793 protein-coding genes, 6 tRNA genes, 3 rRNA genes, 1 other RNA gene, 5 pseudogenes and 1 riboswitch (1 of these 809 only partly in view) are annotated in these 909,647 nt (G+C 65.1%); of the genes and pseudogenes, 437 read left to right on the plus strand and 371 right to left on the minus strand.

All coding sequences use genetic code 11. The features are described 5' to 3' along the window. Together A5892_RS03065 and A5892_RS03070 are read right to left on the minus strand one after the other, a co-directional pair. Positions 1–192, minus strand: the 5' end (the start) of a protein-coding gene (locus tag A5892_RS03065; RefSeq protein ID WP_064121553.1) for a MerR family transcriptional regulator. Its footprint begins 258 nt before the window's first position; the window shows 192 of its 450 coding nt (coding positions 1–192); it begins with the start codon at positions 190–192; its stop codon lies off the left edge, out of view. Between the two features lie 177 nt (positions 193–369). Continuing rightward, a complete protein-coding gene (locus A5892_RS03070) occupies positions 370–744 on the minus strand; it encodes a hypothetical protein (RefSeq protein WP_064121554.1) in 375 nt (124 codons plus the stop codon). 146 nt (positions 745–890) lie between these two features. Here A5892_RS03070 and A5892_RS03075 point away from each other — a divergent pair, with 146 nt between their 5' ends. Beyond that, positions 891–2,543 (plus strand): VRR-NUC domain-containing protein, encoded by a 1,653-nt coding sequence (locus A5892_RS03075; protein WP_064121555.1) that lies wholly within the window; start codon positions 891–893, stop codon positions 2,541–2,543. Beyond that, entirely contained in the window at positions 2,540–4,840 is a 2,301-nt protein-coding gene (locus tag A5892_RS03080) for an ATP-dependent DNA helicase (RefSeq protein WP_064121556.1), read from the plus strand. The genes A5892_RS03075 and A5892_RS03080 overlap by 4 nt, the downstream gene beginning before the upstream one ends. 87 nt (positions 4,841–4,927) lie before the next feature. Here the strand turns inward: A5892_RS03080 and A5892_RS03085 are convergent, their stop codons facing one another. Next, entirely contained in the window at positions 4,928–5,131 is a 204-nt protein-coding gene (locus A5892_RS03085) for a cold-shock protein (RefSeq protein ID WP_027350192.1), read from the minus strand. 283 nt (positions 5,132–5,414) lie between these two features. Here A5892_RS03085 and A5892_RS03090 point away from each other — a divergent pair, with 283 nt between their 5' ends. The 3 genes from A5892_RS03090 to A5892_RS03100 all read left to right on the plus strand — a co-directional run bounded on the left by A5892_RS03090 (position 5,415) and on the right by A5892_RS03100 (position 9,432). Next, a complete protein-coding gene (locus A5892_RS03090; protein ID WP_064121557.1) occupies positions 5,415–5,924 on the plus strand; it encodes a sigma-70 family RNA polymerase sigma factor in 510 nt (169 codons plus the stop codon). A 15-nt stretch (positions 5,925–5,939) separates the two neighbouring features. Then, positions 5,940–6,917 (plus strand): FecR family protein, encoded by a 978-nt coding sequence (locus tag A5892_RS03095; RefSeq protein ID WP_190295648.1) that lies wholly within the window; start codon positions 5,940–5,942, stop codon positions 6,915–6,917. 112 nt (positions 6,918–7,029) lie between these two features. Then, positions 7,030–9,432: a TonB-dependent siderophore receptor gene (locus A5892_RS03100; RefSeq protein WP_064121559.1), complete on the plus strand. Its 2,403-nt coding sequence runs from the start codon at positions 7,030–7,032 to the stop codon at positions 9,430–9,432. Positions 9,433–9,455: 23 nt separating this feature from the next. On the opposite strand, the gene A5892_RS03105 is transcribed toward A5892_RS03100, so the two are convergent. Continuing rightward, positions 9,456–11,501 (minus strand): AsmA family protein, encoded by a 2,046-nt coding sequence (locus A5892_RS03105; protein WP_064121560.1) that lies wholly within the window; start codon positions 11,499–11,501, stop codon positions 9,456–9,458. Between the two features lie 208 nt (positions 11,502–11,709). Here A5892_RS03105 and A5892_RS03110 point away from each other — a divergent pair, with 208 nt between their 5' ends. From A5892_RS03110 to A5892_RS03120, 3 genes are read left to right on the plus strand one after another with little or no spacing between them, the layout of a single operon-like run. Beyond that, on the plus strand, positions 11,710–13,290 hold the full coding sequence (locus tag A5892_RS03110; protein WP_064124266.1) for an aldehyde dehydrogenase (NADP(+)): 1,581 nt from the start codon (positions 11,710–11,712) through the stop codon (positions 13,288–13,290). Positions 13,291–13,316: 26 nt separating this feature from the next. Further along, positions 13,317–14,255, plus strand: a complete 939-nt coding sequence (locus tag A5892_RS03115; protein WP_064121561.1) for a 5-dehydro-4-deoxyglucarate dehydratase — start codon at positions 13,317–13,319, stop codon at positions 14,253–14,255. Beyond that, positions 14,252–15,583: an enolase C-terminal domain-like protein gene (locus tag A5892_RS03120; RefSeq protein ID WP_064121562.1), complete on the plus strand. Its 1,332-nt coding sequence runs from the start codon at positions 14,252–14,254 to the stop codon at positions 15,581–15,583. The genes A5892_RS03115 and A5892_RS03120 overlap by 4 nt, the downstream gene beginning before the upstream one ends. 29 nt (positions 15,584–15,612) lie before the next feature. Here A5892_RS03120 and A5892_RS03125 read toward each other — a convergent pair whose 3' ends face one another. The 9 genes from A5892_RS03125 to A5892_RS03165 all read right to left on the minus strand — a co-directional run bounded on the left by A5892_RS03125 (position 15,613) and on the right by A5892_RS03165 (position 25,391). Continuing rightward, complete coding sequence (locus tag A5892_RS03125) at positions 15,613–16,347, minus strand: FadR/GntR family transcriptional regulator (RefSeq protein WP_064121563.1); 735 nt, start codon at positions 16,345–16,347, stop codon at positions 15,613–15,615. 122 nt (positions 16,348–16,469) lie between these two features. Continuing rightward, the gene (locus A5892_RS03130) at positions 16,470–17,981 is read right to left on the minus strand and encodes a tripartite tricarboxylate transporter permease (RefSeq protein ID WP_027350183.1); all 1,512 of its coding nucleotides are present in this window, start codon (positions 17,979–17,981) and stop codon (positions 16,470–16,472) included. Next, positions 17,981–18,427, minus strand: coding sequence for a tripartite tricarboxylate transporter TctB family protein (locus A5892_RS03135; RefSeq protein WP_082890234.1), 447 nt, complete (start codon positions 18,425–18,427; stop codon positions 17,981–17,983). The genes A5892_RS03130 and A5892_RS03135 overlap by 1 nt, the downstream gene beginning before the upstream one ends. 118 nt (positions 18,428–18,545) lie before the next feature. Then, positions 18,546–19,538 (minus strand): Bug family tripartite tricarboxylate transporter substrate binding protein, encoded by a 993-nt coding sequence (locus A5892_RS03140; RefSeq protein WP_150123466.1) that lies wholly within the window; start codon positions 19,536–19,538, stop codon positions 18,546–18,548. A gap of 439 nt (positions 19,539–19,977) precedes the next feature. Next, positions 19,978–20,991: an Ldh family oxidoreductase gene (locus tag A5892_RS03145; RefSeq protein WP_064121565.1), complete on the minus strand. Its 1,014-nt coding sequence runs from the start codon at positions 20,989–20,991 to the stop codon at positions 19,978–19,980. Next, positions 20,988–22,481, minus strand: coding sequence for a tripartite tricarboxylate transporter permease (locus tag A5892_RS03150; RefSeq protein WP_064121566.1), 1,494 nt, complete (start codon positions 22,479–22,481; stop codon positions 20,988–20,990). The genes A5892_RS03145 and A5892_RS03150 overlap by 4 nt, the downstream gene beginning before the upstream one ends. 15 nt (positions 22,482–22,496) lie before the next feature. Then, entirely contained in the window at positions 22,497–22,997 is a 501-nt protein-coding gene (locus tag A5892_RS03155; protein ID WP_064121567.1) for a tripartite tricarboxylate transporter TctB family protein, read from the minus strand. 19 nt (positions 22,998–23,016) lie between these two features. Further along, positions 23,017–23,961 (minus strand): tripartite tricarboxylate transporter substrate binding protein, encoded by a 945-nt coding sequence (locus A5892_RS03160; protein WP_064121568.1) that lies wholly within the window; start codon positions 23,959–23,961, stop codon positions 23,017–23,019. Between the two features lie 92 nt (positions 23,962–24,053). Beyond that, positions 24,054–25,391 (minus strand): enolase C-terminal domain-like protein, encoded by a 1,338-nt coding sequence (locus A5892_RS03165; RefSeq protein WP_064121569.1) that lies wholly within the window; start codon positions 25,389–25,391, stop codon positions 24,054–24,056. Positions 25,392–25,635: 244 nt separating this feature from the next. Between A5892_RS03165 and A5892_RS03170 the strand changes: the two genes are divergently transcribed. After that, positions 25,636–26,388: an electron transfer flavoprotein subunit beta/FixA family protein gene (locus A5892_RS03170; protein WP_064121570.1), complete on the plus strand. Its 753-nt coding sequence runs from the start codon at positions 25,636–25,638 to the stop codon at positions 26,386–26,388. Next, entirely contained in the window at positions 26,385–27,311 is a 927-nt protein-coding gene (locus A5892_RS03175) for an electron transfer flavoprotein subunit alpha/FixB family protein (protein WP_064121571.1), read from the plus strand. Before A5892_RS03170 ends, A5892_RS03175 begins: the two co-directional genes overlap by 4 nt. Positions 27,312–27,325: 14 nt before the next feature. Here A5892_RS03175 and A5892_RS03180 read toward each other — a convergent pair whose 3' ends face one another. Then, positions 27,326–27,652 carry a hypothetical protein gene (locus A5892_RS03180; RefSeq protein ID WP_064121572.1) on the minus strand — a complete coding sequence of 109 codons (327 nt, stop codon included), beginning with the start codon at positions 27,650–27,652 and terminating at the stop codon, positions 27,326–27,328. A 260-nt stretch (positions 27,653–27,912) separates the two neighbouring features. Here A5892_RS03180 and A5892_RS03185 point away from each other — a divergent pair, with 260 nt between their 5' ends. Then, positions 27,913–28,263, plus strand: a complete 351-nt coding sequence (locus A5892_RS03185; protein ID WP_064121573.1) for a hypothetical protein — start codon at positions 27,913–27,915, stop codon at positions 28,261–28,263. Between the two features lie 79 nt (positions 28,264–28,342). Beyond that, positions 28,343–28,618: a hypothetical protein gene (locus A5892_RS03190; RefSeq protein ID WP_064121574.1), complete on the plus strand. Its 276-nt coding sequence runs from the start codon at positions 28,343–28,345 to the stop codon at positions 28,616–28,618. Positions 28,619–28,642: 24 nt separating this feature from the next. On the opposite strand, the gene A5892_RS03195 is transcribed toward A5892_RS03190, so the two are convergent. Continuing rightward, positions 28,643–30,295, minus strand: a complete 1,653-nt coding sequence (locus tag A5892_RS03195; protein ID WP_064121575.1) for an electron transfer flavoprotein-ubiquinone oxidoreductase — start codon at positions 30,293–30,295, stop codon at positions 28,643–28,645. Positions 30,296–30,784: 489 nt separating this feature from the next. Between A5892_RS03195 and A5892_RS03200 the strand changes: the two genes are divergently transcribed. Then, positions 30,785–31,339 carry a glycine zipper 2TM domain-containing protein gene (locus A5892_RS03200; protein WP_064121576.1) on the plus strand — a complete coding sequence of 185 codons (555 nt, stop codon included), beginning with the start codon at positions 30,785–30,787 and terminating at the stop codon, positions 31,337–31,339. Positions 31,340–31,473: 134 nt separating this feature from the next. Here A5892_RS03200 and A5892_RS03205 read toward each other — a convergent pair whose 3' ends face one another. The 4 genes from A5892_RS03205 to A5892_RS03220 form a co-directional block, all read right to left on the minus strand. Then, complete coding sequence (locus A5892_RS03205) at positions 31,474–32,373, minus strand: amino acid ABC transporter ATP-binding protein (RefSeq protein ID WP_082890235.1); 900 nt, start codon at positions 32,371–32,373, stop codon at positions 31,474–31,476. Between the two features lie 16 nt (positions 32,374–32,389). Beyond that, positions 32,390–33,049 (minus strand): amino acid ABC transporter permease, encoded by a 660-nt coding sequence (locus A5892_RS03210; protein WP_064121577.1) that lies wholly within the window; start codon positions 33,047–33,049, stop codon positions 32,390–32,392. Further along, positions 33,046–33,717, minus strand: a complete 672-nt coding sequence (locus A5892_RS03215; RefSeq protein ID WP_064121578.1) for an amino acid ABC transporter permease — start codon at positions 33,715–33,717, stop codon at positions 33,046–33,048. Before A5892_RS03215 ends, A5892_RS03210 begins: the two co-directional genes overlap by 4 nt. 67 nt (positions 33,718–33,784) lie before the next feature. Further along, positions 33,785–34,615 carry a transporter substrate-binding domain-containing protein gene (locus tag A5892_RS03220; protein ID WP_223302779.1) on the minus strand — a complete coding sequence of 277 codons (831 nt, stop codon included), beginning with the start codon at positions 34,613–34,615 and terminating at the stop codon, positions 33,785–33,787. A 623-nt stretch (positions 34,616–35,238) separates the two neighbouring features. On the opposite strand from A5892_RS03220, the gene A5892_RS03225 reads away from it, so the two are divergent. The 5 genes from A5892_RS03225 to A5892_RS03245 all read left to right on the plus strand — a co-directional run bounded on the left by A5892_RS03225 (position 35,239) and on the right by A5892_RS03245 (position 40,967). Next, positions 35,239–36,390 (plus strand): ABC transporter ATP-binding protein, encoded by a 1,152-nt coding sequence (locus tag A5892_RS03225; protein ID WP_064121579.1) that lies wholly within the window; start codon positions 35,239–35,241, stop codon positions 36,388–36,390. Between the two features lie 12 nt (positions 36,391–36,402). Next, positions 36,403–37,476, plus strand: a complete 1,074-nt coding sequence (locus A5892_RS03230; protein ID WP_082890236.1) for an ABC transporter substrate-binding protein — start codon at positions 36,403–36,405, stop codon at positions 37,474–37,476. A gap of 74 nt (positions 37,477–37,550) precedes the next feature. Continuing rightward, on the plus strand, positions 37,551–38,795 hold the full coding sequence (locus A5892_RS03235; protein WP_064121580.1) for an ABC transporter permease: 1,245 nt from the start codon (positions 37,551–37,553) through the stop codon (positions 38,793–38,795). Positions 38,796–38,806: 11 nt separating this feature from the next. Continuing rightward, positions 38,807–39,640, plus strand: a complete 834-nt coding sequence (locus A5892_RS03240; RefSeq protein WP_064121581.1) for an ABC transporter permease — start codon at positions 38,807–38,809, stop codon at positions 39,638–39,640. A 382-nt stretch (positions 39,641–40,022) separates the two neighbouring features. Further along, entirely contained in the window at positions 40,023–40,967 is a 945-nt protein-coding gene (locus tag A5892_RS03245) for a LysR family transcriptional regulator (protein ID WP_064121582.1), read from the plus strand. Between the two features lie 19 nt (positions 40,968–40,986). Here A5892_RS03245 and A5892_RS03250 read toward each other — a convergent pair whose 3' ends face one another. The 6 genes from A5892_RS03250 to glyQ all read right to left on the minus strand — a co-directional run bounded on the left by A5892_RS03250 (position 40,987) and on the right by glyQ (position 48,242). Further along, positions 40,987–42,306, minus strand: a complete 1,320-nt coding sequence (locus tag A5892_RS03250) for a flavin-containing monooxygenase (RefSeq protein ID WP_064121583.1) — start codon at positions 42,304–42,306, stop codon at positions 40,987–40,989. A 266-nt stretch (positions 42,307–42,572) separates the two neighbouring features. Next, positions 42,573–43,793 (minus strand): winged helix-turn-helix domain-containing protein, encoded by a 1,221-nt coding sequence (locus A5892_RS03255; RefSeq protein ID WP_064121584.1) that lies wholly within the window; start codon positions 43,791–43,793, stop codon positions 42,573–42,575. A 4-nt stretch (positions 43,794–43,797) separates the two neighbouring features. After that, complete coding sequence (gene gmhB, locus A5892_RS03260; RefSeq protein WP_064121585.1) at positions 43,798–44,367, minus strand: D-glycero-beta-D-manno-heptose 1,7-bisphosphate 7-phosphatase; 570 nt, start codon at positions 44,365–44,367, stop codon at positions 43,798–43,800. 94 nt (positions 44,368–44,461) lie between these two features. Next, complete coding sequence (gene crcB / locus A5892_RS03265) at positions 44,462–44,845, minus strand: fluoride efflux transporter CrcB (RefSeq protein ID WP_064121586.1); 384 nt, start codon at positions 44,843–44,845, stop codon at positions 44,462–44,464. A 96-nt stretch (positions 44,846–44,941) separates the two neighbouring features. Next, positions 44,942–45,038: riboswitch (Fluoride riboswitch) on the minus strand. Between the two features lie 130 nt (positions 45,039–45,168). Further along, entirely contained in the window at positions 45,169–47,247 is a 2,079-nt protein-coding gene (glyS, locus tag A5892_RS03270) for a glycine--tRNA ligase subunit beta (protein WP_064121587.1), read from the minus strand. A 2-nt stretch (positions 47,248–47,249) separates the two neighbouring features. Then, a complete protein-coding gene (gene glyQ / locus A5892_RS03275) occupies positions 47,250–48,242 on the minus strand; it encodes a glycine--tRNA ligase subunit alpha (RefSeq protein WP_081803495.1) in 993 nt (330 codons plus the stop codon). A gap of 158 nt (positions 48,243–48,400) precedes the next feature. Here glyQ and rfaD point away from each other — a divergent pair, with 158 nt between their 5' ends. The 4 genes from rfaD (at position 48,401) to A5892_RS03295 (ending at position 51,920) form a co-directional block, all read left to right on the plus strand. Then, entirely contained in the window at positions 48,401–49,360 is a 960-nt protein-coding gene (rfaD, locus tag A5892_RS03280; RefSeq protein WP_064121588.1) for an ADP-glyceromanno-heptose 6-epimerase, read from the plus strand. Continuing rightward, a complete protein-coding gene (gene waaF, locus A5892_RS03285; protein WP_082890237.1) occupies positions 49,324–50,403 on the plus strand; it encodes a lipopolysaccharide heptosyltransferase II in 1,080 nt (359 codons plus the stop codon). Before rfaD ends, waaF begins: the two co-directional genes overlap by 37 nt. Next, positions 50,400–51,158 (plus strand): glycosyltransferase family 2 protein, encoded by a 759-nt coding sequence (locus tag A5892_RS03290; protein WP_223302780.1) that lies wholly within the window; start codon positions 50,400–50,402, stop codon positions 51,156–51,158. Before waaF ends, A5892_RS03290 begins: the two co-directional genes overlap by 4 nt. 63 nt (positions 51,159–51,221) lie before the next feature. Next, entirely contained in the window at positions 51,222–51,920 is a 699-nt protein-coding gene (locus A5892_RS03295) for a hypothetical protein (RefSeq protein ID WP_064121589.1), read from the plus strand. Positions 51,921–51,952: 32 nt separating this feature from the next. Here the strand turns inward: A5892_RS03295 and A5892_RS03300 are convergent, their stop codons facing one another. After that, positions 51,953–52,273: a hypothetical protein gene (locus A5892_RS03300; RefSeq protein WP_064121590.1), complete on the minus strand. Its 321-nt coding sequence runs from the start codon at positions 52,271–52,273 to the stop codon at positions 51,953–51,955. 151 nt (positions 52,274–52,424) lie between these two features. Between A5892_RS03300 and A5892_RS03305 the strand changes: the two genes are divergently transcribed. Both A5892_RS03305 and A5892_RS03310 read left to right on the plus strand, forming a co-directional pair. Continuing rightward, complete coding sequence (locus A5892_RS03305; RefSeq protein ID WP_064121591.1) at positions 52,425–53,126, plus strand: glutathione S-transferase family protein; 702 nt, start codon at positions 52,425–52,427, stop codon at positions 53,124–53,126. An 80-nt stretch (positions 53,127–53,206) separates the two neighbouring features. Next, complete coding sequence (locus A5892_RS03310; RefSeq protein WP_064121592.1) at positions 53,207–54,298, plus strand: NAD(P)H-dependent flavin oxidoreductase; 1,092 nt, start codon at positions 53,207–53,209, stop codon at positions 54,296–54,298. Positions 54,299–54,320: 22 nt separating this feature from the next. Here the strand turns inward: A5892_RS03310 and A5892_RS03315 are convergent, their stop codons facing one another. Then, a complete protein-coding gene (locus A5892_RS03315) occupies positions 54,321–55,367 on the minus strand; it encodes a glycosyltransferase family 9 protein (protein ID WP_064121593.1) in 1,047 nt (348 codons plus the stop codon). A gap of 61 nt (positions 55,368–55,428) precedes the next feature. On the opposite strand from A5892_RS03315, the gene A5892_RS03320 reads away from it, so the two are divergent. After that, the gene (locus A5892_RS03320; protein WP_064121594.1) at positions 55,429–56,547 is read left to right on the plus strand and encodes a glycosyltransferase; all 1,119 of its coding nucleotides are present in this window, start codon (positions 55,429–55,431) and stop codon (positions 56,545–56,547) included. Here A5892_RS03320 and A5892_RS03325 read toward each other — a convergent pair. Continuing rightward, positions 56,529–57,278 carry a 3-deoxy-D-manno-octulosonic acid kinase gene (locus A5892_RS03325; RefSeq protein ID WP_064121595.1) on the minus strand — a complete coding sequence of 250 codons (750 nt, stop codon included), beginning with the start codon at positions 57,276–57,278 and terminating at the stop codon, positions 56,529–56,531. The two genes, A5892_RS03320 and A5892_RS03325, sit on opposite strands and share 19 nt — an antisense overlap. A gap of 128 nt (positions 57,279–57,406) precedes the next feature. Between A5892_RS03325 and A5892_RS03330 the strand changes: the two genes are divergently transcribed. From A5892_RS03330 to A5892_RS03345, 4 genes are all read left to right on the plus strand, one after another. Further along, positions 57,407–58,531 carry a glycosyltransferase family 9 protein gene (locus A5892_RS03330; RefSeq protein WP_064124272.1) on the plus strand — a complete coding sequence of 375 codons (1,125 nt, stop codon included), beginning with the start codon at positions 57,407–57,409 and terminating at the stop codon, positions 58,529–58,531. Further along, the gene (gene hldE, locus A5892_RS03335) at positions 58,521–59,954 is read left to right on the plus strand and encodes a bifunctional D-glycero-beta-D-manno-heptose-7-phosphate kinase/D-glycero-beta-D-manno-heptose 1-phosphate adenylyltransferase HldE (RefSeq protein WP_064121596.1); all 1,434 of its coding nucleotides are present in this window, start codon (positions 58,521–58,523) and stop codon (positions 59,952–59,954) included. Before A5892_RS03330 ends, hldE begins: the two co-directional genes overlap by 11 nt. A 4-nt stretch (positions 59,955–59,958) precedes the next feature. Beyond that, complete coding sequence (gene waaA / locus A5892_RS03340) at positions 59,959–61,239, plus strand: lipid IV(A) 3-deoxy-D-manno-octulosonic acid transferase (protein WP_082890238.1); 1,281 nt, start codon at positions 59,959–59,961, stop codon at positions 61,237–61,239. Positions 61,240–61,328: 89 nt separating this feature from the next. Next, positions 61,329–64,253, plus strand: a complete 2,925-nt coding sequence (locus A5892_RS03345) for a DEAD/DEAH box helicase (RefSeq protein WP_082890239.1) — start codon at positions 61,329–61,331, stop codon at positions 64,251–64,253. Between the two features lie 319 nt (positions 64,254–64,572). On the opposite strand, the gene A5892_RS03350 is transcribed toward A5892_RS03345, so the two are convergent. The 4 genes from A5892_RS03350 to rpiA form a co-directional block, all read right to left on the minus strand. Then, positions 64,573–65,739 carry an MFS transporter gene (locus A5892_RS03350; protein WP_064121597.1) on the minus strand — a complete coding sequence of 389 codons (1,167 nt, stop codon included), beginning with the start codon at positions 65,737–65,739 and terminating at the stop codon, positions 64,573–64,575. Then, a complete protein-coding gene (locus A5892_RS03355) occupies positions 65,736–66,752 on the minus strand; it encodes a GlxA family transcriptional regulator (protein WP_064121598.1) in 1,017 nt (338 codons plus the stop codon). The genes A5892_RS03350 and A5892_RS03355 overlap by 4 nt, the downstream gene beginning before the upstream one ends. 111 nt (positions 66,753–66,863) lie before the next feature. Then, the gene (locus A5892_RS03360) at positions 66,864–67,070 is read right to left on the minus strand and encodes a hypothetical protein (protein WP_064121599.1); all 207 of its coding nucleotides are present in this window, start codon (positions 67,068–67,070) and stop codon (positions 66,864–66,866) included. 33 nt (positions 67,071–67,103) lie between these two features. Further along, on the minus strand, positions 67,104–67,805 hold the full coding sequence (gene rpiA, locus A5892_RS03365) for a ribose-5-phosphate isomerase RpiA (RefSeq protein ID WP_064121600.1): 702 nt from the start codon (positions 67,803–67,805) through the stop codon (positions 67,104–67,106). A gap of 328 nt (positions 67,806–68,133) precedes the next feature. Between rpiA and ilvA the strand changes: the two genes are divergently transcribed. After that, positions 68,134–69,675 carry a threonine ammonia-lyase, biosynthetic gene (gene ilvA, locus A5892_RS03370; protein ID WP_082890240.1) on the plus strand — a complete coding sequence of 514 codons (1,542 nt, stop codon included), beginning with the start codon at positions 68,134–68,136 and terminating at the stop codon, positions 69,673–69,675. A gap of 468 nt (positions 69,676–70,143) precedes the next feature. Here the strand turns inward: ilvA and A5892_RS20120 are convergent, their stop codons facing one another. Beyond that, the gene (locus A5892_RS20120; RefSeq protein ID WP_150123467.1) at positions 70,144–70,725 is read right to left on the minus strand and encodes a hypothetical protein; all 582 of its coding nucleotides are present in this window, start codon (positions 70,723–70,725) and stop codon (positions 70,144–70,146) included. 218 nt (positions 70,726–70,943) lie between these two features. Further along, positions 70,944–71,480, minus strand: coding sequence for a hypothetical protein (locus tag A5892_RS03380; protein WP_064121602.1), 537 nt, complete (start codon positions 71,478–71,480; stop codon positions 70,944–70,946). 457 nt (positions 71,481–71,937) lie between these two features. On the opposite strand from A5892_RS03380, the gene A5892_RS03385 reads away from it, so the two are divergent. After that, positions 71,938–73,911: a hypothetical protein gene (locus A5892_RS03385; protein WP_150123468.1), complete on the plus strand. Its 1,974-nt coding sequence runs from the start codon at positions 71,938–71,940 to the stop codon at positions 73,909–73,911. Between the two features lie 415 nt (positions 73,912–74,326). Then, positions 74,327–74,449: a hypothetical protein gene (locus A5892_RS20885; protein WP_263281396.1), complete on the plus strand. Its 123-nt coding sequence runs from the start codon at positions 74,327–74,329 to the stop codon at positions 74,447–74,449. Positions 74,450–74,511: 62 nt separating this feature from the next. Here the strand turns inward: A5892_RS20885 and pyrC are convergent, their stop codons facing one another. The 4 genes from pyrC to A5892_RS03405 all read right to left on the minus strand — a co-directional run bounded on the left by pyrC (position 74,512) and on the right by A5892_RS03405 (position 77,327). Beyond that, positions 74,512–75,567 (minus strand): dihydroorotase, encoded by a 1,056-nt coding sequence (gene pyrC, locus A5892_RS03390; protein ID WP_064121604.1) that lies wholly within the window; start codon positions 75,565–75,567, stop codon positions 74,512–74,514. A gap of 448 nt (positions 75,568–76,015) precedes the next feature. Beyond that, the gene (locus A5892_RS03395) at positions 76,016–76,792 is read right to left on the minus strand and encodes a 5-formyltetrahydrofolate cyclo-ligase (RefSeq protein ID WP_082890241.1); all 777 of its coding nucleotides are present in this window, start codon (positions 76,790–76,792) and stop codon (positions 76,016–76,018) included. Positions 76,793–76,797: 5 nt separating this feature from the next. Next, positions 76,798–76,980: non-coding RNA, 6S RNA (gene ssrS, locus A5892_RS03400), on the minus strand. A 41-nt stretch (positions 76,981–77,021) separates the two neighbouring features. Further along, on the minus strand, positions 77,022–77,327 hold the full coding sequence (locus A5892_RS03405) for a cell division protein ZapA (protein WP_064121605.1): 306 nt from the start codon (positions 77,325–77,327) through the stop codon (positions 77,022–77,024). Positions 77,328–77,657: 330 nt separating this feature from the next. Between A5892_RS03405 and A5892_RS03410 the strand changes: the two genes are divergently transcribed. From A5892_RS03410 to A5892_RS03420, 3 genes are read left to right on the plus strand one after another with little or no spacing between them, the layout of a single operon-like run. Next, entirely contained in the window at positions 77,658–78,272 is a 615-nt protein-coding gene (locus A5892_RS03410; RefSeq protein ID WP_064121606.1) for a UPF0149 family protein, read from the plus strand. A 26-nt stretch (positions 78,273–78,298) separates the two neighbouring features. Next, the gene (ubiH, locus tag A5892_RS03415; RefSeq protein WP_064121607.1) at positions 78,299–79,510 is read left to right on the plus strand and encodes a 2-octaprenyl-6-methoxyphenyl hydroxylase; all 1,212 of its coding nucleotides are present in this window, start codon (positions 78,299–78,301) and stop codon (positions 79,508–79,510) included. Positions 79,511–79,552: 42 nt separating this feature from the next. After that, entirely contained in the window at positions 79,553–80,806 is a 1,254-nt protein-coding gene (locus tag A5892_RS03420) for a UbiH/UbiF/VisC/COQ6 family ubiquinone biosynthesis hydroxylase (RefSeq protein ID WP_064121608.1), read from the plus strand. Between the two features lie 102 nt (positions 80,807–80,908). Here A5892_RS03420 and A5892_RS03425 read toward each other — a convergent pair whose 3' ends face one another. Together A5892_RS03425 and A5892_RS03430 are read right to left on the minus strand one after the other, a co-directional pair. Further along, a complete protein-coding gene (locus A5892_RS03425; RefSeq protein WP_082890242.1) occupies positions 80,909–82,288 on the minus strand; it encodes a S41 family peptidase in 1,380 nt (459 codons plus the stop codon). A gap of 76 nt (positions 82,289–82,364) precedes the next feature. Next, positions 82,365–83,939 (minus strand): murein hydrolase activator EnvC family protein, encoded by a 1,575-nt coding sequence (locus A5892_RS03430; protein ID WP_190295649.1) that lies wholly within the window; start codon positions 83,937–83,939, stop codon positions 82,365–82,367. Positions 83,940–84,325: 386 nt separating this feature from the next. Between A5892_RS03430 and A5892_RS03435 the strand changes: the two genes are divergently transcribed. The 3 genes from A5892_RS03435 (at position 84,326) to A5892_RS03445 (ending at position 86,016) form a co-directional block, all read left to right on the plus strand. After that, positions 84,326–84,748, plus strand: a complete 423-nt coding sequence (locus A5892_RS03435) for a rhodanese-like domain-containing protein (RefSeq protein WP_027350140.1) — start codon at positions 84,326–84,328, stop codon at positions 84,746–84,748. A gap of 80 nt (positions 84,749–84,828) precedes the next feature. Beyond that, complete coding sequence (gene secB, locus A5892_RS03440) at positions 84,829–85,287, plus strand: protein-export chaperone SecB (protein WP_064121610.1); 459 nt, start codon at positions 84,829–84,831, stop codon at positions 85,285–85,287. 6 nt (positions 85,288–85,293) lie between these two features. Continuing rightward, positions 85,294–86,016: a 16S rRNA (uracil(1498)-N(3))-methyltransferase gene (locus tag A5892_RS03445; protein ID WP_064121611.1), complete on the plus strand. Its 723-nt coding sequence runs from the start codon at positions 85,294–85,296 to the stop codon at positions 86,014–86,016. 560 nt (positions 86,017–86,576) lie between these two features. Here the strand turns inward: A5892_RS03445 and A5892_RS03450 are convergent. From A5892_RS03450 to A5892_RS03500, 12 genes and pseudogenes are all read right to left on the minus strand, one after another. Beyond that, positions 86,577–88,340: an ABC transporter permease subunit gene (locus A5892_RS03450; protein WP_190295650.1), complete on the minus strand. Its 1,764-nt coding sequence runs from the start codon at positions 88,338–88,340 to the stop codon at positions 86,577–86,579. 60 nt (positions 88,341–88,400) lie between these two features. Next, positions 88,401–89,225, minus strand: coding sequence for an LLM class flavin-dependent oxidoreductase (locus tag A5892_RS20890; RefSeq protein ID WP_263281439.1), 825 nt, complete (start codon positions 89,223–89,225; stop codon positions 88,401–88,403). Continuing rightward, positions 89,111–89,737: pseudogene (locus A5892_RS20895) on the minus strand (LLM class flavin-dependent oxidoreductase); the annotation flags it as partial. The pseudogene A5892_RS20895 and the gene A5892_RS20890, both read right to left, overlap by 115 nt. Before the next feature lie 63 nt (positions 89,738–89,800). Beyond that, positions 89,801–90,874 carry an ABC transporter substrate-binding protein gene (locus A5892_RS03460; RefSeq protein WP_064121612.1) on the minus strand — a complete coding sequence of 358 codons (1,074 nt, stop codon included), beginning with the start codon at positions 90,872–90,874 and terminating at the stop codon, positions 89,801–89,803. Between the two features lie 95 nt (positions 90,875–90,969). Continuing rightward, positions 90,970–92,088, minus strand: coding sequence for an ABC transporter ATP-binding protein (locus A5892_RS03465; RefSeq protein ID WP_082890244.1), 1,119 nt, complete (start codon positions 92,086–92,088; stop codon positions 90,970–90,972). A 78-nt stretch (positions 92,089–92,166) separates the two neighbouring features. Then, complete coding sequence (locus A5892_RS03470; protein ID WP_064121613.1) at positions 92,167–92,871, minus strand: class II aldolase/adducin family protein; 705 nt, start codon at positions 92,869–92,871, stop codon at positions 92,167–92,169. Positions 92,872–93,060: 189 nt separating this feature from the next. After that, positions 93,061–93,993, minus strand: coding sequence for a LysR family transcriptional regulator (locus A5892_RS03475; protein WP_064121614.1), 933 nt, complete (start codon positions 93,991–93,993; stop codon positions 93,061–93,063). Between the two features lie 54 nt (positions 93,994–94,047). Then, positions 94,048–95,196, minus strand: coding sequence for an acetylornithine deacetylase (gene argE / locus A5892_RS03480; protein WP_064121615.1), 1,149 nt, complete (start codon positions 95,194–95,196; stop codon positions 94,048–94,050). A gap of 34 nt (positions 95,197–95,230) precedes the next feature. Beyond that, positions 95,231–95,902, minus strand: coding sequence for a DUF1028 domain-containing protein (locus A5892_RS03485; RefSeq protein WP_064121616.1), 672 nt, complete (start codon positions 95,900–95,902; stop codon positions 95,231–95,233). After that, positions 95,899–96,336, minus strand: coding sequence for a RidA family protein (locus A5892_RS03490; protein ID WP_064121617.1), 438 nt, complete (start codon positions 96,334–96,336; stop codon positions 95,899–95,901). Before A5892_RS03490 ends, A5892_RS03485 begins: the two co-directional genes overlap by 4 nt. Before the next feature lie 249 nt (positions 96,337–96,585). Further along, complete coding sequence (locus tag A5892_RS03495; RefSeq protein ID WP_064121618.1) at positions 96,586–98,037, minus strand: 4-hydroxyphenylacetate 3-hydroxylase family protein; 1,452 nt, start codon at positions 98,035–98,037, stop codon at positions 96,586–96,588. Positions 98,038–98,117: 80 nt separating this feature from the next. Beyond that, entirely contained in the window at positions 98,118–98,648 is a 531-nt protein-coding gene (locus A5892_RS03500) for a flavin reductase family protein (RefSeq protein ID WP_064121619.1), read from the minus strand. Positions 98,649–98,817: 169 nt separating this feature from the next. Here A5892_RS03500 and A5892_RS03505 point away from each other — a divergent pair, with 169 nt between their 5' ends. Beyond that, positions 98,818–100,899 (plus strand): prolyl oligopeptidase family serine peptidase, encoded by a 2,082-nt coding sequence (locus A5892_RS03505; RefSeq protein ID WP_082890245.1) that lies wholly within the window; start codon positions 98,818–98,820, stop codon positions 100,897–100,899. A 102-nt stretch (positions 100,900–101,001) separates the two neighbouring features. Next, positions 101,002–102,732 carry a ubiquinone-dependent pyruvate dehydrogenase gene (gene poxB / locus A5892_RS03510; RefSeq protein ID WP_064121620.1) on the plus strand — a complete coding sequence of 577 codons (1,731 nt, stop codon included), beginning with the start codon at positions 101,002–101,004 and terminating at the stop codon, positions 102,730–102,732. Positions 102,733–102,741: 9 nt separating this feature from the next. Here the strand turns inward: poxB and A5892_RS03515 are convergent, their stop codons facing one another. Further along, positions 102,742–104,916, minus strand: a complete 2,175-nt coding sequence (locus A5892_RS03515; RefSeq protein ID WP_150123469.1) for a mechanosensitive ion channel domain-containing protein — start codon at positions 104,914–104,916, stop codon at positions 102,742–102,744. A gap of 210 nt (positions 104,917–105,126) precedes the next feature. On the opposite strand from A5892_RS03515, the gene gshB reads away from it, so the two are divergent. The 6 genes from gshB to A5892_RS03545 all read left to right on the plus strand — a co-directional run bounded on the left by gshB (position 105,127) and on the right by A5892_RS03545 (position 111,979). Beyond that, positions 105,127–106,080, plus strand: coding sequence for a glutathione synthase (gene gshB / locus A5892_RS03520; RefSeq protein WP_064121622.1), 954 nt, complete (start codon positions 105,127–105,129; stop codon positions 106,078–106,080). Beyond that, a complete protein-coding gene (locus A5892_RS03525; protein WP_064121623.1) occupies positions 106,055–107,065 on the plus strand; it encodes an energy transducer TonB in 1,011 nt (336 codons plus the stop codon). Before gshB ends, A5892_RS03525 begins: the two co-directional genes overlap by 26 nt. Before the next feature lie 15 nt (positions 107,066–107,080). Continuing rightward, positions 107,081–107,638: a YqgE/AlgH family protein gene (locus A5892_RS03530; protein WP_064121624.1), complete on the plus strand. Its 558-nt coding sequence runs from the start codon at positions 107,081–107,083 to the stop codon at positions 107,636–107,638. 79 nt (positions 107,639–107,717) lie between these two features. Next, complete coding sequence (ruvX, locus tag A5892_RS03535; protein WP_064124281.1) at positions 107,718–108,131, plus strand: Holliday junction resolvase RuvX; 414 nt, start codon at positions 107,718–107,720, stop codon at positions 108,129–108,131. A gap of 175 nt (positions 108,132–108,306) precedes the next feature. Beyond that, a complete protein-coding gene (locus A5892_RS03540) occupies positions 108,307–110,448 on the plus strand; it encodes a PhoX family protein (protein WP_064121625.1) in 2,142 nt (713 codons plus the stop codon). Between the two features lie 385 nt (positions 110,449–110,833). Then, on the plus strand, positions 110,834–111,979 hold the full coding sequence (locus A5892_RS03545) for a porin (protein ID WP_064121626.1): 1,146 nt from the start codon (positions 110,834–110,836) through the stop codon (positions 111,977–111,979). An 85-nt stretch (positions 111,980–112,064) separates the two neighbouring features. Here the strand turns inward: A5892_RS03545 and A5892_RS03550 are convergent, their stop codons facing one another. From A5892_RS03550 to A5892_RS03560, 3 genes are all read right to left on the minus strand, one after another. Next, complete coding sequence (locus A5892_RS03550) at positions 112,065–113,537, minus strand: sodium:solute symporter family protein (RefSeq protein WP_064121627.1); 1,473 nt, start codon at positions 113,535–113,537, stop codon at positions 112,065–112,067. Positions 113,538–113,609: 72 nt separating this feature from the next. Beyond that, positions 113,610–115,073: an N-acyl-D-amino-acid deacylase family protein gene (locus A5892_RS03555; RefSeq protein WP_064121628.1), complete on the minus strand. Its 1,464-nt coding sequence runs from the start codon at positions 115,071–115,073 to the stop codon at positions 113,610–113,612. 845 nt (positions 115,074–115,918) lie between these two features. Beyond that, positions 115,919–116,794 carry an NAD(P)-dependent oxidoreductase gene (locus tag A5892_RS03560; protein WP_064121629.1) on the minus strand — a complete coding sequence of 292 codons (876 nt, stop codon included), beginning with the start codon at positions 116,792–116,794 and terminating at the stop codon, positions 115,919–115,921. Between the two features lie 372 nt (positions 116,795–117,166). Here A5892_RS03560 and A5892_RS20125 point away from each other — a divergent pair, with 372 nt between their 5' ends. Both A5892_RS20125 and A5892_RS03565 read left to right on the plus strand, forming a co-directional pair. Beyond that, on the plus strand, positions 117,167–117,298 hold the full coding sequence (locus A5892_RS20125) for an MFS transporter (protein ID WP_150123470.1): 132 nt from the start codon (positions 117,167–117,169) through the stop codon (positions 117,296–117,298). Between the two features lie 89 nt (positions 117,299–117,387). Beyond that, the gene (locus tag A5892_RS03565) at positions 117,388–118,665 is read left to right on the plus strand and encodes a TIGR03862 family flavoprotein (protein WP_064121630.1); all 1,278 of its coding nucleotides are present in this window, start codon (positions 117,388–117,390) and stop codon (positions 118,663–118,665) included. Between the two features lie 69 nt (positions 118,666–118,734). Here A5892_RS03565 and A5892_RS03570 read toward each other — a convergent pair whose 3' ends face one another. The 11 genes from A5892_RS03570 to A5892_RS03620 all read right to left on the minus strand — a co-directional run bounded on the left by A5892_RS03570 (position 118,735) and on the right by A5892_RS03620 (position 131,486). Then, a complete protein-coding gene (locus tag A5892_RS03570; RefSeq protein WP_064121631.1) occupies positions 118,735–119,319 on the minus strand; it encodes a 2-hydroxychromene-2-carboxylate isomerase in 585 nt (194 codons plus the stop codon). Between the two features lie 169 nt (positions 119,320–119,488). Then, a complete protein-coding gene (serA, locus tag A5892_RS03575; RefSeq protein WP_064121632.1) occupies positions 119,489–120,736 on the minus strand; it encodes a phosphoglycerate dehydrogenase in 1,248 nt (415 codons plus the stop codon). Between the two features lie 148 nt (positions 120,737–120,884). Continuing rightward, the gene (locus tag A5892_RS20650) at positions 120,885–122,078 is read right to left on the minus strand and encodes a CMD domain-containing protein (RefSeq protein ID WP_082890248.1); all 1,194 of its coding nucleotides are present in this window, start codon (positions 122,076–122,078) and stop codon (positions 120,885–120,887) included. Next, positions 122,075–123,418, minus strand: coding sequence for an acyl-CoA thioester hydrolase/BAAT C-terminal domain-containing protein (locus tag A5892_RS20655; protein ID WP_064121633.1), 1,344 nt, complete (start codon positions 123,416–123,418; stop codon positions 122,075–122,077). Before A5892_RS20655 ends, A5892_RS20650 begins: the two co-directional genes overlap by 4 nt. 2 nt (positions 123,419–123,420) lie before the next feature. Then, positions 123,421–125,022, minus strand: a complete 1,602-nt coding sequence (locus A5892_RS03590; RefSeq protein WP_064121634.1) for an ABC transporter substrate-binding protein — start codon at positions 125,020–125,022, stop codon at positions 123,421–123,423. A 28-nt stretch (positions 125,023–125,050) separates the two neighbouring features. Beyond that, the gene (locus A5892_RS03595) at positions 125,051–126,085 is read right to left on the minus strand and encodes an ABC transporter ATP-binding protein (protein WP_064121635.1); all 1,035 of its coding nucleotides are present in this window, start codon (positions 126,083–126,085) and stop codon (positions 125,051–125,053) included. Further along, entirely contained in the window at positions 126,082–127,098 is a 1,017-nt protein-coding gene (locus A5892_RS03600) for an ABC transporter ATP-binding protein (RefSeq protein WP_064121636.1), read from the minus strand. Before A5892_RS03600 ends, A5892_RS03595 begins: the two co-directional genes overlap by 4 nt. Positions 127,099–127,101: 3 nt before the next feature. Continuing rightward, positions 127,102–128,013 (minus strand): ABC transporter permease, encoded by a 912-nt coding sequence (locus tag A5892_RS03605; protein WP_064121637.1) that lies wholly within the window; start codon positions 128,011–128,013, stop codon positions 127,102–127,104. Next, positions 128,010–128,984 carry an ABC transporter permease gene (locus tag A5892_RS03610; protein ID WP_064121638.1) on the minus strand — a complete coding sequence of 325 codons (975 nt, stop codon included), beginning with the start codon at positions 128,982–128,984 and terminating at the stop codon, positions 128,010–128,012. The genes A5892_RS03605 and A5892_RS03610 overlap by 4 nt, the downstream gene beginning before the upstream one ends. Next, the gene (locus A5892_RS03615) at positions 128,981–129,961 is read right to left on the minus strand and encodes a LysR family transcriptional regulator (RefSeq protein ID WP_064121639.1); all 981 of its coding nucleotides are present in this window, start codon (positions 129,959–129,961) and stop codon (positions 128,981–128,983) included. Before A5892_RS03615 ends, A5892_RS03610 begins: the two co-directional genes overlap by 4 nt. Before the next feature lie 52 nt (positions 129,962–130,013). Next, positions 130,014–131,486, minus strand: coding sequence for an NAD(P)-binding domain-containing protein (locus tag A5892_RS03620; protein ID WP_064121640.1), 1,473 nt, complete (start codon positions 131,484–131,486; stop codon positions 130,014–130,016). Between the two features lie 462 nt (positions 131,487–131,948). On the opposite strand from A5892_RS03620, the gene A5892_RS03625 reads away from it, so the two are divergent. The 7 genes from A5892_RS03625 to A5892_RS03655 all read left to right on the plus strand — a co-directional run bounded on the left by A5892_RS03625 (position 131,949) and on the right by A5892_RS03655 (position 139,010). Next, a complete protein-coding gene (locus tag A5892_RS03625) occupies positions 131,949–132,221 on the plus strand; it encodes an exodeoxyribonuclease VII small subunit (protein ID WP_064121641.1) in 273 nt (90 codons plus the stop codon). Further along, complete coding sequence (ispA, locus tag A5892_RS03630; protein ID WP_064121642.1) at positions 132,218–133,090, plus strand: (2E,6E)-farnesyl diphosphate synthase; 873 nt, start codon at positions 132,218–132,220, stop codon at positions 133,088–133,090. The genes A5892_RS03625 and ispA overlap by 4 nt, the downstream gene beginning before the upstream one ends. Before the next feature lie 43 nt (positions 133,091–133,133). Continuing rightward, a complete protein-coding gene (locus A5892_RS03635) occupies positions 133,134–134,933 on the plus strand; it encodes a 1-deoxy-D-xylulose-5-phosphate synthase (RefSeq protein WP_150123471.1) in 1,800 nt (599 codons plus the stop codon). A 122-nt stretch (positions 134,934–135,055) separates the two neighbouring features. Continuing rightward, positions 135,056–135,745, plus strand: coding sequence for a DedA family protein (locus A5892_RS03640; RefSeq protein WP_064121644.1), 690 nt, complete (start codon positions 135,056–135,058; stop codon positions 135,743–135,745). Between the two features lie 10 nt (positions 135,746–135,755). Then, complete coding sequence (locus tag A5892_RS03645) at positions 135,756–136,406, plus strand: metallophosphoesterase (protein ID WP_064121645.1); 651 nt, start codon at positions 135,756–135,758, stop codon at positions 136,404–136,406. Between the two features lie 508 nt (positions 136,407–136,914). Beyond that, positions 136,915–137,715, plus strand: coding sequence for a gamma-glutamyl-gamma-aminobutyrate hydrolase (gene puuD / locus A5892_RS03650; protein ID WP_064121646.1), 801 nt, complete (start codon positions 136,915–136,917; stop codon positions 137,713–137,715). Beyond that, on the plus strand, positions 137,712–139,010 hold the full coding sequence (locus A5892_RS03655; protein WP_064121647.1) for an NAD(P)/FAD-dependent oxidoreductase: 1,299 nt from the start codon (positions 137,712–137,714) through the stop codon (positions 139,008–139,010). The genes puuD and A5892_RS03655 overlap by 4 nt, the downstream gene beginning before the upstream one ends. A gap of 51 nt (positions 139,011–139,061) precedes the next feature. On the opposite strand, the gene puuR is transcribed toward A5892_RS03655, so the two are convergent. Next, a complete protein-coding gene (puuR, locus tag A5892_RS03660) occupies positions 139,062–139,625 on the minus strand; it encodes an HTH-type transcriptional regulator PuuR (RefSeq protein WP_027350095.1) in 564 nt (187 codons plus the stop codon). Positions 139,626–139,817: 192 nt separating this feature from the next. Here puuR and A5892_RS03665 point away from each other — a divergent pair, with 192 nt between their 5' ends. Then, positions 139,818–140,966, plus strand: a complete 1,149-nt coding sequence (locus A5892_RS03665) for a calcium:proton antiporter (RefSeq protein ID WP_064121648.1) — start codon at positions 139,818–139,820, stop codon at positions 140,964–140,966. Between the two features lie 16 nt (positions 140,967–140,982). Here A5892_RS03665 and A5892_RS03670 read toward each other — a convergent pair whose 3' ends face one another. Further along, on the minus strand, positions 140,983–141,663 hold the full coding sequence (locus A5892_RS03670) for a glutathione S-transferase family protein (RefSeq protein ID WP_064121649.1): 681 nt from the start codon (positions 141,661–141,663) through the stop codon (positions 140,983–140,985). A gap of 131 nt (positions 141,664–141,794) precedes the next feature. Between A5892_RS03670 and A5892_RS03675 the strand changes: the two genes are divergently transcribed. Beyond that, positions 141,795–142,034 carry a hypothetical protein gene (locus A5892_RS03675; protein ID WP_064121650.1) on the plus strand — a complete coding sequence of 80 codons (240 nt, stop codon included), beginning with the start codon at positions 141,795–141,797 and terminating at the stop codon, positions 142,032–142,034. Between the two features lie 196 nt (positions 142,035–142,230). Beyond that, positions 142,231–143,685, plus strand: coding sequence for a glyceraldehyde-3-phosphate dehydrogenase (locus tag A5892_RS03680; RefSeq protein ID WP_064121651.1), 1,455 nt, complete (start codon positions 142,231–142,233; stop codon positions 143,683–143,685). A 50-nt stretch (positions 143,686–143,735) separates the two neighbouring features. On the opposite strand, the gene trhA is transcribed toward A5892_RS03680, so the two are convergent. After that, the gene (gene trhA, locus A5892_RS03685) at positions 143,736–144,416 is read right to left on the minus strand and encodes a PAQR family membrane homeostasis protein TrhA (RefSeq protein WP_064121652.1); all 681 of its coding nucleotides are present in this window, start codon (positions 144,414–144,416) and stop codon (positions 143,736–143,738) included. 47 nt (positions 144,417–144,463) lie between these two features. Beyond that, positions 144,464–145,144 (minus strand): GTP cyclohydrolase II, encoded by a 681-nt coding sequence (gene ribA / locus A5892_RS03690; protein WP_082890249.1) that lies wholly within the window; start codon positions 145,142–145,144, stop codon positions 144,464–144,466. A gap of 301 nt (positions 145,145–145,445) precedes the next feature. Here ribA and hemE point away from each other — a divergent pair, with 301 nt between their 5' ends. Both hemE and A5892_RS03700 read left to right on the plus strand, forming a co-directional pair. Further along, positions 145,446–146,507 (plus strand): uroporphyrinogen decarboxylase, encoded by a 1,062-nt coding sequence (gene hemE / locus A5892_RS03695; protein ID WP_064121653.1) that lies wholly within the window; start codon positions 145,446–145,448, stop codon positions 146,505–146,507. Between the two features lie 7 nt (positions 146,508–146,514). Next, complete coding sequence (locus A5892_RS03700) at positions 146,515–146,949, plus strand: thiol-disulfide oxidoreductase DCC family protein (protein WP_064121654.1); 435 nt, start codon at positions 146,515–146,517, stop codon at positions 146,947–146,949. Positions 146,950–146,991: 42 nt separating this feature from the next. Here A5892_RS03700 and A5892_RS03705 read toward each other — a convergent pair whose 3' ends face one another. Next, positions 146,992–148,047 carry an isopenicillin N synthase family dioxygenase gene (locus A5892_RS03705; RefSeq protein ID WP_082890251.1) on the minus strand — a complete coding sequence of 352 codons (1,056 nt, stop codon included), beginning with the start codon at positions 148,045–148,047 and terminating at the stop codon, positions 146,992–146,994. Positions 148,048–148,871: 824 nt separating this feature from the next. On the opposite strand from A5892_RS03705, the gene A5892_RS03710 reads away from it, so the two are divergent. From A5892_RS03710 to A5892_RS03760, 11 genes are all read left to right on the plus strand, one after another. Then, positions 148,872–149,900: an amino acid ABC transporter substrate-binding protein gene (locus A5892_RS03710; RefSeq protein WP_064121656.1), complete on the plus strand. Its 1,029-nt coding sequence runs from the start codon at positions 148,872–148,874 to the stop codon at positions 149,898–149,900. 220 nt (positions 149,901–150,120) lie between these two features. Then, the gene (locus tag A5892_RS03715; RefSeq protein ID WP_064121657.1) at positions 150,121–151,311 is read left to right on the plus strand and encodes an amino acid ABC transporter permease; all 1,191 of its coding nucleotides are present in this window, start codon (positions 150,121–150,123) and stop codon (positions 151,309–151,311) included. Positions 151,312–151,314: 3 nt separating this feature from the next. After that, positions 151,315–152,451 (plus strand): amino acid ABC transporter permease, encoded by a 1,137-nt coding sequence (locus tag A5892_RS03720; RefSeq protein WP_082890252.1) that lies wholly within the window; start codon positions 151,315–151,317, stop codon positions 152,449–152,451. Positions 152,452–152,476: 25 nt separating this feature from the next. Further along, positions 152,477–153,241, plus strand: a complete 765-nt coding sequence (locus A5892_RS03725) for an amino acid ABC transporter ATP-binding protein (RefSeq protein WP_027350085.1) — start codon at positions 152,477–152,479, stop codon at positions 153,239–153,241. Positions 153,242–153,292: 51 nt separating this feature from the next. Continuing rightward, entirely contained in the window at positions 153,293–153,688 is a 396-nt protein-coding gene (locus A5892_RS03730) for a Rid family detoxifying hydrolase (protein ID WP_043447199.1), read from the plus strand. Between the two features lie 117 nt (positions 153,689–153,805). Further along, complete coding sequence (locus A5892_RS03735) at positions 153,806–155,620, plus strand: methyl-accepting chemotaxis protein (RefSeq protein ID WP_064121658.1); 1,815 nt, start codon at positions 153,806–153,808, stop codon at positions 155,618–155,620. Between the two features lie 162 nt (positions 155,621–155,782). Further along, positions 155,783–156,757, plus strand: coding sequence for an ABC transporter substrate-binding protein (locus A5892_RS03740; RefSeq protein ID WP_064121659.1), 975 nt, complete (start codon positions 155,783–155,785; stop codon positions 156,755–156,757). Between the two features lie 17 nt (positions 156,758–156,774). Further along, the gene (locus A5892_RS03745) at positions 156,775–157,761 is read left to right on the plus strand and encodes a FecCD family ABC transporter permease (RefSeq protein WP_223302781.1); all 987 of its coding nucleotides are present in this window, start codon (positions 156,775–156,777) and stop codon (positions 157,759–157,761) included. A 43-nt stretch (positions 157,762–157,804) separates the two neighbouring features. Continuing rightward, positions 157,805–158,926: a FecCD family ABC transporter permease gene (locus tag A5892_RS03750; protein ID WP_223302782.1), complete on the plus strand. Its 1,122-nt coding sequence runs from the start codon at positions 157,805–157,807 to the stop codon at positions 158,924–158,926. 33 nt (positions 158,927–158,959) lie between these two features. Continuing rightward, on the plus strand, positions 158,960–159,778 hold the full coding sequence (locus tag A5892_RS03755; RefSeq protein WP_064121661.1) for an ABC transporter ATP-binding protein: 819 nt from the start codon (positions 158,960–158,962) through the stop codon (positions 159,776–159,778). Positions 159,779–159,842: 64 nt separating this feature from the next. Next, on the plus strand, positions 159,843–160,619 hold the full coding sequence (locus tag A5892_RS03760) for a ferredoxin--NADP reductase (protein WP_064121662.1): 777 nt from the start codon (positions 159,843–159,845) through the stop codon (positions 160,617–160,619). A gap of 53 nt (positions 160,620–160,672) precedes the next feature. On the opposite strand, the gene A5892_RS03765 is transcribed toward A5892_RS03760, so the two are convergent. The 4 genes from A5892_RS03765 to A5892_RS03780 form a co-directional block, all read right to left on the minus strand. Beyond that, positions 160,673–161,287 (minus strand): trimeric intracellular cation channel family protein, encoded by a 615-nt coding sequence (locus tag A5892_RS03765; RefSeq protein WP_064121663.1) that lies wholly within the window; start codon positions 161,285–161,287, stop codon positions 160,673–160,675. A gap of 194 nt (positions 161,288–161,481) precedes the next feature. Continuing rightward, positions 161,482–161,820, minus strand: a complete 339-nt coding sequence (locus A5892_RS03770) for a P-II family nitrogen regulator (RefSeq protein ID WP_027350079.1) — start codon at positions 161,818–161,820, stop codon at positions 161,482–161,484. Between the two features lie 238 nt (positions 161,821–162,058). Further along, entirely contained in the window at positions 162,059–163,330 is a 1,272-nt protein-coding gene (locus tag A5892_RS03775; protein ID WP_064121664.1) for an ammonium transporter, read from the minus strand. A 109-nt stretch (positions 163,331–163,439) separates the two neighbouring features. Then, a complete protein-coding gene (locus A5892_RS03780; RefSeq protein WP_027350077.1) occupies positions 163,440–163,778 on the minus strand; it encodes a P-II family nitrogen regulator in 339 nt (112 codons plus the stop codon). Between the two features lie 366 nt (positions 163,779–164,144). On the opposite strand from A5892_RS03780, the gene A5892_RS03785 reads away from it, so the two are divergent. The 12 genes from A5892_RS03785 to A5892_RS20415 all read left to right on the plus strand — a co-directional run bounded on the left by A5892_RS03785 (position 164,145) and on the right by A5892_RS20415 (position 183,441). Then, complete coding sequence (locus tag A5892_RS03785; protein ID WP_064121665.1) at positions 164,145–164,528, plus strand: accessory factor UbiK family protein; 384 nt, start codon at positions 164,145–164,147, stop codon at positions 164,526–164,528. A gap of 389 nt (positions 164,529–164,917) precedes the next feature. Continuing rightward, positions 164,918–166,441 (plus strand): YifB family Mg chelatase-like AAA ATPase, encoded by a 1,524-nt coding sequence (locus tag A5892_RS03790; protein WP_064121666.1) that lies wholly within the window; start codon positions 164,918–164,920, stop codon positions 166,439–166,441. Between the two features lie 238 nt (positions 166,442–166,679). Continuing rightward, positions 166,680–168,335: a ShlB/FhaC/HecB family hemolysin secretion/activation protein gene (locus A5892_RS03795; RefSeq protein WP_190295651.1), complete on the plus strand. Its 1,656-nt coding sequence runs from the start codon at positions 166,680–166,682 to the stop codon at positions 168,333–168,335. Positions 168,336–168,382: 47 nt separating this feature from the next. Then, positions 168,383–175,939 carry a two-partner secretion domain-containing protein gene (locus tag A5892_RS03800; protein WP_064121668.1) on the plus strand — a complete coding sequence of 2,519 codons (7,557 nt, stop codon included), beginning with the start codon at positions 168,383–168,385 and terminating at the stop codon, positions 175,937–175,939. Then, complete coding sequence (locus A5892_RS20130) at positions 175,932–176,597, plus strand: hypothetical protein (protein ID WP_150123473.1); 666 nt, start codon at positions 175,932–175,934, stop codon at positions 176,595–176,597. Before A5892_RS03800 ends, A5892_RS20130 begins: the two co-directional genes overlap by 8 nt. Positions 176,598–176,622: 25 nt before the next feature. Then, positions 176,623–177,498 (plus strand): DUF637 domain-containing protein, encoded by an 876-nt coding sequence (locus A5892_RS03805; protein WP_064121669.1) that lies wholly within the window; start codon positions 176,623–176,625, stop codon positions 177,496–177,498. A gap of 978 nt (positions 177,499–178,476) precedes the next feature. Beyond that, a complete protein-coding gene (locus A5892_RS03810; protein ID WP_064121670.1) occupies positions 178,477–179,259 on the plus strand; it encodes a hypothetical protein in 783 nt (260 codons plus the stop codon). Beyond that, positions 179,252–179,923 carry a hypothetical protein gene (locus A5892_RS20135; protein WP_150123475.1) on the plus strand — a complete coding sequence of 224 codons (672 nt, stop codon included), beginning with the start codon at positions 179,252–179,254 and terminating at the stop codon, positions 179,921–179,923. Before A5892_RS03810 ends, A5892_RS20135 begins: the two co-directional genes overlap by 8 nt. Positions 179,924–180,100: 177 nt before the next feature. Then, complete coding sequence (locus A5892_RS03815) at positions 180,101–181,033, plus strand: DUF637 domain-containing protein (RefSeq protein ID WP_064121671.1); 933 nt, start codon at positions 180,101–180,103, stop codon at positions 181,031–181,033. 1,091 nt (positions 181,034–182,124) lie between these two features. Next, complete coding sequence (locus A5892_RS03820; protein ID WP_064121672.1) at positions 182,125–182,526, plus strand: MbcA/ParS/Xre antitoxin family protein; 402 nt, start codon at positions 182,125–182,127, stop codon at positions 182,524–182,526. Then, a complete protein-coding gene (locus A5892_RS03825) occupies positions 182,523–183,203 on the plus strand; it encodes an RES family NAD+ phosphorylase (protein ID WP_064121673.1) in 681 nt (226 codons plus the stop codon). Before A5892_RS03820 ends, A5892_RS03825 begins: the two co-directional genes overlap by 4 nt. Before the next feature lie 73 nt (positions 183,204–183,276). Next, positions 183,277–183,441 (plus strand): hypothetical protein, encoded by a 165-nt coding sequence (locus A5892_RS20415; protein WP_190295652.1) that lies wholly within the window; start codon positions 183,277–183,279, stop codon positions 183,439–183,441. Between the two features lie 103 nt (positions 183,442–183,544). On the opposite strand, the gene A5892_RS03830 is transcribed toward A5892_RS20415, so the two are convergent. The 6 genes from A5892_RS03830 to A5892_RS03855 form a co-directional block, all read right to left on the minus strand. Continuing rightward, positions 183,545–183,880: an EthD domain-containing protein gene (locus A5892_RS03830; protein ID WP_064121674.1), complete on the minus strand. Its 336-nt coding sequence runs from the start codon at positions 183,878–183,880 to the stop codon at positions 183,545–183,547. 160 nt (positions 183,881–184,040) lie between these two features. After that, the gene (locus A5892_RS03835) at positions 184,041–186,221 is read right to left on the minus strand and encodes a TonB-dependent siderophore receptor (protein WP_082890255.1); all 2,181 of its coding nucleotides are present in this window, start codon (positions 186,219–186,221) and stop codon (positions 184,041–184,043) included. Positions 186,222–186,543: 322 nt separating this feature from the next. Beyond that, the gene (gene mtnC / locus A5892_RS03840) at positions 186,544–187,248 is read right to left on the minus strand and encodes an acireductone synthase (protein ID WP_064121675.1); all 705 of its coding nucleotides are present in this window, start codon (positions 187,246–187,248) and stop codon (positions 186,544–186,546) included. After that, the gene (locus tag A5892_RS03845) at positions 187,245–187,796 is read right to left on the minus strand and encodes a 1,2-dihydroxy-3-keto-5-methylthiopentene dioxygenase (RefSeq protein ID WP_064121676.1); all 552 of its coding nucleotides are present in this window, start codon (positions 187,794–187,796) and stop codon (positions 187,245–187,247) included. The genes mtnC and A5892_RS03845 overlap by 4 nt, the downstream gene beginning before the upstream one ends. 96 nt (positions 187,797–187,892) lie before the next feature. Continuing rightward, positions 187,893–188,525 carry a methylthioribulose 1-phosphate dehydratase gene (locus tag A5892_RS03850; protein ID WP_064121677.1) on the minus strand — a complete coding sequence of 211 codons (633 nt, stop codon included), beginning with the start codon at positions 188,523–188,525 and terminating at the stop codon, positions 187,893–187,895. A 100-nt stretch (positions 188,526–188,625) separates the two neighbouring features. Next, positions 188,626–189,828, minus strand: coding sequence for a benzoate/H(+) symporter BenE family transporter (locus A5892_RS03855; RefSeq protein ID WP_064121678.1), 1,203 nt, complete (start codon positions 189,826–189,828; stop codon positions 188,626–188,628). Between the two features lie 140 nt (positions 189,829–189,968). On the opposite strand from A5892_RS03855, the gene A5892_RS03860 reads away from it, so the two are divergent. Further along, positions 189,969–190,514: a helix-turn-helix domain-containing protein gene (locus tag A5892_RS03860; RefSeq protein ID WP_064121679.1), complete on the plus strand. Its 546-nt coding sequence runs from the start codon at positions 189,969–189,971 to the stop codon at positions 190,512–190,514. Positions 190,515–190,524: 10 nt separating this feature from the next. Here A5892_RS03860 and A5892_RS03865 read toward each other — a convergent pair whose 3' ends face one another. The 3 genes from A5892_RS03865 to A5892_RS03875 all read right to left on the minus strand — a co-directional run bounded on the left by A5892_RS03865 (position 190,525) and on the right by A5892_RS03875 (position 192,644). Beyond that, entirely contained in the window at positions 190,525–191,622 is a 1,098-nt protein-coding gene (locus A5892_RS03865) for a pyridoxal phosphate-dependent aminotransferase (protein WP_064121680.1), read from the minus strand. A gap of 106 nt (positions 191,623–191,728) precedes the next feature. After that, the gene (locus tag A5892_RS03870; RefSeq protein ID WP_064121681.1) at positions 191,729–192,259 is read right to left on the minus strand and encodes a hypothetical protein; all 531 of its coding nucleotides are present in this window, start codon (positions 192,257–192,259) and stop codon (positions 191,729–191,731) included. A gap of 1 nt (position 192,260) precedes the next feature. After that, entirely contained in the window at positions 192,261–192,644 is a 384-nt protein-coding gene (locus A5892_RS03875; RefSeq protein WP_064124286.1) for a DUF423 domain-containing protein, read from the minus strand. A 111-nt stretch (positions 192,645–192,755) separates the two neighbouring features. On the opposite strand from A5892_RS03875, the gene thiS reads away from it, so the two are divergent. The 4 genes from thiS to A5892_RS03895 all read left to right on the plus strand — a co-directional run bounded on the left by thiS (position 192,756) and on the right by A5892_RS03895 (position 195,257). Beyond that, the gene (thiS, locus tag A5892_RS03880; RefSeq protein WP_064121682.1) at positions 192,756–192,953 is read left to right on the plus strand and encodes a sulfur carrier protein ThiS; all 198 of its coding nucleotides are present in this window, start codon (positions 192,756–192,758) and stop codon (positions 192,951–192,953) included. A 71-nt stretch (positions 192,954–193,024) separates the two neighbouring features. Further along, the gene (locus A5892_RS03885) at positions 193,025–193,855 is read left to right on the plus strand and encodes a thiazole synthase (RefSeq protein ID WP_064121683.1); all 831 of its coding nucleotides are present in this window, start codon (positions 193,025–193,027) and stop codon (positions 193,853–193,855) included. Between the two features lie 57 nt (positions 193,856–193,912). Beyond that, a complete protein-coding gene (gene trmB, locus A5892_RS03890; RefSeq protein ID WP_064121684.1) occupies positions 193,913–194,638 on the plus strand; it encodes a tRNA (guanosine(46)-N7)-methyltransferase TrmB in 726 nt (241 codons plus the stop codon). A gap of 97 nt (positions 194,639–194,735) precedes the next feature. Continuing rightward, positions 194,736–195,257 (plus strand): hypothetical protein, encoded by a 522-nt coding sequence (locus tag A5892_RS03895; protein WP_064121685.1) that lies wholly within the window; start codon positions 194,736–194,738, stop codon positions 195,255–195,257. A 419-nt stretch (positions 195,258–195,676) separates the two neighbouring features. On the opposite strand, the gene A5892_RS03900 is transcribed toward A5892_RS03895, so the two are convergent. After that, positions 195,677–196,411 (minus strand): FKBP-type peptidyl-prolyl cis-trans isomerase, encoded by a 735-nt coding sequence (locus A5892_RS03900; RefSeq protein WP_064121686.1) that lies wholly within the window; start codon positions 196,409–196,411, stop codon positions 195,677–195,679. Between the two features lie 89 nt (positions 196,412–196,500). Next, a complete protein-coding gene (locus A5892_RS03905) occupies positions 196,501–196,980 on the minus strand; it encodes a TIGR02444 family protein (protein WP_082890257.1) in 480 nt (159 codons plus the stop codon). 136 nt (positions 196,981–197,116) lie between these two features. Here A5892_RS03905 and A5892_RS03910 point away from each other — a divergent pair, with 136 nt between their 5' ends. From A5892_RS03910 to A5892_RS03955, 10 genes are all read left to right on the plus strand, one after another. Then, the gene (locus A5892_RS03910; protein WP_064121687.1) at positions 197,117–199,018 is read left to right on the plus strand and encodes an ABC-F family ATP-binding cassette domain-containing protein; all 1,902 of its coding nucleotides are present in this window, start codon (positions 197,117–197,119) and stop codon (positions 199,016–199,018) included. Positions 199,019–199,286: 268 nt separating this feature from the next. Then, positions 199,287–200,891, plus strand: a complete 1,605-nt coding sequence (locus A5892_RS03915) for a methyl-accepting chemotaxis protein (protein WP_064121688.1) — start codon at positions 199,287–199,289, stop codon at positions 200,889–200,891. Between the two features lie 10 nt (positions 200,892–200,901). Next, complete coding sequence (locus tag A5892_RS03920; protein ID WP_064121689.1) at positions 200,902–201,369, plus strand: chemotaxis protein CheW; 468 nt, start codon at positions 200,902–200,904, stop codon at positions 201,367–201,369. Beyond that, positions 201,366–202,598 (plus strand): CheR family methyltransferase, encoded by a 1,233-nt coding sequence (locus tag A5892_RS03925; RefSeq protein ID WP_064121690.1) that lies wholly within the window; start codon positions 201,366–201,368, stop codon positions 202,596–202,598. The genes A5892_RS03920 and A5892_RS03925 overlap by 4 nt, the downstream gene beginning before the upstream one ends. Before the next feature lie 2 nt (positions 202,599–202,600). Continuing rightward, entirely contained in the window at positions 202,601–203,116 is a 516-nt protein-coding gene (locus tag A5892_RS03930) for a chemotaxis protein CheW (RefSeq protein ID WP_064121691.1), read from the plus strand. Then, positions 203,113–205,308, plus strand: coding sequence for a hybrid sensor histidine kinase/response regulator (locus tag A5892_RS03935; protein WP_064121692.1), 2,196 nt, complete (start codon positions 203,113–203,115; stop codon positions 205,306–205,308). Before A5892_RS03930 ends, A5892_RS03935 begins: the two co-directional genes overlap by 4 nt. Before the next feature lies 1 nt (position 205,309). After that, positions 205,310–206,356: a chemotaxis protein CheB gene (locus A5892_RS03940; RefSeq protein ID WP_064121693.1), complete on the plus strand. Its 1,047-nt coding sequence runs from the start codon at positions 205,310–205,312 to the stop codon at positions 206,354–206,356. Then, complete coding sequence (locus A5892_RS03945; protein ID WP_064121694.1) at positions 206,343–206,951, plus strand: response regulator transcription factor; 609 nt, start codon at positions 206,343–206,345, stop codon at positions 206,949–206,951. Before A5892_RS03940 ends, A5892_RS03945 begins: the two co-directional genes overlap by 14 nt. A 38-nt stretch (positions 206,952–206,989) precedes the next feature. After that, the gene (locus tag A5892_RS03950) at positions 206,990–207,739 is read left to right on the plus strand and encodes an Hpt domain-containing protein (RefSeq protein WP_064121695.1); all 750 of its coding nucleotides are present in this window, start codon (positions 206,990–206,992) and stop codon (positions 207,737–207,739) included. After that, positions 207,736–208,605, plus strand: coding sequence for a response regulator (locus A5892_RS03955; protein WP_064121696.1), 870 nt, complete (start codon positions 207,736–207,738; stop codon positions 208,603–208,605). The genes A5892_RS03950 and A5892_RS03955 overlap by 4 nt, the downstream gene beginning before the upstream one ends. A 1,936-nt stretch (positions 208,606–210,541) precedes the next feature. Here A5892_RS03955 and dtd read toward each other — a convergent pair. The 3 genes from dtd to thiD form a co-directional block, all read right to left on the minus strand. Next, positions 210,542–210,979 (minus strand): D-aminoacyl-tRNA deacylase, encoded by a 438-nt coding sequence (gene dtd, locus A5892_RS03965; protein ID WP_064121698.1) that lies wholly within the window; start codon positions 210,977–210,979, stop codon positions 210,542–210,544. Positions 210,980–210,988: 9 nt separating this feature from the next. Continuing rightward, the gene (locus tag A5892_RS03970; RefSeq protein WP_064121699.1) at positions 210,989–211,846 is read right to left on the minus strand and encodes a universal stress protein; all 858 of its coding nucleotides are present in this window, start codon (positions 211,844–211,846) and stop codon (positions 210,989–210,991) included. Between the two features lie 103 nt (positions 211,847–211,949). After that, positions 211,950–212,750 carry a bifunctional hydroxymethylpyrimidine kinase/phosphomethylpyrimidine kinase gene (gene thiD / locus A5892_RS03975; protein WP_064121700.1) on the minus strand — a complete coding sequence of 267 codons (801 nt, stop codon included), beginning with the start codon at positions 212,748–212,750 and terminating at the stop codon, positions 211,950–211,952. Between the two features lie 589 nt (positions 212,751–213,339). On the opposite strand from thiD, the gene ndhC reads away from it, so the two are divergent. The 18 genes from ndhC to A5892_RS04065 all read left to right on the plus strand — a co-directional run bounded on the left by ndhC (position 213,340) and on the right by A5892_RS04065 (position 234,977). After that, positions 213,340–213,735, plus strand: a complete 396-nt coding sequence (gene ndhC, locus A5892_RS03980; RefSeq protein WP_064121701.1) for an NADH-quinone oxidoreductase subunit A — start codon at positions 213,340–213,342, stop codon at positions 213,733–213,735. Between the two features lie 135 nt (positions 213,736–213,870). Then, positions 213,871–214,548, plus strand: coding sequence for a NuoB/complex I 20 kDa subunit family protein (locus A5892_RS03985; RefSeq protein ID WP_027351394.1), 678 nt, complete (start codon positions 213,871–213,873; stop codon positions 214,546–214,548). Between the two features lie 22 nt (positions 214,549–214,570). After that, positions 214,571–216,367: an NADH-quinone oxidoreductase subunit C/D gene (nuoC, locus tag A5892_RS03990; protein WP_082890263.1), complete on the plus strand. Its 1,797-nt coding sequence runs from the start codon at positions 214,571–214,573 to the stop codon at positions 216,365–216,367. Positions 216,368–216,383: 16 nt separating this feature from the next. Next, complete coding sequence (gene nuoE / locus A5892_RS03995) at positions 216,384–216,905, plus strand: NADH-quinone oxidoreductase subunit NuoE (protein ID WP_064121702.1); 522 nt, start codon at positions 216,384–216,386, stop codon at positions 216,903–216,905. Then, positions 216,902–218,275, plus strand: coding sequence for an NADH-quinone oxidoreductase subunit NuoF (gene nuoF / locus A5892_RS04000; protein ID WP_064121703.1), 1,374 nt, complete (start codon positions 216,902–216,904; stop codon positions 218,273–218,275). Before nuoE ends, nuoF begins: the two co-directional genes overlap by 4 nt. A gap of 109 nt (positions 218,276–218,384) precedes the next feature. Next, positions 218,385–221,135 (plus strand): NADH-quinone oxidoreductase subunit NuoG, encoded by a 2,751-nt coding sequence (gene nuoG, locus A5892_RS04005; protein WP_064121704.1) that lies wholly within the window; start codon positions 218,385–218,387, stop codon positions 221,133–221,135. Then, on the plus strand, positions 221,132–222,118 hold the full coding sequence (nuoH, locus tag A5892_RS04010) for an NADH-quinone oxidoreductase subunit NuoH (protein ID WP_064121705.1): 987 nt from the start codon (positions 221,132–221,134) through the stop codon (positions 222,116–222,118). Before nuoG ends, nuoH begins: the two co-directional genes overlap by 4 nt. A gap of 10 nt (positions 222,119–222,128) precedes the next feature. Further along, positions 222,129–222,668: an NADH-quinone oxidoreductase subunit NuoI gene (gene nuoI, locus A5892_RS04015; RefSeq protein ID WP_064121706.1), complete on the plus strand. Its 540-nt coding sequence runs from the start codon at positions 222,129–222,131 to the stop codon at positions 222,666–222,668. Between the two features lie 29 nt (positions 222,669–222,697). Next, positions 222,698–223,222: an NADH-quinone oxidoreductase subunit J gene (gene nuoJ, locus A5892_RS04020; protein WP_064121707.1), complete on the plus strand. Its 525-nt coding sequence runs from the start codon at positions 222,698–222,700 to the stop codon at positions 223,220–223,222. A 58-nt stretch (positions 223,223–223,280) separates the two neighbouring features. Further along, complete coding sequence (gene nuoK / locus A5892_RS04025) at positions 223,281–223,601, plus strand: NADH-quinone oxidoreductase subunit NuoK (protein WP_064121708.1); 321 nt, start codon at positions 223,281–223,283, stop codon at positions 223,599–223,601. Beyond that, positions 223,598–225,454, plus strand: a complete 1,857-nt coding sequence (nuoL, locus tag A5892_RS04030) for an NADH-quinone oxidoreductase subunit L (RefSeq protein WP_064121709.1) — start codon at positions 223,598–223,600, stop codon at positions 225,452–225,454. The genes nuoK and nuoL overlap by 4 nt, the downstream gene beginning before the upstream one ends. Before the next feature lie 178 nt (positions 225,455–225,632). Continuing rightward, positions 225,633–227,147, plus strand: a complete 1,515-nt coding sequence (nuoM, locus tag A5892_RS04035; protein ID WP_064121710.1) for an NADH-quinone oxidoreductase subunit M — start codon at positions 225,633–225,635, stop codon at positions 227,145–227,147. A gap of 11 nt (positions 227,148–227,158) precedes the next feature. After that, a complete protein-coding gene (gene nuoN, locus A5892_RS04040) occupies positions 227,159–228,697 on the plus strand; it encodes an NADH-quinone oxidoreductase subunit NuoN (protein WP_064121711.1) in 1,539 nt (512 codons plus the stop codon). A gap of 294 nt (positions 228,698–228,991) precedes the next feature. Then, the gene (locus A5892_RS04045; RefSeq protein ID WP_064121712.1) at positions 228,992–229,897 is read left to right on the plus strand and encodes a homocysteine S-methyltransferase family protein; all 906 of its coding nucleotides are present in this window, start codon (positions 228,992–228,994) and stop codon (positions 229,895–229,897) included. Between the two features lie 13 nt (positions 229,898–229,910). Next, positions 229,911–231,461 carry an ABC transporter substrate-binding protein gene (locus A5892_RS04050; protein WP_064121713.1) on the plus strand — a complete coding sequence of 517 codons (1,551 nt, stop codon included), beginning with the start codon at positions 229,911–229,913 and terminating at the stop codon, positions 231,459–231,461. A 4-nt stretch (positions 231,462–231,465) separates the two neighbouring features. Beyond that, positions 231,466–232,449 carry an ABC transporter permease gene (locus A5892_RS04055; RefSeq protein WP_064121714.1) on the plus strand — a complete coding sequence of 328 codons (984 nt, stop codon included), beginning with the start codon at positions 231,466–231,468 and terminating at the stop codon, positions 232,447–232,449. Next, positions 232,439–233,347, plus strand: coding sequence for an ABC transporter permease (locus tag A5892_RS04060; RefSeq protein ID WP_064121715.1), 909 nt, complete (start codon positions 232,439–232,441; stop codon positions 233,345–233,347). Before A5892_RS04055 ends, A5892_RS04060 begins: the two co-directional genes overlap by 11 nt. Further along, the gene (locus A5892_RS04065; RefSeq protein WP_064121716.1) at positions 233,340–234,977 is read left to right on the plus strand and encodes an ABC transporter ATP-binding protein; all 1,638 of its coding nucleotides are present in this window, start codon (positions 233,340–233,342) and stop codon (positions 234,975–234,977) included. Before A5892_RS04060 ends, A5892_RS04065 begins: the two co-directional genes overlap by 8 nt. Positions 234,978–235,081: 104 nt before the next feature. On the opposite strand, the gene A5892_RS04070 is transcribed toward A5892_RS04065, so the two are convergent. Genes A5892_RS04070 through A5892_RS04080 form a run of 3 tightly spaced genes read right to left on the minus strand, consistent with a single transcriptional unit; the run spans position 235,082 to position 238,086 of the window. Further along, positions 235,082–236,557: a PhnE/PtxC family ABC transporter permease gene (locus A5892_RS04070; RefSeq protein WP_064121717.1), complete on the minus strand. Its 1,476-nt coding sequence runs from the start codon at positions 236,555–236,557 to the stop codon at positions 235,082–235,084. A 12-nt stretch (positions 236,558–236,569) separates the two neighbouring features. Then, positions 236,570–237,223 (minus strand): ATP-binding cassette domain-containing protein, encoded by a 654-nt coding sequence (locus tag A5892_RS04075; protein WP_064121718.1) that lies wholly within the window; start codon positions 237,221–237,223, stop codon positions 236,570–236,572. Next, complete coding sequence (locus A5892_RS04080; RefSeq protein ID WP_064124289.1) at positions 237,220–238,086, minus strand: putative selenate ABC transporter substrate-binding protein; 867 nt, start codon at positions 238,084–238,086, stop codon at positions 237,220–237,222. The genes A5892_RS04075 and A5892_RS04080 overlap by 4 nt, the downstream gene beginning before the upstream one ends. Before the next feature lie 256 nt (positions 238,087–238,342). On the opposite strand from A5892_RS04080, the gene A5892_RS04085 reads away from it, so the two are divergent. Further along, on the plus strand, positions 238,343–238,951 hold the full coding sequence (locus A5892_RS04085) for a histidine phosphatase family protein (RefSeq protein ID WP_082890265.1): 609 nt from the start codon (positions 238,343–238,345) through the stop codon (positions 238,949–238,951). A 230-nt stretch (positions 238,952–239,181) separates the two neighbouring features. After that, complete coding sequence (locus tag A5892_RS04090) at positions 239,182–240,465, plus strand: hypothetical protein (RefSeq protein WP_064121719.1); 1,284 nt, start codon at positions 239,182–239,184, stop codon at positions 240,463–240,465. Positions 240,466–240,484: 19 nt separating this feature from the next. On the opposite strand, the gene A5892_RS04095 is transcribed toward A5892_RS04090, so the two are convergent. Both A5892_RS04095 and A5892_RS04100 read right to left on the minus strand, forming a co-directional pair. Beyond that, positions 240,485–241,270 (minus strand): endonuclease/exonuclease/phosphatase family protein, encoded by a 786-nt coding sequence (locus A5892_RS04095; RefSeq protein ID WP_064124291.1) that lies wholly within the window; start codon positions 241,268–241,270, stop codon positions 240,485–240,487. Between the two features lie 143 nt (positions 241,271–241,413). Next, complete coding sequence (locus A5892_RS04100) at positions 241,414–242,049, minus strand: thiol:disulfide interchange protein DsbA/DsbL (protein ID WP_064121720.1); 636 nt, start codon at positions 242,047–242,049, stop codon at positions 241,414–241,416. 321 nt (positions 242,050–242,370) lie between these two features. Here A5892_RS04100 and yihA point away from each other — a divergent pair, with 321 nt between their 5' ends. The 11 genes from yihA (at position 242,371) to A5892_RS04155 (ending at position 253,714) form a co-directional block, all read left to right on the plus strand. Next, the gene (gene yihA, locus A5892_RS04105; protein WP_064121721.1) at positions 242,371–243,000 is read left to right on the plus strand and encodes a ribosome biogenesis GTP-binding protein YihA/YsxC; all 630 of its coding nucleotides are present in this window, start codon (positions 242,371–242,373) and stop codon (positions 242,998–243,000) included. 479 nt (positions 243,001–243,479) lie between these two features. Further along, a complete protein-coding gene (locus A5892_RS04110) occupies positions 243,480–244,259 on the plus strand; it encodes a transketolase (protein WP_223302783.1) in 780 nt (259 codons plus the stop codon). Then, positions 244,256–245,203: a transketolase family protein gene (locus A5892_RS04115; RefSeq protein WP_064121723.1), complete on the plus strand. Its 948-nt coding sequence runs from the start codon at positions 244,256–244,258 to the stop codon at positions 245,201–245,203. Before A5892_RS04110 ends, A5892_RS04115 begins: the two co-directional genes overlap by 4 nt. Continuing rightward, a complete protein-coding gene (locus A5892_RS04120; protein WP_064121724.1) occupies positions 245,200–246,726 on the plus strand; it encodes an FGGY family carbohydrate kinase in 1,527 nt (508 codons plus the stop codon). Before A5892_RS04115 ends, A5892_RS04120 begins: the two co-directional genes overlap by 4 nt. Beyond that, positions 246,726–247,682 (plus strand): sugar-binding transcriptional regulator, encoded by a 957-nt coding sequence (locus A5892_RS04125; protein ID WP_064121725.1) that lies wholly within the window; start codon positions 246,726–246,728, stop codon positions 247,680–247,682. Before A5892_RS04120 ends, A5892_RS04125 begins: the two co-directional genes overlap by 1 nt. A gap of 52 nt (positions 247,683–247,734) precedes the next feature. Continuing rightward, positions 247,735–248,526 carry an SDR family NAD(P)-dependent oxidoreductase gene (locus tag A5892_RS04130; protein ID WP_064121726.1) on the plus strand — a complete coding sequence of 264 codons (792 nt, stop codon included), beginning with the start codon at positions 247,735–247,737 and terminating at the stop codon, positions 248,524–248,526. 44 nt (positions 248,527–248,570) lie between these two features. Further along, entirely contained in the window at positions 248,571–249,368 is a 798-nt protein-coding gene (locus A5892_RS04135) for a GolD/DthD family dehydrogenase (RefSeq protein ID WP_064121727.1), read from the plus strand. A gap of 52 nt (positions 249,369–249,420) precedes the next feature. Next, positions 249,421–250,380: a substrate-binding domain-containing protein gene (locus A5892_RS04140; protein WP_082890266.1), complete on the plus strand. Its 960-nt coding sequence runs from the start codon at positions 249,421–249,423 to the stop codon at positions 250,378–250,380. A 40-nt stretch (positions 250,381–250,420) separates the two neighbouring features. Continuing rightward, positions 250,421–251,074, plus strand: coding sequence for a DUF2291 family protein (locus A5892_RS04145; RefSeq protein ID WP_064121728.1), 654 nt, complete (start codon positions 250,421–250,423; stop codon positions 251,072–251,074). Continuing rightward, positions 251,071–252,582 (plus strand): sugar ABC transporter ATP-binding protein, encoded by a 1,512-nt coding sequence (locus A5892_RS04150; RefSeq protein WP_064121729.1) that lies wholly within the window; start codon positions 251,071–251,073, stop codon positions 252,580–252,582. Before A5892_RS04145 ends, A5892_RS04150 begins: the two co-directional genes overlap by 4 nt. 13 nt (positions 252,583–252,595) lie before the next feature. Continuing rightward, positions 252,596–253,714 carry an ABC transporter permease gene (locus tag A5892_RS04155; RefSeq protein WP_082890268.1) on the plus strand — a complete coding sequence of 373 codons (1,119 nt, stop codon included), beginning with the start codon at positions 252,596–252,598 and terminating at the stop codon, positions 253,712–253,714. A gap of 37 nt (positions 253,715–253,751) precedes the next feature. On the opposite strand, the gene A5892_RS04160 is transcribed toward A5892_RS04155, so the two are convergent. Next, positions 253,752–254,453: an HAD family hydrolase gene (locus A5892_RS04160; protein ID WP_064121730.1), complete on the minus strand. Its 702-nt coding sequence runs from the start codon at positions 254,451–254,453 to the stop codon at positions 253,752–253,754. A gap of 221 nt (positions 254,454–254,674) precedes the next feature. Here A5892_RS04160 and A5892_RS04165 point away from each other — a divergent pair, with 221 nt between their 5' ends. Continuing rightward, complete coding sequence (locus A5892_RS04165; protein WP_064121731.1) at positions 254,675–255,772, plus strand: glycerol dehydrogenase; 1,098 nt, start codon at positions 254,675–254,677, stop codon at positions 255,770–255,772. A 54-nt stretch (positions 255,773–255,826) separates the two neighbouring features. On the opposite strand, the gene mdtD is transcribed toward A5892_RS04165, so the two are convergent. From mdtD to argH, 7 genes are read right to left on the minus strand one after another with little or no spacing between them, the layout of a single operon-like run. Next, on the minus strand, positions 255,827–257,239 hold the full coding sequence (gene mdtD, locus A5892_RS04170) for a multidrug transporter subunit MdtD (RefSeq protein WP_064121732.1): 1,413 nt from the start codon (positions 257,237–257,239) through the stop codon (positions 255,827–255,829). 22 nt (positions 257,240–257,261) lie between these two features. Then, positions 257,262–258,194, minus strand: coding sequence for a tyrosine recombinase XerC (locus tag A5892_RS04175; RefSeq protein ID WP_064121733.1), 933 nt, complete (start codon positions 258,192–258,194; stop codon positions 257,262–257,264). 13 nt (positions 258,195–258,207) lie between these two features. Continuing rightward, on the minus strand, positions 258,208–258,903 hold the full coding sequence (locus tag A5892_RS04180) for a DUF484 family protein (protein WP_064121734.1): 696 nt from the start codon (positions 258,901–258,903) through the stop codon (positions 258,208–258,210). Further along, positions 258,900–259,745, minus strand: a complete 846-nt coding sequence (gene dapF / locus A5892_RS04185) for a diaminopimelate epimerase (RefSeq protein WP_064121735.1) — start codon at positions 259,743–259,745, stop codon at positions 258,900–258,902. The genes A5892_RS04180 and dapF overlap by 4 nt, the downstream gene beginning before the upstream one ends. Positions 259,746–259,772: 27 nt before the next feature. Further along, on the minus strand, positions 259,773–261,044 hold the full coding sequence (lysA, locus tag A5892_RS04190) for a diaminopimelate decarboxylase (protein ID WP_064121736.1): 1,272 nt from the start codon (positions 261,042–261,044) through the stop codon (positions 259,773–259,775). Continuing rightward, complete coding sequence (gene lptM, locus A5892_RS20985) at positions 261,041–261,559, minus strand: LPS translocon maturation chaperone LptM (protein ID WP_064121737.1); 519 nt, start codon at positions 261,557–261,559, stop codon at positions 261,041–261,043. Before lptM ends, lysA begins: the two co-directional genes overlap by 4 nt. Then, entirely contained in the window at positions 261,556–262,959 is a 1,404-nt protein-coding gene (gene argH / locus A5892_RS04200; RefSeq protein WP_064121738.1) for an argininosuccinate lyase, read from the minus strand. Before argH ends, lptM begins: the two co-directional genes overlap by 4 nt. 244 nt (positions 262,960–263,203) lie before the next feature. Here argH and A5892_RS04205 point away from each other — a divergent pair, with 244 nt between their 5' ends. Then, positions 263,204–264,940, plus strand: a complete 1,737-nt coding sequence (locus A5892_RS04205; protein ID WP_064121739.1) for a M14 family zinc carboxypeptidase — start codon at positions 263,204–263,206, stop codon at positions 264,938–264,940. 594 nt (positions 264,941–265,534) lie between these two features. Here A5892_RS04205 and A5892_RS04210 read toward each other — a convergent pair. The 11 genes from A5892_RS04210 to A5892_RS04260 all read right to left on the minus strand — a co-directional run bounded on the left by A5892_RS04210 (position 265,535) and on the right by A5892_RS04260 (position 275,560). Continuing rightward, the gene (locus A5892_RS04210) at positions 265,535–266,569 is read right to left on the minus strand and encodes a trans-3-hydroxy-L-proline dehydratase (RefSeq protein WP_064121740.1); all 1,035 of its coding nucleotides are present in this window, start codon (positions 266,567–266,569) and stop codon (positions 265,535–265,537) included. A 38-nt stretch (positions 266,570–266,607) separates the two neighbouring features. Next, complete coding sequence (locus A5892_RS04215) at positions 266,608–267,330, minus strand: amino acid ABC transporter ATP-binding protein (protein ID WP_064121741.1); 723 nt, start codon at positions 267,328–267,330, stop codon at positions 266,608–266,610. Continuing rightward, positions 267,323–267,973 (minus strand): amino acid ABC transporter permease, encoded by a 651-nt coding sequence (locus A5892_RS04220; RefSeq protein WP_064121742.1) that lies wholly within the window; start codon positions 267,971–267,973, stop codon positions 267,323–267,325. The genes A5892_RS04215 and A5892_RS04220 overlap by 8 nt, the downstream gene beginning before the upstream one ends. 12 nt (positions 267,974–267,985) lie before the next feature. After that, positions 267,986–268,651, minus strand: a complete 666-nt coding sequence (locus tag A5892_RS04225) for an amino acid ABC transporter permease (RefSeq protein WP_064121743.1) — start codon at positions 268,649–268,651, stop codon at positions 267,986–267,988. A gap of 141 nt (positions 268,652–268,792) precedes the next feature. After that, on the minus strand, positions 268,793–269,611 hold the full coding sequence (locus tag A5892_RS04230; protein ID WP_223302784.1) for an ABC transporter substrate-binding protein: 819 nt from the start codon (positions 269,609–269,611) through the stop codon (positions 268,793–268,795). A gap of 322 nt (positions 269,612–269,933) precedes the next feature. Further along, positions 269,934–270,857, minus strand: a complete 924-nt coding sequence (locus A5892_RS04235; protein WP_064121744.1) for a dihydrodipicolinate synthase family protein — start codon at positions 270,855–270,857, stop codon at positions 269,934–269,936. 175 nt (positions 270,858–271,032) lie between these two features. Continuing rightward, entirely contained in the window at positions 271,033–271,887 is an 855-nt protein-coding gene (locus tag A5892_RS04240; RefSeq protein ID WP_082890269.1) for an AraC family transcriptional regulator, read from the minus strand. A gap of 127 nt (positions 271,888–272,014) precedes the next feature. Beyond that, the gene (locus tag A5892_RS04245) at positions 272,015–273,286 is read right to left on the minus strand and encodes an NAD(P)/FAD-dependent oxidoreductase (RefSeq protein WP_064121745.1); all 1,272 of its coding nucleotides are present in this window, start codon (positions 273,284–273,286) and stop codon (positions 272,015–272,017) included. After that, positions 273,283–273,519 carry a (2Fe-2S)-binding protein gene (locus A5892_RS04250; protein ID WP_150123476.1) on the minus strand — a complete coding sequence of 79 codons (237 nt, stop codon included), beginning with the start codon at positions 273,517–273,519 and terminating at the stop codon, positions 273,283–273,285. Before A5892_RS04250 ends, A5892_RS04245 begins: the two co-directional genes overlap by 4 nt. Next, on the minus strand, positions 273,516–274,631 hold the full coding sequence (locus A5892_RS04255) for an NAD(P)/FAD-dependent oxidoreductase (RefSeq protein WP_223302785.1): 1,116 nt from the start codon (positions 274,629–274,631) through the stop codon (positions 273,516–273,518). Before A5892_RS04255 ends, A5892_RS04250 begins: the two co-directional genes overlap by 4 nt. Further along, positions 274,628–275,560, minus strand: a complete 933-nt coding sequence (locus A5892_RS04260) for a 4-hydroxyproline epimerase (protein ID WP_064121747.1) — start codon at positions 275,558–275,560, stop codon at positions 274,628–274,630. Before A5892_RS04260 ends, A5892_RS04255 begins: the two co-directional genes overlap by 4 nt. 284 nt (positions 275,561–275,844) lie before the next feature. Between A5892_RS04260 and A5892_RS04265 the strand changes: the two genes are divergently transcribed. The 7 genes from A5892_RS04265 (at position 275,845) to A5892_RS04295 (ending at position 283,739) form a co-directional block, all read left to right on the plus strand. Beyond that, on the plus strand, positions 275,845–277,272 hold the full coding sequence (locus tag A5892_RS04265) for an ATP-binding protein (RefSeq protein ID WP_082890270.1): 1,428 nt from the start codon (positions 275,845–275,847) through the stop codon (positions 277,270–277,272). A gap of 91 nt (positions 277,273–277,363) precedes the next feature. Further along, the gene (locus tag A5892_RS04270; RefSeq protein ID WP_150123477.1) at positions 277,364–278,188 is read left to right on the plus strand and encodes a MipA/OmpV family protein; all 825 of its coding nucleotides are present in this window, start codon (positions 277,364–277,366) and stop codon (positions 278,186–278,188) included. A 79-nt stretch (positions 278,189–278,267) separates the two neighbouring features. After that, positions 278,268–278,957: a response regulator transcription factor gene (locus A5892_RS04275; protein ID WP_064121748.1), complete on the plus strand. Its 690-nt coding sequence runs from the start codon at positions 278,268–278,270 to the stop codon at positions 278,955–278,957. 284 nt (positions 278,958–279,241) lie between these two features. Next, positions 279,242–280,195, plus strand: a complete 954-nt coding sequence (gene hemC, locus A5892_RS04280) for a hydroxymethylbilane synthase (RefSeq protein ID WP_064121749.1) — start codon at positions 279,242–279,244, stop codon at positions 280,193–280,195. Next, positions 280,192–280,938: a uroporphyrinogen-III synthase gene (locus A5892_RS04285; protein WP_064121750.1), complete on the plus strand. Its 747-nt coding sequence runs from the start codon at positions 280,192–280,194 to the stop codon at positions 280,936–280,938. Before hemC ends, A5892_RS04285 begins: the two co-directional genes overlap by 4 nt. A gap of 140 nt (positions 280,939–281,078) precedes the next feature. Next, on the plus strand, positions 281,079–282,473 hold the full coding sequence (locus A5892_RS04290) for a uroporphyrinogen-III C-methyltransferase (RefSeq protein WP_082890271.1): 1,395 nt from the start codon (positions 281,079–281,081) through the stop codon (positions 282,471–282,473). Between the two features lie 3 nt (positions 282,474–282,476). After that, a complete protein-coding gene (locus A5892_RS04295) occupies positions 282,477–283,739 on the plus strand; it encodes a heme biosynthesis HemY N-terminal domain-containing protein (RefSeq protein ID WP_064121751.1) in 1,263 nt (420 codons plus the stop codon). 77 nt (positions 283,740–283,816) lie between these two features. Here the strand turns inward: A5892_RS04295 and A5892_RS04300 are convergent, their stop codons facing one another. Further along, the gene (locus tag A5892_RS04300; protein ID WP_064121752.1) at positions 283,817–284,329 is read right to left on the minus strand and encodes a hypothetical protein; all 513 of its coding nucleotides are present in this window, start codon (positions 284,327–284,329) and stop codon (positions 283,817–283,819) included. Positions 284,330–284,548: 219 nt separating this feature from the next. Between A5892_RS04300 and A5892_RS04305 the strand changes: the two genes are divergently transcribed. Further along, the gene (locus A5892_RS04305) at positions 284,549–284,830 is read left to right on the plus strand and encodes a peptidylprolyl isomerase (RefSeq protein WP_027351337.1); all 282 of its coding nucleotides are present in this window, start codon (positions 284,549–284,551) and stop codon (positions 284,828–284,830) included. A 107-nt stretch (positions 284,831–284,937) separates the two neighbouring features. Here the strand turns inward: A5892_RS04305 and A5892_RS04310 are convergent, their stop codons facing one another. From A5892_RS04310 to A5892_RS04345, 8 genes are all read right to left on the minus strand, one after another. Next, positions 284,938–285,525 carry a DUF4202 domain-containing protein gene (locus A5892_RS04310; RefSeq protein ID WP_064121753.1) on the minus strand — a complete coding sequence of 196 codons (588 nt, stop codon included), beginning with the start codon at positions 285,523–285,525 and terminating at the stop codon, positions 284,938–284,940. Positions 285,526–285,706: 181 nt separating this feature from the next. Then, entirely contained in the window at positions 285,707–286,978 is a 1,272-nt protein-coding gene (locus tag A5892_RS04315) for an ABC transporter substrate-binding protein (protein WP_064121754.1), read from the minus strand. Between the two features lie 23 nt (positions 286,979–287,001). Further along, positions 287,002–287,838 carry a carbohydrate ABC transporter permease gene (locus tag A5892_RS04320; protein WP_064121755.1) on the minus strand — a complete coding sequence of 279 codons (837 nt, stop codon included), beginning with the start codon at positions 287,836–287,838 and terminating at the stop codon, positions 287,002–287,004. After that, entirely contained in the window at positions 287,835–288,776 is a 942-nt protein-coding gene (locus A5892_RS04325; RefSeq protein WP_064121756.1) for a carbohydrate ABC transporter permease, read from the minus strand. Before A5892_RS04325 ends, A5892_RS04320 begins: the two co-directional genes overlap by 4 nt. Next, positions 288,769–289,950, minus strand: a complete 1,182-nt coding sequence (locus A5892_RS04330; RefSeq protein ID WP_064121757.1) for an ABC transporter ATP-binding protein — start codon at positions 289,948–289,950, stop codon at positions 288,769–288,771. Before A5892_RS04330 ends, A5892_RS04325 begins: the two co-directional genes overlap by 8 nt. After that, positions 289,947–290,783, minus strand: a complete 837-nt coding sequence (locus tag A5892_RS04335) for a metallophosphoesterase family protein (protein WP_064121758.1) — start codon at positions 290,781–290,783, stop codon at positions 289,947–289,949. Before A5892_RS04335 ends, A5892_RS04330 begins: the two co-directional genes overlap by 4 nt. Positions 290,784–290,920: 137 nt before the next feature. Then, a complete protein-coding gene (locus A5892_RS04340) occupies positions 290,921–292,327 on the minus strand; it encodes an MATE family efflux transporter (protein ID WP_223302786.1) in 1,407 nt (468 codons plus the stop codon). A gap of 32 nt (positions 292,328–292,359) precedes the next feature. After that, the gene (locus tag A5892_RS04345; protein ID WP_064121759.1) at positions 292,360–293,949 is read right to left on the minus strand and encodes an ABC-F family ATPase; all 1,590 of its coding nucleotides are present in this window, start codon (positions 293,947–293,949) and stop codon (positions 292,360–292,362) included. Between the two features lie 381 nt (positions 293,950–294,330). Here A5892_RS04345 and A5892_RS04350 point away from each other — a divergent pair, with 381 nt between their 5' ends. The 5 genes from A5892_RS04350 (at position 294,331) to A5892_RS04370 (ending at position 301,052) form a co-directional block, all read left to right on the plus strand. Beyond that, the gene (locus tag A5892_RS04350; protein WP_064121760.1) at positions 294,331–296,445 is read left to right on the plus strand and encodes a hydantoinase/oxoprolinase family protein; all 2,115 of its coding nucleotides are present in this window, start codon (positions 294,331–294,333) and stop codon (positions 296,443–296,445) included. Further along, positions 296,442–298,040, plus strand: a complete 1,599-nt coding sequence (locus A5892_RS04355; RefSeq protein WP_223302787.1) for a hydantoinase B/oxoprolinase family protein — start codon at positions 296,442–296,444, stop codon at positions 298,038–298,040. Before A5892_RS04350 ends, A5892_RS04355 begins: the two co-directional genes overlap by 4 nt. 125 nt (positions 298,041–298,165) lie before the next feature. Next, complete coding sequence (locus A5892_RS04360; RefSeq protein WP_064121761.1) at positions 298,166–299,182, plus strand: TRAP transporter substrate-binding protein; 1,017 nt, start codon at positions 298,166–298,168, stop codon at positions 299,180–299,182. A 2-nt stretch (positions 299,183–299,184) separates the two neighbouring features. Next, on the plus strand, positions 299,185–299,718 hold the full coding sequence (locus A5892_RS04365; protein WP_064121762.1) for a TRAP transporter small permease: 534 nt from the start codon (positions 299,185–299,187) through the stop codon (positions 299,716–299,718). Between the two features lie 32 nt (positions 299,719–299,750). After that, a complete protein-coding gene (locus tag A5892_RS04370) occupies positions 299,751–301,052 on the plus strand; it encodes a TRAP transporter large permease (RefSeq protein WP_064121763.1) in 1,302 nt (433 codons plus the stop codon). Here the strand turns inward: A5892_RS04370 and A5892_RS04375 are convergent. Then, complete coding sequence (locus A5892_RS04375; protein WP_064121764.1) at positions 301,032–301,988, minus strand: LysR substrate-binding domain-containing protein; 957 nt, start codon at positions 301,986–301,988, stop codon at positions 301,032–301,034. The genes A5892_RS04370 and A5892_RS04375 overlap by 21 nt on opposite strands. Positions 301,989–302,151: 163 nt before the next feature. Here A5892_RS04375 and A5892_RS04380 point away from each other — a divergent pair, with 163 nt between their 5' ends. Then, the gene (locus tag A5892_RS04380) at positions 302,152–303,354 is read left to right on the plus strand and encodes a pyridoxal phosphate-dependent aminotransferase (RefSeq protein WP_064121765.1); all 1,203 of its coding nucleotides are present in this window, start codon (positions 302,152–302,154) and stop codon (positions 303,352–303,354) included. Between the two features lie 67 nt (positions 303,355–303,421). Here A5892_RS04380 and A5892_RS04385 read toward each other — a convergent pair whose 3' ends face one another. Then, complete coding sequence (locus A5892_RS04385) at positions 303,422–303,841, minus strand: GFA family protein (protein WP_064121766.1); 420 nt, start codon at positions 303,839–303,841, stop codon at positions 303,422–303,424. 231 nt (positions 303,842–304,072) lie between these two features. Between A5892_RS04385 and A5892_RS04390 the strand changes: the two genes are divergently transcribed. Both A5892_RS04390 and A5892_RS04395 read left to right on the plus strand, forming a co-directional pair. Beyond that, positions 304,073–305,296: an efflux RND transporter periplasmic adaptor subunit gene (locus tag A5892_RS04390; protein ID WP_064121767.1), complete on the plus strand. Its 1,224-nt coding sequence runs from the start codon at positions 304,073–304,075 to the stop codon at positions 305,294–305,296. A gap of 3 nt (positions 305,297–305,299) precedes the next feature. Further along, positions 305,300–308,425: a multidrug efflux RND transporter permease subunit gene (locus A5892_RS04395; RefSeq protein ID WP_064121768.1), complete on the plus strand. Its 3,126-nt coding sequence runs from the start codon at positions 305,300–305,302 to the stop codon at positions 308,423–308,425. Here the strand turns inward: A5892_RS04395 and A5892_RS04400 are convergent. After that, positions 308,411–309,265, minus strand: coding sequence for a Rossmann-like and DUF2520 domain-containing protein (locus A5892_RS04400; RefSeq protein ID WP_064121769.1), 855 nt, complete (start codon positions 309,263–309,265; stop codon positions 308,411–308,413). The genes A5892_RS04395 and A5892_RS04400 overlap by 15 nt on opposite strands. 135 nt (positions 309,266–309,400) lie before the next feature. Here A5892_RS04400 and A5892_RS04405 point away from each other — a divergent pair, with 135 nt between their 5' ends. Then, positions 309,401–310,018, plus strand: coding sequence for a DUF2780 domain-containing protein (locus tag A5892_RS04405; protein ID WP_064121770.1), 618 nt, complete (start codon positions 309,401–309,403; stop codon positions 310,016–310,018). An 11-nt stretch (positions 310,019–310,029) separates the two neighbouring features. On the opposite strand, the gene A5892_RS04410 is transcribed toward A5892_RS04405, so the two are convergent. Beyond that, the gene (locus A5892_RS04410) at positions 310,030–311,127 is read right to left on the minus strand and encodes a tartrate dehydrogenase (RefSeq protein ID WP_223302788.1); all 1,098 of its coding nucleotides are present in this window, start codon (positions 311,125–311,127) and stop codon (positions 310,030–310,032) included. Then, a complete protein-coding gene (locus tag A5892_RS04415) occupies positions 311,124–312,017 on the minus strand; it encodes an alpha/beta fold hydrolase (protein ID WP_064121771.1) in 894 nt (297 codons plus the stop codon). Before A5892_RS04415 ends, A5892_RS04410 begins: the two co-directional genes overlap by 4 nt. A 102-nt stretch (positions 312,018–312,119) precedes the next feature. Here A5892_RS04415 and A5892_RS04420 point away from each other — a divergent pair, with 102 nt between their 5' ends. The 4 genes from A5892_RS04420 to A5892_RS04435 all read left to right on the plus strand — a co-directional run bounded on the left by A5892_RS04420 (position 312,120) and on the right by A5892_RS04435 (position 316,639). Further along, on the plus strand, positions 312,120–313,025 hold the full coding sequence (locus A5892_RS04420; RefSeq protein ID WP_150123478.1) for a LysR substrate-binding domain-containing protein: 906 nt from the start codon (positions 312,120–312,122) through the stop codon (positions 313,023–313,025). An 83-nt stretch (positions 313,026–313,108) separates the two neighbouring features. Further along, entirely contained in the window at positions 313,109–314,026 is a 918-nt protein-coding gene (locus A5892_RS04425; RefSeq protein WP_064121772.1) for an alpha/beta fold hydrolase, read from the plus strand. A 134-nt stretch (positions 314,027–314,160) separates the two neighbouring features. Next, positions 314,161–315,351, plus strand: coding sequence for an MFS transporter (locus A5892_RS04430; protein WP_064121773.1), 1,191 nt, complete (start codon positions 314,161–314,163; stop codon positions 315,349–315,351). Between the two features lie 142 nt (positions 315,352–315,493). Next, a complete protein-coding gene (locus A5892_RS04435; RefSeq protein ID WP_064121774.1) occupies positions 315,494–316,639 on the plus strand; it encodes a PQQ-dependent sugar dehydrogenase in 1,146 nt (381 codons plus the stop codon). Between the two features lie 60 nt (positions 316,640–316,699). Here A5892_RS04435 and A5892_RS04440 read toward each other — a convergent pair whose 3' ends face one another. Then, the gene (locus tag A5892_RS04440; protein ID WP_064121775.1) at positions 316,700–318,148 is read right to left on the minus strand and encodes a sensor histidine kinase; all 1,449 of its coding nucleotides are present in this window, start codon (positions 318,146–318,148) and stop codon (positions 316,700–316,702) included. Further along, positions 318,145–318,831, minus strand: a complete 687-nt coding sequence (locus A5892_RS04445) for a response regulator (RefSeq protein ID WP_064121776.1) — start codon at positions 318,829–318,831, stop codon at positions 318,145–318,147. Before A5892_RS04445 ends, A5892_RS04440 begins: the two co-directional genes overlap by 4 nt. 199 nt (positions 318,832–319,030) lie before the next feature. Between A5892_RS04445 and A5892_RS04450 the strand changes: the two genes are divergently transcribed. From A5892_RS04450 to A5892_RS04460, 3 genes are all read left to right on the plus strand, one after another. Further along, positions 319,031–320,038 carry a Bug family tripartite tricarboxylate transporter substrate binding protein gene (locus tag A5892_RS04450; protein ID WP_064121777.1) on the plus strand — a complete coding sequence of 336 codons (1,008 nt, stop codon included), beginning with the start codon at positions 319,031–319,033 and terminating at the stop codon, positions 320,036–320,038. Between the two features lie 69 nt (positions 320,039–320,107). After that, entirely contained in the window at positions 320,108–320,566 is a 459-nt protein-coding gene (locus A5892_RS04455; RefSeq protein WP_064121778.1) for a tripartite tricarboxylate transporter TctB family protein, read from the plus strand. 4 nt (positions 320,567–320,570) lie between these two features. Then, positions 320,571–322,079, plus strand: a complete 1,509-nt coding sequence (locus A5892_RS04460; RefSeq protein ID WP_064121779.1) for a tripartite tricarboxylate transporter permease — start codon at positions 320,571–320,573, stop codon at positions 322,077–322,079. 83 nt (positions 322,080–322,162) lie between these two features. Here A5892_RS04460 and bglX read toward each other — a convergent pair whose 3' ends face one another. Further along, entirely contained in the window at positions 322,163–324,400 is a 2,238-nt protein-coding gene (bglX, locus tag A5892_RS04465; protein ID WP_064124303.1) for a beta-glucosidase BglX, read from the minus strand. Positions 324,401–324,609: 209 nt separating this feature from the next. On the opposite strand from bglX, the gene A5892_RS04470 reads away from it, so the two are divergent. Then, the gene (locus A5892_RS04470; RefSeq protein WP_064121780.1) at positions 324,610–324,813 is read left to right on the plus strand and encodes a hypothetical protein; all 204 of its coding nucleotides are present in this window, start codon (positions 324,610–324,612) and stop codon (positions 324,811–324,813) included. Between the two features lie 6 nt (positions 324,814–324,819). On the opposite strand, the gene A5892_RS04475 is transcribed toward A5892_RS04470, so the two are convergent. After that, positions 324,820–325,734: a LysR substrate-binding domain-containing protein gene (locus A5892_RS04475; RefSeq protein WP_064121781.1), complete on the minus strand. Its 915-nt coding sequence runs from the start codon at positions 325,732–325,734 to the stop codon at positions 324,820–324,822. A gap of 125 nt (positions 325,735–325,859) precedes the next feature. On the opposite strand from A5892_RS04475, the gene A5892_RS04480 reads away from it, so the two are divergent. From A5892_RS04480 to A5892_RS19735, 6 genes are all read left to right on the plus strand, one after another. Next, positions 325,860–325,935 (plus strand) — tRNA-Thr (locus A5892_RS04480). A 174-nt stretch (positions 325,936–326,109) separates the two neighbouring features. Next, entirely contained in the window at positions 326,110–327,345 is a 1,236-nt protein-coding gene (locus A5892_RS04485) for a tyrosine-type recombinase/integrase (protein WP_064121782.1), read from the plus strand. 383 nt (positions 327,346–327,728) lie between these two features. After that, entirely contained in the window at positions 327,729–328,046 is a 318-nt protein-coding gene (locus A5892_RS20140; RefSeq protein ID WP_150123479.1) for a hypothetical protein, read from the plus strand. Next, positions 328,030–328,845, plus strand: coding sequence for a hypothetical protein (locus A5892_RS20145; protein ID WP_150123480.1), 816 nt, complete (start codon positions 328,030–328,032; stop codon positions 328,843–328,845). Before A5892_RS20140 ends, A5892_RS20145 begins: the two co-directional genes overlap by 17 nt. Before the next feature lie 179 nt (positions 328,846–329,024). Then, the gene (locus tag A5892_RS04490) at positions 329,025–329,294 is read left to right on the plus strand and encodes a hypothetical protein (RefSeq protein WP_064121783.1); all 270 of its coding nucleotides are present in this window, start codon (positions 329,025–329,027) and stop codon (positions 329,292–329,294) included. Continuing rightward, positions 329,291–329,953, plus strand: a complete 663-nt coding sequence (locus tag A5892_RS19735) for a KilA-N domain-containing protein (RefSeq protein ID WP_082890274.1) — start codon at positions 329,291–329,293, stop codon at positions 329,951–329,953. Before A5892_RS04490 ends, A5892_RS19735 begins: the two co-directional genes overlap by 4 nt. A 70-nt stretch (positions 329,954–330,023) precedes the next feature. Here the strand turns inward: A5892_RS19735 and A5892_RS20420 are convergent, their stop codons facing one another. After that, complete coding sequence (locus A5892_RS20420; RefSeq protein ID WP_190295654.1) at positions 330,024–330,446, minus strand: hypothetical protein; 423 nt, start codon at positions 330,444–330,446, stop codon at positions 330,024–330,026. Between A5892_RS20420 and A5892_RS20425 the strand changes: the two genes are divergently transcribed. From A5892_RS20425 to A5892_RS20155, 4 genes are all read left to right on the plus strand, one after another. Further along, positions 330,435–330,848 (plus strand): toprim domain-containing protein, encoded by a 414-nt coding sequence (locus tag A5892_RS20425; protein WP_064121786.1) that lies wholly within the window; start codon positions 330,435–330,437, stop codon positions 330,846–330,848. The two genes, A5892_RS20420 and A5892_RS20425, sit on opposite strands and share 12 nt — an antisense overlap. Beyond that, a complete protein-coding gene (locus A5892_RS04510) occupies positions 330,845–332,614 on the plus strand; it encodes a DUF927 domain-containing protein (protein WP_082890276.1) in 1,770 nt (589 codons plus the stop codon). The genes A5892_RS20425 and A5892_RS04510 overlap by 4 nt, the downstream gene beginning before the upstream one ends. A gap of 595 nt (positions 332,615–333,209) precedes the next feature. Further along, positions 333,210–333,386, plus strand: a complete 177-nt coding sequence (locus tag A5892_RS20150) for a ribbon-helix-helix domain-containing protein (protein WP_150123481.1) — start codon at positions 333,210–333,212, stop codon at positions 333,384–333,386. A 482-nt stretch (positions 333,387–333,868) separates the two neighbouring features. Continuing rightward, positions 333,869–334,183, plus strand: coding sequence for a hypothetical protein (locus A5892_RS20155; RefSeq protein ID WP_150123482.1), 315 nt, complete (start codon positions 333,869–333,871; stop codon positions 334,181–334,183). A gap of 407 nt (positions 334,184–334,590) precedes the next feature. Here A5892_RS20155 and A5892_RS20160 read toward each other — a convergent pair whose 3' ends face one another. Next, on the minus strand, positions 334,591–335,211 hold the full coding sequence (locus A5892_RS20160; protein ID WP_150123483.1) for a hypothetical protein: 621 nt from the start codon (positions 335,209–335,211) through the stop codon (positions 334,591–334,593). A gap of 126 nt (positions 335,212–335,337) precedes the next feature. Continuing rightward, positions 335,338–335,751, minus strand: coding sequence for a hypothetical protein (locus A5892_RS20165; protein WP_150123484.1), 414 nt, complete (start codon positions 335,749–335,751; stop codon positions 335,338–335,340). A 214-nt stretch (positions 335,752–335,965) separates the two neighbouring features. Between A5892_RS20165 and A5892_RS04520 the strand changes: the two genes are divergently transcribed. Next, a complete protein-coding gene (locus A5892_RS04520) occupies positions 335,966–336,220 on the plus strand; it encodes a helix-turn-helix domain-containing protein (RefSeq protein ID WP_064121788.1) in 255 nt (84 codons plus the stop codon). 72 nt (positions 336,221–336,292) lie between these two features. Here the strand turns inward: A5892_RS04520 and A5892_RS20170 are convergent. Then, positions 336,293–336,431: pseudogene (locus tag A5892_RS20170) on the minus strand (IS3 family transposase); the annotation flags it as partial. A 192-nt stretch (positions 336,432–336,623) separates the two neighbouring features. On the opposite strand from A5892_RS20170, the gene A5892_RS04525 reads away from it, so the two are divergent. After that, on the plus strand, positions 336,624–336,830 hold the full coding sequence (locus tag A5892_RS04525) for a hypothetical protein (protein ID WP_064121789.1): 207 nt from the start codon (positions 336,624–336,626) through the stop codon (positions 336,828–336,830). A 17-nt stretch (positions 336,831–336,847) separates the two neighbouring features. Then, entirely contained in the window at positions 336,848–337,306 is a 459-nt protein-coding gene (locus tag A5892_RS04530) for a DDE-type integrase/transposase/recombinase (RefSeq protein WP_064121790.1), read from the plus strand. Positions 337,307–338,294: 988 nt separating this feature from the next. On the opposite strand, the gene A5892_RS04535 is transcribed toward A5892_RS04530, so the two are convergent. Continuing rightward, positions 338,295–339,473, minus strand: coding sequence for an ATP-binding protein (locus A5892_RS04535; RefSeq protein WP_064121791.1), 1,179 nt, complete (start codon positions 339,471–339,473; stop codon positions 338,295–338,297). A gap of 399 nt (positions 339,474–339,872) precedes the next feature. Here A5892_RS04535 and A5892_RS04540 point away from each other — a divergent pair, with 399 nt between their 5' ends. The 4 genes from A5892_RS04540 to A5892_RS04555 are packed head-to-tail and all read left to right on the plus strand — an operon-like array spanning position 339,873 to position 343,315. Then, positions 339,873–340,109, plus strand: coding sequence for a heavy-metal-associated domain-containing protein (locus tag A5892_RS04540; RefSeq protein ID WP_027351300.1), 237 nt, complete (start codon positions 339,873–339,875; stop codon positions 340,107–340,109). Beyond that, positions 340,106–342,232 carry a heavy metal translocating P-type ATPase gene (locus A5892_RS04545; RefSeq protein ID WP_223302789.1) on the plus strand — a complete coding sequence of 709 codons (2,127 nt, stop codon included), beginning with the start codon at positions 340,106–340,108 and terminating at the stop codon, positions 342,230–342,232. Before A5892_RS04540 ends, A5892_RS04545 begins: the two co-directional genes overlap by 4 nt. Continuing rightward, positions 342,225–342,668: a disulfide bond formation protein B gene (locus A5892_RS04550; RefSeq protein WP_064121792.1), complete on the plus strand. Its 444-nt coding sequence runs from the start codon at positions 342,225–342,227 to the stop codon at positions 342,666–342,668. Before A5892_RS04545 ends, A5892_RS04550 begins: the two co-directional genes overlap by 8 nt. After that, a complete protein-coding gene (locus tag A5892_RS04555; protein ID WP_064121793.1) occupies positions 342,665–343,315 on the plus strand; it encodes a DsbA family protein in 651 nt (216 codons plus the stop codon). The genes A5892_RS04550 and A5892_RS04555 overlap by 4 nt, the downstream gene beginning before the upstream one ends. A gap of 110 nt (positions 343,316–343,425) precedes the next feature. Here the strand turns inward: A5892_RS04555 and A5892_RS04560 are convergent, their stop codons facing one another. Continuing rightward, positions 343,426–344,292 carry a pirin family protein gene (locus tag A5892_RS04560; protein WP_064121794.1) on the minus strand — a complete coding sequence of 289 codons (867 nt, stop codon included), beginning with the start codon at positions 344,290–344,292 and terminating at the stop codon, positions 343,426–343,428. Positions 344,293–344,412: 120 nt separating this feature from the next. On the opposite strand from A5892_RS04560, the gene A5892_RS04565 reads away from it, so the two are divergent. Then, positions 344,413–345,318 (plus strand): LysR family transcriptional regulator, encoded by a 906-nt coding sequence (locus tag A5892_RS04565; RefSeq protein ID WP_064121795.1) that lies wholly within the window; start codon positions 344,413–344,415, stop codon positions 345,316–345,318. 65 nt (positions 345,319–345,383) lie between these two features. Here A5892_RS04565 and A5892_RS04570 read toward each other — a convergent pair whose 3' ends face one another. Both A5892_RS04570 and A5892_RS04575 read right to left on the minus strand, forming a co-directional pair. Then, positions 345,384–345,563 (minus strand): hypothetical protein, encoded by a 180-nt coding sequence (locus A5892_RS04570; protein ID WP_064121796.1) that lies wholly within the window; start codon positions 345,561–345,563, stop codon positions 345,384–345,386. A 440-nt stretch (positions 345,564–346,003) separates the two neighbouring features. Then, complete coding sequence (locus tag A5892_RS04575; RefSeq protein WP_082890277.1) at positions 346,004–346,858, minus strand: formate/nitrite transporter family protein; 855 nt, start codon at positions 346,856–346,858, stop codon at positions 346,004–346,006. Positions 346,859–347,496: 638 nt separating this feature from the next. Between A5892_RS04575 and A5892_RS04580 the strand changes: the two genes are divergently transcribed. Together A5892_RS04580 and A5892_RS04585 are read left to right on the plus strand one after the other, a co-directional pair. Continuing rightward, on the plus strand, positions 347,497–347,823 hold the full coding sequence (locus tag A5892_RS04580; RefSeq protein WP_064121797.1) for a hypothetical protein: 327 nt from the start codon (positions 347,497–347,499) through the stop codon (positions 347,821–347,823). A gap of 98 nt (positions 347,824–347,921) precedes the next feature. Next, entirely contained in the window at positions 347,922–348,287 is a 366-nt protein-coding gene (locus A5892_RS04585) for a hypothetical protein (RefSeq protein WP_150123485.1), read from the plus strand. An 89-nt stretch (positions 348,288–348,376) separates the two neighbouring features. On the opposite strand, the gene A5892_RS04590 is transcribed toward A5892_RS04585, so the two are convergent. After that, positions 348,377–356,965 carry a GH36-type glycosyl hydrolase domain-containing protein gene (locus A5892_RS04590; RefSeq protein ID WP_064121799.1) on the minus strand — a complete coding sequence of 2,863 codons (8,589 nt, stop codon included), beginning with the start codon at positions 356,963–356,965 and terminating at the stop codon, positions 348,377–348,379. A gap of 70 nt (positions 356,966–357,035) precedes the next feature. Here A5892_RS04590 and A5892_RS04595 point away from each other — a divergent pair, with 70 nt between their 5' ends. After that, complete coding sequence (locus A5892_RS04595) at positions 357,036–357,737, plus strand: hypothetical protein (RefSeq protein ID WP_150123486.1); 702 nt, start codon at positions 357,036–357,038, stop codon at positions 357,735–357,737. 465 nt (positions 357,738–358,202) lie between these two features. On the opposite strand, the gene A5892_RS04600 is transcribed toward A5892_RS04595, so the two are convergent. Both A5892_RS04600 and A5892_RS20430 read right to left on the minus strand, forming a co-directional pair. Then, positions 358,203–358,403 (minus strand): hypothetical protein, encoded by a 201-nt coding sequence (locus tag A5892_RS04600; RefSeq protein ID WP_027351289.1) that lies wholly within the window; start codon positions 358,401–358,403, stop codon positions 358,203–358,205. Positions 358,404–358,771: 368 nt separating this feature from the next. Continuing rightward, on the minus strand, positions 358,772–358,936 hold the full coding sequence (locus A5892_RS20430; RefSeq protein ID WP_155834396.1) for a hypothetical protein: 165 nt from the start codon (positions 358,934–358,936) through the stop codon (positions 358,772–358,774). A 240-nt stretch (positions 358,937–359,176) separates the two neighbouring features. On the opposite strand from A5892_RS20430, the gene A5892_RS04605 reads away from it, so the two are divergent. Together A5892_RS04605 and A5892_RS04610 are read left to right on the plus strand one after the other, a co-directional pair. Next, on the plus strand, positions 359,177–359,416 hold the full coding sequence (locus tag A5892_RS04605; protein ID WP_064121801.1) for a hypothetical protein: 240 nt from the start codon (positions 359,177–359,179) through the stop codon (positions 359,414–359,416). A 101-nt stretch (positions 359,417–359,517) separates the two neighbouring features. Then, the gene (locus A5892_RS04610) at positions 359,518–359,724 is read left to right on the plus strand and encodes a hypothetical protein (protein ID WP_150123487.1); all 207 of its coding nucleotides are present in this window, start codon (positions 359,518–359,520) and stop codon (positions 359,722–359,724) included. Between the two features lie 58 nt (positions 359,725–359,782). Here A5892_RS04610 and A5892_RS20435 read toward each other — a convergent pair whose 3' ends face one another. Beyond that, on the minus strand, positions 359,783–359,932 hold the full coding sequence (locus tag A5892_RS20435) for a hypothetical protein (RefSeq protein ID WP_190295655.1): 150 nt from the start codon (positions 359,930–359,932) through the stop codon (positions 359,783–359,785). 537 nt (positions 359,933–360,469) lie between these two features. On the opposite strand from A5892_RS20435, the gene A5892_RS04615 reads away from it, so the two are divergent. From A5892_RS04615 to A5892_RS04630, 4 genes are read left to right on the plus strand one after another with little or no spacing between them, the layout of a single operon-like run. Next, entirely contained in the window at positions 360,470–360,937 is a 468-nt protein-coding gene (locus A5892_RS04615; protein ID WP_064121803.1) for a hypothetical protein, read from the plus strand. A gap of 24 nt (positions 360,938–360,961) precedes the next feature. Continuing rightward, on the plus strand, positions 360,962–361,330 hold the full coding sequence (locus A5892_RS04620; protein WP_027351285.1) for a hypothetical protein: 369 nt from the start codon (positions 360,962–360,964) through the stop codon (positions 361,328–361,330). 29 nt (positions 361,331–361,359) lie between these two features. After that, the gene (locus A5892_RS04625) at positions 361,360–361,722 is read left to right on the plus strand and encodes a RidA family protein (protein WP_064121804.1); all 363 of its coding nucleotides are present in this window, start codon (positions 361,360–361,362) and stop codon (positions 361,720–361,722) included. Between the two features lie 32 nt (positions 361,723–361,754). After that, positions 361,755–362,414 (plus strand): bifunctional 4-hydroxy-2-oxoglutarate aldolase/2-dehydro-3-deoxy-phosphogluconate aldolase, encoded by a 660-nt coding sequence (locus A5892_RS04630; protein ID WP_064121805.1) that lies wholly within the window; start codon positions 361,755–361,757, stop codon positions 362,412–362,414. Between the two features lie 71 nt (positions 362,415–362,485). Here A5892_RS04630 and edd read toward each other — a convergent pair whose 3' ends face one another. The 3 genes from edd to proP all read right to left on the minus strand — a co-directional run bounded on the left by edd (position 362,486) and on the right by proP (position 367,695). Beyond that, complete coding sequence (gene edd, locus A5892_RS04635; protein WP_064121806.1) at positions 362,486–364,357, minus strand: phosphogluconate dehydratase; 1,872 nt, start codon at positions 364,355–364,357, stop codon at positions 362,486–362,488. A 207-nt stretch (positions 364,358–364,564) separates the two neighbouring features. Beyond that, positions 364,565–365,923 carry a 2-oxoadipate dioxygenase/decarboxylase HglS gene (hglS, locus tag A5892_RS04640; RefSeq protein WP_064121807.1) on the minus strand — a complete coding sequence of 453 codons (1,359 nt, stop codon included), beginning with the start codon at positions 365,921–365,923 and terminating at the stop codon, positions 364,565–364,567. A 200-nt stretch (positions 365,924–366,123) separates the two neighbouring features. After that, positions 366,124–367,695 (minus strand): glycine betaine/L-proline transporter ProP, encoded by a 1,572-nt coding sequence (proP, locus tag A5892_RS04645; protein WP_082890278.1) that lies wholly within the window; start codon positions 367,693–367,695, stop codon positions 366,124–366,126. Between the two features lie 411 nt (positions 367,696–368,106). On the opposite strand from proP, the gene A5892_RS04650 reads away from it, so the two are divergent. Then, a complete protein-coding gene (locus tag A5892_RS04650) occupies positions 368,107–369,126 on the plus strand; it encodes a histone deacetylase family protein (protein ID WP_064121808.1) in 1,020 nt (339 codons plus the stop codon). A 196-nt stretch (positions 369,127–369,322) separates the two neighbouring features. Here A5892_RS04650 and A5892_RS04655 read toward each other — a convergent pair whose 3' ends face one another. Further along, positions 369,323–369,976 (minus strand): hydrolase, encoded by a 654-nt coding sequence (locus A5892_RS04655; RefSeq protein ID WP_064121809.1) that lies wholly within the window; start codon positions 369,974–369,976, stop codon positions 369,323–369,325. A 156-nt stretch (positions 369,977–370,132) separates the two neighbouring features. Between A5892_RS04655 and A5892_RS04660 the strand changes: the two genes are divergently transcribed. Then, positions 370,133–371,029: a LysR family transcriptional regulator gene (locus A5892_RS04660; protein ID WP_064121810.1), complete on the plus strand. Its 897-nt coding sequence runs from the start codon at positions 370,133–370,135 to the stop codon at positions 371,027–371,029. Between the two features lie 157 nt (positions 371,030–371,186). Here A5892_RS04660 and A5892_RS04665 read toward each other — a convergent pair whose 3' ends face one another. Beyond that, the gene (locus A5892_RS04665; RefSeq protein ID WP_064121811.1) at positions 371,187–372,278 is read right to left on the minus strand and encodes a 5-(carboxyamino)imidazole ribonucleotide synthase; all 1,092 of its coding nucleotides are present in this window, start codon (positions 372,276–372,278) and stop codon (positions 371,187–371,189) included. 4 nt (positions 372,279–372,282) lie between these two features. Beyond that, complete coding sequence (gene purE, locus A5892_RS04670) at positions 372,283–372,786, minus strand: 5-(carboxyamino)imidazole ribonucleotide mutase (RefSeq protein ID WP_064121812.1); 504 nt, start codon at positions 372,784–372,786, stop codon at positions 372,283–372,285. Between the two features lie 174 nt (positions 372,787–372,960). Between purE and A5892_RS04675 the strand changes: the two genes are divergently transcribed. Further along, positions 372,961–373,446, plus strand: a complete 486-nt coding sequence (locus A5892_RS04675) for a GNAT family N-acetyltransferase (protein ID WP_064124306.1) — start codon at positions 372,961–372,963, stop codon at positions 373,444–373,446. 89 nt (positions 373,447–373,535) lie between these two features. Next, positions 373,536–374,300, plus strand: coding sequence for a MipA/OmpV family protein (locus A5892_RS04680; protein ID WP_064121813.1), 765 nt, complete (start codon positions 373,536–373,538; stop codon positions 374,298–374,300). 67 nt (positions 374,301–374,367) lie between these two features. Here A5892_RS04680 and A5892_RS04685 read toward each other — a convergent pair whose 3' ends face one another. From A5892_RS04685 to A5892_RS04710, 6 genes are all read right to left on the minus strand, one after another. Then, positions 374,368–375,609, minus strand: coding sequence for a c-type cytochrome (locus A5892_RS04685; protein ID WP_064121814.1), 1,242 nt, complete (start codon positions 375,607–375,609; stop codon positions 374,368–374,370). Continuing rightward, complete coding sequence (locus A5892_RS04690; RefSeq protein WP_064121815.1) at positions 375,606–377,372, minus strand: GMC family oxidoreductase; 1,767 nt, start codon at positions 377,370–377,372, stop codon at positions 375,606–375,608. The genes A5892_RS04685 and A5892_RS04690 overlap by 4 nt, the downstream gene beginning before the upstream one ends. 5 nt (positions 377,373–377,377) lie before the next feature. Next, entirely contained in the window at positions 377,378–378,136 is a 759-nt protein-coding gene (locus A5892_RS04695) for a gluconate 2-dehydrogenase subunit 3 family protein (protein ID WP_064121816.1), read from the minus strand. A 293-nt stretch (positions 378,137–378,429) separates the two neighbouring features. Then, positions 378,430–379,020 carry a YceI family protein gene (locus A5892_RS04700; protein ID WP_064121817.1) on the minus strand — a complete coding sequence of 197 codons (591 nt, stop codon included), beginning with the start codon at positions 379,018–379,020 and terminating at the stop codon, positions 378,430–378,432. A gap of 80 nt (positions 379,021–379,100) precedes the next feature. Beyond that, positions 379,101–379,640 (minus strand): cytochrome b, encoded by a 540-nt coding sequence (locus tag A5892_RS04705; RefSeq protein ID WP_064121818.1) that lies wholly within the window; start codon positions 379,638–379,640, stop codon positions 379,101–379,103. Between the two features lie 137 nt (positions 379,641–379,777). Then, a complete protein-coding gene (locus A5892_RS04710; protein WP_064121819.1) occupies positions 379,778–380,209 on the minus strand; it encodes a phosphate-starvation-inducible PsiE family protein in 432 nt (143 codons plus the stop codon). Between the two features lie 143 nt (positions 380,210–380,352). On the opposite strand from A5892_RS04710, the gene A5892_RS04715 reads away from it, so the two are divergent. Then, positions 380,353–381,018, plus strand: coding sequence for a fumarylacetoacetate hydrolase family protein (locus tag A5892_RS04715; protein ID WP_064121820.1), 666 nt, complete (start codon positions 380,353–380,355; stop codon positions 381,016–381,018). Positions 381,019–381,065: 47 nt separating this feature from the next. Then, positions 381,066–381,614 carry a glutathione peroxidase gene (locus A5892_RS04720; protein WP_064121821.1) on the plus strand — a complete coding sequence of 183 codons (549 nt, stop codon included), beginning with the start codon at positions 381,066–381,068 and terminating at the stop codon, positions 381,612–381,614. Positions 381,615–381,704: 90 nt separating this feature from the next. Here A5892_RS04720 and A5892_RS04725 read toward each other — a convergent pair whose 3' ends face one another. Both A5892_RS04725 and A5892_RS04730 read right to left on the minus strand, forming a co-directional pair. Beyond that, positions 381,705–383,030, minus strand: coding sequence for an ammonium transporter (locus A5892_RS04725; protein ID WP_064121822.1), 1,326 nt, complete (start codon positions 383,028–383,030; stop codon positions 381,705–381,707). 463 nt (positions 383,031–383,493) lie between these two features. Beyond that, complete coding sequence (locus A5892_RS04730; RefSeq protein ID WP_064121823.1) at positions 383,494–383,928, minus strand: VOC family protein; 435 nt, start codon at positions 383,926–383,928, stop codon at positions 383,494–383,496. A 234-nt stretch (positions 383,929–384,162) separates the two neighbouring features. Here A5892_RS04730 and A5892_RS04735 point away from each other — a divergent pair, with 234 nt between their 5' ends. Further along, positions 384,163–384,537 carry a septal ring lytic transglycosylase RlpA family protein gene (locus A5892_RS04735; RefSeq protein ID WP_082890590.1) on the plus strand — a complete coding sequence of 125 codons (375 nt, stop codon included), beginning with the start codon at positions 384,163–384,165 and terminating at the stop codon, positions 384,535–384,537. Between the two features lie 124 nt (positions 384,538–384,661). Continuing rightward, positions 384,662–385,072 (plus strand): septal ring lytic transglycosylase RlpA family protein, encoded by a 411-nt coding sequence (locus A5892_RS04740; RefSeq protein WP_223302790.1) that lies wholly within the window; start codon positions 384,662–384,664, stop codon positions 385,070–385,072. Positions 385,073–385,176: 104 nt separating this feature from the next. On the opposite strand, the gene speA is transcribed toward A5892_RS04740, so the two are convergent. From speA to A5892_RS04755, 3 genes are all read right to left on the minus strand, one after another. Further along, entirely contained in the window at positions 385,177–387,093 is a 1,917-nt protein-coding gene (gene speA / locus A5892_RS04745) for a biosynthetic arginine decarboxylase (RefSeq protein WP_064121825.1), read from the minus strand. Positions 387,094–387,145: 52 nt separating this feature from the next. Next, on the minus strand, positions 387,146–388,096 hold the full coding sequence (locus tag A5892_RS04750) for a homoserine kinase (protein WP_064121826.1): 951 nt from the start codon (positions 388,094–388,096) through the stop codon (positions 387,146–387,148). A 135-nt stretch (positions 388,097–388,231) separates the two neighbouring features. Next, entirely contained in the window at positions 388,232–388,558 is a 327-nt protein-coding gene (locus tag A5892_RS04755) for a DUF2782 domain-containing protein (protein ID WP_190295656.1), read from the minus strand. Positions 388,559–388,742: 184 nt separating this feature from the next. Between A5892_RS04755 and polA the strand changes: the two genes are divergently transcribed. Further along, a complete protein-coding gene (gene polA / locus A5892_RS04760) occupies positions 388,743–391,517 on the plus strand; it encodes a DNA polymerase I (RefSeq protein ID WP_064124309.1) in 2,775 nt (924 codons plus the stop codon). Positions 391,518–391,555: 38 nt separating this feature from the next. Beyond that, positions 391,556–392,488, plus strand: coding sequence for an alpha/beta hydrolase (locus A5892_RS04765; protein ID WP_064121827.1), 933 nt, complete (start codon positions 391,556–391,558; stop codon positions 392,486–392,488). Positions 392,489–392,503: 15 nt separating this feature from the next. On the opposite strand, the gene siaD is transcribed toward A5892_RS04765, so the two are convergent. The 4 genes from siaD to A5892_RS04785 form a co-directional block, all read right to left on the minus strand. Then, positions 392,504–393,304, minus strand: a complete 801-nt coding sequence (gene siaD, locus A5892_RS04770; RefSeq protein WP_064121828.1) for a biofilm regulation diguanylate cyclase SiaD — start codon at positions 393,302–393,304, stop codon at positions 392,504–392,506. Positions 393,305–393,312: 8 nt separating this feature from the next. Continuing rightward, complete coding sequence (gene siaC / locus A5892_RS04775) at positions 393,313–393,699, minus strand: biofilm regulation phosphoprotein SiaC (RefSeq protein WP_064121829.1); 387 nt, start codon at positions 393,697–393,699, stop codon at positions 393,313–393,315. Between the two features lie 14 nt (positions 393,700–393,713). Then, positions 393,714–394,256, minus strand: coding sequence for a biofilm regulation protein kinase SiaB (gene siaB, locus A5892_RS04780; RefSeq protein WP_064121830.1), 543 nt, complete (start codon positions 394,254–394,256; stop codon positions 393,714–393,716). A gap of 196 nt (positions 394,257–394,452) precedes the next feature. Continuing rightward, positions 394,453–396,447: a SpoIIE family protein phosphatase gene (locus A5892_RS04785; protein WP_064121831.1), complete on the minus strand. Its 1,995-nt coding sequence runs from the start codon at positions 396,445–396,447 to the stop codon at positions 394,453–394,455. 150 nt (positions 396,448–396,597) lie between these two features. Between A5892_RS04785 and A5892_RS04790 the strand changes: the two genes are divergently transcribed. Then, positions 396,598–397,413 carry an HpcH/HpaI aldolase/citrate lyase family protein gene (locus A5892_RS04790; protein WP_064121832.1) on the plus strand — a complete coding sequence of 272 codons (816 nt, stop codon included), beginning with the start codon at positions 396,598–396,600 and terminating at the stop codon, positions 397,411–397,413. Between the two features lie 19 nt (positions 397,414–397,432). Here the strand turns inward: A5892_RS04790 and A5892_RS04795 are convergent, their stop codons facing one another. The 3 genes from A5892_RS04795 to gabT form a co-directional block, all read right to left on the minus strand. Further along, positions 397,433–397,942 (minus strand): Lrp/AsnC family transcriptional regulator, encoded by a 510-nt coding sequence (locus A5892_RS04795; protein ID WP_027349828.1) that lies wholly within the window; start codon positions 397,940–397,942, stop codon positions 397,433–397,435. 200 nt (positions 397,943–398,142) lie between these two features. Then, the gene (locus A5892_RS04800; RefSeq protein WP_064121833.1) at positions 398,143–398,787 is read right to left on the minus strand and encodes a hypothetical protein; all 645 of its coding nucleotides are present in this window, start codon (positions 398,785–398,787) and stop codon (positions 398,143–398,145) included. 86 nt (positions 398,788–398,873) lie between these two features. Continuing rightward, positions 398,874–400,160, minus strand: coding sequence for a 4-aminobutyrate--2-oxoglutarate transaminase (gene gabT, locus A5892_RS04805; protein ID WP_064121834.1), 1,287 nt, complete (start codon positions 400,158–400,160; stop codon positions 398,874–398,876). A 273-nt stretch (positions 400,161–400,433) separates the two neighbouring features. Here gabT and A5892_RS04810 point away from each other — a divergent pair, with 273 nt between their 5' ends. After that, positions 400,434–401,375, plus strand: a complete 942-nt coding sequence (locus A5892_RS04810) for a 2-hydroxyacid dehydrogenase (RefSeq protein ID WP_223302791.1) — start codon at positions 400,434–400,436, stop codon at positions 401,373–401,375. A 21-nt stretch (positions 401,376–401,396) separates the two neighbouring features. On the opposite strand, the gene A5892_RS04815 is transcribed toward A5892_RS04810, so the two are convergent. Both A5892_RS04815 and A5892_RS04820 read right to left on the minus strand, forming a co-directional pair. Beyond that, entirely contained in the window at positions 401,397–404,147 is a 2,751-nt protein-coding gene (locus tag A5892_RS04815; RefSeq protein ID WP_064121835.1) for an HAD-IC family P-type ATPase, read from the minus strand. Positions 404,148–404,419: 272 nt separating this feature from the next. Beyond that, on the minus strand, positions 404,420–405,529 hold the full coding sequence (locus A5892_RS04820; protein ID WP_263281404.1) for a DUF1624 domain-containing protein: 1,110 nt from the start codon (positions 405,527–405,529) through the stop codon (positions 404,420–404,422). Between A5892_RS04820 and A5892_RS20665 the strand changes: the two genes are divergently transcribed. Continuing rightward, positions 405,528–405,776 (plus strand): hypothetical protein, encoded by a 249-nt coding sequence (locus tag A5892_RS20665; RefSeq protein ID WP_223302901.1) that lies wholly within the window; start codon positions 405,528–405,530, stop codon positions 405,774–405,776. The two genes, A5892_RS04820 and A5892_RS20665, sit on opposite strands and share 2 nt — an antisense overlap. 48 nt (positions 405,777–405,824) lie before the next feature. On the opposite strand, the gene A5892_RS04825 is transcribed toward A5892_RS20665, so the two are convergent. The 9 genes from A5892_RS04825 to A5892_RS04865 all read right to left on the minus strand — a co-directional run bounded on the left by A5892_RS04825 (position 405,825) and on the right by A5892_RS04865 (position 417,755). Continuing rightward, positions 405,825–407,297: an NAD-dependent succinate-semialdehyde dehydrogenase gene (locus A5892_RS04825; RefSeq protein WP_064121837.1), complete on the minus strand. Its 1,473-nt coding sequence runs from the start codon at positions 407,295–407,297 to the stop codon at positions 405,825–405,827. A gap of 107 nt (positions 407,298–407,404) precedes the next feature. Beyond that, entirely contained in the window at positions 407,405–409,057 is a 1,653-nt protein-coding gene (locus A5892_RS04830; RefSeq protein WP_064121838.1) for an ABC transporter ATP-binding protein, read from the minus strand. Between the two features lie 3 nt (positions 409,058–409,060). Further along, the gene (locus tag A5892_RS04835) at positions 409,061–409,939 is read right to left on the minus strand and encodes an ABC transporter permease (protein ID WP_064121839.1); all 879 of its coding nucleotides are present in this window, start codon (positions 409,937–409,939) and stop codon (positions 409,061–409,063) included. Further along, a complete protein-coding gene (locus A5892_RS04840) occupies positions 409,939–410,892 on the minus strand; it encodes an ABC transporter permease (protein WP_064121840.1) in 954 nt (317 codons plus the stop codon). Before A5892_RS04840 ends, A5892_RS04835 begins: the two co-directional genes overlap by 1 nt. Before the next feature lie 81 nt (positions 410,893–410,973). Beyond that, positions 410,974–412,611 (minus strand): ABC transporter substrate-binding protein, encoded by a 1,638-nt coding sequence (locus A5892_RS04845; RefSeq protein ID WP_064121841.1) that lies wholly within the window; start codon positions 412,609–412,611, stop codon positions 410,974–410,976. A 69-nt stretch (positions 412,612–412,680) separates the two neighbouring features. After that, the gene (locus A5892_RS04850) at positions 412,681–413,955 is read right to left on the minus strand and encodes an NAD(P)/FAD-dependent oxidoreductase (protein WP_064121842.1); all 1,275 of its coding nucleotides are present in this window, start codon (positions 413,953–413,955) and stop codon (positions 412,681–412,683) included. A 23-nt stretch (positions 413,956–413,978) separates the two neighbouring features. Beyond that, positions 413,979–414,653 carry a haloacid dehalogenase type II gene (locus A5892_RS04855; RefSeq protein ID WP_064121843.1) on the minus strand — a complete coding sequence of 225 codons (675 nt, stop codon included), beginning with the start codon at positions 414,651–414,653 and terminating at the stop codon, positions 413,979–413,981. Between the two features lie 221 nt (positions 414,654–414,874). Continuing rightward, entirely contained in the window at positions 414,875–416,203 is a 1,329-nt protein-coding gene (locus A5892_RS04860; RefSeq protein ID WP_064121844.1) for an NAD(P)/FAD-dependent oxidoreductase, read from the minus strand. Positions 416,204–416,276: 73 nt separating this feature from the next. Continuing rightward, a complete protein-coding gene (locus tag A5892_RS04865) occupies positions 416,277–417,755 on the minus strand; it encodes an aldehyde dehydrogenase family protein (RefSeq protein ID WP_064121845.1) in 1,479 nt (492 codons plus the stop codon). A 222-nt stretch (positions 417,756–417,977) separates the two neighbouring features. Between A5892_RS04865 and A5892_RS04870 the strand changes: the two genes are divergently transcribed. The 4 genes from A5892_RS04870 (at position 417,978) to A5892_RS04885 (ending at position 421,764) form a co-directional block, all read left to right on the plus strand. Next, positions 417,978–418,835, plus strand: coding sequence for a GNAT family N-acetyltransferase (locus tag A5892_RS04870; protein ID WP_064121846.1), 858 nt, complete (start codon positions 417,978–417,980; stop codon positions 418,833–418,835). A 110-nt stretch (positions 418,836–418,945) separates the two neighbouring features. Further along, the gene (locus A5892_RS04875) at positions 418,946–419,530 is read left to right on the plus strand and encodes an ATP-dependent Clp protease proteolytic subunit (protein ID WP_064121847.1); all 585 of its coding nucleotides are present in this window, start codon (positions 418,946–418,948) and stop codon (positions 419,528–419,530) included. 185 nt (positions 419,531–419,715) lie between these two features. Then, positions 419,716–420,420 (plus strand): HAD-IA family hydrolase, encoded by a 705-nt coding sequence (locus A5892_RS04880; RefSeq protein WP_064121848.1) that lies wholly within the window; start codon positions 419,716–419,718, stop codon positions 420,418–420,420. Positions 420,421–420,471: 51 nt separating this feature from the next. Beyond that, positions 420,472–421,764, plus strand: coding sequence for an NAD(P)/FAD-dependent oxidoreductase (locus A5892_RS04885; RefSeq protein WP_064121849.1), 1,293 nt, complete (start codon positions 420,472–420,474; stop codon positions 421,762–421,764). Between the two features lie 20 nt (positions 421,765–421,784). Here the strand turns inward: A5892_RS04885 and A5892_RS04890 are convergent, their stop codons facing one another. The 3 genes from A5892_RS04890 to A5892_RS04900 form a co-directional block, all read right to left on the minus strand. Then, the gene (locus tag A5892_RS04890) at positions 421,785–422,564 is read right to left on the minus strand and encodes an SDR family NAD(P)-dependent oxidoreductase (RefSeq protein WP_064121850.1); all 780 of its coding nucleotides are present in this window, start codon (positions 422,562–422,564) and stop codon (positions 421,785–421,787) included. A 54-nt stretch (positions 422,565–422,618) separates the two neighbouring features. Beyond that, positions 422,619–423,650 carry an L-idonate 5-dehydrogenase gene (locus A5892_RS04895; RefSeq protein ID WP_064121851.1) on the minus strand — a complete coding sequence of 344 codons (1,032 nt, stop codon included), beginning with the start codon at positions 423,648–423,650 and terminating at the stop codon, positions 422,619–422,621. Between the two features lie 137 nt (positions 423,651–423,787). Then, positions 423,788–425,206: an MFS transporter gene (locus A5892_RS04900; protein WP_064121852.1), complete on the minus strand. Its 1,419-nt coding sequence runs from the start codon at positions 425,204–425,206 to the stop codon at positions 423,788–423,790. A 286-nt stretch (positions 425,207–425,492) separates the two neighbouring features. Here A5892_RS04900 and A5892_RS04910 point away from each other — a divergent pair, with 286 nt between their 5' ends. The 8 genes from A5892_RS04910 to A5892_RS04945 all read left to right on the plus strand — a co-directional run bounded on the left by A5892_RS04910 (position 425,493) and on the right by A5892_RS04945 (position 435,248). Beyond that, positions 425,493–426,641 carry an HlyD family secretion protein gene (locus A5892_RS04910; RefSeq protein ID WP_064121854.1) on the plus strand — a complete coding sequence of 383 codons (1,149 nt, stop codon included), beginning with the start codon at positions 425,493–425,495 and terminating at the stop codon, positions 426,639–426,641. Positions 426,642–426,644: 3 nt separating this feature from the next. After that, positions 426,645–428,186, plus strand: a complete 1,542-nt coding sequence (locus tag A5892_RS04915; protein WP_064121855.1) for a DHA2 family efflux MFS transporter permease subunit — start codon at positions 426,645–426,647, stop codon at positions 428,184–428,186. Positions 428,187–428,281: 95 nt separating this feature from the next. Continuing rightward, a complete protein-coding gene (locus tag A5892_RS04920; protein ID WP_064121856.1) occupies positions 428,282–429,196 on the plus strand; it encodes a class I fructose-bisphosphate aldolase in 915 nt (304 codons plus the stop codon). A gap of 290 nt (positions 429,197–429,486) precedes the next feature. Continuing rightward, complete coding sequence (locus A5892_RS04925; protein WP_223302793.1) at positions 429,487–430,092, plus strand: (2Fe-2S)-binding protein; 606 nt, start codon at positions 429,487–429,489, stop codon at positions 430,090–430,092. A gap of 10 nt (positions 430,093–430,102) precedes the next feature. Then, positions 430,103–431,158, plus strand: coding sequence for an FAD binding domain-containing protein (locus tag A5892_RS04930; protein ID WP_064121857.1), 1,056 nt, complete (start codon positions 430,103–430,105; stop codon positions 431,156–431,158). After that, complete coding sequence (locus A5892_RS04935) at positions 431,155–433,344, plus strand: xanthine dehydrogenase family protein molybdopterin-binding subunit (protein ID WP_064121858.1); 2,190 nt, start codon at positions 431,155–431,157, stop codon at positions 433,342–433,344. The genes A5892_RS04930 and A5892_RS04935 overlap by 4 nt, the downstream gene beginning before the upstream one ends. A 149-nt stretch (positions 433,345–433,493) precedes the next feature. Next, positions 433,494–434,390, plus strand: coding sequence for a DMT family transporter (locus tag A5892_RS04940; RefSeq protein ID WP_064121859.1), 897 nt, complete (start codon positions 433,494–433,496; stop codon positions 434,388–434,390). Between the two features lie 54 nt (positions 434,391–434,444). Next, positions 434,445–435,248, plus strand: a complete 804-nt coding sequence (locus A5892_RS04945; protein WP_064121860.1) for an SDR family NAD(P)-dependent oxidoreductase — start codon at positions 434,445–434,447, stop codon at positions 435,246–435,248. A gap of 14 nt (positions 435,249–435,262) precedes the next feature. Here A5892_RS04945 and A5892_RS04950 read toward each other — a convergent pair whose 3' ends face one another. The 5 genes and pseudogenes from A5892_RS04950 to glcD all read right to left on the minus strand — a co-directional run bounded on the left by A5892_RS04950 (position 435,263) and on the right by glcD (position 441,697). Then, a complete protein-coding gene (locus tag A5892_RS04950) occupies positions 435,263–437,425 on the minus strand; it encodes a malate synthase G (protein WP_064121861.1) in 2,163 nt (720 codons plus the stop codon). Positions 437,426–437,456: 31 nt separating this feature from the next. After that, positions 437,457–437,864, minus strand: coding sequence for a heme-binding protein (locus tag A5892_RS04955; RefSeq protein ID WP_064121862.1), 408 nt, complete (start codon positions 437,862–437,864; stop codon positions 437,457–437,459). Then, the gene (glcF, locus tag A5892_RS04960; protein WP_064121863.1) at positions 437,854–439,137 is read right to left on the minus strand and encodes a glycolate oxidase subunit GlcF; all 1,284 of its coding nucleotides are present in this window, start codon (positions 439,135–439,137) and stop codon (positions 437,854–437,856) included. The genes A5892_RS04955 and glcF overlap by 11 nt, the downstream gene beginning before the upstream one ends. A 3-nt stretch (positions 439,138–439,140) precedes the next feature. Next, a complete protein-coding gene (gene glcE / locus A5892_RS04965) occupies positions 439,141–440,202 on the minus strand; it encodes a glycolate oxidase subunit GlcE (protein WP_064121864.1) in 1,062 nt (353 codons plus the stop codon). A 2-nt stretch (positions 440,203–440,204) separates the two neighbouring features. Beyond that, a pseudogene (gene glcD / locus A5892_RS04970) lies at positions 440,205–441,697 on the minus strand (glycolate oxidase subunit GlcD). A 241-nt stretch (positions 441,698–441,938) separates the two neighbouring features. On the opposite strand from glcD, the gene A5892_RS04975 reads away from it, so the two are divergent. Continuing rightward, positions 441,939–442,730: an FCD domain-containing protein gene (locus A5892_RS04975; protein WP_064121865.1), complete on the plus strand. Its 792-nt coding sequence runs from the start codon at positions 441,939–441,941 to the stop codon at positions 442,728–442,730. A gap of 30 nt (positions 442,731–442,760) precedes the next feature. Beyond that, positions 442,761–443,048: a hypothetical protein gene (locus A5892_RS04980; RefSeq protein WP_064121866.1), complete on the plus strand. Its 288-nt coding sequence runs from the start codon at positions 442,761–442,763 to the stop codon at positions 443,046–443,048. A 43-nt stretch (positions 443,049–443,091) separates the two neighbouring features. On the opposite strand, the gene A5892_RS04985 is transcribed toward A5892_RS04980, so the two are convergent. Then, the gene (locus tag A5892_RS04985) at positions 443,092–443,436 is read right to left on the minus strand and encodes a hypothetical protein (protein WP_064121867.1); all 345 of its coding nucleotides are present in this window, start codon (positions 443,434–443,436) and stop codon (positions 443,092–443,094) included. A gap of 98 nt (positions 443,437–443,534) precedes the next feature. On the opposite strand from A5892_RS04985, the gene A5892_RS04990 reads away from it, so the two are divergent. Both A5892_RS04990 and A5892_RS04995 read left to right on the plus strand, forming a co-directional pair. Next, positions 443,535–443,822: a hypothetical protein gene (locus A5892_RS04990; protein ID WP_064121868.1), complete on the plus strand. Its 288-nt coding sequence runs from the start codon at positions 443,535–443,537 to the stop codon at positions 443,820–443,822. A 104-nt stretch (positions 443,823–443,926) separates the two neighbouring features. After that, positions 443,927–445,180 carry a M20 family metallo-hydrolase gene (locus A5892_RS04995; RefSeq protein WP_064121869.1) on the plus strand — a complete coding sequence of 418 codons (1,254 nt, stop codon included), beginning with the start codon at positions 443,927–443,929 and terminating at the stop codon, positions 445,178–445,180. 90 nt (positions 445,181–445,270) lie between these two features. On the opposite strand, the gene A5892_RS05000 is transcribed toward A5892_RS04995, so the two are convergent. From A5892_RS05000 to A5892_RS20440, 4 genes are read right to left on the minus strand one after another with little or no spacing between them, the layout of a single operon-like run. Beyond that, on the minus strand, positions 445,271–446,221 hold the full coding sequence (locus tag A5892_RS05000; protein WP_064121870.1) for a metal ABC transporter solute-binding protein, Zn/Mn family: 951 nt from the start codon (positions 446,219–446,221) through the stop codon (positions 445,271–445,273). Next, a complete protein-coding gene (locus A5892_RS05005; protein WP_064121871.1) occupies positions 446,218–447,144 on the minus strand; it encodes a metal ABC transporter permease in 927 nt (308 codons plus the stop codon). Before A5892_RS05005 ends, A5892_RS05000 begins: the two co-directional genes overlap by 4 nt. Further along, complete coding sequence (locus tag A5892_RS05010; RefSeq protein WP_064121872.1) at positions 447,141–447,875, minus strand: metal ABC transporter ATP-binding protein; 735 nt, start codon at positions 447,873–447,875, stop codon at positions 447,141–447,143. The genes A5892_RS05005 and A5892_RS05010 overlap by 4 nt, the downstream gene beginning before the upstream one ends. Then, positions 447,872–448,012 (minus strand): hypothetical protein, encoded by a 141-nt coding sequence (locus tag A5892_RS20440; protein WP_169739035.1) that lies wholly within the window; start codon positions 448,010–448,012, stop codon positions 447,872–447,874. The genes A5892_RS05010 and A5892_RS20440 overlap by 4 nt, the downstream gene beginning before the upstream one ends. Positions 448,013–448,231: 219 nt before the next feature. On the opposite strand from A5892_RS20440, the gene A5892_RS05015 reads away from it, so the two are divergent. The 7 genes from A5892_RS05015 to ppnP all read left to right on the plus strand — a co-directional run bounded on the left by A5892_RS05015 (position 448,232) and on the right by ppnP (position 455,701). Continuing rightward, the gene (locus tag A5892_RS05015; RefSeq protein ID WP_064121873.1) at positions 448,232–450,295 is read left to right on the plus strand and encodes a tRNA(Met) cytidine acetyltransferase TmcA; all 2,064 of its coding nucleotides are present in this window, start codon (positions 448,232–448,234) and stop codon (positions 450,293–450,295) included. Between the two features lie 59 nt (positions 450,296–450,354). Next, a complete protein-coding gene (gene pepD / locus A5892_RS05020) occupies positions 450,355–451,845 on the plus strand; it encodes a beta-Ala-His dipeptidase (RefSeq protein WP_064121874.1) in 1,491 nt (496 codons plus the stop codon). Further along, the gene (locus A5892_RS05025; RefSeq protein ID WP_064121875.1) at positions 451,842–453,077 is read left to right on the plus strand and encodes a hypothetical protein; all 1,236 of its coding nucleotides are present in this window, start codon (positions 451,842–451,844) and stop codon (positions 453,075–453,077) included. Before pepD ends, A5892_RS05025 begins: the two co-directional genes overlap by 4 nt. Before the next feature lie 149 nt (positions 453,078–453,226). Then, positions 453,227–453,862, plus strand: coding sequence for a precorrin-8X methylmutase (locus tag A5892_RS05030; protein ID WP_064121876.1), 636 nt, complete (start codon positions 453,227–453,229; stop codon positions 453,860–453,862). 29 nt (positions 453,863–453,891) lie between these two features. Beyond that, a complete protein-coding gene (locus tag A5892_RS05035) occupies positions 453,892–454,629 on the plus strand; it encodes a precorrin-2 C(20)-methyltransferase (RefSeq protein WP_441294766.1) in 738 nt (245 codons plus the stop codon). Next, a complete protein-coding gene (locus A5892_RS05040; RefSeq protein ID WP_064121878.1) occupies positions 454,626–455,378 on the plus strand; it encodes a precorrin-3B C(17)-methyltransferase in 753 nt (250 codons plus the stop codon). Before A5892_RS05035 ends, A5892_RS05040 begins: the two co-directional genes overlap by 4 nt. A gap of 41 nt (positions 455,379–455,419) precedes the next feature. Beyond that, on the plus strand, positions 455,420–455,701 hold the full coding sequence (ppnP, locus tag A5892_RS05045) for a pyrimidine/purine nucleoside phosphorylase (protein WP_064121879.1): 282 nt from the start codon (positions 455,420–455,422) through the stop codon (positions 455,699–455,701). Between the two features lie 3 nt (positions 455,702–455,704). Here ppnP and A5892_RS05050 read toward each other — a convergent pair whose 3' ends face one another. After that, complete coding sequence (locus A5892_RS05050; RefSeq protein ID WP_064121880.1) at positions 455,705–456,475, minus strand: cobalt-precorrin-6A reductase; 771 nt, start codon at positions 456,473–456,475, stop codon at positions 455,705–455,707. Positions 456,476–456,513: 38 nt separating this feature from the next. Here A5892_RS05050 and A5892_RS05055 point away from each other — a divergent pair, with 38 nt between their 5' ends. The 8 genes from A5892_RS05055 to A5892_RS05090 all read left to right on the plus strand — a co-directional run bounded on the left by A5892_RS05055 (position 456,514) and on the right by A5892_RS05090 (position 465,186). Next, positions 456,514–457,794 carry a bifunctional cobalt-precorrin-7 (C(5))-methyltransferase/cobalt-precorrin-6B (C(15))-methyltransferase gene (locus A5892_RS05055; RefSeq protein ID WP_064121881.1) on the plus strand — a complete coding sequence of 427 codons (1,281 nt, stop codon included), beginning with the start codon at positions 456,514–456,516 and terminating at the stop codon, positions 457,792–457,794. Then, the gene (cobM, locus tag A5892_RS05060) at positions 457,791–458,540 is read left to right on the plus strand and encodes a precorrin-4 C(11)-methyltransferase (protein ID WP_064121882.1); all 750 of its coding nucleotides are present in this window, start codon (positions 457,791–457,793) and stop codon (positions 458,538–458,540) included. Before A5892_RS05055 ends, cobM begins: the two co-directional genes overlap by 4 nt. A gap of 479 nt (positions 458,541–459,019) precedes the next feature. Continuing rightward, positions 459,020–460,559 (plus strand): 16S ribosomal RNA (locus A5892_RS05065). 317 nt (positions 460,560–460,876) lie between these two features. Next, a tRNA-Ile gene (locus tag A5892_RS05070) sits at positions 460,877–460,953 on the plus strand. A 37-nt stretch (positions 460,954–460,990) separates the two neighbouring features. Further along, a tRNA-Ala gene (locus A5892_RS05075) sits at positions 460,991–461,066 on the plus strand. A gap of 294 nt (positions 461,067–461,360) precedes the next feature. After that, positions 461,361–464,257 (plus strand): 23S ribosomal RNA (locus tag A5892_RS05080). A 123-nt stretch (positions 464,258–464,380) separates the two neighbouring features. Next, positions 464,381–464,496, plus strand: a 5S ribosomal RNA gene (gene rrf / locus A5892_RS05085). The 16S, 23S and 5S rRNA genes sit together here with 2 tRNA genes alongside, the layout of an rRNA operon. Before the next feature lie 414 nt (positions 464,497–464,910). Continuing rightward, complete coding sequence (locus tag A5892_RS05090; protein ID WP_064121883.1) at positions 464,911–465,186, plus strand: hypothetical protein; 276 nt, start codon at positions 464,911–464,913, stop codon at positions 465,184–465,186. Between the two features lie 211 nt (positions 465,187–465,397). Here the strand turns inward: A5892_RS05090 and A5892_RS05095 are convergent, their stop codons facing one another. The 3 genes from A5892_RS05095 to A5892_RS05105 all read right to left on the minus strand — a co-directional run bounded on the left by A5892_RS05095 (position 465,398) and on the right by A5892_RS05105 (position 468,205). Beyond that, positions 465,398–466,216 carry a Tim44 domain-containing protein gene (locus A5892_RS05095; protein WP_064121884.1) on the minus strand — a complete coding sequence of 273 codons (819 nt, stop codon included), beginning with the start codon at positions 466,214–466,216 and terminating at the stop codon, positions 465,398–465,400. 67 nt (positions 466,217–466,283) lie between these two features. After that, positions 466,284–467,069 carry a peroxide stress protein YaaA gene (gene yaaA / locus A5892_RS05100; RefSeq protein WP_064121885.1) on the minus strand — a complete coding sequence of 262 codons (786 nt, stop codon included), beginning with the start codon at positions 467,067–467,069 and terminating at the stop codon, positions 466,284–466,286. Between the two features lie 98 nt (positions 467,070–467,167). Continuing rightward, positions 467,168–468,205 carry an NADP(H)-dependent aldo-keto reductase gene (locus A5892_RS05105; RefSeq protein WP_064121886.1) on the minus strand — a complete coding sequence of 346 codons (1,038 nt, stop codon included), beginning with the start codon at positions 468,203–468,205 and terminating at the stop codon, positions 467,168–467,170. Positions 468,206–468,744: 539 nt separating this feature from the next. Between A5892_RS05105 and A5892_RS05110 the strand changes: the two genes are divergently transcribed. After that, positions 468,745–469,239 carry a hypothetical protein gene (locus tag A5892_RS05110; RefSeq protein WP_064124312.1) on the plus strand — a complete coding sequence of 165 codons (495 nt, stop codon included), beginning with the start codon at positions 468,745–468,747 and terminating at the stop codon, positions 469,237–469,239. A gap of 43 nt (positions 469,240–469,282) precedes the next feature. Here A5892_RS05110 and A5892_RS05115 read toward each other — a convergent pair whose 3' ends face one another. The 4 genes from A5892_RS05115 to A5892_RS05130 form a co-directional block, all read right to left on the minus strand. After that, positions 469,283–469,828: a TIGR00730 family Rossman fold protein gene (locus tag A5892_RS05115; protein ID WP_064121887.1), complete on the minus strand. Its 546-nt coding sequence runs from the start codon at positions 469,826–469,828 to the stop codon at positions 469,283–469,285. Positions 469,829–470,155: 327 nt separating this feature from the next. Further along, entirely contained in the window at positions 470,156–470,680 is a 525-nt protein-coding gene (locus A5892_RS05120) for a DUF501 domain-containing protein (protein ID WP_064121888.1), read from the minus strand. 92 nt (positions 470,681–470,772) lie between these two features. Continuing rightward, positions 470,773–471,249, minus strand: a complete 477-nt coding sequence (ybaK, locus tag A5892_RS05125) for a Cys-tRNA(Pro) deacylase (protein ID WP_064121889.1) — start codon at positions 471,247–471,249, stop codon at positions 470,773–470,775. Positions 471,250–471,338: 89 nt separating this feature from the next. Then, positions 471,339–471,761: a hypothetical protein gene (locus A5892_RS05130; protein ID WP_064121890.1), complete on the minus strand. Its 423-nt coding sequence runs from the start codon at positions 471,759–471,761 to the stop codon at positions 471,339–471,341. Positions 471,762–471,801: 40 nt separating this feature from the next. On the opposite strand from A5892_RS05130, the gene A5892_RS05135 reads away from it, so the two are divergent. Next, positions 471,802–472,965: a MalY/PatB family protein gene (locus A5892_RS05135; RefSeq protein WP_064121891.1), complete on the plus strand. Its 1,164-nt coding sequence runs from the start codon at positions 471,802–471,804 to the stop codon at positions 472,963–472,965. 61 nt (positions 472,966–473,026) lie between these two features. Here A5892_RS05135 and A5892_RS05140 read toward each other — a convergent pair whose 3' ends face one another. Together A5892_RS05140 and acnA are read right to left on the minus strand one after the other, a co-directional pair. Further along, a complete protein-coding gene (locus A5892_RS05140) occupies positions 473,027–473,965 on the minus strand; it encodes a thioredoxin family protein (protein WP_064121892.1) in 939 nt (312 codons plus the stop codon). Positions 473,966–474,188: 223 nt separating this feature from the next. After that, positions 474,189–476,936 carry an aconitate hydratase AcnA gene (gene acnA, locus A5892_RS05145; RefSeq protein ID WP_064121893.1) on the minus strand — a complete coding sequence of 916 codons (2,748 nt, stop codon included), beginning with the start codon at positions 476,934–476,936 and terminating at the stop codon, positions 474,189–474,191. Between the two features lie 254 nt (positions 476,937–477,190). Here acnA and A5892_RS05150 point away from each other — a divergent pair, with 254 nt between their 5' ends. Both A5892_RS05150 and trxB read left to right on the plus strand, forming a co-directional pair. Further along, the gene (locus A5892_RS05150; protein ID WP_027349484.1) at positions 477,191–477,394 is read left to right on the plus strand and encodes a CPXCG motif-containing cysteine-rich protein; all 204 of its coding nucleotides are present in this window, start codon (positions 477,191–477,193) and stop codon (positions 477,392–477,394) included. Positions 477,395–477,545: 151 nt separating this feature from the next. After that, positions 477,546–478,516: pseudogene (gene trxB / locus A5892_RS05155) on the plus strand (thioredoxin-disulfide reductase). A gap of 105 nt (positions 478,517–478,621) precedes the next feature. Here the strand turns inward: trxB and A5892_RS05160 are convergent. Continuing rightward, positions 478,622–478,849: a SlyX family protein gene (locus A5892_RS05160; RefSeq protein WP_082890591.1), complete on the minus strand. Its 228-nt coding sequence runs from the start codon at positions 478,847–478,849 to the stop codon at positions 478,622–478,624. 167 nt (positions 478,850–479,016) lie between these two features. On the opposite strand from A5892_RS05160, the gene A5892_RS20945 reads away from it, so the two are divergent. Further along, positions 479,017–479,484, plus strand: a complete 468-nt coding sequence (locus tag A5892_RS20945; RefSeq protein WP_027349481.1) for a cold-shock protein — start codon at positions 479,017–479,019, stop codon at positions 479,482–479,484. A gap of 126 nt (positions 479,485–479,610) precedes the next feature. On the opposite strand, the gene A5892_RS05170 is transcribed toward A5892_RS20945, so the two are convergent. From A5892_RS05170 to map, 6 genes are all read right to left on the minus strand, one after another. After that, positions 479,611–480,003 (minus strand): hypothetical protein, encoded by a 393-nt coding sequence (locus tag A5892_RS05170; RefSeq protein ID WP_317627712.1) that lies wholly within the window; start codon positions 480,001–480,003, stop codon positions 479,611–479,613. After that, positions 480,000–481,208: a succinyl-diaminopimelate desuccinylase gene (gene dapE / locus A5892_RS05175; RefSeq protein WP_064121895.1), complete on the minus strand. Its 1,209-nt coding sequence runs from the start codon at positions 481,206–481,208 to the stop codon at positions 480,000–480,002. The genes A5892_RS05170 and dapE overlap by 4 nt, the downstream gene beginning before the upstream one ends. A gap of 60 nt (positions 481,209–481,268) precedes the next feature. Then, positions 481,269–482,294 carry a 2,3,4,5-tetrahydropyridine-2,6-dicarboxylate N-succinyltransferase gene (gene dapD, locus A5892_RS05180; protein WP_027349478.1) on the minus strand — a complete coding sequence of 342 codons (1,026 nt, stop codon included), beginning with the start codon at positions 482,292–482,294 and terminating at the stop codon, positions 481,269–481,271. 45 nt (positions 482,295–482,339) lie between these two features. Then, positions 482,340–482,702, minus strand: coding sequence for an ArsC/Spx/MgsR family protein (locus tag A5892_RS05185; protein WP_027349477.1), 363 nt, complete (start codon positions 482,700–482,702; stop codon positions 482,340–482,342). A gap of 87 nt (positions 482,703–482,789) precedes the next feature. Then, on the minus strand, positions 482,790–485,501 hold the full coding sequence (locus A5892_RS05190; RefSeq protein WP_064121896.1) for a [protein-PII] uridylyltransferase: 2,712 nt from the start codon (positions 485,499–485,501) through the stop codon (positions 482,790–482,792). A gap of 27 nt (positions 485,502–485,528) precedes the next feature. Next, entirely contained in the window at positions 485,529–486,326 is a 798-nt protein-coding gene (gene map, locus A5892_RS05195) for a type I methionyl aminopeptidase (RefSeq protein ID WP_064121897.1), read from the minus strand. A 418-nt stretch (positions 486,327–486,744) separates the two neighbouring features. On the opposite strand from map, the gene rpsB reads away from it, so the two are divergent. The 25 genes from rpsB (at position 486,745) to A5892_RS05320 (ending at position 516,368) form a co-directional block, all read left to right on the plus strand. Beyond that, complete coding sequence (gene rpsB / locus A5892_RS05200; protein WP_064121898.1) at positions 486,745–487,476, plus strand: 30S ribosomal protein S2; 732 nt, start codon at positions 486,745–486,747, stop codon at positions 487,474–487,476. A gap of 215 nt (positions 487,477–487,691) precedes the next feature. After that, entirely contained in the window at positions 487,692–488,561 is an 870-nt protein-coding gene (tsf, locus tag A5892_RS05205; protein ID WP_064121899.1) for a translation elongation factor Ts, read from the plus strand. 172 nt (positions 488,562–488,733) lie between these two features. Then, complete coding sequence (pyrH, locus tag A5892_RS05210; protein WP_027349472.1) at positions 488,734–489,471, plus strand: UMP kinase; 738 nt, start codon at positions 488,734–488,736, stop codon at positions 489,469–489,471. An 83-nt stretch (positions 489,472–489,554) separates the two neighbouring features. Further along, positions 489,555–490,112, plus strand: a complete 558-nt coding sequence (gene frr, locus A5892_RS05215; protein WP_027349471.1) for a ribosome recycling factor — start codon at positions 489,555–489,557, stop codon at positions 490,110–490,112. Between the two features lie 21 nt (positions 490,113–490,133). After that, positions 490,134–490,892: a polyprenyl diphosphate synthase gene (gene uppS / locus A5892_RS05220; protein ID WP_082890592.1), complete on the plus strand. Its 759-nt coding sequence runs from the start codon at positions 490,134–490,136 to the stop codon at positions 490,890–490,892. Beyond that, positions 490,885–491,685: a CDP-archaeol synthase gene (locus A5892_RS05225; RefSeq protein ID WP_064121901.1), complete on the plus strand. Its 801-nt coding sequence runs from the start codon at positions 490,885–490,887 to the stop codon at positions 491,683–491,685. Before uppS ends, A5892_RS05225 begins: the two co-directional genes overlap by 8 nt. A 34-nt stretch (positions 491,686–491,719) precedes the next feature. Continuing rightward, positions 491,720–493,063, plus strand: coding sequence for an RIP metalloprotease RseP (gene rseP / locus A5892_RS05230; RefSeq protein ID WP_064121902.1), 1,344 nt, complete (start codon positions 491,720–491,722; stop codon positions 493,061–493,063). A gap of 217 nt (positions 493,064–493,280) precedes the next feature. Further along, positions 493,281–495,614 carry an outer membrane protein assembly factor BamA gene (gene bamA / locus A5892_RS05235; protein WP_150123489.1) on the plus strand — a complete coding sequence of 778 codons (2,334 nt, stop codon included), beginning with the start codon at positions 493,281–493,283 and terminating at the stop codon, positions 495,612–495,614. A gap of 84 nt (positions 495,615–495,698) precedes the next feature. After that, positions 495,699–496,205: an OmpH family outer membrane protein gene (locus tag A5892_RS05240; protein ID WP_064121903.1), complete on the plus strand. Its 507-nt coding sequence runs from the start codon at positions 495,699–495,701 to the stop codon at positions 496,203–496,205. A 78-nt stretch (positions 496,206–496,283) separates the two neighbouring features. After that, the gene (gene lpxD / locus A5892_RS05245) at positions 496,284–497,312 is read left to right on the plus strand and encodes a UDP-3-O-(3-hydroxymyristoyl)glucosamine N-acyltransferase (RefSeq protein WP_064124314.1); all 1,029 of its coding nucleotides are present in this window, start codon (positions 496,284–496,286) and stop codon (positions 497,310–497,312) included. Between the two features lie 368 nt (positions 497,313–497,680). Continuing rightward, complete coding sequence (fabZ, locus tag A5892_RS05250; RefSeq protein ID WP_064121904.1) at positions 497,681–498,124, plus strand: 3-hydroxyacyl-ACP dehydratase FabZ; 444 nt, start codon at positions 497,681–497,683, stop codon at positions 498,122–498,124. Beyond that, positions 498,121–498,888, plus strand: a complete 768-nt coding sequence (gene lpxA / locus A5892_RS05255; protein WP_064121905.1) for an acyl-ACP--UDP-N-acetylglucosamine O-acyltransferase — start codon at positions 498,121–498,123, stop codon at positions 498,886–498,888. Before fabZ ends, lpxA begins: the two co-directional genes overlap by 4 nt. A gap of 66 nt (positions 498,889–498,954) precedes the next feature. Then, entirely contained in the window at positions 498,955–500,139 is a 1,185-nt protein-coding gene (gene lpxB, locus A5892_RS05260) for a lipid-A-disaccharide synthase (protein WP_064121906.1), read from the plus strand. 26 nt (positions 500,140–500,165) lie between these two features. Beyond that, positions 500,166–500,777, plus strand: coding sequence for a ribonuclease HII (rnhB, locus tag A5892_RS05265; RefSeq protein WP_064124315.1), 612 nt, complete (start codon positions 500,166–500,168; stop codon positions 500,775–500,777). A gap of 108 nt (positions 500,778–500,885) precedes the next feature. After that, the gene (gene dnaE, locus A5892_RS05270) at positions 500,886–504,389 is read left to right on the plus strand and encodes a DNA polymerase III subunit alpha (protein WP_064121907.1); all 3,504 of its coding nucleotides are present in this window, start codon (positions 500,886–500,888) and stop codon (positions 504,387–504,389) included. Between the two features lie 355 nt (positions 504,390–504,744). Then, entirely contained in the window at positions 504,745–505,698 is a 954-nt protein-coding gene (accA, locus tag A5892_RS05275; RefSeq protein WP_064121908.1) for an acetyl-CoA carboxylase carboxyl transferase subunit alpha, read from the plus strand. Positions 505,699–505,705: 7 nt separating this feature from the next. Next, positions 505,706–506,998 (plus strand): tRNA lysidine(34) synthetase TilS, encoded by a 1,293-nt coding sequence (gene tilS, locus A5892_RS05280; protein WP_064121909.1) that lies wholly within the window; start codon positions 505,706–505,708, stop codon positions 506,996–506,998. A 596-nt stretch (positions 506,999–507,594) separates the two neighbouring features. Next, the gene (gene rho, locus A5892_RS05285; RefSeq protein WP_027349458.1) at positions 507,595–508,854 is read left to right on the plus strand and encodes a transcription termination factor Rho; all 1,260 of its coding nucleotides are present in this window, start codon (positions 507,595–507,597) and stop codon (positions 508,852–508,854) included. Positions 508,855–508,958: 104 nt separating this feature from the next. Further along, entirely contained in the window at positions 508,959–510,431 is a 1,473-nt protein-coding gene (ubiD, locus tag A5892_RS05290) for a 4-hydroxy-3-polyprenylbenzoate decarboxylase (RefSeq protein WP_064121910.1), read from the plus strand. Positions 510,432–510,483: 52 nt separating this feature from the next. After that, complete coding sequence (locus tag A5892_RS05295) at positions 510,484–511,248, plus strand: FAD-binding oxidoreductase (RefSeq protein ID WP_064121911.1); 765 nt, start codon at positions 510,484–510,486, stop codon at positions 511,246–511,248. Continuing rightward, positions 511,248–511,961 (plus strand): dihydromonapterin reductase, encoded by a 714-nt coding sequence (folM, locus tag A5892_RS05300; RefSeq protein ID WP_064121912.1) that lies wholly within the window; start codon positions 511,248–511,250, stop codon positions 511,959–511,961. The genes A5892_RS05295 and folM overlap by 1 nt, the downstream gene beginning before the upstream one ends. 86 nt (positions 511,962–512,047) lie before the next feature. After that, positions 512,048–512,251 (plus strand): hypothetical protein, encoded by a 204-nt coding sequence (locus A5892_RS05305; protein WP_064121913.1) that lies wholly within the window; start codon positions 512,048–512,050, stop codon positions 512,249–512,251. Positions 512,252–512,775: 524 nt separating this feature from the next. Then, positions 512,776–513,867 carry a 3-deoxy-7-phosphoheptulonate synthase gene (locus A5892_RS05310; protein ID WP_064121914.1) on the plus strand — a complete coding sequence of 364 codons (1,092 nt, stop codon included), beginning with the start codon at positions 512,776–512,778 and terminating at the stop codon, positions 513,865–513,867. Positions 513,868–513,984: 117 nt separating this feature from the next. After that, on the plus strand, positions 513,985–515,655 hold the full coding sequence (locus A5892_RS05315; protein ID WP_064121915.1) for a BCCT family transporter: 1,671 nt from the start codon (positions 513,985–513,987) through the stop codon (positions 515,653–515,655). A gap of 14 nt (positions 515,656–515,669) precedes the next feature. Beyond that, positions 515,670–516,368, plus strand: coding sequence for an extensin-like domain-containing protein (locus A5892_RS05320; RefSeq protein ID WP_064121916.1), 699 nt, complete (start codon positions 515,670–515,672; stop codon positions 516,366–516,368). Between the two features lie 149 nt (positions 516,369–516,517). Here A5892_RS05320 and dps read toward each other — a convergent pair whose 3' ends face one another. Together dps and putA are read right to left on the minus strand one after the other, a co-directional pair. Next, on the minus strand, positions 516,518–517,045 hold the full coding sequence (gene dps / locus A5892_RS05325; protein WP_064121917.1) for a DNA starvation/stationary phase protection protein Dps: 528 nt from the start codon (positions 517,043–517,045) through the stop codon (positions 516,518–516,520). Between the two features lie 310 nt (positions 517,046–517,355). Further along, positions 517,356–521,294 (minus strand): trifunctional transcriptional regulator/proline dehydrogenase/L-glutamate gamma-semialdehyde dehydrogenase, encoded by a 3,939-nt coding sequence (putA, locus tag A5892_RS05330; protein ID WP_064121918.1) that lies wholly within the window; start codon positions 521,292–521,294, stop codon positions 517,356–517,358. A 273-nt stretch (positions 521,295–521,567) separates the two neighbouring features. Between putA and A5892_RS05335 the strand changes: the two genes are divergently transcribed. Next, the gene (locus A5892_RS05335) at positions 521,568–522,188 is read left to right on the plus strand and encodes a flavin reductase family protein (protein ID WP_064121919.1); all 621 of its coding nucleotides are present in this window, start codon (positions 521,568–521,570) and stop codon (positions 522,186–522,188) included. 30 nt (positions 522,189–522,218) lie between these two features. Then, a complete protein-coding gene (locus A5892_RS05340; RefSeq protein ID WP_064121920.1) occupies positions 522,219–522,617 on the plus strand; it encodes an MAPEG family protein in 399 nt (132 codons plus the stop codon). Positions 522,618–522,628: 11 nt separating this feature from the next. Here the strand turns inward: A5892_RS05340 and A5892_RS05345 are convergent, their stop codons facing one another. Beyond that, positions 522,629–522,919, minus strand: a complete 291-nt coding sequence (locus A5892_RS05345) for a hypothetical protein (RefSeq protein WP_064121921.1) — start codon at positions 522,917–522,919, stop codon at positions 522,629–522,631. Between the two features lie 773 nt (positions 522,920–523,692). Here A5892_RS05345 and A5892_RS05350 point away from each other — a divergent pair. Continuing rightward, positions 523,693–524,394: a winged helix-turn-helix domain-containing protein gene (locus tag A5892_RS05350; protein ID WP_223302794.1), complete on the plus strand. Its 702-nt coding sequence runs from the start codon at positions 523,693–523,695 to the stop codon at positions 524,392–524,394. Continuing rightward, positions 524,394–526,091, plus strand: a complete 1,698-nt coding sequence (locus tag A5892_RS05355) for an ATP-binding protein (protein WP_064121922.1) — start codon at positions 524,394–524,396, stop codon at positions 526,089–526,091. The genes A5892_RS05350 and A5892_RS05355 overlap by 1 nt, the downstream gene beginning before the upstream one ends. On the opposite strand, the gene A5892_RS05360 is transcribed toward A5892_RS05355, so the two are convergent. The 3 genes from A5892_RS05360 to A5892_RS05370 form a co-directional block, all read right to left on the minus strand. Continuing rightward, positions 526,073–527,008, minus strand: coding sequence for a LysR family transcriptional regulator (locus tag A5892_RS05360; protein WP_064121923.1), 936 nt, complete (start codon positions 527,006–527,008; stop codon positions 526,073–526,075). The genes A5892_RS05355 and A5892_RS05360 overlap by 19 nt on opposite strands. Before the next feature lie 51 nt (positions 527,009–527,059). Beyond that, positions 527,060–528,148, minus strand: a complete 1,089-nt coding sequence (locus A5892_RS05365; RefSeq protein WP_064121924.1) for a metal-dependent hydrolase — start codon at positions 528,146–528,148, stop codon at positions 527,060–527,062. Positions 528,149–528,283: 135 nt separating this feature from the next. Continuing rightward, on the minus strand, positions 528,284–528,823 hold the full coding sequence (locus A5892_RS05370) for a DNA-3-methyladenine glycosylase I (protein WP_064121925.1): 540 nt from the start codon (positions 528,821–528,823) through the stop codon (positions 528,284–528,286). A gap of 226 nt (positions 528,824–529,049) precedes the next feature. Between A5892_RS05370 and A5892_RS05375 the strand changes: the two genes are divergently transcribed. Beyond that, positions 529,050–529,490 carry a VOC family protein gene (locus tag A5892_RS05375; protein WP_064121926.1) on the plus strand — a complete coding sequence of 147 codons (441 nt, stop codon included), beginning with the start codon at positions 529,050–529,052 and terminating at the stop codon, positions 529,488–529,490. A 48-nt stretch (positions 529,491–529,538) separates the two neighbouring features. Next, positions 529,539–530,783: an FAD-dependent monooxygenase gene (locus A5892_RS05380; protein ID WP_064121927.1), complete on the plus strand. Its 1,245-nt coding sequence runs from the start codon at positions 529,539–529,541 to the stop codon at positions 530,781–530,783. A 70-nt stretch (positions 530,784–530,853) separates the two neighbouring features. Here the strand turns inward: A5892_RS05380 and tatC are convergent, their stop codons facing one another. The 19 genes from tatC to A5892_RS05475 all read right to left on the minus strand — a co-directional run bounded on the left by tatC (position 530,854) and on the right by A5892_RS05475 (position 552,902). Beyond that, the gene (tatC, locus tag A5892_RS05385) at positions 530,854–531,651 is read right to left on the minus strand and encodes a twin-arginine translocase subunit TatC (RefSeq protein ID WP_223302795.1); all 798 of its coding nucleotides are present in this window, start codon (positions 531,649–531,651) and stop codon (positions 530,854–530,856) included. A gap of 1 nt (position 531,652) precedes the next feature. Then, positions 531,653–532,165 carry a Sec-independent protein translocase protein TatB gene (tatB, locus tag A5892_RS05390; protein ID WP_064121929.1) on the minus strand — a complete coding sequence of 171 codons (513 nt, stop codon included), beginning with the start codon at positions 532,163–532,165 and terminating at the stop codon, positions 531,653–531,655. Between the two features lie 6 nt (positions 532,166–532,171). Beyond that, complete coding sequence (gene tatA / locus A5892_RS05395; RefSeq protein WP_064121930.1) at positions 532,172–532,429, minus strand: Sec-independent protein translocase subunit TatA; 258 nt, start codon at positions 532,427–532,429, stop codon at positions 532,172–532,174. Positions 532,430–532,520: 91 nt separating this feature from the next. Continuing rightward, positions 532,521–532,877 carry a phosphoribosyl-ATP diphosphatase gene (locus A5892_RS05400; RefSeq protein ID WP_064124316.1) on the minus strand — a complete coding sequence of 119 codons (357 nt, stop codon included), beginning with the start codon at positions 532,875–532,877 and terminating at the stop codon, positions 532,521–532,523. A gap of 153 nt (positions 532,878–533,030) precedes the next feature. After that, complete coding sequence (gene ubiB, locus A5892_RS05405; RefSeq protein WP_064124317.1) at positions 533,031–534,656, minus strand: ubiquinone biosynthesis regulatory protein kinase UbiB; 1,626 nt, start codon at positions 534,654–534,656, stop codon at positions 533,031–533,033. Beyond that, on the minus strand, positions 534,653–535,303 hold the full coding sequence (locus A5892_RS05410; RefSeq protein ID WP_064121931.1) for a ubiquinone biosynthesis accessory factor UbiJ: 651 nt from the start codon (positions 535,301–535,303) through the stop codon (positions 534,653–534,655). The genes ubiB and A5892_RS05410 overlap by 4 nt, the downstream gene beginning before the upstream one ends. A gap of 52 nt (positions 535,304–535,355) precedes the next feature. Further along, positions 535,356–536,102, minus strand: a complete 747-nt coding sequence (gene ubiE / locus A5892_RS05415; RefSeq protein ID WP_027349431.1) for a bifunctional demethylmenaquinone methyltransferase/2-methoxy-6-polyprenyl-1,4-benzoquinol methylase UbiE — start codon at positions 536,100–536,102, stop codon at positions 535,356–535,358. Between the two features lie 193 nt (positions 536,103–536,295). Continuing rightward, positions 536,296–538,002 (minus strand): AMP-binding protein, encoded by a 1,707-nt coding sequence (locus A5892_RS05420; protein WP_064121932.1) that lies wholly within the window; start codon positions 538,000–538,002, stop codon positions 536,296–536,298. Positions 538,003–538,021: 19 nt separating this feature from the next. Next, the gene (locus tag A5892_RS05425; protein ID WP_064121933.1) at positions 538,022–539,986 is read right to left on the minus strand and encodes a 3-hydroxyacyl-CoA dehydrogenase NAD-binding domain-containing protein; all 1,965 of its coding nucleotides are present in this window, start codon (positions 539,984–539,986) and stop codon (positions 538,022–538,024) included. After that, positions 539,983–541,287, minus strand: coding sequence for an acetyl-CoA C-acetyltransferase (locus tag A5892_RS05430; RefSeq protein ID WP_064121934.1), 1,305 nt, complete (start codon positions 541,285–541,287; stop codon positions 539,983–539,985). The genes A5892_RS05425 and A5892_RS05430 overlap by 4 nt, the downstream gene beginning before the upstream one ends. Before the next feature lie 18 nt (positions 541,288–541,305). Beyond that, positions 541,306–543,684: an acyl-CoA dehydrogenase gene (locus tag A5892_RS05435; RefSeq protein WP_064121935.1), complete on the minus strand. Its 2,379-nt coding sequence runs from the start codon at positions 543,682–543,684 to the stop codon at positions 541,306–541,308. Between the two features lie 11 nt (positions 543,685–543,695). Then, on the minus strand, positions 543,696–544,364 hold the full coding sequence (locus tag A5892_RS05440) for a TetR/AcrR family transcriptional regulator (protein ID WP_064121936.1): 669 nt from the start codon (positions 544,362–544,364) through the stop codon (positions 543,696–543,698). Between the two features lie 105 nt (positions 544,365–544,469). Further along, complete coding sequence (locus A5892_RS05445; RefSeq protein WP_064121937.1) at positions 544,470–544,961, minus strand: gamma-butyrobetaine hydroxylase-like domain-containing protein; 492 nt, start codon at positions 544,959–544,961, stop codon at positions 544,470–544,472. Between the two features lie 154 nt (positions 544,962–545,115). Continuing rightward, positions 545,116–546,438 (minus strand): ATP-dependent protease ATPase subunit HslU, encoded by a 1,323-nt coding sequence (gene hslU / locus A5892_RS05450; protein ID WP_064121938.1) that lies wholly within the window; start codon positions 546,436–546,438, stop codon positions 545,116–545,118. Between the two features lie 4 nt (positions 546,439–546,442). Beyond that, positions 546,443–546,964 (minus strand): ATP-dependent protease subunit HslV, encoded by a 522-nt coding sequence (hslV, locus tag A5892_RS05455; protein WP_027349425.1) that lies wholly within the window; start codon positions 546,962–546,964, stop codon positions 546,443–546,445. Between the two features lie 181 nt (positions 546,965–547,145). Continuing rightward, positions 547,146–547,925: a fructosamine kinase family protein gene (locus A5892_RS05460; RefSeq protein ID WP_223302796.1), complete on the minus strand. Its 780-nt coding sequence runs from the start codon at positions 547,923–547,925 to the stop codon at positions 547,146–547,148. A gap of 93 nt (positions 547,926–548,018) precedes the next feature. Next, entirely contained in the window at positions 548,019–548,798 is a 780-nt protein-coding gene (locus A5892_RS05465) for an SPOR domain-containing protein (protein ID WP_064121939.1), read from the minus strand. Further along, on the minus strand, positions 548,798–550,483 hold the full coding sequence (gene argS, locus A5892_RS05470; RefSeq protein ID WP_064121940.1) for an arginine--tRNA ligase: 1,686 nt from the start codon (positions 550,481–550,483) through the stop codon (positions 548,798–548,800). Before argS ends, A5892_RS05465 begins: the two co-directional genes overlap by 1 nt. Before the next feature lie 211 nt (positions 550,484–550,694). Then, on the minus strand, positions 550,695–552,902 hold the full coding sequence (locus A5892_RS05475) for a primosomal protein N' (RefSeq protein ID WP_223302797.1): 2,208 nt from the start codon (positions 552,900–552,902) through the stop codon (positions 550,695–550,697). A gap of 269 nt (positions 552,903–553,171) precedes the next feature. On the opposite strand from A5892_RS05475, the gene rpmE reads away from it, so the two are divergent. The 3 genes from rpmE (at position 553,172) to A5892_RS05490 (ending at position 555,993) form a co-directional block, all read left to right on the plus strand. Further along, entirely contained in the window at positions 553,172–553,387 is a 216-nt protein-coding gene (gene rpmE, locus A5892_RS05480; RefSeq protein ID WP_064121942.1) for a 50S ribosomal protein L31, read from the plus strand. Between the two features lie 155 nt (positions 553,388–553,542). Continuing rightward, positions 553,543–554,244, plus strand: coding sequence for an alpha/beta hydrolase (locus tag A5892_RS05485; protein ID WP_064121943.1), 702 nt, complete (start codon positions 553,543–553,545; stop codon positions 554,242–554,244). A 420-nt stretch (positions 554,245–554,664) separates the two neighbouring features. Beyond that, a complete protein-coding gene (locus A5892_RS05490; protein ID WP_064121411.1) occupies positions 554,665–555,993 on the plus strand; it encodes an IS110 family transposase in 1,329 nt (442 codons plus the stop codon). 971 nt (positions 555,994–556,964) lie between these two features. Here A5892_RS05490 and A5892_RS05495 read toward each other — a convergent pair. Both A5892_RS05495 and A5892_RS05500 read right to left on the minus strand, forming a co-directional pair. Beyond that, positions 556,965–557,816 (minus strand): DUF481 domain-containing protein, encoded by an 852-nt coding sequence (locus A5892_RS05495; protein WP_190295657.1) that lies wholly within the window; start codon positions 557,814–557,816, stop codon positions 556,965–556,967. Further along, on the minus strand, positions 557,800–560,337 hold the full coding sequence (locus A5892_RS05500; RefSeq protein WP_064121944.1) for a penicillin-binding protein 1A: 2,538 nt from the start codon (positions 560,335–560,337) through the stop codon (positions 557,800–557,802). Before A5892_RS05500 ends, A5892_RS05495 begins: the two co-directional genes overlap by 17 nt. A 219-nt stretch (positions 560,338–560,556) precedes the next feature. Here A5892_RS05500 and pilM point away from each other — a divergent pair, with 219 nt between their 5' ends. From pilM to A5892_RS05550, 10 genes are all read left to right on the plus strand, one after another. Further along, positions 560,557–561,435 (plus strand): pilus assembly protein PilM, encoded by an 879-nt coding sequence (gene pilM, locus A5892_RS20175; RefSeq protein WP_190295658.1) that lies wholly within the window; start codon positions 560,557–560,559, stop codon positions 561,433–561,435. Further along, positions 561,432–562,016, plus strand: a complete 585-nt coding sequence (locus tag A5892_RS05510) for a hypothetical protein (protein WP_150123491.1) — start codon at positions 561,432–561,434, stop codon at positions 562,014–562,016. Before pilM ends, A5892_RS05510 begins: the two co-directional genes overlap by 4 nt. Next, positions 562,013–562,615: a hypothetical protein gene (locus A5892_RS05515; RefSeq protein ID WP_064121947.1), complete on the plus strand. Its 603-nt coding sequence runs from the start codon at positions 562,013–562,015 to the stop codon at positions 562,613–562,615. Before A5892_RS05510 ends, A5892_RS05515 begins: the two co-directional genes overlap by 4 nt. An 8-nt stretch (positions 562,616–562,623) precedes the next feature. After that, positions 562,624–563,088 (plus strand): pilus assembly protein PilP, encoded by a 465-nt coding sequence (locus A5892_RS05520; protein ID WP_064121948.1) that lies wholly within the window; start codon positions 562,624–562,626, stop codon positions 563,086–563,088. Next, the gene (pilQ, locus tag A5892_RS05525; RefSeq protein WP_064121949.1) at positions 563,085–564,776 is read left to right on the plus strand and encodes a type IV pilus secretin PilQ; all 1,692 of its coding nucleotides are present in this window, start codon (positions 563,085–563,087) and stop codon (positions 564,774–564,776) included. The genes A5892_RS05520 and pilQ overlap by 4 nt, the downstream gene beginning before the upstream one ends. Then, positions 564,776–565,318, plus strand: a complete 543-nt coding sequence (aroK, locus tag A5892_RS05530; RefSeq protein ID WP_064121950.1) for a shikimate kinase AroK — start codon at positions 564,776–564,778, stop codon at positions 565,316–565,318. The genes pilQ and aroK overlap by 1 nt, the downstream gene beginning before the upstream one ends. A gap of 90 nt (positions 565,319–565,408) precedes the next feature. After that, entirely contained in the window at positions 565,409–566,524 is a 1,116-nt protein-coding gene (gene aroB, locus A5892_RS05535) for a 3-dehydroquinate synthase (protein WP_064121951.1), read from the plus strand. A 335-nt stretch (positions 566,525–566,859) separates the two neighbouring features. Continuing rightward, the gene (locus A5892_RS05540) at positions 566,860–568,257 is read left to right on the plus strand and encodes a CitMHS family transporter (protein ID WP_064121952.1); all 1,398 of its coding nucleotides are present in this window, start codon (positions 566,860–566,862) and stop codon (positions 568,255–568,257) included. 554 nt (positions 568,258–568,811) lie between these two features. Continuing rightward, positions 568,812–573,266, plus strand: coding sequence for a glutamate synthase large subunit (gene gltB / locus A5892_RS05545; RefSeq protein WP_064121953.1), 4,455 nt, complete (start codon positions 568,812–568,814; stop codon positions 573,264–573,266). 65 nt (positions 573,267–573,331) lie between these two features. Further along, a complete protein-coding gene (locus tag A5892_RS05550) occupies positions 573,332–574,771 on the plus strand; it encodes an FAD-dependent oxidoreductase (RefSeq protein ID WP_064121954.1) in 1,440 nt (479 codons plus the stop codon). A gap of 133 nt (positions 574,772–574,904) precedes the next feature. On the opposite strand, the gene A5892_RS05555 is transcribed toward A5892_RS05550, so the two are convergent. Then, complete coding sequence (locus A5892_RS05555; protein WP_064121955.1) at positions 574,905–576,170, minus strand: dicarboxylate/amino acid:cation symporter; 1,266 nt, start codon at positions 576,168–576,170, stop codon at positions 574,905–574,907. Between the two features lie 150 nt (positions 576,171–576,320). Further along, complete coding sequence (locus A5892_RS05560) at positions 576,321–576,773, minus strand: PACE efflux transporter (RefSeq protein WP_064121956.1); 453 nt, start codon at positions 576,771–576,773, stop codon at positions 576,321–576,323. Between the two features lie 96 nt (positions 576,774–576,869). Here A5892_RS05560 and A5892_RS05565 point away from each other — a divergent pair, with 96 nt between their 5' ends. Further along, on the plus strand, positions 576,870–577,769 hold the full coding sequence (locus A5892_RS05565) for a LysR family transcriptional regulator (RefSeq protein WP_064121957.1): 900 nt from the start codon (positions 576,870–576,872) through the stop codon (positions 577,767–577,769). Here the strand turns inward: A5892_RS05565 and A5892_RS05570 are convergent. After that, positions 577,766–578,974 (minus strand): NAD(P)/FAD-dependent oxidoreductase, encoded by a 1,209-nt coding sequence (locus A5892_RS05570; protein WP_064121958.1) that lies wholly within the window; start codon positions 578,972–578,974, stop codon positions 577,766–577,768. The genes A5892_RS05565 and A5892_RS05570 overlap by 4 nt on opposite strands. 168 nt (positions 578,975–579,142) lie before the next feature. Between A5892_RS05570 and A5892_RS05575 the strand changes: the two genes are divergently transcribed. From A5892_RS05575 to ggt (A5892_RS05600), 6 genes are all read left to right on the plus strand, one after another. Continuing rightward, positions 579,143–580,435 (plus strand): solute carrier family 23 protein, encoded by a 1,293-nt coding sequence (locus tag A5892_RS05575; RefSeq protein WP_064121959.1) that lies wholly within the window; start codon positions 579,143–579,145, stop codon positions 580,433–580,435. 150 nt (positions 580,436–580,585) lie between these two features. Further along, positions 580,586–581,305, plus strand: a complete 720-nt coding sequence (locus A5892_RS05580; protein WP_064121960.1) for a gamma-glutamylcyclotransferase — start codon at positions 580,586–580,588, stop codon at positions 581,303–581,305. A 456-nt stretch (positions 581,306–581,761) separates the two neighbouring features. Continuing rightward, positions 581,762–582,625, plus strand: coding sequence for an isocitrate lyase/PEP mutase family protein (locus A5892_RS05585; protein ID WP_064121961.1), 864 nt, complete (start codon positions 581,762–581,764; stop codon positions 582,623–582,625). Next, positions 582,625–583,155 carry a GNAT family N-acetyltransferase gene (locus A5892_RS05590; protein WP_064121962.1) on the plus strand — a complete coding sequence of 177 codons (531 nt, stop codon included), beginning with the start codon at positions 582,625–582,627 and terminating at the stop codon, positions 583,153–583,155. The genes A5892_RS05585 and A5892_RS05590 overlap by 1 nt, the downstream gene beginning before the upstream one ends. Before the next feature lie 144 nt (positions 583,156–583,299). Continuing rightward, positions 583,300–584,529: an acyl-CoA dehydrogenase family protein gene (locus A5892_RS05595; protein ID WP_082890282.1), complete on the plus strand. Its 1,230-nt coding sequence runs from the start codon at positions 583,300–583,302 to the stop codon at positions 584,527–584,529. A 113-nt stretch (positions 584,530–584,642) separates the two neighbouring features. Beyond that, entirely contained in the window at positions 584,643–586,364 is a 1,722-nt protein-coding gene (gene ggt, locus A5892_RS05600) for a gamma-glutamyltransferase (protein WP_150123494.1), read from the plus strand. Positions 586,365–586,743: 379 nt separating this feature from the next. On the opposite strand, the gene A5892_RS05605 is transcribed toward ggt (A5892_RS05600), so the two are convergent. From A5892_RS05605 to ahpC, 3 genes are all read right to left on the minus strand, one after another. Beyond that, positions 586,744–587,676 carry a 2-hydroxyacid dehydrogenase gene (locus A5892_RS05605; RefSeq protein WP_064121963.1) on the minus strand — a complete coding sequence of 311 codons (933 nt, stop codon included), beginning with the start codon at positions 587,674–587,676 and terminating at the stop codon, positions 586,744–586,746. A gap of 192 nt (positions 587,677–587,868) precedes the next feature. Beyond that, on the minus strand, positions 587,869–589,434 hold the full coding sequence (ahpF, locus tag A5892_RS05610; RefSeq protein ID WP_064121964.1) for an alkyl hydroperoxide reductase subunit F: 1,566 nt from the start codon (positions 589,432–589,434) through the stop codon (positions 587,869–587,871). A gap of 93 nt (positions 589,435–589,527) precedes the next feature. Beyond that, the gene (ahpC, locus tag A5892_RS05615) at positions 589,528–590,091 is read right to left on the minus strand and encodes an alkyl hydroperoxide reductase subunit C (RefSeq protein WP_064121965.1); all 564 of its coding nucleotides are present in this window, start codon (positions 590,089–590,091) and stop codon (positions 589,528–589,530) included. A gap of 297 nt (positions 590,092–590,388) precedes the next feature. Between ahpC and A5892_RS05620 the strand changes: the two genes are divergently transcribed. Then, on the plus strand, positions 590,389–591,063 hold the full coding sequence (locus tag A5892_RS05620) for a gamma-glutamylcyclotransferase (protein ID WP_082890283.1): 675 nt from the start codon (positions 590,389–590,391) through the stop codon (positions 591,061–591,063). Positions 591,064–591,157: 94 nt separating this feature from the next. Here A5892_RS05620 and A5892_RS05625 read toward each other — a convergent pair whose 3' ends face one another. The 3 genes from A5892_RS05625 to A5892_RS05635 form a co-directional block, all read right to left on the minus strand. After that, a complete protein-coding gene (locus tag A5892_RS05625) occupies positions 591,158–592,498 on the minus strand; it encodes an OmpP1/FadL family transporter (protein ID WP_064121966.1) in 1,341 nt (446 codons plus the stop codon). Between the two features lie 350 nt (positions 592,499–592,848). Further along, a complete protein-coding gene (locus A5892_RS05630; RefSeq protein WP_064121967.1) occupies positions 592,849–593,166 on the minus strand; it encodes a hypothetical protein in 318 nt (105 codons plus the stop codon). An 88-nt stretch (positions 593,167–593,254) separates the two neighbouring features. Beyond that, on the minus strand, positions 593,255–594,277 hold the full coding sequence (locus A5892_RS05635; RefSeq protein ID WP_064121968.1) for a branched-chain amino acid aminotransferase: 1,023 nt from the start codon (positions 594,275–594,277) through the stop codon (positions 593,255–593,257). A 338-nt stretch (positions 594,278–594,615) separates the two neighbouring features. Between A5892_RS05635 and A5892_RS05640 the strand changes: the two genes are divergently transcribed. From A5892_RS05640 to A5892_RS05660, 5 genes are all read left to right on the plus strand, one after another. After that, positions 594,616–596,025: an amino acid permease gene (locus A5892_RS05640; protein WP_064121969.1), complete on the plus strand. Its 1,410-nt coding sequence runs from the start codon at positions 594,616–594,618 to the stop codon at positions 596,023–596,025. A 218-nt stretch (positions 596,026–596,243) separates the two neighbouring features. Beyond that, complete coding sequence (locus A5892_RS05645; protein WP_064121970.1) at positions 596,244–597,755, plus strand: NAD-dependent succinate-semialdehyde dehydrogenase; 1,512 nt, start codon at positions 596,244–596,246, stop codon at positions 597,753–597,755. Then, on the plus strand, positions 597,755–599,161 hold the full coding sequence (locus A5892_RS05650) for an aminotransferase (RefSeq protein WP_064121971.1): 1,407 nt from the start codon (positions 597,755–597,757) through the stop codon (positions 599,159–599,161). Before A5892_RS05645 ends, A5892_RS05650 begins: the two co-directional genes overlap by 1 nt. Before the next feature lie 105 nt (positions 599,162–599,266). Continuing rightward, entirely contained in the window at positions 599,267–599,737 is a 471-nt protein-coding gene (locus tag A5892_RS05655) for a universal stress protein (protein WP_064121972.1), read from the plus strand. Between the two features lie 356 nt (positions 599,738–600,093). Then, complete coding sequence (locus A5892_RS05660) at positions 600,094–600,705, plus strand: NAD(P)-dependent oxidoreductase (protein ID WP_064121973.1); 612 nt, start codon at positions 600,094–600,096, stop codon at positions 600,703–600,705. On the opposite strand, the gene A5892_RS05665 is transcribed toward A5892_RS05660, so the two are convergent. Beyond that, positions 600,702–601,544 (minus strand): DUF481 domain-containing protein, encoded by an 843-nt coding sequence (locus tag A5892_RS05665; protein WP_190295659.1) that lies wholly within the window; start codon positions 601,542–601,544, stop codon positions 600,702–600,704. The genes A5892_RS05660 and A5892_RS05665 overlap by 4 nt on opposite strands. A gap of 221 nt (positions 601,545–601,765) precedes the next feature. Here A5892_RS05665 and A5892_RS05670 point away from each other — a divergent pair, with 221 nt between their 5' ends. Then, on the plus strand, positions 601,766–603,448 hold the full coding sequence (locus A5892_RS05670; protein ID WP_064121974.1) for an MFS transporter: 1,683 nt from the start codon (positions 601,766–601,768) through the stop codon (positions 603,446–603,448). 115 nt (positions 603,449–603,563) lie between these two features. Here A5892_RS05670 and A5892_RS05675 read toward each other — a convergent pair whose 3' ends face one another. The 4 genes from A5892_RS05675 to A5892_RS05690 all read right to left on the minus strand — a co-directional run bounded on the left by A5892_RS05675 (position 603,564) and on the right by A5892_RS05690 (position 606,523). After that, on the minus strand, positions 603,564–604,220 hold the full coding sequence (locus A5892_RS05675; protein ID WP_064121975.1) for a DUF2076 domain-containing protein: 657 nt from the start codon (positions 604,218–604,220) through the stop codon (positions 603,564–603,566). Between the two features lie 162 nt (positions 604,221–604,382). Further along, entirely contained in the window at positions 604,383–605,069 is a 687-nt protein-coding gene (locus A5892_RS05680) for an HAD family hydrolase (protein ID WP_064121976.1), read from the minus strand. A 104-nt stretch (positions 605,070–605,173) separates the two neighbouring features. Then, the gene (locus A5892_RS05685; RefSeq protein WP_064121977.1) at positions 605,174–605,632 is read right to left on the minus strand and encodes a hypothetical protein; all 459 of its coding nucleotides are present in this window, start codon (positions 605,630–605,632) and stop codon (positions 605,174–605,176) included. Between the two features lie 144 nt (positions 605,633–605,776). Continuing rightward, entirely contained in the window at positions 605,777–606,523 is a 747-nt protein-coding gene (locus A5892_RS05690; RefSeq protein WP_064121978.1) for an FCD domain-containing protein, read from the minus strand. A gap of 230 nt (positions 606,524–606,753) precedes the next feature. Between A5892_RS05690 and manD the strand changes: the two genes are divergently transcribed. From manD to A5892_RS05730, 8 genes and pseudogenes are all read left to right on the plus strand, one after another. Beyond that, the gene (gene manD / locus A5892_RS05695; RefSeq protein WP_064121979.1) at positions 606,754–607,965 is read left to right on the plus strand and encodes a D-mannonate dehydratase ManD; all 1,212 of its coding nucleotides are present in this window, start codon (positions 606,754–606,756) and stop codon (positions 607,963–607,965) included. 41 nt (positions 607,966–608,006) lie between these two features. After that, positions 608,007–609,017 (plus strand): TRAP transporter substrate-binding protein, encoded by a 1,011-nt coding sequence (locus A5892_RS05700; RefSeq protein WP_082890284.1) that lies wholly within the window; start codon positions 608,007–608,009, stop codon positions 609,015–609,017. A 42-nt stretch (positions 609,018–609,059) separates the two neighbouring features. Further along, positions 609,060–609,635 carry a TRAP transporter small permease gene (locus A5892_RS05705; protein ID WP_064121980.1) on the plus strand — a complete coding sequence of 192 codons (576 nt, stop codon included), beginning with the start codon at positions 609,060–609,062 and terminating at the stop codon, positions 609,633–609,635. Further along, a complete protein-coding gene (locus A5892_RS05710; protein WP_064121981.1) occupies positions 609,632–610,912 on the plus strand; it encodes a TRAP transporter large permease in 1,281 nt (426 codons plus the stop codon). The genes A5892_RS05705 and A5892_RS05710 overlap by 4 nt, the downstream gene beginning before the upstream one ends. A gap of 3 nt (positions 610,913–610,915) precedes the next feature. After that, positions 610,916–612,016, plus strand: coding sequence for an Ldh family oxidoreductase (locus tag A5892_RS05715; RefSeq protein ID WP_064121982.1), 1,101 nt, complete (start codon positions 610,916–610,918; stop codon positions 612,014–612,016). Further along, a complete protein-coding gene (locus tag A5892_RS05720) occupies positions 612,013–613,470 on the plus strand; it encodes a mannitol dehydrogenase family protein (RefSeq protein ID WP_064121983.1) in 1,458 nt (485 codons plus the stop codon). Before A5892_RS05715 ends, A5892_RS05720 begins: the two co-directional genes overlap by 4 nt. Then, positions 613,470–614,645 carry a mannonate dehydratase gene (gene uxuA / locus A5892_RS05725; RefSeq protein ID WP_064121984.1) on the plus strand — a complete coding sequence of 392 codons (1,176 nt, stop codon included), beginning with the start codon at positions 613,470–613,472 and terminating at the stop codon, positions 614,643–614,645. Before A5892_RS05720 ends, uxuA begins: the two co-directional genes overlap by 1 nt. A 299-nt stretch (positions 614,646–614,944) precedes the next feature. Beyond that, positions 614,945–616,078 (plus strand): annotated as a pseudogene (locus A5892_RS05730) (SulP family inorganic anion transporter); the annotation flags it as partial. Positions 616,079–616,150: 72 nt separating this feature from the next. Here A5892_RS05730 and ppsR read toward each other — a convergent pair. Next, complete coding sequence (ppsR, locus tag A5892_RS05735; protein ID WP_064121986.1) at positions 616,151–616,984, minus strand: posphoenolpyruvate synthetase regulatory kinase/phosphorylase PpsR; 834 nt, start codon at positions 616,982–616,984, stop codon at positions 616,151–616,153. Positions 616,985–617,267: 283 nt separating this feature from the next. Between ppsR and ppsA the strand changes: the two genes are divergently transcribed. After that, on the plus strand, positions 617,268–619,649 hold the full coding sequence (gene ppsA / locus A5892_RS05740) for a phosphoenolpyruvate synthase (RefSeq protein WP_064121987.1): 2,382 nt from the start codon (positions 617,268–617,270) through the stop codon (positions 619,647–619,649). A 39-nt stretch (positions 619,650–619,688) separates the two neighbouring features. On the opposite strand, the gene A5892_RS05745 is transcribed toward ppsA, so the two are convergent. Further along, entirely contained in the window at positions 619,689–620,552 is an 864-nt protein-coding gene (locus A5892_RS05745) for a MurR/RpiR family transcriptional regulator (RefSeq protein ID WP_082890285.1), read from the minus strand. A 765-nt stretch (positions 620,553–621,317) separates the two neighbouring features. Between A5892_RS05745 and A5892_RS05750 the strand changes: the two genes are divergently transcribed. After that, entirely contained in the window at positions 621,318–622,157 is an 840-nt protein-coding gene (locus tag A5892_RS05750; RefSeq protein WP_064121989.1) for an FkbM family methyltransferase, read from the plus strand. A gap of 19 nt (positions 622,158–622,176) precedes the next feature. On the opposite strand, the gene A5892_RS05755 is transcribed toward A5892_RS05750, so the two are convergent. From A5892_RS05755 to A5892_RS05775, 5 genes are all read right to left on the minus strand, one after another. Beyond that, positions 622,177–623,397: an MFS transporter gene (locus tag A5892_RS05755; protein ID WP_082890286.1), complete on the minus strand. Its 1,221-nt coding sequence runs from the start codon at positions 623,395–623,397 to the stop codon at positions 622,177–622,179. A 118-nt stretch (positions 623,398–623,515) separates the two neighbouring features. Next, positions 623,516–624,997, minus strand: a complete 1,482-nt coding sequence (locus A5892_RS05760) for a bifunctional 2-methylcitrate dehydratase/aconitate hydratase (RefSeq protein ID WP_064121991.1) — start codon at positions 624,995–624,997, stop codon at positions 623,516–623,518. A gap of 30 nt (positions 624,998–625,027) precedes the next feature. Beyond that, positions 625,028–626,155, minus strand: coding sequence for a bifunctional 2-methylcitrate synthase/citrate synthase (gene prpC / locus A5892_RS05765; RefSeq protein ID WP_064121992.1), 1,128 nt, complete (start codon positions 626,153–626,155; stop codon positions 625,028–625,030). Then, on the minus strand, positions 626,152–627,051 hold the full coding sequence (gene prpB / locus A5892_RS05770; RefSeq protein ID WP_064121993.1) for a methylisocitrate lyase: 900 nt from the start codon (positions 627,049–627,051) through the stop codon (positions 626,152–626,154). Before prpB ends, prpC begins: the two co-directional genes overlap by 4 nt. Beyond that, the gene (locus tag A5892_RS05775) at positions 627,048–627,761 is read right to left on the minus strand and encodes a GntR family transcriptional regulator (RefSeq protein ID WP_064121994.1); all 714 of its coding nucleotides are present in this window, start codon (positions 627,759–627,761) and stop codon (positions 627,048–627,050) included. Before A5892_RS05775 ends, prpB begins: the two co-directional genes overlap by 4 nt. A 269-nt stretch (positions 627,762–628,030) precedes the next feature. Between A5892_RS05775 and A5892_RS05780 the strand changes: the two genes are divergently transcribed. From A5892_RS05780 to A5892_RS05800, 6 genes are all read left to right on the plus strand, one after another. Beyond that, the gene (locus A5892_RS05780; RefSeq protein ID WP_223302798.1) at positions 628,031–628,966 is read left to right on the plus strand and encodes an efflux RND transporter periplasmic adaptor subunit; all 936 of its coding nucleotides are present in this window, start codon (positions 628,031–628,033) and stop codon (positions 628,964–628,966) included. After that, entirely contained in the window at positions 628,963–629,214 is a 252-nt protein-coding gene (locus A5892_RS20675; protein WP_223302799.1) for a hypothetical protein, read from the plus strand. Before A5892_RS05780 ends, A5892_RS20675 begins: the two co-directional genes overlap by 4 nt. Then, positions 629,211–632,369 carry a multidrug efflux RND transporter permease subunit gene (locus A5892_RS05785; RefSeq protein WP_064121995.1) on the plus strand — a complete coding sequence of 1,053 codons (3,159 nt, stop codon included), beginning with the start codon at positions 629,211–629,213 and terminating at the stop codon, positions 632,367–632,369. Before A5892_RS20675 ends, A5892_RS05785 begins: the two co-directional genes overlap by 4 nt. Then, positions 632,366–635,491 carry an efflux RND transporter permease subunit gene (locus A5892_RS05790; protein ID WP_064121996.1) on the plus strand — a complete coding sequence of 1,042 codons (3,126 nt, stop codon included), beginning with the start codon at positions 632,366–632,368 and terminating at the stop codon, positions 635,489–635,491. The genes A5892_RS05785 and A5892_RS05790 overlap by 4 nt, the downstream gene beginning before the upstream one ends. Before the next feature lie 8 nt (positions 635,492–635,499). Further along, positions 635,500–636,957: an efflux transporter outer membrane subunit gene (locus A5892_RS05795; protein ID WP_223302800.1), complete on the plus strand. Its 1,458-nt coding sequence runs from the start codon at positions 635,500–635,502 to the stop codon at positions 636,955–636,957. A 358-nt stretch (positions 636,958–637,315) separates the two neighbouring features. Next, positions 637,316–638,701 carry an MFS transporter gene (locus tag A5892_RS05800; RefSeq protein ID WP_082890287.1) on the plus strand — a complete coding sequence of 462 codons (1,386 nt, stop codon included), beginning with the start codon at positions 637,316–637,318 and terminating at the stop codon, positions 638,699–638,701. A 123-nt stretch (positions 638,702–638,824) separates the two neighbouring features. Here the strand turns inward: A5892_RS05800 and A5892_RS05805 are convergent, their stop codons facing one another. The 23 genes from A5892_RS05805 to hexR form a co-directional block, all read right to left on the minus strand. Continuing rightward, the gene (locus A5892_RS05805; RefSeq protein WP_064121997.1) at positions 638,825–641,416 is read right to left on the minus strand and encodes a TRAP transporter permease; all 2,592 of its coding nucleotides are present in this window, start codon (positions 641,414–641,416) and stop codon (positions 638,825–638,827) included. Between the two features lie 123 nt (positions 641,417–641,539). Then, complete coding sequence (locus A5892_RS05810; RefSeq protein ID WP_082890593.1) at positions 641,540–642,529, minus strand: TAXI family TRAP transporter solute-binding subunit; 990 nt, start codon at positions 642,527–642,529, stop codon at positions 641,540–641,542. Between the two features lie 244 nt (positions 642,530–642,773). Further along, positions 642,774–643,838, minus strand: a complete 1,065-nt coding sequence (locus A5892_RS05815) for a lipoprotein N-acyltransferase Lnb domain-containing protein (protein ID WP_064121998.1) — start codon at positions 643,836–643,838, stop codon at positions 642,774–642,776. A gap of 25 nt (positions 643,839–643,863) precedes the next feature. Then, on the minus strand, positions 643,864–645,096 hold the full coding sequence (locus A5892_RS05820; protein ID WP_064121999.1) for a beta-ketoacyl-ACP synthase: 1,233 nt from the start codon (positions 645,094–645,096) through the stop codon (positions 643,864–643,866). Between the two features lies 1 nt (position 645,097). Beyond that, positions 645,098–645,850, minus strand: a complete 753-nt coding sequence (gene fabG, locus A5892_RS05825; RefSeq protein ID WP_064122000.1) for a 3-oxoacyl-ACP reductase FabG — start codon at positions 645,848–645,850, stop codon at positions 645,098–645,100. Beyond that, positions 645,837–646,307 (minus strand): ApeP family dehydratase, encoded by a 471-nt coding sequence (locus tag A5892_RS05830; protein ID WP_064122001.1) that lies wholly within the window; start codon positions 646,305–646,307, stop codon positions 645,837–645,839. Before A5892_RS05830 ends, fabG begins: the two co-directional genes overlap by 14 nt. Then, a complete protein-coding gene (locus A5892_RS05835) occupies positions 646,297–647,478 on the minus strand; it encodes a beta-ketoacyl-[acyl-carrier-protein] synthase family protein (RefSeq protein WP_064122002.1) in 1,182 nt (393 codons plus the stop codon). The genes A5892_RS05830 and A5892_RS05835 overlap by 11 nt, the downstream gene beginning before the upstream one ends. 45 nt (positions 647,479–647,523) lie before the next feature. Then, positions 647,524–648,762, minus strand: coding sequence for an NAD(P)/FAD-dependent oxidoreductase (locus tag A5892_RS05840; RefSeq protein WP_064122003.1), 1,239 nt, complete (start codon positions 648,760–648,762; stop codon positions 647,524–647,526). Between the two features lie 71 nt (positions 648,763–648,833). Then, positions 648,834–649,289, minus strand: a complete 456-nt coding sequence (locus tag A5892_RS05845; RefSeq protein ID WP_064122004.1) for an acyl-CoA thioesterase — start codon at positions 649,287–649,289, stop codon at positions 648,834–648,836. After that, a complete protein-coding gene (locus A5892_RS05850) occupies positions 649,286–650,230 on the minus strand; it encodes an LpxL/LpxP family acyltransferase (protein WP_064122005.1) in 945 nt (314 codons plus the stop codon). The genes A5892_RS05845 and A5892_RS05850 overlap by 4 nt, the downstream gene beginning before the upstream one ends. Then, on the minus strand, positions 650,227–650,973 hold the full coding sequence (locus tag A5892_RS05855; RefSeq protein WP_064122006.1) for a glycosyltransferase family 2 protein: 747 nt from the start codon (positions 650,971–650,973) through the stop codon (positions 650,227–650,229). The genes A5892_RS05850 and A5892_RS05855 overlap by 4 nt, the downstream gene beginning before the upstream one ends. Continuing rightward, positions 650,966–652,651, minus strand: coding sequence for an AMP-binding protein (locus tag A5892_RS05860; protein WP_082890288.1), 1,686 nt, complete (start codon positions 652,649–652,651; stop codon positions 650,966–650,968). The genes A5892_RS05855 and A5892_RS05860 overlap by 8 nt, the downstream gene beginning before the upstream one ends. Then, positions 652,636–653,184: a hypothetical protein gene (locus tag A5892_RS05865; RefSeq protein WP_223302801.1), complete on the minus strand. Its 549-nt coding sequence runs from the start codon at positions 653,182–653,184 to the stop codon at positions 652,636–652,638. The genes A5892_RS05860 and A5892_RS05865 overlap by 16 nt, the downstream gene beginning before the upstream one ends. Further along, positions 653,184–653,447, minus strand: a complete 264-nt coding sequence (locus tag A5892_RS05870; RefSeq protein ID WP_064122007.1) for an acyl carrier protein — start codon at positions 653,445–653,447, stop codon at positions 653,184–653,186. The genes A5892_RS05865 and A5892_RS05870 overlap by 1 nt, the downstream gene beginning before the upstream one ends. Further along, a complete protein-coding gene (locus A5892_RS05875) occupies positions 653,437–653,706 on the minus strand; it encodes a phosphopantetheine-binding protein (RefSeq protein ID WP_064122008.1) in 270 nt (89 codons plus the stop codon). The genes A5892_RS05870 and A5892_RS05875 overlap by 11 nt, the downstream gene beginning before the upstream one ends. Beyond that, on the minus strand, positions 653,690–654,460 hold the full coding sequence (locus tag A5892_RS05880; protein ID WP_223302802.1) for a lysophospholipid acyltransferase family protein: 771 nt from the start codon (positions 654,458–654,460) through the stop codon (positions 653,690–653,692). The genes A5892_RS05875 and A5892_RS05880 overlap by 17 nt, the downstream gene beginning before the upstream one ends. An 8-nt stretch (positions 654,461–654,468) precedes the next feature. Then, positions 654,469–655,176, minus strand: a complete 708-nt coding sequence (locus tag A5892_RS05885) for a beta-ketoacyl synthase chain length factor (RefSeq protein WP_064122010.1) — start codon at positions 655,174–655,176, stop codon at positions 654,469–654,471. Next, a complete protein-coding gene (locus tag A5892_RS05890) occupies positions 655,160–655,774 on the minus strand; it encodes a DUF3261 domain-containing protein (protein ID WP_082890290.1) in 615 nt (204 codons plus the stop codon). Before A5892_RS05890 ends, A5892_RS05885 begins: the two co-directional genes overlap by 17 nt. Before the next feature lie 10 nt (positions 655,775–655,784). Then, a complete protein-coding gene (locus tag A5892_RS05895; protein WP_064122012.1) occupies positions 655,785–658,097 on the minus strand; it encodes an MMPL family transporter in 2,313 nt (770 codons plus the stop codon). Beyond that, on the minus strand, positions 658,094–658,642 hold the full coding sequence (locus A5892_RS05900) for an outer membrane lipoprotein carrier protein LolA (protein WP_064122013.1): 549 nt from the start codon (positions 658,640–658,642) through the stop codon (positions 658,094–658,096). The genes A5892_RS05895 and A5892_RS05900 overlap by 4 nt, the downstream gene beginning before the upstream one ends. Positions 658,643–658,703: 61 nt before the next feature. After that, positions 658,704–659,441 carry a glycosyltransferase family 2 protein gene (locus tag A5892_RS05905; RefSeq protein ID WP_064122014.1) on the minus strand — a complete coding sequence of 246 codons (738 nt, stop codon included), beginning with the start codon at positions 659,439–659,441 and terminating at the stop codon, positions 658,704–658,706. A gap of 138 nt (positions 659,442–659,579) precedes the next feature. Then, positions 659,580–661,019 carry a sugar porter family MFS transporter gene (locus A5892_RS05910; RefSeq protein WP_317627713.1) on the minus strand — a complete coding sequence of 480 codons (1,440 nt, stop codon included), beginning with the start codon at positions 661,017–661,019 and terminating at the stop codon, positions 659,580–659,582. A gap of 214 nt (positions 661,020–661,233) precedes the next feature. Next, positions 661,234–662,094 carry a transcriptional regulator HexR gene (gene hexR, locus A5892_RS05915; RefSeq protein ID WP_064124330.1) on the minus strand — a complete coding sequence of 287 codons (861 nt, stop codon included), beginning with the start codon at positions 662,092–662,094 and terminating at the stop codon, positions 661,234–661,236. 254 nt (positions 662,095–662,348) lie between these two features. Here hexR and zwf point away from each other — a divergent pair, with 254 nt between their 5' ends. Next, positions 662,349–663,824 carry a glucose-6-phosphate dehydrogenase gene (zwf, locus tag A5892_RS05920; RefSeq protein WP_064122015.1) on the plus strand — a complete coding sequence of 492 codons (1,476 nt, stop codon included), beginning with the start codon at positions 662,349–662,351 and terminating at the stop codon, positions 663,822–663,824. A 1-nt stretch (position 663,825) separates the two neighbouring features. Beyond that, positions 663,826–664,500, plus strand: coding sequence for a 6-phosphogluconolactonase (gene pgl, locus A5892_RS05925; protein WP_064122016.1), 675 nt, complete (start codon positions 663,826–663,828; stop codon positions 664,498–664,500). 410 nt (positions 664,501–664,910) lie between these two features. Here pgl and A5892_RS05930 read toward each other — a convergent pair whose 3' ends face one another. From A5892_RS05930 to glk, 3 genes are all read right to left on the minus strand, one after another. Further along, positions 664,911–665,807 carry an aldo/keto reductase gene (locus A5892_RS05930; RefSeq protein ID WP_223302803.1) on the minus strand — a complete coding sequence of 299 codons (897 nt, stop codon included), beginning with the start codon at positions 665,805–665,807 and terminating at the stop codon, positions 664,911–664,913. Between the two features lie 62 nt (positions 665,808–665,869). Next, entirely contained in the window at positions 665,870–666,760 is an 891-nt protein-coding gene (locus tag A5892_RS05935; RefSeq protein ID WP_064122017.1) for a D-hexose-6-phosphate mutarotase, read from the minus strand. Next, a complete protein-coding gene (gene glk, locus A5892_RS05940) occupies positions 666,760–667,719 on the minus strand; it encodes a glucokinase (protein WP_064122018.1) in 960 nt (319 codons plus the stop codon). The genes A5892_RS05935 and glk overlap by 1 nt, the downstream gene beginning before the upstream one ends. A 422-nt stretch (positions 667,720–668,141) precedes the next feature. On the opposite strand from glk, the gene gap reads away from it, so the two are divergent. The 7 genes from gap to A5892_RS05975 all read left to right on the plus strand — a co-directional run bounded on the left by gap (position 668,142) and on the right by A5892_RS05975 (position 677,312). After that, a complete protein-coding gene (gene gap / locus A5892_RS05945; protein WP_064122019.1) occupies positions 668,142–669,143 on the plus strand; it encodes a type I glyceraldehyde-3-phosphate dehydrogenase in 1,002 nt (333 codons plus the stop codon). A gap of 326 nt (positions 669,144–669,469) precedes the next feature. Continuing rightward, entirely contained in the window at positions 669,470–670,411 is a 942-nt protein-coding gene (locus A5892_RS05950; RefSeq protein WP_064122020.1) for a carbohydrate kinase family protein, read from the plus strand. Positions 670,412–670,513: 102 nt separating this feature from the next. Beyond that, complete coding sequence (copM, locus tag A5892_RS05955) at positions 670,514–670,963, plus strand: CopM family metallochaperone (protein ID WP_064122021.1); 450 nt, start codon at positions 670,514–670,516, stop codon at positions 670,961–670,963. Positions 670,964–671,148: 185 nt separating this feature from the next. Beyond that, a complete protein-coding gene (locus tag A5892_RS05960; RefSeq protein WP_064122022.1) occupies positions 671,149–672,366 on the plus strand; it encodes an acetate/propionate family kinase in 1,218 nt (405 codons plus the stop codon). Between the two features lie 75 nt (positions 672,367–672,441). Then, the gene (locus A5892_RS05965; RefSeq protein WP_064122023.1) at positions 672,442–674,823 is read left to right on the plus strand and encodes a phosphoketolase family protein; all 2,382 of its coding nucleotides are present in this window, start codon (positions 672,442–672,444) and stop codon (positions 674,821–674,823) included. A 221-nt stretch (positions 674,824–675,044) separates the two neighbouring features. Beyond that, on the plus strand, positions 675,045–676,475 hold the full coding sequence (gene eat, locus A5892_RS05970) for an ethanolamine permease (protein WP_064124332.1): 1,431 nt from the start codon (positions 675,045–675,047) through the stop codon (positions 676,473–676,475). Positions 676,476–676,568: 93 nt separating this feature from the next. Further along, on the plus strand, positions 676,569–677,312 hold the full coding sequence (locus A5892_RS05975) for a glutamine amidotransferase-related protein (protein WP_064122024.1): 744 nt from the start codon (positions 676,569–676,571) through the stop codon (positions 677,310–677,312). A gap of 93 nt (positions 677,313–677,405) precedes the next feature. Here A5892_RS05975 and A5892_RS05980 read toward each other — a convergent pair whose 3' ends face one another. The 6 genes from A5892_RS05980 to A5892_RS06005 all read right to left on the minus strand — a co-directional run bounded on the left by A5892_RS05980 (position 677,406) and on the right by A5892_RS06005 (position 683,241). Continuing rightward, positions 677,406–678,536, minus strand: a complete 1,131-nt coding sequence (locus A5892_RS05980; RefSeq protein WP_064122025.1) for a succinylglutamate desuccinylase/aspartoacylase family protein — start codon at positions 678,534–678,536, stop codon at positions 677,406–677,408. An 83-nt stretch (positions 678,537–678,619) separates the two neighbouring features. Continuing rightward, positions 678,620–679,399 (minus strand): transporter substrate-binding domain-containing protein, encoded by a 780-nt coding sequence (locus A5892_RS05985; protein ID WP_064122026.1) that lies wholly within the window; start codon positions 679,397–679,399, stop codon positions 678,620–678,622. Between the two features lie 341 nt (positions 679,400–679,740). Then, a complete protein-coding gene (locus A5892_RS05990) occupies positions 679,741–680,469 on the minus strand; it encodes an ABC transporter permease (RefSeq protein ID WP_064122027.1) in 729 nt (242 codons plus the stop codon). Beyond that, on the minus strand, positions 680,469–681,194 hold the full coding sequence (locus A5892_RS05995) for an ABC transporter permease (protein ID WP_064122028.1): 726 nt from the start codon (positions 681,192–681,194) through the stop codon (positions 680,469–680,471). Before A5892_RS05995 ends, A5892_RS05990 begins: the two co-directional genes overlap by 1 nt. A 24-nt stretch (positions 681,195–681,218) precedes the next feature. Then, positions 681,219–681,989 (minus strand): ABC transporter ATP-binding protein, encoded by a 771-nt coding sequence (locus A5892_RS06000; protein WP_064122029.1) that lies wholly within the window; start codon positions 681,987–681,989, stop codon positions 681,219–681,221. A 250-nt stretch (positions 681,990–682,239) separates the two neighbouring features. Continuing rightward, entirely contained in the window at positions 682,240–683,241 is a 1,002-nt protein-coding gene (locus A5892_RS06005) for a succinylglutamate desuccinylase (RefSeq protein ID WP_064122030.1), read from the minus strand. A gap of 139 nt (positions 683,242–683,380) precedes the next feature. On the opposite strand from A5892_RS06005, the gene A5892_RS06010 reads away from it, so the two are divergent. Then, a complete protein-coding gene (locus tag A5892_RS06010; RefSeq protein ID WP_064122031.1) occupies positions 683,381–683,905 on the plus strand; it encodes a methylated-DNA--[protein]-cysteine S-methyltransferase in 525 nt (174 codons plus the stop codon). A 2-nt stretch (positions 683,906–683,907) separates the two neighbouring features. Here A5892_RS06010 and A5892_RS06015 read toward each other — a convergent pair whose 3' ends face one another. Together A5892_RS06015 and A5892_RS06020 are read right to left on the minus strand one after the other, a co-directional pair. Beyond that, positions 683,908–684,222, minus strand: coding sequence for a DMT family transporter (locus tag A5892_RS06015; RefSeq protein WP_064122032.1), 315 nt, complete (start codon positions 684,220–684,222; stop codon positions 683,908–683,910). 25 nt (positions 684,223–684,247) lie between these two features. Beyond that, positions 684,248–684,562, minus strand: coding sequence for a DMT family transporter (locus A5892_RS06020; RefSeq protein ID WP_027348821.1), 315 nt, complete (start codon positions 684,560–684,562; stop codon positions 684,248–684,250). Between the two features lie 148 nt (positions 684,563–684,710). Here A5892_RS06020 and A5892_RS06025 point away from each other — a divergent pair, with 148 nt between their 5' ends. Then, positions 684,711–685,292 carry a TetR/AcrR family transcriptional regulator gene (locus A5892_RS06025; RefSeq protein ID WP_064122033.1) on the plus strand — a complete coding sequence of 194 codons (582 nt, stop codon included), beginning with the start codon at positions 684,711–684,713 and terminating at the stop codon, positions 685,290–685,292. A gap of 3 nt (positions 685,293–685,295) precedes the next feature. Here A5892_RS06025 and A5892_RS20445 read toward each other — a convergent pair whose 3' ends face one another. Beyond that, entirely contained in the window at positions 685,296–685,664 is a 369-nt protein-coding gene (locus A5892_RS20445; protein ID WP_064122034.1) for a hypothetical protein, read from the minus strand. Positions 685,665–685,947: 283 nt separating this feature from the next. Here A5892_RS20445 and A5892_RS06035 point away from each other — a divergent pair, with 283 nt between their 5' ends. From A5892_RS06035 to A5892_RS06045, 3 genes are all read left to right on the plus strand, one after another. Further along, positions 685,948–686,445, plus strand: a complete 498-nt coding sequence (locus tag A5892_RS06035; protein WP_064124333.1) for a GNAT family N-acetyltransferase — start codon at positions 685,948–685,950, stop codon at positions 686,443–686,445. A 30-nt stretch (positions 686,446–686,475) separates the two neighbouring features. Next, entirely contained in the window at positions 686,476–687,873 is a 1,398-nt protein-coding gene (locus A5892_RS06040; RefSeq protein ID WP_064122035.1) for an L-cystine transporter, read from the plus strand. A 111-nt stretch (positions 687,874–687,984) separates the two neighbouring features. After that, a complete protein-coding gene (locus A5892_RS06045) occupies positions 687,985–688,305 on the plus strand; it encodes a LysE family translocator (protein WP_064122036.1) in 321 nt (106 codons plus the stop codon). Here A5892_RS06045 and A5892_RS06050 read toward each other — a convergent pair. The 3 genes from A5892_RS06050 to A5892_RS06060 are packed head-to-tail and all read right to left on the minus strand — an operon-like array spanning position 688,302 to position 691,020. Further along, positions 688,302–688,502, minus strand: a complete 201-nt coding sequence (locus A5892_RS06050; RefSeq protein ID WP_150123497.1) for a hypothetical protein — start codon at positions 688,500–688,502, stop codon at positions 688,302–688,304. The genes A5892_RS06045 and A5892_RS06050 overlap by 4 nt on opposite strands. Positions 688,503–688,507: 5 nt before the next feature. After that, complete coding sequence (locus A5892_RS06055; RefSeq protein ID WP_064122038.1) at positions 688,508–689,683, minus strand: M20 aminoacylase family protein; 1,176 nt, start codon at positions 689,681–689,683, stop codon at positions 688,508–688,510. Positions 689,684–689,712: 29 nt separating this feature from the next. Beyond that, positions 689,713–691,020 (minus strand): MFS transporter, encoded by a 1,308-nt coding sequence (locus A5892_RS06060; RefSeq protein WP_064122039.1) that lies wholly within the window; start codon positions 691,018–691,020, stop codon positions 689,713–689,715. Between the two features lie 217 nt (positions 691,021–691,237). On the opposite strand from A5892_RS06060, the gene A5892_RS06065 reads away from it, so the two are divergent. Continuing rightward, positions 691,238–691,753: an acyl-CoA thioesterase gene (locus A5892_RS06065; RefSeq protein WP_064122040.1), complete on the plus strand. Its 516-nt coding sequence runs from the start codon at positions 691,238–691,240 to the stop codon at positions 691,751–691,753. On the opposite strand, the gene A5892_RS06070 is transcribed toward A5892_RS06065, so the two are convergent. From A5892_RS06070 to A5892_RS06080, 3 genes are all read right to left on the minus strand, one after another. Next, positions 691,695–692,570 (minus strand): zinc-dependent peptidase, encoded by an 876-nt coding sequence (locus A5892_RS06070; protein ID WP_317627717.1) that lies wholly within the window; start codon positions 692,568–692,570, stop codon positions 691,695–691,697. The two genes, A5892_RS06065 and A5892_RS06070, sit on opposite strands and share 59 nt — an antisense overlap. Before the next feature lie 140 nt (positions 692,571–692,710). Further along, on the minus strand, positions 692,711–692,911 hold the full coding sequence (locus tag A5892_RS06075; RefSeq protein WP_064122042.1) for a hypothetical protein: 201 nt from the start codon (positions 692,909–692,911) through the stop codon (positions 692,711–692,713). A 196-nt stretch (positions 692,912–693,107) separates the two neighbouring features. After that, positions 693,108–694,661 carry a bifunctional GNAT family N-acetyltransferase/carbon-nitrogen hydrolase family protein gene (locus A5892_RS06080; RefSeq protein WP_064122043.1) on the minus strand — a complete coding sequence of 518 codons (1,554 nt, stop codon included), beginning with the start codon at positions 694,659–694,661 and terminating at the stop codon, positions 693,108–693,110. Between the two features lie 177 nt (positions 694,662–694,838). Here A5892_RS06080 and A5892_RS06085 point away from each other — a divergent pair, with 177 nt between their 5' ends. Next, positions 694,839–695,597 carry a glutathione S-transferase N-terminal domain-containing protein gene (locus tag A5892_RS06085; protein WP_082890293.1) on the plus strand — a complete coding sequence of 253 codons (759 nt, stop codon included), beginning with the start codon at positions 694,839–694,841 and terminating at the stop codon, positions 695,595–695,597. Positions 695,598–695,622: 25 nt separating this feature from the next. Here the strand turns inward: A5892_RS06085 and A5892_RS06090 are convergent, their stop codons facing one another. From A5892_RS06090 to A5892_RS06100, 3 genes are all read right to left on the minus strand, one after another. Then, positions 695,623–696,642: an alpha/beta hydrolase gene (locus tag A5892_RS06090; protein ID WP_064122045.1), complete on the minus strand. Its 1,020-nt coding sequence runs from the start codon at positions 696,640–696,642 to the stop codon at positions 695,623–695,625. An 86-nt stretch (positions 696,643–696,728) separates the two neighbouring features. Further along, positions 696,729–698,216, minus strand: a complete 1,488-nt coding sequence (locus A5892_RS06095) for a class I SAM-dependent methyltransferase (RefSeq protein WP_064122046.1) — start codon at positions 698,214–698,216, stop codon at positions 696,729–696,731. Positions 698,217–698,305: 89 nt separating this feature from the next. Next, positions 698,306–700,549: a FepA family TonB-dependent siderophore receptor gene (locus A5892_RS06100; protein ID WP_082890295.1), complete on the minus strand. Its 2,244-nt coding sequence runs from the start codon at positions 700,547–700,549 to the stop codon at positions 698,306–698,308. Positions 700,550–700,858: 309 nt separating this feature from the next. On the opposite strand from A5892_RS06100, the gene A5892_RS06105 reads away from it, so the two are divergent. The 3 genes from A5892_RS06105 (at position 700,859) to A5892_RS06115 (ending at position 705,474) form a co-directional block, all read left to right on the plus strand. After that, complete coding sequence (locus A5892_RS06105; protein ID WP_064122047.1) at positions 700,859–701,980, plus strand: YncE family protein; 1,122 nt, start codon at positions 700,859–700,861, stop codon at positions 701,978–701,980. A gap of 297 nt (positions 701,981–702,277) precedes the next feature. After that, positions 702,278–704,497 (plus strand): TonB-dependent receptor domain-containing protein, encoded by a 2,220-nt coding sequence (locus A5892_RS06110; RefSeq protein WP_064122048.1) that lies wholly within the window; start codon positions 702,278–702,280, stop codon positions 704,495–704,497. 149 nt (positions 704,498–704,646) lie between these two features. Beyond that, a complete protein-coding gene (locus A5892_RS06115; RefSeq protein ID WP_064122049.1) occupies positions 704,647–705,474 on the plus strand; it encodes an aldo/keto reductase in 828 nt (275 codons plus the stop codon). Between the two features lie 63 nt (positions 705,475–705,537). On the opposite strand, the gene A5892_RS06120 is transcribed toward A5892_RS06115, so the two are convergent. After that, a complete protein-coding gene (locus tag A5892_RS06120) occupies positions 705,538–705,993 on the minus strand; it encodes a GNAT family acetyltransferase (protein ID WP_064122050.1) in 456 nt (151 codons plus the stop codon). Between the two features lie 97 nt (positions 705,994–706,090). Here A5892_RS06120 and A5892_RS06125 point away from each other — a divergent pair, with 97 nt between their 5' ends. The 7 genes from A5892_RS06125 (at position 706,091) to A5892_RS06155 (ending at position 712,636) form a co-directional block, all read left to right on the plus strand. After that, positions 706,091–706,462 (plus strand): winged helix-turn-helix domain-containing protein, encoded by a 372-nt coding sequence (locus A5892_RS06125; RefSeq protein ID WP_064122051.1) that lies wholly within the window; start codon positions 706,091–706,093, stop codon positions 706,460–706,462. Positions 706,463–707,028: 566 nt separating this feature from the next. Beyond that, positions 707,029–707,817 carry a molybdate ABC transporter substrate-binding protein gene (gene modA, locus A5892_RS06130; RefSeq protein WP_064122052.1) on the plus strand — a complete coding sequence of 263 codons (789 nt, stop codon included), beginning with the start codon at positions 707,029–707,031 and terminating at the stop codon, positions 707,815–707,817. 10 nt (positions 707,818–707,827) lie between these two features. Next, on the plus strand, positions 707,828–708,523 hold the full coding sequence (gene modB / locus A5892_RS06135; protein WP_064122053.1) for a molybdate ABC transporter permease subunit: 696 nt from the start codon (positions 707,828–707,830) through the stop codon (positions 708,521–708,523). Further along, entirely contained in the window at positions 708,520–709,605 is a 1,086-nt protein-coding gene (gene modC, locus A5892_RS06140; protein ID WP_064122054.1) for a molybdenum ABC transporter ATP-binding protein, read from the plus strand. The genes modB and modC overlap by 4 nt, the downstream gene beginning before the upstream one ends. Before the next feature lie 141 nt (positions 709,606–709,746). After that, on the plus strand, positions 709,747–710,646 hold the full coding sequence (speB, locus tag A5892_RS06145) for an agmatinase (RefSeq protein WP_064122055.1): 900 nt from the start codon (positions 709,747–709,749) through the stop codon (positions 710,644–710,646). Between the two features lie 143 nt (positions 710,647–710,789). Continuing rightward, positions 710,790–711,713, plus strand: coding sequence for a bestrophin family protein (locus A5892_RS06150; protein ID WP_064122056.1), 924 nt, complete (start codon positions 710,790–710,792; stop codon positions 711,711–711,713). Positions 711,714–711,754: 41 nt separating this feature from the next. Next, positions 711,755–712,636, plus strand: a complete 882-nt coding sequence (locus tag A5892_RS06155; protein ID WP_150123498.1) for a TraB/GumN family protein — start codon at positions 711,755–711,757, stop codon at positions 712,634–712,636. 242 nt (positions 712,637–712,878) lie between these two features. Here A5892_RS06155 and dbpA read toward each other — a convergent pair whose 3' ends face one another. Further along, positions 712,879–714,270: an ATP-dependent RNA helicase DbpA gene (dbpA, locus tag A5892_RS06160; RefSeq protein ID WP_064122058.1), complete on the minus strand. Its 1,392-nt coding sequence runs from the start codon at positions 714,268–714,270 to the stop codon at positions 712,879–712,881. A gap of 142 nt (positions 714,271–714,412) precedes the next feature. Here dbpA and ltaE point away from each other — a divergent pair, with 142 nt between their 5' ends. The 3 genes from ltaE to A5892_RS06175 are packed head-to-tail and all read left to right on the plus strand — an operon-like array spanning position 714,413 to position 717,138. Continuing rightward, positions 714,413–715,417, plus strand: coding sequence for a low-specificity L-threonine aldolase (gene ltaE / locus A5892_RS06165; RefSeq protein WP_064122059.1), 1,005 nt, complete (start codon positions 714,413–714,415; stop codon positions 715,415–715,417). A 36-nt stretch (positions 715,418–715,453) separates the two neighbouring features. Beyond that, positions 715,454–716,638, plus strand: a complete 1,185-nt coding sequence (locus A5892_RS06170) for an alpha-hydroxy acid oxidase (RefSeq protein WP_064122060.1) — start codon at positions 715,454–715,456, stop codon at positions 716,636–716,638. Further along, complete coding sequence (locus A5892_RS06175; protein WP_150123499.1) at positions 716,635–717,138, plus strand: GNAT family N-acetyltransferase; 504 nt, start codon at positions 716,635–716,637, stop codon at positions 717,136–717,138. The genes A5892_RS06170 and A5892_RS06175 overlap by 4 nt, the downstream gene beginning before the upstream one ends. A gap of 77 nt (positions 717,139–717,215) precedes the next feature. On the opposite strand, the gene A5892_RS06180 is transcribed toward A5892_RS06175, so the two are convergent. Both A5892_RS06180 and ggt (A5892_RS06185) read right to left on the minus strand, forming a co-directional pair. Next, a complete protein-coding gene (locus A5892_RS06180; protein ID WP_223302804.1) occupies positions 717,216–719,150 on the minus strand; it encodes an alkaline phosphatase D family protein in 1,935 nt (644 codons plus the stop codon). A gap of 312 nt (positions 719,151–719,462) precedes the next feature. After that, entirely contained in the window at positions 719,463–721,217 is a 1,755-nt protein-coding gene (gene ggt / locus A5892_RS06185) for a gamma-glutamyltransferase (protein ID WP_223302805.1), read from the minus strand. Between the two features lie 229 nt (positions 721,218–721,446). Between ggt (A5892_RS06185) and A5892_RS06190 the strand changes: the two genes are divergently transcribed. Beyond that, positions 721,447–722,103: a histidine phosphatase family protein gene (locus A5892_RS06190; protein WP_082890296.1), complete on the plus strand. Its 657-nt coding sequence runs from the start codon at positions 721,447–721,449 to the stop codon at positions 722,101–722,103. 12 nt (positions 722,104–722,115) lie between these two features. Here the strand turns inward: A5892_RS06190 and cra are convergent, their stop codons facing one another. Continuing rightward, positions 722,116–723,126: a catabolite repressor/activator gene (gene cra, locus A5892_RS06195; RefSeq protein ID WP_064124338.1), complete on the minus strand. Its 1,011-nt coding sequence runs from the start codon at positions 723,124–723,126 to the stop codon at positions 722,116–722,118. A 222-nt stretch (positions 723,127–723,348) separates the two neighbouring features. Here cra and ptsP point away from each other — a divergent pair, with 222 nt between their 5' ends. From ptsP to A5892_RS06210, 3 genes are read left to right on the plus strand one after another with little or no spacing between them, the layout of a single operon-like run. Continuing rightward, positions 723,349–726,219, plus strand: a complete 2,871-nt coding sequence (gene ptsP, locus A5892_RS06200) for a phosphoenolpyruvate--protein phosphotransferase (RefSeq protein WP_064122062.1) — start codon at positions 723,349–723,351, stop codon at positions 726,217–726,219. Continuing rightward, positions 726,219–727,232, plus strand: a complete 1,014-nt coding sequence (locus A5892_RS06205) for a 1-phosphofructokinase family hexose kinase (protein ID WP_064122063.1) — start codon at positions 726,219–726,221, stop codon at positions 727,230–727,232. Before ptsP ends, A5892_RS06205 begins: the two co-directional genes overlap by 1 nt. Positions 727,233–727,237: 5 nt before the next feature. Then, positions 727,238–729,037 (plus strand): PTS fructose-like transporter subunit IIB, encoded by a 1,800-nt coding sequence (locus A5892_RS06210; protein ID WP_150123500.1) that lies wholly within the window; start codon positions 727,238–727,240, stop codon positions 729,035–729,037. A 72-nt stretch (positions 729,038–729,109) separates the two neighbouring features. Here the strand turns inward: A5892_RS06210 and A5892_RS06215 are convergent, their stop codons facing one another. Next, positions 729,110–731,179, minus strand: coding sequence for a choline transporter (locus A5892_RS06215; protein WP_064122065.1), 2,070 nt, complete (start codon positions 731,177–731,179; stop codon positions 729,110–729,112). Between the two features lie 379 nt (positions 731,180–731,558). Here A5892_RS06215 and A5892_RS06220 point away from each other — a divergent pair, with 379 nt between their 5' ends. Continuing rightward, entirely contained in the window at positions 731,559–732,221 is a 663-nt protein-coding gene (locus tag A5892_RS06220; protein WP_064122066.1) for a hypothetical protein, read from the plus strand. Positions 732,222–732,300: 79 nt separating this feature from the next. Here A5892_RS06220 and A5892_RS06225 read toward each other — a convergent pair whose 3' ends face one another. The 6 genes from A5892_RS06225 to A5892_RS06250 all read right to left on the minus strand — a co-directional run bounded on the left by A5892_RS06225 (position 732,301) and on the right by A5892_RS06250 (position 737,886). Beyond that, a complete protein-coding gene (locus A5892_RS06225; protein WP_064122067.1) occupies positions 732,301–733,044 on the minus strand; it encodes a hypothetical protein in 744 nt (247 codons plus the stop codon). 143 nt (positions 733,045–733,187) lie between these two features. After that, the gene (locus tag A5892_RS06230) at positions 733,188–733,889 is read right to left on the minus strand and encodes a response regulator (protein WP_064122068.1); all 702 of its coding nucleotides are present in this window, start codon (positions 733,887–733,889) and stop codon (positions 733,188–733,190) included. Positions 733,890–733,946: 57 nt separating this feature from the next. Next, positions 733,947–735,347 (minus strand): ATP-binding protein, encoded by a 1,401-nt coding sequence (locus A5892_RS06235; RefSeq protein WP_223302806.1) that lies wholly within the window; start codon positions 735,345–735,347, stop codon positions 733,947–733,949. A gap of 104 nt (positions 735,348–735,451) precedes the next feature. Then, positions 735,452–736,366: a lysine exporter LysO family protein gene (locus A5892_RS06240; RefSeq protein ID WP_064122070.1), complete on the minus strand. Its 915-nt coding sequence runs from the start codon at positions 736,364–736,366 to the stop codon at positions 735,452–735,454. 41 nt (positions 736,367–736,407) lie between these two features. Continuing rightward, on the minus strand, positions 736,408–737,118 hold the full coding sequence (locus A5892_RS06245; RefSeq protein WP_064122071.1) for a FadR/GntR family transcriptional regulator: 711 nt from the start codon (positions 737,116–737,118) through the stop codon (positions 736,408–736,410). Positions 737,119–737,184: 66 nt separating this feature from the next. Further along, entirely contained in the window at positions 737,185–737,886 is a 702-nt protein-coding gene (locus A5892_RS06250) for a hypothetical protein (protein WP_064122072.1), read from the minus strand. Positions 737,887–738,063: 177 nt separating this feature from the next. Between A5892_RS06250 and A5892_RS06255 the strand changes: the two genes are divergently transcribed. Next, the gene (locus tag A5892_RS06255; RefSeq protein WP_064122073.1) at positions 738,064–739,275 is read left to right on the plus strand and encodes an aminotransferase-like domain-containing protein; all 1,212 of its coding nucleotides are present in this window, start codon (positions 738,064–738,066) and stop codon (positions 739,273–739,275) included. 119 nt (positions 739,276–739,394) lie between these two features. Here A5892_RS06255 and A5892_RS06260 read toward each other — a convergent pair whose 3' ends face one another. Further along, on the minus strand, positions 739,395–740,339 hold the full coding sequence (locus A5892_RS06260) for a 2-hydroxyacid dehydrogenase (protein WP_064122074.1): 945 nt from the start codon (positions 740,337–740,339) through the stop codon (positions 739,395–739,397). A gap of 278 nt (positions 740,340–740,617) precedes the next feature. Here A5892_RS06260 and A5892_RS06265 point away from each other — a divergent pair, with 278 nt between their 5' ends. The 6 genes from A5892_RS06265 (at position 740,618) to A5892_RS06290 (ending at position 746,495) form a co-directional block, all read left to right on the plus strand. Beyond that, positions 740,618–741,880, plus strand: coding sequence for a Zn-dependent hydrolase (locus A5892_RS06265; protein WP_064122075.1), 1,263 nt, complete (start codon positions 740,618–740,620; stop codon positions 741,878–741,880). Between the two features lie 83 nt (positions 741,881–741,963). Beyond that, a complete protein-coding gene (locus A5892_RS06270) occupies positions 741,964–742,959 on the plus strand; it encodes a TRAP transporter substrate-binding protein (protein WP_064122076.1) in 996 nt (331 codons plus the stop codon). Continuing rightward, positions 742,956–743,531: a TRAP transporter small permease subunit gene (locus A5892_RS06275; protein WP_064122077.1), complete on the plus strand. Its 576-nt coding sequence runs from the start codon at positions 742,956–742,958 to the stop codon at positions 743,529–743,531. Before A5892_RS06270 ends, A5892_RS06275 begins: the two co-directional genes overlap by 4 nt. Further along, a complete protein-coding gene (locus A5892_RS06280; protein ID WP_064122078.1) occupies positions 743,528–744,826 on the plus strand; it encodes a TRAP transporter large permease in 1,299 nt (432 codons plus the stop codon). The genes A5892_RS06275 and A5892_RS06280 overlap by 4 nt, the downstream gene beginning before the upstream one ends. Then, positions 744,802–745,548, plus strand: a complete 747-nt coding sequence (pxpB, locus tag A5892_RS06285) for a 5-oxoprolinase subunit PxpB (RefSeq protein WP_223302807.1) — start codon at positions 744,802–744,804, stop codon at positions 745,546–745,548. The genes A5892_RS06280 and pxpB overlap by 25 nt, the downstream gene beginning before the upstream one ends. Next, on the plus strand, positions 745,545–746,495 hold the full coding sequence (locus A5892_RS06290) for a biotin-dependent carboxyltransferase family protein (RefSeq protein WP_064124340.1): 951 nt from the start codon (positions 745,545–745,547) through the stop codon (positions 746,493–746,495). The genes pxpB and A5892_RS06290 overlap by 4 nt, the downstream gene beginning before the upstream one ends. Before the next feature lie 47 nt (positions 746,496–746,542). Here the strand turns inward: A5892_RS06290 and A5892_RS06295 are convergent, their stop codons facing one another. Beyond that, a complete protein-coding gene (locus A5892_RS06295; protein WP_064122079.1) occupies positions 746,543–747,325 on the minus strand; it encodes a LamB/YcsF family protein in 783 nt (260 codons plus the stop codon). A 153-nt stretch (positions 747,326–747,478) separates the two neighbouring features. Here A5892_RS06295 and A5892_RS06300 point away from each other — a divergent pair, with 153 nt between their 5' ends. Further along, the gene (locus A5892_RS06300) at positions 747,479–748,150 is read left to right on the plus strand and encodes a GntR family transcriptional regulator (protein ID WP_064122080.1); all 672 of its coding nucleotides are present in this window, start codon (positions 747,479–747,481) and stop codon (positions 748,148–748,150) included. A gap of 16 nt (positions 748,151–748,166) precedes the next feature. Here the strand turns inward: A5892_RS06300 and A5892_RS06305 are convergent, their stop codons facing one another. The 11 genes from A5892_RS06305 to A5892_RS06355 form a co-directional block, all read right to left on the minus strand. Continuing rightward, the gene (locus tag A5892_RS06305) at positions 748,167–749,618 is read right to left on the minus strand and encodes an N-acyl-D-amino-acid deacylase family protein (RefSeq protein ID WP_064122081.1); all 1,452 of its coding nucleotides are present in this window, start codon (positions 749,616–749,618) and stop codon (positions 748,167–748,169) included. Beyond that, positions 749,611–751,206: an ABC transporter substrate-binding protein gene (locus tag A5892_RS06310; protein WP_064122082.1), complete on the minus strand. Its 1,596-nt coding sequence runs from the start codon at positions 751,204–751,206 to the stop codon at positions 749,611–749,613. The genes A5892_RS06305 and A5892_RS06310 overlap by 8 nt, the downstream gene beginning before the upstream one ends. 73 nt (positions 751,207–751,279) lie before the next feature. Then, the gene (locus tag A5892_RS06315) at positions 751,280–752,221 is read right to left on the minus strand and encodes an N-carbamoyl-D-amino-acid hydrolase (protein WP_064122083.1); all 942 of its coding nucleotides are present in this window, start codon (positions 752,219–752,221) and stop codon (positions 751,280–751,282) included. A gap of 26 nt (positions 752,222–752,247) precedes the next feature. After that, the gene (locus tag A5892_RS06320) at positions 752,248–752,925 is read right to left on the minus strand and encodes an amino acid ABC transporter permease (protein WP_064122084.1); all 678 of its coding nucleotides are present in this window, start codon (positions 752,923–752,925) and stop codon (positions 752,248–752,250) included. 3 nt (positions 752,926–752,928) lie between these two features. Continuing rightward, a complete protein-coding gene (locus A5892_RS06325) occupies positions 752,929–753,609 on the minus strand; it encodes an amino acid ABC transporter permease (RefSeq protein WP_082890298.1) in 681 nt (226 codons plus the stop codon). A 4-nt stretch (positions 753,610–753,613) separates the two neighbouring features. Beyond that, entirely contained in the window at positions 753,614–754,468 is an 855-nt protein-coding gene (locus tag A5892_RS06330) for a transporter substrate-binding domain-containing protein (RefSeq protein WP_064122085.1), read from the minus strand. A gap of 67 nt (positions 754,469–754,535) precedes the next feature. Beyond that, positions 754,536–755,324: an amino acid ABC transporter ATP-binding protein gene (locus tag A5892_RS06335; protein ID WP_064122086.1), complete on the minus strand. Its 789-nt coding sequence runs from the start codon at positions 755,322–755,324 to the stop codon at positions 754,536–754,538. Continuing rightward, entirely contained in the window at positions 755,321–756,787 is a 1,467-nt protein-coding gene (gene hydA / locus A5892_RS06340) for a dihydropyrimidinase (protein WP_064122087.1), read from the minus strand. Before hydA ends, A5892_RS06335 begins: the two co-directional genes overlap by 4 nt. Before the next feature lie 169 nt (positions 756,788–756,956). Continuing rightward, positions 756,957–758,549, minus strand: a complete 1,593-nt coding sequence (locus tag A5892_RS06345; protein ID WP_190295661.1) for an ABC transporter substrate-binding protein — start codon at positions 758,547–758,549, stop codon at positions 756,957–756,959. Between the two features lie 64 nt (positions 758,550–758,613). Beyond that, on the minus strand, positions 758,614–760,056 hold the full coding sequence (locus tag A5892_RS06350; RefSeq protein ID WP_064122088.1) for an amidohydrolase family protein: 1,443 nt from the start codon (positions 760,054–760,056) through the stop codon (positions 758,614–758,616). Between the two features lie 318 nt (positions 760,057–760,374). Beyond that, positions 760,375–761,322: a LysR family transcriptional regulator gene (locus A5892_RS06355; RefSeq protein WP_064122089.1), complete on the minus strand. Its 948-nt coding sequence runs from the start codon at positions 761,320–761,322 to the stop codon at positions 760,375–760,377. 160 nt (positions 761,323–761,482) lie between these two features. Between A5892_RS06355 and A5892_RS06360 the strand changes: the two genes are divergently transcribed. Beyond that, complete coding sequence (locus tag A5892_RS06360; RefSeq protein ID WP_064122090.1) at positions 761,483–762,136, plus strand: aspartate/glutamate racemase family protein; 654 nt, start codon at positions 761,483–761,485, stop codon at positions 762,134–762,136. An 88-nt stretch (positions 762,137–762,224) separates the two neighbouring features. On the opposite strand, the gene A5892_RS06365 is transcribed toward A5892_RS06360, so the two are convergent. The 11 genes from A5892_RS06365 to A5892_RS06415 all read right to left on the minus strand — a co-directional run bounded on the left by A5892_RS06365 (position 762,225) and on the right by A5892_RS06415 (position 775,215). Further along, positions 762,225–763,157 (minus strand): LysR substrate-binding domain-containing protein, encoded by a 933-nt coding sequence (locus A5892_RS06365; RefSeq protein WP_064122091.1) that lies wholly within the window; start codon positions 763,155–763,157, stop codon positions 762,225–762,227. 220 nt (positions 763,158–763,377) lie between these two features. Then, on the minus strand, positions 763,378–764,664 hold the full coding sequence (gene codA, locus A5892_RS06370) for a cytosine deaminase (RefSeq protein ID WP_064122092.1): 1,287 nt from the start codon (positions 764,662–764,664) through the stop codon (positions 763,378–763,380). Positions 764,665–764,695: 31 nt separating this feature from the next. Further along, a complete protein-coding gene (gene codB, locus A5892_RS06375; RefSeq protein ID WP_064122093.1) occupies positions 764,696–765,949 on the minus strand; it encodes a cytosine permease in 1,254 nt (417 codons plus the stop codon). 64 nt (positions 765,950–766,013) lie between these two features. Beyond that, complete coding sequence (locus tag A5892_RS06380; protein WP_064122094.1) at positions 766,014–767,414, minus strand: amidase; 1,401 nt, start codon at positions 767,412–767,414, stop codon at positions 766,014–766,016. A 25-nt stretch (positions 767,415–767,439) separates the two neighbouring features. Next, the gene (locus A5892_RS06385) at positions 767,440–768,141 is read right to left on the minus strand and encodes a cyclase family protein (protein WP_064122095.1); all 702 of its coding nucleotides are present in this window, start codon (positions 768,139–768,141) and stop codon (positions 767,440–767,442) included. Positions 768,142–768,190: 49 nt separating this feature from the next. Next, complete coding sequence (locus tag A5892_RS06390) at positions 768,191–768,934, minus strand: ABC transporter ATP-binding protein (RefSeq protein WP_064122096.1); 744 nt, start codon at positions 768,932–768,934, stop codon at positions 768,191–768,193. After that, positions 768,931–770,730 carry a branched-chain amino acid ABC transporter ATP-binding protein/permease gene (locus tag A5892_RS06395; protein WP_064122097.1) on the minus strand — a complete coding sequence of 600 codons (1,800 nt, stop codon included), beginning with the start codon at positions 770,728–770,730 and terminating at the stop codon, positions 768,931–768,933. The genes A5892_RS06390 and A5892_RS06395 overlap by 4 nt, the downstream gene beginning before the upstream one ends. Next, entirely contained in the window at positions 770,727–771,602 is an 876-nt protein-coding gene (locus tag A5892_RS06400; protein WP_064122098.1) for a branched-chain amino acid ABC transporter permease, read from the minus strand. Before A5892_RS06400 ends, A5892_RS06395 begins: the two co-directional genes overlap by 4 nt. Before the next feature lie 66 nt (positions 771,603–771,668). Then, positions 771,669–772,883, minus strand: coding sequence for an ABC transporter substrate-binding protein (locus tag A5892_RS06405; protein ID WP_082890299.1), 1,215 nt, complete (start codon positions 772,881–772,883; stop codon positions 771,669–771,671). A gap of 235 nt (positions 772,884–773,118) precedes the next feature. Continuing rightward, on the minus strand, positions 773,119–774,048 hold the full coding sequence (locus tag A5892_RS06410; protein WP_263281411.1) for a LysR family transcriptional regulator: 930 nt from the start codon (positions 774,046–774,048) through the stop codon (positions 773,119–773,121). Positions 774,049–774,294: 246 nt separating this feature from the next. Then, a complete protein-coding gene (locus tag A5892_RS06415) occupies positions 774,295–775,215 on the minus strand; it encodes a 2-hydroxyacid dehydrogenase (protein ID WP_064122100.1) in 921 nt (306 codons plus the stop codon). Positions 775,216–775,413: 198 nt separating this feature from the next. Between A5892_RS06415 and doeA the strand changes: the two genes are divergently transcribed. The 3 genes from doeA to A5892_RS06430 are packed head-to-tail and all read left to right on the plus strand — an operon-like array spanning position 775,414 to position 778,130. Beyond that, the gene (doeA, locus tag A5892_RS06420; RefSeq protein WP_064122101.1) at positions 775,414–776,607 is read left to right on the plus strand and encodes an ectoine hydrolase DoeA; all 1,194 of its coding nucleotides are present in this window, start codon (positions 775,414–775,416) and stop codon (positions 776,605–776,607) included. A 38-nt stretch (positions 776,608–776,645) separates the two neighbouring features. Further along, positions 776,646–777,656, plus strand: a complete 1,011-nt coding sequence (gene doeB / locus A5892_RS06425) for a N(2)-acetyl-L-2,4-diaminobutanoate deacetylase DoeB (protein WP_082890300.1) — start codon at positions 776,646–776,648, stop codon at positions 777,654–777,656. After that, complete coding sequence (locus tag A5892_RS06430) at positions 777,657–778,130, plus strand: Lrp/AsnC family transcriptional regulator (RefSeq protein WP_064122102.1); 474 nt, start codon at positions 777,657–777,659, stop codon at positions 778,128–778,130. A gap of 206 nt (positions 778,131–778,336) precedes the next feature. Here A5892_RS06430 and A5892_RS06435 read toward each other — a convergent pair whose 3' ends face one another. After that, complete coding sequence (locus tag A5892_RS06435) at positions 778,337–778,984, minus strand: DeoR/GlpR family DNA-binding transcription regulator (protein WP_082890301.1); 648 nt, start codon at positions 778,982–778,984, stop codon at positions 778,337–778,339. 324 nt (positions 778,985–779,308) lie between these two features. Here A5892_RS06435 and A5892_RS06440 point away from each other — a divergent pair, with 324 nt between their 5' ends. From A5892_RS06440 to eno, 3 genes are all read left to right on the plus strand, one after another. Further along, positions 779,309–780,964: a CTP synthase gene (locus A5892_RS06440; RefSeq protein ID WP_064122103.1), complete on the plus strand. Its 1,656-nt coding sequence runs from the start codon at positions 779,309–779,311 to the stop codon at positions 780,962–780,964. Positions 780,965–780,966: 2 nt separating this feature from the next. Further along, positions 780,967–781,824 (plus strand): 3-deoxy-8-phosphooctulonate synthase, encoded by an 858-nt coding sequence (gene kdsA / locus A5892_RS06445; protein ID WP_064122104.1) that lies wholly within the window; start codon positions 780,967–780,969, stop codon positions 781,822–781,824. A 113-nt stretch (positions 781,825–781,937) separates the two neighbouring features. After that, positions 781,938–783,230 carry a phosphopyruvate hydratase gene (gene eno / locus A5892_RS06450; protein WP_064122105.1) on the plus strand — a complete coding sequence of 431 codons (1,293 nt, stop codon included), beginning with the start codon at positions 781,938–781,940 and terminating at the stop codon, positions 783,228–783,230. Positions 783,231–783,869: 639 nt separating this feature from the next. On the opposite strand, the gene A5892_RS06455 is transcribed toward eno, so the two are convergent. After that, entirely contained in the window at positions 783,870–784,841 is a 972-nt protein-coding gene (locus A5892_RS06455; RefSeq protein WP_064122106.1) for a LysR family transcriptional regulator, read from the minus strand. A gap of 112 nt (positions 784,842–784,953) precedes the next feature. Here A5892_RS06455 and A5892_RS06460 point away from each other — a divergent pair, with 112 nt between their 5' ends. The 5 genes from A5892_RS06460 (at position 784,954) to A5892_RS06480 (ending at position 789,471) form a co-directional block, all read left to right on the plus strand. Continuing rightward, the gene (locus A5892_RS06460) at positions 784,954–785,784 is read left to right on the plus strand and encodes an SDR family oxidoreductase (RefSeq protein WP_064122107.1); all 831 of its coding nucleotides are present in this window, start codon (positions 784,954–784,956) and stop codon (positions 785,782–785,784) included. After that, entirely contained in the window at positions 785,781–786,749 is a 969-nt protein-coding gene (locus tag A5892_RS06465) for an alpha/beta hydrolase (RefSeq protein WP_064122108.1), read from the plus strand. Before A5892_RS06460 ends, A5892_RS06465 begins: the two co-directional genes overlap by 4 nt. Beyond that, complete coding sequence (locus tag A5892_RS06470; protein WP_064122109.1) at positions 786,746–787,708, plus strand: SDR family NAD(P)-dependent oxidoreductase; 963 nt, start codon at positions 786,746–786,748, stop codon at positions 787,706–787,708. The genes A5892_RS06465 and A5892_RS06470 overlap by 4 nt, the downstream gene beginning before the upstream one ends. A 177-nt stretch (positions 787,709–787,885) precedes the next feature. Further along, positions 787,886–788,695: an SDR family oxidoreductase gene (locus A5892_RS06475; RefSeq protein ID WP_064122110.1), complete on the plus strand. Its 810-nt coding sequence runs from the start codon at positions 787,886–787,888 to the stop codon at positions 788,693–788,695. 41 nt (positions 788,696–788,736) lie between these two features. Then, a complete protein-coding gene (locus A5892_RS06480) occupies positions 788,737–789,471 on the plus strand; it encodes an SDR family NAD(P)-dependent oxidoreductase (protein WP_190295662.1) in 735 nt (244 codons plus the stop codon). A gap of 43 nt (positions 789,472–789,514) precedes the next feature. Here A5892_RS06480 and A5892_RS06485 read toward each other — a convergent pair whose 3' ends face one another. After that, on the minus strand, positions 789,515–790,156 hold the full coding sequence (locus A5892_RS06485; protein WP_064122112.1) for a TetR/AcrR family transcriptional regulator: 642 nt from the start codon (positions 790,154–790,156) through the stop codon (positions 789,515–789,517). Positions 790,157–790,371: 215 nt separating this feature from the next. On the opposite strand from A5892_RS06485, the gene A5892_RS06490 reads away from it, so the two are divergent. Continuing rightward, positions 790,372–791,583, plus strand: a complete 1,212-nt coding sequence (locus A5892_RS06490; protein ID WP_064122113.1) for an MFS transporter — start codon at positions 790,372–790,374, stop codon at positions 791,581–791,583. Positions 791,584–791,654: 71 nt separating this feature from the next. After that, on the plus strand, positions 791,655–792,605 hold the full coding sequence (locus A5892_RS06495) for an alpha/beta fold hydrolase (RefSeq protein WP_082890302.1): 951 nt from the start codon (positions 791,655–791,657) through the stop codon (positions 792,603–792,605). Positions 792,606–792,613: 8 nt separating this feature from the next. Here A5892_RS06495 and A5892_RS06500 read toward each other — a convergent pair whose 3' ends face one another. Beyond that, a complete protein-coding gene (locus A5892_RS06500; protein ID WP_064122114.1) occupies positions 792,614–793,246 on the minus strand; it encodes a TetR family transcriptional regulator in 633 nt (210 codons plus the stop codon). Between the two features lie 454 nt (positions 793,247–793,700). Between A5892_RS06500 and A5892_RS06505 the strand changes: the two genes are divergently transcribed. Genes A5892_RS06505 through A5892_RS06515 form a run of 3 tightly spaced genes read left to right on the plus strand, consistent with a single transcriptional unit; the run spans position 793,701 to position 796,571 of the window. Beyond that, positions 793,701–794,360 (plus strand): O-methyltransferase, encoded by a 660-nt coding sequence (locus A5892_RS06505; RefSeq protein ID WP_190295663.1) that lies wholly within the window; start codon positions 793,701–793,703, stop codon positions 794,358–794,360. Between the two features lie 52 nt (positions 794,361–794,412). Then, complete coding sequence (locus A5892_RS06510; protein ID WP_223302808.1) at positions 794,413–795,390, plus strand: SDR family oxidoreductase; 978 nt, start codon at positions 794,413–794,415, stop codon at positions 795,388–795,390. Further along, positions 795,387–796,571 (plus strand): DUF3500 domain-containing protein, encoded by a 1,185-nt coding sequence (locus A5892_RS06515; RefSeq protein WP_082890303.1) that lies wholly within the window; start codon positions 795,387–795,389, stop codon positions 796,569–796,571. The genes A5892_RS06510 and A5892_RS06515 overlap by 4 nt, the downstream gene beginning before the upstream one ends. Positions 796,572–796,695: 124 nt before the next feature. On the opposite strand, the gene A5892_RS06520 is transcribed toward A5892_RS06515, so the two are convergent. Together A5892_RS06520 and A5892_RS06525 are read right to left on the minus strand one after the other, a co-directional pair. Beyond that, on the minus strand, positions 796,696–797,400 hold the full coding sequence (locus tag A5892_RS06520; protein ID WP_064122116.1) for a response regulator transcription factor: 705 nt from the start codon (positions 797,398–797,400) through the stop codon (positions 796,696–796,698). Positions 797,401–797,445: 45 nt separating this feature from the next. Beyond that, on the minus strand, positions 797,446–798,693 hold the full coding sequence (locus tag A5892_RS06525) for a sensor histidine kinase (RefSeq protein WP_064122117.1): 1,248 nt from the start codon (positions 798,691–798,693) through the stop codon (positions 797,446–797,448). A 329-nt stretch (positions 798,694–799,022) separates the two neighbouring features. Here A5892_RS06525 and A5892_RS06530 point away from each other — a divergent pair, with 329 nt between their 5' ends. The 4 genes from A5892_RS06530 (at position 799,023) to A5892_RS06545 (ending at position 803,163) form a co-directional block, all read left to right on the plus strand. Continuing rightward, complete coding sequence (locus A5892_RS06530) at positions 799,023–799,946, plus strand: SdiA-regulated domain-containing protein (protein WP_064122118.1); 924 nt, start codon at positions 799,023–799,025, stop codon at positions 799,944–799,946. A gap of 257 nt (positions 799,947–800,203) precedes the next feature. Beyond that, positions 800,204–800,614, plus strand: a complete 411-nt coding sequence (locus tag A5892_RS06535; protein WP_082890305.1) for a GtrA family protein — start codon at positions 800,204–800,206, stop codon at positions 800,612–800,614. A gap of 88 nt (positions 800,615–800,702) precedes the next feature. Further along, on the plus strand, positions 800,703–801,719 hold the full coding sequence (locus A5892_RS06540) for a glycosyltransferase family 2 protein (protein WP_064122119.1): 1,017 nt from the start codon (positions 800,703–800,705) through the stop codon (positions 801,717–801,719). Next, positions 801,706–803,163, plus strand: coding sequence for an ArnT family glycosyltransferase (locus tag A5892_RS06545; protein WP_064122120.1), 1,458 nt, complete (start codon positions 801,706–801,708; stop codon positions 803,161–803,163). The genes A5892_RS06540 and A5892_RS06545 overlap by 14 nt, the downstream gene beginning before the upstream one ends. A gap of 45 nt (positions 803,164–803,208) precedes the next feature. Here the strand turns inward: A5892_RS06545 and A5892_RS06550 are convergent, their stop codons facing one another. Continuing rightward, complete coding sequence (locus A5892_RS06550; protein WP_064122121.1) at positions 803,209–804,117, minus strand: AraC family transcriptional regulator; 909 nt, start codon at positions 804,115–804,117, stop codon at positions 803,209–803,211. Between the two features lie 208 nt (positions 804,118–804,325). Here A5892_RS06550 and A5892_RS06555 point away from each other — a divergent pair, with 208 nt between their 5' ends. Beyond that, positions 804,326–805,180, plus strand: a complete 855-nt coding sequence (locus A5892_RS06555; RefSeq protein WP_064122122.1) for an oxidoreductase — start codon at positions 804,326–804,328, stop codon at positions 805,178–805,180. A 193-nt stretch (positions 805,181–805,373) separates the two neighbouring features. On the opposite strand, the gene fdxA is transcribed toward A5892_RS06555, so the two are convergent. From fdxA to A5892_RS06575, 4 genes are all read right to left on the minus strand, one after another. Beyond that, positions 805,374–805,697, minus strand: a complete 324-nt coding sequence (fdxA, locus tag A5892_RS06560; protein WP_027348731.1) for a ferredoxin FdxA — start codon at positions 805,695–805,697, stop codon at positions 805,374–805,376. 182 nt (positions 805,698–805,879) lie between these two features. Then, entirely contained in the window at positions 805,880–808,438 is a 2,559-nt protein-coding gene (mutS, locus tag A5892_RS06565) for a DNA mismatch repair protein MutS (RefSeq protein WP_064124349.1), read from the minus strand. Between the two features lie 667 nt (positions 808,439–809,105). Beyond that, positions 809,106–810,434, minus strand: coding sequence for an IS110 family transposase (locus tag A5892_RS06570; RefSeq protein WP_064122123.1), 1,329 nt, complete (start codon positions 810,432–810,434; stop codon positions 809,106–809,108). 581 nt (positions 810,435–811,015) lie between these two features. After that, entirely contained in the window at positions 811,016–812,344 is a 1,329-nt protein-coding gene (locus A5892_RS06575) for an IS110 family transposase (protein ID WP_064121411.1), read from the minus strand. 609 nt (positions 812,345–812,953) lie between these two features. On the opposite strand from A5892_RS06575, the gene A5892_RS06580 reads away from it, so the two are divergent. The 21 genes from A5892_RS06580 to A5892_RS06675 all read left to right on the plus strand — a co-directional run bounded on the left by A5892_RS06580 (position 812,954) and on the right by A5892_RS06675 (position 834,500). Further along, positions 812,954–815,344 (plus strand): DNA polymerase II, encoded by a 2,391-nt coding sequence (locus A5892_RS06580; RefSeq protein WP_223302809.1) that lies wholly within the window; start codon positions 812,954–812,956, stop codon positions 815,342–815,344. 81 nt (positions 815,345–815,425) lie between these two features. Next, positions 815,426–815,833, plus strand: coding sequence for a hypothetical protein (locus tag A5892_RS06585; RefSeq protein ID WP_064122124.1), 408 nt, complete (start codon positions 815,426–815,428; stop codon positions 815,831–815,833). A gap of 108 nt (positions 815,834–815,941) precedes the next feature. Beyond that, the gene (locus tag A5892_RS06590; RefSeq protein ID WP_064122125.1) at positions 815,942–816,835 is read left to right on the plus strand and encodes an ion transporter; all 894 of its coding nucleotides are present in this window, start codon (positions 815,942–815,944) and stop codon (positions 816,833–816,835) included. A 75-nt stretch (positions 816,836–816,910) separates the two neighbouring features. After that, the gene (locus tag A5892_RS06595; RefSeq protein ID WP_064122126.1) at positions 816,911–817,960 is read left to right on the plus strand and encodes a M4 family metallopeptidase; all 1,050 of its coding nucleotides are present in this window, start codon (positions 816,911–816,913) and stop codon (positions 817,958–817,960) included. A gap of 50 nt (positions 817,961–818,010) precedes the next feature. Then, entirely contained in the window at positions 818,011–818,331 is a 321-nt protein-coding gene (locus tag A5892_RS06600; RefSeq protein ID WP_064122127.1) for a protealysin inhibitor emfourin, read from the plus strand. A 154-nt stretch (positions 818,332–818,485) separates the two neighbouring features. Then, positions 818,486–818,626: a hypothetical protein gene (locus A5892_RS20450; RefSeq protein ID WP_190295664.1), complete on the plus strand. Its 141-nt coding sequence runs from the start codon at positions 818,486–818,488 to the stop codon at positions 818,624–818,626. A gap of 134 nt (positions 818,627–818,760) precedes the next feature. Then, positions 818,761–819,267 (plus strand): CinA family protein, encoded by a 507-nt coding sequence (locus tag A5892_RS06605; RefSeq protein ID WP_064122128.1) that lies wholly within the window; start codon positions 818,761–818,763, stop codon positions 819,265–819,267. A gap of 138 nt (positions 819,268–819,405) precedes the next feature. Further along, positions 819,406–820,473, plus strand: coding sequence for a recombinase RecA (gene recA, locus A5892_RS06610; RefSeq protein ID WP_064122129.1), 1,068 nt, complete (start codon positions 819,406–819,408; stop codon positions 820,471–820,473). Between the two features lie 128 nt (positions 820,474–820,601). Then, positions 820,602–821,069 (plus strand): regulatory protein RecX, encoded by a 468-nt coding sequence (locus A5892_RS06615; RefSeq protein WP_064122130.1) that lies wholly within the window; start codon positions 820,602–820,604, stop codon positions 821,067–821,069. A gap of 228 nt (positions 821,070–821,297) precedes the next feature. Further along, positions 821,298–823,904 carry an alanine--tRNA ligase gene (gene alaS, locus A5892_RS06620; RefSeq protein ID WP_064122131.1) on the plus strand — a complete coding sequence of 869 codons (2,607 nt, stop codon included), beginning with the start codon at positions 821,298–821,300 and terminating at the stop codon, positions 823,902–823,904. 175 nt (positions 823,905–824,079) lie between these two features. Beyond that, positions 824,080–825,330 (plus strand): aspartate kinase, encoded by a 1,251-nt coding sequence (locus A5892_RS06625; RefSeq protein ID WP_064122132.1) that lies wholly within the window; start codon positions 824,080–824,082, stop codon positions 825,328–825,330. Positions 825,331–825,528: 198 nt separating this feature from the next. Next, positions 825,529–825,720: a carbon storage regulator CsrA gene (gene csrA / locus A5892_RS06630; protein WP_064122133.1), complete on the plus strand. Its 192-nt coding sequence runs from the start codon at positions 825,529–825,531 to the stop codon at positions 825,718–825,720. A 220-nt stretch (positions 825,721–825,940) separates the two neighbouring features. Then, a tRNA-Ser gene (locus A5892_RS06635) sits at positions 825,941–826,033 on the plus strand. Positions 826,034–826,098: 65 nt separating this feature from the next. Next, a tRNA-Arg gene (locus A5892_RS06640) sits at positions 826,099–826,175 on the plus strand. A 424-nt stretch (positions 826,176–826,599) separates the two neighbouring features. Beyond that, positions 826,600–827,973 carry a M24 family metallopeptidase gene (locus A5892_RS06645; protein WP_223302810.1) on the plus strand — a complete coding sequence of 458 codons (1,374 nt, stop codon included), beginning with the start codon at positions 826,600–826,602 and terminating at the stop codon, positions 827,971–827,973. A 58-nt stretch (positions 827,974–828,031) separates the two neighbouring features. Then, complete coding sequence (locus A5892_RS06650; RefSeq protein WP_064122135.1) at positions 828,032–829,267, plus strand: metal-dependent hydrolase family protein; 1,236 nt, start codon at positions 828,032–828,034, stop codon at positions 829,265–829,267. Positions 829,268–829,301: 34 nt separating this feature from the next. After that, positions 829,302–830,549 carry a metal-dependent hydrolase family protein gene (locus tag A5892_RS06655; protein ID WP_064122136.1) on the plus strand — a complete coding sequence of 416 codons (1,248 nt, stop codon included), beginning with the start codon at positions 829,302–829,304 and terminating at the stop codon, positions 830,547–830,549. Beyond that, entirely contained in the window at positions 830,546–831,400 is an 855-nt protein-coding gene (locus A5892_RS06660; protein ID WP_064122137.1) for an ABC transporter permease, read from the plus strand. The genes A5892_RS06655 and A5892_RS06660 overlap by 4 nt, the downstream gene beginning before the upstream one ends. After that, positions 831,401–832,477, plus strand: coding sequence for an ABC transporter ATP-binding protein (locus A5892_RS06665; RefSeq protein ID WP_064122138.1), 1,077 nt, complete (start codon positions 831,401–831,403; stop codon positions 832,475–832,477). 31 nt (positions 832,478–832,508) lie between these two features. Continuing rightward, complete coding sequence (locus A5892_RS06670) at positions 832,509–833,552, plus strand: ABC transporter substrate-binding protein (protein WP_190295665.1); 1,044 nt, start codon at positions 832,509–832,511, stop codon at positions 833,550–833,552. 81 nt (positions 833,553–833,633) lie between these two features. Then, on the plus strand, positions 833,634–834,500 hold the full coding sequence (locus tag A5892_RS06675; protein WP_064122139.1) for an ABC transporter permease: 867 nt from the start codon (positions 833,634–833,636) through the stop codon (positions 834,498–834,500). Position 834,501: 1 nt separating this feature from the next. Here the strand turns inward: A5892_RS06675 and A5892_RS06680 are convergent, their stop codons facing one another. Both A5892_RS06680 and A5892_RS06685 read right to left on the minus strand, forming a co-directional pair. Next, positions 834,502–835,518 (minus strand): CobW family GTP-binding protein, encoded by a 1,017-nt coding sequence (locus A5892_RS06680; RefSeq protein WP_064122140.1) that lies wholly within the window; start codon positions 835,516–835,518, stop codon positions 834,502–834,504. Positions 835,519–835,615: 97 nt separating this feature from the next. Beyond that, complete coding sequence (locus tag A5892_RS06685; RefSeq protein WP_064122141.1) at positions 835,616–836,920, minus strand: aspartate aminotransferase family protein; 1,305 nt, start codon at positions 836,918–836,920, stop codon at positions 835,616–835,618. A 105-nt stretch (positions 836,921–837,025) separates the two neighbouring features. On the opposite strand from A5892_RS06685, the gene A5892_RS06690 reads away from it, so the two are divergent. Beyond that, the gene (locus A5892_RS06690; RefSeq protein ID WP_064122142.1) at positions 837,026–837,883 is read left to right on the plus strand and encodes a LysR family transcriptional regulator; all 858 of its coding nucleotides are present in this window, start codon (positions 837,026–837,028) and stop codon (positions 837,881–837,883) included. Positions 837,884–837,956: 73 nt separating this feature from the next. Here the strand turns inward: A5892_RS06690 and A5892_RS06695 are convergent, their stop codons facing one another. The 6 genes from A5892_RS06695 to pxpA all read right to left on the minus strand — a co-directional run bounded on the left by A5892_RS06695 (position 837,957) and on the right by pxpA (position 843,613). Further along, positions 837,957–839,258, minus strand: coding sequence for a purine-cytosine permease family protein (locus A5892_RS06695; RefSeq protein WP_064122143.1), 1,302 nt, complete (start codon positions 839,256–839,258; stop codon positions 837,957–837,959). A 70-nt stretch (positions 839,259–839,328) separates the two neighbouring features. Continuing rightward, on the minus strand, positions 839,329–840,306 hold the full coding sequence (locus A5892_RS06700) for a biotin-dependent carboxyltransferase family protein (protein WP_064122144.1): 978 nt from the start codon (positions 840,304–840,306) through the stop codon (positions 839,329–839,331). Then, positions 840,303–841,175 carry a 5-oxoprolinase subunit B family protein gene (locus A5892_RS06705; RefSeq protein ID WP_064122145.1) on the minus strand — a complete coding sequence of 291 codons (873 nt, stop codon included), beginning with the start codon at positions 841,173–841,175 and terminating at the stop codon, positions 840,303–840,305. Before A5892_RS06705 ends, A5892_RS06700 begins: the two co-directional genes overlap by 4 nt. Continuing rightward, entirely contained in the window at positions 841,172–842,539 is a 1,368-nt protein-coding gene (locus tag A5892_RS06710; RefSeq protein WP_064122146.1) for an acetyl-CoA carboxylase biotin carboxylase subunit, read from the minus strand. The genes A5892_RS06705 and A5892_RS06710 overlap by 4 nt, the downstream gene beginning before the upstream one ends. After that, positions 842,539–842,787 (minus strand): acetyl-CoA carboxylase, encoded by a 249-nt coding sequence (locus A5892_RS06715; protein ID WP_064122147.1) that lies wholly within the window; start codon positions 842,785–842,787, stop codon positions 842,539–842,541. The genes A5892_RS06710 and A5892_RS06715 overlap by 1 nt, the downstream gene beginning before the upstream one ends. A gap of 67 nt (positions 842,788–842,854) precedes the next feature. After that, positions 842,855–843,613 carry a 5-oxoprolinase subunit PxpA gene (gene pxpA / locus A5892_RS06720; RefSeq protein WP_064122148.1) on the minus strand — a complete coding sequence of 253 codons (759 nt, stop codon included), beginning with the start codon at positions 843,611–843,613 and terminating at the stop codon, positions 842,855–842,857. Between the two features lie 105 nt (positions 843,614–843,718). Here pxpA and A5892_RS06725 point away from each other — a divergent pair, with 105 nt between their 5' ends. The 5 genes from A5892_RS06725 (at position 843,719) to odhB (ending at position 852,454) form a co-directional block, all read left to right on the plus strand. Then, positions 843,719–844,642 (plus strand): LysR family transcriptional regulator, encoded by a 924-nt coding sequence (locus tag A5892_RS06725; RefSeq protein WP_064122149.1) that lies wholly within the window; start codon positions 843,719–843,721, stop codon positions 844,640–844,642. Positions 844,643–844,870: 228 nt separating this feature from the next. Beyond that, positions 844,871–845,746: a glutathione-dependent disulfide-bond oxidoreductase gene (gene yghU, locus A5892_RS06730; protein ID WP_064122150.1), complete on the plus strand. Its 876-nt coding sequence runs from the start codon at positions 844,871–844,873 to the stop codon at positions 845,744–845,746. A gap of 935 nt (positions 845,747–846,681) precedes the next feature. Continuing rightward, complete coding sequence (locus tag A5892_RS06735; protein ID WP_064122151.1) at positions 846,682–848,169, plus strand: DASS family sodium-coupled anion symporter; 1,488 nt, start codon at positions 846,682–846,684, stop codon at positions 848,167–848,169. A 130-nt stretch (positions 848,170–848,299) separates the two neighbouring features. Beyond that, on the plus strand, positions 848,300–851,128 hold the full coding sequence (locus tag A5892_RS06740; RefSeq protein ID WP_064122152.1) for a 2-oxoglutarate dehydrogenase E1 component: 2,829 nt from the start codon (positions 848,300–848,302) through the stop codon (positions 851,126–851,128). A 108-nt stretch (positions 851,129–851,236) separates the two neighbouring features. Beyond that, complete coding sequence (gene odhB / locus A5892_RS06745; RefSeq protein ID WP_223302811.1) at positions 851,237–852,454, plus strand: 2-oxoglutarate dehydrogenase complex dihydrolipoyllysine-residue succinyltransferase; 1,218 nt, start codon at positions 851,237–851,239, stop codon at positions 852,452–852,454. A 103-nt stretch (positions 852,455–852,557) separates the two neighbouring features. On the opposite strand, the gene A5892_RS06750 is transcribed toward odhB, so the two are convergent. After that, on the minus strand, positions 852,558–853,307 hold the full coding sequence (locus A5892_RS06750; RefSeq protein ID WP_064122153.1) for a Crp/Fnr family transcriptional regulator: 750 nt from the start codon (positions 853,305–853,307) through the stop codon (positions 852,558–852,560). A gap of 142 nt (positions 853,308–853,449) precedes the next feature. Here A5892_RS06750 and A5892_RS20185 point away from each other — a divergent pair, with 142 nt between their 5' ends. From A5892_RS20185 to A5892_RS06760, 4 genes are all read left to right on the plus strand, one after another. Next, positions 853,450–853,647, plus strand: a complete 198-nt coding sequence (locus tag A5892_RS20185; protein ID WP_150123502.1) for a hypothetical protein — start codon at positions 853,450–853,452, stop codon at positions 853,645–853,647. 212 nt (positions 853,648–853,859) lie between these two features. Beyond that, positions 853,860–854,105 carry a hypothetical protein gene (locus tag A5892_RS20190; protein WP_150123503.1) on the plus strand — a complete coding sequence of 82 codons (246 nt, stop codon included), beginning with the start codon at positions 853,860–853,862 and terminating at the stop codon, positions 854,103–854,105. A gap of 99 nt (positions 854,106–854,204) precedes the next feature. Continuing rightward, positions 854,205–855,260, plus strand: coding sequence for a 2,3-butanediol dehydrogenase (locus A5892_RS06755; RefSeq protein WP_064122154.1), 1,056 nt, complete (start codon positions 854,205–854,207; stop codon positions 855,258–855,260). 294 nt (positions 855,261–855,554) lie between these two features. Next, positions 855,555–855,631, plus strand: a tRNA-Arg gene (locus A5892_RS06760). Positions 855,632–855,790: 159 nt separating this feature from the next. Here A5892_RS06760 and A5892_RS06765 read toward each other — a convergent pair. From A5892_RS06765 to A5892_RS06775, 3 genes are read right to left on the minus strand one after another with little or no spacing between them, the layout of a single operon-like run. Then, entirely contained in the window at positions 855,791–856,378 is a 588-nt protein-coding gene (locus A5892_RS06765) for a TetR/AcrR family transcriptional regulator (RefSeq protein ID WP_064122155.1), read from the minus strand. Between the two features lie 56 nt (positions 856,379–856,434). Then, entirely contained in the window at positions 856,435–857,187 is a 753-nt protein-coding gene (locus A5892_RS06770; RefSeq protein ID WP_064122156.1) for an aldo/keto reductase, read from the minus strand. A gap of 31 nt (positions 857,188–857,218) precedes the next feature. Continuing rightward, positions 857,219–857,677 carry an Lrp/AsnC family transcriptional regulator gene (locus A5892_RS06775; protein WP_064122157.1) on the minus strand — a complete coding sequence of 153 codons (459 nt, stop codon included), beginning with the start codon at positions 857,675–857,677 and terminating at the stop codon, positions 857,219–857,221. Positions 857,678–857,815: 138 nt separating this feature from the next. On the opposite strand from A5892_RS06775, the gene A5892_RS06780 reads away from it, so the two are divergent. Next, on the plus strand, positions 857,816–859,504 hold the full coding sequence (locus A5892_RS06780) for a thiamine pyrophosphate-binding protein (RefSeq protein WP_064124352.1): 1,689 nt from the start codon (positions 857,816–857,818) through the stop codon (positions 859,502–859,504). A gap of 25 nt (positions 859,505–859,529) precedes the next feature. Here the strand turns inward: A5892_RS06780 and A5892_RS06785 are convergent, their stop codons facing one another. After that, complete coding sequence (locus tag A5892_RS06785; RefSeq protein WP_064122158.1) at positions 859,530–860,498, minus strand: tRNA dihydrouridine synthase; 969 nt, start codon at positions 860,496–860,498, stop codon at positions 859,530–859,532. A 183-nt stretch (positions 860,499–860,681) separates the two neighbouring features. Here A5892_RS06785 and A5892_RS06790 point away from each other — a divergent pair, with 183 nt between their 5' ends. Then, positions 860,682–861,659 carry a DnaJ C-terminal domain-containing protein gene (locus A5892_RS06790; protein WP_064122159.1) on the plus strand — a complete coding sequence of 326 codons (978 nt, stop codon included), beginning with the start codon at positions 860,682–860,684 and terminating at the stop codon, positions 861,657–861,659. A gap of 5 nt (positions 861,660–861,664) precedes the next feature. Then, entirely contained in the window at positions 861,665–861,970 is a 306-nt protein-coding gene (locus A5892_RS06795) for a chaperone modulator CbpM (protein WP_064122160.1), read from the plus strand. An 89-nt stretch (positions 861,971–862,059) separates the two neighbouring features. On the opposite strand, the gene A5892_RS06800 is transcribed toward A5892_RS06795, so the two are convergent. Further along, positions 862,060–862,689: an IMPACT family protein gene (locus tag A5892_RS06800; protein ID WP_064122161.1), complete on the minus strand. Its 630-nt coding sequence runs from the start codon at positions 862,687–862,689 to the stop codon at positions 862,060–862,062. Beyond that, entirely contained in the window at positions 862,689–863,165 is a 477-nt protein-coding gene (locus A5892_RS06805) for a LexA family protein (protein ID WP_064122162.1), read from the minus strand. The genes A5892_RS06800 and A5892_RS06805 overlap by 1 nt, the downstream gene beginning before the upstream one ends. A gap of 325 nt (positions 863,166–863,490) precedes the next feature. Here A5892_RS06805 and ccmA point away from each other — a divergent pair, with 325 nt between their 5' ends. From ccmA to A5892_RS06880, 16 genes are all read left to right on the plus strand, one after another. After that, positions 863,491–864,147, plus strand: coding sequence for a cytochrome c biogenesis heme-transporting ATPase CcmA (gene ccmA, locus A5892_RS06810; RefSeq protein WP_064122163.1), 657 nt, complete (start codon positions 863,491–863,493; stop codon positions 864,145–864,147). Beyond that, positions 864,131–864,835, plus strand: a complete 705-nt coding sequence (gene ccmB, locus A5892_RS06815; RefSeq protein ID WP_223302812.1) for a heme exporter protein CcmB — start codon at positions 864,131–864,133, stop codon at positions 864,833–864,835. The genes ccmA and ccmB overlap by 17 nt, the downstream gene beginning before the upstream one ends. Positions 864,836–864,928: 93 nt before the next feature. Then, complete coding sequence (gene ccmC / locus A5892_RS06820; protein ID WP_064122165.1) at positions 864,929–865,684, plus strand: heme ABC transporter permease CcmC; 756 nt, start codon at positions 864,929–864,931, stop codon at positions 865,682–865,684. Further along, the gene (gene ccmD / locus A5892_RS06825) at positions 865,681–865,923 is read left to right on the plus strand and encodes a heme exporter protein CcmD (protein WP_064122166.1); all 243 of its coding nucleotides are present in this window, start codon (positions 865,681–865,683) and stop codon (positions 865,921–865,923) included. Before ccmC ends, ccmD begins: the two co-directional genes overlap by 4 nt. Beyond that, on the plus strand, positions 865,920–866,447 hold the full coding sequence (gene ccmE / locus A5892_RS06830) for a cytochrome c maturation protein CcmE (protein WP_064122167.1): 528 nt from the start codon (positions 865,920–865,922) through the stop codon (positions 866,445–866,447). Before ccmD ends, ccmE begins: the two co-directional genes overlap by 4 nt. A 49-nt stretch (positions 866,448–866,496) precedes the next feature. Next, complete coding sequence (locus tag A5892_RS06835; protein ID WP_082890310.1) at positions 866,497–868,488, plus strand: heme lyase CcmF/NrfE family subunit; 1,992 nt, start codon at positions 866,497–866,499, stop codon at positions 868,486–868,488. Further along, complete coding sequence (locus A5892_RS06840; RefSeq protein WP_064122168.1) at positions 868,485–869,015, plus strand: DsbE family thiol:disulfide interchange protein; 531 nt, start codon at positions 868,485–868,487, stop codon at positions 869,013–869,015. The genes A5892_RS06835 and A5892_RS06840 overlap by 4 nt, the downstream gene beginning before the upstream one ends. Next, positions 869,012–869,542, plus strand: a complete 531-nt coding sequence (locus tag A5892_RS06845) for a cytochrome c-type biogenesis protein (protein ID WP_064122169.1) — start codon at positions 869,012–869,014, stop codon at positions 869,540–869,542. The genes A5892_RS06840 and A5892_RS06845 overlap by 4 nt, the downstream gene beginning before the upstream one ends. Then, complete coding sequence (gene ccmI, locus A5892_RS06850) at positions 869,539–870,444, plus strand: c-type cytochrome biogenesis protein CcmI (protein WP_064122170.1); 906 nt, start codon at positions 869,539–869,541, stop codon at positions 870,442–870,444. Before A5892_RS06845 ends, ccmI begins: the two co-directional genes overlap by 4 nt. Positions 870,445–870,511: 67 nt before the next feature. Further along, positions 870,512–874,012 carry a chromosome segregation protein SMC gene (gene smc, locus A5892_RS06855; RefSeq protein WP_064122171.1) on the plus strand — a complete coding sequence of 1,167 codons (3,501 nt, stop codon included), beginning with the start codon at positions 870,512–870,514 and terminating at the stop codon, positions 874,010–874,012. Next, positions 874,009–874,452, plus strand: a complete 444-nt coding sequence (locus A5892_RS20195; protein WP_150123504.1) for a hypothetical protein — start codon at positions 874,009–874,011, stop codon at positions 874,450–874,452. The genes smc and A5892_RS20195 overlap by 4 nt, the downstream gene beginning before the upstream one ends. Positions 874,453–874,597: 145 nt before the next feature. Beyond that, positions 874,598–876,376: a cell division protein ZipA C-terminal FtsZ-binding domain-containing protein gene (locus tag A5892_RS20680; protein ID WP_064122172.1), complete on the plus strand. Its 1,779-nt coding sequence runs from the start codon at positions 874,598–874,600 to the stop codon at positions 876,374–876,376. A 162-nt stretch (positions 876,377–876,538) separates the two neighbouring features. Next, positions 876,539–878,593, plus strand: a complete 2,055-nt coding sequence (gene ligA / locus A5892_RS06865; protein WP_064122173.1) for an NAD-dependent DNA ligase LigA — start codon at positions 876,539–876,541, stop codon at positions 878,591–878,593. Then, positions 878,590–878,874 (plus strand): YheU family protein, encoded by a 285-nt coding sequence (locus A5892_RS06870; protein ID WP_064122174.1) that lies wholly within the window; start codon positions 878,590–878,592, stop codon positions 878,872–878,874. Before ligA ends, A5892_RS06870 begins: the two co-directional genes overlap by 4 nt. Beyond that, positions 878,858–880,558 (plus strand): ATP-binding protein, encoded by a 1,701-nt coding sequence (locus A5892_RS06875; protein ID WP_082890311.1) that lies wholly within the window; start codon positions 878,858–878,860, stop codon positions 880,556–880,558. Before A5892_RS06870 ends, A5892_RS06875 begins: the two co-directional genes overlap by 17 nt. 33 nt (positions 880,559–880,591) lie before the next feature. Continuing rightward, positions 880,592–881,323, plus strand: coding sequence for a response regulator (locus A5892_RS06880; RefSeq protein ID WP_064122175.1), 732 nt, complete (start codon positions 880,592–880,594; stop codon positions 881,321–881,323). Positions 881,324–881,591: 268 nt separating this feature from the next. Here the strand turns inward: A5892_RS06880 and A5892_RS19750 are convergent. From A5892_RS19750 to A5892_RS06905, 4 genes are all read right to left on the minus strand, one after another. Next, a protein-coding gene (locus tag A5892_RS19750; RefSeq protein ID WP_411431756.1) for an IS1182 family transposase occupies positions 881,592–883,057 on the minus strand; the annotation gives its coding sequence in 2 pieces (ribosomal slippage) (positions 881,592–882,485 and positions 882,488–883,057; 1,464 coding nt in all). A gap of 180 nt (positions 883,058–883,237) precedes the next feature. Further along, positions 883,238–885,250: a bifunctional tRNA (5-methylaminomethyl-2-thiouridine)(34)-methyltransferase MnmD/FAD-dependent 5-carboxymethylaminomethyl-2-thiouridine(34) oxidoreductase MnmC gene (gene mnmC / locus A5892_RS06895; protein WP_064122178.1), complete on the minus strand. Its 2,013-nt coding sequence runs from the start codon at positions 885,248–885,250 to the stop codon at positions 883,238–883,240. A 336-nt stretch (positions 885,251–885,586) separates the two neighbouring features. Continuing rightward, positions 885,587–885,886 (minus strand): YciI family protein, encoded by a 300-nt coding sequence (locus A5892_RS06900; protein ID WP_064122179.1) that lies wholly within the window; start codon positions 885,884–885,886, stop codon positions 885,587–885,589. Next, complete coding sequence (locus A5892_RS06905; protein WP_064122180.1) at positions 885,886–886,464, minus strand: septation protein A; 579 nt, start codon at positions 886,462–886,464, stop codon at positions 885,886–885,888. Before A5892_RS06905 ends, A5892_RS06900 begins: the two co-directional genes overlap by 1 nt. A 254-nt stretch (positions 886,465–886,718) precedes the next feature. On the opposite strand from A5892_RS06905, the gene A5892_RS06910 reads away from it, so the two are divergent. Together A5892_RS06910 and A5892_RS06915 are read left to right on the plus strand one after the other, a co-directional pair. Then, positions 886,719–887,684 (plus strand): PHP domain-containing protein, encoded by a 966-nt coding sequence (locus tag A5892_RS06910; RefSeq protein ID WP_064122181.1) that lies wholly within the window; start codon positions 886,719–886,721, stop codon positions 887,682–887,684. Beyond that, entirely contained in the window at positions 887,681–888,301 is a 621-nt protein-coding gene (locus A5892_RS06915; protein ID WP_064122182.1) for an L-threonylcarbamoyladenylate synthase, read from the plus strand. Before A5892_RS06910 ends, A5892_RS06915 begins: the two co-directional genes overlap by 4 nt. Positions 888,302–888,313: 12 nt before the next feature. On the opposite strand, the gene A5892_RS06920 is transcribed toward A5892_RS06915, so the two are convergent. Then, a complete protein-coding gene (locus A5892_RS06920; protein WP_064122183.1) occupies positions 888,314–889,219 on the minus strand; it encodes a CYTH domain-containing protein in 906 nt (301 codons plus the stop codon). An 86-nt stretch (positions 889,220–889,305) separates the two neighbouring features. Between A5892_RS06920 and A5892_RS06925 the strand changes: the two genes are divergently transcribed. The 5 genes from A5892_RS06925 to A5892_RS06945 all read left to right on the plus strand — a co-directional run bounded on the left by A5892_RS06925 (position 889,306) and on the right by A5892_RS06945 (position 894,909). Then, the gene (locus A5892_RS06925) at positions 889,306–889,986 is read left to right on the plus strand and encodes a TIGR00153 family protein (protein ID WP_064122184.1); all 681 of its coding nucleotides are present in this window, start codon (positions 889,306–889,308) and stop codon (positions 889,984–889,986) included. Positions 889,987–890,072: 86 nt separating this feature from the next. Beyond that, positions 890,073–891,335 carry an inorganic phosphate transporter gene (locus A5892_RS06930; protein WP_064122185.1) on the plus strand — a complete coding sequence of 421 codons (1,263 nt, stop codon included), beginning with the start codon at positions 890,073–890,075 and terminating at the stop codon, positions 891,333–891,335. A 91-nt stretch (positions 891,336–891,426) separates the two neighbouring features. Further along, positions 891,427–892,740: an amino-acid N-acetyltransferase gene (gene argA, locus A5892_RS06935; protein ID WP_064124355.1), complete on the plus strand. Its 1,314-nt coding sequence runs from the start codon at positions 891,427–891,429 to the stop codon at positions 892,738–892,740. 28 nt (positions 892,741–892,768) lie between these two features. Continuing rightward, positions 892,769–894,304, plus strand: coding sequence for a HAMP domain-containing sensor histidine kinase (locus A5892_RS06940; RefSeq protein ID WP_064122186.1), 1,536 nt, complete (start codon positions 892,769–892,771; stop codon positions 894,302–894,304). An 8-nt stretch (positions 894,305–894,312) separates the two neighbouring features. After that, the gene (locus A5892_RS06945) at positions 894,313–894,909 is read left to right on the plus strand and encodes a hypothetical protein (RefSeq protein WP_064122187.1); all 597 of its coding nucleotides are present in this window, start codon (positions 894,313–894,315) and stop codon (positions 894,907–894,909) included. A 77-nt stretch (positions 894,910–894,986) separates the two neighbouring features. Here A5892_RS06945 and xseA read toward each other — a convergent pair whose 3' ends face one another. Then, complete coding sequence (xseA, locus tag A5892_RS06950; RefSeq protein WP_082890312.1) at positions 894,987–896,369, minus strand: exodeoxyribonuclease VII large subunit; 1,383 nt, start codon at positions 896,367–896,369, stop codon at positions 894,987–894,989. 390 nt (positions 896,370–896,759) lie between these two features. Between xseA and guaB the strand changes: the two genes are divergently transcribed. The 5 genes from guaB (at position 896,760) to A5892_RS06970 (ending at position 902,405) form a co-directional block, all read left to right on the plus strand. Then, a complete protein-coding gene (guaB, locus tag A5892_RS06955; protein WP_064122188.1) occupies positions 896,760–898,226 on the plus strand; it encodes an IMP dehydrogenase in 1,467 nt (488 codons plus the stop codon). 93 nt (positions 898,227–898,319) lie between these two features. Next, the gene (gene guaA / locus A5892_RS06960; protein ID WP_064122189.1) at positions 898,320–899,894 is read left to right on the plus strand and encodes a glutamine-hydrolyzing GMP synthase; all 1,575 of its coding nucleotides are present in this window, start codon (positions 898,320–898,322) and stop codon (positions 899,892–899,894) included. Positions 899,895–900,193: 299 nt separating this feature from the next. Further along, entirely contained in the window at positions 900,194–901,450 is a 1,257-nt protein-coding gene (locus A5892_RS06965; protein ID WP_064122190.1) for a tyrosine-type recombinase/integrase, read from the plus strand. A gap of 157 nt (positions 901,451–901,607) precedes the next feature. Next, positions 901,608–901,877, plus strand: a complete 270-nt coding sequence (locus A5892_RS19755) for a hypothetical protein (RefSeq protein WP_082890313.1) — start codon at positions 901,608–901,610, stop codon at positions 901,875–901,877. Between the two features lie 3 nt (positions 901,878–901,880). Next, positions 901,881–902,405: a helix-turn-helix transcriptional regulator gene (locus A5892_RS06970; RefSeq protein WP_064122191.1), complete on the plus strand. Its 525-nt coding sequence runs from the start codon at positions 901,881–901,883 to the stop codon at positions 902,403–902,405. Between the two features lie 108 nt (positions 902,406–902,513). Here A5892_RS06970 and A5892_RS20990 read toward each other — a convergent pair whose 3' ends face one another. Next, positions 902,514–902,756 (minus strand): helix-turn-helix transcriptional regulator, encoded by a 243-nt coding sequence (locus A5892_RS20990; protein WP_411431760.1) that lies wholly within the window; start codon positions 902,754–902,756, stop codon positions 902,514–902,516. 237 nt (positions 902,757–902,993) lie between these two features. On the opposite strand from A5892_RS20990, the gene A5892_RS06975 reads away from it, so the two are divergent. Then, on the plus strand, positions 902,994–903,638 hold the full coding sequence (locus tag A5892_RS06975) for a hypothetical protein (protein ID WP_064122192.1): 645 nt from the start codon (positions 902,994–902,996) through the stop codon (positions 903,636–903,638). A gap of 468 nt (positions 903,639–904,106) precedes the next feature. Here A5892_RS06975 and A5892_RS06980 read toward each other — a convergent pair whose 3' ends face one another. Beyond that, positions 904,107–904,910, minus strand: coding sequence for a DUF5677 domain-containing protein (locus tag A5892_RS06980; RefSeq protein WP_064122193.1), 804 nt, complete (start codon positions 904,908–904,910; stop codon positions 904,107–904,109). 270 nt (positions 904,911–905,180) lie between these two features. On the opposite strand from A5892_RS06980, the gene A5892_RS19765 reads away from it, so the two are divergent. The 4 genes from A5892_RS19765 (at position 905,181) to A5892_RS19770 (ending at position 909,564) form a co-directional block, all read left to right on the plus strand. Beyond that, positions 905,181–905,483, plus strand: a complete 303-nt coding sequence (locus A5892_RS19765) for a helix-turn-helix domain-containing protein (RefSeq protein WP_441294767.1) — start codon at positions 905,181–905,183, stop codon at positions 905,481–905,483. A 98-nt stretch (positions 905,484–905,581) separates the two neighbouring features. After that, positions 905,582–907,732 carry an ATP-binding protein gene (locus A5892_RS06985; protein WP_064122194.1) on the plus strand — a complete coding sequence of 717 codons (2,151 nt, stop codon included), beginning with the start codon at positions 905,582–905,584 and terminating at the stop codon, positions 907,730–907,732. Further along, positions 907,729–909,117 (plus strand): hypothetical protein, encoded by a 1,389-nt coding sequence (locus A5892_RS06990; protein WP_150123505.1) that lies wholly within the window; start codon positions 907,729–907,731, stop codon positions 909,115–909,117. The genes A5892_RS06985 and A5892_RS06990 overlap by 4 nt, the downstream gene beginning before the upstream one ends. A 12-nt stretch (positions 909,118–909,129) precedes the next feature. Next, positions 909,130–909,564 carry a very short patch repair endonuclease gene (locus A5892_RS19770; protein WP_082890314.1) on the plus strand — a complete coding sequence of 145 codons (435 nt, stop codon included), beginning with the start codon at positions 909,130–909,132 and terminating at the stop codon, positions 909,562–909,564. The last annotated feature ends 83 nt before the right edge of the window (positions 909,565–909,647 follow it).

Consider the following 909,647-nt stretch of genomic DNA (forward strand, 5'->3'; position numbering starts at 1 on the left):
CTCGTTGAGCGAAAAACCGAGCCGTTTGGCACGCAGCACCAGAATCAGCGCGCTGCGGTCGCGCTCGTGGTAGATCCGCTCCTGGCCGCGGCGCTCGGGTTCGAGCAGCCCTTGCTCCTCGTAGAAGCGAATCGTGCGTGTGGTGATGGCCAGTTCGCTGGCGAGCGCGGAGATGCTGTAGGTGGCTGACATGCGAGCGGACCTTGGGGAGATGGGGTCGAACGAAAGGGCGCTGTGGCTTCCGCGCGCCTGGCGGATAGCGGGCATTCTAAGCATGGTGACGTTGACGTAAAGTGCCCGTGCGTGATTGCCGCATCCGGCCTCGTTCGTCGCGATCGTTTCGATCCCTTGCTGCGGTGAGGAAGCCGGTTAGTTCCGCGGGTTCCGCTCGCACCAGACGCTCTGCGCCTGCTGGATGTCGTCGACCGGTTCGCCATCGGCGTCGAGCAGCAGCAGGTGGCGGGGGTCGCTCGAGGGGCAGATCGCAAGCGACGGCATGCGCTTCGGCTCGCGCAGGGTGGCGACGCGCAGGTAGCGCTGTTGGAAGGTGGGGTCGTTGCTCGGGCGCTCCTGGCCGCTGACCACCAGGCCGATCAGCAGAGCGACGACCAGCATGGCGGCACCGACGCCGAGGGTGGCGTAGAGCGAGCGCTTGGTGCCCAAGGCCATCAGGTTGAACAGCCAGAACACCAGACCGAGCACCAGCAGGGCCAGGGCAAGGGCGAGCAGCACGGTCCGGATCATCAAGCCTCCTCGGTGGAACGGATCTGGACGGATCAGATTGCCTTCATCTTAGCAGCCTCGCCCGGTCGAGCGTTCGCGCAAGGTTTGGCGAAGCTGAGGATAGGCTGATATCTTGTGCGGATATACAGTTCCCAATGGGATCGGCAATGAGCCATCCGCTCGAAGACCCGCTTTACTACCTCGACAATTTTCACACCCTGCTCGATTGGGTCGCTGGTCGCTACGGCGACCTGCTCGACGATGACGAGCGCGGATTCATCGTGCGTTTCTCCCGCTTGCCGGTCGCGGCACGCGCGCTGCTGGCGCGAATGGTGATGCGCAAGGGTGAACTGTTCCGGGTCTCGAAGCTGGTCTATCCCGAGATCGAAGCGGTCGGCGGCCGGGAAAGCGCACTGCAGGCGCTGGCCGATGCCGGCCTGGTCGATCCGGAGCCTGCGCTCTCGCTCGAGGCGCTGTTCTCGCTGCTGCGGCGTGCCGAGCTCGAAACCTTCCTCGGTGTGCCGCCGGTGGCGACCCGCAAGGCCGACTGGTGCGCGTCGCTTTCGACCAGGCAGCCCGAGCCACGTCCGCTGGCGCAGTGGGCGCCGGGCCTCGCCGATCGGGTGGTCGAGCTGCGTGATCCGGCCCGCTACGACCGGCTGCGGCTGATGTTCTTCGGCAACCTGCGCCAGGACTTCTCCGAGTTCGTGCTTGCCGACCTCGGCATCTACCGCTTCGAGCGCATCCAGCTCGATCCCGTATCACGTGGCTTCCACCATCGTGGAGAGGTGGAAGACTACCTGCGCCTGCATCGGCTGCGAGATCGCCTCGAGCGGGAGGGTATCGGGGCGATGGAAGGGGAGGAGGGGCGCTGGGCGGTGGAGGGAGCGCTCGACAATCCATGGATCGAGCAGCGCCGCCAGCGACTGCTGCTCGCCTACGCCAAGGAGCTCGAGCGTCACGGTCATAGTGAGCGCTCGCTCTCGATCTATGCCCTATGCCAGGCCCAGGGGGCCAGGGTAAGAAGGGTCCGGCTGCTCGAGCGGTTGGGGCGCACGGAGGCGGCGTTGTCGTTGGCCCGGCAGGCGCAGGACGCGCCGGAGAGCGCTGAGGAGCGCCAGCAGCTGTCGCGGATCGCGCCCAGGCTGCATCGTCGTCTCGGGCTGCCTCGCCCTACAGTGGCCAAGAGCGCACCGGTGGAGAGCTTCGAGCTGCGCCTGCCGCGCAGCCTGAGCGTCGAGGCCGCGGTGCGCGATCATCTGACCCGGCCGGAGGCGCCGGTCCATTACGTCGAGAATGGCCTGCTCAACTCGCTGTTCGGGCTGCTCTGCTGGGAGGCGATCTTCGCCCCGATCAGCGGCGCCTTCTTCCATCCCTTCCACACGGGGCCGGCCGACCTGATGCGTGAGGGATTCGTCGAGCGTCGCCGCGCGCTGTTCGATGCCTGTCTGGCCGAGCTCGACGATGACCGCTACCTGGGGACGATCCGGCGACGCTTCGTTGACAAGCAGGGTATCCAGTCGCCGTTCGTCCATTGGGGAGTGCTCGACCAGACACTGCTCGAACGCGCGCTGGCCTGCCTGCCGGCGGCGCACCTGAAACAGTGGTGCCTGTGGCTATTGAGTGATCTCAAGCGCAACCGTGCAGGCTTCCCCGACCTGATCCAGTTCTGGCCTGAACAGCGCCGCTACCGGATGGTCGAGGTCAAGGGGCCGGGCGACCGGCTGCAGGACAACCAGCGCCGGATGATCGCCCACTGCCTCGAGTACGACATCCCGGTGTCGGTGTGCTGGGTGGCTTGGGCAGAAGAGCCGCGATGAGCTATACCGTCGCGGTGCGGGCGCTTTGCGAGTTCGTCGCCAAGCGTGGCGATCTCGATTTGCGCTTCACGCCTTCGCCGAGCGCGCTCGAAGGGATCGAGGGGCATGCCAAGGTGGCCGCGCGGCGCGGCGAGGGCTATCAGCGCGAGCTGAGCCTCGAGGGCGAGTACCGCGAGCTCAAAGTACGCGGACGCGCCGATGGTTTCGATGCGACGGTGCCGAGGCTCGAGGAGATCAAGACCCATCGCGGCGAGCTGGAGCGCCAGCCCGACAATCATCGCCAGCTGCACTGGGCCCAGGCCAAGATCTACGGCTGGCTCGCCTGCCAGCGTTTCGCGCTAAAGGAGATCGAGCTGGCGCTGGTCTACTTCGACATCGACCGGGAGCGCGAGACGGTGATTCGCGCGCGGCACGATCGAAAAGCGCTGGAGCGGTTCTTCACCGAGACCTGCGAGGCGTTTCTCTCTTGGGCGCAGCAAGAAGCGCAGCACGCCCTCCAGCGTGAGCGAGCGCTCGCTTCGATGAAGTTCCCAATGGCCGACTTCCGACCCGGGCAGCGCGCGCTGGCAGAGACGGTGTACAAGGCGGCGCGCCTTGAACGGCCGCTGCTGCTCCAGGCGCCGACCGGTATCGGCAAGACCTTGGGCACTTTGTTTCCGCTGCTCAAGGCGCTGCCCGCCGGCAAGCTCGACAAGGTGTTCTTTCTCACCGCCAAGACGCCCGGGCGGCAGCTCGCGCTGGATGCGCTGGCGCGGCTTGACCCCGGCCTCGACACACCGCTGCGCGCGCTCGAACTGATCGCGCGGGAGAAGAGCTGCGAGCATCCGGACAAGGCCTGCCATGGGGAAAGCTGCCCGCTGGCCGCGGGCTTCTACGACCGTCTTCCCGCCGCACGCGCGAAGGCGCTGGAGCAGGTAGCTCGCGAGCGCTCACTGCTGGATGCCGAGACGCTGCGCCGGCTGGCCCTGGCCGAGGGCATCTGCCCCTACTATCTCGGCCAGGAGATGGCGCGTTGGAGCGACGTGGTGGTCGGTGACTACAACCACTACTTCGGCCTGGGCGGTATGCTGCACGCATTGGCCCAGGAGCAGCGCTGGCGGGTCGGGGTACTGGTCGACGAGGCGCACAACCTGGTCGAGCGCGGGCGGCTGATGTTCAGTGCCGAGCTCGATGAGCGCTCGGTACGCGAGCTTGCCCGCAGTGCCCCCAAGGGGCTGCGTAGGGGCTTCGAGCGGTTGGCGCGTGCGTTTCGCACCCAGCGCCAGGCGCTCGCCCCATCGGCGGGCGAGGCGCCGCTCGAAGGAGTGCTCGAGGAGGTCCCATCGACACTGGTCGGGGAGCTTACCGGGCTCACGGCAAGACTTGGTGAGCACCTGGCCACCCAGCTCGACGAGCCGGTCGACCCCGAACTCATGCGCTTTTATCTGCAAGCACTCGGCTTCGCCCGTGTGCTCGAGCTGTTCGACGCCAGACACTTCCAGTGCGAGTTCGAGCGGCTGCCCGGCAAGCCGCGGGAGACGCTTCTGCTGAGGTTGCGCAACCTGGTGCCAGGGCCCTGGCTTGCGCCGCGCTTCGAGGCAGCTCGCGCTTGCGTGCTGTTCTCCGCCACGCTCGCGCCAACCGATTACTTCATCGACCTGCTCGGGCTGCCAGCGCAGACCGCTTGGTTCGATGTCGCCTCGCCGTTCGCAGCCGCCCAGTTGAGAGTACGGGCGGTCTCGCGGATCTCCACCCGCTATCGCGATCGCGAGGCGTCGATCGAGCCGATCGTCGAGCTGATCGAGGCCGGCTACGCTGCGTGCCCCGGCAACTACCTCGCCTTCTTCAGCAGTTTCGATTACCTCGAACGTGTCGCTGAGCGGCTCGCCCAGAAGGCGCCCGGGCTCGTGCAGTGGCGGCAGTCGCGGCGGATGGGAGAGGAGCAGCGTCGCGCCTTTCTGGAGCGCTTCGCGCCCGGAGGGCAGGGTATCGGTTTCGCGGTACTCGGCGGCGCGTTCGGCGAGGGGGTCGATCTACCAGGCGACCGGTTGGTCGGCGCTTTCATCGCCACCCTGGGCCTGCCTCAGTTCAATGCCGTCAACCAGGCGCTGCGCCAGCGGCTGGGCGCGCTTTTTGGCGAGTCGCGGGGGTATCGCTATGCTTATCTCTATCCTGGCCTGACCAAGGTGATTCAGGCAGCGGGGCGGGTGATTAGGGATGAGGACGATCGCGGCGCGCTATGGCTGATCGATGATCGTTTCGATACCGCGGAGGTGCGCGGGATGCTGCCGCCATGGTGGGAGATCGAGCGGGCGTAGGATGGGCGGAAGCTGGAAACGAAAGACGCGAAAACGACGAAGCCCGCTTTCGCGGGCTTCGTCGACAGACGCTAGAGCTCTAGGAGCTCAGGCAGCCTGGATGTTGGACGCCTGGAGGCCTTTACGGCCCTGGGTGACCTCGAAGGAAACCTTCTGGCCGTCCTGCAGGGACTTGAAGCCCTCTGCCTTGATTTCTGAGAAGTGTGCGAAAAGGTCATCGCCACCGTCGTCCGGGCAGATGAAGCCGAAACCTTTGGTGTCGTTGAACCACTTAACTGTGCCAGTTGCCATTGCTAATTCCTCGATGACGCGAGAGCGTCAATAACTTCGTGTTGCCGGGTGTTACCCGAATGAAGAAGGTAAACAAGGGATATCCACCCGAACATCGAGGAATCTCGACGGCCTTGTGACGAATACGACTTGCCAACCCACGCAGGCATCCTGCGCCTATTGTCGATGCAACGTCAAGTACGATCTTGGTCTAGAGCGGCAATAATCCTTCTTCGGGCGTGGTTGCCGCTGATCGGGCGGAGAAATATGATAATCACTTTCATCTAAGGCGATTGCCCAACCCATGCCGACCACCGAGGAGCCCGTTCATCACGAGCTTCAGTGCCTCTACCGTGAGCACCGCGAATGGCTGGTCGGCTGGCTGCGAACCCGGCTGCGCTGCCATCACCAGGCCGCGGACATCGCGCAGGACACCTTCCTGAGGCTGCTGGGACGCGGGCAGCCAATGGCCATCGAACGGCCCCGAGCCTATCTCAGCACCATCGCCAATGGCTTGGTGGTCGGGCTCTGGCGGCGCGAACAGATCGAGCGAGCCTATCTCGAAGCACTGGCGGCGCGTGCCGATGCCTGCACGCCCTCCGAGGAGGAGCGCGCACTGGTGTTCGAGGCGCTCGAGCGGGTCGCGCGGCTGCTCGACGGGTTGCCGCTGCGGGTGCGCGAGGCTTTTCTGCTCTCCCGTCTCGATGGGCTCGGCTATGCCCAGATCGCTGAACGCCAGGGCGTAAGCGTCAATGCGGTACAGAAATCGATGCTGCGTGCCTACCGCCATTGCTACCAGCTGCTCTATGGCTGATCCGCGATGTCTGCGATGAATACCGTCGATGAAAGAGAGGAGGTCGCGCTCGAGCAGGCGCTTGGCTGGATGGTCAGGCTTTCATCCGGTAGCGCCGATGCGCTGGCATTCGAGGATTGCCTGCGTTGGCGGCGGAGCGACCCTCTGCATGAGCGGATCTGGCAGCGGCTGGCTGCGATCGACCGTGAGCTCGGCAATGACCGGTTGGATGCAGGCGCGGCGAACGCCGCCCTCATTGGCATGGAGCGGGCGAGAAAGCGTCGCATGCTGCTCAAAGGCGGCGCGGCGCTGGCCTTGCTCGGGGTGGTCGGAAACGGTGGGTCACCCTCTCCCTGGCCGCGTCTGTGGGCCGACCAGCGGACAGGGCGCGTCCCGCGCGCCCTGTCCCTCCCCGACGGCAGCCGCTTGATGCTTGGGCCGCGCAGCGCGATCGACCTGCGCTTCGATGACCGCCGCCGCCAGGTACGGCTGCTCGACGGTGCGGTGATGGTCGAGACCGCGGTCGATCCCCGCGGTCGTCCATTCGAAGTGATCAGCCAGGACGGCGATTTGCGTCCGCTCGGGACCCGTTTCTGGGTCACGCGCTGGGGCGATGATTCGAAGACTCGGCTCGATGTCGAGGAGGGTGCGGTGGAAGTTAGCGCTCGCTTCGGAGGTGAGCGGCGGGTGATAGAGGCTGGGCAGGGGGCGCGATTCGATGCCTTCGGTGCGCTGTCGCTGGAGGCGCTCGACCCCCAGGCGATCGCCTGGACGGCGGGGCGGATCGAAGCACAGGACCGCCGGCTGGATGAGTTTCTCCGCGAGCTTGCCCGCTATCATCCCGGCCATCTCGGCTGCGATGCCGATGTCGCCGAGTTCAGGCTGACCGGAAGCTTCCCGGTCTCGGACCCTGAGCGGGTACTCGAGGCCATCGCCCGCGCGTTGCCGGTGAAGGTAGAGCGGCTGACCCGCTATTGGACCCGGCTGGTTGCCGATCCATCCAACGCAGGCTGAAAGAATTCTCCCGCGGCGGGGCAGATTTTCGCATCTCAAGCGGCCTAGTCGATGAACGCCCGCCCGACGCACCTTCTTTGGGGTGCCTCATCGACGAGAGGTCTCGCTTGAAATGGCTGTATATCCTTTTGGTTGCTCTGTCGCCTTTGCCGGGCGTCCGTTGCTGGCCCTTGGGCTTGCGAGCGCGCTGTGCCTGGCATCGCCCGTCCATGCCGAGAGCGTGACGATTCCCCCCGGCGCGCTCGATGCCAGCCTGATCCGATTCGGCAGTGTCACTGGGGTGATGGTGGTCGCCGACGCACGGCTCACCAGCGCAAAGCGAAGCGCGGGCGCAAGCGTCGGGGAAGACCCTGGTGAAACGCTGGCGCGACTGCTGGAAGGCACCGGGCTTGTCGCCGAAGGCGACCCCAAGCGCGGCTATCGGCTGGTGGAGGCGGCGCAGGCGCAGGGTGAGCGCTTCGATACCCTTACCGTCACCGGGCAGAGCTCCGACGAGTGGGAGCGTGTCAGCGGCTATACCTCCAATGCCAGTCGCGCAGCGACCAAGACCCCTACCGCCCTGGTCGAGACGCCGCAGTCGATTTCGGTGATCGGCCGTGCGCAGCTCGATGCCCAAGGCTCGAACAGCATCTCCCAGGCGCTGCGCTATACCCCTGGGGTGTTCAGCGAGCAGATCGGTGCTACCGACCGTTACGACTACGCGGTGATGCGTGGGTTCAGCGATGGCAGCATCGACAACGTCTTCCTCGACGGGCTGAAATCGATGGGCGACGCCGGCGGCTACAATTCGATCCAGATCGATCCTTTCTTCCTCGAGCGTATCGACGTGATCAAGGGGCCCTCCTCTGTGCTCTACGGCAACAGCTCGCCCGGCGGACTGGTCGCCTTGACCAGCAAGAAGCCGCTGCTCGAGCCCTATCGTCACGTCGAGTTCCGCTTCGGGACGCAGGGACGCAAGGGCACCGCGTTCGATTTCAGCGCTCCGCTCGATCGTGCCGGCACCCTGGCCTATCGGCTGGTGGGGCTTGCCGAGCAGACCGATACCCAGTTCGACGCGGTCGACCCACACAAGCGTTTTACCCTCGCGCCGTCGCTCTCCTGGACGCCGGACGAGAACACTTTTCTCAACCTCCAGGCCTACCTGCAGCATGAGCCGGGCAACAGTTACCACAGCGGTGTACCTGCCGATGGTGCGGTGAATGCCCATAACGGCAAGCGGATCTCGCGCCACTTCTTCGACGGCGATCCCGAGTCCGACCGCTTCGAGCGCGACCAGACCATGCTCGCCTATCAGTTCGGCCATCGTTTCAACGATATCTGGTCGGTGCGGCAGAACTTCCGCTACCTGCACAGCAAGGTCGATCTGCGCCAGGTCTACGGCTATGGCTGGGTGAACGGCGACTCCGACCTGCTCAACCGCTACTACAGCGGTGGCCAGGAGTCGCTCGATGCCTATGCGATCGACAACATCGTCCAGGCCGACTTCTCCACCGGGCCTCTCGAGCACACCCTGTTGATGGGGCTCGATTATCAATGGCGGCGCAACGATGTCGGCTGGCAGGGCGGTACGGCGAGCCCGATCGACCCGTTTGCGCCCGACTACTCGCAGCCCGCCGATGTGGAGATCACCTCGAACACCCGTTACCGGCGCGACCTGCGGCAGACCGGGATCTACCTACAGGACCAGATCGAACTCGGCGGCTGGCGCTTTTCGCTCGGTGGACGCCAGGACTGGGTGGAGACCGAGGTCGCCGATCGGGACGCCGGCACCGCCGTGTCGGACGAACCGAGCCACTTCAGCGGTCGCGCCGGGGTGCTCTATGCCTTCGACAATGGGCTTTCACCCTACCTGAGCTACTCCGAATCGTTCAGTCCGAGCAGCGCCTACGACGCCGACGGCCAATTGCTCGAGCCGACCGAGGGGCGGCAGTGGGAGACCGGGCTCAAGTACCAGCGTCCGGGCAGCGACGATCTCTATAGCATTGCGCTGTTCCACATCGAGCAGGAGAACGTTGCCGCCAAGCGGCCGGAGGAGAGCTTCTACCGCGCGGTGGGCGAGATCCGCTCCCAGGGGGTCGAACTCGAGGCCAATACGGCGCTGAGCGAGCGCTGGCGGCTGCTCGCCTCCTACGCCTTCACCGACGTCGAGTACCGCCGTACGCTCGATGGCACCGAGGGCAATACTCCCTACCAGGCGCCGCGCCACCAGGCCTCGATCTGGAGCGACTATCGCTTCGACCAGGGCAGCCTCGCCGGTCTCCAGCTGGGTGCAGGGGTTCGCTACATCGGCGGGATCTGGGCCGACGCCGAGAATACCCTGGAGCTTGCCAGCTACACCCTGGTCGACGCCTCGGTCGGCTACGACTTCCAGCGCCTGGGCGCGCCAGGGCTGAATCTGCGGCTCAACCTCAACAACCTGTTCGATCGCGACTACGTCTCTTCCTGCTATAGCCTCGACTACTGCTACTTCGGCGCCGAGCGCAGCGTGGTGGCAACCCTCGGCTATACCTTCTGAACTTCCCAAGCGCTCCAGGGGTGTCACTGCCCCTGGGCACGGATGCTCTCGATCACCGGGGCGCACTGGTCTTCCTCGCCGGCGCTCGGTGAGATCAGTGCGCCTAGCGCCGCTACCGGTGCCGCCACGGTGCCGAGCACCACGGCCGCCGCGCCGCGAAGGATCAGCGGCGTGACGGCGACTCCGGGAGAGGGATTGGCGAAGGTGCCGTGGACGTAGAGCGGCGAGCGCAGGGTGAAGATTCTGAAACCCTTGCTCTCGGGGTGAATGTCGAGGTTCAGCCCTTCGGTGGCGAAATTGACCTGGCCGGTGACGTTGATCACCGCGTTGTCGGTATCGAACACCAGCACCCTCGGCTCGGCCACGCCCTGGGTGATGCCGATGTTGGCGGCGGCGCAGTTGATGTGCTCCTGCTCGTCGCCGAACAGCTGGCCGACTACCCAGTTGCCGACGTTGAGACCGGCGAGCTCCATCAGGTTGCGGCTGATCTGGCCATCGCTGAGCAGCATGCTGAGCTCGCCGTTGCTGGTCGCGAGCAGTGAAGCGACCGAGTTGCCGCTGCCGCTCAAGGTCGCATCGCCGTCGAGCCGGCCAAGGCTGTCCTGCAGGGCGCCCGCGTTGGGCATCAACTGCTGCAGCTGCATACCGCGTGCGTGGGCATCGATCCGCCCGCGCATCGGCTCGCGCTGGCCCTCGAGCCTAAGCGTAGTATTGAGCTGGCCACCGGCGACACTGAAGCGCAGCGGGTCCATCAGCAGCTCGCCGCCCTCCAGGCGCAAGTGGGTCGAGAGATCGGTCAATGGCAGGTTCTCGCCGTGCTCGATCCGGCTGGCGGAGAAGCGCACGTCCGCATCCATGGTCGCCCAGGCGGCGGTATCGAAGTTCTCCACCGGCAGTACCTTGCCCTCCGGTTGGCGCGTGGTTCCGCCCCGGGCCTCTTTGTCCTGGTTGGAGTCCGCGCCGATCAGCGGTGCCAGGTCGGCGAAGCGCAGTTGGTTCGAAGTCAGCTCGCCGACCAGTTTGGGGCGGGGTGTCGAGAGGGTATAGGTGACGCTGCCGTGGATGTCGCTATCGCCGATCTGGCCGTTGAAGTCGCGATACTCGAACACCGCGCCGTCCGGTTGGTTGAAGCGTACGTAGAGATGCCCGTCGGTAGCGTAGGGGGGCGTATTGGGCAGCACCAGACCGGTCAAGGTATCGAGATTGCCCAGGCTCTGGCCCTCGAAGCGCAGGTCTAGATCGAGCCCGCCGAAGGTCATCGGCTGGAACAAGATGCCGTTGAGCTGCACTCGCGTGGTGCCTGAACGCACGTCGGCCTGGAGTGGGAAGGGCCGATCGGGATCGTCCATCGACAGCATCCCGCCGATCCTGCCCTCGCCTTCGAGCGGCTCGCCTTTGTAGCGGCCTTCGGCCTTCCAGCCAAAGATGAAAGCCCCCGGCTGCGCCTGGGGCGCTTCTTCCCCTTCGCCGTTCGCCCGGGCGCCGGCGATCTCTTCATAGGGCACGGGTTGGCCGAGGGGGTCGATTGCGATGTTGAAGTCGGAATCGAGAATCGCATCACGAAAGCGCGCGGTACCCTGGTCGAACGCCACTTCGTCGAGGCGAAAGCTCCAGCCGCTGCCCTCGCCCTGCTGCTCGCCGAGATCGAACACCCAGTTCGCCGCGCCGTCGGCATGGCGCACCAGATCCGCGCTCGGCCGGGTGAGCGCTACCTTCGGCACGCGGATCTCACGGTGCAGCAGCGAGAGCGGCGCGAGGCTCGCCTCGACTCGCTCGAGGCTTGCCATCTCGCCGTCGAAGCCCTCGGGATTGCCGAGGTGGACGTCCTCGGCGTGGATGTAGGGCATCGGTACCCAGGCGCGCCAGCCGCCCGCCTCCCGGTCCTGGCCCCAATCGACACCGAGATCGCCGCGAATCTCGAACGGGCGCTGGATCGTTTCGCTGACCCGCGCGTTGATCGTCGGCTTGAGCCGGTTCCAGTCGAAGGTTGCGATCAGGATCAGCACGATGGCGATCAGCGCCAGTACGACGGCTACGATCCAAAGCGATATCTTGCGGCCACGGGACATGGTTGACCTTCTGACGGTAATCCAAGGTGAATATCAACTTAGCCCACCCCGGCGCACGTTGCCCGCGAGGTTCGCTTGTTTCACGTGAAACCAAGGGCGAGGCCTGGCCGCGCTGTCAGCCTAAAGTCGATAGGCGTGGTCGATTCTAGTTTGTATGATGTCTTATAACTGAGTTCCGTCCCGCCACTTCTTGTAGGAGCACCGAATGATCGACATCACCGGCCACCAGCTGATCGCCGGCACCGCCCATCCGGGGCCGGGTACGCCGATCGATGCCATCGACCCGGCCAGCGGCGAGCCCCTCGCGCCTGCCTTTCCCGGCGCCTCGCTCGAACAGCTCGAGCTGGCCTGCCAGTACGCCGCTGCGGCGTTCGACAGCTATCGCGAGACCTCGCTCGAGACGCGTGCGGCCTTCCTCGAGCGGATCGCCAGCGAGATCGAGGCGCTGGGTGATGAGTTGATAGTCCGAGCGATGCGCGAGACCGGCCTTCCTCGGGCGCGGCTCAGCGGCGAGCGGGCGCGCACCTGCGGGCAGCTGCGGCTGTTCGCTCGGGTGGTCCGCGACGGTGAGTGGCTCGATGTGCGGCTCGACCGCGCCCAGCCCGAGCGCCAGCCGCTGCCCAAACTCGACCATCGGCTGCGCAAGATCGGCCTCGGCCCGGTCGCGGTGTTCGGCGCCAGCAACTTCCCGCTCGCATTCTCGGTCGCCGGCGGCGATACCGCTTCCGCCTTGGCCGCTGGGTGTCCAGTGGTGGTCAAGGCCCATGGCGCCCATCCAGGTACCTCGGAGCTTGTCGGGCGTGCGATCCAGCGTGCTGTCTCGGCTACCGGCCTGCCTGCGGGCGTGTTCGCGCTGCTGCATGGCTCGGGCCGCGAGATCGGCACCGCTCTGGTCGCGGATGCTCGAATCAAGGCCGCTGGGTTCACCGGCTCACGCTCCGGCGGCACCGCGCTATGGCGGGTGGCCCAGGGGCGCGCTGAGCCGATTCCCTTCTACGCCGAGATGAGCAGCGTCAACCCGGTGTTCATGCTTCCCGCTGCGCTGGAGGCGCGCGATGAGGAGCTCGCCCAGGGCTTCGCCGCCTCGCTCACCGGCAGCGCTGGCCAGCTCTGTACCAACCCAGGTTTGGTGATCGCCCTCGCCGGCCCTGCGCTCGAGCGCTTTAAGTCCGCCGTCGCCCTCGCGCTCGCCGAGATGGACGCCTCGGTGATGCTGTCGCCGGGAATCCATCGGGCCTACGTCGAGGGGCGCGACACCCTGGGCCGCCAGCACGGCGTGCGCGAGGTCGCCAGCAGCCGTGTAGGGAGCGGGCCGAACCGCTGCCAGGCCGGGCTGTTCGCGGTCGATGCCGCCACCTTCCTCGCCTCGCCCGCGCTGCATGAAGAGGTGTTCGGTGCCACTTCGCTAGTGATCGAGTGCGATGACCAGGCTCAGATGAGCCAGATCGCGCATGCCCTGGAGGGCCAGCTCACCGCCACGCTGATCCTCGACGACGCCGACCTGGACGCCGCGCGGGAGCTGCTGCCGGTGCTCGAGCGCAAGGCCGGGAGAATTCTCGCCAACGGCTTTCCCACCGGTGTCGAGGTGTGCGATGCGATGGTCCATGGCGGGCCCTATCCCGCCACTTCGGACAGTCGTACCACTTCGGTAGGGACGCTCGCGATCGAGCGCTTCCTGCGCCCGGTCTGCTACCAGAACCTGCCCGCTGCGCTGCTGCCGCAGGCGCTCGCCGACGGCAATCCGCTTGGCCTCGTCCGGCTGGTCGACGGCAAGCGCGAATCGCACTAACCCTTCATCCCTTGGAGTCATCTCTCATGCATTTCGATCATGCCCAGCTTCGCGCCGCCCTCGACGATGGCCTGCTCTCCTTTCCGGTGACCGATTTCGATGCCAATGGTGATCTCGATCAGGCCGGCTATGAGGCCCGGCTCGAGTGGCTGGGGTCCTATCCTGTCTCGGCGCTGTTCGTCGCTGGCGGTACGGGGGAGTTCTTTTCACTGACCAATACCGAGCTCGGCCGAGTGGTCGAAAGCGCGAGCAGGATCTGCGGCGGCAAGCTGCCGATCCTTGCGAGCGCGGGCCGCAGCCAGCGCGATGCCATCGAGCATGCGCGTATCGCCGAGCAGGGCGGCGCCGATGGCCTGCTGCTGATGCCGCCTTATCTCACCGAGTGCCCGCGCGAGGGGCTGGTCGAGTACGTAGCCGCGGTCTGCGACAGCACTCGGCTCGGCGTGGTGCTCTACAACCGCGCCAATGGCCAGCTCGATGCCAAAAGCGTGAGCGCCCTCGCCGAGCGTTGCCCCAACCTGATCGCATTGAAAGACGGCGTCGGCAACATCCAGGCGCTCAACACCATCATCAAGACGGTAGGCGACCGGCTGGTCTACATCGGCGGGGTGCCGACCGCGGAGATCTTCGCCGAGGCCTATCTGGCGATAGGAGTGAATACTTACTCTTCGGCGGTCTACAACTTCGTGCCCGAGGCCGCGCTCGCGTTCTATCGCGCCCTGCGCGCCGGAGAGGACGCGCGCGTGGGCCGGATGGTCCGCGATTTCTTCGTCCCCTTCGTCGAGCTGCGCGACAGCTGTCCTGGCTATGCGGTGAGCCTGATCAAAGCCGGTGCCGAGCAGGTTGGGCACGGCGCCGGGCACGTACGCGCTCCGCTGATCATGCCGAACCAGTCCCAGCGCCAAACGCTCGCCGGGCTGATCGAGACCTTCAACGCCCTGGCCAAGGAAGGAGCGACACCATGAGCTCGCCGATCGCACGCATGAGGGTAGTGCCGGTGGCCGGGCACGATAGCCTGCTGCTCAACCTGAGCGGTGCGCATGCGCCGCTGTTCACCCGCAACCTGGTGATCCTCGAGGACGCCGATGGCCGCAAGGGCGCCGGCGAGGTACCCGGCGGACAAGGCATCCTCGACGTACTCCAAGCCTGCATCCCGTTGGTGGAAGGTCGCCATGCGCACGAGTACAAGCGCATCCTGCGCGAGATCAAGTCACGCTTCGCCGAGCGCGACAGCGGTGAGCGCGGCCTGCAGACCTTCGACCTGCGCGTGCTGGTCCATGTCGTCACCGCGGTGGAGTCGGCGCTGCTCGATCTCCACGGCCAGGCCATCGGTCTGCCGGTCGCCGAGCTGCTCGGCCAGGAGGGCCAGCAGCGCGATAGCGTCGAGGCGCTCGGCTATCTCTTCCTGATTGGCGACAGCCAGCGCACCGGGCTGCCATATCGTCGCGCGCAGCGGGAGCAGTGCACATCGGACTGGGACTATTTGCGCGATCGCGAGGCGCTGGACCCCGACGCCGTCGCTGCGCTTGCGGTGGCCGCCCACCAGAAATATGGTTTCAAGGATTTCAAGCTCAAGGGGGGCGTGCTCGATGGCGAGCTCGAGGCCGAGTGCATCCGGGCGATCCACCGTGCCTTCCCGCAGGCACGCGTGACCCTCGACCCCAACGGCGCCTGGTCGCTGGATGAGGCGCTACGCTACCTGGCCCCGCTCAAAGGCACCCTCTCCTATGCCGAGGACCCCTGCGGGGCGGAGGGTGGCTACTCCGGCAGGGAAACGATGGCGGAGTTCCGCCGGCGCAGCGGTATTCCCACCGCGACCAACATGATCGCCACCGATTTTCGCCAGCTGCATCACGCGATCGGCCAGCGCGCCGTCGACATCCCGCTCGCCGACTGCCACTTCTGGACCATGCAGGGTGCCGTGGCGGTGGGCGAGATGTGCGATCGCCTCGGCATGACCTGGGGGTCGCACTCGAACAATCACTTCGATGTTTCGCTCGCGATGATGACCCACGTCGCCGCCGCCTGTCCGGGCGAGATCACCGCAATCGACACCCATTGGATCTGGCAGGACGGCGAGCGTCTCACCGTCGACCCGCTGCGGATCGAAGATGGCCGCATCGCTGTGCCGAAGCGGCCAGGGCTTGGGATCGAGCTCGATGAGCAGCAGATCGAGCTGGCGCATCAGCGCTACCTGGCATTGGGTAAGGCCGGACGCGACGACGCGGCGACGATGCAATACTTCATCGAGGGCTGGCGCTTCGATCCCAAGCGCCCCTGCCTGGTGCGTTGAAGCGAGGGCTCGCTGAGCGCCGGAGAGCGTCAGGCGTTCTCCGGCTCGACCCGCGAGCGGTAGAGCTCGAAGCTGCGCCTGAGGTGCTCGCGCATCGCGGCGCGGGCGCCTTCGGCATCGGCGGCCTCGATGCGCGCGAAGATCTGGCGGTGCTCCCCGAGCACCTGCTCGAGGTAGCGCTTGATCCGCGCCTGGATCACCAGTTCGCTGACGTGGGAGCGTGGCACCAGCGCTTCGCCGAGAGAGTCGTAGAAAGCGACGAAGACCGGATTGCGAGCGGCGGCGCCGATAAGGCGGTGGAACTCGAAGTCTTCACGCCGGGCGAGATTGTCATCGAGTGGCGAGGCGAACTTCTCCAGGCTCTCGGCGAGCGCGGCGAGGTCGGCATCGGTTCGACGCTGGGCGGCCAGGCCCGCGGCCTCGATCTCGATCGGCAGGCGAAACTCGAGCAACTGGAGAATCTCGTCGGCGGTACTGGGAGACAGCCCGCGTGACAGGAAGGCCCCGCCGGCATGCCGGCGGCGGATGAATGCCCCTACTCCCCGGCGCGACTCGACCACGCCGAGCGACTTGAGGTGGGAAACCGCTTCGCGGATCACGGTGCGGCTGACGTCGAACATCCTCCCGAGCTCGCTCTCGGTGGGTAGCTTGTCGCCGACGTCGAACTCCTCGCTCTGGATCATCTCCTCGATCGCATCGGCGACATGGGACGAAAGGCTGCCCCTGCGTCGCCCGGCGATCTCATCGCGCCGTGAAACTGCCATATCGGATCTCCTCGAATTCGGCTGTCATGATATGGCATTGCCGCAGTGCAGCACACCGTTGCCGGGCATGCGCAGGCGCTGATGTCACCGCCATGCAGTCGCCGCCGGTCGCGAAGGGCCGCTCAACGCGAGGACTCGATTCGTTTTCGGATTCGCCGCTCCTTGCTGGAAGAGTGGATCGACCATATGAGCAGGAAAAGGCAGAGCGCGAGGAAGGTAGCGCTGACGGGCCTTTCGAGAAAGACCATCATATCGCCCCGGCTGATCAGCAGGGTGCGGCGAAAGTTCTCTTCTATCATCGGGCCCAGGATGTAGCCGAGCAGCAGCGGCGCGGGTTCGAATCCGAGCACCAGCAGCAGGCATCCGACGAGGCCGAAAAATGCGACCAGCACGATGTCCAGGTGCGAGTAGTTGATGCTGTAAACGCCGATGGCGATGAACAGGATGATCGAGGGATAGAGCAGCGGATAGGGAATCTTGAGCAGCCTGACCCAGACACCGACCAGTGGAATGTTGAGGATCAGCAGCAGCACGTTGCCGATCAAAAAGCTCACCACCAATCCCCAGAAAAGCCCCGGGTTGTCGGTGATCACGTTGGGGCCTGGCGCTATGCCGTGAATGAGTAGCGCCCCCAGCATCAGTGCCATGACCGCGTCGCCCGGAATGCCCAACGTCAGGGTGGGAATGAAGGCGGACTGGGCGGCGGCATTGTTGGCGCTCTCTGGCGCGGTGATGCCCTCGATGGCGCCCTTGCCGAATTTCTTCGGGTCGCGGGAGACCCTTTTTTCGATCGCATAGGCGAGGAACGAGGCGATCGACGTGCCGGTGCCTGGAAGGATACCGATACCGGTGCCTATGCCCGTGCCACGCAGCATTGGCATGATGCTCTGCTTGAGATCCTGCGCGGTGGGGATCAGCGATCTCAGGGTGATCTTGTGATCGTTCTGGGCTCCCTTGATCTTGCCGACGTTGGCGATCACTTCGGCGATACCGAATATGCCCATGGCGATGGCGACGATGTTGATGCCGTCGTAGAGGAAGGAGAAGCCGAAGGTATATCGCTGCACGCCGGTGTTCACGTCGGTGCCGACCATGCCGAGAATCAGCCCGATGATCACCGCGGCGGCGCCTTTGGCGGGGCTTCCCTGCACCAGGATGGCCGCGGCCACCAGGCCCAGCAGCATCATCGAGAAGTAGTCGGCCGAGTTGAACGAGACCGCGAAAGCAGCCAGGGGCGGAGCGAAGGCGGCCAGCACGAACACGGTGATGAAGCTGCCGACGAACGAGGCGAGCGTCGTCATCAGCAGGGCGACGCCGCCGCGGCCGTTCTGGGCCATCGGATAGCCATCCAGGCACACCACCGCCGAGGCCGGTGTCCCGGGCAGGTTGAGGAGTATCGAGGCGGTCGATCCACCGTACTGCGCGCCGTAGTAGATCCCGGCCAGCATCACCAGCGCGGTCGTCGGCGGGACGTAGAAGGTCAGCGGCAGCAGCATCGAAATCGCCGCCAGGTGCCCAACGCCCGGAATCACGCCGATGAACATGCCGATGGTTACGCCGAGCGCGCAATAGAGCAGGTTGTCCAACGTGAACGCGACACTGAATCCCAGCAAGATATTGTCGAAAAGTTCCATCAGAAACTCCAGGGATGCAGCCGGATGGGCATGTTGAGTCCGACGATGAAAATCAGATAGGACAGCAGGCAGAGCGACAGCGAGAGGGCCAGGGTTCTAAATATTCTGTAGGGCGACTCACTCAGCGCGCTGATATGAATGAGCAGGAAAGTGGCGGGTAGCATTCCAATTCGGTTCATGGTGAAGGCGAAGGTGAGAATGCCCAGGGTGACGAAAACCAGCGCTCTTACGTTGATGCGTGGGACTCTCTCCATCGAGTTGATCGCGCCGAGAATGGTCAGTATCCCGCAGATCGCCAGGGCGATTCCGAGGATTCGAGGGAGATATCCCGGTCCCATATTGTTCAAGTTGCCATAGGAGTAGTCCTGTCCATGCCACACTACGAACGCGGCGATGACGAGACAGGCGATACCAGCAATAAAATCTCTCTTGAGCAATGATTTCATCGTCGGCGGTCTGCGTGAGCATGAGGGGAGCGCCTATGCATGCTCAGCGTTTCAGGCATGCATAGGCATCGGGGTAAGTGGAGATGAGAGAAGGTAAGTCGAGATAGGCGAGCCAGGGTCAGCGCTCAGCCAGCTGGCTCTCCTCGATGAAGCTCGCCAGCTCGCTTTTTTGTGCCTTCATCCACTCGCTCACCTCTTCTCGCGAGCTCGAAGGCGTTGCGATGCCGCCCTGTTCGGCGATTCTGCCGCGTATCTCTTCTTCGTCGAGGATCTCGACCAGCGCACGATGCAGCCTGTCGATGATCTCAGGCGGGCTGCCGGCGGTGATCAGGATTGCCTGGTAGGTTCCATCCATTTCCCCCGGCAGGCCGAGCTCGCGGAAAGTGGGCGTGTCCGGAAGCTCGGGCAGCCTTTCTTCCCCGGTCACGGCGAGAGGCGTCATCTGGCCACTCAAGGCGAACGGCAGCGAAGCCGTGGTGCCGTTGAGCAGCATGTCGGTTTCCCCTGAAACCACGGCCCTGGTGGCGTCGGATCCTCCGCGATAGGCGATGATGTTCCAATCCAGGTCCAGGCCGTGGCTCAGCCGTTCCGAGGTGATGTGGTTGTTGGCGCCTACGCCGGAAGTCGCGACCGACAGGCCGCCCGGATTCTCGCGAGAGTAATCGACCAGCTCATCGAAGCTCGAGAACGTATGCCGCCGGGCGACGCCTAGTACGTAGGGGGAGTAGGAGACCATCGTGACCGGTTCGAGATCGGTTTCGATGTCATAGGAAATCCCACTCAACACGCTGGGAGCCGCTAGCAGCGCGGTCAGGTCGGAAAGCAGCAGCGTGTGTCCGTTGGGAGCCGCCTTGGCGACGAAATCGGCACCTATGTTGCCGCCAGCCCCGGCTTTGTTCTCGACGATGACGGGCTGGCCGATTTCATCCGAGAGCCTGGGGGCGATATGCCTGGCGAGAATGTCCGAAGTGCCACCGGGCGCGAAGGGGACGACGATGCGCACCGGCCCTCTGAATTCCTGCGCTTGCGCTGGCAGTGGGAGAAGAGACAGTGTCAATGTGGCCGCTGTGATCATCGTCGCGGTCAGCAGCGCAGCCGGCTTGGTTCTCATTGCTGTTCCTCTTCATCGGATGAATGCTCGTGTCACCGAAATTCCAGCGCTATCCCTTGGCGTTGACCCTTCGATCGAGAGTGATATCTGGCGGGTGAATGGCTTCTTCGAACCAGTAAGTGTGTTGTCATATGTATGACAAAAATATCATCGCGATATCCGCTCTCACATAGGACGAAGGTCAAGATAAGACGAAATACTCGACCCGATCCGAAGTCCAATGGCGCTTGGCCCATTCGTGGTAAGGAGCGAGGGCGCCTCGACATCCGTTCGTGGTGAGCGCCCGAGGAACGAGGGCTGTCGAACCACGGCCTTACCGCCGCCGCACGATCCCTCGACAGGCGCCCCCCGTTGCCGAGCCGGTGCTCGATCTTGGCGCGTGGGCGCCGCTCGGGACGAAGGGGTTTGTTGGCCCGTTCGTGGCGGGCTGAAACCCATGCTAAGTACCAGCGGCGAGCCGCTTTACCTCTCGCCATAGCGACTCATCCACCGCTACATGGGTAGATCCCGCATCCCGGCGCGAGCCGGCTCCGGGGGGGCGGGGCGGGCGTTGGGGGTCGAGTGCGGCGCTGGCGTCGATATGGGCGGCGATGCCGTCGGCGATCGCTTCGCAGGCGTCACGCCCGCCGAGATGGGTCGGGTCGAACAGCATGAATACCTGACAACATCCGCTGCCGCTGCCGCGTTTGATCGAATCGATCCGGTGGCTGGGTCGGCCCTGGGCGAGCATTGCGCCAAGCGCATCGAGCAGGATCGCGAGGCCCGAACCTTTCCAGTGGCCGGCGGGCAGCAGGCGCCGGGTGGCGAGGATCGCTTCCGGATCGCGACTTGGCCGCCCCGTTGCATCGAAGCCACCATCGACCGAAAGCTGCTCTCCCGCGGCGGCGGCGCGATTGAGGGCGCCATAGGAGAATTGCGACTGCGCCATATCGAGCACCAGTGACGGCCCGTTCGAGCGTGGCACGCCCATCACTAGCGGGTTGTTGCCGATGCATGGATCCTTGGCGCCCCAGGCGGGCATCACCGATTCGGTGTTGGTCCACATGATCGCAGCGAAGCCCTGCTCCACCGCGTGCCAGGCATAGCTGCCGCCGCGCATCCAGTGGCTGGTATCGCGCAGCGCCACGATGCCGAGGCCATTTGTGGCGGCGAGCGCCATCGCGCGCTCGGTCGCGAACAGGGCGTTGGGTACACCGAGGCCGAAGCCGGCGTCGTAGACTTCCAGGGTCGATAGCGCCTGTACCAGGCTCGGTTTCGCCCTGGGATCGACCCAGCCGCGCTGGATGAACTCGATCAATCGCGGAATTCGCCCTATGCCATGGGAGGCGACGCCGTCGCGGGTGCTTTCGCTATGCACGCGAGCGCAGATCGAGGCCTCGGGCGCCGGGACACCGGCGTGCAGCAAGGCGCGCTCGAGGGTGGCTCGCAGCTGCTCGAGCGCGATCTCGATCATGCCCTGCTCCTCAGGTTCTGCCACAGGGTGAGCGCGAGCAGCAGTATCGCCAGGCACAGGAAGGTGGCGCTGATCGGGCGAGTCAGGAACGGGGTCCAGTCCCCTTCGAAGATCAGCAGGCCGCGGCGCAGGTTGGCTTCGGCGATCGGACCGAGGATCAGGCCGAGCACCAGCGGTGCGGTGCCGAAGCCGTAGCGGTTGAGAAAGTAGCCGAGCACGCCGAAGCCGAGCATCAGCCAGATGTCGAAGATATCGCCGGCGACGCCATACACCCCGATGAAGCAGAAGGTGGTGACGGTGGCGAGCAGCAGCTTGCGTGGTACCGCGAGAATGCGCACGAAGTAGCGGATGCCCAGCCACATCACCAGCAGCATGAATATGTTCGCGACCAAGTAGGCGAGGAATATCCCATAGATGGTGCCGCTCGGATCGGCGAACAGCGCGGGTCCCGGGGTGATGCCCTGGATCAGAAGCCCACCCAGCAGCACCGCGGTGGCCGCTTCGCCCGGAACGCCCAGCGCCAGGGTCGGAATCAGCGAGCCGCCGATCATTGCGTTGTTCGAGCTCTCGGTGGCGACCACGCCTTCAGGATTGCCGGTGCCGAAGCGCTCTGGGGTCTTCGACCAGCGCTTGGCCTGATCGTAGGAGATCAGGCTGGCGATGCTGGCCCCCGCGCCTGGCACCGGTCCGATCACCGACCCGACCCCGACCCCGGAGAGCAGCGCACGCCAGTGGCTGAAGGTATCGCGCCAGCGTGGACGAGCGGTGCGGATCTGCAGCGCATCGATCGGCGCATCGTGGCGGCTGCCTACGTTGGCATAGTCGATCGCATCCTTGATCAGCTGCGATACCGCGAACAGCCCGATCAGCGCGGGCAGCAGGCTGATGCCGGTGAGCAGCGACAGCTCGCCGAAGGTGAAGCGGGCGACGCCGGTGATCGGGTCCATCCCCACGGTGGCGGCGAACAGCCCGAGCAGTCCCGCGATCAGCCCCTTGATCATCGACTGGCTGGCGACCGAGGCGATGATCACCAGGCCGAAAACGCTCAGTGCGAAGTATTCGGCCGGGCCGAAGCGCAGCGCGAACTCGGCGATCGGTGGCGCCAGCATGCTGAGCAGTATTGCGCTGACGATGCCGCCGACGAACGAGGCGACGATGGCGATGCCGAGCGCCCGCCCCGCCTCTCCGTTGCGCGCCATCGGGAAGCCGTCGAGCGAGGTCGCCACCGAGGCGGGAGAGCCCGGGATGTTGAGCAGTATCGAGGGGATCGCGCCACCGGCGCCGGCGCCGCAGAGCACGCCGAGCAGCATGCCGACGCCCATCACCGCCGGCATGCCGAAGGTGAGCGGCAGCAGCAGTGCCACCGCCATCGCCGAGGTCAGTCCTGGCAGCGCACCGATCACCACGCCGAGCAGCGTACCGGCGGCGATCGCCAGCAATACGCCCCAGTCGCTGATCATGCTCAGCCCATTGAGGTAGTTCTCGATCATCTTAAGGCTCCGGTATCAGCGTAGCGTCGGCAGCGGGACTTCGAAGCCCCAGGTGAAGGCGCAATAGACCGCGACCGGTACCCCGATCGCGATGATCGCCAGCGTCACCAGGCTGCGGGTGGAGAAAATCGCCTCGTCGTCGTTGCGCGCGCGGCTGGCGAATCCCAGCATCACCACGCAGGCGACGATGAAACCCATGGTGCTGAGCAGGTAGCCAAGGGTTTCGAACGCCGCCGCGTAGGCCGCCATCAGCGCCATCAGCGCAACGCCTGCGGTCGCGCTCCGGCGTCCCGCGACCTTGGTGGCCGCGCGGCGATAGCGCCAGGCGCGCAGCTCGCGTACCAGGCACAGCGCCGCGAGTGCGCCGACCAGCACCGCCACCGCCTGGGGCAGCGCCGCGGGAGGCAGGGTTTCCGGTGCATTGCCGCTGGGTAGCCCGGAAGCGGCGAAAAAGGCCGCCAGCGCGCCGAGCAGCAGCAGCGCATTGAATGCGATCGAGCCGGTCGATCCGTTCATCGTCGATCTCCAAAGGCGGTCATTGAGTGAGCTGCTCGGCCTGCTGGTTCATTCGCTCGGCAAGGGCGAGCACGAACTCGTCCAGCTCCTCGCCATAAAGCGGCGAGAGGTCGGTGCCGAGATGGCCGATGGTGGTATGGAAGCCGGCGTCTTCGGTCGCGCGCTGCAGCGCCTCCACCAGTCGGGCACGGTGGCTGTCTTCGAGCCCCTTGGGGGCGGCGAGGCCACGGAACACCGAGGTCTGGTAGTCGATCCCCTGCTCGATGAAGGTCGGCACCTCGGGCAGGCTCGTACTGCGCTCGGGGTAGCTCGTCGCCAAAGCCCGCACCCGTTGGGAGGAGAGCGCCGAGCGCAGCTCCGCACCGCCGAGCACCACCGCGTCGATGTGACCGCCCATGACGGCTGAGACGGTCTCGGTACCGCCGTCGAAGGGGATCAGGATCGGATCGATGCCCAGCGCGTCGCCGATCGCGCCGGCGGTGAGGTAGGCGGACGAGCCGACCCCCGAGACGCCGATCTTGATCCGCTTGCCGCCTTGGGCGTCCTCGATCATCGCGGCGAGATCGGGGTAGGGGGAGTCCCGGCTGACGGCGAGCAGATAGGGCTCCTCGAGGATCTTGGCGACGAAGTCGAAATCACCAGGGACGAAGTCGACGTTGCCCATCGCCACCTGGGTCAGCAGGCCGTCGCTGACCACCGCCAGGGTGTAGCCATCGGCGGGCAGCCGGGCGACATGGGTCAGTCCTACCGCGCCGCCGCCGCCGGCGAGGTTGCGTACCACCAGGTGGGTGCCCAGTTCGCGCTCCAGGGCCGGCTGCAAGGCGCGGATGAACACGTCGTTGCCGCCGCCGGCGGAGAACGGAACGATGATGTCCAGGTTACGGTCGGGATAGGCGAAGGCCGGCGAGGCGCAGCCCAGCAAGGCGAGCAGCAGCAGCCTTCGAAGGCGGGCAACATCGATCATCTTGCTTTCCTCATTGAACGCTCAGGCCGGCCTTTGCGCCCGGTGGGCGGGAGGGAGCGGCTCGTCGAACGGGTGGTTGGAGTAGAAGTGGTTCAGCGCACCAGTGCGGGACGCTTGGGGTCGAAGCGCCAGTCGGGGATCAGGTACTGCATCGCCATGGCGTCGTTGCGTGCCGCGGAAGGCAGGCGCCGGTAGAGCGCATGGGCACGTTCCACCTCGTCCATGTCGAGCTCGATCCCGAGACCCGGAGTGTCGTCGACCTTGATCCTGCCTCGTTCGATACGATGCGGTTCGTGGCTGAGTCGCTGGCCGTCCTGCCAGATCCAGTGGGTATCGAGAGCGGTTGGGGTACCCAGCGCCGCGGCACCGACCTGGGCGAACATCGCCAGCGACACATCGAAATGGTTGTTGGAGTGCGAACCCCAGGTCATTCCCCACTCATGGCACAGCTGGGAGACCCGCACAGCCCCGGAGAGGGTCCAGAAGTGCGGGTCGGCGAGCGGGATGTCGACCGCGCGCAGCATCATCGTGTGGGTCATCTCGCGCCAGTTGGTGGCGACCATGTTGGTCGCCACCGGCAGCCCGGTGGCGCGCTTGAACTCGGCGAGGATCTCGCGCCCGGAGTAGCCCTGCTCGGCGCCGCAGGGGTCCTCGGCATAGGCGAGCACGCCGTGCAGGTCGCGGCACAGGGCGATCGCCTCGGCCAGCGACCAGGCGCCGTTGGGGTCGAGGGTGATTCGTGCATCGGGAAAGCGTGCGGCCAGCGCGCGAGCGGCTTCTATCTCGCGCGCGCCCTCCAGCACTCCACCTTTGAGTTTGAAGTCCTGGAAGCCATAGCGGGCCTGGGCGGCCTCGGCCTGGGCGACGATCGAATCCGGATCGAGCGCGGGAGCATCGCGCAGGGAGAACCAGTCGTCGCGTTCACCGCCGCCCGGCGCGTGGCGATAGTCGAGGTCGGTGCGCTCTTTGTCGCCGACGAAGAACAGATAGCCGAGCACCTCGACCTCACTGCGCTGGCGGCCCTCGCCGAGCAGTTCGCAGACCGGCACCTCGAGATGCTTGCCCAGCAGGTCGAGCAGCGCCGCCTCTAGTGCGGCCACCGCGTTGACCTTGAGCTCGAAGGTCCAGGCGCCGTTGCCGAAAGCCTCGAAATCCTCCTCCCGCCCGCGGCGATGGAGCTGCGCCACCAGTCCATGCAGTCGCGAGATCGGCTGTTCGAGCAGTGCCTGGCGAGCGCTCTCCAGCTGGCGCTGGATGACCTCTCCTCCCGGTGCTTCGCCAACGCCGATGTTGCCCGCGTCGTCGCGCAGCACCAGCAGGTTGCGGGTGAAGTAGGGAGCGTGGGCACCGCCGACGTTGAGCAGCATGCTGTCCTGGCCGGCGACGGGGATTACCTCGACCGAGGTGATGAGTGGGACGCGGGTGGGCATGATCGGTAGCCTTTGGTGTTGTCATACATAGTACAAAAGACTACCCGGCCCTCTCCGATCGCCATAGTAGCGAAAAGTCGAGCCTTCCCATCGTCGTGCGCCGGGTGCGCAGGTTTCACGTGAAACCTTGCGCTGTTCCAGGGGGCTTCGACCTCGATCGTCCGGCTCGCGTAGAATGTCCGCCCACGCGCCTGGGTTCGTGGCGCACGATTTCATCGATTGGGTTCCAAGGGGGCATGCGCGCATGAAGATAGTCGTGCCGATCAAGCGGGTGATCGATCACAACGTCCGGGTGAGGCCGACGGCCGATGGCACCGGCGTCGATTCGGCCAGCGTCAAGATGGCGATCAATCCGTTCTGCGAGATCGCGCTCGAGGAGGCGGTGCGGCTCAAGGAGCGGGGGCTCGCGAGTGAAGTGCTGGTGGTGACGATCGGCACCGCCGCGGCCCAGGAGCAGCTGCGCGGGGCGCTGGCGGTGGGTGCCGACCGGGCGCTGCTGATCGAGACCGAGCGCGCGCTGGAGCCGCTGGCGGTGGCGCGCACGCTTGCGCGGATCGTCGAAGAAGAGCGCCCGGGACTGGCGCTGCTCGGCAAGCAGGCGATCGATTCCGATGACAACCAGGTCGGCCAGATGCTCGCCGCGCTGCTCGGCTGGCCGCAGGCCACCTTCGCATCCGCACTCGAGCTCGAGGGCGCAAAGGCGCGGGTCACCCGTGAGGTCGACGGTGGCATGGTCACTCTGGAGCTTGCGCTGCCCGCGGTGGTCACCGCGGATCTCAGGCTCAACGAGCCGCGCTACGCTCGGCTGCCGGACATCATGAAGGCGAAGAAGAAGCCGATCGAGCGGCGCGCGCTCGAGGAGATGGCGCTCGACCTGCCGGCGCAGACCGAGGTGCTCGCGGTCGAGACACCGACGCCTCGCCAGAGGGGGGTGATCCTCGATTCGGTCGACGCCCTGATCGACAAACTGCGCAACGTGGAGAAGGTGATCCCATGAGCAGCCTGATTCTGATCGAACACCACGACGGGCGCGTCAGCCCCGCCTGCGCGCGCGTGGTCGCCGCGGCGCGCAAGATCGGTGCGCCGATCGAGGCGCTGGTGGCGGGGTACCGGGTCGACGAGGTTGCCGCCCAGGCCGCGCGGCTCGACGGCGTGTCGCGGGTGCTGGTCGCCGACGATGCGCGCTATGCGGATCAGCTCGCCGAGCCCCTCGCCACGCTGCTCGCCGCACATGCCAAGCGGTATGGGTACCTGCTCGCCGCCGCCTCGACCTTTGGCAAGGACGTGCTGCCGCGCGCTGCCGCGCTCGCCGGAGTGGGGCAGATATCCGAAGTCATCGAGGTGGTGGATCCTGCTACCTTCAAGCGGCCGATCCACGCCGGTGCGCTGGTCGCCACGGTGAGAAGCGACGCGCCGCTCAAGGTGCTCAGCATTCGCGCCACCGCTTTCGAATCGGTCGGTGAGCAAGCACCGGCGCCGATCGAGACCGTGGAAGCGCAGGGTGAGGCACTCGGCGCGCGTTTCGTCGAGTCCCATCGCGAGGCCAGCGAGCGCCCGGAGCTCACCGCGGCGCGCGTGGTCGTCAGCGGCGGCCGTGGGCTCGGCAGCAAGCAGAATTTCTCCCTGCTCGAGGGGGTGGCGGGTAAGCTGGACGCCGCGATCGGGGCTTCACGCGCCGCGGTCGACGCAGGCTATGTGCCCAACGAGCTGCAGGTCGGACAGACCGGAAAGATCGTCGCGCCCGATCTCTACATCGCGGTGGGTATCTCCGGTGCGATGCAGCATCTCGCCGGCATGCAGGGGGCGAAGGTGATCGTCGCGATCAACCGGGACGAAGAAGCGCCGATCTTCCAGGTAGCCGACTATGGGCTGGTCGGCGACCTGTTCGAGCTGCTGCCCGAGCTCGAGCGCAAGCTTTAGCCCGGGGCTCGGCGTCAGCGCGGGCGCATGGCGCGGCCGTCGCTGCACGGGCGCAGGAACAGCGCCTCTTCGGCGCGGGTCGCCGCGAGCCGCAGGAGGTTGGCGAAGTCATCGTCGCTGCGTGGTTGGCAGACCAGCAGTTCGACTCGACCGCTCAGCGCGGCGAGTTCGACGCTCGAACTGATGAACTTGATCTCTACGGCGGTGGTGGTGAGGCGCTTGCCGCGCCGCCACATGTCGAGGCGTTTCAGTAGCTGGGGCTGGTCGATGCCGTAGAGCAGCGCACGATGAGGTCGGACGGAGAGCTCGGCGAGCTGTGCCGAGGATAGCGCTTGATTCATGTTGAATGATGTTCCTGGGCCGATGAGAGCCGCTGGCCCGGAGGCGCGAGGCGTCGCCGGCAAGCTGCTTTAGCGGAATTTCTTCGACTGCCCGAAGGTGTCGCGCGCCCCGCAAGTTGCTGATTAAATCGGCGCGCCACTATGCTAAGTCGACCTCGCGCGGTTGTCACCTACATCGATGAGGTGGGTGCTATCCTGCCTTGCATCGCGCGGCCGCCGGCGGTGGCGGTGGCGGACGATATCCATGGGATGGACACGGTATGCTCGATCGTTTCGCTGATCTTTATGAATGGATGAAGTCGCACGGCTATGTGGACGCCCTGTTCGCTTGGGTGGCCAGGCTCGTGCTGGTCGGGGCCCTGTTCAGCGCCGGGACCCGCTATGTGAACACCCCGTCAGGCTGGCTGGTGATCGCAGTGGCGCTCACGCTGTTCGTGCTGCTGTTCATGCAGTCGATCGACGGGATCGCCTACTTGATCAAGAAGTGGAAATTGTTCTCGGCCACCCCGGCGCGGCTCAAGCAGTACCTGGCCGGCGCGCTGGGACTTGCGATCTCCGCGGGCGTGGCGCTGGTCGCGGGTCGACTGGTGCTGCGCCTCGCCACTGGCTGAAGGTGATCCGGCTCGGATCGCCGAGGCTGTCTCGATCGTATATCCTATGGCCCCCTTGAATTGCCTCGAGGCTCGCTGCATGGGCGCCGTTCGTCTTCGTTATGCCTGGACCGCAGTCGCGGTGCTGGTGGTTGCACTTCCGCCGCTGCTCGCGATGAGCACTCTCGATGGCTATCCACTGCTGTTCGCGTGCGCGTTGCTCCACGCCGTCGGGCTCGGCATCGCGGCCGAGGGCCCGACCAAGCGGCCGCTGCTGCTGGGTACGCTGGTCACCGTGCTCAATCTGGTGGCGCTGGTATGGGTTGGCGATGTGAGCTTCATCCACGCCCTGGCCGAGCGCAGCGCCCCGGCGTGAGTCCCGGGCGCTTCAGCGAGCGCCTCACATGCCGCGGTAGTTGGGGCCGTTGCCGCCTTCCGGCGGCACCCAGGTGATGTTCTGCGCCGGGTCCTTGATGTCGCAGGTCTTGCAGTGGATGCAGTTCTGGAAATTGATCCGCAACCGCGTCTGCCCCTGCTCTTCCACTACCTCGTAGACCGCCGCCGGGCAGTAGCGGGTCGCGGGCTCGGCGTAGCGCGGCAGATTGTCCCTGATCGGCACCTCGGCATCGGCGAGATGCAAATGGCAGGGCTGGTCCTCTTCATGGTGGACGTCGGTGAGATATACCGACGAGAGCCGATCGAAGGAGAGCCGGTTGTCCGACTTGGGATAGTCGATGCGCGGCGCCTCGCTCGCCTTGCGCAGGCTGGCATGGTCCGGGCGCAGGTCGCTGAGCTTCGGCAGGCGCTTGCCCAGCCACTGGTCGATCAGGTTCCAGGCGCCGCCGAGCAGCGGGCCCAGGCGGTGCAGTGCGGCACCGAACCCTCGGCTCGCCGCATGCTCGCGCCCGGCCCAGCTGTCCGCCCAGGCGGTGTCGAACTCCGCCAGTCCACGGCCAAGCTCGAGCGCTTCGTCGCTGGCGGCGAGCAAGGTGTCGGCGGCGACCATGCCCGACTTCATCGCCATGTGCAGGCCCTTGATCCGCGAGACATCGAGAGTGCCCGCGTCGCAGCCGAGCAGCGCCCCGCCGGGGAAGGCCAGCCTGGGTAGCGCTTCCGGCCCGCCCTTGGTCAGCGCCCGCGCGGCGTAGCCGAGGCGCTCGCCGCCCTCGAGCTGGGCGCGGATCAGCGGATGGTGCTTGAGCCGCTGGAACTCCTCGAATGGTGACAGCCAAGGGTTGGTGTAGTCGAGATCGACGATCAGCCCGACCGCTACCCGTCGCGCATCGAGGTGATAGAGAAACCAGCCGCCGTGGCTCCCGCGACCCAGCGGCCAGCCGGCACCGTGCTGCACGCGCCCGGGGCGGTGCTGGGCCTGGGTGATTTCCCAGATCTCCTTGAGCCCGATCGCATAGTGTTGGGTGGCGCGTCCCTGCGCCAGCGCGAAACGCTCGATCAGCCGCTTGCCGAGATGGCCGCGGGAGCCTTCGGCGAACAGGGTATGTCGGGCCCGCAGCTCCATGCCCGGCGCATAGCCGGGCTTTTCGCTGCCGTCCGCGGCGATCCCCAGCGCACCGGTGACTACTCCGCGTACCTGCTCTTGTTCGATGATCAATGACTGGGCGGCGAAGCCCGGGAACAGATCGACGCCGAGTTCTTCGGCGCGCTCGGCGAGCCAACGGCACAGCTCGGAGGCCGAGATCAGGCGATGAGAAGGCTCGTGGCCAAGATTGTGCAGGCTCCTCGGCACCAAGGCGTCAGGCAGGCGCCTGGAGCGTTCGGCATCACTCAGCCAGTAAAGGCCATCCTCGGCGACCTCAGGCCCGGTAGGGGCGCCTTCGCTGGCCCAGTCAGGGAAGAGCTCGTCGAGCGCTCTAGGGTCGAATACCGCGCCAGAGACGATGTGAGCGCCCACTTCGGAGCCCTTCTCGAGCACACAGACGCTCAGTTCGCGGCCCGCCGCCCGAGCGCCCTGCATCAGGCGGCACGCCGCCGCCAGTCCGCTTGGGCCCGCGCCGACGATCACCACGTCGAATTCCATTACTTCTACATCCATTCCCGTCTCCAGCTCGCTCGAAACGCAGCGACACATCGCCCTGTTTGCGCGTTGCCAGGACGGCGTGCGTGAGCTTGCCAAAGGGCTCCGCCGCCGTCGGCGCGGTCGCGGCGCCTGGTTTCCTCACCAAGGCGGGCATGGTAGCACCCGTTGCGCTGTACGCGATCGGGCAGCTTTCGGTAAAGAATCGTTGGCTCATGGTGAGCGATCTTGGCGGATAGCGGCGTAAGCGCTGTTCTCAGACAGATACATACACTATGGAATGTAACTGGGAAAACGTCATTTTTGCCGGAAATGGCCGCATTTTTTGTGAGCTTTGGCTCATTTGGCGAATTTAACCCTCCGATACAATGATTACCAAATGCCCGTGGTGGCGCCCCTGGGCACCGCATAGGATTCGCTTCCAGCAGCGCATGATTCGTCCCGTCGGCGTGCGCGTCGTTAGCCCCGACGAGAAGGGTAGGGACGTTCCATTCAGGGAGTTGAGCGATGAACAAATCGATTGCGATCGGTGCCACGATCGGTGTCCTCGGCATTGTCGGCGGCGTCGCGGTGGCCTCCTATGTCGGCGGTAGCAATGAACCGGCCTACGCGGAAGTGCTCAGCGTCACCCCGGTGACCCGCACCGTCGAGACCCCGCGGCAGGTCTGCGAGCAGGTCAGCGTCAACCACTACAAGCCACCGGCTGACAGCAACAACATCATCGGCACCGCCGCGGGCGCGGTGATCGGTGGTCTGGTCGGCAACCAGTTCGGCGGTGGCTCCGGCAGGAAGATCCTGACCGCTGCGGGCGCGGTGGGTGGCGGCTATGCCGGTAACCAGATCCAAGGCAACATGAATCGCGGCAGCACCTATACCACCACCGAGAACCGCTGCCACACGGTCACCGAGAGCCATGAGGAGCAGGTCGGTTTCGACGTGGTCTACAGCTATGACGGTCAGAATCGCACCGTGCGTACCGAGCAGGACCCGGGCAAGCGCCTGCCGGTCTACAACGGCCAGGTGGTACTGCCTGGGCAGAACGGGGGTATTCCCCAGGGCTGAGGCTCACGACCCAGGGACGAACGGACAAGGACGAGCGCTCACGGATGAGCGTGTAAAAGGATGACGGGGCGGCCATGTGGCCGCCCCGCTTTGTTTTGGAGCGCAGAGCCTGCGGTGCGTCGGCTCGATCGAGCTCAGAATATGCCTTTGGTCGGGGCGGCGGCCCCGTCGCCTGCGCTGATGCTCGATGGCATCGCCTCGGGGGCCTCGGTGTTGGCGTCGAGCAGCAGGGCGTTGCGTTCCAGGTAGTCCTGGAGGAACTGGCGCACGCGCGGCGGCGCCTCTTCGCCGAATACCTGGGTCGGCGCCCCCCGGGCGATGATGCGTCCGTGATCGAGGAACACCAGGGTGTCCGCCATCCGCGCGGCGAAGCCCATCTCATGAGTGACCACGACCATGGTCATGCCTTCGCTTGCGAGTCTTTTCATCACCGCCAGTACTTCGCCGACCAGCTCGGGATCGAGCGCGGAGGTGGGCTCGTCGAACAGCATGATCTTGGGTTCCATCGCCAGGGCGCGGGCTATCGCCACCCGCTGCTGCTGTCCGCCGGAGAGCCGCGCAGGGTGGGCGTCGGCCTTGTCGAGCAGGCCGACGCGCTCGAGCGCCTGGCGACCCTGGCGCTCGGCATCCAGGCGCGAAAGCCCCTTCACCCGTTTGAGCGCTTCGGTGACGTTGCCCAGGGCGGTCATGTGCGGCCATAGATTGAACTGCTGGAACACCATGCCGAGATTGCTCCTGCTCTGGCGCAGGCGGCGGTTCGAGGCCCGCCTGCGGCGGCCCTGGTCGTCGATCTCCCAGCCGATCAGCGCGCCCTCGATGTAGATTTCGCCTTGGTCGTACTCCTCGAGAAAGGCCATGCAGCGCAGCAGGGTGCTCTTGCCCGAGCCCGAGGGGCCGATCAGGCAGACCACCTCGGAGTGGGCGATCTCCAGATCGATTCCTTCGAGCACCTGGTGATCGCCGAAGCGCTTGCCGACCTGGTCGAGCCGAATCGCGGGAAAGCGGGCCTGTGGGGTGGTCGGGGATTGGCTCATCGGATTCGCTCCCGGGTCAATTGAGGTAGGCGCCGACGCGCCGCTCCAGCCAGTTGCCCACGCGTGCGGTGAGCTCGACCAGCAGCAGGTAGGCGAGGCAGAGCGCGACCAGGGTCTCGGCGAAGGAGAAGGTGCGCGTACCGATCCCGCCGAGCACCGCGGTCAACTCAGGCACGGTGATGATCGAGAGGATCGCGGTCTCCTTGCACAGCACGGTGAGCAGATTGGTGAGCGCCGGCAGAATGATCACCAGTATCTGCGGCAGTTCGATGCGTAGGAGCAGCTGCCAGCGGTCGAGCCCCAGGCACTCGGCTGCCTCGAGCTGCCCGCGAGGCACTGCATTGAAGCCGCTGCGGAAGATCTCGGCGAAGTAGACGCTGGAATAGAAACCGATACAGACGATACCGGCGAAGATCGCGTTCAGGTCGATCCCGATGCTCGGCCCGCCGTAGTAGAGGATGAAGCAGATCACCAGGAACGGCGTGCCGCGTATCAGCTCGCTCAATGCCAGCAGCGGCAGGCGCGCCCATCGGCCCAGCGAGCGGATCAGCAGGGCGAGGGCGAGTCCGACGATCAACCCGAGCGCGCTGCCGAGCAGCCAGGTCTTGACGGTGACCAGGAAGGCGTCGCCGATCTCGCCTGCATGCGTGGTGAGGATAGAAGGATCGAAATTCATTCGGTGGCCCTGTGCTGCGACCGAGCCAGGTGGCGCTCGAGCAACCTGCCGCTGAACGTCAGCGGCAGGTTGATCAGGCAGTAAGCCAGCGCCAGCACCAGGTAGTGCTGGAAGAACAGGTAGTCCGATGCGGCAAGGTTCTGCGCCACCCGGCTGAGATCGGCCAGGCCGACCACCGAGATCAGTGCCGAGGCCTTGATCAGCAGCACCAGTTCATTGACCAGCGACGGCAGCGTCAGGCGCACCGCCTGTGGCAGCTCGATGCGGATCAGCGTCGTCGTCGCGCCGATGCCGAGCAGCCGGGCGGCTTCGATCTGTCCCGGAGCAATGGCGAGGAAGCCGCCGCGCAGGATCTCGGCGATATAGGCGCCGGAGCACAGCGACAGCGCCAGCACGGCGGCAGTCATCGGCGACAGGTTGGGCAGCCCGGTGGTCGGTAGCAGGTAGTAGATCACCAGCAGCTGGACCAGCAGCGGCACGCCGCGAAAGACGAAGATGTAGCCCGCCCCGAGCGCGCGGGCGAGCGGTCGCGAGGAGAGGCGCAGGGCGGTGACGGGAATCGCGATCAGGAAACCGAACAGGTTGCCCGCGAGCGACGCCTTGAGCGTCACCAGCAGCGCCTGCCCGAGCAGCGGCAGGCTATGGACGAAGGATGTCCAGTCGAACATGGCGATGAAGTCTCCCGTTGCGGTTTTTCCACACCGCGCAAACCAGGCACGGCGGGGCCTCGCGGCCTCACAGCTCGGGGACGAAGTCGCCGGTCGGTACATCCATCGGTGCGCCGAACCACTTGGTCTGCAGCGCGGCGAGCGAGCCGTCCTCGTGCATCTGGCCAAGCGTTTCGTTGATCGCCTCGACCAGTGAGGCGGATTCAGCGTCGTTGCGCGCCATGTAGGCGAAGTAGGCAGGCTTGCCGAAGGTCGGCTCGACCACCGCGAACATCGGCCGCTGGGTGGCGGTGTAGGCGATGTTGGGCAGCGAATTGGCGACCGCATCGACGCGACGCGCGGCCAGATCGGCCATCGACTGGGTGAAGTCGACGTATTCGGTGATCGTCGCAGGCTCGGGCAGGGTCTCGTTGAAGGCGCGGAACTCGTCGGCCTGGGCCGAGCCGCGCTGCAACCCGACGCGCTTGCCGGCGACATCCTCGGGTTTCTCGATGCTGCCGTCGTTCTCCCGCTTGATCAGCCCGACCGTGGCATCGGCGATCGGCAGGGTGAAGGCATAGCGGCTCTGGCGCTCACGGGTGACCATCGCAGGCCCCGCGACGAAGTCGTAGTTGCCCGCCTCGAGGCCCGGCAGCACGCTCGCCCAGGGCAGGTCGATCCAGCTGACTTCGAAGCCCAGGCGTTTGCCGACTTCATCCATCAGCTCGAGATTGAGCCCGGCGTACTGTCCGTCGACCAGGTAGGCGAAGGGGGCGAAGTGGAACTCGGTGGCGATCTTGAGCTCTCCGCTCGCCTTGGCATCGCTGAGCACATCGGCGTGGGCCGCTTGGGAACCAATGGCGAAGACCAAAGCGGCGGCGAGGATCTTGAGCATCGAGCTCGGTTTGTAGTTGTTCATGTCGGCTCCGGGAAGAAATGATGCGCATGGCTCTCTCGGCCTGGCGCGGCGAGATGACGAAAAAAGTTTTTCAGCCTGTGACGCAGCGAACCTGGGGCGTTACGCGCCCGGCATCGAGTCGCCAAGGCGGGGTGGGGCGATGGATGCGATCGAGCATCGGGGGACTCCATTGTTATCGTTATTCATTTTTCGACCGTGGCTCCACGCTAGAGAGTCGAACGGCATCTTTAAAATATTTTTAGATGGGCTTCGAGATCAATTTTTTTGATCCTGCGACGCTCCTGCCCAGCCGGCGCGACGACTCATTTACTATCGCATCGTCCCCTGCCTCAAGGGTGTTCGATCTTCGCAAGCACAGCTTTTTCTTGCCTCCTGAACATATTTTTACTGGTTTTCCCGCCTCGATGGCTTTGCCAATATGAGCCTGGACGGTTCAGTCGCGCTGGATCGCCCGAGGATCTGTACAAGAGCGCCGAGTCAGGTGCCGAAGGATCACCGCGACGTTTGCATAAGGCCCCGGTGGGCCTTCATCCGTTGCACCGCCCACCTTTAGCTGTTTGGTGATGTTTCTCCCGCTATCCGATGCGGCGGGTTCGTATGCGCTGAGCAATGCGGAGTCCCGGATGACACGCTTCCAGACCCGATTACACACGACACAACAAGATTCCTTCATCCGCTTCAGCGACGTCAGCAAGAGCTACGACGGCAAGAGCTACGTCGTCCATGGTTTGGACCTTTCGATCCAGGAGGGAGAGTTCCTCTCGTTGCTTGGTCCCTCCGGCTCGGGCAAGACCACCACCTTGATGATGCTGGCTGGGTTCGAAACCCCCAGCAGGGGATCGATTACGCTGGGCGGCAAGCGTCTGGATCATCAGCCGCCTCACAAGCGCGATATCGGCATGGTGTTTCAGCACTATGCGCTGTTTCCGCATATGAGCGTGGCCGAGAACATTGGCTTCCCGCTGTCGGTGCGGGGCATGGGGCGCGCCGAGCAGCGAGAAAAGATCCGCAAGGCGCTGGAGATGGTCGAACTGGCGCATATTGCCGATCGCCGCCCGTCGCAGCTTTCAGGCGGGCAGCAACAGCGTGTCGCGCTGGCACGTGCGCTGGTGTTCGAACCGCGCTTGGTATTGATGGATGAACCGCTCGGCGCGCTCGACAAGCGCCTGCGGGAAACCTTGCAGGCAGAGATCAAGCACTTGCACCGCCAATTGGGGGTGACGCTGGTCTACGTCACCCACGATCAGGGCGAGGCGTTGACGATGTCCGATCGGGTCGCGGTGTTCTACGACGGGCGCATCCAGCAGGTTGCGCCGCCCGCGGTGCTTTACGAGCATCCGAGCAATGCCTTCGTCGCCAATTTCATCGGCGAAAACAACGGATTGGCAGGGGTGGTCGGTGATATCCAGGGAGATCGCGCCACCTTGCAGCTATCCTGCGGCGCCCGGCTGCTTGGGCGCTACCGTGACGATCTGGCCGTCGGCAGCCGGGCCACATTGGTGTTGCGCCCGGAGCGGGTGCGGCTTGGCGATGCGGTCAAAGTCGATGACAACCGGCTGCAGGGGCAGGTGGCCGACATCGTCTACCACGGCGACCATCTCCGTGTGCAGATCGATCTGGGCCAAAGCGGCCTGATGGTCGCCAAGCTGGCCAATACCCAGGAGTATCCGCTGCCCCCCTTGGGAGGGCGAATCACCGTCGGCTGGAGCGAAGACGACTGCAACATCCTTCCTCCACCTCCCAGAAGCTCAATCGACCAACAAGACCAACAATAAGGAGTGCCCGATATGCGACTCGCTTTGCTGCAACGACGTATGTGCGCCTTCACCCTGGTGCTGGCCGCTCCCTTGATCGCCCCTTTGGCTGCCCCAGCGACCGCCCAGGCCGCCGAGCTGTCCGTGGTCACTTTCGGCGGTGCCTTCGAAGCCGCCGTCAAACAGGCCTATTTCGACCCCTTCACCCAGGAAACTGGCACGAATTTCCGGCTGGAAGCCTACGACGGTGGCTTGGCGAGGCTGGCCGCCATGGTCCAGGCCGGCAATCCCACATGGGATCTGGTCGACATGGAGAGCAACGATGCCTTGGCTGCCTGCGAGGAGGGGCTGCTGCAGCCGCTCGACACCGCCGAGATGGGAGATCTCAGCGACTTCATTCCGGGCGCGGTCGGTGACTGTGCCATCGCCACCATGGTGTGGTCGACCATCTTCGCCTATGACCAAAGCCTGCTGACCGAAGGTCCGACCACCCTGGCCGACTTCTTCGATATAGAGCAATTTCCCGGTAAGCGCGGTATGCGCAGGAACCCGAAGGTCGCCATGGAGTGGGCATTGATCGCCGATGGCGTGCCACCGCGGGAGGTCTACTCGCTACTCGCCACCGAGGAGGGAATGAACCGCGCCTTCGCTAAGCTCGATACCATCAAGTCGGAAATCATCTGGTGGGAGGCTGGCGCCCAGCCGCCCCAATTGCTGGCCGACGGTGCCGTGGTCATGACCCAGGCCTACAACGGGCGCATCCTCGATGCAGCGAAGCAGGAAGGCAAGCCGTTCGAAATCGTCTGGGATGCTCAGGTGTATGACTACGAGTGGTGGGGCATCCCGATGGGGGCCCGCAACGCCGAAACCGCGGAGCGTTTCATCGCCTACGCCTCCCAGCCGGAGGTGCTGGCCCGGCTGCCGCGCTACATCGCCTATGCCCCGCCGCGCGAGAAGGCCATCGAGCTGGTCGATCCGGAGCTGCTCGCCGATTTGCCGACCGCGCCGGAAAACTTCACCAACGCGCTGCAGCTCGATAGCAACTTCTGGATCGATCATTTCGACACCATCAATACCCGCTTTCAGGTTTGGCTGGCCCAGCAATGAAGCAAGAACCGGCACCGCCCTGGGGCGCTGCCGGTCGTCATTCATCACGCCATCATTGACTGACGGACCACGCGATGACAGAACCCGCCGTAAACCGGCCGGCGCTGATCGAGCCTTCGCTCAGGCAGGCCCATCAGCGAGCTCGCCGGCATGAGTCTGGCCGTGCGCTGCTGCTGGTCATACCGCTGCTGGCATTTTTGCTGCTCACCTTCATCGTGCCGACCGGCGGGCTGCTCGCCCGCAGTTTGATAAACGACGAGCTCCCCGGCGCGATGCCGCAGCTGAGCACAGTATTGCAGCGCTGGGATGGCCAAGGGATGCCGCCGGCCGAAGGCTATCCGGCACTGGCGAGTGAACTTCGCTCGGCGGCCGATGCCAACGAACTAGGCAGCGTCGCACGGCGTTTGAATTTTTATCGCGCCGAGATGCGTAGCCTGATTTTCAAAACCGCGCGTAATCTGCCTGAGCAGGCCGATGACTGGCGCCAGACCTTGATCGGTATCGACCCGCGCTGGGACGAGGTAGAGATCTGGCAACTGCTCAAGCGAGCCGCCCACTCGCCGACACCGGACTACCTGCTGACCGCCTTGGATGCGCGCATCGCGCCGCAGGGTGGGCTCGAAACGCTGCCTGCCGAGCAGTCGATCTATGTGCCGGCGCTGGCGCGGACGATCTGGATCAGCGCGCTGGTCAGCGTGATTTGTCTGGTGCTCGGCTACCCGGTGGCATGGCTCCTGGCCAACCTGCCCGAGCGCCAGAGCAATCGGCTGATGCTGCTGGTCATCGTGCCGTTTTGGACATCGCTTCTGGTTCGCACCACTGCCTGGTACGTACTGCTGCAGCCCAACGGTGTGATCAACACGCTGCTGACCAGCCTCGGGCTGGTCAGCCAGCCGCTGTCACTGGTCTTCAACCGCGTCGGTGTGCTGATCGGCATGACCCATATCATGTTGCCGTTCATGATTCTCGCGATCTACTCGGTGATGAAGGGCATTTCGCCGGTCTACCTGCGCGCGGCTCGTTCACTGGGCGCGCATCCCGCCATCGCCTTCTTGCGCGTGTACCTGCCGCAGAGCCTGCCTGGCGTGGGGGCCGGCAGCTTCCTGGTCTTCGTGCTATCGCTGGGCTACTACATCACCCCGGCGCTACTGGGCGGCGCCGGCGATGAGATGATCAGCCAATTGATCGCGATGCAGACCAATCAGCAGCTCAACTGGGGGCTGGCTGGCGCGCTGTCGCTTTATCTGGTGCTGTTCACCACGTTTTTCTATTTCGTCTTCAACCGGCTGGTCGGTATCGACCGCCTGCGCTTCGGCTAAGGAGACCTTCGATGGCCGAGACGCCGGTCAATCTCACCCGCAGTGAACGCTTGGCACGCTACTGGGTTGGGTGGCATAGCGCCGTTGTGCTGTGTTTCCTGATCGCTCCCATCCTGGTGGTGTTGCCGCTGTCATTCAATGCAGGCTCCTACTTCTCCTATCCCATGGCCGGGTTCTCCTGGCAGTGGTACGAAACCGCCCTGACCAGTCCCGTCTGGCAGCGCGCCTTTCTCAATAGCCTGGGTATTGGTCTAGCCTCCACGCTCATCGCCACCGGGCTCGGCACCCTCGCCGCTTTGGGCCTCAGTCGTGCGGCCTTCCCTCTGCGCGGACTGATCATGCCGCTGCTGATTTCGCCGATGATCATTCCCATCGTGGTGGTCGCCGCGGGGTTCTACTATGTCTTTGCGCCCATCGGGCTGGTCAACTCACACCTCGGGGTGATCCTCGCCCATACCGCGCTTGGTACGCCATTCGTGGTGATTACCGTGACCGCGGCGCTTTTGTCGTTCGACCAAAACCTGCTGCGTGCCGCCGCCAGCCTGGGCGGCAATCCCTGGACGTGCTTTCGGCGTATCACCCTGCCGCTGATCAGTCCGGCGGTGGTAACCGGTGCGGTGTTCGCCTTCGCTACATCGTTCGATGAAGTGATCGTGGTGCTGTTCATCGGCGGGCAAGAGCAGATCACCGTACCGCGGCAGATGTGGAATGGCCTGCGCGACCAGATCAATCCAGCGATCCTCGCAGTGGCTACTCTGCTGGTGCTATTCGCGGTGGCGCTGTTCGCCAGCCTCAACTGGCTGCGCATGCGCAGCCGCAAGGCGTTCGGCCAGTCATCCCAGTGAATGAGCCGATACTTCATGCAGCGAGAGGTCTTGTTCTTGAGTCGACGGAATAGGGATTTCTCGACGGATGGCACCGTGGTACTGCGTCGGTGTCGGGCAGACCGTCACTATCTGGCTGCCTCTCGATCCGCTCGCCCACGCAAGTTGACTGAAGGGGAATACGACCATACGTCGACCGCGGTGGGGAGGCCTCTGCGCCCTAGCCGGAGTTGACCCGCTCCTTGCATCATGGGTAGCCGCTGCCGGAAACTCTGTTTCCATCCTATGCCCAACCGGTCGCCGGGTCGCCGGCGCCATGCCAGCGGCGGCGCTGTCCTCCCAGCCCGAAAGCACAGCGCGGCCTAGGCAAGCCCAGTCCAAATCGCGCCGTGAGAGGTATTTCGTGGCTTCCTATACCCTGCGCCAGTTGAAGTACTTCGTCACCACCGTGGAGTGCGGCAGCGTCGCCGAGGCGTCGCGCAAGCTCTACATCGCGCAGCCCTCGATCTCTACCGCGATCAAGAACCTCGAAGAAAGTTTCGGGGTGCAGCTGTTCATCCGCCACCACGCCCAGGGGGTATCGCTGACGCCGGCGGGCGGACGCTTCTATCGCAAGGCGCAGCAGCTGCTGCGCGTGGCCCATGAGTTCGAGCAGAACGCCCTGGCCGACAACGACGTGGTCGCAGGCCAAATTGACATCGGCTGTTTCGAGACCGTCGCTCCCTTGATCCTGCCGCGCCTGATCGCGGACTTCGGCCAGCGCTATCCGGGGGTCGAGATCCGTCTGCGCGACGGTGAGCAGCACGAACTGGTGCAGGGCCTGACTGCGGGCAGCTTCGACCTGGCGTTGCTCTACCGCCACGATCTCGACACCACCATCGAGACCGAGGCACTGATGGAGCCCCAGCGCCCCTACGTACTGCTGCCCGCGGGCCACCGTTTCGCCCTGCGGCAGAGTGTCTCGCTGCACGATCTGGCGCCGGAGCCGATGATCCTGCTCGACGTGCTGCCAAGCCGTAACTACTTCGTCAGCCTCTTCAACGAACTGGGCCTGAGCCCGCGGATCGTGTTCAGTTCGCCGTCGATCGAGATGGTGCGCGGCATGGTCGGCCAGGGCTTCGGCTTCGCCATTCTGGTCACCCGCCCACACTGTGACTGCAGCTACGACGGCTGCCGGCTGGTCACGGTCGAGATCGTCGAGCCGGTGACCGGCTCCGGCCTGGTGGCCGCCTGGCTCAAGCGCGCCCAGTTGACCAGGCCGGCGCGCCTGTTCATCGACTTCTGCAAGGAGCAGCTGGCCGACCCCTGTTACTCATCCCCGGCACGCCGCAGCGGGACGCCTGGGTAGGAGCGAGGACCTCGGCGGCTCAGCCGTCCGCCCGGCGCTGCCCGGCATCGCGATAGGCAAGGTAGCGGCGCTGGATGGTGATGTGCTCGGCGATCGTTTTGGCATCGTGCCAGACGCCCCAGATAAAGCTCGACCCCCGGTGCGACAGCCACGGCAGGCCGAGGAAGTAGACCCCCGGCTCGCTCGACACGCCGCGCTGATGCCGCGGCTTGCCCTGGGCATCGACGGCGTCGACCTGCAGCCAGTCGAAATCGACCGCGTAGCCGGTGGCCCAGATGATCGTGCTCACCCCGGCCTCGGCGAGATCGAGTTCGCGCAGGGGCTGGCTCACGCACACGGGCTCCGGGTAGGCGGCACGGGCCTCGGGCTCCGCTGGCAGGTCGAGGCCGTTGCGCTCGATGTAGGCGTCGGCTGCGTCGAGCAGCGCCAGATAGTTCTCATCGCCGCGGGCCAGATTGTCGGCAAGATCCGGCTGGAAGCTGACCACGCCCTGATCGAAGGCTCGGGTCACCCCCACCAGGGTGATGCCCTGATGGGCCAGCGCGCGAAAATCGATGGTGTAGCCGCCGCGGGCGCCGCTGACCGCGATGGTGACATGCTCCTTGCCGGGTTTGGCGACCTGCGCATCCCACTCGCCGAGCACCCCCAGCCACCAGACGAAGTCGCGGTTGCGATAGCTGCGCGGCGGACGCTCATGCGGCCCGACCGACAGATAGACCCGACGGCCGGCGCGCTGCAGCTCGTCGGCGATCTGGGTGCCCGAGGAGCCTGCGCCCACCACCAGCACGGCGCCCTCGGGCAGCTGCTCTGGATTGCGGTAGTCGGCGGAGTGCAGCTGGGTGAGGCGCTCATCCTGCGGTGCGATCGAGGGAATCACCGGGCGCTGGAAGGGGCCGGTGGCGGCGACCACCCGCTGGGCCTGGATTACGCCGATGGAGGTTTCGACGGTGAAACCCGGTCGTCGAGCGTTGCGGGTGACCTTCGTCACCTCTACGCCGGTACGGATAGGGGCGTTGAATCTGGCCGCGTAGGCTTCGAAGTAGGCCGCGATCCGATCTTTCGAGGCGAAGGCATCTGGCTCGAGACCCTCGAATTCCAGGCCCGGAAAGCGATCGTGCCAGGCCGGGCCGTTGGCCACCAGCGAATCCCAGCGCCCGCTGCGCCAGGCTTCGGCGACGCGCCTGCGCTCGAGCACCAGGTGAGGCACGTCGAGGCGGCTCAGGTGCTCGCTCATCGCAACACCTGCCTGGCCGGCCCCCACCACCAGCGTATCCGTTTCGATCGTCTCGGGGCCTGTGTCGGAATCCGTCGGCAGCTTGGATTTGTCGGTCTCGGTCATGACGTGCCTTCTGATGTTGGTCGTAGGTCGCGAGGCCGCTGTGCCACCGGCGACCACTGCGCCCATTCTGTGCAGCGCGTGCGATGGGCGAAATTAGGATTTTTGTCGTTGCTGGTGAGGAAAAAGCTGTTCGGACCGGATGTGGGGCCCCCACGCTCCCCGGAGGAGCAAGCGCCGTGGCCTATGCACGGCGCTTATCCTGCGATCTCCACGCGCTCGGCTCGCGCGGGATGTTTCATGTGAAACGGTGGGTCAGCCGCGCCGGTTCAGCGCCGATGCTGCAGCAGCGGTACCAGGCGGCTTGCCAGCGGGCGTGGGCAGGAGAGCTTCAGTCGCGGCAGTTCGAGCCAGTCGGCGAGGCGCTCGAGCTCGAGCGCCAGCGCTTCGAGCTCGTACTCGTCGATGGCAAGGTCGGGCTCCTGGTGGACGGCGAGCAGTTCGAGGATGCCTTCGCGCCGCCGGGTGCGCAGGTCGAGCCGAGCGACCATGCGCTCACCAAAGAGGAAGGGCAGTACGTAGTAGCCATAGCGGCGCTTGCCCTCGGGCACATAGATTTCGAGCCGGTAATGGAAGCCGAACAGCCGTTCGGTGCGCGCTCGATCCCAGATCAGCGGATCGAACGGGGCGAGCAGTGCACTGGTCTCGATCCGTCGGGGAATCACCGGGTCGCCGACCAGATAGCCGGGGCCGCGCCAGCCCTCGACCTCGACCGGGCGCAGCCGGCCCTCTTCGACCAGCGCTTGCAGCGCCTCCTGGGTCGCCTTGGGCGAGAGCCGGTAGTAGTCGCGAAGATCGCGCTGGGTGGCGACGCCGAGCGCCCTGGCCGAGCGCTCGACCAGCTCGCGCTGGGCTGCGGCGGCGTCCGGTTCCGGGCGAGCCAGTACCGCTTCAGGCAGTACACGCTCGGGCAGGTCGTAGAGCCGTTCGAAACCGCGCCGGCCGGAGACGGTCACCAAGCCTGCGGCGAACAGCCACTCCAGCGCCTGTTTCTCATCGCTCCAGTCCCACCAGGGGCCGGCCGGGCCCTGGCGGGTATTGAGCGCGGACGCCGGGCGCGCGCCGTGGCGCTCGATCTCGCCCAGCACCCGCTCGATGACGTCGCGGTGCTCGGCGCCGAAGCGCGCGAGCCCCTTGTAGATGCCCACCCCCGCACGAGCCTCCAGCATCCGCCAGCGCATCGCCGGGTAGAGCTCGAGCGGCAGCAGTGAGGCTTCATGCCCCCAGTACTCGAACAGCTGGCGGTGGCGCCCGGCGCTCCACGCCGCCTCGTCGAGCAGCTGGCGCGGGTAGTCGCCGAGCCGCGAGAACAGCGGCAGGTAATGGGCGCGCACCACGGCATTGACCGAATCGATCTGTAGCACCTGGATGCGTTCGAGCATCCGGCGCAGGTGTCCGCGGTCGCAGCGTTGCGGTCGCGGCGTGGCGAACCCCTGGGCGCTGAGCGCAAGGCGCCGCGCTTGGCTCGCCGACAGCCGCTCGCGCGCCATCGGCTCAGTGCTCCGCCAGCAGCCGATCGGCGAAGTCGGCCAGCGAGGCGAAGCGCGCGACCCGCTCGGGGTGCTCGAGTGCACCGAGCTTGCCCAAGGTCTCCTCGCCGTTGCCGGTCAGCACCAGCGCCACCCGGGTGCCCGCCGCCTCGCCGGCCTGCAGGTCGCGCAGCGAGTCGCCGACCATCCAGGCGGTGGTGAGGTCGGTGAGGCCGAGCGCGTCTCGAATCGACAGCAGCATCCCCGGCAGCGGTTTGCGGCAGGCGCAGCCATCGTCGGGCCCGTGGGGGCAGACCTCGATCCGCGCCAGCTCGCCACCGGCTTCAGCAACCAGCGCAGTGAGGTGGGCGTGCATCCGTTCGAGCGCATCAGGCGTGATCAGGCCGCGGGCTATGCCTGATTGGTTGGTCGCCACCGCGACGCGATAGCCCGCGCGGTACAGCTTCGCGATCGCCTCGATCGCGCCGGGCAGCGGTATCCACTCATCGAGGTTCTTGACGAAGGATTTGGAGTCGCGATTGATCACGCCGTCGCGATCGAGGATCACCAACTTATCAATCGTTTTGTCGAACATCGGGCCTTCCCTGGGCAGAGGACCCCCAGTTTAGGCACCCCGGCGGACTAAACCAACCGCCCGGGCGAATCGGCATTCATGGCGCAGCCCTGGGTCAGCGCGGCGCCAGCCAGTCGACCAGGGTGAAGCCGAGCAGCGTCATCGCAAGCGATCCCAGCAGGTGTGTGCTGATGATCGCCAGTGCCCAGCCCGGATGGCCGCTGGTGAGCATCGTTACTACCTCGGCGGAGAAGGTCGAGAAGGTGGTCAGCCCCCCGCAAAAGCCGGTCACGATCAGCGCGCGCCATACCGGGTCGATGCCCGGCAGACGCAGGAGGATCGCCAGCGCCAGACCGACGACCAGGCCGCCGACCAGATTGACCGTCAGCGTGCCCAGCGGCAGGGCGGGAAACAGGCCGTTCAAGCGCAGGCCGAGCCACCAGCGCAAAACGCTGCCGGTGGCGCCACCGAGGGCTACGGCGATGAGGGAAGCAAGCATATGGACTCTCCGACCACGAATGTCGAGGCGCTCGCGGCAGCGAAGAGAGCACGGTGGCGCGGCCCACGCAGCGCTCCTCGAGAGCTGGCTCGAGCGCAGTGCGTAGGCATCATCGGCCCGGTGAGGGCGGTTCGCTTCGTGATTCGCTGGGTGAATGGCCGAAGGCTGGAGGCATGCCATCTCCAGTTCCCAGGATAGTGTCTGGCGATTGGGGTCGCAATGTGCGCGGTGGCGCGGTGCAAAAGAGTGGCCGCTGATGTGACGAGGCCCGTTCGGCTTGCGCCGAACGGGCCTCTTTTCGCCACTGGCCTGCTAGTCAGCGCTTACTGCGGCAGCAGCGAGATATCGGCGACTTCGAGGAACAGTGCTTGCAGGCTCGCGAGCAGGGCGAGGCGATTGCCGCGGATGCGCGGGTTTTCAGCCATCACCATCACCTGTTCGAAGAACGCATCCACCGGGCCTTGCAGCGAGGCGAGCGCGTCGAGCGCCGGCTGGTAGGCGCCATGGGCGAGCAGCGGCGCGGTTTCTTCGCGCAGGCGCTGTACGGCCGCGGCGAGATCGCGCTCCGCATCGCTTTCGAACAGCCCGGGGTCGACCGCGGCCGGCAGCGGCTCTTCGTACTTCGCCAGGATGTTGGCGACTCGCTTGTTGGCGGCGGCCAGCGCCTTGGACTCGGCCCTGTCGCCGAACGCCTGGACGGCTCGCAGCCGGCGGGCGAAGTCGAGCGGGCGGGTGACCGGGCGGGCGCGTACCGCGTTGTAGACGTCGGTGTCGATCCCTTCGTCCTGGGCCCAGGCGCGCAGCCGCTCGAGCATGTAGTCGAGTACGTCGAGGGCGAGGCCTTGGCGGTCGTCGTCGCTGAGTTCGACATGCTGTTCGACCGCGAGGTGGAGCAGCGCCTTGAGGTCGAGGTCGAACTCGCCCTTGATCAGGATGTTGAGCACCCCGATCGCCGCGCGGCGCAGGGCGAACGGGTCCTTGGCGCCGGTCGGGCGTTGGCCGATGCCGAATATCCCGGTGAGGGTGTCGAGGCGGTCCGCCAGCGCCAGGGCGACGCCGGTCTTGGTCGAGGGAATCTCGTCCGCGGCGTTGCGTGGCAGGTACTGCTGCTGGATGGCCAGTGCCACCTCTTCCGGTTCGCCGGCATCGCGGGCGTAGTAGGTGCCCATGATGCCCTGCAGCTCGGGGAATTCGAGCACCATCTCGGTGACTAGGTCGCATTTGCAGAGCTGGGCTGCGCGAATCGCCGCCTGGCGGTCGCCCTCGATCAGCTCGCTGATCGCGCCGGCGAGCGCCTCGAGCCGGCGCGACTTGTCGGCCAGCGAGCCGAGCCGGCGCTGGAACACCACCGACTCGAGCATCGGCCGGCGCGCGTCGAGGGGCTTGGTGCGATCGGTCTGGTAGAAGAAGGCGGCGTCCGACAGGCGCGGGCGGATCACCCGCTCGTTGCCCTCGATCACCTGGCGCGGATCGCTGCTCTCGAGGTTGGCGATGGTGATGAACGAGGGCAGCAGCCGGCCTTCGGCGTCGAGCAGGTGGAAGTACTTCTGGTTCGCCTTCATCGACGAGATCAGGCACTCCTGCGGTACCTCGAGGAAGCGGCTATCGAAGCTACCGGTCAGCGCCACCGGCCACTCGACCAGCCCCGCGACCTCGGTGAGCAGGGCCTCGTCGATCACCGCGGTGGCCCCGATCCTGGCCGCTTCGGCCTCGACCTGGGCGCGGATGGCCTCGCGCCGACGCTCTGGATCGGCGATCACGTAGCCGGGGGATTCGAGCTTGGCGAGGTAGTCGTCGGCGTGGTCGAGCTCGATCGGCGCGGGGCAGTGGACGCGGTGGCCGAGGGTAGTGCGGCCGGAAGCCAGACCGAGGACCGCGCCTTCCACCAGCTGGCCGCCATAGAGCATCGTCAGCCAGTGCACCGGGCGGGAGAACTCGATCCTGGATGCACCCCAGCGCATGTTCTTCGGCACCGGCAGCTGTGCCACCGCGCGCTCGACGATGCCCGGCAGCAGCGCCACCGTGGCTTCGCCCGGCTGGACCTGGCGATAGCCGATGCGCGGGCCTTTGTCGGTATCGATGGTGGCGAGCTCGGCGACGTCGATGCCCAGCGAGGCGGCGAAGCCGAGCGCGGCCTTGGTCGGCTCGCCGTCCTTGAAGGCGGCGGCCAGCGCAGGACCGAGGCGTTCGGTCTCGCGATCGGGCTGGCGCGCGGCCAGCCGTTCGACGCTCACCGCGAGCCGGCGCGGAGTGGCGTAGGCGTGCACTTCGCCGAAGTTCAGGCCGGCGCCGCCGAGGCTTTCACGGATGCTCGCGGCGAAGGATTCAGCCAGCGCGGGCAGGCTTTTCGGGGGCAGCTCTTCGCAACCCAGTTCGACCAGGAAAGTGGAGTCCGATGACATGCTCAAGCCTTCTGTTCTTGCGCGGATGCGGTGGAGGCGGCGGCCTCGAGTTCGGCCCGGTGGGCGGCTAGCAGCGGCTCGCGGATATCCGGATCTGCAAGCGGGAAACCGGCCTCCAGGCGGGAGGCGTAGTACGCGTGGGCGACGTCGCGGGCCATGGTGCGCACGCGCAGGATGTAGCGCTGGCGCTCGGTGACCGAGACCGCATGGCGGGCGTCGAGCAGGTTGAAGGTGTGCGAGGCCTTGAGCACCTGCTCATAGGCGGGCAGCGGCAGCTTGGCTTCGAGCAGCCGGGAGCAGGCCTTTTCACACTGCTCGAAGGCGGCGAACAGCACCTCTACGTCAGCGTATTCGAAGTTGTAGGCCGACTGCTCGCGCTCGTTTTGCAGGTAGACGTCGCCATAGCTGACCTCGATGCCCTCCGGCGAGCGTGCCCAGACCAGGTCGTAGACGCTGTCGACGTCCTGCAGGTACATCGCCAGGCGCTCGAGCCCGTAGGTCAGCTCACCGGTGACCGGAAAGCACTCTATCCCACCGGCCTGCTGGAAATAGGTGAACTGGGTCACCTCCATGCCGTTGAGCCACACCTCCCAGCCAAGGCCCCAGGCGCCGAGGGTCGGAGACTCCCAGTTATCCTCGACGAAGCGGATGTCGTGGATCTCGGGGTCGAGGCCGAGATAGCGCAGTGAGCCGAGGTAGAGGTCCTGAAGATCCGGCGGCGAAGGCTTCATCACCACCTGGAACTGGTAGTAGTGCTGCAGCCGGTTGGGGTTTTCGCCATAGCGGCCGTCGGTCGGGCGCCGCGACGGCTGGACGTAGGCGGCGTTCCAGCGTTCCGGACCGATCGAGCGCAGGAAGGTGGCCGGATGGAAGGTGCCCGCGCCGACCTCCATGTCGAGCGGCTGCATGATCACGCAGCCGCGCTCGGCCCAGTACTGCTGGAGGGCGAGGATCAGGCCCTGAAAGGTTGTCACGTCTGGCGTCGACTGTGTCATTGGCTCCGTCCGGCTGGGATGGCGGCCCATCCCGGCCGAGCGGCGGGTGAGCCTAGAATTCATGAATTAAAAGACCCGCAAGTATACAATCGACCTCTATTTGGTTATAGGGCTGCGCCGCCCATCGGGGCGTGGCCGCGACACCAGCGGAGAGAAACATGATCGTAGTGACCGGCGGAGCCGGCTTCATCGGCTCCAATATCGTCAAGGGCCTGAACGATCGCGGCCGCGATGACATCATCGTGGTCGACGACCTGACCGACGGCACCAAATTCGTCAACCTGGTCGACTGTCGGATCAGTGATTATCTCGACGTCGACGAATTCCGCGCGATGCTCAGAGAGGGGCGGCTGCCCGCGATCGATGCGGTGTTCCACCAGGGCGCCTGCTCGGCCACCACCGAGTGGAACGGCAAGTACATGCTGGACAACAACTTCACCTATTCGAAGGAGCTGTTCCACTACTGCCAGGATCATCGGGTGGCGTTCCTCTATGCCTCCTCGGCGGCGACCTACGGCGCCAGCCCGGTGTTCCGCGAGGTGCCCGAGTTCGAGCGCCCGCTCAACGTCTACGGCTACTCCAAGTTGTTGTTCGACCAGTACGTGCGCGCGCGCGAGCATGCGCTCACCGCCCAGGTCGTCGGGTTTCGCTACTTCAACGTCTATGGCCCGCGCGAGCAGCACAAGGGCAGCATGGCGAGCGTCGCTTTCCATCATCACCAGCAGGTCCGCGATGGACAGGATCCGAAGCTGTTCGGCGCGTGGGACGGCTTCGAGGCCGGGATGCAGAGCCGGGACTTCATCTACGTCGGCGACGTGGTGGCGGCCAACCTGTGGTTCCTCGACCATCCGGAGAAGTCCGGGGTGTTCAATCTCGGCACCGGTCGCGCCGAGCCGTTCAAGGCCATCGCCGAGACGGTGATCGACTACTACGGCAAGGGCGACATCGAGTACATCGACTTCCCTGAGCAGCTCAAGGGACGCTACCAGAGCTACACCTGCGCCGACATCGCACGGCTGCGTGAGGCCGGCTTCGATCATTCGTTCAAGACCGTTGCCGAGGGCGTGCGCGCCTATCTGGAATGGCTCAACGCGGACCGGGTGGCTGCCTCGAAGTGAGCGCTCACGCGCCTGAGACTGCTCTGGGCGAGAGGATCCTGATCGTCGGCCCTTCCTGGGTGGGCGACATGGTAATGGCCCAAAGCCTGCTGATCACGCTCAAGCGCCAGGATCCGGGATGCGTGATCGATGTGCTCGGCCCCAGCTGGTCGGCGCCGATCATCAATCGGATGCCCGAGGCGCGGCGCGCGCTGACCCTGTCGGTCGGCCACGGTGAGACCGGGCTCAAGGCGCGATGGCGGCTTGGGCGGCGGATCAAGGGCGAGTACGATCGCGCGATCGTGCTGCCGCGCTCGCTCAAATCCGCGCTGGTGCCGTTCTTCGCTGGCGTGCCGCGCAGGATCGGTTTCACCGGCGAGCAGCGCTATGGGCTGCTCAATCGCCGCCGCCGGCTCGACAAGCAGGTGCTCGACCAGACCGTGAAGCGCTTCGTCTCGCTCGGCCTGCCGGTGCCCGAGGCCAATCCGCCGGCGGAGATTCCACGTCCCAGGCTGCGTATCGACTTCGCCAACCAGGCGGCGCTGCTCGAGCGCTTCGGTCTGCTCGGCAAGCCTTTGGTCGGCATGATGCCGGGCGCTGAATATGGCCCGGCCAAGCAGTGGCCGCTGGCTTACTTCCGCACCCTCGCCGAGCGGCTGGTCGCGCGTGGCATCGGGGTCGTCGTGCTCGGTGGCCCCAAGGACCATCCGGCGGGAGAGGAGATCGCCTCAGGACTAGATGACGTACACAACCTGTGCGGCGCGACCCGCCTGGAAGACGCCGTCGACCTGCTTGCTGCCTGTGCCCAGGTGGTCAGCAACGACTCCGGGTTGATGCACGTTGCGGCCGCAGTGGGTACTCACATTCAGGCGATCTACGGCTCTTCCTCCCCGCACTACACCCCGCCGCTCACCGATCATGCCGAGGTCCATTGGCTGGCGCTGGACTGTTCACCGTGCTTCCAGCGCGTCTGCCCGCTCGGTCACACCAACTGTCTCAAGCAGATCTCCCCGGCGCGTATCGAGGCGGCGATCGAGGCACACTCCGAGGAGCGTCGCGCGTGAGTCTCTCCGCCGTGCTGATGGTTAAGAACGAGGCGCAGAACCTTGCCGCCTGCCTCGACACGCTGGGCTTCGCCGATGAGATCGTCGTGGTCGATGGCGGCAGCGAGGATGCGACCCGCGAAATCGCCGCGCGCTATACCGACAAGGTCTTCGTCGAGGCGCAGTGGCGCGGTTTCGGCGTGCAGCGCCAGCGCGCCGAGGCCTACGCCAGCGGTGACTGGATCTTGATGATCGACGCCGACGAGCGGGTCACTCCTCAGCTTGCGCAGAGCATTCGCGAGGCGATCGCCGGTCCGCCCGCGATCCTTTCGATGCCGCGGCTCTCCTGGTGCTTCGGTGCCTTCATTCGCCACAGCGGCTGGTATCCGGACCCGGTGGCGCGGCTCTACCCACGCGACGGCGCGGGCTACAATGACGCCCTGGTGCACGAGAAGCTCAAGAACCGAAGCGGGCTGCCCGAGCGCTCCCTCGAGGGTGACCTGCTGCACTACACTTACCGCGACCTGCGTCACTATCTTGAGAAATCCGCCCACTACGCCGAGGCGTGGTCCGAGGCGCGCGCGGCGCGCGGCAAGCGCGGCAGCCTGGCTGCGGGGATCGGCCACGGGATCGGCTGTTTTCTGCGCATGTACCTGCTGCGGGCGGGATTTCTCGATGGCCGGGCCGGTCTGCTGCTAGCGCTGCTGTCGGCGCATTCGACCTTCGCCAAGTATGCCGATCTCTGGGTCCGTACCCATACGGGGTCGCCCGACTGAGTTCGGCTTCGTTCCATCATCGATCGCGAGCGATCTCGTGAGTGTCCTTTGAGAGGTTGCGACATGCCGTATCGCCCCTGCGCGTTCGCGCTGCTGGTGCTGGTAGCACTGGTGGGCTGCGACCAGGTACCGGATGAGCGTTCCGAGCAGGCCCAGGAGGATGTCGCGATGATCGATGAGCGCGCGGTGTGGCGCGATAGCGGCGTCTTCGAGCTCTGTCGCAGCGAGGACGAGGCGCTGTCGCTGGATGGTTGCATGGTCGATGTGCTGCACCGCGCCAAGGCGCCGGATGAGGTGATCGAGGCGGTCGAGACGCTCTCCGCCGAAGGCGACGCCGGTTTCGTTTCGGGCTTTCGCCGCGAAGGCTTGATCGGCGTCGCACAAGTCACCTATCCGTTTCGGGCCAACACCAATCAAGGCACCCTGCTGGTCGCGAGCGACGGCACCACCATCGACGTCGATCGGGCGATCCTCTCCGAGGAGGACCAGCACCGGGCCGACTACTCCGCTTTTCTCGCCGCCCACCCGGGAGTGATGCCCTTTCCGCCGGCGAGCCTCACGCGCAGCGAGCGGCTCAACGGTGGCGGCGAGCAGCTTCGCTTCGATACCGCCTTGCGCGGCTGCCACGCCTGCGAGATCGACGGCTGGCTCTCGGTGGCCTACGACTTCGATGCCGCCGGGCGCTTCCTCGGTCACCAGCTGGTCGAGGTCAAGTGGTCGGAGAGCGCGGTCGCGACACCTTCGGTCGATGTCTCACGCTGAGTCTTTCGCTGCGGTCGATGCCAGGCGAGCGTTCAGCGCTGGATTGTCACCAGCTCCGACGATATCAGTTCACCCTTGTCGAAGCGGCAGACCACCTCGCCGCGCACGTGCGGACGACCTGGCGCCGATACATCGAGGGTGAGGCTGGTGAGGCGCTGGCGAGCGTCGCTGGTGGCGCGGATGCGCTCGGAGACGTCGAGCTCGAGGTTGCGCACCACCGGCGGCGGATGCGACAGGCAGGTGTCGAGGGCGTCGCTCAACTCGTCGCTCAGCGCCGGGGACACGGGCTCGGCCGCGTTGCTGGCGGTCACCAGCGCACAGCAGGCCGCGCCGAACCATCGGCGTGGATCCATTTCGCGTCTCCTCGGCGCGATCGCGCCGATTGGGTAGGGCGGGTGGGGAAGGGGGCTGGGGTATGATCCACTCTAACACTATCCACCAATAGCAGGCCGATGCGCATGCTGCGAGCCAGTGGCACGCATCGACCGCTTCAGGAGCCATCCGATGGGATATCTGCTGCACATCGCCAACAAGAACTACTCCTCCTGGTCGCTGCGTCCTTGGGCGTTGATGCGCGAGCTCGGTATTCCCTTCGACGAGATGCTGACGCCGTTCACCGATGCCGAGGACAATCATGCCCGGTTCGCTGCGTTCTCCCCCAACGCCAAGGTGCCCTGCCTGGTCGATGGCGAGACGACGGTGTGGGAGTCGCTGTCGATCATTGAATACCTCGCCGAGCGTCATCCCGGCGTCTGGCCCGACTCGCCACAGGCTCGCGCCTGGGCGCGTTCGGCGGCGGCGGAGATGCATGCCGGCTTCACCGCGCTGCGCAGCCGCTGCCCGATGAACTGCGCGCTGGTACTGCGCCTCGCCGCGATCGATGCGCCGCTCGCTGCCGATCTCGCGCGCATCGACGCGCTCTGGCGCGACGGGCTCAAGCGCTTCTCAGGCCCTTTCCTCGCTGGTTCGCGTTTCACTGCGGTGGACGCCTTCTTCGCTCCGGTGGCGCTGCGCTGGGCTGGTTTCGGGCTGCCGCTTTCGGCGCAGAGCGCAGCCTATGCCGAGCGGCTGCTGGCATCCGCTGCACTGCGGGAATGGCGCGCCGCCGCGCTCGATGAGCCGGCCGAGGCGGGTCACGAGGCGCAGGCGCTGGCCGGGGCCGAGCTGGTCGAGGACCTGCGCGCGCCAGCGCATCGCGTGCGCTGAACGTGCCAAGGTCTTAGCGCTGCTGTTCGGCAGGCATGCTTGAATGGGACATATCCCCAACTGGATCAAGGAGCCTGCCGATGATTCCCTCCACCGCGCTCACCCGCACCCTCGGCCTGAGTCTGCCGATCATCCAAGCGCCGATGGCCGGTGGTGCCACTACGCCCGCGTTGGTCGCCGCGGTCTCCAATGCGGGTGGTCTCGGCTCGCTGGCGGCGGCGATGCTCTCGCCCGAGCAGATCGTCGATACGGTCGCCGAGATTCGTGAGCTCACCGACCGCCCCTTCGCGATCAACCTCTTCGTCCTCGACACCCCTCGACCCGATCCGGCCGAGGTCGAGACGGCCTGGGCGAGACTCGCGCCGCTGCACGCTGAGCTCGGCATCGAGCCGTCGCTTCCCACCCGCTGGTGCCAGCCGTTCGACGAGCAGCTCCATGCGCTGCTCGAGTGTCGCCCGGCGGTAGCCAGCTTCACCTTCGGCATCCTCGACCCGCTGACCGTCGAACGGCTGCACGCGGCCGAGAGCCTGGTGATCGGCACCGCGACCCGGGTCGAGGAGGCGATCGCCTGGGAGCGTGCCGGCGCCTACGCGGTATGCGCCCAGGGCGCCCAGGCGGGCGGCCACCGTGGCACCTTCATCGGCCCTATTGACGAGGCGCTGCACGATACCGGCGCACTGGTCGAAGCCTGCGTCGAGGCGATCGACCTGCCGGTGATCGCCGCCGGCGGAGTGATGGACGGTACTGAAATCGCCGCGCTGCTCGCTCGAGGCGCCCAGGCCGCCCAGCTCGGCACCGCCTTCCTCGCCTGCGACGAGAGCGGCATCCCCGCGGCCTACAAGGAGGCGCTCGAGGCGGCGAGCGGAGAGACGCGACTGACCCGAAGCTTTTCTGGGCGCGCCGCGCGGGGCCTGCCCAATCATGCGATGAGGCTGCTCGGTGAGTTCGAGCGCGAAGCGCCCGATTACCCGCTGCAGAACGCCTTGACCGCCGCGATGCGCGCCGAGGGCGCGCGGCGCAACGATGCCGAGTACCTGTCGCTTTGGGCCGGTCAAGGCGTGGCGCGGCTGCGGCGGATGGGGGCTATGGAGCTGCTCGCGCGGTTGGCCGCCGAGCTCGACGCGGCAGCGGTCATCGAGGCGCTCGACGAGACCCCCAGGGCCGAACGCTAGGTGCGCCTGCGGTGGGTACGTTTCACGTGAAACGCAGCCGCTCGATCAGCGCCGCGATAGGCGCTGCGGCGGCATCGAGATCGATCCGGCCCATGTCGGTGGCGGCGGCCGGGTCGCTGCCGGGGGGCGGGCTGAAGGCGAGTCGTTTCGATGCGTCGTTGCAGGTCTGCCAGCGCAGCGAAGTGGCGGAGCGTTTGGCCGGATAGAAACCGACGGTGCCAAGATCGAGACAGCCCGCGATGTGCAGCGGCCCGGTCGAACCGGCGATCATGCCATCGCCGGCCGCGAGCGAGCAGGCGAACCCAGCGATCCCTTCGCGCCTGGGCATCAGCCTGGCATCGAGGCCGGCGGCGGCGAGCTCAGCGCGTATCCGCTCGGCGTTGGCTTCTTCGTTCGGGCCGAAGGTGATCAGCCAGCCGACTGGACGATCCAGCCGGGCATGGACCTTGGTGAGCAGCTCGACGTAGCGCTCGGCGGTGAGGTTGACCGCCGAGCCGCCGCTGCCCGGGTGGAGAAACCACCAGGGGCGGTCGGGGTCGAGCCCGCACTCGGCCGCGATCCTTTGTCGCTCCACCTGGCGCTGTTCGGGGCTGCGTGGCCAGTGGGGCGGCGCGGCCTCGGGCGCTCGCTGGCCCAATCGATCGAGCAGCCGCTCGGCGAGTTCGACGTTGTAGCGATACTCGGGTTTCTCCGAGCGCGATCTGCGCTGGCGAATGCGTGCGTTGTAGAATAGCTGCGCCCATTTGGTCGCTGGCGCCATGCGCAGTGCGATCCCGGCGCGAAAGCCCAGCCAGCCGATCCTTGGGGTGGAGAAAAGCGTCAGCAGGGCGTCGAAGCGCCCCGCGCGCAGCCGTGTCAGCAACTCGCGGTCGCCTTTGGGACCGGGATCGACGATCACCTCGTCTATCCATGGGCAGACCCGCGCCAGAGGCGCTGTGTAGTCGGGCACCAGCACCGCGATGTGATTCGCCTGCGATCCCTCGCGCAGTGCCCTCAGCGCCGGCCAGGCGAGCATGAAGTCGCCGAGCTTGTCGTTGCGTACGACGAGGATACGGGGCTTGGCGGTCATGGCCTCTTCTCTCCTAACGGGGGCTGGTCGCGGATCACCATAGTCGATACAGGAAGCGCGTATGACCCATAAAGTGCTCCAGCTCTGCCTCTCGACCGGCTGGGGCGGGCTCGAGATGTACCCATCGAGGATCATCGCGGAGCTCAAGTCGCAAGGGTGGCAAGTGTATGGCGCGGCGATCGCCGGTTCCAGCGTCGAGCGGAGCATGCGCGCCGCGGGTGTCGAGGTGTTCAGCTGTGCCAGCCGAGGGCGTGCGCTGCTGGGTGTCGTCGCGCTCTCGCGCTTCATCCGCCGGCGCGGTATCTCGGTGGTCCACTGCCACAAATCCAGCGACCTGCGCATCTGCGCACTGCTCAAGACCCTCGATCCCTCGCTGAGAGTGGTGTTCACCGAGCACATGGGGGTGAGCAAGCCGAAGCGCGACCTCTATCATCGCTGGGCCTACGGCCGGGTCGACCAGGTGCTGGCGATCAGCGACGCGACGCTTGCGCGCAACCGGCGTGCGCTGCCGGTGCCGAGCGAACGGCTGGCGCGGCTCTATCAGGGCCTCGACCTGGCTCGCCATCCCGCTGAACTGGCGGCCGGGGCGCGCTGCGCCCTGCGCGCCTCGCTCGGTATCGATGAACAGCGCGTCGCGGTCGGTCTGCCGGGGCGGCTCACCGATGGCAAGGGGCACTTGGTGTGGCTCGATGCGCTGGCGGGACTGCCCGCCGAGAGTCGCATCGAGGGGCTGATCATCGGCGGGCGGGAAGCTCGGGAGGGCAGCGACGTACGCTTCGTCGCCGAGCTCGACCGCCGTATCGAGGCGCTGGGGCTGGGCGGGCGGGTACGCTTCAGCGGCTTTCGCGCCGACCTGCCGCAGGTGCTCGCCGCACTCGACATCGTCTGCGTGCCCTCGCGCAACGAGGCCTTCGGGCTCACCGTGATCGAGGCGATGGCGGCTGGACGGGCGGTGATCTGCGCCGATGCGGGGGCCTTGCCCGAGATCGTCACCGCGAACACCGGCCTTTTGGTCGGCGCTGAGGATGTCGAGGGCTGGCGTGAGGCGATGCTCGCGCTCGAGCGCGACCCCGCTCGCCGGGCAGCGCTGGGTGCCGCCGGAAGGCTGCGGGTCGAGCAGTCGTTCGAGCTCGGGCGCCACGTCGAAGCGCTGATCGGCTACTACACCGGGGCCGCGTAGCCGTCGCGGATCGCGGTGATCAGCTCGTGCTCGCGGCCGGGGGCGAACTTGGCCAGCGAGCGTTCGAGCCGCGCCAGGTTGGTTTCGCGCCAGCGCCCGGGTGGACGCAGCCGGCAGCGGTCGAGATCGATCAGCCAGGGGCGGCCCTCGGGGTCGATCAGCAGGTTGCGCGCATTGAGATCGACATGGTCGAGACCTCGCGCGTGGGCCTGGCGGATCAGCGCGCCGACCGCCTCCAGGGTCGAGCGATCGATCCCCTCGAGCCGCGCGGCGAGCGCCTGGGCGCCGGGAATCCTCACACTGAGCAGCGCCGCCTCGTAGCCCAAGCCGAATCGCCACACGCAGGCGCCGACCGGCGCCGGTACCGACAGCCCCTCGGCGTGGAGTCGCGCGGTGAGGCGCAGCTCCAAAAATGCCCGCGAGCGCTCGGCACCGCGCCACAGGTAGCGCTTCTCGCTTACCCGCGCCACTGCGCCACCGCGCCGATAGGGGCGCAGTACCCACTGCTCGTCGGTTGTGGCGGCGAGCTTCCCCGGTTCGACGAACAGGCTTTCGCCGCGCCCCGGGGCGCGCGCCACCACCGCCTTGCGCTGCTCCCAGAAGCGCGGTTCGAACAGCGCCGGATCGACCCCCTCGCTTGGTGTGTCGCGCGGTATCCCGGCGACGCCGCAAAGACGATCGGCATCATATAGAATGTGCGCATTCGCGCGTCGTGAGCGGATGATTGGCATGGATGAGCGGCTTGCTAGGTTCCGTGCAAGTGAAAAGAACGGCGCGCGGCCCCATTGGACCGGGGCGCGTCGTCGATGGCGGCGGCGGGTGCCGGTCAGAGCATCGCCAACCAGACATGGTCATTCGCATGAAACAACCCTTGCCAGCACGCCCTGGCCACATCTGCGTGCTGCGGCTCTCGGCCCTGGGTGACGTCTGCAACCTGGTACCCACCGTGCGCGCGCTGGCGCGCCGCTGGCCGGAAGCCAGGATCACCTGGATCGTCGGCAAGGCCGAATACAGTCTACTCAGCGGGCTCGACGGGGTCGAGCTGGTGGTCTACGACAAAGCCACCGGATTCAAGGGGATGCGTGCACTGTGGCAAAGCCTCGGTGACACTCGCTTCGACTTGCTGCTGCACATGCAGCAGTCGCTGCGCGCAAGCATCCTCTCGCTCGGGCTCAAGACCCGCGTGCGAATCGGCTATGACAGCGAGCGCTCCAAGGATTGGCAGACCTGGTTCACCAACCGCCGGATCGCGCCGCATCCGCACGCCCACGTGCTCGAGTCGTTCATGGATTTCGCGGTCGCCCTCGGGCTCGATGCCGAGCAGGAGCTCTCCCGGCTGCGCTGGGACCTGGCGATTCCCGCTGCCGCCGAGGCCGAAGCCGAGGGGCTGCTCGCCGGGCGCCGGGCGCTGGTGATCAGCCCCTGCGCCAACCCGAGGCTGCGCAACTTCCGCAACTGGTCGGCAGAGGGCTACGCCGCGGTGATCGAACACGCCTGGCGTCGCCACGGCCTGACCTGTTTCCTCACCGGTGGCACCAGCACCGCCGAGCGCGAGATGGTCGCCCGGATCCAGACGCTCTGCGCCCACCTCGGCGAGGGTGCGCCGGTCGACCTGCTCGGACGCACCTCGCTGAAGGGGCTGCTGGCGCTGATCGCGCGTGCGCGGGTACTGATCGCGCCGGACTCGGGGCCGGTACACATGGCCAATGCCCTCGGCACGCCGGTGGTCGGGCTCTATGCCACCACCAACCCCGAACGCGCCGCGCCCTACCTGTGGCGCGACTACGTGGTCAATCGCTACCCTGACGCGGTGCGCACCTTCATGCACAAGTCCCCCGACCAGATCAGCTGGGGCGCGCGGGTGCGCCATCCCGACGCGATGGCGCTGATCACCAGCGAAGAGGTCTGCGCCCAGCTCGACCGGCTGATCTTCGATACCGCCGCCACTTCCTCCCGCTCTTCGGAGAACCCTCGTGAAGCTTGACCTGAACGCTTTCGATGCCGCCCGCCTGCTGGTCGTCGGCGATGTGATGCTCGACCGCTACTGGCATGGCCCGACCTCGCGGATTTCTCCTGAAGCGCCGGTGCCGGTGGTGCGGGTCGACGAGGTCGAGGACCGTCCCGGCGGAGCCGCCAACGTGGCGCTCAACATCGCCTCGCTGGGCGCGCAGAGCCGCTTGGCCGGGGTCGTCGGGGTCGATGACAACGCCACGCTGCTCGAACGCGCCTTGGTAGCCGCCGGGGTCGAGCCGCTGTTCCACGCTAGTCGCTCGGTGCCGACGATCACCAAGCTGCGGGTGATGAGCCGCAGCCAGCAGCTGATCCGGCTCGACTTCGAAAGCCCGCTCGCCTCGGTCGATACTTCGCCGCTGGAGGAGCAGGTCGCGCGCGCGCTTCCGGAGTGCGACCTGATGATTCTCTCCGACTACGGCAAGGGCACGCTCTCCAAGGTCGAGACGCTGATCCGGCTCGGCCGTGCCCAAGGCAAGCGCGTGCTGGTCGATCCCAAGGGCACCGATTTCTCCCGCTATCGCGGCGCCAGCGTGCTCACTCCCAACCTCAGCGAATTCGAGGCGGTGATGGGGCGCAGTGAGAACGACGCCGAGCTTTTCGCCAAGGGCGAGCGGCTGCGCGTGGAGCTCGAGCTCGAGGCGCTGCTGGTGACCCTCTCCGAGCGCGGCATGGTGCTGATCCGCGAGGGCGTGCCGCCCTTGCACCTGCCGACCCATGCCCGCGAGGTGTACGACGTCACCGGCGCGGGCGACACCGTGATCGGGATTCTCGGGCTGGCGCTCGCCGCCGGGCAGAGCCTCGACGATGCGCTGTGGCTGGCCAACTTCTCCGCCGGACTGGTGGTGGCCAAGCCCGGCACCGCGACGCTGACCATGGCCGAGCTCTATGGCGCGCTGCACGAGTACGGGCTGAGCGCGGAAGAGAGCGGCGAGGGGGGCGAGATGGCGCTGATCCGGATGGTGCGGGCGGCCCAGGAGCGCGGCGAGCGGGTGGTGATGACCAACGGCTGCTTCGACATCCTCCACTCCGGCCACGTCGGCTATCTCGAGCAGGCCCGCCGCCTTGGCGATCGGCTGATCGTGGCGGTCAACGATGACGCATCGGTGGCCCGGCTCAAGGGGCCGAGCCGGCCGGTCAACCCGCTCGACCGGCGGATGCGGGTACTCGGCGCCTTGGCCGCGGTCGATTGGGTGGTCCCGTTCAGCGAGGACACGCCGCAGCGGCTGATCGAGGCGGTGCTGCCGGACGTACTGGTCAAGGGGGGCGATTACAGCGTCGAGCAGATCGCCGGGCACGAGGCGGTGCTCGCCAACGGCGGTGAGGTCAAGGTGCTCGGCTTCGAGCGTGGCGTATCGACCAGCGCGCTGATCGACGCGATTCGCGGCCAGGAGTGAGCGGGTGGGAAGACGACTCTACAGCGGCCTGTTCTACGCGCTCTCGCCGCTGGTATGGAAGCGAGTCTGGCGCGAGCAGCTGCCCGGGCGCTCGCGCGCCGAGCGGCTTGGCCGGATTCCCGACCATCGCGGCCAGCGAGTGCTGTGGGTGCATGCCGCCTCGGTCGGCGAGGTGGTCACGGCGGCGCCCGTGATCCGCGCGCTGATCGATGACAATCCGGAGCACCGGGTGGTCGTCACCACCATGACCGCCACTGGCGCTGAGCGCGTAGCCGCGCTGTTTGGCAGCGAAGTGAGTCATTACTTCATTGCCCTGGACTTTCCCGCTGCCACACGACGGATGGTGCGTCTGCTCGACCCGGAGCTGCTGGTGATCGTCGAGACCGAGCTGTGGCCGAACCTGATCCACGCCGCCGCCGACCACCATGTGCCGATCGCGCTGATCAATGCGCGGATCACCGAGCGTGGGTTCAAGCGCTACCAGCGCTTCAAGCGGCTGGTCGGTGACATGCTGATCAGGATCAACTGGGCGGCGGTGAAGAGCGGCGAGGACGGCAAGCGTTTTCGCGCCCTCGGCCTGCCGGTGAAGCGGATCACCGTGGCGGGCGCGCTCAAGTTCGACCTCGAAGTAGACGATGCGACGCGGGCCTTGGGCGAGGTAATGCGTGAGCGGATCGGCCCGCGTCCGGTGTGGATCGCCGCTTCGACCCACGACGGCGAGGAGCGCGCCGCGCTCGAGGCCCATGCGCGGCTGCGCAGCCGCTACCCCGAGGCGCTACTGATCCTGGTGCCTCGCCATCCGCAGCGCTTCGACGCCGTCGCCGGGCTCTGCATCGACCAGTTGGGCGCGCAGGCGGTGGCGCGGCGCAGCCATGACGATGCGATCCTGGCGGCGACCCAGGTCTACCTCGGCGACACCATGGGCGAGCTGATGGGCCTCTACGCCTGCGCCGAGGTCGCTTTCGTCGGCGGTACCCTGGTACCGATCGGCGGGCACAATCTGCTCGAGCCGGCGGCGCTCGGCGTTGCCGTATTGAGCGGCCCGCAGCTCGCCAACCTGAGCGAGATCGCCGATGCGCTCGCCCGCGCGAATGCGCGGATCGAGATCGACGACGCCGCGAGTCTCGGCGATACGCTGGTCGAACTGTTCGATGATCCCGCGCAGCGGCGCCGTCTTGGCGCCGCCGCACGCGGCGTGGTCGAGGCCAACCGCGGGGCCAAGAAGCTGATTCGCGACCATCTGCTGGCGATGATTCCCCTCGAACCGCGCGAGCGACGACGCTGAATCTGACCTTGAGCTGAGCCAATGGCTTGTGCAGCAAGGATGAGACGCCATAGCATGGAAAGCTTCGTTCGCATTCCAGGTGTTCCTCCATGGCGTCGAGCTATCTTCGCGACGAACTCCGCGCGTCGCAGTGGCAGCGCGAATACGTGCTCGCTCCCTATGCTCGTGACGACTTCGCCCTGATCGAAGCCTACCGGGTTCGCAGGCGTCGTGACGGCAGCCTCGACGGCGTCGAGTGGGTAGGGATCGCCGACATCGGCGATGAATCCGACTCCCTCGATCGTCGGCTGGCCGAACTGGCGGCTCGCCAGGGCGACGGCGAACGCCTGCGCCTGGATGACGACGGCGGCCGGGAAGCGCTCGAGGCGCTGCTCGCAAGCCGACGCTTCTATCTCCACAACGTCGATGGCCTCGCGCTGCACATGGGTGATGCCCGAGCGGTGCGCTTCGACTGGCGTGCGCTGGCCGGGCGCGCGCCGCGCTACCGGCTGGTCTGGCTCGCCCTCGATCCCGCGCAGGGCTTCGAGCGGCTGCTGACGCTTGCGCCGCCGCACTATCTGGATCTCAGCCATGGCCTGGTGGGGCCGCTCGACACCGGATTGCCGGTCGAGCTGGCGGTTCGCGCCGCCGCCCAGGCGCCGCTCGACGTCGATGCCGCCGAGCGGCTGCGCGCGGAGCTCGTCCAGTGGTCTCCGGCGCCGCCGCCGCCGCTGACCGCCGCCCTGGCGGATGCCTTCGCGCCAGTGCCTCGCCTGACCCTCGGCAGCCTCCGCGAGCGCGTGTTCCAACCGCGCAGCGGACGCATGACTTTGCGTCAGCGCCACCGCGCTGCGCTGGCCTTCGACTACGGTGGCACCCTGGCGTTTGGTGAGACCCCGAAGGCGTTGGTGGTCGAGCGCGACCAGCGGCGCTGGCAGGTGACCCGGCGCTTCGAGACCGAGCGCGCGGCGCAGCGCGAGCTCGCCGCCTGGGGGCTCAAGCGTGCCGCCCGGCGTAGCGATGCGCTGAGTTCCGCAAGCGGCGATGCGTTCGAGATGAACGGCGAGCGCGGCTGGCTCAAGTTCGTCCGCGAGGCGCTGCCCAAGCTCCGTGACAGCGGTTGGGAGGTGGTGATCCAGCCCGACTTCGCCTTCGATCTGACCCCGATAGACGCTTGGTTTTTCGATTTCGACCCAGAGGCTGCCCATTTCGAGGTGGTGTTCGGCGTCCGCGCGGGCGGTTACCGTATCGATCTGCGCGCGGCGCTGGCACGAGCGATCCTGCGTGCACCGCAGCGTTTCTCACCGCAGACCCTCGCCGCCGGTGGCGAGGAAGCGGCGCTGGTGCTTGAGCTGCCAGCGGAGACCGATCGCCCGTCGCTGCGCTTGGCGCTGCCCCATGCACGGCTCGAAGCGCTGTTGAGCGCCTTCGAGGAGCTGCGTTTCGACCCCGCCGCCTTTGCCGAGGGCGAACCGCTGCGCTGGTCGCGGCTGGAGCTCGCGCGACTCGCGCCCTTCGCCTCCGATGCCTACGAATGGCCGGCCAAGGTATCGCTCGATGCCCTGGGCTCGCTGGACGCAGTGCCGCTCGACCAGCCGCCGCAAGGGCTCCAGGCGACGCTGCGAGGCTATCAGCGCGAGGGATTGGCCTGGCTGCGCGGGCTCGATCGCATCCACGCCGGAGGCCTGCTGGCCGACGACATGGGGCTCGGCAAGACGCTCCAGGTGATCGCCTTCCTGCTCGGCGAATTCGAGACCGAACGTCTCGACCGCCCGGCGCTGGTGATCGCGCCGACCAGCCTGCTGGCCAACTGGGAGGACGAGCTGGCTCGTTTCGCCCCGAGCCTCGCAGTGCTGACCCTGCACGGAGGCGGGCGCCGGGCGCTGCACCAGGAGATCGACCGCCATCAGGTGGTGCTCACCTCCTATCCGCTGCTCGCCCGTGACGTCGAGCTGCTCGAACAGCGCTCCTGGCGGGTGCTGGTGTGCGACGAGGCGCAGATGTTGAAAAATCCCTCCAGCCGCACCGCGCTCGCGGCCCGGCGGCTGAAGGCCGACCTGCGGCTGTGCCTGAGCGGGACCCCGGTGGAGAACCACCTTGGTGAGCTATGGTCGCAGTTCGAACTATTGATGCCCGGCTGGCTCGACGATGCCAGCGGATTCACCCGCCGCTATCGGCAGCCGATCGAGAGCCGTGGTGATCGTGCCCGACTCGAACTGCTGCTCGCGCGGCTGCGCCCTTACCTGCTGCGTCGGACCAAGGAAGAGGTCGCCGCCGACTTGCCCGGCAAGAGCGAAATCGTGGTTCGCGTCGAGCTCGAAGGGCGCCAGCGCGAGCGCTACGAGGAGGTTCGCCGCAGCATGCTGGCGCGGGTCGAAGAGGCGGTCGCCGCACGCGGGCTGAGCGGCAGCCGGATGGTAGTGCTCGAAGCGCTGCTGCGGCTGCGCCAAGTGAGCTGCGATGCCCGGCTGCTCGAACCGCTGGCGGAGCGAGGGCTGCGTCCGGTCACGGTCGGCGGCGACTCGGCCAAGCTGGTGACCCTGCTCGAGATGCTGGCACCGATGCTCGAAGCCGGGCGCCGGGTGCTGCTGTTCTCCCAGTTCACCTCGGTGCTCGCACTGATCCAGCGTGAACTCGAGCGGCGCGGCTGGCGCTACCTGCTGCTGACCGGCGAATCGCGCGACCGCCGCGAGCCAGTGCGCGCCTTCCAGGCCGGCGAGGCGCCGCTGTTCTTGATCAGCCTCAAGGCCGGCGGCGCCGGGCTCAACCTGACCGCCGCGGATACCGTGATCCACTTCGACCCATGGTGGAACCCAGCGGTGGAGAACCAAGCGATCGACCGCGCCCACCGCATCGGCCAGGACAAACCGGTATTCGTCTACCGGCTGATCGCACGCGGCACCGTCGAAGAGCGCATCCAATCGATCCAGCGGCGCAAGGCAGCGCTCAGCGACACGCTGCTCGAAGGTGAACGCGGCCTCGATTGGTCGTTCGACCACACCACCCTGCACGAACTGTTCGCCCCGCTCGATTGAGGCTGCGCCCTCCTCGGCGCCCCGCCCAGGTCCCTCGACAGGCGTCCCCCGCTGTCCCGCTTGGCCGAAGGCTCAGCGAGCGGGACGCCGCTCGGGACGAACGGGAGGGGGAGTGGCGCCAAGACTCGATACCCCCCCCACCCCGTTCGCACCACAGCCGTTCATGGTGGGCCAGCATCCGTTCGTGGTGAGCCGGCGAGGGCGCCATATCCGCTCGTGGTGAGCCGGCGAGGAACGAGCCGAGTCGAACCACGGCCCACCTCCCAAGGCCAGGCCCTCATATCCTTTCGTAGCGAGCCAGTGAGGCTCCTTCGACTCGCTACGCTCGCTCAGTCCGGGGGGAGGAGCGGTTGAAGATGGCCAATCGCGAAAGCAGGGCAACGCTCAGCCCCAGCATCAGCCAATTGATCCCGCTCCAGCCGATCGTGCCGATGCCGACACCGGCCGCTGCGCTGCCGACGAGGGCGGCGAGGGCGTTGGCCAGTTCCATTGCGCCCTGGGCGCGGCCGCGCTCCTCTACGGCGTGACTCTGGGCGAGCAGCGCGGTGCCGCTGACCAGCAGCAGGTTCCAGCCCAGGCCGAGTGCCAGCGAGCTGAGCAGGAAGGCGGTGAATCCTTCTCCGCTGAGTGCGATCGTCGCGCTCGCTGCCAGCACCAGGGCGCCGGCCAGTGCCATGTACCTGGCACTGAATCGATCGACCAACGGGCCTGCGAAGAACGCCGGCAAGAACATCCCGATCACATGCCACTGGATCACTGTCGCGGATGAACCGAAAGGATGGTGGACCGCGTGCATCGCCAGCGGGGTCGCGTTCATGACCAGGATCATCAGCCCTTGACCGGTCGCGGTGACCAGCAGCGCCAGGCGAACGTCGGGTCGCGCCAGCAGCGCGCGCAGCGGCGTTTGCGCCCCTGGCGTCGCGGGCGGCGGGGCCGGGGCGTGCAAGCCCGAGAGTATGACCAGCGCCAGTACGGCGAGCAGCCCGATCAATAAGTAGGCGCCGAGGTAAGGGACGCTCAGCGCATCGCGGCCGTGCACCACAAGGCTCGGGGCGATCAGCGCGGCGCACAGGCCGCCGCCAAGGACCAGGGCGATCGCGCGGCCGCGCTTGGCCGGGTCGACCACCTCCAGCGCGCAGTGGCGATAGAACATCGCTGAGGCCTGATAGACGCCAAGGGCCAGGGTTCCGGCGCAGAACAGCCAGAACTGGCGTTCCAGCAGTGCCCAGGCGCAGATCATCGCGCCAATGAGCCCCGCCAGCGCCCCGAGGCGCAGGCCGAAGCCGCGCCCGCGACGCTGCATCAGGTTGGAGAGCGGATGGGTGGCGAGCAGCCCGCCGAGCACCTGGAGCGCCAGCGGCAGAGTGGCGAGACGTTGCCAGGGAGAGAGTTCCAGTCCCACCAGTCCGGTCAGGGTGATCCCGGCGATCGATGCGCTCCAGAACAGCGCCTGGAGGCAGAAGAGTCTTAGCAGTACCGGGTTCATCTGTTCTCTCCTGCGGTGAAACGGGCTCGATAGGCGCTCGGCGAGACCGCTAGATGCTTGTGGAACAACCGCCGCAGGTTCTCGGCGTGCTTGATCCCTGTCAGCCGCGCGACGGTGTCGATGCCGACCTGGCCGTCGTCGAGCAGGCTGCGCGCGGTATCGACCCTTAGCCGTTCGACATAGCGCCCCGGTGGCATGCCGAGCTCACCGACGAACATCCTCGAGAGGCTGCGCGGCGTGGTACAGGCGCGCTCGGCCAAGCGCTCCAGACATAGATCCTGGTCGAGATGCATGGCGATCCACTCGAGCAGCGCGCCGAGCTTTTCGCTGCGCGCGTCAGGCACCAGCAGTGCGCTGAACTGCGCCTGCCCGCCGGGACGGCGGACGAACATCACCAGTCGGCGTGCCACCGCGAGCGCGAGGCTGCGGCCGAGATCGGCTTCGATCAGCGCCAGGGCGAGATCGATTCCGGCAGTGACGCCCGCGGAGGTGAACAGGTGCGGGTCTCCGTCGCGAGCCGAGGCATCGAAGGTGTGCAGCCGGTCTCCGTCGACCGAGACCAGCGGATGGCCGCTGGCCAGGCGCGAGGCGTCGGCCCAGTGGGTGGTGGCGAGACGGCCGTCGAGCAGGCCGGTGGCGGCGAGCAGCAGCGCCCCCGAGCACACCGAGCCGAGCCGGCGTACCAGCGGCTCGGCCCGGCGCAGCCAGTCGATCAGTGCGGTATCGCCGAGCAGCGCTTCGACCCCTTCCCCGCCGGGCACCAGCAGGGTGTCGAGCGAGGCCGGCGAGCAGTCGGTGTAGGGCCGATCCGCGACCAGGCGGATACCGGCGGAGCTTTCGATCGCGCCCGCCTCGGTGCCGAGCAAGCGGATGGCATAGGCCGGCTCGGCCGCGCGCCGGGCAAGTTCCACGTTGGCCGAGGCGAACGCCTGCAGCGGGCCGCAGACGTCGAGGCTCATCACTCCAGGGTAGAGCAGGCTGGCGACGGTGCGGATGGGCGGCGGACTGGTCATCGTGGCATCTCGATGGGGAAGATGCCTCGAGTGTGCGGCCGTGGCGCGGCGTCCACAATGACACCGACCCCACGGATTCGGACGATTCGGCCAGGGCGTGCGGATTGGCCTCTAGGGGCGCTTGGCGCGCCGGGCGAGAATCAAGGCAACGACCAGCACGATGAGGATGCTCGCTATCGCCATGATCAGGATCACCGTCGGGCCGGCGGCGCGCCAGAAGGCGATCGCTTCCGGGTTCGCCTCACGTGCGGCGAGCGCTTGAGGTGAGCAGGTGAGCCAGGCCAGTGCCAGCAGTGGCAAGGAGGCGAGACGTGACATGAGGACTCCAGTAGTAGAGCGGCGCGGTGAGGGTCAGCGCCGACGCTCGAGGCGCTCGACGCCATTGGTGCGGCCGAGCAGCAGCAGGTCCGCGCCGCGATGAGCGAAAATGCCGTTACAGACCACCCCGACGATGCCGTTGATCCTGCTCTCCATCGCCTTGGGCTGCGGGATCGGGAAATCGTAGAGATCGAGGATCTGGTTGCCGTTATCGGTCACCACGCCCTCACGGTAGATCGGCGAGGCACCCAGTGCCACCAGCTCGCGGGCGACGTACGAGCGCGCCATCGGGATCACCTCGATCGGCAGCGGATACTGGCCGAGCTGGGGCACCCACTTGCTTTCATCGGCGATGCAGATGAAGTGGTCGGCGCAGGCGGCGACGATCTTCTCGCGAGTCAGCGCCGCGCCGCCGCCCTTGATCATCGCAAGCTCATGGTCGATCTCGTCAGCGCCGTCGACATAGAACGGGATGCGCCCGACGCTGTTGAGCTCGAGCACCTCGATGCCGTGGTCGCGCAGCTGCTTGGCGCTGACTTCCGAGCTAGCCACTGCACCGAGGAAACGATCGCGCAGCGGCGCAAGGGCGTCGATGAACAGGCTCGCGGTGGAGCCTGTGCCGATGCCGATGACTGTGTCGCGTTCGAGGTGCGGGGCGATTTCGTCGAGGGCGGCCTGGGCGACGGCACGCTTGAGTTCATCCTGGCGGGTAGCGCCGGAGGGGGATGCAGGCATGGCTTGACTCCGCGGTCGCCGCCTTGCGGCGACGTCGAGTAGGGTAGCGAACCCGGAGATTATAGGCTGCCCGCCCGGGGGAAGCGAAACCGTGGCGCCCTTATCGACTCGGTAACCACGCACCCGATGGGGCGAGCGTTGCTGCCTCGCTTGGTACTGGACGCGTCGACGCGCGCCTGATACCAATGGCGGACTGAGCCGCTTCGTTTCGCCCGCAGGGCGAGGTTTCCATTTCGCCGCGGCACCCCTGTCACCCACCGAACCATGCCTTCGCCGTCGCCAAGGTCTTTTCAAGCCAAGCGACGCGTCCGCTGTCTGGACCTGGAACATGCCTGACACCTCGATGCTCGAGTCGTACGTCAAGAAGATCCTCACCGCGAGGGTCTACGAGGCGGCGATCGAAACTCCGCTCTCTCCCGCCCCCTTCCTCTCCGAACGACTGGGCAACCGCGTGCTGATCAAGCGCGAGGATCTGCAGCCGGTGTTCTCGTTCAAGATTCGTGGCGCCTACAACCGCATGACCTTTCTCAGCGAGGAGCAGCGCGCCAAGGGCGTGATTACCGCCTCGGCCGGCAACCACGCCCAGGGCGTGGCGATGGCGGCGCGCCAAATGGGGGTCAAGGCGGTGATCGTGATGCCGAGGATCACGCCGGAGATCAAGGTTGCCGCAGTGCGTGCGCGGGGCGCGGAGGTGGTGCTCGAGGGGGATGCATTCAACGCTGCGCTCGATCACGCGCTCAAGCTCCAGCGCGAGTTCGGCTACACCTACCTGGCACCGTTCGACGACCCCGACGTGATCGCGGGCCAGGGAACCGTGGCGATGGAGCTCCTGCGCCAGCACCAGGGGCCGATCGATGCGGTGTTCGTACCGGTTGGCGGCGGCGGGCTTATCGCCGGAATGGCCGCCTACATCAAGTACCTGCGTCCCGAGATCAAGGTGATCGGGGTCGAGCCGGAGGACGCCGCCTGCCTCAAGGCCGCGATGGACGCAGGGGAGCCGGTGACCCTGGCAAGCGTCGGGCTGTTCGCCGAAGGGGTGGCGGTGGCGCGGATCGGCGAAGCGCCGTTCGCACTGCTCAAGGATCTGGTCGACGAGGTGATCACGGTGACCACCGACGAGGTCTGCGCGGCGGTCAAGGACATCTTCGAAGACACTCGCGGGCTCGCCGAAGCCTCCGGCGCTGTGTCGCTGGCGGGCCTGAAGAAGTACGCCAAGCGCCCCGGCGTCTCGGGGCGCACGCTGGTGTGCGTCAACTCTGGTGCCAACACCAACTTCGACCGGCTCCAGCACATCGCCGAGCGCGCCCAGCTCGGCGAGCAGCGCGAAGCGATCATCGCGGTGACCATCCCCGAGCGCCCGGGCAGCTTCAAGCAGTTCTGCCAGAGCATCGGCGCGCGGATGGTGACCGAGTTCAACTATCGCTACGCCGATGCTCAGGCGGCGCGGATCTTCGTCGGCATCCAGGTCGTCCCCGGCGGCGAGGACCGGCGTCGCGCCATCGCCCGGCTCGAGGAGGCGGGCTACCCGGTCGAGGATCTTTCCGACAACGAACTGGCCAAGCTGCACATCCGCCATCTCGGCGGCGGCAGGCCACCGGTCGGCGACCGCCAAGGGGTGGAGGAGGCGCTCTATCGATTCGAGTTTCCCGAACGTCCCGGCGCGCTGATGAACTTCCTCAGCCACCTGCCGGAGAGCTGGAACATCTCACTGTTCCACTACCGCAACCACGGCGCCGCCTATGGCCGGGTGCTGGTCGGCATGCAGGTACCCACCGCCGAGCTCGAAGGGCTCGAGAGCCACCTCGACGAAATCGGCTATCGCTACTGGAAAGAGAGCGACAACCCCGCCTACAGGCTGTTTCTGGCTTGAAATGGAGTGTGCAGCGAGGAGAGTTTGTTTCGGCGCTAATGATTGGGCCATTGGCTGCGGCGAATGGCCCGACGCGCTGAGCCGCAGTCATCCGCATCGAGGTGACGCGCTGGCGGGAAAGCCGTTCAGCGATGGCGGCGCGGCTACTTTGCGTTCAATCCCGTTCTTGAGCCGCTGCGCGGCATCGGGATTGTCATCCGCGATGTATTCAATGATACCCAGTGAGTCTTCACGAAAGGCGGCAATGGTTCCCTTTCGTGGATCAAGCTGAGCGCTAGTTCAATGCAGTCCGCAACCGCTGCTCTATCTGCGTCTGCCGCAGCAGCGCTGCCGGTTGTTGGCGCAGGCCCCACGGTACTGGATCCAGGTGCCGGCGCTGTTCTTCTGGATATGGGTTTTCTGGACGAGGCTATAGGGGGGCTGCCAATGGCACGGTTGGTCGGGGAGCGCATGGAAAGCATGAGCCTCTCAACGTTTTTTCCGGGATTGGAGGAAAAGCCTTGTTTTGATCACTAGAGTCACGATCAGGATCATATCCAGCAGGATGAAGAAAATCATTGCGCTTAGGGCCAATGCTTTCTGATCATCCTGGGTGAAAAAATGCCATGCGAGGAAATAGGTAATCATGAACAGAAATGGAAGTGAGAAAAGCAGGAGCCATAAAGGCGCCTCCCTGCCGACCCGCTCGGCTCGTTGTGGCAATCGTTGCCGAGGATAGGGGGAAAGAGGCAGATTTTTGACCAATCGGCGGTGGATGAAGTAGAAAATCATGACGATCAGGCCTCCCAGGAAAAGTCCGAAGAAATAATGTCCGGTACTAAATGCAGGAAAGATGACAAAAAATTGGATACCAAAGGCAGAGGAATAGAGCGCCAGCAGCTTGCTCTTTATCTTTTCGGTGACGATATAGCCACGATCTCTAAACTTACCATGATAGATAATGGTGCCATCTTCTTTGGTTTCAAAAAAAATTCCCGAGTCCTCTCGAGCGCATTGGTCTATTCCTCCTGTTCGAGACGCGTATGGTGTGGAAAAATACGAACCACTCAATGTTTTGTCTGGATCTTATGAAAAGTCTTATTTTGATCTCCGAGGTCATATTCATAGAGAGCGCAGTCATACTGGGGAGGCCCTTTGTTTTTTATCGCCTTGGACAAAAAGCCAGGTGTAGTAATGAGAGAAGATGAGGAATAAGAATGCGAGAAACCAATAGTGTGTACGGGCGTTTTCCTCTCTTAGCCAAGTGATTTTCAGTGCAATACTATGTATTATTTTATCTGCCGACGTTTCTTTATGTAGTCGAAAAGATGCTTTATCCTGACGGCCAAGCATAAGAGCGCCCATGCATTGAGTATGAGTAGGAAGATCATGCTTGCAAACGCCAAAAGCTCGTGATCATCCTGGGTAAAGAAATGGTTTGCAACAAAATATAAGAGTAGAAGTAAGATGGGGATGCTTAAAAATCCCCAGATAGGCATGTTTCTTGCGACTTGATCGACCCTCTGAGGGAAGCGCTGGCGCGGATAAGGAGATATCGGGAGGTCCTTCACCAGTTTTCCATGGGCGTAGTAAAAGATCGCTACAACTACTGCCGCGATGAATAATCCCAGCAGCCTGTTTCCGTAGGAAAAAATAGGAAAGATGACGAAGAGCTGGGTAGTGAATACGAAAGTGTAGAGTGCCTTCAGTTTACGCTCTATCTCCTCGGTAATGATATAGCCAGGGCCACGGAACTGGCCATGGTATATGATGACGCCATCTTCCTTGCGTTCGAAAAACGCATATCCATACCCGTCCAAACGCATTGTCCTAATCCTCTAGCTTGCTTCTCTTATCCGTTCCCTTTTTCGTCGCTTGGCCGTTGCTAGTCGCTTCGCTGACTGCTTCGTGCCTCGATCCGCTCATCCTTCCTCTACCAGATTTTCACCGTTAAACAATGTCTTGGTAGCCGAAATTCGCCCTCGACCGGGGTGAAAAAGAAAATCCGTCTCCGGCCTCGCCGCAAGGAATGCGGTAGAGGCTAAGCGCACGGATCAATGTGAAGGCCGGGGCTGCTAGCAGTATAGCCGGGGGAGAAAAGCCTTTTCTTAGACAAATCTTAATGATATTCACTTACATTTGAGTCAGTGTCGTATTAACCCTATGCCAGTTAGCTTTTTCGTGCTGACTTATTATAAATCTCCCGGCGCCACCTATTTTTGTGGTTGACCCAAGTCGTTTAGATCGTGCCTTGCTTAAAAAGAAAATCATTCGAGGTGAACGATGACGATGCAAACAGCTTCTGCGATGACCGTCTGGGGATATTATTCTCCTCCAACGCAACCGAATTATGCTGGCGGCGGGTTCACAATGGCTGGCGTACATTTCAGTAGTGGCAGTGGGCCCACGGTGCCTACTTACTATATTTATAATTTGATCGGTCAAAACAATGACTATTACTATGAAAACTATGAGGATGAGTCCAGGCATTATGTTGATCCTGAAAGCAAGAAAGGAACAGGTGATGCTTTGTTCAATCATTTGATCCCTGAGGTAAGCAAGCTGCCAAAGTATATGGGTGAGCTGTTCAGCTCCGTTCTTACGGAGGGGCAGTTTTCCGCACTGAAGGGGGTTGCGCTAAAGAACAACGTCATTACACAGGGCATGTTGAGCTGGGGCAGCGTGAACTCGGAGATCAATAGCGGTACACCACCGGCTGTAGCCATTGGTACTGAGGCGGCCATGCTGGCATCGAATGCTGCGATTGGCCTGGTTTACGCGGGTGTGGTTTATGGATTAAGCCTCACCGGAGGTCCTGCAGTCATAGGCGGTATCGCCATTGGGTTTGCAGCTTCTTTAGGATTAGAAGCGCTAGGCTTGAGAGGTGCCGCTAGTAATTTGATCGGCTCCGCGCTTGGCAATCTGGGTATGCTGGGACAGGAGACGGGACAGAGTGCGAACTCCAATGTCATGTTCCTTCAATCATCTCTAGCGAGTGCATCGAGTGATTTAGAGCCAGCTGATGAGTTGGTTGTTTCCGGTTACCAATTTTACCGGGCATTGAAAGAAATCTTGGATCATCCCGAAAAATACCCGAGTGCTGAAGAGCATATAGGAGACATCGTCTCTGCTATCGGAACACACTTCCTGGCCGAGGAGGTGGATCAAACCGAGCAGAGTGAAAATGCGGTAAATGACCGGCCGCTGCCGGAGACGATTCTGTTCAGTGCGCTGGAAACCCTGGAGGGGCTCAAATCCTTCGTGGCCGAAGGGGATGGTTCCTTCCTTTTTATCGGCGACGAGGATGCGAACGAGATGATCGGCGGTGACGGGTTCAACTGGTTCATGCCGCTCAGCGATCCGTCTCTCGACAACAAAGTCATCGGTGGAAAGGAGGGATACAACGTCCTCGATTTTTCTTTGAATCAACAGGGCATCGATATCTTCATCAGCGGCAATGATAGGATCGATGAGTGGATCGACCAACGTGCCGCCGATGCAGGGGTCGATAAGTTGACCAACTTTTTGTTTCGTGACAATGCACTAACGGCTCTTCGTGGTAAATATGTCTTTGAGGAGCTGGATGCACCTTCGCTGTCTTTCATGTCGGCAGAAAAATATAAGAATATCGACTACATCATAGGCAGTGCTTTTGACGATATCATCATTGGTGATCTGCTGGGCGGCATGACGATCAGCGGAGGTTCGGGAAACGACACCATCGTAGTGCATGGGGGCGGAAACCGTATCGTCTTCAGGGATGAAGATTTCACTACGCCTGGCTCGGGCGAGGGCATTACCACAAAATACATCCATGGCCTGACCACTGAAGACGAAGCTTATTATTTCAATGGCAGAAATTACATTCCCGAATCGATGGGAACAGGCGGGACGGGAGGGTTCCGGATCGATCCCGACGTGTTGGATTTCTCCAACCTGGATGGCGACCTCAACCAAGAAGGACATCAGCAGATCGTTTTCATTGGCGTCGACGTTTTTTCCGGCACGCCGGGAGAATTGAGGTACGTGACTGAAACCGTGGGAGAGCGATTCGAGATTCCTATCATCGTGGATAATGGCTGGCAGTCATCGACGGTACGCCTCGAGGGTGACCGCACGGGGGATGGCGAGGCCGATTTCTTCATCGAATACACCGCCTACAACAACCCTTCGATTGGCAGTCCCTATCCCGCGGACCAGAACCGGGAGCCGGGTTTCATCAACTGGGAGATCGGCGAAGGCAACCTATTCTTCTAATCGTTCAGTATCGGAGAGCGGCAGCTTGACCAAGCGGCTGGTTGCCGCTCCCCTTGGTAAAGAGAGCGACAACCCCGCCTACAGGCTGTTTCTGGCTTGAGTCGCTGCGGGGCGTTTCACGTGAAACGCCCCGCTGGCGGTGTGCGGTTCATGTGCGTGATCGTGGGCGCTGCCTGCCGAGGCGGTGTCCTATGCGGGCAAAGGCGTCAAATGGGGGCGTTTTACCCCGCTACTCCTGGGATTGACATCGCCCCGTGGACAGTATCCTCACTTCTTCAGACCATGATCGCGCCATCGCTCGGAAGGTGAGTCTTCCCGCCGGACCCTCCTTTTCGGGGCTGTCTCCAGCCCATTGAGCCGCTTCGGCGCTTTTCTCGACTAGAAGGCGGGCGAAGACAGCCAGTGGGGCTTAGCCATGACGACCTTTTTCATTTTCCTGATCGTGTCCGCGGGGATCCTGGCGATCTCGAGCATCGTGGCGTTGATGTGCGGACAGTGCCTGAAAGGCATGAAGAGCGGTGAGGGTGACGACATCTGAACCGCCTGCGTTAGCGCGCGCGGGGCTCGAGGCCTCGCGCGCACAAGGTTCAAGGCCGACGCTCAGCCGTTTTCTACGCCCCAGCGCGTGCTCTCGCCGCCGAGGAAGGGAAACAGTTCGATCTCACCGTGGCCGACCCGCTCGGGATAGCGCGTCTCGCGCCTGACCAGGGTAATCTCGCCCTGGTTGATCGGTAGGCCGTAGAAGCGTGGGCCATTGAGCGAGCAGAACGCCTCGAAATGCTCGAGCGCGTTCTCTTCTTCGAATACCTCTGCATAGACGCCGAGTGCGGCGGATGCGTTGAACACCCCCGCGCAGCCGCAGGCGCTCTCTTTGGCGTGGCGCGGGTGCGGGGCCGAATCGGTGCCGAGGAAGACCCGCCCGAAGCCGCTCGCCACCAGCTGGCGCAGGGCCTGCTGGTGAACGTTGCGCTTCAGGATCGGCAGGCAGTAGAGGTGCGGCCGGATGCCGCCGACCAGCATGTCGTTGCGGTTGTGGCGCAAATGCTGGGGAGTGATCGTCGCGCCGAGGTAGTCATTGCCCTCACGCAGGTAGTCCGCGGCATCCTTGGTGGTGATGTGCTCCATCACGATCTTCAGTTCGGGAAAATCGCGGCGCACGCCATCGAGCACCCGCTCGATGAACACCGCCTCGCGATCGAAGATGTCGACCGTGGGATCGGTGACTTCGCCATGCACCAGCATCGGCATGCCGATGCGCTGCATGGTCTCGAGTAGCGGGAGGATCTTGCTCACGTCGCTGACGCCGTGGCTCGAGTTGGTGGTGGCATGGGCGGGATAGAGCTTGGCGGCGGTGAACACGCCCTCGCGGTGCCCGCGCTCGAGCTCGGCGGGGTCGAGGCCATCGGTGAGGTAGCAGGTGAGCAGCGGGGTGAAGTCATCGCCTGGTGGGATCGCCGCCTCGATGCGCTTTTTGTAGGCGATGGCCGCCTCGATGCTGGTGACCGGTGGGACCAGATTGGGCATCACGATGGCGCGCGCGAAGTGGGCGCTGGTACTGGGTACCACCGTCTCGAGCATCGCTTCGTCACGAAAGTGAAGATGCCAATCGTCGGGGCGGCGCAGGGTCAAGCGAGAGGGTTCGGCGGAGGCTGTCATGGCGGTCGCAAGGCTCGGACGTGTTGGGATGGAAGGCGCTAGCGACACCGGACATGGCGGCTGCCGCGCCCGGTATCGGATGGCACAGCATAACGTATCGCCCGTGCAGCGTCAGAAGGTGCACGGAAGGCGTGCGATAGGTACTTTTCCCGTTGCCACACGTCCCGCATGGTCATAATATTCTTGCGTCGCGGAAGCCGACCGATGCCAGACGCTTTAGCAGTTCGAAGGCGGGGGGCGCAGGACGAGCGTCCACTGCCGCGGCGTTATGGAGCGGTCAGGTGTTTCGAATTCGCGGAGCAGAGATGAGACGACGCAAGCCCGATTTAGTGTTGACCCTGGTCCTGGTATTCGGCATCGGCATGGTAGCGACGAGCTACGCGCAGACGCTGATCAACTCCTGACCAGCAGCGAGCGACACCAGATCGACCTCGAACGGGCCGGTGGCTTAGCCACCGGCCCGTTTGGCGTTTCGGTCGTCATTTCTAGCCGTTTCTGGCTTCATTCGATGGCTTGGCACTACCCTTCCCGCATCGCTCACTACCGCATCGAGCGGCACGTCCCAGGGCGCCACCGGCAGTCGCTCGACCTGCTGAAGAGCGTGGGCGAGGCCATAGAGTCTTGGACGCCGACCCACACCACGGCGCACGAAGCCGAGGCTGCGATCATAGAATCCCCCTCCCATGCCGAGCCGCTCGCCCCGAGCGTCGAACCCGACCAGCGGCAGCAGCACCGCGCCCAGTGCCCAGGCGGGCAGCCTCCTGGCGGGATGGGCGGAGGCGCGGGTCTGGGGTTCGGCAATGCCGAATCGATTGGGCGCCAGGCGGGTACGTCGGGTGAGTCGCACGAACCACAGCCGGTTCTCGACCAACGGGCGCAGCACTGGCAGGTAGATACGTACGCCGCGCCGGGCAAGCAGCGCAATCAACGGGGTAGGGTCGATCTCCCCGTCGCTTGGCAGGTAGAGCGCGAGATGACGAACATGACGAAGCCGGGGCTCGGCGAGCAGCCGGCGGGCCAGCCTGCGCGCGGCGATGCGCTGGGCCTGGGCGCCGAGGCTGCGGCGGCGAGCGCGCAGGCGGCGCCTGAGCTGGCGGCGGTCGGCGTCGAACGGCAGCGGCGCGGGTACCGGGGCGCGGTCCGCGACGAGTGGTAAAGGGGGAGGGGTAAAGAGAAAAGAGGCGGTGAATGGGTGCCGGGCACGCCGGGAGTGGCGCGAAAGCATGTAGAGAGTTCTCCAGAGTGCCGCTGTTGTTCTGGCCCTGAACCTACTGGTTCAGGTGGGTGGCTGCAGGAAGGGCTTTAGGCGTTCCGACGCACGGACATGCACACGGCCCCTCACTAGCATAATGCCCCCAGGTACTACACATAGGCTCGAGGGACTTCGACAACTGGCGAACACCCCAGAGAACGCGCCCAGTGTAACAGATGCTAGGCGCGGCGACAGTGCAGGCTCAGCGCTCGGCAAGGCGGACTTTGGCCAAGGCGGTATCGATCCGCCGGCCGAGCCGGGACGCCTGCTCCTCGAGCTCGCCGCGGGCCTCGAGCGCCTGCAGCAATTCATGGGCGATGTTCAATGCGGTCATCAGCGCGACTTTTTCATCGCTCATGCCGCCTGCGCGCTGCTTGACCCCGGCCAAGGCTTTGTCGAGATAGCGCGCCGCGCGCTGCAGCCCCTCGGCCTCGCCCTTGGCGCAGCGAAAGGTGTAGGACTGGCCGAGCAGGGTGATCTCGACGGTGCTGCGGGGGGAGTCGCTCATACTCTGCTCCTGGGGACCTCATTCGCTATGCGGCGTCGCTCGGATGGGCGCCACCGAATCGCTCGCTGTGCTCGGGACGGACCATGGTGCGCATCGATGATCCCAGCGATGCACCCGTCAATGGCGGCGGTGGCGCCATGAGGAGACGCCGTGCCGCTCGGCGGGTACCATGCACATCGGGCGCCGTGGCCTGTCTTCTTGGCGCCCACTATAACAGTCTGCCGATAAACGTCACGAGCCGGGCCATGCGGTATCGCGGCGTTGTCCGGCATTGGATTCTCGACGCCGCCGGGTTCTCGGGCGGCGTCCCATGCAAGCCACGAGGACGCGATGAGCGACGACCTGCGTGCGGGCGATACCGCGATCGATTTCGCGACGATCGCCGATCTGTTCTTGAGCTACGGCTCGCTGGCCTCTCCGGCCTTCCTCGACGGGCGGATGAGCGCCAGGCTGGCGCTCGGGGAGAACGACGGCGTCGAGGCCAGCGAGCGCTGGCTGGCCGAGGTCTGCGAAGTGCTCGGGGTCGAGTCGCCGCGCGACCGCGACGACGCCGGGCTGCTGCTCGGCTGGCGCGTTCGTGCCAGGGCACGGCTGGCGGACGAAGAGATGAGCTTCGAGCCGCTGCTCCCCGATGAGCTCTTCACCCTCACCGAGCGTGCCGAGGGGCTCAAGGCGTGGTGCCAGGGGTTCAGCGAGGCGCTCGATGATCATGGCATCGACGAGCGCTGGTCGGCACCGCTGCGCGAGGCGCTCGACGACCTGCGCGGCATCGGCGAGCTCGATCTCGACGAGGGCGTGAAGGATGATGGCGAGAGCGAGGCCGACCTGCTGGCGCTGGCCGAGCATGCCCGGGTCGCGGCAATCCTGCTCTATCTCGAGTGCCACCCAGGCAACCCACGGGTCGAGGGTGTCGACGACGACGGTGTGCCGCCGCGGCTGCACTGAACCAATCTGCAAGGAGCGAAGACGCGATGCAGCGAGTCGATGTCGCGATCATCGGTGGTGGCCTGGTCGGGGCGAGCCTCGCCTGCGCGCTGGCGGGGCTTACCGAGCGTCACGGGATGCGTGTCGCGGTGATCGAGGCGACACCGCTTTCGGCCGAGGGGGCGCGCTACCAGCCAAGCTTCGATGAGCGATCGAGCGCGCTCTCCTATGGCTCGCGGCTGCACTTCGAGCGCCTCGGGCTCTGGCACGATGCCGCCTCGATGCCCGGGCTCGCCCGGGAGGCGGCGGCGATCGAGCGGATCCATATCGCCGAGCGCGGACGTTTCGGTGCGGTGCGTCTCGACCACGCCGAGATGAAGGTCGAGGCGCTCGGCTATGTGGTGCCCAATGCTTGGATGGGCGAGGTGCTGATGCGTCGCCTGGAGCGGCTTTCGATCGATTGGCGCTGCCCCGCGCAGGTGGTGATGGTCGAGGCGTGTCCCGGCGGGCATCGGCTGACCCTCGACGACGGCGCGGTGCTGGAAGCGGGGCTCACCGTACTGGCCGATGGCGGCAGATCGCCGCTGAAGGCGCGTCTCGGCATCGCAAGCCAAGTGCACGACTATGGCCAGCACGCGCTGATCGGCAATCTCGAACTCGGCCGCGACCACATGGGCGTGGCCTTCGAACGCTTCGATCCGCGCGGACCGATGGCGCTGCTGCCGCTGCGCGGTCGGCGCATGGCGCTGGTGTGGACGCTCGCTCCACAGGCGCTCGAACGGGTGCTCGAACTCGACGACCGGGCTTTTCTCGCCGAGGTGCAGGCGTTCTTCGGCGATCGTCTCGGCCGCTTCCAGCGTGTCGGTGCGCGCCGCCATTATCCGCTGCGGTTGGTCCAGGCCTGCGAGCAGGTACGGCCGCACCTGGCGGTGCTCGGCAACGCCGCCCATTCGCTGCATCCGGTGGCGGGCCAGGGGTTCAACCTTGCCTTGCGCGGGGTGCTCGACCTGCGCGATGCGCTTGAGGTGGCGCTGGAGGCCGGCCGGACGGTTGGCGAGACGGCGACGATGATGGATTTCGAATCGCGCCGGCGGCGCGACAGGGATGTGATGGTCCAAGCCAGCCATCGGCTGGTGGAGCTGTTCGGCATCGGCAATCCGATGCTTTCCCATCTGCGCGCAGCCGGGCTAATCGGGCTCAACCTTGCTTCGCCGCTGCGCCGTGCGCTGACCCGGCGAGCGATGGGATTGGAGCGCTGAGCCCGAGTTCAGCACGATCACTGCAACGACCAGGAGGGTAGGATGAGTCGATACGATGTGGCGATCGCCGGTGGCGGCATGATCGGCGCCACGCTTGCCGCGCTGCTCGACGATGCGGGCCTGCGGGTGGCGCTGATCGATGCGGGCACGCTCGAGTCGCGCTGGGCGCCGGCGCGGATCGACGCCCGGGTCAGTGCGATCACCAGCGCGTCGAAGGCGCTGTTCGCCTCCCTTGGGCTTTGGTCATCGATCGAAGCGCGGCGGGTCAGCCCTTACGTTGCGATGGAAGTGTGGGATCAGGAGGGCAGCGGCGAGATCCGCTTCGACGCCAGCGACGTCGGTGCCGCGACCTTGGGCCACATCGTCGAGAACGGCGCGATCCTCGACAGCCTCCTCGCCCATTTGCGCGAGCGTGGCCGGGTCACCCTGCTGAGCGAGCGCAGAGTGGTCGAGCTCAGCCCGCCGAGAACCAGCGCTCTCGGTGTAAGTGAGCGCACGCTTACGATGGATGATGGAGAAACCCTTGATGCCAGCTTGGTGATTGGCGCCGACGGTAGCCATTCGCCGCTGCGCGCGCTGGTCAGGATCGCCTCGTCCGAGCGGCCCACCGGCCAACGCGCGATCGTCGCCAGCGTCCGTCATCTCGAGCCGCACCGGCGCACCGCGCGGCAGTGCTTCCTGCCCAGCGGCCCGCTCGCCTTTCTGCCGCTCGCCTTCGGCGCGGACGATCAGCACTGGTCATCGATCGTCTGGTCCGCCGACGAAGCGCGGGCCCAGGAGCTGCTCGCCCTCGACGACGAGTCGTTCGCCGTGGCGCTGGGCGGTGCCTTCCAGCAGCGTTTGGGCGCGATCGAATCGATCACCCAGCGTCTCGACTTCCCGCTCGTCCAGCGCCACGCCGAGCGCTACGTGGCGCCGAGCTTCGCTCTGGTCGGCGACGCCGCCCACAGCCTCCACCCGCTCGCCGGCCAGGGCGCCAACCTTGGGCTGATGGATGTCGCGGTGCTGGCCGAAGAGCTGGCTCGCGCGGCCCGGCGGGGCGCACCGCTGGGCGATACGCGCGTGCTGGCGCGCTATGCGCGCCGGCGGCGGCTCGACAATGCCACCATGCTGCGGTTGATGGACGCCTTCCGCGTCGGCTTCGGTAGCCGTCAGCCGCTGATTCGCCTGGTCCGCAACCTGGGGCTGACCAGGGTCGATCGCTGCCGGCCGCTGAAACGCCTGCTGATTCGCCAGGCGCTGGGCGAGCGCTTCGACCTGCCGAGCCGCATCGATCGTCACCTCAACATCGCCTGAGCGCTGCCGGCGATTGCCCTTCTTTGCTCGTCAGCGCGCCGGCACTTCGCATTGCGGCAAATGGCCCCCGGCGATGGTATCCCCGGGGGCCGACCGGCCCGGCTATTCGTCGTTCGCGGCGGCGGGCGCGGAGGCCTCGCGGGCCTGACGCCCTCGCTCTACCACTTTCAGCGCCTTGAGCAGATTGGTCGCCTCGTGCAGCTGGTAATCGGTGGCGGCGGGGTCGTCCTGCGCGCCTTCCTGGTCGCCCTCGGGCGCCGCTTGTTCAGGGCGGGGTGCCGCATTCTCCAAGTGGCGCTCGAGATCCGCCTCGCGCAGCAGCTGCTGGGCCGCTTCGCTGGTGATTCGTGCGGGTGCGACCTCGACATCGGGAACGATGCCCTCGGCCTGGATCGAGCGGCCGTCCGGCGTGTAGTAGAGCGCGGTGGTGAGCTTCAGCGCGCCGCCGTTGTCGAGCGGTAGCACGGTCTGCACCGAACCCTTGCCGAAGCTGTCGGTGCCCATGATCACCGCGCGGTGATGGTCCTGCAGGGCGCCGGCGACGATCTCCGCCGCCGAGGCGGTGCCGCTGTTGATCAGTACTACGATCGGCAGCTCCGGCGCCATCGGGTCGCCGTTGGCCTCGAAGCGTGACTCGCTGCCCTCGATCCGGCCCTCGGTGTAGACCACCAGGCCCGAGGGGATGAACACGCTGCCGACGTCGACCGCGGCATTGAGCACCCCACCTGGATTGTTGCGCAGATCGAGCACCAGCCCCTCGACCGGGCGTTCATCATTGAGGCTCTGGATCGCCTTGCGCAGGTCCTCGCCGGTGCGGACCTGGAACTGGCTGATCCGCACGTAACCGATATCGCCGGCGAGGCGCCGCGAGGTCACGCTATTGGCGCGAATGCTGGCGCGCTCCAGTTCGACGGTGAACGGCTCGCTTTCGCCCTCGCGGCCGATCTGCAAGGTGATCGGGCTGCCGATCTCGCCGCGCATCTTGCCAACCGCCTCTTCGAGGCTCATGCCGTCGGTGGAGGTCCCGTCGATCGACAGGATCAGGTCGTGGGGCCTAAGCCCTGCCCGGGCGGCGGGAGTATCGTCGATCGGTGAGATCACCGCGGGCCGACCCTGTTCGAGGCCGACCTCGATGCCGATACCGCCGAATTCTCCCTCGGTGGCTTCGCGCAGGTCGCTGAGCTGGTCGGCGTCGAGGTAGCTCGAATGCGGGTCGAGCTCGGCGAGCATGCCGCGGATCGCCCCGTGCAGCAGCGTCTGGTCATCGACCTCGTCGACATAGCCGCGCTTGATCCGCTCGAACGCCTCGGCGAAGGCGCGGATGTCCGCAAGCGGCATTTCACCTCTTACCGGCGCCTCTTCGGGCTGTTCGGCCGCAGGGGCTTGCGGCGTCGGGGTCGGCTGCTGTGCCTGGGCGCCGGTGAACATCAGCGCCAGCGCGGTGCCTGCGAGAGAGCGCTTGAGCAAGGTGGAAGCGGGCATGAAATCTCCTTGGCATACCTTGGCAATAGGGCCGTTCACGGCCCGAAGGCGCGCGTTGGATCAGTGACGATTCGATCTAGCGGGAGGCGGAGAGCCAGCCGGTCGGATTGACCGGCTTGCCGCCGCGTCGCACTTCGAAGTAAAGCGCTGGGCTCGAGCGTCCGCCGGTGTCGCCGACGGTACCGAGTACGGTGCCGCGCTCGACCCGGTCGCCGACTTCGACCGAGTTGCGCTGGTTGTGCGCGTAAACGGTGAGGGTACCGCCATGATCGACGATCACCAGGTACCCGAAGCCGTTGAGCCAATCGGCGAACACCACCTGGCCTGCACGGATGGCGTGAATCGGCGTGCCCTCAGCGGCCTGGATCACCACACCGTTGCGGCTCAGCCCCTCGCCCTCACCGTAGTTCGAAACCAGCCGGCCTTCGATCGGCCAGCGCCCACTCCAGGCGCTCCCGGCACGCTGGCGTGGCTCGCTCTGCGCACTTGGCGCGGGCGGCGGTGGAGGTGGCGCGCTCTGCGCTGGTTCCCGGCTCGCCAGCGTGCCGGGAGCCTCGGCGTTCATCTCTTCCTCGGTCAGCTGCGAGCCGCTCGGTGGCGAGGCAGGCTGTTGGTACCGCGGTGCCGGTCGATCCTGAGGCTGCTGAGGCTGAGGCTGAGGCTGAGGCTGAGGCTGCGACTGCTGCTGCGTGCGCCGGGCAAGTTCCTCGGTGGCGCGGGCGCGTTCATCGCGCTGCTGCGCGATCCGTGCCTGCTCGGCCTGGCGTTCGCGTTCGGCCGCCTGACGCGCCAGTTCAGCCTGGCGGGCCTGTTCGGCCTGGCGCGCGCGCTCAGCGGCCGCCCGCTCAGCGGCGGCGCGGGCCGCGGCCACTTCGCGCTCGATCCGCGCCAGGGTCTCCTCGGCGTCACGGCGCTGCTCGCCGAGATCGGTGAGCCTCGCCTGGTCGTTGGCATAGCTGGCATCGAGCCGGGCGAGGGCGCTTTCACGCTCGCTCTGCTGGCCGGCGAGGCGCTGTTCCCGGCTGCGTTGCTCCTCGATCAAGCGCTCCAGGGTTTGGTGCTGGCGGCTCGCCTCCGCTCGGTTGGCGTTGATCTCCCGATCGAGCCGGGCCAGGGTCTCGAGGCGTTCTCGCCGGGCGCCTTCGATGGCGTTGAGGTAGCGCTGGTAGCGCTCCAGCTGGGTCGGGTCGCGCTGTTCGAGCAGCAGCTTGAGCTCTGGCTGGGCGCCAAGGCGATAGAGTGCATTGAGCTGGGCCGCGAGTGCGGCCTTCTGCGCTGCGCTTTCTTCGCGCAGCTCGCCGAGGCGCTGGTCGAGCTGGGCCAGGGTGTCGCTTGCGCTCTGGCGCTGCTCGCCGAGCGTGGCGAGCTGGGCATGGGTTTGCGCGAGCGCCTGCTCGGCCTGGCGTAGCGCGCTGCGAGCCTCATCGCGCTGGCTTTCGGTGCTGCGCAGGCGTGCCTGCATCGAGGCGATGTCGGCGTTGATCTCACGCAGCCGCTGTGGCGAGACATCGACATCGGCGGCCTGCAGTGGCGTAGCCAGAGTGGCCAGCAGCGAAAGCGTTGCAAGCGATGCCAGCTTCACTGGCGTGCTGCCTGGGCCTTGCCTGGGGAGCCGCGAATTCGGGATACCGCTGCCTTCAACAATCGTCATAGGGTCCGCCGTCGGACATGGGCAATACTCCGTGGCGCGGCCCGGAAAACGGGGCGCCGGAGGCGGCGTGCGCCGGGGAATCATACCGTAGCGGGCCAGACGGCGTCAGCCGAACGCGTCACGCCTGGCCTGCGATGCGGGTGCCAGCTGGCCCGGGGCTTGGGAGCCCTGGCCGGCAACGCAGTCGGTGGCTAAACGATACCCCGCCCTAGTGTATACTGGCCCGCGCTTCGGGCACGTTTCCTCCGTGCCGTCGCGCTTTCGCTTTGGAAGTGCGTTGGGTGGAGGGAGGCGTGCTCCGTCATTCGCCCGCGCGATGGCGACCCGGACAGCTGGCAGGGTCGCCTTCCCGAACGCACCGAGACGTTTGAGAGTCCGCCATCCCCATGATCGAACAGCTTTTCGAATTCGCCTCGCGCCACCCCTTGCTGGTCGGCGGTTTCCTCGCCGTCCTGCTGGTATGGATCCTTTACGAAGTCCGCCGCAGCAGTGCCAATGTGGTGAGCTCCAGTGAAGCGACCCGCCTGATCAATCGCGAAGACGCCATTGTCATCGACCTGCGCGAGCCGAAGGAGTTCAAGGCTGGGCATATTTCCGGGGCTCGCAACATTCCCGATGCCCGGCTGGAGTCTCGGCTCAGTGAGCTCGACAAGTTCAAGGACAAACCGGTGATCCTGGTCTGCAAGACCGGCCAGAGCTCCGCCGCCGCCGCGGCCAAGCTGGATAAAGCGGGTTTCACCCGCGTGACCCGGCTGCGCGGCGGAATCAGCCAATGGCAGGCCGACGACCTGCCGACCGTGACCAAGTGATGCGCAGCCGCAGCCCTGGCGGCTGCGCTCGCAGGCCCCTGACCTCTTTACATAGCCATCATCGACCCCGGGAGTCTTCCATGACCCAGCAGAACGCCCAGAGCAACGACGTGCAGTTCGCGCTGCAGCGCATCTACATCAAGGACATTTCGTTCGAAGCGCCGAATTCACCGAGCCTTTTCCAGCAGCCGTTCAAGCCGAAGGTCAAGCTCGACGTGGACAACGGCTTCACCAAGGTCGCCGACAACGTCTACGAGGTGGTGGTGCACGTCACCGCGCAGGTGTTCAACGGCGAAGAGCAAGCCACCGCCTTCCTCGCTGAAGTGCAGCAGGCTGGCCTCTTCACCATCTCGGGCCTTCCCGAGACGCAGCTCGACCACACCCTCAACGCCTTCTGCCCGAACATCTTGTTCCCCTATGCCCGCGAGTGCATCGACAACCTGGTCAACCGTGGCAGCTTCCCGACCCTGATGCTGGCACCGGTCAACTTCGATGCCCTCTACGCGCAGAAGCAACAGAAGCAGAAAGCCGACGCCTGATCCTCGATGCGCATCCACCTCGATCTCGATCTGACCGAACGCCTCGGCGAGCGCTTGTCGCTACCCGAGGCGCAGGCTCGCCACGTTGGACTGGTGATGCGCGCACGCGTAGGGCAGCGGCTCAGCCTCTTCGATGGACGTGGGCACGAGGTCGAAGCGCAAATCGAGCGCGCTGATCGTAAAGCGGTCGAGGTCAGCGTGCTCGATTTGCGCCAGGCACGCCCTGAGTCGCCGCTGGCGGTGCATCTCGGGCAGGTAGTGTCGAAGGGCGAGCGGATGGAGTTCGCGATCCAGAAGTCGGTCGAGCTCGGCGTCGCCGCTATCACGCCGCTTTACAGCGAGCACGGCGACGTCCGGCTCAAGGGCGAGCGCGAGGCGAAGAAGCTCGCCCACTGGCAGGCGGTCGCGGTCAGCGCCTGCGAGCAGTGCGGGCGCGCCTGGGTTCCCGAGGTCCATCCGCCGCGCGCGCTCGGCGATTGGCTCGCCGAGCGCCGCGAGGAGCTGCGCTTGATCCTCCATCCTGGCGAGACGTCGCGCGCGTTGAGTGGCCCCGCACCGAGCGACGCCGCGCTGCTGATCGGTCCCGAGGGTGGTTTCAGCATCACCGAGGTCGACACCGCGCGCAGCCACGGCTTCGACGCCCTCGCGCTCGGCCCGCGAATCCTGCGCACCGAGACCGCCCCCATCGTCGCCCTGACCCTGCTCCAGCACCTCTACGGCGATCTCTGAGTCTCGCTGGCGGGAATGCGAAACCCTGTCATGGTTTTCCAGCCAGCGGCTTTGGTGCCGAGGGCGGTCCCTTGCCTCCATCGTGCATGTCCCTCGATTCCTCGACTGGCGCCCCTGATTGCCGAGCGGGTGCTCTGCCTTGGCGCGTATCGGCGCCGCTCGGGACGAACGGATAGAAAGTGGGCGCAAAGGCCCAGCATCCCCCACATCCGCTCGTGGTGAGCCGGCGAGGGACGAGCCGTGTCGAACCACGGCCTCACCGCCGCCGCATGATCCCTCGACTGGCGCCCCTGATTGCCGAGCGGGTGCTTTGCCTTGGCGCGTAGGGCGCCGCTCGGGACGAACGGGCTTATGGGCCGTTCGTGTCCTTCGGCTCGCTTCGCTCGCTCAGGATGCTCGGATAGCCGGCGAGGGACGAGCCGTGTCGAACCACGGCCTCACCGCCGCCGCACGATCCCTCGACCGGCGCCCCTGATTGCCGAGCGGGTGCTCTATCTTGGCGCGTAGGGCGCCGCTCGGGACGAACGGGGGAGGGAGGTATGGCGCTCCCGTTTCGAGCCCTACCGCTGGGCGGGGCGAGCCCGCTCGAGCACGAAGAACAGCGTGGTGACGATCAGCAGTACCACCACCGAGGCTGCGGCCAGGACCGGGCTGACCTGCAGCAGGACGTCGTCCCACATCTGCTTGGGCAGGGTGGTCTTCATTCCGCCGCCGATGAACATCGCTACGGTGAGCTCTTCGAACGACTGCAGGAAGGCGGTCACCAGGCCCGCGAGCAGTCCTCCCTTGACCAGCGGCAGCGTCACGCGCAGCAAGGTGCGCCACGGGTTCGCGCCCAGCGTGGCGGCTGCCTGTTCCAAGCGCCAGTCATGCCCTTTGAAGGTGGCGAGGAGGATGACGAAGGTGATTGGCAGGGCTATCACGGTATGGCCGATGACGATGCCGAGGTCGGTGGCGACCAGCGAGAACTTGGCGAACAGATAGAACAGCGCGATGGCGATGACGATCGGCGGCACGATCATCGGCGCCATGAACAGCAAAAACACCAGCCCGGACAAGCGGTTCTGGGTTCGCGCCAGGCCAAGCGCTGCGAGCGTTGCGATCAGCACGGTGAGCAGCGCGGTCGAGAGCCCGATGGCGAAGGAGCGCAGGGTCGCGGAGACCCATAGTGGTGAGTGCAGGTACTCGCTGAACCAGCGCGTGCTGTATTGCTGCGGGGGGAACGATAGGAACGTCGAATCGGTGAACGCCATCGGTACCAACGCGACGATCGGCAGCAGCAGCAGGGCGATGAGTAGCCAAGCGTAGGTGGGCAGCAGCCAATGGAGGCGCCCCTGGCCGAAGAGTCGGGCAGCGAAAAGCTCGAGCATCGCGCAGGCATCGCCGGCACGTCCGGCCAGATAGTGGCCGAGGCGCCGTAGCGGTCCGTGGGACATCGAGGCTCCCCCCTGGGATATCGCCGAGAGCCCGAACACGCGGTCGTAGACGAAGCAGGTCGCCAGCGCGGTGATGACCAGCATCACTGCGATCGCGCTGCCGAGCTGCCAGTTCTGCAGCTGGTTGATCTGCATGATGATCAATTGTCCCAGCATCGTCTCCCTCGCTCCCCCGAGCAGCATGGGGGTGATGAAGAAGCCGAGCGAGGCGATGAATACCAGCACTCCGGCGGCGGCGACACCGGGCATCGATAGGGGGAAGTAGATCCGCCAGAACGCCTGCGCGTGATTCGCCCCCAGCGTGCCTGCCGCATTGCCCAGGTTGGCGTCGATCCGGTTCATCACCGGCAGCATGATCACCACCGCCAGCGGCAGCATGGTGTGGACCATCGCGAACACCACGGTGGCGTGGTTGAACAGCAGGCTGTCCGCGCCCTCCACTCCCAGCGCGGCCAGCAGCGCCGAGACGCTGCCGTTGCGCCCGAGCAGGACGAGCCAGGCGAAGTTCTTGACCAAGGCGCTGGTCCAGAATGGCAGCAGCACGAACAGCATGGTCAGCCGCTGGTGGCGCTGCGATTGGCGCGCCAGCCAATAGGCCAGCGGATAGCCGAACAGCAGGCAGCCCGCGGTGGTCTGCAGGGCGATCAGGAAGGTGTTGAACAGTACCCGGGTGTAGACACCGCCATTGAGTATGCGGATGAACGCATCGAGGGTGAAGGCGCCGGTGGCGCGGTCTTCGAAACTCAGCGAGAGAAGCTGGAAAGAAGGTATGAGCAGGAACGCGATCAAAAACAGTGCGCCCGGCAGGGTCAGCCAGAGCGCGCTGGGACGAAAGCGGCCGCGTTTGCGTGCCGCACGCGTGCTTGAATCGACGGCTATGTCCGCCATGGTGTCATCCTCCTCCCAAGCGCGAGCGGCCCGCCGCCGGCGGGCCGTCAGCGAGTCCTGTCAGCCCGCGACGTAGCGATTCTCGGGCCGTTTCAGACCGAGATTCTCGCGCAGCGTGCTGCCTTCGTATTCGGTGCGCATCAGCCCTCGTTGCTGGAGAATCGGCACCACCTGGTCGATGAAGTCGCGCATGCCGCCGGGCATGGTGTGGAAGATCATCATGAAGCCGTCCGCCGCGCCGGCGTCGAGCCATGCCTGCATATGATCAGCCACTTGGACGGGGGTGCCGCGGAAGGTGACGTTGCCGCGCTCGTAGCGCATGCACATCTCCCTCAGGGTCAGCTTCTCCTCACGGATCATGCGCACGATGTGGTCGAAGTAGGCGCGATGATGGTTGGAAGTCTTCGGAATGCGATGCTCGGGGATCGGCTCATCGAGCGGCAGGTCGGACAGGTCGGTCTCAAGATCGGTGGCCAGCCGCATCCGGCCGACGTCCGGATGGATCATGCCCTGCAGGGTCTGGTATTTGTCCTCCGCCTCCGCCTCGGTGTCGCCGATGACCACGGAGAGGCCGGTGAGAATTTTCATCTCCCCAGGGCTTCGCCCGTACTTGCCCATCCGTCCTTTGAGATCGTCGTAGAAGCGCTTGCCGGCCTCCACGGTCGGGTCGGAGGCGAACACCACCTCGGCCGTGCGTGCGGCGAACTCCTTGCCGGTCTCCGACGCTCCCGCCTGGATGATGACCGGCTTGCCTTGAGGGGGCGGGCGATGTTCAGCGCGCCGTGCAGTGTGAAGTAGACGCCGTCGTGATCGAGAGGATGCTGCTTCTCGGGCAGGAAGTTGAGGCCCTGCTCGCGATCGTTGACGAAGGCGTCGTCCTCCCAGCTGTCCCACAGCGCCTCTACCACCTCGACGAACTCCTTGGCCTTGTCGTAGCGCTGATCGTGCGGCGGAAGCTTGTCGAGACCGAAGTTGCGCGCGGCATAGTCGTTGGCGCTGGTGACCACGTTCCAGGCGGCGCGCCCGTGGGAGATATGGTCGAGAGAGGCGAATTGACGAGCCAGGTTGTAGGGCTCGAAGAAACTGGTCGACGCGGTCGCGCCCAGGCCGATGTGCTTGGTCGCTCCAGCGAGCGCCGCGAGCAGGGTGATCGGCTCGAGTACGTTCATGAACATCGGGAAGCGGCTCCACGCATAGAGGTTCTCCGTGCGCGCCGCCGGCGTATCGGCGATGAAGAAGATGTCGAAGCGGCCGCGCTCGGCGAGCTGCGCCAGGCGACGGAAGTGCTCGATATCGGTCGAGGCGTCGTCCTGGGTATCGGTTTGCAGCCATGAAGCGGGGTGGGCGCCGGTGCCCTGGACCAGGGCTGCCAGCGCCATGTGTTTCTGGACGGTCATGCTCGTCTCCCTAGCAGTGAATCGAACCGGTGTGTGGCGTTTTCACGCCGCATGGCGCGGGCCTCAGCCCAGCAGCAGCCACTCCTGGAATCGCTCGGCCATGGCGTCGTAGTTCTCCCCCCACCAGGCGGAGTCGAGCTCGCCCAGGCGTTGGAAGTTCTCCTTCGCCGTAGGCATTACCGCCGCGTGTTCCGGCGAGATATGCTCGAACGCCCTGGTATTGCTCGGCCCATTCTTGGACAGCGAGGCGTAGATGGCCTGCTGCTCGGGGCGCATGCAAAAGCGCACGAACTCTCGGGCAAGATCGGCGCGCGGCGTGCCCGCGGGTATCGACCAGCCATCCACCGAGTAGAGGCCGTCCCAGACGATCTTCACCGGTGCGCCGGAGGCGATCGCAGTCGATGCGCGGCTGGTCCAGGTGTCGGACAGGTCGACCTCGCCGTTCTGCAGGGTCTGGGTATTTTGCGCACCGCTCCCCCACCAGACGGCGACATCCGGGCGAATCTCGTCGAGCTTGGCGAAGGCCCGGTCGACATCGAGCGGGTAGAGCGCTTTGGGTGAGACCCCATCGGCGATCAAAGCCATCTCGAGTACCCCCCAGGGACTCTTGTACAGCCCGCGGCGACCCGGGAACGCTGCACTGTCCCAGTAGTCGCGCCAGCCGGTCGGCGGGTGCTCGCTCATGGTGTCGGTTCGATAGGCCATGACGATGCCGAACACTGAGAAGCCCATCCAGTCGTCGGTCAGCATGCCCGGCAGCAGGTCGGCGGCTTCTTCCGCGGGAACGTTCAGCGGCTCGAGGTAGTTGTCGGGGGTGGTCAGGCGAACCACGTGATCCTGGGTGACCATGGCGACGTCCCAGATGTAGCTCTTGGCGTCGACCAAGAGCTTGAACTGGGTCACCGGATCCGGGTCGTGGGCGACGCCGACCACCTGGATGCCGGTCTCCTGCTCGAATGGGAGATAGAAAGCCTGTTTGATCGCATCGCCCACCGCTCCTCCGACGTCCGAGACCGTGATGCGCTCGGCGCCGAAGGCGCGATTGCCGGTCCAGACCATCGGCATGGCAAGGCCCGCCGCGGCGGCGCTGGCGCCCTTGAGTACCGAACGCCGACTTATCCCCTTGATCGCAGACATGGTTGTTCTCTCCAGGTACGGGTGGTGGTTCAACGTGGTGCTTGGCCAAGCCGTGCTGGCACGCCCTGGTCCTGTGCGAAGACGAACCGGTCGCATCAGTCGGCGAGGAAGTGGCTGTCGTCCGGTCGCCAGGCGAGCGAGGCGGGCTCGCCTACCCGCAGGGGCCTGTTGCCGGCGGCCTGCCTCGCCGTCAGCGTCATGCCGCTGGTGGTCTTCAGCAGCACCCGGGTATCGGCGCCGGTGTACACGGTCTCGACCACCTGGGCCTGCGCCAGCCCCTGGCCATGCGGGAGCAACTGCATGTGCTCCGGGCGGATCATCAACGCGCCGGTGCTGCCTGCCCGCGCGCTGGCCTGGGCCGGCATGGTGAAGGTGCCTTCCGAGGTCCGCAGTCGATGGCCCTCCACGATCTCGCCTTTCAGCAGGTTCGACAGTCCGATGAACTCGGCCACTCGGCTGCAGCTGGGGGTCTCGTAGATCGCTTGTGGCGTGCCGATCTGTACGATCCGCGCCTCGCTCATCAGGGCGATGCGGTCGGACAGCGCGAGTGCCTCTTCCTGGTCGTGGGTGACGAAGACGATGGTCGCGCCGCTCTCTCGATGAAGCCGCTTGATCTCGATCTGCATCGACTCGCGCAGCTTGCGATCCAGCGCCGAGAGCGGCTCGTCCATCAGGATCAGCGATGGGCGGTAGACGAAGCATCGGGCCAGCGCCACTCGCTGCTGCTGGCCGCCGGAGAGCTCGTGGGGAAAGCGTTTCTCCAGCGCGTCTAGGCCGACCATCTCGAGGGCGTCGCGCATGCGCTTTTGCAGCTGGGCGGCCGGCAGCTTGCGCATCTGTAGCGGGAAAGCGACGTTCTCCGCCACGCTCAGATGAGGGAAAAGGGCGTAGTTCTGGAACACCACGCCGATGTCGCGGCGATGGGGCGGCGTGTGGGTGATATCCGTGCCGTCGATCAAAAGGCGTCCCGTGCTCGGTGCCACCAAGCCGCTGATCACCTGCAGCAGGGTGGTCTTGCCCGAGCCGGAAGCGCCCAGCAGGGTCAGCAGCTCGCCGTTGCGTACCTCCAGGTCGAGCTCGTCCAAGGCGGTGAAGTCGCCATAGCGCTTGGATAACCTTTCGGCGCGCAGTTTGCTCGACTGCCCTGCGTCGCCGGTGGCGCGAGAGGGAAAAGCCTGACTGTCACGCACGCAGGCGCTGCCGTGATCGTTCATGGAGAAATGGGACCTCGATGCACTAGGAGTTGCGCTGTCCGTTATCGTTGTCTTTGTCGTACGGTGCCGCGGATCGGATCAGCCGGAGACCACTAGCTTCATTTCCTCGAAATGCGCGATCGAGAAGTCGCGGATGCCTTCCCAGTCCCTGGCGGTGGCTTCGGCCACTTCGTCGTCGAGCACCTTGAGCGGTGCGCCGAGGGCGCGGGCGTTGACCAGGATCTGGCAGGCGCGCTCCAGCGTGTAGATGTCATCGAAGGCCTCGCCGACGGTGTCGGCGACGATCAGCACCCCGTGATTGCCCATCAGCAGGCGGGTCTTGTCTCCGAGCAGGCGGGCGATGCGCTCGCCTTCCGCCTCGCTGTCGGCCATGCCGCCGTACATCTTGTCCACCGCGATGCGGTCGAAGTAGCGCGCGGTGTTCTGGTCGATCGGCGGCACCGCGGGTTCAGCCAGGCAGGCGACCGCGGTGGTATGGATCGGGTGCAGGTGCATGATCACCCGCGCATGGGGGTGCAGGCGGTGCAGCTGGCTGTGCAGCGCCCAAGCGGTGGGGTCGAGCTGGGCGCGGCTCTCGGGGTCGTCGATATCGATGGCGAGCAGGTCATTGGCGCCGATGCGCGAGAAGTGGCGCCACTTGGGGTTGATCAAAAAGCGCGTACCCGCTTCGTTCAGCGAGGCGCTGAAGTGATTGGCCACTGCCTCGTGCATGCCGAGGTGGGCGATGATGCGAAACGAGGCCGCGAGATCATCGCGCAGCTGGGCTTCATTGAACTGGATCATCCGGACGCTCTTCGTTTTTTGGCATTATCGTTTGCGATGAAGGCTCTGCCCCACATGGCAGGAGCTCGCCGTGAAGCTGATTTCAGCCTATACGGTGCAGCGGCACGCGCCAATCGCGCGGCGGGGTGATCGAGATATTTTGTCTTGAACCAGTAAGGCGGATTTACTGATCCAACCCCGGCGGCGTGGTCAATCCAGCCCCGATATGCCGTTCGCCATTCCACTGCGCTCGGCACGTTCGAGCGCGAAGCGGCGCATCGCCTCGGCGGCGGGGGCGAGACGAATGCCGTCGAGCGTGGCGATGCCTATGCGCAGCGGGCGGGCCGCCTCCACCAGCGGCACCGCGCGCAGCCGCCGGCCATCGAAGGCGACGTCGCTGCCGAGCGGCACGTTGAACAGTGAGAAGCCGAAGCCGTGGGCGACCAGGCCGCGCGCCATGCCGAGCGAGGTGGCGCGATGGGCGACCCTGGGCGTGCAGCCTTCCGCGGCGAAGAGACCAAGGAAGTAGTCACGGCTCAGCGGCCAATCGAGCAGTACCATATCGTGCCCGGCGAGCTCCGCAAGCGATACCTGCTCGCGACAGGCCAAAGGATGGTCGAGCCCGACCACCGCATAGGGATGATGGAGGTAGAGGGGAGTGAAGCGCAGATCATCCGGCACTGCCAGGTCATAGGCGAAGGCGAGCTCGTAGGTGCCGCGGTGCAGGCCATCGATGATTTCGACCTGATGGCCCTCGTCGCACTGGGGCGAGACCCTGGGGTAGCGTTCGAGAAAATCACGCATCAACCCCGGCACGATCACCGGGGCGAACGTCGGGAAGGCCGCCATTCGCAGCGGGCCGGCGATCTCTTCCCCGAGTGACACCGCGAACTGCAGCACGCCGTCGGCATCCTGCAGCAGGGCGCGTGCGCGGGCGAGCAGCTGGCTGCCTGCGGCGGTGAGCGAAAGCCCTTGGGCATGATGGCGGACGAACAGCGCCACCCCCGCGATCGATTCGATATGGGCGATCGCCGCCGAGATCGACGGCTGGGAAACGTGCAGCCGCTCAGCGGCGCGGGTGACACTCTTGAGCTCGCCTGCGACGACGAAGTAGCGCAGCTGCTTGAGCGTGGCGTGGGCCATGGCGAGTCCGCGGTGAAGGGGCAGGGGCCACGCGCTGGGCGCGGCACAAAACGATCAGCTCGCGAGGTGTCGAGCGAGGCGTTCGAACATTGCGTCGCAGGCCTCGAGCTGTTGGATCTCGATGAACTCGTCGGGTTTGTGGCCCTGGTCCATGCAGCCGGGGCCGCAGACCACCGTCGGCACGCCGGCCTGGTCGAACAGCCCGCCCTCGGTGCCGTAGGGCACGGTGCCGAAGTCGGATCGTCCGGTGAGGGTCTGGATCAGCCGCGCCACCGGGCTGTCGGCGTCGGTGCCGAGGCCGGGATAGGCCTGCAGCGGTTCGAACTCGATGCTGGTCCGTTCGGCCACCGCGCGCATTGCAGGCACCAGCTCGTCGTCGGCATAGCGTTTCAGCTCCTCCTCGACCTCGCGCGGATCGAAGCCCGGCAGCGCACGCACCTCCCAGTCGAAGCGGCACTCGGCGGGAACGATGTTGAGCGCGTTGCCGCCTTCGATCACACCGGTCTGCACGGTGGAGAAGGGCGGGTCGAAGCGCTCGTCGCGACGCTCTGGCGCGGCGAGTCGCGTCTGGATCTCACCGAGGCGCTGGATCAGCTTGGCCGCGTACTCGATCGCATTCACTCCTCGCGGCGCATAGGCCGAGTGGCAGGCGGCGCCGTGGACGCGGCAGCGCACCCCGAGCTTGCCCTTGTGGCCGAGCACCGGGCGCAGCTCGGTGGGTTCGCCGATGATGCAGGCGATCGGTTTGACCGGGCGACGCTCCAGCGCCTCGATCAAGCTGCGCACGCCGAGACAGCCGACCTCTTCGTCATAGGAGAAGGCGAGGTGGATCGGCCGGCTCAGCGGCGCCTCGAGGAACTTCGGCACCGCTGCCAGCACGCAGGCGAGATAGCCCTTCATATCGCAGGCGCCGCGCCCGTAGAGACGCCCGTCGCGCTCGCTCATCTCGAACGGCTCGACGCTCCAGTCCTGCCCGTCGACCGGCACCACGTCGGTGTGGCCGGAGAGCACCACGCCAGCCACGTGCTCAGGACCGATGGTCGCCCAAAGGTTGGCCTTGCGGCCGTCGTCGCTCTCGATCAGTTCGGCTTCGATTCCGAACTCGGCGAGATAGCCGCGAACGAACTCGATCAATGCGAGGTTGGAGTCGCGGCTGACGGTGGGAAAACTGATCAAACGTTCGAGCAGGGCGCGGCTTTGCATGGAAGCTCCGTTGTGGTTATTCGCTGTGAGCCGCTCAGTCATCTCCCGGTACGCCGTAGCTCGGCGCGGCATCGGGAGCGTTGGCGCGGGTCAGGTAATCTTCCACCTCCAACGCATAGCGCGTCCAGAGCTCGCGCACGCCCGCGATCGGCGCATCGCCCCAGTCGACCCTTAGGTCGACCACAGGCCATGCATAGCCGGGCCGGGCGACCTTGATTCCCGCCGAGTGCACGGGCCCCGCCTCGCCGCCGTGGGCGAGCCCCGCTTCGAGCGCCACCACCAGCCGCTCGGCGAGCGCACCGGTCGAGCGTTCGAAGGCGTTGACCATCGCTTGGGGCACTCCCGCATCGGCGAGCAGGTTGCCGGCGGCCAGGCAGTCCTGGCCGATGCTGCGACCGACCACCCCGAGCGCGCGCTCGCCATCGAATGCGGCGCTGCGTCCGTGCGCGTCGATCACCGACAGCTGTCGCCACTGTGGATAGGGCTCGTCCTGCAGCAGGCGCTCTATCGCCCGCTGGGGGTCGAGGCCCTCGGCCAGCAGCGCAAGTGCCTGGATCCCGAGCGCCGGCTGGGTGACGTTCTGGGTCAGCACCGCCCCGTCCGGTGAGACGAAGGCGCAGCGGCTGGTCACGCAGATGCTCGACGACACCACCGCGCAGCCGAGCTCCCCGGTTTGCGCGCAGCGCGCGGCGATCGAAAAGGTCATGGCGCCGTCCCCTCGCCCTCACGTGGAATCACCGCGATCACGTCGATCTCCATCAGCCACTCGGGCTGGGCGAGGCCTGCGATGACCAGCCCGGTCGAGATCGGGAACACCCCCTTGAGCCACTTGCCGACCTCCTGGTAGACCGGCTCGCGAAAGCGCGGGTCGGTGATGTAGGTGGTGGTCTTGACGATATGGGAGAGATCGCTTCCCGCCTCTTCGAGCAGCTGCTTGACGTTCTTCATCGCTTGTTCGGCCTGGGCGCGAGGGTCGCCGAGGCCGACCAGGCGGCCCTCGAAGTCGGTGCCGACCTGGCCGCGCACGTAGACGGTATCGCCCGCGCGCACCGCCTGGCAGAGGTCGTTGTCCAGCGTCTGGTTGGGATAGGTCTCGCGGGTATTGAACATCCGGATCCGAGTATGGGTCGGCTGGGGCATGTGTCTTGTCCACCATGGATGATTGGTCATCTGGAAGATGACGGAGCGTCAATGAGCTGACGCGCTTCCTGCTGCGTCGAGAAAGCGCGTGCCGTTCGAACTTACCCGCTTGGGGAGGGGGAATAAATTCACTTTACCCGGGCTTTTCCATCAATAAATTAAAACCAGTCCCGATGGCCACTGCTTTTACTTTTCGACCGCCCACGTCCGTCCTCGGGCGAATCTTTCCCGGGATGGGCTCAAGCGCCCTCACTGCCCCTTCACCCGTGCCGAGAGCCCGGCCGCGCGCCGGACGAAGTCCAGGGGGCCGGCGAAGTCGAAGTTGCGATAGACCGCCTGGAGGTGGGCGAAGGGCGGGGATTGGGCGAACAGCTGGAAGGTCAGCCGGTGGCCGGCGTAGTCGGAATTGAGCAGGTCACGCGCGTAGGCGAGGAGCCTGCGCCGGTCATCGGCGACCCAGTGCTCGTTGACCGAGTAGAACTTGTCGAGCCACGGCGCGGTGGCCGGATTGGCGAAATCCGCAGCGTTAGGGGTGACGCAGATCTGTCCACCGCACAGCTCGCGGGTAATGTGGATCATCTCGTGGAGCTGCGAGCAGGCGAGTACCCGGCCGGTGTAGAGCAGGCTCTGGTTGGGCATCAACAGCCCCCCGGGGCTTGGCTCGGCCAGCGCGATCGAGGCGCTGAGGTGGGCGTTGACCCCTTCGCGGTAGCAGGCCAGCCGCGCGAGCTTCTCCTGCACCGCCTGCTGGCCGTCGAGACCAGTCTGGCGCACGTTGTGCAGGGCGGTGCCGATCATCGCATCGGCGAGCTTGAGGTTGCGCTGGACGAAGGCGAAGGCGCTGTAGCGGTGCAGGGTCGCGCGGATGAACTGGGCCGCACGGGTATGGCGGTAGAACAGCACGTTCTCCCACGGGATCAGGACGTCGTCGAAGATCACCAGCGCATCGACCTCGTCGAAGCGGTTCGACAGCGGGTAGTCGTCGATCGAGCCGCGTCCGGCGAAGCCCGTGCGGCAGATCATCTTGAGGTTGGGGCTGCCGAGGTCGCAGACGAAGCCGACCGCATAGTCGGAGTACTCGGCCTCTCCCCAGTTGGCGATGGTCGGCTTGGTGAAGGCCTGGTTGGCGTAGGCGGCGGCGGTCTCGTACTTGGCGCCGCGAACGACGATCCCGGCGTCGGTCTCCTTGACCACCCTCAGCAGCATGTCGGGGTCCTGGTCCTGGGGGCGCTTGGAGCGGTCGCCCTTGGGATCCGTGTTGGCCGAGACATGGAACGGATCGAGCTCGATCGCACGTTGGATGTGACGGCGGATGTTGCTCGAAAAGCGTGGATCGACCTCGTTGAGCACATCCTGGCCGTCGTAGAGCGACCACATCTCGCCGATGGTCTCGTCGCCGACCCGGGTGACGATACCGCCCACGTCGTCGAGCACCGCGTCGGTGGCGCGGCGCTTGTCGTGCCAGTCGTCCTGGCTATGGGGCAGCTTGAGCGCGATCGCATGGCGTTCGCCACCCTCGTCCTGGTAGGTCATCGTCTCCTGGGTGGCGGGGTCGTGGGCCATGTCGTAGATCCGCGCGCGAATATCGACCAGCGGCTTGAGCATCGGGTGGCGGGTGACGTCTTCGACTCGCTTGCCATCAATGTAGACCTCGCGGCCGTCGCGGATCGATTCACGGTACTGCTCACCGGTCCTGATCATGTTGGTCTCCGAATATGGGCGGCGCTTGCGCCATTCGACCGAGGGCGAACGGCTGGAGTGGCCAGGGGAAAGTGGCGGGTTCAGGCCTCGACGACGTCACCGGCGATGTGGAAGCGCCCGTCGTGGTAGTAGAGCGCGGCGCCGCCCGAGGTGGTCAATGCCTCGACTTCGCCGATGAAGATCGTATGGGTGCCATGCTCGACGGTGCGCGCCAGCCGGCAGTCGAAGCACGAGGCGGCGCGCTCGAGCACCGGCGCGCCGCTGGCGAGGGTGTGCCAGACACCCGTGGCGAAGCGCTGCTCCAATGGCAGCGACGCGAAGCCGCGGGCGAGGCTTGCCTGGTGAGCGGCGAGAACATTGACGCAGAAGTGGCGGTTGGCATGGATCGCACGTGCGGTGCGGCTCTCGCTGAGCAGGCAGACCAGCAGCGACGGCGGGGCCTTCGACAGCGAACTCATCGCGCTGACGGTGGCGCCGAAACGACCTGCTTCACCGTCGGTGGTGACCAGGCTCACCCCGGTGCCGGCGAAGCGCATCGCATGGACGAACGCATCGCCGCTGGGTGGTGCGGCGGCATGCGACGGACGAGGCTTTGAGTTGGTGTTGTACATGGTGGCCTCCTCGGTGGAGCGTTCACCTTAGCGCCGTCGCTTGGATCGCTAAAATATGCTTATCGAAGGGGCAAGATAGAAAAAGCCGATCCAGGGCCGGCCTGGCCGAGGGGAACCTTTGGCTCCGTGATAGGGTGTAGGCATGCCCCACACCACGATGGAAGCCGCTATGAATGCACCCACCTCAGATCAGGACCACGATCCCTGGCGCTGGCTGGAGGAGGTCGACTCCCCGGATGCCCTGGCTTGGGTCGAGGCACGCAACCGCGAGACCTTCGCGCTGCTCGGCGAGGACGCCGGGTTCGAGCGGCTCGCCCGGCGGCTGCTCGAGATCGAACAGCGCGACTCGCGGATTCCCTACGTCGTCGCCCGCGATCAGTGGTTCTACAACTTCTGGCAGGATAGCGAGCACCCGCGCGGGGTCTGGCGCCGCACGCAGTGGCCGAGCTACTTGAGCGATACGCCCGACTGGGAGGTGCTGATCGATGTCGATGCGCTCAACCGGCAGGAGGGCGAGCAGTGGGTCTGGCACGGTGCGCGCTGCCTGCCGCCCGAGCGTGACGGTGAGCCGTGGCGGCGCGCCTTGGTGGCGCTGTCGCGCGGTGGCGCCGACGCCGATGTGACCCGCGAGTTCGACCTCGTCGACAAGCGCTGGGTCGAGGACGGCTTCAATCGCGATGAGTCCAAGGGCGGACTCGCATGGATCGACTTCGATCGGGTCTATGCCTACACCGACTTCGGCCCTGGCTCGCTGACCGCCTCGAACTATCCGCGCCAGGTGCGGCTCTGGCAGCGCGGCACCGCGCTCGCCAGCGCCCCGGTGGTGTTCGAGGCCGAGCATGGCGATGTGATGGCGGTGGCCTGGCGCGACCTGACGCGCGGCTTCGAGCGCGACTTCGTGCTCCAGGTCACCTCGTTTCATAGCCAACGGCTGATCGAGCGGCTGCCGGATGGTGGCGAGCTGGTGCTCGAACTGCCGGAGGACGCCCACGCTTCGGTGCATCGCGAGTGGCTCCTGGTGCAGCCGCGCGAGGCCTGGACGGTGGATGGCGTCACCCACCCCGGCGGCGCTCTGCTGGCGATCGATTATCTCGCCTTCAAGCAGGGCGCGCGGGCGTTCGTGCGGCTGTTCACTCCCTCCCCAGGGGTGGCGCTGGAGGGGTTTTCCTGGACCCGTCACCACCTGGTGCTCGAACTGCTCGAGCACGTTCGCCAGCGGCTGGTGGTGCTGACCCCCGGACAAGGTGATGACTGGTCGCCTCGAGCGCTCGCCGGTGCTCCCCAGGGGGTGCTCGGGTTCGGCCCGCTCGATGATGAGAAGAGCGACGAGTACCTGCTCAGCGTGACCGATTTCCTCTTGCCGCCGACCCTTGCGCGCGGGCGCATCGACGACCCGGAGATCGAGGTGGTCAAGCGCAGCGTCGCAGAGTTCGACGCCGCCGGGATGCGCGTCGAGCAGCGTTTCGCGGTGAGCCTCGACGGTACCCGGGTGCCTTACTTCCTGGTCCTGCCGCGTGATGTTTCACGTGAAACCAAGCCGCTGCCGACGCTGCTCTACGGCTATGGGGGCTTCGAGATTTCTTTGACCCCGCACTACCTGGCCGCGGCGGGAGTGGCCTGGCTCTCGCGCGGCGGGGCGATGGTGTTCGCGAATATCCGCGGCGGCGGCGAATACGGCCCCGACTGGCACCGTGCGGCGCTCAAGCAGCACCGGCACAAGGCGTTCGAGGACTTCGCCGCGGTCGCCCGTGCGCTGGTCGAGGAGGGCGTCACGGTGCCTTCGAGACTCGGCATCCAGGGCGGCTCCAACGGCGGGCTGCTGGTCGGCAACATGCTGACTCACTATCCGGAGCTGTTCGACTGCGCGGTTTGCGAGGTGCCGCTGCTCGACATGCAGCGCTACCACCGCCTGCTCGCCGGCGCCTCGTGGATCGCCGAGTACGGTGATCCCGACAGCGGCGACTGGGACGATTTTCTCCATCGCTTCTCGCCCTATCACAATCTGCATCAGGGCACCGACTATCCGGCGGTGCTGTTCACCACCTCGACCCGCGACGACCGCGTTCACCCGGGCCATGCGCGCAAGATGGCGGCGAAGATGGCGGCGATGGGCTGCGAGGTCCACTACTACGAGAACATCGAGGGTGGCCATGGCGGTGCCGCCGATGCACCTCAGCGCGCGCGGCTCAAAGCGCTGGCGTGGCGCTTCCTCGAGCGCCGGCTGATGGGCGACGATCGCGCTCGCGACTGAGGTTTCAGCGCTCGTCGTCCGTGCAGAGGGTCTACGCTGAGAGGATCGCCCAGCCGTCGCTGGTTTCGACGGCGGGTCTTTCAGCATGGACGAGGAGGCTGCATGGCTACGAGGAACGTCGCCGACATTCTGGTCGAGACGCTTGAGCAAGCGGGGGTCCGGCACATCTGGGGGCTGCCGGGAGACTCGCTCAACGGACTCACCGAGAGCCTGCGCCACAGCAAGCAGATCGATTGGCTCGGCGTGCGCCATGAAGAGGTGGCGGCGCTCGCCGCGGGTGCCGAGGCGGACATCAGCGGCGGGCTCGGCGTCTGCGCCGGCTCCTGCGGGCCGGGCAACCTGCATTTGATCAACGGGCTGTTCGAGGCCCAGCGCGCCAAGGTGCCGCTGCTCGCGATCGCCGCCCAGATTCCCTCCAGCGAACTCGGCCTCGGCTACTTCCAGGAGACCCACCCTGAGTCGCTGTTCAAGGAGTGCAGCGACTATTGCCACCTGATCTCCAAGCCCGAGCAACTGCCACGGGTGCTCGAGACCGCGATGCGCAGTGCGATCCTCAACCGCTCGGTCTCGGTGGTGGTGATCCCGGGCGACGTGGCGCTCTCGCCCGCGACGGTCAAGCATGCGAGCTGGAGCACGCCGATCGCGCCGCTGGTGGTTCCCCACGGTGATCATCTCGACCGGCTGGCCGAATATCTCGGCCAGCAGAAGCGGATCGCGATGCTCTGCGGCTACGGCTGCATGGGCGCCCATGACGAGGTGGTAGCACTCGCGGACAAGCTCAAGGCGCCGGTGGTCCACGCGCTGCGGGGCAAGAACGCGGTCGAGTACGACAATCCGTTCGATGTCGGCATGACCGGGCTGATCGGCTTCGCCTCCGGCTACAAGGCGCTCAAGGAGTGCGACTGCCTGCTGGTGCTCGGCACCAATTTCCCCTATCGCGATTTCTACCCCGACCACGGCAACGTGATCCAGGTCGATATCCGCCCTCACCACCTCGGACGCCGCACGCCGCTCAAGATGGGACTGGTCGGCGACGTTCGCGCCACCCTGCTTTCGTTGCTGCCACGGCTCGAGACACGCGACGATCGCCGTTTCCTCGACGCCGCGCTGGCCCACTACCGCAAATCCCGCGACGGGCTCGACGCCCTGGCGACGCCGGCCCGCGATGGCCAGCCGCTGCATCCGCAGTACGTCACCGCCAGGATCGATGCCCTCGCCACGGATGACGCGGCGTTCTCCTGCGACGTCGGCTCGCCGACGGTGTGGGCGGCACGCTACCTGAAGATGAACGGCAAACGGCATCTGACCGGCTCGTTCAACCATGGCTCGATGGCCACTGCGATGCCCCAGGCGATGGGCATGCAGGCCGCCTTTCCCGATCGCCAGGTGATCTCGCTTTCCGGCGACGGGGGCCTGAGCATGCTGATGGGGGATGTGATCTCGCTCAAGGAGCGAGGGCTCCCGGTCAAGGTGGTGGTGTTCAACAATTCGCTGCTCGGCTTCGTCGCCATGGAGATGAAGGCGGCCGGCTACATCGACGACACCACGCGCTTCGGCGCTACCGACTACGCGGCGATGGCCGAGGCGCTGGGTATCCGCGGCATCCGGGTCGATGCTTCGAGCCAGCTCGATGGCGCGCTGGCGGAGGCGTTCGCCCATCCCGGGCCGGTGATCATCGACGTGCTCACCGCGCCCCAGGAGCTATCGCTGCCGCCGAAGATCCAGGCCGCCCAGGCCAAGGGTTTCAGCCTCTACATGCTGCGCGCGGTGATGAGCGGGCGCGGCGATGAGCTGATCGATCTCGCCCGCGACAACATACCGTTGCTGCGCTGACCAGCGCGTTCAGCGTCCACCCACGTAGCCGCGGGCGAAGGAGACGGCCTCGGCATTCTCGACCAGTCGGGCGAGGTGCAGATAGAAGGCGCGGCGCACGTTGGCCGCGCCCCCGGTGGTCGCGCGGAAGCGCCCGGCGACGTTGTAACCCTCGGCGTTGACCCTTTCCAATCCCCAGTTCTCGTAGTGGCCCAGCAGCGCACCGCGCAGCGTCGGGTCCTGCTGGGTCTGGTCGGCAGCCTGGCGGACCAGTTCGAGCGCGTGGTCGATATCGCTGTCGAGGGTGAAGCGCAGGTCCACCGGGGCGAAGGCGAACTGGCGCGAGGTGTTCTTCACCGCCTTGACCTGACTGAACGGGATCGAGAACAGCGCCCCGTTGCCGTCGCGCAGCTTGAGCGTGCGGATGGTCATGCCCTCGACCGTGCCGGCGCGGCCGTCGATCTCGACCCAGTCGCCGATCGCCATGGTGTCTTCGAGGATATTGAAGATCCCGGTGATCACATCCTGGACCAGGGTCTGGGAGCCGAAGCCGATCGCCAGGCCCACCACCCCGGCACCGGCGAGCAGCGGTGCGATGTTGATGCCGACGTTGCCGAGCACGGTGATCACCGCGATCACGCAGAGCACGATCTTCGCCGCATTGCGCAGCAGCGGCAGGATGGTGCGAACCCTTAGGCTTGGCTGGGCGTGGCGTCGCCCGGAAGGAGGAGCCAGTGCGCTGGCGATCGCCGCGTCGATCACGATCCAGGCGGCCAGTGTCACCAGCAGCACCGTGGCGATGCCGAACACCGCGCCGCCGAACATCTGCCCGGCGTCGGTATCGCGAATCAGCCCATAGATCGAGCCGCCCCATATCTGGGTCATCAGCTCTGCCGCCACTGCCAGCAGCGCTATCTGCAGCGCATTGGCGGCGAGCCTGCGCATCCTCGTGCCCATCCGCTCGCGCGGGGCGAGGTCGGGCGGCGCGACCAGTTGGTGGAGCAGCGCCATGACCAGCAGCGTGCCGATCAGCAGCAGCGTGCTGGCGATCATCCGGTTCATCGCCTGGTGGTTGTCGACGCTGCCGATCAGCAGCTGATAGAGCGAGACCAGGCACATCAGCAGCACCGGCAGGAACCAGATCGCCGAGAAGAGCCTCAGGCTCTCTCGTACGCTGGGCGGCAGCCGCTGGCGATGGGCCAGGCCGCGATGGTGGATGAGCTGGCCGATCGGGCGGCGGAACATCACGGCGAACACCGCCAGGATAATCGTTGCGATCGCGCCGCACAGCGTCGCCAGCAGGTAGGCGAGCGAGTAACCGAGCAGCGCCGTGAGTGGCGAGTTGAGCAGCGCCTCGGCGAACGAGCCGAAGGCGGCAAGGGCGGCGAGAGGAATGAAGGCGCGGCGGCGCAGTATCTCCACCGCGCGCTTGCGATGGCTGCCACGGGCGAGGATCGCAAGCGACATCCATAGGGTGGCGAACACCGTGCCGGTGTTCACCGCATAGGCGATCCCGAGCGCCAGCATTCGTCCCGGCGAATCGGCGCCGAAGCCGGAAGTCGCGGCGAGGGTGAGCAAGAAGGCGGTGATCGCCGGCAGCGGTACCCGCAGCCAGTGCTCGACGATATCCCGTGCGCGGCGATGGGTGGAGAACCAAGCCCAGCGTGAGAGGCGCGCTGCGATCCACGCGCCCAACCAACAGGCCGCGAGCATCGAAATCGCCCAGAAGATAATCGTGTAGGAGAAGCGAGTACTTACTTGCAGAGGGCTCTGGCCGACCCTGTGGCCGAGCTCGGAGAGCTGCTGGGAGGCGCGACCCAGGTGATATTGCCAGTCGCTGACCACTTCGTTGCCTTCGCCGAGATTCTGCTGCAACGAATCCAGTGTCGAGGTCAGCGCGCCGAGCACGCCGCCCTGGACCACGCCGTCCTGGGGCGTCTCGGCATCGCCGGCGGCGCTCTCCTGGGCCTCGCCCGAGGCCGGCGTCGCCTCGTCGGGCGCGGCCTGGGCGCGCTCTAGCGCCTCGACCAGGGTGGCGCGCTGCTGGTCATCGCGCAGCACCTCGAGCAGTTGGGTGAGCGGTGCCGCCTCGGCGGATGTCCCGCTCTGCTGGGCGCTGGCCGGGGCGGCGGCGGTGAGTGCCAGGGCGAGGCACAGCCATGACCAACCAAGAAGCAAACTACGGGGCGAGACGGACAAGCGCATCGATGGACCTCGGCATCAGTCGGCGACGGGAGCGTGGTCCAGCATAGGACAGGCGCGGGCGTTTTTGTTTCTCTATCCTGCGCCGACTGGTCGGGGCTGGGTGAATCCCCCATACTTGCGCCATTCATCGTCGTGCCGGCATGGCACCGGTTGTGAGCGCTCGCTTACCCTGTGAGGCTCATCGCTACAGGAATATTTCGAGAGGTTGGCATGAAACGTACGCTCAAGGTCGGCGTGGTGATGGATCCCATCACCGAGATCAGCTACAAAAAGGATACTTCGCTGGCGATGCTGTGGGCGGCGAGCGCGCGCGGCTGGGAGCTCCACTACATGGAGCAGCCGGATCTCTACCTCGACGGTGGGCGGGCCTATGGGCTGATGCGTCCGCTCGAGGTTCATCGCGACCCCTCGCACTGGTTCGACCTCGGCGCGCGCGAGGCGCGGCCGCTCGCCGATCTCGATGTGATCCTGATGCGCAAGGATCCGCCGGTCGATCACGAATTCCTCAATGCCACCCATCTGCTCGGCTTTGCTGAACGCGAGGGGGTGCTGGTGGTCAATCCCACCCGCGCGCTGCGCGAGTGCAACGAGAAACTCTATGCCCAGCGCTTTCCCGAGTGCCTGCCGCCGAGCGTGGTCTCCTGCGACGACAAGGTGCTGCGAGCCTTCCAGGCCGAGCATGGCGATGTGATCCTCAAGCCCCTCGATGGCATGGGCGGCAGCGGGATCTTCCACATCGGCCCGGACGGGCGGAATCTCGGTTCGGTGATCGAGCAGCTGACCCTGCGCGGCAGTCGACAGATCATGGCCCAGCGCTACATCCCGGAAATTCGTGACGGAGACACTCGTATCCTGCTGATCGATGGCGAGCCGGTGCCGTTCGGACTGGCGCGAATTCCCAGCGCCGGCGAGGTGCGCGGCAACCTGGCCGCAGGCGGACGCGGGGTGGCCCGCGAGCTGACCGATCGTGACTACTGGCTGGTCGATCAGGTCAAGGCGTCGATCGTGGAGCAGGGGCTGATCTTCGTCGGCCTCGACGTGATCGGCGACTACATCACTGAAATCAACGTCACCAGCCCCACCTGCGTGCGCGAAATCGATGACCAGAAGGGCACCGACATCGCCGGGCTATTGATGGATGCAATCGATCAGCGCTTCTCCTGAACCCACCCTGGTCAGCCTGGTGCCCTCGCCCCCCGAGGCCGAGGACGTACCGCTGTGCTCCGGTCTTCGCGTCGATATCGACGAGCCCGAGGTTGCGGTCGAGCTCGACCACCGAGACGACGAAGGCGGCTCGGCTGGTGCGTCCTCGTCCGGTTCGCGCCGAGGGCTTTTCGGGCTGCTGGCGGTGGTGGTCGGCTTGCACCTGTTGGGCCTTTGGCTGCTCGACCGGCCCGATCAGCAAGAGCCGGTCGAGACCGAGGGGGGCCCGGTCTATCGTGTCTCGCTGACCCAAATGCCGGCGGCGCCTTCGGTCGATATCGGTGGCGTCGAACGTCTCGTGCAGGAGCAGGCGGCCGCGGCGGCCCGGGCGCAGGCCGAAGCCGCTGCCCGGGCAGAGGCGCAGGCGCAGGCAGAGGCGCAAGCCCGGGCAGAGGCGCAAGCCCGGGCAGAGGCGCAAGCGCAGGCCCGAGCCCAGGCCCGCGCGGAGGCCGAGGCGCGAGCGCGCCGCGAAGCACCCCAGCAGACTCAAGGCGCCGAGCGCTCGGACGCTACGGCATCGTCGCCGCCGCCGAGCGCGCGCGAGCTGATCCGGCAGGCGACCCAGCAGGGCTACGCCAGCGGATGGAATGCCACCGCCGATCGCTTCGCCAGGGGGGCGTCGAGCAGTGCCGAGCGCTCCGCCGAGGCGCGCTACATCGCCGATTGGACCAGGGCGACGCAGCGCTACATCGATAGCGTCGGCCGTATACCGCCCGGGCTCGACGGCCGGTTGGTGATCAGCGTCACCGTCGGGCGGGATGGCGGGCTGCGCGACCTGCGGGTGGTACAATCCTCAGGGAAACCCGAGCTCGATCGGATCGCGCTCGACATCGTGCGGGCGTCGGGGTCCTTCCGACCCTTCGACCGCGAGCTGGGTAATCGCAATGAACTCAGCTTCACTCGTAGCTGGCTGATTGGCCAAGGTTCACTTTTTGGCGTCCGATGACGCCCTGGAAGCTTCATGCACGGCTTGCGCAACCACTTTCTCCTGGCGATGCCTCAGCTCCTCGATGAGAATTTCGCCGGTACGCTCACCTATGTCTGCGATGACGATGCCAAGGGCGTGCTCGGGGTGATCGTCAATCGCCCGCTCAAGCTGAGCCTGGGCGGACTGCTCGAGCAGCTCGACCTGGAGGTCGAGACCCTGCGCGATGCCGAGCGGCCGGTGATGTTCGGCGGTCCGGTGCATACCGACCGCGGCTTCATCCTCCATCAAGGTTCGGCCAGCGATTGGGATTCGAGCCTGCAGGTCAGCGAAGAGATCGCGCTGACCACCTCGATGGACATGCTCCGTGCTATCGCCGCCGGCCGTGGACCGGAGCGTTTCATGGTGCTGCTCGGCTGCGCCGGCTGGCAGGTCGGCCAGCTCACCGACGAGCTCAAGGCCAACGCCTGGCTCACCGTCGAGGCGCAGGATTCGGTGCTTTTCGAAACCCCGATCGAGTCTCGCCGCGAGGCCGCCGCTGGACTGCTTGGGGTCGATCTACGCTTGCTCAGCGTGGCCGCCGGCCATGGCTGAGGACCCAGCGCTGCTCGACCCGCGGATCGCGCTGCTGCGCGCCGAGAAGCCCAGCCGTGCCCCTGGCGAGCGGCTGGTGATGGCGTTCGACTTCGGCACTCGGCGGATCGGCGTCGCGGTCGGCCAGGAGCTGCTCGGCTCGACCAGCGCGCTGGCACCGCTGAGCGCGCGTGACGGTGTGCCCGACTGGCGCCTGGTCACCGACCTGGTCGATGAGTGGCGCCCGGACCTGTTCGTGGTCGGTTTGCCGCTCAACATGGATGGCAGCGAGTCCGAGATGAGCCGGCGCGCGCGCAAGTTCGGCAACCGGCTGTATGGGCGCTACGCGCGTCCGGTCGAGTTCACCGATGAGCGCGGCACCACCCGGGCGGCCAAGACCCTCGCCCGCGAGCGTGGCCGTCGCAGCGCCAGCTATCGCGACGACGGTGTCGACGGGGTCGCCGCCGAGTTGATCCTCTCCAGCTTCTTCACTACCTCCCCGCCGCACGGTTAGCCCTGCGCAGTTTTCTCCTCGCGCCGGTTCGACGCAGGCGCCGGGTTTTGTCACCTGCCTGTAAAAAGCCACGTGGATGATGGGTGCCGCACTCGGGAATGAGGCCCGAGGCGCTGGCAACGTGCGCGGTTGAGTCGCGCGCGGATAATCGACAATCAACTTGCAGGAGCCGACCGTGAGCAAGGAAGTCGAAGACCATCGTATCCACAACCGCAGTGGCAACCTGCCTTTCGCCGCGATCGTCGAACGCCGTCTGTCACGCCGCTCGGTGATGTGCGGTGGCCTGGGGCTCGCTGCCGCGACCATGCTGGGTGGCTTTGGCTGGCCGGGAGCGAGCCGTGCCGCGGACGGCGCCGCGCGAGCACCGCTCAGCCTCGGTTTCGCTTCGCTGGCGCCGCGCATGACCGACGCGGTGGTCGTGCCGGAGGGCTATGTCGCGCAGGTCCTGATCCCTTGGGGCACGCCGCTGGTATCGGGGATGGCGCAATGGCATCCCGACCTCGACCCGACGCCTGACTTCCAGGCGGCGAGCACCGGCATGCACCACGACGGCATGTACCACTTCGCCCTCGATGGCGCGGATAGCTCCGACGACTTCCTGCTGGTGCTCAACCATGAATATCTCGACCAGTCCGCGCTTTGGGCGGCGCGCGGTGGGCCGACCAACGCGAAGCAGGGCGCACGGCCGCTGGATGAGGCGCGTACCGAGATCAACGCCCACGGCGTCTGCGTGGTAAGGGTACGCCGGGATGAGCAGGGCCATTGGGCGCCAGTGCTCGATGATCCTCGCAACCGCCGCATCACCACCGCGACGCCGATGCTGCTCGCCGGGCCGCTGCGCGGCTCCCGACATGCAGTGACCGCTTACTCACCGCAAGGCACCCAGACCCGCGGCACCAACAATAACTGTGCCTGTGGCTACACCCCCTGGGGTACCTACCTGACCTGCGAGGAGAACTGGTCGGAGATCTTCGTCAACCGTGCGGAGCAGGATCCCGACCAGCTGCGGCTCGGGCTCGCCGAGTCCCGCTCGATCTATGGGTGGGAGACGGTCGAGGGCGGCGTCGATGGCGAGTTCGAGCGCTTCGACAATACCCCGCGCGGTGATGATCCTCGCGGAGACTACCGCAATGAAGCGCGCACCTATGGCTATGTGGTCGAGATCGACCCCTATGACCCCGAGCGGCCGATCTACAAGCGCACCGCGCTTGGGCGCTTTCGCCACGAGGGCTGCTGGCCGGGCAAGCTGGTCGCGGGGCAGCCGGTGGTGTTCTACACCGGCCACGACGCGCGCAACGAGTACATCTACAAGTTCGTCTCCCGCGCGCCCTGGGACCCGAGCGATGCCAACCGTCCCGGCGAGCGTTACGATCGCCAGGCGATCGGGGCCAAGTACATGGACCACGGCACCCTCTACGTCGCCCGCTTCGATGAGGACGGCAGCGGCGAATGGCTGCCGCTGGCGGAGGATACCCCGGTGCCGGAACAGGGGCGCACGCTTGGCGAGATCTACGGCGATCTGGCCGGGATCATCGTCAACACCTGCGATGCGGCCGACCTGCTGGGCGCCACACCGATGGACCGCCCCGAGTGGGGCACGGTCGATCCGTCGAGCGGTGAGGTCTACATGTCGCTGACCAACAACTCGAAGCGTACCGAGGCCGATAGCGCCGCACGCTTCACCCAGGAGGGCGAATCGATCGGCACGCCTGGCGTGGGCTACGCCACTGCACCGGTCAACGCCGCCAATCCACGTCCGGACAATGACTATGGCCAGGTGATCCGCTGGGTCGAGCGCGACGGTGAGCACGAGCGCTTCGACTGGGAAATCTTCGTCTTCGGCGCGGCGCCGGGTGAAGCGGCGGACAATCGCTCCGGACTCGACGACGCCAACGCCTTCGCCAGTCCCGACGGGCTATGGTACGACCAGCGTGGAGAGGGCGAGGGCATCCTTTGGATCCAGACCGACAATGGCATCGACAAGGGGCGCGACAACGCGGTGGCGGAGATGGTCAACGACCAAGTGCTGGCAGTGGTGCCCGGGGCGCTGTCGCGCCGCGAGGGTGCGGCCTCGGTGGTCGACCCCTCCAACCAGGCCGAGCTCAAGCGCTTCGCCATCGTGCCCAACCAGGCCGAGGTGACCGGGATATTCGCCACGCCCGATCGCACCGCGCTGTTCATCAACGTCCAGCACCCTGGCAATTGGCCCGCCTACGATAGCGCCGACGCGACCCTCGCGCCGAGCGCCCAGGTTCGCCCGCGCTCCTCGACCGTGGTGATTCAACGCCGCGATGGTGGACGTATCGGCGAAGCCTGAGGCGCAATCGCAGACGCGGCTGGCCGTTATTGGATCCGCCGCGTCTCCCTGCGCTTCATTCGAGCGAATGCGTTTTAATTCAATCAAAGCATGATAATGAGCCGGCGAAGATAGGGGCTCATTATCATGCTTATTTTATTTTAATGGATATGCCGTGGGTGATGAGCATATTGCCGAACACCATCCCTCTATCGATCGTCATTGATTCGATTGTCACTGATTCTACACACTCCTGATAATCGTTGGTCATATGGCGCGTGCAGACTCCTTCACTGAGCGGATGCGGATGTCGGTCTGCGTTTCTCGATCGAATGCTCGAGGCAGGGCTTGGGCATGGGAACCTACTAATCAAGCACAAAGTGCTGTTCTACAAGGAAAAGATGTAATGAGGATCATCGTCAAGGTGTTGGCGGGATTGTCGACTTTGACATTGTTTCATGCCGGATCCGCGAATGCAGAAGTCATCCTGCTCGACCGCGATAATGGCTCCCCGATATTCAATGATTTGAAAATCCAGATAGGCGGAAGTATCCGTGCGGGATATCGAAACGTCATGGGGGGCAATGACGATGGATCCTACCGTCACCGCGGATTCGACGATGGTTCGCGTTTTCGATTTACCGCTGAATATTTCTTGAATGATGATCTCAACCTGATTGCTTATTATGAACCGGGTGTGGATATCTTCAGGGCGCTCGACTGGGACGACCACTATGACCCGGACAGGAACCACACCACCCGGCGCTATCTCTACGGTGGCATCGTCAGCCAGCAGTACGGCACCTTGACCTACGGCAAGCAGAACAGCGTGTTCTACAGCGCAGTGGGCGAGAAGACCGACCTGATCCTCAACGCGATGAATGGCCAGGGGCCGGGTAATGGCGTCGACGGCAACTACGATGGCTCCTACCGTGGGCGCGACCTGGTCAAGTACGTCAATGAGTTCGGCCCTGTCACCCTTCATCTGGGCTGGACGCTGCCCACCGATGATTACTACCTGGGCGGCAGTGGCGATGACCTGCTTCGCTACACGCGCAAGGGCGGCGGCGCGATTGGCGCTGAATACCAGCTCAACGACGACTTGGTGCTGAGTGCGGCCTATAGCTATACCGAGGCCAGGGTTCGCCAAGGCAGCCAGGACTCGACCGATTACGACCAGCAGATGCTCGGTGGCGCGGTGAGCTGGCGGCCCGGCAACTGGACCCTGGCCGCGCTCGCCGGCCACTACAGGGACTTCCTGCCGTTGGAGCGTCGCACACCGGTGCCGAGTGACTACTTCGAAGGCGATGCCTACGGCTGGGAATACTTCCTCGGTTACACCTTTCCGCTGCAAACCGGGATACTCAAGAGCACCCAGCCCTACGTCGCAGGCAACGCCATGCGTTGGGATGAGTACCAGACCAACTATCACTTCGTTGGCCTCAGTACCAAGATGGCCTATGGCTTTCGCGTCGACCTGGAGCGTACCTTAGCCAACACGTCCGACGGTCAGCCGGACGAGAATTGGGTAAGGCTGCGGTACGACTTCTAGTCGCCCATGGTGGTGGATGCTGCCCGATCAGGCCGCGCAGTCCAAAGTCGCGCTCGGCCGTCTGGCCGAGCGCGACCGGCTTCGCTCAGGCATGTTCGCTGTCCGCCACGCCATCGCCTTGCTCGCGGGCTTGGTTGATCCGCGCCATCGCTTGTTCATGGCTCACCTGCGAGCGAGGCGTGGCCAGCGAGACCACGACGCCGCTGAGCACCGCCATGCCGACCGCCGGCAGGATCGGGTTACCCCACAGCGCGTTCCACTCGGCATTGGCGATCACCGCAAGCGAGGTCGCCGAGCCCGCGACCAGGGTCGCCAGCGCCCCCTGCCAGTTGTAGCGCGGCCAGAAGCGGCCGAGCACACCGCAGACGAACATCCCGCCCATCACCGTGGCGATCATCCGTGTGATGTAGGTGATCACATCGTCCGAGCTCAGCGCGAAGGCGAGCGCGACGGCGATGGTCGTCACCAACGCGATGCGCGAGTAGCGTACCAGCTTGGCCTCCTCTGGCGAGCGCCCGGCCACCATGGTGAACAGATCGCGCAGCAGCGTCGCCACACCCGCCATGGCGTCCGAGGTGGCGCTCGACATCGCGGCGGAGAGCCCCGCGATCAGTACCAGCATGCCGAGCCACAGCGGCAGTACCTGGGTGGTCAGGTAAGGGAAGGCGAAGCCCGGGTTGTCGAGATCCGGCGCCATGATCCGAGCGGCCATGCCGATGATCGCTGGGATGATCGAGAACGCCAGATAGAGCAGGCCGCTGACCAGAAACGAGCTGCGCACGCTCGACTCCGAGGCGGCGGAGTAGATTCGCTGTCGATAGGAGGGCGTGGCGAGCACCCCGACGCCGACCACTGCGGCCAGCGAGATCGCGGGGATGATGCCGATGCTCTGGACCCCGAGGAAGCTGAGCGCGGCTTCGTCCATGCCTTCGCCGAGCCGCGACCAGCCGCCGATTTCGATCAGCGAGAACACCGCCATGGCGATGAAGCCGACGAAGAGGACGATCGCCTGCACGGTATCGGTCCATACCATGGCCATGTAGCCGCCGATGATGCAGAACAGGCAGAAACCGATCGCAACGATGATCTTGGCGGCGGTGAGGTCGATCCCCGTCACCCAGGAGAGATACATGCCGCCGCCGAGGATATGCGCGCCCAGCCAGCCGATGCTCGCCAGATAGATCAGCACGGCCACGAGGTTGCGCACCAGGCGGTGTCCGCCAACGTAGTAGCTGAGCTCCTCGGCCATCGACATGAAGCGCAGACGTCGCACTGGCGCGAACATCCACGCCAGCAGCAGTATCCCGATCGCGCCGCCGAGGCCGTAGAGGGTACCGGCCCAGCCGTTGACGTAGCCGAATCCCACCGCGCCCATGCTCGAGCCGGTGCCGACCATGGTCGCGATGGTGGTGCCGATGGTCAGCAGCAGCGGGACCTTGCGCCCGCCGAGCAGGAAGTCGTCTCCGCTGCCGCGATGGGCGCGCGATCCCCACCAGCCGAGCCAGATCATTGCCGCCAGATAGATGAAAAAGCAGATCAAAAACGCTTGGCTGTTCATCGAGTGACCTCGTTTTATCGTTGTTGGAAATACGTACCGGGCGCCTTGCCAGTGGACACCCGGCGGGTCTGGTCAAAAATGGGCTACCTCAGCGGGAGCGCTCGCGAGCGTGCGTTTGAGCAGCCGGCCGGCGCGGGAGTCTACCCGGCCCTGGTGATAGGCGATTTGTCCGTTGACGATCACCCAGTCGATGCCGCGGGCGGCGGCCACTGGATGGGCGAAGTCGGCGATGTCTTCGAGCATGTCGAGATCGAACAACACCAGGTCGGCGAAAGCGCCGGTCTCGACTCGACCCCGGCCTTCGAGACCGAACCGGGTTGCCGGAAGCGAGGTCATCTTGCGGATCGCCTCGGGCAGCTCGAAGAGCTTCCTGTCTCGACAATAGTGAGCGATCACTCTTGGGAAAGTGCCCCACAGGCGTGGATGTGGATGGGGATCGTTGGGCAGACCATCGGAGCCGACCATGGTCAACGGATGGGCGAGGATAAGGTTCATGTCCGCCTCGCTCATGTTGTGATAGACCGCTCCCGCCGGCATCAGCCGATGCGCTGCCTCGAGCAGCGTAAGCCCCCATTGCGAGGCGATCGCCTCGAGCGTTCGCTGGGCCATCTCCGGATGGGGCGCCGACCAGGTGATGAAGATCTCGACATCAGCGGTGACCTGGCCCGGGTCCAGCGTCGATGAGCTGGCGCTGTAGGGATAGCAGTCGCAATTGCATGGATGCTCGGCGGCGAACCCCTCGAGCCGGGCGATGGCCCCCGGGGCGTTGCCCCAGTTACCGGCACCGGCGCACTTCAGATGCGAGATAACCAGCGGCACGTCCGCGCGACGGGCGGTATCGAAGGCCTCGTGCATCGCCTCGGGAAGACCTTCGAACTCGTTGCGCAGGTGAGTGGCATAGATACCGCCGGCCGCGCCCACCGCCGCCGCCAGCGCATCGATCTCTTCGGCTGGCGCGTGGCGGGCATTGATGTAGGCGAGCCCGGTGCTCAGCCCTATTGCGCCCTGCGCCAAGGCGTCGCTGAGCAGTTCGCGCATGCGCGCGATCTCCTCGGCGCTGGCGGGGCGATCGAAGCGATCCATCAGGTTGGCGCGTAGCGCAGTGTGGCCGATCAGCGCGGCGACATTGATGCTCGGTGACGCCGCCTCCAGCGCCTGCGCATAAGCTTTGAAGCTCGGGTAGCGGAAGTCTTCGCGGCTGCCGAGCAGGTTCATCGGATCGGGAGGATCCCCCGGCAGGCTCACTGGCGAGGCGCTGATTCCGCAGTTGCCGACGATCACCGTGGTCACGCCCTGGGAGAGCTTCGGCAGCATGTCGGGCTGACGTATCACGTTGGTGTCGTCATGGGTGTGGACGTCGATGAAGCCTGGGGCGAGATAGCGCCCTTCGGCATCGATCTGGCGAACCGCGCAGCCATCGGGCAGATCGCCGATCGCGGCGATTTTGTCGCCCGAGATAGCGACATCGGCAAGGTAGGCCGGCCCGCCCAGGCCATCGACGATACGGGCGCGGCGAATCAGTAGGTCGAAAGTCATCGTTGTGCTCCGTGCGGGCTATTCGCGAACCAGAATGCTTTGTTAGATATTTTCTAACCCAAAAATAACAAGCGTGAAAGTTATTTTCAGAAGTCGTCGGTGCAGATGAGCCTTAGGTTCGAAACCCGATGGCTCCTGCGCCTGCTTGTCATCCATGTCGCCCCTGCGCGAAGGCTCTTTCCTTCGCGCCTTCGCGCAGATGGCTTTTTCGCTGGTAGTTTCTTTGCAATTTCGCGCTGGAAAGGTAATGGATCGTTTTTTGAGCTATTACGTAAATATTTTTTCGGCTTTTATGAAAAGATAATCTGTTGAAATTTTTCTTTCGTTATGATCCTTATGGATAAATATCTAGCGAAGGATTTTCCTTCGTCGGTGTCGTCGCAGCACCGCCAGCCGGCCTGCTGGGTCGGTCTCGGAGGATATTGAGAGTACGGCGCTGATCATCGATATTTTTGCGCTATCGTGCGGCGATCTTTCGCCAAGCTTCACGCTGTCGTTTGGGCTGTAACGCTTTTGATCGGCTGAGGATTCGTGTGTTTTCGATACTTGGGGTGGTTGTTTTTTGTACAGCGTGGCGCTTGCCTGCCGCTTGAGTCTCATGCTTTTTTGCTTTTATCGATGGTTATTTTTTGATCATTGACATTATTATTATGTTCAATTACGTAATATCATCTTTTCGATTCCATGTCCTATCTCCAGTGCCGGCTTGGCCCCGCCCGGCGCGTGGAAGCAAGTGGTAGTACGACGGTGGTTCAGGTCGTGCAGCTGGCGAAAAAAAGCCGCCGGTCGATCGACCGGCGGCTTTTTATTCGCGTAAAGGCGGAAAAGCTTCTCCAGATGAAGGGTTATCTCTTGCTCAGGTACTCAGCGACCGCGCTGATATCCTGCTCGCCTAGCCCTGCCGCTGCCGCCTCCTGCCAGATATCGGCGATCTTCGCCAAGCCCGGCAGCCGCGCAGCGTCGCCGCTTTCGAGTGCCAGGCGCGCGTCCTTGAGCCCCCAGTCGAGCGCCATCTCCGTGGAGAAGTCCGAGGCGGCGATCTTGTCCAGCTTGGGCTTCATATAGGGGGCCGCCAGCGGGCCGCCGTCGAGCACCGACCACAGCGTATCGGTGGAGAAGCCGAGCTGCTCGGCGAGCAGCGCAGTCTCGGCGGTGCCCTGCATCACATTGACCAGCCAAGCGTTGACCACCAGCTTCATCCGGCTGCCAGCGCCGACCGGGCCGAGCCAGCGGGTGCCCTTGGAGATCGCCTCGAACACCGGCTCGATCGCGTGGGCACGCTGGCGGTCGCCGCCGGCGAGGATCAGTACCTGGGCCCGTTCGGCGGGGCCTTTGCTGCCCGAGACCGGTGCGTCGACCAGCTCGAGGTCTGGCCGTTCGGCCTCGAAGCGCGCGGCGAGCCGTTTGGTCGCCTCCAGGCCGATGGTGCCCATCTGCGCGACCACCGCGCCGTCAGGGAGCTCGGCGACGGCGCCCTGGTCGCCGAACATGATCTGCTCCGTGGCATCGGCCGTCGCCACCATGCTCAGCAGCACCGAGACCTCGCGAGCGGCTTCGGCTGGGCTGTCAGCCCGGTGAGCTCCTGCCGCTACCAGCGCTTCGTCCTTGCCGGGGGAACGATTCCATACCCACACCTCGAATCCCGCCTTGATCAAGTTAGCGGCGAAGGCGTGGCCCATCGTACCGAGCCCCAGTACCGCCACCTTGGTGTCATGCTTCATGCATTGCTCCCTGTTGTGTTGTAAGTGAGCGCTCACATTTAGAGCTGCCGTAAGTCGATGGGTCGGGTCGGAAACGCATGCCCATGGATGAGCATCACGACTTCGACCAAAGTCGTGGTTTCAGTTAAGTGAAGTTGGCTGCGCGAGGCAAGCCTTCGTCCGTTCGGGCCGTCCAGACCCTGGCGTCGCCGGTGCGAGGTGGAGGGCGGCAGCGGGAGTGAATCAGCCCGGGAGCTCGTGACCAGCGCGCGATCCTGGTCGGTGCGGTGATCGGCGCTGGCTGGTCGGCCAGCGCCGAGTGAGAGAGGCGCGTGAAGCGCTGGGGATGGCCCGCAGACCTCGTGGCTGATCGTTGCCAGCCTGTTCGCCTTCATGGTGTTCTACGCCGGCCTCAACGTCCTCGGCTTTCTGTTCATCTTCTTCCTGGTGCCGGAAACCAAGGGCAAGAGCCACGAAGAGATCGAGAACGAGCTCAAGGAGGGCACCTTCCGTCCGACGCGCTGAGGCGCTTGGTGCGGGTGCCCGGGGGAAGGCGAAAAGCGCCGGTCGAGGGGTTAGAATGCCCCTCCACCGGATATCTTCGCGAGTTCCCCATGTCGTCGATTGCGCCTTCCTCCCATCGTTGCGTCCGCGCCGCCGTGATCGGCGGCGGCCCCGCCGGGCTGATGGCAGCCGAGGCGCTGGCCGAGGCTGGGAGGGAGGTGGCGCTGTTCGAATCGATGCCGACGGTTGGGCGCAAGCTGCTGATGGCCGGCGTCGGCGGGCTCAACATCACCCACTCGGAGGCCAAGCCGTGCTTCGTTTCACGCTACGGTGAGCGGGCCGCGGAGGTCGGGCGCTGGCTCGAGGCTTTCGATGCCGAGCGGCTGCGCGGCTGGCTCGCCGAGCTCGGTATCGCGACCTTCGTTGGCAGTTCTGGAAGGGTCTTTCCCGCCGAGATGAAAGCCGCGCCGATGCTGAGAAGCTGGCTGAGACGGCTACGCAGCACCGGAGTGAGCATTCACTTGAGACATCGCTGGCAGGGCTTCGGCGAGCACCGGAGGCTGCTTTTCGATACCCCGGAGGGAAGGCTCGAGGTCGAGGCCGAAGTGGTGGTGCTGGCGCTCGGTGGTGGCAGCTGGGCGCGGCTCGGTTCGGACGCCGCCTGGTGGCCGTGGCTCGAGCGGGCCGGAGTGCCGCTCGCGCCGCTGGCACCGGCGAACGGCGGCTTCGAGGTCGAAGGTTGGTCGCCTTATCTGCGCAGTCGCTTCGCCGGGGCGCCGCTCAAGACCGTGACGCTGCGTATGAAAACGCCGAGTGGGGATGGGCCGGCTCGCCGCGGTGAGCTGATCATCACCGAGTACGGGGTGGAGGGCGGATTGATCTATGCCTGCTCCGCGGCGCTGCGCGAGCGGCTCTACGCCGAGGGCCGGGTGAGCGTGCTGCTCGATCTCGCCCCGGATCGCGACGAGGCCACGCTGGCTCAGGCCCTGGCGCGCCCGCGCGGGCGCAAGTCGCTCGCCTCGACGCTACGCTCCCGCGCGGGCATCGATGGCGTCAAGCGCGCGCTGCTCAACGAGCTGGCGCCGCGCGAAGCGCTCGCGGACCCAGCGCAGCTGGCGCGGGCGATCAAGGGGTTGGCGCTGGAGCTCAAAGCCACCCGGCCGATCGACGAGGCGATCAGCACCGCGGGCGGCGTTCGCTTCGACGCACTCGACGACGGCGGCATGCTCAAGGCGCTGCCGGGCGTGTTCTGCGCAGGGGAGATGCTCGACTGGGAAGCGCCGACCGGTGGCTACCTGTTGACCGCCTGCTTGGCCTGCGGCCTGCACGTCGGTCGCGCCGCGGCCCAGTGGCACTCGGCTGCGCGCTCGACCGTGGTGAAGTCGTAGTTGGTCAGCGCTCGCTTACTCTCCATGCCCCCATCCTCGGCATGCTAGCAGGCCTGGCCTCGCCGGATGCTAGCGCTCCAGCGCTTCGCGGACGAAGCTCAAGCGATCCTGGCCGAAGAACAGCTCGCCATCGACGATGAAGCTCGGCAGGCCGAAGACTCCTTGCTCGAGGGCCTGGCGGGTACGCTGGGCGAGCAGTGCGTCGATGTCGCTGCTGGTCGCGCGCTCGATCAGCCTGTCGCCATCGAGCCCGGCGCGATCGCACAGCGTACGCAGCACGCCGAGCGACTCCACCCCTTCTCCATGCGCCCACAGGGTTCTGAACACGCTGGCGATGAAGGTCTCCTGGCCGGCGTGGCCGTCGCTCGCGAGCGCTATGCGCAGCGCGACGTCGGCACGCGGTGCTCCCCCCTCGGGGAGGGTCAGCGGCACCCCGTAGCGCTCGGCGAAGCGCTCGAGGTCGCGGCGCATGTAGCGACGCTTGAGCTCATGCGGGGGCGCGGCATTCTCGATGCCGGCCATTAGCTGGCGTAGGGAGAGCGGGCGCCAGGCGATCTCTTCGTCGTACTCCTCGGTGAGCCCTTCGAGCTGGGTCCAGGCGAGGTAGCTATAGGGACTGACGAAATCGAAGAAGAATTCGATACGCTTGGCCATGGCGGGTGCTCCTCAGCGGTCCGCACCGGCGGTGGGTCGGCCGGCTAGCGTTCACCTTACTCCCTGCTATGGATGCTTTCGAGGAGGTTTTGGTTACCTGGTTTTGCCCCGGATGCCAACGGGCCGCCCGAGGGCGGCCCGTTGATGACGGCTGGCGGCGATGCCTCGCTCAGTCGTAGTCGACGTCCGAGTAGAGCACCCGCACGCGCAGGGTATGCGACACCTGGCGCAGCGCCTCGAGCGCCTGTTGGCCGTAGGCCTTGTCGACGTCGATCACCACATAGCCGACCTCGGCGTTGGTCTGCAGGTACTGGCCCGAGATGTTGATGCCGTGCTCGCCCAGCACCCGGTTGATCTCCGACATCACCCCGGGCACGTTGTCGTGGATGTGCAGCAGGCGATGCTTGTTGGGGTGCGATGGCAGCGCCACCTCGGGGAAGTTGACCGAGGTCACGGTGGTGCCGTTGTCGGAGTAGGTGATCAGCTTCTCGGAGACCTCGATGCCGATGTTCTCCTGCGCCTCCATGGTCGAGCCGCCGACATGGGGAGTGAGGATCACGTTGTCGAGCTCGCGCAGCGGCGACTCGAACTCCTCATCGTTGCTCTTCGGCTCGACCGGGAAGACATCGATCGCCGCGCCGCGCAGGTGGCCTGAAGCGAGCGCTTCGGCGAGCGCCTCGATCACCACCACCTTGCCACGCGAGGCATTGATCAGCACCGAGTCCTGCTTCATCAGCGCAAGCTGCTCCTTGCCGATCATCCAAGTGGTCGAGGGCAGTTCGGGCACGTGCAGGGTGACGATGTCGGCGCGTGAGAGCAGCTCCTCGAGCGAGCCGACCTGGCGCGCATTGCCCATGTCCAGCTTGGTCACCACGTCGTAGTAGATCACCTGGAGGCCGAGCCCTTCAGCGAGTACCGAGAGCTGGGCGCCGATGCTGCCATAGCCGACGATGCCGAGGATCTTGCCGCGTACCTCGTTGGAGCGCACCGCCGACTTGTCCCAGCCGCCGCGATGGGCGCCGGCGTTCTTCTCCGGGATACGGCGCATCAGCATGATCATCTCGCCGATCACCAGCTCGGCCACCGAGCGGGTGTTGGAGTAGGGCGCGTTGAACACCGGGATCCCGCGGTGGAGCGCCGCGGTGAGGTCGACCTGGTTGGTGCCGATGCAGAAGCAGCCGACCGCGTTGAGCTTCTCGGCCGCCGCGAACACCCGCTCGGTAAGCTGGGTGCGCGAACGGATGCCGATGAAGTGGACGTCCCTGATCTTCTCGATCAACGCTTCTTCGTTCAGCGAAGTCTTCAGGTGCTCGATGTTGCTGTAGCCGGCCGCGAGCAGGTTGTCCACGGCGGACTGGTGGATGCCCTCGAGCAGCAGGATCTTGATCTTGCTCTTGTCCAGGGACGTCTTGGCCATCTTTGCATCAACCTCGTGGGTGGCTGGCGCCGGTCGAAGTCGCGGCTCGGCGCGGGGAAGAATGAAGGGGGCAAGATATTACCATGGACCATCGCGGTGCTCGCGTGGAAAGCGTTCACGCCCAAGTTGAAGGGCGCTCATTACGCCGCTAGGTTCTGGGCGGGCGGCGAACGATGAGCTGGTCGACGTCACTGCTAGCCTGAACGTTGAGAGCTGCCGGTTCCCCGAGCGTCAGCATCAGTCGGTTGGCCCAGGCGAATATCGCTGTGGCCTGGATCAGATCGAGGAGCGCGTCGAAGCTCACCCCCTGCTTGATGAGGGGGGCGAACTGCTCGGCACCGAATTGGTCGGGACGGCGAGTCAGCGCCAGGGCGAAGTGGATGATGGCACGCTCGCGTTCGCTGGTGCCGGCGTGTTCCGGGTCTTCGAACAGCTGCTCGATGACATCGCGGCGCTTGGCGCGTTGCTCGAAACGCTGGGCGTGCACCGAGGCGCAGTAGACGCAGCCGTTGTCGCGCGACACGGCGGCGGCGGCGAGTTCGCGCTCTGCCCGGGCGGCGCCGCCCGAGCCATACATGATCGCGTTGTAGGTCAGCGAACGCTGGCGCAGGATCTCGGGCTGCAGAGCCAGCAGCAGGTAGTAGTCGGAGCTGCGCGCCTGAGGGTGGCTTTCATCGAGGATCGCAAGCTGCGTCTCGTTCGCCGCCGAGGGCTCGAGGGGTTCGAGCCAGGCGCGCCAGCCCAGTGTGGCGAAGGTGAACGCCGAGGCCGCCGGTCGCGCTGCTGGATGGCGTGCTGGCAGTTTCGCCTTCCGCTCGAAATCTGGCTTGTCAGCACTGTGTCGCAATGCGTCGAGGCCGGCCACCATCCGGGCCTGGTAGGCGACGAAGGCGATCAGCTGGGCGATCGCCACCACCGCGGCGGTGGACAGGCCTGCCGCGATCAGCGCAGAGAGGTGTTCGCGCCGCGCAGCACCAGGGTCGACGCTCAGCCGATGACTGAAATCGAGCAGCGCGCGAAGGCGCGGCTCCTCCACCCGGTCGCGCTGGTCCTGTGCCACCGCCTCGAGCAACCAGGTCTCGATCCGCCCCTCGAGACGCGTGCGATAGGCAGCGGCGAGCACGTTGGACGGTGCTAGCGCAGCAGCGTGGAGCGCGACCAGCAGGCGTTCGTCGAGCGGTGTGTCATCGAGCTCCGGAACGAACAATGCCTCGAAGGCGGCCTGGGTGTGGATCATGACTTTGGGACGCTGGCGCCTTAGTCGCGCGATCTCGCTCTCCTCGGACAAGGCAGCGAGACGTCCGATTTCGTCCGTTGGTGCAGTAGGTGTCGGTTGGCTCATGGATTCTCCCCATGGATGGAAAAAGGGCGGACTTCAGAACAGGACGCTGCCACCGCGCGGGCGAGGAAAGAGAGCACGCGCGGCCAGGACTCCTGGTTGGCGCGGGCGTTGTCGCGCATGCTTCCGCCACCGCTGCTGAGGATGCCCGAGACGGGGTGGGGGCGGACGATCGCCGTGGTTGGCAAGTGTGGGAAGACGATCGCGTGACCGGCGTCTCGATAGCAGTGATGTTCGACTGGATAAGGATGATCATGCGCGGCGAGGCGCATTTCGATCATTCGTGCGAACTGCGCCGAGGGCCAGGAACCATCGTCGCTGGCCGAGAGCAACAGTATCGGTGCGCGGATCCGCTCGACGGGCATGCGTGCCCGATCGCAAGCATCCTGGTCTTCCAGTGCGGTAAGCAGCGCATAGGCATGGCGCTTCGGCTCCGGGCCGTCATCGTAGGGTGCCCAGCTGGCGCGAGGGTTGTCCTGCCATAGATCCGGCAGCCGCTTGCCGTCGAGCAGCCAGCAAGGCCCCTCGCGGCCCGCCGCTGGGTCGGCGGCGCTCTGTGCGGGGTGGACGAAAGCGCTGGGTACGTAGCCGACCACCGCCGAGACCCGCTCGGGAAAAAGCGAGGCGAGCAGCAGCACCAGTTCGCCGCCGCGTGACTGGCCGCTCAAGGCGACGAAGCCATTGAGCGGCGAGACTTCCTCCCTTAGCCAGTCGAGTGCGTCGACGAAATACTCGAGCGGGGTATTGGAGATGTAGTCAGGTCGCCCTGGTGCCTTGAAGTAGCCGAGCGCGAGGGCGGCGTAGCCGTGGGAGGCATAGAGCGCGCCGCGCGCCTCGCTGATGCCGCCGCCCGAGCCGTTGAGCACCATCACCGCGGGGAAGGGCCCCTCTCCTGCGGGGAGAAACAGTGTGCCGGACACGCCCGCTTGGCGAATTTCGCGCCGCTGTACGCCTTCACCCAGATAGCGCTGGATGAAGCGACCGCTCGCGCGCTCCTCGCCACCGCCGCTCATGGCGCACAGCTCTATCTCCACTGGTTCCACCGGTGTTGGCGGTGGCTGGATATCGCCTGTTTCGGGTGTCATGGCGTGGACCATGCCCATTGGCGAGACGCCGTGGTAGTCGTTCGACACTCCCGCCGCCTCGAGCGGGGCGTGGATGGTCAGGTCGATCTGGCCCTGGTGATCGGCCTGGAAGCTCGCGCGGCTGGTCCATACCGCGCCATCTGGCTGGCGCGAAGAGGCGGTGAGCCGGATTCGCTCGCCAGGCGCGAGGCCGACGATCTGGATGCGGCGCTCGACATCGATCAGTGCATCGCGCGGGGTGACCTCGATACTGGCCACGGCTACCGTTCCTCTACCCGAGTGACCATCTGAGCCGCGGTACGGTCGCTGTTCATCGGCTTGACCTCGAGCCCGTTGCGCGCCGCCCAGACGTTCTGGTAGTGGAACAGAGGGATCACGCCGACATCGTTGGTCACCGTTACCGCTGAGCGACGCAGGATCGCCTCGCGCTCGCCCTCGTCGAACGCCGAGGTCGCCTCGGCCAGGTCCCGATCGACCTCGGCGTTGCTGTAGTGGCCCCAGTTGGAGGCGCCGCGTCCGGCCTCGGAGTCGACCGTGGTGAGGATATTGACCAGCGCATAGGCTGCCTCGCCGGTGCCATTGCCCCAGGCGATCATGCTCAGCGCATACTCGTTCTTGTTCGCGGTCCCTGAATACACTGCCCAAGGCACCACGTCGACCTGGGTGCGCACGCCGATCCTGGTCCAGAATTGCGCGACCGCCTGGGCGGTTTCAGGCGCCAGCGGGTAACGGTCGTTCGGGGCGTGGATGGTCAGGCGGAAACCTTCGGGAAAACCGGCTTCGGCCAGTAGCTGCTTGGCCCGTTCGGGATCGAAAGGAATCTCCGGGATATCCGGGTTGTAACCGAAGGTGTCTTTCGGCATCCACTGATTGGCGACGCTGGCCGCTCCTTGCATGATCCGCTCGGTGATCGCTTCGCGGTTGATCGCCAGCGACAGCGCCTCGCGTATACGCTGGTCACGCAACGGGTTGTCGGCCAGCGGTTTGCCGGCGTTGTCGGTGATGTACCGGTTCGGCCCTTCGCGGAAACTCGGCTGCAGCAGCAGCACGCGCAGACCATCGTAGGCGAAGACATTGACGTCGTTGGACCCGTTTAGCCGCTCCAGATCGGAGACCGAAACCTTGTCGATCACATCGACGTCGCCGGACAGCAGCGCCGCGGTGCGTGCCGGAGCGTTGGGGATGTAGCGGTAGTCGACCTTGGCCCAGGTCGGTGCTTCGGCGTCATTGTCCCTATAGTTCGGGTTGGCCGCGAGTTCGATCCGCTCACCCGGTGTGTAGGAGACGAAACGGTAGGGGCCGGTGCCGATCGTCGCCTTGCCCGAATTGAAGTCGGCGGCACTGGCACCCTCGGTGGCGTGCCGTGAGACCACATAGACCGAGGTGAGGTCGAGCGGCAGGTTGGGATTGGGCGTATTGGTCTTGATCACCAGAGTGTGCGGATCGGGCGCGGTGACCGAGTCGATGGTGCGCAGGAAGCCCGCGAAGCTTGCCACGCTTCCCGGCATGGTGCGCGCGCGCTGGTAGGAATGGATCACGTCGTCGGCGGTGAACGGCGTGCCATCGTGCCACTGCACGTCATTGCGCAGAGTGAATTCCCAGGTATTCGGATCGATGTTGCGAAAGTTCTCCGCCAGCGCTGGTTTTGCCCGGTTGTCCCAGTTCTTCGAGGTCAAGGTATCGAAGATCTGAATCGCCACCGAGTTGTTGCCGGCATGGTTGTTGAGCTCTGGGTCGACCGCTGATACGGGATCGGCGAAGGCGATGCGCAGGGTGCCCTGGGGAGTCGTATCTTGGGCAGCGGCATGGATCGCGGTGGCCAGCGCGGATGAGACGATGAGCGTCGACAGCAGTTTCTTCATGGGTCCGTTTTCCTCGGTTGGATAGGTCTCAAGCCGTGTCATTGAGGTGGCAGGCACTCAGGTGCCCGGATGCGATGGGCTTGAGTGCTGGCGCCTCGCGCTGGCAGCGTTCGTGGGCATAGGGACAGCGAGGGTGGAAATGGCAGCCGCTGGGAGGGTCCAGCGGGCTTGGGATTTCCCCGCGAATCGCACTGAAACGCTTCTTGCCGGTGCTGATCCTCGGCATCTCGGCGAGTAGCGCTTGGCTATAGGGGTGATTCGGGCGACTGAACAGCTCCTCGACATCTGCCTGTTCCACCACCCGGCCCAGGTACATCACCACCACGCGGTCGCTCAAGTGCTCGACCACCCCAAGGTCGTGGCTGATGAACAGATAGGTCAGCCCGAGCGTTTCGCGCAGTTGCATGAACAGGTTGATGATCTGGGCCTGGATCGAGACGTCCAGCGCGGCTACCGCCTCATCGCAAACCAGCGTCCGCGGCTGCACCGCCAGCGCCCTGGCGATGCCGATGCGGGCGCGCTGGCCGCCGCTGAACTGGTGCGGATAGCGAAAGCGATAAGCGGGATCGAGCCCGGCCCGGTCGAGCTGGTCGCTGACGTAGTCGTCCAGTTCAGCATGCGAGCAGAGCCCATGTACCTTGGCCGCTTCGCCGACGATCTCGTTGACCCTTGCCCGCGGATTGAGGCTCGCGTAGGGGTTCTGGAAGATCATCTGGGTATCGAGTCGCGCGCGTCGGCGCTGTTTGTCCGTCAGCGCCGAAAAAGCCTGGCCTCGATAGCGCAGATCACCAGAGGTAGGGGGGATGATACTGGCGAGCATCCTGCCCAGGGTCGACTTGCCGCACCCGGATTCACCGACCAGGCCGACTACCTCACCGCTTCTCAACTCGATATCCACGCCGTCCACGGCATGCACCACTGGGAATGGTTTGGCCAGTCCAGCGCGCTGGACCAGACGCTCGACCAGGTCGGGCTTGCGCGCGAAGCGCTTGACCGCTTTGTCGAGCGAGAGCAGCGGTGCTTCCTGGGCGTTCCTCGTCGCGACCGAGGGATTGGTGCTCATCGCAGGGCCTGCGCGTCGAGTTGGCTGTCGAGTGGGTGGACGCAGCGCGCCAAATGGTGAAGTGCGGTACTCGATGGCGTCAGTGCGGGTATCCGGCGGCATGTCTGGTTGGCTCGATGGCAGCGGGCCATGAACGAGCAGCCCTGCGGTAGTTCGAACATGTTCGGGGTCATTCCTGGAATCTGCGCCAGCGGTACACCGCGCGGATTGTTGCTCGGCAGGCTCTTGATCAGTCCGTCGGTATAGGGATGACGGGGTGCGCCGATGACATCGCCGACAGGACCCTGTTCGACGATGCGCCCGGCGTACATTACTGCTAGCTCGTCAGCGAGTCCCGACACCACCGAGAGATCGTGGGTGATCCAGATCACTGCGGTACCGAACTCGGCGGCCAAGCGCTGAACTTCGGCAAGAATCTGTGACTGGATGGTGACATCCAGTGCCGTGGTCGGCTCATCGGCGATCAGGACGTCGGGGCGGTGGAGCAGTGCGATGGCGATCGCCACCCGCTGGCGCATGCCGCCGGAGAGCTGATGGGGGTAGTTCGAAAGCCGGCGCAGCGGATCGGCGATGCCGGTCATTTCCAGCGCCTCGAGCGCCCGCGACCGGGCTTTGCGGTGGCTGACCCGGGCATGGGCGCGCACCGCCTCGATCATCTGGAAGTCGATTCTGAGCACCGGATTGAGCGTCATCATCGGGTCCTGGAAGATCATCGCCAGGCGTCTGCCGCGTAGGCTACGCAGCTCGCGCTCGGGCAGCCCGACCAGATCGTACCCGTCGAGCAGCACCTCCCCCGAAACGATCCGGCCAGGGCGGTCGATCAGCCCCATGATCGAGTAGCCAGTCACCGATTTGCCCGAGCCGGATTCGCCCACTAGCCCCAGCACCCGGCCACGTTCGAGACGCAGGGAAAGCGACTCGACTGCCGGCAGCTCGCCATCGTTGGTGGTGAAGCGGGTCGTCAGGTCGCGCACTTCGAGTACCGGCGCAGCGGATGTTCGTTCGTCGAGCACGGATCATCTCCTCAGCCGGGGATTGAACAGGTCGCGCAGCCGGTCGCCGATCAGATTGATCGTGATCACGGTGACCAGCAGCGCCACGCCGGGGAAGAAGCTGATCCAGTACTCACCAGAGAGCATGTACTGGAAGCCGTTGGAGATCAGCAGGCCCAACGACGGTTCGGTAATCGGTACGCCGAGGCCAAGGAAAGACAGCGTCGCTTCCAGTGAGATCGCTCGGGCGACCTGCAGGGTCGCGACCACGATCAGCGGCGGCAGGCAGTTGGGCAGCAGGTGACGTACCACCACTCGCCAGCTTGGCAGCATCAGGCACTGCGCTGCCTCGATGTATTCCTTGCCACGTTCGGTGAGCGCTTGGCCGCGAACCGTGCGCGCGTAGTAGGCCCATTCGATCACCACCAGGACCAGCAGCACGTTGAGGATTCCCTTGCCGAGGAAAGCGAGGATCATCAGCGCGACCAGGATCGAAGGGAACGACAGCATCAAGTCGACGCTGCGCATGATCAGCGCATCGACACGACCGCCGAAGTAGGCCGCGGCGAGCCCCATCGCGGTACCGAAGATGAACGCGCAGAGCGCCGAGCCGATACCGACGACCAGGCTGATACGCAGGCCGTAGAGAATGCCGGAAAGCAGGTCGCGCCCTTGGGCGTCGGTACCGAGCCAGTAGATCAGCCCTGTACTCATTGCCTCCGAGCCCGGTGGCAGCCGGGCATCCATCACGTCCAGTTGCATCAGATCGTAAGGGTTCTGCGGTGCGATCCAGGGGGCGAACAGCGCGCCCGCCACCAAGCAAAATGCGGCCAGGGCGGCGAATATGGCGATCTTCGAGGCGAAGAACTCGCGCGCGAAACGTAGCCCCAGCGAGGGTCTGAGCGTTGGCTGGGGCCCGGGCTTGCTCCGGCTCATGCGCCGGCCTCCAGGCGAACGCGTGGGTCGAGCAAGCGATAGAGGATGTCGACGCAGAGATTGATCATGACGAAGAGGCAAACGACGATCATCAGGTAGGCGACGATCACCGGCCGGTCGAGGGCATTGATGCTGTCGATGATCAGTTTGCCGGCACCGGGCCAGGCGAAGATCGACTCGGTGACCACGGCGAAGGCGATGGTCGAACCGAACTCGAGGCCGATCACCGTGACCAGCGGAATGAGGGTGTTCTTCAACACATGGATGCCGATGATCCGTTTGGGGGCAATGCCATTGGCGCGGGCGAAGCGGATGTAGTCCTGCGGCAGCACCTCGCGAACTCCGGCACGGGTCAGGCGCAGGACCAGCGCGACCTTGAACAGAGCCAGGTTGAGCGCTGGCAGCAGCAGGTGGCGCCAACCATCGAGGGTCAAAAACGACCAGCCGTAACCCATGATCGACACCGTCTCGCCGCGTCCGGTGCTTGGCAGCCAGCCGAGTGAGACGCTGAAGATCATGATCAGCAGCAGGCCGACCCAGAAGGTCGGCAGGCTGAAGCCGATGATGCTGCCCCCCATGATCATCCGGGCGAACCAGCGATCGGGGTAGAGCCCGGCGAGCAGGCCGAGAGGGATACCGATGAGGATCGCCAGCCCGGTCGCAGCGAAGGCCAGCTCGAAGGTGGCCGGCAGGCGCTGGAGAATCAGCGGCAGCGCCGGCATGTTGTAGACGTAGCTCTGCCCCAGATCGCCCTGCAGGGCATTGGCGAGAAAGACGCAGTATTGAATCCACAGCGGCTGGTCGAGGCCGAGGCTCGCGATCATCCGTGCCCGCTCCGCCTGGGTAGCGTCCTCGGCGACCAGGATATCGATCGGATTGCCGATCACATGGAGGCCGAAGAATACGATCAGCGTCATCAGCAGCAGGATCGTTGCGGCTTGCAGCAGCCTGCGGATCAGCCAGACGGTCATGGCGTCTCATTCTCCACGTCGGCGGTGACCTCGGCATGCAGGGTTTGCAGCAGCGGCTTGTAGGCGCTGGCGGGATGGCGTTTGAAGCCATGCAGGCGAGCGTGGGCGACCCGCTCGATCTCGTCGATCAGCGCCTCGGCGACGGAACTCAACGGTTTGGAGGAAGGGCTGAAAACGCCGAAATAGAACGGTATTTCAGCGTCGAGCGGGCGTATGACCACCCCTTCGAGCGGGACACCGAACGCGGTGGCCGGCTCGAGCACCGCGATGCCTAGGCCCTCGCGTGCCGCCATCATCGCGTTGAGCGAGCTTGAGTTCTCGAACAGCGCGGCCGGCGCTAAGTCCGCGCTGCGGAAGGCTTGGTCGAGGCGGTGGCGCAGCCGGTTGCCGTTGAGCAGAGTGAGCAGACGCTTGCCGCTGAGTGCGGCCAGCGGCAGTACCGGATGGTGAGCGAGTGGATCGTCATGACGCAATACGGCGACGCAGGGCGCCTCGCCGATCCAGTGCAGGTCGAGGCCGCGATGTTCCAGCGGCAGGCTAGAGACGCCGAGGTCGACATTGCCGGAGAGCAGTGCGCCGACGATCTGCTCGGCGCTGGTCGTGCGCAGCTGCATGTGCTCTGGCAGCAGCGCTTGGTCGAGCTGGCCCAGTGCCGCTGGCAGTAGCCCGGCACCGATCGCGGGCGTTGCCACCAAGGCGATCGGTTGTAGCCGGCGCTCGCCGATCGCGCGTGCGCGGCGCTCGATCTGACGCAGGCCGCCCAGGAAAGGTTCGACCTCGATGTAGAGTTCGCAGGCCCGTTGGGTCGGTCGCACTCGCGGTCCGGCTCGCTCGAACAGCGCGTAGCCGAGTTCCGCTTCGAGCTCCTGGATCACCCGGGTGACTACCGGCTGGGAACGCCCGAGTAGTTGTCCCGCGGCGGTAATGCTGCCGGTGGACATCACCGCGGCGAACGCTTCCAGTTGACGGATTTCCATCGTGCTCAATCCCTGCTCAAGGCTCGATCGAGGAAATAGACCACCGTCTTGGTCATCGCACGGGTTCCTCTCCCAAGGTGATCTTATCGGCGTCGCGCCACTCGCTGCCGTCGAGTTCGGGTTTGGCGTAGGCCAGCAGTGCCTGCCAGTGCTGATCGATGTCCTCGCGGTAGAGATCCGCCGCGATCGATTGGGCCAGCCAGGCCGCTCCGACGCTGATCGCAGGGATGTCACCGCTGACTTTGCCGAGCGAGAGGGTGGCGCCGTAGTTGAAAGCGTGCAGGTTGGCGAGCGCTGGAGCGCTGCCAGGGGTACGCTCGGTGAACTGGAAACCATCGCCGAGCCAGGGAAAGGCGCCGAGTTCTACGCTCTCGAGCTCCGCCGGAGGCGTGAAGCGATCGCGCCAGCGCGCGATCATCGGCGTCAAGGCCGCCAGCTCTGGTCGCGCTTCGAGTTCGATGCTGAATCCGGTGGCGATGATCAGGAAATCGGCTTCGAAGTTGCGTTCGCCGCGGGTGGCGATCAGCAGACCGTGTTCGAGCTCGGTGATCGACCCGATCGCACAGTCGAAGTGGAAGAAGGCGTTGTCGTGACGGCTGACCCGTAGGGTCGAGCCGTGCGGGGCCGGGGTCTGAGTAGCCAGCGAATAGTGCATGATCCGCCAGCGCCAAAGAGGCGAAAGCGTTGGGAAAGCGCAGGTGAAACCGGGATTGCCGATGCCCATCAGTTTATTGATCGTCGGCATCTCGCGGCGGCGAGCGAGCAGGCGTACCTCGGCGGCGCCGTGTTCGAGTGCCTCGGCGGCATTGTCCATCGCCGACGCGCCCATGCCGATGACGGCCACCCTGCGCCCGGCCAGAGCGGCGAAATCGATCGCCTCTGATGAGTGCGCCCAGCGCGATTTATCGAGTCCTTTGACGAAATCGGGCAGGTAGGGAGCGCCCAGGCCTTCCCGACCAGTGGCGAGCACGACCTTGCGTGCGAGCAGGCACTCGGAAGTGGAGCCTTCGACATGCAGGCGCAGTAGCTCTCCCTCGGGCTCGATCAGAGTGACCCGCTCACAGTGCTCGACCTCGATGCCCAGTACATCGCGATACCAGAGCAGATATTCCTGCCACTGCGGCCTTGGGATCTTGTCCAGGGCCTCCCAAGCGAGATCACCGAACTGGGCGCGGTACCAAGCCTGGAAGGTCAGGCTTGGTATTCCCGCCGCTGGCCCGAGCAGCGTCTTCGGCGAGCGCAGTGTCTCCATGCGGGCATAGTCGAGCCAAGGCCCGGTACGTCCAGGCGCGGCACGGTCGATGATCCGAATATCGCTTATGCCTTGGCGCGCGAGCGAGAAGGCAGCGGCGAGCCCGCACATGCCCGCACCGATGATCACCACGGCGGTGATCCGCTCCCCGTTCGCCATGTGCCGTTCCGGCACCCAGGCGGCGGGAGGATGGTTGAGCAGCGACAGCTCGCGGGCGACCTGGGCTTCCAGCTGCGCGAGACTGCTGGGCGCACGGTAGTCGGATGCAGGCATGAATGGAGGCTCGTGATTGAAATTGTTGATTCTGATTTCACATTCTTTAGCAAACAGCATGCGAGAAATAAATAATACATCGCTATAACGTCATTCATTTGCCATGAGCGCCTGCCGGTGCATCGGGTTTTTTCGAACTTGGTGCCTCCCGGAGAGGCGTGCTTCGACGAGCCTTCGCATCGATGGCTCGACTGCCTCCGTGGCTTGGGCGCTCGCCACCAAAGACAACGCATGGATAGCAGCACATTGTTCGACCAGCGGAGCGATCCACTCGATACCAACCTGGACGGGGCGAGACCCCATTGGGAGGAGGTTCTGCCAATGGGCGACCGTATCGAGTCGATGCAAGGCGTTCGTGGGTGGTGCGCCGATGAGTCCACCGCATCCCTTGTGCCATAATGTCGATTCGTTTCGCGGCCGCTCTCCAGCGGTCCTTGACCAGCCTTTGATGCGATGGGGAACATGGCCGAACAGCATGATGAACCGCGCGGTGCGGATGGCGCCGTGCCGGACGAGGAAGATTTCGCCGCGACCCTTTCGCGCCTGGAGGCGTTGGTCGAGCGGCTCGAGGCCGGGGATCTGAGTCTCGAGGCCTCGCTCACCGCTTTCGAGCAAGGGGTCAGGCTGACCCGCGACGCGCGTAAGCGCCTGGAGTCCGCGGAGCTCAAGGTCAAGACCTTGCTCGAGCGCGACGATGGCGGGGTCGATGAGCGTCCGTTCGAGGAGGGCGCATGAGCGCGCGTGAGCTGGTGCGGCACGCGGCAAGGGTGGAGGCGGCGCTCGAGGCGCTGCTCGCCGGCAGCGCCGGCCCGGATGCGCGGCTCGAGGAGGCGATGCGCTATGCGGTGCTCGGTGGCGGCAAGCGGCTGCGCCCGACGCTGGTCTATGCCACAGGCGAAGCGCTGGGCATCGCCCCCGAGCGCCTGGACGCAGTGGCGGCGGCGGTCGAGCTGATCCACGCCTATTCTCTGGTCCATGACGATCTGCCGGCGATGGACGACGACGATCTGCGCCGCGGCCGGCCCACGGTCCATCGCGCCTTCGATGAGGCGACCGCGATCCTCGCCGGCGATGCGCTGCAGACTTTGGCCTTCGAGGCGCTGGCGCAAAGCGGTGAACCGCGCGCGGCTCGCCTGATCGGTGCGCTGGCGCGGGCCTCGGGACGCGCGGGGATGGCCGGTGGCCAAGCGCTGGATCTTGGCGCGGTCGGTCGTCTTATCGATCTCGATGCACTGATCGAGATTCACCGCCACAAGACCGGTGCACTGATCACCGCCTCGGTCGAACTGCCCGCGCTCCTGGTGCTCGACGATACTGATCGAACGCTCACCGCGCTGCGCCGCTTCGGCGCTGCGATCGGACTCGCCTTCCAGATCCAAGACGACGTGCTCGATGTCACTGGCGATACCGAGGTGATCGGCAAGACCCAGGGGGCCGATGCCGAGCGTGGCAAGCCTACCTATCCCGTGCTGCTCGGCCTCGACACCGCGGCGGCCAGGGCCCAGGGGCTGATAGTCGATGCCTGCGACGCGCTCGCCCCGCTTGGCGAGCGTGCGGCGCCCCTGAGCGCGCTGGCCCGCTACATGGTCGACCGCGATCATTGAACGTTCCCTCGCCGGCGGGATTCGCCCGGCGCAAAGGTGCCTGATGCGAAGTTTCGAGCGATTTCCCGCCTGGATGCCTGCGACTGCGCTGCTCGACCGCGCCGGGACGCCTGCACGCCTGCGCGGGCTTGCGCCGAGCGAACTTGTGGCGCTCGCGGACGAGCTGCGCGAGCTGCTTTTGTATCTCGTCGGCAGGGGCGGCGGCCATCTGGGCGCAGGCCTAGGTGTGGTCGAACTGACCATCGCGCTGCACTACGTTTTCGACACCCCGACCGACCGTCTGGTGTGGGACGTTGGTCATCAGGCCTATCCGCACAAACTGCTTACCGGCCGGCGCGACACGCTCGCCAGCATTCGTCGCTTCGGCGGCGTGGCACCGTTCCCGAGCCGTGACGAGTCGCCGTTCGATGCTTTCGGCGTCGGTCACGCGGGCACCGCCGTCTCCGCTGCGCTCGGCATGAGCCTGGCGGCGCGGGCCACAGGGAGCGGCCAGCGGGTCTGTGCGGTGGTCGGCGATGGCGCCTTGACCACCGGGATGACCTTCGAGGCGCTCGCCCATGCGGGTGATCTCGGCGCGGACGTGCTGGTGGTGCTCAACGACAACGGCATGTCGATCTCGCCCAACGTCGGCGCCCTGGCCAAGCGGCTGCCGAGCGCGCCGGATGCCCCGGTCGACGGCGTCGCCGGGCTGTTCGAGACCCTCGGCTTCGACTACACGGGGCCGCTCGACGGACACGACCTCGGCGCGCTGGTCGCTGAGCTTGCCCGGTTGCGTGGGCTGCCCGGGCCGCGCTTGCTCCACGTGGTCACCGAGAAGGGCGCGGGCTACCTGCCCGCCGCCAGCGACCCGCTACGGCTCCATGCCCATTCGCCCTCGCGTTCGAGCGCCGGTGCACCACGTTACGATGCGCTGTTCGGCGACTGGGCCTGCGCCGCGGCGAGCCGCGAGCCGCGCATGGTCGCGATCACCCCTGCGATGCGCGAAGGCTCCGGGCTCGCCGGCTTCGCCGCCGCATGGCCCGAGCGCTTCTTCGACGTCGCGATCGCCGAGCAGCACGCTGTCACCCTGGCCGCGGGGATGGCCTGCGAAGGACTCAAGCCGGTGGTCGCGATCTACTCGACCTTCCTCCAGCGCGGCTTCGATCAGCTGATCCACGACGTCGCGCTGCAGAACCTGGACGTCACCTTCGCCGTCGACCGCGCAGGCCTGGTCGGTGAGGATGGTCCTACTCACCATGGCGCCACCGATCTCAGCTGGCTGCGCTGCGTGCCCAACCTGATGGTGATGGCGCCCGCCGATGGCGCCGAGTGCCGGCGCATGCTCGACTTCGCCCTCGACCACCCAGGGCCCGTCGCGGTGCGCTACCCGCGTGGCGAGGCCGTGCCCGGCGACGATGACGCCGCGCCGCTCGAGCTCGGCCGCGGGCGCTGGCTACGGCGTGGTGGTGAGGTCGCACTGCTGTGCTTTGGTGCGCCGCTGGCCGAGGCCCGCGAGGCCGCGGAGCGGCTCGACGCCAGCCTGATCGACATGCGCTTCGTCAAACCGCTCGACCGGCAGGCGCTGTTGGAGGCCGCGGCCGGCCACCGGCTGCTGGTGTCGATCGAGGAGAACAGCGTACTCGGCGGCGCGGGCAGCGCGGTGGCGGAGCAGCTCTGCGAGCTCGAAAAGTCGCCGCCGCTGCTGCGGCTCGGGCTGCCCGATCGCTTCGTCGCCCACGGCGATCGCCGCAAGCTGCTCGAAATCTGCGGGCTGGACGCCGCCGGGATCGAGGCCGCAGTGCGCGCCCGGGTCACATGGCGGGATGTCGAGGAGACGTCGCTGCGTTCCGAGGGCGACGAATGACTCGCACCCGTGTAGCGTCCAAGGTAAAAGAGCGAAGACGCATCCCTGCCCGCGTCGGTATCCTTCCCGGTCGTGCGTGCGACACGCCGCCTCCGATCAACTCTTGAGTGGTGGACATCCCAGTGGAATATGTACAGTTTCTCATCGACTTCATCCTGAACATCGACGTCCACTTGGCCGAGTTGGTCGTAGAGTATGGCCGCTGGATCTACGCGATCCTGTTCGTGATCATCTTCTGCGAGACCGGCCTGGTGGTGACGCCGTTTCTGCCGGGTGACTCGCTTTTGTTCGTCGCCGGCGCCCTGGCGGCGATTCCGGCAAGCGATATCAACGTCCACTTGATGGTGCTATTGATGCTGGTTGCGGCGATCCTCGGCGACGCGGTCAACTACACCATCGGCAGGCTGTTCGGCGAGAAGCTCTTCTCCAACCCGAACTCCAAGATATTCCGGCGTAGCTACCTGGAGAAAACCCACCAGTTCTACGATCGTCACGGCGGTAAGACCATCATCATCGCGCGCTTCGTGCCGATCGTGCGTACCTTCGCGCCCTTCGTCGCCGGCATGGGCCACATGCCCTATCGCCGCTTCGCTGCCTACAACGTCATCGGTGCGCTGGCTTGGGTGCTGTCGTTCACCTACGCGGGCTATCTGTTCGGCGATCTGCCGATCGTTCAGGAAAACCTCAAGATTTTGATCGTTGCGATCATCGTGGTCTCGATTCTTCCCGGTATCATTGAGTTCCTGAGGCATCGTCGCAAAGCGTCGAAGATCAGCGCCGGCGAGGCGCAGAAGACCTCCAACGATCGGTGAGGAAAAGTAGATGTTCGAGCGGTTCGATCGCAATGACCAAGGTGTCGACTACGTGGTCGGCGATCTGCATGGGCACTTCGATCTGCTGATGGCGGCGCTCGACGGCGTCGGTTTCGATCGCACACGCGATCGCCTGTTCTGCGTCGGCGATCTGATCGACCGCGGCCCGAGATCGTTCGACTGTCTCAAGCTGGTGCTGGAGCCGTGGTTCCACTCGGTGCGTGGCAATCATGAGGAGATGGCGTTCGACGCCATTTTCAAACAGCAGTGGCGGATGTGGTTGCCCAATGGCGGTACTTGGGCGGGAGAGGTCAATCCGCGCGAGCTCAAGGAGCTGCTCGAGCAGGCGCTGCCGCGGCTGCCGCTGGCAATGGAGGTGGCGGTCGGTGATCAGCGCGTCGGCATCGTCCACGCCCAGCCGCCCAGCGACTGGCGGCTGCTCGAGCGCAATACCGACAAGTACCGCGAAGCGCTTCTATGGTCGCGCACGCGGATCTCACGCGAAGACCGCACCCCGGTCGAAGGAATCGACGCAGTGGTGGTGGGCCATACCCCGGTGGAGCGCCCCCGTCTGCTCGGCAACGTCCACTACATCGATACCGGCGCCTACAAGAGCGGCGTGCTGACCCTGGCACCGCTCGCCAGCCTCCCCGGGGTCTGAGCGTTTGCGTTTTTCGAAGACGGTTGATTCTGCTCGGACCTTCATGCCCTCCGGCGATATCGCCGGGTCGGTGAAGGCCTGGCTCGCCACGATCGTGCGTGGGCTGACGCCATTACGGCCACTGGCCCCGCGCAGACGTTCTCGATTCATCTCTGAAAGTCATTGAATACGCAGAGCGCTTCTTCTCGGAGGGCGCATTCCGTGCGGTTGCCTCGCCTGCCATCGATCATCATCCATTTGCCACGCCCAGGCGTGCCTTCCCGGGGCGAAGCCCTTCTTGGCTCCGAGCTTGGTGAAGAAAGTGGCAGCAAGGGAGGGGAGACATGGTGGTGGAACATATATCTTACATCTCCGCCGGTGTTTCCCCGCTCTCGATCGCAGTGAAACGCTAGCGAGAGATGCGCCGAGAACCATTCGTGGTTGTCGGGAAGTCTTGCCTGGTAGCGATAGGTTGTGCTTCCATCAAGGCTTCTATGGCGCAGCCAAGACAAGAACACGGGTGGTGTAAATGGAAGAAATATCATCCGCGCCAATTATCGGTGTAGTCGCTGATCGGGGCCTCCATGGTGGTCAACCGAGCCAGACGGTGATGGAAAAGTATCTCGAGGCGGTGAGCCTCGCCGGCGGTGTGCCGTTGATCCTGCCCCAGGGGCTTGCCGATTCGCCCGCAGCGCTTGCGTCGGCGATGGCCGTGCTCGATGGGATCCTGCTGCCGGGCAGCGCCAGCAATATCGAACCGTACCACTATGCCAGCGGTGAGGCGGACCAGGACACGCAGCCGGAGGCGCATGCCGACCCCGGGCGTGACCGGCTCGCCTTCGCCTTGATCGACCTTGCCCTGGCATCGGCAATGCCGCTGTTCGGCATCTGCCGTGGGATGCAGGAACTGGTGGTGCGTACCGGCGGTGCGCTGCACCGGCGCCTGTTCGAACTGAGCGGCTTCCAGGAGCATCGAGAAGACGAGGGCAAGGCGCTCGAGGTGCGCTACGCGCCCGCCCACGATGTCGAGCTCATCCCGGGGGGATTGTGCTCTGAGCTGTTCCCCGAGACGCGACGCTTCTGGGTCAATTCACTGCATGGTCAGGGCGTCGCGCGGCTCGGCGAAGGCGTGCGCATCGAGTGCCGTGCCTGCGATGGGCTGGTCGAGGCGATCTCGGTGGCGAGCCATCCTTTCGCGCTCGGGGTGCAATGGCATCCCGAGTGGAACAGCCGCGACTACGAGCTTTCACGCCGGTTGTTCGACACTTTCATCCAGCACGCGCGCGCCTATCGCGACGCGTACCTCGAGCGACGGAGCACTCCTCGATGAACGCACTCTCCCAACCCGCCAACGGCCACGTTGCCAGCTACTACGCCGCCAGTGCCAACGCCCATGCGCCCTACACCGCGCTGGAGGAGTCGATCAGCTGCGATGTCTGCGTGGTCGGCGGCGGCTACACCGGGCTTTCGAGCGCGCTGTTCCTCGCCGAAGCGGGGTTCGATGTGGTGGTGCTCGAAGCCCAGCGGATCGGTTTCGGCGCCAGTGGGCGCAACGGCGGCCAGCTGGTCAACTCCTACAGCCGCGACATCGATGTGATCGAGCGGCAGTACGGCGTCGACGCGGCGCGGATGCTCGGTTCGATGATGTTCGAGGGCGGTGGGATCATTCGCGAGCGCATCCAGCGCTACGCCATCGATTGCGACCTGCGCGAGGGCGGTATCTTCGCCGCGCTCAACCAGCGCCAGCTCAAGGGGCTCGAGGAGCAAAAGGCGCTGTGGAATCGCTACGGTAACGACCGGCTCGAGCTGCTCGACCGCGAGCGGGTCGCCGCGGAGGTGGGGAGCCGGCGCTACATCGGTGGGCTGCTCGATATGAGTGGCGGTCACGTCCATCCGCTCAACCTCGCCCTCGGCGAGGCCGAGGCGATCCGAGGGCTTGGTGGGCGGTTGTATGAAGGCACCCCGGCGCTGTCGATCGAGCATACCGACCCCGCGCGGATCAAAACGCCCAAGGGCGAAGTGGTGGCACGCTTCGTACTGGTCGCCGGCAACGCCTATCTCAATGACGTCGAACCCCGGCTCAAGGCTCGCAGCATGCCCTGCGGCACCCAGGTCGTCGCCACCGAGCCGCTCTCGGTGGAGCAGCGCGAGGGGCTGTTGCCCAACGGCTACTGCGTCGAGGACTGCAACTACCTGCTCGACTACTTCCGGCTGACCCGCGATCACCGGCTGCTCTACGGCGGCGGGGTGGTCTATGGCGCGCGTGATCCCGACGATATCGAGGCGCTGATCCGGCCGAAGCTGGCCAAGACCTTTCCCCAGCTCAAGGGGGTGAAGATCGATTATCGCTGGACCGGCAACTTCCTGCTCACCCTCTCCCGGCTGCCGCAGTTCGGCCGGCTCGCCCCCAACCTCTACTACATGCAGGGCTACAGCGGTCACGGGGTGACCACCAGCCACCTGGCCGGACGGCTGTTCGCCGAAGCGGTGCGTGGCCAGGCCGAGCGCTTCGATGCCTTCGCCAGCCTCCCTCACCTGCCGATGCCCGGTGGGCGGCGCTTCAGCGTGCCGCTCTCGGCGATGGGCGCGGCCTACTACTCGCTGCGCGACCGGTTGGGCATCTGAGCGATAAGCGCTTGCGATGTCATCATCGGGGACGACGTGCCGCTGGTTCGATCAGAGCGTGAGCGGGGTATGCGCGCTGATCAGCCGGCAGGTGCGCTCGCCCGGATTGCTGAACCGGTGCGGTACGCTGGTGTCGATCACGTAGCTCTGGCCGGGCTCGAGGCGATAGGTGACGCCGCCGGTGACGATCTCGAGCACGCCTTCGAGCACTGTGCCGATCTCCTCGCCGGGGTGGGTGAGCTGCTCCCCGGTGGAGCTGCCCGGTTCGTAGCTTTCGATCAGCATGCCGAGGTTGCCTTCGCCATCGGGGCGATGGATCAGCTCGAGCGATACGCCCTGGCTGCCCAGCTGGAGGCGCTCCTCGGGTTCGATCACTACCTTCGGGCGGGCGCGGGCGCGCTCTTCCTCGGCGAAGAAGTCGGCCAGCGATAATCCATAGACGGCGAGCAGCTTATGCAGCGTGCTGACCGAGGGGGAAACCTTGTTCTGTTCGACGGTGCTCACCGCACTGTGGGTCAGCCCCGCCAGTTCGGCGACCTTTCGCTGCGACAGGCCATGGCGCTGGCGAATCTCCGCCAGCCGGGTGCCGATCGCAAGCCACGCTGCGCCACTCATCCGCTCGACGTTCCTCGGAGTTGGGGTGAATTGGAGCTGCATGATGCGCGTAAATGCCCCGAGCGTCCATGGTCTGGAAGCGACACGCTGAGGGGAAGAACTTCGAGCAAAATAGGCTAAGCTTCGCTACAGCAAAAGGAGCGGAGAGTCCGATGCTTCGCGCTCGTAACGCTGTTCTGCGGAGAGAAAGAAATGCTCGCAAGACTCAAGGATGAGTGGCTACTGGCGCTCGCGCTGCTGATCGCACTGCTCGCCTACGGCTTCGAGTCGATGCTGCTGGATGCTGGCAGGGTGATCGCGCTCACCACGACCGTGGTGCTGATCGTGGCCATCGTCGCCACTGCGATACGCGTCGCCCACCATGCCGAGGTGCTCGCCGAGAAGGTCGGCGATCCCTATGGCACCATGATCCTGACCCTCTCCGCGGTGCTGGTCGAGGTGATCATCCTGGTCATCGTGATGAGCCACGAGCACTCGCCGACGCTCGCTCGAGACACCATCTACGCGGCAGTGATGATCGATACCAACGGGATCGTCGGCCTGGCTGCCTTGATCGGCGGACTCAAGCATGGCGAGCAGCCCTACAACGACGACTCGAGCAAGGTCTACGTGGTGATGATCATCACCGCAGTGGGGATCTCGATGCTGCTGCCCGAGTTCCTGCCCGAAGCGCGCTGGCCGCTTTACTCCGGGTTCACCATCTGCGCTATGGCGCTGCTCTACAGCCTGTTCCTGCGGATGCAGACCGGGCCGCACAGCTACTTCTTCAGCTATAGCTACCCCGAGAAGCGCCGCCGGCAGGTCAGCGTCGGCGGGGGCGCCGCCGCCTTGGGTGGCGCTGGCGCCGAGACGGCCAGCGCGTCTTCCGATGGGCAGGAGCAGGCGCAGAGCGCGCCCTGGTCGATTGGTGTGCTGGTCGCGGGCGTTGCCTTGACCGGGGCGCTCGCCGAGGTGATGTCGCAAAGCCTGGGCGCCGCGTCCGCGGGGCTCGTGCTGCCGCCGATGCTGGTCGCCATCGTGGTCGCGATGATCTCGGCAAGCCCTGAGATCCTCACCGCGCTTCGCGCCGCGCTCGCCAACCGGATGCAGTCGGTGATCAACATCGCGCTGGGGGCTTCGCTCTCCACCGTGATCCTCACCATCCCGGTGATCGAGGCGATATCGCTCTACCAGGGCGAGCGTATCGTGATGGCGCTGACCCCGGTGCAGACGGTGATGATGGCGCTGACCCTGATCGTCGCCGCGATCAACCTCAACGACGGCGAGACCAACGCGATCGAGGGCATGACCCACTTCGTGCTGTTCGCCACCTTCGTGATGCTCTCGCTGATCGGACTGTGAGCGGGGCTCTTAGCCTTCAGCCCACTGCCTTGCCGCCTTTTTCCATTGCCCGCTGGTAGGCGGGGCGGGCACGGATGCGCTCGAGGAAGGCGTTCAGCGCCGTGCGCTCCTCGCCGAGCCCGCCGCGGGAGGCGGCGATTTCGAGCGGAAAGCCCATCTGGATGTCGGCGGCGCTGAAGTCGTCACCGGCGAACCAGGCGAAGCGTTCGAGTTCGCCTTCGAGATAGTCGAGATGAAGCGCCAGCTGGGGATGGGTGAAGGCGCTGTCGGCGCCTTCGCGCAGCTTGCGGGCGATCGGCCGAATCATCGCGGGCGAGCCCTGCTCGACTCGGGCGAACACCAGCTTGAGCAGCAGCAGCGGCATCAGCGACCCTTCGGCGTAGTGCAGCCAGTACGCATAGCGCCGCCGCGCCTCGCTGCCTGCGGCGGGACGAAGTTCGCTGTCGGGGGCGTGGCGGTCGAGCAAATGCTCGATGATCAGCGCCGACTCGATGACCACCCGACGCCGGCCCCGGTCATCCTCGTCGATCAGCAGCGGCGCCTTGCCGAGGGGGTGAAGCTCGCGCAGTGCGGCAGGCGCGAGCATGGTGCCGGGGTCGCGCTGGTGGCGTACCAGGCGATAGTCGAGACCGAGCTCCTCGAGCAGCCAGAGGATGCGCAGCGACCGGGAGTTGTCGAGATGGTGCAGGGTCAGCATGGCGGCGCTCCTCCACGAGGTGAATTGAGTTTGAGTGTCGGTGAGCGCCTGGGGCGCGTCAAACCGGCCCGCCTCGACTCCTGATATGTAGCGACCGCAATAGGGTGCCTGGGCCTGCGCAGCGGCGCGAGATGCTCGGCCTGATCGAAATACTGATGGAAGATTACGAACTCAGCGTGCTGCTGGTCAGTCGCCAGCCCGATGAAATCGCGCCGCTATGCCGGCGGATCGCGTTCATTGCCGAGGGAGGAGTCGCCTGGCACGGGGCTTCGAGCGCGTTGGGCGAAGAAGCCGCTTCCATGGAGGTGCGGCGTTACCTGGGTGGAGCTTCGCGCGACGGAGTCGATCACGTGGTTATTTTACTAATATAAGTTTTTGATTTTATTGGGTTTTTGGGACAAAAACGGGTTGCGGGCCAGCACGCTATTCCAAGATAATCGAAAGTCTGAGACGAACTCGATCCGAGTGCACGCCTCAGCCCGCGCTTCCATGCCTGGTGGGCCGAGGGACGCTGTGTGTGGTTTCGAGTCGCATTCCCCGCCCGTACGTCCCGAGAGGTCAGCCCAGGTGAGTGAGATCCAGTCCGATACCCATTTCCAACGATGGCAGGAAAGCGAAGCGCTGGCGGAGGAGATGATCCCGCTGTTGGGCCGGCTCTATCGCCACTACAACGTCATTCCTTCGCTGTTCGGCCGCTCGCTGATCAACCGCTCGGTGATCCGCATCCTCAAGAACCATCGCTACGTGCTCAAGGCCGAAGGCACTGAGCTATCGGTGAGCGACACCATGCCGCTGGTGCGCGCGCTGGTCGAGCTCGAGCTGGCACCGGCGCACATCGATCTCGGCCGCCTCGCGGTGGCGTTCAAGCGCTCCGGACGCAGCGACGTCGACGCTTTCCTGCGCGAGCAGCTGGCTGAAATCGTCGGTGGTCATCGGCCGGGCGGTCACGGCGGCGAGCCGCAGGACGTGGTGCTCTATGGTTTCGGGCGGATCGGTCGCATCCTCGCGCGGATCCTGATCGAGAAGGCGGGAGGGGGCAATCTGCTGCGCCTTCGCGCGATCGTGGTTCGCGGTGCCCAGGACGACCTCGAGAAGCGCGCGAGCCTGCTGCGCCGCGACTCGGTGCATGGCCCCTTCTCCGGCTCGATCGTCGTCGATCATGAACGCAGCGCGATCATCGCCAACGGTCACTACATCCAGGTGATCCATGCAGATTCACCGCGCGAGATCGACTACACCGCCTACGGTATCGACCAGGCCATCGTGGTCGATAATACCGGCAAGTGGCGCGACGAGGCGGGGCTCTCCCAGCATCTCGAGGCCAAGGGGGTGGCACGGGTGCTGCTCACCGCGCCGGGCAAGGGCAGCCTCAAGAACATCGTCTGCGGGGTCAACGACGCGACCATCGAGGAGGGTGACCGGATTCTCTCCGCCGCTTCCTGCACCACCAACGCGATCGTGCCGGTGCTCAAGGCGATGAACGACGAGTTCGGCATCATCCACGGTCACGTCGAGACCGTGCACTCCTACACCAACGACCAGAACCTGATCGACAACTACCACAAGGGTGACCGCCGCGGACGCAGCGCGCCGCTCAACATGGTGATCACCGAGACCGGGGCGGCCAAGGCGGCGGCCAAGGCGCTGCCGGTACTGGCCGGCAAGCTCACCGGCAACGCGATCAGGGTGCCTACTCCCAACGTGTCGCTGGCGATCCTCAATCTCCAGCTCGAACGTCCCACCGATAGCCAATCGCTCAACGCTTACCTGCGCCGAATGGCGCTCTATTCGTCGATGCACAAGCAGATCGACTACGTCGACTCCTCGGAGGTGGTCTCCTCGGACTTCGTCGGCAACCGCCATGCAGGGGTGGTCGATGCGCGGGCGACGATCGCCGAGGATAGAAGCGCGGTGCTCTACGTCTGGTACGACAACGAGTTCGGCTACAGCTGCCAGGTGGTGAGGATCCTGCAGAAGATGTCGCGGGTGCACTTCCTCTACCTGCCGCGCGCCGAAGCCTGAGCCTGGCCGTCGTCGCGCCCGAGCGGGCGCGACGGACGAGCAGAGGTGGCTCAGGGATAGGCGTAGGGCAGCACCGCGAAGTAGATGGCGAAGAAGTGGCAGACGCTGCCGCCGATCACGAACAGATGCCAGATCGCGTGGTTGAAGGGAATCCTGTCGAGCGCGTAGAAGACCACCCCGGCGGTGTAGGTGAGGCCGCCGGCGAGCAGCAGCCAGCGACCGGTGGCGGAGAGCTTGGCCGCCATCTCAGCGGGGAACAGGCACATCAGCCATCCCATCAGCAGGTAGACCAGTACCCGTAGCAGATGGAAGCGCTCCGGCCAGACCAACTTGGCGAAGATACCGACCGCGGCCAGCGACCAGACGATGGCGAACATCGTCCAGCCGGTCGCACCGCGCATGTTGACCAGCAGGAAAGGCGTGTAGGTACCGGCGATGAGCAGGAAGATCGCGCAGTGGTCGAGCTGCCGGAGAATGTAGCGGGCGCGAGGACGGCGGGTCGCGTGGTAGAGCGTCGAGACCAGGTAGAGCAGCGTCAGGCTGGTGCCGTAGATGCTCACGCCAACGATTTTCCAAGGGTCGAGGGCAAGGCTCGCGAGGACGATCAGTATCACCATGCCGGCGACGCTCAGCGCGGCGCCGATGCCGTGGCTTGCACTGTTCAACCACTCCTCGAGCCGCGCCTGCCCGCGCAGTAACCCTCTTTCGAGCTGTTCGATCGGTTCGCGCATCGTCGTGATCCTCGCAGCAGCAAGTATTGGCACGACGCAAAGGTCGGTCAGCGCTCCGGGGTGCTGTTTTCGTCGAGGCGTAGCGTCGCGGAGGTCAAGTCGTGCTGATCTTCTACGCTATCGATACGACTGAAGTCGCGCAAGGCCATCATGTGGCCGAGCTTGCTCGCCTTGGTCGCCAGATAGTGCTCGTTGTAGTCGTTGAGCCCGGTGGTCAGAGGCTGGCGTTCGGTGATGATCACGCCTGCATTGGTCAGCGCAGCGACCTTGCGCGGATTGTTGGTCATCAGCCGAAGCGAATGGATGCCGAGGTGTTCGAGCATCGGCATGCAGAGATCATAGCGGCGCAGGTCCGGGGCGAAGCCGAGATGCTGGTTGGCCTCGACGGTGTCGAGGCCTTGATCCTGCAGGTGATAGGCGCGGATCTTGTTGATCAGGCCGATGCCGCGGCCCTCCTGGCGCAGGTAGAGCAGCACGCCGCGGCCCTCCTCGGCGATCCGTTTGAGCGCCTCCTGCAGCTGGTAGCCACAGTCGCAGCGCATCGAGAACAGGGCATCGCCGGTCAGGCACTCGGAGTGCACCCGGCCGAGTACCGGTTCGCCGTCGGCGACGTCGCCGAGGGTCAGGGCGATGTGCTCCTTGCCGGTCTCCTCATCTTCGAACCCGTGCATGGTGAAGTTGGCGAACGACGTGGGGAGCAAGCAGTTGGAAATATACCGCAGTGTCACGGGAGCCTCGCAGGTGCCAGCGATGTCATCGGGTATCGCCGGGCACGTAAAAGGAAATGGCCGCTACTTTAGCATCGTCCGGCATCAGCGTCTTATACAGCCGGGCTATAACCATGATCGAGCCATCGAATCAGTCGGCAGCGCAAGCGCGCGCGGCGCAGGTTCGAATACCCCCGGCATCGATGCCCGGTCTTGCATGCCTTGAGTCTCACATACATGGCGCGGCTCGATTCGCTACAATTCTCCCGCTATCTCGAAAGGCGATGTCCATCGCTCGAGCCACCCAGAGAAGAGACTCGCAATGGCTTTGAAAAACGACCGTTTCCTTCGTGCCCTGGCGCGCCAGCCGGTGGATCGCACCCCGGTGTGGATGATGCGACAAGCCGGACGCTATCTGCCCGAGTACCGGCGTACGCGCGAGGAGGCGGGCGACTTCATGGCGCTGTGCAAGGACCCTGCGCGGGCCTGCGAGGTGACCCTGCAGCCGCTCGCGCGCTATCCGCTCGACGCTGCGATATTGTTCTCCGACATCCTCACCGTGCCTGATGCCATGGGGCTGGGGCTGCACTTCGTCGCCGGCGAAGGGCCGCGTTTCCACCACCCGGTACGTGACCGCGCGGCGATTGCCGCGCTGTCCAAGCCGCATATCGAGCGGGATCTCGACTATGTGATCGAGGCGGTGCGAGTGATCCGCCGCGAGCTCAATGATCGACTGCCATTGATCGGCTTCTCCGGCAGCCCCTGGACGCTTGCGACCTACATGGTCGAGGGCGGGCCGAGCAAGGAGTTTCGCTATATCAAGGGCATGCTGTATGGCGATCCGCATGCGCTGCATGCGCTGCTTTCGCTGCTGGCCACGGCGGTCACCGACTATCTCAATGCCCAGATCCTCGCCGGTGCGCAGGCGGTACAGATCTTCGACACCTGGGGAGGCGTGCTCAGCACGCCGGCCTACCAGGCCTTCTCGCTCGATTACATGCGCCGTATCGTCGATGGCCTGATTCGCGAGCACCAGGGGCGCAAAGTACCGGTGATCCTGTTCACCAAGCACGGTGGGCAATGGCTCGAGCGGATCGGGGAGAGCGGCTGCGACGCGGTTGGGCTCGACTGGACCACTGAGCTTGGCGATGCGCGCGCCCGGGTCGGCGACCGTCTCGCGCTGCAGGGCAACCTCGACCCGGGCGTGCTGTTCGGCGCGCCTTCGATGATCCGCGCCGAAGTCGCGCGTACGCTTGCAAGCTTCGGCCACGGCCCGGGGCACGTCTTCAACCTGGGCCACGGCATCTCGCAGTTCACTCCTCCGGAGAATGTCGATGTGTTCCTTTCAGCGCTCCACGAGCTCAGCCCTGCCTATCACGCCTGAGCGGCTAGTGGCCTACGACGGCGGCTGTCCGTTCTGCCGCCGTTCGATTGCGACCCTGCTGCACTGGCAGGCTCGTGACGCGACCGGGCTGTTCGTGCTCGACTCTCCTCTGGCGCGGCGGCTGGGCGCGCATTTCGGCGAGGATCCCGCCTCTTTTGACAGCTCCTGGCTGATCGAAGCCGGGCAGCTGCATCGCGACAGCGATGCGGGATGGCGCCTGGCGCGTCACTTCCGCTGGCCATGGCGCGCGCTGGTGGCGCTGCGCTGGGTGCCACCGCCGCTTCGCGATGGCACCTATCGCTTGATCGCGCGTAATCGTCACCGCTTCCAGCCCGGGCTCGCCGATGCCGATCGCGCAGCGATCGACGCCCGGCGTGTCGAGTCTCTGCGCGTCGCCGACTGCATCGCGCTTGGCCTGCCTGAGTCGCTGGCCGAGCGGTGAGCGCGCGACCGGTGCTGGCCGGCCGCGCGGTGGTGGAGCAGCTCAGCCAGCGCCGTCGGCCAGTGCGGCGAAGTTGGCGTTGACCCGGCCCTGCAGATAGTCCTGCGCGGTCATCGGCGGATACTTGCCCGCGGGACCTTCGATCACCGCGTCGCGGTTGGCCTGACAGAAGAAGGCGAGGCTGTAGCGCTCATCGACCGGGCCGCCGGTGGCGGGGCTCTTGACCCGATGGAAGTTGGACTTGAGCCGGTCGTCGCTCCAGCGCATCAGCATGTCGCCGATGTTGCAGGTGATCACGCCCTCCCTGGGCTCTACGTTGGTCCACACCGGTTCATCGAGATCACGCCCGGGGCACACTTGCAGTCCGCCCTGGCCCTCGCGCTGGAACAAAAGCGTCAGGCAGTCGAAGTCGGTATGGGCACCGGCGCGCCAGACGCTCGCGTTCTTCGCCTGTTCGGCATCGAGGGCGAAGTAATGAAGCAAGCGCAGCGTGCTCTGGTAGCTCGGCCGTGCGGGATCATGGGCCTCGGTGAAGAACTCCCGCGGAAAACCCAGCCGGTCGGCGAAGCAGGAGAGTACCCGCATGCCTACCTGCCAGCTCTTGCGCTCGAAGTCGAGCATCACCGCACGGAAGCCGGCGAGCTCTTCCTCGCTCGGCCACAGCCCCTCCATGTGCGGGCGGGTGATCTGATAGGACTCCTTCTGGTCCGGCGTGCGCGTCGAGGGCCGCACCTGCGCCTTGCTCTCCCAGCCGACATTCAACGCGCGCTGCAATGGATACCGCGCCTTCACCGCTTCGGGCAGGGAGAAGAATGCCTCCATCGCCGAGAAAGCGGCGCGGATCTCTTCAAGAGCAATGCCATGGCCGTCGAGTTGGAAGAAGCCGACTTCGGTGGCGGCATTCCACAGCTCGTCGGCGATCTCTTCCCGCCGCGCGTCGAAATCGCTCAGGTCTATCAGCGGGATCGCAGTGGCGTCGCTCTCCACGCCCCGTGCGCCCATGCGGGCCTCCTTGTCGAGCTCGACCAGGCGTGAGGCAGCGGGGGTGGAATTCGCGGACGCGGCAGGGGTAGTGCGAGGGTAGTGTTCGGTCATCATGGGGTCTCCGCTCGAAGGCTTTCGCGCTCGCCCTCGCCATGGCGATCCCGCAGGCCACCGTTCGCCCCCGCGGCGTGCGAACGCAGACACACCGTGGAAAGAGGGAGGACGGGGAAGGAATGCGCATGGCGGTGGTCGTCTCCAAAAAGCCTGACAGGCGTGTTTGGAGAGCAATGTCCCGGGCGGGAGCCCTGACCGCTTCTACTCTCTTGATTGGGGATGGCGATCGACGTCGCCATGGTGGCGCCCGTTGGGGGCCACGCATGGAAAGAAAGCAGGAAGCGTGCCAAAGGTTTTTCGATTCATGCGTTCATCAACGAGTGTTTCTATACGTATGAATCCAAAACGATTTTCTCACTATGGCGATACCCTGGCGATGCGTCGCCGGCATGGAGATGGGCGCATTGCACCAAATTGGAACATTAAATGCGCATTAAGCACGTTTTGTGCGCGCCCCCGGCACCGTGCTGGGGCATCGGTGTCATTCGCCCGTAATCTTTTAGCAACTGGCTGAAACGAAAGGTTAAATGAAAGATGTCATAGAGGAGGGAAGGGGTTTCGAGGGCGACGAACGGGTCGCAGCCTGCACCATAGCTGCGCTGCCAAGGTCGCCTTGAGAGGAATGCTGAGGCATCGGATAGTGTCCAGGCCCCGGTTGGGGCGACTTCGTAGGCGGCGACGCGCAAAGTTGGAACGTTCTTTGCAGTACACAGATTGTTACTGTGGCAAATGCGACCACCGTCCTTGGGGAACGGACGGTACGTGGCTAGCGCGGCGCACGCCTCGTGATAACGACAAATGCTAACGATTGGAGACGTTACCCTATGCGTATCAAACACCTGTTGCCCCTCGCCGGTGTCGGTCTCGGTGCCGCGCTGGTCAGCTTCGGCGCCCAGGCCGCGACCCTCGACGACACCAAGAATCGGGGCTCCGTGCGCTGCGGCGTGAGCGATGGCCTGGCAGGCTTCTCCGCGCCCAACGCCCAGGGTCAATGGGAGGGGATCGACGTCGAGCTGTGCCGTGGGATTGCCGCCGCGATCTTCGGCGACCCGGAAAGCGTGGTCTATTCCGCGCTGACCGCCAGCGAGCGCTTCACCGCACTGCAGTCCGGAGAAGTCGACCTGCTTTCGCGTAACACCACCTGGACCTCCTCGCGCGACAACTCGCTGGGACTCACCTTCCCGGGCGGGGTCAACTTCTACGACGGCCAGGGCTTCATGGTGAAGTCGGAGCTGGGCGTCGAGCATGCCACCGAGCTGGACGGCGCCACCATCTGCGTCGCTTCGGGCACTACCACCGAGCTCAACCTCGCCGACTACTTCGACAGCCAGGGCATGCAGTACCAGGCGATCGGTTTCGATGAGTCGAGCCAGACCGCCGCCGGCTTCGACAGCGGCCGCTGCGACGTCCTTACCTCCGACTCCTCCCAGCTCGCGGCGCTGCGCCTGCAGCTCAACGATCCGGACAGCGCTGTGATCCTCCCCGAGCGGATCTCCAAAGAGCCGCTGGGCCCGATGGTTCGCCGCGGCGATGAGGACTGGGGCAAGGTGGTGAGCTGGACGTTCTACGCCATGCTCAACGCCGAGGAGCTGGGCGTGACCAGCGAGAACGTCGACGAGATGCGCGACAACCCGCCGAACCCCGACGTCGCCCGCCTGCTCGGCCAGGACGGCAACTTCGGCGAGCAGCTCGGACTCTCCAACGACTGGGCCTACAACATCATCAAGACGGTCGGTAACTATGCCGAGGTCTACGATCGCACCGTAGGCGCCGACTCACCGTTGGATATTCCGCGTGGCGTCAATGCGCTGTGGAATGCCGGCGGCATCCAGTACGCACCGCCAGTACGCTGATCCCCCGATGGGCGCCGCGCCAGGCGCCCTCGGGTTTCTGCCGCTTCCCTCGGGACAAGGCGTCGGCCGGCGCCGTATCGAGGGCAGCGGTTCATCGAAGCTTTACGTTATTCCGGCCCAGGCCTTGCCGGGCACCCTTCGCCCCGACGCAGAACCTACGTTCACCTAGCGTCTGGCAGAGGGCGTGCTGACAGGCTCCAGCGGAGAGATATCCGAGACCATGCTGCGACCTTCCACTTCCATCCCCAAGCGCGCGCGCGGCCCGCTCTGGCGTGATCCGCAGGTGCGCTCGCTGGTGATCCAGACGGTGCTGCTGATCGCGCTGGTAGGGATCATCATGCTGATGATCCACAACACCATGGCCAACTTGCAGGCCAGGGGAATCAATACCGGCTTCGCCTTCCTCGACTACCGTGCCGGCTTCTCGATCGCCCAGACGCTCAACGACTACTCGAGCAACTCAAGCTACGGGGACGCTTTCCTCGCCGGTCTTTACAACACGCTGCTGGTGTCGATCCTGGGGATCATCGCCTCCACGGTGGTCGGGTTGGTCGTCGGTATCGCCCGCCTTTCCCCCAACTGGCTGCTCGCCCGGGTAGCGACCGTCTACATCGAGATATTCCGCAACATCCCGCTACTGCTCCAGATCCTGTTCTGGTACTTCGCCGCTCTCGGCGCGCTGCCGCAGCTGCGCCAGAGCCTCTCGCTGTTCGACCTGTTCTTCCTCAACCAGCGCGGCATGATCATCCCCGCACCGATACCCGGCGAAGGCTTCTCGGCCACCGTCTACGGGCTGTTGGCGGCGGTGGTGCTGGCATGGGGCCTGGCGAGGATGAACAAGAAGCGCCAGGCCGAGACCGGCCAGCGGCTGCCGATTGGTTGGATCAACCTCGGTGTGATCGTGGTGATTCCGCTGGTGATCTTCCTGATCAGCGGCAGTCCCTTGTCCTGGTCGGTGCCCGAGCTCGTCGGCTTCAACTACCGCGGCGGCCTGCACATGATCCCCGAGCTGATCGGCTTGTGGGTCGCGCTGACCATCTACACCGCATCGTTCATCGCCGAGATCGTCCGCTCCGGCATCCAGTCGGTATCGCATGGACAGACCGAGGCGGCCAGCTCGCTCGGCCTGCCCAAGGGCATCACCATGCGCAAGGTGATCATGCCGCAGGCGATGCGGTTGATGATCCCGCAGCTGTCGAGCCAGTACCTGAGCCTGACCAAGAACTCGTCGCTTGCGATCGCGATCGGCTATCCGGATCTGTTCGCGGTGTTCGGCAACACCACGATGAACCAGACCGGGCAGGCGGTGGAGATCATGGCGATCACCATGGGTGTCTACCTGGCGCTCAGCCTGATCACCTCGCTGCTGATGAACCTGTTCAACTCCCGTATGGCCCTCAAGGAGCGCTGATCGATGAGCGAGCAAAACGCAAGCGCTGCGCCCCTTCCCGCGTCCGCTGACAACCAAGGCTATATCGCTGCTAGGCAGCCGCCGGAGAAAGTGGGTGGCTTGCTGGTCTGGCTGCGCAAGAACCTCTTCTCCGGCCCGATCAACAGCCTGATCTCGCTGGTGCTGCTCTACCTGATCGTGCGTATCGTCACGCCGATGGTGCAGTGGGGCCTGATCGACGCTACCTGGGTCGGCTCCTCACGCCAGGACTGCACCGGCGACGGCGCGTGCTGGGTGTTCGTCACCACCCGCCTCGGCCAGATCATCTATGGCTTCTATCCGTCACCGGAGCGGTGGCGGGTCGATGTGACGCTGGCGATGTTCACCGTGCTGCTGGTCTGGCTGGTGATACCGAGGCTGCCCTACAAGAAAATCGCCGGCCTGCTGACCCTGTTCGCCTTCCCGGTGGTCGCCTACTTCCTGCTGCTCGGCGGCTCGTTCGGGCTGCCATACGTGCCGACTCGCCAGTGGGGGGGCCTGATGCTGACGCTGGTGATCGCGACCGTCGGCATCGTCTGCTCGATCCCGCTGGGGATCCTGCTCGCCCTTGGCCGGCGCTCGTCGATGCCGTTCGTCAAGGCGGTCTGCGTGGTCTTCATCGAGTTCTGGCGCGGGGTTCCGTTGATCACCGTGCTGTTCATGGCATCGGTGATGTTTCCGCTGTTCGTGCCCGCCCAGCTCGAGGTGGATCGCCTGGTACGCGCGCTGATCGGGATCTCCTTCTTCTGGAGCGCCTACATGGCCGAAGTGGTGCGCAGCGGTCTGCAGGCCATCCCCAAGGGCCAGGACGAAGCCGCGGCGGCGCTTGGTCTCGGCTACTGGCAGCGGACCGGCCTCGTGGTGCTGCCCCAGGCGCTGAAGCTGGTCATCTCCGGCATCGTCAGCACCTGCATCTCGCTGTTCAAGGACACGACGCTGGTACTGATCATCGGTCTCTTCGACCTGCTCGGTGTGATTCGCGCAGGCCTCACCGATACCGCGTGGCTCGGTTACGCCACCGAGGGCTACGTCTTCGCCGCGATCCTCTTCTGGGCCTTCTGCTTCAGCATGTCGCGCTACAGCCAGTATCTCGAGCGACGCCTGCATACCGGCCACCGCTGATTAGACTTATTCGAGGGATTCATCCATGACCAGCAACACCGCCAGCGCAGCCGAGCAGCCGATGATCGAAATCACCCGGCTCAACAAGTGGTACGGGGATTTCCACGTTCTGCGCGACATCGACCTGACCGTGGCCAAAGGCGAAAGGATCGTGATCTGCGGCCCTTCGGGGTCGGGCAAGTCGACCATGATCCGCTGTATCAACCACCTCGAGGAGCACCAGCAGGGCGAGATCGTCGTCGGCGGCATTCCGATGACCCGTGACGTCAAGCGTATCGAGCAGATTCGCCGCCGGGTGGGAATGGTGTTCCAGCACTTCAACCTGTTCCCCCACCTGACGGTGCTGGAGAACTGCTGCCTCGCGCAGGTATGGGTGCAGAAGAAGCCGCGCCGGGAAGCCGAGAAGATCGCCATGGAGTACCTCGAACGGGTGCGCATCGCCAACCAGGCGCAGAAGTACCCGGGGCAGCTCTCCGGTGGTCAGCAGCAGCGCGTGGCGATCGCCCGCTCGCTGTGCATGCATCCGGAGATCATGCTGTTCGACGAGCCGACCTCGGCGCTCGACCCCGAGATGATCAAGGAGGTGCTCGACGTCATGGTCCAGTTGGCCAGCGAAGGCATGACCATGCTGTGCGTGACCCACGAGATGGGCTTCGCCAAGACCGTCGCCGACCGGGTGATCTTCATGGACCAGGGGCAGATCATCGAGCAGAACCCGCCGACCGAGTTCTTCGGCAACCCGCGCTCGGCGCGTACGCGCGAGTTCCTGAGCCAGATCCTCGGGCACTGAGGCCACAAGTTTGGTGAATGAGTCCGGACAACGAGGCAAGGGAGCGTCGTCATGTCGATAGAGAAGTTCATGGTGGGCACGGCGCCTCAGCCGATCGCGCCGTTCTCCCATGCGTGCCGGGTCGGTGAGCTGCTGTTCGTCACCGGGCAGATGCCCACCGTGCCGGAGACCAACGAAATGCTGCTCGGCACCTTCGCCGAGCAGACCCATCGGGTGATGCAGAACCTCGCCCTGGTGCTCGACGCCGCCGGCAGCGCGTTCGAGCACGTGATCCAGGCGCGGGTGTTCATCACCAACATGGGCCATTTCGACGAGGTCAACGCCGTCTACGCCAGCTATTTCGAGACGCCGCTGCCGACACGTACCTGCATCGGCGTCACCGGGCTCGCCGGCGGCGCCGATGTCGAGGTCGACCTGATCGCTTGGATTCCCCCCACCACCGACTGAGCCGATGCGCAGCGCCCGGGCCTCCACGGCACCGGGCGCTGCGCTCAGCGAGCATCAAGTTTCCGCCCGGTATGCCGATAGCGATACGTTTTTCCGACAACGTATCGAGGACCCCGCATGAGACTCTCGCTTCGGCTGCGTATCCTGATTTGCGCGCTGCTCATCCTGCTTTCGACGCTGACCATCTCCAGTGCCTTCACCTATGTCCAGCTCAACCGCGAGAGCCGCAGCGACATAGAGCGCAACCTCGAAACGCTGTCCCGAGCCTATGCCCTGGCGTTCTCGGAGTGGATCGAGCATCGTTCGAACACCATCGGAGCCATCGATGCGGTCAGCCTGGAAGAGAACCTCCACGGCGTCCTCTCCCGCTTGCAGGCGATCGGCGGATTCTCCGCCACCTACCTTGGGCGCGCCAACGGCCAGATGGAAACGTCCGTGGCGCTCGATCTTCCGCCGGACTATGACCCGCGCCCGCGCCCCTGGTACCAGCAGGCGCTCGACAGCGACGTCACGGTAGTCACGCCGCCCTACCAGGATGCCAGCACCGACCAGTTGATCCTCACCTTCGCCCGCGCGGCGCGGGATGGCGGCACGCTGCTCGGCGTGGTCGGCGGCGATATCGCGTTGGATACGATCGTCGCCGAGGTGGGCTCGATCCACCCTACCGAACACAGTTTCGCGCTGCTGGTCGATGGCCAGGGGCGGATCATCGCCGGGCGCGATTCGTCGCTTGCGCTGACACCCTTCGCCGAGCTGGCGCCCGGCTTCGACCCTTCCAGCCGCCAGGGAGAGGCTCTGATCGAGGGCCGGCAGCGGCTGCTGCATGCCGAATCGGTACCGGGTACCGACTGGCGGCTCTACCTAGTGCTGGATCTGAACGACGCCGCCAGCGGAGCGCGCAGCGTGCTCACCGGCATGCTCGTGGTGGCTGTGCTCGCCGCGTCGCTCGGTGGGCTTTTGCTCTGGGCGGTGCTCAAGCCGATCTTCCGGCGCTTGGACGAAGTGCGCAGCGAACTCGAGGAGCTCGCCTCCGGCGACAGCGACCTGACCCGCAGGCTGCCCGCTGGCGGGCATGACGAGGTAGCGCGAATCGCACGTGCATTCAACGCCTTCATCGACCGTATCCATGGCTTGATGATCGAGGTCCGGGGCAGCAGCTCCCGCGTCGCTGGAGCGGCGGTGGAGATGTCGAGCGCTGGCGAGGAGCTGTCGCGTCGCAGCGAACAGTCGGCAGCCAGCCTCGAGCAATCCGCAGCGGCAATGGAGCAGCTCTCCTCGACGCTCGAGCAGTCGGCGGATTCCGCCGTGCGCGCACGCAGGCTCGCCGACGGCGCTGGGGAAGCCGCGAAACGCGGCACCGAGGAGGTCGCCCGCGTGGTCGAGACGATGGACGACATCGGCCGGGCGGCGGCACAGATTTCCGGCATCGTCGAAGTGATCGACGGTATCGCCTTCCAGACCAACCTGCTGGCGCTCAATGCCTCGGTGGAGGCGGCGAGAGCGGGTGAGCAGGGCCGTGGGTTCTCGGTGGTCGCCGAGGAAGTCCGGCGGCTCGCCGCACGCAGCCTCGAGGCGGCCAAGGATATCCGCGCCTTGATCACCACCTCGGGCGAGCGTGCCGCGAGTGGCGCGGAGCGGGTCACCCACGCGCGCGAGGCGATCGATGCCATCGTCGCCCAGGTCGTGGAGGTCAACGGCGTGGTCCGCGAGATCAGCATTGCACTGCGAGAACAGAGCAACGGCGTCCATGAGGTCAATCAGGCGGTCACCCAGCTCGATGGTGCGACGCAGGAAAACGCACGCCAGGTCGAGTCATCGAGCCACGCGGCGGCGCAGCTGCGCGACGAGGCGACCCGGCTGGCCGAACTGGTCGGTGGTTTCCGGCTCGATGCCGGCGGCGCGGGAGTGAGGGCGGTGCTTGGCTCGAGTTGAGCGCAGGTAGGTGAGTCCTCTGCTCCAATTGACATTTTATCTCATTTGCGCTTAAGTGCTGGGCTCATCGTCAGTCACTTTTCCTCCTCCGCCTCGCCACGCCCGTGCCGCCATTCGGCGCCGGCGTCGGCGGGGCGAGTCAGTCAGTGCAAAGGAGCTTCCATGCTCGCTCGTCCCCTCGGGCGCTTCGCCGCGGCCATCCTCGTCCCGATCACGCTGCTCTTCACCGGGCAGGTGCTGGCCGCCGATGGGCAATTGCGTACGCTCGACACCGCCCACGGCGAGATACAGGTGCCGGCCCACCCGCAGCGGGTGGTGACGCTCTATGAAGCGGCGCTCGATGCCACGCTCGCGGTCGGGGTCGAGCCGCTTGGCGCGGTGGCCACCCGAGGTGGCACCGATGTGGCCGACTACATCGCCGACCGTGCCCAAGGGGTGGCGATCGTCGGCGGCCCGCGGGAGATCAATCTCGAAGAGGTGCTGCGCCAGCGACCGGACCTGATCCTCGCCAGCCCCTTCCTCGCCGAGGCCGACTATCAGCGGCTCAGTCGCATCGCGCCGACCGTCGTGCCCAAGCACGACGCCGAGCGCCCCTTCGGCGACGACTACTGGCGCAAGGAGAGCGAGCTGTTCGCTGACGCGCTCGGCCGACACGACCAGATCGAGGCGGTGTTCGAGCAGCTCGACCAGCGCATCGAACGGCTGCGCCAGCAACTCAGCCCTGAGGGGGATGTGAGGGTGACGCTGATGCGCTGGAACCCGCAGGGGCCGATCGTGATGTCGGACAAGGTCTTCGCCGGCGACGTGCTTCGGCGCTTGGGCTTCGTCGCGCCGGAGATCGCCCAGACGCTGAGCTCCCGACCACACACCGACATGCTCAGTCTCGAGAACCTCGGCCGCGCAGACGGCGACTGGCTGCTGCTCGCGACCCTCAACGCCGAGGGGCGTGACGCCTTGGCCGCGGCGCAGCGCCAGCCCGCGTTCCAACGGCTCGAGGCGGTCAGGAACGGCCACGTGCTGACGGTCGATGGCCAGCTGTGGACCAGCGCCGCCGGGCCGCTCGCCGCTGAGCGGATTCTCGACCAGATCGAAGAGAAAATGCTCGGTGAACCAGCGGCCGATATCGCGGCGCAATGAGTTCCGCGACAGGCAGCGTGAGATTCACGCGAGGTCTGGGGTTTTCTCTGCTGGCGCTGGGGGTTGCCCTGTGCGCCAGTCTTGCGCTGGGCGCGGGTGACGTCACCCCGCTGCAGGTGTTGCGTTGGGTGCTCGGTGACGACGATGGCAACGCTGGCTTCGTCGTTACCGAGCTTCGCCTGCCGCGCAGCTGTGTCGGTATCGTCGTCGGTGCCGCGCTCGGCGTGGCTGGCAACCTGCTGCAGACAGTCACCCGCAATCCGCTCGCCGAGCCGGACCTGCTCGGGGTCAGCGCCGCATCGACCACCGCGGTGGTCATCGCCATCCTGCTCGGCGCCAGTGTGACCACCCTGCAGGTATGGGTCGCGGTGCTCGGCGCGATGTGCGGCTGTGCGCTGGTGCTCGCCGCCGCCCGGCTGCGCGGGGTGGGTGATGACCCGATCCGGCTGATACTCGCCGGCGCCGCGCTCAAGGGCGTGCTCACCGCGCTGGTTTCATTGGTGCTGCTGCTCGATCAGCGCAGCGCCGATGAGATTCGTTTCTGGACCATCGGTGCGCTGGCGGGGCGCGGTTACCAGGAGCTGCTGGGGGTCGCTGCGCCGCTGCTGCTCGGTGTTCTCCTGGTTGCCTTCCTGAGCCGTCCGCTCGCCGCGCTGGCACTCGGCGAGCGCGTCGCCAGCGGGCTCGGCCACCGTCCGCGACTGACGCGCTGGCTGACGCTGCTGGCGGTGGCGCTGCTCAGCGGCGTGGCCGTGGCTTTGGCCGGGCCGATCGCCTTCTTCGGCCTGGTGGTGCCCGTGCTGGCGCGGGCGCTGGTGGGGCCGGACATTCGCCGCACGCTACCGCTTTGCGTGCTGCTTGGCCCCGCGGTGCTGCTGGCCGCTGACGTGGTGGCCCGGCTGCTGGTCCGCCCTTCGGAGCTGCCGCTCGGCGTGGTGACCGCAGTGATCGGCGCCCCTGTACTGGTCGCCGTGGTTCGCGCCCATCGGCTGCCGAGACTGTGAGCATTTCAGGCTGGGGGCGGTCTGCGTCCCCGAGGAGAGAGGCATGATGCAGCGGCTCGGCGCGCGTGCCGGGGCGAATCGGCGCCAAGGGCCTGGGCCCGGCCGTGGCGGGACGTCGCGGTCTGATCTCTCGCCTCGCGACGCTTGGCTGCTGCGCTGGCGTGGCCATAGCCTGCTGCTGCCGCGCCGCTCGCTGCTGGGCCTTGCCTGGCTGCTGCTCGGCCTGGTGGTGGTGTTCATCGCTTCTCTCTCGATCGGCTCGATGCCACTCGCCCCACAGCGGGTGATCGCGGCGCTGTTCGGCAGTGGCGATCCGCTCGATATCTATCTGGTTCGCGAGCTGCGCCTCGGCCGGCTGGGCGCGGCGTTGGCGAGCGGCGCCGGTTTCGCGCTTTCCGGCTGCCTGTTGCAGACCCTGACTCGCAATCGCTTGGCGATGCCCGATATCATTGGGATCAACAACGGCGCGACCGCCTTCGCGGTGGCGTCGATCGTCGCTCTGCCGATGAGCTTCGCACCGCCGATGCTGGCGCTGGTGGGGGCGGTCACCGCGACTGCCCTGACCTTCGCCCTGGCCGGTGGGGTGGGCGTGCGCGGCTATCGCTTCATCATCGTCGGGGTCGGTATCGGCGCGGTGTTCGGTGCGCTCACCAACCTGATGCTCGCCCGGACCAGTATCGATGCGGCCAACGCCGCCTTTCCCTGGACCGTTGGCAGCCTCAATGGCAGCGGCGCGGGGGCCCAGATCATGCTGTGGATCGGGCTCGCCGTCTGCCTGCCGCTGGCGATGGCCAGTACGCGCGGGCTTTCGAGCCTGCGCTTCGCTGAGCCGGTGGCGCTTGGCTGGGGAGTCCGGGTAGCCCGACTGCGCCTTTTCGCTTTGGCCCTGGCGGTGATTTGCGCAGCGCTCGCGGTAGCGGTGGCGGGCCCCGTGGGCATGATCGCCTTGATCGGACCGGAGCTCGCCCGCCGGCTCTCCAGCCATCGATCGGTCCCGGTGCTCAATGCAGCGCTCGCCGGGGCGATGCTGATGGCGCTGGCCGATCTGCTCGGGCGCACCCTGCTCGCGCCGGTCGAAGTGCCGGTCGGCATCGTCACCGCGCTCGTCGGCGGTCCCTATTTGATCTGGATCCTGCTGCGCGGTGACTCGCCGCGCGCGCTATGAGCGATGCGGCGTGCAATCGATGGAAGCTGGAAGATGAGTGAGTTCGAACATGACCGCGCCGAGCGCGCGACCCTCGAGGCGAGTGGCATCGCGATGGACTACGGTCATCGACGGGTCATCGAGCGGCTCGACCTGCGCCTGCCGGAAGGTAAGGTGACCGCGATCGTCGGTCCCAACGGCTGCGGCAAGTCCACCCTGCTCGCAGGGCTCGCTCGGCTTCACGCGCCCAGCGCCGGGGTCGTGTTGCTCGACGGTGAGCCGATCTACTCGCTGGCGCCGCGCGACGTCGCCCGCCGGCTCGCGCTGCTGCCCCAGGAGGCCAATGCCCCGGATGGGCTCACCGTGCTCGAATTGGTCCAGTTCGGCCGCCAACCCCATCAGGGCTGGTTGCGCCAGTGGTCCGAAGAGGACCAGCGCGTGCTCGACGCAGCGATCCGCGCAGCCGACCTGGTCGAGCTGGCCGACCGGCCGCTGGAGTCGATGTCGGGAGGGCAGCGCCAGCGTGCCTGGCTCGCCATGGCGATTGCGCAGACCACGCCGCTCTTGCTGCTGGACGAGCCGACTTCGGCGCTCGATCTTGGTCACCAGATCGAGGTCTTCGAGCTGATCCGCTCGCTCTCCGAGGAGAGCGGCAAGACCGTGGTGATGGTGGTTCACGACTTGGTCAGCGCCTGTCGCTATGCCGATCACCTGGTGGCGATGCTGGACGGGCGTATCGTCGCCGAGGGTGAGCCCCGCGAGGTGGTCACCCCTGAGCTCGTGCGCGAGCTCTACGGCATCGATTGCCGGTTGGTGATCGACCCGCTGTCGAACAGCCCTATTTTGACCGAGATTCGCCGCTGCCGGAGCTGACCGCAGCGGTAGGCGATTCGTTTTGCAACCTGCGTCGTGCGATGACGCGAGAGAGGCAGCTTAAGTGAGCAAGTTTTCCACCGAACGCGTGCTCAGCGTCCACCACTGGAACGACACGCTGTTCAGTTTCACCTGCACCCGCGAGCGCGGGCTGCGGTTCAAGAACGGTCAGTTCGTGATGATCGGACTCGAGGTCGATGGCCGCCCGCTGGTGAGAGCCTATTCGATCGCAAGCCCCAACTACCTGGATCATCTCGAGTTCTTCTCGATCAAGGTGCCGGATGGCCCGCTAACCTCCCGGCTCCAGCATCTTGAAGTCGGTGACGAACTGCTGGTTAGCCGCAAGCCTACCGGCACCCTGGTGCTCGACGACCTGCGCGAGGGGCGCCATCTCTACCTGCTTGCCACCGGCACCGGGCTTGCACCGTTCATGAGCCTGATCCAGGACCCTGAGGTGCTCGAGCGCTTCGACAAGGTCATTCTGGTGCACGGCGTGCGCTGGGTCAGCGAACTCGCTTACCACGACTTCATCACCCGGGAGCTGCCCGAGCACGAGTACTTGGGCGAGGAGATCCGCGACAAGCTGATCTACTACCCGACCGTGACCCGCGAGGACTTCCATACCCGTGGCCGGCTCACCGAGCACATCCGCAGCGGCAAGCTCGCCGCGGACATCGGCCTCGCGCCGCTCGATCCCGCGCTCGACCGGGCGATGATCTGCGGCAGCCCGGCGATGCTCGACGAGACCTCCCAAGTGCTCGACGAACTCGGCTTCAGGATATCTCCGCGCATGGGCGAGCCGGGCGACTATGTGATCGAGCGCGCCTTCGTCGAGAAGTAGCACTCGCCTTGGGCGGTCGCGCTATCGCCCGGCGCTGGAACGCCAGGCGTGGCTCAGCGCTCGTCACGGGGCGCTTCGAGCGTGGGCAGATGCCAGTTGAAGCGTACCGTGAGCATCCTCAGCGTCAGGCCCACCACCAGCGCCAGCAGGGTGGCGAGGGTCGCTGGCAGGTCGAGCGCGAGGCAGGCCAGATACAGCGCCGAGACGATCACGGAAATGCTGGCGTAGAGTTCGCGGCGCAGCAGCAGCGGCACTTCGTTGCACAGTACATCGCGCAGTACCCCGCCGGCGCAGCCGGTGATCAGGCCGAAGATCGCCGCTGTCCAGCCCGAGTGGCCGAGATCCAGGGCGATGCGGTTACCGATCAAGGTGAAGACGACCAGTCCCATCGCATCGAGCAGCAGGAAGGTGGTCCGCAGCCGTTGCAGGCGTGAGGCGACCAGCGCGGCGACCAGGGCGGAGCCCGCGGTGACCAGCAGCAGCCAGGGGCGAGCGACCCAGGTCAACGGATACTGGCCGAGCAGCACGTCGCGCAGGGTGCCTCCGCCGAGGCCCGCGATCGAGCCGATGACCGCGACGCCGAACAGGTCGATGCGGCTGCGTCTGGAGGCGAGCGCGGCACTCATCGCCTCGGCGCTGATCGCGATCAGGTAAAGCGCGAATAACATTCCAGGCTTCCTTCCAAATGGCTCGGGACGAGCGATTCACCCCTCATGCTCGCATCCCGCATTCTCGGCGATCCTTCCACGCCGATACCCTGCTCGGCCATCTTATCGCACAGACGTGACGAGGCCCGGTCGATGACCGGGCCTCGTCGTTGCAATGCGCTTGGTTGAGGGCCGTCCAGCGCCGATGAAGTCGGTTAGACCGCGTCCTTGCCGGTCTCTCCGGTACGGATGCGGATGACTTGCTCGAGCGGCGAGACGAAGATCTTGCCGTCGCCGATCTTGCCGGTGTTGGCCACCGAGGTGATCGCCTCGATCACTTGGTCGACCATCGGGTCGTCCACGGCTGCCTCGAGCTTCACCTTGGGCAGGAAATCGACCACGTATTCGGCGCCGCGGTAGAGCTCGGTGTGGCCCTTCTGACGGCCGAAGCCCTTGACCTCGGTCACGGTGATCCCCTGGATACCGATTTCCGACAGTGCCTCGCGCACATCGTCGAGCTTGAAGGGTTTGATGATCGCTGATACCAGTTTCATCGTCAGTGTTCCTCGGCTGTCCTTGTGATTACGTCGGTCGCTGCGCCATCGAGTGGGCTGTGCCGGCGAGCGTTGCGCTCCAGGGCGGGTGTCGGTTCGACGTTCGCCATGGCGCCTATTGTCTTGTCGTGCCCTCAAGCATATAGGTCCGACGATTCTTCACCAAGCGCCCTGGGCTCGAGCCTGATAAATCGAGCGGGCATCCTGTCGGATGCCCGCTAGAGGGCGCGGTCGCGCCTTACTTCGAGCTTTGGACGAATTCCGGATAGGCTTCCATCCCGCACTCGGTGATGTCCACGCCGGCGAACTCTTCCTCTTCGGTGACCCGTACACCCATGATCGCTTTGATCGCCAGCCAGACGACCAGACTGGCGAGGAAGACCCAGAGGAAGATCGATACACCGCCGATCAGCTGGGCACCGAAGCTTGCGTCAGCATTGGTGAACGGAACCACCATCACGCCCCAGAAGCCGGCAACGCCGTGGACCGAGATCGCACCGACCGGATCGTCGATCTTGAGCTTGTCCAGCGTGATGATGGAGAACACCACGATGATGCCGCCGATCGCACCGATCACCGTGGCGGTGAAGGCCGCGGGGGAGAGCGGGTCGGCAGTGATCGAGACCAGGCCACCCAGCGCGCCGTTCAGCGCCATGGTCAGGTCCGCCTTGCGGAACAGGATCCGGGAGAGCACCAGTGCGGCGATGACGCCACCGGCCGCGGCGGTATTGGTGTTGACCAGTACCTGGGCCATGTTGTTGGCGGATGCGACGTCCGAGAGCTTGAGTTCGGAGCCGCCGTTGAAGCCGAACCAACCCATCCACAGGATGATCGCACCGAGCGTGGCGAGCGGCAGGTTGGCACCGGGAATCGCGTTGATCGCGCCGTTCTTGCCGTACTTGCCTTTACGCGCGCCGAGCACCAGTACACCTGCCAGGGCGGCGCTGGCACCAGCCATATGGACGATGCCGGAGCCGGCGTAGTCGGAGTAGCCGACCGCGTCGAGCCAGCCGCCACCCCAGGTCCAGTAGCCGGAGGTCGGGTAGATGATGCCGGTCATGAACACTGCGAAGATCACGAACGACCACAGCTTCATGCGCTCGGCGACCGCGCCGGAGATGATCGACATCGCGGTGGCGACGAACACCACCTGGAAGAAGAAGTCCGCGCGGGCCGAGTAGTAGGGTGCATCCTCGCCACCGGCGAGTACGTCGCTCAGGTCGTTCTCCGCACCGATCAGCCAGCCGAAGCTCGGGAAGATCCCGCCCTCTGCGCTGGAGTACATCAGGTGGTAGCTGAACAGCAGATACATCACGCAGGAGACCGCGAACAGGATGATGTTCTTGGTCAGGATCTCAGTGGTGTTCTTCGCTCGAACCAGACCGGCCTCGAGCATCGCGAAGCCCCCGGCCATCCACATCACCAGCACACCGCAGATCAGGAAGTAGAAAGTATCGATGGCGTAGGCGATCTCCGTCACCTGATTCGCCAAATCCGCTGCTTCATTCATTTTTGGTTCCCTTTGGTCGTCTTTTAATCAGGTCGATCTTATTTTTGTGGTGGTGAGTGTGCGGCCGCCGACGGCGGGCCGAGTGCTACGGGTGCCAGGGCTCGCGGGCTCAAATCGCGTCTGCGCCGCGTTCCCCGGTGCGAATCCTGATCACATCCTCGAGCTCGGTGACGAACAGCTTGCCGTCGCCGATCTTATGACTGTTCGCCGCATCGCGAATCGCATCTAGAACCGCTGCCGCTTGGGCATCGTCGACCGCGACTTCGACTTTCACCTTGGGTAGGAAGTCGACCACGTATTCAGCCCCGCGATAGAGCTCGGTGTGGCCCTTCTGGCGGCCGAAGCCCTTGACCTCGGTCACGGTGATGCCTTGCACGCCATTGTCCGCGAGTGCTTCGCGCACGTCATCGAGTTTGAATGGCTTGATGATGGCTGTGATCAATTTCATTCGGTGCGTACTCCTCGCTGGACGCTCCAGGTAACTGAATGAGGCGGGGCAGACATCATGCCATATGTTGATATATGCCTTTTTTATCATGGTGTTACGATTTTTCTACGGGCGTCGGATTGGTTGGGGATTGGCCGGATACGTCGTCAGTGAACCGTTTTGGGTCAATCTATTGATCGCCCTGGGGCATGTGCACCAGTTTGGTTCTTTGGTCGATTCGCGGCCGCGCTTTCCGTGGGTGGGGTGATTGGTGGGGCATAGGATCGCGCGTTCGACGCCGCTGTCGCGTATCCTTGGATGCAAGCCTGCTCGCGCCGACCGAGCCGAGTCGCCGGCCGGCCCTCTATTCGCAACGGAGAAGATGTCATGACTCGTAACGATGTATTCAGCCGTCTGGCTCAGCAGATCGGGGAGCGGCTTTCAAGCGTCTCCCAGGCGCCGGAAGAGATCCAGCGCAGCGTGCAGGGTGCGATGAAGGGGGCCTTCGATCGCCTGGACCTGGTCTCGCGCGAAGACTTCGACATCATGATGGATGTGCTGACCCGCACCCGCACCCGGGTCGAAGCGCTCGAGAAGCAGCTCGCCGCACTCGAGGCGCGGCTGGGTGAAGATGTCCCCAGCACCGTGGCCGAGGTCGAGCAGCGGGCGGCTGCAACCGCGGCCGGGGCGAAGGAGCTGCCCACCGAGCCCAAGACCAAGCGAGGCAAGCCCGGCGACGCGGGCGACTATAGCCCTGAACGCGACGCCTGAGCCGCATCCTCCATCCATCGCTGCGCGCTCGATGATTGGGCGCAGGGTGGCTTTCAGTCGGCCCACTCATCCGCTTTGAATGCCGCCGAGCCCCCCGCGCGCGCTTTGCGCGGCGAGGGGCCGGTCGTGCATGCGAGCATCGCTAGGGCCTCCCTGCGCTGAGCGCATAGGTAGCAGTGCTTGTCCGTCGTCTCTCCGGGGTGGAACCGATGTCGCTTTGCTGCGCCATGGTGGTGCAGTGTTTTCCGCCTCACCTCCAAGGCGCTGCCGTCGAATCCCCGGCATCGTCCCATCGCTACCCGCTGCATCGCCTGGCGGGTCAAAAGTCGCCTGCGCCGGCCGATCTAACCGGAACCGAGTCGTCGTACTCCTCGTTTCCTGGAGGTTCCATGTCGCTGGCGGTCGTCCGCAGTCGGGCGCTGCTCGGCCTGCACGCTCCCTTGGTGCAGGTCGAGGTCCATATTTCCAATGGGTTGCCGGGGCTTGCGATCGTCGGCCTGCCCGAGACGGCGGTGAAGGAGAGCCGTGAGCGGGTGCGCAGCGCGTTGCTCAATGCCGGTGCCGAGTACCCGACCCGGCGAATCACACTCAACCTGGCCCCCGCCGATCTGCCCAAGGAGGGTGGTCGCTTCGACCTGCCGATCGCGCTGGCTATCCTGGTCGCTTCCAATCAGCTGCCGCCCGAGAGCGTCGAGCGGCTCGAGTGCCTGGGCGAGCTCGCCCTCGATGGCCGCCTGCGCGGCGTCGGCGCGGTGCTGCCCGCGGCATTGGCCGCTCATCGCGCCGGTGCGATTTTGCTGGTGGCCAGCGAGGACGCCGAGGAAGCCGCGCTGGTCGAAGGCCTCGAAGTGATCGCCGCCGATCATCTTCTCGAGGTCGTCGCCCACCTGCATGGCCGCGAGCGTTTGCTGCCAAGACCCGCGACGACGCCGGCGCTCGATCTCGCCGAGATGCCCGATCTTTGCGACGTTCGTGGCCAGCACCAGGCGCGCAGGGCGCTGGAGATCGCCGCCGCGGGCGGTCACAACCTGCTCTTCGCCGGCCCCCCCGGCACCGGCAAGAGCATGCTCGCCGCACGCCTGCCGGGGCTCTTGCCACCGCTCGACCAGCAGCGCCGTCTGGAGGTCGCGATGATTCGCTCGCGCTGCGGCCTGGCACCGCTCGGTGAGTGGGGGCGACGGCCATTTCGATCCCCGCACCATGGGGCAAGCCCGGGGGCGTTGATCGGTGGTGGTTCGCAACCGATGCCGGGCGAGATCACCCTGGCCCACCATGGCGTGCTGTTTCTCGATGAATTGCCCGAGTTCGAGCGCCGTGCGCTCGAAGGGCTGCGCGAGCCGATCGAGTGCGGCACGGTGTCGATTGCCCGTGTCGCGCGGCAGGCGATCTTCCCAGCCGAGTTTCAGCTGGTCGCGGCGATGAACCCCTGCCCCTGCGGACACCTGGGTGATCCGCGTCGCGCCTGCCGCTGCAGCGCCGCGCAGATCCAGCGCTATCAGGCGCGGCTGTCCGGACCACTGCTCGATCGTATCGACCTGCAGGTGGAGATGACCGCGCTCGCCGCCGACGAGCTCGCTCGCCAGCGCCCTGGCGAGGCTTCGGCCTCGGTGAGGGAGCGGGTGGTCGCCGCACGTCGATGCCAGGCTAGCCGGGGCGCACTCAACGCCCGGTTGGGCAGTCGTGAACTGGAGGCAGCCTGCGCGCTCAGCGATGCCGAGCGCGCTTGGCTCGCCCACGCCCTCGAACGCCTCGGCCACTCGACCCGCACCTACCACCGGGTGCTGCGCGTCGCCTTGACCATCGCCGATCTCCAGGCGTCTGCCCGGTTGACCCGCGAGCACCTGATGGAGGCGCTCGGCTATCGCCAGCTCGACCGGCTGCTGCGCGGCGATGGTGCCAAGGCCCAGCGATGAAGCGCTTGGTCGCTTTCTTTGCTTGGCATTGAGCGCCGGCGGCGCGCCCGAAAGTGCATCGGCAAAGACTCAAGTTCATCCATGTACGTGCCGATGGTAGCGCCAAGGAGAGCGTTAGCATCGCCGGAAGATTGGGTCGAGGCGGCTTCGCTGTAGGGAATGCTGGGCAGGATGGGCGGTGCGTATGGGCTTATCGGTAGCTGTCTCGCCGCGAGTGCGGGGCAAATGGGGCGGGGTCTTGCTTTTGCTGCTTGGAACACCGCTTTGCTGGGCGCAGTCGAGCACGCCCAGCGACCTGGAGCTGCAGCGCGAGGGCCAGCGGCGATTGATCGAGGATCAACGGCAGCGGCTCGATGGGCTGCAGCGCTTGCGGCCCGCCCCGACCCTGCGGGAGCAGCCCTCGATGGCGGTTGGTTCAGGCTGCGTCACGGTACAGCGGCTGGTGGTGGAGGGCGGCGAGCGGCTGCCCGCCGAGCGCCTGGAGGCACTGCGCCGCGAGCATCTCGGCAAGTGCCTCGACGCTGCGGCGCTCAATGCGCTGCTGGCGAGCATCACCAACGACTACCTGGATCGAGGCTTCATCACCACGCGAGCCTACCTGCCGGTGCAGGAGACCGATGAGGCGCTGGTGGTGAGGGTCGTCGAAGGGCGGCTCGAAGGCATCGATCGCCCCGCGACCCTGCCGGCCTCTTCGGTCGCGATGGCCAGCCCGCTCGAGGTGGGCGAGGTGCTGAATCTTCGCGACATCGAGCAAACCTTGGACCAACTCAACCGGCTGGCTTCCCGCCGAGTGACCGCGGCCCTTCGCCCTGGCGATCGGGTCGGCGGTAGCCGTGTGGTCCTGGAAGACGACCCCGGGCGCCCCTGGCGAATCCATCTCTCTCGCCACAATGGCGGTCAGCCTTCGGTCGGACGCCAGCAGTGGGGGCTCGGGCTGTGGCTCGACGAGCCGCTCGGCCTCGCCGACCAGTTCGACCTCCAGCTGATCCGCAGCCAGGCGCGAGGGGCCGAACGCAATACCGACAGCAACCAAGTCGGCTACTCCCTGCCCTATGGCTACTGGAACTTTGCCTACCGCTATATCGACAGCGCCTACGCCACCCGTGGCGAGGCCAACGGTTTCATCTTCGACCTCGATGGCAAGAGCGAGCGTCATCTGCTGCGTGCCGAGCGTCTGATCGCTCGCGACCAGACCAGCAAGACCTCGTTGTCGACCCAACTTTCGCGAACGGCGACGCGCAACTACATCGACGGCACGCGCATCGGCGTCAGCAGCCGGGTGCTCAGCGAGTGGCGGCTGGGGCTCAACCATGGGCGCAGGCTGGCCGGTGGATTGTTCAACGGCGATGTCGCCTGGTCCCACGGCACCGGGCTGTTCGGCGCCGACGATGACCATGGCCGTCCCGATGGCGCGCCGAAAGCCCGCTACGACAAGGCGAACTTGACCTTGAGCTACTTGCGCCCGTTCAGCGTCGTCGGTTTGCCGCTGCGCTACTTCGGCCTGCTGCATGCCCAGTGGAGCCCCGATGTTCTCTACAGTCCGGCCAGGTTGAGCCTCGGTGGCCAGGATTCGGTGCGCGGCTTCAGCGAGCAGTCGCTACCCGGCGATACCGGTGGGTACTGGCGCAACCAGGTGACTTGGTCGCACCCGCTGAACCCGGTGCCAAGGGTCTTCGATCTCTTCGAGGTGACTTTGGCCTACGACCTCGGGGTGATCCGTCACGGCCGTTACAACGATGAACTCCACGGCAGGATGAGCGGCGCGGCGCTCGAGTTCGGCCTGCGCGGCGAGCAGCTCTCGGCGCTGCTCGGTGTCTCCCGGTCGATCGAGCGCCCAAGCGCGCTGCCCCAGCGTGAAACCCCGATCTACTTCGAGCTCGGCCTGACGCTATGAAATGCCCTCCCTCCCTTCGGCGCGAACCGCTACAGAGAACGAGAGCCATGCGCGACCCTGCTTCTCCCTTGGCCCGGCTGCTCGCCGTGGTACTGGTCAACGCCTTGGTCTGGCAGCCCGTCGCGGCGCTTGCCGAGGGCATCGTCGTAGCGCCGGGCGGTGGCCAGAATACCCGCATCGACCAGGCCGCCAATGGCGTCCCGGTGATCGATATCGCTACGCCGAACGAGCGGGGGCTCTCGCACAACCGCTACCAATCCTTCGATGTCGGCCGTGAAGGCGCGATTCTCAATAACGTCACCGACAAGTGGCAGACGACCGAGCAGGCGGGGCTGATCGTCGGCAACCCCAATCTGCAGGGCTCGGCAGCGCGGCTGATCGTCAACGAGGTCACCGGCGGCGGTGGCTCTCGGCTCGCCGGCTACACCGAGGTCGCGGGGCAGGCCGCAGCGGTGGTGATCGCCAACCCTTCCGGGATCGTCTGTGACGGCTGCGGTTTCATCAATACGCCCCAGGTGACCCTGTCGACCGGTCGACCGTTGATCGACCAAGGCGAGCTGAGCGGTTTCTCCGTCGAGGCCGGAAAGGTCGAAATCGAAGGGCTCGGGCTCGATGCTAGCCGGGTCGATCGCTTCGCGATCGTCACTCGTGCCGCTGAATTCAATGCCGCCTTGCATGCCAAGCGCCTGGAGGTGGTCACCGGGCGCAATCAGGTCGATGCAGACACGCTCGAGGCGACACCGCTCGAGGGCGCGCAGGAGGTGACACCGGAGTTCGCCATCGACGCCTCTGCGCTGGGTGGCATGTACGCCGACAGCATTCGCTTGGTCGGTACCGAGGCCGGGGTCGGCGTGCGCCTGGCCGGCGACATGGCGGCCAGCGGGGGTGAGCTGCGCATCGATGCGGCCGGCGGCCTGACGCTGGCCAACGCCTCGAGCCGGGGGAGCCTCATCGCCGATGCGGTAAGTATCGCGGTCGACGGTACCCTGGACGGCGCGGCCGACCTGCGCCTGTCGGCCGAGCGGCAGATAAGCAACCAAGGCACGCTGCGCGCGGGCGGTGGCATCGAGCTCACCGCCGGTGAGCGGATCACCCAGCATGGCAGCATGCTCGCCTCGCAGATCGATGCGCGCGCCGGCGATGAACTCGTCAACCAAGGGCAGGTTAGCGGCGACCAGGTATCCCTCGGTGCCGAGACGCTGGTCAACCAGGGTACGCTGGCGGCGAGCGGTGCGCTGAACATCGAGGCACGCCGTCTCGACAATGCAGGCGGGACCCTTCAGTTCGCCCAAGGGCAGCACGTGGAGCTGGCGCTCGAGCGGCTCGACAACCGCGATGGCCTCCTGCTGGCCGACGGTGGCGCCCTGGCGCTCGACGCCAGGGCGCTGGACAACCAGCGCGGGGTGATCGCGGCCGATACGCTCAAGATCGATGCAGGTGCGTTGGACAACCGCGAAGGGTTGATTCAAGCCTCGCGGGGCGAGGCCGCTATCGCGGTAACCCAGCTCGACAATCGGACCGGACGGATCGAAGCCCAGCAGGCGCTTCGACTCGTCGCTAAGGAGACTGTCGCCAACCAAGGCGGCCGGCTGCAGGCCGGTGAACGGCTCGAACTCAACGCTGGTGACCTGGACAACCGCGACGGGGTAGTGCTCGCCGAGCGCTCGAGCCTGGCGCTGGGCCGGCTCTCCGGCAATCGCGATGGCGTGATCGAGGCCTCCTCTGGCCCGCTCGAGCTGGCAGTGCGGGCAGAGGCCGACAACGCAGGCGGCTCGCTGATCGCGCGCCAGGGCGAACTGACGCTCTCCGCGGCGACCCTCGACAACCGCCAGGCCACCATCGCAGGCGATCAGCTGCACCTGGTCAGTGGCGAACTCGACAATAGTGCCGGCCTCTTGCTCGCTCAGCGAGGGGGGCTGGAGATCTCCAGCGGGGCGCTCGACAACTCCGGCGGCACGCTGATCGGTGACGATGTCGAGCTCAGCGCGAGCCGACTGGATAACCACGATGGCGGCCTGATCGCCGCCCGCGTCGGCAACGCGCGGCTGGAGGTGGAACGATCGATCGATAACTCGGGCGGCCAGCTGCAGGCGGCCGCCCGGATCGATCTCACCGCCGGGCAGCTGGTCAACCGGGATGCGGTGGTGGTCGCCGATGACGTTGCCCTCGACGCCCGCACCCTCGACAACGCAGGCGGGCTGATCAGTGCCGAGCGCGGTGATCTCGATGCCACGGTGGGCGTGCTGGACAACCGCGGCGGTCTGCTGCTCGGCAAGCGGCTCGAGCTCGACACTGCCAGCCTCGACAACCGCGGTGGCGCAATGCTGGCCGAGGCCGCCGGGGCGCTGATCCGCGTCCAAGACAGTCTCGACAATCGCGGTGGCATCATCGACGTACGCCACGGCGACTTGATGCTCGATGCCGGGCGGATCGACAACCGCGGCGGCGCACTCGCCGCGCTGGGGCTCACGCTGCAGGCGGTACTGCTCGACAACGGTGTCGAGGACGATGGCGAGGACGTTGACGAGGGTGGCCGGCTGCTGGCTGGCGCAGGGGGTATGCGAGTGCTCGCCGCCGAGGGGCGGCTCGACAACCGCGGTGGCCTGCTGCTGGTCGACGGCGGGGCGCTCGAGCTCAGCGCCGCCGAACTGGATAACCGCGCCGGGGTAATCCAGTCCGAGCAGGGCAGCTTCGAGCTTGGAGAATTCGACAACCGCGAAGGCGAACTCGCCGCGCTCAGCGGGCCGTTGGCGCTGGAGACCTCCTCCCTCGACAACCAGGGTGGCAGGATACTCGCCCAGAGAGCGCTGGCACTGGATGCCGAGCGGCTGGACAACCGCTTCGGCCAGCTGGCGGGAAATACGCTACTGCTGAGCGCGGCGGGCATCGACAATCGCGACGGCGGCTTGATCGAAGCCGTCGATAGCCTGGTTCTCGATAGCGACACGCTGGACAACCGAGGGGGCGAGCTGCGCGCGCTCGGCACCGACGGAGACAGCCGGCTGCGGGTGGAGGGCACGCTCGACAACCGCGATGGCAAGCTCTCCTTCGCCAACCAGAACCTGACGCTTGCGGCGCAGCACTGGCGCAACCAGGGGGGCCTTCTGCGCCACACCGGCTTGGGCCAGGCCGAGATCGAGGTGGGCGAATTCCAAGGCGCCGGTGGCACGCTCGAAAGCACCGGCGAGTTGATACTGAGTGCGCAGCACGTCGACGGGCTCGGCAGTCTGGCCAGCAACCGCGCGCTGAGCCTGACCTCGCTCGGTGCGCTAGGGCTCGGCATCGGCGATCGGCTGGCCTCCGCCGGTACGCTCGAGGTCGAGGCCATGGACCTCGATAACCAAGGCGAAATGGCCAGCAACCAGGCCATTACCCTGCGGCTGCAGGGTGAGCTGGTCAATGCCGGAACGATCTCGGCGGGCAGTGGGCTCGAGCTCTCCGCCACCTCGCTCGACCAGCGTGGCCACCTGCTCAGCGGCGGTGATGCCCGCTACCGGCTGACCCAGACGCTCGACAACCGTGGTCGGCTGACCGCCACCGGCGCGCTCGAGATCGAGGCCGCACGGCTGGATAACCAAGGCACCCTCGGTGCCGGCGGTACGCTGCGGGTGAGCGCGGGCGAGATCATCAACCAGCCGGACGCGCTGATCTTCTCCGCCGGCGACATGCAGCTGCGCGCGGCCAGCCTGAGCAACCGCTACGCCGATCTGTTCAGCCTCGGCCGCTTCGACTTCGCCGCCGATGACCAGGGTGGCCGGGCGCGGCTGTTCGAGAATCGCTCGGGCAGCATCGAGGCCCAGGGCGATCTGCGTCTCGCCGCGGATGAGGTGATCAACACGCGCGATCATTTCTCGATCTTAAGCCACAGCGAAGGCAGCTGGATCGATTACACCGCGACCCAGGTCGATCAGTACCGGGTGGAAAGCGACCTCTGTGGAGAGCGAGGTGGCTGTGGCCCCAGGCAGATATATGAAAGAACCTTCTACTACTACCAGCCGATCGTCCACGACACGCTGCGCTACGAAGTAGTCGTCGATTCGCCGCTGGCACGGCTGGTTGGCGGCGGCGAGGTCACGATCGACGCCGATCGGTTCAGCAACACCCTTGGCCTGGTCGCCGCCGGGAGCGACCTGAGCATCCACGCCCGCGAGATCGACAACGGCGGACCCACTGCCTTCCTCGAGCAGCGCCGACGCGAATACCAGCACAACCAGAGCTACTCGAACTCAAGCGACATCAGATACGTCCAGCGCGCCTCCGACCAGCGCGACGCAGGGATCGAGGCCTGGAATGCGCGCAGCGGCCTCGACGAACAGGGCGAGCCGCTGCCACTGCCGGCAATCATCGCCGGCTGGACCTACAGCCTGGTCAGCGACGTCATCTCGCGCCAGGAGATCCCCGGCACCGTCGCCTCGACGATCCAGGCCGGTGAGCGGGTAACGCTGGTCGCTGGCGAACGGCTGGTCAACGGCCAGGTCGACGAGCAGGTCCAGGCGCAGCTCGAGGGCCGGCTTGGCGATACGTCGGTCGCGGGGCCGGTCGCGCGATTGAGCTATACCCTCGCGCCCCAGGCGGCGAGCGCAAGCCGGCGCGAAGCAGGTGATCTGAGTGGCGCCAGCCGCGAGGCCGGCGAGATCGATGAAACCACGCGGACCGAGCTTGGGCTGCCGAGCGGTGAGCGACAGGCGCTGGACACACCTATCGTCATCGAGCCGGCGGCCAGCTACGCCGATGTGCCATTCGAGCGCATCGCACCCGTCGAGCAGCCGGATTTCCGCCTGCCCCAGGGTGAGTACGGCCTGTTCGTTCAGAGCCCCTCGCCGCAGAGCCGCTACCTGGTCGAGTCGAATCCGGCCTTCACCGGCCTCGAGAACGTCCTTGGCTCCGACTACCTGCTCGACAAGCTCGGCTACAGCGATGACGGTGCCTACCGGCTGCTGGGCGATGGTCGCTACGAAAGCCGGCTGGTCGGCAGTGCGGTACAGGCCGCTACCGGCTCTCGCTTCGTCGACGACCGCCTGGGCAGTGAAGCCGACCAGCTGCGCTACCTGTTCGACAACGCCATCGCCTCGAGCGAGCCGCTCGGACTCTCCGTCGGCGTCAGCCTGAGCCCGGCCCAGACCGCCGCGCTGACCCACGACATCGTCTGGCCCGAGTGGCAGGAGGTCGAGGGGCAGTGGGTACTCGTCCCGGTGCTCTACCTCGCCCAGTTGGACTCGCGCAAGGTGCGCGGCGGCGCATTGGTGCAAGGGCGCGACATCGAGCTGATCAGCGGCAGCGAGCTGATCAACGTCGGCACGCTCACGGCCGCGCGGGATACCACGCTCTCGGCCGGCGGCTCGATCCTCCAAGGGGGCCTGGTCGAGGCCGGCGAGCGGGTCTCGATGGTGGCTAACGACAGCATCCGCAACGCCATCGGCGGCGAGATATCCGCGGCTCAGGTCGACCTGCGCGCGCTTGAGGGCGATATCGTCAACGACCGGCTGGCGATCGTCGCTGGCAGCCGCGACCACGCCTTCACCGCGCTCGACGGCGGCGGCCGGATCGTCGCCGGCGAACGCCTCGACCTGCGCGCCGGGGGAGACCTGGTCAACCGCGGCGAGATCGCCTCGGCAGGCGATGCAGCGCTCGCCGCCGGGCGTGACCTGCGCCTCGAGGCGGTCACCGACGCGCGGCTCGACGTCAATCGCCAGCCCAACCTCACCGAGCGCCGCGAAAGCGTCGAAGTGCTCGGCAGCCGTCTCGACATCCAAGGCGACGCTCGCCTGAGCGCCGGGCAGGACCTGGTGATCGATGCATCCCGCGTCGATATTCACGGCGACCTGCTGGCCGAGGCCGGGCGCGACCTGCGCCTCGACGCTCAGGAGAACTTCGTCGCGAGCGAAAGAGAGCGGCGCAGCAGTCGCCGCTACTCCCATCAGCTCGACGAGCAGGTGCGCCAGCAGGGGAGCGAACTGGTGGTCGGCGGGGACGCCGCAGTGATCGCCGGGCGTGATCTCGGCCTCACCGCGAGCCGGGTCGAGACCAGCGGCAACGCCTACTTCTACGCCGGGGGAGAGCTGACCCTGGATGCGGCCGCCGATCTCGACCATCAGCTCGACGAGCGGCGCAGCAAGGGCAGCTTCGGGCGCAAGCGCTCCGAGAGCACCGAACGGCTCACCCTCACCGCGCAAGGCAGCCAGATCGAAAGCGGCGGCGACCTGGTACTGGCAAGCGAAGGCGACCAGCGCTACCAGGGCGCGAGACTTGCGTCCCAAGGCGAGCTGAGCCTGATCAGCGGCGGCGAGATAGCGTTCGAGGCCGCCCGCGATATCGAGCAGCAGAGCCGGCACAAAAGCAGCAGCAGCTTCGCCTGGCAGTCTGCCAAGGGCCGGGGCACGACCGACGAGACCCTGCGCCAGAGCCAACTGATCCACCAAGGCGAACTCGCGATCCGCGCGGCCGAAGGAATCTCGATCGAGATTGCCCAAATCGACCAGCGCACGGTGAGCCAGACCCTCGACGCGATGGTCGCCGCCGACCCGCAGCTCGGCTGGCTGAAGGAGATGGAACAGCGCGGCGACATCGACTGGCGGCAGGTCAAGGAGATCCACGACAGCTTCCAGTACAGCCAGTCGGGCGTTAGTCCAGTAGTGGGCATGGCGGTCGCGATCGTCACTGCAGCGTTCACCGCCGGCGCGGCAGGAAGTATGATCGGCGCCATGGCAGGGACGAGTACCGCAGCCGGTGCGAGTACAGCTGCTTCGATCTGGGCCGCCCAGACCGCGACCGCCGCCGCTGGTTGGGCCAACGCCGCGGTAGCGGGGGCCATCGGCGGTGCAGTGGGAAGCGCCGCCGGTGCCGTCAGCCAAGGACAGGAGTGGAATCAGGCTGCGCTCAATGGCGCGATTACCGGCGGGCTGGGTAACTACCTTGCCGGCGGGACATTCCACAACAATCCCATCAACAGCGCGAAAGTGATTGGCACCAGCGTGGCGAATGGCGCCTGGGACGTGGTGGGCAATCGCATCGCGCTGCTTGGTGCTCAGCAGGTCATGGGCAAAGTGCAGAGTGAATTCGCCGAGAGCATCGGCTTGAGTGGCGAGCAGCTCAACTGGGCGCTGATGAGTGGCTCGATCATCGGAGCGCAGTTACCCGGCGTGGGAACGCGGTTTAGTGCGACGGATGGTGGCTATAGTCATAACAATTTTATAGGTGAGCGTGGAGTACTGAATCGCGATATCCAAGGGTTGCCCTTCGATGCGATCGATATTGCCTTGGGTTACCAAGGGCTGCCCGATTCCACTGTGCAGGCACACTTGGCCTCGCAAGGGTTCGGCGGCTATACCATGGGCCATAGCCTGGGGGTTTTGAGCGCCAACTATATGGCCACCAATGGTTTGCTCAAAGGAGCCCATCTCTTCTCCCTGCCCTTCGGCAATATCGCCTCGAGCAATACTACCCTGACCATCGGCGCTGGCGACTTGGTCAACGGCGGCGTCTTGGGTAAAGCGCTCAATCCGAATGCCTACATCGTTCCATTACTGCCTTGGGAGCATAATTTTGATCAATTTTATAAACCCTATATCGATCTGTACCCTGAAAGGTATAAGTTTGGTGACTAGTCTCCTGGTGGCGGGACTTCTGGGGGGGTGCGTCTCTTATGAACGCTATATATCGGCAGGCACCGAGGATAATTTTGCTGCGGACGATAATATCTTCCGTGTGGACCCAAATGATTATCCTGTCTTTGCGGTAAATCGGGATATGGAGGCGCCCTTGGCTAATGTGATTCCTCCGCTTGGTAATGGGGTAGAAATGATGCCATTGAAAAAAGCCTACCGCTGGGAAGTGATGCATGTGGTGAAAGGGCGCTACCTGATCGGCTCCCGAGACTACGATGTAGTCAGATGTATGATAGAGTCTAATGCAGCTCCGAAGAGAATCCGAAGTAAGGATTGCGATCCCTTCAATCCAAAGGCCAAAGGAGGGAGGTATTTTGTACGTATCTATCTCAACCCCAATGGCCACGCCTATGGATGGGAGTTTCTCAAGAATCAAATACGCTGGTTTGGGGGAGAAAAAGTGACTGGATTTCGCCTCGATAATACAGGCGACTGGTCGGGACAGCCCTGGTTCGAGTGTATCGAGCGCTGTGAAAAACTGGCCAATATGACGAATTATTTCGATGACACGGGAACGGGACTAAAGGCGAAATATCCTGTTTTATATAAACGTTTCATAGAGTTTGTGGAGAAAAATCCCGCAAAACCGCGAGAGTAGTCGTCGCAGGAAGTGGCGGCATGGATTGGTTGAACTGGCGAGCGAAGGCGACCAGCGCTACCAGGGGGCGAGGCTTACGTCCCAAGGCGAGCTGAGCCTGATCAGCGGCGGCGAGATAGCGTTCGAGGCCGCCCACGATCTCGAACAGCAGAGCCGGCACAAGAGCAGCAGCTTCGCCTGGCAGTCTGCCAAGGGCCGGGGCATGACCGACGAGACCCTGCGCCAGAGCCAGCTGATCCACCAGGGCGAACTCGCGATCCGCGCGGCCGAAGGAATCTCGATCGAGATTGCCCAAATCGACCAGAGCACGGTGAGCCAGACCCTCGACGCGATGGTCGCCGCCGACCCACAGCTCGGCTGGCTGAAGGAGATGGAACAGCGCGGCGACATCGACTGGCGGCAGGTCAAGGAGATCCACGACAGCTTCCAGTACAGCCAGTCGGGACTCTCAGGCCCCGCTGCGCTTGCGGTCGCGATCGTGACGGCGTATTACACGGCGGGGGCGGTGAGCGGGCTGGTGGCGAATGGCGCTTCCACGGCAGCTGGTACCGGGACCGCGCTCGCGGGAGCCGGTTGGGCCAACGTGGCGGCGACCGCGGCCTTGACGGGGGCCGCCAGCAACGCCGCTGTCAGCGCCATCAATAACCGAGGCGACCTGGGTGCGGTGTTCGATGACGTGACTTCCAGCAACGCGTTGAAGGGCTATGCAAGCGCCGCAGTAATTGCCGGCTTAGGGGCATATACGGACATGTGGGGCCGTACAACGACAGAAAGCGGCAACACGCTACTGACCAATCTGCCTGAACGTGCAAAAGCCTATGCACTGAATACGGCCGTCAGAGGTTTGCTGACTGGCGCCAACGGTTCCGAGGATTGGGTGACCGTGGCCGGTATTGGCTGACGGGAGAGGCGTATCGATATTGGGTCGGTCGAGAGCCAGACCTGCGGCCCGGCGTAGACAGGCCAGAGGGGGCAGAATTTCTTCCCACTCCAGAAGATGGCTTCTTTCGCGTGCCCACAGTTAGTCTTGAGGAGGTTGTACGAGAAGGGAAAAACATTGGCCTCAACGACGTATGCCTATCATCGTTTTCTATTTGCCATGGAACACCGATCAGCAACGCTTTGAATGCCGTGCCAGGATTCAACTCTTTCGCTACGCTCCACGACACCTGGATGAATTGGCTAGAGGAGAATAAAAGAGCAAATGTGGCGACAAATATTGGATCCATGCCCCCTGCACTAATATTGAATTATGGCAGCCTTGCCGACCAATACTATTGGCTCAAACCAACGATCGATCAATCCAGGGAGAATGATAGATGAAGGTCACAAGGGGCATATTGATTTCATTGGTGTCGGTATGTTTTTTATTGAGTGGGTGCCATAGTATGTGGGTGGACGGCAAAGACCGTTTAGTTGGTACAAAATTTGAATTGTTGAAAAACAGGAACGATAATGGCATGTTATATACCCGCCTTTCAGAGAGGGAAAATCATTTATATAGAGAAGAACCAGAGCCGCCCAATACTCGCTATTTCATAAAATGGAATTCACACTGCCGGTATTCGCTGCTGGTCGATCCGAACGATACGATCCTTTCTTGGCGCTTCGAGGAGACGAAAGATCCTAGTCGGGCTTGTGTCATTAATTAAGCAAGAGAGTAAACAGGGAAGGCCCAAGGAGGGGCATATTTATTATGTTCTTGGTGAAAGGTCCGATGGTGCGCCACGCATGATATTCAGGCCGAAGGAAGGTGTCGACTACTTCAATAGGCAATGAGCATGTCTAATAATAAGCAGCTTCGATCTGGGCCGCCCAGACCGCGACCGCCGCCGCTGGTTGGGCCAACGCCGCGGTAGCGGGGGCCATCGGCGGTGCAGTGGGAAGCGCAGCCGGTGCCGTCAGCCAAGGACAGGCGTGGAATCAGGCTGCGCTCGATGGCGCGATTACCGGCGGGCTGGGTAACTACCTTGCCGGCGGGACATTCCACAATAATCCCATCAACAGCGCGAAAGTGGTTGGCACCAGCGTGGCGAATGGCGCCTGGGACGTGGTGGGCAATCGCATCGCGCTGCTTGGTGCTCAGCAGGTCATGGGCAAAGTGCAGCGTGAATTCGCCGAGAGCATCGGCTTGAGTGGCGAGCAGCTCAACTGGGCGCTGATGAGTGGCTCGATCATCGGAGCGCAGTTACCCGGCGTGGGAACGCGGTTTAGTGCGACGGATGATGGCTATCAGCTCACTAACCGTATCGGAGACCGTGGGGTATTGAACCGCAGTCTTCAAGGGCTGCCCTTCGATGCGATCGATATCGCCTTGGGTTACCAAGGGTTGCCCGACTCCACCGTACAGGCACACTTGGCATCGCAAGGATTCGGTGGTCTCACCACGGGCCATAGCCTGGGGGTTCTGAGTGCCAACTATATGACCACCAATGGTTTGCTCAAAGGAGCCCATCTCTTCTCCCTGCCCTTCGGCAATATCGCCTCGAGCAATACTACCCTGACCATCGGCGCTGGCGACCTGGTCAACGGCGGCGTCTTGGGTAAAGCGCTCAATCCAAATGCCTACATCGTTCCATTAATGCCTTGGGAGCACAATTTTGATAAATTCTATAAACCCTATATCGATCTGCACCCTGAAAGGTATAATTTTGGTGACTAGTCTTCTGGTGGCGAGCTTGCTGGGCGGCTGCGCCTCTTATGAGAACTATATATCGGCGGGGACCGAGGATAACTTCGTTGCCGATGACAATATCTTCCGCGTGGATCCGGAAGATTACCCGGTCTTCGCGGTCAAGCAGGATAGGGCGGCGCCACTGGCTAATGTGATCCCTCCAATCAGTGATGGATGGGAAATGCCGCCGTTTAAAAAAGAATATCGATGGGAAGTGACCCATGTGGTGAAAGGGCGTTATTTGATAGGTTCAAACGGCTATGATTATGTTGATTGCATGCAGTACGCAGTTACGCCCTCAAAAAATATTTCCATTAGGGATTGTGATTTTTCTTCTCCGAAAGCAAGGGGACGCAGTTATTTTTCTCGTATTTACATCAATCCCAATGGTCAAGCTTACGGATGGGAGTTTCTTAAAAATCAACGACGCTGGTTCTTTCGAGAAAAACTGACTGGATTCAAGCTCGATAATACGGGCGACTGGTCGGGGCAGCCATGGTTCGAGTGTGTAGAACGCTGTGAAAAACTGGCTAATATGACGAATTATTTTGACGACGCTGGAACGGGGTTTAAAGCGAGATATCCTATCATATATAAACGTTATATAGACCTCATTCCCGAACAGCCCTGGATCCAAGGGTCGAAAATGTAACTTCGCCGCATTCCGAACATGGGGTACTGAGTCGCCGACATCGACTGGCGGCAGGTCAAGGAGATCCACGACAGCTTCCAGTACAGCCAGTCGGGACTCTCAGGCCCCGCTGCGCTTGCAGTCGCGATCGCCGTCTCCGCCTTCGTCGGCCCTACCGCCGTCGGTGCACTGGGCAGCGTGGGCGGTGCTGCGGCCACCTCGCTGGCGAGCCAGGGCGCGGTCAATCTGATCAACCAGCAAGGCGATCTCGGCGGTGCGTTGAAAGACACCCTCTCTCGCCAGGGGCTCGAAGGCGCCGCCCTTGCCTCCGCCTCAGCCGGCGTGGCCCAGGGCATGGATCGCATCTGGGGCGGCCGCACCGACGTCATCACCCAGGGCGTACAAGGCGTCGATCTCGCAAGCCTTGAAGGCATTGGCCGCTTCGCCGGCAGTATCGGCAGCCGCGCAGCGATCGATGCAAGCCTGCAGACCGCACTCCAGGGTGGCTCGCTCGGAGATCGCCTCGGCGACGCTCTGCACGGCACCGTGGGCAGCGTAGTGGCAGCGGCGATGTTCAACGCAGTGGGGGACTACGCCGAGGCGCAGGGCTATGCCGAAGGCAGCGTAGAGAAGGTGGCACTGCACGCACTGGCTGGAGGACTGGCCTCCGTCGCCAGCGGTGGCGACTTCGAAAGTGGCGCGATCGCCGCCGGCGCCAACGAGGCGCTGGTGGGGCACCTGGCCGAATGGTTAGAACAAGACCCGATGCTGTTGACTGGTGCCGCGCAGATCACCGGCCTGGTCGCCGCTGGACTGGCCGGGGGCGACGCCCAGCAGGGTGCTTGGGTGGCGGGTCAGGCGGATATGTACAACCGCCAGCTGCATCCCGAGGAGCGGCGTCTCATCAAGGAGGAAGCAGCCAGGCTCCAGGAAGCACACGGCTCGGCAGGGCCGCTCGACTGGGAGACGATGCTGACCCTGGCGGCTGGCAATCGGCTCGATGCCGATAACGCCGACACCTTTGCCCGGCTCGAGGCCCAAGTGGCGAGCGACCCGAATAACCCGCTGGCGCAGCAGTTCCAGCAGGCGATGACGGTGGCCAATGCTACGATCGAAGTGCTCGCCGGGTAGAACGTCTCGCTGCAATGGCAGGATGGGACAGCGATCCAGGCCTATGGTGACCCGGTGCTGGCATTCCAGGCCAGCGAACGCCAGCGTCAGGACTCTGGACTGTTCAACGCCCCCGGCTTCATGGGACCATACACCTAGTCTGGCGCGACTATTGGAGCGGCTACGGGTCCGATCGGTGCTGGCGTAGGCTTTATCGCGGACGATGTGGCGGGCGCGTTTGCCTGCGCCTATATTTGTGACTCTTTCAGCACTCGTCCAGTAATTCAAATAGCTCTAATACTTCCAATAGCCAGTCAGGGACCTGACGATGATAAATATACCGATGCCAGCCTTGCTTTTACCAGCGATAATGATGACGGGTTTTTTGCTTTCGCTTAGCTTCCCCAGCACTAGTGGGCTAACTTCCCCTAAGTTTCTTATGCTCTACTCATCTTGTTTGATGACACTGCTGGTAGCATGCTGGCTCTCCTTCAAGAGTCTGATCCCTCTCTCACTTTGGTTAGTCGCTATGATGCTGGTAATTGCTGCCGTCGGATTACCTTTCATTAAATTTTACTTTAATCAATAAGACAGGGTATTAGCAAGATATGATCGCCATTTTCACATATAGTTTGATCCGTGAATGGTCGATTGCAAGAGTTGAGTGCAACACAGCTATTAAATTGAATCGGTAGCATCATGGCGAATGGCCATGGCGTCTTACATTACCTCCCCCTTTACCTCGATCGGGCATTTGAAGTCGAAGCGCTTGCGCGGAGGCATGTTCAGCCGCAAGGCGATGGCGTCCAGTGTCTCCTAGCTCCGGTCGTGGTCGTGCTCTTGCGCACCGCTAGCGGCATACGCCGCGAAAGCGTCGAGGTACTTGAACCATCTCGACATCCGAGGCGACGCTCGCTCGAGCTGCCGGTCAGGACCTGGTGATCGATGCCTCCCGCGTCGACATCCGGGAAGGGCCACGGTGGTTTGGGAAGGGCGTTAGGTCGCGTACTCGAGCCTCATAGGCTTAGTGATCCGCTGGTCGCTCATGTGGGTGGTGATTTGATATATTCCGCCATATGACCCATCATGATCCTCATAAAGGAGGATCAGCCATGTCCCTACAACACCAGACACCCCATGAGCGCCAGGATATGGCGGCTGCGGCCATGCGTACCTACCCCAACATCTCCAAGGCATGGGGCCTCAAGGAGCATGAAGCCGCCACGCTCTTGGGCGTGCCGGATTCCACCTATCGCCGCTGGAAACAGCAGCCGGATCGTGCACAGCTGGACGTGAACCACCTGGAGCGGATGTCATTGATCCTGGGCATCTACAAGGCACTCCATATCCTGTTACCCAACGCTCAGGCGGCGGACAGCTGGTTGAAACGGGCCAATCAGAATCCGCTGTTCGCGGGGCACACTCCTATCGAGCGGATGCTCAACGGGCAAGTATCCGACCTATATGTGGTACGCCGGCATCTGGATGCGGCCCGCGGTGGGGGCGTTGCATGAGTTTTCCCGTGTCTTGTCTCGCCTGGCATCCCTGCTATCGGATCATCCCCTCGCGCTTTCCACCCATCGATCTCTTCGAGGGGGTCAACGGCTCTCCCGATGACTGGGCGCTGCTCAACGAACTGGAGGGCGCGACCTCATCCCGCCTGCGGGAGGAAGCTGGTGCCATTCACCTGATCCGTGATGAAGATCGGCGTTACGGCCCGGGCTGGACGCCGGTGATGGCCGCTTTCTGCCACTTCCCGACGACCGGTTCACGTTTCACCGACGGCACGTTCGGTGCCTATTACTGCGCCTTGTCGGAAGTTACAGCCATCGCCGAGACCCGTTACCACGCCGAGCGCTTCATGCGGGAGTCTCACGAGCCCCCGATGATGCTGCAGCAGCGGGTTTATTTGTCGGACCTCGACGGCTTGTTCGTCGACTTGAGAAACAGCACCGCTGCAGGCGCCCTACTGGCCCCGGATGATTGGTCGGCAAGCCAAGCGTTCGGTCGGAAGACGTGGGACAGCCAGGCCGATGGCATCGTCTATCCTAGCGTGCGCGATCCCGCCGGCGAATGTGCGGCGGTACTTCGTCCTCCCGTTCTGAGCGCCACTTGGCAGGGCCGGCATCTGGGCTATGAATGGGATGGCAAGCGCATCAGTCATGTCTTCGAATTGAATCTGTTGAGTTGATGCGAGTAATGGCGCAGGGCCAAAATCAGGGAAGTGCAACGATGGGAGCGGGGCGCTGGCGCAGAATCTGTCGTTGCCAATGCGCACGGCCTACGACGCCAAGCTGACCGGGGTCTATGCGCTGTTCATACCGACGCTGCTCTTGAATGGCCTGCCGGTCGGCGCGATGCTGGTGGGGCCTTGGTATGGCGAATCCTGCGTTTACACCTTGGCAGCCGCGCTTGAAAGGGCGAGTTGAAAGCTGGATGCGAGTGTTCGACACGCTGGCTGAGTGAATCGCCCAGGGTGTCTTAGGCACGCCCGGGCCTTCTACTTCGTAGCCGCCGCTTTCAGTCTCCTGTTCATTCAACGACGACGATTTCTTCCACGATGACCCTTCCGACCGAAGAAAGATCGATGAAGTTGATATGGTCGGGATCAACTTTCGTTAGAAAATTTTCGCAGGAATAAAGCGTGTTCAAGTCTTGCAGATTGTCGAACCATGCCTCGACGACTGCATCATATGTGGGCTCTGGAAAATCCGGTGCGGAAACGGCGTAATTGACCACGAATCGACGGATTTTCTTTGCTTCGGGAATAGCGAAAAGCAGAGGCGCGTGAACGTCGCGGCGGTAGTCCTTGAATTCCTGAAAGCCCATTCCCTGTCGGCGCTTGAAACCTAAAATGATCTTGATCATGGAGAACTCCTTGCCGGGCGAGCGATGTGCGTCAATGCGGATGAGGTGTGGTAATAGCAGCTCTTGGTGGGGCGAACTATGCTGAATCGTCCACGTTTTTTTTTGCGAAAGCCCAACGACGACGCCCGGCCGAAGCCGGGCGTCGTCGTTCCTGCGGGGTTTACCAGCGATACGCGACGCTGCCGATCACGCTGCGTGATTCACCGTAGTAGCACCAGTAGTTGCAGGCGCTGATGTAGTCTTCGTCGGTGAGGTTGTTGACGTTGAGCTGGAGGCGCCAGTTCTCGTCGACGTCGTAGCTGGCCATGGCGTCGACGAGCGTATAGGAGGGCACTTTGGGCGTGTCGTAGCGCGGGTCGTCGGTGCTGGTGCCGACGTAGCGTACGCCTGCGCCGAGCGAGAGGCCGGTGAGCGGGCCCTGGTTGAAGTCGTAGTCCAGCCAGGCGGAGGCGATGTGCCGTGGAATGATCCCTGCGCGCTGGGTGCCCTGTCCGCCGGTCTCGTCGGTGGTCGCGTCGGTATAGGTGTAGCTGGCGGTGAGCGTCAGTCCTTCGGTGAGCTGTGCCTGGCCTTCGAGCTCGAGGCCGGTGGACTGCACTTCGCCGGCCTGGGTCTGGACGAAGGTGTCGGGGTTGGTGACTAGCGAGTTTCGTTGGGTCAGATCGAACACCGCCGCCGAGAGGTAGCCGTCGAATCCAGGCGGTGTGTACTTGAGACCCGCTTCCCACTGCTCGCCTTCGAGCGGGCGATAGAGCCCGCCGGTGGCGGGGTCGTAGGTGGTCAGCACCTCGAACGATTCGGCGTAGCTCACATAGGGCGCCAGGCCGTTGTCGGCCAGATACATGACCCCGCCGGACCAAGAGGTGTTGTTGTCGGTGCGCTCGAGGGTTTCGCCGCTGGTGCGGTTGGCGTTCTCGGTCTTGACCCGGTCATAGCGCACGCTGCCGAGGAAGATCCACTTGTCGTCGATCTTCAGCCGGTGCTGGGCATAGGCACCGCCCTGGGTCTTGTCGATCTCGCGGTAGTCGATCTCGTTCGGATCGATCGGCTGGTAGCGGCCGTAGACCGGCGAGAACATGTCCAGCGGCTCGCCGAAACTGCCGGCGGCCGAGTTGAAGGAGTCGAATTCGTTGCCGCTGTACTCGTGGCGCTGCACGTCTAGGCCGAGCAGCAGGGTGTTGTCGAAGCGGCCGCTGCGCCAGTGGCCGACGAAGCGGTTGTCGAGCGCGTAGCTGTCGGTAGTGCCGTCGCGGTAGGTCAGGCCGCGCACTACGTTGCGATCATTGGTCGGATCGATGTAGTTGGCGTAGGTGGAGCGCAGGTCGAGATCCAGGCGGCTCCAGCGCAGGTTCTGGGTGTATGACCAAGTGTCGTTGAAGCGATGCTCGAGCTGGTAGCCCAGCGAAGTCTGGGTGTGCCGGTTGCGGTCATAGCCCGGCTCGCCGAGGTTGGTGCGCCGGTCGACCTTGCCATAGGGGGTATCGACGAGGGTGCCATACGGCATGAAGAAGCCGTTGGTCGGCACCGCATCGTCGTGCTTGATGCTGCCGAGCAGCGTCAGGGTGGTGTCCTCGGAGACGTCGATCTCGAGACTGGGCGCGAAGTAGTAGCGTTCGCTGTCGGTGCCGTTCAGCTCGCCATCGCGCTCCTTGTAAAGCCCGACCAGCCGGTAGCGCACGTCGCCGGCGCGGGTCAGCGGGCCTGAGCTGTCGATGCCGATCTGGCGATGGTCGCGGTTGCCCGCCTGCAGCTCGAAAAGCCCTTGGCGCTCGGCGGTGGGCCGCTTGCTGATCGCGTTGACCACCCCGCCAGGGTAGCCCTCGCCGTAGAGCATCGAGGCCGGTCCCTTGAGCACCTCCACGCGCTCGAGCCCGAACGGCTCCAGCGTCCAGGCGTAGTAGCCGTCCCTGTAGAGCCGGGTGTCGTCGAGATAGGTCGAGGCCTCGAAGCCGCGGACGAACAGCCAGTCGGCATCGTTGTCGTTGCCGTAGGGCGCTGAAAGCACGCCCGAGCGGTAGCGCAACGACTCGTCCAGCGACTGCACGTTGCGGGTGTCGAGCTCCTGGCGGTCGACGACCGAGGCCGATCGCGGTGTCTCGACCAGCGGCGCATTGATTCTCAGCGCGGTGCTGACCACTACCACCGGGTCCAGACGCTCTTGTGTCGTATCGCTGCCGCCCGCGGCGGTGGATGCTGGCGTATCGCCGCTGGGTTGCTGTGCCCAAAGGGCGGGAGCGCTGGTCGAAAGCGTGCCGAAGACCGTGGCCGCGAATACGTATCGAAGCTGTGTCGAGGGCTTGCACTGCAAGCGCCCGATCCGGGGGGATGGTACGAAATTCATCAGTGGTTCCCTGCCTCAGGTGCTATCCGTTGTTAGTCGTTGTCCGGCGGGGTGAGGCTGCTCCGATAGGCGAGCGTTCGCATCACTACGGCTACGTTAATGACAACGATTAGCGTAAGCAATTAGCCATCTCGGTTAAGCGCCGGCTATTCGCACGCCGGCGTCGCGGCTGGCGGGAGGCGCTGAGGTCCAGGGGAGGGGAGAAACGAGGAGCGATCGGGCGAGACGGAGCTGATGCTTGCCTTCGGGCAGAGGGTCTACGTGCATGGTGTTCACGAGCCGTAGCCGCCCCCATTCACGGGCTTGCCGGGCGCGGGGCGGCTCAGTCGAAGCTGATCTGGTCGAAGCGCTCGACGCATGGGTGATCGCCCACGCGCATGCCCGGCTCGCGCACTAGTTGAACGGTGCGCAAGCCGGCTTCGCGTGCGGCATCGAGCTCTTCGACTACGTCGGAGAGAAACAGGATCTCGCCGCCGGGCGCGCCGATATCACGCTGGATCGCCCGATAGCTTTCGGCCTCGCGCTTGGGGCCGGTGGTGGTATCGAAGTAGCCCGAGAACAAACCGGTCAGATCGCCCGCCTCGCTGTGGCCGAACAGCAGCTTCTGGGCGTGGATCGAGCCGGAGGAGTAGACGTACAGCCCGATTCCCCGCCCATGCCAGGTGCGCAGGCGCTCGGCCGCATCCATATAGACGTGGCCCTTGAAGTCGCCTTCGAGATAGCCGCGTTCCCAGATCATCCCCTGCAGCGCCTTGAGCGGGGTCGACTTGCGGTCTTGGTCGATCCAGCCGCCGAGCAGCTCGCCAAGCCGTGCCACCGAGGCTTCGGGCTCGCCTGCCTCCAGCCGGGCGAGTTCGAGCTGCTCGGCCACCGCCGGCTGGGCGGCGTTGAGCTCGAGCCATGCGGCGAGGTGGCGCCGGGCATAGGGGAACAGCACCTGATGGACGAAGTGGATCGAGCCGGTGGTGCCTTCGATATCGGTGACGATCGCACGCGGCTCGAGCGCCAGGGGCTGGTCCGGACTCATGCGCTGAGCTGCTCGAAACGGGGGAAGCCGGCGGCGATGTCGTCGCCGGTCATCTTCGCCACCCAGCCATCTTTCTCGATGAACAGCCTGATGCAGGTGAAGTCCGGGCTCGGGCCCATGTCGAACCAGTGGGCCACGCCGGTCGGCACCGACATCAGGTCGCCCTGGCTGCAGCCCACCGCGTAGACCCGGTTGTCGAGGTGCAGGTAGAAGATCCCTTCGCCGCGGACGAAGAAGCGCACTTCGTCTTCGCTGTGGCGGTGCTCGTCGAGGAACTTCTCTCGCAGCGCGTCCTTGTCGGGATGCTGCGGGGTCATGTGGATGATATCGGCGACCACGAAGCCGCCCTCTTGCTTGAGACGCGATACCTCTTGTTCGTAAGCGCCGAGGATCTCTGTCGCCTCCGCATCGGCGGGCAGTGCCTTGAGCGGCCAGCGCTCGAAGCGCACGCCGTGCGCTTCGAGCTCCTCGGCGATACGTTTGCCGTCCTCGGTGGAGAGCAGCGGCTGCTCGGCATTCTTCTCGTGATAGACGTGTAGAAAGCTCATGTCAGGCTCCTGGGTGAAGAGGTGTCGGCACAGCGACGTCGGTCAAGATGCATTCGCAGAGTCATTCGCAACGTCGTCCGCAAAGACCGCGGCGACTCAGCGGAACGACCAGCGCTTACGCTCGAGCTCGCAGTCGAAGAGAAAATCCAGCGCCTCGACCTGGCGCAGGCAGCTGGCCATGTCGGTGGCCCAGACATAGACCCCATGGCCGCGGATCAAGTAGGCGGGCGTGCCGGCGTAAGGCTCCCGCCCCAGTCGCGCTCGCGCCTGGTCGACCAGGAGGGGAATTTGCTGGGTATTGGCGAATACCGGGATCCGCACACGCGCCTCATGGGTCTCGACACCCTCGAGCGCCTTGAGCAGCTCGTAGCCTTCCAGCACCACCTCGTCATCCTCGATCGCAAGCGAGAGCAATGTCGCCGCGCGGGAGTGGGTATGCAGGATCGCACCGGCATTCGCGTGGTCGCGATAGAGCTGGCCGTGCAGCAGCGCCTCGGCCGAAGGCTTGAGCCGGCTGCCCACCGCGACGGCGTCGAAGTCCGTGACCATCAGGTCGGCGGGGGTGAGAAAGCCCTTGTGGCGACCCGAGACGGTCACCGCCATGTGGCGCTCGTCCAGGCGAATCGAAAAGTTGCCGCCGGTAGCGGGCACCTTGCCCGCCGCATGCAGGATCCGACCCGCCTCGACCAGCGCCTGCTGGGCCTGGGCAAGGTGTTCGAGATCGATCATCGATGACTCCGAAACGATGGCCCGGGAGAGGGAGGGGCCGCAATCCGGCAAGCGTACCCAAGGCATGCGGGCGACGCCAGCGCAGGGGCCGATCGAATCGTTATGAGGTTATCCCACGGCGACGGCGTGCCAGCGCCAGCCACAGCGCGCCGATCACCAGCCCCCAGAAGGCGCTGCCGATCCCGAACAGCTCGAGGCTCGAGGCGGTGACCAGGAACACCACCAGCGCCGCCTCGCGGTGCGCCGGCGCGCCGAGAGCATCGGCGAGGCTGGAGCCGAGGGTGCCGAGCAGGGCGATGCCGGCGATCGCCATCACCAGCGCCTGAGGGAAGGCTGCGAAGAGGCCGACGATCATCGCGCCGCAGAGCCCGGCGAGCAGGTAGACCAGGCCTGCGCAGACCGCGGCCATGTAGCGCCGGCGAGGGTCTTCGTGGGCCTCGGGGCCGGCGCAGATCGCCGCGGTGATCGCCGCCAGATTGAGCGCGAAGACGCCGAACGGAGCGAGCAGCAGCGTCATCGCTCCGCTGGCCGAGATCAATGGCGAAACCGGGGTGGTATAGCCGTGCTGGCGCAGTACCGCGGTGCCTGGCAGGTTCTGCGAGACCATGGTGACCACGAACAGCGGCACGCCGATGCCGAGCAGGGCGGCGAATTCGAAGCGTGGCCAGACCGGAGAAGGCCAAGCGAACGACGCCTGCATATGCTCGAAGTGCAAAGAGCCCTCGAGGCTTGCGACCGCGATGCCGATGACCAGCGCGGCGAGCACCGCATAGCGCGGCGCCATCCGCTTGGCCAGCAGATAGGCGAGCAGCATCGCCGTCACCAGCGTCGGCGCCAGCGAGAGCGAGGTGAAGAGCTCGAGACCGAAGCGTACCAGTACGCCCGCGAGCATCGCCGCAGCCAGCGCGCGCGGAATCCGCTCGACCACCCGAGCGAACAGCCCGGTGACGCCGCAGATAAGGATCAGTAGCGCCGAGAACAAAAACGCCCCGGTGGCCGCCGCAAGGGTGGAGCCCGCGGGTAGGGTCGCGATCAGCGCGGCTCCCGGCGTCGACCAGGCGAACAGCAGCGGTGCGCGGTAGCGCAGCGAGAGCGCAAGGCACAGCGCGCCGGTGCCGAGGCCGAGGGCGATCAGCCATGACTGCGCCTGGGCGGGTGTCGCCCCCAGTGCGGCGGCGGCCTGGAGGATGATCGCCGCCGAACTGGTATAGCCGACCAGCACGGCGACCAGGCCTGCGATCATGGCGCTGAGCGAAAGATCCGCCAAGCGCGGGCGCGCGGCGGTGGAATCGGCGGTGGACATCGTAAACTCCGGAAGCAGTTCGTGCGTTATCACGCACGCCGGGGCTATCCTAGTGGCGTGCGTGATAACGCACAACAGTTTCGTGCGCTATGACGCACAAAATGGTCGAATGCCCTGCGGCCAGACGAGGAGCAGCGCGAATGCAGGAGATGAACCGAGTGATTGGTGCCGTACTGCGGCGGCTGCGCCGGGAGCGGGGCTGGAGCCTCGACACCTGTGCGGCCAGCACCGGGGTCAGCAAGGCGATGCTCGGGCAGATCGAGCGCGGTGAGTCGAGCCCGACGGTGGCGACCCTATGGCGGATCGCCAGCGGCATGGAGGTGCCTTTCTCGACGTTCTGGGACGAGGGCAGTCTGGTCGAAAGGCGAGATCGGGTGGTCGATGATGAAACGCTGATGAACGCCACGCTGCTCGAGCCCTACGACGCGGCTACCGGCATCGAACTGCTGCTGGTCGAGCTGGCCCCGGGGTGCGAGCGTGTCTCCCAGCCCCATCGGCGAGGCGTGAGCGAGTACGTCGCGGTGGTCGAGGGGCGTCTCGAAATCCTGGTCGAAGAGCATTGGCATGCGCTGGAGGTGGGGCAGTCGCTACGCTTTTGCGCCGACCGACCGCACGGCTATCGCAATCTCAGCGATCGCCGTGCGAGCTTTCACAACATCATCCACCATCCGCGCGCGGAGGGCTGAGGCTTCCGCTTCAGCCTCTGGATACCGCCTCGAGCAGCGGCGCCAGCCGGCCCGGGACCAACGCATCCTCGACCGTCGAGATCCGCAGTACGTGTCCGAGGGCGGGGTGTGGCGGGCGGTGAACCACCACGTCGCGTTCGAGCAATGCGCGCTGCACCGCCTCGGCGCTTTGGGCATCGGCGAGGCGCACGGCGATGAAGTTGGTCGCGCTCGGCAGTACGTCCAGTCCGGCCTCGCGCAGCATCGCGGTGAGCCGCTCCCGACGCTCGGTGACCGCTTCGATGTGCTCGCGGACCTCGTCGTCGTGGTCGAGCACCAGCTCCGCGGCGGCCAGCGACAGCGAGGCGACGGCGTAGTGGATGCGTGCTTTGAGCATCGCCTCGACCAGCGCCGGCTCGGCGATGGCGAAGCCGATCCGGAGTCCGGCGAGGCCATGGGCCTTGGAGAAGGTGCGCAGCCGGATCACGCCCTCGAGCGGTGCGCTGCCGGCGGCATCGGCACGAAAGTCGTGATAGGCCTCGTCGAGCAGCAGGCTGCAGTCGCCGGGCAGCTGGTCCCGCAGGCGCTCGATCTCGGCGTCATCGAACAAGTGGCCGCTCGGGTTGTCCGGATTGGCCAGGTAAACCAGGCGCGCATGGCGCTGGTGCGCGGCTTCGATCAGCGCATCGAGGTCAGGCGCGAGCACGCCCTTGGCCTCTCGGTAGGACGGCTCGATCAGTCGGCAACCGGTGCTCTGGGCGAAATAGCTGAAGGTCGGGTAGGTACCCGCGGCGGCGACCGCGACGCTGCCGGGTTCGCAGAGGGTTCGCAGGGCCAGGGCGATCAGGCTGTCGGCGCCGGCATCGACCAGCAGCGCTTCGATCGGAACCTCGAGGCGCGCGGACAGCCGCCGGCGCAGCTCGAATGCCTGGGCATCGCCATAGCGCCGGGCGAGCCTCGCCACTTCTGCGCCCATGGCCTTGGTCAGCGCGACATGGGGCATGTCGAGCCCCTCGTTGGAGCCGAGCTGGTGGGGCAGCTTGCGGCCGAGACGCCGCTCCAGCGCGGCTAGCCCGGGAAACGGGTTGCTCGGACCTTCTCGGTCGAGGTGTGCGGCGATCGCACGCATGGGGCCTGGACCTCCTGGTGGAAAGGATGGGGCGCCCAGGATGGGGCGCCAAGGGCTCCCCATGCTACCCCCAACGTCCTGCGCTGGATACGTCGAGCTGAGCGACTCAGCGCTGCTCGTCCAGCGTGCCGAGCGCTAGGCTGTCGAAGGCACCGTCGGTCTCGAAGGTGATCGCCGGCCGACCCGCACGGTGCAGTTTCAATTCGAGGTGATAGGGGTAGAGTTCGCGATCGGAGAGCCCGAGCGTGGGCCCGGTGGAGAAGCTGCTGTCGAGGATCCACAGCTGAGGCGCCAGCGGCTGCTGCTCCTGGGGCGCCCAGCCGATGACCTGCGGAGCGTCCGGCAGTGCGAGCAGCCCGCGCGACAGCGCGCTGCTCAGTCGCGCGGCATCGACCCGCGCCGCCTCGGGCAGCTGGGCGTCGGGCGCGATGCTCGGCCTGGCGACGAGGATCAACTGGTTCACCGTCTGGTCATCCCATTGGGTTGCCTCGATCAGCCGTTCGGCGACATCCGCCCCCATCCGCTGCACTGCGTCGCGCTGGCGGCTCTGTTCGTCGAATCCCCGGCTGGCGCAGCCGACCAGCGCCATCGCCAGCAGCGCGCAGAGGCAGGCGCCATAGGTTCCGGTGGCTCGCATCTCAGCGTCGCTCCTCGCGCAGCCAGGCATATGCGAGCGCCAGCCAGCCGACGATCAGCAGGGTGCCGCCGACCGGGGTGATCATGCCCAGCGCGCGGATGCCGCTCAGCGCGAGCAAATAGAGCGAGCCCGAGAACAGCACCACGCCGGCGCACCAGCACCACAGCACCAGGCGCGGTGCGCGCGCACCGCGCCAGCCGGCGAGCAGCGCCATCAGCGCCACGGTATGCCACATTTGATAGGTCACGCCGGTTTGGTAGGCGGCGAGCAGCGGCGCCGGCAGCCGGGCGCTCAGTGCGTGGGCGCCGAATGCGCCGAGGATGACTGCCAGCGCTCCGCTCAGCGCGCAGGCGATCCACAGGGGGCGGCGGAAATCTGCAGTCACGATTACCTCGCGGGTCGGGAGGGAGAAGATCGAATCACGTGTCGCGAGGCGGTATGATAGCGCCATTCCCAGTCCGGGGCCGATGGTCCCAAGCGTCGCAGGAAATACGCCATGCAGCTCTATCTGAACGGCGAGCCTCGCACGGTCGAGGCCACCACCGTGGCCGAACTGGTCGCCGCGCTGAACTTGGGCGGCCGGCGCATCGCCGTCGAGCGCAACGAACGCATCGTGCCGCGCTCGAAGCACGCTGACACCGTGCTCGAGGAACACGACCGCATCGAGATCGTACACGCCATCGGCGGGGGCTGAGCCCCCGCGTCCCGTCATGCCCGGCCTGATGCGAAACGCTCAGGGCCGCGGCGTTTCTCGAGGAGAAGGACATGAGCATCGACGACCGCCAACCTGCCGCGCAGCGGCAGGGTGTGGAAGATCTGCCGCTGACCATCGCCGGCCGGGCTTACCGCTCGCGGCTGCTGGTCGGCACCGGAAAGTATCGCGACTTCGACGAGACCGCGCGAGCGATCGCCGCAAGCGAAGCGGAGATCGTCACCTTCGCGGTGCGGCGCGCCAACATCGGCCAGGATCCCGACGCGCCCAACCTGCTCGACGTGATCAGCCCCGAGCGCTACACCCTGCTGCCCAATACCGCCGGCTGCTACAACGCCCGCGACGCGGTGCGCACCTGCCAGCTGGCGCGCGAACTGCTCGATGGGCACTCGCTGGTCAAGCTCGAGGTGCTCGGCGACGAGCGTACCCTCTATCCCAATGTGGTCGAGACCTTGAAGGCCGCGCGCGAGCTGATCGACGACGGTTTCGACGTGATGGTCTACACCAGCGACGACCCGATCGTCGCCGCCGAGCTCGAATCGATGGGCGCCTGCGCGGTGATGCCGCTCGGCTCGCTGATCGGCTCCGGCCATGGGCTGCTCAATCCTTACAATCTGTCGCTGATCGTCGAGGCCGCCCGGGTCCCGGTGCTGGTCGACGCCGGGATCGGCACGCCGTCGGATGCGGCGCTGGCGATGGAGCTGGGCTGCCAGGGCGTGCTGATGAACTCGGCGATCGCCCATGCGCGCCATCCGGTGATGATGGCCAATGCGATGCGCAAGGCGGTCGAGGCCGGGCGCGAGGCTTTCCTCGCTGGGCGGATGCCGCGCAAGACCTACGCCGCGGAACCCTCCTCGCCCGCCGAGGGGCGCATTCAGGGCTGAGCCCACGATGCCGAACCTGTGCTACCAAGAGTGACCCTTTCGAGACTTTCCGACCCCATGAGCAGCGAAACCGAATATCCAACCCCCGTTTCCGAGGCCCTCCCGCGGCGGGGCATCAAGAGCTACGTGCTGCGCGCTGGGAGAATGACCATCGCGCAGACCCGAGGCCTCGAGGAGGTCTATCCACGCCTGGGTCTCACCCTCGCCCAAGGGTGTCTCGATCTCGACCAGGTATTCGGCCGCCACGCGCCGCGGGTGGTCGAGATCGGCTTCGGCATGGGCGCCTCGCTGCTCGAACAGGCCCGCCGCCAGCCGGAAGTCGACTTCATCGGTATCGAGGTCCATCCACCCGGGGTGGGCAAGCTGCTCGATGAGCTCGATAAGGCAGGGATCGAAAACGTCCGAGTGTTTCGCGAAGACGCACTGAAGGTGCTCGACGAGTCGCTGCCCGCGGCGTCGATCGACCTGCTCCAGCTGTTCTTCCCCGACCCGTGGCCGAAGAAGAAGCATCACAAGCGGCGGATCGTCCAGCCCGAGTTCGTCGCTCGGGTGAAGCGCGTGCTCAAACCGGGCGGGCGCTTCCACATGGCCACCGACTGGGAGGCCTACGCCGAGCACATGGCGCAAGTGATGCGCGATGCGCCCGGCTTCGAGAACACCTCGGTCGATGGCCCCTACGTGCCGCGCCCCGAGAGCCGTCCGCTGACCAAGTTCGAAGCGCGCGGCGAGCGCCTGGGGCACGGGGTCTGGGATTTGATCCATCGGCGCAAGGCAGACGCCTGAACGATGCGGCTAGCGGTAGTCGATGGCCGCAGCCGCCGTGCCCTTTCCATCCATAATATCGCCCGTCGCCCCATTGGGCCGGGAGCGCGGTGAATGCATGCCCGACGCCAAGACTCGTCATGAAGAAAACTATCGCCCGCCGCTGCTCAACGGGTTGATCATCGTCACCCTGGTGACCATCGTGGTCGCCCTCGGCTACCTGGGCAATTACTACCTGGGTGGCCCCGGTGCGCGGCAAACCACCTGGTACCCGCTGTCGCTCAACTGCTCACCGTTCGAGCGCCACTGCGAGGCCCGGGTGGGGTTGAACGACTGGATCGGGATGCGTGTGGTCGGCTGGCGCGAGGGGGAGATCGAGCTGCTGGTCGACAGCCGAGGGATCGACGCCGAGCGTTTCGACCTGATGCTCGAGAGTCGCAGCCACGGCACGCGGGTCGAGGGCGCTGCGGTGGAGCGTATCGATCAACAGCGCTTTCGCCTCTCCTTTCCGTCGCAGATGTGCCTCCACGACCGCGTGCGCTTGCGCATCGAGCTGGTGGTGACGACGCCGCAGCGAAGAGTCGGCAGCTGGAATGATTTCGACACGCCCTGTCCTGTTCCAGCAAGCGCAATGCACTGACTGCGTGGAGCGGGTATCGGGTGGTGATCGCCGTCGATCGAGGGCGGAAAGTTCATGGGCGTGAATGGATGTCCACAATTGACATCCCCGTGTCATATCTGCTTGTTGATAACTTAGCTGTCTAATTATGTCTTCCGGTGATTGCCGCAAAAATCTTGTATTTTATTTTTAAATCAATAAGTTATTCGATCTTCGAATGGCTTTTGCGAAGGTCGAATAGAGAAGTGCTTGCTTTCTCCGATGAGTCATGGAAGGGCCGGGAAAGGCTTGAAGCACAGACTGTCCACCAAGTTATCCACAGGCTGGCTCGCTGGGGGAGCGGTCGTTGGTGCTCGTGGGAAGGCGCGACGGCGAGGAAGAAAAACACCGCGGGACCCGGTGACCAGGCACCGCCCGCGGTGATTCGAAGATACTGACGTTTACGGCGTGTCAGGGTTGACCTTGAGCAGTTGGACCCTGAAGGAAAGCGTCTCGTTGGGTCCGATAGGACCGACGCCCGCGGGGCCATAGGCCAGGTTGGCCGGTACGTAGACCATCCACTCGTCGCCTTCATGCATCAGCTGCAGCGCTTCCTGCCAGCCCTGGATCACTTCGTTGACCTTGAAGGTCACAGGCTCTCCGCGCTCGAAGGAGCTGTCGAACACGGTGCCGTCGAGCAGCGTACCTTCGTAGTTGACCTGCACGGTGTCCTCGGCGTTGGGCTGCGGGCCATCACCTGATTCGATCACCTTGTACTGGAGGCCTGAAGCGGTGGTCTGCACCCCCTCTTGCTCGGCGTTATCGGCAAGGAAGGCTTCGCCGGCCCGCTGATTCTCCTCAGCGGCCTGCTGCTGTTGCTGCTGCTGCTGGGTGACCTGCTGCTGCTGGAACTGGGTCAGTGCCGCCTCGGCATCCTGTTCGGAAAGCTTCGGATCACGCCCGGCGTAGACATCGTCGATCGCTTGCTTGAAGGCATCGAGTTCGAGGTTGGGCACGGTTTCCTGCAGGTTGTGCGCCATGGTCATGCCGATGCTGTATCCAAGCTTCTGGGCATCGCTGTCGAGCGCGACGTCGTCCTGCTGCTGGCTCTGCTGGGCGGCTTGGTCCGATGAATCGGAGCAGCCCGCGAGGGCGAGAAGGGCGCCGAAGGTCGCAGCGCTCACCAGTTTGTTCATGAAGACTCCTTGGGTGACTGCCAGGGCGATGGTTCGCTCTGGATGACGGATTCTTGCGAGGGCCAGCAATGTAACAGAAGGTGGTCGCCTCATTCGAGGGGCACAAGCGCACCAGCGCGTCGCGTCCGCGCCACTAGGACCGCATGGGAGGAGGAAAGATTCCCATGCCAGCGCTCGAAGTCGGTGTCGCAGGCCGGCTGGTCGCGCTGCGCGAGTTCGGCAAGCCGCCGCAGCGTTTCGTGCTCGGCTTCGAGCTCTGCGCGCTTGATCGTCTCGCGCAGCGCGGCAAGGCGGGGCAGCGTCGCGCACACTGGCTTCAACTCGCGGCGCAGCCGGCGCAGTGCCCAGGTATAGTGGCGCTGCCAGGCGCGTACCTGTTCGAGCTCTTCCAGCATGCCAGGCGCACGTCCGCTGCGTTCGAGCCAGCACAGCCAGAGCAGCTCGCAGACGTCGAGCCCCGCTTCGTCCTGCAGGCGCAGGCACGCCTCGTCGACGCCTGGCTGAGCGTACAGCGCGCCAGCGAAACGCCACAGCGAACGGGCCCGTTCGCTCTCCTGGTGCCCGCTCACTTAAGACTCGCTCGCGCGGACTCAAAACATCCGCTGTGCGGGTGTAGAATTCTCAACCCCATTTTTCCGCTCCGCTTGAATTCGCGTGCGCCGCGATGATCCAGGTGGCTGATAACGAGATGCCAAGAGGGCAGAAATGATCGCATTCCGCCAGCTCGAGCTGCAACGCGGCGGTGAGCCGCTGATCGAGCACGCCGACCTGATCCTGCACGATGGCCAGAAGGTGGGCATCGTCGGTGCCAACGGCGCTGGCAAATCCAGCCTGTTCAAGCTGATCCTCGGCGAACTCAGCGCCGATCGCGGTGAGGTCGAGCTGACCAGCGGCAGCCGGATCGCCCACATGGCGCAGGAGATCGACGCGCTCGATCGCTCGCTGGTCGATTACGTGCTCGACGGCGACGCGGCGCTGCGCGAGGTCGAACGCCTGCTCGAGGCCGCCCGCGCGAGCGGTGACGACCTGCGCCAGGCCGAGCTGCTCGGCCAGTTCGAAGTGCACGACGGCTACAGCGCCCGCGCCCGTGCAGAGCAGCTGCTGGTCGGGCTCGGCTTCTCCCAGCAAGTGCTCGGCCATTCGCTCAGCGCCTTCTCCGGTGGCTGGAGGATGCGCGCCAATCTCGCACGCACCTTGTTCACCCCCTCCGACCTGCTGCTGCTCGACGAGCCGACCAACCACTTGGATCTCGACGCGCTGCTGTGGCTCGAGCAGTGGCTCATCCGCTATCCCGGTACCCTACTGCTGATCTCTCACGACCGGGACTTCCTCGACGCGGTATGCGACCGGATCATCCACTTCGACGAGCGCCGGCTCGAGCTCTATCGCGGCAACTATTCCGCCTTCGAGCGATTGCGTGCCGAGCGCCTCGCCAGCCGCGAAGCCGAACGTGCCCAGCAGCAGGCGCGACGCGCCGAGCTCGAGGACTTCGTGCGCCGCTTCCGTGCCAAGGCATCCAAGGCGCGCCAGGCCCAGAGCCGGTTGAAGATGCTCGAACGGATGGAGGAGATTGCGCCGCTGCGGGCGGCGTCGCCATTCAGCTTTCGTCTGCTCGGCAGCGACAAGGTCTCGTTTCCGCTGCTCGCGCTCGACCGGGCCAGGGTCGGCTACTCGGACCAAGGCCTGCTCGAGAACGTGCGGCTGACGCTCGCCCCTGGCGACCGGATTGGTCTGCTCGGTCCCAACGGCGCGGGCAAATCGACGCTGATCAAAGCGCTGACCGGCCAGCTCGCCCTGCTGGACGGCGAGCGGGTCGAGGGTGAGCATCTCGCGCTCGGCTACTTCGCTCAGCACCAGGTCGATGCGCTCGACATGAGCTCGACCCCGCACCAGCACGTGTTGCGCCTGTCGCCCTCGGCCTCCGACCAGGAGATCCGGGATTTCCTTGGCGGTTTCGACTTCCGCGGCGATGCCGCCTTCGGCCGCGTCGGTGAGTTCTCCGGCGGCGAGAAAGCGCGCTTGGCGCTGGCGCTGATCGCTTGGCGGCGGCCTAACCTGCTGCTGCTCGACGAGCCGACCAACCACCTCGATCTCGAGATGCGCGCGGCACTCACCGAAGCGCTGGCCGGGTTCGAGGGTGCGGTAGTGATCGTCTCTCACGACCGCCACCTGCTGCGCGCTAGTGTCGATCAGTTCTGGTGCGTTGCCGATGGCCGGGTCGCGCCCTTCGACGGCGATCTCGACGACTACCATGCCTGGCTGCGCCAGCGGCTCGGCGAGGGCAGTGCGAAGACGCCGCGCGATGAAGACGAAGCCGCACCGCGCGTCGATAAACGCGAACTGCGTCGTGCCGCCGCCGATCGTCGCGAGCGCCTCAAGCCGCTGACCCGCGCGCGCGACACCGCCGAGCGGCGGATGACCGAGCTGCAAAACGAGATCGACGCGCTCGAGGCCCGGCTCGGCGATGAAACCCTCTATCTACCCGAGCGCAAGCAGGAGCTGGTGGAGCTGACCCGCAAGCGCGGCGAGCTGGCGGTCGCGCTCGAAGCCGCGGAGCAGGGCTGGCTCGAGGCCGAGGAAGCCCTCGAGCGCGCCAGCGAGGAGTGATGCCAGCGGTGGAACGAGGGTTTGGGGAAAGAAAATAGGAATTTTCTGAATTTTTTTTTGCCAAGCGACCTGCCAACATCCACGCCTGTTTCTTTATGTTCGTCCCTGAAACGATCGTTTTCGTCCGCGTCGCCGAGTGTTAACGCGTCGCGTTCGCCGGCGAACGTTGCTGCGACGAAAACACGGCTGCGGAAAAGGGCCGTTCGCGGGCCATGTTCCAGCGCCCGGCGGACGGCTCGCGCAACATGCCTTCACCATGGATCGAGTCATGAAACATTGGTCGCTACGTCGGATCATCGTCGTCAACGCGCTGCTGGTTTTCATCACCCTGGTGGTGATGAGCGCGCTCAGCTATCGCAGCCTGATACTGATCGAGGGTGCCGAACGGCAGCAGTACGACAGCGCCTCCTTCAGTGCCAATGCGCTGAACTCGATCTGGAGCGACGAACTGTTCGTGCTGATCGACGGACTCAATTCAGGCAGCCCGCGCGCGGAGATCGAGCAGCGCGCCAGGGAGGCGCGCGGCCGGCTCCTCATCGGCTTCGAGCGGCTGCGCGAACTCTCGGTGCCCCAGGCCCAGGGCCTGCTCGACCAGTTCAACGCCAATCTGCGTGACTTCGACCAGCTCGCTCAGGCGATGCTGGTCGGCCGCTCCCGGCTGGCGGCCGGAGAGAACGGGGCCGATAGCATCTCTCCGCGGCTGCTGAGCAACTGGCAGCACGGACGCGAGATGATCAACCAGATCGTCACGCTCAACCAGCAGGGTTCCAACCAGTCGAGCAACATCGCGCTCGACCACATCCAGCTGGCCAAGGCCAAGACGTTGATCACCCTGGTGCTCGCTTCATTGATCTCGCTGTGCTTCGGGGTGGTGCTGTACCGCCGGATCATGAGTCCGATCAACCGGCTCAGCGAGGGGCTCAACCAGGTCGCCGGTGGCGATCTCAGCCAGCGCATCGCGCTCAAAAGCCATGACGAGTTCCGCCGGGTGGAGGAGGTCACCAACTATCTGCTCAACGAGCTCGATACCCTGATCAAGAACGCCCAGCGCTCCTCCATCCAGGTGACCACCTCGGTCACCGAGATCGCCGCCACCGCGCGCCAGCAGCAGTCCTCCGCCTCCGAGACCGCGGCCACTACCGCCGAGATCGGCTCCGCTTCGCGCGGGATCGCCGAGACCGCCCGCGGGCTGGTCGCCACCATGGCCGAGGTCTCGGCCGCGGCGGAAACCACCTCCTCCCTCGCCGGCAAGGGGCGCGAAGACCTGGTCCACATGGAGGACACCGTCACCGCGGTGATGAGCGCCTCGGAGATGATCAGCGGCAAGCTGACGATCCTTGGCGAGAAGGCCGATAACATCAATCATGTGGTCACCACCATCATCAAGGTCGCGGACCAGACCAACCTGCTCTCGCTCAATGCGGCGATCGAGGCGGAGAAGGCCGGCGAGTACGGGCGGGGTTTCTCGGTGGTCGCGAGCGAAGTGCGCCGGCTGGCCGACCAGACCGCCGCCTCGACCTACGACATCGAACAGATGGTCAAGGAGATCCAGGCGGCGATCTCTGCGAGCGTGATGGGGATGGACCAGTTCACCGATCGGGTCGCCGATGGCATCGCCAACGTCCATCGCCTCGGCGAGCGGCTCTCCGACATTATCGAGCATGTCCAGGCGCTGCTGCCCAAGGTGCGCGACGTGGATGAGGCGATACGCACCCAGTCCGCGGCCACCTCGCAGATCCAGAATTCGCTCGACCAGCTCGGCGAGACCGCCCGTCAGACCGTCGAGTCGCTGCGCCAGACCAGCGCGGCGATCGATGAACTCAATTTGGTCGCGCAGGGGCTGCGCGATGGAGTCACCAGTTTCCGCTCCTGAGGTGGGCGCAATGAGTGATGCCGGATCCGAGCAGCTGTTTCTCAGTTTCAGTCTCGACCGCGAGCGGTGCCTGCTGGAGGCCTGCGCGGTGGTCGAGGTGCTCGCTCAGGATACGCCGCTCGACCGTCTGCCCGGTGCGCCGCGGTGGCTGCTCGGCACGTTCAGCCACCGCGGCCGCCTGGTGCCGGTGGTCGATGTCGCGAGCCACCTGCTGGGGCGTGAAACCCTGAAGCGTCGCGATACCCGGCTGGTGGTGGTCGAACCGATGGATGTAGCGGTCGGGCTGATGCTCGAGGGCGTCAGCGGCTTGATCCGGCTCGATACCTCGTGCTGTCACGAGCTTGCGTCGGTGGCGATCACAGGCGCCCTTTCCGGGCGGGTGATCGACGCCGAGCCCGGGCTCTTGCGCTGGCTCGAGCCGCATCACCTGCTGCCCGCCGCGATAGCCGCCGGTATCGGGGAGGGCGCGACCCGATGAGTGAGGTGGATGCGAGATTCGATGCCTTCTTTCGCCACCGCATCGGCATGGACATCGGCTCTGTCGGGCCCAAGGTGGTGGCGATGGCGATCGAGCGGCGCCAGCGCTGGCAGCGGTTGCCGTCGATCGATGCCTACTGGGCCCTGCTCGAGCAAGATGATGCAGAGTGCCAGGCGCTGATCGAATCGGTGGTGGTCTCCGAGTCCTGGTTCTACCGCTACGCGGAGAGCTTCGCGGCGCTGCGCCGCGTTGCGCTCGAGCGCCGTGGGGGTGCGCCTCTGCGCCTTTTGAGCCTGCCCTGCGCAAGCGGGGAAGAGCCCTACTCGATCGTGATGACCCTGTTCGACGCAGGGCTCGGGCCCGCCGAGTTCTCGGTCGATGCCGTCGATGTCAGCGACCGGGCGCTGAGCAGGGCGAGAGAGGCCCGCTATGGCCCGCATGCCTTCCGCGACAGCGCGGTGAAGGCCCACCAGCATCATTTCCTCTTCACCGAGGAGGGCGCCCAGGTCACCGAGCGAGTGCGCCGGCAAGTGCGCCTGTTCCAGGGCAACCTGCTCGAACCCGCCCAGTCGCAGGTACTCGGCGTCTACGATGTGGTGTTCTGCCGCAATCTGCTGATCTATCTCGACGCCCAGGCGCGCAACCGCGCGCTGGCGATGCTCTCTGAGCTGAGCGCCCCCGGCGGGCTGGTGTTCGTGGCTCCCTCGGAAGCTTGCCTGCTGCTGCGCAGCGGCTTTCGAGCCGCGCCGCTGCCCCAATCCTCGGCGTTTTTCGCAAGCTCCACGCAGCCCGCCGGGCCGCCTCCCTCCTCGCCGGGCGTCCGGCGTGAAAGACCGCAGTCCAAGGTGCGCCGGGCGAGCGAGCGTCGCGCCAGCGCGCCGCTGACCAAGCGTTGCTTGCAGCCCAAGGCGCCCAGCCTCGAGCATGAGCTGGCCAGGGTGGAGCGCCTGGCCAATGCGCGCTGCTTCGACGAGGCGCTGACGCTGTGCCGCCAGTTGCAGACCAGGCTCGGGCCCGATGCATCGATTTACTATTGGCAAGGGCTGATCCACGACGCGCGCGGCGACGCATCCCGAGCGGTGGACGACTACCGCAAGGCGCTCTACCTGTGCCCGGATCACGTAGAGGCGCTGATGCAGCTCGCGGCGCTGAGCGAGGCTCGAGGCGATGATGCCCAGGCGTCGCGGCTGCGTTACCGGTTGCAGCTGAAATCCTCAACGCAGGGATAGTCATGCCTTTCCAGCGCTATGCCACTTCCTCATCCATGGTCAGCGCCCCGGCGTCGACCGGTGCCGGCCAGGGCGGATGGCTGCTGTTCGACGTCGAAGGTGCTTGGTTCGCCTTGGACATCGGCTGTCTGCTCGAGATCGCGGCGAGTGTGCGGATACACACATTGCCGGGCCGGCGCCCCCCTTGCCTGCTCGGGGTAGGCAACCTGCGCGGCAAGCTGGTGCCCTGTTTCTCATTGGCGCTCTTCTTCAACGTCCATCCTGGCCGCTCGGCGTCATCCGAGGGCGGCTCGCGCCAGCGGGCGCTGATCGTCGCGGCCGACGGCGGGCCGCTGGTGATGGTGGTCGACGAAGTGGCGGGGATCTTCGATCTCACCGAGGGGGTCGACGGTATGCTCGGCGCGGTCGGCGGCGGTATGACCCGCTACGTGCGCAGTGTCCGGCGCTGGCGCGATCTCGACGTCTTTTTGCTCGACCACCAGCGCCTGCTGGCCGAGCTGCTGGAGCGGCTGCGATGAATGGAGAGCAGTCGCACGACGAGACGCTGATGGAGTTGTTCCAACTCGAGGCGCAGGTGCAGCTGCAGGCGATCAGCGACGGGCTGATCGCCTATGAGCACCGAGCCGATGACAGCCAGCTCGCCGAGTGCATGCGCTGCGCCCATGCATTGAAAGGGGCCGCGCGCATCGTCGGGTACACGCCCTGCGTCGAGCTCGCGCATGCGATCGAGGAGGTGCTGGTCGCCGCGCAAGGGCAGGCGGTACCGCTCGGTGCCGGGCGTATCGACCTGCTGCTCAGGGCGTTGGACCTGATGAAGCGCCTCGCCGTGCCGGGCGCGGAGGTCGATGGCAAGGAACTCGCGCGGGTGTGCGCCCAGCTCGGCAACGACGCCCTGGCGGAGCGCGTGTCGGCTGCTCCGGCCGCCGAGCCCGCTCCGCTGGCCGAGGCGGCGCCCGCCTCGGCTGAGAGCATCGCCGAGCTGGAGCGCTACATCCGTATCGCCGTCGATCGTCTCGACGATATGCAGGAGCAGGCCAGTCAGGCGCTGGTCGAGACCCAGCGCCTGGCGTCATTGGTCCAACGGGCGCGGCGAGTCGAGCTTCGCCGCGATCAGCTGGTGCCGCAGGTCGAGGCGCTCGGCGAGCGTCTTGGCCGCAACGATCGCAAGGCGTTGATGCGTTTGTTCGAGCAGCTGATGTCCCAGAACCAGCAGCGCGAAGCGATGCTTGGCGAGCTCGACGAGCTGGTGTGGGGCACGCAGCAGCAGGTGCACTCGCTCTATGAAGCCACCCTGGTGGCGCGGATGCGCCCGGTGGCGGACCTGACCCGGCCGATGGCGAGGATGGTGCGTGATCTGGCGCGCCAGCTCGGCAAACGGGTCGAACTGCGGGTGGAGGGTGAGAGCACCCTGGTCGATCGCAACGTGCTGGAGCGGCTCGAAGCGCCGATGGTGCAGCTGTTGCGTAATGCGCTCGACCACGGCATCGAGGCGCCGTCACGGCGGCTCGAATGCGGCAAGCCGGAGGTCGGCAGGCTGCAGGTCAGGGTCAGGCACCACGCCGGCCAGCTGCTGGTCGAGGTCGAGGACGATGGCGCCGGTCTCGACCTCGAGCGGCTGCGCGAGCGGGTCGAGGCACTTGGGCTGGCCGACGGCGGTGCCCTCGCCGGGTTCGATGAGGCAGCGCTGATCGAGTACCTGTTCACGCCAGGATTCAGCCTGCGCGATGCGGTCAGTGACGTGTCCGGACGCGGTGTCGGGCTCGATGTGGTGCGCCAGGGGGTGGAGCGCATTCGCGGCAGGCTGGAACTGCGCCAGCGCTGCGGCCAGGGCTGCCGGTTCATCCTTCGTCTGCCGCTCAGCCTGTCGCTGACCAAGAGCCTTTTGCTGGAGATCCTCGGCGAGAGCTACGCCTTGCCGTTGATGCAGATCGACTGCGTCAGGACGCTGGATCTGCGGGCGATGATCCTGCTCGAAGGCCGGGCGCATTTCTGGCTCGACGACGAGCTGGTTCCGCTGGCCTCGATCCATCGCGTGCTACAGCTCCGGGAGCCTGCGCTGAGCGAGGAGTGCATCGTGATCGTGATGCGCAACGGCAAGGGCGTATTCGGCGTGCTGGTCGAGCGCATCCTGGGTGAGCGTACCCTGGTCGCGATGCCGCTCGATCCACGGCTTGGCAAGGTGCACTGCGTGGTCGCAGGCGCTCAGCGTGACGATGGCGGCCTGGTGCTGATCCTCGATGCCGATGAAATGCAGGCCGAGCTGGTGCGCCAGCTCGCCCAGTCGGACGGTGCCAGCGCGTTCGCGCCGGATGTCGAGGCCGGCGACGAGCGGCATGCGAGCAAGCGGGTGCTGGTGGTCGATGATTCGCTGACCGTGCGCGAGCTGCTGCGCAAACTGCTGATCAGCCGGGGGTATGGCGTGTCGGTGGCCGAGGATGGGCTGGTCGGCTGGCAAGTGTTGGAAAAGGGCCGCTTCGACCTGCTGATCACCGATCTCGATATGCCGAGGATGGATGGCATCGAGCTGATGGGGCGGGTGCGTGCCTGCGAGCGTCTGGCGAGCCTGCCAATCATGGTGGTCTCGTACAAGAACGAGGAGGCCGACCGGCTGCGCGGGCTCGAGGCGGGAGCGGACTACTATCTGGCCAAGCCCGCGTTCCATGACGATACGCTGCTCGAGGCGGTGGCCATGCTGTTGGGAGGGCGGTGACGTGCATATCGGTCTGGTCAGTGGCTGTGACGACTTTCGCTCCTTCATCGATCAGGCGCTCGCACCGGCGGAGCAGGTGGTGATCGATTGGCGAGAGCGTCGTGTCTCCTGTGCCCTCGTTCGTTGCCAGCGCCAGCCTCCTGAACTGCTGGTCGCCGAGGTGCGTGGACTCAGCGAAAGCGAGCTCGACCAGCTGATCGAGCGCAGCGGCTGCCGGGTCGTGGCGGTCAGCTTCGGCGTCTTCGCCGAGGCGAAGCTGTGCAAGGCGATCGCTAAGGGCGCGGTGAGCGCGCTGCATGTACCGGTGCAGCCGGACATGCGTCGGTGCGCCGGAGACCTGCTGCGTCGCCTTCGCCACATCCACGCCTGCCACAAGCCAAGCCACGTTTCCCGCAGGCCAAGCGAAGCGGCTGCAGCGCCGCCGCTGGTGCTGCTCGGCGGCTCCGCCGGCGGGCCGGTGGCGATGGCGCGACTGCTGGCGGAGCTGCCGGCGGATTTTCCCGCCGCGGTGGTACTGGCGCTGCACTACCAGGCCTCGCAATCGCGGCATTTGGCCCAGTGGCTGGCCAAGGAATCGGCGATGCCGCTGCGGCTCGCCTGCGAGGGCGAGTCACTGCGCCCCGGCGTGGTCCTGCTCGCCGAATCGCACCGGCACCTGTCGGTGGACGAGGAGCTGCGGCTGCGCTATCGCACGGTCGCCGAACAGGATCTGTACCGGCCATCGATAGATGTTTTGTTCCAAAGCGTCGCGCGGCACTGGCGAGGCAATGCCGCCGGCGTGTTGCTGACCGGGATGGGCTACGATGGCGCCCGCGGCATGCTGGCGCTGCGCCAGCGTGGCTTCACGACCATTGCCCAGGATCAGGTCACCAGCGTGGTCTATGGCATGCCCAAGGCGGCGGTCGAGCTGGATGCGGCGGTCGAGGTTCGCCCGCTCGGCTCCATCGCCGCGCGGCTGCGCGAGCTGGTGGCTCTGAAACATCGAAGCAACGATGACGGGAGCGCTGCAGGCCCGGGTGGAGGAGGGGGAACGCATGAACTCAACTAAACGGACAGCGATGGTGGTCGATGATCACCCTGTGGTGCTGCTGGCGATGCGTGGCGTGCTGCAGGACATCGGCTTCGACCGGGTGATCGAGGCCCATGATGGCCGCCAGGCGCTGCAGCTCTGCCAGGAGAACAGGATCTCCTTCGTCATCCTCGACCTCGACATGGAGCAGTTCAGCGGGCTGGAGTTCCTCCGCCGGCTCGAACGCTCGCGCATCGAGGAGCTGAAAGTGCTGGTGATTTCATGCCTCGAGGAGAATATCTACGCTCCTTGGGTGGAGCAGCTCGGCGCGCGTGGATTCCTCAGCAAGAACAGCACGCTGGATGTGATCCGGGAGGCCGTGCTGGAGATCGTCTCCGGCGTCCAGGTCTTTCCCAAGCTCGACCAGGGCGGTATTGGGCTCGAGAACCTGTCGCAGCTCTCCGCCCGTGAGCAGGTGGTGCTGTCGATGCTGCGCAAGGGGATGCGTAACAAGGAGATCGCCGGGCAGCTGTTTCTCAGTGAGAAGACCGTGAGCACCTACAAGATGAACATCTTCCAGAAGCTTGGCGTCTCCAGCGTGATGGAAATCGAGGACATGATTCGCCGGGGTTGAGCTGCGCTCGCGCGGTGTTTAGATATCAAGGAGTTCGCATGCATGTACCCACTGCGAAAGCGCGAGGCCGCATCTGCGTGCTCGAACCTCGCTCGCTCCCTCGCCGGCTGTTGGCAGAGCTGCTGTCGGGTTGGGGCTACGAGGTGGATGAGCGTGAAGGGATTACCCGGCTTGCCCGTGAATCCTCGCTGTCCTGGCAGGCGCTGATCGTCGGTGCCGCCTTCGATCAGCGCGAGGTCGCGATGCTCGCCTGGATACTGCGCGGCCGCGAGCGTCATCGAAGCGAGCGGTGCATGCTGATCGCCTTGTTCGAACCCGGCCGGCACGCCGATGGACCCATCGGCCACGGGATCGATCACTGGCTACCGGAGCCTGTGCCCGCCGGGCAGCTGCGCGCGCTGCTCGCCGGAGGACGTGCGCAGGCGCCGAGCCGATCGCAGGGATCGATCGACGCCGCTGCCTTGGCGCGTTTCGGGCTGAGCAACGCCGCGCGGCGCGCTGAACTTTTTTCATCGCTTCGCGACAACCTCCGACGCGATCTCGCAAGCCTCGAGACGGCGTTGGCGCATGGTGATTCGCTGCTTGCGCGCCGGGCCTTGCATCGGCTGCGTGGCGGTGGTCCCCAGTTCCTCGGCCTGGGAGCGCTGATCGAGCGCTGCGGCGAGCTCGAGGGCGCCTTGTCGGCGGGCGATGACGCCCGATCGCTGCGTGGCTTGCAGCGGCTCGCCGAGGAGGTCGAGTCGGTATGCTCGTTGCTCGATGGCCTGGATGCGGAGCACGGCCATTGAGCGAGCGGGATGGCGATGAGTGCCCTTACCGCGTGCTGCTGGTCGACGACCAGCCGATCGTCGGCGAGGCGCTCGGACACTGGCTGGATGAAGACGGCGGCTTCGAGCTGCGCCACTGCCTTGACGGCGGGCAGGCTCTCGAGGCAGCGCGGGCCTGGGCGCCCGACGTGATTTTGCAGGATCTCCAGCTGCCGGGTATCGATGGCATCGAGCTGGTGGCCGCCTACGCAAGCGACGAGCGCTTGGTGCACACACCGATCGTGATGCTATCGGCCGAAGACGGCGCCGCTGTCCGGCGGGCAGCCTTCAGGGCCGGTGCCGATGACTACCTGATCAAGTTGCCCGATCCCTTCGAGCTGGTCTCCAGGCTGCGCTATCACGCCAAGGCGCAGCGAACCCGCTTGCAGCGGGATGCATTGCTCGCGGAGATATCACCGCCCCGGGTCTTCGAAGCGAGCGGAGCACTGGCGCGGATCAAGGCCGATCCGCACTGGCGAGAGCGGCCGATCGGGCTGCTGGCGGTGAGGTTGGAAGCGCGGGCGGATGCGCGATGGCAGCCCCTCCGGCCGCTGTCCCGCAGGATCTTCCGGCTGCTGGCCGAGAACACCGCAGCGAGCTGCCACGATCTGGTGATCGGCCCAGGCAGGATGAGCATGTTCGTACTGGTGCCCGGCGCAACGCCTGGCATCCTGGCGCTGCTCATCGAGCGCTGCAAGCGCGACCTCCTTCTCTGCGCAGTGCTGGCGCGGCTTGGCATACGACTTGAGATCGCCTCGAGCAGCCGGCGTCGTTCGACGGATGCCTGCATCGATGAGATGGTTCGAGACATTCACGACGGATCGTTAGCAGCTTTCACCGTCCCATGACCCGGCCATCCCGAGCGGCGGCGATGAGGCCGTGGTTCGACACGGGCCTCCATGATGTCTCGCAAGATTGGCCCAAGTCGGCGGAGGCCCGGCTCACCACGAACGGACGGATACACCGTTCGTCCCGAGCGGCGCCATACGCGCCAAGCGTGAGCACCGGCTCGGCAATGGAGGGCGCCAGTCGAGGGATCGAGCGGCGGCGATGAGGCCGTGGTTCGACACGGGCCTCCATGATGTCTTGCAAGATTGTCCAAGTCGGCGAAGGCCCGGCTCACCACGAACGGACGGATACCCCCGTTCGTCCCGAGCGGCGCCCATATGCGCCAAGGTCGAGCGCCCGCTCGGCAATGAGGGGCGCCAGTCGAGGGATCGGGCGGAGGCGATGAGGCCGTGGTTCGACACGGGCCTCCATGATGTCTTGCAAGATTGTCCAAGTCGGCGAAGGCCCGGCTCACCACGAACGGACGGATACCCCCGTTCGTCCCGAGCGGCGCCCATATGCGCCAAGGTCGAGCGCCCGCTCGGCAATGAGGGGCGCCAGTCGAGGGATCGAGCGGCGGCGATGAGGCCGTGGTTCGACACGGGCCTCCATGATGTCTTGCAAGATTGTCCAAGTCGGTGAAGGCCCGGCTCACCACGAACGGACGGATACCCCCGTTCGTCCCGAGCGGCGCCCATATGCGCCAAGGTCGAGCGCCCGCTCGGCAATGAGGGGCGCCAGTCGAGGGATCGAGCGGCGGCGATGAGGCTGTGGTTCGACACGGGCCTCCATGATGTCTTGCAAGATTGGCCCGAGTCGGCGAAGGCCCGGCTCACCACGAACGGACGGATACCCCCGTTCGTCCCGAGCGGCGCCCATATGCGCCAAGCTCGAGCACCCGCTCGGGGTGAGGGCGCCAGTCGAGGGATCGAGCGGCGGCGGTGAGGCCGTGGTTCGACACGGGCCTCCATGATGTCTCGCAAGATTGGCCCGAGTCGGCGAAGGCCCGGCTCACCACGAACGGTTTGCGCCGACTCCCAACCCGTTCGTCCCGAGCACCACGAACGGTTTGCGCCAACTCCCAACCCGTTCGTCCCGAGCGGCGCGATACGCGCCAAGGTCGAGCGCCCGCTCGGCAACGGGGGCGCCAGTCGAGGGATCGGGCGGAGGCGATGAGGCCGTGGTTCGACACGGGCCTCCATGATGTCTTGCAAGATTGTCCAAGTCAGCGAAGGCCCGGCTCACCACGAACGGCCGGGATGTAGGGCCTTCGCGCCAACTCCCACCCCGTTCGTCCCGAGGGCACCCATACGCGCCAAGCTCGAGCGCCCGCTCGGCAACGGGGGCGCCAGTCGAGGGATCGGGCGGAGGCGATGAGGCCGTGGTTCGACACGGGCCTCCATGATGTCTCGCAAGATTGTCCAAGTCAGCGAGGCCCGGCTCACCACGAACGGACGGATACCCCCGTTCGTCCCGAGCGGCGCCCATATGCGCCAAGGTCGAGCGCCCGCTCGGCAATGAGGGGCGCCAGTCGAGGGATCGGGCGGAGGCGATGAGGCCGTGGTTCGACACGGGCCTCCATGATGTCTTGCAAGATTGTCCAAGTCGGCGAAGGCCCGGCTCACCACGAACGGACGGATACCCCCGTTCGTCCCGAGCGGCGCCCATATGCGCCAAGATCGAGCACCGGCTCGGCAATGAGGGGCGCCAGTCGAGGGATCGAGCGGCGGCGATGAGGCTGTGGTTCGACACGGGCCTCCATGATGTCTTGCAAGATGGCTCCAGTCGGCGAAGGCCCGGCTCACCACGAACGGAGATGGGGATGCTGGGCCTTTGCGCCAACGCCCAACCCGTTCGTCCCGAGCGGCGGCGATGAGGCTGTGGTTCGACTGCCCTCGTTCCTCGGGCGCTCACCACGAGCGGGGGTGGGATCGGGCGGCGGCGGTGAGGCAGCCTTCAGCTTTCGAGCATGAAGGTGACCGGGCCATCGTTGACCAGCGCTACCTGCATGTCGGCGCCGAAGCGTCCGGTTGCGACCTGGGGCAGCGCGGTTCTCGCTGCTTCCACCAGCTGGCCGAAGATGCGTTCGCCATGCTCGGGGCTGGCGCCGCGGGAGAAGCCTGGGCGTAGCCCTTTGGCGGTGTCGGCGACCAGGGTGAACTGCGAGACCAGCAGCAGCCCGCCACCGCTGACGGCGAGGCCTAGGTTCATCTTGCCTCCGGCGTCGGAGAAGATCCGGTAGTTGAGTAGCTTGTGCAGCATCTTCTCGATCTGCTTGGTGGCGTCTTCGCGCTCGACGCCGATCAGTGCCAGCAGGCCCGGGCCGATTTCTCCGACGACTTCACCCTCCACGCTGACGGCTGCGCGGGTCACGCGCTGGATCAGGGCCTTCATCGTTGCTCCTTACCAGGTACGGCAGATCATCAAATCGCAGCGGGCATCCTTGATCAGCCGCTCGAGCAGGCTGTGGGCATGGCGCTGGCCGACGTTGAGCCGGGTGTGGTTGCCCATCGCCAGCAGGTCGGGCGGTTGCTCTTCGATGCGCTTGAGCAGTACTTCGGCGGGGTCGCCGCGCTCCACTACCAGTTCGACGTCGAGATCGAAGCCGAGCTCGCCGAGCAGGCGCCGCGACTCCTCTTCGAGCAGGCGGTGCAGCCGGGTGCGCTCCTGGTCGCGCCAGCGTTGGTAGCTCGGGGTCTGCGCCAGTTCGTGGGTCACCGGGGCGTCCCAGGCGTGCAGCAGGGTCAGCCGGGCGCTGGGGAAGTAGGGCAGGATCTGCTTCAGGGTGTGGCGCGAGGCGAGCGAGAAGTCGACCGGGACCAGCAGGTCCTGCCACGGACGCCGGGCGCTGTGGCTGACCGAGATCACCGGGCAGGGCAGGCTTCGCATCAGTCGTGCCAGCGGGCTCGATTCGATGGTGTCGAAAGGCGCGCAGCGCCGGTGGGTGCCGAGCAGGGCGAGCGAGACGTCATGGTCGAAGGCGAGCCGGGCGATCTCGGTGTGCGGGTCGCCGGGAAGCAGCATGATCCGGGTCGCTGGACGGGGCGTCTTGAATACCGAGCAGGCCTGGGCGAGCTGGGTCTCGATCAGCGCCTCGACGGCGGCCTTCATCGATACCACCGCCGCTTCGGGCAGGTGCGGGTCATAGACGTGGGCAATCAGCAGTTCGCCGCAGCCGAGTTCGGCCGCGGCGATCGCGCGGGCGAAGGCGTCCTGGCACTCCGCGGAGAGATCGGTGGCCAGCAGGATCGTCATCGGCATGGAAGCGCTCCTTGGCGGGTCGAGGGGGCGCCGCCGCCCGTCGCCCGAGATGGGATGGAGGGACGGCTCGTCTGCGCAGCATAGCCCATCGCTTGCTTCGGACTCACCACCAACGATGGAAGTGGTGCACCGGGCCGCGTCCGTGACCGACCTCCAGGCGCCCGGCATCTCGCAGTGCGGCGCTCATGTAGCGCTTGGCCTCGCGCGCGGCGATGGAGACCGAATCGCGCTGGGGCAGCAGCGCGGCGAGCGCCGAGGCCAGCGTGCAGCCGGTGCCGTGGAGGTTTTGGGTATCGATGCGGTCAGCCTCGAGGCGCTCGGTGCCCTCGGCGCTGAGCAGCAGGTCCGGGCTGTACGGGCCGATGAGGTGACCGCCCTTGAGCAGCACCGCCCCCGGACCGAGCGCGCCGAGCCGTGGCAGCATCGCCTCCATCTCTTCGATGCTGGTCGGCGGTGTGGTGCCGAGCAGCGCCGCCGCTTCCGGCAGGTTGGGGGTGATCACATCGGCGATCGGCACCAGTACGTCGCGTACCGCTTCGAGCCCCGCGCTATCGACCAGGCGGTCGCCGCTCTTCGCCACCATCACTGGGTCGAGCACCACGAAGCGCGGCGCGTAGCGCTCGATCGCCCGGCGCACCGCTCGGGCGGTGGGTAGATCCTGGATCATCCCGATCTTCACCGCGTCGATGGAAATGTCATCGAACACCGCCTCGAGCTGGGCTTCGATCAGCTCGATCGGCATCGCCAGGATCTGGCGTACTCCGCAGGTGTTCTGCGCCAGCACCGCGGTGACCACGCTGGTGGCGTAGGCGCCCAGCGCCGAGAAGGTCTTGACGTCGGCCATCTGGCCGGCGCCGCCGCTGGGGTCGGTGCCGGCGATGGTAAGTAGGTGAGGGGGACGCATGGCAGCTCCGTAACGAGAAACATAAACGATTGTAATCAACTGGGAGGGCTGCGCCGATCGACTTCGATCAGGCTTTTGCATTGGTCAACCCGGCGCAGTAGGCGTATAAATCATGCGGTCATTAATGCTGGTGCAAGGTCTTCAACTGGTGAGCGCCGGGTGGCGGGGCGAAGCGGCTGACCCAGTCTCGCGCCTTTCGGGTTTCGACCAAGGTAGGGGCTTCGCCTGGTGGGCAGATCGCCGCCGAGCGTCGACACTAGAAGTCTCGAATCGTCGAAGGCCTTTGCCGAGGTAGGAAAATTAGGAAAATTTAGTGCGGCGAGGAGCGGTTGGGGTAGAATCCTCGCTGCGACAATTGGCCGCAGTCACTAGGGTTGGCTCCCTGGTTCGCTACCTCCGCACGGGGTTTTGCGATGGCGTTTCCCCCGTCTTCCTGCGCTCGCAATGCTGGAAATCGCGGGGCTTCGGTGCGAGTCGCGCACCCGCCAAGACTGCGGTGCACGGTGGAAACCGGCAGTGCCCGATTCGAGAGGCCGAGGATAACGGCCCAGTACCATGACTAGTACCTTGACTTGATGAGTGGATCACGATGATAGCGCAATACTGGGCGGTCACTATTTTCGTACTCGCAACCCTCGCGCTGCTGGTCTTCATGATCGGCGCAGCAAGCGTCCTCGGTGGACGCGCCTGGGGGCACGAGAAGAACACCCCGTTCGAATCCGGGATCCTCGGTGCCGGTTCCGCCCATATACGTTTCTCGGCGAAGTTCTATCTCGTCGCCATGCTGTTCGTCATCTTCGACATCGAAGCCCTCTACCTCTTCGCCTGGGCCGTCTCGGTCCGCGAGGTCGGCTGGGAAGGGCTGATCGGCGCCGCCGTGTTCATCTTCATTCTTCTCGCTGGCTTGGTCTATGACGCGCGCATGGGTGCGCTCGACTGGGCGCCCAAGCATCGTCGGGCCAGCGAACGCCACGAATCCTTCTGAATCCTTGATCGGCCGCGGGCGCTTCCCGCGGACGATCCGCTCCGGCATGGCGCCGGAGCCCAAGCCTTCAAGTGGCGCTCCCGGCCTGACGGCGGGAGTGGCCAAAGAGATTTTTGAAACTTCGAGGCGATCTCCATGCAATACAAGCTGACCCGCATCGACCCGAACACTCCCCACGACCAGCGCTATCCGGTCGGCAAGCAGGGCGTGGTCGAAGACCCCATGGAGCAGCAAGCGCATCGCAACATCTTCATGGGCAAGCTCGAGGACGTGCTCAATTCGACCGTCAACTGGGGGCGGAAGAATTCGCTCTGGCCCTACAATTTCGGGCTCTCCTGTTGCTATGTCGAAATGACCACCGCGTTCACCGCTCCCCACGACGTCGCGCGCTTCGGCGCCGAGGTCATGCGTGCCTCGCCGCGCCAGGCCGACTTCATGGTCATCGCCGGCACCTGCTTCATCAAGATGGCACCGGTGATCCAGCAGCTCTATGACCAGATGCTCGAGCCCAAGTGGGTGATCTCGATGGGCTCCTGCGCCAACTCCGGCGGCATGTACGACATCTATTCGGTGGTCCAGGGCGTCGACAAGTTCCTTCCCGTCGACGTCTACATTCCTGGCTGTCCGCCGCGTCCCGAGGCCTTCCTGCAAGGGCTGCAGTTGCTCCAGGAGTCGATCAAGGAAGAGCGTCGGCCGCTCTCCTGGGTAGTCGGCGACCAGGGCGTCTACCGTGCCGAGATGCCGTCGCAGAAGGAAAAGCTGCGCGACGAGCGGATCAAGGTGACCCAACTGCGTACGCCCGACGAAGTCTAAGCCACCGGAAGGCCGATCCAAGATGAGCGAGAGTCACGTTTTCTCCACCAGCCGCGGGCCAGCGTTGCCCGAAGGACTGGATAGCGCGCCGGTGGTCCAGGCGCTGATGCAACGCTTCGGCGCCGACCGTTTTCACTTCCAGAACACCCTCACCGGGATGCCGGTACTGTGGATCGCCCGCGAGGACCTGCTGGAAGTGATGCGCTTCCTGCGCCAGGGCGAGCACGCCTTCGAGATGCTGTTCGATCTCCACGCCGTGGACGAGCGCCTGCGCGGCAATCGCCAGGGCCTGCCCGAGGCCGATTTCACCGTTTTTTACTTCCTCACCGACCTCTCCCGCGGGCGCGATTTGATGCTCAAGGTGGCGCTTGCCGAGAGCGATCTGCGGCTGCCCTCCCTGACCCCGGTGTGGCCGAGCGCCAACTGGTACGAGCGCGAAGTGTTCGACATGTTCGGCATCGAGTTCCAGGGCCATCCGCGGCTGGTGCGGATCCTGATGCCGCCGACCTGGAAGGGACACCCGCTGCGCAAGGACTATCCGGCGCGGGCCACCGAGTTCGATCCCTACAGCATGACCATGGAAGGCCAGGACAAGGAGCAGGAGGCGCTGCGCTTCGTTCCCGAAGAGTGGGGAATGAAGCGCGGCACCGACGACCAGGACTACATGTTCCTCAACTTCGGCCCCAACCACCCCGCGGCCCACGGCGCGTTTCGCATCGTGCTGCAGCTCGATGGCGAGGAGCTGATCGACTGCGTGCCGGACATCGGCTACCACCACCGCGGCGCCGAGAAGATGGCCGAGCGCCAGTCCTGGCACAGCTACATCCCCTACACCGACCGGATCGACTATACCGGCGGGGTGATGAACAACCTGCCCTACGTGCTGGCGGTGGAGAAACTCGCCGGCATCCAAGTGCCGGACCGCGCCGCGACCATCCGGGTGATGATGGCGGAGATGTTCCGGATCAATTCGCACCTTTTGTTCCTCGGTACCTACTACCAGGACGTGGGCGCGATGTCGCCGGTGTTCTTCACCTTCACCGACCGCCAGAAAGCCTATGAAGTGATCGAGGCGATCACCGGCTTTCGCATGCACCCGGCCTGGTATCGGATCGGCGGCGTCGCCCATGACCTGCCCAAAGGCTGGGACCGGCTGGTGAAGAACTTCCTCGACTGGATGCCGAAGCGGCTCAACGAGTACCAGCGGGTGATGCAGGACAACGCGGTGTTCCGCGACCGCACCCGCGACATCGCCGCCTACGACACCAAAGAGGCGCTCGAGTGGGGTGTCACTGGGCCCAACCTGCGTGCCACCGGGTTCGATTTCGATGCGCGCAAGCAGCGCCCGTACTCAGGCTATGAGAATTTCGACTTCGAAGTGCCGCTCGGCACCCACGGCGACATCTTCGACCGCGGGCTGATGCGCATCGAGGAGATGCGCCAGAGCCTGCGGATCATCGAACAGTGCCTGAAGCACATGCCGGCCGGCGATTTCAAGGCGGACCATCCGCTGACCACGCCGCCGCCGCGCGAAAAGATGAAAGAGCACATCGAGACGCTGATCACCCACTTCCTGCAGGTCTCGTGGGGCCCGGTGCTGAAGCCCAACGAGTCGTTCCAGATGATCGAGGCGACCAAGGGGCTGAACAGCTACTACCTGACCTCCGATGGCAGCACGGTGAGCTATCGCACCCGCATCCGCACGCCCAGCTACCCGCACTTGCAGCACATCCCGGTGCTGATGCGCGGCGGGTTCGTTCCCGATTTGATCGCCCACATCGCGAGTATCGACTTCGTGATGGCCGACGTGGACCGCTAAGCCTATGGACACTCGCATGGACAACAGCCGACACCTGTATGCCGATCTGATCTCGAGCGACCGCCCGGCCTTCGCGCTGAGCGATGAGGAACGCGAGGAGATCATCGAGGAGAAGGGCCACTACGAGAACCCGCGCGCGGCCTCGATCGAGGCGCTGAAGATCGTCCAGCATCATCGCGGCTGGGTGCCCGACGGCGCGATCCCGGCGATCGCCGAGCTGCTCGGTATCCCGGGCAGCGACGTCGAGGGGGTGGCGACCTTCTACAGCCAGATCTTCCGCCAGCCGGTCGGGCGTCACGTGATCAGGCTGTGCGACAGCATGACCTGCTACATCAACGGCTATGAAGCGATCCGCGAACGGATCAAGAGCGAGCTCGGCATCGTGCCCGGGCAGACCACCATGGATGAGCGTTTCACCCTGATTCCGGTGTGCTGCCTCGGCAATTGCGACAAGGGGCCGACGATGATGGTCGATGACGACACCCATAGCCACCTCGATGCCGAGACGCTGATGAGCGTGCTGGAGGCCTACAAATGAGTGCAACCACCCCCGTCAATCGCCGCCTGACCTCGTTCGGTACCGCCAATCTGATCGAGCGCGCTCCCGAGACCCACCCGCTGACCTGGCGGCTCAACGCCGACGCTTCGCCGATCTGGCTCGAGGAGTACCGGGCCAAGCAAGGCTATCTCGGCGCCAAGCGTGCGCTGACCGAGCTGACCCCCGAGGAGGTCGCCGCCGAGGTCAAGGAGGCGGGGCTCAAGGGGCGCGGCGGCGCCGGCTTCCCCGCAGGCGTCAAGTGGGGGCTGACCGCCAAGGGCGAGGGCGTTCCGCGTGGCTACCTGCTGTGCAATGCCGACGAGATGGAGCCCAACACCTACAAGGACCGCCTGCTGATGGAGCAGCAGCCGCACCTGCTGCTCGAAGGGATGATCGTCGCCGCCTACGCCAACCACTCCTATCGGGGCTACGTGTTCCTGCGCGGTGAGTACGTCGATGCGGCAAAGAGCCTGCGCCGCGCGGTGGCGGAAGCCCGCGAGGCGGGGCTGCTCGGGCGCGACATCTTCGGCAGCGGCTTCGACTTCGACATCTACGTCCATACCGGTGCCGGGCGCTATATCTGCGGCGAAGAGACCGCTTTGATCAACTCGCTCGAGGGGCGGCGCGCCAATCCCCGCGCCAAGCCCCCCTTCCCGGGCCAGTCCGGGGCCTGGGGCAAACCGACGGTGGTCAACAACGTCGAGACGCTCTGCGGGGTCTCCTCGATCATCCTCAACGGGGTCGAGTGGTACCACGGCCTCTGCCTGCCCGGTTCCGAGGACCACGGCACCAAGATGATGGGCTTCTCCGGCAAGGTGAAGAATCCGGGTCTTTGGGAGCTGCCGCTCGGTATCACCGCCCGCGAGGTGCTCGAGGAGTACGCCGGTGGGATGCGCGACGGCTGTACGCTCAAGGCCTGGCAGCCGGGCGGCGCCGGCACCGGCTTCCTGCTGCCCGAGCATCTCGATGCGCAGATGTACTCCGGCGGCATCGGCAAGGTCGGCACCCGCATGGGCACTGCGCTTTCGATGGCGGTCGACGACAGCGTCAGCATGGTGTCGCTGCTGCGCAACATGGAAGAGTTCTTCGCTCGCGAGTCGTGCGGGTGGTGCACGCCCTGCCGCGATGGCCTGCCCTGGACGGTGAAGATCCTGCGTGCGCTGGAGGCGGGCGAGGGCGAGCCGGGCGACGTCGAGCTGCTGCTCGAGCTGACCCGCAAGCTGGGTCCTGGCAAGACCTACTGCGCCCACGCACCGGGGGCGATCGAGCCGTTGGGCAGCGCGATCAAGTATTTCCGCGAGGAGTTCGAGGCCGGCATTCGCACGCCGAGCACGGCGAACGCTCCTCAGGAGCCCGTCGGCTCGGTGTGAGCAACGACGTGTGAACGGGCGGGGGCCTTGTCGACGTTCCGACGAAGGCTGACTCCAGAATCACAAAGGTTCGGGCGCGACCCGGACCCAGACCGGAAAGACTAGCCATATGGCCACTATCCACATCGACGGCAAGGACTACGAAGTCGACGGCTCGGACAACCTGCTCCAGGCCTGTCTGTCGCTCGGGCTCGACGTGCCCTACTTCTGCTGGCATCCGGCGCTCGGCAGCGTCGGCGCCTGCCGCCAGTGCGCGGTCAAGCAGTACCGGGACAAGGACGATACTCGCGGCATGCTGGTGATGTCGTGCATGACCGGGATCAAGGACGACAGCTACATCTCGATCGACGACGCGGAAGCGGTGGAGTTTCGCGAGAGCGTGATCGAGTGGCTGATGTCCAACCACCCCCACGACTGTCCAGTGTGCGAAGAGGGCGGCCACTGCCACCTCCAGGACATGACCGTGATGACCGGGCATGACCGCCGTCGCTACCGCTTCACCAAGCGTACCCACGAGAACCAGTACCTCGGTCCGTTCATCGCCCACGAGATGAACCGCTGCATCTCGTGCTATCGCTGCGTGCGCTTCTACAAGGACTACGCCGGCGGCACCGACCTCGGGGTATTCGGCGCCCACGACAACGTCTACTTCGGTCGTACCACCGATGGCGTGCTCGAGAGCGAGTTCTCCGGCAACCTCACCGAGGTCTGCCCGACCGGGGTGTTCACCGACCAGACCCACTCCGACCGCTATACCCGCAAATGGGACCTGCAGTTCGCCCCGAGCATCTGCCACGGCTGCTCCAGCGGCTGCAACATCAGCCCCGGCGAGCGCTATGGCGAGGTGCGGCGGATCGAGAACCGCTACAACGGCGCGGTCAACCACTACTTCCTCTGCGACCGCGGCCGCTTCGGCTACGGCTACGTCAACAATGCCGATCGCCCGAGACTCGCGCTGCTGCGCGATGCCGATGCCGAGGACGTCGACATCACGCTGTCGGTCGACGCCGCGCTCGATCGCGCCGCCGAACGGCTCAAGCGCGCCCGCCGGGTGATCGGCATCGGCTCGCCACGGGCGAGCCTCGAGAGCAACTACGCGCTGCGCGAACTGGTGGGCGTCGATAACTTCTCCACCGGGATCGAGGCCGGCGAGCTCGAACGCCTCGCGCTGATGCAGCGCATCCTCCGCGAGGGGGCGCTGCCGATTCCGACGCTGCGCGACATCGAGAGCCATGATGCGGTGGTGGTGCTGGGCGAGGACCTGACCCAGACCGCCGCCCGGGTCGCACTCTCGGTACGCCAGGCCGCCCAGGGGGGCGCCGTCTCCCTCGCCGCCGAACAGCGCATCCCCGAGTGGCACATCAACGCGGTCAATACCCTGGCCCAGGGGCGCAAGAACCCGGTCTATCTGGCGACGGTCGCCGAGACCAAGCTCGACGACATCGCCCGCGAGACCTTCCACGGCACCCCGGAGGAAATCGCCCGCTTCGGCTTCGCGCTCGCCCATGCGCTCGACGACTCAGCGCCGATGGTCGGCGATCTCGACGATGCGACCCTCGAGCTGGTGGGTGAGATCGCCAGTACCCTCAAGAGCGCCAAGCGGCCGCTGATCATCGCCGGTGAATCGCTGCGCTCGATCGCGGTGCTGCGCGCCGCCGCCAACCTCGCCCGCGCCTTCAACCAGGCGGGCCTCCAGGGCTCGTTGAGCCTGATCAGCGCGGAAGCGAACAGCACCGGGCTTGCGATGCTGGGGGGTGAATCCCTCGACTGGGCGCTGAAGACCCTTACCCGCCATGACGCCGACGCGGTGATCGTGCTGGAGAACGACCTCTACCGCCGGCTGCCGGCCAAGCGCGTAGACGAGGCGCTGGATGCCTGCGAGACGCTGCTGGTGATCGACCATCAGCCGACGCCGACCTGCCGGCGCGCCGATATCGTGCTGCCGGCGGCGACCTTCGCCGAGGGCGACGGTACCCTGGTCAGCTCCGAGGGCCGCGCCCAGCGCTTCTTCCAGGTCTACGACCCTTCCTACTATCGTCCCGACGACCAGACCCACGAGGCCTGGCGCTGGCTGCATGCGCTGCACACCACCATCGAGTCGCGTCCGATCGACTGGACCCAGCTCGACGAGGTCACCCGCGCCTGCGCCGAGAGCGTGCCGGTACTGGCCGGTATTACCGCCGCCGCACCGAGCGCATCGTTTCGGATCAAGGGGCAGAAGATCGCCCGCTCGCCGCACCGTTCGAGCGGACGCACCGCGATGCGCGCCAACATCAGCGTCAGCGAGCCGCGCCAGCCGCAGGATATCGATTCGGCGCTCGCCTTCTCGATGGAGGGCTACAGTGGCACCGCGTTCGCGCGCCAGCAGGTGCCGTTCGCCTGGGCGCCGGGTTGGAACTCGCCGCAGGCGTGGAACAAGTTCCAGGACGAGGTCGGTGGCAGCCTGCGCGCGGGCGATCCCGGCGTGCGCCTGATCGACCAGCCCGGCAGCCGCGACGAAGGCCGCCCGCTCGCCTACTTCAGCGAAGTGCCGAGCGCCTTCCAGCTCTATCACGACCGCTGGCAGGTGGTGCCGCTCTATCACCTGTTCGGCAGCGAGGAGACCAGCGCCAAGGCCAAGCCAGTGCAGGAGCGCATGCCCGAACCCTACCTGGCGCTCGGGATCACCGATGCCGAGGCGCTGGGCCTGAATCTGGACGCCAAGGTCAGGGTCAACATCGGCAAGCACGAACTGCTGCTGCCGCTCAAGATCTCGAGCCGGCTGCGGCGCGGCACCGTCGGCATCCCGCGCGGACTGCCCGATGTGCCGGTGGAGATCTTCGGTGAGTGGGCACGCCTCGAGCAGGAGGTGCGCGCATGAGTTGGCTCACCGGTGACGTGGTCGACATCGTCGTCGCGGTCATCCAGGCGATCGTGATCATGCTGGTCGCGGTGGTGGTCGGTGCGTTCATGAGCTTCGTCGAGCGGCGCATGCTCGGGCTCTGGCAGGACCGTTACGGTCCGAACCGGGTCGGTCCGTTCGGCCTGTTCCAGCTCGGCGCCGACATGTTGAAGATGTTCTTCAAGGAGGACTGGATCCCGCCGTTCGCCGACAAGCGCCTGTTCGTGCTGGCGCCGATGGTGTCGATGGGGACGATCATCCTCGCCTTCATGGTGATCCCGATCACCCCGACCTGGGGCGTGGCGGATCTGAACATCGGTCTTTTGTTCTTCATGGCGATGGCCGGGCTCAACGTCTATGCGGTGCTGTTCGCCGGCTACGCCAGCGCCAACAAGTACGCGCTGATCGGTGCGATGCGAGCCTCGGCCCAGACCATCTCGTATGAGGTGTTCCTCGGTCTGTCGCTGATGGGCGTGGTCGCGGTGACCGGCTCGTTCAGCCTGCGCGATATCGTCGAAGCGCAGGCCGGGCTCTGGTTCATCGTTCCGCAGTTCTTCGGCTTCGTCACTTTCCTGATCGCCGGCATCGCGGTCACCCACCGCCACCCGTTCGACCAGCCCGAAGCCGAGCAGGAGCTCGCCGACGGCTTCCATATCGAATACTCCGGGATGAAGTGGGGGATGTTCTTCGTCGGCGAGTACATCGGTATCACCCTCGTCTCGTCGCTGCTGGTGGTGCTGTTCTTCGGTGGCTGGCATGGGCCCTGGCTGCCCCCGTTCGTCTGGTTCGCACTGAAGACGCTGTTCTTCATGATGCTGTTCATCCTGCTGCGGGCCGCGCTGCCGCGACCGCGCTACGACCGGGTGATGAGCTTCGGCTGGAAGATCTGCCTGCCGCTGACATTGATCAACCTGCTGGTCACGGGCGTCGTGATCCTGCTCAACGCGCCGACGGGACAATGAGGGAAACGTCATGATCATCAAGCTATTGCATGGCACCTGGACCCAGCTGCGCACGGTGTGGATGGTATTCACCCACGCCTTCAGGAAGCGCGAGACGCTGCAGTACCCCGAAGAGAAGGTCTACCTGCCGCCGCGCTATCGTGGACGTATCGTGTTGACTCGCGATCCCGACGGCGAGGAGCGCTGCGTGGCCTGCAACCTCTGCGCGGTGGCCTGCCCGGTCGGCTGCATCTCGCTGCAAAAGGGGGAGAAGGAGGATGGGCGCTGGTATCCCGAGTTCTTCCGGATCAACTTCTCGCGCTGCATCTTCTGCGGGCTCTGCGAGGAGGCCTGTCCGACCTCGGCGATCCAGCTTACCCCGGACTTCGAGCTCGGCGAGTTCAAGCGCCAGGACCTGGTGTTCGAGAAGAAGGACCTGTTGATCTCGGGGCCCGGCAAGGACCACGACTACAACTTCTATCGCGTGGCGGGAATGGCGATCGCTGGCAAGCGCAAGGGCGAGGCCAAGAACGAGGCCCAGCCGATCAACGTCAAGTCGCTGCTGCCCTGACTACGACTAAGCACAGGTAAGGACAAGCCGTGGAATTCGCCTTCTATCTTTCCGCCGCGGTCGCGATCCTCGCGACCATTGGGGTGGTCACCGGGCTCAATCCGGTGCACGCGCTGCTCAATCTGATCGTCTCGCTGATCGCGATCGCGATGGTGTTCTTCTCCCTCGGTGCGCCCTTCGCCGGGATCCTCGAGATCATCGTCTACGCCGGCGCGATCATGGTGCTGTTCGTCTTCGTGGTGATGATGCTCAACCTCGGCGAGGTGGTGGTGGCGCAGGAACGCGCCTGGCTGAAGCCAGGGGTGTGGGTGTGGCCATCGATCATGGCAGGCGTGCTGCTGGGGCTTTTGATCGTCACCCTGCTGGTCGACTCGACCGGCTTCGGGATCAGCGGCGAGACCCAGACCCCGCAGGAGGTCGGCGCGCTGCTGTTCGGCCCCTACCTGCTGGCGGTCGAGCTCGCTGCCTTCCTGCTGCTCGCGGCGCTGGTCACCGCGACCCACGTCGGCCGCGACGAGAAGCGCGACGATGGCCGCGGGGAGGGGGTGAAATGAGCCTTATGCGCGATCTGAGCAAAGCCGCCGCAGAGCGGCATCGCAGGGGAGACAAGCAATGAGTTCGATATCCGCCTCGATACCCATGGAGCACGGTCTGATCCTGGCACTGATCCTGTTCGTGATCGGTGCCGCGGGGCTGCTGGTGCGGCGCAACATGGTGTTCGTGCTGATGTGCCTCGAGATCATGATGAACGCAGCGGCCCTGGCCTTCGTCGTCGCCGGTGCCGCCTGGGGGCAGCCAGACGGCCAGGTGATGTTCATTTTGATCATCACCCTCGCCGCGGCTGAAGCGAGCATCGGTCTCGCGCTGCTGATCCAGCTCCACCGTCGCTTCAAGACCGTCGATGTCGACGCCGTCAGTGGGATGAAAGGATGAACCTCTTATTTCTCGTCACGCTCTTCCCGCTGCTCGGCGCGGTATTGCTGGCCTGCTTCCGGCGCATGCCGGTCAATCTGGCGGCGACCATCGGGGTCGGTTCGATGGCGCTCGCCGCGCTGACCACCGCCTGGCTCGGGCTTGCATTCTTCGCCGCCGATCAGACCCCTTACGTCCAGCACCTGTGGAACTGGGTCGCGGTCGGCGACTTCCGGCTCGGCTTCGACTACCGCCTCGACGGTTTGTCGCTGACCATGCTCGGGGTGATCACCGGGGTCGGCTTCCTGATCCACCTGTTCGCCTCCTGGTACATGCGCGAAGACCTCAAGGACCAGACGGGCTACCTCTACACCCGCTTCTTCTGCTACATGAACCTGTTCGTGTTCAGCATGCTGGTGCTGGTGCTGGGCGACAACCTGATGCTGATGTTCCTCGGCTGGGAAGGGGTGGGACTCTGCTCGTATCTGCTGATCGGCTACTACTATCGTGGCGAGGCCAACGCCTGGGCTGCGTTCAAGGCGTTCATCATCACCCGTGTCGGCGACGTCTTCCTGGCGATCGGCATGTTCCTGATCTGGGTCCAGTTCGGCACCCTCGATATCCAGACCATCCTCGCTGAGGCGCCTTCGGTGCTGGCCGAGGGGGCGCTGCTCACCGAGGTCACCGCGCTGATGCTGCTCGGCGGCGCGGTCGGCAAGTCGGCCCAGCTGCCGCTGCAGACCTGGCTCGCCGACGCGATGGCCGGCCCCACGCCGGTGTCGGCGCTGATCCACGCGGCGACCATGGTCACCGCCGGGGTCTACCTGATCGCGCGCACCCACGTGCTGTTCGAGCTGGCGCCGTTCACCCTCGAGCTGGTCGGGGTGATCGGCATGGTGACGCTGCTGGTCGCCGGTTTCTCGGCGCTGGCGCAGACCGACATCAAGCGGGTGCTGGCCTACTCAACGATGAGCCAGATCGGCTACATGTTCCTCGCCCTCGGGGTGCAGGCCTATGACGCGGCGATTTTCCACCTGATGATCCATGCCTTCTTCAAGGCGCTTTTGTTCCTGGCCTCGGGCTCGGTGATCATCGCCTGCCACCATGAGCAGAACATCTTCAAGATGGGGGGCCTGGCCAAGCAGATTCCGCTCGCCTACGCCAGCTTCCTGGTCGGTGGGGCGGCGCTCGCGGCGCTGCCGATCGTCACCGCCGGCTTCTACTCCAAAGACGAGATCCTGTGGCTGTCGTTCGCAAGCGGCCACACCGTGCTGTGGCTCGGTGCGCTGTTCGGTGCCTTCATGACCTCGGTCTATACCTTCCGGATGATCTTCGTCGTCTTCCACGGCAAGGCCAACCTGCACGCCCACGCGCCGCAGGGCATCGCCCACCACCTGCCGCTGGTGGTGCTGATGGTGCTGTCGACCTTCGTCGGCACCCTGATCACGCCGCCGCTGGCGGGCGTGCTGCCCGAGCTCGAGATCGATGCCGGGCATGCCACCCAGATCGCCGTCGAAGTGCTCGCGGCAGTGGTGGCGATCGTCGGGGTCGGCATCGCCGCTGGCCTGTTCCTCGGCCGGCGCCGGCTGATGACGAGCTTGGTCGAAAGCGAGCAGGGTGGGCGAGTATGGCGCTTCCTGCACGGTGCCTTCGGCTTCGACACGCTCTACGACCGGCTGTTCGTCAAACCCTACCTGCTGATTGCAAGGCTGCACCGGGTCGATTGGATCAATGCGTTGATCAATCTCTTCCCGGGCTTGGCGAAGCTCGCCAACTACGGCCTTTCCGCTTCGCAGAATGGGCAGATGCGCGGCTATGCGGCAACGTTCGTCCTCGGCGCGACCATCGTCGTGGCGGCACTGGTGCTTGGTTGAATGCGCCTAAGGTCCGGCCCGAGAAGTCGACGAGCGAAGGCGAGACGCGGCGGGCATGGAAGAAAGAGCGGAGTTTATACGGATAAATGAGCATCTTGATGACATGCCCAACACAGTATCTTCGAGCGCAGTCGGTTTTCGGACGGACCGTAGAACAGGATAAGGAATCGACAACCCCATGATCCTCCCTTGGCTCGTACTGATCCCATTCATCGGCGGCCTGCTCTGCTGGCTGACCGAGAACATGGGCCTGAAGCTGCCCCGTTACATCGCATTGGCGAGCATGGCGCTGGTGCTCGTGCTGTCGCTCTGGCTATGGGCGACCGGCGACTACCAGCTCACCGCAGTGGGCGATTCGCCCTCCTGGTCCCACGAGTTCCGGATCGGCTGGATCGACCGCTTCGGCATCACCATCCACCTGGCGCTGGATGGTCTGTCGCTGGTGATGATCATGCTCACCGGCTTCCTCGGCGTGCTCGCCGTTGGCTGCTCGTGGAGCGAGATCACCAAGCGGGTCGGGTTCTTCCACCTCAACCTGATGTGGATCATCGGCGCCGTGGTCGGGGTCTTCCTCGCCATCGATCTCTTCTTGTTCTTCTTCTTCTGGGAAGTGATGCTGGTACCGATGTACTTCCTGATCGCGCTGTGGGGCCATAGCGGCTCGAAGGGCAACTCGCGGATTCGCGCGGCGATCAAGTTCTTCATCTACACCCAGGCGTCGGGCCTTTTGATGCTGCTGTCGATTCTCGGCCTGGTGTTCGCCCACTACTACCAGACCGGCATCTTCACCTTCGACTACCAGGTGCTGCTCGACACCCCGATCGGCGGCGCGCTCGGCATGGTGCTGATGCTCGGCTTCTTCATCGCCTTCGCGGTCAAGCTGCCGGTGGTGCCGCTGCACGGCTGGCTGCCCGATGCCCATGCCCAGGCGCCGACCGCGGGCTCGGTCGATCTCGCCGGGATCCTGCTCAAGACCGCCGCCTACGGCATGCTGCGCTTCGCCTTGCCGCTGTTCCCCGAGCAGTCGGCGATGTTCGCGCCGGTGGCGATGGCGCTCGGCCTGATCGGCATCTACTACGGCGCGGTGCTGGCCTTCTCCCAGACCGACATCAAGCGGCTGGTGGCCTGCTCGAGCATCTCGCACATGGGCTTCGTGCTGATCGCGATCTACTCCGGCAGCACCCTGGCGCTGCAGGGCGCGGTAGTGCTGATGGTCGCCCACGCCTTCTCGGCGGCGGGGCTGTTCATCATCTCAGGTCAGCTCTATGAGCGGCTGCATACCCGCGACATGCGCGAGATGGGGGGGCTGTTCGGGCGGATCGGTGCGCTGCCGGGCTTCGCCCTGGTGTTCGTGATGGCCTCGCTGGGCATCCCTGGCACCGGTAACTTCATCGGCGAGTTCTTGATCCTGTTCGGTGCCTTCGAGAGCGTGCCCTGGGTGGTGGTGATCGCAAGTGGCGGTCTGGTGCTTGCCGCGGTCTACTCGTTGGTGCTGATGCACCGGGTCTACTACGGAGCGCCGAAGGCGGACACTGCGCTGGAAGGGCTGCGTGTGCGCGAGACGCTGATGCTGGGGCTGCTGCTGGTGCTGCTGCTGCTCACCGGCTTCTTCCCGCAGCTGGTGCTCGATATCTCGGCCCAGTCGATGACCGAGGTCGCGCAGTGGTTCTCCGTTCCATCTTCGCTTCAATAGACTGAGCCGCCATGAATCTGACACTGACACATCTGTTCGCGATCCTGCCGCTGATCATCGTCGGCATCACGGTCGTCGTGGTCATGCTTTCGGCGGCCTGGCGTCGGCATCATTTCCTCAACGCCACCCTCACCGTGATCGGTCTCAACCTGGCGCTGGCCTCGGTGGTCTGGGTCTACTTCGCAGGCCAGGGCGCGGTGGCGCCTGACCTTGCGAACTCGGCGGTCGGCTTCCCGAGCCTGGTCACGCCGCTGGTGATGATCGACGGCTATGCGCTGTTCTACATGGCGCTGATCCTGGTCGCGGCGCTGGCCTGTTCGACCTTGGCCAATGCTTACCTCGAGGGGCTCGACGAGCACCGCGAGGAGTTCTACCTGCTGCTGCTGTCGTCGACGATGGGGGCGATGCTGCTGGTCTCGAGCATCCACATGGCCTCGCTGTTCCTCGGCCTCGAACTGATGTCGGTGGCGCTTTACGGCATGGCCGCCTACACCTTCAAACGTCGGGTTTCGCTCGAGTCGGGCATCAAGTACATGGTGCTCTCGGCGGTGGCCTCGTCGTTTTTGCTCTTCGGCATGGCGCTGCTCTACGCCGCCTACGGCACGCTCGAGTTCGCAAGCCTCGGCCTGCGCCTGGTGTTCGAGGATTCGGTCGGGATCTGGACCCTGATCGGCGTCGGCATGATGGTGATCGGGCTCGGCTTCAAGCTCTCGATCGTGCCGTTCCACATGTGGACCCCGGACGTCTACGAAGGCGCACCGGCGCCGGTTTCGGCCTTTCTCGCTACGGTCAGCAAGGTGGCGGTATTCGCGGTGCTGGTGCGCTTCATGATCATGTCGCCGACCTTCGACACCAAGCTGCATACGGTGATCGCGGTGCTCGCCGCGCTCTCGATGATCGTCGGTAACCTTCTCGCGCTCGGCCAGACCAACCTCAAGCGCCTGCTCGGCTACTCCTCGATCGCACACCTCGGCTACCTGCTCTCGGCGGTGGTCGCGCTGCGCGCTGGAGTGACCGATGGTGGTGGCGAGCTGAGCCTCACCGGCCAGCTGGTGCTCGAGACCTCCGGCATCTACCTGGTCACCTACGTGCTCACCACGCTGGGTGCGTTCGGTGTCGTGACGCTGGTATCGAGCCCGTCCCGTGGCCAGGACGTCGCCCAGCTGCACCACTTCCGCGGCCTGTTCTGGCGCCGGCCCTATCTGGCCGTGATCCTCACCTTCATGATGCTGTCGCTGGCCGGGATTCCCATGACCGCGGGGTTCATCGGCAAGTTCTACGTGCTGGCACTGAACATGAACGAGGAACTCTGGTGGCTCGCCGGCGCGGTAGTGCTGGGCAGCGCGATCGGCCTCTACTACTACCTGCGGGTAATGGTCTCGCTGTATCTTGCCGAGCCGGGTGAAATTCAGCGCGACGCCGCCCACGACTGGGGCCAGCGCTCCGGCGGGGTGATGGTGCTGATCGCCGCACTCCTCACCCTGCTGCTCGGGATCTACCCGCAGCCGCTGATCGATCTGGTCCAGGCCGCCTCGCCAGTCGGTTATTAAGACCAGTAGCAGCCAAGCCCCGGCCCGCGCATAGCGGGCCGGGAGGGCGATATCCCATTAATCGACCGCTTCATCGCTCGTTGACCAGGCAAAAATCCGGCCTCATCCCCCTGATTGATCTGTGCAGAATTGCCGTTCAGCGCCCCCTGTCGGGTGGTCGCTACCGGCCGCCCCGCCGCCGCTCATCGGTGATATTTACATGCGAAAAAAATCTTATAGCCTCAGCCGGCCCTCTGGTAGATTCCGGCGCTGAACTCGTGCGCCATCGGGTCAAAAATCGCCAGGACGGATTCAATGAATACAAGTAGTGTGCGCATCATCGACGGTGGCCTGGGGCGAGAGCTGGCCCGCAGCGGCGCACCGTTCAAGCAGCCGGAATGGTCGGCTTTGGCGCTCATCGAGGCCCCCTCCTTTGTGTCGCAGGCCCACCGCGCTTTTATCGACGCCGGTGCGCAGGTGATCACCACCAATAGTTACGCCGTGGTGCCCTTTCATATCGGCGAAGCGCGCTTCGAACACCTTGGCCTGGCGCTGGCCGAACTCTCAGGCCGTCTGGCCCGCGAGGCGGCCGACGGCGCCGCGCATCCCGTGCAGGTGGCCGGCTCGCTGCCACCTGCACTGGGTTCTTATCGTCCCGATCTGTTCGAGCCCGCGGCGGCGAGACGGATCCTCGAGGTGATCATCGCGGGACTCAGGCCCCATGTGGATATCTGGCTGGCTGAAACCCAGAGCGCCATCGCCGAGGTCGAGCTGGTGCGCGAAGTGCTGGGCGACGATCCCAGGCCTCTGTGGATCTCCTTCACCCTGGCCGATGAGCTGGTGCAGGGTAGGGCATCTCTTCGCAGCGGCGAGTCGGTCACCGCGGCGGCGCAGGCCGCCGAGCGTTTGCACGCCGAGGCGCTGCTGTTCAACTGCAGCCGTCCCGAGGTGATGGCCCCGGCGGTGGCCGAGGCCCGCGCCGCGACAGGGCTCGAACTGGGCGTCTATGCCAACGCCTTCGAGGCGGGGGACTCTACCGGCGGCGCCAATGTGGGGCTCAGCCGGCTGCGCGCTGATACCGATCCGCAGGGCTACCTGGAGTGGGCACGACAGTGGGTCGACCTGGGTGCCAGCCTGGTTGGCGGCTGCTGCGGTATTGGACCGGAACACATTGCCTGCCTGAGCGCTGCGTTCAAATCGCATCCGTCCAGCACCCGATAGGAACTTTCCGTTGATGATTTCACGCCGTCGCTTTATCGAAGGCGTCAGTGCCATGGGCATTGGCGCTGCGTTGGGTACTTCGCTGCCCTTTTCTTCCGCACAGGCCTCCCAGGGCGAAGGCGAGCCAAAAAAAGGCGGTCACCTGATCGTCGGGATCGATAATGCGTCGAGCAGCGACCGGCTTGATCCCGCTTTTTGGTTCGAGACCTACATGTATTTCGTCGGCAGTCAGCTGTTCAATAATTTGCTCGAGATCGACGAAAATGGCGCGCTGATTCCCTCCCTGGCGCGCGCCTGGGAGAGCCCGGATCGCGGTAAAAGCTGGGTGATCGACCTGCGCGAGGACGTGCTTTTCCATGACGGACGCAAGCTGACGGCAAGGGACGTCGTCTATTCGCTCAACTATCACCGCACGCCCGACTCAAGCTCTCCGGTCAAGGTCTACCTGGACCCGGTGACCGCGATCGAGGCGACCGGCAGCCACCAAGTGACCATTAGTCTGGCCGCGCCCGACGTCGATTTCGTCAGCCTGCTGGCCTCCGTGCACTTCGTGGTGACGGCCGAAAATGAGGATTTCGCCAAGGGCATCGGCACGGGCGCTTTCATTCTGGAGGACTTCCAGCCCGGAGTGCGTACCCTGGTCAGGCGCAATCCAGACCACTGGAACCCGGCGCGGGGCCACGTCGACTCGGTCGAGACGCTGGCCATGAATGACGCCACCGCCCGGGTAGCCGCGCTGGTCAGCGGTTCGGTGCAGCTTATCAACCGGGTCGAGAAACGTGTCGTCAGTCGGCTCGAAAGCATGCCCAATATCCGCCTTCTGCGCACCCGGGATAGTCAGATATTCACCCTGCCCGGGCTTTCCAATCAGGCGCCCTTCGACAATCTGGATGCACGCCTGGCGCTGAAGTACGCCATCGACCGGCAGCAGATCATCGACAACGTGCTGGGCGGCTACGCCAGCCTGGGTAATGACAACCCCGTCTTTCCCTCCAATGCCTATTTCGCCGCCGACCTGCCACAGCGGCCCTACGATCCGGACCGCGCGCGCTTCCATTGGCAGAAGGCGGGATTTTCAGGACCGCTGAGGCTTTCCGCGGCGGATGCCGGCTTTCCCGGCAGTGTCGATGCGGCGCAGCTCTACCAGCAGTCCGCGCGCCGGGCGGGGATCGAGCTGCAGGTCGAGCGGGTACCGGATGATGGTTATTGGGAAAACATCTGGCGCAAGCATGTGTTCGTCACCTCCAACTGGAGCAACCGTCCCAGCGCCGACGGCCTGCTGTCGATGGTATTCACCAGCGGCGCGGCCTGGAACGAATCGTTTTGGCAGGTGCCATCTTTCGACGCCCTGGTGAGCGCGGCCCGCGGCGAGGCGGATGAGCAGCGGCGCAGGCAGCTCTACCACGACATTCAAGAGGTTCTGGTCAACCAGAGCAGCACGATCATCCCGCTTTATGCCGACTCGCTGGATGCCAGCAGCGCCCGGGTCAAGGGTATTACCGCGACGCCAGGCTTTCCGCTCAGCGGCAATCGTGCCGCCGAGAAAGCCTGGCTAGAGGCATAGGCAAATGGTCAGCGCCTGGATCGACGCCGCCCGAAGGCCGCTGCCGAGGCTGATCGGTACGCGCTTGGCGCTGAGCCTGCTGATGCTGTTGGTGGTCTCCATGCTGATCTTTGCCGGCATCCAGCTGCTGCCGGGGGACGCTGCCAGCGCCATCCTCGGGCAGTCCGCCACGCCGGCTGCGCGTCAGCAGCTGGAGCTGCGGCTGGGGCTCGACCAGCCCGCGCTCTCACGCTATCTAAGCTGGCTGGGAGGCATGCTGCGTGGCGACTTCGGGGTGAGCTTCAGCAGCGGCCAGCCGATCGCCGCGACCCTTGCGTATCGGCTGAACAATACGCTGTTCCTGGCCGGCTGCACGGCGCTGATTGCGGTGCCCCTGGCGCTGCTGATCGGGCTTTGGTCGGCCCTCTACCGGGGGAGCATCTTGGATCGAGGGCTCAATGCCCTGACCCGGGCCGCGGTATCGCTGCCAGAGTTCTTTTCGGGCTATCTGCTGATTCTGGTCTTTGCCATCTGGCTCGGCTGGCTGCCAAGCAGTGCCGCGGTCTTCGGCGAGATGCCACTCTCCACCCGGCTCTACTTCATCGCGCTGCCCTGTTTCACCCTGATCCTGGCGGTGCTCGGGCACATGGCCAACATGACCCGGGCGGCGCTGTTGGCGATTCAACAGGAGAGCTACGTGGAGACCGCAAGGTTCAAGGGGCTCTCCCCCTGGTGCGTGCTCCGCTGCCATGTGCTGCCCAACGCCTGGCCGCCGATCATCAATGTGATCGTGCTGAATCTGGCCTATCTGATCGTCGGAGTGGTGATTGTCGAAAACGTCTTCGTCTATCCTGGTCTGGGCCAATACATGATCGATGGGATTAGCAAGCGCGACATTCCCGTGATCCAGGCCTGCGGCCTGGTCCTTGCCGCCGTCTATATCGCGCTCAACCTGCTGGCGGACCTGCTCTCGATACTGGCTAATCCTCGGCTGCGCCATGTCGATTAAGCATCTGACAGCCGCCGAGCTGGTCGCCGCCGCAGGGCTCTGCCTGTTCCTCGCCTGCACGCTGCTGGCGCCTTGGCTTGCGCCCTATCCGCCGGATCAGGTGGTCGGGTTCTCCTGGGCAGCCCCCTCCCAAAGCGCTTGGCTCGGGACGGACAACCTGGGCCGCGACCTGCTGTCGCGGCTGATCTGGGGCACGCGCATATCGCTGGTGGTGACCCTGGCCGCAGCGCTGATCGCCTTTGCCCTGGGGGTGCTGCTCGGCTTTATCGCCGGTTTGCGGGGGGGCTGGATCGATCAGCTGATTTGCCGCTGCAGCGACGTGGTGATGTCGATACCCACGCTGATCTGGGCGCTCATCGTCCTCTCCCTGCTGCCCAAGACGCTGCCGATGATCATCCTTGTGCTGGGGCTGATCGAAGCCAATCGCGTCATGCGCGTGGCCAGATCGTTGGCGATGGATATTTCCACCCAGGGCTTCGTCGAGGTGGCGCGGCTGCGCGGCGAGCGGCTGCGCTGGATCCTGTGGCGAGAGATTTTTCCCAATGCCCTGACGGTGCTGCTGGCCGAGTTCTCCATGCGCTTTATCTTCATCATGCTGTTTCTCTCCGCACTCTCCTTCCTCGGCCTGGGGATTCAGCCGCCGACGCCTGACTGGGGCGGACTCGCCCGCGAAAACAAAGACGGCATCATCTTTGGCATCTGGGCCGCGCTGCTGCCAGGTCTGGCGCTCGCCTGCCTGGCGGTGTGCATCAATGTCATCGTGGATGGGATACTGAGTCGGCGCTCGACGCCTGGTGCCAGGCCGCGCGTGCCGGGTCTGCCCGCGGCGCTGCCAGTATCGAGCGCGGTCGACGTGCAGGCGGCGGGTGCTGAAGGGGTGGGCGAGAAAAATGGCTGAACCGCTGTTACGGGTCGAGGCGCTGCACATCGTCGCTGCTGAAAACGACGCGCGTTCGGTGGTCGATCGGGTCTCTTTCACGCTCGAGAGCGGTGAGGTGCTGGGGCTGATCGGCGAGTCGGGGGCGGGCAAGTCGACCATCGGCCTCGCCGCCCTGGGCAGCTGCCGGCCAGGCATGCGCGTCGCGGGTGGAGTGGTGAGCTTTCGCGGCAGTGACCTGCTGCGCCTGGACGCGCGAGGGCTGCGCAGCCTTCGCGGCAGCAGGATCGCCTACGTCGCGCAGTCCGCCAGCGCCGCCTTCAATCCCGCCCTGCCGATCGGCGAGCAGGTCATCGAGGTGGCCTATCGCCACGGCCTGCTGCGCCGCGACCAGGCGCGGACCAAGGCGCTGGAGCTGTTCCGAGAGCTGGGCCTGCCGCAGCCGGAAACTTTCTACGCCCGCTACCCCCATCAGGTGTCGGGTGGCCAGCTGCAGCGCGCGATGATCGCCATGGCGCTGTGTGCGGGGCCGGAGCTTTTGATCTTTGACGAGCCGACCACGGCGCTGGATGTGACCACCCAGCTTGGGGTGCTGGCCGCGATCGCCGAGGTGATTCGCCGCTATGGGGTGGCGGCGATCTACATCAGCCACGACCTGGCGGTGGTCGCCCAGCTTGCGCAAAAGATCATGGTGCTGCGACACGGCCGCTGCGTGGAGTACGGCGATGTCGAGCAGGTCATTCAAGCGCCGCGCGCGGCCTATACCCGCGAGCTGCTCGCCGCCCAGGCGCCGAGCGCGCCGTTGGCGGCGCCCCTGGTGCTTGATCCGGAGCGGCCTGCGCGCCTGCTCGAGGTGGAGGGTGTCAGTCTCGACTATGCCAAACGCTCGGTGCTCAAGCAGGTATCACTTGGGCTGGAGGAGGGCAGCACGCTCGGCGTCATCGGCGAATCGGGTTCGGGTAAGTCGACGCTGGGCCGGGTGATCTGCGGTCTGCTCGGGCCGCGTCAGGGGCGCCTCAGGCTTGGGGGCGAGGCGCTGCCGGCCGGCCTCGATCAGCGCAGCCGCGAGCAGCTGCGCGCCGTTCAGCTGATTCACCAGTCGCCGGACAGCGCGCTCAACCCCAGGCAGAAGATCGGCCTGCAGATAGAGCGTGCACTGTGCTGTTTCACCACGCTGAGTGCGCCCCAGCGCCGGGCGAGGCTGCGCGAGTTGATGGCCCAGGTGGAGCTCGGGGTGGAGCTGCTCGAGCGCTATCCCGCCGGCCTCTCCGGCGGACAGAAGCAGCGGGTGTGCATCGCCCGCGCCCTGGCTGCCGAACCTAGGTTGATCGTCTGCGACGAACCGACCTCGGCGCTGGACCCGCTGGTCGCCCAGGGAGTGCTGGCACTCCTGCGCCGCGTACAGCGAGAGAGCGGGGTGGCCTATTTGTTCATTACCCACGATCTGGCGGTACTGCGCCAGATCGCCGATAGGGTAGCGGTGATCAAGGACGGTGATGTGGTGTACCAGGGAGCGCTCGAGGGGCTGTTGAACGATCCCCCTGATGGCTATATTCGCGACCTGCTCGGCGCGGTACCCGAGCTGCGCACCGGCTGGCTCGAGGAGCGGCTCAAGCGGCCCGCCGCCGGCGACAATGAGAACGTCGCCTAGCCTGAGTAATGAACAAAGGCCCCGGCCGCCTCGCCAGTCGGCTATTGAGACCAGCAGCAGCCGAGCCCCGGCCCGCATAGCGGACCGGGGCTCTTCTTTTCGGGCTAGCAGCTCTGGACCTGGACGCTATGGCGCAGCCGCAGGTGGGCGCGCAGCCGGCGAGCGAGGATGTCGACCGCGATGTTGAGCAGGGCGGTGATCAGGATCAAGACCATGGCGCGATCGAAACGGATCTCCTGGATCGCGCTGTTGACGAAGAAGCCAAGCGTGGCGATGCCGAGAATGCCGAGGATCGCGGTCTCGCGCATGATGATCTCCCAGCGGTAGAAGAGCAGCGCGAGGAAAGGGCCATAGAGCCTTGGGACGACTTCATAGGTATATCGGTCCAGCCCGCCGGGCGCGTCGGCGCGCAGCGTGATCTGGTTGCTGCGCTGGCCGAGCAGGTGGCCGATGATGCCGCCGTTGTGCAGCGCCAGTGCCACCACCGCCGGCAGCATCGAGGGGCCCCACATCTGCAGCAGGATGAAGGCGAGCAGGTACTCCGGGGTCGAGCGCAAAATCACCAGCAGCAGATGGCCCGCGGTGCCGCCCAGGCGGCCGGTGAAGTGCCGTGAGATCAGTGGGAACAGCAGCATCGCCAGGGCGCCTGTGAGCACCAGCGCGATCTGGGTCAGGACCAGGGTGTTCCAGATACCGGGCAGTGCCTGGTGCACGAGCAGGTCATTCAGCCACGGGCCGAGGCCGCTTGCGCCTTCACCCCTGCGCAGCGGCGCGGGAACGATGTCCTCGGTGAAGAACCGCGCCACGTTGTGCCACATGATCGGCATGCCGCTGCCGAGCAGGAAGGGCGCGGCGATCAGGTAGAACGGCAGCAGCCGCGGGCGAACCCAGAGCCTGATCGTCGCGATCAGCACATAGAACAAAATCAGCAGCGCCCCCACCGAGCCGTAGCGGCCCTGGGCGAACGAGGACTCGAGGTAGTAGCCGAGCGTCGGCAGGCCGACGAAGCCGAGCACCGCGCTGGAGCGTAGCCCGCACTCGAGGCGGTAGGAGGTGTAGCTGACCAGGTGAGGCCAGGCTTGGCTGATCCGGGTGAAGGCCAGCCCCGAGACCCAGCCGGTGCCATGGGGCAGCGTGCGCGCGGGGTGAGGGTCGGTCTCGTCGAGGATCTCGGCGTAGACCTTGGCGAAGATGCCCGCGTACGGGATGGCGATCGCCAGTACTCCGGTGAGCGGATGCAGGCCGAAGAATTGCAGGAAGATCAGCGCCCAGAACAGTTCATGGATGGCGCGCACGAACGCGCACAGGGTGCGCGTCAGCCGGTAGCGGAACGCCAGCGCCAGCAGCAGCCCCGCGCCGGCGCCCAGGGCCACTCCGGTGAAGGCGAACGCCAGCGTGCGCAGGATCGCCACGCCGACGAAATCCACCGCGGCGAAGTCCGGTTGCACCAGGCCGAGGAACAGCCTGGTCAGTTCGCGCCAAGGGTCGACGGTGGTGATCGACAGATCGGCGAACCACAGGCAGAGCAGGGCGAGTACGATGAAGCCCAGGGTGGTTCTGACGGTTGGCGAGTAGCGCATCCCGGGGCGTGCTCAGTAGAGCGCCAGCAGATCCCCGGCGCTGAGCCGGAGGCTGGGCTGGTCGATGGCGATGGTGCCGTCGCTGATGCCGATCACCCGGTCGCAAAAGCGCAGCGCCAGGTCCAGGTCGTGCATCGCCAGCACGGCGGTGGGATAGGCCTCGGTGAGCGCGGCCATCACCGTCTCGGCCTGCGGGCCGTCCAACGCCGAGACCGGCTCGTCGGCGAGCAGCACCGCGCCGGCCTGGAACAGCGCACGGCCCGCCGCGACCCGCTGGCGCTGGCCGCCGGAGAGTTCACCCGCGGGTGACCAGCACTTGTCCGCGATACCCAGGCGCGCCAGCAGCGGCGTGACCGCCTCGACGTCGCGCCTGAAAGGGCGGGCGAGGGTGATCAGGTTGTACCAGCCCGGATGGGTATGCAGGCGACCGATGAAGACGTTGTGGAACACCGTAAGGGTCGGTACCAGACCGAGCTCCTGGGGCAACAGGGCGACGCCCTGTTGCCGCCAGCGGTCGTGCATCAGGCCCAGCAGCGTCGACTTGCCGGCGCCGCTCTTGCCGACCAGCGCCACTCGCTCTCCGGGTACCAGGGTCAGGTCGAGCGGTCCGAGTACCGCACGGTCGCCGTAGCTGGCGGTCGCATCGCGCAGCGCCAGCTGGCTCATTCGTCGATCAGGCCCAGTTCAATGCCGGTTTCGCGGATGGGGGCGTAGTCCTCGTTGCTTGCCGGAATGAAGCCTTCACGCGGGAAGCTGGCCAACAGCTCAGGATCGTCCATATCGAGCAGGGCCTGGCGAACCCGGTCGGTGAAGCCTTCGCCGTAGCGTGCGTCGACATCGCCGCGAATGGACCACTGGTAGTCGGGGTAGGTCGGGGTCTGCCAGATCACCCGTACCGCCTCGGGATCGATGTTGCCGGCCTCGATCTCGTTTTCCCAGGCGGTGTAGTTCAGCGCGCCGAGCTGATAGGCGCCCGAGGCGACCAGCGAGGCGGTGCGGCTGTGGTTGCCGCTGTAGCCGACCCGGGAGAAGAGCTCATTTGGCGACTCGCCGAAGCGCTCGCGCAGGTAGTATTCAGGCATCAGGCGCCCGGAGGTCGAACCCATCGGGCCGAAGGTCAAGGTCATGCCGCGGATCTCGTCCGGAAGCGTTGGTGCCGGCTCGAGCCCTGTGCTGCGGTGGGCGACGAAGTAAGTGGTGAAGGCCGCATCTTCGACGCCCTGGGCGATCGCCTGCGAGCCGGGCACCCGCTCGCGGGCCTGTACCCCTGAGAGGCCGCCGAACCAGGCCAGCTGCACCTGGTCGTTGCGAAAGGCGGTGACTGCCGCCGCGTAGGAGTTCACCGGGATGAAGCGTACCTCTACATCGAGCTCCTCGGTGAGATAGTCGGCGACTTTCTGGAACCGCTCTTGCAGGCGTGTCTCGTCTTCATCGGGGATCGCGGTGAAGACGAAGGTGCTGGCCTGGGCCAGCGGGGTGGCGAGGAGCGCAAGGGCGAGGGCAGGGGCAAAGGCGAGACGACGAAGCATGAGCGGACGCAACCGTATGATGGACTAGGGGCGGCTTCATCCTAGTCGGTGAGTTTTAAGCTTGGCTTTCGACCGACGAGCATCGTGCGCAGCGGCGCTCGAAAGCCGGCCGGGACATCGTATCGCAGTGCAACGCATGGTCAGGGCATCGATAGACCAATGTCTGGCGCTGCAGCGCATTACCGCGTTCAGGCGGCATTCAACCAATGCTTCACCCAATGCTTTCACTCAATGCTTTCACCCAAGGAGACCACGTATGTCGCTGACCGAGGGGCGGCCCTGCATCGTGCCGGGCCTGCGTGGCAGGGTACTGCTGATGCGCCATGCGCACAGCGAGGCCAACGCTGCCGGATTGATCATCAGCGATCCGCGGGTCGCGGTGGCCCACTATGGGCTTTCCGAGCGGGGACGGGCGCAGCTCGACAGCCGGCTCGATGGGTGGCGCTGGCCGGTGCCTAACCGCATCGTCCACTCGCCGTTCAGGCGCACGCTGGAAACCGCGCGGACGGTGGCGAAGCGATTCGAGCTCGCGATTCGAGCTGACGAGGCGCTGCGCGAGCGCGGCTTCGGGGAGCTCGAGGGCGGCCCTGACGCTCGCTATGGTGAGATATGGGCGCGCGATGCCTTGGACGCTTCCCATCGCGACTTCGGGGTCGAAAGCCTCGAGGCGGTGGCGACGAGGATGCGCGCGGCGCTCGAGCGGTGGGATGCGGCGTCCTCGCCTGCGACCACGCTGCTGGTGGTGAGCCACGGCGATCCATTGTCGATCCTGCTCGCTTCGCTGCTGGGTACGCCGCTCGGTGAGCATCGCACGCTCGCGCCGCTGGCGCCCGCGGGCGTGATCGAGCTGCTGCCCTGCGCTTGACACCCGAGCGGGGTTAATCGCTTGCCTTGGGTGCCACCCTATTGGCGTGAGTGCAACCCGGAAGGGTCATTGAGTAGTACCTTGGAGTAGTACCTTGGTATGGGCGAGGCGCTGAGCGGTCGCACCAAGTTGGTTCGTCGGCTAACATGCGCGGTCTCAAGAATCGCTTCGTCTTCGCCGGCGTGCCTGCGCCAGCGAGACGAACAGCCAGCTTCGCGGAATGCCCGACGATGAAAGAAACCCGCAGCGCGGTCGAGCAGGACCGCACCTTCGAACACTGCGCCCCCGCCGCGCTCGACCGGCGTGACGTGCATTGGATTCTCGGTCTCTACGGCACGGCGGTCGGCGCAGGGACGTTGTTTTTGCCGATCAACGCAGGAATCGGAGGGTTCTGGCCGCTGCTGATGATCGGGCTGCTCGCCTTTCCGATCACCTTCTTCGCCCACCGTGGCTTGACCCGCTTCGTGCTCTCCGGCGCCGAAGCAGGGGACGTCGACATCACCGACACGCTCAAGCGCCACTTCGGTGCTGCCCTCGGGCGGGCGGTGACGCTGCTCTATTTCTTCGCGATCTTCCCGATCCTGCTGGTCTATAGCGTGGCGATCACCAACACCGTGCAGAGTTTCATCGAGCACCAGCTGGGCCTGAGCGCGCCGCCGCGCGCTTGGCTGGCCGCGATGCTGATCGCCTCGCTGGTGCTGGTCGCGCGCGGCGGCCAGCAGCTGATCCTGCGTGCGATGAGCATGCTGGTCTATCCGTTCATCGCCGCGCTGATCGCACTGGCGCTGTTTTTGATCCCGCATTGGGATGGCGCTTTTCTCGCTTCCGCCGGCGCCCCGATCGACTTCGGTGGAATGTCGCTGACCCTGTGGCTGGCGGTGCCGGTGATGGTGTTCTCGTTCAACCACTCGCCGATGATCTCGGCCTTCGCCGTCGGCCAGCATCGCCGCTATGGCGCGGCAGCCTCCCAGCGCTCATCGCGGCTGCTGGCGATCGCCCATCTGATGATGGTGGTCACGGTGATGTTCTTCGTGCTCAGCTGCGTGATGACCTTGACCCCTGCCGATCTCGCCGCGGCCAAGGCACAGAATGTGTCGATCCTGTCCTATCTCGCCAATCGCCTCGATACTCCGTTGATAGCGCTGGCCGCGCCGCTGATCGCCTTCATCGCCATCGGCAAGTCGTTTCTCGGCCACTACATCGGCGCGCGGGAGGGCCTGCGTGGCCTGCTGGGCGGGCGCCATGCGCGCGGGCTAAGACGGACGTTCGAATGGGGCAGCGCGCTCGGGATCGCCGCGGTCTGCTGGGGTGTCGCGACGCTGGACCCTAGCATTCTCGGCCTGATCGAGGGGCTTGGTGGTCCGGTGATCGCGGCGCTTTTGTTTTTGATGCCGATGATCGCGATCGCCACCGTACCGGCGCTGGCTCGCTATCGCCGAGCCCCCTCCAACCCTTTCGTGGTCGCGGTCGGGGTGGTGGCGATCTCGGCCACGCTCTATGGCCTGTTCGGCTGAGCGGCGGCGGCCGGATGACTCAGACCAGGACTGTCTTGGGCGGCGGTATCCAGATGTCGGAGGCCTCGTCGAGCGCGACGGCGCAGGCTTCGGGCAGCTCGATCTCGGCGGCGACCGGCAGGTGGTCGGAGAATAGCTGGTCGAGCACGCTGTACTGGCGCACGGTCAGGGTGCTCGAGATCAGGATGTGGTCGAGCGCACGCTTGGGCTGCCAGGCCGGATAGCTCAGCAGCGCTTCGAGCGGCTGGAGATCGAGGGACTCGAAGAAGCGCGGATGCTTGCGCATCTGCTCGACGGTGCAATTGAGATCGCCCATCAGCACCACATGGCGCAGCGGTGAGATCAGCTCGCTGAGGTAGTCGAGCTGGCGGGCCTGGGTCTTGGCGCCCAGCGCCAGGTGGGCGACGAACACGTGCAAGGCGTCGTCACCGATACCGAAGCGTGCGTGTATCGCACCTCGCCCCGGCGGCCCCGGCAGGCGGTGGTTCTCCACCCGTGCCGCGGGCAGGCGGCAGAGCAGCCCGTTGCTGTGCTGCGCGAGCCGGCCGAGGTTGCGGTTGAGCTGCTGGAAGCGATAGGGCATGTCGGCGCGGCCAGCCAGATAGTCGATCTGGTTGATGTTGCCGGAGCGAAAGCTGCCGCCGTCGACCTCCTGCAGCGCGACCAGGTCGTAGCCGCGCAGCAGCTCGCCGATCAACTCCAGGCGCTTGCTGCGCTTGGCGTTGGGCAGGAAGTGTTGCCAGCCGTTGGTGAGATACTGGTAGTAAGCCCGGGTGCTGATGCCGACCTGGAGATTGAAGGTCATCAGCTTGATCCTGCGAGGAGCCGGTGCCGCCTGGATGCTCGTGCTCGTCTGGCGTGAAGGACCGGCTTCCTTGCGTGCGTCGTTCAACTCGATCGATCCTCCTGGCTGCCAGCGGTCGGCGGCCGCGCCGCCGACCGCGTGGTTCAATTCGAAGCCTGCTCGCTGCGCACCCGTTCGATTACCTGATCGGCGACGGTGAGCATGTTGGTCAAGCCGCCCGCGGTGCTCGGAGTGATCACGTAGGTGCCGTCGATGACGATCGCCGGTACGCCCATCAGCTGGTAGGCGCGCATTTCGGCATGCGCCTGGTTGACCTGGCTCTTGACCCCGAACGACTCCAGCGTCTCCTGGGCCTGCTGCTCGCTGACCCCGTAATCAGCATAGAATTTGGCGATCGCAGCGTCACTGTCCAGCGGCTGGCCGTTTTTATGGATCGCATCGAAGAACGGCTTGTGGGTCTGATCGAGGATGCCGAGATCCTCTGCCGTGTAGTAGGCGCGGGCGTGGGTCACCCAGTTGCGCCCCATGGTGCCGGGCAGGCGCTCGACATCGACGTCCTCGGGCTGTTCGCTCGCCCACTGCTCGAAGTCGGGCTCCAGCGAATAGCAATGGGGGCAGCCATACCAGAACACTTCCTGGACCAGGACCTTGCCGTCGGCGGTGTCATGGCTGACCGGCTGGTCGAGTACCGTGTAGCCCGGGTTCGATTGGGCGCTCGCGGTGGCGGCGATTGTGCTCAGGCCGGCGGCGAAGGCGATGGTCGCCAGTTTCTTCAGCATTGCTCTCGTTCTCCTGATGATGGACATCCTCGCGCTGGCTGCACCGAGCACTCGAGCCGCGCACCGCTGGGTTAGAGCGATGCCCGGCCGATCGGTTCCACTGGTGCACCTTCGCCGCTCGGGGGCTAAACCCCGCCGGGCGCGCGATCCTAGACTCAATGGTACACTTTAGCCTTAGGGACGCGCGATCCAAGCGTCTTTTGAAGCGATCGAATCACCGTCCACAGCTCCATCGGTGCGCAACCGAGGGCGGGCGGCTCACCCACCGGGCCTCAACCCAGCCCGGGCAAGCCAAGCTCCTTCGCGGGCAGGATATCCAGCATGTCGGATCGACCGAGCGCCGAACGCGCCGTATCTCTCAACTATCGTGCCGCGCGCTTTTTGATCAGCGCGCCGACGCTCGCTACCTGTCCCGAGGACAGCGGTGCCGAGGTCGCTTTCGCCGGCCGCTCCAATGCCGGCAAGTCGAGTGCGATCAATACCCTTACCGGGCAGAAAGCACTGGCGCGCACTTCGAAGACGCCTGGGCGCACCCAGCTGATCAACTTCTTCGCGCTCGACGACGAGCGTCGGCTGGTCGACCTGCCCGGCTATGGCTTCGCCAAAGTGCCCGAATCGGTCAAGCTCGAGTGGCAGCGCCATCTTGCCGACTATCTCCAGCATCGTCAGGCGCTCAAGGGCGTGGTGTTGCTGATGGACGTGCGCCATCCGCTCACCGAGTTCGACCAGATGATGCTCGGCTGGGCCGAGCAGGCCGGACTGCCGTTGCACCTGCTGCTGACCAAGGCGGACAAGCTCAAGCGCGGCGCGGCGACCAACGCGCTGCGTCAGGTCGAACGCGCCCTGGCCGGGCGCACCGAGCAGGTCGAAGTGCAGCTCTTCTCCTCCCTCGCGCGCCAGGGGCTCGACACCCTCGAGGCGCGCTTGAACGGCTGGCTGCGCGGCGACTGAGCAGCCGGGCAAGACCTCGCTTGAATGACGGCGGCGCCCTTCGGGGCGCCGCCGCAGACTGCTGACAAAGCATTCGTAGATTGCGCGTGGAAGACGTCGCTGGGTCAAAAGGGGGGTGTCATTAACCTCTGCGGGCACCGGCGTAGCCTTGCGTTCGGCGCAACACCCGCGGAGTTGAACATTACTTATTGGCAGCGAACTCTGAAGGCGGGGTGAATAAATATTCATGTCCTGAGAAATAAATAAAATCCCCCAGGGTGGGCATAAATATAAGTTTTTGATCGTATTGTAAAAAGTATAAAAGTTGAATAGACCAAAGTTGCTTTGAATTGATCCTCGGACCCATTGACCTCGTTGCGTGGGGAGGTGATTAATGGCGTGAAATATATATGCACAGCATGAATATTTATTCAAAGGAGCGTGCCATGCCTCTGCCTTCGCGATTAACGACCGAGGATATCCCCGATCTGTGTCAGAAAATGCGCGGCACGTTATTGACCACCATCGTCAATGCCAAGATGGGGCACGTCGGCGGCGATCTCTCCGTCATCGACATTCTCGGTACGCTCTATTTCAGCGTTCTGCGCGTCGATCCCACCGACCCCCACGCCGAGTCCCGCGATCGCTTCGTGCTCAGCAAAGGACACTGCTCGGTGGCGCTCTACACCACCCTGGCCTATGCGGGCTTCCTGCCGATCGAGGAGCTGGCGAGCTTCGCCGCGCCTCTTTCACGGCTCAATGGCCATCCTTGCAATCGCAAGCTGCCCGGGGTGGAAACCAGCACCGGCCCGCTCGGCCATGGGCTGCCGGTCGCCACCGGCATCGCCATCGGCGGCAAGTTGAGCGGCGCCGATTGGCGGGTCTTCGTGGTGGTCGGCGACGGTGAGCTGCAGGAGGGCAGCAATTGGGAGTCGATGATGAGCGCCGCCCACCAGCGCCTCGACAACCTGACCTTGATCGTCGATCGAAACCATCTCCAGCAGGGCGACCGGACCTCGGCGGTGACCAGCATGGAGCCGCTCGCCGAGCGATTCGCGGCGTTCGGTTGGGAGACCCATGAGGTCGACGGACACGACCACGCCGCGCTCGAAAGCCTGCTCTCTTCGCCGAATACCAGCGGGCGGCCGCGCTGCCTGATCGCCGCCACGGTAAAAGGCCAAGGGGTATCGTTCATCCGCGATCGTGTCGAGTGGCACCACAAGGTGCCGAGCCGTGAGCAGCTGGCCGCGGCGCTCGATGAGCTGGAGGTGGCGTCATGAGCGAGCTGTTCGACTGTCGGGACGCGTTCGTCGCCACCCTCGAGGAGCTGGCGGAACAGGACCCGCGCATCGTTGCGGTGGTCAACGATTCGATCGGTTCGAGCAAGCTGACCGGCTTTCGCCAGCGCTGGCCCGAGCGGTTGATCAACGTCGGCATCGCCGAGCAGACCCTGGTCGGCGTCGGCGCGGGGCTCGCCAATGCCGGGCTCAAGCCGTTCGTCTGCGCCGCTTCCTGCTTTCTCACCGGCAGAGCGCTCGAGCAGATCAAGGCCGACATCGTCTATTCCCAGGCCCAAGTGGTGCTCTGCGGGATCAGCAGCGGAGTCGCCTACGGCGAGCTCGGGCCGACCCATCACTCGATCGAGGACCTCGCCTGGACCCGGGTGCTGCCCGGGCTCGAGATCATCGTCCCCGCCGACCCGGTCGAGACCGCTGCCGCCGTGCGCTACGCCTATGCCGCCGAGGGACCAGTGTTCCTGCGCCTGAGCCGGGTCGGCGTGCCACGGCTGCTCGACCAGCGCTACCGCTATGAGCCTGGCCGGGCGCACGTCTTACGCGATGGCGCCGATCTTACCTTGATCGCTTGCGGGGTCATGGTCCACCGTGCGCTCGAGGCCGCCGAGCGGCTCAGCGACCTGGGCCTTGAGGCGCGGGTGCTGAACCTGCCGAGCATCGCCCCGCTGGATCGTCGCGAGATCGTGCGCGCGGCGCAGCAGACCGGGGCGATCCTGACCCTCGAAGAGCACAGCGTGCGCGGCGGGATGGGGTCCGCGGTGGCCGAAGCGGTGGTCGCCGAGGCGCCGTGTCGAATGAAGCTGATGGGCTTTGAGGATTTCGCACCCACCGGTGAGGCGAACTTCCTGCTCGACCACGTCGGCATGTCGGTGATCGGTATCGTCGACGCCGCGCAGCGGCTGGTCGGTGAGCCGCTGGTGGCGAAATGAGCGTGGCGACTCCCGCCCTGCTCGCCATCGACCAGGGCACCACCAACGCCAAGGCGCTGCTGGTCGGGCTCGACGGTACGCCGCTGGCGCTCGGCCAGTGCGCGGTGGCCTGCCGCTACCCGCGCGCTGGCTGGGTGGAACAATCGGCGATCGAGCTGTGGCAGGCGGTGCTCTGCGCGATCGAGCGCTGCCTGGAGGCTTTCGGTCCGGTGTCATTGGTCGGTATCGGCATAAGCGCGCAGCGGGAGTCGGCGCTGGCCTGGGATGCGCGGGATGGCCGTCCGCTTGGGCCGGTGATCGGCTGGCAGTGCCGGCGTACCGAGGCGCACTGCGAGCGGCTGGTCGAGGATGGCCTGGATGCATGGATCCGCAGCGTCACTGGCCTGCCGATCGATCCGCTGTTCTCGGCGAGCAAAATGCGCTGGCTGCTCGACCACGCCGCGCGGGATACGCCGCGCGAGCGAGTCCGGCTCGGCAATGTCGACAGCTGGCTGCTGTGGCAGCTGAGCGGCGGTGCCGTGCATGCCACCGATGCCTCCAACGCTTCTCGCACCCAGCTTTGCGATATCTCCAGCGGCCAGTGGTCGCCCGAGCTTGCTGAGCTGTTCGGCATCGCGATCGAGAACCTGCCCTCGATCCACTCCTCGGCGCACCGCTTCGGCGTCACCCGCGCCTGCGGGCGGCTGCCCGGCGGGGTTCCGATCGGCGCGCTGATCGGCGACTCCCACGCCGCACTGTTCGCCCAGGGCGGTTTCCTCCCCGGGGTGGTCAAGGCGACCTTCGGCACCGGCTCCTCGGTGATGAGCGCGACGCACGGCGTGGCCCGCGCGCTGCCGGGCCTGGCGACCACCATCGCGTGGCAGCTGGGCGGCGAGCGCTGCTATGCGCTCGAGGGCAACGTCACCGTCAGCGCCTCGATCCTGCCTTGGATGGCGCAGCTGGTCGGTCTCAATGGTTCGGTCGAGCGGCTGGCCGAGCTGGCCCGCGAGGCCGACGGGGAGGGTGCCGCGATCCTGGTGCCGGCGATGGTGGGATTGGGCGCGCCGCGCTGGGTCAATGGCTTGAGTGGATTGATCGACGGGCTGAGCTTTTCGACCAGCCGTGCCGAGCTGGCCCGTGCGGCGTTCGATTCGATCGTCCACCAGATCAGGGACGTGGTCGATGCGATGCGCCACTGCGCAAGCGGCGAGGCCCTCGTTATCACTGAGCTGCGGGTCGACGGTGGCGCCTGCGCCAATCATTGGCTGATGCAGCGCCAGGCCGATGTCCTGGCGCTGCCGGTCAGGCGCTCGTGCCACGCCGAGCTTTCGGCGCTCGGTGCCGCCTACCTCGCTGGGCTGGCGCTCGGTGTCTGGCCCGACCTGGCGGCTATCGAACGCCTGGCGCCGGCGCGCGAGCGTATCGAGCCACGCGACGTCGCCGCTGCCGAGCGTCGCCACCGGCGCTGGCTGGTCGCGGTCGAGCGCACGCTGCACCGGGCCGGCAGCAGGTGCGAGGCAACCGCGATGGAGGCCGACGCCTGATGAACCCGCTCTTCGAGATGAGGCTGGTGACCAAGGCCGCGCACCTCTATTGGATCGAGCAGATGCGCCAGGTCGAGATAGCGAGCCGGCTTTCGGTGTCGCAAGCGACCGTCTCGCGGCTGCTCAAGCGAGCCCACCGGGAAGGCATCGTCAGCGTCTCCATCCACTCGCCGCAGGGCATCTACCCGGAGCTCGAGCAGCGTCTGGCGGCGGCGCTCGGGCTGCGCGAGGTGGTGGTCAACGAATGCAGCAGCGATACCGAGCAGGCCATCGTCGCCTCGATCGGCGAAGCCGCCGCTTTCTATCTCGAATCGACCCTCGCCGAGGACGACGTGATCGGGCTCTCCTCGTGGAGCTCGGCGCTGCAGGCGATGAGCGAGCGGCTGTCACCGAACGCTGAACTGCGGGCCGAGAAGGTGGTGCAACTGCTCGGCGGCATGGCCAGCAGCGGTGACGAGCACCTCGCCGAAACCTTGACCCGTCGGATCTCGACCCTGGTAGGGGCACGGGCGCACTTCATGCACGTCGCCGGGATGGCGAGCTCCGCCCAGGCGTGCCAGGTGATGCTGAGCGAACCCTATGTGCAGGAGACCGTGCGGCTGTTCGAGCGTGTCTCGCTGGCACTGCTCGGGATCGGCACCCTGGAGCCATCGAAGTTCCTCGCCCGCAGCGGCAACACCTTCTCGAAGCAGGAACTGGCGAGCCTGGCCGAGACCGGCGCGGTGGGCGATGTCTGCCTGCGTTTCTTCGATCGCGATGGGCGAATGATCGACCACCCCTTGAACCAGCGGGTGATCTCGATCGAGCCGCAGATGCTCGAGCGGATCGAGCGGCGCATCGGTGTGGCCGGCGGCGCCCACAAGGTCGAGGCGATCATCGGCGCCGCGCGCGGTGGCTGGATCCACACCCTGATCACCGACCGCTTCACCGCGCAGCGGATTCTCGAGTGGCTCTGAGCCGGACCCGTCCCGGCTTCGAGTGCATGCCAGGACCCTAGGGAGCAATGCAATGCGACGTTTCGAACGAAAGGTAGTGGTGGTGACCGGCGCCGATCGCGGTATTGGCCTTGCGATCGCCGAGCGCTTCGCCCGCGAGGGTGCGCGGCTCGCGATTGCATCCAACCGCGCTGAGATCCATGTCGCGGCCGAGCGGCTCGCGGCCCAGGGTGGCGAGGTCTTCGCCCACGAGCTCGACGTCACCGATGCGAGCCAGGTCGAGTCGTTCTTCGATGCGGTGGTGACGCGCTTCGAAGGGATCGATGTCTCGGTGCACAACGCAGGCGTGATCACCATCGCGCCGCTTGCGTCGCTCGAAGAGTGCGACTGGGACCTGGTGATGGATGTCAACGCCAAGGGGGTCTTCCTCTGCTGCAAGGCGGCGATCAGGTGCATGCGCCCGGCCCGGAGCGGAGCGCTGATCAACATGGCCTCGGGACAGGCGCGTCAGGGCTTCATCTATACCCCGCACTACGCGGCGAGCAAGTTCGGCGTGCTTGGCCTGACCCAGAGCCTGGCCAAGGAGTTCGCCGACGAGGGGATCACGGTCAACGCGATCTGTCCCGGCATCGTCGAGACCGAGATGTGGGACTACAACGACCGCGCCTGGGGGGCGCTTTTGAGCCGCGACGAGAAACGCTACGCCCCTGGGGAGCTGATCGAAGAGTGGATATCGCGGATCCCGATGAAACGCGCCGCCCGCGGCGAGGAGATCGCCGCGGCGGTGGCCTTCCTCGCCTCGAACGATGCGCGCTACATCACCGGCCAAGCGATCAACGTGGACGGCGGCATGGCGATGAACTGAGCCAGCGCCGCGGTCGATCTTGAACATCTGGGAGTCATTCGAGCATGTCCAGCCAATACGATACTCGCCTGCGCTATGGCGTCGATTTCGATTTTTCCCTCGAGGGCAAGGTAGCGATCATCACTGGCGGTCTCGGTGGTATCGCCACCGCCACCAACCAGGCGCTGCTCGGCAAGGGCGCGCGGGTCGCGGTGCTCTATCCCGCCTTCGAGGCGCACCGCCGCGACGAGGTGCTCGCCGGCTTTCCCGCCGACCGGGTGCGCGCCTTCGAGTGCGACGTCACCGACGAGGCCAGCGTGGCCGGCGCGGTGGCGGCGGTGGTCGAGGCGTTCGGCGATCTGCACATCCTAATCAACGCCGCCGGCACCATCACGCTGACCCCGGCCGAGCAGGTCCCGCTCGATGAATGGCGGCGGCAGCTCGATGTCTGCCTCACCGGCCCTTTCCTCTGCGCCAAGCACGTTGCACGGCACCTGCTCGCCAGCGGCCACGGCGGCAAGATCGTCAACATCGCCTCCCAGGCGGCGAGCGTGGCGATCGACCACCACTGCGCCTACACCTCGGCCAAGGCGGGTCTTTTGGGAATGACCAAGTCGATGGCCAAGGAGTGGGGCCCGAAGGGCATCACCGTCAATAGCGTGTCGCCCACCGTGGTGCTTACGCCGATGGGCGCGGCGGCCTGGGAGGGCGAGAAGGGCGAGCGGATGAAGACCCTGATCCCCACCGGGCGCTTCGCCTACACCGATGAGATCGCCGCCGCGATCCTGTTTCTGGTCTCCAATGCCAGCGACATGATCAACGGCGCCGACCTGCTGGTCGACGGCGGCTACACGATCTGGTGAGCGGCGTCGGCTGCCCGGCGCACGCTCGTTTTCACTCGAGGAGTCACACACCATGAACACTCTTTGCCGCCTCGGATCCGCCTGCCTGGTCACCCTGGCACTCGGTGTCACCGTACCGCTTGCGGTCGCTCAAGACCCCGTCGACAAGGGCACCATCGCGATCCTGGTCAATTCGCTGGACAACCCCTACTACGCCGCCGAAGCGCATGCGGCCGACGCCAAGGCGCGCGAGCTCGGTTACCAGACCCTGATCCAGTCGCACAACGAAGACGTCAACCGCCAGCGCGAGCTGATCTCGCTGGCGGTAGGTCGCGGGGTCAAGGGCATCGTGCTCGACAACGCCGATTCCTCGGCGAGCGGTGCCGCGGTGCAGTACGCCAAGGACCAGGGGGTGCCCACCGTCTTGATCAATCGCGAGATTCCCCAGGATGGCGTGGCGCTCGCCCAGCTCACCCACAACAACGTCCAGGCGGCCTCGCAAGTCGCGCAGGCGTTCGTCGAGCGGATGGGCGAGCAGGGTGAATACGTCGAGCTGACCTGCAATCTCGCCGACAACAACTGCGTCACCCGCTCCGAGGCGTTCCACCAAGTGCTCGATCAGTATCCCGAGATGACCATGGTCGCGCGCCAGGATGCCAAGGGGGTGTTGCTCAACGCCAAGCAGTCGATGGACTCGATCCTCCAGGAGCATCCCAACGTCCGCGGGGTGATCGCCGGCAACGGCCCGGTGGCGCTCGGCGCCATCGCCTCGCTGCAGGCCGCGCGCAGGGACCAGGTAGTGGTCGCGGGTATCGACGGCAGCAACGACGAGCGGGATGCGATTCGAGCCGGTCATCTCTATGCCACCGCGATGCTGCAGGCGCAGCAGCTCGCCAGTGACGGCGTGGCCGTGCTCGACGCCCACCTGGCCGGCGCAGACGACGGTGGGCCTGAGCGCAGGCTCTATCGCGGCATCCTGATCACCGAGGAAAACGCCAGCAGGGTCAATGACTTCAGCTATTCGGACGAGTGAATCGGACGGTGTCGACCTTCCAACCTGGAGTGACTTCAGCATGTCTACGGTGACCATCAAGCACGCCGCCCTGCTCCTGCTCCTGGTCGGGTCTAGCGGCTTCACCCTGGTACCGCGCGACGAGGTCGCACAAGCCGGCGCCAGCGGGCAGCGTGCCACGCTCGACGCCGGCCAGCTGTTCGGCCAGAACATCGTGCCTTACGCCCGTGCTCATGCGGCGCCGCTGACCGAGGTGGCGCGGGCGATCGATGAGAACTTCGACGCGGCATGCCAGCGCTATGGGCGGCAGGCGAGCCAGGCATTCCCTTGCAGCTTCTGGGTCCACGCACAGGGAAGCATCGAATCGATCGACAGCGGCTCCAGGGTCGGCAAGGCGCCGCTGGTCGACACCGGCGTGGAGGACAAGCCGGTCGCGCTGCTGGTCGGGCCGGTGATCCCCGGCACCGCGGTGCGGGATGCCTTCCCGGAGTTGAGCTATGACGACTTCGGTGACCAGGGCGCCTTCGCCCGCTTCTCCTCGGCGCTCAATGACCAGGTCAGGGCGGTGATCGAGGCGCGTGGCCCGCTCGAGGTCGGGCAGCAGCTCTCTTTCAATGCTGTTTTCAGCGCCTGGGACGGCAGCGATGCGGCGTTCGAGCTGATCCCGGTCGAGTTCGATCCGCCCCCTGCCACAGATGGAGCAGCAGCGCCATGAACGACGATTCGGTGGTGGTCGAGGCCCAGGGCCTGGTCAAGCGCTATCCGGGCACCATTGCGCTCAAAGGCGTCGACTTCGAGGTTCGCGCAGGCCGCGTCAATGTGCTGATCGGCGAGAACGGTGCCGGCAAGTCGACGCTGATGAAACTGCTCGCCGGGGCCGAGCGGCCGACCCTGGGGCGGATCCTGGTCGATGGCCGTGAGGTCTCGTTCGCCAACGTGCGCGAGGCGGAGCGGGCCGGGATCGGGATCATCTTCCAGGAGCTCAACCTGTTCCCCGACCTGAGCGTATGCGAGAACCTGTTCATCGGCGCCGAGCGCTGCCGGCTGGGCGTGATCGACCAGCGTAGCCAGCATGAGCAAGCGCGGCGGCTGCTTTCCCGGGTCGGATTGGCGCTCGATCCGGCGACGCCGCTGGGCGATCTCTACGTCGGCCAGCAGCAGTTGGTCGAGATCGCCCGGGTGCTCGGCAAGCGGGTCAAGGTGCTGATCATGGATGAGCCGACCTCGGCGCTCAGCCAGCACGAGGTCGAGATCCTGTTCGGCATCATCGCGGCGCTCAAGCGCGAGGGCGTGGCGGTGATCTACATCTCCCACCGGCTCGAGGAGATCATCCGCGTCGGTGACCATATCACCGTGCTGCGCAACGGCGAGGTGGTCGGCGTCGACGAGGTGTGCAACATCGACGTGCCGTGGATCGTCGCCAAGATGGTCGGCGCGGCGCGCAAGGCGTTCGACTATCGCCCGCGCGAGCTGGGCGAGGAGGCGCTCAGGGTCGAGTCGCTGTCGCTGAAGAAGCCCAACGGCACCCTGGCGCTCGATGCGGTTGGTTTCAGCGCGCGGCGCGGCGAGATCCTCGGTATCTACGGACTGATGGGGGCGGGCCGCACCGAGCTGCTCGAGACCCTGCTCGGGCTGCATGCCAGCGCCCGCGGGCGGATCGTCGTCGATGGGCGCGAGCTGGGCCGCTCCCGCACCGCTCGGCGCATCGAACGGGGTATCGCTCTGGTCCCCGAGGACCGGCAGCTTTCGGGCATGGTGCAGTCGATGTCGGTGGCCGAGAACATGACCCTGTCGAGCCTCGTGCGCTGGTGCTTGCGCGGGCGCGTGGTGCGCCCGGGCCGCGAGCGCGAGGCGTGTCGACGGATGGTCGAGCGACTGGGGATCAAGACCGCCGACATCGACGAGCCGATCACCTCGCTGAGCGGCGGCAACATGCAGAAAGTGGTGATCGCCAAGGCGCTGCTCACCGAGCCCTGCGTGCTGCTGCTCGACGAGCCCACCCGCGGCGTCGACGTGGGCGCCAAGGCCGAGATCTATCGCGCCATGCTGGCGGTCGCCGAACGCGGCGTGACCGTGCTCTATACCACCTCCGAACTCGACGAAGCGCTCGCCGTCGCCGACCGTGTGCTGGTGCTCTCCAGCGGGCGGGTCAGCGCGGATTTGCCGCGCGATCGCGCCGATCGCGACGAGATCATTCGCAAGTCGACCCCCTTCGCCGCCTGACAGGAGCCAGTCCATGTCCCACATCTCGTCAAGGCATGCGCCGCACGCGACAGCGACCCAGCTCGAGCCGCCGCACGGCGCCGAACCCACGGCCGCCTCCGGCTCGCTTCTCGGCAGTCGCAAGGGGCGGCTCAAGCTGCTGCTGCGCATCCTCAAGCTGAGAATCTTCGTCGCGCTGGCGGTGGTGCTGCTCTACTTCTCGCTCACCACCGGCAACTTCCTCTCCACCGCCAACCTGCTGATCATGGCCCAGCACATCACCGTCATCGCGATCCTCTCGATCGGGATGACGCTGGTGATCCTGACCGGTGGCATCGATCTCTCGGTCGGCTCGGTGGTCGGCTTCAGCGGCATGGTCGCAGGTTTCCTGATCAGCCGGGGAATCCCCCTCGGCGACCAGGTGCTGTTGCTCAACGTGTTCGAGGTGGTCGTCGTGACCTGCCTGGTCGGCCTCGCGATCGGTCTGGTCAACGGCGCGCTGGTGACCTGGCTGAACGTGGCCCCCTTCATCGCCACCCTGGGGATGCTCTACGTGGTACGCGGCGCGGCGCTTCTGTTCAACGACGGTGCGACCTTCTCGGAGCTCGGCGGCCATGCCGAATTCGGCAACACCGGCTTCGCGCTGCTCGGTGGTGGCACGCTGTTCAACGTCGGCTATCCGGTCTGGCTGCTGGTGGCGATGACCGTGCTGGCCGCCGCCATCGCCGCGCGCACTCCGATCGGCCGCTACATCTATGCGATCGGCGGCAACGAGCGCGCCGCGCTGTTCTCCGGGCTCAAGGTCAAGAAGGTGAAGCTGTTCGTCTACGCCTTCTCGGGCTTTTGCGCCGCGCTGGTCGGACTGGTGGTCACCTCCCAGCTGCAGACCGCCCACCCGATGACCGGCAACACCTACGAGCTGATGGCGATCGCCGCGGTGGTACTCGGCGGCACCGCGCTATCCGGCGGACGTGGCACCGTGATCGGCTCGGTGATCGGCGCCTGTGTGATCAGCATCCTCAACGATGGGATGGTGATGTCCGGGGTCAGCAGCTTCTGGCAGATGGTGATCATGGGGCTGGTGATCATCCTCGCGGTGGTGATCGACCAGCTCCAGCAGCGGCTGCAGAAGAAGGTGATGGTCGCGCTCTGAGGATCATGCGGCGAGGACTGCGCGGAGAAGGTCGTGCTCAGGCCCCTTCGAGCCGCTCGAGCACCTTGGGCAGTTCGCGCACGTGGCGCACGCGGTGGACGTTGCCGGGCAGCGGGCGGGGCTGGTCGAAGATGTCGATCCATACCGCCTGCATACCGAGCCGCGCGGCGGGTTCGATGTCGTGCTCCCAGGAGTCGCCGACGTGGATCGCATGGCGCGGGTCGATGCCGCCGAGCGCTTCGAGGGCGTGGAGGAAGACCCGCTCGTCGGGCTTCGGCATGCCGATCTCACCGGCCTTGAAGCAGACGTCGAAGTGGCGGGCCAGCGGCAGGCGGGTGACGTCGACGTTGCCGTTGGTGATCACCGCCAGCCGGTAGCGCTTGGCCAATGCCTCGAGCAGCGGGTCGACCTCGGGGTAGGGCTCGACCCGGTGGCGCAGCTCGAGCATGTAGTTGATCGCCTGCTCGGTCAGCGCCCGGGCGTCCGGTTCCTGGATGCCGTGCTCGAGCAGGATCCGGTGGAGCACCTCGCGGCGCACGTAGGTGACGTCGCCGCGGCGGTCGGTGAGGGTGGCGGCGAAGGCCATCCTGCGCGCGGCATACTCCTCGAGCGGAAAGGCATCGGCATGCTGGATGCGCTCGTCCAGCCAGCGGTAGTGCTCGGCCTCGAGATGGGCCATCACCGGGCCGTTGTCCCACAGCGTGTCGTCTATGTCGAAGGTCAGGGCGTCGAGGCGCATTGGGTCTCCGGTTGGCTGGAATCATCGTATCCACGATGCCATGGGGGGGCGCAGCGCGCCAGCCTCGCGGGCTCCCGCCGGGTGCTTAAGGCAAACCATCGATGTCCGGGCTGAATCCACATTGACCATACAAATGCTGTGGTTAATGATGAAGGCAATGATGGAGAAACGGCATGCCGCCCGGGCGGTTTCGAGTATTTGCGCAGTCAAAGAGGTGAGCCATGAGCAGATTCATATTCTCATCACCAAGGAAGTACGTGCAGGGCAGTGGGGTGATCGCTGAGCTGGGCAGCCAGCTGGCTGTGCTGGGAGCGAAGGCGTTCCTGGTCGCCGACGATGTCGTCTGGGAAATCGTCGGCTCCGAGGTGAGGAAGTCGCTCGAACTGGAGGGATTGGATTTTCATTTCGAGCGCTTCAACGGCGAAGCGTCGGTCAGCGAGATCGAGCGCTTGGCGGCGATCGCCCGCCAGCAGGGCACCGATATCGTGGTCGGTCTCGGCGGCGGCAAGACCCTGGACACGGTGAAGGCGGTCGCCGATGAGCTCGAGCACAGCGTCGCCATCGTGCCGACGGTCGCATCCACCGATGCCCCGTGCAGCGCGCTATCGGTGATCTACACCGATCAGGGCGTGTTCGAAAGCTATCGGTTCTACGACAAGAATCCCGACCTGGTACTGGTCGATACCGCCATCTGTGCCCAGGCGCCGGCGCGATTGTTCGCCTCTGGCATCGCCGATGGCCTGGCCACCTTCGTCGAGGCGCGGGCGGTCGAGCGCAGCCATTCGAAATCGATGGTCGGTGGTGATCCCACCGTCGCTGCCATGGCCATCGCCGAGGCCTGCGAGCGGACTCTGCTGACCTATGGCTTCAGTGCCTTCAAGGCCGTGGAGCGAAAACTGGTCACTCCCGCGGTAGAGGCGGTGGTCGAGGCCAACACGCTGCTTTCCGGGCTCGGCTTCGAAAACGCGGGCCTTGCGGCGGCGCACGCCATCCACAACGGTTTCACTGCGGTGCAGGGCGACATCCATCACCTGACCCATGGTGAGAAGGTGGCCTATGGCACCTTGACCCAGATGGTGCTGGAGCAGCGTGCGGACGAGGAGATCGCGCGCTACGTGCGTTTCTACCGCTCGATCGGGATGCCGACCAGCCTCGAGGAGCTGCATCTGGAAAATGAATCCTGGGACAACCTGGTCAACATCGGGGCCTTGGCATGCGGTGAGGGGGATACGCTGGGCAATCTCGACCCCGGGCTGAGCGCGGAGGACGTGGCGAACGCGATCCTCGCCGTCGACGCATTCAGCAAATCCGTCCAGTAGCCGCGGATCGCGGCTCCAGCCGGCCGGGCCTTGCTGGCCCGGCTCCGCTCAATCTCAGCGTCGGCGCCTCGGCCGGGTACGGCCATCGCCGGGATGGAGCTGGAAGAAGATCATCGACGCCAGCATCGCCATGGCGCCGACCGCGAGGAATGTCGCGGCGAAGGCGTCGAGCACCGTGCGCGCATCGCCCTCGCCGCCAGCGCTGAAGCCGCCGAGCAGCGCCGCCGAGCTTGCGACCCCCATACCGATCGAGAGCTGCATCACCACCGCCAGCAGGCTGTTGCCGCTGGCGGCATTGTCGCCCTCGAGATCGATCAGGGTGATGGTGTTCATCGCAGTGAACTGCAGCGAGTTGACCAGGCCCAGCGCCGAGAGCTGGAGCAGCAGCAGCCAGTAGGGAGTGGCGGGGCCGAGCAGGCCCAGGCTCATGATCAGTGCGCCGAGCAGCAGCGTGTTGGCCACCAGGGTGCGGCGGTAGCCGACGCGGTCGAGCAGCGGTCGCACCAGCGGCTTGGCGAGCATCGCCGCCAGCGTCATCGGGATCATCGACAGCCCCGCGCGCGACGGCGAGAAGCCGAGGCCTACCTGCAGCAGCAGCGGGATCAAAAACGGCAGCGCGCCATTGCCGAGGCGGGCGAAGAGGTTGCCGATGATGCCGACGGTGAAGGTACGGATGCGAAACAGCGTCGGTGAGAACAGCGGCTCGTCGATGCGCAGCGCGCGTAGCCAGTAGGCGGCCAGGCAGCCGAGCCCCGCTACCAGTAGCAGCACCACCCTCGGCCCCGAGAGATGCATGTCGCCAAGGCCTTCGAGCGCGAGTGAAAGCGAGAGCGTGGCGGCGGAGAACAGCACGAAGCCGGCGCCATCGAAGCGCTGGCGGCGTTCGCGGCGAAAGTCGGGCATCAAGCGCGCGCTCAGCATGCAGCCGATCACGCCGATCGGCAGGTTGATCAGGAAGATCCAGTGCCAGGAGAGATACTCCACCAGCCAGCCGCCAACCGTGGGGCCCGCCAGCGGGCCGATCAGCGCCGGCACGGTGACGAAGCTCATCACGCGTACCAGCTCGCTGCGTGGGAAGGCGCGCAGGATGGTCAGCCGCCCGACCGGTACCATCAGCGCGCCGCCGAACCCCTGGATCACCCGCGAGACGATCAGCGCCGACAGGCTCTCCGACAGTGCGCAGAACAGCGAGCCGAGGGTGAAAAGCGCAATTGCGATGCAGAATACCCGGCGGCTGCCGAAGCGATCGGCGATCCAGCCGGAGGTCGGGATCAGTGCCGCCACGGTGAGGATGTAGGCGATCACCACCGACTGCATGCGCAGCGGGTTCTGACCGAGGTCGTGGGCCATCGCCGGCAGGGCGACGTTGAGGATGGTGGCATCGAGCGACTGCATGAAGAACGCCACCGCGATCAGCCAGGGCAGCAGCCGGGCGGTGTTCGGGTCGAGCGTGCGGGATACCTCCATGCCACCGGGCTCCTTGGTGCGGTCACTCCTGCGTGCGTGGCGTGCGTCGCCGCGCGCGCGGGTGGGCTTTGTCGTAGGTTTCGGCGAGATGCTGCCAGTCGAGCCGAGTGTAGATCTGGGTGGTGCTCAGGTGGGCATGGCCGAGCAGCTCCTGCACCGCGCGCAGGTCATGGCTCGATTCGAGCAGATGGCTGGCGAAGGAGTGGCGCAGGCGATGGGGATGCAGACGCTCGGGCAGACCACGCTCGACCGCCAGGCGTGCAAGCCGCAGCTGTACCGCACGGGGCCCGAGACGATCGCCGCGCTGACCGACGAACAGCGCAGTCTGCGCAGGGCCTGTGAGCTGGCGCCTGGCCTCGAGCCAGGCCGCGAGCGCCTGATGGGCGCGGCGGCCGACCGGCACCTGGCGCGGTTTACCGCCCTTGCCCCACACCCGCACCCGCTGCTCATCGAGATCGCCGAGATCGAGCCCGACCAGCTCGGAGAGCCGCAGGCCCGAGGAGTAGAAGAGCTCGAGGATCGCCTGGTCGCGTATCGAAAGCACGGAGCCATCGTGGGGGCAGTCGAGGAAGTGCTGGATCAGATCGACATCGACCGGGCGCGGCAGCGTGCGGGTCGGCACCGGGGTATCGAGCAGCCGCGCTGGGTTGCGCTGGATCAGCCCTCGCTCGATCAGCGCATCGCAGAAGCGTCGCAGCGCGGCCTGTCGCCTAGCCAGGGTGCGGCCTGAGAGGCCTCGGCTGCGCTCGTGGCCGAGATAGCGGCGCACCAGGGCGACGTCGAACCAGCGCCAGTGCTGGTCGGAGAGCCCCGCCTGGCGCTCGACGAAGGTGGCGAAGCCGCTGAGATCCCGGCGATAGGCATCGATGGTCGCCGCGCGCTGACGGCTGGAGAGCTGCGCGATGAAGCGCTCGAGCTCGGCGCGAAGCGCACTGTTGGCTGGGTCTGCGCTCATGGCCTCGGTATCTTCAGCGCCGCGACTGCTGGAGCAGGCGGCCGACCACTTCGCCGAGATAGTCGACGAACAGCGTGTCGAGCGTCGGGTTGAAGCGCTCCCGCGAGGGAGTGGCGAGCAGCAGGTAGCCACTGTGGTGGCCGATCGAGAGGCGGGTGATCACCCCCGAGCCCTGGTTCGCGACGCCGAGCGGGTGGGTCGGCAGGAGCCGGCGCCACTGCTCGGCATCGAGCGCCACGCAGCGGCAGTGGCGGCCTTCGAGCAGCGCCTCGAGCAGCGCTGCGGTAGCGCTATCCAGCCCATGCTGCGGCGGGGTCAGCTCGCCGTCTTCCGGCATCGGACGCCACACCGCCATCGCTGGGATCTCGAACTGGTCGCCGAGCTGGTCGGCGAGGGCGTGGAGCACGGCGTCGTCGCCTTCACTCTCGAGCAGTGCCAGCACCAGTGCGCGCAGCTGGCGATACTGGATCTCGGTGTCGCGCGCGGTATCGAGCAACCCCTGCAGCCGGCGTTCGACCTGCTCGAGCCTGCGGCGCATCACCAGGGTCTGGCGCTCGAGCAGCGACACCGCGCCGCGACCGGCGTCGGGGTGGGGCACCTTCAGGCGCTCGAGCAGCGCGTCGCGGCCGACGAAGAACTCAGGGTGGGTCTCGAGCCACTCGGCGACCCGCTGGGGGTCGAGGATATCGCTCATCTCGCGTGCGTTCATAGCTCGAGCCTGCCGTCGAAGACCTTTTCGGCCGGGCCGGTCATCACCACTTGGTGGCCTTCGCCTGGCCATTCGATCGTCAGTCGTCCACCGGGCAGCTCGACCTCGACGCGCTGGTCGAGCAGGCCCTGCTGGATGCCCGTGACCACTGCGGCGCAGGCGCCGGTGCCGCAGGCCAGGGTCTCGCCGACGCCGCGCTCGAATACCCGCAGGCGGATGTGGCGCCGATCGACCACTTCCATGAAGCCGACGTTGACCCGGTTGGGAAAGCGGCGGTGCGATTCGAGCACCGGGCCGAGGGTGGCGACCGGCGCAGTGGCCACCGAGTCGACCAGCAGCACCGCATGAGGATTGCCCATCGAGACCACGCCGAACTCGACCTGCTCGATGCCGTCGATCGGGGTGTCGAGGCGCAGCTGGTGCTTGGGCCCATCGTGTTTTGCCTCGAACGGTACCTGCGACGCTTCGAGCACCGGCGTGCCCATCTCGACCGTGATCCGGTCGTCGCTACCCACCTTGAGCGTGAGCGGGCCGCCGCTGGTCTCGACCTTGAGCTCGCGCTTTCTGGTCAGGCGCTGGTCGAGGACGAAGCGCGCGAAGCAGCGCGCGCCGTTGCCGCAGTTCTCGACCTCGCCGCCGTCGGCGTTGAAGATCCGGTAGCGGAAATCCATGTCCGGGTGGCGCGGCGGCTCGACCAGCAGCAGCTGGTCGAAGCCGATGCCGAAGTGGCGGTCGGCGAGCTCGCGCACCTGGTGGCTGTCGAGGCGCGCGCGCTGGGTCACCAGATCGACGACCATGAAGTCGTTGCCCAGTCCATGCATCTTGGTGAAGTGTAGAAGCATCTTCTCAAGCCTCGGTCTGTCAGCGCCTCAGGGCAGTCGCCGCTCACCGGCCCACAGCTGGGCCAGCGGTTCGCGTTCTCGCACGAGGAAGGCCTGATCATCGTCGACCATCACCTCGGCGGGACGCGCCCGGGTGTTGTAGTTCGACGCCATGGTGAAAGCGTAGGCGCCGGCCGAGCCGACCGCGAGCAGGTCGCCGGCGGCGAGTTCGAGTTCGCGCTGCTTGCCGAGAAAATCGCCCGACTCGCACACCGGACCGACGATGTCGTAGGCCGCGCGCGTGCGCGCCACGCCGTCGTCACGCTGATCGACCCGCTCGATACGCATCCACGCCTGGTAGAGCGCCGGGCGGATCAGGTCGTTCATGCCCGCGTCGATGATCGCGAAATGCTTGGTCTCGGCGGGTTTCAGGAACTCGACCCGGGTCAGCAGCACGCCGGCGTTGGCAGCGATCGAGCGACCCGGCTCGAAGATCAGCTCGAGCTCGCGGGTCAGCGCGCTGCGCGCCAGCCGTTCGCGCAGCGCGCAGATGTAGTGCGCTGGGCTGGGCGGGGTCTCGCCGTTGTAGTCGACGCCGAGGCCGCCGCCGAGGTCGAGGTGCCTGAGCCGGATGCCGTCGGCGGCGAGCCGCTCGACCAGGGTGATCAGCCGCTCCAGGGCATCCATGAACGGTGCCAGCTCGGTCAGCTGCGAGCCGATGTGGCAGTCGACCCCGACCACCTCGAGGTGATCGAGCGCCTGGGCGCGAGCGTAGATCGCCGGCGCGTCACCGATCGCGATGCCGAACTTGTTGTCCTTGAGCCCGGTGGAGATGTACGGGTGGGTGCCGGCGTCGACGTCGGGATTGACGCGCAGCGACACCGGCGCGCGCAGGCCCAGCCGTGCCGCGCAGGCGTTCAGCCGTTCGAGCTCGGGGAGCGATTCGACGTTGAAGCACTTGATCCCGAGTTCAAGGGCGCGGGCCATCTCGTCGTCCCGTTTGGCAACGCCTGAGAACACCACCTTGGCGGGGTCGCCGCCGGCGGCGACCACCCGCTCGAGCTCACCGAGCGAGACGATGTCGAAGCCGGCGCCCAGGCGCGCGAGCAGATCGATCACCGCCAGGTTCGAATTGGCCTTGAGCGCGTAGCAGACCAGATGGGGGCAGCCCTCGAGCGCTTGCTCGTAGGCCAGGAAGTGCTCGCTGAACGCGGCCCTCGAGTAAACGTAGCAGGGCGTGCCGAAGCGGCTGGCGAGCTCGCCGAGGGCAATGCCCTCGGCATGCAGCACGCCGTCACGACGAGGGAAGTGCGGGGTCATTGACTCACCCCGCGATCGGTCTGCCCGCCGGCCGCTGGATAGGGGGTGAACGGCACGTTGCGCCAGCGCTCGGCGCCGGAGGGCGGCGCGCTGCCTTGAGTGGCCGGCAGGGTCTGCTGGACACGAGGCGGCTCGGGCTGCGGCTGGGGCGCGCTTGCAGCGGGCGCCGGCGCTGCCGGGGCGGCTTCTGGCGTGGCCGGGGTTTCCGGCATGGCCGGAGCGACGGGCGTGGCCGCGGGCGGCGTCACTGGTGCCGGGGCCGGCTCGGCGGGCTGGCTCGGCGCAGCTTCGCTCGATTCCGGCCCGGTCGCGGGCTGCTCCTGCGGCTGCTCCTGCTCTTGCTGCGACTCTTCGATCGGCCGGCCCTGCTCGTCGATGCCGTAGGCATTGCCCGGGTCATACCGCTCGCGTGCTTCCTGGTCGTCGGGCATGTAGAGCGGGCCGGTCTGGCCGCAGCCGGCCAGCACCAGGACCAGCGATGCCAAGGTCAAACGGCTCGCGCGGGAGATGATCATCGACGTGCCTCCCGGCCGGCGAGGGCCTCCCGGGCGCGTTGGGCCGCGGCGCGGACCTGATCCGGCGCGGTGCCACCGATATGGTTGCGCGCCGCCACCGAGCCCTCTAGCGTCAGCACCTCGAACACGTCCGCTTCGATCACGGTGGAGAAGCGCCTGAGCGTCTCGAGACTCAGCTCGGAAAGATCCTTGCGCTGCTCGATGCCGTAGGCGACGGACTTGCCGACCACCTCGTGGGCATCGCGGAAGGCCACGCCCTTGCGCACCAGGTAATCGGCCAGGTCGGTGGCGGTCGAATAGCCGCGTCGCGCCGCCTCGAGCATGTTGTCGCGCTTCGGCTCGATCGCCGGAACCATGTCGGCGAAGGCGCGCAGGCAGCCCTTGATCGTGTCGATGGTGTCGAACAGCGGCTCCTTGTCCTCCTGGTTGTCCTTGTTGTAGGCCAACGGCTGCGATTTCATCAGGGTCAGGAGGCTGGTCAGGTGACCATAGACGCGCCCTGTCTTGCCGCGCACCAGTTCGGGCACATCGGGATTTTTCTTCTGTGGCATGATCGAGGAGCCGGTGCAGAAGCGATCGGGCAGGTCGATGAAGTCGAACTGCGAACTGGTCCACAGCACCAGCTCTTCGCTCATCCGTGACAGGTGCATGGCCAGGATGCTGGCGAAAGCGGTGAACTCGATCGCGAAATCGCGATCGCTGACCGAGTCCAGCGAGTTCTCGCTCGGGCGCTCGAAGCCGAGCAGCTCGGCGACGTAGTGGCGATCGATCGGGTAGGTGGTGCCGGCCAGGGCGGCGGCGCCCAGCGGCAGGACGTTGACCCGCTTGCGGCAGTCGGCGAGGCGCTCCTGGTCGCGAGCAATCATCTCCTGCCAGGCCAGCAGGTGGTGGCCGAAGCTCACCGGCTGTGCCGCCTGCAAGTGGGTGAAGCCGGGCATGATGGTGTCGGCTTCCTTGGCGGCGAGCTCGATCATGCCGTGGCGCAGGCGCGAGAGCTCGGTATCGATGAAGTCGATTTCATCGCGCAGGTAGAGGCGGATGTCGGTGGCGATCTGGTCGTTGCGCGAGCGCCCCGTATGCAGCTTCTTGCCCACCGCGCCGATCCGATCGGTGAGCCGCGCCTCGACGTTCATGTGGATGTCCTCGAGCGCCACCGACCACTCGACCTCGCCGCGTTCGATCTGCGCTTCGATCTCCTCCAGCCCCTCGACGATCGTCGCCCGCTCCTGTTCGCTCAGTACGCCGACCTTGGCGAGCATGGTGGCATGGGCGATGGAGCCGCGGATGTCATGGTGGTAGAGGCGCTGATCGAAGCTGATCGAGGCGGTGAAGGCGGCGACGAATTCGTCGGTGGGTTCACTGAAGCGCCCGCCCCAGGACTGGTTGGTGTGTTGCGTCATCGGTGTCGTCGTTCCTGGCAGAAAAGAGGCCCCGTTGATGGACCGGGACCGCGTCTCGAGAGTTTCGACCGAGTGTAACAGACTCTCTCCTCCAGCCGCGCCCTGCGGCATTCGACTCGCCATCCGCCCGCGCTGCGGCTTCCCTCGCCCGCCCATCCTGCTTAGGATGCGGGGTCACGATCACCATGATCATCATTCCCGCGATGTTCCCGCAGCACCTCGGCCCGAAAGGTGTGACGACGCGATGAGCCTGATCCATGAAGAGCGCTTCGAGCGCACGCTCGATGCGCTGGTTTCCCGCCATGCTGGCGCAGCCCGGCTCGAGGCCTGGACGTTCGACGACCTCGAGAGCCGGCGTGAAACCGAGCGCAGGCTGGCCGAGGCCGGCGTCAAAGCGCGCATCCGCAGCGCCTACAAGCCGCTGCTGCATTGGTTTCTCGAGGATGCCGACTTGAGCGGCGTTCGCTCGATCGAGGTCGGCTATCCCGTCGTCGCGCCCCCCGCCAATCGATTCCTGCTCGAGGCCTATCCGCTCGCCGCCTTGACCGGCGATGCCGAGCTGAGCTTCACCGCAATCGAGGGCGATGGCCTCGACTACATCGTCGAGCTCGGCTACTTCGATGGACGCAAGGAGCGCCAGCGGGTCTTCGCGCCCAATCACCTGCATCTCGACTTCGTTGCCGAAACCGTGCTCTCGCCGACTGGCTGGGAGCGTGTCGATGGCGATCCCACCGGCCACCGCCTGGAGACCGACTACGAACGGCTGTTCGCCTCGGCGATGCACGCGGTGGTCACGCATGACTGGGGCAGCGAGGAGCCTTATTTCGACGAGTTGAACGTTCGCGTGCGCCTGCCCATCGACGACCAGCGCCTGCCCCATGGCGAGGAGGTGCTGAGCCTGCGCGAAGCGCTGCACGAAGACATCTACTTCTCGCTGCTGGAGGTGTTCCAGCTCAAATCCGCGAGGCCGCTCGGCGATCGCGGGCTCAAGCCGGGCCAGATCGTACCGGAGATCCTGCCCAGCGACGGCCCGGTCGAGCTTTGTATCGAGACCCGGCCGCTGTCGCTCAGGGGCGACCCGACCCCGGAGCAGCAGCGGCTGGAGACCGCCGAACGGCCGCTGAGCATGGCGCAGGTGCGCGCCGAACTCGGGCGGCTCGACGGCGTAGCGTTCCAGGCACTCTCCCGCGCCGGCAGGCTGGTCGAGGCACGCTACATCGAGGGCGGCGACGTGCCGGTGATGATCAGCGGCGGCCAGCATGCCAACGAAACCACCGGGGTCGTCGGCGCCCTGCGCGCGGCGCATGTGCTGGCCGAGCGCAGTGGGGCGCACTTTACCGTCGCACCGCTGTTGAATCCCGACGGCTATGCGCTGCACCAGCGGCTGAGCATCGACAACCCGCGGCACATGCACCATGCCGCGCGCTACACCGCACTGGGCGATGATCTCGACTACCGCCTACGCGGAGAGAGCGAGGAGCGTCTCGGCGAAAAGCGGGTCAGGATCGAGGCCGAGCGGTTGAGCGCAGCCAAGCTCCACGTCAACCTGCATGGCTATCCCTCGCACGAATGGACCCGGCCGCTCTCAGGCTACGTACCGCGCGGCTTCGCGGCGTGGACGTTGCCCAAGGGCTTCTTCCTGATCGTGCGTCATCACCCGGACTGGGAGCAGGCGGTCGAGCAGCTGCTGGACGAGGTGACCTCGAGGCTCGGTCGTGTCCCCGGCCTGCTGGCGTTCAATCAGGCGCAGATCCGCTGCTATCAGATCCACGCCAAGACGATGGAGTTTCGCTTCATCAACGGCTTCCCCTGCCTCGTTTTGCTGGACGAGCGCGACAGCGCACCGATCACGCTGATCACCGAGTATCCGGACGAAACGATTTATGGCGAAGCGTTCATCGCCGGCCACACCGCGCAGATGGAGACCGTGCTCGCGGCCTATGACGCCTTCCAAGGCATCGCCGCCGACGGCTTGGATTGAGTTCGTCCGATCAGGCTTACCTCGAACGGATCAACAAGCCGTTCGTCCCGAGCGGCGCCGGTGAGGCCGTGGTTCGACTCGGCTCGTTCCTCGCCGGCTATCCGAGCATCCCGAGTAAGCGAAGCGCATCGAGGGGCACGAACGGATTTTGATGTTTCGGCGCATACCTCTCTCCGTTCGTCCCGAGCGGCGCCGATACGCGCCGAGGTCGAGTCCCGGCTTGGCACTGGGGGCGCCAGTCGAGGGATCGTGCGGCGGCGGTGAGGCCGTGGTTCGACTCGGCTCGTTCCTCGCCGGCTACCCGAGCATCCCGAGTAAGCGAAGCGCATCGAGGGGCACGAACGGGTTTTGATGTTTCGGCGCATACCTCTCCCCGTTCGTCCCGAGCGGCGCCGATACGCGCCGAGGTCGAGTCCCGGCCTGGCACTGGGGGCGCCAGTCGAGGGATCGTGCGGCGGCGGTGAGGCTGTGGTTCGACAGCCCTCGTTCCTCGGGCGCTCACTGCGAACGGGTTTTGATGTTTCCGAGCGACTTGAGCGAGTACCGCGAGTCGAAGGGTCCTCGGGCGCTCTCTGCGAACTTGGCTGGGAGGGCTTAGTCGCTGTGCGAAGGCCAGGTATCGGAGAGCCGATAGCCCTCGGGCCAGGGGTCGGCCGGGTCGAGCAGATGCTGGTGGATGCCGGTGATCCAGGCGCGGCCGGAGATCGATGGCAGGATCGCGATCCGTCCGGCGAGCTCGGTGCGGCCCTGGATGCGGCAGTCGAAGGTCGAGCCGATGATCGAACGCCCGATGAAGCGTTCGCCCTCCGCGAGCTGCCCCTTGGCGTGCAGTACCGCCATACGCGCCGAGCAGCCGGTGCCGCAGGGGGAGCGGTCGATCTTGCCGGGGCGGATGACCACCGCGTTGGTCGCGCAGGCCACCCCGCGCTCGTGAGCCAGCGGCGCTGCGATCTGGCAAAAGGAGATGTGGGCCCAGTCGGGATTGAGTGGATGGGTGAAGCCGAGCTGCTCGTTTGCCGCTCGGGTGATCCTGAGCCCGGTGGCGACCAGCTCGGCCGCTTCGTCGGCGGTGAGCGAGAAGCCCAGTCGCTGGGCGTCGGCGATCACGAAGCTATCGCCGCCGTAGGCGGTATCGACCTTGAGCGAGCCGATACCTTCGACCTCGATCCAGGCATCGAGCCGGTCGGCGAACGATGGCACGTTGCGTATCTCGATGCGCTGCGCCTTGCCGTCGCGGCATTCGGCGATCGCTTCGATCAGCCCTCCGGGCGCTTCCAGCACCAGCCGAGTCTGCGGTTCGGTCATCGCGATCATGCCGGTGTCGAGCAGCACCGTCGCCACGCACAGCGAGTTGGAGCCCGACATCGGGGGCGTATCGGCTGGCTCCATGATGATCCAGCCCATTTGCGCGCGCGCATCCTTCGGCGGCACCAGCAGGTTGACGTGGCGGAACACGCCACCGCGCGGTTCGTTGAGCACGAAGTTGCGCAGGCTGTCGTCGCGGGCGATCCAGCGCGACTGCGCCCACAGGGTGTCGCCCGGCGGCGGCATGACACCGCCGACGATCACGTCGCCGACCTCGCCCTCGGCGTGGCAGCTGACGACATGCACCATCTTGCTCGAACGCATCTGGTTGCTCCTGTGGTGCCAGGGCGTATCGATGCGCCCTAGCGAACCGATTTGAGGAATTCGGCGGTCTCGGGGCGCTGCGGTGCGTTGATCACTTGCGCGGGCGGGCCGATTTCATGCACCAGGCCGTTACGGAAGAACGCCACCCGGTCGGAGACATCGCGGGCGAAGCGGATTTCATGGGTGACCAGCAGCATGGTCATGCCCTCTTCGGCGAGCAGGCGGATGGTGTCGAGCACTTCTCCGACCAGCTGCGGGTCGAGCGCCGAGGTGGCTTCGTCGAACAGCATGTAGTCCGGCGACATCGCCAGCGCCCGCGCGATCGCCATGCGCTGCTGCTGGCCGCCGGAGAGCTTGGAGGGAAACACCTTGAGCTTGTCGCTCAGACCCACGTGGGCGAGCTGCTTCAAGGCGATCTCCTCCGCTTCGGCGCGGCCCAGCCCGAGCACCTTGCGTGGCGCCAGCATCACGTTCTCCAGCACGGTAAGGTGGGGAAAGGCATTCCACTGCTGGAACACGATGCCGATCTTCCGCCGCAGCCGGTTGAGGTCGGTTCCCTTGGCATGCACCTCGATACCGTCGACGCGGATGCTGCCCCGTTGGATCGGCTCCAGCCCGTTGATGCACATCAAAAGCGTCGATTTGCCCGAACCGGAGCCGCCGATGATCGACACCACCTCGCCTTTGGCGACGGTCAGGTCGACGCCCTTGATCACCTCGAGATCGCCGAAGGATTTGTGCACCTGGTCGATTTCAATCATGTTCCTGCCATCTCCTTTCCAATCGCGCCCCCAGGCGTGCGACCACCAGGCTCATGAGGTAATAGATCAGCCCCGCGATGCACAGCACCAGCAGCGGCTCCTGGATCCGCGTGACGATGGTCTGCGAGGCACGCAGCAGCTCGATGATTCCGATCCACATCACCAGCGCCGTGTCCTTCATCACCGACAGCACCAGGTTCAGCCAGCCGGGGAAGGCGACTCTGGTCGCGACTGGCAGCACGATGTAGCGCAAATCCTGCCAGTAGCTCATCCCCAGCGACCTGCTCGCCCGCCGCAGGGCGGGAGGTACCGCGAGCACGCCGCCGCGGACGATCTCGGTGCAGAAGGCCGCGGCGTAGACCCCGAGCACCACGCAGCCGACGGTGAAGGCGCTCCAGTTCAGCCCGACCAGGCTCTTCAGCGAGTTGAACAGCACGAACTGGATCAGCAGCGGCACGCTGCGGAAGACGTCCAGCGCCCAGGACAGCGGCAGGGTGGCGTAGGGCATCGCCGCGCGCAGCAGGCCGAAGACCACGCCGGCCAGCGTGCCGATCAGCATGGCGGCGGCGGTCAGCTTGAGCGTCACCCAGGCGCCCTGGAGCATGAACAGCAGGTCGTTGGTGGTCAGGCTGGTCGAGAACATGGGACCTCCCCGTTAGTAGCGGAACAGGCGCCAGGCCAGCAGGCGGGCGACGAGGACGATGATCTTGGTGATCAGGTAATAGAGCACCGCGGCGATGGCGAAGAACTCGAAGGTGCGGAAGGTGCGCACGTTGTAGTTCTGGGTGACCCCGGTGAGGTCGTCGTTGAGCCCCACGATCACCCCGAGCGAGGTCATCAGCACCGCCCACACCATCTGGTTGGTCAGGGGGTGGTAGACGATACGCAGCAGCTGAGGGAAGACGATCATCCGGTAGGCCTGGAACGCGCTCATGCCCAGCGAGCGTGCCGCACGCATCTGGGTGTCCGGCACCGCCTTGAGTCCGCCGCGAAAGTTCTCCGCCAGATAGCCCGCGTTGTTGAAGGTGATCCCGGCCAGCAGTGCGGCCCAGGAGCTGATGTGCCAGCCGAACGAACCCAGGCCGAAGTAGAGGATGTAGATCTGGAACAGCGATGGGGTATTGCGTGCGATCGATACCCACAGATTGGCGAAGGCCCGCGGTAGCGGATTGTCCATCCTGCGCATCACCGTCAGCGCTAGCGCCAGCAGCACGCCGAGGATCATCGAAAGCGCCGCGGTCTCGAACGTGACCCAGGCACCGGCGAGCATGTCCGGCAGCGCTCTGAGCGCCGAGCGCCACTGGAAGGTGTAGTCGAACATGGCCTCACTCCCCTTCCTTGCGGTCGGCCCGTCGGGCGCGCTGGAGGGAGCGCCACCTCTGGATCAGCTCGCGACCCGCCAGCCGGAGCGTGGCGGTTGCGGTGCCCGCTGGCATCGAGGTGGGTGTCATCGAAGACGCGCTCAGTAGTAGACGCCGGGCACGGTCAGTTCCACCGGCGTGCCGCCCACCCATTTTTCGTAGAGCTCGGCATAGCGGCCGGTGCGCACTTGCTGGTTGACGAACAGGTTGAGGTAGTTGAGCAGGCCGTATTCGCTGCGTCTCGCGGCCAGCGAGACGTAGTCGATCACATAGGGGGCGTCGCCGGCGATCTTGAGTCCGGGATAGCGCCCGGAGTTGACCGTCGCCGCGGCGACGGTATTGGTCACCACGGTGGCTTCGATATGGCCCTGGGCGACGGCCAGCAGGGTATCGTTCTGGGTCTGGTAGGCGCGGAAGCTGCCACCGTCCCAGCCCTCGACGTCCTGCTCCAGGGCGATCGCCTCGTAGGTGCCGCTGGTGTTGCCGACGGCGCGTCCCTCGAGATCGTCATAGCCCTCGATACCCGTGTCCTCGCGGGTCAGCACCACCATCTGGAAGGCGAAGTAGGGCACCGTCATGCCCACGGTCTTGGCGCGCTCGAGGGTGTCCGAGGTCGAGGCGACGATCACGTCGGCGCGATTGGAGACCAGCGCGGGAATACGATCGGGGAAGGGCGTTTCGACCACCTCGGCGTCGACGTCGAGCACCCGCGCCAGATCGTTGCAGTAGTCGACGTCGAAGCCGGCGGGCTGGTTGTTGTCGTCACGAAATCCCATCGGCGGAAAATCCAGGGTCACCGCGCAGCGCAGCGTCCCTGAACTGATGATGTCGTCGAGTTTGTCGGCAAGGGCGTCATCGCTCGTCGATACCGTGAGAACGGTGATCAGAGACAGAGCCAGGGTGTTGTTCTTGATTGTCATTGGAGCCTCTTGGGAACGGTCGTTTTTTCTACTTGTCGTGGCGCCTGCAAGGGAACGGTCGGTACACGGTGCCTCGAAGGAGCGCGCCGATGGATGGGGTGAGCGGGGAGTAAGAGGGTTACAGCTTGCCCGCGGCCAGCGAAGCGGGCTTGAGCCTTTTCGCCGTGCAGGATGACGAAAGCGGCACAGTCGCCGCGAGCTTTTCAGCAAAGCTTCAGCCGGCTGGCGGCACGTTCATCAGTGCAAGCACTGCATCTCGCGGCTCGATTGGTCACCCGCGCGGGCAGATAGCCTAGGCCCCCGGGACGAGCATCGGCGGCCGCTAGACCAGGCCGACGTCGGGCAGGCTCGGGCGGTTGGCCAGTGCCTTGGCCATGATCCGCTCGACGAACGCCCGGTCAGCTTGTGGCAGGGCCAGGCGCGGTGGGCGGGTCAGGGCGCTGCCGCGACCGGCGAGCTCCTCGCAGAGCTTGATGCACTGGACCAGATCCGGGCGGGCATCGAGGTGGAGGATCGGCATCAGCCATTCGTAGATCGGCATCGCCTCATCGAAGCGGCGGGCCTTGGCCAGGCGGAAGATGGTCTCTCCCTCCTGGGGGAACACGTTGGACATCCCGGACACCCAGCCTTCGGCGCCCACCGCGATGCTCTCCAGCACTACGTCGTCGAGGCCGGCGAAGAGGATGAAGCGGTCGCCTACCTCGTTGCGTACATCGATGAAGCGGCGGGTATCGCCGGAGGAGTCCTTGAAGCACACCACGTTGTCGCAGTCGGCCAGTGAGATCAGGATTTCCGGGGTGACGTCGTTTTTGTAGATCGGGGGATTGTTGTAGACCATCAGCGGCAGGTCGGCGTTTCTCGCTACATAGCGATAGTGCTCCGCAGTCTCGAATGGCTTGGACGAGTAGACCAGTGCCGGCATCAGCATCACGCCATCGACGCCCACTCGCTTCACCGCGTTGGCCGCTTTGGCCGCCTGCGCGCTGGTGAACTCGGCGACCCCGCAGATCACCGGTACACGGCCCTTGGCGGCATCCACGGCGACCTCGGTGACAGCGATCTTCTCATCCAGCGTCAGGGAGGTGTTTTCACCGACCGAGCCGCAGACCACCAGGCCGGAAACACCGTCACGCACGAGATTGGAAATGACCCTGTGGGTGGCTTCGAGGTTGACGGAGAAATCGTCGTTGAATTGGGTGGTGACGGCGGGAAAGACGCCGCTCCAGTCGATGGTTCCACGGCTCATGGGGTGACGTTCCTGTGATCGATGGGGTCAAGGCGGCGAGGCCACAGCGTCGAGGGCCTCGCCGCGACATCGATCCAGAGTGACCGCCCGAGCGTCGGCTGGCTTGAGCCTTTTCCCCGCTCGGGATGACGAAATCCGCACAGCGTGCGCGGTGACGCCGGCGGGGGCTGAGCGCTCAGCGGATGATCGAGAGGCGGAACTGTCGCGGAGTCACCCCGGTGAGCGATTTGAACTGGCGGCTGAAGGCGCTGTGATCGGTGTAGCCGCAGCGCAGCGCGATCTCGGTGATCGGCAGCTCCCCCTCGGCGAGCAGCCGGCAGGCGTGTTCGAGTCGCGCCTTGTGGATCATCTGGCGCGGGGTCAGGTGGAATATCCGCTTGCAATAGCGCTCGAGCTGGGCGACCGAGAGCTTCGCCAGGCGGGTGAGCTCCTCCATTCCGATCGCGCGGGAAAAATGGCTGCGGATATAGGCATCGACCAGCGCCAGGCGTTGGAACGCGGGGTGATCGGCCCGGGCGTCCTGGAGGTCGTGGGAGATCCCGGTCATGCCGATGATCCGCTCCTCTCGATCGAGCAGCGGCAGCTTGTAGGTCAAACACCACCCAGGCTCACGGCCGGAGAACAGATGCAGTTCGAGCTGCTCGTGGATCACCGCGCCATGATCGAGCACTTGGCGGTCCTGCTCGGTATAGCCGGGTCCCAGGGAGGCGGGAAACACTTCCTTGGAGGTCTTGCCGAGCAGCGGTGCGATACGCCTGAAGCCGCAGCGCTGGGCGAGGGTGAGGTTGGCGTGCACATAGCGTGCCTGCGGGTCCTTGATGAAGAACACGACCCCTGGGATGGCATCGAGCAGCGGCCCGATCGGCTCGAGTGCGTCGAGCAGCGTATCCAGGTTGCGCGGGCGCTGGCGTGCAAGCCCCGCGCCCAAGGCCGCCAGTGGAGGATGCTGGGTATCGCTACCGGTACGGGGTATCAAAGGGGTGAAGAAGCGCCTGGATACGCCAGCGCCGCTGTGTCCGATCGCAAGCATGGGGATTCTCCCGGTTCGCTCATTATTGTCGTTGTATTCGCCTGTCGCCGGGCTTCGTCGCTGCCTCGGAGGCGGCGGCGGCTTGGATGTCAAGCTTGCCCTGTGTCTGACGATACGCGCCCTTGGGCTACTCTTGCACCTCCTTCATGCCACCGAGCAGCAGGCTGTCGATGCGCGCCGGCGACAGCGGCGGCCGTGGAGGCGGCGGCGGCCAGCCGAACAGCTGCGCGGTCGCCGCGGCGCATACCCGACCCTGGCAGGCGCCCATCCCGCAGCGGCTGGCAAGCTTCGCGCGGCGCCAGTCGGAGTGCGTCTCGAGCTCGCCGAGGGTAACTTCCTCGCAGCGGCATACCAGCGTGGTGGCGCGACGCGGCGGCAGGCGGCTCGAATCGAGCGCGAAATGCTGCTCCAACTGGGCGGCGAAGGCTTGCCAGCGTGCGCGGCGCCGGCTCAGCGCGGCGGCGAGAGGGTACTGGTCGGCGGCGGCCAATCCGGCGATCCGCCCTTCGATCAGTGCCAGCTCGCTGCCGCCGGGGCCGGTGCATTCGCCGGCGGCGTAGACACCCGCAACTGAAGTGGCCTGGTGCTGGTCGACCGAGATGCCCCGCTCGCCCAGCGCACAGCCGAGCAGCTGGGCGAGCTCGGTGTTGGCGACCAGGCCGAAGCCACAGGCGAGGCGGTCACAAGCGATCTCCCGGCGCTCGCCGAGGGATTCGATCACCACGGCTTCGAGCCTCCGCTCGCCCAGCGCTTCTATCAATCGGCTGGCGGCGCGATAGCGCGGGCTCGCCAGCGCTATCGCCTGGGCCAGCTTGGCGGGCCATCGCCATAGCTCCATGGTGAAGCTGGCCAGTTCGCTCCAGGGCGCCTGTTCGGCCAGCGCTACCAGCCGGCCCCGCTGCGCGCGAACCGTCGCCGCGCAGGCCAGCAGCAGCGGGCCGCTGCCGGCGATCGCGATCCGCTCGCCACGCACCGTCAGCCCGCCTTTGATCAGCGCCTGCAGGCCGCCGGCGCCGGTCACCCCAGGCAGGGTCCAGCCGGGAAACGGCAGCAGCCGTTCACGGGCGCCGGTGCACAGCAGCAGGCGGTGATAGTCGATCACCCCGGCATCGTGCTCGCGTTCGACCAGCAGCCGCCGCGGCGTGGGTGCGTCGATCACCCGGGTGGCGCTGCAAAGGCGCAGTCCAGGCAGCCGCTCGAAGCGCTCGCGCAGCGCCCGCGCACGCGGCGGCAGGTTGACCCTCGGGCCGCCGCGCCAGATCTGGCCCCCCGGCGCGGGGTTATCGTCGATCACCACCACGCTGATGCCATGGTCAGCGGCGGCGCAGGCGGCGGCCATGCCGGCCGGGCCGGCGCCTACGATCAGCAGTTCGCACTCTCTCGGCAGCCGCTCGTTCATCGTGTCCTTTCCACTTTCATGCCCTCACGGATCAGCGTCACGCAGGCCAGCCGGCGTCGGCCGTCGATGCATACCCGGCACTCCTGGCAGATGCCCATGCCGCAAAACGGTGCGCGCGGGCGGCCGGCGAGGTCGCTTCGGGCGTGGTCGTCACCGCTGGCGGCGAGTGCGGCGGCAACGCTGGTGCCCTCCGGCAGGACGAGGGCTTCGCCGTCGAGGATCAGCCGGATCATCGTCGCCCTTCCGCGGCCGCTGGTGCGCTGGCCTGGAAGCGTTCGAAACGGTAGGGCAGCGGGTCGAGAGGGGGATGCTCGCCGAGCACCTCGGCGCGGATCAGCGCCGCGGTGCTCGGTGCGGTGGTCACGCCGAGGCCTTCGTGGCCGAGCGCGAGCCACAGGCCCTCGCGTTCGGGGTGGCGACCGATGATCGGTAGCCCATCCGGGGTGGCGGCGCGAAACCCGGTCCAGGCACGGATCGCGTTGAGCTCGCCGAGCGCTGGCAGGTAGCCGCGGGCGCGTTCGAGCATGCGTGCGAGCAGCGCGGGCTCGACGCAGGGGTCGAGGGTGTCGAACTGGCGGGTCGAGCCGATCAGCAGCTGGCCGGTGGGGCGCGCCTGGAGGTTGAAGGCCACCGAGGTACCCTGGCCGCTATGGGCGCTGGCGCCGTAGCCGAGCTCGACCAGCTGATGCGAGATCCGGCCGGGATAGCGGTCGGTGATCAGCAGGTGGCCCTTCTTCGCTGCGATCGGTAGCCCTTCGAGCAGCGCACCGGCCTGCAGACCCGCTGCCAGCACGATCACCTGGGCCCCCAGCCTGCGGCCGTCGGCGAGATACACCTTTTGATCCTCGAGCGCGGCCACCTGGGCGCGCTCGAGGGTGATGCCGACGGATTCCAGCAGCCAGTCGGCGACACGGGGCGCGTAGAGGATCGCATCGCTTTCGACCCTCAGTGCGCCGCTGAGCCCAGGGCGCAGCAGCGGTTCGAGTGCGGCCAGCCGGGTGGGATTGATCAGCTCGCTGCCTATGCCTGCCATGGCGAGCGCGGCGCGTTTGTCGTCGGCGGTGGCGAGGTCGTCCTCGTTCTCGGCCAGCCACAGCGTGCCGCAGCGATGGTAAGCGCCGCTCGCCGGCAGGCTCGGGGCCAAGGCGCGCCAGCGCGTGAGCGAATCGCTGCACAGTGCAAGCTCGGCGGCGTTGCCATCGAGGCTGACCAGATGGCCCATGCCCGCGGCGGTGGCGGCGGGCAGGCCGGCATCGACCACGCGCACCGAGAGACCCGCCAGGGCCAGCGCATGGGCGCAGCTGGCGCCGATGATGCCGGCGCCGATCACTATCGCATCGCTCACCGCGTGATGCCCCAGGCGAAGGGATCACTCGGGTCGATCAGCAGGGTCGACTCCCCGCTCAGGTGGGCTTGGCCGCGAATGGTGGGAATCAGCTGCTCTTCCTGCCATTCATAGTGGGCTTCGAAGCGGCTGCCGATCACGCTCGCTTGATGCCATGGCTGGTGAGGTGCGAGCAGGCCGTCGGCGGCGAGGCAGGCGAGCTTGGCGCTGGTGCCGGTACCGCAGGGCGAGCGGTCGTACTCCCCGCCGGGGCAGAGCACGAAGCTTCGGCTGTCGGCCTCGGGGTCGGCGGCGAACAGCTCGATGTGGTCGATCTGCGCACCGTGCGCGGCGCGAATCCCCGCCTGCTCGAGCGCCTTGAGCAATACGCGTGAATATGTGGTCAAAGTGTCGAGATTGTCGGCGGCGATCCTTTGGCCATGGTCTGCGACCAAAAAGAACCAGTTGCCGCCCCAGGCGATGTCGCCGCGCACCTCGCCATGGCCGGGCACCGTCACCTGGACATCCTTGGCGAATCGATAGGCGGGTACGTTGCGCACGCTCACCGAGCCGTCCGGGTGGAGGGTGGCGAGTACATTGCCCACCGGCGTCTCGATCCGGTGCTCGCCGGGACCCATCCGGCCGAGATGGGCGAGGGCGGTGATCAGGCCGATGGTGCCGTGACCGCACATGCCGAGATAACCGGTATTGTTGAAGAAGATCACTCCGGCGCTGGCGGTCGGATCGAAAGGGGTGCAGAGCAGGGCGCCGACCATCGCCTCGCTGCCGCGCGGCTCGAGCACGCAAGCGCGCCGCCAGTGGTCATGGTCGCGGGCGAGCAAGGCACGGCGTGCGTCGAGTGGACCGTCGCCGAGCGCGGGGAAACCGTCGATGACCAGGCGGGTCGGTTCGCCGCCGGTATGAGTGTCGATGATCGAGATGCGCTGCATGGTGGGGTCCTGGCCTGTGAGCTAGACCCCAGCATCTCGCGCCCGGTCGGCCCCGGGCTTGTGGCTTTTCTCTTCCCGGGATGACGAAATCGGCACATTGCCCGGCACGAGGAGAGGTGGTACTTGAGAAGGTACGACAGGCGGCTTTCGGCCGAATCTGGTGCCCGGGCGGTGGAGTTCCTTCAACCATCCATCGATGATCTGGTGGTCAAAGTCCTACTCGATGCCTGACAGCCTTGCTGTCGAGGGCGTGCTGGAGGATAGGGCGTGCGTGGGGTAATTGGATGAAGCGTGAATTATGGCGAAACGCAGTCAATATCGTGCAGGGTAGTCGATCGGATGGATCGAGATGGCTCGAAAGTCTATCGACCCGGCTGTTGATCACCTGCACGGTGGCATTGATCATCACGGTGACGGTCGTCTCCTTGGCGGTCGTGACGCTTTTGGAATCGAATCCAACATCGTTTTTGGGGCGACATAGACAAAACGATATGGGGACCCGCCTCATCGATACGCTCAGGTTCGATTCCCAGGGTAACCCGCAGTCCGTTACCTTGATTGATGAAATTCACATATGGCGGGCGGCGTTCCCGGATCAATTCCAGTACCGGGTGTTGGATCCACAGGGCACGGTATTGCTCTCTTCGGAGCACTTGATCTCCAATTTTCCATCCGCCGATGACTATTTCGATCCCCAAGCGGAGAGGTTCGCGGTCGAAAGCGATGGACGGGGATTCCACGTGGAAACCTTGCCTTTCACATATGACGGTAACCAGTTCTTTCTGCAAACGGCCGTGAGCGACTATCTGAGCGAAGTCATCGTTCGCAACAGGCTCAAGCCGGTATTCACCACCGTCACGATCATCGCGGGGATATCCCTTGGTGTCTTCATCCTGGCGATATATTTCACCTTCCACAGTATGTTCAGGCCATTGCGTCGGGTATCGGATGCGGCCGCCAGAATTTCACCTGAAAACTTGACCTCCCGGCTTTCACTGGATGGAATTCCGAGTGAAGTGAGGCCGCTGGCAGAAGCCTTCAATAGCGCGCTGGATCGGTTGGAAGAAGGGTTCAGGGTCCAGCAATCGTTCTTCGCCTCGGCCGCGCACGAGCTCAAGACGCCGCTCACTTTGATACGCGGACAAATCGAGCTTCAGGGTGATTCGAGCCAGCAGGCCCGGCTTCTCCAAGATGTCGACCTGATGTCGAGGCACGTCCAGCAGTTACTGCATATTGCTGAAGTAAGTGAATTATATAATTATCGTTCCGCGAGCACGGACGTGGTGGCGGTGGTAGATGAGGTGATACGTTATCTTGGGCGCCGGGCCGAGAAAAAGCGTGTCCGGATCGTGGTGGCGCATCGGGCGACCGCCTCCGCGCTAGAGGCTGATAAGGCGGCCTTATTCATCTTGCTCAAAAATCTGGTCGAAAATGCGGTGGAAGTTTCGCCTGAGTCCGCCGTCGTCACCATAGATATATCCAATCATTCGGTTGCGGTAAACGATCAGGGGGAAGGCATCGACCCGGCCCATTTGCCGCATATCTTCTCGAAGTTCTGGCGAGCGCCCGGAAACAAGTACGAGGGGGCGGGTCTGGGCTTGGCCATTTGTTGGAAAATTGCTAACACCTATGGTTGGCAGCTGTTCGTCGACCGCTCCGTACCGCATACACGATTCGTGGTTTTATTTGATGGTCAAGTGGGTAATAGATAAAAACTATAAAAAGCCCGTTGACAGTAAGTATGAGGTAAGTCTGTGGAAGCCAGGATGAAGACCTGATGCTCTTCATTTCCAGGACCACACCATGACGTTGTTCATCCGCTCCAAACGCTGGTCAATGATGTTGCCTGCTTTCGCCTTCGTGCTCGTCGATTCCGCCTACGCTCAGCAAACGCTCAGCGATACGCGTGATGCCGGCGGTTCCGGCTTCACCTTCTTGAGCGACGCGCCGAACGTCACCCACTGGGGGATCGGCGTCGGGGCGCGTTACAGGGATTCGCCTTATCGAGACTATGATGGCTCCGATTTCGATGCGTTGCCGATTTTCTATTTCGACAACAAGTGGGTGAACTTCTTTGGCACCAGGGCGGATCTCAAGATCGGTACCTGGAATGACTTCTCCGTTGCACTGCGTGGAAGATACTCTTTCGGCGGTGGCTATGAAGCATCGGATTCGCCTTACCTGGAAGGCATGGACGAGCGCGATGGCGGTGCTTGGTTCGGTCCTGCGTTCAGCTGGAAAAAAAGCTTCGGTGAGCTATCAGGAAGCTACCTGATCGGCGGGAACAAAGGGCATCGCGCCGAACTGGAGTTCAGTAAAGAGTTCGAGCGTGGCCGGTTCAGTATCTCGCCCTACATCGGCACTGGCTGGTCGAACAGCGATTATGTCGATTACTACTATGGGGTGAGGCCGTCGGAGGTTCGCGCCAACCGGCCCGCCTACGATGGTGAGTCCGCATTCGATGTCACGCTTGGTGCCACGTTCGATTACCGCATGACCGACCGTCAGACCCTCATTCTCGATCTGGGCGTCACGCGATTCGTCGGCGGCGGTGTCTACGATAGCCCCTTGGTCGAAAACAGGACGATTCCTGAAGTCCAGGTCGGCTACGTTTATCGCTTCCAATGAGCCGATACCCTGGTGTCGCGATGTTTCAGGTAGCGTAATGGTGATGGAAGGTAGTAGCTGATAGCGGCGAGGACGATCCATGTATCGTATAGCGTTGGTCGAGGACCATGAGCGGGTTGCGGAGCTGATCCAACGGGCGCTGCTGCAAGTGGGAATCGAGACCGATACCTTCCAGAACACGGCCCAGGCGTCGTTCGGGCTCAGCCATGCCGACTACACCGTGATGATCGTGGATCGGGGGCTGCCCGATGGGGATGGGCTGGCCTGGCTCAGGGACGTGCGCGCGGCGGGCAATATGACCCCCTGCCTGATGCTGACCGCGCGCGACGCCCTGCATGATCGCATCGACGGGCTCGAAAGCGGCGCCGACGACTACCTGGCCAAACCGTTCGCGATGGATGAATTGATCGCGCGGGTTCGCTCATTGATGAGACGCCCCCCGGTACTTGCGTCCCTCGCGCCCGCCGTGGGCGACCTGACCATCGATCTCGACAACAGTCGTCTGCAGTGTAAGACGCAGTCCATCCTGCTAGCGCCAGCCGAGCTCCAGCTTATGCTTTGCCTCATGAACGCAGCGGGGCGCACCGTGCGGCATACCAACCTCGAGCATGCCGGCTGGGGAGTCGCCAAGGCGGTAACGCCCAACGCGTTGGATGTGGCTTTGCATCGCATCCGCAAGAAGCTCTCGGCGATCGGTTCGACCGCCAGGATCAAGAACGTTCGAGGGCTCGGCTACATGCTCACCGACGAGCCGACAGCGAACGAGTGACTACCGCTTGGTGTGCATCCTCCCTCTGAAAGATCGATGGTGGCCGATGCTTGTCGGTCTCGTGACCGTCGCCCTTCACCTTCCCGCGATTCGCCGTTACCGAAGCCGTTACTGAACACGACGCCAGGGCCCGCTCTGATCGCCGCGAGGCAGGTGGGCTGAGCGTCGGGGATGAGGCGTGATCGGAAGCCAGCGGCCATCGATGATACAATCGAGGACCATTGCGCCCTTCATTCTGCCCCTGGGGCAGACGCCCTGGGGCTCGCCATTCGATCGGAGTCGTCGTGTCGTCCAACACTCGCGCACCGCTGCGCATCGCTACCCGCCGCAGCCCCCTGGCCCTCTGGCAGGCCGAGCACGTCAAGGCGCGCCTAGAGGCGCTGCACCCCGGGCTCGAGGTGAGCCTGGTCTCGATGAGCACCCGTGGTGACCGAATCCTCGATGCGCCGCTGGCCAAGGTCGGTGGCAAGGGGCTGTTCGTCAAGGAACTCGAGGAGGCGCTGCTCGACGGTCGCGCCGATATCGCGGTGCATTCGATGAAGGATGTACCGATGCACTTCCCCCAGGGGCTTGGGCTCGAGGCGATTCTCGAGCGCGGTGCGCCGACCGATGCCTTCGTCTCCAACCGTTTCGACTCTCTCGATGCGCTGCCCGAGAGCGCTCGGGTCGGCACCTCGAGCCTGCGCCGCCAGCTGCAGCTGCTCGAACTGCGTCCCGACCTGGTGGTCTCGAGCCTGCGCGGCAGCGTGCAGACCCGGTTGGCCAAGCTCGACGCCGGCGAGTTCGATGCCATCGTGCTCGCCACCTCCGGGCTCCAGCGCCTGGGCCTCGATGCGCGGATTCGCCAGGAGCTCGTCCCCGAACTGATGCTGCCCGCCTGTGGTCAGGGCGCGCTCGGCATCGAGTGCCGGCGCGACGATCAGCGGCTGCTCGAGCTGATCCGCCCTTTGATCGACCGCGACACCACCGCGCGGGTGCTCGCCGAGCGGGCGATGAACACCCGGCTCGACGGTGGCTGCCAGGTACCGATCGGCGGCTATGCGGTGCTCGAGCAGGGCGGTGCCGGACTCTGGCTGCGCGCGCTGGTCGGCTCTCCCGACGGCGCGCGCGTGCTGCGCTTCGAGGCGCGCGGTTCGTTCAGTGATCCCGAGCGCCTCGGTATCGAGGTTGCTGAAGCCCTGATCCAGCAAGGCGCGGGGGAAATCCTCGCCGCGGTTTATGGTGACCGGACGCGATGAGGGCTGATCGCACGGTGCTGATCACCCGCCCCGGCGCGCGCGCTCAGGCACTGCGGGCCGCGCTCGAGCGGCGCGGGCTCGCGCCGTGCGATCTCGATGCGATGAGGCTCGAGCGGCTCGAAATCGATGCCGAGCGGCATCGCCAAGTGCTCGAGCTGAGCCTGGATGCGCTGCTCTGCGTCAGCCCCTTCGCCGTCGAATGCCTCGCTGCGCTATTGACCCCGCGGCCGGCGTGGTTCGACGCGGTGCGGCTGTTCGCCACTGGCGAGAGCACTCGTGAAGCGATGCGCGATACGTTCGGGCGCGATGCACTGGCGCCGCATGACGGGTCGGCTGCCAGCGAAGGACTGCTGGCACTTGACGAGCTTGCCCGGATCGCAGGCTGGCGGGTGCTGCTGGCGCGCGGAGAGGGCGGACGACGGCTGTTGTCCGATACGCTTGTCGCGCGCGGCGCAAAGCTCGAAGAGCTCGCGCTCTATCGCCGCCGGCTGGACACCCCTGCGCCGCCTGCACTGGCGCGCCTTCGCGCCGGCGAGTACCTGGCGCTGATCGTGACCAGTGCCGAGCAGCTCGACCACTTGGCGCAGTGGTGCACTTGCGCTGCGCGTGATCGGACGCTGATCGTTTCCAGTGCGCGATTGGCTACACTGGCTGAGGGGAGTGGGTTCGTCAGGGTGCGACGTGCCCAAGATGCGACACCCGAAGCGCTGGCGCAGGCGTGCGCCTCGTTTACGGATGATTGAAAGCTGGCCGCTGGGCGGCGGTGCAGCGATGATTGAGCCTGCGAAGGCGTGCGTCCTCGGAGCAAAGACTCAGGGATCCGGCCAAGCGGCCGCCAGTTGGCGCCCGGGCCCGTTCGGTATCGGCAAAAGGCAAGCGACATATGAGCAAAGAAGACGATAAGAAATTCTCAAGGGATGATCAGCGGGAGCCGCCGGCGAAGCATGACGAAGACGTCTCGCCTACGATCGAAGTCGATGCCGCAGGCGATGCTCGCGCAGCCGAGCCCGAGCCCGCCGAGGCGCACGCCACGGAGTCCGGTCCGGTCAAGCCGGACGCCGCCGAGGCTGAGCCGGCCCCTGGCGCCACGCTCGAGCCGGCTGCTGAGGTCAAGCCCGAGCCCGCCGCTGGCGTCAGGCCCGAGCCGGCTGCTGAGGTCAAGCCCGAGCCTGCCGCCGCTGCCGCCGCGTCCGCTACGGCCGGGGCGGGCAGGTCGAGTACCGGCGCGGGCATGGACGCGCCGCCGCCGGGCGGAGGAGGGCGCAACGCCGCGGTGAGTCGCGCTCGCCGGCCATGGCAGCTAGCGCTGGCGGTGCTGGTCGTGGTGGTGATTTTGCTGCTGCTCGGACTGGGCTTAGGTGTCCAGCGGCTCAATCAGCAGAGCGCCGAGCTCGATGCGCTGTCCGGACGGCTCGAGCAGCTGCGCGACGAGAACGATACCGCCATCCGTTCCGCCCTTGGCCAGCGCGAGCAGGCGGTCGATGCGCTGGGCGAGCGCGTCGACCAGAACGATCGTGCGGTGCAGGGGGTGCTCGCCGAGCTCAACCAGCAACAGCGCAGCGATGCGCGTGAATGGACCTACGCCGAGGTCGAGTACCTGCTGCGTATCGCCAACCAGCGCCTCGGTCTCGAGCGCGACGTCGCCGGTGCCCAGAGCTTGCTCGAGACCGCCGATCGCCGTCTCGCCGAGGTCGACAACCCCGCTTTCCTCCCGGTCCGGCGCGAGATCGGCAGCGAGATCGCCGCCCTCGACAGCGTGCCGCGGCTCGATCGCGAAGGGATCTACCTGCAGCTCGCCGCCGCGCAGCAGCAGTTCGACCGCCTGCCGCTCGCTCAGGAGACCAAGGCGCTGGCGGCGCGGGTCGATGACGATGCGATCTATTCGGGGGGCTGGCGCGAGCAGCTGTCGAGGCTCGGTACCCAGCTCAAGGACCTGGTCACCATCCGCCGCCATGACGAGCCGCTGGAGGCGCTGATCACTCCCGAGCAGGAGGGCTACCTGCGCCAGAACGTGCGCATGCTGCTCGAGCAGGCGCAGCTCGGGCTGATCCGCGAGCAGCCCGAGATCTACCGGACCAGCCTCGATGAGGCGAGCCGGCTGGTGCGGCTTTACTACCTCACCGACGACACCGGAGTCGCAAGCGCCCTCGACCGGCTCTCCCAGCTGTCGAGCCAGCAGGTGCGCCCGGAGCTGCCCGATATCAGCGGTTCGCTCGAGCGGCTGCGTGAGATTCTCTCGCGCCGCGGCGGGCCGGCCGATGCCGACCAGGGAGCGTGATCGATGCGCAAACTGATCCTTTTCATCGTCATCGGCCTGGTCGTCGGTGCACTGCTCGGCCAGCTGATGCTCTCGGTGCCGGGCTACTGGCTGGTGCGGGTCGGCGACACTTCGGTGCAGACCTCGTTCTGGTTCGGGCTGGTCGCCTTGTTCGTGATCTTCCTGCTGCTCCATTTCCTGCTTCGGCTGCTGTGGCAGCTGCGCCGCCCATTCAGCCGGATCAAGCTGTGGAACAGCCGGACTCGCCATCGCCAGGCATTGAAGCGCACGGTGAGCGGTCTGGTGGCGCTCGCCGAGGGGCGCTGGAAGCGTGCCGAGCGGACCCTGACCCGCGCCGCCGATGACTCCTCGGTGCCGCTGGTCAACTACCTCTCGGCCGCGCTCGCCGCCCATTACCAGGGGCGTTTCGATCGCGCCGAGGAGCTCCTGCGCGAGGCGCATCGCTCCACTTCCGGCGCCGACAGCGCGGTCGGACTGCTCGAGGCGCAGCTGCTGCTCGATCGCGGCCTGCGCGAGCAGGCGCTGGCGATCCTTACCCGGCTCGAGCAGCAGACGCCGGATCATCCGCAGCTGCTCAAATTGCTCAAGCAGGCCTATGTCGGGGTCGGTGACTGGGAGGGGGTGCGCCGGATCCTGCCGAGACTCGAGCGTCACTCGCTGATCGACGAGGCCGAGCGGGTCGAGCTCGAGAAGCGCACCTATCGCGAGCTGACCCTGCAGGCGCCGGCCTTTGCCGCCAGCACTGCGATCAGCCCGCTGAGCGGGCGCACGGTCAATGAGCTCGAGCGGGTGCGCGAGCTGTGGGCCGACATGCCCGACGTGCTGCGCCTCGATGTCGACATGCTGCTGCTCTACGTCGATGCGTTGGTCCGCAATGGTGAAGCTGACCATGCCGAGCAGCTGCTGCGCCAGGCGTTGAAGGATCGCTGGAGCGCGCGGCTGGTGCTGCGCTATGGCCTGATCGAGGTCGATCCCCAACTGCAGCTCAAGTTCGCCGAGCAGTGGCTGCAGGAGCGGCCCAACGATCCCGAACTGCTGCTCACGCTTGGCCGGCTGTCGCTGCGCAATGCCTACTGGGGCAAGGCCCAGGAGTACTTCGAGGCGAGCCATCGCCAGCGCCCGAGCGGTACCGCCTGTGCCGAGCTCGCGCGGCTCTATACCAACCTCGGCGAGTACAACAAGAGCCAGTTCTACTTCAGAAAGAGCGTCGAACTGCTCGACCGCGCCCTGCCGGAGCTGCCCCAGCCCAGCGCCGCCAAGCGCTGAGTCTCTTGCTGCGTAAAAACGCCGCCGCCTTTCGGCGGCGGCGTTTTCGCAATCGGGCACAGTGCCCTCATCCATTTTCAGCCGATGCTGTATCCGCGCCCGCCGAGGCAGGCGCCGATCGCGCGCCTGTAGAGATCGCGTACGGTCGAAGTCGGCGGCTGCTGGGCGCTGGCCGGGTCGAAGCCGCTCTGGCTGACCGCCCATGCATGGCACTCATAGCGATCGCGGGCCTGCTGGTCTGGACTCTGGCCCTGGGTCGGATAGGCGATCACGTTGTAGTCATTGGGGTTCTCGTACTGCGCCACCGGCGGTGCGGCAACCGGTACGTAGCGCTGCTGGTCGGCGTTCCATAGGTAGTAGGTACCGGCGGCGAGGAAGTAGAGCATGCTACCGAGCCACAGTGCGCGGGCGCCATCGGGCAGCCCGTGGCCGCGGGCCGGAGCGCTACCCCAGGCGGGACCAGGGCCTGCGCCGCCTGGGCCTCCGCCATGACCAGGACCTCCCGGACCGCCGCCCGGTGCGGCAAGTGCCGATAGCGATAGGGTGGCGGTCAGACTTGCGACGATGATCCTGGCGACGATGCTCTTCATCTCCCTTGCTCCATGGCGAGCCGCGCGACTTTGCGCGATGCCGGCGATTGTCGCCGCCGATAGTGCACGAACAGTGTTCGAATTGATGAATTGCACCGCAAGCGACGCTTGAATCCCTGTGCTTCGCCCTCATTGAGAGGGAACGGTGCCGAGCGGCGCCGACCCTTTGCCCGACCGCGCCTGCGGTGGGACCGAATCATCGATACGAGAGGTAACACCATGGCTACCGCCACTGCCCGCCATATCCTGGTTGACAGCGAAGCGAAGTGTGAAGCGCTCAAGCAGGAGATCGAAAACGGCGCCGATTTCGCCGAGATCGCACGCAAGCATTCGAGCTGCCCCTCCAGCCGCCAAGGCGGTGATCTCGGCAGCTTCGGCCGCGGCCAGATGGTGCCCGAGTTCGACCGCGTGGTGTTCAGCGCCCCGGTGAGCCAGGTCCAGGGACCGGTCAAGACCCAGTTCGGCTACCATTTGCTCGAAGTCACCAGCCGCCAGGATTGATCCCGGCGCGGCCGCTTTCCAAGCGAATCGCGAGAAGCCCGCGCTCCCATTCGGGAGCGCGGGCTTCCTGCTTTGCGCCAAGGCCCATGGCCCCACGGAGCAGCGGGTCAGACGCCGAGGGCGCGTTCGATCAATGCCTTGGCGCGTGGGGAGAGCGGCAGTTCGGCGGTGAGCCGCTGGCCGTGGGGCGACATCTTGCGCCAGGTCTTGGCCAGGATATCGACCAGCTTGTCGTCATCGTGCTCGTTGGCGAAGTCGTCGAAGTAGTAGGCCAGGAACACCAGGCAGGTGGTGTCCTCCAGCGCCTGGGTCTCGGGATCGCGCTTGAGCTTTTCCTTGCGCACGAGCGCTGCGACCCGCTGGGCGGTCGATGGCTCGAAGCCCGCCTCTTCGACCAGCCGCGCGGCAAGCTCTGCCTGGCGCTGCTTCAGTTCGCTGCGCCAGGCATGATAGCCCGCCCGATCGATCGGGTAGCTGTCGCGTGGCAGCGCCCAGCGGCGCAGGTGCTGGGCGCGCACCGCCAGCTGCAAGGGGATCGAGGCCTCGGGAGCGACCCGGGCGAGCCAAGCGCTCATCCGTTCGGCGTAGAGCAGTTCGAACGGCAGCGCGCGTTCGCCATCGTGGTCGGTACGCGGGTCTTCGGCGTGGACGGCATCGATGCGCCTGAGTGCATCGACGAAGCGGGGATCGGTCACGGAGGATTCCTTTTTCTTGGACTTCGCGCGTTGCCAAGCGCGCTGGGACCCCCTCCCACCATGACCGCTAGGGTCGGCGACGGACAGGGGCGTTTTCTGCGCACCTTAGCACCATCCGCCCCTGGACCGCTCCCCGCTGGGCGCCTTTCCGATAGGAGCCCGTACTCGTGCGGCGTAAGCCTCAGCGCCGCGGCAGCAGGCGCTCCACATCGGTGCGCATGCCGTCGAGAGTGTCGGCCGGCGTGGCGCGCAGTTCGACCAGCGCGGCGAGGCGGTCGACGATCGCCTGGCTGATCCTTACCCCGTTGGCACCGGGGAAGGCGTACCAGGGCACCATGGCGCCCATCTGGTCGAGCCCCGCCTGGAACAGCGGATTGGCCGGATAGAAATTACCCAGGTAATCGGGGGATTGCGCCGCCAGGGTGTTGGTCGGCACATAGCCGGTGCCGGGCACTACCGTCGCCGCGCCATAGGGGCCGGCGGCGAACTTCATCAGCCGCCAGGCGGCCTGCTGCTTGGCCGGGTCGCGGGTCAGCATCACGATCGCGTTGCCGCCGGTCGGCAGTTTGCCGCGCTCGGCATCGAGCAGCGGCAGCGGTGCGGTGCGCAGTTCGAACTTGTCGCCGACGTTGTTGATCGTATTGCGCAGCGCGCCGGTGGTCTGGAAGGCAAAGCCCACCTTGCCGCTGACGAAGGCCTGTTCGCCGGCGGCCTTGGTGAACACCGGCATGCCGCCCTCGCGGCGCATCCGTTCGATCAGCTCGAGCGCGGCCTCGCCCTCGGGGCCAGCGAAGGCGACCGACTGCTCGTCTTCGCTCATCATCCGTCCGCCGTCGCCGAGCACCAGTGCCATGAACATCCAGTCGTCGCCCTGCCAACGGAAGTCGATGCCCTGGACTCCGTTGCCCAGCGCTGCGATCCTGCCGCCGTATTCGATCACCTCGTCCCAGGTGTCAGGCGGGTTTTCCGGGTCGCCGCCGACCTCGCGCAGCAGGTCGGCGTTGTAGTACATGATCGGCGTCGATGCGGCGAAGGCCAGGCCCAGCTGGTGGTCGCCGACCTTGGCGAGATCGAGCAATTGCGGGCTGAACCCTTCGGCGGCGATATCCGGCTCCTCGGCGATGAGAGGGGTGAGGTCGACCGCGAGGTCGCGCTCATCGATCACTCGCAGGCGATTGAAACCGACGAAGCTGATATCCGGCTGGTTGGCTGAGTTCGCCTGGCGCAGCAGCAGCTGCAGACCGTCTTCATAGGTGGGCGACGGGGCGACGAACTCGATCGAGACATCAGGGTTCTCGCGCATGAAGGCCTGGGAGATATCGGCCATTACGTCTTTGAAGAATCCCGGCATTGGGTAGTGCACCTTGAGCACGGTCTGGGCCTGGGCATAGCTCGCGCCGAGCAGGCCAAGGGTCGCGCCGAGCGCGGCGGCGAAGGTCTTGATTGTGGTCATGGGAAGCTCTGCTGGAATGGAGATCAGCCCTTGAGGCCGGTCATGGTGATGCCTTCGATGAAACGCTTCTGGGCGAACAGGAAAGCGACCACCAGCGGCAGGGTCACCACCGTGGTGGCCGCCATCAGCGCGCCGTAGTCGTCGCCGGCTTCGGCGGCGCGGAAGAACAAAAGGCCCAGCGGCGGGGTCGCCATCTCTGGGCTGGTGACGACGATCAACGGCCAGAACAGATCGTTCCAGTGCGCGACCACCGAGAAGATCGAGAAGGCGGTGATCGCAGGCCAAGCGTTGGGTACCACTACCCGCAGCAGCACGCCGAGCTCGCTCATGCCGTCGAGCCGCGCAGCGGCGAGCAGGTCGTCGGGCAGGCCGCGGAAGAACTGGCGGAACATGAAGATCGCGAACACCGAGAGCGCGAAGGGCGCGACCAGCGCGGTATATCCGTCGAGCAGGCCGAGGGCGTCGAGGGCGATGTAGATCGGCAGCGCAGTGGCATGGATCGGTACCAGCAGGCCGAGGATCACCACCGCCATCAGCGGGCCCGCGGCGCCGAAGCGCAGCTTGGCCATCGCATAGGCGCAGGGCAGCGCGATCACCACCTGGATCACCAGGATCAGCGCGCAGACGATCGCGCCGTTGAGCAGCATCCGGGCCAGCGGCACGCGCTCGAAGGCACGGGAGAAGTTCTCCGCCGCGGCCCACCGCTCGGGCCAGAGCGTCAGCCCGGCGGAGAAGATCTCGCTGCTCGGCTTCATCGCCGCTGAGAGCATCCACAGGTAGGGCGCGAGACACACCGCCGCGCCGAGCAGCAGCAGGGCCAGACGCAGTGCGCGCCAGGGATCGAGACGAATCGGGCTCATTGGTAGTGGGTCCGGCGGTTGATGACGAGGTACTGGATCAGCATGGCGACCATCAGGATGGCGAGGAACACCACGGTCATCGCCGAGGCGTAGCCGACCTGGAGGTAGCTGAAGCCTTCCTGGTAGATGGTGTAGAGCAGCACCTCCGAGGCCTTGTTCGGACCGCCCTCGGTGAGGGTCTTGACGGTCTCGAACACCTTCACCGCGTTGATCACGCTGATCACCAGGACGAACAGCGTGGTCGGGCTGAGCAGCGGCCAGGTGACCAGGCGAAAGCGCTGCCAGGCACTCGCCGCGCCGTCGATCCGTGCGGCGGCGTAGAGTTCGCGGGGAATCGCGGTGAGCCCGGCGAGGAACAGCACCATGTTGAATCCCACCGATTGCCACACGCCGATCGCCGCCAGGCTCCACAGCACGCTGTCGCTCGCGCCCAGCCAGTTGCGTCCCTCGAGCCCGACCAGCGCGAGCATCTGGTTGATCATCCCGATCTGCGGGTGCATCAGGTACTGCCATACCGTCGCCATCGCCACCAGCAGCGACGCCACCGGGAGGAAGTAGACGGTGCGAAAGAAAGCCCGGCCGCGGGTCTCGCTCTCGATCAGCAGCGCCGTGCCTAGGCCGAGCGCGACCGAGAGCGGTGCGACGATGGCGGTGTAGAGCAGGGTATTGCCGAGCGAGGTGAGAAACAGCGGATCATCGAGCAGCGCTCGGTAGTTCTCCAGGCCGATGAAGATCGCGCCCGGATAGCCGAGCTGATAGTCGGTGAGGCTGAACCACACCACCGCGAGCATCGGCAGCAGGATCAGCATCGCCATCAGCACCATGGCGGGACTCGCCAGTATCCAGCCGCTGAGCGCTTCGCTTCGAGCCTGCCGGCGTGCCGGTGCCGACAGGCGCGGGCGCAGCGTAGAAGAGGGCGAGACGAGCGATTCAGACATCGAGCTTCTCCGTCTGATTCGCGCTGCGTTCGAGCCGGAGTTCGGCTGCCGCCAGGCGCTCGCCGCTGCGCGCGAAGATCAGCGTCTGGGAGGGCTCTGCCGCGACCCATACGCGCTGGTCGGGGCGGTACGCAGCGCCGAGCTCGGGGGCGAGACTCGCGATCAGCGGCGTAGCGTCGCTTTCGAGCTCTAGATGGAGCAAACACTCGGTGCCGAGGTACTCGCAGCGCTTGACCCAGGCGGTGAGCCCGCGTGGATGGCGTTCGGCCACCAGGCGCAGCGCCGGAGGGCGGATAGCGAGCACCACTTTGCGGTCACGGGGTGGTTCGGCGCAGCGTGCCAGCGCGGTGCCGTCGACCCAGGCCACGCCCTCGTCGTCGACCCGGGCATCGAGCTGATTGATCCGGGGAGTGCCGATGAAACGGGCAACCTCGAGATGGCGCGGGTCCTGGTAGATCCGCTGGGGCGTGTCCAGCTGCAGCAGGCAGCCTTGAATCATCACCGCGACACGGTCAGCCATGCTCAGCGCCTCGGCCTGGTCGTGGGTGACGTAAAGCGTGGTGACGCCTGTGCGCCGCTGCAGGGCGACGATCTCGCTGCGCGTGTGGACGCGCAGGTTGGCGTCTAGATTCGAGAGCGGCTCGTCCATCAGGAACACGCGGGGATCGCGAACCATCGCCCTCGCCAGCGCCACACGCTGGCGCTGGCCGCCGGACATCTTCGCCGGCTTGCGGTCGAGCAGATGCGCGATCTCGAGCTGTTCGGCGACTTGTCGCACCCGTGCGTGGATCTCCTCGCGAACCGCCCTGGGGGTGAGCCAGCGCCCGATCAGCGGCAGCCGCTGCCAGCCGCTGAGCCGGCGCATCACCAGCGGCACGGCGATGTTCTGCGCCGCGGTGAGATGGGGATAGAGCGCATAGGACTGGAACACCATCGCCACGTCGCGCTTCGCCGCGGGTAGTTCGCCGAGCTCCCGGTCTCCGCTGCGGATCCTGCCGGCATCGGGTGATTCGAGACCGGCGACGATCCGCAGCAGGGTGCTCTTGCCGCATCCGGAAGGCCCGACCAGGGCGATGAATTCTCCCGGGCGCGCCTCGATGTCGATGCCTTTGAGTATCGTCTGCTTGCCGAAGCGCTTCTCGATGCCGCTCAGCTCGAGGGCGTGGCCGTTCATCGCGCGATCTCCTTGAGTTCGGCGTCGCCGGGGTAGACCTCATCGATGATCGGGTCGAGGTAGTAGGGCAACAGCCCCTCGACCTCGACGATCTCGCAGCGATGGTCTCCTCGCTCGCCCAGGGTGATCAGGGCGGCGCCGAGGCAGGCCCTGCCGGGCAGCGGCCGGTCGGTGTTCGCGACCATGAACGAGGAGGCCGGGCACCATAGGTAGTCGATGCCGTCCACTTCGCCCTGCCAGGCGCGGTGAAGGTGGCCGCTGGCGATCAGCGCCACGTCGTGGCGCTCGATCAGCGCACGCAGTGCGCCGCGGGATTCACCGGCCAGGCTCCAGTAGCCGCCGTCGCGCTCATCGAACGACTCGACGAACAGCGGCTTGTGGCTGAACAGCGCCACCCGGCGGGTGCCGCGTCCCGCCAGGCAGCCGCCGATCCAGGCGAAGGACTCCTCGCGGTCCGCGCGCTCGCCCTCGAGGACCTGGCTATCGATGCCGATCAGCCGCCAGCCGGGGATGTCGTGACACCAGCGGTCGGTCTCGAACGCGTCGCACCAGTGCTGCAGCCGGTCCGCATCGACCGGCCGGCGGGGATCGAAAGCATCGCCGACGTCGTGGTTGCCCGGCAGCGCCAGCAGCGGAATCCCGAGTTGATCGAACAGCCGTCGGCAGTGGGCGAGTTCGCGTTTGTCGCCGGCGCCGTCGAGGCTGGCGTCTCCGGTGTGGATCACGAGATCGGGCGCCAACTGGCGAATCCAGGCGGCGAGCGGCGGCCAGTTGGCGGCGAAGTGGAGTTTGCTCGGACTCAGGTGGGTATCGCTGATCTGTACGATGCGCATCGCAGGGTCCCCAATGGCCCAGGGAGGACGCACTCAGGGCGTCGGAGCGCTCATTCTGCGGCGCGCCGATGACACGGCCTTTACCGATATTTGACGGTTGAATGATCGCAGGGGGTGCCCTGCGGGGTTCGATACGCTCAGCGTCGCGGCGATCGTGCGCCCTGGTCGGCTGGGTGGGAGGACGGGAGGAGCGAGACTCGCTGCCAGTCGAGCCGCGCATACCAGAGCATGGTGATGGCCGCCATCAGCAGGTTGGTCAGCGGGAATGCCCACCACAGGCCATCGACGCCGAACGCGGCCTCACGCGACAAAAACCACGCCAGGGGGAGTTGGATCACCCACTGAGAGACCAGCGCGAGGTTCATCGTCACCACCGTTTGGCCGGCGGCGCGGAACACGCCGCTGAGTGACATCTGCAGGCCGATGAGGCCGAAGGTGAAGGCCACCGTACGCAGGAAGCGTGCACCGGTGGCGATCACCTCGGGGTCGTCCGGCACGAACACCGCGACCAGCGAGGGGGCGGCCAGGAAGGCCGCCACGCCGACCAGGCTGAGGCCGATGAAGGCGATCACCGAGCTGAGCCTGGCGATCGACCTGGCGCGCTCGATCTGGCCTGCGCCGATGTTCTGGCCGACCAGCGCCGAGGTCGCCATCGATAGGCCCAGGGCGGGAATGATCACCAGTGCGAGCAGGCTGTTGACCACGCCATAGGCGGCGATGGTCACGGTGCCGAAGGCGGCGACCATCAGCACCATCGCGTTCATCCCCAGGGCGCGGGCGGAGAGCTCCACCGAGGAGGGAAAGCCGAGCCGGAAGGCGCGCGCGATGAAGGCCCAGTCGGGGCGCAGCGCCCTGAGCCGCAGCACGATGCCGAGCTTGCCGCGGGCGAGCAGCCAGAGCCCGATGCCCAGCGCCAAGCCCTGGGTCAACAGCGTGGCGAATGCCGCGCCGGCCACGCCGAAGGCGGGGATCGGTCCCCAGCCGAAGATCAACGGCGGGTCGATCAGCGCGTTGAGCACCACCGTGCCGAGCACGATGTAGAGCGGGATGCGCACTTCGCCGGCGCCGCGCATCAGCGCCTGGAACATGGCGAAGCCGAAGGTGAAGACCAGCCCGCCGAGGGTGATGCGCAGGAATGCCAGGGCATCGTCGTAGACCCCGGGCTCGACGCTGAGCAGCGTAAGCATGCGCGGCGCCGCCCATTGGCCGAGCGCGGTCAGCAGCAATGAGAATCCGAATGCCAGCAGCAGCACCTGGCCTGCGACATGGTCGGTCATCGCGCGGTTGCGAGCGCCGACGTACTGGGCGATCAGGGTCGAGCCCGCGACGCTGAAGCCGGAGCCGAGCGCGAAGGCGAGGAAGTTGATCGGCAGGCTGATCGATACCGCCGCCACCGCGTCGCCGCCGAGACGGCCGACCCAGAAGGCATCGATCAGCTGGTAGGTCGACTGCAGCAGGTTGGCGACGATGATCGGTAGCGCCAGTTTCAACAGCGAGCCGAAGATCGGTCCTTCCAGCAGGGGGTTGCGCGCGATGGGAGGCAAGGGCAGATTCCAGCGGGGGGAGGCGCGAGGCCTCAATACACCCCTTGGCTTCTCAGGTAGTCGTCGTAGGAGCCGGTGAAGTCGGTGATCCCCTCGGGCTTCATCTCGATGATCCGGGTCGCCAGGGAGCCGACGAACTCACGATCGTGGCTGACGAAGATCAGCGTGCCGGGGTAGTGCTCGAGCGCCAGGTTGAGCGCCTCGATCGACTCCATGTCGAGGTGGTTGGTCGGTTCGTCCATTACCAGTACGTTGGGCTTTTGCAGCGCCAGCTTGCCGAACAGCATCCGCCCCTGCTCGCCGCCGGAGATCACCTTGACCGATTTCTGGATCTCATCGTTGGAGAACAGCATGCGTCCGAGCGCCGAGCGAATCTGCTGCTCGCCGCCGGTGGTCCATTGGCTCATCCACTCGAACAGGGTCATGGCGTTGGCGAAGTCATCGGCATGGTCCTGGGCGAAGTAGCCCACCTCGGCGGCGTCGGTCCATTTCACCTCGCCCGCGTCGAGCGGCAGGTCGCGCACCAGGGTACGCAGCAGAGTGGTCTTGCCGATCCCATTGGGGCCGATGATCGCGACGCGTTCGCCGGCCTCGACCAGCAGCGAAAAACGCTCGAACAGCGCGGGATTGCCCGGGTAGGCCTTGGTCGCGTTGTCCACCGTCAGCGCATGGCGATGGATCTTGCGCTCCTGCTCGAAACGGATGAACGGGCTGACCCGCGAGGAGGGCTTGACCTCCTCGAGCTGGATCTTGTCGATCTGGCGCGCGCGCGAGGTGGCCTGCTTGGCCTTGGAGGCATTGGCCGAGAAGCGGCTGACGAACGACTGCAGTTCGGCGATCTGCGCCTTCTTCTTGGCGTTGTCGGCGTGCAGCCGCTCGCGGGCCTGGGTCGCGGCGGTCATGTACTCGTCGTAGTTGCCGGGGAACAGCCGCAGTTCGCCGTAGTCCAGGTCGGCCATGTGGGTGCAGACGCTGTTGAGGAAGTGGCGGTCGTGCGAAATGATGATCATCGTGCTCGAGCGCTGGGTCAGTATCCCTTCCAGCCAGCGGATGGTGTCGATGTCCAAATGGTTGGTCGGTTCGTCGAGCAGCAGCACGTCGGGATCGGAGAACAGCGCCTGGGCGAGCAGCACGCGCAGCTTCCAGCCGGGCGCCACCGAGCTCATCAGCCCGTAGTGCTGCTCGAGCGGGATGCCGAGGCCGAGCAGCAGCTCTCCCGCGCGCGCCTCGGCGGTATAGCCGTCGAGCTCGGCATACTGCACCTCGAGATCGGCGACCTTCATGCCATCGGCTTCGCTCATCTCTGCCTGGGCATAGATCCGGTCGCGTTCCTCGGCGACCTTCCAGAGCTCCCCATTGCCCATGATCACCGTGTCGATCACCCGGCGCTCTTCGAAGGCGAACTGGTCCTGGCGCAGCTTGCCGAGCCGCGTGGCCGAGTCGAGCATCACTTGTCCGCTGGTCGGCTCGAGATCGCCACCGAGGATCTTCATGAAGGTCGACTTGCCGCAGCCGTTGGCGCCGATCAGGCCGTAGCGGTTGCCGTTGTTGAACTTGACCGAGACGTTCTCGAACAGGGGCTTCGGCCCGAATTGCATGGTGATGTTGGCGGTGCTGATCACGCTGTCGTCCTTAGCGACCGCCCGGCGAGCACGTCGGGAGGCATGGATATCGGGCGCCGGGGGAAATCGGCGCGAAAGGGGTCGATTGTAACGTTTACCCGGGGTGTTGTGCAGTGAGCCTGCGATGATCCTGCTCATACCCGGGCCTCGAGGCCGAGGTTTCGTGCCCACGGGCGCAGAGATCGTCCCGATCGATTTGATCTCGGCGTCGTTCGGGCGTTGGCGTGCTGGCTTGGAGGACAAACTCAGTTTGTCCTCAGCGCAAGAAAAACTCGTTTGTCGGCTCGGCGTGGCGGCATCGATGATCGATCCCAGCGTAAGCGTCGCTTCGTCTCCAAGCGCGGCGCGCTGGTCTTGAATGCCTACCACTGAGAGCGCTCCATGACTCCATCCAGCCCATCCGTCCGGGTCGGTGTCGATATCGGCGGCACCTTCACCGACGTTGCCCTCGAGCTCGATGGGCGGCTCCATGCCGCTAAGGTCCTGACCGATCACGCCCAGCCCGAACGGGCGATCCTCGAAGGCATTCGCCAGGCCTGCTCGCTGGCCGGCGTCACACCGAAGGCGATCACCCAAATCATCCATGGCACGACGCTCGCCACCAATGCGTTGATCGAACGGCGCGGGGCACGCACCGCGCTGATCACGACCCGTGGCTTTCGCGATGTGATCGAGATGCGTACCGAGAGCCGTTTCGAGCAGTACGACCTGGCCCTGGCGCTGCCTCCGGCGCTGATTGCGCGCGCCGACCGCTATGTGGTGGGCGGTCGGCTCGATGCCCAGGGAGAGGAGCTGGAGCCGCTCGATCTCGAACAGCTCGACCGAGTGATCGGCCTGATCCGCGAAGGCGGCTACCAGAGCGTCGCGGTCGGCTTGCTGCATAGCTATCGCAACCCGTGCCATGAACGCCGGATACGCGATCGTGTGCGCGCTGCGTTGCCAGCGGTGGCGGTATCGATCTCGAGTGAGGTCTCGCCGCAGATCCGCGAGTACGAGCGTTTCAATACGGTGTGCGCCAACGCCTACGTCAAGCCGCTGATCGCTGCCTATCTCGAACGACTCAGCGCGGCGCTGGTGTCGGAGGGGGTCAGCTGCCCCGTGCACCTGATCCACTCCGGGGGCGGCTTGATCTCGCTTGCCACCGCGATCGAGTTTCCAGTGCGGCTGCTCGAGTCGGGGCCCGCGGGTGGTGCGATCTACGCCGCTCACTATGCATCGCGCTATGGCATCGAACGCGCGCTCTCCTTCGACATGGGGGGGACCACCGCGAAGATATGCCTGATCGAGGGTGGACGGCCGAAGAGCGCGCGCAGCTTCGAGGTCGCCCGGACCTACAGGTTCAAGAAGGGCAGCGGCATGCCCATCTCGGTCCCGGTGATCGAAATGGTCGAGATCGGCGCGGGTGGGGGCTCAATCGGCCAGGTCGACGCGCTGCGCCAGATTCGGGTCGGTCCAGAGAGCGCCGGATCGGAACCGGGGCCGGCCTGCTATGGACGCGGCGGAGAGCGGCCAACGGTCACCGATGCCGATCTGGTGCTCGGGCGGCTCGACCCGGAGCGCTTCGCCGCTGGCAGTCTGAAGCTCGATATCGATGCCGCCGCCGGGGCGCTCGAACGGGAGATCGCCGCGCCCTTGGGCGCAGACCGATGGCAGGCCGCGTTCGGGATCACCGAGGTGGTCGATGAGAACATGGCAAGTGCTGCGCGCGTGCATGCGGTGGAAAGCGGCCGCGAGCTCTCGGGCTTCACGATGATCGCCTACGGCGGTGCCGCACCGCTGCATGCGGTGCGGATCGCCGACAAGCTCGGGGTGCGCCGGCTGCTGGTGCCGCCCGGCGCCGGGGTCGGGTCCGCGATTGGTTTCCTGCGTGCCCCCTTCGCCTTCGAAACGCTGCGCAGTGCGGTGATGCGCCTCAGCGACTTCGACGTCGCCGCGGTTGGCCGGCTGCTCGACGAGATGGAGAGCGAGGCCAGCGCTTTCGTTCGCGATGCGGGGCTGCGCGAGCCGCCCAGCCGCGAGCTGCGCGCCTACATGCGCTATTCGGGGCAGGGTTGGGAGATCGAAGTGCCGCTCGTCGCCGCCGAGTTCCATGCCGCGCCGCTCGAGACGCTGCGCGCGGAGTTCGACAGCGCCTACCGCGGCTCGTTCGGGCACTTGGTCGAAGGCGCCGACGTCGAAGTGGTCAGCTGGGCGCTCCAGCTCAGCGAGCCGGGCTCGCCGCCTGACCGGGTCGAGCCGCGCATGCACTGCGACGATGGGGTTGAACCGCCCGCGCCGTTCGACCGGCGGCAGGTGTTCGACGCTAAGCGTGGGGTCTTCGTCGACTGCGCCCTCTATCAACGCGACCAGCTGGCGCAGGGCGTGGCCATCGCGGGTCCTTTGATCATTACCGAGCCTGAGACCTCGACCCTGGTCCCGCCGGATTATTCGGTCAGCCTCCAGCGCGACGGTTGCCTGCTGATCGAACATCGCCAGGATGAAGGAGTGCCTGCATGAGCGCTGCCATCGATATCCCCCGTCAGATCATGTGGAACCGCTTGATCTCGGTGGTCGAGGAGCAGGCCCTGACCTTGATCCGCACCGCCTTCTGCACCAGCGTGCGCGAAGCCGGGGATCTCTCGGCCGGGGTGTTCGACGCCGCGGGCAGGATGATCGCCCAGGCGGTCACCGGTACGCCGGGGCACGTCAACTCGATGGCGGAGTCGGTCGGTCACTTCATCGATCACTTCGGGCTCGAAGCGCTGAACCCCGGGGACGTGCTGGTGACCAACGACCCTTGGCTCGGCACCGGTCATCTCCACGACATCACCATGGTTACGCCGGTGTTCCGGCGGGGCCGGGTCATCGGCTTCTTCGCCTCCACCGCCCATGTGGTCGACATCGGCGGGCGCGGCTTCGGTCCGGACGCCGCGGAGGTGTTCGAGGAGGGCATTTGTTTCCCGCCGATGAAGATGTTCGCGGCGTCCGAGCTCAATCGCGACTTGATCGCGCTGCTGCGCTACAACGTGCGCGAGAGCGAGCAGGTGATCGGTGATTTCCATGCGCTGGCGGTGTGCAACGACACGGGTATCCGCAGGCTCGAAGCGATGCTCGACGAGTTCGGCCTCGACCACCTCGATGATCTCGCCGAGTACGTGTTCGCCCACAGCGAGCGGGCGACGCGCGAGCGCATCCAGGCACTCGGCGACGGCTCGCACGGATACGCGATGCGAGTCGATGGCTTCGAGGCGCCGATCGACCTCGAGGTCCTGGTCTCGGTCGAAGGCGATGGGATGAACGCCGATTTCACCGGCAGCTCACCGTGCAGCGAGCGCGGGATCAACGTGCCGCTGACCTATACCAAGGCCTATGCCTGCTACGCCCTCAAGTGCGCGGTCGCCCCCGACATCCCCAACAACTGGGGTTCGCTTATGCCGTTTCGGGTCACCGCGCCTGAAGGGTCGATCCTCAACGCTCCCCGGCCGCGCGCAGTCGCGGTACGCCACCTGCTCGGCCATTTGATTCCCGATGTAGTGCTCGGCGCGCTGCAGCCATTTTGCCCTGGGCGGATTCCCGCCGAGGGCGCCAGTGCATTGTGGAATCTGCAGATGGGCTTTCGCGCCTGCAACGGTGAGGCGCGCCATGAGATGCTGATCTTCAACAGCGGCGGCACCGGTGCGCGCCCCGCCAGCGACGGACTCAATGCCACCGCTTTCCCCAGCGGGGTCCAGACCATGTCGGTGGAGGTGACCGAAAGCATCGGCCCCATCGTCGTCTGGCGTAAGCAACTGCGTTGCGACTCGGGCGGTGCCGGGCGCTGGCGCGGTGGGCTTGGGCAGTCGATCGAGATCGGCGCCAGGGAGGGCTATACGTTCTCGCTCAATGCGATGTTCGAGCGCGTCGAGCATCCCGCCCGCGGGCATCAGGGGGAGGTCATGGCGCCAATGGGCAAGTCTCGCTCGACGATGGCACCCCGCTCGCCGCGAAGGGGCGGCAGTCGATTCCCGCCGGCCGGCGTTTGCGCCTCGAACTGCCGGGAGGTGGCGGCTACGGCGACCCTGCCGAGCGCGAACCCGAGCGGGTACGTTGCGACCTCGTCGGCGGCTACCTGAGCGAGGCCCGGGCAAGGCGCGATTATCCACACGCCTTTGCCACCACCGCGCCGACGGGGCCGGCCCGGACCTAATGATGCTGGTGATTCGACGATGGAACCTATAACAACGACAAGGTGAAGCGCATGAAATCGACCGCAATATCGTTCGCAAGGGTGGGGGCTTCGATCGCACTGGGTACGCTGCTGATGCTCGCGGGCGCTCGGAGCGTGCTGGCGGCGACGACCTGGATCATGGCCTCGGGCAATCCCGAGAGCAGCTACTTCACCCAGAACATTCGCCAGTTCATCGATGAAGTCGAGGAGCGCAGCGCAGGAGAGCTGCGTATCGACCTGCGCGCCAATGACACGCTGATCAAGCATGACGCGATCAAGCGGGCGGTGCAGACCGGACAGGTGCAGATCGGCGAGATTCGCCCCGGCGTGTACGGTAACGAGGACCCGATGTACATCCTCGATAGCATCCCGGGAGTCGCGAGCGACTATGAGCAAGCGCGCCAGCTGCTGGAGGCCCAGCTGCCCTACTTCGAGGAGCTGCTGGGGCGCCAGGGGCTGCGTGCGCTGATCTGGGCGCCCTGGCCGGGGCAAGGATTCTTCACCACCTCGCCGCTCGAATCGCTCGACGACATGCGCGGCAAGAAGATTCGCATCTATTCCCAGCCGACCCAGCAGATGGCGGAGCGCCTCGGCTTTCGCGCCACCATCCTCCCCTTCGCCGAGGTCTCCCAGGCCTACGCGACTGGGATGATCGATTCGCTGTTCACCAGTCCCCAGACCGGGATCGATGTGCAGATCTGGGACTACGCCAAGCACTTCACCTATACCGGGACGATGCACAACAAGAATGCGGTGATCGTCAACGAGCGTGCCTTCAGGTCGCTCGACGAGGACCTCCAGCGGATCGTGCTCGAGGCCGGCCAGCGTGCTACCGAGCGCGGCTGGGAAATGAGCCGGCGCGCGGGGGCCGAAAACGACGAGGTGATCGAATCCCACGGCGTGGTCATCACCGACGCGAGTGACGATATCCAGCAGGCGATCACCGCTATCGGCGACGAGATGCTCGCCCAGTGGCGTGAATCGGCGGCGGCGCCGGCGGTCGAGGCGCTCGATCGCTATCTGGCCCAGCGCAGCGCGCAGGACTGACCATGCCGGACGATCGACGCAGAATCACGCTGCCGCGCCGCCTGCTCGAAGGGCTCTATTTCTCGAGCGGCGTTCTCGCGGCGCTGTTCCTGGCGCTGCTGGCGATCTCGATCATTGCGCAGATCATCGGGCGGCTGGCCGGCGTAGCGGTAGACGCAACCGAGTTCTCGGGCTTCTGCATGGCGGCCTCATCGTTTCTCGGGCTCGGCTACACCCTGCGTCTCGGCGGCCACGTGCGCGTCGGCATGCTGGTCGAGACGCTGAGCGAACCCTATCGAACCCGCTTGGAGGCGCTGGTATGCGCGTTTTCCGCTTTGCTGGTCGGTTGGCTTGCCTGGTGCGCGCTGAAGCTCGTGCTCGAGTCCTGGGAGTTCGGCGATCTGAGCCCTGGACTTCTCGCTATGCCGTTCTGGATTCCCCAGTCAGCGATGGCGCTGGGCCTGGGTATCCTCGCCGTGGCCCTGTGCGATGAGCTGGTGAGCCTTTTGCGTGGACGCTCGGCACGTTACATCGACCGAGGCGACGGTGCGCTCTGAGCGCATCGGTGCCGGTGCTTGCTGGAGTACTCATGGAATCGATTTCGCTGATCCTGCTGGTGATGTTCGGCGCACTGCTGGTGATCCTCGCCGCAGGCGTATGGGTGGCGATGACCCTGGTCGCCGTCGCTGCCGGTGCCATGTGGCTCTTCACCCAGGTGCCGGTATCGAGCCTGGTCGCCTCTACGCTTTGGGACGCGAGCTGGTCATGGCCATTGACCGCGCTGCCGCTATTCATCTGGATGGGCGAGATCCTGTTTCGCACCCGGCTTTCGCGGGACATGTTCGATGGTCTCGGGCCTTGGCTCGGCTGGCTGCCGGGCCGGCTGCTGCACGTCAACGTGCTAGGCTGCGGGATCATGGCGGCGGTGGCCGGTTCGTCGGCGGTGACCGCGACCACGGTGGGGAGGATGAGCCTGCCGGAGCTCAAGAAGCGCGGCTACGACGAGAAGCTGATGATCGGTTCGCTGGCGGGGTCAGGCACGCTGGGGCTGATCATTCCCCCTTCCATCGTGCTGATCGTCTATGGCGTGCTCGCCCAGCAGTCGGTGGCGAAGCTGTTCATCGCAGGCGTACTGCCGGGGCTCATGCTGATGCTTTTGTTCATGGGCTACGTGGTGGTCTGGGCGCTGTTCAATGCCGACAAGATGCCGCCGCGCGAGCCGCGTGTCGCGCTGGGTGAGCGGCTGCGGCGCTCGTCGCGGTTGATGCCGATCATCGGCCTGATCGCTTTCGTGATCGGTTCGATCTACTCAGGGATCACTACGCCAACGGAGTCCGCCGCTCTCGGCGTGGTCGGTGCCCTGCTGCTGGCCGCGCTGACCGGCACGCTGACGGCGCAAAGCTTCGCGGCCAGCCTGTTGGCCGCGACTCGCACCTCCTGCATGATCGCCTTCATTCTCGCTTGCGCCGCGGTGCTATCGATCGCGGTGGCGTTCATCGGCATTCCGCAGTACCTGGCGGGGCTGGTCGGCGCGCTGGATTTGCCGCCTTGGCTGCTGCTGCTGACCCTGACGCTGTTCTTCATCGTGCTGGGCTGCTTTCTCGAGGGCATCTCGATTCTGGTGCTCAGCAGCGCAGTGGTGCTGCCGATGGTCCAGGCGGCGGGTATCGATCTGATCTGGTTCGGCATCTACCTGGTGGTGATCATCGAGATGGCGCAAATCACCCCGCCGGTAGGGTTCAATCTATTCGTGCTGCAATCGATCACCGGGCGCAATATCTGGCGAGTCACCGTCGCCTCGGCGCCGTTTTTCCTGCTGCTCTGTCTCGGCGCCTTCTTGCTCGCGCTGTTCCCCGCGATCGTGACCTGGCTACCCGGGGTGATGAGCTGACGCCGGCTGCTCGCCCTGCTGTATCTCGCGGCCGAGCTCGCTGGTCCTCGCGAGCATCCAGTCGCGAAACGCGAGCAGCAGCTTGGAAGGGGCGCGGCCGTGTGGATAGAGCAGCTGGAAGTGGGGGGTCTTGTGCCGTGGCAGGCGGCGCAGCAGATGCTCGCCGAAAGGCGCGACCAGGCGCCCGGCCGCGATCGCCTCGAGGGCATCGCGGTGGGAGGCGAGGCCCACCCCCAGGCCGGCCAGGGTGGCCTCGAACATTGCCTCATGCGTATGCAGGCGGAGCATGCCCTGCGATGGTGCGCGATCGATCCCGAACAGTGCCAGCACATCGGGCCAGAGGGTGTTGTCGACCAGTGGCGCGATCAGCCGGTGGTCGAGCAGGTCGGCGCCCTCGAGCAATGGGCGCTGGGCGAACAGCGCGGGCTGGCATACCAGCACCTTGAGATCGGCCAGCAGGGGGATCGCCTCGAAGCCGGGCGGCGCCTCGTAGCACCAGTGGATCGCGGCATCGAGCCCGCGAGCGGAAAACTCGACCAGGTCGGCACCGATCGAGATGCGCAGGTCGATCAGCGGGTCGCGCGCGGTGAATTCACTGAGATTGGGGATCAGATAGGCCGAGGCGAAGTAGGGGCTGACATGCAGCGCCAATCGGTGGTTTTCCACCGGTGCCTGGACACGTTCGACGCCGTGGGCGATCAGGTCGAGCCCGTCACGCACCTCGATCGCCAGCCGACGGGCGTTTTCGGTGGCGATCAAGCCGTGACCGTGACGCAAAAACAGCGCCGTGCCGAGATTGCCTTCGAGCAGCTTGATCCGATGGCTGACCGCCTGGGGCGTAAGGCAGAGCTCGACCGCGGCGGCGCGCAGCGTGCCGTGGCGCATCACTGCCTCGAATACCTTCAGCGCTTCGAGTGAAGGCAGTCGGTAGCGCATGGCTAATCCTCGATGGCCAATATCGGGTCTGGATCGGTCGCGCCGCTTGCGCTTACCGACCAAGCTCTGCACGATCATGCAACATTCGTGCGCGTCCCATGGAGACGCACTTTTTCAATGCTCCAGCCCCCCCAACGACAACCATGACAGGTGCACCGCTCCCATGAGCTTCTTTTCCCAAGCCCTCGCTCGCGTGAAACCCTCCGCCAGCATCGTCGCCAGCCAGCGTGCCCGTGAGCTCAAGGCGCAGGGGCGCGATGTGATCGCGCTTTCCGCCGGCGAGCCCGATTTCGATACCCCTGAGCACATCAAGGCGGCGGCTCAACGCGCGATGGCACGAGGAGAGACCAAGTATCCGCCGGTGGCGGGGATTCCCGAGCTGCGCGAGGCGATCGTCGGCAAGTTCAAGCGCGAGAACCAGCTCGACTACCGGGTCAGCGAGACGATGGTCTCCAACGGTGGCAAGCAGGTGATCGTCAACGCGCTGATGGCGACCATCGATCCGGGCGACGAGGTGATCGTGCCGGCGCCTTACTGGGTCTCCTATCCCGAGATGGTCGCGCTGTGCGGTGGCACGCCGGTGATCGTCGAGACCGATCCGGCGAATGGCTACAAGCTCACCGCCGAGGCGCTCGAGCGGGCGATCACCCCGCGTACCAAGTGGCTGATGTTCAACTCGCCCTGCAATCCATCCGGTGCGGCCTACTCGCGTGACGAGCTCAAGGCGCTGACCGACGTGCTGGTCGATCATCCCCAGGTCTGGGTGATGAGCGATGACATCTACGAGCACCTGATCTACGGCGGGCTCGAGTTCACCACGCCGGCGCAGATCGAGCCGCGGCTGCGCGAGCGCACCTTGACCGTCAACGGGCTCTCCAAGGCCTACGCGATGACCGGCTGGCGGGTCGGCTACGCAGGCGGCCCCGAGCCTTTGATCAAGGCGATGGACAAGATCCAGGGCCAGATCACCTCGGGGATCAACACCATCGCCCAGTGGGCGGCGGTCGAGGCGCTCACCGGGCCGCAGGACTTCATCCAGGAGTGGCGCCAAATCTTCGAACGCCGCCGCGACCTGGTGGTCGAGCTGCTCAATCAGGCCGAAGGGGTCGATTGCCAGCGCCCCGACGGGGCCTTCTACGCCTATCCCTCCTGTGGTGCGCTGCTCGGCCGCCGTGCCCCCGATGGAACCCTGATCGACAGCGACGAAGCCTTCACCCGCGCGCTGCTCGAGACCGAGGGCGTGGCGCTGGTCCATGGCGGTGCGTTTGGTCTGGCGCCCAACTTCAGGGTCTCCTACGCCGCCGCGACGGATCAGCTCGAAGAGGCTTGCAAGCGGATCCAGCGCTTCTGCGCCAGTCTCGGCTGAGTCGCCGGCTGCGTTGCGCGATGAAACGGCCACGCCCTGCGGGTTCGAGGGCGTGGCACGGCGGAGGTCACGGCTGCTTGGCGGCGAACGCCTGCTCGCCGGTGAGCCGTTTGGTCTGGTTGGAGAAGGCGTAGTACGGCGGCTGGCTTTCGATGAAGATCTCTTCATCGAGCACCCAGTCGTCGTCCACCTCGAGCAGGCCGACCGGCACCGCGTAGTGCCCGCCGTCCTTCAACCGATAGAACAGATGGGTGCCGCAGTGGGAGCAAAAGCCGCGTTCGGCCCAGTTGGAGGAGGCGTAGACGCTGACGGCCTCCTCGCCCTCGAGGCGCAGCCCAAGGACGTTCTCCAGGGCCAGCAGCGGCCCGCCTCCCCATTTGCGGCACATGGCGCAGTGACAGGCGCCGACCTTGTGACCGTCGACCATGACGTACAGTTGGACCGCGCCGCACAGGCAGCCGCCCCGATATTCCATTTTCATCGACATGATCGTGCCTCCTCATCGACCCGGCAGGGCCTTTGGATGGCGGTTCGTTGGCTCAATCGCTGGCTTAATCCAAGCCTAAATCGCTTGGGCCGCGGTGCCCGATGCTTCTCCGTACAGATAGGGTCTTTCGCTGCCAGTGTAAAGTGATCGATCGTGGGACACCCTGAGACCCGCGAGCCGTTCGCCGCTGGCGACTCGAACAAACATGCACTCGAAAGGGGTCGATGATCAATGTCGCATTTTTTACGCCAAGCGCATCATCCGCGACATTATCTGCGACGTTATCTGCGACATCGTTCCCTCCGGGCGCTGATGGTCGGTGCGCTGGCGAGCCTGGCGCTCGGCGGCTGCGGCGAGGCCGGCCGCGAGAGCGGCTCAGCCGCACAGGCAAGCCAAGCCACGCCGGTGACCGTGGCCCGGCTGGCCGAGCGGGAGACGACGCTGATCGCCACCTTCCCGGGCAGGACGCTTTCGTCGGCCACTGCCGAGGTGCGCCCGCAGGTAGGCGGCGTGATTCTCGAGCGCAGCTATGCAGAGGGCAGCGACATCGCCGCCGGCGACCTGCTGTTTCGCATCGATCCGAGGCGCTATCGCGCGGATGTCGAGCGGGCGCGCTCGGAGCTCGCGGTGGCGAGGGCTCAGCTCGATTCAGCGCGGTGGCTCGCCGAGCGCTACCAGCGACTCGGCGAGCGACAAGCGATCAGCCAGCAGGAGCGCCAGATGGCGATGTTCGCCGACGAGGAAGCGGCGGCGGCGGTCGCGGCCGCGGAGTCCGCCCTGCGCAGTGCTGAAATCGATCTCGCCTACACCGAGCTGGTCGCGCCGATCAGCGGCCGGGTCGGTCGGGCGAGCGTCACCCAGGGAGCGCTGGTGGTCCGCGATCAGGCGGAGCCGCTGGCGACCATTCACCAGCTCGATCCTATCCACGTCGACTTCACCCAGTCCGGGACCGAATACCTGGCCTGGGCGCGAGCCTGGCTCACGCCCGATGGACGCGGTGAGAAGCCCAAGGCGTGGATCACCTTCACTGACGCCAGCCGCTACGAGCGCAGCGGAGAGGTCGAGTTCGCCGACCCCGCGGTCGATCGCGAGACCGGCAACGTCACGCTGCGCGCCAGTTTCGCCAACCCTGACTTTCAAGTGCTGCCCGGCATGTTCGTGCGTGTCGAGGTCGAGCAGGCCCGGCTCGAGCGTGCCCTGCTGATGCCCCAGCGCGCGGTGACGCGCGATAGCGGTGGCGATGCCTATGTCTACGTGGTGGACGACGAGCAGCGTGCGCGCACTCGCCGGGTGGAGCTCGGCGCTACGGTAGGCAGCGAATGGCTGGTGAAGGCGGGGCTGGAAGCGGGCGATCTCGTCGTGCTCGGTGGTCGACAGCGCATCGGCGACGGCTCGCTGGTACGGGTGCTCGACACCGATGCCGCAGCCCCCGGCGATACGGCCGAAGAGGGCTGAGGGATGCTATCGAGGTTCTTCATCCGGCGGCCGATCTTCGCCTGTGTGATCGCGCTGATGATCAGCGGGTTCGGGGCGCTCTCGCTGTTCGACATGGCGGTGGAGCAGTACCCCGACATCGCGCCGCCCACCATCCAGGTCACCACCAGCTATCCGGGCGCCTCGGCGGAGGTGCTCGAGCAGAGCGTCACCCAGATCATCGAGCAGCAGATCTCCGGGATCGACAACCTGCTCTATTTCAACTCTACCAGCAGTGCGTCCGGTTCCGTGCGCGTCACCTTGGTGTTCGATCAGGCGACCGACCCGGACGTCGCCCAGATGCAGGTTCAAAACAGCATCGTCCAGGCCACCAGCCGTCTTCCCGTCCAGGTGCAGGACCAGGGCGTGGTGGTACGCAAAGCGCAGACCGACACCTTGCTGGTGGCTTCGGTCTACGACGAGTCCGGTCGCGATGAAAGCTTCGACGTTGCCGACTTCATCGTCAGCCAGTTGCAGGACCCGATCAGCCGCATCGACGGCGTGGGTGAAACCTCGGTGTTCGGCTCCCAGTACGCGATTCGAATCTGGCTCGACCCGCATAGGCTCACCGCCCATGGGTTGACCACCGAGGACGTGGTTTCGGCGATCGAGGCCCAGAACAGCCAGATTTCCGCCGGCGAGATCGGCGCTGCGCCGAGCGTCGAGGGCCAGGCGCTGAATGCGACGGTCACCGCGATGTCGCTTTTGCAGACCCCGGAGCAGTTCGAACGGATCGTGCTTTTGGCGCAGAGCGGCGGGGGCAGCGTAAGGCTCGGGGACGTGGCGCGGATCGAGCGGGGCGCGGAGGACTACCGCACCCGTACGCGGCTCAACGGCTATCCGGCCTCGGGGATCTCGATCCAGCTCAGCCCCGGCGCCAACGCCCTGGATACCGCGCTCGAAGTGAAGGCGACCCTCGAGCGGCTGAGAGGCACCTTCCCTGCCTCCTACAAAGTCGCCTATCCCCGCGATACGACACCGTTCATCGAGGTATCGATCCGTAACGTGTTCTCCACCTTGGTCGAGGCGATCCTGCTGGTGACCGCGGTGATGTACCTCTTCCTGCAGAGTTGGCGTGCGACGCTGATACCGCTGCTCACCATCCCGGTCGTGCTGCTCGGTACCTTCGGTATCCTCGCGGTGGCGGGATTCACCATCAATACCCTGACCCTGTTCGGGCTGGTGCTGGCGATCGGCCTGCTGGTCGACGACGCCATCGTGGTGGTCGAGAACGTCGAGCGGCGGATGGAGGAGAACAGGCTCGAACCGCGCGAGGCGACGATTCGTTCGATGGGGGACATCACCGGGGCGTTGGTCGGTATCACCACCGTGCTCAGCGCCGTGTTCCTGCCGATGGCCTGGTTCGGCGGTGCGACCGGGACCATCTACAAGCAGTTCTCGATCACTTTGGTCTCGGCGATGGCGCTCTCGCTGTTCGTCGCGCTCAGCCTGACGCCGGCGCTCTGCGCGCTGCTGCTTCGTCGTGCACAGCCGCGCTCGCCGCGGTCGTTCTTCGGGCTATTCAACCGGATGGTCAAGGGCAGCGAGCGGGCCTATCAGCGCGGGCTGTTCAGGGTGCTGAGACGACCGCTTGCGATGCTTGCGATATTCACCGTGCTGGCGGCGGCGATGTTCCATCTGTACGGCAGACTGCCTACGGCCTTCCTCCCCGAAGAGGACCAGGGCATGGTGATGGTGCGCTATACCCTGCCGGAAGGCGCCACGCTCCAGGCCGCCGAGCGGGTCGCCGACGATCTCGCCGCCTACTTCCAGCGTGAAGAGGCGGAGAACCTCGATATCCTGCTGCTCGCCTCCGGACGCCATGGCTGGATACGCGCGCAGAACGTCGGCCAGGCCTTCATCAGGTTGAAACCCTGGTCGGAGCGTCCGGGCTACCAGCGCTCCGCCCAGGCGATCATCGAGCGGGCCAGCCGGGCCTTCGCCGACTACACCGAAGCCAATGTGGTGGTGATGTCGCCAGCGCTGGTGAGCGGGCTGGGGCAATCCTCGGGGTTCGAATTCTGGCTCCAGGACATCACCGCAACGGGCCAGCAAGCGTTGCAGACGGCGCAGCGATCGCTGATCGCGCGCGCCGGCGAGGACCCGCGTCTCACCAGGGTGCGTCTCGACGGGCTGGGGCACAGCCCGCAGCTGCAGGTGAATCTCGACCATGAGCTGATCAGCGTCCAGCAGATAGACGTCGACCAGGTCAACCAGACCATCGCGACCGCCTGGGGGGGACGCTACGTCAACGATTTCCTCGACCGTGGCCGGGTCAAACCGGTGTACGTCCAAGGTGACGCGCCCTTCCGCTCGGCCCAGGAGGACCTCGGCGAATGGCGCGTGCGCGGTGTGGGGGGCGAGATGCTGCCGCTTGCGCTGTTCGCCTCGAGTGAATGGACGCTGGGGCCGCAGATGCTGCAGCGCTTCAACGGTATCCCCGCGGTGCAGATTCAAGGCGATGCCTCCAGCGGCGAAAGCTCCGGCACGGCGATGGCGCTGATCCAATCGATGGTCGATGAACTCGGCGACTACCAGCTCGCCTGGAGCGGGCTGTCCTATCAGGAGCAGCAGGCGGGCAACCAGGCGCTGTTTTTGTACCTGGTCTCGATCGCCTTCATCTTCCTTTGCCTTGCGGCGCTCTACGAGAGCTGGTCGGTACCGGCCGCGGTGATGCTGGTGGTGCCGCTGGGCGTGCTGGGTGCGGTATCGGCGGCGAATCTGGCCGGGCTGGACAACGATGTGTACTTCCAGATCGCAGTGCTGACCACGATCGGGCTTGCGACCAGGAATGCGATCCTGATCGTCGAGTTCGTCAGTGCGGCTCGGCTCCAGGGCGCCTCCCTCGCCCATGCGACGCTGGAGGGGGCGAGGCGGCGCCTGCGGCCGATCGCGATGACCTCTCTGGCCTTCGTCGCGGGTGTCCTCCCGCTGGCCTTCGCCGTCGGTGCCGGGGCCGCTGGCCAGCGAGTGATCGGCATCAGCGTGATCGGCGGCGTGGTCACCGGCACGCTGCTGACGATCTTCTTCGTGCCGTTGTTCTACGCCGGGATGCTCACCCTGCGCCGGAACTTGGCCGCCCGTCGCAGAGCCGGTTCAGGACTCGATTAGCCGAGTCATGGCCTCGGGGCGGGATGAGGCGTCGTCGCGGATTTCCAGCTGCCGGGCGGCGAGCAGGCGATAGAACTCACCGTGGCGGCCGCCCAGCTGGTCGAGAGCGGCAAGATGCTTGCGTACCGTGCCGAGATCGTGACGGGCGATGGGCCCGGTGATCGCCTCCTCGAGGCTGCCTCGTTCGAGCGCGCCGAGGGTGCCGCGCAGCAGCGGCAGCAGGGCCGCCAGCGCGTCCTCTCGGCTGGCGCCCCAGCTGGCCCAGATCCGCGTCGCCTCATCGAGCAGCGCGAGCATGAACGGCGAGGCATAGCTGGCGGCGGCGTGGTAGCGGGCGCGGGCACCCGGCGGCAGGCGGTTGACTCGTCCGCCCAGGCGCTGGGCGATGGCTTCGAGCCGTGACAGCAGCGCCCCTTCGGCTTCGATCGTCAGGGTGCAGCCGGGGAGCGAGGCGATCGCCGTGTCGGGGTCGCTGAAACTCTGCATCGGGTGGAAGCCGCCGATCGCCGCGCCGGCGCGGGCGGCTTTGGCCAATACGCTGATCTCGGTGGCACCGCTGGCGTGCACCACCGCATTGCCGGGCCGCCAGTCGAGCGCCTCGACAGTGGCGGCGATGGCGTCGTCGGCGGCGGTGACGAAGACCAGCTCGCAGCGCTCGACCAGCGCCTGGGCCGGCAGCGCCTCGCAGTCGGGCAACCGTTCGGCGAGCGCCTGCGCACGCGCGTGGCTGCGCCCGGCGATGGCGGCGACATGCTCGCCGTTGCCGGCGAGCGCGCGTGAAAGCGCCGTGGCGAGACGCCCCGGGCCGATGAAGCCGATGGTGGCGTAGGTGCTGGACATGGTTTTTCCTGATCGAAAAATGTACTGATCGACGGCAATGCGGGACAGGAGCGTTCGATGATACGCCATCGCCGTGCGGCGTTGGCCGGCAATGCTATGCTGGGGCGGTGTTTAGATTCCCATCAGGATGTCTTCATGAAGAAATGCGTCATCTCCCTCGCGCTCTGCAGCCTGCCGCTGATCGGTTCGCAGGCCTTCGCTTTCAGTCTCAACGACGTCAACGAGGCGATGAATCGCGCCGACTCTGCGTCGCAGCAGGGTGCCAGCGCGCTCCAGCAGGGTAACCAGCGCTTCCAGCAACTGCAGCAAGGCTCCCAGCAGCAGGCGGCGCAGGTCGGCACCACCGAAGGCAACTTGAACGATGCAAGCCAGCTGGTGGACTCCCTCACCAGCCAGCTTGGTGTCAACCGCCAGCAGGCGATCGGCGGGGCCGCTGCGATGCTGGCCCAGGCCAAGGGCGCGCTCGGCGACAATCAGTTCAGCCAGCTTTCCAACCAGGCGCCTGGGATCGACGGCCTGCTGTCGAGCGCCAACGCCACCGGCGGTGGCTCGTTGCTTTCGCAGGTCACGAGCCTCGCCGGCGGACAAGGGCAGTCCCAGGGCGGCGATGGGATGGTCGATGCCGCCTTCAAAGCGCTTGGCATGGATAGCTCGATGACCAGCCAGTTCGCCCCGGTGATGCTGCAGTACTTCGGCGGGCAGGGCGTATCGAGCGGTCTGCTTTCGTCGCTGTCGAGTCTCTGGGGCGCCTGAGCGCTCGCTGCTCAGCCGGCTTCGATCACCTCCGCCACCGCGCGGCCGAGGGTCTCGGTGCCGGCTTTGCCGCCGAGATCGCCGGTGAGCAGCGCCGGGTCGCCGCTGGCCAGCACCTGCTCGATCGCCTCGACCACGGCGGCGCCCGCCTCTGCATGGCCGAGGTGCTCGAGCATCATCGCGCCGCACCAGATCTGTCCGATCGGGTTGGCGATCCCACGTCCGGCGATGTCCGGCGCAGAGCCGTGGACCGGCTCGAACAGCGAGGGGAATTGGCGTTCCGGGTTGATGTTGGCCGAGGGCGCGATGCCGATGGTGCCGGTGCAGGCGGGACCGAGGTCTGAAAGGATGTCGCCGAACAGGTTGCTCGCCACCACCACGTCGAACCAGTCGGGGTGGAGCACGAACTGGGCGGTGAGGATGTCGATGTGGAACTTGTCCACGCTGATCCCGGGATAATGCTTGGCCATCTCGACCACGCGCTCGTCCCAGTAGGGCATGGTGATCGAGATGCCGTTGGACTTGGTCGCCGAGGTCAGTTTCTTGCGCGGCCGGGTCTGGGCCAGCTCGAAGGCGAACTTGAGCACCCGGTCGATGCCGCGCCTGCTCATCACCGTCTCCTGCATTACCAGCTCGCGCTCGGTGCCTTCGAACATCTTGCCGCCGATGCTCGAATACTCCCCTTCGGTGTTCTCGCGCACCACGTAGAAATCGATGTCGCCCGGCTCGCGGCCGGCCAGCGGTGCCTTGACTCCGGGCATCAGCCGGCAAGGGCGCAGGTTGACGTACTGGTCGAAGTGGCGGCGGAACTGGAGCAGCGATTCCCACAGCGAAACATGGTCGGGGACGACGTCAGGCCAGCCGACCGCGCCGAAGTAGATCGCATCCACTCCTTCGAGCTGGTCGCGCCAGTCCGCCGGCATCATCCGGCCATGGGTCTGCCAGTACTCGGCGCAGGCCCAGTCGAGGGTCTGCCACTGCCACTCGATGCCGAATCGCCGGCCGGCGGCCTCCATCGCGCGCACACCTTCCGGCATCACCTCTTTGCCGATGCCGTCGCCGGCGATCACTGCGATGCGTGGACGTTGGATGGGCATGATCTTGTTCATGGAGTCCTCATGAAGTCGTGGAGTTCATCGAGCAGCCGGTCAGGCCGCTCCTCGGGGATGTAGTGACCGCAGTCCAGTGCCCGGCCTTCGACCCGCCGGGCGACCTTGCGCCACTCACGCATTGGATCGAAGCAGCGCCCGACCGTGCCGTGGGCGCCCCACAGCACCTTGAGCGGCAGCTCGAGCCGTCGTCCCTGGTCGAGATCGAATCGGTCATGCTCGAGATCGATCGTCGCGCTGGCGCGGTAGTCCTCGCACATGCCGTGCACCGCGGCGGGATCCTCGAGCTGGGTGCGATAGCTCTCCAGCGCCTCGGGGGCGAAGACCGACAGCCCCGCGTGGCGGCCGCCCATCACGCCGTCGACCCAGGCGTGCGGGGCGGCCGAGATCAGCCGCTCCGGCAGCGGCGATGGCTGAATCAGCAAGAACCAATGGAAGTAGGCGGTGGCGAAGGCACGATCGGTGGCTTCGTACATCGCCAGGGTCGGCGCGATGTCGAGCAGCATCATCCGCTCGACCGCCTGGGGATGATCGAGAGCGAGGCGGTGGGCGACGCGCGCGCCCCGGTCATGGGCGCAGATCGAGTAGCGCTCGAAGCCGAGCCGGCGCATGACCTCATGCTGGTCGCGGGCCATCGCGCGCTTCGAGTAGTTGGCGTGATTCGGCATGCCGGGGGGCTTGGACGATGCGCCATAGCCGCGCAGGTCGGTGAGCACCACGGTGAAACGCTCGGCCAGCGGTGCACTGATCCGATGCCAGATTCGGTGGTTCTGCGGATGACCGTGGAGCAACAGTAGCGCCGGTCCGTCACCCTTGATCAGGCCGCTGATCCGCACCTCATCGATCGGGTCACCGACGTCGATCTCGAACGGCTTGAATCCCTCGAACATGGGCAGGCTCCCCGATCAATGATGGGAGTCGATTCTAGTCCTTGGAGAAAACGATACAATCAGGCTTGAGTTCAATTCATACTTGAATACAGGTTGATAATCTTGCCCGTCATCGATGATCTCGCCTTCTTCCAGCGCCTCGCCCGTGCTGAGAGCATGACCGCCACCGCGCGTGATCTCGGCCTCTCGCTGGCCGCGGTGAGCAAGCGACTGGCCCAGCTCGAGCGCCGCCTCGGTGTGACCCTGATGCAGCGCTCGACCCGCAAGCTCAGCCTCACCGCCGAGGGGGAGCTCTACCTCGAGCGCGGCGCCTCGATCCTCGCCGAGCTGGCCGAGCTCGAAGGGGCGCTGAGCGACCCGCGGCAGAGCCTGCGCGGCTCGCTCAGGGTCAGCGCCACCTTCGGCTTCGGTCGTCGCCACATAGCGCCTTTGCTGTCGAGCTTCGCCCAGCGCCACCCCGAGCTCGAGCTACAGCTCGAACTGGGCAACTACCCGCCGAGCCTTGACGACGGTTTCGACCTGGTGATCCGGGTCGGGCCACCGCCGGATGCCCGGCTCGTTGCCCGCAGGCTGCTCGCCAACCGGCGCGTGCTGTGCGCCGCCCCGGCCTACCTCGAAGCCCATGGGGCCCCTGCTGATCTCGATGCGCTGGCCGCGCACCGCTGCATCGTGCTGCGCGAGAACTCGAGCGACCATGGGATCTGGCGCTTCATCGACCAGGACCGCGAGCGAGCGGTGCGCATCAAAGGCACGCTCTCGACCAACGACGGCGAGGTGGCGGTGGGTCTCGCCCTTGACGGTCATGGACTGCTGCTGCGCTCTTGGTGGGATGTGCAGGCGCACCTGGCGCAGGGTCGATTGGTCGAGCTGCTGCCAGGGATCACCACGCCGAGCGCCGACTTCTACGCGGTCTACCGGCCGAGACGGCATCCGTCGCGGCGGCTGGAGGCCCTGCTCGGCTGGCTGAGCGATGCGCTGCCCGCGCGAGTACCGACGTCTAGGGCGTAACGCATCCCGCGGGTAAGCGTTAACACGCCCTGGTCACGGTGGAGTGCTATGGTTCAGTGACAGCAACCGATGGGGAGACCGCCATGAACCAGAGCGAGGAGACCTTCTCCTGGCAATGGCAGGGGAAGTCAATGACGGTAGGGGTGACGCGCTGCGGCGCAGGCCCGACGCTTTTGATGCTGCCTGCGTTGTCGACTATCTCGACCCGTCACGAGATGCTCGCGCTGCAGCGCCTGCTCGGTGCCCGCTATGCCACCGTGGCGGTGGATTGGCCCGGCTTCGGCGAGCTGCCACGTCCGCGGATGCGCTGGACGCCGGATGTGCTCGGCGCCTTCGTCATCGCGCTGCTGGCGCACTACGCGCCGCGCTATGCGGTGGCCGCGGGGCACGGCGCGGGCTATCTGCTCGAGGCGCTGTCGCGCGAAGACGCCGTAGCGTTGAGCTCGGTCGAGGCGGCGGCGCTGCTGGCTCCGACCTGGCGAGGGCCGCTGCCGACCATGGCCAATTGCCCGCAGACCCGTCGTGACCGCCCGCTCTATCGTCGGCTGCGCCGGGCGGTCGATGCGCCGCTGCTCGGCCCGTTGCTCTACCGGCTGAACGTCTGTGGGCCGCTGGTGCGCAAGATGAGCACCGAGCACGTCTACGAAGACCCACACTGGCTCGATGATCCGCAGCGCATGGCGTCCAAGCGGGCGGTGCTCGAGGCCGAGAACGCCCGCTTCGCCTCGGTTCGCTTCGTCACCGGTGCGCTCGATCCGTTCATCTCCCGTGAAGCCTTCCTCGATGCGGCGAGCGCCGCGGGAATCCCGCTGCTGGCGCTGGTGCCGGAACTCGCGCCGAAGCGCTCCAAAGCCGAGATGCTCGCGCTCGGCACGCTCGACCGGGTCACCCTCGAGCTGCTCCCGCACGGTCGACTGGCGAGTCATGAGGAGTTTCCCGCCCAAGCGGCGCGGTGCATCGAGGAGTGGGGGCAGTTCTCATACGATCGACCGGGGGATTAGCGCAAAAATCGCGGGCATGAGACTTTAGTCGCGCGCGACCCCTGTCCTATACTCGCCCCATTGTTGACTATGCGACGGCCGCTTTGGCGGCGGCCGTCTTGCGTCCGTGACCTACCTTGCTGAGCGGGACCTCGATGCCTCTACCGATTATCGCGCTGGCCATTGCCGCCTTTGGCATTGGCACGACCGAATTTGTCATCATGGGCCTTCTGCCCGAGATGGCAGCGGACCTACAGGTCACGATTCCCCAGGCCGGCATGCTGGTGACGGGCTATGCGCTGGGGGTCGTGGTCGGCGGCCCGATCCTTGCGGTGATCTCGGCGCGCTGGCCGCGCAAGCCGACGCTGATCGCGCTGACCTGCATGTTCGTCATCGGTAACGTCGCCTGCGCGCTGGCGCCGGGCTACTACACGCTGATGGCCGCGCGGGTGCTGACCTCGCTCTCCCACGGCGCCTTCTTCGGCATCGGTGCGGTGACCGCGGCGAGCTTGGTGCCGCCGGAGAAGCGCGGGCATGCGATCTCGCTGATGTTCGCGGGGCTCACCCTGGCCAACGTGCTCGGGGTGCCGTTCGGTACCGCGCTCGGCCAGGCCTTCGGCTGGCGCTCGACCTTCGCCGCGGTCACATTGATCGGCGTGGTCGCATTGGTCGCGCTGTGGCGTTGGGTGCCGGGCCGGCTGCCGCGCAGCCACGGGCGGATCATCGGCGAGTTCACCGTGCTGCGCCAGAAGCCGGTGCTGCTGGCGCTGGGGATGAGCGTGCTCGCTTCGGTGAGCATGTTCTCGGTGTTCACCTACATCACCCCGATGCTCAATCAGGTCACCGGCGTCGGTGGCCACACGGTGACGCTGTTCCTCCTGGTCTATGGCGTCGGCCTGACCTTCGGCAGCCTGCTCGGCGGGCGGCTTTCCGGTGGCAAGCTGATGCCGCCGATGATCAAGCTGATGGCGGGCGTCGTTGCGATCCTGGTGATCTTCTGGCTGACCTTGGCCGATTTCTGGATCGCGCTGGCCACCATGTTCATTTGGGGCATGTTCGCCTTCGCCCTGGTGCCGCTGCTGCAGCTTTTGATCGTCGACCAGTCCGCGGAGGCGCCGAATCTGGCCTCGACGCTGAACCAGAGCGCTTTCAATCTCGGTAACGCGATCGGTGCCACGCTCGGTGGCGTGGTGATCGATGCAGGCCTGCCGTATGGCCGGCTGCCGCTGTTCGGCGCGTTGCTGATGCTGTTCGCGCTCGGTGTCGCCGTCTACACCCTCAGGATGTTCAAGCACCGCGCCGCACGCGAGCGGGCGTCGATGCAGATCGCTGAAAACCGGGCGTGAGACGCGCAGGCGATGCGCGCTTTACCCCGTCGCCGGGGCTTGATCCTTGTGCGCGGCTTAAACTCTCGCCGCTCGGCTAGCGCGAGCGGCATCGCCGGTTAGGCTGGAAGAGGTTCTCAATCCATCCTGGCCGGAGTTTCCTATGCTGCGTTTTCCGTGCGCGCTTGCGCTCCTCCTCTGTGCTGCCCCGAGTCTTGCGCTGACGCCTCCCGAGGGGGCCGATTCCAGCGAGTATCCAAGCGAGCGTGGCACGCTTCGCGTCACCTCGATCGTGGAAGGTCTCGAGCGCCCCTGGGCGCTCGCCTTTCTCCCCGACGGCCGGGCGCTGGTCAGCGAGAAGCCCGGCCGGCTGCGTCTGGTCTCCGACGCAGGCGAGCTCTCCGCGCCGCTCGAAGGGCTCCCCGAGGTCTGGGCGCAGCGGCAGGGTGGGCTGCTCGACATCGCCGTGCCGCCCGATTTCGAGCACGATCCGTGGATCTACTTCACCTACGCGGAGGCGGGCGACGATGGCCGTGCCGGCACTGCGCTGGCGCGTGCGCGGCTCGAGGGCGAGAGGCTGAACGGGGTCGAGGTGCTGTTCCGCCAGGCCGACAAGCTCTCCACCGGCAATCATTTCGGTTCCCGTATCGTGTTCGCCGATGACGGTACCTTGTTCGTCGCACTTGGCGAGAACAACCAGCGGCCCACTGCGCAGCGGCTCGATCTGCACCAGGGCAAGGTGGTGAGGCTCAATCGCGACGGCAGCGTGCCCACCGACAATCCCTTCGTCGGCGACGACGATGCGCTCGACGAGATCTGGTCCTACGGGCATCGCAATCCGCAGGGTGCCGCGCTGCATCCCGACAGCCGTGCGCTGTGGGTCAACGAGCACGGGCCGCGCGGCGGCGACGAGATCAACCTGCCCCAGCCCGGCGCCAACTATGGCTGGCCGCTCGCTACCCATGGCATCGACTACTCGGGTCAGTCGATCGCGGAAGCCCAGGGCGCGGAGGTGGAGGGTACCGAGCCGCCGGACTACGTCTGGGAGATTTCGCCAGGGGTGAGCGGCATGGCGTTCGCCACCGATGAGCGCCTGGGCGAGTGGCAGGGCGATCTGTTCATCGGTGCGCTGGCGACCGAGGAGCTGATTCGGCTCGAGCTCGATGGCGATCGGGTCAGCCACGAGGAGCGGCTGCTCGCCGGGCGAGGGGAGCGCATTCGCGATGTGCGCCAAGGCCCCGATGGCGCGCTCTACCTGCTCACCGATCACGACGACGGCAAGCTGCTCAAGCTCGAACTGCTCGACTGAACGGGCATCTTCATCAGGCGGGGCGGCTGCCCGCGGTTCGCGGTACGGCCCGAACTTGCCTCAGGCGGCTTGCAGCCGTTTCGGGGTGGGCGACGGCTCGACGGTGACGAACATCACGCGGGCCAGCGTGCCGCCCTGCTGGCCTTCGCTGAGGGTGATCTCGGCGCCGTGGGCGTTGCAGATGCGCTGGGCGATCGCAAGCCCGAGGCCGGTACCGCTGATCGCGTTGCGCTCGTCGAAGCGCTCGCGATGGCGGCCGCGGTAGAACCGCTCGAACACCCGTTCCCGCTCCTCTTCGGGGATACCCGGCCCGTCGTCTTCGACCTCCAGCACGCCATCTCGTGCGACCTTCACCAGTATCTGCCCGCCCTTCGGCGTATAGGCCTGCGCGTTGCCGATCAGGATCGCCAACAGCTCGTTGATCAGCGCCGCGTCGGCAGCGATCCAGCACGGCCCATCCGCCTCGAAGGCGAGTCTCAGCCCGCGCTGATGGGCAAGCGAGGCCATGCCGAGGCAGAAGTCGCGGGTCAGGGCGGTGAGCTCGCAGGGAGCGAAGGCGCGTCGCTGGAGGTCGTTCTCGACCCGTGCCAGCGACAATAGCCGGTTGGAAAGCAGGGTGAGCTGCTCGAGATCGTGCTGGACGCGGGTGAGGATGGCGCGCAAATCACTCTGCGCACCGTTGCGCAAACCCAGCTCCAGCTGGGCACGCAAGGCGAAAAGAGGTGTGCGCAGCTGGTGGGCGGCGTCGGCGACGAAGGCGCGCTGGGCGCTGAGTACCTCCTCGAGCCGCACGGTCAGGTGATTGATCGCCTCGATCAGCCCGCGTACTTCACGCTGCACGCCGTCTAGCGGCAGCGGGCCGAGGTCGTTGGCGTCGCGGCTCTGGATCATCCGCGCGACCCGTTCGAGCGGGCGCAGCGCAGTGCTGATCGCGGCGGCGAAGAGCAGGAAGGCGACCAGCGCGAAGAGGGCTAGCTGCAGCATCGAGCGCTCCAGCAGCTGGCGCATCAGCTGGCGGTGAATGTCGCGATGCTCGGCGACCCGGATTTCCGCCATGCCGTTGAGACGTGCGTCGGAGAGCGGTACCAGCAGCGAGACCACTCGTACCTCACGGTTGCCGTAGTCGGCATTGAAAAAGCGCGCCAGCGCTGGATAGCGCCGGGTGAACGCGAGCCCTTCGGGGGGCGCGGGCAGATCGACGAAACCGGCGGCCTGGCGACCGCGCGGGTCGATCACCTGGTAGTAGGCGCTACCGCCGCTGTCCAGCGAGAAGGGGTCGAGCACCGAGTAGGGCGCATTGGCGATCAGCTGCTCGCCCTCGACCTGTAGGGAGTCGCCGATCACCCTTGCGGCGGTCAGCAGCGAGCGGTCGTAGGCGATCTCGGCGTTGGCGCGAGCGTCGAGCCAGCTTTTCAGCGCGGCGAGCCCGAGCAGCGCCAGCAGCGCCAGGCCGATCCAACCCAGCAGCCTGCCACGCAGCGAGGGAGTGCGAACCGAGCCGGGGCTCACTCGGCGATGGCCTCACGGGTCATCGCCTCGAGCTGATAGCCCAGGCCGCGGAAGGTGACGATGCGTACGTCGGCGCTGGCGAGCTTCTTGCGCAGCCGGTGGATGTAGACCTCGATCGCATCGAACGAGCCCGACTCCTCATTGCAGAACACCTGGCCCGCGAGCTGCTCCTTGCTGACGATCCTGCCGCTGCGGCTGATCAGGATCTCGAGCACCGCGAGTTCACGCTGGGTCAGCGCGAGCGGGCGCTGGCCGAGGGTGAACTGGCGATCCTCGGTGTCGTAGGCGAGCGCGCCGCAGTGGTGCAGGCGCTGGCCGTCGTGACGGGTACGCCTGAGTACGGCGTTGATCCGCGCCTCCAGCTCGGAGAGCGAGAAGGGTTTGACCAAGTAGTCGTCAGCGCCGAGGTTGAGCCCCTTGACCCGGTCGTTGATGTTGCCGCGGGCCGAGATCAGGAGCACCGGCAGCCGGCTGTCGCGGCGCCTGAGCCAGGACAGCAGTGCGAAGCCATCGAGCCCGGGCAGGCCGATGTCGAGCAGCAGCATGGTATAGCGCTCGGTCTCGAGCATGGTCTGTGCGGTCAGTCCGTCTCCACAGGCATCCACCGCCCAGTTCGATGCGCGCAGCGCATCGGTGAGGGTGACCGACAGCGAAGGGTGGTCTTCGACCAATAGGATACGCATCGCGGCTCTCCTGAAAGCTTGTTGAAAGTCTCGCTCGATAGCCTGGACGCCGAGTGAATCGTCGGCCGCGTCAACCGCGCGGCAGCCCATGTGAGGGTATCGGGCGGGGGAGAAAAAGATAATCGACATCCCCCTAGCACTTTGGTCTCGGTCCGTTGCCGAGCCGGCGCCCGCTGCCCGAAGAATCCAGGAGAACCCGATGTCCCCGTCCACCTTCCAACCCCTTCCCGTCGGCCGCTTGCTGCTGTCGGTGGCGTGTCTTCTCGGCCTCGTCATCGCGCAGCCGGCGATGTCCCAGGAGCCGCGTCGTCCCGAGTGCATCGCCCCCGCCTCGCCCGGCGGTGGCTTCGACCTGACCTGCAAGCTGGCCCAGAGCGCGCTGCTGCAGCAGGGCCTGCTGTCATCGCCGATGCGCGTCACCTACATGCCGGGTGGGATCGGTGCGGTGGCCTACAACGCGGTCGCCGCGCAGCGTTCTGGCGAGGAGGGCACCATCGTCGCCTGGTCCAGCGGCTCGCTGCTCAACCTCGCCCAGGGCAAGTTCGGCCGCTTCGATGAGCAGGCAGTGAAGTGGCTCGCAGGCGTTGGTACCACCTACGGTGCGCTGGTGGTGCGTGCTGATTCACCTTTCCAGGATCTCGATGACCTGGTCGAGGCATTGAGGAGCAATCCGGGCGCGGTGGTGATCGGCGCCGGTGGCACGGTGGGCAGCCAGGACTGGATGCAGACCGCGCTGATGGCCAGGGCCGCTGGTATCGATCCGCGGGCGATGCGCTACGTCGCGATGGAAGGCGGTGGCGAACTGATCACCGCGCTGCTCGGCAGCCATATCCAGGTCGCGAGCTCCGACATCGCCGACACCATGCCGCATGTCGAATCCGGCGACGTTCGGGTGCTGGCGGTGTTCGCCGAGGAGCGTCTGCCTGGTGAACTGGCCTCCCAGGTACCTACCGCGATCGAACAGGGCTACGACATCAATTGGCCGGTAGTCCGCGGCTTCTACGTCGGCCCGGATGTCTCCGAGGAGGCCTACGACTGGTGGGTCGAGGCCTTCGACACGCTGCTTGAGACCGAGGAGTTCGCCCAGCTGCGCGCGGATCGCGACATGTTCCCCTTCGCCATGACCGGCGATGAGCTGCGCCAGTACGTCGACGAACAAGTCGGCCTGTACCGGCAGATGGCCACTGAGTTCGGCCTGATCCAGTAATCGTCGCTGCGGGTGTGTCCATCGGATGCGCCCGCCTGGGCTCTCATCGCTTCCACGGAGGTCATCCCGATGATCTACCAACGCGTCTTTCTCGCCGTGCTGCTGCTGGTCTGCGCCATCCTGGCGGTGATCGCTTTCGGCTATCACGCGCCTTTCTCCTACGAGCCGGTCGGGCCGCGCGCCTATCCGCTGCTGCTGTTGACGCTGATCATGGCGGGTACCCTCTACCTGCTGTTCCGGCCGGGTACGATCACCCTCGGCGAGGGAGACGAACACCTCGACCGGCACGTGCTGGTCAAGATCACGCTCTGCGTGGTGCTGTTCACGATCTTCGCCGCCTGCTACGAGGTGCTCGGCTTCATCGTCTCGAGCTTCGGCTTCGCGGTGCTGATGGGGCGGCTCTATGGCGGTACCTGGGTCACCAGCCTGATCGGCGGCGCGCTGATGTCGGTCGGCTTCTATTGGCTGTTCGATCGCATCCTTGATGTGCCCCTGCCGCTGGGCATCCTCTCTTCCCTGGAGTTTTAGAACCATGGAAACCTTGTCCTACCTGGGCCAGGGATTCGGTGTCGCGACGACGCCGTTCAACCTGTTCACCGCCCTCTGCGGCACCCTGATCGGCACCATCGTAGGCCTCTTGCCCGGCCTCGGTCCGATCAACGGCGTAGCGCTTCTGATCCCGATTGCTTTCGCTCTCGGTCTACCGCCCGAGACCGCGCTGATCCTGCTTGCCGCGGTCTATCTCGGCTGCGAGTACGGCGGCCGTATCTCCTCGATCCTGCTCAACATCCCGGGCGAAGCCTCGGCGGTGATGACCACCCTCGACGGCTATCCGCTGGCGCGCCAGGGCAAAGGTGGGATCGCGCTTTCGATCTCGGCCTGGAGCTCGTTCGTCGGTGGCCTGATGGCCACCATCGGGGTGGTGATCTTCGCCCCACTGCTGGCGCGCTGGGCGGTCGCCTTCGGCCCGGCGGAGTACTTCGCGCTGATGGTGTTCGCGATCGTCTGCCTTGCCGGCATGGCCGGCAACAAGCCGCTCAAGACCGCGGTCGCGGCGATGATCGGGCTGTTCCTATCGAGCGTGGGCATCGACTCCAACAGCGGTGTCTATCGCTTCACCTTCGGCAGTCTCGGGCTCTCCGACGGCATCCAGTTCGTCGTCCTGGTGCTCGGGCTGTTCAGCGTCAGCGAGATCCTGGTGCTGCTCGAACGCACCCACCGCGGCCAGAAGGCGATCCAGGCCAGCGGACGGATGCTGTTCAATCTCAAGGAGGGGGCGTCGGTCTTCTTGACCAATCTGCGCGGCGGGGCGATCGGCTTCTTCCTCGGCATCCTGCCCGGTGCGGGAGCAACGCTTGCAAGTGCCGTGGCCTACATGTCCGAAAAGCGGATCAACGACAAAGAGGGCACCTTCGGCAAGGGCGACCTGCGCGGCCTCGCCGCCCCGGAGACCGCCAACAGTGCCTCTGCCTGTGGTTCGATGGTGCCGATGCTGACGCTCGGGGTGCCTGGCTCAGGCACCACCGCGGTGATGCTCGGCGCGCTGACGCTCTACAACATCACACCGGGGCCATTATTGTTCCAGAACCAGCCGGACATCGTCTGGGGGCTGATCGCATCGCTGTTCATCGCCAACCTGATGCTGATCGTGATGAACGTACCGATGATCCGGATCTTCACCAAGATCCTCGCCGTGCCCTACTGGGCGCTGGTGCCAGCGATCGCGATCATCACCTCGATCGGGGTGTACGCGGTGCATGCCACCACGTTCGATCTGTTTTTGATGATCGCGATCGGCGTGATCGGCTACATCCTGCGCAAGTTCGACTTCCCGCTGTCGGCGATCCTGCTCGGTTTCATCCTCGGCGGACTGATGGAGCAGAACCTGCGTCGAGCGCTTTCGATCTCCAACGGCGATCTCGGCATCCTCTTCTCCAGCCCGATCTGCTGGGGCGTCTGGGCGGTGACCGCGCTGATGATCGTGCTGCCGATGCTGCGCGGCTGGCGTCGTCGGCTGCGTACCGTGCGCGCCGGAGGCTGAGCCGCTGGGCTGAAGACTCCGCCCCACCGCGTAATCGATTAGCGGTGGGGCGGTTTTCGTTGATGGGGGTGAAAAAATGGCCTTTAGCGCCGCTTAGCCGGTCGATAATCGAAGCCGACGCACTGGGTACGCTGGCAGTCGGGGCCGATATGGAGCTCGAAGCGGCCGGGCTCGACTCGCCAGGCGAGGTCATGACCGAGGAAGCCTAGCTGGCCGAGGCTCACGACGAAGCTGACCTCCCGGCTCTCCCCGGGTTCGAGGGTAACGCGGTCGAAGTCGATCAGCTCGCGCACGGGCCGGCTGATACTGGCCACGGGATCGCGCAGGTAGAGCTGGACCACCTCCACTCCGGGGCGCTCGCCCTGGTTGGAAAGCTCTATGCGTAGTTCGATGGTGTCGTGCTCGCCTTCGATCAGATCACGGTCGAGGCGGGGCGTGCCGTATTCGATGCGGGTGTAGCCAAGGCCGTGGCCGAAGGGATACAGCGGGGTGTTGGCGACATCGAGATACTTCGAGGTGTAGCGTTCATCGGCGTCGAATGGGCGGCCGGTCGGCGCTTGAGCGTAGTACAGCGGCAGCTGGCCGACCGCACGGGGAAAGCTCATCGGCAGTCGCGCGCAGGGCGCGTGGTCGCCGAACAGCAGCTCGACCAGCGCCGCGGCGCCCTCGGTCCCCGGCCACCAAGCATGCAGCAACGCCTGGGCCTTGGGGGCCAGTTCGCTGAGTACCAGTGGTCGACCGCTCATCGTCACCACCACGGTTGGCGTACCGGTGCCGATCACCTTCAGCGCCAGCTCGAGCTGGTGGCCCGGCAGCCCTATGTCGGCGCGGCTCGCCGCCTCGCCGCTCATGGATTCGCGTTCCCCGAGTACAAGGATCGCGACCTGTGCTTGGCTTGCCTCGCGTACCGCTGCGTCGATCGCTTCCTTCACTTTGCGCCGATGGCCGTGCTCGGTCGTCTTCGGTACGCCTCGGCTATGGGTGATCAACGCATCGGGCAGGCGGTCGCCGAGCGCTTCGAGCACGCTGGTCACCTCTTCCGCCCGGCCGTCGCCGTGCCAGGGACCGAGCAGGTCCGCATGCGAGTCGGCCAGCGGGCCGATCAGCGCCACTCGCTCGAGCTCGGAGGAGAGCGGCAGCAGGCCATCGTTTTCGAGCAGCACCATCGAGTCGCGCGCGATCGAGCGCGCGGTCTCGAGATGCTCGGGGGTGAGCAGGGTCGTGCGCTCGCGCTGTTCGTCGCTGTAGCGGTAAGGGTCGTCGAACAGCCCGAGGGCGTACTTGAGCACCAGGATACGCTTCACCGCCTGGTCGATGCGTGCGCCATCGACGGCTTCCTCGGCGACCAGTTCGGCGAGGTGGTCGAGGAAGTAGCCATCCTGCATGTCCATGTCGACCCCGGCATTGACCGCCAGCCGGGCGGCGTCCTTCGAATCCTCGGCGACGCCGTGGTGGATCAGCTCCATCACCGCGGTGTAGTCGGTCACCACCAGGCCCTCGAAGCCCCATTCGCGGCGCAGGATCTGGTCCAGCAGCAAGGAGTTGCAGCTCGCCGGCACGCCGTCGAGCGCGTTGAAGGCGGTCATCAGCGTGGCGACGCCGGAGTCGACCGCCGCCTTGAACGGCGGCAGGTAGACGCTCCTCAGCAGCCGTTCGGAGATATCCACGCCGTTGTAGTCGCGTCCTGCTTCGGCCGCGCCGTAGGCGGCGTAGTGCTTGACGCAGGCTGCGACGCTGTCGAGTGCCTCGATCGATTCTCCTTGCAGTCCGCGTACCTGGGCGGCGGCGACCAGGCTTCCGAGCAGCGGGTCCTCTCCCGCGCCTTCCATCACTCGGCCCCAGCGTGGGTCGCGGCTGATATCGACCATCGGTGTGAACACCCAATGGATGCCAGCCGAGGCGGCCTCGCGCGCGGCGACCCTGGATGCCGCTTCTATCGCCTCCAGGTGCCAGCTCGAAGCCATCGCCAGCGGGATCGGGAAGATGGTGCGAAAGCCGTGGATCACGTCATAGCCGAACAGCAGCGGGATGCCGAGGCGGCTGCCCTCGACCGCGAGGCGTTGCATTCGTCGAGTGAAGTCGGCGTCGAAGCTGTTGAATACCGACCCGACCCGGCCGGCGCGGATGTCCTGCTCGTAGTCATCGCGCACCGAGGGCCCGGTGACATCACGTTCACTGGTGAACTGGGTCATCTGGCCGATTTTCTCTTCGAGCGTCATGCGCGCCAGCAGCGCCTCGGCACGACGCTCGAGCTCGGCCAGTCGCGCCGGCGCCAGGCCGAGATAGGGAACCTTGAGTGCGCTGGGAGCGTGGATGGACATCTCGTTCTCCACCATCTGCGAAGTTTCAACGAGCATAGCGTATCGCCTTCGAGGGGCGTTGCGGCATGCGGCAAAGAGTCGTCTGGCGCCGCGGAGGAAGGGGCGATACTATCTTTATATTGAATTAAGGTAGGTTTGCAATGGATACGCCTTCGCGTGGTCGCCGGTCGATACGTTTTCGGACGTCGTGGAACGAGATGAGATACGAGATGAGGATCACCAACAGGCTGCGATTGCCACTCGCGACAGGTTGCCTGGTGCTGGTGACGGGCTATGCATTCGTAGCGTTGCTCAAGTGGGAACCCAATTTCACCGCCTGGCCTCATGTGCTCCAGCTGGGCGTAGTGTGCCTGGCGTCCATCGCAGCCTTGGTCTCCGCCACCGTGCTGAGGTTGTTCGGCGCCGACGACTGAGCGGACTCATTCCTCCCGCGCGAGGCAGAATTCGATGAAGCGCTTGACCAGCGCGCTTCGATACTTGTCGCGGTGAACCAACAGGTGGAACAAACGCTCGATCACGAGCCTCGAACCATCCTCGAGCATGATCTCCAGTTCCACCAACCGACCGTCGCGCAGGGCATGGCTCGCCTCCCGCTCGGAAACGCAGGTCAAGCCGAGCCCCGCCGCGGTGGCATTGATGATCGCTTCCGCCGAGTTGAGCTCCAGGCTCGCCTCCCAGCGCTCGAGGCGCGTCGACAGTGCGCGCATGAACTGCTCCCGGGTACCCGAACCCTGCTCGCGCAGCACCCACGCCTGCCCCTCCAGCGCGCTCACCGGCAGCGGCCCTTCCTGCTCCCACGAGGCTAGCGGGTGATCGTGGCCGGCGACCACCAGCAGCCGGTCACGGCACCAATCGATCACCTCGAGCTCGCCCGACTGGGCCTCCCCCTCGATCAGGCCGATATCGAGTTCGAAGCGCTCCAGTGCCGCGCAAACGTCACGGCTATTGGCCAGGCTCACCCGCTGATCACGATGGCCGGTGGCATCACGGAAATCGCGCAGCAGCCACGGCAGCAGCTGGTTGCCGATGGTATGGCTGGCACCGATCCGCAGCTGGCCGCGAAGCACATCGCCATCGCTCGAGAACAGCGCCTCCACCTCCCGATGGCGGGCCAGCAGCTCATCCGCCATCGGCAGCAAGCGTTTACCCAGGTCATTGATGTAGAGGCGATTCTTATGGCGATCGAAGAGCACATGACCAAGCTGGCGCTCGAGCTCCGACAGCGCCATGCTGACCGCCGGCTTGGTCAGGTAAAGCCGCTCGGCCGCCGCAGTGATACTGCCTTCGCTAGCGATGGCGACGAAGATACTGAGCTGACGCGGGGCGATTTTCATCGTTCAGTCCGAATGAATTTCCTGCCATCCTACGCTACTCGCACTGAACGTTTCAGCTCGATTCTCCCGACCGAGTGCAAGGGCTTCTCAGCCTGGAGCGAAGCGATTAAAATACGCGCCGGCTCGCCGGTATAGCTCAGTTGGTAGAGCAGCGCATTCGTAATGCGAAGGTCGTAGGTTCGACTCCTATTACCGGCACCACCCCATCTCCCAAGGCCTCCTCAGGTGTCGTTACAAAACCTGCGGAGGCCTTGTCGTTTCTGGCTTTCTCCCCCCATGGCCTCTCGAGGTTTCACCACGCCACCCCGTGGATTTATGTATGCGATCGTGTATGCTTTCAGGTACTAACTTTCTTCGCATACATAGATCGCCGCCATGAAACGCTCCGAGATCAAAGCCCGTCCCCTGGCAGAGAAGACCGTCGCCGCCCTCGAGCCTGAGGAGAAGGCTTACCGTGAGCGCGATGGTGGTGGTCTCTATCTCTATGTCCGCCCCGACGGTGGAAAAAGCTGGGAGCTGCGCTACCGGAAGCCCGACGGCAAGTACAGCTGGCTCGGCCTTGGTGCCTATCCCGAGGTGAAACCAAAGGAGGCGAGACAGAAGGCCCAGGAAGCGCGCGACTTGATCGCCCAGGGCACCACACCTCGTCAGCACCAGAAGCAGCAGGAAGCCTTAGCGAATGCCGCGCGTAGCGAGACCGTCGAAGCGCTGATGCTGGAATGGCAAAAGATGAAGGCTAACGCGCTGGCGCCTAGCACCCTCAACAAGCTATGGCTGTCGATCACCAAGCATGTGCTGCCCACGATGGGGCGCATGCCGATTACCCGCATACAGCCCGCATACATGTTGGAGTTCTTCCGCGGCCTAGAGGCTCAGGGCATCCATGAGACTAGCGCCAAGATACGCCGTGCGTTGGTGGAAGCATTCGATCTGGCCGCCTTCGCCGGACGGGTGCAGGCAAACCCGGTGCGCGGTGCCGAGCGTTTCGTCGAGTCGCCCAAGAACACCAACTACGCCCATGTCTCCCTGCGCGAGCTCCCCGCCCTTATCCGCTCTATTGACCAGTACCCGCGCAGTGCCCATGTGCGCGCAGCCATGCTGCTGCTGGCGCTCAATGGATGCCGTCCTACTGAGTTGAGGGAGTCGCGCTGGGAGGAGTTCGACCTGGATCGCGGAATCTGGCTGATCCCTGCCGAGCGGATGAAGAAGCGTCGCCCGCACACAGTTCCGCTGGCACCCATAAGCGTCGAGCTATTGCGAGAGCAGATGGGCCGCACCAGCGCTTATGGCTACGTCTTCCCCAACCGTAACGATCCACGCAAACCGATGAGCAACATGGCGATTAACAAGGGCCTGGCGTACCTTGGCTATGCAGGGCGCCAGACCGGCCACGGCTTTCGCCATGTCCTTTCCACCGCCCTCCATGAGCGTGGCTATCCCGAGGCCCATATCGAGGCACAGCTAGCTCACCAGAAAGGCGGTGTCGCTGGCGTCTACAACAAAGCCGCCTACCTCGAGCAGCGCCGAGCCATGATGAACGCATGGGCGGACGAAATCGCCAGCATGATCGAAGGCAAGTCCAACGTGGTGCCGATCAAAGCCAAAGTGTGAGGATTTCTTTCGACTTCATTTCTTTTCGACGGAACCAACGGAACCGGCGGAACCGGCGGAACCGTCAGCAGCGGCGCGGCCTCCAGAGGTTCCGTCTGTTTTTTGGGTGACGGAACCGACGGAACCAGAGCACCCGGCAATAGAGCCTGATCCGACCGGCATACAGCACTCAGCCTTGATCGTTCGATGTGGTCCAGGGACCGCGTGGTGCGGCTTTGGGTGGCAATGCGGGACGTTCGGTGGTGGAATATCAGTCATGGATATACAGCCAGTGGCAGCGTCCGTTGGCGGCAAGGTTGGCTGGCTAGGGTCGCTCCCGAAAACGCAGTACTCTACTGCGCCCGCTAGCCTCTTCATTGTGGAGAGCGTGAGGAGTGGCGCGAATGACACTAGAAGAGACAATAGCTGAGCGCTATAGAAGTTTTATTTCAGTTGAAGATTTGATTAATGCAATAGCTCGTCAATATAAATGCTCCGAGCAAGACGCCCGTCATGTGCTATCGGCGGCATTAAGAATTAGTGATCATCCAGAAGTACCTTCTTTATATCGAAGAGAAAAACTTGGTCCGGAGCTTGTCAAAACTTACAAGTATAATGAAATATTTGTAAATATTTCGAATGCTGACAGGGACGTAGAGGAAGCATTAGCAAATGATACAAAAGACTTAGAGGAGCTTTTCTCTGATGACATACCATTCTGATTATAAAAACCTCTTATTTTCAAAGGATGAAATATTTTCTTTATTGTCAAAGGCCGGATTTCCTCTGTCTGATACAAACTTTTTCTCCGCTGATCAGAGTCAAGCACCTTACAAACCTGTCCAGCAATGGATGAGGCTTTACGCAGCAAAAGGGGCGCTTAGGATTCATGAGGCGGCTTGGATTCTAGCAAATGAAGAGCCAATCGATCATTATCCCAATACAAATATATTAGGGAAAGAAAATTTAATTAAAAATATATGGTTTTTTGTTGATCTTGTAGAAGCGGGAGAGGTCGAGTGTCTAAATACGAGTTCCCATATTGATGATGAGCCGCAAACATGGTTGATTGATCACAAGTCTATTTTGAGGTGGGGCCAAAAAACGAGATATGAATGGCCGCTTGCTGAGCTGATGCAAAATTCATCTGAGCCATCTAGCCTTTCTATTTCCTCGAAGCCCAATTCTGAGATTGATATAGAGACCAGTATTCCGGAAATGGATATATTGAGAAAAAAAGTGGATGAACTTGAAGAAGAAATCGCCCAACTAAGATCTAAAATTGAGGAGATAGGGCAATTCCGTCCTCTTCATCCCGAGTATCTCTTAGGAGCTGCCATCGCCACTCAAAGAAAATATTGGGCCAGTTGGGATGGAGCACGTGCCGGTGGTACCAAGTCGATCGCTATTAAGGACTACATACGCAGTACTTTTCTTGGGCAAGATGGGAAAAACTTGTCTACTGCGGAAGTGAATGCCATTGAAAAGGTTGCCTGCCCATTCAGAAGAGGAAACTCTTAGGATTTCACCCTAAGGATGAGAGCGTAGCAACCGCGCGCCTTGCAGCTTGCCCTTAGGGTAGAATCTATGCCCTGAGGGTGCTCATCCTAAGCCCTAAGGGTATTGCCCTGAGGGTTATGCAGTAGCTCAGCATTGCAATCGTCCATAACGCCACACGGCGTAATCAGGAGATGACTGTGATGCGAACTGATCGAGATAAAGCCTCAGGAAAGATACCCTTCGGCAACTTTGACCCCAAGTATGTGCAAATCGGCAAGCGCCAAGCGTGTGCGATCCTCGGCATGCCTTCCACTTCGTTCGACCGTGCGCGCAAAGAAGACCCTGATTTCCCCGCCGCGATACGCCAAGGAAACAGCCAGAATGCACCTCTGCGCTTCATCTTGGCCGAGGTCTACGCTTATAGCGCCAAGCTGATCGAAGCTGCACGGGTTCAGGACGGTGCAGTATGAGCCCATCTCTCATCATCAAGGAGTTTTACGATCATAGAATCGCCTTCAATGCAGAGGCATGGATTCCTGCTACCCAGGCCACAGCAATGTTTTGGGAAGCGCCCGACGGTTGGTTACGACTTCCTGACATGCGCCGCAATCTCACGGCCTTAGAAAATAGATACGGGAAAATTCTTTCTTTAAAAAGCTGTCGCGCTCGACTGGATCGAGGTGATGGCACTTTGCTGCATCCTCGACTCGCTATGAGGCCAGCTCGCTGGTTGTCGATCGAGTCTGCATTGTGGTGTGACAAAAACATCAGCGTCGGCTATTCGTTCATCTGCTTTTACCTGACGGCCCAGAAGATGCAGGAGCTTGCTGCACTGCTGAAGGTTCGCGAAGCCCAACCATGGCTAAGGGGTGTCGGGCTGAGCACCAAGTCGCGCGGCCAGTTCCATTCAGCGCGTTTAATCGAGACCCGTGTTCCTAGCTCGCCTCTGATTAGGAGGGGGGCATCCAACCTTGATGCTGTGTTGCAGCAGGCAAAGACCAACGCCTGGTGTACGACGGCGCGAGATCAGCGTTCAGTCGAGTTGCATTTGATTCTTGGCGCCCACCGGATTGAAGCACTGGAGAAAGCGTTAGCATGGATCGCATGCCCGGGGGTGAGCGATGGCTAGTCCAAAAAAAAGCCCTGCGGTGGCGGCACGGGGCATCGGAGACATGTTTCGAAAGTTGGCAGATTCGATGCTAGAGCACCATGGAGCCGCGGTCACACCAGATAACGATGGTGCTGTGCACCGGCTTGACCACCCAGACGGGCACCGTGGCAATAAGCGTCTTTGGTACGTCCTGCACCATGACTTTGGTGTGCATGGCGACTGGTCCACCGGCAAGCGGCACCTCATGTTCGCCGATGGCAGTCCTGACCCTGCTATGGCTCAGAAAGCCCGTGAAAGGGCGGAGCAGGCCAAGCGTGAGCGAGAGGCTGAGCGCGCGCGCCAGCATGCCCTGGTGGCCGATATGTGCCGTCAGGAATGGCCTTCGCTCGCCAAGGCCGATCCACTGCATCCCTACCTTGTCCACAAGTGCATTGGGCCAGCCTATCTGCGACAGCAGGGTAATCGTCTGGTGGTGCCATTGAGCGACGGCGAGCGGTTGATGAACTTCCAATTCATCGGTCCGCAGGGCACCAAGCGGTTCCGGCCTGGTGGACGCGTGACGGGCTGCTACCACTCCTTTGGAGAATTTTCGCTCGATCGCCCGCTGCTGATTGCCGAGGGCTGGGCTACGGCCATGACGCTTCATGAAGCCACGGGCCTTCCGGTAGCTGCAGCCATGAACGCAGGGAACCTTCGCTCGGTCGCAGAGAGCCTGCGTGCCCGGTATCCATCCATCGCCATCATCGTCTGTGCCGACAACGATCACAGTACTACCGGCAACCCCGGTGTCACCAAGGGCAAGGATGCCGCCAGTGCTGTGGGAGGTATTTGCATCTGGCCGGAGTTTGCCGCGGGAGATCCGGGAAGCGACTTCAATGATGCCGTGCTGAGCGGTGCGAAGGTGGTGCTATGACCCACGAAGAGATCAAGGCAACGGTGGATGAGGCCGCGCTCAAAGCTCAAAGCGATGAGGTGGTAAATGGCAATCTCGACGCATCGAAGAAAAGGCGAGTTGCACTCCAACGGCCATCATTCGCGGTCTATGACGAGCCTACCGAGATAGGAGGGAAGGTGCATCAGGCAGGCGTTTGGCACCACGACACCAAGGATGGCGAGCCGCATGATAGGTTAGTTTGCTCGCCGTTGAAGGTAGAGGCGATCACGTCAAACGGCGATGCTGGATTTGGCCGATTGATCCGCTTTCGCAACAGCTTGGGTAACTGGCGAGAGTGGGCGATGCCGATGCAATTGCTGGCGGGATCGGGTGAATCGATGCGGGCCGAGTTGCTCGGCTTGGGTGTGGAAATCGACCCGAATGCTCATCGCCTCCTGAATAGTTACCTGCAAGGCCAGCGTCCCAAGCGTTGCGTCATTGCCGCCACATCCACCGGCTGGCATACACCAGAGCTGTTCATTATGCCGCGGCAGAGCATCGGCCAGGGTGATGCCATTTTCCAGAGTGAGGCAGGTAATACCGATGACTATCGGCACGGCGGCACGCTGGGAGCATGGCGGGAGGAGATCGGTGAGAAATGCGAGGGTAACCCGCTATTGATGCTGGCTGTATGTGCGGCGCTGGCAGGGCCGCTTCTGTACCACCTGCAACGTCCCGGTGGTGGTTTCCACATCCGGGGCGACTCCTCGAGTGGGAAGACCACCTGCCTTTCGGTATCGGCCTCGGTATGGGGGGAGCCGGGTCAGTTCGTCAGGACATGGCGGGCAACAGGGAATGGCTTGGAAGGTGTCGCTAGCCAGCGCAATGATGGCCTGCTGGCGCTGGACGAGATCGGAGAGGCATCACCGAAAGAGATTGGTGCCATCATCTATCAGCTCTCTAACGGTACTGGCAAAGCCCGGGCGACCCGTTCGGGGGCGGCACGGCCAACTCGGCGGTGGCGCGTGGTGGTGCTTTCCAGTGGTGAGTTGACCCTGCGTGGTCATATGAATGAGAGCGGGCAGCAGTCTCGAGCCGGCCAGGAAATCCGCCTGCTGGACGTGTCCGCCAGGAGAACTCATGGGGCTTGGGACGAGCTTCATGGATTAGCTGACGGAAGAACCTTCTCCGATGCGCTCCAGCGATCAGCATCTCTTCACTACGGGCATGTCGGCCCGCTGTTCGTCGAGAAGCTGATCGAATCTGGCGAAGCATCGAAACTCAAGGACATGCTTGCCACCCTGCAATCGCAGTTCCAGGCTGACAGCGGCCAGGAAATGCGAGGGGCGGAGCGGTTCGCCATCGTAGCGTTGGCGGGGGAAATAGCCATTGAGTTCGGCATCCTTCCCTTGGGACATGGGGTGCCAACTGCCGCTATGCAGGAGTTGTTCAATGCCTGGCAATCCGAGCGAGGCAAAGGGCAGTCCGAAGATACTAAGGTGCTCGACAGCATTCGCGACTTTCTCGATCGCCATGGTGACTCGGCGTTCTCAGCGCTGGGCGATGACGTGCTAGTGGTTCGCGATCGCGCTGGTTGGTACCGAGACACTACGGAAGGACGAATCTGGATGTTCACCTCTGAGGGGCTTCGCAGAGCTGCCCCAGGATATGAGATCACCCGTATTTCCGAGGCGCTGGAGGTCGCTGGATGGCTGGCGGATAGAGGCCCTAAGGGGCGTGCTAAAAAGGTGAAGGTAAGCGGTTCCTCGAAGTGGCTTTATCATCTTCGGGAAGTCGAATCATGAGCTTGATGGACGTCATTAGTGCCATCGCGGCTGGTCAGGTTCCATCGGCTCCGTCACCCAAAAAACAGACGGAACCTCTAGAGGCCCCGTCGTTGCCGGTGGTTCCGTCGGTTCCATTGGTTCCGTCGGAACAGAAAGAAGTCGAGAAAGATTCAGGGCTGCAGTACAGCGACTCTCACCCCTTGCCCGTTAGCCAGGGCGTCGCGTGGATCGCCGAGCGCTGCCCTTTGCTGCCAGAGGACCGACGGCACATTGATTGTGGCATGCAGCGCGTCCATCCGAGGACGCAGGGGCGGTTAGCAGAGCAGTACTGCGAAGCTTGGCGTGGGGCATTCGATGCTGAGCCATTCGCCATCCGGAAGGACAATGCTGGCCGCCGAGCGGCCAACTTAATCGTCACCAGACTGCTTAATGGGTTAGACGCGCGATGATCGCATATGAATTGTTTCGCAAGGCACTGGGCATGTTCGAAGAGTAGTTACTCAAGGAAGGCGATCGACGAGGAATGTCGGATTAACTGCACGGCGGTAGAGCCAATACCATCCACTACCTATTCAAGCCCCGTCGGCGTGAGGGGATTTCATCAGAGGCCAGCATGAGCAAGAACCCACGTAAGTTAAGCCAACCTAACCGCCTGATCGTTAGCGTCGAGCAGTCCACCGTGGATGCGATCGACAAACTTATGAATCGTGGTCAGTACCATACCCATCGCAACCGTGCCGAATTCGTTCGACAAGCCATCGAGCAAGAGTTACAGCGCTGCCAGGAATGATGACTCCGAGTTCCCTAAAGGACTTTTCCTTGACGCAAGAGGGTGGAAAACGATGGGATGGGTGACCCGATCAGGCAGTCGGTATGCTATAAAATATGGTGAAGGGCTTAGACTTAGGAGGTGAAATCCATTCATGAAGAATTTGCGACCTGCAATATGGTGGAGAGATAAGGAGGAATGCTCTATTCACTAAACCACAAGTGGATTCATTGCACCGAAATCAGGATCGAAGGCGAAGCGTGTAGGGCCGCCAGTACAGAGCGGCGCTATGACCCAGTGCCCATCCTGCGGTCATGGCGGTTCTGTGCCAGTATGGAACTAAAATCCAGAGGCCGTCACAAAAGTTTACAGGGGAAGGCTCGTTCCAAGCACTATGAGACTGTAGGCGACGGTGCGGGATCACTCGGGCGAGTGAGAACTCGATCTTCTATTTTTTGTCTATGACGACAGTTCTGGTGGCGGTAGTGATGTCAGGAGAGCATATGAAAGTCAGTGCTTGGCCAGCGGGTAAGAAAGGCCCCAACATGATAGTTGGCATTTCGATCAAGAAGCGAGATCGAGATCAGTACTTTGCACCTTCCTGGAAGGAGGTCGCCATCGAGATGGATGGAAAGACGGAGATTTTTCACCTGAGGGGCGGCTTTTGGCGTACCTGTAATGAGATCGCGGATAATCCAAACCGGGCTATTCGCACTTGGCTGTTACGCCACCATCCTCCAATTCCTTGGGAGCGAAATAAGCCACCTCAGTTTGAACTTGATCCTTTGGGTGGCGGCAGGTTCAAGTTGCTTCCATAATCTTTTATCCATTGCCCTAACCATTTTTGCAAAAAGCCATACGCGGAGCGGCGCTACGAAACTCTCGCAGCGCCGCTGGCGCTCAGTGAATTCTATGCGGACTTGTGGCACATATTATCAATTTTCAATGGGGCATCTCCATTCTTGATAGACAGGCGGCTTGTTGCATAGCTATTGATCCTCTGACCTCAGACTCTTCACCTGCCTTATCTCGCGGTGCTAACTCTCCGATCCGCTTGCGCCAGCTATAAGATGCTCAGCGCATAGATATCGTGCTTAGTCACGTTAGCGACCAGCTTGTAGTCTGCCGTACGTACATAACGTGCTCTTCATTACGGCGAATTTTCCATCGATCATAAGCGTCACTGAGTTTTTATAGATCATGTTGTGAAAAATTCCTGAAGCAGTCATGGGGCTCTATATGTTGCTATATATTTATCAATTTCTTTCGTGAATTTACTATAACGTTTTTTAGATATTTTACTCAATAGAGGGCCTTCTTCTGAATGTTTTATTTTTCTATATAATTCCTCATGATGAGGATTCATTCCCTCGCTTTTAATGAGTCCGCAGAGATAAAGAGTGGCAATATACATTGCGCATTCCTCTGTAGTCATTTTTACCTTGCGGGCAGTGTCTACTAGTTCGCCATATGCTAACACGGCTGGAAATTTTGAATTGATTCGTGAATCAGTGGTTATAGAATATTTTCTATTTAACAAAAAATTAACCTCTTTGCTGTATTTGGTTAAATTAGGCCTGTCACGCAAAATGCCCATTAAAATCAATGTTATTACAGATAAAAAAAGCTGGATTAAATACATTTCATAGGCATTGGCTTGATAGTACGCGACACTTTTGAATGGTAATGCTATGCCGGTTAATAACCAAGCGAAAATGAATGAGGAAAAAATGGTCTTTTTGCTTAGAGCTTTGATGGGGCTCAAAAGGCTGAGAGGAAAAAGGACTAAAACAAAAATAAATATAGCACTTGGTAGCGCATAAGCTAATGACATAGATAGAATCATCTTTTTTCTCTAAGTAAGCGATGGAGGAAATGATCGTCGAATTTTATTATATGCTAGGCTATAGTAAATATTATGGTGGCTTCAAAAATCAGCGGAACTTTTCTATTTTCAAAAATGAGTTTAAATTTAATCTATCCATCCAAGGTTATACATGCAGCCTTTGTAAATTTTCTCTCTTGCTTGTGCTGCACTGAAAGCCATGCCGAAATTCATACCATTCGCCATTCCTCCAGTGAAAGCGTTGGCAGGTGAAGGTATAGTTGTTACGACTCCATGATATTGATTATAGGTTGTGCCATTCTTTGCATTGAATGACGAACCAGATGCGGTAAAGTTCGTACTTCCAGAATAGACATTGTTATAATGAACTTGTGGCATAGGTACAGAGCCGTAAGATGCTTGAGTGCAGTAGGTATCATCTATAGTTAGTTGGCGCTTGGCATACGTTGGGTCGGAGATCTGAGGATGTTTCCAATTGGTGGTACACCCACTCAAAAGTGGAATGAAAATAGCAGGAACAATCAATATGCGAGGAAGCATCAAATTTCTCACTCTTATGGATGGCGGCAAGATTAAGTCAACTCCAATTATATTTAAACTACGTCATGTGAGCTCGACCACCTGTCATCGCACTGTTAGATGCAAGAGGGCAGTCGGCGTGTCCTGCTGGAGTGTAATCGATTTTTGCTGAGATTCAAAAGCAGTAGAGTTAGATGCTGTAGATACCCTGGCGGTAGAGCGCGACGATGCCGCCATGGACAACACTCCTCAAGCCCCTCAGATTTCGCAACCCGCCCGAGAGCGGATCGCTGCCAATCTCAAGCGGCTACGCAAAGAGCGGCAGCTTAGCCAAGAGCGCATGGCTGAATTGGCTGGTTTTCACCGTACCTACGTATCTCAGTTGGAGCGGTGTGTGACCAACATCAGCATCGATGGTCTAGAGCGATTGGCTAGTGCGCTAGGAGTCGATGTTCAGGCCCTACTGGCTCCTTTCATTCCCTGCGAATGATGATTTCGCGACCGGTCTTACGCGCGCGCACGTAGCTCGACGTGATCTTACCGAGCAATCGTGGACACCGATCTAAGCGATCATTCGAGCCTCGAAGGCCTCCGGGCTGATCATCCCAATGGCACTGTGCCGGCGTTGCCGGTTGTAGTCCATCCTGATGTACTCGAACACTTGTCGCCGCGGCATCCCGGGTCTCGAATCGCTCGCCATGGGTCACCTTGCCTCAGTGTACTGTCTTAACGAGGTGTCCACTGCTGTAGGGCAAGATCACTCGCCGCGGCTACTACGCCTAGCGACAGCGTGGCGGTGAGCCGTCCTCGAGACGCCGCTAGCAGGCGGTTCTCGTCCAGCGAGTGGCCCAGGCCTACGAACGTCGGAAGGGGCGCTCAGGTCCCCCGGATTGATGCTGGATCTGGTTGGCGATGGCCTGGCAGTGAATCGCAAGACCGTCGCTGCCAGCCTGCTACGCCAGGGGCTTCGCGCCAAGGCGGCGCGCAAGTTCAAGATGACGATGAACTCGCGACACTCGCTGCCGGTGGCGCCCAACTTGCTGGGGCAAGACTTCACCGCCATGTTGCCGAACCAGAAATGGGCCGGCTACATCACCTAACTGGCGACCTGTGAAGGATGGCTCTACTTGTCGGTGCGATCGACCTATTCTCACGCAAGGTGATCGACTGGGCGATGGGTGAGCGGATGACCGCCGACCTAGCCGGGGAGGCGCTCCAGATGGCGCTGTGGTGCCGTCAGATGCCCAAGAAGGTGATCGTACATTCGGATCGCGGCAGCCAATACGTCTCGATCCGCTATACCAAGCGCTTGGCTGAAGTTGGGGTCGAGCCTTCGGTGGGCAGCGTGGGCGACTCCTATGACAATGCCATGGCCGAGACCATCAATGGCCTGTACAAGGCCGAGGTGATCCATCGTCGTTTCTGGCAGAATCGGGAGGCCGTGGAGCTGGCGACGCTGGAGTGGGTGGACTGGTTCAACCACCGGCGGTTACTGGAGACCATCGGAAATATGCCGCTGGCAGAAGCCGAAGCTATCTATTATCAGCAAATTACCGAGTCGGCCCAAGCGGCATGACTCACACCAAATAGCCTCCGGAATTCCCGGGGTGGTTCAAGATCGAAGATGATGTCGAGCGCTGCTGAGCTTCGGTCTTGGTAACGATGGTGGCTACCGCCCCCTCGGTGCGCTGCCCTGACTCTCTCACAGTCCCAAGAGGCCCTAGCAGCCGATAAAATGTATGCGCTAGCGTATGCTTATTTTGATTTCCTGATTGATTTGTGATTTCTATCAGTGGGTTATGAGACAGGTACGGTTCCTATTACCGGCACCACCCCATCCCCCAAGGCCTCCCCAGGTGTCGTCACGAAACCTGCGGAGGCCTTGTCGTGTCAGGGCCAACTACGAGTCGCAGCAATTCTCGAAACGAGATGCCGCTGCAAGAACCTGCCGCTTGAGCGGGCATATGAATTTCCGCGCCTAGCTGTCACAGGCACAACCGGGCGGCCTGCGGCAGGTGTAGTTTCGACTTATGCAGCTGTTGCCGCACGCCTTTCCTGTGCTGCACATCCTGCAGCACGACTGGGCAAGCAGCATCGCGCCCTCCGCTTCCTGGATCTCTGGACAGCCTCCATCGAACTGGATTTCTTGGACAAACGAGAAGGGTAGTGGTGATTGGACGGCGGCAAGGTCCTGAATTGGCGATGCCGTGGGAAGTGCGGCAAGCGCGCTCAAGGAGAGCAGCGCTGCGAAGAGCACTGTCAGTATTCTAGTTATCATGATTGTCCCTATGGCAGGAGGCTGCTCTAGCGGCAGCCGAGCTTACAACATAGCAACAAAAGGAGTGGGATGGGACGATATAAAGGTCTTGGGGAACTGTGCCGCAAACAACCGCGTTCCATGCGAGTCGATAAATGTTTCTTCGCGGCTTCAATCTTGAAGTCTTCACCGTATCTCGCCATGAAAAACATCCCTAAGGTCGGACTTGCTTCGTCCGACTTTTGTGGTGCAGTTCATGCGGCGGGCTGGATGGAATTCCGCAAGTGGAACGCAAGCATTAATTCCACTACTCAGTGGGCATGATCCGCATCATGAATTCATCGAACAAGGGTACTGTGAATGCGGTGTCGCCGTGGCTGGGGCTCCATACCATGCCCTTCGAAATCAGATTATTTCTTGTGGGCCCGAGCGACGTAACCTTAACGTTTAATTGGCTGGCTATATCTCCCGAGCGGTGTGGTCCTGGCCCAAGCTCGGCCATTGCTCGCATGTAGCGTTTTTCTGCAGGCGTAAGTCGGTCAAATCTCACCCGGAAAAAGCTTTCATCTAGTGCTGCTAGCGCAGTGACAGTCGCAGACTGTACATCTTTCGCTGTTATTGGAGATTCCTCAGCAACATCCCAAGCGTGCTTTCCCCATTCCTGGAGAAAATAGGGGTACCCGTGGGTATGTTCTACAATTCTTTCAATAGCTTCGGCCTCAAACTCGACCCCCTCTTCAATAGCAGGCTTCGAGATGGCCACTCCGGCTGATTCAGAATCTAGCGGGCCAATCATTGGGAAGTCAAAAAGCCGTTCGGCATATGATTTTGCGTTTCCTGCTCGCGCAAGAAGCTGAGGAAGTCCGGCGCCGATGACGGTGAGTGGTAGCTCTTTCTGGTTACATCGATGCAGCGCAGAAATCAGTGCCCCAAACTGTAGTTCCTCTATGTATTGCATCTCGTCGATGAAAATAACTAGAGCAGTTTCAGCACTTTTGGCTGCTTGACCACAGGTTTCGAGAAGATCCGATAAGTCAGATTCTAAATCACCATTATCTGCCAAGCCTGGAATGGCCTCCGCATCAATCCCAACTTGAATGTCCTTATATGTAACTTTCATAGCGGAAACGAATCCAGCCAAGGCCTGAAGACCACGCTTGGCCAAGCCTTTAGCTGATTCGACCCGGCTGAGGCTGAGTAGAGCCACACGCAGCTGTGGCGACAGGATCGCAGGTAGGGAGCGATCTTCGGGGGCCTCTATGCGGATAGTTCTGGCGCCTATAGCTTCAACGTCTTTGCGCATCTGATCCAGCAGCACGGTTTTCCCAACCCCACGCAGCCCTACCATCAAGACACTTTTATCTGACCTACCTCTAATCAGCCTTGCAATACATGTGGTTACTCGTCTTCTGATCTCGTCGCGGCCAGCCAGCTCTGGTGGCCTCGTGCCAGCGCCAGGGGCGTAAGGGTTAGTGACTGGATCCATGAATACCTCCAATTTGAGCACTTTTAGGGAGTTTATCATAAAAAGATAAATTGACTAAAATTGGCCAAAAAGACCATGTGGTCGCACCAGCCTCGGTCCTCGCTTTTAGCCCCCTTCTTCCTATGGCACGTACCTAGCGTTCTTCACGTCGCTCCGCTTTTCCCACCCATACCTATCCCCGCGATCTCTTGGTCGTCCATGTCGGGCCTCTACGAGACCTGATCGAGCAGCTCTGCCGTAGCCTTGGCGGTTTGCCCCGGGGCTTGGGCCTGCCTGGGTCATCCTAGGGGCTTGGGCGCAAGTCAAAAATATCGCTTGAACCTGTACCTGCTATAGGTTTTACGCTCCGGTCATAAGTAGTGGCTGCTGAGGCCTTCACCCCTGTTCAGGAGTACCACCATGACCCAGAACTCGAACCTGCGAAGCATCACCCTGCCGGTCATTGGCATGGACTGCGGCGGCTGCGCGCGCGGCGTGGACAAGGCGGTGCGCGCGCTGTCCGGCGTCGATGACGTGCAGGTCTCGCTCGACCCTGCCCAAGTGGTGGTGCGGATCGATCCAGCCCTGGTCAGCCGCGAGGCGCTGGTCACGGCGATCGAGGATGCCGGGTTCGACGTGCCAGCATCGCAGCCGTGATCCAGATCCTCGAACTGCCGGTGGCGGGCATGGACTGCGCGGCGTGTGCGCGAAAGGCCCAGCGTGCGCTGATGAAAGTGCCCGGTGTGCAGAGCGCCGATGTGCTGCTCAACGCTGAGAAGGCGGTCATCATGTTCGATACTGGCATGGCGACGGCTGGTGCGCTGCGCGCGACGATCGAGAAGGTCGGCTTCTCGGTCCCGCAGCCGACGCCGGTCGGGGATGGGGCCGACGCAACGCCACGCCATGTGCTGGAAGCCAAGACGCTGCAGCGTCAGCTATTCACCACGCTAGGCATTCTGTTCGGTGCCATCCTGTTCGTGGTGGTGATCGGCGAGGGCCTTGGGGTGTTCGACCAGCTCACCGCGCGCGTGCCCTGGTGGGCTGGCGTGCTGGCGGTGGTGGCTTTCGGCTACCCGGTCTTCGCGGGCGTGCTGCGCTGCGCGCTGCGACGCGAGGTGACCAGTCACACTTTGATGACGGTAGGTGCGATCGCTGCGCTGGCCATCGGCCAGTGGGCCACTGCTGCGATCGTTGTGTTCTTCATGCGCGTTGGTGAGTTCACCGAGCGCTTCACGAGCGAGCGTGCGCGCCGGCTGCTCAAGGAGCTGACGGCGCTGGCACCGCAAACCGCCCGCGTGCTGCGCGATGGCGTCGAGCGCGAAGTCGCCGTCGAGACCATCTCGCCGGGCGAGGTGGTCATCGTGCGCCCAGGTGAGCGCGTACCTGTGGATGGCGTGGTGCTGGAGGGCCAAGCGACGTTCGACCAGGCCGCGATCACTGGCGAAAGCATGCCGGTGGAGGCCGAGCCTGGAGACAAGGTCTATGCGGCGACCCTGGCCAAGCTCGGCCACGTCAAGCTGCGCGCCGAGCGTATTGGCCGCGACACCACCTTCGGGCGCGCGGTGCAGCTGGTCGAGGATGCCGAGGCCAACCGTGGCAAGGTCCAGCGGGTGGCCGACCGGTTCAGCGCCTGGTACCTGCCAGTGGTCGCCTCCATCGCCCTTCTGACCTGGCTGCTCAGTGGCAACATCCTGGCCACCGTGGCGGTGCTGGTGGTGGCCTGCTCGTGCTCGTTCGCACTGGCCACGCCGATCGCGATGATGGCCTCGGTCGGTGCCGCTGCGCGCCAGGGCCTGCTGATCAAGGGCGGCAGGGTCATCGAAGCCTTGGTAGGTTGCGACGTGATGCTGGTGGACAAGACCGGCACGCTGACCACGGGGCGCCCGCGCGTCACCGACGTAGTGCCACTTGGCGAGTGGAATGAGGCGGCGCTGCTGTGCCTGGCGGCGACGGCCGAACGCCATTCGGAACATCCGCTCGCCGAGGCGGTACGGCGGCTGGCCGAGGAGCGGACCATGGCGCCGGATGAACCTGCACGCTTCGAGTCCTTGCCCGGGCGCGGCGTGCGCGCGGTGATCGACGGGCGGACGGTCGAGATCGGCAATCGCCGCATGCTGCCCGCGGGAGCCGAGGTGGACGCTGTCGCAGGCATCGCTGAGCGGCTCGAAGCCGAGGGGAAGAGTCTGTTGTTCATGGTGGTGGATGGGCAACTGGCCGGCCTGTTCGCGGCGCAGGACACGCTGCGTGCGGAGGTGGCCGATGCGCTGGTCGCCGTGCGGGCCGCGGGTATCGGCCGCATCGAGCTTCTGACCGGCGACAACGAGCGTACCGCCGCCGCCCTCGCCGCGCCGCTGGGCCTGGGCTATCGCGCGGGTTTGCTGCCGGAGGACAAGATTCGCATCGTGCGTGAACTGCAGCAGCGGGGCCATCGCGTCGTGATGGTCGGCGACGGGGTCAACGACGCGCCGGCGTTGGCCCAGGCCGATGTCGGCATCGCCATGGGGGGCGGTACCGACGTCGCCATGGAGGCCGCTCACATCGTGTTGATGCGCGAGGACTGGCGGCTCGTCGCCGAGTCGGTCCACATCGCGCGGCGCACCATGGGGGTGGTGCGCACCAACATAGGTTTCACCGCGCTGTATAATCTCGTGGGCCTGTCGCTCGCGGCCTTCGGTTTGCTGCCGCCTATCTATGCGGCGGCGCTGCAGTCGATCCCGGACATCGGCATACTGGCCAATTCGTCCAGGTTGATCCGCAACAGGAAGGCCGCCAATGACTGATGCAGCAGTATCGGATCGCGCAAAGAGCGGCTGGGCGCTGCTGTTCGCCGCGTGGCTCGTAGCACTGGGGGCTTCCCTGGTAGTGCTCTTCGTCGGCGAGGTGATGGGCCAGGCACCGTGCAATCTATGCTGGTTCCAACGCGCCTTCATGTTCCCACTGGCCATCGTGCTCGGGGTGGCCTGCCTGCGCACCGACTTGGCGAGCTGGCGCTATGCGCTGCCGCTGGCCGTCGCTGGTCTGCTGGTGGCGGGTTTCCACAGCCTGCTCTACCTGGGGGTGATCCCTGAGCGGATCACGCCCTGCAGCCAGGGCGTATCCTGCACCAGTGCCGATATGACCATCCTGAGCGGCCTGCCGCTGCCCCTGCTGGCGTTGGCCGCCTTCGGTGCCATCGTCGTACTGCTTTTAATCACCCGTGCCAGGAATTTTGCATGACCCGACGTACCAAGATCGTCATCGCCACTGCCTTCATCGCCCTGGTGGCCTTCGCCGTGGCGGCCATTGTCTATGATCGCATTAGCCGGCAGCAGGCCGCCGACCAGGCTGCCGCCCAGCTCGATGTCATGGTCCGGGATCATTCGCCGGCCATAGGGTCCGCCGACGCTGCGGTCACTATCGTTGAGTTCTTCGACCCCGCCTGCGAGGCTTGCCGGGCCTTCTACCCCTACGTCAAGCAGATCCTGGCTGCCTATCCGCGCGAGGCGCGCCTGGTGATCCGATACACGCCATTTCATCGCGAGGCCTCGATCGTAGGGGTGCAGGTCATGGAGGCGGCGCGGGACCAGGGGCGCTTCGAACCCGTGCTGGAGGCACTGCTCGAAACGCAGCCGGTGTGGGCCAGCCACGAGGCGCCGGCGACAGAGCGTGCTTGGGAGTTCGCCGAGGCCGCTGGGCTGGATTTGCAGCGTGCCCGCACCTACATCGCTTCCGGCGCGGTGGACAAGCTGCTCGAGCAGGATGTCGCCGACCTGCAGGCCGTTGGCGTGCGGGGAACACCTACGTTCTTCGTCAATGGCAAGCCGCTGGCCGAGCTGAACCCTCGGTCGCTGTACGAAATGGTGAAAAGTGAGGCCGAGCGCTAAATCCGTGATCCATCCTGGGATTTGACTTCTTCTTCGATGAAACCGCGCGAATGATTGGCATCGGCGAGGGGTTGGCCCTGCGCTTACCATCCGCAAGGCCAACCAAGTGCTTAGTCGCTTATCCGGCCGAAGTGTCCGCTGGTGAAATCGCGTGCGGCCTGGACGATTTCTTCGCTGCTGTTCATCACGAACGGGCCGCGCCCGACGATCGGTTCATCGATCGGCTCGCCACTGAGCAACAGCACCGTGGCCCCGTTGTTGGCTTCGAGTTCGATATCGCGACCCGCGCGGTCGAACTGCACCAACTGGCCATCCCGCGCGATCTTGACACCGTTGACCAGCACCGTGCCATGCAGCACCACCAGCGCCAGCGTGCGACCCTTGGCGATCTCGAAGCGGGTGTTGGCCCCCGGATTCATCCGCAGGTCCCACACATCCATCGGGGTGCGGGTCAGGGCTGGGCCGCTCGAATCCTTGTAGCGTCCGGCGATGACGCGCACCTTGCCACCGTCGTCCGGCAGGGCGACCGAGGGGATCTCGGCATCGCGCAGGGTCTGGTAGCCGGGGGCGGTCATCTTTTCCCTGGCTGGCAGATTGACCCACAGCTGCACCATCTCCAGCACACCGCCTTGCTCGGTGAAGGTGGGGGAGTGGAACTCCTCGTGCAGGATGCCACCGGCGGCGGTCATCCACTGCACATCGCCCGGACCGATCGTTCCGCCCGCGCCGGTCGAGTCCCGGTGCGCCACTTCACCTTGGTAGACGATGGTCACCGTCTCGAAGCCGCGATGAGGGTGCTGGCCGACGCCCCGGGGGCGTGAGGCGGGTTCGAATCTCACCGGGCCCGCGTAGTCGAGCAGCAAGAACGGACTCAGGTGGCGGCCCAGGCCTTCGTAATCGAACAGAGTGCGAACCGGGAAGCCGTCTCCGACCCAGTGCGGGTTGGGAGCGGTGTAGACGCCGAGAATCTTTTTCATCATAGGGCTCCTATCGCTCGAGGCGCTGCTGCCTCGATATGTGTCGACTATAGAAGCGCGACGATGAGACGGGTAGATGGCAGTATTTGCCTTCAGCGTTCCATAGGGTGAACGATATCCATGCGAGACTTGAACGATCTCTATTACTTCGTCCAGGTAGTGGAGCAACGCGGTTTTGCGCCCGCCGGGCGCTTCCTGGGCGTGCCGAAGTCGAAATTGAGCCGTCGCATCGCGCTGCTGGAGGAGCGCCTGGGGGTACGGTTGATCCAGCGTTCGTCCCGGCGTTTCACCGTCACCGATATAGGCCTGACCTATTATGGGCACTGCAAGGCCATGCTGATCGAGGCGGAGGCGGCGGAAGACGCCGTGGCGATGACGCATTCCGAGCCTTGTGGGACGGTCAGGGCGACCTGCCCCGTGGCCATGCTCGAGACCCGGGTCGGAGAGATGGTCGCTGCATTCATGACCCGGTATCCCCGTGTCCAGCTGCAGATCGAAGCCACCAATCGCCGCGTGGATGTGGTCGGCGAAGGTATCGATGTCGCGATTCGGGTGAGGCCGCCGCCTTTGGAAGATAGTGAGCTGGTGATGCGCGTGCTGTCCGATCGCAGCCAGTGCATCGTCGCGAGCCCTTCCCTGCTTGGCGATGAGCGGACGTTGCGCTCACCCGCGGATCTGTCTGGCTTGCCAAGTCTCGATCTCGGCCCCTCTCACGGTGAGCACGCCTGGCGGCTGCTCGGCCCTGATGGTGCCGAGGCGGTGGTCAATCACCAGCCGCGTCTGATCACTCGCAGCATGCTGGCGCTGCGTATGGCGGCGGTTCGCGGCGTCGGCGTCGTCCAGCTACCGACGATGATGGTGAGTGAGGAGTTGGCCGATGGGCGTCTGGTCAAGATCATGCCCGATTGGGCGCCACGTAAGGAGATCGTGCATGCGGTGTTCGCATCGAGGCGAGGGCAGCTCCCGGCGGTCAGAGCCTTGATCGACTTTCTTGTCAGCGGGTTCGAGCAGCTGGAGGAAGATTGAGGGCGTAAGGCTTTCAGTGGCCAAACCCAGCGGCGTTGATCACCCAGTGGCCTATATATGAAGGGTCACGCCACCCGGCGCGGGGGAAGTTTCACCACTTGGGTGCGCAGAGGGAGGAGGATCAGGCTGACGGGTGCCAGGATCAGCAAGGCCGCCTTGAGCAGTCCAAGGTTCAGCAAGCTGGAAAGTATCCCGGTGATCGCGCCGGCGGAGAACGCCGTGACCAGGACGAGAGTAGTTAGCATAGGATTCGTATCCTTACAAGCACCTTCGTGCATCATGACGCACATGAATGCCTTGGGACATTCCGTGGGACATAACCACTCAATACTGAGGCAGGGACGAATACCGCTGGACGGCTGGGACGTAAAGATTGGCGATAGAGGATCAGGCGCTGGTGGTGCGACCCTATGGCGGGAATGTCAGAACCCTGGCGGTGGGCAGCGGCGCAAGGAGATGAGGTCGGCGTCCTTGCCGGTTGCTGCTCCTTATGCGTTCGATATTAGCCACGAACTTCGTTATCCCACGATAACAAAAGACAAGAATGCACCAATGTGTATGTAGAACGTTTCATAAAGGTAAGCGAGCCCTCGAGCCCCGCCCCGCTCGATCCCGCTTCGCTGCATTCGGGACGAACGGGTAGGGGAGGCGCCAAGGCTGAATCCCTCGGTAGGCCTTTCGTTGGTTACTTCGACATTACCTCGGTCTGGCGCGCGCGTTGATGCTGCTCGGCCAGGCTCTCGCTTTTGGGCGCTTGGTGATGAGCGGATGCCGTCTCGCCGGGGCGATAGGCGACGAAATACGCCAAACCGACGAAGATCGCACCGCCCACGGCATTGCCGAGGAAAACGGCAATGAAGTTCGGCACGTATTCGGCCCAGGTCATCTCACCGGCGAAGATCGCGGCAGGCACGATGAACATGTTGGCGACGACGTGCTGGAAGCCGATGGCGACGAAGGCCATGACCGGGAACCACATGCCCAGTATCTTGCCGGCGACGTCCTTGCTGGCATAGGCCAGCCACACGCCCAGGCAGACCAGCCAGTTGCAGCCGATCGCCGAGACGAAGGCGTGGGAGAAGTCGGCGCTGACTTTTGCCTCAGCGATACCGACGGTGGTCGAGAGGAAGGCGCCTTCGGTCAGGCCAAGGTAGTGGCCGAAGCCCCAGGCGATCGCCACGCTGCCGAGGAAGTTGGCGAAGGTCACGATGCCCCAGTTCCGCAGCAGTCCCGCCACGCCGATTTTCTTCGAGAACAGCGCCATCGGCAGCGTCATCATATTGCCGGTGAGCAGCTCGCCACCGGCCAGGATGGTCAGTATCAGCCCGATTGGGAACACCGATGCGCCGATGAAGCTCTTGAACGAGCCCCACTCGTCCGGCATCGTGCCGGTGATGCGGATATCGAGCAGAAAGCCGATGGCGATGAAGGCTCCGGCGAGAAAGCCAAGGATCAGCAGCGAGACCAGCGGCATCTGGTCTTTCTTGACGCCGGCCGCGATAGCGATAGCGGCCGTTTCCTGAGGCGTGTTAAATGACATGGTCCCTTCTCTGGTTGCGCTCACAGCCGGGCCCTTACGCAAGAGCCGAGGGGCAGGGGCGAGGTTGGCGGCGCAGCTGAAGGATGTGACGAGGCGCATTCCAGGCGCGGTTGGGCCGCTCGGAGCGCGCAGCCCGTCTCCAAACGGGTGGCGTCCTCCGAGGGCCGTTTCTTGCCGGAGGCGATGACGCTTCAGGCTTCAGGCTGCGTCAAGATGTCGCACGATGTTACGACTTTCGTTGACTGCTCGCTAGCGGAACATTGCCATTCGCTCGGTTCGATAGGCCGCGCATGCTGCGGCGCGCTGAAAGCCATTCCTGCGTACGGTTCGTCTGCAAAACGCCTGCGCTCGCGCGAATGGGCGCCCGTTGCCAGCGGCCTCAGGGGTGCCAATGGCGCGTTAGAAATAGTGTTGTTTTTCAACTGCGTACGCGGACATAAAAGATAAAAAAATAAGTTGGCATGGATAGGATTGCTAGTCTACTAGTGGAAGCCTATGCTGAACATGTCACTGAAGAAATACCCGAAGTTTCGCTCGGATCTTTACCTCTCCCATGATGGTCATGGACGGTATCTCAGAAGAATATTTAAAAAGTTCCATTCGCAAGCACTGTCCATCGAATCGACAGGAGGTGAGCAATGAAAGCATCGCATCAAAGCGTATATGTTCGCCAGCATGATTCCGGACTGCCAGCGTATACCAAGCTTCTGGTCCACGAAGATCGCCGCCAGGTTCAGGACGAACGCCTCTTGCAGGGAGTGGAAGAGGCTGCAATCGACCGGCGTGACGAGGATGCATGGGCGAGCGAGGGCGGTACACCGGCCGCCGCGCGGGACGATGCGAGCGGTCCGAAAGATGATGTCGACATGCAAAGCGCGGGCACATTGATCAATGTGAGACGCTATCCCAGGGACTCCGGCATGTATGAAGGCGTGAGGTTCGTGAATGGAAAAGTAATATCATGACATCGTGCTAGATTCGCTCTCCTCAGCGTTTCGACTGAATATCGATGGCTGCCGAGAATCCAACATTCATTGCGTGATGAATGCTTGACGAGGCCACCATGAAAAAAGCGACCGAATACCTTGCCGATAGAATATTGAACCTCGCATACACGGCTTATCCTGACGAAGCCAGCATGGATATATTGTCGCAATTCTACGATAAAGCGCTGGTGGTTAAATCGGCACTTTATTTAGAAGAGAAAAGACTCATCTTCGCTACTTATCGTCGACGCATCGGTAATAATCACGACAGCTGCTATGGCGCGCGATTGACGACGATGGGTTATCAGCACCTCAGCCAGTTCACCTTGCAACCTCCTTCGTCAGTGCCCGCCGGTGCTGCCGACCTGGTCTTCACCCAGAGCCTGTCCAAGTTCGAGCTCTCTCCTTTGATTCATCCGCGGGGCAAGACGCTGGAGATTTGATTTCCCTCCCAGCGGATGAAGGCAACCCTCTGCGCTTTACTTCAATCTCATGGGCACGGGCTCGCGCCCATGCCTTTGCACGCCATCGATCATTCGCTCTCCTCGGGCAGCACGATGGCGAGCCGATGATCGCCGCCATCTAGCGGCGCGCTGACCCTTCCATGCACGCAGGCTATCGACTGCCCATCGAGCTGGGCCGAGTGGCGTGCATCGCTTTTTTGTCGCGACACCTCCACTTCATAGCTGGTCGAGGCGATTCGCAGGGTCGCGGTGAATCCTGGCCAGGTCGGCGGTATGCAGGGTGCGACCACCAGCCGATCGCCTTTACGGTGGATGCCGAGGATGCCCTCAATGCCCGCGCGATACATCCAGCCGGCGGCACCGGTGTACCAGGTCCAGCCGCCGCGGCCGACGTGCGGGGCGACGGCGTAGACGTCGGCGGCGATGACGTAGGGTTCGACCTTGTAGCGCTCGGTCGCCTCCGGGGTGAGAGCATGGTTGATCGGGTTGAGCAGCGAGAACAGCTCACTGGCCTTGGCGGCTTCGCCGAGGCGGCAATAGGCCAGGACCGCCCATATCGCGGCGTGGGTGTATTGGCCGCCGTTCTCGCGTAACCCCGGCGGATAGCCCTTGATGTATCCGGGGTCGAGCGCAGTGGCATCAAACGGTGGGGTGAAGAGCAGCGCGATGCCGTCATCGTGGCGCACCAAGTGCCTGCCGACCGAGGCCATCGCTTCTCGAGCACGCCTGGGGTCAGCGGCTCCCGACAGCACCGCCCAGCTCTGGGCGATCGAATCGATCCGGCATTCTTCGCTCGCCGCCGAGCCGAACCAGCGCCCGTCATCGAAGGTGCCGCGGCGATACCACTCGCCGTCCCAGCCCCGGCGCTCGATCGCCTCGCGCACTGTATTCGCGTGGTTCTTCCAGCGTGCCGCGCGCGCGGGGTCGCGAACCTCCGCATAGGGGAGCAGGAGCTCGATCGCAGTGATCAGCAGCCAGCCCAACCACACGCTCTCGCCCTTTCCACCCACACCTACCCGGTTCATGCTGTCGTTCCAGTCGCCGGTGCCGATCAGCGGTATCCGGTTCTGGCCGGTGAGCGCGATGCTCTGGTCCAGTGCTCGTGCGCAATGCTCGAACAGCGAAGCGGACTGCTCGGCTATCGTCGGTTGGAAGAACGCCTCATGTTCGTCTTCGCCCAGCTCCGGCCCGTCCAGGAACGCAAGCGTCTCGTCCAGGATCGCGACATCGTTGGTGCAGCCGATGTAGCTGGCGGTGGCGAAGGCGAGCCAGACCCTGTCATCGGAGATCCGCGTACGTACGCCCTGGCCCGAATGGGGCAGCCACCAGTGCTGCACATCGCCCTCGGGGAACTGCCGCGAGGCCGCGCGCAGGATGTGGGCCCGCGCCTGCTCTGGTTCGGCGAGCATCAGCGACATGCGATCCTGCAACTGATCGCGAAAACCATAGGCGCCACTGGCCTGGTAGAAGGCCGAGCGCGCAGTCAGCCGGCAGGCTCTGGTCTGGTAGGGCAGCCAACCGTTGAGCAGGATGTCCATCGCTCGGTCGGGTGTCTGCACCTGTGTCGTGGCGAACAGTCGCCGCCAGTCGTCACTGACCTCTTCGAGCGATGCATCGAGGTCTGCCTCGCGATAGCGCAGGATGAGTGCGCGGGCCTCGTCGGCCGAGTCGGATTGGCCGAGCAGCGAGACGACCTCGACGCTCTCGCCGACCTCGAGCTCGATCACGCATTGCAGCACCGCGCAGGGATCGAGGCCAGCGCCGAGCGTGCCGGAGAGCGGGGCGTTGCCGAGCAGCGCCGCGGGCGCGTCGGGGCCGCTGTTGCGACCGAGAAACTCGGTGCGATCGGCGGTCCAGCTCGACTGCCGTCCGCCGAGGTCGGCGAAGGCGACCCGTGATGAGAACGGAATACTCCACCGGTTGCGCGCCAAGAGCGCCCCGGTGGACGCTTCGCACTCGGTGACGATGAACGGTGCCGAGGTGCCCGACGAAGCCCCCAGCAGCCACTGTGCGTAGCTTGTGACCGAAATCCGGCGCCGTGTCGATGACAGGTTGCGCAGCGTCAGCCGCGAGACCTTGATCGGGTCGTGCAGCGGCACGAATTGCAAAAGCGTTGAGCCGATGCCATGGGCCTCATGCTCGAAGCTGCTGTAGCCGAAGCCATGGCGGGCGACATAGACTCCCGTGTTGCGGATCGGCCGCGCCGTCGCGCACCAGAGCGTCCGGTCGTGTTCGTCGCGCAGATAGAGCGCCTCGCCCGCAGGGTCCTCGACCGGGTCGTTGGACCAGGGCGTCAGCTGATTTTCGCGGCTGCTCTCGGCCCAGGTGTAGCCGCTGCCCTCCGCCGAGACCTGAAAGCCGAAGCCTGGGTTGGCGATCACGTTGATCCACGGCGCGGGGGTGGTGCGGCCATCGGCGAGAATGGTGACGTACTCGAGGCCGTTGCGGTCGAAACCGCCGAGGCCGTTGAAGAACTCGAGTGCCTGGGATTGCACTATTGGCCGCTGCCGCGTCGGCTCCAGTTTCGGCTTGCAGCGCGGCACCGGCGGCAGCCGCCTGGGCGGAGCTACGATCCGCAGCAGCTGGTCGCCGATCGGGCCGCTTCTCGCCATCAGCGAGACCCTGGCGCAGGCGCGTAGCTGCGCCTGGAAGGCCGCGCTGAGCATGTCGGCGCGCAGCGCGTGGACTTCGCCCCGGGCCATAGGCTCCTCGACGCGTGGTCGCGACTGGCTGCGGCGCACCGCGACCTCGATCGCGATCTGCAATTCCTGCATGTAGGAGGAGGTGCGCTCGTTGACGATCACCAGGTCGACGTCGAGGCGCTTCATCCGCCAGTACTCATGCGCGCGCAGGAGCTGGCGCACCTGGGCGATGTCCTCGATGTCGTCGATATGCAGCAGCACGATGGGCAGGTCGCCGGAGATGCCGTGGGCCCAGAGCTCGGACTGTTTGTCGATGCCCAGGGCGATGGTCGCCACGGGCGCACGGAAGCGTGCATCGGGGTATACGATCGGCGCCGCCAGGCGCTGGAAGTCGGCCGCCTCCTCTGAATCGATATCCAGATGGCGCAGCTGCACCTGCGCCTGGGTCCAGGCCAGGGTCCTGGCCCGGGCGAAGGCGCTGCGGTCGTGGTGCTTGTCGATCAATCCCAGCAGTTCTTCCCGGGTCGATGCGACCACGGTCCAGAACGAGATCCTGGCCACCTTGCCGGGGGGGATCTCGATGCGCCGGCGCAGCGAGAAGATCGGATCGAGCACGGTGCCAACGGTGCCGGACAGGGGCTGTCCTTCGACGATCGCCAGCGCGCTGGAGAGGCCGCGACCCCGGCCGATGAAGCGCCTTCGGTCGGATTCGTACTGCGGCGGCGCGCTCGGCTTGCCCTCCATCACTGCGAAATGGCCGGCCCAGACGCGTTGCTCGTTGGCTGCGCGCGGGCGTCGGGTGGCGATCAATGCGCCGCTGTCGGCGAGATGCTCGGTCTCGACGAACATCTTCGAGAACGCCGGATGGGCGGCGTCGGCGGCAGGCAGGGCGAGTACCACCTCAGCGTAGGAGGTCAGCTCGAGTTCGCGGGAGTGCCGGCTGGTATTGGTCACCGACAGTCGGCGCACCTCGGCGTCATCCTCGCCCGAGACCATCACTTCGAGCACCGTGGTCAGACCATGGGCGCGGTGTTCGAAGCTCGCCTGGTCCTCGGCGAAGACCACCTTCCGCTGGGCTTTGTCCCGGCCCCAGACGTGACCGCCGGCCGACCAGACGCGCTGTTCGCGGATATCGCGCAGGAAGACGAAGGTGCCGAGCTCATCGCGGGTCGGATCCTCTCGCCAGCGGGTCACCGCCAGCTCCCGCCAGCGGCTGTAGCCCGCGCTGGTACTGGTCAGCATCACCGCGTAGCGGCCGTTGGAAAGCAGGTGGGTGAGCGGGGCCCCCGGGACCGGCGCGACATGACGACGTACCACCGGCGTGTCCTGCCCGGCTGCGCCGGCGGAGATTTCCAGCGCCTCGGCCCGCGCCCGTTCGATCACCACTTCCCGTGGCACCCGCTCCTGCAGCAGCAGCTCGGTGGCCTGGATCATCGGTTCGCGGTGGAAGCGGTCCCGCATCCGCCCGCCGTCGAGAGCGTTGGCGATGGCGACGATGGTCATCCCCTGGTGGTGGGCCATGAAGCTGCCGACGATCGCGACCTTTTCTCCTTCGGGCACCCGCGTGCGGGTGAAATCGAGGGCTTCGAAGAAGCCGTAGCGGCCGAGCGCACCGAGTGCGGCGAGGCGCTGGTAGTTGCGGTGCGCGCCGCGTGGATCGACCATCGTCGCCAGCCCGGTCGCGTAGGGGGCGATCACCAGGTTGTCCGAGAGCCCCCGATTGAGGCCGAGCGAAGGGACGCCGAAGTTCGAGTACTGATAGGTGAACTCGATATCGCGGGCGTTGTAGGCCGACTCCGAGATTCCCCATGGCACCCCGTGGGCATGGCCGTACTGCGCTTGGCGGCTGACCATCCAGCGGTTGCTCTGTTCGAGCAGGCTGCCGAGCGAGTCACGCAGTACAAGCGATGGCATCAGGTATTCGAACATCGAGCCCGACCAGGAGATCAGCGCCACGCCGCCGCCGATCGGAATCGCCCGGCGGCCGAGGCGGAACCAGTGCCGGGTCGGCGCATCGCCCTTGGCGATGGCGAACAGGCTGGCGAGCCGGGCCTCCGAGGCCAGAAGGTCGTAGCGGCTGGGGTCGAGCTCGTCGCTGGCGACCGAGTAGCCGATCGAGAACAGCTCCCGCTCGGTATCGAACAGGAAGGCGAAGTCCATTTCCAAAGCGAAAGCACGGGCGGTGTCGGCGAGCCTGCCCAGGCGCCGCTCCAGCGCCTTGGGCGGGTCGGAGCAGTGATGGCGGTCGCGCTCTCGTTCGATCAGTCGCCGTCGCAGCGCCTCGACCCAGAAGCGAACGTCTTCGGCTGCGCCATCGTCGCCGTAGGCCGCCAATCGATGGGCCGCCTCGCAAGCGCTATCGGCCCGCTGCGCCAGCAGCGGCCAGGGCGTCTGATCGTCGGCTCGCAGCTGCCCCAGGTCGAGTTCGAACGCATCGAGTGCTGCGACGAGACGAGCTTCGGCCGCGCTTCGCAGCTCGCTTTCGCGATCGTCGATCTCCTCCGCGCCATGGTTCGCGGTGACCTGGGCGGAAAGGCTCGTGCGGGCCAAAGCCAGGGCGTCCTCCAGGGCGTGGCGGATCTCGACCGGGGATACGGGGCGGTGCCATTCGGTGCAGGCGTTGGCCAGTGCGATCAGGTGGCCGGCAAGGTTGCCGCTATCGACGGTGGATACGTAGGCGGGAGCGAGCGGCGCGAGGGTGCGCGTCTCGTACCAGTTGAACAAGTGCCCCCGGTGTCGGGCCAGCCCGTGCAGGGTGTCGAAGGTCTTCTCGACCCGCTCGATGGTCTCGAGGGTACCGCTCCAGCCATAGTCCCGCGCGGTGACGGCGGAAAGCAGATAGAGCCCGATGTTGGTCGGCGAGGTGCGATGGGCGACCACCGCCTTGGGCATCTGCTGGAAATTGTCCGGTGGCAGGTTGTGACTTTCGGCGGTGACGAAGGTTTCGAAGTAGCGCCAGGTGCGGCGTGCGATGCGACGCAGGTCGCGTCTCACCAGTGCCGATACCTCGAGCTCTCTGCGTCGCGCCGGGGTACGGCTGGCCCACCATGCCGCGGCTGGAGCAATCAGCCATCCGAGCAGGAAGGGGAGCGCCAGCGGCCAGCTGCTCGGTGTCCAGGCGAGTGCCACTACCGTGATCGAGAGCCCCAGCGCCGCGCCACCGGCCATTTGCCGGTACTGCTCGACCAGGTTCGGGCGCGCCCGGCTCTGGGTATGCGCCGAGGTGGTCCATTCGAGCAGGTGGCTGTGGGTCACGAACAGGCGGATCAGGGTGCGCACGATGGCGTCCACTGCCCGCCAGGCGCGATCGGCGAGCAGGATCGCCGACAGTACCGCACGCAGCGCGGCGAAGCCGAGCTCGCCACCGAGGATGGTGAGATGGTGGCGCACACTCACGGCAGTGCGCGGTGGCATCACTGCGGAGAGGCTGGGCAGGGCGATCGGAATCATGATCGCCGCGAGCAGCCAGGCCACGCCCAGCGCCGCTGCTGGCAGCGGCAGCAGCCAGCTCAGGCCCAGACAGGCCAGCATCATCGGGGCGATCAACGAGCGGCGCAGATTGTCGAGCATCTTCCAGCGGCCGATCGGCGCCAATCCACGACCGAAGGCCCAGGGCAGCAGCTGCCAGTCGCCGCGGATCCAGCGGTGCTGGCGCTTGGCATCGACGTCGTAGCGCGACGGGAATGCTTCGACCAGTTCGATGTCCGAGGCAATCCCGGCGCGGGCGAAGATACCTTCGAACAGATCGTGGCTGAGCAGGGTGTTGTCCGGCACGCGTCCGTGGAGCGCGGCCTCGACCGCATCGACGTCGTAGATGCCCTTGCCGATGAACGAGCCCTCGCCGAACAGGTCCTGATAGACGTCCGAGATCGCCGAGGCATAAGGGTCCATGCCGCCGGGCGCGGAGAACACGCGCTGGTAGATGGAGCCCTGGCTTGCATCGGTCAGCTCGGGGGTGACACGTGGCTGGAGAATCGCGTATCCACGTTCGATCCGCTGCTGATCTTGGCTGAATCGCGCACGATTGAGCGGATGCGCCATTTTGCCGATCAGCCGCTGCGCGGCGTCCCTCGGCAGGCGGGTGTCGACGTCGAGGGTGATGACGAAACGTACTCCAGAGGGGAGACGCTCATCGTTGGCGGCATCGAGGACGAAGGAGGTATCGGTAGCGCCGCGCAGCAGCCGGTTGAGCTCGTGCAGCTTGCCGCGCTTGCGCTCCCAGCCCATCCAACGCTGTTCGCTCGGATTGAAGATGCGTCGGCGGCGCAGCAGCAGGAATCGGCTGCCGCTGGGGCCGGGGCCGTGGCGCAGATTGAGCCGCCGGATCTCATCGACCGCGGTGGCGAGGATGATGCTCTCGTCCTCGAGCGTCTCGCGGTCCGCATCGGTGCCATCGACCAGCAAGGCGTAGTAGAGCTCGCCGCCGGCGCTGGCGAGGTGGTGCACCTCCAGACGGCCGATCTGTTCGAGCAGGTCGGTGCTGGTGGTCAGAAGCGTCGGCACCGCCACCAGGGTTCGCAGCTGCGGCGGTATCCCGTCCTTCAGCTCGAGCTCCGGCAGCGCGCGGTGGGCGAGGCCGGAGGCGACCGCGCGGTTGACGACCGCTGTCGCCACTTCGCTCGCCGGCAGCAAGCCGAGCAGCGCGAACGGCAGCCACCAGGCGGGGCCGACCCCCAGCGCCGAGAGCCCCCATATCGCGAACCCTACCCACGCCAGGGTGAGCAGCGCCAGTGCGCCGACGTAGCCGGTGATGCCTAAGTTGAGTGCCACTCGCCGAGCGCGCAGATACAGCGGCGGCCTGAAGCCGATACGCTGTTCCAGCGCCTTGCGCCCTTCGGCGAGCAGATGGTAGCCGGGGTCGCTCCGCGCTGGGTCGTCGTCGGCCTGGCGCTGGGAAGCTTCCAGCACCTGCTCGACGATCTTGAGTTCGCTTTGGGCCGAGCCGCGGGCCAGCGATTCGATCGCGCCGCGGTAGGTATCGCGGGTGGGAAAGTCCATCTCGGCAAAGCCGCCGTGCTCGCGCAGTCGTGCATCCACCAGGCTCATACGCTCGAACAGAGCGGACCAGTCGACGCCTGAGATCGCGCGCATGCTGGTGATCACGTTGCGCACGCTGACGTAGGAGGCGCCCAGGCGCTGCTGGGCATGCTGCACCGCGAGCTCGACCGAACTGCCCTGGCGGCCCAGCCGCTCGTCGAGCCAGCCGAGCGCGGGCATCTCGTTGGGGTCCTGGCCGCGCAAGCGCTTGGCGAGCTGGGCGGCGAACCGCTCCGACAGCCGTCTCCCTTCATGCAGGGAGATTTCCTGTGCGAAGGCGGCGCTCGCCTGCGTTGGGTCCAGCAGTTGGTCGGCCAGGGCATCGGCGGCGGCGCGCGCTTTCCTGCCGGAGGTGATCTGGTCGGCCAGGCGGCGCAGGTTCTCGAGCAGCACGATGCGCAGCGTGATCGCCAGCGCCCAGAGTTCGCCGATGGTCAACGGTACTTCCCGCTGGTAGGCGGCGACGAAGCGAGTCAGCGCCTCGGGGTCGAACTGACTGTCGGTGTGGGCGACGAATGCCCAAGCGATGCCGAATACGCGCGGATAGCCGATGAAGGGGCCTTCCGCCAGTTTGGGCAGCTGTCGATAGTAGCCAGGGGGGAGGTCAGCGCGGACCTCGTTGATCTGTATTTCGATCAGGGAAAAGTTGTCGAGCAGCCATTTCGCTGCGGGAACGATGGTTCGGCCTTGCTGGATCTCGGTGGCACTGGCGCGGTAGGTGGATAGCAGCTGACCGGCATTGTCTTCCAGGCGCGCTTGCAGCGGCAGCACTGGTGGGGGCCTTGCCATCACCGATTGGGCGATGGCAAGGCTCTGGCCGTGCTGTTCGAGGCGCTCGGTGCTGAACAGCTCCTCTCGTATCGGCGCCTCGTCGTTCCATGGCGGCTTGGCCGATGCCGGGCGCCGGCTGTGGTGCGCCTCTCCCCAGCTTTTGCGCTGCCAGGCTCTGACGGTGGCGGTCAACGAGAAACGATCCATATAGCGGTCACCTATGGCTGAGCGGAGATAAGGAGAATCGAGGCGAGATCGTGGGAGGGCTTCGCGATCGTTGACCGTTGTGCGCGGCGCCTTGGCGGCTGGTGATCCTTTCCGCTGGATTGCTTTCAGTCTGGTCAATGCCACTGCCGACTGCCAGCGGATGCACGGAGGCCAGCCGGGCATGCGTTGTTTTCATTGCATATTATTTTGTTATGCTTTGGTCGCATTCGCCCATGGAGTTGGCATGGGCAGCGGCGCCCGGATGAGCGTGCCCGCTTCGACCTATGAGGGGTGGAATGAATCGTGCGGGCCTGGAACGATGGCCAGCGAAAGGGAGGTGGTAGAGGTGTGCCGAGCGCGTCAGAAGGGCATGAAAAGATGCGTCCAGGTTCCTCTCATCTCATCGGGATTACAATCAAAAAGCGCCGGCCTCACCGGCCAGGCTTTGCATTGCGATCTTCCGCGACTTGGCTGGCGGATTCTGCGAGGCAAGAAAACCCCGGAGCAGATGGCTGAGCCGCCTTCGATAGTGTTAGCTGCATGGCGCAATGATCAGCTCCCCGTTACTCTGGAACAAATCTACGAGGAGGAGTCGATGAAGAAACTCACGGCATACGCGTCGGTCGCCCTGGTCGCAGCTCTGGCCAGCCTGCTGATTCAGGGCTTCGTCGAGCTCACTTTCCTGCCGCGCTTCGTGCTCACCTTCGGGGTCATTGGGCTGTCCTGCTACATTTCCTATAGCCTGCTTCGCGTCCGCCCGGGTAATCGCTGATCCAGGCTTCCGGCGCAGTCGCTGATGCCCAGACGCCGTCCGGCGGCGTCGCGCATTCGGGTAGAAACCCTGTCGGCGATGCCCAGGCTTTAGGCCTGCTCCCCCTTTCAAGATCGATTGCCGTGCCCACGCTGCGGGAGTGCTGGGTGTCGCTCTAGGATGGCGATGTGGTCGAAACGATGAGAGGTGATGATAGTGGGAAAAGTAGGGACGATGAGCGGGGCGCGGTGAAGGGCGAGAAGAAGTGAAAGAGCAGTGCGTGGAGAAATGCGAGGAGAAAATTGGGGGCATCCCTGCCCGCTATTGCTCCCTGGAGGGCACCGTAGCAGAACCTGAAGTTTGAGCAACGCTTAAGAGGGCTGCGTGCACTAAAATACACGCTTTTTACATCGTGAAACGCCGGCGCGAATACCCTGCGCCGGCGCCTTTTCATACTAACGGCTTAAAAATTTTCAACGAAGCGTTTCAGTGCAATGAGCCCGGGTTCGTTTCCTCCAGGGTCTTGCGCAGCGCGGCCTTCAATCCCTGGATCATGCCTTCCGCCTGCTGGGCGGATAGGGCAAGGAGAATGGGACCAGCACCAAGATCGAACTTCAGGGCTACGGTACCAAAGTCGGTGGAGCCAACGTCCCAGGTGCCGACGGGATGCAGGTTTTCATTCGGCATGGCTGCAATCTCCTATCGTTGGAAAACTTCGGATTTGCGACAAGCCCTGCACATATTCGACGCCAAACCGATGGACGCCGAGCCTCGTTTCATCAACTGATGCGACGACGAAAGTATGGGCGGGGCGGCATTGACTGTCCAGCATGTCGCTTGCGATCCATAAGGAGGGGGGTTCAGCCGTCGAGCCGATGCCTGGGCGAAAATGACCTTGGCGCGAGAATCGGCAGGCTGGGCAGGCGCCGGCAGGGCCTTTGCGGGTCACCGGCGATGGGTGCTTGCGGAAGGATCAGTTCGAGGGGGCGATCGATCGCCCCCGGAGGCGATGGCGCTGTGGTGGAATCATTCATCCGCATGAAAGAAGGCGGTACTCAAAGAGGATTCTCCTGCTCATAGTCCGCACAGGCGCGTTCGGCTTCATCGCGGCTATCGAATTCACCGATCACTACCTCTCCATCGCCCTCGACGGCGATCGCGATGAAAGTGGGCGAGCCGGGGTGCAGCTCGTTGGGGTCGATCCTGGTTCTCTGCGTCATGTTCAGTGTCTCCTTTGGGGGTTCGAGAAGAGTCCATGGGCCTGGGCGCTTGGTGCGGAATTCATGGCTACGCTCTTGAGGGTAGGACGGCTGGCTCTGTGATGCTAAGTTCGCGCGATCCCCGGCGGATTGGCAGGACAAGAGCGGCCGGGATGAAAAGGCCACAATGGCCGGTCCTCCGGCCATGGGATGAGGCGGGTGGCATCGGCGGCGGACCGTTCGTTTCGACAGGAGCAGTTGATGATTCTTTCGCGCACATTGAACGTCATCGTCGCCACGCTTTTACTGGGCGGCTGCGCCTCGCTCGATCGCGGCGACGGCTCGTTTGGCGCCAACACCGGGTCGCACTGGGTCAGTGCGACCAACTATCGCGACTTTCGCTCCCGCGCTGAGGCGCTGTGTCCCGAGGGCTACCATGTGAGCAGCCGGGACCGCGATGGTCCCTTCGATTGGAGCGCCCATATCCAATGCAGGCGCTGAAGGATCAGTGCGCTGTCATCGTTTGGAAACATTAACGCAACATTCCGGCGCCAGACTCTCGTCGATGTGCACTCGACAGGATCCTGGATCGGGAGACCAACGTGATGATTACCAGCGATATGATTTGGCGGGCCGAGCGTGAGATCGCCGAGGGATCGGTGGAAGGACCGGAGCTTGCCTGGTTGGGAGAGCGGCTGGTGGCGCTCGAGCGCCAGGCCTCAGCGGTGGGGATGGCCGAAGAGCGTCGGCGTGCCGGCGTCAGCGATGAACTGGCGACCTGGGCAGTCGATGCCTATCGTGCCAGCTGAATGCGACTATGCCGCCCCGCTCGCCGGGGTGGCTCGTGAGTCGCCTTCGAACCTTGGGTCAGTGTGAGTTCGGGGTGTGTTTCTTGGCCGCCGCCGCATGCGTGCCGGCCTCTCGTCCGCCGCGCCCGGCGAATACGGTCCAGACACCGAAGCCCACCAACAGTGGCGCGATGATCCAGATCAACGCCCATACGCTTATACCGACCATTTCCATTTCCTCCACCCGGTACTGAACTTAAATCAAGATTACGCCGCCGTGGGTGGAGGTGCCGTCATTCAATGGTCGTAGGCTCGACATTGCATGACGACCACCACGGCGTCCCATAGGGACGCCGTGGTGGTCGTTTTTGATCCGCCTTTGGGAATGGCTACGGCTTGCCAGGCAAGCCCTAGAGGGTCAGGGCGAGTGCCAGTGCGAGCACTCCGAGAATCGTCAGACTCAACGTATTCCAGGGTTCATCGGTGTGTCTGCCGTCGTTGCGTGCTGCGAACATGTGCGATGACTCCTTTCTATTGTGATTGTGGACTGCGATTGGTCGAGGGCGCTGGACCAAGGCCTACCGATCATAGCGCCCACTGCGATCGGACATCGAGCGCCTGAGGTAGTTCCAGGTCGAGATATGACCTTAGGTGGACGCTTCGTTAGGGCGTGCGCAAACGGCGCAGGGAACCTGACGGCGCTTGTGGTAGCGTAATCACAACACCTCGATGATGTCCCTTACGTAGTAGATGGAGAGTTCCCGGCATGTCGCGCATCGTCGCCGCCTACATCACAGCCCATGGGCTCTTCCACCGCACCAACGAGACCACCAAGGTTCAGGTCGCGGCCGATTGGTTGCACATCGTGTTCGAAAACACCCGTAGCGCCGATTTCCGCCTCAATGCACTCTCGATCGAGTATGGGCAAGGACGCTTGAGCTTCTCGCCCAGCGCCTGCGATACCATCGATGAAGTGTTCGCATCGCTCAGGATCGCCCAGGAAAGCCGGATTCACCTCGCGCGCAGTCTCGATGCGACCTGCATTCGCCTGATGAACCAGTTCATCGAAGCGGGCTTTGCGCATTACAATCGATCTCTGCACGCGCGCCGGACCCAGCCCGGCAAGCCCATCACGTTCTGGCACGAGGATCTCGACCTGATGGAGACCTTCGATCCAGTGAATGCGTTGCTCACGCTCTGGAGCAGCAGGCCTACGACGGACTATCAAGCCTGAGCGGCCCAGACGAGGAGAGTTTGCATGCGATTGCCACCGGTCAAGGCGCTCATCCTGTACAGTGAGCGTGATGCCTTCTCGCCGCAGCTGATCGATGCCGGTGCCGATGTGACCCTGCCGGCCGGCACCGATGGCGCTGGCCGGGTCAGTGACATTCGTGCGGTCAACGACGGGCGCTACGAGCTGCGCGAGCTGCGTCCCAGCGATCGGCTGCGTGGCTGGGCACGGCGCCGGGCGCGCTTCATCCATGGCCCGTACGGGCTCGCCCAGGTGTGGCTTGCGCAGGAGTTGATCGCCTCGGCGGACTCCGCCGACCACGAGGCGACCCGGCTCGACGCTGAGGAGAGCCTCTACCTCGATGCCCTGGCGCGCTGGAAAGCGCGCCAGGGCTGAGTGTGATCTTCGTCAATCAAGGAAACCCGATGAACATTAAGCGTCACGACACCGGCGCGCGGATGAGCCGCGCAGTGATCCACAACGGTGCTGCCTATCTCTGCGGCCAAGTGGCGAGCCCCGAGGCCCGCGGCGGCGATGTTACCGAGCAGACCAAGAGCACGCTGGCGCAAATCGATGCGCTGCTCGAGGAGATCGGCTCGAGCCGCGAACGGCTTCTCACCGCGACCCTCTACATCAAGCATGCCGAGGATTTCGCCGCGATGAACGCAGTGTGGGACGCCTGGGTTCCCGAGGGCCATGCGCCCGCTCGCACCTGCGTGCTCGGACCGATGCCGGCCGAGGAGCTGTTGGTCGAGATCACCGTCACTGCCGCCGTCGATCAAGGCTGAGCCTGGTCGCGATCCGTTTCGAGGAGTCCTACATGAGTGAACACAACACCCTGCCACCGGCGATGACCGAGGCGCTCGATGAAATCTGCGCCCAGGCCAAGGTGATTCCGGTGATCGTCATCGAGCGCCTCGAAGACGCGGTACCGCTCGGTCGTGCGCTGGTCGAAGGCGGCCTGCCGATACTCGAAGTGACCTTGCGCAGCGACTGTGCGCTGGAGGCCATCGCCGCGATGCGCGAAGCGCTGCCGGAAGCGAGCGTCGGTGCGGGCACGGTGATCACCGTCGAACAGTACAAGCAGGTCGAGGCGCTGGGGGTCGATTTCGTCGTCACCCCGGGGGCGACCCCCGCCCTGCTCGACTATGCGGTGACCAGCGGTTCACCAGTGCTGCCAGGGATCGCGACCATCTCCGAACTGATGCTCGGCATGGAGTACGGCCTGCGCCGGTTCAAGTTCTTCCCGGCGGAATCGAGCGGCGGTGCGGCGGCGATCAAGTCGTTCGGCGGCCCGATCCCGCAGGTGCGTTTCTGCCCCACCGGTGGCATCGGTCTCGCCAACGCAGGCGACTACCTGAAGCTGCCCAACGTGATGTGCGTCGGTGGCTCCTGGGTCACTCCGAAGGCGCTGATCGATGCCAAGGATTGGGCGGGGATCACCAAGCTGGCTCGCGAAGCGGTCGAACGCTTCGCCTGATCGGGGCGCTCGAGCGTAACGCAAACACCCGGGCTTCGGCCCGGGTGTTTGCGTTACCAGAAGTCAGCGTCTCAAAGCGACGGCTCGGCGACTCGTGGGGCTTCCTTGGCGCCGATCTCGGCCGCCTCGAAGCCGCCGAAGGTGCTCGCGCCTTCTTCCGCGCCGCCGACCAGCTGGCGGAAGCCCGCGAACATCTCGCGGCCGAGCCCATGGTGATAGGCGCTGAGATCGACGGTGGCGCACTCCCGTGAGGCCCACTCCTGCTCATCGACCAGCACCTCGAGGTGCCCTTCGATCGAGTCCAGTCTCACCATGTCGCCGTCGCGCAGCTTCGCCAGCGGGCCGCCGTCGATCGCCTCCGGGGTCATGTGGATCGCCGCAGGTACCTTGCCCGAGGCGCCGGACATCCGCCCATCGGTGATCAGCGCGACGCGGAAGCCACGATCGAGCAGCGAGCCGAGGTAGGGGGTCAGCTTGTGTAGCTCCGGCATGCCATTGGCACGCGGCCCTTGGAAGCGCACCACCGCGATGAAGTCATGCTCAAGCTCACCGGCGGTGAAGGCGTGCTTGAGTGCTTCCTGGTCGGCGAACACCCGCACCGGCGCCTCGATCACCCGGAACTCCTGCTTCACCGCCGAGACCTTCATCACCCCCCGGCCGAGCTTGCCATCCATCACCACCAGCCCACCGCTTTTCGAGAACGGCTTGGCGGCGCTGGACAATACCTCTGGGTCGAGGCTTTCGCTGGGACCGTCGCGCCACACCAGCCTGCCATCGTCGAGGAACGGCTCGAGGGTGTAGCTCTCGGCGAACGTCGTGCCCATGATCGTCTGGATGTCGCCATGCAGGAGACCCGCACCGAGCAGCTCCCGGATCAGCACGCTCATTCCACCGGCGGCGTGGAAGTGGTTCACGTCGGCCTGACCATTGGGGTAGACGTGCATCATGCTTGGCACCACTTTGGAGAGCTCGGCGAAGTCGTCCCAGTTCAGGGTGATACCGGCCGCAGCGGCCATCGCCACCAGGTGCAGGGTGTGGTTGGTCGAGCCGCCAGAGGCGAGCAGGCCGACCATTGCATTGACGATCGCGCGTTCGTCGATCTGCCGCCAGAACGGCAGGTAGCTGCCGGCCGGCTCGGAGTTCTTCACCGCCCGCTCGGTGGCGAACGCGGTCAGCGCATCGCGCAGCGGGGTGTCCGGGTTGACGAAGGAAGATCCCGGCAGGTGCAGCCCCATGATCTCCATCATCAGCTGATTGGAGTTGGCGGTGCCGTAGAAGGTGCAGGTGCCAGGGGAGTGGTAGGAGGCGGATTCCGCCTCGAGCAGCTCGGCGCGGCCCAGCTTGCCCTCGGCGAACTTCTGGCGTACCCGTGCTTTCTCCTTGTTCGGCAGTCCGCTGGGCATTGGGCCTGCGGGAACGAACACGGTGGGCAGATGGCCGAAGCGCGCCGCGGCGATGAACAGTCCCGGGACGATCTTGTCGCATACGCCCAGGTAGAGGGCGGCATCGAACATGTTGTGCGAAAGCCCGATCGCCGCTGCACGGGCGATGTTGTCACGCGAGAACAGTGACAGCTCCATCCCCGGCTGGCCTTGGGTCACCCCGTCGCACATCGCCGGTACGCCACCGGCGAACTGCGCGGTCGAGCCCAATGCGCGCGCCGCCTCGCGGATCAGCTCCGGGAAGCGCTCGAACGGCTGGTGCGCCGAAAGCATGTCGTTGTATGAGGAGATGATGCCGAGATTGGCGGCATTCATCAGCTTCAACTGCTGCTTGTCCGACGCGCCGCAGGCAGCGAAGCCGTGGGCGAGGTTGCCGCAGTCGAGCGCGCCGCGATGGACGCCCTGCCGATGCTGGGCTTGCATGCGCTGCTCGTAGAGCGCGCGGCGCGCCTTCGAGCGCTGCTGGATGCGCTGAGTGACGCTAGTCAGGGTAGCGTGCATGGGGGCAACCTCGTTTGTCACGGTCGGAAGATTATGTTGGTAAATTTACCAAAATTCTCCGCTGATTGACTCCTGCTGCGGCTAAGGTTGGGTAAAAAAACACTAAGTGCGGTCATCCACCGCAGGCCATGGTTCGAATATGGAGGGTAATCGGTTTGGTTACCACCCGCGGCTGGCGCGGGTGGTGGAGGAGCATCGCGACCAAAATCAGCCAGCGGCGCACGCGAGCGCGGCAATCGAGCGAGCCTCGGTTTCGCCGTAGAGGGTGAATTCATCGAGCACCGGGCCGCCCAGCGCTTGCTCGAATGCCTCACGGTTGGCGTTGGCGGTGTAGTGGGCGCGATTGTCGCCGTCGAGATTCGATTGGAAGATTCCCGCCGCGCTGACCGGCAGGAAGTCCTCGTAGATCAGCGGCGTCGCCTCGACCGCGCCGCGAGCGATCAACGCATCCAACGTCTCGGCGGGGTCGATCGGTGCCTGGGGATCGGTGCGCCGATAGCGAAAGTAGGCCAACCCCTCGCGGCGCATCGTCTCCAGCTGATCGGGAAAGGCCTCGAAGGCCCGTGCCAGCGCACTTTCATAGTCGCCGCCGGTGGCGGTGCATGCCTGCTCGAGCAGCCGGTCGTACAGCGCGCGGCCCTTGGGCGTCAGCGCCGCACCGCGGGCCTCGATCTCGCCGAAGCGAGCGGTGTGCGAGCCGGACGTCTCGCTTGTCTGGGCGTGGAACGAGGGGGCCTGGAACATGATCGGCTCCTCCAGTGCCTTGAAACTGGTCTGGCGCAGCAGCAGCGGGCAGCGCCGCCTCGGCGGACCCTCGATCGTCGCCTTCGGCGTGATCCCACGCGCCGGCATCCCTTGTTGCACCGCATCGATATCCAGCGTGCGCGGGGTCAGGTGATTGATGTGCGGGCCCTTGAAGCAGACCACGTCGGCGACCAGCCGATGGGCTTCGTGCAGCACTTGGTAGGTCGCTCGATCCACCGTCGCCGAGCGATGCCAGCGGAAGGTCTCGAGCGACTCGTGCACGAATCGATCCGCCTCCTCATCGCTCAGCCCCCCGGCCCGCTCCGCCTTGTCGATCAGCCTACGTGCGCCGGGGGTGAAAATGTCCCGGTGCTCGAGGATGTCCGCCGCCCGCTCGCGCAGCTCAGGGTCGTCGATCAGCTCGAGGCGCAGGAGCGAGGTGAAGACCCGGAACGGATTGCGCGACAGCGCATCGCTGCTGACCGGGCGGAATGCGGTCGAATGCACCGGCACCCCGGCCACCGAAAGATCGTAGTAGCCCACCGCGCTCATTCCCATCACCGTGAACAGCCGCCGGAGCATGAACAGCTCGTCCGGCTTGCCGACCCGGATCGCCCCGTGGCGTTCGAGCCCCAGCCGCTCGAGCTCTCCGTTCGAAGCCAGCTGCTCGGCGAGCGCCGGGTCCGCCGTCAGCACCGCCTGGTTGACCTCCGCCACCAGGTCCAGCAGCTCGCCATACTGCGGCACCTCCTGCTGATACATCGCCGACATCGCTTGGGAAAATCGCGTACGGATCTCATCGGGGGAAACGAACGAAGGCATGGGAGGCTCGGCATCGACAAGTAAAGCTCCACTCTAGCCCTGCTCTGAGATGCCGCTCAATCCCCATTGGTCGCAGCGCGGCGCGGTGGCTGATCGCAACGGGGCGGCAGTTGATGCGTCGAATGCGAATCAATTGATGAGAAGAGGATCGGAGAACCGGTCCTTTTTTCGTCGTTTCGCACCATGCGCGCGCGCCGAGGTCAGGACGCCGCTGGGGCATCTCCCTGCGCCGGTGTTTGCCGGTCGCGCTTGGAGAGCTCGGGATGCTGGTGAATCAAGCTGTCGCGACGTGCTTCGATACGCTTGAGCTCGCTTTCGATCTCCTCGAGCTGCTCTTCGATGCTGGCATGGTGCTCGGCGAGCAGCTCCTTCGCTTCGGCTGGATCGGAGGCCGAGGGGGAGGAGCCTTTCAGCGGCTTGCTCGCGGTTTCCGGCGTGACGAGGATGGTGGCGGCGCCGATCACCGCGGCGAGCATCAGATAGAAGGCCGGCATCATCAGGTTACCGCTGACGTCGACCAGCCAAGCGGTGAACAGCGGGGTGGTGCCGCCGAACAGCGAGACCGAGACGTTGAAGGCGATCGCCAGTGCGCCATAGCGGATCGCGGTGGGAAACAGCGCCGGTAGCGCCGCGGGCATTGCGCCAGTGAAGCAGTTGAGCAGCAGGCCGAGGACCATCAGGCCTGCGAAGATCAGCAGGGTGCTGCCGGTCTGGATCAGCATGAAGCTTGGGATCGAGAGCACCAGGAAGCCAATGCAGCCGGCGAGGATCACCGGTTTGCGTCCAACCCGGTCGCTGAGCAGCCCGACCAGCGGTTGCACCACCATCATCACCAGCATCACCAAAAGCACCAGCAGCAGGCCGTGGTCGGCGTCGTAGCCCAGGTTGGCCGACAGGTAGCTGGGCATGTAGGAGAGCAGCATGTAGTCGGTGACGTTGAACACCAGCACCAGCCCAACGCAGACCAGCAGCGCCTTCCAGTTGCTGGTGATCATGTTGACGAATTCGTTCTTCGGCGTCGGCTCGCTGGTTTGCGCCTCGGCCTGCTGCTGAAACGCAGGCGTCTCTTCGAGCCTGAGCCGCAGGTAAAGACCGATCAGCCCCAAGGGGCCGGCGATGAAAAACGGCACGCGCCAGCCCCAGGAGAGCAGCGTCTCGTCGTCGAGATAGCTGGTTAGGGCGGTGACGATCGCGGCGCCGAGCACGTAGCCGCCGAGGGTGCCGAACTCGAGCCAGCTGCCCATGAAGCCGCGCCGGCGGTCGGGGGAGTACTCGGCAATGAAGGTCGCCGCACCGCCGTATTCGCCGCCGGTGGAGAAGCCCTGGACCAGCCGGGCGAGCAGCAGCAGGATCGGCGCCCAGATGCCGATCGATGCGTAGCTCGGGATCAGTCCGATGCAGAAGGTACTGATCGCCATCATGATCATCGTCGCGGCGAGCACCTTCTGGCGTCCGATCCGGTCGCCGAGCGGGCCGAAGAACATGCCGCCGAGCGGGCGAACCAGGAAGGCGACGGCGAAGGTCGCCAGTGTCGCCAGCAGCTGTACGCTGCCGCTGCTGTCGGGGTAGAAGACTCGACCGAGGGTGACCGCGATGTAGCTGTAGACGCCGAAGTCGAACCACTCCATCGCGTTGCCGAGCGCGGCGGCGGCGACCGCGCGCTTGAGCGTGGCGCGGTCGACCACGGTGATGTCCTCCAGGCGCAGCCGCTTCTTGCGTTTGCGCTGTTGGATGGCGGGCTCGCCGCCTGCTGAGAGGTCGCTTGTGCTCATTGCGTTAGCTCCTTGGCAGCCCGAGCTGGGCGACTGTTTGCTTTCTTAAAACTTAACATTGTAGCGAGGGTGCGGGATTTTTTCGCCCAATCAGCGCAAATGGCGCGAATTATGCCTAATCAGGAAAGCAAAAAGGTTAAGTTTCGGTATGGCTTTAGGCGTGTGGTGGTGCGGTTCGCGGCCGCTTTGAGAGACGCGAGCGGGTGCAATCCTCGGTCGCGCCTGGGTGCGGGAAACGTCAGTGCAGCGGTGCGCTGTTCGGTGGGTTGGCCACCATTGGCGATACCATGATGGCGCTGGGGGGGACGAGCCCGGCCCGGCCCGTTCCAGGCATGATGTAGGCGAAGGCGATCGGCTTGCCCGCCAGAGTTAGTCCGTCTCTCGATCCAACCACAACCATCAGGAGTGACGATGAAAGCGTTCTACCATCCCGACCAGGCGCTGCACCATCCACGCAGCTACTTCTCGCGCGGCATGATGCGCACGCCGCAGGAGATACCGCAGCGCGTCGAGCATCTGGTCGCCGCAGCGCGCGGGCTCGGCTTCGAGCTGCGGGTGCCCGATGATGCGGGCGCGGCACCGATCGGTGCGGTGCACGGCTTCGACTACCTGCGCTTTCTCGAGAGCGCCTACCGGCGCTGGAAGGAGGTGCCGGAGGACTGGGGCGAAGAGGTGATTTCGAACATCTTCGTCCGCTCGCCCAACCCGCTGCGCGGGGTACTCGGCGAGGCGGCGCGCTACATCGCCGATGGCAGCGCGCCGATCGGCGAGCACACTTGGCGCTCCGCCTACTGGTCGGCGCAGAGCGCGATCGCCGGTGCCGATGCGCTGATCGAGGGTGATCGCCGCGCCTATTCGATCTGCCGCCCGCCCGGCCATCACGCAAGGATCGACGGCGCCGGCGGCTTCTGCTTTCTCAATAACGCGGCGATCGCCGCCCAGCGTCTGCGTGCCAGCGGCCTGGAGAGGGTCGCGGTGCTCGATACCGACATGCATCACGGGCAGGGCGTGCAGGAGATCTTCTATGCGCGCCGGGATGTGCTCTATGTCTCGATCCACGGCGATCCGGAGAACTTCTACCCCGCGGTCAGCGGCTTCGAGGAGGAGCGCGGGGAGGGCTTGGGCGAGGGCTACAATCTCAACCTGCCGATGCCCCACGGCTCGGATGAGGCGCTGTTCTTCTCGAAGCTCGACCAGTCGCTCAGCGCGCTCTCGCTCTATCAGCCACAGGTGCTGGTGCTGGCGCTGGGCTTCGATATCTTCGAGCGCGATCCGCAGGCCAAGGTGACGGTCTCCTCGGCCGGCTTCGAACGGCTGGGCCGTACGATCGGCGAGCTCGACATTCCGATCCTGGTGGTGCAGGAAGGGGGGTATTACCTCGAAGGCCTGGAGGAGAACGCGCGCCGCTTCTTCACCGGCCTCGGTGTCTGAGGGGCAGCACCCGGCTGAAGACCCGATGCTGAGCCCGATTTAGGCCCTGTCCGCCTCGCGCTGAGGCCCGCCACAGCCGGGGCACGCTGGAATCGGGCTGGAGCGGTTCGCGCAACATAGAGAGGGGATGACAAGGCCCGAAGCGAACGTCCGGCTCACTGCGCGTCGCTCGAGAGCCGCTTCATCCCCGCTCGGATCATCCTGCGGTGGTCGGTACCGGCGTGTTGAGCAGCTGCTGTTCCCACAGATACGCAACGCCGCTACCGGCGGCATGCTGCATGAGCACCTCCGTCAGCCCGTTCGCCGTCTCGGTCCGGGCCCAGTCGCGCTGCCATTCGCCCGCCAGCGCCAGCCACGTCATCATGTTCGCGCCGGCCGCGATCATGCGCTGGATGGCGACCTCGTGGGCCTCGACTGAAACGCCGCCCGATGCGTCGGTAATCACGGTCACATCCCAGCCTTCGCCGAGGGCCTGGATCGCCGGCATCGCGACGCATATCTCGGTCCAAAGCCCTGCGATGACCAGCTGCTTGCGGCCCGTCGCCTTCACCGCCTCCACTACCTTGCGATCCTCCCAGGTATTGATGAGCGTCCGATCGATCACCTCCTGGTCGGGAAACACGTCGGTGATTTGCGAGAAGATGAGACCGCCGCGCTCGGCGATCACGCTGGTCAGGATGGTCGGGACCCCGAAGGCCTTGGCGGCCTTCGCTAGAGCCGTCGCATTGTTGACCACCATCTGCGGCTCGTGGCTGTTCAGGTTCGCGAGCTGGTAAGGCTGGTGGTCGATCAGGACGAGTACCGAGTCTTCCGGACGAAGAAGCGAAGCAAGGCCGTTGCGAAAGGTCATTATCTGCATCCTCTACTGCTGTGGTGAGTGGGGTTGGTTTTCCGGGAGGCATGCGCCAGCGGCGATGTTGCCCGGAAGCAGCAGTGTGCTGTTCCCATTTCCGCCTCGGTAGTGCCATCCTTTGGCGATCTGTGTCGCTAAATGGGGAACGCTGAATTGGACATCGAAGAGCTACGGACATTCGTAGAGGTTGCTGATGCGGGAGGGATTTCGCCTGCTGCGCTGCGGCTCGGCGTGTCCAAGTCGATCGTCAGTCGCAGGCTTGCCCGGCTCGAAGCGGCGCTTGGCGCTCAGCTGCTCGCACGATCCACCCGTGGGGCTGCGCTCACCGAAGCCGGGGCCACGTTCCGGGACTATGCGGCCAGAGTCTGCGCCGAGATCGACGTCGCCAGGGAGATGATCCTGCCCGCCGGTGAGCTTCGCGGCCGCTTGCGAATTGCCGCGCCGCTCTCTTTCGGCCCGACTCACTTCGCTCCCGTGCTCGCTGAAATGGCTCGGCGCCACCCAAAGCTTCAGATCCAGACCTGCTACAGCGATCGCTTCGTCGATCTCATCGCGGAGGGTTTCGATTGTGCGATACGGGTTGGCTATCTTCAGGACTCCAACTTGATCGCAAGACGCATCGGCCCGATCTATGGGAAGCTCGTCGCCAGTCCGGACTACATCAAGGCGCATGGGGCACCTGAGACGCCTGAGCAGCTCGTCGCCCATCAGGCCCTCATGCAGGGCACCGAAGCCTGGCAGCTCATGGATGGCGACAAGGTCATCACGGTTCGTCCGCAGGGGCGCTTCAAGGCCGACAACGGCACAGCGCTGGTCGCCGCCGCGGTAGCAGGGCTCGGGATCGCTTACCTGCCCGATTGCCTCACCTATGAATACCTCGCCTCCGGGGCGCTGGTGCCGATCATGACCCGGCATTCACCACCCCCGGCGGGCGTATACGTCATCCGTCCGTCAGCTCAGCATCCCGCACGGAAGATACGGGTCCTCGCTGAACTCCTGATCGAGTTTTTCGACCAGTCGGTGTACTTCGGCGGCGGTGCTCCGCTCTGAGAGGTGCAGCGATCTTCAACTATCGCGGAGCCCGAGCCTGTCGACGCTGACCATCTTTCGCGACCAGCGCGGGCTCACCGGCAGGATCGTTGCCAGCTTGCCGAACATCGAGGTGTTCCTGCTCTGGCGCGGCAGCCGCCGCGCCAGAGCCCGACGTTCAGCCGAGCTGGTTGACCAGCAGCGCCTCGGCGGCGGCGACGCGGCGCTCGAGCTCCTCATCGCTGGCGGCGAGCAGGGTGAGGTGTCCGATCTTGCGTCCTGGCCGGGGTGCCTTGCCATAGTCATGCAGCCGCGCGCCGGGCAGGGCGAGCAGAGCATCGGCGGAGGGCATCGCGCCGATCAGGTTGAGCATCGCGCAGGGTACCAAGCGCTCGGTGTCGCCGAGCGGGAGGCCGGCGATCGCGCGCAGATGGTTCTCGAACTGGCTGGTGACCGCGCCTTCGATGCTCCAGTGCCCGGAATTGTGCACCCGGGGAGCGATCTCGTTGGCGAGCAGGCCGTCGGTGGTGACGAAGAACTCGAACGCCATCACTCCGACGTAGTCGAGCGCCTCCATCACTTGGGTGGCATAGCGCTCGGCCTCGGCCTGGCGCGGGTGCCCCGGCCGGGGAGTGGAGCGATGCAGGATGCCCTGGCGGTGTTCGTTCTCGGCCAGCGGCCAGGCGCGCGTCTCACCGCTACGGCCGCGCACCGCGATCACCGACACCTCATGGTCGAAGTCGATGAAGCCTTCGAGAATCAGCGGTACGCCGCCGAGCTCCTGGAAGGCGCCGACCACGTCAGCGGCCTCGCGCAGTACCTTCTGGCCCTTGCCGTCATAGCCCAGGGTGCGGGTCTTGAGCACCGCCGGCAGTCCAATGTCGGCCACCGCGGCGTCGAGCCCGGCTTGGTCGTCCACGCGCGCGATCGGCGGCAGCGGGATGCCGAGCGAGGCGAACAGCGATTTCTCCACCCAGCGGTCGCGAGAGGTCGCCAGCGCCTTGGCCGGTGGATAGGCGGGGCGCTCGGCGCCGATCCGGGCAAGTGCCTCGGGATCGACGTTCTCGAACTCGAAGGTCACGACATCGGCGGCATCGGTCAGCGCGGCGAGTGCCCTGGTATCGTTCCAGTCGGCGCGCAGCTGGTGGCCGAAAGGCGCAGCGCAGGCTGATTCGCTGGGGTCGAGAAAGGTGAAGGTGAAGTCGAGTGGGCCCCCTGCCTGGGCGAGCATGCGGCCGAGCTGGCCCGCTCCGACGATACCGATGCGCATCGTGTCAGCCCTCGCCTTCGCTTGGACGCGGGTCCTGGTCGTCGAGCACTCGCTGGGTCTGCTCGCGACGGAAACGCTCGAGCGCCTCGCGGATCTCGGGGTACTTGTTGCCGAGCATAGCCGCGGCCAGGAGGGCCGCATTGACCGCGCCGGCGCGGCCGATCGAGAGCGTGCCGGTGGGGATTCCCGCGGGCATCTGCACGATCGAGAGCAGCGAGTCGACGCCGGAGAGAGTGCTCGACTTGACCGGTACGCCGAGCACCGGCAGGCAGGTCTTGGCCGCGCACATGCCGGGCAGGTGCGCCGCGCCGCCGGCACCGGCGATGATCACCTCGAGACCGCGGCCGACCGCTTGCTCGGCATATTCGAACAACAGATCCGGGGTACGATGGGCGGAGACCACCCTGGCTTCATGCTCGATCCCCAGCGCCTCCAGGGTCTCGACGGTATGGCGCATGGTCTCCCAATCGGATTTGGACCCCATGATCACGCCCACTCGTACGCTCATGCTCGCTCCGCTTGCTGTATCTGTCTCGAGGGTGTTCGTCACCCAGGCGGGATCGCAACGACGACGACGCGCGCCTGCGCGGGCGCTTCCATCGTGCGGTTCAGGAAAGCCGCGCAGTATATCATCGTGCGCGGGGCGACTCGAAGGTCTTCCGCAGTGGAGCGCGCCCAGCTGATGCGCATGCGGCCCATCGTCGACGCTGACTTCGATGCCTGCGTAGCGCTCTGGCTCGAGGCATCGCTCAGCACTCACGGTTTTCTCGGCAGACAGACGCTGATCGACGACCAAGTGCTGGTGCGCGAGCTCTATCTGCCCAACGCCGACACCTTCATCGCCGTTGCGGAAGCAGCGGGAGACGACGCTGCGCTGGCCGGCTTCATCTCGCTGATCGGCGATTTCATCGGCGGTCTATTCGTCGCACCGTGCCACCAGCGCCGCGGCGTCGGCAGTGCGCTGCTCGAGCACGCGATCATGCTTGGCCGTGCCCGGGCGCTCGAGGTCTACGCTGACAACCGGGCGGCGCGAGCGTTCTACCGGCGCCATGGTTTCGTCGAGGCTGGAACGAGGCCGTGCGATGACCTTGGTAGGCCGTTCGAGGTGCTGATCCTCGAGCTGCCAGATACCAAGCAGGAACAATATCGCGGAAAATCGCTACGCTAAAATACGCAGCGGACCGAGGATCATGGCTATGATGCGCCGGTTGATCCAACAGGCGGTGCCTTGCCGCGAAAAGAACACAGAGGGATGCCATGCGATACCTGACCCATACCCGCAGCGTGTTGGTCATCGCCGCGCTCGCCGCGCCCGGTGCGAGCTTCGCCCAGGAGCTTTCCGGCAGCGTCGGTGCCGGGGCGATCTACCTACCCAAGTATCTCGGCGCCGACCAGAACGAGACCCGCTTCTATCCTGCGCTCGATTTGAGCTATGGCGATGATTTCTACCTCAATACCACCCAGGGGCTGGGCTGGAATGCATGGCGCGGGCGTAACTGGACGCTGTCGCCCTTCGTCGGCTACACCCTCGGGCGCGACAACGACGACAAACTCAGCGGCATGGACGAAGTCGATGGCAGTTTCACCGCCGGGCTTCGCTATGCGCTGCAGTACGACCCGAACTGGTCGTTCTACGCCTCGGCCCAGGCACCGTTCACCGGCGATGTCGACGGCTTCGAGCTTTCCACCGGCGCAGTATGGAGCAATCGTTTGGCCGAGCGCTGGGTCGCCTCGCTTTCGCCCTCGGTGACCTATAGCAGCGAGAGCTGGACCGACTCGATGTTCAGCGTTTCCGGCAGCGAGTCGGCGCGCAGCGGCGTGCGCGCCTACGACGCCGACAGCGGCTACTTGCGCTTCGGGATCAACGGCAGCCTGTCCTACTTCATCAACCACGAGCTCTCGGTCACTGCCTTCGCCGGCGTCACCCGCTTGACCGGCGAGGCCAAGGACAGCTCGATCGTCGATGACATTGGCGACGCGACCCAGGCCTACGGCGGCGGCTTCGTCAGCTATCACTTCTGAGTCACCGCATGAACCGACACGGGGCTGCGCCAACCGGCGCAGCCCCGTGTTTTCGTATTGCTTGAGCTCAGTGCGACTCCAGCGTCTCGCGCATTTCGGCGACATCGGAAGGTGACACGGGCGCCGCGGCATTGCCCCAGGTGTTGCGCACGAAGGTCAGCACATTGCTGATCTCCTCGTCGCTGAGGTTCCACGCGAACGCCGGCATCGAAGGCGCGGTGGGCGCCGCGTCGGTGGCGCCGGCACGCGAGCCGGCGAGCACCACCCGCATCAGCGAGGCGGCACTGTCGCCATTGACCAGCGCGGTGTCGGCGAGCCGTGGGAACAGTCCTTCGACGCCCGCGCCGTTGGGAGTGTGGCAGCCAGCGCAACGATCGGCGTAGATCTCCGCTCCCGCGACCATCCTCGGATCTTCGGCGGCCAGCGGCGTCGGTGCCTGGGCATCGGCATTTCGGCCATCCTTGAGGTAGATCGCCACCGCGCGCAGGTCATCCTCGTTCCAGTATTGCGAGGAGTGCTCCACTTCCTCGGCCATGGGGCCCGAGGCGATGTCGAAGCGGTTCTTGCCGGTGCTCAAGTAGTCGACCAGGTCCTGCTCGCTCCAGGCGCCGATGCCCTTGTGCGGGTCGGCGGTGATGTTCGGCGCATACCAGTCGTCGATCACGCTGCCTTCGAGGAACTGGCTGGACTTGTCACCGCCGATCAGGTTCTTCGGCGTATGACAGGTACCGCAGTGGCCGAGACCCTCCACCAGATAGGCGCCGCGGTTCCACTCAGCCGATTTCTCCGGGTTGGGCTTGAACTCGCCCTTGTCGAAGTTGATCAGGTTCCAGCCCCAAAGCGTAAAGCGCTGGTTGAACGGGAACGGCAGCTGGTTGGCCACCACTAGGTGGTCGACCGGATCGAGGGTCTGCAGGTAGGTCCAGATCGCTCGGTTGTCCTCTTCGCTGACCTTGGTATAGGCGGTGTAGGGCATCGCGCCGTAGAGGTGGTAGCCGCCGGGGCCACGGCCTTCGGACATCACCCGCTGGAAGTCGTCGAAGGTCCACTTGCCGATCCCGGTGTCGACGTCCGGCGTGATGTTCGGCGCCACGAGCTTGCCGAACGGCGTATTGATCGCCACCCCTCCGGCGAACGGCTTGCCGCCGGGCGCCGTGTGGCAGGCGGCGCAGTCGCCGAGGGTGGCGAGATAGCGGCCCTTCTCTACCTGATCGTATTCAGTGGCGCCCTGGGCATGTGCGAGCACTGCACCGAGCGAGGCGTAGAGTGCAAGGCCCACGGCTGAGAGGGTGAGTAGAGTCCTTTTCACGCGATCATCTCCCCCGGATGCTTCAGATAGAGGCGGCGGATCGCGTCGGCAGCCTTGTACGCCAGCGCACCGACGGTGCCCGTGGGGTTGTAGCCAGGGTTCTGTGGAAAGGCCGAGGCACCGACCACGAACAGGTTGGGTACGTCCCACACTTGGAGGTACTTGTTCACCGAGCTCACGCTCGGGTCCGAGCCCATGATGAATCCGCCGACCACGTGGGAGGACTGGTAGGGGCCTGAGTTCCAGTGGCCCTTCATCGGCTTCTCGACCATCTGGCGGGGATTCATCCGCTGGGCGATCTCAGCGACCCGGTCGGTGCAGTACTGCGCCATGCGCAGATCGTTCTCCGGGAAGTCGAAGGTCATCCGCAGCAGCGGACGGCCGAGCCGGTCGCTGTAGTTCGGGTCGAGAGAGAGGTAGTTGCCACGCTGCGAGTAGCTGCTCGCTTCGCAGCCGATGCTCATGGTGCTCAGGTAGTTGTCGACCGTGGCCCGCTTCCACTGCTTGCCCCAGGTCGGGGTGCCCGGCGGCACCGGCCGATTGGCGATCGGCGCGGCGCCTATCGGCGTTACCCGGATGCTGCCGCCGCCGAAGAAGCCCAGTCCGGTGTGGTCGAAGTTGTCATTGTTGAATTCGTCGATCCCCATGCCGACCGCACCAGCGCCGATGAAGGGGTTGAAGTTCTTGTCGTCGAAGAACAGCTGCACCGAGTTGGCGGTCTGGTAGGCGTAGTTGCGCCCCGTGGTACCGCGCTGGGTGACCGGGTCATAGGGCTCGCCCACGCCCGAGAGCAGCATCAGCCGCGCGTTCTCGAGGGTGAAGGCGGCGACGATCACGAGCTCCGCGGGCTGCTCCCATTCACGTCCGGAAGCGTCGATGTAGACGATCCCGGTGGCACGAGTGCCGGAGGGGTCGAGGGTGACCCGGAGCACTTCGCAGTTGGTCTTGGCGGTGAAGTTGGACTTTCTGATCAGCGCTGGCAGTACGGTGGTGATGGCGCTCGCTTTCGAGTAGTTGGCGCAGCCGTAGTTGGTGCAGAAGCCGCAGAAGGTACAGGGCCCCATGGTCACGCCAAGCGGGTTGGTATAGGCCTCGGAAACCAGCGCGGAGGGCACCGGGAAAGGGTGATAGCCCATCTCGCGGGCGGCCTCGGCGAACAGCGTCGGTCCATAGGGCTGCTTCAGCGGCGGGGTGGGGTACTCGATCGACCGCACCCCTTCGAAGGGGTTGCCACCCTCTTGCAGCGTGCCGTTGAGGTTGCCCGCCTTGCCGGAGATCCCGGCGACGCGCTCGAAGGAGGCGTAGTACGGCTCCATCTCCTCCCAGTCGGTGCCCCAGTCCTGCAAGGTGAGGTTGGCCGCCTCGACCGCCTGGCGACCGTAGCGCTCGGTCAAGTGGCTGTGCAGGCGGAAATCCTCGGGCTGGAAGCGGAAGGTGATCCCGGCCCAGTGATTGCCCGCGCCGCCAGTGCCGTTGCCCGGGTGGAACGATCCCCAGCTGCGCATCGGCAGCGCGGTTTGCGATACGTCGTTGCGCATCGTGCAGGTGTTCTGCGCGGTGCGCAGCATCAGTTCCTGGCGGGCGTTGTAGCGCAGTTCGTCGGGCACTGAGGCGATGTTGAAGTCCTTGGCGGTGTCGCGCCATGGGCCTCGCTCGAAGCCGATCACATCAAGGCCTTCATCGACCAGTTCATTGGCGATGATCGCACCGGCCCAGCCGAGCCCGACCACTACTGCATCGGTAGCGGGAAGTTTGGTAGGCATGCCTGTTATCCCTGTGTCCGCCAGCCACTGCGTCCCGCGATGCTCAGCGGTTCGAAGTCGAGCTTCTGATTATGTTTTTCGACGTAGTCGCGATAGTCGTAGCGTGCGCCCGGGAAGCCGAGCATCCTCCACGACACCATGTCGCGATTGCCGCCGTAGACCGGGTCGGCGAAGAAACCTTCCATGGTGTTCTGGTGGATCAGGCTGAAGAATTCCTGCGCCTCGATGCCTTCGAGCGGGATCTCACCGCGCTCGAGGCCGCTGAGGATCTCGTCCTGCGCATCGCCAGCAAGCTCGGCGAAGCGAGTCTGATGGCGCGTGGCGCAGTAGTCGTCGAGGGCGGCGATGCCGACACGGTAGCGTTCGCGAGGGGTAAGCGCGGACTGGTCGCCCTGCTCGGGGGTGCCGTGGGCGAATGGGCCTTGCATGTAGAGGCGTTCGGAGGTGCCGAAGAAGCCGGCCAGCTGGCGGTCGATGAATATCGCGCAGCCCGCTTCGCGGCCGCTGATGCTGAGCTCGTCCGCGGGGATCAGGCGCTCGGTGATCGCCTCGACGGTGGCGGCTTCCTCGGCGGTGAAGAACTGCCAGTCCTCGGCGGGGTCGACCGCATCCGCGGCGTTATGGTCGAACGGTCGCCACTGTGGGGTGCCATCGATGGTCACCGCCGAGGCTCTGCCGCTGGCCGTCAATACCGCCGCCGCAGCGCCGGACGTGAGCACCTGACGACGCGTCACGCCTCGCATGGGCGTGCTTTTCTCGCTCATTCGAACTCCCCTTGCTTTCACGGTTTTGACAACGTTCCCAGTCGACGGCGTCACCAAGCGCTTGTGTCTACCGGGGCGCACGAATGCGCGTTTCCACTCTGGTGTCGCAAATGCAACGGTGGATTGATCTATTTTAAGATAGATTTAAATTACAGTAGCGCAACGACGACGCAAGGGCAATTAGATAGGCGGCTAATAACGAATGCCCGCCGAGGGGGCGGGCATGAAAAAGCGACACCGGAGGGCGGTGTCGCTATGCACAGTTCAGGTGCGCAAGAAGCCGGGCTGGAGGCTTACTGACGCAGGCCTTCGAAGTTGATGTAGAGATCGACGTAGTGCATCGGCTCCGGGAACGAAGACATGTCGATGCCGTAGTCCGCGAGCTCGAGCCGGGTCTGCGTCTCGAAGCCCTGGCGGTAGCCGCCCCAAGGATCATCGCCGCCGCCGATGCGCTCGACTTCGAGCTCGATCTGCTTGGTCACGCCGTGGAGGGTCAGGTCGCCGGTGAGGGTGCCTTCGTCGGGGTCGTCGGCATCCGGGGTGAAGCCGGTCGAGACGAAGGTGGCGGTCGGATAGGTTCCTGCATCGAGGAAGTCCGCGCTCATCAGGTGCTTGTCGCGCTCTGCATGGTTGCTGTAGAGGCTGCCGGTCTGCACGGTGAGCTCGGCCTTGGAGGCCTCGAGGTTGTCGGGGTCGTAGCTGAAGGTGCCGCTGAAGTCGCGGAACTCACCGAGGATGTACGAGTAGCCGAGGTGGCTGATCTTGAACTGGACGAAGGCGTGCTGGCCTTCGGTGTCGATCTTGTAGTCGGCGGCCATGGCGGAGGCGCCCCAGCCGCTGAGCAGCAGGGCGGTAGCGGCGGTGGCGAAGGTCCGTTTCAACATATTGGGCTCCTTGATTGAGCGATTTGGACAGTGATCGAGCGGTTGGGTGAAGCAAGTTGGGTGAAGCAAAAGAGCTTGGCTCAGCTTCCGCGACCAAGCATGCGGGTCAGGGTGGCACGATGGTCGAGAAAATGATGCTTGAGTGCGAACAGCGCATGGCCCGCAGCGAGGATCACCAGGGACCAGGCGGCGTACCAGTGCAGCGTACCCATCAGTGTCGCTTGGCGCGAAAAGCGCCAGGACGCGAGTATCTCGAACCAGCCGAATACGCTGATCGGCGAGCCCTCGGCGGTCGAGATCAGATAGCCCGAACATAGTACGGTGAGCAGCAGAAGGTAGATCAGGCCGTGTCCGAGCTTGGCCGCGAGGGCTTCGTGGCGGTGCTCCAGCGGTCTTGGCGTCGGGGTGACGAGCCGCCAGACGACCCGCAGGAGCGTCATGGCCAGCAGGGTGATGCCAAAGGATTTATGCCACCAGGGGGCGGCGTTGTACCAAGGGTGGTAGTAGGTCAGCGTGCTGATCCACCAGCCGCTGGCGAACAGGCCGATGACGGCGACGGCGCTGAGCCAGTGCAGGGCGATGCTGATCGAACCCCAGCGTTCGGAAGTATTGCTCAGCATGTCGTGGCACTCGAAGTCGGCGAAAGGAGCATAAGTGCCACTGAGGCACCCTTGCCTTCAAGATAGCCTCGCCACTCGAGTGTGGAAAAGCGAAAAATTCCACGTCATGCATTCGATTGGGTCGAACGATGTGTCGCTCAATCCCGCTTGGGACCGTCGGTCTCCTCGCTGTCGCTGCCGTGCGACATCGCCCCAGGGTAGCGCCTTTGGCTATAGGCGATCACCAGCGCCGAGATCGCAAGCAGCAGGATCGCGGCGCCCCCGGCGATGATGTCGGTGGCGTGCAGCTCCTGGCTTTCCGCCATCAGGTGCCGCGCCAGGCCGATGACCGCGATGAAGATCGGCAGCAGCACCGAGAGGCGCCCTTGGCGCCAGTAGATCTGCGCCATCGCGATCAGCTCCAGGTACATGAACAGCAGCAGCAGATCGATCACCGTGATCTCTTTCATCGTCCATAGGTCGAGTGCCTTTTGGACGATCGCGACCACCACGGCGAAGATGATCAGTATCAGGACCGAGCGCTCGATCAGGCGGAAGGGATCGAGCAGGCGCCCGCGGGGTGTCGACATGAAAGCTCTCCTGGTGTTGGGCCCCTTGGGCATGGGGCTCGGGACGAGTAGACATTAGACTTTGGTCTGAAGGGAGGGGCGGGAGTTGAAGTGCGGCGCCTTGACGCAGCTAGACTGGGGGCTTTATCCAAGGAGAAAGATACATGGCCTTCATTTTGCGTTTCGAGGACGGTCGCGCCCTCGATCGCCCGTTAGGCAAGATCGTCTGCGTGGGGCGCAATTACGCCGCCCACGCGCATGAGCTCGACAATCCGGTTCCCGAGGCCCCGCTGATCTTCATCAAGCCGGCCACCAGTGCGATCCCGATCGATGAGCAGCTGGCGCTGCGCTTCGATCTCGGCGAGATCCACTATGAAGCCGAGCTCGCGGTATTGATCACCGCGCCGCTCTCGCGGGTGGCCGAGCACGAGGTTGCAAGCGCGATCGGCGGCATCGGCCTGGCGCTCGATCTGACTCTGCGCGACGTGCAGTCCGAGCTGAAGGCAAAGGGCTATCCCTGGGAGCTGGCCAAGGCGTTCGACGGCGCCTGTCCGTTGGGTCCGTTCATCGCCGTCGATGGCGCAGCGGTCGACTGGCGCGACCTGCGTTTCGGTCTGGATATCGACGACGAGTCGCGCCAGCGCGGGCACAGCGCCGAGATGTTGTTCCCGGTACTTGGGTTGATCGCGCATATGAGCCAGCGTTTCACCCTCGAACCGGGCGATGTGGTATTGACCGGTACACCCAAGGGGGTCGGCAAGCTCGCCGTCGGCCAGCGCTTGCGTCTTACCCTGGGTGAGGAACAGCATCTGGAGACTCGGATCGTCTGAAGCCATCTCAGCCGTTTCGATTTCACCCACTCTATAGGAGCACCACTATGCCAGTCTCCCTCGACACCATTCCCCTCGAGCGTATCGATGGGGCCGCCGCGACCCTTGGCGACTATGCGGGCAAGGTGCTGCTGATCGTCAACGTCGCCTCCAAATGCGGACTGACTCCGCAGTACGAGGGGCTCGAGGCGCTGTATGCGCGCTACCGCGAGCAGGGGCTCGAAGTGCTCGGATTTCCCGCCAACGATTTCAAGGGCCAGGAGCCCGGTAGCAACGAAGAGATCCAGGCTTTCTGCAGGGGCAATTTCGGCGTCGATTTCCCGATGTTCTCCAAGATCAGCGTGCTCGGCGAGGACAAGCACCCGCTTTACGCAGCGCTCGTCGAGGCTCATCCGGACAAGGTCTGGGCCGAGGGCAGCGGTTTTCGCGACAAGTTGAGCAAGGCGGGGCTGCTTGGCGACGACGCTGAAGAGGTGAGCTGGAACTTCGAGAAGTTCCTCGTCGATCGTGAAGGGCGGGTAGTGGGGCGCTTCGCTCCCGACGTCGCCCCGGAGTCGCCGGTACTGGTCGAAGCGCTCGAGGCCGCGCTGGACTGAGAACAGCCGCTCGGCAACGAGGCATGAAAAAGACCGGGGGAGCCTGTTGGCTCCCCCGGTCTTTTTCATATCGATGAGTGGCGAAACGACTCAGAGATTGTAGCCGCGCTCGTTGTGCAGGGACAGATCGAGGCCGTTGCCTTCCTGCTCCTCGGTGACGCGCAGGCCGATGGTGGCGTCGATGATCTTGAGCAGGATATAGCTGATGATCCCGGTATAGACGATGGTGAACAGCACGCCCTTGAGCTGGATCCAGAGCTGCAGGCCGATATCGGTGACCTCGCCGAAGCCGCCCAGGGCCGGTGCGGCGAACGCGCCGGTGAGCAGCGAGCCGACGATCCCGGCGACGCCATGGACGCCGAACACGTCGAAGGAGTCGTCGTAGCCGAGCGCACGCTTGAGCGAGGTGGAGGCGAAGAAGCTGATCACGCCGGCCACTGCGCCGAGGATGATCGCGCCCATCGGACCACAGGTGCCGGCGGCCGGCGTCACCGCGACCAGGCCTGCGATCGCCCCGGTGATGATTCCCAGCAGGCTCGGTTTGCCGCTCTTGCTCCACTCGGCGAACATCCAGCCCAGGGCCGCGGCGGCGGTGGCGATCTGGGTCACCAGCATGGCCATGCCCGCGCTACCGTCGGCGGCGCCGGCCGAGCCCGCGTTGAAGCCGAACCAGCCGAGCCACAGCAGGCTTGCACCGATCATCGAGTAGCCGAGGTTGTGCGGTGCCATATGGGTGGTCGGGTAGCCTTTGCGCTTACCGATCACGATGCACGCCACAAGCCCGGCGATCCCGGAGTTGATGTGCACCACGGTGCCGCCGGCGAAGTCGATCACGCCCCATTCGCTGCCCATGAAGGCGCCGGGGCCGCCCCATACCATATGGGCGATCGGAAAGTAGACGAAGGTCACCCAGAGGCCGGTGAACCAGAGCATCGCCGAGAACTTCATCCGCTCGGCGAAGGCGCCGACGATCAGCGCGGGGGTGATGATCGCGAAGGTCATCTGGAAGGTGATCCAGATGCTTTCGGGGAAAGTCAGGTTGAGGCTCGAGGTGTCGAGGCCCGAGAGGAAGACACGATCGAAGCCGCCGACGAAGGAGCTGAAATTGGTCACGCCTTCGACCATGCCGGTAGCGTCGAAGGTCAGCGAGTAGCCGTAGATCACCCAGATGATGCTGACCAGCGCGGTGATCGCGAAGCAGTTCATCAGCACCGAGAGTACGTTCTTGGAGCGGGCGAGACCGCCGTAGTAGAGCGCGAGACCAGGAATGGTCATCATCAGCACCAGCACGGTGGAAACCAGCATCCAGGCGGTATCGCCGCTATCCGCCACGGGCGGCGCTTCCTGGGCGAAGGCGGAGAGGGGCAGGACGCCGAACAAACCGGCGGCTGGGATCAAGGCGCTTCTCGCTGACATCGTTTGCTACTCCAGACGCAAGGACAGCCGCCGGGCCATTGGGAAGTGGTCAATGGCACAACAGCTGCTTCGTTAAGTTGGGTTTAAATAAGCATAAAGCCTTCCATTGGGAAGTAATATCACTCTAATCAATAGGTTGTAATTTTTCAGGGGCTTCTCTTCGGCCCTTGGGACGAATGGTCAATTCGGGACTTGGCTTAATCCGTTTCAATAATGGTGCGTTGATCTTACATTTGCATTAATTCGGTGCGATTTTTTCCACCCGTTGCATCACGCAAGTACGATTCGCTGTGCATAGGCTGATACTTGCACCTTTATGTTTCGGTGCGAGCAGTGTTCACGCCGGTCTTGAGCCGGCATGCGCATTTTCGGCTGATTGCTCAGGCTTGGATGAATGGGTAGCGGGATCGTTCGGTGTAGTCGTGCGCCAAATTGGTGCTTATGCACGACCCTGTCGGTCGGCTCAATAGTTTTTCCAAAGCCCCGGGGTCACCAGCTCGACCAGGTGCTGGTCCGGGTCGCGGAAGTAAAGGCTCAGGCTGCCGCTCGGCCAGTCGGTGCGGCCCTCTATCTCGACTTCTAGGTTCGCAAGCCAGTGCTCCCAGGCGTCGACGCTGGTCGGTTCGATGGCCAGGGCGATGTGCAGTGGACCCGCGCCATCGTGGGGAGGAATCCGCCCACCGGGCAGTTCTACCGCTGTGGTGGCACTGCCGCGCAGGAACAGCAGCAATACGGATGACCCTACCGGGAAGGCGGCCAGCCGACGGTCGTGAAACATCGGTGCCAGGCCCAGCACCCGGCGGTAGAAATCGACCGCGCGCGCGAGGTCGTCCACATAGAGTGCGGTTTCGACCACGCGTTGGACGGCGGGGGGCAAAGTGGGGGATGAAGCCGTCATGGGCGCTCCTGACAGGGCGGTTTTCAGGGTTTTTCTGGACTTTTACGGCAACTTGTCGTTAATTGTCACGATCCTCGGCAGCTTTGCGAGGCGGGCGGTACAACGCCGGGCGCGGGATCGCGCCGTTTTCCACAGGAATTACCCAGACACTCAAGGCGCCTTTGTCCGGCGAGTCCATTCAAGAAAGAGTTCTCGACCATGCGTCAATGCTCCCTCGCTTCGCGTGCTGCGCGAATGAGCCCGCCCCTGGCGGCTCTGGCCCTGCTGTTAGCGCTGTTCTGCGCTCCCTTCGCTTTCGCCACCCAGGCGGATGCCATTGGCGCCGAGCAGGGGCGTGCCACTTATTACGACAGCCACTTCGACGGCGCGCTCACCGCGAGTGGCGAGCCCTTCAGCAATCAGGCGATGACCGCCGCGCACCGTAGCCTGCCATTCGGTACCAAGGTGCAGGTGACCAATCTCGACAACGGTAAGCAGACCATAGTCAAGATCAACGATCGCGGCCCTTTCGTCTCCCAGCGCATCATCGATCTCTCCCAGAGCGCCGCGGAGCGGCTCGACATGGTGGAGCGCGGCGTCGCCCGGGTACGGGTCAGCGTGATCGATTGAGCGTATTACCCGGCAGCGGCCGGGTGAAGTCTTTACCGGCCGAATCAATCGGTTAACCTGAAGCGGGTAAAGCTTCACCGCGCGGCGTGCTAAGGTGTCGCGGTTTTCGATTCGAGTTCACCGCATGATGCCCTCGCTGTCTTCTTCCTCCAGTGTTTTTCCGCGCTACGCACTCTGGCCGCTGCTCTGCCTGCTGCTTGTACTCGGTGGCTGCGCGACCGGACCCTCGGGAGCTCCGAGCGGCCAGGTTCAGACCGGTAAGGCTTCCTACTATGCCGATCATTTCCATGGCCGTACCACCGCCAGCGGTGAACGCTTCGACCGCAATGCGATGACCGCAGCGCACCGTCGGCTGCCGTTCGGTACCCGGGTCAAGGTGACCAATCTCTCCAACCAGCGTTCGGTGACGGTGCGGATCAACGACCGCGGCCCCTTCACTGGAGGGCGTATTGTCGATCTCTCTCCTCGCGCCGCCGATCGTCTCGACATGCTCAGAAGCGGCATCGCACCGGTGCGCCTGGAAGTGATGCGCTAGGGCGGCATCGAGGTGCGCAGCTTTCGGCACACGATGAGCGGTGCCAAGAAAACGGCGGGCGGCCCCCAGGAGGAGGCCGCCCGCCGTTTTCGTTGATGCAGCGCTCATTGCTCGAGATAGGTATAGCCCTCGAGGCCGGCTTCGAGTTCGTCGAGGAAGGTGCCGCGATCGCTGGCCGAAAGTTCGCTGCGCAGCAGCTGGCGCTTGAACCGCTCGCGCAGCTTGGCGACGTCGAAGTTCACGTAGCCGAGCACCTGGGCGACGCTGTCGCCGTTGACCGGCGCGCCGAGATGCCACTGGCCTTCGGCGTCGACCGCCACGTCGATCGAGTCGGTATCGCCGAACAGGTTGTGCAGGTCGCCGAGGATCTCCTGGTAGGCGCCGACCAAGAACATGCCGAGCAGTTTTTCGCCATCGTCGTCCCAGTCCGGCAGCGGTAGGGTGCTTTCGATTCCCTGGCCGTCGACGTACATCTCGAAGCGTCCATCGGAGTCGCAGGTGATGTCCTGGATCACCCCGCGCCGGGTCGGCGGCTCGTCGAGATTGGTCAGCGGTAGCACCGGGAATATCTGGTCGATCCCCCAGGCATCCGGCACCGATTGGAACAGCGAGAAGTTGACGAACAGCTTGTCGGCGAGCTTCTCGTCGAGTTCGTCGAGGATCTCGCGATGCGAGCGGTTACGCGGGTCGAGTCGCCCGCGCAGGCGGTGGCAGGCGGCCATGTAGACCGCCTCGCCCTCGGCGCGCAGTTCGAGCGATACGTCGCCGAACACGAATCGATCCTGCAGGTCGCTGATCGCCTGGAGCACATCGTGGTAGTACTCGGCCAGCACCCGCGGCTCGGCCGGCTCCGCGAGCCACTCGTAGGAGTTCCACAGGATGTCGAGCTGGACGTCGCCCTGGCTGCGCTCGGGCAGCGTCGGGGCGAGCTGGCGCTCCTCGTCGATCACGTTGGTGATCAGCACCGCATGATGGGCGGTCAGGGCGCGGCCCGACTCCGAGATGATGTGCGGATGGGGCAGGCCGTGGGTCTCGCAGAGCTGGTGAAACGCGGCGACCACGTTGTTGGCGTACTCGGGCATCGAGTAGTTGGTCGAGCAGTGGCTGCGCGAACGGGTGCCTTCGTAGTCGACCCCGAGGCCGCCGCCGACGTCGACCACCTCGACCGGCGCGCCGGCCTCACGCAGGCTTTGGTAGAAGCGCGCGCATTCGCGCAGGCCGCGCTGGATGTCGCGGATGTTGGCGATCTGCGAGCCGAGGTGGAAGTGGACCAGCTGGAGCGAGTCGAGCATCTCCTCGGCGCGCAGCCGTTCGACCACCTCGATCACCTGGCGTGCGGTGAGGCCGAACTTCGACTTCTCGCCGCCGGAGTTCTGCCACTTGCCCTTGCCCACCGACATCAGCCGTGCGCGCACGCCGATTCGCGGGGCCACGCCGAGATTGCGCGACTCCTCGATGATCAATGAGAGCTCCGAGCTCTTCTCCACCACCAGGAACACCTTGTGGCCGAGCTTCTCGCCCATCAACGCCAGGCGCACGTATTCGCGGTCCTTGTAGCCATTGCAGACGATCAGCGACGGCGACTCGGAGGAGAGCGCGAGCACCCCGAGCAGCTCCGGCTTGCTGCCCGCCTCGAGGCCGACCCGACCGCGCCCGCGCTCAGGCGTGGCGAGCAGCTCCTCGACCACTCGGCGCTGCTGGTTGACCTTGATCGGATAGACCGCGGTATAGCCGCCCTGGTACTCGAGCTCGCTGATCGCGCGGTCGAAGGCGCGACAGAGGTGCTCGACCCTTGAGTGGAGGATGTTGCTGAAGCGGACCAGCACCGGTAGCCGCAGGCCGACGGCTTCGATTCGCCGGGTGAGCTCGGTCAGCTTGATCGCCGGGGTGCCTGCCTCGCCCTTGGGGCGGACCAGCACGTCGCCTTCGGCGTCGACGTCGAAATAGCCGCTGCCCCACTGGTCGATGTTGTAGGTGCGGCGCGCATCCAGCGGGGCGAAGGTCTGGGCACTGGGGGTCATGATGAGCTCCGGGAAAAGGGAGAGCGCCGGGCCAGGCCCGGCGTGCAGAAGATCAGCGAGGAAGCTCGGGCGCGCCGCGCTCGACGCGGGAACGCAGGATGTCGCGATACTGGGTCGGATCCTTCGGCGTCAGCGAGTGCGCGGGCGGGTCGACGTAGATGACCAGGAGCCTGGACAGCCAGTAGCGCAGGGCCGTGAGCTGGAGCATCTTCGGCCAGGCGCGGCGCTCGTCTTCGCTGAACGGACGCTGTGCCATGTAGTTCTCGAGCACCGCGCGATAGCGCGCATCGATGATGTCGCCGTTCTCATCGCTGCACCAGTCGTTGACCAGGATCGCGAGATCGAACAGCAAGTCGCCCGTACAGCCATTGTAGAAGTCGATCAGCCCGGTGAGCCGATCGCCCTCGAACATCGCATTGTCGCGGAACAGGTCACCGTGCAGCGCGCCCTGTGGCAGCTCGCTCGAGTAGCCGAGGTGGCTTTCGAGACTATCGAAGCGATCGAGCATCAGCTGCTGATCCTCTTCGCTGAGGTAGGCCATCACCTTCGGGTGGTTGGCGCCGATCCAGCGCAGGTCGCGCGGGTTGGGGCGCGAGCCCGGGAAGCTGCGGGAAAGATCGTGCATCTTGCCGAGCAGTTGGCCGATCGCGGTGCACTGGGCCAGCGTCGGCGACATCGGGTGGTCGCCCGAGAGCCGGGGGAACAGCAGCGCGGGCCGATTGGCCAGCGTCTGCAGCGCCTTGCCTTCGCGGTCGTGCAACGGGCTTGCCACCGGCAGCTCGTGATTGGCGAGAAAGTCGAGCAGTTCGACGAAGAACGGCAGCTCCTCGCTTTCGCCCTGTTCGAACAGCGTCAGCACCAGCGACTGGCGATCAGTGGTGACGAAGAACGTCGAGTTCTCGGTGCCGCTGGATACTTCGTCCAGCGCAACCAGGCGCCCAGCATCGAAGCGTTCGAGGAAAGCGATGACCTGGGTCTCGCTCAATGGTGTGAAAACCGCCATAGGGTTCCTGGGCGTTCGATCCGTGTCTGGGTGCGCCCCAAGCGCTGGGCTCAGGGCGATGAGGGAGAGATTCTACCATCCGGGGCGCCGTACGCGAGATCGACCGAGGGAGAAGATGCGCGCAAGTGCATTCGCTCACCAGCGCAGCAGGGTCCACTGCGGAATCGCGATGCGCTGGGTGTTGTTCGGCGAGCGCTGGAAGTTGCCGTCGCCGTTGGAGTCGACCAGGAAGTAGGAAGGACCGACGTTCGGCACTACTTCGATCGCATAGAGCTGGCCGTTGACTCGATACTCACGGACCGTACGGTCGTCTTCCTGGCGAGTGGTGATGTCGGGAGCCGGTGCGTCCTGTTGCTGGTCCTGCGCCTGGGCCTGGGCGATGGTCTCGATGCCGATCATCGGCAGCGCCAGGGGTAGGGCGAACAGGGCGCTCAGGAGCGGGACGGAGAGCGTGCGTTTCATAGCATGATCCTTCGATGGGGCCTCCGGGCCGAAAAGTGAGGAGGCGATAGAGGGAGTTTAGGCGTTCGTAACGTCTCAGACCATTGGCACTGCGGATGCCAAATCGACGCACGCTGCGTATCATGCATGGATCATGGGTCCGCTACGCCGCGCGCCTTGCAAGTTCAGCCATTGGGAGCTCTCGATGCCGTCAAAGGCCGCCCCTCCGATCGTCTTCGTCGACGGTTCCGCCTACCTCTACCGCGCCTTCCATGCCCTGCCCCCGCTCTCCACCTCCGATGGGCGCCCCACTGGGGCGGTACGCGGCGTGGTGTCGATGCTCAAGAGCCTGATCAAGCAGTACCCTGAAAGCCCGATGGCGGTGGTGTTCGATGCCAAGGGCAAGACCTTCCGCGACGAGCTGTTCGCCGAGTACAAGGCTCATCGCCCGCCGATGCCGGACGAACTGCGGGCCCAGATCGAGCCGCTGCACGCCTGCGTGCGTGCGCTCGGCCTGCCGCTTTTGTGCGTCGAAGGGGTCGAGGCCGACGACGTGATCGGCACCCTCGCACGCCACGCCACCGAGCAGGGGCGCGACGCGGTGATTTCGACCGGCGACAAGGACATGGCCCAGCTGGTCAATAGCCATATCACCCTGGTCAACACGATGAAGGGCGAGACCCTCGATCCCACAGGGGTCGAGGAGAAGTTCGGCATTCCGCCGGAGCTGATCGTCGACTACCTGGCGCTGATGGGGGATTCGGTCGACAACATTCCAGGCGTTCCCGGGGTCGGCCCGAAGACTGCGCTGGCGATGCTCACCGAATATGGCGCGGGGCTCGAGGCGATCTACGCCGATCTCGACAGGCTCAGCGGGCTTTCGTTTCGCGGCGCCAAGTCGATGGCGAAGAAACTCGAGGAGTATCGCGAGCAGGCGTTTCTCTCCCATCGACTGGCGACGATCCGCACCGATTGCGAACTGCCGGTCGGGCTCGACGATCTCGGGCTGCCGAAACCCGATCGAGAGGCGTTGATCCCGCTCTATCGGGAGCTCGAGTTCAACGGCTGGCTCGCCGAGCTGCTCGAGGGCGCGGATGCTCCCGCTGCCGCCGAGGGTGGTGCGAAGCCGGTGGGAGAGGATGGGGTGGAGGTCCCCTCGGCCTTCGGCGAGGTCGACTACCAGGCGGTGGTCGATCGCGCGACGCTGGATGCCTGGCTCGACCGGCTGGCCGGGAGCGAGGCGTTCTGCTTCGACCTGGAGACCACCAGCCTCGCCTACATGCGCGCCGAGATAGTCGGCATCGGGCTTGCGATCGTACCGGGCGAGGCGATCTACGTGCCGGTCGGCCACAGCTATCTCGGTGTGCCCGAGCAGCTCGATCGCGACGAGGTACTCGGCCTGCTCGCGCCGCTGCTGGCCAATCCGGCGATCGCCAAGATCGGCCAGAACCTCAAGTACGACATCGAGGTGCTGGCGCGTTACGGCATCGAGGTGCGCGGCCGGCTGATCGACACCATGCTCGAGTCCTACGTGCTCAATTCCACCGCCACCCGTCACGACATGGACTCGCTGGCGCTGACCCACCTGGGCTACCGCACGGTGAGCTTCGAGGAGGTCGCCGGCAAGGGCGCCAAGCAGATCACCTTCGACCAGGTGGCGCTGGAGTCGGCGGTGCCCTATGCCTGCGAGGATGTCGACGTCACCCTGCGTCTGCACCAGGTACTTCGTCCACGGGTCGAGGCGCAGGGCCGGCTCAACGAGGTGCTCGACCAGCTCGAGACCCCGCTGATCCCGGTGCTGGCGCGGATCGAGCGCAATGGGGTGATGATCGATGCCGAGCGCCTGGGGATCCAGAGCCGCGAGCTCGAGAGCCGGATCAAGGAGCTCGAACTCAAAGCCTTCGAGGTCGCCGGGCGAGAATTCAACCTGGGCTCGCCGAAGCAGCTCGGCGAGATTTTGTTCGATGAGCAGAAGCTGCCGGTGATCAAGAAAACGCCCAAGGGCGCGCCCTCGACCGCCGAGGCGGTGCTCGAGGAGCTAGCCCTGGACTACCCCCTGCCCAAGCTGATCATCGAGCACCGGGGTCTTTCCAAGCTGAAGTCGACCTATACCGACAAGCTGCCGCAGTTGATCGACCCCTCCTCGCGGCGCATCCACACCAGCTACCATCAGGCGGTGACCGCCACTGGGCGGCTCTCCTCCTCCGACCCGAACCTGCAGAACATTCCCGTGCGTACCGAGGAGGGGCGCAAGATTCGCCGCGCCTTCATTGCACGCCCCGGCTATCGCATCGTCGCCGCCGATTACTCGCAGATCGAACTGCGGATCATGGCCCATCTCTCCGGTGACAAAGGGCTGCTCACGGCCTTCGCCGAGGGGCGGGACATCCACGCCGCGACCGCCGCCGAGGTATTCGGGGTCGCTCTCGACAAGGTCAGCGCCGATCAGCGCCGCAGCGCCAAGGCGATCAACTTCGGCCTGATCTACGGGATGAGCGCCTGGGGCTTGTCGCGCCAGCTCCACGTCGAGCGCAATCAGGCGCAGGTCTACATCGAGCGCTACTTCGACCGCTATCCCGGTGTCGCGCGGTTCATGGAGAACATCCGTGCCCAGGCCGGCGAGCAGGGCTTCGTCGAGACGGTATTCGGCCGGCGCCTCTATGTGCCGGAGATCACTTCGCGTAACCACGCTCGCCGTCAGGCCGCCGAGCGCACTGCGATCAACGCACCGATGCAAGGAACCGCGGCGGACATCATCAAACGTGCGATGATCGACGTCGACGGCTGGCTTCGCGATGAAAGCGAGTTCGACGCGCTGATGGTGATGCAGGTCCACGACGAGCTGGTGTTCGAGGTCAAAGACGATCAGGTCGAGGGCTTCATCGAGGGGGTGCGCAAACGGATGGAAGCCGCCGGTGAGCTCGATGTCGCGCTGCTGGTGGAAGCACGCGCAGGCAACAACTGGGATGAGGCGCACTGAGATCTGCGCCTGCAGCACGATGTCCGTAGGAGCGAGCGATGAGCCTCAATGCGCTGTTGATGCGTGAGCTGGTGCGGTTCACCGCCAAGCGGCGGCTTCGCAATAGCGCCGACGTAGCGGCGCTGCGTGCGGAGCTCGAGCGCTTGGAGGCACGCAAGCCACAGGTGGAGTACGCCTATGACATCTCGACGCTCGACTTCGGCGGCGTCGAGGTCGAGCGGGTCGCGCCTTTGGACCGACCCGACCCGAGGGAGGATGAAGAGGCGCTGCTCTATTTCCACGGCGGTGCCTGGGTGGTCGGCGAGCCGCGCGGCTTTCGCCCGCTCACCACCCGGTTGGTCGAGGCGGCGGGTGCGCCGCTCTATGGCGTCGACTATCGTCTCGCTCCCGAGCACCCTTATCCTTGCGCGTTGGACGACTGCGAGCGTGCCTACCGCACGCTCTTGGATCGTGGCCTCGACCCGCGGCGCATCGCCCTGATTGGTGATAGCGCCGGTGGCAACCTGGTCTTCGCGCTGGCGCTGCGGCTCAAGCGCCAGGGAATCGCGCTACCGGCGGCGCTGGTCGGGCTCTCGCCCTGTACCGACCTCACCGCGGGAGGGGGCTCGTTCAAGCGCAACTTCCGCCGTGATGCGATGCTGCCCGCCGAGCGTCTCAACGACTGCATCGAGGCCTATTGTCCCTGCGTGGATCTCTGCGACCCGGAGGTCTCTCCGCTGTTCGGAGATCTGACCGGGCTGCCGCCGACGATGCTGCAGGTCAGCAACAATGAGATTCTGCTCGACGACTCGACCCGGCTCGCTGCGCGGCTGCGCGAGGCGGGCTGCGAGGTCGAGCTGGATGTCTGGAAGGGGCTCTGGCATGTCTGGCAGGCGTTTCCCGAACAGGTGCCCGAGGCGCGCCGGGCGATCGTCCAGATCGGTGCCTTCGTGCGCCAACGCTTCGACGCGCGAGCCGAGCGCGTGGCGTGATCGGTGGCTGGCGCCTTAGTCCGAGAAGAGCTCGACTTCGCAGCGGTCGCGTCCGCGGCGCTTGGCGTCGAGCAGCGCGGCATCGGCCCGGTTGAGCGACTGCAGCAGCGAGTCTCCCTCCCTGTGCTCGCTGAGCCCGCAGCTGGCGGTAATCTTCAGCACCTCGCCCTTGACCTTGATGCTCAGCCGCCTGACCGCCTCGAGCAGCCGCTCGATCACCGGGATGGCTTCGTCGATCCCGCTGTTGGGCAGCAGCAGCACGAACTCCTCCCCGCCCCAGCGGCCGCAGAGATCCCAGCTGCGGGTATGGTCGCGCAGGGTGGCGGCGATCGCCACCAGCACCCTGTCCCCGGCCTCGTGCCCGTGCTGGTCGTTGATCCGCTTGAAGTGGTCGACATCGAGCATCGCGATCGCGAAGGGCTCGCTGTGGCGCCGCGCGCGGTCGCTGGTACTGAGGATTCGATCGGTCAGCATGCGCCGGTTGGCGAGCCCGGTGAGCGGGTCGAACAACGACTCCTGGCGCAGCTCCACGTTGCTCTGCTGGATCGCGTGCTGATAGCGGTCGGAGATCCTGGCGACCTTGTCGAGCCGCTTGAGCTGCCGGTGATAGCTATCTATCAGGCTTTGGCGTTCGAGCAGCGAGTAGCGCTGGAAGCCATCGGAGATGTGCACCAGGCGCTCCATCCGGCTCTGCTGGTGCTTGTAGGCATCGAACAGCTCGGCCAGCGCGATGTGCAGCGGATGGTCTCGATTCGAGGAAGAGGCCAACAGGGAGGAGACACGCTCCTCGATGCCGACAGGCTCGCGGCTGTTCATGTCGAACCTCAATTCCCATTTAGGGGAGTGATGGCGAACGGGAAGCTGCAATCTTCGCGAAACTCTTCCGCGAGCTCCGCCACACGCTCGTTGCGCGGAGAATAGTGCCAGGTGACCTGGAGCGCTCGGCCGCTGCGATGGGCCTCTTCGAGCAGATCGAAGATATCCATCATCGATTTCACCGAGCTGGTATTGAGATAGAGCAGGCCGAGCTCGAGCTTCAGCGGTTGGTTGTCTTCGCGCAGCAGGTAGCGCTCGATCCACGCGATCAGCGGTGCGAACAGCTCGTAGGAATTCTCCGGATAGGAGTCGCCGGCGAGCTGCACCAGGCCTGTGTCCCAAATCGCACTGACCGAAGGGCTCGACGCAGTGGCGGGGATACAAAGGTCATTCATAGAGGTGTCGTTTCCTAAATCGTCGCTTGGAGACTGAAGAAGCAACGGCCACCGGGTTGCGGCGTCAGTCGCGCGCTGAGCGGCTGGCTCGATTTTCTCGCGATGTCGAGCAGCCCGAGGCCAGCGCCGCTGTGGCCGTCGGTGCCGCGGGGCTCGCGCAGGCGGCGCTTGTAGCTCTCCTTCAGTGACTGCTTGTCGAGCTGGGCCAGCGCCTCGATGGTCGCTACCAGGCGTTCGCCGTCCTCTGGATCGACCAGGTTGCCTGCACTCACCGCGTAGTGGCCGTCCTCCTCCCGTGCGATCGCCAGGGTGGCGATCGCTGTGAGATCGCTGTCGCCGCGCTTTCGGCTGTAGTGGCGAATGTTCTGGGCCATCTCGATATAGACGGCGAACACGTCCATGGTCGCGTTGGCCGGCGCTAGTTCCGCCTCCATGTAGCCGCGCAGAGCGTTGCCTATATCCTCGATCAGACTCTTGGAGATCGGTCCGTTGAAGCAGAGCAACACCCGGTGCTCGGCGAAGCTGTCGCGTAGTCCGAGCAGATCGATGGTCTTCATCGTTTCTCCTGGAGAATGGCGAGGTAACGCTGCTCAAACCGAGTGAGCGCGTTTTTCGAGGGCGATGGCGCCACTTTTACCCATCCCCCAACGACCGCGGACACGGCGGATGAACGATCGAAGCTCTCTGGCCGAGTGCCGGGCCTCGATGGAGCATCGATCCGTCATGTCGGGGCATGTCCGACCCAGGATAATATCAGCGCGGCGAGATGTCCCCACTCTCTATCACCAGCAGCGTGATATCGTCGCGCTGGGCGAGCCCTGCGCGATAGTCATCGATCGCACGCGCGCAGTAGGTCAGGCTTTGCGGCAGGGGCAGTGTGCTCGCGTGCTCGAGCAGCGCGACGAAGCGCTTGATCCCGAACCCGAAGCCCTCTTCCCCCCCGGCCTGGTCGAGCAGTCCGTCGCTGGTCATGTAGCAGCGTGCCCTGGCGGGGAAGGACAGTTCGACATTGGCGTACTCGCCGCGGCGACGATGCCCGAGCGGCCGACGCCCGCCCCGATAGCGGATCACTTGGCCGTCGCGCTCGAGGAACAGGTCGAGTTTGGCCCCGGCGAATCGGCCCGAATGTCCGTTGGCGTCGAGCCAGAGCAGCGCCACGTCCATTTCGGTGGCGAGACCGCGGCGCTCATCCAGCAGCAGCCTTACCAAGCGATCCGTCTCGGTCAGCACCGAGGCGGGATCGGCGCCGCCGGCGAGCAGGATGGCGCGGTCGAGCAGGCCGCGTGCGAGCATCGTCATCATCGCCCCGGGTACCCCGTGGCCGGCACAGTCGATGATGCCGACCAGACAGCCCCCCGGCTCCTCATGAAGCAGGTAGAAGTCCCCCCCGACGCGCTCGCGCGGCCGCCACAGTACCGCACCGTTCACCCGCTGCTCGAGCCGGGTGGGCAGGATGGCGCGCTGGAGCAGGCGGGCGTAGCCGATCGACTCGTCCAGGGTGCGATGGGCGCGGCGCATCTCTTCGTTGGCATGCTCGAGCGCTTGGGTTCGCTCACTGACCGTGCGCTCGAGATCCGAGGTGTGGTTGCGGATCCGCTCGGCCATCTGGGCGAACGCCTGGGACAGCTGGCCCAGCTCGTCACGACGCTTGAGCGGAGCGTTGGCGCGGAATTCGCCGCGGGCGATCGACTGCGCGGAGGCGGTGAGCAGGCGCAGCGGATTGAGCAGCAGCCGGTCGGCGAGCCAACCGAGCATGATCAAGAGCATCGCCAGGATCGACAGCGTCGCGAGGCTCAGATAGGCGAACCAGGGCGCATCGGCATCGCTCAGCTCTTGGGGGGCCACCGCACTGACCATCAGCCAGTTGAGTTCGGGAAGCGACTGGACCGAGATCAGTTGGTCGCGCGACTGGAGGTTCAAAGCTCGCACCACCTGGCTACCCGGATAGCGCCGGGCCTCGATGATCGCCGAGCTGAGCAGGTCACGCTGCGCCGGCGCCACCAGGCTGTAGAGGTTGCGACTGAAATCGAAGTAGCCGGGATTGATCCTGTCCGCGACCAGCGAGGCGTCGGGATGAGCGCGAAGGTTGCCTTGCGGGTCGATCAGCATCGGTGTGATGCCCGGGCGTCTTTCGCGCAGCATCTCCTCGATGAAGCCCGGCAGCTCGATCCCGCTGCCGACCTCTCCGACCAGCCGTCCGTCATGGCGCACGGGTAAGCTGACCCAGATCATCTGGCGTTCGAGGTGTGCATCGAAGATCACCTGGATGCGCAGGCCAGTGCTGGTGTCGAGCAGCCCGAACAGCCAGGCGTCCTCGGTGTTCAGCGGATTGGCCTGGTAGAGCGGCGAGAGGGGGGCGGTGCGATCGAGCCGATGGTTGGAATCGATCAGGTAGAAGCTCCGGTCGGCGATCCGGTAGGCGAACACCTTATCGGCGTCGAAGTCGTCGGCCAGTCGGGTGGCATCGTCAACGAAGGCGTTCGCCGAGGCGGGGTTCTCCACGCTCAACCAAGCACTCGTGGCTGGCTGTGCAGCGAGCTGGTGGGCCAACTGCCGACGCTCGGCGATACGCGCTCCGACGCGCTGAGCGATCAGCTGGGTCTGCGTACGCGCGTAGTCGACGCTCAGCTGGTCGCGGATCTTCTCGATCACGAGTGCGCCGACTATCAGCGCCGGTACCAGGGCGAGCAAGCAGCCTCCCAACAGTACGAGGATCAACTTGATCCTCAGCCCCAGAGCCGTCGTCAAATCCCATTCCCCCCGGCCATGCCGCCCATTTCCGGCCAAGCGTCGTGGCTTGGCGGAGTGCCGGCCTTTGTCTCTAGCGTTCGTGGCCTTCGGCCCTGCCTTCCTTGGAATGTATAGTGTTCGCTCCGCCTTGTCCCAGGAGAGTTGAGCATGTCCACCTCGTTGTCGCCGCGCAGCGTGCTGTTCGTTCCTGCCTCTCGCCCTGAGCTGTTCGACAAGGCGCTGGCCAGCGGTGCCGACCGAATCATCATCGATCTGGAGGACGCGGTCGATGAGTCGGGCAAGTCCAGTGCTCGCCTGTCCATCGAGCGTTGGAGCGAGACCCACCCCGATGCGCGCTTTCTGGTCAGGATCAATGCGCCGAGCCATCCCGCCTTCTATGAAGACCTGCGGCTTTGCCGCCGGGTCGAGGGGATCGAGCGGGTCATGGTGCCGAAGTGCGAGAGTGCGGATGCGCTGCGCCAGGCCGCGCTGGCCGGCAAGCCGCTATGGGCGCTGGTCGAGACGGCCCGAGGCATCGCCGCGCTGGACTCGCTGGCGGCGGTCGAGGGGCTCGAGCGTCTCGCTCTCGGCGAGCTCGATCTCGCCACCGACCTTGGCCTGGCACGCGGTAGCCAAGGCGCGCGGAGGGTGATCGACCAGCTGCGCGTCGCCCTGCTGGTCGCTTCGCGGGCCAACCGGTGCCAGCCGCCGATGGCCGCGGTGTCGCCGGCGATCGACGACTTGGCACGGATCGAGGCCCATGCCCGCGAAGCCGAGGAGATGGGCTTCGCCGGCATGCTCTGCATTCATCCCCGCCAGCTGGCGGTGGCCGAGCGCTGGTTCGCGCCGAGCGAACAGCGGCTCGCCTGGGCCCGGCGGGTGGTCGAGCGCGCAGCGCGAGGCGAGGCGGTGTTCGAGCTCGAGGGCGAAATGGTCGACCTGCCGGTGATCGAGGCCGCGCGTCGGCTGCTGGCAAGGGCCTAGCGGTCCGTCCTGCGGGAGGCTACTCACCCTCTGGCTCCCGGCGGGTCGCCAGCAGGGTGCGCAGCGGCAGTTCGTCCTTGACGATCGGCGATTTGATCACGATGTAGCTGAAGTACTTCTCGATCCCGATGTCTTTGTCGATCAGCGCCTCGATCACCTGCTGATAGCGGGCGATGCTGCTGGTGAGAAAGCGCAGCAGGTAGTCGTAGCCGCCGCTGACCAGGTGGCATTCGAGCAGTTCGTCGACCTGTCGGATGTTCTGTTCGAAGCGCATGAAGTCTTCGCGCCGATGGTCCGAAAGCGTCACTTCGGTGAAGATCGTCACGCTGTCGGTGATCTTGGCCAGATTGATCCTCGCCTGGAACGAAGTGATGTAGCCCGCTGCCTCCAGGCGCTTCACCCGCTGCAGGCAGGGGCTGGGCGAGAGCCCGACGGCGTCGGCCAGGCTGACGTTGGTCATCCTTCCGTCGCGCTGCAGCTGGACCAGGATGTTGATGTCGATACGGTCGAGTTTGACGGCGATGCCCATGATGAAGAGACCTCTCCTTGACGCCTACTGGTGCGCGCGCAGCGAGGAAGGACCGCTATCCGCCGTTTGATGCGCGAAGAGCGTGTCATGGGCGGCCTTCCATGCGTGCCACCACGGACATTGTCTTTGATCTCGCGGGAGTCGCGCGCGCGGCTCTCTCCCCAGGGGGAGCGCGATTCAGCCTGTGGAGAGACGATGAGTCAGACGATATCAGAACGCAAGGCGTTCTGGTGGGCTCTGATGAATGCGCCCAGGGAAACGAAATCCCGTTTTGAATCAATCGTCTCAGCTGAGGAGGTACGCAGGATGCGACGATACCCCGCAGCACCCTGCGGCGGTGGGCCCGCGCACAGCAGCAGCAGTGCGGGATCGGCGCAGAATGCCTTGATCCGAGCCCTTGCGGCGATGAAGCTTCCGGTGGTCAGGCGCTCTTCGGCCGCGAGCCCGAGCCGTTGGTCGAAGGCGGCGAACTCCGCCGCATCCAAGGTGGTGACCACCCGTAGCCGATAGAACTTGCGCAGATACTGAAGCGCCCCCGGCGAGTCTTCGTAGAGCGAGCCGACGCCCAGGCGGCTGGCGAACTCGATGCTCTGCTGCCAGCTCGGCGACAGCGCCCAGCGATCGGCCAGCGTACGGTGGACGAAGCAGTGCGCGGAGACCGAGTCCATCTCCTCGTCGGCCACCGAGGTGAGCGCCTCGACGTAGTCGGCGATCACCCGGCTCGGCGGCGGTGGGTCTTCGAGCTGAGCGAGCAGCGGCGAGAGCCCGCGCAGGATCGCGCTGTCGCGATCGATCAGCACGCCGTGAGCATCGATGCAGAGGGTTTGGTAGTCGGTCAGGCGCATGCCGTTCTCCTCCAGATACGACGGCGCTCGCGATGGCTCGCGAGCGCCGTATCCCGGTCAAGACAAGTCGAGTCGTACCGCCACGGTCAGGCGATATCGAGCGCGCGATCGAGGATCGTCAGGGCCTCGTCGATCTGCGCATCGGTGGTGGTCAGCGGGGCGAGGAAGCGAATCACGTTACGCTGTACGCCGCACTTGATCACCAGCAGGCCCGCTTCGCAACAGCGCTCGATCACCCCTTGGGTCAGCTCGGCGTCGGCGCTGCGCTTGGCATCGTCCTTGACCAGCTCGATCGCACACATGGGGCCGAGCCCGCGTACCTCGCCGATCGCCGCATGGCGTGCCTGGAGCTGGCGCAGCCCGGCGTCGAGCCGCTCGCCCATCGCCTGTCCACGCTCGATCAGCCGCTCACGTTCGAACAGCTCGAGCACCGCCAGCGCCGCGGCGCAGGCCAGCGGGTTGCCGCCGTAGGTGCCGCCGAGCCCGCCGGGAAGCGGTGCGTCCATCATCTCGGCGCGACCGACGACGCCGGAGATCGGCATACCGCCGGCGAGGCTCTTGGCCACGGTGACCAGGTCCGGCTGGATGCCCGAGTGCTGGAAGCCGAACAGCTTGCCGGTACGACCGAAGCCGGTCTGGATCTCGTCGGCGATCAGCACGATGCCGTGACGCGTGGTCAGCTCGCGCAGCGCCTCGAGGAACTCCACCGGCGCGGGCAGGAAGCCGCCGTCGCCCTGTACCGGTTCGATGATGATCGCGGCGACCCGGTCGGCGGCGATCTCGGTGGCGAACAGTGTCTCCAGCGCGTCGAGCGCATTAATGCTGCTGATCCCGCGGAAGGCGTTGGGATAGGGGGTATGGAACACTTCCCCGGCGAACGGGCCGAAGTTCTGGCGATAGGGCTGGCTCATTCCGGTCAGCGTGGCGCCGAGCAGGGTGCGGCCATGGAAGCCGCCATTGAAGGCGATCACCCCAGGGCGCCCGGTGTGGGCGCGGGCGATCTTCACCGCGTTTTCCACCGCTTCCGCGCCGCTGGTGAAGAACACGCTCTTGTAGGGCTCGGTGCCGCCAACCAGCTGGTTGAGCCGTTCGGCGAGCTCTATGTAGGGCGTGTAGGCGGCGACCTGGAAACTCATGTGGGTGACGCGTTCGAGCTGTTCGCGCACCGCGGCGACCACCTTGGGATGGTTGTGGCCGACGTTGAGCACTCCGATGCCGCCGACGAAGTCGAGATAGCGCTTGCCATCGACGTCCCATACCTCGCTGCCGAGCGCTTTGTCGATCACCAGCGGATGCGCGTTGATCACGCCTCGTGGAATCGCACGCTCACGCTTGCGCAGCCAGGGTTGGGAAGGACTGACATCGGTATTCATCTTGGGCTCCTGAGCAAAAGGGGGTGACCGTAGAGAGGCGGCGACCGTGATACCAGAGTAAGTCCGTGTCGTGATCAGGTGCTGTCGTGTTGCCGCTTTCTGCATCCCATTAGGGCTGAATTCACCCATGCAAACGGCATAAATCACTTCAGCGTCGATGGCCGCGCAATCTATCTTGAGAGCGGCCGATCGGCTGCGGATCGGCGGTGGCGGGAATGGTTTTCAGCACTTCATGCGTCGTGAATCCGGCTAGCATGGAGCTTCCCTTTATCGATGCGCGAGGCTGTCATGGTTCTGCTCTACAAAGGCGATATCGAGCGTGGGCGGGAATGGCGCGCGCTGTTCGCCCGTCATGCCGCGGATGTCGAGGTGCGCCTGTGGCCCGATGTCGGCGACCCGAACGAGATTCGCTACCTGCTGGCGTGGCTGCCGCCGGAGGACATCGCCGAGCGGTTTCCGGCATTGGAGGCGGTGTTCGCCACCTCGGCGGGGGTCGATCAATTCGATATCACCCGGCTGCCGGCGAAGCTGCCGCTGGTGCGTATGCTCGATCCCGGCATCGAACAGGGCATGCGCGAGTACGCAAGCTTCGCCACGCTCTACCTGCACCGCCAGATCCCTTTCTACCAGCGCCAGCAGGCACAGCACCGCTGGTCGCCCCAGCGCCTGGTGCCAGCGGCGCGCCGGCGCGTCGGCATCATGGGCCTCGGCCGGCTCGGCGCGAGCGTGGCCGAGCAGCTGCGCGGGCACGGGTTCAGCGTTCGCGGCTGGTCGCGCTCGCCGCGCGAGCTCGAGGGCGTGCGCTGCTACGCCGGTGAGCAGGCTTTGCCTGAGTTTCTCGCCGATACCGATATCCTGATCTGCCTGCTGCCATTGACCGACGCCACCCGTGGAATACTCGACGCTCGCTTGTTCCGCGCGCTGCCTGAAGGGGCGGCCTTGATCAACATGGGGCGCGGCGCGCATCTGGTCGAGGCCGACCTGATCGAAGCGTTGGACGGCGGCAGGCTCAGCGGTGCGGTGCTCGACGTGCTCAACGAGGAGCCCCCGCCCGATGACCACCCGTTCTGGGCCCGCGAAGATATCCTGCTCACCCCGCACATCGCGGCGATGACCCATCCGGACAGCGCCTTCCCGGTGCTGCTCGACAATCTTCGCCGACATCAGCGCGGAGAACCGATGCGCGGTACCGTCGACCGTGGCAGCGGTTACTGAGCGGCTCGCTATCGATGCCGCTCAGCTGGGATTTTGCGGCGATGACGCCTCGTCGCTCGTCGTCTCGGGCCGTGCCGCGCGCAGCTCGTCGAAGAAATCCAGTCGGCGCAGCACGCTCTTCTCGATCTCGAGGATGAGCAGCACCGCCACACCGATGGCGACGATCACCAGGCCATCGGTGAGCGGCACCGCCCGGGTGTCGAACAGGCGCTGCATCCAGGGGGCGTAGGTGAAGGCCAGCTGGGCGATGATCACCCCGCCGACCGCCCACAGCACCGCGGGCGTGCCGCGCAGGCCGCCCATGCTGAACGAGGACATGTGCAGGTAGCGCACGCTGAACAGGTAGAAGATCTCCATCACGCAGAGCACGTTGACCACCATGGTGCGCGCGGTCGCCACATCGAAGCCGCGCGCGATCGCCCAGGCATAGATGCCGAAGGCGCCGATGGCGAAGAGCACCGACACCAGCACGATTCGCCACAGCATGAAAGGCGAGATCAAGGGCGCATGCGGCGCGCGGGGTGGGCGGCGCATGACGCCTGGCTCGGCCGGCTCGAACGCCAGCACCAGGCCGAGGGTGATGGTCAGCACCATGTTGATCCAGAGGATTTGCGGGGCAGTCATCGGTAGCGTCAGGCCCATCAACAGCGCCGCGATGATGGTCAGCGCCTCGCCGCCGTTGGTCGGCAGGGTCCAGGCCACGACCTTGCGAATGTTGTCGTAGACGGTGCGTCCTTCATGCACGGCGGCCACGATCGAGGCGAAGTTGTCATCGGCCAGCACCATCTCGGCGGCCTCCTTGGCGGCTTCGGTGCCCTTGTCGCCCATGGCGACGCCGACATCGGCGCGCTTTAGCGCGGGCGCATCGTTGACCCCATCGCCGGTCATCGCCACCACCGCGCCCTGCGACTGCAGCGCTCCGACGACGCGCAGCTTGTGCTCAGGGCTGGTTCGCGCGAACACGCTGGCGCGCTGCACGCTCGCGGGGAGGTCGGCATCGCTGATGGTGTCGAGGTCATGGCCGGTGAGCACTTCAGGCGCCTTGGCGATGCCGAGCTGATGCGCGATGGCGCTGGCGGTGGCCGCATGGTCGCCGGTGATCATCTTGACCGAGATGCCTGCGCTGCGGCAGTCAGCGACGGCGGCGGTGGCCTCGGCGCGCGGCGGGTCGATGAAGCCGATCACCCCGGAGAGCACCAGTTCGCTGACATGCTCGAAGCCGAGATGCGCTGGATGATCCGCCAGCCGTACGCTGGCGAAACCGAGCACGCGTTCGCCCGCCGAGGCGGCCCGCGCGATGGCGGCGTTCCAGTAGGCCTCGTCGAGTGGCGCTAGGCTGCCATCGCTGCCGAGTTGTCGGGTGCACATCGCCAGGATGCGCTCCGGGGCGCCCTTCACATGCAGCACCACGCCTTCTTCCCCCGGTCCGGCGCGATGCAAGGTCGCCATGAAGCGATGCTGGGCATCGAACGGGATCTCGTCCAGACGCGGCTGGGCGAGCCGTTGGGCGGTGACGTCCCGCCCGGCCTTCATCGCCAGTGCCAAGAGCGCGCCCTCCATCGGGTCGCCGTCGACTCTCCAGTTGCCATCCTGCTGCGCGAGTTCGGCGTCGTTGCAGTAAAGGCCTGAGTCGATCAGTGCGCTGGCAGCCGGGCTCGGCGGTTCGGACAGAACGCCGTCTGGAGAGTAGCCGGAGCCACTGACGGTGATCTCACCGTCGGCGCTGACCAGGCGCACCGCGGTCATCTCGTTGCGGGTGAGGGTGCCGGTCTTGTCCGAGCAGATCACCGTGGTGGCTCCAAGCGTTTCGACCGCTGGAAGTCGCCGCACGATGGCATTGCGTCCAGCCATACGCTGCACGCCGATGGCCAGGGTGATGGTGATCACCGCCGGCAGGCTCTCGGGGACGACCCCGACCGCCAGCGCCACGGTGATCATCAGCGCGTCCAGCCAGTCGTAGCCGCGCACCAGGATCGCGAACCCCAGCAGCAGCGCCGAGCCGAGGATCGCGAGCACGGTGAAACGGCGGCCGAACTGGTTGATCTTGCGCAGCAGCGGGGTGGTCATGGTCTCCACCGCGGCCAGCAGCCCGCTGATCCGGCCGATCTCGGTGGCCGCGCCGGTGGCCACCACCACGGCGCTGCCCTGGCCGGCGGCGACCAGGGTGCCGGAGTAGGCCATCGAACTGCGATCGCCGAGCGCGGCGTTGGCGGTGACCGCGGCCTCGAGCTTCTCCGCGGCGACCGACTCGCCGGTCAGCGCTGCTTCGTCGATCAGCATGCCGCGCACCCGCAGCAGGCGCAGGTCGGCGGGGACGCGGTCCCCGGCCTCCAGCAAGACCACGTCGCCGGGCACCAGGTCGGCGACGTCGATCTGCAGGCGATGGCCGTCGCGCATGACCCGGGCGTGCGGTGCCAGCATGGCACGCAGCGCCGCCAATGAGCGTTCGGCGCGCCCCTCCTGGATGAAGCCGACCATCGCATTGACCACCACCACCGCCGCGATCACCGCCGCGTCGACGAAGTGCCCCATCGCGAGCGCCAGCACCGCCGCGGCGAGCAGGAACAGGATCAAGGCGTTGTTGAAATGGGACAGCAAGCGCAGCAGTGGATGCCGCCTCGGCGGTGTCGGCAGCAGGTTGCGGCCGTAGTGCGCTTGGCGCGCCTTGGCCTCGTCCGATGTGAGTCCTTGAGCCGTGCTTTCCAACGTCTTCAGCACGCTCTGTTCATCGAGAGCGTGCCAAGCAGGTGAGCGCTTCTTCGCCGCGTCCATGACATCTCCTGGTCGGCCGAAACGGTTCGGCGACGGTCGGGCATCGGGGACGAAGATGGTGCGGGATTTATCTGCCGGGCATCTCTTCGGCCAGGCTCGCTGGCGCGTAGCCGAAGAGAGGCCATCCAATGCCCCGTTTCTTTAAGATTCTAGGCATATTTTCGCCAGATATGCGCATCCAGCGGCTTCGTTCAGCGTAAATGGAATCGAAGCGGCGCATCGACACGGTGCGATGACCGCCGCTGCCTGATCGGCGCCGCCAAGCCTCGCGCTCAGAGGTACTTGAGCCAGGCGATGTCGCGGCGACGGGCCTTGAACGAGGCGAAGGCGCGCACCGGATAATAAAGCGCCACGGCCAGCACTATGGTGGTCACCCAGACCATCCACATGGCGCTGAAGCCGAAGTATTCGCCCTGGTTGGCGCCCCAAACGCCGACGGCGCCGAGATAGAGCACCTTGAGGACATAGAGGTGGAGCAGATAGAAGAACATCGGTGCCGCGCCGAACGTCACCAGCTGGGCGATCGGCCAGCCGAGCGTGCCGCTGCCCTGGGCGCGTTCTTGCAACTGCTCGAACCAGCGCAACAGCAGTGCTCCGATGCCGAGCGTGAGCATGATGAACAAAAGCGAGGGGGGATATTTGGTAATGTTGAAAAAGCTCATCAGCGTCGAGAGCGCGCTCTGGTGCACCGTCCAGGGCGCATCGCCGTAGACGTTGATCGCGCGCAGCGCGACGAAGCCGAGGATCAGCGCGAAGCCGCCCAGCAGCAAGGTCCGCTTGCGCTGCTCGGCTTTCACCTTCGCGCCGAACAGCGGACCCAGCGCGTAGCCGAGTGCGATGACGCCGATCCAGGGCAGTAACGGATAGGAGGTGCGCAGTCGCAGGGTGTCGGCGGCCTCGATCCAACCGCGGTCGTGCAGGATGGCCCAGGGGACGTTCAGCAGGTGCCCGGGAGGGAAGTGCACACCGTCGAGCAGGTTATGACCGGCGACGATCGCGATACCGATGGCCGCCACGGCGGCGCGGGGCAGCCAGACCAGGGCGGAGAGCGCGATCATGCTCAGGCCGATGGCCCAGATGACTTGCAGGTAGACCGTGCTGGGCGGGAATTGGAAGGTCCAGGCGAAGTTCACCAGGGTGACCTCCAACAGCACCAGGAAGAGCCCGCGCTTGAACAGAAAACCCGATACCGCCGCACGCCCGTTGCCGGGCTTGGATGCGTAGAGATAGGCCGAAAGACCGGTCAGGAAGACGAAGACCGGGGCGCAGACATGGCTGAGCATGCGGCTGAAGAACAAGTCGGGAGTCGTCTCGTCGACGACCATTGGATCCAGTACCTGGGCGTGCAGGAAGAAGGTTTCACGCACGTGGTCCAGCAGCATGAAGACGATCACCAGGCCCCGCAGGGCGTCGATCGACATAAGGCGCGTCGAGGCTCGCGTGGTGCTTTTGGCAGCGCTGCTGGCGTGGGTGGTGATCGAAGGCGAAGCGGAGGAAGATTTCATTTCAGCGTCCGGTGTCTTGTCCGAGAAGGCGCGTGTTGATACTCGGGCGTACCGCTACCCGTGGGTTTCGCAGCGCCTGGGATTTGTTGTTCGAAATGCCGGTGCTTGGTGCCTGTTCGGCTGAAACCCGGTCTCGGGGGCTACCCCCGAGACCGGCCGATGGGCCTGGCGTTCACAGCCCGCCGATATGAAAGGCCTTGTTCTCGAGATACTCATCCAACCCGTACTTGGAGCCTTCGCGACCGAGGCCGGACTGTTTGACCCCGCCGAACGGGGCGACCTCCATCGACACCGAGCCGGTATTGAGCCCGACCATGCCGAATTCGAGCGCCTCGGTGACCCGCCAGGCGCGTTTCATCTCGCCGGTGAAGAAGTAGGCGGCCAGGCCGAAGGGGGTCGCATTGGCGATCGCGATCGCCTCTTCCTCGGTATCGAAGCGGATGATCGGCGCCACCGGGCCGAAAGTCTCCTCGTTGCAGATCAGCATGCCGGTATCGACACCGGTGAGCAGGGTCGGGGCGACGAACTGGTCCTCGCCTTTGGGGCTGCCACCGACCACGGCGCTTGCGCCCTTGGACAGCGCGTCATCGACGTGGCGGGCGACTTTCTCAACCGCGGCATGGTTGATCAGCGGCCCGAGCTGGACGCCTGGCTCGAAGCCCGCGCCGCATTTGAGCTTGGCGATCTCCTCGGCAAGGCGTGCGACGAAGCGGTCATGGATGCCGCCCTGCACCAGAATGCGGTTGGCGCAGACGCAGGTCTGCCCGGCATTGCGGAACTTGCTCACCATCGCGCCCGCCACCGCGAGCTCGATATCCGCATCGTCGAACACGATCAAGGGGGCGTTGCCGCCGAGCTCGAGGCTCAGGCGCTTGATGTCGTCCGCGCTCTGGCGCATCAGCAGGCGGCCCACCTGGGTGGAGCCGGTGAACGACAGCTTGCGGACCGCGGGGTTGCCGGTGAGCTCGGCGCCGATGCCCTGCGGCAGCCCGGTGACCACGCTGAACACCCCGGGCGGGAAGCCGGCGCGATCGGCAAGCTCGGCCAGCGCCAGCGCCGACAGCGGGGTCAGCTCTGAGGGCTTGATCACGATCGGGCAGCCAGCGGCGAGCGCCGGGGCGCACTTGCGGGTGATCATCGCGTTGGGGAAGTTCCACGGTGTGATCGCGGCGACGACTCCGACCGGCTGCTTGAGCACCAGGATCCGTCGGTCGCTGCTCGGCGATGGAATGGTGTCGCCATAGATGCGGCGCGCCTCCTCGGCGAACCATTTGACGAACGACGCGCCGTAGCGGATCTCTCCGCATGCTTCATCCAGCGGCTTGCCCTGCTCGAGGGTCATCAGCGTCGCCAGGTCATCGAGGTGCTCGAGGATCAGCGCGTGCCAGCGCTCGAGCAGCATCGCGCGTTCGGCGGCCGGGCGCGCGCGCCAGGCCGGCCACGCGGCCTCGGCGGCCTCGATCGCACGGCGGGTTTCGACCGCTTGGAGCGCGGCGATCGCAGCGATCGGTCGATTGCTCGCAGGGTCGATCACCTCCAGGGTGGCGCCGTCGTCGGCGTCGCACCATTCGCCGCCGATGAAGGCTTGGGTGCGCAGCAGCCCGGTATCGGCTAGGCGTTCGAGAGGGAAATTGGGATGGGTCATGATGGTCTTCCAGGTGTGTCAGTGCAGACGGTTTCAGTGAGCGGCCAAAGTGGACGTGCGCGAAACGGCGAGCCGGCAAGCCGCAAGGCCGCGATCGGTATGCGTATTCATGCCAGGGCTTCCAGCGAATCGGTGAAGCTCGGGCGCGACTCGAGCCAGCCGCGCCTGAGTTCGGGCACCGAGCCGATCAGCCGCTGGGTATAGGGGTGCTGCGGATTCTGGATCACTTCCCGACACGGTCCCTGTTCGACGCAGCGGCCCTGGAACAGCACCATCACCTCGTCGCACAGGGCGCGAACGGTGGAGATATCGTGGCTGATGAACAGGTAGGAGACGCCGAGTTCGCGCCGCAGCTCGACCAGCAGCTCGAGGATCGCCGCGCCCACCACGGTGTCGAGCGCCGAGGTGACCTCGTCGCAGAGCAGCAGGTCGGGCTTGGCGGCGAGCGCCCGGGCGAGGTTGACGCGCTGCTTCTGGCCGCCCGAAAGCTCACCGGGACGCCTCTTGAGCAGCGCCTGGGGCAGCTTGACCAGGTCCATCAGCTCGGCCACCCGGCGCTTGCGCTCACGGCCATCGAGCTCGAAATAGGTATCGAGCGGACGAGTCAGGATGCGCTCGATGCTGTGCGAGGGGTTGAGCGCATTGTCGGCGCTCTGGAACACCATCTGGATGCGGCGGAACTGATCCGGCGTGCGGCCCTTGAGCGTCGGCGACAGCTCGCGGCGGTCGAACTGCACTGCGCCTCGCGATGGGCCGATCAACCCAGCGACGGTGCGCGCCAGCGTCGACTTGCCCGAGCCGGACTCGCCGATCACGCCGAGCGCCCGGCCGCGGGCGAGATTGAGCTGGATGTGGTCGAGCACCACTTTGGCCGGTATGCCTTCGGCATTACGCGAGCCGTAGCCGACCTGCAGGTCGTCGATGCGCAAAAGCTCGGCGCCCGGCGTGGTCGGCGGCGGGGAGAGCTTCTGGTCGGGGCGGGCGGCCTCGAGCAGGCTTTGGGTATAGGGGTGGGCGGGATGCTCGAGGATCTGTTCGATCTCTCCCTGCTCCTGGATCTCGCCGCCGTTGAGCACCAGCACGCGATCGGCCATCTGGGCGACCACGGCGAGGTCGTGGGAGACGTAGATCGCGGTGGTGCCGCGTTCGCGCACCACGCGCTTGAACGCGCGCAGCACCTCGATCTGGGTGGTCACGTCGAGTGCGGTGGTCGGCTCGTCGAGGATCACCAGCGCCGGATCGGTGATCAGCGCCATCGCTGCCATCAGTCGCTGCAGCTGGCCGCCGGAGACCTGGTGCGGGTAGCGTGCGCCGATGCTGTCCGGATCCGGCAGCGCCAGTTCACGGAACAGCCCGACCGCCTTGGCCTCGGCCTCCTCGCGGCTCATCACCTTGTGGATCAACGCGGCTTCGATCACCTGCTCCATCAGGGTCTTGGCCGGATTGAACGAGGCCGCCGCGCTCTGCGCGATGTAGGCCACGCGGTGGCCGCGCAGGTCGCGCAGCTCCTTCGCCGGCAGCTTCAGCACCTCGGTCTCGCCGAGCCGTACGCTGCCGCCCGAGATGCGGCAGCCGCGCCGGGCATAGCCGAGCAGGGAAAGCGCAATGGTGGTCTTGCCCGAGCCGGATTCGCCGATCAGCGCCAGCACTTCCCCCGCCGCGAGCGAGAAGCCGATCCGTTTGACGATCTCGATCTCTTCTCCGGCGGGATTGACCGCGGTGACCAGCAGGTCTTGTACTTCGATGGGTTCGCCGAGCATGGGTCAGTCTCCCTGTTGGTCGCGGCTTGCGGAGAGGCTGTCGATCAGCAGGTTGGCACCGATGGTGAGCGTGCCGATTGCCACCGCCGGGGCGATCACCGCCAGCGCCCCTTCGCTCAGCCCGCCGATGTTCTCGCGCACCAGCGAGCCGAGATCCGCGATCGGTGGCTGCACGCCGAGGCCGAGGAAGCTCATCCCGCTGAGCAGCAGGACGATGAACACGAAGCGCATGCCCATGTCGGCGAGTACCGGATGAATCATGTTCGGCAGCAGTTCGACCCCGGCGATGTAGAGCCGCCCTTCGCCACGGGTGCGGGCCACCTGGACGTACTCGAGGGTGGTGAGGTTGGCCGCGAGGCTTCTCGAGATGCGAAACGCACCGGGGGCGTAGCTGAGCACCGCGGTGATGATCAGCAGCGGGATCGAGGCGCCGAAGGCGGAGACCATCACCAGCGCGAGCATCTTGCTCGGAATCGAGATCAGCGCATCGTTGAGCCGGCTGACCGTCTCGTCGAGCCACTTGGGCGCCAGAGCGGCGAGAATCCCAAGGCTTGCGCCGATCGAGCTGGCCAGCAGCGCGGCGATCAGTGCCAGGCCGACGGTATAGCGTGCGCCGGTGAGGATCCGGCTGAGCATGTCCCGGCCGAGGTAGTCGGTACCGAGAGGGAAGGCCGCGCTCGCACCGGCGAACATATCGTCGCCGACCAGCGCACCGACCGGGTGCGGGGCGAGCATCGGGCCGAAGATCGCCACCAGTACCCAGAAGCCGAACAGGATCGCGCCGATCCAGCGCATGGCGTAGCGCGGTGCGCGGTTGCGTCGGCTGGGCGAGGCGACGGGCAGCTGACTGCCCGCCGCGCGGGGAGAGTTTGCTTGGCTCATCAGGTTCTCAGCCTCGGGTTGGAGAGGATCGCGCAGAGATCGGCGGCGATGACCAGTACCAGGTAGGCGCTGCAGAACAGCATTGCGCAGGCCTGTACCAGTGCCAGGTCGCGGTTAGCGACGGCGTCGACCATCAGGCTCGCGATGCCGGGGTAGTTGAAGATCGTCTCGACGATGATCACCCCGCCGAGCAGGTAGGAAAGGCTCAGCGCCACCGCGTTGGCGATCGGGCCGAGCGAGTTGGGCAGCGCGTGGCGCAGCACCCGCCGCAGCGGGCCTACACCCTTGAGCTGGGCCATCTCGATGTAGGGGCTGTCGAGCTGGTCGATCAGTGCGGCGCGGGTCATCCTCGCCATCTGGGCGATCAGCACGCAGCACAGCGTCAGCACCGGCATCGCGTAGATGCGCATGAAGTCGCCGAGGTTCTCGACGCTCGAGACGTAGGAGAGCGCCGGCAGCCAGCCGAGATGGACGGCGAAGATCAGCACCGCGATGGTCGCGACCAGGAATTCAGGCACCGCCACCATCGACAGGGTGAAGACGTTGAGCACCCGGTCGATCGCGCCGCCGCGGCGCATCGCCGAGATGATCCCCAGCGCCAGGGCGATCGGCACCGAGACCGCGGTAGTGACCCCCGCGAGGATCAGCGAGTTGGGCAGTCGGCCGGCCATCAGCGTGGACACCGGCAAGGCGTTGCTCACCGACTGGCCGAGATCACCGCTGACCAAGCCGATCAGCCAATTGAAGTAGCGCAGCGGCGCCGGTTGGTCGAGGCCGAGCTGGGTGCGCAGCGCAGCGACCTGCTCGGGGGTGGCGAACTGGCCGAGGATCTGCTGGGCGGCGTCGCCCGGCAGCAGCGAAGTGATCGCGAAAATCACCAGCGAGACGATCAGCAGGGTCAGCACCCCGGAGGCGAGCCGACCGAGCAGCAGACGCAGGATAGGGTTACGCATGGGAGGGCTCCTGAGTGGCCTCTAGCGGGGCGCCCGTACGACGGGCGCCCCACGGGGACGAACGATGGAACAGTGTCGGCCTCAGGCTTCCCACCAGACGTGCTCGGGGAACGAATAGCCCATGAATCCACCGAGTGGGATCGAGCGCTCGTAGCCCTTGAGCCTGGTGTCGTAGCCGTCGATGTCGCTGATGAACACCGGGATGCCGATTCCCGCATGGTCATGGATCAGCGTCTGCATGTCGGCGTACATCTGCATGCGCTTGGCTTCGTCCGGCTCCTGGCGCGAGAGCACCAGCAGCTGGTCGAACTGCTCGTTCTGCCAGCCCGACTCGTTCCACGGCGCGCTCGATTGGAAGAACTGCGAGAGCAGGATGTTGGCGGTCGGCCGCGGGTTGATGTTGCCGAAGCCGAGCGGGTGCTTCATCCAATGGTTCGACCAGTAGCCGTCGGAGGGCACCCGGTTGACGGTCAGGTTGAGGCCTGCCTGCTGCGCGGACTGCTGGAGCAGCACCGCCATGTCCTCGGAGCCGTTGGCCGCAGGCGAAGCGACGATCGGCAGCCTCGCACCCTGGACGCCCGCTTTGGCGAGCAGGGCGCGGGCGCGCTCCGGGTCGTACTCACGCTGCGGCAGGCCGTCGAAGTAGTAGCGATTGCTCTGGGCGATCGGCTGGTCGTTGGCGATCTCGGCGTAGTTGCGAAATACCGCACGCTTGATCTGCTCGCGGTCGAACAGGTACTTCATTGCCTCGACGAATTCGGGCCGGCTGGTCGGCTCTTGGTCGACGCGCATCACCAGGTCGCTGTAGTTGCCCGAATTGCTCGCCTTGATCGCATGGGCGCCGGAGTTCTCCACCCGCGATGCGGAGCGGCCGCTGACGTTGTTGACCAGCTGCACGTCGCCGGAGAGCAGCGCGTTGACCCGCGAGGATTCGTCGCCGATCCCGACCATTTCGATCTCGTCGAGATAGGGGCGACCTTCCTTCCAGTAGTTTTCGTTGCGTACCGCCACCGAGCGCACGCCGGGATTGAACTCCTGGCAGCGGAACGGACCGGTGCCGATCCCCTTGGTGAAATCCGTGGTGCCGGCCTGCACGATCATCATGTGCGAGACCGCGAGGATCGAGGGCAGCTCGACGTTGGGCGAGCTCAGCACGATCCGCACCTGGCGGTCACCTACTGCCTCCACTGTGGAGATCTGCTCGGCCAGCGACATCACCTTGGAGCCGGTATTCGGGTCCTTGTGGCGGCCGAGCGAGAAGATCACGTCCGCGGGCTCGAGCGACTTGCCGTCGTGGAAGGTGACCCCTGAGCGCAGGGTGAACAGCCAGGTCGTGCCGCCGTCGGTGGTTTCGAAGTGCTCGGCCAGCGCAGGCTGGGGAGTGAGCGTTTCATCGAACACGGTCAGGCCATTGTAGAACGTCGCATGGCGGACATAGTCGATCGCGGTCGCGCCCAGGGCGGGGTCGAGGGTATCCGAGGTCGAGGCCGAGTGGGCGGCCACCCGGATGCGGCCGCCGCGGGTGGGCGTGCCCGCGGGTTCGGCGGCATAGCCGACGCCGCTGCCGAACATCGAGCCCGCACTGGCGGCGAACAGGCCAGCGGCACCTAGGGCCTTCAATGCGTCGCGCCGTGACAGGCCACGGTGCATCGCTTCGAACAGCCGAGTGCTTTGTTCTGGGCCGATCAGCCCGGGAATGGAGTTCTTGTGGTCGGTCATTCGGCTTCTCCGTAGTGCGTTGGGATTTTTGTAGTGCCAGGAGGCAGCTTCGTTGGCTTGGCGGTGTCGTTAGTGGAGGCGGTCCTGCAGTCGATACCAGGCGCCGACCAGCGGCAGGAACCAGGGCTCGCCGAAGTGGCCTGGAATCGCTGGCCAATCGAAATCCGCCCAGGGGTTGGCGTCGGAGGCGCCCAGCAGCGTGGCGGCCATTCTCTCGCCCATGTGCACCGACATCTGCACGCCGTGGCCGCTGTAGCCCATCGAATGGTACAGGCCGTCGTGGCTGCCGGCGCGCGGCAGCCGGTCGCGGGTCATGTCGACCAGCCCGCCCCAGCAGTAGTCGAGCTTCACTCCCGCCAGTTCCGGAAAGGTCGCCTCGAGCCCGGCGCGCAGCAGCGCACCGCTCTTGGCATCCGAGTGGAGATTGGACATGGCGAAGCGGGCTCTGCCACCGAACAGCAGGCGGTCGTCCGGGGTGACCCGGAAATAGTGCCCGATGATCCGGCTGGTGACGTAGGCGCGCCGCTTCGGCAGCAGGCGATCCAGCCGCTCGCGATCGAGCGGTTCGGTGACCACGATGAAGCTGCCGACCGGCGCCATGCGGCGGCGATACCATTTGAGCGGGCCGACCTGAGAGGCGCCGGTACTGATCAGCACCTCGTTGGCTTCTATCTCTCCGCGCGTAGTGGTGATGCGCACGCCGCTTGCGCGGCGATCGATCGCGCTGACCGCCGCATGCTCGAAGATGCTGGCCCCGTGGCGCGCCGCCGCAGTGGCCAGGCCGACACCGAAGCGACCCATATGCATCTGGCCGCCGTTGCGCTGCAGCAGGCCGCCGTGGAACAGCGGCGAGGCGACCTCCTCGCCGATCCGCGAGGCGGGGATCATCTCCACGTCGGGATCCACGTCCTGGCGAATCAGCTCGCAGGTGCGCGCGAGCTGCTCGTAATGCGCAGGCTTGGCCGCCAGCTTGAGCTTGCCGTGCCTGAGGAAGGCGCAGTCGATGCGCTCGTCGCGAATTACCCGCTCGACGCTCTCCACCGCATCGGCATAGGCCTGGTAGCAGCGCTGCGCGCGATCGCGGCCGAGCCGCTGGACCAGGGCGCCGTAGTCCTGGGCGACGCCGGTGTTGCACTGGCCGCCGTTGCGCCCCGAGGCCTCTCCGATGATCCGGCCGGCTTCGAGCAGCGCCACTGAGGCACCGGCGCGGGACAGCGCCCGTGCCGCGGAGAGCCCGGTGAAGCCGCCGCCGACCACCGCGACGTCGAAGCGGCCTTCGGGCGGCGCGCTCGCGGCGTGCTCGAAGGGTGGGGCGGTATCGAGCCAGTAGGAGTCGAATTTCACCGTTGAAGCTCCCCGGAAATGGATCAGAGGCCCACCAGCGCAGGCAGACCGCGGATGTCGGCGATCTCGGTGGCACCGTAGCCGGGCGCATAGGGTTCATGGTTGCGGGCGACGAAGGCCTTGTCCTTGATCCCCATGAAGTGCGCCGACATCAGGTCGTAGCGGAAGCTCGAGGAGACGTGGAGCAAGTCTTCCGGATTGCAGCCGAGGGTGTCGATCATCGCCTCGAAGGCCGCTAGCCGCGGCTTGTAGACCTTGAAGGTATCGGCGGTGAAGACCTTGTGGAAAGGCACTTCGAGCTTGGCGACGTTGGACATGATCTGATCGTCGCAGGCGTTGGAGTAGATCACCAGCGGGATCTTGTCGGCGATTTTCGACAGGCCTTCGATTACGTCGGGATGCGGGCCCCAGGTCGGTACCGCGTCGTAGTAGCGCTGGCCGTCGGCGTCGATGTAGTCGATGCCCCAGCGCTTGCAGGTGCGCTCGAGCGCGCCCTTGACCACCTCGACATAAGGCTTCCACGGGCCCAGCACCTCATCGAACCGATAGGCACCGAAATCGCGGACGAAGCGCTCCATCCGCGCCGGCTCCGGGATCCGTTCGGCGAAGATCTCACGCGTCATCGTCGCCATCTGGAAGTTGGTCAGCGTGCCGTAGCAGTCGAAGGTGATGAACTTCGGACGCATGATCTCGCTCATGGGGGTGTTGTTCCTTGTTGTATCGGGTGGTCGAGTGGTCATGGAGGTGGAAGGCCGAATCGCGCCCATGGCTCCATTACAGCATCGCGGCTTTGGAGCAGGACGCTGAAAGCGCGGCCGGTGCGGAACAAAAAGCTTTTTTCTCTGGCCGGGGCAGCAGGAGGTGCGGCTGGGACGAATGGCGATTCGCCGGCTCGCCGTCGCTCCCGCCGCCCGGTGGGTTACATCATCTTCGGCTGACGTATCTCGCTGCCATCGCTGAAACGCTCGAGCCTGAAGGCGGCGGGGTCGACGATGGGAGTATCGGATACCGCCAGGTCGGCGATCAGCCTCCCCGCGCCCGGGCCGATGCCGAAGCCGTGGCCGCTGAAGCCCGAGGCGATGATGAATCCCGGCAGTTGATCCACCGGCGAGATCACCGGAATGATGTCCGGGGTGCTATCGATCAGCCCGCCCCAGGCTTGCTCCGCCTTGATCCCGGCCAGTGCCGGGTATTCGCGTACCAGCGCGGTCAGCGCCTCCTCGACCATTTGCTGGTCCGGGCGAGGGTCGAGCACCCGATGACGCTCGAACGGTGAGACGGCATCGAATGCCCAGCTGCCGAGCGCCTCGGGGCCGGAGAAGAACGAGGTGCCGACGCGGTACTTGAGCCTCGCCAGGCGGCTTTTGAAGGCGGCCCGGAACTTGGGCGCGTGACGCAGCCCCTGCGGGGTCAGTTCGAATCGACCGCGGCCCGAGATCGAGAGCGAATAGGCGCCGTCGAGGCGCCTTCTCAAGGCGAACCCAGGAGTCGCCAACCCGCCGGAGATGACCTCCGCGGCGACGGTGGTCTTCAACGCGGTACCGGTCACGTTCAGATTCGGCAGGTCGATGCCGTGCCGCCGGCAGAAGCGTGAGCTCCAGGCGCCGCCGGCACAGATCACTTTCTGCGCCTTGATCAGGCCGCGTTCGGTCCAGACGCCGGTGACCCTGCCGGCGCTGATGTCCAGTCCGCGCACCGCGCAGTTTTGATGGACGAAGGCGCCGAGATCCCGCCCTGCCGCCGCGAGCGCAGGGCTTGCCAGCGATGGCTCGGCGCGCCCGTCGCTGGGCGACCACAGCCCGCCCAGCCAATCGCTGGTGCTGCCGGGGGTGCGCTGCTTGGCCTCGCTGGAAGAAAGCATGTGGCTGACGAAGCCGTAGGCGCGGGCCTTGTCGATCCAGGCTTCCCAGGTCGCGAGCTCCGCGGCCTTGGTGCTGGCATAGACCAGCCCGGAGCGGCGAAAGCCGAGCTCGCGCCCGGTCTCTGCGCCGAGCTCTTCCCAGCGCCGAAGGCTGTAGATCGACAGCGGCAGCTCAGGGAAGTCGCGGTTCTGCTGCCGGCACCAGCCCCAGTTACGGCTCGACTGCTCCGCGCCGATCCGGCCCTTCTCCAAAAGCGCCACCGAGACGCCCTTGCGTGCCAGTTCATAGGCCGCCGCGGTCCCGACGATCCCACCGCCGATCACCACCACGTCGACGCTCTGCGCAAGTGCGACGCTGTCGCGAACGGCTTCTACATGGGCCCCCATTTTTCCACTCCTGTTGTTCGGTTCTTGTGGTTAGGCTGTCAGCGACGCATCCGCATGCGGGCGCCAATACGCGTTAGCTCGCGGCAATGTCGATCAGCACGCTTTTGTAGCGCAGATTGGCCAGGTAGGCCTCGCGGCCGAGGTCCTTGCCGATGCCCGAACGCTTGTAGCCGCCGGTCGGCAGGATGTAGTCATCGCTGCGCCCGTAGCGGTTGATCCACACCGTACCGGCCTCGATCCGGCGCACTGCGCGCAGCGCGCGGCCCAGATCGGCAGTGTGGACACCGGCGGCGAGGCCATAGGTCTCGTGCTCGGCGAGGGCGAAGGCTTCCTCCTCGTCGTCGAACGCCTGGATGCTCAGCACCGGGCCGAAAATCTCCTCGCGCACCGCTGGATTGCTGGCATCGTTCACCGCCAGCAGCGTCGGGCGATAGTAGTGGCCGCCCTCGATCGCGTCATAGACACCGCCACCGCTCAGGCACTCCGCGCCGGCGGCGCGGGCGCGCGTGACGATCTCGTCGATTCGTTCGAGCTGGCGGGCGGAGACGATCGGCGCGAGGGTGGTGCCGCTTTCCCAGGTGCGTCCGGGGCGCAGTGCGTCGAACAGCCGTCCGATCCGCTCGATCACCGGCTCGAGCAGCGCCCGCTCGACCAGCAGCCGCGAGCCGGCGACGCAGACCTGGCCTGCGTTGGCGGTGATCGACGCCGCCACGGTACGAATGGTGCGATCGAGATCCACCGCGTCGGCGAACACCAACTGTGGGCTCTTGCCGCCGAGCTCGAGCGTCGCGGCCTTCGGTCCCGACTGCGCGCAGGCCTGCATGATCGCGCTGCCGGTAGCGGTCGAGCCAGTGAAGGTCACCTTGCCGATCTTCGGGTGGCGACACAGCGCATCACCTGTGGCCGGGCCGTCGCCCTGGATGACGTTGAGGATGCCGGGCGGAATGCCGGCCTCGACCGCGAGCTGCGCCAGTCTCACCGCCGAGAACGGCGTCAGTTCGGAGGGCTTGAGCACCACTGCGTTGCCGGCGGCGAGCGCGGGACCGACTTTCCAGCAGGTCTGGCTGAGCGGGAAGTTCCACGGCACGATCGCGCCGATCACCCCGATCGGTTCGGCGACCTGCATGCCGAAGCTGTCGCGCGCGGTGGCGGCCACTTCGCCGCCGTGCTTGTCGGCGAACTCAGCGAAGAAGCGGATGCCCTCGGCGGTGTAGGGCACGTCCCAGCTGACCGCCTGGTCGATTGGCCGGGTCGAACCGAGCGCTTCGAGCGCTGCCAAGCGCTCGGTCTCGGCCTCGACCAGGTCCGCCCAACGGCGCATCGCCCGCGCGCGTTCGCGCGGCGGCCGGCTGGCCCAGTCGGAGCGCTTGAATGCGCGCCAGGCACTCTCTACCGCTTCGTCGACCAGCGTGGCATCGCCGAGCGGGAGCCCGGCGTAGACCGCGCCGTCGGAGGGCCGGGCGATATCCAGCACCGCAGGGGCGGGGCGCAGCCGGCCATCGATGAAGTGGGCGCTCGGGACCTGGATGTCGGCGGGGTCGAAACTGGGCATGGAGAGGCTCGTTGGGTGACGGTGGTCGATGACTTCCATGCTAGGGAGTTTTTCCCGGCACAGGGTGCCGAGCTTGGTGCCGCCCAGCGCAAATGATGCGTTCCTGGCGTGCGGTTTCATCCGAATCTGCCGAATTCGCGCGTCCTGGGCCTGGGCGGTGGCAAATGCCGGTGACGGATGCCTAGAGTAGGCGTCCTCCAGAACGACATGGAAATCGTCTAGATGTCCTCGCCCGATGCTTGCTCCAGTCTCGCACTGCGCCCGCTCGCTGCCGCCGATCTCGACGCCGCCCACCAACTCTCCCTGGCACTCGCCTGGCCGCACCGGCGCGAGGATTGGGCGCAGCTGCTGCGGGCGGGCGAGGGGCTTGCGCTGGTCGATGGCGAGCGGCTGATCGGCACCGCCTTTTGCCTCTCGCAGGGGCGCTGCGCGAGTGTCGGGCTGGTGATCGTCGCCGACGACCATCAAGGCCGTGGCCTGGGGCGCCGGCTGATGCAGGAGGCGCTGGCACTCGCAGGTACGCGTACCGCGCTGCTGGTGGCCACCGAGGCCGGCGCGCCGCTGTATCGCAAGCTCGGCTTCGAGCGGGTCGGAGACGTTCACCAGCACCAGGGTGAGGCGCTTCCTCAGTCGAGCGCCTCGCTCGGTACCAATGGCCTGCGCCGGCTAGACGAGGCCGATCGCGGCGCGCTCGAGGAGCTCGCCGCAGCCGGCAGCGGCCATGGTCGCGTCCCCGTGCTGGGTGTCGCGCTCGACGCCGCCAACGCGGCTGTTGGCATCGAGCGCGACGGTCGATTGGTCGCCTTTGCCCTGCGGCGGCCCTTCGGCCGTGGCGAATCGATCGGGCCGATCTATGCTGAAAACCAGGGTCAGGCCGAGCGCCTGGTCGATGCGCTGCTCGAAGACGCAGCCCAGCGCTTCATGCGCTTGGACGCGATCGACGATGCCTTCGACCCCGACTGGCTGGCGGCGCGCGGGCTCGATCGGGTCGACAGCCCGATCCGGATGGTGCGCGGCGAGGCCCCGAGTCCACGCGGCGCGACGCGGCAGTTCGGGATGATTACCCAGGCGATGGGGTAGGGCATCGACGTCTCAGCGCCGCGGTGCACGTGCCGGTTGTGCTTGTCGTCAATCCGCTCCCGATGCGACGATGGAGCGAGTCATTGAGTCCTCGATGGAGGTCAGCGCAGATGAACGCAGCGGCGGAAGAGAAAGACAAGGAAACCTCGACCAGCGCCAAGCTGCTCGAATTCATGATCAATGCTCGCAAGGTCTTCATCACCGGAGAGATCGATCAGAAGCTTGCCCGCGAGACGGTGCAGCAGCTCCACGCGCTGGACTACCTGAGCCACGAGCCGATCCAGGTGTTCATCAGCTCTCCCGGTGGGCACGTCGAGTCCGGCGACATGATCTTCGACGCGATTCGCTTCATCGAGTCGCCGGTGCTCACCATCGGTTCGGGTTGGGTTGCAAGCGCCGGCGCGCTGATCTTCGTCGCAGCGAAAAAGGAGAACCGCTACTCGTTGCCAAACACCCGCTTCCTGCTTCACCAGCCATCGGGCGGGTTTTCGGGCCAGTCGAGCGACATCGCGATCTACTCCAAGGAGATCCTGCGAATGCGTGAACGGCTCAACCAGATCTTCGCCGAGGCGACCGGCCAGCCGATCGAGCGGATTCGCCAGGATACCGATCGCGACTTCTGGCTCTCGGCTTCCGAGGCGGTGGACTATGGCCTGGTGAGCAAAGTGGTCAGCTCCGCCCGCGAGCTGCATTGAGCGTTGCGTTCGCGCCTCTTCCCGGCTGGAAGGGGCTCGAACGATCCTGCCGAAACCGCCCGCCAATAAAGCATTCCCTCTCGTCGCCGCGACGATTTCCAGCCGCCGTCGTTCGTCCTCGCTCGGCATACTGATGATGAAGCAAGCCATAACGAACAACTTCATCGGAGCTTTGCGAGGCGCATATGTCATTTGAGCAATTCAAGGCACTGACCTTCGACGTGGTCGGTACGCTGATCGATTTCGAGCGCGGCATCCTCGAACACCTGCGCAAGTCCGTCGGCGATGCCGCCGAGAGCGTCAGCGACGAGGACATCCTCGCGGTCTATCGCGCGTCACGGGAGCGGCACAAGTGCGCGCGCTATCCCGACGACCTCGAGCGTACCTACTACGACATCATTTCTGCCTTCGGTTGGCCCGAGGCGCCGGGTGGCGCGCGCGGCCTGATCGAGTCGGTGAAGGATTGGCCTGCGTTCCCCGATTCGGTCGACGCGCTCAAGCGGCTGAGACGGCACTTCAAGCTGGTGGCGATGACCAACGCCCGCCACTGGGCGCTCGACCATATGGCCCGTACGCTGGAGCAGCCGTTCGACGACAAGATCTCGGTCGACGACGTGCGCTTCGAGAAGCCCGATCCGCAGTTCTTCGCCTATGCGCGCGGTCGTCTCTCCACCCAGGGCATCGTCTTCGAGGAGATCCTCCACGTCGCCCAGAGCCAGTATCACGACATCGGCGTCGCTAAGCGGCTCGGCTATCAGGTGTGCTGGATCGAGCGCCGCCATGGCCTGCCGGGACCGGGCGGCACCCAGGCGTCCGAGTACACCGAACCGCACCATCACTTCACCACGCTTGCTCAGCTGGCCGACGCTGTCGAAGCCGAGCTTGGTTGACTCCTCCTCCGCGCCCGCGCTTGCGCGGGCGCTTGGTTCTAAGGCACTGCAATGTCTACCAATCGCATCGATTCGCTCTGGGCGGCGACCGCGTCGGCCGCGCCGCAAACCCCGGCGCTGCGTGGCACCCATCAGTGCGACGTAGCGATCATTGGCGGCGGTTTCACTGGCCTTTGCGCTGCGCACCATATCGCCGCCAGCGGCCGTGCGCCGCTGCTGCTCGAGGCTCGGGAGCTGGGCTTCGGCGCCAGTGGGCGCAATGGTGGAGTGGTCACCGCCAAGTTCCGGGTCTCGTTTCGCGATCTGGAGCGCCGGCATGGGCTCGAGATCGCGCGTCGGATGTACCAGATGGGCTATGCCGCGATCGACCACCTGGAAACGATGACCCAGCAGCTCTCGCTGACCGCGGCGGACTTCCAGCGCCGCGGCCACCTGGCGCTCGCCCATACGCCGCGGGCATTGCAGGGGCTCGGTGCGGAAGTGGCGTGGATCGAACGCGAGTTCGGCAAGGGCGCCGCGCGGCTGCTGTCGAAGGAAGAGATCGAGCGCGAAGTCGCGGTGACGGGCTTCCACGGTGGGCTTTTGAGCCCCAAGGCGGGCGGCGTCCATCCGCTCGAATACCTGCGCGGCATCGCCCGCGGCCTGGTGGACAGGGGAGTCGCCGTGCATGGCGATTCGCCGGTGACGCGGATCGAGCAGCTTGGCGACCGGGTGGTGGTTGAAACCGAACACGGGCGAGTCGAGGCGGGGCAGTTGATCATCGCCACCAACGGCTACTCCGATCTGACCCCGGCAACCCGCGCGATGCACCGGCAGCTGATTCCGTTTCGCAGCGCGATCATCAGCACCGCGCCGCTGCCTGCCGCACTGATCGAGCGGATCATGCCCGGTCGGCGGCTGTGCGGCGATACCAAGCGGATGCTGCGTTGGTTCCGGCTGGTCGGCGACCGGCTGATCTTCGGCGGCCGCGGCGCCTTCGGTCGTGATGATTCGAAGCAGGCCTTCGATGAGCTCGAGCGCAGCCTGCGCGCGCTGTTCCCGGCGCTCGAGGGTATCGCAGTCGAGCATCGCTGGTCCGGTCTGGTGGCGATGACGCTGGACTACCTGCCCCACGTCGGCCGGATCGGCGATCGGGTGTTCTATTCGGTCGGCTACAACGGCTCCGGCGTGGCGCTGAGCGGCTACATGGGCAAGCAGCTCGCCGCGCTCAGCGCAGGCGAGCCGGTATGGCTGGGGCCGCTCGAACGCCAGACGGCGCAGGAGATCCCGCTGCATGCCCTGCGCGCGCCCGGCGTGCGCCTGGCCGCCGGTTGGCAGCAGCTGCTCGATGCGCTCGGCCGCTAGGGTCGGTCGCATCGACGCGTTCAGACCGTGCTGGTCAGGCCTCCATCGACATAGACGATCTGGCCGTTGACGAAGCTGGAGGCTGGGCCGGCGAGGAAGATCGCTGCACCCTGGAGTTCCTCGACCTTGCCCCAGCGGCCGGTCGGGGTGCGGTTGCACAGCCAGGCGGAGAACTCCTCGTTCTCGACCAGCGCCTTGTTCAATTCGGTCTCGAAGTAGCCCGGTGCCAGGCCATTGACCTGGATGTCGTAGCGCGCCCAGTCGGCGCACATGCCCTTGGTCAGCATCTTCACCGCGCCCTTGGTGGCGGTGTAGGGCGCGATGGTCTGGCGGCCGAGCTCGCTTTGCACCGAGCAGATGTTGATGATCTTGCCGGCGCGCCGCTCGATCATTCCCCGCACCACCCGCTTGGCGACGTAGAACACGCTGGTGAGGTTGGCGAGCAGCAGCTCGTCCCAAGCGATCTCGGTGAACTCGTGCAGCGGTGCGCGGCGCTGGATGCCTGCGTTGTTGATCAGGATATCGATCGGACCCTCTTCCTCCAATGCACTGATCCCCCTGTTGACCGCATGGGTGTCAGTGACGTCGAACGCAGCGGTCTCAACCTTGATGTCCAGCTCCGCGAGCCGGTCGGCGGCTGCTTCCAGCCTGCGCGGGTCGCGGCCATTGATGATCACCGTAGCGCCTGCGCCGCCGAGGCCCTCGGCGAGGGCGAAGCCGATGCCTTGGCTGGCACCGGTGATCAGTGCGCGCTTGCCGGTAAGATCGAATAGCTTCAATGAGGGTAACGCGTCGCGCATGGTATCGATTCCTCGAAAACGTTGAACGAAGCCCAGGCGGCGCCCGGGCCGGGATCAAAAACTCAGCTGGACCTTCATCGAACGGCGTTTGTCGCCGGCCAGTTCGAAGGCTTCGACCGCTCGTTCGACCGGCAGCACCTGGGTCAACAGTGGAGCGACATCGAAATCATCGCGGCCGAGGGTGGCTACCGCTGCCTCGAACTCCTCGATGAAGCGGAAGGTGCCGCGCAGGGAAATCTCCTTGACCACCAGTATCGACAGCGGCACCTGCACGTCATTGCCCATCCCGACCTGGACGATGGTGGCGCGGGGCCGCGCGACCTCGAGCGCGGTAGCGAGCCCGGGTGCGGATCCCGAGCACTCGAACACCACATCGAAATGGCCCTTGTCGCGCTTGTACTCGTCGAGTTTACCGGCCGCGTCCATCACGTTGATCGTGCGGGTGGCGCCGAGCTCGGCGACGGTGGCGAGCGGTGCATCGAGCAGGTCGGTGACCACCAGCTCGCGGGCGCCGGCGAGCTTTGCCACCATGGTGGTCAGCGCACCGATCGGCCCGGCACCTGAGACCAGCACCCGCTTGCCGAGCAGGTCGCCGGCCTGGCGCGCGGCGTGCAGGCACACCGCCAGAGGCTCGGCGAATGCCGCCTTCTCGAAACCCAGGCCTTCGGGCAGCGGTACGATCTGGGCCCGCTCGCACACCAGCCGTTGGCGAAAGCCGCCGTGCACATGGGGCATGCGCATGGCGCTGCCGTAGAAACGCATCTCGAGCGCGTGGTTGATCAGTCCTTCACGGCTGTACTTGCACGGCGCTGGCACGAAGCCTGGGTTGATCGCAACCGGCGTGCCCGGCGCGAGGTCGTCGACGTTCTCGCCGCAGGCAAGGACTTCGCCGACGATTTCGTGGCCGAGGATCATCGGCTGCTTGATCCTCACCGCGCCGAAGCCGCCATGCTGGTAGTAATGGAGATCCGAGCCGCAGATGCCGCCGTTGCGGATGCGCACTTCCACCTGGCCGGGGCCGGGGGAGCCGGCTTCGATGTCGTCGATGCGAAGGTCGCGTGGGGCGTGGATGGTGACCGCCTTCATGGGAGTTTCCTAGGTCGCAAAGGTTTGCACACAGAAGTTCGCACAGAACTACGCCGATGGTGCGGGCTCGGCAACCGGTCCCAAAGCGCTTGAGGCGTTTTTGCGACCAAGGTATAAGCCGGCATCGTCATGTGCGTTCAGCGCCCCCTGCGTGCGACCTCGGCTCCTGCCTCGGGGGCCAGGCGCAGAGGGCCGAAAGTCGCCACCAGCGCGATCGCCGCGCTGCCGAGCAGGGCGAAGTGGAAATCCTCGATCAGCGGCCCGTCGTGCCCGGCCAGGGCCTGGAACAGCTGCAGCGCCAGCGCGGCGGTGGCGATCCCGAGTCCGGTGGAGAGCTGGTCGCTGGTGCTGAACAGCGTGTTGGCGGAGCCCATTTTCGTGCTCGGCATCTCGCTGAAGGCGAGCGTATTGAAGGCGGTGAACTGCATCGAACGGCTCATGCCGCTCAAGAACAGGATCACGATCAGCAGCGCCAGTGGTACCTCGGGGGTGAACAGCGCGCAGGCGGCCATCGAGGCGGCCTGGATCACGCCATTGATGATCAGCACGCGGCGAAAGCCGATCGCCGAAAGCACGCGCGAGGTCAGCGGCTTCATGCACAGGTTGCCGGCGAAGAGCGCGAGCAGCATCAGTCCGGCCTGGAAGGCGTCCATCCCGAAGCTGAGCTGGAACATCAGCGGCAGTAGGAACGGCATGGTGTTGATCGAGAGCCGAAACAGTCCGCCGCTGAGCAGCGCGACACGAAAGCTTGGGTGTTCGAGCGGAGTCAGCGCGACCAGCGGGTGGGGATGGTGTTTGAGATGGCGCACCGCGAAGACACCGGCCGCGATGCCGCCGGCGCCGACCGCGAGCATCGCGAAACGGCCACCGTCGAGATGGGCCAGCCCCTCCACCGCGCTCATCAGCAGCAGGCAGGCGAAGGCGCAGAGGGTGAATCCCCGCAGATCGAACGGGGCTGCGCGGGCGGCGCTTGCGCGCGCTGGCATCAGTCGCAGGCTGAGGCAGATACCGACCGCGGCGATCGGCAGGTTGATCAGGAAGATCCAATGCCAGGAAAGGTGCAGGGTGATCAGCCCGCCGAGCGGCGGACCCAGCACCGGCGCGGTGAGCCCGGGCCAGGTGATGATCGCGATCGCCTTCATCAGTTCGCGTTTGGGGTAGCGCCTCAGCACGGTGAGCCGCCCGACGGGCACCATCAGCGCGCCGCCGATGCCTTGCACTATTCGGGCGAAGGTGAACTGAGCGAGATTCTGGCTCAGGGCACAGGCCAGCGAGGCGAGCGCGAACAGGGCGAGTGCCAGGGTGAACACTCGGCGAGCGCCGAAGCGCTCGGCTACCCAGGCGCTCAGCGGGATGAATGTCGCGACGGTGACCAGGTAGGCGGAGATGCCGATGCTCAGGCTGACCGGAGGCACGTCGAAGCTCGCCGCGATGTGGGGAATCGCGGTGATGATGATGGTGGCGTCGAGCATCTCCATGAAGAACGCCGCAGCGACCAGCAGCGCAAGCGCGGGAGAGGGCGAATCAGCGACCGCGGAAGTGGTCGAGGGAGGCATGTCGACTCCATGATTGGCAGCGCACGCCTGAGCTTGCGCCACTTACCCCCGGACCTTCAAGCGGTTATCCTCTCGGAGGTCGTGCGTTGGGACGTTCGACGCGTCTGAATTGAGCTTGAAGTCGCCTTCGCGTACCCTTCCTTGCTTGCCCGCTCTGGTGGCGATCGGAAGGCTGCCGGAGCGGAAGGTGATCTTCACCGCAGGGCGCTTGGCCCCGGGATTCTTTTGTCTGTACGCGAGCGGGGTTCTTTCCCATCGCCGCGCGATTTCCATCATGGGGCCTTGCATGCACGCGCTAACCAAGAAATGGCTCAAACGTCTGATTCTCGCCCTGCTGTCGATGATTCTGCTGGTCGCCGCGATCATCTGGGGCCTCTATTGGTTACAGACGGGCCGTTTCTTCCAGACCACCGACAATGCCTATCTGCGCGGCGACGGTGTGGCGATACGTTCCGAGCTCAGCGCCAAGGTGGAGGCGCTCGGGGTCGCCCACAACCAGCGGGTGAGCAAAGGCCAGCTGTTGGTGACCCTCGATGACCGCGACTATCGCGACCAGCTCCGCCAGGCCGAGGCGAAGCTGGTCGAGGCCAATGCCCAGGTGGTCCAGGCGGAGCGCAACGTCGATGCGAGCCGCGCCCAGATCGAGCAGTATCAGGCCCAGGTGACCGCCGCCGAGGCGCGTGACGACCAGGCGCTGACCACCCTCAACCGTACCCTGATGCTCAGCGACCGTGGCGTGGTGCCGCGCCAGCAGCTCGATGACCGCCACTCCGAGCGCGCGGTGACCCGTGCCGATCTCGCCGCCAGCCGGGCGCAGTTGACCTCCGCTCGCCGCCAGCTGGCGGTGCAGCAGGCCGCGCTCGAAGCCGCTAGGGCCAGCGTGCAGTCGGCCGAGGCCGACGTCGAGTCGGCGCTCACCCAGCTCGGTCGTACCCATATCTATGCACCCGCCGACGGTGTGGTCGGCAACGTCGCGGTCGAGGTCGGCAGCTACGCGCAGCCGCAGCTGACCTTGATGCAGCTGGTTCCGGTCGATGCGCTCTACGTGATCGCCAACTACAAAGAAACCCAGATCGGGCGGATGCGCATCGGCCAGCCGGTATCGATCAAGGTCGATGCCTATTCCGAGATCGGCTACGAAGGGGTGGTCGAGAGCATCGCACCGGCCACCGGCGCCGAGTTCAGCCTGCTGCCGGTCGACAACGCCACCGGCAACTTCAACAAGATCGTCCAGCGGGTGCCGGTGCGGATTCGCCTGATCGGCCCCCAGGACCAGCTCGGCAGGCTCCAGGCCGGTCTCTCGGTGGAGCCGACCGTCGATACCCGCCGGCTCGAGGGCAACTCGCTCTACGTGGTGCCGGCCCCCAACCTGATGCTCGACGACGAGCGCCCAGTGATTCCGGTCCACGTGCCCGAGCCGGTCGGCGAGCGCTGATCGATGAGTGACCGCGGCTACCAGGGCCCGCAGCGGATGCCATCGCGCCGCCAGCAGCTTGGCTTCCTGGCGGCGGTGGTGGGGATGTTCATGGCGATCCTCGACATCCAGATCGTCGCCAGTTCGCTCAACGAGATCCAGGCCGGGGTTTCCGCCAGCCGCGATGAGATTTCCTGGGTCCAGACCTCCTACCTGATCGCCGAGATCGTGATGATCCCGCTGGCCGGTACGCTGGCGCGGATATTCTCGACCCGGGCGGTGTTCGTCTTCTCCTGCGCAGGCTTCACCCTCGCCAGCATCGGCTGCGCGATGGCGTCGAGCATCGGCGAACTGGTGGTGCTGCGGGCCATCCAGGGCTTCATGGGCGGGGCGATGATCCCGCTGACCCAGGCAGTCAGCTTCACCATCTTCCCGCGGGCCAGGATGGGCTCGGTGCAGGCGGTGATCGGCCTGGTGGCGACGCTGGCGCCGTCGATCGGCCCGACGCTCGGCGGCTACATCACCGAGCACCTCTCCTGGCACTGGCTGTTCTTGATCAACGTGATCCCCGGTGTGCTGGTCTGCATCGGGGTATGGACGCTGCTCGACATCGACCGCGGCGACCGCCGGGTGCTGGTGCGGCTGGACGTGATCGGACTGATCATGATGGCAGTGTTCCTCGGCACGCTGGAGTTCGTGCTCGAGGAAGGCCATGACGACGACTGGTTCTCCAGCCGCTTGATCGCATCGATGGCGATCGTCTGCGGCATTTCAGGGGTCTTGTTCGTCTGGCGGGTGTTCAGTACCGACTACCCTATCATCGATCTGAGGCTCTTCCGCGACCGCGACTTCGCCATCGGCATCGTGGTGATCTTCGTGCTCGGCATCGCGCTCTACGGGCTGGTCTACCTGATGCCGCTGTTCTTCGGCGGCGTGCGCGGCTATTCGAGCCTGCAGATCGGCGAAGTGATGTTCGTCACCGGGGCGACGATGTTCGTCGCCGCTCCCTTGATCGGCTGGTTCGGCGATATGTTCTCCCACCGTACGCTGATCCTGTTCGGGCTTGCGATGGTGGCGATCGGTACCCTGCTCAACGTCAACCTCACCGATCAGTCGGGCTTCCACGAGTTCTTCTGGCCCCAGGTGATCCGTGGCATCGGCTTCATCACCTGCATGATTCCCGCCTCGCGGATCACACTCGGCCACCTGACCCCCGAGCAGGTGGGCCAGGGGGCGGGCATGTTCAGCGTGATGCGCAACCTCGGTGGGGCGATGGGCCTTGCGTTGATCGACACCACGCTGAGCTATCGCGAGCAGTACCACTGGCAGCAGCTGATCCCGGCGATCAACGAGGGGCGCGATGCGGTGGTCGAAGCCCTTGCCCAGTACCAGCAGCAGTTCGAAGGGATGGTCGCCGATCCCCAGGCGGCGGCGATCCAGATGATCGCCGATCGGGTGATCCAGCAGGCCAACGTGCTCGCCTTCAATGATCTGTTCCTCTGGCTCGGGATGATCTACCTGCTGATATTGCCGCTGGCGCTGCTGGTGCGCCGCTCGCGGGGGTGAACATGACAGGCGAGTGCCAAGTGTTCTAACCTCGGAACGTCGGTCGAGTTCCATTTTCGATCAGTAGTGAAATAAATATTCCGAGAGAGAACCACATGGCAACCACATCACGGGTCAAAGAGATCCTCGGCTGGTACGAAAGCGATAATCCAGGCACCAAGGCCAATCTCGCGCGCTTCCTCAACCAGGGCAAGCTCGCCGGCACTGGCAAGCTGGTGATCCTTCCGGTCGACCAGGGCTTCGAACATGGTCCCGCGCGCTCCTTCGCTGCCAACCCCGCCGCTTACGATCCCCACTACCATTTCCAGCTGGCGATAGACGCCGGGCTTTCCGGCTATGCGGCACCGCTCGGCATGATCGAGGCCGGCGCCGACACCTTCGCCGGGCAGATTCCGCTGATCCTCAAGATGAACAGTGCGAATAGCCTGGCGGTGCAGAAGGACCAGGCGATCACCGCAAGCGTCGAGGATGCGCTGCGGCTCGGCTGTTCGGCGATCGGCTTCACCATCTACCCGAGCTCCGATTACGCCTTCGAGCAGTTCGAGGAGATCAGCGAGCTCACCCGCGAGGCCAAAGCGGCGGGGCTGGCGGTGGTGGTATGGAGCTATCCACGCGGCCCCGAGCTCGACAAGGCCGGTGAAACCGCGATCGATATCTGCGCCTACGCTGCCCACATCGCGGCGCTGCTCGGTGCCCACATCATCAAGGTCAAGCCGCCCACCGATCATTTGAGCCTGCCGGCGGCGAAGAAAGTCTACGAGGAGCAGAAGATCGATGTCTCGACCCTGCCGGCGCGGATCCGCCATGTGGTCCAGTCGTCGTTCGATGGCAAGCGGATCGTGATCTTCTCCGGTGGTGAGGCGACCACCAAGGAGAACCTGCTGGTCACCATTCGCGGGCTCGCCGAAGGGGGCGCGTTCGGCAGCATCATCGGACGCAACACCTTCCAGCGCCCGCGCGAGGAAGCGCTGGCGCTGCTCGACGAAATCATCACCATCTTCAAGGGCTGAGCCCTGCTTCGAGCGGGGGCCGCGAGGCTCCCGCGCATTTCCCTATCCTCGCTTGGCCATCCTCTCCCCACCTTTTCGACATCTCGTCTACGCTGAAAAGAGAGCGCGCCTCCTGACCATGACCGCGCGCTCTTCACGCGCAAGCGGCCGCAGAGCCGAATCCATCTAACCATCCGCGTGAGACCGATGACGATCCATCGGGGCGCAGCCGTCGAGCGCCTCCCCCCAGGCAACCGCATGGAAGCGCTGTGCCTGCGCTGTTCTCTGCGGTGAACGCGATGAGGAAGACCATGGCAGAATCCTCCCAGTGCGCGGTGTTCGACCCGCGCGAGGCGCCGTCGTCGGCGCCCCATCTCGAGAGTCGTACGGACTACATGCTGTCCGAGGGCGACCGTTCTCCTCCCGGTACCCTGCGGGTCGGCTTCACTTTGAACGGCCGTCCGGCGAGTATCGATGTCGAGCCCAATGTGGTGCTGCTCGATGCGCTGCGCGATCGGTTTTCACTCACCGGCACGCACAAGGGCTGTGACCACGGCCAGTGCGGCGCCTGCACGGTGCACCTCGACGGTCGCGCGGTGAACGCTTGCCTGATCCTCGCCGCCAGCGTCGATGGCGCCCGGGTGACCACCATCGAGGGACTTGCCGCCAGCCATCAGGGCGAAGGGCTGCATCCGCTGCAGCGCGCCTTCCATCAGTGCGACGCCTATCAGTGCGGTTACTGCACTTCCGGGCAGATTATGAGCGCCGCCGCGCTGATCGCCGATGAGCGAGTGCCCAGCGACGATGCCTCGGTGCGTGAAGCGATGAGTGGCAACATCTGCCGCTGCGGCGCTTACAAGAACATCCTCCTTGCGATCCAAACGGCCCGCGCCGAGCTTGGCGTGGGCCGCGCCTGAGGAGGCCATGATGCGAAACTTTTCCTATCGGGCCGTCGAAGAGGTGGGCAGCGCGGTGGCGCGCCACACCGAATTTTCCACCAGCGCTTTCCTGGCCGGGGGAACCACGCTGATCGACCTGATCAAGCTCGACGTGATGCGCCCCGAGCAGGTGGTCGACGTCAACCGTCTGCCGCTCAAGCGGATCGATCTGCTCGACGATGGACGGATCAGGATCGGCGCGCTGGTCAGCAATACCGAACTCGCCCATCACCCGCTGATACGCGCCCGCCATCCGCTGCTGTCTGCAGCGCTGCTCTCCGGCGCCTCGACCCAGCTGCGCAACATGGCGACCACCGCGGGCAACCTGATGCAGCGCACCCGCTGCGCCTACTTTCGCGATCCGGTCGTGTCCGAGTGCAACAAGCGCGAGCCGGGCAGCGGCTGTGCCGCGGCTACCGGGATCAACCGGCTCCATGCGGTGCTTGGCACCAGCGAGCACTGCGTCGCCACTCATCCCTCCGACATGTGCGTGGCGCTGGCGGCGATCGAGGGCACCGTCGAGGTCGAGGGGCCGGGCGGCAAGCGCGAGGTCGCGCTGCTCGATTTCCACCTTCTGCCTGGCGACACGCCGCAGCGCGAGCATGCGCTCGAGGCCGATGAATTGATCACTTCTGTGGTGCTCGCCCCCCCGCTGGGCGTCGCCGGCGCCCATTACCTCAAGCTGCGCGATCGCGCCTCCTATGAGTTCGCGCTGGCCTCCTGTGGCGTGGTCCTGGTGCTCGATGGGCAGCGGATCGGGCAGGTGCGCATCGCCCTCGGCGGCGTCGCGACCAAGCCATGGCGGGCGTTCGAGGCCGAAGCCTCGCTGGTGGGCGTGGCGCCCGGGCGCGAATGCTTCGAGCAGGCGGCCCGGCTCGCACTTGCCCACGCCAGGCCGCTCGAACACAACGCGTTCAAACTGCCGCTCGCCCGCCAGGCGATCGTCCGCGCGCTTGAAACCGCGCTCGACGACGCCCGGGGCGGGATGAGCCCGCCGGCGCAGTCCGATACCGACGCCGGTTCACCCGCAGGAGACTCGCCATGACCGTCGAAGTCCTGAACCAGCGCACCGCGCGTATCGATGGCGAGCTCAAGGTTTCCGGCGGCGCCGACTATGCCGGTGATCACCAGCTGCCGGGCATGCTCCACGGCTATCCGGTGGTCAGCCCGGTCGCGAGCGGCCGGCTCGAGCGGCTCGACTTCGATGCGGCGATGGGGGCGCCGGGAGTGGTCGAGATCATCCATGGCGGCAATTTCCCTCGCCTCAACCGTTCGCCGGATTCGATGGCCGAGGAGAACAAGGTCGGCGAGGTCCGTCTGCCGTTCGAGGATGACCAGCTTCACTACCACGGCCAGTATCTCGCCCTGGTGGTCGCCGATAGCTTCGAGCATGCCCGGGCCGCGGCGCTTCTGGTCAGCATCGAATTCAGCTGCGCACCGGCGGTGGCTGGACTCTCGAGCGCAGGAGAGGGACGGGAGATGGACGACGAGGCGGTGACCCTCGGCGAGCCGGAGCGCGCGCTCGTCGCCGCCGAGGTGAGGATCGACGCCGAGTACCGCATCGCCACCGAGGCCCACGCAGTGATGGAGACCCACGCGACGCTCGCGAGCTGGCAGGACGACCGGCTGACGGTGTACGAATCGACCCAGGGCGTGGTGTTCCATCGCAACGCGCTGGCGCAGGTCTTCGCCATGGCCCCCGAGCAGGTCGAGGTGATCGCCCACTACATCGGCTCCGGCTTCGGTTCGAAGCTCTTCATGTGGCCGCACTCGGTGATCACCTGCGTGGCCGCTCGCCGGCTCGGCCGCCCGGTGAGGACCGTACTGCCGCGGCAGTGGAACTTCGCCAACACTGGGCATCGGCCGGCCTCGCTGCAGCGGCTGCGTCTCGGTGCCGACCGCGCCGGCAAGCTCCAGGCGATCCTCCACGACGCGCTCAACGAGACCTCCCCGGTCGAGGCCTACAGCGACTCCTGCGCCTCGGCCACCCCGAGCATGTATGCCTGCGACCATGTCGCGGTGACCCAGCGCATCGCCGAGGTCAACCATGGCACCCCGACGTCGATGCGTGCGCCGGGGGAGGCGAGCGGCAATTTCGCCCTCGAGACCGCGCTCGATGAGCTGGCCGTCGAGCTCGGGGTCTGCCCAGTCGAACTGCGCAGGCGCAACTTCACCGCGCGCGATCTGGCCAGCGGCCTGCCGTGGTCGAGCAACCACCTGCTCGAATGCTTCGACGATGCGGCTCGGCGCTTCGGCTGGGAGCGACGCGACCCTGTCCCGCGCTCGATGCGCGATGGCCATGAGCTGATCGGCTATGGGATGGCGACCCAGAGCTGGAGCGCGATGCGCAAGCACTGCACCGCACGGGCCTCGTTTCTCGCCGATGGGCGACTCTCGATCGCCACCGGCACCCAGGACATCGGCACCGGCACCTATACCATCGTCGCCCAGACCGCCAGCCAGCTCAGCGGCGTGCCGCTCGATCGGGTCGAGGTCAAGCTGGGCGACTCGCAGTTGCCCACCGGCCCGCTATCCGGCGGTTCGATGGCCACCGCTTCGACCCTGCCGGCGGTGGCGGGTGCGGTGCGCGAGGCGATCGCCACGCTCGAACGGCTCTCGATCGGTGAGGGGGGACGCTTCGAGGGCGCCGCGTCGTCGGCGCTCGAGTTCCGCGACGGGCGGCTGTGGCACGGCGCCGAATCGGCGAGCGTGGCGGAGCTGCTCCAGACGCTCGAGCGCGGCAGCGTGGATGCGGTGGTGAGCACCGCGCCGGGGGACGAGCAAAAGCGCGCGAGCTTTCGCTCGTTCGGCGCGGTGTTCGTCGAGGTGCGCTGGGACCCGGGCATCTCGCGGCTCAGAGTGGCGCGGGTGGTCTCGACCATCGACGGTGGACGGATGATCAATCCGCTCACCGCGCACAACCAGCTCGAGGGCGGCATCGTGATGGGGCTCGGCATGGCGCTGTTCGAGCGGCTCGAGTACGAGCGCGACGGCCGGCTGCACAACCATAACTTCGCCGACTACATCGTGCCGGTGCATGCCGACATGCCGGAGATCGAACTGGTGACCCTCGACTATCCGGACCTGGCGTTCAACGAATTCGGTGCTCGGGGAGTCGGTGAGATCGGCCTGACCGGGGTCGGCGCGGCGGTATCGAACGCGGTCTTCCATGCCACCGGCAAGCGGATCCGCGAACTGCCGATTCGCCTCGAGGCGCTGCTGGAACAGTGAGACAGTAGAGGCTCCATATTCGATGCCCCCCGGCGAAGCCGCAGCGATGCGGCTTCGCCGTCTTCGGTTACACTGCCTGATCGCTGCTCGTCGGGTCGATTCGACCCCGCGGCGGCAGCTCGAGCGTGCGGACCGGTTGGGGAGCGACGATGAGCAGTACCGGCAAAGGGATCCTTGCGATGTGCGGCGGCGTGTTCTGCATGGCGGCGGGGGATGCGGTGACCAAGGGGCTCGGCGCCGACCATTCGGCGGTGCAGATCGTCTTCTTTCGCAGCCTGGTCTCGCTGCCGCTGGTGGTACTGATCGCCCATCGCTTCGGCGGCATCCACAAGCTCTCGACCCGGCGCCCGGGTGTCCATCTGCTGCGCGGGCTGTTCGCTACCGGCAGCGTCTACTGCTTCGTCATCGGACTCGGCATGCTGCCGCTTGCCGATCTGACCGCGATCGGCTTCGTCGCGCCGCTGCTGGTGACGCTGCTCTCCTGGCCGCTGCTCGGCGAGCGGGTCGCCACCATACCGCTGGTCGCGGTACTGCTCGGCTTCATCGGCGTGCTGGTGGTGGCGCGGCCGAGCGGCGGGCTAGAGCCGGGGGTGCTGGTGGTGCTGTGCGCTGCGGCCTGCTACGCGATGACGATGATCACCACACGCCGCTATGGGTTGCGCGAGTATCTGTGGGCGATGGTGTTCTACGCGCTGCTGATGCCGTTCCTGGTCAGCCTGGTGCTGCTACCGTTCTTCTGGACCACGCCGAGCCTGTACGCGCTGCCCGGCTTCGCACTCAGCGGGGTGCTCGGCATCGGCGCGATGCTGCTTTTGACGCTGGCATTCAGGCAGGCACCGGCGGCGCTGGCGGCGCCGTTCGACTACACCGCGCTGATCTGGGCGGTGCTGTTCGGCTGGCTGTTCTGGAACGAAGTGCCCGATCTGATCGCGCTCGGCGGCGCGGTGCTGATCATTGGCTCTGGCCTCTTGGTCGCCTATCACGATCGCCGCACCAGCCTGAAGCGACGGCCAAGTTCGTCGCTTCCAGGTCGAGAACGGGCCTGACGATCGCCTTGGTGATCGCTATGCTTGAGCACTCACCGATCCTGGAGTAAGCGCATGTCCACCGTCCGCCTGGTCACGCTGATCACCGGTGCTTCAGCGGGTATCGGTGCCGCTTTCGCCGACACCCTGGCCGAGCGCGGCCACCACCTGGTGCTGGTCGCCCGCCGTGGCGAGCGGCTCGAGGCCTTGGCCGAGCGCCTGCGCGGCCTCTATGGCGCGCGGGTCGACTGGGTCGCGCTGGATCTTGCCGAACCCGGCGCGGCCGAGCGGCTGATCGCTTGGTGCGATGAGCGCGAGTTCTCGATCGACTGGCTGATCAACAATGCGGGCCTCGGCATGCCGGGGCGCCTGCACGACAGCGACTGGCGCGAGCACGCCGCTTGCCTGCGGCTGATGGTCGAGGCGCCGACCGAGCTGGTCGCCCGGGCGCTGCCGATGATGCGCCGCCGCGGCTGCGGCACGGTGATCAACGTCGCCTCGCTCGCCGCCTACCTGCCCGGCACCGAGGGCCACACCCTCTATGCCGGGATCAAGGCCTATCTGCTGCGCTTTTCCGAGTCCCTGGCGCTGGAGAACCGCGCCGCCGGCGTGCGGGTCTGCGCGCTCTGCCCGGGGCTAACGCTGTCCGAGTTCCACGATGTCACCGGCACCCGGGAGCTGATGGCGAAGCTGCCCGGGTTCATGTGGCAGCGCGCCGATCAGGTGGTCGAGGCGGCGCTCGATGGGCTCGCGCATGATCGGACCATCGTCGTTCCCGGGCGCTTCAACCGCCTGACCAAGCGGCTCGCCCGGCTGATCCCCGAGCGCCTGGCGCTATGGCTGGCGGCGCGGGAGTCGAAGCGCTACCGCCAGCTTTGAGCCATGGCGAGGACTCAGAACGTGGCCTTGAAGCGACGGCGCCAGGCGTGGAGCAGCGGCTCGGTGTAGCCGTTGGGCTGGTCGCGGCCTTCGAGGATCAGCGCCCGGGCGGCTTGGAACGCGTGCGAGGTCTCGAAGTCCGTCGCCATCGGCCGATAGGCGGGGTCTGCGGCGTTCTGGCCGTCGACCACCCGCGCCATGCGCTCGAGCGACGCCTGTATCCGCGGGCCGTCGATCACTCCGTGGTGTAGCCAGTTGGCCAGCAGCTGGCTTGAGATGCGCAGCGTCGCGCGGTCCTCCATCAGTGCCACGTCGTGGATGTCGGGCACCTTGGAGCAGCCGATTCCTTGTTCGACCCAGCGCACCACATAGCCGAGGATGCTCTGGCAGTTGTTGTCGAGCTCCTCCTGGATCTCCTCCTCGCCCCAGGCGCCGCGAGGGTCGACCGGCACCTCGAGCAGGCCTTCGAGCAGCGCCTGGCCGTCGGCGCCGCGCGCCTCGATCTCGCGCTGCACGGCTTTCACCTCGACCTGGTGATAGTGCAGCGCATGCAGCGTGGCGGCGGTGGGCGAGGGTACCCAGGCGGTATTGGCACCCGCGCGCGGGTGGCCGATCTTCTGCTCGAGCATCGCGGCCATCAAATCGGGCATCGCCCACATCCCTTTGCCGATCTGCGCCCGCCCGCGCAGCCCGCAGTCGAGACCGACCGCGACGTTGTTGCGCTCATAGGCGTCGATCCAGGCGGTGCCCTTCATCTCGCCCTTGCGCAGCATCGGGCCTGCTTCGATCGAGGTATGGATCTCGTCGCCGGTACGATCGAGGAAGCCCGTGTTGATGAACACCACCCGGCTGCTCGCCGCCGCGATGCAGGCCTTGAGGTTGACGCTGGTACGGCGCTCCTCGTCCATGATCCCGATCTTGAGCGTCTCGGGTGGCAGTTCGATCAGCGCCTCGACGCGCTCGAACAGGGTATTGGCGAAGGCTACCTCGTCGGGGCCGTGCATCTTCGGCTTGACGATGTAGACGCTGCCGCTGCGCGAATTGCCACGCCGGGCGAGATCGTACTTGGCGATCAGAGCGGTGGTCACGGCGTCGAGGATGCCTTCGAACACCTCCTCGCCATCGGCGTCGAGCAGCGTCGGGTTGGTCATCAGGTGGCCCACGTTGCGCACCAGCAGCAGCGAGCGCCCGGGCAGAGTGAGGCTGCCGCTCTCGGGGCGCTGGTAGTCGCGATCCTCGGCCAGCCGGCGGGTGAAACTGCGTCCCCCTTTGTCGATCCGCTCGCTGAGATCGCCCTTCATCAGCCCCAGCCAGTTGCGATAGATCCCGACCTTGTCCTCGGCGTCGACCGCGGCGACCGAATCCTCGCAGTCCACGATCGTCGACAGCGCGGCCTCGAGCAGCAAGTCCTTGACCCCGGCCGGGTCGTGCGCGCCGATCGGATGGTCGCGCTCGATCTGCAGCTCGGCGTGCAGGCCGTGATGGGTGAACAGCAGCGCAGAGGGCGCCTGCGGCTCGCCGCGAAAGCCGGCCAGCGCCTTGGCGTCGGTGAGGGTGGCGACGGCTCCGCCCTCGAGTTCACCACGCAGCCGGCCGTTGTCGATCGCATAGCCCAGGACCTGCGCATGGCTGCCTCGGTCGAGCGGGGCGATGGTATCGAGCAGGGCCTTGGCGTAGGCCACCACCTTGGCGCCGCGCTGGGGATTGTACTCATTGCCCGGCGCGAGCCCGCCGTCGAGGGGAATCGCATCGGTACCGTAGAGCGCATCGAACAGCGAACCCCAGCGGGCATTGGCGGCGTTCAGCGTGTAGCGGGCGTTGCTCAGCGGCACGACCAGCTGCGGCCCTGCGAGCTCGGCGAGTTCGCGGTCGACGTTGGTGGTGCTCACCGTGACCTCGCGGGGCGCCTCGACCAGGTAGCCGATCTCGCTGAGAAACCGACGGTAGCCCTGTGGGTCCGCGATCCGTCCGGGATGTGAGCGGTGCCAGTCATCGATGGTACGGGCGAGCTCGTCGCGGCGTTCGAGCAGTGCGCGATTGATCGGCGTCAGCTGGTGGACGAGTTCGTCCAGCCCGCGCCAGAACGGTTCGGCTTCGAGTTCGAGCCCGGGCAAGACTTCTTCCTCGATGAAGCGCTGGTAGAGCGGGTCGATTCGCAATTGCAGGGATGTACTCATGTGTGGGCTCCAGGTCGAAAGGTGGTGGAATTCAAGCCTCGAGGGCGGCGATCGCGGCGAGGGCGACACGCTCGTCCTGGTCGGGCAGTACCCCGGAGACCCCGACTGCGCCGATCACCCAGTCGTCGATCTTGATCGGTACCCCGCCGGTAAGCGTGGCCTTGAGCACCGGCGCGGAGAGGAAGGCGCTGCGGCCGGAGTTGATCATCTCCTCGTACTGGCGTGAGGCGCGCCGGCCCAGCGCCGCGGTGCGGGCCTTTTCCTCGGCGATGTAGGCGCCGATCGGCGCGCTGCCGTCGAGGCGGGCCAGCGCCAGTGGATGGCCGCCTTCGTCGACCACCGCGATGGCCACCGCCCAGCCTTGGGCTTCGGCCTCCTGGCGGGCCGCCGCGACGAGTCGTTCCACATCGGCGTAGTCGAGCATCGGCCTAGTGCGCATGGGTTTCTCCTTGGGTAGGGGATAGGGAATGAGGTGAAGGTGTTTGCGGTGGCGCGGGGATGGCAAAGGCCTCGTCGACCACTTCCAGCCAGTGGCGCACCGGCGTTCGCCCGGCGCTGTCCAGGTGGGTCTGGCAGCCGATGTTGGCAGTGACGATCAGCGCCGGCGCGCCCTGCTCCAGCGCTCGCATCCGCTCGTCGCGCAGCCGCTTGGAGAGCGCGGGCTGGGTGATCGAGTAGCTGCCGGCCGAGCCGCAGCAGAGGTGCCCATCGGCGACCGGGGAAAGCTCGAAGCCGAGCCGCTTGAGCAGCGCGTCGAGCGCACCGCCAAGACGTTGGGCATGGGTCAGCGTGCAGGGTGAATGAACCGCCAGCCGCGGCGGCGAATGTGGCTGGCCGAGGCGCTCGAGCGGCGCATCGCCGAAGACCTCGACCGGGTCGCGGGCAAGCTGGCTGACCCGCAGTGCCTTGTCGGCATAGTCGGGATCGCGGGCGAGCAGCTTGCCGTACTCCTTGACGAAGGCGCCGCAGCCGCTGGCGCTGACCAGGATCGCTTCGACCCCGCGCTCGATCGCGGGCCACCAGGCATCGATGTTGCGTCGCGCCCGGTCGAGCCCTTGGCGCTGGGCATCGAGATGGAAGTCGATCGCACCGCAGCAGCCGGCGGCGGGCTCGAGGCTGATGTCGAGGCGGTCGAGCAGGCGCGCGGCGGCGGCGTTGGTGTTGGGCGAGAGTCCCGGCTGCACGCAGCCCGAGAGCGCCAGCATCCGCCGCGGATGGCGCGGCGCCGGCCAGTGTCCGGATGCGGCTATCCGCCTTGGCAGGTGGTCGGCGAGCGCGGCTGGCAGCCAGCGGCGCATCCGGGTGGCGCCGGTCGCCAGTGGAGTGAACAGCCAAGCGCGCGGTACCAGGGTGCGCAGCCCCAGGCGTAGCGCGCGCTGTTTGATCGGGCGCGACTGCTGTTGGTCGAGGGCTTCGCGCCCGATATCGAGCAGGCGGTGGTAGTCGACCCCCGAGGGGCAGGTGGTTTCGCAGTTGCGACAGCTCAGGCAGCGGTCGAGGTGCGCGCGGGTGGCGGGACCTGCCTTGTCTTCCTCGAGGAAGGTCTTGATCAGGTAGATTCGCCCGCGAGGGCCATCGAGCTCGTTACCCAACTGCTGGTAGGTCGGGCAGGTGGCGTTGCAGAAGCCGCAGTGCACGCAGCTGCGCAGGATGCGCTCGGCTTCGGCGGCATCGGGCAGGCGCAGGGCGCTGGGACTCAGATGGGTTCGCATCGCTCAGAGCTCCGGGTAGAGGCGGCCAGGGTTGAAGATCCCCAACGGGTCGAGCTGGGCCTTGAGCCGCTGGTGGTAGCGCAGCATGACCGCGTCGAGCGGTGTGAACGGCAGCTCCACCTGGGCACCGTCGAAACAGCAGGCGTGGCCACCGCAGCGCCGGGCCTCGGCGTGGATCCTCGTCGCCGGCGCGTCGCTCTTCAGCCAGTGCTGGGCGCCGCCCCAGTCGAGCAGCGCTTCGCCTTCGATCGGCAGCCGCGCAGTGCCGGGCGGCAGCGACAGGCGCCACAGCGGACGCGGATCGTCGAACAGCTCGAGCTCGAAGCGGCGAAGCCGCTGCCACCATTGGTCATCGAACCGCTCGCCGCCGAGCCGGGCGTGGGTCGCGGCAACCGCCGCCTCGCCTCCCTCGAGCCGCAGCCGCAGTGCCTTGCCGTCGTGGCAGGCACCGGCGAGCGGCAGCGGCTGGGCTCGCCACTTGGCCAGCCGCCGGGCGGCCTCCTCCCAGCCGAGTTCGAAACGCAGACTGAGCCGGGCTCGCGGTTTCGGCAGCACCTTGAGCGATACCTCGGTGATCACGCCGAGGCAGCCGTGGCTGCCGGTCATCAGCCGGGAGAGGTCGTAGCCGGCGACGTTCTTCATCACTTCGCCGCCGAAGCGCAGCGCTTGGCCCTTGGCATCGATCATCCTCACACCGAGGACGAAGTCGCGCAGCGCCCCGGCCCAGGGGCGGCGCGGACCGGACAGCCCGGTCGCCACCGCACCGCCGAGGGTGCAGGCGGGGCCGGTGAGCAGAGGTTCATAGGGCAGCATCTGGCCCGCCTGGTCGAGCCGTGCTTCGAGCTCGGCGAGCGGGGTGCCGGCGCGGGCGGTGACCACCAGTTCGCTCGGTTCGAAGCTCACCACCCCGCGGTGTCCAGCGAGGCTCAGCGGCGCGCCGGCCACCGTGCGACCGAGCCCGCGCTTGGTGTCGCCGCCGATGATGCGCAGCGCGTATCGCCCGGCGGCGGCTTCACGCACCTGGGCGCAGAGCGATTCGGTCAGATCGGGATGCTCGGTATCCATGATCAGAATCGCTCCAACTCGGCGAACGCGGGGTTCGACGCATGGACGTGCATCGCGCCATATTCTGCGCAGCGCGCAAGCGTCGGCACCTGCTTGCCGGGATTGAGCAGCCCCTCGGGGTCGAAGGCGGCTTTCACCGCGCGAAAGTGCTCGAGCTCGGGGGGGCGAAACTGCACGCACATCTGGTTGATCTTCTCCCGGCCGACGCCGTGCTCGCCGGTGATGCTGCCGCCGACCTCGACGCAGAGCTCGAGGATCCTCGCGCCGAGCCGCTCGGCGCGCTCCAGCTGCTCGGCCTGGTTGGCATCGAACAGGATCAGCGGATGGAGGTTGCCGTCACCGGCGTGGAATACGTTGGCGACGCGCAGCTGGTGCTGTTCGGCGAGCGAGGCGATGCGCTCGAGCACTTCGGCCAGCCGGCGGCGTGGAATCGTACCGTCCATGCAGTAGTAGTCCGGCGCCAGCCTGCCGACCGCGGGAAAGGCGTTCTTGCGTCCGGCCCAGAAGCGCTGGCGCTCGGCTTCGTCGCGGGCAAGGCGAATCTCGCGGCTGCCGGCACGTTCGAGCACCGCGCGGACCCGCGCGCACTGCTCGGCGACATCGGCCTCCACGCCATCGAGCTCGCAGATCAGGATAGCGCTGACGTCGAGCGGGTAGCCGGCATGGACGAATGCCTCTGCGGCCTCGATCGCGAGCCGGTCCATCATTTCGAGCCCGGCCGGAATCACTCCCGCGCTGATGATCTCGGCGACCGCGCGGCCGGCGTCCTCGAGTTCATCGAAGCTTGCCAGCAGCACCTTGGCGCTGGGGGCTTGGGCAGCAGCTTGACCGTGATCTCGGTGATGACCCCGAGCATCCCTTCGGAGCCGGTGAACAGCGCCAGCAGGTCGAAGCCCGGCGCATCGAGCGCCTCGCCGCCGAGGCTCAGTCGCTCGCCTTCGATGGTCAGCACCTGGGCTGCGAGCAGGTTGTGCACGGTCAGGCCGTACTTCAGGCAGTGCACGCCGCCGGCGTTCTCGGCCATGTTGCCACCGATCGAGCAGGCGATCTGCGACGAGGGGTCGGGAGCGTAGTAGAGTCCATACGGTGCGGCGGCTTGCGAGATCGCCAGATTGCGCACCCCGGGCTCGACCCGAGCCAGGCAGCGCTCGGCGTCGAGCTCGAGGATCCCCTTGAACCGGCTGAGCACCAGCAGCAGGCCCTGGGGCAGCGGCATCGCGCCGCCCGAGAGGCCGGTGCCGGCGCCGCGGGTGACCACGGGTACCCCGAGCCGGCGGCAGATATTGAGGATCTCCCCGATCTGTTCGAGGTCATCGGGAAGCGCGACCAGCAGTGGCGGGCTGCGGTAGGCGGAGAGCCCGTCGCATTCGTAAGGGGTCAGCTCCTCACGGCTCGAGAGCAGCTCGAGCCGAGGACGAATGGCGGACAATGCATCGATCAGTTCGGCGAGATCGGTGCGCGGCAGGGCGCCATCGAGGTGTTCGTCGTAGAGCATCCATACCTTCCTTGGCCACGATCCAGCGGCCACGTTGCGCGAGGGGCGGCTTCAGGGCATGCCAACCCGCCATGGCTTGCCCATGAACTGGATGTTGGTACGCATCGAGGCTCGCTGACCAGACGACCATCCGCTGGTCCGACCAGTTATTGCGCAGGCCATCGGCTCGCGCTTGGTCGAATGGCGCGCGGGCGCTGTGGACGCCGAGAATGAAGCGAGATCGCCAAAGGGGGAGTGGCAGGTGAAAAGGGAGAAGATTGCGCCTCATCAGGTGGCCGATCGGGTCGCCGAACGGATCGAACGGATGATCGGCGAAGGCACCGTGCGTCGCGACCAGCCGCTGCCCTCGGAGCGACGGCTCTGCGCCAGCCTCGGCGTCTCGCGTTCGGCCCTGCGCGAAGGATTGAAACTGCTGCGCGAAAGAGGGGTGATCCGCACGGAGCACGGCCGCGGCTCGTTCGTCTCCGAGCTCGAGGCGCCGGTGGAGCGGCGTGCGCTGGAGCAGCTCTTCAGCCGACAGAACCGTACGCTGTTCGACCTGCTCGAAGTGCGCTTGCTGCTCGAGGGCGAGGCCGCACGGCTCGCCGCCAGCCGCGCCACGCCGCTCGACCTGCTGCGCTTGAAGCGCTGCCATGCGGCGCTGAGCGCGGCGAGCAGCGCTCAGCCGCCGCAGGATCCCGCGGCGATCGCCGCCCTCGATCATGCCTTCCACCGCGCGATCTGCGAGGCCTCGCACAATCCGGTGCTGCTCAGCGTACTGGACGCGCTCGACGTGCTGGTGCTCGGCAGCGTTCGTGCCTGCGTCTACAACCTGTTCTCGCGTCCCGAATGCAAGCAGGTGCTCGATCGCCAGCACGCGCGGCTCCATCGCGCGGTGGCCGAGCGCGCGCCCGACCGCGCGGAGCGCATCGCCCGCGAGCACATTCGCACCATCCATGCCCAGTGCAGCGAGATCGAAAGTGGAGGTGCGCTGATTCGCGAGCGTCCGAGCGTCGATGTCGGGATCACCGAACGGCCAGCGGCGCTACAATGAGTGGCCCGGCAGCAAACCAAGGAGGGAGCGATGAGTGCGATCGACTGGGAAGAACCCGGCAAGCAGGGCGTGGATGATTTCTACGCCGGTACCCAGGTGGCCCATCCCACGCCGAAAGCGGGTGATGTCGTTTCGGCGCGCTATCGGGGCATGGCGGTACGCGTGGAGGTCGAGCGTCACGCCGACGGCGTGAGCCACGGTCGGGTGGTGGCGATTCTGGATGCCAAGGAAAAACGCCATCAGCGCAGCGGCGGGCTCGCGGTGGGGGATACGGTCAGTCTGCCCGACGGCTATCGGGCGTTCGAGCCCAAGCGCTAGTCTAGTAGCGGGCGGTGCGATCTTCGCACCATTCCGGCATGCGCTAGGCCTCGAGCAGCTGGCGTGTGGCGGGCGGTATGAACGTATCCACCCCCTGCTGCAGCGCCTGGGCGCGTACGTGCTCCACGGATTCGGTCTCGATGCCGAGATACTGCTCGGCGAGCCAGTCGATGAAGCGAAGCAGCGTTGCCAATGCCTGGGCCGGGGTGCTCGCCTCGGCCACCCCGGGCACGTACCAACCTCGATACTCCCGCCCTTCACGCGCGACGCAGGCGATCGCTTCCCACAGCGTCCGTTCGCTCGCGGCTCGCGCGATCGGCAGAGCGCCCGGCGGCAGCGCGTCGTCGACATGGATGTCGCCATTGGCGAAGCAGTAAGCGATGGGCATGGCGACTCCTGGTTTGTCGATGGCCCTGGGGATATCTTCGATACGTGCCAGTTTACGTGCTTTGCGTGCCATGCGTCGCCCGACTTTGGAGTAGGCCGATGAAAGCAGCGATTCTTGCCGCCCTGCTGTTGCTGGGTATGCCCTTGGGAGTACAGGCTTCACCGCCTTCGTCCGCGCATGCGCCGGCGAGGGCAGCGGTGGAAGTGGTGGTGCCGCTACCGCCGGCCCTGCTCGCTCCCCAGCCGGCGCGGCAATATCGTGCAGTGCCCCGCACTACGGAGTGTCGCCAGGCCGACGGCGGCGTGCGTATCGATACCGCCCGGCAGAGCTGCGCCGAGGACGAGCGTGCCGCGCAAGGGCCGCGCTTGAGTACCTCTGGCGATTGACGACATCCTGGGCAGCGGCGCGGGTGAGTGATAAAAGATGAATGACGAAACGGTTCAAGGGCCGTTCGCGCCCTACAATCACAACACCTGCTGGAGCCCCGTTCATGACCGCTGTACCCCAATCCCCCGTCGTCGCCCCGAGCATCGACTCCCAACGCCTTTGGTCTTCGCTGATGGAGATGGCCGAAATCGGCAAGACCCCGGGAGGGGGCAGCGGTCGCCTGGCGCTGAGCGAGAGCGACGGTGTCGGGCGGCGCCAGCTGATCGAGTGGGCCGAGGCGCTCGGCTGCTCGGTCACCATCGACGAGATCGGCAATCTGTTCATCCGTCGTGAAGGCAAGCGCCCCGAGCTCGACCCCGTGGCGTTCGGCAGCCATCTCGACACCCAGCCGCTGGGCGGGCGCTTCGACGGCGTGCTCGGCGTGCTCGCTGGGCTCGAGGTGCTGCGCACGCTCGACGCCGCGGGTATCGTCACCGAGCGCCCTCTGCTGCTGGTCGACTGGACCAACGAGGAGGGCAGCCGCTTCTCCCCGGCGATGATTTCCTCCGGGGTCTACGCCGGGGTGTTCGACAAGCAGTACATGCTCTCGCGCACCGACCGTGACGGCGTCACCCAGGGCGAGGCGCTGCGCGCGATCGGCTTCGAAGGCAGCGCGCCGATCGGTGAGCCGCGCTTCGCCCGCTTCTTCGAGCTGCACATCGAACAGGGGCCGGTGCTCGAAGATGAGGCGCTCGAGATCGGTGTGGTCGACGGCGTGCAGGGGATCAGTTGGTACGACGTGTGCTTCTCCGGGCAGGCCGCCCATTCAGGGACCACGCCGCTGCGGCTGCGCCATGACGCGCTGCGCGGTGCCAGCCGGATGATCGATCGGCTGCTCGACGAGGCGCTCGAGCAGGACCCCGATGCGAAGATCACCTTCGGCGAGCTCGATATCGTAAGCCCTTCGCGTAACGTAGTGCCGGCGCAGGTGCGCTTGACCGTCGACCTGCGCCACCTCGACGACCAGCGTCTCGCCTCGCTGGAGGCGCGTTTTCTCGATCACCTCGCCCGCGCGACCGAGCACACCGGGGTCGAGGCCACCTACGAGCGAATCTGGCATTCGCCTGCGGTTCGCTTCGATGCCGACTGCGTGGCGATGGTCGAGGATTCCGCGCGCCAGCGTGGGCTGAGCTTCCGGCGGATGCCGAGCGGGGCAGGCCATGACTCGGTCTACGTTGCCCGGGTCGCGCCGACCTCGATGATCTTCATCCCCTGCCTCGGCGGGATCAGCCACAACGAGGCCGAGTACTCGAGCCCCGAGCAGTGCGCCGCCGGCTGCCAGGTATTGTGCGACGCAGTGGTGCGGGCCGCCGGCTGAGTAGCGCCGCCCAAAGCCGATGCGGATAGGAGCCCGGCCCCCGTCGCTGACAGCGGCGGGGGCCGGGCTCTTCGTCGTTTCGCGCTCGGCTCAGTTGGCGGTGGAGAGGGCCTGATCAAGCAGCTCGGCGTTGTGACGCATCATCCCGAGGTAGGTGCTGCCCTCGCCATCGGCGGTCAGCGCATCGGCGTAAAGGGTGCCGGCGATCGGCAGCCCGCTCTCCTCGGCGAGCTGGCGCAGCGTCGACGGATTGGTCATGTTCTCGTAGAACAGCGCGCTGACCCGCTCGGCGCGCAGCATCCTCACCAGCTCGCCCATGTTCGCCGCCGAGGCTTCCGACTCGGTGGAGAGCCCGACCGGGGCGATGAAGCGCAGGCCGTAGGCATGGGAGAAGTAGCCGAACGACGCATGACCGGTGACCACGGTGGCCTCCTCCGGCAGCGCGTCGATCAGCTGGCGGATCCTGCCATCCAGCGCACGAATCTCACCGGTGTAGCGTTCGGCGTTGGCGCGGTAGTCCTCGGCGTTTTCCGGATCGACCGCGATCAGGCCGTCGCGGATGTTGGCGACGTAGATCTCGGCGTTGCGCAGGTCCTGCCAGGCGTGGGGATCGAAGCCGCCATGGGCATGGCCGTGACCTGCGTGGTCATCGTCATGTTTCTCGTGCGCATCATCTGCGCGATGGTGCTCCGCGCCGGTCAGGGGGCTCACTCCTTGGCTCGCGATGACCAACTCTCCAGCGTAGCCGGTGGCATCGATCAGTCGTTCCATCCAGCCTTCGAAGTTGAGCCCGTTGAACACCACCAGATCGGCGTTGCTCAGGCGACCTGCATCGCTCGGGCTCGGCGAGAACGAGTGGGTGTCGCCGCCGGGGCCGATCAGCTCGGTCACGGCGACATGGTCGCCACCGACTTCTCGCACCATGTCGCCGAGGATGCTGAAGCTGGCCACCACGTCGAGTTGATCGGCAGCCGGCGCCGAGAGGCTGGCGCTGAAGGCGAAGGCGCCGCAGAACAAGGCATGGAGCAAAGGGCGGGTCATGGGCCGGGGTCCTTGGTTTGACGAGGGAAGGTGGCGTCGCCGTAGCGTGCGGCCAGCGGCGAGGCACGCCGGCGTAGCCGCCGCCACAGGCTGTGGCGGCGGCCGAACAGCGCCGAGAGCAGATAGATACCGCCGCTGATCAGGATGATGCAGGGGCCGGAAGGCAGGTCGAGGTGGTAGGAGAGCAGCAGGCCCGCGACGCTCGAGCAGGCCGCGACCAGGATCGCGATCAGGATCAACCCTTCCAGGCGGCTGCTCCAGAACCGTGCGGCGGTGGCCGGCAGCATCATCAGTCCCACCGCCATCAGCGTGCCGAGGGTCTGGAAGCCGGCGGTGAGATTGAGCACCACCAGGGCGAGGAACAGGCCGTGGACCAAGCCGCCGCGTACGCCTTGGCCGCGCAGGAACAGCGGGTCCAGGCACTCGACCACCAGCGCCCGGAACATCAGCGCCAGGCCGAGCAGCGTCAGGCTCGAGATCGAGGCGATCAGCAGCAGCGCTGTGGTGTCGACGGCGAGTATCGAGCCGAACAGTACGTGGGTGAGATCGACGCTGTTGCCGCCGAGCGAGACGATCAGCACCCCGGCGGCCAGCGAGATGAGAAAGAAGCTCGCCATCGCGGCGTCCTCGCGGTGCCCGGTCATCTGCGATACCGAGCCGGCGAGCCCCGCCACCACCAGCCCCGAGAGGATGCCGCCGAGGCTCATCATCGGCAGCGAGAAACCGGCGAACAGGAAGCCCAGCGCGATGCCGGGCAGGATGGCGTGGGACATCGCATCGCCGATCAGGCTCATCCCGCGCATCATCAAGAACACCCCGAGCGGGGGCGCGGCGATCGACAGCGCCAGCGAGGCGACCAGTGCGCGGCGCATGAAGCCGAATTCGACCAGCGGGGCGAATAGCGCGAGCAGGGCGTCGATCATGGCCGCGCTCCGCTGAGCAGGCGCTGGGCGGTCTGCAGGCAGCGCTGGTGGATGTCGTGGGCGGGGATGATCTCCTCGGGCGCGAACCATTCGCCGCGGCCCTCGGCGAGCACCAGCACGCGATCGGCGAGCTGGGCGAGCTGCTGCATGTCGTGCAGCACCACCACCAGCGTCGCGCCCTGCGCGGCCATCTCGCGGAACACCTCGGTGAGTACCTCGACGCTTGCGCTGTCGACATTGGCGAAGGGCTCGTCGAGCACCAGCAGCTCAGCCTGCTGCATCAGTGTCCGGCCGATCAGCGCGCGCTGGCGCTGGCCGCCCGAGAGTTCGCCGAGCGGACGGTGGGCGAGCTCGGAGATGCCGAGCCGCTCCATGATCTCGCGTCCGCGCCGATAGTGGGCGCGACTGTAGCCACGCAGCGCGCCGTGGCTGGGCCAGCAGCCGGTCATCACCAGCTCCTCGACGCTCATCGGGAAGCTCAGGTCCAACGCCAGCTGCTGGGGCAGCCAGGCCCGCCGTTCCTTGGGTACCGCGCAGTGCACAGTGCCCGTGATCGGTGCGAGCACGCCCATGATCCCAGCGAGCAGCGTGCTCTTGCCGGCGCCGTTGGCGCCGACCAGCGCGGTCACCGAACCCACGGGGAATTCGCCGCTGACACCCTCGAGCACCATCCTGCCGCCCTGGGCGAGGCTGAGCTCGTCCAGCGCCAGGGCAACGGTCGGTTCGCTCATCCCAGCCACCCCCCGGCCCACAGCACCGCGAGCCAGAGCAGGCCGATCGGCAGTCCGGCGAGCAGAGCGCGGCGCCAAGCGGCGAGCGACATCAAGGAAAAATGACACGGACGATCGCGGAGGTGACGGTGGGCCATGAACTATCCTGCGAAGGCCGCTGGTGCAAACCAGCGAGAAAGATTGGAGCTAACGGTCGAGAGTGCGCAGTTATAACATAACGAGATGGCGGTTTTCGACCCCGACCGATAGCTTCTTTGACCGTCAGGCACGAGCACTGAGGTGGGGTTCGCTCCAATACGCTCGTGCTTGGCGAAGGCTTTGGCATAATCGCAGCACATCCTTGGTTGGAGTCCACCATGTCGTCCACCGCATCTCCCTTGGCGAGCGCCATCATCGACCTGCGCGCTGAGCTCTCGCGTCGAGGCCAGCGCCTGCTGGTCTGGTGCGATGGGTTCGAGGAGGCGTCGCTGCATGCGCTGCTCGCCGGGCTCGGCGGGCAGCGCAGGCTGTGGGTCGGCGAGGCCGGGGCCCAGCCTTCGGAAGGCTTCGAGTGGCTGCAGCCCGGGCAGGCGCGGCGACGGCTCGGCGAGGAGTGCGACGCCTTGGTGTTCGACGCCCGCGAAGGCTTCGACCTCGACGCCTTCGGTGCCGTCGCCGGCACCCTGCGTGCGGGCGGCTGTCTGCTGCTGCTCAGCGCGCCGGCGAGTTTCTCCGGTCGCTTCGGTTCGCGGCTGCGTCGGCTGCTCGAAAATGATGCGGGCGTCGCTCGGTTGGAGCGGGATCGGCTACGGCTGCCGGAGCTGCCACCAGCGCCGGACTGGCGGCCCGGGCGCGATTCGCTGGGCTGCCTCAGCGCAGACCAGCGCCGTGCGGTCGACGGGCTGGTGGCGCTCAAGCGACGCCGGCCGCTGGTCATCACCGCTGATCGGGGCCGCGGCAAGAGCGCGGCGCTCGGTATCGCCGCCGCGGTTCGGCTGAACCAGGATGGCGGTGAGCTGCTGGTCACCGCGCCCAGCGCGGCGGCGGTGGAAAGCCTGTTCGAGCAGCTCGGGCATCACGCGCCCGAGGGGCGGCGCGAGGGCGCGCTGTTCCTGCATCCGCGGGGCAGTTTGCGCTACCTCGACCCCGAGACGCTGGTCGAAGCGCTCGAGCAGCCGGAACCGATCGGCGGCGCTGGCAGCACCATGCTCGTGGATGAAGCCGCCGCGCTTCCGCCGGCGCTGCTGGCGCGCTGCCTGGAGCGCTTTCCACGGATCGCCTTCGCCACCACCACCCACGGCTATGAAGGCAGTGGGCGCGGCTTCGCGATCCGTTTTCGCCAGCGGCTCGATCAGCGTACCCCGGACTGGCGGGCGCTCGAGCTCGAGACCCCGGTGCGCTGGGCGCCGGGGGATCCGCTCGAAGCGCTCACCACCCGGCTTTTGTTTCTCGATGCCGAGATCGACGAAACCGAGCCGGCACCGGGCGAGGTGACGATCGAGCGCTTCGATCGCGACCGGCTCCAGCAGGACGAGGCGGCGCTCGGCGAACTCTTCGGCCTGCTGGTGCAGGCCCACTACCGCACCGCGCCGAGCGATCTGGCCCGGCTGCTCGACCAGCGCGGCGTCGAACTTTGGGGCGCCCGCGCTGGCGGCCGGCTGCTCGGCGTCGCCGCCACCCTCGACGAGGGCGGTTTTCCCGCGCCCTTGGCCGAGTCGGTGGCGCGCGGTGAGCGCCGCCTGCCCGGCGAGCTGCTGCCTCAGTCGCTGGCGCTGCATGAGGGGCTGGCGGAGGCGGCGCTTTTGCGCTGGCGGCGAGTGATGCGGATCGCCGTGCATCCCGGCGCGCAGCGACGCGGTATCGGCCGCCGGCTGATCGAGCGGATCTCCTTCGATGCCGCCGGCAAGGGGATCGCGATGCTCGGCGCCAGCTTCGGGGCGAGTCGCGAGCTGCTCGACTTCTGGTTCGCGGTCGGCTGTACCCCGCTGCGGCTTGGGCTCAAGCGCGAGCGCTCCAGCGGTGAGCACGCGCTGATGGTCGGCCGCGCGCTGGATGCCGGGGGGGCAGCACTTTCGCGCCAGTGCCGCGAGCACTTCTGCGATGCCCTGGCCGAACGTCTGGCGTTCGAGCTGCGCGGGCTGGAGGTTGAGCTCGCGGCCCGGCTGCTCGCGCCGTTGCCGCTCGCCGTCGAACCGGCGCTCGGTGTCGCGCTCGCGCGTCTCGGACTCGGGCATGCGCCGCTCGCGCCCTATCGTGGGCTGCTCAAGCGCCACTGGGGCAGCCTGAGCGAGCGGCTGTCGGAGGAGGCGAGGGAGGGCCTGCTTGGCTTGCTGTATCAGGGGCGTGACGAAGCCTGGCTCGCACGCCGCCACGGTGGTGAGGGGCGCGCCGCGGGCGAGGCCCTGTGGCGCGGCTGGTGCGCGCGCACCGTGGACGGTTGATCGCCACGCGGGCAAGGAGGACGATAAGGCCTGACTGAGTCCCCCACCAGGAGTTTCGCATGTCCGCCGTGTCGCCCAACGCTCATCTCGACTCGCTCTCGCCGGCGCCGCTCTGGCGCCATTTCAGGATGCTCTGCGATACGCCGCGTCCCTCCGGGCAGGAGGAGGCGGTGATGCGCAATATCGTCTCCTGGGCAGAGGGGCGCGGTTTCTCCACTTCACGTGATCAGGCCGGCAATCTGCTGGTACGGCGCTCCGCCTCCCCCGGGTTCGAGTCGGTGCCGATGGTGACGCTGCAAAGCCATGTCGACATGGTGTCCCAGGCCGATGTCGAGCACGATTTCAGCCGCGATCCGATCCTGACCGAGGTGCGCGATGGCTGGCTCTGGGCGCGCGGCACCACGCTCGGTGCCGACAATGGCATCGGCGCCGCCGCAGCGCTTGCGCTCCTCGACGACGACGAACTGGTGCACGGTCCGCTCGAGGCGCTGTTCACCGTCGCCGAGGAGACCTCGCTGGTCGGTGCCACCCAGCTCGCGCCGAACTGGCTCGAGGGGCGCTACCTGCTCAACCTGGATTCCGAGGATCGCGGCGAGGTGTACATCGGCTGTGCCGGCGGCGTGCACGTGGGGCTCGAGGAGCGCTTCGACATCGCCTCGCTCGAGTCGGGCTGGACCGTCGCCCGGCTGAGCCTCGATGGACTCAAGGGTGGCCACTCCGGCGTCGACATCCACCAGCAGTTCGGCAGCGCCAACCGGCTGCTGCCGCGCGCGCTGCTGACCCTGCTCGACGGTTTGGACAGCGGTGCGCTGCGGCTGCTCGACTATCACGGCGGCACCATGGGCAACGCGATCACGCGCTCGGCGAGCGCACTGGTCGCGCTGCCGGCGGCGGGCTTCGATGATGCCCGCGGGCAGATTGCGAGCCTGGAAGCGACCCTGCGTACCGAACTCGCTGTCGTCGAGCAGGGGCTGGCGCTGCGGCTCGAGCCTGAGGAGTGCGCTGGCGCGGCGCTCGGTGCGCAGGATTCCGCCCGGGTGATTCGGCTGCTCGCCGCACTTCCCTACGGCGTCGAGCGCTACAGCGATGAGATCGAGGGAACGGTCGAGACCTCCAACAATCTCGGCATCGTCGCGCTCGAGGAGGGCGCGCTGCGCCTCGATACGATGATCCGTTCACTGCGCGACAGCGCCGCGCTGGCGCTCGCCGCCCGGATCGAGGCGCTGTGTCGGCTGGGCGGCTTCGCGCCCAAGCGCAGCAGCTTCTATCCCGGCTGGACGCCCTCGGCTGCCTCGCCGCTGCTCACCCGCTTCGAGGAGCTGCACCAGCGCATCGAAGGCCATGCGCCGCAGATCAAGGTGATCCATGCCGGGCTCGAGTGCGGGATCATCGGTGCCAAGTACCCGCAGCTCGAGATGATCTCGTTCGGTCCGACGATTCGTGGCGCCCACTCCCCGAGCGAGCGGGTCGAACTCGCCGCAGTGGAGGCGTTCTGGGCCCTGCTGCGTGGAATGATCGCTTCGCTCGCCGAGCGCCCGCTACTGCGATGAACGCAATCGAGCGGCGGCGCTTCGCCTGCCCGACGCTGAGCGCGCCGATGGCCACCGGCGATGGCCTGCTGGTACGCCTGTCGCCGCTGCGCGACGGGCTCGATGGCGCGGCGGCCGCAATGCTGGCCGAGGCGGCGCGGCGCTATGGCAGCGGCGAGTTCGAGCTGACCCGGCGCGGCAATCTCCAGGTGCGCGGGTTCGATGCCCCGGGGGCTTTGGCGTTCGCCACCGCGGCGAAGCGGCTCGCTGACCAGCGCTCGGGGCCGCTGCCGCTGGCGCTCGAACCGCTCTGCGACGACCCTTTGGCTGGGCGACTGGCGGCCCTGCGTGATCAGCTGGCGGCGAGGCTCGCCGGCTTCGAGACGCCGCTCGCGGCGAAGTGCTCGGTGCTGCTCGAGCGCCGCGGTGACTGGGGCTTCGCCGGTCTGGCGGCTGACCTGCGCCTGCGTCTCGACGGCGATCGACTGTCGCTCGGGATCGATGGCGATGCCGCCTTGGCGTGCTGGTTCTCGGCGAGCGGAGCGCCGGTGTTGCTGTGCGATGCGGCGATGGTGGTGCTCGAGCGGCTCGCCGGCGCTGGTCGGCGTGCGCGGGGCGTGGCGCTGCGCTCGGACCGCACGCTTGCCGCACAGCTCGAGGCGCTGGGGTTTCGCCCATCGCTTGCGCCGGCTTCAGCGCCGGCGGTGGTACCCGGCAGTTTGCGCCGTGGCACGCTGGTGGTGGGCTGTCCGTTCGGTGCCTTGCCAAGCGCGCGGTTCGAGGCCCTGGCGGCGCTGTGCCTGCATCACGGGCTTCGCTGCTGGCCGCTGCCTGGCCGGCTGATGCTGCTCGCAGGCGAGGCGCTGGGCGGGCCTGGCACCGATGCCATTCGAGACGAGCTCGCCGGACTCGGGATGGTGCTGGATCAACGTGATCCGAGGCTTCGCATCGAGGCTTGCCGAGGCAGGCCCGGCTGCGCCTCGGCGGGCTTCGACACGCGTGCGCTGGCCGAACGGCTGGTGCAGCAGCTCGCCGTCCTCGATCCTGCTGGCCGCGTCGAGCTGCATTTGTCCGGCTGTCCCAAGGGCTGCGCGCGCAGCCGGCCAGCGGCGGTCTGCCTGGTCGGGGGCGAGCGCGAAGGCATGCTTGGCGTGGTGCTCGATGGCCGCGCCGATGGACTGCGCCAGGCGTGGCTCAACGATGACGCCGAGTGCGTCGCCGCTGCGCTGCCCGCGCTGCTGGCTCGTGGCTGATTCGGCGGCTCCATTGCTTCGCGGCCTTCGAGTTTCCAGCATCGGTTTAAAGTACAATCCTCCCCTTCGTGCGGCCATTGCGGTCGCGATCATCAGTTCTCGCCGAATGCCTTTCGCGTTCGGCCGTGTTTGTTGGGACGCGATCGACCATGAGCGAGCGCCATGACTACCAACGCGACGGTCGCGCCATTTATGAGCGCTCCTTCGCGATCATCCGCGCCGAGGCCGACCTCGCCCGCTTCAACGAGCTCGAGCGCACCGTCGCTGTGCGTATGATCCACGCCTGCGGGGTGGTCGAGCTGGCCGAGCGGATCGCTTTCGGCCACGACTTCGCCGCACGCGCTCGCGCGGCGCTGCGCGCCGGCGCCCCAATCCTCTGCGACGCCGAAATGGTCGAGCGAGGGGTCACCCGTGCGCGGCTGCCGGCGGACAATCCGGTGATCTGCACCCTGCGCGACCCGCGCACGCCAGATATCGCCGAGCGGATTGGCAACACACGTTCCGCGGCGGCGATGCAGCTCTGGGAGGAGCAGCTCGAAGGCGCGGTGGTGGTCATCGGCAATGCGCCGACCGCGCTGTTCCATCTGCTCGAAATGATCGCCTCCGGCGCGCCGAGGCCGGCTGCGGTGATCGGCGTGCCGGTCGGTTTCGTCGGTGCCCAGGAGTCCAAGCAAGCGCTTGCCGAGAGCGAGCTGGCTCTGCCCTACGTGGTGGTAAGGGGACGAATGGGCGGCAGTGCGATCGCCTCCGCCGCGGTCAACGCGCTGGCGAGCGACGCTCTGTGAGCGGGGCGGGCAGGCTGCTTGGCGTAGGCGTGGGTCCTGGCGACCCTGAGCTGCTTACGCTCAAGGCGGTGCGCGCACTCGAGCAGGCCGATCTGATCGCCTACTTCGCCAAGGCTGGCAACCGTAGCCATGCACTGTCGGTCGTCGCCGACTTTCTTCCACGCGGGCTCGAACGGCTGGCGCTGGAGTATCCGGTGACCACCGAGCTCGATCGCTTCGACCCCGAGTATCGCCGCCAGATCGATGCCTTCTACGCCGACTCGGCACGGCTGCTCGCCGCCCATCTCGAGGCCGGTCGCACGGTTGCCGTGCTCTCGGAGGGCGACCCGCTGTTCTTCGGCTCCTACATGCACTTGCACGTACGCCTGGCCCACCGTTTCGACGCTGAGGTGATTCCCGGCGTGACCGGGATGTCCGGCGGCTGGTCGAGCGCGCAGTTGCCGATCTGCCAGGGCGACGACGTGTTCAGCGTGATTCCCGCCACCCTCGATGAAGCGACGCTCTCCGCGCGGTTGGCGTCCAGCGAGGCGGCGGTGATCATGAAGGTCGGGCGCAATCTCGCCAAGGTGCGGCGCTCGCTCGCCGCCAGCGGTAGGCTGGAGCGAGCGGTCTACGTCGAGCGGGCGACCCAGCCCGGTGCGCTGACGCTGCCGCTGACGCTAAAGGCCGACGATGCGGCGCCTTATTTTTCCCTCGTGCTGGTACCCGGCTGGAGCTCGCTGGAGTTCGAGTCGCCGCTTTGGACGCCAAGCGAGGAGGGTCGATGAGCGCTGGTAAGCTGAGCGTGGTGGGGCTTGGCCCGGGTGATGCCCGTTTTCTGACTCCCGAGGCGCAGGCCGCGCTCGATCGGGCCGAATGGCTCTACGGCTATGCGCCCTATCTCGATCGCATCGAGGTGCGCTCGGAGCAGCGCAAGATTCCCTCCGATAACCGGGTCGAGGCCGAACGTGCCTATGAGGCGCTGGCCGCTGTGGTCGAAGGGCGCCGAGTGGCGATGGTATCCGGGGGCGATCCCGGGGTGTTCGCGATGGCCGCCGCAGTGTGCGAGCAGGTGGAGCGGGGGCCCGAGGCGTTTCGTACCCTGGAGCTCGAGATCGTCCCCGGGATCAGTGCGATGCTGGCCGCGGCGGCGGCCTGCGGCGCGCCGCTCGGCCACGATTTCTGCGTTATCTCGCTGTCTGACAACCTCAAGCCCTGGACGCTGATCGAGCGCCGACTCGATGCCGCCGCTGAGGTCGGCTTCGCCATGGCTTTCTACAATCCAATTTCCAAGGCTCGCCCATGGCAGCTCGACAGCGCCTTTTCGCGTCTGCGCGAACGGCTGCCCGCGGCGACCCCGGTGGTGTTCGCGCGTGCGGTAGGGCGGGTGGATCAGCGGCTACGGGTGAGCTCGCTCCACGAGGCGAGCGGCGAATGGGCCGACATGGCGACGCTGGTGATCGTCGGCTCCCCGGCGACCCGGGTGATCGAACGGCCCGGACGGCCGCCGCTGGTTTACACCCCTCGCCGTGCTTGACTGTTTTTCGCCCTCAACGGGCCTTTTCTGGGAGTAGTGCGATGCTCGAGGTGTCTGAATATTTCGCTGGTAAGGTCAAGTCGATCGCGTTGGCGCAGCCGGAGGGACGGGCGACCATCGGGGTGATGGCGGCGGGAGAGTATCGCTTCTCCACCGCCGAGCGCGAGATCATGCAGGTGATCAGCGGCGAACTCGGTGTGTTGCTTCCTGGCGAGGATGAGTGGCGCCGGTTCACCGATGGAGAGCGTTTCGAGGTGCCGGCGCAGAGCGCGTTCGACGTCCGTGTCGCTCGCGACAGCGCTTATCTCTGCGAGTACCGCTGAGGTTCAGCTGGCCAGCAGGTCGCGCTGACGCACCACCCAGCCGAGCACTGCATCGATGTTGGCTACCGTAGTCAGCGGGAGCGTGACCGGACGTTCGATCATCACCACCTCGATGCCTAGCGTCCGGGCGGCGAGTAGCTTGGCGCTGACCGCGCCGGCACCGCTGTTCTTGGTCACCAGCACCTCGACTCCTTCCCGCTCGAACAAGGCCCGCTCCTGGTCGTGGTTGAACGGGCCACGCGCCAGCAGGCTTTCGAACCTGGGCAGTGCCGGTGGCGGATCGAGCGGATCGACGCTGCGCACCAGATAGTGGTGATGCGGGGCGCGTTCGAACGCAGCGAGCTGCTGGCGGCCGATCGTCAGCATCACTCGGCGGGGCCGCTCGCCGAGCAGGGCGGGGGCATCTTCCACGCTGGCGCAGTGGCGCCAACGGTCTTCTTGGCTCGGCGTCCAACCCGGGCGCAGCAGGCGCAAGGTCGGCACGCCGGCCTTCGTCGCCGCCTCGGCCGCGTTGCTGGCGATGCGCGCGGCGAACGGATGGGTGGCGACGACCATTGCGTCGATGCCTTGTTCGATCAGGTACTCGGCCAGCCCCTCGACGCCGCCGAATCCGCCCGTGCGAACCGGCACCGGCTGCGGTGCGGGGTGCTTGGTGCGACCAGCGAGCGAGAGCACGATCTCAAGGCCCGGGTGGTCAGCCAGTCTGGCCGCGAGGGCGCGGGCATCGAAGGTGCCGCCGAGAATCAGGACGCGGCTCGGAGCGTGACGATACATGGCAACCTCCAGCGTGGTGCGGGCAGGGAGTGAAGACGATGTCGGATATTCAGCGTAGCAGGCAGGCGCCGCCGTCGGCGAGTAGGTCTGCGTGGCTGGCGGTGGTCGGGATCAACGAAGATGGCGTAGCCGGGCTCGGCGCGGCGGCGCGCAGCGCGGTGAGCGAAGCTGACTATGTGTTCGGCGGAGCGCGCCACCTGGCGCTGGCCGAGCCGCTGATCCTGGGTGCCGCAGAGCAGTGGTCGTTGCCGCTCGAGAGGAGCCTGGCGCGGGTCGAGGCGCTGCGCGGCGAGCGGGTCGCGGTGCTCGCCTCCGGTGATCCCTTCTGCTACGGCATCGGCAGTGTGCTGGCGCGGCGGATCGCCATCGATGAGATGCGGGTCTATCCGGCGCCTTCGGCCTACAGCCTCGCCTGCGCGCGGTTGGGTTGGGCGCAGCAGACGACCGAACTGGTATCGCTGCACGGTCGTCCGCTGGCGCGGATCGACCCGCACCTGCGCGAAGGTGCGAGGCTAGTGGTTCTGACCTCCGACGCCGAAGCGCCCGGGCTGATCATCGAGCGGCTCCGCTCGCTGGGCTGTGGCGCGTCGCTGGTGGTGCTGCTCGAAGCGCTGGGCGGGCCGCGTGAGCGGGTGCGCCGCTTTCGTGTCGATGATTTCTCCCTCGCAGCCGGGCAGGTGGATCCGCTCAACCTGCTCGCGTTCGAGATCCATCGTGACCGATCCTCACGCCCGCGGCTGGGGGTTGGCCGCCGGATCGACTGCTTCGAACACGATGGCCAGATCACCAGCCTAGAACTGCGCGCGCTGACGCTTTCGCGGTTGGCGCCGAGGGATGGCGACAGGCTGTGGGATCTCGGTGCTGGAGCTGGCTCGGTGGCGATCGAGTGGCTGGCGATCGACCCAGGTCTCGACGCCGTGGCGGTGGAGGCGAACCCCGCGCGGGTGGCAGCGATCGCGCGCAACGCAGCGCGTTTCGGCTGCGAGCGGCTGGAGATCATCGAGGGGCGGATGCCGCAGGTACTGGCGCGGCTCGAAGGGAGGCCTGAGGCAATTTTCATCGGCGGAGGGGCCAGTGAGCCTGCAACCTTCGAGTTCGCCCTGGCCGCGCTCGCGCCCGGTGGACGCTTGGTCGCCAATGCGGTGACGCTCGAGAGCGAGGCGATGTTGCTGGAGCGCTTTCGCCTATTGGGAGGCGAACTCACCCGGGTTGGCATCGAGCGGGCCGAGCCGCTCGGGAAAATGTCCGGCTGGCGGCCGGCGCGCAGCGTCATCCAATGGTACTGGTGCAAACCCTGGAACAGCGAGGAGCCCGCATGAGCGTGCACTTCATCGGCGCCGGTCCCGGCGCTTTCGATCTGATCACGGTGCGAGGACGTGACCTGCTCGCCCTTTGCCCGGTGTGTCTCTACGCCGGGTCGACGGTCGATGTTCGCATGCTCGACTACTGCCCGGCGGGGGCTCGCAAGATCGACACCGCGCCGCTCGATCTCGCCGCGATAGAAGCCGAGTACCTGCGCGCCTGGGAGCGTGGGGAAGAGGTCGCCCGGCTCCATTCGGGGGATCTGTCGATCTACAGCGCGCTCGCCGAACAGCTCCGGGTGCTCGAGCGCCTTGGCATTCCCTACACCCTGACGCCAGGAGTGCCGGCCTTCGCCGCTGCAGCCGCCGCGCTTGGGCGCGAGCTGACCGTGCCCGAGGTCGCCCAGAGCCTGGTGTTGACCCGGCTTTCCGGGCGCGCATCCAGGATGCCGGCTAGCGAGACGCTTGAAAACTTTGCCCGCAGCGGCGCGACGCTGGCTATTCATCTGGCCATTCACCGGCTCTCAGAGGTGGTCGAGCGGCTGCGGCCATTTTACGGAGACGAGTGTCCGGCCGCAGTGGTCTATCGTGCGAGCTGGCCGGAAGAGCGGCTGGTCGAGGCGCGGCTCGACCGTATCGAAGCCGAGCTCGCCGAAGCACCGATCGAACGTAGCGCGCTGATCCTGGTGGGCCCCGCGCTGGGAGTAGGCGAGTTTCGCGCCAGCGCCCTCTACCAGGCCGGCTATTGCCGCCGGTTTCGTTGAGTCTTGGCGGTATGTTGGACCTTTGGGTCATAAATCTGCGGAAAGGGCTTGCCAAGTGGCGAGGGGGTCTATAAAGTACGCCCTCGCTGACCGGGGTTAACCCGCAGCGGGAAGAGCAAGTCATTGATTGTTTTGGTGTTTCAGGTTGGTTCGGGAGCGGGTGTTTGGCTGGCTCCGAACGACGCTTCCTCAAGGAAGTGGTTGACACCAAAGCGTTTCTGAGTAGAATGCTCATCCACTCGACGCAGGGCACGCTTCTTCGAAGCAAGGTTCAGCCCGCGACGAGACGCTCTTTAACAAGTCGATCAGGCAATTTGTGTGGGCGCTCGGCTCGATGAGACGGCAACGTCACTGATGTATCCAGTCAGGCATCGAGGCAGCGACCACAAAGGCAAGCGATCCATCGTTTGTCGATGTAACAGCTCTGTCGAGCCAGGCTAAGCCGTCCGTCTTTTCGAAGGTGGGGGGCAGCAAGATTTAAACTGAAGAGTTTGATCATGGCTCAGATTGAACGCTGGCGGCAGGCCTAACACATGCAAGTCGAGCGGCAGCACGGGGAGCTTGCTCCCTGGTGGCGAGCGGCGGACGGGTGAGTAATGCATGGGAATCTGCCCGGTAGAGGGGGATAACGTGTGGAAACGCACGCTAATACCGCATACGTCCTACGGGAGAAAGGAGGGGATCTTCGGACCTTCCGCTATCGGATGAGCCCATGTCGGATTAGCTAGTTGGTAGGGTAAAGGCCTACCAAGGCGACGATCCGTAGCTGGTCTGAGAGGATGATCAGCCACACTGGGACTGAGACACGGCCCAGACTCCTACGGGAGGCAGCAGTGGGGAATATTGGACAATGGGGGCAACCCTGATCCAGCCATGCCGCGTGTGTGAAGAAGGCCTTCGGGTTGTAAAGCACTTTCAGCGAGGAGGAACGCCTTTGGGTTAATACCCTGGAGGGGGGACGTTACTCGCAGAAGAAGCACCGGCTAACTCCGTGCCAGCAGCCGCGGTAATACGGAGGGTGCGAGCGTTAATCGGAATTACTGGGCGTAAAGGGCGCGTAGGCGGTCTGTTAAGCCAGATGTGAAAGCCCCGGGCTCAACCTGGGAACAGCATTTGGAACTGGCGGACTTGAGTGCAGGAGAGGAAGGTAGAATTCCCGGTGTAGCGGTGAAATGCGTAGAGATCGGGAGGAATACCAGTGGCGAAGGCGGCCTTCTGGACTGACACTGACGCTGAGGCGCGAAAGCGTGGGTAGCAAACAGGATTAGATACCCTGGTAGTCCACGCCGTAAACGATGTCAACTAGCCGTTGGATCCCTTGAGGATTTAGTGGCGCAGCTAACGCACTAAGTTGACCGCCTGGGGAGTACGGCCGCAAGGCTAAAACTCAAATGAATTGACGGGGGCCCGCACAAGCGGTGGAGCATGTGGTTTAATTCGATGCAACGCGAAGAACCTTACCTACCCTTGACATCCAGAGGACTATCCAGAGATGGATGGGTGCCTTCGGGAACTCTGAGACAGGTGCTGCATGGCTGTCGTCAGCTCGTGTTGTGAAATGTTGGGTTAAGTCCCGTAACGAGCGCAACCCCTATCCTTATTTGCCAGCGATTCGGTCGGGAACTCTAAGGAGACTGCCGGTGACAAACCGGAGGAAGGTGGGGACGACGTCAAGTCATCATGGCCCTTACGGGTAGGGCTACACACGTGCTACAATGGCGAGTACAGAGGGTTGCGAAGCGGCGACGTGAAGCCAATCCCAGAAAGCTCGCCTCAGTCCGGATTGGAGTCTGCAACTCGACTCCATGAAGTCGGAATCGCTAGTAATCGCGAATCAGAATGTCGCGGTGAATACGTTCCCGGGCCTTGTACACACCGCCCGTCACACCATGGGAGTGGATTGCACCAGAAGTGGCTAGTTTAACCTTCGGGAGAACGGTCACCACGGTGTGGTTCATGACTGGGGTGAAGTCGTAACAAGGTAGCCGTAGGGGAACCTGCGGCTGGATCACCTCCTTAAACGACAGCGCCGTGGTTGAGCCGAGTACCCACACCAAATTGCCTGATCGGAATAGAGCGAGTACTGCACGAGAAAGTCAGCTCGGTACAGTGTCAGTGCACGAAGCCGGGTCTGTAGCTCAGTTGGTTGGAGCGCATCCCCTGACCTTATGGAAAGCAGGGTGAGGTCGGCCGGCCGAGGTTGGCAAGTCAAGCTTGAGTGCACGAAGCCGGGTCTGTAGCTCAGTTGGTTAGAGCGCATCCCCTGACCTTGTGGAAAGCAGGGTGAGGTCGGCAGTTCGAAGTATGCCGAAGGTAAGCTCTGAGTGCCCGAAGCTGGGTCTGTAGCTCAGTTGGTTAGAGCGCACCCCTGATAAGGGTGAGGTCGGCAGTTCGAATCTGCCCAGACCCACCATTCTCCTGGTTGGATCTGTGAGAGCGGTGACGACAACGGGGCCTTAGCTCAGCTGGGAGAGCGCCTGCTTTGCACGCAGGAGGTCAGCGGTTCGATCCCGCTAGGCTCCACCATCGATTCGTTTGAATCGAGGTCGCTGTCCAAGCCAACGAAGAAAACACCGATGCCAGTCGCAAACCAATGTCCTCCGGATCAAAGAGGAAGACGTGGGTTTCCGACTGTCTTCGCGACAGTACGCTCTTTAACAATGTGGATCATGCTGACCAAGTCCAGCGCGAACACCGGGGTGGAGACCTCGTGTCGTGAACGCTGGCCTGCCGGCCGCAAGGCGGGCAGAGAGATACGTCTCAAGCGTATCCGGCGAAATTGTTTTCGTTGATCGGTGACCAGACCCCTTCGGGTTATATGGTCAAGCGATTAAGCGCACACGGTGGATGCCTTGGCAGCCAGAGGCGATGAAAGACGTGATAGCCTGCGATAAGCGTTGGGGAGGTGGCAAATGACCTTTGATCCAGCGATTTCTGAATGGGGAAACCCACCGGCCAGAAGGTCGGTATCCGTACGCCAATACATAACGTACGGAGGCGAACCGGGAGAACTGAAACATCTAAGTACCCCGAGGAAAAGACATCAATTGAGATTCCCCCAGTAGCGGCGAGCGACCGGGGAGAAGCCCTTAAGCAGCTTATGTTCTAGTGGAACCGTCTGGAAAGTCGGGCCGTAGCGGGTGATAGCCCCGTACATGAAAGGGCATAGGGTGTGAAAACGAGTAGGACGGGGCACGTGAAACCCTGTCTGAACATGGGGGGACCATCCTCCAAGGCTAAATACTCCTGGCTGACCGATAGTGAACCAGTACCGTGAGGGAAAGGCGAAAAGAACCCCGGCGAGGGGAGTGAAATAGATCCTGAAACCGTGTGCGTACAAGCAGTGGGAGCAGGCAAGTCCTGTGACTGCGTACCTTTTGTATAATGGGTCAGCGACTTATTCTCAGTAGCGAGCTTAACCGTATAGGGGAGGCGTAGGGAAACCGAGTCTTAAATGGGCGACATAGTTGCTGGGAATAGACCCGAAACCGGGCGATCTATCCATGGGCAGGTTGAAGGTTGAGTAACATCAACTGGAGGACCGAACCGGGATCTGTTGAAAAAGATTCGGATGACCTGTGGATCGGAGTGAAAGGCTAATCAAGCTCGGAGATAGCTGGTTCTCCTCGAAAGCTATTTAGGTAGCGCCTCACGTATCACCATCGGGGGTAGAGCACTGTTTCGGCTAGGGGCCCATCCCGGGTTACCAACCCGAGGCAAACTCCGAATACCGATGAGTGCAGCGTGGGAGACACACGGCGGGTGCTAACGTCCGTCGTGAAAAGGGAAACAACCCAGACCGTCAGCTAAGGCCCCAAAATTCTGGTTAAGTGGGAAACGATGTGGGAAGGCTTAGACAGCTAGGAGGTTGGCTTAGAAGCAGCCATCCTTTAAAGAAAGCGTAATAGCTCACTAGTCGAGTCGGCCTGCGCGGAAGATGTAACGGGGCTCAAACCAGGTGCCGAAGCTACGGGTTCAGGTCTATGGCCTGAGCGGTAGAGGAGCGTTGTGTACGCCTGCGAAGGTGGATCGTAAGGTCTGCTGGAGGTATCACAAGTGCGAATGCTGACATGAGTAACGACAAGGGGTGTGAAAACCACCCCCGCCGGAAGACCAAGGGTTTCTGTTCGACGTCAATCGGAGCAGAGTGAGTCGGCCCCTAAGGCGAGGCCGAAAGGCGTAGTCGATGGGAAACGGGTCAATATTCCCGTACCAGACGTTACTGCGATGGGGGGACGGAGAAGGCTAGGCGGGCCCGGCGTTGGTTGTCCGGGTAAAAGTAGGTAGGCCGAATCTCCTGGCAAATCCGGAGGTTCAAAGCCGAGATACGAGACGAACCAGTTTTTCGGAACTGGGAAGCCGTTGATGCCACGCTTCCAGGAAAAGCCTCTAAGCTTCAGGTAACGTGTGACCGTACCCCAAACCGACACAGGTGGTCAGGTAGAGAATACCAAGGCGCTTGAGAGAACTCGGGTGAAGGAACTAGGCAAAATGGCACCGTAACTTCGGGAGAAGGTGCGCCGGCGTAGGGTGAAGAGACTAGCTCTCGGAGCGCGAACCGGTCGAAGAGTCCAGGTGGCTGCAACTGTTTATTAAAAACACAGCACTCTGCTAACGCGTAAGCGGACGTATAGGGTGTGACGCCTGCCCGGTGCCGGAAGGTTAATTGATGGTGTTAGCTTAGGCGAAGCTCCTGATCGAAGCCCCGGTAAACGGCGGCCGTAACTATAACGGTCCTAAGGTAGCGAAATTCCTTGTCGGGTAAGTTCCGACCTGCACGAATGGCGTAATGATGGCCACACTGTCTCCACCCGAGACTCAGTGAAATTGAAATCGCTGTGAAGATGCAGTGTACCCGCGGCTAGACGGAAAGACCCCGTGAACCTTTACTACAGCTTCACACTGGACGCTGATGTTGCTTGTGTAGGATAGCTGGGAGGCTATGAACCCTGGACGCCAGTTCGGGGGGAGCCAACCTTGAAATACCAGCCTGGCATCATTGGCGTTCTAACTTGCCCCCGTGATCCGGGGGAAGGACAGTGTGTGGTGGGTAGTTTGACTGGGGCGGTCTCCTCCCAAAGAGTAACGGAGGAGCACGAAGGTACCCTCAGCACGGTTGGAAATCGTGCATTGAGTGCAAGAGCATAAGGGTGCTTGACTGCGAGACGGACAGGTCGAGCAGGTACGAAAGTAGGTTCTAGTGATCCGGTGGTTCTGTATGGAAGGGCCATCGCTCAACGGATAAAAGGTACTCCGGGGATAACAGGCTGATACCGCCCAAGAGTTCACATCGACGGCGGTGTTTGGCACCTCGATGTCGGCTCATCACATCCTGGGGCTGAAGTCGGTCCCAAGGGTATGGCTGTTCGCCATTTAAAGTGGTACGCGAGCTGGGTTTAGAACGTCGTGAGACAGTTCGGTCCCTATCTGCCGTGGGCGTTGGAAGTTTGAGAAGCGCTGCTCCTAGTACGAGAGGACCGGAGTGGACGAACCTCTGGTGTTCCGGTTGTCACGCCAGTGGCATTGCCGGGTAGCTATGTTCGGACGGGATAACCGCTGAAAGCATCTAAGCGGGAAGCCCCCTTCAAGATGAGACTTCCCTGGGGCCTCGAGCCCCCTAAAGGACCCTCGAAGACGACGAGGTTGATAGGCACGGTGTAGAAGAGCGGTCAACGCTTTGAGCTAACGTGTACTAATGGTCCGTGAGGCTTGACCATATAACCCCAAGTGGTCAGGTCATCGAAAGACGAAGACAACGGATACGACGAGACGATCTCGGCCAGCATGATCCACGAATCAGTGAAGTTTGCCTTGATGGGCAGGCTTTGCGCCAGAATATGCTTGACGACCATAGCGAGCGGGTCCCACCTGACCCCATGCCGAACTCAGCAGTGAAACCGCTCAGCGCCGATGGTAGTGTGGGGTCTCCCCATGTGAGAGTAGGTCATCGTCAAGCATTCATCCCGAGAACCCCCGCACCGATGGTGCGGGGGTTTTCCCTTTTGGGGTGCCCGGCGAGGGGTGCCCGGCGAGGGGCGCCCCAAAAGGGGTGCCGAGAGCAGAGAGAACGGCAGCGGAGCGCACGCCCGGTGGATGGTTTACCCACAGCCGGTTCGCGGCAGGCGCTGTGGATAAGCTCCCGGCGAGCATCGACTATGCCGGTGAGCGTTCTGATCAGCTCAAAATAAAAAACCAATAATAACTGGCGAAATTCGAAAGATCGACTTTGTTAGCAATAATACAAAATTGCGAATAAGCTAATGAGTGACACCATTGTTTACTTGCTGTTTTTTGAAAGCAGGGCTTATAGTGACGATCGGTTAGCACGGATCAAGCAACCGGCATGACCTTCTTTCAAGGAGTAGGGAATATGAAAAAACTGCTTGGCATCATGGCCGCCGCTATTTTTGCCGCCACCCTGGCTGGGTGTGAAGATAAAGGCCCTGCGGAGCAGGCGGGAGAGTCGATCGACAATGCTGCGTCCGACATCCGTGACGGCGCGTCCGACGCAGGCGATAGCATTTCCGATGCAGCCAGCGACGCCGGTGACAGCATTTCCGACACCACGAGCGACATCGGTGACAGCGCTAGCGATGCGATGAACGACGCGGGCGATGATGAGCCCGGTACCGCTACGCAGCAATAACCCGCAGGCGTGGTTTTAATCAGACAGGGCCGATCAGGATGCTGATCGGCCCTGTCTCATATGGGGCTATCTCATATGAGAATAATAGGGACTTACGACCACGCTCAATGGGCGGCGAGCGCGAAGAAGGCAGCAATGTGGATAGGGTGAACGGAAAACGCCCCGCAGAGTGTGCGGGGCGCATTCTTATTACCGTTGCAAAGGCGTTCGATTACTGGCGCTGCTCGATACCCTGAATGTACCAGGGAGCACCGTCGCGCATTTCGCGGATCAAGTGCCAAGTCTCATTGAACTCGACTTCCTGACCGTTTTCCCGAATCACGCCATGGAACAACACCGAGGCTTCCGCCTGGCGGCCGTACTCCTGCACGTTGCCGAGCTCGGCAAACAGGCGAACGACCTCGGTCTTGTTGTCGTCCGGCTGCTTGGCGCGCTCTTCGCGCAGCAGGTTGTAGAGCTCCGGCGTGACATAGTCCTGCATTTGCGCTAGGTCATTGTCATCCCACGCTTTCTGAAGCGTGCTGAAGTGCTCTTTGGCGCCAGCGAGGAAGCGCTCCTTGTCGAACCAAGCCGGCGTCGAGGTGGCGAACGAGCCTCCTGCGGCCGCCTGGCTGCTGGTGAAGGCCTGCGGGGCCTTCTGGTGAGTCGGACGCCCCTGTCCATGCTGGCCACCAGCACCGGCCATCGCTGCGCGACGACGGGACAAGAACATGAATATCCCGAAGGCGACCAGGGCGACCAGGATGATGTCGAACATCCGAATGCCATCGAAGGCGCCGCCGAAGAACAGCGCTGCGAGCAGGCCACCCGCCATGACCCCGGCGAGCGGGCCCATGAAGCGCGAAGCGCCCCCTGCCTGTGCTTGACGGGGCGGTGTAGCCGCTCGCGGCGCGGCGCTTTGCGCCGGGGCTGCCGAACGAGACATGCTGCCGGCGCTGGCACCGCCTCCGAAGCGACGCGCGTCAGCATGCTCGACAGCCAGACCGAAGGTCATGAAGCTGACTAGCAGCGTGATGAAGAGGTGTCGCATCGTTGTAGCTCTCCTTCTTGCGTTTACGGCGACGATTGAGCCCGTCGCTATGGCTACCGGGCAGACTTCACTGCTCCGGGCGGGTGAATACCCATTCGTCCTGCTTGGACAGCGATGGATCGAATTCGTAACCACCGATGTCGAAGGCCTTGAGCGCCTCCGGATCATCGATGTCGTGCCTGAGTATCCAGGCACTCATCCAGCCTCTCGCCTTCTTGGCATAGAAGCTGATTACCTTGAGCTTGCCATTCTTCTCATCCTTGAACACCGGACTGACGATCCGGTGTCCCAGGCGCTTGGCATCGATCGCCTTGAAGTATTCGTTCGACGCCAGGTTGATCAATACCGGTGTGCCACTTTGCACCACCGCCTTCGCGAGGTCGTGAGTCAAACGCTCGCGCCAGAAGTCGTACAACGTGGCTCCCGCCGGATTATCGAGGCGAATGCCCATCTCGAGCCGATAGGGTTGAATCAGATCGAGTGGACGCAGCATGCCGTAAAGACCCGACAGGATACGCAATCGCCGCTGGGCGCGCTCGAGTTCAGCGGCACTGAATCGCTGCGCCTCGAGTCCAGTGTAGACATCACCTTGGAAGGCGAATATCGCCTGTTTGGCGGGATTGCTCCCTGCGTCCAGGCTGAAGGGCAAAGACCATTCGATATAGCGGTTGGCGTTCAGTGTGGCCAGTTTGTCGCTGATTCCCATCAGTGCTGATAGCTGCTGTGGAGACAGCTCGCGCAGCCGATCGATCAACTGAGCGCTGGCATCGAGATATTCCGGCTGGGTATGCGTCGAGGAAGGTGCGGGAGACTCGAAATCCAACGTCTTGGCCGGTGAAATCACACTAAGCATGCATGCTTCCTATCCGCTAGTGATGAAAGTGTAGCATTGGTGGCCAGGCCCGCTGTGGCGCAGCGGGCTGGGTTAAGTTGATCATAAGGGTGAAGCCATCAAGGGCAGGGGTTGGGTAGCCTGCGGTGCACGCCCTCGATCGCGTCCAGAACTTCATCGGAGAGCGTCAGCGACTCGCTGGCGAGGTTGCTGTCGAGCTGTTCAAGCGTCGTTGCGCCGATGATGTTGCTGGTCAGGAAGGGGCGTGAATTGACGAATGCCAGCGCCATTCGTGCCGGATCGAGGCCGAATTTGCGTGCGATGTCGACGTAGGCCCATACCGCCTCCTCGGCCACCGGCGAGGTGTAGCGTTTGAAGCGTTCGAACAGCGTCAAACGCGCCTGCGCGGGCTTGAGGCCACCCAGGTACTTGCCGGAAAGCACACCGAAGGCGAGAGGGGAGTAGGCGAGCAGGCCCACACCTTCACGATGGCTGACCTCGGCCAGGCCGATTTCATAGCTGCGATTGAGCAGGTTGTAGGGGTTCTGCACGCTGACTACCCGGGGCAGCCCCATGGTCTGCGCAAGCTTCAGGCACTGCATGGTTCCCCAGGCGGTTTCGTTGGAAAGGCCGATGGCGCGGATCTTGCCAGCTTCTATCTGGGTTTTCAGTGCTTGCAAGGTCTCCTCGAGAGGGATTGCGTCCTCGTCCTCCCGTGGCGTGTAGCCGAGCTGACCGAAGAAGTTGGTGTGTCGCTCGGGCCAGTGCAGCTGGTAGAGATCGACGTAGTCGGTCTGCAGGCGCGCAAGGCTCGCATCCAGCGCCCGGGCGATATGGTCAGCGTTGAAGCGCGGGCCGCCGCGTAGATGCTGCATGTCCCGATTGGGGCCGGCTGCTTTGGTGGCGACCACCAGATCGTCGCGCCGCCCCCTGCGTTTCAGCCAACTGCCGATATAGGCTTCGGTCCGGCCCTGAGTCTCTGCACGGGGAGGCACCGGATACATCTCGGCCGCATCGATGAAGTTGATCCCGGAGGCGATTGCCTTGTCGAGCTGCTGGTGGGCGTCGCTCTCGCTGTTCTGTTCACCGAAGGTCATGGTGCCCAGGCATAGCCGGCTGACACTGATGCCACTGTCGCCCAATGGACGATATTCCATGCGAACTCCCAAATTTGATCGATAGTGAAACGTGGGAAATACCCGATATGGCAACATAACCGATACGCCTGCGGGTCGAAAGGCGGAGACGTTCATTGCGCCGCTTGATCGCTTCACCGCAATTACGTATAGTTCGCGCCCTTTTCGGTCAATTAATTAAGCATGCGAACTGTCATGGTACGGGAGCCGGCGTCCAGCACCAGCTCCGTCCTTCCTTTATTCTCACTTGCGCTGTCGCGGCTGATTCTCCGCTCGCTTGGCCGTCCGGGTGTGAACCTTGTGCCTGCCCTCTGGCCTAATGGCATGTCATTTGCACTGTTACATGCTGGCTGGGCAAGGTCACGGCTGGCTGGCCAGTTGTATGTCGCCGATGACTTCATGTGCACTGTGTCGAACAAAAGGAATTGAACACCATGGCACTCGAGTTCGCTGAAGATACCACTGGTCAAGTGTGGCAAGGCATGTCCAGGCGCTTGGAGCGAGGCGGAGGAGCGTTGGATTTGCAACGCGGCGATGCGCGACAGCAGCCATCGCGAGTGCTGGGCACCTGGTGTCCGACGATCCTCGACGTCGAAGCCTCTGGATTCGGCCGTGGCAGCTATCCGATCGAGATCGGGCTGGCGCGGGCCGATGGCACGCACAGTGCGTTACTGATCCGGCCGCTGGATGAGTGGACCCACTGGGATCCAAAGGCCGAGCTGCTGCATGGCATCACGCGCGATCAGCTGATGCAGGAAGGCCATTCCCCCCTTGAAGTCGCCAGCTGGCTCAACGACGAGCTGCGCGAGGTCGGCGTGGCCTACAGCGACAGCTGGGGATACGACAGCAGCTGGGTGGGCAGGCTGTTCAACGATGTCGACCTGCTGCCCGGATTCAGGCTCGAGAGCCTGCGCAGGCTGCTGGATGAGTGTCAGCTGGCGCGCTGGAACGCCACCAAGGCGAGAGTCGAGGTGGAAGCGGGAATCCGCCGCCATCGCGCCGGAGAGGACGTGCGCTTGCTGCAGCAGACCTACCTGCGTTCGCTGTGCCACTAGCACATGGCGTTCCCGCGCGAGGCGTTCGCGCGGGAACTGCTGGTCACTGAGCCGAAGTGAACATGCGATCGAGCAGCCGGTCGATGTCGTCGTCGTCGGCTAGCCCCTGGCGGGTCGAGGTGGCGAGAAAGCCTGCGCTGACCGTGTCGTCGAGGAAAGAGAGCAGTTTGTCGTAGAAGCCGTCGACGTTGAGCAGCCCCACCGGCTTGGCATGGATGCCAAGATAAAGCCACGTCCACATCTCGAACAGCTCCTCGAAGGTGCCGATACCGCCTGGAAGCGCGATGAAGCCGTCCGACAGCTCGCTCATCCGCGCTTTGCGGGTGTGCATGTCAGGGACTTTGATCAGCTCGGTGAGCCCCAGGTGGGCCGCCTCCCGCTCGACCAGTGCATTCGGGATCACCCCGATCACTTCTCCGCCCGCGGCGATCGCGCCATCCGCGCAGCGCCCCATGAGTCCAACGCGTCCGCCACCATAGACCAGACGCCAGCCCCGCTCGGCAATTTTCCGCCCCACCCGCTCGGCCACCTCCCCCCAGGCGGGGGATGCGCCATCGCGAGAGCCCAGATACACGCAGACGCTTCTCATCGTTCACCTCCCTCGGACCAAACGAGTATCTTATCGTCAAACCAATGCGGGGATGAAGGGCTTTGCGGTCATGACGGCGCGGCTGGCGAAAACCCACCTTGAGTGGCTGTCCGTGGTGGGCCTCATGCCCCTGCGAAATTGGGCATGGAGCTTTGATCCAGGGAATGGTTGCCGCGGCGACCGTTCGCATCCCTCTGCTCGCCAAGGCTTACCACAGGCTCTGGAGCGAGCGCTCTACTGCCCGTTCGTGGTGAGGAAGGGCGCTTGGAACACGATCGGGCCCGCTCGTCATGCATCCAACGGGTGCGAGGCGATGGGGAATGCCCCTCAAGGCAGCGAAGCGGCGACCTGGGGGTAGTGCGCGTCGATCCAGCGGCCGATCGCATTGTCGGTGCTGAGGTGATGGGCATACTGAGTGTGCAGGCAGCGCACCTGGTTCCAGTTGCTGATTCCGCCGACGCCGCGCTCGCGCAGCGGCGACTCGAAACCGAGCTCCTCGATACGGACTCGGGTCGCCTCGTCCATGTAGCGCCAGCGGTCGGCGACATAGGCTTCATGGCTGCGGTGATAATCGGCGAGCAGCGCGGGGTCTTCGAGCAAATGCGCCTCCAGCGCCTTGATCACACCATCGGCCTCGAGATGCGACAGCTCGATCTTGAGCCGTTCGCTGCACAGCCAGTAGAGGGTGGGAAAAGGGGCATCGTCGACCAGCGAGTGCATCCTCAGCGCCAGCGGGGTGCCCTCTCCATCGATCGCGGTGACCGCCTGGATGCCTCTTGGCGTACGGCCGAGCTGTTCGGCGATCAGCGTCAGCTGGCGCTCGTCGGGCGCTTGGTCGATGCGGATCAGCATAGGCGTGTACCTGGGGAGTGTGTCGGTAAATGGAGGGTCGAATCGCAGCCGCATGGTAGGCGGGCCGAGCACCCAGGGCAAGACCGCGGCGCTCAGCCAGTGGCGATGGTGGCGACCTTCGCCGCAGTGGTCGCGATCAGGTCGTCGGGGCTCAAGGCGACCTCCAACCCTCGGCGCCCGGCGCTGACGTAGAGCTCGTCGAAATCGAGGGCGGAGGCGTCGATTACGCTCGGTAGGCGTCGCTTCTGCCCCAGCGGGCTGATCCCGCCGACCACATAGCCGGTCGCCCGCTCTGCCTTACGGGGCTCGGCCATCTTCGCCTTGCGTACCGAGAAGACACGCGCCACGGCCTTGAGATCGAGCCTGCCCTCCACCGGCACCATCGCCACCGCCAGACGGCCGTCGTCGAGCTCGACCATCAGGGTCTTGAATACTTGGGCAGGAGATTGATCCAGGGCGGCGGCGGCGGCGCGACCGTAATCGCCCGCATGGCCCTCGGCCTCGAAGGAGATCACCCGATGGGCGATACCTTCACGGGCCAGAGCAGTGATGGCTGGGGTTCGGGACATGGTGGGAACTTCCGTCGAACGAAGATGATATTCGTGCGGCTAGCTTCCCGCCGTGAGCGGGTTTTGTCCATCTCCCCCGGAACGCCCGTTCAGACCAGGCGTTGGGATACCTGGTCGCGCCAGGCCTGGTCGAGATCATCGGCAAGTGTTGCACGCAGATACTCGGGCAGCGCTGCGAGCGCTGCCACGAGCGACTCACGAGGACGCAGGCGCAGCCATAGATAGGCCCAGGCGGCGCGCTCCTCCTCGCTTTCGGGAGCAGGGCGCCGCGGCATCTGCACCAGCAGGAACAGTGCGGTCTTCGCCGCCCACAGGGGCGGACGCACGTGGGCCCAGGCGAGCAGTTCCGCCGCGCTTGGATTCTCCTCGGGCGTGCCGAGGGAGGCCAGGCGGGCAGTGTCGCCGAGGATTATCGCCAATCGGTCGGCGGGCGCCTCGCTGAGCGCGATCAGGCGAGCGAGCAGCGCAGGCCAACCGGCGACCGCCTTGGCATAGAAGCGGCTTTCAGGCATGTTCAAACACTCAACCCCCTCGCTGCAGGAACCTTCGGTAATGGAGTTCGATTTCACCACGGAGCTGGACCGGCGTCAGTACCCGAGCACCAAGTGGCAGCGTTTCGATGAAGATACGCTACCAATGTGGGTCGCCGACATGGATTTCGCCGTAGCGCCGGCGATCCAGCAGGCGCTGAGCGCGCGCGTCGGGCATGCGATATTCGGCTATGCCAATCCTTCCGCGTCGTTGAAGGAGGCGCTGTGCGATTGGAGTCGCGACCATTACGACTGGCACATCGACGCCGCTTGGCAGATCTGGCTGCCAGGCGTGGTCCCCGCGCTGCACGTCGCAAGCCTCTCGCTCACCGAGCCGGGTGACGAGGTGATGACGTTGACGCCGATCTATCCTCCCTTCCTGCAGGTGGGAGAGCTGACCGGCAGAGTGACCCGCGCGGTGCCGATGCGCCCACCCGAGGAGAGCGAAGGCGGGCGCTGGGAAATCGACTTCGATGCGCTCGAGCGGGCGGTGACGCCGCGCGCCCGCTTGCTGCTCTGGTGTCATCCGCATAACCCGACCGGGCGGGTGTTCGAACAGCAAGAGCTCGAGCGGTTGGCGGATTTCGTCGAGCGCCACGACCTGATCGTCTGCTCCGATGAGCTGCACTGCGATTTGATCCTCGAAAGCGGCCGCCGCCACCAGCCCCTGGCCAGAGCGGTGCCTCGGCTCAGCGCTCGTACCATCACCCTGTGGGCAGCGTCCAAGACCTTCAATGTCGCAGGCCTGGCCGTGGCCTGCGCGGTGATCGAGGAGCCCCGGCTGCGGGCGCGATTTGCCCGCGGCTGCATCGGCCTGATGCCATCCCACAACGTGCTTGGCCTGGCCGCTACCGAAGCCGCCTATCGCCATGGCGAGCCTTGGCGCCAGGCGCTGCTGGCCCAGCTACGCGAGAACGTATCGATGCTCGAGGCATTCGTCGCGCGCTGGCCCGGGGTCGGCATGAGCCGTCCGGAGGCAACTTTCCTTGCTTGGTTGGACTGCCGTGCGGCGGGCTTGGGCGAGTCGCCGCAGCGGGCATTGCTCGAGCGGGCGAAAGTGGGCCTTTCCGATGGCGCCGATTTCGGCTGGCCAGGATTCGTAAGGATCAATCTGGGTACCCAGCCCCGTCGTCTGGAGGAGGGCTTGAACCGCCTCGACAGCGTGCTGGCGGCGGTGCCTGAGTGAAACTGCGAGCGCCCTGCGGCGGCAGGGCGCATCGGGATGAGCTTAGGGCTCGGCGGTGCGCTCAGTAGAGCAGCGCGAACAGCTTGCGGCGATAGCCGACGGTGAGCGGATGATCGCCTCCCAGCGCCTCGAAGACCCTCAGCAGGGTCTTGCGCGCCGCGTCCTCGCCATACTGGCGGTCACTTTTCATCAGCGCGAGCAGGCCCTCCAGGCCCTCTTCATAGCGCCCATCGGCGATCGCCCGGAAGGCGCGCTTGAACCGTGCCTCGCTGTCGTCGCGCTCGGCGAGCCGTGCGATCTCTTCCTGGCTAGGCGCTTCGGCGGCGAAGCCGAGCCGCGCTTGCAGTCCTTTGGCCCGCGCGGAATCGCGCAGCTCCACCGGCAGGGTATCGAGCAGCTCGGCGGCTTGGACGGTCTCGCCTTCGGCGGCGAGCACCTCGGCATAGCCGATGCGATGCTCGAACTGCTCGGGCTCGGCTTCGATCAACTGATGATAGAGCGCCTTGGCGGTGGCGGTGTCGCCCTCGGCCAGGGCCTGGGCCGCGAGCTCGTCGAGCGCGTCTTCCGCGGGAGCCGGTGCCTCGATGTACTGGCTGAGCCATTCACGGATCTTGCTCTCGGGCAGTGCGCCCTGGAACTGGTCATAGAGCTGGCCCTGATGGATCAGCTTGACGTCCGGCACCGAGCGAATGCCGAGCTGGGCGGCGATCTGCGGGTTGGCCTCGATATCGAGCTTGGCGAGAATGAAGGCGCCGCGGTATTCGCGCGCCAGCTTCTCGAGGATCGGCGTCAGGTTCTTGCACGGCTCGCACCAGGAAGCCCAGCAGTCGAGCAGCACTGGGGTGTGCATCGAGCCTTCGAGCACCACTTGTTGGAAGTTCTGCATGTCGATATCGACGATCAGCTGAGCGTCGTCGACATTGGGTTGGCGGTCGGGAGCGCCTTGTGCGGCGGGAGCGCTGCTGAGCGGCGCGCCGGTGCGTGGATCGACGATGGCCATGGGAACCCTTTGTCCGTAGCGAGCGCGGGCGCGAGCCCTGCGCGGGTGACTGAGAGAGACGTTGGCTTGTTTATGTAGGCGAAGGCGGGGAAATTCAACCCGTATGCGCGCCGTGGCCTCGGCGCCATGCGGTCTCGTGGCGCAGGGGCGCGCTCGGTGTCATCGATGAGCGATGAAAAACGGGGCACTGGCGTGCCCCGTCGGTTGTCGCTGCCCGCTCGGACTACTTGTCGAGCATGCTGCGCAGCACGTAGTGGAGAATCCCGCCGTGGCGGTAGTACTCCAGCTCGTTACCGGTGTCGATACGGCATTTGGCAGCGAGCTCGAGTCGCTCTCCATCGGGCCGTTCGATCAGTACCTTGAGGACGGCGCCGGGTTCGATCGCCGAGAGGTTCTCGATACTGATCTTCTCGTCGCCGGTGAGCCCGAGCGACTTACGATCCTGACCCTCGGCGAACTGCAGCGGCAGCACGCCCATGCCGATCAGGTTGGAGCGGTGGATGCGCTCGAACGATTCGGCGATCACCGCGCGGACGCCGAGCAGCGTGGTGCCTTTGGCGGCCCAGTCGCGCGAGGAGCCAGTGCCGTACTCTTGGCCGGCGATCACCACCAGTGGGGTGCCGTTCTCGGCATATTTCATCGCCGCATCGAACACCGCCAGCTGCTGGCCTTGATCCGGCCCCTCGCCGACGAAGCGGGTGTAGCCGCCGACCACGTCGTCGAGCATCTCGTTGCGGATACGCACGTTGGCGAAGGTGCCGCGCATCATCACCTGGTGGTTGCCGCGCCGTGAGCCGTAGGAGTTGAAGTCGACCGGCTCCACCCCGTGCTCCTGCAGATAGCGGCCGGCGGGGCTGTCTTTCTTGATCGAGCCGGCCGGCGAGATATGGTCGGTGGTCACCGAATCGCCCAACATCAGCAGCACCCGTGCCTGCTCGATGTCGGTGATCGGCGCAGGCTCCGCTTTCATGCCCTCGAAATAGGGCGGATTCTGGATGTAGGTCGAGTCGTCGCTCCAGGAGTAGGTCTCGGAGGGGGTGACCTCGATCGCCCGCCAGTTCTCGTCACCGTCGAATACCGCGGCGTACTCCTTGCGGTACATGTCGGTCTTGACCCGCTCGACCGCTTCGGCGATCTCGGCCTGGGTCGGCCAGATATCCTTGAGATAGATCGGCTGGCCATCCTTGCCTTTGCCGAGCGGCTCCTTGGTCAAATCGACACGCACGTTGCCGGCCAGCGCATAGGCGACCACCAGCGGCGGCGAGGCGAGCCAGTTGGTCTGCACCAGGGGGTGGATGCGGCCTTCGAAGTTGCGGTTGCCGGAGAGCACCGCGGCGACGGTCAGGTCGTGCTCCTGGATCGCTTTGTCGATCGGCTCGGGGAGCGGCCCCGAGTTGCCGATGCAGGTGGTGCAGCCATAGCCGACCAGGTTGAAGCCGAGTTTGTCGAGCGACTTGTCGAAGCCGGCGGTGGCGAGGTAGTCGGTGACCACTTTGGAGCCCGGTGCCAGCGAGGTCTTGACCCAGGGCTTGCGGTTCAGCCCCTTGTCGACCGCTTTCTTGGCCAGCAGCCCCGCAGCCATCAGCACGCTGGGATTGGAGGTGTTGGTGCAGGAGGTGATCGCCGCGATCACCACCGCGCCATCGTCGAGCCGATAGGATTGGCCCTCGTGTTCGACATTGGGGTTATCGAAGTAGCTGTCGGCGACGAAGGGAGCGGTCGAACCGCCCTCGCTCTGCCATTTGCCCTGCTCGCTGTCGGGGGCGTCGACGGCTTCGGTGAGCAGGTTCTCGAAGGTGCGCTTCATGTCGGTCAGCGCGACCCTGTCCTGCGGGCGCTTCGGCCCCGCAAGGCTGGCCTCGACGATACCCATGTCGAGCTCGAGCACGTCGGTGAACAGCGGCTCGTGGCCGGGCTCCCGCCAGAGGCCCTGGGCCTGGGTGTAGGCGCGCACCAAGTCGAGCTGCTGCTGGCTGCGACCGGTCAGGCGCATGTAGGTGAGGGTTTCTTCGTCGACCGGGAAGAAGCCGCAGGTAGCGCCGTATTCGGGCGCCATGTTGGCGATCGTCGCACGGTCGGCGAGCGGCAGGTCGTTGAGCCCATCACCGTAGAACTCGACGAACTTGCCGACCACGCCCTTCTTGCGCAGCATCTGGGTCACGGTCAGCACCAGGTCGGTGGCGGTGATCCCCTCGCGCAGCTTGCCGACCAGCTTGAAGCCGATGACCTCGGGGATCAGCATCGAGACCGGCTGGCCGAGCATCGCCGCCTCCGCCTCGATGCCGCCGACCCCCCAGCCGAGGACGCCGAGCGCATTGATCATGGTGGTGTGGGAGTCGGTGCCGACCAGGGTGTCGGGGAAGGCGAAGGTCTTGCCATCCTGCTCGCGGGTCCACACCGATTTACCCAGGTACTCGAGGTTGACCTGGTGGCAGATCCCGGTGCCGGGCGGTACCACGCTGAAGTCGTCGAACGCCTGCTGGCCCCAGCGCAGGAACTCGTAGCGCTCGCGATTGCGCTCCATCTCGATCTCGACGTTGGCCTCGAAGGCTTCGGCGTTGCCGAAGCGATCGACCATCACCGAGTGGTCGATCACCAAGTCGACCGGGGAGAGCGGATTGATCTTCTTCGGATCGCCCCCCAGCTGCTTGACCGCATCGCGCATCGCGGCGAGATCGACCACCGCGGGGACCCCGGTGAAGTCCTGCATCAGCACGCGTGCCGGGCGGTAGCCGATCTCGCGGCTCGAGCGGCGCTGCTGCTGCCAGTCGACCAGTGCTTGGACGTCTTCCTCGGTGGTGGTCTCGCCGTCGAGGAAACGCAGCTGGTTTTCGAGCAGTACCTTGAGCGTGAACGGCAGCCGGGTGATATCGCCGTAGGCCGCGGCGGCCTTTTCGAGACTGTAGTAGTGATAGCGCTTGTCACCGACGGTCAGTTCGGTGAGCGTGCCTTTCGGATCGATCGAGCTCATCTATCTCCTCCTCATCATGCTGCGCCACCGTTTGTGCCCGGTGGTCGTCCGGCGTGGGCGTGTCGTCATCCGGGCCCGGCCCTGCGTGTCGGTGGCGCTCTTCTCGACTACCTTTGGCAACAGAAGCAAGGAGAGGCGCTCCGGCGCGCCGCCAAGCGCCCCGGTGACGCTGGGGTCACTGCATCCCAGTGTAGACGCTCCACGGGCCGACGGTGCCGTTGATCCGAATGAGGACCAGCGGCCGGGAGGATGAGATGAACGAGGAGATGCTGCTGCCGGTCGAGGTCGAGTGCCCCTACTGCGGCGCTGGTTTCGAGCTGGTCTTGGATCTGTCGCAGAGCGATCATGAGACCGTCGAGGACTGCTACTGGTGCTGCTCGCCTATATCGATCGAAGTCCGACTCGGGGCCGACGGCGGGCTCGAGACGCTGAACCTGAAGCGCGACGACGAGGCCTGAGGCGCGAGCGCTGGGAGCCTCTGCGGCACGTCCTTCTCGGTCGATGGCGGCAATCAATCAGCGCGATAGTTGCAGCGTCGAGTGCGCTTGATTAAGGTCCGCCGTTAACCATTACCGTGAAAGGGCGCCCAAGCGGCGCAACGAGGCTTCCATGAACGACGTGCGTCATCGCTCCCTGATCATCCTGGGTTCGGGCCCGGCTGGCTATTCGGCCGCGGTCTATGCAGCCCGCGCCAATCTGCGTCCGATGCTGATCACCGGTATCGAGGTGGGCGGCCAGCTGACCACCACCACCGATGTCGACAACTGGCCCGGCGACGATGCCGGGGTCCAGGGGCCGGAACTGATGGAGCGGATGCGCCGTCACGCCGAGCGTTTCGAGACCGAGATCGTCCATGACTACATCAGCGAGGCGGTGCTGACCCAGCGCCCGTTCACGCTCAAGGGCGACAATGGCATCTACACCTGCGATGCGCTGATCATCGCCACTGGCGCGAGCGCGCTCTATCTCGGTCTCGAATCGGAAGGCCGCTTCCGTGGCCAGGGTGTGTCGGCCTGCGCGACCTGCGATGGCTTCTTCTATCGCAATCAGGAAGTCGTAGTGGTGGGGGCGGCAACACCGCGGTGGAAGAGGCGCTGTATCTGTCCAACATCGCCTCCAAGGTGACCCTGGTACACCGCCGCGACGGGCTGCGCGCGGAGAAGATCCTGCAGCGCAAACTGTTCGACAAGGCCGAGAACGGCAACGTCGAGATCATCTGGAATCACCAGATCGACGAGGTGCTTGGCGACGCCAGCGGCGTTACCGGCGTGCGGCTGCGCTCGACCGTCGATGGCAGCATTCGCGAGCTCTCCTCGCTGGGACTTTTCATCGCCATCGGCCACAAGCCGAACACCCAGCTGTTCGAAGGCCAGCTTTCGATGCGCGATGGCTACATCGAAGTGCAGTCCGGGACTCAGGGCAATGCCACCCAGACCAGCATTCCCGGCGTGTTCGCCGCCGGCGACGTGGCCGATTCGATCTATCGCCAGGCGATCACTTCGGCGGGCAGCGGTTGCATGGCCGCGCTCGACGCCGAGCGCTTCCTCGACGATCTCGACCCTGCGGTACCGCACAGCTGAGCGATCGTACGTTCCCGCCGCCTCACTGTTCGCGGCTATGGCGGCGCCCCGGTGGGCGCCGCTTTCTTTTGCCCGGCATTCGCTGGGGTGTCAGGCGAGGCCGAGTCAGTAGTGCGGTGGACGGTCGTCCTCCAGTCGCCACTCGCGCTCTCCTTGGTCCAGCCCTTCGCTCTGCTGGCGCAGCCGCTCCTGGAGCAGGACGTTGATACGCTCGAGGCGCTCGAGCGTCCGTCCCTGTTCGATGAGACGCGTATCCAGGGTCTCGAGCCAGTCTTCCTGGAAGGCGAGCCGAGTTTCCAACGCCTCCAGGCGCGCCTCGTGCTCATCAAGCATGCCTGGGACCGGCATGCTAGTATTTGCCGGTCGCCTGGTGTCATTCATTTGGCGATCTCCACAGGTGTCTGTTTCTTAATGGAAAGGTCGCGGACGCTGGGGCGGCGGGGGTAGTCTTTCGCCTGCGTCGACCTGCGTTCGAGCTTCATTAGAGAGAAATCGTCGTCATGAGTCCAAGAGCATTACTTCGTTGTATCGTCATCAGCCTTCTGCTTGCCCTGTTGTCTCCTCCCCTCGTTGGCTTCTTCGTTTCGTTTTCCGACAGTGAGTTCTACTCGCAGTTGATCGGTGAGATCGCCGCGCGGGAAGGGTTGATGAGCGGATACCTGCTCGCCGCCCTCGCTAGTTTCATCGTATTAATCCTGGCTACCCTGGCGGTACAGGTGTTGACCCCGCAATTGGCCAACATTGCGCGTATCGAGAACGACGATCGAGAGATCGGCGTGGTCAAATGGTTCAACGTCAACAAGGGGTACGGCTTCATCACCCGCGAAGGGGGCGAGGATGTGTTCGTTCACTTCCGCGCGATCCGCGGCAAAGGGCATCGCACCCTGGTCGAGGGGCAGCGGGTTCGCTACCACGCGATCGAGAACGATCGCGGATTGCAGGCCGAGGACGTCACCGTCATCACCTGAGGCGTGACCAGCGGCGAAGCGGGTTCCACCCGCTTCGCGCCAATGGCGCGGTCAGCCGTGACCCCAAGGCCCAGCAGGCATCGCTTGCTGGGCTTTTTTCTCGCCTGTCGCCAAGCCGCGTGGTGGTCAAATGCCGCTGTCGGGCCATTCGATCACACACTCTTCGCCGTTCGCATCGATATGCAGAAAGCGGTCGGGCGCGTCGCCGGGCTGCCAGCCACCCAGCGAGCAGCGTACTTCGATGGCCAAGGCCTGGTTGATCGCGCGGGCGAGATCTACGTCGCGCGGCCAGGGGGAGTCGGGGCTGTCGATCCACAGGCTCGAGAAACCATCGGCGGCGGTCTCGATCAGCAGTATCGGCAGTTGCGCGCCATTTTCGCTGCGCCCGGTGCCACGCCACCGGCGCTTGCCGGCGGCGACCAGGTCAGCGCTGATTTGCGCTTTCAGCCACTCCTGCAGGCGCTCGATTTGCAGCGGGGCGAGATATATCTCGATGTCCGGATAGCGCTCCATGTTCATCGCCTCGGCTCCGTGTCGTGATGGGGCGCGAGCAGCTGGGCGAGAATGCCTTGGTAGGCGACGCTGAGGCGATCCAGATCACTGGCCAGGACGCGCTCGTCGACCTGGTGGATGGTGTCGTTGAGCGGGCCGAGCTCGACCACCTGGGCACCGAGGGTAGCGATGAAGCGGCCGTCCGATGTGCCGCCCGAGGTCGAGAGCCGGGGGCGCTGCCCGGTGGCGGATTCGACCGCTTGGATCACCGCCTCGAGCAGCGCTCCTTCGGCGGTCAGGAAGGGTTCGCCGGAGAGGTTCCACTCGAGCTGGAAGTCCCGCTGCGTCTCGAGTCCGGCATCCGCGAGGATCGTCTCGACCCGTTCGATCAGCGACTGGCTGGTGCTCTCGGTGGAGAAGCGAAAGTTGAAGGTGAGCAGGGCCTCTCCCGGGATCACGTTGGTCGCACCGGTACCCGAGTCGAAGTTGGAGACCTGGAAGGTGGTCGCCGGGAAGAACTCGTTGCCTTCGTCCCAGTGCTCGGTGGTGAGTCGCGCCAGCGCCGACGCGATCAGGTGGATCGGATTGCGCGCGCGCTGTGGATAGGCCACGTGCCCCTGCACGCCGAGCACCCGCAGGCGGGCGTTGAGCGAACCTCGGCGCCCATTCTTGACCACGTCGCCGAGCCGTTCGCTGCTCGAGGGTTCGCCGACCACGCAGTAGTCGAGGCGCTCGCCTCGTTCGCGCAGCCGCTCGACCACGGCGCGGGTGCCATGGCGCGCAGGGCCTTCCTCGTCGCTGGTCAGCAGTACGGCAATGCGCCCCTGGTGATCGGGACGGTCGGTGACGAAGCGCTCGATCGCGGTGACCATCGCGGCCAGGCTGCCCTTCATGTCGGCGGCCCCGCGGGCGCGCAGATAGCCCTGCTCATCGATCGTGGGCGAGAACGGCGGGGTGGCCCAGGCGCTTTCGGGCCCGGTCGGCACCACGTCGGTGTGGCCGGCGAAGGCCAGCGTCACACCCTCGCCACGAGTGGCCCAGAGATTGGTGACGCCGCCTTCCTCGATCCACTCGAGATCGAAGCCGAGGCGCTCGAGACGAACTCCGATCAGGCGCTGGCAGCCTCGGTCGTCGGGGGTGATCGAGGGGCGCGCGAGTAGCTCGCAGGCCAGTGCCACGGTAGCACTGTCGATGGCTTGCTGTGGCGTGGCGGGGTTCGCTTGAGCGGGCATGGCAATCGGTCTTCGGCTCGACTGGTGGCCGGCCGCTCGGCGGGAGCGGCCGGCACCGTGTCAGTTGTTGGAATGGAGGGCGTCGTTGAGGGCTATCGCGCTCTTGTTGGTACGGCACTCGATGCGCCCGGTGACCGAGTGGCGGATGAACAGCATATCGGAGAGGCCGGCGAGCTCGCGCGCCGCTACGGTCTTGACCTCCTTGCCATCGGCATCGAGCACGGTGACCTTGGCGCCCGCGGTGATGTAGAGCCCGGCCTCGATCGTGCAGCGATCGCCGAGCGGAATGCCGCAGCCGGCGTTGGCGCCGATCAGGCAGTTCTCGCCCAGCGAGATGACGATGTTACCGCCGCCGGAGAGGGTGCCGAGCATCGAGGCGCCGCCGCCGATGTCCGAGTGCGCACCGACGAACACGCCCGCGGATACCCGTCCTTCGACCATGCCCGGTCCTTCGGTACCGGCGTTGAAGTTGCAAAAGCCTTCGTGCATCACCGTCGTGCCTTCACCGAGGTAGGCACCCAGACGCACCCGCGCGGTGTCGGCGATGCGAACGCCCTTGGGCACTACGTAGTCGGTCATCTTGGGGAACTTGTCCACCGAGTCGACGCTGATCACCCGGCCATCGAGCCGCGCACGCAGCTGGCGAGCGGGCAGTTCCTCGACGTCGATCGCGCCCTCGCTGCTCCAGGCGACGTTCTTGAGCAGGCCGAACATGCCGTCGAGCTTGATCCCATGGGGCTTGACCAGCCGGTGGGATAGCAGCTGCAGCTTGAGATAGACCTCCGGTGCGCTGGCGGGCGCCTGGTCCTCGTCGAGGAACAGGGCAATCAGCGGGCGCTTGGAGGTGCTGAACGCTTCGGCGATCTGCGCCTGGTCGTCGTGGCCGGCGCCGCGCAGGGCGGCGGCGAGCGTCGCGCACTGCTCGGGATGGAAGCTGACCTCCCGCTCGTCGGCGCCCGCGCCGAGGGCGCGGCGGGCTTCGCTCACCAGGGCGGCATTGGGAGCCAGCAGCGGGGCGGGATAGAAGACTTCCAGCCAGTCACCCTTGCTGTTCTGGGTGCCGATGCCGATCGCGAAACTGAACATATCTATGTCCTTGGTATAGGGGTGAATACGATGGATACGGGGCGCTCAGCGCAGGCGATCATAGGCTTCGGCGTCGAAGCCTATGATCAGTTCGTTGCCCGTGTCGAGCAGCGGGCGCTTGAGCAATGTGGGATGGTCGCCGACCAGTCGTCGAGCGCGCGCCTCGTCGAGGCCGTCGCGCTGTTCGGGATCGAGGTTGCGCCAGGTCGTACTGCGACGGTTGAGCAGCGTTTCCCAGTCGGCGCAGGCGAAGAAGCGCTCCACCAGGGTGGCGTCCAGGCGTCCATCGGCGTCGCTCGCATCCGCGCGCAAGTCGATGAAACGATGGGTGACGCCGCCCTGGTCGAGGGCGCGGCGCGCCTTGCGACAGCTGTCGCAGTTGCTGAGTCCGTAGAGCGTGATGCTCAATTTGCGCTCCTCAAAGTCTGCCGGCGGCGCTGGGGTAGGCGCCGCGAAAGGCGCGATTGTAACAAATAACCGCGCGTCCGCCGTCGCTCAAACCTCGGCGTCGAGTACCTCGCAGAGCTGGTTGATCAGCCGCTGCTTGAACGCTTCGTCGTAGATCGGCTGTTCATTGGCGTCGGTGATGAAGAAGACGTCCTCGACCCGCTCGCCGAAGGTGGCGATCTTGGCCGCTGAGATCGAGATCCCGAATTCCATGAATATCCGTCCCACCCTGGCGAGCAGCCCAGGTCGGTCGGCGGCGATCAGCTCGAGCACGCTGCCCTGGTGAAGCGCATCGTATTCGAGGGTGACCCGGGTCGGCACTCTGAAGTGCTTGAGCTGGCGGGAGGTATGCCGGCTGGCGATGCGCGGATACTCGTCGGGGTCGATCAGGCTTTCGACCAGCACGTCATGGATATGGCGCAGCCGCCCCGGATCGCGGATCGGCTGGTCATTGGCGTCGAGCAGGATGAAGGCGTTGAGCGTCCAGCCATCCAGCGTGGTGACGATCCGCGCGTCGTGGATCGAGACGTCGAGCTGGCCGAAGGCCGCGACCGTGGCGGCGAACAGGTTGGCGACCGCGCGGGTGTGGATGAATACCTTGGTGCCGCCGTCGACCATCTCTTCGGTGGGGGCGCTGATCAGCACCAGCGGCCGCGAGGGATCCTGGATCATGCCGAGGGTCTGCCAGGCGATGTCGCTCGGCGAGTAGGTGAGGAAGTAGTCCTCGCCGAAGTGTTCCCAGCGCTTCTCGACCTCGGCCACGTCGGCGTTCATCCCGCGCAGCAGCGCATAGGCCTCCTGGCGGGTGTCGTCGATCCAATCGGCGCGGTCGAACGGCTGCTCCAGACCGCGGCGTAGCGCGCGGCGCGCTTCGCCATGCAGCTGGCGCAGCAGCGCCGAGCGCCAGCCGTTCCAGAGCGTCGGGTTGGTGGCGTCGATGTCGGCGACGGTGAGCAGATAGAGATAGTCGAGATGGACTTCGTTATGCACCACCAGCGCGAATTCACGGATCACGTCGGGCTCGGCGAGGTCGCGCTTCTGCGCGGTCTGCGACATCAGCAGATGGTGCTCCACCAGCCAGGTGACCAGCTGGGTATCGCGACGGGAGAGTCCATGACGCTCGCAGAACTGGCGCGCATCGACCGCGCCGAGCTGGGAATGGTCTCCCCCTCGTCCTTTGCCTAGATCGTGGAACAGGCCGGCGATCCACAGGATCTCAAGCTTCGGCAAGTGGCGCGCCAGCTCGTAAGCGAGCGGAAAGTCGCGCTGAGCGGCGCGCCCGCGGAAGCTCTGCATGCGATCGAGTACGCGCAGGGTATGGGCGTCGACGGTATAGATGTGGAACAGGTCGTACTGCATCAGACCGATGATCCGGCCGAATTCTGGCAGGTACTTGCCGAGCACCCCATAGCGCGCCATCAGCGCCAGCTGGCGGGCGACGTCACCGCCGCTGCGCAAAAGCTCCATGAACAGGCTCTGGTGGCGTACGTCTTCACGGAAGGCATCGTCGATCAGATGGCGGTGCTCGCGGATCAGCCGGATCGTCTCGGCGCGCACCCCCTCGATCTCGGGGTGCTGGGCCATCAGCACGAAGAGCTCGAGCAGGGCGCCTGGGCGTCGCTTGAACACGTTGGGGTGACGGGCCTGGATGTGGCGGGCGTAGACCTCGAAACGATTGTTGAGGACGCGAATCTCGGGAGGCTGGTCGGCCTGGAGGATGCATTCGGAAAAGTGCTGCAGCAGCATATCGTTGAGCTCGGCCATCGTCGTCACCACCCGGTAGTAGCGGCGCATCAGCTGTTCGATGGCGAGGCTGTCCGGTTGGTCCCGATAGCCGAGCATCGCTGCGATCGTCTTCTGATGATCGAACAGCAGGCGGTCCTCGGCGCGGTGGGTGAGCTCATGGAGGGCGTAGCGCAGCTGCCACAGGAATGCCTGGCCCTGGCTGTAGATGCGCAGGTCTGAGTCGGTCATGAAGCCGCGCTCGACGATCTCCTCTATCAGCCGGGCGCCGAAGTGGCGCTTGGCCACCCATCCGATCATCTGCAGGTCGCGCAGTCCGCCGGGCGAGCTCTTGAGATTCGGCTCGAGGCTGTATTCGGAGTTGTTGAACTTGCGGTGACGGGTGATCTGCTCCTGCCATTTGCCGGCGAAGAAAGCGTCCGATGGCCACATCTTGTCCGGTGCCGTGAGCCTGCGCATTTCGTCGCGCAGTCGCTCTGGCCCGATCAGGGTCCGGGTCTCGAGCAGGTTGGTGATCACCGTGATATCGCTTCTGGCCTCGTCGACGCACTCCGCGACGGTTCGCACGCTATGGCCGATCTCGAGGCCGATGTCCCAGAGCAGGGTGATCAGCTGGGAGAGCGGCTCGCGATAGGGGGTGTCATCGGGGTCGCCGAGCAGGAACAGCAGATCGATGTCGGAGTGGGGGTGGAGCTCTCCGCGGCCGTAGCCGCCCACCGCCAGCAGCGCGATGCCCTCGAGGCTCTGCGGCCAGCGTATCCGCTCCCAGGCGAGCGTGAGGATGCGGTCCATTCCCCATGCGCGGCCATGGATCAGGTTGCGAATGTCCTCGCCCTGGTGGAAGCGAGCGTCGAGGGTCGACGACATATCGCGCAGCGCCTGCTTGAAGGCGGCGATATGGCCTGCGGTGGTGCAGGTCGAGCCCCGTTCGGCATCCAGCGCGGCGAGGCGGGCGCGTAGCCCGGCTTCGTCGAGCAGGCTCGGGTCTGGCCTGAAGCGGTAGTGGTGCAGCAGCATGGGCGTAGCTCGCGCGGTCGTCCTGGTTCAGGCGTACTCGCCGCCGAGGAATGAGAGGTCCTCGTCTTCACGCTTGGTGGTGACGATCACGCCGTCTGCGCTGACGATCAGCGTGTGTTCCCACTGTGCGGAAAGACTCTTGTCGCGGGTCACCGCGGTCCAGCCATCGCGCAGCACCTTGGTCGCCCAGCCGCCTGCGTTGATCATCGGCTCGACGGTCAGGCACATGCCTTCCTCGAGGACCGCATCGGTACGCTCGTCATAGCCGTCATAATGCAGCACCTGGGGGTCCTGGTGGAATTCCTTACCGATGCCGTGGCCGCAGAAGTCACGCACTACGCTGTAACCGTTGCTCTCGGCGTGGCGCTGGATGACCCGGCCGATCTCGGAGAGCCGGGTGCCGGCGCGCATCACCTTCATCGCCTCGTAGAGGCACTCCCGGGTAATGCGCGACAGCCGTTCTCCTTTGATGTTTTCGCCGACGATGTACATCGCGCTGGTGTCACCGTAGAAGCCGTCTTTGATGATCGTCACGTCGATGTTGAGAATGTCGCCACGCTTGAGCTTCTTGTCGAAGTCGGGAATGCCGTGGCAGACCACGTGGTTGAGCGAGATGCAGGTGGCGTGCTGGTAGCCGTGGTAGCCGATGGTCGCCGATACGCAGTCGAGATCGTCTTCGATGTAGCGATGGCACAGCCGGTCGAGCTCGCCGGTCGAGATGCCCGGCTGGATATGCGGCGCGATCATTTCCAGCACCTTGGCGGCGAGGCGTCCGGCGATCCGCAGCTTGGCGATCTCCTCCGGGGTGTAGATAGGAATGTTCATGGGGCTGAGTGGACTTCTCTGCTGACTGGGTCGGTGGGAAGGGGCATGGCGCTTCTTCCGGATACACTTAGGGGCTACAAGGATAAAGCCTCGCTGGTATGGCGAACACCCTATGGTGGGAAGCCCGTGCGGCGAGGGCTGCAGGGGAGGGTCGGGCTTCTCTTGAGAGGCTGTATGTGATATAAAGCCGCGCCTGCTTGCGTATCGAAAATCTCGCTCGCAGAGGGCGTGTGGGGTATCCGAGACTGATCTCCACGGCGGCCGCGTCGAAGTATGTGCGGCTGCGCCAAAGCAACCGCGTGCTCGCGCACGCAATCAAAACGACACCACACACGTACCGTCACATGGTCCCGGGTGCCGCTTAGCGGTCGGATCCATGGGGTGCGTGGAGGCGTAACCCGATCCAAGGAGAAGTTCCATGGCAGTAAAAATGATCGACCTGCTCAAGGCTGGTGCGCACTTCGGCCACCAGACCAAATACTGGAACCCGAAGATGAGCAAGTACATCTTCGGTGCGCGTAACAAGATTCACATCATCAACCTCGAGCATACCCTGCCGGCGCTGAACGAAGCCGTCTCGGTGGTCGAGAAGATGGCGTCGAGCAACAACAAGATCCTGTTCGTTGGCACCAAGCGCGCAGCCAGCAAGATCATTGCCGAAGAAGCGGTCCGGGTGGGGCAGCCGTTCGTCAACCACCGCTGGCTCGGCGGCATGCTGACCAACTACAAGACCATTCGTCAGTCGATCAAGCGCCTGCGTGAGCTCGAGCAGATGCACGAAGACGGCACCTTCGACAAGCTGACCAAGAAAGAGGTCCTGATGGCGACCCGCGAGCAGCACAAGCTCGAGCGTTCCATCGGCGGCATCAAGAACATGGGCGGCCTGCCCGACGCGCTGTTCGTCATCGACGTCGATCACGAGCGCATCGCGATCAACGAAGCCAACAAGCTCGGCATCCCGGTGATTGGCGTGGTCGACAGCAACTCCAATCCGGACGGCGTCGACTACGTCATCCCCGGTAACGATGACTCGATCCGCGCGATCCAGATCTACGTCCAGGCGATCGCAGACGCTTGCGCCAAGGCGAAGGAAGGTCGTCCCGACGAGTTCGTCGAGGTCGAAGAGGCTGCGGCTTCCGCTTCCGAGTGATGTCGTTGGTCGCAATGCCTTGCCCGCCATCCCGATAGGGTGAGGTGAGCGAAGGCTCGAGGGGGCCGCGGCCCCCTTTTGCATACCTGAGTCGCCGCTTCGGGCGCAGGCCTTGCGCGAACGGTGCCCTCTTCGAGGGCCTCGGACCCCCATTCAATGCAGGCCGGACGTGTTCGACACGGATCGGTCGAGAGACAACCACGGAGAATCTGGACATGGCAGCTATCAGCGCTTCTATGGTCAAGGAACTGCGCGAGCGCACCGGGCTCGGCATGATGGAGTGCAAGAAGGCGCTCCAGGAAGCCGATGGCGACATCGAGCTTGCGATCGACAACCTGCGCAAGAACGCCGGGCTCAAGTCGGCCAAGAAGGCCGGCCGCATCGCCGCCGAAGGTGCGATCGTCACCCGTACCGCCGAGGATGCAAGCCTTGCGGTGCTGCTCGAAGTCAACTCCGAGACCGACTTCGTCTCGCGCGACGACAACTTCAAGGGCTTCGCCCAGCGCGTCGTCGACCGCGTGTTCGAGACCAGGAACCAGGACATCGCCTCGCTGATGGAAGGCGAGCTCGAGGACGCCCGCAGCCAGCTGGTGCAGAAGATCGGTGAGAACATCAGCGTTCGTCGCGCTGCGGTGATCGAAGCGCCGGAAGGTGGCAAGGTCGGTGCCTATGTGCACGGTGACCGGATCGGTGCCGTCGTGGTGCTCAAAGGCGGCAGCGAAGAAGTCGCGCGCGACATCGCGATGCACGTGGCTGCGATCAACCCGGCGGTAGCGCTTCCCGAAGACATGCCGCAGGAGAAGCTCGACCACGAGAAGTCGATCATCCTGGCGCAGCCCGATATGGCCGGCAAGCCGGCCGAGATCGCCGAGAAGATGGTTCAGGGGCGGTTGAAGAAGTATCTGGCCGAGAACAGCCTGGTCGCCCAGCCGTTCGTCAAGGATCCGAACCAGACCGTCGCCGAGTATGCCAAGCAGGCGGGTGGCGAGGTGGTCTCGTTCGTGCGCTTCGAAGTCGGCGAAGGTATCGAGAAAGAAGAAGTCGACTTCGCCAAGGAAGTCATGGAGCAGGCGCGGCGCAGCTGAGCCTGGCTCAAAACCGCGTATTTCCATGCCGTTGCGCTGGCGCGGCACGGAGATTGTATCGACAATGGCGTGCGTTCGCGCACGCCATTGCGTGTCCGGCACTTGGTGACGAGCGTCGGTACGCAGGCCATACCCCTCCCTTCATCTCATTCGTCCGCCCAGGAGAGTGTCAATGTCCATCCCCAACGACCGCAACGCCAAGTACAAGCGAATCCTGCTGAAGCTATCCGGCGAGGCCCTGATGGGCGAGCTGGACTTCGGCATCGATCCCAAGGTGCTCGATCGGATGGCGCTGGAGATCGGTCAGTTGGTGGGCATCGGCGTGCAGGTCGGGCTGGTGATCGGCGGCGGCAACCTGTTTCGCGGCGCCGCGCTCAGCGCCGCCGGCATGGATCGAGTGACCGGTGATCACATGGGCATGCTCGCCACGGTGATGAACGGCCTGGCGATGCGGGATGCGCTCGAGCGTGCCAGCATCCGTTCGCGAGTGATGTCGGCGATCCCGATGAGCGGGGTGGTCGAACACTACGATCGCCGCACCGCGATCCGCTATTTGACCTCCGGTGACGTGGTGATCTTCTCCGCAGGCACCGGTAATCCCTTCTTCACCACCGATTCGGCGGCCTGCCTGCGCGGTATCGAGATCGATGCCAATGTGGTGATCAAGGCGACCAAAGTGGATGGCGTCTACGATTGCGATCCGGTGAAGCACCCCAATGCGGTAAAATACGATCGTCTCGATTACGATGCGGTGCTCGATCAGAAGCTCGGTGTGATGGATTTGACCGCCATCTGTCTGGTGCGGGACCATGACATGCCGGTGCGCGTGTTCGACATGACCAAGCCAGGCGCGCTGCTCAACCTGGTGATGGGTGGCAAGGAAGGCACGCTGATCGATCGCGGCGAGTGAGCGGCGGGGCGGTTGCCCCGCTCGAGAGTAAAGCGGGCGGTGAAGCGCCGTCCGATACATCTTAGGTTCAGAGGGAAGTCTCCGTGATCAACGACATTCACAAGGACGCCGAGACGCGGATGCAGAAGAGCGTCGAGTCCATGCGCTCCGCGTTCCAGAAGATTCGCACCGGACGTGCCCACCCGAGTTTGCTCGAGGCGATCAAGGTCGACTACTACGGCAGCGAGGTGCCGATCACCCAGGTCGCCAACGTCAACGTAGAGGATGCGCGCACGCTCGCCGTGGTGCCGTGGGAGAAAGCCATGGTGCCGAAGGTCGAGAAGGCGATCCTGACCTCCGATCTTGGGCTCAATCCATCGAGCGCCGGTACGGTGATCCGCGTGCCCATGCCGCCGCTGACCGAGGAGACCCGGCGCAGCTATACTCGCCAGGCGCGTGCCGAGGCCGAGCAGGGCAAGGTGGCGGTCCGCAACGTGCGCCGTGATGCCAACGGCGATGTCAAAGCGCTGCTCAAGGAGAAGGAGATTTCCGAGGACGAGGCCCGCCAGTCCGAGGATACGATCCAGAAGCTGACCGACAAGTACATCGCTGAGATCGATCAGCTGCTCGAGCAGAAAGAACACGACCTGATGCAGGTCTGACGCTCGCACATGTCCCCAACCATGACCTCGAACACTTCGAACGTCCGCGCCCAGGGCCCAGTGCCGCGACACGTCGCGGTGATCATGGATGGCAACAACCGCTGGGCCCGCTCGCGTGGACTCTCCGGGGTGCGTGGGCATCACGCTGGCGTCGAAGCGGTGCGCGCGGTGGTACGCCGCGCGGCCGAGCGCGGTGTCGAAGCGATGACGCTGTTCGCATTCTCCAGCGAGAACTGGAAGCGCCCTGCCACCGAAGTGAGCGCTTTGATGGAGCTGTTCGTGCTGGCGCTCAAGCGCGAGGTGGGCAAGCTCAACCGCAACAACATCCGCCTTTCGGTGATCGGTGATCGCGCCCGGCTACATCCCTCGCTGGTCAAGCTGATCGACGGTGCCGAGCGCAAGACCCGCGATAACGATGGAATGCACCTGTTCATTGCGGTCAACTACGGTGGTCGTTGGGACATCGCCGAGGCCACCCGCCGGCTGGCCGAGCGGGTGGCTCGTGGCGAGCTAGATCCTGGGGAGATCGATGAGTCGATGATCTCCCGCGAGCTCGACAGCGGTGACGTTCCCGATGTCGATCTGTGCATCCGGACCAGTGGCGAGCAGCGCATCAGCAATTTTCTGCTCTGGCAGCTCGCCTATGCGGAGCTTTTCTTCTCCCCGCTCTATTGGCCGGATTTCGGTGCCGAGGCTTTCGACGAAGCGCTCGAAGCATTCGCTCAGCGCACGCGTCGTTTCGGCATGACCGATGAGCAGATCGAGGTACAGGGTGCTTAAACAACGTTTCTTGACCGCATTGGCGATCGGTCCTATTTCGCTAGTGCTGCTCTTTACCCTCGGTGGTGGCTGGTTCGCTTGTTTCGTCGGTGCGATTGTGGTGCTTTCCGCCTGGGAATGGGCCAATCTGGCCGGTTTCGGCGATAATCGCGAGCGTACGCTGTTCGCCCTCGCGATCTGTGTGGTGCTGTCGCTGGCCTGGTCGAGCGGCGTGGTCTGGCAGCGCTGGCCGCTGTGGCTGGCATTCTGGGGCTGGCTTTTGTGCTGCTACTGGGTCGTGCGCTATCCCGCGTCCGAATCGCAGTGGAATGGTCGCGCGATGCGCCTGGCGATGGGCGTGGGGGCGCTGGTGCCGTGTTGGATCGGCTTGAACCAGCTGCGCGTCGAGCCTCTCTGGCTGCTCTACGTGCTGTTCGTCGTCTGGGGTGCCGATATCAGCGCCTACTTCGCTGGCCGCGCCTTCGGCAACCGTAAGCTGGCACCGCGGGTCAGTCCGGGCAAGTCCTGGGCCGGGGTCTACGGTGGGCTCGCCGGCACCGCGGTACTGGCGGTGCTGATGGCGCTGATCGAAGGCCTTGGATTCGGCGAATTCATCTGGCTCGTGATCGTCACCTGGATCGTCACCTTCGCTTCCGTGCTCGGCGATCTCTGCGAGAGCATGCTCAAGCGCCATCGTGGGCTCAAGGACTCGAGCCAGCTGTTGCCTGGGCATGGAGGTATTCTCGACCGAGTCGACAGTCTCACCGCCGCGGTGCCGATCTTCGCCTTGCTAGCCCCCTGGGTCGGCAGTTGAGCATCGCCGTGCTTTTGCCCGCTGAGGAAACACCATGAGCGCGCTGCAGAACATCCTTGCGGTCATCGTCGTACTCGGCGTATTGATCACTATTCATGAATTCGGCCACTTCTGGGTGGCGCGGCGCTGTGGCGTCAAGGTGTTGCGTTTCTCGGTCGGATTCGGCAAGCCGCTGTGGTCGCGGACCGATCGACACGGCACCGAGTTCGTGGTCGCCGCGATCCCGCTCGGTGGCTACGTGAAGATGCTCGACGAGCGCGAGGGCAACGTCCCTGAGGCGGAGCTCCATCGCGCTTTCAACCGCAAGAGTGTCTATCAGCGGATCGCCATCGTCGCGGCCGGCCCCGTCGCCAACTTCCTGCTCGCGATCATCGCCTACTGGGCGCTGTTCATCTACGGTACCAGCGTGGTGGCGCCGGTGGTCGGCGCTGTCGCGCCCGGCTCTCCCGCAGAGCTCGGTGGGCTGCGCGGTGGCGAGGAGATCGTTCGGGTCGAGGGATCTCCGACCCCCTCCTGGCAGGAGGTCAGTCTCAAGCTGATCGGGGAGATCGGTCGCGACGGCTCTCTGGTGATCGACACCGCCGACGGAGCAGAGCATCGGCTGCCGGTGCAGGCGTACATGGTGCGCCAGGATCCGCCGCGTCCGCTCGAGACCCTCGGCATCACTCCCTGGCAGCCGCCTATCGAAGCGCGGTTGGGCCAGGTGCTCGCCGATGGCCCCGCGGCGCAGGCTGGGCTCGAGAGCGGCGACCGTGTGCTCGCCGTCGACGGCGAGCCGATCGAAGACTGGAACGTGTTGGTCGAGCGCGTCCGGGCATCGAGTGGACAGACATTGAGCCTCGAGGTTGAGAGCCAGGCCGGAGTGCAGCGCAGCATCGAGCTGACACCGCAGCCGCGCGAGCTCGACGGTGGCGAGACGATCGGCTACATCGGCGCGGCGGCGGTTCCCCCCGAATGGCCGGCCGAGTACCTGCGCGAGATCCGCTATTCGCCGTTCGCGGCGCTGCCCCAGGCGGTGGGCAAGACCTGGGAGATGACTTGGCTGACCGTCGACTCCATCCGCAAGATGGTGGTGGGCCTGATCTCGCCGAGCAATCTATCGGGACCTGTGACCATCGCCCGTGTGGCGGGGGATTCGGCGCGCAGCGGCCTTGAAACCTTCGTTGGTTTCCTCGCCTATCTGTCGATCAGCCTCGGGGTGCTCAACCTGTTGCCTATCCCGGTGCTCGACGGTGGCCATCTTCTCTATTTCATCATCGAGGCCGTGCGTGGCCGCCCGGTCTCCGAGCGAGTGCAGCTCGCCGGACTCAAGGTCGGCGTGGTATTGATCGGTACGTTGATGGTGATGGCGCTCTACTTCGACCTGCTGCGTCTTTGAACCGCTCGCCGCACGCCTCCCGGTATCCTGCAAGGCCTGCGGCGGAGCGGGTTGGAACCCCTGATGATCCTGGATCGTGGAAGCTTTCGCCCGCGCTTGTCAGGTGGGGGGGCTTGTGTATAAGGTGCCTGTGCACGATGGAGGGCCGCTCGCCGGTCCAGCGGCGTGTTCGGCGGCAGGATCTTGAAAAGCGACCCGAAAGAAGCGAAATGACGGCATGAAGATAAAGACCCTCGGTTTGGCAGTATGGTTGCTTGGCAGCTCCCAAGTGGCGTTCGCTGCGTCTTTCGAAGTTTCGGACATTCGCGTGGAGGGGCTGCAACGGGTGTCGGCCGGGACGGTCTTCAACGTGCTTCCGTTCACCGCTCGCCAGACCATCGATGAGAACGCTCTGAGCAGCGCCGGACAGGCGCTGTTCCGTACCGGGCTGTTCGACGACGTGAGTTTCGATCGCGATGGCAATGTGCTCGTGGTCAGGGTCCAGGAGCGGCCCTCGATCGCTCAGATCAACATCACCGGCAATCGTCAGATATCCACCGACGATTTGCGCAATGGCTTGAACCAGACCGGAATCAGCGAAGGCCAGGTGCTGCAGCGCTCCACCCTCGAAGAGGTCCAGCGAGAGCTCGAGCAGGTCTATCAGGGCCAGGGACGCTACAGCGCGAGAATCACCACTTCGGTGGTCAACCTCGACAGCAACCGCGCCCAGGTCAACATCAACATCGACGAAGGCGCGGTTGCCCGGATCCAGCAGATCAACCTGGTCGGCAACCACGCCTTCAGCGATGACGAGCTGCGTCGCCAGTTCGAGCTCGCCGACAAGCCGGGCTGGTTCTTCGGCTGGTTCTCGAGCGATCGCTACTCGCGCGAGGCGCTCACCGGTGATCTCGACCGCCTGCGCGCCTTCTATCTCGATCGCGGCTACGTCAATTTCAACATCACGTCGACCCAGGTCTCGATCAGCCCCGACAAGTCGGCGATCTACGTCACCGTCAACCTCGACGAGGGCGATCGCTACACGATCGACAAGATCAACTTCGCCGGTTCGCTCGAGATGAGCGAGGAGCGGGCCCGCTCGCTGGTGACCGCCCAACCGGGGCAGGTATACAACCAGTCGCTGTTGACCCAGTCCTCCGAGGCGTTGCGTCAGGCGCTAGGCAACGAAGGCTTCACGTTCGCCAACGTGGACGCGGTTCCCCGGGTCAACGAAAACGGCGATACGGTCGACGTCACCTTCAATGTCGATCCGGGCCAGCGTGCCTACGTGCGTCGGGTCAACTTCCGGGGTAATACCACCACCGCGGACGAGGTCCTGCGCCGTGAACTGGTGCAGATGGAGGGCGCGCCCGCGTCGGCGGAGAGCATTCGCCAGTCGCAGGAACGGCTGCAACGCCTGGGCTTCTTCAGCCAGGTCGAGGTCGAGACCACACCGGTGGCCGGTGAGTCCGACCAGCTCGACGTCAACTACAACGTCACCGAGCAGCCCTCCGGCAGCATCTCGGCAAGCGTAGGCTTCGCCCAGTCCGAAGGGATCATCTACGGTGCGTCGCTTTCGCAGAGCAACTTCCTCGGCAGTGGCAACCGGGTCGACATCGGCGCCCAGCAGAGCAGGTACTACACCAGCCTGCGCTTCAGCTTCACCGACCCCTACTGGACGTTGAGCGGGATCTCGCGCGGCTACGATGTCTACTACCGTAGTACCGACTACGAAGACTCCGACATCTCGACCTACTCGAGCGACGCCATCGGCGGCGGGATCAACTTCGGCTATCCGATTAGCGATCTCTCGCGGCTCAACTTCGGGCTCGGCGTCGAGCACCTGACCCTCGACACCTACACCGATACGCCGGAAGAGATATATCGCTACGTCCAGAACGAAGGCGACACCTTCGACAGCTACAAGCTGACCACCAGTTGGACGCGCAACAACCTCAACCGGGGCGTGTTGCCGACCAGCGGTAGCTACCAGCAGGTCGCGCTCGAAGCGGCCGGCCCCGGCAGCGACGCTGAGTTCTTCAAGCTGCGCTATCGCGGACAGAAGCTGTTCGAGCTCAATCCTGAGTGGGCGCTCAAGTTCCGCACCGAACTGGGCTACGCCGACAGCTATGGCGACACCGACGTCTATCCATTCTTCGAGAACTTCTATGCCGGTGGTCTGGGCTCGGTGCGCGGGTTCCGCAGCAACACCCTCGGGCAGAGGACCACGGCCCGCGGCGATGGTGACGAGGATACCCTGGGCGGCAACATCCTGATCGAGGGTTCGGCCGAGCTGATCTTCCCGCTTCCGTTCATCGAGGATCGTCGCCAGTTGCAGAGCTCGTTCTTCTTCGATACCGGTAATACCTATCTGAGCGACTGCTATGCCACTGGCGATACCGCGTCCCAGTGTAGTTCGGGGATCGACCTGGGCGAGCTGCGTTACTCGGTGGGTGTCGGGCTCTCGTGGCTGACCCCGGTAGGACCGCTGACCTTCAGCCTGGCACAGCCGCTGAACCGGAAAAGCGACGATGAGTCACAGGTATTCCAGTTCTCGCTGGGACAAACGTTCTGATTCGGGTGAAAGCCCGATGACATTTCACGACTCGGCATGGGCGCGGTGCGCGCCTTTGTCTTCGCGTCATTCAGGAGTAGAGATATGCGTAAGTTGACCTTGGCTCTCGGCGTTGCCGCGGCACTCGGTTCGGCCTCCATGGCTGCCCAGGCCGCCGACGTCGCGGTGATCGACTGGCAGCAGGCGCTGCTCGAGACCCAGTCCGCGCAGCAGTCGATGAACCAGCTGCGCAACCAGCTCGGCAACAGACCGCAGCAGGTACAGGCGCTCGGCCAAGAGCTCCAGCAGCTCCAGCAGCGTCTCCAGCGTGACGGTGCGACGCTCTCCGAGGCCGAACGCAACAACCTGATCCAGCAGTTGCAGACCAAAGGTGGGCAGTACCAGCAGCAGCGCGGTGAGCTGGAAGAGGCGCGCGCCAATCAGGAGCAGCAGTTCCTCGAGCAGGCGCGCCCCCGCCTCGACCGTGCGATCCAGCAGGTGGTGCAGCGCCACCAGGTCAAGGTACTCGTCGACCGCAACAGTGTAGTCTATGCCGACGATGCGCTGGATCTGACCAGTGAAGTCACTGCGGCGTATAATGCCGGCAACTAATTGACGTCGAGCTGTGGCGCACCCACGAACCGGGCATGCGACCGTCTCGTCGTTGCCCGGATGCTCTAACGGATGGACATGAAAAAGACCGCCACGATCGGTTTGTCACTAAACGAGTTGGCCTCCCTCTCCGGCGCCACGCTGCGGGGCGACGGCGAGCGTCAGGTGACCGGGTTCGCTACTTTGGTCGATGCCGGACCCGACGACATCGCCTTCCTCGCCAACCCGGCCTATCTCAAGCATCTCGCCGGTACCCGCGCGGCTGCCGTGCTGCTGCGGCCCGAGCACGTCGAGGCTTGCCCGACCAATGCGCTGGCGCTGGACAATCCCTATCTCGGCTACGCGAAGCTATCGAGCTGTTTCGATCGCTTCGCCCGTGCCACCGAGGGTGGGGTGCATCCGACTGCGGTGATCAGCGATAGCGCGGTGCTGGGCGAGGGCGTCTCGGTCGGTCCCCAGGTGGTGATCGGCGATCATGTCCGCATCGGCGCACGGGTAAGGATCGGCGCGGGCAGTGTGATCGGAGACGATTGTGAGATCGGCGAAGATGGCATGCTGCATGCCAACGTGACCCTCTATCACGGTGTGATGGTCGGGGCGCGTGCGATCATCCACAGCGGCGCAGTGCTGGGCGGGGACGGCTTCGGTTTCGCCCACGACGGTCGTGGCTGGCAGAAGATCGCCCAGATCGGTGGCGTGGTGGTGGGGGATGACGTCGAGATCGGCAGCTGCACCAGCATCGATCGTGGGGCGCTCGGCGATACCGTGATAGGCGATGACGTCAAGATCGACAGCCAAGTGCAGATCGCCCACAACGTCCACATCGGCGACCACAGCGCGCTGGCCGGCTGTGTCGGTATCGCCGGCTCCACCCGAGTCGGGCGCGGCTGCCTGCTGGGCGGCGGCGTTGGCCTGGCTGGTCATCTCGAGATCGCCGATCGGGTTCAGGTCACCGGTATGAGCCTGGTGACCAATTCGATTCTCGAACCCGGGGTCTACTCTTCCGGCACCGGGGCGATGCCCAACGCGCTGTGGCGCAAGAATGCGGTGCGCTTCAAGCAGCTCGACGCGCTGGCGCGCCGGGTGAGCAAGCTCGAGAAATCCTAGCGCTCGTCTGGAGGGCCGCCTGGCGCAGGCGTTTTCCAGGCGGGCCGCATCCGCTATGGTCGGGTTCGATTCGATTGCGTGCCCCGGGTCGCTTTTGGCTCGACAAGTCGGCGATAGCCACTCCCTGGGCGCTGTGCCCGTCGAGAGCGGCGGGCAGGGATGGCCGGAAGAACAACGATGCGCTTGCCGGGTTTTCCGGCGAAAACCGCCAGTGAGGTAGCGCTTGCGCCCTCCGGCTAGACGATCCGCGAACGCGCCCGGTCGTCGGGACGCTTCGCCTTGATCGGTCGAGGCGTCTCCTTCATCCGTCTGTCCGGAGGACAGACATTTCGCTATTCAAGAGGCGCGTGCCTCAGAGGTTTTTCTGCATGGTCATGGATATCAAGGAAATCCAGGAATATCTGCCCCACCGCTACCCGTTCCTGCTGGTCGACCGCGTCGTCGAACTGGAGACGGGTCGCTACATCAAGGCCTATAAGAACGTTAGCGTCAATGAGTCGTTCTTCAACGGTCATTTTCCTGGCCATCCGATCATGCCGGGCGTGCTGATCACGGAAGCGCTGGCCCAGGCCGCTGGTATCCTTGGCTTCAAAACGGTCAACAAGCTGCCGCGTGATGGCTACATCTACTACTACGTCGGCAGCGACAACGTGCGCTTGAAGCGCCCGGTATTCCCCGGTGACCAGCTCAGCCTGGAAGCCTGGATGGACAAGTCCCGCCGCGGTATCTGGAAGTTCACCTGCCGCGCCCACGTGGGCGAAGAGCTGGTCTGCGAAGCCGATATCATCTGCGCAGAGAGGAAGATCGCTTGATCCATCCCACCGCCATCATCGATCCCAAGGCGCAGGTCGCGTCCGATGTCGAGATCGGCGCCTACAGCGTCATCGGTCCTGATGTCGTGATCGGCTCGGGATGCGTGATCTCGCCTCATGTGGTGATCAAAGGGCCGAGCGTCATCGGCACCAACAACCGTTTCTTCCAATTCGGCTCGATCGGCGAGGATTGCCAGGACAAGAAGTACCGCGGCGAACCGACCCGTCTCGAGATCGGCAACGACAACGTCTTCCGCGAAGGCGTGACCGTCCATCGTGGCACGGTGCAGGACGAAGGACTGACCCGGATCGGCAGCGGCAACCTGTTCATGGCCTATGCCCATGTCGCCCACGACTGTGTGATCGGCGACAACTGCATCATGGCCAACCAGGCGACCCTCGGCGGCCACGTAGTGCTCGGCGACTATGCGATTCTCGGCGGTCTCGCCGCGGTCCATCAGTTCTGCCACATCGGCGCACACGCGATGGTCGGCGGGCTGTCGGCGATCACCATGGACGTGGTTGCTTACGTGATGGTCAACGGCAACCCGGCGCATACGCATGGCATCAACGCCGAAGGGCTCAAGCGCCGGGGTTTCGACGCCGCGGCCATCGCGACCCTGCGCGACGCCTACAAGAAGGTGTTCCGCAGCCAGTTGAAGCTCGCCGAAAGCATCGAAGCCCTCGAGCGCGAAACGCCCTCCGCTGCGCTTCAGGTGTTCATCGACTCGCTGAAGAACTCATCGCGCGGCATCACCCGCTGAGCTCGAACCATGCCCCGGTGCCGGGGCATGGTGGCATATCCCTCCGATTTGGTGACGAGTCTGCGTATGATCCCATCTCCTCGTCCGCTCAAGGTCTTCGTCGTCGCCGGTGAGCTTTCCGGCGACGTGCTGGGCGCGGGACTTCTGCGTGAGCTAAAGCGACGCTATCCCGGGGCGAGCTTTCGCGGCATCGGTGGTCCACGAATGATCGCCGCAGGGCTCGAAAGCCTCGCGCCACTCGAGCGGCTGTCGATCATGGGGCTGGTCGAAGTGCTCAAGCACCTGCCCGGACTGATCCAGCTGCGCCGCATGCTGCGCAAAGAGGCGCTGGACTGGCGGGCCGACGTGATGGTCGGCATCGATGCGCCCGACTTCAACTTAGGCCTCGAGCGTCAGCTGCGCGAGGTCGGGATCCGGACCGTGCACTACGTCAGTCCCTCGGTGTGGGCATGGCGCCAAGGCCGGGTCGAAGGCATCCGCCGCGCGGTCGATCTGATGCTCACCTTCCTGCCGTTCGAGGCGGCCTTCTATCGTGAGCATGGCGTGCCCGTACGCTTCATCGGCCATCCGCTGGCCGACGAGCTGCCGCTGGATGACGATGCCTCCAGCGCACGGCGGGCGCTCGGGATCGAGCATACCGGTCCGCTGCTGGCGATGCTGCCTGGGTCGCGACACAATGAAGTCAGGCTGATGCTGCCGGTCTATCTCGAGACGCTGGCGCTGCTGAGACAGCGCCAGCCGGCCTTGCGCGCGGTGCTGCCAGCGGCCTCTCCCGCCCGTCGCGCGGAGATCGAGGCACTGCTCGACGAGCAGGCGCGCGAGGCGATCACCCTGATCGACGGAGATGCCGCGCTGGCGATGGTCGCAGCCGATGCGGTACTGCTCACCTCCGGCACCTCGGCGCTCGAGGCGATGCTCTGCCATCGGCCGATGGTGGTCGCCTACCGGATGGCACCGATCACTCATTGGATCGCCCAGCGGGTGGTCAAGACCGAGTGGATCTCGCTACCCAACCTGATCGCCCGCGAGACGCTGGTGCCCGAGCTGATCCAGCACGACGCTACTGCGCCGCGGATCGCCGCGTTGCTCGAGCCGCTGTTGACGGATCCTCAACAGGCGCTGCGTGAGCGTTTCGCGCGGATGCACGCCGAGCTCGCACTGGGGGCGAGCGCGAGCGCCGCCGATGCGGTGGCGGCGCTGGTCGAGAAGGGCCCGCAGGCCCTTGCGAGCGAGCGGGAGGTCGCGCGGTGAAAGGGCGCAAGAGCGGGCTTGGAAAGATGCGCCCAAGCGATTATCCACCGCTTGTGATCGACTACCGCGGCCGCTGGCTGGCCGGCGTCGACGAGGTCGGACGAGGCCCGCTGGTCGGTGATGTGGTCGCCGCCGCGGTGATCCTCGACCCGGAAAGACCGATCGATGGGCTCACCGACTCCAAGGCGCTCACCAGCGTTCGGCGCGAGCTGCTCGATGCCGAAATCAGGAGGGTGGCGCTGGCCTTCGCGATCGGCCGTGCCACGCCCGCCGAGATCGACCAGCTCAATATCTACCACGCCACCCACCTGGCGATGCGCCGTGCGATCGACGCGCTCTCTCCCGCGGCCGAATTCCTCTTGATCGATGGCAATCGGCTGCCCGGACATCGGCTTCCCGGTGTCGCGGTGGTCAAGGGCGATCTGCGTCACCCGGCGATCAGCGCCGCCTCGATCATCGCCAAGGTCGCACGGGACGCCGAGATGCTCGTGCTCGACCAGCGCTATCCTGGCTATGGGTTCGCTCGCCACAAGGGCTACCCGACCCGCGAGCACCTCGAGGCGCTCGAGCGGCTTGGTCCGCTGGATGTCCATCGCCGCTCGTTCGGCCCGGTCAAGCGCCAGCTCGCACTGTTTTGAATCCTGTCCGCCATCGAGGCGCTGTGCGCCGGTGGCACTGAATCGGGCCGGTCGATGCTTTATCATGGTCGATCTTCGAGCCACCTCCATGTCAAAGTCGAGCGAGCCATGACGACGCCTTTCGTACATCTACGCGTGCACAGCGAATACTCCCTGGTCGACGGCCTGGTCAGGCTCAAGGCGCTGACCGCGGCGACCCAGGCGATGGGTGTTCCGGCGCTGGCGGTGACCGACGAGAGCAACCTCTTCGGCCTGGTCAAGTTCTACAAAGCCGCCCAGGGTGCCGGGCTCAAGCCGATCATCGGTGCCGATCTGTGGATGCACAACGCACAGGACGAAGAACACCCCTACCGCTTGACCCTGCTGGCGATGAACGCCGATGGCTACCGCCACCTGATCGAGCTGATCTCTCGCGGTTGGCGCGAAGGGCAGGTGAAGGGCAGGGCGATCCTGCACAAGGAGTGGATCTTCGAGGCGTCGGATGGGCTGATCGCGCTCTCGGGCGCACGGGAGGGCGAGATCGGCCGTTTCCTGCTCGCTGACCATGCGCAGACCGCTCGCACCCTGCTCACCGAGTGGCAGCGCTTCTTCCCCGATCGCTTCTATCTAGAGCTCCAGCGTACCGGGCGGCAGTACGACGAAGAGTGTCTCCATCTGTCGGTCGAACTGGCGCTCGAGACCGGTACCCCGGTGGTCGCGACCAACGACGTGCGCTTCATCAAGCGCGAGGAGTTCTGGGCCCACGAGACCCGGGTCTCGATCGGCGAAGGCAAGGCGCTCGAGGACCCTCGCCGCGAGCGGCGCTATACCGAGGAGCAGTACCTCAAGTCGCCCGAGGAGATGGCCGAACTTTTCGCCGATATCCCCGAGGCGCTGGAGAACAGCGTGATGATCGCCGCGCGCTGCAGCGTCGACGTGCGAATGGGCGAGTACTTCCTGCCGGAGTTCCCGGTACCCGAGGGCATGACGCTCGAGGAGTTCTTCAACAAGGTCTCCCACGAAGGGCTCGATCGCAGGCTGTATCAGCTGTTCGATGCCCCATCGGCGATCTACCAGGGGCGCTCGCGTGTTGAGGAGGAGCCGGCCTATCGGGAGCGGCTCGATTTCGAGCTGAAGATCATCAACCAGATGGGCTTCCCCGGCTACTTCCTGATCGTCATGGACTTCATCCAGTGGGCCAAGCGCAATGACGTGCCGGTGGGGCCGGGGCGCGGCTCCGGTGCGGGGTCGCTGGTCGCCTACTCGCTCGATATCACCGATCTCGACCCGCTCGAGTACGACCTGCTGTTCGAACGCTTCCTCAACCCTGAGCGCGTCTCGATGCCCGACTTCGACGTCGACTTCTGCATGGAGAAGCGCGACAGCGTGATCGACTACGTCGCCGACCGCTACGGCCGCGACGCGGTTTCGCAGATCGTCACCTTCGGCACCATGGCGGCCAAGGCGGTGGTGCGTGACGTCGCTCGCGCCCAGGGCAAGCCTTATTCGCTCGGCGACAAGCTCTCCAAACTGATCCCCTTCGAAGTCGGCATGACCCTGGCCAAGGCGATCGAGCAGGAGCCAGCGCTGAAGGACTTCGTCGAGAACGACGATGAGGCCGGCGAAATCTGGGAGATGGCGGTCAAGCTCGAAGGGATCACCCGTGGCACCGGCAAGCACGCTGGGGGCGTGGTGATCGCGCCGACCAAGCTGACCGACTTCTCGCCGCTGCTCTGCGACGAGGAGGGCAACGGTCTGGTGGTGCAGTTCGACAAGAACGACGTCGAGGAGGCTGGGCTGGTCAAGTTCGACTTCCTCGGCTTGAGGACGCTTACGATCATCGACTGGGCGCTGGAGATGGTCGATGTGGTGCGTGCCCGCCAGGGCAAGGGCCCGCTCGACATCTCGACCATCCCGCTCGATGACAAGCCGACCTACGACCTGCTCAAGCGCGCCGAGACCACCGCGGTGTTCCAGCTCGAATCGCGCGGGATGAAGGAGTTGATCAAGCGGCTGCAGCCCGATTCGCTCGAGGACATGATCGCACTGGTCGCGCTGTTCCGCCCCGGCCCCTTGCAGTCGGGAATGGTCGATGACTTCATCAACCGCAAGCATGGCCGCGCCGAGCTTGCCTACCCGCACCCCGACTACCAGCACGAATGGCTCAAGCCGGTGCTCGAGCCCACCTACGGCATCATCCTCTACCAGGAACAGGTGATGCAGATCGCGCAGGTGCTGGCCGGCTATACCTTGGGCCAGGCGGACATGCTGCGTCGCGCGATGGGCAAGAAAAAGCCCGAGGAGATGGCCAAGCAGCGCCAGGGCTTCCTCGATGGCTGCGCCGCCAACGACATCGACGCCGACCTTGCCGGCAACCTGTTCGATCTGGTGGAGAAGTTCGCCGGCTACGGCTTCAACAAGTCGCACTCGGCGGCCTATGGCCTGGTCTCCTACCAGACCGCTTGGCTCAAGGCCCACTATCCCGCGCCGTTCATGGCGGCGGTGATCTCCACCGAGATGGACAACATCGACAAGGTGGTGCCGCTGATCGAGGAGTGCCGACGCATCGGCCTCACCGTCACCCCTCCGGACGTCAACCTCGGTGCCTATAAGTTCAGCGTCAACGAGGCGGGCGAAGTGGTTTACGGCCTGGGTGCGATCCGCGGGGTCGGCGAGGGGCCGATCGAGGCGATCGTCGAGGCGCGCGAGAGCGGCGGTCCATTCGTCGACCTGTTCGACTTCTGCCAGCGCATCGATGCCAAGCGGCTCAACAAACGCACCCTCGAGGCGCTGATCCGCTCCGGCGCGGTCGATCGTCTCGGCCCTTCGCGCTCGGTGATGATGGCGGCGCTGGAGGATGCGATGAAAGCCGCCTCCCAGAGTCACGCCAACCAGAGCATCGGCATCGACGATATGTTCGGCGAGGCGTTCTCGAGCGACGAAGGCGGGCAGGACAATTTCGCCGCCTACGCCGAAGTGCGCCAATGGACCGACCGCGAGCGGCTCGGCGGCGAGAAGGATACCCTCGGGCTCTATCTCACCGGCCACCCGATCGACGAGTATGAAAGCGAGCTCAAGCGCTTCGTCTCGACCCGGATCAACGAACTCAAGCCGTCGCGCCAGCCCCAGCGGATTGCCGGGCTGGTGGTCGGGATGCGGACGATGAAATCGAAGCGCGGCGAGACCATCGCCTTCATCACCCTCGACGACCGCACCGGGCGCATCGAGGCATCGCTGTTCGGTGAGCTGTTCGACCAGGTGCGCGGCCAGCTCAACGACGCCCAGGTGCTGATCTGCGAGGGCGATGTATCGAGCGACGACTATTCCGGCGGCCTGCGTATGCGGGTCAAGGAGATCACGCCGATGGTCGATGCGCGCAAGCGGTTCGGTGAGGCCGTCGAGGTGGCAGTCGATGGTCAGCGTATCGATGCACAGTTCGCCCGCGCCCTGCGCGAGGGGCTGAGCGCGCATCTCGACGAGCAAGGGCTGCCGGTTCGGCTACGCTATCGTAATGCCGCCGCCAGCGGCGCCTTCGAGCTCGACGAGCGCTGGCGCGTCGCTCCCTGCGACGAGCTGCTGATCAGCCTCGCCGAGGTGCGTGGTCAGCAGGGTGTGCGGCTTTGCTATCGCTGATCACGGCCACGCGGCCTTGCGAGTTGTCGCCACAATGGGATAATGACGCACTTTTGCGCCGACCTTGCGGTGGAGCGTCCCTCGCGCTCGATGCGTTTCTCGGTGCCGCTGCGGCCGGTGGCGCGAGCGCGGGTGGGGCAAGGCGGGTCGCGACTAGGATGTTGTGCCGTGAAGCGGGCCGCTTGCAGATGGCCGGTGTTTCGCTCGGTGCTCCGCCCAGTGCCCGTTCCGGCGACTGCGTACCTGCGAGGGTCCGCTGCTCCGGTCGTTCATCTCGGGGTAGTGTTGCATCGCGTTGCCGCGAGCGCCCTTCACCTGCTGCCAGTTCTTCGACAGAGCCTTTCAGACACGCCATATGAACCCGAACTACCTGGACTTCGAACAGCCCATCGCCGAGCTTCAAGCCAAGATCGAAGAGCTGCGGCTGGTCGGCAACGACAGCAAGATCAATCTCAGCGACGAAATCGGCAAGCTCGAGGACAAGAGTCGCAAGCTCACCGAGCAGATCTTCCGCGACCTCACCCCTTGGCAGGTTTCCCAGCTTTCCCGCCATCCACAGCGGCCCTACACCCTCGACTACCTCGAGGATGTCTTCACCGAGTTCGACGAGCTCCACGGTGATCGCGCCTTCGCCGACGATGCGGCGCTGGTGGGTGGGGTCGCGCGCCTCGACGATCGGCCGGTGATGGTGATCGGCCACCAGAAAGGGCGCACGGTGAAAGAGAAGGTGCGGCGCAACTTCGGTATGCCGCGCCCCGAAGGCTATCGAAAGGCGGTGCGGCTGATGGAGATGGCCGAGCGCTTCAAGATGCCAGTGCTGACCTTCATCGACACGCCCGGTGCCTATCCGGGGATCGATGCCGAGGAGCGGGGCCAGAGTGAGGCGATCGCCTATAATCTGGCGGTGATGTCGAGGCTCAAGACCCCGATCATCGCTACCGTGATCGGCGAAGGCGGCTCCGGTGGGGCGCTGGCGATCGGCGTCTGCGACGAATTGATGATGCTGCAGTATTCTACCTATTCGGTGATCTCGCCGGAGGGCTGCGCCTCGATTCTATGGAAAAGCGCCGACAAGGCCTCCGACGCCGCCCAGGCGATGGGCATCACCGCCAGCCAGCTCAAGGAGCTCGGCTTCGTCGACAACCTGATCGACGAGCCGCTCGGCGGCGCTCACCGCCATCCCCGCGAGACCTGCTCGCGGGTCAAGCAGGCGCTGCTCGAGGGGCTGGAGCGACTCGATGCGCTCGATCTCGATGCCCTGATCGAGCGCCGCTACCAGCGGTTGATGAGCTACGGCGCGCCGGGCTGATCGTGCCATGGCCGGGGCGGATGGCGAGCGCCTGACGCTCGACGCGGCGATGGCCGGCGCCGGAAGCGCGAAGCTCTGGCTCGCGCTCTCTGGTGGACTCGACAGCGTCTGCCTGCTCCATCTCGCCATCGAAGCCCATGCTCGCCGCCGCCTGGCCGGCGAGCCGGTTCCTTCCCTCCACGTCATCCACGTCAATCACCAGCTCCAGGAAGATGCTCAGCGCTTCGAGCATTTCTGCCGCGAACTCTGCGCCGCCCTCGAAGTACCGCTCGAAGTCCGCTCGGTCGACTGCTTGGATCACCGCATGGGCCCGGAGGCCGCGGCGCGAGAGGCACGCTATCGCTGTTTCTGCGCCGTGTTGGATGAAGGCGATCGACTCTGGCTCGCCCATCATCGCAACGACCAGGCCGAAACCTTCCTGCTGCGTGCGCTGCGAGGTGCTGGCGTCAGCGGGCTGGGCGGCATGCCCGCCGCGCGCAGGCTCGGCCGCGGGTGGCTCGAGCGCCCCCTGCTGGGTATCGGCCGTGATCGACTGGAGCGGTTGGCAGGTGACCGCGGCTGGTGCTGGGTCGAGGATACGACCAATCTCGAGCTGCGCTATGCTCGTAACCGCCTGCGCCACACCGTGGTTCCCGCGCTCGAGACGGGATGGCCCGGAGCCGCTGCCCGGCTGGCCGAAACCGCCGAACGGCTGAGCGAGAGCGCTCGGCTGCTCGAACTCTTCGCAGCCGAGGACCTGGTTCGCCTTGGCGCGGACCCCACCCGGCTCGACTGCGCCTCGCTGCTCGCCCTGGGTGAGGCGCGAGCGGCGTTGTTGATCCGCCATGCGCTCGGCAGGATCGACGTGCCGGCTCCGCCGCGGGCGCGGCTCCTTGAGCTGCTTGCCCAGCTCGGCGCGGCCGAAGACCGCTTGGTCGAGGTGCGCTGGCCCGGTGGGGTGGCGCGTCGTTGGCGCCGCGCGCTTTATCTTGGCAGCGATGCGCTTGAGCTTGATTGGCCTGCCTGGGTTGCCGCCCGTCTGGCGCAATGGCAGCCGGTACCCAAGGATGGTCAGCGCGTCGCGCTCGAAGGCGGCAAGCGTTGCGCAGGGGAGCGGCTGAGGCTCGGTGGGATGAGCCGGCGGCTCAAGACACTGTTCCAGGAGAGCGGCGTGCCGCCCTGGGAGCGCGACAACCTGGTGCTGGTGCGCCAGAGCGGCTCAGCGTCACTGGTCGCGGTGCTGGGCGAGCGGCAGGCTTGGGTGGCGGACGGTTGGCGGCTGGCGCGCCATGGTGGGGCGATCGTGCGGGGCGAATATTGATGTGCAAATCGGCGATGATCGAGCCTGAGCGAAATTTTCATCACGCATGCTTGCGTTGTCGCCGGCGCTTGCTTAACATCATGAGGTCCGCCAGCTTCGATACCTCTTCTGGTTACCCTGCGGTTCCAAGAACCTTCCAGACTTTTCTATTCCAACGTGTTTCGAATACTCCCGTCAGATCTCGTTCGCCGCGTATCCCTCGGCTGAATAGCACCTCCTACCGAGGAGTGCATTCGGTGTTCACGACGATCATCATGACGCAGCAATCGATCACGTGAAAAGTACCTGGCCCCACTATCCGACAGACCGGCTGCGTGAGTGCGAGAGACGCTCTTTCCCGTCATGCCGCTCTGCGGTGGTGTCGTAGCGACGAAGGTGGGCTGTACCTGTCGCGATCGCTAGATGCTCCACCGACTCGTGCCCTTGTCCTTCTCCGCTGGCGCCTCACCACGACGCGCCCGGCCGATGGGCGTTGCAGGCCGATTGAGCGTTCGCCGTTCGCCAGCTCCATGGCCTGGGTTACTCCGATGGCACGTCGACACCACCATTTTCCTATCTCCCATGCTGACCTGCTCAGCCATTTCTGAACGAAGCCGATGAATCTAACCGAACTCAAGCAAAAGACCGTCCCGGAACTGCTCGAACTCGCTCAGAGCATGAGCATCGACAATGTCGCGCGGTCACGTAAGCAAGACATCATCTTTGCCATCCTCAAGAAGCACGCCAAGAGCGGCGAGGACATCTACGGCGACGGCGTGCTCGAGATACTCCAGGACGGCTTCGGTTTCCTTCGCAGCGCCGACAGCTCCTATCTTGCCGGCCCCGACGACATCTACGTTTCACCTTCTCAGATCCGCCGCTTCAACCTGCGCAAGGGCGACACCATTTCGGGCAAGATTCGCCCGCCCAAGGAGGGCGAGCGCTATTTTGCCCTGCTCAAGGTCAGCCAGATCAACTTCGATCGCCCCGAGAACGCCAAGCACAAGATCCTGTTCGAGAACCTCACCCCGCTGTTTCCTGACGAGCGGATGGTGATGGAGATCGGCAACGGTTCGACCGAAGACCTGACCTCGCGAATTCTCGATCTGACCGCGCCGATCGGCAAAGGCCAGCGTGGCTTGATCGTCTCGCCGCCCAAGGCGGGCAAGACGATGATGATGCAGAACATCGCCAACGCCTTGGTGCGCAACAATCCCGAGTGCTACCTGATCGTGCTGCTGATCGACGAGCGTCCGGAGGAGGTCACCGAGATGAGCCGCACGGTGCGCGGCGAAGTCGTCGCCTCGACCTTCGACGAGCCGCCCGCTCGCCACGTCCAGGTCGCCGAAATGGTGATCGAGAAGGCCAAGCGCCTGGTCGAGCACAAGAAGGACGTGGTGATCATGCTCGACTCGATCACTCGTCTGGCGCGCGCCTACAACACCGTGGTGCCTTCCTCTGGCAAGGTGCTGACCGGTGGGGTCGATGCCCACGCGCTCGAGAAGCCGAAGCGCTTCTTCGGTGCTGCGCGCAACATCGAGGAGGGGGGCAGCCTGACCATCCTCGCCACCGCTCTGGTCGATACCGGCTCGAAGATGGACGAAGTGATCTTCGAGGAGTTCAAGGGTACCGGCAACATGGAAGCGCATCTCGACCGCAAGCTGGCCGAGAAGCGCGTCTTCCCGGCGATCAACATTCGCCGCTCCGGCACCCGCCGCGAGGACCTGCTCTGCACCGAGGACGAGATGCAGCGGATGTGGATCCTGCGCAAGCTGCTCAATCCGATGGAGGACGTCGCCGCGACCGAGTTCCTCATCGACCGGCTCAAGGACACCAAGACCAATCTGGAGTTCTTCGAGGCGATGAAGCGCCGCTGAACGAGCCTCGCCTCGGCGGCGGTGTCGAACGAGCGAGCGAGAGGGGCGGATGATATGATTCTCCGCCCTTTTTCTTTCTCGTCGCCCTCATCAAGGAAGGTCACATGCAGTATCGCGATCTGCGCGAATTCATCGAGCGCCTCGAAACGATGGGCGAGCTCAAACGCATCTCCGCGGAAGTCGATCCCTATCTGGAGATCACCGAAATCTGCGATCGCGTATTGCGCGCCGAAGGTCCTGCGTTGTTGTTCGAGAACGTGCGCGGGCACGATATGCCGGTGCTCGCCAACCTGTTCGGTACACCCAGGCGCGTCGCCCTGGGCATGGGGCAGGAGGAGGTGAGCAAGCTGCGCGAGATCGGTGAGCTGCTCGCCTATCTGAAGGAGCCTGAGCCACCCAAGGGGCTGCGCGACGCTTGGGAGAAGGCGCCGCTGCTCAAGAAAGTGCTGAGCATGGGGCCCAAGCGCGTACGCAAGGCCGCTTGCCAGGAGGTGGTGCTCGAGGGCGACGAGGTGGATCTCGACCGGCTGCCGATCCAGCACTGCTGGCCGGGAGACGCGGGGCCGCTGGTGACCTGGCCGCTGGTAGTGACCAAGGGGCCGAACAAGAAGCGCCAGAACCTCGGTATCTATCGCCAGCAGAAGATCGGCAAGAACCGGCTGATCATGCGCTGGCTCTCCCACCGCGGCGGTGCGCTCGATTTCCTCGAATGGCAAAAGGCCCATCCCGGCGAACCCTTCCCGGTGGCGGTGGCGCTCGGCGCCGACCCGGCGACGATCCTTGGCGCGGTGACGCCGGTGCCCGACAGCCTGTCCGAGTACGCGTTCGCCGGGCTCTTGCGCGGCAGCAAGACCGAGCTCACGAGCTGCGGGCACGCCGAGCTCGAAGTGCCGGCCTCGGCGGAAATCGTCCTCGAGGGGTTCATCTACCCCGACGACACTGCGCCCGAAGGGCCGTTCGGCGATCACACCGGTTACTACAACGAAGTCGATACCTTCCCGGTGTTCACCGTCACCCGGATCACCCATCGTCGCGATCCGATCTACCATTCGACCTACACTGGGCGTCCACCGGACGAGCCGGCCGTGCTCGGCGTCGCGCTCAATGAGGTGTTCGTGCCGATCCTGCGCAAGCAGTTTCCCGAGATCATCGACTTCTATCTGCCGCCCGAGGGGTGCTCCTATCGGATGGCGGTGGTGTCGATGCGCAAGCAGTATCCAGGCCATGCCAAGCGGGTGATGATGGGGGTGTGGAGCTTCCTGCGCCAGTTCATGTACACCAAGTTCGTGATCGTGGTCGATGAAGACGTCGACACCCGCGACTGGAAGGACGTGATCTGGGCGATCACTACGCGTATGGATCCGGCCCGCGATACCGTGATGATCGAGAACACCCCGATCGACTACCTGGACTTCGCCTCGCCGGTCAGCGGGCTCGGTTCGAAGATGGGGCTCGACGCGACCTCGAAGTGGCCAGGCGAGACCGATCGCGAATGGGGCGTGCCGATCGCGATGGATGAGGCGATCAAGCGGCGGGTCTCGGAGCGTTGGGCCGAACTGGCTATATTCGAACAGTGAGGAGTGTGCCGTGCAGGGCGGCGCTCCAAGATACCAAGCGAGAGAGAGCACGATGACGTCCACCACCTTGAATTGCCGGATCGAGGCGCTCGAGACCCTCGACGCCAACGTCACGCGGGTGTTCCTGCGCGCTGACCTGCGCGAGGGGCAGGGCGACGTCGCCCATGCGCCGGGGCAATATCTCGAGGTCGCCGTCGAGCTCGAGGGCCAGAAGTCCTGGGTGCCGTTCTCGATCGCCAACGCTCATCGCGGCGATGGCCTGCTCGAGCTGCATATCCTGCATGCCGAGGGTAGCCGCAGCGGCGCTGCCCTGGCGCGTCGCCTGCGCCTGGGCGAGTGTCTCGAGGTGCGCCTGCCGATGGGGGGGTGCGTGTTCGATCTCGCCGACCGTCGCCCGCTACTGCTGATCGCCGCCGGCACCGGTTTTGCCCAGATGAAGGCGATCATCGAGGCCGCGCTCGCCCACGATCCCGATCACGAGATCCATCTGTGGTGGGCGGCACGCACTCGGCCCGAACTCTACCTCGACGACCTGGCCCGGCGGTGGGCACGAGACTACGCTTACTTCAGCTATCACCCAGTGCTCGAGCTGCCGGGCGAGGGTGATTTCGATGGGGTGATCGAGCGTATCGACCGGGCGCTGGCCGAGAACATTACCGCGACTCGCCACGCCAGCGTCTACATCTCCGGTTCCCCTGGCATGGTGTACGCCGTGGTCGACACGCTGGAGGCGATCGAGCCACTCACCGAGCGAGTGTTCTCAGACGTATTCAGCTATGCACCCAGGATGCCGGCCGGCAATGGGGAGTCCCGCTGATGCCCCAGTCACCGATCCTGGTCACCGGTGGCGCCCAGCGGCTCGGGCGCTACTGCGCCGAGCGGCTGCTCGAGGATGGCCATCCGGTGATCATCACCTACCGCCGTCCTCGGGCCGCGGTAGAGGCGCTGCGCGCCCGCGGTGTGACCGCGGTGCAGGCCGACTTCTCGAGCGAAGCAGGTATCCTCGAGTTCATCGAGACGCTCCACTCGCTCACCCCGAGCCTGCGCGCGATCGTCCACAACGCCTCCAGGTGGCAGGCCGATCACAGTGACGCCTCGATGGGCGAGGAGTTCGAGCTGATGTTCCGCGTCCACATGCTCGCTCCCTACCTGATCAACCTGAAGGCTCGCGACCTGCTCGATGCCTGCACCGAGCCGATGCGCGACATCGTCCACATCAGCGACTTTTCCGCCAGTAAAGGTTCGCGGCACCATTCGGCCTACGCCTCGACCAAGGCGGGGATGGAGAACCTGACCCGCTCGTTCGCCGCGCGTTTCGCACCGAGCATCAAGGTCAACTCGATCGCCCCGGCGGCGATCATGCTCAATACCGACGACGATGAGGCCTATGCCGCCTCGCTCAGGGACAAATCGGTACTCGAGGCGATCCCCGGTCCATCGGTGATCTGGGAAGGCCTGCGCTATCTGCTCGATGCTCGCTTCGTCACTGGCAGCACGCTCGCCATTGACGGTGGGCGCAATGTGAAGTAGAACTTCGTCAACTTTTCATCGAGTGATTCGCGCCGGGACGGATGCGGTTTCTTTCTTGCCGTCGTCGGCGACACCGGAGCTTTGACATGAAGCCCTCCCACCTGTTCGCCGGCGCGAGACGCAGCCGGGGTGCCAGTCTGCATCGGGAGCGCCAGCCGTCGTTCACGCTGCACACCTTCAGGCGTGAGCTGCGTGCGTTCTGTTGGCTGGCTGCCGCGCTGCTGGTGATCGGATTGATCAGCGCTCTGCCTGCGCTGTTCATCTGGATCGAGCTGATCCGGCCCGATTGAGCCGCGCCCGTTGGGCGAGGTTGCCGATCGAGCAGCGGTGCAGTATCCTGCATGCCATCGATTTTTGGGATTCTCCAATGTCCGCCATCGTCATTGACACTTCAGCCGATCACCACCGCGCCCTGTGCGGCGCTGTGGTCGTGCGCGCTGTCGACGCGGTCGTTGGTGTGTCCCAGCCAAGCTATTACGGGTATTGGTTTAGCCGCTCGCGCGCCTGAACCTCCAGGCGCGCCCGAAAACGGGACGCCTACCTGAGAATCGCATCACCCCCGGTCAGGCTTCCTGACCGGGGGTTTTTTCGTTTTCGCAGGCCCATAGCAGGGCCGCCACGTACCAGGAGTCAGCACATGTACACCAACGCCATTCGATACCGTCACTCATCCTGGCGATTTAGCCCTCATCGGTCGGCTCAGTCCGTCGCCTCCGGCCGATCCCTTCTCGGTGGCAAGCCGCTCCCGCTTTCATTGCGATCACGAACACCCTGACCACGGGCCACGCTGACCGCGTCCCGACAAGGAAAGATCATGACATCCAATCTCTCTATCCCCGCTGCGCCTGCCTCCGAACGCTCGTCACTGCCGCTGCCGAGCGTCGCCGAGCTCAAGGCCCGCTTGCCGCTTGGTCCCACCCTCTCGCGCCGCGTGGCCACCCAGCGCGCAACGCTGCGCCGCATCATCGAGGGCCGCGATTCGCGCCTGATGGTGGTGGTGGGGCCCTGCTCGATCCACGATGATCGCGCGGCTCTCGACTACGCCGAGCGTCTTGCCGATCTGGCATCGCGTGTCGACGACCAGCTGGTACTGGTGATGCGCGCCTACGTCGAAAAACCGCGCACCACGGTGGGATGGAAGGGACTGCTCTATGATCCGCACCTCGACGGTAGCGACGATATGGCCACTGGCCTGCATTTCTCACGTTCGCTGATGCGCGAGATTCTGCACCTGGGCCTGCCCGTCTCTACCGAGCTGCTGCACCCGATGGCCGCGGGCTACTTTTCCGATCTGCTCGCCTGGGCGGCGATCGGGGCGCGTACCACCGAGTCGCAGATTCATCGCGAGCTGGTCAGCGGGCTCGCGCTGCCGGTCGGTTTCAAGAACGCAACCGACGGCGGCATCGGCGTGGCCTGCGACGCAATCCGCGCGGCTTCGCACCCGCATCGCCACTTCGGCATCGACTGCGATGGGCATCCGGCGATGTTGACCAGCGAGGGGAATCCCGACACGCACCTGGTGCTGCGCGGCGGGCGCAATGGACCCAATTATGATGCGCAGAGCGTCAATGATGCGCGCATGGCGCTGGAGCGGGCCGGGCTGCCTGCGAGGATCATGGTCGATTGCAGCCACGCCAACAGCGGTAAGGATCCGCTGCGTCAGCCGGCGGTGCTGGCCGAGGTGATCGCCCAGAGACTGGCGGGAGAGGATAGCCTTCGCGCGGTGATGCTCGAAAGCCACCTGGAGTCGGGCGCTCAATCCCTGGGCGCGCCGCTGCGCTATGGCGTGTCGATCACCGATGGCTGCCTGGGGTGGGATGCGACCGAAGCGGCACTGCTCGAGGCGGCCGAGCGGCTGCGCGGCGGTAGGCTGGCAGCCAAGGCTGAGTCATTGATGCTGAGCTGAAGCTTAAGCGTTGGGCGCCAGGTGGAGAGCAGCCCGACCCTTCTCTACCCTTGTAGATGGTCAAAGTCCCGCGCTCGCCGCGGGACTGAATCATTTCAAGGGTGAAAAGGAATTTCGATGGCTCAAGCCAGCAACCAGCGGGTGTTCTTCGTTTCAGCGGCATTGATAGTGGCATTGGTTTCGATCGGCGCTGTGTTTCCCAGTCAGTTCAGCGCAGGGGCTTCAGCGGCGCTGAGTGGGGTTACCCGGGTATTCGGCTGGTTCTACCTCTGGTCGGTGTTCGGCTTCGTGGTATTTCTCTTGTTCGTCGCTGGCAGCCGCTACGGCAATATCCGTCTCGGTCCGCAGGATTCCAGGCCGACCTACGGCTTCTTTTCCTGGGTCAGCATGCTGCTGGCCGCCGGCTTCGGCGTAGGGCTCGTGTTCTATGGCATGTCCGAACCGATGCTTCATTACCTCTCGCCGCCCTTCGGCGACATGGAGGGCGGGACCCCGGAGTCTGCGCGCTATGCAATCCAGTACGCGATGTTCAATTGGGGCCTGCATCAGTGGGCGGCGTTTTCGATCGTCGGCCTGATCATCGCCTACTACCAGTTCCGCAAGGGCCAGCCTGGACTGGTGTCGACGGTGATGAAACCGATCACCGCCAAGCTCGGGCGGGCGCGCAAGGTATCCGGCAGTGCGCTCGACGTGTTCGCCGTGGTCGCCACGGTGATGGGGGTAGCCACCTCGGTGGGGCTTGCGGTGTTGCAGATCAATGGTGGCCTGAGCATCGTGTTCGAGAGTGTCCAGGAGGGCTTCTTCTGGCAGTGCGTGATCATGGCGGCGATGTTCGCCTGCTACATGGCCTCGGCCTGGTCAGGGCTCGACAAAGGGATCAAGAACCTCTCCAACCTCAACATGCTGCTCTGCCTGGGGATGATGCTCTATGTACTGATCACCGGGCCGACCATCGCCATCCTCGAGACCTTCACCGTCGGGATCGGTGATTATCTGCAAAACGTCATCGGTATGAGTCTGCGCATCGATCCCTTCGGCGATAGCGAGTGGATCGGCAGCTGGACGGTCTTCTATTGGGCCTGGGTGATTTCCTGGTCGCCCTATGTCGGCAGCTTCGTCGCGCGTGTCTCGCGCGGGCGTACCATCCGCCAGTACGTGTTCGGGGTGCTGATCGTGCCGCCAATGCTCGCTTGCCTATGGATCGGCATACTCGGTGGTGCCGCGCTGAACATGGAGCTCAACGGAGCCGAAGGCTTGGCCGCGGCGACCGAGGCCAACATCACCACTGCGCTGTTTCTGCTCTTCGACCAGCTGCCGTTCTCCTATCTGGTCTCGCTCGTCGCGATCCTGCTGATCTTCATTTTCCTGGTCACTTCGGCCGACTCTGCTGCCTTCATCGTCTCGCAGATGAGCGACAATGGCTCGCTCCACCCGCCGCTCTACAAGCGCTTCACCTGGGGCATCCTGATCGCCGCGATCTGCCTGACCCTGATCGCCGCGGGAGGCGATACCGGCCTTTCCGGGCTGCAGTCGGCGGCGGTGGTCGCGGCGCTGCCGTTCACCTTCATCATCTATGGCATGGTGGTGGTACTGTTCAGGGAGCTTCGCGCCGACCGCCGTGCGATGCTGATGGCGCTCTATCGCCAGCATGGTGAAACACCGGTCGGTGCCGACATCTTCGAGGCGGACAGCATGGAAAGCGGCTTCGACGAGAAGATCAAGCGCACACCTGAACTGGTGAACCGGCGAATCAACACCGGGCGCGGAGCCAATAGCGATCGCGTCTGACCGAGGGATATCCATTGCGCGCACTGTTCTGGGGGCTGATCACCGTGCTGCTGCTCGCAGGACTCGCGCCTTGGATCGAACGATGGCTGCCGCCCGGCTATGATCCGTTCGCGCCGCTGTCGATCGATGATCCACCGACGGTGGTGACCCGGTTCAAGCTCTCGCGCTTGGCAGGAGATCCAGATGCCTGCCTTGCCGTGCTCGAACGAGCGCGCGAGGCGCAGTGGATCTCCTTCTCTCAGCCAGGGGACAGCGGCGGCCAGTGCCCGCTGTCCTCGCCCGTGCGGGTACAGGGCTTCGGTTCGGTCACGCTGAGTTCGAGCTTCCTCGCCAGCTGCCCGCTGGCGCTGAGCAGCGCGATGTTCGTCGCCCAGGTCGCCGTTCCCGAGGCGCAGGCGCGGCTGGGTTCATCGCTTGAGCGCATCGATCATCTCGGCAGCTACGCCTGCCGCAACGTCTATCATCGCGAACAAGGGCGGCTCAGCGAGCATGCCACCGCGGAGGCACTCGACGTCTCTGGTTTGCGTCTCGGTGACGGGCGCGAGCTAACGGTTCTGGGGGGATGGGGGCGAGACGACGAAGCGGGCGCCTTCCTTCACGCGCTGTTCGAGCGCAGCTGCGGCTACTTCGGCAACTCGATCGGCCCTGACTACAATGCCGCCCACGCCAACCACTTCCACCTGGGCATGCGTGGCTTCGGCATCTGCAGGTAGCGAAAGCGCGGCGAGCGGTCAGGCGGGTGAACAAGGGCGCCAAATGAAGCGCAGCAAAAAAAGGGGCGATATGGCATCGCCCCTCGTCTCGCTGAGTCACTCGTTTCCCGGTTTGATTTCGCCCGACCTGAGCCGAGATCGAGTCACCCTCACACCTGGGTGTGGGCTTCGAGGAACCAGAGGTTCATATCAAGGCCGCGGGATACTTCGGTGAACAGGTCCGAGGTGTCCGCATCGCCGAGTTCGTCGGTGTCGTCGATGGCCTTGCGTACCGCGGCGGCGGCGCCGGCGTAGTGCTCGGCGAGCGCTACCAGGTGATCCGGCACGGCATGGATATCGGTCGGGTAGGGCTTCAAGGAGGTGCTCTCGGCGACGCTCTGCACGGTACCGAAGGCGGTGCCGCCAAGCTGAGTGGCACGTTCCGCCACTGAGTCGACGAAGCCGTCGACTTCGGTACGGAAGCCGTCGAGCATCTCGTGCACGCCGATGAACTGCATGCCTTTGAGATTCCAGTGAGCCTGCTTGATCACCAGCGATAGATCGATCAGCTCAGCGAGTCGGGCATTGAGGATCGCGACGACCTTGGCGCGGGTCGCTTCGGGCAGGTCGTTGCGGGTCGGAAAAAGCTTGGTGGTCTTCTTGGCGTCCTTGAGGCTACGCGGCTTTGCACTGCTCATGGTTCAAAATCCTTCTTGATCGAGAGTGGATGGGGGCGCCGGATTCCTTGACGTACGCTCGCCTGATCTCCGGCAAGCACAATGCTCGGTGCCTACCTGATTAAAGGTGGGCACCTTGAGGCTGAATATCAAGCGGCGAACGGTGAATTTTTGCCGCCGGTGGGCTCGCCGGCCGGCCAATACAGCGCGGTTGCGGGGATGTTCCACGCAGGGTGAGGCAACTCGTCGCATAGCCGGTCTCACCTTGGCCACACGCCAGCCTCGCGGCCGGGTCCGCGCCCCTCCCGAGGGTTGGCCGGGAGGGGCCCGCTCAGCCAATCGTCATCAGGCTGGCATTGCCGCCGGCAGCGGCGGTATTGACGCTCAGGGCGCGCTCGACCAGCAGGTGCTCGATCGGTATCGCCCGCTCGTCACGCGCGAGGCCGAAGACGCTGACGATCGGCCCGGGACGGGCGCTGACCGCGCGACACACGTCGAGCAGTGCGTCGGAGTCGCCGTGGTGGAGCACCGCATCGAATTCGACGCCGTCCGCCTGCCAGTCATCGATCAGCTCGATCCGCTCGCGCAGCTCCTCCGGCAGCTGGGCGAGGCAGCGCCTGCTCTGCTCGTCCCCGACCCAGACCGCTTGGCTGCCCACCGCGAGTAGCGCCGCTAGCTGGGTCAGCAGGTCCTGGCCGTGATCGGCGAGGCACAGCACCCGCTCGCGGGGCAGCAGGATATAAGTATTGCGCTCGCCGGTCGGTCCCGGCAGTACCAGCGTCACACCGCTCGGCGTTAGTTCGGCCAGGAGGTGGCAATAGTCGGCCAGTTCGGGCTGCCCTTGCTCGCGGGCCCAACGTTCGAAGCGTTCGAGCGCCGGGAGAATGGCCTCGCGCTGGGTGGTCGACATTCCCTCTTTGTCGGCTACGCTGAGCGGTACGCCGTTGGGGCGCACCGAGAGCAGGCGGGTGAGGTAGATCGGGCCGCCGGCCTTGGGGCCGGTGCCGGAGAGCCCTTCGCCGCCGAACGGCTGTACCCCGACCACGGCGCCTACGATGTTGCGATTGACGTAAAGGTTGCCGACCTGGGCCTTGGCGATCACCTTGGCGATGGTCTCGTCGATGCGGGTATGGATGCCCATGGTCAAGCCGTAGCCGCTGGCATTGATCCGCTCGAGCAGCGAGTCGAGTTCCTGGCGCTTGTAGGTGATCACGTGGAGCACCGGGCCGAATACTTCGCGCTCGAGCTCGTCGAGGCTCTCGAGCTCGATCAGCGTCGGCGCGACGAAAAGCCCGTGCGTTGGCATTTCGGTATCACCCAGGGCGGCCTGGAATACCCGGCGGCCCTTGGCGCGCATCCGCTCGACGTGCGCTTCGATGGTTTGCTTCGCTTCGAGATCGATCACCGGGCCTATGTCGGTGGAGAGGTTCTCTGGGTTGCCGATCCGATACTCGGCCATCGCGCCCTTGAGCATCTTCAGCACCCGTTCGGCGACGTCCTCCTGTACGCACAGCACGCGCAGCGCAGAACATCGCTGGCCGGCGCTGTCGAAGGCGGAGTTGATCACATCGGGGATGGTCTGCTCTGGCAGCGCCGAGGAGTCGACGATCATCGCGTTCTGCCCGCCGGTCTCGGCGATCAGCGGTACCGGGCGGCCGTTGCTGTCGAGGCGTCCGGAGAGGTTCTTGGCCAGCAGTTTGGCCACCTCGGTGGAGCCCGTGAACATCACCCCTTTGACTCGAGGATCGGCGACCAGGCGCGCGCCGACCGTCTCGCCGCGCCCGGGTAGCAGCTGCAGCACGCCGGCCGGAAGCCCCGCTTCGAGCAGCAGGCGTACACCGGCCGCGGCGATCAGCGGTGTCTGCTCGGCCGGCTTGGCGAGTACGGTGTTGCCTGCGACGAGGGCGGCCGATATCTGGCCGGTGAAGATCGCCAGCGGGAAGTTCCATGGGCTGATACAGACCACCGGCCCCAGCGGGCGATGGGTATCGTTGGAGAAGTGGGTTCTGGCCTGCACCGCGTAGTAGCGCAGGAAGTCGACCGCTTCGCGCACCTCCGCAATCGCGTTGGCATAGGTCTTGCCGGCCTCGCGTACCAATATGCCCATTAGCTGCTGGATCTGCGTTTCCATCAGTTCGGCGGCGCGCTCGAGCACGGCGGCACGCTCGGCGGGCGGAGTGGCCTGCCAGATCGGCGCGGCCTCGATCGAGGCCGCCAGCGCTTCAGCGACGTCCGCATCGCCTGCTTCCTGCACCTGGCCTACGACGTCGCGCTGGTCGGCGGGGTTGCGCACCGGCTCGAGTGTGCCGGGCGCGGTCGCGCGCGCAAGCAAGGGGCGTGCTTCGAGCGGATGGTTCAGGCCATTGAGCAGCGCGCTGGAGAGCGATGCCAGGCGGTGCTCGCTGGAGAGGTCGAGGCCGCTGGAGTTGGCGCGTTCGCCGCCGTAGAGCTCGACCGGCAGCGGAATGCGCGGATGCGGCAGGCCCTGGACACCTTCGCTGGCGGTCAAGCGTTCGACCTCCTCGACCGGGTCGCGCACCAGCTCTTCGAGCGAGATCGAATGGTCGGCGATCCGGTTGACGAACGAGGTATTGGCACCGTTTTCGAGCAGGCGGCGCACCAGGTAGGCGAGCAAGGTCTCATGGCTGCCTACCGGGGCGTAGATGCGGCACGGCCGATTGAGCCCGCTCTTGCCGACCACCTGTCCATACAGCGGCTCGCCCATCCCATGCAGGCACTGGAACTCGTACTGGCCGGGGTAGTAGTTCTGTCCGGCGAGATGGTAGATCGCGGCCAGCGTATGGGCGTTGTGGGTGGCGAACTGCGGGTAGATCGCCTCGGGGGCGGCGAGCAGTTTGCGCGCGCAGGCGAGGTAGGATACGTCGGTGTAGACCTTGCGGGTATAGACCGGATAGCCCTCGAGCCCCTCGATCTGTGCACGCTTGATCTCGCTGTCCCAGTAGGCGCCCTTGACCAGTCGGATCATCAGCCGGCGACGGCTGCGGCGGGCAAGGTCGATCAGGTAGTCGATCGTCAGCGGGCAGCGCTTCTGGTAGCCCTGGATGACGAAGCCGATACCGTTCCAGCCGGCGAGCTCGGGCTCGAAGCAGAGCCGCTCGAGCAGGTCGAGTGAAATCTCCAGCCGGTCGGCTTCCTCGGCGTCGATGTTGATCCCGATGTCGTACTGCTTGGCCTGCAGCGTCAACGACTTGAGTCTCGGGTAGAGCTCGTCCATCACCCTGTCGTATTGCGCGCGCGAGTAGCGCGGGTGGAGCGCCGAGAGCTTGATCGAGATGCCTGGGCCTTCGTAGATGCCACGGCCATTGGAGGCTTTGCCGATCGCATGGATCGCCTGCTCGTAAGAGGCCAGGTAGCGCTTGGCGTCCTCTTCGGTGAGCGCCGCCTCGCCGAGCATGTCGTAGGAGTAGCGAAAGCCCTTGGCCTCGTGACGGCTCGCGTTGGCGAGCGCCTCGCCGATGGTCTCGCCGGTGACGAACTGCTCGCCCATCAAGCGCATCGCCATGTCGACACCCTTGCGGATCAGCGGCTCTCCGCTCTTGCCGATGATCCGGTTGAGCGAAGAAGTGAGCCCGGCCTCGTTGTGGGTCGCGGTCAGCTTGCCGGTGACCAGCAGGCCCCAGGTCGCGGCGTTGACGAACATCGATGAGCTGCGCCCTAGATGGTGCTGCCAATTGCCGCCGCTGAGCTTGTCGCGGATCAGTGCGTCGCGCGTGCCCTTGTCCGGTACGCGCAGCAGCGCCTCGGCGAGGCACATCAGTGCGACGCCCTCCTGGGAGGAGAGCGAGAACTCCTGCAGCAGCCCTTGGACCATACCGGCGCGGCCGCCGGCGTTCTTTTGGCTGCGCAGCTGCTCGGTGAGCCGATAGGCGAGCTGATGGGCCGATTCGGCGAGCGGTTTCGGCAACCGCGACTGCTCGAGCAGCATCGGCACCATTTCCTGCTCGGGGCGCCGATAGGCGGAGGTGATCGCTGCGCGCAGCACCGACTGGGGCAGGATGCTCTCGGCGAACTCGAGGAAAGGCTGCGGCTGGGCGGCTGGAGGCGTCGCCTCGCCGAGCTCTTCGCGCTCGGCCGTATCGCCGTCGGGTTGGAGGCTGAAGCCGCGTCCGTTTTCGATTTGTTCGAGGCAATTGAAGATCGCTTGCTTGATCAGCCAGTGCGGCGTGCGGTCGAGCGACTGGGCGGCGGCCTTGAGCCGGTCGCGGGTCGCTTGGTCGAGTTTCACACCCATCGTTGTGGTATTGGCCATGGTGCTCTCGCGTGACGCTTGAAGAAGGTGTCCGAAGACGATGAACGTCGAGCGAGATTAAGGTGCCCAAGAGGGTAGTGCAACTAGTTGCAACCCAAGTTCTTCCCCTCCTCGGCTAAAGGAGGATGGCCAGTGCAGAACGAGCACCAGTTGGGTGCAACCTGGGCGGGGTGGCGCTGAAAAGGTGCCGATTTCCCGCCATGAGAATCACCTCGTGCCCGGCCGGCGGCCAGGGCTGCTAGAGTGAAGCGAGACTTCGACCAGGAATCGACGATGCGCGACGAACACTTCTACCGCCCCAGCGAGGGGCACGGGCTGGCCCATGATCCGTTCAATTCGATCATTGCGCCGAGGCCGATCGGTTGGATCTCCTCCCACGACGAGGCCGGGAATCTCAATCTCGCTCCCTATAGCTTCTTCAATGCGTTCAATTACGTGCCGCCGATCATCGGCTTCTCGAGCGTCGGCTACAAAGACAGCGTGCGTAACATCGGGCGCACGGGGGAGTTCGTCTGGAACCTGGCGACCGAGGCGCTCGCCGAGCGGATGAATGCCACCAGCGCGATGGTGGCGCCCGCGACCGACGAGTTCATGCTCGCCGGCCTCACCCCGACGCCGTCGCATGAGATCGCCGTGCCCAGGGTCGCCGAGGCGCCGGTGTCCTTCGAGTGCCGGGCGACCCAGGTGGTGCGGCTGCGAACCGCCAAGGGTGATGAGGTCGATACCTGGTTGGTGCTGGGCGAGGTGGTCGGAGTGCACATCGACACCGCGCTATTGAAAGACGGCATCTACGATACCGTCGCGGGCAAGCCGGTACTGCGAGGCGGCGGCCCTGGCGACTATTTCACCATCAGCGAGGCGCAGCGGTTCGTGATGTTCCGGCCGCAAGGCTGAAGCGGCGCGCGCGAACGAGGGAAGACTTCGATGAGTACTGAATTGAGTCTGGCGGCTTGGGCCCTGCTGCTGGCGGTCATTCAACTGCTGCTGCCGGCGATGGCGCGCAATCGTGAGACCGGGATAGGCTACAACGCAGGTCCGCGCGACCGTCCGGGCCCGCCTATGGGCACGATGACGGCGCGGCTGTTTCGCGCCCAGGCGAACCTGTTCGAGACCCTGCCGCTGTTCCTCGCCGCGGTGGTGATCAATCACCTCGCCGGGGTCGAGGGGAGCATGACCCTTTGGGGCTGCTGGCTCTACCTGCTTGCGCGAGTGATCTACCTGCCGCTTTATGCCTTCGGTGTGCCGTGGCTGCGTTCGTTGGTCTGGGCGGTGGGCCTGTTCGGCCTGGTGCTGCTGATCCTCAACCTGCTGATACCTGGCTGACGCCCCCGGCGTCAGCCGTTGGCCGCCCGTGGCTGGTTCTCGGTGAGTTCGATCCACTGGTTGATCCGGCGCGGGCCGAAGCCTTCCAATGCATCGTCGAAGCGGAGCAGATAGAGGGTGTCCTGGGCATGGGTGTGCATGCGCAGGCGCAGGAACAGCTCGCGCGTCGGTAGCCGAGTGGCGACCAGCCAGGTGGAGTCGGTGACGCGGGTGAAGCTGCCGCACTTGGACAGTGCCTGGAGGACCTTGTCATAGCGCTCGGTGTCGGCGGGAATGTCGCAGGTGATGATGTAGCGATCCATGGTCGGATTCCTCTTGCATCGGCTATTCGCACCATTTTTTCGGCACGAGATTGACGGCGACAGGAATTCCGACCACTATTGGAAACACGTAGTGGGGAGGTCGGAAGCCTGCCTAACATTCGCCCCGGAGGCTGCAACCTTCGGAGCCGCTCGAAACGCCCAGTGCTGCAACACTGGGCGTTTCTCGTTGTTGCGCCGTGCTAGGGCACGGGGCCAGGGTCACGAAACATTGGCTTTGGCATCTCTCGTGTCCTTCCAATAGTTTGAAAAAAGTCGTTTGAAACGATCTTGCCGGGACATCAAGAACTCGTGCGACGCTGCGGCTTCGTCGAGCGATTCGGTGCGCCCCTGCAAGGGCATGGTCGAATCCGCATGCTGCCGCACGGTGGTTTGGAATCTCGAGGCTCGATACTGCGCTGCTAAAGCCTCGGGATGGGAATCTCCTCGGCCACGATAGAATCGATAGCCTCCCCCCACAAGTGGATAAGTTGTGACTAAGCTGTGTGTGGTTTGAGATCGGCAGCTCGATCCGCGTCCTGCTTGGGCGCGATGGGCCAGAAAAATTTTCTATCGGAAAGCGGTTTTCAATTGGGCTTGATGGGACGGCTCCCGTGCTCGCTGGTTATGAGAACAACTATCATTTGTTACCTTTGTTTTGTCAGCATCATGGCGATCAAGGTATAAAAGCCCCCGAATCTCAGTATCTCCATTCGCCGTCATGATTGAACCCTCGATATGACGGCGTCATACGACTTCGAGCCTTGGAGCGCGTCTTGGAAACTCGTAACGACCATATCCTGATCATCGAGGATGACGAGCGTCTCGCGTCGCTGACGCGGGAGTACCTGGAAGGCAGCGGCTTCCAGGTCAGTGTCGAACACGACGGTGCGAAAGGTGTCGAGAGGATTCTGGCACTTCGTCCTGATCTGGTGATCCTCGATCTTATGCTGCCGGGCGAGGATGGGCTGTCCATCTGCCGTCGCGTACGCCCGCAGTTCCCCGGACCGATTCTAATGCTGACCGCGCGGACCGATGACATGGACCAGGTGCTCGGGCTCGAGATGGGCGCCGACGACTATGTCCCCAAACCGGTGCCGCCGCGGGTGCTGCTGGCGCGCATGCGCGCGCTGCTGCGTCGCTCCGAAGTGCTCGAGAGCGCACCCGCCGAGGCGCGCCTCGAGTTTCGCGACCTGGTGATCGATTCCGGCACTCGCGAAGCCTGGCTCAACGCCGAGCGCATCGACCTGACCAGCGCCGAGTTCGACCTGCTCTGGTTCCTGGCCTCCAACGCTGGCCGTGTGCTGACCCGCGAGGAGATATTCTCCGCCCTGCGCGGGATCAAGTACGATGGGCAGGATCGTTCGATCGACGTGCGTGTCTCGAGGATCCGGCCGAAGATCGGCGATGATCCTCACCATCCCCAGCGGATCAAGACCGTGCGCAGCAAGGGCTATCTCTTCGTTCGGGATGTTTGATGTTCCAACCGTTTCGCGCCTCCTACCGGCGCGTCTACCTGACCCTGGTACTGATGCAGCTGCTGATCCTGGTCGGCTGCATCGTCTCGATCTGGGCTTACGAATCCTATCGTGAGCAGGGCTATCGCGAGCGCCTGGCGAGTACGCCGATGGCGCTGATCGGCTATCTGGTCGACAACCAGCCGGCCGCTTATCGCGATGCGTGGCTCGAGGAGAATTCGCGCAGGCTCGGCTCGGGGCTTTCGATCGTCGATCCGGTCACCCTGGGGCTCAGCGGCTGGCAGCGGATGCGCCTCGAGCGCGGGCAGGTGGTCATCGAAGAGGGTAACAGCGGTTGGAGCCTGTACCGGCTGATCGACGACGGTAGCCGGGCGTTGGTGATGCACTCGGTATCGCTCAGCCAGCAGCTGCCGCTCGAGCTGATGGCGATGATGCGTGACTGGATCCAGGAGGTCCCCTGGGACGCTCGGGATGCTCGCTTCGAGCGCCTGCGTTCGAGCAGTTCGATAGCGATGGGGATGGGCAACGGCACGCCGGATGGGTTGAGCAACGAGCAGCTGCAGCGGCTGGTGGACCGGCAGGTGGTGCTCAACATCAACCCTAGTGCCCCATCCGTGACGCTCTACGTGATGCTCGACGATGGTCGCTGGATCGCGGTCGGCCCGGTCGGCATCTTCGCCCAGGCGCCCGTCTGGCTGCTCTATGCGCTGCCATTGATACTCAGCCTGCTCAACGTGCTGATCGGCTACTGGATGATACGTCGCGACGACCGGCGTCTGAACGAGCTCGAGGTCAGCGCGGGCAAGATAGCCGCCGGCGACTTCGATGTCCGCGCGTCGATCGAGCACGACTCCCAGTTCACCCAGCTGGCGATCAAGATCAACGCGATGGCGAGCCAGGTACAGGCATCGCTCGGGGCCCAGCAGGACCTGATGCGCGCGGTCTCCCATGAGTTCCGTACTCCCGTCGCGCGGATTCGCTTCGCGCTGCAGATGATCAGCGACATCAGCGAATCCGAGACCATTCGTCGGCAGCTCGGAGAGGTCGACAACGACATCGAGTCTCTCGACCATCTGATCGATGAGATTCTCACCTACGCGCGGGTGGATAGCGCCGCCGACGGCCACATGCCGCTGGCGAGCGAGTGGTGCGACGTCCGGAGTATCGTCGTCGAGCTGGTCGAGGGGCTGGCGCCGCTGCATGCCCAGCTTTCGATCACGCACGCTGGTTTCGACGAGCTTTGGGTGCTCGCCGACGTGCGCTATCTCACCCGCGCGCTGCAGAACCTGATCAGCAACGCATGCCAGTATGCGGATTCACGGGTAGAGATCCGCCTCGAGCGGATCGGGCGGGTCGCCTGCCTGCACATCGACGACGATGGCCCGGGCGTGCCCAGGAGCGAGCGCAAGCGGATCTTCCAGCCCTTCGCCCGGCTCGATGGCAGCCGCGCGCGGCGCCAGCCTGCGCGCGGCCAGCGGCCATCCGGCTATGGCCTCGGGCTTGCGATCGTGGCCAGGATCGTGCGCTGGCACGCCGGTCGGGTCGTGGTGACCAGTTCGCCCTCCCTTGGCGGCGCACGATTCTCACTGCTGCTGCCGGTGCCGCAGCGCGAGCAGAGTCGCGGCAGGCTGCTGCGTCGACGGCGGCGCGAGCCCAGCAGTCCTAGCCCTGGTCCTGGTCAGGAAGCCAGCGGCTGATCCTCAGGTGGTTCGATGCCGTCGAGCACTTCGAAACTGGTGCGCTTGGCGGTGTCGAGGAAGGCTTGCATCCAGCCCAACTCCCGCTGTTCGCCGCGAATCGCCGCGTAGAGCGTGCCCCATACTCCCTGCTCGCCGAGCCGCACCGCATTGACGTAGTCGCGCTCCAGATACTCGGTCAGCGCCCAGTTCGGCAGCGCGCAGACCCCGCGGCCGCTGGCCACCAGCTGCATCATCATCATCGTCAGCTCGGCGCTGCGCACCTCCTGGGGATAGACCCCGGCGGGGGTGAGGAAGCGGGTGAATACATCGAGGCGGGTATGTTCGACCGGGTAGATGATCAGCGTCTGGTCGCGTAGCTCCTCGGGTTCGATCCACTCACGCCCGGCGAAAGGATGATCGGGTGCGACCGCGAGCAGGCTTTGGTAGCGAAACAGTGGCTGGTAGTGAATCCCCGGCAGCGCCTGGGGGTCGGCGGTGATCACCAGGTCGAGCTGTTCGCGTACCAGGCCGTTGAGAGGTTCGAACACGTTGCCGCCGAGGATGTCGATTTCGACGTCGGCGGCAACGTGCCGGAAGGCATCGATCGTCGGCATCAGCCACTGGAAGCAGCTATGGCACTCTATCGCCATGTGCAGCCGTGCGTCCCGACGCGCAGCGAGGCGTGCCACATCGCGCTCGGCGATCCTTACCTGGGGCAGCACCTGCTCGGCCAGCGCGAGCAGCCGCTGGCCGCAGGGGGTGAATTGCACCGGACGAGTCTTGCGCACGAACAATGCATCGCCAAGGCGATTTTCCAGCTCCTTGAGCTGGTGGGAAAGCGCCGATTGGGTGAGGTGCACCCGTTCGGCGGCTTCCACCAACGAGCCCGAGTCACGTAGGGCGATGAGGGTGCGGAGATGACGGAGCTCGAGCATTGGATTCGATTTTTTCAGCCTGATTGGTCTTTACTTTAATTTCATTCATGTTCATTCGCTAGTCGCGCACTGGGGCAGGCTCGAGGCGAGGCGCGTTCGTCCGCCGTAGTCCGCCGTGCAAAGCGCACCGGCGTCGAACAGCCGGCGCGCCAGCGATGAGAGCTGGGCCGGGGCCGGGCGTGCCATGGGGCCCTGCTGTGAGGTGGTCAAGGCTTGCCACTCTCCTTCGGCGTCGCGTTGGGCGATGGTGAAGCTGAATACCTCGACGCCAGGCATGCCAACGCGCAGGTCGCTGGCCACCAGCCTCCCCTGGTCTTCCCGATAGCCGATGAAAGGACCGGCGAACCAGGCCATGCGCCGTCCACCAGGGGTCGACAGCGCCGCGTCTTCGAGTTCCGCGCCGCGTGAGAAGGTATCGAAGCGAATCTGGTCCTGGTGATCGAAGATGCTGACGTAGGCTTGGTGATAGCGCTCGCCGTCGCTGATCACCAGCTGCCAGACCAGGCTGGTCGGCATCACCGGCTGGACCAGTATCGGGCGGTCCTGCAAGCGGTGCTCGATCAGCACCGGGGTGACTTGAGAGACCACCCAGCCTTTGAGCACCAGGGTGAGCCCCAGGTAGAGAGTCGAGAGTCCGAGCGCGATCGGCGCTGCGCGCACCGAACGACTTCCCCGGCACAGCACCAGGATCACCGCCACGAGCAGCGGCAGGGTATAGAGCGGATCGATGATCGCGATCGAGCTCCAGCTGGTCGGTGGCGGTGTCAGCGGCCACAGCAGCTGGGTGCCGTAGGTGGTGAAGGCATCGATCAGCGGATGGGTGACCAGCGCCAGGGCGAAGAACCACCACCATCGTGCCAGCGAGATCGGCGGCGTGTCTCGCCCCCGCCCCCGGCGGCGGCCGATCCACCAGGCCAGGACGGCGCATAGCGCTGCGAAGGGTGGCAGGGTCAGAAGCGAATGGGTGATGCCGCGATGCTCGCTATAGTTGGCGATCGGATCGCCTGCATCGAACATTACGTCGAGGTCGGGTAGTGTCGCTATCGCCATGCCGAGCAGTACCGCGCGTCGACCTAGGCGTCGGCCGAGTACGGTGGCGCCGATGCTGCCACCAAGAACGGCCTGGGTGATCGAGTCCATCGTTGGATCCTATGGGTGAGACGATCGACAAGATTCGTCGAGCGATGACTGCGACGCAAGTCGTTGATCTTCAGCTTACCGCCGTGTGTCCGGCGGCCCTTTCGCCAACTGCCGGACCCGATGCGCCCGCTCCGCTCAGCGCGTGAGCGCCCAGGGCGGCTCGGCGGCCAGCGCCTTGGCGTAGGCCGGGCAATCGGGGTGATGGGCCCCTGGGAGATAGCCTGTGCTCATCAGCAGCTCGTTGACGATTTCCGGGCCAGTGAAGCGGAAATGGCGCTTGAACAGCTTCACCCAGTCGGCGAGCGGTAGCGGATGATGGGCGTCGAGCCACGCCTTGAAGCCGCCGTGGCTTTCGCGCAGCGCGAGAATCACGCGAGCATTGTGGATCGTCGCATCGATCTTGAGCCGATTGCGAATGATACCGGCATCCTCCAACAGCCGCTGGCGCTCGGCTTCGCCGTAGGCGGCGACGCGATCGACCTGGAAGCCATCGAAAGCGGCGCGGAAGGCCGCGCGCTTTTTCAGTACCGTAAGCCAGGAGAGCCCGGCCTGATTGATCTCGAGGACCAAACGCTCGAAAAGGGCGTCGTCGTCGTTCAAGGGGAAGCCATACTCACGGTCGTGATAGGGGCCATGCCAAGGGTGGTCGATGGCACTAAGGCAGTAGTCGCTCATCCATGCTCCGAGGTCGCTTGCGGCCGATGGCATTCGCCCTGCGGCTTGAAAAGCGCGATTATGACAGCATCTATACCAGCTGGCCCATGGCCCCGTGGACGGGCCTCGTGGCATGCCATGAGGTTTTTCACCGCTGGCCAAGTTTTCCACAGCCGTCTTCCAAGGCGATCTTCCAAGGGTCGCTTTCCAAGGCCATTTTCCAAGGCCATTTTCCAAGGAGAGGAACATGCAATACCTGCACACCATGGTGCGAGTCAAAGATATCGATGCGTCGCTCGCGTTCTACTGCGACCTGCTTGGCCTCGAGGAGGTCCGTCGCAAGGAGAACGAAAAGGGACGTTTCACCCTCGTTTTCCTCGCCGCGCCCAGCGATCTGGAGAGTTCAAGTGAGCTCCAGGCACCCGAGCTGGAGCTGACCTACAACTGGGACCCGGAAGAGTACCAGGGCGGTCGCAACTTCGGTCACCTGGCCTATCGGGTCGACGACATCTACGCGCTGTGCCAGAAGTTCCTCGACGCCGGGGTGGTCGTCAACCGCCCGCCGCGTGATGGCCACATGGCGTTCGTGAGATCCCCCGACGGTATCTCGATCGAATTGCTTCAGCGTGGCGAGCCACTCGCGCCGGCCGAGCCCTGGGCATCGATGGAAAATACCGGCAGCTGGTAGCCGCCTAATCCGCCGCGCACCGCGCGGCCCTGAACGAGGAGGCTCGGGATGAGTAGCGAAAACCAAGTCGATCTGGCCGTCGTCGGGCTTGGAAGCGTCGGCCTCTGCACCGCGCTTGCCGCGCTCGAGGGCGGGCTCAGCGTTGCGGTGATCGATCCGCAGTCCGCCGATGATCTGGCCGCGGGAGAGTTCGACGGGCGTGACGTGGCGATTTCGAGCGCCAGCCTGCGCTGGCTCGAGTCGCTCGGCGTGATCCAAGGGTTGAGCGAGCAGGAGCGCTCGCCGATCCGTGGTGCCCGCGTGGTCGATCGGCTCACCGATAGCAGTCTTGATTTCGCCCCCGCCCCAGGGGAGAGCTCGATCGGCGCCTTCGTCCCGGAGCATCGGCTGCGCGAGCTCGCCTTCCAGGCGCTGAGCGGGCGTCGAGGTGTGGTCGAATATCTCGGTGCCAAGCCGGTAGCGGTGGAGCGAGACGCGCGCGGCGCCCGGCTGACCCTCGACGACGACAGGTGCGTCGAGGCGAGGCTCGTCGCTGTCGCCGATGGGCGCCGTTCACCGCTGCGCGCGCTGCTGGGCATCGGCGTGCGGCAGCATGACTATGCGCTGCGCATGCTCTGCTGCCGGGTCGCTCATTCGCGAGACCACGATGGCTGGACCGTCCAGCGCTTCGAGGCGGGAGGCTGTGTCGCCACGCTGCCGCTCTGTGCCGGCCACAGCTCGCTGGCGCTGATGCTGCCTTGGAGCGAGGCCCAGCGGCTCAAGGCGCTCGATGACCAGGCCTTCACCGCCTGGCTCGGCGAGCTGCTCGGCGACGAGCTGGGGGAGATCCGGCTCGAGTCCCGGCGCTTCGACGTGCCGCTGGCCAGCCACTATGCCGAGCACTTTCACGTCGAGCGTGCCGTGCTGCTTGGCGATGCCGCGGTGGGCATGCTGCCGATCACCGCCCATGGATTGAACCTGGGCCTGATCAATGCACGCTCCCTGGTTGCCGAGCTGCTCGCCGCGCGGCAGCAGGGCGAGGAGTTCAGCGACGGGCAGGTGCTCGAGCGGGTCTCTCGCCGCGCCCATGCCACCGCGTGGCCGCTTTATCGGGCCACCAACGAGATCTGCCGGCTGTTCCGGCGCGAGGATCCACTGTCGCGCCAGGCGCGGCGGCTGCTGTTTCGCGTAGCCGGGCCGCTGGAGTCGCTGGTAGGGCTCAACTGCGAACAGGACGATCCCCGTCAGGTTCCCTGGCTCGGTGTGCTGCGCGCGCTGCCAGGCCATCTCTGGGCGCAGCGCAAGGCGTGCTGATCGGCGCAGGAATTGGCAGCAAGAGGAGTGGTACGCAGTGCGCCGAGGGGCTCCCCGGCGCACTGTCGGTTCAGGAGGGGTTCTGCTCTTCGCCTTCGTCCGGGGCGGTGCCCCGGCCGCCGCGCTGGCGCTTCACCAAGCGACCGGCCAGCAAGCCTGCCTCGAACAATATCCACATCGGAATCGCCAGCAGCGTCTGCGACAGCACGTCGGGCGGGGTCAGCAGCATGCCGATGACGAAACAGCCGATCACCACGTAGCCGCGCTTGGCCGCCAAGTCCTTGACCGTCACCGCACCGGTGAGGATCAGCAGGAAAGTGGCGATCGGAATCTCGAAGGCGATGCCGAAGGCGATGAACAGCTTGAGCACGAACGAGAGATAGGCGTTGATGTCGGTCATCACCTGCACGCCCGCTGGGGCGGTGCCGGTGAAGAAGGCGAACATCAGCGGAAAGACCACGTAGTAGGCGAACGCGGCGCCCGCATAGAAGAGAATCACGCTGGAGGCGAGAAGCGGCAACGCCAGGCGTTTTTCCGAACTGTAAAGGCCTGGCGCGACGAAGGCCCAGACCTGGTAGAGCACGTAGGGTACCGCGATGAAGAAGGCGACGATCAGGGTCAGCTTCAGCGGCGCGAGGAACGGCGAAGTGACCTCGGTGGCGATCATCTGCGATCCCGCCGGCAGCAGTGCCATCAGCGGTTCGGCAACGAAAGTGTAGAGGGTGTTGGAGAACGGGTAGAGGCAGAGGAATACCACCAGCACCGCGAGCAGCGCGCGAATCAGCCGCGAGCGCAGCTCGATCAGGTGATCGAGCAGCGGTGCCTGCTGCTGCTCTTCTTCGGGCCGCGGATCGGAGTCTCTGGACACGTCAGTCATTCCGCTGGTTGCTCGAAGGAGATGGATCCATGGACGACTCGATCGGCGTGCCGGTCGGCTCCTCGGTGGAGCGCTCTGGAGACGGCAACGGGGCATCGAGGGCGGCGCGGGCGATCACCGGGCGCGAGGGCGGGCGCAGCGGCGGCAGGGGGGCTGCGCGCACTTCGGCTGGAGCCGGTGGGGGCTCGGGGCGAGAGGGAGGGAGCGGCGGCTGGCGCGATGACGAGGAGGCCGCGCCATTGAACTCCGAGGTGAACCGTTCGAAGCCCTTGCGGGCACGGTTCACTCCGCCGTCGATCCGCTTGCCCTGTTTGCTCAGCTCGCGGCGCAGGTCCTCCGCCTCGAGCTGGGAGGTGATCTCGTGCTGGAGATTGCCGACGGTGCGTTTTATCTTGCCGATCCACACCCCCGCGGTACGCGCGGCGCCGGGAAGTTTGTCGGGGCCGAGCACCAGCAGGGCGATCACCCCGATCACCAGCAGTTCGCCGAAGCTGAAGTTGAACATCGGCGCTTATTTCCGCGAGTCGTGCCGGGTATCGTCGCGCTCTTCCTTGTGCACCGCCTCGCCATGGAAGGTGTTGCCGTCCTCATGGCCAACCCGGGACTGGGTGCTGGCGTCTTTCTTGTCGTCGTCGTTCATCGCCTGCTTGAAGCCTTTCACCGCGCCGCCGAGATCGCCGCCGATGTTGCGAAGCTTCTTGGTGCCGAAGACCAGGACGATGATCCCAAGTACGATCAGCAGCTGCCAGATACTGATTCCACCTAACATATCGTGATTCTCCAGGAAGATGGGGCTGGATCAGTCCAGCACCCAAATGTGATTGCGCTTGGCGTGGTTGCTCTTGGGCAAGGGAAGCCGATCACTGGCTGTGTGCGCTTCGCGAGGCCTTCTCCTCGAGTCCCGAGACACCGAAACGGCGTTCGAGTTCTGCGAGTACGTCGCGATGGCCGAGGCCCAGGTGCGAGAGCGTGACCAGGGAGTGAAACCACAGGTCCGCGGTTTCCTTGATCAGCTCGAGGCGGGCGCCCTCGAGCCGAGAGGCGTCCGCCGCTTCCAGCTCCTTGGCGGCGAGGATCAGCTCGGTCGACTCCTCGCCGACCTTTTCGAGGATCTTGTTCAATCCGCGCTGGTGGAGACTAGCGACGTAGGAGCTCTGCGCATCGCCGTGGCGCCGTTCGGAGAGAACCTGCGCGAGCCGCTCGAGAGTATCGTTCATCGGTGATGCTTGTCCGTGGTGCGGTGGCAGGACATCGACGCCCTGCAGAGGCATCGATCATGCTCGCTACTCGGCACGATCGAGCAATGAGTCTCGGCTCAAGTCTAGCGCAGCGCGGATGCACTTTACCATGCGCTATGCCGTCGAATTGGCTCAGCGCCAGAGGATCAGCAACATACCGATGCCGGTAGCCACCAGTACGCCCCAGTGCTGCTGCGACGCCCAGCCCCACAGCGGCTGCCAGAAGACCGCGCCGGCCAGCAGCAGCAGGCCCGCGCGCACCTGGCGAGAGCGGCGCCTGAAGCCGCGCAGGCTGCGCTGCAGCGTGCCCATCGTCTCGCTCTGCTGGCGGCGCTGGCGCTCCTCTGCCTCCGAGCGGCGCATCACCTGGTGCGCGAGCACCGGCAGTTCCGGTAGCCGATAGGCCAGGTCCGGCGCCTGGCGTTTGAGCGATTCCCAGAAGCCCCGCGGTCCCGCGCGCTCCTTCATCCAGTTCTCGAGATAGGGTTTGGCGGTGTGCCAGAGATCGAGATCGGGATAGAGCGTGCGGCCGAGGCCCTCGATGTTGAGCAAGGTTTTCTGCAGCAGCACCAGCTGCGGCTGGACTTCCATGTTGAACCGCTGCGCGGTCTGGAACAGCCCGAGCAGCGCCTGGCCGAACGAGATGTCCTTGAGCGGCTTTTCCAGCAGCGGCTCGCACACCGCGCGCACCGCGGCGGCGAACTCATTGGCCCGGGTGCCTTCGCCGACCCAGCCCGACTCGATGTGCAAGGTGGCGACTTCGTAGTAGTCCTGGTGGAAGAAGGCGAGGATGTTGCGGGCCAGGTAGTCCTGGTCTTCGCGGGTGAGGCTGCCGACGATGCCGCAGTCGATCGCGATGTAGCGCGGATCCTCGGGTGTCTCGCGAGAGACGAAGATGTTGCCTGGGTGCATGTCGGCATGGAAGAAATTGTCGCGGAACACCTGGGTGAAGAAGATCTCCACCCCGCGTTCGGCGAGCTTGCGCAGATCGACCCCGGCTTCGCGCAGCGCCTCGACATCGGCGACCGGGATGCCGTAGATGCGCTCTTGTACCATCACACTGCGCCGGGTCATGCTCCAGTGGATCGCGGGCACGTAGAGCAGCGGCGAGTGCTTGAAGTTGCGCTTCAGCTGCGAGGTATTGGCAGCTTCCTTGTGCAGGTCGAGCTCGTCGAACAGCGACGCGCGGTAGTCGTCGACCACTTCGACCGGACGCAGCCGCCGCATCTCCGGCACCAGCATCAACAGGCGGGCGAAGGTGAACATCAGGTCGATGTCGCTGCGCATCACCCTGTCGATTCCCGGCCGGATGATCTTGACCACGACCTCGGCGCCATCGTGCAGGGTCGCCGCATGGACCTGGGCGATCGAGGCGGACGCCAGCGGGGTAGGATCGAACTTGGCGAACAGCGTCTCGACGCTGGCGCCGAGCTCGCTTTCGACCGTGGCCCGGGCGAGTTCGCTCGGAAACGGCGGCACCTGGTCCTGCAGTTTCTTCAGCTCGAGCGCGATGTCCGGGGGCAGCAGGTCGCGACGGGTCGAGAGCATCTGGCCGAACTTGACGTAGATCGGCCCGAGCGTCTCCAGCGCCAGTCTCAGCCGCGCGCCGCGGCTCTCGCTGCCTCTCGGGAAAAGCCACAGCGGCATCAGCCGAAAGACGAAGCGCGCGCTCGCCGGCAGGCGCTCGACCGGTACCAGACCATCGAGTCGAAACCGCGCGATCACCCAGAGGATACGGACCAGACGCCAGAGTTTCAGCACACGCTCCCCCCGCCATGGCGTTCACCGAGGAGCCGTTCGATTCGAGCCAGGCGAGCCTGGAGGCGATCGATGCTGATCTCGAGCAGGGTCAGCTGCTCCCGGGCCACCGCGAGCTGGTCGCGGCCAGCGAGCAGCCGACCCTCTTCGAGTGCGTACTCGCGCAGGTCCTCTCGCAGTTCGCGACCGCTGCGCACGCCGAACGCCGCCAGCCGACGGATGCCGAGCGCCAGCGCTTGGGCAGGCGTCTCACCGACCAGCTCGGCGAGTCCGCCCTCCCAGTCGACGTCGAGATCGAGCAGCAGGGTGCGGACCTGGTGAAGCAGCTGGATATCGCCGCGCACCGCCAGTCGCCCTTCGAACATCAGCTTGTCGACCGACTCGCCCGCCGCCAGCGCGCCGAGCGCGTCAAGGTCGAGCTCGACCACCGCATCGGCGTCTCCTTCCTCGGCGTCGACCAGCTGGGCGAGGTTCAGGCCATCGCGCTGGAAATGGACCAGCAGCAGCAGCGAGGGCCGCTCCAGGCGCAGCAGCACGCGCCGGCCATCGAGTGCGCCCAGCCGTGGGGCGGCTGCCGGGTCACGACCCAGCAGTCGGTTCAGGGTGGTCTCGATGCAGGCGAGCGCGAAGGGAGCGAGCAGCGTCATCGGGTTCTCGTCGGCGAAATGGAAAACGTGCGGGACAGCCGAGAGGCGCGGTTCAAAGCTTGACGCCGCGGTGCAGGGCGACGACGCCGGCGGTCATGTTGGTGTACTCGACCCGATCCAGCCCGGCCGCTTCCATCATCGCCTTGAGTGTCTCCTGGTCGGGGTGCATGCGGATCGACTCGGCGAGGTAGCGATAGGAGTCGGCATCGTTGGCGACCAGCTTGCCGATGCGCGGCAGCACTTGGAACGAGTACTGATCGTAGACCTTCTCGAACAGGGCGTTGGTCGGCTTGGAGAACTCCAGCACCAAGAGCCGCCCGCCCGGCTTCAGCACCCGGGTCATCGAGCGCAGCGCCTTGTCCTTGTCGGTGACGTTGCGCAGGCCGAAGGCGATGGTGATGCAGTCGAAGGTATTGTCGGGGAACGGCAGCGCTTCCGCGTTGGCCTGCACGTACTCGACCTGGTGGCCGATGCCTTCGTCGATCAGCTTGTCGCGGCCGACGTTGAGCATCGAGGCATTGATGTCGGCGAGCACCACGCGCCCGGTGGGGCCCACGCGGCTGGCGAACTTCTTGGTCAGATCGCCGGTGCCACCGGCGATATCGAGCACGCTGTTGCCCCGGCGCACGCCGGAGCGTTCGAGGGTGACGCGCTTCCACAGGCGATGGATGCCCATCGACATCAGGTCGTTCATCACGTCGTAGCGGCGGGCGACCGAGTGGAAGACGTCGGCGACCCGACCGGCCTTCTCCTCGATGGGAACGTCCTGGAAGCCGAAATCAGTGGTGCGTTTCTCCATGCCCTTCCCCTATGGCGTAGCGAGTCGGGGGTGGCCCCGACGGCGTTGAATATGAATCGGCGAGCGAAGGCGTCGCCGGCCTTGGCGCAGCGCCCAGGCCGCGCGCCCACTGGGGGCGCATCGCAAGGGGGGAAGTGTAGCGCCGTGGGGCTGGCTTGTCTTTCGCCGAGGCGGGCGATCGCCTCGTTCGGGCTCAGTCAGGGATCTTCTCCTCCACCGCGGCGGTCGACGACGAGGGCGTGGAGCGCAGTTCGCGACGCAGGATCTTGCCGACGTTGGTGCGCGGCAAATCGTCGCGGAATTCGATCTGCTGCGGCACCTTGTAGCCCGAGAGGTGCTCGCGGCAGTGCTTGATCAGCATCTCCTTGGTGAGATCGGGATCGCGCCGGATCACGAACAGCTTGACCCGCTCGCCGGAAAGCTCGTCGGGGACGCCCACCGCCGCCGCCTCGCTGACCCCGGGATGGCGGGTCGCGACCTCTTCCACTTCGTTGGGGTAAACGTTGAAGCCCGAGACCAGGATCATGTCTTTCTTGCGGTCGACCAGGACGATGAATCCCTTGGCATCCATCCGCGCGATGTCGCCGGTGCGCAGGAAACCGTCGGAGAAGAACGCATTGGCCTGTTCCTCGGGATGCTTCCAGTAGCCTGAGATCACCTGGGGACCACGCACGCAGAGTTCGCCGACCTGGTCGATACCGAGATCCTCTCCCTGTTCGTTGCGGATCCGCACCTCGGTGGAGGGGATCGGCAGGCCGATCGAACCGCTGAACGGCAGCGGCGGCTCGACGATCGGATTGATCGTCACCGCGGGGGCGGTCTCGGTGAGCCCATAGGCCTGGGTGATCGGCTTACCGGTGACCCGTTGCCAGCGTTCGGCGACGCTGCCCTGCACGGCCATTCCACCGCCGAGCACCACCTTCAAGTGGGAAAAGTCCAGGCGTGCGAAGTCGGGATGGTTGAGCAGCGCATTGAACAGGGTGTTGACCCCGGTCATGCAGCTGAACGGATAGCGTTTCAAGCTCTTGACGAAGGCCGGGATGTCGCGCGGGTTGGTGATCAGCAGATTGGTCGCGCCCAGGTGCAGGAATACCAGGCAGTTCGCGGTCAGGGCGAAGATGTGATATAGCGGCAGCGCGGTGACCATCAGCTCTGCGCCCTCGCGCACGCCGCCCCGCACCCATGCGCTCGCCTGCAGTACGTTGGCGATCAGGTTGCCGTGGCTGAGCATCGCACCCTTGGCGACGCCGGTGGTGCCGCCGGTGTACTGCAGGCAAGCGAGGTCGTCCTGGCCGAGCGCGACGGGGGCGAACGTATGGCGCCTACCTTCGGCGAGTACCGCGTCGAGCCGGCGATGGCCGGGCAACTGCCAGGCCGGCACCAGTTTCTTTACCCGGCGCACGGTGAAGTCCACCAACCGGCCCTTGACCGGCCCGAGCAGCTCGCCCAGCCGAGTGACGATCACTTCATCCAGGCGCGACAGCGAGCCGGCCTTGTCCAGCGTATGGGCGAAGTTCTCGGCGATCACGATCATCCTCGCTTCGGCATCGACCAGCTTGTGCTCGAGTTCGTCGGTGGTGTAGAGCGGGTTGCAGTTGACCACCACGCAGCCTGCGCGAAGCGCACCGAACAGCACCACCGGATACTGCAAAAGGTTGGGCATCATCAGCGCGATCCGGTCGCCCTTGCCCATGCCATGCGCTTGCAGCCAGGCGGCGAAGTCGTTCGAGAGTGCCGAAAGGCGACGATAATCGATGCCCGTGCCCATGCAGACGTAGGCCTGGCGGGAGGCGTAGCGCTCGCAGGCCTGATCGAACATATCGATCAGCGAGTCGAAACGCGTGACATCGATCTCGGCCGGTACGCCGGGAGGGTAGCTTTCGAGCCAGGGTGTGTTCATCGTCGCGCTCCTCGCATGCCTATCGGCCGTGTCTCATCTTCGCCTCGGCGCCGGTGGCGCTCGGTGCCAACCGCTTGTCGCTCAACGGTCCGCCGCTGAATGGCGCATAGCCGGTACCGAAGATCACCCCGGCATCGGCCAGGTCCGCATCCTCGACCACACCGGCGGCGAGCTGGGCGCGGGTGCGTTCGACCAAGGGGTGAATGATGCGCAGCGCGAGCCCGTCGGGCGCGTCACCCGGCTTGGCCTTGGCGGGTTTGCCGTCCTGCCAGCTATAGAAGCCTCGCCCGCTCTTCTTGCCCAACTGCCCCTGCGCCAAGCGCTGTTCGAGACAGCGCGGCACGGCGGCGCCATCGGTGAGTCCGCGGCCTGCGTCGCGAACGATGTCGAGGCCGACGGTATCGGCCAGCTCCAAAGGGCCCATCGGCATGCCGAAGGCGACCATCGCCGCGTCGATGGTCTCGGCGGCGAGCCCCTCGTCGTGGACTCGCATCGCCTCGAGCAGATAGGGCGCGAGTACCGCGTTGACCAGAAAGCCCGGCGTGCTCAACACCGGCAGCGGCAGCTTGTCGAGGGCGCCGACGAAGGCGCAGGCGCGCCTCGTCTCGTCACTGGCGCGGTCTCCCGTATGGATCACCTCGACCAAAGGCATCTTCGCCACTGGATTGAAGAAATGGATGCCCACCAGGCGTTCGGGCTCGCTCAGTCCTTCGCGCAGGGCGGCGAGATCGAGACTCGAGGTATTGGTGGCGAGCAGGGCGCCTGGTTTGATTCGGGGCTCGAGCGCGCGATAGAGATCACGCTTGGCCTCCAGCGTCTCGCCGATCGCTTCGATCACCAGGTCGGCGCGGGTGATGCCCGCGCCGTCGGGGTCGGGGATCAATCGGTCCATGGCATCGCGAATCGCGCGATGATCGCGTTTCAAACGTCGGCCATAGAGCTTGGCGGCGCGAGCGATCGCCGGTGCGATGCGTCCGATCTGCTGGTCCTGGAGGGTGACCCGGAAGCCCTTCAGCGCGCACCAGGCGGCGATGTCGCCGCCCATCACCCCGGCACCGACCACGTGGACGTCGCGGATATCCCCGGCGTCGCCCTGGCGGGAGAAGCCCTTGAGCCGCTCCTGGAGATGGAAGACCCGGATCAGGTTGGCCGCCACCGCGGAGCCGAACAGGCGCCCGACCAGCGTTGGGTCGATCAGCGGATCGCCGTCGTGGCGCTCCCAGAGTTCGAGAATCGTGCGCGGCGCCGGATAGTGGCGGTCGGGGTCCTTGGCCTCGACGTCGCGCCGCGCCTTGGCTGCGACCAATCGCCTGAGCGGCGCGCTTTCGAGCAGGCGCAGGAGGTGGCCGGCTCGCGCGGGTGGACGCCCCGAGCGGATGAGCTGCGCGGCGGCGCGCTCGGCGATGCGCTGCGGCACCCGCGCATCGACCAGACCCAGCCGCTCGGCGCGGCGAGGATCCACCGTGCGCCCGCTCAACATCATGGCCAGGGCTTCGGGAGCGCCGATCAGCCGGGGCAGGCGCTTGACCCCACCCCAGCCGGGGAATATCCCGAGCATCACCTCGGGCAGGCCGAGCCGCGCACCGGGACGATCGACCGCCAGCCGGTAGCGGCAGGCGAGCGCCAGTTCGAGCCCGCCGCCGAGGCAGTGGCCGTCGATCAGCGCAAGCGTCGGATAGCGCAGCGCGCTGATACGCTCGAACAAACGCCAGCCGCGCTCGATGATCCGATGTGCCTGGTCGGCGCTCTCGAGTGCCTCGAACTCCCCGATGTCGGCGCCGACGATGAACCCGGTGGGTTTTCCCGAGCGGATCACCAGTCCCTTGGGCTTCGATGCATCCAGCGCATCGAGGGTCGCGTCGAGCTGGGCGAGCACGCCCTGGGAGAGCGCATTGACCGAACGGTCGGGGCAGTCGAGGGTCAGCCAGACCAGGTCGTCGGCGTCGCGCTCGAGCCGCCAGTCGCTGCGTTCGATCGCGTTCATCGCGCAACCTCCGTGCGTTTGAGGTTTTCCACCAGCATCGCGCCGCCCTGGCCGCCGCCGATGCAGATCGATGCCATGCCGCGTGAGAGGTCTCGTTCGGCGAGGGCATGGAGCAGGTGGAGCACGATTCGCGCTCCCGAGGCGCCGACCGGGTGGCCTATCGCGATCGCGCCGCCGTCGACGTTGAGCCGGGCGTCGTCGAGGCGCCCCCATGCGGGCGTGCCGAAGGCCGACTCGCAGTAGTCCGGGTCCTCCCAGGCGGCCTGGCAGGCCAGCACCTGGGCGGCGAAGGCTTCGTTGATCTCCCACAGGTCGAGCTCATTGAGCCCGAGGCCGTGGCGCTCGAGGATGGGGATCGCCGCATGTACCGGACCGAGGCCCATCTGCTCGGGAGAGAGTCCGGCCCACTGGCTGTCGGTGATCCGCCCGATCGGCGCGAGCCCGAGGCTCTCAACCGCACGCTCCGAGGCCAGCAGCAGCAGCGCGGCACCGTCGGTGACCTGCGAGCTGTTGCCGGCGGTGACGTTGCCCCATGGTTTGTCGAACACCGGGCGCAGCTTGGCCAGGCGCTCTTCGCTTGAGTCGTCGCGCACGCCGTCGTCCTCGGCGTGGAACCGACCATCGCCGCTGACCAGCGCCACCGTCTCGGCGTCGAAGGCAGCGCGGGTGCGAGCCTCGAGGACGCGACGGTGGCTGCGCGCGGCGTAGCGGTCCATCGCGGTACGATCGATCCCGAAGCGGTGGGCGAGGTTCTCGGCGGTCTGGCCCATCGAGAGCCCCACCACCGGATCGGTGAGCCCCTTGAGCAGGCCGATCACCGGGGCCAGCTGCGCCGGGCGAAAGCGCCTGAGCGCCGCGAGTCGCTGGCCCATGCTCTTGGCCGCATACCATTGCGAGAGCCACTTGACCATCGCATCCGAGAACAGAACGGGTGCCCGCGACAGCGCGTCCACTCCGCCGGCCAGCACCACCTCGGCGCGACCGCGCTGGAGATTGGCGATCGCGCTGTCCAGCGCCTGCATCCCCGAGGCGCAGTTGCGCATCACCGTCCAGGCGGGAATGCGCTCCTCGAGGCCAAGACGCAGGGCGATCACCCTGGCGATGTTGATCTCGTCGGCAGAGGGCGAGGCGCAGCCGATGATTACCTCATCGATCCGGTGCTCGAGCGCGGGGTGGCGGGCGAGCAGCGTTCTGCCTGCCTGGACGGCGAGATCCGCGGCGGAGAACGGACCCGGCGCATTGCGGGCGCGCAGGAACGGCGTCCTGGCTCCATCGACTACGTAGATCGGTTCGAATTCCATCGTCTCTCCTCAGGCGTTTCAGGCGTCGTCGGCAAGGGCGGTGGCAGTGCTCGCAGGCGCTGGTGCGGCGTGGCGTTCAGGGGCGAGATCGAAGGCGAAGTCATCGACTCGGATCACCCGGTCGCGCAGTTCATCCAGGCGCAAGAGTTGCGCATGCTCGCTGGCGTCGAGATGGCCGAGCTCGAAAGCCAGTCCGGGCAGGTCGCGGACGTTGGCGCGCGGATGCCCGGCGAGTACGCCCCGGCGTTCGAGCTCACGCAGCTTCGCCTCCACCGGCTCGGCGGCGAGCGCTGCCGCCAATGCCTCTTCGAGCGCGCCGACGGCTTGGTGTTCATCGTTGGGCAGGTGACAGCAGGCGGTGAGCCGGTCACGGCCGCTCCCCGGGGCGAGCAGCAGGGCGGCCGCGCGATGCGAGAGCGCGTCCGACGGTGGGCGGCGGCGGCGGCCGAGGGGCAGCACCAGCGGGCGCAGCAGGGCGGCGAGTGTGCGGTTGGGAAAGTTGGCGAGTGCTTCATCGAGCGCACGCTCGAGCTTGTAGAGCGCATCCTGCAGCGCCCAGTGGGCCAGCGGCGCGTCTTCGGCGTTGCGTCCTTGGTCTTCGAACCGCTTGAGAACGCAAGAGGCGAGGTAGAGCTGCGAAAGCGCGTCGCCCAGCCTCGAGGAAAGCCTTTCGCGTCGCTTGAGCGCGGCACCGAGGCTGATCATCGAGGCATCGGCGAGCAGCGAGAAGGCGCTGGAGAAGCGTGACAGCTGGCGATAGTAGGGCAGCATTTCCCTTGCGACGTCGGCGCGCACCCTGACCAGCCGGGCGCCGCTCAGGCCGCGGCCGAGGCTGCGCGCGAGGTTGGCGAGGATCAGCTTGAGATGGCGCTCGAAGGCCACTTCGAAAGCGGCGTAGCCGCGGTCGCGGTCTTCGTCCTCGGCGGCCTTCATCTCGTCGAGGATATGGGGATGGCAGCGGATCGCCCCTTGGCCGAAGATGATCAGGCTGCGGGTGAGGATATTGGCACCCTCGACGGTGATCCCGATCGGCAGCTGCTGGTAGGCGCGGCCGAGGAAGTTCGAAGGCCCGAGGCAGATCCCCTTGCCGCCGATCACGTCCATGCCGTCGTTGACCACTTGGCGGGTCAGCTCGGTGACGTGGTATTTGACGATCGCCGAGACCACCGCGGGGCGTTCGCCGAGGTCGATCGCGCCCGCGGTCATGCTGCGTGCGGCGTCGGCGGTGTAGGTGTGCCCAGCGATGCGAGCCAACGCCTCCTCGACCCCTTCGAAGCGGCCGATAGGAGTGCGGAACTGGCTGCGTACCCGGGCATACGCCCCCACTGTACGGGCGGTGAACTGCGCCATCGCCGCATTGGCGGAGGGCAGCGAGATCGCCCGCCCGGCGGCGAGGCACTCCATCAACATTCGCCAGCCCTGGCCCGCCATCGGCGCCCCACCGATGATGAAATCGAGTGGCATGAACACTTCGGTGCCCCGGGTCGGGCCGTTCATGAACATGGCGTCGAGCGGTCGATGGCGGCGCCCCAGCTCGACCCCAGGATGATCCCGCGGCACCAGCGCACAGGTGATGCCGAGGTTCTCCTGCTCGCCGAGCAGGCGTTGCGGGTCGTGCAGCTGGAAGGCAAGCCCCAGCAGCGTGCACACCGGCGCCAGGGTGATGTAGCGCTTGTCCCAGCTGACTTTCATCCCGAGCACCCGTTCGCCCTGCCACTCTCCCCAGCAGACCACCCCATGGTCGGGAATCGAGGCCGCGTCCGACCCGGCCCACGGGCTGGTCAGGGCGAAGGCGGGAATCTCGTCGCCACGCGCCAGGCGCGGCAGGTAGTAGTCCTTCTGGGCTTCGGTGCCGTAATGCAGCAGCAGCTCCGCCGGGCCGAGCGAGTTGGGCACCATCACGCTGACCGCGAGCGCTGAGCTGCGTGTCGACAGGCGGCTGACGACTTCGGAGTGGGCATAGGCGGAAAACTCCAGTCCGCCGTAGCGCCTGGGCACGATCATGCCGAGGAAGCCCTCGCGCTTGATGTACTCCCACGCCTGCGGTGGCAGGTCATGGCGCTCGGCGGTGACGTCCCAGTCGTCGACCAGCGCGCAGAGCGCGGGGACCTTGCCCTCGATGAAGTGCCGCTCCGGCCCGCTGAGCATCGGCAGAGGCACGTCGTGCAGCCGCTTCCAGTCGGGGTCGCCAGCGAACAGCTCACCTTCCCACCACACCGTGCCAGCCTCGAGTGCCGCCCGCTCGGTAGCCGAAATCGACGGCATCCTGGTGCGAAAGGCGTCGAAGGCGGGGCGTACCACCAGGCGGCGCCGCAGCGGCGCGACGCCGAGCACCAGCGCGGGCAGCGCGATCGCGATCAGTAGTAGCGAAGCCAGCACGATCATCCAGGTGGACATCGGTGTTCTCCTCAGGTGGACTGGTCCTGCTGGTCGGAGTCGGGCAGCGGTACACGCAGGCCCCCGAGCAAAAAGCTCATCAGCCGTGGCAGCAGCAGATCGAGCGCCCGCTGCTGGGTCTCCTCGACGCCGAACAGCGGGCCGAGATGACGCGTGCCGAGCAGCGCATAGGAGGTGGCGCCGAGCATGAACTGGAAGCGCCAGGTCACTTCCGCCCGCGGAACCTGGGGCATCGCCCGGTAGAAGGCCTCGCGATAGCGTTCGAGCACGTGGGCGAACTGGTCGGCGACGATCGCGCGGGTGAATTCGGAGGGGTCGGTCACGATGCGTTCGATCAGCACGGTGAAGGCGCGGGCATGGGGCGCCCGACTGCCGGCGAAGCGCACCAAGGTGCCGAAGTAGGCATCGACGATCTGCGACGGGCGCGGCGGCTCGTCGGCCGCCTCCAGCGCGTCGAGCAGGCGTAGGCGCTCCTGGTTGAGCATCCCCATGCGCCGCTCGAGCACTGCGCGGATCAATGCATCCTTGGAACCGAAGTGGTAGTTCACCGCGGCGATGTTGACGCCCGCCCTGGCGGTGATGGTACGCAGGGAGGCGTTGGTGTTGCCGTCGGCGGCGAAGATCGCCTCGGCGGCGTCGAGGATCAGCTCGGAGGTCTGGAGTGTCGCGCGTTCGCTCATGCGTGGGCCCGATTCAAATGAACGTTTGAATCGAGTCTACCTGCTCCAGCCCGGGAGGGAATGGGCCTAAGGCCAAAGGATGAGGTCGGGGCGTGTCAACGTGCCCTAGAGCTGCTTGATCTGGATGCCGGGCGGTACGCGCGAGGCGCCAGCGTCCTCGAGCTCCTTGAGGTAGTGGCGCCACCAGGTTTCCTGGTGCAGCGCCAGCTCGAACAGAAAGGCCCAGGTATAGAGCCCGCTGTCATGGCCGTCGTCGAAGCTGAGCTTGAGCGCATAGTTGCCGACCGATTCGATGTCGAGCAGCGAGACGTCGCGTTTGCCCGTCTGCAGCACTGCCTGGTCGGGACTGTGGCCGCGCACTTCGGCGGAGGGTGAGAACACCCTGAGCAGCTCGACAGGTAGCCGGTAGTGCAACTGCTCCTGGCGGCGCTCGCCGACGCCCTGGCTTTCGAGTCGCGCGGCCTCGGTATCGCGCAGTTCGCCTGCGTCATAGACCAGCTCGACCAGCCGCGGCCCGCGATGATAGTGCACATGGACGGGAACGGGCGCGGGTGGCCGGGCGAGTTGATCGAAGCGCTCGCGTGGATCGAGGTTCATGATGATGCTCCTGCACGGTGCGAGGTTGGCCCGGTCGGCTAAAGGCGCGTGCCGAGCATTAGACACGCGTCGCGTCAGGCACGGCAAATGCGCTCAGGCCTCAGGCTGAACGACCGCGCCCCGCGCAGGGAGGCGCGGGGCCGGTTGGCACGTCTTAGAGGATGTAGCGGGAAAGATCCTCGTCGCGAGCCAGTTCGCCGAGGCGCTGGTCGACATAGGGGCCGTCGATCAGCTGTTTTTCCATTTCGCCACCGACGTAGAGCGGTTCTTCGAGCAGCCGTTCCATCACCGTATGCAAGCGGCGGGCGCCGATGTTCTCGGTGCCTTCGTTGACCTGGTAGGCGATTTCGGCGATTCGCTTGATGCCGTCGCTGGTGAACTCGATCTCGAGGCCCTCGGTGCGCAGCAGTGCCTGATACTGATGCGTCAGCGAGGCGGAAGGCTCGGTGAGGATGCGCTCGAAGTCGTTGGGCGTCAGCGCCGAGAGCTCGACCCGGATCGGTAGCCGCCCCTGCAGCTCGGGAATCAGGTCCGAGGGCTTGGAAAGATGGAAGGCGCCCGAGGCGATGAACAGGATATGGTCGGTCTTGACCATCCCGTACTTGGTCGACACCGTCGACCCCTCGATCAGCGGCAGCAAGTCGCGCTGCACCCCCTCGCGGGAGACATCGGTACCGCTGCTTTCGCCGCGCTTGGCGACCTTGTCGATCTCGTCGATGAAAACGATGCCGTTCTGCTCCACCGCCTCCAGCGCGCGGCTCTTGAGGTCATCGTCGTTGACCAGCTTCGACGCTTCCTCCTCGACCACCAGCTTGCGTGCCTCGCCGACGCTGAGCTTGCGGGTCTCGCGCTTTTGCTTGTTGAGATTGGAGAACATGCTCTGCAGCTGGCTCGCCATCTCCTCCATGCCCGGCGGGGTCATGATGTCCATGCCCTGGCTCGCCGGAATCAGCTCGATCTCGATCTCTTTGTCGTCGAGCGAGCCCTCGCGCAGCTTCTTGCGAAACACTTGGCGGGTCGAGCTGTCGCGGCTCGCGCCGCTATCGTACTCGGAGCCTCGGGCCGGCGGCAGCAGCGCATCGAGGATTCGCTCCTCGGCGAGGTCCTCGGCCTTGTTGCGCACCCGGGTCTTGGCCTGCTCGCGCACCAGCTTCATCGCCATCTCGACCAGATCGCGGATGATCGATTCGACGTCGCGACCGACGTAGCCCACCTCGGTGAACTTGGTCGCCTCGACCTTGAGGAAGGGGGCGCCTGCGAGCTTCGCCAGGCGGCGGGCGATCTCGGTCTTGCCGACCCCGGTCGGGCCGATCATCAGGATGTTCTTCGGTGTCACCTCGGCGCGCAGTTCGGGATCGAGCTGCATCCTCCGCCAGCGGTTGCGCAGCGCGATCGCGACCGCGCGCTTGGCCTCGGCCTGGCCGACGATATGCTGGTCGAGGGCATGTACGATTTCACGGGGAGTCATCTGTGCCATGGGATCAGTCCAGCGCCTCGAGGGTGATGTTGTGGTTGGTGAACACGCAGATGTCGGCGGCGATGTTGAGGCTCTTCTCGGTGATCTCGCGGGCCGTGAGCTCCGTGTTCTCAAGCAGGGCGCGGGCGGCGGCGTTGGCATAGTGGCCGCCCGAGCCGATGGTGATGATGCCGTGCTCGGGTTCGAGCACGTCGCCGGTGCCGGTGATGATCAGCGAGGCGGTGCGGTCGGCGACCGCGAGCATCGCCTCGAGCCGGCGCAGCGCCCGGTCGGTGCGCCATTCCTTGGCCAGCTCCACCGCGGCCCTGGTCAGGTTGCCCGAATTCTTCTCGAGCTGGGCCTCGAAACGCTCGAACAGGGTGAAGGCGTCGGCGGTACCGCCGGCGAAGCCGGCCAGCACCTGCCCTTTGTGGAAGCGCCGGACCTTGGACGCATTGCCCTTCATCACGGTATTGCCAAGGGAAACCTGGCCGTCCCCGGCCAGGGCGACTTGGCCGTTACGGCGCACCGATACGATCGTGGTCATGGAATTCTCTCGTCTGCTTCGGACGAAACCGAAAACGGGTGAATGTGAACGTCGGCGGGCGTGAATCCCGGCGCACTCCCGCCGGTTGAAGTGTCGATCCGTCGGCGCCGTGCGAGTCTTTCTCGCGAATGTAACGGGCTAGGTGCGGGCGCCGGGCGATGAAATCAAGGGCGCGACCGTGCTAGCCGAACCGCTTGGCGATCTTCACCGCGCGCGCCGCGTAGCCGCCGCCGAACAGCACGGCGTGCACCAGCAGCGGATAAAGCTGGTGGAGGGCGAGGCGCTGCCGCCAGCCGGAGTCGAGCTCGGCGGCCTCGGCATAGGCGCCGTGGATGCGCTCGAGCATCGGTGCACCGAACAGCGCCAGCATCGCCAGGTCATCGAGGAAGTGGCCGCCATGGGCGGCGGGGTCGATCATCACGCAGCCCTGGCGGCACCAGAGCAGGTTGCCGCTCCACAGGTCGCCGTGGAGTCGGCACGGCGCCTCGTCGTCATCGAACTCCCCGGCCGCGAGTCGCGCAGCCAGGCGTTCGATCATCTCGCTGCCTGGGTGATCGATGGCGCCGGCATCCTGGGCAAGGCGCAGGTAGGGCGTGATCCTCGCCTCGGCGAAGAAGGCCCCCCAGGCTAGCCAGTTGCCGTAGCGCATCGGCAGCGGTGCTGCGGTGGGACCGATGAAACCGTGGGGACCGGGAGCTTGGGGCGGCGGCGCACCGAAGGCCGGTGCGCCGGCGCGGTGGGTCACCAGCAACGCACGGCCGAAGGCTTCAGCGCTGGCGGCAGTGGCGGCGGAGATATCGAGCCGCGCCAGGCTGAGGCGATCGGGGGCTGCGTCGAGCACCTCGACCACCTCGGCGCCGCCCGCCTCGGCGAGCCAGGCAAGCCCCGCCGCCTCGGTGGCGAACAGCGTCGGCGGAGCGCCGGCGGCGCTTTTGGTGAAAGGCGTCATGGCGTATGACATGGAGGAGCTCCGTTCGCGCGATCTCGAAAGGATACTCGGAGGATAGATCAGCTCTCCTGCGCCGCGCCGCACGAGTGTGGCGCGGCGCAGGGATCAGCGCTGGCGGATCATCAGTGGGTCGACGCCGCGCGCCTGCATCAGGCCACGGGCGCGGGCGAGCTCGGCCTGGTCGCTGTAGGGGCCAGCCTGGACGCGATACCAGGTGGTGCCGTCACCGGTCCTGACCTGGCTGACCTGGGTCACCAGGCCAAGGTCGCGAAAGCGGCCCGCCATGGTATTGGCGTCCGCCTGGGAGCGGAACGAAGCGGCCTGGAGCATGTAGCTGGCGCCGCCTTGGGCGCTGGCGGGCGCACTGCTGCTCGGGGTGCTCGGGGTGCTGGGGGCGGCTGGCGGCGTCTGCGTGCTCGGCTGCGCCGGCTCGCGGCTGGCGCTCTGGCTCGGCGTGGCGGCAGGCGGCGCCTGAGGCGCAGCGGCGGGCGCCGAAGGCGCGATCACCTCCGACTCGGGCAGCAGGGTGTAGAACTCGAAGGTCGGCATGTTGTTCGCCGGGTCTTCGCCGCCCTCCTGCTGCGCCTGGGGTGTCGAGGGCTGTCCGGACTGCTGGGCATCGCTTTGCGACTGCTCGGCGCTCTGGCCCTGCGGCTCGCTGGGAACCGGCCGGGTGACGATCGCCGCCATGCCGCCCTGGGAGTCGCTGGGCTCATTGGCGAGGAAGTGCTTGGCGATGAAGAACCCGGCAATGATGCCGCCGATCGCCCATAGCCAGCCGGGAATGCGCATACCGCCTCCCGAGCTTTTCGAAGCGCCGCGCTTGGCGCCCTGCGTCCTGCGCGGCTGTGCGCGCCGCGAGGCGCTGTTCTGGCGTGGCGGCATTACATCTCCTCCGGTGCATCGAGGCCCAACAGGTCGAGGCCGTTGCGCAGTACCTGGCGCACGGCGAGGGCGAGGGCGAGGCGTGCGTTGCGCATTTCAGGCTCATCGACCATCACTTTGACCGCGTTGTAGCAGGTGTGGAATTCGGCGGCCAGCTCCTGCAGGTACTGGGCGATCTGGTGCGGCTCGCGGCTTTTGGCCGCGCGGGCGACCTGCTCGGGGAAAGCGGCGAGGCGATTGAGCAGGTCCTTCTCGCGAGGGTCCTCGAGCAGGCCGAGATTGGCCAGGCCGAGCGCCTGGTCGAAGGGGGTCCCCTGGGCCTCTGCGCGCTTCAGCACGCTGCAAAGCCGCGCATGCGCGTATTGCAGGTAGTAGACCGGGTTGTCGTTCGACTGCGCGCGGGCCAGATCGATGTCGAAGGTCAGCTGAGAATCGACCCGGCGCGCGACCAGGAAGTAGCGCGTCGCGTCGCGTCCGACCTCGTCGATCAAATCGCGCAGGGTGACGTAGCTGCCGGCGCGCTTGGAGAGTTTCACCTCCTCGCCGCCGCGCATCACCGTGACCATCTGGTGCAGCACGTACTCGGGCCATCCCGCTGGAATGCCCGCCCCAAGGGCCTGGAGCCCGGCGCGCACGCGAGTGACGGTGGAGTGGTGATCGGCACCCTGCTCGTCGATCACGGTGGTGAAGCCGCGGCGCCATTTGTCGAGGTGATAGGCGACGTCGGGAACGAAGTAGGTGTAGTCGCCGTCCCGCTTGCGCATCACCCGGTCCTTGTCGTCGCCGAAGTCGGTGGTGCGCAGCCATAGCGCGCCATCCGCCTCGAAGGTGTGGCCGCCTTCGATCAGGCGCTCGACGGTATCCGCGACCTTGCCTTCGGAGTAGAGCGAGGACTCGAGGAAGTAGACGTCGAACGGCACGTCGAAGGCCTTGAGGTCGAGGTCCTGCTCGCGGCGCAGGTAGGCGACGGCGAATTCGCGGATCGCATCGCGATCTTCAGGATCAGCCTTGGCGGTGACCTGGCGGTCGTCGGCGACCACCGTTTCGCCCTGGCGGTAGGCATGGGCGATGTCGGCGATGTAGTCACCGCGGTAGCCATCCTCCGGCCAGGCCGGGTCGCTGGGTTCGAGACCCTTGATCCGCGCCGATACCGAGCGCTCGAGATTGGTGATCTGGGCGCCGGCGTCGTTGTAGTAGAACTCGCGAGTGACGCGGTGACCGGTGGCCTCGAGCAGCCGCGCGATGCAGTCGCCGACCACCGCGCCGCGGCCGTGGCCGACGTGCAGCGGTCCGGTCGGGTTGGCGGAGACGAACTCGACCTGGACGCTCTCGCCCTGGCCGAGGTCGCTGTGGCCGAAGCTGTCGCCCGACTCGATCACGCGCTCGATGATCTGCGCGGCTGCGGCGGTCGCAGCGAAGAAGTTGATGAAACCAGGGCCTGCGATCTCCACCTTGCTCACCGCGGGCGAGTCCGGCAGTGCCTCGATCAGCTTGTCGGCGAGCTGGCGCGGCGCCATCCTCGCCGGTTTGGCAAGGATCATCGCCAGGTTGCAGGCGTAGTCGCCATGGGCCTTGTCGCGCGTCGCATCGAGCTTGATCTCGACCTCGTGGTCCTGGGGGATAACGCCCTCGCTCTTGAGCGTGGAAAGGGCTTGGGTGAGGAGCTCGAGGAGCGTCTCTTTCATCGAAGGTGACCGTTGCTGTGCTGGAGTGGCCGTGCGCCGCGGCGATGGAGCACCATCGAATCCGGGGAGCAGCGGCGGGAATCTGCGGGTGCGATGCGCCGGGGAATCGCTACCGGTGCATCGTGGATGAACGCAGCATTATGGTCCACCCCCTGGGGTGTCTCAAGTCGGCAGGCGCGCGTGGAGCGCGCGGCCCCCCCAAGGCACCGGCTCAGCTCAGGCTCAGCGGATCGATATCGATCGACCAGCGCACCTTGCGTGCGAGCGGTGCATCTTCGAGCCAGGCGACCAGCCAGGCGGCCGCTTCATGGAGCTGGCTACGGCGATCGGCGGCGAGCATCAGCTGGGCATGATAGCGGTTCTGGCGGCGCTCCATCGGCGCAGGTACCGGACCGAGGCAATCGACCGGCAACTCGCGCTCAATGAGCCAGGCGCGAAGCTGCCCGGCCCCCTGCGCCAGCAGCGTCTCGACGCTCGCCTGGTCGGCGGCCTCGGCGCGCAGCAGTGCGATGAAACGAAACGGCGGCAGGCCCGCGGCCCGGCGCTCGTCGAGCAGTCGTTCGGCAAGGACGTCGTAGCCTTGGCTTGCCAGCAGGCGCAGGTTGGGGTCGTCGGGGTGCATGGTCTGGATCAGTACCCGTCCAGGCAGTGCCGCGCGCCCGGCGCGCCCGGCGACCTGGACCAGCAGCTGGGCGCTCTGTTCGAGGGCGCGGAAATCGCTGCTGTAGAGCCCGCCGTCGGCATTGACCACCACCACCAGGGTGACGTGGGGGAAGTGATGCCCCTTGGCCAGCATCTGGGTGCCGACCAGGATGCAGGGGCGGGCGCTGCGCACTTCGTCGAGCGCATCGCTGAGCGCGTCCTTGCGCCGGGTGCTGTCGCGGTCGATGCGCAGGATGCGGGCATCCGGGAAGCGCGCCTGGAGGGTCTCCTCGGTGCGCTCGGTGCCGGCGCCGAGCGGGCGCAGGTCGCCGCTTGCGCACTTCGGGCAGGCATCCGGCAGCGGGGCTTGGTGATCGCAGTGGTGGCAGACCAGCCGGGGAGGCTGGCGGTGCAGGGTCATGCGCGCGTCGCAGCTCGGACAGTCGAAGATATGGCCGCACTGCTGGCATGAGAGGGTCGGGGCGAAGCCCCGGCGATTGATGAACACCAGCACCTGGTGGCCAGCGTCGAGCTGGGTCTTGATCGCCTCGATCGATTCCTGGCCGAGGCCGCCCTCGCGGCGCTTGATCCGCAGGTCGACGAGTTCGAGCCGGGCGAACGATGCGCTGCCGGCGCGGCGATTGAGCTTCAGGTGGCGATAGTGGCCACGGCTTGCATGGGCGAGGCTTTCGAGCGAGGGGGTGGCGCTGCCGAGCACCACCGGCAGCTGCTCGCGGCGGGCGCGGACCACGGCGAGGTCGCGGGCGCTGTAGCGCAGCCCCTCCTGCTGCTTGAACGAAGCGTCATGCTCTTCATCGACGATGATCGCGCCGAGCTTCTCCATCGGAGTGAAGATCGCCGAGCGGGTGCCGACCACCACTCGCGCACGGCCCGAGCGCGCGGCCTCCCAGACGTCGAGGCGCTCGCCGTCGCTGACTCCCGAGTGGATCATCACCACCGGTACGCTGAAGCGGCGGCGGAAGCGCTCGAGCGTCTGCGGGGTTAGACCGATCTCGGGCACCAGTACCAGTGCCTGGCCGCCACGGTCGAGCACCGCCTCGATCAGTTGCAGGTAGACCTCGGTCTTGCCGCTGCCGGTGACGCCGTGGAGCAGGCTCGGCGAGAAGCGCCCGAGCCCCTCGTGCAGCGCAGCCAGTGCCTCGCCCTGTTCGCGGTTGAGGGTCAGCGAAGGCTCGGCGAGGGTCGGGGTGCCGGGCTGAACCGCCCGGGTCAGCGGCTCCTCTTCGCACTCGACCAGGCCCTTGGCCCGCAGCCCCTCGAGCTGGGGTCGGGCAAAGCCATGGGCGAGCACCGCGGAGCCGACCAGTCCCGCGGTGTGCTGCTGGAGCAGCCCGAGCAGCTCGCCCTGCCGCTTGGCCTGGCGCAGCGTGGCGGGGTCCAGGGCTGCGCCTTCGGGAGTGCAGCGCCAGCGCTCCCGGGTGCGCGCTTCGAGAGGGCGCCCCTGGCGCAGCAGCGCCGGCATCGCGTGCGCCAGCGTGTCACCGAGCGAATGCTGGTAGTAGCGGGCGGTGAAGCGGCACAGCCATAGCCACTCCTCGGGCAGCGGGGTCTGGTCGATCAGGGCGGCGATCGGTTTGAGTTTGGCGAGCTCGAAGTCGCTGTCCGCCGCGACCTCGACCACCACGCCGACCATCTCGCGGCGGCCGAACGGGACCCGCACCCTGAGCCCCGGCACCCAGCCGGCGGTGGGGCGCTCCCGGCCGGGAAGATAGTCGAACACACGCCGCAGCGGCGTGGGCAGCGCTACGCGCAGCACCGAGGGGGAGGCGAGGGGGGCGGGGTATTGCGGGGTTCGACCAACGATTGGCCTCCAGACTCGAAGCTGCTAGAATATGCGCCTTCGCCTTTAGCGCGTCGGCCCTCAGGGGTGATGTGCTTGACCCGTATGCTCGCCGCGATGAGCGTCGTCAAGGCGGCCGGCGAAGGTCGTACATCTTCCATTTCGCATGCGGTACCTGGCAAGGCGCGACTCATCTACGCGCAATTTGACTTGACCGGGTGGCGGCATGCCAAGCGAGGTCTCACATGAAAGCTTCAATCCATCCCCAGTACCAGACCATCTCCGCCAGCTGCTCTTGCGGTGCCAGCTTCGAAATCGGCAGCACCTCCAATGAGTCGCTGAGCCTGGACGTCTGCTCCAACTGCCACCCGTTCTACACTGGCAAGCAGAAGCAGGCGACCACCGGTGGTCGCGTCGAGCGCTTCAACAAGCGTTTCGGTGTAGCGGTGAAGCGCGGCTGAGGCCCCGCCGGAAGCGTCATCGCGACGCTTCGTCAAAGCATCATCGTCCAGGACCCGCCCTCGTGGCGGGTCCTGGCGTTTCAGCGCCAGCCAAGGCGAAGCCGGGCACAGCGTGAGAGGCTCGAAGGACGCTCACCGAGCTTGCACTGGACGCCATGTATCGCCGCTACCCTCGTTTCGCCGCCACGCTACTGATTCTCCTCTTGCCGCTGCTCGCTTTCAGCGCGCGGGCGCAGACAGGCTTGGCCTATGCCCTGGCGCCGGAGGAGGGGCGTGCGGACGCGCCGCTGGTGGTCGCCCTGCATGGCCTCGGCACCAATGAGCGTGATCTGCTGCCGCTGGCCGAGTATCTTCCCGAGGGGTGGCGGATGCTCGCCGTGCGGGCGCCTTTCGTGCTCTCCGGGCAGCGCTATCGCTGGTTCGAGGGCACGGTGGTCGAAGGTTTCGGCCCCGGGCTCGAGCAGGATGTCGCCGAGGGCCGCGAAGCGGTGCTCGCGACCATCGACGAGGCGCTGGCAGAGCAGGGGCTCGCTCCTTCGCGGCTCTACCTGCTTGGCTTCAGCCAGGGCGCGGCGATGGCCGCCGAGGTGCTGATCAGTGCGCCCGAACGCTTCGATGGGGCTGCGCTGCTCTCGGGCTTCCTGGTCGACGACACTCGCCGGGTCGAGCTCGACGGCGCCAACGTGCTGGTGATCCATGGCGATGCCGATGCGAGGGTACCGCCGCAGCACGGCGAGCGCACCGCGCGCTGGTTCGAACGGCAGGGCGCGACGACCAGCTGGAGCCTTCATCCCTCGCTCGGGCATGGCATCGACGCTGAGGTGCTGGACGAACTCAACGCCTGGTGGGCGGACTAGACCGCTGCACTGGAGAGCGGCCGAGGATGGTCCGCTCAAGCCGCTCGATCCCTCGACGTCGCTTCGCTCCTCTCGGGACGAACGGGTAGGGAGTTGGCGCGAAGGCCCTGCATTCCCAACCGCTCATGGTCAGCGCCCGGGGCGCGAGGGCAGTCGCTGCTTCCGTTCGTGGTGAGCCTCCTGTGCCATCGCGATGGCACTGCGCATGGACCTTGAACCCGAGTAGCATGGCTGTGTTGCCGCAAGCAGCGTGGCCGCATGTCTTTTGGTGCCGGGTGCCCGGTGGTGAGAATGGCTCTGGTCGTGGGCTGCTGCGCATTATGGTGAGCCTGGCTTCCCGTTGGAAAGATTTGTCTTCCCAGAACACGACCGGGCTTGCGGTAACCCTTTCTCCATCGACCCGTTCCCAGGAGCTATGAGATGGCCCACTTACCGGTATTGGATCCATTGGCAGCCTTCGTGGATGTCGGCAGCGAGCAGATGTATGTGTCGATTGCCGGGGGGGAGCCGAAGGTCTTCGGCACGTTCACGGCACAGCTGCATGAGCTACGTGACTGGCTGTTGTCGCAGAAGGTGAAGTCGGTGGCCATGGAGGCCACGGGGATCTACTGGCTGCCTCTGTACAGCGTGCTGGAAGCCGCGAAGCTACAGGTGCTGATGGTCAACGGTAAGCACACCCGCAATCTGCCGGGTCGCAAGACGGATATGAAGGATTGCCAGTGGGGAGCGACGTTGCACGCGCACGGACTCTTGCGGGCAGGCTTCGTGCCCCCAGCCGAGATCCGGCGCTTGCAGGATTACCTGCGACTGCGCCAGGACCACATCACGCTGGCCGCAGGGCATGTGCAGCATCTGCAGAAGGCCTTGGAGCGGATGAACATCAAATTGCACGATGTCATCAGCAACCTGGTGGGCCGCAGCGGCATGGCGGTGATCCGGTCGATGCTCGAGGGTGAACGCGATCCTGAGCGACTGCTGGCTTTGTGCGACGTGCAGATCCGCCAGCAGAAGGCCGAACGGATCAAAGCCTCTCTGCAAGGGACCTGGGCCGAGGAGCATCTGTTCGCGTTGCGCCAGGCGCTGGAAAGCTGGGAGCACTACCAGCGTTTGATCAGGGCTTGCGACCAACAGATCGAAGCGGTGCTCCGTTCGATCGACGTCGATCCTCCGACGTCGCCGCCGTCCAAGGCGCACAAGCGAGGCGGTGCCAATGCACCCCAGATCGATGACCTGCATCCGATGCTGGTGGCTCTGTGTGGAGGCAATGATCTCACCGTGCTTCCCGCCCATACGGACTACAGCGTCCTGCAACTCATAGGTGAAGTGGGAACCGACCTGACCCAGTGGCCGACCGAGAAACACTTCACCGCTTGGGCCGGGCTGGCCCCCGGGAGTCATCAGAGCGGTAAGCGCCAACGCTCGGCCAAGCGCAGGCGTAATCGTGCTGGGCGCCTGTTTTGCGTCATGGCCCGCAGCCTCGCCCGCAGCAAACACATTGCGCTGGGCGGTTTTTACCGTCGGATGGCGGGTCGCCGAGGTGGATTGATCGCCAATATCGCCCTGGCGCGCAAACTCGCGGCGCTGTTCTGGCGCGTCATGGTCAAAGGATTGGACTATGTCGAACACGGACTCCAGTACTACGAGGCACAGGCGCTGGAAACCAAACAACGTTCCATGCGTCGACTCGCCAAGCAGCTCGGGTTCTCCGTGACGCCTATCCAGACTGAAGCTCAAAATGCTTCTGCCTGAAAGTTGAGGAAGAACGATATGACGACCGCCCAATCTCCCCCCTGATCATCCCCCTGTCGAGGAGAACTCGGAGGGGGTTCATGGAAAGCGCCCGAGGAACGAGGACTGTCGAACCACAGCCTTAGCGCCGCCGCTCGATCCCTCGACTGGCGCCCCCAGTTGCCGAGCTGTAACTCGACCTTGGCGCGTATCGGCGCCGCTCGGGACGAACGGAAGGGGATGGCGCCGAGCCTGAAGCCAACCGCTCATGGTCAGCGCCCGGGGCGCGAGGGCAGTCGCTGCTTCCGTTCGTGGTGAGCGCCCGAGGAACGAGGGCTGTCGAACCACAGCCTTAGCGCCGCCGCTCGATCCCTCGACTGGCGCCCCCAGTTGCCGAGCTGGAACTCGACCTTGGCGCATATCGGCGCCGCTCGGGACGAACGGAGGGGGATGGCGCCGAGCCTGAAGCCAACCGCTCATGGTCAGCGCCCGGGGCGCGAGGGCAGTCGCTGCTTCCGTTCGTGGTGAGCGCCCGAGGAACGAGGGCTGTCGAACCACAGCATTAGCGCCGCCGCTCTATCCCTCGACTGGCGCCCCCAGTTGCCGAGCTGTACCTCGACCTTGGCGCGTATCGGCGCCGCTCGGGACGAACGGAAGGGGATGGCGCCGAGCCTGAAGCCAACCGCTCATGGTCAGCGCCCGGGGCGCGAGGGCAGTCGCTGCTTCCGTTCGTGGTGAGCGCCCGAGGAACGAGGGCTGTCGAACCACAGCCTTAGCGCCGCCGCTCGATCCCTCGACTGGCGCCCCCAGTTGCCGAGCTGTAACTCGACCTTGGCGCGTATCGGCGCCGCTCGGGACGAACGGAGGGGTATGGCGCCGAGCCTGAAGCCAACCGCTCATGGTCAGCGCCCGGGGCCCCTTCGACTCGCGATACTCGCTCAGGACGCTCGGAAACATCTTGAGTCGAACCACGCCGGCCTGCCGCCAAGCTCCTAGAGCCCATAGACGATCGACATCGTGGTCGTGGTATCGGTGCGATACTTGGCGTCGTTGGGCGGATCGCTGTTGTGCTCGGCGAGATAGGCCAGGCGCAGGGAGAAATCGGCGTTGATCGAAAGGCTCAACGACGTCTCGCTGCGCAGGGTAAGGTCGTCGCCGGCGGCTTCGGTGGCGAAGCCTTGTTCGAAGCGGGCGGTGTCGGAAAGTCGATAGCTATAGTTGAAGCCGGTATACGCCAGCGCCCGATAGTCGACTTCACCGTTGCGAATTTTGTCCCGGCGTATGCCGGGACCGATCTCCACCGACAGCGAGTGGGGCCGCGTATCGACCAGCTGGCGCCCGTAGCCGCCGGCCAGCGAAAGCTGGTTGTCGTAACCGCTGAAGCGATCGATGTTCAAGCGCAGCTGGCCGAACACATAGTTGTCTTCGGCGAGGTTGTAGCGCGTGCGGGCAGCGCCGACGTAGCGTTCGGCGGTGCTCTCGTCATTGCTGCGCGCGCTGTCGGCGGAGGCATAGAGGTTGTACGACCAGCGGTCCCGGTACCAGGTCAGGTTCGTGCGCCCATTGAGCGACGAGCTGTCATCGTTACCGGTGCGGTTGATGAAGCCGAACTGGAGGTTGCCCTCGAAGTCCTCCTCCGCCAGGGTGGGGTCCAGCAGGGTCGAGAAGTCCTCGATCTGTGCCTCGGTGCGCAAGGGCAGCAGGGCGATCGCAAGCGCGAGCGCGACGCTCGCCCATGCCGGTACCGAGGGGCTCGGTACCGTGGGACTGATGGTGAAGCGCGATGGCAGGGTGGTTCTGGGGCGCCTGCAGGGCGCCCCGCTTGGTTCAGAAGATGGCGTCATAGGAGCCGGTGCCTTGCGAGCCCGACTCATTCTCCAGATCGGGCCGTACCGAAGGCTCTTGGTAGGGTGGCAGATTGTCGGCGCGGAAAATCTCGCTGATCCCGCCTGGATCGTTGTCGCGCAGGCGCCGGCCGCTCTGTGGATCGATCCGGGCGCTGACCACGTTCTCCGGGCGTGGCAGGAACTGTGGCGACATGCCCTCGAGCGCCTGGCCCATGAACTGGGTCCAGATCGGCAGCGCCGCCTGGGCGCCGTATTCGCCAGTGCTCGAGTTGTCGTCCATTCCGACCCACACGGTCGCGACCAGTGCATTGTTGAAGCCTGAGAACCAGGTATCGCGCTGATCGTTCGAGGTGCCGGTCTTGCCGGCCAGATCATCGCGCCCGATCGACAGCGCCGCCCGGCCGGTGCCCCGTCTGATCACGTCGCGCATCATATCCTGAAGCATGTACACCGACGCGCCATCGGCGACCCGCTCGGCGATCGGATAGGTGCGGCCATCGATTTCCACCGTGCTGTCGAACGGATCGCACTCGGGGCAGGCCGCGGGTGGGTTCGGCTCATCGAGCAGGTTGGTCTGGTCCTCGCCCTGGGTGATCCTGGCGATGTACCAGGGCAGCACCTTGAACCCGCCGTTGGCGATTTCGGCGTAGCCGCGCGCGATCTCGAGCGGTGTCAGCGAGGCACTGCCCAGCGCCAGTGACAAACCGTTGGGCAGCTGTGCGCGGTTGAAGCCCATGCGCTCGAGCATGTCCAAGGTATTGTCGAGCCCGGTCGCCTGCAGAGCGCGGATGGTCACCAGGTTGCGCGAGCGATAGAGCCCTTCGCGCAGCCGGGTCGGGCCGAGGAAGGAACGGGTGTCGTTCTCCGGGCGCCAGACGTCGCCGCTGAGCTCCTGCTGGACGATCGGCGCGTCGTTGATCACCGTTGCGGGAGTCATGTTGCCCTGTTCCAGCGCGGACAGGTAGATGAACGGCTTGAAGCTCGAACCGGGCTGGCGGCGTGCTTGGGTAGCGCGGTTGAAGCTGCTCTTGGCGAAGCTGAAACCGCCCTGTAGCGCGCGGATCGCCCCGGTGCGCGGATCGAGCACCACGATCGCGCCTTCGATCTGGGGCGTCTGTGAGAGCCTCCAGCGCTCGCTATTGCCCTGCCCGTTGGCCACGACCCTCACTAGATCGCCGCGCGCGGCGATCTGGGCGGCCTGGGTCGGCGATGCCCCGCGGGCGCGCACGCTGCGGTAGGGCGCAGCCCACCTGAGCTCGTCCCAGCCGATCGTCTCCACCTGGCCATTGCGTCGCAGCACACGCATCTGCTGGCCCTGGGCGTCGATCACGATCGCCGGTTCGAGCGGCCCCACATTGGGTGTGCTGCCGAGCACCCTCAGCCAGTTGGAGACGTCCTCCTCGATGCCTTCCACCCGGGTCGAGCTGCGCTCGGCCGCTTGGCGGGCGGTCTGGGCCACCTCGGGCGAGGCGGCGAGCTCCTCCTCGAGCCCGCGACGGTCGGTGCGCTCCTGCGCTTCGGCCAACGTCGAGGGAATCCCGCTCTGCTCAGGGCCGCGCCAGCCATGGCGGGCATCGTAAGCGACCAGCCCATCGATCAGTGCATCGCGCGCCTGGTTCTGGGTGCGGCTGTCGAGCGTGGTGGTGATCGAGTAGCCGTCGGTGTAGGCCCTGTCGCCGAAACGAGAGATCGCATACTGGCGAGCCATTTCCGCTACGTACTGCGCCTGGAGCTGCAGCTCGGTACGCGAGCGCTGGATCTGGATCGGTGCCTGCACCGCTTGCTGGTACTGCTCGTTGTCGACGTAACCGAGCTGCTGCATGCGCAGCAGGATCCAGTTACGGCGGATCAGTGAGCGCTCGGGGTTGGCGATCGGGTTGAGGTTGGAGGGTGCCTTCGGCAGTCCAGCGATGGTCGCCGCCTCGGGCAGGGTCAGCTGCGAGAGCGGTTTGTTGAAGTAGATCTGCGCCGCGGAGCCGACCCCATAGGCGCCTTGGCCGAGATAGATCTTGTTCACGTAGAGCTCGAAGATCTGCTCCTTGGTCAGGATCCGTTCCATCTGCAGCGCCAGCAGGATCTCACGGATCTTGCGGGTGAAGGTCTGGTCCAGGGTGAGCAAGTAGTTGCGCGCTACCTGCATGGTGATGGTGCTGCCCCCGGAGCGGATGCTGCCGCTCGCGGCAAGCTCCATCGCCGCACGCGCAAGCCCCCTGGGGTCGATCCCCGGATGGCTGAAGAAATCCTGATCCTCGGCGGCGACGATCGCATTGACCAGATCCGCGGGTACCTCATCGAAGTCGACGATCTGTCGACGCTGCTCTCCGTACTCACCGATCAGCTTGCCATCCTGGCTGTAGACCCGCAGCGGCGTCGCCAGCTGATAGTTCTGCAGTGAATTCACATCGGGCAGGCTTGGGACGAAATAGATCGCCGCCGCGGCTACAGCAAGCAGCCCCGCGGCCGTTAAGGCAATCAGCAGCCAGAAAAGATGAAACAAGGTGCGTTTAATCAACTTCATTTAGAACGGCCCATCCGAAGTGGGTGGCGACGAGCTTGAAACGGTCGTCGCGAAAGACGCGAGCGGCATGGGAATCGCGGCGGATACCGGTGCGAGCCGGCTCATCGAGGTCGTGACAGGTGAACAACCACAAACGTGGCGCATTATAAGTAGCGCCCTCAGGAGGGGCCAGTGATAAACCATGTCGGCTTGTTGCGACCGGTTACCTTAGCGCACTGGGTGACACGCGTCTGCACCTTTCTGGCCTCCGGGCGGGCGCTTCCCGCCCGCTCTCCCCGGCTTGGGATCTCCTGTGGCGAACGCTCGGTGGCGCTGGTCGAGCTGGAGCCCCGGCGCCGCGGCATGAACGTGGCCTGCGCAGGGGTGGAGCCGCGTCGCCGGGGCGAGCGCAGTGCTCGCCCCGCGCTCGAGCGGCTGCTCGAGCGACTCTCTCCGCGCGCCCGCCGCGTGGTCACCGCGCTGGATGCCGATCGGCTGCTCGAACAGCGCATCGAACTGCCCTCGGGGCTCAGTCCTTGCGAGGTGGAAAGACATCTCCACGCGCGGCTGAGCAGGCTGGCTGCGACCCTCGATGAACCGCCGGTATTCGATTTCTCCCTGGTTGATGACATCGATTTCCGCACCCGAGTTCCGCAACGGCTTTCCTGGCGACTGGTGGCCTGCCGCCCGAGCGAGCTCGAGACGCGGCTGGGTGAGTTCGCCGGGCTCGGTCTCAAGATCGCGGCGGTGGACGTCGATCTGTTCGCCCTTTCGCGCCTGGTCGAGCGCACCCCGGCGGACGCCTTGCTCTACCGTGACGGCCACCGCCTGTGGCTGGTGCGCGATGGTTTCCGGCTCGCCATGGACCTGGCCGGGGTCGATCCCGGGCAGGCGCTGGTCGACTGGCTGCCTGCGGTGTGGGGCGATGCGCCGCCGGTAAGGCTGTGGCTTGCGGGCGACGGCTGGGCGTCGTCGGATCCCATCGGTCTGAGTGGCGCGCTCGGGCGCCGAGTCGCGCCATATGAGTCGCGGGCCATCGGTACCCGGCCGGGTCGCGGCGATGGCGGCGACGCTCGGCTGGCGCTCGCCTATGCGCTGGCGGTGAGAGGCTGCCGATGAGCGCTTTTCGCGATGTGGATCTGCGCCCCTGGCGGGGGCCGATGCGCCGGAGCGCTCGGTTGCGTCTTTGCGCGTGGTGTGCGGTGGCGGGCGTACTGGCCTTGTCGCTGGGCGCTACGCTGGCGGGCTGGCTCTCGCTGCAGCGCGAGCGCTGGGAGAGCCGGGTGGAGGCGCTCGCGCTCGAACGCATCGAGTTGACCGCAACGCTTGCCGAGCTGACGGCGATCGAGCGCCAGCGAGCGATGCTGGCGCAGCGGCATCGCTCGCTCGAGCAGTGGCTCGCGGTGCGTGATACCTGGGTCGAGCTCTGGGCGGCGTTGTCCGGGCTCGGCACCGAAAGGCTGCGGCTCGAGCGGATCGAACGCCGTGGCCGCATGCTGCGGTTGGAAGCACAAGGCAGCCTGGCGGCCGCCAACCTTGCGCTGGCACGCCTCGGCGGGCTGTCCCAGGTGGCATCGGCCCGGCTGATCGAGCATCGGCCTGGACCGGAGGGCGGCTGGTGCCAGCTCGAACTCGAGCTGCCCGGGCTGGTGGGAGAGCCGGTGGAGGACGCTCCAAGGACGCAGGGGGTGGCCGGATGACCAGCATTGCGCGCTGGCGCGTGGGGGCGCTGCCCGGCTGTCGCTGGGAGCCGTTCGATCCGCTGTTCTGGCCCCGGTGGCTATGGGCAGTGGCGGTGGGGGGTGGTTTTTTCCTCGCCCTGGCGCTGAGCGGGGCGCTATGGGTCGCGCCCGGGCTCGAGGCGCTGTTCGCTTCTCGCGCGACGCTCGACCGGGCACTGGAACAGCGGCTCGGAAACCAAGCAGCGCTCGAGCGGTTGACGCTGCTGCGCGGGCAGGAGCAGCAGCTCGCCCGCTATCGCCAGGCCTTGAACGAGGCGTTCGCGGTGCCGGCGCGGCCGCTCGAGGCGCTCTCCTCCCTCGCCCTCGAGCGGGGCCTGGAGATCACGCGGCTCGCGCCGCTGGGGGATGGCAGCCGCCCGCAGCTCGAATTGAGCCTTGAGGGCGATTTTGTGCCGCTGGTTGCGTTCATGCTCGCTCCCTCTGCGCTGGGCGCCGTTTCGCTCGGCGACTTCGAACTGCGGCGTGCGCTGGACACCGAAGAAGACGGCGCCGCCAGGCTGGCGCTGCGCCTCGAGCTCGGCTGGCATCCCGACGCCGAGCCGGGGCCCACGCAATGAGGCCGCGCTTGCGTCGCAGCTCGGCCTGCGCAAGCCTCGTGCTGCTTTGCGGCTGTGGCGGCGACCCCGGCCAAGTGGCTCATCAGCAGGTGAGTGTCGCGGCGCTCCCTCCGGTATCGATGAAGGTCAGCGATGACGCATTCACGCAGCGCCTCGACGCGGCGCTGAGACACGACCCCTTTCGAGGCACAGTGGCGGAGATCGGCATACCGCCGGCGTCGATGTCGGGTTTTTCGGTTCGACAGCTGACCCCTCGCGGTGTGTTGAGCGACCGGCACGGCCGCTTCGCGCTGGTCGAGACCGCGGAAGGTCGTGTGGTGCGCGTCGCAGTCGGCGATTCGATCGGCGAGGAGCGGGCCAAGGTGGTGGCGTTCGATGCCATGGGGCTGACCCTCGAGCTACCCGACGAGGTGGCTGAACGAGGGGAGGGGGAGCGAGTACTGCGCCTGCTCGGAGCGGAGCCGCATCGATGAGACTGAAAATCCTGCTGCTCTGCGTGTTCACGCTCGCACCAATGGTGGCTTGGGCGAGCGAGCTGATCGATGCGCGGCTTTCGATCGAGCCGGATAGCGGCGATGCGCGCATGGTGCTCGAGTTCGATGACGAGGCCGGGGAGATCGACGGGCTTTCGCTCGGCCAGCCGCCACGGCTGATGTTCACGCTGCCCGGCGCGCGCACGATGCTCGAGGGAAGAGGGCGCGCCCACGCGGTGCCGGGGGTCGGGCCGCTGGAGATATCGACGCCGCCCGGAGGCGTGCGTCTGCTGCTGGAGCTGACCAAACCCCATGGGTACCGGATGGAGCGGCACGGTCGGCGGATCGAGGTGGTGCTCGAGCCCAGCTCCGCGCCGGTCGTCGCCGAGGCTGCTCCAGTGCGCCCGCTGCCGGTCAATGTCGAACGTATCGTGGTCGCCCCGCCCCCAGGGGGCGATACGCCGGTCAGCCTGGATTTCCAGCGGCTGCCGGTGCGCGCGGCGCTCTCGCTGCTCGCCGAGGCCGGTGGCGTCGATCTGGTGGTCGCCGACGGTGTCGAGGGCGAGCTGACCCTGCGTCTCGAATCGATCCCCTGGTCGCGTGCGCTGGCGCTGGTGCTCGAGGGGCAAGGCCTGGCCAGCCGCCGCCACGGTGATGCGCTGCTGGTCGCTCCGGCGGCGGCGATCGAGGCCATCGCTGCGCGCGAGGCGCGCCCGCTGGGGGACGAGCAGGCGCTCGCGCTGGATATGCTCAAGGTCGACTATGCCCGCGCCGAGGATGTGGCCTCGCTGCTCGAGGGCGGCGGTGGCGCGGGCCTGCTTTCACCGCGGGGGTGGATCGGCTTCGACGCCCGCACCAATACGCTGCTGGTGCAGGATACGCCGACTCGGCTGGCCGGGATCAGGCGGGCGCTGGCCGAGCTCGATGTGCCGCTGCGGCAGGTGCAGATCGAGGCGAGGATCGTGATCGCGCGCGAGCGGGTCTCGCGCCAGCTCGGCATTCGCTGGGGCGAGGCCGGCATCGGGCGTGCGTTCAGCGAGGGCATCGCGAGCGAGCGGCGAGGCTTCAGTCCAGGGGGAGAGGGGAGCGGCCCCTTTCTCGGGCTCGGTTTCGAGCTCGGTGGCACGGCGTCGCCGCAGGGCGCATTCACGGTCGGGCTGGTCAACAGCAACGTACTGCTGGCGCTGGAGCTCAACGCCCTCGAGCGCGAGGGCATGAGCCATACCTTGTCGCAGCCGCGGGTGGTGACCCTGGATCGCGAGCCTGCGATGATCCGTCAAGGCCAGGAGGTGCCCTACCAGGAGTCGGGCGCTTACGGTTCGACCAGCACCAGTTTTCGTGACGCGGTGCTCGCCCTCGAGGTCTTGCCCCAGTTGACCCCGGACGGGCGCATTCGAATGGCGGTCGACGTGCAGAATGACAGCGTCGCCGGCGATCGCTTCAATGGCCTGCCCGCGATCGACACCAGTCGAATCAGTACTCAAGTGCTGGTCGATAATGGCGAAACGGTGGTACTTGGCGGTATCCTGACCAGCGAGCAGGCGAACGAGCTGCACAAGCTGCCATGGCTTGGCGATCTGCCTCTGCTCGGCGGGTTGTTCAGGCGTGCGGAGCGGGCACGGGAGCGAGTCGAGCTACTGGTGTTCATCACGCCGAACATCATCGAGGATCAACGAGCGGCGCGCTGATGCGGGATTCACTCAACATATTTCTCATCGGTCCGATGGGGACCGGCAAGAGCACCATCGGTCGCTTGCTGGCCGCTGAGCTGCAGCGGCCGTTCTTCGACAGCGATCACGAGATCGAACGGCGCTGCGGCTGCGACATCCCATGGATCTTCGATGTCGAGGGCGAGGCGGGCTTTCGCGCGCGCGAGGCCCAGGTCATCGATGATCTTTCCACCCAGCAGGGCGTGGTGCTGGCCACCGGCGGCGGCGCGGTCACCCATCCCGAAAGCCGCCGGCTGCTGCGCGAGCGCGGTACGGTGATATTCCTGCGCACGTCGGTCGAGCAGCAGCTCAAGCGTACCGCGCGGGACCGCAACCGGCCGCTGCTGCAGTGTGAGGACCCGGGCCGCAAGCTGCGCGAACTGTTCGAGGTGCGCGAGCCGCTCTATCGCGCCACCGCCGATCTGGTGATCAGCACCGAGCGGCGCAGCCCGAGAAGCGTGGTCAACGATATTCGCCGCCAGCTCCATCTCCACGATGACCTGGTCGACGCACGGGGCTGAGCCCTTGCGCGCCGAGTCCCGCTCGCTCAATCCATTTCCATTCGGACGTCTCTTCTCTCCGCGCGTCCGCGCCAGTATCGAGGAATTTCCATGCAGACCCTGATGGTCGAGCTCGACGAGCGCAGCTATCCGATCCACGTAGGGCCGGGGCTGATCGATCGCGGTGATCTCTACGCTCCGTACATCGCTGGACGCCAGGTGATGATCGTCACCAATGAGACGGTCGCGGCACTCTATCTCCAGCGGGTCAAGGCCCAGCTCGGCGACTATCAGCTCGCCGAGACGATTCTCCCCGATGGCGAGCAGTACAAAACCATCGATTGCGTCGAGCAAATCTGGGATGGGCTGCTCGCCGCGCGGTTCAACCGGCGCGCCACTATCATCGCGCTCGGCGGAGGGGTGATCGGCGACATGGCCGGTTTCGCCGCGGCCTGCTACCAGCGCGGCATCGCCTTCATCCAGGTACCGACCACGCTGCTTTCTCAGGTCGACTCCTCGGTTGGGGGGAAGACCGGGGTCAACCATCCCCGTGGCAAGAACATGATCGGCGCGTTCTGGCAGCCCCGCGCGGTGATCATCGACACCGCCACCCTCGAGAGCCTGCCGCCGCGCGAGCTTTCGGCCGGGCTCGCCGAGGTGATCAAGTACGGACTGATCCGCGATCTCGAGTTCCTCGCCTGGCTCGAGGACAACGTCGAAGCGCTGCGCGCTCTCGATGCCCAGGCGCTGACCAAGGCAATCCTGCGCAGCTGCGCGGTGAAGGCCGAGATCGTCGCCGAAGACGAGACCGAGCAGGGCGTGCGTGCGCTGCTCAACCTGGGCCATACCTTCGGTCACGCGATCGAGACCGACCAAGGCTACGGGCGCTGGCTGCATGGAGAAGCGGTGGCGAGCGGGATGATGATGGCGGCGACCCTGTCGGCCCGGCTGAACGATCTCGACGCCGCCGCGCTGGCTCGCGTGGAGACGCTGCTACGCGCCGCTGGCCTGCCGGTCCATGCGCCGGAGGGGATGAGCAGCGAGCGGTTCCTCGAATTGATGAGGCTCGACAAGAAGGTGCTCGACGCTGGGTTGCGCCTGGTGCTGCTGGACCGGCTCGGACAGGCGCGCGTCGAGGCTAACGTCGATGAAGCGCTGCTGGTCGAGATGCTTAACGCCTACCCTCGGGCCACCCTGGCTCGGCAGCGTGACGATTCGATTGGCTGAAGCGCGGCAAGCGTGCGGCGATGGGTGCGCAATGCGACCATCGTCGCGGTTGGTCTTTGGTCTAATCCAAGTGTTGATTTAATAAGTTTCTTAATGATTTCGTAATTTAAACAACCTCGATCCTCTGCGAACACGCTCCATCCGGTTGCCAAGGCATTCGACCAAGAGCGTAGATTCTCCCTCCCGCCAGCTATTTCGCCCTTTTGCTCCCCTATCGGCGACTCACTATTCTCCAGCCCGTTCACCGCGCCGTCGGTATTACAAGAACAGGGCGTCGATCGTTGACCCTGTCATGGCCTCGACCGCAGCGTCTCGATCTTGAGAGGAGTCTCACCGTGCTCACCATCATTGGCCTCATCGTCATCGTGGCGATCGTCGTCACCTTGATCACCGAAAAGCTCAGTCCGCTGGTGGCGCTGACCGCGATCCCGTTCGCCGGCGCGCTGGCGGCGGGCTATTCGCTCAGCGAAATATCCGATTTCTTCCAGTCCGGCGTCACGCGGGTGGCTAACGTTGCCTTCATGTTCATGTTCGCGATCCTGTTCTTCAGCATCATGAAGGAGCGCGGGCTGTTCGATCCGATCGTGCGCGGGGTGATCAAGCTGACTCGCGGCAATGTGATCGCCGTCGCGGTGATGACCACGCTGCTCGCCGGCATCGTTCACCTCGATGGTTCGGGCGCGGCGACCTTTCTGATCGTGATACCCGCGCTGCTGCCGCTCTACCAGCGTCTCGGCATGCGCCCGCTTTTGCTGCTGTTGCTGATGTCGATGTCGATGGGGGTGATGAACATGGTGCCCTGGGGCGGGCCGATCGGGCGTGCGGGCGCGGTCACCGGGGTCGACCCCACCGAGCTCTGGCATGCGCTGATCCCTGTGCAGCTGTGCGGAATGATCGGAGCCCTGGCGCTCGCCGCGCTGTTCGGCTGGCGGGAGCAGCGGCTGATTCGCGCCCAGCATGGTGAGCAATCGAGCCATCAGGCGATGACCATGCCGCTGCAGTCGACCGTGGCTGCCCATGCCGCCAGCGAACCCCGTCGTTTGCCCGAGTTCAAGCGGATGCAGCGCCGGGTGCAGGCGCAGTTCGGTGACGACGAAGAGCAAAGCATCCCGGAGGCGGGCCTGCCTCGGCACTTCTGGATCAATCTCGCTATCGTGATCACGGTGGTGGCGGTGCTGGCGATGGGGTGGCTGGCACCGGCCTACACCTTCATGCTCGCCCTCGGCGCTGCCTTCGCGGTCAACCTGCCGCGTCCCGCCGACCAGGCCGTCGCGATCAAGAAGCACGCGCCCCAGGCGCTCAACATGGCGGCGATCATCGGCGCCGCCGGGGCTTTCCTCGGTATCCTCTCGGATGGGGGAATGCTGACCTCGATCGCCAACGATCTCGCCAATACCCTGCCGCGGGAGTCGATCGCCTGGCTGCACGTGGTGGTCGGGATATTCGGCGTGCCGCTCGATATGCTGACCAGTACCGACGCTTACTATTTCGCGCTGCTGCCGGTGGTGCAGGAAGTCACCGCGCCGGCCGGTGTCGACCCCCGTTCGGTGGTCTACGCGATGGCGATCGGCAACAATGCGGGCACCTTCGTCAGTCCCTTCGCCCCGGCGGTATGGCTGGCGGTGGGGCTTGCCGGCGTGCAGATGGGCCAGCACCTCAGGTTCTCCTTCCCGATCATCTGGCTGTTCAGTCTCTATCTACTCGGGCTCGGCGCGCTGTTCGGGCTGTTCTGAGCGCGTCTTCCCTGGTCTGTCTTGAAGGCGTCGGCTTCCCATGGGGAGTCCGGCGCCTTCGGCGTTTCCGCGTCCGTGATCGGGAATCGATGATCCTGCAAATGGGGCGGTGTAGCGCAAGCAGAGCGCCATCCTGAGTGGAAAAAATGCGTCAATTTGGTGCGAGCGGCTGAATTCTCATCTCGCCTTGGTGCGCCGCGAGGAGGGTGGTCGCTTAAATTTGCATGGGCCATGCAAAATCGGCATGGGTTTTTGAGTTAAAGAACGCCGTTCCACAACCTGATGGAATCATTCTCATCCATTGCGCAAACGTATGAAAGGATAAGGGTTTTTTCTCCGAAAAGGGCGAAAATGCAGCGCGATATCAGTCGCTTAGCGTGAATTTGAGGATGGATGACGTATTGCGCGCCGTTCCTGAACCTCGCTATGCTCGCTGGCCCGCTCACCCACCTGCGGCCGGGCGTTTACCGCCCGAATTCGATGTCGGGAGAATGACAAAACCGACCAATATATCTTCGTCAGAAACTGGATACAAGCACCTCGAGAGGCACTTCATGATGAGAGGTCTTCATCGTCCCAGTGAGTTTCGCGACAACTGTGGCTTTGGCCTGATCGCCCACATGCAGGGTGAAGAGAGTTTCGATCTGCTCAATACGGCGATCGAATCGCTGGCCTGCATGACTCACCGCGGTGGGATCAACTCCGATGGCAAGACCGGCGATGGCTGCGGTCTGCTGTTTCGGATGCCCGACGTGTTCATGCGCGAGACCGCTCGTGAGGAACTCGGGGTGACCCTCGGCGAACGCTTCGCGGTCGGTACCGTCTTCTTCGCCGACGACGATGCCCGTGAAAATGCGGCGCGCGCGACGCTCGACGCCGAGCTCGCCGCGCGTGGACTCAAGCTCTTCGGCTGGCGTGAGGTGCCGGTGGATCCGAGCGTCTGCGGCCCGATCGCACTCGCTTGCCAGCCGCGTATCCGGCAGGTGTTCGTCGGCCCGGCGCAGAGCCGCGACGATGATGCGCTGTTCGCGGTCGACCTCTATATGGCGCGCCGGCACGCCGAGGTACGCCTGGCCTCGGACTCCGAGTTCTATGTCTGCTCGCTGTCGGCCAAGGTCGTCTCCTACAAAGGGTTGATGATGCCGGCCGACCTGCCGGCGTTCTATCGCGATCTGAGCGATCCGCGGATGCGCACCTCGATCTGCGTCTTCCATCAGCGCTTCTCGACCAACACCGCGCCACGCTGGCCGCTGGCCCAGCCTTTCCGCTTCCTGGCCCACAACGGCGAGATCAACACCGTCGAGGCCAACCGCAGCTGGGCCAACGCACGGCGCCAGAGCTTCAAGAGCGAGCTGCTGCCGGGCCTTGGCGAGTTCGACGAGATCGTCAGCGCCGAAGGTTCCGACTCGATGAGCATGGACAACATGCTCGAGGTGCTGCTCACCGGCGGCATGGAACTGCATCGCGCGATCCGGCTGATGGTGCCGCCGGCGTGGCAGAACGTACAGACCATGGACGCTGACCTGCGCGCGTTCTACGAATTCAACTCTATGCACATGGAGGCCTGGGACGGCCCGGCGGGAATCGTGATCACCGATGGCCGTCACGCCGTCTGTACCCTAGATCGCAACGGGCTGCGTCCGGCGCGCTGGGTGATCACCGACAACGGCTACATCACGCTCGCCTCCGAAATCGGGGTGCACGACTACGCACCCGAGAGCGTGATCGCCAAGGGCCGCGTCGGTCCGGGGCAGATCCTCGCGGTCGATACCCACACCGGCGAAGTGCTGCACACCAGCGATGTCGACGACCGGCTGAAGTCGGCCTATCCGTACAAGCGCTGGCTGCGTGAGAACGCCCACTATCTCGAGTCGGCACTGACCGAGCTGGCCCGCTTCGTACCGATGGACAGCGACAAGCTGCTCAGCTACCAGAAGATGTTCCTGGTCAGCTTCGAGGAGCGCGACCAACTGCTGCGCCCGCTCGCCGAGAGCGGCCAGGAGGCGGTCGGCTCGATGGGCGACGATGCGCCGATGGCGGTGCTGTCGCGCCAGCCGCGGTTGATCACCGACTTCTTTCGCCAGAAGTTCGCCCAGGTCACCAACCCGCCGATCGACCCGCTGCGCGAAGCGATCGTGATGTCGCTCGAGACCTGCCTCGGCGCCGAACGCAATGTCTTCGCCGCTACGCCAGATCATGCCAACCGGCTGATCCTGACCACGCCGATCCTCTCGCCGCGCAAGTTCACCGCGCTGACCACCCAGGAGGATCCCGCGTTCCAGAGCAAGGAGCTCTCGCTTTGGTACGACCCGGAGCGACTTGGGCTCCGTCAGGCGATCGAGGCGCTGTGCGAGGAGGCGATCACCGCTGCGCGCGAAGGCAAGGTCGTGCTGGTGCTGAGCGATGCCGAAATGCGTGAGGGGCAGTTGCCGATCCACGCCGCGCTCGGTGTCGGTGCGGTGCACGCGTCGCTGGGTAAGCTGGCGCTGCGGCCCAGGGTCAACCTGATCGTCGAGACCGGCTTCGCCCGCGATGCCCACCAGATGGCGGTACTGTTCGGCGCGGGCGCCACCGCGGTCTATCCGTACCTCGCCTACCAGGTGATGGCCGACATGCATCGCACCGGCGAGCTTACCGGCGACCCGGCGGAGGGGCGCGAGAACTATCGCAAGGGGCTGCAGAAGGGGCTGCTCAAGATCCTCTCCAAGATGGGGATCTCGCACATCGCCTCCTATCGCGGCTCGCTGTTGTTCGAAGGCGTGGGCTTGCACCAGGAGGTGATCGATCTCTGCTTCCCGGGGATGGCGTCGCGTATCCAGGGCGCCGGTTTCGCCGAGCTGCAGCTCCAGCAGCAGCTGCTCGCCCAGGACGCGCGGATCAAACGCAAGCAGATCCGCCAGGGTGGCCTGCTCAAGTATGTCCACGGCTACGAGTACCACGCCTACAACCCCGATGTGGTGATGACGTTGCAGCAGGCCGTGCAGCAGGGTGATTACCAGATCTGGAAGAAATTCGCCCGCTTGGTCAACGAGCGGCCGGTGGCGACGATTCGCGACCTGCTCAAGCTCAAGGAGGGCCTGGAGCCGATCTCGCTGGAGGAGGTCGAGCCGATCGAGGAGCTGCTGCTGCGCTTCGACAGCGCCGGGATGTCGCTCGGTGCGCTTTCGCCTGAAGCCCACGAAGCGCTGGCCCAGGCGATGAACGAGACCGGTGGGCGTTCCAACTCCGGTGAGGGTGGCGAGGACCCGGTGCGCTACGGCACGATTCGCAACTCGAAGATCAAGCAGGTCGCCTCCGGGCGCTTCGGGGTTACTCCGGCCTATCTTGCCAGCGCCGAGGTCATGCAGATCAAGGTCGCCCAGGGCGCCAAGCCAGGCGAGGGCGGCCAGCTGCCAGGCAGCAAGGTCAATGGGCTGATCGCGCGGCTGCGCTACGCGGTGCCGGGGGTGACGCTGATCTCGCCGCCGCCGCACCATGACATCTACTCGATCGAGGATCTCGCCCAGCTGATCTTTGATCTTAAGCAGGTCAATCCGCGCGCCCAGGTCTCGGTCAAGCTGGTCTCCGAACCCGGTATCGGCACCATCGCCACCGGTGTGGCCAAGGCCTATGCCGACCTGATCACCGTTTCCGGCTACGACGGCGGCACCGCGGCGAGTCCGCTGACCTCGATCAAGCACGCCGGCTCGCCTTGGGAGCTCGGCCTGCCCGAGGTGCATCAGGCGCTGCGCATCAATGGATTGCGGCACAAGATCCGGCTGCAGACCGACGGCGGCCTCAAGACCGGGCTCGACGTGATCAAGGCGGCGATCCTCGGTGCCGAGAGCTTCGGCTTCGGTACCGCGCCGATGGTCGCGCTCGGCTGCAAGTATCTCAAGATCTGCCATCTCAACAACTGCGCCACCGGGGTCGCGACCCAGGATGGCAGGCTGCGCGATGAGCATTTCCGCGGCACCGTCGATATGGTCAAGCACTACTTCCACTTCATTGCGGAGGAAGTGCGCGAACTGCTGGCAAGCCTCGGGGTGCGCAAGCTCACCGACCTGATCGGCCGTACCGACCTGCTCGAGCGAATCGAGGGCGAGACCCGCGCCCAGCAGCGCATCGTGCTCGACGACCTGCTCGCCAACGACTTCGTCGACCCAGCGGCGCCGCAGTTCTGCACTACGCGCCGCAACGAGCCGCACGACCCGGGGGCGAAGAACGAAGAGATGCTCGGCGCGATGATGGCGGCGATCGAGTCGGGCGAGGGCGGCGAGTTCTCGTTCAGGGTGACCAACTGCGACCGCTCGGTTGGTGCCAGGGTCTCCGGTGAGATCGCTCGGCGCTATGGCGAGGCGGGACTCGAATCGTCCCCGCTCAAGGTCCGGCTCAAGGGGATCGCTGGCCAGAGCTTCGGGGTGTGGAACGCACGCGGCCTCGAGATGTATCTCGAGGGCGACGCCAACGACTACGTCGGCAAGGGCATGAACGGCGGCAAGCTGGTGCTCACGCCGCCGGCCGGCAGCCGCTTCGAAAGCCAGAAGACCTCGATCATCGGCAACACCTGCCTGTATGGCGCCACCGGCGGCAAGCTCTTCGCCGTCGGCCAGGCCGGCGAGCGCTTCGCGGTGCGCAACTCTGGCGCCCATGCGGTGGTCGAGGGGGTCGGCGATCACGGTTGCGAGTACATGACCGGCGGCTTGGTCTGCGTGCTTGGCCCCACCGGGGTCAACTTCGGCGCGGGGATGACCGGTGGTTTTGCATACGTGCTCGACGAGGATCGCGGTTTCGTCGACCGCTACAACCACGAGCTGGTCGAGATCCGACGGATCAATACCGAGACGATGGAGGCCTATCGCCGCCATTTGCGCGAGGTGCTCCAGGAATACGTGATGGAGACCGGCTCTGCCTGGGGCCTGCGTATCCTCGATGAATTCAACGATTACCTGCGCAACTTCTGGCTGGTGAAGCCGAAGGCCGCGAACCTGAAGAGCCTGCTCGCCCAATCGAGCCGCAGCCCAGAATGATTCGTCGGCACCGCCGCGCCAGGCGGCGGTGCGCCGGACCCTGACCGATGAGGGAGAGTCTTCCCATGGCAGAACGCCTTGCAAACGACTTCCAGTTTCTCGACGTAGGTCGTCAGGACCCTGAGAAGAAGGACGCGCGGACCCGTTCGCGCGAGTTCACCGAGATCTACGCACCGTATCGGCCCGCCGAGGCGGCGAGCCAGGCCCATCGCTGCCTCCACTGCGGCAACCCGTATTGCGAGTGGAAGTGCCCGGTGCACAACTACATTCCGAACTGGCTGAAGCTGGTCGCCGAGGGCAACATCCTCGAAGCCGCCGAGATGTCGCACAAGACCAACTCGCTGCCCGAGGTGTGCGGCAGGGTCTGCCCGCAGGATCGGCTCTGCGAGGGTGATTGCACCCTCAACGACGGCTTCGGCGCGGTGACCATCGGCTCGATCGAGAAGTACATCACCGACACCGCCTTCGCGCTTGGCTGGCGCCCCGACGTGTCCCACGTGGTCTGGACCGACAAGCGGGTCGCAGTGATCGGCGCAGGCCCTGCGGGGCTGGCCTGCGCCGACATCCTGGTGCGCAACGGGGTCAAGCCGGTGGTATTCGACCGCTACCCCGAGATCGGCGGCCTGCTGACCTTCGGGATTCCCGAGTTCAAGCTCGAAAAGCACGTGATGAAGCGCCGCCGCGGCGTATTCGAGGAGATGGGTGTCGAGTTCCGGCTCAACGTCGAGATTGGCCGCGACGTGCAGATGGCTGAGCTCATCGAGGAGTACGACGCGGTGTTCATGGGCATGGGCACCTACAAGTACATGGAAGGCGGCTTCCCCGGCGAAAGCCTCGCGGGGGTGCACAAGGCGCTCGACTTCCTGATCTCCAACGTCAACTACAACCTCGGCTTCAACGCCAACCCGGCCGACTACGTGTCGATGCAGGGCAAGCGGGTGGTGGTACTGGGCGGCGGCGACACCGCGATGGACTGCAATCGCACCTCGATTCGCCAGGGCGCCTCCCAAGTCACCTGCGCCTACCGGCGCGACGAGGAGAACATGCCCGGCTCGAGGCGCGAGGTGAAGAACGCGCGCGAGGAGGGGGTGGAGTTCCTCTTCAACCGCCAGCCGATCGCGATCATCGGTGATTCGCAAGGGCGGGCCACCGGGGTCAAGCTGGTGCGCACCCGGATGGGCGAGCCCGACGAGCGCGGCCGTCGTCGTGCCGAGGTGGTGCCGGGGTCGGAGGAGATCCTCGATGCCGACGCGGTGATCGTCGCCTTCGGCTTCCAGCCCACCGAGATCGAGTGGTTCGAGGACCACAGCGTCGAGATCGACGAGCGCGGCCGGGTGGTCGCCGCCGAGCAGGACCTGAAAAAAGAGCTGCACTTCGCCTTCCAGACCAGCAATGAGAAGATCTTCGCCGGCGGCGACATGGTGCGTGGCTCGGACCTGGTGGTCACCGCGGTCTATGAAGGGCGCAAGGCGGCCGAAGGCATTCTCGACTATCTCAACGTCTGACCGGGTCGTCCTTCCGCCGCGGGGAGATGGCAACGAAGACGGCAGCTGAAAGGGGCACCCGATCGACGGGTGCCCCTTTTCGTATGCTCGCATTGCATCGGCGGCGGTATTCGCGACGGCGTCGCAGCAAGGCTCAGGTGATGCGCGGCGTGTCGTAGACTTCGCGGTCGAGCTCGCCTTCGCTGTGACCGACCACCACGCTGGTCATCAGGTCGCCTGCGACGTTGACCGTGGTCCTCGCCATGTCGAGGATGCGATCGATGCCGGCGATCACCGCCACCGCCTCGAGCGGCAGCCCGACCTGGACCAGGATGATCGACAGCATGATCAGCCCCGCGCCAGGTACCCCGGCAGTGCCGATCGTCGCCAGGGTGCCGGTGATCACGATCATCAGGTAGTCCATGGTGGTCAGCTCGACACCGATCAGCTGGGCGATGAACAGCGTCACTGCGCCCTGGTAGATCGCTGTGCCGTCCATGTTGATCGTCGCGCCCACCGGCAGCACGAAGCCGGCGACGCCCTTCGACACCCCGAGGTGTTTGGTGGCGCAGCGCAGCGACACCGGCAGGGTGGCGGCGCCCGAAGTGGTCGAGAAACCGACCATCAGCGCATCGATGCTGCCGTGTAGCCAGCGCAAGGGATTGAGCCGAGTGAATACCGCCACCATTCCCGAGTAGACCACCAGCACGTGGAAGATGCAGGTGACGTAGACCACGCCGATGATCTTCGCCAGCGGCACCAGCACCTCGAGTCCGTAGCGCCCCGACACGTAGGAGATCAATGCGAACACGCCGATCGGTGCGCAGGCCATGACCAGGCTGGTCATCTTGAACATCGCCTGAGCGAGGCTGTCGATGCCCCGCACCATCGGTGCCGCCGCATCGCCGATCAGGCTCAGCGAGATGCCGAGGATCAGCGAGAAGACGATGATCTGGAGGATGTTGCCCTCTGCCATCGCCGCCAGCGGATTGCGCGGCACCAGGTCGATCAGGATCTGGGCCAGCGAGGGCGCCTCCGTGGCGGCCTCTCCCCCCTGCGCGGCGAAGCTCATCCCGGTACCAGCGCCGGGCTGGAACAGCCAGGCCGCGAACATGCCGAGTGAAATGGCGAACACCGTAGTGAGCATGTAGATCGCGGCGGTCTTGCCGCCGACCCGTCCCATCTTGGCCGGGTCGCTCATCGAGGTGATGCCCTGGATCAGCGAAGCGAAAATCAGCGGTACGATCAGCATCATGATCGCGTTGATGAACAAGTCGCCGATCGGCTTGAGGTATTCCGCCTTCTCACCGAGCAATTGACCCGCGACCAGGCCGAGCGCCAGCGCGATCATGATTTGCTGCCAAAGTGCCAGACGAAAGCCGGCGCTGGTGGGTGCGTTACCCGGAGCGGGAGCTGACATGCGGTGTCGTTCCTCGTTGTTGGTGGGCGAGCTGCTGCTCGTCGGCAGACAAGAAGCGGCCCACCTTAATCAGGGCGAGGAGCATTACCAGAGGGGCTTAAATCTGAAAAAAGGTTTAGGCGCCTGTGGGCTTATCGGTTTGGCGGCAAGTCAGTGCCGCTGCGGCATGGCACTGGGCGCGGTGGCGGCGGCGGCAGGCAGCGGGAAGAGGCGGTCGTAGGCCCAGTTGTAGACGAAGGCGTAGCAGACGTAGAACACCGCGAGCGAAGCGACCAGCGAGAAGGCGGCGAGCGCATCGGTGCCGAGATAGAGCATTGCCAGCGGCTGCAGGATCGAGAGCAGGCCGGCTTCGAACAGCAAAGCGTGGAAGATCCGCATCGTCACTCCCTTGCGCAGGCTGCCGCGCCAGCGGCGCAGCGCATGATCGAAGCCCAGGTTGTAGAGGTAGTTCCAGACCGCCGCGATCACCGCGCTTACGATCCCGATCACGCCCATGTGGCTGGGGGCGAGGGAGAAGGCGTAGCTGCCGAGCGGCAGCACGATGAGGATGCCGATCGCTTCGAACAGCAGGGTGTGGCGCAGGCGGTCGAGGGTGGTGCGCATCGGGCTCTCCTGGAAGGGCGATGCGCGGCACTATCATCTATCATCGGGCCGAATTAAAGTTGGAATCCATCTGTAATCCAGATAGAAGGGCGGTGGATGAATCCTACCCACGAGCAGTTGGTCGCTTTCGTCACCACGGTCGAGGCGGGTTCGTTCTCCGCAGCGGCCCGGCATCTCGGCAAGGCGCAGTCGTTGGTCAGCACTCATGTCGCCAACCTGGAGCTCGAGCTCGGCTTCGCGCTGTTCGATCGCAGCAAGCGGCTGCCGGTGCTGACCGCCAACGGCCGAAGGATGCTGGCCGAGGCGCTCAGCCTGCTGGAGCAGCGCGAGCATCTGCTCGGCGTGGCACGGCGGCTCGACCAGCGGATCGAGCCACGGCTGCGGTTGGCGATCGACGAGTTCTATCCGGAGCGGCTGATCGGCGGCTTGATGCATGATTTCGCCGCGCGATTCCCTACCGTCGAGGTCGAGCTGCACTTCCCGCTGCTCGACGACGTCGGCCGGATGATCGATGCCGGCAGCGCCGATCTCGGGGTGATGTGCCGCCCGTCCGAACCCTTGGCCACGCTCGAGACCCGGCCGATAGGCCGGGTGCCGCTGCGTCTGGTCTGTGGGCGTGATCATCCGCTCGCCGCGGGGGGCTTCGAGCGCGAAGACCTGAAGCGACACCGCCAGCTGATCGTCGCTACTCGCGGACAGCGCAGCTCACGCCAGGCCGAGCGCATCGCACCGGACGTCTGGTGGGTCGAAAGCCATTTCGTGATGCTAGAACTGGTCAAGCACGCAGTGGGTTGGACGCTGATGTCGGACCATGTGATCGCCGCCTCGCCCGCAAGGCCCGAGCTGGTCACGCCGATCGCGCCCGGTCTCGAGCGCTGGGTGGAGCTCGAGCTCGGCTGGCACCGCCAGCGTGGCCTGGGCATCGCTGGCGGCTGGCTGCGCGACCGGCTGCTGGCTGAGGCGTTACCCGATCGGTGGCCGCCGCTCGAACGCTAGTCGGCCAGCTTGCCGACCAGCGTGTCTGGGTTGAATGGGCCCTTGTCGGCCAAAAGCCCCCGGGCGTGATCGAGCTTTTCCGCCTGTTCGTCGGCGTCGAATCCGACCAGCAGCACGCCGACCAGGCGGTGGTCATCGAGGTAGTACACGGTTCCTTTCTGCGCAGGCGCCTGCTGCCACTCTTCAGCCATCTGCAGCTGGCTCGAGAGCTGGCCGATCGCCTGGTAGCTGAGATCGAAGAGGACCGAATAGAAGTAAGGCGTATGGGTGTAGCGCTCGTCCGAGCCGGCCATGATCCGGCCCACGCAGCCGCCCATCTGCTTGGCGTTGTCGACGTGCTCGACCCGCTGGCGCCCGAGGATCGCATCCGGGTACTTGGCCACGTCGCCGGCGGCGAAGATGTCGGGATCCTCGGTGGCGAGCCGCGCATCGACGATGATGCCTTCATCGACGGCGAGCCCCGCTTGCTCGGCGAGCGACTGATTGGGGGTGATGCCGAGCCCGATCGCGACCGCATCCGCTTCGATGCTGAGCCCATCGTCGAGCCGCACCACCACTTTGCCGTCACGCTCCTCGCCACCCACGACCTTGCGCCCGCCGATCAGCTCCACCCCGTGGTCGCGGAAGGTCTGGTGGAGGCGCTCGGCCAGCGCGCTTGGGAACTGCGACTCGCCGAGGGTACGCTCGGGCAGGATCAGGGTGGTTCTGGCACCGTTTTGAACCAGGGCGGCCGCGAGCTCGGTGCCGATGAAGCCACCGCCGACCACCGCCACGTGTCTCTGCTCGCCCGCCAGCTCGCGCAGCTTGCGGTAGTCTTCGACGGTGCGATAGTAGAGTACTCTTTCGCTTGCCGGCAGCTCGAGGCGCTTGGGCGTGCCGCCGGTGCTGATCAGCAGTTTGCCGTAGCCGTAGGTGCTGCCATCGCTGGTCTCGACCCGTTTGGCCGCACGGTCGATGTGGCTGACGCGAACGCCGAGGCGCAACGTCGCCCCGGTATCGCCGCTGGTATCCGGGAATATCTGGTCGTAGCCGAATTCAGGGTCGGTCCAGAGCTTCTTCGACAGCGCCGGGCGGGTTACCGGTGGGTCCCGCTCCTCGCCGAGCACGCCGATGGTGCCTTCGGCGTCGAGTTCGCGGATCCCACGCGCGGCAGCGTCGGCTACCATGCCGGCACCGATGATCAGATAATCGTAGTCGTGGCGCATCCTGGCCTCCATTCATCGTCTGGCGTTGGTCACGAGGCGCCGCGCGCGATGGCGAGCCTCCTGCCCGATGGTCCTGCGCGGCGCATGGATATCAGGCTAGTAGATACGTCGGAGCATGCGAGGCGCGGCTCAGGGCGCATCACATTCAATCGATCAGGGAGAAGCAGCGTGGCCGAAGGCTGGTTTCCGAAATGGCGGCTGAAAGGGGCCGGGGAGGGCGCGATCGTCGCCCCCGACGAGCGGCTCTCGCTGCTCCAGACCGGGGTGATGGGGGTGCAGCACGCGGTGGCGATGTTCGGCTCGACCGTGCTCGCGCCGCTTTTGATGGGGTTCGACCCTAACCTCGCGATCCTGATGTCGGGTGTGGGTACGCTGATCTTCTTTCTCATCGTTGGTGGCCGGGTGCCGAGCTATCTCGGTTCCAGCTTCGCCTTCATCGGCGTGGTGATCGCTGCGACCGGCTATGCCGGCAGCGGCGCCAATCCGCAGATCGGCGTGGCGCTCGGCGGGATCATCGTCTGTGGCCTGGTCTATGCGCTGATCGGGCTGGTGGTGATGGCGCTGGGAACGGGATGGGTAGAGCGCCTGCTGCCGCCGGTGGTGACCGGCGCGATCGTCACCATGATCGGGCTCAACCTCGCGCCGGTGGCGGTGGCGAGCGTCTCGAACAGCGCGTTCGAAAGCTGGATGGCGATGGTCACGGTGCTGTGCATCGGCTTCGCCGCGGTGTGGAGTCGCGGTCTCGCCCAGCGGCTGTTGATCCTGCTTGGGCTGCTGAGCGCTTATCTGGTCTATGCGGTGGTCGCCAATGGCTTCGGGCTCGGAACGCCAATCGATTTCTCCCAGGTGCTCGAAGCGCCGTGGCTGGGGCTGCCGGCATTCTCCTCGCCGAGTTTCGAGCTCGGGGCGATTGCGCTGATCGCCCCGGTCGCGGTGATCCTGGTGGCGGAGAACCTGGGCCATATCAAGGCGGTGGGCGCGATGACCGAGCGTAATCTCGACCCCTGGATCGGCCGCGCCTTCCTGGGTGACGGTGTGGCGACGATGGTTTCCGGCTCGGTGGGCGGCACCGGGGTGACCACCTATGCCGAGAACATCGGGGTAATGGCGGTGACCCGGGTGTTCTCGACGCTGATCTTCGTCGCTGCGGCCTTGCTCGCGATCCTGCTTGGCTTCTCGCCCAAGTTCGGCGCGCTGATCCAGACCATCCCGGGGCCGGTGCTCGGCGGCACCTCGATCGTCGTATTCGGCCTGATCGCAGTGGCGGGCGCACGGATCTGGGTGCAGAACAGGGTCGACCTGGGCGATACCAAGCACTTGATCGTGATTGCCGCGACCCTCGTGCTCGGTGCCGGTAATTTTCATCTGGCGATCGGTGGTTTCACCCTCGATGGCATAGGCACCGCGACCTTCACCGCGATCCTGCTCAATCTGATCCTGGTGCGGCGATCGCACGCCTAGTACAGCGGCTTGGGTGGTGTGACCACTAGGCGTAGAATGATCTGTTGTCCGAACCATGTCGCCTTTCATCCACCATTGCGAAGGCGGTTGCGGAGCCCCGCTCCGCCTGGTCACTTGGAGGAGCATGCCGGCAAGCCGGCCTGTCAATCGATGAGAGAAGAAACCAGCTGTAGTGCCGCGGTGGCGACGAGTGAAACCATCCCGATGACTCGGCAGACGCTCGAGCACAACCTGATCAGGGATTACTTCGAGCGCAACTACCCCGATATACCGCTGTTCGACGATGACGCTCTGCGCGACTCGATCTGCGCCATGCTCGACCGACGGCCCGAGGAGGCTCGCGAGGTCGATGGGGTGTTCCTGTTCGCCTACGGTTCGCTGATCTGGAACCCCTGCGTCGAAGTGGTCGAGCACCGTACCTCCCGGCTCTATGGCTTTCACCGCGATTTTCGTCTCAAGCTCACCCACGGCCGAGGCTCCGAGCAGTGGCCGGGGCTGATGCTGGCGCTGGCCCCTGGTGGCTCCTGTCGAGGGATGGCGATCCGCGTGCCGGAGGCCGGGATCGAGTACGAACTGCTGCTGGTCTGGCGCAGAGAGATGCTCACCGGCGCCTACCAGCCGCGCTGGGTCCGGCTGGTCACCGAGCACGGCCCGACCTGGGCGATCGCCTTCGTCGGCAACCCCCATCATCCCCGCTACATTCCCCGGCTCACCGACGCTGAGATGGTCGAACTGCTCAGTACCGGCCGCGGGGTGCTCGGCAGCTGCCGCGAGTATCTGCACAACACGGTGAACGACCTGCATCGTTTGGCGATTCGAGATCAAAGGCTCGAGCGTCTGCTACTCGCGGTCGATCGCCGGCGGGGGTGAGGCTCTCCTTCACCCAAGCCTCTCCTTCCCCAAGGCTTGCGTCGCCAGGCTTTGGGCGCGGCATCCCGGCGCCTGCGGGTCGCCGATTTCATCGCGTGGAGCTATCATGGCGCGGTGATTCCGGCTTGGCGGACGAGTGGCGGTGGGCGCTGGATGGCCTCGCGCAGGGGGCGTTCCTTGGCTGCCACCGCATCGAGCCCGCAGGTCTTCTCCCGGCCTCGTCCGTCCGCGTCCGCTAGACGATGTTCCACCCGCGGGTGGAAAAGCGGCTGCGCCGCTCGCCCTCGCTCGTCGTTGCCCGCCGCTGGTGCCTGTTCCGCCTGGAGCGGGAGTTGGCGGCGCGAGGGGGTGTCGTCGGCGACGGCCTGCCGGATGAAACCAATCGACTAAAGTGTCGCTCCCCGCGCACTGCGCTTTTCGCCGCAGTGTTCCCACTCCTCTCCATGGAGGGTTTAGATGTCCACCACTTCCCAGCGTGAGCTGCGGGTCCAGTTCCGCCAGCTGCTCGCGTCCAATGCCTGCTATGACACCGCCTCGGTGTTCGACCCGATGTCGGCGCGCATAGCCGCTGATCTTGGCTTCGAAGTCGGCATCCTCGGCGGCTCCGTGGCCTCGCTGCAGGTGCTCGCCGCGCCCGATTTCGCGCTCATCACCCTGAGCGAATTCGTCGAACAGGCGACCCGGATCGGCCGCGTCGCGCAGCTGCCGGTGATCGTCGATGCCGACCATGGCTACGGCAATGCGCTCAACGTGATGCGCACGGTCACCGAGCTCGAGCGCGCGGGCATCGCGATGCTGACCCTCGAAGATACCCTGCTGCCGGCGCAGTTCGGCCACAAGTCCACCGATCTGATCTGCGTCGATGAGATGGTCGGCAAGCTGCGCGCTGCGATCGAGGCCCGAGTGGATCCGGAGCTGTCCATCTTCGCTCGCACCAATGCCGGTGTGCTCGACGATGAGGCCCTGATCCAGCGGGTCAAGCGCTACCAGGCGGCGGGTGTGGACGGCATCTGCATGGTAGGCATCCGCGACATCGACCATCTCGCCAGGGTTTCGGAGCATCTGAGCATCCCGCTGATGCTGATCGCCTACGGCAACCCGGAGCTGCGTGATCTCGAGCGTCTCGCCGAACTCGGCGTGCGGATGGTGGTCAACGGCCACGCGGCCTATTTCGCCGCGATCAAGGCAACCTATGACTGCCTGCGCGAACAGCGCGGGATCTCCGCCTCCAAGCTCTCCGCCTCCGAGCTCTCGACCAAGTACTCGACGCTCGAGGAGTACCGGATCTGGGCGCGCGAGTACATGGAAGTCAAAGAGTAATGAGCGCCGCCGCACCACTCGTTCGCGACGCAGCCGAGGGTGATGTGGCCGAGCTGGTCGCCTTGGTCACCGAGGCCTATCACGTGATCGACGCTGGCGGTTGGACCACCGAAGCCTCGCTGCTCGGCGGCCAGCGTATCGACCCGTTGCTGCTGCGTCGAGACATCCAGCGTCCGCGCAGCCGGGTGATCGTCGCCGAGCGCGACGGGCGTCTGCTCGGCTGTGGCCACTTGGCCTTGGCCGATGGCGAAGGCTCTTTCGGCATGTTCGCGGTACGCCCGAGCCTGCAAGGGGAGGGGATCGGCCGGCTGCTGCTCGGCGAGGCCGAGTGCCTGGCGCGCGATTGGCTCGACGTCGAGTGGCTGCGGATCACCGTGATCGAGCAGCGTGGCGAACTGATCGAGTGGTACCAGCGCCGCGGCTTCTGCCGTAGCGGCGTCTACAAGCCCTTTCCCTACGGTGACGAGCGCTTCGGCGTTCCCCTGCGCGACGATCTGCGTTTCGAGGTCCTGGAAAAGCGCCTGGTCTAGCGAGCAGAAGTTGATCTGATCGTGAGTCGCTATTGGTTCATGCTCGGAAATGGAATCAACAAATCCTTCTAGGGAATTTCAAACCCGCGCCTGCTTTGCTTATGGTGGCGCTCTGTACGGCGTTTGCATCCTAGGGGGAGAGCGATGAGCGAACGAGGCAGTGACGAAGTCGGCTATCGCATCGAGCGTGATGCCGAGGAGCAGGCGCGGATCGAGTTCCAGGCGCTGGAAACGGCCCGCTCGCTCGCCGCCGAGTTCTCCGCGAGGCTGAGCGAGCGAGAGGCGCGCGATCGCCTGCCGTTCGAAGCGATCGAGCGACTCAAGCACAGTGGCTTGTCCACCGCCGGGATCGCGATCTCCAGAGGCGGGCTTGGGCTGGGGTGGCCGGCGCTCTGCCGAGTGGTGCGCGAAGTAGCCGCCGGTGACGGTTCGGTGGGCGCGGTGCTCGGCTACCATCTGATGCAGACCTTTCACCTGCGCCGCGAGCCGACACCGCGCTGGCATGCGCTCGAACGGCGCATCGCCGAACAGCGACTGTGGCTCGCCGGCGTGGTCAATCCTCGCGACGACGATGTGCTGGCGCGGACGCACGGTGATGGTTTCGTGCTGGATGGGCGCAAGCACTTCTGCACCGGCAGCGGGTTCGCCGACCTGCTCACCTTCAGCGTCAAGCATCGCGACACCCAGCAGGCGGGCTTCGCGCTGCTGCCGGTCGATCGCGAGGGGATCACGCTCGGTGGAGACTGGGACGCGATCGGGCTCGAGCGTAGCGAGAGCGGCAGCGTTGGGCTCGAGGGCGTCTACGCTGGCGCTGATGAACTGGTGTTCGAGCGCGATGATCCTCGAGGGCGCTTCGTCACCACCATCCGCGGGCCGGTCAACCAGTCGCTGTTCACCAATTTCTACATCGGCTTCGCGGTCGGTGCACTGCGCGCCGCCAAGCGTTTCATTCATCACTCCTCCCGGCCGTGGCTCCATTCCGATGCCCCCACGGCCAGCGAGGATGTGCTGATTCGAACCCAGTTCGGTGAACTCTGGGTCATGCTCGAGTCGATGATCGCCCTGGCCGACCGGGCCGCCGAGCGAATGGCCGAACTGCTCGCCGCAGGCGAGGCATACACGCCCGAGCAGCGCGGCGAGGCCGCCGCCGCAGTGGCGATCGCCAAGGCGCACGCTACCCGCGGTGGGCTCGACATCTGCACCCGGGTCTTCGAACTGATGGGCGCGCGCGCCACCCATAACCGCTACGGCTTCGACCGATTCTGGCGCGATATCCGCACCCATACCCTGCACGACCCGGTGGCCTACAAGCTGCTCGAGATCGGCGACTACGCGCTCAACGACCGCTATGCCGAAGGCAGCGCCTATCGCTAGCCGAGGCGGTTGGCGTGCGTCTCGCGCGAGCGTCGATACCGGAAATGCCCGGCGGGGAGGTATGCTGGTACCTTCGATCTGGCTGGAATCGCCCTTGCCGAGGAGCCTCAACGATGGACCCGCGCCACCCCTCCATGGCCACGCCCTTTCCCTTCGACTGCGAGAAACGCCCTGCCTCCGGCGCCGGTGGGGTCGTCGTGACCAACCACCCGTTGGGCTCGGCGGCGGGGTCGGAAATACTCGCGTCAGGCGGCAACGCCATCGACGCGGCGGTGGCCGCGCTGCTCGCGCTGACCGTGGTGGAGCCGATGATGGTCGGCATCGCTGGAGGTGGGATATCGCATCTGCGGTTGGCCGACGGCCGCCATTTGGTCATCGATGCGCTGTCCTGTGCGGCGAAGAGCATGACCCCGGAAATCTATACGCCGCTATCGGAGACGCCTCCTGACTACATGGAGGCCAAGGACAGGCGCAATGCGATCGGCGCCTCGTCGGTGGCGGTACCGGGAAATCTCGCTGGATGGTGCGATATGCAGGCGCGTTTCGGCCGGCTGCCCTGGTGTGATGTGGTCGAGCCGGCGATCCGCCTGGCCTCGCGCGGCTTCGCGGTGACCCACTATCTATCCGGTGCGATCGGGGAGGCGGCGGTAGAGCTTTGCCTCGATCCTGCGATGGCCGCCGTGCTGCTGCCCGGAGGCCGGGCGCCAGCGCCGGGCGAAAGGCTGGTTCAGGGCGACTACGCCGAGAGCCTGCGGTTGATCGCAAGACAGGGCGCGGCGGCGCTGCACGGTGGCGAGCTCGGCGCGGCGCTGGCCGAGCGAATCGCCACCGGAGGGCCCGACGCCGGCTGGGTGACGCTTAAGGACCTGCGTGACTATCGGGCGATCGAGCGGGCGCCGATCGTCGGCAGCTACCGCGGCTTCGAGATCGTCGGTCCACCGCCACCGGCCTCATCGGGCGTCCACGTCACGCAGATGCTGAACATGATCGAGGCTTTCGATGTGGGCGAGATGGGGTTCGGCACGCCCGAGAGCCTGCACCTGCTGGCCGAGATCATCCGCATCGCCTTCGCCGATCGCCGGGCGCATAGCGGCGATCCCGCCTTCGTCGACGTGCCGGTCGAAAGACTGATCTCGAAAGACCATGCCGCGCGCTGCCGTGCGCTGATCCGGCAGGCCGGAGGCAGCGTCGGCGGCCCGGACCCGCTCAGGGAGAGCCGTGATACCACCCACATCACCGTGGCCGATCGCGATGGCAATGTCGTTTCAGCCACCCATACGATCAACGGGCTCTTCGGCGCCCGCTTCATCGTGCCCGGCACTGGCATCATCCCCAACAACTACATGAGCAACTTCGACCCCCATCCAGGTAAGGCGCTTTCGGTGGTGCCCGGCAAACGGGTGCCCACGTCGATGGCGCCGATGATGGTGCTGAAGGAGGGACGCGTGGTCTTCGCCCTTGGCCTGCCCGGAGGCCTGCGGATCTTTCCTTCCGCCTTCCAGGCGATCGTCAACTTGGTCGACCACGGCATGAGCCTGCAGCAAGCGGTCGAGGCGCCGCGAATCTGGACGCAAGGGCAGGAGGTCGAGATCGAAAGCGGCTACCGCAGCGCCAAGAGCGCGCTCGAGCTTCGTGGGCACCGGGTGAAGGTGATGCCGCACATCGGCGGCGGGATGAACGCGATCGCCTTCGATCAGGATGGCGGCATGACCGGCGCCGCCTGCTGGCGTGCCGACGGTACCGTCACAGCACTGGGCGGCGGGCTCGCCCGCCCCGGCGTACGGTTCTGGCCGGACCGCGCACCGGCAACCGGAGCGGAAGACACCAAGCCCTAGGGCGGTATCGATACGAACGAGCCAATAAGCGCGTTCGTCCCGAGCATTGGCGGCAAGGCCGTGGTTCGACTCGAGATGTTTCCGAGCGTCCTGAGCGAGTACCGCAAGTCGAAGGGTCCTCGGTCGCTCACCACGAGCGGGCTTGGCCCAGGCTCGGCGCTAACCCTACCCGTTCGTCCCGAGCGGCGCCCATACGCGGCAAGATCGAGCGTCAGCTCGGCAATGGGGGCGCCAGTCGAGGGATCGAGCGGCGGCGGCAAGGCCGTGGTTCGACTCGAGATGTTTCCGAGCGTCCTGAGCGAGTACCGCGAGTCGAAGGGTCCTCGGTCGCTCACCACGAGCGGAGATGGGGCGGCTCGTTCCTCGCTCTGTCGAGTGCTCAGTAGCCCCGCGCTGCGTCTGCGATATCGGCAACGGTACCGGTCTTGGCGAAGGCGCGGATGTTGGCGGCGACGATCCGGCTGCCGGTGGGGGCGTCGATCTGCGAGGCGATGTGCGGGGTGACGGTGATCTTTGGATGATCCCAGAACGGATGCTCCGCCGGCAGCGGTTCGAGATGGAAAACGTCGAGCGTGGCGCCGGCGAGCTGGCCGTCATCCAGCGCGGTGAGAAGGTCGTCATCCACCAGGTGGGCGCCGCGCGCGGCGTTGATCACCGCGCCTTTAGGAGCGAGCCGGCTGAACGTCTCGGCATTGAGAATGCCTCGGGTCGCTTCGGTCAGCGGAAGGAGGCAGACGAGAATCTCGGTCCCGGCGAGAAAGGCATCGAAGCCTTCGCTTCCCGCATAGGTGGTGACGCCGGCAATCTCCTTGGGGCTGCGCGACCAGCCGACGGTCTGGAAGCCGAGGGTGGCAAGCGCCTGGGCTGCGACGGCGCCCAGGTTGCCCAGGCCCATGACCCCGACCCTGCGCGAGGTGGCGGGGGGCACGATCACCGGGTGCCATTGGTGTCGCTGCTGCGCGGCCTGTATCTCGGGCAGTGCCCGGTGGTGACGCAGCGCGTGCAGGACCACGTACTCCTTCATTCGCTGGGTCAGGTCGGTGCCTACGGTGCGGATGATCGGAACTCCCTCCGGCAGCTCCGCGTCCGCGAGGACATGGTCTATCCCCGCCCCGAGCGAGACGATCGCCTTGAGATTGACGAACGGCTTCATGCAGCCGGTCTCGGGTCGCCAGACGACGCAGTATTCGACGGCGCGCGGATCGGGGCAGTCCTCGATCGGGTGGATGTCCCACTCTGGCATCAATTCCCGCAGCGCCTGGCACCACCATTCGGTCTTTTCCCTGACGGGCACGGAAATGACGATGCTCATGCGGGTTCCTCTTGGCGGCTTTTGGCAGGGCCTCGCTGCGCGCAAGGCCTATGGATACAGTGTCCGCGATTGCCGTCGGCGGTCAACGCGAAAGATCCCGCCGGTTTGGCACGATGCGCGAAGACGCAGCTCGCGCAGACGAAAAAGGGCCCGCGCCAAAGGCAGCGGGCCCTTCGATCATCTTCGCTCGGCTCAGGCCGGTGCGGTGATCCGGATCAGGTGGTCGAAGGCGGAGAGCGACGCCTTGGCGCCTTCACCCATCGCGATCACGATCTGCTTGTAGGGCACGGTGGTAACGTCGCCGGCGGCGAATACCCCAGGAGACGAGGTCTGACCGCGCTCGTCGATGATCACCTCACCGCGGCCGCTGAGCTCGATAGAACCCTTGAGCCAGTCGGTATTGGGCACCAGGCCGATCTGGACGAAGATCCCCGCCAGCTCGACGGTGCGCTCTTCTCCGCTCGCGCGGTCCTTGTAGACCAGCCCGCTGACCTTGTTGCCATCACCGACCACTTCGGTGGTCAGGGCGTTGGTCAGCACGGTGACGTTGGGCAGGCTCATCAACTTGCGCTGGAGCACCGCATCGGCGCGAAGCGCGGTGTCGAACTCGATCAGAGTGACGTGGGAGACGATGCCGGCGAGATCGATCGCCGCCTCGACTCCCGAGTTGCCGCCGCCGATCACCGCGACCGGCTTGCCCTTGAACAGCGGGCCATCGCAGTGCGGGCAGTAGGCGACGCCCTTGTTGGCGTACTCGAGCTCGCCGGGCACGTTCATCTTGCGCCAGCGTGCACCGGTGGCGACGATCAGCGTCTTGGCCTTGAGCGAGGCACCGTTGGCGAACAGCACTTCGTGCAGGCCGCCTTGCTCCTTCGCGGTGATCAGCTTCTCGGCGGTCTGCAGGTTCATGATCTCGACGTCGTACTGCTTGACGTGCTCCTCGAGCGCGGCGGCGAGCTTCGGTCCTTCGGTCTCCTTGACCGAAATGAAATTCTCGATCGCCAGGGTGTCGAGCACCTGGCCGCCGAAGCGCTCGGCGGCGACGCCGGTGCGAATTCCCTTGCGTGCGGCGTAGATCGCCGCCGCCGCGCCAGCGGGACCGCCGCCGACCACCAGTACGTCATAGGCTTGCTTGGCATTGAGCTTCTCGGCCTCGCGGGCCGCGGCGCCAGTATCGAGGCGGCCGACGATCTCCTCGACGGTCATCCGGCCCTGGCCGAAGTTCTCGCCGTTGAGGAACACGGTCGGCACCGCCATGATCTGGCGCTTCTCCACCTCATCCTGGAACAGCGCGCCGTCGATCATGGTGTGGCGGATGTTCGGGTTGAGCACTGCCATCAGGTTGAGCGCCTGGACCACGTCGGGGCAGTTCTGGCAGGAGAGCGAGATGTAGGTTTCGAAGACGTATTCGCCTTCGATCGACTGGATCTGTTCGATCAGCTCTTCGCTGGCCTTGGAGGGATGGCCGCCGACGTGCAGCAGCGCCAGCACCAGCGAAGTGAATTCGTGGCCCATCGGCAGGCCGGCGAAGCGCAGGTCGATCTGCTTGCCCGGGGTGCCGAGGGAGAAAGAGGGCCGACGTGCGTCGGTGCCGTCCTCGCGCAGGCTGACCTTGTCGGAGAGGCTCTCGATGTCCCTGAGCAGGGTGGAGAGTTCACGCGACTTGTCGCCGTCATCCAGGGACGCGACGATCTCGATTGGACGAGTGACCCGCTCCAGGTAGCCCTTCAATTGAGTTTTTAGATTGGCGTCCAGCATGGTGACGTTGCCTTTGTCGAAAACGGAAGTTGTGTGCAATGAAAACGCCCGCGGCAAAGTGCACGCGCGGGCGCTGTATTCATGCGGCCTGGGTCAGATCTTGCCGACGAGGTCCAGCGAGGGCGACAGGGTCGCTTCGCCTTCTTTCCACTTGGCCGGGCAGACTTCGCCGGGGTGGGCGGCAACGTACTGGGCAGCCTTGACCTTGCGCAGCAGTTCGCTGGCATCGCGGCCGACGCCGCCGTCGCTGATCTCGACCAGCTTGATCTTGCCTTCCGGATCGATCAGGAAGGTGCCACGCTCGGCCAGGCCGTCTTCCTCGATCAGCACGTCGAAGTTGTGCGAGATGCGCCCGGTCGGGTCGCCGATCATCGGGAACTGCAGCTTGCTGATGGTTTCGGAAGTGTCGTGCCAGGCTTTGTGAGTGAAGTGGGTGTCGGTGGAAACGCTGTAGATCTCGACGCCCAGTTTGGTGAACTCGTCGTAGATATCGGCCACGTCGCCCAGCTCGGTCGGGCAGACGAAGGTGAAGTCGGCCGGATAGAAGAACACGACTGACCACTTGCCTTTGAGGGTCTCTTCGGAGACCGGAACGAATTCGCCCTGATGATAGGCGGTGGCGCTGAAGGGCTTGATTTCGGTATTGAGAAGCGACATGGACACGAGCTCCTGCTGGTAAGTGGGAGTTACGACTTTAGGGGAAAGCCGGATATCGAAACAATTGATTGAGCGCATGACTGAAATTGCCAAGCGCTATCGGAATCGAGCCAAGGGCGCGGTGCCGATCCATCGTTGAATGGCGCCGGAAGAATGTCGGTTCAACCCTGCGAGAGCAAGCCGCAGTGCAGATAAATTCCTTTTTCGAATAAAAAAATGTTTTTAAATTTCTTTTTCGCAGTTTGGCGAGATCGTAGGATGACTCATCCCAGTCGCCTTGCCGTTCAAGGGTCGTCCATGATCGAAGCCTCCGGTTCTTCCCCTGCTTTCGCCACCACCTCCCTGGTGCGTGCGGCTTCGATGCCCTGCTACCCGCCGAGGCTCGCCGCCTCCAGGCGCTATGACGATGTCGAGCTGGCAGCCTCCATCACCGCCACCCTCAGGCAGCGTCGCGAAGGCGAGATCTGGCTGTTCGCCTATGGCTCGCTGATCTGGCGTCCCGAGGGACCAGCGCTCGAGCGTCAGCGCGCCCGCGTCCATGGCTATCACCGAGGTCTCAACCTGTGGTCGCGCATCCATCGCGGTACCCCCGAGCACCCCGGGCTGGTGTTGGGTCTCGATCGCGGTGGCAGCTGCCTGGGCGTCGCCTACAGGCTGCCGAGCGAAGGGCTCGAGTCCCAACTGATGGCGCTTTGGCGGCGGGAAATGCCGGATGACTCCTACCGGCCGGCCTGGCTCGGCTGCAGGCTCGCCGACGGGCGCAGGATCGAGGCGCTCGGTTTCGTCCTCGAGCGTGAGCGGCCCAACTACGCAGGCCAACAGCCCGATACGGTGATTCGCCAGGTGTTCGATCATGCCCGCGGCCACTGCGGCAGCAGCCGCGACTACCTCGCCAACACGCTGACCGCTCTGCGAGCCCGGGCGATGCCGGACCACCGCCTGGAAGCCACCTTCGCTCGCTGCGCGCGCTGAAACCCAGCCCTGAAACGGACCGCCCCGGTACCGCAAGGTGCCGGGGCGCTTCGTCGATGGGAGGTGAGTCAGCAGCGATGACTGGAACCGATGATTAGAACCGATAGCTCAGCTGCGCGCCGAAGCCATGAGCCTTGTTCCGATACCGGGCCGAGTAGTTCGCGTCGACCAGTCCGCCGCCATAGCTGCGCTGCTGGTCGACATCGGAGGAGATCTCCTGGAGATAGGAGTAGGCGAAGTCGAGGGTCAAGTCCGGGGTCGGCGTCCAGCCCGCGCCGATCGAGGCGATGTACCTGTCGTCGGTGGGAATGCGCACGCTGCGATGGCGGTCCTGGGTCGGCGTCCTGTCATAGGAGAGTCCTGCACGCAGCACCCATTGCGGGGCGAGCTGGTAGGAACCGCCGAGGGCGAACTGCCAGGCGTTGTTGTAGTCCTGCTGTTCGAACAGCGCCGCCGAGCCCTCCGGGCGCACGTGGATCTCCCTGAACTGGCTCCAGCGCACCCAGGCCGCGCCTGCCATCACCGTCCAGCGATCGTCGATTTTGTGGGTCACCGACAGGTCGATGGTTTCAGGAGTGGTCAGCGCGAGACTGCCGCCGCGACGGGTAGTACCGACCGCCAATGGATTATCGGCGGAGGGCGTGCCTTGGCCGGCGACGTTGGTGTAGTGGACCCGCCCATCCAGGTGATAGGAAACCTTGGAGCGATAGGCCAGGCCCAAGGTGGTGGCGTCGCTCGGCCGGTACATCATGCCGAGGTTGTAACCCCAGGCTTCGTCGTCTCCCCTGACGTTGACCCGTCCCTCACCGCGGCCCGATCCTGTGGCCAGTGCTGAAATGTCTGGAGTGAAGCTACGCAGCTCACCGTCGACCCGGTTGTAGGTAATCCCCAGGCCCACCGAGAACCGATCATTGAATTTATACGAAATCGTCGGTTGCGCGGTGATCACTCTGACCGAAGTGTAGTCGCCGAAATATCGACCTTGGAAATCGTGGCCATAGTCGGTGACCGCGCCGAAGGGGGAGTAGACACCAAAGCCGAAGCCCCATCGTTCATCGAGTGGCATGGCGAAGAAGCCAAAAGGCACCAAAGTGCCCGGTACCATATCGCCACTCGAGGTGCCGTCGGTGGGAATTCGCTGGTTTGGCGCCAGCGGGCTGCTCAGGTATCCGTTCGAATCTCGTACCTTGGTCTTGACGTCGAGATAGGTACCACCGACCGACAGCTGTGCACGATCGAGAAACGAGATCCCCGCCGGGTTGCCATGGACGATGGACGCATCCTGTACGTTCGAGCTGCGCCCTGCGAAGCCGGCCCCCTGGGCGCTGACGCTTTGCTCGTTGAGCTGCCATCCACCGGCCAGCGCCGCAGCCGGAAGTCCTCCCGCTGCCAGGACGGTAAAGGTGGCGACGATGCTTTTCGATCGTGTGTTCATGAGCCTCATCCCTTGAGCAAATCCTATCCAATGACGCGTGAAAGCGGCCTTGAAGGCTCGCTCGTAGAGCGTCTTTTTCCTCCTCTTTATTTGCTCGGTAGGGAGTGTATTGGTCAAGTTAAAACGTTTGTTTTAAACCCTCGATTTTATTTTCATTGGTCGAAGATACGGAAGTATTAAGACGTTTTAATAACGAAGGGAAAGGTGAGCGTTGGCGACGGGTGCATCGCGCAATTCGCTGAAAGTAGGAGAGTGTCAATTGGACGGGGCGCACCCTGGAGCTCGAGCTTGACCAAGGGCAGTGGCATGCAGCCTGCACCCGGCGCAGCGGAAGCGACGTCGAGGCTAGTTCAGTGATCCGTCGGCTCGGCGATTCGCTCGACCAGGGCCGCGCTGTTTTCGAATCGCACGAAGGCGACTTCCTCGCCATGTTCGAGCGTGGGCTGGCGCAGATCAATGATGCGTGCGCGATAGAAGCTGCCGTTGATGAATACGCCGATCGCCCGGTCGCGGGGCCGGGTGGTGCAGCGTAGCCGCTTGCCGACCGCGATCCCTTTGTCAGCGGTGTGCGCTGGGCCCGACCGGGAGCGTGAGCGGATCAGGCGGATCAGCACCAGCATCACGACGGCAGCGGCGACCGCGAGGATGGAAAGCCAGGTAATGCTCATGGGGGAACTCGTCGCTTTCGGTATTCGGGAGGATCGAACGACGTCCCCGTCGCATGGCGCGACGGGGACGAGGCGATGGGAAGGCGGATCAATCGACCTTGACGATCCAGCCCGCGGGCGCTTCGCGATCGCCGTACTGGATACCGACCAGTTCTTCGTAGAGCCGCTTGGTCACCGGGCCGACCTCGGTCTCGCTGTAGAAGACATGGAAGTCATTGCCGTTCTGGATCCCGCCGATCGGCGTGATCACCGCCGCGGTACCGCAAGCGCCGGCCTCCTTGTAGCCATCGAGCTTATCGATGAAGACATCGCCTTCCTCGACTTCAAGACCCAGGCGCTCCTTCGCCAGCTCGAGCAGCGAGTACTTGGTGATGCTCGGCAGGATCGAGGGCGATTTCGGGGTGATGAAGTGGCCCTCCTCGGTGATCGCGAAGAAGTTGGCCGAGCCCACCTCCTCGATCTTGGTATGGGTCTCTGGATCGAGGTAGATGCAGTCGCCGAACTCGCGGTTCTTGGCATCCAGGCCGGGCAGCAGGCTGGCGGCGTAGTTGCCACCGACCTTGGCCGCGCCGGTGCCGTTGGGCGCTGCGCGATCGTAGTCGGAGACGATGAAGTTGGTCGGTTTCATGCCGCCTTTGAAGTAGGCGCCGACCGGCGTGGCGAATACCGAGAAGATGAACTCCGGTGCGGAATGGACGCCGATGTTGTCACCGACACCGATCAAAAAAGGGCGCAGGTAGAGTGCGCCGCCGGTGCCGTAGGGCGGGATGAACTTTTCGTTGGCACGCACCACCTGCTTGCAGGCATCGATGAACTTTTCGGTCGAGACCGCCGGCATCAGCAGGCGAGCGCAGCTGCGACGCATGCGCGCTGCATTCTGGTCGGGGCGGAACAGGTTGATCGAGCCGTCCTTGCAGCGATAGGCCTTGAGCCCTTCGAAGCACTGCTGGCCGTAGTGCAGCGCGGTCGAGCCTTCGCTGATATGGAGTTTGTTGTCCTCGGTCAGCTGGCCCTCGTCCCAGTCACCGTCCTTCCAGTGGGAGATGTAGCGGAGATCGGTCTTGATGTAGTCGAAGCCGAGCGTTTTCCAATCGATATCTGCACTGCTCATTGAGAATCCCTGATGAGTGAATGGCGAAGCGCCTTACCTCCTCCTCTGGCGTGGAGCGCTGGCGCAGCGAAACGGAAGTCGTCTGCCGTTTCCGTGCTGGCTGCCGGGAAGGCAACCCGCCTAGCGTGGTGGGCGTTATCGGTGCCTCCATCATAGCGCCAGGGGGTTGCTTCATCCATGCGTATGGAGAGATCGATTGGCTCTCTGTGTATTGGATAAATGGCTCTTTACCCAAGGGCCAAGTCACGTTTTTATTCAGCCAGGGTTAAAAGCACCCCTCGTTCGTCGCCGGCGATGCCGGATCGCATGAGTCCAATCACAACGCAGTGCGAGGTTCCATGTCTTCAACCGTTCGACCAACCGAGCTGCAGGGACAGCTCAAGACCCGTCAAGTGACGATGATTTCGATCGCTGGAATCATCGGTGCCGGGCTTTTCATCGGTTCCGCCAAGGCGATCGCCACGGCCGGCCCCGCCGTGCTGATCTCCTATGCCTTCACCGGCCTGCTGGTGCTGCTGGTCATGCGGATGCTCGGTGAGATGGCGGTCGCCCAGCCTGACTCCGGTTCGTTCTCGACCTACGCCGATCGCGCGATCGGCAAATGGGCGGGCTTCACCATCGGCTGGCTCTATTGGTGGTTCTGGGTACTGGTGATTCCCGTGGAGGCGATCGCGGGCGGCGCGATCATCAATAGCTGGCTGCCTTCGCTGCCGGTCTGGCTGGTATCGCTTGCGATCGTCGTGGTACTGACCTTGACCAACCTGCTCAGCGTCAAGGGATTCGGTGAGTTCGAGTTCTGGTTCGCCCTGGTCAAGGTAGTGGCGATCATCGCCTTCATCGCGCTGGGACTCGCCGCGGTGTTCGGCCTGCTGCCGGTGCCCGAGGTCGGCGGCGTCGAACGGCTGGTCTCCAACGGCGGCTTCGCGCCCAACGGTATGGGTGCGATCGTCGGCGGTGTGTTGATCACCGCGTTTTCTTTCTTCGGCGCCGAGATCGTCACCATCGCTGCGGCCGAGTCGCGGGATCCGCAGCGCCAGATCACTCGTGCGACCAACCTGGTGGTGTGGCGCATCGCGATCTTCTATCTGCTGTCGATCTTCCTGGTGGTTTCCCTGGTCGATTGGAACGACCCGCGCCTGGTCGAGGTCGGCACCTTCCAGCGTGCGCTCGAGGTGCTCGAGATACCCGCAGCCAAGCTGATCGTCGACCTGGTGGTGCTGGTCGCGGTGACCAGCTGCATGAATTCGGGGCTCTACACCGCCTCGAGGATGCTGTTCTCGCTTGGCCGGCGCGGCGACGCACCGTCGGCGGTCACCCGGCTCTCGCTCCAGGGCGTGCCCAGGGTGGCGGTACTCACCTCCACGCTGATCGGCATACTTGCTTGCCTTGCCAACTTCCTGTTTCCCGGCCAAGTGTTCGATACCCTCTTGGCGACCACCGGCGCGGTGGCGCTGCTGGTGTATCTGGTGATCTCGGTGTCACAGATTCGCCTGCGCCGCACCCTCGAGGCCAAGGGCGAACGGCCCGAACTTCGGATGTGGCTGTTCCCCGGCTTGAGCTATCTGACCGTTGCCGCGCTCGTGCTGGTGCTCGGCTACATGGCCTGGGCGCCGGCGTTTCGCGCCGAGGCGGTGATGACCGCGGCGGTCGGCGCCCTGGTACTGGCCGCTGGGTTGATCAACTCAGGGCGGCGCGAGCGTCTCGAGCGCGCATCCAACAGCCATCGTGTCGGGGTCGAGAACCGCTGAGCGAAGCGGTTCTCGACCGGCCTGGTTCCTGCGTCTGGCGCTGATTCCGCACGCAGGGGCCCGTGCAGGGCAGAAAAAATCCCATCCCTCCCCAGGCAGGACGAAAAAAACGCCAAGCAGGATGGCCGGGTTTCGGAAAACCTCGTAGGGACTCGACGGGTAGCCTTGAGACATCGATCACCGCCCGCGCCCAGCCGCGGGCCAGCGGAGATGTCGCCATGCCTGCCGTTCCCGGACTCCTCGACCCTTGCCTGTTTCGCCAGCTCGCCTACCTGGATGGCAAATGGGTCTATGGCGAGGGCGCCCAGCGCGACCTGGCGGTTACCAACCCCGCGACGCTAGAGGTGCTGGGGCACGTGCCGATGCTCTCGGCATCGCAAGTGGACGCGGCGATCGCCGCCGCCGATCGCGCCTTCGCTACCTGGTGTGAGCTCGGCATCGAGCGGCGCACCGAGCTGCTCGAACGGTGGCACCGCTTGATCCTCGAGCACCGTGAGGACCTCGCCCGGTTGATCACCCTGGAGCAGGGCAAGCCGTTGAACGATGCCCGGGGCGAGATCGACTACGCCGCGAGCTTCGTCAAGTGGTTCGCCGAGGAGGGCCGGCGTGCCTACGGCGAGACGATCCCCAGCCATATCCCCGGCGCCTCGCTCGGTACGGTCAAGGAGCCGGTCGGCGTCGCCGCTCTGATCACGCCGTGGAACTTTCCGCTGGCGATGATCACCCGCAAGGCCGCGGCCGCGCTGGCCGCCGGCTGCACCGTAGTGGTCAAGCCCGCCAACGAGACGCCTTTCATCGCCCTCGCCCTGGCTGAGCTGGCGGAGCGCGCCGAACTGCCGTCCGGTACGTTCAACGTGGTCACGGGCGATGCCCCGATGGTGGCTGGGCGGCTGTGCAGCGACCCTCGGGTGATGGCGCTGTCGTTCACCGGCTCCACTCGGGTGGGGCGTCTGCTGCTCGCTCAGTGCGCCGACAGCGTCAAGCGGGTATCGCTGGAGCTCGGCGGCAATGCGCCATTCATCGTCTGCGCCGACATCGATCCGGATCTCGCCGCCGAGGCGGCGATCGCGGCCAAGTTCCAGACCTCAGGGCAGGACTGCCTGGCGGCCAACCGGATCTTCGTCCACCGCTCGATCTACGAGCCGTTCATCGAGCGTTTCGTCGAGCGGATGCTGAAGCTCAAGCTGGGTAATGGCTTCGATCAAGTCGAGCTCGGCCCGTTGATCCACCGCCGCGCGGTGGAGCAGGCCGAGGCGCTGGTCGAGGACGCGGTGGCGCGCGGGGCGCGGCTCTACGGCAGTGATCAGACCCGCGCGCCAGGGCCCAATTTCTTTGTCCCCGCACTGCTCGCCGACGTCACGCCTGCGATGCGGGTGTTCCGTGAGGAGAGCTTCAACCCGGTCGCGGCGGTGTGCGCCTACGACGACGAGGAGACGCTCCTGCGCGATGCCAACGACACCGAATATGGCCTCGCCGCTTACGTCTATGGTCGTGACCTCGCTTGCGTGCGGCGGCTGGTGCGCGGTCTGCGCTTCGGCATGGTCAGCGTCAACTCGGTGAAGATGACCGGACCCCCGGTGCCGTTCGGTGGCGTCAAGCAGTCCGGGCTCGGCCGCGAGGGCGGCCGCGCGGGGCTTGAGGAGTACCTGGCGACCAAGTACGTCTGCATCAGCGATCCGCCCGGTACGTGCCAATCAGCCGCGAATCGTGATTCGACCGGAGACCTGTGATGAGAGAGAACGACTCGACCCAATCGTTGATCGAGCGCGACCGCGCCTTCGTCTTCCATGCCTCCACCCACCTGCGCGACTACGCCCAGGGCAGGGCGCCAGGGAGGGTGATCAGCGGCGGTCGGGGCATTCGCCTGCGCGACCGCGACGGCCATGAGCTGATCGATGGCTTCGCCGGGCTCTACTGCGTCAACGTAGGCTATGGGCGTGAGGAGATCATCGAGGCGATCGCCGCCCAGGGGCGCCAGCTCGCCTACTACCACACTTATGTCGGCCACACCAACGAGCCGCTGGTCGAGCTCTCCGAGAAGGTACTCGGCCTCGCCGGGCAGGGGATGTCGAAGATCTACTACGGGCTCTCCGGCAGCGACGCCAATGAGACCCAGATCAAGCTGGTGCGCTACTACGCCAACGTGCTCGGCACCGACAAGAAGAAGATCATTTCGCGCACGCGCGGCTACCACGGCTCGACCATCGCCGCCGGTTCGCTGACCGGCTTGCCGAGCTTCCATGACCACTTCGACCTGCCGATCGCGGGCATTCTCCACACCGACGCACCTTACTACTATCGCCGCGACCGCGGTGAGCAGAGCGAGCGGGAGTTCTCGCGCCAGTGCGCCGAGAGCCTCGAAGCCCTGATCCTGCGCGAAGGGCCGGGCACGGTCGGGGCATTCATCGCTGAGCCGGTGCTCGGCACCGGCGGCATCGTGCCGCCGCCGCAGGGCTATTGGGAGGAGATCCGCGCGGTGCTGGACCGCTACCAAGTGCTTTTGATCGCCGATGAAGTGGTGTGCGGCTTCGGCCGGCTCGGTGTCGACTTCGGCTCCCAGTACTACGCGATGAAACCCGACCTGATCACCGTCGCCAAAGGGCTCACCAGCGCCTACCTGCCGCTTTCCGGAGTAATGGTCGGCGAGCGGGTCTGGAAGGTGCTGGAGCAGGGCACCGGTGAGTTCGGCCCGATCGGGCACGGCTACACCTATTCGGGGCACCCGCTCGGCGCCGTCGCCGCGCTGGCGAATCTGGAGATCATCCAGCGCGAGGGGCTGACCGCCAACGCTGCCCGGGTCGGTGCCCATCTCCAGGCCCGGCTGGCCGGGCGTTTCGGCGGGCATCCGCTGGTCGGCGACGTACGCGGCATCGGCCTTCTGGCCGCGCTCGAATTCTCGCCGCGACCGCGCGAGCGCAGGCAGTTCGATCCCGCGCTCAGGATCGGCGCACGGGTCGGCGCCGCAGCGCTCGAGCAGGGATTGATCGCCCGAGCGATGCCGCATGGTGACATCCTTGGTTTCGCTCCTCCTTTGATCATCACCGCGGAGGAGGTCGACGACCTGGTCGAGCGGGCAGGGCGCGCGGTTGACCGGGTGCGGGATGAATTGATCAGAGAAGGCGTGGTCTTGGACTAAAGTCGTGCGACGTTAAGTCCGCTCGTAGCGAACGGTGATGCGTGCTATCGATAAGCCAGAAGGGTGACGCGGTGTCACCCGCTCCACCCCTGTTGGGAGGCGACGATGAAAAAGCTCGACACCCTGCTGTTCGCGACCGATTTCTCCACCGGTGCGGCCCACGCCACCGAGATCGCCAATACGCTTGCCCGTCTCACCGGAGCCAAGCTCCATGTCGTGCACGTGCTCACTTTGCTCGAGACCTCGGTCTATTGGCAGACGCCGATGATCGCCGCCGGGGTCGACCAGCGTCGGCTCGACGAGGAGCTGCGCACCCAGGCGGAACACGAACTGGGGAGATTCGTCGAACGCTACTTCGAGGATCCCGCGTTCGGTGACCCGCTCGAGATCGAGCGCAAGGTAGTGGAGGCCAGGGTGCCGTTCGAGGCGATCATCGCCGAGGCCGAGCGGATAGGCGCCGATATGATCGTGATGGGGACCCACGGGCGCAGCGGCGTACTGCGTGCCCTCGCGGGCTCGACCGCTGAGCGGGTGGTGCGCCATTCGCCGGTGCCGGTGCTCACCTCTCGGGGTTGAGGCGTGCGATCGACCTGAGGGTGCAGGTGAAGCTGAGCTTTGGGTCATTGCGGGCGGAGAATCGACCGTCGCCGGGAGTCGCCTCCGGGGGCGGTCGAGTGCCTCTTCGGCTCCCGCCTCGGCGTGCCGATGCGCAGGACGCATCGATTCGAGCCGATTCGCTCGATCGATGCAACGATGTCGCCACCGTTACGCGGCTTTTCCTTGCTCTCTTCGAGGCTAGGATGAGGACTCGTTCTTATCCTGGCGGCATCGGCCTGAACTTCGGCCGCATCTTCGTTCGTGACCAGGGGCCAGGGCGTGCCGCCGCTCGTTGATCGGTTTGACGATCGAGTTTTCTCGAAGGGAGCAACGCCATGAAAGTCGCAGTGATCGGTATCAGCGGTAACGCGGGATCGAGGCTCGCCACCGAGCTCCTCGCCAGAGGGCACCAAGTCACCGGGATAGCGCGCTCTCCCCAGTCGTCGCCATCGCATCAATGGCTCACTCTGGTGCGTGGCGACGCCAACGATGCCGAAGGGCTTGCGGCGCTGCTCGCGGGTCACGATGCGGTGATCCACGCGGCGCGCTTCTCCTCGGTGGACCCCGATGCGGTGATTGCCGCTGTCGAGCGTGCCGAGGTGCCGCGGCTTTTGCTGGTGGGCGGGGCGGCGACGCTGCTCGATGGGCAGGACAGGCGATTGCTGGATGACCCGGACTTCCCCGCTGCCTATCGTGACGAGGCGCAGGGCGGCGCGCGCTTCCTCGCCCGGTTGCAGCAGACCAGCGGGCTCGATTGGACCTTCCTTTCGCCCTCGGCGGAGCTGGTGATCGGCGAGCGGACCGAGCACTTCCGGCTAGGGGAAGACCATCTGCTGGTCGATGAGCAAGGGCGCAGTTGGGTCAGCTATGAAGATCTCGCCGTCGCCCTGGTCGATGAGCTCGAACGGCCGGCGCATTCGCGGCGCCGCTTCACCGTTGGCTACTAGCTTCTCCTGCACTTTCCCCCTCTCCAACCGAAAGCGGCGGCCACCGGCCGCCGCTTCAGGTTCATACGAGCGGGTTCAAAGGCCGTAGACCAGCGAGACCGTGGTGGTGGTATCGGTCTTGTGGTCGGTGCCCTCGGGGGGGAGTCGTTATGTTCGACGCTGTAGGCGACGCGCAGGGTGAAGTTGGCATTCATCGAGACGCTGAGCGCCGATTCCGCGGTGGTAGTGGTGTTGTTGCCGGCGATCTCGGTCGCGACGCCCTGGGTGAAGCGCGCGGTATCGGAGAACTGATAGCCGTAGTTGATCGCACCATAGCCGATCATCCGGGTTTCGGTGCCATCTTCCTTGAGATCATCGTGGCGAAGCCCCGGGCCGAACTCATAGGAGAAAGAGTGCGGCGGGCCGATGAGCACTTGCCGGCCATAGCCACCGGCCAGGGTGTAGCGGTTCTGGTAGCCTGCGAAGCGATTGCTCTGCCAGCTCAGCTGGCTGAACAAGTAGTTCTGCGCCGACAGGTTATAGCGGCTGCGGCCGCCCAGCGCATAGCGCTCCGCGGTGGTTTCGTCGCCGGAGGAGGCGCTGTTGGCCGAGGCCCAGAGGCTGTAGGACCAGGGTTCGCTGAACCAGGTCATGGTGGTAGCGGCGTTGAGGCTGGAGGAGTCGCTATTGCCGGTGTGTCCGGTATAGCCCAGCTCCACTTTGCCGATGAAGGGCTGCTCGGCGGAGGCCGGATCGTCGAGCACGTCGAAGTCGGCGATGTCGGCCAGTGCCGGAGCGCTGGCCGCCGCGAAGACGGCGCCGAATAGCAGTGGGACGGTGCGAAATAGATGGGGGCTCACTTGAGAGTCCTTCGATGATGATGGTTGTAACAGCTGCAACGGTATGTGGTTCGCGCTTAAGGCTCAAGTGCAAGGTGGCTGCAAGCGTACTATCGGTTGGCGGTTCGAGCGTCGCCGATGCATGAATTGCGCTGGCCGTGGGACGCCTGGAGCGCCTAGAGTGGTGGAGCGCCGCATCGCAGGCGTCGAGATGAACGAACCGCTCTCCGCCGAGGCTCTTCATGTTGCAGCCCGTTTCACCCCAGAACGATCTCCCTCTCGAATCCCAGCGGGCCGAACCCGAGCAGAGCAAGCGCGACGAGGGCGCATTGGCGCCGCTTCGAGTACCTGCCTACCGAGCGATCTGGATCGCTTATCTGTTCGCCAACCTCGGTGTCTGGGCCCAGTCGGTGGCCGCCGCCTGGGTAGTCACCTCGGCGCAGGCAAGCCCGCTGATGGTGGCGATGATACAGGTTGCCGCCTCCCTGCCGCTGGTGATTCTTTCGATCGTCTCCGGGGTGGTCGCCGACAACTACGACCGTCGGCGGATCATGCTGGTGGGCCTGGGCTTCGAGATCAGCGGCGGGGTGTTCGTCACCGCTTGTGCGTTCCTCGGCTATCTCGACCCGATCCTTCTGATCATGTCGATCCTTTGGATCTCGCTGGGCGCGGCGATCACCATCCCGGCCTGGCAGGCGGCGGTCAACGAGCAGGTACCCAAGCGGATGGTCGGCAGCGCCGTGCTGCTCAACAGCGTCAACTACAACGTCGCCCGCGCGCTGGGGCCGGCGCTCGGGGGCTTGCTGCTCAGCCTGGTCGGTCCCGCCTGGGTGTTTTTGTTCAACTGCTTCTGCTACGTCACCCTGATCTGGGCGATCTGGCGCTGGCGGCGCGCGCTGCCCGAGCGGCGGCTGCCGCCCGAGCGGCTCTACGAGGGCGTGGTCGCGGCGCTGCACTTCACCCAGTACTCGAGCGTCACACGACTGGTGATGGCGCGCTCGTTCGCCTTCGGTCTCTCGGCCAGTTCGGTCTGGGCACTGCTGCCGCTGGTCGCCCACCAGAATCCGCGCGGCAGCGCCTCGCTCTATGGGTTGATGCTGGGCGCGCTGGGGCTCGGCGCGATCTTCGGCAGCACCCAGGTAGGCCGGGTGCGACAGCTGCTCGGCAGCAGTCGCTTGATCAGTGCAGCAGCGGCGACGCTTGCGCTGATGCTGGTACTGATCGGCGTGTCCGACACGCTCTGGCTGCTATTCCCCGCCCTGGTAGTGATCGGCAGCTGTTGGATCGCGGCGCTTGCAACCTACAACACCTCGGTGCAGCTGCTGGTGCCGGACTGGGTCAAGGCTCGGGCGCTGGCGCTCTACCAGACCGCGCTCTACAGCGGGCTGGCGCTGGGGTCGTTTCTCTGGGGGCACCTCGCCGAGACGATGGGAGTGCATGGCGCACTGCTCGCCGCTGGCATCCTGCTGCTGCTCTCGGCGGCGATCTTCCTGCCCTCGCGCCTGCCCGAGCTCGATTCACGGGGAACCGCGCAGGTGCCCCTGCCGAGAATGGCGGGACCCAGCTTCACCTTCGACCCTCAGCGGGGGTCGGTGCAGGTATCGATCGAATATCGCATCCCCGCGGAGCGCACGCGGGATTTCGTGCGCGCCGCCCGGGCGCTGCGCAAGCTCAGGATGCGCAACGGCGCGGAGCGCTGGTCGCTCTATCGCGACGTCGAGGAGCATGAGCTGTGGCAGGAGGTGTTTCTGGTGCGCAACTGGCTGCAGCACTTGAGGATGCTCGATCGCATGACGATCAGCGACAAGGTGGTCATCGATGCGGTGATGACCCTGCATGCGGGAGAGGCGCCGCCGAGAGTTCGCCACGGCGTGAGCTACCGCTCCGCGCCTCGATCAAGCGCGGGAGAAGCACAAGTGGCGTAGGCAGAGGAGCGTCCCGCGGTGGAGGAGAAGCGCGCGTAGCGCCGCCGGACGTCGATTGGGCGAGGCGGCGATGCGCCGCCCCGCGAGCGACAATGGCTTCGGTCTGAGGCGATGATCAGATGAATTCGTCGTCGTTGAAGTCGTCGAAGCCACCGCCATCATCGTAGCCTGCGTCCTGCATGCCGTCGTCGTAGCCCTGATCGGCACCCTGGTCAAAGCTTGCATCCTGCGCCGCGGTATCGAGGTTGCTGGCGCCTTCGTTGACGATCTCTTCGCCGCTGTGGCCGCTGAACATGTTCATCAGCATGTTGCCCAGCACCACACCGCCGGCCACCCCGGCCGCGGTCTGTAGCGCGCCGGAGAGGAAGCTCCTGCCGCCACCCTGGGGCTGTGGCTGGGCGTTGTTGGCGCCCCAGCCCGGCTGCGGCTGTGCGCTGCCGCGCTGCGCCCTTGGGCTCGGCGCAGCCTGCGCTGCGTTGCGCTGGGGGGCTGCGCCGCCGAACAGGCCAGCGAGAAAGCCACCGCTGGAACGTTCGCTCTTGGCTTGTTCGAGCGATTTCTCCAGCGTCTCGACGCGCTCGTTGAGGCGCTCGAGCGCGGACTCCTGGATGATGATCGTCTGCGCCATGTAGTAGGGCGCCGCCGGCTGGGCGTCGAGGCGCTCCTTGATCAGCCGCGCGGCTTCGGCGTCACGTTCGCCGGTCTGCTGTTCGGCCTGCTTGATGCGGTCGAAGAGACCGTTGATCAGGCGTTGCTCGTCCGCTGAAGACATGGGTCGCTACCTCGAAATGTGCTGGACTCGAAATGCATTGAGTAGTGCCGGGTCGCCGACGACTCGGCCGTCTTCATACCCTCGCCGCGCGTCGGTCGAACGCGCGGCGCGGCAGTGTATGTCGACACCATGCTTGGATCGCGCACTGCCCCTTGGGGTTCCCTAAGCGCTCGCCGCGCTTCGTTCGGCGATGATTTTCTCCACCATCGATGGCAGCTGCGCCATCGCTCGAATCTCATGGGCTTCCTCGGGGGTGCGCTCGCGCTCGCTGAAGCGATTGAGATGGATCACCTGCATGCCTGCGTCGATGCCCGACTTGAGGCCTACGGCCGCGTCATCGATCACGATGCAGCGCTCCGGCGGGGTATCGAGCGCTTTTGCCGCGTAGAGATAGAGCCCAGGGTCCGGCTTCCAGATCCCGACCTCGTAGGCGGAATAGAGATGATCGCCGAACTGCGCTGCCAGACCGCTCAGCGACATGGAGAGCTTGATCTTGCGCAGCGGCCCGTTGGAGGCGACACAGCGCGGATGGGCGCTGAGCGCCTCGAGCGCCTCGGCGACGCCGTCGATGGGCTCGAGCTCCTGCTTCATCCGCTCCTCGAGGCTCGCGCGCATCTGCTGCTCCAGCTCCTTGCGCCGTTCCATGTCATCGACCTTGCGTCCGTGGCGCGTCTCCAGGTCGGCGAGGATGAACGGAAAGGCCACGCCGCGGTAGTCGAGCATGTAGTCCTGCGGCTCGAAGGGTAGCCCTAGGCTCGTGAAAGTCACCGCCAGCTCTCTGGCCAGCAGCGGCTCGCTGTCGACCAGGGTGCCGTCGCAATCGAAGATCAGGCTCCAGCGCTCGCTCATCGGAGGCTCCAGTTCGGTGTGGAGGGGAGAAAAGAATTCGCCCGAGGCTGAATGCGCTCGGGCGGCCTGGCACGGGCGCGGCCCGTATGGACGAGACGCAGCGCTCAGTTGGAGATCGTTACCATATCGCCCTTCAGCGCCACGCCCGCGACCACGTTGCCGGCATGGCACTCGTAGTTTTCGTTGTCGACGTTCTCGCGCTGGTTGTAGTAGCTGGCGATGTTGACCACGGCATTGGCGCCGACCGCCCGGGCGCGCTCCTGCAGGTTGATCAGCGCCGACAGCGCGACCCAGCGGCAGGCGCCCTCGTCGGACTTGAACACTGAATTGGTCTTGCGATCAATGTAGTAACCGCCGCGGCGGGTGATGATCTCGGGGTGTAGCTGGTTGCCGAAGTAGAGCCGGATCGACGGATCGAGCCTGGACTGCGCCTCGGGCAGCGCGAGGACGTCGCGAAAGGGCAGCATGTAGAAGGTATCGCGGGCCTGGGCCGCCTGGGCCACGAGGACGCCGAGCGTGATCAGCACTGCGGTCGACAAAGTCTTGAACAGCGACAACGACATGGTACGGTTCCTCCTCGAATTCGGGTGCGGCGCACGGATGCCATGACCACCTGGACGTCCCGTTACCGCCGGCAAAGACTACCCGTAGAGGCCATCGCGAGCAAAGCCCCGAAGATGAAAATCCGTTTCACTGCGACCGTGGGTTCAGTGCGCGGCGGTGGGGGTATCGAAGAGGAAACCGTCGAATTCGGGGTCGTCGGTGTCGGAGAGCGCGAACAGCACCTCCTTGACCCGCTCGATATGGTTCCACATCGCGTCCCTGGCTCCCTCTTCATCTCGCTTGCGCAGCATGGCGAGGATCCGCTGGTGATGCTCGAGCCACTCCCCACGATAGGAAAAGTCCAGGATCCTGCCGTGCAGCCTGCGCCACATCGTACTCCTGCGCTGTTCCCAGAGTCGCTGAGCGATCTCGACCAGCATGGCGTTCTGGCTCGCCCGGGCGATGCCGAGGTGGAAGGCCTGGTCGGTGGAGTCGGCGGCCTCGAAATCGCGCTGCCCGGCTTCCTCGCGCGCCAGCAGCTCGCGTTCGCGCTCCAGCAGTGATGAGAGCGCGAGCAGCTCCGCCTTGCTGACCCGCTGCGCGGCGTGGGCGGCGATGGCGCTTTCGACCACCTGGCGCGCGTCGAGCAGCTCGAACGGACCGATCTCCTCGTCCCCGTCCGCCGGTGAGCGCGCCGGACGCTCGAGCAGATAGGTGCCCGAGCCCTTGCGTACCTCCACCCAACCTTCGATCTCGAGCATGATGAAGGCCTCGCGCACCACCGTGCGGCTGACCTCGAAACGCTGCGCGTAGTCGCGCTCGGTCGGCAGTCGGGTGCCGACCGCGAGGGTCTGGTCGGTGAGCTCTTGCTTCAAGCGCGCGGCGATGTGCTGATACTGGCGCTGCGCCATCCTCTGTACTCCTTTTGGCATGCCAACATCTTCATCCTACCTGAGCGGTCACTCGCAGGCATCCGTCTTGGCGCCAAGTCGCATCGATGCGTTCGTGCATCAAAGTGGTATGCCATTTAACCAAGGTATATCAAGACATAGGTCTTAATTGGTATGCCAATAAAAAGAGCAACCGATTAGCATCGCGCCATGGTCATGCGAGATAGCCACCATCGAGGCAGAGGGATGCTATGAAGATCACGCGGGCGAGGCTGATTGTCTGCTCTCCAGGGCGAAACCTGGTGACGCTGAAAATCGAGACCGACGAGGGGCTCTATGGCATTGGCGATGCCACGCTGAACGGGCGCGAACTGGCGGTGGTGGCCTATCTCGAAGAGCACCTGCTGCCGACGCTGATCGGCCGCGATCCGGCGGCGATCGAGGATATCTGGCATTACGCCTATCGTGGGGCCTACTGGCGTCGCGGCCCGGTGACGATGAGCGCGATCGGGGCGGTGGACATTGCGCTTTGGGATATCAAGGCCAAGGTCGCAGGCCTCCCGCTGCACCAGTTGCTGGGGGGCCCCAGTCGCCAACGGGTGATGGTCTATGGCCATGCCACCGGGCGCGACATCGAAAGCTGCCTCGACGAGGTGCAAAGGCATGTCGAGCTCGGCTACAGGGCTGTCCGGGTGCAGTGCGGCATCCCCGGCATGGCGACTACCTATGGTGTGGCCAAGAAGACTGGCGAGCGCTACGAGCCGGCCGACGCCGAGCTGCCCGCCGAGCACGTCTGGGATACCGCCCGATATCTCGACCACGCACCCAAGCTCTTCGCCGCCGCGCGCCAGCGCTTCGGCAACGAACTCCACCTGCTCCACGACGTCCACCATCGATTGACCCCGATCGAGGCCGCCCGGCTCGGCAAGGAGGTGGAGGAGTTCCATCCCTTTTGGCTGGAGGATTGCGTACCGGCGGAGGAGCAGGATGCCTTTGCGCTGATTCGACAGCACACCACCGCGCCGCTTGCCGTCGGCGAAGTGTTCAACTCGATCCACGACTGCAAGGCGCTGATCGAGAACCACTGGATCGACTACATCCGCGCCACCCTGACCCACGCCGGCGGGATCACCCATGTACGGCGGATCGCCGACTTCGCCGCCCTCCATCACGTCCGCACCGGCTTCCATGGCGCCACCGACCTGTCGCCGGTGTGCATGGGCGCGGCGATCCACTTCGATACCTGGGTACCCAACTTCGGCATCCAGGAATACATGCCTCACGAAGCCGTGGTCGACGAGGTGTTCCCCCACGACTACCGCTTCGAGGATGGCCACTTCATCGCCGGCCAGACCCCTGGGCACGGCGTCGACATCGATGAGGAACTGGCCGCGCGTTTTCCCTATCGACGCGCCAGCCTGCCGGTCAACCGGCTGCTCGACGGCACGCTCTGGCATTGGTGAGCGTCTCTTGCGCACTCGACGAGAGGTGAGGAAATCACTCGATGACAGCGATTCAACCCCCAAGGCGATGGCACCGCTGCCGCGCCGCCGGACTGATTGGGTTCGGCCTGTGCGTCGCGTTCTCGCTATGCGCCGTACAGCCGGCGCAGGCGGCCGAGTACGTGCTCAAGTTCGGCCATCTGGCCAACCAGCAGAACGTTTGGCACAGGGCGGCGCTGCGTTTCAAGGAGCGGGTCGAAGCCGATTCGGGCGGCCGCATCGAGGTGCGGGTCTATCCGAGCGACCAGCTGGGCGGCGAGCTCGACATGATCAACAGCATCCAGCTGGGCATCGCCGACATGACCATCACCGGTGAGAGCCTGCAGAACTGGGCGCCGAAGGCCGCGCTGATGGCCGCGCCCTACGCGTTTCGCGACAGGGAGCAGCTGCGTCGGGCGGTGGAGGGGGAGGTGGGCGAGGAGATCGGTGCGCAGATCAACCAGCGCACCGGGCTGATCCCGCTGACCTGGCTCGAACGCGGCCCGCGGGAGCTGACCGCCAACCGCCCCATATCCCATCCCGACGACCTGCGCGGAATCCGCTTGCGCGTACCCAACGTGCCGCTGTTCGTGGCTACCTGGCAAGCGCTCGGCGCGCGGCCGACGCCGATGGCGTTCAGCGAGGTGTTCACCTCGCTGCAGCAGAGCACCATCGAAGGGCAGGAGAACCCGCTCGACTTGATCGAAAGCGGCAGCCTGTTCGAAGTGCAGAGCCATGTCAGCCTGACCCATCACGTGCGTGGCTGGATCTACGTGGTGATCGGCCAGCGCCAGCTCGAGCGCATGCCGCAGGAGCTCCAGCGAGTAGTGCGCGAGGCGGCCGACGAGATGCAGCGCTACCACGCCGAGCTGTTCGAGCAGGACCAGCAGCGCTTGGACCAGACGCTGCGCGAGCGGGGCATGGTGTTCGTCGAGGTCGACCAGGAAGCATTCGCCGAGCAGGCGCGGGAGGCGGTGCTCGGTGCGCTCAACGAGGAGCAGCGGGCGCTGTTCGAAAAGATCCAGGCGCTCTGAGCCCGGATCACCCGGTATCTCCCCCGTACGGAGTATTCCAGCATGAGTGATTCCGGATTGGATGCGATCGACGAGCGCGGCGCGCTCGGCTCGGTACCCGGGCTTCCCGGCCTCGCGGGTAGAGCGATAGCGCAGCTCGACCGGTTGCTGATGGCGGTCGCCATCTGCGCGCTGGTCGGACTGGCCGCGACGGTGACTCTGCAGATCGTGGTGCGGCTGCTGCTGCCATTCACCTTTTCATGGACGGAGGAGCTCTCGCGCTACCTGTTCATCTACATGGTGGCGATGTCGGCAGGCGTGGTGGTGCATCGCCGGCGCAACCTCAGCGTCGAGCTCTTCCACGACTGGTTCGGCCCGCGCGGGCAGGCGTTGTTTCTGATCTTCTCCTCGGCGATGGCTGGCGCGTTCGCCCTGATCGTGCTCCCGCATGCCTGGCAGTACGCGAGCATCGGCCTCTGGCAGCATTCGCCGACGCTGGGGTTCCCGATGATCTACATGTTCTGCTCTTCGGTGGCGCTGTTCGGTCTGGTCGCGCTCTATGGCCTGATCGGTGTCGCCGAAGGCGTCAATGCACTGGCGCGCGGTGCGCCCGCAAGCACTGGGAGGTCGGTGCCATGATGGTCGTACTGCTGTTCGTGATTTTCCTCGGCCTGATGCTATTGGGCATCCCGATCGCCTTCTGCCTGGGTATCGCGTCGCTGGTCTATCTGCTGGTCGAGGGCATTCCCCTGGCGGTCATACCGCTGCGGATGTATTCGGGCATCGACTCGTTCGTGCTGCTGTGCATTCCCGGCTTCGTGCTCGCCGGCAACCTGATGAACGTCGGCAACATCACCGAGAACATCATCCGTTTCTCGAACGCGCTGCTGGGTCACGTGCGCGGCGGGCTGGGGCTCGCCAACGTCGGCGGCTCGATGATTTTCGGCGGGATCTCCGGCACCGCGGTGGGCGACGCGGCGAGCTTCGGCTCGGTGATGATTCCGGGCATGGCCAAGGCGGGCTACGACAAGCCGTTCGCCGCCGCGGTCACCGCGGCTTCCTCTACCATCGCGCCGATGCTGCCGCCGAGTGTGCCGATGATCATCGTCGGCTCGCTGAGCGGGATCTCGGTCGGCAGCATGTTCTTGGCCGGTGTGGTGCCAGGCGTCATGCTCTGCATTGCGATGATGATCACCGTCTATTTGATCGCCCTGAAGCGCGGCTATCCGCGCGAGCCCCGGGCGTCACTGCGCCGGGTACTGAAGGAGGGTCGCAGTGCATTCTGGGCGCTGCTGATGACGGTGATCATCCTCTACGGCATCATCGGCGGGTTCTTCACCCCGACCGAGGCGTCCATCGTCGCCAGCCTCTACGCGCTGGTGGTCGGCTGCCTGGTCTACAAAGGGATCACCTGGCACAACCTGCGCATGGTGCTGAGCGAGACGGTGCTCACCTCCGCCTCGCTGATGCTGCTGGTCGGTTTCGCCAACCTGTTCGGCTGGATCCTCACCAGCGAGCAGATTCCGCAGATGATCGCCGACCTGATCCTCGGCATCAGCGACAATCCGCTGGTGGTGATTTTGATCATCAACCTGCTGCTATTGCTGATCGGCGCGTTCATGGAAACGATCGCCGCCCTGCTGATCCTCTTCCCCGCGCTGCTGGGGGTCGCCACTGGCGTCGGCATGGACCCGATCCACTTCGCGATCGTGATGGTGCTCAACCTGATGATCGGTCTCACCACCCCTCCGGTCGGCGTTTGCTTGTTCGTGGTCGCGGGTATTGGCAAGCTGTCGATGGTCACCGTGGTCAAGGCGATCGCTCCGTTCATACTCTGCAACCTGGTGGTGCTGCTGCTGGTGTCCTACGTGCCCGCCCTGTCGCTGTGGTTGCCTTCCTTGTTCGCAGGAGGTTGAGTGATGCCACGCTTTACACGCAGTTCACTGATCGATTTCGCCCATGCGGTGCTCGCCGCCGCCGGGCTTCCCGACGTCCAGGCCCGCCAGGCCGCGGAAGTCCTGGTGGCGGCCGATGCGCGGGGTCTTGCCTCCCACGGCCTCGCGCGGCTGCCGCGCTATCTCGCGGGACTCGAGGATGGCGCGATCGACCCGGCCGCGGTGCTGGAGGTGGTGCACGATACGCCGCTTTCGTGTGCGATCGATGCCCACGGCGCGATGGGCACCCACGCGGCCCAGGCCGGCATGAGCGCCGCGCTCGACAAGGCCCGCGCCCACGGCATCGGCATGGCCACGGTGCGCGACTCCAACCACTTCGGTATCGCCTGCTGGTATGCGATGCAGGCGCTCGAGCACGACATGATCGGCCTGGTGATGACCAACACCGCAGCGCTGGGTGTGCCGACCTTCGGTCGTGAGGCGATGTTCGGCACCAATCCGCTCGCCTTCGCCGCCCCGGCCGGCGATGAGCGCGCCTTCGTGCTCGATATGGCGACTACCGCGGTGCCGCGCGGCAAGATCGAGGTGCGCGCGCGACAGGGCCAGCCGCTCGAGGCGGGCTGGGCGGTCGATGCCCGCGGTGCGACGGCCGTCGATGGTCCGGCGCTGCTCGACGAGATGAGACGCCACGCAGGGGGTGGGCTGTTGCCACTCGGCGGGCTCGGCACCAGCCATGGCGGGCACAAAGGCTACGGCCTGGCGGTGATGGTCGATATCCTGAGCGGTGTGCTCTCGGCCCACGGTTTCGGCGCGCAGCTGCGTGACAGCGGGGCCAGCGCCGGGCGCATGGGACATTTCTTCGCCGCTTTCAGAATCGACCTGTTCCGTCCCCCCGAGCAGTTTCGCGCGGACATGGACCGGATGCTCGCGGCGCTGCGCGAGTCGCCTCCCGCCGAGGGCGAGGAGCGGGTCTACTACTCAGGGCTGGTGGAGAGCGAACGCGAGGAGCGTGCACAGATCGAGGGTGTCCCGCTGGAGGCGGGGGTGGTGGCGACCCTGGAGGGGCTGGCGGCGCGGTTCGGCGTGACCCTCCCCAGTGCGAGGGAAGGCGGGCCGCGGTCATGACCCCGAGGCTGATCGAGCATCAACCGGCAAGCGTTTTACCGAGCGCGGTGGGTATCGTCCATCTTGGGCTCGGCGCCTTCCACCGCGCGCACCAGACGGTCTATCTGCAGCGCTGGCTGAATGCGGGCGGTGATCCGCGCTGGGGTATCGAGGCTGCCAACCTGCGTGCCAATCGCGGGCTGGTCGCACGCCTGCGCGCGGCGGGCCACCGCTACCAGGTCGTCGAGTATGCCGACGACCAGCAGGTGACGGTGCGCGAGATCGCCTCGATCGCCCAGGTGCGCTACACCGGGCCTGAAGGGGAGGAGCTCGAGGCGCTGCTCGAAACGCTGGTGGCGCCCGCCACTCGCATCGTCACCCTCACGGTGACCGAGAAAGGCTACTGCCTGCAACCGAGCGACGGCGCGCTCGATGAGCGCGATCCGTTGATCCGTCACGACCTCGAGCATCCCGACCGCCCGCGCAGCGCGCCGGGGCTCCTGGTCGCCGCCCTGGCCGAGCGACGGGCGCGGGGAACCGCCCCGTTCACCGTGCTCAGCTGTGACAACCTCGCCGCCAATGGAGAACGCGTGCGCAGCGCGGTGACCCGGCTCGCCGCGCTTCGCGACCCTGCACTCGCCGGGTGGATCGAGGCCCAGGTCGCTTTTCCTTCGAGCATGGTCGATCGCATCGTGCCGCGCGTCGATGAGACCACCCGTTCGCGGCTCGGCGAGCTGGGCGTCTCCGATCCCGATGCCCTGGCCTGCGAATCGTTCAGCCAGTGGGTGATCGAGGATCGCTTTCCGCTCGGCCGTCCGGACTGGGAGCGGGTCGGGGTGACCATGGTGGCCTCGGTGGCACCGTTCGAGGAGATGAAACTGCGGATGCTCAACGGCAGCCACTCCTTGCTCGCCTATCTCGGCCTTGCGTTGGGCCATCGCACGGTCGATCAGGCGGTGCTCGATCCGCGCCTGCGCCGGGTGCTCGAGCGCTACCTGGAGGAGGAAGCGGCGCCCAGCCTCGACGCGCCGGGAACGCCAGGGGCGCAGGAGCTTGCCGCCTACGCCGAGTCGCTGCTCGAGCGCTTCGCCAATCCGAGCCTCGGCCACCGGCTCGACCAGATCGCGATGGATGGCTCGCAGAAGCTGCCCCAGCGCTGGCTGAGCGGCCTGGAGGCCAATCTCGCAGCGGGGCGCGACATCGCGGTCACTGCGCTTGGACTGGCGGGGTGGCTTGCATTCATCGTCGCCGCCAGCGGCACGGGTGAACTCGACGACCCGCTCGCCGAGCTGCTGTTCGCGGTCGCCGCGCGGCCATCCGGCCAGCGGGTCGAGGCTTTGCTTTGCGAGCGCGCGATTTTCCACCCGGGTGTGGCGGGCGATCACCGCGTCACTCGCGCTGTGGCCGAAGCCTACCGGGCGATCGATGAGCGCGGTGTCGAAGCGGCGCTCGAGGATGCGATGGAGAACCGATGATGGAACATACCTGGCGCTGGTTTGGCCCCCATGACCCGATCACCCTCGCGGAGCTGCGCCAGACCGGCGCCACCGGCGTGGTCACTGCGCTGCACGAGATTCCCAATGGCGAGGCGTGGCCGCGCGAGGCGATTCGCGCGCGTCGCGAGATGATCGAGGCAGCGGGGCTTCGCTGGTCGGTGGTCGAGAGCGTGCCGGTGCACGAGGCGATCAAGCAGGGGCGGCCAGAACGCGATGAGTTGATCGAGGCCTATCGGCGCACGCTTCGCCACCTCGCCGCCGAGGGGATCGATACGGTCTGCTACAACTTCATGCCGGTGCTCGACTGGACCCGCACCGAACTTGCCTGGCCGCTGCCCGAAGGCGGCGACGCGTTGCGTTTCGACCAGCGCGACTTCGCCGTCTTCGAGCTCTGCATCCTTAAGCGACCGGGGGCGGAGGAGGAGTACACGAGCGCTGAGATCGAGCAGGCCCGGCGCCGTTACGCCGAACTCGACGAGCCATCGCGGGAGCGGCTGGTCGCGACCCTGATCAAGGGGCTCCCGGGGGCGGAAGAGGGCTATACGCTGGATCAACTGCGCGCGGCGCTGGCCGCCTACGACGACATCGACGCCGCGCGGCTGCGCGAGAATCTCGGCCACTTCATTTGCGAAGTGGCGCCGCTCGCCGAATCCTTGGGTATGCGGCTTGGCATCCACCCGGACGACCCGCCGCGGCCGCTGCTCGGCCTGCCCCGGGTGCTCTCCACCGCCGCCGATGTCGACTGGCTGTTCGAAGCGTGTCCGAGTCCGGCCAACGGGCTGACCTTCTGCACCGGTTCGTTCGGCGTGCGCGCCGACAACCGGCTCGTCGAGATGATCGAGCGCTTTGCCCCGCGCATCCACTTCGTCCACCTGCGTGCCACCCGGCGCGATGTGGACGAGCCGCGCAGCTTCATCGAAGCGCCGCACCTCGATGGCGACGTCGATATGGTCGAAGTGATCCGCGCGCTGGTCAAAGAGGAGCGCCGTCGCGAACGCGAGGGGGGCGCACGGCTGGCGCTGCGCCCCGACCACGGTCACCGGCTGCTCGACGATCTGGTTCGTACCACCGCGCCCGGCTATCCGTTGATCGGTCGGCTCAAGGGACTTGCCGAGCTGCGCGGGGTCGAGCGCGCGGTGCGGGCATTGGGCTGAGCGATCGCCCATCGCTGTCGGGGGCATGCACGGTGGCATCGAGCGGGGGCGGTAAGGCGTGGCTCGATGCGCTTGCGCGCATCCCGAGCCCGAGAATCGCCCCTTGACCTGGCTTAGCGCGCTTTCTGTCTTTAAACTTAAACCTTCTGTCGCCCGAGCGGATCGCTGCCGCAAGCGCACGATGGCAAATTCAGGGCGAGTTCTCCTTATCGCGATGAATCGGCGACATCGCCCCCCAGGGGGCGATGCTCGTCCGAGCGAGCCTGCGCGCGACCCCGACGAGTGAATGGACGGCACCCTTGATTGATTGGTTGAAACGGAACTGGTTCGGCAACCTGCGCCGGGACGTACTGGCGGGGCTGGTGGTGGCGCTGGCGCTCATTCCTGAGTCGCTGGCGTTCTCGGCAATTGCCGGGGTCGATCCCAAGGTGGCGCTCTACGCCTCGTTCACCATGGCGGTGACGATCTCGATCGCGGGTGGCCGCCCCGCGATGATCTCGGCCGCGACCGGGGCGATGGCGCTGCTGATGGTCGGGCTGGTGCGCGATCACGGCCTTCAGTATCTGTTCGCCGCGGGGATTCTGACCGGTGTGCTGCAATTCATCGCCGGGGTGTTGAGGATCGGTGACCTGATGCGCTTCGTCACTGCGCCGGTGGTAGGGGGATTTCTCAACGCGCTGGGGGTGATGGTCTTGCTCGCTCAGCTGCCTGAGTTCTATCGCGCCGGCTGGTCCGGCTTCTGGCCGGTGCTGGCGATCGTCGTCGCGGGGCTTTTGATCATCTACCTGTTTCCACGCCTGACCCGAGCCATTCCGTCGCCGATGGTGTGCATCGTGCTGCTGACCCTGGTGTCGGTGTGGTGGGGGCTGGAGCTGCACCGGGTTGGCGATATCGGCGCCCTGCCCGACGACCTGCCGAGCTTTTTGATCCCCGATGTTCCTTGGAACCTGGAGACGCTTTCGATCATCCTGCCCTATTCGGCGACCATGGCGCTGGTCGGGCTGATGGAGTCGCTGATGACCGCGGAGGTGGTCGATGAGATGACCAATACCGAGAGCGACAAGAACCGCGAGTGTCGCGGCCAGGGCATCGCCAATCTGGTCACCGGGCTGTTCGGTGGCATGGCGGGCTGCGGGATGATCGGCCAGACGGTGATCAACGTGAGATCGGGCGGCTATACCCGGCTCTCGACCATGACCGCCGGGTTGGGTTTGCTGGTGCTGGTGGTGTTCTTCGGTGACTGGGCGGCGCTGATCCCGATGGCGGCGCTGGTGGCGGTAATGATCATGGTCGCGCTGACCACGATCAACTGGGCTTCGGTACACGACATGCGCCGCCAGCCCCCCGGCGCCAGCCTGGTGATGTTGACCACCATGGGCATCGTGCTCGCCACCCACAACCTCGCGCTCGGTGTGATCGCCGGTGTGTCGCTGACGTTCTGCCTCAAGCGCTGCGGCGTGCGGGCGGTGAACGGGGAAAATCCCTGACCCGCACGGTGGATCGCCTCAGAACATCCGGCGCTCTAGGCCGAGCATCTCGATCACCTTGGTCGAGATCTCTTCTACCGAGTGGTTGGTGGTGTTCAGGTGCGGAATGCCATGGCGGCGGTAGAGCGCCTCGACCTCGGTGATCTCCAGCCGGCATTGGCGCAGCGAGGCGTAGAGGCTGCCGCTGCGGCGCTCCTCGCGGATCACCGCCAGGCGCTCGGGATCGATGGTCAGTCCGAACAGCTTGTCATGGTGGGGGCGAAGGCCGGGTGGCAGGGCCAGCACGTCCATGTCGTCGGCGATGAAGGGGTAGTTCACCGCGCGGATGCCGAACTGCATCGCCAGATATAGGCTGGTCGGGGTCTTGCCGCAGCGTGATACCCCGAGCAGGATCGCCTCAGCCTGGTCGAGCTGGCGCAGCGACATGCCGTCGTCGTGGGCAAGGGTGTAGTCGATCGCGGCTATCCGCGCGTCGTAGCGCTCGAAATTGTGCTTGGTCAGGCCGTGGGTGCGCCTGAGGGTCGACTGCGGAGGCACGCCGAGCTCTTCCTGCAGCGGCGAGACCAGGGCGGCGAGGATATCCTGGCAGAAGCCTTGGCTCGCGACGATCTGCTCACGTACCTCCGCGGCGACGATCGAGTAGAACACCAGCGGCCGGCGTCCGCTGCGAGCGTAGATCTCATCGATCCGGGTGCGGATCTCCCGCGCTCGCTCGACCGTTTCGACGAAAGGCAGGATGTGCTGGGTCAGGCTGACCGGGTACTGCGACAGTACCGCATGGCCGATCGCCTCGGCGGTGATCGCAGTGCCGTCGGAGACGTAGAACACCACGCGAGTGACTTGATTTTCCATGACTGTTTCCCATTCGTTCCCTGCGCCTTGCGTCGTACGAGCGTGCCCGACGGCGCGCGGGCGATATGCCACGGGCAACGGTTAAAGTGACTGATTCGAATATAGTTGTCCAATCATCCGCGTGATGTGAATGGCGAAAAGGAATATTCTGGCTGAAAATTAAAATATGTTTTCTTGAGGATGGGCTGTGATAATCTCGGCTCGGCTTTAATCATGCGTAATTGACTTACAAGAAAGTTGGAAAACTCTGTATCTTTTTGATTTTAAAGAGAGGTGTAGGATCATGTCCAACGTCGTGGGCGAGGTCGAAAATGTTCTCTGGTATCACCAGATTGGCATGGATGATGTCGAGTCGGTGGGCGGAAAGAATGCCTCTTTGGGTGAGATGATTACTAATCTTACGGACTTGGGAGTTACCGTTCCGGACGGATTCGCCACTACAGCGCATGCTTTTAATGAATTCCTGGATCAAAGTGGCGTAAATAAACGTATATATGAGCGTCTCGATGCAATCGACATCGACGATACCCAGGCGCTGGCCGCTGCGGGCCGGGAGATTCGTCGCTGGGTGCTCGAGACGCCGTTCCAGCCCGGGCTCGATCGGGCCATCCGCGAAGCCTTCGAGCAGCTCTCGGACGGCGACGCCGAAGTCTCCTTCGCGGTGCGTTCGTCCGCTACCGCCGAGGACATGCCGGACGCCTCCTTCGCCGGCCAGCAGGAGACCTTCCTCAACGTACAGGGGATCGATGCGATCATGGAGGCGGTCAAGCACGTCTTCGCATCGCTTTTCAACGACCGCGCGATCTCCTACCGCGTCCACCAGGGCTACGACCATCGCGGCGTCGCGCTATCCGCCGGGGTCCAGCGCATGGTGCGTTCGGATCTCGCCTGCTCCGGGGTGATGTTCACCCTCGATACCGAGTCGGGCTTCGACCAGGTAGTGTTCATCACTTCGGCCTACGGGCTCGGCGAGATGGTGGTGCAGGGGGCGGTCAATCCGGACGAGTTCTACGTCCACAAGCCGACCCTCGAGGCCGGCCGCCCCGCGGTGGTACGCCGAACGCTGGGCTCAAAGCGCGAGCGGATGGTCTACGCCGACGACCGCGGCCACGGCAAGCAGGTGCGGATCGAAGAGGTGGCGCCCGACGAGGCGCGCCGCTACAGCCTCTGCGACGAGCAGGTGGAGACGCTTGCCCGGCAGGCGCTGACGATCGAGCGCCACTATGGTCGCCCGATGGATATCGAATGGGCCAAGGATGGCCACAGCGGCGAGCTTTTCATCGTCCAGGCCCGCCCGGAAACGGTGCGCTCGCGCAATCAAGTGATGGAGCGCTACCAGCTCGCCAAGCGCGGCGAGGTGCGTATCGAAGGACGCGCGATCGGGCAGAAGATCGGCGCCGGTCCGGTCAAGGTGATCGCCAGTATCGATCAGATGCATCGGGTGGAGCGCGGCGATGTGCTGGTCACCGACATGACCGACCCCGACTGGGAGCCGATCATGAAGCGCGCGTCTGCGATCGTCACCAATCGCGGCGGGCGCACCTGCCATGCCGCGATCATCGCCCGCGAGCTGGGCATCCCGGCGGTGGTGGGCTGTGGCAATGCCACCGAGCGGTTGTCCGATGGAGAAGAGGTGACGGTCTCCTGCGCGGAAGGGGACACCGGCTACGTCTACGCGGGCAAGCTCGCCTTCGAGGTGTCCGCCGCCAGCATCGACCAACTGCCGGCGCTACCGGTCAAGATCATGATGAACGTCGGCAATCCCGACCGCGCCTTCGACTTCGCCCAGCTGCCGAACGATGGCGTCGGCCTGGCGCGGCTCGAATTCATCATCAACCGGATGATTGGCGTGCACCCCAGGGCACTGCTCGAGTTCGAGCAGCAGAGCCCCGAGCTGCGCGCGCAGATCACCGAGCGGATGGCCGGCTACGACGACCCGGTCGAGTTCTACATCGCCCGCCTGACCGAGGGGATAGCCACCCTCGCTGCCGCATTCTGGCCGAAGCGGGTGATCGTGCGGATGTCGGACTTCAAGTCCAACGAGTACGCCAACCTGATCGGTGGCGAGCGCTACGAGCCCCGCGAGGAGAACCCGATGCTCGGCTTCCGCGGCGCCGGACGCTACGTCTCCAAGGAGTTCGGCGAGTGCTTCGCGCTCGAGTGCCGCGCGCTCAAGCGGGTGCGCGAGGTGATGGGTTTCGACAACGTCGAGATCATGATCCCATTCGTGCGTACCGTCGCCGAGGCGGCTGCGGTGGTCGAGAGCCTGGCCGTCCATGGGCTCAAGCGTGGCGAGGGCGGGCTCAAGCTGATCATGATGTGCGAGCTGCCCTCCAACGCCCTGCTCGCCGAGCGCTTCCTCGAGCACTTCGACGGATTCTCGATCGGCTCCAACGACATGACCCAGCTGACCCTTGGGCTCGACCGCGACTCGGGCGTGGTGTCGGCGCAGTTCGACGAGCGCGACGATGCGGTGAAGGCGCTGCTGGCGATGGCGATCGACGCCGCCAAGGCACAGGGCAAGTACGTCGGGATCTGCGGCCAAGGGCCTTCGGATCACGAGGATTTCGCCGCCTGGCTGATGGAGAAGGGGATCGACAGCCTGTCGTTGAACCCCGACACCGTGGTCAAGACCTGGCTGTCACTGGCGCAGTCCCGCGGCTAGCGCGGAGTGTACCCACCGTTCGGCGCCGTCGGCCGCCGCTCAGTCGCCGAGCGGCTGGCGCTCGGGGCCGCCGCGATGGGCGTCGAGCGCCAGTTTCAGCCGACGCAGCTTGTCCCGCGAGCGGCTGCGATGGCGCAGCGCCAGCCCCATCGCCAGCACATCGATGGCCGCGAGCATGGCATAGCGCGATGACGAGGGGTGGTAGACGAAATCGCTCTCACGGGTAGCGATCGGCAGCAGGATGTCGAGGTGATCGACGAGCGGCGAGCCGGTCGCGGTGAGACCTATGGTATTCGCGCCGTTGCGCCTGGCGAGGCGCACCGCGTCATTGATCTCGGGGGTGTGTCCGGTGCTGGACAGCGCCACCACTACATCGCCGCCGTCCAAGGTCGCCGCCGCCATGCGCGGCAGCAGCGCCTGATGGTAGGCGCTCACCGCATAGCCGAAGCGCATCAAGCGGAACTGCAGCTCCTGGGCCAGCGCGGTCGAACCGCCTCCAGCACCGAAGATCAGGATCTGGCGCGCTCCATCGAGCAGGTCCAACGCACCTTCCAGGTCCGCCGCCTCGATCAGCTGGCGATTCAAATCCAAGGTCTGCTTGGCCACCTCGTAGACCGCCCCGATGCTGTCCTCTTCATACACCTCCTCGATGAACCGCCTCCCCACCACCAGCGACTGAGCGAGCTCCAGCTTCAACTCACGCACATTGGTACAGCCCGCCGCCTTGCTGAAACGCGTCACGCTCGCCTCGCTGACCCCCGCGCGCTCAGCGATGCGGGTGATGTTGCTCGAGATGACGAAATCGATGTCTTCGAAGATCAGCGTCGCCACTCGCTTCTCCGCCTCGCGCAGCGAAGCGAAGCGATCAGTGATGCGGGTGATCAGGTCAAGATCCTGTTGCAAGGAGTGCTCCTGGGCAGGCGGCATGGGAAGTCGTGAGCGCTGGTATTTTCCATCATCGGAAAGTAATTGCTGAAATATTTTTGCCCCGGCGCCTGTGCCCGCTGTTTGAATGACCACAACATTCAGACTAGATCACCCCCGCCCCTCCAGCCGGGCTCGCGCTGAGCGCCGGCGCTGGATCTAGCGCCGGCGCGGACTCAATCACGAGCAGCCGTTGCGGTTGCTCCGGTTGGGACGACCGGGATGGTGATGAACGGCTCAAGCCCGGGATCGAAGGCCACGACTACTTCAATGAAAATAGTTAGTTACATTTAGAGTGTTCCCCACAGGCGTGGGGATGAACCGGCTTGCCGAATGCCTCTCGTACGACTCTGACCCGTGTTCCCCGCGCCAGCGGGGATGAACCGCTGCCGAACTGATCGAGCTGCTATACGGCCCCCTGATTCCCGCATCAGCGGGCCTGGACCGTCGACCTTTTTCTTTGCTTCGAGCGTGCGGCTCTGGTCCCCACGGGCATGAAGATGAACCGTACTTTCCGATGATCAACCAGTACGACCAACCGTGTTCCCCATGGAGGTGGGGATGAACTAATAATGCTCCGGGTCGCTTCCTTGCATCGCGGATGCTCTCCGCCATAGCGGGAATGAATCTAAAGCATTTCCGTACTTGGCCGATATTCCTTCTTTCTCAATTAGATCGCTCTTCTCACTATCGCATCGAGCGATACCTGGGATGCGATGAGGGAGATGGGGTCAGGAACGGGAAATGTCCATCATCAAGGTTGAAAACAAGTATGGCCAGAGGTTGAATTGCATCGAGGACGATGAAATCACTCTGTCGATACAGAAAAAAGGTGCGCATGATGTCAGGACATTGGATTTCGTTCTCGATGTCTTGGCGAACATCGATTGCCCGGTGGTGCTGGATATTGGCGCTAACATTGGCAACCACACGCTCGCGTTTTCCATCGGGGCCGAGAAGGTCTATGCCTTCGAGGCGGCGCCTTCCATCTATAAGCTGCTGGAGAAAAATGTCGCGGACAACGGCATGACCAATGTCTTCATCTCCAACGTTGCTTTGTCCGATAGCGCTAGAGAGGCGAAGATATTCGTGCAGATGGATGGCAACCTGGGAGGGAGCCGTCTGTGCAAGGAAGAATCCAACAATTATGCCGAAGAGCGGACCTTCTTGGTACGCGGTGATGATTTCGTGCATACGCATGGGATCGAGAACATCGATTTGATGAAAATCGATGTCGAGGGGCATGAGAAACAGGTGCTGGAGGGGTTGAAGGAGTCGATAGAAGCGAATCGCCCGATCATCATCATGGAGTATTTGAATCCCCAGGATGATCTCTTGGACGGCTTGAAGCTGGAGCGATATAAGCTGTTCGCGATTTTGGATAATTATGAAAAAAGCAAATGGAAGGGCGTGATAGGGAGAGTGAAAAGGTGGAGATATAAAAACGAGCACGAACGAAGGCTCGAGCTGTTTCCCTTCAACGCTCTCACCGCGGCGCGGGCCGATGATGTCCTGCTGGTCCCCGAGGAGAAGTTGAATGTCATCCCGGCCAAGTACTTCACCCCGCATCACGCGATCAGGTAGAGGCCACGGCGTTGACGGGTCAGATCTCCCTGGCCCGCTTGGAGCGTGAAACGCGCAGGGCGAGGAAGACGATGACCAGGGCGCAGAGCAGGCAGAACAGCTGTACGGCGTGCTCGAGGCCGAGGTAGTCGGCGAGCAGTCCGATCGCGACTACCGGGGCGACACCGCCGAGATAGGCGATGGTGAAGTAGCTGGCCATGGTGGTGGTGCGGTGGTGCTCTTCGGCGCAGTGGGAGGCGATCAGGTTGGTCTCCATCAGGCTCAAGCCTTGGCCGATCCCGGCGAGCAGCATGCTGGCGAAGAACGCGCTGGGGGAGTGGTAGAAAAGGCAGGCGACCAGCGCGGCCATCGAGGCGAGCAGGGCGGCGAGCCCGATCAGCAGGCCGTGGGTGGCGCGCAGCCGGCGCATGCCGAATTGGGCGCACACCGAGGCCAGGGCGAGCAGGCTGAAGGCGATGCCGACTACGCTCGGACCGCTGCCTAGGCCGAGCTGGTGGATCAGCGAGGGAAGCAGCGATGCCATCAGGCCGACGATCGCGAACATCATGAAGATGCATGACGACATCAGCAGGAACAGTCGTCTCGGGCCCGGTTCATGCGGCAGGGTGAGCTTGGGGCGCAGCTTGAACGCAGCGCGCTGCGTGTTGACGGTGCGATCGTCCAGCACGCGTCGGGCGTAGAGCAAAAGCGCGAGGTCGGCCAGGGCGATCATTCCCATCGCCAGGTAGGGCAGGCGCAGGGGTTGGGGCATCAGTTCGGCGATGCTGCCGCCGATCAATGGGCCGAGGCCGAAACCGCTCGCCATCGCGGTGGAGGTGGCGACCGCGGCGACGCGGCGATCGCCACGCGGATGGGCGGCGAGCATCGTCGCGCCGGCGATGGTGGTCAGCAGCCCGTTGGCGAAGCCGACGATCATCCGCGCGAACACCATGGGCAGTACGCTCGAGACCAGCGCGGAGATCCCGAGTCCGAGCAGCAGCAGGCAGAGTGCGGCGAGCAGCACCCGGAAGCGGCCGATCGAATCGGCCAGGCGCCCGCAGAACAGCAGCGCGCCGAGTACCCCGAACATGTAGCCGGCATAGATGTAGCTCAGCGCGCTGGGCGGGAGCGACCACGCCAATTGATAGAGCGGGTAGAGCGGGGTCGGCATCGAACTGCTGGCGAAGCCCAGGGCGAGGGCGAGGATTACGGCGAAGAAAGCGCTCCAGCGCATGGCGCGGGAAGGCGGAGAGGCTGGCATCGAGGTTCCTTGAACGCGACGCGGCCGAGCGCCGCTCGGCCGAAAACGGCATCCAGTGTAGCACCGCGACGGCGCTTGGCCCGCTCGCTCCAGGCTGGATCGAGCGGCAAGCCTGCGCTCAGCCGACGAACAGCTCGACGAAGCGGTGTACCGGCATCGCCTCGAGCCGCGCGGGATCCCGGAAGAGGGCGAGGATCTCCTCCGAGCGCCCGCGCGGGAAGCGAGTGGCGAGGTTGGCGGCGAACTTGGCCTCGAGCAGCGGGGCGCCCTCGGCGCGGCGGCGGCGATGGCCGATGGGATACTCGACCACGATCTCTTCGGTCGAGCTGCCGTCGTCGAAGAACACCTGCACGGCGTTGGCGATCGAGCGCTTGTCGGCTTCGAGGTATTCACGCGAAAAGCGCGGCTCCTCGACGACTTCCATCTTCTCGCGCAGCTGGTCGATGATCGGCTGGGCGGCGAATTCGTCCTCGTAGTGCTCCGCGCGCAGGTCGCCGAAGGCGAGCGGTACCGCGACCATGTACTGCAGGCAGTGGTCGCGATCGGCGGCGTTGGCCAGCGCCCCGCGCTTGGAGATGATCCTGATCGCCGACTCGTGGGTGCGGATGCGGATCCTGCTGATCCGTTCGAGCCGCTCCTTCACTTCGGGATGCAGCCGCACCGCCGCCTCGCAGGCGGTCTGTGCATGGAACTCCGCAGGGAAGCTGATCTTGAACAGCACGTTCTCCATCACGTAGCTGGCGAACGGCTGCTCGAGCCGGAAGCGCCGCTCGGCTTCGGGCTTGAGCGAGAGATCGCGATTGAAGTGGCTGAACGAGACATCGAAAAAGCCCCACTGGGGGGCGCTTAGGACGCCGGGGATGCCCATCTCGCCGCGCATGGAAATGTCGGCCAAGCGCACCCCGCGGGCGCTGGCGTCTCCCGCCGCCCACGATTTGCGCGACCCGGCGTTGGGCGCGTGTCGATAGGTGCGCAGCGCCTGGCCGTCGGCGAACACCTGGGAGAGCGCGGCAAGCAGCTGCTCGCGGCTGGCGCCCATCATCTTTGCGCTGAGCGCGGTGGAGGCGAGCTTGACCAGCACTACATGGTCGAGGCCGACCCGGTTGAACGAGTTCTCCAGCGCCATCACCCCCTGGATCTCATGGGCCTTGACCATCGCCTCGAGCAGCTCTCTGACGGTGAAGGGCGCCTCTCCCTGCGCAACCCGGCGCTGGGACAGATGGTCGCTGACCGCGAGCAGTGCGCCGAGGTTGTCCGAGGGATGGCCCCACTCGGCGGCCAGCCAGCAGTCGTTGTAGTCGAGCCAGCGGATCAGGCAGCCGATGTTCCAGGCCGCCTGGACCGGGTCGAGTACGTGGCTGGTGCCGGGGACCCGGGCGCCCAACGGCACCACCGTGCCCGGCACGATCGGGCCGAGGTGCTTGACGCACTCGGGGAAGCGCAGCGCCAGCATGCCGCAGCCGAGGGTATCCATCAGGCACAGCCGCGCGGTGTCGAGGGCATCGCGGCTGTCGATCGGGGTATCGAGCACGTAGTCGGCGATCCGCTGGAGCACCTCGTCGTAGTCGGGGCGCTGGTTGAGGTCTGAATGGTCGCTCATCGATGGGAATCCTGGAGGGAGGGGAAAAGCTCAGCGCTGGGCCAGCGGCACGAACTCGCGCGGCTCGGAACCGACGTAGTCGGCGCTGGGACGAATGATGCGGTTGTCGGCGCGCTGCTCGAACACATGGGCGCTCCAGCCGGCGGTGCGGGCGATGACGAAGATCGGCGTGAACAGCCCGGTGGGGATGCCCAGCGAGTGGTAGGCGCTGGCGTGGTAGAAGTCGGCGTTGGGAAAGAGCCCCTTCTGCTCGTCCATCAGCGCGGCGATCGCACGCGACACCTCGAGCAGCCGGTGCGAGGCGGGGCTGGTGGCGAGCCGCGCGGCCCAGCGCTCGATCACTGCGCTGCGAGGGTCTCTGTCGCGATAGATCGCATGGCCGAAGCCCATCACCTTCTCTTTGCGCTCGAGCATCCGCGCGACTCCGATCCGCGCCGCCTCGACGCTGTCGAAGCGCTCGATCAGCGCCATCGCCTCTTCGTTGGCGCCGCCGTGCAGCGGCCCGCGCAGTGCGCCGACCGCGGCGGTCAGGCAGGAGTAGAGATCGGCCAGGGTCGAGGCGACCACTCGCGCAGTGAAGGTCGAGGCGTTGAATTCGTGCTCGGCGTAGAGCACCAGCGATGCGTCGAGCGCCCGGCGATGCATCTCGCTCGGCCGCGTGCTGTGGAGCAGGGTGAGGAAGTGCTCGGCGACGCCGTCCGCTGCGCTTTCGGTATCGATCCGTTCGCCCCCATGGGCATAGCGGTACCAGTAGCAGATGATCCCCGGCAGCGCGCCGAGCAAACGTTCGGCGGCCTCGCGCTGTGCGCTGAAGTCTGCTTCGGGGGCGAGGTTGCCGTAGAGCGAGACGCCGGTCCTCACCGCCTCCATCGGAGGCGTTTGCGCCGGAATCTGTTCGAGCCCGCGCTTGAGCGCCTCTGGCAGGCGGCGATGACGGCGCAGCCTGCTCTTCAATTCATCGAGCTGCTCGACGGTGGGCAGCTCGGCTTCGAACAGCAGCCAGACCACCTCCTCGAAGCTGGCCTGCTCGGCCAGCTCCTCGATCGCATAGCCTCGATAGGTCAGCCCGTGGCCTTCGCGGCCGACGGTGGAGAGCGCGGTACGCCCGGCGACCTGGCCGCGCAGGCCGGCACCGCCCAACGGCTTGGCATTGGTCACCGGGCACCTCCTTCGCGATCCTGGGCGAACAGCGCATCCAGACGCCGTTCGAAGGCGTGATAGCCGATCCGCTCGTAGAGCTCCTCGCGGCTCTGCATGGTCTCGACCGCCGCCGCCTGGGTGCCATCGCGGCGGATCGTCTCGAACACCCGCTCGGCGGCGCGGTTGGCGGCGCGGAAGGCGGAGAGCGGATAGAGCGCGAGGGCGACGCCGCAGCGCTCGAGCTCATCGAGCGTGAACAGCGGCGTGGCGCCGAATTCGGTCAGGTTGGCCAGCACCGGCACCGGTACTTGGCTTACGAAGCGCTGGTAGGTGGCGAGATCGGTCACCGCTTCGGGGAAGATCATATCGGCACCGGCCTCGACGCAGGCCTGGGCGCGTTCGATCGCGGGCTCGAGCCCCTCCACCGCGAGTGCATCCGTGCGCGCCATGATCACGAAGCCGTCGTCGAAGCGAGCATCCACTGCGGCCTTGATCCGATCGACCATCTCGGCGCGACTGACGATCGCCTTGCCAGGGCGGTGGCCGCAGCGCTTGGCGCCGACCTGGTCCTCGATGTGCAGCCCACCCGCGCCCGCGCGGATCAGCGAACGCACGGTGCGCGCGACGTTGAACGCCGAGGGGCCGAAGCCGGTGTCGACATCGACCAGTACCGGCAGTTCGCATACGTCGACGATCCGGCGCAGGTCGATCAGTACGTCCTCGAGCTGGGTGATGCCGAGATCCGGCATGCCCAGCGAACCGGCGGCGACACCGCCGCCGGAGAGATAGAGCGCACGGAACCCGGCGCGCTGGGCGAGCAGCGCATGGTTGGCGTTGGTCGCACCCACTACCTGCAGCGGGCGTTCGGCATTGACGGCGGCGCGAAGTTTCGCACCGGCGCTGTCACGGGTCATGAGCTTGCTCCTTCAGTGGATGGTTGCGTGCTCAGGCGGCGTTCGATGTGGTGCCGCGATGTGGCGATGTGGCGACGCATCAGGATCTCGGCGAGCTCGCCGTCCCGGGCGGCGAGCGCCTCCAGAATGCGGCGGTGTTCGATCATCGCCTGAGGGGCGCGACCGGCGTCCGCGGCCAGCTGTACCCGATAGATGCGCAGCCGCTGGTAGAGCCCATCGCCGAGCATCTGGGTCAGGGCGGCATTGCCGCTGGCCTGGACGATGCGATAGTGGAAGTCGAAATCCCCCTCCTGATGGCAGTAGCCCCGCCCTGCGGTGAAGTCGGTCGATTCGGCATGCTGGTCGAGCAGCCGCGAAAGGGAGGCGACCTCGCTCGCCGGCATCCGCGCCGCCGCGAGCCGACAGGCCAATCCCTCGAGCGATTCGCGGATCTGGAACAGCTCGATCAGCGAGCTCAGCTCGAGCGTGACCACCCGGGTACCGATGTGCGCCTCGCGCACCACCAGGCGATGTCCCTCCAGGCGGTGCAGCGCGGCACGCAGGGTGCCGCGGCTGATGCCGTAGCGGCTGGCCAGCGCCGGCTCCGAGAGCTTGCTGCCGGCGGCCAGTTCGCCAGTGATGATCGCGCGCTGCAGGTCGTGGAATACCTGCTCTGCGCGGGTCTCGCGCGCGGCCGCATCGGCGGATGCGGTGAGGATCGAAGAGGACATGTGTCGACAGTCGAGTGGAGAATGTGGCGTAAAAGCTATTCCCCTGGCGTGTTTTTCACTATTAGACACAAGTAGTGTCGACAATGTCCCAGTCGTTTAGCGGGCGCGATCGAGGGTGAGGGGAAGGGGGCGGGAGCGGAGTCTCTCGGGCACTGGCGGGAGGGCGGCAGCGGCCGTTTCACGATGTTGTTGTTTTGTTTATTCAATATGCACGTGCCGGGGTGGTTAATATAAGCAGGGATTAAGTTCGAGCGGCATAGGAACCAGCGGTGAACGATTCTCCAACGCAAAACCAGCCGGGCCGGCCGCGGCGCGTCTATCCGCTCGCGATCGCCATCGCAGCGCTCCTCGGCTTGGCGATCTACCTGGTGTTCCTGCGCGGTGGGGGCGAATCGGGACAAATGGCGATGCCGGCCACTCCCGTCCAGGTCGCCGTCACCCGTCGAGGCGAGGTCCCGGTAGAACTGGGCGCCCTGGGTACGGTGAGCGCCAACCAGAGCGTCACCGTCACCAGCAGGATCGACGGCCAGCTGATGGCGGTGCACTTCACCGAAGGGCAGAGGGTCGAGGCCGGCCAGCTGCTGGCGGAAATCGACACCCGCGGCTATCAGGCGACCAAGGCGCAGTATCAGGGGGAGCTGGCGCAGAACCAGGCGCTGCTCGCCAGTGCCAGGCAGACCCTCGCGCGCTATCGCAGGCTGCATGCCCAGGACTCCCTGGCCCAGCAGGATCTCGATACCCAGATCGCCACCGTGGGCGAATACGAAGGTGCGGTCGCCGCCGACCAGGCCCAGATCGAGGCCGCCCAGGTGGATATCGACTATGGCAGGATCACCGCGCCGATCAGCGGCTACGTCGGTCTGCGGCTGGTCGACCCCGGCAACATGGTGCTTTCGAGCGATACCGATGGCATCGTCACCATCACCCAGACCCAGCCGATCGCGGTGACCTTCAGCATTGCCGAGAAGCACCTCGACCAGGTGCTGCCGGTGCTGCGAGGCGGTAGCACGCTGCCGGTGGAGGTGCTCGGCCAGGGGGCGGGCAGCCGATCGCCAGCGGCGAAGTACGCTTCCTCGCCAACCAGATCGATACCTCGACCGGCAGCATCGAGCTCAAGGCGATATTCGCCAACGAGGACGAGCGGCTGTTTCCCAATCAGTTCGTCAATGTGCGGCTGCGGGTCGGCACCCTCGAGGGTGTGGTGATCGCACCGGCGGCGGCGCTGCAGTTCAGCGACTCGGGCGATTTCGTCTATGTGGTCGGCGATGGCGACACCGTCAGCCGACGGGCGGTTACTTCCGGCCCCGCCGATGGCAACGGCGGCGTGGCGATCACCCAGGGGCTCGAGCCCGGCGAGCGGGTGATCACCCGAGGGATCGACCGCTTGACCGAGGGCGTCAAGGTCATCCCGGTCGACGCCGCGACCGATGCCAACGACAGCGCGAGCGGATGAATCCTTCCCGCCTCTTCATCCAGCGGCCCATCGCCACGCTGCTATTGATGGCCGCGCTGCTCTGCACCGGGCTGTTCGCCTACCAGCAGCTCAGCATCTCGGCGCTGCCTGAGGTCGACTACCCGACCATCCAGGTCACTACCCTCTATCCCGGCGCTGGGCCGGAGGTAATGGCGTCCAAGGTGACCGCGCCGCTCGAGCGGCAGCTCGGGCAGATGTCGGGGCTCGGCCAGATGTACTCGAACAGCGCCGGCGGATCGTCGGTGATCACTCTGACCTTCGGTCTCGACGTTTCGCTCGATGTCGCCGAGCAGGAAGTGCAGGCGGCGATCAACGCAGCGGATTCGCTGCTGCCGACCGATCTTCCCGATCCGCCCACCTACAAGAAGGTCAATCCTGCCGACAGCGCGGTGATCACCCTCGCGGCCAGTTCATCCAGCCTGCCGTTGACCGAGGTGCAGGACCTGCTCAATACCCGGGTGGCGCTCAAGCTCGCACAGATTTCAGGCGTGGGCCTGGTCAGTCTCGAAGGTGGCCATAAGCCCGCGGTGCGGATCCGGGTCGATCCCGCTGCGCTTGCCGCCCACCGGCTCTCGTTCGAGGACGTCTACGACGTCGTCGGCGGCGGCAACGTCAACGGCTCGAAGGGGGGATTCGACGGCCCCGATCACTCGGTCACCATCGATGCCAACGACCAGCTCGAATCGGCGGCCGAATACGGCGAGCTGGTGCTCAAGTACGAGGATGGCGCGGCGCTCAAGCTCAGCGATGTCGCCACCCTCGAGCGAGCCGCGGAGGACGTCTACCAGTCCGCCTGGGCCAATGGCGAGCCCGCCATCGTGATCAGCGTGCAGCGCCAGCCGGGAGCCAACGTGATCGAGGTGGTCGACCGCATCGAGTCGATGCTGCCGACGCTGAAGGAGTCGCTACCCGCGTCCGTCGAGCTGCAGGTGCTCAGCGATCGGACCCAGACCATTCGCGCCTCGATCAGCGACGTCCAGTTCGAGATGATGCTGGCAGTGGCGCTGGTGGTGATGGTCTGCTTTTTGTTCCTGCGCACGGTCGCCGCCACGCTGATCCCGGGCGTCGCGGTGCCGCTGTCGCTGATCGGCACCTTCGGGGTGATGTACCTCGCCGGTTTCAGTCTCAACAACCTGACCCTGATGGCGCTTACCATCGCCACCGGCTTCGTGATCGACGACGCGATCGTGGTGGTGGAGAACATCCAGCGCCGGCTCGAGGAGGGCGAGCCGCCGATGCAGGCGGCGCTGAAGGGCAGCGAGCAGATCGGCTTCACCATCGTCTCGCTGACCCTGTCGCTGATCGCAGTGCTGATCCCGCTGCTGTTCATGGGCGACGTCGTCGGCCGATTGTTCCGCGAGTTCTCGATCACCCTGGCGGTGGCGATCCTGGTCTCGATGGTGGTATCGCTGACGCTGACACCGATGCTCTGCGCCTACCTGCTCCAGCACCTGCCCGAGCAGCGCCAAAGCCGTTTCTCGAGGTGGGCGGACCTGCAGTTCAAGCGCCTGGTCGACGGCTACGATCGCTGTCTGATCCGGGTGCTGGCGCACCAGCGCCTGACTCTGCTGGTGGCGCTGCTGTGCGTGGTGCTCACCGCGCTGCTCTACCTTGCGGTGCCGAAGGGCTTCTTCCCCAGCCAGGACACCGGCCTGATCCAGGCGACCACCATTGCGCCGCAGAGCGTCTCCTTCGCCGAGATGAGCCGGCGCCAGCAGTCGCTGGCGAAGATGGTCGACGAGGACCCTGACGTCGCCAGCGTCAGCTCGATCATCGGTGTCGATGGCAGCAACGAGGCGCAGAACATCGGGCGGATGCAGATCGCGCTGAAGCCCTTTTCGATGCGCAGCGCCAGCGCGGAGGAGGTGATCGACCGGCTGCGCGCCAAGGCGGCGGCGGTGATCGGAATATCGCTCTACCTGACGCCTGGCCAGGACCTGACCGTCGATACGCTGCGCATGCCGAGTCAGTACCAGCTGACCCTGGACGCGACAGACCGCGGCACGCTCGCCGAGTGGGCGCCGAAGCTGACCGAAGCGCTGGCGCAGCGGCCCGAGCTCAGGGGCGTGGTCGACAACCTGCAGGACCAGGCGCCGGTGACCTACGTCAGGATCGACCGCGCGCTCGCCGCGCGCTACGGAATCAGCGCCTCCGACATCGATACCGCGCTCTACAACGCATACGGGCAGCGCTTGATCTCGACCATCTTCACCCAGTCCAACCAGTACCGCGTGGTGCTCGAAGTCGCCCCCGAGTACCGGCTGACCCCGGCTGACCTGGAGCGGCTCTATCTCTCCGGCGAGGACGGTTCGGATGCGAGCGGTTCGTCCAGCGCCGCCAAGTCGAGCGCCACCACGCCGATGGTCAGGCTGACCAGCGTAGCCAGCATCGAGCAGCGGGTCGGCTATCAGAATCTGAACCGCCTCGACCAGCTGCCGGCGGTGGGAATCTCTTTCGATATCGCCAGCGGCTACTCGCTCGAAGAGGCCCGCACGGCGGTGGAGCAGGCGCAGCAGCAGATCGGCATGCCGCAGGCGATCACCCTGCGCTACCAGGGTGCGGCCAGCGCCTTCACCCAGGCTACCGGCAATACGCTCTGGCTGATCCTCGCCGCGCTGCTGACCATGTACGTGGTGCTCGGGGTGCTCTACGAGAGTTTCATCCATCCATTGACGATCCTCTCGACCCTGCCCTCTGCGGCGATCGGGGCACTGCTGGCATTGATGTTCACCGATACCGACTTCAGCCTGATCGCGCTGATCGGGGTGATCCTGCTGATCGGGATCGTCAAGAAGAACGCGATCATGCTGATCGATTTCGCGCTCGAAGGGGAGCGCGAGCAGGGCTTGAGCGCGCTGGAGGCGATCCACCGGGCCTGTCTTTTGCGTTTCAGGCCGATCCTGATGACCACGCTTGCGGCGATGCTCGGCGCGCTGCCGCTGATGCTGGCGAGCGGGGCGGGGGCCGAGCTGCGTACGCCGCTGGGGCTGACCATCGTGGGCGGGCTGCTGGTCAGTCAATTGCTGACGCTGTTCACCACGCCGGTGATCTATCTCATGTTCGACCGGATGGCGGGTCGTCTGCGCGAGGGCTGGTTCCGACGCAGCGGGCGGGAAGGCGGTGAGCGCTCATGAGGGTGATCGAACTCTTCATCCTGCGCCCGGTCGCGACGCTATTGATCAGCGCGGCGACGGTGCTGCTCGGCTGGCTCGGCTACGCGCTGATGCCGGTGGCACCGCTGCCGCAGGTCGACTTCCCCACCATCATGGTCGAGGCGAGTCTCGCCGGCGCGAGCCCCGAGACCATGGCCGCGACCGTGGCCGCGCCGCTCGAGCGCTCGATGGGGCAGATCGCCGGGATCAGCGAGATGACCTCGACGAGCTCGCAGGGGTCGACCAACGTGATCATCCAGTTCGAGCTCGACCGCGATATCGATGGCGCCGCGCGCGACGTCCAGGCGGCGATCAACGCTGCGCGCAGCCAGCTGCCGAGTTCGATGGCGTCGCTGCCTACCTACCACAAGGCCAACCCCTCGGACGCGCCGATCCTGATGCTCGCCTTGACCTCCAAGCGGCTCAGCAGCGGCGAACTCTACGATCTGGCCTCGAGCGAGCTGCAGCAGAAGATCGCCCAGGTCAGCGGGGTCGGCGAGGTATCGCTGCGCGGCAGCGCGCTGCCCGCGGTGCGCGTCGAGCTCGAACCCTATCAGCTCAGCCATTACGGCATTTCGCTCGATACGGTGCGTCGCGCGATCGCCGAGGCGACCACCGTCGAGCCCAAGGGCCAGATCCAGGGAGAGGGCACGCGCTGGTGGATCGATGCCGACGGCCAGCTCGACAGCGCCGAGCAGTATCGTCCGCTGTTGATCAGCTACAGCGATGGGCGCGCGGTGACGCTCGGCGATGTCGCCACGGTATCCGACTCGATCGAGGACATATACACCGCAGGCTTCTACAACGGCCAGCCGGCGGTGATGCTCGGGGTGACCCGCTCAGCGGGGGCCAACATGCTCGAGACCGTCGATGAGATCAAGGCGCTGCTGCCCGCGCTTCGCGAGATGCTGCCCGATGACGTCGAACTCGACACCGTGATCGACCGTTCGACCACCATCCGCGCCTCGCTGCACGAGACCGAGAGGACCCTCGGCATCGCGATCCTGCTGGTGATCGCGGTGGTGCTGGTGTTCCTGCGCAACCTTCGCGCGATGGTGATTCCGGCGGTGGCGCTGCCGATCTCGCTGATCGGCACCTGCGCGGTGATGTACCTGCTTGGCTACAGCCTCGACAACCTTTCGCTGATGGCGCTGATCATCGCCACCGGCTTCGTCGTCGACGATGCGATCGTGGTGCTCGAGAACGTCAGCCGCCACCTCGAGGAGGGTAAGCCGCCGCTCGAGGCGGCGATGGTCGGGGCCAGGGAGGTGGGGTTCACGGTGCTGGCGATGACGCTGTCGCTGATCGCGGTGTTCATTCCGATCCTGCTGATGGGCGATATCGTCGGCCGGCTGTTCCGCGAGTTCGCGGTGACGCTCTCGATCTCGCTGATCGTCTCGCTGCTGGTGTCGCTCAGTCTCACCCCCATGCTCTGCTCCCGGCTGCTCAAGGCGCCTTCGGCCGCTGCGGCGCGACGCGGCGGATGGCTCCGTGCCTGTGGCCGCATGGTCGAGCGCGGGCTCGACCTGCTCGCCGCAGCCTATGTCGCCTCCCTCGGCCGGGCGTTGAAGCGGCGGCGCTGGGTGATGCTGGTGCTGGTATTCACCGTGGGGCTCAACATCTATCTCTATACCGTGGTGCAGAAGGGCTTCTTCCCCAGCCAGGACACCGGGATGCTGATGGGCCAGCTGCGCGCCGACCAGAACATCTCCTTCCAGGCGCTGAGCCCGGTGCTGATCAAGTTCAGCCAGCTGATCGAGAGCGATCCCGCGGTCGCCAACGTGATGTCGTCGACCGGCAGCGGCGGGTTCGGCTCGCGCAACAGCGCCAACTTCTTCATAAGCCTCAAGCCCTACGACGAGCGTGAGGACAGCGCGCTGGAGGTCGCCAATCGGCTCAGTGCGAAGGCTCAGGGCACACCGGGGGCGCAGCTTTTCCTGATGCCGGCGGAGGACCTGCACATAGGTGGACGCAGCGCCAACGCGACCTATCAATACAGCCTGCAGGCCGACGATCTCGCCATGCTGCGTGAATGGACGCCCAAGGTATATGCCGCCCTGAGCGCGCTGCCCGAGCTCTCAGGCGTCGACAGCGACGCCCAGGATGGCGGGCAGCAGGTCGAGCTTTCGATCGATCGCCAGGCGGCGATCCGCTACGGCATCGATGTCGATATGATCGACACCTTCCTCAACAACGCCTTCAGTCAGCGGCAGGTGGCGACGCTCTATCGGTCGCTCAACCAGTACTACGTGGTGATGGGGCTCGAGTCCGAGTACACCCAGGACCCCGCGGTGCTCGACGAGCTGTTCGTGCTCAACGACGACGGCGACCGCGTGCCGATCTCGGCGTTCGCCAGCTTCAAGGGCGGCAGTGCGCCGCTCTCGGTCAACCACCAGGATCAGACCGCGACCAGCACGATCGCCTTCAATCTCGCCGACGGCGCCTCGCTCGAGCGGGCGCAGCGGGCGATCCAGCGCGCGCTGGTCGCGATCGGCCTGCCCGACGATATCCACGGCGGCTTCGCCGGCACCGCCCAGGCCTATCAGAGCCTGATCAGCAGCATGCCGTGGCTGATCCTTGCCGCTTTGCTGGCGATGTACATCGTGCTCGGGGTGCTCTACGAAAGCTTGATCCACCCGCTGACCATCCTCTCGACCCTGCCGTCGGCGGGGATCGGTGCGCTGATCCTGATGCTGGTCACCGGCACGCAGCTCACCGTGATCGCGCTGATCGGCATTCTGCTGCTGATCGGGATCGTCAAGAAGAACGCGATCATGATGATCGACTTCGCACTCGACCATGAGCGCCGCACCGGCGCCGGTCCGGAACAGGCGATCCTGGCCGCCTGCCGGATGCGCTTCCGGCCGATCCTGATGACTTCGCTCGCGGCTTTCTTCGGTGCGCTGCCGATGGTGCTCGCCAGCGGCGGCGATGCCGACCTGCGCCGGCCGCTGGGGATGGCGATCGTTGGGGGGCTGGTGGTCAGCCAGCTGCTGACGCTCTACACCACGCCGGTGGTCTATCTCTATCTCGATCGCGCGGGCCGGGTCATCGCCAGCTTCTGGCGCCGGCGCGTTGGTCATCTACCCGACTCCGCTCGTTGAGGGCCGCCGTGATTTTTCATCGTCGTTGCATCTCCATTCCTTCCTGGTTCCCGGCCTGCGCGCTGGCGCTGGCGCTCGGCGGCTGCGTCACCGTGGGACCGGACTACCAGCGCCCCGAGGTGGATCTCGGCATCCGCTTCAAGGAGGCCGAGGGCTGGAAGCCGGCGACGCCCGCCGACGACCAGGCCAAGGGCGCGTGGTGGCGAGCGTTCGACGATCCGCTGCTCGATCGGCTGCTCGACCAAGTCGAGCTCTCCAACCAGAACGTCGCCCAGTACGCGGCCCAGTATCGCCAGGCGCTGGCGCTCACCGACGCGGCGCGTGCCGATAGGTACCCGAGCGCGACGCTCGAAGGCAGCGGTACGCGCAGCGGCGGTGGTGGCGGGGCATCCGCCGGCGGCTCGGGTTCCACCGCCTCGCGCTCGGACTCGAACGACAGCGTCAGCGCCGAACTCTCGCTGAGCTGGGAGCTCGATCTATGGGGCAAGCTCAGGCGCGGCGTCGAAGAGGACCGCGCCAGTGCCCAGTCCAGTGCGGCCGAACTCGCCAACGCGACGCTCAGCGCCCAGTCGTCGCTGGCCCAGGACTACTTCTCGCTGCGCGTGCTGGATCAGCGCATCGCGCTCTACGACCAGACGATCGCCGCCTACCAGCGCTACTTGCAGGTCGTGAGCCACCAGTACGACGCCGGACAGACCTCCAGGGCCGACGTCGCCCAGGCGCAGACCCAGGTGGACGGAGCGCAGGCCTCGCGTCTCGATCTGGTTTGGCGGCGGGCGCAGTACGAACATGCGATCGCGATCCTGATCGGTAGGCCGCCGGCGGAGTTCGCGCTGGCCAGGATCGACGGCTACACGCCGAACCTGCCAAGCATTCCGGTCGGAATGCCGTCCGCACTGCTCGAGCGCCGCCCCGACATCGCCGCGGCCGAACGCGACATGGCTTCGGCCAACGCCGCGGTGGGCGTTGCCATCGCCGGCTACTATCCCGATCTGACCCTCAGCGCCAGCGGCGCCTACCAGGACTCCGGCCTCTCCAAGCTGTTCTCGATCTCCAACCGCTTTTGGTCGCTCGGGCCATCGCTGAGCCAGAGCCTGTTCGACGGTGGCGCCACCGCCGCCGAGGTCGCCCAGGCGCGCGCCGGGTATGACGCGCAGGTGGCGAGCTATCGCCAGACGGTGCTCGATGCGCTTGGCGAGGTGGAAGACAGTCTGGTCGAGCTGCGCACCCTCGATGATGAGCTCGCGGCCCGCCGGCGCGCGGCCCAGTCGGCCGAGGAGTCGGCGCGGGTGACCTACAACCAGTATCGCGAGGGGATGATCGACTATCTCGATGTCGCGACCACTCAGCAGACCAGCCTCGAGCAGCGGCAAAGCGTGCTCGAGCTGGTCAACGATCAGCTGGTCGCCAGCGTTCAGCTGGTCGTGGCCCTGGGCGGTGACTGGTCGGTAAGCGAGATACCGTGATCCCGGCTGGCCCCTGCCCGGGGCCGCCGTCCTTCGCGTTCCGGCGCGGGACTGGGCCCGCGCCGGGCGAGCGAACGTCCTTTCTACGCCGGTGTCATCGATGCGTCACTGTGTCCCTTGTTCGATACCGAGCGAGAGCGCACTTTGGGGCAGAGCAATGAGGTGCTCATCGTCTATGGTGTCATGGGAACGGTATCATCGAGGGGTGAACAGGGAATCCTGATGCCGTGGGCCGTCGCTACGCGGCGGCGAAAAGGTGACGACGGGCAGCTGCGATTTTCAACCAGCGGTCCGCCATCGATCTCAACTTTGCAACTGGGCCGCGCTCCGATCGAGCGTGGGTCCGATAAGGTCTGCCATGACACCGAACAGCCGCGCTACGCCACTCGACGCACCGGACGCTGAACTCGACACCAAGGCGGCGCCCACGCACGCCCGTTTCTGGGTGGTGGGCATGCTGTTCATCGCCGTAGGCATCAACTACATGGATCGGGTCAACCTGTCGATCGCCAGTACCGCGATCCAGGCCGACCTGGGCATCTCCGGCGTGCAGCTGGGCTGGCTGATGTCCGCCTTCACCTGGGCCTATCTCTTCGCCCAGATTCCCGGCGGCTGGCTGCTCGACCGCTTCGGTACGCAAGGCTTCTATGCGCTGCTGATCCTTACCTGGAGCGCTGCCACCTTCGCCATGGGATTCGGCGCCTTGCCGATCATCGGCTCGGCTGCGGCGGTCTTTGGCCTGCTGCTGGTGTGTCGCCTGATACTAGGCCTCGCGCAGGCGCCCTCGTTTCCGGCGAACGCCAAGATCGCCGCGATGTGGCTGCCTCATCACGAGCGCGCCCGTGGGATCGGTACCTATTCCATCGGACAGTACGTCGTCATCGCTTTGATGACGCCGCTTCTGGGCTATCTGATGGGGATATTCGGCTGGTCCTCGGTGTTCTTCCTGACCGGCGGGCTGGGGCTGGTGTTCGCGGTCTACTGGTGGCTGCGCTACCGCGATCCGCAGAACAGCCGGCATGCCAATCAGGCCGAACTCGACTACATAAGCGATGCAGGCCGCTTCGGCCAAGTGGTCATCGCAGAGGAGGGGAAGCACAAGGTCAGCTGGGCCGAAGTCCGTTTCGTCATGCGCCATCGTCGATTCTGGGCGATCTGCTTCACTCACTTCGCCGCCACCAGCATTCTCTATTTCTTCCTCACCTGGTTCATCATCTACCTGGAGCAGGGCCTGGGGCTCTCCACCGCTTCGGTGGGCGTGCTGGCCAGCTTCCCCTATCTGCTGGCCGCGGTCGGGGTGCTGTTCGGCGGGGTGCTGAGCGACATGCTGTTCAAGCGCCGGGTCAGCCTGGTCTGGTCGCGCAAAGTACCGATCGTGTCGGGGCTTGCGTTCTCCTCGCTGATCTTCCTGTGCAATTTCTACGAATCCTCGCCGACGGTGGTGGTGGTGATCCTGTCGCTGGCCTTCTTCGCCAACGCCTACTCCAACCTGGGCTGGACGGCGATGAGCGATATATTGCCGAAGAAGATGATCGGCACGGTCGGTGGTGTGTTCAACATCTGCGGCAACATGGCCGGTATCCTGACGCCGATCATGTTCGGTCTGTTCATCGATATGAACGGCAATTTCCATGGGGCGATGTACTACTTGAGCATCGTCGCCTTCGCCGGTGCGCTGTGCTTTTTGTTCCTGGTCGATAACCTGGATGAAATCGACCTGAGCGCGATGCCCGAACGCGGTTGAAGGTCGGCCTGGCGCGAGGGGAGTCATGCAGTAGATCCACCGAACGAAAACGAGCCCTGGCCTCCCGGCCAGGGCTCGTTTTCGTCTTCGAGCCGCTCCATGCCACCATGGAGCGGTGGGGGTTCAGCCGGCCTGGACCGCTGCCTTGGCGTCGTGCTTGGGTGCACGACGGCGCTGCAGCGCTGCGACCAGTCCGACCAGCAGCAAGGCGGGGAACCAGAGGATTTCCGCAGGCCAACGCTCGGCCGGCGTCTCCACCGCGATGATCCGCTGGTCGAAGTCCAGGCTGGTCGCCTCGGCGGGGCTTGCGAAGTCGACCATATCGACCACCGTCTCGCCATCCTGCTCGATCAGCTCGAGGCCGAGCGCTTCGCTCGGGGTCTGCCCCGGGGCGATCTCAGGCACCGACATCGAGATGAATAGCTCGCGCTCACCACCGCCGATCTGCGGCTCGGCCACCAGCAGGCGGAACTGGCTGCCTTCGGGCGCCTGCTCGAGCACCTGGTTGAGCTCGGTCGCGGGATGGGTCTCCCAGGGCGGCTGGATCCGGTCGAGCCAGAAGGTCGGCAGCAGGAAGGTCAGGGCCGCCACCGCCAGCAGCAGCTGCTCGTACCAGCGGCTGCGAACCAGGAACCAGCCCATCGCCGCGGAGGCGACCAGCAGCATGCCGATCGTCGCGGTGATGAAGGTGACGATCCCTTCGAACCAGGTGACGTCTATCAACAGTAGGTTGGTGTTGAAGATGAACATGAACGGCCATACCACCGTACGCATCTCGTAGACGAACGCCTGGATCCCGGTGGTGATCGGGTTGTCCCGCGAGATCGCCGCCGCGGCATAGGCGGCGAGCCCCACCGGCGGGGTGGCATCGGCCATCAGGCCGAAATAGAACACGAACATGTGCACCGCGATCAGCGGCACCACCAGGCCGTTCTGGATGCCCAGCTCGACCACCACCGGCGCCATCAAAGACGAGACCACGATGTAGTTGGCGGTGGTCGGCAGCCCCAGGCCGAGCACCACGCAGAAGATCGCGATCAGTACCAGCATCAGCAGCAGGTTGCCCATCGCCAGGGCCTCGACCAGATCGGAGAGCACCAGCCCGACGCCGGTCTGCGAGATCGCACCGACCACGATGCCCGCGGCGGCGGTGGCGATGCCGATGCCGATCATGTTGCGCGCGCCCTGGATCAGGCCCTGGATCAGATCCTCGACGCCCTCGCGCAGGCCGCCGTGGTCGACGCTGGCGAAAGCCTCGGTGCGCTTGCGCAGCGCTGTGAGCAGCGGACGCTGGGTGAGCAGGATCGCCAGCATCATCACCACCGCCCAGAACGCCGAGAGCCCGGGGGAGAGGCGTTCGACCATCAGGCACCAGACCAGCACCACCACCGGCAGCAGGAAGTGAAGTCCAGAGAGCAGCACCGCGCGGAAGTCAGGCAGCTCCTCGAGCGCGCGGTCCGGATCGTCCGGCGGCAGCGGCGGCTGGCGCGAGGCGACGGTGAGCAAGCCCAGGTAGACCAGCGCCAGCGCGAAGGCGACGAACAGGCCCGCCCAGTCGCCGAGCAGCGGTTTGAGCCAGCCGAGGCCGTAGTAGACCGCGAGACCGATCCCGGAGAGCAGCGCCACAGCGAAGGCGAGCCCCATCATGCGACGCAAGAATGGTGACTGCTTGCGCCGCCGCAGCCCCTCGATGCCCAGCTTGCAGGCCTCGAGATGGACCACGTAGAACAACGCGATGTAGGAGACCACCGCCGGCAGAAAGGCATGGCGGATGACTTCGACGTAGGAAATGCCCACGTACTCGATCATCAGAAACGCCGCCGCCCCCATCACCGGCGGCATGATCTGGCCGTTGAGCGAGGAGGAGACCTCGATCGCACCGGCCTTGGTCGGGGTATAGCCGACCTTCTTCATCATCGGGATGGTGAAGGTACCGGTGGTGACCACGTTGGCGATCGACGAACCCGAGACCATCCCGGTGAGCATCGAGGCGACCACCGAGGCCTTGGCCGGGCCGCCGCGCAGGTGGCCGAGCCGAGCGAAGGCGAGCTGGATGAAATAGTGACCGGCACCGGCGCGGTCGAGCAGTGCGCCGAACAGTACGAAAAGGAAGACGAAGCTGGTTGACACGCCCAGCGCAATGCCGAATACCCCTTCGGTCGAGAGCCACTGGTGGTTGGCCAGCGCCTGCAGGCTGACGCCGCGATGGGCGAGCACACCGGGCATCCACGGGCCGGCCAGCGAGTAGAGCAGGAATATGCTGGCAATCACCGTGAGCGCGGGCCCCAGGGTGCGCCGGGTCGCTTCGAGCAGCAGCGGCAGGCCGACGCAGGCGACCACCAGGTCCAGGGTGGTCGGGCTGCCGGGGCGGGTCGCCAGCTGGTTGTAGAAGACGAAGATGTAGAGCGCACAGGCACTGGCGGCGAGTGCCAGGGCGATGTCGATCAACGGCACCCGGTTGCGCGGCGAGCGCTTGAACGCCGGATAGGCGAGAAAACCGAGCAGCAGGGCGAAACCGAGGTGGATCGAGCGGGTCTCGGTCGAGTTGAGCAGACCGAAACCGAACATGTAGGGAAGAGGCGAGGCGATCCAGATCTGAAACAGCGACCAACCTATTGCCAAGGCAGCGATCACCCACCCCAGTGCGCCGATCGGCTTGCGCCCGCCAGCTTCTTCTTCGACGAGTTTTTGGGCTTCTTGTGGAACGTCGTTCATCACAGTCGTCCGGATAGGGTAGGGCAGTGCGGCGACGTCATGCCGGGCAGGACGCCACCAGATTCATCTCGCCCCCCATGGCGTTGCCACGGGGGGCGCAAGCGAGGCTGGACAGGGCCGGACTCAGAGCCAGCCACGCTCCTGGTAGTAGCGGATCGCACCTTCATGCAGCGGCGCGCTGATCCCGCTCTCGATCATCTGCTCGGGCTGGAGCTCGGCGAATGCGGGGTGGAGGCGTTTGAAACGGTCGAGGTTGTCGAACACCGACTTGACCAGCAGGTAGACGGTGTCGGCATCGGTCTCTTCGGTGGTGACCAGCAGAGCGTTCACACCGAAGCTCGGGATCGCTTCGTCGGCACCCGGATAGACCCCGCCGGGAATCTCCGCTTCGACGAAGTAGGGGCTCGACGCGAGCAGCTCGGCAACCGCCTCGCCCTCGACCGGGACGATGTGGGAGGGAACCACGCTCAGGCCCTCCTGGATCGCTCCGCTCGGATGGCCCACCACATAGGTCATCACATCGAGGTTGTTGTCGGAGAGCGCCGAGGCCATTTCGGTCGGTGCGAGGGCGGCGGCGAGCGAGAAGCTCGAGGCGGTCCAGCCCATCGCCTGCATCACCTCACCGAAAGTGTCGCGGCTGCCGGAGCCGGGCACGCCGATGTTGACGCGCTTGCCTTCGAGGTCGGCGAGGGTCTCGATATTGGCGTCGTTGCGCGCGACCAGGGTCAGCACCTCGGGGTGGAGTGCGAACACCGTGCGCAGATTGCTCATTTCGCCGTTGGCCTCGAACGGCGGCAGGCCGTTGAGCGCTTTGTACTCGTGGTCGGCCTGGACGAAACCGAAGTCGAATTCGCCGCCGCGCAGCTGCTGGATGTTGTAGACGCTCGCCGCGGTGGAAGGTGCGTTGCAGCGGATGCCCTGGTCGGCACCGACGCTATTCATGAAACGGCAGATCGACTGGCCTGCGACGTAGTAGACCCCGGTCTGGCCACCGGTGCCGATGGTGACGAAGTTGCTCTGTGCCGCTGCCTGAGTGGAGGCGAGGGCGGTGCCGACGAGCATCGCACAGAGAGTGCCTTGGATCAGCGGGCGACGGAAAGCGGGTGCGGTCATGATCTTCACCTTGTTCTTCGAATCGGCTTTGCGCATCCCACCGCGAGGCGAGGACGAACGAAAGCATGCCTTGGGAACTGCTCGAAGCGAACCGACCGAGCCACGGTATCCTGGGCGCGCGGGAACGCCCTGTCGTCGGGTCGGCGGACCGGATAGCTTGCCGACAAATTAGGCCAGTGACGATGATCTGGAAGGAGAAAGCGGGATTAATTAAGCAATGATTAAGCGCCTGGGTGGCCTGCTTTCAGGGCATCCCCGGGATTGAACCGGATGTTCCAGGCACGCCTTCGCGGATCGCTCGCGAGAAGTCCTCGCTCGACCGACCATCCTGGTCGGAATCGACCGCCCGCTGGTTGATCCGGCCGAGGCGCTTGAGCTCTTCGAACGAGTAGCCCGATGGCAGTCCGCCAAGATCGTAGATGTAGTCCGGCAGGTAGCCCGAGAGTATCAGCCTGATGTCCTTCGGCAGCCCCGGGACGATCCGCTTGACCATGTCGAACACCAGGGTGGTGCAGTTGGTGGTCAGGGTGTTGTAGAAGCGCGGTGCGTCCCGCAGCTCTCGCGCCTCGTCGAGATAGGAGAGAAACAGCGCGCGGGCGTCGTCGCGAGGCAGCTCGACATGATAGAGATACACCTCCTCGCCGCGCACGTTGGAGCGGGTCCGGACGATGTCCCGCTCGTCGCTTGCGACCAACGCCACCTCGAACTGCTTGAAGAAGCCGCCGAGGGCGGAGAACGTCTCGTTGCGCTCGCGGCGGATCTCCACCGAGAACACCAGCTGACGGCCATCGGCGAAGCCGAAGCTGACCAGGGTGTGGGCGATCGTCGGGCCCATCCAGTAGGAGACCAGCAGGTCCACCGATTCGAGCTGGTCGAGATCGTACTCGCGGGTCTCCCAGCGCTCGGTGAAGTCGTCACGCGTACGCCATTCGAAGTTGCGCACGTTATGCAGCGTCACCCGGCTACCGTCGACCTCGGCATCGAGTATCCGCGCTACGTCCGGCGCCCAGTCACGGAGGTTGGATGGCTGGATGGTGCCCCACCAGATGCCCAGCAGCACAGCCGCCAGCAGCCAGCCGAGCACGCCACCGCGGTGCCATCGGCGCGGCACCCGCCAGAGCCCGAGCACTGCCAGTAACGCCAGCAGCGCCCAGGCGCCGATCGTCACCCCTTTCAGCCAGCTCGGCGCCGGCAGCTGGAAACTCAGCGCCATTGCGCCCCACAGCGCGCCGACTATGACGACCAGCGAAAGCAGCGCGCGCCAGAGCGCGTTGAGCAACAGCCGCGGCAATGAGGGGTGTGGATTCATAAGGCCTCGAGCGAAAGCGGGGAGGTCAATCCCAGCGTTTGAAGATCAGCGAAGTATTGATCCCGCCGAAGGCGAAGTTGTTGCTCATCACGTACTCGCAGGCCAGTCGCCGTGGGCTGCCTACGATGTAGTCCAAGGGCGCGCAGTCGGGGCCGAGCTGCTCGAGATTGAGGGTGGGGTGGAACGTCTCCTCGCGCATCATCTGGATCGCTACCATCGCCTCGAGTGAGCCGCAGGCGCCCAGGGTATGGCCGGTATAGCTCTTGAAGGCGCTGATCGGCGTGTGGGCGCCCAGGACCTCCTGGGTCGCCAGGCTCTCGGCGGCGTCGCCGCGGTCGGTGGCGGTACCGTGGGCGCTGATATAGCCGATGCTCGAGGGCGTAAGCGCAGCGTCCTCGAGCGCGAGGCGGATCGCCTGCGCCATGGTCCCGGGGTTGGGCTGGGTGACGTGGCGTCCGTCGCTGTTGGTGCCGAAACCGACCACCTCGGCGTAGATCCGCGCGCCGCGACCACGGGCATGCTCGAGTTCTTCGAGGATCAGCGTGCAGGCGCCCTCGCCGATCACCAGGCCGTCGCGGTCACGGTCGAACGGGCGCGGAGAGAGCCCGGGGGCATCGTTACGAGTGCTGGTGGCGAACAGGGTGTCGAACACCGCCGCCTCGGCGGCGGAGAGTTCTTCGCAGCCGCCGACGATCATCGCGGTCTGGCGGCCGTAGCGGATCGCCTCGAAGCCGTAGCCGATGCCTTGGCTCGCCGAGGTGCAGGCGCTCGAGGTGGTATGGATGCGCCCGCGCACGCCGAGGAACACGCCGATGTTGACCGCTGAAGTGTGCGACATCATCCGCACGTAGGAGTTGGCGTTGAGACCCTCGACCGATTTGTTGATCAGCATGTTGCCGAAGTGCGCCACTGCGTCCGGTTCGCCGGTCGAGGCGCCATAGGCGATGCCCATCAGGCCGCTGCCCACCAGCGGGTCATCGAGAAGGCCCGCATCCTCGAGCGCGAGCTCGCTGGCGCGAGTCGCCATCTGGGCGCTGCGTCCCATGCTGCGCAGCACCTTGCGGGTATAGTGCGAGGGTAGCGAAAACTCCGCCACCGGTGCGCCAAGGCGCGTGCCGAGGCCTTGGTAGGCATCCCATTCGCTGATGTAACGCACGCCGTTGCGGTTTTCGAAGAAATGGCGGCGAATCGTTTCCCAGTCGTTGCCTACCGGGCTGAACCCCGCCATTCCCGTCACCACCACGCGTTTGAGCCGCATGCTAGTACATCCCTCCGTTGACCGAGATGACTTGGCGAGTCAGGTAGCCCGAATCGGCATGGCACAGGTAGCCGACCAGTGAGGCGACCTCCTCCGGCGTGCCTTGGCGGCGCATCGGCACGACCTGCAGCAGGGTGTCGAGATCGAGCCCCTCGGTCATGCCGGTATCGATCAGCCCCGGTGCTACGCAGTTGACCGTGATCCGCCGTTTGGCGAGCTCCACCGCCAGCGCCTTGGCAGCACCGATCACTCCCGCCTTGGCGGCGCTGTAGTTGACCTGGCCGCGGTTGCCGATCACCCCCGACACGGAGGAGATCACCACGATGCGCCCCGGTGCGCGCCGGCGGATCATCGGCATCACCGTAGGCTTGATCACGTTGTAGAACCCGCCGAGCCCGGTATCGATCACGCTGTCCCAGTCTTCGTCGCTGAGCGCCGGGAAGGCGCCATCCGCGCTGATGCCGGCATTGCAGATCACACCATAGTAGGCGCCATGGGTCTCGATGTCGGCTTCCAGCGCGGCGCGGGCGCCGGCGCGATCGGTGACGTCGAAGGCCAACCGTCGTACCGCGCCTTGCGAGCCGTTGAGAAGCTCGCAGGTGGCATCTAGCGATGCCTCTTTGCGCGCGTGGACGACCAGGTCGAAACCGTCGCGGGCCAATCTCAAGGCGATGGCCTGGCCGATGCCTCGGCTGGCGCCAGTGATCAGGATGGTGTGACGAGTGCGCGCGGAAGGTGGCTCATGGGGTGTCATTGAGAATGCTCTCGATACTCTCGAACGAGTCGGGTTGGAAAACGTTGACCCGTGCGGTAGCGAGTTCACCGCCGTCGGGTTCGAGCAGGCGGCAGGCGAAGACGCCGAGACCCTCGTCGGAGCGGTACTCGAGCCGGATCTCTACCACGATCGGGCGGTCGAAGGCGAACCACGGCACCGCGCAGCGATACCGGCGACTGCCGAGCAGCAGCCCCATGCGAGGAGCGCCGCCCGCCTCCCTGGCCTCGATGCCTGACCATGCGGCGATCGCCTGCGCCATCCATTCGATGCCGATCCAGCCGGGGATGCCCTCGTCGCGCGCGAACATGGCGCCACGGCGCGGGGTCAGCTCGGCGAGCAGCCCCTGGCCATCGGCCTTAAGTAGGCGATCGAGCAGGCACATCTCCTGGGAGTGCGGCACATAGTCGCCGATCGGCTGGGGGAACTCAGGCGACATCGCTACGTTCCATGATCAGGGAGATGTTGTTGCCACCGAAGCCGAACGAGTTGCTCATCACTCGACGCCCCTCGAAAGCCCCCCCTGCGGTCAGGTTCAGCGCAGGCAAACTGGGATCGATCTTGCCATCGAAGCGGTGCGGCGGCATCCGCGCGTGGTGGAGCGAAAGCCAGCAGAACGCCGCCTCGAGCGCGCCGCAGGCGCCGAGCGTATGGCCGGTGAGCGCTTTGGTCGAGCTGCAAGGCAGCTCGGAGCCGAAAACGCGCTGCACCGCGATGGACTCCATCGCATCGTTTTGCAGCGTGGCGGTGCCGTGGAGATTGAGATAATCGATCTGCTCCGGTGATAGCGAGGCCATCTCCAAGGCATCGCGCATCGCTCGCTCGGCGCCGCGGCCGTCGGGACAGGGCGCTGAGATGTGATGGGCGTCGCTGCTTTCGCCGTAGCCGCTGAGCTGGATTCCCCCCGCCTCGGCGGTCACCAGGAAAAGCGCCGCCGCCTCGCCGATGTTGACGCCCGTGCGATTCGCCGAGAATGGCAGGCAGGGGCGATCGCTGATTACCTCCAGCGAGGAGAAGCCATTCAGGGTCAGGCCGCAAAGCGTATCGACGCCACCGGCGATGACCGCATCGTAGCCAGAGGCGAGCAGGCGTCGTGCACTGCTCAACGCCTTGGCGCTGGAGGTGCAGGCGGTAGAGATGGTATAGCCGGGGCCGTCCAGGCCGAGATGATCGAGGGCGAAGCGCGAAACGGAGCCGAGTTCGAAGGTGGCGTAGCGAAAGTCGGGCGGCCAGGTGCCGTCGCGACCGCGCTGCATGACCGCGCGCTCACCCTCGGCGATGCTCGACGTGCTGGTGCCGAGCACTACCGCGATGCGAGCTTCGGGTATTCGTTCACGCAGCGCTTCGAGCTCCGGATTCAATCGCTCAAGCGCCATGGCCAGCAGCAGGTTGTTGCGGGTACGCAGGCCGATCGGCCAATCCTGCGCGCAGGGCAGCTCGCTCTCTACCCGGCCGACCGGCACGCGGCGCCCTGGTATGAGCTCGGCTTCCTCGACCAGCCCAGGCCTGCCGGCGAACAGTCCATCGGCTACCTGGTCGAGTTCGTGGCCGAGGGGGCAGACGATCGCCGGGGGCGAAAGGCGGCACGGGCGCGATGAAGTGGCGGGCATGGCAATCCTGTCGGTAAGACCCAGCGCGTCGATCCCGCGATGGGATCAACGATGGTGAGTGCAGCTCGCGGCGAGGCTGTCCAGACGCCGGCGGCTGGCGCTGACCAGCGGATTGGCCTGATCCCAGGCATACCCCGCGAGCACTGCGCTGATCATGGTACGGATGCGCGCTGGCTGTCCTTCGCTGAAGATGATCCTTGGCAAACGGCCATCATACCAAGCTTCGACGAACTCCCTAAAGGTTGCCACGCCGCGGCGCAGCGGTAGTTCGAACTGCCGCTGCCAGTCGATCTCCTCCCCTTGCAATTGACGCTCGACCAAGGGGGCGGCAAGCACTGCCGAATGCAGCGCCACGGTGACGCCGGAGGAAAAGACCGGATCGAGGAACTCCCCCGCGTTGCCGAGCAGCGCGTAACCCGGGCCGTGCAGCCGAGAGACATCGGCCGAGTAGCCGCGCAGGCGCTGGATCTCGCGCACCGGCGCTGCGCGGGCCAGCAGCTCGGCCAGGCGCGGCTCCTCCTCGATGAGCGCGAACAGTCGCTCGGCATCGTCGCCGGGCAGGGCGTCGATCTCCGCGGCCGAGCCCACGACGCCGAGCGAGGCGCGCCCGTCGCTGAACGGGATCAGCCAGAACCAGACGCCGGAACGCTTAGGATGGATGCCGATCAGGATCTTTTCCCGATCGAAGCCGCTTTCGGAATCGATACGGTCCTCGACATGGGTGAACAGCGCGCAGCGCTCATCGAGGCGCGAGGGACGATCGAGCTTGGCGAGACGGGCGAGTACTCGGCCATAGCCGCTGGCATCGAGCACGAAGCGCGCCTCGATGGAGCGCTCGACGCCGTGTTCGTCGCGTACCTCGAGGCGTGGTCGCGCGGCATCCGCCTGGAAGTCGATGACCTCGGTGGCGAAGTCCACCTCCGCGCCCAGGGCGCGGGCGCCTTCGATCAGCCGCTGGTCGAAGTCCGCCCGTGGCACCTGGAAGGTGGTGCTGGGGCCCGGGCTGAACTTGTCGCGGAAGTCGATCGCGCGATAGCTGCCGCTCCAGCAGAAGGCGGCGCCGTTCTTGCGCTGGTAGCCGCCGGCCTCCACCGTTTCCAGCAGACCGCACTCTGCGAGATAGGCCATGCACTGCGGCAGCAGGCTCTCGCCGATCGAAAAGCGCGGGAAGCGTGCACGCTCGACGATGCGCACGCGATGCCCTCTGCTGGCGAGCCATGCGGCGGCGGCGGCTCCCGCCGGGCCCGCACCGATGATCGCGATGTCGGTGGTCGATGTCTTCATGGCTTTCCGGTCCTCGAATCGGGGGTGAGCGGGCGCTGGAATCGACAGGGTCGGCGCTGATCGGTGACGCCCTAGGGCGCTTGCGTACCCAAGCTGTCACGCTGCCAGGCGAGCAGGCGCTCGACCAGCGCCGGCGGCGACGCCAGCTGCATGGCGCCATCGCTGATCCGTACCGCGACCTGGTCGCTGCGCGCTCGGGTCAACCGGCGACCGCTGTCGGCGTCGCGCAGCAGATAGTCGATCCGCAGACGATGCTCCCATTCGCGCAGTCGCGCCTCGACCCGGATCCGCTGACGATAGCGCAACGGCTGCACGTAGCGCAGCGACAGATCGATCACCGGCCAAGCGAAGCCCGAGGCCTCCATCTGCGGGTAGTCATAGCCGATGGATGCCAGCAGCTCGCAGCGCGCCAGTTCGAGGTAGCGAACATAGTGCCCATGCCAGACCACGCCCATCGGATCGAGATCGTGGAAGGCGACGCTGAGTTCTATTTCAGCGCTGGGCAGCGAGCGTTCGTCGATGGTCATTGGGATTCCTCGCCCGAGCCGGGAGCAGCCGTCTCGCGCCAGAAGGGGAAGAAGTTGTACCACTGCAATGGATCGCGTCGGGCGCGCGCGCCGAGGTGGTCGGCGTAGCGCTGCATCGCCTCCTTGATCCACGCATCGCGGCGATGGCGCGCCAGTGCGCTGGTATCGTCGAAAGGCTCGAAATCGACCTGGAAAGTACGACCGCGCTTGACGCAGTCGAGCGTATGGATCGGGCAGCGCAGCAGCGTGGCGATTCGAAATGGCCCCTCGGAGAATGGCGCGGGCCAGCCGAGGAAGCTGACCTCCTGGCTGCGCCCCCCGCTGACGGCGAGCCGGTCGGCGGCGATCACCACGAATCCTCCGCTTTCGATACAGCGCGCCATGCGCTGGGCATCGGCGGGCGTCAGCTCGCTGACCTCGAGGATGGGGGGCCTGGGATGCCGGGCGACCTGTGCGATCACGCGATTGAACTTGGCCGCGTTCTTGGTGTGCTGCAGCACCAGTATCTCGAGCTTCGGCTGCTGCGATGCCAAGGCATCGATTACCGAGAAATTGCCATGGTGGGAGACCAGTACCAGGCTGCCGCGCCCCGACTCGATCGCATCTTCGATGTGCTGGACCCCGTCGCCGGTCAACTCGTCGCGGGTGATCCGGCCGCTCCAGGCCAGCAAGCGATCCATCATCGAGTTGCCGAAGCTTGCGAAATGGCGATAGCTCAGCCAGCGCAGCTTCAAGGGGTGCCGGGCAAGGCTCGGGTCGGCGCGCAGCAGGAACTGCCGGGAGATGCGCCGGGCATCGGGCTGGAAGCAGAAGTACCAAAGCATCACCGGGTGCAGCGCAGCGGTGAACGCCCAGGGGCCGAGGCCGCGCCGGATCGCGAGCATCAGGCGCATGCCGGTGACCGAGCCACGCTCCGAGATTCGCGCCCAGTGCATGCTCATCCGTCGCGGCCCCAGCGTCGTTTCAGAAGCCTCGGCAAGCGGATCAACATGCCGAAGAACAGCCGAGTGTGCATCCAGGAGATGTGCAGGTTGTCTTTCAGCAGTGCGAAATGGCTGACGCCATCCTCGGGATAGTCGATCCGTACCGGCAGATTGACGACCTCGCCTCCGCCCCAGTACCAGCGCACCAGGATCTCGGTATCGAAGGACATACGGTCGCCGCAGTCATGGCGCTCGAGCATGCGGTTGACCGCTGCCACCGGATAGAGCCGCAGCCCGCACATGGTGTCGCGAATCGCCATCGACAGGGTATTGATCCAGACCCATACGTGGGTGGCATAGCGGCCATAGAAGCGCACGCGCGGCACGCTGTGGTCGTAGATCGGATAGCCGGCCGCCAGCGCCTCGGGCCGAGCGCGCATGCTGGCGAGAAATGCCGCGACGTCGCCCGGATGCTGCTGGCCATCGGCGTCCATCTGCAAGGCATGGGTGTAGCCGAGCCGCTCGGCCTCCTTGAGCCCGGCGCGTACCGCCGCGCCCTTGCCCCGGTTGTGCGCGAGACGCACCAGCCGGTGTTCCCCTTCGCTGGCGACGGCTTCGACGACCCGTGCCGAATCTTCGTCGCTGCCGTCGTCGACCAGCAGGATCGGCAAGCCAAGCGCGGCGAGGTGGCGACAGACCTTGGCGATCTTCGCTGGATGGTTGTAGAACGGAATCAGCGCGCAGACTCTGATCTCAGCCATTGCGTTGCTCCTCTGGCGAAGTGAAGGCCAGTCGGCCGCTGCAGTGCCGGCCGAGGCGCGAGTCGATATGGAACTGCACGCCATCGGCACGCTGGCTCAGTTCGAGGCGAAAGCGCATGCCGGGACGAAGCGGGCGCTGGAACTTGAGCTGTTCGAGGGCGGTGAAGCGCCCGAGCGGCCCGAAGCATTCCTCGCCCAGCGATGCGGCCCAATCGACCAAGGCCACCCCCGGCACTATCGGACAGTCCTCGAAGTGCCCGCGCAGCTGCGCCAGACGCTCGGGCACCTCGAGAGTGATCGTGCAGCGCCCTGCCGCGAGGGCATCGCAGCCCAGCCAGCGCGGGCGGTAGTGATCGTCCAGATCGGCGAACAGCCGTGCGATCGCCCCTTGGTCGAGCTTGCCCTGGAGGTTGAGCGGCAGACGCTCGACGAAGCGCCAGTAGCGTGGAATCGCCACCGCTTCGATACCTTGGCCGAGCAGCCGCTGGCGCAGCTGGGAAGTCAGCGCGCGTCGCTCGCCGCGCCGGTGGGGAAGGTGTTCTTCGCCAAGCACGACGATCGCCCCGAGCCGCCCGTCCGTGTTGCCGATCGGCACGCAGCGCGCGTCGAGCACGCGCTGATCGCGGCGCAGGGAGATATCGAGCGTGTCCAGCGAGACCCGTTTGCCGGCGACCTTGAGAATCCGGTCGCGCCGTTTGAGCAGGTGGAAACCATCGGGCTGCGAACGAATTTCATCGGGCTGCTCCCACCATTCGGTGGGATCGGCGAGAAATGGCGAGCGCAGCAGCAGGCGGGAGCTCTCCAGGCGACACTCCACGCCCTCGAAAGGCCGCCAGAGCGGGTTCTCGAGCGGGCGTCGGCTGGCGATCACGCCGGTTTCGCTGCTGCCGTAGAGATCGAGCATCTCGGCATCCAGAAGCTGCGCTGCGCTGCGCGCGGTCTCGGCCGATAAAGGGGCGCCTGCGCTGATCAGGCAACGCCTCCCGCCGCGCGGCCAATCGGACCACGATGGCAGGCGTGAGAGCTGCGACGGCGAACTGACCACCAGCGCCGCCAGCGCAGTATCGGTCAACTGGCCGAGGCGCATCGCCAGGATCTCCGGATAGCGGCTAGTGCCGCCGCTGAATGGCGCGCCCAGGCAAAGCGGCAGCAGGATACCGAGGGTCAGGCCGAAGAGGTGCTGATGGCTGACCTGCGAGATCACCGCCCAACGCTCGTCGCCGAGCCACGCAGCGAGCGCTTCGAGTTCGGCGTCGAGCTGATCGAAGCGCTTGGGCATCCACTCGGGCTCCCCGGTCGAGCCGGAGGTGTGGATCTCCACTGCGATGCTCGAGGGCGAAATCGCCTTAACTGGCACCGCGGCGGTGACCTCAGCGGGTGGCGTCCGGGGCAGCACGCCGTCGAGCGCGCCGTGCAGCCGTCCCCGGGTAGCCTCGGTCGAATCCCCCGGCAGCACCGCGATCCGGCCGCTTTCCCACAGTGCGAGCAGGGCGGCGGTGAATTCGAGCGGGTCCGGCTGGTGCAGCAGCCAGCGCCCGCCCGGGCGTCCGTCGAGCCAGGCGCGCCAGGCCGCACTGCGCCGCAGCAGCTCGGCGGTGCCCACCCAGTGTTCAATGGCAAGCTCGGCAGGGGAGGGCGCGACGCGGCGCCAGGGAAGGTCGCTCAGGCGGACGAACATTGGGGATCGGCTCTTTGCACGCGGCGCCGGACCAGCCATTCGACGCAGAACATCAGGGCGATCAACAAGTAACTGATCACACCGTTATAGAGTGCCCACAGGACGGGATCGCCCCTGAGCACGGTGAAGCCGGCGATAGCGCCGTTGATCGCGAAGAACAGGCACCAAGCCTGGGTCACCCTCCGGGTATAGGCGATCGCTCGCGGTGACAGCTCCGGCTCGCGCAGCCGGGCCAGCCGCTCGACCAGCGGGGGGCCATGCAGCAGGCTGGCGCCGAAGGTGTAGAGCATCGCCAGGTTGACCAGCACCGGATAGCCGTGCACGCCGAGTCGCGTGGAGCCGAAAACGCTGAGCGCCAGCAAGGCGGCGATCGCCAGCAGCGCGGGCAGGCGTGGCAGCCGCCAGAGCAACAGCAGGGCGCCGCCGGCCAGCAGCAGCCGGCCGTCGACGTGCTGCTGGAGCCAATGAACGAGTAGCGGCCAACCGAGCGCCAGCGCGGTGCCGATCGATGCCAGGATCATGCGTGGTTGCATCAGCGTTGGTTGATCTTTCCGAGAGCAGTGACGATATCACCGACCGTACGCACTGCCTTGAAGTCAGCGGGATCTATGCGCTTGCCGGTGTATTTCTTCAATTCGACGATCAGATCGACGGCGTCGATGCTGTCGATGTCCAGGTCTTCGTAGAGCCGCGCTTCGAGGGTAACGTCCGCGGCCTCGAGGTCGAAGAGTTCGACCAGCTTGCTGCGCACCAGTGCCAAGGCGTCGTTGGCGGCGGCGGGGAGTTCAGTCGACATGGCGTTCGCTCACCAATGCGGCCAGAGCATCGATGCTGGCGAAGTGGCGGTGGATGTCGTCCTGCTCCGCATCGAGACGGATACCGTAGCGCTTTTGCAGCGCGAGACCGAGCTCGAGCGCGTCGATCGAGTCGAGTCCCAGTCCGTCGACGAACAGCGGTGCGGCATCGTCGATGTCCTCCGGGGTGATGTCCTCGAGCTCGAGCGTGTCGATGATCAGACGCTTGAGCTCGAGGGACAGGTTAGGCGTATGCGTCATACCTTAGCCTTTCCAATTCATTGTTGAAGTGCTCGTTCAGCTGGGCGGTCAGCGCGCGGGCCGCCAGGCCTGAGGGAAGGGTAGGAGCGCATATTACAGGCAAGTCGGACGACACGCTAAGTCGGAGCCGAACCCGGCGTGCCGGGATGCGATACCAGGGTTCGTGCTTGTTGAGCGTAGGCGGCTGGCAGTCGATGACCACCGGGGTGATCGCGGTATTGGTACGCAGGGCGATGTTCGCTCCTCCGCGACGCAGGCGGATCACGCCGCCCGGCGGCGTGCGGGTGCCTTCGGGGAAGATCACCAGCGACTGTCCGGCGCGCAAGCGGGCCGCGGCCGAGTCGATCACTTCCTCGGGCGAGGCGTTGGTGATGTAGCCGGCGAGGCGGATGGGGCCTCGTGTCACTGGGTTGCGCGCCAGGGCGCCCTTGACGATGCAGGTCGCATCATCGATATGGGCGATCAGGAAAATGGTGTCGATCAGGGTCGGATGGTTGGCGATCACCAGCAGGCCAGGACGACGCAAGCGTTCGAGGTGATCGATCCGATATTCGATCACGCCCAGTGCCTTCATCAGCGCGATGAAGCCGGCGAAGCTGCGTTGGATCAAGCGCCTGCCGAGGCGCTGTCGCTGCTCGCGGTCGCGCACCGTGAGCCGGATCAGCGGTGCGATCACCAGGCCGATGAGCACGCCGCCGAGCCCGAAGACCGAGAACGAGAGCGCGGTGCCGACACCGCGCCATGCTCGATCCAAGGCGGACCTCATGCCCGGCGGCTCCAGTGCCATCGGCGCTGGGCGGTGACCTGGTCGTCACGGCCGAGCATGAAGCGCAAAAGCTCGACGGGAGAGGCCTCGAGCGGTGTCGAGGTGGAAGACGAGCTCAGCGCTCGTCCTCGATCGAGCGTCAGCCGCATCGCCACCGCGCAGGCGGCGACGGGACCGGGGATGAGCTCATGGTGCAGCGGGGTCAGGCGGCTGTCGCAAAATACCGCGCCGACGACGCGATGGCCTTCGCTCAGGTAGCCCAAGGCATCGATGAACAGTGCGTCGATCTCCTGGCCGCTGGCGGCGATCGCCTGGATCGGGCCATGGTGGCCGAGGGCGATCGAATAGACGCCCAGGACCGCGTTGTGCACCGACATCGAGAACTGGGCCGGCGATGCCGGCATCTGCTTCGCCAGCTCCTGAATGATGTTCAGCGTCAGGCTGGAGGCACCGTGGCGCGAGGCGAAGATCAGCGGCGCATCGATCGGCAGTTCGAGTTCGGCAAGCGCCTGGCAGGCAGCGCGACCGGTTGCGTCGAGCCGTCGGCGCAGCATCGCGGGCAGCGCCGGCGCCTCGGGCTTTGCAGCGATGCTCAGGCGGGGATCGTCACCGAGCGCCAGCTCCTCTTCGATCCACCCGCGCCAGTCGTCGACGCGCAGGGCGGAGGGGGTCGGTTCGCCGCTCACGTCATTCGATCGGGTCATCGGTCTTCTCCTTCGCACCCGCTGCATCCAGCGGGCTGATGTTCAGCACGTAGCCGGCCTCGCGGTCGTCGAGCCTGACGTGGTCATCGTCGCCGCGCGTGCCGGCGAACCCATAGTCGACCCGCGCGATCAGCCTGCTCCCATGGTAGATGTCCCGCCGTCCGCCGTGGTGCGCGCGGCCGGTCTCGACCAGCCGCCAGCGGCTGCCTTCGAAACCGCGCGTGAGCGCCTCGCTCGGCCACAGTCCCCATTCGAGGCGCTGTGCCAGCCAGGCGGCCGGGAAAGGAGGCGGCGCCAAGGTATCCTCGAAGCGCGCGCCCTGATCATCGTGGATCAAGGTCATCAGGCGCTGTCCGGAGGGGCTGGTCACCGCCACCCTGAGTCCTTCGGGGGCGAGCCGGATCACCGCGATCAGCCGCTCCGGTGGGTGGCGTGCGTCGCCGCGCTCGAAGCTGAGCAGGCGTATCAAAGTACGCGGTGCGTCGGGATGGGAGAGCGACGGTGACGGGGCGAGCTGAGGCGTGGCGCAGCCGCCCAGCAGCAATGCCAGCAGCAGCGCCGCCAGCAGGATCGGCGTGAGGCGCGATCGTGTGGGCATCATCGTTCTCCTAGGTACGAAAATCCAGCGGGGGTGGATCGCGGCGCTGCACCAGCGGTACCAGCAGCCAGACCCCCAACAGGCCGAGCAGCGCGGTAAGGCCGATCGCGTGCAGCACCGGCACGGCGCTGAAGGCGAGCAGGCCGAAGGCGAGCAGGTTGGCCAGCGCCGACAGCGTCACCGCCAGCCAGACATGGGCGGAGCGCGGATGCTCGGCGGTGAAGATGCCGGCGTCCATGCCGAGGCCCAGCACCAGCAGCAGCGCGAGCAGGTGGAAAAGGTTGAGGCTGAGGCCGAAGGCAGCATAGACCCCGAGAACCAGCAGTACCGCGCCGAGCGGTGGTGCCACCACTCGCCAGGCGCTGGCGCGATAGCGCAGTGCCATCAGCGAGAGGATCGCGGCGAAGGCAAGGCTCACCCAGGTGCCGATCTCTACGCGCAGCCGGCCGAGGGCGGCGCTGATCTCCTCGACCCGGTCGACGAAGGTGAGACCGGGCTGGCTGGCCGCCAGCGCCTCGACGCCCGCGCGTGCCTGGGCGTCGAAAGCGCCTTCCAGCGGGATCATGCCGGCGACCCTCGGGGCCTGGTTCTCTGAACTTCCGAGCCACAGCCGTCGATCGGCAGTGCCCAACGGGCTCTCGAGCCAGGTATCGAGTTCAAGATAGGGAGGATCGTCGAGGCTCTCCAGCGCGCGTGGCACCAGCGACTCGGGCAGCCCGGTGTCGCGATAGAGCGCGTCCAGCTCGGTGGTGTAGAGCGTGCGCACCAGCGCCAGGTCGCGGTCCTGGCGGGCATGGCTTGGAACGCGCGTGGCGAGACTGTCGAAGTCGCCAAGGTGTTGCGCGTCGACCAGCGCCTGCAGGGTTGGCGTGATCGACTCGACCCGTTCGAGCCACGCCTCGACGCTCGGCGCTTCCACCAGTAGGTAGCGCGTGCCGGCATCGCGCTCGAGCAGCCGCTGGACTTCCCGTTCGTCGTCGAGCAGCGCGGCTGGCGAGGTGTTGAGCAGGCGCAGGCTGTCGTTGCTGCTCGAGTACAGCAGCGCAAGCAGCGTAAGCAGCGCTGCCGCACAGGCGAGCAGCAGCGGCGGCAGTCTCCCGCGCAGCCGGGCCTGGAGCCTCCAGCACAGCTGTGCCGCACGCTCGACCCCGTGGGCGGGAGGAGCGGGTAATAGAGGCAGCCAGAGCAGCGTGGTCGCCCAAGCGGCAGCGAGTCCGAGCATCACGAATACCGCCATCTGGCGCAGGCCCGGCAGCGGGGTCAGCACTTGCGCTGCGTAGGCGAGCAGCGAGCAGACCAGGCCGAGGGTCAGGCCTGGCGCCACGTCGCCGAGAACGAAGCGCTTGCCCTGCGCTGCGCGCAGGCATTGAAGGTGGATGGCATAGTCGACCGCGATGCCGATCAGGCTGGTGCCGAACGCCAGGGTCATCAGGTTGATCCGACCGAAGCCCCAGGCGGTCAGCGAAAAGGCGAACAGTATCGCCATGGCGAGTGGCAGTAGCAGGGTGGCGAGCGTCTTCAGCGAGCGGAACACCAGTAGCAGCAGCGCGATCAGCGAGACCAGCTCGATCGTGCCGATCAGCCCGGTCTCGGTGCGCGCCTGCGCTGCGCCCGCGGCGGCGTGGAAGACCATCCCCGAGCGAACCAGCCGTGCCTGCGGATGAGCCGCAGAGAAGCTCGCCAGTGCCGATTCGAGGCCGTCCTGGGTCGACTGGGCATAGGGAGCGCCCGCCAGCTGGCCGATCACCAGCCCCAGGCGGCGCTCGCCATCGGTGATCTCGAGACGCCCGTCGTCGCTGCCGACGCCCTGCGGCGCGATCCGCGCGATATGGCGATCGAGCAGGCCGAAGGGGTCGCGCAGCGGATGATGATCGAGGCCGAACGGTATCAGCAGCTGGCCACGGGCCTCTTCGCGCAGCTCCTCGGTATCACCGGACTCGATCCGAGTGGCAAGCTCAGGGTCCAGCAGCCGGTAGCGGCTTGGGCCGAGCAGCACCAGCGGGTCGCCTTGGATGAAGTCGTCCCGGCGCCACTGGACACCGGATACGGCGTCGCTTTGTTCCAGGGTATCGACCAGCGCACGGCTCACCTCGGCAAGCTCCGGCGCCTCGACCAGCAGCAGGAAGTGATCGTTGAACGCCTCGCCGAGCTGGCGGTTGGCGTGCTGGACCAGCGCGCTCTCACCGCTCTGCGGCAGCAGCGCGGTGATGTCGGTGTCGAAACGCGCGCCCTGGCGCAGGAAGGCATCCGCGCCGAGCGCGCAGGCCAGCAGCAGCAGTAGTGCCCAGAGCCAGGCGCCGACGCGCAGCATGCGGGTGTTCATTGGTGAGCGTCAGGGGTCAGCTCGATGGTCTGGCGATCACCTTGGCCGAGCCATAGCCCAACCTCGGTGATCCGAGCGCCACCCTGGAGCTCGGCATGCTCCAGATGCTGGCGCAGCTGCTCGTCACGCGGGATCAGCGTTGCGCGCCAAGACTGCGCAGTGCCTTCGAGCGTGATGGTGAAGCGGGATTCGAGAGCGGCGAAGTCGCCATCGAGGAGGCTCAGGATCAGTCGGGAGACTTCGGCGGGAAGCCCTGCAAGCGGGCGGCCGTCACGCTCCACCCCTTCGCTTGAGATGCTCAGCGTCTCGACCACCGGGCGCTCGAGGCGCCAGGTCATCCGCTCGCCGCGCTGATAGTCGTAGCGGCCCTCGCTCTCGAGGGTGGTGTCCAGGTCGGCGAGGTAGCGCCGCTGGATGAAGCGGCCGCTGGTAGGTTCATCATCGGCAAGCGCTTGCGTCAGCGTCGCGGTATCCAGGGAGGCGTTGGCCAGGGCGTTGAAGGCCGGCAGGGTCAGCAGCACGGCGAGCAGCAGGCGAAGGATCAACGGCGGGAGCTCCTCAGTGATAGGCGCGCAGCGCGAAAGCGTTAGGCGGTAAACCCATCCGCTAGGGCTGGGGCTCGCGGTCGCGGCGCAGGCGTCGCAGCAGCCAGGGGGAGCGCAACAGCATGCCAAAGGTGGTGCGCAGATGCATCAGTAGCGAAGCCCAGGCATAGGCGATGGTGAGCCCTTTGCCGTCCCTGCGGGTGAGCAGCGGCAATGGATGTGGCTCGCAAGGGGCATCGCGCCAGCGCCAATGGATCAATGATTCGACATCGAATTCGGCGCCGCTGCCGCAAGGGAAGCGGGCGAGCATCTGGTTGAAAGATGGGATCGGATAGAGGCGCACGCCCGGCCGGGCCTGGCGGACCCGATGGGAAAAGGCGTTCATCCCAGCGAGCAGCGCGCCGAGCTGCGGCGCTGGAGCCTGTCCTTGCCGGTCGAGCGGGACACCGAAGAACAAGGTGGTGGGATGGCGGCGGCTGCGCTCGATCAGTGCCTCCAGCGCGGCGAGCTCGTAGGCGTCACCGATATCGTGCTGGAGAGCATGGGTGTAACCGAGGCGCTGGGCCTCGTCGAGCGCGGCCCGCACGGCGATGCCCTTGCCGCTGCGGCGCACCAGCCTGATCAGCTCCATGCCGGTCTGGGCGGCGAGGTGATCGAGCCGGGCGGCACTGTCGAGCCGGCTGCCGTCATCGATCGCCAGCACTGGAAGATTGAGCGGGCGGAGATGAGCGAGCAGCTCGGGAAGCAGCTCGTGCTGGTCACGCAACACGATCAGAAGGCAGACGCGCGGGTCGTTCATGGTCACCGGTTTTCGAAAGAGACGTCGCCGCCATCCGGTAGCGGGCGGGCGGCCGCTTGCATTGTACGCACTCCTCACCCGGCCAGCGAGCCGACGCGCAGGTGCCGCTCGCGCGGCGCCTTGATCAGCGAGTAGGCGTCAGCGGCCGATATCGCGTAGCGCCTCGCCGCGCATCAGGTTGCGTTCGATACGCTCGAGCGAGATGCCCTTGGTCTCCGGCACCAGCAGCAGGGTGAAGACGATGAACGCAAGGTTGACGATCGCCAGCAGGCCGAAGGTCATCGGGCCGCCGAGGGCGTCGAGCATGGTCAGGAAGAAGGTGCCGATCATCATGTTGGCGACCCAGTTCGCCACCGTTGAACAGCCGATCCCGAAGTCGCGGCCGCGCAGCGGCTGGATTTCAGCGCAGAGCGTCCAGATCAGCGGGCCTGCGGACATCGCGAAGCCGGTGACGAACACCAGCAGCGCAGTCATCGCGGTGTACTGCAGGAAGGTGGTGGTCGGGCCGATCGCGAGGATCCCGCTGAGCACCGCCATGCCGGCCGCCATTACCGCGAAGCCGATGTAGAGTATCGGCTTGCGCCCGAGGCGGTCGACGAAGCCGATCGCGATGAAGGTCGCCAGTACGTTGACCAGACCCACCACCACGGTGCTCCACAGCTGGGCCTCGGTGCCCTGGAAGCCTGACATTTCGAAGATCCGGGGCGCGAAGTACATCATCACGTTCATCCCGGTGAACTGCTGGACGATCTGCAGACCTATTCCGAGCAGCACCGAGCGGCGGAAGTTGGAATTGCTGCGAAACAGCGCCCAGCCCTGGTTCTTGTCCTCTTCTTCGATGCTCTGTTCGATCTCCTTCATCTCGTAATCGACTTCGACCTGGCTCGAGCGCAGCTTGGTCAGCACCTCGCGCGCCTCGCCGAAGCGATCCTGGGAGGCCAGCCAGCGCGGGCTGTTGGGCACCATCATCACCCCGACGAAGAGCATTCCCGCTGGGATCATCAGCACGCCGAACATCCAGCGCCAGCTCTCGATGTAGCTGAACGCCAGGTTGGAGACGAAGGCGGCGAGGATCCCCACCGTGACCATCAGCTGGTAGAACGAAATCGTGGTGCCGCGGATGCGCTCGGGCGCGACCTCGGAGAGATAGAGCGGTGCGGTGAACGAGGCGACGCCGACCGCGAGGCCGAGGAGGATACGGGCGACTACCAAAATACTCGGGTTCCATGCCACCACGGCGACCAGGGCGCCAGCGAAGAAGAGCAGCGCCGAGAGCAGCAGCGCCTTCTTGCGGCCGAGCGATTTCGATACCCAGCTCGCGCCGCAGGCGCCGATCGCCGCGCCGAACATCATCGAGCCGACGATCCAGCCTTCCATCGCGGTGGATATCTCGAACTCATCGGTGATGAACGGCAATGCACCGGAGATCACCCCGATGTCCATCCCGAACAGCAGGCCGGCAATGGCGGCGAGCGCACAGCTCAGCCAGACCATCGGCACGATGTCTGCATTGCGCACTTCAGGCGGTGTGTCCGCTCCCGAGGAGCTGGATTGGGAGCTTTGCGGGGTTGCAACCATATGAAAGTTCTCCTGAATGATCCTGGGCGCCGGCTGCGGGATATCGGGCCTCGAGCTCGCCGTGCAACCTTATGTGACGCTTGGGATCAAGACTAGCAGGATTCATTACGACGGCAGCCAAACCGGGCAGTTCTAGACCAAAGTATCAGCTGAATCGAGTCAACGTCCCAACCCAATGCCTCGGCGGCGGCGCCTGGGCGCCGCTGCCGAGGGCTCAGGCCGATTCGTTGCGTGGATACTTGGTCGGCTTGATGCTGTCTTTGATCTTCTTCAGGTGGGGCAGGAAGTCCTTGCCGCGACGCAGGGTGACGCCGGTGGCGAGCACGTCGATCAGCGCCAGGTGGACGATGCGCGAGGTCATCGGCATGTAGAGTTCGGTATCTTCCGAGGACTCGACCCCGATCACTTCGCTGCACTGCTCGGCGAGCGGCGACTCGGCCTCGGTGATGCCGATCACCACCGCGCCGTTCTCGCGCGCCACCGCGCTGATCTCCACCAGTTCGCGGGTGCGCCCGGTATGCGAGATCACCACCACTACGTCGCCGGTGGACATCGCCGCGGCGGTCATCCGCTGCATCAGCACGTCTTCGTAGGAGACCACCGGCAGGTTGAAGCGGAAGAACTTGTGCTGGGCGTCCTGGATCACCGGGGCCGAGGCTCCCAGGCCGAAGAAGAACAGCTGGCGTGCCTGGGAGAGATGGTCGACCACCCGCTCGATCAGCCGGGTATCGATCTGCCGGCTCGAGGCGTCGAGCGCGGCGATGGTGGCGCCGAAGATCTTGCCTGTGTACGCCTTGGCGTTGTCGTCGCTTTCGACCGCGCGGGTGACGTAGGGCGTGCCGCCGGCGAGGCTCTGGGCGAGCTTGATCTTGAAGTCGGGATAGCCCTTGGTCTCGAAGTTGCGGCAGAAACGGTTGACCGTCGGTTCGCTGACGCTCGCCGCCTGGGCCAGCGCGGCGATGCTCATGCCAGTCGCCGATGAGGGGTCACTGAGGATCACTTCCGCGACCTTGCGCTCGGAGCGGTTCAGGGTCTCGAGGCGTTCGCGGATCTTGCGGATGAGGTCGTGTGCCACCATGAGTCGGTATTCCGGCCTGAAGGATTGATGCGAGACGCAGCCTAAGCGTTCGGGCGGCTAGTATAAGGTCGCGCGAGGCAAATGGGCAGTCGATGGCGCAAGCCGCGACCACGGCGCTCATCATGACTATCATGTCTGTGCGATGGGGAGGCCTTGTTTCATGTGGTAAGTTTACTTAAAGGTCTATTGCTAGGAGTCGACCCGATGATTAATGTTGTCGTCCCAATCATCCACTTCGAGGAGAGCTCGCAATGGCTGTAGAACAGACACCGGCCGTCGATCTCGCGCTGTTTGGCGCGCTCGGTGATCTGGCGCTGCGCAAGCTCTATGCCGCGCTCTATCATCTCGACCGCGGGGGACTGCTTGCCTCCGATACCAGAATCCTCGGCCTCGCCCGCCAGGACATCGATGCCGAAGCCTTTCGCGAGCGGGTAAGAGAAGCGCTCGACAAGAGCGTCGATGCCAAGGAGCGCGAAGACGAGAAGGTCGACCGCTTCATCGACCGCCTCCATTACCTCAAGCTCGACTTCGCCAGCGTCGAGGGCTATCGCGAGATCGCCCAGTGGCAGGCGGGGCGCCGCACGCCGCTGACCGTCTACCTGTCGGTGCCGGCCAGCCTGTTCGGGGTGATCTGCAAGAACCTCGAGCAGGGCGGCTGCCTCGACGAGGAGAGCCGGGTGGTGGTCGAGAAGCCGATCGGTTACGACCTCGAGAGTTCGATCGAGATCAACGATGCGATCGGCAGCGTGTTCGACGAGCGCCAGATCTATCGCATCGACCACTACCTCGGCAAGGAGACGGTGCAGAACCTTCTCGCCCTGCGCTTCGCCAACCCCTTGTTCGGCAATCAGTGGAACCAGAGCCAGATCTCCCACGTCGAGATCACCGTCGCCGAGACCGTCGGCATCGAGGGCCGCTGGGGCTACTTCGATCAGGCCGGCCAGCTGCGCGACATGGTCCAGAACCACCTGATGCAGCTGCTTTGCATGATCGCCATGGAGCCGCCGTCGAACCTCGACGCCGACAGCATCCGCGATGAGAAGGTCAAGGTGCTCAAGGCACTGCGGCCGATCGAAGGCGAGCGCTTGGCCACCGACGTGGTGCGTGGGCAGTACATCTCCGGCACTTCCGGGGGCAAGCCGGTACCCGGCTATCTCGAGGAGGAGGGCGCCAACGTCGATTCGCGCACCGAGACCTTCGTTGCGTTCAAGACCGAGGTCTCCAACTGGCGTTGGGCCGGCGTGCCGTTCTACCTGCGCACCGGTAAGCGGATGCCCGAGAAGCTGTCGCAGATCGTCATCCACTTCCGCCAGCAGCCGCACTATATCTTCGACCCGGACCAGCGCGGTCTGGCCTCGAACAAGCTGATCATCCGGCTGCAGCCCGACGAGGGTATCAACCTCCAGGTGCTGACCAAGGATTCCGGCCTCGACAAAGGCATGCGGCTGCGTCCTGGTCCGCTGCATCTCGACTTCCACAAGGCTTTCCCCAAGGCGCGCATCCCGGATGCCTACGAACGTCTGATCCTCGAAGTGATGAAGGGACGTCAATATCTGTTCGTACGCCGCGACGAGGTGGAGTACTCCTGGCGCTGGGTCGACAAGCTGATCGCCGGCTGGGAATCCCGCGGACTGCCGCCGAAGCGCTATCCGGCGGGCTCCTGGGGTCCGGTGTCGTCGATCGCGATGATCACCCGCGACGGTCGTTCCTGGTTCGAGGAGTATTGAGATGAGTGACTCCGTCAATGCGCGACAGCGGCTAGCGGAAAGCCTCGCTGAAGCGGTCGCCGCGGCTCTTCGCGCGGATCTCGCCGAGCAGGATCGAGCGCTTTTGATCGTCTCGGGGGGCTTGACGCCGCTTGCGTTCTTCGAGGCGCTGTCGACGCTTGAGCTCGACTGGGAGCGGGTCGACGTGACGCTGGCCGACGAGCGCTGGGTCGATGAATCGAGCGACGATAGCAACACCCGGTTGGTCAAGCGCCACCTGCTGCGTGAACGCGCAGCCCAGGCGCGCTTCGTGCCGCTGACCACCGCCGATGCCACCCCTGAGGAAGGGGTGGCCGCGCTCGAGAAGAGCGTAGCGGGGCTCAGCTGGCCGGCGAGCGTGGTGATCCTCGGCATGGGCAGCGACGGCCATACCGCGTCGCTGTTTCCCGATAGCCCGCAGTTGAAGGATGGGCTGACCACCGAGGCCGCGCTGCTCGCGGTGCATGCGCCGAGCGTGCCGCAGCCGCGGATCAGCTTCAGCCGTCACCGCCTGGCACAGGCGAAGCGGCACTTCGTCCACCTCACCGGTGCGGAGAAGCGCGCAGTGTTCGCCAAGGCGCTGGCTGGGGATGAAGTGTTCGAGGCGCCGATCCGTGCCTTCATGGATGCGCCGCTGTCGCTTTATTGGGCGCCCTGAGCGGTTCTTGCTCGGACGCTGGTTTCGGGCGCCGGTGTGGCAATCTGCGGTGAATTGTCGCAGGTCGGTGGATTACTGCTAATGTAGGATTGTTACTACATTTCCGACCGGCTAAGATGGGTATACCCATTCGCAATTCAGTGTTCGGTGCTGGTCGAAAAGCATCGAATCAGTGTCTCTCTCGACAGCCTCGGCTGTTTTTCCACCCGCCCGCTTCGCGTGGCGGGTTTTTTTTGTCCACCGTCCTGCCGTTCGATGCCCGCTATCGGTATGCCCAAGCCTTCCTGGGCGTGGTTGAAATACCGAATTCCGGTGGCCCTCGATTTCTTCCGGCCCGGCCCGACCCGACCGAGGCAGACAGGCGACCCGCGGGCGGGCCGCTCGTGATCTGGTCTTCCGAGGTGTCGCCTCTACAGCACCCGATGCGCGCGTGCGGACTCCAGCAGCGCGAACCAGGCGGTACGTTCGAGCTCGAAATCCGAGCGCGTATCCTCGAGCAGGGCTTGGATTCGATTCGGGCGCAGCGTACCGATCACCGGCACCGGGCCATTGGGAATCCGCTTCAGCCAGGCCAGAGCGACGCCCGCGGCGCTGACCCCGCTCTGCTCGGAGAGCTGGCGCAGCATCTGGTTGACCAGCACGCCCTCGAACAGCCGCCCGCCGCACAGCGGGGAGTAGGCCAGCGCCAGCATGCCGTCCTGGGATGACGCGTCCCAGCGACCGTCGAACAGTGCTTCGCTGCGCGCGATCGAAAGCTCGAACTGGTTGATCGAGAGCGGGTGCTCGAGTACCGCCTGCAGCCGGCGCCACTGCGCGGGCAGGTGGTTGGAGACTCCCACCGCGCCGATCTTGCCGGCATCGATCGCTGCTTCCAGCGCGTGTGCGGTGGGCTCGGCATCGAGCAGCGGATCGGGGCGGTGGAGGAGCAGATGATCGATGCGGTCCACGCCTAGCCGTTGCAGGGCTGAGTCGATCGCCTGGGCCAGGTAGCCGGGTGAGCTGTCGTAGTGCTTGACCTGGAAGGGCGATCGGTCGCGGGCGGCGGGCACGATGCAGGTTTTGGTGATGATGCGCACCTTGTCGCGAAGCCCCGGGCGCAATGAAAGCGCCGCGCCGAAGTGCCGCTCCGTGTCGCCGTTCTGGTCACCATCGCCGTAGATGTCGGCATGGTCGAACCAGTGCAATCCTTCGTCGACGCGGGCCTCGAGCCAACTGGCGAAGGCTTCGGGCGAGGCGAGCCGGGGATGCTGGTGCAGGTTGCGCATGCCGAGCACGAAAGGGCTGTCGATGATCGGGAGTTCAGACACGCGGGACGTCCATGAAGGAGGAAGTGGAAAAGCCGCGGGTGATGATACCCACGGCTGAGCGGTCAGAGCAGGGTGATCTGCTGGGCCAGCAGGTGCTGGCCGCCAGGGGCGAGCCAGATCGGGTCGAGGCGGGTGCAGGCCGCTTCGACGCAGAGGAACTCGAGCAGCTCGGCCTCGGCGACATCTCCGGGCGGTTTGTCGCCAGGATGCCAGATCACGCTCGAATCGCTGCCCTCCTTGGCGATCGACAGCCGGCGCTCGCCGTTCGTCCGCGGATCGACCAGCACCAGCGAGCGGTTGGAGTGATAGATGCGATCAAGCTCGCCGCGGATCGCAAGTTCCCCCGCCTGCTCGAACTCGCGCATGCCGCGCAGCTTATCGAGATAGGTAGCGCCGGCGAGCCCTTCGACGCGGCAGGTATGGGCATTGGCGACGGCGAAGTAGCTGTGCAGCGCCTGGGTGAACTTGACCGGTGTGTCGCCGCGATGCTCGGTGATCAACTCGATGCGCAGGCGCTGGGCGTTGGCCTGGATCACCACGCGGGGGGAGAGCTGCGGATCGAGCGCTTCCACCGGCGAAAGATGCAGCTCGACGCCCTCGGCCTCTTCCTCGCAGGCATCGAGGCGCCAGTTCGCGGTGCGCGCGTAGCCGTGCGCGGGACCTTGGCCATCCTCACGGTCGGCGAACCAGGGCCAGCACAGCGGAATGCCGCCGCGGATCGCCGCCGGCACGGGTTTCGGCACCGAGCTGGTCCACAGCCAGGGTGCCTGACCGTGGGGCGCGAAGTGAAGCAGCTGGGCGCCTTGGAGCGAGAGTATCAGCGAACCCCAGGCCTGGTTGATCAATACCACGCTGCGTCCTTCCCATTCGGCCTCGTGTCGGCCGTTGGTGGCGGCCAGCAGCGTGGCGAGAGCCGAGGGCAGTGCCTGCCCGGAAGCAGCGGATGCGGTCATCAGGCGACCTCTTCGTTGTGCAGCGCTTCGGCGGCGCCGAGCAGCCCGGTCCATTTCGCCGTGACCACCCAGGTGGCGATCTCGGCAGTGTAGTAGCCCATCCGGCCCTTGTCGGCGAAGGCTTCGCGGAAATCGCTGCGATCGAGCAGCGCCAAGATGCGCGGCAGGATACCACCGCATAGGTAGACCCCGCCGCGTGCGCCGAGGGTCAGCGCGATGTCGCCGGCGACGTGGCCGAGGATGCGGCAGAAGCGCATCACCGTCTCGAGCGCCAGGGGGTCGCCCTCGAGTGCCGCGCCGGTGACCTCGGCCGGGGTCGAAAGGTGTGGTTCGAGGCCGTCGAATTCCGCATGGGCGTGGTAAAGATCGACCAGGCCCTGGCCGCACAGCATGCGTTCGATCGAGACCCTGTCGTAGCGAGCGCGGAACCACTCGAGCAGTTTCATCTCGAAATCGTCGGTGGGCGCGAAGCTTGCGTGGCCGCCCTCGGCGCTGAGCGGGATCCAGAACCTCTGGCTCGGCGCGAGCCCGGCGACGCCGAGCCCGGTGCCGGGGCCCATCACCAGTCTGGCGCAGCCTTCGGCGCTGCTGCCTTGCCCCAGTTGGTGGAGATCATCGGGCCGAATATGCGGCAGCCCCAGCGCCATGGCGGTGAAGTCGTTGATCGCCTTGAAGTTGTCGAGCTCGAACTCGCGCTTGAAAGCAGACTTGCTGAAGCTCCACGGATTGTTGGTCATCTTCACCACGTCCTTGTGGACGGGGCAGGCGAAGGCGAGGCATGCCTCCTTCGGTGCCGGACCTTCGATTCCATCGAGATAGGTACGAACGGCATCCGATAGGGAAGGATAGTCGGCGCATTTGAGGGCCTGGATGTTGCTCAGGTCGAATTCGCCAGGCGTCACCAGCGCGAAGCGAGCATTGGTGCCGCCGATATCTCCCACCAGGGCCGGTCGTGTCATCGGGATTTCTCCGTTTGCCCGCGTAGCGCCGCGGGCGTGGTTATTCGTCACATAGTAGCGGAAGCGATCCGTGCTCCACCATCGCGATGGTCGCGCTCGTCCCGGCTGCTGTCTTGCTCCGTGACAGCGGGCGCGGCGCGGCGTAGTAAATGCGCGAATGGTGCCCTCCCTTCGGCTATATCCGCAACATTTCTATCGACCTGATGGGCGGTAATGTGCGTAAATTTAGCAACAACGATGTGCGGGGAGCAGGCCTTCCACCGAGTGCGCCGCCGCCGGGTGAACTATCCTAAAGACTCAGGTCCGAGGACGCAGGATAGGCTTCCACTGGCGTATCGACCGAACATCCAAAAATCCAGTCGCCCCCCGATACCAGGGGGCACGATCGTCGATCTACCGACAATCTGTCCAAGGAGGAAGCGATGACTTTACGAGTCGCCATCAATGGTTTCGGCCGCATTGGGCGCAATACGCTGCGCGCGCTCTACGAGAACGGCTATCGCGATAAGATCGAGGTCGTGGCGATCAACGATCTCGGGGATTCGGCGCTCAACGCCCACCTGCTCGAATACGATACCACCCACGGCCACTTCGCGGTCGGTGTCGAGCACGACGGTGAATCGATCAGCGTCGCCGGTGACAAGATCGCGATCTTCGCCGAGCGTGACCCGGCCAAGCTGCCGTGGCAGCAGCTCAATGTCGACCTGGTGATGGAATGCACCGGTTTCTTCACCAAGCGCGCCGACGCCGCCAAGCATATCGAGGCCGGGGCCAAGCGGGTGCTGATCTCCGGGCCGAGCGCGGATGCAGACCTCACCGTGGTGTTCGGGGTCAACGACGACAAGCTCACCGCCGAGCATGCGGTGGTTTCCAACGCTTCGTGCACCACCAACTGCCTGGCGCCGGTGGCCAAGCTGCTCAACGATGCGATCGGCATCGAGAACGGGTTGATGACCACCATCCACTCGTACACCAACGACCAGAACCTCTGCGACGTCTACCACAAAGACCCCTTCCGCGCGCGTAGCGCCACCCACTCGATGATTCCGACCAAGACCGGCGCCGCCTCCGCGGTGGGCCTGGTTCTTCCGGAGCTCAAGGGGCGCCTCGACGGTTTCTCGATGCGTGTGCCGACGATCAACGTCTCGGTGGTCGACCTGACCTTCACCGCTTCGCGCGAGACCAGCAAAGAAGAGATCCATGCGCTGGTCGACAAGGCCGCGGAAGGCTCCAAGGTGCTGTCGACCAACCAGAAGCCGCTGGTATCGGTGGACTTCAACCACAATCCCTACTCGTCGATCTTCGACAAGAACCACACCCGCGTTTCGGGCAAGCTGGTCAAGGTGCTCGCTTGGTACGACAACGAATGGGGTTTCTCCAACCGCATGTGCGACACCGCGCTTGCGATGCAGAAATTCCTCTGATTCGAGCCGTCCAGAGCACACGAGGACCCTGCTTCGGCGGGGTCTTTCGTTGTCGGCTCGGTACTGGCTTTGTCGGATCGGTACTCGACCAGACTTTGGACCAAAGTAGCGCAGCTGCTGCTCGAGCCAAATCCATATCCTGTCCGCACCGGGGAACGCCATGTTCCGCCGATGCGACGCCAAGCCAGGGGTGTGCGAGGATCGCATCCGCTCGGTGGCGTATGATGTGGCCTGGCTGGATCGTTTCAGCCTGCGGCCGTCGATCGGCGGCACCCAACCATAGCGCGAGGTTCGAGCGCACCGACCCAACGCCCTGAGGAGACAGCATGTTCTTGATCTGCGGTGAAGCGCTGTTCGACTTCTTCGCCCAACCCGACGTCGATGACTCCGCCGCGCGGGTGGCCTTCGAGGCAGTGGCGGGAGGATCGCCGTTCAACGTCGCCGTTGGTCTGGCCCGGCTCGAGCGCGATGCGGCGCTGCTCACTGGGATGTCGACCGATTTCCTCGGCCAGAGGCTATGCAAGGTGCTCGAGCACGAGGGGGTCGACACCCGCTATCTGGTGCGTCTCGACGATGCCACGACGCTTGCGATGGTGGCGCTTTCTCCGAGCGGTTCGCCCCAGTACGCCTTCTATCACCAGCACGGCGCCGATCGTGCGCTCACTCTGCGCCACCTACCCGAGCTCACCGACGATGTCTCGGCGATCCACGTCGGTTCCTACTCGCTGGTGGTCTCTCCCACCGCCGAGACCCTGGGCGCGCTGATCGAGAAAGAGGGGGCGGAGCGACTGGTGAGCCTCGACCCGAACGTGCGGTTGAAGATCGAGCCCGATCTCGACCGCTGGCGCGAGCAGATTGGCTACTTCGCCCTACGTGCCGATCTGATCAAGGTCAGCGAAGAGGATTTGATCTCGCTCTACGACGATCCCGATGGCGAGCAGGTGGTGCGTCGCTGGCTCGCCGCGCGCACCTCGCTGGTACTGGTCACCCGCGGCGAGAGGGGAGTGAGCGTGTTCACCCGCGAGGAGCGCTATACCCTCGGTACCCAGCCGGTCGAGGTGGTCGACGCGGTGGGGGCGGGGGATACCTTCCAGGCGGCGATGCTCTGCTGGCTCGACGAGCAGGGCAAGGCGAACCGCGAGGGTGTGGCGGGCCTCGAACGCAGCGAGATCGAGCGCATGGTGGCCTTCGCCAACGCTGCGGCGGGGATCACCTGCACCCGGCGCGGGCCGGATCTGCCGCGACGTGCGGAGCTGGCAGCGAGCTGAAGGTTTGAGTGTTGACCTGCGTGTGGGATGGAGGTTTTAAGATGCAGGCTCTCGTTCAACACCGCGTCGCTGGATGCTACCCAACGCCGCAAGGAGGCTTCGATGCTGTCAGCTAAGATGATCGCCCCTCTGGTCCTGGCCGGCTTCACTTTTGGCGTCGCACTGCCGGCGACGGCGCAGATGAGCTCGATGGATCATGGCTCGATGGGCCACGGCTCGATGGATCATGGCACCGCTGGCCAGGGTTCGACCGAGCATGGTTTGACCGATCATGGCGCAGCGCAGGGTGTCGTCACGCCGTCGACCGAGGCCTTCGAGCAGGCGGCGCAGCTGATGCACCGGGGCATGGACATCGACTACAGCGGCAATGCCGATGTCGATTTCGTCCGCGGGATGATCGCCCACCACCAGGGCGCGATCGAGATGGCCAAGGTGCAGCTCGAGTACGGCACCGATAGCGAGATGCGCCAGCTGGCCGAGAACGTGATCCGCGACCAGCAGCGGGAGATCGAGCAGATGCAGCGGTGGCTCGAGCAGCACGACGCTGACTGAGCATCCGGCATCGCTCGACGTACGCCGCCCCACCCCGGGCGGCGTCTTCGCGTTTGGGCCACTGCGACGCTAGGTCACGCCCCAAGGCTTTGACCCTCAGGGGCGGCTCGACTAACCATGAAGTAGGACGTATCGACACTGACGCGCCGATTCGACTTAGGTTTCCAGCCGAAGGAGAGGTGCACATGGGCAACCCCAGCCACCCGGTGATCATCGTGGTCAACGCTGGATCTTCGAGCATCAAGCTTTCGATCTTCTCGGTCGGGGACGATGAGCCACCGCGGCTGCACACCCATGGACAGCTGGAGGACATCGGCGGCCACCAGCCGAAAATGAAACTCGAATCGGCCGGCGGCGAACTTCTGCTCGACGAGCATTTCGGTGCCGACGAGGTACCCGACCACGGCGCGGCCTACGCCAAGCTCCGCGAGGCGGTGAAGGAGCGGCTCGAAGGTTTCTCTCCAGTGGCGGTCGGCCATCGGGTGGTGCACGGTGGCACCCGTTTCGATGCACCGGTGGTGATCGACGAGTCGGTCAAACGCGAGATCGAGTCCTTGACCGTGCTCGCGCCTTTGCACCAGCCCCACGCCCTGGCGGGGATCGAGGCGGTGGAGAGGATCGCTCCCGACGTGCTCCAGGTCGCTGGCTTCGACACCTCCTTTCACTTTCATCGCGACCCGCTCTCCCAGCTCACCGGCCTGCCGTACGAGTATTTCGAACATGGCATTCGCCGCTTCGGCTTCCACGGTCTTTCCTACGAGTACATCGCCAAGGCGCTGGTCGAGGAGGCGCCGGCGCTCGCCGAGCGTCGGCTGGTCGTCGCCCACTTAGGCAATGGCGCGAGTCTCTGCGCGCTGCATCGAGGCAAGAGCGTGGATACCACCATGAGCCTGACGCCGCTCGATGGTTTGCCGATGGGGACGCGCAGTGGTTCGCTCGATCCCGGTATCCTGCTATATCTGCTCGGGCGCGGTATGCCGCTCGACGAGCTGCGCCGGCTGCTCTACTACGAATCCGGGCTCAAGGGGCTTTCCGGTATCTCCAATGACATGCAGGAGCTGCTCGAGAGCGACGAGCCGCGCGCTCGGCTGGCGGTCGATTTTTTCGTCGCCCGTATCGCCGAAGGGTGCGCGCGGATGGCAGTCGCCCTCGGTGGGCTGGAGGGGCTGATCTTCACCGGTGGCATCGGCGAGCACGCCGCGCAGATCAGGGCGCGGGTCTGCGCCCTGCTGGCGCCGCTGTTCGGGGTCGAACTCGACCCCGCAGCCAATGGCGCCGAACGCCCGCGTTTGATCTCGAGCACCGCCAGCCGGTTCGAGGTCCGGGTACTGCCCACCGATGAGGAGGGAATGCTCGCCGAGCACGTCTGGCGATTGTGGCGTGAGCGCCAATCAGAGCACTGAACGCCATCAGGCCGGCGCCGTAAGCGGCGTACGATCGGTGGATCATCGACGAACCCCGCAAGAGGAGATTCGCGCATGGCAGTAACTCGTCAACCGCTCGATCAAGAGCAGCTCGAACGCCTGGATGCCTGGTGGCGCGCTGCCAACTACCTGACCGTCGGCCAGATCTACCTGAAGGACAACCCGCTGCTCGAGCGGCCGCTCGAGCTCGACGACATCAAGCCGCGACTGCTCGGACACTGGGGAACGTCGCCGGGGCTCAACTTGATCTACGTCCACGCCAACCGGTTGATCAAGGCCTACGATCTGGACGCCCTCTATCTCACCGGGCCCGGTCACGGCGGCCCGGCGCTGCTCGCCAACGTCTGGCTCGAGAACAGCTACACCGAGCACTTCCCCGAAGTGACCCGCGACCGTACCGGGATGCGCCGGCTGTTCCGGCAGTTCTCCACGCCCGGCGGCATCCCCAGCCACGTCAGCGTACCGACCCCCGGCTCGATCCACGAAGGGGGCGAGCTCGGCTATGTGCTGACCCACGCCTATGGTGCGGTATTCGACAATCCTGATCTGATCGCGATCGCCGTGGTGGGTGATGGCGAGGCCGAGACCGGTCCGCTCGAAGGCTCGTGGAAAGGCAATAAGTTCGTCAACCCCACCCGCGACGGGGCGGTATTGCCGATCCTCCACCTCAACGGCTACAAGATCGCAGGTCCCACCGTGCTCGGTCGTGAGGATGACGAGCGCCTGACCAAGTACTTCGAAGGGCACGGCTATTCGCCACGCTTCGTCGAGGGGGACGACCCGATGGCGGTGCACCAGCAAATGGCCGAGGTGCTCGAGCAGGCGGTGGTCGATATCCTCGAGATCCGGCAGCGGGCGAGAAGCGAGGGTTTCGATACGCGCCCCGAGTGGCCGATGATCGTGCTGCGCACTCCAAAAGGCTGGACCGGTCCTAGCGAGGTGGATGGCAAGCAGGTCGAGGGCACCTTCCGCTCCCACCAGGTGCCGCTTTCCGGGCTGCGCGATCACCCCGAGCATCTGCGTCAGCTCGAGGAGTGGCTGAAGAGCTATCGCCCCGAGGAGCTGTTCGGTCAACAAGGCCAGCCGGTCGCCGAGCTGCTCGAACTCGCCCCCGAGGGCAACCGGCGGATGGGCAGCAACCCCCACGCCAACGGCGGTACGCTGCGTGAACCGCTGGTGCTGCGCGACTGGCGCAGCTACACCCTCAAGATCGACGACGCTAATCGCGCCCGCGAGCGGCATGAATCGACCCGGGTACTCGGCGGCATGCTGCGCGACGTTTATCTCGACAACCCGCACAGCTTCAGGCTCTTCTGCCCCGACGAGACCAATTCCAATCGCCTGGGCGCGGTGTTCGAAGCCAGCGATCGCTGCCTGGTCAGCACCATTTACGACTACGACGATTACGTTTCCCACCAGGGGCGGGTGATGGAGGTACTCAGCGAGCACAACTGCCACGGCTGGCTCGAGGGCTACGTGCTTACCGGTCGTCATGGGATATTCGCCACTTATGAGGCGTTCGCGACGATCATCGATTCGATGGCGATACAGCATGCCAAGTGGCTCGAGCATGCTTGCGACGTACCCTGGCGTGCGCCGATCCCCTCGCTCAACTACCTGCTGACCTCGACCTGCTGGCGCAATGATCACAACGGCTTCAGCCACCAGGGCCCAGGTTTCATCGACAGCCTGATCAGCAAGCGCCCCGAAGTAGTGAGGATCTACCTGCCGCCCGATGCCAACTGCCTGCTTTCAGTGGCCGATCATTGTCTCAACAGCGTCAACTATCTCAACGCGATCGTGATCGACAAGCAGCCGCAGATGCAGTACCTGAACGCCGAGGAGGCCAGCGCGCACTGCGCCGCCGGGGCGAGCATCTGGGCGTGGGCCGGTAACGAAGTCGAGGGAGAGGAGCCCGACATCGTCATGGCCTGCGCGGGAGACATCCCGACCCAGGAGACGCTGGCGGCGATCGACCTGCTGCTCCAGCACCTGCCGGAGCTCAAGATACGCATGGTCAACGTCGTCGACCTGATGATGCTGCCGCCGAGCGATCGTCACCCCCACGGTGCCAGCCAGGAGAAGTTCAACGCCCTGTTCACCACCAGCAAGCCTGTGCTTTTCACCTTCCACGGCTATCCCGGCGTGGTCCACCAACTGCTCCACGGCCGTGCCAGCACCGAGCGCTTCCACGTGCGCGGCTACCAGGAGGAGGGCACCACTACTACCCCCTTCGACATGGTGGTGCTCAACCGCATCAGCCGTATCCACCTCTGTCTCGATGTGCTGCGCTACGTGCCTGACAGACTCGAGAAAGCGTCGGCTTTCATCGGCTACCTCGAGAATCTGCTCGACGAGCACCAACGCTATACGCGCGAGCACTTCGACGATCTGCCGGAGATCACCGAGTGGCGCTGGTCGGGAGGCAAGGGCTGAGGTAGCCAGGACGCCGTGCCCTGACACCGTGCTCGAAAGGGCACGGTGTCTTCGTTCGAGCGTGCCGCGGGGACGATGTTGAAGGAGGGTGTCGCCAATTCGCCGGGGAGTTGGCATGATGGGGTATGCGACCTTAGTCTTGAATTAAGATATCGATCGAACAACCTCGAGCCGTGGGTCGCATCGATTCCCCAATGACAATGATCGGGACGCCCACCACCATGAGCAAGCCTGTCTCCTCGACAGTGGACTACGAATCCGTCGGTAACGATTATCTTGCGCGCCGTTCGCTCAAGCGAGGCGCGGCGGGCTGGATGCTGCTCGCCACGCTCGGCGTCTCCTACGTGATTTCCGGCGACTTCGCCGGTTGGAACCTCGGTCTCGCCGCTGGGGGCTTCGGTGGCCTCTTGGTCGCCACCCTGCTGATGGGGCTGATGTACACCTGCATGGTCTTCGCCCTCGCCGAGCTCTCCGCCTGCCTGCCCAACGCCGGCGGCGGCTACAGCTTCGCCCGCCGTGCCCTCGGTCCCTGGGGCGGCTACATCACCGGCACCGCGATCCTGCTCGAGTACGCGATCGCCCCGGCCGCGATCGTGATCTTCATCGGTGGCTATCTCTCGAGCCTGATCGGCATCGACGGCCCGGTGGTCTATGCGCTGTTCTACCTGGCCTTCATCGGCCTGCACCTGTGGGGCACCGGTGAGGCGCTGAAGATCCTGCTGGTGATCACCGGGATCGCCGCCGTCGCGATCGTGATCTTCGTGCTGGCGATGATTCCCTATTTCGATGTCGACAACCTGTTCGACATACCTGCCGGCGAAGGATTCGGCGCCTCGTCCTTCCTGCCCCATGGCTACTTCGGCATCTGGGCCTGCCTGCCGTTCGCGATCTGGTTTTTCCTCGCCGTCGAAGGGGTGCCGCTGGCCGCCGAGGAGTCGCGGGATCCGGGGCGCGACATGCCTCGCGGAATCATCGTGGCGATGATGGTGCTGCTGGTGTTCGCAGCCTGCGTGCTGCTGCTCGCCCCGGGCGGTGCCGGGGCGCAGCTGATGAGCGAGAGCGCCGCTCCCTTGGTCGATGCCCTCAACGCCGCCTACGGACCGGGCAACTGGATCGCCGGGCTGGTCAACGTGGTCGGCCTCGCCGGGCTGATCGCTTCGTTCTTCTCGATCATCTTCGGCTATTCGCGCCAGGTCTTCGCGCTTTCCCGGGCGGGCTATCTGCCGCGCTGGCTGTCGGTGACCAATGCCCGCCGCGCACCGACGCTCGCGCTGGTGGTGCCGGGCATCATCGGCTTCTTGCTCTCGCTCACCGGCCAAGGAGACCTGATGATCACCATGGCGGTGTTCGGCGCAACCATCTCTTATGCGATGATGACGCTCTCCCACCTGCTGTTGCGCTCGCGCGAGCCCGATCTGCCTCGGCCATACCGCACCCCGGGTGGGTGTCTCACCTCTGCCGTGGCGCTGGTGCTGGCGCTGGTCGCGTTCGTCTCGACCTTCCTGGTCAGCCTCCAGGCGGCGCTGTGGTCGGCGGCATTCTACGCGCTGATGCTCGCCTACTTCGGCTTCTACAGCAGGAAGCGGCTGGTTGCCCAGGCGCCCGAGGAGGAGTTCGCCGCGATCAAGCGCGCCGAGGCGGAACTGGGCTGAGCTGGGTTTGGATCATGATTTTCGATTCAGGACACTACAACGAGCGTTGGCATCCCTTTGGTTTGTCGACAGATGGTGGGCGGAGGACGAGCGATGAAAATTGGACTGCTGCAGTGCGATGATTTGGCGCCTTCGCTGCGACAAACCTACGGTAACTATCCCGAGCTCTACGAGCGGCTGCTGCGCTCGGCCGAGCCCAACGCCACCATCGAGGTCTGGCGGGTGCATGAGGGCGAGCTGCCGGAGGACCTGCTGGCTGCCGACGTCTGGTTGATCTCCGGCAGCAAGGCGAGCGTCTACGAAGCGCATCCCTGGATCGCTGAGCTGGTCGATTTCGTCTGCCTGCTGTGGGACTCCCGCCGTCCGCTGATCGGTATCTGCTTCGGTCACCAGCTGATCTGCAAGGCGCTCGGGGGCGTGGTCGAGAGAAGCCACAAGGGCTGGGGGCTCGGGGTGTCGTTCAACCAGGTGGTCAAGCAGCGGCGCTGGATGTCGCCCTGGCAGGAGCGCCTCGGCCTGGTGGTCAGCCATCAGGACCAGGTGATCGAGTTGCCGCCGGTCGGCGAAGTGATCGCCGAGAGCGCTTTTTGCCCGAACTACGTGGTCGAGTATCGTGAACGCTTCCTCGGTATCCAGGGGCATCCCGAGTTCTCCCGCGCGCTGAGCCGCGACCTGATGAAACTGCGCGACAGCGTGCTATGCCCGATTCGGCTGCGCGAAGGTGTCGCTTCGCTCGAGGCGCAGACCGATGACGCGCTGATGGCGCGTTGGATGGTCGATTTCTACTACCACGCGCTCGCTGAGGCGCAGAGCTATGCCCTGGTGCGCTCTGCCTGAGCGATACCGCCAATGTGACGACGGCAAAGCCCGCCCCGGCAGTCGGGGGCGGGCTTTATCCTTTCATCGGCCGGGTGCGAAGGCGCCGCTGGTTCAGGGTGCGAGCAGGTAGCCGCTGCGATGGCGCTGGTGGCCTGCGATGTCGGCGACGATCATGCCGGCGGTCGCCATCCGGCGCTGGCTGCGGGCGTAGAGCATCCCTGCCTGGGGCGCGCGGACCTCGGCGACTCGATCGGTCAGCGGGTCGATCACCTCGGCGATCAGATCGCCTGCATCGACCAGGGTGCCGGGCTCGACGGCGAACACCAAAAGGCCTCCGATCGGGGCGTGGACGAAGTCCATCGCCTCGAGCGGGGTCGCGGGGTAGGGCAGTGCCGGCAGTGCCGGGGCCTGGCCTTCGATGAGCCCTGCGTGGGTCATCCAGTCGATGATCGCCTGGGCGTCGCGATCGGCGAGCGGGTGATAGACGTCCTGCTGGCCGCGTAGCTCTATGGTGATCGATTCGCTGCCATAGGGAATCGGGTAGCGATCGCCGAAATGCTGGCGCAGCCGCTCCCAGACCAGGGTGAAGCATTCATCGAACGAGGCGCCGCCCGAGTCGGTGGCGAGCAGGCTCGCTTTCGATCCGAAGTAGCGGGCGAAGGGTTCGAAGGTCGGCCAGGCGGCGGGCGTGGTGTAGAGGTGCTCGACGGCGTTGAAGTCGCAGTGCAGGTCGAGCACGTAGTCCGCCCCGCAGGCGAGGCGTTGCAGCACCAGGTGGGTCGACTCGAAGGCGCTGCGCGGGGTGAGCGCCTCGAGCGCCTGGCGAAAACGCCGACGGATCTCGCGGCAGTTGGCCTGCGGTTCGTCGCTCAGTACGGTGCCCGCATCTGGTTCCAGCTCCGTCGCGATCGTCTCGAAAACGTCGACGAAGCGGCGGTTGAAGTTGCTTACGCTCTCGAAGTCGTAACGGCCGAGCGGAGTATCCATCAGCTGCTGGTCGAGCCCGTTCGGATTGGCCACCGGTACCAGGGTGACGCGCGCGCGCAGCCCGCCCTCGGCCTCGAGCGCCTCGAAGCGCTGCTTGAGCTTCCACGCCACCAGCATTCCCGGCAGTTCATCTGCGTGCAGCGAGGCTTGGACGTAGAGCGAACGCTCGGCGTCGGCCGGGCCGAAATGGAAGCTTTCGATCCGGCGTTCGGTGCCGGGCGCCGGGGAGAGCAGCGGGTGGCTTTGGTGTTCCACGAGTGAAGTCCTAAGTGGCGATTGCGCTATACGCGAAGGCGCCGCCCAAGGGGGCGGCGCCGACGAGGATCGAGCGGAAGGGTTTACTCTTCGACGCCGAAGTACTTGTCGTAGAGGCTCTGGTAGGTGCCATCTTCCCGGACCTCAGCGAGGGCCTGGTTGAAACGCTCGGCGAGCGCCTCGTCGCGGGGACGGAAAGCGATGCCGAAACCGTCGCCGAAGTACTCCTTGGGTTCATCGATCATATCGCCGACCACCACGTAGTCGCCCTGGTCTGCGTCGAGCATGGTGGTCTTGCCGATCGGGAAATCGAGGAAGGCGATGTCGATACGTCCGGCGCTCATGTCGATCACCAGGTCATCAGCGGTGGCGTAGCGGCGGATTTGCGCTTCGCTGCCGTAGAGATCCGTGACGTAGTTGTCCTGCAGCGTACCGCGCTGCACGCCGATCGTCTTGCCCTTGAGCGTCTGTGCGTCGGCGCTGGTGAAGCCTTCGCTGCTCGGTGCGAACCAGGCCGACGGTGGCGAGATGTAGGGCTCGGAGAACAGTACCTGCTGACGGCGCTCTTCATTGATCGTCATCGACGACATGATCGCGTCGAACCTGCGTGACAGCAGGCCGGGAATGATCCCGTCCCAGGCCTGGACCACCCACTCGCACTGGAGCTCGGCGCGTTCGCACAGCGCGTCGCCGAGCTCGATGTCGAAGCCGGTCAGCGAACCATCGGGGTTGCGGTACTCCATCGGTTCATAGGGTACGTCCACACCGATGCGGATGCTCTGGTAATCACGGCCTTGGGCATGCGCGCCGACGGCGAGGGTGAGACTGGCGCCGAAGAGCGCTGCGGTGACGATTCTCTTCATCGGGTTGTTCTCTCGTCTTCAACTCATGGATCGGGTGCCGGAGCACGCGGTGGGTCGATTCAATCCTCGGCATTCACCGATAGATCGTAGTCGAAATAGCGTTCCATCAATGCCTTGAAGGTACCGTCGGCGTTCAGCCCCTGTGGCCTGGTTGATTTTTCCGGCCAGCGCCCCGTCGCGCGGACGATCCAGACGCTGAGGATATTCTAATAGGGGTCGAAGAACAGTACCCGCCTTGCTCGACCTAAGCGCGTACGCACCGCTCGCTGCCCGGGTCGATGCCGAACTCCCTTCACCGGCGGTAGACGCGCGGTCGGCGAACGGCCCGCGGGACAGGGCGATCATCCGGCGGGTCTCAAGTGGGCGAGCAGCCGGCGCTCGAGACCGCGGAAGATGCCCTGGATCCCGAAGCTCAGCACCATGTAGAGCAGCGCGACGAAGATGAAGGCGGTGAACGGGGCGTAGAAGCGTGCGTAGACATAGTAGGCCGCACCGGTCAGGTCCATGATCGTCACCACGCTTGCGATCGCGCTGGCGTGGAGCATGAAGATCACTTCGTTGCCATAGGCCGGAAGCGCGCGGCGAAACGCGCTCGGCAGCACGATGCGACGGATGGTCAGGGCGCGCGACATGCCATAGGCCCGCGCGGCCTCGACTTCACCGCGCGGTGTCGACCTGATCGCGCCGTGGAAGATTTCGGTGGTGTAGGCGGCGGTATTGAGGGTGAAGGCGAACAGCGCCGGATAGAGCGGGTCCTGGACGAAGAACCAGATCCAGGTGTCGCGCACTCCGGGAACGAAGGCGAAGCCGTAGTAGGCGAGGTAGAGCTGGATCAGTAAAGGCGTGGCGCGGAACACGTAGGTGTAGCACCAGATCGGCCACTTGATGATGGCGAAACGGGAGCCGCGCAGTATCGACAGCGGTACCGCCAGCAGCAGCCCGATCAACAGCGAGACGAACACCAGCTGGACCGTGTTGACCATCCCGTCCCAGTAGATGTTCAGGGTGTTGACGGTGAAGATCGCGTTGCCGTTGAGCAGGTCGGTGATCGTTTGAGTGAGCTGTTCCATCAGTCGTTGGCCTCCGTGAAGCCGACGCTGTAGCGACGGGTCAGCCACTGGAACAGCAGCTCGGAGAGGCTGGCAATGGCGAGATAGCCGAGCGCCACCGGGAGCAGGAACAAAAATGGCTGGTGGGTGGCCTTGGTCGCTTCGTCGGCGACCCGGACCATATCGGTGAGGCCGATGATCGAGACCAGTGCGGTGGTCTTCAAAAGCACCATCCAGTTGTTACCGAGCCCGGGCAGCGCGTGGCGCATCATCAGCGGGAAGCGCACCCGCTGGAACGCTTTCAGCGGGCTCATGCCATAGGCCCGCGCGGCCTCCATCTGCCCCGCATCGACCGCCATGAAGGCGCCACGGAAGGTCTCCGCCATGTAGGCGCCGAAGATGAAGCCGATGGTGATGACCCCGGCGGTGAAGGCATCGACGTCGATGAACCAGTCGATTCGCCCATCGGTGGCATCATAGAGGTAGTCGGTGAACATGTTGACGCCGATCTGGCCGCCATAGAACAGCAGCATCATCAGCACCAGGTCGGGCACGCCTCGAATCACCGTGGTGTAGAAGGTCGCCACGCCCTTGAGCAGCGCCGACGAGGAGAGCTTGGCGCTGGCGGTGAGCATGCCGAGCAGCAGTGCGATTACCATCGAAAGCACCGCGACCCGGAGGGTCAGCCAGCCGCCCTCGATGAGGCGTGGGCCGTAGCCCTGGAAGTCGAGCCAGGCAAGATCCATGGGGGTTCTCCGCGGGGCCGTGTATCAGTGCTTGGGGGCCAGGAACTGGCGCAGGCGCGGCGAGGTCGGGTTATCGAGCACCTGGCTCGGCGGCCCGGCCTCTTCGACCCGGCCCTGGTGCAGGTAGACCACCTGGCTCGAGACATCGCGGGCGAAAGCCATCTCGTGGGTCACCACGATCATCGTGCGGCCTTCGTCGGCGAGCTCGCGCATCACCCGCAGCACATCGCCGACCAGCTCCGGGTCGAGTGCCGAGGTCGGCTCGTCGAACAGCATCACCTCGGGTTCCATCGCCAAGGCGCGCGCGATCGCGCCGCGCTGCTGCTGGCCTCCGGAGAGCTGGGCCGGATAGTAGTCGGCGCGTTCGGCGAGGCCGACCCGCTCGAGCAGTGCCATGCCGCGGGCACGGGCCTCGGCCTTGGGCACCTTGAGCACGTGGATCGGAGCCTCGATGACGTTGGCGAGCAGCGTCATGTGCGCCCAAAGGTTGAAGTTCTGGAACACCATCGAGAGTTTGGAGCGGATACGCTCGACCTGGCGATGGTCGGCGACTTCGCGCCCGCGCCGGGTCTCCTTGAAACGGATGCTCTCGCCGTGGACCACGATCTCGCCAGCGTTGGGCCGTTCGAGCAGGTTCATGCAGCGCAGGAAGGTACTCTTGCCCGAGCCGGAGGCACCGATCAGGGTGATCACATCACCCTTCTTTGCAGTGAGCGACAGGCCGCGAAGCACGGGGTTGTCGCCGAAGCTCTTGTGCAGGTCGGTGATGACCAGCGGGTGGATTGGCTCTGGCATGGTCTGTTCCAGCATGGCAGCGACCGAAGGCTTGTGGCCTCGCATCGGTCAGGCTGCGATGGATGTTATTGGCTGTGAATCGGCGCTATCGCTGCGTGGCTGTCGGCGCGCGAGGTAGGCGCGCATCGCAGGCGTACTTCCCCGGCCAGCCACCGGGCAGCGCAAGCGCGCATTCTAGCAGAGCCACCCGCGGGTTGCGCCAGCCCGCTTGCCGCCGCCGGCGCAACCTCGGGATAAGTGCTGACACGCTTTAATCCAAGCGCTCGACCAATAGCCCGGCGCGGGCCCCGAGCTCGACCCGAGGGTTGGGAAAGACGACTCGCTGCGGGCGGTCGCCGACGCGGACCTCGCCCTGGACCGCATCGGCCCCGACCAGTGCTCCGGGGGGAAATTCGCTGAAGTTAGCCAAGTCGTCGGCGAAAGCGAAGCGGAAATCCTCCGCTTCGCGGGTGATCTCGCGCGCCACCCGGTAGAGCGGCATCGCCACTTCGCCATCGCGTGCGTCGAGCCCGAGCGGCGCGCCTTCGATCCAGGCCTCGATCGCAGCACCCAGCGGGCGCAGCGGCGCGAGATCGTTGGCCCCGAACGGGGCCACCCGGCCGAGTTCTAGGGTGAACCCTTGCGCCTCATGATAGTGGCGGCTGTAGTGGGAGAAGGTCCAGCTGTGGGCGTGCTGGCGCAGGCCGGCCTGGAGCCCTGCGCCGTGCAGTGCGTTCCACAATGCGGCGGGCGTGGAGGTGGCGGCGAACGGCTCGATCGCGAAGCGCGGATGGAGGCTTTCGCGGATCGCGGTATGCAGGTCCAGATGCAGGCGCGCGCGCCCTTGGTGGGCTGAGAAGAATCGATCGACCGCGGTCATCAGTTCCCGAGCGCGCAGCTGCTCGGGGCGCATGCCCTCGCGACCGCGCTCGAACAGCCGGTTGAGGTTGGTGTCGATGTAGCGCGTCGCGCGGACTACCGCCTCGGGGCTGCCGAGGAGCAAGAGCGTAGGCGCACCAAGCCTGACCAGGCCGGCCTCCAGCCGGGAGAGGGTTTCGCCGAGCAGCTCTATCGGCGCGGTCTCGTCACCGTGCACGCCGACGCTGATCACCAGTGCCACGGCCCGCTGGTCTACCACGGTGGGGCGCAGCTCGAAAATACCGCGCTCGTGCTGGACGAAGGCACCGCCGGCAAGCGCTCCCCCTATCGCAGCCGTCGATGGCCGGGGGGCGAAGGTATCGAGCCATGCGTCGATCAGCGAAGGGGATGCCATGAAGGTGCTCCGGGCAGGGTGGCTTCGATGACTGGACCATAGCCTCTGGCGTCGGGCAAGTCGATCGCGCCGCAGCGATCGGCTAAGGTGTTCGGCCAGAAGGGAACCGCCTCGTTCCAAGCGTCACCAGGAGACCGGCATGTCGCACTACGCAACCCTCTCGACCCCGATCGGCGAACTATTGCTGCGCGCCGACGGCGAGCGGCTCAGCGGTGTCTTCCATCTCGAGGTCGCCCGACCCGCCAAGGCAGTGTCGCAGTGGCGTTATGATCCCGATCCTGAACGCTCTCCCCCGGCGGTGCTGAAAGAGGCCCAGGCGCAGCTCGATGCGTACTTCCGCCACCGGCTCGAGCGCTTCGACCTGCCGCTCGCCCCGCATGGCAGTGCTTTCCAGCAGCGGGTATGGGAAGCACTCGCCGAGGTGCCCTTCGGTGACACCGCAAGCTACGGCGAACTCGCTTCACGGCTCGGCTTCGGCGCTCGTCACGCTCGGGCGATCGGTGCCGCGGTGGGGCGCAATCCCTTGTGTCTGGTGGTGCCCTGCCACCGCGTGCTCGGCCGCGGCGGTGAGCTGCGCGGCTATGCCGGTGGCATTGGCAGGAAGCGCTGGCTGCTCGAGCACGAAGGGGTGCTGAGCGCGCCGCTATGGGCGTCGATCGACTGAGCTCAATCGACCAGCTTGAGTCCGACCACCGCGCAGACGATCAGGGCGAGAAAGGCGATTCTCAGCGGCCGGTGCGATTCGCCCCAAAGCCACATCCCCAGCAGCGCGCTACCGACCGCGCCGATGCCGGTGAAGGTCGCATAGGCGACGCCGAGATCGATCTCGCGCATTGCGAGGTTGAGCAGCGCAAGCGATGCCGAGAAGCCCACCACGATGACCGCCAGGCCCGAGCGCCAATGGCCGTCGGTGACCCGCTTGATCGCAGTGACGCCGACGACTTCGAGCAGTCCGGCGAAGATCAGTATCAGCCAAGCCATGGTCGTTCTCCCTGTCGGACGAGCGTCAGCTGGTGCGCTTGAGCCCGATCACACCGAGCAGCAGCAGCGCGATGAAAGCCGCAGTGGCGAGATCCCAGCCGCTGCCCAGCCAGAACATATCCACCGCCGCGGTGCCGGCGGTGCCGAGCGCGACGAACACCACGTAGGCGGTGGCCACCGGCATCCGCCGCGAGGCATGCAGGAGCAGGGCGAAGCTTGCCGCCACCAGCACCAGGGTCAGCGCCCAGTCACCAACGCTTTGCGCCTGCTTCAGGCCCAGTGCCCAGCCGACTTCCGCGGCGGCGGCCGGCAGCAGCATCGCCCATCCTTTGAGACTCATGGTTCGCCTCCTTCAGATCACCATGATCGGAATGCTAGGCTAACTAACGGTAGTTAGTCTAGTGTGTCATGGTCGTATCGAGATTTGGCGCGCCCATGTCGCTGGTTGGCGGATTAGAATGCGGCTACTGTTCATCGCAGGAGGGACTATGGCTACGACCCGAGAGCGGCTCGCCGTCGCAGGCCTCAGGCTGTTCGCCGAGAAAGGGTTCGAGGCGACTTCGCTGGGTGCGCTCGCCGAGGCGGTGGGTATCCGCAAGCCTTCGATCTACAACCACTTCGACAGCAAGGATGCGCTGTTTCTCTTTTTGGTCGATGAGGTGGTGGGGCAGATGCGCGAGCGGATCGCGGCGGGCTTCGAGGCGATGAGGGCAGCGGCGTTCGATGCGCGTCTCGAGCGTTTGCTCCTCGACGCCAGCGGTGAGGATTTCGGCCGCGTCGAGGGCATCTTCTACAAGCGTTTCATCCTCTTCCCGCCGCCGCGCTTCGCCACCGAGGTCAGTGCCCAGATGGCTCGCTGCGAGCGGGAGTGCGACCTGCTGCTCGATGTGCTCTACGCACAGGGGCATGAGTTGGGGCTGTTCGAGGGCATCGACCGGGCGAGCTTCGGCGCCACCTTCTACTGCGTCGCCGATGGGCTCTTCACCGAGCGATTCATCTATGCCGCCGATGAATTGGCCGCACGGCGCGAGCGGGTGTGGGGCGTACTGCGTCGAGCGATCGGCCTCTAGGCTTCAGACGTGCCATTCGTCACCTTCGTGGACCAGCTCCAGCACGCGATCGAGCGAACGTCTCTCGCCATCGATCTCCAGTTCGCCGACCACCTTGCAGCGCCAGTGGGCATCGTCCGCAAGCGGTTGGCACTCCGATACCCCGGTGATCTCCACTCGGTAGGCGAGTCCCTCGAATGCCTCGAGCTCGGGCCCCTCATCGCCCGCGGCGTGCTGCAGGGTCTGAAGTTCGCGTTCGAAGTGGGACTCGATCGCCAGGCGTACGGCATCGGCATCGGGAGCGGAGGCCGTGCAGCCGGAAAGCAGCCAGACGGCGGCGACAACGCAAAGGCGTGGGAGCGGCGACGGGGCGAGAGGGAATGGCACTTTCATCGGTGATCCTTAAAGTCGCGCCGGCTTAGGGCGCGTTTCAAACCCCGTCATGGATGACGGCTCACACGAACCGCGCGTGTCGCTCGATTGCGTCGTGCATGCGGCTGGATCCCTCGACGAGCCCTGGATCGGGACGCGCGAAAGCGTCTCGGACCAGGGGCGCGGCGCCATTGTGTCGGTGCCGGCCCGGATTGGCAATCGCCACCGCTGGTGGCGGCCGCTCGCTGCGCGCAGAATGCGATTGTTGCTCAATCCAACCCATCCAAGCGTACGAGCCCTGCCCATGATCGAACGTATCCGCGATCTCGAAGAGCGTGATCTCACCGCCCTCACGGCGATCTACAACGACGCGGTGGCGCATACCACGGCGATCTGGAACGAACGCCTGGTCGACATCGACGAGCGCCGCGGCTGGCACTCCCAGCGCCTGGCCCAGGGGTTTCCCGTGCTTGCCGCGGTCGATGCGCAGGATCGGCTGCTCGGTTACGCTACCTATGGCGCCTGGCGTCCCCATGATGGCTATCGCCTCACCGTCGAGCACAGTGTCTACGTCGATGCCGCGCATCGCGGCGCGGGCATCGGCCGAACGCTGATGCTGACACTGATCGAGCGTGCCGAGGCCCAGGGCATGCATGTGATGGTCGCCGGCATCGATGCCGCCAACCATGGATCGATCGCGCTGCACCAGCGGCTCGGCTTCGTCGAGACTGGTACCCTGCGCGAGGTCGGTACCAAGTTCGGTCGCTGGTTGGATCTCACCCTCATGCAGAAGGTGCTGTGAGCAGGCCCGTTCGGTTCACTGGAGTGCGCGATGTTCCTGTTCGTCCTACCGCACCTCGCGGTTTTCCTGCTCGCCATGCTGGGGCTCTCCAAGCGCCAGCGCCGCGGTGCCTCACTGGGCCGGCTGGTGCTTGCCGGCCTGCTGCTCGGGGTGGCCTTCGGTCTCGCCCTGCAGTGGCTCTATGGCTTCGACCATCCGCTGGTCAACGACACCCTGAACTGGGTCAACGTGGTCGGCGGCGGCTATGTGCGCCTGCTGCAGATGATCGTGATGCCGTTGGTGCTGGTCTCGATCCTCGGTGCGACGGTCAAGCTTCATGATCTGAGCGCGCTGGGCAAGATCGGCTTCTCGGTGCTGGCGGTACTGATGGTGACGGTGGCGATCTCCGCGGCGATCGGCATCGCAATGGCGCAGCTGTTCGGCCTCAGTGCGCAAGGCCTTGCCCAAGGGGCGCGCGAGCTGGCCCGGGGCGACGCGTTGGTCGGGCGTGCCGACCAGCTCGGCGAGCTCAACCTGGCCCAGATGATCGTCGGCTTCATCCCGGCCAACCCCTTCGCCGAGCTGACCGGGGCCAGGCCGACCTCGATCATCAGCGTGGTGATCTTCTCGATGCTGCTCGGGCTTGCGGCGATGCTTTTGCGTCGCGAGGAGCCGGAGGTCGGAGCGAAGGTGGTCGCCGGGATCGAACTGGTCAGCCGCTGGGTGCTGCGCCTCACGCGGATGATCATTCGGCTCACACCCTACGGGGTGATGGCGCTGATGACCCAGGTGGTGGCGACCTCCAACCTCCACGATATCCTTCAACTGATCAACTTCGTCGTCGCCTCCTACCTGGGCCTCGGCCTGATCCTGCTGGTCCATGCGCTGCTGCTGGCCCTCGGCGGCATCTCGCCGCTGCGCTTCTTCCGCAAGGTCTGGCCGGTGCTGACCTTCGCCTTCACCTCGCGCTCGAGCGCAGCGAGCATCCCGCTCAACATCGATACCCAGGTCTCACGGCTGGGCGTCGATCCTGCGATCGCCAACTTCTCCGCCTCGTTCGGCGCGACCATCGGCCAGAACGGCTGCGCCGGGCTCTATCCGGCGATGCTTGCCGTGATGATCGCGCCGACCGTGGGGGTCGATCCGATGACGCCGGGCTTCATCCTCAGCCTGATCGCGGTGGTCGCGATCTCCTCCTTCGGCATCGCCGGGGTCGGCGGTGGAGCGACCTTCGCCGCGATCATCGTGCTCTCGACCCTTGACCTGCCGATCGCACTGGCGGGGCTTTTGATCTCGATCGAACCGCTGATCGACATGGGGCGAACCGCGATCAACGTCAATGGCTCGATGACCGCCGGGGCGCTATCGAGCCGCGTGCTCGGCCAGACCGACTGGCAGCGGTTCAATGCCGACGACGAAGCCCACCCAGAGCCCGGTCGCCCGGCTTGAAAAGAGGGCCATCGAATGGGGCGGCGAGTAGTTCAGCTGAGGTGGTAATAGATAGGGTTTCGGTAACGGAACTGGAGTTCGAGGCCTCCCGTTCCCACAGAGGATGCAACCATGTTCGATCCGGCGTTCTGGGCGCTTTTTTTCGCCGCCGCCCTGGTGATCAACCTCACACCTGGGCCCGACATGCTCTATCTGCTCGGCAAGAGCTGCGTCCAGGGACGACGCATCGGGCTATGGGCCGCCGCCGGCCTGTGGTGCGGCACGCTGTTCCATGTCAGTGCGGCGGCGGTCGGTCTCTCTGCGCTGCTAGTCGCCTCGAGCACCCTGTTCACGCTGCTCGGCGCGGCCTATCTCTGCTGGCTCGATCGGCTGCTCGGTGCGATGTTCATCGGCCTCGGTGTGCGTCTGCTTTCCGCTGGCCAGAGGAGCTAGCGGCGCGGGGCCTGCGCCATCGCTTCGACCACTTCGGCATCGATCGGACCATCGACCACCACGCGAGCAACGCGCGCCTTTTCGGCGCGCGCATAGAGCCCCAGCCCGCCGAGCGTATCGGGATGACCGATGTCCCCCGGCGGGCGAGGGAAGCGGGTCGCCAGCATGATCACCCCGATCGGGGTGGTCGCGGGCAACGATGTCACCCGAGATAGCGCTCGACCAGCTTGACCCAGTAGGCCGCGCCGACGGGCAGGATCTCATCGTTGAAGTTGTAGCCGGGGTTGTGCAGCGAAGCGCTGTCGCCGTTGCCGACGAACAGGTAGCAACCGGGCACCTTCTCGAGCATGTAGGCGAAGTCCTCGCTGGCGGTGATCGGCTCGAAGCCGGCTTCGATCGCATCCTCGCCGAAATGCTCGAGCGCCACTTCGCGGGCCAGCTGGGTCTCGCTGGTATGGTTCACCAGCACCGGATAGCCACGCTGGTAGTCGATCAGCGCCTCGGCACCGAAGCTTTGCGCCTGGGCCTTGCTGATCTCGATGATCCGGCGTTCGAGCAGGTCGCGGACCTGGTTGGAAAACGCCCGTATGGTCAGTTTCAGCTCCACGCTGTCGGGGATCACGTTGCTGACCGTGCCGCCCTGGATGCTGCCGATCGTCACCACGCCGGTCTCGAGCGGTGCTACGTTGCGCGAGACCACGCTCTGCAGCGCCATTACCAGCGAGGCGGCCGCGACCACCGGGTCCACCGAGAGCTGGGGCACTGCGCCGTGGCCGCCGCGGCCCTGGACTCGAATGATCGCGGTGTCGGAGGAGGCCATGGTCGGCCCCTCGACGAAGCAGAGCTTGCCGGCCGGTACGCCGGGCATGTTGTGCAGGCCGAAGATCGCATCGCAAGGGAAGCGTTCGAACAGTCCCTCCTCGAGCATCTTCAAAGCACCGGCCAGGCTCTCCTCGGCGGGCTGGAAGATCACGCGCAGGGTGCCGTCGAACTCGCCGTGCTCAGCGAGATAGCGCGCCGCGGTGAGCAGGGTGGTGGTATGGCCGTCATGGCCGCAGGCGTGCATCACGCCCGGATTGCGGCTGGCGTAGGGCAGCCCGGTGGTTTCCTCGATCGGCAGCGCGTCCATGTCGGCGCGCAGCCCGATCACGGCGCCGCCGTTGCCGCGCTTCAGGGTGCCGACCACCCCGGTGCCGCCGAGCCCGCGATCGACCTCGAAGCCCCATTGCTCGAGCCGCTCGGCGACCAGGTCGCTGGTGCGATGCTCGTGGTAGCCGAGCTCGGGGTGGGTATGGATGTCGCGGCGCAGCGAGACCATTTCGGGAAGGTACTCCTGGATGCGTGCGCGTACGGGATCGGGTTGGGTGGGAAGGGACATGCTCGCTCCTAATGCTTGGTGTTATTGGTTCAGTCGAAATGGCGTTCGCGGAAAGTGGCGAAGGCGGCAAGGCTGATCAGCAGCATGACGATAAGGTACCACGCTGGAGACATAGGATTGCCAGTGACTTCGAGCAGCCAGGTGACCACGAACTGCGCGGTACCGCCGAACAGTGCGACGCCGAGTGCGTAGGTCATCGCCATCCCGGTGGCGCGTACCGGACGAGGCAGCGCCTCGATGATCAACAAAAGCCCAGCGGTCATGTTGAACCCCATCGCGGCGACCAGGATCAGTCGGCTGATCATCGCCAGCCACAGGGTGGCGGGATCGGCGAGCAGCACGAAGGTCGGGTAGACGAGCACGATCGCGACCAGCAGCGACCCGATGGCCAAGCGCTTGTGCTGACGCAGGCGATCCAGCGCGAGCCCGGCGACCAGGGCTGAAATGATCAGCATCAGGCTGGTGAGCACGCTCATCAGGTAGGCGGTGGTGGGCGACAAATGGGAGACCCGGGTCATGTAGGTCGGCATGTAGAAGAGAATGATGTAGGTCAGGAGCGTCGCTGCCATGATGATCGCAAGGCCGAGCACGAACTGGCGCAGATGCTCGCGCAGGAAGATCGAGACCGGGTTACGGGCCGCAGCACCGCCGTGGCGCTGGGCCTCGTGGCCGCTGTAGGTCTCCTCGACCTTGCGGCGGATGTAGAGGCCGACCGGGATGATCGCGAGCCCGACCAGAAACGGCAGCCGCCAGCCCCAAGCGTGCAGCGCCTCTTGCGACAGTGTGCTGGTGAGCAGCGCGCCGCAGGCGGCGCCGAGCAGCGAGCTGGTCCCTTGGCTGATCACCTGCCAGCTGACGTAGAAGCCGCGGTTGTGGCTGCCGGCCGATTCCATCAGCAGCGCCGTCGACGCGCCGATCTCACCGCCGGCGGAGAACCCTTGCAGAAGCCGCCCGGCGAGAATCAAAAGCGGTGCGAAGATGCCGATCTGGGCGTGGGTTGGGGCCAGCGCGATCATCGCCGTGCCGAGCCCCATCAGCGTGATGGTCAAAAGCATCGCCGCCTTGCGCCCGGCACGGTCGGCGTAGGCGCCGAGCACCATGCTGCCGAGCGGGCGCATGACGAAGCCGACCCCGAACACCCCGACCGCCATCAGCAGAGAGCCATAGGGGGTCTCGGAGGGAAAGTAGAGCGCGCCGATGATCGAAGCGAAGAAGCTGAATACGGTGAAGTCGAACATCTCGAGGCCGTTGCCGAGGCTTGCGGCAATGATCAGCTTGGCACGGGAGAGCTGGCGTGGTGCTGCGCCGGCGTCCGACCGCTGGGCGAGTTGGGACATGAAACGGCTCCGATTGTCGGTGGCGAGCCCGGCTGTCGAGGGCGGAATTTGGTTAAGTTTGGAAACAGCCTTGGTTCGACCTTAATCGGTTGCGGCGAGGGAGGGAAGAGGCCCGCCCGGCCTGCGTAGCGTGGTGCTCACCTGCTGGTGCATTTGTGCGAGGATAGCGGCTCAGCGCCCCATCAAGAGGGCGCCTTGGCGAGAGAGTAATCTTCTTATGGACACCCCCAGGCATGAACTCACCATGTCGGTGCTGATGACCCCCGATCTGGCCAACTTCTCCGGCAAGGTACACGGGGGAGCGCTGCTCAAGTACCTCGATGAAGTCGCCTACGCTTGCGCTGCGCGCTGGGCCCAGAGCTACGTGGTGACGCTCTCGGTCGACCAGGTGATCTTTCGCCAGCCGATCCATGTCGGCGAGCTGGTCACCTTTCTCGCCGCGGTCAACTACACCGGGCGCAGTTCGATGGAAATCGGCATCAAGGTGATCGCCGAGGATTTTCGCCAGGGCGTGGTGCGCCATACCAACAGCTGCTACTTCACCATGGTGGCGGTGGACGATGACGGGCGCCCGATGGCGGTGCCGGCGCTTTCTCCGGTCACCAAGATTGGCCGCCAGCGCTTCGAGTCGGGGCGCCGGCGGCGCGAACTCCGCCGTGAGATGGAGGCGCGCTTCAGGGCGATTCGAAATGCGGAGGGCGAACAGCCCGATCACCCTGCTCAGGAGCACTGAGCGACTCGAAGGCCCGCAGGCGCGGCAGTGGATCCTGGCCGTAGTAGCGCGACAGCAGCGTATAGAGGTCGGGGTAGGCCTCGGCGAGGATGTCCGGCGCGGTGAAGAAGTATTCACTGCAGACCGCGAAGCACTCGCCCGGATGGCTCGCCGCGTAGTCGTCGATCGGGGTCGGTTCGTCGTGTGCGAGGCGATCGTTGAGGTCCTGCCACACCACGCTGAACACCTGGTGCCAGGTTTTCGCCGAAAGGCCCGGCGGCAGCGGTGGCAGGCCGTCGACGTCCTCGGAGTTGCCCATGTCGAGCTTGTGGCAGAATTCGTGGATGATCACGTTGAAGCCGCTCCACTCGCCGCTGTGCTCGACATCAGCCAGCGACACCACTACAGGCCCCTGGTAGGAGGTCTCGCCCACCCGTTCGTCGACGTACTCATGGGTCACGCCATACTCGTCGACTTCGACCACTTCGCGGGTGAAGGCATCCGGTACCACCACCACCTCATGCACATTGGCGAAGGCTGACTCACCGTCCTCCCAGCCAAGCGCGAGCAGGGCGATCTGCGCGCTCAGGCGCAGCCGTTCGGCGAGCGGCCAATCGGTGCCATCCACCGGCAGGGTGAGCCGCAGTTCGTGCAGCAGCCGCCAGGCGCGCTTGCCGAGCAGCGCGCGCTGGGTTTCGTCGAGCCCATGGGCGATCGGCAGCTGGTCGACGACCTCGCGCCACAGCCGCTCGGGCAAGGGATGACGTTGGCGAGTGTGCCGCCACTTGAGATCCGACAGCCAGCCGATGGTCCTGTTCCTCGAAACGCAGTTAGGGATACGCCTGAAAGTGCGCGCGCCCTGAGGATAACCAGCGGCTCGAACGGTGTCAGCCCATCGGCGCTGAATGACGCTTGGGCGGGGGCTAACAGCACAGAGCGCGCCCGAGGGCGCGCTCTGTGCGACTGGTTGGTATTCGCTCAGTCATCCATCCAGCCGCGGCCTTTCATGCAGTCGTCGAAGGTATCGCTGTCGTCGGCCTGGTTGGCCATCACTCGGCATTCGGCCTGATCGCTATAGCGGTCGGCATCGGTGCCGTCGGGTTTTTGCCAGTCGGTGGCGCAGCCGGCGACGAGCAGAGTGGAAAACAGCGCAGCTGTGGTGAAAACGAGAGATTTCATACGGTCCGATTCCTTTCATCACGATCTGGCGGAAGCGCCCCGATGCCCAGCGGGCACCGCGAGCGGTACCAGATCATCCTAGATCGTCCGGATCAAAGCGCCACTCGCTTCTCGATACGCATTGTAAGCAAAGCGCTCTTGCGTATTGCCCCGTGTTCCTTGGTAAGCATGCCTTTCCCGGCGCGTCGGTTCGGGGTCAGCCCTGGCCGCCGGACTTCAGCGACCAGTCGCGCAGGCGCAAATCGAACAGATCCTTGCGCCGGTCTTTCAAGTTGGTCACCGAGCCTTCGCTGCGCACGACCTTGAGCCGTCGCAGGTCGAGATCCGAGAACATCAGCATCTCGGTGTTCGGCGTGGTCTCCGACATCACCGCGTCGTGGGGGAAGGCGAAGTCCGAGGGTGAAAACACCGACGACTGCGCGTACTGCACGTCGAGGTTCTCGATCGATGGCACGTTACCGACGCTGCCGCAGACCACGACGTAGCATTCGTTCTCGATCGCCCGCGCCTGGGCGCAGTGGCGCACCCGAAGGTAGCTGTTCTTGGTGTCGGTCCAGAACGGCACGAAGAGAATGTCCATCTCCTGTTCGGCCAGCAGTCGCGCAAGCTCGGGGAACTCGACGTCATAGCAGATCAGGATGCCGATGCGTCCGGCATCGGTGTCGAACACGGTGAGCGAGTCGCCGCCCTCGATCACCCAGTCGCGACGCTCCTGCGGCGTGATGTGAAGCTTGGGCTGGCGGTCGATGGATCCATCGCGGCGGCACAGGTAGGCGACATTGTAGAGCCGGCCATCCTCGCCCTGCTCGATCATCGACCCGGCGATGATGTTGATGTTGTAGGAGACCGCCATCCGCGAGATCTCCTCCTTGAAGCGCGCAGTGAAGCCGGCGAGGAAGCGAATCGCCTGGACTTGGTCCGACTGGTCGGTAAGCCCCATCAAGGGAGTGTTGAAGAGCTCCGGCAGCACCGCGAAGTCGCTTTGGTAGTCGGAGATCGCATCGACGTAGAACTCGACCTGCTGGAGCACCTGTTCGACCGAGGCGAACTCGCGCATCTGCCATTGCACTGCGCCCACCCGCACTTCCTGCTTGCGCCAAGCGAGTACCGACTCGGCCGGCTCGAAGAGAATGTTGTTCCACTCGAGCAGCGTGGCGTAGCCCATCGAGTGCTCGTCCTCGGGCAGGTACTTGCGCAACAACCGCTTGACCAGGAAGTCGTTGGCCAGCTGGAAGGAGAGGATCGGGTCATGGATCTCCTTGCGCGAGACCTTGTCGATGTACTCGGTCGGCGAGAGCTCGTCGGCGTAGCGGTGATAGCCGGGAATTCGCCCGCCGGCGAGGATCGCGCGCAGGTTGAGCGAGCGGCAGAGGTCCTTGCGCGCCTCGTAAAGCCGCCGGCCGAGGCGGTAGCCGCGATAGTCGGGATGGATCAGGACATCGAGGCCATAGAGCGTGTCGCCCTGGGGAGCATTGAGGATGATGTCGCGATGGCCGATCAGATCATCGTACTTGTGCGGATTCGAGAACACGTCGTAGTCGACTCGCACGGTCAGCGCCATGCCGACCAGCCGGCCATCGTCCTCGATGGCGAGCTGGCCGTCGGGGAACTCGCCGATCAGCCGGTCGATGGTGAGTTTCGACCAAGCCCCGCCGATATCCTCGTAGACCGCATCCATCAGCGCTTTGAGCTGTGGATAGTCGCCGGACTCGAGGTTGCGGATGTTGAGATGCAGGGCTTCTTTCGACATGGATGAGTCCAGGGGAGGGTGGGTGGAATCGGTTTGGAGTCTAGCACGGCGCCCGAAGTTCACCGCGGCGAACGGCGTCGCGCAATGGCCCAGGGCCGCTACACTGAGGTCAAGCGCGAACGAGATTCGCCTACGATGGACGGCGGACCCGCGTGGCTCGCCAGGAGGAAGTTGGAGATGACGCGAACGTTATTCGAACTGCGTGGGAGCGACCCACGTGTGCGTTTCTCGCCCTACTGCTGGAGGGTCCGCATGGCGCTCAAGCACAAGGGACTGGCCTTCGAAACCCGCGCACTGCGCTTCGTCGACAACGATGCGCTGGCGTTTTCGGGCCAAGGCGATGGTTTGGCGCGCAGGGTGCCGGTGCTGCGTGAGGAGAGCGGCCGAGCGATCGTCGACAGCTACGCGATCATCCAGCACCTCGATCGACGCTATCCCCAGGCGCCGCTGTTCGATGGTTCCGGTGCCGAGAGCAGTGGACGTTTCATCAAGGCGTGGTCCGAGACCCAACTGGCTCCGGCGCTGAGCCGCATCATGATGGCGGATCTGTTCGACGCCCTCGACCCGATCGACCAACCCTACTTCCGTGCCTCCCGAGAGGCGCGTTTCGGCATGACGCTCGAGCGTTTCTGCGACCCGGCGCGAGGGCGGATCATGCTCGAGATGACGCTGGCGCCGCTGCGCCTGCGTCTGCGCGAGACCGCGTTTCTCGATGGTGACCAGCCGGGCGGCAGCGATTACCTCGCTTTCGGCTTTTTCATGTGGGCGAGGGTGATGATGCGCGACGAGCTGCTCGACCCTGAGGATCGCGTCGCCGAGTGGCAGGATCGGCTGCTCGGCGCCTTCGACGGCTACGCGGCGAGCGCGGCGCGGGCCTATTGTGCTCCCAGGCCGCCGGCCGATGTCGTCGCGCTGGTGCCGCGCTCGATCTCTTGACTCTCGGGCGCTCGCCGGGCTCGGCTCAAAGGCGGGGAGGCGGCGCCTCTTTCGGGTCACTCATCGGCAGGCCGGCGACATCGCGCAACGCATCGTGCAGCGACGCGGCGAGCATCGGTCCATGGCTGAGCGCGGGATAGGCGCGATAACGCACCTCCAGCCCCTCTATCGCATCGAGCCGCTTGGCGAGATCCTCCACCACGGTAGGCGACAGTCGCGCGCGAAGCCGTGAGCCGTCGCGCAGCGGTTCGGCCACCTCAAAAGGCGGGCGATCGGCGTTGCGCTGGTGGCGACCGACCTCGTCTCCCCCATGGAACAGCGTCAGCGACGCGGTCTTGCCCGCAAGCCGCCGACCGAGTTCATCCTCGCGGGCGAGGCCCTGGCCGCCGTTCCAGCCGAGCGACGGACTCGCGGCGTAGTAGCGGGAGAAATCGCCGGGCGCCTGGAACAAGGTGTCGAGGGTGAACAGCCCCGCGTAGGAGTGGCCCCAGAGCGCGCGACGGCTGGTATCGATCGGGAGGCCTTGCTCGGCTTCGGGAATGATCCGCCGGTGCAGGAGCGCGCGGAACGTATCGCTGCCGCCGCTTTCGCGGGTCTGGTTCCAAGGGTCCGTGCCGGGCTTGCCGTCGGGATCGGGTGGCGTGTAGTCGTAGGCGCGTGCGGTGGTATCGAAGGGCAGCTCGGTCTGGTAGCCGATCGCCACCAGCACGGGAGGTGCGGCTTGGTCGACAGCGCCGAGCAGCTCCTCGTCGAGCGCGTCCATCGCCGCGTTGCCGTCGAGCATGTAGAGCACTGGATAGCCGCCCGGAGGCGGTGGTGCCTCCGGCCGGCCCACCCAGATGCGATAGTGGCGATGGCCGTCGTCGGAGTCGATCTCGAAGCGCCTGAAGCTGTAGGCATCGGAGCCGACGTCGGCGATGTTGGGCCCAAGCGGCTGCATGCTCGGCTGGGCGCCGGCGAGGCTTGAGAAGGTGAGGCCAAGGGCGGCGGCGAAGGATGCCGCGATTTGGCCCGGCGAGAGATGCGAAAGATGGCGCGCTGACATGCACGGCTCCATGATCGGCAGGCAAAAAGAGGCAAGATCGCGCGTTGCCGCCAGCGATGCAAGCTCTTGGATCTTGGCCCTCGGGTTCAAAGCACGCCCAAACGGCGCCAGGATGGCAGCGTTTCATTCACCAGGCGCTGCCAGCGTGGCGGGGCGATGGCCGGGATGCCGAGGCTGCGAGCCCGCTCGTTCGCCGCTCGATGCAGCCTGTGGCCGTCGGTATCGGGTATCGTCCTCGCGGTATCGAACAGTAAAGCCTCCTCGAGATCGAAGCCGACGCCAGCGCCGATGCCCGCGCAGGCGAGATGGCTGAACCTGTCTCCGGCCAGTCGCCGACGCGTGAGTATGGCATTGAGTCGCCGGCTGGGTGTCGCATCCGCGCTGGCTACCGCGGGATGCAGCGCGCCCGCCCAGGTGAGCATCTGCAGCGCTGGACTGAGTTGCTGGATGCGACCGCGCAGCACTGGCTGCCTGGCAAGCTCGGCGAAGCTCATCGCCGGCATCGCCTCGAGCTCCTGGACAATCGGCAGCAGCAGGGTGTCGTCTCCATCCACCTCGCCGATCGGGGTCGAGAAGCGAATCGGGCCGCTGCGCGGTGCGCTCGGCAGCCTCGCGACGCATTGGCGCAGCAGCGCGTCGCGGTGTTCGGCCGGGGTGAGCGCTCGCCGCCGCTTTTGATAGATGTCGCGTCGATAGCTCTGGTTGCGAGCGATGTCCTTGAGCGTTTCGCGCGCGATCAGGTCATCGATGCCGTCGAGTGCCGCCAGGCAGCCCGCCGGCAGCGAGCAGGCGTCGATGTTCTCCTGCAGCGTGGCGCTGCCGAGGTAGTCGCAGCCGAGCGCCGCCATCCGCGTCATCACCTCGCCTACGTGCATCGCCCGCCAGTGGCCGCCGAGCAGCTCATGGGCGAGGTAGTCACGATCGTCTTCGAGTGCGGCATCGAGGCCGCGCGCGGCCTCGGGATGGGCGATGAAGAACCCTGCGCCGGCCTCGCGCAGCCGGGCGAGCGTGGCGAGACCCTGCTCGAGGCCGAGCCTGGGATCGTGGTGACGCGCGGCCAGGGTGGCGATCAGCCGCTGGGTCGCGGCCTGGGCGGCCATCCCCGGCTGGCTCATGTAGTGCAGGTAGAGCAGGCCGCCAGGAGCGAGCCAGCGTGCCGCCAAGCGCTCGAGGCGTTCGGCCTGGGCCGGCGAGATCCACGAATAGACGCCATGGACGATGATGAAATCGAAACCTTCACCGAGCGAGTGGCCATCATCGGACCAGACGCCGAAGTCACCCTGGTGGAAATGCAGATTGTCGAGCCCGGCCTCGCGCGCCAGCGCTCGCCCCGCCTCGACGTGCTCGGCGTTGAGGTCGACGGCGTGGAATTCACCGCGCGGGTCGGCTGCCGCGTTGAGCGCGGCGGTGTAGCCCTGGCCGCAGCCGAGTTCGCACCAGCGGTATCCGCGTGCGGTGTCGGGGGGCTGGTAGCCGAGCGCTTCGACGCCGAAGCAGAGCCAGGCGGCGGAGGTCTCGCGCTGGTAGTGGTGCGGGTAGCGTATCGAGGTGAGATAGGCGTCGGTTGGCGTCATCAAAGGCTCCGGCGTGCGTTTGCCACGGCGCGATCAATAAATCGGGCCCGCACCGCGCCAGGCGGTGGGGCCCGAGGGAGCTCTGTGGCTTAGAAACGACTGGTCATGCTCACCCAGTAGGCGCGGCCGGGCTCGTTGTAGCTGTTGGCACCGGTCTGGCCTTGGGAGGACTGACGATAGATCTGCTTGTCGAACAGGTTGTCGATCCCCGCCGAGAGGCTCAAGTTATCATTGACCTCGTAGCTGGCGTTGAGCCCGAACAGCGTGTAGGAACCACGCTTGCTCAGCGCCGTGCCCGCCGCGTCGGCCCCTGAGGAGGTCCGATGACGCGGCTCCTGCCGGCCATAGTGGGTCACCGTGGCGGCGAGGAACAGCTGATCGGTCGCCTGCCAGTCGAGCGATGAGTTGAGCGTGTACTTGGGAATCACCGACAGCGGCTCGCGGGTGTCCTTGTTGCGGTTCTCGATCATGTAAGTGAGGTTGTTGTTCCAGCTCAGCACGGTGCCGTCAGGGCCGAGCAGCGGCACATTGACATTACCCTCGAGCCCTTGCACCACCGCCTTGGAGGCGTTGGTCCATTGATAGACGTTTCCGCCGCTGGGCACCGAGGTGACGTCGCCGCCGCTGCCGAGGCCGGCGACGATCTTGTTCTTGTAGTCGTTATGGAAGTAGGTCAGGCCGGTGTTCCAGCCGTTCTCGACGTAGGAGATACCGATCTCTTTGTTGAGGCTGGTCTCTGCCTCGAGATTGGCGTTGCCCTGGATGTAGCAGGGGCCGCTCACGCCATCGGGGCAGCCGTTGCCCATGGTGGTGTAGATGTAGTTGGGATTCGATTGATAAAGGTTCGGTGCCTTGAACGCCCTGGCCACGCCGGCCTGCACGGTGACGGCGTCGGTGACTGCGAACGAGCCGTTGAGGCTCGGGCTCCAGTTGTCGCCGAACTCGGTGTGATGATCGAAGCGGATGCCCGGGGTGACGATCAGCCGCTCGGTGAGCTCGATGTTGTCCTCGAGATAGGCCGCGTAGTTGTCGGCGTCGGTCTGGGCGCTGCCGTTACGCGTCTGGGGGAAGTCGGTGACATCCGGTGACGAGGTGACCGAGTAGGGGTCGTCGAGTTTCTCGCGGGTCAGAGTGGTGCCGACGGTGACCACCTGGTTGAAGCGGCCCCCGGTGATCGGCATGTCCAGCTCACCGTTGAAATAGTAGTTATCGAGCTCAGACTGGTTCCAGGTCGAGGTCGGGCTGATGGTGCCCTCGCCGCCGCCGGCGAGACCTTCGCCAAGCCGGTAGTTGCGGGTGTTCTCCTGCTGCAGGGTGATTCGCGAACTGCCGAAGTCCCATTCACCGCGGTGGGTGATGGCGAGAGTGCGCCGGTACATCACGTTGGTTTCTTCGCCCCACAGCTCTGCCGCATAGGGGGCATTGCTGGCGCCAGCCCATTCACCGGCGAAGATGTTGCCCTGGCGCGCATAGCCTGCCTCGAACTCGAGGCTCTGGTTGTCGGCGAGCTGCCAGCGCAGCAGGCCGTTGATGTCCTTGTTCTCTACCCCCTCGCGACCCGCGGGCGGCGGGTTGGGGTCGACCTGGAAGCGGCGGTTGAGATCGAGCGAGTCGGCGTCGGTCTTGTTCAGGTTGCCGAACATCCGATAGGAGAGGGTCCGCGACAGCGGGCCGGAGAAGACGAACCCCGCGCGCTGGCTCGAGCCTTCGTCGCCGTTCTCGGGCATCTTGCTATAGGCAGTGAGGGTCGCGCTGTGCTTGTCGGTCGGCGGCCGGGTGATGATATTGACCACCCCGCCGGAGGCGCCGGAGCCGTAGCGTGCGGCGGCCGGGCCGCGAATCACCTCGATCCGCTCGATCGCCTCGGCGGGCACCCAGTTGCTGTCGCCGCGAGTGTTACGTTCGCCGCTGCGGCCCATGCGCACCGCGTTGCGCGACAGCACCGGCCTGCCGTCGATCATGATCAACGTGTTCTCGGGACCCATCCCGCGCAGATCGATCTGGCGGTTGTTGCCGTACTGGCCGGTCGCCGAGTTGCCGGTGAGGTTGACCCCGGGCTGGCGACGGATGATCTCGGAAAGATCGTTGGCCGGCGGACGGCGCTCGAGCTCCTGTTCACCGATGATCGAAACCCCGGGCATCTGGCGGGTCTGCTCGGCGGCGGTGCCGAGCACGACGATCTCATCCAGACTGAGCGCGGTATTGCTTTCTTCTTCACTGCGGGCGGCCTGTTCGAGCGGGTCGGTTGCGGTCTGGGCGTAGGCGGTGGTGCACCCGAGGCCGAGACCCAACGCGACGGCGATGGCCATCGGGTGGCGACGTGTCGTGATCATGATTCCCTTGTTCCTGAAGTGATCCGTTGCCCGCCTCTCTAACGGAGGCTCCGGCGTGCTGGGATTAAGAGCGGAATGTGTATTTTGTGATAATCCTTATCATTTTCGTTTTTATCTTCAGGCACAACTGGGGGTTTGTTTGGTTAAGTTAAGAATAAGAAATCTTGTTGGAGCATTGGATGAGAATATATTTCGATTGAGTCGATCTATCGATTGGGCTAGCCTCGGCTACCGCGCCCAAGCGTCAGAAGATTTCTTCCATCACGCCATTCGTCGCCGGTTGAGGCGACCGCTGCAGAGGATTCACCGATGACCCGCCGCACCCCACTTGCCCAAGCCCTTCGCGTTGCGCTGTTTTCCGGTGGTGTCATGCTGCTCGGCTTCGCCACGGTGAGCTCGCCGATCGCCGCGGCACAGACCGCGTCGACAGCGTCAGCCGCAGCGCTGCGGGTGAGCGCCCAGGCCCAGCTCGAAGGCGGTATCTATGAGCTTGCCTATGATCCAGCTGGCGATGCGCTCTACGTAGCGGTGGGTGGTGGCCGTGGGGACAGCGGCGATGGCCGGATTTTCGTCCTCGATGCAGATAACCTCGCGCTCGAGCGCACCATCACCACGCCGAACTACAATCACGGCCTCGCGCTCAACCATGCAAGCCGGGTGCTCTATGCCAGCAACGCGCGGGCAGGCACCCTCACTTCAGTCAAATTGGGCGCCGGGGACGAGACCGCCACCCTGCAGCTGAGCGATGTCGAAGCCGCGCGCGCCAGGGAAGAGCGCCCGGTGCAACCGCGCAAGGTGGTGGTCGATGAGCGCAATGACCTGGTCTATGTCTCCGGCGTTGGCTTCAACGACGAGGGCAACAGCATGATCTGGAAGGTCGACGGTGGCGCCTTCACGCTGCTCGACACCTTCGACGGCCTTGGCAAGGGTGTGGCTGGGCTCGCCCTATCGCCGGACGGCGAACGGCTCTACGCCACGGCGATGGGTGACGGCCAGGTGCTGGTGATCGATAGCCAAAACGGCGAGGTGATCGATCGCTTCGCCAGCGGTGGAGAGCGGCCGATCAACGTGGCATACGACCCGGACGGTAATCGCCTGTTCGTCACCAACATGGGCTCCGGCACGGTCAGCGTGCTGAATGCGACCGACGGTGAACTGCTGCACACCATAGAAGCCGGCGAGATGGCGCTCGACGTGCGTGTCGATACCGAACGCCAGCGGCTCTACGTGACCAATCGGCAGGGCGGTACCGTCGAGGTGTTCGATACCCAGGATTACGCGCGGGTGAGCGAACTGGAAGCGCCGCCGATGCCCAATAGCCTCGAGATCGACGCCGCCAGCGACCGGGTGTTCGTCTCCAGCCGGACCTACAACAATCGCGAGACCGGGGAAACCCGCCAGGGAGACATCGTCTACACCCTGTCGCCCTGATCGGGGCGCTAGCACCCGGCCGAGGCCGGGTGTGGTGAGCTGATCTTTCTCGTTGCCACCGATCGCCGGCCCTCATGGGCCGGCGTTTGCGTTTCTGCGCGGCACGCTTGCCGCCGGCAAAGCTTTTTCACAGTTGAATACTGCTTTGCCTGGCCCGTCGTTAATGCTCATCGCAGGTTGTTCGCTTGAGAGCTGCCTTATCTTCTCATTCTCATTTGAGCTCGCTTCGCATCGGCGATGCATCGTCGATTATTCCTACAAGTCGCCTGAAGGCGATGGCCAATCCAAGGGAACCGTATGTCCGATCAACCATTCCAGCGCCTCGTCGCGCTCAGCAGTCTCGCGCCGCTATCCGCCCTGTTGGCTCACGCCGCTCCCGCGATGGCGCAAACCGATCCCTCTTCCCATACGCTCGACACCATGGTGGTCACCGCCTCCGGCTTCGAGCAGAGCCTGCGCAGCGCGCCTGCCTCGATCAGCGTGGTCGACGCCGAGGAGCTCGAGCGCAAGAGCTTCAGCAACATCGCCGAGGCGCTCGCCGATGTACCCGGCGTCGACGTGCGCAGCGGCACCGGCAAGACCGGCGGTCTCAACATCAGCATTCGCGGCATGCCCTCCCAGTACACCCTGATTCTGATCGACGGCAGGCGGCAGAACACCTCCGGCGACATCACGCCGAACGGCTTCGGCGAGACCTCCACCAGCTTCATGCCACCGCTCTCCGCGATCGAGCGAATCGAAGTCATTCGCGGGCCGATGTCGACGCTCTATGGGTCGGATGCCATGGGCGGGGTGATCAACATCATCACCAAACCGGTCGGCGACAGCTGGAGCGGCTCGGCGTCGGTGGCCCACACCTGGCAACAGCACAGCGATGCCGGCGATGACTCGACCGTCAACTTCTTCACTACCGGGCCGCTGGTGCGCGACCGGCTGGGCGTGCAGCTGCGTGGACGAGTGTTCGATCGCGATGCCTCCGAGCGGCTGGTGCCGCAGAATCCCAACGCCAACCCGACCCGTGATCCCCGGCCGGGAGAGGCGCTGAACTACTCCATCGGTGGCCGCTTCAGCTTCACGCCCAATGAGCGCGACGAGCTGTGGCTCGACCTGGATCGCTCGCGGCAGCGCTACGACAATGCGGATAGCCGGCTTGGCGTGCTCGATCGCAGCCTGCCGCCCAACTACACCAACATCAACGGCTACGAGGACACGCTGCGCTTCAACCGCGACCAGATATCCTTCGGTCACACCGGGCGATACCGGCTGGGTACCCTCGAGTCCAGCATCATGCGCACCGAGACGGAAACCCTCGGCCGTACCCTTCCCCGGGGCAGTGCGCCTGAGTATGGCTATGAGGCCGAGGGTGGCGAACGGAGAACGCTTGAAAACCGCGATCTCGTCTTCGACACCAAGTTCGTCATGCCGCTGGGTTCGCACATGGTCACGGTCGGCGGCCAGTACACCGATGGCAAGCTGACCGATGGCGCGGCGGGAAGCGAGTCGTTCGAACAGGACACCTGGGCACTGTTCACCGAGGATGAATGGTGGCTGAGGGATGACCTGGCACTGACGCTGGGCGGACGCTACGAGCATCACGACGCCTTCGGAGGCCACTTCAGCCCGCGTGGTTACCTGGTATGGGAGGCGACCGACAGCTGGACCTTCAAGGGTGGGGTAGGACGTGGCTACAAGACGCCTACGCTCAACCAATTGCACGACGGCATCACCGGCTTCGGCGGGCAGGGCGCCACGGTCACGCTCGGTTCGCCCGATCTCGAACCGGAGAAGAGCACCAACTACGAGCTGGCCGCGCTGTACGACAATAACGCCGGCTTCTCCGCTGGCGCGACGATCTTCTACAACCGATTCACCGACCGTATCGCCAGCGGCGAGGGGATTCCCAACTGTCTGAATCCCGCCGGCAACGTGCCGGGCTGCATCACTGTCGGCAACTTCTCCCAGCAGACCGAATTCAGCCAGCTGATCAACATCGACGAGGCCGAGACCCGGGGTCTCGAGCTGACCGCGGCCTATCGATTCAACCCTGCCTGGGAGCTCAGCGGCGGCTACACCTGGACCGATACCGAGATCAAGTCGGGTGCGGAGCAGGGGCTTGTGTTGAGCAACGCACCGAAGCACAAGCTCAACGCTACGCTGCTGTGGGACGCCACCGATCGGTTGAGCACTTGGATCGAAGGGGAGTACTACTCTTCCCGCGAGCGCTTCGCCGGCGGTGCCCCGACCTCGGGGCAGAACCTCGCCCTCTATGAACAGGCGGGCAACAAGATCAAGGGCTACACGCTGTTCAACCTTGGCGCCTCCTACCGGCTGTCCGAAAACGTCCGGCTCAACGGGATGATCTACAACCTGTTCGACAAGGACTTCGGCCGTTATGACACCTACACCTGGAACGGTGTCGAGTATCCCGCTTTCCACTACACCCAGACTGCCCAGTCCACCACTGGCGTCTATCATGAAGGCCGTCGATTCTGGCTCTCCGCCAACTACCAGTTCTGATTCGACGGAGTTTCGCGTCCACGTCCGCCCTGTCAAGGGCGGCGTGCGCGAGGCGGGGAGATTTGGCCGCGCGGGCAATCTGTGCTGAACTTGAAAGACGAATCGTCGTCCTACATTAGGCGACGTAAGGTCTATCAAAGGAGCAATCGATGCCTAGCATTCCCAGTATCACCTTGAGCGATGGCCATTCGATTCCGCAGTTCGGTCTCGGGGTCTGGAAGACCCCGGCCGACCAGACCGCCAAGACCGTGGCCACTGCATTCGAGCTTGGCTATCGCCATATCGACACCGCAGCGGCCTACGGTAACGAGGAGGGGGTCGGCCAGGCGATCGCAAACGCTGGCATTCCCCGCGAGGAGCTGTTCATCACCACCAAGCTGTGGAACGAGAAGCAGGGCTTCGACTCCACGCTCGCCGCCTTCGATGAGAGCACGGGCAAGCTCGGTCTCGACTATCTTGATCTCTACCTGATCCACTGGCCTTGCCCTGCCAACGACCGCTTCGTCGACACCTGGAAGGCATTCATTCGCCTGCGCGACGAGGGGCGGATTCGCTCGATCGGGGTGTCCAATTTCCGTCCCGAGGACATCGAGCGGCTCAACGCCGAGACCGGCGTCGCGCCGGTGATCAACCAGATCGAAGTGCATCCGCTGCTGCAGCAGAACCAGCTGCGCGAATTCAACCGCAGTCACAACATCGTCACCGAGGCCTGGAGTCCGCTGGCGCAGGGCGGGGAGCTGCTGCAGAACGAAAAGATCGCGGTGATCGCGGCCCGCCATGGCAAGAGCGCGGCTCAGGTGATCCTGCGCTGGCACCTGGAGCTCGGCTCGGTGATCTTCCCGAAATCGGTGACGCCGGCGCGGATCAAGGAGAACGCCGATATCTTCGACTTCTCGCTCGACGCCGACGAGATGAAGGCGATCGCCACGCTCGATCGCGGTGAGCGCATGGGCGCTGATCCGGCGACGCTCAACTGACCATCACCGCGTAGTGCGATTGCGACCAACCAGCGCGCCCTTCGAGGGCGCGCTTATGCATTGTCAGTGCGTCGAGGGTACGCCGGTGGGGTCGTCTTCGATCAGCCGTTTGCCCAGTGTCACCGTCTCCACCTCGGCGTAGCCGAGATGGCGGTACAGCTCGATGACCTGCGCATTTTCCCGACGCACCATCAAGTGCAGCTTGGGACATCCGCGCTCGAGCAGCAGCCGTTCGCCCTCCTCGATCAGCGCGCGGGCATGGCCGCGTCCGCGCAGCGAAGGCTCCACCGCCAAGTAGTAGAGCCAGCCCCGGTGGCCGTCGTAGCCGAACATCGCGCTCGCGACCGGGCGTCCTTCGCATTCAGTGATCAAAAAAAGCGCCGGGTCCTCGTCGAGTTTGCGCTGGATGTCGAGGTAGGGGTCATTCCACGGTCGAGTCAGCCCGGCGCTTCGCCAGAGCGCGACCACCGCTTCGGTATCATGGGTTTCGAAGGGGCGGATGGCGAAGCGAGATGGCATTTCTGACTCCTTGGCGAAAAAGGGGGTTGCCAGTGGTTGCTGCTGCGAGAAGGATAGCGCCGTTCATGAGCGGGATGCGCGTACCGAGGAGAGCGAGATGGTCGAGCGGAGAACAACCAACACGCCGCGTCTGCGGATTCGGCTGAGCCTGAGCGACGAGCTGACCCTCGGCTCGGGCAAGATGGACCTGCTCGAAGCGATAGAGCGCCATGGTTCGATCTCCGCCGCGAGCCGATCGATGGGGCTCAGCTACAAGAAGGCATGGCAGCTGGTCGAGACCATGAATCGCTGTCTGGTCGAGCCGGTGGTGGTCACCTCGAGCGGTGGTCACCAGCGCGGCGGTGCTCGATTGACGCCCTTCGGCGTAGCGCTGCTGGCCCGGCTGCGCGCGCTCTCCCTGCACCTCGATGAGGCCGCCCGCGATGAGCTCGACGCGCTCGGCAAGCTTTTGAAGCCCGCGGCGACGTGAGCATTCCTTTCGAATCCTGCTTAGTGACCTTAAGCCCGTTCGTCCCGAGCGGCGCCGTACGCGCTAAGGTCGAGCACCGGCTCGGCAATGAGGGGCGCCAGTCGAGGGATCAGAGGGTGGCGCCGAGGCTGTGGTTCGACTCGGCTCGTTCCTCGCCGGCTATCCGAGCATCCTGAGCGAGCGAAGCGAGCCGAAGGACACGAACGGTGTGGAGAAGTCGGGTCTTGGCGTTAGCCCCTGACCGTTCGTCCCGAGCGGCGCCCATACGCGCCAAGATCGAGCACCGGCTCGGCAATGAGGGGCGCCAGTCGAGGGATCGGGCGGTGGCGGTAAGGCCGTGGTTCGACGGCCCTCGTTCCTCGAGCGCTCACTTTGAGCGGCTCCATCGACATTCGAGCAACCTGAGCGAGGCGAGTCGAAGGGGGCTCGGGGCGGGTCGAGCGTGGGTTTCTACGGGAATCTCCAATGGATTTGGCCGGCGTCGGGAGCGCGGTTATAGTGGGTCGATCTCCGCTATGTATCTATGGATATAGCGGCGCCTCTTCCATCCGTACGGACAACTGCCAATGTCTTCGCCGTTTCGCTCCCTGGGCCTTGCCCTGACTCTCTGCTGCGCTTCGCTTGCGACCAGCTCCCTGGCGTATGCGGATCAGGTCCGGGTTTTCGCCGCAGCCTCGCTCTCCGATGCGCTCGACGCTGCCGTCGAGCGCTATCAGCAGCAGCATCCCGATGTCGAAGTCCAGACCGTCTACGCCTCCTCGTCGACCGCGGCGCGCCAGATCGTGGGTGGTGCCGCGGCTGACCTGTTCATCTCCGCCGACCAGCAGTGGATGGACTGGCTCGGTGAGCAGGGCGAGACGCTGGGTGAGCGCGGCGACCTGCTCGCCAACCGGCTGGCGCTGATCGCGCCGCGGGACTCGACCCTCGAAGACTTCATCCCCGACGCTGAACACAGGCTGCTGCCGCTGCTCGGCGACGATGAACGCCTCGCGGTGGGGGACCCGGACCACGTGCCGGCGGGCATCTACGCCCGCCAGGCCTTCGAGCATCTCGGCGAGTGGCAGGAGCTCGAACCTCGCCTGGCTCGCGCCGACAACGTGCGCGGTGCGCTGGCGCTGGTCGAGCAGGGCGAGGTGCCTCTCGGCGTGGTCTACTCAACCGATGCCAAGGCGAGCGAAGGGGTGCGCCTGATCGGGCTGTTTCCCACCGATAGCCATCCGCCGATCACCTATCCGATAGCGCTGGTCGGTGACACCCCCAGCGCTGCGGCGCAGGCGCTGCGTGCCTGGCTTGCCAGCGCCGATGGCCTGGCGGTATTCGAGCAGTACGGGTTCTCAGCGGCCGTAGCCGAGTAGCGCGATTCCGATGCTCAGTGAGTTCGAATGGGAGACGATCCGTCTCAGCCTGCTGATCGCGGTCACCGCGGTGTCGCTGATCCTCGTGCCCGGCATCGCACTCGCCTGGCTGCTGGCTCGCCGTGACTTTCCCGGCAAGGCGCTGGTCGATGGCTTGGTGCATCTGCCGCTGGTGCTGCCGCCGGTGGTGGTCGGCTACCTGCTGCTGATCTCGCTAGGGCGCCAGGCGCCGCTTGGACAATGGCTCTACGAGCTGTTCGGCCTGCGCCTGCCGTTCACCTGGCAAGGCGCGGCGGTGGCCGGTGCGGTGATGGCATTCCCGCTGCTGGTGCGGGCGGTGCGCCTGTCGCTCGAGGCGGTCGACCCAGGGCTCGAGGCCGCGGCGCGAACCTTGGGCGCTGGGCGACTGCGCACGTTGCTCACCATCACCTTGCCGCTCGCGATACCGGGGCTGCTCACTGGCACGGTGCTCGCCTTCGCCCGCGCACTGTCGGAATTCGGCGCGACGATCACCTTCGCCTCTAACATCCCTGGCGAAACCCGGACCCTGCCGCTGGCGCTCTATACCCTGATCCAGTCGCCCGGGCGCGAGGACGCAGCGGCCCGGCTGTGCGTGATCGCGATCGTCATCGCGATGTGTTCGTTGATCATCTCCGAGGCGCTGGCGCGTCGCGCGCGCAGGCGGCTGGAGGGGCGGGACAAATGAGCGAGCATCGTGCCGGGCCAGTGCTCGATCTGCACTGCGCCAAGCGTCTCGGCGACTTCGATCTCGAGCTCAGCTCGATCTTGCCGGGGCAGGGCGTGAGCGCGCTGTTCGGCCCCTCGGGCAGCGGCAAGACCAGTTTGCTGCGCTTGATCAGCGGGCTCGACCGGCCCGATCGTGGCCATGTCCGGCTCGGTGGCGAGCCGCTGGTCGACGTCGCTGGTCGCCGCTGGGTGGCGGTGCATCGCCGCCGCATCGGCGTGGTGTTCCAGGAGCCCCGGCTGTTTCCCCATTATCGCGTGCGCGGCAACCTCTGTTATGGGCTGCGCTCGGATACGCCCTCGCGCTTCGATGACGTCGTTACGCTGCTCGGCCTCGATACGCTGCTCGAACGCTGGCCGGCGACGCTCTCCGGCGGCGAGGCGCGGCGGGTGGCGATAGGCCGGGCGCTGCTCAGCGCCCCACGGCTGCTGCTGCTCGACGAGCCGCTGAGCGGACTCGACGGTTCGCGCAAGGGCGAACTGATCGATTATCTCCAGCGCCTCGCCGCCGAGCTGGCGCTGCCGATGGTGCTGGTCAGCCATGATCCGGAGGAGGTGATCGCGCTCGCCGACCATCTGCTTTTGCTCGAGCGCGGTCGCGTGGTCGACGAGGGGGCGCTGCCGGCGGTGCTCGGCCGGCTCGATCTCGAAGCGCGCCTCGACGGTTTCGACGGTGCCTCGCTGCTCGAGGCCACGGTGGTCGAGGAAGCACGAGGCACGCGTCTTGGCCGGTTGGCGTTCGATGACGGGCAAGCGCTCGCCGCGCTCGGTGTCGATGCGCCGGTCGGCACCAAGATGAGGCTACGGTTCGCCGCCGACGCGGTGGAGCTCTCGCCGCCAGGCGCCCCGGGTACGCTCGCTGCGCGATTCGTAGCCCAGGTGCCCAGCCGGCGTGACCCAGGGCTGGTCGAGATAGTGGTCGAACTCGCGGGCCAGCGGTTGAGGGCGAGGGTGGCGAGAGAGGCGTTCGAGCGGCTCGCCCCGGCTCCGGGCGCGATGCTCAGGCTGATTCCTGGACGTCCCCAGGCAAGTCGGCAACGCTGAGTTGGTGCTTAGGATTGCGTAACGCCGCGCTTGACGGCAGGATGCGCGCGATAGGGTGTGCCAGTGAGCGCTCCACCCTGGCTTCGTTTCGCGGCCCTCTTTCCTCGCTGCCTTCGTCCTTTGCTACCCCTGGGAGTCGTCATGTTCGGTATGCCCTATCAAGGTATCGCGACTTTTCTCAAGACGCCGTTGGACGCCGCGCGTCCGGTCGGTTTCCTCGGCTTGCCCTACGACTGCTCGGTCACCTTCCGGCCCGGCTGCCGGCTCGGCCCCAGCGGGGTCCGTCAGGCCAGCCTGATGCTCACCGATGGCGCCCATCCGCGTTTCGAGACCGACCCCTGTGCGCTGGTCAGCGATCTTGGCGATGTGGCGATCACCCACGTCGGCCAGGAGGACGCGCTCGGCCAGATCGAGGAGGCGGTCTCGCGTGCGCTCGAGGCGGTGCCCGGCCGGCGGCTGATCTTCGCCGGCGGCGACCATCTCACCACCCTCGGCGTGCTGCGGGCCCACGCCAAGCGCCAGGGCGGCCCGCTGGCGCTGCTCCACTTCGATGCTCACTGCGATACCTGGAAGGATCACTTCGGCGACGAGATCGGCCATGGCACCTTCTTGCGCAATGCGATCGAGGAGGGTGTGGTCGACCCGTCCAAGACCCTGAGCCTCGGCCTGCGCTCGCCGGTCGATCCGGAGACCCGCGACTGGCTGGCCGGTCAGGGAGGCTATTGGTGCGACTCCCGCGCGCTGATGGCGCTCGACGGTGACGGGCTGCGGGCGCTGGTCCGCGAGCGGATCGGCGATGCGCCGATCTACGTCACTTTCGACATCGATGTGCTCGATCCCGCCCATGCGCCCGGCACCGGTACGCCGGAGATTGGCGGCATCACCACGATGAAGGCGCTCGAGCTGATCGAGTCGCTGCGAGAGTTCGAGCTGCTCGGCATGGACGTGGTCGAGGTATCGCCGCCGTACGATCACGCCGGGATCACCTCGCTGGCCGCGGCCAACCTGCTGTGGACCTTCGTCGCCATGCTGCGTGGATGAACCAGTAAAACCGACGGGCGCTATCTGTTCATCGATGGCGCCTGGCGCGATCATTATCGTTACGCCATGCTCGCCGATGAATGGTGAGCGTGGCGCCCTCCTTCTGCCCCTTGAGGCCGCCCTGTGCGGTCGCGTGAGTCTCGATGATCGTTCGTCGCAATCCTGGTTTCCTCAGGCTTTTTCTCGTCGTGCGTGGCTCGATCCTGCCCAAGATCCTGCCCAAGGTGCTGATCATCACCCTGCTCGCGCTGCTGGTCGCCGAGCTGCACAAGTATTTCCCCGACCTGTTCCCGGACTACACCACCGCGCCTTTCACCCTGCTGGGTATCTCGCTTTCGCTGTTTCTCGGCTTTCGCAACAATGCGAGCTACGACCGCTGGTGGGAGGGCCGCAGGCAGTGGGGTCAGATGCTGATCGACAGCCGCAACCTGAGCCGCCAGTTGGCGACCCTGCTCGACTTCGAGGTGCCGGAAGGTCGCCAGCGGCTCAGGCGCATCGCCCATCTCAATGCCGCCTTCGTCCATGCGGCGCGAAATCGCATGCGTGGGATCGATCCCTGGCACCTGCTCGATGACCATTTGAGCGCCGCCGATCGCACGATGCTCGCTGGCCGCGGCAACCTGCCCGCCGGGATTTTGCACTTGATCGGCCAAGAGTTGGGCGGCTGCTTTCGACGCGGTGAGATATCCGATATCGCGCTGCGCGATCTCAACACCAGCGTCAACTCGCTGTCGCTCGCTTACGGCAGCTGCGAGCGAATCCTCAACACCCCGCTTCCCTTCGCCTACATGCTGCTGCTCCACCGCACCGCCTACCTTTACTGCTTGCTGCTGCCCTGGGGGCTGGTGGCCGCGCTGGGGCTCGCCACGCCAGTGATTTCGGCGATCATCGCCTACACTTTCTTCGGTTTCGACGCGCTCTCCGAGGAGCTGGCCTCGCCTTTCGGCACCGAGGCCAACGACCTGCCGTTGAACGCGATGGCGCGCAATATCGAGATCGAACTGCTGGAGGCGGTGGGAGAGCCGCTGCCACCGAGGCTCACTCCCAAGAATCACGTGCTACTTTGATTCACCTGTCCGGCGCCGCCGGGGATGCCGAGAGGTGAAAATTGTCCATCGCGTCGTTGTTGTCCCGGTTCGCCGGCCAGATGCTCGGGCGTGTCGCGTCCCGGCGAAGCCCGGTGTGGGCGCTCGAACGCGATGGTCGTACGCTGCTGCTCGCCGGCACCATGCATCTGGTGCGCGGTGCCGACCTGCCGCTGCCGAGGCGCTACGAACGCGCCTTCGCTTCGGCCCGCTGCGTAGCCTTCGAGACCGATCTGGAGGCTTTCGGCGAGCCCTCCTTCGCCCGTAGCCTGAGCGCCCGGCTGGCCTATCCGCAGGGGGATCATCTCGAGCACCACCTCGATGGCGAGACGCTGGCCGCGCTGCGTGGGCACCTGGAGGACAAAGGGCTCGACTTCGACGCGATGCGCGGCTTCCGGCCCAGCTACGTCGCGCTGTCGCTCGGTATGGCGGCGTTGCGCAGCCAGGGCTTCGATACTCCGCTCGATCTGCTCTTCCATCGTCGCGCCCGTGCGCAAGGCAAGCGGCTGGTCGCGCTCGAGGCGGTCGACCGGCAGGTCGAGACGCTGCTGGAAATGGACCGGGTGGCCCCGGATGCGGTGATTCGCCAGGCGATCGAAGAGGATGTCCAGGCGGCTGCGCTCGCCAGCGCTTCGGTACGCGCAATGCGCCAAGGCGATCTCGCCGCGCTGGAAGCGATCGAGCGCCCGCTGCGAGATCGCTATCCGCTGCTGCACCAGGCGCTTTTGGTGGCGCGCAATCGCGAGTGGCTGCCCAGGCTCGAGGGGTTGCTCGAGCATCCGGGGCCTAGGCTTGCGATGGTCGGCGCGCTGCATCTCGTCGGTCCCGAGGGCTTGCTCGCCCTGCTCGCCGATCGGGGCTTCGAGGTGCGCCCCTATCGAGGAGCGGCGCGCGACCATCGTTGAGACGGCCTGAACGGGCTCGGTCGGTGGGGAAGAAGGGTTGGGACGAAAACGACGAAAGCCCCAAGCAAGGGGGCTTTCGTCGGGCGCTTTCTGCGAAGACGTGCGAAGGGAAGGCCGCCCGCCATCGGCATCTCGAGCCTGACCCTGCGCGGTGGTGGGGAGGGGGCTCGCAGGGCTGGATTGATCATAACATGGGTTAAATTTCAATCCAGCTTCGCAGTAAGTCTAAAGATCGCGGGACATCAGTACAGCAGCCGGGCACGAAACCGGCGCCCCTTGATCCGCCCCTCCTGGATCTGGACCAGCGCGCGTTTCGCCATCTTGCTCTCGACCGCGACGTAGCTTGCGAACTCTCCCACCGCGATCTTGCCGATCTGGGCCTGGTCCAGCGCGCCATCGCGGGTCAGCGCGCCGACGATGTCGCCAGGGCGCAGTTTGTGCTTGCGCCCGCCGTCGATGTCGAGGGTCACCATCGGCGCGTAGGCCGGCCGTCCCTCGGCCCGCAGCGCTTCACCTGGTCCTCGGTCGATCTCTCCATGGCGCGCTTCGATCGCCTCGATCCGGCGCGCTTCACGCGCAGTGTAGAGCGACAGCGCCAGACCGCTGGCACCGGCGCGGCCGGTGCGACCGATACGGTGGAGGTGGATGTCGGGGTCGAGCGCGGGGTCTACGTTGATCACCGCGTCGAGGTCCTTGATATCGAGCCCGCGAGAGGCGACGTCGGTGGCGATCAGGATCAGCACGCTGCGATTGCTGAAGCGGGCGAGTACCTGGTCGCGGTTGCGCTGGTCGAGATCGCCATGCAGCGAGGCTGCGCTGAATCCAGCGCTGCGCAAGCGCTGCTCGAGCTCATCGCAATCGCGCTTGGTATTGCAGAACACGATGGTCGAGGCGGCATTGGCCGGATCGTCCCGGTAGAGATAATGGTGCAGCAGCGCGGCCACCGCGCTCGGCTTGTCGTCGACTTCGAACTTGTACTGGGTGATCGTCTCGAGCCGCTGCTCCGGCGCGATGGTGATTCTTCGCGGTTCGCGTTGGATATCGGCGCTCAGCGCCTCGATCTGTTCGGGAAAAGTGGCCGAGAACAGCAGCGTCTGCCGATGCTCGGGAGTGGCTGCGATCACTCGCGAGAGCTGTTCGCGAAAGCCCATCTCGAGCATCCGGTCGGCTTCGTCGAGCACCAGCGCGCGCAGCCGGTCGAGTTTTAGCGCGCCCTTGCGCAGCAGGTCGTCGATCCGCCCGGGGGTGCCGACGACGATCTGCGCGCCGTATTCGAGCGAGCCGATCTGAGGGCCGACCGGTACGCCGCCGCAGAGGGCCAGGATCTTGACGTTGGGGATCGCTCGGGCGATGCGGCGCAGCGCGCTCGCGACCTGCTCGGCGAGCTCGCGGGTCGGGCAGAGCACCAGCGACTGGGTGTCGGCCAGGGTGGGGTTGAGACGTTCGAGCAGACCGATACCGAAAGCTGCGGTCTTGCCGCCGCCGGTCTGGGCCTGAACGATCAGATCGAAGCCCTCGAGCAGCGGCGGCAGGGCGGCCGATTGCACCGGCGTCGGCGTGGTGTAGCCGAGCGAGGCGAGGTTGTCGCGCATCGCGACGGAAAGAGCAAGCTGGTCGAAGCGATCCAGGGTCATGGCGCGGTCCAGGTGGGCGAATGGCGGGCCGGCGATGGCGACCAGCGAGGCTGGTCCATATGGTAACTTACAACTTTAGCCCAGCGTGAGCCGGCCGTCCCCGGGCGACTCCCCTCCAATGACAATATTCACAGAGGCTCCAATGATCGATCTGCGTAGTGACACCGTGACCCGCCCTACGGCCGCGATGCGTGCCGCCATCAGCGACGCGCCGGTCGGCGACGACGTCTATGGCGACGACCCCAGCGTCAATCGCCTGCAAGCGATGATCTGCGAGCGCACCGGCAAGCAGGCGGCGGCGTTCTTTCCCTCGGGGACCCAGAGCAACCTGGCCGCGATCATGGCCCACTGCGCGCGAGGCGATGAGTATCTGGTTGGCCAACTGGCCCATACCTACAAGTTCGAGGGCGGCGGCGCTGCGGTGCTCGGCAGCATCCAGCCGCAGCCGATCGAGCATGCCGAGGATGGCAGCCTGCCGCTGGCTAAACTCGAGGAGGCGATCAAACCAGTCAATTTCCATTTCGCCCGTACCCGGCTGCTGGCGCTGGAGAATACCTTCGGCGGCCAGGTGATCGACCAGGACTACATCGTCGAGGCCTGCTCGCTGGCGCGTCGCTATGGGCTCGCGACCCATCTCGACGGTGCACGGATCAGTAATGCCGCGGTCGCCAGCGGTCTCGACCTCGCCACCCTTTGCGAGCCGTTCGATACCGTGTCGATCTGCCTGTCCAAGGGCCTCGGTGCGCCGCAGGGTTCGCTGCTGGTCGGTTCGCACGAGTTGGTCGAAGCATCGGTGCGTTGGCGCAAGATGCTCGGCGGCGGCATGCGCCAGTCGGGGATGATGGCCGCGGCCGGGCTCTACGCCCTGGAGCATCAGTTCGATCGGCTCGCCGATGATCATCGCAACGCCGAGCGCCTCGCCGCCGGGCTGGCCGAGGTCGGGGGTGTCAAGGTGCTGCGCCAGGCCACCAACATGGTCTTCCTAGAGGTACCCGAGGCGCACTGGCAGGGGCTCGGCGAATGGCTGCGCGAGCGCGACATCATCGTTTCGGTCGGCAGCCGCACGCGCTTGGTGACCCATCTGGAGATCGGCGAGAAGGAGATCGACCAGGTGATCGCGGCCTTCACCACCTACTTCGGGCGCTGAATCCGCCCGTCATCTTAGTTCTGTCGAGGAGAGGGCATGAGCACCATCACCTGCATCGAGGACCTGCGTCGGCTGGCCAAGCGCCGGGTGCCGAAAATGTTCTACGACTACGCCGACTCCGGCGCCTGGACCGAGAGCACCTACCGCGCCAACCAGACAGCGTTCGAGGAGATCAAGTTTCGCCAGCGCGTGATGGTCGACATGGACGACCGCAGGCTGACAAGCGAGATGCTCGGCCAGCAGGTATCGATGCCGGTGGCGCTGGCCCCGACCGGACTGACCGGGATGCAGCATGCCGACGGCGAGATTCTCGCCGCCCGTGCGGCGGAGAAGGCCGGCGTCCCCTTTACCCTGTCGACGATGAGCATCTGTTCGATCGAGGACGTGGCCGAAGCGGTATCCAAGCCGTTCTGGTTCCAGCTCTACGTCATGCGCGACCGCGACTTCGTCATCGACCTGATCGATCGCGCCAAGGCGGCGGGCTGCTCGGCGCTGATGCTCACCGCCGACCTGCAGATCCTCGGCCAGCGCCACAAGGACCTGAAAAATGGGCTGACCGTGCCGCCGAATCTCACCCCGGCGACGCTGCTCGATCTCGCGACCAAGTGGCGCTGGTGCTTCGCCATGGCACGGACCAAGCGGCGCACCTTCGGCAACATCGCCGGCCACGTCAAGGACGCGACCGATCTGAGCTCGCTGTCGAAGTGGACCGCCTCGCAGTTCGATCCCTCGCTTTCGTGGGACGACGTCAAGTGGATCAAGGCGCGCTGGAACGGGCCGCTGATCATCAAGGGGGTGATGGAGCCCGAGGACGCCGAGCGTGCGGTGGACGCAGGTGCCGATGCGGTGATCGTCTCCAACCACGGCGGGCGCCAGCTCGACGGTGCCTGCGCCTCGATCGAAGCACTGCCCGACGTGCTCCAGGCGGTCGGTTCACGCACCGAGGTCTACGTCGACGGCGGCGTGCGCTCCGGGCAGGACGTACTGCGCGCGGTCGCGCTCGGCGCTCGCGGGGTGTTCATCGGCCGCCCCTTCCTCTATGGGCTCGGCGCGCTGGGCGAGGAGGGTGTTTCGCGCTGTCTCGAGATCATTCGCAACGAGCTCGACATCAGTCTGGCGCTCTGCGGCCTGCGCGACATTGCGGACGCCGATCTGCGTATCCTCAAGCCCGGCAGCTATCCGCTGCCTGCCGAGAAGCTCGACGACAAGGTGAGCGTATGAGCTTGGAGATACGCCCCGCCGTCGATACGGACTTCGACGCGATCTGGTCTTTTTTCCAACCGATCGCCGCCGCCGGCGAGACCTATGCGCTCGACCCCGGGATCGATCGGGCGAACGCGCGCCGCTACTGGATGGAAGCATCGAAACGCACCCTGGTCGCAGTGGAGCGAGACGCCGACGGCCGCGAGACCGTGCTCGGCAGCTACTACATCAAGGCCAATGCCCAGGGGCCTGGCGATCACGTCTGCAACTGCGGCTACATGGTCGCCCTCGAGGCGCGTGGGCGCGGCGTCGCCGGGCAAATGTGCGAGCACTCCCTGGCGCTGGGCCGCGAGCTCGGTTTCCGCGCGATGCAGTTCAACTGCGTGGTCTCGACCAATCAAGGCGCAGTGCGGCTATGGCAGCGCCACGGCTTCGAGATCGTCGGACGCCTGCCCGGCGCCTTTCGCCATCCGCGCGAAGGCCTGGTCGACGCCTACGTGATGTATCGCGCGCTGTGAGATGTTCGATCCACGCTGGCCCGAGCCATATCTCGAGCGGCCAGTAGCGTCTGATGCTCGACACGATTCGCCCCGGGCTATGGGGATTCGAACCGCACGTCTTCGCCGTCGGCGCCGAGCTGGCGGATATCGATCGGTCGTCCTTCGGCGTCCAGGCGCACCAGCCCGATGCCCGCTTTGTTGACCAGCCGTTCGCCGGTCGAGCGGTGGTCGGGCAGGCGTGGGCGAACTTCGAAGCGGCGGCGTTGGGTGAACAGGTTGAGCGGTGACCAGGGGGCGTACAGCCAGCGGTTGAGCCGGTCGAAGGTATCGAGCAGGCGGTCGGGGAATTCGTTCTTGATCCCGCTGCTGGTGATTTGCCACACCGAGGGTGCGGCGTCGCGCCCGCGCAGGTTGATGTCGTAGACGAACGAGTAGTGCACGTCGCCCGAGAGCACGACGAAGTTCTTCGGCGTGCCCCGGTGATAGAAGATGTTGAGGATCACATTGGCGCAGCCGGGGTGGGCCATCCAGTTCTCGGCGTCGACCAGCAGCGGCTTGCCGATCCAGGTGAACGCCTGTTGGATCGTCTCGATCAGCTTGACCCCGAAGATCGGCGCCGGCGAGACCATCACCACCGCGTCATTGCCGAGCAGCGCCTGCTGGGTCTCGGTCAGTGCTTCCCAGTCCATCAGTCCCGAAGGGTGGTCGGGATTGCGCTCGCTCTTCCAGCGCTGGGTGCGGGTATCGAGCACCAGTAGCTTAGGCTCCCCCTTCACTTCGTACTGCCATCGATCGAAATGCAGCAGCCGCTCGATCAGCGCGTCCTGGGTCGCTTCGTCGAAACGATCGGTGTGGGTGAAGGCGTCGAGCAGCTCATCGTCGAACGATTCCGGCGCGTTGCCCCAGCCCTGGAACAGCAGATAGGCGAGCAGGGCGTTGCCGATGATCCGCTTCGAGAATGGATGCTCGTAGGTGAGCTTTTCCCATGCGCCGGTGAGGTTCCAGTCGTCGGAGACGTCGTGGTCGTCGAAGATCATGTAGTTCGGCAGGTGCGCCAGCACCCGGCGCACGCCGGTGAGTTCATGGACGAACCGCGCCAATACAGGTTCGTCCTTGCGATACTTGGCGAGATCCTCCTGCGCAAGCGTTGGCGGCGTCGGGTCGATCAGTCGCCACGGCACCGGCGACCAGACCAGCAGGTACATGGCGATCATCTCGGCCAGCGAGATCAAGTGGTTGCTTGCGTTGTCCGAGGTGAACACTGGCTTGCGGGTACCGCCGAAGAAGCGCTGGCGCAGGTTGTGCCCTTCGCGGGAGTGGGGCAGCAGTCGCTCGCGGTGATAGTAGCTGCAGCGGTGGCAGGCGACATCGCCATTCGGCATCAGCTCGCGGCTGTCATCGATCGTCGCACCTTCGAAGCGCTCGTGGTCGAGGCCGAGTCGGCTGATCAGCGCATGGATCGCCGCCAGGGTGACGCCCGAGACGTCGTCGACGTAGACCTGGTCGCCGCTGTGGATCAGCGCGGCGGGCCATTGGGCGTGATCGTCGCGGCGTTCGGCCAGCCAGCGGTCGGCGCGGGCGAGGCCGTCGGCGGCGGGGTGGTGGGGCTTGCGACACGAGCCATGCAGCAGGGTATCGAACCGCAGGCTGCGTTTGACCCTGGGGCGGCGCTCGCCTTCGTAGAGTAGCTCCGCGCCCCAGCCAGCGATCCGACCCGGATCTTCGCCGCCAAGGATGTTCAGGTCGTAGGCGAACAGGCTCGACTCCTCGGCGAGGGCCTCGGGCAGCGCCACCTCGATCAGCTGCAGGTAGAGATGTTCGCCCAGACGCAGTTCACTGCGCTCTCCGGCGTCGAGAGGGTAGTCGGTGAGCAGGGCATCAGCGTCGGTATAGAGCTCGAGATGCAGTTCCAGCGAGCGGCTAGTAGCCAGCCACAGCGCTATGTGCGTATCGGTGAGACGGCGCAGGATAGGGCCTGCGAGCACGTCCGGCAGAGTGACGGGAGTGCTCGCGGCACGGTCTTCGGGCACGGTGTAGCGGCTCCATCGAAGTAAGGGCGAGGATGGTCGCGTCCACCTTAGGTCACGTGGGGCGCTTTCCAACCAGAATCATCGACATTCTAGAGGCTGGCGGCTTAAGGAAGCGTTGCGAGGGGCCGCGAGGGAATGATTGATACCGTTATCTTGGGTTTCGACGGGGGTAAGGGGCGCAGGTCAGTGGGTGCTAACGGGCTGGTTGAAGGTGGGGCATGACCACTGCGGAGAGTGCCTGGGCGATGCGTTGGCGGCTGCGGCGATGCCGGCGGCGAGTGATGCGGCCGGCATCGCGGGTCGAGCCTGAAATCAGAGTTCCGCGGGTGTGGGTTCGGCCGGGGAGAGATGTTCCTTTGCATCCACCCTCAGCGCGACGCCGCGTCCGCGAGGGTCGGAAACCGCGATTGGGCTGCCGCTTTCGACCTGGATCGCCTGTAGATCGCCCATTCGCCAGCCCTGGGGCTCGACCCGGTAGCCACGTCGCTCGAGCTCGGCGACGGTGTCCGCCTCGAGCGGTGCGGCGGGGTCGGTATAGATCAGGTCCTTGGGCAGCAGCTGGTGGTGGAACCGCGGCGCGGCGAGCGCCTGATCGAGTGGCAGGTCATAGTCGTAGATGTTGTTCATCGCCTGGAAGATCGAGGTGAAGATCCGCGAGCCTCCGGGAGTGCCGATCACCAGTTCGACCTGGCCATCGCGGGTGACGATGGTCGGGGTCATCGAAGAGAGCATCCGCTTGCCGGGAGCGATGGCGTTGGCGTCTCCGCCGACCACGCCGAAGGCGTTGGGTACGCCCGCGCGAGCGCTGAAGTCATCCATCTCGTTGTTGAGCAGGAAGCCGGCGCCGGTGACCACCACGCCGCTGCCGAAGCTGAAGTTGAGCGTGTAGGTATTCGAGGCCGCGTTGCCGAAGCGATCGACGATCGAGTAATGGGTGGTCTGGAAGTGCTCGAGACCGGGCTGCACTTCCTCGGTGGGTGAAATCGTCCCCGGCCTCACTTCCCCCGCGCGGCGGTCGAGGTAGTCACGGTCGATCAGCTGCGCGGTGGGCACGGCGGAGAAATCCGGGTCACCCAGATAGTCGGCTCGGTCAGCGAACACGCGCTTTTCGATCTCGCTGATCAAGTGGACGTACTGCGCGGAGTTGAGTGCGACCCCCTGGAACAGGCCGCTCAGGCGGTCTTTCATGGTCAGCAGCTGGGCGAGGCCGATGCCGCCCGAGCTCGGCGGGGTCGGGGCGTAGACGGTGGCGCCGCGCCATTCAAGTTCGATCGGCTCGCGCCAGTGGGCGCGATAATCGGCAAGATCGTCGAGGCCGATGTTGCCACCGCCACGGGCCATCTCGGCGACGATCAGCTGGGCGGTCTCGCCACGGTAGAAGTCGTCCGCGCCCTGTGCCGCGATCCGCTCGAGCGTCGCGGCCAGTTCCGGCTGGCGGAAGGGGCCCTCTTCGTCGAGGCCCGAAAAGTAGTCATGGAAGTTGGTCCGGCCGCGAAACTTCTCGGTCTCGTCCTCGCTGTACTGGTTGGCGCGCTCCGCCGGCTCGATACCATCGCGAGCGAACGCGATGGCAGGCTGCACCAGCTCGGCCCAGGGCAGGCTGCCGAAGCGCTGGTGCGCTTCCCACATGCCCATCACCGTTCCTGGCACCCCAGAGGCGTGGTAGCCGATCAGGCTCTTGTTCTCGATCACCTCGCCGTCCTGGTCCAGGTACATGTCGCGGCTGGCGGAGGAGGGCGCGATCTCGCGGTAGTCGAGGAAGTAGGGCTCGCCTTCGAAGTAGACGGTCATGAAGCCACCGCCGCCGATGTTACCGGCCTCGGGATAGCTCACCGCGAGGGTGAAAGCGGTCGCGATCGCGGCGTCCACCGCATTGCCACCGGCACGCAGCACCGCGGCGGCGGTTTGGGCGCCATAGCGGTCCGGCGCGGCCACTGCGCCTGCATCCAGCGTGGTCGCCGCCTGGACGGAGATCGCAGCACCGAGACCGGGTAGCGCAATCAGCGTGCAGGTCACGAGCGCTAGCATCCGACCGGCGGCTGGACGAGACGGAAATGATCGAGTCATGCTGCGATTCCCTGTGTTATGGCTTGGTTGTCGATGATCTCATTGAGCTTTGCGTCTGAACCGTCGAGCGTACGACACCGTGCGAAACGTTGAACGGTTGGGGGATTCGATGTGGAAAAGGGAAAAATTCATTCCTTCTGGGCCGAACTATTTGTTACAAACGGTTTCATAGTTTCTGGGCAACGATGGCGCCCCTCGATTACTTCCATCGCCGCGGAGCACGACGTGGATGAATTCACCGCTTCATAACATCGATAGCGAGCTCGATGCCGTTCTGGATTCCCTGCCTCCCCAGGCCGACAGCCATTCGCAGCGCGGCCCCCGGCGCATCGTATTGATGCGTCACGGTGAGCCGGAGGCTCGTTTTGACCAGCGGATTCCCGCCGCTGAACTGCGCCAATGGGTGGCGCGCTACCATCGCGCAGGGCTCAAGAGCCACAGCCACTGCAGCGATGCCCAGGCCGTCGCCGACGACTGCGTCGCGGTGGTCTGCAGCGACCTGCCGCGCGCCATGGAGTCGGTGCAGCGGCTCAAGCGCTGCGATGCGCTGGTGCTTTCCGATCCCGCCCTGCGCGAGATCGAGTTTCCCCATGGGCCCGGGCGCTGGCCGACACCCGCGCTGCCTCCCGCCGCCTGGCTCGCGCTGTTCCGGGTGCTGTGGCTGTTCGGCTATCGCGGCAACGCCGAGTCGCTCGGCGAGGCACGGCGTCGTGCCCGGCATGGGGCGAACACGCTGGCGCAGCTCAGCGAGCGTCACGATTCGGTGCTGTTCGTCGGTCATGCGATGTTCAACGTCCTGGTCGCCCGCTCGCTGCTCAAGCAAGGATGGCGTGGTCCTCGCCGCCCGGGTAGTCGCCATTGGCGGTATGCGATCTACGAGCGCTGAGCGTGCCCTCGCTCAGCTGCGGTGGTGGCTGCGGTGGCTGCGCGGCACCACCCAGTGCCCCGGGCGGTAGTGCCCGTCGAGCGCGCCCAGGGCATGTTCGAGGGTCAGGGCGGCGATCTGGTCGTAGCGCTGGCGCAGCGACTCGACGCGCTGGGGCAGGAAATCGAGCAGCCGGTCGTCGCCGAAGGTGGCGAGGCGCAGTGCGCTCAGGCGGGGATCGAAGAGACTGCCATAGCGCGTGGTGAGCGCTTCCAACGCGCCTTCGAGCAGGGTATAGGAGGCGGTGATCAGGGCGTCCGGCAGCCCGTCGCGTTCGAGCAGTTCGGTTATCGCCGCGCTGCCGCTGGCGCAGTCGTAATGGGTGGCTGAAATCCGCACTACGCTGGCATCGAGACTCTCCATCGCGGTGTCGAAGCCGCGGCGCCTGGCGCGGCTGATCGAAATTTGCGCCACTGCGTCGAGCCACACCACCTTGCCTACCGATTCATCCACCGTTCTCAGAGTCAGCGTGCGGGCGCCTTCGCAGTCGTCGCCGACCACGCAGGCGAAGCGCTCGGGATCGAGCGGGCGGTCCACGCCGATCACCGGCATCCCCTCCGCCATCAGCTCGGCGTAGAAGCCGTCGTCCTCGCTCAGGCAGGAGGCGGTGATCAGTGCGTCGCAGCGACGCGCCCGCAGGCTCAGCGCCAGCTCGCGTTCGGTATCCGGCTCGTCGTTGGTGCCGCCGATCAGGAGCTGGTAGCCGGCCCGGCGTGCGCCAAGCTCCAGCTGCTTGGCGAGTCTTGCATAGCTTGCATTGGCGAGATCGGGCACCACGAATCCGAGGGTACGGGTCACTCCACGGCGCAGCGCGGCTGCCTGGATATCGATGCGATAGCCATGGGCATCGACCACGGCCATGACCTTCTCCACCGTCGCCTCGCTGATCCGATGGGTCTTGGCCTTGCCATTGATCACATAGCTTGCGGTGGTGCGCGATACGCCGGCCAGGCGTGCGATCTCGATCAGGGTGAGCGGTTTCATCGAGCGGTTTCCGATCGTGGAGTGGACGGTGGCGACCATGGGAGGACGCGGATACGACCAATGTCGGCCTCCGCGCTAGTTGCTAAACATGCGCTGAGGCCTGAGCATTGAACTTCAAGATGAACCGATTCAGCTATTCATCGTTCGGCGCATGGACCTGTCGCTTTCCCCATGGTCTCTTCGCTGCCCGTGATCCCGCGGGCTCTCCCATTGGACGGACATATGCTCACTCTTTCCTCCAACGCAGTGAAACTCGCGCGCGTAGCCCCCGACTGGCGCGACGCACTCCGCCAGGCCGGCACCGCGCTGGCCGATGACGGGCTGGTCGAGTCCGGCTATGCCGATGCGTTGTTCGACCGTGAAGCCCAGGGCTCGACCTATCTTGGCGCCGGCATCGCGATTCCCCATGGTACCCCACAGAGCCGCGAGCATGTACGCGAGACCGGGGTCCGGGTGCTGCAGTTTCCCGCCGGTGTCGAATGGCACGATGGCGAGCGGGTGTTCCTGCTGATCGCGATCGCCGCTCGTTCCGATGAGCATCTCGAGATTCTGCGCGCGCTGACCCACGTGCTGGATCGTGACGGCATCGGCGAGCGGCTCGCCGCTGCCGCCGACGCCGACGAACTGGTCGAGCTGCTCGGTGGCGAGCAGTCCGAGGCGCGCCTCGATTCTTCCACCATCGTCACCGGTGTGCCGGCCGCCTCCAGGCTCGAACTCGCCGCTGCGGCCGCGGGCAGGCTCTATGCCGCGGGCTGCGTCAGCGCGGAGTTCATCACCGCGGCACTCGTCGAGCCGCCGGTTTCATTGGGCCAGAAGCTCTGGCTGATCCGCGGCAAGCGGGGCGTGCTCACGCCGGCGCTGGGTTTTGCCAGCGCGGCTGCCGCGGTCGAGGATTGCATCGGGGTGTTCTGCCTCGCCGAGCGCGAGCGTGAGCACGTACCGCTGATGGAGCGTTTGATCACGCTGCTCGAAGAGGGCAATGGCGAGGCGCTGGCGCGCGTCGGTGCCGAACAGATCCTGGCTCGTCTTGCTGGGCAGAGCAGCGCCGCCGAAATCGGCAAGGTGCGGGTGCGCAACGACCATGGCCTGCATGCGCGTCCGGCCAAGCAGTTGGTCCAGGTCGCTCGCCAGCAGCCGGTACCGGTATCGGTGCGGCTCTCCGACGGCGGTGCGCCGGCGGTGCCGGCGAGCAGCCTCACCAAGGTGATCAACCTCGGAGCGCGGCGTGGGCAGATGCTGATCTTCTCCGCCGAGGGCGAGGGCGCGAAGGCGGCGGTCGAAGCGATGGTCGAGGCGGTGCGCGGCGGGCTTGGCGAGGTGGTCGCGCCGTTGGCCGACACCACCGAGGCGCGGCCGTCGCGCAATCACACCCACGCGAGGCGGGCGGTGCCGCCGCCCGAGACCGACGTGCCGCATGCCGCGGTGAGTGCCTCACCCGGCTTGGCGGTGGCCGAGGCCTTCGTGGTCCGGCCGCCTGAGTTTCGTTATCCGGAGCGCTTCGATGATCAGAGCAGCGCCGAGGGTGAGCAGCAGCGACTGCGCGGGGCGATCACCACCTCCGGCGAGCAGCTGCGCGAGCTGATCCTGCGCGCGCCGGACGGCGGCGAGGTCAGCGAGATCCTGTCGATGCACGAGGAGATTCTCTTCGACGAAGAGCTCGAGCGCGCCGCGGTTGAGTCGATCACCGAGGGTGCCAGCGCCGAGGCGGGCTGGTGGAAGGCGATCGATGCATCGGCCCGCGCCCAGGAGCAGCTCGCCGATCGGCTGCTCGCCGAGCGCGCGATGGACCTGCGCGATGTCGGCCGGCGGGTGCTGGCCTCGCTCTGCGGGGTCAGCCTGCCGCCGGCGCCCGACGACCCCTACGTGTTGGTGATGGACGATGCCGGGCCTTCCGACGTCGCCCGGCTCGATACCTCCAGGGTCAAGGGGCTGCTCACCGCCAAGGGCGGGGCGACCTCGCACAGTGCGATCCTGGCCCGAGCATTGGGAATTCCCGCGGTGGTCGGCGCCGGCGAGCAGGTGCTGGCGATTCCCCAGGGTAGCGAGCTGATCGTCGATGGTGACCGTGGGCGATGGGTGGTGGGGCCCTGCGCTGAGCGTCGTACCCGCACCCTGCTTGCGCTCAAGGAGCAGGAGCTGCGCCGTCGCAAGGCCTTCGACGTGCGCTTCGAGCCCGCGCTTACCCGCGATGGGCATCGCGTCGAGGTCGCCGCCAACCTGGGCAGCACCGCCCACGCCCATGACGCGGTCGAGCATGGCGCGGAGGCGGTCGGCCTGCTGCGCACCGAGTTCGTCTTCATGGCCCACTCCGAGGCGCCCGATCTCGACACCCAGATCAGCGAGTACCGCCGCGCCTTCGATGCCCTCGGGCCCGAACGCGCGCTGGTCGCGCGGACCCTGGACGTCGGCGGCGACAAGCCGCTGTCATACTGGCCTCTACCCCACGAGGAAAACCCGTTTCTCGGCCTGCGCGGGATCCGCCTCGCGCTGACGCGCCCGGAGGTGCTCGAGACCCAGATTCGCGCGCTGCTGGTCGCCTCCCAGGGGCGGCCGCTGCGCATCATGCTGCCGATGGTCAAGGACGTGCTCGAATTCCGCGCTGCGCGCGCGATCGTCGATCGCGTGATTGCAGAGCTCGGTGACCCGATCCTCGATCTCCAGCTCGGGGTGATGGTCGAGGTGCCCTCGTGTGCACTGCTCGCTGAGACCCTGGCCGAGGAGGTCGATTTCTTCTCGATCGGCACCAATGACCTGACCCAGTACACCCTGGCGATCGATCGTGGCCATTCGCTGCTGTCGGCCCAGGCCGACGGACTCCACCCGGCGGTGCTGCGGCTGATCCGCACCACCGTCGCCGCCGCCCACGCGCGCGGACGTTGGGTCGGCGTATGCGGTGAACTCGCCGCCGACCCGCAGGCGGTGCCGGTGCTGGTCGGGCTCGGTGTCGATGAACTTTCGGTGTCGGTGCGCCAGGTGCCGATGGTCAAGGCGCGGGTGCGCGAGCTCGAACTCAGCGCCGCTCGCGCGCTGGCCGAGCAGGCGCTGGCGCTGGGCGATGCCGGCGCAGTGCGTGACCTGGTGGAGCGCAGCTGATGGCCGATGTGCTCTGCCTGACCCTGAACCCGGCGCTCGACCTGAGCATCGAGCTCGGCGAGCTTCGCCCCGGCGCGGTCAATCGCGCCGAACACAGCCGTCTGGACGCGGCCGGCAAGGGCCACAACGTCGCCCGGCTGCTGGCCGCGCTCGGCCATCGGGTCTGCGTCGGTGGGCTGCTCGGCGCTGACAACGATGCTCCCTTCGTCGCTGCCTTCAATGCCTGGGGCGTCGAGGACGCCTGCCTGCGTGTGCCTGGTTCGACCCGGGTCAACGTCAAGCTCAGCGAGCGCGATGGGCGGGTCAGCGACATCAATGGGCCCGGGATCGCAGTCGTTGATGCGCAGCTCGATGACTTCGAGATCCAGCTTTCGCATCGGCTGCATCGAATCGATGCCTGTGTGATCGCAGGCAGCCTGCCGCCCGGCTTCGCACTCAAGCGTTTCACCCGGCTGGTGGCGCTGGTGGTGGCCCATGGCGTGCCGGTGTGGCTCGACACCAGCGGCGCGGCTCTGGGTGCCGGCATAGAAGGGCGGCCGACGATGGTCAAGCCCAACGAGGATGAGCTGGCCGAGTGGCTGGGCGTTTCGCTGGACCCCGACGACAGCCCCGCGCTGGTCGATGCCTGCAAGCGGCTGCTCGACCGCGGTGTCGACGAGGCGGTGGTGTCGCTCGGCGCCAAGGGTGTGCTGTGGCGCTCTCGTGAGCAAGGGCTGCTCGCGGCCCACCCGCCGTCGGTCGAGGTGAAAAGCACGGTGTGTGCCGGCGATACCCTGCTCGGTGGGCTGCTCCATGCCCGGCTCGCTGGCTTCGACGCCGAGCGCTCGCTCGCCTTCGCCACCGCGCTTGCTGCCGAATGCGTGCGTCACGTCGGCGTCGGTGACCCATCTTGTGACGATTTTTCCGCGCTGGTTGCGGCTACACGGGTCGAGCGTCTCGACCCGGCGCCGTGCCCGGAGCGTACGACCACTGCTCGCGCGGCGCGCGACGGTGAGTCTTCGCAGAGGGAGTGATGGAAGTGAAAGCAATCATTCTGACCGCCTGCCCCAGCGGCATGGCGACCAGCTACCTTGCCGCTCGCCGGCTCGAGCGCGCGGCACTGCGGCGCGGCTGGGAGGTAGAGGTGGAACTGCAGGGCGAACTCGGCGGGGGCCTGCGCCTCTCGGCGGATGCGATCGCGGCGGCTGACCTGGTCCTGGTCGCCGCCAGCCGGGCGGTCGATCTCTCCCGCTTCGAAGGCAAACGGCTCTACCGCGATGCGCTCGAGGCGGCGCTGCCCAACCCCGATCGCTTCCTCGATCGCGCCGAGTTTGCCGCTGAGACCTGGCATGACGATGGTGAGCGCGAGACCGCGGCGCCGGCCGAGAGCGGCGGATCGAGTGGCGTGCGCAGCGTGGTCGCGGTCACCGCCTGCCCGACTGGTGTCGCGCACACCTTCATGGCCGCCGAGGCGCTGGCGGAGGCGGGGCGTGCGATGGGGCTTTCGATCAAGGTCGAGACCCAGGGATCGGTAGGGGCGCAGAACAAGCTGGAGGCGGATGAGATCGAAGCCGCCGATGTGGTGCTGCTGGCCTGCGATATCGATGTCGATACCGCGCGCTTCGCCGGCAAGCGGATCTACCGCACCTCCACCGGAGCCGCGCTGAAGAAGTCGCGCCAGACGCTCGAGGCCGCGCTCGCCGAGGGTGCGGTGGAATCCGCCGGCGCCTCGACGGGCGGTGGGTCCAGCAGCGCCGGGCAGAAGAAGGGCATCAAGGAGCGCGGGGTCTACAAGCACCTGCTCACCGGGGTCTCGTTCATGCTGCCGATGGTGGTCGCGGGCGGATTGTGCATCGCACTCTCGTTCGTGTTCGGGATCACCGCCTTCGAGCAGGAGGGAACGCTCGCGGCGGCGCTGATGCAGATCGGCGGCGAAACCGCATTCGCTTTGATGGTGCCGGTACTGGCGGGCTATATCGCCTATTCGATCGCCGACCGGCCGGGGATCGCCCCCGGCATGATCGGCGGCATGCTCGCAAGCTCCCTTGGCGCGGGCTTCATCGGCGGTATCGTCGCGGGGTTTCTCGCCGGCTACTGCGCCCTGGCATTGGTGCGCTGGGTCAAGCTGCCTGCGAGCCTTGAGGCGCTGAAGCCGATCCTGATCGTGCCGCTGCTGGCAAGTCTGGTCACCGGCCTTGCGATGATCTACGTGATCGGCACCCCGGTCGCGGCGCTGCTCGATGCGCTGACCGCGTTCCTGAACTCGATGGGCTCGACCAATGCCGTGCTGCTCGGGCTGCTGCTCGGCGCAATGATGTGCGTCGATCTTGGCGGTCCGGTCAACAAGGCCTCCTACACTTTCGGCGTCGGGCTGCTGTCCACCCAGACCTATGCGCCGATGGCCGCGATCATGGCCGCCGGCATGGTGCCGCCGATCGCGATGGGGATCGCGACGCTGATCGCCAAGACCAAGTTCGCCGCCGCCGAGCGTGAGGCGGGCAAGGCGTCGCTGGTGCTAGGCCTGTGCTTCGTCAGCGAAGGGGCGATCCCCTTCGCCGCCAAGGACCCGCTGCGGGTGCTGCCGCTGTCGATCATCGGCGGCGCGATCACCGGTGGGTTGTCGATGCTCTTCGGGATCACCCTGATGGCGCCCCACGGCGGACTGTTCGTGCTGTTGATCCCTGGTGCGGTCAACCATGCGCTGCTCTACCTGATGGCGATCCTGGCCGGCTCGCTATTCACCGGTGTTCTCTACGCGCTGATCAAACGCCGCCCCGACGCAGTGGAGGCGGCGGCGACCGGACCCACCGGCGCGGTGGTGCCCAGCGCTTCGCACTGACGCCTCCACGCAAGAACGCGCCCCCGCGACATGTGAGCCGCGGGGGCGCGTTCGCTTCCGAGGGGATGATGCTCAGCCCTCGTGGCCGAGCTGCTCGTCCGGTACTTGCGGATTGGCGCCCGGCGCCTCGCGGTTGAGGTGCAGGAAGTGCAGGTGGCGCTCGTACTGGTCGAGGATGTCGTTGATCACCTGCTCGCGGGTGTAGCCCATCAGGTCGTAGCCCTGGGTGCCCTCCAGCAGGTAGACCTCGAGCCGGTAGTAGTTCGCATCGACGCGCTGGCTGCGAACCGCGAACGACGGCGAAGCATAGCGGCGCGGCCACAGTTGGTAGTTGAAGTCCTGCTCGTCGCCCATCGAGACGTGAAGGTCCAGGTGCGGCATCCCGCTCTCCTCGATCACACCCTCGGTGAGATGGACCGTGGCGCCCTGGCGCTCGAGCTCGCCCGCCACTTCCTTCATCGCCGGGCGATAGATCTCATCGATCGCGCGCAGGGTCTGGCGGCGGCCAGGGTAGGTCATCGAGCGCGACAGTCGCTGGCGCCAGCTGCGGTTCTGCCCGCGTTCGTCATTGAGGCGTCCGGAGAGCAGTCCTGAGAGGCTGCCCTTATGGCTATCCTGGCGAAACGCTTCGATCTTGAGCGACTTGTACAGCCCGATCATGATGAAGAAGATCACGAACGAGAAGGGCAGGCCCATGATGATCGTTGCGCTCTGCAGGGTCGGTACGCCGCCGACCGACAGCATCGCAAGCGTCAGCAGACCGATCGCCACCGACCAGAAGATTCTCAGCCAGTTGGGCGCATCGCTGTTGGCGTCTTTGAGGTAGGAGGTGAAATTGCCCAGCACCAGCGAACCCGAGTCCGCCGAGGTGACGTAGAACAGAAGCCCGGTGACGGTGGCGAGCGAGGCGCTGAAGGAGACCCAGGGATACTCGGCGAGCAGCGAATAGAACGCCCGCTCGGGATGGTTCATCGCCACCTCGCCGAAGGCGTCGTTGCCATTGAGCACGATATCCAGCGCGCTGTTGCCGAATACCGACAGCCAGATCAGGGTGAAGATGAACGGAATGATCAGCGTGCCGGCGACGAACTGGCGAATGGTGCGCCCGCGCGAGATACGCGCGAGGAAGAGGCCGACGAACGGTGCCCAGGCGATCCACCAGGCCCAGAAGAACAGGGTCCAGGAGTTCAGCCATTCGACAGGGCGGTCGAAGGCGAAGGTGTTCAGCGTCATGCCGAGGAAGCCGTCGAGGTAGTCGCCGACGTTCAGTACCAAGGCGTTGAGCAGGAAGATGGTATCGCCGGCGAAGAGCACGAACAGGATCAGCAGGATCGCGAGCAGCACATTGAGCTCGGAAAGCCGGCGAATGCCCTTGTCGACTCCGGAGACCACCGAGATCGTCGCCATGATCACCGAGAGCAGGATGAGCGCGGCCTGGGCGGAGAGCCCCTCGGGAACGCCGAAGAGGAAGTTGAGCCCATAGTTGAGCTGGACCACGCCGATGCCGAGCGAAGTGGCGATGCCGAAGATGGTGCCGAGTACCGCGGCGGTGTCCACGGTATGGCCGATCGGGCCGTGGATGCGTTTGCCGATCAGCGGATAGAGCGCGGAGCGGATGGTCAGCGGCAGGTTGTAGCGAAAGCTGAAGTAGGCGAGCGTCATCCCCATCAGGGCGTACATCGCCCAGCCAGTGACGCCGTAGTGGAACATCGTCCACACCACGGCCTGGCGCGCGGCCTCGTTGGTGCCCCCCTGGCCCTCTGGCGGGGCGAGGAACTGGGTGATCGGCTCGGCCACGGCGAAGAACATCAGGTCGATGCCGATCCCGGCGGCGAACAGCATCGCCGCCCAGGTGAACAGGCTGAACTCCGGCTTCGACTGCTCTGGACCCAGCTTGATGTTACCGAAGCGGGAGCAGGCGACCACCACGACGAAGACGATGTAGAGCGTGGCCGCGAGGAAGTAGTACCAGCCGAATCCCTCTGAGATCCAGCCGAGCAGCAGGTTGATCGTATGGTTTGCGGAGGTGGGGGCGATGATCGACCAGACGGCCAGGGCGATGATCAACGTCGCCGAACTGAAGAACACGACAGGATTGAGCCTGTCTCGTTTGGCGACCTGGTTATCTTGGCTATCAAGCATAGGGTGTATCCGATCGGTTGCTGGAAGACACCCTGTATCGGCGATTGGAACCCGGACACCCGTCATGGCGGGCGTTCTCGGTCGTTCCAGCGTCGCGGGTGTGTTTTATTGATTGTTCAATCAATAAAAATACTTGATTGTAATTGCCTGTTCAACCTCGATTCCAATTATGGAACGAATCGTCTCACCTCAGCTGAACCCTGCGAAAGTACCAGACCCATCAACATTAAGGTTTCCTATACTGGTAGTGCGGAGGGCACGAAGCAGGCTCGTGGCTCCAGCCATCATAGGTCGTGGTCGACGAGCTGCCCAGGTGAACGAGGTGCTCACTGCGCATTACTCGCCCTGATCGTTCGCCAGTCGACTGAGGAGGTGGATGATGGACGCTTTCATCGATACCCTGATGACCTTTCCCGTGGTCCTGTTCGCCATTCTCTCGGCCATCTCGCTGCTTTACTGGGCGCTGGTGGCGACCCGTCTGGTGAAAGCCGAGCTGTTCGATCCCATCAGCCTGAAAGATCGCCACCTGGCGTGCGTGTTCCGCTCGCTGGGCCTCGGTGGCGTGCCGGTCAGCCTCTCGCTGAGCCTGGTCTGCATCTTCGCGACGGTGATCAGCTTCGCGATCGAGGCGTTGGTCATGCGCTGGTTCGATCTTGGCATGATGGGGATCCTCGTCGGCATCGTCGAGATCTGGCTGGTGACCACCATCGCGATCCAGCTCACCCGCCCGGTGGTACGCATGCTGCGCCCGCTCGCGACCAGGCTGGGCGCCACGCGGTGCCGTCTCGGATCGCGGGTGGAGGTGGTCGATCAGCTCGGCCCTGACGAGTATGAAGTGCGTCCGCTCGATGGCACCGTGGGCGAGACCCTGCGAGTCAGCGCCAAGTCACCGGTTCGCTTCGCGCTTGGTGAGAGGCTGGTGCTGGTCAAGTGCCTCTCCGAGGGAAGAAACGGCGGAGACTATCGTGCGGTGAGTGAGTCGAGCTTCATCGATGAGCAGCAGCTGCAGCACCAGCGTTCGCATGGCGGCGGGGCGGCATGAGTGGATAAGCGGGAGATGGAGATAAAGAAGGCGCGCCCTGGAGCGCGCCTTTTTGCGGGGTGGGGTCGGGATCGACCGATCAGCCCTGACTGGGCGGGAGCTCCGTCGGGGCTGGCCCAGCTTCGCCGTGATGCATCGGGCGCGGCGGCTGGGTCAGCGCCTCGAAGGCGGCGAGCTGGTCGGCGTCCAGCACCTCGGCCAACGCTTCGTGGCGCTGGGTCAAGAGCTGCTCGAACGCGGCCTTGCGAGCTTCGCGACGATCACCCTTGTCCTCGCCCTGCTCACGCGGGCCGGGCTTGTCGGTGCGTTGCGGATGCTGGGCCTTGAGCCCTTCGATGAAGGTGCGCTGCGCGCTCACTACCTGTTCGCGGCTCGCCGGGTCGAGATTCCAGCTTTCCATCAGCGGGGTAAAACGCTGCTCGAAATCCTGCGTCAGGCGTTCAGGATCGAGGCGTGGGCGCTCCGGCCCGTGCTGCCCGGGCATCGGCCGCTCGAGCATCAGATAGGCGCGCTGCTGTTCGGCATCCAAAATCTGTGCGAGGCGCGTGCGCTGCTGTTCGAGCAGTTCGTCCATCGCTTGCCGGTGCGTTTGCGGTGAAGCCGCTTCGTCGCGTTGATCGCGCAGCTGTTGGCGCTGAGCGCGGAACTCCGCATCGGCCTCGGCCAGGGCGCGGGTCTGATCGGCATCGAGATGCCAGCTCGCCACCACCGCCTGCTTGAGCGGGTTGCCTCGCGACACCTGATCATCGGCGGGCGACTGGGCTTGGGCGAAGGAGGAAAGGGTCGCTGCGGCGACCGCCAGGGCAAGTAGGGTCTTCTTCATGCTGATACTCCTCGGTACTGACGCCTCATGGCGTTGGTGTCAGTATCCGAGGGAGTGATGCAACCAGTATGCAGTCAGCGTGGAAGAATCCCCATCAATGGTGCAGTAATTGGTCACCACGGGACGATGTTGGTGCATTCAGCTCAACGTGGCTCGGGGCTGTACTTGTAGCCGACGCCATAGACCGAGTGGATGATCTCCCTGGTGGGCCAAGCGTCTGCGATCTTCTTGCGCAGCTTCTTCACGTGGCTGTCGACGGTGCGCTCGGAGACGATCCTGTGGTCGCGATACATCTGCTCCATCAACTGCTCGCGGGAGTAGATCCGCCCCGGGTTCTGCATCATCACGCTGAGCAGCTGGAACTCGATTGCGGTGAGCCCGAGATCCTGCCCGTCGGCGAGCGCGCGCCAGCCCTGCGGGTCGAGCACCAGTCCCTGTTTGGCCGCCCCCTCGGGGCCCTGCTCTTCGCTGCTCTCCATCCGACGCAGCAGCGCCTTGCAGCGCGCCAGTACCTCGCGCGGACTGAACGGCTTGCAGATGTAGTCGTCGGCGCCGATCTCGAGGCCCAGCAGGCGGTCGATCTCCTCCACCCGGGCGGTGAGCATGATGATGCCGATCTGGGGCGAGCGGTAGCGTATCTCTCGACACAGGGTCAGCCCATCTCGTCCTGGCAGCATCACGTCGAGCAGCACGAGCTTCGGCGCATGATGCTCGAGCCACGGCAGCACTTCGTCGCCGTGGGCGATGTGGGTGGCGGTGTAGCCCGCGCTCTTCAGGTAGTCGGAGACCAGTTCGGCAATCTTCGGCTCGTCCTCGACGATCAGGATGTCACTCACCTCGTTCACCTCTCGTGCGATCCGCGTTTGACGCTCTCGCGTTGGTAATCTTGACGAAACATGCGTTCACTCGACCAGCGGCAGGTGGACGGTCCAGCGCAGGCCACCCAATGGCGCGGCGGAGGCCCGCATCGTACCGCCGTGGAGCTCGACCAGTGCCAGTGCGATCGAAAGCCCCAGGCCGCTGCCTCCACGCTGGCGGTTGCGCGAGGCGTCCAGGCGGAAGAGCCGCTCGGTCAGGCGGTCGAGGGCATCGACCGGCACGCCAGGTGCCGAATCCTCCCAATTCACCACCGCGTGGGTGCGTGTCGCTTGGAGTGTGACTCGAATGCGCCCGGGCGTATCGGTGTAGGCCTGGGAATTGTCCAGCAGATTACGCCACAGCTGACGCAGCCGATAGGGTGCCCCTTGGATGTGGATGCGCTGTTCGATCCGGGTCTCTAGTTCGAAGCCCGCGTTCTCCAATGCGTGGCGGCGCTCCTCGAGCTGGGTGGAGAGCAGCTCGCCGAGGTCGAGGCGCTCCAGCGGCGCGTCCAAACTGTGGGTATCGGTCTGGGCGAGCAGGCGCAGGTCGTTGACCAGCCGGCTGAGCAGCTCGACCTCCTGGCTCAGCGAGCGCAGATTGTCGACGTTCATCGGCCTGACGCCATCCTGCATCGCCTCCAGCTCGCCGCGCAGAATCGCCAGCGGCGTACGCAGTTCGTGGGCGATGTCGGCGCCCCAGCGGCGCCTCGCGGCGCGATTCTGTTCGAGGGTCCGCGCGAGCGTATTGATGTCGCTGGACAGCCGCGACAGCTCGTCCTGGCCCTGGGTCGGCAGCCTGACCCGATAATCGCCGAGGGTCAGTGACTGCGCGGCCAGCGCCATCAATCGCGCACGCCTGCCGAGCCATAGCGCGATCCCCGCGGCGAGCACCAGTGAGGCGGGCAGCAGTGCGAGCAGGATCACCGCCAGGTTACGCAGCTGGTTGCGCAGGAAGATCCGGTCGAGGGTGGTCGAGACGTGCTCGGCGGTTGGGTAGCCGAGTGCGCCGACGGTTTCGCCGGCGACCACGATAGGCACGCGTTCGAACGCTTCGTTGGGCGGCCGCCGGCCCTCGAGACGGCGGCCGTCTGCGTCGTAGAGCACGAACTGGCGCGGATCGGAAAGCGGCGGGATGAAGGGCGGCGCATTGTCCGGTGGCTCCGGCGGCATATCCAGCGGATCACCCGGGCGCGTGCCCATCGAATCACGCAGGGTCTGCGTCCAGGCGCCGCGATCGCGTAGCCACGACCAGCTGCGGTCGACCGACCAGCGCTCGCCGAGCACCTCCACCAAGGCCTCGACCTGATGCTGCTGGCCGCGCTTGATGTACTCGAGGAACCCTTGGTCGATGCTGCGCGCGACCGAAAAGTAGATCACCCCGCTGATCAGCAGGTTGACCAGCAGGATGGTGAAGAACAGCTTGATGCTCAGGCGACTCAGCATGGCGGCCATCGTTGACGGTGGAAGCGCGGCGAACCGGGTTGCGGTTGGCACAGTCTAGGGGATGCCAGCGACCGAAGTAGCACAATCAATGTGCAAGACATCGCTCAGACTGTGAACGCCAGTAGCGTCAGCATCAGCGGTGGCGCCAGCGCCGAGAGCAAAAAGCCGCTGACCAGCGCGACCGGCACGCAGGAGAGTCCGCCGGCGCGTCGAATCAGCGGCAGGGTGACGTCCATCGCGGTGGCACCGCAGTAGCCGATCGCGGTGCCTGGCGTGTGGCGGATCAGCAGCGGCAGCAGCAGCACCGCGAGCAGCTCGCGGGCGAGATCGTTGAAGAAGGCGATTCCACCGTAGAACGCGCCGAGCTGATCACTGATCAGGATGCCTGAGAGCGAGTACCAGCCGAAGCCCGAGGCCAGCGCCATGCCTTGGTGCACGGGCAGTCCGAGCAGCGGCGCGGCGATCGCTCCCGCGACCAGCGAGCTGAATACCAGCGCGATGGCGATCCGCACGCCGAGCGTGTTGAGCAGCACTCGCTTGAGCGAGATGTCGGCGTGGCGCAGCTGGTGGCCGATCAGGCCCAGCAGCAGATAGAGCGCGGCTTCGGCGGCGCTACCCGCATGGTCCGCGAGCAGCGGCAGGAGGAGCCCCGCGACGGTGCCGGCCGCCACGGCGACAAGCAGCATCACCGAGCTGCCCAATGAGGCCGCAAGCCCCGAGGTGGGGACAAAGGCACTGGCGTCCTGCTCGCTGGTTCCGCGCCTGCCGACCAGCAGCCACAGCGCGGCAAGATTGCAGACGGCGAGAATCACGAACAGCGTCGCTGCCTGCAGGCCGATGCGCCCGAGCTGGCGACCGAGGTCGTCGAGTCCGGCGAGGCTTGCGCCCATCAGGGCGAGGATCAAATAGACGATGAGCTCGAGCAGCCTCCCGACGGCGTGTTCGAAACGCGGGCCACGCGGCGGCAGCAGATAGCCGAGCAGCAAGGGGAGCAGCATCAGAAGCAGGCCAGCACTCATCAGGGGCGATCCATGAGGTAATAGTAGAGAAGGGGGAGAGGCTAACGATCGCCGAGTACGTCGAGAAAATCGTCGCGGGCGCCTTCGATCTGGGCTAGCGAGGCGACGCGGGCGGCCTCGGGATCACGCGCGCGCAGCGCGTCGAGGATCGCGCGATGGCGCGGCAGCGACAGGCTGTCGCGGTCGAGCCGGCGGCTCGATACCTTGATCGACTCCCCAAGCGCCTTGGACAGCATTTGGCACAGATGGGCGAGCAGGTCATTGTGGGTGGCGCGGGCGATGAGGACGTGGAACTCCAGATCCGGCGCAAGCCGGTCGCGTCGCGAGCGGGCCCTGCTCATCTTTGAAAAAGCCGACTCGATCGCCTCGAGCTCGTCGCCGCTCGCCGCTGTCGCGGCCAGCGCGGCCGCGGCGGGTTCGATAATCAGACGCACCGCGAACAGATCCTCGAACAGCCCGGTCGAAAGCTCCGCACCGACCATCCAGCCAAGCACGTCCGGGTCGAGCAGGTGCCATTCGGCGCGTGGGCGAACCACCGAGCCGACCTTGGGCTTGGCGTGCACCAGCCCCTTGGCGCCCAGTACCCGCAGTGCCTCACGCAGCACCGGCCGGCTCACGCCATAGGTGGCGAGCATCTCGCTTTCATGTGGCAGGCGGTCGCCCGGCGCAAGCTCGGAGGTCACGATCCGAGCGCCAAGATCGCGAATGATCTCGGCGTGGCGATGCTTGCGGGCGGGTGGAGTGGAGGACATCGATACGGATACTCGTCGGCTCGACACGGAGGCTGGCCGCAGAGTCTAGCACGGGCGCTCCAGGTTTCAGCGCGGGGCGTCGATCGCGGCGGGAGTGAATGCGGTCAGCCACATCTGGCTGTCGAGCACCTCACTCTTGTAGTAGTCGACCTTGACCATCAGTCCCGGGTAGCGGGGATCGACATAGAAGTCGAAACGCCGATCTGGATGCCGTGGATCGCGCGCCTCGACTTGCACCGTAGGCCAGCGGCCAAGCGCGGTGTCGATGGTTGGGGTGGCGACGACGCGGTACTCGAGGCTGCGGGTGCGCTGCCGGTGGTCGAGATAGTCCACCCGGCACGGTGGCGTCCGCTCGTTTCGACACTGGGGATCGTCGAGGCGGCGCCCGATCTCGATCAGCGCGGTCTGCCGGTCCGGCAGGCCTTTGCTTTGCTCGGGATCGAATCGATAGTCCTTGCCGAAGCCGAGCAGCCGGTAGCGGCTTTGGAAATCGTCGGCGATCAGGCGATCGCCATCCTCGTCCAGGTGGAACTGCCCATACTCGCGTCCGCTGGCGATGCTGGCCGAAGCCGTCATCAGGCTGCTCCACTCGCCGTCGCTCTGGCGTTCCAAGCGCTGCTCGATGGTCGCCTGGGGCCAGCCGCCGGCCTTGAGCCGGTACTCGGCGGTGAACGGGTAGGGCGGCCGCGGTTCGGCCTGGGCTACGCTCGCAAGCCCAGTCAGCAGCGTGGCGAGCCCCAGCGTTGCGGCGCGAGGCAGTCGAATCATCGGTGCGTCCCTGCGGTGGGGGTTGGGGCCGGAGGCGCGGACATCTGCATGCTCTGACGCCGCCAAGGCGTATGGGTTCAATCATGTGTTTTCGAGCACTGCCCTTTCGGTCCTCGTCGGCCTCTGCTTAGAATCGATCAAAGGGAGTCCCCGCCGATCCGATCGAGGAGCATCAAGATGCAGTGGCGATTCGCACGACGAGCCGAAGGCAGCGTGAGCTCCGCGGTTCGGGAGATCCTCAAGGTCACCGAGCGTAGCGAGGTGATCTCCTTCGCCGGCGGTCTGCCCGCGGTCGAGAGCTTTCCGCTCGAGGCGCTGCGCGAGGCGAGTCGTCGGGTATTCGAAGGTGACGACGCCGAATCCGCCCTGCAGTATGCGACCACCGAAGGCTATGCGCCGCTTCGCCAATGGATCGCCGCGCGACTTTCGCGCGATGGCGTAAGCATCGACCCCCGGCAGGTGCTGCTCACCACCGGCTCGCAGCAGGCGCTCGACCTGATCGGCAAGGCATTGATCGACCCGGGCGACCGGGTGCTGGTCGAGACCCCGACCTATCTTGGCGCGCTGCAGGCGTTTCGGCTCTACGAGCCGGATTTCGTCTCGCTGCCGAGCGACGACCAGGGGCTCGATCCCGAAGCCTTGAACGCGGCGCTGCTCGACGGTGCCAAGTGCCTCTATACGATCCCTAACTTCCAGAATCCCACCGGACGTCGGCTGCCGCTGGCGCGCCGGCAGGCGCTGGCGGCACTGGCCGAGCAGCGCGGGCTGACCCTGATCGAAGACGATCCCTACGGCGAGCTCGACTACCAAGGGGCGCATCTGCCCAGCCTGCTCGCCCTGGCACCGCGCAACACCCTGCACCTGGGGTCGTTCTCCAAGGTGCTCTCCCCGGGGATGCGGCTAGGCTACGTGGTCGGTCCGGTCGAGGTGATCGACAAGCTGGTCCAGCTCAAGCAGGCGAGCGATCTCCACACCGCCGGGCTTACGCAGCGGATCGTCTTCGAGGCGGTCAAGGATGGATTGCTCGAGCGTCACCTGCCGCAGGTGCGCAAGCTCTATGCCCGGCGCTGCGAGGCCATGCTGGATGCGCTGGCGCGGCACATGCCGCAGGGTGTGCACTGGCATCGACCTGAAGGCGGGATGTTCATCTGGGTCGAGCTCCCGGCGGGAGTGGACGCCAGCCTGCTGTTCGAACGTGCGATCGCGGAAGATGTCGCTTTCGTGCCCGGCGCCCCTTTCTATGCCAACCAAGCCGAGCTCAACACCCTGCGCCTCGCCTTCGTCACCGTCGATGAGCTGCGCATCGAAGCGGGCATCGCGCGTCTCGGCGCGCTGCTTGGCGAGATGCTCGAGGCAGAGCCGGCGAGCGTTGTGGGGCTTGAAGTCTAGAGACGCTCAGGCTCGATCAGGCCGGTTTCACCAGGCCAGAAATGAGTGCGAAGCCCGAGCACTCCTGATGCTGGCGCATCAGCTGGCCGATGAGGCTGCCGCGGCCTTTCGCGCTTCGTTCAGCGCACCAGGCAGCTGAGCGGTTCGCCGGCATCGAGTGCGGCGAGGTTGTCCAGGGCGCGCTGGCGCTGGGCGCCTTGGGCCTGGTGGGTGAGCGGTGCGATATGCGGGCTGAGCAGCATCCGCGGGCTGCGCTTAAGCGCCTCCGGCACCTTGGGCTCGTGCTCGAACACATCGAGCGCGGCGCCGCCCAGGATGCCCTGCTCGAGTACCTCGATCAGCGCGGTCTCATCGACCACGTAGCCGCGCGAGACATTGACCAGATAGCCTTCGCTGCCCAGCGCAGCCATCACTTCACGGTTCACCGCATGGCGGTTGTAGGCCCCGGCGCGCACCGTGACCATCAGCACGTCGCACCACTCGGCCAGCGCCTCGAGGCTCGGCAGGTAGCGATACGCTACGTCGGCATGCGGCGCGCGGCCGCAGTAGCCGATCTCCATCTCCATGGCCTGCGCGCGGCTCGCCACCCGGCGGCCGATCTCACCCAGCCCGTAGATGCCCAAGCGCCGGCCGACCAGCCCCGGTGAGAGAGGCAGCGCGGAGAACCCATTGCCTTGCCAGCGCTCACCGCGGACGTAGTCATGCGCGGCGACGATACCCCGTACCCCCGCGAGCATCAGTCCAGTCGCGTACTCGGCAACGCTCGAGGCGTTGGCGTCGCCTGCATTGGTCACCCGCACTCTGCGCTCGGCGGCGGCGTCGAGATCGATACGATCGAAGCCGGTGCCGTAGCAGACGATCAGCTCGAGCGCGGGCAGCGCATCGAGCAGCGTCGCATCGATCGGCAGCCCGCCCTTGGTGATCATCGCTCGCACCGCGTCGCTCCCCGGCGGCAGCGCCGACGGTTCCATGCGCTCTAGCGGACCGAGCAGCCGATAGCGACTTTCGAGTTCGGCGATGAAGTCGGCGGGAAGCGAGAAGGTCATCAGCACGTTAAAGGGCATGGTCGGCCAAGGCTCCTGGTCAGGTGGGCTGCGTCGACGCTCGGCGCACGCGGGCAGGTGTGGATATTTCGATGGTATACCACTGGTATGGTATTTGCACCGCAGTGCGCAAAGGGGAGCCGCAATGCCCGGCGTTGCGGGCTTTCACCGCGCTTTGCGGTGAGGTTGGCGGGCTGTGGCGGTGCAGTTTGATCGCAATCGGGCGCCATGTTGGTGCAACGACTGAGACCCATCCCCTCGCTCGGTTCTCCATCATCCAGCTGCATGAGGTCAGTGCAATGTCGCAGGCCAGTTGTCCACCCGACCCGCGAGCCCTCGCCGAGCGACTGTTCGGCGCGCTCGCCGAGATCGGCTGCGATCCGCCGGGCATCACCCGCGACGCCTACGGCGACGGTGAGCAGCGCGCCTTCGAGACCATCGCCAGCACGGCGCAGTCGCTCGGCGGCTCGATCGAGCGAGACGCGGCGGCCAACCTCTACTGCCGCTTCGCTGGCGCTTCCCCCGAGCTGCCGATGTGGGTCAGCGGCTCCCATCTGGACTCGGTGCCCCACGGCGGCAATTTCGATGGTGCCGCCGGGGTGATCGCACCGCTGTGCGCGCTGGCCAAATTGGCCGCCGAAGGCCGGCGTCCGCTGCGCGACGTGGTGGTCGCCGCTTTTCGTGCCGAAGAGAGCACCTGGTTCCCGCTCTCCTATCCTGGCAGCCGCGCCGCCTTCGGCATGCTCGATGCCGAGGCGCTGCGGCTGACCCGGGCCGATAGCGGCCGATCGCTGGCCGATCACCTTCGCGAGTGCGGTGGCGATCCCGAGCGTGTCGCCGCTGGCGAGGCCTGGCTCGAGCCCGCTCGCCTGCACGGTTTCATCGAGCTGCACATCGAACAGGGGCCGCTGCTCGAACATCGCGGCGCGCCGCTCGGTGTGGTCAGTGGGATCAGCGGCAGCTTTCGCTATCGCCGTGCGCGTCTGCTCGGGACCCATGGCCACTCCGGCGCGGTGCCGCGCGAGCTGCGCCAGGACACGGTGTTCGCCTTCGCCGCGCTGGTCGGCGAACTCGATGCGCTGTGGAGCGATCTCGAGCGCCGCGGCGAGCGGGCGACGATCACCTGCGGCCAGGTGCACACCGACCCGACGGTGGATGCCTTCAGCAAGATCCCCGGCGAGCTCGGGTTCTGTCTCGATGTGCGCAGCGAGCGGGAGGGGACGCTTTTGGAGATCGAGGATGCGCTGGGGGCGATGCTCGCCCGGATCGAGCGCGAGCGCGGCGTGAGGGCGGAGCTTGGCGAGCGCACCTCGAGCAGGCCGGCGCGGATGGACCCGGGGCTGCGCCGGCTGCTGCGGGAGGCGGCCGAGCGAGCCGGGCTGGACCCGCCGACGCTGCCGAGCGGTGCCGGACACGACGCGGCGACCTTCTCTCATCAAGGGGTGCCGAGCGCGATGCTGTTCGTGCGCAACCAGCACGGCAGCCACAACCCCGAGGAGGCGATGGCGCTGGAAGACTTCTTCGATGCGAGCTCGGTGCTCGCCGAGGTTCTGGCGCAATGAGCGCCGCGACGACAGCCGCTGGCGCCAGTGCGCGCCGCCGGCAGGGCAATGTAGACAACCACAACGACGATCCTGGAGTTTTCATGCGAACGATCTTTGCCAACCGCCTGATCGGCGGCGCGCTGCTTGGCGCGAGTCTCGTCACCACCGTCCAGGCGGCCACCACCTGGACGGTGGTCACCCCTTGGCCGGAGAGCAATTTCCACGTCAAGAACCTGCGTGACTTCGCCGAGCGGGTGGAGGAGGTCACCGATGGCGAGGTAATGATCGAGGTTCACGCCGGGGGAGATCTCGGCCTCAGGGGGCCTGAGCTGCTCACCTCGGTGCGCGACGGGATCATCCAGGGCGCCGACATGCTGCTCACCCAGCAGGTCGGCGATGCGCCGCTGCTCGGCGTCGAGTCGGTGCCCTATCTCACCCGCAACCACGAGGACGCCGCGCTGCTGCGGTCGATGGCCTGGCCGTACTACGAAGGCGTCGCCGCCCAGTTCAACCAGAAGTTCCTCTATACCGTGCCGTGGCCGGGGCAGGGGGTGTTCAGCAAGCGCCCGGTGGAGAAGGTCGACGATCTTCGCGGGCTGCGGCTGCGCACGGTGGACAAGAACGGCACCGACTTCTTCAACGCACTGGGCGCTTCGCCGATCCAGATGCCGTGGGGCGAGGTGATCCCCGCCTTCGCCTCCGGGGCGATCGACGGCGTCGCCACTTCGAGCCCCTCGGGCGTCGACGGCAGCTTCTGGGACTTCGCCAAGCACTTCAACAAGCTCGATTGGCAGCTGGCGCCCGATGTGCTGAGTATCAATCTGGACGCGTGGAACGCGCTCAGTGAAACCCAGCGTGCGGCGATCGAGTCGCTGGCGGCCGAGCGCCAGCCCGTCTACCAGCAGTCGTCCAAGGACGAGGATGACAGCGCCACGGCGCTCTTGGTCGAGCGCGGCATCGAGGTCAGTGCCCCGGACGAGGCCTTCTCCGCGGCGCTGTCCGAGGCGGCGCAGCCGCAGTGGCAGGCATTTCGTCAGAGCGCCGGGAGCGACGCCGATGCGCTGGTCAAAGCCTATCTCGAGGCGCGTGATCAATGAGCGAGCAGCCTGTCGCCACCGTCGCGCCCACCGGTCTCGACGCGCTGGTTCGACGGCTGGTGCGGGGCGGCAACCGGCTGAGCCAGGCCGCCGCGGCGCTCGCCGCGGTGGCGATGGCCTCGCTGTTCATGCTGATGCTGGCCGAGATCGTCGCCCGCAACCTCTACTCCCGCAGCCTGGGATTCAGCTGGGAGATCAGCGGCTACCTGCTTGGCGCGGTGATTTTCCTCGGCAGCGGCTGGACCCTGCGTAACGGTCGCCATATTCGCATCATGCTGCTGCTCGAACACGCCGGCCCCCGGATGCGACGGGGGCTGGACCTGATCGCCACGCTGATCGCAGTGCTGGTGGTCGGCCAGCTGATCCATGCGTTCTCGATCATGACCTGGCAGAGCTGGGCCAACGGGGTGGTGTCGAGTACTTCCGAGCAGTTCCCGCTGGTCTGGCCGCGGCTCGCGATCCTGCTCGGGCTGGTGGTGTGGGAGATCCAGCTGCTGCTGCGCGTGCTGGTGCTGTGCCTGGCGCCGCGGCTGCTGAACTTCGATGAACGGCAGTTGGAGACGATGTCATGAGCGCGATTCTGCTGACGCTTCTGGGCTGCATCCTGCTGCTGCTCTCGGCGGGAGTGTGGGTGGGGGCGGGCCTTGCCGGGGTCGGTGTGGTGCTGCTCGAGGTCTTCCGGCCGATGATGCCGGTCGAGCGGCTGCTGTCGCAGACGGTATGGAACACGGTCACCGGGCCCGAGCTGGTGGCGCTGCCGCTGTTCATCCTGATGGGGGAGATCCTCTTCCGCACCCGGCTGACCAAGCTGCTGTTCGACGGTCTCGCCCCCTGGGTCGATCGCATCCCCGGGCGGCTTCTGCACACCAACATCCTGGGCTGCACGCTGTTCGCGGCGATCTCCGGATCGTCTGCGGCGACTACCGCGACGGTCGGGCGGATCACCTCGAGCGAACTCATCGCCCGCGGTTACGATGCGCGGACCGCCGCAGGTGGTTTGGCCGGCGCCGGTACCCTCGGTTTTTTGATTCCGCCGAGCACGATCATGATCATCTACGGAGTGCTGGCCCAGGTCTCGATCCTCAAGATGTTCATCGCCGGGATCATTCCAGGGCTGCTGCTGGCGCTCTGCTTCATGCTCTATACCGGCGCGAACGCGATGATCTACCCGCAGCGGCTGCCGCCGCGCGAGGGGCCGCGGCCAGCCTTCAAGGACTACGTGCGCGCCCTGGGCCAGCTCGCACCGGTGGTGCTGCTGATCGGTTTCGTCGTCGGCAGCATGCTCGGCGGCTTCGCCACGCCCACCGAGGCGGGGGCGATAGGTGTGTTCGGGGCGCTGGTCGTCGGCGCCCTGCAGCGCTGCCTGAGCCCGCGGACGCTGTGGGATGCGCTGCTCGGCGCGGCGCAGGTGACCAGCATGATCGGTCTGATCATCGTCGGCGCGGTGTTCCTGTCGGTGGCGATGGGCTTTCTCTCGATCCCGCGCACCATCTCCGGGGCGATCAGCGATCTGGGGCTTTCGCCATTCATGCTGATCCTGCTGCTGCTGGTGTTCTACATCCTGCTCGGCACCGTGCTCGAGGGCATGTCGATCATCGTCATGACCCTGCCGATCACCCTGCCTTTGGTGATCCAGGCCGGATTCGACCCGATCTGGTTCGGGGTATTCCTGATCCTGGTGGTCGAGATGGCCCAGATCACTCCACCGGTGGGTTTCAACTTGTTCGTGATCAACGGCATCACCGGCTTGAGCATCGCCACCCTGGTGCGTGCGGTACTGCCGTTTTTCGTGATCATGGTGCTATTCACCTTAGGCCTTGCGCTGGTGCCGGAGATCGTCACGTGGCTGCCGAATCGGCTGGGTTGAAGGTGGCGGCGATCGACTACCGGCTGGTGCCGATCGGTGACAGCGGGGTGCTGGTCGACTGCGGCGAGCGCATCGAGTCCGAGGTCAACGCCTGGGTTCGCGCCGCCGCGCGGGCGATCGAGGCGGCGAAGCTGGCAGGCGTACTAGAGCTGGTGCCGACCTATCGGTCGCTGGCGGTGTTCTACGACAGCTGCGTGGTGCGCCAGGCTGAGCTGTTGGCGCGTTTGCCGCTCTTGCTCGATCGGATCTCCGTCGTGCCGGGTGCCGCCCGGCGTTGGCGGATCCCGGTCTGCTACGGCGGCGAATATGGCATCGATCTCGAGCCGCTGGCCGAGCGCCATGAGCTCTCTCCGGCGCAGCTGGTCGAGCGCCACGCAGCGAGGATCTACCGGATCTACATGATCGGCTTCATGCCCGGCTTCGCCTATCTCGGCGGGCTCGACCCGAGTCTGCATACGCCGCGGCGCGACTCGCCGCGATCGCTCACGCCGGCGGGGAGCATCAGCATCGGCGGCGCCCAGACCGCGGTCGCCTCGGTGGCGGCGCCCAGCGGCTGGCACCTGATCGGACGTACGCCGGTGCGTACCTTCGAGCCCGAGCGCGAGCGTCCGTTCCTGCTCGACGCCGGCGACGAGGTGCGCTTCGTGCCGATCGAGCATGCGCGTTTCGCGGCCTTCGAAGCCTGCGCCGAGGAGGACTGGCAATGGAGCGAGGCGATATGAGCGTCAACGGTCGCTGCCGGTTGAGAGTGCTTTCGCCCGGGCTGGCTGCGAGCCTCCAGGATACCGGCCGTCTCGGGCTGGGCGCGTTCGGCGTGCCGCCCTCGGGCCCGCTCGACGAACTGAGCTTCACCCTCGCCAACGCCCTGGTGGGTAACCCGATCGGCGCCACTGCGCTCGAGTTCAGCCTGGTCGGCCCACGCCTGCTGGTCGAGGGCGCGCCCTGCGTGATCGCGGTGTGTGGCGATGCGCGAGTCGAGATCAATGGCGAGGAGTCCGATGCCTACCGCAGCCACTGGCTCGAGCCGGGGGATCGATTGAGCCTGCCCCGGCTGCGCAGCGGTGCGCGCGGCTATCTGGCGATCGCCGGGGGCTTCACCGCCCGCAGCAGCCTCGGCAGCCGGGCGACCCTGCTGCGTGCTGGGCTGGGAGGACTGGATGGCCGTTGTCTCGCCGCCGGCGACCTGCTCAAGGCGCAGGAGACGGCGGCGCGTCATCGGATGCGTCGCTGCGACCGGCTGCTGCCCCAGCGCGACCGGCGGCCGATCCGGGTGGTGCCCGGGCCCCAGCATGACTATTTCGCCCCCGAGCAGCGTGAGCGGTGGCTTGCAAGCGAGTATCGAATCGGTGCCGCCTCGGATCGCATGGGCTATCGCCTGGAAGGACCGCCGATCCAATGCGTCGCGGGTCACAACATCGTCTCGGATGCGATCGCGACCGGCAGCATCCAGGTGCCGGGCAGCGGAGAGCCGATCATCGCGATGCATGATCGCCAGAGCACCGGCGGCTATCCGAAGATCGCCACCGTGATCCGCGCCGATCTGATCCGCTTAGGCCAGCTCGCCCCCGGGGACCGGCTCGGTTTCGAGGCGGTCTCGGTGGAGCAGGGGGAGGATATCTGGCGCGGGCGCTCGCGCGAGCTGGCGCGACTGCTCGAGAGACTGGCCTGAGGCGCGATGTGAGTACGCTCAGACCCCGCGAGCGCCTGCCGAGTGGATCAGGCTGATTGCAGGCGCTCGATCCGGCTGAGTGGGAGGATCTGGTGGCCGGCGGCTTCGAGCCGCTCGCGCAGGACGCTTGCCATCGGCACCGCCGAGGGACCATCGCCGTGGACGCAGATGCTGTCGATCGGGCAGGGCAGGCGACTGCCCTGGGCGGTGATGATCGCGCCTTCCTCGAGCATGGCGAGCATCCGCTCGGCGGCTTGGTGCGGATCCTCGATCATTGCGCCAGGCTGGCCGCGGGGCAGCAGCAGGCCGCGTTCATCGTAGCCGCGGTCGGCGAACACTTCGGCGGCGATCTTGAGTCCGCCACCGCGCGCTGCCCGTTCGATCGCGGTCAGCGGCGCGGTGAGCAGCATGAGCGTCGGGTCGACCTTGAGGATCGCCGCGACCACCGCCTCGGCCAGTTCGACATCGACGAAGGCCATGTTGCCGAGCGCGCCGTGGGTCTTGACGTGGGTCATGCGGTGGCCGGCGGCCTCGGCGATCGCTCGCATCGCACCGAGCTGGTAGATCACCATACGTTCGATCTCGGCACCGCTCTGGCCCTCGATCCGCCGCCGGCCAAAGCCCCAGAGGTCGAGAAAGCCCGGATGGGCACCGACATCCACACCCTGGGCGAGCGCTGCCCGTACGGTGCGATCCATCACCAGCGGGTCGCCGGCATGGAAGCCGCAAGCGACATTGGCTGAGCTCACAAGCGCCAGCATCGCCCGGTCGTCGCCCATCTTCCAGGCGCCGAAGCTTTCGCCCATGTCCGCATTGATGTCGATCTGCATGCCATTCTCCGGGGTTGTCGTTGTTCGTAGTCTTATGCGTGCGAAGAAGAAATCCGAAGCTCGGGAAAGCTTTGGTATACCATGGATATACCATCCGCTCCGGGCGCGCTCAAGGCGCAATGCACGGGTTTCTCGATCCGCCAGGGAGAGCATATGAAACAGATCGACCTCGCCGAGCTGAACCGTCAGGTACAGCCGAGGAGCTTGGCCGACGAGGCCTATTTCCAGCTGTTGAAGATGATCCAGTGCGGTGACTTGAGCGGCGGCACCCTGCTGCAGGAGCGTCCGCTGGCCGAGGCGCTGGGAATCTCGCGCACGCCGGTGCGCGAGGCGTTGAACAAGCTCGAGATCGAAGGCTTCGCGGTGCGTGGCGGGCGCGGGCTGCTGACGGTCAAGGAGCCGAGCGTGCGCGAGTATCTGGAGATCCTGCAGCTGCGCCGGCTGCTCGAGGGTGAGGCGGCGGCGTTCGCCGCCGAGCGCCTGGAGATCGAGACGATCGACCGCCTGATGGCGGATGTCGAAGCCTTGATCGACGACCCCCATCCCACTCCCGAGCGCCACCATAGCGTCGATGATGCGGTGCACGGCACGATCGCCGGCGCGGCGAACAACGCCTTTCTCACCCGGCTGATCATGGACCTGCGGCTCAAGACCTACGTATTCGACTTGAACCGCGTGCCCGAGCGCTTCAAACCCGGCTGCCGCGAACATCTCGGCATCCTCAGCGCGCTGCGCGAGCGCGATGTCGAGCTTGCGCGGCAGCGGATGAGCGAGCATATCGACAACGTCAGGCTCAGCATCATCAAGCGGCTGACCGCGCTCTGAATCCCCGCGCCCGAGCTCAGCCGGTGGCGCGGCGCAGCAGCCGTCCGCTGCGTCCCACCGAGCGCCCCTGCTCGAAGCCGACCTGGCCGTTGACCACCACCAGCTCGATCCCTGGTGACTGGCGACGCGGATCGGTGAAGGTCGCGACGTCCTCGACGCGCTCGAAGTCGAACAGCACCAGGTCTGCGTAGGCGCCTTCGCGCAGCACGCCCCGTCCCTCCAGCTGGAAGCGGCCGGCGGACAGACCGGTCATCTTGCGTATCGCCTCGCTGAGTGGGAACAGCTCAAGCTCGCGGCAGTAGTGGGCGAGCACGCGAGGAAAGGTACCCCACAGCCGCGGATGGGGGTTGGGGTCGGATGGCAATCCGTCCGAGCCGACCATCGACAGCGGATGGGCGAGCACCCGGCGCACGTCGGCCTCCTCCATGCTGTGGTAGATCGCGCCAGCCGGACGCAGCCGCTCGGCGGCCTCGAGCAGCGATACTCCCCACTGCGTGGCGATGTCGGCAAGCGTGCGCTTGGCCATCTCCGGATGCGGGTCTGACCAGGTGACCATGATCTCGAACTCGTCGGTGACCCGCCAGGTATCCAGCGTGGTCGAACTCGCCGCATAGGGGTAGCAGTCGCAGTTGCACGGCTGGGCGCTCGCACCCTCTTCTAGTCGCTTCAATGCCTCGGCCGAGCGGCCCCAGTTGGCCGCGCCCATGCACTTGAGATGCGAGATCACCAGCGCGGCGTTGCCCGCGCCCGCGGTCGCCAGCGACTCCTCGATCGAGTCGAGCAAGCCCGCGCCCTCGTCGCGCATGTGGGTGGTGTAGATCCCGCCTTCCTCGCCGACCACCTTGACCAGCGCTTTGACCTCGCTCGACGGAGCCTGGCGGGCATTGGTGTAGGCGAGGCCGGTGCTGAGCCCGATCGCCCCCTCGCGCAGCGCCTCGCGCAGGCGCTCGGCCATGACCTCGATCTCCGCCTCGGTGGCCGGGCGGTCGAAGGCATCCATCACCCCGGCGCGCAGGGTGGTGTGGCCGATCAGCGCCGCGAGATTGAGGCTCGGGCGGGCCTGCTCGACGGCTTCGGCGTAGTCGGAGAAGCGCGGATAGCGGAACGCTTCGCGCCGACCGAGCAGGTTCATCGGATCGGGCGGGTCCGCTTCGAGCACGATCGGCGAGGCGCTGATCCCGCAGTTGCCGACGATCACCGTGGTGACCCCCTGTGAGATCTTCTCGAGCATCTCGGGCGCGGCGATCGCGCGGTTGTCGTCGTGGGTATGGACATCGATGAAGCCGGGGGCGAGGCAGAGCCCGCGAGCATCGATCTCCCGCTCGGCGGTCGCGTCGTCGAGTTCGCCGATCGCCATGATCCGATCGCCGCGCACGGCGAGATCGGCGACATAGGGAGTACCCCCCTGGCCGTCGACCAGGGTGGCGCCGCGAAACAGCAGGTCGTAGGAATTCAAGGCGTCAGTCATTCTTTTCGATCCCCCAGAACACGGGTGACGGGCCTTCGAGCGGTGCGCTCATCTCCTTGCGCCAGGCCGAGACGTCGCGGTACTGGCCGAGGGGGATGTAGCTTACGTTGTCGTAGGCGTGGGCTTGGATGCGGTTGGCGATCTCGTGGCGCTGGTCGTCATCGGTCGCCTCGGCGAACTCGACCCGCATCTGGTCTATTTCCGGGTCGGTCGGCCAGCCGAACCAAGCGCCCTCGCGGCCGCTGCCGTTGAGCATCGGGTTGACCACCGGGTTCCACACCGTCTGGATGTTCCAGTAGGTGAAGAACATGTTCCAGCCGCCTTGGTTCGGTGCGCCCTGGTTGGCGCGCCGGCTGACCAGGGTCTGCCAGTCCATCGGGGTCAGCTGGACGTTGAAGCCTACGCTGCGCAAGGCGCTGGCCGCGACCATCGGCGGCGGCGCCTGGGTGGCGACATCGGTGGCCTGCAGGATCACCACTGGGGTGCCGTCGTAGCCGGCCTCCTCGAGCAGTGCGCGAGCCTCGTCGGGTCTACCGCCCTCGAGCAGCGATTCGGCACCGACATCGGTTTCGAGCGGAGTGTCGCAGCCGAAGATCGCTCCGCAGGTCCGGTAGTACTCGGGATTGCCGATCAGCGCGTCGAGTACGTCCTGCTGGTTGAGCGCGAGCAGCGCGGCGCGGCGGATACGCACATCGTCGAACGGAGGATAAAGGAAGTTCATCCGCCCGCCGGTCTGGTAGCCGAGCGGATTGAATACCCCGACCTCGAGCGAGTCGTCGTTCTCGACCAAGGGCAGCAGGTCGATCGGTACCTGCTCGATGAAGTCGACGTCGCCCGAGTTCAGCGCGTTGATCGCGGTCTGGTGATCCGGCATGGTCAGCCACTCGACCCGGTCGACCATCACCCGCTTGCCGCCGGCGGTACCGTCCGCCGGCTCCTCGCGCGGCACGTAGTCTTCGAACTTCTCGTACACCACCTTGCTGCCGGGCACGAACTCGTCGGCGACGAACTTGAACGGGCCGGAGCCTACGAATTCGCTGAGCTGCTGGCCGTAGGGCGTATTGGCCACCCGTTCCGGCATCATGAAGGCGGCGACCGACGAGGGCTTGGCGAGAAGATCGAGCACGTAGCCGAAGGGCCTCGATAGCTTGAGCACCAGGGTCCGGTCGTCCTCGGCGCTGAGGCTCTCGACGTAGTCCATCATCATCTGGCCGCCGATGTCGTACTGCGCCCAGCGCTCGAGCGAGGCCACGCAGTCCCGCGCGGTGACCGGCGTGCCGTCGTGCCACTCGAGCCCGTCGCGCAGACGGAAGGTATAGGTCAGGCCGTCGTCGGAGATGGTCCAGTCGGCCATCTGCGGACGCGGCTGGAACTCATTGTCCATTCCCACCAGGGTGTCGTAGATCATGAACCCGTGGTTACGGGTGATCTGCGCGGTGGTGGCGATCGGGTCCATCACCCTGAGCGCCGAGGACATCACCGCATGGATCGTCGAGGCGTGGGCAAAGGCAGAGGGGGTCGCAAGCGCAGCAGCGACCGCCAATGAGGTGAGGCTGCGGCGCAGCACGGGAGGAAGAAAAGATGGCATCAGCCGAGGCTCCAGGAAATTGTCGTTGTGGTTGTCTTGTCTAGGTCTGTCGCTTTGCAATCCAACGCCGGGATCAGGCGTCGTCGTGTTCCGGCGGCGCCTCGGCGCCGGTGCGCGAGGTGATCAGGCCGTAGTGCTCGATCCGCCGATGGCGGGCGAAATCGAAGATGGTGCGCTTGCCGAACTGGCAGGCGTCGAGGTCGCAGCGATGGCTGATCAGCTCGTCGCCGTTGGTCTCGGCCCGGGCGACCACGAAGCCGTTGGGATCGACGATGATGCTGCCGGCCATCAGCGGGAAGCCGTCTTCCACGCCGGCCTTGGCCACCGCCACCGCCCAGGTCGCATTCTGGTAGGCCCCGGCCTGGATCGAGAGCTCGGAGTGGAACAGGCGCTCGCGTTCGCCCTCGGTGCGATTTTGCGAATTCACCGACGGCGTGTTGTAGCCCAGCGCCACCAGCTCCACCCCCTGCAGGCCCATCATCCGCCAGGTTTCGGGCCAGCGCCGGTCGTTGCAGATGCACATGCCCATCACCGCGCCGAGGTTGCGCCATACGCCGAAACCAAGATCGCCCGGCTCGAAGTAGCGCTTCTCGAGGTGCTGGAAATCGCGCTCGGTATCGAACTCGACATGCCCCGGCAGGTGGATCTTGCGGTATTTGCCGACGATCCGGCCGGTCTTGTCGGTGAGGATCGAGGTATTGAAGTGGTGCCCTTCGGGGGTCAGTTCGGCATAGCCGAAGGAGATGGCGATGCCATGCTCGCGGCAGAAGTCGAACAGCGGCTGAGTCGCCGGCCCCGGCATCTCACGCTCGAACCAGGTGTCGACCTCGGCCTGGTCCTCCATGTACCAGCGCGGAAAGAAGGTAGTCAGCGCAAGCTCCGGGAACACCACCAGGTCGCAGCCGCGCAGCGCCGCTTGGTCGAGCAGCGCAAGCATCCGCGTCACCACCGACTCCCGGCTGTCGTCTTTGTTGATCGCGCCAAGCTGTGCAGCGCCGATGACCAGTTCTCGCATGTGGTTCTCCTTGGATCGGATCGGGTTTAGTGGCGCGGGACTTGTGAGTCACCGCGCTCGAACAGGCTGATCAATCGCACCAGCGGCCATAGCATCAGCAGGTAGATCACTCCCGCCGCCACGATAGGCGAGGAGTTGTAGGTCAGAGAGCGCGCCATTTCGGCGCGATAGAGCAGGTCGGCGAGTGAGACCACGCTCGCCAGGGAAGTGAGCTTGATGACCTCCACGGTGTTCGAGAGCAGATCGGGCGATACCTTGCGCACCGCTTGGGGGAGCACCACCCAGAGCAGCGTCTGCCATGCGCTCATGCCGCTCGCCCGCGCGCTTTCGCTCTGGCCCGGGGGGACGGCCAAAAGCCCCGCGCGGTAGACCTCGCCGTAATAGGCTGCGTTGTTGAGCGCGAAGGCGAGCACCACGGCTAGAAAAGGCGAGAGCTGAAGACCGGCGAAGGGCAGCCCGGCGTAGACGAAGATCAGCAGCACCAGCGGTGGGAGGGCACGGAACAGATCGACCAGGACCAGGGTCGGCCAGCGCAGCCAGCGTCGCTCGCTCAGGCTCGCCAGCGCTACCAGAAGCCCGAGGACGAGCCCGAGCGTGACTACCACGACGCTGAGCGTGAGGGTGATCCAGAGCCCCTGCAGCAGCAGTGGCCATGCCTGGACGATGATCTCCAGATCGAAGAACTGGGTTCGCAAGGCTTCCATCGCTCAGCCCCTCTTCCATGCCAGGCGCGACTCAGCCCAGCGGGAGAGCACCACCAGCGGCAGGAAAATCGCCAGATAGGCCAGCGCGCCGAGGGTCAAGGGGGTGGCGCTGCCGGAGAATGCCTGAGCACTGCTCGCTTGGTTGAGGATTTCCGGCACCCCGATCACGGTGCCGAGCGCGGTCATCTTGGTGATCGCGATCGCCCGGTTGGTCAGCGAGGGCAGCGCGATGCGCAGCGCCTGGGGCAGGATCACCCAACAAAGCGTCTGCACGAATCCCATGCCGCTTGAGCGAGCGGCTTCCCACTGGCCCGGGCGGATGGCGCGGATACCGGCCCAGCACGCCTCCTCGACGAAGGCGGCGAGCACCAGCGAGAGCGTCAGCCAGAGCACGGTGAAGGCCGAAAGCTCGAGACCCGCGTTGGGCAGCCCGAAGTAGAGCAGCAGGATGGGCACCAGGGGCGGCAGGGCCCGCCAGAAATCGGCGAACAGCACGATGAAGAAGTTGATCGCCGGCCACCTCCGGCTGCGCAGGCAGGCGAGCAGCAGGCCCAGCACGCCGCCGCAGACGACGATGGCGGCGGCGAGCAGCGCGGTGAGCGCCATGCCTTCGATGATCATCGGCCAGTAGCGAGTGATCATCGCGGGGTCGAAAAAGGTGGCGAGGAAGCGATCGATCGACATCGGCTCAGGCCTGAACGTCGCAAGAGAAGGGGTGGTCGTCCTCGACGAAGCCCGCGTAGCCAGGCTGGCCGTACCCTGGTTGCGCAGTCACCGCCGCGCTGCCGGGTTCCGGTTCGGCGTCGAACCACTTCTGCGCAAGCTCGGCGATGGTGCCGTCGATCTTCAGGCACTCGACCACCCGCTCGATCCGGGCACGCAGCTCCTCATCGCCCTTGCGGAAGGGAAAGGCCCATACCCGCCCGGTGGGAACCAGCAGCGAGAGCTCCACCATCGGGTTGCGTTTCACCGCGTAGGCGGCGACGGTGTTGCCGGCGAGGTTGGCGAAAGCGCGGTTGCTGGTGACCGCCTGCACCGCATCGCTGTTCGATCCATAGCTTTCCACCCTCCAGCCGTATTCGCCAGCATGCTCACGCGCCCAAGCGTCGTAGGAGGAGCCCTTGTTGACCGCGATGGTGCGGCCCTCGAGGTCTTCGAGCCGGGTGATCGCAGCGGCCCCTTTCTTGACCACGAACTGGTAGTCGGTATCGAGATAGCCTTCGGTGAACAGCAGGTTCTCGGACAGCTCAGGGGTGATCGTCGTCGGGGCGGCGAGAAAGTCGTAGGTACCAGCCTGCAGACCCGGGATCAGGCCCGAGAACTGCGCCGCGGTGATGTCGATCTCGGCGCCCAGCCGCTCGCCGATCGCATTGATCAGATCGACGTTGAAGCCTTCGATCCCGCCGCTCATCGTCGGCATCGCGTGCGGTGCGAAAGTGCCGTCGAGGGCGACGTGGTAGCGTTCTCCGGCCGCGTGGGCCGTGAGCGAGGCCAGGCAAAGCAGAGCGGCGCACGAGAGTGGGGCAAGGTAGGGCTTTGGCACGTGATGTCTCCGTTGTTGTCGTTATCGTCGGTGGCGTGGCACCGCGGCTTGGGCGTGTCGACACGCCCTAGTTCGATTCCCCTTTGATGAAAGCGGCGGTGCGGGGGTCCCGGGGGGTGGTGAAGAGCTGCTCCGGGGGACCTTGTTCGATCACTTTGCCATCGGCCATGAACACCACCCGGTCGGCGACCGCGCGGGCGAACTGCATCTCATGGGTCACCACCAGCATGGTCATGCCCTCCTCGCGCAGGCGGCGCATCACTGCGAGCACGCTGCCGACCAGGGTCGGATCGAGGGCGCTGGTGGGTTCGTCGAACAGCACGATCTTGGGCGACATCGCGATCGCCCGGGCGATCGCCACCCGCTGCTGCTGTCCGCCGGAAAGCGTGCTCGGCCAAGCGTTGGCATGCTCGCGCATGCCGACCCGCGCCAGCGCGTCGAGCGCGATGGCCTGCGCTTCCCGCCGCGGTAGGCGGGCGACGCGCTTCAAGGCCAGGCTTACGTTGCCGAGCGCACGCAGGTGGGGGTAGAGATTGAACTGCTGGAATACCATGCCGATCTGACGGCGTACCCGATCGATCGAGACCAGTGGCGAGGTGAGGTCCTGTCCGTCGAATATCACCTGCCCGCCGCAGGCCCGCTCGAGCTGATTGCACAGCCGCAGCATGGTGCTTTTGCCGGAGCCCGAGGGGCCTATCACGCACACCAGTTCGCCGGGTTCGATGCGCAAGTCGACCGCTTCGAGCACGACGTGGTCGCCGAAGCGCTTATGCAGCTTGATCAGCTCGAGGATGGGATAGGGCGCGGGCGCCTGCGGCGAGGCAGCCGCGCGGTGCGCCGGGTTCGCGGTGCTCATCGTGCCTCGACCAGGCGTCGTATCAGGGTGTCTGCGGGCCGGCTCTGGCGCGCCTCGATCACTGGCTCGGGGGTGGCGCAGGGCAGGAACTCGCCGCTACCGCGCTCGACCAGCAGCTCGCCTTTGTCGATCACTATCCGGCCACGGTTGATCACCGTCTCCGGCCAGCCGACGATCTTCATGCCCTCGTAAGGGGTGTAGTCGACCGCATCGTGAAGCTTGTCGACGCTGATCGTCACCTCTCGATCGGCATCCCAGATCGCAAGGTCTGCGTCAGAGCCTACGGCTATCGTGCCTTTGCGCGGATAGAGCCCGTAGGTGCGAGCGTGGCGAGTCGCGGTGAGCTCCACGAACTGGTTGATCGAGATCCGGCCTCGACGAACGCCCTCGCTGAACAGCAGCGGCATACGCACCTCGAGCCCTGGCAGGCCGTTGGCCATTTCGCGAAATCCCGTCTTCTCGCCTTTCGGCAGTTTGCCGCTCTCATCCCAGCGGTAGGGCGCATGGTCCGAGGAGTAGAGCGTGAGGGTGCCGTCCTCGAGCCCGCTCCAGACCGCCTGCTGGCTCGCCTCGTCCCGGGGGGGCGGGCTGCAGCAGTATTTCGCGCCTTCCACGCCTGGACGGTCGATATCCTCGGCGGTGAGGAACAGGTACTGGGGGCAGCTCTCGGCGATGATCCGCGCGCCCTGCACCTGGGCGCGGCGCACGCACTCCACGGTCTCGCGTTCGGAAACGTGGACGATCACTAGTGGCGTATCGAGCAAGCGGGACAGGCAGATGGCTCTGTGCGCGGCTTCGTTCTCGGCAAGCCCGGCATGGGCGACGGCGTGGTACTTGGGCGCTTGATGGCCGAGCCCGGTGAGGCGATCGGCGAGCCAGCGGATTACATCGTCGTTCTCGGCGTGGACCATCATCAGCGCGCCTTCTCGATCGGCCACCGACATCAGTTCGAGGATCGAGTAATCGTCGAGCTTCATTCGCGCATAGGTCATGAACACCTTGATCGAGGTGATGCCGTCGCGAATGGCCTGAGGAATATCGTGCTTGAGCGCCTGCTCATCCACCCGGGTGACGATCAGGTGGAAGGCATAGTCGATCACCGCCTTCTCCCGGGCCCGACGCGCGTAGTCGTCGAGTACCTCGGGGATGTCGTCCTGGCGGTGCTGGGCGGCGAAGGGGATGATCGTGGTGTTGCCACCGAAGGCGGCGGAGACCGTGGCCGAGTGGAAATCATCGGCGCATATCAGCCCCATGCCGGAGAGCTGCTCGACATGGCAGTGGCTGTCCACGCCCCCTGGCAGCACCCAGCGCCCGGCTGCATCTATCTCGCGCTCGCCGGCGGCCAGACCTTGCTCGAGGGCGACGATCACGCCGTCCCGAATGCCGATGTCGGCATCGAAGCTGCGCTCCGCGGTGGCGATTCGGGCATTGCGCACCACCAGATCATAGTGCTGCTCGGCCATGATCGTGCTCCTGTTGCGATGGTTGGCCGCTGAAGCGGCGATGGAGATCGATGAATCGAGTGTGCGAGATGCCTGCCGCGGGTGTCTTATGCTTATTCGTCGACCGCCCTTAACGCCCGGTTAGCACCAAGGTCTGGATGGCATCTCGTCGGGGCCAGCGCAGCTCGGCCTACTCGCTTTTGCGCATGTTCCAGAACGACGGTACCGGTGCCTCGAGAACGCCTGTGATCGTGTTGCGATAGGCGGCGGCGGTGGTGATCTCGCCCAAGGGCACGGTGACCCCCTCGTCGAGCATCACCCGCTGCAACTGCTGCGCGTAGGAGACGCGCGCCTCTTGCGTGTCGGCGAGCAGGAACTGCGTGCGCAATGACTCCACCTCGGGCACGTCGGGCCAGCCGAACCAGCCCTGGTCTCCGCTGGCGGATACCCCGTAGTTGCGCAGCGGATCCATGATCTCGCTGACGTGCCAGGTGGTCGCGAAGATGCTCCATCCGCCGCGGGCCGGAATGTCGCGATTGGACCGCCTCGACAGCATGGTCATGAAATCCATCGACTCCACCGAGACGTTGAAACCCGCCTGGCGCAGCTGGTCGGCCATCACCACCGGCAATGCCGACGACATGGCTACGTCCGTCGCCTGGAGGATCAGTACCGGCTGATTGTCGTAGCCGGCCTGTTCGAGAAGCTGCCTGGCCTTCTCGGGATTCGCTTCGACGATCATCTCGCTCAGCGCGTCGCTTTCGTAGGGCAGGTCGCAGCCGAACAGCGCCGGGCAGGTGCGGTAGTAGTCGGGGTCACCGACCTGGGCCCGCAGAGCCTCCTCTTGGCCGATGGCGTACATGGCCGCTTGGCGGATCAGCTTGTTGTCGAAGGGAGGCTGCGACTGGTTGAAGCGGTACATCGCATGGTTGCCCATCTTGTCGAGCACACGGGTGGTGATCTGATCGTCCCTCTCGAGCAGCGGCACCAGGTCGAACGGGACCGATTCGAGGTAGTCCACGTCGGCGCTGAGCAAGGCGTTCACCGCGGTCAGCCGGTCCGGCATGACCAGCCATTCCACCCGATCCACATTGACCACCTTGCCTCCCGCCATGCCGCTGGGTGGCTCGTCTCGCGGGACGTAGTCCTCGTTTTTGACGTAGACCGCCCTGACGCCCGGCTGGAATTCCGCGGCAACGAACTTGAAAGGCCCCGAGCCGACCTGCTCGGTGATCGCTTGTGAAGCCGGTGTCGCGGCAATCCGCTCGGGCATCATGAACGCGGGCAGGCCGCTGGGCTTGGCCAGCGCCACGAGGAGCGCCTCGGTGGGCGTGTTGAGCACGATCTGGAAGGTGCGCTCGTCGATCGCATCGATCGAGTCGACCAGCGGCATGAGCTTGCGTGCCATCTGGTCCTGCTGCCCCCAACGCTTTATCGAGGCGACGCAGTCCCGCGCCAGCACCGGGAGACCATCGTGCCAGTTGAGGCCGTCGCGAAGGGTGAATGTGTAGACCTTGCCGTCTTCGGACACTTCCCACCGCTCGGCCATTTGTGGACGGATGTCGTTCTGTGCGTCGGTGGCCAGCAGCGTGTCGTAGACCATGTAGGCGTGGTTGCGGGTTTGGTGGGACGCGGTCAGCACCGGGTCCAGCACGGTCACTTGGCTCGCCATCACCGCGGTGATGGTCTGCGCCGATACGGGGGTCGCCGCGACCAGGGTCAAAGCGGCGGCGATGCACCCGTGACGCAGTCGGCGGGTCATCGTTTTGCATGCGACAGCCATTGTGTTCTCCCTTGTTTTTGTTGGCACCACGAGCAGTCGTTGTGTTGATTCAGGCCTTCGACGTTCAGACGACATCGAAGGAAAGAGGCGACATTTCGGTCCCGTGGCGGTGCGCCACCAGATCGCGTTGTGGAACCTTCTGCTCCGCGCGCCGCTGTGCTTCATCCACTTCTTCAGCGGCCTTGCGGTAGTCCAGCGAGGTGACCTCCCCCTTGTGCACGACCCGGTGGCCATCGATGTACACCGTGTGCACCGCCCGGTCGGCTGCGGCGTAGACCAGGCTGCGCAGCGGGTCGCGCGAGGGACGCATGAGGTGGTGGGTCATATCCACCATCACCAGATCGGCCTTCGCGCCCACCGCCAGCCGGCCTATGTCCTGGCGGCCGAGGGCGTTCGCCCCGCCGAGGGTGGCCGCGTTGAACACCTCGCTGGTGGTCACCGCGTGAGGTGTTTCAGCCACCAGGCGTGCCAGGTAGCCTACGTTGCGCATCTCTTCGATCATGTTGTGCGGGTAGGTATCGGTGCCGATGCCGATGTTGATCCCGGCGCGGCGATAGCGGCCGAAGTCGCGCAGCGCCATGCCGCGGCGGATGAACACCGTGGGGCAGTGGGCCACGCTCGCGCCGGTTTCGGTGAGGATCGAAAGATCGGTGCTGGTGCTCCAGTGGGTGTTGGGATGATCGTCGAGGAAGATCGCATGGCCGACGATGCTGCCTGGATCCAGCACACCCAGGCTGTGCAGCCATTGGATCGGGGTGAGGCCGTGACGACGGGTGATTTCGTGGAATTCGGGCAGCGACTGGGCGGCGTGGGTCTGCCAGCCGATACCGCGCCGGCGGGCCTCGGCATGGCTGGCCCGCAGCAGCTCTGGCGTGCAGGTGTCGATCTGGGCGGGTACCAGCATGCCGGCGATCCGGCCACAGCGGTGGGCCTCGGCCTGGTCGATCAGCGCTAGCGCGCGCTCCATGCCGGCGATGCCGGCGTCTTCGTCCCAGGCATATTCGACCACGTGCCCATTACGGGTGAACCACTGAGCGGAGCGGAACATCGGCGCGATGTAACCACGTAGCCCGCTGGCGGCGATGATATCTATCCAGTGCTCGTGGGCGTTGGACATGTCCACCACCGTGGTGACACCGGACATCAGCAGCTCCGCCGCGGCCAGGGTCAACTGCGCCGGCGCCGATGCCTCGTCTTTCATGGTCGGCATGTACTCGTACAGATTGGAGCTGTAAAGCCCGACCGACCCGGTCTCGTCGGTGTATCCCTTGTTGATCGGCTCATGGCCGAGGTGGCTGTGGATGTCCACCAATCCCGGCATCACCATCATCCCGCGTCCATCGACCGTCTCGACGACGTCGGCACCCGCCGGATCGAAGTGCCGTCCGATGTAGCTGATCCGGTCGCCGGTGAAGGCGATGTCGGCCCCCGTCAGGTACACATGGCTCTGTCGGCTATCGTCCCAGGCGACTATGCAGTCGACTTGCTTGATCAGCGTGGTCTTCATCCATCGGCTCCTTGCGATGTGGTTGTTCTGTCGAGGCCTGCAAGCGATGTGGTCTGGCACTGGCCAGGCATGGCGCCGCGTGGCCGAAACCGCTTCAGTGCCCTGCTGCGGGGCGGGAACGATGTGCGCCGAGCCCGGCAAGTTCGATACCCACGGGTGGAACTCGGGGCAGCGGGGAGGCCGAGGTGGAGAGGGCCTGGGTGACGCGCTGTCAGAGCGCGGAGCTGCTCGCCGATTGTGGTTGTTGTCTCGGCATCGAAGCGCAGAGGTTGCGTTACCCCATGGCTTGGAGTGTGCGAGATGCCCTTCGAGGCTGTCTCATGCCTTTTTGTCGGCGATCTTTAACGTTGGGTTAATCGATTGGCCGGCGGCGTCGGCCAGTATCTCCCTGAGCTCGGTGGTCAGGCCGAGCGCCAGCCGCGACAGCGGTTCGCGGCTGAAGTGCACCAGGCTGATGGTGAGGCGCTCGGGCGGTGTCAGCGGCAGCATGGCGAGTGTCGATCTCGGCCACAGGCGCGGCGACAGCTCATCGACCAGCGCATAACCGGCGCCGTTGCTGACCAGCGCGCAGGCGTGCTGTGGGGAGTCGACCTCGATCATCGGCTGATACGGCAGGTCGGCGCGCTCGAAGATGCGCTTGACCAGATTGCCGAAGGGCGTCTCCGTGCCGTAGCCGACCAGAGGGAAGTCGGCCATGCGCTCGAGGGTCGGCGCCCGGCTCCCGGCTTGGGCCAGCGGATGGTCGGCCGGGCAGATCACCGTCATGTGCATATCGTGAAGCGGTAGCGTGCTGATGTTGGGATGGTCGATTGGAAACAGCGAAATGCCCAGATCGGCCTGCTGGTCGAGGATGCGCTCGCGCAGCAGGGTGTGGCGCAGGCACTCGAAGCTGACGCGAACGCGCGCATGGCGCTGTCGAAAGGCGGCGATCGCGCTGGGCACCAGTCCGTGCCCGAGGCTTGGGCTGCAGACCACCCGCACTACGCCCTGGCGCTGCTGGGCCAGGTCCTGGAGCGTGTTGTTGACCCGCTGCACGTTGCGGTAGACGTTCTCGACGTCATGGAACAGCCGGCGGGCCTCGGGGGAGGGATAGAGCCGCCCTTTGATCCGCTCGAAAAGCTGGAAGCCGATGCGCTGCTCGGTGTGGGAGAGCATGCGGCTGACCGCCGGCTGGGAGACCAGCAGTAGCTGCGAGGCGCCGCTGATCGAACCGGTGATCATCACCGCACGAAAGACTTCGATCTGTCTGAGGTTGAGCGACTGCATGGCGACCCTCGCGCATCGATTAACTCGTTGTTAAGCACTGGGAATGAAAGCGCAATATCCGTGCCACTCGTTCGCCGCTAGGCTGGACCGACCTGGGCGGTGTCCGGCCTTGCGAACGTGGGCGTCGCCATTGTCGAATCGAAAGCAAGAGGAGACTCGCATGTCCTCGGGTGTCATCCATGTCATCAATCCCAATTCGACGACGGCCGTGACCGCAGGCGTCGACGCCTCGCTCGGTGCGTTGCGCTTTTCTGGCGGGCCGGCGATCGTATGCCACACCCTCGAGCAGGGCCCCGCCGGCATCCAGAGCGAGGCCGACATCGCCGCAGTGACGGCGCTTCTGATCGCGCGGGCGCGTAGCTTCGGCGACGAGGCGATCGCGATCGTGATCGCCTGCTACAGCGATCCGGGGCTTGCGGTGCTTCGCGAGCAGTCGAGCTGTGCCGTGTTCGGCATCGGCGAGGCCGCGGTGTTGCGAGCGCTGGCCGCGGGCCAGCGGTTCGGCGTGATCGCCATTCAGCCCGGCTCGATTTCGCGCCACTTGCGCAGCTACGGTGCAATGGGGGTGATGGACCGCTTCGCCGGGGAGCGGGCGCTGGGGCTCGATGTGGTCGAGCTCAATGATCAGTCCAGAACCTGGGCGCGACTGCTGGAGGTTGGCGAGCGGCTGCGCGATGAAGATGGCGCCGAGGTGCTGATCCTTGGTTGCGCAGGCCTTGGCAGCTATCGTCTTGCGTTGGCGCAGGCGCTCGGGGTGCCGGTGATCGACCCCTGCATCGCGGCGGTGACGATGGCCCTGGGCGAAGCCCGGTAGCGCTCGAAGCGGGCGTCGCCCGCGCTTGAGCGAGAACCTGAGAGAACCGGAGAAAGAGCCTCGAAGAGCGCCCTGCGTTCGGCTATCGCTATTCGCCGCCGTCGCTTAACCCCGAGTTATGCGTGTGGAGGCGCGCGAAGGCCTCGCGCAGGCGCTCGACCAGTGATTGGGCCTGCTGGGAGAGCGGCTCGCGGCGCAGGTGGACGAGATTGACCGTGAGGTGCTCATCGAGCGGGCGCACCCGCACCGGGGAGAAGGCGGTGGCGAGTGCGAGCGAGAACTCATCGACCAGCGCCCAGCCCGCCCCCTCGCGCACCAGGGCGCAGGCGTGATGGGGCGAATCCACCTCGATCGCCGGGCGATAGTCGATGCCCGCTCGTTCGCTCAGCCGCTGGGCGAGGGTAGCGAACGGCGTGCCGGCGGGATAGCCGACCAGTGGGCGATCGGCGAAGGGAGCGAGCGCTGCCTGGGCGCTCGGGGCTTGCTCTGAAACCGGCCACTGCTGTGGATAGACCAGCGCCATGCGCAGGGTATAGAGCGGGATCGCTTCGATGTTGGGGTGGGTGATCGGAAACAGCGAAACGCCGAAATCCGCCTGCTGGTCGAGCAGGCGGTCGCGCAGCAGCACGTGGCGCAGGCACTCGAGGCTGACCCGGGTGTCGGGGTGGTCGCGGCGAAAGGCGCAGATCGCCCCCGGCAGCAGGTGATGGCCGAGGCTCGGGCTGCAGACCACCCTCACTACCCCGTGGCGCTGCTGGACCAGATCGAGCAGCGTGGCGTTGACCCGCTGCAGATCGCGGTAGACGTGCTCGACGTCATGGAACAGCCGCCGCGCCTCGGGAGTCGGATAGAGCCGCCCCTTGATGCGTTCGAAGAGCAAGAAGCCGACGCGCTGCTCGGTGTGGGAGAGCATGCGGCTGACCGCCGGCTGGGAAATCAGCAGCAGCTGCGAAGCGCCGCTGACCGAGCCGGCGGTCATCACCGCGCGGAATACTTCCAGCTGGCGAAGGTTGAGCGACATCGTTCGTATAACCTTGAGTTAATCAATGCGCATTCATTAGCAATTTCCATACCGCGGACGGATCGTCGATCCGACGCAGCCTTTGCTTCTCTGAGGTGCATTGGCTGCCCTTGACTAGTGCACGGGACGAGGCCCGTGCGCCAGAGTCGGGCGCCGGAGAGGGCGACGGAGAGGGCGACGCCCGAGGTCTCGGGCGTCGTCGCTGGTTACTAGAGGTTGGTCAGGGAGTTGGAGTGACCGGGCGGGAAAAATCGATCTCACGTTCGTCTTCGAGCCAGATGCTGGTCGTCGCCGGCTCGGTCCGGACGATGAGCCTGCCGGCGCGAAAGCCGAAGCGTACCGGCACCATCCGGGTCAGCGCATCGATCACGCTGCTGGCGGGCAGCACGTTGAAGCTGGCGGGATGGCCCTCGGCGAGCGCGTAGCGTTCTCCCAGCCCGAGCACCCGTGCGCCCTGGGTAGTGACGAAGTCGAGGCTTCGGATGATGTCGTCATGGCCGGTCAGATGGGTGACGTGGATGCCCATCTGCACGATCTGCAGGACGTTGGTGTGCAGCAAGGGATAGAAGGGATCGGCCAGGTTGTCGTGTCCGAAGGCCACCGCCAGCCCGGCATTCCTGAGCTCCCTGACCCGGGTCAGGCCGCGGCGTACGGGATAGCTGTCCTCGCGCCCTTGGAGATGGGTGTTGACGAAGGGGTTGGCGACGAAGTTGATCCGGGCCTTGCGCAAAAGGCCGATCAGCTTGCTCGCGTAGGCGCCGTTGTAGCTGCCCAGCGCGCAGGTGTGGCTGGCGGTGGTGCGTGGGCCGAGCCCGCGGCGATAGGCTTGCGCTGCGACCACCTCGAGCCCGCGGGATTGGTCGTCGTCGATCTCGTCGCAGTGGATGTCGATGAACTTGTCGTACTTCTGTGCCAGATCGAAAGCGGCCGCGATCGAAGCGGTGGCGTCCTCGCGGGTGAATTCGACGTGGGGGATCGCGCCGACGCCGTCCGCGCCGCGTTTGAGCGCCTCCTCCAGCTGAACGAGGCCACTGGGATGGGTGAAGATGCCATCCTGGGGAAAGGCGACGATCTGCAGCTCGACCCACTCGGCCATTTCGGCGCGCAGTTCGAGCAGCGCGGTCAGCGAGCGCAGTTCGGGGTCGCCGATGTCGACGTGGGTGCGCACGTACTGGATGCCCTGGGCGATCTGCCATTCGAGCGCCTGTCGGGCGCGGCGCTTGACGTCGGCGTGGTCGAGGTCGCGCTTGCGTTCTGCCCAGATATCGATCGCCTCGAACAGGGTCCCGCTTGCGTTCCAGCGGGGCTCTCCGGCGGTCATCGCATAGTCGAGATGGCAGTGGGGCTCGACGAAGGGGGGCAGCGCGAGGCCGCCCTCGGCATCGAACGTTTGCGCATGCCCGCGGGCGAGGTTTCCCGCCGCGGCGATGGCCTCGATCACGCCGTCGCGAATCGAGATGTCGACGAGGCCTTCGCGGTCGAGCAAGCGAGCATTGGTGATCAGCATTGCAACACCTCGTGGCTTTTCGATGATGGCGCTACGCCGAGGAGGAACGACGCTCGAGTATCCGGTTCAGCGCCAGGCCGCCGGCGGTGTGAGCGGCCAGCGCGAAGATGATCGCGTTGAGCGGCGGGATGCCGGGCAGCAGGTTGGCCGCCGCGCAGCCTATCGCCCAGGAGACGATCGCCATCCAGTGGACGTCTTTGAGCTTTGCGTGCTCCAGCGCCGGGTAGCGTCCGCGCGCGAGGATGAAGTAGTCGCTGATCAGCACCGCGCCGATCGGCGGCAGCGCCGAGCTCAGGAAGGTCAGCCAGCCGACGAAGTTGTCATATAGCCACACGGACAAGAGGGTGCCGACGGTGCCGTTGAACAGCACCAGGTAGCGTTTCGGGTAGCGGGTGATGTTGGCAAAGCCCAGCGACGCCGCATAGAGCGCATTGTCGTTGGTGGTCCAGATGTTCAGGCCGAGCACCAGGATGGCGAGCACGATCAGCCCCTGCGCGAACAGGACCTGCGAAACGTCGGCTTCGCCGTAGACCAGCGCGCCCACCGCGCCGATGCTGAACATCAGCGAGTTGCCGAGGAAGAAGGCGATCACTGTGGCGATGACCCCGATACGGGTGGTGCGCGCGAAGCGCACGAAGTCGGGGGTCAGCGTGGCGCCGCTGATGAACGAGCCGATGCAGACGGTCAGCGCAGTGGCCATCGACAGGCGCTCGACCGGTTCGATCTCCATCAGCGCGCCCAGGCCGCCCGCGGTATCCACAGCGACCCCCATCGACCAGACGCCGAGCACGACGATCGACGGCACCGCGAAGAACCCCAGTATCGCCAGCGCCTTGAAGCCCAGGTAGGCGGTCGAGGTCATCAGGACTCCGCCGATCACGATCAGCAGATAGTTGTTGATCCCAGTGGCGGCATGGATCGGCAGCGCGAACATCGCGATGCCGACGCCGAACCAGCCGACCTGGGTGCCGCCGAGCAGCAACGACGGCAGCCAGGAGCCGCGCACTCCGAATGCGTAGCGGCTGATCAGGTGGGTCGAGAGGCCGGTGCGGCTTGACATGATCGCGAGCGCGCTGGCATAGGCGGCGAGCAAGGCGTTGCCCAACAGCACGGCGATGATGAACTGCGTCATGCTGAGGCCTTGGCCGAGCGTCCCGCCCGCCCACATGCTGGCGGAGAACAGGGTGAAGCTGACCATCACCGAGAACATCACGAAGAAGCCTCTTCGCGCGTGCGCCGGGACCGTCGAGAGCTCGTAGTCGTGGGATGCCGAGGGTTCTTTCATGGGGGCGAGCTCCTGTGGTTGTAGTGGGTCGTTGATCCGTGCCGGGAGGCCGTGCCTGGACAGGTCACGGCATGCGCAGGTTGTAGCCCGGCGGGTGGATGCGTTCGAGCGCCGCGGCGACGCTCAGTACCGCGTGCTCTCCGAGCGCCTTGCCCACGACCTGGATGCCGACCGGCATGCCTGCCTGGGTCAGCCCGGCGCAGACGGACGCGGCCGGCTGTCCGGTCAAGTTGAACGGATAGGTATAGGCGGCCCAGGTCACCAGCTCTTCGTCGTCGTGCCCCGGCGGCAGGTCTCGTCCCGCATCCAGTGCGGAGATCGGCAGGGTGGGGGAGAGCAGCAGGTCATAGCGAGAGAAGAACCGGCGCATCCGTTCGCGTACCTCGTAGCGTTCGAACACCGCGGCGTAGTAGTCATGCAGCTTCTGTGCCAGGGCGTTATCGAGCATCTTCGCCACCGCGGGGTCGAGCAGCTCGCGCCGCGTCTCCAGCACCGCTTTCAGCCGCGTTCCGACCCCGGCGTAGAACTCGGCGCGCCAGAGTCCGGCCGGGTCCTGTTCGAACACCGTTTCGACCTCTTCCACATGAGCGCCCTGGTCGCTCAGCGCTCGGGCTGCCCGGGCGGTGATCTCGACCACCTCCTTTTCCGGATGGGCATAGCCCAGGCTCGGGCTCCATGCGATACGCAAGCCCTTCACCGGCGCCTCGGTGGCGGCGACGAAGTCGGGCGCCGGCCCCACCAACGAGAAGGGGTCCCGTGCGTCGTAGCCCGCGATCGCCCGGGTCAGCAGCGCCGCGTCACCTACGTTGCGGGCGAGCGCGCCGACGTGGGCCAGCGTCGGCGTGGCCGAGGTCGGCCATACCGGGACCCGGCCGAAGCTGGCCTTGAATCCGACAAGTCCGGTGAAGGCGGCCGGAATCCGCAGCGAACCTCCGCCGTCGGTGCCGAGTGCGAAGGGTGTGATTCCCGCCGCCACCGACGCCGCCGCGCCCGCGCTCGAGCCGCCAGGCGTCTTGTCCAGGTCCCAGGGATGGCGGGTAACGCCGGTCAATGGAGAGTCGCCCACCGGTTTGCAGCCGAACTCGCTGGTGGTGGTCTTTCCGATGATGATCGCCCCCTCGGCCCTCACCCGCTCCACCGCCGGCGCATTGTACTTGCCGAGGTTGCCGCTCATGGCGCGCGAGCCGGAGGCGTAGGGCAGGCCTGCGATGCTGATCAGGTCCTTGACCGAGATCGGCAAGCCGTGCAGCGATCCGAGCGGTTCGCCACGGATCACCGCGCTTTCGGCACGCCGGGCGGCCGAAAGCGCCTGCTCGGGCAGCAGCAGGCAGAAGGCGTTGAGCGAGGCCTGGGTGGTCTCGGCCCGCGCCAGCGCCCGTTGGGTCAGTTCCACCGGCGAGACCTGTCGCGCAGCGACGAGCCCCGCCAGCTCCCGAGCGCTCATGAAGTCGAGGGAGTCGGTCATCTGTTGCTCCGAAGCCTGGGGCGGGTCACTGCTCGATGATGGCGAAGGCGCGCACCGGAGAGCCGGAGCCGCCCTTGAACTTGAGCGGTGCGCCGAAGAACTGGAACTCACCCTGGCCGATCAGCATCTCCAGATTCACCAGCCACTCCCAATGGCTCATGCCGAGTTCGCGGCAGAGCCGATGCTGGGCGAAGTCGTCATCGGTCGGCTTGTCGGTGGAGGGGCCTTCCACTCCTTGCATCATCGAGCCGCGCTCATAGAGCCAGCGCGTCGCCTCGACCGTCAGCAGGGGGTTTTTCCATACCGAGTCGAGGCGTGGATAGTTGCGCTGATGGAAGCCGGTGCACAGCAGTACGATATGCCCGTCGATCACCACCCCGGCCTCGGCCTGGGCCACCTCCAGGTCTTCCACCCCGATCTCGCCGAGGTCGGGGATGTGTCTTAGGTCCAGGCACACCGCCTTGCCCATGAACATCTCCAGGGGCATCTCGTCGATCGGCGCGCCGTCGGGCTTCACGTGGCGGAACGCGTCGACGTGGGTGCCGACGTGGTCGAGCATGGCGATGAAGTTGGTCTGGAAGGTCATCGCATCACCCGGCACGCCCAGCCCCAGCGCCTTGGAGCTCTCGTGGCTCAGGTGGGTGGTGAGCACCGGGCGCTGGAACAGCTTGTGCGCCGGCATGTTGTCTTCGATCAAAAGGCTCAAGTCGATGATTCGCTGGGACATGGTTTTTCCTCGATCAGGGGAGATGAGTGTCGGTGGTAACGACGTGCCGTCACGGTGCGACGGCTTTCTTGCCTAGGAAGGCGTCCATCACTTGCGGGTTGGCCGCGATCTCCGCGCTTGGTCCCGAAAGGCCGATGGCGCCGTTGTCGACCACGTAGGCGTGGTCGGCGATGGAGAGCGCATGGGCGGCGAGCTGCTCGACCAGCACGATGGTGAGCCCTTCGCGGTTGAGCTGTGCGAGCACCTCGATCAGCTGGGTGACGATCCTCGGTGCGAGGCCGAGCGAGAGCTCGTCGATGATCAATAGCTCCGGTCCGGCCATCAGTCCCCGGGCGATGGCCAGCATCTGCTGCTCGCCGCCGGACATCGATCCCGCCTGCTGACGCAGCCGCTCCTTGAGCCGCGGGAACAGCGCCAGGACCCGATCGAAGCTGGCGCGGGCCTTTTCGTGCTTGAGCCCACCGTGCACGTAGGCGCCGAGGATCAGGTTGTCCTCCACCGTCTGGTCGGGAAACAGCCGCCGGCCCTCGGGCACCATGACCAGGCCGCGCTTGGCTTTGCTGTGCGCGGGCAGGGCGGTGGTGTCCTCGCCGCGAAACAACACCTTGCCGGCCGATGGCCGCACCAGCCCGGTGGCGCCTTTGACCATCGAGGACTTGCCCGCGCCGTTGTTGCCGATGACGGCGACGAGCTGGCCGCGGGCGACACGCAGACTGATGTCGCGCACCGCGATCGCCGCGCCATAGCGCAGCTCCATGCCACGAATCTCGAGCAGCGTTTCGCAAGCGCTCATGGGTTTGCCTTGGCGGTGGGTTGGAGATCGCCCTGGCCACCGAAATAGGCCTCGATCACCCTAGGATCGCGCTGGACGACGGAGGGCGGGGCGCTGGCGATGACCTGGCCGTAGTCGAGCACGGTCACGGTGTCGGCGACCGCCATGATCAGTTCGACGTGGTGCTCGATCAGCAGCACCGTGATACCCAGCGCCGCGATCTGGCGGATCATCGTTGCGAGCTCGTCGATCTCCTGGGTGGTCAACCCTGCCGCTGGTTCGTCCAGCAGCAGGATGCGCGGGCGGGTGGCGAGCGCCCGGGCGATCTCGAGCCGGCGCTGAAGGCCGAACGGTAGGAACCGCGCCTCGTCGTCGGCATGCATCGCGAGACCGACGAAGTCGAGCAGGGCGATGGCGACCCGCTGGGCCTCGCGCTCTTCTCGGCGCATGCGCGGGCTGCGCACCAGCGCCTGGGCCAGGCCGTAGCCGAAGTGCTGCTGGCAGCCGACGATGACGTTCTCCAGCACGCTCATGTCGCCGAACAGCTCGGTGTTCTGGAAGGTACGGGCCATGCCGAGCCGCGATATCTCATCGGAGCGCTTGCCGCTCAGCTGCTGGCCTGCGATCTCGAACTCGCCCGAGGTCGGACGATAGAAGCCCGAGATCGTATTGACGAAAGTCGATTTACCCGCGCCGTTAGGGCCGATCAGCGCGTGTATCTCGCCTGGCTTTACGCGTATCGAAGCCTCGGCCAGCGCCGTCAGGCCGCCGAACTTGACGGTCAGCGCCCGCGTCACCAGCTCCGCCCTGGAGGTGTCCTGTGCCGATGGCCTAAGCGTATCGGTGACGGTCCGGGCATCGACCGGCTCGGACCTGCGTGGATGGGGACGCCAGCGTTTCAGCGCGCTATTGAGCGTGCCGAGGATGCCCTGGGGGAGGGCGAACATGACGATCAGCAGCAGCGCGCCGTAGGCGAAGGTCTGCCAGGCGGCGAGCTGCTGCAGGTATTCCGGCAGGTAGGTGAGGAGGTAGGCGCCCACCACCGGGCCGAAGGTAGATCCCGCGCCGCCCAGGATCACCATCAGCAGGAAGCGGATGCTGTCCGAGAAAGTGAAGATGTCGGGAGATATGTAGGCGTTGAGAAAGCTGTAGAAGGCGCCTGCGACGCCGGCGGACATCGAGGCGATCACGAATGCGAGCGTACGCAGCGTGGGCACGTTGATGCCGAGCGCGCGCGCGGCGATCTCGCTCTGCGACGAGGCGCGCATGGCGCGTCCGTAGCGTGAAGCCTTGAGGTTGTGGGTGAGCAAGGTCGCGGCGAAGAGTGTGATGGCCAGCACCGCGTAGAAGGCGTAGCCCGAAAGTTCGACCCCGAGCAGGTTGGGGGAGGGAATCGAGCTCAGTCCGGTGGTGCCGCCGGTCAGCGACTGCCATTCGATCGCCACGTTTTCGATGATCAGCCCGAAGGCGATGGTGATCACCGCGAGGTAGACGCCGCGCACGCGCACGGTGGGATAGGCCAGGATCGCGCCGAACAGCGCCGAGACCAGCGCAGCGGCGAGGCTCGCCATGAGGATATCGAAGTCGAACCGCGTGGCGGTGATGCCGCCGGTATAGGCACCGAGGGCGAACAGGCCCGCCTGTCCGAGCGATACCAGCCCGGTCAGGCCGATCAGCACATTGAGCCCTACGGCGATGATGCCGTAGATCAGAAACAGCATGAAGATGCGCAGCTCGTACTCGTTCGAGGCAGTCAGGGGCACGATCAGAAGGCCCAGGGCGAAGAGCAGAAAACCGAGGGTGTGCAGGTGCTTCATACCTTGACTACCTCGCGTTTGCCGAACAGCCCCTGGGGGGCGATCAGCAGCACCAGGATCATCAGGCTGAAGCCGACGATCTCCCTGGCTGCGGTCGAGATGTAGCCTTCGACGAACTTCTCGATCACGCCGAAGAGCAGGCCCACCACCAGCACGCCAGGCGCGCTGGTGATCCCGGCGATGATCGCTACCGCGAACCCTTTGAGTCCGAGCAGCACCCCCATGGTCGCCGACGCCTGGACCACCGGGGCGATCAGGATGCCGGCGGCGGCGCCGAGCAGGCTGGCGAGGCCGAACGACAAAGCGACGACGGCGTTGACGTTGATGCCCATCAGTGATGCGGCTTGCTTGTCGTGGGCGATCGCCTGCATCGCGCGCCCCACCAGGGTGTGGCGCTGGATCAGCTTCAAGCCCAGCATGGCGAGAACCGCCACCAGCGGAATGAGCAGCTCCTGTGGGTAGACCCCGGCGCCGAGGATCCGTACCGCGCGCTCGACCCCAGGGGAGGGGAGCGGCAGCGAGTAGCCATTGGTCTCGATGGTGGCCAGGCTCTCGATCATGATGCCGATGGCGATGGTCGCCAGCATCCAGCCGATCGAGCCCGAATGGGCGGCGAAGGGGCGCACGGCGAAGCGCTCGACCAGGGTGCCGAACACCCCTCCCGCGGCGATGGCGAGCAGGCAGGCGAGCCACAGCGGCAGCCCGGCGGCCAGCAGCATGATGGTCAGCAGTGCGCCGATCGTCAGCGTATCGCCGTGGGCGAAGTTCACCGCCTTCGCCGATGACCACATGATGTGGAAACCCAGCGCGACCAGGGCATAGATACCGCCGATCGCAAGGCCCGACAGGATGTACTGCATGATCGTGGACATGACTTACCTCGCAGGCGCCGATGGGCCGAGCGGCTAATGGGATCCGTGTATGGCGGTGTCGCGGTATCAGTCGCCGGTGTCGTAGGGGGAGCCCGCGAAGGGGATCAGCACGCCGTCGTGCCAAGCGGTGAGCAGGTAGTGTTCGGGCAGCAGCGCGTCCTGCCGCTCGGGGTCGCTGGCGTCGAAAGCCGGTCGGTAGGAGGTGATCAGGCCGTCGCGCTCGACGTCGTAGAGCGCCTGGCGCACGGCCTCCCAGTCGTAGCTACCGGCGATTTCGATCGCATCGGCGAGGATGTGGACGGCGTCATAGGCATTGGCGATACCTGAACCGGCGCGAATCTCCCGGGGGTCGTCGATGCCATAGTCGGCCTTGAGCTTGGCGAGCACGGATTCACCCAGCTCGCTCTGCTGGCCCATGAAAGAGTAGGTCTGCATCACCCGCACGCCGTTGGCGAGCGGCCCCGCCAGCTCACCGAGGTTGCCGCTGATGCCCCAGGCGCCGATCATCGTCGGCATGTAGCCGACCCTGTCCATCGAGCGCAGCAGCTGGTTGCCCTCGCGATCGAGTGCCCAGACGATGACGACCTCCGCACCGGCGTCGCGCGCGCGCATCACCTGCGGGGTCATGTCCTGGTCGTTCCAGTTGAAGGTCTCGGCGGCGACGAGCGCCGCGCCCGCCTCGCTCATCGCGGCATTGACATCGGGCAGCGCGCCGTTGCCCCAGCCGGTGTTTTCGTAGAAGAAGGCGATCTTGCCCGTTGGCGAGACTTTCAGCGCTTCTTCGACCAGGAAGCGGGCGACCCACTTGTCCTTGGCCGAGACGCGGAACATGAAGTTGGGATCCCGGCCGTTCTCGACCACCGAGGTATTGGCCGCCCACACGCCGATATAGGGAATGCCGATCGCATGCACCGGCTCGACCTGGGCCACCGCCGCGGTCGAATGATAGCCACCGAGGATCGCGATGCAGTTGTCCGCGAGCGCGATGCGGCGGGTATTGTCGACCGCACGCGGCGGCGCGCCGGCGTCGTCGTATTGGATCAGGCGCAACTCTTCGCCAAGTACACCGCCTCGTTGATTGATCTCCTCGATGGCGATTTCGGCACCGGTTCGGATCGCCTGACCGCTGAAGGCCGCGGGACCGGTGATCGCGGCCGAATTACCGATGCAGGGCTGCTGCGCGCCTGTGGCGGCGAGACTCGGCGAAGACAATAGGAAAGTGGCCACGGCAAATGAAGAGCCGTATATCAGCTGCGATGTCTTGTTTGTAATATTATTCATCGGGATTCTCTGGTGTTTTATTTATGATTATTGGGAATTGATGCTGGGCCAGATATATGTCCCATCTAAACGGGATTAAATAAAAAGCGCAAAGACGAGTTTTGGATATTATCTATAGGTTAATCCTATGCCTTTGCTTTATGGTGATGATTCAAGGGCTTGCCGGGGCATGCGAGGCTTGGCGCGCAACCGCGCACCGGTCGCTGCGCAGCGCTCTGGGCGGGTGGTGAATGGCTCAGCTGCGCTTGGTGTTTTCCGGGTTGCTCAGGCGCGCCTGCCATTTTCCCGCTTCGACCAGGCTCGCCATCACGTCGGCCATGGTCTCGGCCACGGCCTGGCTGCCGCGTACGTTGAGGGTGAGTTTCGACACCACGACCGACAGGCGCCAGGAGGGCGTCGGATCGACGATCGGAATCGCGATCATCACCCCGCGCTCGATCTCTTCTGAAAAAGCGAACGACGGCATGATCGCCATGTATCGCGATTCGCAGACCATCTTCACGGTAGCGGGAAGGCTGTCGCAATCCAGGGCCTTGAACGAGACATCGTGCCGGGCGGCGAACTGCTTCATCACCGTGTTCATCATGTTGGGGCGCCCGGGCAGAACGATCGGGAGTTCGAAAACGTCCTGGAAGGGAATCGATGCGAGATGGCTCAATGGCGCATCGGGACGCATGAACAGCATGAAATCCTCGGTCAGCATTTCGGTCCAGCTGACATGCTCATAGGCTTTGTGATTGTAGAGCAACGCGACGTCGAGACGGCCGACTTGAATGAGATCGTCGAGATAGGCCGTCATCGCTTCGACGATATGTAGTTTTATATTTGGAAAGCGCTTGTTCAGTGCCTCGAAGAGTGGAAACGAGAGCCCCCGGCACGCCGATGTGGGCAGCCCCACCGAGACACGTCCGGCGGGATTGGCCGACTTCTCCCAGATCACGTCCTTGGTGTGTTCGACCTCCTGGACGATGCGCTGGGCGCGGGTATAGAACTCCTTGCCGAGCTCGGTGAGGGTAACGCCTCGCGCATGCCGTGCAAGCAGCGCCACGCCGAGCTCCTCTTCGAGGTTCTTGATCTGCTGGCTGAGAGAAGGCTGGGCGACATGCAGGATCTCCGACGCGCGGGAAAAGTTGCCGCTGTCGGCGATCTGGATGAAGTATTTCATCTGCTTGATATCCATCGACTCGACCTCTTGCGCTATGTCTCGTTGTGGAACTTGAAGACGATGCGCGGCGGCACGCAACGGATGGATGCCGCCAGCGACTTTGGGTGCCGAGTGGCGCGATGGCCGACAGTATCGTTTGCAACCAGGTTTGGCGCAGAAGTGGTAGCCCCCGGAAAGAGCGCCCAAGGATATCAGCTTTCTCTGCGCGGCCCGGTGAGGAAGCGATGCCCTCCGGGCCGCGGTGCGTCAGTAGCCGGCGCCGGCGTCGACGCTGGGCGGGGCCTCGCCGCGCTCGAAGGCGTGGATGGTGTCGATCAGCTGTCGGGCTGCCTCCTCGACCGGCGTCGGTGCGGCGGCATGGGGCGTGATCAAGAGCTTCGGGTGATGCCAGAGCGGTGACTCGGGCGGCAACGGTTCGACCGGGAATACGTCGAGCGCGGCGCCGCGCAGGTGGCCAGCATCGAGCAGCTCGACCAGTTCATCCAGCACCACCGCGGTGCCGCGCCCGGGGTTGATCAGCACCGCGCCCTGGGGCAGGCGGGAGAGGGTGTCTCGGTTCAAAAGGCCCTGGGTGGCGGGGGTCGAGGGTAGGATGTTGACCAGTACGCGACTGCGCGCGAGCAGCTGATCGAAGCCTTCGTCGCCATGCAGGCACTCGACGCCCTCCAGGCGCTTCGGGCTGCGGCTGTGGGCGCACACCGTGAAGCCATGCCGGGCGAGCCCCTGGGCGACCTGGGCACCGATCGCACCGAGCCCGAGCACGCCGACCGGCCAGGCGGCGCGGGACTGGGGCAGGTGGAGCTGCCAGCGCGCCTCGCGGCTTTGCCGCGCATAGAGATCGAAGTCGCGGGAGAAGTGCAGCAGCGCATAGAGCACGTAGTCGAGCATCAAGGGCGCCATGCCGGCATCGCGCAGCTTGACCACGGGCACGGCCTTGGGCAAGGCGGGGCTATCGAGCAGTGCGTCGACCCCGGCACCGAGGTTGAGGATCGCCTTGAGCGATGGGCCTTGGGCCGCGAGCAGCGCTTCGGGTGGTCGGAATACCGCCAGGTAGTCGGCGGGCACCGCGCCTGCGCGTTCGTAGGTCAGTACCTCTGCGTCGGGAAAGGCCGCTTGGAGCAGGCGTTGGTAGGCTTGTGCGTCGGCGTCGTGGATCACTATCCGCATCGGTTGTTCTTCTAGGCTATGCAAGGGGGACACGGGCCTGGGGCGCCGCGGGAGCCCCAAAGATGGCCGGCGCGCGATGCGTGCGTCAAGTATGGCGAAGGCTTTGACCTCATCGAGAGGCTGGGTGCAGACTCGAGTGTAGGGCGCTTCGCGAGGCGCTCCACACAACGATAATTCTTCGGTCGAGCGAGTAGCGCGTTGAACACGACTTTTTCCTCTCTGCCTTTTGAGCGCCGGGAATACCAGGGCCGACTGGCTAAGGTGCGCGCCTCGATGGCGCAGGCGGGGCTCGATCTGCTGATCGTATCCGACCCTTCGAACATGGCCTGGCTGACCGGCTACGACGGCTGGTCGTTTTACGTTCATCAATGCGTGCTGGTCGGGCTCTCGGGTGAGCCGGTGTGGTACGGGCGGCGGATGGATGCCAACGGTGCCCTGCGCACCTGCTGGATGGACCCGGCGCAGAGCATCACCTGGTACCCGGACCATTACGTGCAAAATCCCGACATGCATCCGATGGAGTACCTGGCCCAGTCGATCCTTCCCGAGTATGGCTGGCACCAGGGCTCCGTCGGTGTGGAGATGGACAACTACTACTTCTCCGCCAAGGCGTTTTTGAGCCTGACCCGCGAACTGCCCAAGGCGCGTATCGAGGACGCCAACGGGCTGGTCAACTGGTGCCGGGCGATCAAGTCCGAGACCGAGATCCAGTACATGCGCCGCGCCGCCGCTCTGGTCCAGCACATGCACTCGGTGATCCTCGATATGATCGAGCCGGGGCTACCCAAGAGCCGGCTTGTGGGCGAGATCTACAAAGCAGGCATCGGCGGCGCGGGCGAGCACGGTGGCGACTATCCGGCGATCGTGCCGCTGCTGCCGACCGGCCGTGACGCGGCGGCGCCGCACCTGACCTGGAATGACGCCCCGTTCGTCAAGGGCGAGGGGACGTTTTTCGAGATTGCCGGCTGCTACAAGCGCTATCACACGCCGATGTCGCGTACCGTGTTCCTCGGCCGCCCGCCGGAGGCGTTCATTCGCGCCGAGGCGGCACTGGTCGAGGGCATCGAGCGCGGGCTCGAGGCGGCCAAGCCGGGCAACCGCTGTTGCGACATCGCCATGGCGCTTGGCGCGGCGATGGACAAGTATGGGTTCGACCGCGGCGGCTCGCGCTGCGGCTATCCGATCGGGATCAGCTATCCGCCCGACTGGGGCGAGCGGACCATGAGCCTGCGGCCCTCGGACGAGACCGTGCTCGAACCGGGCATGACCTTCCACTTCATGCCCGGGATGTGGATGGACGACTGGGGGCTCGAGATCACCGAGCCGATCCTGATCACCGAGCACGGCGCCGAGCCGTTCGGTAGCTTTCCGCGCCAGCTGTTCGTCAAGTGAACGGCCAGGCGTTTTCGATCAACGACCAAGGAGATGGCATGCGAGCCAGTCCGATCTCTGCCAGCGTCGATTTCGATGCCGATGGCGTCCAGCATGGCTTTCTCAATCTGCCGATATCGGTCGATGAGTCCGCCTGGGGGGCGGTGATGGTGCCGATCACCGTGGTCAAGAACGGTGAAGGGCCGACCGCGCTGCTCACCGGTGGCAACCATGGTGACGAGTACGAGGGAATCCTCGCGCTGACCAAGCTGGCGCAGCGCCTCGATGCCGCCCAGGTGCGCGGCCGGGTGATCATCGCGCCGATGATGAACACTCCCGCGGTGTCGGTGGGGCGGCGCACCTCGCCGCTGGACCGCGGCAACATGAATCGCAGCTTCCCGGGTGATCCCAGCGGGGGCCCGACCGCGCAGATCGCCGATTACTTCAACCGCGTGCTGGTGCCGATGTGCGACTACGCCCTCGACCTGCACTCCGGTGGACGCACGCTGGACATCATTCCCTTCGCCGCGGCGCACCGGCTCGATGACCATGGGCAGGAGGCGCGCTGCCTGGCGGGGGCGCTTTCGTTCGGCGCGCCTTACGTGGTGATGATGCATGAGCTCGATGCCGTCTCGCTCTACGACACCGCGGTGGAGCGCCAGGGCAAGACCTTCGTCACCACCGAGCTCGGCGGCGGCGGCACCGCGACCCCGGCGAGCCTCGAGCTCACCGAGCGCGGGGTGCGCAACTTCCTGATCCACAGCGGCAATCTCGAAGGCGAGTATCGCCATCCCGGCCGCCAGACCTATCTCGAAATGCCCGATGCTTCCTGCTACGTGCAAAGCGAGCACAGCGGCATCCTCGAGCTCACCTGCGCCCTCGGTGGCGAGGTGCGCAAAGGGGAGCTCGTCGCACGGGTGTACGACCCGAGCCGTACCGGGGCAGAGCCTGCCTGCTACCACGCAGGCCGCGATGGCGTGGTGCTGGCGCGTCGCTTTCCCGCGCTGACCGCGATGGGCGACACCATCGTGGTGATCGCCGAGCGGGTCGATCGTCTCGAGCGTGGCTGAATGCGCCTCGATCGCTTCGACCTGCGCATCCTCGAGATCCTCTCCCGCGAGGGGAGGATCACCAAATCGAAACTGGCCGAGCGGATAAACCTCTCGGTCAGCCCCTGCTGGGAGCGGGTCAAGCGCCTCGAACGGGCGGGAGTGATCGAAGGCTATGGCGCACGGATCGCCGGCAGCGTATTGGTACGGCGCACCCCGGTCTGGATGCAGGTCGAGCTCGGCTCACACGCGCTAGAGGCATTCGAGCGCTTCGAACGAGCGATGCGCGACTGCCCGGAGGTTACCGAATGCGTCGCGGTGGGCGGCGGCGTCGACTATCTGGTCAAGGTCGAAGCCCGCGACATCGACCAGTACCAGCGCTTGATCGATAGCTGGCTGACCAGTGGACTGGGCATCAGCCGCTACTACACCTACATCGTCACCAAGACGGTCAAGCGCGAATCGCTGCCGCTGGTGTTCGAAGAAGATGAGTGACTCGGCGCCATCCCCCCACCCGTTCGTCCCGAGCGGCGCCTGTACGCGTCAAGTTCGAACACTGGCGCGGCAATGGGGGCGCCAGTCGAGGGATCGAGCGGCGGCGACGGGGGCGTGGTTCGACTCGACTCGTCCCCGCCGGCTTTCCATGAACCGGCCTTTGGCTTCAAGGTCCATGCGCAGTATCGCAAGGAAGATGGGTCTCGCTACGAACGCAGTCGCGTAGGAGCCTCGGGGTCGAGCACCTCCACCTCGACGTTGGTGTCGGCAACGAACGGTGTCAGCAGTTCTGGCTCCCGAGCGGTGGTGATCAGCGTCCAGCTTCCATTCAGCAGCGACCAGTATTGCTGCCGGTCGCGTCCGAGCTTGCTGGCATCGGCGAGCACGAACACCCGGGCAGCCTGACGAATCATCAGTTCCTTCAAGTAGGCTTGTTCCGCACTCGCCTCGCAGAGCCCACGCCCGGCGACCACGCCGTCGGCGCTGACGAATGCCTTGTCCGCGCTGAGCCGCTCGAGCATGGTGAACGCAGCGGGCCCCACCGTGGACATGCTGCCCACCCGCAAATCGCCGCCGAGCACGCTGACTCGCCCTTCGGGAAGCTCGCGCAGCAGCGGCAGGGCGAGGAGATTGTTGGTGATCACATGCAATCCGCGCCGTTCGGGCAGCAGCTTGGCCAGCGCGGCGGTGGAGGTGCCGCCGTCCAGTAGCAGGGTGTCATGGTCATCGATACGCGCCAGTGCGGCACGTGCAATGCGCGCCTTCTCCGAGGAGAACTGCTGGCTGCGCTGCTCCAATGACTGTTCCGGCTCACGGGTGCCTATATATCCATTGGTATTGATCTGATCGATCATTTCGCTCTGCCCGAGGCTGGAGTGACCGCTGTCGTGGGCTAGCGGGCTCGAGGGTGGGTATCGAGGCTTCGGTGCGCTAAGACCAATGAATGCGTCGTGGCGACGGATGCCGATCAGGGACTCGCTCAAATTGAGTGCGCAAAGCCTTTCTGGTAATCTGAGCCCCCATCCAGGCCCGCCATGTCGAACCTCCCCGTTCCATCCGTGCGGGCTTTCGGGTCGGAAGCTTCCGATCCGCACCAAATTAGCTTTCGCAACGCCTCGTTCCTCCACCCCCTCGCCGCGTGCGCCTCGCTGCGAAGGGAATAGACCTATGGGTTCTCCATGACGCGATACATCTTCGTGACCGGTGGTGTGGTGTCCTCGCTCGGCAAGGGCATCGCCGCCGCCTCGCTGGCGGCCATCCTCGAAGCCCGTGGCCTCAAGGTCACGATCTTGAAGCTCGATCCCTACATCAACGTCGATCCTGGGACGATGAGCCCGTTCCAGCACGGCGAGGTGTTCGTCACCGAAGACGGCGCGGAGACCGATCTGGATCTCGGCCATTACGAGCGCTTCATTCGCTCCAAGGTCAGCCAGCGCAACAACTTCACCACTGGGCGGGTCTACGAGCACGTGCTGCGCAAAGAGCGCCGTGGCGACTATCTCGGCGGCACCGTGCAGGTGATTCCGCACATCACCGATGAGATCAAGCGCCGCGTGGTGGCCGGTGGCGAGGGCTACGACGTCGCCCTGGTCGAGATCGGCGGTACCGTGGGTGACATCGAGTCGCTGCCGTTTCTCGAGTCGATCCGCCAGATGCGCGCCGAGCTTGGTGGGTCCAGGGCGATCTTCATCCATCTCACCCTGGTCCCTTACATCAAGACCGCGGGCGAGACCAAGACCAAGCCGACCCAGCACAGCGTCAAGGAGCTGCGTTCGATCGGTATCCAACCGGACATCCTGCTGTGCCGCAGCGAGGTCGAGATCGAGGAGAGCGAGTGCCGCAAGATCGCGCTGTTCACCAACGTCGAGGAGCGGGCGGTGATTCCGTTGGTAGATGCCGACACCATCTACCGCATCCCGCTGATGCTGCATGAGAAAGGCCTCGATGAGATCGTCTGCGACAAGCTCAGGCTCGAGGCGGCTCCGGCCGATCTCACCGAGTGGGTCCATGTGCTCGATGCCAAGCTCAATCCGCTGAAGACCATCAACATCGCGATGGTCGGCAAGTACATGGAGCTGCTCGATGCCTACAAGTCGCTCAACGAGGCGCTGATCCACGCCGGTATCCAGACCCGGGTGAAGGTCAACATCGACTACATCGACTCAGAAGAGATCGAGCGCGTTGGCGTCGAACGCCTCGAAGGCAAGGATGCGATCCTGGTGCCGGGCGGCTTCGGCTCGCGCGGAGTCGAGGGCAAGATCGCCACCGCTCGCTATGCGCGCGAAAACAAGATTCCTTATCTTGGTATCTGCCTCGGCATGCAGGTCGCGGTGATCGAGTACGCGCGCCACGTAGTGGGCTGGGAAGACGCCACTTCGACTGAATGGACTTTCGACACCAAGCATCCGGTGGTGGGCCTGATCACCGAATGGATCACGCCTGAGGGTAATATCGAGACCCGTAGCCAGGATTCGGATCTCGGCGGTACCATGCGCCTCGGCGCCCAGACCTGCCGGCTCAGCAAGGGTTCGAAGGCGCGCGAGGTCTACGGCGCGGATGAGATCGTCGAGCGCCACCGCCATCGCTACGAGATCAACGACCAGTTCGTCGCCGAACTCGAGCAGGCCGGGCTCACGTTCTCCGGCAGGAGCGTCGACAACTCGCTGGTCGAGATGGTCGAGCTCAAGGACCACCCGTGGTACCTGGCCTGCCAGTTCCACCCCGAGTTCACCTCGACGCCGCGCGATGGCCATCCGCTGTTCACCGGCTTCGTCAATGCGGCACTCGCCCATCGTGCCGCTCGCCAGGCGCGCCAGACCGTGCGGGAGGAGTGAGAATGAGCGACAAGGCCCCACAGCGGGTGATCGAGTTCGCCGGCCTCTCGGTCGGCAACCGGCTGCCGCTCACCCTGTTCGCCGGACTGAACGTGCTCGAGTCACGCGAGCTCGCGCTCGAGACCGCCGCCGCCTTCGTCGAGGCGACCGCCAAGCTCGGCATGCCGTACGTGTTCAAGGCCAGCTTCGACAAGGCCAACCGCAGCTCGATCCACTCGTTCCGCGGGCCGGGCCTTGAGAAGGGGCTCGAGATCCTCGCCGAGGTCAAGGCGCGCTTCGACGTGCCGCTGATCAGCGACGTCCACGAGCCCTGGCAGGCCAAGCCCGCCGCCGAGGTTTGCGATGTGATCCAACTGCCGGCGTTCCTCGCCCGCCAGACCGATCTGGTGGTGGCGATGGCCGAGACCGGCGCGGTGATCAACGTCAAGAAGCCGCAGTTCGTCGCCCCCCATGAGATGCGCCACGTGATCCAGAAGTGCCGCGAAGCGGGCAACGAGCGGGTGATTCTCTGCGAGCGCGGCTCGAGCTTCGGCTACAACAACCTGGTCGTCGACATGCTCGGCATCAGTGAGATGCAAGAGACCGGATTCCCGGTGATCTTCGACGTCACCCACTCGCTGCAGCGTCCCGGCGGGCGCTCGGACAGCGCAGGCGGTCGTCGCCAGCAGGTCACCGAGCTTGCGCGTGCAGGGGTTGGCGTAGGCCTCGCGGGGCTCTTCCTCGAAGCCCATCCCGATCCCGACAACGCCAAGTGCGACGGCCCCTGCGCGCTGCCGCTCGACAAACTGGCCCCGTTCCTCGCCCAGATCAAGGCCCTCGACGATCTGGTCAAGGGATTCGATCCGCTCGAGATCGATTGATAGCGTTCCAAGCCCCTCCTCGTGAGGGGCTTTTTTTTGGTATGTTGCTCAGTCCATATGACATCTTTCCCACGTCGCCCTGGCGGCGTTCTTCCAGCAGAGGATGCGCAGTAATGGCAAAAATCGTCGATATCCGTGCACTCGAGGTGCTCGACTCGCGCGGCAACCCGACCGTCTACGCTGAAGTCGTGCTCGAGGGTGGCGTGAAAGCCAGCGCGTGCGCGCCGAGCGGTGCTTCGACCGGCTCGCGCGAGGCGCTCGAGCTGCGTGATGGCGACAAGTCGCGCTATCTCGGCAAAGGGGTGACGAAGGCGGTGGGTGCGGTCAACGGCGCGATCCGCGAGAAGCTGCTTGGCTGCGAGGCATCCGACCAGCGTACGCTCGACGCTTTGATGCTCGAACTCGATGGCACCGACAACAAGGGCAACCTGGGGGCCAATGCGATCCTCGCGGTGTCTCTGGCGGCGGCCAAGGCGAGTGCGATCGACAAGGGCGTCGAACTCTACGAATACATCGCCGAGCTCTACGGCCAGCCGGGCCAGTATTCGATGCCGCTGCCGATGATGAACATCCTCAACGGCGGTGAGCATGCCGACAACAACGTCGACATCCAGGAGTTCATGGTTCAGCCGGTCGGCGCCAAGAGCTTCGCCGAGGGACTGCGGGCCGGCGCCGAGATCTTCCATGCGCTGAAGAAAGTGCTCTCCGCCAAAGGCTTGGCCACTTCGGTGGGTGACGAGGGGGGCTTCGCGCCGAATCTCGAGTCCAATGCCGAGGCGCTCGACGTGATCGAGCAGGCGATCGCGAACGCGGGCTACAAGCTCGGCGAGGACGTAACGCTTGCGCTCGACTGCGCCGCCTCCGAGTTCTACAAGGATGGCAAGTACGTGCTCGGTGGTGAGAGCAAGTCGTTCGACTCCGCCGGCTTCGTCGATTATCTGGCCGCACTGGTCGACAAGTATCCGGTGGTGTCGATCGAGGATGGGCTGGACGAGTCCGACTGGGACGGCTGGAAGCTGCTTACCGACAAGCTCGGCAGCCGCGTGCAGCTGGTCGGTGACGATCTGTTCGTCACCAACACCAAGATCCTCAAGCAGGGGATCGAGAAGGGCATCGGTAACTCGATTCTGATCAAGTTCAACCAGATCGGTTCGCTCTCAGAGACCCTGGATGCGATCAAGATGGCCCAGGACGCGGGCTACACCGCGGTGATCTCGCACCGCAGCGGTGAGACCGAGGATACCACCATCGCCGATCTGGCCGTGGGCACCTGCGCGGGCCAGATCAAGACCGGCTCTCTTTCACGCAGCGACCGGGTCGCCAAGTACAACCGCCTGCTGGTGATCGAGAGCCAGCTCGGCGGCAAGGCGCCGTATCGCGGACGCGAGGAAATCAAGGGTCAGTAAACGGGGCCGGTAGAACAGGCTCAGGTTCACCGCAACGGCCACCTTCGGGTGGCCGTTGCGTTTTCGTCCTCCGCTGGCTCAGCTCGAATCGCGCTTGGCTCAGTTCGAATCGCGCCTTCGCCTCGCGCGCCCATCTCACGATACTCGTGCGCTCCAATCGCGATCATGGGTTAGCCCAAGGTCTCGTTGACCCTCGGTTCGCAGGGCGCGGAGGATGAAATTCATATCCTCGCTCTCAGGCTTTCTTCACTTCATGACTCGCGCAGTGGGAGGAGAGCGCAACGAGTGTTCTGGCGCATTCAGGCCAAAGGCGCGTGCGGTACGACAGGATCGTCGTCTCCGTACAGGGAAGGTGCCTAGGGATGTCGGATCAAGGATGAGGCCCTGGGGACGCTTGGACGCCGAGGTGGTCTCTGGGCCACCTCTTCATGACCAATTCTTCATGACCAATCGGCTGGCGACTGACATGGAGATGTCACCTCGCCAGGCTAGCCTGGTGAGGCTGCGACCTAGAACACGAGGAGGCCACGATGGGTCTCCCGGACGGCAAGGAGGCCGAGGCGTGGCCGTTCCAGGGAGGGTGTGGAACTAGTGGCAAGCGCGACACCGATGAGCGATCGGTGTCGTTTTTTTTGCGTTTCAACGTTCGCCTTTTGGGTGTGGCGGGACGGCCGGCGTCGATTTGCGCAGAGGCTTCGACGGCGCCAGCTCTTCGACCTGGCTGCGCAGCGCCTGGATCGTGTCGATGAACGCCCGCAGGCCCGCCGGCATATGGCGATTGCCGGGAAAATACAGCGACAGCCCCGGTATGCGGGGACACCAGTCTTCCAGCACGCTCACCAGACGCCCGTCATCCAGCGCGGCATGGGCGTAGGGTTCGGGCACGTAGGCCACGCCGAGACCACCGATGGCCGCCTCCACCATCAACGAGTTGCTGTCGAGCGTCAGCGTGCCGGGCACGTCGATCTCGACGGTTTGCCCGCGCTTGCTGAATTCCCAGCGGTAGCGTTTGCCGCTGGGCAGGCGCTGGCGGATGCACTGGTGCTGGGTGAGCGCGTCGGGCACTTCCGGTGCCGGTCGTTGCGCCAGGTAGCGTGGTGAGGCCACCGCCAGAAAGCGGATGTCCGGCCCCAGCGGTATCGCCACCATGTCCTTGGGCACGGCCTCACCCAAACGAATGCCGGCATCGAAGCCCTGCTCGACGATATCCACCAGGCGTCCTTCCGCGACGAGATCCAGGTCGACGCCGGGATAGCGTGCCAGAAACTCGGGTACCACCGTGCGCAGCAGCAAGCGGATCGCGACGTCATTGCCGTTGATGCGCAGCTGGCCTTGCAGATGCCCCTGTTCGCCGGTGACGTCCTCGAGTGCCGCATCGAGATCGTGCATCAACGGATCGAGCCGGCCGAGCAGGCGCGTTCCCGCTTCGGTCAGCGCCACGCTGCGCGTCGTGCGGTGAAACAGGCGCACGCCCAGGCTGTCTTCCAGGCCACGAATGGCATGGCTCAGCGAGGGGCGGGCGATGCCCAGAAAATCGGCCGCGCGACGAAAGCTGCGGTGCTCGGCGACCGCGATGAAGGCCCTGAGGTCGGACAGCGTCGGTTTGCTCATTGGTAGATTTTATGCACCAACCCATGTGGTTAATTGGTTCTTATCATAACAATGATATGGCCGTAGCATCCAAACCTAGCGCTTTCCTTCTCTCCTATCTTGGATGCCCGTCATGAACAAAACCTGGTTTATCACCGGAACATCGGCCGGCCTCGGCCGCCTTCTCACCGAACGTCTGCTCGCCCGTGGCGATCGAGTGGCCGCCACCGTGCGCCGTCTCGAGGCACTCGACGATCTCGTCGATACCTACGGCGACAGGCTCTGGGTCGCCAAGCTCGATGTGACCGATGCGGCCGCGGTGCACAGCGTGGTCGATCGCGCCTTTGCCGAACTCGGACGCATCGACGTGATCGTATCCAATGCCGGTTACGGCGTGCTCGGCGCGGCGGAAGAAGCCTCCGACGAGCAGATCCGCCACGTCATCAATACCAACCTGGTCGGCTCCATCTCGCTGATCCGCGCAGCGATCCCGCGTCTGCGTGAGCAGGGCGGCGGTCGCGTACTGCAAATCTCCTCGGAAGGCGGGCAGATCGCCTATCCGGGATTCAGCCTCTACCACGCCTCCAAGTGGGGGATCGAGGGCTTCGTCGAGTCGATGGCCAAGGAGCTCGTACCGTTCGGCATCGCCTTGACCCTGGTGGAGCCGGGGCCCACTGCGACCAATTTCGTCTCCGGCGTGGTCCGACCGCCGACGATGGCGGTCTACGACGCCACCCCCGCCGACGACGTGCGGCGCGGCATCGATTCGGGTGCGTTCCCGGTCACCGGTGACGCGGGCAAGGTGGTGGACCGGATGATCGAAATGATCGAGGAGGGCGCCACACCGCTGCGCCTGACGCTCGGAGCGTCCGCCTTCGACGGTGTCCATGCGGCGCTCCAGCAGAGGATCGAAGCGCTCGAAGCGCAAAAAGCCATCGCCTATTCGGTGGAACTGGATAAATGAACGAGGACAGGGCCAGGGCCACGACCACTCTCGCGCTCGTCGCGCCGGAAGCGCGCGAAATCGCGGCGACCTTCCCGCGTTTCGTGCCCGACCCGCTGGCCCCCGATGAATTTCGCGCGCTGGTGTCGTCGCTCTATCCTGAGGAACGGGTCGATCGGACCGAGCGCTGGGTGCCTGGCCCGCCTGAAGCACCTGATGTGCGGGTGCTGATCTATCGCCCGCAGGGCAAGGTCGGCGCCTTGCCGGCCATCCTCTATGCGCATGGCGGCGGCTTCGTCGCGGGCCGGCCCGAGATGATGGACGGGGCGAGCTTTCGGCTCGCCCAGCGTCTTGGGGCGGTGGTGGTATCGGTCCAGTACCGCCTGGCGCCGGAAACACCCTTCCCCGGACCGCTGGAGGATTGCTACGCCGCGCTCGACTGGCTGTTCAGCGAAGCCGAGGCGCTGGGCGTCGATCCGGCGCGCATCGCGCTCTATGGCCAGAGTGCCGGCGGTGGGCTTGCAGCCGCGACCGCGCTGCTCGCACGCGAGCGCGGCCAGCATCGACTCGCGGCGCAGTTCCTGCTCTATCCGATGATCGACCCGCGCACCGGCACCGCGGACGCGCCCGTCGACAACGCCTCGACCGGTGAATTCCTCTGGACGCGCGAAGCCAATCGCAACGGTTGGGCGGCGATGCGAGGCACCGATGACTTCGAGCCCGCGCGGCTCGGCCACTTTGGGCCTGCGCTAGCGGTAGACGTCGCCGGCCTGCCGCCGACCTTCATCGCGGTCGGGTCGCTCGATCTCTTCCTCGAAGAGAACGTCGCCTACGCCCTGCGCCTGTCTCGCGCCGGCGTACCGATCGATCTGCACGTCTATCCCGGCGGCGTGCATGGATTCGAAATCGTGCCGGGCACGGTCGCCGATGCGTATTGGCGCGCTTTCGACGAGGCTTCACAACGCTGGCTAGGAGTTACCTCATGACTACTTTACAGACACCCATTGGCTCCGGTTTCGGAGCTACCTCCACCGCGCAAGAAGTGCTGGAAGGACGCGATCTTTCCAACCTCACCGTCATTGTCACCGGCGGACATTCCGGCCTGGGACTTGAAACCACACGAGCGCTTGCCAGCGCCGGCGCGCGCGTCATCGTCGCCGCGCGCGATGAACAAGCCGCGCGTGCGAAGACCCGCGATATCGCCAACATCGAAGTCGAACGCTTGGATCTGTCCGAGCTGGCAAGCGTGCGTGACTTCGCACGGCGTTTTCTAAAAAGCGGCCGACACATCGATATCCTGATTGGCAGCGCGGGCATCATGGCCTCTCCCGAAACCCGTCTCGGGCCCGGCTGGGAGGCGCAGTTCGCCACCAATCATCTGGGCCACTATGCACTGGTCAATCTGCTCTGGCCGGCGCTCAAGGGCGGTGCCCGGGTCGTGGCCGTCTCGTCGGCGGGGCATCACCTGTCGGGAATCCGCTGGGACGACGTGCAATTCGAGCGTGGCTACGACAAATGGCTGGCCTATGGGCAGTCGAAGACCGCCAATGCGCTGTTCGCCATCCATCTGGATCGACTGGGCCAGAGTGAGGATGTGCGGGCGTTCTCCCTGCATCCCGGCTCGATTCTCACCCCGCTCCAGCGTCACCTGACGAAGGACGAGATGGTCGACGCCGGCTGGATCGATGCCGATGGAAATCTCGCCGATCCGACCTTCAAGACGCCGCAGCAAGGCGCGGCGACCCAGGTATGGGCCGCGACATCCACGCAGCTGGCGGGCATCGGCGGCGTGTATTGCGAGGACTGCGAGATCGCTTTGCTGAATGAAAGCGAATCGCCCGCCCTGGTCGGTGTCCGGCCCCATGCGGCCGACCCCGAGCAAGCCGAACGCCTCTGGGCGCTGTCCGCCGAGCTGACCGGAATCGACGCCTTCGCCACGAAGTGAGACGCCGATATGGCGCCACGGCACGTGCGCTGTTTCCTCGCGGCCCCGAGGGGTACGCAACCAGATATTCATCGCCATGACCTTGGCGACCCGCGATCGCGGCGCGTTGTCTGAAGCGCCGATCGAACCCGCCCGGCACGACCGGCGGGTTCCACCCTCGATTAACCTGGAAAGACAATGACCAAGACGATTCTGATTACCGGTGCCTCCAGCGGTATCGGCAAGGTAACCGCGAAGCTTTTCGCCGAGCGTGGCTGGAACGTCGTCGCCACGATGCGCAAACCTGAAAACGAAGTGGAACTGCGCGCGTTCGACAACATCTTCGTGACCCACCTCGACGTGACCGACGCCGTGTCCATCCGCTCGGCCGTGGACGCCGCCATTGGCCGCTTCGGCCGCATCGACGCATTGTTGAACAACGCCGGATACGCGATCTGGGGGCCGCTCGAAGCGGTGTCGACGGACGCCATCCGCAAGCAGTACGAGACCAACGTCATCGGCTTCATCGAGACGATCAAGGTCCTGCTGGGCCATTTTCGCGCCAATCGCGCAGGCCTGATCCTCAACGTGTCGTCGATCGGCGGGATCCTTACCTTTCCGCTCGGGACGCTGTATCACAGCACCAAATTCGCGATCGAAGGGCTTTCGGAAGCCCTGAGCTACGAGATGCGCGAGATCGGCGTCACCGTCAAGATCATCGAACCGGGCGACACGCTGACCGATTTCAAGGTCGATTTCGTCACCGACGATGCGATGCCTGAGTATCAGCCGGTGATCGAGAAATTCACCCAAGGCTACAAGCCGATCAAAGCGGCAGGCTCCGAGCCCATCGTCATCGCCGAGGTCATTTTCAAAGCGGCGACCGATGGTACGGACCAGCTGCGTTATCCGGCGGGCGACGATTCGGTGGCCAAGGTCGCCAAGCGGAAAGCCGAGGATGAGGCGACTTTTCTCGCCGATATACGCCGCCAGTTCGCTATCAACTGAAATAGGAAGCCGCGATGAAGTCTCGATTCGAAAACAAAGTCGTGCTGATCACCGGTGCGGCCGGCGCGCTTGGCGAGGCGATGGCCCGGGCCTTCGCCGCTGAAGGTGCAAGCGTTGCGTTGGCCGCGCGACGCCACCATGAGGAGAATGCCTCCAGGATTGCGGCCGAGATCGGCAACGATTCCCTGTACGTTGCGCTCGATGTAGCGAACGAGGCGAGTTGGACGGAGGCGGTCGCCCACATCGAGGATCGTCTTGGCCTGATATCGGTGCTCGTCCTCAACGCGGCCTATGCGGCCAACGGCGGTGTCGAGACGGTCGAGACCATGGAGTGGCAGAAGTCGATCGAGACCAACCTGACCGGAAGCTTCCTCGGCATCCGCGCGGTCGTACCCTCCATGCGCAGAGCCGGCGCCGGTTCGATCGTCATCGTCTCGTCCGTCGCCGCCCTCGACAAGGCGCCGGGTCTCGTCGCCTACGGGGCGAGCAAATGGGGCCTGCGCGGGCTGATGCGAACGGCGGCCTGGGAGCTGGCGCGCGACAACATCCGCGTGAACGCACTGCACCCCGGGATTATCGAAACGCCGCTGGCCTACAACCCCGACACCGGCGAGCAGTGGGCGCCGACCGACAAGCTCGCCATTCCCCGCAATGCCGAATCCGCGGAGGTCGCCAAGTACGTGCTGTTCATGGCGTCCGACGATGCCGCCTACACCACCGGCGCGGAATGGCTGGCGGACGGCGGCTTCATGCTCGGTCCGGTGGATCCGGCATAGCGGCCACTCGCCGCGAAAGCGGTGAGGATATCGCGCCTGCGGGCTATGTCGTCGGGGGTTGCTCGAGATCTTGCCGGGTCGAATGCATGTCCCAGATACCCATGACCTGGGAGATGGACGCCTCCATGGCCCGTAGTCCGACACCGTCCCTGGCGAGGGTGGAAAGTCCGATCAGGAAGCTGTCGAACACGGTACTCAGCGCACGCGGATCAGTACCACTCTTGAGCTCACCATCGGTGATGGCCCTTTCGATGCAGGCCTTGATGCCGGCGCGAGTGCGTGCGCGTGAGCGGGTCAGCGGCGCGGTGACGGCGGCGAGCTCGGGGGACGGCGCACTCATCACGCCCAGGCCGACCATGCAGCCTTTGGGATGCCCGCGTTCGCACTGCATTCGAGCCGAACGCCTAAGCGCCAGCGCCAGTGCCTCCCTGGGCGCGAGCGCCGTATCCCACAGGCACTCGGTGACCTGTGCGTAGGTGGCCAGGTAGCGCGCCGTGCACTCGTGATAGAGCGCTTGCTTGGATCCGAAGGCTGCATAGAAGCTGGGCGCCGAGATGCCGCCGCCGATGGTGGCCTTCAGTTGGCTGAGAGAGGTGGATTCGTAGCCCTGTTCCCAGAACAGGTGCAGCGCCTGTTCGATCGCCGCGTCTCGATCGAAGGTGCGTGGTCTGCCCATTTGCGCCATGGTGTACTCCTTTCTTGCAACATAAATACTAATCGATACATAAGTCGTTGACAACCGCTGGCCCGCTCCCTATATTTGTACCGTTCGATACGTATATTGGTCGCTTTCTCTCCGCCTGTAGAGGCGGATATTTTTCGCCTATATATGTACCGATTGGTATTTATGTTGGGGTTTTCGCATCGCCCTGAAACGCTAGATCACCTCAAGGAAAAAGCGTGAGTTCTCCAACCTCTTCGACCGCTGAAGCGACGACTGAAAGGCTGCCACTTGCCGCCTTGCTGGCGTTGGCGATGACCGGCTTCATCTGCATCGTCACCGAAACACTCCCCGCGGGCCTGCTGCCGCAGATATCCCAAGGATTGGAGGTGAGCGCTGCGCTGGCCGGACAGACCGTGACCGCCTATGCGCTCGGCTCGGTCCTGGCGGCCATTCCGCTGACCATCGCCACCCGCGGCTGGCGGCGGCGCAACGTGCTGCTGCTGACGATCGTCGGCTTCCTGGTGTTCAACTCGGTCACCGCGCTGTCGTCGAACTACTGGCTGACGCTGGCGGCGCGCTTCTTCGCAGGCGTTGCGGCGGGGCTGGCCTGGAGCCTGCTGGCCGGCTACGCAAGGCGCATGGTGCAGCCGCATCAGCAGGGTCGGGCGATGGCGGTCGCGATGATCGGCACGCCCATCGCGCTTTCGCTCGGCGTGCCGCTGGGGACCTGGCTGGGCGGCGCCGTGGGTTGGCGAAGCGCTTTCGGCCTGATGTCCGCGCTGACCCTGGTGCTCATCGTCTGGGTGTTGGCCAAGGTGCCCGATTACCCCGGCCAGTCCGGGCGCGAGCGCATGGCCTTGCGCAAGGTGTTCACCACGCCCGGCGTGCGTCCTGTACTCGCCACGGTCATGGCCTGGATGCTGGCCCATAACATTCTCTACACCTATGTCGCGCCGTTCGTGGCGCAGGCCGGGCTGCTCGATCGCGTCGATGTCATTCTGCTGGTGTTCGGTGCCGCCGCGCTGCTGGGAATCGGGCTGACCGGTCGTCTCGTCGAGCGCCACCTGCGCAGCGCCGTGCTCGCCTGCCTGGCGACATTTTTCATCGTCTCGTTGCTGTTCGTCTGGCTGGCGACCGTCCCGGCCGCGGTCTACATCGGCGTGGCGGTATGGGGATTGACCTTCGGCGGTGCTGCGACCCTTTTGCAGACCGCGCTGGCCGACACCGCCGGCGACGGTGCCGACGTGGCGCTATCGATGAACGTGGTGGCCTGGAACAGCGTGATTGCTGGTGGCGGCATCCTGGGCGGGGTGCTGCTCGACCGCTGGGGCGCCCACACCTTTCCCTGGGCGCTGATCGTGCTGCTGGCGATCGGCTTGCTCATCGCATGGTCGGCGAAGGCGCACGGGTTCCGTCCCGGCCCGCGGACCCACTCCGCCGGGCACTGAGCCGGCGGCCCACCTGAGCGAATTTTCATATCACTTGCGCTCTTCCCCCCACCTCACAGGATTTCACTCCCATGTTTCGACGTCTTCTCAACACGCTGCTGCTGGGCACCACACTGGCGCTGGCCGCACCCGCGTTCGCCGCCGATGAGTTCCCGCTGCCCGAGGGTTTCACCAGCGGCTACCAGACCATCGATGGCGTCAAGCTCCACTACGTCAAGGGTGGTTCAGGGCCGCTGGTCTACCTGGTCCACGGCTTCGGCCAGACCTGGTACGAGTGGCACCAACTGATGCCGGAGCTTGCCAAGCGGTTCACCGTGGTCGCGCCGGACCTGCCTGGGCTGGGCCAGTCCGCCGTGCCGCCGTCCTACCGCGCCACCGACGTCTCTGCGCTGCTCTACGAACTGGCCATGCGGTTCAGCGGCGGTGAGAAGTTCGACCTGGTGGCGCACGACATCGGGATCTGGAACACCTACCCGATGCTGGTCCAGCACCAGGACGACATCCGCCGCGCGATCTACATGGAGGCGCCGATCCCGGACGACAGCATCTATTCGTTCCCGGCCTTTACCCCGCAGGGCGAATCGCTGGTGTGGCACTTCAGCTTCTTCGCCGCCGGTGAGCGGCTGGCCGAGACGCTGATTGCCGGCAATGAGCGTGTGTTCTTCGAGCACTTCATCAAGGAGCATGCGACCAACAGGGATGTCTTCACCCCCGAACTGCTCGACCTTTACGCCGCATCCTACGCCAAGCCGCACAGCCTCAATGCTGCGTTCGAGTACTACCGTGTGCTCAACCAGGGCGTGCAGGACAACGCGGAGCTCGCCCAGACCAGGATCACCATTCCGGTGCTGGCCATCGGCGGCGGCGGCCACGGCGGCATGGGGCAGTTCCAGGTCGACCAGATGCAGCGCTACGCCACCGACGTGACCGGCCTGGTGATGCCCGGCTGCGGTCATTGGCTGCCGGAGGAGTGCACCGCGCAGCTGAACTCGGCGGTGAGCGACTTCCTGCAGGCTCGCTGAGTCGCTGACTATCCGTTATCGAGACTGTTCAGATAGGCGCAAAACATGTCGGCCATCGCATCGGCATAGGTGTCGATCTCCGCTCGCGTCCGGGGCGTTCCCGAAAAGCTCTTGCCCACCACGCTGAAGGTGGTGGTGATCAGCCCTCCCGCCAGTGAACGGGTGGCGGCGGATACGTTGGGAAGCAGCTCCTCCATGAACCGTTCGAGGGTCCGATCCACCGAGGCGCGCGCTTGCCGCGCCTCGGGGGCATCGCGATAGAGCGGGGCTGCGTCATTGAGGGCCACACGTATCTTCGCCTCGTCGCACTCCGAGTGGATGAAGGCGTGGACCAGTGCGCGCAGGCGATCGAGCGCCGGTGTCCCGGCGTCTTCGAGGATGTCGCGCAGCATATCGGACGTCCGTTTCCACTCGTCGGCCTGGAGCTGAAAGAGAATCGCCGCCTTGTTCGGGAAGTATTGATAGACCGAGCCGACGCTGACCCCGGCCTTCTCGGCGACCCGGGCGGTAGTGAAACGGGTGGCGCCTTCCTCGGCCAGGACTTGAATCGCCGCTTGCTGGATCGCCGCGACCAGCTCGGTCGAGCGGGCCTGTTTGGGTTGTTTTCGAGAAGAAATCTGGGGGCGACGTTGGTTGGTCATGGGGGCATCGGGACGCGAAGGCCACGGCAAGTAGAAAACCACGGCAGGTAGAAAGAAGAAGCAGCGGATCGATCGCGCGCTCAATGCGATTGATTGATCGCATTTTAGGTCGGGGTGATCGATACCTCAACTGGGCCACTCGCATGAGCGTTGCCATCCCACCTGCAGCCTGGCTTTGGTCCGGCGCAGCCGTTGCGCTGCGCTATCGCGGGCCCGCTTTTGTTGAATGAAAACCTGAATCATGCCGCCGAAACGACCCCAAAAGTTCGTCTTTTTTAGAATAAAATATTTATAAATCAAAATCTTAATTGGATGTCGCGAGGCGGTAAAACGCGACCTCCAATGCGAATATTAAAGCCGGATGTCTGGTCGTATCATTCTTTAAAATGCGATGAATTGATCACATTTTAGCCTGGCCCCAAGCGGGGCGATCGATCTCGGACCGGACACCGCCATGATCACCACACTGACCACCTCACCACTGGCACCCTTGCTGGATCGTCTGTTCGCCCAGGCCGATGCGGCGACCAGCCCGGCACTGGCCGGAATCTCACGTGAAGAGCGCGAGCGCCTGATCCACAGCAAGACCGAGTACCTCGACTTCTACGGGCGGCTGAAGGACCTCTGGCTTCCCGTATCGCGCGAAACCGGCACGCTGCTCTATCTGCTGGCGCGCAGCACCGGTGCGCGCAGCGTCGTCGAATTCGGCACCTCGTTCGGCATCTCCACTTTGCATCTGGCCGCAGCGTTACGCGACAACGGCGGCGGTCTCTTGATCGGCAGCGAGTTCGAGCCCTCGAAAGTGGCGCGGGCGCGCGAGCACGTTGCCGAAGGCGGCTTTGCGGATCTAGTGGAGATTCGTGAAGGAGACGCGTTGAAGACGCTGGCGACCGATCTTCCCGACACCATCGACCTGCTATTGCTCGACGGCGCCAAGGCGCTTTACGGCGACATCCTCTCGCTGATGGAGAGCCGCCTGCGACCGGGCGCGCTGATCGTCGCCGACAACGCCGACGACAGCCCCGACTATCTGGCGCGAGTGCGTTCGCCGGCCAGCGGCTACCTGTCCGTGCCGTTTTCGCAGGACGTCGAACTCTCCATGCGGGTGGGCTGAACGACGGCCCGCCTCGAACACGGTGACCGGACGGCCGGGCGAGGGTAAGGAAATGCAAGTCTCGCCTTGGCCACGACAAGCTCCGTATTCGCTATCAACGCTGAATTTCCGGGAGAAAGCCATGCACGTATTCGTAACAGGAGCCACCGGCTGGGTCGGTTCGGCGGTTATTGACGACCTGCTGATGGCAGGCCACCGGGTCACCGGCCTGGCGCGCTCCGACGACAAGGCCGCGGCGCTCGCCGCCACCGGCGCAAAGGTCGTTCGTGCCACGCTCGATGATCTCGACGCCTTGCGCGACGCCGCGGCGGCGGCGGACGCGGTGATCCACACCGCGTTCGATCATGATTTTTCCAAGTTCGCCGAGAGCGCGGAGCAGGATCGCCGCGTGATCGAGGCTCTCGGAAGTGCGCTGCGGGGATCCGGTCGCCCGCTGCTCGTCACCTCGGGCCTCTCGGGGTTGGCCCGCGGTGCCATCGAGTCCGATCCGCCCGCTGCGACCGGCCTGCGAAAGTCGGACGCGACCGCACAGGCCTTGACACGACGCGGTGTACGCGCGGCGACCGTTCGCCTCGCTCCGTCGGTGCATGGGCTTGGCGATCACGGGTTCGTCTTGACCCTGATCCGGCTGGCGCAGGAGACGGGGGTATCGGCCTACATCGGCGAAGGTAAGAATTGCTGGTCCGGCGTGTATCGACAGGATGCCGCACGCGCTTATCGCCTTGCGCTGGAGCAGGGTGTGACCGAGCTGGCCTACCACGTGGTGGCCGACGAGTCGGTGCCGTTCAAGGCGATTGCCGAAGTGATCGGCCGCCGCCTCGGCTTGCCGGTCGAATCGCGGGGGCGCGAGCATTTCGGCGGGTTCGCCAACATGGCGGGCGCGGATATGTCGGTATCCAGCGCACGCACCCGTGAGCTGCTGGGCTGGATGCCGCAAGGCCCCGACCTGCTCGCCGACCTCGACCAGCCCGGCTACTACGCAAAGGCCCGGCCGATGCAGGTGCTTTCCACGTCAGGAGGTCTGCGATGAACCTGGAATACATCCTGACACGTACGATCCCCGCGTCGATTGGACATGCGCGCAGGGCCTCCAGCGCCTTGGTACCCCGCAAGCTATTGGCGGGCGCGGCCATCTCGCTGCTGGGTTCAGGCATGTACGCCGCCGCCGACGGCTCCGTTCAGGCGGTCGCGTCGCAAGCCGGCGGCGCTGACGGCAGCTTGGCTTTCGGTGCTCCAAGTGGCTCCGGCGCCGAGGTCCTCGATCGGGCGAATGCCTTCATGGCGATGCTCGACGATGAACAGCGCGCCGCCCTGCTCCAGGAGTACACCTTCGCCAACGCCGCAAGGTGGCACACCTTTCCCCAGTGGGGGATGCGCCAACGGCAAGCGCGGATTGGCCTGGCCTTGGGGACGCTTTCCGATGCGCAATGGAGTGCCCTGAACGCTCTGCTTGCGGCGGCTACCGGCAGCGGCAGCAACGAAGGCTTCGATGAAATCCAGCAGCATCTCGCGATGGACGATTGGATTCGTCGAAACGGTGGTCGAGAGGGCTACGGCAGGGGCAATTTCTATATCGCGTTCTTGGGTGCGCCGTCGGACAGCGGCATTTGGCAGCTTCAGTTCGGCGGACACCACCTCGCGCTGACCAATACTTACCGCGATGGGGTTCTGGTCGGGGCAACGCCGTCGTTCCGAGCGATCGAACCCCACACCGTCGTCGAACTCGACGGGGTCACCATTCGGCCCCAGCGCGACGAGTGGGAGGCGTTCGTCTCGCTGCTTGCCTCGCTCGACCGGGGCCAGACCGACGCCGCCGAGCTTGGCAGGAGACAAAGAGTGCTCCTGTTAGGGCCCGAGGTAAGGAACAAGGACTGGAACTTCCCGGCCAGGGTAGAGGGCATCGCAGCGGCGTCGCTGACCGAGACGCAGCGCGCGCTGCTGCTGAAAGCGATCAGCCTGTACGTGAATGACATCGCCGACGCGGACGCTGAGTTGATTCTTGCCCGCTACGAGCGTGAACTCGACACCACGTATCTCAGCTTTTCCGGTTCGCCCTCGCTCACTCGCACCGGGGACTACGTCCGCATCGACGGGCCTTCGGTATGGATCGAACTGGCCATGGACCCGGCTTACTCCACCGACCAGCCCCACGTCCACGCCGTTTGGCGCGACAAGCGTACGGACTATGGCGGCACCCGCCCCGGGATGTAGTCATTCCACTGGTTCTACGTAATGGCAGGGCAGTAGGGTTTCCTGACCCTTGGCGCGGCGTTTGGCATGGAGGCCGGCGAACTCCCGGGTATCAGGGGCTGGTTGGTTGAGCAGCATCCCTGGCTCAGCTTTCGGCCTGATCAACATCAGGTGGCGTCAGGATATAGCCTCGGCCATGCAGGGTCTTTATCAGCGAGTGCCCATAAGCGTCCTGTAATTGCTTGCGCAGCATATAGATATGGGTTCGCAGGGTGTTGGCATCGACATCGCGCTCGGGCCACAGCCTCGAGCTGAGTGAGTCATAGGAAACGAAATCGGGATAGCTTCGGATCAAGGCTTCGAATATATGCGCGGCGAGCCCCGACAGGGCGAGCGCTTGGCCGCCATTCAGCCGAACTTCGAGATTGCCTGGGTTGAACGTCAGCGATTTTGCGCATAATCGCTGTGTATCATGATGTCTGCGTCGATGAAGCGCATTGATACGCAAGGCCAATTCACGCAGGGGAAAGGGCTTGACCAGGTAGTCGTCACCGCCGCTCAGGTAGCCTTCTTCCTTGTCCTCGATGGCCCCTTTGGCAGTCATGAATATGATCGGGGTCTGGTTGTTCATGTCCTTGCGCAGCTTGCGGCAAATATCGAAGCCCGACAAACCCGGTATCATTACATCGAGTACGACGACATCGTAGACCTGGGTATCCAGCAGATGCAGCGCCGTCATGCCGCCCTGTGCGAGGTCTAGTTCATACTGCTCTTCCCCCAGGAATTCATACAGATTCTCCGCCAGTTCGGTGTTGTCCTCGACGATGAGCACCTTGGTTTTATTGATCATGAAAACCTCCACGCAAGGCAAAACGCTGGTAAGGAAGCAACCGGGTCAGCTCATGAACATCAGGCGTAGTTTTGTCCCTTCTACCATCGGATTATCCAGATCCAACAATCGCCACCTCAGTCGCTCGCAAATCAAAGTGGCGATGAACAGCCCGAGGCCGGAGGCAGATAGCCCGCCTCGCTTGATGCCCGTGTTCAAAAAGGCTCGGGAGTCTTGGGGCAATCCGGTGCCTTCGTCGTTCACTTCTATCCATTCTTTCTCGATACGAATATTGACTGACCCGGTGGTATGTTGCAGAGCGTTATTCAGCAAGTTACGCACCAACATCTTGAGCAGTACCGGATCCGCGGTGACAACGGGCTCGGCAGTGCCCATCAATCGGACTCGCTCCCTTGCGTTGTGGGCTTCCCCCGCATCTTCGAGAACCTCCATGACGATGTCGCGAACAGGCACGGGGGTCATCGTCTGATCACCATATTTCGTCAGCTTCAAAATGGCCTCGACACTGGCGTCCATTTCATCCACCGCACGGCGAATACGCCGCATGGCCTTGATGTCGGTCAGCGATGTATTGCCTCTCGACTCAATGCCATCCATCGCGCCGGAGATAATCGAAATCGGTGTGCGTAACTCGTGGCTGGCCATGCCGAGCAAGGTTTTTTCACGCTTCACGTAGGACTCGATTTCATCGAGAAACCTATTGAACGATTTGGCAACCACCTGCAGTTCTTTATCCACATCTTGCTCGGAAAGCCTGGCCATCGCCGCCGCCGGCTCCATTTTTTCTATTTCTCGGGTCAAGAGCGTCAGTGGCGCGATCAATTGCCGGATCGTGAGCTGAACCAAAATGATGGCAAGTATGACCATGACGAGACACATGGCGGCGATCGCTTGTTTGAAAAGTTTTTCGTTATTTTCATGCAAGCTATTGTCTTTAGCCAGATACAAACGCCCACCCGGAACTTCGATGTTGTTTACCACATAGTTGAGGCCGTCGACATTCATCTCGCCGTTGTAGGGAAATGGCATCAGACTGAAAAAATCAGGGATATCCGCCTCTGCCTGCTGCCCGGCAGGGACCCAGAATGCGTGGATGGTCGCGGTGCGCCAAGTAAAGGTGCTTTCAGGATCAACCTCGCTCAATAAAAACTCTCGCTCTTTCTGCATGTCCGAAACGAGCGCAGCGTCTTCCATGAAATTATTTACGATTAGCATGCTCGACAAAGCGGCGAAAAGTGTCAGCAGCACGATGCCTATACCCGAATACCGTATCCGCTGTTCTATTGATTTCATTCTCAAATTCCCTGGGGCGTTAGACAAATTGACCCAACATTCAAGCAGTGAAGTGCACATGGATGCTGCGGTGGAACCTGCAGGCCAGAGCGTCTGGTCTACAGCAAAAGCAGTGGCGATTCTAACCTAACCATACTGCGCTCGCTCGCCAAGTATCCCAAGGTATGGCGCGTCACGCATCTACGCAGATGTCATGATTTTGACGTTTTTTTGTTGTTTGATTGATGCGGATTTGAGCGCGCCTCATCCATGGTATCGAGCCATCCGCCAAGGGCAGCGCCAAGCAGTCCCGTTGTGACAAGCATACCTACTTGACGAAGGCCACTCAATTGTCCTCATCCACTGCGCCGCGTGGTCGGCCTACACGTTACCTGGTGTTTTTGGCCGCGATTATCTCACTCGGTGTGGTGGTGGCTACCGTCATCGCGTGGCCTTTTTTGTTCAGGTGGTGGATAGAGCGCCCATTTCATGACTATGACGACCGGGTTGGCGTCTTGTCCGGTGACTATTATGTGGACATCGACGGCGTGAGAATCCCAGATGTCGATAACCTCTCGGGAATAACCTTCGATCCAGACAGAAATACGTTGATCGCGGTGACCAATCAATCACCCGAAATCTTGGAGTTATCGCTGGATGGCCGGTTGCTGAGACGCATCCCCACCAATGGCCTACAGGACCCTGAAGCAATCGAGTATCTCGGCCGGGGTCGATACTTGGTGGCCGATGAGCAGATACAGGCACTCGTCGAGGTGCATATCGACGACGATACTTCGCTCGTCGATGCCGGTGGAAGCGCGAGACTGGCGATAGGAATCGAACTCAACGGTAACAAGGGCTTCGAAGGACTATCCTACGACCATGATGAGCGCCGTATTTTCGTAGCGAAAGAAAAAGATCCATTGAGGATTTATGAAGTCAGCGGTTTTCCGGTAGAGGACAACGAAACGCTCGATATTCACATCCTGCGGGATGCCAGATATGATCAGAGACTGCCCATTGGCGATATCTCCGGCATTCATTTGGACGCCACGACCAAACATCTGCTGATCCTGTCCGATGAGTCTCGCCGCATAATCGAAATGGACAGGCACAAACGCGTGATAAGAAGTCTGCCGCTGCTGGCGGGGCGGCATGGATTGATGATGGATATCCCCCAGGCAGAAGGCATCACGATGGATGATCAGGGAAACATTTATCTGGTGAGTGAGCCGAATCTGTTTTATCGCTTCACGCTCAGCGCTGGAGATTGACCCCCGACCGCTATCCAAATCTTCTCCGCCCGCATTCTCGATCGTCTATCCCACTTATCCTGCTTATCCCACTGGGCTGCATGGCAGCCCAGTGGCGATGGCACCGAGGAAGGGGAGCGGTCTCCCTCGCCTCGATCCTCCCTCACCCAAGTCCATCCTTGCGGGCGTCCAGGGCTCTTTCAACGCCATCTGGCTTGATGAATTCTTGAGCTCGGCTCGATGTTTGTCTGTCAAGTGGTCAAGTAGATTTCTTGGCCATGGATCAAGAAAATTTCTCATTCAAAGGCTTTGCCGCCCATCGTCATCCAGCCTGGTTGGCGAGATTAGCCAGGTTCCTGGCGGCCGGAGGAATGGCGACCCTCTTGCACTGGGGGGTGATGGCGCTGCTCGTCGCCTGCGGTGTTCAGCCTTGGGGTGCTACGGCCTTGGCAATGGCGGTCGGTGCGTCGGCTAATTATTTCTTGCAGCGCCGCTATGTATTTTCCGGTGCGCGCGGGTTTTCGCTTGGCGTCTATTTGCTTTCCGTAGGCATGGCTTGGTCGGTCAACCTGGTCGCATTTCAAGTCCTGCATACGAGCGGCATGGGGATCGTGCTGGCTCAGCTCTCGAGCACCGCGCTGGTTGCGCTGCTCAATTTCCTCTTCTTGCAAAAGTTTGCGTGCCGATGAACGGCGTGGGTTCGTATTTCTTCTCGAGATTCCGATGATGAGCGAACACTTTTCAGCCGCTGACGCGGCCCTCCGCGGTGAGTCACCAATGAATTTCCTGTTCAGTAACATGGAACGGGTAGTGGTGAGCGTGGTCGTGCCCGCCTACAACGAGATCGCTGTACTGGATATATGTCATCAGCGTTTGCGTGGCGTCATGGAGGGCATCGGGCTGGCGTATGAGCTGCTTTACGTGGACGACGGAAGCAGCGATGGCTGCGGCGAAGCGCTGGTGGCGCTGGCGTCGCAAGACAGCCACGTGCGGGTGATTCGGCTCAGCCGGAATTTCGGCAAGGAGGCGGCTATCACGGCAGGTCTGGATCACGCCAGGGGGGAGGCGGTGATTCTGATCGACGCGGACCTGCAGGATCCGCCCGAGCTGATCCCGGACATGCTCGCGGCATGGCGGAGCACTGGTGCGGATGTCATCGCGATGCGCCGACGCCACCGGTCGGGAGAAAGCTGGTTCAAGCGCAGCTGCGCGCATCTGTTCTATCGCATTTTGAACCGTTTGAGCGAGTTTCCGATTCCCCAGGACACGGGTGATTTCAGACTGCTCAGCCGCAGGGTGGTTGATTCGATCAACCGCTTGCCGGAGCGCAGCCGCTACATGAAAGGCCTGTTCGCCTGGGTCGGCTTCCCCACGCATGAAATCCTCTACGACCGCGAGCCGCGTGCGGCTGGGCGCAGCAAGTGGGGCTTCTTCGGCCTTTTGCGTCTGGCGCTGGAGGGGGTGACCTCCTTCTCCGCGGCGCCTTTGCGCTGGGTCACTGGTTTGGGGCTGGTCACTGCGGTCTCAGGCGCCGTGTTCGGCCTCTGGATCGTGGTGAAGACCCTCCAGGGCTATCCGGCCCCATCCGGCTATCCATCCTCCATTGCGATGATGACGTTTCTGGGAGGCATCCAACTGTTCTCCGTCGGTTTGCTGGGGGAGTACGTCGGCCGGATCTATCTCGAGACCAAGCAGCGCCCTCGCTACCTGGTGCGTGACATCGACGAATCGACCGGCGAGCCTTCATCTCGCATGGAAAATAGCCCGGAGCATTTCAATAATGAGAAGGCTTGATCTGCGCCGTCCCGCAGTCGCCATGCTGGCGATTGCGCTGGGGATGCTGGGATTGCGGTTCGTCAGCATGGTGTGGGTTCCCTACATCGATACGACAGAGCCGCGCTATGCGGAAATCGCAAGGCTCATGGCGCTCAGCGGCGACTGGGTCACGCCGTGGTTCGAGCCAGGCGTTCCCTTCTGGGGTAAGCCGCCGCTCTCTTTCTGGTTGCAGGCGCTGTCGATCAAGTTGTTCGGATTGTCGGAATGGGTCGCCCGGCTCCCCGCCTGGGTGGTCACCGCGGTGACCCTGTGGCCCATCCATGCGCTCGCGCGGGCATGGGCGGGCTGGCGGGCCGCGGCGGCCGCCGTGATGATCTACGCGACCTGCGCGCTGCCTTACATGATGGCCGGAGCGGTTCTTACCGATCCCTTCCTGGCATTGGGTACCACGTTGTTCATGGCCGGGCTGATACTGCCTCAATGGCACTGGCGCCTTTTGGCCGCCGTAGGGCTGGCGATCGGCCTGCTCGCCAAAGGACCGCTTGCGCTGGTCATCGTCGCGGGCCCGGCGGTCATGTGTCTGTTGGCATATCGTCGCCGGGTATGGCCTGCGATATCGGCTCGAGGATGGCTGGCCGGTTTCGTGGTGGTGGCATCCCTGGCGGTGCCTTGGTACGTCATTGCAGAGAGCAGGACGCCAGGGTTCTGGGACTACTTCCTGCTCGGCGAGCATGTGCAGCGATTCCTGCAATCCGGATGGTCTGGCGATTTGTATGGCACCGCCCATCGGCAGGCCATCGGGGTCATCTGGTTGGACTGGCTGGTCGCCACGCTGCCCTGGAGTCCTCTTGCCCTGGCGATGCTCGCCGCTGCGCTGCGCCATCGGCGTGGCCGCGTGGCCTTGCTGCGCCTGATCCGCAGACCGATGACCGGCTACCTGATCGCTTGGGCGCTGTTCGTTGTGCTGTTCTTCACGCTGTCCAGAAACATCCTCTGGACCTATGTGCTGCCGGCGTTGCCCGCGTTCGCCATCCTGACGGGGCGGGCGCTGGTTCTCGTCGGACGGCGCTTGAAGTCGAGACGATCACCCGCACTGCATGCGATTGGCACCGCGCCAGCCTTGTTCGTTCCGGCCTTGGCGCTGCTTGCGACGATTGCGATCTGCATCCACCCGGCAGCGGTCAAGAGCGAGAAGGTGCTCATCCGCCAGGTGATGTCCATGGCGCCACCGGGTGCCACGCTGTGGTTCGTCGACAGCAGGTCCTTTTCGGCCCGTTACTACTCGCGAGGGCAGGCAGCGCTGGTGTCGAGCGAAGCGCTGCCGGCGCTGGTCGCTAGCACCGAGGGCTCGATTTTCATCGCCGCCCGGCCTGATGTCATGGCTCGTTTGCAGACCGTCTTGCCATTGACCGCCTTGCCGCTGGCGAACAGCCGTCAGTACCGGGTAGGCAGGATTCGCTAGGCCCTGGCGCCATCGGCGCACCGCCCGTGCCATGGCGCGAGTCCATCAATGCGTGGCGGCGACCTCGCCGAGCTGGGTCGCGGGCAAGAGCGAGAAGGCCGAGCGCATTTGTCGTGCTTCCTGACCAGGACTGCGGCCGAACAACCGCTTGAACTCCCGATTGAACTGGGATGGGCTCTCGTAGCCGACCTGGACCGCGGCGGCCGCCGCGGTGAGGTCGTCGCGGATCATCAGCAGGCGGGCCTGGTGCAGCCTGACGGACTTGATGTATTGGATCGGCGATGTTCTGGCAATGGATTTGAAGTGCGTATGGAAGGTCGGCACGCTCAAACCCGCCTCGCGCGCGAGCGAGCCGACATCCAGCGGCTGCGCGTAGTCATTGTGAATGCGCCGCAGCGCGCGCGAGATCCGGCCGAAGTTGCCGTGATTGGTAAGCGCTGCGCAAATCGCGCCACCCTGTTCGCCCAACAGCACGCGGTAGCACAGCTCGCGCACGATGCCCGGCCCCAGTACCTTCGCCTCGACCGGCGAAGCCAGGGCACGCAGCAGGCGCAAGGCCGTCTCCGCCAGCGTCGCATCCAGCGGTGTCGACACGATGCCCTCGGGTGCCGTGATTGCGCGCGTCTCGAGATGTTCCAGTTCGATGACGAGATTGGCCACCGTGGTCATGTCCAGCCGGACCGAAACGGCCAGTAGCGGCTCCTCGGGGCTTGCTTCGGTTTCGCTCGAGAACGGCAGCGGCACCGAGAGCACCAGATAGTGCTGGGCGTCGTAGCGGTAGACCTTGTCGGCGAGATAGCCGCGTTTATGTCCCTGGCAGACGATGACGATGCTCGGTTCGTAGAGTACCGGCGTTCGCCCGAGCGGCTGGTCGGCACGCATGAACCGCACGCCATCCAGCAGCGAGCGGGTGTAGCCCTCGTGTGGCGCGAGCTGCTTGAGCAGCGAGGTCATTTGATCCTGCATCGTAGGGTCGGGCACAGTCGCTCCTATGGTGGATCGCCTATCAATAGGCGAAGATTGTGCCATAAAAAGCGCAAACGCCCACCTGGTCCAAAGGAATAGGCAATAACCGGATAGAAATTAACCTATCCGACGATGCGCGGCGAGCCCACAATCATTGCTGCAAGCCTGCCTCATCTTTAGTTGGGAGATCCGAGAAATGAGCAACAAGACTTGGCTGATTACCGGTGCCGCTCGTGGCCTGGGTGCTCAGATCGCGCAAGCCGCCCTCGCGGCGGGCGACAACGTCGTGGCGACGGCGCGCAATGTGGAAGCAGCCCGCGGTGCGTTCACGGAACACACCGACCGGCTTTTGATCCTGTCTTTGGACATGACCGACCCCGCTGGACCGCAAGCCGTAGCGGAGGCGGCCATCGAGCGCTTTGGCACCATCGATGTGCTGGTAAACAACGCCGGCTACGGCCAGCTTGGTATCTTCGAGGAATCCTCGGAGGAAGATTTGGAGCGCCAGCTCGACACCAACGTGCTCGGCCTGACCAGGATGACGCGAGCGGTGCTGCCGGCGATGCGGCGTCAGCGCTCCGGCCACATCATCAACATCGGCTCGGTTTGCGGCGTGGTCGGGTTCGATTTGTGCACGCTCTACGGCATGTCGAAATTCGCCGTGGAAGGGTTCAGCATCAACCTAGCGCGTGACCTCGCGCCTCTTGGCATCCACGTCACCGTGGTGGAGCCCGGCTATTTCCGCACCGATTTCCTGGATGCCAGCTCGGCGCGTTTTGCCGGCAACCCGATCGGCGATTACGAGGAGGTTCGGAGCAAGACCGAAACCATGTACAAGGAGTACAACCACCAGCAGCCCGGCGACCCGGCCAAGCTCGGCCCGGCCATCATTCAGCTGGCGAACGCGCAAACCCCGCCGCTGCATTTGTTGATTGGCTCCGATGCCGTCAGTATTGCGCGCCAGGAGCTGGCCGAGCGCCTGTCTGAGATCGCTGCATGGGAGAGTCTATCGACCTCGACGGATCACGATGACGTCGCATTGAATCGCTGATTCCACGCATGCCGCAAGCGCTATCGTCGGCATCGTTCGTGACCAGACCATCGTGTTCGGCAGCGAACGAACCTGATTATGCATCAATGGCCCCGAACGCAACTCAGGGGGCTCGAGCGAACAGGCTTCAAGCCCCAAACCCGCCCGCGCGATAGACTTTGCGCGGGTTTTTTTATCTCGGTGGGGGCAGGCGTCAGCGTTCCAGGTACTGGAACTTGCCCTCTACACCGTCCCACTTCTCGGCGTCGGGCAGCGGATCCTTCTGTTCGCTGATGTTGGGCCACTCGTCGGCAAGCTCTGCGTTGAGTTCGATGAAATGCTCCTGTCCCGCCGGCAGCTCGTCCTCGGAGAAGATCGCCTGCGCCGGGCATTCCGGCTCACAGAGCGCGCAATCGATGCACTCGTCGGGATGGATGACGAGGAAGTTCGGCCCCTCGTAGAAGCAGTCGACCGGACAGACGGAGACACAGTCCGTGTACTTGCAGCGGATGCAGTTCTCAGTGACGACGAACGCCATGGTGTTTCTCCTCGAATCATTACGGCCCCGATGGGTCGGGATCGGACGGCTGCTGCGTCGCCTCGCCCGCTTGGTATCGAGTCTGTTCTGGCGTCCGCGTGGGTTTTCCGGTCGGGGCCGATATTCTAGGGGTTGTCCACTTGAGCGTCGAGCATCCCCCGTGGCGTCACCGGGGGAATGCTTCAAAGCCGCTCGCGCAGCGCATAGAGCGCGTCGAGCGCTTGTCGCGGGCTGAGTCCGTCGATGTCGAGTTCGGCCAAGGCTTCGACCACCGGATGAGGCGGGGCCGAGAACAGGTCCGCCTGCTGTGGCGCACTGAGATCGTGCGAGCGCGGCCTGTCGACCTCCTGCGCTTCGAGGGTGGTGAGCTTTTCACGCGCGCGCTCGATCACCCGGCGAGGCACGCCTGCGAGCTGGGCCACCTGCAGGCCATAGCTCTGGCTCGCCGGCCCCTGCTCGACACGGTGCATGAAGACGATGCCGTCATCGTGCTCGGCGGCGGTGAGGTGAAGATTGTCGACTTCGTCGAGCTGCTCGGCCAGCGCGGTCAGCTCGAAGTAGTGCGTGGCGAACAGCGTGAAGGCGCGCAGCCTCGCCAGCTCCTCGGCGCTCGCCCAGGCCAGTGAAAGACCGTCGAAGGTGCTGGTGCCGCGGCCGATCTCATCCATCAGCACCAGGCTCTCGGCGGTGGCGTTGTGCAGGATGTTGGCGGTCTCGGTCATCTCGACCATGAAGGTGGAGCGCCCGCCGGCCAGATCGTCGCTCGAGCCGATACGGGTGAAGATCCGGTCGATCGGACCGATCTCGACGCGCTTGGCCGGTACGAAGCTGCCGGTGTAGCAGAGCAGCGCGATCAGCGCGTTCTGGCGCATGTAGGTCGACTTGCCGCCCATGTTGGGGCCGGTGATCACGCACATCCGGTGGCGGTCGTCGAACACCAGGTCGTTGGGCACGAAAGGGTGCTCGGAAACCTGCTCGACCACTGGGTGGCGGCCCTCGAGCACTTCGATGCCCGGCGCCTCGCGCAGCAGCGGCCGGCTGAAGTCGAGGCTCAGCGCACGCTCGGCGAAGGCGTTGAGCACATCCAGTGCGGCGAGCGCCGCGGCGCTCGCCGAGAGCGCGCTGAGCTCGACGTTGAGTGCGTCGATCAGGCTTTCATAGAGCAGCTTCTCGCGCGCCAGCGCCCGCGCCTTGGCCGATAGTGCCTTGTCCTCGAACTGCTTGAGTTCGGGAATGATGAAGCGCTCGGCATTCTTCAGCGTCTGGCGACGGATGTAGTCGGCCGGCGCCTGGCGCGCCTGGGCACGGGGAATCTCGATGAAATAGCCGTGGACGCGATTGTAGCCGACCTTGAGGTTGCTCAAGCCGGTGCGGGCCTTTTCTCGGCCCTCGAGCTCGATCAAGTAGTCGCCGGCGTGTTCGCTCAATCCCCGCAGTTCGTCGAGTTCGGCGTCGAACCCTTGCTTGATCACCCCGCCGTCGCGGATCACCGCCGGCGGATTGTCGATGATCGCATCGGTCAGCGTTCGCTCGAGCTCCGGGTAGGCGACGATATCGACGCGCAGCTCATCGAGCACGCTGCCGCTATCGAACTCGGCGAGCATCGCGGCGAGCGTCGGCAGCTCTACGAATGCATCGCGCAGGCGTGCCAAGTCGCGAGGACGAGCGCTGCGCAGCGCGACGCGGGCGAGGATGCGCTCGACGTCACCGACGCGCTTGAGGCTGGCGGCGAACTCGGCCATGGCCTCGCGCTCGAGCAGCAGCGCCACCGCCGCTTGGCGAGCCTCGACCGCGGCTCGATCGCGCAGCGGGCGATTGAGCCAGCGGCGCAGCAGGCGCCCGCCCATCGGGGTCGCGGTGGTATCGAGCACCGCGGCCAGGGTGTTTTCTCCGCTGCCGCCCAGGTTGATGTCGATCTCGAGGTTGCGCCGGCTGGCGGCATCGATCACCACCGCATCGTCGCGGCGTTCCACCGTGAACTTGTTCACATGGGGCAGGGCGCCGCGCTGGGTGTCGCGGGCATAGTCGAGCAGCGCCCCCGCCGCGCGTACGCCGTGGTCGAGGTGCGCGGCACCGAAGCCCTGGAGGTCCTGGACCTTCAACTGGTCGCAGATCAGCCGCATCGCGGTGTCATGGTCGAACAGCCAATCGCTCTGCCGGCGCAGCCCGCGGTACTTGTCGAGCCCCTCCGGCAGCGCGAGTGAATCCGGGACCAGAAGCTCCGCTGGCGCCAGGCGCTGCAGCTCGGCGAGCATCTCGACCTCTCCTTCCACCTCGAGCGCGCCGAAACGACCGCTGGCGAGCTCGATCCATGCCAGCCCCCAGCGCCGCGATTCGCCCGGCTCGCCCGGCTTGAGCGGGGTAGCGCTCAGTGCCACCAGCAGGTTGTCGCGGCTTGCATCGAGCAGCGCCTCATCGTGCAGCGTGCCGGGGGTGACGATGCGCACCACTTGGCGCTCCACCGGGCCCTTGCTGGTCGCCGGATCGCCGATCTGCTCGCAGATCGCCACCGACTCACCGAGTCGCACCAGCCGCGCCAGGTAGGCCTCGGCGCTGTGATAGGGCACCCCCGCCATCGGAATCGGCGCGCCGTTGGAGGCACCCCGCTGGGTCAGGGTGATATCGAGCAGCTGCGCGGCCTTCTTGGCATCGTCATAGAACAGCTCGTAGAAATCGCCCATGCGGTAGAAGAGCAGCACGTCTCGATGCTCGCGCTTGATCTTCAAGTACTGCGCCATCATCGGCGTATGTTTGGAAAGGTCGCTGGAAGCCACGTGGCCACTAGGCTCCTGATGGTTCAATCGGAATCGTGGGGCGCTGGTAGGGTCGGGCTGGGACGCCCGACTCGACCATGCAAAATGTGCGCAAGGTTAACACGCGAGAAGCGGGTGCTGGAGTGTATGTCCGGCAGGAAAGCGTCAGGCCCAGGTGTCCGCGCATCGAGAGACATGAATGGGACGAGGATGCCGGGATTTGGCGCTCCTCCTAACCCGTTCGTCCCGATCGGCCCCCATACGCGCCAAGATCGAGCACCGGCTCGGCAATCAAGGGCGCCAGTCGAGGGAGCGTGCGGCGGCGGCAGGGCTGTGGTTCGAGACGCTCGTTCCTCGCTCCTCACCACGAACGGATGTCGAAGCGTCCTCACCGGCTATCCGAGCATCCTGAGCGAGCCGAAGGACACGAGCGGACCAATGAGCCCGTTCGTCCCGAGCGGTGCCCATACGCGCCAAGGTCGAGCACCGGCTCGGCAATCAAGGGCGCCAGTCGAGGGAGCGTGCGGCGGCGCCGAGGCCATGGTTCGAGACGCTCGTTCCTCGCTCCTTTCCATGAACCCCCTCCGAGTTCTCCTCGACAGGGGGATGATCAGGGGGGAGATTGGGCGGTCGTCATATCGTTCTTCCTCAACTTTCAGGCAGAAGCATTTTGAGCTTCAGTCTGGATAGGCGTCACGGAGAACCCGAGCTGCTTGGCGAGTCGACGCATGGAACGTTGCTTGGTTTCCAGCGCCTGTGCCTCGTAGTACTGGAGTCCGTGTTCGACATAGTCCAATCCTTTGACCATGACGCGCCAGAACAGCGCCGCGAGTTTGCGCGCCAGGGCGATATTGGCGATCAATCCACCTCGGCGACCCGCCATCCGACGGTAAAAACCGCCCAGCGCAATGTGTTTGCTGCGAGCGAGGCTGCGGGCCATGACGCAAAACAGGCGCCCAGCACGATTACGCCTGCGCTTGGCCGAGCGTTGGCGCTTACCGCTCTGATGACTCCCGGGGGCCAGCCCGGCCCAAGCGGTGAAGTGTTTCTCGGTCGGCCACTGGGTCAGGTCGGTTCCCACTTCACCTATGAGTTGCAGGACGCTGTAGTCCGTATGGGCGGGAAGCACGGTGAGATCATTGCCTCCACACAGAGCCACCAGCATCGGATGCAGGTCATCGATCTGGGGTGCATTGGCACCGCCTCGCTTGTGCGCCTTGGACGGCGGCGACGTCGGAGGATCGACGTCGATCGAACGGAGCACCGCTTCGATCTGTTGGTCGCAAGCCCTGATCAAACGCTGGTAGTGCTCCCAGCTTTCCAGCGCCTGGCGCAACGCGAACAGATGCTCCTCGGCCCAGGTCCCTTGCAGAGAGGCTTTGATCCGTTCGGCCTTCTGCTGGCGGATCTGCACGTCGCACAAAGCCAGCAGTCGCTCAGGATCGCGTTCACCCTCGAGCATCGACCGGATCACCGCCATGCCGCTGCGGCCCACCAGGTTGCTGATGACATCGTGCAATTTGATGTTCATCCGCTCCAAGGCCTTCTGCAGATGCTGCACATGCCCTGCGGCCAGCGTGATGTGGTCCTGGCGCAGTCGCAGGTAATCCTGCAAGCGCCGGATCTCGGCTGGGGGCACGAAGCCTGCCCGCAAGAGTCCGTGCGCGTGCAACGTCGCTCCCCACTGGCAATCCTTCATATCCGTCTTGCGACCCGGCAGATTGCGGGTGTGCTTACCGTTGACCATCAGCACCTGTAGTTTCGCGGCTTCCAGCACGCTGTACAGGGGCAGCCAGTAGATCCCCGTGGCCTCCATGGCCACCGACTTCACCTTCTGCGACAACAGCCAGTCGCGTAGCTCATGCAGCTGTGCCGTGAACGTGCCGAATACCTTCGGCTCCCCCCCGGCAATCGACACATGCATCTGCTCGCTGCCGACATCCACGAAGGCTGCCAATGGATCCAATACCGGTAAGTGGGCCATCTTATAGCTCCTGGGAACGGGTCGATGGAGAAGGGGTTACCGCAAGCCCGGTCGTGTTCTGGGAAGACAAATCTTTCCAACGGGAAGCCAGGCTCACCATAATGCGCAGCAGCCCACGACCAGAGCCATTCTCACCACCGGGCACCCGGCACCAAAAGACATGCGGCCACGCTGCTTGCGGCAACACAGCCATGCTACTCGGGTTCAAGGTCCATGCGCAGTGCCATCGCGATGGCACAGGAGGCTCACCACGAACGGTGGCTGGGCTGCTCCTCGCCGGCTATCCGAGCATTCTGAGTAAGCGAAGCGTATCGAAGGACACGAACGGACCAATAAATCCGTTCGTCCCGAGCGGCGCCTGTACACGCCACGGGCAGGTACCGGCTCGGCAATGGGGGCGCCAGTCGAGGGATCGTGCGGCGGCGATGAGGCCGTGGTTCGAGACGCATCCGAGCATCCTGAGCGAGTACCGCGAGTCGAAGGGTCCTCGCTCCTTTCCATGAACCCCCTCCGAGTTCTCCTCGACAGGGGGATGATCAGGGGGGAGATTGGGCGGTCGTCATATCGTTCTTCCTCAACTTTCAGGCAGAAGCATTTTGAGCTTCAGTCTGGATAGGCGTCACGGAGAACCCGAGCTGCTTGGCGAGTCGACGCATGGAACGTTGTTTGGTTTCCAGCGCCTGTGCCTCGTAGTACTGGAGTCCGTGTTCGACATAGTCCAATCCTTTGACCATGACGCGCCAGAACAGCGCCGCGAGTTTGCGCGCCAGGGCGATATTGGCGATCAATCCACCTCGGCGACCCGCCATCCGACGGTAAAAACCGCCCAGCGCAATGTGTTTGCTGCGGGCGAGGCTGCGGGCCATGACGCAAAACAGGCGCCCAGCACGATTACGCCTGCGCTTGGCCGAGCGTTGGCGCTTACCGCTCTGATGACTCCCGGGGGCCAGCCCGGCCCAAGCGGTGAAGTGTTTCTCGGTCGGCCACTGGGTCAGGTCGGTTCCCACTTCACCTATGAGTTGCAGGACGCTGTAGTCCGTATGGGCGGGAAGCACGGTGAGATCATTGCCTCCACACAGAGCCACCAGCATCGGATGCAGGTCATCGATCTGGGGTGCATTGGCACCGCCTCGCTTGTGCGCCTTGGACGGCGGCGAGGTCGGAGGATCGACGTCGATCGAACGGAGCACCGCTTCGATCTGTTGGTCGCAAGCCCTGATCAAACGCTGGTAGTGCTCCCAGCTTTCCAGCGCCTGGCGCAACGCGAACAGATGCTCCTCGGCCCAGGTCCCTTGCAGAGAGGCTTTGATCCGTTCGGCCTTCTGCTGGCGGATCTGCACGTCGCACAAAGCCAGCAGTCGCTCGGGATCGCGTTCACCCTCGAGCATCGACCGGATCACCGCCATGCCGCTGCGGCCCACCAGGTTGCTGATGACATCGTGCAATTTGATGTTCATCCGCTCCAAGGCCTTCTGCAGATGCTGCACATGCCCTGCGGCCAGCGTGATGTGGTCCTGGCGCAGTCGCAGGTAATCCTGCAAGCGCCGGATCTCGGCTGGGGGCACGAAGCCTGCCCGCAAGAGTCCGTGCGCGTGCAACGTCGCTCCCCACTGGCAATCCTTCATATCCGTCTTGCGACCCGGCAGATTGCGGGTGTGCTTACCGTTGACCATCAGCACCTGTAGTTTCGCGGCTTCCAGCACGCTGTACAGGGGCAGCCAGTAGATCCCCGTGGCCTCCATGGCCACCGACTTCACCTTCTGCGACAACAGCCAGTCGCGTAGCTCATGCAGCTGTGCCGTGAACGTGCCGAATACCTTCGGCTCCCCCCCGGCAATCGACACATACATCTGCTCGCTGCCGACATCCACGAAGGCTGCCAATGGATCCAATACCGGTAAGTGGGCCATCTCATAGCTCCTGGGAACGGGTCGATGGAGAAGGGGTTACCGCAAGCCCGGTCGTGTTCTGGGAAGACAAATCTTTCCAACGGGAAGCCAGGCTCACCATAATGCGCAGCAGCCCACGACCAGAGCCATTCTCACCACCGGGCACCCGGCACCAAAAGACATGCGGCCACGCTGCTTGCGGCAACACAGCCATGCTACTCGGGTTCAAGGTCCATGCGCAGTGCCATCGCGATGGCACAGGAGGCTCACCACGAACGGATATTGAAGCGTCCTCGTTCCTCGCTCCTCCCCACGAACGGATGTCGAAGCGTCCTCACCGGTTATCCGAGCATCCTGAGCGAGCGAAGCGAGCCGAAGGACATGAGCGGACCAATAAACCCGTTCGTCCCGAGCGGCGCCCATGCGCGCCAAGGTCGAGCACCGGCTCGGCAATCAAGGGCGCCAGTCGAGGGATCGTGCGGCGGCGGTTAGGCCGTGGTTCGAGACGCTCGTTCCTCTGGCGTTCACCACGAACAGGGTTGGCCACGCTTTTCTTCTTACCTCGCTTGCGCCCGCCGGTGTGCGCAGATCATCTGCGCCGTCCCGGACGATGGCCAGTAGAATAGGGGGATGAAACGGATTTCGGGGGTCGCGGCGGTGGAGCTACAGCAGGGGTTCGTGCTGACCCGGCACTGGTACGACACGGCCGAGGGCACTGAGGTCGAGTTCTGGCTGGCGACCGACGATGGGCCCCGGCGTCTTCGCCTGCCTCGCCAGCAGTGCGTGGCGTTCATTCCCGCGGCGCAGCGCCAGCAGGCGGAGTCGCTGCTTCACGGCGAGCGTGATGTCGAGCTTCGCGCGCTGGGTCTGCGCGATTTCGACCATCGCCCGATGCTCGGTCTCTATTGCCGGCAGTATCGCCAGCTGCTGCAACTGGACAAGCGGCTGAGGTCGGCGGGTATCGATGTCTTCGAAGCCGATATCCGCCCGCCGGAGCGCTATCTGATGGAGCGGTTCATCACTGCGCCGGTCGCGTTCAGCGCTACCCCGGACCCAAGCGGCACACTGGCAGATGCGCAGATGAAGCCGGCGCCGGCCTACCGCCCCCGGCTGCGCTTGGTGTCGCTCGATATCGAAACCAGCGCGCGTGGCGAGCTCCATTCGATCGCGCTCGAAGGCTGCGGCGAGCGCCAGGTCTACATGCTCGGAGCGCCGAGCGGCAGCGATGATGCGCTCGATTTCCGGCTCGACTACTGCGACTCCCGTGCAGAGCTTCTGGAGTGCCTGAATCAGTGGCTGGCACGGCATGATCCCGATGCGATCATCGGTTGGAACCTGGTCCAGTTCGACCTGCGCGTGCTGCACGAGCATGCCCAGCGCCTGGGAGTGGCGTTGCGGCTTGGTCGCGACGGCTCGGCGATGACCTGGCGTGAGCATGCCGGCCGTGGCAGCCACTACTTCGCCGGCGCCGCCGGGCGTCTGATCATCGACGGCATCGAGGCGCTGCGCTCCGCTACCTGGAGCTTCGCCTCGTTCAGCCTCGAACACGTCGCGCAGACGCTGCTCGGCGAGGGCAAGGCGATCGACACCCCGTATCAGCGCTTGGATGAGATCCAGCGGATGTTCGCCGAGGACAAGCCCGCACTGGCGCGCTACAACCTCAAGGACTGCGAGCTGGTGACGCGGATCTTCGCCGCTACCGAGCTTCTGACCTTCCTGCTCGAGCGCGCCACGGTCACCGGCCTTGAAGCCGACCGCAGCGGCGGTTCGGTCGCCGCTTTCTCCCATCTCTACATACCTTTGATGCACCGCCAGGGCTTCGTGGCGCCGAATCTGGGCCAGCGGCCGCCGGAGGCGAGCCCCGGCGGTTTCGTGATGGACTCGCGCCCCGGGCTCTACGACTCGGTGCTGGTGCTCGACTACAAGAGCCTGTATCCGTCGATCATCCGGACCTTTTTGATCGATCCAGTGGGGCTGATCGAAGGCCTGCGGCATCCGGATGACGGCGAATCGGTCCCTGGCTTTCGCGGGGCGCGATTCTCGCGGACCCGGCACTGCTTGCCGTCGATCGTGGCGCGGGTCTGGCAGGGCCGTGAAGCGGCCAAGCGCGAAGGCAACCAGCCGCTCGCGCAGGCGCTGAAGATCATCATGAACGCCTTCTATGGCGTGCTCGGCTCCAGCGGTTGTCGCTTCTACGACCCGCGCCTGGCGTCGTCGATCACCCTGCGCGGTCACGAGATCATGCGGCGCACGCGCGAATTGATCGAGGCCGAGGGCCATGTGGTGATCTATGGCGACACCGACTCCACCTTCGTGTGGCTCAAGCGCGCACATGCATGGGAGGAGGCCGAGCGTATCGGCCAGGCGCTGGTGCGGCGGGTCAACCTGTGGTGGCGCGAGCGGCTGAAGCGTGAGTACGATCTGGACAGCGCGCTCGAACTGCAGTTCGAGACCCATTTCAGCCGTTTTTTGATGCCGACCATCCGGGGGGCGGAGGAGGGGAGCAAGAAGCGCTACGCTGGCTTGGCGATGCGCGCGGATGGCAGTGAGGAAATGGTGTTCAAGGGGCTTGAAACCGTGCGCAGCGACTGGTCGCCGTTGGCCCAGCAGTTCCAGCAGGCGCTCTATCAGCGTATCTTCCACCGCCAGCCCTACCAGCAGTACGTGCGTGACTTCGTGCGTCGCACGTTGGCCGGTGAGCTCGATGAGCTGCTGGTCTATCGCAAGCGGCTGCGCCGCAGGCTGGACGACTACCAGCGCAACGTACCGCCCCACGTGCGCGCGGCGCGTATCGCCGACGAGTACAACGACCAGCAGGGCCGGCCGCGCCAGTACCAGCGCGGCGGCTGGATCAGCTACGTGATCACGGTCGCAGGGCCGGAGCCTTTGGAGGTCCGGCGTGCGGCGATCGATTACGACCACTATCTTTCACGCCAGTTGCAGCCGGTGGCGGACGCCATCCTGCCGTTCGTGCAGGATGATTTCGCCTCGCTCATCGATCGGCAGCTCGGTTTGTTCTGAGCGCGCTGCGTCCGTGGCCACAGCGTGATGACGCGAGTTCGAACGTTCACCCCGACAAAGAACGCCAATGGGAGAAGTGCGATGCCCTCAGTTGACCTGCGCCGATTGCTTGGCCCCATCGTGCTCCTTACGGCGATTGCCCTCAGCGCTTGCAGCTCGAAAACGGCCGACCCCTATCCGGCCGTGCCCCAGCCTTCCGCAGCCGATACGCAGGCGTGGGTCGGTCGCTGGAATGGCCCCGAGGGTACCTTTCTCGAGCTCTTTCCCAGCGGCGAGCCGGACCAGATGCGTATGACGCTGAAGGATAACCTCGACAGCCAAGCCGACTATCGGGTCGAGATCCAGGGCCAGACGCTGCGCTTTTTGCGCCACGGCGTGCTCGAAACGATCCGCCCGGGCAGCGGCGCCGAGACCGGCTTCAAATGGCTGGCCGACAAGCAGGACTGCCTGATCGTGGTGCCGGAAGAAGAGGGCTACTGCCGCGACTAAGCGCGTCGGCCGGCCGTACCCTGGCGCTGCTTGCGCCCGATTCCATCCGCCTGGTTGGCTATGCTGGTGACGGCGACGCTAAAGCCGCACTGGTAGGAGAAACGTCGAATGAAGCCGTCGAGCAGTTCCTCGAGCCTGCGTGTCAGGCTGTTCCATATCGTCTTCGAATCCGATTCCCGGCCCGCCAGGGCGTTCGATATAGCGGTGATCAGCGCCATCGTGCTCAGCGTATTGACGATCATGCTCGATACGGTCGCCTCGCTGCATGAACGCTACGGCGTGCTGTTCTTCTGGCTCGAGTGGGGATTCACGCTGCTGTTCACCTTCGAGTATCTGCTGCGGATCTACTGCCTGGATCGGCCGAAGAACTACGTATTCAGCTTCTGGGGGCTGATCGACCTGGCCGCGCTGCTGCCCAGCTGGCTGAGCCTGGTGTTGCCCGGCGGACAGGCGCTGCTGGTGATCCGCTTCCTTCGTATTCTCAGGATATTCCGGGTGCTCAGGCTCACGCGCTTCGTCAACGAAGGCCAGCTGCTCCAGGGAGCCCTGCTGCGCAGCCGGCACAAGATCCTGTTGTTCCTCTTCACCGTGCTCTCGCTGGTGTCGATCTTCGGTTCGATCATCTTCCTGGTGGAGCCGGCCAGCGCGGGATTCACCAGCATTCCGCGCTCGATCTACTGGGCGGTGGTGACGCTGACCACGGTCGGCTACGGCGACATCTCACCGGTCACTCCGCTCGGCCAGGTCATCTCCTCGCTGGTGATGGTGCTGGGCTATTCGATCCTCGCCGTGCCCACCGGGGTGTTCTCCGCCGAAGTGATGCGCTCGATCCACTTCGAGCGCTACTCAGACGAGGTCTGTCCGGGCTGTGGGCATGAAAAGCACGAAGCCGATGCGCGCTTCTGCAAGCTGTGCGGCACCTGGCTGGATGAGAACGCCCCCGACCCGAGGTCCGGTGGCGATGCGGCGAAAGTGCCTGGGTCGAACGTGTCGGCCGGATAGGCACTATGCTTGAAGGCATGAGGCCGGGTCTCTGCATGCCGGCCGTTTCATTTAGCTGATTGAGGAGGCGACGCCATGAGCGCCACTTCACATCGCCACGCCTTCATCCCGCCCTACCTGCTGTCGCAGATCGTCGACCACGGCAGCGTGCGCCAGCGCTCGTGCGCGTCGAGCACGCTGGTCCACGTGCGCAGCCTGCTCGCCAATCCGCTGCCGGCGCAGGCCACCGGGCGAACGGGTGAAACCCGGGCGGCGGCATCGATGATGCCGGATCGAAGCATCTTCGACGCCCGGCAGCGCATGGAGCTGCCCGGCGAGCTGGCGCGTGCCGAAGGCCGGCCGCCCAGCGACGATCCGGCGGTCGACGAGGCCTATGACCATCTCGGCATGACGCATGCGTTCTTCGCCCAAACCCTGGGCCGCGATTCGATCGACGGCGATGGCATGGCGCTGCTCGGTACGGTGCACTATGGCCAGGACTACCAGAACGCCTTCTGGAATGGGCGGCAGATGGTATTCGGCGATGGTGATGGCGAGCTGTTCAACCGCTTCACCATCGCCCTCGACGTCGTCGCCCACGAACTCTCCCATGGGGTGATCGAGCACGAGGCGGCGCTGGTCTACGCCAACCAGTCCGGTGCGCTCAACGAATCCATCGCCGATGTCTTCGGCATCCTCGCCAAGCAGTTCCATCTCGGCCAGAGCGTCACCGAATCCGACTGGATCATCGGCGCCGGCCTTTTCACCACGCGGATCGAGGGGCGTGGCCTACGCTCGATGGCCGAGCCGGGCAGCGCCTACGACGATCCGCTGATCGGGCGCGATCCGCAGCCCGGGCACATGCGCGAGTTCGTCGTCACCCGAGAGGACAACGGCGGCGTGCATATCAATTCCGGCATCCCCAACCGCGCCTTCCAACTGGCGGCGGTGGCGATCGGCGGTCTCGCCTGGGAAACGGTCGGCCCGGTGTGGTACGACACCCTGTGCGATCGCCGGCTGGCCAACGACGCCGACTTCGACGCCTTCGCTCGACTCACCATCGAGCACGCCGAGGGCCGCTTCGGCGCAGGGAGCTTCGAGGCGCGCGCGGTCGACGACGCCTGGCGCGGCGTTGGCGTGTTCTGAACGGCTCGGGTAGTTGCCACTTCGGATGCCACTGAGAGAGGAGGATGACCATGAAGGGTTCGTTCGATTTCGATCGCTACAGCGTGGTGCGGATCTCCCGCCAGGGCGGGCTGGCCGCGATCAAGGCCCTGTCGCGACCGCGGCTTCTGCGTCTGTCCGATGGTGACGAAGCGCTCCGCCAGCGGCTGGGCGAAATGCTCGAGCGCTGCGCGCAGGAGAGCTCGGAAGACGCCGGGCGCAGCGACCAGCGCTACTTTCGCATCGAACTGCGCGGTGCATCCGAGCGTGCGGACGATGAGACCGTGCTCGACGTGCCCGAGGAGCGCGCCCCCGAGGTGCTGCTGCGCTGGTGGCGGGGAGAGGAGCCTTAGTCTCCATTTCGGTTCGTCTCGAACGAGCATTCCGCGCCGAGTTCGACCAGCTGCCGGGCGCGAGGGGCAGCTGGGCCTTGCGCCAGGCGAAGGAGAGATCGCGCCTGCTGTAGACGCCGAGGTCGTGGGAAGGGTAGCGAGCAGTGAGTGCGGCGTGCTCTACCTCAGTCGCATCGGGCCGGAGGAGGTCAACGGTTTTCATTCCGGCTGGAAGTTCTCCGGGCTCGGCGGCGGCGAGCAGGGCTATGCGACCTACGTACGCAACAAGACGGTGTATCTCGATTGCGGCGGCTAAGACGCTGGTGCCTTTTTCCTGCATGCCCGGGGTGTTCAGCCCCGGGCATCGTCGTATCAGGATGCGCAAGACTTGCCCACCGGGCCTTCGACTTGGATCATGAAGCCTGCAACCCGCCTTCAGGAGAGGATCCAATGGCCGATCTACCTAGTCAGGAGGCGTTGCTGGCGCTCGCCGAGCGCGTCGGTCGCCTGGCGCAGCGCCGTGGCCTGCGGCTCACCACCGCGGAGTCCTGCACCGGCGGTGGCGTAGCGCAGCTGATCACCGCGATCAGCGGTAGTTCCGAATGGTTCGAGAGCGGCTACGTCACCTATTCGAACGCCGCCAAGCAGCGGATGCTGGGGGTCGCCGCCGGCACCCTCGAGCGCTATGGCGCGGTCAGCGCCGAAGTCGTGCGCGAAATGGTCGCCGGCGCCTGCCGCGACAGCGGTGCGGCGCTGGGCGTGGCGATCAGCGGCGTCGCCGGGCCGGGCGGAGGCAGCGTGGAGAAGCCTGTGGGCACGGTGTGGTTCGGCTGGGGCGACACGGCCGCGCAGGAGGCCGAGCTCCATCGTCTCGACGGTGACCGGGCAGCGGTTCGCTTGCAGGCAGTGGCGCTCGCGATGGAGGGTCTGGCGGCTCGGCTGGCGGCGCGCGGGTAGGCGTAGCGAGCGTTTAGAGAATCGGCTATAATGCTGTATATATGAACAGATCGTCGGCGGCCTCCAACGTCGGTGCATCTTCGTCCATCGGGGCGCTGGCCCCGGCTCCAACGGCAAACAGGATCGGGACAACCTTCAATGGCTCAGGACGACAACCGTACCAAGGCGCTCAACGCAGCGCTCTCTCAGATCGAGCGGCAGTTCGGCAAAGGCGCGGTGATGCGCATGGGTGAAACACCGCGGGTGGCGATTCCCTCGGTGTCGACCGGCTCGCTCGGCCTCGATATCGCGCTCGGCATCGGTGGCCTGCCCTACGGCAGGATCGTCGAGATCTACGGGCCCGAGTCCTCGGGCAAGACCACCATCACCCTCTCGGTGATCGCCCAGGCGCAGAAGCAGGGCAAGACCTGCGCCTTCATCGACGCGGAGCACGCCCTCGACCCGAGCTATGCCGAGAAGCTCGGCGTCAACCTCGACGACCTGCTGGTCTCCCAGCCGGATACCGGCGAGCAGGCGCTCGAGATCTGCGACATGCTGGTGCGCTCCGGCGGCGTCGACGTGATCATCGTCGACTCGGTCGCGGCCCTCACCCCGCGCGCCGAGATCGAAGGCGAGATGGGTGACTCCCACGTCGGCCTGCAGGCGCGATTGATGTCCCAGGCGCTGCGCAAGGTCACCGGCCACATCAAGAACGCCAACTGCCTGGTGATGTTCGTCAACCAGATCCGGATGAAGATCGGCGTGATGTTCGGCAGCCCCGAGACCACCACGGGGGGCAATGCGCTGAAGTTCTACGCCAGCGTGCGCCTCGACATTCGCCGCATCGGGTCGGTCAAGCAGGGCGACGAGGTGATCGGTAACGAGACCCGGGTCAAGGTGGTGAAGAACAAGGTCGCGCCGCCGTTCCGCCAGACCGAGTTCCAGATTCTCTACGGCCAGGGGATCTACCACGCCGGTGAGGTGATCGACCTGGGCGTCCAGTGCAACCTGGTCGACAAAGCGGGCGCCTGGTACAGCTACAAGGGCAGCAAGATCGGCCAGGGCAAAGCCAACGCGGCGCAGTTCCTGGTCGACAACCCGGCGATGATGGAGGAGATCGAGGCGCAGATCCGCGCCCAGCTGCTCGGCACGCCGAAGGTCAACGAGGAGGAAGAGGCCACACCTGCCGCTGCCGTACTCGAGGATGACCAGGACGACCTGCTCTGACCCAGCGCGTGGCGCCGTGCGCGGCGCAGGCGGTGGTGCTTCTCCCTCCCGGGGCCCTGATGGGCCCCGGATCTTTTTCCGCTGCGGCGCGGTCATTGGCCAGCTGTGCGCCGCCCCGAGGAGCCCGAATGAGGACGACCCGCGCCGATGGCGGCGAAATCCCTGCCTATGAACGCGCCGTCGCAATGCTCGCGCGGCGTGAGCACTCTCGCGCCGAGATAGCGCTGCGGCTGCGGCGCGACGGCTACCAGGACGAGGAGGTGGAGCCGGCGCTCGACGAGCTCGAAAGCCGCGGGCTCCAGTCCGATGAGCGTTTCTGCGAGGCCTTCGTGCGTGCCAGGGTGCAGCGGCTCCAGGGGCCGAGGAAGATCGAAGCGGAGCTGCGCGAGCGCGGGATTGCGTCGAGCCTGATCGCGGCTGCGCTCGAGGGGGCCGGGATCGATTGGGAGGCGCAGGCCTCGCAGGCGCTGGCGCGGCGTTTCGATGGGCCTGGCCAAGGCCCGCGGGAGTACGCCCGGCGCCAGCGCTTTCTCGCCGGGCGAGGCTTCGACGGCGAGCAGAGTCGACGCGCGATGGCGCATGCCTGGGAGGATTGACGACTCGCCGCCGCGAGGCCGGCGCCCGCTGCGTTGCTTCCCGCCGCTCTTTATGCAGTCTCGCCAAGCGGTATACTAGGCGCCTCTTTATCGTGTCGATCGGTGTTTCGCACGCGGGGGGCTCGATACCTGCCGCGTTGCGCATCCTCGCATGCCCCTCTGTCCGCATCCGGTTCAATCACGGTCTCGCGCACGATAACGGCTATTCGGAACAACCATGGAATGACGATGAAAAGCGCAGACATACGACAGGCGTTCCTGAGCTTCTTCGAGCGCAACGGCCACACCCGGGTGCCTTCGAGCTCGCTGGTACCCGACAATGACCCGACGCTTCTGTTCACCAATGCGGGCATGGTGCCGTTCAAGGACGTCTTCCTCGGCCGCGACAAGCGCCCCTACGTGCGTGCTACCTCGGCCCAGCGCTGCGTACGCGCAGGCGGCAAGCACAATGACCTCGACAACGTCGGCTATACCGCGCGCCACCATACCTTCTTCGAAATGCTCGGCAACTTCAGCTTCGGCGATTACTTCAAGCGCGATGCGATCGATCTCGCCTGGCGTTTCCTCACCGAGGAGCTGAAGCTGCCCAAGGAGCGTCTCTGGGTCACCGTCCATCACACCGATGACGAAGCCGCCGCGATCTGGATCGACGAGATCGGCGTGCCGGCGGAGCGCCTGGCGCGGCTCGACGAGGACAACTTCTGGCAGATGGGCGATACCGGCCCCTGCGGTCCTTGCTCGGAGATCTTCTACGATCACGGCCCCGAGGTCGCGGGAGGCCCCCCCGGCTCACCCGACGAGGATGGCGATCGTTACATCGAGATCTGGAACCTGGTGTTCATGCAGTTCGAGAAGGACGCCCAGGGCAACCTCAATGCGCTGCCGAATCCCTCGATCGACACCGGCATGGGGCTTGAGCGGGTCTCCGCGGTGATGCAGGGCGTCCACTCCAACTACGAGATCGACCTGTTCCAGCACCTGCTCGCGGCGGCGGCCGAGCTTACCGGCCAGTGCGACCTGAACCAAGCCTCGCTGCGGGTGATCGCCGACCATATCCGCTCCTGCGCGTTCTTGATCAGCGACGGCGTGATGCCGAGCAACGAGGGTCGCGGCTACGTGCTGCGGCGGATCATTCGGCGTGCGGTGCGCCATGGCCACAAGCTCGGCGCGCGTGATCCGTTTTTCCACAAGCTGGTGGCCGCGCTCGATGCCGAGATGGGCGATGCCTATCCCGAACTGCGTCGCGCGCGCGGGCAGATCGAGAAGGTGCTGCTCAAGGAGGAGGAACAGTTCGCGCGTACCCTCGACAACGGCATGCGACTGCTCGAAGAGGCGATCGGCGGCCTGGAAGGGGACACCCTCGACGGTGAGACGGTGTTCAAGCTCTATGACACCTATGGCTTTCCTTTCGATCTCACCGCCGACATCGCCCGCGAGCGGGGCCTGCATCTCGACGAGGTGGGCTTCCAGCGCGAGCTCAACGCCCAGCGTGAGCGGGCTCGGGCGGCAAGCAACTTCGGGGTCGAGTACGGCGCGGCGCTCGAGCTCGAGGGCAAGACCGAGTTCACCGGCTACGGCAACCTCCGCGACCGTGGCCGCGTCGTTGCGCTGCTCGATGACCAGAACGCGTCGATCGAGCTGGTCGCCGCGGGCCAGCATGCCACCGTGGTGCTCGACCGCACGCCCTTCTATGCCGAATCGGGCGGTCAGGTAGGCGATAGCGGCTGGCTCTCCACCGAGCATGGCCGCTTCCAGGTCACCGATACCCAGAAGCGCGACGGGCACTATCTCCACCAAGGGGTGCTGGTCGAAGGCTCACTGGCGGTCGGCGCCGAGGTAGCGGCCGAGGTCGACGACAGCCGCCGTCAGCGGATCATGCGCAACCATTCGGCGACCCACCTGCTCCACGAAGCACTGCGTCGGGTGCTCGGCGAGCACGTGCAGCAGAAAGGCTCGTTGGTCAACGAAGAGCGGCTGCGTTTCGATTTCAGCCATTTCGAGGCCGTGACGCCGGCGCAGCTCGAGGAGATCGAGCGTCTGGTCAATGCTGAGATTCGTGCCAACACCGAGGTCACCACCCGGTTGATGAGCCTGGACGAAGCCAAGGCGCTGGGCGCCCGGGCGCTGTTCGAAGCCAAGTATGGTGAGGCGGTACGGGTGCTGACCATGGGCACTGGAGATTTCTCGATCGAGCTGTGCGGCGGTACCCACGTACCGCGCACCGGCGATATCGGGCTGTGCCACATCGTCGCCGAGAGTGGGGTCGCTGCGGGTGTGCGCCGTATCGAGGCACTGAGCGGAGAAGCGGCGTTGGAAGAACTGCGCAGCGCCGAACGGGTGCTCGGTCGCGTCGCCGCCGAGCTCAAGAGCAGGCCTGAGCAGCTCGAGAGCCGCCTGGTCGCGCTGGTCGAGCGCAACCGCGATCTCGAGCGCGAAGTAGAGCGGCTCAAGGCCAAGCTCACCAGCCGGGTCGGCGGCGACATGCTCGACGAGGTGAAGCAGGTCGGCGGCGTGCCGCTGCTGGTCAAGCGCCTCGAGGACGTCTCGAGCAAGGATCTGCGCGGGCTGCTCGATCAGCTCAAGAATCGCCTCGGTTCCGGGGTGATCGTGCTGGCGACGGTCGAGGGCGAGGACAAAGTGGGCCTGATCGCTGGGGTGACCCAGGATCTCACCTCCCGGCTCAAGGCGGGCGAACTGGTCAATCACGTCGCCCACCAGGTCGGCGGCAAGGGCGGTGGGCGCCCTGACATGGCCCAGGCCGGCGGCAGCCGGCCGAATGACCTCGATGCGGCTTTGGCGAGTGTTGCCGGCTGGCTCGAGGGCCGGCTGGCCTAGGAGCGTCCGCGGGCCGTCGTCGAGATCGGCGGCCAGGTTCGTTCCAGACAGGCCTCAGCTGCGAAACGCCAGGGCGTGTGGCGGTCCAAGCCATGCGCCAGTCATGACGGGGCGCGCTCGTCGCGCTTCGTCGAACGTTCAAACGGTCGATGCTTCGGCCCGAAGAAGGACAATCATGGCGCTATACGTTCAGAAATTCGGTGGAACCTCGGTCGGCTCGGTCGAGCGAATCAAAGCTGTGGCCGAGAAGGTCAAGGGCTTCCGCGATCAAGGCCACGAGATCGTGGTGGTGGTCTCGGCGATGAGTGGCGAGACCAACCGGTTGATCGGCCTGGCCAACGAAGTCAGTGACGAGCCCCATCCGCGTGAGGTCGACATGCTGGTCTCCACCGGCGAGCAGGTCACCATCTCCCTGCTGGCGATGGCGCTGCATGCGATCGGTGTGCCCGCCACTTCCTACACCGGCGCCCAGGTCGGTATTCGCACCGACAGCGCCCACACCCGTGCGCGGATCCAGCAGATCGATACCGATGAGCTGCATCAGGATCTCGGCGCGGGGAGAGTGGTGGTGGTCGCCGGCTTTCAAGGGGTAGACGCCGACGGCAACATCACCACGCTCGGGCGTGGAGGGTCGGACACCACCGCGGTGGCGCTCGCCGCTGCGCTGAAGGCGGACGAGTGCCAGATCTACACCGACGTCGATGGGGTCTACACCACCGATCCGCGCGTCTGTTCGCGCGCGCGGCGGCTCGAAACCATCACCGTCGAGGAGATGCTCGAACTGGCCAGCCTCGGCTCCAAGGTCCTGCAGATTCGCTCGGTCGAGTTCGCAGGCAAGTACAACGTCCCGCTGCGCGTGCTTTCCTCGTTCGAGGATGGCCCCGGCACCCTGATCGTCGCGGAGGAAGAACCCTTGTCGTCACACATGGAAGAGCCGCTGATCTCCGGCATCGCCTTCAACGTCAATGAAGCCAAGCTGACCGTACTCAATACCCCCGATATCCCTGGGGTGGCTTCGAAGATCCTCGGTCCGATCGCTGACGCCAACATCGAAGTCGACATGATCATCCAGAACGTCGCTCCAGTCGGCGATCGTACCGATTTCACCTTCACCGTCGCCAAGAGCGACTACAAGCAGACCTATCGGCTGCTCGAACAGAAAGTGATCCCCGAGCTCGGGGGTGAGATCAAGGGCGACGACCAGATCGCCAAGGTTTCGCTGGTCGGCGTGGGAATGCGCTCGCACGCCGGGGTCGCGAACAGGATGTTCCAGGTGCTGGGCAACGAAGGCATCAACATTCGCATGGTCTCGACCTCCGAAATCAAGATCTCGGTGGTGATCGATGAGAAGTTCATGGAGCTGGCGGTTCGCGCCCTGCACACCGCATTCGGACTCGATCGCGAAGACGTGAACCAAGAAGGGTAGGATGCAGGCACCTCGACAGAGGTGCCTTTTGCTTTCGGCTTGGACAAAATCTTCTATAGTTCGTCAAGTGCCGTTGGTTGACCGCTTGGTCGTTCCTGCCTGGAAATGCATAATGGCTCTCCCCGTCAGGGCGGATGCACTGGTGGGCGGCGAGCCGTTGCGGTCGGCACTGGATGTTCATTGCGATAAGGAGGTCATATGCTCATCCTCACTCGCCGGGTTGGCGAGACTCTGATGATTGGTGACGAGGTCACCGTGACGGTGCTCGGGGTGAAGGGCAACCAGGTACGTATTGGTGTGAACGCCCCCAAGAATGTCTCCGTTCACCGCGAAGAGATCTATCAGCGAATCCAGCTCGAGCGTAACGATGTCGACTCTGACAAGGAGTAGTGGCGAGCGTTTGACCATGGGTTACGGCTAGGGGCGATTCGAACACCGAAGGATGCATTGTCGCCAGCGTTTGGGCCTCGACGCCTGAACTGACCGGGTGTCCTCCAGATCCCTTTCCATGTTGACGGTCGTTTTTGAATTACAACGGTTTTTCTAGAAAAAAATACGGGCTGGGGTGGACAGATAGACCAGGACTGGATAACATACGCGCCGTGCTCGAGGAGAGGTGGCCGAGTGGCTGAAGGCGCTCCCCTGCTAAGGGAGTATAGGGTCAAAAGCTCTATCGAGGGTTCGAATCCCTCCCTCTCCGCCAAACGACTGGAGCACGGTAGCCGAAGCGGTTCTCGAGCTGCCATGGATGTAAGCACCGTAAGACACGCGCCCGTAGCTCAGCTGGATAGAGTACTTGACTACGAATCAAGGGGTCAGAGGTTCGAATCCTCTCGGGCGCGCCATCCTCGACCTGACATCTCAGCGGTCGAACATCAGTATCGTTAGTTTATGATCAATGCCTACCTCGTGCAGCTGAGCACGGGGTTATTTGCTTGGCCGAATTTCAAGGCATGCTCCTCGCTCGCCTTCCACACCTCCCAGAAAGTCTCCTGACACTCGCTCCATTCGACCTCGAGCGAGGTTGCCCCATGCGCGTCACTTCGATGATTCGCCCCGATGATTCATGCCGGTGGTAGTGTCTTGCCGTGCCGGGCTTTGATTGCCTACTCCCTCCCGATCGCCTCGAAATACGCCTCGCCGATGTCCGATTCATCGCCTCCGCATAGAAATCGCAGCGGGTCATGACTGTGCCAATTTCGTCACATTTGACGACGAAGCGGCACAAGCCAACGCCACGCCGACCGGGCAGAGTAGAAAGACGACGTCATGTTCTGCTGCTTTACGGCTCACCTGAGCGTAGTTAACGGCCCAGCTGCGAGCGATAACGCAGTGAGCGGCAAGCGACACAGGAAAAGTGGAGTGGCCGCTATCCAGTGGCTTCGCCAACCAAGAGGAGCGTTGTCGATGACTGTGGGAGTAGGAGGATCGAGCGCCGAGGCGGAGCTTGCGCGGATGTCCAACATGGTAGGCGATGCGGTGCCTATCGGGCGCAAGGACTATTCACAGCGCATCGTTCGAGCCCAGGCGCTGATGCGCGAGCAGGGGATCGGGGCGCTCTATCTGGATACGTCTCCTAACCTTTTCTATTTCACTGGAATCGATCTCAAGCCGAGCGAGCGTTTGCACGGCGCGATTCTGCCGGCCGACGGCACGATCATCTACCTGAGTCCGGCCTTCGAGGAGCCCAAAACGCGATCCATGCTCGAGTTTGGCGACGACATCCGCGTATGGGAGGAACACGAGGACCCGTCGGTACTCGTCATCGATACGCTGATGGATCTAGGCCTGCCGCCGGGAAGCACCGTCGCTATCGATCCGGCAACTCGCTTTTTCACTTTCGATGGTTTTTCGCACCGGGCTGGAAGCCGCTTCGACTTCGTCAATGGCGCATCGATCACGGCTGCCTGCCGGACGATCAAGTCGCACGCTGAAATCGCACTGATGAAGATCGCCAACGCGATCACGCTCGAAGTCCATAAGGCAGCCGCTCGAATCCTGCGCAAGGGAATCAGCACCGGCGAGGTTAAAAATTTCGTCGTTGAAGCGCATCGTCGCCTCGGGGCGACGCTCCCAGCGGGGGCGCCCATCGTATTGTTCGCAGAGGCGACCGCCTATCCGCATGGTGTCGACTACCCACAGACCCTCGAGGATGGCGATATGGTGCTGATGGACCTGGGCGCCTTCGTTGGCGGCTATCGCTCCGATATGACCCGCACCTATGTCTTCGGTGAGCCGAACGCGCGTCAGCGCGAGGTTTGGGAGCTCGAAAAGCGTGCGCAGGCGGCCGGCTTCGCGGCCGCCGTGCTCGGCAACCCTTGCGAGGAGGTCGATACGGCTGCTCGCCGTGTCATCGAGACCGCCGGCTTCGGCCCCGGGTACGCGGTACCGGGGCTGCCCCATCGCACCGGCCATGGCATCGGTATCGAAGTGCATGAAGAGACCTACATGGTGAAGGGCAACCAGCGAAGCATGGCTTCCGGCATGTGTTTCTCCGTCGAACCAATGATCTGCATCTACGGTGAGTTCGGCGTGCGGCTGGAAGACTGTGCCTACATGACCGAGGACGGTCCGCGCTGGTTCACCGAACCCTGTGCGAGCGTGGGCGACCCATTCGGATACGAGCGTCGAGCGCCGAGGTGAACGCTGCTCGTTTAGTGGAGTGACGAGCGCTCTCGGCACACCAGGACATGGAGATAGCATGGGCCAGCTTCTATTCAGGAATTTCGGCTTGCTCGATCCCGAGAGTGACGAAGTCGTCGGCGGATATGAACTCCTGGTCGAGGGTTGCACGATCAGGGAGGTGTCGGAGCGCCCGATCAAAGCGGACACGGCCGAGGTGATCGACTGCCGTGGAGGAACGCTGATGCCCGGTCTGATCGACTGCCATGTGCACGTCGTGCTCAGCGAGGTGGTGATCGGCAAGCTTGAAAGCATCCCACTGACGCTGATGACGGCGCATGCGATGCAGTCGATGCGCGGCATGCTCGATCGCGGCTTCACCAGCGTTCGTGATACCGGCGGGGCGGACTGGGGAATTCGCACCGCGGTCGAGGAGGGGCTGATCGATGGCCCCCGTATCTTCGTCGCCGGACGCGCGATCGGCCCCACGGGCGGGCACAGCGATAGCCGTCGTCGCACCGACCCTGGGACGCGCTGCCCATGCTGTGACGCGCTGGCCTTCGCCATGGGACGGGCGGACGGTGTGTCGGAGGTGCGCAAGGTGGTGCGCGAAGAAATGCGACAGGGCTGCGACCACGTGAAGATCATGATGTCGGGAGGGGTGGCATCGCCCTACGATCCTCTCGATTCGCTGCAGTTTTCCGAGCGCGAGGTGCGCGCAGCGGTGGAGGAGGCCGCCGCCTTCGGTCGGTATGTCTGCGCTCATGCGTATTCGCCGCAGGCGATAGCTCGTGCCGCTCGAGCGGGCGTGCGCACGATCGAACACGGTAATCTGATCGACGAGGCCTCGGCCGCCCTAATGGCCGAGAAGGAGATGTTCCTCGTCGCCAATCTCGTCGCCTATGTGGCGATGAAAGAGCGCGCGGCCGAGTACGGTATGAGCGGCGAGATGCTGGAGAAGAACGATCTCGTCATCGAGGGCGGCCTGCGCTCGCTGGAGATCTGCAAGCGCGCCGGCGTGCCGGTCGCCTATGGGTCCGATCTTCTCGGCCAGCTCCAGGTGGATCAGTCCCGAGAGTTCCGTATCCGGGCGGAAGTCCTCTCGCCCATCGATATCGTGCGCTCTGCGACCAGCGTCGCCGCCAGGGTCTTGCGTCAGGAGGGCAAACTTGGATGCATCGCGCCCGGCGCTTTCGCCGATTTGATCGTCGTAGACGGGGATCCGCTGCGTAATCTCGGGCTCCTCGAAGGGCAAGGGCGGTACATGCCGCTGATAATGAAAAACGGGCGGCTGTACAAGAACACGCTGCACTGACCGCATATCGGACTGACGGACGGGCCCCATCACCATGACCGCGCAAGCATTGCTGTTCAGGAATCTGCGGCTGCTCGATCCCGCCTTCGACGAGCCTCGGGGTGGCTACGAGGTCCTCGTCGAGGGCGAAAGGATCCGCGAAGTGTCCGATCGCCCGATCGAGACCTCATCGGCCAGCGTCATCGACTGTGGTGGTCGGGTGCTGATGCCTGGTCTCATCGACTGCCATGTCCACTCGATGCACAGCGAAGTCTACATGCGGCGGATGGAGGACGTTCCGCTGACCCTGGCGGCCGCCCGCGGAGCGCGGCGGCTACGCGAGATGCTCGACCGCGGATTCACCACCGTGCGGGATACCGGCGGAACGGACTGGGGGATGAAAGCGGCGGTGGACAAAGGGCTGATCCCCGGCCCGCGTCTGTTCATCGCGGGGCGGTCGATCGGACCGACGGGAGGCCACAGCGATGGACGCTCGCGTACCAACCCTGGCTATGCTTGCCCATGCTGCAACGGAATGGCCTATCTGCGCCTCGTGGCCGACGGCGAGGACGCCGTTCGCAAGGCGGTGCGCGAGCAGATGCGCCAGGGCTGTGACCAGGTGAAGATCATGGTATCGGGGGGCGTCGCGTCGCCCTATGACCCCCTGGATTCGTTGCAGTTTTCCACCGACGAGATACTGGCGGCGGTCGAGGAGGCGGAGGCCTTTGGGCGCTATGTCTGTGCCCATGCCTATTCAGCCGAGGCGATCACCCGCGCGGTCTCCAACGGGGTGCGCACCATCGAGCATGGCAACCTGATAGACGAGGCGTCAGCGGCCCTCATGGCTGAGCGCGGGGCCTATCTGGTGGCCAATCTGGTGGCCTATGTGGCGATGAAGGAGCGCGCTGCCGAGTACGGCATGCCGGCCGAGATGCTCGAAAAAAACGAGTTGGTGCTGGAGGGTGGTTACCGCTCGCTTGAGCTGTGCGGGGCGGCCGGGGTCAAGGTCGCTTATGGATCCGATCTGCTCGGCGCGCTGGCCGTGGACCAGAGTCGTGAGTTCAGCATCCGTGCCGAGGTGCAGTCACCGATCGAGGTGATCCGCTCCGCCACCACCATTGCGGCCGAGGTCGTGCGTCGCCCCGGGCGGCTTGGCACGATCGCGGCGGAAGCCTGGGCGGATCTCATCGTGGTGGACGGCGACCCGACACGCGACGTCTCGCTTCTGGAAGGACAGGGGCGACACATGTCGGTGATCATGAAGGGTGGACGTTTCCATAAGAACGACTTGGAGGTTGCGTGAGCACGGTGCGTCGAGCACCCCGGGAGGCGCTGCGGACACGGACCAAGCGCCGACGCCTGGGCTCCATCGTGCTGAAAGGGGCTGCGCTGATCGCGTTTCTCTATATATTGACGCCGCTGGTCTTCGTCACTTGGCTGTCTTTCTACTCGCAATCGATCCCATCCTACCCACCCCAGGGCTATTCGCTTCGCTGGTATTCGCAGGCGGCGTCCAACCAGCAGTTCATCGACGCTTTCGTGCTGTCCGCCCAGCTTGGGGTGATCGCCACCGCGATTGGCCTGGTGCTTGCGCTTCCCGCCGCGCTTGGGCTGGTACGGTTGCGCTTCCGCGGCCGTGCGCTCGTCAGCAACATCCTTTTGATGCCACTCATCGTCCCCGGTATCGTGCTCGGTTTTGCCCTCTACGTCTTCCAGGTAGAGATCGAGATTCGCAGCGGCTTGCCGGTGATCGGGTCATTTTGGGGGCTCGTCTGGGGGCATGTGCTGCTGACCATTCCATGGATCGTGCGCCTCATCGTCGCCAGTCTCGAAGGCATGGATCGCGCGCAGGAGGAAGCCGCGATGAACCTGGGCGCGAACCGCTTCACCACCTTCCGACGAATCACGGTACCGGCCATCCTGCCCGGGGTCGTCGCGGGTGCGCTGTTCGGATTCGTCTCCTCCTTCGGCAATCTGGAGATGAGCCTGTTCCTCGTCGGCCCGGGGCGCACGACGCTGCCGATCTCGATCCTGCAGTATCTGCAATGGCGGATCGATCCGACCATCGCGGCGGTCTCGGTAATCCAGATCGTCATCATCGTGGCCGCGATGTTGTTCACCGACCGTTTCGTCAAAATTTCCAGGGTGGTCTAAATGGCTCGTCTACAGCTCGACACCCTCTCCAAGCGCTATGGAGACTTCTATGCCGCTCAGGATGTCTCGCTCGACATCGCGGACGGTGAGTTCCTGACGCTGCTCGGTCCATCGGGCTGCGGTAAGACCACGACCCTCCGTATGGTCGCGGGCTTCGTGGAGCCGACCTCCGGAATGATTCATATCGGCGAGCGCGAGGTCACTGACCTGCCGCCATGGCGGCGCAACACGGGACTCGTGTTCCAGAACTACGCGCTCTTCCCGCATATGAGCGTGGCCCAGAACGTCGGCTTTGGGCTAGAGATGCGTGGTGTCGCCAAGGCGGAGCGTGAGCCAAGGATCCTGGAAGCGCTGAGGCTGGTGCGGCTGGAGCATCTGGCCGATCGGCTGCCGCGCCAGCTTTCGGGCGGGCAGCAGCAGCGCGTGGCGCTGGCACGCGCGCTGGCCTTCCAGCCGGACGTGCTGCTGCTCGACGAGCCGCTGTCGAACCTCGACGCCAAGCTGCGTCAGGAGGTCCGCCTTGAGATCAGAAATCTCCAGCAGCGGCTGGGTATTACCACCGTCATGGTCACACACGACCAGGAAGAGGCGTTGACCATGGCGGACCGCCTGGTAGTGATGGCCGACGGGCAGATCCAGCAGGTCGGGACCCAGCGCGACCTCTACGAGCGTCCGGCCACGCCTTTCGTCGCCGGTTTCGTTGGTCGCTCCACCTTTTTGCGAGGGCGCATGAAGGCGGACGTGCTCGTGCTCGAGAGCGGATTGAGTATTCGCTGCGGGCGCCGGCTGGTAGGCGATGCGGTACTCGCGCTTCGGCCAGAGCGCGTGACCCTGACGGCCGAACCTCCAACGGGTTTCGATAACGTTTTCATCGGCGAGGTCGAGATCGTCTCCTATATGGGGGGCCTTACCGACGTTCACGTTCGCATTTCGCCGTCTGATCTCATCGTCGCCCAGATCGCCAACGGCGAAGGAGTCCGCCTGCCTGAGGTCGGAAATCGTGTCCATGTCGCTTGGTCATCCAACGCGGCGATCTTCGCAGTGCCGCGGGAGAAGCAACCGGAAGCAGTGCATTAACAATCAATCGAATAACGCACGGAGAGCTCCCATGAATAGATTCCTGATCGACCGTCGTCGCGTGCTTACCGGTGCCGCAGCGGGAGTCGCTGCCCTCGCCATGCCGTCGTTCACGCGCGCCCAGGCGGCTGGAACCGTCGTGGTCGGCACCTGGGGCGGCGACTATGCCCAACTTCTCAACAAGAATGTCGAGCAGCCCTTCCTGATATCCCAAGGGTGGCGTGTCATCCAGGACCAGGCGGGCGATCCCGAGCGTCGGTCCAAGATGATTGCCGAGCGCCGGCTGCCGCGTGGGTCAACGGATATCCAAGGGCTCAATGGCCCCAACATGTATCAGGTCTACGAACTTGGATTGACCCAGGAGATCGACTACAGCCGGATTCCGAATGCGCAGAACCTGCAGCCGGGCTTTCGATTCGATTACTGCGTTCCGCACATCTATTCGGCGATGGTGGTGAACTACAATCCGGACGCCGTGGATGCGCCCGATAGCTATGCAAAAGCTTTCGATCCTTCACATGGCAATCGGCTCGGTTTCATCGACATCCAGTATCAATACACCATTTCGGCAGCCGCATTGGCGGCCGGTGGTTCGATTACCGATATCGAGTCGGGCCAGGAGCTTCTCCTCGAGGCGCGCAGGGCCGGAGCGCGAATTTATCCGACCAATGAGGCTTTCGCACAGGGCCTCTCCGCTGGCGAGATCGACGTCGGCATCATGTGGAAAGCCAGGACCGTGCAGTGGCAGGAGTCCGGTATCAAGGTTGCCTCGGTCGTTCCGAGCGAGGGCGCCATCCCTTATGTTTCCGGCTTTTCCATTCCTCAGAATGCTCAGCATCTGGATGGCGCCTATGCCTATCTGAACGCCATGCTCGATCCCTCCGCCCAAAGGGCATTCGCCGAAGACATGGGCTACAACCCGGTGGTCACCAACGCCGCAGTGCCGGCTGAGCTGAGTGCGCGGATCGGCTTCACCGAGGAGGAAGTCTCCCTGTTCAAGAACATCGACTACGGTTTCCTGCTCGATCACGACGCTGAAATGAAGACTTGGTGGGATCGCGTGTTCAAAGCTTGAGCGTATGCATGCTTCTATCTAGAAGCCTCTCGATGATGAATCAGCCAGAAACGGATCGATCAGATCGATAGGAGATGTCTCGTGGATACATCCTCGCAGCTCCGCTCCGGCACTGTCATCAGCGCCTCCAGCCTGATCGGCCCGGCGACCATCCTCGTGGCGCTAGGGGTGATCGTGCCGCTGCTGTTTCTCTTGCGCTACTCGCTCAACGAATATGATCCGCGCCTTCTGATGGTGGAAGCCTTTACCCCGGCCAACTATGTCGACTTCTTCACCGACCCATATTTTCTTGGCGCTTTCTTCACCACCGTACGCATCTCGGTCGTCTGTACGCTAGCCTGCATCCTGCTGGGGTTTCCGCTGGCCTATGTGTTGGCGCGGACTCAGTCGCGTTTCAAGAACCTGATGATCATCGCCGTCGTCATTCCTCTGTTCGTCGGCAACGCCGTGCGCGCGGCAGGATGGATGACACTGCTCGGAAGCCAGGGCTTCCTCAGTGTCACCTTGATGGATCTTGGTATCACCTCGACGATGACCGAGATCATGTTCAGTGAGACGGCGGTAGTCATCGGCATAATCGCCGTCAACTTGCCCTACATGGTCTTGACCTTGCAGAGCGTGCTGGAAAGCGTGAATAGAAATCTCGAGGAGGCGGCCTTTTCCCTTGGCGCTCCTCCACTTACGATGTTTCGTCGCGTGCTCTGGCCGCTCTCCATGCCGGGAATTGCCGCGGGGACCATTTTGACCTTCATACTGGCAATGAATGCCTATGCGACCCCCGTTCTGCTCGGCGGGCCTGAGTTCCGTATGCTGGCACCGCTGGTTTACGGTCAGTTCCAGATGAATAACTGGCCGCTCGCGGCCGCCATCGCCTTCGTTCTGATGGCAACCACGCTGCTGCTCACGGTAGTGGCGAGCCTTGTCACGAGGCAAAGTTTTCGCAACTGATTCAGCGTGCGCTCTCATCGATGATGCAGCTTGAGAGGATATCTTCGAGCACGGCTGGATCGAACGAACCCTTGACGCCGATGGCGACGGCCGCACTTCTGTCTGGCGCATCGCTGTGTTCGTAGGTAAGTTCCGATCGCTTGCCGACCAGCTGCAAGATCAGACGCCCGTCAGGCTTGCTCGGCGTATGAAAGATTCCCTTGGCGCGCAGAAGATCGGGTGGCAGGCGCTTGATCGCCAAGCGCAGCTTGTCCTCGTCGATCTTCCCTGTGGTCTGCCAATGCCAGGATTCGAACCGATCGGTATGGCCATGATCATGATCATGGCCGTGGTCATCGTCTGCATGGCCGCGGCCCCAATGACGATCGTTCAGCGTGGATTTTCGAGCGCAGTCCGAGAGATTATCCGCCGCTGCGAATAGGATCTCTCGCGGCACGTCACCGCCGCTGGCCCGGATCATGCGCATCCTTGGCAGCGCATGGCGCAGTGTTTCCTCGGTCGCCAGCAGCTGCGCTGGCGTGGCGAGGTCGGACTTGGTGATGATGGCCAGATCAGCGCCTGTCGCCTGCTCCAGGGCTAGCTCAGTCGATTCGAAATCGAGCTCGTTGAAAGCCGCTCCATCGATCAGGCAGAAGATGCCATCCAGTACGATCCGCTGCTCGAGCGCTTCGACCTCCAGCGCCTCCAAGAGCGGGAGCGGGCGCGAAATGCCGCTCGCCTCGATGATGATATGCTCCGGCGTCGGCTGGCTATCGAGAAGACGCCTCATCGCATCGACGAGATCCGTGCTGAGCGAGCAGCAAACGCAGCCATTGGAGAGCGAAACGGTGTCGGAGCTGCTTTCGACGATAAGCTCGGAATCTATGTTGACCGCGCCGAAGTCATTGATGAGAACGCCGAAGCGTACCCCCTGTGGATCCGACAGCAACCGCCTGAGCAGCGTGGTCTTGCCTGTGCCCAGAAAACCGACCAGCAGCGTGACGGGGATACGAGTCCGGAGCTTTTGGTAAGTTGGCATACGTGCGGTCCGCCTGGAACATTCAGCTTTCGAGTATATGGCAAGGCATGGGGAAAGGCCGTAACAAGGTCACTCACATGTTCATCCTGGCATGGCGTCATACTCGCGCTTGGGCAATGGCTCGGTCCAGCAGCGCCAATCCCAGATCGATCTCCTCATCGCTCACGTTCAGCGGTGGCGCGATTCGGAATACGCCCCCCATGCCTGGCAGCCGGGCGATGTTCATGCTCAGTCCAAGGTCCATGCATTCACGATTGATCGCAACGCCCAGATCGATGGCGGGTTCCTTCGTCCGGCGACTCTTGACCACCTCCACGCCGAGGAGCAGGCCCTGTCCTCGCACGTCTCCGATGCAATCGTGTTTGGCCATGAGCGCCCGCAGGCCGGACTTCAAGCGCTGCCCGGCCTGCCTGGCCCGCTCGACCAGGCCGTCGCGCTCGACCACCTCCAGTACCTTGAGTCCCACCGCGGCGGGCAAGGGGTCCGATACGTGGGTGGTATAGAACAGGTAGCCGCGCTCGTGGGCGCGTTCCTCGATCGATGGGGTGGTCAGTACCGCTGCCAGGGGCAGGCCGGCGCCGAGTGTCTTGGACAGGGTGAGGATGTCCGGAGCGACACCTTCGCGCTGGCAGGCGAACAGCCAGCCGGTGCGACCGATGCCGGTCTGGGCCTCGTCGAGGATCAGCAGCATGCCTCGCTCTTCGCACTTGGCTTTGAGTGCCGCCATGTAGCCTTCGGGCAGTTCGATGATGCCGCCGGAGCTGAGGATCGGCTCGGCGATGAACGCCGCCAGGCTTCCGCTCGATTGGCGGTCGACCAGCTCGAAGCCGTAGTCGAGCTCGGCGCGCCAGTCGTAGTGATCGGCGCAGCCGAATCGCGGTCGATAGCCATTGGGTGCCGGGATGGCGAAGGAGCCCACCGCGGGCGGGCCGATGCCGCGCCGGCCGGCGCTGTAGGTGGCCGAGGCGGCGGCTCCCGTCATCCCGTGCCAGGACTGGGCGAAGCCGACCACCTCGTAGCCACCGGTCACCAGTTTGGCCATGCGGATGGCCGCTTCATTCGACTCGGCACCGGTGCTCAGCAGCAGCGCTCGGCTCAGCTCTCCGGGCGCCAGCTCGGCCAGACGCTTGGCCAGATCCACCACCGGGCGTGAAAGCATGCCGCTGAACAGGTGATCCAGGCGGCTGGCATGGTCGCAGATCACCGCAGCGATATCGGGATGGCAGTGGCCCAGCACGGCACTCATCTGCCCGGAGGTGAAGTCCAGGATCGGCCGGTCGTCAGCGTCGTAGACGAAACTGCCGGCGGCCCGTTCGATAATCAGCGGCTCGAAATCACCGCCGTAGCGGATCAGGTGATTGCGCGCATTTTCCCAGAAGATCGGCGCTTGATTCCTCGACATATCTCTTCCTCGCCGGCGTTGTGACGTTGTGCTTGCACGATAGAGGAGCCCGGGGTTTCATCAAAACGAATAGTTCTTATACAAGCATAAAGGGATGCTTATACCTTGCAGCCATCTTTGGATATCGACCTGCTGCGCTCGTTCGTCGTGATCACAGAAACCAAGGCCCTCAGCCGTGCAGCCGACCGCGTGGGCCGCACCCAAGCGGCGCTGAGTCAGCAGATGAAGCGGTTGGAGGAGGCGGTCGGGCAGCCGCTGCTGCAGCGCACTGGGCGTGGCGTACTGCTGACCGCGCACGGCGAACAGCTGCTGGTGCATGCCCAGCGCATCCTTCGCTGTCATGACGAGGCTATGGCCGAACTCTCGGGCCAGGGGTTTTCCGGTACCTTGCGCTTCGGCTGCCCGGACGATTACGCCACGGTGTTCCTGCCCGTTCTGCTGCGTGGATTCGCCCACCGTCATCCCCACGCTTTGGTGGAGGTGAGCTGTGCGCCAACCTCCCACCTGCGCGAGCAGCTCGCCAGACACGCCATCGACCTGGCGCTGGTTTCCGTGCCGGATGGAGAGCGTTCGGCATCGGTGATTCGTCGCGAGCAGCTCGTTTGGGTAGGGTGTCCCGGCTGCCCGGTGATGGAATCCGAGTCGCTCCCCTTGGCGCTTTCGCACGCGGACAACCTGGATCACACCTGGGCTCGCCAGGCCCTGTTCGACTGCGGGCGTGCTCACCATGTCGCCTACGCCAGCAGCAGTCTGGCCGGTTTGATCGCGCTGGTGCGCTCAGGCCAGGCGATCGCGGTGATGACACGGACCGCGGTGCCAGGGGATCTGCAGATACTGGCTACCGGGGCGGATCTGCCAGTTCTGCCCAGCTTCGGGATCACCGTGGAGTTTGCCCGGGAGACCCATCCGCCGCTGGTGGAAGCCTTCGCACGACATATCCGTGCCCATTTGCCAGGGATATGAGTCGGCGATTCACCGGACGCTGGCTTCCCTGCGCTGGCCCGCTTCGGTATTCCACCGAAGCGGGGAGCGTCGTTCAGATCGCGAGGCGGCGCGGGAAGAACAGCGTGGCGGCGGTATGGAGCAGTAGCGCGCTGACGAAGGTCAGCGGCGCGGAGAGCACGGCGAGGGGGCCTGCGTACATCAGCGCGATACCGATCGCCGTCGCGCCCAGCCAGGCGATCAGTCCGCTTCGCTCCAGGCGCGGGGTAACCGAGGGCGTGGGCATGCCGCGGCTCGGTGAAATCAGCCAAGCGATGGCGACGCCGACCCAGGCGACCACGAACACCCCTTGGTAGGCCAAGGCCTGGAGCAGGTAGGCGAACACATCGGAGAGCATCAGCAGGTAGGCGAGGATGCCGACCAGCACGATGCTTACCGGTTTGGTCCAGCGCCGCTGCGCGCCTCCGATCAGGTGGTCGAGGTTGCTCGCGGCCAGATAGAAGTTGGCGGTATTGATTCGGCTCTGGGTCACCCACACCAGCAGCAGTCCCCAGCCGCCCATCAACTCGAGCAGACCGGTGACCAGCGAGGCTTCGGAGATGCCCTCGTTCGGCAGGGTGGCATCGAGCAGGATGCCGATGATCGCGCTGAACAAGAACGTCATCAGGTAGAACGGCAGGCCGAAAGTCACCTTGGCGTGGAAGTCGGCGTCCTCTTCGCGGCCGAAGCGGGCGTAGTCGAAGGTGAACATCATCAGTACCCAGACGCCCATGTAGAACGCGAAGGTGTTGAGCCAGCCCCAGTTTGAGGCGCCGCCCTCGGGCTCCCGGGTGAGCCAGCCTTGGGGGTAGCCATGGACCATGAAGGCGACCGCTACCGCGGCGACCATGCCGATTACATAGATCGGCAGCAGCACGCCGTTGAACTTGTCCAGCCAGCGCTGGATTCCACCACCGATCAATACGATCCCAAGCAGTGTCACCAGCACCGCGGAGACCGGCATCGGCAGGGCGCCGTCGCTCCACGCGGTTAGCGCCAGCGCCATGACGTGGCCTTCGAACACGGCGTAGTAGAGCGCGGTGGCGAAGAAGATCAGGGTCGCGAGCGGTGCGCCCAGGGCGCCGAACAGGCGCTGTGAGAAGCGTGCCACGTCGAGCCCGGAGGTGATCGCATAGCGGCATAGCACGCGATTGACCAGGGTATAGCAGAGCACGCTGAGTACCACGCCGATCAGCGCGTTGACGGTGCCATAGGCGCGGGCCATGGCGGCGGCGACGACGATGTAGAAGATCGCGCTGCATACCGCCCACCAGGCCATCATCAGCTTGGTTCGGGGGAGGCGGGGATGATCGGGGGCGTTGGTTCGATCGGCGGGGACGGAGATTTTGCCGGCCATGGATGACTCCTTGCGAGGTTTTTGTGGTTGGGCACGCAGGAACGAGCCGGCCCGAGCGGCCGGCGTGGAACTAGTCAGGCGCGAAGTGGCGCTCGAGCGCGGCAATGCGCTTGCGATATTCGCCTCGCGCTTCCAGCGCGGTGGGCAGGTCGACCGCCTCGAAGCGCACCTTGCGGTGTGGCTGGAGCTGGCCGATGAGATCCATGTCGGCGCTGATCACCGTGGCGATGGTGGCGTAGCCTCCGCCTGAGACCGCATCGCGATGAAGGATGATCGGTTCGGTGCCGCCGGGAATCTGGATCGATCCGATCGGGTAGCAGGCGTCGACGATGTTCGATGGATCGCTACCAGCGCCGAAAGGTGGTTCGCGAGGTACGAACTCGAGCGGCTGGTCGCCCTTGAAGCGATAGCCGATCCGGTCGGCCTCGGAGGCGACCCGCCAGGTCTCGGCGTAGAAGCGCTCGCGCCCCGCGGGGCTGAGTCGATGCTCGTAGAGCCCGGGCACCACGCGCAGCACGTGCTCGGCGTCGAAGCGCGGCCGCCACTGCTCGGGCAGCCGGCGCAGCGGGATGCGGGAGGAGCAAGGCAGCAGCGCCAGGCGGTCGCCGGCACGCAGCGCTCGCCCATCCAAGCCGCCGAGGCCTCCCAGGGCATAGGTGCTGCGGCTACCGAGCCGCTCGGGTACATCGATACCACCGCCGAAAGCGAGGTAGAGCCGGGCCCCGGCGCGAACGAAGTCGAAGCTCAGTACGCTGCCCTTGGGCGCGATGAAGGCCTCATTGAGTGGCTGCCGCTCGCCGTCGAGCTTGGGCACCATCTCGGCACCGCAGGCGGCGACCCGGCAGGCTTCGGTGAACCGAAGCTCGGGTCCCATCAGTGCGCACTCCAAGGCGGCGGCTCCCGGGGTATTGCCGACCAGCAGGTTGGCGGCGCGCAGCGACATCTGGTCCATCGCGCCGGAAGGCGGAATGCCGAGATGGTAGTGGCCGACCCGGCCAAGGTCCTGGATCGAAGTGTGCAGCCCCGGCTTGAGTACTTCGATGCTCATGCGAAAACCTCCTTGACCCTGGCTGCGTAACCGATCGGATCGCGCTCATAGCCATCGAGATCGAAGACGTAGGGCATGACGCGGGGAACGAACTCGCCGCGCGCGGCCTGGGCGTCGAGCACCTCGTAGCGCGCGTCGTCGATCGGGGTGAACTTGACCACGTCGCCGGGGCGGAAGTAGATCATCGAGGCGTCGATGTGGGGCTGGGCGCCGGCGGGGTCGTAGATCGGCATCGGGGTGATGCCGAACATCTGGTAGCCACCGGCGCCGCGCACCGAATAGATGCAGCTGAAGCAGCCGCCGTAGCCGACCGTCTGTCGCGGCGTGTCGGTGCGAGGCCTGAGGTATTTCGGCACCTGGATTTGCCGCTCGCGTGGGGCCATCTGGTACATGAACGGCAGGCCGGCGACGAAGCCGACCATCGAGACGAACCACGGCGTCGCGCTGTGCGCCTCGATGAAAGCGGCGGTGTCGTCGTAGCCGTTGATCCTTGCCGCGTACTCGAGATCGGTTGCGTCGGGCTGCTGGTGGCGATCGCGAAAGCGCATCAAGGTTTCGCGGGTCCAGGGGTCGTCATAGAACACCGGCACCTCGATCACCCGGGTATGGAGCGTGCGCTGGCGGTTACCGGCAAGCTCGGTGTCGAAGCGCTCGAGCAAGGCCTTTAGCTGGTTTCCATCGATCCGATCGGGATCATAACGGACCTGGTAGGAGGCATTGGCCGGGCAGATCTCGATCACCCCATCGATGGCTTCCCGGCGCAGGCGGTCGGTGATCGAGATGCTGCGAAAGAAGGCTTCGAGCTTCATCTCCTCGCTGAGCTCGACGAAGAGGAATTCGTCGCCAGCGAAACTGTAGCGTGCGCTCATGCAAGGGTCTCCTCATGAGTGGTGCCGGCGAGCCAGGCCTCGAGATACTGCGTATCGAATCGCGCTTCGCGGACCCGAGGGTCGTCGAGCAGGCGACGATGGAGCCCGGCGGTGGTGGCGAAACCCTCGATCTCGAACTCGTCGAGGGCCCGCCGAGCGCGGGCCAGGGCGGCATCGCGATGCTCGGCGTGGACGATCAGCTTGGCTGCCAGCGAGTCATAGAAGGGCGGAATCCGGTAGCCGGGGTAGAGTGCGCTGTCGATCCTGATGCCCGGGCCGGCGGGCCAGGTGAGACGCTCCACCCGACCCGGGGAGGGGAAGAATCCGTGGTCGGGGTCCTCGGCATTGATCCGCATCTCGATCGCCCAGCCGCGGCGCTGGATCTCGGCCTGGGTGATGCCGAGCGCACGCCCGGCGCAGATCTCGATCATCTCGCGCACCAGGTCGACGCCGGTGATCATTTCGGTCACCGGATGCTCGACCTGGATGCGGGTGTTCATCTCGATGAAGAAAAAATCGCCGGTGGCTTCATCGAACAGGTATTCAAGCGTCCCTGCGCCGCGATAGCCGATGTGCTCGGCGAGCCTCACCGCGCTTGCGCAGAGCGTTTGCCGGCTGTCCTCATCGAGGACGGCGCAGGGCGCCTCCTCGAGAATCTTCTGGCGTCGTCGTTGCAGCGAACACTCGCGCTCGAACAGGTGCACCGCGCGTTCGCCGTCAGCGAGAATCTGCACTTCGATGTGACGAGCGTGACTGATCGCGCGTTCGAGATAGACACGCTCATCCTTGAACGCTGCGCGGGCCTCGGCCCGGGCGAGGGGCAGCTGGCGGGCCAGCTCTTCGGCGTTCTCGACCTTGCGAATGCCACGGCCACCGCCGCCCGCGCTCGCCTTGATCAATAGCGGGTAGCCGATCTCCCCGGCGATGCGGATGGCCTGATCCAGATCGTCATCGAGTGGCTGCGAGCCGGGGACGATAGGCACCCCGACAAGGCTTGCCTCGCGCCGCGCAGAGGCCTTGTCGCCCATGCGTGCGATCGTCTTTGCGTCCGGGCCGATAAAGCACAGTCCCGCTTCGGCCACCGCGGCCGCCAGCTCGGCGCTCTCAGCGAGAAATCCATAGCCCGGGTGGACGGCGTCGGCTTGGGTCCGAGCGGCGGCGGCGATGATCGCCTCGACGTTGAGATAGCTCAGCGACGCCTGCGCGGGACCGATGCATATCGCCTGGTCAGCGAGCCGTACGGCGAGTCCGTCGTCGTCCGCCTCGCTGTGGGCGACGATGCTATGGATGCCGAGCTCGCGTGCGGCGCGAACGATGCGTACGGCGATCTCCCCGCGGTTGCAGATCAGCAGACGCTCGATCATCACGCATCCCCATCCAGCACCGCGATGACCTGGCCGGCTTCCACCACTGCGCCATCCTCGACCTCGAACTGCACCAGCCTGCCGTGGTCGCCTGCGGTGATCTCGGCGAACTGCTTCATCACCTCGAGCAGGCCGATCACGCTCTCCGGGCTCAATGGTTCGCCCTGCTCGGCGAACGGTGCCGCTTCGGGCGAGGGGCGGCGATAGAACACACCGGGGAAGGGGGCTTGCACGGATATGCGAGACATATCTCTTCGACTCCTGGTCGTTGGTATTGGAATAGGGTCAAGCGGGATTCGGGATGCGAGGCGTCGATCAGCCCGCCGCCAGGCGAAAACCGGCAGCGGTGAGCCGCCGATGGATTGCGCGGGCGATCTCGAGCGCGCCGGGTGTGTCGCTGTGCAGGCAGATGGACTCGAACCCGACCTCGACCCGTTTGCCATCGACGCTGGTGACCACACCTTCGGTGCAAGCGGTGAGCACTTTGTCGGCCACCGCTTCGGGATCGAGCCGTGGTACCCGGCGGACGAACACGATCGACCCATCGCAGGAGTAATCACGGTCGGCGTAGAACTCCCGCACCACCTCGATGCCGCCTGCGCGTGCCGCGCGGGTCAGCGCTGAATCCGGCAGGCAGTAGAGCGGGAGTCCCGGCGCCGCCTGCAGCAGCGCCTCGACCAGCAGCTCGGCGAATGGCTGGTCGCGGGCCGCATGCATGAACAGCGCCCCATGCAGCTTGAGATGGTGGAGGGCAAGTCCACGCCGCGCGGCCAGGGCGGCGACCGCGCCGAGCTGGTAGAGCACGTCGTTGACCAGCTCGGCGGCGCTGGCGTCGATGTGGCGGCGACCGAAGCCGACCAGATCGCCGAAGCCCGGATGGACGCCGACGGAGACGCCGTGGCGCTGGGCCAGCACCAGGCTTGCATCGATGACGCTGGGGTCGCCTGCATGGAAGCCGGCGGCCAGATTGGCGGAAGTGATCAGCGCCATCAGCTCGGCGTCCACGTCATCTCCAAGGTGCCAGTGGCCGAAGCGTTCGCCGATGTCGGCGTTGAGGTCGATTTGGGCTCCCATGGGGCTCTCCATCTGGTCGATGGGAAAGTTATGCGCTGCGATGGAGGTGTTTTGTATAATTAGTTTCTGTTTCGTGTTTTCGGAAAATCCGAAAAAGGTGGCTGGATGCAGAATGAGTTGACCCTGCGCAAGCTTCGCTACTTCGTCGGGCTCGCCGAAAGCGGCAAGGGCAGCCAGGCGGCGGTGGACCTCAACGTTTCCCAGTCCTCGATCACCACCGCCGTGCGCGAGCTGGAGCAGCAGCTCGGGGTCCGGCTGTTTCGCCGCTGCGCCCAGGGGATGCAGCTGACCCTGCACGGCGAGCGTTTCCTGCGCCAGGCCCAGCGGGTGCTGCAGGCAGCCGCCGAAGCGCTCGACCTTGGGCCGGAAACGCCGAGTACGGTCACTGGACGCCTGGAGCTCGCGATGAGCTACACCGTCGCGGGCTATTTCTTTCCGCCGCTGCTGGCGCGTTTTCGCCGCCGCTTTCCCGAGATCGAAGTGCGTCTTCACGAAGCCCCAAGGCTCACCATCCAGGCCGGACTGGTCGACGGGGTCTTCGGCCTCGCCATCGTGCTGACCTCGAATCTCGGCCGCCAGGCCAGCCTCGATCATCATTCACTGCTGCGCTCGCGCCGGAGGCTTTGGGTCGGTGCCCACCATCCGTTGCTCGAGCGTGACCAGGTCAGCCTGGCGGAGGTGGCGCATCACCCCTACGTGATGCTCAACGTCGATGAGGCCGAGAAGACGGCGATGCGCTACTGGGTGCAGGCCGGGCTCAAGCCGAAGACGATCTTCAGCACCTCGTCGGTGGAAGCCGTGCGCAGCATGGTCGCCAGCGGCGCTGGCGTCGCGGTGCTCTCCGACATGGTCTATAGACCCTGGTCTCTGGAGGGGCAGCGGGTCGAGCAAATCGATCTGATCGATCCGGTGCCGGACATGGAGGTTGGGGTGGCGTGGGCGAGGGAGAGGGAGCTGTCCGGACCCGCCAAGGCGATGCGCGATCTCCTGGTCGGGGCGATGCACCGCGGTACCGATGGGCGTGTTTGAGGCCCATCCACGGAAAGCTCGCTCTCGACGAATGGCTCGCCGCCCATTCGCTCGTCCTTCGGGTGATGCATGGAACGATGCATGGAACGGTGGGTATTTCGCGATGTTCGAGCAGCCTGGAATTTCTACCGGTTAAATGCGAGCCTCGTTTTGAAGCCTTGGATGCGCAGGTGCTGATTACCACCATCCCCCTTGGGTACGATCCCTTGAGTGCGAGGAGTATCAAGCATGACCGATTCATTCGACTACGTGCCGCCGAAGGTTTGGACCTGGAACAAGGCGAGCGGTGGTCGCTTTGCAAACATCAACCGACCGATCTCTGGTGCGACCCACGACAAGGAGCTTCCCGTCGGGCGCCATCCTCTGCAGCTCTATTCGCTGGCCACGCCGAATGGCGTCAAGGTCACGGTGATGCTGGAGGAGCTGTTATCCCTCGGTCATGGCGGTGCGGAGTACGATGCTTGGCTGATAAACATCGGTGAAGGAGACCAGTTCGGCAGTGGCTTCGTCGCGGTGAACCCGAATTCCAAGATCCCCGCATTGATGGATCGCAGCGGCGCACAGCCGATCCGGGTCTTCGAATCCGGCGCGATCTTGCTGTACCTGGCGGAGAAGTTCGGGGCATTCCTGCCAACCGAGGCCGGCGCACGCGCCGAATGCCTGTCGTGGCTTTTCTGGCAGATGGGCAGCGCGCCCTATCTGGGAGGAGGCTTCGGCCATTTCTATGCCTATGCCCCGATCAAGATCGAATATGCGATCGATCGCTTCGCGATGGAAGTGAAGCGTCAACTCGACGTGCTCGACAAGCGGCTCGCCGACAACGAGTACGTAGCCGGCAGCGAGTACACGATTGCCGATATCGCCATCTGGCCGTGGTACGGTGGTCTGGTCAACGGCTGGCTGTACGAGGCGGCCGAGTTCCTCTCCACACACGAGTACGAGCACGTTCAGCGCTGGGCCCAAGCCGTCGGTGAACGCCCAGCCGTCCAGCGTGGGCGGATGGTCAACCGGGTCTTTGGCGAACCCTCGAGCCAGCTGCATGAGCGCCATGCCGCCACCGACTTCACAACCAGGACGCAGGACAAGCTGACCAGCAACCCCTAGCGACGGCGTACCCAGCTTGAAAGTCAGCTAATGGTTGGCCCAGCCTGGGGCGATGACCATCCTTGGCATTGCCTCAGTGCTTGCCCAGCGTCTGGGAAGCAGTGATCTCAATCGATCCACTCACTCATCCGATCATCGACTCGCTTCAAGCCAAACCCTGAACACGATCTGCATCCCCGCCGCTGGGGCGGGGATGGCGTTCGTCTGTCGGCTCATTTCACTGCACCTGAGTAAATGGGTACCAGCAAGATCGCATCCGCATATGGAGAACACAGGGTAATTATGCTCGTTGTTCATCGATATGATCGAGAAAAGCAGGAGACAGTGCATGTGGTAAGTGGAGATGTTTTCTTGTGGATGGTCGAGATAAATTAAAAATTGAGTCAGATCAAAGAAAGTCGGTATTCGATCCTATAGTGTCTCGAAGGCTTTGGCGTCAGGTGTGCCGATGTGCCTGCCAAAAAAACAGAGATGGCAAGCCATCGATTCCCCATATTGTCTATCTGAGAATCCATTGATACTCCCCATGAGGCTGCCGGTGAGGCATGATTTCTTCGCGCAATTTAGCGGGCTTCATCCCGCGGCTCGGGCCTCGGCGTCACTGAGCGCATCGAGATCACGGCGACCAAGCGCTGCGCTGAAGCGCAGCATTCGGATGCGCGTGCCGTGTTTGTCCAGTCACGGAGATCTTCTTTGATTTTTACGTAGTAAAAAAACCAAAAAAATGCTGATATCCTCGACATTAAGGGGATATTAAATGCTTTTCGTGGTTTTTTTACCTAAAGAATCATAGGCGGTAGCCGAATAAAAACATAATCCGTACGATGTGTGCGGTTTTGTCACATTGCCGCCATCTTGAGCATCGACTCTTATTATCCAATAAGACACGTCTACTCGCTGGGCGAAATGAGAAATCGCCAATAAGGGATCCCGCCGTGAATACCGACACTGCAAGAAAATCAGACAGTTTCCTGCGAAAAGTGCCTTGGGGGCTGTTCTTGGCCGTCATCGCCGCACTGGTGATCATCTTGCTTCCCGAGCAAGAGGGGCTGCCGGTCGCAGGCCAACGAATGCTCGCCATCCTGGTCTTCGCGGTGATCGTGTGGATCAGCGAGTCGCTCTCCTACGAGGTGAGTGCTCTGACGATCATTGCGATGATTGCTTTTTTGATCGGCCTGGCACCATCGATCGATGACCCGAGCGTGATCATCGGCACCAGCAGGGCCTTGGGCATGGGCCTCACCGGTTTTGCCAGTCCCGCGTTGCTGCTGGTCGCCGTCGCTTTGTTCATTGCCGTAGCAATGACCCATACCGGCCTCGACCGGCGCATCGCGCTCATCACCCTCTCGCGCTTCGGTGCCCGCCCAAAGCGTGTGCTGCTGGCAGCGCTGGCGGTCACCATCGTGTTGAGCCTCCTGGTCCCGAGCGCCACCGCCCGCGTGGCTTGCGTGGTGCCGATCATGCTGGGTGCGGTCGCCGCCTTCGGCGTCGATAAGCGCTCGAAGCTGGCCGGGGGACTGATGATCCTGGTCGCCCAGGCGACCAGCATCTGGAACGTTGGGATCATGACCGCCGCGGCGCAGAACCTGCTCACCATCGGCTTCATGCAGAACATCATCGGTGAGTCGGTGACCTGGACCGACTGGCTGGTGGCGGGGGCTCCCTGGAGCATCCTGATGACGGTGGTGGTCTACTTCGTGATTCTTCGGGTCATGCCTCCCGAGACCGAAACCATCGAAGGTGGCACCGACACGGTCAAGCGCCAGCTGGCCGAACTCGGCCCGCTGACACGCTCGGAGAAGTTCCTGCTCAGCGTCATGCTGATCCTTCTGATGGTCTGGTCGACCGGCGGTAAACTCCACCCGTTCGACACCTCGTCTACCACCCTGGTGGGGCTGGCCATTCTGATGATGCCGGGCATCGGAGTGATGAGCTGGCGCGACGTGCAGCTCAAGATCCCGTGGGGCACGGTGCTGGTCTTCGGCGCGGGTATCAGCCTCGGTACCGCGATGCTGACCACCCAGGCGGGCGCTTGGCTGGCACAGCTGCTGGTCTCCAGCCTGGGCATGGAACAGATGTCTCCGTTCATGGTGTTCACCGCGCTTTCCGCCTTCCTGGTCATCATCCACCTTGGCTTCGCCAGCGCCACTGCCCTGGCTTCGGCGATGCTGCCGATCATGATCGCGGTACTCAGCCACATCGGTGGCGACATCAATGTACTGGGCATGAGCATGCTGCTCGGCTTCGTCCTCAGCTTCGGTTTCATCCTGCCGATCAATGCGCCGCAGAACATGGTCTGCATCGGCACCGAGACCTTCACCAGCCGGCAGTTCATTCATACGGGCATCTACCTGACGCTGATCGGTTACGCGCTGATGCTGCTGCTCGCGCTGACCTACTGGCACTGGTTGGGGTGGATCTGAGCGATTCCACTCGATAGATCGCTGCGGGTCCGGTTGGCATGCGCATCGCTCTGGGGCCCTCGAGCATCGCAGCGCTTGAACTGAAACGGCCGGACCCGCTTGTCATTTACATCGCCATGGGTGACTCAAGATGGAAGAAGGCAAACTCAAATACCTGTCCGGTACCTCCTATCTCAATGGGGAGAATACGCACTACATCGAAGCACTCTACGAGCGCTACCTCGTCGATCCCGATTCGGTTCCCGGCGAGTGGCGCGGCTACTTCGATACCCTCCCGCGTTATGATGGCAGCCCCAGTCGTGACGTTCCGCTCGCGCCGGTGCGCGGGCAGTTCGAGCAGCTCGGGCGCCTCGGCCCGCGTCCCATCGGCGCCCAGGGAGAAGACGACGCCAAGCGTCAGGTACGCGTACTCCAGCTGATCAACGCCTACCGCTTCCGCGGCCACCAGCGCGCCGACATCGACCCGCTCGGCCTGCGCAAGCCGGAGCCGGTGCCCGATCTTGATCTCTCCTTCCACCAGCTGTCCAAAGCGGACATGGACACCGAGTTCCAGACCGGCTCGCTGTTCATCGGCAAGGACAAGGCCAAGCTCGCGGAGATCGTCGAGGCGCTCGAGCTGACCTACTGCCGCTCGATCGGTTGTGAGTTCATGCATATCGTCAACACCGAGGAGAAACGCTGGCTGCAGCAGCGCTTCGAGTCGGTGCGCGGCAAGCCGGACTACTCCGCCGAGGTGCGCCAGCACATCCTCGAGCGGCTCTCGGCCGCCGAGGGGCTGGAAAGCTATCTGGCGAGCAAGTACCCGGGCACCAAGCGTTTCGGCCTCGAGGGTGGCGAGTCGTTCATTCCCATGCTCGACGAGATGATCCAGCGCGCCGGCGGTTACGGGGTCGAAGAGGTGGCGATCGGCATGGCCCACCGCGGCCGCCTCAACCTGCTGGTCAACGTGCTCGGCAAGAGCCCGGCCGAGCTGATCGATGAATTCGACGGCAAGCAGGTGCTCGCACGTGGCTCGGGCGATGTGAAGTATCACAAGGGCTTCAGTTCCAACGTGATGACCCCGGGGGGCGAGATCCACCTCGCGCTCGCCTTCAACCCTTCGCACCTCGAGATCGCCTCGCCGGTGGTGGAGGGGTCGGTGCGCGCCCGCCAGGATCGCCGGGGTGACGCTAGCGGTGACCAGGTGCTACCGATACTGGTGCACGGCGACGCCGCCTTCGCTGGCCAGGGCGTGGTGATGGAAACCTTCCAGATGTCGCAGACGCGTGCCTACCGGACCGGCGGCACCGTGCACATCGTGATCAACAACCAGGTCGGCTTCACCACCTCGCGCCCCGACGACGCACGCTCCTCCGAGTACTGCACCGATATCGCCAAGATGGTCCAGGCGCCGATTTTCCACGTCAACGGCGATGATCCCGAGGCGGCGCTCTATGTCTCCCAGGTCGCGCTCGACTATCGCCAGCGGTTCCACAAGGACGTGGTCGTGGATTTGGTCTGCTATCGTCGGCACGGGCATAACGAAGCCGACGAGCCGTTCGGCACCCAGCCGCTGATGTATGCCGAGATCAAGCAGCACAAGACCACCCGCGAGCTCTATGCCGAGCACCTGATCGCGACCGGGGTGATCTCCGAAGCCGACGCGCAGCGGCTGACCGACGACTATCGAGGTCACCTGGACAGCGGCAGCCACGTGGTCAACGCACTGGTCCAGCAGCCCAACCCATCGCTGTTCGTCGACTGGAAACCCTATCTGGGCCATGAATGGTCGGGCGACTACGATACTTCGTTCGACGCCAAGCGGCTGGCCGAGCTCGCCACCAAGATGTGCACGGTGCCGGAGCAGATCGTGATGCAGCGCCAGGTGGCCAAGGTCTATGAAGACCGGCGTCAGATGATCACTGGGCAGGCGCCGATCAACTGGGGCTTCGCCGAGACGCTGGCCTACGCCACGCTGATCGACCAAGGCCATCCGATCAGGATCACCGGGCAGGATTGCGGGCGCGGTACCTTCTCCCATCGCCATGCGGTGATCCATAGCCAGACCGATGCCAGCACCTGGGTGCCGCTGCAGCACCTCGAGCAGGGGCAGCCGACATTCACCATCCATGACTCCTTTCTCGCCGAGGAGGGCATCATGGCATTCGAATATGGCTACGCCACCACCACGCCCAACGCGCTGGTGGCATGGGAGGCGCAGTTCGGCGACTTCGCCAACGGCGCCCAGGTGGTGATCGACCAGTTCGTCTCTTCCGGCGAGAGCAAATGGGGTCGACTGTGTGGGCTGGTCCTGCTGATGCCGCATGGCTATGAAGGCCAGGGGCCGGAGCACTCCTCGGCGCGACTCGAGCGCTTTTTGCAATTGTGCGCCGAGGAGAACATGCAGGTAGTGGCTCCGACCACGCCGGCGCAGATGTTCCACCTGCTGCGCCGCCAGGTGGTTCGCCCGCTGCGCAAGCCGCTGGTGGTGATGCAGCCGAAGAGCCTGCTGCGTCACAAGGACGCGACCTCGACGATGTCGGAGCTGGCCGAGGGGCGTTTCCAACTGGTCATTCCCGACCAGGGCGAGCGTTCACCCTCCGCGGTCAAGCATGTGATTCTCTGCGCTGGAAAGGTCTATTACGACCTTGCCGCCTATCGGCAGGAGCAAAAGCGCGATGATGTGGCGATCATCCGTGTCGAGCAGCTCTATCCCTTCCCCGAGCAGAGTTTGGCAGCGGCGCTGGCGTCCTTCGAGCAGCTGGAGTCGGTGTGCTGGTGCCAGGAAGAACCGCGCAACCAAGGGGCTTGGTACGCGATAAAGAGCACCCTGCGGCAAGTCCTCGAAGGGCATCGCTCCGGGCTCGGCGCGCGACTCGTCTATGCCGGACGTGACGCAGCGGCGGCACCGGCGGCGGGCTACATGGCGGTTCACGTCGAGCAGCAGAAGGCGCTGGTCGCCGCGGCTTTCGAGGGCTGAAGCCGGGAAGTTCGGTCCACAACGTCCACCGAGCGCACCGTCTCGGTGGGCGCGGTGGTCAGATTCATCGCCTAGAACGGCGGCAAGAAACCGTGCAAGGAAAACCACATGGCAATCCAGATAAAAGCCCCCAGCTTCCCCGAGTCGGTCGCCGAGGGTACCGTCTCCACCTGGCACAAGAAGCCGGGTGAAGCAGTCAAGCGTGACGAGCTGCTGGTCGATATCGAAACCGACAAGGTGGTGCTCGAGGTCGTCGCTCCCGCCGACGGCACGCTCAGCGAGATCAAGGCCGAGGAGGGCGCCCAGGTCGCCTCGGAAGAGGTGCTGGCACTGTTCTCAGAAGGGGGCGTGGCGGCAGCGCCCGCCCAGGCGGCCGGCGACAAGCCGGCCGCGGCCGAGGAAGACGAGGCCCAGCAGGTCGGCAGCAAGTGGCTGTCTCCGGCCGCGCGCAAACTGGCCGCCGAGCACGATCTCGATGTCGAGAAGCTCCACGGCAGCGGCAAGAGTGGCGTGGTGCTGAAGCAGGATGTGCTCGCCGCGGTGGAGTCCGGCTCGGCGAAGAAGGGGGCTGCGCCTGCTGCGGCCAAGCCCGCGGCGGCACCCGCCGCGCCGGTGTTCGAGGGTGCGCGTCCGGAGCAGCGTGTGCCGATGAGCCGGCTGCGCCAGACCATCGCCAAGCGCCTGGTCCAGGCGCAGCAGACCGCGGCGATGCTGACCACCTACAACGAGGTGGACATGAGCGCGGTGATGGCGCTGCGCGCCCAGTACCGCGACGTCTTCCAGAAGGTCCACGACACCAAGCTCGGTTTCATGGGCTTTTTCGTCAAGGCGTGTACCGAGGCGCTCAAGCGCTTCCCCGACGTCAACGCTTCTATCGACGGCACCGATATCGTCTACCACGGCTACCAGGACATCGGCGTCGCGGTCTCGACCCCGCGCGGGCTGGTGGTACCGGTGCTGCGTGACACCGACAGCATGAAGCTCGCCGACGTCGAGAAGCAGATCGTCGATTTCGGCAAGCGCGGGCGCGATGGCAAGCTCGGCATCGAGGACATGACCGGTGGCACCTTCACCATCACCAACGGTGGGATCTTCGGTTCGCTGCTGTCGACGCCGATCCTGAATCCGCCGCAGACGGCGATTCTGGGGATGCACAAGATCCAGGAGCGTCCGATCGCAGTCGAGGGTCAGGTGGTGATCCGGCCGATGATGTACCTGGCGCTCTCCTATGACCACCGGATGATCGACGGCAAGGATGCGGTCCAGTTCCTGGTCGCGGTCAAGGAGCTGCTCGAGGATCCGGCGCGCTTTTTGCTCGAGGCCTGAGCGGCGAATCGAGATTCGCCCTCGCCCGTCTCGGGGCCGGGGGCGATATCCATCGAGAGTTCGGCATCGAGCGCGGCCGTGAGAGCGAGCGGGGGAGGGTTGGCTAGCTCAGGATCCCAGAGCCGACCTCCAGGGTCGAGAAGCCTCGCAGCTTTTCCATATCGAGGATGCTGATCAAACGCGGTGTCCTGCGCATGATGGCCTTGCTCGATTCGAGCAGATGGAACGCGCGACTCACCGATTCGGTGGTCAGGCCAAGGTACTCGGCGATCTGATGGCGAGCCAGAGGCAGGCTGAGCTCCTTGGGTGGCTCGACATCGTTCCCATAGATCGTGCATAGCCATAGGATGAACGTGGCCAATCGCGGTGCTGCGTCCTTCTGCGAAATACAAATGATGTGTCGCTGGGCTTCCCTGAGGTCCTGACATAGCTTGGTCAGTAAAGCGGCACTCAGCTGAGAGTCGCTGAGCGCCAATTCACTGAGTACCTGTATAGGAATCTGGAAAGCGACGACCGGCTGCACGGTCCTTGCGGTGGAAACGTAGAAGCCATTTTCCATCAGCCCGAGCAGGTCGCCAGGGAAGAGGAAAGAGGTGATGCGTCGAGTTCCCTGGGGAAGAAGATGGTAAGTCTCGATCAAGCCTTGCGCGATGTTCCATACATACGAGGCTTCCTCTCCTTCCTCATACACCACAACGCCTTGATCGATCCTGGTAAGTTTCGAATGCTTCTTTATCTCCGCTTTCTGCCGTGGAGAAAGTAGCTCCTTCCGCGCGCATAACAGTGTCTTGAAGACTGGCGCCGCGTAAATGGAAGGCATGAATTCATTCGCGTGGTCGAGACTGCTATTCATTGTTCTAGCGATCCTGCGGGCACGATGCAAGACGATTGGCCCGGCTCCCTGTCGTCAATCCTTTGGCTACGGGGGACAATCGTCGGCGGATACGAACGCCATCGGCGAATCTGTCGGGATGAGAGAAATGATGGATTCTTAGATGGAATGGGAGTTCGGTAGTCTATTCATTGATCACCTGCGTATCAATACCGACTTTGTTCCAGATGCATCGATGACGAGCATCGTATTTTCTGCGAAAGATAAAAAAATTGATCAAAATCAAAGAAGTGTGCGTTCTTCTGGGCTAGCCTTCCGCAAGCGGCCCTGGGAGGAATCGGCGCTCATGCGTAAAAGATGAAATTTTAGTAAAAAAACTACCTTTTTAGGCGGAATTTTTTCGTTGGGAGTTTTCACTCCTCGGTTAATGTTTCCCCTTCACCGAAGATTAGTGATGCTCATCCGTGTGATGTTTTGCCACATCGCCGTATCCTCGATTTGGTGCTTCACTACTAAGTAGATATCAGGAATGTCCAATGGCAGCAGAGTACTGAATCTACGAGGAGATGAAGCATGATCACCGCGCTACGAGGGTCTTCGTTCTCACATTGTGGATTTAAGTATCCTTATTTTCTGATCTTTGGTGCGCTTTCGTCGATCTTGACAGCCGCCAAGTCGAATTTGAAACTTTCCTACAATCTCGAAGCCATGGCGACAGCCCTGGGCGCCTTATTATCGACTGATGGACGACCGGTGCCGATCCCAATCAGATCTGATTCTGGCTATCATCGATCTCCCCGGCGTCATTCCTTGCGCTGAGGAGGACGGTGAGAATATGTGGATGCCATCGGGAAATGGTCGAACAGCCGACGGCGAAAGAGAGCAACCATTTTTGAACGGCTATAAGGAGAATTTTCGATGAAAGCACTTAGGTGGTATGCGGCCAAGGATATTCGTATCGAGGATTTGGATGAGCCGAAGGCAGAGGAAGGCCGTGTAAAAATAAAGGTGAAATGGTGTGGCATATGCGGTACCGACCTGCATGAGTATCTCGCCGGGCCGATCTTCATTCCCGTCGATGAGCCTCATCCCATTACCGGTGAAAAGGCGCCGATCACGCTGGGTCATGAGTTCTGTGGTGAGATCGTCGAAGTGGGCGAGGGCGTCACCGGTTATGCGGTGGGCGATCGGGTCACGGTCGAACCGGTCCTTTTCGACCCCAACTCCAAGGCAAGCCGCCGAGGGCTGTACAACCTCTGCGACAAGCTGGGCTTCTACGGTTTGGCCGGGATGGGGGGAGGCTTTTCCGAATATGCTTCGGTGCCCGCTTCCATCGTTCATCGTCTTCCCGATTCGGTCAGCTACGAACAGGGTGCGCTCACCGAGCCGGCCGCGGTAGCGGTGCATGCGGTACGCGAGAGTCGCTTCGAAGTCGGAGACAAAGCGGCGGTATTCGGTGCTGGTCCCATCGGTCTTTTGGTGGTCGAAGCGCTCAAGGCTGCCGGCGCCCATGAGATCTACGTCGTCGAGCTTTCGGCGCAGCGTCGCGCAAGGGCCGCAGCGCTCGGCGCGCGAGTGATCGATCCCGCCTCCGTCGATGCGGTGGCCGAGATCGTCGCACTCACCGACGGAGGCGTCGATGTGGCCTACGAGGTGACTGGCGTTCCAGCGGTCCTGCAGCAGAGCATCGACTGCGTGCGCATTCAGGGCGAAACGATGATCGTCAGCGTGTGGGAGAAGCCCGCGCCGATCCATCCCAACCAGATCCTGTTCAAGGAGCGCCATCTCACTGGAATCCTTGGCTATCGCAATGTGTTCCCGGCCACCCTCGCTTTGATGGAGCAGGGGTACTTCAAACCAGAGGATTTCGTGACCCGTAAGATCGCCCTGACGAACGTGATCGAACAGGGGTTCACCGCGCTGATTGAAGAGAAGGATCAAGTGAAGATTCTGGTTTCGCCCGAGATGAGCTAGCGCTGAAGGGGCCTGCTTCTTGGATATCCGCTTCGAGTGGATGTTCGAGAGGCCGGCCTTGATCGGGTGGTCGAGATCGCCAAGCGATGCGGCGGATCGGCTGCCCGGCCACATCCCAACGGTCGGGCCGTTCGAAGCCTCGGTTCACGGCCAAGCCGGGGAAGGAAAAAACGCTTCCCAAGTAACAGGGATGTGTGTACTATGCGCCTCGCAATCACCTGGTGCCGGCTTGCAAGTACGCGACTTGAGTCGCTAAAGCCTTAGTAACCCAGATGTCGATTGATACCGTTCAAAGCGCCCGTAGCTCAGCTGGATAGAGTACTTGACTACGAATCAAGGGGTCAGAGGTTCGAATCCTCTCGGGCGCGCCATTTCAGTCGGTACATTTCACCAGACCTTTCAGTATGGAACGCTGAACTCCGCCGATCCCGCGCTTGAGACGGCATGAGAGTTCGCGATAGTTCCGACGTCGATCCCATGATGCAAATCTCGCCATTCCCGATTTCGTAGCGGTATGCCGGGCGCAATATCTACGAGCGTTTTAGTCCCTTTATCATCAGGGTCACGACATCGTTCAGCTCGGCAGTCTGCTGGTCGGGCGGGCCACCGTTCGCCACCAGGTCAGGGTGATGATAACGGAAGGTGGCGTTGAGGATTGCACGGGCGGCCGATGTCGGATCGTGAGCGCCGGGCAGCGTCCCTTCCTCCAGGCCGTCCTGAAGAATACGCTCGACTTGGGATATCAGTCGTTTGGAGTGCTCGCGTTCGAGCTGAGGCGCCTCCTTGCCGATCCTTGCCGATGCGGCAAGGATCGCTGCGTCTTCGGTGACTTTGCGCTGCTTGATCTTGGCCAGTCCCTTCAGCCAATCTTCCAGGCGGATATCGGCCGGCGCATCTTTGTCCGCAATCGAACCGGTTTCTTCGGCGACCCGGTCGAGCCACGTCTTGACTACCGCTGCTCGTAAGGCCGCCTTGCTGGAAAAATGTCGGTAGACATTTCCGTGGCTCATGTTCAGGGCCGACGCGACGTCGATCACGGTGAGCTTGTCAGGCCCATGTTGGCGTAGTAATGCCTCGGCTGCGTCGAGAATGCGGGCCCGCATCTCACCCGCGTTCATTCGTTTTATCTCCATGTTCACATCATGATATGGCCGCGTTGCCGTGTCGAGGAGCGTCAGTCGCCCGCCGACATATGGCTGCTACCCCGAACAGCACCTTCGGGAATCGCGCTGTCGATCATCGCCAAGGTCTTCGCGGAAAGCTCGAGCGGTGCCTTCATCGCTTCCATCAGTCGCTCGGCCGTGCGCGCGCCAACGAGCGGAATGATCTCCTGCCCTTGGCTTGCGACCCATGCGATCGCCGCCTGGGCCGCGGTCATGCCTTCGCTTCGGGCAACGCGAGCCAGCGCATCGGCAAGCGTCGTGTTGTGCCTGAGGTTGTCGCCCCTGAAGCGCGGCATGACCGCAGCGCGCCAGTCTCCTTCGCCGTTGCCCGTGCTTCCCGCCAGCAGGCCTCTGCCGAGAACCCCGTAGGCTGTGATCCCGATGCCCAGCTCGCGGCAAACCGGCAGGATCTCGGCCTCGATGTCGCGGGTCATGAGGCTGTACTCGCATTGAAGCGCAGTGATCGGATGGGCGGCATGCGCGCGGCGAATCGTGTCGGCATCGACATTGGTGATTCCGATATGACGCGCATAGCCTTGCTGAACCATTTCTCCCATCGCGCCCACCGTCTCTTCGATCGGCACGGCGGGGTCGAGCCCTGTCATGTACAGATCAAGATAGTCGGTCCGCAGGCGCCGGAGCGAGTAAGACAGCGCGGTCTTCATCGCTGCCGGACGTGCGTCGACGCCGAGAAAGCGGCCATCAGGTGAGCGCAGGGCACCAAACTTGATCTGGATGGGTCCTCGTACTCGATGGAAGGGCATCTACGTACCGTAATGGAACCCATCCAATATCCTAAAGCGGGAGTTCTATGCTTTGCTTGACCGTCTCCATCGGAATGTCGGTCTTCACCGTTTGAATGCCGTTGGCGCGTGTCAAATGCGTGCTCTGAAACTCCCGATAGGCATCGATATTCGCTGCGATGACGCGTAAAAGAGCGTCGCATTCACCTGCCATGATGTAACACTCCACAACCTGTGGCAGGCGGCGCATCGCTTCGGCGAAGTTCCTTACGGTTTCTGCGTCCTGCGCCACCAGCGAGATCCGCGCAAACATCGTTACTCCGAGGCCTAGCTTCGTAGCGTTGAGGAGAGCGGCGTAGCGTTCGATGATGCCAGCGTCTTCCAAGCGCCTGACCCGCCTCAGGCAAGGGGACGGGGACAAGCCGACAGCCTCCGCCAGCTGTAGGTTCTGAAGTTTGCCGTTGTGTTGAAGAGTGCGAAGGATGTTCCGGTCGATCGAGTCGAGTGTCATTGGCACGGGATTCCATTGATTCCCTGATATTAGGGCATGGGATGCCAAGGCTATCGCCTCCGTCGCGAGCTTGGCAACCGCGTTGCCGCCGGTGCGCGCTACAATATTCTCATACTGAAAACCCTGGGGAACCCGCGCATGACATTGATTTCGACCTTTCCGGGGGCCGGCGAACAGCGCGGCGCCGACCTGTTCGTGGAGGTGTTGCGAAGCGAAGGGGTGCGGCATGTCTTCGGCAATCCGGGGACTACCGAACTGCCGTTGTTGGATGCGCTGACCGGTATCTGCGACATCGATTACGTGCTTGGCCTCCACGAGGCGTCCGTCGTCGCCATGGCGGACGGCTATGCGCAAGCCTCCGGACGCCCGGGCGTCGTCAACCTGCATACCGCCGGCGGTCTGGGCAACGCGATGGGCGCGATCCTCAATGCCAGGATGGCGAACACACCGCTCGTCATTACCGCCGGCCAGCAGGATACCCGGCACGGTGTCACCGACCCTTTGCTTCACGGCGACCTCGTCGGCATCGCCCGCCCGAACGTGAAGTGGGCGGAGGAGATCCATCACCCCGAGCACATCCCGATGCTGCTGCGTCGGGCTCTGCAAGACTGCCGCACAGGCCCGGCCGGCCCTGTGTTCCTGTCGCTGCCGATCGACACGATGGAGCGGCGCACCGCGATGGAAGCCGGCGAAGCGTCGCGAATCGAGCGCGGGGCCGTCGCGGGCGCGCTCGATGAGCTTTCCGAGGCGCTGGCGACGGTGGAACCCGGACGGCTTGCGATCGTCGCCGGCGAGGAAGTTTTCGCCGCGGATGCCGGCGCGGAAGTGGTCATGCTCGCCGAAGCGCTGGGCGCTCCGGTCTTCGGCGCATCCTGGCCGGGACACATTGCGTTTCCGACCGCCCATCCTCTTTGGCGAGGCACCTTGCCGCCGAGGGCAGCCGATATCCGCGAGGCGCTCATGGCTTTCGAGGCGGTCCTGCTCTTGGGCGGGCATTCGCTGATCAGCTATCAATATTCCGAAGGACCGGCCATTCCCGCGCATTGCCGCCTGCTGCAGCTGACCGGCGACGGGCACCAGGTCGGCCGCGTGCACGGCACGGCGCTCGGCCTCGTCGGTGACTTGCGCCTGTCTCTCCGGGCGCTGTTGCCGACGCTCGGGCAAAAGCTCCAGCCGTGGGCCGAGGAGGTCGCCAAGCTGTATCGGGTGGGAGTGCGCGATCGGGAGCTGCGCCGCTCGGAGGCGCAGGCCCGCAGGCATCGCGAATTCGACGCGCCGACGACGACGCCCTTCGTCGCTGCGTTCGAGACGCTCCGGGCGATCGGACCCGACGTGCCGATCATCGATGAGGCGCCCGTCACGATCCCGCATGTCCGTGCCTGCCTCGACTCTAACTCCGCGCGACAGTATCTCTTCACCCGCAGCGCGATTCTCGGCTGGGGGATGCCCGCGGCGGTCGGCACGTCGCTCGGCCTCGACCGTCATCCGGTGGTCTGCCTGGTCGGAGATGGATCGGCGATGTATTCGCCGCAAGCGCTCTGGACCGCGGCGCACGAGCGGCTGCCGGTCACCTTCGTCGTCATGAACAACTGCGAGTACAACATCCTGAAGAACTACGCACGCTCCCAGGCCCATTACCGCAGTGCCGGAACCAACCGGTTCATTGGCATGGACATCATTGATCCCGCGGTCGATTTCGTCGCGCTCGCCACCTCTCTCGGCGTGCCGGCGCTGCGGGTCGAGCGCTGCGGCGATATTGCGGCCGCCGTGGAGGCGGGAATCTGCTCCGGCCGGCCTAACCTCATCGAGCTGCCTATCGCCGATTGATCAGCCGCCTCGCGCGAGGCGGCGCTCAGGCCGTCGGCAGGGGCTCTCGAGGCGCGGCTGCATCGATATCGGCGCGCAGCGCATCGATGAGCGTCTGGCGCTCGGTGATCCGGCGCAGCTGCGCGAAGCGCAGGGCCGACTCTTCATCATGCTGGCGCATGATCGCCATCCACTGCTTGAGTAGCGACACTACGACCTTGCCGGCAAGTTGGGTTTCCAGGCGCTCGGCGAAACGTACCAGCGTGCTTGCGCGCATCGCCCAGGTGGTGGCGGGCAGGCGCGTGCCGCTGCAGTGCCAGTGCCGGATGCGCGCGGCGAGCCAGGGGTCGGCGAGCGCGCCACGGCCGATCATCGCGTCCTCGCAGCCTGAGAGGCTTCGCGCCTTCCAGTAATCCTCGAGCGTCCAGATGTCTCCGTTGACCACTACCGGTACGCGTGCCGCCTGGCGAATCCGGGCGACCCATTCCCAGTGCGCCGGCGGGCGATAGGCCTCGCGCTTGGTTCGCGCATGCACCGTCAGTCGATGGGCGCCGGCCTCTTCGGCCGCTCTGGCGCACTCCAGCGCCAGGCGTTTATCGTCGAAACCCAGGCGCAGTTTGGCGCTGACCGGTACGCCGTCCCCCTCGAGTGCCCGCACCACGCCGGAGACCGCGGCGAAGACCTGGCGTGGATCGCGCAGCAGCGAAGCGCCGCCGCCGTGGCGGTTGACCAGCTTGGCCGGACAGCCGAAGTTCAAATCTATCGCCCGAGCACCGCATTGCACGGCCTGGCGCGCGTTCTCACCCAGCGCGTAAGGATCGGAGCCGAGCAGCTGCAGGTGGACCGGCACGCCGCTCGATGTGCGAGCCCCCTCGGCGAGTTCCGGACAGATTCGCGTGAAGACGCGCGGTGGCAGGCGCTGGTCGACGACACGGACGAACTCGGTGACGATCCAGTCGAATCCCCCGTGCGCGCTGAGAATCATTCGGGTGGTCGCATCGATCACGCCTTCCATCGGCGCGAGTCCGATGCGCGGGGTGGATTGTCGAACGGCGGGGATCGTCGGCATTGGCAGGCGCTGGCAGTGAGGGTGGCGGGCATTATAGAAGGGGTGGAGGCGACTATGCATGTGTCGCCGATATGGCTGCTAAACTGAAGTCGAAAGGTCCACGATGGGGCCGGGCAAGGATAGATGCGTATGGAATTCAAGGATTACTACGCGACTCTCGGGGTGCCCGAGGACGCCGATGCCAAGGCGATCAAATCTGCCTATCGTAAGCTCGCACGCAAGTACCATCCCGATGTCAGCCGTGAAGACGATGCCGAGGCCAAGTTCAAGGAGGTGGGCGAGGCCTATGAAGTGCTGGGCGACGCCGAGAAGCGCGCCGAGTACGACCAACTGCGGCGTTACGGCAACCGGGCCGGCGAGCAGTTCGAGCCGCCGCCTGGCTGGCATGGGGCCGGTGATGGGGGATTCCAGGCTGGCGAGACCCATTTCGAGGGTGATTTTTCCGACTTCTTCGAGTCGCTGTTCGGTGGCCGCGGCCAGCGCCGGGGCGGTTCGCACGGTTTCTCCGCTGGGGGACACGGCTTCGAGCGGCGCGCTCATCGTGGGCAGGATGTCGAGCTGGAACTGCCGCTGTTTCTCGAGGAGGTGGTCGGCGGCCAGCCCAAGCAGGTGCGCTTCACCATCGCCCAGCACGATGCCCAGGGCCGCCGCGAGGAGACCGAGAAGAGTCTCAATGTTCGGATTCCCAAAGGGGTGGTCGACGGTGAGCGGATCCGGCTGAAGGGGCAAGGCGGGGCTGGCGTCGACGGTGCCGAGAATGGTGATCTCTATTTGAAGGTGCGCTTCGCGCCCCATCCGCGTTTCGACGTCGACGGGCACGACCTGATCCTCACCGTGCCGCTCGCACCCTGGGAGGCGGCGCTCGGTGCTCGGGTGGAGGTGCCGACGTTGACCGGACGCCTGCAGTTGACCATTCCCCCCAACAGCCAGACCGGCGCCCGCCTGCGCATCAAGGGCAAGGGGCTGCCGGGGAGAAGTACCGACGGCGACCTTTATGCGCTGCTCAAGGTGGTGATGCCGCCTCGACCCGCCGAGGGTGACGAGGCGCTGTGGCGTGGACTCGCCGAGCGTCATGCCGGCTTCCATCCCCGTTCGCAATGGAGCTGAATCGTATGTCCGCGATTACCGTGAACACCTTCGACTTCGATGAGCTCTGCAATCACGCCGGCGTGACCGCTGACATCGTGGTCACCATCGTCGAGCACGGCATCCTCGCTCCGAGCGGGCGCGAGCCGCGCCAATGGCGGTTCGATGTCAGCGCGGTGCTGGTGGTGAAGCGCGTCGTGCGTTTGCGCCGCGACCTCGACCTGGACTGGCAGGGCGCAGCCCTGGCGCTGGAGCTGCTCGACGAGAACCAGCGGCTGCGAGCGGAAAACGCCTACCTGCGCCGTCGCCTCGAGCGATTCATCGACGGCTGACCTGGCCTGCGGCCGGGCGAGGCGTTCGCTCGGCTCGTCGCCTGTGTGGGTGGGTGTTGGTGTAGATGTAGATGTGAAAGTAGAGCGCCCTAGGCTGGAATGCGCTGCGGCGGTACGCGGAGCAGCAGGCTGAGAGCGTCGAGATCGGTGGGCTCACTGCTTGGCCAGTCGAGCTGCAGTAGCGCGCCATCGGCGCGGTACTCGACAGCCGCCACCAGCGCGCCCCGGGCCTCGCACCATTGGCGGGCGGCATGCTCGTCGCTGAAGTCGACCAGCAGGCGCAGCGGCTCGCGGATGACGAAGGTAGCGGTCGGCAGCGCCTCCAGCCCGAGCTGTACGGCGCGCGAGTACGCGCGGGCCAGGCCGCCGGTGCCAAGCTTGATGCCGCCGAAGTAGCGAATCACCACGCAGCCCACCTGGCCCAGGCCGCTGCCCTCGAGCACTTGGTACATCGGCCGTCCCGCGGTGCCGCCGGGCTCGCCGTCGTCGGAAAAGCCGATCGCCACCTGTTCACCCGGTGGGCCCGCGACGAAGGCGAGGCAGTGATGGCGCGCATCCGGATGGGCGCGCCTTGCCTGCTGCAACAGCCGCTGCGCCTCGTCGGGGGCGGCGCAGCGGCTGATCCAGGCGATGAATCGGCTTTTGTGTACTTCGAACTCGGCGCGGTGGGGCGCCTCGAGAGTGGCGCCCGGTACTTCGAATCGGTCGGGCTTGGACATCAGGCCGCCTGTGCGGGACGGCGGGCGACGCCCATCACCAGGCCGAGTACCTGGATGTCGCCGTTCTTCAGGTAGATGGGCGGCATCGACTGGTTGGCTGGTTGAAGCCGCACGCCGTTTTTCTCGATGTAGAGCTTTTTCAGCGTGACCTCCTGGTTATTGATCAGCACTACCGCGGTTTCGCCGTTCTCGGCCGACTCGAAGCGCTCGATGATGATGATGTCCCCATCGAAGATGTTGCAGTCGATCATCGAGTCGCCGCGCACGCGCAGCGCATAGGTATTGCGGCGTACCATGGACGAGGGCACCACCACCGACTCGTCCTCGCGGCACGCCTCCATCGGCAGGCCGGCGGAGACGACGCCGAGCAGGGGGATTTCGACCATCATCTCGGCGGGCACGGCTTCCCAGGCGTCGGCGTTCAGCGGCAGGTTGGGCAGGCGATGCAGATAGAGGGACTCGGCAGAGGGGCTCATCTCGTTCTCCTTGTGGCGACGCCGCGGAACCGGCGCGCCTTGCGTCGCATCAGAGAAGAGCGTCGACGGTGTCGCCCCGGGCCGGTCGTCGCGTCGCTGGAAAGCCGCCAGCGGGACGGTGGTGCCGATTGGTAACACTATCGCGCCTTCGCGAGGGGAGGAAGCCCCGCAGGACGACTTCCCCGTGGAAAGCAAAATACTGTATGTTCGAACAGGTTGTCGAGCATCGAGTGAGCAGGTGGAGCGAAATCGTCGATCGGCGTATGATTGAAACTTATTCAAAACTTAGGCGGCGTCCTGGGCGCCGGCCAGCGGAGCGCGCTATTTGACGGTCCACCTTTCCGCCCGAGGGCTCGGCTGCGAGCGTGACGATCGCTGGCTCTTCGCCGACCTGACGTTTTCGCTCGCGGCGGGCGAACTGTGCCGGGTCGAGGGCCCCAACGGCAGCGGCAAGACCACGCTGCTCAGGATCCTCAGCGGCCAGCTCGGCGACTATAGCGGCGAGCTGCATTGGTGCGGCGAGCGACTCGATCGCCATGCGAAGGCGCTACGCGGGGAGCTGCTGTACCTGGGCCACCGCGCGGGAATCAAGGATGGGCTTAGTGCGCTCGAGAACCTGGCCTGGTACCAGGCGCTCGGCGAGTACCGTTGCGACGATGCCGAGGCCGCCCGCTGGCGCGCGCTCGAGCGGGTCGGCCTGACCGGCTTCGAGGAACTGCCGGTCGAGCGGCTTTCCGCCGGGCAGCAGCGCCGCGTTGCGCTGGCGCGGCTGCACCTGGAGCGCCGCGCGCTGTGGATTCTCGATGAGCCGTTCACAGCGATCGACGCCGCAGGCGTGGCGCAGCTCGAAGGCTGGATGGCGGAGCATCGCGATGCCGGAGGCTCGGTGCTGGTCACCTCCCATCACCCGCTCGAGCTCGACGGTGCCATGGCCCGGATATGCCTGGACGGGCGCGGGGGGCATGATGTCATCGCCGCTTGAATCGAGGCGGGTGAGCCTGCGCCGCGCTTTCGCCGCCGTGCTGAAGCGCGAGCTGTCGCTGCGTTTTCGCCGCAGGCAGGACCTGGCCAGCCCGATGCTGTTCTTCGCCCTGACGGTGACGCTGTTTCCGCTCGGGCTTGGTCCCGATCCCGCCATGCTCGGCGCGCTCGCGCCGGGTCTTTTGTGGGTGGCGGCGCTGCTGGCGGTGCTTTTGTCCCTCGACGGGCTGTTCCGCGCCGACTACGACGACGGCACCTTGGAGCAGCTGCTGCTCTCCGCCCAGCCGGTCGCGCTGCTGGTGCTGGCCAAGGTGATCGCCCACTGGGTGGTGACCGGGCTCGTGCTCTCGCTGTTCGCGCCGCTGTTCGGTGCGATGCTGGCATTGCCCGCGCAGCACTGGTGGGCGTTGGCGGCGACCCTGGCGCTGGGGAGTGCGACGCTGAGCCTGATCGGTGCGATCGGCGCGGCGCTCACCGTCGGGCTGAAGCGCGGCGGTGTGCTGCTGTCGCTGCTGGTGCTGCCGCTCTACACGCCAGTGCTGATCTTCGGCGCGGGCGCCGCGCAGCTGGCGCTCGAAGGCGTGGCGATCGGCCCGCAGCTGGCACTGCTGGGCGCGATGCTCGCCGCTGCCCTGGGGTTGGCGCCCTGGGCCACCGCCGCCGCGCTGCGCTTGAGCGTGGCTGGCTGAAAGCGCGTCGCGGAGTGTGAGAAGGAAGGCCGGATGACGTCGGCCCGAATGAACCGTGAAAGAATCCAAACAACCACACCGTGACCTGACTGCATGTGGAGATTCATACATAAATGGGGCTCGCCCAAGTGGTTCTACACCACGACTGGGCCTTGGCTGCCCTGGCTCTGGGCGGCGGCCGCGATCCTGATCCTCGCCGGCAGCGTCTGGGGGCTGGCGATCGTCCCGCCCGATCGTTTTCAGCATGATGCCGCGCGAATCCTCTACGTCCACGTGCCCTCGGCGATCCTCGCCCAGGCCTGTTTCGCCGCGATGGCGCTGGCCTCGGCGATCTTCCTGGTGTGGAAGATCAAGATCGCCGACATGGCGGCCGCGGCGATCGCGCCGTTCGGTGCATCGATGACCTTCGCCGCGCTGTTTTCCGGCGCTGTCTGGGGCATTCCCACCTGGGGCACCTGGTGGGTGTGGGATGCACGGCTCACCTCGATGCTGATCCTGCTGTTCATCTACTTCGGCATCATCGCGCTGCGCTCGGCATTCGCCAGCCGTGACAGCGGGTCACGAGCGGCGGCGATCCTGACCCTGGTCGGGGTGATCAACCTGCCGGTGATCAAGTACTCGGTGGTGTGGTGGAGTACGCTTCACCAGCCGGCGACCTTCTCGCTGACCAAGGCGCCGGCGATGCCTCCCTCGATGTGGCTGCCGCTGCTGGTGATGGTGCTTGGATTTTTCCTCTTCTTCACTGCGCTCGTGATCGCGCGCGTGCGCACCGAGCTGCTTCGGCGCGAATCCCGCTCCCGCTGGGTGCGGGCGCTGGTCGAAGGCGATGCTGGGGGTAAGCGGGGATGACGATCTACTTCACCGACTTCGGGGCCTTCCTGGCGATGAACGGCTACGCCGCCTACGTTTGGCCGGCCTGGGCCCTGGTGCTCGGGCTGCTGGCGACGCAGGCCTTCGCGGTGCGCGCCGAGCGCGCGCGGGCGCTCGGTGAGCTGCGCCGCAGGATGCGCCGCGAGCGCTCACAGCCGATGCGTGGCGATGAGCCGCCGGCCCACGCCGCGCTCAGCGAGGAGAGGGTGGAGCGATGAATCCGAAACGCCGCCAGCGGCTCGCGGTGGTGATCGGTCTGGTGGCCCTGGCCGCCATCGCGATCGGGCTGACTCTCTACGCCCTGCGCGCCAACATCGATTTGTTCTTCACCCCGCAGCAGATCGCCGCAGGCGAGGCGCCCACGGGACGCTCGCTGCGCGCCGGCGGCGTGGTGCGCTTCGACAGTGTGAGGCGCGACCCCGAACGGGTCGCGGTGAGCTTCGTGGTCACCGATTTCGTCGACGACGTAGAAGTTCACTACCAGGGCATCCTGCCGGATCTGTTTCGCGAGGGGCAGGGCGTGGTGGTGGTCGGCACCCTCGATCGACAAGGGGTGATCGAGGCAAGTCAGGTGCTGGCCAAGCACGATGAGAACTACACCCCGCCCGAGGTGGTCAAGGCGCTGGAGGCCGGCGGCAGGATGCCGGTCGAGTACCGCCTGCAGCTCGACGCGGGCCTCACGCCCCAGGCGATACAGAGTGCTGCGCAGCTCAGCGGCCTCGACGCCCGCCTCGACGATTGAATCTCTCGCCGGCGTCGCCGGCGGCCATGAATCAGCAACGGATCCGTCCATGTCAATCGAGTGGCTTCCCGAACTCGGCTTTTTCGCTCTGCTGCTGGCACTGGCCGCGAGCGTGCTGCAAGCAGTGGTGCCATTGCTCGGTGCCTGGCGGCGCAATCCGCTGTGGATGAGCTTTGCCCAGCCGATGGCCGCGGCGCAGTTCTGCTTCGTCGGGCTCGCCTATCTCGCGCTGACCCTGAGCTTCTACAACGACCTGTTCAGCGTCGCCTACGTGGCGCAGAACTCCAACTCGCTGCTGCCGTGGTACTACAAGCTCAGCGCGGTATGGGGCGGGCATGAAGGCTCGGTGCTGCTGTGGTCGCTGATGCTCTCGGCCTGGGGGCTTGCGGTAGCGGTATTCTCTGGGCGGTTGCCGCGTGATCTGCTCGCCCGGGTGCTGGCGGTGATGGGGATGATCGCAACGGGCTTTCTCGCCTTCGTGATCAAGACCTCCAACCCTTTCGCTCGGTTGCTGCCGCTGCCGCCGGGTGACGGCGCTGATCTCAATCCGCTGCTCCAGGACCCGGGGCTGATCGTCCATCCACCGATGCTCTACATGGGCTATGTCGGTTTCTCGGTGGCCTTTTCATTCGCCATCGCCGCACTGCTCGGCGGTAGGCTCGATGCTGCCTGGACCCGCTGGGTCCGGCCCTGGAGCAATATCGCTTGGGCGTTTCTTAGCGTGGGGATCGCGCTCGGCAGCTGGTGGGCCTACTACGAGCTGGGCTGGGGCGGCTGGTGGTTCTGGGACCCGGTCGAGAACGCCTCGCTGATGCCCTGGCTCGCCGGCACCGCGCTGATCCACTCCCTCGCCGTCACCGAGAAGCGCGGTACGTTCAAGAGCTGGACCGTACTGCTGGCGATCCTCACCTTTTCGCTGTCGCTGCTCGGTACCTTCCTGGTTCGCTCCGGGGTGCTCACCTCAGTGCATGCCTTCGCCAACGACCCCTCGAGAGGCACCTTCATCCTGGTGCTGCTCGGGATCACCGTCGGCGCCTCGCTGCTGCTCTTCGCTTTTCGGGCGCCGCGCGTCACCACTCGCGGGGCATTCTCGTGGATCTCGCGCGACGCGATGCTCTTGGCCAACAACCTGCTGCTGCTGGTGATGATGCTCACCGTGCTGCTCGGTACGCTCTATCCATTGGTGCTCGACGCGCTGGACCTCGGACAGATATCGGTGGGGCCGCCGTACTTCAACCTGGTGTTCGTGCCGCTCTCCGCTGCGCTCTCGATCTTCATGGGGCTTGGCCCGATCAGCCAGTGGAAGTCGATGAAAGGTGCCGAGCTTCGCCGGCGCGCGTGGCCGGGCGCGCTGGTTGCGCTGGTGATCGGTATCATTACGCCGCTGCTCTATCGTGGTGAGTGGAGCCTGGGCGTCTCGCTGGGCCTGGCGATGGCGCTGTGGATCGTGCTGCCGCTCGGGCGCGACCTTTTGATCCAGCTGCGGCGCGACGGCCCGCGCGGGCTCAAACGGCTGTCGCGCAGCCATTACGGCATGGTGCTCGGTCACCTGGGGCTTGCGGTATCGATCACCGGCGTGACCCTGGTTTCCCACTACGGCGTCGAGCGTAATGCGCGCATGGCGCCCGGCACCAGCGTGGAGGTGAGCGGCTATCGCTTCACCATGACCTCGCTCGATGAGCGCAGGGGAAGCAACTTCATCGCCGACCGTGCGACCATCCGCGTCGAGCGCGATGGGCGACTGGTGCGGCTGATGCATCCCGAGAAACGGGTGTTCCTCGCCAGCCGCCAGGCGATGACCGAGACCGCGCTGGCAGCGGGGCTGCTACGCGATCTCTACGTCGCGCTGGGCGAGCCGCTCGACGGCGGGGCCTGGGCGGTGCGTATCCAGGTCAAGCCGTTCGTGCGCTGGCTATGGGCGGGTGCGCTATTGATGGCGATTGGCGGGCTGCTCGCCGCCAGTGACAAGCGCTACCGGCTGCGCCGTAAAAACCGTATCGACGCCACCGGCACTGCGCCGTTCGAGGAGGTCGGCCGATGAGATCGCGCCTGCTGCTGTTCGTTCCACTGATCCTGTTCGTCGCCCTCGCGGTGTTTCTCTGGCACGGCATCGGACGTGATCCCGCCGCGCGCACTTCGGCGCTGCTGTCGACGCCGTTTCCCGCCTTCGCGCTCGAGGACCTCGACGATCCTTCCGTGGTTCACGACCAGTCGCTGCTCGATGGGCAGGTGAGCCTGGTCAACGTCTGGGGTGAGTGGTGCCCGACCTGCAAGCAGGAGATGCCGCAGCTGCTCGACTTGGCCGAGCGTGGAGTTAGGATCATTGGGGTCGACTACAAGGATACCCGCGACAACGCTCATGCCTTCCTCGACCAGTTCGGCGACCCCTTCACCGCCAACGTTTTCGACCCTGACGGCTCGCTGGGCTTCGATCTCGGCGTCTATGGCGCGCCCGAGTCGTTCATCGTCGATGCCAATGGCGTGATCCGCTACCATCACACTGGCTACATCACCCCGGAGGACGTCGACCGGGTGATCATGCCGACGATCGAGAGTCTTGGCCCATGAGCAGCTTCTCATTCGCCCGTTCGCTGCGCCGCGCGCTGCTCATCGCCTGCGCGCTCGGCGCGCTGGTCTTCGTCTCGCTCGCGTCGGCGAACGAGCCGCATCGCTTCGACGATCCCTCGCTCGCTGGCCGCTATCAGGCGCTTACCGAGGAGCTGCGCTGCCCGAAGTGCGAGAACCAGAACCTCGCCAGTTCCAACGCACCGATCGCCGCCGACATGCGCGACCGGATCAGCGAATGGCTGAACCAGGGGCGCAGCGACGAGCAGATCCGCCAGGCGCTGGTCGATCGCTTCGGCGAGTACGTGCTCTACAAGCCGCGGATCGAAAGCCGCACCTGGCTGCTTTGGGGGCTGCCGGGGCTGGCCGTGCTGCTGGGGCTGGTGATTCTCGGGCTGCTGATCATCCGGGCGCGCCGTGAGCGGGTCAGCGAGCTCGACGAGCGCGAGCGCGCCCGGCTCGCTGAACTGCTCGAGAAGCATGCCCCCGAGGCGCTGGATGAAGACGACCGCCAGGAGCCGCGGCCATGACGCCGCTATGGATCGGCATCGTCGCTTTGCTGGTGCTGTTCGCCCTGTTCATCTGCGCGCCGCTTCGTCTCGCTCCCCGGTTGGCGGCGAGCCAGGGGCGATTCGAGCGCGAGGATGGTCTCGGCGCGGCCAACGTGCGGGTGTTCAGGAGCCGCTTGGCGGCGCTCGACACGCTTCGCGGTGAAGGCGGCATCGATCAGGCGGATTACGTCAGTGCGCGTCTCGAGCTCGAGCGCAAACTGCTCGAGGAGAGCGGCGTCACCCAGCCGGCGGCGCTCGCCTCGGTCGAGAGCGGTCGCTGGCTGGTACTGGTCGGTTTGCTCGCGGCGGCTGGGGCGAGCCTCGCGGCCTATCATTTCGCTGGCAGCGCGGGAGACCTCGCCCTTTACGGGGTGCGTCAAGAGGTGGCCGCCAGCAATGATCCTTCCAGCGCGCACTACATCGCACGCTTCGAGCAGGAGGCCGAGCGCCAGCCGGGTAATCCCAGCGCCTGGGGGCTGCTCTATCCGCTGTATCGCGATGCCGGTCGCTTCGACGACGCGGTCCGGGTGCTCGAGCGGGTGATCGCACTCGAAGGCGAGACCCCGGCACTGCTCGCCGAGCTCGCCCAGGCCAAGTACTTTTCCGTGGGCAGGCGGATGACGCCGGAAGTCCAGCGGCTTGCCGAGCGGGTCGAACGGCTCGACCCGCGCCAGCCGACCCTGCATGGGATGCTGGGCTTCGATGCCTTCACCCGTGGAGAGTTCCAGCAGGCGATCGATCACTGGCGTCTGGCGCTCGCCGGCCAGCAGGACCCGGCCAGTACCCGCGCCCTGCGCGAGGGCATCGAGATCGCTCGTCAGCGACTCACCGCCTCGCCCGCGGGCGGCACCGGTGATAGTCTGCCTTCCACGCGGCAGTAGCCAATCGCCGCTTCCCGCATGCGATGTGGCGCATTCGCGCCCTGGGATGGAGCTGACAGGCGCGAACATGCGACTCAAATCGATCAAGCTGGTGGGTTTCAAATCCTTCGTCGACCCGGTCACGGTGCCGTTCGAGAGCAACATGACCGCGATCGTCGGGCCCAATGGCTGTGGCAAGTCCAACGTCATCGACGCGGTGCGCTGGGTGATGGGGGAGTCGTCGGCGAAGATGCTGCGCGGCGAGTCGATGGCGGACGTTATCTTCAACGGCTCCACCGGACGCAAGCCGGTCGGCCAGGCGTCGATCGAGCTCACCTTCGACAATGACCCGGACGATCCCCAGCGCAAGCTCGGCGGCGTCTATGCCCAGTATGCCGAGCTCTCGGTCAAGCGCCTGGTCACCCGCGACGGCCAGTCGCTCTACTACTTCAATGGCGAGAAGTGCCGTCGCCGCGACATCAGCGATTTGTTCCTCGGTACCGGGCTCGGCCCGCGCTCCTACGCGATCATCGGCCAGGGCATGATCTCGCGGCTGGTCGAGGCGCGCCCCGACGAGCTGCGCGCCACACTCGAGGAGGCGGCGGGTATCTCCAAGTACAAGGAGCGGCGCCGCGAGACCGAGAACCGCATGCGGCGCACCGAGGAGAACCTCGAACGACTCAACGACCTGCGCGAGGAGCTCGACAAGCAGCTCGAACGGCTCAAGCGCCAGGCCGAGGCGGCCAAGCGCTATCAATCGCTCAAGCAGCAGGAGCATCGGCTCAAGGGAGAGCTGGCGCTGATCCGCTCCCGCGCGCTTCGCGCCCGCCAGCAGGATACCGAGGCCCAGGTCCGCGACATCGAGATCGAGCGCGAGCGCAACGTCTATGGCGTGCGCGAGTGCGAGCGCCTGCTCGAGGAAGCGCGGCTCGAGTACGACGGGCTGACCGGCAAGCTCGACCAGCACCAGAGCCGTTTCTCCGAGACCAGTGCGGCGATCGCCCGCCTCGAGCAGTGGTTGGAGAACGCCCAGGCCCGCGAGCGCCAGCTGGCCCGCGACCTCGATGACATTGCGCGCGAGCAGGCCGAGCTCGCCCGGCTCGAGGAGCAGGACCAGGGCCGCTTCGTCGACGTCCAGGCGCGGCTCGAGGCGCTCGGGCCGGAGCAGGAGCAGGCCGAGGAGCGTATGGCGCTGCTCGAAGCCCGCGTGCACGAGGCTGAATCCCGGCAGCAGGCTTGTCAGCGCGAGTGGGATGACTTTCTCGCCGAGGATGCCGAACGCGCTCGCGCCGCCGAGCGGGCCCAGAGCGAGGTACGGGGATTCGAGCGTGAGCTCGAGGAGCTAGCGCGCCAGCTCGAGCGCCGCCAGGCCCAGCGCCGTGAGCTGCCCGAGCTCTCCGGGCTCGAAGAGGAGCGTGAAATGCTCGAGGAGCGGATCGCAGCGCTCGATCTCGAGCTCGAATCGCTCGATGCCCAGCGCGAAGCGCTGCTCGAATCGCGCGAGCGCGCCGGCGAGTCGCTGCGCGATCACACCGCCACACGCGAGAGCATCATCGAACGGCAGCACCGGCTGCGCGGCGAGCACGCCTCGCTCACCGCGCTGATCGACGCCGCGCTGGCAAGCGGTGACCAGGCGCTCACCGACTACCTCGCCCGCCAAGGGCTCGATCAGGCCGCGCAGCTTGCCGAGACCTTGGTGGTCGAGCGTGGCTGGGAGAGCGCGGTGGCCTGGGTGCTCGCACCCTGGCTCGAAGCGAGGATGATCGAGCGCCTCCCGGCCGGGCTGGAAGCGCTGGCGAGCGGTGAGCTCGGCTTGATCGACGCCGCCGAGCATGCGGCGCCTGCCGGCAGCCTCGCGGCCAAGGTCTCTGGTGCGGGCGCGCTCGGCGAATGGCTGGCGCGGATCGAGACCGCGACCGACGAAGCCCAGGCGCTGGCGCGCTGCGAGACGCTCGCCCCTGGCGCCAGCCTGCTCACCCCGGATGGGCTCTGGTTGGGGCGCGGCTGGCGCCGCCAGCTCGGCCAGGAGGCCCGCGAGGAGGGCGTGATCAACCAGCGGCGCAGGCGCGAAGAGGTCGAGCTCGAGCTTGCAGAACTCGACCAGCGGTTGGAAGCGATCGACGGCGAGCTCGATCTCTGCCGCGAGACGATCGGGCGCGCCGACGCGGAGCTCGAGAACCTGCGTGAGCAAGAGCGCACCCAGGGGGCCGAGCGTCAGCGGCTCAGCCTCGCGCATGCCAACCTGGTGGCTCGGCTCGAGCATCTGGGCGGTCGGGTGGAGGAGCTCGATGAGGAGCTGGCCGGGCTCTTCGAGCGTCGCGAGGAGCGCGCGCTGCTGATGGAGGAGAGCCGCGAAGGCTTAAGCCTGGCGATTGAAGCCCTGGAGCATAGCGCGCAGCGGCGCGAAGCGCTCGAACGTGGGCGACGGGAGGCGCTCGAGGCGCTTGGCACGGTGCGCAGCGAGCTCGGCCCCGCGCGTGAGCATGCCGCCCAGCTTGAAATCGAGCGCCAGCGCCTGACCACCGAGCTCGAGGGCATGCAGCGCTCGCGCGGCCGAGGTGACGGCCAGCGCGAACGTATCGAGGAGCGTCGCGCGATGCTCCTCGAGCAGCGCGAGGCGCTGCGTGAGCCCGAGGAGGAGCAGCGCGCGCTGCTCGATGAACTCCTCGACCGCCGCGGTGTCGAAGAACTCGCGCTTTCCGAGCTGCGCGAGCGCTCGCGCGACCTCGGCGAGCGGATGCGCGATCTCGAGCTTCGCCGCCAAGGGCATGAGCGTGACCTCGACCAGCTGCGTGGCCGGCTCGAGGAGATGCGCATGCAGGTCCAGGAGCTTTCGCTCAAGGCCGCGACCCACGAAGCGCAGCTCGCCGAGCTCGAGCACGATGCCGAGGCGCTGGCCGCCGGGCTCGCCGAGGATGCCAGCGAGTCGCGTTGGCAGCAGGCGCTGGACGACACCGGGGAGCGGATCAAGCGGCTCGGCGCGATCAACCTGGCGGCGATCGAGGAGTTCGATCAGCAGTCGGAGCGGCGCGACTATCTCGAGGGCCAGCACCAGGAGCTGTCGGAGGCGCTCGACACGCTCGCGCGTGCGATCCGCAAGATCGACCAGGAAACCCGTGCCCGTTTCAAGGCCACTTTCGAGCAGGTCAATACAGGCCTCGGAGAGCTCTTTCCCAAGGTCTTCGGCGGCGGGGCGGCTTGGCTTACCTTGACCGGTGACGATCTGCTCGAGACCGGCGTTGCGATCATGGCGCGCCCTCCGGGCAAGAAGAACAGCACCATCCACCTGCTTTCCGGGGGCGAGAAGACGATGACGGCGTTGTCACTGGTGTTCGCGATATTCCGCCTCAATCCCGCGCCCTTTTGCATGCTGGACGAAGTCGATGCACCGCTCGACGATGCCAACGTCGGGCGCTATGCACGGCTGGTCAAGGACATGTCCTCCACCGTCCAGTTCATCTATATCACCCATAACAAGATCGCGATGGAAGCGGCCAACCGGCTGATGGGGGTGACCATGCAGGAGCCCGGGGTGTCCCGCCTGGTATCGGTCGACGTCGAGGCGGCTGCTGCCTTGGCCGAGGCTTGAACCTGGATCTCGCGCATCGGGATGGTGAAGCAGGAGCGAATGGTGAAGAAGGACTGAAAAAGGTCGGTTGGCAGCGTTTTTTTGCGTGCAATTTGGTCATCTTGCGTGGTGTGAACTTGGCTTCGTCCAGCGAGATGACGATAATCAAGCGAAGATCATCCTCGGACGTTCAATCGATGAAATTCCTCAGCTCCCATCTCCTCGACTCGCTGCTCGGAACGCGACACGAGGAAGCGATGGGACGGAAGTCGAATACCGTTGACGCTGTGATTCGCACCGCAGTGCAACCTATGCAACGTTCGACCTACTCTTTTATGAATTTTTTTCTAAGCTATAAAAAACCGTTACTGTCAGTACGAAGCGGCGTGTGGAAAGCTTGGCGGGCGGCGAACCATGCCGCCGTCGGCATGGGCAACCACCGGTCATTGCAGCATCAGTAGGACAGGGCCTGGTCCGAAGGCGCATCGAACCGAGCGTTTTCCGGCGGAACCTGAAAGTCGCGATCCTCTTTACGTTCGGGTACGCATTTTTTCATCGATCGTGCCGCGTTCATCACGCGCGATCCATTGAACAGGTCGAGACTCCATGGAATTACGCGAGTGGCTCATCATTCTGGGACTGGTGCTGGTCGTCGTCATCGTGATCGATGGGGCGCGTCGCTACCGCAGGCAGAAGCAGATTCCCCGGCTCGACGAGGGCGGGGATGCCAACGAACAGGAAAAACGCGGCAAGGCCCTCGACTGGGAGCTGCCCAACGGCGGCGCGCGGGTGGTCGAGTCGGCGCGGGTGGCGCCTCCCGAATCCAACGTGTCGCTGTTCGAGCGCCGCGGGATGAAGACCAAGCTGCCGTTCGCTCGTACCGAGCGTGCGGTCGAGGCATCGCGTCACGAGCCCAAGCTCGCGCTGGCCGATGGCGAGGAGGAGGCCTACCTGAGCACCTCCTCCTCACCGCTGGCGATGGCCGACTACCGCGCGAGCGAACACGGCGAAGAGGTGGTCGAGCGATTCGACACGAGCGCGCGCGAGGAGTCGCGGCTCGAGGCCGGAGCGCCGCTCGAACATGACGAAGAGCTCGAGTGGGACGAGCGCGAGTTCGAGGATGAAGAGCATGCCGAGCACGAAGAAGAGGGCAAGCCCAAGCCTGCGCGCGAGGCGAGCGCGCGCGAAGGCTTCCAGCGCTTCGAAGGTGAAGACGAGCATGTCGATGATCCCCGCTATGAAGGGCTTTCCGAGATACTCTTCCGTCGCCCGATGGACGGCGTCGCGCGACTGCAGGAAGCCGCCGCCGAGCGTCGCGAGCAGCGCGCGATCAAGCGTGAGGAGGCGCGCGTTCGCCGGCTCGAGGAGCGTGCCCGGCGTGCCGAGGAGAAGGCTCGACGCAGGGAAGAGAAGGAGCGCCAGGCCGAGGAGCTGCGGCTGAGGCGCGAGGAAGAGCGCAAGAAGCGCGAGGCGCAGGAGCGCGAAGAGCGCGAGCGCCGTGCGCAGCAGCAGGCGCTCTCGGCGCCCGAGCGTGGCGAAGATGGCCGTGGACTGCCTGACCTGGACCGCTTCGGCGCCAAGCGGGAGTTCGACGATGACGACGATCCGCTCTTCGCCCCGCGCCGCCGTGCCGACGAGGAGTACCAGCGCGCCGGCGATGCGGGCTTCGAACCGGAGTTCGAGCAGCGCCATGATCGAGACCCTAGGGAGTATCGGCGAGGCGCTGATCAGGACGAGTACCTGGACGGTCATCACGACGATGCGCCTCGCGGCGGCCGCGCCGCTGAGTCCTACCGGGACGATGATCGCCGTTTTGCCGACGAGCCGCGCGATTACGATCGAGCCGAACGGGGGCGTACGCCTGCGCCGGAACTGCATCCAGTGATCGAACGCGCACTGCGTCACCGGGTGTCGGGCAGTGACGCGCTGCACGTGCTTGGCGATGCCGAGGAGGTGCTGGTGATCAATGTGGTCGCGCGCGATGGCGAGCGCTTCCACGGTATCGATCTGCTCCAGCTGCTGCTCGCCTGCGGGTTGCGCTACAGCCCGGAGGGTGGGCTCTTTCACCGCTTCGAGACCGAGGCCGAGCAGAGTCCGCTGCAGTTCTCGGTGGTCAATGCGCTCAAGCCCGGGAGCTTTCCGATCGAGGAGATGGAGACTTTCTCCACCCGCGGGGTGACCTTCCTGATGCCGCTGCCCTCCGCCGATGATTCGAGCGGTGCTTTCGATGCGATGTTCGAGACCGCCAAGGTGCTGGTCAGGAATCTCAATGGTGAGCTGCGCGACGAGCAGCAGAGCGTGATGACCGCTCAGACGGTCGAGTTCACCCGCCAGCGAGTGCATGAGTTCGAACGTCGAATGCGGCTCTATCGCCAGTCGCGTTGATCCTGCCTGCCCCGCAAGCGGCGCAGCCCCCTGATGGGGCTGCGCCGTTTCGCTTTGGTCGCGCCAAGTGTCTCGGGCTTGTCTCCCAGCTGCTAGAATCTGGGCGACCAGACCGAGGCGCCTTCGAGCGCCGACCGCCCTCCTGCCTGACTGGGTAACCCTGTGAGCCGTGCCGAGACTTCCTCCGAGGTGGTGGCTGAAGTGAATGCGCTTCGCCAGCAGATCGAAGATGCCAACCACCGTTACTACGTAGAGAACCAAGCCGCGATTCCCGATGTCGAGTACGACCGGATGATGCGCCGGCTGCAAACCCTCGAGCTAGAGCATCCCGAATGCGCCAGCGCCGATTCGCCGACCCAGCGGGTCGGCGCCAAGATCGCCGAAGGCTTCCCACCGGTCGAGCACAGCGTGCCGATGCTCTCGTTGGACAATGCTTTCGATGACGATGAGCTGCGTGCCTTCGTCAAGCGTGCCGCCGAGCGTCTCGAGCGTGATGCCGAGGCGTTGACCTTCTGCTGCGAGCCCAAGCTCGACGGCCTTGCCGTTTCACTGATCTATCGCGATGGTCGGCTGGACCAGGGCGCGACCCGCGGAGATGGACGGGTCGGCGAGGGGATCACCAGCAACCTGCGCACGCTGCGCTCGATTCCATTGCGCCTGCGCGGAAGCGACCATCCATCGCTGCTCGAAGTGCGCGGCGAGGTCTATATGAGCCGCCCGGGCTTCGAGCGGTTCAACGAAAGCGCACGCCTGGAGGGCGGCAAGGTATTCGCCAATCCGCGCAACGCAGCCGCCGGCAGCCTGCGCCAGCTTGATCCCCAGATCGCCGCGGCGCGGCCGTTGGAGTTCTGCGCCTATCAGGTCGCCCAGCTCGAGGGAGCCGAATGGGAAGAAACCCACTCGGCGATGATGGCGCGGCTGCGCGAGTGGGGTTTCCGCACCAGCCCCGAGCTCGCCGTGGCCCAGGGTGCCGAGGGCATCGTCGCATTCTGCCGAGGCCTCGGCGAGCGGCGCGAGCGGCTCGACTACGACATCGATGGCGCGGTGCTCAAGATCGATTCGCTGCGCGATCAGCGCGAGCTTGGTTTCGTCTCCCGCGCGCCGCGCTGGGCGATCGCGTATAAGTATCCCGCCCAGGAGCAAATCACCCAGCTCAAGGCGGTGGAGTTCCAGGTCGGGCGGGTCGGCACGCTCACGCCGGTGGCCAAGCTCGAGCCGGTGCAGGTCGCCGGGGTCACCGTCTCCAATGCGACGCTGCACAATATGGATGAGGTCGAGCGCCTCGGCGTGCGGATCGGCGACTATGTGATCGTTCGCCGCGCGGGCGACGTGATTCCCCAGGTAGTCCAGGTGGTGATCGACCGGCGCCCTGAGCGGACCGAAGAGATCCTGATGCCCGAGCACTGCCCGATATGCGGTGCCGAGGTCGAGAGACTCGAAGGCGAGGTCGCCGCACGCTGCTCCGGCGGGCTGTTCTGTCCCGCCCAGCGCAAGGAGGCGTTGAAGCACTTCGCCAGCCGACGCGCGATGGATATCGATGGTCTCGGCGAGAAGCTGATCGACCAGCTGGTCGAGCGCGGTATGGTCGAGACCCCGGCGGATCTGTTCTGGCTCGAAGCCCCGACCCTTGCCGAGCTGCCCCGCATGGCCGAGAAGTCCGCCGCCAATCTGATTCAGGCGCTCGAGCGCGCTCGGCACACCACGCTCGCCCGTTTCATCTATGCGCTCGGCATCCGCGAGGTCGGCGAAACCACCGCAGCGACCCTGGCGCGCCATTTCGGCACGCTCAAGGCGTTGATGGCGGCGGACGCTGAGGCGCTGGTCCAGGCGCCGGACGTCGGCCCGGTGGTCGCCGAGCACGTGGAGACCTTCTTCGCCCAGGCCCATAACCGCGAGACCATCGATGCCTTGATCGACGCCGGAGTGAAGTGGCAGGAGGTCGAGATCGAGGCGCGTCCGCGCCCGCTCGAAGGCCAGACCTGGGTGCTCACCGGGTCGCTCGAGGAGATGAGCCGCGATCAGGCGCGCGACCGGCTGATCGGTCTGGGTGCCAAGGTCAGTGGCAGCGTGTCGAAGAAGACCCGCTGCGTGGTCGCCGGACCCGGCGCGGGTAGCAAGCTCGCCAAGGCTGAGGAGCTCGGCGTAGAGGTGATCGATGAGCAGGCCTTCCTCGCTCGTCTGGTCGAGTTCGAAAGCGGCGCAGGGGGTGATGCATGAACGGCTTCGAGGATCGCTTCATCACCGTGCCGGCGACGATGCTGCCGGAAGAGCTGCGTCGCGCCCTGCTCGGTGAGTTCGCTACTCGCCAGGGCTACGACAGCGGGGACACCGGCGAGGGCGAGCGTGGATGGGTCGACGAGCTGGAAGCGCAGCTGTCGAGGGGAGAGCTTCTGATCATCCACGATTTGCTCACCGAGACCACCGAAGTGATGACCCCCGAGCAGCGTAGGCGTTTCATCCGCCGCTTCGACGAGCTGGACGATGACCAGCCAGGCTGAACGAGAAAGACGCGCCACCAGGCTGAGTCGTAGCGGGCGCGGCGGGGTGCTGGTGGCGCCGAGGCGGCGCCCGCGCATCTCTCTGGCGCTGCAGGTCTGGCTGCTGGTGCTGAGCATGATCGCCGCCGCCCTGGGGCTCGCCTATGTGCTGTTCGATCGGCAGATGGAGGTCAGCGCCCGTATCCTCCAGGAACATCGGCTGCTCAACCTCGCTGAGCTGATCGCCGATCGTGAATCCTCCCGCGGGGCGCTTGAAGCTTCTCCCGGAAGTCCCGAGCGCGCCGCGTTCGCCACCCAGATCCAGCGCTGGCGCGAGCGGCTCGGCGTCGACTACATCGTGGTGATGGATCTCCAGGGGCTGCGTCTCTCGCATCCCGATCCTTCGCGGATCGGTGGGCGCTACGATGGCGGTGACGAAGGACCTGCGCTGCGCGGCGAGCACTATGTCTCGCGCGCGGCGGGCAGCATCGGCGAGGCGATACGCGGCTATGCCCCGGTGCGCGACAGCGATGGCGTGCAGCTCGGTGCGGTCGCGGTCGGGATCACGCTCAGCCGCATTGCGCTACTCGACAGCGCCAGCCGCAGTACGGTGCTGTTCGGCCTGGCATTCATCGTAGCGCTCGGCTCGCTTGGAGCGTTCACCTTGGCCTGGTCGATCCGGCGGCGGTTGATGGGGATGGAGCCTGAGCAGATCGCGCGGCTGGTCAACGAGCGCCACGCGATGCTCGACTCGCTGCGTGAAGGCGTGATCGCCACCGACGACGCCAGCCGGGTCGTGCTGATCAACCCGTCGGGGCGGCGGATGCTGCTCGACGCAGGCCTCTTGGCGATGGAGCCAGGGCACAGTGCGACCCCTTTGTTCGGCGCCGAGGTCGCCCAGCGCGTGCTGGCCCAGGGCGAGGAGGTGGTCGATCTCGGCGTGCGCTGCGGTGACGGCGTGTTCATCGCCAGTTACCGGCCGATTCGGCTCAAGGGGCGGGTGATCGGGGCGATCATGACCTTCCGCGAGCGTGGCGAGGTGCAGCGTCATGCCGAGGAGCTCACCGGCGTGCGCCGCTACGCCGAAGCGCTGCGTGCCAATACCCACGAGTTCAAGAACCGTCTCCACGTGATCCAGGGCCTGGTCCAGCTTGGCGACATCTCCCGGCTGCGCCTTTATCTACGCGAGCTGATCGAGCATGGCGCGATCACGCCCGGCGCTACCTTCGAGCGCCTGCGCGAACCGATCCTCGCAGCCTTTTTGCTCGGCAAGCGCAGCGAGGCGACCGAGCGGGGCGTGGCCCTGAGCATCAGCGTGGAAAACGAGATTCCCCCCGCGCTCGAACACGACCAGGCCCATTCGCTGGTGACCATCATCGGCAATCTGGTCGAAAATGCCCTCGAGGCAGTGGCGCAGCGTTCCCAGCCCGAAGTGCTACTGTTGCTCGAATACGACGAGGTCACCCAGTCGCTTTCGCTGCATGTGCAGGACAACGGGCCCGGTATCGCGCCGGCGCTGCGCGAGCGGATCTTCGATCATGGCTTCTCGAGCAAGGGTGAGGGGCGCGGCGTGGGGCTCTACCTGGTGCGTGAGTACGTCGAACTCGCCGAAGGCACGCTCTCGCTCTACTCCGAGCCCGAACGCGGGACCCTGATAGAAGTGACCTATCCCTTTACTGCGACTAGGGACGTCAGCGCGCCCTAGTGCCTTTTGAGCGCTATCAGCCTGGAGCTTTCGATGTTTGCCAGCCAGCCCGCGCAGGTGATGATCGTCGAGGACGATCCCATGGTGATGAAGCTCAATGTCGAGTATCTCGCCCGTATCGAAGGGGCGGTGCTCGCCGCCCAGGCAGTCGATGTCGCCAGTGCCCAGCGACTGCTCGAGGAGAACGAAGAGATAGATATCGTGCTGCTCGACGTCTACCTCGGTGGCCAGAGCGGCTTGATCCTGGCCCGCTGGCTCAGCCAGCGTCAGCGCGACGTCGATGTGATCCTGATCACCGCTGCCTCCGAAGCCGAAGCGGTACGCACCGCTCGGCGTCTGCGGGTGAGCGACTACCTGGTCAAGCCGTTCGAGTTCGAGCGTTTTCGCCAGGCGCTGAACGATTGCATCCGACAGCGCGCGGTGCTTGCGCGGGTCGATGATCAGGTCGATCAACGCACCCTCGATGGGCTGTTTCGTCTCCAGCCCAACGGCGGCGGGCGCCACGACGACCTGCCCAAGGGATTGACCAGCCACAGCCTGGCCCAGGTCGCGGAGGCGGTACTGCTGTTCGCCGACGATCCCTTCACCACCGAGGCACTCGCCGAAGGGACCGGGATGTCCCGGGTCTCGGTGCGCAAGTACCTCAAGTACCTGATCGAGCTGCAGGCGATCAGCGAATCCTTCGCCTATGGCCAGATCGGCCGGCCTTCGTTCACCTACCAGTCGCTCGATCGCAGGCTCTTGGAGCGCTGCGCCGGGCGTTGAGCTCGTCGCTCGACTTCGACGGATTGGTGCTCAAATGGAAACACTGAGATTCCGAATACTCTGTGTTAATTCTTAATGAGCGAACTATAATTCCATTCATCCAATCGGTTAGCCCGATTGGGCATTGGATCGAAGGCTGCGAGAGAGTCTTCCAGGCGAACCCTGTTGATCAAGTGCTTCAAGGTGTATGTGCGTATTGCAGGCCCTATGGGCCTGCTTCAGACTGCTGACGAACCCTGCCTTTACAGGCAGGGTTCGTCATTTCAGTTCAAACCACCCACTTTGCGTGCAGATACCCAGGGAATCGGTAGATGACGGTCATGGCGCTCATCAACGCCTCACAGCGCCGTTGAACAACGCTCCAGGCCCCAAAAATGGATGAAAATAGCCGGCGCATCCGCGCCAAGGCCATCTTCTTCAGGTTTTGGCAGGCTGCGGCGAGCAGACACTGCTCTCTCACCCGAGCCAGCCCCCGCATCCGAGCGTAGCGATGGCCGTGTAGCTGTTTGGCATCGGCGAAGCTTCGCTCCACCGTCTCCTTTCGTCGCTTGTAGAGCCCTCGCCCATAGTCGCTCAACCGGTGGCTCTCGATACGCTCCTTGGCGTCCTCCCAGACGTGCCGGGTCACCAGCTTGGTGTGATTGGCGCTTCTCGTGCAGGAAGTCAGTCGTGGGCAGTGCCGACAAATGGCAGGGTCACTGCGGTAGTGCCGATAACCATGGCGGTCGGTGGTGGCGTAGATCAGCCCGTGTCGCTCTGGACAGAGATAGGCATCCTGCTCGGCCTCGTAAACGAAGGCCCGCTTGGGCAGATAGCCCTCACGTTTATTAGGACGGCGGTAACCGATGACGCCATAGAGATCGCGTTCTTCGATGCCTTGGCAAAGGGCGGCGGTGAAATACCCAGCGTCTAATCCCACCGCGAGCGGCGCTAGATCGAAACGTTGGCATTGGTGGTCGAGCCGCGCGAGATAAGGCGTGCTATCCGCCACGTTGGCAGGAGTCACGTAGGTATCGGTGATGATCGCGCATCGGCCATCGACGGTACGGTGATCGAGGTAGAAAAAGCCGGTGGGTTTGCCATCTCGCACCATGTAGCCACTGTCGGGGTCGGTAGTGCTGATCTTCTTCTCGACCGTCTCGGTGACTGCGGCACGTGGCGTCAGTGCTTTTTTCCGTGCTTGGCACGATCCTCCTCGACGGCGTCATCCAGGGCATCGAGATAGCCGGCGGTGCTCCGCTGAACCTGCTCGCGTACGAAGCGCGTCTTGTTGGCGTTCGCCTTGAGGTGCGTGCTGTCGGTATAAAGCACTTCACCGCCCACCAGTCCTTGCACGATGGCCTGTTCGACCACGGTGTCGAAAATCTCCTGATGGATGGTGTTATCGCTGAAGCGTCGTCGTCGGTTCTGGCTGATCGTCGAGGCATCCGGCACCTTGTCGGTCAGGCTGAGACCGAGAAACCAGCGATAGGCGACGTTGACCTGGATCTCACGCATCAATTGGCGTTCGCTGCGCACCCCGAACAAGTAGCCGATGAACAAGGCCTTGAACAGCATGACGGGATCGAGCGCGGGGCGGCCATTATCGGCGCAGTAGAGATGGCGGACCTTGTCGCGGATGAAGGAGAAATCGAGGGTGGCGTCGATGTGACGCAGCAGGTGATCAGACGGCACCAGCTCTTCAAGCGTGACCATTTCGAGCTGATGTTGATGAGGAGAGGGCTCTCGCAGCACGGCGGCATACTCGCAAAGGGTATGCCTTCATCAAAACAAAGCCCTGGCGGTGAGGCCAGGACTTTGTCAGCAGTCTGTTGCAGGCCCTATGGGCCTGCTTTTTTTTGTCCTCGATTTCTTCGCGTCGCCTCGAGCCGATAGCTCTTGCCGCGGGTTTTCCGCCGGCGAGGCGCCGTCGAGCTAGCCTTGGGAGCGGATCAGCCCGGCGATGATCCGGCGCCCTGGGTCGAGGTGATCGACCAGGGCGAGTTCCATCGGTGCGGGTTCGCCGCTGATCCTGGAGGCGATCAGCTCGGCGGCGAGCGGGGCGCTGACCATGCCGCGTGAGCCGTGGGCGGTGCTGACCCAGAGGCCCGGGTGGCGTCTTCCCTCCACGGCTGGAACGCGCCGTGCGTCCTTGCTCAGCGCGGCGTAGGCGCTGAGCCACTGCTCCAGATCCGGTGCCGCTCCGACGAACGGCGACTTGTCCGGGCTCGCGGTGCGAATACCGACCCGGGCACCGGCGCTGAGTGGCTCGACTCCCTGCGCCTCGAGTGAGGCGACCAGCGCGGGCAGCGCATGCGAGAACTCGAGCAAATTGCTGCGGGTCTCCTCTTCACGCGGGGCGAGCTCGCTGTCATTGACCTTGAAGCTGGCACCGAACAGCTGCACTCCCCGATACGCTGGAGGCGCATAGCCGCCGGCGCAGACCACGCAGCCGAGCCTCGGCGCATGTTCCCCTACCTCGAGCTCGCTGACCTGGCCACGCACCGGGGTGAGCGGCAGGTGGGCGAGCTGGGCGAAGCGCTTGGCGTTGCGGGCGCAGCAGATGACCACCTGGTCGACGTCCAGCGTGCCGTGGTCATCGAGGGCAAGGCGCCAGCCGTCGTCGAACCGGCTCAGCGCCGTCACTTCGCGCAGGCTGAGGGTGATGTGCGGATGGCTGATCAGCCGCTGGCACAGGGCGTGCGGGTCGAGCCAGCCTCCCTGTGGATAGTGGAGCGCATGCATTGCATGACTGAGATCGGTGTTCGCGAGCTGTCCGGCGCGGGCGGCATCGACGCCTTCGACCACGCTGGTAGGCAGTGAATGGGTATCGAGGAAGCGCCGCTGGCGCTCGGCCGCCGTGGGCGTCAGCGCCAAGTCGAGCGTACCGCAGTCGGACCAAACCGAGCGTGCGGGGTCGAGCCGCGCCAGCAGGCGATGCAGATGGAGGAGGGCGGCGAGATAGAACCGGCTCTGCAGGTTGGTCGCCACCGCCAGCTTGACGTAGAGCGCCGCCTGGCGATTGCCCGAGGCGGCGTGCGCGACGCCGAGCGGGTCGATCAGGGTGACCCGATGGCCGCGGCGGGCCAGCGAATGGGCGACGCTGGCACCGGCGATACCGGCACCGACCACCGCGACTCGCTGCAGGCCCCGTGCGGATTCGCCCTGCGCGGCGTACCAGGGCGTCGCCACGCGGCGCTGGTCGGGGAGTGCGGTGGCCAGCCGCCCGCGCAGCATCTCACGCTTGCGCCCGAAGCCAGGCACCTTCTCGCAGTTGAACCCGACGCCGGCCAGTCCGCGCTTGACCACGCCCGCGCAGGTGAACGTCGCGAAGCAGGCACCGGGATGGCTGAGCCGCGAGATCGCGGCGAACAGCGCCTCGCTCCACATTCGCGGATTCTTCGACGGGGCGAATCCATCGAGGAACCAGGCATCGACCCGGCCATCGAGCTGGCCCAGCCGCTCCTCGGCCTCGCCGAAGTGAAGATCCAGGGTGCAACGCTCGTCGAGCTCGAGGCGGTGGACACCGAGCAGCGGTTGGGGCCACTGCTCGATCAATCGTCTCGCCTTGTCGGCGAATTCCGGCCAGGCGCCGAGCGCGCGAGCAAGATCCGCAGCCGAGAAGGGGTAGCGCTCCACCGAGACGAAGTGCAGCCGCGCCGAGGCGGGTGCGTGGCGCTCGAACGCAGCCCAGGCGCACAGCAGGTTGAGGCCCGAGCCGAAGCCGGTCTCCGCGATCACGAACGGACGGGACTGGTCCCAGGCGGCGAACCGCTGGGGCAGCAGGTTGTTGTCGATGAACACGTGCTCGGTCTCGCGCCGGCCATCCTCGCGGGAGAAGTAGACGTCATCGAACTCGAGCGCTTCGGGGGCATCGTCGCGCCAGCGCAGCCGGGCTTGCTCGAGTCCGGTAAGGGGGGCGATTGGAACGGTGTGGTGGGTAGACATGTCGAGGCATTCTTGGCGGGCGCGAGGGGCGCCATTATGCGATGCCCGGCCGACCGATTTGAAGGCGGGGTGTGCCGGCGGCGCGTGGGATACCTTCGGCGTGACTAGGTCTTCGGCCTGGGCCTCAATCTAAGTGCTCAAAAAATGGACAGTTTTTTCGCCGCGCCGTGCGGTATGAGATGGCGAAGGTTATCCCGGTCGGGTTTCACAAGGTTATCCACAGAAGCTGTGCATTAACTCGCACTGATGCGTGGATAAAAAAAGCGCCGCGATAGCGACGCTTGATTTCAGCCTGCCTCGCGCCAGGCAGGAGCAAGGCAGAAGCATGGCGGGGTTTCAGGGCAGGACGCGATTGAACGGCTTCACCGTCACCCGGGCGTAGACACCAGCATCCATGTAGGGATCCTCGGCCGCCCACTGCTGCGCCTGCGCCAATGAGGCGAACTCGGCGACCACCAGGCTGCCGGTAAAGCCGGCGGCGCCGGGATCGGGGCTGTCGACCGCGGGGTGGGGGCCTGCGAGTACCAGCCGGCCTTCATCGCGCAGCCGCTCGATTCGGGCGAGGTGGGCGGGCCGGGCGGCGCGGCGTTTCTCGAGGCTCTCCTCGACGTCCTGACTGATGATCGCGTAGAGCATCACTGGTTTCCTTTCGTCGGTGGGTGATCATCGCCATGCGCGGCATGGCGGGCCATGTAGAGGCCTTGGGCGATGACGAACAAGAAGGTCAGGCCAAGCATGCCGAAGAGCTTGAAGTTGACCCAGGTCTCCTCGCTGTAATAAGTGAAGACGAACACATTGAGCGCGCCGAGGGCGACGAAGAAGCCGACCCAAGCGAGATTGAGCCGCGACCAGACCTGGGCCGGCAGGCTCACGCTCTTCTCCATCATCCGCTGGACCAGGGTCTTGCCGGCGCCGTCGCCCCGGCCCCACAGCGGCGAGAGCAAGAAAGCGACGGCGAACAGCCAGTTGACCACCGTTGGCTTCCACTTGATGAACTCGCCGTCCTGGAGCATCACGGTGGCACCGCCCAGCACCACTACCAGTGCCAGCGTCACCAGGTGCATCTTCTCGACCCGGCGATGGCGCCACCAGGTGTAGAGCACTTGCAAAAGCGTTGCGGGGATCAGTACCGCAGTGGCGAGGACCAGATCCTTGGTGAGGTGGTAGACCACGAAGAACACCAGGATCGGCAGGAAATCGACCAACATTTTCATTGCGTGCATTTCTCCACGGGCACGGGGCGTTTGGCTGCCGTGCGGGTGTCGTTGTTTGCGAAGCGGTTTGACCGCGCATCAATCGGACAGTCACTATACCCTTTCGAGCCGTACCTTCGGACCCGTATCGGGCAAAACTCCCGTCGAACTCACTCGCCTGGCTTTTGATCGCCGGGCCCGAGCAGCGGATGAGGTGCGGCGCCAAGACTTGGATGCCTGCCGTTGGCGGGTGTTCCCTTTCCAATCGATCGCAGATGACCCCTACCCAGTCGTTTCCCCTCGCGGCGCTGCCGGAACGTTTCCATCCCGAACTCAGTGGCATCGATCTGCACATGCACTCCATCGCCTCCGATGGGGCGCTTGCACCTGCCCAACTGATGAAGCTCTGCGCCGACAAGGCGGTGGGCTGGGCCGCACTCACCGATCACGACACCCTCGACGGTGTCGCCGAGGCGCGGCAGGCGGCCGAGGCCCACGGCATCGCGCTGCTCTGCGGGGTCGAGCTCTCGACCCAATGGGCTGGCGTCGGCATCCACGTGGTCGCCCTGCTGCCGGGCGGTGAAGCGCAGGCGCTCGTCGAGGGCTCGCCGATGGCCGAGGCGCTCAGGCTGCTCGAGCGCGCGCGCTGTGAGCGCGCCGAGCGCATCGCCGTCAGGCTCGAGAAGCTCGGTCTCGAAGACGCTTTGGCGCGCGCCCAGCGCCATGCCGGTGGCCGTGCGGCGGTGGGGCGGCCGCATTTCGCCCGTGCGATGGTCGAGGCCGGGCTGGTAGCCGACCAGGCCCAGGCGTTCAAGCGCTTTCTCGGCGCCGGTAAACTCGGCGACATCAAGGCGCTGTGGCCAGAGCTCGAGCAGGTGGTGGGGTGGATTCGCCAAGCCTCCGGCGTCGCCGTGCTAGCGCATCCGCTACGCTATGGGCTGACCCGCCGTCGCCTCGGTCTGCTGCTCGACGCCTTCAGCGCGGCGGGAGGCGAGGCCGCCGAGCTGGTCAGCGGCTATCAGAATCCCGATCGCGGGCGCGACCTTGCTCGGCTGCTCGGTGAGCGAAGCATGTACGCATCGCTCGGCAGCGACTTCCACGCACCGGGCGGGCCTTTGGCCCCAGGGCGCTACAGCCCGCCGCCGAGCAGCTCGGTGGCGCCGGTCTGGCGCCACCCGCGGCTGGCCGAATGGTTCGACGAGCGGCGCCCGCGAGGCTCAATCCAGGAGACGAGTGCATGAACCAGTTCCTCCAGATTCACCCAGAGACGCCGCAGAAGCGGCTGATCAGCCAGGCGGTGGAAGTCATTCGCCAAGGCGGGGTGATCGCCTATCCCACCGATTCGGGCTATGCGCTCGGCTGCTCGCTGGGCGAGAAGCGTGCGGTGGAGAGCATCAAGCGGCTGCGCGAGCTCGATGACAAGCACAACTTCACCCTGGTCTGCGCCGACCTGTCCGAGATCGGCACCTACGCCAAGGTCGACAACATGGTGTTCCGCCTGCTCAAGGCGCACACCCCTGGTCCCTACACTTTCATCCTCAATGCCACCAACGAGGTCCCGCGCCTCCTGCTTCATCCCAAGCGCCGCTCGATCGGCGTGCGCGTGCCGTCGCATCCGATCGCCCGCGCGCTGATCGATGAGTTGGGCATGCCGCTGATGAGCGTGACCTTGATTCCGCCGGGGGAGGAGCTGGCGATGACCGATCCCGAGGAAATTCGCGAGCGCTTCGGTCACCAGCTCGCCCTGGTGATCGACGGTGGCGCCTGTTCGCTTGAGCCGACCACGGTGGTCGACCTGCGCGAGCTGCCGCCGGTCGTGCTGCGCCGGGGCAAAGGGGATCCCACGCCGTTCGAATGAGGCTGAAGCGCGCTAGGCGGCCAGCGCCCGGGCCAGTGCCAGGGCGTCGCGGCCGCCGGCGGCATCGAGGACGCCACCGTGGCGCTGCAGGCGCTCGGCCAAGCGGTTGGCGCGTTCGGCATGCTCGGCGGCGGTATCCGCCAGCCGCCGCAGTGCGCTGATCGCGAAGGCCAGCTCATCGTGCGGTGCTTGGGCATCGGCGGCGCGGTCGAGGGCGTCGATCGCCGCTTCGAACAGCGCCGGGGCCCGGTCGGGCAGTGCGCCGGCGCCGGAGGGGGGATGGGCGAGCGCCGCGGCGCGGCTGGCTTTGCTTGCGTTGGATGGACGCAGCGCCACCCGCTCGGCGAGCTGCTCGGCCAGGCTCCAGAGGGCGGCGGGCGTACCTCGTTTGAGTTCGAGTTCCAGCTCGTCGATGGACCTTCGCTGTTCGCCGACCTCGATCGTGCCATGATCGATCGCCAGCTCGATCAGCGCGCCGCGATGCTCGATATCGAAGGCGATGCGTTCGAAGTCGGTGATGAATACCGGCCGCAGTCTCTCGAGCAGCGCGCGGTCGGCCAGCGCAGCGAGGCTGGGAGCCTGGCCTGCGAGCGCTTCGAGTACGTCGAGATCCAAACGCATCTCGCTGAGCCGCCACTGCCATTCGCCGCGTCGGCTCAGACCCCCTTCGCCATGGCCTGCGCTCTTCAGGGTCTGGATCACCGCGTCGCCTTCGCCCTGTCGCAGTCGCAGGGCAGCGCGCGCGCGCTCCAGGTCCCGCTCGGCGGTGTCGTAGTAGCGGTTGCCGAGCCTCATCGGCCGCGGCACGAGCGCGGCGAGCAGCGGATCCAGCAGCAGTGCCTCGCGCCCGCCGGGCGCGAAAACGAGCTTGAGTTCGATCTCCTCATCGGCGCCGCGGGTGTCGTCCTTGCCTGCCATGTTCGGGCTCCAGGGTGATTTTCGGTGACGGGGAAGGGGCCGAGTTTATATACTGGCGCCGCCATTCCCAATCGATAGTGCCGCCAATGGTCACGCCCAATCCTTTCTCTTCGCTGTTCGGTCGCTCGCCCTTCACGGCGCTGCTCGAACACATCAAGCAGACCTCCGCCTGCGCTGACCTGTTGCTGCCGTTCTATGCCGCGACCCTCGCTGGCGACTGGAGCGCTGCCGCCAAGCTGCGCGAGCGGATCAGCGAGCTCGAGAACGCAGCCGACGAGCTCAAGACCCAGGTGCGCCTCAACCTGCCGAACACCCTGTTCCTGCCGGTATCGCGCTCCGACCTGCTCGAGCTGGTCAGCGTCCAGGACAAGGTCGCCAACAAGGTGCGCGATATCGCCGGGATCATGTTCGGGCGCCAGATGGTCACGCCCGAACCGATGGTCGCCGGCATGCAGGAGTATCTCGAGACCGCGGTGGCCACCGTTCACCAGGCGCGCAAGGCGCTCTCCGAGCTCGATTCGCTGCTCGAGTCCGGCTTCGGGCGCAACGTTTCCAGCGTGCTCGACGGTCACCTTCGCGAACTGCACGAGTACGAGCATCGGGCCGACCAGCAGCAGATCGCGCTGCGACGCCAGCTGTTCGGGCTCGAAGCCGAGCTGCCGCCGGTCGATGTGATGTTCTTCTACAAGATCATCGAAAGCATCGGAAAGCTCTCCGACTGCGCCGAGCGCGTCGGCGGTCGATTGCAGATCCTGATGGCTCGCTAAGCATCCCTTCTCGCCGCTTCCAGCCACTGCGCCACGAAGCGCTCCGTTCCACGCGTGCCTCGGTACGCCCGTAGATCTTCTTGCTCATGACCATGATTGCCGAATACGGCTCGATCCTCGTGATCCTCGCCTGTGTGCTGGGGCTGTTCGTCGCCTGGGGCGTTGGCGCCAACGATGTCGCCAACGCGATGGGCACCTCGGTGGGCTCCAAGTCGATCACCCTGCGCCAGGCGATCGTGATCGCCGTGATCTTCGAATTCCTCGGTGCCTGGCTCGCCGGTGGACAGGTCACCGAGACCATCCGCAGCGGCATCGTCGACCCGGCGCTGCTCAACGGCGACACCGACCTCTACGTGATCGGCATGCTCGGCGCGCTGCTCTCTACCGGAATCTGGCTGGTGATCGCCTCGACCCGCGGCTGGCCGGTCTCCACCACCCATACCCTGGTCGGTGCGATCATGGGCTTCGGCGTGGTTGGCGTCGGGGTTCATTCGGTCAATTGGGGCCTGCTCAGCGGTATCTTCCTGAGCTGGATCGGTGCCCCGGCGATCGCCGGGGTGAGCGCCTTTTTGTTGTTCAAGTCGGTGCAGTTCTTGATCCTCGAGCGCGACCGCCCGCTCGAGTCGGCGCAGCGCTACGTGCCGATCTACATGTTCCTGGTCGGGTTCATGATCGCGATGGTGGTGGTGTTCAAGGCGCTGAAGAGCGTGCTTGCGCTGGATGCGCTTTCCGGACTCCTGGTCTCGCTGGTGCTCGGCGTGCTGGTGGCGCTGATTGGCAAGCTGGTGCTGTATCGCATGGTGTTCCGCAAGAGCTCCGAGGACCGCTTCGATTTCTCGAGTGTCGAGCGGATCTTCGGCGTGCTGATGATGTTCACCGCCTGCGCGATGGCCTTCGCCCACGGCTCCAACGACGTCTCCAACGCGGTGGGGCCGATGGTCGCGATCATCGATATGGTCGCCACCGGCGGCGATATCGCCGCCGCCACCGAGGTACCCGACTGGGTGCTGGTGCTCGGTGGGGTAGGGATCGTGCTCGGCCTCGTCACCTATGGTCACAAGGTGATCGCCACGGTCGGTTCGGGGATCACCGAGCTCACCCCCAGCCGCGGCTTCGCCGCGACCTTGGCCACCGCCGGCACCGTGGTGCTCGGCTCGGTCAGCGGGCTGCCGCTCTCGACCACCCAGACGCTGATCGGCGCGATCCTCGGCGTCGGGCTCGCCCGCGGCATGGCCGCGCTCAACCTCGGCGTGCTCGGGTCGATCGCGATCTCCTGGCTGATCACCCTGCCGGCGGGCGCGGCGATGTCCATCGTGTTCTTCTTCACCTTCAAGGGCATTTTCACCTGAGCGCCGTCGCGGCGCGCTGCTTGCGTGCCGCGTGGCTGTTACTCGATGATCGTGCATTGGCTCAGTCCTCCCAATCGCCATGGAGTTCGCAGTGGACGACACCTTCAAGTTCGCCGAGTGGTTTCGCGGTAGCGCGCCGTACATCGACGCCCATCGCGGTCGCACTTTCGTGGTCCTGGTCGAGGGCGAGGCGCTGCGAGAGGATCACCGCGAGCCTTTAATCCAGGATCTCGCCCTGCTGCATACCCTCGGCGTGCGCTTGGTGATGGTGTTCGGCGTGCGTGCCCAGGCCTGTGCGGCGCTGGCCGAGGCGGGTATCGACCCGCGCCGGCTCCAGGGCCGAGAGGTGCTCGACGACGATGCGATGACGGTGATCGAGGCTGAGGCCAACCGGCTGCGGCTGGCACTTGAAGCGCGCTTCTCGGTGGGGCTGCCGAACAGCCCGATGCATGGGCTCGAGATCACCGCGGTGAGCGGCAACCTGGTGATGGCGAAGCCGCTGGGGGTGCGCGAGGGGGTCGATTTCTCGCGCAGTGGCGAGGTGCGCCGGGTGCGCGCCGACGCTATCCGCAGGCTGCTCGACCAGCGGGCGCTGGTGATCGTGCCGCCGCTCGGTCATTCCAGCACCGGCGAGGTGTTCGATCTCGATGCCGCCGACGTCGCCCGCTGCGTGGCGGTGGAACTCAGGGCCGACAAGCTGATCCTGCTCGGTCAGGCCCATGGGTTGAGCGATGCCCAAGGCGAACTCAAGCGCCAACTCACCCCGCAGGAGGCCGAGGCGGTGCACTTCGACCGCGTCGCCCAGCCGGAGCTGGCCCGCCAGCTCGATGCCGCCTGCGCCGCCGCGCGCCAGGGGGTCGCCCGCACTCACCTGCTCTCCTGGCGTGATCGCGATGCGCTGCTCGGTGAGCTGTTCACCCGTGATGGGGTGGGCACGATGATCACCCATGAGCGCTACGAACAGCTGCGCCCGGCGCGACTCGAGGATATCGGCGGAATGCTGGAACTGATGCTTCCGCTGGAGGAGAAGGGCGTTTTGATCCCGCGTTCGCGCGAGCGGCTCGAACAGCAGATCGACGATTACCGGGTGATCGTCCGCGACGGCATGGTGATCGGCTGCATCGCGCTGCATCGCTTCGACGAGGCTCGGATGGGCGAGCTCGCCTGCGCGGTGGTGCACCAGGACTATCGCGGTGGAGAGCGCGGCGACCTGCTGCTGCGCGCAGTCGAAGATGAGGCGCGCCGGCGCGGCTACCAGGCGCTGTTCGCGCTCACTACCCACACCAGCCACTGGTTCCTCGAGCGCGGTTTTCGCCTCGGCGCGCCGAAGGAGCTGCCCGATACGCGACGTGTGGTCTATAACGTGGCGCGAAACTCCAAGGTGCTGATCAAAGCCCTGGATTGAACTCCTCGGGGCCACAGGGAGGTCGATGATGAAAGTCGCCCAGAGTGCCGATTCAGCCAAGCAGTCTTCGACGCTACCGCGCCATCGCGGCCGTTCACTGTTGCGCCTCGTGCTGCTCGGCTTCGCGGTGGCGATGCTGCCGGTGATGGTGCTGATCTATCAGGCGGGGCAGGCGATCTCGGAGCTCTCGGCGCTGGCCGACTCGAGCGCTCGCCAGGCGGTGGACGATACTCGTCGGGCGAGGGCGTTGATCAACCTCACCTCGGAAATGGAGCGTGCCGCGCGCCAGTACGAAGTGCTCGAGGAGCCCCAGCTGCTCGATGTTTATCGTGACCGTATGGCGCGCTTCGAGCAGCTGTTCGATCTTCAAGTGGCGCGGCTCGGAAGCCTCGGCCTCGAGAGCCCGCTGCGCGGTCTGCTTGCCGAACTGCGCGAGTTTCCCGAGCTCGAGCGCGACCAGCAGCAGGCGCTGCTCGCTCGTTTCCCGGCCTTCGCCGGCGGCGTCGACGAGCTCGGTATCGTCACCAACAACCTTGTCGATACCCGCCTCGAGGCGATGCGTGAGCGCGCGGGTACGATCTATTCCGACCTGTGGCTCAAGCTCGCGGTCACCCTGGGGTTGACCCTGGCGGCGATTTTGTTCTTCACCTGGAGGATCATCCGCCCGATCCGCCAGCTCGAGCGGCGGATCCTCTCGCTCGGTAGCCACCGGCGTGAAAGCGTCGAGGAGATCAAAGGGCCCGCCGAATTGGTCGCCCTCGGTCGCCGGCTCGACTGGCTCGGCGAGCGGCTCGACGAGCTCGAAGCGCAAAAGCGCACCTTCCTGCGCCATATGTCCCACGAGTTGAAGACGCCGCTGGCGGCGATTCGCGAAGGGACGGGGCTGCTCGCGGACGGCGTGGTCGGCTCGCTGGGCAAGCGTCAGCGCGAGATAGTGCTGCTGATCGACGACAGCAGCGCCGAGCTGCAGACGCTGATCGAGCAGCTGCTCGATTACAATCTGGTACAGCACAATCGTACACTTACGGTGACACGTTTTGACGTAGTAACATTGATTCACGAGGTCATCGGCAAGCACCGCCTCGCGTTCGAAAGCAAGGGCCTGAGCATCGATGTCCCACGCAGGCCGGTATATTGGCAAGCGGACAGGATCCGCACCGGTCGGATCATCGACAACCTGATCTCCAATGTGATCGCCTACGGGGCCGACAACGGGTCTCTCTGGGTTCGCGCCTGGAACGACGAGCGCATGCTCTACGTCGAGGTCGCCAACAGCGGCGAGCGGATCAGCGAACAGGACCGCGACCATCTGTTCGAGCCCTTCTACCAGGGGCGGATACGGCGCAAGGGACCGCTCAAGGGCTCGGGGATCGGCCTCTCGGTCGCGGCGGAGAGCGCCGCCATCCAGCACGGCAGCCTAGTGCTGGTCGACGATGCCGAGGAGGATGTCTGCTTTCGCCTGACCCTGCCGATGGCCGATGCGGGCCAGCGTACCCAGCCGATCGAACCCGCCGCGCGCGCCGCCGATGAAGGCATCGCCCAGACCACCAACAGTTCGGGATGAATTCTCCCATGTCCTTCCGCCGTATCCTCCGCGCACCGCTGATCGTTGCCGGCCTGCTAGGGGGCGGATTGCTGCTCGGCGGGTGTCAGACGCTCTCGGGTCCGTCCAATCTTTCCAACTGCGCGCTGTCGAGCGTACCGACTCTGGTCGAGAACCAGTGCCTGGTGCATCACTGGATAGCCTTCGCCGACCAGTCGCAGGAAGCCAGCGAATCCTGGCGCTCGACGATCGCTCAGCGGTTGGCGAGCTCCACCAGCCGTGACCGATTGGTACGCGCGGTCGCCTTCACCTGGTCGAGCGATCCCTCGCGGCTTGCCGAGGCGCGCAGGCTCTACGCCGAAGCGCTGGAGCAGGCGCCGCAGTCGCTGCGCCCGCTGCTGCAGCTGTGGCAGGACGATCTGGGCGAGCGCCTGGCGGCGGCCAACGCGCCCGTCGCTGGTCGCGCGCCTGTTCAGGCCACGCCTGCGGCCAGCGCCACTGGCCCGGGAGTGGAGCAGGCCGCGGCGCGTATCGCGGCGCTCGAGCAGGAGAACGCCGAGCTCAGGCGCAAGCTCGATGCCCTGGCCAACATCGAGGCGATGATGAATCGCCGCTACGGCGAATAGACCAGCTCCCGCTCGAACGATCGAGACTGTGCCAGCCCCCGCCCGGGAGACCGGGCGCGGGGCTTTGATCTTGCGCTTCACTCCTTCAATCGCTGCTTGACCTCGAGCGCGAGCCTGCCGTCGCTTAGCCGCGCGGTCAGCCGCTGACCCGGACTGACTTCATCTGCCCGCCGTACCACGCGGTGCTGGTCATCTTCGAGTACCGCATAGCCGCGCCTCAGGGTGGCCAGGGGGCTTGCGACGTCGAGGCGCTGGATCAGCGTATCGAAGCGTTGCTGAACCCGTTCGAGCGTTTTACCCCCGGCACGCTCGAGCCGGGTCTCGAGCACCCCGAGCCGCTGGCGCTGCTCGGTCAGCCTTCGGCTTGGCGGCTGGCGGGCCAGTCGCGCTGCGAGCTGTTCCAGCCTGCTCCTCTCCTCGGCCAGCCGGCGGCTCTGGGCGCGTTGCATGCGCCCCTCGAGCGCTTCCAGTCGGCTGCGCTGTTCGCGCAGCCGCTCGCCGGGGTGGCGCAGCCGTGCGCTGAGGTAGTCGACCCTCTGGTGCAGAGTGTCCAGGCGCGCGCGGTTGGCGCGCAGCAGCTGGTTGGCCAGCTGCACCAGGCGGCGGCGGATATCGCGCTGATCCGGGACGAGGCGCTCGGCGGCGGCGGACGGCGTCGGCGCGCGCAGGTCGGCGGCGAAGTCGGCGAGCGTGGTGTCGACCTCGTGGCCCACCGCCGAGACCACCGGCAGGCGGGATGCGAAGATCGCCCGCGCCACCCGCTCGTCGTTGAAACACCACAGATCCTCCAGGCTGCCGCCGCCGCGGGTGACCAGGATGGCGTCGAAGCGCTGGTCGCGGTTGGCAAGGCCAAGGGCCGCGACGATCTGCCCGGCGGCCTGCTCGCCCTGGACCTGCACCGGCAGCAGGTGGACCTTCACCCACGGCCAGCGCGCGCGCAGCACGCTCAATACGTCCCTGATCGCCGCACCGGTGGGAGAGCTGATCACCGCCAGGTGCTTGGGCGGGTAGGGCAGTGCCCGGGCGTTGGCGAACACCCCTTCCTCCGCGAGCCTGGCCTTGAGTTTCTCCAGCGCGGCGAGCCAGGCGCCTTTGCCCGCTTCGCGCACCGACTCGACGATCAGCTGGTAGTCGCCGCGCGGCTCGAACAGCGAGACCTGGGCGCGTATCTGGACCTGCTGGCCTTCGCGCAGCGGGCTCGAGACGAACCGCGCGCGCTGGCGGAACAGCGCGCAGCGCACCTGGGCGAGCTCGTCTTTCAAGGTGAAGTAGGCGTGCCCGGAGCTTGGCTGCGAGAGCGAGGAGATCTCGCCCTCGACCCAGCAGCTGCCGAAGCCGCGCTCGAGCATCAGCCGCGCGCGCTGGTTGAGCTCGGTGACGCTGATCGCCTCGATGCCGTCGTCGGGCTTGTCGTCCGAGGCTTGGGGATCGCGGAAGCGGTCGAGAAACGAGGAAGGCATGGACGCACCGAGTCGAAAGTGGATGGGATGATTGTAGCGGTAAGCCTGCTTGGATATAATTCGCGATTAACTTTTACACCGAAGACGCCTATGCATCCCTCGGCCTTCCTCCACCGCTTTCCACTGCCCGGCACGGCTCGGGGTGGGTGGCTGCGGGGAGGGAGGGGAGCAAGGGGAGAAGCCGGCCGGCAAGCGCCACCGCCCCGGCGGCAGTATCGAGGCTTCATTGAGCCGGTCACTTTCGCGGACGCATTCGTCCTGGGAGTCGACCGGCTCACTGGTTTCGGCCCCCGCAAGCATTCACGACGACGCTGTACGCCACGATGGCGCACGCAGCGATCGAAGCCCTAGCTCGACATCCTCATCGCAACCCCAACCTGGACCGCCAAGATGCTACGTATAGCCCAAGAAGCTCTTACGTTCGATGACGTATTACTGGTACCCGGCTACTCCGACGTGCTGCCGAAGAACGTTAGCCTCAAGACCCGTGTGACCAAGAACATCACGCTCAACATCCCGCTGCTCTCTTCGGCGATGGACACCGTCACTGAAGCGCGCCTGGCGATCGCGATGGCGCAGGAGGGCGGTCTCGGGATCATCCACAAGAACATGGGGATCGGCCAGCAGGCCTTGGAAGTGCGCAAGGTCAAAAAGCACGAGAGCGTGATCGTCAAGGATCCGGTCACCGTCAGTCCCAAGCTCAAGCTCAAGGAGCTGCTGGCGATGGCCGACGAGTACGGCTTCTCCGGCTTCCCGGTGATCGACGAAGAGCGCTTGGTCGGCATCGTCACCGGCCGTGACATGCGCTTCCTGCCGGATGCCGGCGACGAGGTCTCGGCGATCATGACCCCGCGCGAGAAGCTGGTCACCGTTCCCCAGGGGACGTCGCTCGAAGTGATCAAGAGCAAGCTCCAGGCGCATCGGATCGAGAAGATCCTGGTGGTCGATGGTGAACGCCTGGTCGGTCTGGTCACCGTACGCGACATCGAGAAAGCCCGTACCTATCCGCACGCGGCCAAGGACGCCGACGGTCGCCTTTTGGTCGGCGCCGCGGTCGGCACCGGCCCGGAGACCGCCGATCGCATCGCCGCGCTCGCCGAAGCCGGTGTCGATGTGGTGGTGGTCGACACCGCCCATGGCCACTCCCAGGGCGTGCTCGACCGGGTGCGCTGGGTCAAGCAGCACTTTCCGCAGATCCAGGTGATCGGTGGCAATATCGCGACCGCGGAAGCCGCCAAGGCGCTCGCCGAGGCCGGCGTCGATGGGGTCAAGGTCGGCATCGGCCCGGGCTCGATCTGCACCACCCGCATCGTCGCCGGCGTCGGCGTGCCGCAGATCACCGCGGTGTCCGATGTGGCCGAGGCGCTCGAAAGCTACGGCATCCCGCTGATCGCCGACGGCGGCATCCGCTTCTCCGGTGACATCGCCAAGGCGATCGTCGCCGGCGCCAACTGCGTCATGGTCGGCGGGCTGCTCGCCGGCACCGAGGAAGCGCCGGGAGAGGTCGAGCTGTTCCAGGGCCGTACCTACAAGGCCTATCGCGGGATGGGCTCGATGGGCGCGATGTCGCAGAGCCAAGGTTCGTCGGACCGCTACTTCCAGGACAAGGACGCAGGGGTCGAGAAGCTGGTGCCGGAAGGCATCGAAGGCCGAGTGCCCTACAAGGGCGCGATGACCGCGATCGTCCACCAGCTGATGGGCGGGCTGCGTGCCTCGATGGGCTACACCGGCAGCCACGACATCGAAGAGATGCGCACCAAGCCGCAGTTCGTCAAGATCAGCGCCGCCGGCTTCGCCGAATCCCACGTCCATGACGTGCAGATCACCAAGGAAGCGCCCAACTACCGAGTGGGCTGAGCCAAGGCCCTCGAGAACAAGCGCCCGAGCGGGCGCTTTTCTCTTTATAATTCGCGCCAATTCCCTGAACACGCCGACGCACCGGACCCCGACATGACCGACATCCATGCCCACAAGATCCTGATCCTCGACTTCGGCTCGCAATATACCCAGCTGATCGCCCGCCGGGTGCGCGAGATCGGGGTCTACTGCGAGATCCACGCCTTCGACATGAGCGAAAGCGAGATCCGCACCTTCAATCCCAACGGCATCATCCTCTCCGGCGGCCCCGAGTCGGTCTCCGAACTCGGCTCGCCCCGCGCCCCCGAGTGCGTATTCGAGCTGGGGCTGCCGGTATTCGGCATCTGCTACGGCCTGCAGACCATGGCCGAGCAGCTGGGTGGACGCACCATCGGCTCCAACGTGCGTGAGTTCGGCTACGCCCAGATTCGCGTCGATGTAGAAGACCGTCTGCTCAAGGGGATCAAGGATCACCTGAGCGACGACGGCAAGCCGCTGCTCGACGTGTGGATGAGCCATGGCGACAAGGTCGGCGAAGCTCCCGCCCAGTTCACCGTCACCGCTTCGACCCCGAGCTGCCCGATCGCGGCGATGGCCTGGGAGGAGAAGAACTTCTACGGCGTGCAGTTCCACCCAGAGGTGACCCATTCGCTGCAGGGCCAGCGGATCCTCGAGCGCTTCGTGCTCGAGATCTGCGGCTGCGAGCGGCACTGGACCCCGGCCAAGATCATCGAGGACCAGATCGCCCGCGTGCGCGAACAGGTCGGCGACCGCAAGGTGCTGCTCGGCCTCTCCGGCGGCGTCGACTCCTCCGTGGTCGCAGCCCTCCTCCACCAAGCGATCGGCGACCAGCTCACCTGCGTATTCGTCGACAACGGGCTCCTGCGCAAGAACGAAGGCGACCAGGTGATGGAAACCTTCGCCGCCCACATGGGGGTCAAGGTGATCCGCGTCGACGCTGAGGACCTGTTCCTCGACAAGCTCGCCGGCGTCAACGACCCCGAAGCCAAGCGCAAGATCATCGGCAACACCTTCATCGACGTATTCGACAGCGAAGCCGAGAAGCTCACCGACGTCGACTTCCTCGCCCAAGGCACCATCTACCCCGACGTGGTCGAATCCGCCGCGACCAAGACCGGCAAGGCCCACGTGATCAAATCGCACCACAACGTCGGCGGCCTGCCCGAGACGATGAAGATGCAGCTGGTCGAACCGCTGCGCGAACTGTTCAAGGACGAAGTGCGCAAGATCGGCCTCGAACTCGGCCTGCCGCACGACATGGTCTACCGCCACCCCTTCCCCGGCCCAGGCCTCGGCGTACGCATCCTCGGCGAAGTGAAGAAGGAATACGCCGACATCCTCCGAGAAGCCGACGCGATCTTCATCGAAGAACTGCGCAAATCCGGCTGGTACGACAAGACCAGCCAAGCCTTCGTCGTCTTTCTCCCGGTCAAATCCGTCGGCGTCGTCGGCGACGGCCGCCGCTACGAATGGGTCGTCTCGCTGCGCGCAGTCGAAACCATCGACTTCATGACCGCCCGCTGGGCGCACCTGCCGTATGAACTGCTGGAGAAAGTCTCCAACCGGATCATCAACGAAATCGAAGGGATCTCCCGCGTCGCCTACGACGTCTCGAGCAAACCGCCGGCGACGATTGAGTGGGAGTGAAAATACGTCTTTCAGGGACTATCGATAGCAATTGGAAAATCGGCGTAAAATCATGATTTTTATGAATTTACGTCGCATTACCTATCGGTGGCTATCGGCGGCAAGCAGGAACACCTACCGGTAAAAGCGACGGTATCGCAAATCCCTCGAAGCAAGACTCTCCCGTTTACCGTCATGGCTATTTTCAGCATGACGGTAAAACTACGCCCTGACTTCTTTTGATAACAAGGAGTTAGGGACATCATCAGGGCTCCTGACCCTTGACGGTAATCAACCGCAAACACAGGAGAGTCCCTGACATGTTGACCGATACAGCGCTACGCAAACTCAAGCCCAAAGCTGCCACCTACAAGGTTGCCGACCGCGATGGTATGTACGTGACGGTGTCGAAAACCGGCACCATCACCTTCCGCTACGACTATCGCCTCAACGGCCGCCGTGAAACCCTCACTCTGGGCCGTTACGGGCCGGGCGGTATTTCCTTGGCCCTGGCGCGTGAGCGTCTATTGGATGCTCGCAAGGTGGTGGCCGAGGGCCGTTCTCCCGCTCAGGAGAAACAACGGGAGAAACGTCGCCTATCCCGTGCGAAGACCTTCGCCGAATTCACCGGTGTATGGATGGAGGCCTCCGGCATGGCCGACAGCACCAGAGCCATGCGCAAGCACATCGTCGATCGCGATATCCTGCCGGTCTTCAAGAACCGGCTGTTGGCGGAAATCACCCCAGACGATCTCCGGGCGCTGTGCATGAAGGTGAAGAAGCGCGGGGCGCCGGCAACCGCCATCCATGTCCGCGATATCGTGAAGCAGGTCTATGCGCACGCCATCATGCACGGTGAGAAGGTGGCCAATCCGGCTGACGAAGTGAGCCCATCGTCTATTGCAACCTTCGCACCGAAGGACCGGGCGCTGTCTCCCGCTGAAATTCGTCTGATGATCCATGAGATGGAAACCATCCCCACATCGCCGACCATTCGACTGGCGCTGCGCATAATCCTGTTAACCCTGGTGCGGAAGGGGGAGTTGCTCAAGGCGACCTGGGAAGAAGTGGACTTTGAGGCCGGGGTATGGAGCATTCCCAAGGAGCGGATGAAGCGCCGTTTTCCCCACAACGTCTACCTGTCCCGGCAGGCATTAGACATCCTTGTAGCGCTAAAGACCTGCGCCGGTGGCTCCAAGTACCTGCTGCCGGCTCGCTATGACGGCGACCAGTGCATGTCCATGGGCACGCTGAATCGGGTGACTCTGAAGGTTTCGGAGCAGGCGCGGAAAAAGGGGCTGCCGCTGGAACCCTTCACCGTTCACGATTTGCGTCGCACCGGCTCCACGCTGCTCAATGAAGTCGGCTTCAATCGCGACTGGATCGAGAAGGCCCTGGCCCATGAAGATGGCCGCTCCTCGCGGGCGGTGTACAACAAGGCGGAGTATGCCGAGCAGCGTCGGCATATGCTGCAGGAGTGGGCCAATATGATCGATGCCTGGGCGGAAGGGGGGAGCTACGTTCCGTCCCTGATGCCGGAAAGCATGTCAGTGCCGGCATTGAAGGCATCGGTATGAGTATCGCTAATATGGTGATCGTTGGCTTCCTGGTGTCGGTACGATGTGCTGGCATTGGCCATTCTGTGGACCTGCAGGGCGGCTCAAGGGAGGCGTCTCATGACCCAAGGTTGTCACTTGACAACCTTGGGTGTCATTCCCATACTGGAGGCAAGGAATGACTCGTCCATCACACCCGAAGAAAGAGATTGAAGCCGCGATCAAGCATGCAGAAGAGGAAGGCTGGCGAGTTGAGGTGGGCGGTGGTCATGCCTGGGGCAAGATCTACTGCCCCTACAATGACGATGAATGCCGCTGCGGTGAGTTCTGTATCGCGAGTGTGTGGAGTACACCGAGAAATCTCGGCAGCCACGCCCGGGCGCTTCGCAGGGTGGTGGACAAATGTTCCACTCACAAGCGCCTGAGCGAGACGGGATCGGAGGATTGAGCTATGGAATACATCTTTACCCTGAAGTACCAGTTGGCTGACCACGACAGTGACCTGGATGCGCTGGTGGAGCATCTGGGCGCCGCCGGTTGTGATGATGCCCTGGTGGGCGTGGGGCAGCCGGGTCGCCTGGCACTGGAGTTCTCCCGCGAGGCGGGTAGTGCTGAGGAGGCGGTTCGCACCGCCCTGGCCGATGTCAAAAGTGCCGTTCCTTCAGCGCGCCTGATCGAGGCCTCGCCAGACCTTGTTGGTTTGACGGATGTGGCGGACATCGTGGGCGTTTCCCGACAGGCAATGCGGAAATTGATGCTTGCCCACCGAGCGACGTTTCCCGTGCCGGTTCACGAAGGTAGCGCCTCGATCTGGCATCTCGCAGAAGTGCTTGACTGGCTCAAGGCACGAGGGGGCTACCAAATAGATGTTGGCGTACTGGAAGCGGCGAAAGTGGCGTTGGAAGTGAATATCACCAAGGAGGCGGTTCGTCATCCGGTGCGTGATCACGGGGGCATGGAACTGCTAACCGCATAGTCAGACGTTCAGTTGTCGCGGCAGCGGACCGGACGGGCGATACGTTGCCTCACGTCCGGTCCCGGAGCGGGGGCTGCTTTTCCTGATCGGGACTGTCGCTTGCGCTCCTCAATCCAGGCTTCTACTTCCTCTAGATCCCACACCACACATCGGGGTGAGATTGAAGCGACGCGGGAATTCACCCCGGCGTTCCATATGGTAGATTGTTGTTTCGGCCAAGGGCACGATCTGGTGCAGCTCCTGTCGGCGGATTGTTCTGCGAAAGGGGAGTGGGGGTTTCGTTACGAGCTGCGGTAATTCTTCATAAGCCGCCGTACCTAGCTGTGGCAGGTGCTGTTGCTTGTCTTTCATTCCAGTACGCCATTTTGAAAACTGAATTGTGGTATCCAAGGAGGATGGTGACTATTGGAGTGTATTGGAACAACCTGCTACATCGGGTAAGGGCGTAGGAATAAGGTGCATCCTGATGCATCGGCAAGCCATGTTTCCAGGAGACCAGGATATGAACGAGAATAGGGAGATAATGAGGGAGAAATTTTACGAACTGGTATGGTCAATGCCCATGCGTGACCTTGCCAGTACTTCGACATGAGCGACAAAGGGTTGGCCAAGAAATGCATCAGGCTTAATGTGCCCAGGCCTTCCCAGGGCTATTGGCTGATGAATGATGGAGAGCGCAAGTCGCACAAGGTTCCGCTGCCGGCATACCAGGATTCCTACCTGGAGGAGATCATCTACAAACCAGAGCTGCAGCGGGAAGTTGGTAAAACGCCGGAGAAATCCGACCGTATGCTTACCGAAGAGCAGTTGGCTACTGCGATGACTTTCAGGATTCAGGAGTCAGTGCCGCGCTACCATTCTTTAATTTCCGGTGCGAGAAAACAAGCCAAGAAGCCCTCGGTCGATAAATATACCCGCCTTGTTTTTGGCAGGGATGTTGTAAACCCGGGCATGAAGGTCACCCCAAAAACATTCGATAGGGCCTGCATATTCCTGCAGGGGCTTGGGGAACTGCTTGGCACCTTCGGTTGGAAACTGGTCAAATCCTCCAGGGAGATGACCGGCTTTAGTGATGGGGAACAGACTCTGGAGTTTGAAATTAAGGAGCCGGTGACCAAAATACAGCACTCCCCTCTTCAAGAATGCGACTGGATGACAGGTTTTTCTGGCACTCCCATGAGTATGTTTCCACCGGCAGACTTGAGTTCAGGATTACCAACGCCCGGTCAATAAATTACAAGAAGACCTGGTATGACAGGAGCGACTCGCCGATTGAAATCCATCTTGCTTCAATGGTCCAGGCCTTCAGTCACGATTTTGAATCCAGAAAACTGGATGCGATCAAACAAGCAGAGTGGAACGGCAATGGGAAATTGAGCAGGTAAAAAGGGAGGAAGAGGCGCAACGACTGAAAATTGAGAAAGCCCGGAGGGAGCACTTGTTGTTCCTATCCGAACAATATCAAAAGGCAAGGGCTGTCCGTGATATATTGCAGGCCATTGAATCAGGTGAATCGCAGACAAAGGAGTTGGCCGCGTGGCTTAAGTGGGCGAATACGATAGTTGACGAAATTGATCCCCTTCGTGGAGTAAACTCCATTCTCAAGATACATCGGGAATATGGGTCAAGAGAGAGTTTTTCCGGTTCTTACCCATATGAAGCGTGAGAAAAGTTGCTGTCCTGTAAACCTGTTACAACAAGTTATTTTCTGTCGCCGTATTCCATATCAATCCAGTCCTCCTGGGCTGACTCAAATTCGGTAAACAAATTGTTGATGCGGGATATAGCGTACTCTACTGTTGATGCGTCACCGTCCACAAACCGGTAGCCTGAGAATAACCGTATCTGGAAACAGGCAAAGCAATCCGAGATCAATCGGGCCAAGTGAGCCAAATGGATTGCATCACGTCGCTCCGGCGAACGCCTGTCCCTGTCAAGAGGAACAGATATCCCGACGAAATCGGCATGATGAATGTGACTTGCAACGGAATATCCGTAACTGAGTCCTGTGAAGTTTGCGAAGAGTGTATCGGCACTGTTGCTTAATGAGTTCAGCATGCCGCCATAACCCCATTTCATATCCATCTGCCGCCGGTATGTCTTCGGGTACCTGGATGCCAATTCCTCCCTTTTTTCATCTGGCAGAACCATATCACGTATTGGGCGCCAGGAGTCTGCTTTAGGGTTCTTGATGGCACCCAGAAGTTGACGGGCTTTCCTGTCATCCTGAAGGGCAATGATTTCGGGCTGCTCATCAGCAAACTCGCGATGTCGATCCTTAAAAGTATCGTGAGACTGGACTAGGTAGGTGAACTTTAGTGTGCTTTCGAAGACAGAGCGGATCAGGACCTCGGCGTCCCAGAGTTGGCCATAGGCCATCAACAGCAGCGCACTTTCTGTAGAGCGGGCAGAAGCGGAAAGTAGTTTCCCTATGGTGTCGCGCTCTTCCCACTCCCAGCCCTCATAGGTACCGACTGGCGCCATCATTGGGAGCAGGTCCCGCATTAGGAACAATCCCTTTTCAGCCCACTGTTTTTGTGTGTTAAACAGTTCTTCAGTATACATAGAATGAAGATAAGGTTGTCAGCTATTCCGGTAAAAATAGATTCCCATTGCCGTTGTTTATTGTGGGCAGGGGCGGATGTTTAGACATACTGGTCTGTTCAGCACGTGAAGTGGATACAGAAAGAAGGGTTTCTGTAGGCCTAGAAATTCCACGACATCTATGCCAGAGTGTACACTATAGATTGTAGCCTTATAGGATGCAAGAGCCGTATGGCAGAGGAAAATTCGTTGGGCAGAGCCATAAAGGCCATAAGGAAGGTGCGCGGCCTCAGCCAGGAAGCGTTCTCTGAGGTGTCAAGTCGTACCTATCTGAGTTCCCTAGAGCGGGGCGTGAAAAACCCGACCTTGCCCAAGCTCAACGAGTTGTGTCAAGTGATGCAGGTGCACTCCGCTGACCCTGCTAACGCTTTCTTATGCGCAGAGAGATGTCGGCGATTTAGACCTGTTTCTGGAGCAGGTGACAAGAGAGCTGTCAGTTATCGAGAACAAGAAACGGCAACCGGAATGAAATGACAGCCAGTAAACATGGGAATTTACAGAAAACCGGGCTCTGAATAGAACCTGAATTGTTCTTCAAACAGTGAGGGATAACAAAATGATTTGGATCAGCTATGTCTAACTCAGTCTCCTTTAAAGCGAAAGCACATCTCCTCAAACTGTTGGGGGATGAGCTTATCGGTGACGACCGGCTGGCCATATTTGAATTGGTGAAAAATGCATACGATGCGGATGCAACACGTGTTGATGTGACTCTTGATGTGGAGTCCAGCAATCCGAAAATAATCGTGAGGGATTTTGACGGATGCGGAATGAACCGGAACACCATTATCGAAAAGTGGATGGAGATCGGAACAGACAGTAAGAGAAAGGAAAACAGGAAGAGAAGCCTAAAGTATCGCCGCATGCCGTTGGGTGAAAAGGGGGTCGGGCGGCTGGCCGTTCACAAGTTGGGCACTGAACTGACAGTAAACACAAGGGCGGATGGCCACCCTGAATGTAAAATACAAATCGACTGGCCTTCTCTCATTAGTGAGTCGAATTATATTGAAGAAACCCGGGTGGACATTGAAGAATTGAAGGAACCGGAAGTTTTTCAGGATGGGGAAACAGGAACGAGGATTGAAATAAATAACCTCAATAACAAAGTCTGGACAAGAGGGGATATACGCCGGTTAAAACGCCTGCTGACCAGTCTGGTATCGCCGTTCAGTGGAGTGTCAGACTTTTCCGTAAACCTGTCCGTCCCCGGCAGAGAAAAGGATATAGAGGATGTCTTGGGTGCTGAGGATGTATTGAGCAAGGCAATCTGGCGCTATGACTTTCTTATTGATGAAAACGCCCAGTTTTCCTTTTCCTATGCATTCAACCCTCCTTCACTTTTCAAAGAACTTTCACCCGACTCGGAGAGTGCCGAGGATGAGAGACTTGAGCTGATTCCCCCGGATAAATCCGAGAAGGCAGCGCGAGAGGATAAAGTGAAGGACAATCTTCTACTCGTAAAGCCCGATATGGAAGGGATAGGCCCGATATCCGGAACATTCTATTTCTACCTCAGGGATAGGAAAATCCTTAATGCCCAGGGCGCATACCAAGATGTGAAAAGGTACCTCGACGAACAGACAGGTGTGCGGGTTTACCGGGATGGGATTCGTGTTTTCAACTATGGCGAGATTGGCGATGACTGGCTTGATCTGAATACGACACGGATTAATGCCCCTGGAAGAAAAATAGCCAACAATATGGTTATAGCCAGTCTTGATATGGACTTGGAACGTAGTTCTGATCTGAAGGAAAAGACCAATAGAGAGGGGTTTGATGAAAATTCAACCTACAAAAGATTCCGGTGGATTATTCTCAGTGCCTTGGACAAGTTTTATCAGCTTCATTTCGACCATAGAGAGTCAATAAGAGAATATATTGATGGTGAAACGAAGGCGGCCAAAAAAGATCCAGACGCAAGGTTCACGGAAAATATTGAGTCCATCCGGGGTAGTCTCAAGAAACACGGCCTTGAGAAGGAAATTGGCGGGAAGATCAATCAGATTGAGTCTGACTACAAACAGATGAGGGACGTTACGCTCTCCTCGGGAATCGCCGGCATAAACCTGGCAGTGATTTTCCATGAGGTTGAAAGGGGAGTGGATGAATTGAATGCCGCAATCAAAAGAAATGACCCCCAGGAATTGTTGCTCAACAGGTCGGACCATTTGTCAAAATTGCTTGAAGGCTTCACGCCCCTTCTCCGCAGGAACGAACAAAAAACCTTCAGTATAAAAGCCCTGGCAAAGAGAGTGCTTAGTTTGTCGGAGCATCGTTTTCAGCATCATGAAATCATCGTATCCTGCCCCCTGCTTATCGACGAGTCACCTGACTTCAAGGTTAAAGGTCCCTTTGGACTTTTGCAGGCGGCCCTGACCAACCTTGTTGATAACGCGATCCATTGGACCAAGCTGAAAGCAGAGAAGGAGGGGAACGGATACAGTCCGGCAATACGCCTGCTTACACTGACAGACTGGTTCAAGGAGGGCCCGGCATTGGTTGTTGCGGACAATGGTCCGGGGTTTGATATTTCACCTGACCAGGCAGTCCTTCCGTTCAAGACGACCCGCTCGGCCGGGATGGGACTCGGTCTGTACTATGCTGACAAGGTGATGGAAACCATAGGTGGCCAGTTGATTGTTACCACCTGCGAAGAACTCGATTTGCCGGAGGCATACTCCGGTGCTGCAGTTGTTATGGTATTCAAAGGGGCCACGGAATGATTTCTGGATTGCCAGGCATTGTTGTTATAGACGACAACCAGGATGAGCTGGACAGCATAAAAAGAGCCTTCTTTGAAGCAGGAATACCTTGCCTGCCTATCCAGTATATCAACAACGATCCAGATAACGAGAGCGGCATAGACCACGTGGATATTTCGGATTGGATATCCCCAAGGATCATAGTGACAGACCTGAATCTAACAGAAATTCAGAACGCAAAAGCCGTTAATCTGGCAGGTCCGTTAGCCAAAATGTTCCAGAAGCTGTCTGTAAAAGGCCCTTACCTGTTATGCATCTGGTCAAAACTGGAAAAGGATGTTGCTGATGTTATCCAAGTACTGGAGGAACGCCACTGGAATGATATAACTCTTCCTCTACAGGTGTCAGTGATCTCAAAAACTGAATTTCTTTCAGAGGCCGAAAAGCTAAAAGAGAAGTTAAAAAATCTTATTTCAGAAAACTCGTTGTTCGATACTCTCCTGAACTGGGAGATGCGGACATCCGAGGCTGGCAGAAGTGCTGTCGCCATGTTGTACTCGCTGGCGCAGGACAACAATCAAAGCAAGTCCATTGAAGACAGGGCTGGTGAGCTGAGAAAAATCTTGGCTGCAATTGGTAATGAGGCAATCGGCTTGAAGAATGCCGCTGACACTCCTGCACTGGCGATGGAATGTGGGCTCATTCCTGTCCTTGAGGACCAAGTCAGGTCCATGTCCGGCGCTGCTCTTGATAATAAGTGGACTGATGCCGTTCCTGAAATAGGGACAAAGCAAAATATTGATGATGCAGTAAAGTCAAAGCTAAACACTTTTTATCATGTTGAAGAAGTACTGGAGGATTTTCCGAAAGACTGCAGAGGAGTCTTCGTATCCATTAATGGAAAATATCTGGAAACAGAGAAGAACACTGAAAAGTTTGAGAAGAGGATCGGTCGTTCAATTGAATGCCTGATTCATGAGGAGTTTCTCCGCCGGAAGGGAAAGGCGGAGGGACGCGCCCTGACAGAGAAGGCAAGAAATGAAACCATCCTCGGGTTTCTTGAGATCTCCGCAGCATGCGATTATGCTCAAAGGAAAACCAAGTTCCCCAGATATATTCTGGGTGCCTTGATTCCGGCGGAGTTTGAAGAGTTAACCTCTTTTACAACCAGTCAGGGTACCAAAAAAGACAGGGCGCATGATGGGGTGTACAGGCTTCCGCGAATTGAAGTCAAGGGTAAGACCTATATCGTGAAATTCAGTTTCAAATATCAGTTAGGTGCCCAGCCTGATGACAATCAGTGGTTCGGGGGCAGCCTGTTCCGGGTGAGAGACCAGATTCTTTCAGCTATAATCTTTAACTGTTCACAATATGCGTCAAGGCCGGGGGTAATAAGTTTTCTATAGAGGCGGGCATTTATGTCTGATGTGCTGACTCCCGAACAACGTTCTTATTGCATGTCACAGATCAAAGGTAAGAATACCAAATCAGAAGTGGCTCTCCGGAAAGCCCTGTGGAGTCTTGGTTACAGATACAGGATCAGAAACCGACTGCCGGGAAGGCCAGATTTGGTTTTCAAATCATTCAGAACAGTGATTTTTATAGATGGTTGTTTTTGGCACAAATGCTCCGATCATTTTGTGCAGCCAAAGACTCGAACAGAGTTTTGGATGAATAAAATAAATGGCAATGTTGCTCGGGATCATAGTAATAATGAAGCACTCAAGTCAGAGGGTTGGCAGGTTATTCGCATTTGGGAGCATGAAATCAAAGCGTCTCTGGAGGACAGCGTCGCCCGAGTGGTCGAGGTTCTGGAGGAGCAAAGAAATGTGCTTTACCTTAAAGACTGTTGAGCCATTTGGTAATCAGGCTCAGGGAACCAACACGGTTTTTCAGGGTGCTGACAATATCTTCACCGGAGATGATCACCACCGGA

The organism is Halotalea alkalilenta, assembly GCF_001648175.1.
In the GTDB taxonomy this organism is placed as follows: domain Bacteria; phylum Pseudomonadota; class Gammaproteobacteria; order Pseudomonadales; family Halomonadaceae; genus Halotalea; species Halotalea alkalilenta_A.

Excerpts from the sequence above, each read along its gene's own strand:
- A5892_RS03070 (WP_064121554.1), bottom strand. The coding sequence starts at position 744 with ATGATCCGGACCGTGCTGCTCGCCCTTGCCCTGGCCCTGCTGGTGCTC.
- A5892_RS03075 (WP_064121555.1), top strand. The coding sequence starts at position 891 with ATGAGCCATCCGCTCGAAGACCCGCTTTACTACCTCGACAATTTTCAC.
- A5892_RS03080 (WP_064121556.1), top strand. The coding sequence starts at position 2,540 with ATGAGCTATACCGTCGCGGTGCGGGCGCTTTGCGAGTTCGTCGCCAAG.
- A5892_RS03085 (WP_027350192.1), bottom strand. The coding sequence starts at position 5,131 with ATGGCAACTGGCACAGTTAAGTGGTTCAACGACACCAAAGGTTTCGGC.
- A5892_RS03090 (WP_064121557.1), top strand. The coding sequence starts at position 5,415 with ATGCCGACCACCGAGGAGCCCGTTCATCACGAGCTTCAGTGCCTCTAC.
- A5892_RS03095 (WP_190295648.1), top strand. The coding sequence starts at position 5,940 with ATGAATACCGTCGATGAAAGAGAGGAGGTCGCGCTCGAGCAGGCGCTT.
- A5892_RS03100 (WP_064121559.1), top strand. The coding sequence starts at position 7,030 with ATGGCTGTATATCCTTTTGGTTGCTCTGTCGCCTTTGCCGGGCGTCCG.
- A5892_RS03105 (WP_064121560.1), bottom strand. The coding sequence starts at position 11,501 with ATGTCCCGTGGCCGCAAGATATCGCTTTGGATCGTAGCCGTCGTACTG.
- A5892_RS03115 (WP_064121561.1), top strand. The coding sequence starts at position 13,317 with ATGCATTTCGATCATGCCCAGCTTCGCGCCGCCCTCGACGATGGCCTG.
- A5892_RS03120 (WP_064121562.1), top strand. The coding sequence starts at position 14,252 with ATGAGCTCGCCGATCGCACGCATGAGGGTAGTGCCGGTGGCCGGGCAC.
- A5892_RS03125 (WP_064121563.1), bottom strand. The coding sequence starts at position 16,347 with ATGGCAGTTTCACGGCGCGATGAGATCGCCGGGCGACGCAGGGGCAGC.
- A5892_RS03130 (WP_027350183.1), bottom strand. The coding sequence starts at position 17,981 with ATGGAACTTTTCGACAATATCTTGCTGGGATTCAGTGTCGCGTTCACG.
- A5892_RS03135 (WP_082890234.1), bottom strand. The coding sequence starts at position 18,427 with ATGAAATCATTGCTCAAGAGAGATTTTATTGCTGGTATCGCCTGTCTC.
- A5892_RS03140 (WP_150123466.1), bottom strand. The coding sequence starts at position 19,538 with ATGAGAACCAAGCCGGCTGCGCTGCTGACCGCGACGATGATCACAGCG.
- A5892_RS03145 (WP_064121565.1), bottom strand. The coding sequence starts at position 20,991 with ATGATCGAGATCGCGCTCGAGCAGCTGCGAGCCACCCTCGAGCGCGCC.
- A5892_RS03150 (WP_064121566.1), bottom strand. The coding sequence starts at position 22,481 with ATGATCGAGAACTACCTCAATGGGCTGAGCATGATCAGCGACTGGGGC.
- A5892_RS03155 (WP_064121567.1), bottom strand. The coding sequence starts at position 22,997 with ATGAACGGATCGACCGGCTCGATCGCATTCAATGCGCTGCTGCTGCTC.
- A5892_RS03160 (WP_064121568.1), bottom strand. The coding sequence starts at position 23,961 with ATGATCGATGTTGCCCGCCTTCGAAGGCTGCTGCTGCTCGCCTTGCTG.
- A5892_RS03165 (WP_064121569.1), bottom strand. The coding sequence starts at position 25,391 with ATGCCCACCCGCGTCCCACTCATCACCTCGGTCGAGGTAATCCCCGTC.
- A5892_RS03170 (WP_064121570.1), top strand. The coding sequence starts at position 25,636 with ATGAAGATAGTCGTGCCGATCAAGCGGGTGATCGATCACAACGTCCGG.
- A5892_RS03175 (WP_064121571.1), top strand. The coding sequence starts at position 26,385 with ATGAGCAGCCTGATTCTGATCGAACACCACGACGGGCGCGTCAGCCCC.
- A5892_RS03180 (WP_064121572.1), bottom strand. The coding sequence starts at position 27,652 with ATGAATCAAGCGCTATCCTCGGCACAGCTCGCCGAGCTCTCCGTCCGA.
- A5892_RS03185 (WP_064121573.1), top strand. The coding sequence starts at position 27,913 with ATGCTCGATCGTTTCGCTGATCTTTATGAATGGATGAAGTCGCACGGC.
- A5892_RS03190 (WP_064121574.1), top strand. The coding sequence starts at position 28,343 with ATGGGCGCCGTTCGTCTTCGTTATGCCTGGACCGCAGTCGCGGTGCTG.
- A5892_RS03195 (WP_064121575.1), bottom strand. The coding sequence starts at position 30,295 with ATGGATGTAGAAGTAATGGAATTCGACGTGGTGATCGTCGGCGCGGGC.
- A5892_RS03200 (WP_064121576.1), top strand. The coding sequence starts at position 30,785 with ATGAACAAATCGATTGCGATCGGTGCCACGATCGGTGTCCTCGGCATT.
- A5892_RS03205 (WP_082890235.1), bottom strand. The coding sequence starts at position 32,373 with ATGAGCCAATCCCCGACCACCCCACAGGCCCGCTTTCCCGCGATTCGG.
- A5892_RS03210 (WP_064121577.1), bottom strand. The coding sequence starts at position 33,049 with ATGAATTTCGATCCTTCTATCCTCACCACGCATGCAGGCGAGATCGGC.
- A5892_RS03215 (WP_064121578.1), bottom strand. The coding sequence starts at position 33,717 with ATGTTCGACTGGACATCCTTCGTCCATAGCCTGCCGCTGCTCGGGCAG.
- A5892_RS03220 (WP_223302779.1), bottom strand. The coding sequence starts at position 34,615 with ATGAACAACTACAAACCGAGCTCGATGCTCAAGATCCTCGCCGCCGCT.
- A5892_RS03225 (WP_064121579.1), top strand. The coding sequence starts at position 35,239 with ATGACACGCTTCCAGACCCGATTACACACGACACAACAAGATTCCTTC.
- A5892_RS03230 (WP_082890236.1), top strand. The coding sequence starts at position 36,403 with ATGCGACTCGCTTTGCTGCAACGACGTATGTGCGCCTTCACCCTGGTG.
- A5892_RS03235 (WP_064121580.1), top strand. The coding sequence starts at position 37,551 with ATGACAGAACCCGCCGTAAACCGGCCGGCGCTGATCGAGCCTTCGCTC.
- A5892_RS03240 (WP_064121581.1), top strand. The coding sequence starts at position 38,807 with ATGGCCGAGACGCCGGTCAATCTCACCCGCAGTGAACGCTTGGCACGC.
- A5892_RS03250 (WP_064121583.1), bottom strand. The coding sequence starts at position 42,306 with ATGACCGAGACCGACAAATCCAAGCTGCCGACGGATTCCGACACAGGC.
- A5892_RS03255 (WP_064121584.1), bottom strand. The coding sequence starts at position 43,793 with ATGGCGCGCGAGCGGCTGTCGGCGAGCCAAGCGCGGCGCCTTGCGCTC.
- gmhB (WP_064121585.1), bottom strand. The coding sequence starts at position 44,367 with ATGTTCGACAAAACGATTGATAAGTTGGTGATCCTCGATCGCGACGGC.
- crcB (WP_064121586.1), bottom strand. The coding sequence starts at position 44,845 with ATGCTTGCTTCCCTCATCGCCGTAGCCCTCGGTGGCGCCACCGGCAGC.
- glyS (WP_064121587.1), bottom strand. The coding sequence starts at position 47,247 with ATGTCATCGGACTCCACTTTCCTGGTCGAACTGGGTTGCGAAGAGCTG.
- glyQ (WP_081803495.1), bottom strand. The coding sequence starts at position 48,242 with ATGACACAGTCGACGCCAGACGTGACAACCTTTCAGGGCCTGATCCTC.
- rfaD (WP_064121588.1), top strand. The coding sequence starts at position 48,401 with ATGATCGTAGTGACCGGCGGAGCCGGCTTCATCGGCTCCAATATCGTC.
- waaF (WP_082890237.1), top strand. The coding sequence starts at position 49,324 with ATGGCTCAACGCGGACCGGGTGGCTGCCTCGAAGTGAGCGCTCACGCG.
- A5892_RS03295 (WP_064121589.1), top strand. The coding sequence starts at position 51,222 with ATGCCGTATCGCCCCTGCGCGTTCGCGCTGCTGGTGCTGGTAGCACTG.
- A5892_RS03300 (WP_064121590.1), bottom strand. The coding sequence starts at position 52,273 with ATGGATCCACGCCGATGGTTCGGCGCGGCCTGCTGTGCGCTGGTGACC.
- A5892_RS03305 (WP_064121591.1), top strand. The coding sequence starts at position 52,425 with ATGGGATATCTGCTGCACATCGCCAACAAGAACTACTCCTCCTGGTCG.
- A5892_RS03310 (WP_064121592.1), top strand. The coding sequence starts at position 53,207 with ATGATTCCCTCCACCGCGCTCACCCGCACCCTCGGCCTGAGTCTGCCG.
- A5892_RS03315 (WP_064121593.1), bottom strand. The coding sequence starts at position 55,367 with ATGACCGCCAAGCCCCGTATCCTCGTCGTACGCAACGACAAGCTCGGC.
- A5892_RS03320 (WP_064121594.1), top strand. The coding sequence starts at position 55,429 with ATGACCCATAAAGTGCTCCAGCTCTGCCTCTCGACCGGCTGGGGCGGG.
- A5892_RS03325 (WP_064121595.1), bottom strand. The coding sequence starts at position 57,278 with ATGCCAATCATCCGCTCACGACGCGCGAATGCGCACATTCTATATGAT.
- A5892_RS03330 (WP_064124272.1), top strand. The coding sequence starts at position 57,407 with ATGAAACAACCCTTGCCAGCACGCCCTGGCCACATCTGCGTGCTGCGG.
- A5892_RS03345 (WP_082890239.1), top strand. The coding sequence starts at position 61,329 with ATGGCGTCGAGCTATCTTCGCGACGAACTCCGCGCGTCGCAGTGGCAG.
- A5892_RS03350 (WP_064121597.1), bottom strand. The coding sequence starts at position 65,739 with ATGAACCCGGTACTGCTAAGACTCTTCTGCCTCCAGGCGCTGTTCTGG.
- A5892_RS03355 (WP_064121598.1), bottom strand. The coding sequence starts at position 66,752 with ATGACCAGTCCGCCGCCCATCCGCACCGTCGCCAGCCTGCTCTACCCT.
- A5892_RS03360 (WP_064121599.1), bottom strand. The coding sequence starts at position 67,070 with ATGTCACGTCTCGCCTCCTTGCCACTGCTGGCACTGGCCTGGCTCACC.
- rpiA (WP_064121600.1), bottom strand. The coding sequence starts at position 67,805 with ATGCCTGCATCCCCCTCCGGCGCTACCCGCCAGGATGAACTCAAGCGT.
- ilvA (WP_082890240.1), top strand. The coding sequence starts at position 68,134 with ATGCCTGACACCTCGATGCTCGAGTCGTACGTCAAGAAGATCCTCACC.
- A5892_RS03380 (WP_064121602.1), bottom strand. The coding sequence starts at position 71,480 with ATGCGTTTGGACGGGTATGGATATGCGTTTTTCGAACGCAAGGAAGAT.
- A5892_RS03385 (WP_150123468.1), top strand. The coding sequence starts at position 71,938 with ATGACGATGCAAACAGCTTCTGCGATGACCGTCTGGGGATATTATTCT.
- A5892_RS20885 (WP_263281396.1), top strand. The coding sequence starts at position 74,327 with ATGACGACCTTTTTCATTTTCCTGATCGTGTCCGCGGGGATCCTGGCG.
- pyrC (WP_064121604.1), bottom strand. The coding sequence starts at position 75,567 with ATGACAGCCTCCGCCGAACCCTCTCGCTTGACCCTGCGCCGCCCCGAC.
- A5892_RS03395 (WP_082890241.1), bottom strand. The coding sequence starts at position 76,792 with ATGCTTTCGCGCCACTCCCGGCGTGCCCGGCACCCATTCACCGCCTCT.
- A5892_RS03405 (WP_064121605.1), bottom strand. The coding sequence starts at position 77,327 with ATGAGCGACTCCCCCCGCAGCACCGTCGAGATCACCCTGCTCGGCCAG.
- A5892_RS03410 (WP_064121606.1), top strand. The coding sequence starts at position 77,658 with ATGAGCGACGACCTGCGTGCGGGCGATACCGCGATCGATTTCGCGACG.
- ubiH (WP_064121607.1), top strand. The coding sequence starts at position 78,299 with ATGCAGCGAGTCGATGTCGCGATCATCGGTGGTGGCCTGGTCGGGGCG.
- A5892_RS03420 (WP_064121608.1), top strand. The coding sequence starts at position 79,553 with ATGAGTCGATACGATGTGGCGATCGCCGGTGGCGGCATGATCGGCGCC.
- A5892_RS03425 (WP_082890242.1), bottom strand. The coding sequence starts at position 82,288 with ATGCCCGCTTCCACCTTGCTCAAGCGCTCTCTCGCAGGCACCGCGCTG.
- A5892_RS03430 (WP_190295649.1), bottom strand. The coding sequence starts at position 83,939 with ATGACGATTGTTGAAGGCAGCGGTATCCCGAATTCGCGGCTCCCCAGG.
- A5892_RS03435 (WP_027350140.1), top strand. The coding sequence starts at position 84,326 with ATGATCGAACAGCTTTTCGAATTCGCCTCGCGCCACCCCTTGCTGGTC.
- secB (WP_064121610.1), top strand. The coding sequence starts at position 84,829 with ATGACCCAGCAGAACGCCCAGAGCAACGACGTGCAGTTCGCGCTGCAG.
- A5892_RS03445 (WP_064121611.1), top strand. The coding sequence starts at position 85,294 with ATGCGCATCCACCTCGATCTCGATCTGACCGAACGCCTCGGCGAGCGC.
- A5892_RS03450 (WP_190295650.1), bottom strand. The coding sequence starts at position 88,340 with ATGGCGGACATAGCCGTCGATTCAAGCACGCGTGCGGCACGCAAACGC.
- A5892_RS03460 (WP_064121612.1), bottom strand. The coding sequence starts at position 90,874 with ATGTCTGCGATCAAGGGGATAAGTCGGCGTTCGGTACTCAAGGGCGCC.
- A5892_RS03465 (WP_082890244.1), bottom strand. The coding sequence starts at position 92,088 with ATGAACGATCACGGCAGCGCCTGCGTGCGTGACAGTCAGGCTTTTCCC.
- A5892_RS03470 (WP_064121613.1), bottom strand. The coding sequence starts at position 92,871 with ATGATCCAGTTCAATGAAGCCCAGCTGCGCGATGATCTCGCGGCCTCG.
- A5892_RS03475 (WP_064121614.1), bottom strand. The coding sequence starts at position 93,993 with ATGGCCCACGCCACGCTCAAGCAGCTGCGCTACTTCGTCGTCGCAGGC.
- argE (WP_064121615.1), bottom strand. The coding sequence starts at position 95,196 with ATGCAAAGCCGCGCCCTGCTCGAACGTTTGATCAGTTTTCCCACCGTC.
- A5892_RS03485 (WP_064121616.1), bottom strand. The coding sequence starts at position 95,902 with ATGACCTTTTCGATCGCCGCGCGCTGCGCGCAAACCGGGGAGCTCGGC.
- A5892_RS03490 (WP_064121617.1), bottom strand. The coding sequence starts at position 96,336 with ATGCCCCAGCCGACCCATACTCGGATCCGGATGTTCAATACCCGCGAG.
- A5892_RS03495 (WP_064121618.1), bottom strand. The coding sequence starts at position 98,037 with ATGATCAGGACCGGTGAGCAGTACCGTGAATCGATCCGCGACGGCCGC.
- A5892_RS03500 (WP_064121619.1), bottom strand. The coding sequence starts at position 98,648 with ATGTACAACACCAACTCAAAGCCTCGTCCGTCGCATGCCGCCGCACCA.
- A5892_RS03505 (WP_082890245.1), top strand. The coding sequence starts at position 98,818 with ATGAATGCACCCACCTCAGATCAGGACCACGATCCCTGGCGCTGGCTG.
- poxB (WP_064121620.1), top strand. The coding sequence starts at position 101,002 with ATGGCTACGAGGAACGTCGCCGACATTCTGGTCGAGACGCTTGAGCAA.
- A5892_RS03515 (WP_150123469.1), bottom strand. The coding sequence starts at position 104,916 with ATGCGCTTGTCCGTCTCGCCCCGTAGTTTGCTTCTTGGTTGGTCATGG.
- gshB (WP_064121622.1), top strand. The coding sequence starts at position 105,127 with ATGAAACGTACGCTCAAGGTCGGCGTGGTGATGGATCCCATCACCGAG.
- A5892_RS03525 (WP_064121623.1), top strand. The coding sequence starts at position 106,055 with ATGCAATCGATCAGCGCTTCTCCTGAACCCACCCTGGTCAGCCTGGTG.
- A5892_RS03530 (WP_064121624.1), top strand. The coding sequence starts at position 107,081 with ATGCACGGCTTGCGCAACCACTTTCTCCTGGCGATGCCTCAGCTCCTC.
- ruvX (WP_064124281.1), top strand. The coding sequence starts at position 107,718 with ATGGCGTTCGACTTCGGCACTCGGCGGATCGGCGTCGCGGTCGGCCAG.
- A5892_RS03545 (WP_064121626.1), top strand. The coding sequence starts at position 110,834 with ATGAGGATCATCGTCAAGGTGTTGGCGGGATTGTCGACTTTGACATTG.
- A5892_RS03550 (WP_064121627.1), bottom strand. The coding sequence starts at position 113,537 with ATGAACAGCCAAGCGTTTTTGATCTGCTTTTTCATCTATCTGGCGGCA.
- A5892_RS03555 (WP_064121628.1), bottom strand. The coding sequence starts at position 115,073 with ATGACTTTCGACCTACTGATTCGCCGCGCCCGTATCGTCGATGGCCTG.
- A5892_RS03560 (WP_064121629.1), bottom strand. The coding sequence starts at position 116,794 with ATGAAGCATGACACCAAGGTGGCGGTACTGGGGCTCGGTACGATGGGC.
- A5892_RS20125 (WP_150123470.1), top strand. The coding sequence starts at position 117,167 with ATGGTGTTCTACGCCGGCCTCAACGTCCTCGGCTTTCTGTTCATCTTC.
- A5892_RS03565 (WP_064121630.1), top strand. The coding sequence starts at position 117,388 with ATGTCGTCGATTGCGCCTTCCTCCCATCGTTGCGTCCGCGCCGCCGTG.
- A5892_RS03570 (WP_064121631.1), bottom strand. The coding sequence starts at position 119,319 with ATGGCCAAGCGTATCGAATTCTTCTTCGATTTCGTCAGTCCCTATAGC.
- serA (WP_064121632.1), bottom strand. The coding sequence starts at position 120,736 with ATGGCCAAGACGTCCCTGGACAAGAGCAAGATCAAGATCCTGCTGCTC.
- A5892_RS20650 (WP_082890248.1), bottom strand. The coding sequence starts at position 122,078 with ATGAGCCAACCGACACCTACTGCACCAACGGACGAAATCGGACGTCTC.
- A5892_RS03590 (WP_064121634.1), bottom strand. The coding sequence starts at position 125,022 with ATGAAGAAACTGCTGTCGACGCTCATCGTCTCATCCGCGCTGGCCACC.
- A5892_RS03595 (WP_064121635.1), bottom strand. The coding sequence starts at position 126,085 with ATGAGCACCAATCCCTCGGTCGCGACGAGGAACGCCCAGGAAGCACCG.
- A5892_RS03605 (WP_064121637.1), bottom strand. The coding sequence starts at position 128,013 with ATGAGCCGGAGCAAGCCCGGGCCCCAGCCAACGCTCAGACCCTCGCTG.
- A5892_RS03610 (WP_064121638.1), bottom strand. The coding sequence starts at position 128,984 with ATGACCGTCTGGCTGATCCGCAGGCTGCTGCAAGCCGCAACGATCCTG.
- A5892_RS03615 (WP_064121639.1), bottom strand. The coding sequence starts at position 129,961 with ATGGAAATCCGTCAACTGGAAGCGTTCGCCGCGGTGATGTCCACCGGC.
- A5892_RS03620 (WP_064121640.1), bottom strand. The coding sequence starts at position 131,486 with ATGCCTGCATCCGACTACCGTGCGCCCAGCAGTCTCGCGCAGCTGGAA.
- A5892_RS03625 (WP_064121641.1), top strand. The coding sequence starts at position 131,949 with ATGGCCGAACAGCATGATGAACCGCGCGGTGCGGATGGCGCCGTGCCG.
- ispA (WP_064121642.1), top strand. The coding sequence starts at position 132,218 with ATGAGCGCGCGTGAGCTGGTGCGGCACGCGGCAAGGGTGGAGGCGGCG.
- A5892_RS03635 (WP_150123471.1), top strand. The coding sequence starts at position 133,134 with ATGCGAAGTTTCGAGCGATTTCCCGCCTGGATGCCTGCGACTGCGCTG.
- A5892_RS03645 (WP_064121645.1), top strand. The coding sequence starts at position 135,756 with ATGTTCGAGCGGTTCGATCGCAATGACCAAGGTGTCGACTACGTGGTC.
- puuD (WP_064121646.1), top strand. The coding sequence starts at position 136,915 with ATGGAAGAAATATCATCCGCGCCAATTATCGGTGTAGTCGCTGATCGG.
- A5892_RS03655 (WP_064121647.1), top strand. The coding sequence starts at position 137,712 with ATGAACGCACTCTCCCAACCCGCCAACGGCCACGTTGCCAGCTACTAC.
- puuR (WP_027350095.1), bottom strand. The coding sequence starts at position 139,625 with ATGAGTGGCGCAGCGTGGCTTGCGATCGGCACCCGGCTGGCGGAGATT.
- A5892_RS03665 (WP_064121648.1), top strand. The coding sequence starts at position 139,818 with ATGCTCGCAAGACTCAAGGATGAGTGGCTACTGGCGCTCGCGCTGCTG.
- A5892_RS03670 (WP_064121649.1), bottom strand. The coding sequence starts at position 141,663 with ATGCTGACCCTGCACCATCTCGACAACTCCCGGTCGCTGCGCATCCTC.
- A5892_RS03675 (WP_064121650.1), top strand. The coding sequence starts at position 141,795 with ATGCTCGGCCTGATCGAAATACTGATGGAAGATTACGAACTCAGCGTG.
- trhA (WP_064121652.1), bottom strand. The coding sequence starts at position 144,416 with ATGCGCGAACCGATCGAACAGCTCGAAAGAGGGTTACTGCGCGGGCAG.
- hemE (WP_064121653.1), top strand. The coding sequence starts at position 145,446 with ATGGCTTTGAAAAACGACCGTTTCCTTCGTGCCCTGGCGCGCCAGCCG.
- A5892_RS03705 (WP_082890251.1), bottom strand. The coding sequence starts at position 148,047 with ATGATGACCGAACACTACCCTCGCACTACCCCTGCCGCGTCCGCGAAT.
- A5892_RS03710 (WP_064121656.1), top strand. The coding sequence starts at position 148,872 with ATGCGTATCAAACACCTGTTGCCCCTCGCCGGTGTCGGTCTCGGTGCC.
- A5892_RS03715 (WP_064121657.1), top strand. The coding sequence starts at position 150,121 with ATGCTGCGACCTTCCACTTCCATCCCCAAGCGCGCGCGCGGCCCGCTC.
- A5892_RS03720 (WP_082890252.1), top strand. The coding sequence starts at position 151,315 with ATGAGCGAGCAAAACGCAAGCGCTGCGCCCCTTCCCGCGTCCGCTGAC.
- A5892_RS03725 (WP_027350085.1), top strand. The coding sequence starts at position 152,477 with ATGACCAGCAACACCGCCAGCGCAGCCGAGCAGCCGATGATCGAAATC.
- A5892_RS03730 (WP_043447199.1), top strand. The coding sequence starts at position 153,293 with ATGTCGATAGAGAAGTTCATGGTGGGCACGGCGCCTCAGCCGATCGCG.
- A5892_RS03735 (WP_064121658.1), top strand. The coding sequence starts at position 153,806 with ATGAGACTCTCGCTTCGGCTGCGTATCCTGATTTGCGCGCTGCTCATC.
- A5892_RS03740 (WP_064121659.1), top strand. The coding sequence starts at position 155,783 with ATGCTCGCTCGTCCCCTCGGGCGCTTCGCCGCGGCCATCCTCGTCCCG.
- A5892_RS03750 (WP_223302782.1), top strand. The coding sequence starts at position 157,805 with ATGATGCAGCGGCTCGGCGCGCGTGCCGGGGCGAATCGGCGCCAAGGG.
- A5892_RS03755 (WP_064121661.1), top strand. The coding sequence starts at position 158,960 with ATGAGTGAGTTCGAACATGACCGCGCCGAGCGCGCGACCCTCGAGGCG.
- A5892_RS03765 (WP_064121663.1), bottom strand. The coding sequence starts at position 161,287 with ATGTTATTCGCGCTTTACCTGATCGCGATCAGCGCCGAGGCGATGAGT.
- A5892_RS03770 (WP_027350079.1), bottom strand. The coding sequence starts at position 161,820 with ATGAAACTGGTATCAGCGATCATCAAACCCTTCAAGCTCGACGATGTG.
- A5892_RS03775 (WP_064121664.1), bottom strand. The coding sequence starts at position 163,330 with ATGAATGAAGCAGCGGATTTGGCGAATCAGGTGACGGAGATCGCCTAC.
- A5892_RS03780 (WP_027350077.1), bottom strand. The coding sequence starts at position 163,778 with ATGAAATTGATCACAGCCATCATCAAGCCATTCAAACTCGATGACGTG.
- A5892_RS03785 (WP_064121665.1), top strand. The coding sequence starts at position 164,145 with ATGACTCGTAACGATGTATTCAGCCGTCTGGCTCAGCAGATCGGGGAG.
- A5892_RS03790 (WP_064121666.1), top strand. The coding sequence starts at position 164,918 with ATGTCGCTGGCGGTCGTCCGCAGTCGGGCGCTGCTCGGCCTGCACGCT.
- A5892_RS03800 (WP_064121668.1), top strand. The coding sequence starts at position 168,383 with ATGCGCGACCCTGCTTCTCCCTTGGCCCGGCTGCTCGCCGTGGTACTG.
- A5892_RS03820 (WP_064121672.1), top strand. The coding sequence starts at position 182,125 with ATGTCCCTACAACACCAGACACCCCATGAGCGCCAGGATATGGCGGCT.
- A5892_RS03825 (WP_064121673.1), top strand. The coding sequence starts at position 182,523 with ATGAGTTTTCCCGTGTCTTGTCTCGCCTGGCATCCCTGCTATCGGATC.
- A5892_RS03830 (WP_064121674.1), bottom strand. The coding sequence starts at position 183,880 with ATGATCAAGATCATTTTAGGTTTCAAGCGCCGACAGGGAATGGGCTTT.
- A5892_RS03835 (WP_082890255.1), bottom strand. The coding sequence starts at position 186,221 with ATGAATTTCGTACCATCCCCCCGGATCGGGCGCTTGCAGTGCAAGCCC.
- mtnC (WP_064121675.1), bottom strand. The coding sequence starts at position 187,248 with ATGAGTCCGGACCAGCCCCTGGCGCTCGAGCCGCGTGCGATCGTCACC.
- A5892_RS03845 (WP_064121676.1), bottom strand. The coding sequence starts at position 187,796 with ATGAGCTTTCTACACGTCTATCACGAGAAGAATGCCGAGCAGCCGCTG.
- A5892_RS03850 (WP_064121677.1), bottom strand. The coding sequence starts at position 188,525 with ATGATCGATCTCGAACACCTTGCCCAGGCCCAGCAGGCGCTGGTCGAG.
- A5892_RS03855 (WP_064121678.1), bottom strand. The coding sequence starts at position 189,828 with ATGTCCACCGCCGATTCCACCGCCGCGCGCCCGCGCTTGGCGGATCTT.
- A5892_RS03860 (WP_064121679.1), top strand. The coding sequence starts at position 189,969 with ATGCAGGAGATGAACCGAGTGATTGGTGCCGTACTGCGGCGGCTGCGC.
- A5892_RS03865 (WP_064121680.1), bottom strand. The coding sequence starts at position 191,622 with ATGCGTGCGATCGCCGCACACCTCGACCGAGAAGGTCCGAGCAACCCG.
- A5892_RS03870 (WP_064121681.1), bottom strand. The coding sequence starts at position 192,259 with ATGCGAGCCACCGGAACCTATGGCGCCTGCCTCTGCGCGCTGCTGGCG.
- thiS (WP_064121682.1), top strand. The coding sequence starts at position 192,756 with ATGCAGCTCTATCTGAACGGCGAGCCTCGCACGGTCGAGGCCACCACC.
- A5892_RS03885 (WP_064121683.1), top strand. The coding sequence starts at position 193,025 with ATGAGCATCGACGACCGCCAACCTGCCGCGCAGCGGCAGGGTGTGGAA.
- trmB (WP_064121684.1), top strand. The coding sequence starts at position 193,913 with ATGAGCAGCGAAACCGAATATCCAACCCCCGTTTCCGAGGCCCTCCCG.
- A5892_RS03895 (WP_064121685.1), top strand. The coding sequence starts at position 194,736 with ATGCCCGACGCCAAGACTCGTCATGAAGAAAACTATCGCCCGCCGCTG.
- A5892_RS03900 (WP_064121686.1), bottom strand. The coding sequence starts at position 196,411 with ATGAACAAACTGGTGAGCGCTGCGACCTTCGGCGCCCTTCTCGCCCTC.
- A5892_RS03910 (WP_064121687.1), top strand. The coding sequence starts at position 197,117 with ATGATCGCATTCCGCCAGCTCGAGCTGCAACGCGGCGGTGAGCCGCTG.
- A5892_RS03915 (WP_064121688.1), top strand. The coding sequence starts at position 199,287 with ATGAAACATTGGTCGCTACGTCGGATCATCGTCGTCAACGCGCTGCTG.
- A5892_RS03920 (WP_064121689.1), top strand. The coding sequence starts at position 200,902 with ATGAGTGATGCCGGATCCGAGCAGCTGTTTCTCAGTTTCAGTCTCGAC.
- A5892_RS03925 (WP_064121690.1), top strand. The coding sequence starts at position 201,366 with ATGAGTGAGGTGGATGCGAGATTCGATGCCTTCTTTCGCCACCGCATC.
- A5892_RS03930 (WP_064121691.1), top strand. The coding sequence starts at position 202,601 with ATGCCTTTCCAGCGCTATGCCACTTCCTCATCCATGGTCAGCGCCCCG.
- A5892_RS03935 (WP_064121692.1), top strand. The coding sequence starts at position 203,113 with ATGAATGGAGAGCAGTCGCACGACGAGACGCTGATGGAGTTGTTCCAA.
- A5892_RS03945 (WP_064121694.1), top strand. The coding sequence starts at position 206,343 with ATGAACTCAACTAAACGGACAGCGATGGTGGTCGATGATCACCCTGTG.
- A5892_RS03950 (WP_064121695.1), top strand. The coding sequence starts at position 206,990 with ATGCATGTACCCACTGCGAAAGCGCGAGGCCGCATCTGCGTGCTCGAA.
- dtd (WP_064121698.1), bottom strand. The coding sequence starts at position 210,979 with ATGAAGGCCCTGATCCAGCGCGTGACCCGCGCAGCCGTCAGCGTGGAG.
- A5892_RS03970 (WP_064121699.1), bottom strand. The coding sequence starts at position 211,846 with ATGCCGATGACGATCCTGCTGGCCACCGATCTCTCCGCGGAGTGCCAG.
- thiD (WP_064121700.1), bottom strand. The coding sequence starts at position 212,750 with ATGCGTCCCCCTCACCTACTTACCATCGCCGGCACCGACCCCAGCGGC.
- ndhC (WP_064121701.1), top strand. The coding sequence starts at position 213,340 with ATGATAGCGCAATACTGGGCGGTCACTATTTTCGTACTCGCAACCCTC.
- A5892_RS03985 (WP_027351394.1), top strand. The coding sequence starts at position 213,871 with ATGCAATACAAGCTGACCCGCATCGACCCGAACACTCCCCACGACCAG.
- nuoC (WP_082890263.1), top strand. The coding sequence starts at position 214,571 with ATGAGCGAGAGTCACGTTTTCTCCACCAGCCGCGGGCCAGCGTTGCCC.
- nuoE (WP_064121702.1), top strand. The coding sequence starts at position 216,384 with ATGGACAACAGCCGACACCTGTATGCCGATCTGATCTCGAGCGACCGC.
- nuoF (WP_064121703.1), top strand. The coding sequence starts at position 216,902 with ATGAGTGCAACCACCCCCGTCAATCGCCGCCTGACCTCGTTCGGTACC.
- nuoG (WP_064121704.1), top strand. The coding sequence starts at position 218,385 with ATGGCCACTATCCACATCGACGGCAAGGACTACGAAGTCGACGGCTCG.
- nuoH (WP_064121705.1), top strand. The coding sequence starts at position 221,132 with ATGAGTTGGCTCACCGGTGACGTGGTCGACATCGTCGTCGCGGTCATC.
- nuoI (WP_064121706.1), top strand. The coding sequence starts at position 222,129 with ATGATCATCAAGCTATTGCATGGCACCTGGACCCAGCTGCGCACGGTG.
- nuoK (WP_064121708.1), top strand. The coding sequence starts at position 223,281 with ATGAGTTCGATATCCGCCTCGATACCCATGGAGCACGGTCTGATCCTG.
- nuoL (WP_064121709.1), top strand. The coding sequence starts at position 223,598 with ATGAACCTCTTATTTCTCGTCACGCTCTTCCCGCTGCTCGGCGCGGTA.
- nuoM (WP_064121710.1), top strand. The coding sequence starts at position 225,633 with ATGATCCTCCCTTGGCTCGTACTGATCCCATTCATCGGCGGCCTGCTC.
- nuoN (WP_064121711.1), top strand. The coding sequence starts at position 227,159 with ATGAATCTGACACTGACACATCTGTTCGCGATCCTGCCGCTGATCATC.
- A5892_RS04045 (WP_064121712.1), top strand. The coding sequence starts at position 228,992 with ATGAATACAAGTAGTGTGCGCATCATCGACGGTGGCCTGGGGCGAGAG.
- A5892_RS04050 (WP_064121713.1), top strand. The coding sequence starts at position 229,911 with ATGATTTCACGCCGTCGCTTTATCGAAGGCGTCAGTGCCATGGGCATT.
- A5892_RS04055 (WP_064121714.1), top strand. The coding sequence starts at position 231,466 with ATGGTCAGCGCCTGGATCGACGCCGCCCGAAGGCCGCTGCCGAGGCTG.
- A5892_RS04060 (WP_064121715.1), top strand. The coding sequence starts at position 232,439 with ATGTCGATTAAGCATCTGACAGCCGCCGAGCTGGTCGCCGCCGCAGGG.
- A5892_RS04065 (WP_064121716.1), top strand. The coding sequence starts at position 233,340 with ATGGCTGAACCGCTGTTACGGGTCGAGGCGCTGCACATCGTCGCTGCT.
- A5892_RS04070 (WP_064121717.1), bottom strand. The coding sequence starts at position 236,557 with ATGCGCTACTCGCCAACCGTCAGAACCACCCTGGGCTTCATCGTACTC.
- A5892_RS04075 (WP_064121718.1), bottom strand. The coding sequence starts at position 237,223 with ATGAGCCAGCTGGCGCTGCGCGATGCGACCGCCAGCTACGGCGACCGT.
- A5892_RS04080 (WP_064124289.1), bottom strand. The coding sequence starts at position 238,086 with ATGCTTCGTCGTCTCGCCTTTGCCCCTGCCCTCGCCCTTGCGCTCCTC.
- A5892_RS04085 (WP_082890265.1), top strand. The coding sequence starts at position 238,343 with ATGTCGCTGACCGAGGGGCGGCCCTGCATCGTGCCGGGCCTGCGTGGC.
- A5892_RS04090 (WP_064121719.1), top strand. The coding sequence starts at position 239,182 with ATGAAAGAAACCCGCAGCGCGGTCGAGCAGGACCGCACCTTCGAACAC.
- A5892_RS04095 (WP_064124291.1), bottom strand. The coding sequence starts at position 241,270 with ATGACCTTCAATCTCCAGGTCGGCATCAGCACCCGGGCTTACTACCAG.
- A5892_RS04100 (WP_064121720.1), bottom strand. The coding sequence starts at position 242,049 with ATGCTGAAGAAACTGGCGACCATCGCCTTCGCCGCCGGCCTGAGCACA.
- yihA (WP_064121721.1), top strand. The coding sequence starts at position 242,371 with ATGTCGGATCGACCGAGCGCCGAACGCGCCGTATCTCTCAACTATCGT.
- A5892_RS04110 (WP_223302783.1), top strand. The coding sequence starts at position 243,480 with ATGCGCGGCACGTTATTGACCACCATCGTCAATGCCAAGATGGGGCAC.
- A5892_RS04115 (WP_064121723.1), top strand. The coding sequence starts at position 244,256 with ATGAGCGAGCTGTTCGACTGTCGGGACGCGTTCGTCGCCACCCTCGAG.
- A5892_RS04120 (WP_064121724.1), top strand. The coding sequence starts at position 245,200 with ATGAGCGTGGCGACTCCCGCCCTGCTCGCCATCGACCAGGGCACCACC.
- A5892_RS04125 (WP_064121725.1), top strand. The coding sequence starts at position 246,726 with ATGAACCCGCTCTTCGAGATGAGGCTGGTGACCAAGGCCGCGCACCTC.
- A5892_RS04130 (WP_064121726.1), top strand. The coding sequence starts at position 247,735 with ATGCGACGTTTCGAACGAAAGGTAGTGGTGGTGACCGGCGCCGATCGC.
- A5892_RS04135 (WP_064121727.1), top strand. The coding sequence starts at position 248,571 with ATGTCCAGCCAATACGATACTCGCCTGCGCTATGGCGTCGATTTCGAT.
- A5892_RS04140 (WP_082890266.1), top strand. The coding sequence starts at position 249,421 with ATGAACACTCTTTGCCGCCTCGGATCCGCCTGCCTGGTCACCCTGGCA.
- A5892_RS04145 (WP_064121728.1), top strand. The coding sequence starts at position 250,421 with ATGTCTACGGTGACCATCAAGCACGCCGCCCTGCTCCTGCTCCTGGTC.
- A5892_RS04150 (WP_064121729.1), top strand. The coding sequence starts at position 251,071 with ATGAACGACGATTCGGTGGTGGTCGAGGCCCAGGGCCTGGTCAAGCGC.
- A5892_RS04155 (WP_082890268.1), top strand. The coding sequence starts at position 252,596 with ATGTCCCACATCTCGTCAAGGCATGCGCCGCACGCGACAGCGACCCAG.
- A5892_RS04160 (WP_064121730.1), bottom strand. The coding sequence starts at position 254,453 with ATGCGCCTCGACGCCCTGACCTTCGACATAGACGACACGCTGTGGGAC.
- A5892_RS04165 (WP_064121731.1), top strand. The coding sequence starts at position 254,675 with ATGAGCAGATTCATATTCTCATCACCAAGGAAGTACGTGCAGGGCAGT.
- mdtD (WP_064121732.1), bottom strand. The coding sequence starts at position 257,239 with ATGGAGGTATCCCGCACGCTCGACCCGAACACCGCCCGGCTGCTGCCC.
- A5892_RS04175 (WP_064121733.1), bottom strand. The coding sequence starts at position 258,194 with ATGAGCGCAGACCCAGCCAACAGTGCGCTTCGCGCCGAGCTCGAGCGC.
- A5892_RS04180 (WP_064121734.1), bottom strand. The coding sequence starts at position 258,903 with ATGAACGCACGCGAGATGAGCGATATCCTCGACCCCCAGCGGGTCGCC.
- dapF (WP_064121735.1), bottom strand. The coding sequence starts at position 259,745 with ATGCTTCTACACTTCACCAAGATGCATGGACTGGGCAACGACTTCATG.
- lysA (WP_064121736.1), bottom strand. The coding sequence starts at position 261,044 with ATGACCCCGCACTTCCCTCGTCGTGACGGCGTGCTGCATGCCGAGGGC.
- lptM (WP_064121737.1), bottom strand. The coding sequence starts at position 261,559 with ATGATCATCTCCCGCGCGAGCCGTTTGACCTTGGCATCGCTGGTCCTG.
- argH (WP_064121738.1), bottom strand. The coding sequence starts at position 262,959 with ATGACGCAACACACCAACCAGTCCTGGGGCGGGCGCTTCAGTGAACCC.
- A5892_RS04205 (WP_064121739.1), top strand. The coding sequence starts at position 263,204 with ATGAGCCTGATCCATGAAGAGCGCTTCGAGCGCACGCTCGATGCGCTG.
- A5892_RS04210 (WP_064121740.1), bottom strand. The coding sequence starts at position 266,569 with ATGCGTTCGAGCAAGATGGTGCATGTCGTCAGCTGCCACGCCGAGGGC.
- A5892_RS04215 (WP_064121741.1), bottom strand. The coding sequence starts at position 267,330 with ATGATTGAAATCGACCAGGTGCACAAATCCTTCGGCGATCTCGAGGTG.
- A5892_RS04220 (WP_064121742.1), bottom strand. The coding sequence starts at position 267,973 with ATGTTCTCGACCAGCCTGACCACCAACGACCTGCTGTTCATGCTCCAG.
- A5892_RS04225 (WP_064121743.1), bottom strand. The coding sequence starts at position 268,651 with ATGTTCGACTACACCTTCCAGTGGCGCTCGGCGCTCAGAGCGCTGCCG.
- A5892_RS04230 (WP_223302784.1), bottom strand. The coding sequence starts at position 269,611 with ATGACAATCAAGAACAACACCCTGGCTCTGTCTCTGATCACCGTTCTC.
- A5892_RS04235 (WP_064121744.1), bottom strand. The coding sequence starts at position 270,857 with ATGAGCCGTGGAACCATCGACTGGAGCGGCGTCTTTCCCGCCGTCACC.
- A5892_RS04240 (WP_082890269.1), bottom strand. The coding sequence starts at position 271,887 with ATGCTTGCGATCGGACACAGCGGCGCTGGCGTATCCAGGCGCTTCTTC.
- A5892_RS04245 (WP_064121745.1), bottom strand. The coding sequence starts at position 273,286 with ATGAACGAGCGGCTGCCGAGAGAGTGCGAACTGCTGATCGTAGGCGCC.
- A5892_RS04250 (WP_150123476.1), bottom strand. The coding sequence starts at position 273,519 with ATGATCCGGCTGATCCTCGACGGCGAAGCCCTCGTCCTGCCGGAGGGC.
- A5892_RS04260 (WP_064121747.1), bottom strand. The coding sequence starts at position 275,560 with ATGCAGCGCATCTCGATCATCGACACTCATACCGGCGGCGAACCGACC.
- A5892_RS04265 (WP_082890270.1), top strand. The coding sequence starts at position 275,845 with ATGAAGCGTGAATTATGGCGAAACGCAGTCAATATCGTGCAGGGTAGT.
- A5892_RS04270 (WP_150123477.1), top strand. The coding sequence starts at position 277,364 with ATGACGTTGTTCATCCGCTCCAAACGCTGGTCAATGATGTTGCCTGCT.
- A5892_RS04275 (WP_064121748.1), top strand. The coding sequence starts at position 278,268 with ATGTATCGTATAGCGTTGGTCGAGGACCATGAGCGGGTTGCGGAGCTG.
- A5892_RS04285 (WP_064121750.1), top strand. The coding sequence starts at position 280,192 with ATGAGGGCTGATCGCACGGTGCTGATCACCCGCCCCGGCGCGCGCGCT.
- A5892_RS04290 (WP_082890271.1), top strand. The coding sequence starts at position 281,079 with ATGAGCAAAGAAGACGATAAGAAATTCTCAAGGGATGATCAGCGGGAG.
- A5892_RS04295 (WP_064121751.1), top strand. The coding sequence starts at position 282,477 with ATGCGCAAACTGATCCTTTTCATCGTCATCGGCCTGGTCGTCGGTGCA.
- A5892_RS04300 (WP_064121752.1), bottom strand. The coding sequence starts at position 284,329 with ATGAAGAGCATCGTCGCCAGGATCATCGTCGCAAGTCTGACCGCCACC.
- A5892_RS04305 (WP_027351337.1), top strand. The coding sequence starts at position 284,549 with ATGGCTACCGCCACTGCCCGCCATATCCTGGTTGACAGCGAAGCGAAG.
- A5892_RS04315 (WP_064121754.1), bottom strand. The coding sequence starts at position 286,978 with ATGACCACAATCAAGACCTTCGCCGCCGCGCTCGGCGCGACCCTTGGC.
- A5892_RS04320 (WP_064121755.1), bottom strand. The coding sequence starts at position 287,838 with ATGAGCCCGATTCGTCTCGATCCCTGGCGCGCACTGCGTCTGGCCCTG.
- A5892_RS04325 (WP_064121756.1), bottom strand. The coding sequence starts at position 288,776 with ATGTCTGAATCGCTCGTCTCGCCCTCTTCTACGCTGCGCCCGCGCCTG.
- A5892_RS04330 (WP_064121757.1), bottom strand. The coding sequence starts at position 289,950 with ATGAACGGCCACGCCCTCGAGCTGAGCGGCATCGAGAAGCGCTTCGGC.
- A5892_RS04335 (WP_064121758.1), bottom strand. The coding sequence starts at position 290,783 with ATGCGCATCGTACAGATCAGCGATACCCACCTGAGTCCGAGCAAACTC.
- A5892_RS04350 (WP_064121760.1), top strand. The coding sequence starts at position 294,331 with ATGACTCCATCCAGCCCATCCGTCCGGGTCGGTGTCGATATCGGCGGC.
- A5892_RS04355 (WP_223302787.1), top strand. The coding sequence starts at position 296,442 with ATGAGCGCTGCCATCGATATCCCCCGTCAGATCATGTGGAACCGCTTG.
- A5892_RS04360 (WP_064121761.1), top strand. The coding sequence starts at position 298,166 with ATGAAATCGACCGCAATATCGTTCGCAAGGGTGGGGGCTTCGATCGCA.
- A5892_RS04365 (WP_064121762.1), top strand. The coding sequence starts at position 299,185 with ATGCCGGACGATCGACGCAGAATCACGCTGCCGCGCCGCCTGCTCGAA.
- A5892_RS04370 (WP_064121763.1), top strand. The coding sequence starts at position 299,751 with ATGGAATCGATTTCGCTGATCCTGCTGGTGATGTTCGGCGCACTGCTG.
- A5892_RS04375 (WP_064121764.1), bottom strand. The coding sequence starts at position 301,988 with ATGCGCTACCGACTGCCTTCACTCGAAGCGCTGAAGGTATTCGAGGCA.
- A5892_RS04380 (WP_064121765.1), top strand. The coding sequence starts at position 302,152 with ATGAGCTTCTTTTCCCAAGCCCTCGCTCGCGTGAAACCCTCCGCCAGC.
- A5892_RS04385 (WP_064121766.1), bottom strand. The coding sequence starts at position 303,841 with ATGTCGATGAAAATGGAATATCGGGGCGGCTGCCTGTGCGGCGCGGTC.
- A5892_RS04390 (WP_064121767.1), top strand. The coding sequence starts at position 304,073 with ATGTCGCATTTTTTACGCCAAGCGCATCATCCGCGACATTATCTGCGA.
- A5892_RS04395 (WP_064121768.1), top strand. The coding sequence starts at position 305,300 with ATGCTATCGAGGTTCTTCATCCGGCGGCCGATCTTCGCCTGTGTGATC.
- A5892_RS04400 (WP_064121769.1), bottom strand. The coding sequence starts at position 309,265 with ATGTCCAGCACCTACGCCACCATCGGCTTCATCGGCCCGGGGCGTCTC.
- A5892_RS04405 (WP_064121770.1), top strand. The coding sequence starts at position 309,401 with ATGAAGAAATGCGTCATCTCCCTCGCGCTCTGCAGCCTGCCGCTGATC.
- A5892_RS04410 (WP_223302788.1), bottom strand. The coding sequence starts at position 311,127 with ATGAACAAGATCATGCCCATCCAACGTCCACGCATCGCAGTGATCGCC.
- A5892_RS04415 (WP_064121771.1), bottom strand. The coding sequence starts at position 312,017 with ATGTTCGAGGGATTCAAGCCGTTCGAGATCGACGTCGGTGACCCGATC.
- A5892_RS04425 (WP_064121772.1), top strand. The coding sequence starts at position 313,109 with ATGAACCAGAGCGAGGAGACCTTCTCCTGGCAATGGCAGGGGAAGTCA.
- A5892_RS04430 (WP_064121773.1), top strand. The coding sequence starts at position 314,161 with ATGCCTCTACCGATTATCGCGCTGGCCATTGCCGCCTTTGGCATTGGC.
- A5892_RS04435 (WP_064121774.1), top strand. The coding sequence starts at position 315,494 with ATGCTGCGTTTTCCGTGCGCGCTTGCGCTCCTCCTCTGTGCTGCCCCG.
- A5892_RS04445 (WP_064121776.1), bottom strand. The coding sequence starts at position 318,831 with ATGCGTATCCTATTGGTCGAAGACCACCCTTCGCTGTCGGTCACCCTC.
- A5892_RS04450 (WP_064121777.1), top strand. The coding sequence starts at position 319,031 with ATGTCCCCGTCCACCTTCCAACCCCTTCCCGTCGGCCGCTTGCTGCTG.
- A5892_RS04455 (WP_064121778.1), top strand. The coding sequence starts at position 320,108 with ATGATCTACCAACGCGTCTTTCTCGCCGTGCTGCTGCTGGTCTGCGCC.
- A5892_RS04460 (WP_064121779.1), top strand. The coding sequence starts at position 320,571 with ATGGAAACCTTGTCCTACCTGGGCCAGGGATTCGGTGTCGCGACGACG.
- bglX (WP_064124303.1), bottom strand. The coding sequence starts at position 324,400 with ATGTCCATCCACGCTCCCAGCGCACTCAAGGTTCCCTATCTCGGCCTG.
- A5892_RS04470 (WP_064121780.1), top strand. The coding sequence starts at position 324,610 with ATGAGGATCACCAACAGGCTGCGATTGCCACTCGCGACAGGTTGCCTG.
- A5892_RS04475 (WP_064121781.1), bottom strand. The coding sequence starts at position 325,734 with ATGAAAATCGCCCCGCGTCAGCTCAGTATCTTCGTCGCCATCGCTAGC.
- A5892_RS04485 (WP_064121782.1), top strand. The coding sequence starts at position 326,110 with ATGAAACGCTCCGAGATCAAAGCCCGTCCCCTGGCAGAGAAGACCGTC.
- A5892_RS20140 (WP_150123479.1), top strand. The coding sequence starts at position 327,729 with ATGACACTAGAAGAGACAATAGCTGAGCGCTATAGAAGTTTTATTTCA.
- A5892_RS20145 (WP_150123480.1), top strand. The coding sequence starts at position 328,030 with ATGACATACCATTCTGATTATAAAAACCTCTTATTTTCAAAGGATGAA.
- A5892_RS04490 (WP_064121783.1), top strand. The coding sequence starts at position 329,025 with ATGCGAACTGATCGAGATAAAGCCTCAGGAAAGATACCCTTCGGCAAC.
- A5892_RS19735 (WP_082890274.1), top strand. The coding sequence starts at position 329,291 with ATGAGCCCATCTCTCATCATCAAGGAGTTTTACGATCATAGAATCGCC.
- A5892_RS20425 (WP_064121786.1), top strand. The coding sequence starts at position 330,435 with ATGAACTTCCAATTCATCGGTCCGCAGGGCACCAAGCGGTTCCGGCCT.
- A5892_RS04510 (WP_082890276.1), top strand. The coding sequence starts at position 330,845 with ATGACCCACGAAGAGATCAAGGCAACGGTGGATGAGGCCGCGCTCAAA.
- A5892_RS20150 (WP_150123481.1), top strand. The coding sequence starts at position 333,210 with ATGAGCAAGAACCCACGTAAGTTAAGCCAACCTAACCGCCTGATCGTT.
- A5892_RS20155 (WP_150123482.1), top strand. The coding sequence starts at position 333,869 with ATGAAAGTCAGTGCTTGGCCAGCGGGTAAGAAAGGCCCCAACATGATA.
- A5892_RS20160 (WP_150123483.1), bottom strand. The coding sequence starts at position 335,211 with ATGATTCTATCTATGTCATTAGCTTATGCGCTACCAAGTGCTATATTT.
- A5892_RS20165 (WP_150123484.1), bottom strand. The coding sequence starts at position 335,751 with ATGCTTCCTCGCATATTGATTGTTCCTGCTATTTTCATTCCACTTTTG.
- A5892_RS04520 (WP_064121788.1), top strand. The coding sequence starts at position 335,966 with ATGGACAACACTCCTCAAGCCCCTCAGATTTCGCAACCCGCCCGAGAG.
- A5892_RS04525 (WP_064121789.1), top strand. The coding sequence starts at position 336,624 with ATGCTGGATCTGGTTGGCGATGGCCTGGCAGTGAATCGCAAGACCGTC.
- A5892_RS04530 (WP_064121790.1), top strand. The coding sequence starts at position 336,848 with ATGGCTCTACTTGTCGGTGCGATCGACCTATTCTCACGCAAGGTGATC.
- A5892_RS04535 (WP_064121791.1), bottom strand. The coding sequence starts at position 339,473 with ATGGATCCAGTCACTAACCCTTACGCCCCTGGCGCTGGCACGAGGCCA.
- A5892_RS04540 (WP_027351300.1), top strand. The coding sequence starts at position 339,873 with ATGACCCAGAACTCGAACCTGCGAAGCATCACCCTGCCGGTCATTGGC.
- A5892_RS04550 (WP_064121792.1), top strand. The coding sequence starts at position 342,225 with ATGACTGATGCAGCAGTATCGGATCGCGCAAAGAGCGGCTGGGCGCTG.
- A5892_RS04555 (WP_064121793.1), top strand. The coding sequence starts at position 342,665 with ATGACCCGACGTACCAAGATCGTCATCGCCACTGCCTTCATCGCCCTG.
- A5892_RS04560 (WP_064121794.1), bottom strand. The coding sequence starts at position 344,292 with ATGAAAAAGATTCTCGGCGTCTACACCGCTCCCAACCCGCACTGGGTC.
- A5892_RS04565 (WP_064121795.1), top strand. The coding sequence starts at position 344,413 with ATGCGAGACTTGAACGATCTCTATTACTTCGTCCAGGTAGTGGAGCAA.
- A5892_RS04570 (WP_064121796.1), bottom strand. The coding sequence starts at position 345,563 with ATGCTAACTACTCTCGTCCTGGTCACGGCGTTCTCCGCCGGCGCGATC.
- A5892_RS04575 (WP_082890277.1), bottom strand. The coding sequence starts at position 346,858 with ATGTCATTTAACACGCCTCAGGAAACGGCCGCTATCGCTATCGCGGCC.
- A5892_RS04580 (WP_064121797.1), top strand. The coding sequence starts at position 347,497 with ATGAAAGCATCGCATCAAAGCGTATATGTTCGCCAGCATGATTCCGGA.
- A5892_RS04585 (WP_150123485.1), top strand. The coding sequence starts at position 347,922 with ATGAAAAAAGCGACCGAATACCTTGCCGATAGAATATTGAACCTCGCA.
- A5892_RS04590 (WP_064121799.1), bottom strand. The coding sequence starts at position 356,965 with ATGGATCGTTTCTCGTTGACCGCCACCGTCAGAGCCTGGCAGCGCAAA.
- A5892_RS04600 (WP_027351289.1), bottom strand. The coding sequence starts at position 358,403 with ATGCCGAATGAAAACCTGCATCCCGTCGGCACCTGGGACGTTGGCTCC.
- A5892_RS20430 (WP_155834396.1), bottom strand. The coding sequence starts at position 358,936 with ATGACGCAGAGAACCAGGATCGACCCCAACGAGCTGCACCCCGGCTCG.
- A5892_RS04605 (WP_064121801.1), top strand. The coding sequence starts at position 359,177 with ATGATTCTTTCGCGCACATTGAACGTCATCGTCGCCACGCTTTTACTG.
- A5892_RS20435 (WP_190295655.1), bottom strand. The coding sequence starts at position 359,932 with ATGGTCGGTATAAGCGTATGGGCGTTGATCTGGATCATCGCGCCACTG.
- A5892_RS04615 (WP_064121803.1), top strand. The coding sequence starts at position 360,470 with ATGTCGCGCATCGTCGCCGCCTACATCACAGCCCATGGGCTCTTCCAC.
- A5892_RS04620 (WP_027351285.1), top strand. The coding sequence starts at position 360,962 with ATGCGATTGCCACCGGTCAAGGCGCTCATCCTGTACAGTGAGCGTGAT.
- A5892_RS04625 (WP_064121804.1), top strand. The coding sequence starts at position 361,360 with ATGAACATTAAGCGTCACGACACCGGCGCGCGGATGAGCCGCGCAGTG.
- A5892_RS04630 (WP_064121805.1), top strand. The coding sequence starts at position 361,755 with ATGAGTGAACACAACACCCTGCCACCGGCGATGACCGAGGCGCTCGAT.
- edd (WP_064121806.1), bottom strand. The coding sequence starts at position 364,357 with ATGCACGCTACCCTGACTAGCGTCACTCAGCGCATCCAGCAGCGCTCG.
- hglS (WP_064121807.1), bottom strand. The coding sequence starts at position 365,923 with ATGCCTTCGTTCGTTTCCCCCGATGAGATCCGTACGCGATTTTCCCAA.
- proP (WP_082890278.1), bottom strand. The coding sequence starts at position 367,695 with ATGAGCACAAGCGACCTCTCAGCAGGCGGCGAGCCCGCCATCCAACAG.
- A5892_RS04650 (WP_064121808.1), top strand. The coding sequence starts at position 368,107 with ATGAAAGCGTTCTACCATCCCGACCAGGCGCTGCACCATCCACGCAGC.
- A5892_RS04655 (WP_064121809.1), bottom strand. The coding sequence starts at position 369,976 with ATGACCTTTCGCAACGGCCTTGCTTCGCTTCTTCGTCCGGAAGACTCG.
- A5892_RS04665 (WP_064121811.1), bottom strand. The coding sequence starts at position 372,278 with ATGCGCATCGGTATCGTCGGAGCGGGCCAGCTCGGCCGCATGCTCGCC.
- purE (WP_064121812.1), bottom strand. The coding sequence starts at position 372,786 with ATGAGCGTACGAGTGGGCGTGATCATGGGGTCCAAATCCGATTGGGAG.
- A5892_RS04675 (WP_064124306.1), top strand. The coding sequence starts at position 372,961 with ATGCGCATGCGGCCCATCGTCGACGCTGACTTCGATGCCTGCGTAGCG.
- A5892_RS04680 (WP_064121813.1), top strand. The coding sequence starts at position 373,536 with ATGCGATACCTGACCCATACCCGCAGCGTGTTGGTCATCGCCGCGCTC.
- A5892_RS04690 (WP_064121815.1), bottom strand. The coding sequence starts at position 377,372 with ATGCCTACCAAACTTCCCGCTACCGATGCAGTAGTGGTCGGGCTCGGC.
- A5892_RS04695 (WP_064121816.1), bottom strand. The coding sequence starts at position 378,136 with ATGAGCGAGAAAAGCACGCCCATGCGAGGCGTGACGCGTCGTCAGGTG.
- A5892_RS04700 (WP_064121817.1), bottom strand. The coding sequence starts at position 379,020 with ATGTTGAAACGGACCTTCGCCACCGCCGCTACCGCCCTGCTGCTCAGC.
- A5892_RS04705 (WP_064121818.1), bottom strand. The coding sequence starts at position 379,640 with ATGCTGAGCAATACTTCCGAACGCTGGGGTTCGATCAGCATCGCCCTG.
- A5892_RS04710 (WP_064121819.1), bottom strand. The coding sequence starts at position 380,209 with ATGTCGACACCCCGCGGGCGCCTGCTCGATCCCTTCCGCCTGATCGAG.
- A5892_RS04715 (WP_064121820.1), top strand. The coding sequence starts at position 380,353 with ATGGCCTTCATTTTGCGTTTCGAGGACGGTCGCGCCCTCGATCGCCCG.
- A5892_RS04720 (WP_064121821.1), top strand. The coding sequence starts at position 381,066 with ATGCCAGTCTCCCTCGACACCATTCCCCTCGAGCGTATCGATGGGGCC.
- A5892_RS04725 (WP_064121822.1), bottom strand. The coding sequence starts at position 383,030 with ATGTCAGCGAGAAGCGCCTTGATCCCAGCCGCCGGTTTGTTCGGCGTC.
- A5892_RS04730 (WP_064121823.1), bottom strand. The coding sequence starts at position 383,928 with ATGACGGCTTCATCCCCCACTTTGCCCCCCGCCGTCCAACGCGTGGTC.
- A5892_RS04735 (WP_082890590.1), top strand. The coding sequence starts at position 384,163 with ATGAGCCCGCCCCTGGCGGCTCTGGCCCTGCTGTTAGCGCTGTTCTGC.
- A5892_RS04740 (WP_223302790.1), top strand. The coding sequence starts at position 384,662 with ATGATGCCCTCGCTGTCTTCTTCCTCCAGTGTTTTTCCGCGCTACGCA.
- speA (WP_064121825.1), bottom strand. The coding sequence starts at position 387,093 with ATGACCCCCAGTGCCCAGACCTTCGCCCCGCTGGATGCGCGCCGCACC.
- A5892_RS04750 (WP_064121826.1), bottom strand. The coding sequence starts at position 388,096 with ATGGCGGTTTTCACACCATTGAGCGAGACCCAGGTCATCGCTTTCCTC.
- A5892_RS04755 (WP_190295656.1), bottom strand. The coding sequence starts at position 388,558 with ATGAAACGCACGCTCTCCGTCCCGCTCCTGAGCGCCCTGTTCGCCCTA.
- polA (WP_064124309.1), top strand. The coding sequence starts at position 388,743 with ATGCCGTCAAAGGCCGCCCCTCCGATCGTCTTCGTCGACGGTTCCGCC.
- A5892_RS04765 (WP_064121827.1), top strand. The coding sequence starts at position 391,556 with ATGAGCCTCAATGCGCTGTTGATGCGTGAGCTGGTGCGGTTCACCGCC.
- siaD (WP_064121828.1), bottom strand. The coding sequence starts at position 393,304 with ATGAACAGCCGCGAGCCTGTCGGCATCGAGGAGCGTGTCTCCTCCCTG.
- siaC (WP_064121829.1), bottom strand. The coding sequence starts at position 393,699 with ATGAATGACCTTTGTATCCCCGCCACTGCGTCGAGCCCTTCGGTCAGT.
- siaB (WP_064121830.1), bottom strand. The coding sequence starts at position 394,256 with ATGAAGACCATCGATCTGCTCGGACTACGCGACAGCTTCGCCGAGCAC.
- A5892_RS04790 (WP_064121832.1), top strand. The coding sequence starts at position 396,598 with ATGTCCACCTCGTTGTCGCCGCGCAGCGTGCTGTTCGTTCCTGCCTCT.
- A5892_RS04795 (WP_027349828.1), bottom strand. The coding sequence starts at position 397,942 with ATGGGCATCGCCGTCAAACTCGACCGTATCGACATCAACATCCTGGTC.
- A5892_RS04800 (WP_064121833.1), bottom strand. The coding sequence starts at position 398,787 with ATGCGCCTGACCGACTACCAAACCCTCTGCATCGATGCTCACGGCGTG.
- gabT (WP_064121834.1), bottom strand. The coding sequence starts at position 400,160 with ATGAATACCGATGTCAGTCCTTCCCAACCCTGGCTGCGCAAGCGTGAG.
- A5892_RS04810 (WP_223302791.1), top strand. The coding sequence starts at position 400,434 with ATGCGCGAGGCTGTCATGGTTCTGCTCTACAAAGGCGATATCGAGCGT.
- A5892_RS04815 (WP_064121835.1), bottom strand. The coding sequence starts at position 404,147 with ATGGACGCGGCGAAGAAGCGCTCACCTGCTTGGCACGCTCTCGATGAA.
- A5892_RS20665 (WP_223302901.1), top strand. The coding sequence starts at position 405,528 with ATGAAGACGATCACCAGGCCCCGCAGGGCGTCGATCGACATAAGGCGC.
- A5892_RS04820 (WP_263281404.1), bottom strand. The coding sequence starts at position 405,529 with ATGCTGCTGGACCACGTGCGTGAAACCTTCTTCCTGCACGCCCAGGTA.
- A5892_RS04825 (WP_064121837.1), bottom strand. The coding sequence starts at position 407,297 with ATGACCCATCCCAATTTCCCTCTCGAACGCCTAGCCGATACCGGGCTG.
- A5892_RS04830 (WP_064121838.1), bottom strand. The coding sequence starts at position 409,057 with ATGCTCGGCGAACCCATCGAAGTACAAGACCTGCTGGTCACCGCGGTC.
- A5892_RS04835 (WP_064121839.1), bottom strand. The coding sequence starts at position 409,939 with ATGAGCCAAGCAAACTCTCCCCGCGCGGCGGGCAGTCAGCTGCCCGTC.
- A5892_RS04840 (WP_064121840.1), bottom strand. The coding sequence starts at position 410,892 with ATGCGTAACCCTATCCTGCGTCTGCTGCTCGGTCGGCTCGCCTCCGGG.
- A5892_RS04845 (WP_064121841.1), bottom strand. The coding sequence starts at position 412,611 with ATGACCGACCACAAGAACTCCATTCCCGGGCTGATCGGCCCAGAACAA.
- A5892_RS04855 (WP_064121843.1), bottom strand. The coding sequence starts at position 414,653 with ATGAGCGAGATCATGCGTCCGAAGTTCATCACCTTCGACTGCTACGGC.
- A5892_RS04860 (WP_064121844.1), bottom strand. The coding sequence starts at position 416,203 with ATGGGGGCCCATGTAGAAGCCGTTCGCGACAGCGTCGCACTTGCGCAG.
- A5892_RS04865 (WP_064121845.1), bottom strand. The coding sequence starts at position 417,755 with ATGCCCAGTTTCGACCCCGCCGACATCCAGGTCCCGAGCGCCCACTTC.
- A5892_RS04870 (WP_064121846.1), top strand. The coding sequence starts at position 417,978 with ATGTCCTCGCCCGATGCTTGCTCCAGTCTCGCACTGCGCCCGCTCGCT.
- A5892_RS04875 (WP_064121847.1), top strand. The coding sequence starts at position 418,946 with ATGAACGCAGCGGCGGAAGAGAAAGACAAGGAAACCTCGACCAGCGCC.
- A5892_RS04880 (WP_064121848.1), top strand. The coding sequence starts at position 419,716 with ATGTCATTTGAGCAATTCAAGGCACTGACCTTCGACGTGGTCGGTACG.
- A5892_RS04885 (WP_064121849.1), top strand. The coding sequence starts at position 420,472 with ATGTCTACCAATCGCATCGATTCGCTCTGGGCGGCGACCGCGTCGGCC.
- A5892_RS04890 (WP_064121850.1), bottom strand. The coding sequence starts at position 422,564 with ATGCGCGACGCGTTACCCTCATTGAAGCTATTCGATCTTACCGGCAAG.
- A5892_RS04895 (WP_064121851.1), bottom strand. The coding sequence starts at position 423,650 with ATGAAGGCGGTCACCATCCACGCCCCACGCGACCTTCGCATCGACGAC.
- A5892_RS04900 (WP_064121852.1), bottom strand. The coding sequence starts at position 425,206 with ATGCCTCCCTCGACCACTTCCGCGGTCGCTGATTCGCCCTCTCCCGCG.
- A5892_RS04910 (WP_064121854.1), top strand. The coding sequence starts at position 425,493 with ATGCACGCGCTAACCAAGAAATGGCTCAAACGTCTGATTCTCGCCCTG.
- A5892_RS04915 (WP_064121855.1), top strand. The coding sequence starts at position 426,645 with ATGAGTGACCGCGGCTACCAGGGCCCGCAGCGGATGCCATCGCGCCGC.
- A5892_RS04920 (WP_064121856.1), top strand. The coding sequence starts at position 428,282 with ATGGCAACCACATCACGGGTCAAAGAGATCCTCGGCTGGTACGAAAGC.
- A5892_RS04925 (WP_223302793.1), top strand. The coding sequence starts at position 429,487 with ATGGCAGAATCCTCCCAGTGCGCGGTGTTCGACCCGCGCGAGGCGCCG.
- A5892_RS04930 (WP_064121857.1), top strand. The coding sequence starts at position 430,103 with ATGCGAAACTTTTCCTATCGGGCCGTCGAAGAGGTGGGCAGCGCGGTG.
- A5892_RS04935 (WP_064121858.1), top strand. The coding sequence starts at position 431,155 with ATGACCGTCGAAGTCCTGAACCAGCGCACCGCGCGTATCGATGGCGAG.
- A5892_RS04940 (WP_064121859.1), top strand. The coding sequence starts at position 433,494 with ATGAGCAGTACCGGCAAAGGGATCCTTGCGATGTGCGGCGGCGTGTTC.
- A5892_RS04945 (WP_064121860.1), top strand. The coding sequence starts at position 434,445 with ATGTCCACCGTCCGCCTGGTCACGCTGATCACCGGTGCTTCAGCGGGT.
- A5892_RS04950 (WP_064121861.1), bottom strand. The coding sequence starts at position 437,425 with ATGAGTACATCCCTGCAATTGCGAATCGACCCGCTCTACCAGCGCTTC.
- A5892_RS04955 (WP_064121862.1), bottom strand. The coding sequence starts at position 437,864 with ATGCGCACTAGGCCGATGCTCGACTACGCCGATGTGGAACGACTCGTC.
- glcF (WP_064121863.1), bottom strand. The coding sequence starts at position 439,137 with ATGCGAACCCATCTGAGTCCCAGCGCCCTGCGCCTGCCCGATGCCGCC.
- glcE (WP_064121864.1), bottom strand. The coding sequence starts at position 440,202 with ATGGATACCGAGCATCCCGATCTGACCGAATCGCTCTGCGCCCAGGTG.
- A5892_RS04980 (WP_064121866.1), top strand. The coding sequence starts at position 442,761 with ATGAGTGCGATCGACTGGGAAGAACCCGGCAAGCAGGGCGTGGATGAT.
- A5892_RS04985 (WP_064121867.1), bottom strand. The coding sequence starts at position 443,436 with ATGCCCATCGCTTACTGCTTCGCCAATGGCGACATCCATGTCGACGAC.
- A5892_RS04990 (WP_064121868.1), top strand. The coding sequence starts at position 443,535 with ATGAAAGCAGCGATTCTTGCCGCCCTGCTGTTGCTGGGTATGCCCTTG.
- A5892_RS04995 (WP_064121869.1), top strand. The coding sequence starts at position 443,927 with ATGACCGCTGTACCCCAATCCCCCGTCGTCGCCCCGAGCATCGACTCC.
- A5892_RS05000 (WP_064121870.1), bottom strand. The coding sequence starts at position 446,221 with ATGACCCGCCCTTTGCTCCATGCCTTGTTCTGCGGCGCCTTCGCCTTC.
- A5892_RS05005 (WP_064121871.1), bottom strand. The coding sequence starts at position 447,144 with ATGATCGACGCCCTGCTCGCGCTATTCGCCCCGCTGGTCGAATTCGGC.
- A5892_RS05010 (WP_064121872.1), bottom strand. The coding sequence starts at position 447,875 with ATGAGCGAACCGACCGTTGCCCTGGCGCTGGACGAGCTCAGCCTCGCC.
- A5892_RS20440 (WP_169739035.1), bottom strand. The coding sequence starts at position 448,012 with ATGGCCCACCGTCACCTCCGCGATCGTCCGTGTCATTTTTCCTTGATG.
- A5892_RS05015 (WP_064121873.1), top strand. The coding sequence starts at position 448,232 with ATGTCGTCCACCGCATCTCCCTTGGCGAGCGCCATCATCGACCTGCGC.
- pepD (WP_064121874.1), top strand. The coding sequence starts at position 450,355 with ATGTCCGCCGTGTCGCCCAACGCTCATCTCGACTCGCTCTCGCCGGCG.
- A5892_RS05025 (WP_064121875.1), top strand. The coding sequence starts at position 451,842 with ATGAACGCAATCGAGCGGCGGCGCTTCGCCTGCCCGACGCTGAGCGCG.
- A5892_RS05030 (WP_064121876.1), top strand. The coding sequence starts at position 453,227 with ATGAGCGAGCGCCATGACTACCAACGCGACGGTCGCGCCATTTATGAG.
- A5892_RS05040 (WP_064121878.1), top strand. The coding sequence starts at position 454,626 with ATGAGCGCTGGTAAGCTGAGCGTGGTGGGGCTTGGCCCGGGTGATGCC.
- ppnP (WP_064121879.1), top strand. The coding sequence starts at position 455,420 with ATGCTCGAGGTGTCTGAATATTTCGCTGGTAAGGTCAAGTCGATCGCG.
- A5892_RS05050 (WP_064121880.1), bottom strand. The coding sequence starts at position 456,475 with ATGTATCGTCACGCTCCGAGCCGCGTCCTGATTCTCGGCGGCACCTTC.
- A5892_RS05055 (WP_064121881.1), top strand. The coding sequence starts at position 456,514 with ATGTCGGATATTCAGCGTAGCAGGCAGGCGCCGCCGTCGGCGAGTAGG.
- cobM (WP_064121882.1), top strand. The coding sequence starts at position 457,791 with ATGAGCGTGCACTTCATCGGCGCCGGTCCCGGCGCTTTCGATCTGATC.
- A5892_RS05090 (WP_064121883.1), top strand. The coding sequence starts at position 464,911 with ATGAAAAAACTGCTTGGCATCATGGCCGCCGCTATTTTTGCCGCCACC.
- A5892_RS05095 (WP_064121884.1), bottom strand. The coding sequence starts at position 466,216 with ATGCGACACCTCTTCATCACGCTGCTAGTCAGCTTCATGACCTTCGGT.
- yaaA (WP_064121885.1), bottom strand. The coding sequence starts at position 467,069 with ATGCTTAGTGTGATTTCACCGGCCAAGACGTTGGATTTCGAGTCTCCC.
- A5892_RS05105 (WP_064121886.1), bottom strand. The coding sequence starts at position 468,205 with ATGGAATATCGTCCATTGGGCGACAGTGGCATCAGTGTCAGCCGGCTA.
- A5892_RS05115 (WP_064121887.1), bottom strand. The coding sequence starts at position 469,828 with ATGAGAAGCGTCTGCGTGTATCTGGGCTCTCGCGATGGCGCATCCCCC.
- A5892_RS05120 (WP_064121888.1), bottom strand. The coding sequence starts at position 470,680 with ATGCTGATCCGCATCGACCAAGCGCCCGACGAGCGCCAGCTGACGCTG.
- ybaK (WP_064121889.1), bottom strand. The coding sequence starts at position 471,249 with ATGTCCCGAACCCCAGCCATCACTGCTCTGGCCCGTGAAGGTATCGCC.
- A5892_RS05130 (WP_064121890.1), bottom strand. The coding sequence starts at position 471,761 with ATGCCTGAAAGCCGCTTCTATGCCAAGGCGGTCGCCGGTTGGCCTGCG.
- A5892_RS05135 (WP_064121891.1), top strand. The coding sequence starts at position 471,802 with ATGGAGTTCGATTTCACCACGGAGCTGGACCGGCGTCAGTACCCGAGC.
- A5892_RS05140 (WP_064121892.1), bottom strand. The coding sequence starts at position 473,965 with ATGGCCATCGTCGATCCACGCACCGGCGCGCCGCTCAGCAGCGCTCCC.
- acnA (WP_064121893.1), bottom strand. The coding sequence starts at position 476,936 with ATGAGCTCGATCGATCCGAAAGGCACGCTCACCGAACTGACCGTCGGT.
- A5892_RS05150 (WP_027349484.1), top strand. The coding sequence starts at position 477,191 with ATGAACGAGGAGATGCTGCTGCCGGTCGAGGTCGAGTGCCCCTACTGC.
- A5892_RS05160 (WP_082890591.1), bottom strand. The coding sequence starts at position 478,849 with ATGCTTGATGAGCACGAGGCGCGCCTGGAGGCGTTGGAAACTCGGCTC.
- A5892_RS20945 (WP_027349481.1), top strand. The coding sequence starts at position 479,017 with ATGAGTCCAAGAGCATTACTTCGTTGTATCGTCATCAGCCTTCTGCTT.
- A5892_RS05170 (WP_317627712.1), bottom strand. The coding sequence starts at position 480,003 with ATGAACATGGAGCGCTATCCGGACATCGAGATATATCTCGCCCCGCTG.
- dapE (WP_064121895.1), bottom strand. The coding sequence starts at position 481,208 with ATGCCCGCTCAAGCGAACCCCGCCACGCCACAGCAAGCCATCGACAGT.
- dapD (WP_027349478.1), bottom strand. The coding sequence starts at position 482,294 with ATGTTCAGTTTCGCGATCGGCATCGGCACCCAGAACAGCAAGGGTGAC.
- A5892_RS05190 (WP_064121896.1), bottom strand. The coding sequence starts at position 485,501 with ATGCTGCTGCACCACTACCGCTTCAGGCCAGACCCGAGCCTGCTCGAC.
- map (WP_064121897.1), bottom strand. The coding sequence starts at position 486,326 with ATGAACATTCCTATCTACACCCCGGAGGAGATCGCCAAGCTGCGGATC.
- rpsB (WP_064121898.1), top strand. The coding sequence starts at position 486,745 with ATGGCAGTAAAAATGATCGACCTGCTCAAGGCTGGTGCGCACTTCGGC.
- tsf (WP_064121899.1), top strand. The coding sequence starts at position 487,692 with ATGGCAGCTATCAGCGCTTCTATGGTCAAGGAACTGCGCGAGCGCACC.
- pyrH (WP_027349472.1), top strand. The coding sequence starts at position 488,734 with ATGTCCATCCCCAACGACCGCAACGCCAAGTACAAGCGAATCCTGCTG.
- uppS (WP_082890592.1), top strand. The coding sequence starts at position 490,134 with ATGACCTCGAACACTTCGAACGTCCGCGCCCAGGGCCCAGTGCCGCGA.
- rseP (WP_064121902.1), top strand. The coding sequence starts at position 491,720 with ATGAGCGCGCTGCAGAACATCCTTGCGGTCATCGTCGTACTCGGCGTA.
- bamA (WP_150123489.1), top strand. The coding sequence starts at position 493,281 with ATGAAGATAAAGACCCTCGGTTTGGCAGTATGGTTGCTTGGCAGCTCC.
- A5892_RS05240 (WP_064121903.1), top strand. The coding sequence starts at position 495,699 with ATGCGTAAGTTGACCTTGGCTCTCGGCGTTGCCGCGGCACTCGGTTCG.
- lpxD (WP_064124314.1), top strand. The coding sequence starts at position 496,284 with ATGAAAAAGACCGCCACGATCGGTTTGTCACTAAACGAGTTGGCCTCC.
- fabZ (WP_064121904.1), top strand. The coding sequence starts at position 497,681 with ATGGTCATGGATATCAAGGAAATCCAGGAATATCTGCCCCACCGCTAC.
- lpxB (WP_064121906.1), top strand. The coding sequence starts at position 498,955 with ATGATCCCATCTCCTCGTCCGCTCAAGGTCTTCGTCGTCGCCGGTGAG.
- rnhB (WP_064124315.1), top strand. The coding sequence starts at position 500,166 with ATGCGCCCAAGCGATTATCCACCGCTTGTGATCGACTACCGCGGCCGC.
- dnaE (WP_064121907.1), top strand. The coding sequence starts at position 500,886 with ATGACGACGCCTTTCGTACATCTACGCGTGCACAGCGAATACTCCCTG.
- accA (WP_064121908.1), top strand. The coding sequence starts at position 504,745 with ATGAACCCGAACTACCTGGACTTCGAACAGCCCATCGCCGAGCTTCAA.
- tilS (WP_064121909.1), top strand. The coding sequence starts at position 505,706 with ATGGCCGGGGCGGATGGCGAGCGCCTGACGCTCGACGCGGCGATGGCC.
- rho (WP_027349458.1), top strand. The coding sequence starts at position 507,595 with ATGAATCTAACCGAACTCAAGCAAAAGACCGTCCCGGAACTGCTCGAA.
- ubiD (WP_064121910.1), top strand. The coding sequence starts at position 508,959 with ATGCAGTATCGCGATCTGCGCGAATTCATCGAGCGCCTCGAAACGATG.
- A5892_RS05295 (WP_064121911.1), top strand. The coding sequence starts at position 510,484 with ATGACGTCCACCACCTTGAATTGCCGGATCGAGGCGCTCGAGACCCTC.
- folM (WP_064121912.1), top strand. The coding sequence starts at position 511,248 with ATGCCCCAGTCACCGATCCTGGTCACCGGTGGCGCCCAGCGGCTCGGG.
- A5892_RS05305 (WP_064121913.1), top strand. The coding sequence starts at position 512,048 with ATGAAGCCCTCCCACCTGTTCGCCGGCGCGAGACGCAGCCGGGGTGCC.
- A5892_RS05310 (WP_064121914.1), top strand. The coding sequence starts at position 512,776 with ATGACATCCAATCTCTCTATCCCCGCTGCGCCTGCCTCCGAACGCTCG.
- A5892_RS05315 (WP_064121915.1), top strand. The coding sequence starts at position 513,985 with ATGGCTCAAGCCAGCAACCAGCGGGTGTTCTTCGTTTCAGCGGCATTG.
- dps (WP_064121917.1), bottom strand. The coding sequence starts at position 517,045 with ATGAGCAGTGCAAAGCCGCGTAGCCTCAAGGACGCCAAGAAGACCACC.
- putA (WP_064121918.1), bottom strand. The coding sequence starts at position 521,294 with ATGGCCAATACCACAACGATGGGTGTGAAACTCGACCAAGCGACCCGC.
- A5892_RS05335 (WP_064121919.1), top strand. The coding sequence starts at position 521,568 with ATGCGCGACGAACACTTCTACCGCCCCAGCGAGGGGCACGGGCTGGCC.
- A5892_RS05340 (WP_064121920.1), top strand. The coding sequence starts at position 522,219 with ATGAGTACTGAATTGAGTCTGGCGGCTTGGGCCCTGCTGCTGGCGGTC.
- A5892_RS05345 (WP_064121921.1), bottom strand. The coding sequence starts at position 522,919 with ATGGATCGCTACATCATCACCTGCGACATTCCCGCCGACACCGAGCGC.
- A5892_RS05355 (WP_064121922.1), top strand. The coding sequence starts at position 524,394 with ATGTTCCAACCGTTTCGCGCCTCCTACCGGCGCGTCTACCTGACCCTG.
- A5892_RS05360 (WP_064121923.1), bottom strand. The coding sequence starts at position 527,008 with ATGCTCGAGCTCCGTCATCTCCGCACCCTCATCGCCCTACGTGACTCG.
- A5892_RS05365 (WP_064121924.1), bottom strand. The coding sequence starts at position 528,148 with ATGGACTCGATCACCCAGGCCGTTCTTGGTGGCAGCATCGGCGCCACC.
- A5892_RS05370 (WP_064121925.1), bottom strand. The coding sequence starts at position 528,823 with ATGAGCGACTACTGCCTTAGTGCCATCGACCACCCTTGGCATGGCCCC.
- A5892_RS05375 (WP_064121926.1), top strand. The coding sequence starts at position 529,050 with ATGCAATACCTGCACACCATGGTGCGAGTCAAAGATATCGATGCGTCG.
- A5892_RS05380 (WP_064121927.1), top strand. The coding sequence starts at position 529,539 with ATGAGTAGCGAAAACCAAGTCGATCTGGCCGTCGTCGGGCTTGGAAGC.
- tatB (WP_064121929.1), bottom strand. The coding sequence starts at position 532,165 with ATGTTCAACTTCAGCTTCGGCGAACTGCTGGTGATCGGGGTGATCGCC.
- tatA (WP_064121930.1), bottom strand. The coding sequence starts at position 532,429 with ATGTTAGGTGGAATCAGTATCTGGCAGCTGCTGATCGTACTTGGGATC.
- A5892_RS05400 (WP_064124316.1), bottom strand. The coding sequence starts at position 532,877 with ATGAACGATACTCTCGAGCGGCTCGCGCAGGTTCTCTCCGAACGGCGC.
- A5892_RS05410 (WP_064121931.1), bottom strand. The coding sequence starts at position 535,303 with ATGACGCTGCTCGCTCCCTTCGCGCTCGCCTGCATCGAGACCACCCTG.
- ubiE (WP_027349431.1), bottom strand. The coding sequence starts at position 536,102 with ATGGAGAAACGCACCACTGATTTCGGCTTCCAGGACGTTCCCATCGAG.
- A5892_RS05420 (WP_064121932.1), bottom strand. The coding sequence starts at position 538,002 with ATGAACACACCCTGGCTCGAAAGCTACCCTCCCGGCGTACCGGCCGAG.
- A5892_RS05425 (WP_064121933.1), bottom strand. The coding sequence starts at position 539,986 with ATGAACGCGATCGAACGCAGCGACTGGCGGCTCGAGCGCGACGCCGAC.
- A5892_RS05430 (WP_064121934.1), bottom strand. The coding sequence starts at position 541,287 with ATGGAATTCGAACCGATCTACGTAGTCGATGGAGCCAGGACGCCGTTC.
- A5892_RS05435 (WP_064121935.1), bottom strand. The coding sequence starts at position 543,684 with ATGTCCACCTGGATGATCGTGCTGGCTTCGCTACTACTGATCGCGATC.
- A5892_RS05440 (WP_064121936.1), bottom strand. The coding sequence starts at position 544,364 with ATGAGCGAACGCGCGACACTCCAGACCTCCGAGCTGATCCTCGACGCC.
- A5892_RS05445 (WP_064121937.1), bottom strand. The coding sequence starts at position 544,961 with ATGAACCTCGATCCACGCGAGCGCTTCGATCAACTCGCCCGGCCACCC.
- hslU (WP_064121938.1), bottom strand. The coding sequence starts at position 546,438 with ATGGCACAGATGACTCCCCGTGAAATCGTACATGCCCTCGACCAGCAT.
- hslV (WP_027349425.1), bottom strand. The coding sequence starts at position 546,964 with ATGACCACGATCGTATCGGTGCGCCGTAACGGCCAAGTCGCCCTGGCC.
- A5892_RS05460 (WP_223302796.1), bottom strand. The coding sequence starts at position 547,925 with ATGTCATACGCCATGACGCCTTTCACCAAAAGCGCCGCCGGCGCTCCG.
- A5892_RS05465 (WP_064121939.1), bottom strand. The coding sequence starts at position 548,798 with ATGCCGCCACGCCAGAACAGCGCCTCGCGGCGCGCACAGCCGCGCAGG.
- argS (WP_064121940.1), bottom strand. The coding sequence starts at position 550,483 with ATGAAAGAGACGCTCCTCGAGCTCCTCACCCAAGCCCTTTCCACGCTC.
- rpmE (WP_064121942.1), top strand. The coding sequence starts at position 553,172 with ATGAAAGCTTCAATCCATCCCCAGTACCAGACCATCTCCGCCAGCTGC.
- A5892_RS05485 (WP_064121943.1), top strand. The coding sequence starts at position 553,543 with ATGTATCGCCGCTACCCTCGTTTCGCCGCCACGCTACTGATTCTCCTC.
- A5892_RS05490 (WP_064121411.1), top strand. The coding sequence starts at position 554,665 with ATGGCCCACTTACCGGTATTGGATCCATTGGCAGCCTTCGTGGATGTC.
- A5892_RS05495 (WP_190295657.1), bottom strand. The coding sequence starts at position 557,816 with ATGACGCCATCTTCTGAACCAAGCGGGGCGCCCTGCAGGCGCCCCAGA.
- A5892_RS05500 (WP_064121944.1), bottom strand. The coding sequence starts at position 560,337 with ATGAAGTTGATTAAACGCACCTTGTTTCATCTTTTCTGGCTGCTGATT.
- A5892_RS05510 (WP_150123491.1), top strand. The coding sequence starts at position 561,432 with ATGAGCGCTTTTCGCGATGTGGATCTGCGCCCCTGGCGGGGGCCGATG.
- A5892_RS05515 (WP_064121947.1), top strand. The coding sequence starts at position 562,013 with ATGACCAGCATTGCGCGCTGGCGCGTGGGGGCGCTGCCCGGCTGTCGC.
- pilQ (WP_064121949.1), top strand. The coding sequence starts at position 563,085 with ATGAGACTGAAAATCCTGCTGCTCTGCGTGTTCACGCTCGCACCAATG.
- aroK (WP_064121950.1), top strand. The coding sequence starts at position 564,776 with ATGCGGGATTCACTCAACATATTTCTCATCGGTCCGATGGGGACCGGC.
- aroB (WP_064121951.1), top strand. The coding sequence starts at position 565,409 with ATGCAGACCCTGATGGTCGAGCTCGACGAGCGCAGCTATCCGATCCAC.
- gltB (WP_064121953.1), top strand. The coding sequence starts at position 568,812 with ATGATGAGAGGTCTTCATCGTCCCAGTGAGTTTCGCGACAACTGTGGC.
- A5892_RS05550 (WP_064121954.1), top strand. The coding sequence starts at position 573,332 with ATGGCAGAACGCCTTGCAAACGACTTCCAGTTTCTCGACGTAGGTCGT.
- A5892_RS05555 (WP_064121955.1), bottom strand. The coding sequence starts at position 576,170 with ATGTCAGCTCCCGCTCCGGGTAACGCACCCACCAGCGCCGGCTTTCGT.
- A5892_RS05560 (WP_064121956.1), bottom strand. The coding sequence starts at position 576,773 with ATGCGCACCACCCTCGACCGCCTGCGCCACACCCTGCTGTTCGAAGCG.
- A5892_RS05565 (WP_064121957.1), top strand. The coding sequence starts at position 576,870 with ATGAATCCTACCCACGAGCAGTTGGTCGCTTTCGTCACCACGGTCGAG.
- A5892_RS05570 (WP_064121958.1), bottom strand. The coding sequence starts at position 578,974 with ATGCGCCACGACTACGATTATCTGATCATCGGTGCCGGCATGGTAGCC.
- A5892_RS05580 (WP_064121960.1), top strand. The coding sequence starts at position 580,586 with ATGAGAGAAGAAACCAGCTGTAGTGCCGCGGTGGCGACGAGTGAAACC.
- A5892_RS05585 (WP_064121961.1), top strand. The coding sequence starts at position 581,762 with ATGTCCACCACTTCCCAGCGTGAGCTGCGGGTCCAGTTCCGCCAGCTG.
- A5892_RS05590 (WP_064121962.1), top strand. The coding sequence starts at position 582,625 with ATGAGCGCCGCCGCACCACTCGTTCGCGACGCAGCCGAGGGTGATGTG.
- A5892_RS05595 (WP_082890282.1), top strand. The coding sequence starts at position 583,300 with ATGAGCGAACGAGGCAGTGACGAAGTCGGCTATCGCATCGAGCGTGAT.
- ggt (WP_150123494.1), top strand. The coding sequence starts at position 584,643 with ATGGACCCGCGCCACCCCTCCATGGCCACGCCCTTTCCCTTCGACTGC.
- A5892_RS05605 (WP_064121963.1), bottom strand. The coding sequence starts at position 587,676 with ATGAGCATCGTCATTTCCGTGCCCGTCAGGGAAAAGACCGAATGGTGG.
- ahpF (WP_064121964.1), bottom strand. The coding sequence starts at position 589,434 with ATGCTGGACGCCAATCTAAAAACTCAATTGAAGGGCTACCTGGAGCGG.
- ahpC (WP_064121965.1), bottom strand. The coding sequence starts at position 590,091 with ATGTCGCTTCTCAATACCGAAATCAAGCCCTTCAGCGCCACCGCCTAT.
- A5892_RS05620 (WP_082890283.1), top strand. The coding sequence starts at position 590,389 with ATGATCGAAGCCTCCGGTTCTTCCCCTGCTTTCGCCACCACCTCCCTG.
- A5892_RS05625 (WP_064121966.1), bottom strand. The coding sequence starts at position 592,498 with ATGAACACACGATCGAAAAGCATCGTCGCCACCTTTACCGTCCTGGCA.
- A5892_RS05630 (WP_064121967.1), bottom strand. The coding sequence starts at position 593,166 with ATGAGCATTACCTGGCTTTCCATCCTCGCGGTCGCCGCTGCCGTCGTG.
- A5892_RS05635 (WP_064121968.1), bottom strand. The coding sequence starts at position 594,277 with ATGAGCAGTGCAGATATCGATTGGAAAACGCTCGGCTTCGACTACATC.
- A5892_RS05640 (WP_064121969.1), top strand. The coding sequence starts at position 594,616 with ATGTCTTCAACCGTTCGACCAACCGAGCTGCAGGGACAGCTCAAGACC.
- A5892_RS05645 (WP_064121970.1), top strand. The coding sequence starts at position 596,244 with ATGCCTGCCGTTCCCGGACTCCTCGACCCTTGCCTGTTTCGCCAGCTC.
- A5892_RS05650 (WP_064121971.1), top strand. The coding sequence starts at position 597,755 with ATGAGAGAGAACGACTCGACCCAATCGTTGATCGAGCGCGACCGCGCC.
- A5892_RS05655 (WP_064121972.1), top strand. The coding sequence starts at position 599,267 with ATGAAAAAGCTCGACACCCTGCTGTTCGCGACCGATTTCTCCACCGGT.
- A5892_RS05660 (WP_064121973.1), top strand. The coding sequence starts at position 600,094 with ATGAAAGTCGCAGTGATCGGTATCAGCGGTAACGCGGGATCGAGGCTC.
- A5892_RS05670 (WP_064121974.1), top strand. The coding sequence starts at position 601,766 with ATGTTGCAGCCCGTTTCACCCCAGAACGATCTCCCTCTCGAATCCCAG.
- A5892_RS05675 (WP_064121975.1), bottom strand. The coding sequence starts at position 604,220 with ATGTCTTCAGCGGACGAGCAACGCCTGATCAACGGTCTCTTCGACCGC.
- A5892_RS05680 (WP_064121976.1), bottom strand. The coding sequence starts at position 605,069 with ATGAGCGAGCGCTGGAGCCTGATCTTCGATTGCGACGGCACCCTGGTC.
- A5892_RS05685 (WP_064121977.1), bottom strand. The coding sequence starts at position 605,632 with ATGTCGTTGTCGCTGTTCAAGACTTTGTCGACCGCAGTGCTGATCACG.
- A5892_RS05690 (WP_064121978.1), bottom strand. The coding sequence starts at position 606,523 with ATGGCGCAGCGCCAGTATCAGCACATCGCCGCGCGCTTGAAGCAAGAG.
- manD (WP_064121979.1), top strand. The coding sequence starts at position 606,754 with ATGAAGATCACGCGGGCGAGGCTGATTGTCTGCTCTCCAGGGCGAAAC.
- A5892_RS05700 (WP_082890284.1), top strand. The coding sequence starts at position 608,007 with ATGACAGCGATTCAACCCCCAAGGCGATGGCACCGCTGCCGCGCCGCC.
- A5892_RS05705 (WP_064121980.1), top strand. The coding sequence starts at position 609,060 with ATGAGTGATTCCGGATTGGATGCGATCGACGAGCGCGGCGCGCTCGGC.
- A5892_RS05710 (WP_064121981.1), top strand. The coding sequence starts at position 609,632 with ATGATGGTCGTACTGCTGTTCGTGATTTTCCTCGGCCTGATGCTATTG.
- A5892_RS05715 (WP_064121982.1), top strand. The coding sequence starts at position 610,916 with ATGCCACGCTTTACACGCAGTTCACTGATCGATTTCGCCCATGCGGTG.
- A5892_RS05720 (WP_064121983.1), top strand. The coding sequence starts at position 612,013 with ATGACCCCGAGGCTGATCGAGCATCAACCGGCAAGCGTTTTACCGAGC.
- uxuA (WP_064121984.1), top strand. The coding sequence starts at position 613,470 with ATGGAACATACCTGGCGCTGGTTTGGCCCCCATGACCCGATCACCCTC.
- ppsR (WP_064121986.1), bottom strand. The coding sequence starts at position 616,984 with ATGGAAAATCAAGTCACTCGCGTGGTGTTCTACGTCTCCGACGGCACT.
- ppsA (WP_064121987.1), top strand. The coding sequence starts at position 617,268 with ATGTCCAACGTCGTGGGCGAGGTCGAAAATGTTCTCTGGTATCACCAG.
- A5892_RS05750 (WP_064121989.1), top strand. The coding sequence starts at position 621,318 with ATGTCCATCATCAAGGTTGAAAACAAGTATGGCCAGAGGTTGAATTGC.
- A5892_RS05755 (WP_082890286.1), bottom strand. The coding sequence starts at position 623,397 with ATGCCAGCCTCTCCGCCTTCCCGCGCCATGCGCTGGAGCGCTTTCTTC.
- A5892_RS05760 (WP_064121991.1), bottom strand. The coding sequence starts at position 624,997 with ATGAGCGACCATTCAGACCTCAACCAGCGCCCCGACTACGACGAGGTG.
- prpB (WP_064121993.1), bottom strand. The coding sequence starts at position 627,051 with ATGACCCGTGACAGCGCCGGTGCGAAACTTCGCGCCGCCGTCAATGCC.
- A5892_RS05775 (WP_064121994.1), bottom strand. The coding sequence starts at position 627,761 with ATGTCCTCTTCGATCCTCACCGCATCCGCCGATGCGGCCGCGCGCGAG.
- A5892_RS05785 (WP_064121995.1), top strand. The coding sequence starts at position 629,211 with ATGAATCCTTCCCGCCTCTTCATCCAGCGGCCCATCGCCACGCTGCTA.
- A5892_RS05790 (WP_064121996.1), top strand. The coding sequence starts at position 632,366 with ATGAGGGTGATCGAACTCTTCATCCTGCGCCCGGTCGCGACGCTATTG.
- A5892_RS05800 (WP_082890287.1), top strand. The coding sequence starts at position 637,316 with ATGACACCGAACAGCCGCGCTACGCCACTCGACGCACCGGACGCTGAA.
- A5892_RS05805 (WP_064121997.1), bottom strand. The coding sequence starts at position 641,416 with ATGAACGACGTTCCACAAGAAGCCCAAAAACTCGTCGAAGAAGAAGCT.
- A5892_RS05810 (WP_082890593.1), bottom strand. The coding sequence starts at position 642,529 with ATGACCGCACCCGCTTTCCGTCGCCCGCTGATCCAAGGCACTCTCTGT.
- A5892_RS05815 (WP_064121998.1), bottom strand. The coding sequence starts at position 643,838 with ATGAATCCACACCCCTCATTGCCGCGGCTGTTGCTCAACGCGCTCTGG.
- A5892_RS05820 (WP_064121999.1), bottom strand. The coding sequence starts at position 645,096 with ATGCGGCTCAAACGCGTGGTGGTGACGGGAATGGCGGGGTTCAGCCCG.
- fabG (WP_064122000.1), bottom strand. The coding sequence starts at position 645,850 with ATGACACCCCATGAGCCACCTTCCGCGCGCACTCGTCACACCATCCTG.
- A5892_RS05830 (WP_064122001.1), bottom strand. The coding sequence starts at position 646,307 with ATGTCGCCTGAGTTCCCCCAGCCGATCGGCGACTATGTGCCGCACTCC.
- A5892_RS05835 (WP_064122002.1), bottom strand. The coding sequence starts at position 647,478 with ATGCCCGCCACTTCATCGCGCCCGTGCCGCCTTTCGCCCCCGGCGATC.
- A5892_RS05840 (WP_064122003.1), bottom strand. The coding sequence starts at position 648,762 with ATGAAGACATCGACCACCGACATCGCGATCATCGGTGCGGGCCCGGCG.
- A5892_RS05845 (WP_064122004.1), bottom strand. The coding sequence starts at position 649,289 with ATGACCATCGACGAACGCTCGCTGCCCAGCGCTGAAATAGAACTCAGC.
- A5892_RS05850 (WP_064122005.1), bottom strand. The coding sequence starts at position 650,230 with ATGAGCATGCACTGGGCGCGAATCTCGGAGCGTGGCTCGGTCACCGGC.
- A5892_RS05855 (WP_064122006.1), bottom strand. The coding sequence starts at position 650,973 with ATGGCTGAGATCAGAGTCTGCGCGCTGATTCCGTTCTACAACCATCCA.
- A5892_RS05860 (WP_082890288.1), bottom strand. The coding sequence starts at position 652,651 with ATGTTCGTCCGCCTGAGCGACCTTCCCTGGCGCCGCGTCGCGCCCTCC.
- A5892_RS05865 (WP_223302801.1), bottom strand. The coding sequence starts at position 653,184 with ATGCAACCACGCATGATCCTGGCATCGATCGGCACCGCGCTGGCGCTC.
- A5892_RS05870 (WP_064122007.1), bottom strand. The coding sequence starts at position 653,447 with ATGTCGACTGAACTCCCCGCCGCCGCCAACGACGCCTTGGCACTGGTG.
- A5892_RS05875 (WP_064122008.1), bottom strand. The coding sequence starts at position 653,706 with ATGACGCATACGCCTAACCTGTCCCTCGAGCTCAAGCGTCTGATCATC.
- A5892_RS05885 (WP_064122010.1), bottom strand. The coding sequence starts at position 655,176 with ATGACCCGATCGAATGACGTGAGCGGCGAACCGACCCCCTCCGCCCTG.
- A5892_RS05890 (WP_082890290.1), bottom strand. The coding sequence starts at position 655,774 with ATGCCCACACGATCGCGCCTCACGCCGATCCTGCTGGCGGCGCTGCTG.
- A5892_RS05895 (WP_064122012.1), bottom strand. The coding sequence starts at position 658,097 with ATGAACACCCGCATGCTGCGCGTCGGCGCCTGGCTCTGGGCACTACTG.
- A5892_RS05905 (WP_064122014.1), bottom strand. The coding sequence starts at position 659,441 with ATGAACGACCCGCGCGTCTGCCTTCTGATCGTGTTGCGTGACCAGCAC.
- A5892_RS05910 (WP_317627713.1), bottom strand. The coding sequence starts at position 661,019 with ATGGTTGCAACCCCGCAAAGCTCCCAATCCAGCTCCTCGGGAGCGGAC.
- zwf (WP_064122015.1), top strand. The coding sequence starts at position 662,349 with ATGGCTGTAGAACAGACACCGGCCGTCGATCTCGCGCTGTTTGGCGCG.
- pgl (WP_064122016.1), top strand. The coding sequence starts at position 663,826 with ATGAGTGACTCCGTCAATGCGCGACAGCGGCTAGCGGAAAGCCTCGCT.
- A5892_RS05935 (WP_064122017.1), bottom strand. The coding sequence starts at position 666,760 with ATGACCGCATCCGCTGCTTCCGGGCAGGCACTGCCCTCGGCTCTCGCC.
- glk (WP_064122018.1), bottom strand. The coding sequence starts at position 667,719 with ATGACACGACCGGCCCTGGTGGGAGATATCGGCGGCACCAATGCTCGC.
- gap (WP_064122019.1), top strand. The coding sequence starts at position 668,142 with ATGACTTTACGAGTCGCCATCAATGGTTTCGGCCGCATTGGGCGCAAT.
- A5892_RS05950 (WP_064122020.1), top strand. The coding sequence starts at position 669,470 with ATGTTCTTGATCTGCGGTGAAGCGCTGTTCGACTTCTTCGCCCAACCC.
- copM (WP_064122021.1), top strand. The coding sequence starts at position 670,514 with ATGCTGTCAGCTAAGATGATCGCCCCTCTGGTCCTGGCCGGCTTCACT.
- A5892_RS05960 (WP_064122022.1), top strand. The coding sequence starts at position 671,149 with ATGGGCAACCCCAGCCACCCGGTGATCATCGTGGTCAACGCTGGATCT.
- A5892_RS05965 (WP_064122023.1), top strand. The coding sequence starts at position 672,442 with ATGGCAGTAACTCGTCAACCGCTCGATCAAGAGCAGCTCGAACGCCTG.
- eat (WP_064124332.1), top strand. The coding sequence starts at position 675,045 with ATGAGCAAGCCTGTCTCCTCGACAGTGGACTACGAATCCGTCGGTAAC.
- A5892_RS05975 (WP_064122024.1), top strand. The coding sequence starts at position 676,569 with ATGAAAATTGGACTGCTGCAGTGCGATGATTTGGCGCCTTCGCTGCGA.
- A5892_RS05985 (WP_064122026.1), bottom strand. The coding sequence starts at position 679,399 with ATGAAGAGAATCGTCACCGCAGCGCTCTTCGGCGCCAGTCTCACCCTC.
- A5892_RS05990 (WP_064122027.1), bottom strand. The coding sequence starts at position 680,469 with ATGGAACAGCTCACTCAAACGATCACCGACCTGCTCAACGGCAACGCG.
- A5892_RS05995 (WP_064122028.1), bottom strand. The coding sequence starts at position 681,194 with ATGGATCTTGCCTGGCTCGACTTCCAGGGCTACGGCCCACGCCTCATC.
- A5892_RS06000 (WP_064122029.1), bottom strand. The coding sequence starts at position 681,989 with ATGCCAGAGCCAATCCACCCGCTGGTCATCACCGACCTGCACAAGAGC.
- A5892_RS06005 (WP_064122030.1), bottom strand. The coding sequence starts at position 683,241 with ATGGCATCCCCTTCGCTGATCGACGCATGGCTCGATACCTTCGCCCCC.
- A5892_RS06010 (WP_064122031.1), top strand. The coding sequence starts at position 683,381 with ATGTCGCACTACGCAACCCTCTCGACCCCGATCGGCGAACTATTGCTG.
- A5892_RS06015 (WP_064122032.1), bottom strand. The coding sequence starts at position 684,222 with ATGGCTTGGCTGATACTGATCTTCGCCGGACTGCTCGAAGTCGTCGGC.
- A5892_RS06020 (WP_027348821.1), bottom strand. The coding sequence starts at position 684,562 with ATGAGTCTCAAAGGATGGGCGATGCTGCTGCCGGCCGCCGCCGCGGAA.
- A5892_RS06025 (WP_064122033.1), top strand. The coding sequence starts at position 684,711 with ATGGCTACGACCCGAGAGCGGCTCGCCGTCGCAGGCCTCAGGCTGTTC.
- A5892_RS20445 (WP_064122034.1), bottom strand. The coding sequence starts at position 685,664 with ATGAAAGTGCCATTCCCTCTCGCCCCGTCGCCGCTCCCACGCCTTTGC.
- A5892_RS06035 (WP_064124333.1), top strand. The coding sequence starts at position 685,948 with ATGATCGAACGTATCCGCGATCTCGAAGAGCGTGATCTCACCGCCCTC.
- A5892_RS06040 (WP_064122035.1), top strand. The coding sequence starts at position 686,476 with ATGTTCCTGTTCGTCCTACCGCACCTCGCGGTTTTCCTGCTCGCCATG.
- A5892_RS06045 (WP_064122036.1), top strand. The coding sequence starts at position 687,985 with ATGTTCGATCCGGCGTTCTGGGCGCTTTTTTTCGCCGCCGCCCTGGTG.
- A5892_RS06055 (WP_064122038.1), bottom strand. The coding sequence starts at position 689,683 with ATGTCCCTTCCCACCCAACCCGATCCCGTACGCGCACGCATCCAGGAG.
- A5892_RS06060 (WP_064122039.1), bottom strand. The coding sequence starts at position 691,020 with ATGTCCCAACTCGCCCAGCGGTCGGACGCCGGCGCAGCACCACGCCAG.
- A5892_RS06065 (WP_064122040.1), top strand. The coding sequence starts at position 691,238 with ATGGACACCCCCAGGCATGAACTCACCATGTCGGTGCTGATGACCCCC.
- A5892_RS06075 (WP_064122042.1), bottom strand. The coding sequence starts at position 692,911 with ATGAAATCTCTCGTTTTCACCACAGCTGCGCTGTTTTCCACTCTGCTC.
- A5892_RS06080 (WP_064122043.1), bottom strand. The coding sequence starts at position 694,661 with ATGTCGAAAGAAGCCCTGCATCTCAACATCCGCAACCTCGAGTCCGGC.
- A5892_RS06085 (WP_082890293.1), top strand. The coding sequence starts at position 694,839 with ATGACGCGAACGTTATTCGAACTGCGTGGGAGCGACCCACGTGTGCGT.
- A5892_RS06090 (WP_064122045.1), bottom strand. The coding sequence starts at position 696,642 with ATGTCAGCGCGCCATCTTTCGCATCTCTCGCCGGGCCAAATCGCGGCA.
- A5892_RS06095 (WP_064122046.1), bottom strand. The coding sequence starts at position 698,216 with ATGACGCCAACCGACGCCTATCTCACCTCGATACGCTACCCGCACCAC.
- A5892_RS06100 (WP_082890295.1), bottom strand. The coding sequence starts at position 700,549 with ATGATCACGACACGTCGCCACCCGATGGCCATCGCCGTCGCGTTGGGT.
- A5892_RS06105 (WP_064122047.1), top strand. The coding sequence starts at position 700,859 with ATGACCCGCCGCACCCCACTTGCCCAAGCCCTTCGCGTTGCGCTGTTT.
- A5892_RS06110 (WP_064122048.1), top strand. The coding sequence starts at position 702,278 with ATGTCCGATCAACCATTCCAGCGCCTCGTCGCGCTCAGCAGTCTCGCG.
- A5892_RS06115 (WP_064122049.1), top strand. The coding sequence starts at position 704,647 with ATGCCTAGCATTCCCAGTATCACCTTGAGCGATGGCCATTCGATTCCG.
- A5892_RS06120 (WP_064122050.1), bottom strand. The coding sequence starts at position 705,993 with ATGCCATCTCGCTTCGCCATCCGCCCCTTCGAAACCCATGATACCGAA.
- A5892_RS06125 (WP_064122051.1), top strand. The coding sequence starts at position 706,091 with ATGGTCGAGCGGAGAACAACCAACACGCCGCGTCTGCGGATTCGGCTG.
- modA (WP_064122052.1), top strand. The coding sequence starts at position 707,029 with ATGTCTTCGCCGTTTCGCTCCCTGGGCCTTGCCCTGACTCTCTGCTGC.
- modB (WP_064122053.1), top strand. The coding sequence starts at position 707,828 with ATGCTCAGTGAGTTCGAATGGGAGACGATCCGTCTCAGCCTGCTGATC.
- modC (WP_064122054.1), top strand. The coding sequence starts at position 708,520 with ATGAGCGAGCATCGTGCCGGGCCAGTGCTCGATCTGCACTGCGCCAAG.
- speB (WP_064122055.1), top strand. The coding sequence starts at position 709,747 with ATGTTCGGTATGCCCTATCAAGGTATCGCGACTTTTCTCAAGACGCCG.
- A5892_RS06150 (WP_064122056.1), top strand. The coding sequence starts at position 710,790 with ATGATCGTTCGTCGCAATCCTGGTTTCCTCAGGCTTTTTCTCGTCGTG.
- dbpA (WP_064122058.1), bottom strand. The coding sequence starts at position 714,270 with ATGACCCTGGATCGCTTCGACCAGCTTGCTCTTTCCGTCGCGATGCGC.
- ltaE (WP_064122059.1), top strand. The coding sequence starts at position 714,413 with ATGATCGATCTGCGTAGTGACACCGTGACCCGCCCTACGGCCGCGATG.
- A5892_RS06170 (WP_064122060.1), top strand. The coding sequence starts at position 715,454 with ATGAGCACCATCACCTGCATCGAGGACCTGCGTCGGCTGGCCAAGCGC.
- A5892_RS06175 (WP_150123499.1), top strand. The coding sequence starts at position 716,635 with ATGAGCTTGGAGATACGCCCCGCCGTCGATACGGACTTCGACGCGATC.
- ggt (WP_223302805.1), bottom strand. The coding sequence starts at position 721,217 with ATGACTCGATCATTTCCGTCTCGTCCAGCCGCCGGTCGGATGCTAGCG.
- A5892_RS06190 (WP_082890296.1), top strand. The coding sequence starts at position 721,447 with ATGAATTCACCGCTTCATAACATCGATAGCGAGCTCGATGCCGTTCTG.
- cra (WP_064124338.1), bottom strand. The coding sequence starts at position 723,126 with ATGAAACCGCTCACCCTGATCGAGATCGCACGCCTGGCCGGCGTATCG.
- ptsP (WP_064122062.1), top strand. The coding sequence starts at position 723,349 with ATGCTCACTCTTTCCTCCAACGCAGTGAAACTCGCGCGCGTAGCCCCC.
- A5892_RS06205 (WP_064122063.1), top strand. The coding sequence starts at position 726,219 with ATGGCCGATGTGCTCTGCCTGACCCTGAACCCGGCGCTCGACCTGAGC.
- A5892_RS06215 (WP_064122065.1), bottom strand. The coding sequence starts at position 731,179 with ATGCTTGATAGCCAAGATAACCAGGTCGCCAAACGAGACAGGCTCAAT.
- A5892_RS06220 (WP_064122066.1), top strand. The coding sequence starts at position 731,559 with ATGGACGCTTTCATCGATACCCTGATGACCTTTCCCGTGGTCCTGTTC.
- A5892_RS06225 (WP_064122067.1), bottom strand. The coding sequence starts at position 733,044 with ATGAAGAAGACCCTACTTGCCCTGGCGGTCGCCGCAGCGACCCTTTCC.
- A5892_RS06235 (WP_223302806.1), bottom strand. The coding sequence starts at position 735,347 with ATGCTGAGTCGCCTGAGCATCAAGCTGTTCTTCACCATCCTGCTGGTC.
- A5892_RS06240 (WP_064122070.1), bottom strand. The coding sequence starts at position 736,366 with ATGAGTGCTGGCCTGCTTCTGATGCTGCTCCCCTTGCTGCTCGGCTAT.
- A5892_RS06245 (WP_064122071.1), bottom strand. The coding sequence starts at position 737,118 with ATGTCCTCCACTCCACCCGCCCGCAAGCATCGCCACGCCGAGATCATT.
- A5892_RS06250 (WP_064122072.1), bottom strand. The coding sequence starts at position 737,886 with ATGATTCGACTGCCTCGCGCCGCAACGCTGGGGCTCGCCACGCTGCTG.
- A5892_RS06255 (WP_064122073.1), top strand. The coding sequence starts at position 738,064 with ATGCAGTGGCGATTCGCACGACGAGCCGAAGGCAGCGTGAGCTCCGCG.
- A5892_RS06260 (WP_064122074.1), bottom strand. The coding sequence starts at position 740,339 with ATGCCCTTTAACGTGCTGATGACCTTCTCGCTTCCCGCCGACTTCATC.
- A5892_RS06265 (WP_064122075.1), top strand. The coding sequence starts at position 740,618 with ATGTCGCAGGCCAGTTGTCCACCCGACCCGCGAGCCCTCGCCGAGCGA.
- A5892_RS06270 (WP_064122076.1), top strand. The coding sequence starts at position 741,964 with ATGCGAACGATCTTTGCCAACCGCCTGATCGGCGGCGCGCTGCTTGGC.
- A5892_RS06275 (WP_064122077.1), top strand. The coding sequence starts at position 742,956 with ATGAGCGAGCAGCCTGTCGCCACCGTCGCGCCCACCGGTCTCGACGCG.
- A5892_RS06280 (WP_064122078.1), top strand. The coding sequence starts at position 743,528 with ATGAGCGCGATTCTGCTGACGCTTCTGGGCTGCATCCTGCTGCTGCTC.
- A5892_RS06290 (WP_064124340.1), top strand. The coding sequence starts at position 745,545 with ATGAGCGTCAACGGTCGCTGCCGGTTGAGAGTGCTTTCGCCCGGGCTG.
- A5892_RS06295 (WP_064122079.1), bottom strand. The coding sequence starts at position 747,325 with ATGCAGATCGACATCAATGCGGACATGGGCGAAAGCTTCGGCGCCTGG.
- A5892_RS06300 (WP_064122080.1), top strand. The coding sequence starts at position 747,479 with ATGAAACAGATCGACCTCGCCGAGCTGAACCGTCAGGTACAGCCGAGG.
- A5892_RS06305 (WP_064122081.1), bottom strand. The coding sequence starts at position 749,618 with ATGACTGACGCCTTGAATTCCTACGACCTGCTGTTTCGCGGCGCCACC.
- A5892_RS06310 (WP_064122082.1), bottom strand. The coding sequence starts at position 751,206 with ATGCCATCTTTTCTTCCTCCCGTGCTGCGCCGCAGCCTCACCTCATTG.
- A5892_RS06315 (WP_064122083.1), bottom strand. The coding sequence starts at position 752,221 with ATGCGAGAACTGGTCATCGGCGCTGCACAGCTTGGCGCGATCAACAAA.
- A5892_RS06320 (WP_064122084.1), bottom strand. The coding sequence starts at position 752,925 with ATGGAAGCCTTGCGAACCCAGTTCTTCGATCTGGAGATCATCGTCCAG.
- A5892_RS06325 (WP_082890298.1), bottom strand. The coding sequence starts at position 753,609 with ATGTCGATCGATCGCTTCCTCGCCACCTTTTTCGACCCCGCGATGATC.
- A5892_RS06335 (WP_064122086.1), bottom strand. The coding sequence starts at position 755,324 with ATGAGCACCGCGAACCCGGCGCACCGCGCGGCTGCCTCGCCGCAGGCG.
- hydA (WP_064122087.1), bottom strand. The coding sequence starts at position 756,787 with ATGGCCGAGCAGCACTATGATCTGGTGGTGCGCAATGCCCGAATCGCC.
- A5892_RS06345 (WP_190295661.1), bottom strand. The coding sequence starts at position 758,549 with ATGGCTGTCGCATGCAAAACGATGACCCGCCGACTGCGTCACGGGTGC.
- A5892_RS06350 (WP_064122088.1), bottom strand. The coding sequence starts at position 760,056 with ATGAAGACCACGCTGATCAAGCAAGTCGACTGCATAGTCGCCTGGGAC.
- A5892_RS06355 (WP_064122089.1), bottom strand. The coding sequence starts at position 761,322 with ATGCAGTCGCTCAACCTCAGACAGATCGAAGTCTTTCGTGCGGTGATG.
- A5892_RS06360 (WP_064122090.1), top strand. The coding sequence starts at position 761,483 with ATGTCCTCGGGTGTCATCCATGTCATCAATCCCAATTCGACGACGGCC.
- A5892_RS06365 (WP_064122091.1), bottom strand. The coding sequence starts at position 763,157 with ATGTCGCTCAACCTTCGCCAGCTGGAAGTATTCCGCGCGGTGATGACC.
- codA (WP_064122092.1), bottom strand. The coding sequence starts at position 764,664 with ATGCTGATCACCAATGCTCGCTTGCTCGACCGCGAAGGCCTCGTCGAC.
- codB (WP_064122093.1), bottom strand. The coding sequence starts at position 765,949 with ATGAAAGAACCCTCGGCATCCCACGACTACGAGCTCTCGACGGTCCCG.
- A5892_RS06380 (WP_064122094.1), bottom strand. The coding sequence starts at position 767,414 with ATGACCGACTCCCTCGACTTCATGAGCGCTCGGGAGCTGGCGGGGCTC.
- A5892_RS06385 (WP_064122095.1), bottom strand. The coding sequence starts at position 768,141 with ATGTCCCAGCGAATCATCGACTTGAGCCTTTTGATCGAAGACAACATG.
- A5892_RS06390 (WP_064122096.1), bottom strand. The coding sequence starts at position 768,934 with ATGAGCGCTTGCGAAACGCTGCTCGAGATTCGTGGCATGGAGCTGCGC.
- A5892_RS06395 (WP_064122097.1), bottom strand. The coding sequence starts at position 770,730 with ATGAAGCACCTGCACACCCTCGGTTTTCTGCTCTTCGCCCTGGGCCTT.
- A5892_RS06400 (WP_064122098.1), bottom strand. The coding sequence starts at position 771,602 with ATGTCCACGATCATGCAGTACATCCTGTCGGGCCTTGCGATCGGCGGT.
- A5892_RS06405 (WP_082890299.1), bottom strand. The coding sequence starts at position 772,883 with ATGAATAATATTACAAACAAGACATCGCAGCTGATATACGGCTCTTCA.
- A5892_RS06410 (WP_263281411.1), bottom strand. The coding sequence starts at position 774,048 with ATGAAATACTTCATCCAGATCGCCGACAGCGGCAACTTTTCCCGCGCG.
- A5892_RS06415 (WP_064122100.1), bottom strand. The coding sequence starts at position 775,215 with ATGCGGATAGTGATCCACGACGCCGACGCACAAGCCTACCAACGCCTG.
- doeB (WP_082890300.1), top strand. The coding sequence starts at position 776,646 with ATGCGAGCCAGTCCGATCTCTGCCAGCGTCGATTTCGATGCCGATGGC.
- A5892_RS06430 (WP_064122102.1), top strand. The coding sequence starts at position 777,657 with ATGCGCCTCGATCGCTTCGACCTGCGCATCCTCGAGATCCTCTCCCGC.
- A5892_RS06435 (WP_082890301.1), bottom strand. The coding sequence starts at position 778,984 with ATGATCGATCAGATCAATACCAATGGATATATAGGCACCCGTGAGCCG.
- A5892_RS06440 (WP_064122103.1), top strand. The coding sequence starts at position 779,309 with ATGACGCGATACATCTTCGTGACCGGTGGTGTGGTGTCCTCGCTCGGC.
- kdsA (WP_064122104.1), top strand. The coding sequence starts at position 780,967 with ATGAGCGACAAGGCCCCACAGCGGGTGATCGAGTTCGCCGGCCTCTCG.
- eno (WP_064122105.1), top strand. The coding sequence starts at position 781,938 with ATGGCAAAAATCGTCGATATCCGTGCACTCGAGGTGCTCGACTCGCGC.
- A5892_RS06455 (WP_064122106.1), bottom strand. The coding sequence starts at position 784,841 with ATGAGCAAACCGACGCTGTCCGACCTCAGGGCCTTCATCGCGGTCGCC.
- A5892_RS06460 (WP_064122107.1), top strand. The coding sequence starts at position 784,954 with ATGAACAAAACCTGGTTTATCACCGGAACATCGGCCGGCCTCGGCCGC.
- A5892_RS06465 (WP_064122108.1), top strand. The coding sequence starts at position 785,781 with ATGAACGAGGACAGGGCCAGGGCCACGACCACTCTCGCGCTCGTCGCG.
- A5892_RS06470 (WP_064122109.1), top strand. The coding sequence starts at position 786,746 with ATGACTACTTTACAGACACCCATTGGCTCCGGTTTCGGAGCTACCTCC.
- A5892_RS06475 (WP_064122110.1), top strand. The coding sequence starts at position 787,886 with ATGACCAAGACGATTCTGATTACCGGTGCCTCCAGCGGTATCGGCAAG.
- A5892_RS06485 (WP_064122112.1), bottom strand. The coding sequence starts at position 790,156 with ATGGCGCAAATGGGCAGACCACGCACCTTCGATCGAGACGCGGCGATC.
- A5892_RS06495 (WP_082890302.1), top strand. The coding sequence starts at position 791,655 with ATGTTTCGACGTCTTCTCAACACGCTGCTGCTGGGCACCACACTGGCG.
- A5892_RS06500 (WP_064122114.1), bottom strand. The coding sequence starts at position 793,246 with ATGACCAACCAACGTCGCCCCCAGATTTCTTCTCGAAAACAACCCAAA.
- A5892_RS06505 (WP_190295663.1), top strand. The coding sequence starts at position 793,701 with ATGATCACCACACTGACCACCTCACCACTGGCACCCTTGCTGGATCGT.
- A5892_RS06510 (WP_223302808.1), top strand. The coding sequence starts at position 794,413 with ATGCAAGTCTCGCCTTGGCCACGACAAGCTCCGTATTCGCTATCAACG.
- A5892_RS06515 (WP_082890303.1), top strand. The coding sequence starts at position 795,387 with ATGAACCTGGAATACATCCTGACACGTACGATCCCCGCGTCGATTGGA.
- A5892_RS06520 (WP_064122116.1), bottom strand. The coding sequence starts at position 797,400 with ATGATCAATAAAACCAAGGTGCTCATCGTCGAGGACAACACCGAACTG.
- A5892_RS06525 (WP_064122117.1), bottom strand. The coding sequence starts at position 798,693 with ATGAAATCAATAGAACAGCGGATACGGTATTCGGGTATAGGCATCGTG.
- A5892_RS06535 (WP_082890305.1), top strand. The coding sequence starts at position 800,204 with ATGGATCAAGAAAATTTCTCATTCAAAGGCTTTGCCGCCCATCGTCAT.
- A5892_RS06540 (WP_064122119.1), top strand. The coding sequence starts at position 800,703 with ATGAATTTCCTGTTCAGTAACATGGAACGGGTAGTGGTGAGCGTGGTC.
- A5892_RS06545 (WP_064122120.1), top strand. The coding sequence starts at position 801,706 with ATGAGAAGGCTTGATCTGCGCCGTCCCGCAGTCGCCATGCTGGCGATT.
- A5892_RS06550 (WP_064122121.1), bottom strand. The coding sequence starts at position 804,117 with ATGACCTCGCTGCTCAAGCAGCTCGCGCCACACGAGGGCTACACCCGC.
- A5892_RS06555 (WP_064122122.1), top strand. The coding sequence starts at position 804,326 with ATGAGCAACAAGACTTGGCTGATTACCGGTGCCGCTCGTGGCCTGGGT.
- fdxA (WP_027348731.1), bottom strand. The coding sequence starts at position 805,697 with ATGGCGTTCGTCGTCACTGAGAACTGCATCCGCTGCAAGTACACGGAC.
- mutS (WP_064124349.1), bottom strand. The coding sequence starts at position 808,438 with ATGATGGCGCAGTACTTGAAGATCAAGCGCGAGCATCGAGACGTGCTG.
- A5892_RS06570 (WP_064122123.1), bottom strand. The coding sequence starts at position 810,434 with ATGGCCCACTTACCGGTATTGGATCCATTGGCAGCCTTCGTGGATGTC.
- A5892_RS06575 (WP_064121411.1), bottom strand. The coding sequence starts at position 812,344 with ATGGCCCACTTACCGGTATTGGATCCATTGGCAGCCTTCGTGGATGTC.
- A5892_RS06580 (WP_223302809.1), top strand. The coding sequence starts at position 812,954 with ATGAAACGGATTTCGGGGGTCGCGGCGGTGGAGCTACAGCAGGGGTTC.
- A5892_RS06585 (WP_064122124.1), top strand. The coding sequence starts at position 815,426 with ATGCCCTCAGTTGACCTGCGCCGATTGCTTGGCCCCATCGTGCTCCTT.
- A5892_RS06590 (WP_064122125.1), top strand. The coding sequence starts at position 815,942 with ATGAAGCCGTCGAGCAGTTCCTCGAGCCTGCGTGTCAGGCTGTTCCAT.
- A5892_RS06595 (WP_064122126.1), top strand. The coding sequence starts at position 816,911 with ATGAGCGCCACTTCACATCGCCACGCCTTCATCCCGCCCTACCTGCTG.
- A5892_RS06600 (WP_064122127.1), top strand. The coding sequence starts at position 818,011 with ATGAAGGGTTCGTTCGATTTCGATCGCTACAGCGTGGTGCGGATCTCC.
- A5892_RS06605 (WP_064122128.1), top strand. The coding sequence starts at position 818,761 with ATGGCCGATCTACCTAGTCAGGAGGCGTTGCTGGCGCTCGCCGAGCGC.
- recA (WP_064122129.1), top strand. The coding sequence starts at position 819,406 with ATGGCTCAGGACGACAACCGTACCAAGGCGCTCAACGCAGCGCTCTCT.
- A5892_RS06615 (WP_064122130.1), top strand. The coding sequence starts at position 820,602 with ATGAGGACGACCCGCGCCGATGGCGGCGAAATCCCTGCCTATGAACGC.
- alaS (WP_064122131.1), top strand. The coding sequence starts at position 821,298 with ATGAAAAGCGCAGACATACGACAGGCGTTCCTGAGCTTCTTCGAGCGC.
- A5892_RS06625 (WP_064122132.1), top strand. The coding sequence starts at position 824,080 with ATGGCGCTATACGTTCAGAAATTCGGTGGAACCTCGGTCGGCTCGGTC.
- csrA (WP_064122133.1), top strand. The coding sequence starts at position 825,529 with ATGCTCATCCTCACTCGCCGGGTTGGCGAGACTCTGATGATTGGTGAC.
- A5892_RS06645 (WP_223302810.1), top strand. The coding sequence starts at position 826,600 with ATGTTCTGCTGCTTTACGGCTCACCTGAGCGTAGTTAACGGCCCAGCT.
- A5892_RS06650 (WP_064122135.1), top strand. The coding sequence starts at position 828,032 with ATGGGCCAGCTTCTATTCAGGAATTTCGGCTTGCTCGATCCCGAGAGT.
- A5892_RS06655 (WP_064122136.1), top strand. The coding sequence starts at position 829,302 with ATGACCGCGCAAGCATTGCTGTTCAGGAATCTGCGGCTGCTCGATCCC.
- A5892_RS06665 (WP_064122138.1), top strand. The coding sequence starts at position 831,401 with ATGGCTCGTCTACAGCTCGACACCCTCTCCAAGCGCTATGGAGACTTC.
- A5892_RS06670 (WP_190295665.1), top strand. The coding sequence starts at position 832,509 with ATGAATAGATTCCTGATCGACCGTCGTCGCGTGCTTACCGGTGCCGCA.
- A5892_RS06680 (WP_064122140.1), bottom strand. The coding sequence starts at position 835,518 with ATGCCAACTTACCAAAAGCTCCGGACTCGTATCCCCGTCACGCTGCTG.
- A5892_RS06685 (WP_064122141.1), bottom strand. The coding sequence starts at position 836,920 with ATGTCGAGGAATCAAGCGCCGATCTTCTGGGAAAATGCGCGCAATCAC.
- A5892_RS06695 (WP_064122143.1), bottom strand. The coding sequence starts at position 839,258 with ATGGCCGGCAAAATCTCCGTCCCCGCCGATCGAACCAACGCCCCCGAT.
- A5892_RS06700 (WP_064122144.1), bottom strand. The coding sequence starts at position 840,306 with ATGAGCATCGAAGTACTCAAGCCGGGGCTGCACACTTCGATCCAGGAC.
- A5892_RS06705 (WP_064122145.1), bottom strand. The coding sequence starts at position 841,175 with ATGAGCGCACGCTACAGTTTCGCTGGCGACGAATTCCTCTTCGTCGAG.
- A5892_RS06710 (WP_064122146.1), bottom strand. The coding sequence starts at position 842,539 with ATGATCGAGCGTCTGCTGATCTGCAACCGCGGGGAGATCGCCGTACGC.
- A5892_RS06715 (WP_064122147.1), bottom strand. The coding sequence starts at position 842,787 with ATGTCTCGCATATCCGTGCAAGCCCCCTTCCCCGGTGTGTTCTATCGC.
- pxpA (WP_064122148.1), bottom strand. The coding sequence starts at position 843,613 with ATGGGAGCCCAAATCGACCTCAACGCCGACATCGGCGAACGCTTCGGC.
- A5892_RS06725 (WP_064122149.1), top strand. The coding sequence starts at position 843,719 with ATGCAGAATGAGTTGACCCTGCGCAAGCTTCGCTACTTCGTCGGGCTC.
- yghU (WP_064122150.1), top strand. The coding sequence starts at position 844,871 with ATGACCGATTCATTCGACTACGTGCCGCCGAAGGTTTGGACCTGGAAC.
- A5892_RS06740 (WP_064122152.1), top strand. The coding sequence starts at position 848,300 with ATGGAAGAAGGCAAACTCAAATACCTGTCCGGTACCTCCTATCTCAAT.
- odhB (WP_223302811.1), top strand. The coding sequence starts at position 851,237 with ATGGCAATCCAGATAAAAGCCCCCAGCTTCCCCGAGTCGGTCGCCGAG.
- A5892_RS06750 (WP_064122153.1), bottom strand. The coding sequence starts at position 853,307 with ATGAATAGCAGTCTCGACCACGCGAATGAATTCATGCCTTCCATTTAC.
- A5892_RS20185 (WP_150123502.1), top strand. The coding sequence starts at position 853,450 with ATGGAATGGGAGTTCGGTAGTCTATTCATTGATCACCTGCGTATCAAT.
- A5892_RS20190 (WP_150123503.1), top strand. The coding sequence starts at position 853,860 with ATGATCACCGCGCTACGAGGGTCTTCGTTCTCACATTGTGGATTTAAG.
- A5892_RS06755 (WP_064122154.1), top strand. The coding sequence starts at position 854,205 with ATGAAAGCACTTAGGTGGTATGCGGCCAAGGATATTCGTATCGAGGAT.
- A5892_RS06765 (WP_064122155.1), bottom strand. The coding sequence starts at position 856,378 with ATGAACGCGGGTGAGATGCGGGCCCGCATTCTCGACGCAGCCGAGGCA.
- A5892_RS06770 (WP_064122156.1), bottom strand. The coding sequence starts at position 857,187 with ATGCCCTTCCATCGAGTACGAGGACCCATCCAGATCAAGTTTGGTGCC.
- A5892_RS06775 (WP_064122157.1), bottom strand. The coding sequence starts at position 857,677 with ATGACACTCGACTCGATCGACCGGAACATCCTTCGCACTCTTCAACAC.
- A5892_RS06780 (WP_064124352.1), top strand. The coding sequence starts at position 857,816 with ATGACATTGATTTCGACCTTTCCGGGGGCCGGCGAACAGCGCGGCGCC.
- A5892_RS06785 (WP_064122158.1), bottom strand. The coding sequence starts at position 860,498 with ATGGAAGGCGTGATCGATGCGACCACCCGAATGATTCTCAGCGCGCAC.
- A5892_RS06790 (WP_064122159.1), top strand. The coding sequence starts at position 860,682 with ATGGAATTCAAGGATTACTACGCGACTCTCGGGGTGCCCGAGGACGCC.
- A5892_RS06795 (WP_064122160.1), top strand. The coding sequence starts at position 861,665 with ATGTCCGCGATTACCGTGAACACCTTCGACTTCGATGAGCTCTGCAAT.
- A5892_RS06800 (WP_064122161.1), bottom strand. The coding sequence starts at position 862,689 with ATGTCCAAGCCCGACCGATTCGAAGTACCGGGCGCCACTCTCGAGGCG.
- A5892_RS06805 (WP_064122162.1), bottom strand. The coding sequence starts at position 863,165 with ATGAGCCCCTCTGCCGAGTCCCTCTATCTGCATCGCCTGCCCAACCTG.
- ccmB (WP_223302812.1), top strand. The coding sequence starts at position 864,131 with ATGTCATCGCCGCTTGAATCGAGGCGGGTGAGCCTGCGCCGCGCTTTC.
- ccmC (WP_064122165.1), top strand. The coding sequence starts at position 864,929 with ATGTGGAGATTCATACATAAATGGGGCTCGCCCAAGTGGTTCTACACC.
- ccmD (WP_064122166.1), top strand. The coding sequence starts at position 865,681 with ATGACGATCTACTTCACCGACTTCGGGGCCTTCCTGGCGATGAACGGC.
- ccmE (WP_064122167.1), top strand. The coding sequence starts at position 865,920 with ATGAATCCGAAACGCCGCCAGCGGCTCGCGGTGGTGATCGGTCTGGTG.
- A5892_RS06835 (WP_082890310.1), top strand. The coding sequence starts at position 866,497 with ATGTCAATCGAGTGGCTTCCCGAACTCGGCTTTTTCGCTCTGCTGCTG.
- A5892_RS06840 (WP_064122168.1), top strand. The coding sequence starts at position 868,485 with ATGAGATCGCGCCTGCTGCTGTTCGTTCCACTGATCCTGTTCGTCGCC.
- A5892_RS06845 (WP_064122169.1), top strand. The coding sequence starts at position 869,012 with ATGAGCAGCTTCTCATTCGCCCGTTCGCTGCGCCGCGCGCTGCTCATC.
- ccmI (WP_064122170.1), top strand. The coding sequence starts at position 869,539 with ATGACGCCGCTATGGATCGGCATCGTCGCTTTGCTGGTGCTGTTCGCC.
- smc (WP_064122171.1), top strand. The coding sequence starts at position 870,512 with ATGCGACTCAAATCGATCAAGCTGGTGGGTTTCAAATCCTTCGTCGAC.
- A5892_RS20680 (WP_064122172.1), top strand. The coding sequence starts at position 874,598 with ATGGAATTACGCGAGTGGCTCATCATTCTGGGACTGGTGCTGGTCGTC.
- A5892_RS06870 (WP_064122174.1), top strand. The coding sequence starts at position 878,590 with ATGAACGGCTTCGAGGATCGCTTCATCACCGTGCCGGCGACGATGCTG.
- A5892_RS06875 (WP_082890311.1), top strand. The coding sequence starts at position 878,858 with ATGACCAGCCAGGCTGAACGAGAAAGACGCGCCACCAGGCTGAGTCGT.
- A5892_RS06880 (WP_064122175.1), top strand. The coding sequence starts at position 880,592 with ATGTTTGCCAGCCAGCCCGCGCAGGTGATGATCGTCGAGGACGATCCC.
- mnmC (WP_064122178.1), bottom strand. The coding sequence starts at position 885,250 with ATGTCTACCCACCACACCGTTCCAATCGCCCCCCTTACCGGACTCGAG.
- A5892_RS06900 (WP_064122179.1), bottom strand. The coding sequence starts at position 885,886 with ATGCTCTACGCGATCATCAGTCAGGACGTCGAGGAGAGCCTCGAGAAA.
- A5892_RS06905 (WP_064122180.1), bottom strand. The coding sequence starts at position 886,464 with ATGAAAATGTTGGTCGATTTCCTGCCGATCCTGGTGTTCTTCGTGGTC.
- A5892_RS06910 (WP_064122181.1), top strand. The coding sequence starts at position 886,719 with ATGACCCCTACCCAGTCGTTTCCCCTCGCGGCGCTGCCGGAACGTTTC.
- A5892_RS06915 (WP_064122182.1), top strand. The coding sequence starts at position 887,681 with ATGAACCAGTTCCTCCAGATTCACCCAGAGACGCCGCAGAAGCGGCTG.
- A5892_RS06920 (WP_064122183.1), bottom strand. The coding sequence starts at position 889,219 with ATGGCAGGCAAGGACGACACCCGCGGCGCCGATGAGGAGATCGAACTC.
- A5892_RS06925 (WP_064122184.1), top strand. The coding sequence starts at position 889,306 with ATGGTCACGCCCAATCCTTTCTCTTCGCTGTTCGGTCGCTCGCCCTTC.
- A5892_RS06930 (WP_064122185.1), top strand. The coding sequence starts at position 890,073 with ATGACCATGATTGCCGAATACGGCTCGATCCTCGTGATCCTCGCCTGT.
- A5892_RS06940 (WP_064122186.1), top strand. The coding sequence starts at position 892,769 with ATGAAAGTCGCCCAGAGTGCCGATTCAGCCAAGCAGTCTTCGACGCTA.
- A5892_RS06945 (WP_064122187.1), top strand. The coding sequence starts at position 894,313 with ATGTCCTTCCGCCGTATCCTCCGCGCACCGCTGATCGTTGCCGGCCTG.
- xseA (WP_082890312.1), bottom strand. The coding sequence starts at position 896,369 with ATGCCTTCCTCGTTTCTCGACCGCTTCCGCGATCCCCAAGCCTCGGAC.
- guaB (WP_064122188.1), top strand. The coding sequence starts at position 896,760 with ATGCTACGTATAGCCCAAGAAGCTCTTACGTTCGATGACGTATTACTG.
- guaA (WP_064122189.1), top strand. The coding sequence starts at position 898,320 with ATGACCGACATCCATGCCCACAAGATCCTGATCCTCGACTTCGGCTCG.
- A5892_RS06965 (WP_064122190.1), top strand. The coding sequence starts at position 900,194 with ATGTTGACCGATACAGCGCTACGCAAACTCAAGCCCAAAGCTGCCACC.
- A5892_RS19755 (WP_082890313.1), top strand. The coding sequence starts at position 901,608 with ATGACTCGTCCATCACACCCGAAGAAAGAGATTGAAGCCGCGATCAAG.
- A5892_RS06970 (WP_064122191.1), top strand. The coding sequence starts at position 901,881 with ATGGAATACATCTTTACCCTGAAGTACCAGTTGGCTGACCACGACAGT.
- A5892_RS20990 (WP_411431760.1), bottom strand. The coding sequence starts at position 902,756 with ATGAAAGACAAGCAACAGCACCTGCCACAGCTAGGTACGGCGGCTTAT.
- A5892_RS06975 (WP_064122192.1), top strand. The coding sequence starts at position 902,994 with ATGAGCGACAAAGGGTTGGCCAAGAAATGCATCAGGCTTAATGTGCCC.
- A5892_RS06980 (WP_064122193.1), bottom strand. The coding sequence starts at position 904,910 with ATGCGGGACCTGCTCCCAATGATGGCGCCAGTCGGTACCTATGAGGGC.
- A5892_RS19765 (WP_441294767.1), top strand. The coding sequence starts at position 905,181 with ATGGCAGAGGAAAATTCGTTGGGCAGAGCCATAAAGGCCATAAGGAAG.
- A5892_RS06985 (WP_064122194.1), top strand. The coding sequence starts at position 905,582 with ATGTCTAACTCAGTCTCCTTTAAAGCGAAAGCACATCTCCTCAAACTG.
- A5892_RS06990 (WP_150123505.1), top strand. The coding sequence starts at position 907,729 with ATGATTTCTGGATTGCCAGGCATTGTTGTTATAGACGACAACCAGGAT.
- A5892_RS19770 (WP_082890314.1), top strand. The coding sequence starts at position 909,130 with ATGTCTGATGTGCTGACTCCCGAACAACGTTCTTATTGCATGTCACAG.